Here is a 922746-nt window from a genome sequence, read left to right as displayed (position 1 = left end):
AGAGTATCACCTTTAATCCGCTGATCTATGTTAGAGATCGGCTCGGACATAGCAGTATTACGACAACCGAACGGTACTTGCACTTTCTTGATGAGATTGAAGATAACCTCCGTACGGCTTACCAGGAAGAGATCGAACTTATTGGCAGAGAGCTGGCCTACGCATGAAGAAAAAATTTGCAGTCAAGCTTGAATCACCCGAGCAAAAATCAAGCGATAACGTTACACGAATCTGCACCGAACCAAACGGAGCCTTGGTTCGCTTCCCCGAAAACGGATCGCGCCTACGATTTGCTGACTTCTCGCCATTTTATGGAAAAGGATTTGATGATATTACAAAGTCCTGTCAGAGGGCGTTACAAAATATCATCAATGAAAGCATCCGAACAAAAGGGCAAAGTCTGTCGATCATGACGATTGTTGTTTATTACAACTTGGGCTTTAGATCATTTGCAGCTTTTTTGGAATTGTTGAGTTCTGCCAGTGGCGGAGAACTGACGATGGCTGATCTTACTCCAGAACTCATTTCAAAGTATGTCCAATATTTAAAAGGTTTGCCCGTTAAGTATACCACCCAACAGAATTATTTTAAAAATACGAAAAGTCTTCTTGTTGCCTGCCATAAAGTTAGACTTTGGCCCGATGTGGAGATTAAGACTGTATTCCCCAGAAACCCTTTTCCGAACAGCAACCGAAGAAGCAAGGGCTATAAAGGCCTGAGTCAAAATGAAAAGCGTCAGGTAATTAGAGGGCTTCGGCTCGAAATGGAGCGTATTGTTAAAGGTACTGGACCGCTAAATTCCTACGATTTGTCCATCTGTGTCCTTTCAATCGCACTGTCTACCGGTATGAACTCCACACCAATAATAGAGTTGTTAACCGATTGCGTTCAGCTACATCCGATAAAATCGAACTTGCGGCTGCTAGTAAGCTTTAAACGTCGCGGAAAAAATACTCAAGCTGTCGCGTTACGCAAATCGCAAGAGATATCGGAGATAGCAAGCATTCATCTGTACGCTGCTGATGCTATTGATTTGGTCGTCGAACGGAACGAAGAGGTTCGAGCTGAGTTTTCCCATCCTCAACTTCTCTTTGTCCACCGAAATGGCAAGTATAACGGCAACATTGGCAAAGCAACACGATTGACAAGTGGTGTGATGCTCAATTACGTAGCCATATTTGCGTCAAGACACGAGATGGTGGACGACGACGGGAAGCCTCTGACCCTAAATGTATCACGTCTGCGTAAAACCATGTTGAATCGGGTTTGGGAGTTGTCAGGGCAAGACCCTCTGATGGCGGCCCGTACGGGAAGACATTCTATGGAAACTGGTAATGCTCACTACTGGGAGGCACCTCCAGAGGCCGAGGCCAATATGAGGTTCATTGGCGAGACTCGTGTTAAAAGCTTGCTAGAAAACACTAGCCTTATCTCAACCGACCGTACCCCAGTAGCGTCTTGCAAAGATAATAAACACGGACGCCGTGCGCCCAAAAACGGCACCGTTTGTCAGGATTATCTAGGGTGTTTCCGCTGCAAAAGCTTTGTGGTTACAGGTGATGACCTCCATCGACTGTTTAGTTTCTACTGGGCAGCGATCAGAGATCACAATAACTTTGGCGGTAAACGTTGGAGGAAATACTTTCGACAAGTTATTCGCCTTATTGACGAAGAAATCGCGCCACAGTTTGACTCTGCATTGGTTGAAATGCAAAGGAAGAACGCGAAGGAGAATCCACATCCGTTTTGGAGAGATCTGACGATGGCAAGGATGGCAATATGACACTTGTTAGCAGGGCTGAAGTACTGAGAGATCATCGACGTATATTGGAAACGAATGATTTTGATGAGGGACATTGCGGCATTGTAACCACGGATACTGCTGATGGACATTTGTATGTGCTATCACGGTACTCAGAGAATGTTTGGGTGCTGCCGCCGAGTGATTTTCCAAGTGCAACAAACCAAAACATCCGTAACATAGATTTTAAAAGAGTTAAGGGAAACCAATTGAGGGCTGAATTGAAGCGCATAATGGTGCGTCAGAGATTCAGTTCTGAAAGGAAGGCGGGCGCAACTCTCCAAATGTTTTTTACACGAAGCGTAATTTGGGTCAACTGGTTGCATGCAGAGGGTATAGAAAGCCATTCTGAAGTCACGCCGCTTATCGCTGCACGTTATATAAAACATCTAAATAGTTTGAAAAATGCCACAGGTCAGCCTATGAGTTCTAGATATATATTTTATAGACTTTCGACTGTGGAGACATGCTGGAGGCTGTTGCAAGACACTTCATGCCGTTTTCCCCATCCATGGCCCGAGAGCACATCCATGGCTCTGTCAAATCATAGAGGTACAGGTCAATATACTTATAAATCTACGACCCTACTCATTCCGGATGAGATATTGTCGCCGCTGTTTCAGTACGCCGAGTCTCAACTCGCTCAAGCCAATGAGTTACTGGATCACCGAGATGCAGCCGCTGGCCTAACGCTCAGATGCAACAACCTTAAAGCGCAACAAGCTGAAAAATCGCGTTTTCTCAAATCTCGTGGCTGGAAAGGTACTATTGGTCAACTCAATCAAAATCTTATGATGCTAAGAGATTGCTGCTTCCTAATTATCTTAACAACCACCGGTATTCGCGCTCACGAGCTTGGAAATATTCGACGTAATCAATGGTTTAGTGAGGTGAAAAAAGGGGAACGCTACTATTTTCTACGATCATGCTCTCAGAAGACACATGAGGGAGAAACGGACTGGCTCTGCCCTGAAATTGCGATCACAGCACTCAAAGCGTTAGAGCGATTATCGGAGCCTTTTCAGAGGGACCTCGAATGCGATTTAGAGGCTGCGAAAAAATCTGGCGACTTAGTGGAAGTTAGTCGTCTTGAACATATCTCTGGCAATGTTTGCCTAGCAAAGACTATGCTTCAATATAATAAGGTTGTGGTTCTTAGTTGCAAGGCGTTGAACCGTCGTTTGCAGAATATTTGTACTTATCTAAACATAAGCTGGAATATTACTTCTCATCAGTTCCGAAGAACATGTGCAAATCATGTCGTACACCACGCGCTTGGAGACCTGCGGTACCTCAGAGATCATTTTAAGCATTGGAGCCTGGATATGACGGCGCTTTATGCAATGAACGAAGCACAAGACATGGCTTTATTTGATGAGATCTATGCGGCATTTGGAGACAAGCGTAGAGAAATAATTGGACACTGGCTCGAACCAGACACGCCTCTATCAGGCGGTATGGCGGGATATATTCGAGAAATACGTGGTCGAAATGAAAAAATGAGAATTTATAAAGATCGGAAAGACATGGTGGAGTCTATTAGTAAGCTTGTTTTCTTGCGCTCCACTGGCATCGCTTGGTGTACCAACGATACGGGCGTAGATTGTGCTGGTGGTCAGTGCGAGGACTGTGAACATGGATGTATTGATGACAGCAACAAAGCCTTCTGGGAAGGACTATATTTCCAGCAAATCGAGCTTAAACAGATTGATGACTTGACTGAAGGCGGCTCAAAAACCGTCGAGAGAACTATAGAACGCTGTGAGAGGGTGTTGTCTGACTTGGGTGTAAATTTAATGGAATTGAAGGGACAAAGCGAGATTGGCTCAGTTGATTGAATCAGAAACCCACAAGCGTATTCGCCTTGCCATCGTAAGGATGGAGAGGGGGCAACCAAAGGTTGTTCAGCAAGGACGGAAAATCTCTGTTGCTGCCGTTGCAGAGGAAGCAGGGGTTAGTCGTGCCCTGATCCATAGAGATTGCCCGGATCTTTTAGAGCGCATTAGAGGCGGTGCAAACAAGGCGATCAAATCGCAGCGCGATGGGAAGCACGCGGCTCTAAAAAAGGAGCGCGAAAAGAACCGTCAGTTGAGACAGGTGATCATAAATCTTACGGAACAGCGTGATGTCTTAGCCTCAAAAAACGCCGCATTAGAACTCGAAAATCGTCGCCTCGCAGCTATACTGGAAAGCGAGAATATTGCCGTTTTTAAACGGTAAACAACACTCAAGTAATGGCACATTCAGCCTGTTCATGTTGTATTTTTGCTTATTAAAATCAGTAGTGTTGCGTTTGGAGCTTGAGACCGGCCCATAAAACAAAACGACACTAATGACTTATTTAGATGCAAAGATCATAGAAATTTGTCAAAAGGTACACTTTATAAATTTTGAAGATAAGTGTGGTAGTCATGGACAGGAAAAGCTACATTAGCGACAATAGATATTGTCGGTAGTATTGAGAAAAGCTCAGCGTCAGTAATGAAGCATCAGTAACTTGCAGCTCGCCCTTTCCATTCTGCTCTTTAATGGAAATGGGATTATCGGCACTTTCTTTCGCGCCTACGGTATTGCCATTGGCGTGCTCAGCGTGTGATTGGTTCAGACGGTCGTTAAGCTTTTTTTCCTGCAACGTGGATTGATCCTCGGGAAGATCATTCGCTATCCTTTGCGAGTATTTACGCAGAGTAGGCTCAGCGATCACATAGAGCCACGCCTCTCTATCTTCAGGGCCCATCTTTCTTAAGATGCGACCTAGAACCTGCCTGTAGTGAAGCTCGGTGCGGATGCGACTGAGGTAACAGCAAACTGAAAGACGCTGTATATCGGTGCCTTCAGATATCATGCTCACCGCGACAATCCAGCAGGTGTTGTCATGCCGAAACCGGTCGATTAGTTGCTGAGCCCGAGGTGTTTTACTGGTGACCACGACATAGCTTTGATGCTTAGCATTCAGTATTCCAGCAATTTGATGGGCATGCTCAATATCCGTTGCCACCACTAGCCCCCCAGCTTGAGGGGTCTTATGTCGGGTTTCACTCAGCTGCAGAATACCTATATCCAGTACAGCATTGAGGATGTCGTCATGGCGCAGCAGGTCTTCGTAGCTAACGGGTGACTCACTGAGTAGTTGAGAGAAGCATGAAAACCCTCGAACAGACTCAGTGTTTTCTTTTTCCTCGACGAGCCTGATTAAAGGGTTATCGATCAGCGTAATCCGTGGGGCTCTGCAAACGCCCTCGTTCACAGCACTTTGTAGGTCATAACGATAGTCACAGATCAGCTGCCCTTCTGGATCAGAGTACCGTGCCAACGCGATAGGAAGGTCATCAGAACGCCAAGGGGTTCCAGACAAGCCGAGGGTATAAGTAGCTTGATCCTGGATATTCCGAATAATCTGCTGCCCCCATGTGTTACTAAGGAGAGGATCATGACCTGCGCAGTGATGAATTTCGTCGAAGATAGCTAATACACGGAATTTTTTAAAAATATCCCAAAATTCTTCCTGTTGGTATTCCATGGACTGGTAAGTATAAGCGGCACCTGCGGATGCAATGACGTTTCCAAAACGCTGATCTAAAACAGCAGAAAATGTGCGCTGCATACCTGCAACCACTTCCCGTGTAGGGGCAAAGCAGATAACGAAGTCGATAAGCTGTTCTTCAAGCAACCACTTGGCCAATTCGGCAGCAAGACGCGTTTTCCCGCTACCCGGGGTTGCCTGAACGAAATAATCACGGTGGCTCTGATAGTGTGCTTTGGCCTTGTCTAAACAGTCCGCTTGCCACTTCCGCAATACAATCATGAGCCACTGAGGCGGCTTATGGCCTTTTCTAAAGCACTGACATGGCCTAAAAGACGTGAGCTGCGCTCGTGAGCACTGCGGTAGTCAATTGAAAGGCTATTATTAAGCTCCGGATGGTCCCTCATAAGCTGCTGGAAGGCCTCCACTTCCCCTAAAGATTCCAAAAACCGGCTTTGCGCCTCATTTAACTTTTTTTCCAATACCGTGTAGCTATCGGCAGGCGCCTTTACTGCTTGCCTGTTCTCTTCGCTATTTGACTGGCTCGCATCATTGGTGACTGGCTCATTCGGTGTTTGAGGATGAGTACGCTGTAGCCATGAGACAAAGTCATCTTCATCAGTATCAAGATCAGCTTCTATCAACATAGAGCTCACATGGTACTTCTGGCCGCGGCTCTTGATCTCACTGTCCTTCTCTACAAATTGGGCCTTAATTAACTTTCTGACGCGCTCATAAATAAAGCGACGCAGTGGCGCTTTATGCACTGGATTTACGTCGTATTGCTCAATGTACTGATCCCGAAGGCTTTGAACGCAGAATGTTACATTTTCTGGTTTCAGTAAGAGTTCAATGATTCGCCTATCTATGCTCGGGAGGTTACGGGACATGGGTATGGGCATCAGAAGAGTGAAAATACGGATTATAAGCCGTGGCTTGATAGGCCGCAACGCTCGATAGTCCTGCCTCATGACCAATGAGGCAGATATGGAAGAGCTGGCAGTCGCTATCGGAAAAAACATTAGGGAAAAGCGCCGAGCGAATGGCCTCTCTCAGGATCGATTTGCATTAGTAGCAGGCATTGATCGTAGCTATATGGGGAAAATAGAGCGTGGTGAGGTGAGCATCACCTTAGAGAAACTATACAGGATTGCAGATACGTTGAATTGCGAGCCGATATCCCTGCTGCCTAAGATGTCTTCCATCCGCCTACCAGCCTCTCGTAAGGCCAATAAAGGTGGACTTAACGAAGTACGATAGCCATTTTTACTATGAGAAAAGGTGACTCGATGGCTGTTTGGGGTGGCGCTTTTGCGATAGGTCTGCATCGTTCATAACGATACTCAAGCAGGCACACAACTACCTATTTCCGTTAAAACAGCGCAATTTTCGTGTTGTTTGTCGTTATTTAAGTGCTTATTCCAAATTAATCGTGTGATCAGCTCCATTGCTACCCAATAGCCGGTGTACCTCTTCACAGAGGTGATCAAACGAAAGGTAAGCACTCAACGGCAGCCAAGCGTACTTCATCTGACGCCACAGTATCTCAATCAGATTCAGCTCCGGCGAGTAGGTCGATAAGTAAACCAGATGCATATGGAGCGACATCCACTCGACTGTCTTCTGCCTGAATGCCTGCTAGCGATGCATGCTGGCGTTGTTGAGCACCACAACAGCGAAGGTGTCGTTTTTTTCTGTGCTACAAACTGTTCAAACGCGTCGATGACTGTTTCGGAAGTCACTGACCCAGTAGTGGTGAGTGGTGTGGTAGATCAGTTTCTCAGCACAGCTGAGGAACCCCAATACGTTCAGCCTTAGGCTGTGTGAGTAGGCGGTCACCTCGCAGGGTTCACCGATGGAACGCCACGCATAAAGTACAGGCGACGATTTTGAAAAACCTGATTCATTAAAGTAATAGAGCTCGTGCTCAGCTTGGTCCTCCTGCTGATGGAGTGCCTTTGGGAGGCCTTGGGTGTTTCGGACATCCGTCACGTCACGCAGCGCTTTGAGTGAGTGGCGGATACGTTTGAAGCTGAAGTCATTTTTTTCAACGCTCGGCGAAGGGTCACCGTGCTGACGGTTTTGCCTGTCTCTTCTTCAAAACGGGCCTGCAAGGATCGAATCTGGTGAGGCTGTTCGGCGACGAGCTCCTGCAGTCGCTGATGATCGCTCTCGTCCAAGACGGGTATGCAACCACTGCGGGGCTTGTCGATCAATCCATCGAGACCTGACGCTTCCCATTGTTTGAGCCATCATGATACGGCGTCGCGGCGGACCTCCAGTATCTGACTAACTTAGTGGATCGTATGGCCTTGATTGCTCAGTAGGATGGCATATGCACGGCGGCGTAGAGCACGCTTCTCACCATGGTGATAGGCGGAAGACAGCGTCTGCTGTTCAGAGTCAGTAAGGGGAGCAACGAAACGCATTAGCATGGTTGCATCCGTTAGAGATATCTGACTCCAACATTACACACAAAAAACGTAAGATCATGCACTTAGCGTTGAGAGCAAAGCCGACTCCCCGAAGTGCTTCTTTGTCATTATGTTCAGAATTCATCTTCATTAATTAATCGAAACACCATTCGCTTGGCATGGATAAGATCACTCTTAGCAAGCACGTGCCAATCGTACGCTTCGCTCCCCGGCACCATTTCCTGACCCACTGCACATCGATCTCGCACGTAGCGAAATCTTGTTCCAGCGGGTGATAGCCACTCGACAACATTTGTCACCACTAAAGACAGTTTTGAGATCACTTATTTTTCTTATACCCATCGCAGCTGGCCACTTGAAATAATTTAGGCTGTAATAACCTATTTTCTTTAGCAACGCCAATGTCATTCGTATGTAGGTTACAAAATTGCAGCTGTCGGCTAATTGGATTTGCCCTGGCAGCCGGATAAGCCGCCAACCAGGGAAATACATCGGCTATGGTTGTCAGAAACTAGCTGCCGATACGCTGGGGTGCTGCACTGAATGCGAAAGAAGCTCTATATCAAATTGATCAGCGACTTTTAGCTATTGACGAGATAGATCCACAATCGTTTGGCCTATCAAACGAAGAGCTACCATCGATATAACCGTATACAAGGCGACCTACTCTTTCTACAGTAGCTTTATTGGTAGAAATAAAACCTATTGGCATAGATACTGGCAACGTTTCGGGCTGTGAGAAGTGATACACAACAACTACAAACTCTCCTTCGAAATGGATTATTTCAACGCTGCTACCAAGCATGCCCTCAGATAGTCCATTGATAGACTTTTCAAAGCTTCTGAACTCATGACACCAACTTTTAGCGGCACGGGTGTCATCAGGCCCAAATACAGGTACATATAGAGTTGGTTTGTATAGTTGCTTATTCTTGGTGGACGCCCTGTTGATGAAATCGCTAATCGCTGCCCTTGCTCTGTCATTTTTGGCCCAAAAAGGATCGGACGGAGCAATCCATGTAAAGCGGTCATCGCTGTGACCTGATTTAGCCTTGATACGCTTCGTCAGTATCGGCGCAAGAATACTTTGGAACTGTTCCCAGTTTGATTGAGTATATATCTGACCTACGAACGTCTTTCGATCCGCCCCATTGTGTTCTTCCAGCTTTTGTAAATCATCTATGAAACTTGGATTGGCGGAGTTAGTTTTAGGATCAAAGACCTTCAATGTGTCCTCATCCCCGATCTCAATCATCGCCTGCATAAGAGCCATCGTATTTGAGGGTCGCACTAGCTTTGATAGACTTATCGCGATAAGCCCATGCACGATTTCAGAGTCATTTAGCTGCTCAAAATTGTCTCTTTCTACTGATTCTCCGTCTTTTCCAACTTTAAACTTTGTCGTAAGACGAAGAGGTAAATCTCGTAATTTGTTTACTGCATTTACCGTGTAGACGTATGGTCTCTCCTTGGAATCTTGGCTTACAGCCTTAGGCAAAAAATCTTTCTCAAGTATCTGGGAAAATTGATTTTGGAAGTGCTTCTCAACCAGCTTTTCACTTTGAGAGATATGGTTCCGATCCACCTCCAGTGAAATACCAGCTCTCCAGCCATCGTTCACATTTTGGTTGCTAAAACAGCTAAAGCTGGCCAAATCAAAGGAAAGTGTCGCACCGCTTTCCAAGACTGCCGAAAGTTGAGGAGTTTCCCCTAAGTCCGTGAAGTAACCTTGTGAGAGTCCTGTCAGCATGAGTCGCCCGGTATCTGAAAGTGTCAACTCTCCTCGCTGAACTAAATCTGATACAGCCTCTTCGGTCTCAAGCCGGCTAAGACCGAAGTAAGTGGCTATTTGGGATTTACTCATTGGAGCGATGTGAACCAGACGGAGAACGTACTCTCTAATAAATGGTAACCCTTTTTGAGTTATATAAGAAAACTGGATATTGAATCTTTGTGCCGGAAGAAGGAAATCGACTTCCTGATAAGTCATTTTGTTTTCTGAATCCATTAGTATTTACCACCCTGACGAGCAGACAAAAAGGTGTAACCAGCCGCGCTACCACGCTCGTTCATAAAGCGCAAAACCTTACCAAGAGGCATATCTTTATTACTGCCTTTCCACATGTCTGCGTTGCCAACAATTACTAATCGATCCATGGCGCGTGACATGGCCACGTTTATTCGATTCGGCGCTCTCAGAAAACCTGGAGTAAGTCGTTTGTCAGAACGAGTAAGGGATAAAATAATTATCCGATTCTCTTTACCTTGATAGCTGTCCACGGTGTCTATCTTCACTAGGTCTTTAAAACCTTCATTCCACGCTTCCTGGTTGAATTTCATGCGCAGGATGTGCTTTTGCTCAGCATACATACAAATAACTCCAATCCCGGCTTCATTTTCACCGATGACGCCGTCAAGCCCTTTCATAAACTCTACGTTTTCAGATAATTCTTTTAGAAGAGCTATGATTTCATCGGCTTCGCTTCTATTATAAATACTGGTGCCATTACCTTGGGAATGGTGGGCTTTTTGGCCTAAACTTGCTGTATCAATCCAAGTAACGACGTTGCGTAATACAGCGGGCGCACTATCGTAGATATCAGGAATACTTCTATCGCCATTCTGCAATGTTCCTTTGTAGAATGTCTCTGAAACAAGATTACCTATGGGCGCGGCCATCCTATATTGAGTCAATAGTGCAGCGCTGGTCTGTTTGCCATACTTAGAATTAAATGCCCTCGCAAAATCGCTGCGCAGAGCTTCATCGAACTCGGTGTGTTTGCTGCTTATCCCTAGCTTTCGTCCCAAGGCTTGCTTGTGAGCATCAGAGTAGAGCGGGGGTAGTTGTAGGTGATCACCAACCAACAGCACTCGCTTGGCGGATTGCATGGCGATAGCAAGTTCACTAGAGATCGAGCGCGCCGCTTCATCAATAATTACCCAATCGTAAATATTGTCATGAATGCCTATGTGCCCTTGACCGATACCAACACAGGTGCCTGCCACTAATTGGCGGGAACGAGCAAAAAACTCGTCATAATTGACTCGCTCAGCAGACAAGGCGTTGTGCATATCTCGCGACACCTTGGATAAGGCTCGTACGCGGCGAGCTTCGTCAGGCCTTACTCCGTAATCGAAGCATAACTTAGATAGTACTTTGTCTTTGACATCAGAAATTCGTGCACCTTGTTGCAACTCAATACCAAACTTAGTGTTTAGCTCTTCACGAATTGAACTATCTAGTTCGACGGCAATTTTCTTTAATTGTTTGATATCTTCATCATCAGTCACAACATCCACTCGATCTAAAAGCGTCTCCAGGTGGTCGACCTTACTGAACAGTTTCAGCTCCGCCATAACAACACTGGAAATGAATTCAGGCTGGAGCCCCAGAGCATCACTTAGTGCTTCAACCCTGTATTTCATCTCTGCATCAAATAGCTCTCTTTTTTCTGCAGTGATGGCGTGAGAATAGACATCTTTTAGACCTGTCGACACAGCGCCCTCGCGGTTACTAAATCGAACAACCTCTAAGTCCGTATTGAGTCGAGCGCAGTGTCGTCTGATTCGCTCCGCAGCAGTGTTCACCGCTTCATGTGATTGACTTACCAGCAAAATCCGTTTGGTTTTCTGTTTTTCGACTAAGTAGTGAACAAAGGCTGCAATGAACTCCGTTTTTCCTGTTCCGGGAGGGCCCTGTAGCAATGATAAAGGACCGTTGTTGACCAATTTCGCAAACGCTTCTCGTTGCTGAGGATTGAGGCTAATTCTATTCCCGTGTTGATCTTCTCTATCATAGTGAGAAAATTCTTCCTCTGTTGGCTCAACACCATACTGCGTAGCGGGCCTATCGCATGAAGGATCGAACAAATCCACCAGTTCCGGCATAGCGCCTTCTCGGTCTAGTAGACGTTCCAGCGCTGCTTTCCTCTTGCGGTAAGAAGCCCTGTCCTGCCTTGATCTGAAAAATACGATATCACTGTTCTTCAAGTGATACGCAGATCCCCGGGCTTTGAGGAGGCGCACTGAATTGAGCGTTGAGGATTTCAAGCAAACCTCTCCCAAGAACCTTTCACCGCCTTCTTCATCCACAAGTAACGCCTCTACTTCGTCAGAGGCAGTAAATGCACCCAAGGGATCAACTTCGGCAGAGTACGGAATGATGACCCCACCATCAGATTTCCCGATGGATGAAATTTCACCGTCGATTTCAACATTTGGAAGGGATTGTGTTTCTGTATCGAGAATCGCCTGCCAAAGCTTCGCAGTAGAAATGGCAATTTTAGGATTCTCAGGTTGCTCTCCAGCCTGCTCATGCAAGCGCTCGAAAGCTTCTTCCAGTTCAACCGTAAGCGCACCGCTCTCATTTTGCGGCTCGTCCTGTTCCTTATCTTCCAGTGCCGTGGCCAACTCAACGGCTCGATGAAAAGCTTCGTTCTCGACCAGTAGGGAGGACAGTGCCGATAAATTTTGTGGCTTGCCCGGTATAACCTTGATAGCACACGACAATTCGAATTGGCTTTCTTCAGCATCCCACTTGCTCACCGATGATCGATGTTTTGGTTTAAATCCAACTACAAGTGTTGTCTTGTCCTTGTTGTACATCGCAGAGAAAATCCCTCCAATTCCCGCGAAGGTGACTCTTACCTCGGATGAGTCTTTAGGATTTTTCTCAACTCGGCAGTAAAGATGACCATTGTCAGGAAGTAACGTTACAGCTTCGTCTGCATTACCTGCGATGATTTCAATAGGCTCCTGTTCAGCTTCAGCTTCTGGGGTACTTAAGGATTTGTTAAAGCGCCCAAGGTCTTTGAATCCAAATTGGGGGTCTTCCAACTCTGCTCGAACTGCGTCAGCGATCCCAGAGAACTGATCTGATTTTTCGCCCCAAGCTATTCCCAATAGCTCGCAGGACATTTTCATGACTGCGAAGTTATCGCGCTCAAATGACGTGCATCCATCGATATTGTCTGGACTGTATTGATGATTTTTAGGCTCATCATTAGAAGGCGTAAAATCAGGAATATCGATCAAGAAAAGCGACAAACTTTCCTTTTCAATAATAACGTTTTGAGGGTGTAGATCACCATGAGAAAGTCCGAGTCCATGCAGGTGTTCCAGTGCCGCGACTAACTTGGAGACCGTATCCAGGCGCAATTCCTCCTCAATTTGAGCTGCGCTCCATGTATCGCCATCAATCAGATCAGTTATTAAATACAGTGCCGAGGACTTAGAAGCGATGCCATAGTCTTGAATGGCAGGCAGATAAGTAGGTTTTACTGATTTGAGTTTATCCAATCGTTTCAGGAAGTTGAGCACCTGGAAATTAGAGATTGAGGAAGCACCTTGGCTACCGCAATCGAGCCATGCTTTAACCAATCGGCCATCAGATACGTAGACTTCCTTATCCGACGTTTCGACGATGAACTCACCATCTTCACGGTACTGCCGCAAATGATTAATAGCGTGTCGGTATGGTGCTAGTTCAGCATCATCAAACGTAGGTATCTCATCATCAATGGGCTCGGCTTTTATCAAAGCATTAAAGAATTCTGATGCGCTTGAAAAATTCGCCGCAGTGGCGTCTAAAAGAACCTCTGAATACCATTCGTCACATGCGAGCATCTCATCCTGTATTGTTTTCATACTTTCTGGAGACATTCGACGCCCATTGAGCAGATGCCAACACACCAAGCCCAAGGCATGCACATCCTGCTGATAAGGGGTTAAATTACTGTCATCCAGCATATCTTGTGCTTCAACTGCACCAACCGAAAGCGCCTTTCTATAGTCACCAACTGTCCCGGCGGGGCGATGATAGGCTGATATGAAATTAGATAGAGCAATCTCTTTTGATGGCGAGATCCAAAGGCTGTGATCCGCAATATCTCTGTGTGCGACTTTCGCATCATGCAGATCGGCAAATTTTGCAATTAAGAGCTTGGTGACGTTTAGCCTGTCTTGATTAGAGAAGGTTGCCCCATATTTCCCGACAAACTCGTTAAATCGCATATGCCCAGGTGGCAATTCATAGACTTCGCAGTACTCTGCTGTTATCTGGTCTTTTTGAAAGCTGGTTAACGAACGCAAGCAGTGATTGTACAAGTCACGGTTCTGATGATTGAGGTACTGAAGAATTGTACGTTCACGCGAAACAATATCGGCTCTTCCATCAGGCGTGTACGCTTTTCCACCCTCAACTTTATTGAAATTCCATACTCGAAGCAGCGCTTCGGAATTTGAAGAAATTTCAGACTTTGCTAGGTATTCTCGATAGATATTTTTGGGGTGCGTGAAAATCTCATCTTTAGCTTCGTAACCGTCTATTCTCAACGCTTTCGGGACTGTCTGTGGGCCTAGGAAAAGCTCGTCAAAAATGCCAAAGTCCTGATTAAGGACTTTGGCATTTGGGTGGGGCCTGAAGTGGTTGTTAAAGGTACCCTCATTAGCGAACTTCAAAAACTTTCGTAACGCTATCGTGTGATGAAGCTGCTCCTCTGGCAATTGACTAAAATCAGCATCCCCTGTCATAACGACAAAGAAATAAACGCGAGGGGGGTATCCTTTGTTTGAAAACTTGTGAGCCAGACGCTTTAGCTTATTTTCTAGCGTGAATTTTTTGGAGCGCGTCACGCTCACTGGAGAGCGCCCCATATTTTGATCGCCTTTGTACCAAATATCTCCTTTGGCTGTGACTGGATGGTGATTCCAGTCTTTGAGCTCGACTATGATAACGTTACAATGCGTAACTATTACTAGGTCAAACTCACCTTCCTTCTTTGACTCTACAAATCGAAACCCCGCATAACCTTTCCACGGGAACATTCCTTTTTTTCCCAAGCCAGCTCCCTGAAGTTGATCACGCAGAGAGCCTCCATTAGATTGATTTCTGGCCACTTGAGTCTTATCAGAAAAAGCAGCCTCTATTTTTTCAATAGCTGATACTTCTTGCTCTTGTAATCCGCCATCCCAAATTTCTACTTCCAATTTTTATACCCCACGATTCTTGGTAGGAAAATGTAACATGTACCTAATCTTCCATTTCATTCTGATCTAAGAAATGTCCATCAATGACCCTGTCCCGTTTTATATCTCAGAGGAACACCCGGCTTGGCTGAAAACTGCCAACATTTCGCGGTGCCCTTTGTGAAAAGAGGCAAAGTTCGTGCAGTGAGTTCCTGCTAAGCAAGTCATCAGTCATTAGCCTTCCCACACCCTACCCGCACAACAAGCTCATAAACCCGATTAGGATCTTCCTCAATACACAGGTTGGGGCTTTTACTGCCAAGCTGAGGGTGCGCTGTTTTCATCCAGCGCCTTGCCTGCACTTCACCCGTCGCTTGAACCGCTGCTTCCCAAATATCTTCTCTACACGGAGTGTCAATAGCTTCTCTCCCGACATCGCTCATGTGCTGCCATGCCTGAATATCGTCAGGTTCCGGTGCATTGGGATCGCATTCATCTAGCAGTATGTTGAGCCGAGCGGGTCTAACCGTTGAAGCATCTAGCGCGTCTTTCGAGTCTTGCAACAGTGCGTCTCGTAACCAGGCATTCACTGCTTCACAGACCTGATCATTTTCTTTCGGGGGAACTACAGCGGAGCTATTGCCACTTTGGCGGATGAAAAAATGCTTGGGGATGTGAAGCGCACGACCGCCACGGAGGTAAGCTACTATCTCACCACTCATATCCGGCAGGTAAGCGTCACCGCTTTGTAAGCACTCCAGTGCTTGCCGAAACGTTTCTAACGGTTGAGGGAAGCGATCACGTAAATCAAACACGCGATACGCAAATACACGCTCTATGAAATCATCTTTGAATGGCTGGGCTAATGGCATCCTGTTCTCCAAATACAGTACGCACTGCAGTTTTCTAAACTACCTTAGCACCTGGATACTTGGCTTGCTCATCATTCTGAGCTTTTTTCATTAGAAGCGCTCTCGCTTAAAGCTTAACGTTAACTAGCTCATCCCAGCGCGTTGTGTAGCGCGGCGTACGGTGCTCAGAGCGCAGCGACCAGGCATTATCTGCACGCGGTAGGCCAAGCTGTATCGTACCGCGGCCTAATTCACTATTGAGTCGATCCACGGTGGCCATCAGCTGTTCGCTACGTTTTGCCTGGGCTTCTGTTTGAGGTGTTTCCGTCAGTGTCAGTTGACGGTTAGCTTTTGGAGTGAGATCTAACAGCATCACTCCTACTTTGTGATAGGCGTAGCCCTTACGCCATAGTTGCCGTAGCCCTTGAACAGCTGCGTGAATCAAGTCGTGGCTATCGTCCGTAGGTCGTTCGAGGGATATCACCACGCGGTTGTTGTATTGAGGCAAGTCGTTACGAAAAGCATTCGTGCGCACGAATACCATTACCGCACTGGTGACGCTGTGCTGTTTACGTAGCTTTTCGCCTGCCCTGGCGGCGTGTTGGCGAATCGCTTCACGTAGGTCGTGGGGGGTTGTAGCGAGGCGTCCGAACGAGCGAGAGACCATTATTTGCTGTTTAGGCTTGCTCATATCGTCTAGTTGAATAGCGGGCTTTCCGCGCAACTCCCAGACGATGCGTTCCTGCACTACGCTGAAGTGTCTGCGAATTTGCTTTGGGTCTGTTTCACGAAGCTGCCAAGCCGTCTCGATCCCCATTAACCTTAATCGTTCGCCAGTGCGACGAGCAATGCCCCATAGCTCGGAGACCGGGATTTGCTTGAGAAGCGCCTGCGTCGATGGGCTATCCGCCGTTAGCTCACAAATACCTTGATCACGGTAGCCGGGGTGCTTCTTTGCTGCGTGGTTTGCCAGTTTGGCCAGCACACGGGTAGGCGCGAAGCCGACCGAAACAGGAATACCCGTCCATTTCCGTACCGTTTCGCGTAAGTTTTGTCCGTAGGCTTCTAGGGTCGTAGGATCAAAGCCCTGAAAACCCACAAAGCTTTCGTCGATAGAGTACACCTCTACATGTGGCGAAAACTCGCCTAGCACCTCGGTGACCCTCTGGGACATATCTCCGTAAAGCGCGTAATTACTCGATAGCAACGTCGCTTGGCGACGGATAAACGGAGGCAGTAGATGCTTAGCTGTGCCCATCTCGACACCCAGCGCTTTTAGCTCATTAGAACGGGCAACAATACAGCCATCGTTGTTTGAGAGTACGCCAACCGGGCGGCCCTCAAGTGCTGGGTTAAAGACACGCTCACAACTAACGTAGAAATTGTTGCAATCAACTAAGGCCATCATAGCGGCGTAGCACCCGGCAAGCTGTGCAGGACATGGGTCACGACACCCCAGACATGCGATTCGCAACCTTCCAGAGGAATAGGCTTGTAGGCGGGGTTACTGACCTTTAGGTAGGCGCGCTGCCCGACACGCTCTAACCGCTTCACGGTGAGCTCGCCGTCTACCGCGATCACAATTACGCGACCGGGCAACGGCTCCAGACTGCGATCCACAACGAGCAGGTCACCGTGATGGATACCATCGCCCAGCATGGAGTCACCTTCAGCGCGCACGAAAAATGTTGCCGCTGGGCGCTTTACCACATGGCGGTGAAGATCGATTTCCACATCTAAATGATCATCAGCAGGGCTTGGAAAACCGGCACGCACAGCACTGGCGAACATAGGCAGCGGCTGCGGCACTGGACATAGGGCGGCGTTGCCCATCAAAGAAGCAGTTGTCGTCATAAGGCAAATCTCCATAACTGTATGCATAGCCAGTATAGAGAAGCGCAAAAACGGCACAAGCCCTAGGTCGTTCTTTACTGCTCGCTGTCTGAGTCTTCTCCCAATTCCTTCAAGGTAGGCGTCGCGAGCTCATCTGCGTGGGCGGTGTCGGGCGTGAGGCCTTTCACTAGTAGGGCTTCCCAGTCATCCCCGCCAACTGGTTCAAACGGCTGAACATACTTGCCTATGGAGCCCTTGAGCTTATTAAGCGTTTCATCATTGCCAGTTCCATAAAAGCTATTTGTCTGCCGATCTTTTTTCGCCATAATTTGCTCCTAAGTGAATATAACAACTTCAAGCCCTCAACTGGCGCCAAGCCTGTCATAGGCAGTTAAAATCAGAGCATGAAACGCTTTAAAAACGAGAGTTACACGTTGATGGTGAGTGATCTCACTACCTCAAGCGTAATAACACGACAATCATGGCGGTGCTGTGGGACAGACCGCTGTGATAAGGTTTAGTGAATATTCTGATCTTATGCCATCTCCCACCATGAATGGCCATATACATCTGTAACTGCCCTTGATAGATGGAGTGAAGCACCTTGGCTGAACGTATTGAAAAGACCCTGTTTGCCGCTGCTGATAAGATGCGCGGCGCTATGGATGCAGGCGAATACAAGCATGTAGCTCTTGGCCTATTGTTTTTGCGTTACGTTTCGGCTGCCTTCGAAGCTAAGCGCTTAGAGTTCGCTAAGGACGAGTACATCGACCTTGAAGACCCTGAAGAATACGCTGCAGAGAATATCTTCTGGGTGCCGGAAAAAGCTCGCTGGGACATGCTCGCTGCTAACGCCAAGTCTATCGATATCGGCGTGCAAGTTGATGACGCCATGCGCGAGATCGAAAAAGCTAACTCTTCGTTACAAGATGCGCTGCCAAAGGTCTTTGGGCGCGCTAATTTAGACCGAGCGATTGTTACCGGTCTCATTGAGATGTTCACCAATCTGGAGCTGCATGGCACCAAGTCTGACTTCGACCTAATCGGGCGTATTTACGAATACTTCATCAGCGAATTTGCGAGCTCCGAGGGCAAGCGTGGCGGTGAGTTCTACACCCCTAAAACCATCGTTTCGATCATGGTCGAGATGATGGAGCCAACATCGGGCCGTGTCTATGACCCTTGTTGCGGCACTGGCGGTTTCTTTGTGCAATCCGAAAAATTCATTACTGCCCATCAAGGCGAAGTTGATGACATCGCCATTTATGGGCAGGAACGTAACCACACTACCTTTCGCCTAGCCCGTATGAACCTAGCCATACGTGGGATTTTCGGTGACCTTCGTTGGAACCAGGAAGGCACGCTTACCCGCGACGCGTTTGCCGATGAACGTTTTGACTTCATCCTGGCGAATCCTCCCTTCAACATTTCTGATTGGAACGGCGAGGCCCTACGTGAAGATTGCCGCTGGCGTTTTGGTACACCTCCGGCTGGCAACGCGAACTTTGCCTGGATGGCCCATATACATCACCACTTAAGTGCCAATGGTATTGGAGGCGTAGTGATGGCCAATGGCTCTATGTCGTCGATGCAGTCAGGTGAAGGCGATATCCGCAAAGCCATGGTTGAACAGGACGCGGTAGATTGCATGGTAGCTCTACCTGGGCAATTGTTCTTCGGTACGCAGATACCTGCCTGCTTGTGGTTTCTGGCTAAAGATAAATCTAACGGCAAAGCGGCTGGCGGGAAATTGCGCGACCGCCGGGGAGAAGTGCTATTCATCGACGCTCGCAAGATGGGTGCGCTGATCACAGGCAGCCGGAAGCAGAAAGAGCTTTCGGACGAAGAGATCGCTAAAATCGCCAACACTTACCACGCATGGCGGGGCGAAAAAGCCGCAGGCGAATATTCAGACGAAGCTGGGTTCTGCGCGTCCGTCAAGGTCGAGGAGATTGCTAAACATAATTATGTGTTGACGCCAGGTCGTTACGTGGGTGCGAGTGAAATCGAGGAAGACAATGAGCCCTTTGTGGAGAAATTCGCTCGCCTGAGCGTGGAGTTGCAAGATCATTTTGCAGAAGGAAGACGGCTGGAGTCCGTTATTGTAGCGCGGTTAGGAGCAATCGAAGATGCGCTTTGATGCTTTGGCCGATCTCAACCCAAAACTACAAATTCGGAAAGGCGAAAGAGCGCCTTTTGTTGAAATGGCCGCTTTACCTCAAAACGGAAGAGACATTGCAGATGTTTCAAGCCGTCTATTCAAGGGCTCAGGCTCGAAGTTCCAGAACGGCGATACGCTGATTGCTAAGATCACACCCTGCCTTGAAAACGGAAAAGGAGCTTTGGTCTCAGGGTTGCAAGAAGGTGTTACGGCTTTTGGCTCGACTGAGTTCATTGTGGCCAGGGCAAAACAACAGAGCGACCAAAGTTTTGTCTACTACCTAACTCGTTCAGAAAGCTTTCGTGAAGTTGCTGTATCACGGATGGAGGGAACCTCTGGTCGCCAACGCGTAGCTTGGCAGCAAATCGCAAGCATTGAAGTTCCCGAATTCAGCTTGCAAGAACGTAAACAGATTGGCGATATTCTTGGTGCGCTCGACGATAAAATCTTGTTGAACAGCAAGATGGTGGCGACGCTGGAAAATTTGGCGGAAGCAAAATTTAAGTCTTGGTTCTTAGACTTCGACCCTGTCCACGCCCGAAGCCAGGGTTTGAAACCCTCTCATATGGATGATGCCACTGCAGCTCTCTTTCCCGACCGTTTCGGCGATGATGGTCTGCCTGAGTCTTGGGGAATGCAACGCTTAGGTGAGTTACTTAAGTTGAACTACGGCAAGGCGCTTACAAAAGATCTTCGAGAACCAGGAAACTTTCCAGTCTATGGTTCGGGTGGCACAAGTAGCACGCATGTAAAAGCTCTTGTTGCACACCCAACTGTTGTTGTCGGTCGCAAGGGGACCGTAGGAACCGTTTTTTGGGCACCACACGGTTGCTGGCCAATTGACACGACGTACTACGTTACAACGGAATGGCCAATGGTTTACGCGTTTCGCGCTCTTCAGCATCTTCCGCTATCTGATATGAATACAGACGCAGCGGTACCAGGGCTAAATCGTGAAAATGCTTATCGGCTAGAAGTGCCGTTTCCCGGTGAAAAGATCATCGAAGCTTACGCAGAAATTGCCGGTGCTATTCAAAATAAGATCGATAGCAATGAAGCCGAAAACAAAACTTTAGCCACACTCCGAGACGCTTTGCTGCCCCGGCTGATGTCCGGTGAATTACGTGTGGGTGAGGCCCGCGAAATGGCAGAGGGTGTCGTGTAATGCCTTTAGGTCCTTACCAAGTATCAACCCCTTATCTTTTCACAGAGCCGTGTGAGAATGTCGATTACTTTGAACCAATAACGGCATTTGCAGAGAAGCGTTTGGAGGCTTTGGCTAAGCGAGTTATCTACGGCATGCAAAGAATACCTGCTACAGGCATATTTGATGACACCGCGAAACCTTTGAAATCGGTCTGGGATGAGTGGTGTTGGTATCAAGCGAAGTATGACAACGATGGTGGCAGCCTGACTTCAGCCTTTGAGTTAACCCTAGAAGGTATAATCAGCGGCACTGTAAGTGAGCTACCCAACGAAGAAGCTGTGCTCATCAGCTGCGCCGTGTGTGAAGATCAGCAAAATATGCCTGCACGAAGCGATGATGAAATCTGCAACGCAATTCGGGATGTTGTGATTGAAGCCGCAGGTAGACGTTCTCTTACACGCTTTGAGGTCTGGTAATGTTTCGTGTTGACCGCGCTCAAAATCGCCTGTCTCGTCTTACCAAGAAACGCTTTGCTGATTTGAATTTACGCGAGCGCGACCATCTGCAGGAGTGGCTGGCTAATCAACCAGATGCCCTAGGCGAAGAGCTACTTATCATCCAGAAGGAATTCGATGGCTTCGACGAAACTCGCGAGCGGCTCGATCTCCTGGCGCTTGATAAAGACGGTAACCTTGTTGTAATCGAGAACAAGCTCGATGACTCGGGTCGTGATGTCACTTGGCAAGCACTGAAATATACAGCCTACGTGTCAGGCCTGACCAATATGCAGATTGTCGATATCTACCAGCAATACCTTGATCGCTACTGCGGTGGCGGAAATGCTGCAGTACGCATCTGTGAGTTTATGGAGGTCGAAGAGCTGGAAGAGACCGTTCTCAACCCCGGCAATGACCAGCGAATGATTTTTATCGCTGCTAATTTTCGGCGAGAAGTCACCGCAACGGTGCTTTGGCTGCTTGGCCGAGGCATTCGTACGCAATGCTTCAAAGTGACACCTTTTACTTTCGGTGAAGAGCTGATGGTCGACATCCAGCAAATTATCCCGACGCCTGAAGCGGCGGATTTTATGATTGGCATGTCGAGTAAGGAAAACGAGGAAAAGGCGGTTCAGAACATCCAGAAAAAACGTCACGGGGTGCGGCTTGCATTCTGGGAGAAGGCTCTAGAAAAGCTTCGCGAAGATGGTGTCGACCTTTACCGCAACATCAGCCCGACCAAGGATCATTGGTTAAGCGCTGGATCAGGCATGCGTTCCTGTCCATATCAGATGATCTTCTCTCGTGATGAAGCTCGTGTTGAGCTCAGTCTCCAGCGTTCCGATGCAGATGAGAATAAATGGGTATTTGACCAACTTATTGCTCAAAAGGAGCAGATTGAGTCAGCCTTCGGAGCTGAACTTGATTGGCGGCGCATGGATGATAAAAAGGCCAGCCGCGTGGTTTTCGCCCAACCCTTTGATGGTTTCAATCGCGATGTCTGGCCCGACATGATCGCGTGGCTATCTACCCATATTCAACAATTGGAGGCGGCCTTCAGCGAACCACTCGCACGTTTTAACCGCCAGATCCGGACGCAGGATGAGGAGACACGCTGATGGCTTTTGCATCGGAAGATGACCTGGAACAGTGGACACTTGAAGCATTACAAACGTTAGGCTTTGCCTATATGCATGGCTCGGAACTATCACCTGAGGCAGACAACCCCGCACGTGAGAGTTTCCGCGAAGTGTTTCTACTGGATCGCATGCGTGCTGCAATTTCACGCTTGAACCCAGAGCTTTCGAGTGAGGCTATCGAGACGGTTATCAACCGCGTGCGTGACCGAGAATTTTCCGATGATTTGATACAGGAAAATCGACGGCTGCATGAGCTGTTAGTTTACGGTGTACCAGTTTCATGGATCGAAAACGGTGAAGAACGGGATGCAATAACGCGATTGATCGATTGGGAAAGCGGCGATAACGACTGGCTAGTAACTAACCAATTTGAGGTGGTGGGCCAGACGGCACGGCGACCTGATGTAATTATCTTCCTGAATGGAATGCCCCTAGTCGTGGTCGAGCTGAAGGGTACAGAAACAGGCACCCTTAAAGGGGCTTATAACCAAATCCAGACGTACAAAACACAGCTGCCAGAGTTATTTCGAACCAATGCTTTTAACGTGATCTCCGAAGGTGTCACCGCCCGTTATGGCACATTGAGTGCCAACCTTGATCGATTTATGCGGTGGCGAACAGTTGATGGCGAGACATTGGTACCTGATGGCAGCGACTTAGCATTGGAAACGATGATTCATGGATTACTAAACCCGCAAACCATTCTCGACCTGATGCGTTATTGCACCGTCTTTGAAGATGAGGGGGCAGGTCCAATCAAGAAAGCTGCCGGCTATCACCAGTTCCATGCAGTGCGTAAAGGTGTGGATGCAGTTCTATCGGCCCGTGGACGAGATGGGCGCGGCGGGGTGATGTGGCACACGCAAGGTTCAGGCAAGTCATTGCTGATGGCTTTTTTGGCTGGGCGCTTAATGCGGCATCCCGATATGCAAAACCCTACGCTTCTGGTTTTGACCGACCGTAATGATCTAGATAATCAGCTGTTCGCTACCTTCTCGCGCTGTGCGGCGCTATTCGGTGAAGCTCCTGAGCAAGCTGAGGATATTCCTGACCTGCGATCCAAGCTGAACGGTCGTAAGGTAGGCGGCGTTATCTTTGCCACCATTCAGAAATTTCGCCCCGGTAAAGGCGAAGTGGAACTGCCCCAGTTGACCGACCGCTCCAATGTTGTTGTCTTCGCCGATGAAGCCCACCGTTCGCAATATGGGCTAGAGGCCAAGCTGAATGCCGAAACCGGTGAAACAAAATATGGCCATGCACATCACTTACGAAGTGCTTTACCAAGTGCCGTACATGTGGGCTTTACTGGCACTCCTATCTCGCTAGTAGGCGCTGATACCCAAGGGGTCTTTGGTGAATATATCGATGTCTACGATATCGCCCAGGCGGTCGAAGACGGGGCTACCGTACCGATCTATTATGAGGGCCGCGTCGCCAAGATCGAGTTGGACGCTGACGCAGGTGAGCTACTAGACGCCGAATACGAGGAGATACTCGACGAGGCCGAAGATGCCGGAACTGAGATTGACGACGATGCACGTAATGCCATGTCGAAGAAGTGGAGCCGTGTAGAAGCACTAGTAGGAGCGGCCCCCAGGCTAGACAAGGTGGTTGAGGATATTCTTAATCATTTTGATGCTCGTCTGGAGGCCATGGACGGCGGAAAAGCGATGATTGTCTGTATGTCGCGCCGAATTTGTGTGGAGGTCTACAACCGCATCGTTGCCGCTCAACCTGCATGGCATGCCGATGAGGACGCCGAGGGCGCTGTCAAAGTGATTATGACCGGTGCGGCGCAAGATCCTGAAGAGTTTCAACCGCATGTTCGTTCCAAAGCTCGATTGGAGGCATTGCGTACCCGTTATCGTAATGCGGCCGACCCATTCAAGCTGGTGATAGTGCGCGATATGTGGCTAACAGGATTTGATGCTCCCTGTATGCACACCCTATACGTAGATAAACCCATGAAGGGGCATGGATTGATGCAGGCGATCACGCGTATCAACCGTGTTTTCGGTGCGAAGCCTTCGGGACTGGTCGTGGACTACATAGGTCTCGCGGCTGATTTGAAAGCTGCGTTGAACCACTACTCCAATGCTGACCGGCAACAAACAGGAGTGGATCAAAGCGAGGCTGTACATGCACTGATGACGCAGCTCGACATTATGCGTTCGATGTTCCATGACGTGGATTATATGTCGGCAGTGAATGGATCACCCAAAGATAGAATACGCTTGCTACCAGTGGCTATCGAACATGCACTGACCTTGCCAGTAGACGGAAAGCCACCTGCAGACCGGCAAGACTCGAAAAAACGATTTATGACAGCGGTTGCTGGCTTGGTGAAGGCGTTCCGCATTGCATCAGGCACACCAGAGGCTGCCGAGGTAAAAGACGAGGTAGGGTTCTTTACAGCGGTGCAATCAGCTATCCGTAAGATGGATGCCGGCTCCCGCTCAGCACGTAACTTAGATGAGGCAGAGTTGGCGATTTCGCAGCTCCTTAATCGTGCTGTTGCCTCGACTGAGGTCGTCGACATACTTGAAGCCGCAGGAATTGATCGTCCGGATATTGGTGTATTGAGCGAAGATTTCCTGCTGGGACTACAGAACAATAAGCACAAAAACCTAGCAGTTGAAGCACTGAAAAAACTTCTGAATGGCGAGATAAAGACTCGCACACGAACTAATACCACGCAAAAAGAGGCGTTTTCTAAGCGCCTTGAGCAGGCCATGACTCGCTACCATAACCGCAGTGTGGATGCGCTTCATGTAATCCAGGAGATGATCGACATGGCCCGAGAGCTGCAGCAGCAGCCCGAAGATGGCCTGTCAGGGGAAGAGATCGCCTTCTACGACGCTTTGGCGACCAACGAAAGCGCACGCGAACTCATGGGGAACGAAGAGCTACGCGTCATCGCTACCGAATTGGTAAACACCGTTCGTCGGAATGCCTCCGTAGATTGGTGGCGTAAGGAAAACGTGCGCAAGAAGATGCGAGTCAATATTCGCCGTATCCTGCGCAAATACGGCTTCCCACCTGATCTACAGGCAGATGCGATTAAAAAGGTGGTTCAGCAAGCTGAGGTGCTGGCACGTGAGGTTGGGTGATAGTAATTCACTCGAGACACCCGGTGTGAGTATCGCAATCATATGCCATGGAGGGTAGGCAGATCGCATTTGAACTGAGGATCAAAAAGTATTGTTTCGAATCCAACGGTTGATGCACATTGTTCAACCAAATGGGTTTCGGCTATCAACCTCCATTCTGAGCGGGACAAAAAGTCTACGCATGCAGAAATAGTTTTTTTCAAAAGTGTTCGCATTAGCACGTTAGGATTTGAGAGTACCTGTTGTATTTGTTGTATTCATGTGAAATGTATCCTTCAATTCAAAAAAAATTAAATTTTTAGGGATTGATTCCTGAATCCAGATAATGCTGAGTTCACGTTGATAATCACGTCAAAAAGATAAAAAAGTGCAACATGCAGAATATGTATTAAAAACAAAGGCTTACGATAATGTTGCATGAAACATGCGTACTAAACCGCTGGCATCAACAAGAGATTCACCTGCCGGAAATGCCCCGGGGCTTTCACCTGATCACCGACGAGATTGCCAAGGCGCTGCCCTGCTTGGCGGAGTGCCACCAGGGCCTGCTACACGTGCAGCTGATGCACACCTCCGCCTCGTTAACACTTAATGAGAACACCGACCCGGATGTTCGTCACGACTTGGACGCCTTCATACGCCGCCTAGTGCCGGACGGGTTGAGTTACTTTCGCCACACGCTGGAAGGCCCCGATGATATGCCCGCGCACGTGGTGGCTAGCCTGCTAGGTACGCAAATAACGTTAGCGATACGCGATGGGCGTTTAGCATTGGGTACTTGGCAAGGGCTGTGGTTAGGTGAGCACCGTGAGCAAAGTGGCTCGCGGCGTTTATTGGTAACATTGACTGGTTGCTAAGGTTAATAAGGCGGTTCTTGCTATTTTTAGATTATTTTCCCAATTTTCTTGCCATTTTTGTGCAGCCGTGAAGAATGTTGCGCCTAACTTTTAATACAAGGCATTTACAGTATGGATTTTACTCTTCCTCCCCTGTTGACTGCGATGGTGGATCGCGGCAATGGACTGCTGTGGGGCAGCGTGCTGATTTATCTTTTAATCGGTGCGGGTCTCTATTTCACTGTGATGACTCGTGGCATTCAGGTGCGCTATTTCGGTCATATGTTCAAACTGTTGCGCTCTTCTCGCCAATCTAATGGCGGCATTTCTTCATTCCAAGCACTCTCCACCAGCCTGGCGGCGCGGGTAGGCACCGGTAATTTGGCTGGGGTCGCGGTGGCGATCTACTTTGGTGGGCCCGGCGCGATTTTCTGGATGTGGATGACCGCCATGGTGGGCATGGCGACCAGCTTTGTGGAGTCAACTCTTGCCCAGGCGTATAAAACCGACCACGGCGATAACACGTTCCGTGGCGGCCCTGCCCGTTATATTGAGCGTGGCCTGGGTCTTCGCTGGCTGGCGGTACTGTTCTCGATCTGTCTAATTATCGCGTTTGGATTGGCCTTTAACAGCGTTCAGGCAAACTCCATTGCCCAGGCGATGGAGCAGGCGTTCGCGGTGCCCACCTGGGTCATGGGGCTGTTGCTGATGGTGGTAGTGGCGCCGATTATCTTTGGCGGCTTGAAGTCGATTGCCAAAGTTGCTGAGTTGGTCGTGCCGCTGATGGCGCTGTTGTACTTGGTGCTTGCGCTGATCGTTGTGGCGCTGAACATTAGCGATTTACCCGCTGCCTTTATGAGCATTATACGAAGCGCGTTTGGCCTGGAGCAGGCGGCCGGCGGCGCGATGGGTTACGCCATTTCCCAAGCGATTATGAACGGTATTCAGCGTGGGCTGTTCTCCAACGAGGCGGGTATGGGGTCTGCGCCCAACGCAGCGGCGACCGCTACCACCCGGCCAAACCACCCGGCCGCTCAAGGGTTTATTCAAATGCTGGGTGTCTTCTTGGATACGCTGGTGATTTGTACTGCAACGGCGGCCATTATCATTATGGCGGGCCCCGAACTGTTAACCAGCGAAGAGAGTAACGGCATTCAGTTAACCCAGATGGCGCTTTCCAGCCACGTGGGCGACTGGGGCGGAATGTTCATCGCTGTGGCTATTTTGCTGTTTGCGTTTACCTCCGTTATTGCGAATTACTCCTACGGCGAATCGAATATCGAGTACCTGGCCGGTCGCCGGGCACCGATTGCAGTGCTGATCTATCGCCTAGCCGTGCTGGGTATGATCATGGTGGGTTCTGTCGCGAGCCTTGGCGCTATCTGGAACTTTGCCGATCTCTCCATGGGCATGATGGCCATCATCAACCTGGTGGCCATCCTGCTGCTGTCGCCGATTGCGTTTGCGCTGTTTAAGGATTACGACACCCAGCTAAAAGCGGGCAAAGAGCCGGTCTTCGACCCCAGCCAGTTCCCAAAATTGGTTAATAAGGTAGACCCGAACGCCTGGCCTAAAAAGAAGTAAAAGGCGAACGCACTAAGCGTTAAAAGCCCCGCCCAGCGTTGCCTTAGTGCAGCGTGGGGCGGGGCTTTTTAGCTGGGTTAGATAATTCGATTTTGTCGAATGAAACTCGGAAAACGTTGCGCTTTTGCTTAATCAAAAGCGCCGTAGAATAGCGAGCAGCTTCTCCATTGAATGGTAAGGAATCTTTATGACCACCCGCACTCTGCTCGTAACCTCTTCTATCCTAGGTGAAAACGGCCAGTCCAATGCCTTGGCCGCACATTTTCAACAGCAAGCTGCTGCACGCGACGGCGTTGCCGTCACCCACCGTGATGTGGTTGCCAACGCGCTTCCGCATTTGGCGATTGAAGAGCTGGGGGCTTGGCAAACGCCTGCCGAGGAACGTACAGCTGAGCAGCAGGCGCTGGCTGCCCACTCAGATGAACTGCTGGCTGAACTGCGTGCGAACGATGTGCTGGTGCTGGCGGTGCCGATGTACAATCTGGGTATTCCGTCGCAACTAAAGGCGTGGTTCGATCGCGTGCTGCGCGCCGGTGAGACCTTCCGCTACACTGAAAATGGCCCGCAGGGGCTGATTGAAGGAAAACGGGCGATTATTCTTGCCGCCCGTGGTGGTCAATACGCGGGCACCGAATTGGATAGCCAAACGCCGCACTTAAAAACTATGCTGGGCCTGATGGGTATTAGCGATGTGGAGGTGGTGTTTGCCGAAGGCTTGAACATGGGGGACGCGCACCGCGATACCGCGCTGAAAGAAGCCTTCCAAGCCATTGATCAGCTTGTCGCTGCGCTCTAAATCAACGCTACCAACCCAACGAGGTCAACATGCCACGCCCGGAATTGCTTGAGCAGATTTACACTATTGTGGATCAGATTCCGGCAGGGCGGGTAACGACTTATGGGCGCGTTGCAGCAATGACAGAGGGCGCGACTCCGCGAATGGTGGGTACTGCCATGCGCCACTTACCTGATGGGCATCAGTTGCCCTGGCATCGGGTAATCGCCGCTTCGCGGAAGTTAGCTGACCATGGTGGCGCTGAGCGCCAGCATCAAAAGCTGCGCGATGAAGGCGTGGTATTTGATAGCAAAGGGCGGGTGCCCATGCATCTTGTCTGGCCTGATTGAACTATGTAACGTGCTTTACAAATAACGCCGCCCGAATGGGCGGCGTTATTGGTTTACTCTTCCAGATTAGCCCCAGACTTCCAGGACCAGTCGCGCCAGCGCAGATCAAACAGATCTTTGCGGCGGTCTTTTAGGTTGGTCACTGAGCCTTCAGCACGCACCACCGTCAGGCGCGTTAAATCAAGATCCGAGAAGAAGATCATTTCAGTATTAGGCGTGGTTTCTGCCAGCACCGCATCGTGGGGGAAGGCAAAGTCTGAGGGTGAGAATACCGCTGACTGTGCGTACTGGATATCCAGGTTTTCAATCGAGGGTAAGTTACCCACGCTACCGCATAGCACTACGTAGCATTCGTTTTCGATGGCGCGAGCTTGGGAGCAGTGGCGCACCCGCAGATAGCCGTTTTTCGTGTCCGTCCAGAAGGGCACAAACAGAATGTCCATGTCTTGGTCGGCTAACAGGCGCCCAAGTTCAGGGAACTCCACGTCGTAGCAGATTAAAATGCCCACGCGGCCTGCATCAGTGTCGAATACCTGTAAGTCGTCGCCACCTTCAATAACCCAGTCGCGGCGCTCTTGCGGGGTAATATGCAGTTTGGACTGTTTCTCAACGTCGCCATCTCGATGGAACAGGTAAGCGACATTGTAGAGCCGGTCATCCTCTCCCACCTCAATCATTGAGCCGCCTACAATATTAATGTTGTATGACACTGCCATCCGCGATAGCTCTGTTTTAAAGCGATCGGTAAAGCTTGCAAGAAAGCGAATTGCGCCCATTTGATCTTGCTGGGCGGCGCGGTCCTGTAAGCCCATTAGCGGGGCGTTGAACAGCTCCGGAAAGACAGCAAAATCACTTTGGTAATCGGAGAGCGCATCAACGAAATATTCAATTTGTTGCAGAGCGGCTTCGACGGAGGCGAATTCACGCATCTGCCACTGCACGGCACCTACGCGAACTTGCGTAGGCCGGGTGTCGAGCACGCTTTCGGCAGGCTCAAACAGGATGTTATTCCACTCAAGCAGCGTGGCGTAGCCACGGGACTGCTCATCTTCCGGCAAGTACTTGCGCAGCAGGCGTTTGACTTGAAAATCATTCGCTAGCTGAAAGGACAAAATAGGGTCGTAGATTTCTTTACGAGAGACTTTTTCGATGTACTGTGCGGGCGTAAGTTCTACCGCGTGTTGGTGATATTCAGGTATCCGCCCACCGGCTAAAATAGCGCGCAGGTTGAGTGACCGGCATAGCTCTTTGCGTGCTTCATATAAACGCCGCCCCAGACGGTAGCCGCGATAATCGGGGTGGATGAGCACATCCAACCCATACATGGCGTCGCCATCTTCATTGTTGAGGATGGTTTCACGATGGCCGATGAGGTCGTCATATTTATGCGGGTTGGAAAACTCGTCATAATCGACCTGTACGGTTAGCGCTACCCCCACCAACATTCCATCGTCCTCAATGGCAATTTGGCCATCGGGAAATTCCTGGACGAGCTTGTCAATGGTATGCTTGGGCCACGCGCCACCGATGTCGTGATACACCGCGTCCATCAGCGTTTTGAGCTGTTCGTAGTCATCGCTGTTGAGATTGCGAAGATTAAGATGCAGGTCTTCTAGGGACATGTATAAGGTTCCCGGCCGTCGAATGAAGTTAGCCTATTGTATCATTGCTGAGCGCTGCTCGTTTTATCTGCTGCCACCGAACGCACCAGCGGGCGCGTAAGTGTTTGCGCCATTATCACGCCAGCGAGAATGAGCAGCCCCCCTATAAAGTGGAAGCCAGCCACGCGTTCGCCTAAAAAAGCCATCGCAATCAGCGCACTAAAGAGCGGCATTAGGTTGATAAAAATGCTCGACTGGTTGGCGCCGATTTGCCGCACTGCGCGCATCCACAAAAAGGTGGTGATAATAGAGGCAGGAATACCCGCGTAGAGAATCAACCAAATATTGTGGCTATCGACCGGCGTCATTGGCCCCATTAAATAGGGGGGCAACAAGAACAGCACTGCAAAGCATACCTGGGCATAGAGCATCACCCAGGGGGGTAAGTTCATTGCCCAGCGTTTAAGCATTACGCCATACAGTGCGTAGCAGGTCGCTGCAACAACCATTAGCGCGTCACCGTAAGCGACCTGGAGCTGCAGCAGAGAAAGGGGGTTACCCCGGCCAAGCAGCACGGTTACCCCGATAAAGGCGAGCACACCGCCAGCAACACCCCCCAAGGTGGGCGGTTCGCGCAGAATGAGGGCGCTTAATAGGACGGTTAAGAGGGGCACCATGGCAGCAAGTATGCCCATGTTCGTTGCAGTGGTTGTTTCCGCCGCCACATAGGCAAGACCTTGCCATAACCCCATGCCTAATAGCCCTAACAGCGCGAGTTTGGGCCAGTTGCGATAGATCTCTTCGCGGTAGCGCAGCACTGCCGGTAATACAAACGGCGTCATGACCACCAGAGCCAGCAGCCAGCGTAAAAAAGCGATGCTGCTAGGCGCAATCGCACCGACGGTTAATTGGTTAATGGTCATGTTTCCTGACCAGATCAACACGGTGGCCAGCGGCGGCAAAAAATACATCAATGGCATAGCACGTTCCCTTATCGTTAGCCGGTTAATGTGACGTGCTTTGTTGTGAGGAGCAAGTGCTTTGCCATAATGGATGATGGTTACGCAAGCTGGCCAAAAGGGGGACAGATTAAGAGAGGTAAAGGGCTGTACCTCAGAGAGCGTATGTCATACGCTTGTTTGAATGTTCTTAACAATACAATGGAGTGCCGTGATGAACCAATCGCCCGCTTATCCTCATCTGTTTCGCCCGCTGACTCTCGGCCATTTAACGCTTCCCAATCGTGTGCTGATGGGGTCTATGCATACCAATTTGGAAGAAGCGCCCAATGGCTTTGAACGCTTGGCCGCGTTTTATGCAGAGCGTGCGCGTGCGGGCGTTAGCCTGATCGTTACCGGGGGGATTGCGCCTAATGCCGAAGGCGCGGTTTTCCAGGGCGCTAATGCGCTGACGGAAGAGTCTCAGGTACACGAGCATCGACGGGTGGTGGACGCGGTGCATGAGGCGGGCGGCCATCTCTGTATGCAGATACTTCACGCCGGCCGTTATGCCTACTCCCCGGAGCTAGTTGCGCCGTCAGCAATACAGGCGCCCATCAACCCGTTTACCCCGCGGGCGCTTTCAAGTGACGAAGTAGAGCAGCAAATCGCTGACTACGTGCGTTGCGCACAGCTTGCCCAGCAGGCGGGCTACGATGGCGTTGAGGTGATGGGTTCCGAAGGCTATCTGATCAATCAGTTTATTTGCCAGCGTACGAATCAGCGCGATGACGAATGGGGCGGGAGCTTCGAACAGCGTATCCGTTTTCCTGTAGAAATTGTTAAGCGTATTCGTGCCGCCGTGGGTGAGCGCTTTTTGCTGATTTTCCGCCTCTCGATGATTGACCTGGTGGAAGAGGGCAGCAAGTGGGAAGAGGTGGTGCAGCTAGGGCAAGCGATAGAAGCTGCTGGTGCTGACGTGATCAACACCGGCATTGGCTGGCATGAAGCGCGGGTCCCAACCATTGTTACCAGTGTTCCTCGCGCCGCTTTTACTGAAGTCACCAAGCGCATTAAAGCAGCGCTCTCGATTCCGCTGATTACTACCAACCGCATCAATATGCCAGAGGTTGCCGAGCGAGTGCTGGCGGAAGGCCACGCCGATATGGTTTCCATGGCACGTCCCTTCCTAGCGGACCCAGAGTGGGTACGCAAAGCCGAAGCCGGCTTGGCGGAAGAGATTAATACCTGCATCGCCTGTAATCAGGCATGTTTGGATCATACCTTTATGGGCAAGCTGACCTCTTGCCTGGTGAACCCCCGCGCCTGCCACGAAACGGAGTTGAGCCTTGACCCCGCGCAAACGCCTAAGCGGGTAGCGGTGGTAGGCGGTGGGCCGGCAGGCCTTGCGACCGCGGTCGCAGCGGCAAGTCGAGGGCATCACGTGGTGCTGTTTGAGCGTCGCAGCGAGCTAGGCGGGCAGTTTAACTATGCGCGTAAAATTCCCGGCAAAGAGGAATTCAACGAAACCCTACGTTACTTCCGCGTCATGTTGGAAAAGCATGCGGTAGAGGTGCGCTTAAACACAGCAGCCACCCCCGACAACCTGGCTGAGTTTGATGACGTGGTCATTGCCACCGGCGTGATGCCCAGAGAGCTGGCGCTTCCAGGGGCTGATCACCCCAGCGTGCTTAGCTACGCAGAAGCGATAGAGCAACCTGAACGGGTAGGCAAGCGTGTCGCGGTCATTGGCGCAGGTGGCATTGGGTTTGATGTATCGGAGTTATTAGCACATCAGGGGCACCCTTCACTGGATCTCGCTGACTGGTGCGATGAGTGGGGCGTCGACCTTGCCATGGGCGAGCGCGGCGGGTTGAAGGCGCCCATGCCGCCAGCCTCGCCGCGGGAAATCGTCATGCTGCAGCGCAAACGTTCGAAGCCGGGCAAAAATCTGGGTAAAACCACGGGCTGGGTGCACCGCGCATCATTAAAACAGCGAGGTGTTCAGACGCTGACCGGCTGCGAATATCTTAAAATTGATGATGCAGGCTTACATATCCGTCGCGAAGACGAGGAGCAGGTACTGGCGGTCGATACCATCGTCGTTTGTGCTGGCCAGGAGTCGGTGCGCGATTTAATTGCTCCCCTCACCCAGGCGGGTGGCCGCGTTCACGTGATTGGCGGCGCTGACGAAGCCGCCGAACTGGATGCTAAACGCGCCATTGACCAAGGCACGCGTCTTGCCGCTGCGCTTTAGCCAGGCACCGGCACGGATGACGTGACCGTTTAAATGGCGATAGACTGGTCAACTCATTTAGCTGTTAACCACGGTTAAATCTCAGGCGCGGGTGGCACCCAGCCCGCGCCGTACGACCGCGAGATAAAAAGGACTATCGCCATGCCCTCGGAGTGTACACCACGATTTTTGGCCAGTGATAATACGTCCGGAATTTGTCCGGAGGCCATGCAATATCTGCTAGAAGCTAATCAAGCCGATGACTTAGCCTACGGTAACGACCGCTGGACCGCTCGTGCTGCTGATCGTTTTCGTGAAATGTTCGACTATGATTGCGACGTGTTTTTTGTCTTCAATGGCACTGCCGCCAACTCATTGGCGCTCTCTGCGATGGGGCGTAGCTATCACAGCGTCATTTGCCATGAGCTGGCGCATATCGAAACTGACGAGTGCGGTGGGCCCGAGTTCTTTTCCAACGGAGCTAAGCTGCTAACCTCACCAGGGGCGAATGGCAAGTTAACGCCGCATGGTATCGAGGCGCTCGTCACCAAGCGTAGCGACATTCACTACCCCAAGCCCAAAGTGGTTTCGCTCACCCAGGCAACGGAAGTGGGCACGGTTTACTCCCGAGAAGAGCTGCTTGCCATTCGTGCCATGGCGGATAAACACGATCTGCGCCTACACATGGACGGCGCACGGTTCGCAAACGCTTGCGCCAGCCTCAATGCCAGCCCCGCTGAGTTAACCTGGCAGGTAGGTGTCGATGTGCTGTGCTTTTCAGGCACTAAAAATGGCCTCGCGTTTGGTGAGGCCATTCTATTCTTCAACCGTCATTTAGCGGAAGATTTTGCCTACCGCTGTAAGCAGGCAGGGCAGCTGGCGTCGAAAATGCGCTATGTTTCCGCGCCCTGGTTGGGGCTGTTGGAAAGCGGTGCCTGGTTAACCAATGCGCAACATGCAAATGCCATGGCACGCTATTTATCGGAAGGATTACAGGCGCTACCTGGGGTCTCACTGATGTTTCCGACCCAAGCGAACAGCGTCTTCGTTGAATTACCTCCCCATGCCATTGAAGCGTTGAAAGCCAAAGGGTGGACCTTCTACACCTTTATTGGCGCCGGTGGTGCGCGTTTTGTGTGTGCTTGGAACACCACTATCGAGCTGTTAGATCAGCTATTAGACGATGTGAAAGCGGTATTAGAGTAACGCCCACCGTGTTTTTTTGCCGTCGCGCCGCCTTATGGCGGCGTTTTTCTCCGTCTGGTGCCTGCTGTTTTTTTGAACAAATAAAGGTTGAGCGTCTTTCAACGCAACTAAACCTCTTTTGTCGTGCTCATAACGGTAACGCTGCTGCGTTGAAGGATTAGTAATTACTTTTTGCTAATGCTGACTACGCTGATAAAGCGACACCTCGTTTTGCACGCCGCGATAACGCTGTGTTTGCGCGGTAGATGCCTGGGGATGGGCTACAGGAGAGTTCAATGAGCATTTTTGATCACGTTCAAGACCGATTCGCCCGTGTGCAGCAGGAAGACATTAGCCTTGAGGAGTATTTGGCGCTTTGTCGCCGCGATCCTAAGGTGTATGCCAGTGCTTCTGAGCGCATGCTGGAAGCCATAGGCGAACCTGAAGTGATCGACACGGCGAAAGATCCGCGTCTGTCACGCATTTTTTCGAATAAGGTGATTCGCCGCTACCCTGCCTTTGCCGAATTTCACGGTATGGAAGAAGCGATTGAGCAAATTGTGGCCTACTTTCGCCATGCCGCCCAAGGGTTAGAAGAGCGCAAGCAAATTCTCTATCTGTTAGGGCCGGTCGGCGGCGGTAAATCGTCGTTGGCTGAGCGTTTGAAGCTACTAATGGAGCGCATTCCTTTTTATGCCATTAAAGGGTCGCCGGTGTATGAGTCGCCGCTAGGGCTTTTCTCTCCCGAGGAGGACGGCGAGCTACTGGAAAAAGAGTACGGTATCCCCCAGCGCTACCTGCGAAGCGTGATGTCGCCCTGGGCTGCTAAACGCCTCAAGGAAGCCGGCGGTGATATTTCCCAATTTAGGGTAGTGCGGCTTTACCCCTCGCGGCTGAACCAAATCGCAATTTCTAAAACGGAGCCAGGGGATGAAAACAATCAGGATATCTCCTCCTTGGTCGGTAAGGTGGATATCCGACAGCTAGAGCTGTACTCCCAAGATGACCCCGATGCCTACAGCTTCTCAGGTGGTTTATGCCGAGCCAACCAGGGGTTGATGGAGTTTGTGGAGATGTTTAAAGCACCGATTAAGGTGCTGCATCCGCTGTTAACCGCGACCCAAGAGGGGAACTACAATCCCACTGAAGGGATGGGAGCGATTCCCTTTGATGGGGTGATCTTAGCCCACTCGAATGAATCGGAGTGGCAGGCGTTTCGTAATAACCGCAACAACGAGGCATTCCTAGACCGGGTTTATATCGTCAAGGTGCCCTACTGCTTGCGGGTCTCCGAAGAAATCAAAATTTATCAAAAGCTGTTGGAGGACTCTTCCCTCAACGCAGCGCCCTGCGCGCCAGATACGCTACGTATGTTGGCGCAGTTCTCAGTGCTTTCACGGCTTAAGGTGCCAGAAAACTCCAGCATCTACTCAAAGATGCGCGTTTATGACGGCGAAAACCTGAAGGATACCGACCCCCGGGCTAAGTCAATCCAAGAGTATCGCGATGCGGCCGGTGTAGACGAGGGCATGCAGGGGCTATCGACCCGTTTTGCGTTCAAGATCCTCTCTAAGGTGTTTAACTTCGATAGTACCGAAGTCGCCGCTAACCCGGTGCATCTCCTCTATGTGCTGGAGCAGGCGCTGGAGCGTGAGCAGCTACCCTCCGAAGTGTTTGAGCGCTATATCGGTTTTATTAAGGAATTTTTGGCGCCCCGCTACGTTGATTTCATTGGCAAGGAGATCCAAACCGCCTACCTGGAGTCCTACAGCGAGTACGGCCAGAATATTTTCGACCGCTATGTCACCTACGCTGATTTTTGGATTCAGGATCAAGAGTACCGCGACCCCGAAACGGGCGAGCTGCTTAACCGCCAATCGCTGAACGAGGAGCTTGAGAAAATCGAGAAGCCGGCGGGGATTTCTAACCCGAAAGACTTCCGCCATGAGGTGGTTAACTTTGTGTTGCGTGCTAGGGCGCAAAATAACGGCATGAACCCCAGCTGGCAGTCTTATGAAAAACTAAAAGGTGTTATCGAGCATAAGATGTTTGCCAACACCGAAGAGCTGTTACCCGTTATTTCGTTTAATGCTAAAGCGTCGAAGTCGGATCAGAAGAAACACGAGGACTTTGTGGCACGCATGGTTGATCGTGGCTATACCGAGAAACAGGTTCGGCTGCTTTCCGAGTGGTACCTACGCGTGCGCAAGTCCCAGTAGCGGATAATCGGGAGGTCGTATGACCTACTTTATTGATCGCAGACCTAACGCGAAGCATAAAAGCGCGGTCAATCGACAGCGCTTCTTAGAACGTTACCGTAAGCACATTAAGCGTTCGGTGGAGGAGGCGGTGAACCGCCGTTCCATTACTGATATGGAGCGGGGAGAGAAAATATCTATACCCACTAAGGATATTTCTGAGCCGGTTTTTCAGCACGGCCCTGGCGGTGCGCGACATATCGTATCCCCGGGCAATAAGGAGTTCTTAGAAGGCGATAAAATCCGCCGCCCTAGTGGTCAGGGCGGTGGAGGTGGCGCAGGAGAGGGCGGTGCGTCTAATCAGGGTGAGGGCGATGATGAGTTCGCCTTTACGCTGAGCCGGGAGGAGTTTTTAGAGTTTGTCTTTGACGGTTTAGAGTTGCCGCATTTGCAACGTAAGCCGTTGAAGTCACTCGAAGAGATAAAAATGGTGCGTGCAGGGCTGGCGCGTGATGGCGTACCGTCGAGAATTAGTATTACGCGATCAATGCGCGAAGCGTACGCACGTCGTATTGCTATGCGCGCTCCCATCAAGCGTGCATTGAAAGAGGCGCAGGAGGCGCTTGCCGCAGAAGAGCGTAAAGATCCCGTGTTGCGCAATCCGGCGCGGATCACGGAACTCAAAGCAGAAATAGAGCGGTTGGAAAAACGTATTGAAGGGGTGCCGTTTATCGACACCTATGATTTGCGCTACCACCAGCTGGCCGCACAGCCCCAGCCTTCAAGTCAGGCGGTGATGTTCTGTGTCATGGATGTCTCGGGCTCTATGACCCAGAACCATAAGGACATTGCTAAACGGTTTTTTTTGTTACTCTATCTATTTTTAGAGAAACATTACGAAAAGGTCGAGCTGGTATTTGTGCGCCACCATACCGCAGCCAGGGAAGTAAGTGAGGAGGAGTTTTTCTACTCCCGGGAAACCGGTGGCACTATCGTCTCCAGCGCACTGAACCTGGTCAATAAAATCATCGAGCAGCGCTACCCCGTCGGGCAGTGGAACCTCTATGTCGCCCAGGCTTCGGATGGAGATAACTGGGATGATGACTCAAATATTTGCCGGGACTTACTGGTCAAACAGCTCATGCCACAGCTGCAGTACTTCGCCTATGTCGAAATCACCCCTCACGATCATCAGTCACTTTGGCACGAGTATGAAGCGGTGGCTGAGCAATTTTCTGAGCGGTTCGCCATGCGACAGATTGTCGATGCGGGGGACATCTACCCTGTCTTCCGTGAGCTGTTTAAGCGCCGCTTAAGCCAGGAGCGGTAACGCGAGTTAAGGAGTGCGCTATGAGTGTAACCCGCAAGCCAATAGCGACCGGTTCAGACTGGAATTTTAGCGTGTTAGAGCGCTTTGATGAGGAGCTTGCCAGGCTCGCTGATGAGTATCGTCTGGATACCTATCCCAATCAAATAGAGGTAATTACCACTGAGCAGATGATGGATGCCTACGCCAGCGTTGGTATGCCGGTGGGCTACCATCACTGGTCGTTTGGTAAGCAGTTTCTTGCCGTTGAGCAGGCCTACAAGCGTGGTCAGATGGGGCTTGCTTATGAGCTGGTAATTAATTCGAACCCCTGTATCGCGTATTTAATGGAAGAGAATACCTTGATGATGCAGGTGTTGGTTATCGCCCATGCCTGCTATGGGCATAACTCTTTCTTTAAAGGTAATTACCTGTTTCGTGCCTGGACCGATGCGGACTCCATCGTTGATTATCTGGTGTTTGCCCGTAAGTACATTGCGCAGTGCGAGGAGCGCCACGGGGTTCATGCGGTTGAGCAATTATTAGATGCCTGCCACGCGCTACAAAATTATGGCGTTGACCGTTACAAGCGACCCTCGCCTATTTCTGCGGAAGAAGAAGCCAAGCGGCAAGAAGAGCGCGAAACGTATCTGCAAACCCAGGTCAACATGCTGTGGCGCACTATCCCTGAACCGCCAAACGGTGTCGCTCCGCTGCCGGGTAGCCTACAAAGCGATGATGACCCGCTAGGGCTGCATGATGGGGGCTGCTATCCGCCCGAGCCGCAGGAGAATCTGCTCTATTTTATCGAGAAAAACGCGCCACTATTAGCGCCTTGGCAGCGTGAAATTGTGCGTATTGTGCGTAAATTAGCGCAATACTTCTATCCGCAGCGGCAAACCCAGGTGATGAACGAAGGCTGGGCTTGCTTCTGGCACTACACGTTAATGAATCGGCTCTATGACGAAGGTAAGGTAAACGAGGGGCTGATGCTGGAGTTTTTACAATCCCATGCAGCTGTGATCAATCAGCCAGGCTTTGATAGCCCTCATTACAGTGGCCTGAATCCCTATGCGCTGGGTTTTGCGATTTTTATGGATATCAAGCGTATCTGCGAGGCTCCCACCGAGGAAGATAAAGAGTGGTTTCCTGAGATCGCTGGCAGCCAATGGCGAGATACCCTTGAATTTGCAATGCGCAACTTTAAAGATGAATCGTTTATTCAGCAGTTTCTGTCGCCTAAGGTCATGCGGGATCTTAAGCTTTTTTTGATTGTGGACGATGACCAATCAGAAACGATGGAGGTCGCAGCGATTCATAATGACCGGGGATACAAGCGGGTGCGCAACGCACTTTCAAGCCAATACGCGCTTTCGCTACGCGAGCCGAATATTCAGGTCGTAGAAGCCGCGATTCGGGGCGACCGTTCGTTAACGTTGCATCACGTTCAGGATAGTCGACGTCCTTTAGGTCGCAGCGTTTATCCGGTGATACGCCATTTGCAGCAGCTATGGGGATTTCCAGTCCAGTTGGTTTCAATAGAGGAAGGGAGAGTTACCCATCGTTTCCGCTGGCCGGTAGAGGAGGAAAGTAAAAACGCGGGCTAGCATGTCCAATTTGTTTGCCTGTAAAAACATTACCCCGCGGCAAGCGCGGGGTAATGGTTAACGGCGTCAGCTAAGCAGCTAAGTGTTATGCTTTAGCAGTCCAAGACTGACACCAGCCTTTAGGCTCGACGCTGTTTTGTGGGAAAAGCTGGCAACCTTGGTTGTTCTCTGTGTAGAACATGCAGTTATCGCAAACTTCGCCATCCTCGTAAGCTGGGTGATCGCTTGCTTCGCTTGCGACTTCGACGTAGTTAAGTGCCTGCGCCGTTGGCGAAGAAGGGTCTAAGCGGGGCAGCTCCTGTGCAAAAGCAGTTTTCGACAGGATGCCGGCACCAAACGGCAGGGCAGCTAGGCCAAGCACGCTGTTACGCATGAACTTACGACGGCTTTGATTAGCCATGGTGTCTCCTTATCGTCACGGACTGACGTTTGATCATAGTTAGCGGGTGGTGGTTCCACCTCTTTAACGCTCCAACACATAATACGCATACGTAGTATATGGAGGCATCAAGAACATGCTAGCGCATGCTCGAAATTAGTGCGAATAACCTTATAAAAGCGCGACAATTAGTCACGTTGTTTGGTCATGCTTTGCCCTGACCGGTTGGCTGGTATACTCAACAGCCTGTTACTGTGCAATTTTTATACTCTTTGTGAGGGTGCTATGCAAAACGCCGTTATTTTAATTAATACCGAAAAAGGCCAAGTAAAAGCTGTTGCTGAACGGTTGGCCGATGTAGAAGGCATTAGCGAAGTGTACTCCACCTGTGGCCGCTACGACTTGGTGGCGATTGCTCGAACACGGGATTTTGAAAGCTTGGCAGAGCTGGTAACCGAGCGTCTTAACGCAGTCGAAGGTGTCAGTGATACAGAAACGCTCAATGCGATGCAGGTACATTCACGCCATGATTTAGAGACGATGTTTTCGCTGGGTTGGTAGCTTCATATAGGTTAAACACTCAAATAAGCGCTTGCAGGCACGCTAAAAGATAAATACGCAGGGGAGTGGGGCTGTTGGGGACATCATTTTTGCGCTGGCGCCGGCAGGGCCGCCGTCTGGGCATCGCCGTGCTGTTTGTAGTAGTGGGTACCGGCTTATGGGAGTACCAGGAACGCCAGCATAAAGATGCTTATACATGGATGGGCGTGCCTACTTGGGATGGTTTTCACCCCACAACGTTTCATCGTGTATTGCGCAATGAGGGGTTTTTGGTCGGATGGTCAGATGTGCGGGTAAACCCTTTGTGGGTAAGCTACCAGGTGGCTGCGGTGCCAGAGGATACGCGGATTGGTTCAAGGCCCAACTTTCAAGCCGATTGGAGAACGTTGTGGCCAGTTAATACCAACAGCTACGCAGGCAGCGGCTACGATAGAGGACACTTGGCGCCTAACTATGCCATTGCTGCTGTACATGGCCGTAACGCCCAGGTGGATACGTTCTTAATGAGCAATATGACTCCCCAGCAGCCTAATTTAAATCGTCAGCTTTGGCAGCGTCTTGAAGAGTCTGTGATGGATCACTTTGCTCCGCGTTTTGATCGCCTGCAGATTATCACGGGGCCGGTATTTCCCGAGCGCTTCATGGACAACGTATTTAATCGCGTTGGTTTCGTGGAAGTGCCTGAAGCCTTTTATAAAATTATTGTTGCACCCCATGATGAGGCGCCGCTTGCGCTGGCATTTATTATGCCCCAGGACGTAAGAGGCAATGAGCCGCTTGAGGATTATCTGGTCACCATAGATGATATTGAGGCGCGGACTGGGCTTAACTTTTTTCCAGATTTAACGGTAGAGCTAGAGTCCGTGCTAGAAGGAGAGTTACGTACTCAAGGGTGGGCCTTAGAGGAAGTCTCTCGCCGACCGGGGCGCTTTCAGTAGCTTGTAAATGGGCGGGCGCTTGTCGGGTAGGTAGTGGCGTAAGATGAATCACTTCGACAAGCCACGCCTGCCTTTGAAAAGCGATGTATCAAGCTATGCGGATGGCATGCAGGCGCCGCAAATATAGTGTGAAAATAAAAGCATGCGGGATTTAGGCGCCAGTTAGCGCAATAAGAAAACAAAAATATAACGCTTCTCAGTAGAGCGCTTTTGCAGTCTCAATAAATTTTGGAAGTAATACGGTAAGAGTTACTGATGTTAAGGGGAACTATTATGGGGAGAGTTGCTTAATATGGTGCCCAGGAGAGGACTTGAACCTCCACGTCCATACGGACACTAGCACCTGAAGCTAGCGCGTCTACCAATTCCGCCACCTGGGCACATCATTCACAGCATATATCAAGCACGGTTACTTATATTCGCATGGTGCCCAGGAGAGGACTTGAACCTCCACGTCCATACGGACACTAGCACCTGAAGCTAGCGCGTCTACCAATTCCGCCACCTGGGCGAATATAAGCTTCATACCTATGCTACTTGCGTTTGCACCTAACCATATTATGAAAAGGGGATAACATAATATGATGTGGTGCCCAGAAGAGGACTTGAACCTCCACGTCCATACGGACACTAGCACCTGAAGCTAGCGCGTCTACCAATTCCGCCATCTGGGCAAGTGGCGCGTATGATACCGGGGTCGCCGCTAAATGCAAGCCCCGCCGGACGTTTTTTGTGCCTCAAAACCCACATTTACGATGCTAGGTGGTTGGGTGATTGAACATGCAGCGCTATACTGCATGCATGACCAAACAAAACATGAATTTATTCAGCTTTCTGGACATTACACCAGCCGCTGAACCAGTTAGTAAAAAGCTAGCTAAATGTCCCCGCCCGCAGCACTGTTTCGCTGCGCCTATTATTCGCCTCCCGCTGCCGCCACTAAGGATGTTGATCGCATGAAGTATTGGACGTTGAGTGATGATCCGCACGCTGAGCGCGAGGCGCAAAAGTATGATAATCCTGCGCCTAGCCGCGAATACTTGTTAGCTGCTTTGGAAAGCTACGGCAAGCCGATCACCCATGAGAACATGAGTCGGATGCTCGGTATTGAAGACGAAGACCATTTGGAGGCTGTGCGTAGACGCATGGCGGCCATGGAGCGCGATGGTCAAGTATTGCGCGATCGTCGCGGTGCCTATGCGCTCATCGATAAGCTTGATTTAATTAAGGGTAAGGTGCTGGGTCATCGTGATGGCTTTGGCTTTATTCTTCGCGATGATGGTAAAAAGCCTGACCTTGTGCTGCCCCCACGGCAGATGCGTCGGGTATTCCACGGTGACCACGTGTTGGTTCGTGTGAGCGGACGTGATCGCCGCGGGAGGGATGAAGCAACGATTGCCGATGTCATTGCGCGCAATACTCAAACGATTGTAGGCGTATATCGCAGCAATTCGCCGGAATTTGGTGTGCTAATTCCTGAGAATCCGCGCATCACGCAAGAGGTGATTATTCCCCATACGGCCAGCGGGGGCGCTAAAGATGGCCAGGTAATATCTGCCAAAATTGTCAAGCAGCCAGAAACGCGCGTTCAGCCGGTCGGCGAAGTAATTGAGGTGTTGGGTGAGCGTATGGACCCCGGCATGGAAATTGATATTGCGATTCGCAGCTACGATATTCCGGCGGAGTTTCCGCCTGAAGTGTTAGACCAAACGAGCGGCATTTCCGCCGAAGTGCTAGAAGAGGATAAGCAGCATCGGGTAGACCTGCGCGATATACCGCTGGTCACCATTGACGATGAGTCTGCCAAAGATTTTGACGACGCAGTCTGCGCATGGAAAACCAAATCAGGCAGTTGGAAGCTCTTGGTCGCGATTGCGGATGTTTCTCACTATGTGCGCCCGGGGACTGCGCTTGATGACGAGGCCCGTACGCGAGGTAACTCAGTCTATTTCCCCGGCCAGGTAGTCCCGATGCTGCCTGAGTTGCTCTCTAACGGGCTGTGTTCGCTCAACCCTCATGTAGACCGCTTGGTGATGGTTTGTGAGATGAACATCTCCAAAACCGGCGCGATTAGTCGCTACTCCTTCTATGAAGCGGTAATGAAGTCTCACGCTCGCCTTACCTATAACAAGGTAGCGGCAATGCTTGATAATGAGAGCGAAGAGGGGGAGACGCTGCGCAATGAACACAAGGCGCTTGTGAAGCCCCTGCAGAATTTGCATGAGCTATACGGCCTGTTACGCGCCGCTCGGGAAGAGCGTGGAGCCATTGATTTCGATACCACTGAAACGGCGATTATCTTCAACGATGAGCGCAAGATCGAAAAAATCGTGCCGCGTACCCGTAACGATGCCCATAAGCTCATCGAAGAGTGCATGCTGGCCGCTAACGTGGCTACCGCTCGTTTCTTAGACAAGCACGACTTGCCCGCGCTTTATCGTATCCACGAGCGGCCTACGCCCGAGCGCCTTGATAAGCTGCGTCTTTTCTTAAGCGAGCTGGGGCTGTCCGTGGGTGGAGGCGATATGCCTACCCCTCAGGACTATCAGGCGCTGCGGGAAGTGATTATTGACCGCCCTGATGCTGACATCATCCAAACGGTGATGTTGCGCTCGATGAATCAAGCCGTTTATTCGCCCCAAAATGAAGGTCACTTTGGTTTGGCGTATCAGGCGTACGCCCACTTTACCTCGCCGATTCGCCGCTATCCGGACCTGTTGGTACACCGGGCTATTCGCTCAGTGATTCGTGGTCCTCGCCAGACCAACACTGTGGTGCGAGTAGAGGGCGCGCCGGTGGAGCCGCCGAGCAAGTGGTGCCCTTACACTTTCGAGCAAATGCTGGAGCTAGGTGAGCACTGCTCGATGACTGAGCGCCGGGCGGATGAAGCAACCCGCGATGTTGAGAGCTGGCTCAAGTGTGAGTTTATGTCCGATAAGCTGGGTGAAACGTTTGATGGCACTATTGCCTCGGTAACCCAGTTTGGCTTATTCGTTCGCCTGGATGATTTCTACGTGGAAGGGTTAATCCACGTGACGTCGCTGCCCTCTGACTACTACCACTACGAGGCCGAAAAGCATCGCCTCAAAGGCGAGCGCACGGGTACCACCTACCGTCTCGGTGACGGCTTGACCGTTCAGGTGGCTCGCGTCGATATGGACGACCGTAAAATTGACTTTGGTTTGGCTGACGAGAAGCCCCGCCCCCGCCGCCAGCCGCGTAAGCGTCGTGGTGAAAGCGGTGGCCCAAAAGCGGCAGCAGCGACGGATAAACAGCCCACCCGTCGCGGCCCTCGCCGCACACGCAATAATTCGCGTAAACCATCACAAAGTAAGGATTAAGCATGAAATCGGCGTCGTCTCGACGTAGTCCACGCACTGCCATTCGCACGCCGGATGGTTTAGATCACGTGTATGGCATCCATGCCTTGGAAAGTTTGCTGGAGCGGGGTGAGGCGCCGCGCGAATTATGGGTGCAGCAAGGGGCAGGCAGCCGTCTAAAAGAAGTGGTTGCGAGTGCCCAAGCCAGCGGTGCTCGCGTTAAAGAGCAGTCCCGTGATGTGCTTGATCAGCTCACCCAAGGCGCTGCCCACCAGGGCGTTGTGGCGTTTTGTCCTCCGCTGGTTCCCGAAGGGGAGGAGTCGCTGTGGCTAAAGCTGCGCGCATGGCAGGCAGCTTCACCGCCGCTGTTACTGGTGCTGGATGGCGTTACCGATGTGCATAACTTCGGTGCTTGTCTGCGTAGCGCGGATGCGGCAGGTGCGCATGGTGTCATTGTGGCCAAAGATAAGGCCGCGCCGCTCAACGCAACGGTAAGAAAAGTCGCCTGTGGGGCAGCAGAGGTTGTCCCAGTGTACCAAGTGACCAATCTGGCGCGCACGTTGGCAAAACTCAAAGATGCCGGCGTATGGATTACCGGGACCGCTGGAGAGGCTGATGCCAGTGTCTTTGAGATCGATATGACCGGGCCAACAGCACTTGTTATGGGGGCTGAAGGGAAGGGCATGCGCCGCCTAACGCGAGAAGCCTGCGATAATTTAGCCAAGCTGCCTATGGCAGGGCAAGTCTCCAGTCTGAACGTGTCAGTCGCCACGGGTATCTGTTTGTTTGAGGCTGTTCGGCAACGACAGCTTGCAAGTTAACTACCTGCCCACTAAAATGCTTGCGCCCGTTTATCTATAAGCGGGCGCAAGGTATTGGCTAATAACCAGTACAAAACACAGTTCTGCTTGATGTCCTGGCACCCATTGCTGTTTGCGGTAAGCCACGGGCATTTCAGTTAACTCCTTGCTTCCCTGTCGTCTGCGCGTTTGCGTGAGCACACCGGAAGCTGTCAAACCGCAAGGAGATTCCATGCGTCATTACGAAATCGTGTTTATGGTCCATCCGGATCAGAGCGAGCAAGTGCCGGCTATGGTCGAGCGCTACACCAGCATCGTTACCGAAAATGCGGGTACTGTGCATCGCTTAGAAGATTGGGGCCGTCGTCACTTGGCTTACCCAATCAACAAGATCCACAAAGCCCACTACGTGCTGATGAACGTTGAATGCACCGGTGAGACGCTCGACGAGATCGAGAATATTTTCCGTTTCAACGATGCCATCATCCGCAGCCTGGTTGTTCGCTGCAAAGAAGCCGTCACTGAAGCTTCCCCGATGATGAAACCGGCAGAAGAAAAGCGTCCGCGTCGCGAAGAAAAGCCGCGCGAAGAAGCTGAAGAAACTGCCTGATTCTATCCACTGCACGTTTTAAGGAGCTAGTCCATGGCACGTTTTTTCCGTCGCCGTAAGTTTTGCCGCTTCACTGCTGAAGGCGTCAAGCAGATCGACTACAAAGATCTCGACACGCTGAAGGCTTACATCACCGAAACCGGCAAGATCGTTCCGAGCCGTATTACCGGCACCAAAGCACGCTATCAGCGTCAGCTAGCGACTGCTATTAAGCGTTCGCGTTATCTGGCACTGCTGCCCTACTCCGATAGCCACCAGTAAGCGTTTAACGTGATGCTGGCACTAGCACGATGGCTGATGCGTGGCACCCCCTACGCAGCAGGCGGGGCAGCGCTAGCAACGCTAGTACCTTGGCTGTTCTGGTTAGGAGCAGCCATTGCAGCGTTAATGACGCTACGCAAAGGCTTCGCGCCTGCGCTACCCGTTATTATTGCAGCCGCTTTACCGGCAGGCTTTTGGTGGGCACAGGGTGATGTTATTCCGCTAGCTAGCCTATTACTGGTTACGCTAATGGCCGTTATCTTGCGTGAAAGGATGCGCTGGAGCGAAGCGTTAATCGTGGGGGCAATAGCCGCCGCGGTTATGGTTCAGCTTGGTATCTTTAGTCCACCAGGTGGCACCCAGCTGATGCTGGAGCAGTTACGAGAGGGTTCGGATGAAGTCGATCGTATGCTCACAGAATTTGCAAACCAAGGGTACGACACTCAAACGCTTGCCAGGATAGTGGTGGGTGGAGTGACTGGCTTGGTGGTGCTTCTAGCAGGTATTGCGTGTTTAGCGCTTGCGCGAAGTTGGCAAGCTGGGCTTTATAACCCAGGTGGCTTTCGCGAAGAGTTTCATGCGCTACGCCTAACCCCCAAAGAGCTATCTATTTTAGTCGTGCTTGGCGTAGTGGGATTGATGCTAGGTGCGCATGCGTTAGCAATGTTGGGCTGGATTCCGCTATTGGTTGCTGGTGTTGCGTTAGTGCACGGGTTTATTGGATTAAAGGGGATGAACGGGCTGTGGCTGGTAGCATTTTATGTGCTGCTGATCACGACCTGGCCCACGATTCTCATTGTGCTGCTGTTGGGGCTGATTGATACATTCGCGAACGTTCGCGCACGCCTTGCCCGCAGCAATTGACAAGAGGTTTACGAGATGGAAGTCATTCTGCTCGATAATATTGGTAAGTTGGGCGGCCTGGGTGACAAGGTCACTGTAAAGCCAGGCTATGGCCGTAACTATTTGGTTCCTTACGGCTTAGCCGTACCGGCAACCAAAGAGAACGTAGAAGCGTTCAACGCGCAGCGTGCTGAGCTTGAAGCCCAAGCCGCTGAGCGTAAAGCAGAAGCTGAAGCACGCGCTGAGCAGCTTAACGACATCGAACTGTCGTTGGTTTCTAAAGCTGGTGACGAAGGCAAGCTGTTCGGTTCTATTGGTCCTCGCGATCTGGCTGATGCTATTTCCTCTGCTGGTATTGATGTTGCCAAGAGCGAAGTGCGTATGCCGCAAGGCCCGATTCGTCAAACGGGCGAATACGACATCGCGCTGCACCTGCATGCAGATGTAGACGCTGTTGTGCGCGTGGTTGTTGTCGCAGAGTAAACACTCTTCGCAACGCTGACGCCTCAAAGGGCGCGGGAATTCCCGCGCCCTTTGTTTTTTATAGCTAATAGTTGTTTTGTATAGTCAATGGGTCTGCCTGCTTGTGTTTAGGCGCTGGTCAAAAGCGCGTGTACAGATTAAGTGCGCATTTTTGAACGTCGCTTAGCGTTAATATCTCGCTGATGATGTGGGCGGGGTTGCGTTAAAATAAGCATCGTTGTTGGCTACGTTTTTTGTCAAGGAGCTCGCTATGCAAGACCAGCCTTCTGCCGATCAGGAAACGGCAGCGCTTAAGCTGCCACCGCATTCGTTAGAGGCGGAGCAGTCGGTATTAGGCGGGCTAATGTTGGACAACCAAGCTTGGGATAACGTCTCAGAGCGTTTGGTAGCCGACGACTTTTATCGCTACGAGCACCGCCTTGTATTTAACGTTATGATTCATTTGGCGGAGTCGGGCCAGCCTTTAGATGTGATAACGCTTTCTGAAGCGCTGGAAGCCAGAGATCAGCTCGACACGGTGGGTGGGCTAGCGTTCCTGGCTGAGCTTGCTCGCAATACCCCCTCAGCCAGCAATATTCGTGCATATGCAGACATTGTTCGCGAGCGAGCAACGCTGCGTAAGCTTATCCGCGCGGCGAATCAAATAGCCGATGGGGCTTTCTCTCCCCAGGGGCGGCCAGCGGATGAGCTGCTAAACGAGGCGGAGCGGCTGGTATTCCAGATTGCTGAAGAGCGCCCGAAGACCGGCGGCCCTATCGGTATGAGCGAGCTGCTTACAAAAGCCGTCGACCGTATTGATGAGCTGTTTAATCTCAAAGGCGAAATGACCGGGCTGTCCAGCGGGTTTCGCGATCTCGATGAGATGACCTCTGGCTTGCAGCCCTCAGACCTGGTGATTATTGCTGGCCGGCCCTCCATGGGCAAAACGACGTTCGCCATGAATTTGGTAGAGCATGCGGTCATTTCCAGCGATAAGCCAGTCATGGTGTTCTCCATGGAGATGCCCGCTGAATCACTCATGCTGCGTATGCTGTCATCGCTGGGTCGGATCGACCAAACACGTGTTCGGTCAGGGCAGCTGGAAGACGAAGATTGGCCGCGCCTAACCTCCGCTGTGAATTTGCTGAAAGATAAGCAGCTGTTTATTGACGATACCGCCGCGCTCTCACCGAATGAGATGCGCTCGCGCCTGCGCCGCGTGGTGCGTGAACACGGCAATATGGCGCTGATCATGATTGACTATCTGCAGTTGATGCAGATCCCGGGCTTCTCTGAAAACCGCACCGGTGAGATCTCTGAAATTTCCCGCTCGCTTAAAGGGTTAGCAAAAGAGTTTCAGTGCCCGGTTGTGGCGCTTTCGCAGCTTAACCGCTCGCTAGAGCAGCGCCCCAATAAGCGGCCGGTGATGTCGGATTTAAGGGAATCAGGCGCGATAGAACAGGATGCAGACGTCATTGCGTTTGTTTACCGGGATGAGGTGTATAACCCGGATAATCCGGATAATCAGGGTATCGCGGAGTTGATTATTGGTAAGCAGCGTAACGGGCCGATTGGTACGGTGCATATGGCCTTTATTGGTAAATACACCCGGTTTGAAGATTTAGCGCCCGATAGTTATGGCGAAGCATTTGGGGATTAATGCGCGTTGTGTTCATGTACCTGGGTAATTAACTTGTTTGCAGCAGGGCAGATCGTATAATGCCCACCCCTTTCGAAGCAGATAGACAGGAGTAGAAAATGGCAGGTGGTTTTAGACGTGGTAACCGAAAGCGTCTTCCTAAGCTGGAAGGCCGAGGGGAGCTGCAGTCGCTAGAGCGCGAAGGGCCATTTAAGGAGTGGCTGGGGATGCCGGATCTTTACCGCTACTTCCTGGTGGTCGAAGGTGAGAAATACAGTTACCAGACAGAAGATAGCGAGTTGCCAGTGGCGGTAGGGGACAAGGTGGTTTTCCGGTATAAGGAAACCAAAGGCGGTAACTGGATTGACCGCAACTCGCTGGGTAAGGCGATCGACCCCTCTGAATATCAATAATTGAACGTATAAGTTGACGTTTTGGTCAGGAACTCTTTTGTGATGTTGTCGTCTTAGGCAGTTAGTGCCAAGGTAATATTACTGTCATGGGTTTGCGGGATGCTGTGCCCATGACAACGACTAATAACAGGAGGGAACCATGGAGCTGAAAGAACTTAAGCAGTTCGTCGCCAATCACGATAACTTTGAAATTCGTGTTATCACCCACTCTGGCAGCCGCTTCTATCAAGTGGAGCTAGAGGATGTTGAAGGCGAGCGTCATATGCTGACTCAGCGGGGGAAACCCATGCTGTTTCGTGCGCTAGACGATGTCTATTTGGAGTTAAAGCGAACCGGTATTCATCGTGCCTACCTGGTGCAGCATGTGCCGCAAGATGAGGTCATTGGGCGCGACGCCCATTACAGCGCGCCGCTAACCTCGCGTATGCCGCTAGTGTTCTGATTTTAAAAGCTTGTTTTTAAAAGCGTGATTTTAAACAGGAGATTTCAAAAACGTCATCACCATAGCTTAATCGCGAGAAGATAATTTCGCCTGACGTTTTTCCCACCACTGCCCTAGTCGGATACGGCGCCGGGCAAAAAAACGATAGCCTGCATTCATAACGCTGTGCAGGCCCGGTAAGCAAGAGAGCCTTACCAGCCGCCGGTAACCTAAAACAGCATAAAGGGCCCGGCTGGCATCCATACCGATAAACCATCGTCCCTGACTATCTTTTAAATGCAGTTGCCCCATCATGGCCTCAAAGCTGCGTCCCGCCTCTTCAGAATTAAACTCACTGCTTTGAATATCAACAAGCTTTACGCGCTCTTGATGGCGATGTTTAGCAAGCCAGGCGACTTCAACCCGACAAAAAGGACAGTGGCCATCATGATAGAGCGTAACTGGAGCGCGTGCCTCTAGTGTAGCGAAGCGGTTCATGAGCGATTCTCCTGTGTTGCGTACCCTTGGGTGTGGGCAGCTTGGCCATAGCCTGTTTGGGTGGGTAACTGAGTGAGAAACTGCTCCGCTTGCTGGCGAATTGCCGCTCGCTTTTCCTCTTTCATGCGTGAAAGCGACCCATAAATAAGCTTCATACGCGGATTGCGGTTCAGCTGCTCAGCATTGGTTTCCAGAAAGTGCCAGTACAAACTATTAAACGGGCATGCCTTCGGGCCGGTCATCGCTTTGGGGGAGTAGCGGCAGTGTTGGCAATGGTCGGACATTTTGTCGATATACTTACCAGAAGCGCAGTAGGGTTTGGACCCCATTAGTCCGCCGTCCGCGTGAAGCACCATGCCTAGCGTATTGGGTAGCTCTACCCACTCGCACGCATCGGCATAAACAGCCAAGTACCAGTCGCAGAGCGCTTCCGGCTTTACGCCGCACAGCAGCGCAAAATTGCCGGTTACCATTAAGCGCTGAATATGGTGGGCATAGCTGTTATCGATAGTCATTTGTATGGCGCGTTGAAGGCAGCGCATATCGGTATTGGCGTCCCAGTAAAAGGCAGGAAGATCACGTTTTGCGCCTAAACCGTTTTGCTGCTTGTAAGCGGGCATTTTTGTCCAGTAAAGACCACGAACATACTCTCGCCAACCCAGTATTTGGCGGATAAACCCTTCTACCGCATTAATGGGTGCTTTGCCTTGATAGTATTGCTGCTCGGCTGCTTCACATACTTCATGAGGTGTAAGTAACCCAATATTGAGCGCCGCTGATAGCCGCGAGTGATACAAGAATGGTTCGGCATCGCTAATGGCATCCTGGTAACGGCCAAAATCGGCTAGCCCATGGTCGATAAAGTGGTGTAAATCAACCAGCGCTTGGCGGCGGGTAACAGGTAAATTGAACGTTTCCAGCGTTCCTATATGGTCATTAAAATAGCGTTTGGCATCGTCGAGCGCTTGCCGGGTTATCTCATCCTGGCTGTGTTGAGGTAGCGCTGGAAAGCTAAGCGTTGCGCTCATCGGTTCACGATTATCGTGGTCAAAATTCCACTTGCCACCTGCTGGCGCATCACCTTCCATCAACAGGCCAGTGCGTTTGCGCTGCTCACGGTAAAAGTACTCCAAGCGCAGCTGCTTGCGGCCTTCTGCCCAGCGAGCAAACTCCTCCGGCGTAGTGAAGTAGCGATCATCTTCCAGCAGCTTCCACGGCAGGGCAGCGCTCTCTCGCTGCTGCATATTGTTCCAGAGTCGCCACTCGCCGGGGCGGGCGACCCTTATTTCATCGCAGCCATGATGCTTGGCAATTCGTTCGGCTTCGCTGACAAGCGACTGGGTATTGTCGGCATCATCAATTCGGCTGTAATGAACGTTAAAGCCTTTCTCGCTTAGGGTGTGGGCAAAGTGACGCATGGCGGCCATAAAGAGGCCAATTTTGTGTATATGATGGGGGACATAGCGCGCTTCATCGGTGACTTCGCACATGGCGATGATGGCGTTAGAAGGCGCATCTTTCAGCGTAGTGAGCGACAGCGAGAGCTGATCGCCCAGGACCAGGAGTAACGGCTTGGACATAGGTTTGCCTACAGTTATACAAATAATGTTAATAGTATAACTTTATGTCGCAGCTTTGCTGGAAAGTGTTACTATTTTAGCCATTAAAAGTAGTCTCTTAGGAGTAGATGTATGACCGACAGTGTTGTGAAGGATCAGCCAGGAGAGGGCCGCTTAGCCCATGCGCCAAGCGACCACCCTGCGGTTCCCCGAGCTAAGGTGGGCGTGGTGTTGGCAAATCTTGGTACGCCAGATGCCACCGACTACTGGTCAATGCGTCGCTACTTGAATGAGTTCTTGTCTGATAAGCGGGTAGTGGATTATGCCGGTTGGAAATGGCAGCCGCTGCTTCAGCTAATCATTTTGACGAAACGCCCCTTTTCTTCCGGCAATGCTTATAAAAGTATTTGGAACACGGATAAAAATGAAAGCCCACTGCTGACGACGACTCGTGCACAAACGGAAAAAATGACCGAGCGACTTAAGGCGCTTTACGGCGATGATGTGGAAGTCGATTTTTGCATGCGTTATGGCAATCCTTCCACAGAGAGTGTGCTCAATAAGATGAAGGAAAAAGGCTGTGAGCGTATCGTCTTTTTCCCGCTTTACCCCCAGTACGGTTCGCCCACCACGGCCACGGCGAATGACCAGGCCTTCCGTACCCTGATGAAAATGAAGTGGCAGCCGTATATTCGCACGGTGCCCGCTTATTTTGAGCATCCAGCTTACATTCAAGCGCTGGCAAACTCTGTACAAGAGGCTTATGACAGCCTCGAGAGCCGTCCCACCAAGCTGGTAGCAAGCTACCACGGGGTGCCTGAACGCTACCTGATGGAGGGAGATCCTTACCACTGCCAGTGTCAAAAAACGACGCGTCTAATGCGTGAAAAGCTTGGTTTTACGAAAGAGGAAGTGGATACCGCGTTTCAGTCACAGTTTGGCCCTGAAAAGTGGGTCGGGCCACAAACGGTCGACCACGTGGCTGAGCTAGCTAAGCAGGGGCACAAGCACATTGCGATTATGTCGCCCGCTTTTTCCTCTGACTGTGTAGAAACACTAGAAGAGATCAAAGAAGAGATTCATGATAGCTTCATGGAAGCTGGCGGTGAAACCTTCAGCTATATTCCCTGCTTAAACGACAGGGATGATCATATAGATGCGCTGCTAGCGGTGGTCAATAACGAGCTATCGGGCTGGCTATAACAAGTGGCTTATCGGCCTCGTGTTTTTAATAGCTGACGGCGGCGGTTGTTAATGCCACCAGGACGTTTGGGGCGAGCGGGTTTTGCCACTCGACTCTGCCCCACGTCTTCATCTAGCAGTTCAGGCAATGAGCCGCGTGTGCTGGTAATAAAGCGGAGATGCATGTGTAGTCCTGTTTTTGCCAGCATATGGCCCGTTACAGGCGCCGTTAAAAACAGAAACAGGGTGATAAGCAGTTCCTGCACATGGGGTTCATGTTGAGTCGTCGTAAAGTAAATCATTGATGCAATTAACACACAGCCAATACCTAGGGTGGTGCCTTTGGTGGGACTATGTAGGCGCATAAAGAAATCTTTAAATTGCAACATTCCTAGTGAGCCTGTAAAGGCAAATAGCCCGCCAAAAATAAGCAGCAGTGACACCAGTGCTTCCACTACCAATGCCATAGTAGCCTCCATTACTCGATAATATCGCCGCGCAGTAAATATCGACAGATTGCCATAGTGCTAATAAAGCCAAGTAAGGCGATTAGCATGGCGGCTTCAAAATATGTTTTTGTATTAAACCAGAGCCCGGCAATAACGATCAGGGCAATCGCATTAACGTACATGGTATCTAGCGCTAGCAATCGATCCGGTATATCTGGGCCGATGAGCAAGCGGTAAACATTCATGGCGAGCGCCAGCACAATGAGCGTCAAACTAATCCACAGGGCGATCGCTAGCATTCAAATATCTCCTTTATAGGGCGTTCGTAACGCTCCTTTATATCTTGAATGAGGGCCTGCTCATCCTGCATGTCGAGGACGTGAATCAGCAGAGAGGTATGATCTAGTCGTATATTGGTAGAAACGGTGCCGGGCGTCATGGTGATGGTATTGGCAAGTAGAGTGATGGCCAGACGATCCTGTACCTGTAAAGGGTATTCAATAAAGCCAGGGTGTGGTGTCCGTTTAGGACTCAATATCAATAAGCTCACCTGAAGGTTAGCGACAACGATATCGGCCAGCACACGTAAAATAAAACGTATCAGCTTGATAGGGTGCTTTACTCTAGGGAAGGGTAACCAAAAGGCGCGGGTTAGCAGCGGTATCCCAATGGCCAGTAACACCCCCAGCAATAGCTGGCCGAAGGATAAACTGCGCACCATGAGCAGCCAGGTAACAAAAAGAATGAGCGACAGTGCCGGTGCAGGAAAATAGCGGGCTAGCATTAGGGAATCCTCTCTGCGCGCAACGCCAGTTCTGAAACATTGGCCTCGGGGAGTACCGTCTGAATCGTCTGCTGGGGTGATGCAAGTTGTTCAGCAGTGGCTTGCATGTACTGGCTTACAGGCCCCGCCAGTAACACTAACAGCGGGGCACTAATCAATAACCACGTTACGCCAGATAGCTGCAAAGGAGTGATACGAGGCCCGCTGGGAGCACCTTTGTAGCTCGCCCAGAAAAATACCGAGCCAGCCCGAGAAAGGGCAATCATGGCCGCTAAGCCAGCCAAGAGTAATAGTGGCCACAGCAATAGCCGCTGTGCGCTATCCGCCGCCTGCATTAAGAGTAATTTGCCCAATGCGCCCGCTAAAGGGGGCAAACCCGCCATGGCGACGGCCCCAATCAAAAACATGCCGCCAAGTAGGGCGGGTTGATGGAGCTTCCGGGCACGAACCAAGCGGGTGCCCGCCTTGCCGCGCTGAAGGCCTATTAGCTCTGCCAATAGGAATAGCGCTCCCGCAATAAGCGTGGTGTGCACTAAATAGTAGAGTAAAGCGCCTGTGCCTGAAATATGCCCCATGCCCGCGCCGCTCATTAGCGTACCGACTGAAACAAGCACTAAATAAGCCACCAGGGTACGTAGATCGCGAGCGGCTAAAACGCCGATGCCCGCCAGCAAAAGGGTTGCCAAGCCGCCCCACCAAAGCCAATTATCGATATACACACTGGCTGGACTTTCCGAAAACACTAACGTTTGAACCCGGAGCAGAGCGTACACCCCAACCTTTGTCATAATCGCAAACAGTGCTGCTACCGGAGCGGGCGCAGAGGCATAGGTGCTCGGTAGCCAAAAATAGAGGGGTAAAATAGCCGCTTTCAAACTAAAGACAACGGTAAGCAGGAGCGCGCCTGCCGTGACAAGGGCTGCATTGGCCTCTTCCATCTGAGCAATGCGACGCCCCATATCTGCCATGTTAAGGGTGCCCGTTGCGCCATACAGCACTCCAAGCGCAATGAGAAACAGCGCCGAACCTACCAAGTTCAGCACCACATAGTGCAGCCCTGCACCAATGCGTGCCTTACCTCCACCGTGCATCAGCAGCGCATAGGAGGCCAGCAGTAGAATTTCAAAAAATACGAAGAGATTAAACAGGTCCCCAGTTAAAAAGGCGCCGTTTAAGCCCATTAGTTGAAGCTGAAAAATACCGTGAAAGTTACTGCCACGAGCATCGTCTCCCGCGCTGGCAAATAGGATGCATCCCAAGGCCAGTGCAGCCGTTAGTGCCACCATCAACGCCGAAAGGCGATCTAAAACCAGCACAATACCAAACGGCGCCTGCCAGTCTCCCAGGTTATAAACGCTGATGACGTCACTATTGGCAGTGACAAGAAGAACGACGGATAGCAAAACGAGCAGCGCGGTTGAGGAAATGCTAATGCGCCGCTGTAGCGCATTGGGAGATTGCCCCATGAGCACTAAGCCGAGCGCTGTCAGCATGGGTAAAAGGATAGGAAAGATTAATATGTGCTGGCCCATTAGCGAGTGCTTCCTTCTTCACCTTGCTGGCCATCAACATGGTCATTACCGAGTTCGGCGCGCGCTCGTATGGCCAGAATGACCATAAATGCGGTCATAGCAAAGCCAATCACGATCGCGGTTAAGACCAACGCTTGGGGAAGAGGGTCCGTGGGCGTTTCCGATGCACCAAGAACGGCGGCTGAGTGGGTTTGCAAGCCGCCGGTTGAAAACAAAAACAGGTTCACTGCATAGGAGAGTAACGTAAGCCCTACAATAATCGAGAAAGTGCGGCCCCTAAGTAGAAGGTAGAGACCGCTGGCGCTTAATACGCCGGTGACGAGCGAAAAAAGTAGCTCCATTATTTGTTGCCCTCTTTAGATGCCGTTTGCTGCGTTGTTTTGAGCGTGGGGCGATGGGCCGTGGTGACGCTGCCCAGATTGACCAAAATCATGAGTGCGGCACCGACGACGGCAAGGTAAACCCCCAAGTCAAATAGCATCGCTGTCGCCAGCTCGGTTTTGCCAATCAGCGGGATATCAAAGTAGCCAAATGAGGACGTGAGGAAGGGGTAGCCGAACAGCCAACTTCCTAAGCCAGTGAGCACCGCGACAACAAGGCCTAGCACTGAAATAACCGGGTACGAGAGCGGTAAGCGGCTGCTGGTCCATTCATAGCCACGTGCAATATATTGCAATAGCAGCGCGATAGCGGTGATTAGCCCGGCAATAAAGCCACCGCCGGGCTGGTTGTGCCCGCGTAAGAAAATATAGACTGAGACCAGCAGGGCCAGCGGTAAAATGATCTGAGCGACGACTTCAAGAATCATCGGATAGCGATGGCGTGACCAGCGAATCCCTTCCAGGTTGCCGGAGGGCTTAAAGAGTCTTAGTCGATTAAGCAGTTTATAGGTGGCCAACCCAGCCAAGGTCAGTACGGTAATTTCCCCTAGGGTATCGAACCCACGAAAATCTACCAAAATGACGTTAACAACGTTGGTACCCCCGCCGCCAGGCACGCTATTGGCAAGAAAGTAGTCTGAAATGCTCAACGCTTCTCGAGTTAAAAGAGCGTAGTTTAACCCCGCTACCACAAGTCCTAATGAACCCGCCAGTACGACATCTCGTACGATCCGTTGTGACGATACCCAGCGGGGAGGTCGTTGAGGAAGAAAAAACAGGGCGAGTATCAGCAGTATCATGGATACCACTTCAACTGAGAGCTGCGTCATTGCAAGATCGGGTGCGGAAAAGCGGATAAAGGTTAGCGAGACGGTAAGCCCGACCATAGAAAGCATTAACAACGATACCAGCCGCCAACGGTGGGAAAGCGCACTGCCGATGGCGCCTATCATAATCACACCGGCGCCGAGCAGTGTCAGCCCATCAACTGGCTGCATGTCAACGCCCCCGGCTAAAGACTCTAACTGGCTCAGGCCGAGCGCCGTCATGCCGAGTGCTGTTAGAAGAAGTAGCGCTTGATAGCGCTGTAGAGAGCCATTTTCTAAACGCAGCGTTAACCAAAGCGCAGCTTTAATAAGGCGTGTGACGGCTTTTTCAAAAAGAGCAGAGGCATCCGGCGCCGGTAGTAGGGAAGCTAAGGTACTGATGTTTTGATGCCGCCACAATAAAATGATGCCGCCAAGAATAGCGACCACGCTCATTAACAGCGGTAGGTTAATACCGTGCCACAGCGCGAAAACGAAAAGCGGCGCATTGTCCCCTTGCACGGCCATGCTCGCGGTGCGAACAAGGGGGGCTGCCAGCGTCATGGGGAATAAACCCACTAAAAGGCATAAGCAGGCCATGATTAAGCCAGGCAAATACATGCCTCTAGGTGGATCATGGGGGATGGTCACTTCTTCTGATGGATTAACGTTAGGGGCAAAAAATACGCAATATACCAAACGCAGTGAGTAGGCCACCGACAGGGTAGCGCCAACGAGTACCAGCAGGGGAATCACGCTGCCTAAACCACCAAAGAGTTCCGTGGCTAGGGCTTTAGTCAGCAGCATCTCTTTTGATAGAAAGCCATTAAACGGTGGAAACCCGGCCATCGCAGCGCCTGCCATAAGGGTTAATGTGCCGGTAATGGGCATAAGCGACCATAGCGCACCCAGGCGCCTGATATCGCGAGTGCCCGTTTCATGGTCGATAATACCAGCACTCATAAACAGCGTTGCTTTAAACAGCGCGTGGTTAAGGATATGGAACAAGGCCGCCACAATGGCCAGCGGCGTATCCAAACCCAGCAGCAGCACGATCAAACCCAGGTGGCTAACCGTTGAAAAGGCTAAAATACCTTTTAAATCACGCTCTAATAAGGCGAACCAAGCGCCATACACAAGCGTCGCTAAACCCGCTAGTGTTAGACTGACCGCCCAAAGTGATGTATCGCCTAGCGCTGGGTGTAGCCTTGCGAGCAGAAAAATTCCTGCTTTTACCATCGTAGAGGAGTGCAGGTAGGCAGAAACAGGCGTAGGCGCCGCCATGGCGTGCGGTAGCCAAAAATGAAAGGGAAACTGGGCTGATTTAGTAAAAGCGCCCAGTAGTACTAAGGCCATAATGATAGGGTAAGTAGATGCTTGTCGTAACTGATCGCCAGCAGCCAGTACGTCAGGTAATGCAAAGCTGCCCACCTCATGACCGATCAGTAAAATACCGGCCAGCAGCGCTAAGCCGCCAGCGGCAGTAACCGTGAGCGCCATCCGTGCGCCACGCCGCGCATCGCTACGGTGTCCCCAAAATCCTATCAACAGAAAGGAGGCAATGCTGGTGAGTTCCCAAAAAAGCCATAAGAGCAGTAGGTTATCGGCCATTACAATGCCGAGCATGGCTGTCATAAACAGCATCATGTAAGAGAAGAAGCGACCATCATTCTCGCTGCTGGCTAAGTAGTAGCCAGCGTAGATGATAATTAAACTGCCAATGCCTAAGATAAGCAGGCCAAATAGCAGGGTCAGACCATCTACCCTAAGGGCTAGATCAAGCCCCAGCAGGGGTATCCAGCTCAACTGCTGCGACACTATGCCGCCGTCTAGTAGTATCGGTAGGTGGCTGAGCATCAAAGCTAGGGCAGCCAGCGGGAGGATTGCGGTTGCGGTGGTACAGAGCAATCGCCCGCGAGAAGCAGTTAATAACGGCACTAATGTGCCAGCCAGTGTTAACAGTGGTATCCATAGCAGCTGCATTGCTAGCGTTCCACATTCTGGGCGGCAGCGGATGCTATCAATAAATAGGCTACGCTGCTGGTAAGGGCTTAGAGGGTCTTGCTAGCAACAAAAGCGCGTTTAGAAGCATGACTGGTAAGCGGCAGGTGCCTGATATAAGGTTTGCAGCTTAAAGTTTCCTGTTATCCAACACGGCTTTGACTGCTAACGTAAATCAGTTTATCGAAGCAGAGGTCTAGGCGATAGGCTACTTATGCCTATCGCACTTTAGTGTTACATCCTCAGCAAGGGTGATGCTGTCTTCGCTGGTAGCGCCGGGTAAAAGTGACAAGGCATTATGCCGAATGGGTTTTTCCATATGGGGAAAAATAGTTTGTTAATCAGGAGATTTTGCTAGATGCAACTCACCGTATTAATGGGATTTGTGCTGGCTGCCTCGTCGCCGCTGCTGAACCGCTGGTTTGGCCAGCGAGCAAGTATGGTGCTCGCGCTGTATCCAGCTTTGATGGCTGCTTGGCTCTTTAGCCAAGCCCCCTCAGTACTTAATGACGGTCCGTTGCTACTGGAATGGCAGTGGGTACCTTCGCTAGGCATTAGCCTAACGTTTATGCTCGATGGGCTGTCGCTGCTCTTTGGGCTGCTGATTACCGTGATTGGTACCTGCGTATTAATTTATGCAGGGGGCTATTTAAAAGGGCACGAGGACATTGCGCGCTTCCACTTGGCGCTGCTGGCTTTCATGGTGTCCATGCTGGGGTTGGTACTGGCTGATGGGTTGCTCACCCTGTTTGTTTTTTGGGAACTCACCAGCATCACTTCCTACTTGCTGATTGGCTTTAATCATACCGACATTGAAGCGCGGAAATCGGCCCGGCAGGGGCTATTTGTCACGGTTGCTGGCGGGCTTGCGCTGATGGCGGGGCTTGTGTTGTTAGGCGTGGCAAGCGGCAGCTGGTCACTTTCGGACATTGGCCAGATGGAAAGCGACTTGCGGGAACACGCTCTTTACACGCCTATGCTGATCTGCTTGCTGCTGGGTGCGTTTACAAAATCAGCGCAGTTTCCTTTCCATTTCTGGTTGCCTAATGCGATGGCAGCGCCCACTCCCGTATCGGCCTACCTCCATTCGGCTACCATGGTGAAAGCAGGTATTTATTTGCTGGCGCGGCTGCAGCCGGAGTTAGGCGGTACCGCGCTGTGGGTGGGTATCCTCTCGATAGTGGGTGCGACCACGATGCTCACCGGCGCATTCCTGGCGATCCAGCATACCAATATTAAGAAGTTGCTCGCTTACTCCACCATTATGGCACTGGGTACGTTGACCATGCTGTTGGGGATTGGCACCGACTACGCGATGACCGCCTTTGTGACGTTTTTACTGGGTCACTCGATGTACAAAGGCGCGCTGTTTATGGTGGCCGGGATTTTAGATCATGAGACCGGTACCAAAGACGTGACCGCCATGGGCGGTTTACGCAGGCAAATGCCAATCACCGCTGCGATAGCGCTAATAGCCGCACTTTCGCTGGCAGGCGTGCCGCCACTCTTTGGATTTATCGGCAAGGAGTTGATGCTGGAGTCAGTGTTTGGCGCTGAACGCTTCAGTATCTTACTGATACTTTTCGCATTTGTGTCTGCGGTGCTCACTATCGCCGTGGCGACTATTATTGCGCTAAGACCCTTTTATGGACGGCGCCATGAAACGCCTAAAACGCCTCATGAGGCCCCTTTTAGCATGTTGTTAGGCCCTGGGCTGCTGGCCGTCTTGTCACTTTTATTGGGCTTGCTCCCTGGCTTGCTGGGCGGCGATGCACTTTTAACCGCTGCGGCAACCGCAGTGGCCGGCGAACCCCTAGAAGTGTCTCTCGCGCTTTGGCATGGCATTAATGCCGCACTCATTATGTCGATTATTAGCCTTGGGCTAGGCTATCTGCTGTTTAAGCGCTGGGATAGCGTGCGTGCCAAACTCTCCGTTTTGGCGCCGGTGATGCGCCGCGGACCAGAAGCGGGCTACGAGGGCCTAATGAACGGCATTGTGCGCTTCTCTGAGTGGCAAACACACCTGCTGCAAAACGGTTATATGCGCAACTATATCCTTGTCATGCTGCTGGTGCTGATCGGCTTGATTGGAAACTCCATCTTACTGCGTCACTCCCCTCAGCTAGCGTTTACGCTGGACGTCCGCTTCCACGAGGTTATTGTGGTCGGCACGATGGTGATGGGGGCGCTGTTTGCAATCATTTCCCGCTCACGCTTAGGCGCTGTGGTGTCGGTGGGCATAATGGGCTTCTCCATTGCGCTGATCTTTATTCTTTTTAGCGCCCCTGACCTAGGGATTACCCAGCTGTTGGTCGAAACCCTCACCGTTATTCTGTTGGTATTGGTGCTGTTCCGCTTACCGCGTTTTTCTAACCTCTCGACCAGCCTTGAACGCGTGCGTGACGGTTTTGTCGCGGCCACGATGGGGGTATTGATTTTTCTACTGATCATGACCGCATGGAGTATCGATCAGTTTGAGACGATCTCAACCTACATGGTCGAGAACAGTGCGCCGCTTGCTCACGGCCGTAACATCGTCAACGTTATTCTGGTGGATTACCGAGCGCTCGATACCCTGGGTGAGATGTTCGTTCTCGCATTGGCTGCCATTGGCGTGATTGCCATGTTGAAGCTGCGCCATGATGCCAATGGCGATAAAGCCAATGAGGGCAACAAAAACAGCGCTAAGGAGCCGTACGATGGTTAAGTCAGGCACCATTATTCTGAACACGGCCGCGCGCTTTTTAATGCCGTTGCAGCTGATGTTCTCGGTCTTTCTACTGCTGCGTGGTCACGATGAACCCGGCGGTGGCTTTATTGCCGGGCTAGTGGCCGCTGGGGCGTTCACGCTCTACCTGTTTGCGTTTGGCGTTAGCGCTACGAAGGAAGTGCTGCGGATGGTAGATCCACGGGATTTGATTGGCGTGGGGCTGCTGCTGGGTATGATCTCTGTGGTGCCTGCGTGGTTTATGGGGCAGCCCTTCTTAACGGCCCAGTGGTGGACCATTCCGGTTATCGATTTTAAAGCCTCCACCCCGCTCATCTTTGATGTAGGAGTTTATCTTTCGGTGCTTGGCTCAGTAATGGGGATGGTGATGGCCTTGATGGAGGTAGATAAGGATGAACCTTAAGTTAACAGGGGGCCTTCAATGGAACCGATAATGGCATTGGCGATTGGGCTACTGTACGCCGCCGCCATTTTTATGATGCTTCGCCGCTCAATTGTTAAATTGGTTATTGGTCTATTGTTGCTCTCGAATGCGGCTAACCTGTTGATTTTTACAACAGCCGGGATGACACGCGGGGCGCCTCCTTTAATACCTGAAGGGATGTTGCAACCTTTGGGAGAGGTCGCTGATCCGCTACCCCAAGCAGTGGTGTTGACCGCTATCGTGATCGCGTTTGGCGTGTTGGCGTTTGCGGTGGTGTTGATTCGCCGAGCCTACGAAATTGTTAAGGCCGATGATTTGGACAAGATGAAGGATACCGACACGTGAGGCCTGAAGTTGCACTTCCCGTCCTGTTACCGCTACTTTCTGGCGCTGTCTCACTGCTTTTTTGGCGCTCACGTCCTATGCAGCGCTTTGTTGCTGTCGCGGGAAACGTAGCGCTTCTGCTGGTTAGCTTATGGCTATTTGTCGTGGTGCTGTCAGAGGGCTACGTCACTATGCAGATGGGTAGTTGGCCAGCGCCTTTTGGTATCACGTTGATTGCGGATATGCTCAGCGCAGTTATGATCCTGATGACCGGTATCATTGGGTTAGCGATGGGCATTTACTCGCTGGCCTCTACGGGTCGCGGACACGAAAAGTTTGGTTACTACCCTTTAATGCATCTCCTGCTGGCGGGCGTGGCCGGTGCTTTTCTCACCGGCGATATTTTTAACCTCTACGTATGGTTTGAGGTGATGTTGGTTGCCTCGTTTGCACTGCTGATTTTGGGGGGAGAGCGTGCTCAGATGGAAGGTGCCATCAAGTACGTGACGTTGAACCTACTAGCATCCGTTATCTTCCTAACTGCCGTTGGCCTGCTTTATGGCACGTTAGGTACGCTGAATATGGCCGATATAGCGCTGAGACTAGATGAAGCAGAGCACAGCGGTATGGTGGAAGTACTCGCCGTCATGTTCATGGTGGCTTTTGGTATCAAGGCGGCGGCATTCCCGCTGTTTTTTTGGCTGCCAGCGTCTTATCACACGCCTCCCGTCGCTGTTTCAGCGCTATTTGCAGGCTTGTTAACCAAAGTGGGCGTTTACTCGCTCTTCCGCGTTTTTACACTGATGTTCGATCAGACCATGGGCTACTTACAGGATATTATGCTGTGGGGAGCCGTATTGACCATGGTTACGGGGGTGCTAGGCGCCGCTGCTCAATACGAATTTAGGCGTATTCTCTCCTTTCACATCGTGAGTCAGATTGGCTATATGATACTGGGGCTAGCACTTTACACGCCGCTGGCAATTGCGGGTGGTGTTTTTGCCATCATGCATAACATTATTGTGAAGACGAATCTTTTCTTGATCAGTGGTATCACGCATCGTTTGCAAGGCACTTACCAGCTGAAAAAAATGGGCGGACTATATCGTGAGCGCCCCTGGTTAGCTGTGGCTTTCTTCATTTCCGCCTTTTCCTTAGCAGGTATTCCACCGCTTTCGGGATTCTTTGCCAAATTTGTGCTGGTGCGAGCGGGTTTAGAAGCGGAGGCCTATGTGGCGACAGGTATTGCGCTGGCGGTAGGGTTGATGACGCTCTATTCCATGGTGAAAATTTGGAATGAGGTGTTTTGGAAAGCGTTGCCGGAAGATAACCACATACCAGAACGACAAACGCCGGTGGGTGATGATGGTCGACTATTAAAACCCAACCTCTGGATTATGTACTTACCCGTGTTGGTGCTAGCCGCGATGTCATTGCTAATTGGTGTGTTTGCGGAACCCATTATTCAGGTAATGATGCTTGTGGGTGATCAGCTTATGTCCCCCGAGGGGTATATTGAAGCCGTGATGGGGCCTTCAGCCAGTGCCGAATCGGCACTGCTAACACCTATTGATATTCAGGCTGAACAGATAGGTGAGCGCATGGAGGAAACACCATGACCGGTGCAATTTGGAACCTGTTGTTAGGGTTGGCCTGGGTATTGTTGAGCGGGGATTTTTCCGGCCTTAATCTGCTGGTTGGGGTGATTTTTGGCTACATTGTGCTCTTAGTTATTGAGCCTCAGGTAGACTCTCTGAAAGGCTATCCAGCACGTATACCCAGAATTCTTGGCTTTATCTGCTTCTTTATTAAAGAGCTGGTTCAGGCTAACTTACGTGTCGCCTTTGACGTGCTAACCCCGCCTTGGCACATGCAACCAGGTGTGATTGCCTTGCCCCTCTCAGCTCGCACTGAAATGGAAATTACCATGGTGGCCAGTCTCATTTCGCTTACACCAGGCACCCTCAGCTTAGATGTGTCTGATGATAAGAAGGTGCTCTACATCCATGCCATGTTCTTAGACGATGAAGATGAGCTACGGCGCAGCCTTAAGCATATGGAGCATCGGGCCTTGGAGTTATTTCGTTAATGGATACTGTGATTGTAATTAGCCAGATCATTATGGGTATAACACTCATCTTGACCTTTGTGCGGGTTGTGCGTGGCCCCAGCCTGCCGGATCGCGTTGTGGCTTTGGAGCTTTTTTCTACCACCGTTGTAGGCTTGGTGGGGGTTTACGCCATTCAGTCTGGCGTGGCGAGTTTTCTCGATGCAGCCATTGTGATTGCGCTAATGGGCTTCTTGGCTGCCATCGGCTTTGCGCGCTTTTTGGAACGTGGAGGGCCACGAGATGATTGAATTTATCAAAGGTACGATGCTGATCGCAGGGTCGCTGCTTATGTTGCTGGCAGCCATCGGGTTACTGCGTTTACCTGATTTGTTAACCCGAATGCATGCGACCACTAAGGCCGCCGCGTTAGGGGTGATTCTAATTATGCTCGCGTCAGCCATGCACTTTGCTGAAGTGGGCGTAGTGGCTCGCTCGTTCGCCATTATTGTGTTTATTTTGATGACAGCCCCCGTTGCTGCCCACGTCATTGGCAGGGCGGCGTATTTTGTTGGCTCGCGGCTATGGAGTGGCACTGTCAAAGATGAGCTGCGCCCTAACTATGACCCGCTGACCCATGAGCTTAAAAGTGGACTTGAAACCCACGAAAATGCAAAACGGCATCCGCGAGATACAGATCCTAACTAAGCCAAGTGTCGTTGAGTAAAACGAGAGCAGCAAAATCTCAACGTATTCTTTGATGCTGCTCATCATTGCCACTCTCTATAAGCAGAAGCCATCCGCCAGGATGGCTTTTTTTATACCTGAAAATCATAAATAGAACCGTGTCGGTGTATTATCATGTACAATAATTGTACCTGTATGTGAGCGTGTCTATCTTTTAGGGCTGTTTTACAGCCGCCACGCTACTAGACATAGAGAAAAGCAAATGCACCAGAAGCAACATCTACCGCAAAAAGAGTGTGCCCATTGTCAACGCCCGTTTAGCTGGCGCAAGAAGTGGGCGCGCTGCTGGGATGAAGTGCGCTACTGCAGCGAACGCTGTCGTCGCGAATCCAAGCAGTAAAGGACGCCTAGGAGGCAAGCGCATGACTACTTCGATCGATATTGTCTGGCTGCAAGACAACTTGCGCGTAGCCGATAATTTATTATTACAGTTTGATTCCCCTCCTGATCAATTGCTTTGTCTTTATGTGCTGGATCAGCGCTGGTTACAGCCTAGTGTGGAGGGAGAGCCAACGCCGAGGTTAGGCCCTGCTCGTCTTCGGTTCCTTTGGCAGAGCCTGATGGAACTCCGCGGTGAGCTACTGCAGCGTGGTAGCGACCTCTTGGTGCGTATTGGCGAGCCAGCCGAGGTCGTTGTTCAATTAGCAACGTCGCTTAATGTGCGGGAAGTGCGCACTTCGGCCCACGCTGGCAGTGAAGAAGTAGCGCATACCGCCAAGGTCTCACAGCAGCTTCCAGCAGAGACTCAGTTAACATGTATTGATAATGGCTATTTGATTAGTGCCGATGAGCTGCCTTTTGCAGCTGATTCGCTACCTGCCAGTTTTTCGGCGTTTCGTAAAAGTGTTGAGAAGCAGTGCGTTATTCCGCCGCCCAAGCATGCGCCCATCACGTTGCCCCCTTGGCCAGAGGCGCCACGCGGCTTTCCACCACTTAAGTCAGTATGCCCAGACAGTGATGCATGGCAGCCAGACGATCGCCAAGGCTTCACATTTATGGGGGGAGAGGCGGCCGCTCTCGATAGGTTGAAAAGCTACTTATGGCAGCAAAATGGTGGTGAATCCTACAAAAAAACGCGTAACGGGTTGCTAGGTGCTAATTTCTCAACACGGCTTTCCCCCTGGCTAGCCCGCGGCTGCTTATCGGCGCGACAAGTTCATCAAGAAGTTAAAGCATGGGAGGAGGCAAACGGCGCGACAGAATCAAGCTACTGGATTATTTTTGAACTGTTGTGGCGAGACTACTTCCAGCGTGCGGCTCAGCTAGAGGGTCGTTTGTTGTTTGGGCGTGAGCAGTTACCCAAGCCAAACGAAGCATTTAATGCATGGCGTAATGCGACCACCGGTGTGCCCTTTATTGATGCTGCGATGTTAGAGCTGTACCGCACTGGGTGGATATCCAATCGCGCGCGCCAAAACGTGGCTAGTTTCCTGGTAAAAGACCTACAGGTAGATTGGCGGTTAGGCGCTTGGTGGTTCGAACACTGCTTGATCGATTATGACGTGGCCAGTAATTGGGGTAATTGGCGTTATATTGCAGGCGTCGGGCGTGATCCGCGCCAGGATCGCTACTTTAATGTACTTAAGCAGGCGGGGCACTATGACCCTAAAGGGTTGTATGTGGCCTATTGGTTGCCTGCATTAGCGTCGCTGCCGTGTGGTCTTGAGCGCCATCAACCTTGGCGGGTTGCGCCGACAGAGTTCCCAACGCCTCGGGTGATGCCTGATGAGTGGCAGCGTTGGTTGATTGACGAAGCCGAGCTTGAAGAGGCTGAGTATAAACAAGGAGGAAGTAATGAAGCTGCTGTGCAGTGATCGCCGTTTGGCTTGGGGATTAGGCATTGCAGGGTTAATTCCTTTTGCGGCTGCCCTGGGGCTTGCGTGGTGGGGTCCCATCGCGTGGCAAATCATGGCGATTTATAGCTTTGTATATTACAGCGCAGTGATTCTGTCCTTTTTGGGCGGCGTGCATTGGGGGGCGGCTATTCAAAATCCTCGTGAGGGCAACCGTCGCCGCTTAGTGCTTGCAATGGTGCCAAGCTTAATTGCTTGGCCGGCACTGATGATGAACACCGTGTCTGGCCTCTGGGTTTTATTAGCGGGCTTTGTGCTGATAGGTGGCTACGACGTGAGCCGAGAAGGGCGGGTAGGCTTTCCGCGCTGGTATCTCATATTGCGTCTACTGCTGACGCTATTCGTGCTGCTCTTCCATATACTTTTACTGTTTCGCCTGGGTAGCTAGTGCGAGGACTAGTAACGATCGGCTTTCTGCGTCATGATCAGGCTCACGCTAAGGATTGCTGAGAGATTATTGCTATGTTGTTGAAACATAAAAGGTTATTGAAAAATAAAGAGTTGTTGAGAAATAAAGAGTTGTTGAGAAATAAAAGACCGCTAGGTTCTGGTGCAGCGTTTTGTCTTTCACTCGTGCTGGCCGCAGGTGTCGTTTCCCCAATGAATGCCAACGCACAGGCGAGTCAACGGCTAATGACGGAAGTGGACGCCCAGGCCGCAGAAGAGTTGCGCTATGCCAGCTTTAACCAATGGCTGAGCGAGTTTCGTCGCTTCGCTGCTGAACAAGGTATTAGTGAAGCAACACTGGCATCTGCTTTTGATGGCGTGCGCTATCGTGACCGCGTGATTGAACTAGATCGCTACCAACCGGAGTTTGTTCGCCCGATATGGGATTATCTAGACACTGCCGTTTCCAGCACGCGGATTAATAACGGCCGTGAAAAATATGAGCAGCACCGCGATACCGCACGCCAGATGCAGCAGCGTTATGGCGTACCTGCCGAGGTTATTGTCTCAATCTGGGGGGTTGAAAGTAACTACGGCAGCAACTTCGGCGACTTCTCAACTCTTGAATCTCTAGCAACGCTTGCCTACGACGGCCGTCGGCGGGAGTTTGCCCGGGGAGAGCTGCTAGCCGCACTGCGGATTATCGACCAGGGCGATATTGCCGCGGATCAAATGCGCGGTTCGTGGGCTGGCGCGATGGGCCATACCCAATTTATACCCAGTAGTTTTGAAGCGTATGCGGTGGATGGCGATAACGACGGGCGCCGAGATATTTGGGGCAGTATCCCTGATGTGATGGCCTCAACAGCCAATTACTTGGCGCGAGCAGGCTGGCAGCCCGGACAGCCGTGGGGTGCCGAAGTAGTGCTACCACCGTCGTTTGATTACTCACAAACCGAGCGTCGCAGCAGCGCAGAGTGGGCGGCGCAAGGCGTGCGAGCGGTTAATGGCGAGCTGCCAGACATTGATAACGCGGCCATTATCGTTCCTGCGGGTGCAGAGGGGCCTGCCTTTATCGTCGGGGCCAATTTCCGCGCTATTTTGCGTTACAACAACGCTACCAGCTATGCATTAGCCGTCGCGACACTTGCCGACGCTATTGCGGGCCGTGAGGGAATCACCCAGTCCTGGCCTAGAGATCAGGCACCTTTGACCCGCGACGATGTCAGAAACCTCCAGCAGCGATTGAACAGTGCTGGTTATTCGGTAGGCGTTGCAGACGGCATTATGGGGCCTAATACACGAGAAGGAGTGCGAGCCTTCCAGCGCGATCAAGGGCTGACGCCGGACGGCTTCGCCACCCAAGCGCTGCTTGAAAAACTTCGTTAATCAATAACCTGCTCAACAGGGATGAGATGCAATGGGTAAAACGTTTTTAAGCCGGACGTGGGCGGCTACTTTAGCAAGTACATTCATGGTCGGTACGTTAATGGCAAGTGCCACTGCAACTGCTGAAGAGCCTGCCATCTTTGGGTGGGTTGAAAATGCCACCGTTGAGCCATGGGGCATTGCGGTGAAGGCAAAGCTAGACAGCGGCGCACTTACCTCATCCCTGGATGCACGGGATATCGAGATGTTTGAAAAAGCGGGCGAGGAGTGGGTGCGTTTTCGCTTAAAGCTTGAGGATCAATCAAGTGGCGAAACATTTAGCGACCAAATTGAGCGCCCGCTCTATCGCGAACTCGCAGTGCGTGGCGCTGGCGGTCGCGACGAACGTCCAGTGGTACTCATGGACGTGTGTATGGGCGATACGATTTACGAAGAGCAGTTTAGTCTGCGCGACCGTGAAGAGATGATTTATCCGCTGTTGTTGGGACGCCGCACCATCAGCCACCTGGGCTTGTTAGACGTGCGCAGCACGTTTTTACAAGACCCACAGTGTGGGGAGAATGCGAAGCGCGTCCCCCACGATCCAGACGATAACCAGTCCTAGAACAGCCTGGACAGCAGAGCTGTGACGGCGGTTTCTACCCGCAAAATGCGGGGGCCAAGATGAATGCCCTCGCATCCTGATGCTAGCAGTTGCTCTACTTCCCACTCAATAAACCCGCCTTCAGGGCCAACAAGTAATAGCGTTGCGTCACTAATGCCTCTGGGGCACGGTTTTGGCATGCCTGGATGCGCCACTAAACCGCGGCGCCCGTTCAGAAGTAAGGGCAATTGCGCTTCAATAAAGGGCCTAAAGCCTTTACTCAACGTGACCGTAGGCAAATGGGTATCTTTGGCTTGCTCAAGGCCGAGCATCAGGTGCTGGTGAATTTTGTCGGGGCGCAGTTCCGGCGACTGCCAGTAGCTCTTTTCCACCCGCTTGGTGTGTAGCAGCGTAATATCCTTTACCCCTAGCGCAGTGACGTGCTCCAACGTACGGGCCAGCATGCGTGGGCGGGGCAGAGCCAGCACCAAATGAACGGGGAGCGGCGGTGGCGGCAGTTCTTCTAGTGTGTCGAGTGAGAAAATAGCCTGTTCATGGCTTAGCTCAACCAGTTCGCCTTTACCAATGTGGCCGCCCAGAATGCCTACACTGAAGGCTTCACCTTGGGCGGCGCGATGCACCTCCCTTAAATGTGTGAGGCGGCGGTCATCGGTAATTCGGGCATGGCGGTCAGCGCCGATGTCATTGGGATCAAGCAAAATCAGGTTCATGGCGGTCGTCTATTGTCAAAAGAGAGGCTCGCTTAACGCGGCTAATCGGTTAAGCTGGCTTGCATGAGCGTGTGTTGCAGGCACAATACCAGCAACGGCGACAAAAGCCTCTATCACGTTTAAGGAGATGCGCAGTGCGCGTAATTCGCAAATATGCCAACCGTAGGTTGTACGATACTCAGCAGAGCCGTTACGTAACGCTCGAAGATTTGCGGCGTTTGATTATCGATGAAGAACCTTTTCGCGTCGAAGATGCAAAAAGCGGTGAAGACCTAACGCGCACGATTTTACTGTCGATTATTATCGAACAGGAACAAGCCGATAGTGAGGCCGAGGTGTTTTCGAATGACCTGCTGGCCCAGCTGATCCGTGTTTACGATATGTCCTCACCGCTCCCCCTGGCGCGCTACCTTGAGCAGGGGACGCAGCTGATGCTGGAACAACAAAAACGTATGCAAACCCAGTGGAAGCAGGCGATGCGCCACTCGCCCATTGAGTTTATGCGTGAACTGGCGGAAGAGAACATGCGTTTTTGGCAAAAAGCGATCAATCAGCCAACGCCACCGGAAGATGACGACGCGCAGGAGCCGAAAGAGGATAAAAACTCTTAATATCACGGTGAATGAAACCGCCTTTATCGAACTCGTTGTAGGCAACGCCGCTACGGACGCATAAGACCACTTGGGGGCGCGTTGTGGCATAATGCGCCCGATAAACGCTCTCTCGTGTAAGAAGGACGACCATGAAAGTTTTGATGATAGGTGGCGGTGGCCGTGAACATGCGTTGGCATGGAAATTGGCGCAATCCAGTGATGTTGAGCAAGTGTTTGTTGCACCTGGCAATGCGGGCACGGCAACAGAGTCTGGGTTGACCAACGTGGATATTGCTGCCACCGATTTGGTGGGATTAGTCGCATTTGCTCAGCGCGAGCAGATTGGGTTAACCGTCGTCGGGCCTGAAGCCCCTTTGGTGGACGGCGTTGTTAACCGTTTTCAGACGGCAGGATTAACGATTTTTGGCCCCACCCAACAGGCCGCCCAGTTGGAAGGCTCCAAATCGTTTACTAAAGACTTCTTGGCTCGCCATCACATCCCTACCGCTGACTATCAAACGTTTACCGCAGTAGAGCCTGCCCTTGCTTACTTAGCTGACGTAGGGGCGCCGATTGTGATTAAAGCGGATGGGTTAGCCGCAGGCAAAGGCGTTATTGTGGCAATGAGCGAAGCGGAAGCAGAAGCGGCGATTCGCGATATGCTCGACGCTAACGCCTTCGGTGACGCAGGGGCTCGCGTGGTCATCGAAGAGTTTCTTGACGGTGAAGAAGCCAGTTTTATCGTCATGGTGGATGGCGAAAACGTCGTGCCGATGGCCACCAGCCAAGATCACAAGCGTGCTTATGATGGCGACACCGGCCCGAATACGGGAGGTATGGGGGCCTACTCTCCGGCCCCGGTGGTTACTCCAGAAGTCGATAAGCGCATCATGGAGCAGGTCATTTTGCCCACCGTGCAAGGCATGGCAAAAGAGGGGAATGCGTATACCGGTTTCCTTTACGCTGGGCTTATGATTGACGCCGAAGGCAACCCTAAAGTTATCGAGTACAACTGTCGCTTTGGCGATCCCGAAACACAGCCGATCATGCTGCGTTTGAAGTCTGATCTTGCGGCCCTTTGTCTAGCGGGTGCAAAAGGCGAGCTTGCCGGAAAACAGTGCGAGTGGGATAGCCGTGCTGCGGTCGGGGTCGTGATGGCGGCAGGCGGCTATCCGGGTAGTTATCGCAAAGGCGATGTTATCCAGGGGTTGGAAGCAGCAGAGCAAATGCAGTGTAAAGTTTTCCATGCAGGCACCGCGCAAACTGAACAAGGCAGTATCACCACCGCTGGTGGGCGGGTACTGTGTGTGACGGCGCTTGGTGAGAGCGTATCTGCTGCACAGCAGCAGGCCTACCAAGGGGTCAGCGCGATTCATTGGGAAGGCGTAGAGTATCGTCAAGATATCGCCTTTCGTGCTATTGCGCGGGAAAAGTAAGCGCGGATTCAAAGAGAGCTTTCATTAAACGAGAGCGTTTTACTGGCTAGTTTCACCGATAAGGAGTCATGCATGGAGCGAGTTACGCTGGAATTTCCTGCGGAAGCGGTTATTCATCGCCATCCCTTAACGGTACGCGTCACCGATATGAACTACGGCCGACACTTGGGGCATGATGCCCTGGTGTCGCTGCTCCACGAGGCGAGGGTACATGCCTTCGCCGCTCTTGGCTTACCCGAGTGGGATATGCAGGGGTACCCCAGCGTGGTGGTAGATCTGGCGGTACAGTATCAACATGAAGCACGCTGGCCCGATGCACTGGTTATCGATACGGCGGTACCTGAACCAACGGGTAAAGCGCTGACGATTTATCAGCGTATTCGCAACGCCGAAAAGGATAACGTGGTAGCCACCGCCCGGGTGAACCAGCTGCTGCTAGACCTTTCAACAGGGCGGCCTGTGGCTGTGCCTGAAAAAGTGAAACAGTCCCTAGCCCAGGCGAGGGAAGCCTAATGTCCCGGGAGTACCCCATCATTGGGATAACGGGCTCATCGGGCGCGGGAACCACGACGGTGAGGCGCAGCTTCGAGCGCATGTTCCTGCGTGAAGATGTGCACGCTGCTATGGTGGATGGCGATGCATTTCATCGCTACACCCGTGATGATTTGCAGCGCATGTTCCGTGAAGAGCCAGAGCGTAAAGATGAACTCTCCCACTTTGCCGTGGAGGCGAATCTTCTGGATCGGCTCGAAGGGCTGTTTATTGAGTACGGCGAACATGGAACCGGCACTTTCCGCCACTATATCCATGCCGAGGATAAGCAGAAAATTGAAGCTGGATATCGAGTAGGCACCTTTACCGAATGGCAGTCGCTACCTTGTGGCACGGATCTGCTTTTTTACGAAGGTCTGCACGGCGGTTTGGTGACCCAAGAGTACGATATTGCGCGTCATGTTGATTTGTTAGTGGGTGTCGCGCCGACTATGAATCTGGAGTGGATTCAGAAAATTGACCGCGATACGAAGCTGCGCGGGTACTCTCAAGAGGCGGTGATCGACACGATTCTAGGCCGAATGGGTGATTATGTGCGTTATATTCAGCCGCAATTCTCTCGTACCCACATTAATTTTCAGCGAGTGCCTACGGTAGACACCTCAAACCCGTTTGAGGTACAGGATATACCCACAGATGCGGAATCGTTTGTCGTCATACGGTTTCGGGATCCGTCAACGGTGGATTTTCCGTGGTTATTAGCAATGATTAAAGACTCCTTTATGACCCGCCCGCACACCCTGGTAGTGCCGGGAGCGCGTATGTCGTTAGCCATGGAGTTAATCTTAGCGCCGTTGGTACGTCATCTGCTTTCTCAACGGCGTTTTCGCTAACCTTTTGTTTTTATTTTCACGTTTTTGTTATGTCTTTATTACAACAATGAAGGAGGCTGCTATGGAATGCCTGTTTTGCAAAATTATTAACCGTGAAATTCCTGCTGATATCGTATTTGAAGACGAGCACGTGCTCGCTTTCAATGATATAAGCCCTCAAGCGCCGACCCATCAGCTCATCATTCCTAAAAAGCATATTGCAACGTTAAACGATATTGCGCCTGACGATCTAGCCGTCGTTGGACGTTTGCAATACACCGCCGCTCAGCTAGCCAAGCAGCAAGGGTTTGCCGATGATGGTTATCGCGTGGTGATGAACTGTAATGAGATGGGGGGGCAAACGGTTTACCATATTCACATGCACTTGATGGGTGAGCGCCAATTTACGTGGCCTGCAGGCTAGTGAGCAGGTAGCCTCCCCCGCATATTCTGCTTAACGGAGTAAGCGTCATCATGGAGCGTCAGCTGAGCCGGTCAGATCGTCTAATTGCGCACATGGACAGTGCTCTTCACATGTTGGTGCCTGGCGCAGCGGTGGCGCGCCGAACCAATCCAGCGGCGGCTGTGGGCGAGGCAGCGCTAGATGCGTTCGAACGCCAGCATGTGGCTGGAATAGTGCGGGCCGCTCATAGTGCGACAGTAGGCGCGCAAGGGTTTTACCATGGGCAAATGGCGCTCATTAAGCAGCCGACCTCACGGCGGCAAATGGAGCCATTAGCAGCAGAAACGCAGGATCATGTTGCTTGGTGCCATCAGCGGCTTGCCCAGCTAGGCAGCCCACCAGCTACTTTACACCCGTTTGGTATGGCCTCTCCCTTGGCCTCGGGTTAACTGCGGGCGCGATTGGCGATCGTTTTGGATTGGGAATGACGGCTGTTACGAAAGAATTAATGAGCCAGCAGCTTAATAAGCAATTTACCCAGCTCCCCGTCGATGACCATAATTCCCGCCCCCTTTTTCGCCAAATGGCGGCCGATAACGGCCATCATGCTCGTCTTGCGATTGAGGCCAGCGGTTCCCGTTTTCCTGCGCCGATCAAGTGGGGCGTGGGCGTTCTGGCCAGCGGCGTTATGAAAGTCGCCTACCACGTTTAGGTGTAGCCAAGGAGAGAAGACGATGCCAGGCAATGCCGTGGTGCGGTTGAAATGATGTGACGTGTGAACAGCAAAAAGCCCCTCATTAGGGGCTTTTTGCTGCATGGGCACGTGCTTACGTTAACCACTGATAAGCAATGGTGCTTTAGGCATCAATGCGCTTATATTTCATTCGCTTAGGTGTGTCGTTGCCCACCCGCTTTCTATGATCAGCTTCATAGTCGGTGTAGTTGCCATCAAAGAACACCACTTCTGAATCGCCTTCAAACGCTAGAATATGCGTTGCGATCCGGTCTAAGAACCAGCGATCATGCGAGATCACCATAGCGCAGCCGGGGAATGCCAGTAGCGCTTCCTCAAGCGCCCGCAGCGTCTCGATATCCAGGTCGTTAGAGGGCTCATCCAGCAGCAGCACGTTAGCGCCTTGCTTAAGCGTTTGTGCCAGTTGAAGACGGCCACGCTCACCGCCGGAGAGTTCATCGAGGCGTTTCTGCTGGTCGTTACCCTTGAAGTTAAAGCGGCCAACGTAAGCGCGGGATGACACCTCATAACCATTGATATTGAGGATATCCTGACCGTCAGAAACGGCTTCCCAAACGGTCTGCTTGTCATCCAGCGCATCGCGCAGCTGCTCAACGTAAGCAATCTCGACCGTTTCGCCAAGGACAACGTCGCCTGCGTCCGGCTGCTCTTTGCCTGTAATCAGCTTAAACAGCGTTGACTTACCTGCACCGTTGCCGCCGACGATGCCCACGATAGCCCCTTGGGGAATGCTGAACGAGAGGTCTTGATAAAGCAGTTTATCGTCGAAGCGCTTGGCCACATTGTGAAACTCAATGACTTTATCACCCAGGCGAGGGCCGGGTGGGATATAGATTTCATTGGTTTCATTACGCTTTTGGAAATCGCCTGACTGCATTTCTTCAAAGCGGTTAAGGCGAGCCTTGCTTTTAGCTTGGCGACCTTTAGCGTTACTACGCACCCACTCAAGCTCTTGTTTAATAGCTTTTTGGCGGGTGGCCTCCTGTTTCGCTTCCTGGGAAAGACGCTGCTCTTTCTGTTCCAGCCATTGAGAGTAGTTACCCTCAAATGGAATGCCTTGCCCGCGATCAAGCTCTAAAATCCAGCCTGCGACATTGTCGAGGAAGTAGCGGTCGTGGGTAATCGCTACCACCGTGCCGTTATAGTCATGCAGGAAACGCTCTAGCCAGGCAACCGATTCTGCATCCAGGTGGTTGGTCGGTTCGTCAAGCAGCAGCATATCAGGGCTTGAGAGCAGCAGGCGGCACAGTGCCACGCGACGTCGCTCACCACCGGATAAGTTGCCGACTTTGGCATCCCAGGGCGGCAGGCGCAGCGCTTCAGCCGCAACTTCAAGCTTACGCTCAAGGTTGTGGGCATCAGCCGCTTCGATAATGTTCTCAAGGCGCGCCTGCTCGCTGGCTAATGCATCAAAGTCTGCATCCGGCTCAGCATAGGCGGCATATACCGCATCTAGTTTCTCTTGGGCTTGTTTAATTTCGCCCAGCGCTTCCTCGACGGTGTCACGGACATTTTTTTCGTCGTCGAGCTGCGGCTCCTGGGGGAGATAGCCCACATTGATGCCAGGCATCGGACGAGCTTCACCTTCAAACTCTTTATCGACACCGGCCATGATGCGCAGCAGTGTGGACTTACCCGCACCGTTCAAGCCAAGTACACCAATTTTGGCGCCAGGGAAGAACGATAGCGATATATCCTTGAGAATTTGCTTTTTGGGTGGCACAACTTTGCCAACCCGGTTCATGGTGAATACGTATTGCGCCATGGAGATCCGTTAGGTTGATGAAAAAAAGACGCCACTAAGGTGCTGGCGTAAAGCTTAGATGATAGTGCTCAGCGCGGACAAAGGCCAGAATAGCGATAGAGACATCGCTATTCTGGAGAAAACAGGGCATCACGAAAGGGATAGCCAGGCAAAAAATGCCGAGTGGGTGTTAAAACAGATGAGAAAACCGATGATGCCCGGGTGTAGTAAGACGATGACCTTAATCTGCGTTATAGATGCTTAACGACTTAAATGAACGTTACTCTTCTTCATCCCAGTCGTCTTCAATCGCGCGCTGCAGTCGCCGCTCTTCTAACCAAGCTTCTACCTGCCGACGGGCGCGTAAGGTATCTGCCTTGCTGGGTTTGCTTTTACCATAATGGTCATCGTTCACCGCATCTAAGTTATCAAACTCGTCAGCGTCGAGCGTTTCGGTGGTATACGTTTCACGATTTAAGGGGTCACGGCTCATGGTATGCCCTCCAACCCAAGCCGGCGCGCCGGCATCACAACGGCTTCTTATCTTACGCTGTTTAAACGTTAATGAGATAAGAAGCGCCTAGCACTGTGTATGCTGTCGATACATAAGTACTTAGCCGCTATATAACGCTGCTCGGGTTAAAGTTCAAGCGTAATTTTTGCATTCGCTAAAATAAAATTATTGGGCAGGCCCCTGCTGCTTTTGTAAGGCGGCAAGCGCTAGCTGCGCTTCAACACGCTCAGTAACATCTTTTTGTACGCCGATGTAGTACATCAAGTTATCGGCTTCATCATAAACGGGCGTAATCGACAGTTCATTCCAAAACATGGTGCCGTCTTTACGATAGTTGCGCAGCACTTCTCGCGAAGGGTGCCCATCTTTCAGAGCCTCTCTAATAGATGCCAAGGCGTCCTGATCGCGGTCTTCGTTTTGTAGAAAGCGGCAGTCGCGGTAAAGAATCTCATCAGCACTGTAGCCAGTTAAGCGTTCAAACCCCTTGTTTACATAGATGAGTATATTTTCGTCGCCTTCCTGCTCTGCAACGACAATACCATCTTCAGAAGCGTCGACAATGCGTTCGAGTAGCTCCGGGCTAATTAAAGGAGATCGTTTCATCAATGGGTTCCTGTTGCTGCTCTCATTCTTCCGTAGCCATGACGTTGTAGGTCAACGCGGGGCTCGCCTTATGGGAATCTCTTACTGCAGGACTATGCGGCATTTCATACCCGCAAACAAAACAAAAATAGCAAAAAAACAACTAGCCACCGCTATCACTCCCTCTATCATGGCGAGCGTTGGCATGCATTGCAAACCACTATTGCGTCTATTGGCTTTATCTATTTATCTGCGTTCATATTAGCAGCCAGCAGTCACCGAGGCGCCCGCTTAAAACGGAAGTGGTTTAAAGTGAAAGCAGGCAGGCTACTCGACTTCAGGTAATCGCTGGGCGCTAAGCATCGCGCAGAAAGCGGTGCCGGCCAGTATCACCAGTAGCATGGCGCTGCCTAGCCACTGTGCAATGACACCGATAATACCCCCGACGATAAGCATTAATACGCCCGTTAACGTATTAGAAAGCGCAACATAGAGCGCGCGGTTATCTTGGCTCGCCATATCCACTAAATAGGTTTTTCGCCCCAAGCGAACGCCGTGATGCACAATCACTAGCAGGCCATAAATAGTGGCATAAGGCCACACGCTCTGAGTCCATCCGCCCGGTAGCCAACTTAAACCCGCGCCTAGCAAGCAGCACAGTAAAGTGCCAATCGCCGCATCACGCATGACGCAGCGGCTCGATTGGTCGGCGCGCTTTCCCCATACAGGGCTTGCGACCATGGCAGCGATACCCGAGACCACCACCAGTAGCCCCAGGCCGCCTAATTCGGTGCCACTCTGCTGCTGGCCGAGGAGGGCCAAATAGGGGAGAGCCAGAGCGCTTGATAACAGAAGGGCGCGGGCAAGATTAAAGTGTAAAAAGGTGGGGTCTGACCTCATCAGTGATAGCCCTAGTTTAATGCTGTCCCAAGCATTTTCACCGCCTTCAACCGCTCCGGGGACCTCTTTTATTCTCGCCGCACAAAACGCGTTAAGTAGCCATCCTAATCCAGCCACGCTAAGCAAAATGGCTAGAGCTGTATTGCCGGGACGGTCGCCGAACCACATCAATACGCCACCCGCGACAAGCGTGGCGGCCCCTGCCACGCTGCCACTCCAGCCCATTAACGTGCCGCGCCGCCGCTTGGCAATGGTTTTGCCCAAGACATCCTTAGTTGCAATAGAGGATAGTCCTCGCGCCAAGGCGAGCATCACAAGTGCGCCCAGCACCAATATGCCGCCGATTGCGCCGTTGCCCATCAAGGCAAGTAGCGCCAGAGCAAAGGCGGCCAGGGCTTGAAGCATGGCACCGGCGACCCACACCCATTTACGCTGTGGCCGTAAGCGAATAAAACCCGCTACAAAAAGCTGCGGCAGCAGCGCGCCGGCCTCACGGATAGGCACTAACAGGCCGACCATCCAGATAGGAGCACCAATAATACCCATTAGCCAGGGGAGTACTAAGCGAGCGCTGGATAGCTCATCGGCCAGCTTATTACCCAGTGAGGCGAGAAGGTGTTTGAAAAAATTATGCGGCTGTTCGCTGCAGGCGTCCTCAGGAATGTCATCACACATGCGGCTGTCATCATCTCCTGTCAGCCATTCATATAACCGTGATTGAGATACGTTATGTTCAGCCATGCGGGGTCCTTGGCGGTTGCTAATATAAGGTAAGGTGACAAAATGCCTGGCTATGGCGCTGTATTAGGATGTTCTGTCTAATGCCATAAGCAATGTAACAGCCTATATGGCGCAATAGGCATTTCAAAAAACACGCATTTTTTCCAAACAGGAAGTGTTAGATGTCACGTATTCAAATTCGCTATTGTACCCAATGCCAGTGGTTGCTTCGCAGCGCTTGGTACGCGCAAGAACTACTTTCTACGTTTGGCGAGCGTTTAACAGAGGTAGCACTCTCTCCCTCTCATGGTGGCACATTTGAAATATGGTGCGATGACAAATTGCTGTGGGAGCGTCAACGTGACGGCGGTTTCCCCGATATTAAATCGCTGAAAAAGCAGGTGCGTGACCATATCGAGCCCGACCTTACGCTCGGGCATATCGACCGATGAGCCAGGATCGTTACGCCATTCTGTGTGGGTTAGGCGCTGTTGCTCTGTGGTCAACCGTTGCAACGGCATTCAAAGTAGCGCTTGCCTGGATGAGCCCGCTAGAGCTGATGTGGCTAGCTGCGCTGGTATCTTGGCTGTTAATGAGTGCCATCGTCATCATGCAAGGCAACGTGATCAATGCACTACGTAGTGGATGGAAGACAGCCGCCTGGGCAGGGTTGATGAACCCAGTCGCCTACTATTTGTTGCTGTTTGCTGCCTATGACCGCCTGCCAGGGCAAGAAGCAATGGCACTGAATTACACCTGGGCACTGGCCATGGCGCTTCTTGCCGTCCCTATTCTGGGGCAGCGGCTTACTCGAACCGATATCGTGGCAGGGTTAGTTGCCTACAGCGGTGTTTGGGTAATAGCAACCCGAGGTGCCGTGTTTAACGTTGCGTTTGAGGACCCGCTTGGCGTTGCATTTGCGCTTGGTTCCACTTTGGTATGGGCACTTTACTGGCTATTAAATGCAAAGGATCAACGTCAGCCTTTGATTGGCCAATGGCAGAATTTTAGCGTAGGGCTGCCTGTGCTGTCAGCGTTGCTGCTGCTAGGGCCTGGTATTGAGTGGCATGGATGGCCTGCTATTGGCGCTGGCGTTTACGTGGGCTTATTTGAAATGGGAGTGGCCTTTATTCTTTGGCAAGTCGCGGTTCAAAAAGTCTCTCGTACCGCAAAAGTGTCGAATCTTATTTTCCTTTCGCCGCCTATTTCCTTATTACTGCTTTATCTCGTTGTCGGAGAGCCATTACTGGCCTCAACGCTTGTGGGTCTAGTGTTGATTTTATTGGGATTGGCGCTTCAGCAGCTTTCTGGGTATGGGCAGCGTCATAAGACGCAGTAATGTTTTTTTAAGAGTTTGATTGTAATTTTTTGTGACTTTTGGTTTTATACTGCGGGAAGATGCTAATGCCATTAAATTAAGCTAACCTAAAAAAATAATGCGCGTATATCAGGCATTTTAATTAGCAATCTAATAACTATGGGCAGTCAGCGTTTAGTGCCAGCCAGTGGCAGTCGGGATAGTGGCAGGGATGCTGAAAGAGGGCTGCTTATTGATCAAGCAGCGCACAACGTTTTATTGGGGAACTAAGACGATGAAAGGCAATGCCACATTGAAACTGAAAAACTTATTTTCACAACACGCTTTTCGGCCCTTAACGGTCACCACCCTGGCGTTTATCCCTCTTACCGCGCTTGCGCAATCGCTTCCGGCGAGTTTATACGCACCCGGCGCCACAGACTTACCAAGCACCATTCAGCAAACTATTGTTACAAATCCTGAAGTAAATGCTGCCTGGGCAAACTTCAGCGCATCGGGAAGCGATGTAAGAGTCGCGCAGGGCAACTATCTGCCTTCTATTGATATATCGGCGGGGGTGGGGCGACAGGATCAGCAAAACGACGGGCGTGGCAGCTATAACTCTGACTTCGCAGAATTGACGCTGACCCAGATGGTATTTGATGGCTTTGCGACTCGCAGCGAAGTGGAGCGTTTAGACCGAGCTCGGTTAATCGCCTATTTTGAGCTGCTCGGTGCAAGTGAAGAGATCGCTCTGGAGTCTTTCCAGGCATATGTTGATGTGCTTCGCCATCGTGAGCTGGTTCGGTTAGCGCAAGAAAACTACCGGGAACACCAGCGTGTTTTTGGCCAAATTGAAGAGCGGGCACTCTCTGGCGCTGGGCGTGGGGTTGATTTAGAACAGATTAGTGGCCGATTAGCGCTGGCAGAATCGAATCTTATGACCGAAGCGTCCAATCTCCACGATGTAACGGCACGCTTTCAACGTATTGTCGGCACGCTGCCCGCACAAAACATGCTGCCTGCCCCGTCCCTTGCGGATGAATTGCCAAGGGACGTTAGCCAAGCGATCGAGATGGCATTCCAAGGCAATCCCGATTTTTATGCGGCCATTGAGAACATTGCCGTTCAAAGGGCTGAGCTAGAGGGCGCTCGGGCGGCCTATATGCCCCGTTTGGATATCCAAGGGCGCACGGGCACCAATAACGAGGACGATGCGATTGCCGGACGTAGAGACGAGCATAGCATTCAGCTCGTGGCCAGCATGAACCTCTATCGCGGTGGTTCCGACCAAGCAGCCTTCAATGCAGCAACCACTCGTATTGAGCAAGCTGAAAATCAGCGCGAAACAGCCTGCACCAATGTTAGGCAAACGACGCAAATTGCGTATAACGACACGCAGCGCTTGAGCGAGCAGCTGAGCTATTTAAATGAACACCGCCAGTCGATTGACCGTGTCCGCGGCGCCTATCAGCAGCAGTTTGATATTGGTCAGCGTACTCTGTTGGACGTGCTGGACAGTGAAAATGAGTTTTTCGAAGCAAGCCGTGCTTACTCCAATGCGCAGTTTGACCTGACATTAGCTCAGGCGCGTACGCTGGCTGCAATGGGGCAGCTAATGAGCACGCTGCAAGTGACGCGTGAGGATATTCCAAGCCTCAGCGAGCTTGGCTATGAGGACATGGCGGACAATATTCGCATGGCGTGTGGTGTCGAGGGGCCACGTGGTTTTACCTTAGACGACTTCACCCGTGGGATTACTGCGCAGCAAGGCAATGGTGCGCCTATCAGCGCCTACTCTGAAACTGAAGAAATGACGGTAGCGACCCCGGTTGAAGCCGCTGTTACAGAGGTGTCAGAACCCAGTCAAGCCCAAGGGCTGTATGTTCAGGTAGCGTCATTAAGCGCTATTGAGCGTGCTGAAGCGCTTAGCCAACAATTAAGTAACGAGTTATCCAGCAGCGCAAGAGTGATGGCTGCAGCAGGCAACTTCCGCGTGCAGGTGGGGCCGTTAGCGTCCTTGGAGGATGCGCGCTCCCTGCAGTCTGAGTTGCGAAGCGTTGGGTACGCGGATGCGTTTGTAACGCGTGGTTAAACAGTGGGCGATAAGCATCTGGGTATCCTAGATGCTTATACTTAGGATGGGAAATGAGGTTTCTGTGACGCAAAGTGAGCTGACAGTTTCTGAGGCTGCCCGTAGCGGCGATAAAGAACCAAGCGATGAGTTGCTGGAGTGTTTGAAAACTGTTGCTTCTTACCATCAACACGATGTGTCATCTGAGGCTCTGAAGGCTGGCTTGCCTTTAGAACAAGGTCGGCTTATTCCCTCGGTGTTTGGGCGAGCAGCTTCGCGGGCAGGGTTAACCGCTAAAATTGTAAAAAGTAAGTTATCAGCGCTTAACCCCGCCTTATTTCCCGCCATTCTCTTGCTGGAACCGGGCCGTGCGTGCGTACTGTTAGGGCTAGACCTTAAACAGCAAAAAGCACGAGTTATCTTCCCAGAGCTTTCTGAGGCCGATATAGACGTGCCCTTAGAAGAGCTATATTCAGGCTACAGTGGCGAGGCCATTTACGTACGCCCCAAGTTTCGTGCAGATAATGCCTCAGAACCGGGTGTTAAAAAACGCTGGGGTCAGCACTGGTTTTGGGGGGTTATTCGCGAGAACAGGCGGCTATATCGCGATATTGTGCTTGGCTCTATCGCCATCAATATGTTTGCACTGGCGATGCCGCTGTTCGTGTTGAATGTTTATGACCGTGTTGTCCCTAATCAGGCTACTGAAACGCTTTGGGTGCTGGCGATCGGCATTTTCATTGTGCTGTGCTTTGACCTAGCACTGCGTTTAATGCGTAGCAGCTTTGTTGATTTGGCCGCCAGCCGGGCTGATGTCAAACTCTCCTCTTCAATCATGGCGAAAGTGCTGGGGATGCGCTTGGAGGCGCGCCCGGCATCAACCGGTTCATTTACGGCCACGCTGCAATCGTTTGAATCCGTGCGAGCGTTTATCGGGTCTGCCACCATCATTGGCATCGTTGATCTGCCTTTCGTGCTGCTCTTTGCCGCTATTATTGCGCTCATCAACCCCTGGTTAGTGCTGCCCGTGCTGGCCGGTATTGTGTTTGTGTTGCTCTATGCCTTGGCGGCCCAAGGGAAGCTGCATGAACTTTCACAAACAACCTGGGAAGTGGGCGCCCAGCGTAACGCGCTGCTGGTTGAGTCGGTTTCTCAGCTGGAAAATGTGAAGGCGCTGCGAGCAGAAAGCCGTATTCAGCGGCACTGGGAAAAAGCGTCTGCTTTTCTTTCAAGAACGTCTGCTCAACTACGTTTGGTTAGCACCTCCGTCTCTAATGTTGCCCAGTGGGCTCAGCACAGCGTTGCGGTGTGCGTCATTATTGTGGGGGTTTACCAGATCATCGAAGGCAACCTGACCCAAGGCGGCCTGATTGCCGCCTATATGCTCTCATCCCGCGCTATGGCACCGATTAGCCAAGCCGCCGCTTTGTTAGCGCAGTACCACCAGTCTTCGACGGCATTAGAGTCGCTGAATAACGTGATGGATAAACAAGTCGAGCGGCACGAAGGCAAAGCGTATGTGGAAAAGCCGAGTGTTTCGGGCAATATTCGTTTAGAAAAAGTGACGCTACGTTACCCTAATGAAGAGCGCGAAGCGCTGCGTGATGTTTCTATTGCTATAAAAGCGGGTGAGAAAGTGGCACTGCTAGGCCGCATTGGTTGCGGTAAATCCTCCCTCAATAAGCTGTTATTAGGGTTTTATCAGCCGACGTCAGGCGCAGTGCTGGTTGATAATGTCGATATTCGCCAGTTAGACCCGCTGCAGCTGCGCCGACATATTGGTTATGTACCCCAAGATGTGAGTCTGTTTGCCGGCTCATTGCGTGAGAACATAGTGGCAGGGGGTGGAAGCGACCGTGTCGATGACGAAGCGCTACTCAGAGCTATCGAAATCGCTGGCCTTGAGTCGCTGGTAAATAGCCACCCGAATGGCGTCGATCTTCAGGTAGGCGAGCGGGGCCAAGCCCTTTCTGGTGGGCAAAAGCAGGCCGTGGCTATCGCGAGGGCGTTAGTGCAAGACCCGCCTATTCTGCTCTTGGATGAGCCTACAAGCTCGATGGACAACGCCAGCGAGGAAGCTTTCAAAGCCAATTTAACGAAAGTAGCCGCAGGCAAAACCATCTTAGTCGTTACCCACCGCACTTCGTTACTCTCTCTTGTGGATCGCATCATTGTGATGGACGCTGGCAAAGTCGTCGCGGATGGCCCCCGTGATACGGTGGTTGAAGCACTGCGCAAAGGACAGATTGGGAGGGCGTCGTAGTGGCTAAAAAGTCCTCTTCAACCTCCGAGCAAAAAGGTTTCGACGCCATAGGGCGCTTCTCGGAGAAAGGCCAAAAACCGTTTCGCCCCTTTATGGACCGCCTTTTTGCTCGGCGTGTTACATCGGCGCATCTCAATCGAGATTGGGCGAGCGACACTGACTGGGCGCGCATGCAGCAAGAGCCGATCCGCGCTCGGCTATTCCTCTATACCGTTCTGCTGACCATTATCGCGCTGGTGGTCTGGGCTTATTTCGCGCCCATAGATGAAGTGACCCGCGGGTCAGGACGAGTTATTCCTGCCAGCCAGCTACAGCGTATTCAGTCGTTTGACGGGGGAGTGATAGAGCAGATCATGGTGCGAGAAGGGCAGGTCGTCAGTGCAGGCGAAGTGCTTATGCAGATTGACCCCACCCGGTTTGTGTCTGACTTTCGTGAAAACCGTGCGCAGCGCTTTGCACTGGAAGCCCGAGCAGAGCGACTGCGCGCACTAGCGACCAATACAGCATTCGAACCATCCGATGAGCTACGCCAAGAAGTGCCCAGCATCGTGATGCAAGAGCGTGAGGTGTATGAAAGCAGGCGAGAGGAACTTAGAGAGCAAGAAAATGTGCTCGAGGATCGTATTCGCCAGCGTGTCGAAGAGCTGAGGGAAGCGCAGGCGCGGCGTGATACTGCCCAGCGTGAAGCTAGCATGGCTGGTCAAGAATTGAACTTAACCCGCCCCCTTTTGGCCTCGGGGGCTGTTTCAGAAGTCGAAGTGCTTCGCCTACAGCGTGAAGTATCGCGCGCCACCGGTGAGCGTAACCAAGCCGATGCTGCCGTATCTCGCTTGGAAGCGGCGGTAGAAGAAGCGCAAACCCAGCTGCGCGAGCTAGGCGCAGAGCGAAGGAGTGAGTGGCGCAACGATTTAGCCCAAGTGCTTGGCGATCTCAATGCGCTCCAACAGTCGGGCACGGGCTTGCAGGATCGCGTGCGGCTTACCGAAATTCGCTCGCCGGTTGATGGTGTGGTGCAACGGCTGCATATCAACACTATTGGGGGGGTCGCCCAGCCAGGCCAAGAGGTCGTCGAGATTGTTCCCAGCGATGAGCAGCTACTGGTAGAAGCGCGGATTGCACCCCAAGATATCGCATTTTTGCACCCTGGCCAGCCAGCGACGATCAAGCTAACAGCGTACGATTACGCCATTTATGGCGGGTTACAGGCAGAGCTTGATCATATTAGCGCAGACACCATTACCGATGACGACGGCAACACGTTCTATCTGGTGCGCGTACGCAGTTCAGAAGATGAAAACATCGCCGAGCGGCTTCAGGTCATCCCTGGGATGACGGCACAGATAGATATTGTGACAGGGAAACGAACGGTGATGCAGTTCCTGCTTAAACCCGTTTTAAGAGCATGGCGAGATTCCATGGGGGAGCGCTAATGACACATTGGTTTGTAACAACAGATGGCAGTCTAAAAGCCCGTTGGAAAACAGCGTTCCCCGAGGCATTAGCCTTAACCCCTAGCACGCTAAACGACCACCCTCAGCCCAGCGATGTGGTCTGGTTGCTAACGACAGTGGCCGAGTGGGATACCCTCATTGCCAAAGTGACCGCACAAAAAGCAACCGCCGTTGTGATGAGCTATGCCCCTGATGATCGAGAAGCGTTAAAAGCGCTCGATTTAGGGGCAAGAGGCTATGTGCATACGCTTGCCGCTCCCGAGGTGCTTAATCAAGTCGCGCTAGTCGTTAGCAATCAGGGCGTTTGGGTAGGGCAAGAGCTCCTGGCCAAAGTGCTAGGCGGCACTTTTAAAGCATTACAGCAACGTGGTGACGTGAGCGACTATCAATCCAGTGAGTGCTTGCAGCAGTTGACCGAGCGCGAGCGTGGTGTCGCGCTTGCGGTTGCCAAAGGTGCGACTAATAAAGAAGTAGCACGTCAGTTGGATATTACCGAGCGTACGGTGAAAGCTCACCTAAGTGCTATTTTCAAGAAACTAACAGTGCGAGATAGGTTACAGCTAATATTAAAGCTGGCGCCTGTTTCGGAACAAACCACCCATTAGTGGCCTTTAATACTAGCGAGTTGCGCTAGTGAGAGAGTCATACCGATGCCTGAAGCGCGCCTCCTAATAAGGCGCGCTTTTTTGTCCATCGGTACAATACTTTTCTGCTGTCCTAGCTCCTACTATCGACATATACGCCGCTACTCGGTTTAGTGCCTATGCACTAAAACAGCGGCCCTATATTGGTGATCGAGGAGTGACACATGGCAGCTGCAACCGTTATTGCAATTACTGGCCAGGCTTGGGCGCGTGATGAAGCGGGCAACCTACGCGAATTGCGTATTGGCGACGTGCTTCAAGAAGGCGAGGTATTAATTACTTCGGCAAGTGGCCAAGTGCAGTTAGATTTCGCTGACGGCAGCGGTGCCAGCGTTGTAGAGGGTGGTCAAGAAGTTGCCGTCACTCCTGAGTTAGACAGCGATTTGATCGTCGCAACCGAAGACGCCAGCGCGATGGACGACGACCTCGACACGCTGCTTGCGGCGCTTGATGAAGAAGGCGATCTTCTTGACTTGTTAGACGCCACCGCAGCCGGTGCAGGTGCTGGCGGCGGTGGTGGCGGTGGCAGCAGCTTCGTGCGTGTTGCCCGAGTTGCTGAAGAAACCGACCCGCTCGCGTTTAGTACTGAAGGTGGTTTAACAGGTGCAGAGTTTTTTGAGCTTGATGGTGGAGCCGTCGCTGCAGCAGCAGACGGTGATGCGGTTACTCCCGAGCCAGAGCCAACACTTGAGCCAGAGCCAACACCTGAGCCAGAGCCAACACCTGAGCCAGAGCCAACACCTGAGCCAGAGCCAACACCTGAGCCAGAGCCAACACCCGAGCCAGAGCCGACACCTGAGCCAGAGCCTATTCCCCTTCCCTCGATCACCTTGACCGCGGGCGACGACCTGCTGGAAGGATTGGCGGAGGCGGGCGACGAAGTGGCCACGGTCACCGACAGCAGCGATCCGCTGGGTAACGGGCTGACCTTTGGGTTCAGCACAGACGAGAATGGTCAAAGCACAAACAGCGCCGGCTACTATGCCATCGACGCGACCACGGGCACAGTCACCCTGACGGCAGACGGCGCCTCACACGTCAACAGCGGCGGCACGCTGCCCGAGATTGCCGTCACCGCCACTGACAGCGCAAGCCGTCCGGCCAGCGATACCGCAGATATCGGCGCGGTAGCCGGCCCCTCGATCACCTTGACCGCGGGCGACGACCTGCTGGAAGGATTGGCGGAGGCGGGCGACGAAGTGGCCACGGTCACCGACAGCAGCGATCCGCTGGGTAACGGGCTGACCTTTGGGTTCAGCACAGACGAGAATGGTCAAAGCACAAACAGCGCCGGCTACTATGCCATCGACGCGACCACGGGCACAGTCACCCTGACGGCAGACGGCGCCTCACACGTCAACAGCGGCGGCACGCTGCCCGAGATTGCCGTCACCGCCACTGACAGCGCAAGCCGTCCGGCCAGCGATACCGCAGATATCGGCGCGGTAGCCGGCCCCTCGATCACCTTGACCGCGGGCGACGACCTGCTGGAAGGATTGGCGGAGGCGGGCGACGAAGTGGCCACGGTCACCGACAGCAGCGATCCGCTGGGTAACGGGCTGACCTTTGGGTTCAGCACAGACGAGAATGGTCAAAGCACAAACAGCGCCGGCTACTATGCCATCGACGCGACCACGGGCACAGTCACCCTGACGGCAGACGGCGCCTCACACGTCAACAGCGGCGGCACGCTGCCCGAGATTGCCGTCACCGCCACTGACAGCGCAAGCCGTCCGGCCAGCGATACCGCAGATATCGGCGCGGTAGCCGGCCCCTCGATCACCTTGACCGCGGGCGACGACCTGCTGGAAGGATTGGCGGAGGCGGGCGACGAAGTGGCCACGGTCACCGACAGCAGCGATCCGCTGGGTAACGGGCTGACCTTTGGGTTCAGCACAGACGAGAATGGTCAAAGCACAAACAGCGCCGGCTACTATGCCATCGACGCGACCACGGGCACAGTCACCCTGACGGCAGACGGCGCCTCACACGTCAACAGCGGCGGCACGCTGCCCGAGATTGCCGTCACCGCCACTGACAGCGCAAGCCGTCCGGCCAGCGATACCGCAGATATCGGCGCGGTAGCCGGCCCCTCGATCACCTTGACCGCGGGCGACGACCTGCTGGAAGGATTGGCGGAGGCGGGCGACGAAGTGGCCACGGTCACCGACAGCAGCGATCCGCTGGGTAACGGGCTGACCTTTGGGTTCAGCACAGACGAGAATGGTCAAAGCACAAACAGCGCCGGCTACTATGCCATCGACGCGACCACGGGCACAGTCACCCTGACGGCAGACGGCGCCTCACACGTCAACAGCGGCGGCACGCTGCCCGAGATTGCCGTCACCGCCACTGACAGCGCAAGCCGTCCGGCCAGCGATACCGCAGATATCGGCGCGGTAGCCGGCCCCTCGATCACCTTGACCGCGGGCGACGACCTGCTGGAAGGATTGGCGGAGGCGGGCGACGAAGTGGCCACGGTCACCGACAGCAGCGATCCGCTGGGTAACGGGCTGACCTTTGGGTTCAGCACAGACGAGAATGGTCAAAGCACAAACAGCGCCGGCTACTATGCCATCGACGCGACCACGGGCACAGTCACCCTGACGGCAGACGGCGCCTCACACGTCAACAGCGGCGGCACGCTGCCCGAGATTGCCGTCACCGCCACTGACAGCGCAAGCCGTCCGGCCAGCGATACCGCAGATATCGGCGCGGTAGCCGGCCCCTCGATCACCTTGACCGCGGGCGACGACCTGCTGGAAGGATTGGCGGAGGCGGGCGACGAAGTGGCCACGGTCACCGACAGCAGCGATCCGCTGGGTAACGGGCTGACCTTTGGGTTCAGCACAGACGAGAATGGTCAAAGCACAAACAGCGCCGGCTACTATGCCATCGACGCGACCACGGGCACAGTCACCCTGACGGCAGACGGCGCCTCACACGTCAACAGCGGCGGCACGCTGCCCGAGATTGCCGTCACCGCCACTGACAGCGCAAGCCGTCCGGCCAGCGATACCGCAGATATCGGCGCGGTAGCCGGCCCCTCGATCACCTTGACCGCGGGCGACGACCTGCTGGAAGGATTGGCGGAGGCGGGCGACGAAGTGGCCACGGTCACCGACAGCAGCGATCCGCTGGGTAACGGGCTGACCTTTGGGTTCAGCACAGACGAGAATGGTCAAAGCACAAACAGCGCCGGCTACTATGCCATCGACGCGACCACGGGCACAGTCACCCTGACGGCAGACGGCGCCTCACACGTCAACAGCGGCGGCACGCTGCCCGAGATTGCCGTCACCGCCACTGACAGCGCAAGCCGTCCGGCCAGCGATACCGCAGATATCGGCGCGGTAGCCGGCCCCTCGATCACCTTGACCGCGGGCGACGACCTGCTGGAAGGATTGGCGGAGGCGGGCGACGAAGTGGCCACGGTCACCGACAGCAGCGATCCGCTGGGTAACGGGCTGACCTTTGGGTTCAGCACAGACGAGAATGGTCAAAGCACAAACAGCGCCGGCTACTATGCCATCGACGCGACCACGGGCACAGTCACCCTGACGGCAGACGGCGCCTCACACGTCAACAGCGGCGGCACGCTGCCCGAGATTGCCGTCACCGCCACTGACAGCGCAAGCCGTCCGGCCAGCGATACCGCAGATATCGGCGCGGTAGCCGGCCCCTCGATCACCTTGACCGCGGGCGACGACCTGCTGGAAGGATTGGCGGAGGCGGGCGACGAAGTGGCCACGGTCACCGACAGCAGCGATCCGCTGGGTAACGGGCTGACCTTTGGGTTCAGCACAGACGAGAATGGTCAAAGCACAAACAGCGCCGGCTACTATGCCATCGACGCGACCACGGGCACAGTCACCCTGACGGCAGACGGCGCCTCACACGTCAACAGCGGCGGCACGCTGCCCGAGATTGCCGTCACCGCCACTGACAGCGCAAGCCGTCCGGCCAGCGATACCGCAGATATCGGCGCGGTAGCCGGCCCCTCGATCACCTTGACCGCGGGCGACGACCTGCTGGAAGGATTGGCGGAGGCGGGCGACGAAGTGGCCACGGTCACCGACAGCAGCGATCCGCTGGGTAACGGGCTGACCTTTGGGTTCAGCACAGACGAGAATGGTCAAAGCACAAACAGCGCCGGCTACTATGCCATCGACGCGACCACGGGCACAGTCACCCTGACGGCAGACGGCGCCTCACACGTCAACAGCGGCGGCACGCTGCCCGAGATTGCCGTCACCGCCACTGACAGCGCAAGCCGTCCGGCCAGCGATACCGCAGATATCGGCGCGGTAGCCGGCCCCTCGATCACCTTGACCGCGGGCGACGACCTGCTGGAAGGATTGGCGGAGGCGGGCGACGAAGTGGCCACGGTCACCGACAGCAGCGATCCGCTGGGTAACGGGCTGACCTTTGGGTTCAGCACAGACGAGAATGGTCAAAGCACAAACAGCGCCGGCTACTATGCCATCGACGCGACCACGGGCACAGTCACCCTGACGGCAGACGGCGCCTCACACGTCAACAGCGGCGGCACGCTGCCCGAGATTGCCGTCACCGCCACTGACAGCGCAAGCCGTCCGGCCAGCGATACCGCAGATATCGGCGCGGTAGCCGGCCCCTCGATCACCTTGACCGCGGGCGACGACCTGCTGGAAGGATTGGCGGAGGCGGGCGACGAAGTGGCCACGGTCACCGACAGCAGCGATCCGCTGGGTAACGGGCTGACCTTTGGGTTCAGCACAGACGAGAATGGTCAAAGCACAAACAGCGCCGGCTACTATGCCATCGACGCGACCACGGGCACAGTCACCCTGACGGCAGACGGCGCCTCACACGTCAACAGCGGCGGCACGCTGCCCGAGATTGCCGTCACCGCCACTGACAGCGCAAGCCGTCCGGCCAGCGATACCGCAGATATCGGCGCGGTAGCCGGCCCCTCGATCACCTTGACCGCGGGCGACGACCTGCTGGAAGGATTGGCGGAGGCGGGCGACGAAGTGGCCACGGTCACCGACAGCAGCGATCCGCTGGGTAACGGGCTGACCTTTGGGTTCAGCACAGACGAGAATGGTCAAAGCACAAACAGCGCCGGCTACTATGCCATCGACGCGACCACGGGCACAGTCACCCTGACGGCAGACGGCGCCTCACACGTCAACAGCGGCGGCACGCTGCCCGAGATTGCCGTCACCGCCACTGACAGCGCAAGCCGTCCGGCCAGCGATACCGCAGATATCGGCGCGGTAGCCGGCCCCTCGATCACCTTGACCGCGGGCGACGACCTGCTGGAAGGATTGGCGGAGGCGGGCGACGAAGTGGCCACGGTCACCGACAGCAGCGATCCGCTGGGTAACGGGCTGACCTTTGGGTTCAGCACAGACGAGAATGGTCAAAGCACAAACAGCGCCGGCTACTATGCCATCGACGCGACCACGGGCACAGTCACCCTGACGGCAGACGGCGCCTCACACGTCAACAGCGGCGGCACGCTGCCCGAGATTGCCGTCACCGCCACTGACAGCGCAAGCCGTCCGGCCAGCGATACCGCAGATATCGGCGCGGTAGCCGGCCCCTCGATCACCTTGACCGCGGGCGACGACCTGCTGGAAGGATTGGCGGAGGCGGGCGACGAAGTGGCCACGGTCACCGACAGCAGCGATCCGCTGGGTAACGGGCTGACCTTTGGGTTCAGCACAGACGAGAATGGTCAAAGCACAAACAGTGCCGGCTACTATGCCATCGACGCGACCACGGGCACAGTCACCCTGACGGCAGACGGCGCCTCACACGTCAACAGCGGCGGCACGCTGCCCGAGATTGCCGTCACCGCCACTGACAGCGCAAGCCGTCCGGCCAGCGATACCGCAGATATCATCATCTTAGGTACACCGGATACTGAATCTCCAATTGCTGATCCTGTTTTAGCAAATGCTCAGTTCTTTACTGAAAATGATGAAATACCTAATGGTGTAGATGTCACACCGTTGATCTTCCGCAGCTTTACCGTCAGTGGCGGCGTTGATGAAGTTGAAAAAGGCAAAACCGAACCAACAGAGCTGGAGGAAAACCCATCTCTTGGAGGTAAGGATAACGAGACTGCCGAAAAAAACTTGACTTTCACTCTTAAGTTCTTGCCAGGGTATGGAGCCCTTTATATTGATATAGAGGGTAATGGCACCTTTGTAACTGCCAGCGAGAACCAGGAGTTCAATACTGTTTCCAAATTTTTCTGGGCGGTAGATAGCGCTAGTCTTGGTGGCCTTGAAACGAAAACTGTAGAGTTCACTTCGGCCTCTTATGACAGTAGCTCCGTGTCGCTTTATGCTTACGATTATGGCTTTGTGGCCGGTGAGTTGACCTTCCAGAATGCTGGAGCTGGTGTTAAGGCAGATTCGGCTGTCCAAAAAGAAGTGCCAAATCAGCTTGGCTATCGTGATGGGCAATCACAAACTATCGTCATGGATTTTGTAAACACGGCAACAGCTGCCAAAGTTTCCATTAACAATCTGGTTGCCAACGGTGAAAAAGAAATCGGTAATGTTGAAGCCTATCTGAATGGTAATGTGGTCGGTAGTTGGACGTTTAGCGGTGTCCCGGAGGAGGCTGACCGGTTATTGAGTAACGGCAGCTTCTCACTACCTGATGATGTAGTCTTCGATCAGCTTCGCTTTACGGCGACAGATCTTGCTGAGGGAGGAAGGGGAGCCTCAGATTCTGACGCAAGTGATTACTTCATTAAATCAATTGAGTTCAAAGAGCTACCGGCTGCTGAGTTCCAGTACTCGGTCACAGATGAAGCGGGCAATGAAAGTGATTATGTCATTGTCAGTGTGAAAACTGAAACTAATACATCGGTTCCAGCCGCCAGTGATCCAGAGCCAGAACCTCCAGTAATAGAAAATGGCGATTTTTTAGCATCTGCCTATGAAGGCAACGGGTTTAAATCATGGGTTAATAACGGTAACTTGCAATCCGCTAATGCAAAAGTTGAAGTTGAGGTTTTTGATGGGGAGTCTTGGCTAGGTGTTAGCAACGGCAGCAACGGCAACAACGGCAATCAGAATAGTTCCATCGACAATAATGAATCGCTCTTGCTGCAGCTGTCTAAGCCGACCAAAGCGTTGAGCTTTTCAGTAAAAAAAGCTGATGATGGGGAAAATATAAGTGGTGAGTGGTTTGCTTATAATAAAAAAGCTGACGGCAAAGGCTACGAAAAAGTGTCAGATGCCAGTGGTAGATTCACTGAAGAAGGCAACTTAGAAGTCGAATCGAGTGAAGAGTTTGAGTACATAGTATTTGATGGGGGTGATCGATCATCCAATGGTGGTTTTTATGTCAAAGTTGATGGAATTGGCGATGTCAGTGATCCTATAGGGAAAAAATTAGACGGCACCATCATCGACGGCGTTATAGAAGGCATCATGTACACCACTTCCTCCGGCCTCTCCGGCATCACCGATGAGAATGGAGCCTTTGAATACCGCGAAGGCGACTCTGTCACCTTTATGGTAGGCGATGTGGTCATCGGTACCGCCTCAGCTGAAGCGCTGTCCGATGGCAAGGTTTTCCTCCAAGAGCTGGCGAACGTGCCGCTTAACGATCTTAACGACGAATACGTTGAGAACATGGCGGTATTCCTGCAATCACTGGATGCGGATGGTGACGCCTACAATGGTATTACCATCACCGCTGCGACGCATGCCGCCTTTGAAGGTAGCTCACTTGACTTGCGCAGCGTGCCAGAAGCGGAGCTTAAAGCCATCCTGGAAGGTATGGGGGCTGCTTATGTGAACGAAGAAGAGGCGATGCAGCACGTCCGCGATATGCTCGAAAAACATGAGGGTATTACGGAGTTTGATGAGCACACAGATGACTCTATCAAAACGGCGGTGTTGGCCCATGAGACGATTGAAGGGCTTACGTACCAAACCAGCAGCGGCTTGATGGGTGAATTAAACCAAGGCGAGTTCACTTTTGATGAAGGTGATACCGTTGAGCTATTCGCTAACGGACAACTAGTGGCCTCATTTGCCGGAGCGGATGTGGGTAACGATGGCTTGATTACCTTTGCAGAGGCTGGGTTCACCGTTACACCCGAAGAGCTTGAGATGCTGATCAACGGCGAAGCTCCGCTGGCAGAGGAAGATGTAGCGGAACAGGCAGAAACACTGGACGAATCTGAAGCGCTGGCTGAAGAAGTGCCTGAAGACCAACTGATAGACGAAGCAGAAGAGGGAGCATCTGTTGAACTGTTAGAAGGTACTGTGGAGCAAGAGCCTACAGCTGAACCAGAGGTTGAAGAGCCTGATGCTGCTGTGTCTGAAACGTTGGAGGCTCAGAGTGATATCAGCGGCTACACTTTAGCTGATGAAGATGACTCACTTTTTGGCGATGTTGCTGAAAGCGATGCTGACATGGAAGAAGACGATGCATCTAGTGAAGCACAAACAGAAGAAACGGATGCAGAAGCTCAAGAGTCGCTGAGTGAAGCGGACGTGCTGGCAGGCGATGAAGATAGTAGTGTGGATAGCTGGCTACCGCCTTCTCAAAGCAGTGAGGATGAGAAGGCACCAGTGCCCGCTTCACAAAAGGATCAAACGGCAGAGTCCGATACTTCGGTAGGCCATACCGATTATGTGAAGCTGCATAATGATAACGCCAACAGCCACTCGGATATCTAACAGTACAGCAGCAGCATCTATTAGCAAGGCCGCCAACTAGGCGGCCTTGTTGTAATGTGGTCTAATTACTTTTAGGTAAGGATTAGGTGCATTAACTAACAAGGAAGCCGTTATGCTCTATATCAAACGTAATGCCCAAGGAGAGATTGTGATGCTCAGTAAGGAGCCATCACCTGAGTGTAACGAGACCGTTGCGGCCCACTCGTCGGAAGTGTACGACTTCTTAGCGCAGCGAACCGGTCAGTCTTCGCAAATGATCGCGTCAGACTTGGCGTTTGTGCGGGTGGTGGAGGACATGCTGGAAGTGCTGCTGGAGAAAGGCGTGCTTAGCTTTACGGACTTACCTCCCGCCGCCCAGCGCAAAGTGCTGGAGCGTAAATCACTGCGGGTGAAGAACGCTGTCAATTTGATTAGTGATGATGGTAGCGTAATTTGACGCGGCTGACGCCGCGTCGTTGCTTATCTACTACTATCCCACGATGCTCGGGCGTTAGGTTAAACGTACGCCTGGGCCCGTCGCGCCATCCACCCCTGCACGAAACAGGCTTTCTAACTCTGCTTGTTCTGTCACCCCTTCTGCGATGACCTGAATACCCAGCGAATGGCATAGAGTTGCCATGCCGCTCACAATCGTTTGCTGCTCGTTCGAGGTGTGAATCCCGCGAATTAAGCTGCTGTCCACTTTAAGGTAGGCAAGCCCGACGTCATGAAGGTCGGCAAGTTTAGTGAATTCCGCCCCTACGTGCTCAATACCAAACTGGCAGCCAAGCGGCCGCAGTGCGTTGCATAGTCCACGTAAGCTGCCAATGGCATGCGCATTTAATACTGCGGGCACTTCAAAGCAGAGCTGTTTGGCGAGCTGCGGCTGCTTCTCTAACAGCGCTCTTAGCTCAATAACAAACTGCCCGTTGGTAATGGAGGCAAGCGAAAGGTTGATTCCCATTTTTTGCGTAGGGTTGAGGGTTAGTTGCTCAAGGGCTTGCTTGACAACAGCAATATCGAGCGCTGGCTCTAGGTCAAAGCGAGACACCCAGGGAATAAATACACCGGCTGTTTGCCATGCATCTGCAAGCTCTAAGCGGGCAGGGCACTCGTAGTGAAGCACGTTATTTTCGGCATCCGTCACGGGGAAGTAGGCCAGTTGCGGCCCTTGGTGAATAGCGGTATTAAGAGCTGTTCGCCACTCAGCATGGGTATTAAACAGCGAGCCTTGCCTCGCTTCACGAATAACAATACGGCTATGTGCACTGCTGCTTTCCGCTTCGGCTAGGGCATCGTCTAAGGTTGCCATAAGGACGCCGCGCTCGTCGTGGGGTGTATAAGCAACCACGGCAGTTGGCAAGCGAATGCCCATAGCGGGTGCCTTGAGCGCGATGGTATCCAACGCTTGGTGAAGGCGAGGTAGAAGTGCCTTTGTGTCTTCTTCTAATGGCAGTAGCAGCATAAAGTCACTGCCGTTGAGGCGGCCTACGAAGGTCTCCCCTGCAGCATCGTCTAACGAGGCAAGTTGTGTCACCAGCTCGCGCAGTAAGCTATCAGTTGCCTGATGGCCCAACTGTTCATTCAGCTGTTCCAGGTCTTGAACCCTCACCATCACCATTGTGCCCGTTGCACGGGCATCGTCGCTCCCCAGTAGCGATGCTAGCCTGCCCATAAACACATCGCGGGTCAGCGCGTCGGTGACGCGGTCATGCTGCAGGTGGCGGCGCAGTTCGTCTAGCTTTTGGCTCTCTTGGCTGAGCATCTGGCGAACGTTGGCTGACAGCACATTCATTGCCTGGGCAACTTCTTTAAGTTCTAGCGTGCGGGGCTCTTTAATAGTGGTAAAGCGGCGGGCGCTGATGTCTTTGGCTTGGGCCACAACACGTATTAATGGATGCTTTATACCGCGCACCAGTACGGTAGCAATCGCTAAACTAATCGCCCCCGCCAGTAAGAACCAGCCTGCTAATTCCAACATGCTGCGCCATAAAGAGGCGTAGGCAAAGCTATGCTGGCTTTCAAGTTCTAAGGTGCCGAACTGCCGCCAGCCATCTTGCACCGTGGCAACGCCTGTGGGTACGTCAAACTGAACTAAGCTGCGGAACCATGCGGGAACGTCACCGCTATATTCACCGGCAGAACGCTCAGTGAGTATGTTGTCCTCGGTGTCTCGTAGGGTAATACGGCGGTAGTAGCCAGTATCAAACTGGGCTGAAATAAGCAGCTCTAATATAACCATATCTTTATCGAGCTGACTCATCGAGAGTGCTAGCGCAGTGGCGTTATCTTCATTTTTAATGCGCACTTCCTGCTCAATGTAGCTGCGGCTTGACGCAATGCTAATGGCAAGGCTGCCGACAAACGAAAGCAGAAGTAGCGCGATAATGGCCAGCCAAAGCTGTTTAATGAGCGACATAATGCTAATCCTTTTAAATGAAGCCTTGTAATTGCATGCGTTCAATCACGCTACGCCAACGAGACAGGCGTGCTAATGGGTCAGCGCGCGATTCTGATGAGCCGCCCGCCCACAGCCCTTCACTGTTAAAACTAAACACTGGGTCTAAATCGGTACGTTGGGAGGCTGGGCTAATCGACGGGGCGATGTTGTCTAACACCAACGGTTCCGCATTGGGGGTGGTGTAATAACCCAACACCATGTGGGCTTGGGTTATTTGGCTTCGGCCAATGCGCGCGCGCACGTAAATCATCCTCAGGCGCTCCCCAGGGACGCCAAGCTGCTTAAGGGTGATATATTTGGCAATCGAGTAATCTTCACAGTCGCCTCGCCCTTCGCCCATCGCCTCTAACGGAGTCGCCCAGAAGTCCTCTTGTCGCCAGACGTTGATATCGTCAACCCAGCGTATTTGGCGATTGAAGAAATCATTAACCTCACGAAGCTGTCGCTGCACATCTTGCCCACGCAGGCGATCCAAGAGGGAAAACCACGCTTCTAGTACGGTGAGGCCGGTTTGCCCATACTGCTGTTGCATACTTTGGCGTAACCGCTGGGGGTTAAAAGCAGAGGCGGGAGTAGGCAATAGCCCCATTCCTGCGCCCAGCACAAGCGCGCCGGCAGTGGCTAAAAACTGCCGCCGGGAGAGAGAGCCAAGCGAGGAGCGGGAAGAGTCAGGCATAAGTGCCATTAGCGTTCGTCAAATATTCATTAAGACTACAAGCTACGGCACCACAGCGCTATATCTTCCCACTAGAAAGTATAAATAAGAAAGTATGAACAAGAACGTGCTGCTACCCGTGCTTTTTCATTAGGGCTATTGAGCTAAGGCTTGTAGCTCCTGTTCGGACGCGTGCTCGGAAAGCAGCGGCTCAAGCGCGGGCCATACGTTCTCTAAAATAATCGGCTGTGCCTCGGCGGTGGGGTGAATGCCGTCGCTTTGCATTAGCTGGTTGTTGAGAGCGATGTCTTCCAGCAAAAAAGGCACCAGCGGAATGTCATACTCGTCGGCCAACGAGTCAAACACACCGGTGAAGGCATCCCGGTAGGCTTGACCGTAGTTAGGCGGGATATCAATGCCAAGCAGCAGAACATCCGCGTCGGCTTGCTGGCTTTGTTCAATCATGCGGGCGAGGTTGGCACGCATCTGATTAGGCGCTAGACCGCGCAGGCCATCGTTGCCTCCCAGTTCTAATAGAACGATATCAGGCTGTCGCTGTCCGATAATATCGGCAAAACGCTGTGCCCCTCCGGAGGTGGTTTCGCCGCTGATGCTGGCATTCACCACCGTTGCATGGCCTTCAAGACGCTTTTCCAGCAGCGCTACCCAGCCCTGTTCCTGCTCTATGCCATACGCGGCGCTAAGGCTGTCGCCCATTACGAGCAGAGTAGGGCTTTGATGAGCAGGGCTTTGATGAGCGGAGCCTTGATGGGCAGAGCCTTGATCTGCGTTGAGCGATGAGGTGCCGAAGGTGACTATCAGTGCCAGTACCCCACCGGTTACCATACGGTTCAGGTTTCGCCATGCCAGTTTCTGCCACGCTCGTTTTTGAAATGCTAGTTTCTGCCACGCTACAGGGATGCCACGCTTCATGCCTTACTCCTCTGACCCAATGTCTACGTTACCCGCCGATGACGCGACTGCGCACTCGCCTAAAACCTCGCCTTCCACCGACACCGCGTCTGCTTATAAGGTTCCTGGTGGCGGCGCGAGCGCGCCGGTGCTGCTGGCCGAAAAACTCTCTAAGCAAGTAACCAGCGGTGAGCGCGCATTAACTATCTTACACGACCTTTCTTTGAGCGTGGCGGCAGGTGAGAGCGTTGCCATTCTAGGTAAAAGCGGCGCCGGTAAATCAACGCTGTTAGGGCTTTTAGCGGGGCTAGATACCCCAAGCGATGGGGAGTTAACCCTTTTTGGGCAGCCTTTAAGCCGCTTGGATGAAGATGGTAGGGCGGCCCTGCGCGCTGGGCGTGTGGGGTTTGTGTTTCAAAACTTCCAACTGCTGCCTACGTTAAGCGCGCTTGAAAACGTGCTCTTGCCTCTAGAGCTCTCCCCGCGTGCAGGTGGCGATAGTACCGCTGCGCACTGGCTTGAGCGGGTAGGGCTAGGCGAGCGCACGGGGCATCTGCCTAAACAGCTTTCAGGAGGTGAGCAGCAGCGGGTGGCGATTGCCCGAGCGTTTGTAACCGACCCAGAGCTGGTATTTGCCGATGAGCCCACCGGCAACCTAGACCCGGATACCGGCGCACAAATTATTGACCTGCTGTTTACGCTTAACCGTGAGGCGGGCACCACGTTGATACTGGTGACGCACGATCACGCGCTTGCGAAGCGCTGTGACCGCTGCCTGCGGCTCGCCAATGGCAAATTGGAGCCTTTTGAGCCAACCCTCATCAATGGGGGTGGTGATGAGTGATCTTAACTGGCGTCTTGCCGCCCGCAGCCTAAAGCGTGACCTGCGAGCATCCGATGTGCGGGCGCTGTTTATTGCACTGATGCTGGCGGTAGCGGCGTCGACCATGATTGCTTTCTTTCTCGACCGGTTAGAGCGTGGCTTAGAGCGTCAGGCAGGCCAAATGCTGGGCGGTGATCTAGTGCTCGAACAGCGCGAGCCGTTCTCTGAAGAGCTGCGCGCAACGTTAGAGCAAGCTGGCTTTACGCTGAGTGATCAGGTAGATCTTGTATCGATGATTAGCCGGGGCGAGCGCTTCCAACCGGCTAGCTTGAAAGCGGTGGATGATGTGTACCCTCACTACGGCGTTTCCCATGTGGATCGCGGAAATGGGGTAGAGCAAATTGCCTCTGGGCCGCCGCCAGGAGAAGCCTGGGCCGACCCCCGGTTGGCTCAGCTCATTGAAATAGAGCTAGGCGACCGCGTCCAAGTCGGCCAAACCGAACTCACCATCAGCGGCATTATTGAGCGCGAAGCCGACCAGTCCGGCGGCTTTGGCAACTTCAACCCACGCTTGATGCTACATACCGCTGACCTGGAAGATACCGGTTTAGTGCAGCCGGGTTCGCGTATTGAGTTTGAGCTACTGGCGGCGGGGCCGCCCGCCGCATTGGCAGAAGTACAAACGCTACTGGCCGAGCTGAGAAGGGACGGTGTGGACGTGCGCGATGTCCGGGTAGACCGCCCCCAGCTAGGCAATGCCCTTCAGCGTGCCGAAAGCTACCTGGGGCTTGCCGGGTTAGCCGCCGTGCTGCTGGCCGGGGTGGCGGTGGCCATGTCGACCCGCCGTTACGTAGAACGCCACCTGGATACCGCCGCACTGCTGCGCTGCTTTGGGGCTAGTCAGTATCAACTCGTGACGATTTTTTCCCTACAGCTATTAGGATTAGCGCTGGCGGCATCGGCGGTGGGAGCACTATTGGGGTTGGCGGGGCAGGCAGTGCTGCTTTGGCTGCTCACCAGCTTTTTACCGATGACGCTCCCGCCCCCCGGCATTATGCCGCTTTGGTTAGGCATTTTTACGGCATTGGCGGTGTTGGTAGGTTTTGCTGGCCCAACGCTATTGCGTATTAAGCAGGTGAGTGCGCTTAAAGTGCTGCGCCGCGAGCTGGACCCGCTGCCGCCCTCAGCATGGTTGGTGGTGGGTGTCGCAAGCATCGTGTTTGGCGGCCTGCTGTGGCTCTACTCCGGCAGTTTGCCGCTGGCGGTTGCGCTGCTGATGGGCGGCGCTGCGCTGTTGGGCGTACTGTGGTTGCTGAGTTCCCTGTTACTCAATGGCTTGCTAAAAGCCGTGCAGCGGCTGTCTGGGGGAAGTGCGTGGTCGCAGGCGTTTCGTTTAGGGGGGCGACAGTTAGCAAGGCGCAAGCAGGCAGGCTTAGGGCAGCTGTTGGCCTTTTCGGTCACGTTCTTTGCCATGGCGATGATTGTGCTAGTGCGAGGCGATCTGCTGACGACCTGGCAAGACCAGCTACCCGATGACACCCCCAACTACTTTGCGATTAATATACAGCCCGGCGAACGTGACGCCTTTGAAGACGCCGTGGCACCCCGGGTAGACACCCAAAGCACGCTCTATCCTATGGTGCGCGGGCGCATTACCGGCATCAATGGGCAACCTCCGCGAGACGCCGTACCGCCAGATGCCAGGGGTGACAACTCACTACGCCGCGAGCTAAATCTCACGTGGCAAGCCGATGTTCCCCCAGGTAATCAAGTGGTGGCCGGGCAGTGGTTTGCAGCGCAAGACGAACCACAAGGCTTTATGAACGAAGTAGAAGCCACCCCCGCTGAAAGAGACGCGATGGTGCCGATCTCCATGGAAGACGGCCTCGCCCAACGGTTAGGGTTAACCATTGGCGACGAACTAACGTTCTCGATCGGTAGCGATACCATTACCACGCGTGTCGAAAGCTTGCGCAGCCTCAATTGGGATAGCTTTACCCCCAATTTTTTCGTTATTTTTCCACCGGGCGTCCTGGAATCCTATGGGCATAGCTATATTACCGCGTTCCACTTGCCCGACGCTGAGCAAGGGCTAATACGCCAGCTGGTGAGCGACTTCCCCGGCGTCTCGCTACTCAATGTGGATGCCATCTTAGGCCAGGTACGCGAAGTGCTAACGCAAGTGACCCGAGCAATAGAGCTGGTATTAGCCTTGGTGCTGCTAGCAGGTATCAGCGTGCTCTATGCTGCCCTGACGGCCAGTAGGCCGGTGCGCGCCCACGAAAGTGGCTTGCTGCGCGTGTTCGGCGCAGGCACAAAGATGATTTCCCGCGTGCAAGGGGCCGAGTACGCTCTGCTTGGGTTTGCCAGTGGGTTGATGGGAGCGGCACTTGCGGAGCTAGCGACCGCCGCCCTCTATCTCTACTGGCTGGATTTAACCCCACGCCTGCATGTTGGGCTTTGGTTCATACTGCCGCTAGCGGGCGCGCTGCTGATTGGCATGATCGGCCATGCGCTCTCCGCCAGCCTAAGGCGCCAAGCCCCCGCAGCCAGCTTAGGGCTATTGGGCGAGGCATAGCTGTTCAAATATACAGATTGAGACGCGATGCTGTCCATTTGGTCAGCCTGCGGGGCGCCAACAACATGAAACATACTCATGCAACACCTGACGCGTATGCGATGAAAGTCGCGTCAGGCTGCGTTATGATAGCGCCCTCGCTTCTCCCATGATGATCGTTTCGTTACGAGGTTCTCGCCGATGTTCAGCCGCGACATGACAATTGCCGGATTCGATGACGCGCTTTTTGATGCGATGCAGAAAGAAGTTGCACGCCAAGAAGCCCACATCGAACTCATTGCTTCTGAAAACTACGCCAGCCCCCGCGTACTGGAAGCCCAGGGCAGCCAGCTGACCAACAAATACGCCGAAGGCTACCCCGGCAAGCGCTACTATGGCGGCTGTGAATTCGTCGATATCGCCGAAAACCTCGCCATCGACTACGCCAAAGAGCTGTTTGGTGCCACCTACGTTAACGTCCAGCCCCATTCGGGTTCCCAGGCGAACAGCGCGGTATTCCAAGCGCTGGTGACGCCGGGTGACACCATCCTTGGCATGAGCCTGGACGCGGGCGGCCACCTAACCCACGGTGCCAAGCCTAACTTCTCTGGCAAGCACTACAACGCCATTCAGTACGGCCTGAACGAACAAGGCTTTATCGACTACGACCAAGTGGCGCAGCTTGCCCGTGAACATAAGCCGAAAATGATCATCGCCGGTTTCTCAGCCTATTCACAAATTGTTGATTGGGCCAAGTTCCGTGAAATCGCTGACGAAGTAGGCGCTTACTTACTGGTCGATATGGCCCACGTATCGGGTCTGGTAGCGGCGGGTGTTTACCCAAGCCCGCTGCCCCATGCGCATGTGGTCACGTCTACCACGCACAAAACCCTGCGCGGCCCGCGTAGCGGTGTGATTCTCTCTGCGGAAAATAACCCAGAGATCGAGAAAAAGCTCCAGTCAGCGGTCTTCCCCGGTGGCCAGGGTGGCCCCTTGATGCACGTGATTGCCGCGAAAGCGATCTGCTTCAAAGAAGCCATGGAGCCAGGTTTCAAAACCTACCAGCAGCAGGTAGTGAAGAATGCCCAGGCCATGGCTAAGGTATTCATGGATCGCGGTTACGACATCGTTTCCGGCGGCACCGAAGACCACCTGTTCCTACTCTCGCTAATTAAACAAGGCGTGACCGGTAAAGATGCGGACGCTGCCCTCGGCCGCGCGCACATCACTGTTAACAAAAACGCCGTGCCCAACGACCCGCAAAGCCCGTTCGTCACCTCTGGCCTGCGCATCGGCACGCCCGCCGTCACCACGCGTGGCTTTGGTGAAGAAGAGTGTACCCAGCTAGCCGGTTGGATCTGCGACATTCTCGATGTCCTCGCCAAAGGTGAAGACACCAGCAGCATAGAAGCCCAAGTGCTGGATAAAGTCGCCGCCGTATGTGGCCGCTATCCGGTTTATAAATAAACCAAAGCGTGTAGTCTAATTAGTTTCTCCTAGGCTAAGGAAAGCCCAAAAAACGGGTCCCCTGATAAGGGGATCCGTTTTTTGTTGGCTAATCTAAAGCGTTAGAGTGGCTAGCGCATTCATGCACTGCTGGACTAATGAAGAGGCTTTGCACTGCTCATCAGATTCGCAGTAGCAGCGTAGCTCAGGAGCGTTTCCGGACGGGCGTAAATGAACAATGTCGCCATTTTTAAGCGTGGCCCTGAGGCCATCCGTATTATCTATATGCACAATAGAGGCTTCTAACCCTAACGATTGCTGCAAAAGCTCAGGGGAAGCTTCCCATTTCGTTAGCAAAGCATGGCTTTCCTCAGTGGGAATGCTCTTCAGTCGGTCGCTGGCAGTGTAGCGGGAGGGGAGTTCGGCAAAAAGCCGTGAGAGCGGGATGCCGCGTTCGGCGGCCACTACCATCAGGGTTAACGCAGGTAGCAAGGCATCACGGGTGGGGAGGGCAGTTAGCCGACACCCCTCTTTTTCCAACGCGCTGGCCAGCAAGAATCCGCCATTCGCCTCAAATCCTGCCACCCGCTCAAAGCGTTTAGTTAAAGATGCCATACTGGCTAACACGTAAGGAGAACCAATGCGCGTGCGCTCTACTGCTTGAAAGGCGCCGCAAGCTTCAATCGCTGTATTACAGCTAACAGGAACCGCGAGTGCTTCAATGTTTAACGCACGGGCGCATAGCAACCCTACGATATCGCCACGCTGCCAAGTGCCTGTTTCATCGCCAAGTAAGGGGCGGTCACCATCTCCATCGGTAGAGAATAGCGCATGTAACGTATGCTGTTTTGCCCAAGCACGCCCTTGAGCCTGATCTTCTTCACTCACCGCTTCTGTATCAACTGGCACAAACGCCTCACTCCGGCCCAGTACCACGACATCAGCACCTAACTCAGCCAAAATATGTGTACTTAAATCTCGTCCAGAGGCTGAGTGTTGATACAGGCCTACCCGCCATCCTTTTAAAGGGTGGCCGGTAAACCACGAGGTAAAACGCGTTGAGTAAGCCTGATTCGCCGCCTCAGAAACAGCGCTGCGCTCTGGTGCAGGCAAGGTGGGCATTGGAGCTTGAGCTGTCAATATGGCTGTTTCGTCCGCTTTGGTAATTTCACCGTCTGGGCGGTAAAACTTAATGCCGTTGCGATCAAAGGGAATATGACTGCCGGTAATCATGATGCATGGGATGCCCTCGGACATTGCGTGTAGTGCCAAAGCAGGGGTTGGCAGTAAACCATAATCGTCTACCTTAATGCCCAGCGCACGTGCAGCACTGGTGCAGGCCGCCGCCATGACTGGACTACTTGGACGGCGATCCATGCCTAGCGCAATACGTTCAACTGTAAACGATGCCCGCATTGCCGTAATAAATGCCACGGTAAACGCCGCACATACGTCATCTGAAAATTGCTCGACCAAGCCACGCGCACCGCTGGTGCCAAAGGCAATGCCGCTGTCCTTGATAATGGCGGACGTAGAGCGTACTGAATTCAATATATTTCTCCTGATTAAAACGGTTGCGAGTTTAACCTTCTCGAAGGTAGGCGCTATGCAGTGCTTGTAGCGACGAACGCGGCGCTGTCTGGAAGCTATTTAATAAATAATTTACTAAGTAGCGCTCAATCGCTCCCAAATAGGTCTCTGGTATAAACCTTCTCTTCAATATCTCGCAGCTCTTCTGTCATGCGATTGGTGAGCACTACATCGCACAGCTGCTTAAAGGCGGCTAGATCGTTGATGACGGCAGAGCCGTAAAACTCGCTTTGTTCGAGTACCGGTTCATATACCACTACCTTAATACCTCTGGCCTTAATACGCTTCATCACGCCCTGCATAGCACTGGCGCGGAAGTTGTCTGAGCCGGTTTTCATAATGAGCCGATACACGCCGACAACCTGCGGATTACGCTTGATAATGCTCTTGGCAATAAAATCCTTCCGGGTGCGGTTAGCCTCTACAACGGCTTGGATCATGTTGTTAGGCACATCGTGATAGTTGGCCAGTAACTGCTTGGTGTCTTTAGGAAGGCAGTAGCCGCCGTAGCCGAAGCTTGGGTTGTTGTAGTGTTTGCCGATGCGCGGGTCTAGGCCCACGCCTTCAATAATTTGCCGTGTGTCCAGCCCATGCGTTTCGGCGTAGGTATCCAGCTCGTTAAAGTAAGCGACGCGCATGGCCAGGTAGGTATTGGCAAAGAGCTTAATAGCCTCTGCCTCAGTGCTATTAGTCAGCAGGACAGGAATATCCTGTTTGATAGCGCCCTGGGCCAATAGCTCAGCAAACTGCTGTGCACGGGTCGAATGTTCTCCCACCACAATTCGCGACGGGTGCAGGTTGTCATAAAGCGCTTTGCCTTCGCGTAAAAACTCTGGGGAAAAGATCAGGTTATCCGTGCCAAAGCGTTGGCTTGCCTCAACGGTATAGCCCACCGGCACGGTGGATTTAATCACCATCACTGCCTGGGGATTAATTGCCATGACCTGTTGAATGACCGTCTCAACGCTTGAGGTATCAAACGTGTTGGTTTCCGGGTCGTAATCCGTTGGGGTAGCGATAATCACAAAATCAGCGCCGGTGTAAGCTGCCTCAGGTGCGAGCGTGGCATGAAAATGTAGCCCGTCGCGCTGTAAAAAAGCTGAGATTTCTGCATCTTCAATGGGTGAAAAGCGCCTATTTAGCATCGCCACTTTCTCAGGCACTATATCAACCGCAACCACCTCATGGTGCTGAGCCAACAGCATGGCATTGGAAAGGCCAACGTAGCCGGTTCCAGCGACAGCAATTTTCATATATCAAGCCTAGAAGAGTGGGTTAATCTTTCAGTGAAAGGTGATCCATAGGGACGCTAATATGCTGTGTTCGGTTAAGCAACTCAATGAGCAGCATGGCGCGTTTTTCGCCACTTTTTTGATTGAAGAGCGCTTGGCTGAAAACAGCCTCTCTGCCAGAAAACGGCCCTTCTGTAATCGACACCGTCTCGCCAGGGTTGATGAGGGGAGTCTCAGCGGTTTGGGTGTCAGCAAAATTATCCTGGTTCTGAAGCGCAGAGATGAGCGCATCGGGTACCTGCGCGGGGACATGGCCAAAGCTCACCAGCTTCGCTACACCGCGTGTTGAACGAATAGGCCCCCAATTGCTTGTGGCTTGGTTAAGCCTGATAAACAAGTAAAAAGGAAAGAGTGGCTCAGTAACCCAGCACAGGCTGCCTTGGCGTTTTTTACGCAGCCGAATCGTTGGGTGGAATATGTCAAACCCCTGGTTCTCAAGGTTTTCAGCAGCACGGAAAGATTCACCGCCTTTGCACTGAATCGCGTACCAACACGCCCTTGTTTGCTTGTGCTCCATTGCGCTCAATCCATTGCTTTATATATGACTAGTTAGGTTAGCAGCATATAGCGTTCCAACAGAGGGGTATAGATTTACAAGGGGTAGGGCGCGAGGGTGGCAGTGCGACCTACCGCCTGTAGAGCACATCTGTTATGCTGCCGCGATTAATTTTTCTGCGCTTGACGTCTCTTCGATTCAACGGTGAACCCTTCATGGCAAAGCAACAGGAAGCAACGGATCTGCAGCGCGCGTTAAAAGCCTGCAAAGGTTCGTTTGTATCGGTCGGTTTTTTCAGCATGTTTGTGAACTTACTGATGCTGGTGCCGCCAATGTACATGCTCCAAGTGTACGACCGCGTCCTCACTACCCAAAGCTTCGACACTCTCGTAATGCTCACGCTGGTGGTTGTGTTCCTCTTTATGGTTATGGGGGGACTAGAGCTAGTGCGTTCGCGCATGTTGGTGCGCGTTGGCAATCGGCTTGATACTACGATTAACGAGCGCTTATACAGTGCGATGTTTCGTCGCAGCCTAGTGGCTCAAGGGGGGCAAAGTGCTCAGCCGCTGAGCGACCTTACGAATTTGCGCCAATTCCTCACAGGTAATGGGTTATTTGCATTTTTTGATGCGCCTTGGGTGCCTGTTTATTTAGGCGTACTGTTTCTGTTCCACCCGTGGTTGGGTGTGTTTGCCACTTGTGCTGGGGTAATTTTGCTGGCACTTGCCATTGCGAATGAAAAAGCGACAAAGAAGCTGCTAGCGGAAGCCAACAGCGAACATATTCAAGCCCAAAACTTAGCTAACTCGAACCTGCGCAACGCAGAAGTGCTGCATGCTATGGGGATGCTGCCAGGCATTATGGGCCGCTGGTCTAAGCGTCACCACGAATTTCTCTCAAAGCAGTCTCAAGCCAGTGACCGAGCCGGCGCTTTAACTAATACCTCGAAAACACTCCGGTTGCTCTTTCAGTCTTTAATCTTAGGTTTAGGTGCCATGTTAGTGCTAAGGGGTGAAATGACCCCCGGCATGATGATTGCTGGCTCAATACTCATGGGGCGGGCACTGGCCCCCATTGACCAAATGATTGGTGGTTGGAAAGGCTTTGTTGGCGCACGTGGTGCTTATGAGCGTCTCAATGAGCTGCTAACCCAAATACCTAGCGAACAGCGCAAAATGTCACTGCCCGCGCCGCAAGGGGAAGTAGCGCTAGAAGGCGTTGCTGCAGCTCCCCCTGGCTCTCGCATGGCAACTATTCGTGGGATCAACTTCTCAGTACCAAAAGGTGAGCATGTAGGTATTATCGGCCCCAGTGCTGCCGGTAAGTCGACGCTTGCCCGAGTATTACTAGGCATTTGGCCTTCACAGGTAGGAGATGTGCGCCTAGATGGTGGTGTGATTACCCATTATAACCGTGACGAAATTGGCCCCTATATTGGCTATTTACCCCAGGATATCGAGCTGTTCGACGGAACCATTAGTGAAAACATCGCACGCTTTGGCAATATAGATGCCGAAGAAGTGGTCAAAGCTGCCAAGAAAGCTGGCGTTCATGAAATGATTTTAGAACTGCCGAACGGTTACGACACCATCATTTCCTCCACTAGTGGCGCACTTTCAGGTGGTCAACGCCAGCGTGTGGGTCTTGCCCGCGCCTTATATGGTCAGCCTGTGCTGATTGTATTAGACGAGCCCAATGCCAATTTAGACGATGCTGGCGAGCGAGCGCTTGCCCAAACCATTGCACAGCTAAAGGCAGAAGGTACAACACTGTTTGTGATCAGCCACCGTACCAGCGTGCTCAAAAGTATGGATCAACTGCTGGTGATGAAAGAAGGGCAGGTTAGTATGTTTGGCCCACGTGACCAAGTGCTCGCCCAGTTTGCAAAAAAACCGCGCAACCAAGTAAGCCAGCAGAGCTCAGCACGGCTTTCGGCCATTAATGGCGGACGCGGTGGCGAGGAGAAGTAATATGAGCAACGACCAACGCAACGTACCTGCAAAACGCGAAATAGACGTTACTCCCAGTGGCCCTTCTACTATTGAGGGCGAAGCGACTGAGCAACTGCCCACCAGCGATAAAAGCTATCGCAGGCTTGGCTATGGCATTCTTCTGATTGCACTCGGAGGGTTCGTCTTATGGTCTGTTACAGCATCGCTTGCCATTGCTGTGGTCGCCCCGGGGAGCGTCTCCATTGAGTCGTTTAAACGCACGGTTCAACACCTTGAAGGCGGCATTGTAGAGGAACTGCTGGTAGAGGACGGCGATAAAGTCGATGCGGGCGAGCCGCTGATCATTTTAAGAGACACGCAAGTACGCTCACAGCTAGAAATTGCCCGTGCTCAGTACTTAATCAACCGTGCCATGGAAGCCCGCCTACTTGCTGAGCAAGAAGGGGCCGATATGATGGTAATTCCTGACGACATCAAAGACGCTGACAGCCCACGAGTGCAGCAGGTCATTGCCGTTCAGCAAAGCTTATTTACGGCGCGTCGCCAGTCTCTGATGAGCACGTTAGAGTCATTGGATGAGCAAATTATCCAGATGCAAGAGCAAATAGAAGGGCTGGAACAGCGCACCCGTGTTAATACTCAGCGTATCTCCTCGTTACGTGCTGAAGCCGAAGACTTCCGTTCGCTGTATCGCGAGGGGCTAGGGGACAACCAGCGTCTGCGTGAACTAGAGCGTCAAGTGCTCCAGTACGAAGGCGACAACGCTGAATTTCGTGCCAACATTGCGCAACTGCGCTCGCAGATCAGTGAAAACCGCATGCAGCGGGAAATCCAGCAGCAAGAGTTCCAGAAAGAAGTGGGCGAACAGCTGCGTGACGCACAAGCACAAATTGCCCAAGCGGAAGAGCAGATTGTATCGCTCTCTGATCAGGTGAACCGTATGGTGGTACTTGCCCCGGTGTCTGGCACCGTAGTGGGACGGCAGGTGCACACCGTAGGTGCAGTCATTCGCGGTGGAGATACCATTATGGATGTCGTGCCTTCCAACGACGGTTTTGTTGTTGAAGCGCGTATACCTACTCGTGACATCGACAATATCTACATGGGGCAATTTGCTGAGATACGCTTCAGTGCGTTTAATCAGCGCCTAACAGATATTATCGACGGTGAAGTTATCCACATTAGTGCCGATAGCTTTGAAGATGAAGCCACCGGCGAGCGCTACTACAAAGCGCGAGTGCGTGTTACTGAAGCTGGTTATGGGCAAATGACAGAGCAAATGCAGCTTCTTTCAGGTATGCCTGCTGAAGTCATGATCCGTACAGGCGAACGCACCTTTGCTAGCTACATCGCCAAACCCATCACCGATATGCTGGCACGCGCCCTGCGGGAGGACTAATGACTCGGATGTTGACACGCCTTACCCCGTTAGCGCTGGCCATGGGTATGCTAACTGTGACGTCAGCGCTCTACGCCCAAGAGCCACCCGCAGGTGATGAAGCAATGGCCGAGCTGGCCGCTTTGGAACAAGAGAGTGAGCTGCCTGCTGTACTGCCTTCGTTGCCAGGGTTGTTTGCCAGGGCGCTAGAAAACGATGCTGACCTTACGCGCCAGCGTTTTGAACTTGCTGCAACGCGTGAAGAAGTACCCATGGCGCGCTCGCAGCTGCTCCCGCAGGTGACCGCTTCGGGTTCATACTTGTGGCAAGACTCCACCAATATTCAAACGTCGCCAGACGATTTTGGCTTAGACCAACCTGCCCAGCGCCCCGGTGAAATAGACGAAACGGTATGGCAAGTCCAGCTACAACAGCCACTTTTTAGCTTGGAGCGTTGGCGTGGTGTGAATGTTGCTGACGAGCAGGTAAGTGCTGCTGAATTACAACTGGCATTAGTAGAGCGCGACCTAGCGCTGCAAGTGAGCGAAGCCTACATACAAGCCTATTTAGCCTCCCAGCGCCTGGGTCTGCTGGAATCACAGCAAGAAGCACTAGACCTGCAGGTGCGCCAAGCCCAGCGCGCGTTTGATCTTGGTGTTGGCGACCGCATCAACCTGCTAGAAGCTCAATCACGGTTAGATCAAGCGATCTCAGATGCTGTGCTCGCTGAAAACGAGCTGGATAACGCACTCAGTACGCTTGAGAGACTGACAGGTACACTTCCAGCGTTTCGTGGCCTAGCTGTTGGCGAGTTATCTAACGTGAGCCTACAAAGTGAATGGGGCAGCCAGGATGACTGGATCGCCCGCACCGGCCAAAATTTAGACGTGTTGATTGCCCGTCAAGATCAGCGGATTACCGAAGCCGATACCAGTACCCGTCGTGCAGGGTACTATCCCGAGCTAAATCTCAACCTTAGCTATTCAGACCGCAAAAGCGACGATCAACTGCGCGAAAGCAAAGACTACCGCGCTAGCGTAGAAATGAGCATGCCTATTTACCGAGGGGGTTACACTACCGCCAGTGTGCGCCAAGGTGAACGGCGCATTGATGCCAGCCAAGCAGCGTTTGATAACCAGCGCAATTTAGCGGTACAAGAAGTACGCCAGCGGCTACGTTCATTAAACGGACACGTACGCCGTATTGAAGCGCTGAAGCAAGCGATTGCTTCGAGCGAGCTGTTTCTGGAAGCTGCCGAACGTGGCGAACAGCTTGGCCTGCGCGATTTAGTCGACGTACTGGATGCCCGCGCAAGCCTGTTTGACCAACGCATACAGTACGTAGACACCATTGGCGAGTATGCCCTGGATAGCCTAGCGCTGCAGTCAGCGGTAGGTGAGCTAAGCAGCGATGACTTATCAGGTGTTATGAACCTGCTAGCATCATTAACAGTAGTTGATGGCGCAATCTAGGGACACAATGACGGCATGGCTGTAACAAAAGGTACCCAAAGTAACGATTGGCTCAGGCGTGCCATGCGCTGTTTTGATGCAGCTATCGCCATGCTCGTTTCGCTTTCCACGCTATGGTTAATGCCTCGTGTGACGGCGGTAAGCGATGATTATCTTTTTCTCATCGTAATTGGCAGCTTGTTGCTTCCCGCAGTAGGGGAGCTGATCGGCTTATATCAACCATGGCGCGGTCGCAGCCTCTACACCATGTTAGGCACTTATGGTTTAAGCTGGATTGCCGCGATAGGGCTGATTAGTCTTCTTTTGGTGGCTACCCAAACAACATCCAGTTTTTCTCGGGTGTGGATGGGCTTAACGGCGCTAATGGTGCTATTTATTGGAAGCGCGGTGCGCACCGCGTTATACGGCTATCTTCGTCACGTCCGCTCATCGGGTAGAAACCTTAAGCGGGTCTTGGTGGTTGGGGTTCCTGACAATATTGCACTGTTGGAAAAACGCGTCGTTGAGCAACCTCAGGCTGGGTATTTAATTGTCGGCCACCACATCGACACCGGCGATGAAGCGTTTATTTCAGAGATGGAAGCCTTTGCCACTCACAACATATTTCAGCGCTCTTTCGATGAAATATGGCTAGGCTACTCCCTGGTAGAAGGTGATCGTGTTCGCCAGCTCATGAGCCTGTTTGCGGGTATTCCTACTACTATCCGCTTCTTTCCAGACCTACCAGATGTTCGCTTACTGAATCATCGTATTGCTCAAGTAGCAGGGCTCTACTCCCTGGAGCTCAACCACACCCCCCTTAATGGGCCGATGAGGATGGTCAAAGCACTGGAAGATCGACTGTTAGGCTTAGTGCTTTTTATTATCTTTTCGCCTGTCATGGTAGCGGTTGCTATTGCCATAAAATGGCAAATGGGCGGCCCTGTGCTGTTTAAACAAGAACGACACGGCTTGGATGGTAAATGCTTCAAAATCTACAAATTCCGAACCATGAAGCCACATAACAGCACCACGACACAGCAAGCAACACGCGCTGATCAGCGTATCACGCGCCTGGGTAGCTTTCTGCGGCGCACCAGCTTAGATGAACTTCCACAGCTCTATAACGTCCTACAAGGCCGCATGTCGTTAGTTGGGCCAAGGCCACATGCCATGGACCACAACGACCACTACAAGGATCGTATTGATATCTATATGCAACGGCACCGAGTGAAACCCGGCATGACTGGGTGGGCACAGGTGAACGGCCTGCGCGGTATTACCGACGACGTAAAGCTGATGCAAAAGCGTGTCGAATACGACCTTTACTACATAGAGCGTTGGTCGTTGGGGTTTGATTTGAAAATTTTAGCGATGACGTTAACCCGCGGATTTATCAACACCCAGCCTTAAGTAGCTCGCTATACCAATGCCCGCGACGGCTTATCAAAAGATATACGTTTTCAAGGAGGATTTATGATTTTCCCCGTTATCCTATCTGGTGGTTCAGGTTCACGACTCTGGCCCGTGTCACGCGAGCACTACCCCAAGCAGTTTTTAAACCTGCACAAGGAAGATCGAAGCCTATTACAGGAAGCAGCGCAGCGCCTAAATAATGTCGAAGATACCGGCACACCGATCGTAGTGTGTAACGAAGAGCATCGCTTTTTGGTCGCAGAGCAGATGCACCAAATAGGCCAGCAAAATACACAGATTATTTTAGAGCCCTGTGGGCGGAACACTGCCCCCGCGCTTGCACTAACCGCATTGGCAGCGCGCAGCTTTAGTGCCGATGCTGAACTGCTAGTAATGCCCGCAGACCACGTCATAAAAAATGAAACGGCATTTGCACAAGCGGTCACAAAAGGGCGCGCACTATCTGCTGCCGGTAAGTTAGTCACGTTTGGCATTACCCCTAGCTCACCGCAAACAGGCTACGGTTATATACGCCGTGGTAACAGCCTAGATGAAGGCTACGCCGTGGAAGCCTTTGTCGAAAAGCCCGACCTAGCCCGCGCAAAGCAGTACTTAGAAAGCGGCGAATACCTATGGAATAGCGGCATCTTCCTGTTTAGAGCAACCGACTACCTTGCCGCTTTGAGTCAGTTCGCTCCCGATATTCTAGAAGTATGTGAGCGCGCCTTTGAAGCTCGCAGCGAAGACCTCGACTTTTTGCGGGTTGACCAAGAGATATTTACCCAATGCCGCAGTGAATCCATCGACTACGCGGTAATGGAGCAGACCAAAGACGCCGCGGTAGTACCTATGGACCCCGGCTGGAGCGACATTGGTGCCTGGGATGCCCTGTACGCGCTTAAAGCTGACGAAGACACAGAAAATGGCAACGCCGTTCATGGCGATGTCATGCTACATAATACGCACGACAGCTTAATCCACAGCGAATCACGCCTTGTGGCCGCCGTTGGCGTCAGCAACCTAGTGATTGTGGAAACCGACGACGCTGTGCTGGTAGCCGACCGACACCAAGCCCAAGACACCAAACTGATCGTCAATGCCCTAAAAGCTGCCGGACGCAAAGAGTCCCAATCGCACCAGCGTGTATACCGCCCCTGGGGTAACTACCGCACCATGGTGCTCACCGACAGCTTTCAGGTCAAAGAGATCGTTGTTAATCCCGGTGCCAAGCTCTCCCTACAAATGCACCATCACCGCGCAGAGCACTGGGTAGTGGTGCAGGGCACGGCGAAAGTAACCCAAGGAGAAGGGCACGGCGACCTCAGCAAGCTAAAAAGTTTTCTGCTCTCGGAAGACGAATCAACCTATATCCCCTTAGGTACAGTTCATCGCCTAGAGAACCCGGGTGTGATTCCCTTGCACCTTATCGAAGTACAAACCGGCTCCTATTTAGGGGAAGACGACATCATTCGCTATAACGACGAGTACGGTCGCGAATAACGCTTGCGCACACCTACCGCCGTCAATAGGAGCCAATAACGGTAATGAAAGTCGCCATTGTCCACGATTGGCTGACCACTTGGGCCGGGGCAGAAAAAGCCCTGGCCGAATTGCTAGCCTGCTATCCTCAAGCAGAGATTTTCACCACGGTGAACTTCCTGCCCAAGGGGGAAATACCCTGTTTGGTTGGGCGCACCATTCATACCAGCTTTATTCAGAAGCTGCCGGGTGCAAAAAAACACTACCGCCGCTATTTGCCCCTGATGCCGCTAGCCATAGAGCAATTTGACCTGAAAGGGTTCGATCTCATCTTATCCAGCAGCCACGCAGTGGCCAAAGGTGTTATCTCAGACCCCGGCGCCCTGCACATCTGTTACTGCTACAGCCCTATGCGCTACGCCTGGGATATGCAGCACCAATATTTGCGCCAGTCTGGAAATGCGCAGGGGCTTGTTAGTTGGCTGATGCGCTGGCAGCTGCACCGGCTGCGTCAATGGGATTACATTAGCGCGCAACGGGTTGACCACTTTATTGCGATTTCTCATTACATTGAGCGACGCATCGAAACCTTCTACCGCCGTGAAGCGGCGGTTATTTACCCACCAGTAGCGGTAGAAAAGTTTCGCCACGACCGGCCGCGAGAAGCGTTCTATCTCACTGCATCGCGAATGGTGCCTTACAAGCGAATAGATCTCATCGTTGAAGCCTTTACCCAGACTCCAGAACGACAGTTAGTCGTTATTGGCGACGGCCCTGACTTCAAGCAGTTGAAAGAGAAAGCAGGCCCCAATATCACCCTGCTAGGGTTTCAGCCCGACAGAGTATTGATTGATTACCTAGAGCGAGCGCAAGCCTTTATCTTCATGGCAGAAGAAGATTTCGGAATCCTACCGGTAGAAGCCCAAGCAGCAGGCGCGCCCGTGATAGGTTATGGCGTAGGTGGCCTCAAAGAAACCATCGTAAACGGTGTGACGGGCCTACACGTAGCCGAGCAAAGTACTAGCGCACTGCTAACAAGCCTGGCGCACTTTGAAACCCGCCGCCAAGAAGACCCCACAGCTTACGCCCCAGAGGCGTGTGCACAGCAAGCAAAACACTTTGATCGCAGCGTTTTCAGCAACGAAATCACCACTTTTATAGCGCAAAAACGCCAAGAGCAAATGGCAAAAATATAAATAAAAACGCGTGAATCAATAGCTAAAGCTTAACAAGTGCTTGGTAAAGCTGGTGAGCAGAATACTCCCACGTATACTGCTCACTAATTGCCAAGCCTTTCTTCCCAAACCCTTCGCGCATGGCAGTATTGCTCAATGCCTCCTCAAGCACAGTGCGCATGTGGTCAATATCATTAGGGTTCACCAAAAAGCCTGACTCACCCACAATGTCTTGCATAGAGGTATTAAGGCTGGTTAACACCGGCACACCGCACGCCATCGCCTCAATAACAGGCATGCCAAACCCCTCATAAAGCGAAGGGTAAGCAAGCAGCCCGGCGCTAGCCACCAGTGAGGGTAAATGGCATTGGGCCACATAACCCATCATGATAAGCTCACCCGCCTCCTCTAAACGTGCCACGGTAGAAGCAGCAGCACGCTGATCGCCCCATCCGTCGCCCCCTATGCACACAATGGGCCAACGCTGGCGTAAAGCAATAGGCAACTGGCTATAAGCAGTTAAAAGCGCCGCGAGGTTTTTGCGTGGTTCTCGTGTGCCAAGGATAAGAATAAAGTTTTCCGGTAAAGAAAACGACGCCTTTACCTGCGCTTGTTGTGCGTCACTTAACGGCCTAAAAGCCTGACCCGCCGCAGGCGGAATCACATCAATCTGCGCTTTATCCAGGCCCGCATAAGTTGCTATTTCTGCCTGCATGGCATTAGAGATGGTCAAGATTTTACAGCCGCTTTGCAGCGTATGATCAATTTGCGTTGTGAGATAACTCACCCGAGCAGGTGGGTGCGAACTCGGCATCACAATATGAGAAAGATCATAAATAGTAGCTGCCCGTTTTCCCTCAAAAGGTTGCAAGGCTAACCCGGGTTCCCAATACGTATAGCCCTGCAACGGCTGAGTCAGCTTAGAGAATTGAAACTGCTGCCAACGGCTACGTAATGAATACCCAAATGGAAGCCTACGGGCCGCTCGTTTCAGGCGTGAACCTTTTAACCAGTGGGATGTCTCGCTTTGACGGTGGTCACTTTCCAACCATGCCAACGTAGAGGCCGTATTGAGAAGCTCGCCACCATGAGACCCTGCAAATGCTTCCAGCGGGTGTTGCTGCATTAAGCAGCCCAGTAACTGTCGTGTATAATGCCCCACGCCGCTAAGCGGCGGGTTAGCGCAATTAAGATTGGTTAGTAGTTTCATGGATAGTGCTACCACTCGGAATAGTAGGTAAAATTTTTTTAAACAGGGTGTTAGGAGATGAGTGTGGTGGAAAACAGAGCAACGAAACCGTACTTGGTGGATAACAATCCCGCGCTTAACATATATCGTCTTGAGCAACGCATGGAGGCAATGCTAAGCGAGCAACTGGTGGTACCAACGTCGGTCACGCCCTTGCCCAGTGCGCAACAAGAGCAGCGGCCCTCCATTGCCCGTCGCCTGCTTATCAAAATTAAAACCAGCCGCTGGGTAGTCGAATGGCTTCCCAGGCACCCCAAGCTCTACCGCTATGCCAGAAAGAGCTACCACATGCTCAAGCGGGTGGCTCGAAAAATTTCATAATATCAGTTGCTTAAGTGCGTGCTAAGCACAAGTGCTAAGCCGCTGATGAAAATAGCCAAGGCGCGTTATGATACGATAACGCCCCTTTACTTACCAAACATATAGGAAAAGCTAAGCATGGGTCTTAACGTATCAAAAACTGCGCTCATTACCGGAATTACCGGCCAGGACGGAGCCTATCTAGCACAGTTACTGTTAGAAAAAGGCTACCGGGTATGCGGTCTAGCCCCACGTAGAAGTTCTTCAGATGTCAACCTGTCGCGCTTAGAGTGGCTAGGTATTGAAAAGCAAGTAGAACTTTTTGACGGCGACCTTGGCGACTTAGGCAGCCTAATCCGCATCATGGAAAACTGCCAGCCCGATGAAGTGTACAACTTAGCAGCGCAGTCGTTTGTTCAGACCTCTTGGAGCCAGCCAGTACTTACCGGGCAAGTGACCGGTATCGGCGCGGTTAACGTATTAGAAGCCGTGCGCATTGTTCGCCCCCAAGCGCGTTTCTATCAAGCCTCCACTTCAGAAATGTACGGCTTAATTCAAGAGCCGATGCAAAGTGAGACAACCCCATTTTACCCCCGTTCGCCCTACGCAGCGGCCAAGCTGTATGCACACTGGATGACCGTCAACTACCGCGAAAGCTTTGGCCTTCACGCCTCCAGCGGCATTTTATTCAATCACGAATCACCGCTACGCGGCCTTGAATTCGTCACACGTAAAGTGACCGACGCCGTTGCTCGCATCAAGCTAGGGCAGCAAAAAGAGCTACGCCTGGGCAACATTGACGCTAAGCGCGACTGGGGCCACGCCCGCGACTACGTGAACGCCATGTGGCTCATGCTACAGCAAGACACCCCTGATGATTACGTGATTGCGACCGGTATCACCACCACTGTCCGAGACATGTGTGAAATCGCGTTCAACTATGTTGGACTCAACATGGATGACTACGTCGTGATTGATCCGCAATTCTACCGCCCGGCGGAAGTAGAAGTCCTGCTCGGCAACCCCAAAAAGGCACAAGACAAGCTAGGCTGGAAAGCCGACACAACGCTTGAAGCCATGATTGAAGAAATGGTCGAGGCAGACCTAAAGCGGCGGAGCAACTAATGCAATGCATGCTGGTGACCGGTGCAAGCGGGTTTGTAGGGCAGCATTTGCTGTCAGCGCTACAGCAAACATGGCCAACTGCTCAGCTGCATGCCACGACTAGTCAAGCAGCGTCTGCACAAAGGAGAGGCCTTGCCTCTCCGTGTGGGGCGGTACAGTGGCACGCCTTAGACGTGCGAGATGCCGCGTCAGTAACCCGCCTGATAAAGAGCACCCAGCCCGACGCAGTGATCCATCTGGCAGCGCAATCTCATGTGCCTACCAGCTTTCAACGTGCGCGCTACACTTGGGATGTGAACCTGATCGGCACGCTTAATGTGATAGAGAGCATCAAGCAAGCCTGCCCAAAGGCGCTACTGCTGAACGTTGGCTCATCAGACATGTACGGCGCAGCCTTTCGGAGCGGACAAAAAGTCACAGAAGCAACGGCCTTTCAACCGCTCAACCCCTATGCCGCCAGTAAAGCGAGCGCCGATTTAGCCGTAGGCCAATGCGCCGCCAGTGATCAACTCCGCGCAATACGAGCACGGCCCTTTAACCACACCGGGCCAGGGCAAACAGATGCCTTCGTATTAGCCAGTTTTGCCACGCAAATAGCGCTGATAGAGAGCGGCCATCAGCCACCGGTATTGCAAACCGGCGACTTAACCGCAGAGCGGGATTTTTTAGACGTACACGATGTATGCCAAGCCTACATAGCACTGCTACAGCTACCAGCTAACCAACGGAACGGCCTAGCCTACAACATCGCCTCAGGGCGTGCTGTTGCCATTGGCGAGTTACTGAAACAATTGCTGTCAATGTCGAGTGTTGTCATAGAGCACCGCCTAGACCCATTGCGCCAACGCCCATCTGATATACCGACGGTTCAAGCCAGCACAGACGCCATTCAGGCAGCTACCTCATGGCAGCCAAGCATTGGGCAAGAAGCCATGCTGCACCGTTTGCTAGAAGAGTGCCGTCAACGGCAACGCCAAGCGCCTTAAGCGAGTTAACCCATGAATTTGGCATTACTGTATCACTTAACCCGACAAGACCTCGTCGACCGCTACGCCGGATCAATACTCGGCGCCGCATGGACCTTCATCATGCCGCTGGTCAATATTCTTATTTTCACCCTAGTGTTCTCCCGCATTATGGGAATGCGCTTAGGTGAAATGGGAGTAGAGCTAGGCGAATATAGTTACAGCGTATATCTCGTTATCGGGGTGTTGGCTTGGAACTTGTTTGCTAACACCTTAACCCGCGTTACTCACGTCTATCACGATAAAGCGGCGATTATCGGCAAGGTCAATATCTCGCTGTTTTTTCTACCTTTATACATCCTGCTATCCGAGTTGGTGATTTATGTCATAGCCAACGCGTTTTTCCTGATGTTTCTATTTTTAATAGGTTTTGAATTTAGCTGGCACTGGGTCTGGTGGCCGCTAATACTGCTGGTTCAACAAACCCTGGCTTACGCAATTGGCATTATTTTTGCCACGTTGAGCGTGTTTATACGCGATATCAAGCAGTTTGTAGGCGTACTGACCCAGCTCTGGTTCTGGCTGACGCCGATTGTGTATGTCATCACCATCCTGCCCGAAAACTGGAAGCCTCTATTTTTACTAAACCCCTTCTATCACGTTGTTAACGCACTGCGCGATGTGCTGATGCTCCAAAGCACGCCCAATTTCGTGCCCCTGGCCAGCATTATGGTCATCTCCTCCATCATGTTATGGGCGGGCATGAAACTAGGCCATCGGCTTGAGCGTGATATTCGCGATTTCATCTAAGAGGTGGGCATGATCCAGGTAGATAACATCACCAAGCATTTCCGATTCTATGCCCGTCCATCAGACCGGTTAAGAGAAATCATCACCCGCAAGCCGCGCCACCACTCCCACAAAGCGCTAGACGGCATTAGCTTCACAGTAGCCGATGGAGAAACGCTGGGCATCTTAGGGCGCAATGGCGCGGGCAAATCCACCCTGCTAAAACTGCTAACCGGCGTACTGCTGCCGGATTGCGGGCACTTCAGCGTAGAAGGGCGGATCACCGGGCTGCTAGAACTAGGCACCGGGTTTGACAGCAACCTAACCGGAGCACAAAACATCCTAGCCAATGGCCTGCTGCTAGGGATGACGGTAAAAGAGATAGAAGCGCGCCGCCAATCGATTATTGATTTCAGCGAGCTAGGCAGCTTTATTGATGAGCCGCTGCGCACCTACTCATCAGGCATGGTCATGCGTCTCGCCTTTGCGATAGGCATACACGCCGACCCCGCCTGTTTTGTCATCGACGAAGCGCTCTCGGTAGGGGATGCCCACTTCCAGCAAAAATGTATGCGTCGCATCCGCGAATTTAGAGCGGCGGGAGGCTCCATTATTTTTGTCTCTCACGACCTAAACGCGGTCAAAATGCTTTGCGACAGCGTCATCGTATTGGAAAAGGGCCACGTGGTTTTCCAAGGGGAAGCCGAGGCCGCCGCCAACCACTACAACCGCCTATTAGCAGAAGACACCGACCTGGACGGCCAAGCTGTCCGAACTGCCCACTACGGCACCAAAGAAGCCACCATTGAGCACTGCGAACTCATCGGAGCCGAGAGCCAAGGCATAACCCTCACCAGTGGCGAGCAAGCGCAAATACTGGTGGACATACACGCCCACCAAGACCTTCCCGACATCACCCTGGGGTTCATGATTCGCGACCGTTTTGGGCAAGATATTTACGGCACCAATACCTGGTACCTCAACCAGCCGCTGCAAATGAAAGCAGGCGAGCAGCGCCGCTGTCGCCTTAACCTGGATATGTGGCTCGCGCCCGGCAAATACACTGTCACGCTGGCGCTGCACGAAAGCAGCGACCACACTCGGCGCTGCTACCAATGGTGCGACAACATTCTGCGTTTTGATATTGCAGGCATAAGGGGCCACAGCTTTGGCGGTGTTTGTCGGCTACCGCTCGACTGCCAGTTTGAACCCCTAGGCCCCCAAGGCACGACAGCCCAGGAAGGCACTCATGTTACTGAATAACAACCCCCAGCTGGACACGGCAGAAATAAGTACAAAAATTCGTCAGCGCATGAAAGGGCTGCATGAAGCTCCTGCATTGGTAGGGGAGCAGCATTGGCAAGCAAGCCTAGAAGGCAAAGTAGTCGCCCTTGGCAGCACCCACGAGCGCCACCTTGGCCAAGCAGCCAATTACGTTGGCCTGCTAGCACTACCCACGCCGCTGTTCATCGAAGAGAGCTATTACTACTTAACCGGCCAGCTACCCGAATACTCACAATACCAGCGGCACCTAGCCATTCTGTTAGAGGGTGAAGAGCGGGAAAGATGGCTGCTCAATTTAGCCAAGCAGCACAAGCCAACCGCTAAAAGCCTAACGCCACCGCCGTTACCTGGGTTAGAAAAAGGGCTGGCGAAAGCACGGCTTAAATATATGCCAAAACTCGGGCGCGTAATACGCATCGCCTGGAGCCTAGTCACGCTTGATAAAATACGTAGCCGCCTGCAGCAAGTCATGCACCTGCAGAATGCCCGTTACGATGCCCTGCTAGACCTGCACCGCCAACAAGCCCAAGCCATTGCCGCACTGCAAGCAAACCAAGGCAAGCTAGAAGCAGAAAACGCCATCTTGGCCCGACAGCTTTCTCAAGGGCTTTCTCAAGAACGCTCGCAACAATCCTCCTCACTGCAGCAAAGCAGCGTTGCGAGCGGCGCGCTTTCTAGCCACCAGCAAAATGGCGTTTCGTCGCAGCAGTCGCTTATGATGGAAGACACTCAAGCGAACCCCGAGCGCGATTTCTACCTAGCCCTAGAAGCGCGCTTTAGAGGCTCGCTCTCGGCCATCAGCGAGCTAATGAAAGAGCACCTGCCCCATGTCGCCAATACCAAACCGCTACAACAGGGCAAAGCGCTGCTAGACCTGGGGTGCGGGCGAGGTGAGTGGTTAGCCCTGGTAAAAGCAGAAGGCTACCAGGCTTGGGGGGTTGATCTAAATGCCACCAATGTCACCATCACCCGCCAGCGCGGGCTAGATGTGCGCTACGAAGATGCGCTCACCACCCTGGAAAACTGCGAAGAAAACAGCATCGGGATGATTACTTCGTTCCACTTGGTCGAGCACCTCAGTAACGAGCAACTACGTACCCTGCTGCGCGAAGCCCTGCGGGTGTTAGCCCCTGAAGGCACACTGCTATTAGAAACCCCCAACCCGCAAAACCTGCTGGTAGGAAGCTGTAATTTTTACCTAGATCCCACTCACGTGCGCCCCATACCTCCCGACTTTATGCAGTTCCTCGCAGAGTACAGCGGGTTTGCGCGCGCCGAGATACTTCCCCTGCACCCCGTCGATGACTCGCTACACCTTCCCGACGAAGGTGAAACATCGCGTCGAGTGAACCACTACCTATATGGCCCCCAAGACTACGCCATGCTTGCCGTGAAGGCCGCCGAGTCGAACACAACGGATCCCCAGGAGACACACGGATGACCCACGTAACGGCAATTCATCAATTTCACCACGGTGTCGACATCGGCGATGGCGTCACCAACAGCATGCTCTTTATTCGCAAATTACTGCGCAGTATGGGCTTTAAATCAGAAATTTTTGCAGTCAATATCCCCAGCCGCCTGCAATCCGTGGTGAAACCCTACCACGGGCTAGAAGCCTACTCCGCCGACACCACCCGGCTACTACAGCACCACTCGATGGGCCACGAACTAGGCGAGTGGATCAACAAACTCGCGATACCCCGCGTGCTGGTGTACCACAACATCACCCCTAGCGAGTTTTTTAGCCCCGGCAGCGACTACCGCCGCTACGCCGAGCTAGGCCGCGAACAGCTACGCCAATGGCGCGAAAGCTTTGAAGGCATGATAGCCGTTTCCGAATACAACGCCGAAGACCTCGCCGAGTTAGGCTACGCGCGGGAACAGGTCAGCGTGATACCGCTGCTGGTGGATATGGACAACCTCGGCACCAGCGAACCGCCACGTCCAGCACTCTCGCAAACCCTACACCCTTCGCTACATGTGCGCCCGGCGCTACTGTTTGTTGGCCGCATTGTAGAGAATAAGCGCCAGCACCTGCTGCTAGAGATGCTCTGGTACCTACACCGCATGAGCGAACCCAACCAGCAACCCCTCCCCATGCTGATCTTAGCAGGGGGCGGCGACACCACCCCTTACGGCCACTTTATTCGCCAGCGCGCCCACCAACTGCACCTGGATGACAGCCTCATCATGCCCGGCAAAGTAGATGACCAGCTGCTCCAGGCGCTGTACCAGCACAGCGACGCCTTTGTATGCGCCAGTGCCCACGAAGGCTTCGGTATGCCCCTGCTGGAAGCCATGGTGGCCGGTTGCCCCGTGGTAGCCATGAACACCAGCAACATTCCCCACACCCTAGGCGAGGGCGGCTTAGTGCTGAATGAGCAAGACCCCGCCACCATGGCAGCCGCTGTTGGGCTAATGCTGGAAGACTCCGCACTGCGCCGCAGCGTGCTGGAAGGCCAGCACCGCTCGCTAGGCCGTTACCAGCCTAGCCTACTGGCTGAACAGCTCAAAAGCTGGCTGCACACCACGCTCAACATCACCCCACCGGGCAGCACCACCGACGTACAAGGAAGCTAACGCGGCATGCAAACACTCACCGCTATCCACCAGTTTGCCGTTACCTGCACCCCCGGTGATGGGATAACCAACGGAATGCTGTTTATACAGCGTCTTGCCAAAGCATGGGGGTTACCTTCCAACATCTACGTGATTGATGCCCCCGAAATGCAAGGCAAGGTTGCGGACTACCAAAGCTACAACGTCCAACCCAACGATTTACTGCTGATTCACCACGGCAGCGGCAACCCGCTAGAGCAGTGGCTGCAAGCGCTGCCGTGCCATAAAGTGTTGGTGTACCACAACATTACCCCCGAGCGCTTTTTCAGCCCAGGGCACCCCGCCATTCCCGTACTACGCCACGGCAGAGAACAGCTCACCCACTGGCACACCTGGCTAGATGGCGCCCTAGCGGACTCAGAACAGAATCGCCAAGAACTGCTAGCAGCAGGTTTCCCAGAAGCCACCACCACCACGCTACCGCTACTGGTCGACCTGAACCGGTTCAGCGCCATTGGCTCGCCCTACGAAAGCAGCCAAAGCCAAAAAGCCCCCGAAGAGATCGCTAACCAACCCTACCGCCTACTATTTGTAGGGCGCTTGGCGGGCAATAAAAACCAGGCTGGCCTGCTAACCACCCTAGCCGAAATGCAGCAGCGTAGCGCCTGGCCCGTACATTTAACCTTGGTAGGCGGGGGCGATGCAGATATCATCACTGAACTAAAACAGCAGGCCCAGCAGCTAGGCATTGCCGAACAGGTCCACTTCACCGGCAAAGTAGACGACCCCACGCTGCACCGCCTTTACCAGCAAGCCGACCTCTACCTAAGCCTAAGCGAACACGAAGGCTTTGGTATGCCGCTGATAGAAGCCATGGCCTACGAACTACCGGTAGTTGCCTACGCCGCCCCCGAGAGTAGCATAGCCGACACCGTTGGCCCCGCTGGCCTACTGCTACAGCACAACGACCCCAGCGCTGCCGCCGTGGCCGCGCTAATGGTATTGGAAAACGCCAACCTGCGCGCCCAGCTGATTACCGCCCAGCGCGAACGACTGTACCACTTCTCACCGCCGGTGCTTGTTGAACAGCTCAACCGCTTTTTAGCAGGTCTGGGGTGGCAGGCGCCCAACCCGCCGCCTACGCTATCCAGCGGTTTACCGCCGCAGCGGGCTCTGCGTATCGAAGGGCCCTTCGATACCAGCTACAGCCTCGCGCTGGTTAACCGAGAGCTCACCCAAGCGCTGCTGAACCAACAAGTAGATGCAACTCTACACAGCACCGAGGGCAGCGGCGACTTCACCCCGGACCCGGCTATTTTTCAGCGCGTTCCCGCCCTTGCCAGCGCGTACCAACACGCGGCGCAGCCCGCCTGGTACCAAGCCGGGCTGCGCCTATGCTACCCGCCGCGTACCACAGAGCTAACCGGCAAACACCGTTTAATTCACACCTACGGATGGGAAGAATCAGTGTTTCCCCACGAACACGCCCAAGCCTTTAATGCCCGGCTCTCGGCGGTGAGCACCATGTCGCGCTATGTATCGCGGGTGCTGGCCGACAGCGGCGTGAAACTACCGCTACCTGTGACAGGCGTAGGCACCGACCACCTCACCGATATCGAGCCAGACTCAAAAGCCATTGCCCAATGGCTACCCGCGCCAACGGCAGAAGCCACCAGCAGCAAACCGCTCACTTTCCTGCACGTTTCCTCCTGCTTTCCGCGCAAAGGGGTGGATGTACTGCTGGCAGCCTGGGGCCAAGCCTTCACACAAGCCGATAACGTTCAGCTGGTGATTAAAACCTTCCCTAACCCCCATCACGATATTGCCGGGGAACTGCAAGCATGGCGGCAGCAGCACCCCCAAGGGGCCAGCATCACGCTGATTAACCAAGACCTAACCCCCCAGGCCATACGCGCGCTTTACCACCACGCCGATGTATTAGTCGCCCCCAGCCGTGGGGAAGGCTACGGCCTACCTATGTCCGAAGCCATGTGGTGCCGCCTGCCGGTAATTACCACCGGGGCAGGGGGGCAGCGCGATTTCTGCACGCCGTACACCGCCTGGTTAATTGACTACCACTTTGCCCGTGCCAGCACCCACATGGCCCAGTTCAACTCCATATGGGTAGAGCCAGACACCGTCCACCTTACCCAACTGATGGGCGAGTTTTACCAACAGCACCAACAGCACACCCTAGCGCAGTGGGCCCAGCCCCGCTGTGAGGCCGCTTATCAACTCATCAGCCGCCAACACACCTGGGCCGCTGTGGCCAAGCGCCAACAGCAAGCGATTAACGCGTTAGAACACCAGCCCCTGCTAGCCCCGCGCCCCAACATTGGCTGGGTAAGCACCTGGAACAGTAAGTGCGGCATTGCCACCTATTCACGGCTGCTTGCAAGCCCCGCGCTTGCCGAGCAAGTTACCGTGCTGGCAGACCACACCCACGCCCGCATTGCAGAAGATGCCCCCAACGTGGTGCGCTGCTGGCAACAAATTGAAGGCGACGGCAGCGGCGGCTATATCGAAGACCCGCTCGACAACCTACTGGCTGAAATACGCCAGCGGCAGCTAGATACCCTCATTATTCAGTTCAACTTTAGCTTTTTTGGCACCGCCCCCCTAACGCAATTGCTACACACCCTGCAACAAGAGGGCGTGCGCGTACTGGTGTTCTTCCACTCCACCGCCGATGTGACCTGGGGCACGCTAGAAAAAAGTCTCACCCAAATGGCGCCCGCCCTGCGTCAGTGTGAACGCCTCATGGTGCACAGCGTGGCCGATTTAAACCGCCTAAAAGCGATGCAGCTGCATGATAATGCCACGCTCTTTCCCCACGGCGTGATGGCCAACCCCACATTAGAGCCACCGGAAGACCCCCAATACCACGCCCTGCAAAACCGCACCGTAATTGCCTGTTATGGCTTTTTACTGCCCCACAAAGGCGTGCATGAGCTAATCGAAGCCTTTGCGCTAATCGCCAAGCAGGGCACTGCAGAAGGGCAGCCAGAACGCCACCTGCTGCTATTAAATGCCCTATACCCCGCGCCGCCCTCTGAACAGGAAGCCCAGCGCTGCCGCGACACCATTGCCCGCTTGGGGCTGCAATCTCAAGTCACCATGATCAATGCCTTCCTGCCGGATGAACAAACCCTAGGCTGGCTGCAAGCGGCCGACTTACTGGTATTCCCTTACCAGCACACGCAAGAATCCTCCTCTGCGGCGGTGCGTTGGGGGCTAGCCAGCGGCAAACCCGTTGCCTGCACGCCGCTAAACATTTTTGATGACGTAGCCGAAGCCGTTAGCTGGCTGCCGGGCACCGACCCCCACAGCATGGCACAAGGCATCGAAGCGCTCCTCAGCGATCCCGCCGCCCGCCAAGCGCTGCAACAGCAAGCCAAAGAGTGGGTGCGTGCCCACGATTGGCCGCGCCTCTCTCTGCGCTTAAAAGGGCTCCTAACTTCACTAGCTTGGCCGAAAGATGTGACAAATTAAGTAGCCACAAAGGTTGATTATGAAGGCGCCGCAAGGCAGGGTTAGGGCCATGCCGCGCCGTGTATCAAGGGTTTGCGCGGCGTAGTACGCCTTTGTTAAGTAATCGAACACTGTTCTTGCAAGACTGAGGTTTTTCCTTTTTACTGTATGGAGATTGGCATCGGTTGTGCTAGTCTATTCACGGTAAAAGCATTTATGGTCTAATTAGACCCGCTTAATACCTTGGGATATTGCTTAAAGGTGTATTGCTTGACATCATCTACCAGCAGTCCTATAACGCTATTGCCTCATCGGGGTGTTCATACCCCAGTTAGGGGTATGACAATACAGGCCGAGGCCGACGGGTCTAGGTGTCAAGCTTGGCACCGGTGGTCTGAAAATGTCGATTCGACAAACTAACGGAGCTTTAAGTAATGGAAACAACTAACGCGATCCAACAGATTTACATCGGTCTTTTAGGCCGTGCTGCTGACCAAGAAGGCCTGCAGTACTGGACCGACGAAATCGAAGCTGGCACGCTGACGCTCGAGCAACTGCGCGCTAACATCGTTGAAGAGCAGCCGGAATACGAAGCAACTTTCGGCGGCCAAACCCGCGCACAAGTGGTTTCTCAGCTGTACGCTAACCTGTTCAACCGTGCTCCGGATTCCGAAGGCCTGCAGTACTGGGTAAACGGTGAAGGCGCAAGCGTTAACATCGACCAGCTGGTACTGGCTCTGGTTAACGGCGCAGCCGCTGCTGACAGCCTGGTACTGGACAACCGTACTGAAGTTGCCAACTACTACACCGAAGAGCAGGGTGCTGCAGGCTCCTTCGACGAAGAGCTGGCTGGCGCAGTTATTGCTGACGTTGACGGTACTCGTGCTTCTGTTGAACAAGCGAAAGCTTCTGTAGACAACGGTGACATTACTGCACCGACGCCGAACGAAGGCAATACTTTCACGCTCACTACAGCTACCGGCGAAAACATTGTTGGTACCGCTGACAACGACCAGTTCCGTGCAGTTCTAGATGCCGGTACACCTGCCAACGGCACGCTGAATACTGGTGACGTCATTAATGGTGCTGGTGGACAAGATACCCTGAACTTATTCGTTGTGGGTGCTGCTGGTTCTTCTACACTTGTTCCGGGTGGCGGCGAAATCAGCAACATCGAAACAGTCAACCTTGTCAAAGGTACTGGCGGCGATCTTTCAAACGGTGTTGATGCTAGCCAGTTTGCTGGTGCTACTCAGGTTTGGCAGAAGGGCTTTGCCGCTGCTGAGCTAGGCGACGTTACTAAAGTTGGCGCTGGCGTCACTGTTGGTATTGACGGTACTACCAATGCTGCGGCAACGACCGATATCGATTTGACAGCAGCCTTTACTAAGTCTACAGGCGCTTTCGCTCTGAGCGGTGTTGAAAACACTGGTGGTGCGGACTCTGATATTGTATTGACTGCCAACAGTGTTGGTACTGCAGCTGCAGACGCCACTAAGACTCTGACCGTTAACGGCGGCGTAACTGAAGATAACACTGGTGTGTTGGAGCTGATTGACGCTGTTGATGGCACTGTAGGTACTGACGTTGTTGAAACTCTGAACCTTGGCCTGACAGGCGAAGATATCACTGTTAATGCTGCTGAGATGACTAAACTGAAGTCTATCGACGCTTCAAGCTCTACTGCTGATATCACTACCACTGTTAACGCTGGTACTCTTAAGGATGTTACCTCCGTTAAGCTTGGTTCTGGTGCAGACGACCTGACCCTCAACGTTGACGCGAAAGACATGACCGTTGACTTGGGTGCTGGCAACGACGTCCTGACGACTGGCGCAACTGCTTCTGCTTCCAATGCTGCTGCCGAAATCACCTTGGGCGCTGGCAAAGACACAGTTGAAGTTGCATCCGCCCTGAACAACATTGTTGGTGCAGCATCTTTTGAAGATGGCAAAATTACTATTGCAGACTTCAAAATTGGCGAAGACACACTTGACTTTAAAGCCGCCGGAACCGCGACTCTGGTAACTCTGTCTTCTGCCCAGCTAGATACTGCAAATAGCGCTGCTTCTCTTCAAGATGCAATTGCCTCTGTAGACGCGCTACTTGGTTCTAATGGCGAAGCTGCCGTATTTAGCTACGACGGAAATGCTTACGTTTTCGTTGAGCAAAACACTGGAACCAACGGCCTGGCTGATGGCGATGGCCTAATTGAGTTGATGGGTGTCGACGCTGCTGCATTGAGCACAGATCAGAATGGCGGTCTGCTGGTTTAAGACACCAAGTCTTACGCTCCACTGAGCTTGCTCAGTGACCATGAACCCCCGGCCTCGGCTGGGGGTTTTTTATTCCATATTTTTCAAGGAGACCCCATGACCCAATGGATTGCACTCTCAAAAACTGACCACGCCGAATCGCTCTACTGGCCCCGTGACGGGTATCACTTTGCCAGCGACCAGCAAGTGGTGCCGATATTAGTAGCAGAACTCGGTAAGCTGTTACCGCATTACGCCCTGGGCTTTGTTAAAGAGAACGATGCCTATGCGCCGGTGGCTATCACCGGCTTGGGCAACGGAAGCCTTTACGTAGCGCCCAATGGCAAATGGCTGGGCAGCTATGTACCTGCGGCACTGCGGGGGTATCCCTTCCGTTTGGCCCAGCAAGACGATCAGACCATCCTCTGCGTAGATCAAGCGAACCTCACCGACGAACCCTCGGCCAAGCCGCTGTTTGACGATGAAGGTAATGTGGCAAAAACCGTGTCAGATACGCTGGAATTTCTAAAGCAGTGCGAACAAAGCCGCCAAGTGACGGCTGCCTGTGTGCAGAAGCTTGCAGACGCGGGGGTGATTGAAGAGTGGCCGTTGCAAATAGGTCGAGGCGAAGGGCAGGAGCCTTTGAAGGTCAACGGCCTACACCGTATTAGCGAACAAGCCCTGAACAGCCTGGATGCCGAGACCCTGCACGGTCTACGCGGTGGCCCGCTTTCATTGGCCTATGCTCAGATGCTCTCAACCCATCAGCTAGGCGAGCTGACCAAGCGTGCGGAAATGTTGGCGAAGGCGGGTGGCACAGAAGACGTGCCGGAGAACCTGGATAGCGTGTTTGATAGCGACGACGACGATTTGATGTTTGATTTTGATAGTTGAGGGCAGGTTGAGCGCGATAAAAGTCACGCTGATTGTGAGTAACGTTAATGCCGCTCCGTGCGGCGTTTTATGTTGTTAAAAACGGGATTGTAGTGCCAATGGCGTAACTGTCAGTCAACGCTTTACTGTGTTAGGTTGGCTTTGAAGTGGATTAATCATTGCGTCAATCAACAAAAAGGGAAGGCGTCATGGCAACGGCGGATATTCAGAAAGTTTACTTGGGCCTGCTCGGTCGTCCTGCGGACGCGGAAGGGCTGGCCTATTGGAATGAAGAAATCGAAAACGGCACCCTGACGCTGGAGCAACTGCGTGCCAACATCGTTAATGAGCAGCCCGAGTTTGCCGGCGGCCCAGGGCAACTGAGCCGTGCTGATTTCGTCACCCAGCTTTACGCCAATATGTTCGGCCGTGAGCCGGATGACGCCGCTGATTACTGGCTGACCGGGGACGGGGCGAGCGTCAATCTGGATCAGCTCGTCATGGCATTCACCGACGGTGCCTCTGAAGAAGACACCGTGGCATTGAACAACCGCGCCACGATTGCCCAGCAAATCACTGATGCGAACCTCGCATTGGAAGACGACGCAGCCACGTTGCTAGAAGGCGTTACCAACGATCCTGCTACTGTAACAGCTGCCAAGCAGGCGGTTGAAGAGCGGGCTAGCGGTGAAGAAGAATCCACCGGTGGTGGTGGTGGTGGTGGTGGTGGTGGCGGTTCTACCTCTAGTTACACGCTGGCTGACGCAGTAAAAGCCGATGATGGTAGTGGATTACCCACGACCTATAATGTTTCTGATATTGCTGATGCTGTGAAAACCTCTTTGTCGGTTCAAGAGGCGCGCATCATTACTAAGGCAAATAATTACGCAAACGAGTCTTTCAGCGTTGTTGATACGGTAACGAATCTGACCGGCGACCAAGGCGACCTGTCTGATGCAACGTCTGTCACCGTTCAACTGGCAACTGATGGCTCTGATGCTGACTTGTCTGGTGTTACTCTGGATGACGACGTTACTGCCATCGACCTGAACAGCCAGAATGCGACGCTCACTGTTGCTCAGGCTGGTCTGACGATCACGGCCAACGGTGGCACTTATGCAATCGAAGACAGCGTAACGAATCTGACCGGCGACCAAGGCGACCTGTCTGGTGCAACGTCTGTCACCGCTCAACTGGCAATTGATGGCTCTGATGCTGACTTGTCTGGCGTTACTCTGGATGATGACGTTGACACCATCGATCTGAATGGCCAGGCAGCGATGCTGAGCATTGAGCAGGCTGGTCTGACGCTGAGCGATAGTTCTGGTGACACTGCCTTGGCGGCTCGCGACATCACCATTGCTGATGCGTTTAACGCCACTGTCACTTACTCTGATCTGACAGCAGCTAACTTGGGTGTCAACTCTGTCACGCTAGACGATGTTGTAGACAGTGTAGCCACGATCGACTTTGCTGATGCTGGAGTTGTAAATGGTGCTGTAGGCACAGCCTTTGCGACTGACGATGCAATCACCGTCGAGGTTGATGTAACTAGTGGTAACGATATCACCACTTTGGATGCAAGCACGATTGGTGGCGCCTCGGTGACTATCGATGACACCACAGATAGCTACACGCTGTCTGCAGCGGACTACAACACTGCGTTTGTAACAAACGGACTGTCTACTTCAGCTGGCGACACCATCACCGTCAACGGCACGCCCTCAACTGATACCATCAACGCGTCTGATCAGGCGGCTAACTTTGTGCTGAATGGCCTTGATGGGGATAACGTCCTAACCGGCGGTAATGGCAATGATGTTCTTTCAGGTGGGCTTGGTAACGATACCTTGCGTGGTGGGCAAGGCAATGACAGTCTAACAGGGGGGGGGGGAGGCCAAAATATATTTGTCTTCGCCCAAGAAGATGTGTCAAGAGGGATAGACACTATTACCGATTTCACGACAGGTACTGACACTATTCTTGTTAATTTAAATGGTTCACATATCGACGGCTCGGTTTTCCAAACTTCCAATGGTCTTGGTTCAGGAAACCCTAATTTCAAAGCGGGCAATGTCGTGGTGGATACATGGACTGAAAACTCCACGGACTATTTATATGTCGCCGTAAAAGACTCTACTGGTGCCCAATTTACGAGTAGCGAGTCGTTTCGTATCGATATTGGTAACAACAGCAACTTCAAGCATTCTGATTTGTCTTTTGATCTCACCGGCACCGAAGGCAATGATGTGCTGATTGGTGGTGCTGGCGATGACATCATCAATGGCGGTGAGGGTGATGACATCATCACTGGTGGTGCGGGTGTCGATAAACTTACAGGTGGCTTAGGATTGGATACTTTCGTCAATGCAGATATTGCCAACGAAGGTAACGATCTAATCTACTCGTTCACAACGGACACTGATGGAGCTGGTGTTAATGAGGGTGCCGATACGCTTCAGTTCTCTGATGCTGATCTGACGAGTATCACAGGATTTGCAGATGCAGACCGTGCAACAGGTACCACCTTACTGCTTAACGACGGTTTTACCTCGGTTAAATTTATTACTGGGTCTGGTGCTGTTGCTGATGAGGCGTTTGCGACCTTTGCCTTCGATACCGATACTGGCGTTCTGACATTCGACGCTGACGGTACTGGTAGTGAAGAAGCAATCGAAATCGGTACCCTGTTTAGCGATGCAGGAACTACAGGAATTAGCGACCTAACAATAAATGATTTCAGCTTTGTTGCTTAATCCCACTCCCTGAGTGAAATGCCTATCACCGGATAGGTCAAAGGCCCCACAACCCGACTCCTTTGAGGCGGGTTTTTCGTTTATTTTCTAACCAAAATGCCACGAACTATTTAACTGTAGTTGTAGTGGCCAGAAATTAGATCAATCATTTTTTGATCAGTGTTAGGCCTTATGACCACTGATAGTTGGCCAGTATTTCTCTGTAACGGGTGTGCATAGCCCAATTAAGGTAGGCCTACCAGTAACTCACAGCGCACTTTGCCTGCTTTTTCTGAATGTCAGACACGGGGAAGCCTCGGCTACCAACGCCGATAGAAGGGATGTCTTCGCGCTATCTGTGGAGCGTTACGTGGCCCAACGGTAGCTGGAGTGCAAGCCGCCCAGCCACTTCTTGCGCACCAGTTTCCTTGGCATTTTGAAGAAGTCAGGATGGTTAGCCGCTGGGTGATGGCTCATGTCGGGCAAGATCGGTGGTTCCGCATAGTTGTCCTATGCTCAGATGCTCTCGACCCACCAACTGGGTGAATTGACCAAGCGTGCGGAAATGTTGGCGAAGGTTGGTAGTACCGATGAAGTGCCGGAGAACTTGGATAGCGTGTTTGATAGCGACGACGATGATTTGATGTTTGATTTTGATAGTTGAGAACCGCACCAAAAGCGTCAAAGTGAATCATTTTGGCGCTTTTGGTAGTAGGCTAGATTTTCTATCAAACGTTCGGCAGGTCGTTTTAAATTTTCTAAGTTATTCAAGTGGCTAGGCGATTAGCACATCAAACTTAGCAATAGTTACATTCTGTCACCGTTCGACTATTTAGTGACAGGATTTTTGGGTCGAAATAATGCAGATTGAATCATTTGGCAGCGTTTGCGAGACGTAGTCGATATAAGGCTGCTCACCGGGCGGTTCAATATGTTTATAAAGTGTTTTCTAAAGTAGGATATTTCGGATTTATTTGTAAGAGATCGCCTTTCCTTTGTAAGAAATAGCTTACATACAAAGGATAGTTTTTCCCGAAAAGTGACGATCGTCGTTAAAGATTTGACCAAAATACCTGAATATCTATTTTACCTTGTGCTACTCCCTAATAGGTCGGTTTGCTTAGCAGGCTTAGTCTTGCTAATTTTATTTTTTAGTACTTAAAGTAAAACTGAACTAAATAATTAAGGGAATGCTAATGGCAACTGCCGATATTCAAAAAATTTATCTGGGTCTTCTTGGTCGTCCTGCGGATGCAGAAGGGCTGGCGTATTGGAATGAACAGATTGAAAACGGCACGCTGACGCTGGAGCAGCTGCGCGCCAATATCGTCAATGAACAGCCCGAGTTTGCCGAAGGCCCAGGGCAAATGAGCCGCGCCGACTTTGTTGCTCAACTGTACGTTAAAATGTTTGGCCGCGAGCCGGATGAGCAGGCGGAATACTGGCTAACAGGCGACGGTGCCAACGTCAATCTAGACCAGCTAGTGTTTGCTTTCACCGATGGTGCTTCTGAGGAAGATACCGCAGCACTGAACAACCGCGCTGCTGTTGCTCAACGTATCACTGACGAAGGTTTAGCGCTGGAAGATGACGTAGAGACATTGCTGGAAGGCGTCACCAACGACCCTGATACCGTGACAGCTGCTGAGCAAGCGGTAGAAGATCGTGTTAACGGTGAAACAGAAGACGCGCCTAGCACTGGTGGCGGCGGTGGTGGGGGGACGCCCACCTACACTCTTGCTGAGGCACTCGCGCTCAGTTCATTGCCAGACGATTACAATATAAGAATACAAGACGACAAGGAAAAATTTCTATCCGTCGACTTTACTGGCGAAAGCGCTTTTGTGAATCTTTCTTCGGCGGTTACAGAGAGTGAGCGCGCTCTTGATATCTTAAAAGGTGCTCTTAATCTACCAAAAGACAACCCGCTGGAGTCTACCGGTGATGAGAAGTTTGACACTCTTCTTCAGGCACTTTTTGTATATGATGTTGCACTAAACAAAGAGACAGGCGCACTGGCAAATCCTCCAGCTAATGGAACTATCAGTGTTGCAGAGGGTTTGGCTGCATTCTACGCACAAAATATTGATCAAAGCATCGTAAAATCGGGCGGTGATGTGGTCAAAACTGACCTCGGTACAGCTTTGGGGTTATTTACGCTCAAGGATTCCACCGATGCAATTTTTGAAATTGCGTCAAACCGTGCGGCTCTTGAAAGCGACGTTGCTGCGATCATTCAGGCGGTTGATATTGTTGAGCCTAATGACCATTTGTCAGTTGCTCAAGTACAGACACTTCAATCAACAGTCAGTGGAACTCAAGTGACGCTGAACTATAAAATTCTCGATAGCTTGGGGAATGTATTTTGGTATGGCTCAGATGAAAATTATGACCATGCCGTAGTGCCTCAGGTAGTAGAAGCCCAGGATGCATCTTCCATTACACTAATCGAGAGTGAGTTGGATATTTCTAGCCTCAAGGTTGTGGAAGGTGAATGGGCCGCCCCTACCACGCTCGATTTATCCCAGGTCAGCACTATTGGTAACATTACTGTTAGGGTTGCCGACTTAGCGAATGATACTTGGGGTAATAAGACAGACCTGGGAGACGCTACCACTGCCATAACTCGTAAGTCAGACCAGACTATTAAGCTGCCTTCCTTAGATAAAATTGGGGGCAATATTGCTCTGGAGAACATGACGATTGCATCAACCGGCGGCTACTCCCATAGCCCTGTGCAGAACGATGTGGTTGATATCACGTCTTGGAATCTTCAAGGCGAGTCTGATTTGGTAGATCTAATCACCCAGATTAGTATTGAGGAGGGGGAGGGTCTCACGGCAGAGACAGGAGGCCTTAATTACGTCGACCTTGTGATCAGTTTCGACAAAGATGATGACGGGACGGCTGATTTTGACCTTGCTTTAGCGAACCTCGTTAGTAAGAACGTCTACAACAAAATGCTCGCGGCGCTGGACACAGTAGCCGATACAGAGAACACCTTGGGTGGAGAGCCTCTCGATTCCACTCTGGACTTAGTTGAGTGGCTAGAGGCGAGTACGGATAATATAATTGAGGCTGGTAGCTTTGCTACTACACATGGTTTTGCTGATATGACCAAACAAGTGGTTAGTACTGACGCAATCACAGCGATCGTGGGCTTGATGGTTGACGAAGGGAACGTCGTTATCCAAGCCCCAGAAGTAACATAATCCCTCTATCTCTACCCCCACAACCCGCCTCCTTTGAGGCGGGTTATTCGTTCACTTTTTAACCAAAATGCCACGAACTATTTGTCACTCTAGTAACAGTTCTTGAGCGTTAAAAAAGCAATTTGCGTCATTTGGTGAGGGTGCACCTCCTTGCACCAGAAAGTAGAGCTAGGTGATGCAGCCGGTGGTCGTAGGTATTGCAGCGAGTTTTCGGATGATGGCTTCTGTCGTGCAGGATCATTGGCTGCGCATCGTTGGCTATGCTCAGATGCTCTCGACCCACCAACTGGGTGAATTGACCAAGTGTGCGGAAATGTTGGCGAAGGTTAGTAGTACCGATGAAGTACCGGAGAACCTGGACGAGCTGTTTGGGGAAGGGGATGATGATTTGATGTTTGATTTTGATAGTTGAGTCATGATCTAGTATCTCTAATATAATGGATCATCACCGCTAAATAAGGAATTGACATCATGGATATACAAATCGATATCACTCAGGACTTCACCATCGATAAGCTGCGTCAGCTGATTGCATCTCGCAACGATGACCGAGATCGGCAGCTGAGAGTGTCGCATGATGGCATCATTTATATTGAAGATAATCCGCATCAACATGACCTTTCAGATACTTACTTCGCCTTCGGAGTTTGGAACGAAGGCGAGGGCTATGTGGGCGCTGCTGCCGCGCAAGATGATGATCATATTGGACGTGTTTTCAATGCTATCCAGGCTAATTGGCCGAAGCGGAAAGCACCGTACAAAGTGGTTGATACTGTTTGAAGGTATGGTACGTCAGCTTAGCCATCCCTCTATTGGATGGCTGAGTTTGAGGAGTAGTAGCGCAGCGGTAATCACCCCAAAGTCACCACTTAATTCCTCCTAATTCCTTCGGTAAAGACAAACCTTTCAGCTCGCGTTATCCCACTGTTATTTAGCCTACCGGCGTACGTTTTGCTGCGTTCCTATGTTCCGCAACAGAAACGTTGTGCGACAAAGCGGATAAATATGTAAGCCATGGCTGAAAATTTTGTCAGTAATATCTTACAAGACGACTCACATCCCTTTGCGCACGCTAATAGCAAGCCATTACCACTTTTATTAATGGAGAGGCTCGCTATCCCGATATATCTATTTTTGCTAACGTACAGAGTTGCTTAACTCAAAAAACTACACAAGAGAAAGCTTCATGCTGCAAAAATTAGAAAATATTTATCTGGGGATTCTTCGCGGTGTTGTCCTGATTATTTCAGGTGGGTTGTTGCTTGGTGCTATCTTCTTCGGCATCAACGCCCTGAAAATTGTGGGTGGACCACCCTCATTTTCTCCCTATGTCCCATCGATCGAACCGCAAACCTCTAATAAGCAATACCTGATTGCGCAATACCAGATTCCGGAAGACACCCATGATGAGCCGGTGGATAACAGCGCTACCTCATCAAACAAGGCTGCCTCATCAACTGAGCCGACATGGGAAGACCCGCTGCAATCGCAGTATGAGGAAGTTGCTAATATGATTGATAGATTCGTGACCGAGGTAACCGGTGAAACGAATGGGGTCAATATGGAGTTTGTGATCAACCATGTACGCAATCGTGCAGAGGCCTACGGTGCTTATCGTCACACCCAAGCGTATGCTAACGATATTGTGCCTTACGTGCGTAATATGCTGGAAGACGAACATGTGATCGAGGTGGCTAACAACCAAAATGTCTTTGATATTAGCCATGATGTTCTAGACGGTTTCGACCAACAGTTTGAACAAGCCCTGAGCGCCGAAGAGCGCCGTCGTAGTCAAGCTCAACGCCAGCATGCACAAGATACAGTCGAAGGGATGCAAAGTCTTTATGTGGCAGGCGGTACCTTTGGCGCGTTTTTATTAATCGTTTTCCTGTCCATCTTTATTAAGATAGAGCGTAATCTTCGCCACCTGGCCGATTTACCCACAGAGCGTAAAAAAGCGTCTTGAAGAAGCGTTATCTGATTTCTAATTAGTCGTGAGTAATGAGGTGATGAAAGCAGGCGGCGGAACAGCCTTGCCTGTTTTTATTTTGTGTTTATACACTGAATCGCCCAGGTTTCATAGACACCTCCAGGCCTTATACTAAAGGTATCTAGGAGGATCCATGAGCCGTCCCCGTTACACTGAAGAATTCAAAATCGAAGCCGTTAAGCAGGTGGTAGAGCGTGGCCATCGAGTTGCCGAGGTCGCTGAGCGTTTAGGCGTGTCAGGCCACAGCTTGTACCACTGGATCAAGCGCTACGATAAGCCGGTAGAACAACGGCAAGAAGATGATGATCTCCAAGCTGAAAATCGTCGTTTGAAGGCTGAACTAAAACGCGTGTCAGAAGAGCGAGATATATTAAAAAAGGCCACCGCGTACTTCGCCAGGGAGTCCGACTGAGGTACGCGTTTATTCAAAAGCATGCGGGGCAATATCCGGTACGTCGCTTGTGCCGCATGATGGCCGTGCACCCTAGCGGCTACTACGCATGGTGCAAAAAAGCACTGTCTAATCGAGACCGGGGTGATCAGCGTCTCTTGGGATTGATCAAGCATGCGTGGCTTGAAAGCGGCGGTGTATATGGCTATCGCAAGGTCTATCAGGATTTGCGTGAGGCTGGCGAAGCCTGCGGTAAGCACCGAGTGGCCCGCCTGATGCGGAGGGAAGGTTTACGCTCTCAGACCGGCTATCGACGACGCCCTGGCTGCTATGGCGGTGGAAAACCGGCCATCGTATCACCTAACCATTTAGACCGTCAGTTTGAAGTAACAGCGCCAAATATTGCTTGGGTGACGGATATTACGTACATCCGAACGTACGAAGGCTGGCTTTATTTAGCGGTGGTTATCGACCTGTTTTCTCGTCAAGTGGTTGGCTGGTCGATGAAGTCACGTATGACCACGGAGTTAGTGCTGGATGCTTTATTGTCGGCAGTTTGGCGACGCAAGCCGCAAGGAACTGTGATGGTACATTCGGATCAAGGAAGCCAGTTTAGCAGTGGAGACTGGCAAAGCTTTCTGAAAGCTAATCACCTGGTGGGCAGCATGAGCCGACGAGGTAACTGTCATGACAACGCCGTTGCTGAAAGCTTCTTTCAACTCCTCAAGCGAGAGCGAATCAAGCGACAAATTTATTCGACACGCGAAGCGGCTAGACGCGACGTGTTCAATTACATTGAAATGTTCTACAACCCAAAGCGCCGCCACGGCACAAGTGATAACTTGTCACCGGTTGAGTATGAAAGGCGTTACTTTAAGAGCCTAACGGGTGTCTAGAATATCCGGGGCGATTCAGAAGTCGTTGCCCTGCTGGATGAAGACGCTTATGTGTTCACAGACGAAGAGGGCATGACGCAGCTGCTAGAGCTGGATGCCAGCTTCAATACGACACTCGCCCCGTTACACGAAGACTACGAGGATCGTGTCGTTCGGCTGGTGACGCAAAGTAGTGCACCCAACGTGGAGGTTTATGTCGCCAGTGCGCTTGATGTGGCCATCTCCAAGCTCGGTCGTTTTGGCGACCGCGACCAGCACGATATTCAGGCGCTGCTTCAGCTTCCTCAAATTGATATTGGCGAATTCGAACGATTGGCTCGGGAAGCGATCAGCTACTATGTAGGCGACGAGACCCGTATATTGGGCAATCTGAATGTGGTACTAGACGAATATCACCACAGCGAGGGCTAGTTATGGCAGTTTCCTTCACACGTAAACGGTTGTACCGGGTCGGCTCGCGCCCACTTGAGTTCGCTGTAGATGACGCGAAGCAGCTTGCTGAAGCCGTCTGGTTTCGTGGCTATCGCCCTACACAGGCGGAACTGGAAAGTCTGTGTGGCGTGATGCCTCGCGAGGACTTCCAACGAACACTCTGCGTGCTTGAGCTGCTTAGCCAGTACCCGGTATGTCGCCGTGATACCGCACGACATCTGCAACAGCTCACCAGGTATTTCCACCAGCAACTGCTGGGAAGCGACGACACTCCCACCCAGGGGCGATATTCTCCCAGCAAGCGATGGGGACTGAGCGATGCCACCGCTCCACTGCGCAAAGCGTTGCTTCCTTTGCAGACTCGAACTTATGCGGATGCAACCGGGCATCGTCACGGGTTGAGTGCTTAATGAACCAAGTTCTGGATAATGCCCACCTGCTTTGATTCGGGGCTGAAATCAACCTGGATCAGCTCAACAGTGTGGTGGAGGATAAAGATATGTTGGCAGAGAATTTAGAGAATTGGGCGCAGCAAGAGCGGCAAGCAGAGCGGCAAAAGGTTTTGCAGGAAACTGAGCAGCGAGTAAAGGATGCTGAACAACGTGCCTTAGAAAGCAAGCGCAACGCGGCCCGCAAGCTGATCGCGCTTACTGAAATGAATGATCAATTAATAGCAGAGATTGAAGAACTGCCCGTCGAGGAAGTCGAAAAGCTGCGTGCTGAGACCCAGCACTGATCCTGCATTAATTCCAGTAACCCCCGCCACACGTACAAAAAAGGGCAGCCACCGAATGGGGCTGCCCTTGTCGTATCTGCTTGTTTTTTGCTGCCTAATACACTCCCTACGTAATAGCCGCTTTCATGCCAGCAGAAGCACGTTCGGGCGCTGTAGTGGGCGTTGGGTATCGCGTGTTGTGGTAAAATGAAAACATTGAAATAGGAGCGCGCATGGCCAGCAAAATTCATAACCGCCACGATCACAGCTATAAGCTGATGTTTTCGCATAAACAAATGGTGCGGGACTTGCTCACCGGTTTCGTCAATGAAGCCTGGGTGGAGCAGCTGGATTTTAATCAGATGGAACAGGTCAGCGGCACCTATATCACCGATGAGCTGCGGGACCGTGAAGATGACATGATTTGGCGGATATGGTGGCGAGACCGCTGGCTGTACGTTTATCTTCTCCTAGAGTTTCAGTCTTCGGAAGATAAGCACATGGCCGTGCGCATCATGAGCTACCTGGGGCTGCTGTATCAGGATCTGATTCGTCAGGACGCTTTTACGCCGAGCGGCAAGCTGCCACCTGTATTGCCCATCGTGCTCTATAATGGAGAAAAGCGCTGGACAGCGGCACAAAACATTGCAGATTTGGTCGAACCAGTACCGGGTGGTTTAGAGCGTTATCGTCCCAATCTGAGCTATTTGTTGCTGGATGAAGGAGCGATTGTTGATGCGCCGGGGTGGTCAGACGAAATGCACAATATCGTGGCAGCGATATTTCGTATTGAGAAGCACCGCAATGAAAGCGATGTATCGGAAGCGATGGGGCATCTGGCTGAGTGGTTAAATGGCCCAGAACAAGCGAGTTTGCGGCGGGCGATTATTATTTGGTTCTATCGCGTGTTCTTGCCAAACCGTGCCCCAGGGCTTGAGTTTCCCGAGGTTAGCGATTTCACCAATTTGCATGAGGTACACGACATGCTAGCAGAACGAATCAAAAAGTGGCCTGAGCAGTGGGAAGAAAGAGGTCGTCAGATAGGCGAGAAACTAGGTATCGAAAAGGGTGAGAAACTAGGTATTGAGAAAGGGCGTCAAGAAGCCGAGCAGCGTGCGTTGGAAAGCAAGCGCAATGCGGCCCGCAAGCTGATTGCACTGACCGAAATGAATGACCAGCTGATTGCAGAGATTGAAGAACTGCCCGTCGAGGAAGTCGAAAAGCTGCGTGCCGAGACCCAACACTGATCCCGCATTAATTCCTGACAATTCCCTGTAATGGCCAGAAATTGAATAGGTTGTTTGCAGGCATTCTTCGCCCCGTCCCCCCTGCAAGGAATTGACGGTTTGTATCACTGAGGTAAAAACTCGATGACTGATTTCACAATGGGGGAGAAAGACTGGATAGAGGGATGGTTAGAAGGACGGTTCATCTCTTCTGTCAGAATAGTGTTATCCAGTATCAATGTTCTATCCGTTGACGATGAACAACTTGCTCAGGCTCTTGGTCTACCTGAGGCGTTCGTTAGGGCAGTGAAAGACGTTTATTCCCTAGGCGTGACCGATCCTGAAAAGATTGTTGAGCAGATTGATATTGAGTCAGATGACTTTGTGAGTTGGCGAGAAGCGTCCGTGCGACGCGGTGTTGAGGTCTATATCCAGCGTGTTTGCGAGAAGCGATTTGGAGAACTGCCGGATTGGGTTTTTGATAAGCTAAGGAATGCTCGAAACGAGGAGCTACAAAAATGGCTTTATGGTTCACAAAAATATCGTTATTTAGAGGAGATATTTTTGGGATTTGAACTGGGGCAGCAAATCCTTCAGGTGCCCCCCGAGCATTGGGAAGAGCGCTCTTTTAACAAGGGGATGCGAAGTACGTTGCGTGTCCAGCTCCATGAAAAATTTGGTGATCTTCCCCTTTGGGTTGATGAGGCGGTGTGTAGGTTGAAATATGATCAGCTGCTTCGGCTGAGCCGCGATATTTTGAGCGCTGACAGCATCGAGTGTTTGTTATCCGAGAAGAGGTAAGGCATGGGCAATTATAATTATAGTGCTTCGCTTTCCGACCCTGATATTCCAGATACGCTTACAAAAGAGCAGGTAATGATGCTGTTGGACAGAGTCATCAAGGAAGCATTTTTTGAATTATACGAGCGAGCATTTGGCGCACCAGATGATGCTACTACGGCGAAAGTAGAGAAGGCCGACCTTCTTACAGGTTCCTCGCAATGGCACTTCTGCAGCGCATTCCCTAGCCCTAGGGTGTGCTATTATCCGCTGCTTTCATGCCCTGGTCAGGTTGTTCATTATGCTGAGTCATCTTGCTTCTCGTGAAGAGCGGGTGCGCTGTTTTATCAGCGGTGCTGTTTTCCTATTGGGTGCTCTTGCCCTGGCGGTTCCTTCAGGTTACTCCATTGGCGCTGCTTTGCTGGTGCTTGCCAGTGCGGTGTGGGTTCGTTCTGCTGTTCCGCTTTCTGCTCAAGATCGTTGGGTCATTGTCGCGCTGGTTACTTACGGCGTTGTCGTCGGCGGACTGTCGATGATTGACCATGGTGCTAAAGGGTTTGATCGCCCGGTGCGATTTTTGCTGGCGGTGCCGGTTTTGCTACTTGTGCTGCGTTTTCCACCGCGCCAGGCGTGGTTGTGGGCTGGGTTAGCCAGCGGGGCTATTAGCGCGGGCAGTTGGGGCATGTGGCAGAAACTGGTAGAAGGCGCAGAGCGTGCGACCGGTCATTTGCAGGTTATCCAGTTTGGTAACTTGAGCATGTTAATGGGCGTGCTGTGTTTTGCGGGGCTGGGCTGGGCGGTGGTTCAGCGTCAACGGTTTTGGTGGGTAGGGTTGCTGTTAATCGGTGGGCTGTTTGGCATGATTGGGTCGCTGATGTCGGGTAGTCGAGGGGGATGGATTGGGCTGCCGGTGATCGCTTTTGTCCTTTATCGCGGTTATGGCCGCCACTTGGCAACCTCCGTGAAATTGGCCGCCGTGGGTTTAATGCTGGCCATCGTGACGACGGTATATTTACTGCCGCAAACCGGTGTGCAGCACCGAGTTCAAGCGGCAGTTAGTGACATTAGCCTGTATGTGTCGGGCGGCGAGCGGAATACCTCACTGGGCTTGCGTTTTGAAATGTGGCGCGGCGCAGCGCAGCTGATTAGCGAACGGCCGCTGCTTGGCTGGGGGGAGACGGGCTACTACGATGGGCAGGTGGCGCTGGCCGAGAAGGGGGTTGTAACGCAGATGGTCACGTTGTTTGACCATGCGCATAACGAGTTTATTGATGTGTTAGCGAAACAGGGGCTGGTGGGGCTAGCCGCGCTGTTGCTGCTCTATATGGCGCCGCTAAAAGTCTTTGCCCCTGGATTGTTGCATCCAGATCTTAATGTTCGGGCATTGGCGGTGGCGGGTACGCTTCTGCCCGTGGCGTACATCGATTTTGGGTTATCGCAAACCTTTTTAGCCCACAATAGTGGGGCCATGTTTTACGCCTTTTGGCTGGCCGTGCTGTGGGGTAGTTACAGTGCTTCCTGCCGGAAGCACAGCGTTAAACCAAGCGCAGGCGTCTAAACGTCACCAGCCACCTTGGCCCTCTAACAAACTGCGGGTGTTGTTGTTCAGGGGCAGCCTAAAATCAGCGCTGCCTAGCACCATGGCATCTCCCGCTCTCACTACCCGGGCGCTAACATAGAGGTAATCCTGCCCTTGGGCATAGGTGCCCATCAGGATAGAGCGCGCATTGTGTTGGGCGCTTAAGCGCTGAACCTGGCGGGATAAAATCAGTTCGCCGACGCTCTCTTCAATAAACATGCTGTCGCGCATTTTGACTTCGCGCACCTGCATGCCTTCTCTCGCTAGGGCAGAGGCCATAAGCTCAGAGCTAATTCGTCCAAACGTTGAGGATTGGCTGAGATTGTCGATGCTGACAAACGTCGCCGCGATCATCGGGCTGTAACGGGTGATCTCTGGGTTGCTGGCCACCATTTGGCTAGCGGCGGTGTGGACTAGCTCGGCAAGGTCAGGCTCAGGCGGTGGTGCCTGGGTGTTAGTGTTGCCAAAGTTAGCGCACCCTGCCAGTAACAGCGTGGTCACTATCAGCATTAAAGGGCAGGTGCGGCGCGCTAAATCGCGCCCAAAAAAGGCTGTGGAAGTTAAAAACATAGCGTTACCAATTATCGGTGATGGAAACAGAGGGCGTAACAGGCGCTTGAGGAACGCGATGCGGGGCATAGTGGCGGCGATCTCCCGCATTGATGTAGTAGATATTGGAGGAGGAGTAGAGGATCTGATCTTCCTCAACAATTTGCGTGGTCACGATAATTTCTTCGTTGCCGGTATGGGTCCAGCTGCCGCTTGTGGTGTCTGCTAAAACGCCGGCAGGAATGAGTCCTAAGGCAGGTTCGCTCCACTGGTTAAACGGGATAGTGGCCACCGCGACCCCTGCCGTTAATGCAGTAAAGGCGCCAACGGGCGGGCGGATAAACCCGCGATCCCGGTGCTCGACGACTTCCACATCAATTTGGATGGTGGCGCCACCTGCGCGGGGCTGAGTGGTCACACTGCCCCCTCGGGAAACCAGCTCGCTGGTCAGCAGTGTGCGAAAGCCACGCTCGAATTCGCCGCCGCTGTAGGCGCTGAGATAGGCGTGCTCTTTAGCGGGAATGTGTAAATCTCTGAAACGCACACGCTCGCTACGCAAAATACCGTTGGCTTCATGCCGGGCAAGCACTTCCCAATGGTGAGCCGCCTGCATGCGCTGCTGCTCTGTGTAGGGGTAGGTGGTGGCGACCGGCGCCTGTGAGGTATTGGCATAAAAACAGCCGCTGAGCATTAGGCCGGCAAGCCCTACGCTAACAGGGCGTAAAAAACGAAGGTTAGAGGATGAAATAAAACGAATACGCACCTGATAGTTCCTTCTCGCTACAAAACGGCTTTTGGTAGACTAGTCTGCCACGCTTAGTCTATATCGGCCATGAGGTTAAAAACTTAATGAGTAATTGCCCGAATGCTTGAAGATCACCGCGCTGGGCCACGTCATGATTCGCTGCTTACTGCCTATTCAGATGATGATAGCAATAGCGGTTGGATGATTAGCTACATCGATATAATGACGTTACTAGTGGCGCTCTTCGTGATTATTATTGCTGGAGCAGGGGTCACTAGCCCAACGTGGAAGCCGCAAGAAGACGCGCTAGAGCCACGTTACGACGCCTTGCCCATGCTGGATATACCGTTGCCTACCGAGCTTGCCGGTGTGCGCCCGCCGCGCGAAGGCTTCTATATCGCTCCCACCCGCCCTGGCGAGCTGAATCAGATGGCTATCAGCGCTGCGTTAGGCGTGGCTGGATTACCGGAGCGCCGTTCAATCGCGGAGGTGCCCCCCTTACTGGCGCGTGTGGTGGCAGAGCCCGCACCCGCCCCGCCTGAAGCGCCCACGATTGAGACGCTACTTGGGACAGCATTGTCTGAGACAGTATCGCCTGAGACAGTATCGCCTGAAAGTGTGCTGAATAAGAGTGTATTGCCGCGCCCGCTGTTAGCGACGAGCGAGCAGGCGGTGTCGCCGTTTGCCGATTACATGGTGCTGTTGACCGATCGCCCGCCGGTGAATGTACAAGAGGTAGACGAGATTGTTAGCCATGCGCTGGCGCTGGATGAGTCGTTAGACGAGCGGGTAGAAACGTCCCCCTACTTGCCCAACTTAGAAGGCGTTGAAGTGTCGCGCGTTGCTGAAGGTATTAGCCTGCGTGTGCAAGATCGGCTGCTGTTTCCATCAGCGGCAGCGGAGCTTTCAGAAGGCGGCTCTTCACTTGTCGGCAGCCTGTTAGACACCATCCAGCGTTACGATGGCGAGGTGTGGGTGGAGGGACACTCAGATAGTCAGACGATTAATACCCCTGAGTTTTCATCCAACTGGGCGCTCTCCAGCGCACGCGCCATTGCCATCGTAGAAGCACTTGAAGCGGCAGGTGTAGATCCGCAGCGTTTGCGTGCGGTAGGGCTTGCGGCAACGCAGCCGCTGGAAGATAACAGCACCGCAGAAGGGCGTTCACGCAATCGCCGTGTCGAGGTGGTTATTCACGTCGAGTAGCGTTTACCTGAGTAATGCTTGCAAAAAAAAGCCCGCCGGGGGAGGCGGGCATTAAAGGGCTTGGCTCACTGCAGCTCACTGGCATCAGGTGAGGGGGTGTACAGAGGTGCCAGTGAGTACAATGTCAGTATAGCTATTTGGGGTGCTTTGCCAAGGGTTTGTGCAAATATTTTCGTCTTTTTTTAATTTTGGTAGCAGTCGCTTGACGCTTAACGGCAGCGTTTTCTGCACCTTGTTGGTGCGAACCGCCTGCCTTTTAGTGGTGCTTACGCATCTCTAGCTGTTTTTTTGTTCCTATCTATTTGTTTTCGAAAGCTTGTATTTGTTTGGCATATAACCTGCTTTGTTTGTTTATCGACGCATAGCCAAAGGTGATGTTATGTCTAAACAGGCCAGCGCTCCTTCAACACCGGGGGCATTGCCGCACCACGTATCCCCTGCGATGGACCCAGCACCGCAGCCACGCCTGGTAGTAACAGACCTTGATGGCTCGCTGCTGGATCATCATACCTACGACTTTTCCCCAGCGGCCCCTTGGCTAGCACGCCTTAAACAGCTGGGCGTGCCGGTGATACCGGTTTCCAGCAAAACCCGCGCTGAACTGATCCCCCTTCGTGAATTACTTGGCCTAACGGCAACCCCGTTTGTTGCTGAAAATGGCGCCGTTATTGGCTTGCCGCCTGGCTGGTGCCATGCCCGTTTAGACCGTCCAGGCAGCGCTCGGGATGGGGTAGTCGTTAAACACACGGGGGTGGATGTGGGATTTATTGGTGCTCGGCTCAAAATATGGCGAGAACGGTTGGGCCTTCGTTTCACCCGCATGAGTGAACTTAATACGCAGCAAATCATGCAGTTAACCGGGCTGGACGAGACGCGGGCCAGGGCGGCTCAGCAGCGGGAGGGAAGCGAGCCGCTGATTTGGCAGGATGATGAGAAAGCGCTTGAGGCGTTTCGTCGTGCGCTGGCGGGCGACGGCCTTGAGCTGACCCAAGGCGGGCGTTTTTGGCATGTGATGGGGCGCGCCTCTGATAAAGGCAGTGCCGTCGCGTGGTTGATTAAACGCTTCAGCGCGCTTAGGGGGAGTGCGCCGATTGCGCTGGGGCTTGGTGATGGCCCAAACGATATCAGCATGTTGGAGGCGGTGGATCAGGCCGTGGTGATCAGAGGGTGCCATGGCTTGGAGGTATCGCCGCAAAGTGGCGCGTTATACCGCACCGAGGCAACCGGACCATTAGGCTGGGCGGAAGGGGTAGCCCATTGGTGGGGGCGAGATAACCGCCGTGTAACGGCGGTGCCAGCCTGTGATGCTGTGCATGAGCAGCATGACGTCAACGCGTATGGCCAATAAGCCAAGGAGGCTTGCTACATGAGTGATTTTCATCAAAATGGCTTGATTACCGATTTCCACAACTTAACGCGCCGTTCAGTTGACGCGCTTGAGCAAGAGCTCTGCCAGTTTGCTAAGCGCCGCCCCATGGGGTTGATCTTGCCATCGCTGTTTTCAGAGTTAGAGGGGCCAGCGCTGTCTGCGATTGTCGATGAATTAGTTAAAGTGCCCTATCTCAACGAAGTGGTGATTGGCCTAGATCGCGCCGACCGCGACCAGTTTTTATATGCTCGGGAGTTTTTTTCGCGCCTTCCTCAACATACCCGCATTTTGTGGAACGATGGCCCGCGGTTACGGGCGCTAGATGCCGAGCTGGAGAGCCATGGGTTAGGCGCATTGGAGCCGGGCAAGGGGCGTAATGTCTGGTATTGCGCAGGCTATATCTTATCCTCAGGGCGCTCATCGGTGGTGGGGTTGCATGACTGCGATATTCTCACCTATGACCGCAGCCTGCTGGCACGCCTTATGTACCCCGTTGCTCATCCACGGTTCAACTATAGTTTTTGTAAAGGCTATTATCCGCGTATTGCTGAAGGGAAACTAAACGGGCGAGTCTCAAGGCTGATGGTGACGCCGCTTATACGTGCTCTTAAAACGGTGTGCGGGCCACTGCCTTATTTAGATTACTTAGATAGCTTCCGCTACCCGCTTTCTGGCGAGTTCGCTATGCGCAGTGAGGTACTGGAAGGCATACGCATACCGGCAGACTGGGGGTTGGAAATTGGCGTGCTTTCCGAGTTACAGCGCAACTACGCGCCACGGCAGCTGTGCCAGGTCGATATTGCCGATGCCTATGATCATAAACACCAGCCGGTGAGCGAAGACGACCCTAATGGTGGCCTTAACCGTATGAGTCTGGATATCGCCAAGGCGCTGTATCGCAAGCTCGCCACCCACGGAGTGAGCTTTAGTAGCGAGGATTTCCGCACGCTTAAAGCCACCTATTACCGCTATGCCTTAGACCTCATCGAAGCCTATGACCACGATGCCACCATGAACGGTTTGAGCCTGGACCGGCACTGTGAAGAGCAGGCCGTTGAACTGTTTGCCAGCAACCTGTTAGAAGCAGGTAACCTGTTTTTAGAAAACCCTCGGGAGCGCCCGTTTATACCCAGCTGGAACCGTGTTCAAGCCGCGGTCCCCGATTTGCTAACGCGCATGCACGAAGCAGTAGAGCTGGATAACCAAGGAAAGGTGTAGCGGCTTCGCTGTTTGGAACCCTGCTTATGGCAGGGTTTTTTTTGTATATGTCTCCAGTGTCTCACGTGCTGCCAATCACACGAGGGGTTAACAGTGGCGTTAATAAAGTGTTTTAAATGCCATAAAGGTATAAACATATAACCATATATGGTCTATAGTGGGTGTATAGCAGCATCAAAAACCACCGACGTGAGGCCCTGTATGCAACGCCCAATTGTCACCCCCTTTTTTGATGAGCCCACCAATACGTTTAGCTACGTGGTGCAAGACCCCGATAGCGCTGCCTGTGCGATTGTCGACTCTGTGCTGGATTTTGATTATGCCGCTGGGCAGACGGACGTGCGTTCAGCCAATGAGATTATGGGTTTTATCCGCGATCACGGCTTAACGGTTGCGTGGATTCTGGAAACCCATGTACATGCCGATCACCTCTCTGCAGCGCCCTATTTACACCAGCAGCTAGGCGGTAAAACCGGTATTGGCGCGCACATCGTTGAGGTTCAGGAGATCTTTGGCAAAGCGTTTAATGCAGGTACGGAATTTGCCCGCGATGGCAGCCAGTTCGATGCGCTGTTTAATGAAGGGGATACCTTTACGATCGGCGGCTTGCAAGGCCATGTACTTCACACACCAGGGCACACGCCCGCTTGCTTAACGTATGTCATAGGCGATGCGGCTTTTGTGGGCGATACGCTGTTTATGCCCGATTACGGCACCGCACGGTGTGATTTCCCGGGTGGCGATGCCCGCACCCTTTACCGTTCGATTCAAAAAGTGCTGGCCCTGCCGGAGCAGACACGGCTGTTTTTATGCCACGACTACAAAGCGCCAGGACGCGATACCTACCAACACGAAACCAGCGTGGCAGAACAGCGCGCCGCTAACGTGCATGTGCATGAAGGCATTAGCGAAGACGCATTTGTCAAAATGCGCTCTGAACGTGATGCCACGCTGGGCATGCCGAAGCTCATTATACCGTCGGTGCAGGTCAATATGCGGGCCGGTGAAATGCCGCCTGCAGAAGATAACGGGCAGGTGTATTTAAAAGTCCCCATTAATCGTTTTTAAGCGTTTTTATCTGAAGGAAAGGAGCTATTAATGAAAGCTAACGTAGGCGGTATCGATAAAGTGGCGCGCATTGTGTTGGGTGCCGTACTGATTGGGCTAGCGCTGACCGGTACAGTAGGCGCCTGGGGCTGGATTGGCGTTGTACCTCTGGCAACCGGGCTGTTTAATTTTTGCCCGCTTTATCCGCTGCTGGGCATCTCGACGTGTAAAACCAAGCGTTAACACGACTTTTAGCCTGTCGGCACGTTACATCAACAGCATTTTTGGGAGTACTCCGTGGACTGGACAGCGAGTCTGCAAGGGTTAGTGGGGGGCGTTTTAATTGGCCTCTCTGCCGTATGGCTGATGGGGTCGCTTGGGCGCATTGCGGGCATTAGCGGCATCATTGGCACGTTAATTACTCAGCCGCCGAAAGGCGACAGCGCCTGGCGGCTGGCATTTCTGGCGGGCTTGGTGAGTGGCCCGTTAGTGGTGATGGCCTTAGGTGGCGGGCTTGGCAATGTGGCGAGTGCCCCCGGCGCGGTGATTGGCGAGCCAGCCGGCGGTGTGCCGCTAATGCTGCTGGCCGGGCTGTTAGTCGGGTTAGGCACCGGCATTGGCAGCGGCTGCACAAGCGGGCACGGCGTTTGCGGCTTAGCGCGTTTGGCGCCGCGCTCCATCGCCGCGACGGGGCTGTTTCTTGTGACGGCTATTGTGACCGTTTATATCGTGCGCCACATTTTGGGAGGTGGCGTATGAGCGGGACTGTTAGCGCAAATGCGGTTAAAACGGCGGCAGGTTATCTGGCGGGGCTGCTGTTCGGGCTTGGTTTAGCCATATCGGGCATGACCGACCCTGCGCGGGTATTAGGGTTTCTGGATGTTGCAGGCGCCTGGGACCCCACGTTGATGTTTGTGCTAGGCGGCGCGGTGGTGACCACCTTTATCGGCTACCGGCTGGTGTATGCCCGTGGCACTCCGCTGTTCAGCAACGCCTTCCAGTTGCCTAGTAAGCAGGATTTAGATGCCAAGCTGCTGGGCGGTGCGGCGCTCTTTGGGATTGGTTGGGGGCTTTCTGGCTACTGCCCTGGCCCGGCGATTGCTTCGGTGGGTGGTTTGTCGTTACCACTGCTCGCTATGTTAGTCACCATGGTGGTGGGGTGGATGATAGCGAAGCGCATTTAGCCTGGCGTTTAACGCAGGTCACTTTGCTATTCGCTCTATTAGCCGATGGATGACGTTTTCACCCTTACTTTCACAGTAGGGGTGTTTTTATTGATACGGGTCATGCATGTGGCTCGGCGCTTAACGCTGGGTTAATGCGCGTTTGCCATGCTGGCCTGACTGTAGAAGGAAACCGCTATGCATGTCCTACTCATTGAAGATGACCCGTTGGTGGCCTCGGGTATTCGCTCGGGCTTGATGATGTACGATTTTGTCGTCGATCACGTCTCTTCGATGAAGGCCGCGCGCCAGGCTATGCAGTCTGTCGAGAGCGATGTGGTCATCCTGGATCGCGGGCTGCCCGATGGCGACGGGATGCAGCTCGTTCACGCGTGGCGAGAGCAAGGGGTTACCCTACCGATTCTTATTCTAACCGCTCGGGATGCCGTGCGTGACCGGGTGGATGGGCTTCAATGCGGCGCTGATGACTACCTGGTAAAGCCGTTTGATCTTGATGAATTAGTGGCGCGCTTGCACGCGTTGCTGCGCCGTGTGTCAGGGCGCAGCCAAGGATTGACCGTTCATGGGGCGTTAACCCTCGATCCGGCATCGCGCGAGGTGAGCGTTGCCGGGCAGAAAGTGGCGCTTTCCCGGCGTGAGCTGGTGCTGCTGGAAGCGTTTTTACACTCGCCACGCAGCGTGCTGTCGGCAGACCAGTTAAAAGATAGCCTGTACGGTTTAAACGATGACGTAGAGAGCAATGCGCTAAATGTGCATATCCATCACCTTCGCCGCAAGCTCGGCAGCGGTGTGATTGAAACGGTGCGTGGCCTGGGGTATCGGCTTGGCAAACCTGAGGCGGTGCATCTACCCGGCACTCCCCATAAGGGGCAGCAATGAGTTTACGTGCCCGCTTATTGCTGACCCTAGGCTTAACCCTGGTGGTGCTATGGGGCGTGGCGGCGGCTTGGTTACTGAATGACCTTGAAGAAAAGTTTGTAGAAACCCTTGATCAGCGTTTGGCCCAGTCGGCGCGTATGGTCGCGGGGTTAGTCCTCCAACTGCCGGAGGAGGTGTGGGCGCAGAGTGCAACAGCGGCACTTTCGATTCCGCCGATTGAAGGCTTGGCCTGTCAGGTGCACTCACCGCAAGGCAGTATCATTGCCCGCACTCATGCCGACCTTGAGGCGGTTCTCTCACCCGGCGCTAGGGGGCATACCTACCGCCAAGAGGGCGATACCACCTGGCGGGTGTTTACCTACGAGCGTGGTGATTTAGTCATCACCACCGCCGACCGTATGGATGAGCGCGATAAGCTGCTCAGTGATGTTATCCGCGTGGCGGTGGTGCCCTTTATTGTTGCTTCGATAGGCAGTTTTATTGCGCTCTGGGTGGGGGTGTGGCGCGGGCTGCTGCCATTAGCGCGCCTGCGAGCGGCGCTGGCTAGTCGTCATCCTGAGGCGCTGGCGCCAGTTTCCACTTATGGTGTACCCAAAGAGATCAAACCCCTCATTGATACGCTGAATGGGCTACTCACCCGTGTGCAGTACACCCTGGTGCGCGAGCAACGCTTCACCAATGACGCCGCCCATGAGCTGCGTACCCCGTTAACCGCCATTAAAACCCACCTGCAAGTTGCCCAGCGCGCCCAAGGGGAAGCGGCTGAAGCGTCGCTGCGTCACGCTGAAGCAGGGGTAGTGCGGCTGGCGCATACGCTGGACCAGCTGCTGACGTTGGCGCGCGTGGAAGGGCGAATGCGCTTTGACGATGGCGAGCCGAGCCAGGTGGCCGACATTGTTGAATATGCGATAGCCGACTGCGTAGCAGCACCAGGCCAGTGCCAGCCGCCGCAGACACTTCCCCCCGTATGCCTAGCGATGCCCCGAGAGCTTGCCATCACGGCGCTGCGTAACCTGTTGGATAACGCGCTGCATCACGGCCCGCGTGGTGCGCCGGTGGCGTTAGCCGTGAACAGCGGGGATGGCCAAGTGACGTTTAGCGTTTATGACCAGGGGCCGGGGGTGGATGAGGCAACACTAAAGCAGCTCACCCAGCGGTTTTGGCGAGCTAGCAAGCAGCAGGGCAGTGGCTTAGGGCTTGCCATTGTGGAGGCCATTGCTGAGCGCTTTGGCGGCAGTGTGGCCTTCGAAAATATTAAAGAAGGCGGTTTTAGCGCGCACTTAACGGTGCCAACGGTGACGTCAAACACCTAAAAACAGCGAAAAACGTCAGGCGAGCGCGTTAATGAAGGCGTGGTAATGAAAGAGCGTTAATGAAAAAGCAGTAACGACCAAGCAATCGGGGGAGTTATGAATAAAAAACAGTGGAGCAAGGCGAGTTTGCTGATCAGTGCTTGCCTAGCGGCCAGCGCAACGTTTGCCCAGGAGGGGAATGCAGAGCGTGGTCAAGCAGCCGCAGCAACCTGTACCGCGTGCCACCAGGCAAATGGTGCCGGTATGAATATTCCTGGTGGGGAGTCCTGGCCGCGTTTGGCGGGCTTAGACGCGGGCTATATCGCCAAGCAGCTGCATGATTTTAAAGCGGGACGCCGACAAAACGCCTCGATGATGCCGTTTGCCAATATGCTCAGCGATGAGCAGATCGCCGACGTGGCGGCGTACTACAGCCAAATGCCGGTAACCCCCGCCCAAGGGGGCCAAGATGCCAGCGAGGCTGAGCTAGCCCGCGGGCAGCAACTGGCTGAGCGTGGCGACTGGGATGAGTATATTGTGTCGTGCAAAAGCTGCCATGGCCCAGGTGGGCAAGGCGCGGGAAGCGATTTTCCAGGTATTGCCAGCCAGCATGCGGGGTACATCAGCGCTCAACTGCTGGCATGGAAAAACGACGAGCGTAGTAACGACCCGCAGAACTTAATGGGTGCGATTGCCAAGCGCATGAGTGATGACGACATTCAGGCAGTATCCGCATGGTACGCGACGCAAACGGTGAGTGAACAAGCGGTGAATTCAACCGGGGAGGCAGCGCAATGATGTTACATAAAAAGCGTCTCGTGTTAGCGCTCGTTGGCGGCTCATTAGCCACGGGGCTGGTGATCAACGCCTCTGCCGATAGCGATGCCGCCCAGGGAGAGGAAGCGCCTTACCAAGGGTTGGTTGAGCTAGGCTTTCCGGCTCCTCAAGAAGGCGAGCTTGTCCATGTTCCACCCACCATGGCTGACCTCGATGCGGCGGATATTCATCCTGAGCTAAAAAAAGTCATTCGCTATGGCTACGAGCTATTCACCGATACCCAGCAGCTACGCGGGGAGAATGTGTATAACGACATGAACTGCTCTAGCTGCCACTTGGGTGAAGGGCGTCAGCCGTTTAGCGCACCGGTTTGGCCGGCGGCGGTTACGTTGCCAGATTTCCGTGGAAAAAATCAGCACGTTAATAACTTGGAAGAGCGTATTGCCGGCTGCTTTGCGTACTCGATGAACGGCACGCCGCCGGAGTACGGTAGCGATGAGATGCTGGCGCTGAGCGCTTACCACCAGTGGCTGGCCACCGGGGCGCCGATGTATCCCAGCCAGCCTATTTATGGGCGCGGCTTTCCAGCGCCTGAGGAGCCTGCCCAAGCTCCCGACTACGCGCGAGGTGAGGCGGCTTATCAGGAGCAGTGTTCAATTTGCCACCAGGAAGATGGCTCGGGGCTCTATGAAAACGGTGAGTACGTCTTCCCCGCTCCTTGGGGGGATGGGTCGAACAACTGGGGGGCGGGGATCGTGCGAGTGGATACCGCCGCAGGCTTTATTTACAACAATATGCCGTTGGGTCAGCCCCGGTCACTCGACCCCCAAGAAGCATGGGACATTGCGTACTACATGAGCAGCCAAGAACGGCCCCAAGACCCGCGCTACACGGGCGATGTGGCCGACACGCTAGAACGCTTTGGGCCGACGTTCCACCGCCGTTCGCTGTACGGGCAGACGCGTGAGCACGACGGGCATGTGCTTGGCGATCATGCCAACACTGGCGAGAAAGGCGACGTTATTCCTTGGAACGTGGGCGTGCCGCGTTTTGAGCAGCTTGCCGACGAGTAAACTAATGCTATCCAGAGAAGATAAGCGACAAGAGAAGAGAGATAATCAAGCGAGGCGGCCCACGGGTCGCCTCGCTTTTTTTGCAGCGGCGTTTGGGCTAGTCCAGCTCCTGAACGCCGCCCCCGGAGACGGTCAGAATTTGGCCGCTAATCCAACTGGCGGCCGGCGAGCAGAGAAACAGTGCCGCGTTGGCCATATCCTCAGGTTCACCCAGCCGCTTTAGCGGGGTGTGGGCCAGCATGCGCTGCTCAATCTCGTCAGTTAGCACTGACTTCAGCGCCTCGGTGCGTGTGGCGCCCGGGGCGATGCCGTTTACTCGGATATTCTGCGGCCCAAGATCGAAGGCGATGTTACGCACCAGGTGGCTAGTGGCCGCCTTGGAGGAGCCATAGGCGGCCATGCGCTTGTTCTTGTTCTCCGCCGACATTGAGGTAATGGCGAGTATGGCGCCGCCGCCCGCTTTTTCCATTTCGGGAGCGGCCAGCTGCGCCAGACGGAAGAGGGAGAACACGTTAAGGTCATAGGCGCGGCGAAAGTCCTTCATGGGCATATCGAAGGGCTTGGGGCCGCCACCGCCCGCATTGCTGACCAGCAGCGTCAGTTTGCCGAAGGTGTCGACGGCTTTCGCGACCGCAGCGACCAGCGCCTCTTCGCGGGTGACATCGCACGCCATGCTCGTTGCCTTGCCGCCATCCGCCGCGATACCTTCCGCAACGTCGTTGGCCGATGCGGCATCCAGGTCGCTGACCACCACGGCCGCACCAGCCCGGGCAAACGTTTCAGCAATGGCACGGCCGATACCGGCGCCAGCACCCGTGACCAGGGCAACGTGGCCGGTTAGCGTAAACTGCTGGGGATCGTACATGTAACGCTCCTTATCCATGATGCTAGCGGTAAAACTGCGCGCGCGATGACAGGGTTGGTGCCACGTTAACGCCGTTAGAAATACAGAGGTGCTGGGTAGGCCGGGCTTAGTAAAGGTGCTAAGCGGGTCTTAGTACAGATGTACGGCCTCGAAACGCGCACGCGCCTCGTTCTCTGTGTCGATTAGTGTCAACGTTTTGCCCTCTATCTGCCAGCGGGCAGTCTCGTTGAGTGCATCGAGAACATGCTGCTCCTGGGTCATCGCTTCGCTGGAACAGGCCATTCTGGTGGTGGCGAGTTGACCGAAGCTTAGCCGGTCATCATCACGTTCGTACTGCCCCATCAGGCGGTTGCAGCCGGTAGAACCTGCCAGGCGAGACTCCTCAGTATGTAGCACCAGGTGGGCTTCGCGGGCTTGGTCGGTGGTCACCGCTGTGTGATCGCCCACTGCTATCAGCTTCCAGTAAGTATTCTCCAGCGGCTCATTGTTGACCGTCGCATCCTGCATCGCGCAGCCCGTCAGCGCCACGGTACCGAGCAGCAGGGCTGCAAGAGAACGCTTATGTTTCAGTTTCATTAAGAACACTCCATTGCTTACAAGAAGCTTAATAAGACCCCGCCGAGGCTAAAGGTTCCCCGAACCTCAAGGGGCTTCGCTGCCCATCATCTCAATCAGGCGTTCTTCGCTGGGTAGGCCTTGAACGCGATCAATGCGTATGCTGCCGCTCTCTGTTTCGCGCTGAAAAGCACTGGTTGGCGTGGCGTATAGGCCTAACGCTTCAAACAGCTGATTATTGGAATAGACCTGCTCTTCAATCTCCCGTGACTGGGCGCTGGCACTAACGCGCTCCCCTTCGCTATGGGCACTCAGCGCGGCGCTGGGGCTGTCTGCGCCGAGCATCGTGGCGGCGAGGGCTGGGCTGTCAGGGGCTAAAATGCCGACCATAATATGGCGCAGCTGCACCTTGCCGGCATCTATCCAGGGGCGGGATTGCTCCCACAGCTGGTGGCAGTAGGGGCAGTTGGCGTCAGTGAAGGTGTAAATAATGCGCGGTGCTGCGGTATCGCCATCCTGTATCCAGTGGCTCTCTTCCAGCAGCTGCCATGTTTCAGCTTCTAAAGGAACGCGAACGTGTTCGTCGAGCTGGGCTTCGGTAAGGTCGTTACCTTCGCTATCCATTAACGTCCCCACAATGGCGTGCTCGCCATCGGGGGTTAAGTAGATAGCCATATCTTGACCCTGCACGCTGGCACCATAGCCCCTTAAACCGCCGGGCGCCTCGAACTGGCCGTGGATGGATAGTCCTTGGTCGCGCAGCGCCTGAACCGGCGCGGGAAGCTCGTCTGCATAGCTTAGTGGGGCAGCGACAATACCCGCTAATATGGCCATGCGGCCCAGGGTGGGAAGCGCTAGGCTAGAAAGCGTAAAACGTTGCATAACCGTATCCTTAATAAATGTTTAGCATTAGCGGCATTGAAAACCGTTACCTTAAACGCTCTAACCCTTGCGTGAGGGTGGCGCGGGAAAGCTCACCAAAGTGAGTGTTCACTAGCTGGCCTTGGGCATTGTAATAAAGCGTGGTAGGCATGGCATGGGCACCGGTGGCTTGGCCCAGGGCATTGTTGGGGTCTTGCCAAACGTTTTCCAGCGTAAACGCGTGCTGGCTCATAAACGCTTCAATTTGCTGAGCGCTTTCCCCTTGATTGACGAAAACAAACGTAATGTCCTGCTCCGCCTGCTGGGCATCTTCAAACACCGGCATTTCACGAATACAGGGCGGGCACCAGCTGGCCCAAAGGTTAACCACCATAGGCTGCTGCTGTTGCTCGGCTAGTTGTGCCAGTGTAGTGGGCGTACCGTCCCGCGTGGTCAACGCCACATCGGGTAAGGGGCGGGACTGCTGCTCAATCAGGAGAGATCCTCCCACAATTAGGCCCCAGGTGAGGCCGCCCACCATTAACGCGCCGCCCAGCGGGATGCGCTGGCGAGGCGAGCGCCATAGCGCCCAGGCGGCATAGCCCAGCGCGGCCACTAAACCACCGACGATATCGAAGCCGCCGTCGCGAATGTCCAGGCGGTCAAGCACGCCTTCGTACTCGCCCCAGTAGCGCACCACAAATACGGCACGCGCGGCAATAAGCGCGACAAACAGCACGGTAAACAGGGTATCGCTCACACTTACCCGGTGGCGCTGGCCTATCAGCGCTCCTGCGAGCAGTGCGAGCAAAAACGCTAACCCGATGATGAGCTGGTGAAGGCTAAAACCCATCGGGCCGATCGCAATGCTTTGCTGCAGCATAATTAACTCATATTCTTGTTAATGAACCATGCCACAGTGTGTCACTGCTCGATTATTTGGCGATTATGTTTTTCTGCCCTGAGGCGAAATGCCGCAACGCTCGCGTTAACCCGTCGCCACCAGCCAATACACCGCATAAGGCGGTAGCGTAAGTTCATCTTGCCAGCCGCTTTGTGGCGTGAGCGGTTGCCAATCATGCTGGCGCAGCGCGTGATTGACGGCGTCTCCTGCGCTGTGCAGTACAAGCGGGGCGTCGGTCACGTTGAAGAGTGCCAGCAGGCGACGGCCATCGCTGAGCGGGCCGCGTTCCATCGCCAATACGTCAGGTGGGCTTGGCAGCACGCGCTGGGCAGCTTGGGGGTGGAAGCAGGGTTCGCTGCGGCGCAGCTCAAGCAAGTGGCTAAGCGCATTAAACACTTCATGAGTGGGAGTGGAGGGGGTGTCAAGCAGCAGCGCTAGCTCGTCACGTTTCCAGCGTCGCCGGTTAATCGAGCGAAGCCGTCCGCTGCGTTCAACCCCTTCTAGGTCATTGAGCGTGGCGGTCAGCGTATGCAGGTAGAGCGCGGGAATCCCCTGTAGGCTCAGCATAATCGCTTGGCTGCAGATAAAGCGGGCTATTTGCCAGGGGTCTGGCCCCCGCCGCGTGCCGCGCATGGCCTCAAACCAGGTAATATTAATTTCATAAGGGGTGTCGCTACCGTCGGGGTTGCTGCGCATGCTCACGAAGCCGCCGAAACGGTGCATCAACTCTAGCAGAGCGTCGCGTTCGTGGTCGGGCAGCAGGCCTTCCAGCGGGCGTACGCCAATACCATCGTGGCTAGCGGTAAAGTTTAAATACGTACACTGCTCAGGCAGCACTGGCAGGGTGGCAAGCCAGCGTTGCAGGGTGGAGGCTTCTCCCCGGGTTAGGGTATGTAGCAGCAGCGGCGGTAGGGCGAACTGATACACCATGTGCGCTTCATCGGGTTTGCCTGCGGGTAGGCGCTCCAGGCCAAAGTAACTGATGTTTTCCGCGTGGGGCACGTTGGTTTCGGTAATCAGCAGCGTACCCGGTGCCATCTCATCGACGATGGCCCGTAAAAGGCGCACCACCGTATGGGTTTCCGGTAAATGGATGCAGGAGGTGCCGAGGCGTTTCCATAAAAATGCGACGGCGTCTAAGCGAATGATGCGTATGCCTTGCTGGAGGTAAAACAGCAAAATGCCAACAAATTCGAGCAGCACATCAGGGTTTTCAAAGTTCAGGTCGATCTGGTCTTCGGAGAAGGTTGCCCATAGGTGACGGGTGCCTCGCCGCGTCGCTACTGGCACTAAGAGAGGGCTGCTGCGCGGGCGCGTGACTTGAGAAACGTCGGTCTCGGGAGCTACCTCAATAAAGTAGTCGCGCCCAGGCAAGCTGCCGGCGAGGTAGTCCACAAACCAGAGCGATTCTCGTGAGACATGGTTAAGCACCAAATCCGCCATCAGGTCATAGTGGCTGGCGAGTTCGCGGATATGTGCCCAATCTCCTAGTGTCGGCTCTACTTCCCGGTAGTGAATCACTGAGAAGCCGTCGTCGCTGCTCCAGGGGAAGAAGGGGAGAACATGCACGCCGCTGATACGCTCCCCCAGATAGCGTTGGAGAAACGCATCGAGGACGGCAAGGGGAGGCGCATCGTCTGCCACAATGGAGTCACCGTAACTGATCACCCACTGGTCTTGCTCGCTCCACATTGGTGCATTAGAAGCACCAGACGGAGCAGCGGCACCAGAAAACGACGCTGGAGCGGTAGGCAGCTGCAGCCGAAAATGTGCCAGGTGCTGGGCTAGGCGCCGCTGAACTTCATCGGCCCGGGGGCCGTAAAGGTGCGTTAAATAGGCGTGTACGGTTTGGTCAAAAGTGGGCATGCGGGCGTTCTCCTAAACAACTTACGACAAACGCTGCAGCTTGTGTGCCAAATCGTTACAATGCTAGGTTAATGCCGCGTTGAATAAAGAATCTGCTTTTTTGTGCTGTTAGCTGCACGGACTGACGCACGTAATAAATACGCCCGTAATAAATAATAGGTTGACTGCCATGCATTGCCCTTTTTGTGGTGCTAATGATACTCGAGTGTCTGATTCTCGGCTGGTAGCAGAGGGTGACCAGGTGCGTCGGCGTCGCCAGTGTGCCAGCTGCCATGAACGCTTTACGACGTATGAAACCGCCGAGCTGATTATGCCTCGGGTGGTGAAGTCTGACGGCTCCCGGGAGAGTTTTAACGAAGCCAAATTACGCGCAGGCATGCTGCGCGCGCTGGAGAAACGCCCGGTGAGTGCGGAAGCCATCGAAGCGGCGGTTGAGCGTATTCGTCAATCGCTGCGCGCGCGAGGAGATCGTGAAGTTAACGCTCGCGAGATTGGTGAGGCGGTGATGCAGGCGTTAAGCAACCTCGATCAAGTGGCCTATATTCGGTTTGCCTCGGTGTACCGTAAGTTTCAAGACCTGGACGAGTTTCGTGCTGAAATAGACCGGCTTTCACAAGAGCCTGACCAAGCGCGAGCGCTGGTGTCCCCTCCCAACGGCGGAAACCCGTAATGGCTATTGAGTCTCGTCACGGGAAGTTCTCCCTATCGGATCATACGTATATGGCGCGGGCGCTTCAGCTCGCCAAGCAAGGGCTTTATACCACCGACCCCAACCCCCGCGTGGGCTGCGTTATCGTTCGCTATGATGGCAGTGATGAAGGGCAAGTGGTCGGTGAAGGCTTCCATATCAGCGCAGGCGGCCCCCATGCGGAAATACACGCCCTCCAAGCAGCGGGCGAGTTAGCTCGTGGTGCAACCGCGTATGTCACCCTTGAGCCGTGTTCCCACACGGGGCGTACCGGGCCATGCGCGGTCGCCTTGGCAGCGGCCAAGGTTGCCCGCGTGGTGGTCGCGATGGTCGACCCCAATCCGCAGGTAAGTGGGCAAGGTATTCACCAGCTGGAAGAAGCAGGTGTCACGGTTGAGGTTGGCCTGCTAGAAGCGGATGCCCGCGCGCTAAACCCTGGTTTTATTTCACGTATGCAGCATAACCGCCCCTTTGTGCGGCTTAAAATGGCGATGAGCTTGGATGGGCGCACGGCGATGGGGTCAGGTGAATCCCAGTGGATTACCGGCCCCGAAGCGCGTAGCCAAGTGCAGCGGTTGCGGGCGCGCTCCAGCGCTATTTTAAGCGGCGTAGAGTCGTTAATTATGGACGACTCACGGTTAACCCTGCGGGCCGACCAGCTGGCGCTAGCCAATGCTGATGAGGTGGTTAAACGCCAGCCGCTGCGGGTTATTTTAGACTCCCGGCTACGTTTGCCGCTGGCGGCTGCCTGTTTACGCGAGCCGGGACGCACGCTGTTGATTACCACCGAACAGCACAGTGAAGAGAAACGCCACAAGTTAGAAGCGGCGGGCGCTGAGGTCGTTGTGTTCCCTGCCGATCAAACTGGGCGAATAGCGTTAGCTGACATGCTGGGCTGGCTGGCGGATAATGAGCAGGTCAATGAGCTGCTGGTGGAAACCGGCGCCACGCTGGCGGGCGCGCTGTTAGACGCTAACTTGGTTGATGAGCTGCAGCTGTTTGTCGCCCCTACGCTACTGGGGGGCGAAGCCAGACCGCTATTTGCTCTGCCGGGGCTAACGCGCATGGCAGACCAGAAACGGCTGACCATCAAAGATATGCGCGCGGTAGGGCGTGACTGGCACATTATTGCCGAACCCCTAGCGGCGCTGTCTGACGCAGCCAAACCCGAGGCTGACTAGCGCAAGAGGGGATACCAAGGTACCCTGACGCGCGAAATCGCATGCAATGCGACCACTTTATTTTGGAGATTCCATGGCGCACGTCTCTTCTGAGGGGCTATCCCCTATCGCTGAGCTGGTGGAAGACATTCGCCAGGGCAAAATGGTGATTCTCATGGATGATGAGGATCGCGAAAACGAAGGTGATATCATCATGGCGGCCGAAAAAGTCCAGGCCGAGCATATCAACTTCATGGCGCGTTATGCGTGTGGCCTTATCTGTATGCCCATGACCCGCGAGCGCTGTGAGCAGCTGAATTTGCCGCTGATGGTGCGTGACAACGGTTCCGGCTTTGGGACTAAGTTCACGCTCTCCATCGAGGCAACAGAGGGAGTGACCACCGGTATCTCAGCGGCCGACCGTGCCCGCACCGTACAAGCGGCGGTGGCACCCCACGCTAAGCCGACCGATATCGTTCAGCCAGGGCATATTTTCCCCCTCATGGCAGAGCCGGGTGGAGTGTTGCGCCGTGCAGGCCACACGGAAGCGGCGTGTGACCTGGCCGCGTTGGCCGGCTGTGACCCCAGTGGGGTGATCTGCGAGATCATGAATGATGATGGCAGCATGGCGCGTCGCCCGGAGTTAGAGGTGTTTGCCAAGCAGCACGGTATTAAAATTGGCACGATTGCTGATTTAATTCACTACCGTATCGTCAATGAGCAAACCATTGACCTGCTTGAAACCTCAACCGTTAATACGGCCCACGGCAAGCTAGCACTGCATGTATTCCGCGACCGTATTCAAGGCGCGCACCACCTGGCTCTGGTGAAAGGGCAGCCCACTCCCGAGCAGGCGACCACCGTGCGCGTGCATTTAGCCGATACGTTGCGGGATGTGCTTGGCTTAATGAAAGGCGAGCAGTGCCGTTGGGACGCTCAGCGCGCGATTAACGAAATTGCCCAGGCTCCCGCCGGGGTATTTGTGCTGATTGACGATGGTCGGCCGCATCAGGATCTGAAAGATCAGCTGGATATTTTCCTAGATCGCGTGCGCCAACCGCGCACCAGCGACTCGGATGGTGCTGGCAACTATTTAACGATTGGTACCGGCTCGCAAATTCTGCGCCATTTGGGCGTGGGTAAAATGCGGCTACTTAGCTCCCCGTGGAAGTTCTCGGCCCTCTCCGGGTTTGATCTCGAAGTTGTCGAGCGCCTGGGGCCTAATGACACGGCGTATGAGCCAACTTTTCAGCAGGAATAAATTGATGCAATCCCTTTCGCAAGTTGAAGGCACCTTTGTAGATGTTGATGGCCGTTATGTCATCGTTGTGGGGCGGTTTAACCACCACGTGGTGGACAGCCTGGTTGAGGGTGCCGTTGATAGCCTAACCCGCCACGGTGTTGATGCTGAGAATATCCATATCGTTCACGTGCCCGGCGCATGGGAACTGCCGCTGGCGGTAAAGCGTGTGCTTAAGGTCATGCAGCCTGATGCCGTCATTGCATTAGGCGCGGTCATTCGCGGTGGAACACCCCATTTTGAGTACGTTGCGGGTGGCTGTAACACGGCGATGAACCACCTCCAGCTTGAGTTTGATACGCCGGTAGCTAACGGTGTATTGACCGTTGAGTCTATTGAGCAGGCCATTGAGCGTGCAGGTACCAAAGCCGGTAATAAAGGTACTGAAGCGGCGATGGCAGCGATGGAAATGGTCTCACTGCTGCGCGCACTGCCCTTAGGAGAGAACCAATGAGCGAACGTCGTGAGCGTAAGCCCTCTGCTGCGCAGCAAGGGCGCCACGCTGCGCGTGAGCTGGCGGTGCAGGGGCTTTATCAGTGGCAGATGACCGGTAAATCCATCACCACGATTGAGGCTGAGTTTCGTAGCCAAGTGGCTGATGATGACCTGGAAGATCACGAAAACTGGGTCAAGGTGATGGAAATTGCTGATAAAGCGCTTTTCCATGAGCTGCTGCACAATACGGTGCGCTTTAAGGCGGAACTTGATCGTGAAATTTCTCCGCTGTTGGATCGCCGTTTAGAGGATCTGGATTCGGTGGAGTTGGCGATTCTGCGTTTAGGCGCTTACGAGCTTTCCCGCCGAATGGAAGTGCCGTACCGCGTCGTTATTAACGAAGGCGTTGAGTTGGCTAAATCATTTGGCGCTACCGATGGTCATAAGTACGTGAATGGCATTCTCGATAAGCTGGCGAATCGCTTACGTAGTGCCGAAGTCAGCGCCCGCCGTTTATAAGCGGGCGGCCTGATCAAGCGTTTAAGGGGCCTTTGTGCTTGCCGAATTTGAACTGATTCGACGCTATTTCATGTTGCCGCAGGAGGCGCAAGCGACAGATGGCGTTGCCTTAGGAAATGGCGACGATGCCACGCTACTGGTGCCCAAGGCCGGGCACCAGCTGGCGGTCAGCGTCGATACGTCCGTTATTGATGTCCACTTTCCCAGCGATGCTCCCGCGTATGCGGTAGGTCACCGCGCCCTCGCCGTCGCGTTAAGCGACTTGGCTGCCATGGGGGCGGCCTCGCGCTGGTGCTTAATGGCGTTAACGCTAGACCAACGGGCATTTGCAGAGCATGCCGCCGCCGAGCAGTGGCTGGCGGACTATGCAAAAGGGTTTCACAACCTCTGCCGCCAGCACGCTACAGCGCTGGTGGGGGGTGATGTTACCTCTGGAGCGCTGACCATCGGCGTTACCGTGATGGGCGAGGTGCCCGCTGGTGAAGCGCTGACCCGAGCCGGTGCCAAGCCTGGCGATGTGGTTGCGGTAACCGGCGCATTAGGCGGTGGTGCGGGCGGTTTGGCGTATTGGCAACAAGGGGGGCGTGACTTATCGCACCCTTTGCTGCAGCGCTATTTGTTGCCTGAACCCCGGCTTGCAGCGGGCGCTGTGTTACGGGGCATTGCCACGGCAGCCATGGATATCTCCGATGGGCTGCTGGCAGACCTTGCCCACCTGCGCACTGCGTCACAGGTGGGTGTGGTGCTGGATGTGGAGGCGATTCCGTTAGCAGAAGGGCTGGTAGAGCAGTGTGGGCGTGATGCGGCTCGCCAAGCGGCCCTCTCAGGTGGCGACGATTACGAGCTGCTGGTAACTCTCGCGCCTGGCGATGTAGCGCGTGCCCAGGCAAGTCTTGCCGGCCTTGGTCTGCCGCTTACCGTGATAGGGCAATGTTGTGAAACGCCGGGGGTGAGCGGTATCGCTGCGACCGACTACGCGGGCTGGCAGCACTTCAGCGGGGGTGAGCGATGAACCGCGCGCCCGCCAGTGTTTGGCGAAGGCCCACCCATTTTTTTGCTTTTGGCCTGGGTAGCGGCACCGTGCCTTGGGCGCCCGGTACCTTTGGTACGTTGGCGGCCATTCCTTTTTACTGGATGATGGCCGAGCTGCCGTTGCTATGGTATTCAAGCATAGTGCTGGTCGCTTTTATCGTAGGCGTTTGGCTCTGCGAGAAAACGTCGCAAGACCTAGGTGTTCATGACCACTCAGGCATTGTCTGGGATGAGTTTGTAGGCTACTGGATTACCATGGCGGCGGTGCCTTTTTCCTGGGAGGCCGCGCTGTGGGGCTTTATTGTGTTCCGCATTTTTGATGTCTTTAAGCCTTGGCCCATCCGCTGGGCAGACCGGCGGGTAGCCGGTGGTTTTGGCATTATGATCGATGACGTGATGGCAGGGATTTACGCTTGGAGTACTATGCATCTGTGGTTCTGGCTGCATTGAATCTGGTTATGTTTATTTAGGCTGCACGTGGTGGCTTTGTTTGCATAACCCGCTAGATGACGCTGGCTCCACTGGCCATTTTGGGCTGTCAAAGGAGAGGGCATGCGCAAGGAACGTCTGATTGCTCCGATTCTCGCCGTTATCGCCGTTGCCTGGATGGTGGCGCAACTGCTGTCAAGCGTACTGTTTGAGCGCAGCCTCCGCCAGGCGCTCGAAGATCTAGAGGCGCGGGGGGAGTGGCGGGTTAGCCGTACGGAAAGCCGCCAAGGCTGGCTGACCTCAAAAGGCAGTTTGCTGCTGTCGCCGCTGCTTGGCCGCCCCTGGCGCCTAGAGCTTAATTACCGAGCACGCCACGGTATTTTAAGTACGGATGTAGAAGGCACCCTGCTACCGCGTCTAGATAGCGTTCTACAGAAGGCCGTTGGGGAAGTGTCAGCCCCTTCAGTTCCGCGCTGGCAGGGGCGCTATCACACGCTAAGCGGTTATAGCGAACTGCGTTTAGCGCTGGCCCCGTTTGTTATTCAACAAAATGGCCGGGAGCTAGACGTTCGCGGTGCGCGCGTCCGCCTAGAGGGCGTATTTGGTGACTGGCGCACCCGCGTACTGCTGGATCAGTTAACCTTAACCGATGGGTTAGCGCAGCTCTCCTTAGGCCCTAGCGTGCTCGAAAGCCGCTACACCTATATTGACGATGCCTATCATTTTGCCCAGCGCGACCATCTGCATATTGAAAACCTAGCGCTCAACTATCCCGCCTATGATATCCAGGTGGCACCCCTGGATGTGCATAGCTACATGGTGCTTGACGAGAGTGAGCTGCGCCTTAAAGGTGAGCTTATTGTGGGTGACGTTCTGGTGCCCAGTGAAGCCCCCGAAACGCCCCTGTTTAGCGGCAGAGTAGAAGCAGAGCTGTCACGCCTTAACGCAGATGCCGTACGCGAGACGATCCGGCGGTTGCGGCAGGAGGCAGCCTGGGGAGATGCAAGCTTGCCCATGGCGGAGGGGCTGCTGGTCCGTTTAGAGCCGGACCTACTGCAAGTATTAAGCGATTCACCCCGCTTGGATGTGCCGACCATTGTGATAGACAGTCCGTTGCTGGGGCTGAGCGTTGAGGCAGACGGTGCGCTATTTTTCGATGGCCGCGATTTTGACGATTTAAGTATCGCTGCCCTGGAAAAACCTGAAGAGCGTGCCCGTTGGGTTGAGCGTATCGATGGCGATTTCATATGGCACGATGCACCTACCGTGGCGGCCCTGTGGCTCGGTTTGCCGCTGGGCACCCGTGAGCTACAGTTTGATGTGGTTCGCGGTGTATGGCGGGTTAATGGACGCCCCATGCCAGCGTTATGGCCATCACCCTAGTGGTCTTAGTGGTCTTAGTGGTCCGTAAACCGTCGTAAAGGGTTGAAGTTTTAGCTCTCTGCCCGCATCCCACAGAATATATCAAGCAGCGTCAGTGCGTAGTCACTGTTGCTGGTTACTGTGGATTGGAGGGCGCATGAGCGACCAAGATTACGACCGCGATCACGAACATCTAGATTGGCTCACCGATGAGGAGCCACAAGAGGCCCACGAATCCTCCTCTAACAGTGAAGACCTCTCTGCAAATGAAGAGCTCCGCTCCGATGGCGAGCGAATTAACTCGCTGGTGCCTGCGAGTGACATGCTGCCGGAGCGTATTTACCTGCTGCCGATTCACAATCGTCCCTTCTTTCCTGCCCAAGTTCAGCCGTTGGTGATCAATCGTGAGCGCTGGGAAGAGACCATGCGCCGGGTGGGTAACACGCCTCATCACACCATTGGTGTTGCATTTGTCGGCGAGCAGGGCGTGGACTCGCTGGACCATGACCGTTTTCCCGAGATTGGGACTGCCGTTAAGGTGCATAAGCTGAAGAGCGAGGATCAGCAGATCCAGTTTATCGCCCAGGGGCTGCAGCGCTTTAAAATTACCCGCTGGCTCTCCAAAGAGCCGCCCTATTTAGTCGAAGTGACTTACCCCAAAGAGCCGGTTGACGCGGAGAATGAAGAGACCCGCGCTTATGCCATGGCGATTATTAACGGCATCAAGGAGCTGCTGCCGATTAATCCGCTGTATGGCGAAGAGCTAAAACACTATCTCAACCGTTTTAGCCCCCATCAGCCGGGGCCGCTGACCGATTTTGCTGCGGCGATTACCTCCGCGAAAGGCCCCGAGCTTCAGGATGTGCTGGCCACCCTCTCGGTAGAAGAGCGGATGCAAAAAGTGCTGCCGCTGCTGCGTAAAGAAATCGACGTGGCGCTGCTGCAGGGCGAGATCAGCGAGCAGGTAAATGCCCAGATGCAGGAGCGTCAGCGTGAATTTTTCCTGCGCGAACAGTTGAAAGTTATTCAGCGTGAACTGGGTATCTCAAAAGACGATCGTGAAAACGATGTCGATACCTTTAGAAACCGTTTGGAATCGCTGGTGGTGCCTGAGCGGGTGCAGGTGCGCATTGATGATGAACTCAATAAGCTCAGCGTGTTGGAAACCGGCTCGCCAGAGTATGGCACGACGCGCAACTACCTGGATTGGCTAACTTCGCTGCCCTGGGGGGTAACCAGCCAGGATAAGCTAGACCTTGCTACCGCACGAGAGGTGCTAGACCGCGACCACGATGGCTTGAAAGATGTGAAAGAGCGAATCATCGAGTTTTTGGCTGAGGGCACGTTTAAAGGCGATGTGGGTGGATCTATCGTACTGCTGGTTGGCCCGCCTGGGGTGGGTAAAACCTCGATAGGACGCTCGATTGCCGAAGCGCTGGGCCGCGAGTTCTATCGCTTCTCCGTGGGGGGCATGCGCGATGAGGCTGAGATCAAGGGGCATCGACGCACCTATGTGGGTGCCATGCCGGGTAAGCTGGTGCAGGCCTTTAAAGAAGTGGAAGTTGAAAACCCGGTGATTATGCTGGATGAGATCGACAAACTTGGCCAATCCTTCCAGGGTGACCCAGCATCGGCACTGCTAGAGGTGTTGGACCCCGAGCAAAACGTTGATTTTCTTGATCACTACCTTGATGTACGGATGGATCTTTCTAAAGTTCTGTTCGTGTGTACGGCCAACACCCTGGATTCTATCCCAGCCCCGTTGTTAGACCGGATGGAGCAGATACGCCTGTCAGGCTATATCGCCGAAGAGAAGCTGCAAATTGCCAAACACCATCTTTGGCCTAAATTGCTTAAGCGCGATAATTTGCCTAAAAAGCGCATTAACTTAACGGATGCTGCGCTTAAACAGGTAATTGATGGCTACGCCCGCGAAGCAGGGGTACGTCAGTTGGAAAAGCAGCTACACCGTATTGTGCGTAAAGCGGCGGTTAAGTTGTTAGAAGAGCAGATTGAAACAGTTAAAATTTCGGTTAAAAACCTGGAAGAGTTTTTAGGTGCGCCCCTGTTCCGAAAAGAGAAAGTGCTTAAAGGTGAGGGGGTGGTCACCGGGCTTGCCTGGACGTCGATGGGGGGCGCTACGCTACCCATTGAAGCCGGTAAAGTGCATGCCCTAGACCGTGGGTTTAAGCTCACCGGTAAATTGGGCGATGTGATGAAAGAGTCCGCCAATATCGCCTATAGCTATACCCTGGGCCATTTGGCTGAGTACGGCGCTGATGCGGACTTTTTCGACTCCGCGTTTGTACACCTTCACGTACCCGAAGGTGCCACGCCGAAAGACGGCCCCTCTGCGGGGGTCACAATGACGACGGCGCTGCTGTCTCTGGCGAAACATCAGGCCATTACGCGGCCACTCGCCATGACCGGGGAGCTAACGCTAACGGGACAAGTGCTTCCCGTGGGAGGAATCCGTGAAAAAATTATCGCCGCAAGGCGTAGCGATATCTTCGAAGTCATCCTGCCTGAAGCCAATCGCCGGGATTACGAAGAGTTGCCTGACTATTTAAAAGAGGGGATGACGGTGCATTTTGCTAACCGATACCGCGATGTCGCCAATATAGTGTTTAGCTAGCTAACATTTGGTTGCAACTTAACCGTTTAAAGCAAGCGCCATTCTGTAAAGAATGGCGCTTTTTTACATGTATTTACTAGCTAAATTAAGAGAGTAGACAGGATAATATCCGCCAATATAAAAGGGCTTCTGATTCGCGTTAAAGCTTTCAGCAGTTTCTAAATTATAACTCTGGGGAACCTGAATGCGTAATAATCAACCCATCACGCAACGTGAATACGCGCTGGACGACGAAACGGTTTTAATTTCTCGTTCTGATCTAAAAGGCAATGTGACTTACGCAAATGCTGCGTTTGTGGAAGTTAGCGGCTATACGCGGGATGAGCTGATGGGGGCGCCTCACAATCTTATCCGCCATCCAGATATGCCAGAAGCAGCCTATGCCGATTTTTGGAAAACCATTGAGTCTGGCAAGACGTGGCAGGGGACGGTTAAAAATCGTCGACAAAACGGGGATCACTACTGGGTCCATGCGACGGTTGCACCGCTCAGGGATGGTGACCGGATTGTTGGTTATACCTCGTTACGGCGTAAAGCATCGCCTAAGCGTATTGCTCTGGCTGAAAGGGTGTACGCCGAGATTCGTGAGAAAGGTAAATCTCGCCGTTACGCACTGTCAGAAGGCCAGTTAAAGCGTCGAGGAATCGGCGGGGTTTTTGCCCGTTTTCAGCTCACCAGCTTAAAAGCCAAGCTTACCGGCATGGTCATCGCTGCGTTGGCTCTGCTCGCGTTGGCCGGTGGGTTGGGAATGTACGGGTTGATGCAGTCAGGCGAGCGCCTGGAAACGCTAAACCGTTCTGGCCTCGAAGCCGTGGCGAATTTGCAGCGTATTGAACGACATATTGGGCAGGCGGTTGAAGTCATTGAGCCTGCCGTACGTAATCCAAGGCGCGTAGATATAGAGGCCACTGCCAGCTCATTGAATGAGCATACTCAAGGTATCGACACCTTGTGGAGTGAGTACCGTGCCCAGGATGATTCGGGTGACGAAAGCGTGCAAGCGTTTGAGGCAGCGTTGACCACGTGGCGCAACGGTGTGGACAGTGCGCTCGCGGCCATCATGGATGCCAATGGATTTGCAGCATTTGAAGCGTTTAATGACAGCGTACAGCCCACCACCGATGCGCTTCGCGAAGCGAGTAGTCAGCTCGTTAGCCAAGAGCGTCAGCATGCCGCAACGCTCGTCGCTGAAGCGCAGCAAGGGCGCCAGAAAATGCTGATGGCGCAGGTAGTATTAATGGTGATAGGGCTGTTAGTGATGGTAGGGCTAAGCGTTGTCATTCTTAAATCCGTATTTCGCAGCTTGGCGGGCGCCCGCCATATGACGTTTCAAATTGCCGCTGGCAACCTAGCGGCGCGAGAGCGTCGCCAAACGAATGATGAGCTAGGCGAGCTGCTCTACTCTCTGGATACCATGCGCTTTAGCTTGGCGAGTATTGTCGGCGATGTTGAAAACCGCGTCTCAGTAGTAACGCCTGCGGTGCAGCAGATTGCCGCTGAAAACGAGGAGCTAGCGTCGCGTACCGAGCAGCAGGCATCTTCGCTTCAGCAAACGGCCTCCAGTATGGAAGAAATGACCTCGACGGTGCAGCAGAATACTGAAAATGCCCGGCAGGCCACCGACCTGGCTGCGCAAAATGCCGTGAGCACCCGGGATACCCGCGAACAAATGGTTCAACTGGTCGAGCGGATGCAGCGTATTGCCCAGCGTGCCGATAAAATGACCGAGATGATCGGCGTAATCGACGGTATTGCCTTTCAAACCAATATTTTAGCGCTGAACGCCTCTGTTGAGGCGGCCCGTGCGGGTGAGCATGGCCGTGGGTTTGCGGTAGTCGCCAGCGAAGTGCGTACGCTGGCTAGCCGCAGTGCGGACGCCTCTCAAGAAATTCGTAAAATGATTGATAGCACCACAGAGGAGGTCAGCGGCGGGCGTAGCGCCGTTAAGCAAGCGGAGCAAGCGATCGAGAACGTTATGCAGCAGGTGAGCCGTGTCAGTGAGTTGATGGAGTCGATTAGTACAGCTTCCAGCGAGCAGAGCAGCGGCATCGGCCAGATCAATTCAGCGATTGCCGAAATGGATAACGTTACCCAGCAGAATGCCACGAAGGTACAGAGCATCGCGGCCTCGGCGGATAACTTAGCCATAGAAGCGTTTGAGCTGGCTAACGTGGTTGACGCGTTCCGGTTAGAAGGCGCTCAGGATGAAAGCGTTCAAGCCGCCCGTGAAAAACTCAATCATGTTAACAACGCGCTGCGCAAAGCCTCGCTCAATATGCCGGCGGCCGCCTCTGCGTCATCGTCTTCACGCTCTCGAAGCACCCAGAGCTGGGAGGAGTTTTAATCCCTGGGTGAGTGCCCCAAGGGCGCTTGTGCTTAAGGCTAAGCACCTCCACTACGTTAATGCCACCTCCGGGTGGCATATTTTATGCATTGTGTTATGCCGACGGTATGTAAAGGTGGATGTGAGACGTTGAAAACAGCTGTTGATACAGGGCCATGAGGGCCGGTATGAGCGCACGTCACATCGATTTTCTACAGCCATTAGCGTGTTAACAGGGCTTATCGCTCAGCGGTATCTCAGTACCTGTCATAAAAAAAGCGTAGGGGATTTAAATGAGCATAATGGCCCAGGCAACGTTTGAGCTTGCCGACGAAGACGTATTGATTTCCCGTTCCGACCAACAAGGCAAGATCACCTATATTAACCAAGCGTTCGTCGATATTAGCGGCTATTCATCAAGTGAGGCCATAGGAGAGCCCCATAGCCTGTTTCGTGCCCCCGATATGCCCCGCCAGGTCTTTAGCGATATGTGGCAGACCATTCAGCGAGGTAAAACATGGCAGGGAATGCTTAAAAATCGTTGCAAAAATGGTGATACCTACTGGGTGCACACTACGGTGGCGCCCCTATTAGATGGCGAGCAGGTAGTGGGCTACACCGCTATTCGACGTCAAGCCTCTAAAAAAGCCGTGGCGCGAGCCGCCAATATTTATGCTGCCATGGAACAGGGCAAGACGCGTGGTTTTAAGCTCTATTATGGTGCATTGCGTCGAAAAGGTATGCTGGGCTGGCTGCAGCGGTTTAGTTTTCGCAGCATGCAGGCAAAACTCATCGGTATGGTGGTAGCGGCCATCGCGTTACTCGTCGTGGCGGGAGGGGCTGGGGTTTATGGACTAACCAGCTCGTCAGAAAGGTTGCGCACCTTAAACCAAACTGGGCTTGAGGGTGTCGCTGTTCTACAGCAGCTTGATCAGCGCACGGGGCAGCTTTTGCAAGCCATCGAGCCTGCCGTGCGTAACCCACGCCGTGCCGATTTAGCCTTGCTTGAAGAGCAAGTCGCCAGCCTAAGCGCAGATATGAACCAAACGTGGCAAGCGTTTTCCCAGCAGCGTAGCCAAGTTAGTAGTTTTCAGGAAGGGCTTGCCGCGCATCTTGTCACTTTCTTAGAAGGGGCTGATGCAGCTTATATCGCTATTCGCGATGGCAATGGTTTTGCCGCGTTTGAAGCCTTTAATAATATTGTTCAACCCACCTCTGAAAGTATTAGCGCCACGATTAACGTATTGGTTGATCAGGAGCGTCTGGCTGCCCAGCGCATGATGGAAGATGCTGAGCATCAGCAGCAGTTACTGCTCTGGGGGCAATTGGGCGTGCTCATTATGGGTATTTTATTAATGGTGGGGTTAAGCAGTGCCGTCTTGAAATCGCTGATTAACTCCCTTAATGAAGCCCGTCGCGTGACGTTTCAGATTGCTGCAGGCAATTTGGCTAATCGTGTAACGCTTAAAAGAGATGATGAGCTAGGTGAGCTGCTGTCGTCGCTGGAAACAATGCGCGCTAGTTTATCGGGGTTAATTACCGAAGTGGGCCACAAGGTAGACGTTGTGACGCCCGCTTCCGGGCATATCAAGCAGCAAAATGAAGACCTCGCCGCGCGAACTGAGCAACAAGCCTCTTCTCTTCAGCAGACGGCCTCTAGCATGGATCAAATGACTGCCACTGTTCAGCAAAACAGTGAAAATGCGCGCCAAGCTAACCAGCTCGCCATGCAAAATGCGACGACCAGCCGTGAAACCGGCGAGCGTATGCAGGCGCTGGTGGAGCGTATGGAGCGCATTGCCGCCAGCGCTGGCAAAATGAACGACATTATCACCGTGATTGATGGCATTGCTTTTCAAACAAATATTCTGGCGCTGAATGCCTCGGTTGAAGCCGCGAGGGCCGGAGAGCAAGGGCGTGGGTTTGCCGTGGTGGCCAATGAAGTGCGTAACTTGGCTGGCCGCAGTGCCGACGCCGCTGGTGAAATCCGTCGTCTGATCGATACCTCCTCCCAAGAGATAGCCGGTGGCGCCGACGCCGTTAAAGAAGCTGAGCAGGCCATTGATCAGGTCGTCAACCAAGTCATGCGGGTGAGCGATATCATGGAAGAGATCAGTACCGCCTCAGATGAGCAAAGTAGCGGCATTGCCCAGATCAATAAGGCGGTCTCTGAAATGGATCACGTTACTCAGCAAAATGCCAGTAAAGTGCAGTCGATTTCCAGCGCTGCCCAGCGCTTAACCGATGAGGCGCTATCGCTTGCAAACGTTATTGCTGCGTTTCGTCTTGAGGGAGCGAAAGAGGAGAGCATCGAGGCTGCCCGGGCGCGGTTGCAATCGCCGGTATCAAGCCAGCCGTTGCTCGCATCAACAGACCACGATGCCATACCGCCCGAGTTGTTAAAGCGCTCAGTGTCTTCATCAAAAGAGCAGGAGTGGGAAGCCTTTTAAAGACCATTAATGGGTGTTGGTTGTCCTCACCATCTAGTCTCTACGGTTCGCTCATGCCACAATTCAAAGCCGCTGGATTCACTTTCCTGCTGCCTAGAATGCGGCAAGCCACGATAAAGATGTAGAGGACACCATGCCTGAGTATCGCTCCCGTACTACCACTGCTGGCCGTAATATGGCCGGTGCCCGTGCCCTTTGGCGTGCTACGGGTATGAAAGATGACGACTTCCATAAGCCCATTATTGCAGTGGCTAACTCGTTTACTCAGTTTGTACCGGGTCACGTTCACTTAAAGGATATGGGGCAGCTCGTTGCCCGTGAAATCGAAAAAGCAGGCGGTGTTGCTAAAGAGTTCAATACGATTGCGGTAGATGACGGCATCGCGATGGGCCATGACGGCATGCTTTACTCGCTGCCCAGCCGCGACATCATTGCGGATAGCGTCGAGTATATGTGCAATGCTCACTGTGCCGATGCATTGGTGTGCATTTCTAACTGCGACAAAATTACTCCCGGAATGCTGATGGCGGCTATGCGGCTCAATATTCCGGTGATTTTTGTTTCCGGTGGCCCCATGGAAGCGGGTAAAACGAAGCTGCTCGATCATGGCCTCGATCTTGTCGATGCCATGGTGATGGCCGCCGACGATAGCGTCGATGACGAAACCCTGGCCGAAGTTGAGCGCAGTGCGTGCCCCACCTGCGGCAGCTGTTCGGGTATGTTTACCGCTAACTCCATGAACTGCTTGATGGAAGCGCTGGGACTGGCGCTGCCAGGCAACGGCACCGTGCTGGCTACTCACGCCGATCGACGCCGCTTGTTCGAAAACGCGGGCCACCGAATTGTCGAACTGGCCAAGCGGTTCTATGAGGGTGAAGAAGCCCACCTGCTGCCTCGTGCGATTGGCAATAAGGCGGCGTTTAAAAATGCCATGACGCTCGACATTGCTATGGGCGGCTCCACCAATACCATTCTTCACCTGCTGGCGGCGGCCCAAGAAGCAGAAGTCGACTTCACCATGGCAGATATTGATCGCCTTTCCCGTGAAGTGCCGCAGCTGTGCAAAGTGGCCCCCAATACCCAGAAGTATCATATTGAGGATGTCCACCGCGCGGGGGGCATTATGGCTATTTTAGGCGAGCTTGATCGCGCGGGTGTCTTGGATACGTCGGTTCCCACCGTGTATGGCGATAGCCTGAAAGCGGCGTTGGAAGAGTGGGATATCATGCGCTCGCCAAGCGCAGAGGTGGTGGAGTTCTTTAAAGCAGGCCCTGGCGGCGTGCCGACTCAAACGGCGTTTTCGCAAAGCGCCCGCTGGCCAAGCTTGGACGGTGATCGTGCCACGGGCTGTATCCGTGATCTTGAACATGCGTTCTCCCGCGAGGGCGGCTTAGCCGTGCTTTATGGCAATATCGCGCTCGATGGCTGCGTGGTGAAAACCGCCGGTGTTGACGACTCCATCCTGGTATTTGAAGGCAAAGCCCACGTGGTTGAGTCGCAAGACCAGGCAGTGGCCAACGTATTAGATGGCAAAGTGAAAGAGGGCGATGTGGTCGTCATCCGCTACGAAGGCCCCAAAGGTGGCCCCGGCATGCAGGAGATGCTCTATCCGACCTCTTACCTAAAATCGAAAGGCTTGGGCAAAGCCTGTGCGCTACTCACTGATGGCCGCTTCTCTGGTGGCACATCAGGCCTCTCAATTGGGCACGTATCACCAGAAGCGGCGGCAGGCGGTGCGATTGGTTTGGTCGAGCAGGGCGACACTATTTTGATTGATATCCCCAATCGCTCGATCAACGTACAGCTCAGCGATGCCGAGCTTGCCAAACGCCGTGACGCCATGGAGGCTAAAGGCAAAGATGCCTGGAAGCCCGTTGAGCAGCGCCCGCGTAAAGTGACCCCGGCGCTTAAAGCTTACGCGCTACTCGCCACCTCTGCCGATAAAGGCGCGGTACGCGATCTCTCCAAGCTGGATTAAGCGTTACACCACAGCCCGCTGATGCGGGCTGTTTTTTGCCAACCTGAACCGTCACATCGACTAAGGACTGTAATGAAGGCGCTTATCAACGTTGGCCTAGTGGGCTACGGTTTTGCGAGTAGAACGTTTCATGCACCGCTTATTCGAGCCACGGAGGGGCTGGATCTTGTCGCCGTGTGCACCAGCGATGCCGCTAAAGTGCCGACCGACTTAGACATTGACATCGAGAAAAAAGCACTTTCCCTATGTCAGCGTAAAGATATAGATCTTATCGTTATTTCTACCCCTAACGATACACACTTCCCGCTTGCCAAGGCCGCGCTTATGGCGGGTAAACATGTTGTGATTGATAAGCCGTTTACCGTGACGCTTTCTGAGGCAAAGCAGCTCAAAGCATTGGCACTGGATAAAGAGCGGCTAGTCTCGGTATTTCACAACCGCCGCTGGGATAGCGATTTTTTAACCGTGAAAGAGCTGCTGAAGGCAGGCACGCTTGGGCGTGTTACGGGGCTTGAGTCGCGCTTCGACCGTTTTCGGCCAGAGCTACGCGGTGGCTGGCGTGAAAAAGTCATGCCAGGGAGCGGTATTTGGTATGACATAGGGCCACATTTGCTTGATCAGGCCTGCGAACTGTTGGGTATGCCTAGTGCGATATTTCTCGATTTGGGTATGCACCGCAAAGGGGCAAGCACTGACGACGAGTTTTTAGCGCTTTTAGAGTACAGCGGCTGTCGTGTCAGTCTCAGTGCAAGCATGCTAATGGCCGAGCCAACCCCGCGTTTTCGCATCCAGGGATGCCAGGGGAGTTATCTAAAATACGGTTTTGATCCGCAAGAGACGCGCTTAAAAGCGGGCGAGACGCCTGCACCGCATTGGGGTGAGGATACGCCCGGTACGTTGACTCTTCGCGAAGGGGAGGGCAGCACCGCCACACTACAGCAGCGAGAACATCCAACATTGCCAGGTAATTACCTCGCTTACTACGACGGTATGGCGAAAGCTCTGCGTGATAGCGCCCCACTACCGGTCGATATTGATGACGCGTTACGTAGCATGATGCTGCTTGAAGCGGGCCTGGATAGTCACCGGCAGCGGCGTTGGATAGCGCTCAAAGCTCATTTGTAGTGCGAGAGGCGCTGTTTGCTGGCCTGAGTTCTGTGTAAGAAATGCTGTGTAGAAGTGCTGTGTTATGAGAGTGCGTGCGAACTGTCGTGCCCTGGGCTGGGCAAAAGAGAGCTAAAGCACTCTCAGCCACTATTAAGCAGCACTAATTGAGCTGCTTATCGTTAATTAATCGTTTATTAGGCTATTTAGATGCACCAGAATTGCGCAATTTTTTTTAGACTTTAGTCGGATTTTGTTGTGTTTTTTGCCTATACCGAACTGGCATAGGGTATGCAGGATTACGCTTGCGCAGTTAAATACGTGAAAGCTCTGGCCAGCCAATAACGTATTTTACAAACTGCAAATGGTGTCTTTTTATGCCCTATGTCCACGATACACTGACGCGTTTAGCAAAAAGTAGCCCTGCACAGTCAGAGTTTTACCAAGCCACAGAAGAAGTGCTGGAGTGCCTTCGTCCGCTGTTCGAGCGTGCGCCTCATTACCATCAGCACAGCATCATTGAGCGCATTGTTGAGCCTGAGCGGCAAATTATGTTCCGGGTAAGCTGGGTTGATGACGCCGGGCGTGTACAGGTCAATAAAGGTTACCGTGTTCAGTTTAATTCCGCGCTAGGGCCATACAAGGGCGGCCTGCGTTTCCATCCTAGCGTTACCTCAGGAACCATTAAGTTTTTAGGGTTTGAGCAGATTTTTAAAAATGCGCTAACCGGTTTGCCGATTGGCGGCGGTAAAGGCGGCTCGGATTTTGACCCCAAGGGTAAATCTGACAACGAGATTATGCGTTTTTGTCAGTCGTTTATGACGGAGCTTTATCGCCATATTGGCCCGCACTCCGATGTGCCGGCCGGCGACATTGGCGTCGGTGCACGGGAGATCGGTTATCTGTTTGGTCAGTATAAGCGTTTGACCGGCCGCTACGAGGGCGTGTTGACCGGCAAAGGGCTCAACTGGGGTGGCTCGCTGGGCCGCAAAGAGGCAACTGGCTATGGTGCGGTTTACTTTGCTCAGAACATGCTCACCGCCCGGGGTGAAGCGCTGCGCGGTAAAACCTGCTTGGTGTCAGGTGCAGGCAATGTGGCTATCTATACGATTGAGAAACTGTGTGAGCTGGGGGCGAAGCCCGTTACGTGCAGCGATTCCACCGGCACGATCCACGATCCTAACGGTATCGATTTGGGCTTACTAAAGCAGTTAAAAGAAGTGCAGCGTGTCTCGCTCGAAAACTATCTTCACGACCACCCGGAAGCACACTTCATTTCGGTACGGGATTATCCGCAGGATGGTCATGCGGTATGGCGCATTGAGGGCGATGCAGCCTTCCCCTGTGCTACCCAAAACGAGCTGACTGAAGCCGATGCCAATGCCTTGCTGGCTAATGGCGTAAACTGCGTTAGCGAAGGCGCGAATATGCCTTCCACCAAAGAAGCCGTTGACCGTTTCTTAGAAGCTAAGATTGCCTATGGCCCAGGGAAAGCCGCCAATGCGGGCGGTGTGGCGACCAGCCAGTTGGAGATGGCGCAAAACAGCAGTATGGAGCAGTGGCCGCTAGAGAAAGTTGACGAAAAGCTGAAGCAGATCATGGCGGATATTCATCGCCAATGTGCTGAAACAGCCGAAGAGTTTGGCGAGCCCAGCAACCTGGTATTAGGTGCTAATATTGCAGGTTTCCGTAAGGTGGCAGACGCCATGATTGAGCAAGGTGTGACCTGATCGCTTTTACCCACTAATCTGTATATAGTGGCTATACATAGTCCTTCCCTTCTAGGGGAGGGCTTTTTTTGTGGTTAATTTTTTACTGCTTTCCAAGGAGAGTGAGAATGGGGCAGCGTCCTCCAATTATCATAAACCGTATTGATGCCGAACGCCTTCAGCGTCTGATCGACAACGCCGCTGAAAAAGATTTAATGGTGGCGGAACTACTCGAAGAAGAATTGCTGCGCGGTGAAGTACTCGACCCCCAGGATATCCCTGAGGACGTAGTGAGTATGAATAGCCAGATACGCTTTACCGATTTGACCCGTGAGCGTCAGATGATTCGAACGCTGGTTTATCCGCATTCGCTGGAGAGCGTGCCTGACGGGATTTCGGTGATGGCGCCGATTGGTGCAGCGTTAATCGGCCTAAAGATAGGCGACGTGATTGAGTGGCCGCTGCCCAACAATACGGAAGTGCGTCTGCGTGTTGATGCGATTTTCTGGCAGCCAGAGAGAGAAAAGCAGTTTCATCGATAATAATCCGCTGATAGTCTCTTGGCATTTCTTTTTAAGATTGGCCATCTATAGGGCGTGGGTTACCTTTTTGTAGCAGTTAGCTCGCGCCTGTATTGCGCTAATATCATTTCCTGATAAACAAATTTAAGTTTATTCAACGCGCATTTTCTCACTATTTTTGATACGTTTTGCTGTCAAGTGGTGATGAGTGACCTCATACGCAACGTTATGTTGATCCGCTAAGCTAGGAAACATCGATAGGGAAAGGTAATGGTAAAAGGAATGCTTGGTGCGTTTAGCCCATTTAGTTAACAAATTTGCGGTATTGCGCTCATTAAAAGGTCGGCTACTGCTGGGACTTTCTTGCGCGCTGCTGTTGCTGGTGGCTTTGGTATTGGGCATGGCATGGCAGGTGGGTAAGACGATGCTACATGAAGCGAATATGGCGCATTTGCGCTATGAGACTCAGCTTCTCGCCGATGAAATTACCCAACAGATTGAACAGCGTTTCCAAGCACTTGAGCGTTTAAATCAATCGCTCGATACAAATGAAGACCCAGACGCCTTGAGGGCTACGCTCAGCCAAAATGATGCGTTACTCGCATGGTTTGAGGGCGTTGTCATTTCGGATAGCCAAGGACGTATTATTGCAGACTGGCCCCGCGTAGAGGGCAGGCAAGGGCTGGAAACGTCGGCACTTGAGTATTTTAAAATGCTGCAGGGGACGCGCCAGCCCTATGTGAGTGAACCCTTTGTTGGGCGAGCGAGCAAAATGCCCTTAGTGCTTGTCGGCGTGCCTCGAAAAACCGCCGATGGGGAGTTTGATGGCTTTATTGGTGGGGTGGTGAGTTTAGATGCCGGTGGGTTATTTGGCCGTTTGGCGAAGGTGCGACTAGGTGAGAAGGGATTTGCTAGCGTGGCAACTTCCTCGGGAATAATTCTGCATCACCCCAATCGAGCGTTGATTAATTCACCGATTCCGAACTTGTCTGGCAATCCTTTACTTGAGCTAGCGCTTGATGGCTGGCAAGGGTATGGGGTGGAAAATCTAATTGATGGGCGGCTTAGCCTGCAATCCTATGCCCAGATTTGGCCGGCTAGTTGGGTGGTGGGGTTCTTTTTGCCCATTGAGCAAGCACATCAACCCCTGGTCGATTTCATCAAAAAGCTATTATGGATATGGGTTGCCCTGGCATTAGTGATGATGCCGTTTTTGTGGTGGCTACTGGCGCGTATTCTCACCCCTTTGAAACAATTAGAACGACAGATTGGTGAAGTAGGGCGTGGGCGACGTGACCATGTGCGGCTGGCAACGACGATGCAAGAGCTCCAGCAGGTAGCGACCACCTTTAATCGTGTAGAGGATGAACGTCAGCAGCTTGTTGGTAATCTACAGGAGCGAGAGGCGTTTTTAGATTCAGTTCTGAGTGCCTCACCTCAAGGCATGTTCGTTGCTAACTTTGGCGGCAAGATTACCTATATGAATCCGGCGCTGCTGGAAATTTTGGGCATCTCTCCTAATACCCCAATGCAAGTATGGATGCAGCAAGTCCATCCTGATGACCTCGATGGTGCTGGAGATATGTGGCGCCATAGCCTGAAATCAGGCAGCGATTTTGTCCGACAACTGCGGTTTATTCGTAACGATAACGAAACGCTTTGGTTAGATATCCATGCCCGCGTGGTTATGCTGTCCCAAGGAGGCCATTCGCTGGGCTTAGTCGGCGTGGTTAAAGATATTACCGAGCGCCGTGAGCAAGAGGCGTTGCAGCGCTGGGAGGCAGAGCATGACCCGTTAACGGGCCTGCTCAATCGCCGCGGTTTCGACCGGCGCCTTGAAGAGGCCTTTGCGGATTTTCAGAAAACCAGCACGCCATCGGCACTGCTCATGTTTGATCTTGACCACTTCAAGCCCATCAATGATGAAGGAGGGCATGCGCTAGGTGATGAAATGCTGCGCCGGATTGCCCAGGTGGTGGCGTGGGAAGTACGCCGTAGCGACCATGTAGCACGGCAGGGGGGAGATGAGTTTGCTGTTTTACTGCCGAGTTGTACGATTGGGCAAGCAGAGCGGATCGCTGAAGCGCTGCGTCAATCCGTGAGTGAAATCACCGTGAATCAGGATGGACGAGAGTACACGGTAACCCTGAGTATTGGTGTCACGCGTTTTGATGAAAGCGACGAGAGCGTTGACGATGCGCTGGCTCGTGCAGATGCCGCGAGCTATGAGGCCAAAGGGCTTGGCCGCGATAGCGTGGTTTTGCGAGTGCCAACGGAGCAAGACTTAGGCGCGCTGTTTGACAAACATTAGAGTGTCGATAAGCCGTTGCTATCGATAGAATATAAGTGACTGCTTATTAGACTGAGAGTGCCCTTGTGGAGCTACTTGCGCTATTTTCCCACACGCTGGACGTCACGCTGCCGGTGTTTGCGATGGTCTTTGTGGGTATTGGTTTAAAGCGTTTGCGATGGATCGATAGTGCCTTTGTGTCGACCGCGTCGACGTTAGTCTTTAAAGCGACACTCCCTACCCTTATCTTCTTAAGCCTAGTTAAAGCCGATTTGAGCGTCGCGCTCGATATGTCGCTACTGCTCTTTTTTGCAGTTGCTACGCTGGCGCAGTTTGCATTTAGCTGGGGGTGGGCGCATTACCGAGTCCCTAGAGCGGAAAGGGGGATTTATGTGCAGGGCGCTTTTCGCGGCAACTGCGGTGTGGTGGGTTTAGCACTAGCGGCAGGCATGTACGGTAACTATGGGCTTTCAGCGGGCAGCTTACTGCTTGGTGTTGTCATAATTATGTACAACGCACTATCTGTGATCGCCTTGGCGGCGTACCAGCCCGGACAAGCAACCGATTGGCGCAGTATGCTCAAACATATGGTGACTAATCCACTCATTATTTCCGTATTTGCAGCGCTGCCATTTACGGCGTTCTCAATTCCATTACCCAGCTGGGTAATCACTTCTGGCGATTACTTTGCCTCATTAACGTTACCCCTTGCATTGATCTGTATTGGTGCAACGCTCTCTGTGGCCGGCATTCGTGTGGGAAGCCAAGTGGCGCTCAGTGCAAGCAGCATGAAGATGATCGTACTGCCTGTTGCCTCTACGTGGGCGGCATGGATGGCGGGGTTCTCTGGGGAGCAGTTAGGTTTGCTGTTCCTGTTTTTCGCCAGCCCCACGGCCGCTGCCAGCTTTGTGATGGTCAAGGCGATCAACGGCAATGTGGTGTTAGCAGCGAATATAATCGCCATCACCACACTGATGGCGAGCATGACGGTAACGTTAGGTATATTTGTGCTGCGCCTTTTAGGCTGGATTTAGCCGCTAAGGTTGGCCGAGGTAACGCAACACGCTATACTACGCGCGCCTTAAGTCCCTGTAGCTCAGTAGGATAGAGCAGCCGCCTCCTAAGCGGCAGGTCGCAGGTTCGACTCCTGCCAGGGACGCCATTATAATCAATGGTTTAGTGTCTTTAATTTTTCCGAGATGTAGCTGATTTTTCGTTTCGCCCCACAGGCGCCCCCACAAAAAATGTTCGCTAGGATCCTGCTAGCAATCTACGTTTGATTCTTTAGCTTCTACTTCTAGATGGTGAGATCTATGAAAGAAGGGGGCTTACGGCAGCGGCGTTATTTTTGCAATCACTAAGATGCTTAAAGCAGATAAAATATCTGTAAAATGGAAAATTTTCATTTGCGGTGCAATTTTGTGGGTCTTATTGCCCGCTTCCCGACTTGACTTTATGTAATCTGCTCATGAGTTCACAACCATGAGTGTTTTTCTAATGAGCATAGTTGAAAAAGAAGACCGATATCTTACTGACCTATGTATTTGTAAACGTTATAAAATTTCACGTTCAACTGTGTGGCGCTGGATCAAAGATGGGGTCATACCACCTCCGATCAGAATTGGACCTCGAGCTGTACGGTGGCGGTTATCTGTGCTTGTCGCGTGGGAGAGAACGCTACTAAGTGGTTCTCCTGCTTTTAATCTAGCCAAAAGAAAGCATTGAATAGCTTTTAAGGCTGTTTTTACATTGCCCCTTGCAGCTTCTGTAAGGGGCTTTTTTCCTCGAGCACTTTATCCTCTGGCTAAACCATCGGGTTTATGTAGTCTACCTTTCATCCTATTCACCAGAATTTAACCTGATTGAGATTCTCTGGCGCAAGGTAAGGCATCAGTGGTTGCCACTAACGGCTTATGAGAGCTTTCATTCTTTAAGGCATCATGTGCATGAGGTGCTGTTAGGCTATGGCAGCAAATATCGTATTTTTGTATAGGTGCCTAGCACAAATGCGTCGGGCAAAGTGGGATATCAAGGCAGTGAAGTTTGACGCTAGTGAGTTTGTTCTCAAGGGTGCATCAGTTAGCGTCATCTAGATGTGGAATAGGTGGCCAAATAATAGTGGTTTCTTGCGACATTAAATGTCGCAATTTGTGGTTAGGATGGTTATTGAAACGATTCTTGGCACTATTTGTAGATACAAGGATGTCGCATGAAACCTGCTATAAACCCAAACAAAATCGTTGTGTTTACCGGTGCCGGTATTAGTGTCAGTAGTGGGCTAGAGGCGTTTCGTAACAGTGGTTTAAAGACGGTTGGGCAGCATGAGCAGTTAGCTTCACCCCACGCCTGGAATAGGCGCCGGAAAGAAGTGATAGAGTATTATAACTGGCGCCGAGAGTGTGCTGGAAAGGCACAACCGACACCGGCTCATTTTGCTATTGCACGGCTTGAGCAAAAGTACGAAGTTGTCGTGATCACCCAAAACGTTGATGACTTACATGAGCGCGCCGGGTCTTGTGATGTCATTCATTTGCACGGAGAGCTCAGAAAAGTGAGATGTTGCGGTCAGCATGCGTTGGTATCGGATATCGGCATCAGCCCACAGCATTTAGGTGACACATGTCCTGATGGGCATGAATTACGGCCACATGTGGTCTGGTTTGGGGAGCAGGTTATGCAGTACTCAGAGGCTGGTCGACATTTTAAGACGGCAGCCAAGGTGCTGGTAATCGGAACTTCGCTGCAGGTTGACCCAGCAGCGAAGCTGCCCAAAAAGGGTAGGTATAGGGCGGAAAAGCTGATCGTAAACCCTCACTTCGATGTGGCGGATAGACCCTACAGCTATCGCATTATTCATAAAGAAGCGGATTGTATTGTGCCGGACATTGTAGCGGCCTGGCTTGAAGGGCAGCGCTGGTAATATGGGCTGTGTCGCGCCTGAGGGCGTGGTCATGTGATTGCCACAACAAGGATTATTGTGCAGCCGAAAGCCTGTTGCACTTGGTCATTGAGATCGCCCTGCTGATACTACAAAACGCATGACTCATGCACCGCGAACCCCGGTCGCTCTCCATGCTCTGGCAATAGAGCGCGTGAGAGTGATAATAATCCGCGATTCTATTCTTTGAATGAATCATCAGAGGGTTCTTGGCTCTCCATAGCGGGGCGATTTGGTACGTCTTGCAAGCACTACCGTCGCTGGCTCGACAAACATCATCCATCACAACCCACAGCATAAGCAGAGAGCACGTAATGGCAAAAGCGAGGAAGTGGTATGTCGTTTGGGTAGGGCGGACGCCGGGGATCTATACGACCTGGGCCGAGTGTGAGCGCGAGGTAAAAGGGTTTCCCTCGGCGCGTTATAAGTCCTTCCCAAGCCAGGAAATAGCCTTACAGGCGTTTGCCAAAACGGCCAAGGCGCCGGGCCCAAAGGCAAGCGCCAGCCTCCCTGCTAAAAAGCCTGCCGCGAAAAAGCTAAAGGCTCCCGCTCAGACGACCCAGAGCGCCGTCGATGTCGAAATTTTCTGCGATGGAGCGTGCGACCCTAACCCTGGTCCCTCCGGTTCCGGCGTGGTGGTTTACCGCCTGGGCATGCTGAGCGATCTGTACTACGGTCACTTTGCCCCGATGGGGACCAACAACACCGCCGAGCTGCTGGCGCTGCAGGAGTCGCTATCCCTTGCCAAAACGGCCCTTTCCGAAGGCCAGAGCGTGCGCATCCGCGCCGACTCGCAGTATGCGATCAAGTGCATCAGTCAGTGGGCGAGCGGGTGGAAAAAGCGTGGATGGCGGCGGCCAAACAATGAGCCGGTCAAGAACCAGGTCATTGTAGAACCCGCCTATAACCTCTACTGCGATATTGGTCACGCCATCGAATTGGTGCACGTCAAAGCGCATGCGGGGATCGAGGGTAACGAGTTGGCCGACCGCATGGCGATGAAAGCCTCTCTCGAACGGCAGGGCGCGTTTGTGAAATACCAAGGCACACTGAACGCTGAAGAGATCCTTCGCTTACAGCGGGGGTAAGAAGAGACAGATGGAAGTTTGCTCACGGTGTGACGGTGGGGCTATCCACGCGTCAAGCTGCCCGATGTGTTGAGCATCCGGTTGTGTCGATTTTCAGAATAGCCCCGTTAGGGGCTGATACAAAGAGAGTATACAAATGAATCATCTACAAGCTGATAACGCTGGCTTTGACGAAAGCGCCAGCGAAGAAACCCACACGGCTAGCGTATTGCACAAGGATAGTGTCGCTCCGCTTCAATCACCCGCTGATCAAGTCGAGTATCCCGCTGCTTCTTTGGAGGAAATCGCCCCGCGGGTAGACGATATCCTAGAGGCCGCGAAATTACTGGCTTCAGCCGCAAAGAAGCTGGAGAAAAACCGCCAAGAAGAAGCAGAGGCCGAACAGAGTGCAAGGGCGCTTCAAAAAGAAGCGAATGGTGCTTTTGAAGCTCGCCTCGCAAAGCGGGAAACACCGGATGCACGCTCTTTTGAAGACGTTCAGAAAGACTTACTGAAATCGCTCAAGAGACTCGATAAGGCCGTGGAGAGCGCCCGCGAGGAAACAGAAAAATCACAGGATGCTTACAAGGAACTACTCAGCATCATCACTCCTTCCAACTGAGTATCAAACGATATCGGAGTGAACTATGCAAAATAGCGTATCAAATAAGGGTGTTATCAGTTTACCCCAGGCATTGGCTAACTATAAAAAGATCTTGTCGGCGGCCCAAAGGTTGTCGTCGTCAGTCAACAAAGCTGAGAGCAAGCGCGCTGAGGAAGCGCGAGCCAGGGAGCGGGCGAGTCGCCTTCGCGATGAGTCGAAAGCAGCTTACAAGGCCTTAGCGGACGGTGATTTTTCGGGTCAATTGCGTATTGAAAAGACCATCCAGAGAGACCTTCATAAGGCAAACAATGATGTCGATCGTGCAATTGACGGTGCCAATAAAGAGGCAGAAAAATCTGAACAAGCCTACGCGGATTTATTGTCGGTTCTCAGGGGAGGGTGATTATTTAACCCGTTGGCATGCAACTGCTGCGCCAGGCGTGGCCGCGATAGTCGGAAGATAACGGCCTCACTAATCGTTTACCACACAGCGCGTAAAGCATCGCCCACATGTGGGCGGCGATATAAGCGCGCATCGCAACGCGGTGCTAAATTGTTGTCGCCGCAACCACTGATATTTTTCTAGTTTTAAAAACGTGCCTACACAGAACGGCTCTACCCCAACCCAACACCTGGATACGTTGGCTGACACCTTGCTTTAGGGAGACAATCTGCTTGCAGAGCATGACATTCGTCTGGCGTTTGATGAAGCGCTGATTCGTTTGCATGCGAAAATTTGTATAGAACTTAGGGAGACGGTCAGAGGGACCAGTGCTGAGCTGGGTCAGCAACTGGATAGTCAGCATTCAGCGCGTGGCAACGTTCAAGAGCAGTGCCGAGTATTTATGCGGCTTTATAAGCGTAGATCACCCAATCGTGAGCCCCTTGTGCTTGTAATAAGTATTTTTAAATCACACCAACAACAGATACCAACATAGCTAAGGGTTTACAGTATTTGATGGTCAAGGTAATCTAAAAACGTTAAAGCAAAATCTTTAACCAGGTTTGGCGACCTGAAATTATCCAAGGCGCACAAGCGCCACTGACCATAGTAGGCGTTTTTTTGTGTCTGCTATGACTATGGTGGTCGTGCGTGGGAGACCTTCGGGTCTGCCGGTTTTTCCTTGGATACCGGTTCGCCAACCTGCGTACGGCCGCCTCCCTCCTGTTTGGCGACAGTGGAGACGGCTCTGATAAATCCAAGGAGCTGTTTGATGCGTTTAAAAACCTTCCCTAATTTTAGCCTTGCTGGCCGCGCCGCTGCCCACCGTGCGATGGCACGTGCCGCTCTCTTTTCCGATAGCAGCCTTCGTACTCGCTATCAGCGTTATCAGCATCATATGCAAAAAGCCCGTGATTTGGATGCCAAGGCTGCTTTCTCAGTACAGCTTGTTGCTGTGCGGGAGGAGCGCTCATGAGTCGTCGTCAAATTCATCCTATAGCCGCTGAGCCGTTAAACACTTTGTTAGCGCAGAAAGCCATGGCAGATACGTCATTTACTATCTGTGAACTGCGTGATGAGCTGTTAGAGCAGCCCGATTTAGCGGGGTTTGACCAAAGAACGCTACGTATCTTCGTGCGCGATCAAATCAATAAGCGTGTAGAGCGAGGTGACGTTGAGCGGGTTGGCTTGCATCCGTGCTTTAAGCAACGGTATCTATTTCAGGTGGTAAAGGCATTTAATTCTGGAAATAACCACTCTGGCCTAGAAAGTGCCAAGGATTCCACCGACGTTGAGCCGTTAACGACTCAGCTTCGCCGTGATAGTGAACAGCTGCGTGCGCAGATGGAGGCCCGCCATCTTCAGCTTCAAGCGTTACAGGAAATCGCTGATAAATACCCTGATGCGCGGGATAAAATTTCATCAGTTTTCGAAGAGGAAAAGGCGCAGGCACGCGCGCTGGGCGAAAAGCTGAAGGCCTATGCCAAAGTGCAGCAAATGCTGGCCGAGGTGGGGGATGAGGCATGATCGCGCGCGACAAGCCGGCTCACTCAGCGCAACGTCCCCCCCTTCGTGATTGGCAGCAGCGCTGCCTTACCAAAGCGCTTGCTCAGCTATCTCCCAAACAACCACACTTTCTCTGCCAGGCGACACCTGGGGCGGGGAAGATGCTCATGGCGGCGGTGTTAGCGGATCAACTGCTGCAGCGTGATGAGATCGATTATGTACTGTACCTAGGCCCCAGTACGGAAGTGGTAAACCGAGCAGAAGAGACCCTGGCCGAGGTTACCGGATATGCTATGAGCGGTGGCTTGGGCGCGCGGGGAGGCTGTTATACGTATCAGTCGTTACGTCAGTGTTTGCGTATATTGCAGCAGCTGGGGGCACAGTTTCGTGTGTTGTTGATCTGGGATGAGAGTCATCATGCCGGGCGACTGCCCGCTACCCAGCAAGGGTCAAATGAGTGGGGGCGCGCGTTGCTACTGTTAGAGCGCTATATGCGGTACACGCTCGCATTATCGGGTACGCCATGGCGTACCGATGGCCACTGTCTACCGCTGCTGCATTATCTCGATGTACCTTGTGATGACGAAGAGATTGACGAAACATCACTCAAACAGCGCTTGGTACCGGATTTTGTCTACACGCTGCAAGAAGCTGTACAAGACGGTGTGTGCCGGCTGCCTTATATTCATCTGATTGATAACCGCCATATTCAGCTCACGCTGACGCACACAAAACATAAAAAACCGCCTCAGCAGAGGCGGTTTTCTAGCATTCCACGCCTGCTACGCCACCCTGGTGTGGGCTATGCAGATCTATTGCGTCACGACGCACCGATGAACTACGTGCTCACACAGGGCGTGGCTAAGTTGACAGCGCTACGGCGAGTTCAGCCCGGAACAGGGGGATTGGTGGTCGCCGCTGACATCGAGCACGCAGAAGAAATCACTGAATGGTTGATGGATCAAGGCGAAGACGTCTGCCTGGTGACCAGTAAAACGCCCAATGCGCACGCTAAGCTGCAAGCGTTTCGTGATTCGACGCAGGCATGGATTGTGTCCGTAGGAATGATCAGCGAAGGCGTCGATATCCCGCGTTTACGTGTGTGTTGTTACCTGAGTCGTATTCGTACCGAGCAACATTTTCGCCAAGTATTGGGGAGGGTCATACGTCGCCTTGGCCTGCATGACCCAGACTGTTTCCTGTTTGTGCTCAATGAGTCGCTCTTACGTCGCTATGCGCATCGTATTGCTAACGACCTTCCCGATGAAAAGGCGATTGTCACCTTGGTGTCACCTACTTCGGCGCCTGCTGCACCCGGGTATGGCAATACCACACCAGGAGCACCGCTGGATAACGTCACACGCTCTGATGGAGAGACGGCGGAAGTGGACAATGAGTCGGTATCGGTGGCGTTTGGGGCATCGACCACTGCGGCTGCAGCGAAGGCACAGTGGGAGCACGATATGGCGTTTTCACAGCGATTTATAGAGCACTTGGCGACATTAAAAATATGACGATGGCATCGCCACACCAACGTATTTGGTATGGTGATGCCATGTTGAAAATGTGATGTTTTACCAAAAGATAGCGATTTGCCTGCAATGCTAATCTTATGACACCCAATACATGCAGCACTGATTTATCAAATAGGGCGGAGTACTCTACCCAAGCGACTGCCTTGGGTGGAGATGGAAGGTGCGGCGTCCGTCAGGACGTCTTGTTTGCTTACAGGTAGATAGCTAATGTGTAAGGCATTACAGCCGGAGGTGCCTATAAATACTGTTTCTATCCGACATCTCAACATCCTGCGCTACATCGACACTGTCGAAGAAGAGTTCAACCTGAAGAGAGTGATGCGGAAATCGCGAAGCTGAATCAGTCAATGGACGACTATCTAAAGGAGCTAAGTTATGGTGCCTGATACCGGCAAGCCGCCACAGACTCGAGACCTCAGCCCCCAGCTGGTGGCGGATATCCGGGAGCTGATTACCGCCGCCAGGCGGCAAGTGGTGCGCGCGGTCAATAGCTCGATGGTGAAGACCTACTGGCAGATTGGCCGGCTGATTGTCGAAAACGAGCAACAGGGCAGCACTCGCGCGGCATATGGCAAGCAGCAACTACAACGCCTTTCGCGGGAGCTAACAGAGGAATTCGGAAAGGGTTTTGATGTCACTAATCTGCGAAATATGCGCCGGTTCTACGAAGCCTTTCCAAATCGAGAGACAGTGTCTCCCGAATTGAGCTGGTCGCATTACAACCATCTGGCGCGCATCGAGAACCCCAGTGCTCGAACATGGTACCAGCAGGAAGCCATTCAGCATGGGTGGAGCGTTCGCGTATTGGAACGCCAGATTGGAAACTTCTATTATGAGCGCCTGCTCAGCAGTCAGGATCGAACAGCGGTGCAGCAGGAGGCCGAGAACCAGACGCGCCCGTTGGCTGAACACAGCGCTCGGCATTACCTACGTGATCCCTATATTTTAGATTTTATCGGCCTACCTGCCGAGCGCTACCTGGAAGCTGACCTTGAACGCGGCCTGATCGACAATCTGCAGGCATTCCTGCTGGAATTGGGCAAGGGCTTTGCCTTTGTCGCTCGGCAACAGCGCATCAGCACTGACGATCAGGATTTCTATATCGACCTAGTGTTCTACAACTTCAAGCTTAAGTGTTTCCTGCTGGTGGACCTCAAGCTGGGCAAGCTCACTCATCAAGATGTCGGCCAGATGGACAGCTACATCCGCATCTACGACCAACATCGCAAGGGCGATGACGACAACCTCACTATTGGCCTAATCCTGTGCAGCCAGAAGAGCGAGGCTGTAGTGAAATACTCGGTGCTCACCGACAGCGAACAGATGTTTGCCGCCAAGTATCTCCCTTATCTGCCCTCCGAAGAAGAGTTGCGTCGAGAACTGAAACGCGAGCGTAGCTTGGTACAGCAGCAAATTGAGCAGGCCGAAATGCCGAGAGAGAATAATGACGGGCCGAGTTAGTAGATGACATGCGATTTACCTGCTCACACAGGGCGTGGCCAAGTTGACAGCGCTACGGCGAGTTCAGCCCGGGACAGAGGGATTGGTAGTCGCCGCTGACATCGAGCACGCTGAAGAAATCACTGAATGGTTGATGGATCAAGGCGAAGACGTCTGCCTGGTGACCAGTAAAACGCCCCATGCGCACGCTAAGCTGCAGGCGTTTCGTGATTCGACGCAGGCATGGATTATGTCCGTAGGAATGATCAGCGAAGGCGTCGATATCCCGCGTTTACGTGTGTGTTGTTACCTGAGTCGTATTCGTACCGGGCAACATTTTTGCCAAGTATTGGGGAGGGTCATTCGTCGCCTTGACCTGCATGACCCGGACTGTTTTCTGTTTGTGCTCAATGAGTCGCTATTACGCCGCTATGCGCATCGTATTGCTGACGACCTTCCCGATGAAAAGGCGATTGTCACCTTGGTGTCACCGACTTCAGCGCCTGCTGCAACCGGGTATGGCAATACCGCACTGGGAGCACCGCTGGATAACGTCACACGCTCTGATGGAGAGACGGCGGAAGTGGAAAATGAGGCGGTATCGGTGGCGTTTGGGGCATCGACCACTACAACGACCGCTGCGGCTGCAGCAAAGGCACAGTGGGAGCACAATATGGCGTTTTTACAGCGATCTATAGAGCATCTGGCCACGTTGAAGCTCTGAACATGGCATAGCCACACGGAAACATTGAGTGTGGTTATGCCATTAATTAGCTTTCAATGGGGTATGTATATCAGTATTCCCAATAGCTTCCGGCTGCACTGTCGACAATTAAGAAAAGACAACGGTGCCAGCAGCAAGCAAAATTTCAAATGTAATGCCCATTGCTAGGACACCTTATGCATTGCTGATCCGCAGGCTATAAGATTTTGTCGCTTAAAAATCCCCCGGTGCGCACTGTAGGCAGGTGAGGCCGAGTGCTCGCCACTGGGCGACGACGGCATCGCGGTCGTCCAGCACCAGCCAGGGGGCGAAGCCGTCGCTGTGCATTTGGTTCAGTAGCGCTGATTTCACCTCTTCGTCATCCACATGATCATCGCCTTCCGGGCGTAAGTACATAGCGTCGAAAGGAATGTCATGGCGGGTGAGCCATGCGTGGGTGTGCTCTCGGTGGCTGTCTGGACGGCCGCTGCAGATAACTATCTGCTGACCTTGGGCTTTGAGCAGTTTGACCAGTCGGGCGACGGGCTCAATCACCGGCGCGTTCGCCATGTGGGCAAAGAAAGGATCCCACTGTTTGGCGGGGCCAAGTACCCACTCGTGGACATCGGCAGGGTGAAACTCGGCCAGCGTGCCGTCGACATCAACAATGACTGCGTTCATAGACATGTTTCCTAATGCGTTAACAGAAGTGAAGAGAGCGGGCGCGCCGCTGACGGGGCGTTTAGCGAAGGCTTTGTGATGAATCGCTCGCCCAGCAGGTCACGCCAGGCGGCCTCAGCATCGGCATGGAGCGGCGTAAAAAGCGGTACCACTTGGGTTGCCTGGAGCTGGTTGGCCAGGGCCACCAAGTGCGAGGCGCGCAAATGAACGTTCCAGCGCTGCCAAAGCACCTCGCCAGCGGCGAGCTGTTGGCGACGCTGTGGCGTTAAGTAGCCGGTGTGGAGCAGGCGGTGATGCGGCCAATCGGCAGGGTTATCACCACGGTCGCTGACCAGCCAAAGCGCCGGATGGCGGGCATTGGGGCGTTTTAAAAGCGCCTGGATAGCCTCATCTAACCCTTCACGGCGAAGGTCATTGGGCAGCGAGAGTAGGGCGGCCAGGTTATCGCGAATGATCGGGTCAATCGCCAAGGGAAGGTGGCGTTGGTCCGCCTCTTCCGCTAGCCATAGCGCCATTTCCAGGGCGCGCCCTGTTTCCGGTACCGGCAGCACTAACGGGTGGTCTAACGCCTTGCCAATGGCGTGGATGCAATGCGCTTGGGGCTGGTCGTAGCTGCCGTAGGAGGCATCCAGCAGCGCCGTGTGTGCGGGTGGGGGCGCATCCAACGGAAACAGGCGCGACTCAAAACAGGCATCGCCGCTGTAGAAAATACCGCCTGCAACGTCGAGATGTAGCCAGACACCGCCTAGCGAATGGCCCGCTTGCCCGGTGGTCACCGTCATCCCTTCGACGTTAATACGGCCCCGATAGGGCAGTGGCTGCCACGCTCGTTGTGGGGGCAGCGCCTTGGCGACTAACGGCGTGCAGTAAAGCGGTATCTGCGCGGGCAGTTCCGCGACACCGCCAATGTGGTCCACGTGGTCATGGCTAATCAATACGGCGTCCACGTCCAGCCCGCGTGCCCAGGTAATCGGCTCGCCGGGGTGCAGTGCGCCTCCGGCATCTAGCAGCAGGCGTTTGCCCTGCGCTTCCACCACGATAGCTGCCGGCCCTTTGCCACCCAGCCCGCTGAGGATCTGAATCGTGGCGCTCATTGGTCAGGCTCCAGGCACCAGCCTTCCAACAAGCGCACCGCGACGTGCTGGCCCTCGTTGAGTGCGGTGTGATGATAGGCTAGCAGCGCTTCTCCCGTGGATAAGCGCAGGTGTAGCTCATAGCGTTCACCGCGAAAGGTGAGCCGCTCCACGCGTCCGGTTAAGTCGTGAGAGTTAGGCGATTGTGCGGACGACGGTGCAGGGGAGTGTGCCTCAATACGGATATGTTCAGGACGTACCAAAACGGGCTGAGTGCGCATCGTGAGCGGCGCGGCCAAGCCTTGCATCAGCGCTGATTCATTTAGCCGCTGGCCCGGTGCGCCGCCTGCGACCTTTAGCTGGCTACCTTGGCCGATAAACCGAGCCACCCATTCGCTACGCGGCTCTCGGTAGAGCGTTTCAGGCGTTGCCCACTGTACTAGCGTGCCGTCACGCATCACCGCAATGCGGTCCGCCATTGCCATGGCTTCGCTTTGATCATGGGTCACGTACACCATGGTGGCTTGGGTGCGGCGGTGGAAGTCGACAAAGCTGTGCTCCATGGACGCGCGCAGGTTGCGGTCCAGGTTGGCGAGCGGCTCATCGAGCAGCACTACATCTGGGTCGGTGACTAGGCAGCGCGCCAGCGCCACCCGCTGGCGCTGGCCACCGCTGAGCTCTTGTGGAGCGCGCTGGGCGTAGGGAGTAAGCGCAACCTGCTCTAGCGCGTGAGCAACCCGGCGCTGATACTCGCTGCCCTGAATGCGGCGCAGTTTCAGCGGGTAGCCCACGTTGTCGGCCACGCTCATGTGCGGCCAGAGGGCGTACGACTGAAACACCATGGCCATGTTGCGCTGTTCAGGGGGCACATGATGCTGGTCGCTGGCGAGTAGCGTGCCGTTGAGCGTGAGGGTGCCGCTGCTGATCTGCTCAAACCCCGCCAGCATCCGCAGCATGGTGGTTTTGCCGCAGCCGCTGGGACCGAGTAGGGCCACAAACTCACCGGGGGCAATCTCCAGCGACAGATCATCAACCGCCCGGTGATCGCCAAACTGCTTGGTAACACGATGAATAGCTAGCCCTGCCACGGCACGACTCCTTTAGGTAGACGCGGGGCCAGCAGGCTGAGCGATAGCATCAGCGAGGCGACCATGATCACCACCAGCACGGAGACGGCCGATGCCAGCACGCTCTCACCGCCCTCGTCTAAGTTAAAAATCAGTACGCCCAGGGTTTCATTGCCGGCGCTCCAGAGCAGCGCGGAGACGGTCAGCTCATTCACTGCCAGCAAAAACACCAGCAGCCCGCCGGCAAACAGCGAGGGCGCAATCAGCGGTAAAAGAATGGTAATGAGCCGACGCCAGGGGCCTGCGCCCGCCAGCTGAGCGGCTTCTTCCAGGGAGGGATCTAGCTGGGCCAAGCTGGCACTTACCGGTTTCAGGCAGACCACCAAAAAGCGCGCCAGATAGGCCACAAAGATCAATCCGAGCGTGCCGTAAAGCGCTAGGTTGATGAGCGGTAACGGGCGGACAAACAGTAAAATACAGGCAATTGCCAGTACCACGCCGGGCAGCGCGTACGGCAGCTCAATGGCGCTAAGGGTGAGCTGCTGCAGGCGCGGTGGAAGGCGCTGTAGGCGGTAAGCGAGTGGTAGGCTGCATAGCATCAGTACCAGCGCGGCACCGCCCGCCAGCCAAAGACTGTTACGCACCGCACGCCAGGTGGCTCCTTGACGGCCAATCACTTCGTGATAGGCATTGAGCGTAATGGACTCAACGCTCAGTGGCACGCCCATGGCAGGCACCAAGGAGCTCACCACCAGGGCGGCCAGCGGCGCGACCAGAATCACCAACAGGACGCCGACCAGCAAAGCCGTCACGAGGGGGCGATAGCGGCCTAGCGAAAAATCGTGGGCGCGGCCGCTATGGCCGCCTAACCCAAAGCGGCTGCGGTTCATCCAATACTGCTGCAAGGCCACGCCTGCCAGCGCGAGGACGCCGATCAACAAAGAAAGCGCCGCCATCTCTGCCAGTACGCCGGTGCCGAAGCTGGCCATGCGCTGATAAATCAGCGTGGGCAGCACGTAATAACCGGCGGGAATGCCCAGCATCGCGGGAATACCAAAGTTACCCAGGCTGGAGATAAACGCCATGGCGGCCCCGGCAATCAGGCCGTGGCGGGTGATGGGCAAGATAATATGGCCCCACACCTGGGTTTGGCGCGCGCCGCTGATGCGCGCGGCTTCAATCAATTCACGGGGTAGGGACAGCAGAGACGTGCGTAGCGCCAAAAACACCAGCGGCGCACTCTGGATGCCCAGCAGTAGCGCAATACCCTCGGCGGAGTAGAGCGGCTGCGGGCTGCCTAGTGGCGGGGCCATGCCGATGCTTTTTAACAAGGGGCTGGCGGGGCCAAACAGCTGTAGCCAGCTCAGGGCGGTGACCTGGGGCGGGATCATCATGGGCAGCATAAAGCAGAACACCAGCCACGCTTTGCCGCGCATGTCCGTCAATGTGATCACAAACGCGAATAGGCTACCCAGCACCAGCGCAATCAGCATACCGAGGCCCGAGGTATACACACTGTGCCACAGCGCACGCCACGTGCTGGCAGCGTTGAGCACCTTCCACAGCGGCGCTTGGCTGCCTTGGCCAAGGTCGCTCAGTGCCTCGATGAGTAGCCGCACACTGGGCGCGAGGCTGAGCAGTACGATGAGCAGGGTGATCAGGCTAAGCAGCCAGCGATGCTGGCTGCCAAGGTTGAGCGAAGGGGTCATGGTTAGCCGCCGAACAGATCGCTAAAGCGCTGCTTGAGCGTCTCTTCTTGCTCAAGCGCCTGCTCAATATCCACCGGCATGAGGTTGATCGTGCTGCGCTCAGGGAAGCCTTCTGGCGGCGTCACATCCGGGTGAGCAGGCAGGTAGCCCTGCTGGCTCACCAGTTCTTGCCCCTGCTGGGAGAGCACGAAGTCGACAAATTTCTGAGCAGCGTCTAGGTTCTCAGCCTCTTGCATAATGGCGACGGGCTCGGTGACGGCGCTCACGCCCTCTTCAGGGAACACAAACGCCACGGGCGAGCCTTTCGCGGCTTCGCGGATGGGTAGAAAATCCACCACGATGCCGTAGGGCTTGGTGCCTGCGGCCACCGCATTGAACACGCCGCCGTTACCGCCCTGTGCTTCCGTGCGGTTGGCCTGTAGTGCCTCGTAATACTCAAGCCCTAATGCCGGGTGTTCACCGATGGCTGCCATATGAATTAGCGCTGCGCCGGAGTAAAGCGGGCTAGGCATGGTGACGAGGCCTTCGTACTCAGGGCCGGCCAGGTCTTCCCAACGTTGGGGCTGCAGCTCGGCGCCGGTGTTGTAAACGATGCCGGTGGTGATGAGCTTGGTGCCGTAGAAGTAGCCTTCTGGGTCGTAAAGCGCTTCGTCGTAAGCATCGCGCTCAGGGCTGAGGTAGGGCTGCAGATGGCCCTCTTGTTTCAGCGAGGTCATGGTCATGCTGTCGGCAATCAGCAGCACGTCAGGGTTGCTGACACCGGCAGCCAGCTCTGAACGCAGGCGTGTCATCAGGCGGGTGGTGCCATCGCGTACCCACTCCACTTCAATCTCCGGGTAGGCGGCTTGGAACGCATCGACCGTTTGCTGGGCATCGCTATTGGGCTGGCTGGTGTAGAGCACCAGCTTGTCATCAGCGAGCAACGACGTGGAGAGGGCAATGCTTGCGAGAGTCACGGCGGAACACAACGAGCGCTTCAACATCGGGAAAACCTCCAGTGGGTGAACAGCCACCACACTACTGTCATCGGCTTACAACATCGTGACACTAAGCTTTCGTTTGATAGCGGTTAACTTTCGCTGGCAGGAAATTTTTTTTCGTTTTGCCAGCAAGCACGATAAAGAGAAAGGTAGGTGCAGCATGAACGTGACAGAAAGGCGGCGTGCCGTGTTGGCGCGCGTGCGGGGAGAGGGGCGGCAAACGCTGGCGGCGCTTGCCCATCACTTTGGTGTATCACTGCAAACCCTGCGGGGGGATATTCGCGTCTTGTCTGAGCAGGGAATGATTCTGCGCCGCCACGGCGAGGTGATGCCTTTTCCCGATCAAGAGAATGTGGGCTACGACCAGCGCCAAATCGTCAACCAAGCGGGTAAGCGGCATATTGCGCGGCAGGCGGCGTCGTTGATTTCCAATCACCAGTCGCTCTTTTTGGGGACGGGGACGACGGTAGAGCAGCTAGCCGACGCGCTGCGGGACAAGCAGGGGCTGCAGATTATGACCAATAACCTGCACGCCTTGATCAAGTTATGCGCGCTGGAGTGTGAGCTGGTGGTGGCCGGAGGCCGCGTACGCCGCCGTGATCAGGATGTGATCGGTGGCGACGCCTGGCGCTTTTTTCAGCGTTATCGAGTGGATGTCGGCATTGTCTCTGTGGGCGGTATGGATAGCCACGGCCAGCTCTACGACTATAACGACGACGAAGTCATGGCCCGCGAGGCGCTGTTGGCCCACGCGGCGTACCGAATTCTAGTGCTGGATAAAACCAAGTTCGACCTACCACTGCGCTGCGCCGCCGGTTCACTGGCGGATTATCACGCAGTGATTACCGATAGCCCCTTATCGGACAAACTGAGAAGCCCTCTAGCGGCTCAGGGGGTGCGTTTTTTAAGCTGACTAGGCATATTCTAAGATTAATCTGTAGCAAGCTCATTTGAATATCCGATGGAAATGGGTAAATAAGACGGTAGCGGTGGCGCTTGGGGCATCGACCACTACGACGACCGCTGCGGCTGCAGCGAAGGCACAGTGGGAGAACGATATGGCGTTTTCACCGCGATTTATAGAGCACCTTGCCACATTGAAACTCTAACCATGGCATCGTCACCTTTAAGATTTCTGTATGGCGGTGCTAACGAGAAGGGGCATCGGTAGGGTAGGAGATCAGAGCTCGTGTTGCCCCTGGTATGTCGATGTCTTCATGCGGTCTGCATAAGGGTGTTGTTACCGTACGTGAACCAACTCTTCCCACTGAGTAGTATATCTTGGCGTGCGGTGTTCAGAGCGTAATGCCCAGGCGTTGCCTGCCCGGGGTAACCCTAACTGTATGGTTCCTCGCCCTAACTCTTGATTGAGCTTGTCGATAGTGGCCATCAGCCGTTCGCTGCGCTTTGCTTCTTCCTCTGTTTGCGGTGTTTCCGTCAGTGTCAGTTGGCGGTTAGCTTTGGGGGAAAGATCAAGCAGCATCACGCCCGCTTTATGGTACGCATAACCTTTCCGCCAGAGCTGCCGTAGCCCTTGGATGGCGGCATGAATCAGCTCGCGGCTGTCATCCGTTGGGCGCTCAAACGTCACTACCACGCGATTACGGTATTGCGGTAAATCTTGTCGAAACGCATTGGTGCGCACAAATACCAACACGGCGCTGGTGACGCTGCTCTGCTTGCGTAGTTTTTCACCCGCGCGAGCAGCGTGTTGGCGAAGGGCTTCACGCAGATCGTGGGGGCTATGGGTAAGGCGACCAAAGGAGCGGGATACCATAACCTGCTGTTTCGGCTGGCTCATATCATCCAGTTGAATGGACGGCTGACCGCGTAGTTCCCACACAATGCGTTCTTGCACCACGCTAAACCGGTGCCGTATCTGCTTGGGATCGGCTTCGCGTAGCTGCCAGGCAGTCTCTATCCCCATCACGCGTAACCGTTCGCCGGTACGGCGGGCAATGCCCCAAATCTCGGTCACTGGTAGCTGTTTGAGGAGCACTTGCGTCGCAGGGCTATCAGCGGCTAACAAGCACACGCCTTGGTCTCGGTAGCCTGGGTGTTTCTTGGCAGCATGGTTAGCGACTTTGGCCAGTACCCGTGTCGGCGCAAAGCCCACAGAGACAGGAATCCCCGTCCATTGCTGCACGGTCTGACGTAGCCGTTGCCCGCGCGCTTCTAGCGTCGCCGAATCAAACCCATGAAACCCCACAAAAGACTCATCGATCGAGTACACCTCAACGTCCGGCGAAAACTCTGCCAGCACGTCGGTGACGCGGCGGCTCATATCGCCATACAGCGCGTAATTACTGGATAAAAGCGTCACTTGGCGGCGGATCGATGGAGGTAGTAGGTGCTTGGCGGTACCCATCTCAACCCCCAGTGCTTTGAGCTCGTTGGAGCGAGCCACGATGCAGCCATCGTTGTTTGAGAGTACGCCAACCGGGCGGCCTTCCAGGGCGGGGTTAAAGACCCTTTCGCAGCTAACGTAGAAGTTGTTGCAGTCAACGAGTGCGATCACGACGTAGCACCCGGCAGACTGTGCAGCACATGGGTGACGACGCCCCACACATGGGCTTCACGTCCTTCTAAAGGGATCGGTCGATAAGCAGGATTGCTCGCGGTCAGGTAGGTACGTTGCCCGACACGCTCTAGCCGCTTTACGGTGAGTTCGCCATCGAGCGCAACTACAATCACTCGCCCCGGTAACGGCTCCAGGCTGCGATCCACGACGAGCAGATCACCATGGTGGATACCATCACCGATCATAGAGTCGCCCTCTGAGCGCGCAAAGAACGTGGCGGCAGGCCGTTTAACGACATAGCCATGCAGATCCATCTCTGCATCGATATAGTCATCGGCGGGGCTAGGAAATCCTGCCCGAACGGCACTGGCAAACATAGGCAAGGGTTGCGGGGCAGGATTTAGGGCAGCACTGCCGACCCATGATGCGGTGGTGGTCATACGCGACGTCTCCTTTTTTACTATATTTATATACAGTATATAGGGAGGCGCCGGATCTACAAACCCCGAACGAGGATTTACCGCTGAGTGTTTGGCTCTTCTCCGAGCTCTCTTAAGGTCGGCGATGCCAACGCATCCGCATGGGCCGTGTCGGGCGTTAATCCGTCCAGCATCACCGCTTCCCAATCGCTAAGACCTACCGGCTCAAAAGGCTGGCTGTATTCGCTCACGGAGCCCTCCAGCGTCTTTAAAGACGGGTCTCGCCGGTCAGCGGCGTTATCGCTGACGCGATGGCGTTCCAATGGCTTATCCCCCTGATGCTTTTTCTTCGACATAATGAAGTCACTCGCTACGAACCCTGGTGTTCTTTACATCATGGCAGTACACGGTAGGCTGTCAACGCATGCTGTGTAGCCTGCCACCTATTACCCCAGTGGTAACGTTGTTAGGGAATGTCCATGAAAGGATCTGTAAGGCGATGGCTCGCTGCCATCGTATTCTGTGTACCGTCACTGGCTCAGGCTGACATCATCATTGGAAGTTGGAATATCCAGAATTTGGGCTGGAACAACGATAAACGGATCGACAAAGTGGCCCATGTCGCGGGGCACTTTGACATTGTGGCGATACAAGAGCTGATGAATGAAGCCGCGTTAGCGCAGCTTGAGGCTGAGGTCGAAGCCATCAGTGGCGAAGCGTGGTCGAGCATGGCAAGTCACGCGCTAGGCCGTAGCACTTACCGCGAGCATTACGGGTTTTTATGGCGAGACTCCGCGGTATCGTATGACAGTGGTGCGGTGGTCTATATCGACAGTCGAGACGTATTTGCCCGCGAGCCGTTTTCTGCCCAATTCCGCAGTGATAGAACAGGCCAGCCGTTTGCCCTGGCTAACGTTCACATTACCTACGGTAGTAGTATCGGTGACCGGCTGCCGGAAATCGAAGCCCTGGCCAGCTACTGGAAGTGGTTAGAAGAGGTGTACCCGGGCACGCCGCGTTTAATGGCAGGGGACTTCAATCTACGCCCCTCTCACGACGGCTGGACGTCGCTACGCGAGGTAGGTGCCATTCCCGCGATTACAGACGGTGCCACGACGTTAGGTCTATCTGACGGTGTGTGAAGCAATCTTTACGATAATTTCTGGAAAACGCCGGGGCAGCTGACGATTACAGATCGCGGTATCGTGAGGTTTCCAGCGCTTTTTGACGCCGATCATGTGACCGCTCGCGGCATCATCTCCGATCACGCCCCGGTATGGATTGCGCTGGGGAATGCAGAACTTAAACTCACGGCGTTTGATGGCCAGGCGTATGAAGCGGCGAATGACCCGGTGTATTGCATCGATTTGAACGACGCTACCGCTGATCAGCTAACCAAGCTGCCAAACGTGGGCCCAGCCCGTGCGGCGTAGATTATCGACATGCGACCGTGGGACAGGGTGCAGTCGCTAACGCGTGTGAGTGGCTTGGGCGCGGCCAGCGTGCAGGATATCGAAGAAAGTGGGCTTATTTGCCCGTAGTAACCAAGGCGTAAGGAATCGAAGTAGCGTTTTATTACCCAGAGACCTTTGAGACCCACCGGTTCGAATGACTCTCGATACCCCTGAATAGAGCCCTTGAGACGCTCCTGCGAGTTACCGGGGTCAGCTCCCTCGTCACCAGGCCTCGGCTCACTGTCTTCTTGTGTATTCGCGACACCTCGTAGAGAAAACCTTCGTTTTCTTAACATGATGGCCCAAACTGTGAGCCCTACCAAGCAGAAACAAGAAGATACGCCTAGCGACTTCGATCAGCTCCAGAAGCGTGAAGGGATGGCATCAAAAGATGCAGAACTTCAGAAGTTTGTCAGCCAGAGCACCGGATTGGCTTTTTTCTAGAATCCCAGGCTTGTCAAAACCCGGTTAATGAGTAAGCCTTATGCTGTGGGCATAAATCCCATGAGCGTTAAAAACTGTTAAAGGAGCTGGGTCAATGTCATTCCGTCCTGTGAATTTGCGTCTCACTTTTATTCCTAAAAAATTCCAGTCAGCCTGCGAATGGTGCGGCGGTGACTGCAGCATCTGTGATACTTGTGGCATGGGCAGCTGCCGCTGCATGTGTTAACGAAGGAAAATTTTTAATTGAAAAAGGGAAGTAATGGCTATAAGCCCGCTTCCCTTAATAACATAGGTGTCGTAATGAAATGTCCGAAATGTGAGTCTAGTAATATTGATAAGAAAAACTATGCTACACGTGTCGCTACCGCGGCAGGCGCAGGTGCAGGTGCAGCAGCAGGTTGGGGGGCAGCAGCAGCAGGCGCTAAAGCGGGAGCAGCCGCAGGTGCATTTGCTGGTCCCATAGGAGCTGCTGCTGGAGGTTTTTTTGGAGCAGTCACTGGGGCTCTTGTGGGAGGAGCTACGGGTGGAATGATAGGGGCAAAAACAGGGAAAGTACTAGATGATAATCTATTAGACAACTACCGCTGCCTTAAATGCGGCTTCGAGTTTAGTAAATAGTTTAAGCCTTAACATAAAAAGCCCCAAGACAAACCACCCTGAGGCTCAACATTGAGAAACTACTTACCTCACCTATTCCAAACTCTCCAGTTATCGCTTCCAAGATTCACTCTAGAGGTTATTTTCAACCCAGTTAAAGTACTATGGACTCGATCCACAAACCCAACAAAATCAGGGTCGCGAACATACCCCAAAAGGCATCCGGAAACAAATTGGTGGCAATTAAACTTGGTTATTCCGTAGCTATATTGCATTCCCACTAGAGACTCTGCCAGCTCAGCCGCCGAAGTACTACCAACAGAGTAAACACCTTCACAAGACACGTAAATGCTAGACCCGCATTTAAATCCTCCCCAGCCGGAAACAAACTCTTCGGGAGAAACTTTTTCAACGACCCCGCTGCTATTGAGCTGGATTATGTTTCCACCTCTAACATATATTCCAGAGTGCTGTATTATAGAAGCAGAAGCTATAAAGTCACAATAAACAACACTACCAATCATAGGAAGAACCTTGTCATAAACATAATTATCTATGACATGTTCTGCTATATTCAAAGGCAGCATCACACTTTTCAAAAAGCCCATCATACCCCATCCCTACTCAATCATTCTTCAAGAATTTGGATTTTTTTTCTAATGCCCAAAGCCTATTTTTAATTAATTTCCAAATTATAACAAGAAGAATATTATACGAATGTAAGCGACATTTGGTGTCGCTTTGTCACATCAGGCACTGAACCTGCCCGGACTTTACACGGGGGCCATAGCTGCTCATGAAAGCTTCCCTCATGAGCAGCCTAATTGAGCAGATATTCCAAGAAAAAATGGTCGGTACGCCCAGAGAGACCTGAACTGTTGTGTCCGAGCACACTCCGGAAGGCCTATGTAGGCGTTGGTGTAGCGAACATGCCCTTTGTCGATGTCCACAGCTTTGAACTCAACGAAGATGACAACATCATGGTGAAAGGTCAGCGGTAACTGGGACTTCATCAACAAAACTGCTGTTATCACCCCCCCCCCCCAGCGTGGATCTACGAGAGCGCCTTGTTCACTTCGACGGTGAGACCCACATCGACTCTGACGTAACTGATTATTAACAGCAGCCGAGTACGCGTCGCTCTCTCTGCGATTTGGTGTTTAACCTTGGCAGAACCTTCATTTTGGGCAGCTATGATAAGAAAACTTGTCTTTTTTACTGGTCGGTCTGCACCGGGAGTCCTGCCAAGGTCGAGCACACAGTCACCGAGAAAAGATCTGGCACTAGGCCTACAACATTTGTGTAGCCGACAAAGTACTGAAGCTCATTCGAGCGAGCCTTTTCCGATGAAACGCATCACCGGTGTGTGTTCTCGTCTAGATTAGGCGTTTTAAGGGCGCGTAAAAGAACGGCTGCAGGCGTTTTTTGGTGGAACGAGAAAATGACTCCGAGCGCTTGATGATAAGAAACGCCTCTAGCTGTTTTTTCAGAGATATCAATAGACGGCTGGAGACGTTTAAAAAGAGGGGGCGTCTGAAACAGTTTTTCTGAGGTGCGAAAAGATGCGTTTCACGTATACGCTAGTAATTAAAAAGACGTTTACAGACGTTTTTTCAAATGCCCTAAAAAACGTCTGTAGCTGTTCTACGTACAGCGTGAAAAAAGCGCCAAGATGGGCCTGGATGATTCAGACCTATTGAGCAATTAGCTGCACATTTAAATTACCTCCACAGCTAATGACTAAAACGCAATGATGTATGGCTTCAGCTATGAAGAGTATGAGCCCAAAAAAGTCGCGCTTGATTGGATACGCCATAATAACGAACGTGTCCAAACCTCTTCGACGGTATGCACACTCGCGATGGTGAATCAGGCTGTAGGGCCGACGCCGCGCAAACCTACTTTGCGAATAGCAATAGCTTTTAGATAGCGTGCGCGCGGGTGGTTAAGGAAAAGCAGACGCGGTATCTTACCTTACGGTTCTCATCTTCCTTAGACTATGTCGACATATGTTCTCTGCCAAGGACGGCTTTATGACTAGTTCTCATGAGACATCTCGCGCTGCCTATGAGCTCTCCCTACAGGGATATAGCCTTGAACATATTGCTGAGCGCTTGCATACAAGCGATGACCGTATCTCGCAGATGATCGCTAAGTACCAACGTCAGCTACCCGCAGGTAAATCCAAGCCCTGGTGGCATGGTCTATCGAGCAGTACCCGAATCCTGCTTGAAGAGGTAGGTCTGCATAGTCGTGATGAAGTGGAACAAGCCTATCAAGAAGGTGCTTTTACGCAAGGTCATCCGAACCTGCTACGTGGTCTTTCTGAGCGGACGTTGCGTCAGATAACAAGCTGGTTAGATCAGCCTAACGCTAACGCAGCAATGAAAATACTGCCGAGTATTCTTTAACGCTGACACTTAACGCTGAGTGTGCACACCACCTGAAACAGCTGAGCCGCGCAGCGCATATAACGCCGACGGCGCTTGTTGAAAAATTAATCAATGAAGAAGTCAGGCGTCTATAAGGATCCCAGGATGAATTATAAAAGGTAACGCTGCTTTGCTAGTCTATTTGGGTATGCCGATTTCGACGCTCGCTGTTAACTCGGTACTGGATACAGTGGGATTCCTGAGGTCAATCTGACAATGGAAATCATCCAGCAGGATATAGGGTTGGCATGCGCAGGGCCACTGACGGACATGTGGCTGAACGCAAGTTAAGCATCTCAATGGGAAGCGGCATTACATTATCTGGGAGCTTCGAAAGGGCAGTAAGTGCAAACAGATAACGCTAGCGAGCTGAATGGCAGATCAGATAAATGCGTGCATAGAGATGCGTTGTGAATCAACAATGAGTAACGAGTATCAATGAGAGCACCGTTATCATTACCCCAGCTATGGGAAAGCACTAAATACATATCGTGGCCAAAGAGTCACAGTAACCCCATGGTACGCGTGCCACGCCCATCAGGAAAACCTGAAACCAAGTCTATTCCGCGCTTAGCCAATGAATACGATACCTTTGAGCGATGCCTTGCGTATCGAGACCAGCGCGGCAGAGAAATTTGGGGCGAGCGTCGTTGGAAGGAGTTGTTGCGAGTAGAGGCACGCTCCGTCGCGCGTCATCGTGAACGGCCTGCTGGCCCGATAACGGGCGTTTACCATTACGAGCGTCCCACTGGGACAACACTCTGGGTAGCGGCTTGGTATGAGTTGATGCCCGGTGGTTCACGCAAAAAACGCAGCGCGCAGTTCAGTTACGGTACGTCACGCACCCGCTATGCGACCTCAGAAGAAGCCATGCAGGCGGCGATTAAGCGGCGGCAAGAGGAAGAGGCGCGCTGGTACTGTGTCGTGGGTAAGCGCGATCAACGGCGCGTGAACCAATGACGTAAGGTTCCCGCTTCAAGGAGTGTCGATGGCTTTTCGTTTTCAACGTCGTATTTCGCTTGCGCCCGGCGTGCGCCTGAATATCAGCAAGCGTGGTGTGGGCCTTTCTGTCGGCCCGCGAGGTGCCAGTGTCAGCATGGGGCCACGAGGTATCCATGCGCATGCCGGACTTCCTGGAACAGGACTGGCCTATCGCACCCAGCTGTCATCATCTCGTCGAGTTTCTTCAAAGGGGCAAGCAAGTGCTCACTCAACCCCGACAACGCTAGAAGCGCGCATTGGGCAAGGTGAGTCACTGGGGCTTCAGCTGTCGGTTAAGAAAGACGGCAACGTGCGCTACCTATTTGAAGACGGGACCCGGCTCAGCGACCACGACGTACGTTGGCTGCGCCGTCATGCACGAGACGCTATTCGTGCACAGCTCAAGACACTCTGCGATGAATTAAACGCGGACATCGTGCGCTTAGGTCAGCTGCACCACGATACCCCATCTCCTCACTGCCGTGGCTACACCCCACGCCATTTTGGTGAGCCGGCACCCACTCCGCCCACGCCGGTACCTCTTTCGTGGTGGAAAGCGCTTTGGCCACCGGCGCGCCGTCAACATGAGATCGATAGCGCACGCCAGCAGGCGCAATTTCATGACGACTACCGTCATTGGGAACACCACAAAGCCGATTTTGATGCCGCCGAGTTTGCCCGACAACAGCGCGAAGAGCAGGGCGTGCTAAGACAACGTGATGACATGACGCTCACGCTTCAAGAACGCCTGGAAGAGATCGACTGGCCCCGCGAGACCGTGATCGATTTTGATTTGGGAAGCGATGACACCACGATGGTGCTGGATATTGACCTGCCCTCTGACGATGACATGCCGGATCGAGAATGGACGATGCCCGCCAAAGCGCTCAAGCTCACCCCAAAATCCCTGAGTGCCACCCGACAGCGCAAACTGTACCGTGACCATGTCCACGGCATTGCTTTTCGTGTGCTTGGCGCCATGTTTGTGCGTTTGCCCTCTGTTCAAGAAGCGCGGGTATCCGGATATCGCCAAGTAGTTGATCCCACCACGGGCGGTACGCGCGATCAGTATCTTTACAGTATCAAAGTCACCCGGGCACAGTGGAACCGTATCCACTTTGATCAGCTTGAAAAGGTCGACCCGGTGGCGGCGGTAGAAGCGTTTACACTCCGCCGCGAGATGACCAAAACCGGCATCTTTCGCGACATTGAACCGTTTAAGCTGGTCTAAAAGGCCTCTCGCCAATACTGAACCGACGATTCAGGTACCACCCCTTGCTGGGTACCGATCGCGATGACGGCTTGCTGAAAGATGCGTGCGAGATCTGGCTGATGGCACAAGGCTAACGACCGAATGATACGCGTGACGCGTAAATGGTTATGGCCACCGGCTTTTAGCCAAATGTGCGTTGGTATGGCCAGGGTGGGTTGAGCGACGATGCTGTTCTTATCCCAAGTGAGGCCAAAAAAATCGAGCATCACCTCAAGCGAGCGCTGCTGATGCTGGCGCATAACGTCACTTTTCTCAAACGCAGCCTGTACCGTGGGCGTCAGCAAGGGAGCAAAGGCATTAAAACGGCCGGCCTCCGGGATAGGGAACAGCCACTGAATATAGTCGTGGGTGTGCTCTAGCCAAAAAGGCGATAGCGCCCAAATATCTTCAAGGCACCGGCCTTTATGATCGCGGCCTTCACCGCAGTAAAACTCAATCAAGCGCTGATCATTATCCATTAAGTAGCACTCATCAGGGGTTCTATAGGGGCATATAACGCCATCTCTCGGGCATGTCGTTCGGCATTGTCATCTTGATGCGCCTCAATGCCCTCCAGTGCACGAAGGTAATAGGCGGGCAGGCCATGCTCGCGTGCCCCGGTAAGCACATGGTGCTTGTACCAGGTATACGGGCGCAGACCGAGTGCGGTGAGGTTGCCGATATACGCCTGCACCTCAAACTGTCGGTCACTGGCAAGATCCGTAACGGTAAGCCACGTCTCGTTATATGCCGCGCCCAGTCCCTCAAAGCGATCGAGCGTCGGCTTGTGATGAGACGCCATTTCCCAAATGACCCCATAGACAGCGGATTGCGCTGAGGCAGGCACAATATCGCATTTGCCTGAGCCGTCACAGCCGCGCTGGTGAAACGCTAGGCGGTAAGCGGGCAGAAGGGCAGTGGTCACAAAGCGTGCTGGAACGCGAGCCGCTAAGCGCTGGGTCGCCATATTGGAACCGTAGGCAAAATAGAGCATGGGAACCCTCCTTGGTGTAGCAATGATAACGTCGTCGTATTTTTCCGCATGCGGAAAAAAGAGTGTGTCAGACCACGAGGCTAACGGGTGTTTATGAAGACGATGGGGGCTCTGTGGCGTAGTGCGCCAGCATCTGTTCTGCGTTCGTTTTGATCGTCTCTCGCCATGCGTGAGGCGCGGTGACCTTGATATTGGGTCCCATGCCCATCAACCACCACAGCGTCTGCTGATCATCCGGCACATGGGCGGTTAGCCGATACCAGCCGTCAGTGTCCGGCAACGCCTCTATGGACTGTGTGTCAGATAGCGGCGTTTCCTGTAGTAGCCACGCCACCGGCTTAGCAATCTCGGCTTCCAACACCACATCGCTAGGCCCTTGCCGATACCCAAACGCACCGCCTTTGATGTACTCATCAATGTCAAAATCGTGCTGTTCTTGCCAGGGCTGTTGACTGAGTGTTGCCTGCTTCACGCGGTGAAGGGCGAACTGGCGCAGATCCTTAAACCCATCCACATGAGCTAACAGATAGGTGGCACTGTGGCGGCTCACAATGCCTTGAGGGTGGAGGGTAAACGCCTTTTCAGAGTGACTCGTGCGTGATAGATAAATAACGTCAATGGCTTTTTGCTCAAGGAGTGCCTGCGAGATGGTCTGCCAGGTTGCCTCGTTAATCTCAGCGGGGATCAGCGCTTTGCCGTTAGGAATGGCGCGTACCTTACGTGCCCACTGGCTAAGCCCATTAGCGCTCATGTCGTCCAGCAGTTTCCGTGCGTCAGTAAAGTTGGGTGAGAGCTGGCCGACCACCACCGGAGGCAGCAACCCCTTCAAATACTCTTCCGCCAATACCAGCGTTAGCGCACTGGGTACATCAAGCGCGGGTAGCTGACACTGAAACTCGCGATCAAAATACCAGCGGTAAGGTTTTTGGCTATCGTCACAGCCAATCGGAAACTGCGTGGAGAGCTTTTGGCTTAAATCTCGTTGGAGTGAACGTGTGTCGATGTTAAACCCGCGCTCTGCAAGCTTCTCTTTCAATACGGGCGTCGCGATACGCCCTGGAAAGCGAGGAATCAGCTGTAGCATGGTCAAGTAACGGAAAAGCGTATCGCGGGGTTCGGACATAGTGACGCCAACCTTGGCTGAACTCATGAAAGCGTTTAGTTTAACGCGCCTCACAAAACTTAGCGACCCGCGCCGGTAAAGCGTCGGGCTCCTTAGCGACTAAGTGAGCACGCTGTCGCCACAGCGTCACGGTACTTGGGTCTATGTGAGTCGTGGGTAATGTATGCCAGAGGGCGGCGGGGTGGATATCCATAGAGGCTTCTACCGCAATATTGGGGTGCCCTTCCAGCCAGCGATAAACACTCATCGCGCTGCGCCCCACGCATACTGGGAAGAGCAGGGCATCAGCAGGGAAAGGAATCCAGAGTTCCAACAGCAGTGCATTCACCTCATGGTCACACGCCAGGTGCCAACGTTGATAGTTGGCCACCAGCGGTGCGGTCAGATGGCCTGCCACACAGTGCCAAATGAGGTGCGCTTGTAAGAATTGACGAGACGTATCAGATAGTGTGGCACTGTAATCTGGGCAGATATAAAGCTGTTTGCCATCCGTACTGGCACTATGAAAACGTGAGTCAGTGACAGGGGTAAGGGTAAGAAACTGGCTTAAAAAGCCCATGACGGGCATTTCATGTTTCCACTGCTCACGGTCAGCCAGCCACTTAGCTATTTCCTGTTGGGTAGTGTCTTGAGTTGTTACACATTCGTTCATGGTCATCGTAGCGTCCACCGTCCCTGATAAGAGAGGATGAGGCTATGACGTGGTTGCGACATTTGGTGTCGTATAGCTCAGATATACATTCTAGTGCTAGACCTACAACCTTTGACTTTTTTTGCTAGTTCGACATGCATGCGGCTCAGCGGGTGAACTTATGCCACGCTACGCCATAAGGACTAGCACGAAACTTTTGGTTCTAAGGGTTTGGATAGTGGGCCCAGCAGAAATTTAACCTACGACCAAGGGATTGTCAGACCGATGAAATAGAGAAATGTAATATGCACAGTGAATGAGGAAATACTTTTTTGCGACATATAATGTCGCAAGTGCGGCACATACTGGTTGGCAATCACAGCGCATTGGAGTGCCTTCTATGTATGCAACCCCCGCTCAAGCACAGCAACTGCTACGCCATCAGGTAGACCAACTCGCTAGCGACCCAACGTTGGCTGAGCAACTGCCACCGCTGATGCTTTGGGGGCCGCCAGGCGTAGGGAAAAGCTCGGTTGTGCGCCAAGTGGCTGAGCAGCAGAACATAGATTTTATTGATATTCGTCTCGCTCAGCGTGAACCGATCGACCTGCGTGGCCTGCCGGTGCCTGATCATGAGCGCGGTGTGGTGGACTGGCTGTTGGCCGGTGAGTGGCCACGAGACCCTAATAGCCGTGGCATTTTGATGTTCGATGAACTCACGGCCGCAGACCGCAGCCTGCAGGTCGCTGCGTACGAATTGATCTTAGATCGACGTTTAGGAAACCTTTACCGTCTGCCGCCGGGCTGGCTGGTGGTGGGAGCTGGAAATCGCAGCGAAGACCGCGCTGTCGCGCAAACATTCTCCAGTGCCCTAGCGAACCGCTTTTGTCATATCAGCCTAACACCTGACCTAGACACCTGGACGCGCTGGGCGGCCGGAGAGGGGCTGCATCCCGACGTGACCGCATTTTTACGCTTTCGGCCAGAATGCTTCTTCGACATGGAGGGCAATGTTGAGCAGGGCTGGCCAAGCCCACGTAGCTGGACGCGCGTGGCGCAGTCGCTTAACCACAGCACGAGTCTGCCTGCGGCTACCCAAGCGCTGATGGTTCATGGTCTCGTCGGGCAGGGCGCGGCAACCGAGTTTTTGGCATTCCGTGATTGGGCACTCAAGTTGCCAGATATCCCTGCCATGCTGAATGGAAAAGCGCCCATCGATGTTCCAACGCGCGCTGATCAGCGCTACGCTTTTTGCGCGGGGCTTGCCCACACGTTATGGCAACACGTTGCTGATGACTCACTTTATGATGCTAAAACACAGCAGCGTATCGCGCGCTTTTTTCAGATCAGCCAGGCGCTCAGTGCCGACTTTGCCACGCTAGCGCTGATGGATGCGATGCAAGGTGCCAATGACGTCCAACAGCAATCGCGTACTTTAGCGTTAATGAGCCACCCCGCCTTTGATGCGTGGAGCGAGCAGCATGGGAGTGTGTTTCAAACACACCTGGCCAATCATATGAATGCTGCGTGGGCGGCTGAGTCGGTGTCATGAGTTGCCAGCGCGGCCCTAGCGCTGCCGAACAAACGCTCAAGCGCCACATCCAACGCCAGTGCGAAGCAGACCGTGCGGTTTTAATGTCGGCACAACCTTTTACCGCTCGGTTACTGATGCAGCTGTCAGTTGTGAGCGTTGTCGATGACCGCCTGCCGACGGCAGGCACGGATGGCGAAACGATCTTCGTCAATGCCCAGTTTATGGCTCAGCGCAGTGATGCAGATCGCCGTTTTATTCTGGCGCATGAGGTGTGGCACTGCGCCTTGGGCCATCATGCTCGGCAGTTCGGACGTGACCCTAACGACTGGAACCGCGCCTGTGACTACGAAATCAACGGCATTTTGCGCGAAGAGCTACGCCACTGCCCAGACGATGCGCTCTATCACCGCCGCTATTTAGGCTGCTCGGCTGAGCAAATCTACGCTGACCTTCGCCAGCATCCCCACCGACGAGAGCGTGGGCGCGTACTGGATGAACATACGCTCCATGTTGCCGTGACGGCAGTGGGGGACGTGATCGATCCAGATTTCACACCCAAATCTGTCACGCCAGAAAGCGCCCGAGTCTGGCAGCAGCGTTTAGTCGCCACTGCTCAGCAGCATCAGCGTCAGCAAGGTCATTTGCCAGGGCATCTGAACACGCTCATCGAGCGCTTGCGGAAACCTCAAGTGCCGTGGCAGCAGGTGCTGGCGAGCCATATTCAACGGACGTTAACCGGCAACCGGCAGTGGCTACCGCCATCGCGTCGCCATCTGCATCGTGGCCTGTACCTACCCAGCCAGCGAAGCCAAACGCTCTCGCTTGCCGTCGCCATTGACACCAGCGGCAGTTGCCAACGGGTGTTACCACACTTTTTAAGCGAGCTTGCCGGTATTTTAGCGGCCTGCGATCGGGTGGCGGTGGACGTCATTGAGTTCGATAGCCAGGTTACACAGCGCAGCATGCTGCACGAAGGTCAGCTCCATGATCTCGCACACTGGCAGTGCCAAGGCGGTGGCGGAAGTGATATTCGCCCCGTGTTTGAATCGCTGTCGACCACACCACCTAACGTACTGGTGGCGTTAACGGATGGAATGATCAGTGCACCCCAGCGGTCCCCAGGCTACCCGGTGATATGGTGTCTCACTGCCAACCACAGGTCCCCAGTGCCCTGGGGTGAGGTGCTATCCATGGATGGGGGGCCGATCGCGGAGCGAGACACTACAGATAGACATGCCAGGTCTCAAAGCAACGGTCACACTGAGCTTGATGAGCTGGAGGCTGTCTTTGGAAGGGTAGTGAATCGCAGCCACTAGGAAGAGTATCGATCTACCCGTCACGTTTAAAGGGAGTGTTTGCTGGATAACGTTTTTATGAAAATTGAGCAACTAATCCACACTTTTATGCGCATATAAGTGTGTTTTATTTCATTTATATGCGCATAAAAGTGTGGTTTTTCATCTGGATTAGTATTGCGCGGCCGCTCCCCAGCGCAAGTACAAGACCCAGCTCTCTCATAATTGGAAGTAACATAAGGCTAGCATCGTCCGGCAGCTACCTATGTCCGCCGCGGCACCCTACACAAACTCTCTACATCGATCAGCCAAAAAAAAGCTATTACCGCTCTCAAGGGTGTGCGGGCAAGCAACATAATAGCCTCAGCTATTGCTACTCATTATTGATCAGTCGAGAACTTAAACGCCTTTGAAAGCAGACTTTGCTGGTTGATCATTCTCGGCGCTGTCGCATCCGAAAACATGCCTTTCGGGTCGATAGTTACAAATCCCCAAAACTGTAAAAAGCGACCTACAAAACGAGACTCGATCAACAAACGCAGCAAGCGCGTGGGCGAGTAGTGTGTATCGGTGGGCATCTCGTCAACAAAACGGGGGAAAGCCACGGCCACCTCGTTAGTCAATTGATCTACAGAACCGTGACGTTGTAACCGCCACAACATAAATAGCCAAAACGGCCGAAGGTCAGCCTCTTCTGGCCAGCTATCCAGGTAACCCCAGTTATATTTTGTGACCGCCGCTTCGAGCATCGGTAGAAAAAAACCGTGAAGGCCATGTGTTTGATACTGTTTTTGCGCGATTTTCTTTACATGAAACTTACCGCTACGGCGGTAAATGATGCCTGCCGCTTCCGCAAGAATGCGCGTGTAGTGCAAGGCATTAAACGCTTCTTCGTTATGGCCCGCAAACTCACTGATGCTGATATGAGTGTGGTGCTGAGACACTGCGAACGCTGGGAGTAGGGCACTAGCCTGTTTGACTAACGTGGTGGGCAGGTTGCCCTTCGGTGTTGCTTTAAAGGCGCCACCTTGCTGCATGGCAGCCTCTACAATGAGCGATAAGTAACGCATCACCGGGCTGGTGGATAAATCATCTGGTGGGTGGATTGTGACCCCTGAAAACTCACCAAAAGGTGCATATAGCCAGCTATACACTTGCTCGGGTGATAGGCCACAGAACGCTTCTACGGCGCTATGGTTTTGTTCATCCAGACGGTTTTGCATGATCAAACGTAAATCATCGGGGCTGAAATACGGTTTCATAGTATTGCTCCTGGCCGCTGCGAATGCCTTTGAGCTCGAGTAAACTCTAATCCATTTGATTTTCGGTGCTTTCTACAGATCGGCGCTGACTTTCTGGGTATGGGTAGTGCTCATTGTCAGTCGACGGGCCAATCTCAAGCTTGGCGCGTTCTAAGATATCAGCGGGTAGCTCTTTCTTCACTGAGACGCCAAGCTCTTTAAATTCATGCGCCTGCTTGATCAGATTGCCCCTGCCGTTGACCAGTTGTCCCAGCGCCTTGTCATAGCTACCCCGAGCACCGTCCAGTTTCTTACCAACGTCCTGCATGCTTTCAACGAAGCTGGAGAGCTTGTTATAAAAACGTTCGGCACGACTGGCCAATTCAGCGCTGTGCTTACTCTGGTTTTCAAATCGCCACAGTTGACTGACAATATTGAGGCTGGTTAGCAAGGTTATTGGGGTGGCGACCAGCACATTATTCTCAATGGCACGTTGATAGAGAGTGCTGTCATAGCGAACCGCCTCAACGTAGGCCGATTCAATCGGGATAAACATCACAACGACTTCAGGGGAGTTCAGGCCCGGCAGGTCGTAATAATGCTTGTCTGCCAGTTCGGTAATGCGAGAACTGACAGCCTTTGTGTGCTCCGCTAACGCATGTTGCCGTGAGAGGTCATCCTCTGCGTTCACATACTCCAGATAGGCGTTGAGCGAGGTTTTGGCATCAATGACCAGATGACGACCCTGTGGCAAATAGATCACAGCGTCTGGACGGCGCTTTCCTTCCTCAGTATCAAAGCTTCTTTCGCGCTGATAATCATCCCCAGGGCGCAGGCCCGCACTATCGAGGACGTTTTCTAACATCAGCTCACCCCAATTGCCTTGCACCTTCTTTTGACCTTGGAGTGCCTGGGTAAGCTGTGCGGCTTGGTCGGTAATGTCCTTATTCAAATCCTGTAGGTGCCTTAGCTCTGTCCGTAGGCTGGCACGCTGTTCAGTTTCTTGGGTGTGCAGGCTTTCCACTTTGTCGCGGAAGCCCTTTATTTCGGTTTGGAACGGCTTGAGTAGCTCGGTTAGGTTGCGCTCTGAGAGAGATGAAAATGCCTTGCCTTTCTGGTCGAGCAGTTCGTTGGCTAGGTTTTCGAACTCTATCTTGAGCTGCTTTTTGCTGTCTTCCATCCATTGCAACTGCCGGTTGAACTGCTGCTCTTTCTCTTCAGTGCGGGTTTGCAGCTCGCCATGCTCGTTTTTGAGTGCATGATAAGTGGTCTGAAGCTCTCTGAGGCTCTTCTGTGCAGTGTCTCGTTGCTCGCGTGATTCCTTGAGGTTAGCGGCGGTTGCCTGAAGGTCTGACTGGATGCTGCCGTGGGCTTCGCGCAGCTCGGCGATCTGCTGATGGGCATCATCAAGTTTCTTCTGATAATCCTGGCGCTGTTGGTTCAAGGTGCTTTCGGTGGTGGTGAGCTTATTTCGGGTCTCGTCGAGAGCCTGACTGCGGGATTTCAGGTCTGCCTGGGCGCTGCCTAATGCCTCGCGCACCTGAGCGAGGTCATTATTGACCGTGCTGAGCTTATCTTGGGAGGATTCCCTGAGCGTCTTAAGCTCATCACCCAGGGTATTTATTCGCTGTTGCGCCTCTTGAAGGCTTGCTTCTCGTGATTCGAGCCGAGATTCCCGATCACTCAGTTCCGATTTGAGTTCGGTAAACCGCGTGTTCAGCTCATCTTGATGGGTCTGACGCGCTTTAACGTCTCTACTCGCCTCATCAAGCTGGGCCTGAAGGCTGGCTAGCTGTTGCTGAGCAGCGTCACGGTGATCGGATAACTCTCTTCTGACGCCTGCCAATGCTTCCTTTTCGGTAGCTTGCTCTAACCGTAGGTTTTGTAACGAAGCACGTTCACTTTCTAGAGCACTTTCAAGTGTGGTCATTCGGCTTTTGGATGCTTGGAGGTCTTCGCTGATCGTTCTATGTGCCTGTTCAGACTGTTGTAAGTCAAATTCCTTGGACTGAAGAGCCGCTTGAGCAGCATCCTTCTGTTTTCGCATTCCAGAAATCCGCCGCTGCTGTAGGGCAAAGGCAAGTAATGCACCTAGTACAAAAAGGGCATTGCTGATCAGTACAAGATTGAATGACTGTTCCATAGAGAAGTCCCAAGCCAGGTATAGGAGCAAAAGGTTATTTTACTGGTGAGCTAAACGAACCGCGTGTCATGTACTTACGCTGGCATGCTTTAGCAGAATTTTTCTTAGCTTGATACTACTTCACTGGCCTTAGGCTGTATGTAAGCTTTCGCTTACAAAAATGTCAGCTAAAGAATTTCACTGCTCGGTAGAGTTTCGATTAAGCAGATTTCTTGTGCTCAGGCAGAGCCAGATTGACATCTTCCGACCACTAAATCAGAGATCGTAGTGGCGGATTCCCAGGTTGTTACCTTCCCTGTTTCTGCTTTGCTGTCCGTTGCTTGCAATGCCTTGGCATGGCCGGTCTTACACAAACTCCACAGGTGTATATTTCCGAGTACCCCTCGGTATTACCTCAACGCTCAGCAACGGCTAACAGCGCGGTGCTTGCTTGTAGGATGTTGCGGGCGGCATTGATATCACGGTCAATGCCTTGGATGCCGCAATCGGGGCAATCCCAGGTGCGAACAACCCGACAGGGAATCCTCGCTTTGCGTCACAATGGGCGGCACAGAGGCGTAAAGGCGCGAGACTGATTGGTCGTTAATGGCATACATTGGCTTTGCATCACCGCTGACGCTGCTCAAGCGCTACAACGTCTCTATTTCAAACGCTACGATTTGCCGCTGAGCACTTGAAAACTCTACACCAATCAAATGAATTGGTTTGCCGCTGGCGAGGTGTTTATCGGCATAGCCCTTGGCCTTGATTTGCTCTAGCGCTTTGCCTTCCGGCAGCTGTTCTACCACTTTAAATTCAAACAGATAGATATGGCCGTTAAAGTCGACGCTCATATCTACTTTACCGTGGTGGCTAGCGTCTTCGACCGTTACGTCCACGCCAAGCGCTGCAAAGTGGCTGTAAAACACGCTGGCATAATGACCTTCATATTGGGCTATTGGGTTGTTGCGGTACCAGTCGTGGGGTAAACCCGCATAAAGGGCCTTAAGGTGGGCTTCTAGGCTAGTAAGATCGTGCGCCTGCAGCAGGCGAAACAGCGTTAGGCGCTCTTTAGGAGGCGATGCTACGCCAAGGATTGGTAACAACGCCTGGTTAAGGCTGGTCTCTACTTCATGATTCGGGTAGCCCAATGTATAGAGCCAGTAGCCGGTCATGGGCTCTTCTACCGAGTGCACCGTCAGGTAGCCGGTTTGGAATAAAAGTGCTTCGGTTGCGATATGGTCGACATCAAAGCGGCCTAACAACTCGGCTTCGGTTTGCAACTGGCTTAACGCAGGCGTAAACACGCCCCGCTTTTTCAGCATATCCACCAAGAATGTGGGGGTAGCGCTCTCAAACCAGTAAGGGCTAAATTTACGCTCTTCGAGCAATAACAAAACGTCAAAAGGGTTATAGACGCTGGAGACTTCTCGCCCACCCCAGCGGTAACCGTTGTACCAGCGGCGAATATCGTCACGGTCCAGGCCGGGTAGCTCGGGGGCAAAGACCGTATCTACATCGTGGTCGGTGTAGCCGCAGATGGCGGCATAGTCTGATGAAAGGGTGATATCGCGCAGGTTATTTAACCCTGAAAAGAGACTTACTTTGCTGAACTTGGAAACGCCGGTGAGCAGCACAAAATGCAGATGGGGGTCGGCATCTTTAAGCACGCTGTAGAGGTTCTTTAGCCCTTCGCGCAGTTCACGGGCACGGTCGATATCCAAAATATTATCCAGTATGGGCTTGTCATACTCGTCGATGAGTACCACCACGCGCTGGCCATATTGCGTATGGGCTTGGCGGATGAGGTGCTCAAGCTCACCGGCAATATCGGTGTCATAGGTAAGTGTCAGGCCCAGGCGCTCGCGCTCGGTGCGCAACTGATCGCGGATACGTACGTCTAACGCTTGGCGGCTTTGCATCACGCCGCTCCCGAAGCTTAAGCGCACCACCGGATGGTGCTGTTGCCAGTCCCACTTGTCGTGAATATATAAACCTTCAAATAGTGCTTCGCGGCCTTCAAACAGGCAGCCTAGGGTATCCAGCAGCAGGCTTTTGCCAAATCGTCGTGGGCGGGAGAGAAAGTAGTATTTGTTCTGGTTCGCTAACTTCTCAATAAACGGTGTTTTATCGACGTAGTAATAACCGCCTTCGCGAATATCCGAAAAGGTTTGAATACCAATGGGCAGTTTACGACGATGGGCAGATGACATGCTGACCTCTTATGAACCATTTGCGTTTGGGATGAGTTTAGCACGGTGGTAGGAGGGTAAAGTGTTGTGCGTATGACGCTGCGTATTTCAGCTGAGGCACTATGTACGTTTAATAGGCACACTCTCGCCTAACCAACCCATGACTGCCTGCAGTGCTTGTTCCGAGGGCATGGCATTGCGCTTGCCTCGCGCCTGACTCAGCACCCATTTATCACCCAAGGGAGCAATGGCAACGGTTAAGTGCTCTGGATGGCTCATGTGGTAAATCGCTATAGACCCTTGTGCCACCAACGTGTGGTAACTTCCCACACAGTGCTGCATGCGTTTTCCTTCAAGCAAGAGTGAACTCCAAGAGGTTAAGGCGCAAATGCCTTCTTGGTTCGGTAGAGGGGCGTTGGGGAAAGGCCCATAACGCTTTTCCAGCATGTCAGCTTGAACCGCACTTTGCGCAGCATTTCGGGCATTAAATTGTGCGATACGACGATCATGCAGCGCTTGTAGCTCCGCTAACGATCTAATACGACGAAGCCTTGAGAGGTTGGCAGTATCTAGGCGGTGTGTGTCTTCTAGCATGGACGTTAGCCAAGTGCGATCATGAACACGGTTGGTCGAGTTCAACGCCTCATCAATGAGCGCGAGTAACCCTGGCCATCGCTCCCCTTGGTAATTCCCTAAGAAAATTAACTGTTGAGCATAGGGTGCCGGATGGTGCCGAAGTAGTGACGTTGTCCTAGCATCCATTAATGCGCGTTTAAGTGCGATGAACTCTCGCCCAATCACAGGGGTGAGCGCGCATCGGCGCAGCAGCTTGGCAGTTGCTTGCGTACTGGGTAAGCCAGCATAGCCGCACAACTCAGCTTGCTTTTTGCAAAGCAAGCTCAATAGATAGGGTTCTGACCACTGATGCTCGATGGCTTTCTCAGTGAGTAACACCAGCAGCAGGGGAGAGGAAACCGCCAGTTCCAAGGCCGCTGGATGGCGGCCTGTCAGCTGGGCAAGCTCCATGCCCAAAAAGGGTACGGCGTTAACCAGTGTTTTTACCTCAGCAGGCATGCCCCGCGTTAAGGCCTCGCCATGAGTGCTCATCAGGGCCTGCCAACCAATCCCCGCAGGGGCTAAGAACTCTCCCCACGCCAGCGGCTCATGATGGGTTTCGCTGACCCAGGCAAAAGGTGCGGGTGAGCACCATGGAGATACTTTCACGACCAGGGGGTAGCCAACGGCAGCGGATAAGTCGAAGACGATGCGTTGATCGTCACGAACCGCCATCTTCTGATGGGATGTCGGTGCCCATCTCTGTAAGGCACGATGCATCCATGCGCGCATAGGTATTGTAAGCCTCAGTCTTGATGATGGATTACATTCATACTCGTAAAACTGTTTAACGCTAGCGGCGTTCCCGGTGAATGGGTATAAGCCACTAGCGCACCTCCGTAAGCTGCTGCGTAATCAAGGCAAGCCACGTTACGGCCCAAGCGCAGCGGGGTGCCTGTCAGCGCATAATGACCAAAAAAAGTAGGGTGGGCGTTATGGGAATAGCCATGCTCACGCGCCTGGGTGGGTAAGAGCTCCCAAGGGTGAATCAGTGCCACGTCGTTGGGCCACCACCGAACGCGCTTTCTAATAGTACGAAACCCCGACGCTGAGACATAGGGACGAACCGTGTGTTCGCAGCCGGCAATCACTCGATCCATCGCAAAATAGGTGGTCGAGTAAGTGTCTTCATAAGCGGCCATGGCGGCATCATCCAAGCAGCGAATGCCCATCGCTTTTAAATGCTGAAGTGAGGCTTCGTGCCACCAAGCATGTACCACGCGACATTGCGCTAGCTCTAAAAAGAGAGGCTGTGTGCGTAGCCACTGAAAGTGATCAAGGAGTAGCGCTAGGCCATCTTCCTCGGTTGCAAATTCATCGACCAGCCGTTGGCGATCATTATGCTGGCGCGTGGCGTGAATAAAAGCGCTTAGATCGTCTTGATGGTGATACGCGTCTCGTACCCAGTTCAGTTCGTGGTTCCCCACGACCATAAGCGCGTGGCCCGCATCGACCATTTGGCGTACTAAGCGAAGTACCGCGCCTGGCCAAGGCCCTTTATCAATAATATCACCCACAAATACCGCCACATGCCCCGGTTGCTGCCAACCCTGCGGCCCCTTGCGATACCCCAAGCGGGTTAAGAGTGCCTCCAGCGTCGCTAACTGGCCATGCACATCACCGATGATATCGTAGTGGGGTGTATTGCTCATGCAGCCTCTCCTCCGTGTTGAGTGCTGCCAGCATCGCATTAGGGTGCGACGCTTGGTGTCGCATGCGAGCGATAAGTTATGAAAACTACCTTATGTAGAGGCGCTTATGACGAACGAGAATCGACCCCCGCAACAGCCACTGCCCACCGTCAATCCCAACATGGATGAGTTATATCGTTACCTTGGTGCGCTGTTAGGGTTGGCCGCTGGAGATGCGTTAGGTACCACGCTGGAGTTTTGTATCCGGGATCAACATCCTCTCCATACGGAGATGTGGGGAGGCGGTGTCTTTAATGTTGACCCTGGAGAGTGGACAGACGATACCGCCATGGCGCTATGTATGGCTGAAAGCCTAGTGAATCGTCAGGCGTTTGATCCGCACGATCAGTTAAGCCGCTACGTGCGCTGGTGGCGAGAAGGTTACATGGCCTGCCAAGGCCGCTGCATTGATATTGGTGGCACTACCTTGGATGCCTTGCAGCGTTTTGAGCGCACACAAGACGCCAATGCGGGCGGCACCCAAGCGTATCAAAGCGGTAATGGCGGCATTATGCGCCTCGCGCCAGCCGTTATGGTGGCGAATAGCGAGCAAGAGGCAGTGTCGTTAGCGGTGCGCAGCAGTGTCACCACGCATGCCAGCCCCGACTGCCTGGATGCGGCCGCATTAATGGGTGCGGTGCTTTGGCGGCTGTTGCAAGGCGAGCCTCTTCGAAAAGTGCTCGCACAGATGCCGACTACCCCTGCCCAAGGAGATCGTATCTTAGCGCTTCAAGCGGGGCTGTTTTGTGAGCTGTCGCGCGAGGAAGTGTCTTCCAGTGGCTATGTCATCGACACCCTAGAGGCTGCCCTATGGTGCTGTTGGCAGGCAAGTTCGTTGGAAGAAGCGCTAGTGCTGGCCGCCAACTTAGGCGATGACGCTGACACCGTTGCTGCAGTAACGGGGCAGCTGGCAGGTGCCGCCTGGGGGGTTAAGGCACTGCCAGAACGGTGGTTAACGACGTTAGCGTGGCGAGAAAAAATAGATCAGCTGGCCAGAGCGCTATACGCCCTCAAACAACGTGGAGAGTGAACTATGCCGCGCTTAGTTAAGACCACGATGGAGATTGGCCTCCAAGCACAGCGGGATATCCTATTTTTAACGTTTAAAAATGAGCGTCATGACGACGATATTTTGGGTACGCACTGGGAAGATCACCAGGGTCGCCAACACGTTGTTGAGTGGCTAGAGGTTAATGAGATTCCATGGGAGCCATGCGTGCATGCAGCGCCAGGCAAGGCTCCGTGCTGTTACCAAGGGTTTATTTACTTGGCAGTGGCGCCTGATGAAGAAAGCCCAACCTACCAAAAGGTGCTGTCATTTTTGGAGGATGAGACGGGGGAGTGCCGTTTCCCGAGCGTAGATTTTTGGCTATACCCATTTCACTTAATTGAGCAACATGCAGGCCAGTGCTGATCAGAGCGGTCTGTGCTAATTCGTTTTGTGAGTCTGCCCATTGTTGCAACATATATGCGCATTTAAGGCTGTTAAGTGAAGTCATTACCAATCAATAAATGCGGGGCGTGGCGGAGCACAAAGCGGCCCACCTCAGGCCCCGCAATCAAGTCAATGGTGCGTCCACACGCTTCGCTCTTTTCCGCTGCATAATTTTCAAGTGTTTCGGTTGCCTGCCCTGTGGTGATCAATAAGCCACCATCGGCGTTGTACTTCTCCATGCCTTCAACAATCTGATCAACAGCGTTAAGGTCGTGATGCGCACCTGAATAGGACTTTGCTTGCACTACCAAGCGCGTACTCAGTGTTACACCACCAATGGGGTTCTGAAAATCAACGAGTAAGTCTGCACCATGATCAGTACGCCAGCCAAAACCGTTTTTAACCGACACGGTGTGTGGCATCTGCATAAACACTTCATGCAGAAATATCTCGAAATCCTTGCCTTTGTTCATTTCCTGAATGGCCTGCGTAAGTCGAGGTAAAACGTCCTGATTCACGCGTTCTCTCAGGTGGATAATACTTCTTAGGCTAGGCGTCATATCGTTGTAGCGGCTTGTTTTCAGATTCTCGATGCTTGTCAAAAAATCCGCAACGTTCAAAACGCGTTGGCCGCGCCGCATCGGCCTCAAGTTTACCGAAGGAAGGACGTTGGTATCGTTGCGTGAAAACTCGATGAGGGTGCTAGGGTCAACGGTCAGATAGTTACAAAAGTCGCGTCCCCAGGCGCACTCTAAGCCCTGATCAAAGTCATACTCCCCACAGACCTGAACGGCAACACATTGCCCATAGGCTGGCAGGTTAACGTGCACAATCCAGTCGCCTGGCTTAATGTTCAGCAGGAAGCCGTTAGCCCCATGGTATTGCTCTCGTAGCGACACCTCTTGATCCCACATGCCAAAGCGTGACTTACCTTCTTTAATCGTATTGTAAATGATAGAGCGTGCGGTATCGGGCACTTTCGCAAAGGTAAAAACCTGGGGCAACATGGGGCGTTCTCAGTAGTATGAAATTTGGCAGAGCTTACCTTAATATAAGGCTTTATGAATATCGGCATTGTTGATACAGCTTGCATCGATCACACGCTAGCTGGCTTTGAAAACACCCATACAAATAAGTTGTCTGGCGCTTAGGATGGTTAAGCCCCAAAAAAAGAATTCAAAATTTGCCGCATAACTTGCCTCTGTCGGCTATTCGTGCCGCACAGCCCCAACCTGAAAGATATCGCTCACTGGGCTGTCCGCCAGCAGAGCAGCCGCAGCAGCAACATGGTTGGGCACATGCACTAGAAAGTTGACTAATAACCGGTGAACCTCTTGATCGCTGAATTGCTCTGGCGCTGAATAGAACTTTACTAAGCGATCTAGGTCGCCTAGCCAATCAGTCATATGGAAGGCGACATCCGCACTTTCAGAAGACGCAAGTTCCGACGTGTTTTGTACCGCTTCCTGTATACGCCGTCTGACTGTATTCCCAATGATTTCTTGCTTCATGTGAGTCTCCAAAGTCAATGCCAGTTGCTAACGCGTCAAATGGGCTGGCGATGTATATTCACACTATTTTAAGTAGAATGCCCAAATACATTTAGCCAAGGTAGACTACTGGCTTAACCATGCAGCGAACATAGATTAACTGGGGAGGTAACTTGGCTGAGATTTACCCACGCCTGAGCGAGACCGAGCTCAACGCGCTACCTTCCCGAGCGGAAGCCAACGTTTACCGGCAGCTGCGTGTATTAGATTTCCCCGGCCTTGAGGTGATGCACAGCCTGGCTACGCAAACCCGTAACGATAAGGGAACGTGGGTAGGTGAGATCGACTTCTTGCTATTTCATCCGCAATACGGCATTCAGCTTTGGGAAGTCAAAGGTGGTGGCGTGTGGCTGGATTGGAAAGGGCAGTGTTGGTCACAGGGCAACCATGGCACCCATAAGCTGACGACCACGCCGCTGGCCAGCGTAACTTTTAACTACCAAAGCCACGACACTAAACTCTCCCAGGTTGAAGCCCTGTTAGGGCAGTCCGGCTGGCTGACCCTGCAGCGCCTGACTTTTACCGCCTTTGAAATCACCGAGCAGCTGCTGTTTAACGGCATGACCGATACGGGCGTACCGTTGGATCAAGAGTTGTGCGAAAAGCTAATGACCGTGGAAGCCAAGGGCGCCCTCTATACCACGGACCAATCGCCCCCGGAAGCCCTGGCCGAAAACAGCCAGCGCCATTGTCAGTCCATCACCGCTGAATTATTGGATGCCAATCAGCGGTTGTTTAATGAAGAGCGCGACAAGCTGGAAAAATGGGCCGATGACAAACTGCTGGCCGCCGAAGAAGCGCTGAAAAACACCAAGGCATAGCTAAAACAGCACAAGCATTATGCCCGCAAGGCCACCATTCTGCAGGAGCAGAACGACATACAGGAAAAAATCGCCGCCCTGGAACGTCAGCAGCGCCGCGAAATTTTCAATGTCGAAGACGAGATTATCGACAAACGCGACGAACTGATTGATTCGCTGCAGGAAACTACCGATACCAAAACGCTATTCACCCTGCGCTGGCAGGTGGTGTAACAACCATCAAGCCGTAAAATGATTTAACACATAACCGAACTGCATCAGGAGAAATACCAAGATGACCCTCAGCCATGACGCCTCCGCTAGCAAGGACGATACTCAAGCCTTTGGCCACAGCCCTGATGCCAGCCAGCAGCGCCAACAGCAACTGCTGGATGTGCTGCGCCAAACCGCCCCATAAGTGCTTAGCGATAACCAGATTGATGTGGAGCGTTTAAAAGAGCTACTAGGGGAAGAGCGCTTGGCACCCGCCGAACATTACGAGCTAAGCTGGGCCGGCAAAAAAGACGCCCGGCGTGAAATTCAGAAGAAAACCAGCCATACCCTGCGGCCAGACGCCAACAACCCGGAAAGCGCCCAGCACATGCTGATCGAAGGGGAAAATCTGGAAGTGCTGCGTGTGCTGCAGAAAAGCTACTACGGCAAGGTCAAGATGATCTACATCGACCCGCCGTACAACACCGGCAATGACAGCTTTGTCTATCCGGATGACTACTCGGAAACCCTGGACGAGTACCAGAAGCGGACCGGAGAAAAGAACGAAGCGGGTTTTTTGAACAAGCAGAGCCTGTGGAAGAAAAACAGCAAGGAAAGCGGCCAGTATCACAGCGCCTGGCTCTCCATGATGTACCCACGCCTGTATCTAGCACGTAACTTATTGCGTGAAGATGGCATGATGTTTATTAGTATTGATGACCATGAAGTGGCTAATCTTAAGTTAATTTGTGACGAAGTTTTTGGTGGTGAAAATTTCATTGGTTCTGTTTCTTGGCTTAAGAAAAGAAAAGGTAGCTTTCTTTCTCGAAAACTTGTTTCGGTTAGTGAGTGGCTTTTGGTTTATGGAAAAACAAAAAACGTGAAAATATTTGGAGGGAAGGCTGATGAAGAAGAATCTCAGCCTCTAGTAAAAAGAACGAATTCTATTGGGGTTTTGAGCTTTCCAGCAGGGCAGGTGAGAACCAAGCTGTCAGGTGGTTTATATCCGAAAGGTGTTTACGGTGAAGGAACTAGCTCAATTGAACTGCTTCATAATTTCAGTGTTAATGAAGGTGTCATAGAAGATGCATTTGCGCTAAGAGGGCCGTTTGTCTGGGGGCAAAATTATTTAGATGAGCAATTAAAAAATGGGGCGCGCCTAATTATAAATACTGACAAGTTACAAGTGCGTGCTTTTAAAGCGCCAGATCCTGAGGCTCATAAAGGACTGAGTACCTTTGTTGACGGGGTTGAACTCGGCGCAACGAACGAAGATGGTTATGAAGAACTGCTCGATATTTTAGGTATCGAAGGTGCCATGAGTTATCCAAAACCGGTTAATTATATAAAGTACTTAATAGATGCAGTAACTCATTGGGATAAAAATTCAACTGTAATCGACTTCTTCGCCGGATCAGGCACCACCGCCCATGCTGTTATGGAACTCAACGCTGAAGACGGCGGCAATCGCCAATCCATTAGCGTCCAGTTACCCGAAAAACTTTAAGAAAACAGCGAAGCGTATCAAGTCGGTTACCACACCATTGCGGATATTACCCGTGCCCGTATCGAAAAAGTCATTGCCAAGCTAAAAGCCGAACACCCGGAAAAAACCGCAGAGCTGGCCTGTGCGAATTTCACCCTGGCCCCCAGCAACTTCAAGGTATGGAACAGCGAGCTGAACGACCCCGGCGCCATTCGCCAGCAGCTGGATGCCCTGCAGAACACCGAAAAACACGCGGATGAACAGACCGCCATGCTCACCGAGCTACTGCTGAAAAATGGCATGGGTGCCCTGGGCGTTCACGCCGTCAGCAAGCCGCGCACCTTGGCCTGCGGCGTTACCGTGCACCGCGTGTTACGCGAAGACGACCGCTACCTGTGGCTCTGCTTTGAGCCCTATGTTGATGCCGTGTGCGATGAGGTCGTCAGCGCCAGCCCTGCTCAGGTGATTATGCTCAACTCCTGCTTTGTCGGCACACAAGGCGATAAGCAGCTCAGCAACCTGCAGCGTGAACTGGCCGCGCAGGATATCAACCTGCTGGTCATTTAAGGAGTTCGCTATGCAACAGGCAATGACGCTGCAGTTTACCCATCAGGCTTATCAGGAACGCGCGGTGCAGTCGGTGGTGCAGGTGTTTGACGGCCAACCACTGGCCACCGGGGAGTTTGAACTGGTCAGCTCCGCTGCCAGCGTGAACTACGCCGGTGATGGCAGCATTGGCAACTCGCTGGTGCTGACCGAACAGCAAGTGCTGGAAAACGTGCACAAGGTGCAGGCCAGCAATCAGATTGACGCCACTGACGTTTTGCAGGCCGACCGCAAGACACACACCGCTGACAGTGGCGAAAAGATGGTTACCTTCTGCCCGCATTTTACCATCGAGATGGAAACCGGCACGGGCAAGACCTATACCTTTATTCGCACCATGTTCGAACTGAACAAGGTCTACGGTTTCAAGAAATTTGTCGTGGTAGTGCCCAGCGTAGCCATTCGTGAAGGCACCATGAAAAACCTGGAAGTCACCCGCAGCCACTTTGCCGCTGACTATGCCAATGTGCCCTGCCTGCCGATGCTCTACGACAGTAATCGGCCTAATGACTTACGCCATTTTGCTCAAAGCGATGCGTTGAGCGTGCTGGTGATCAATATCGACAGTTTTTCCAAAGATATTGATGACAGCAACGACACCAAGAAAAAAAGCATCAATAAAATCAACCAGAAAGGCGAAAGAGCCTTCGCGCCGATTGAGTACATCAAAGCGGTCAAACCGATTGTGATTGTCGATGAACCGCAGAACTTTGAAACGGATATTCGCCGTAAAGCCATACGCAACCTCAACCCGTTATGCACCCTGCGCTATTCGGCCACCCATAAAAACCCCTATAACCTGCTGTATAAACTCGACCCGGTGCAGGCCTACGACCTGGGGCTGGTCAAGCAGATTGAAGTGGATGGCGTTGAGTCGGATCAAAGCCAGAATCAGGCGTTTATAGAGCTGGTTGCCATTGAACAAAAGGCCAAATCATTAACCGCCAAGGTGGTGATAGACGTTAATGAAAAAACCGGCGTTAAGCGAAAAAGCGTGAGCCTCCAGGTAGGCGATGACCTCTATAAAAAATCCAAGTACCGTGAAATCTATGCTGATGGGTTTATTCTTAATGAATTTTTAAGCGACACCGAAATTGAGTTCAATAAAAACGGTGTCTTACGCCTGAACGAACAGCGGGGCGGCCTCAGCGATGATGTGATGCGTTTTCAGATTGAGCGCACCGTAGCCGCGCACTTTGCCAAGCTGAAAAAGGTCAAGGAAAGTGGCATTAAAGTGCTCAGCCTGTTCTTTATCGACAAGGTCGCCAATTACCGTGCTTATGATGATGAAGGCAACGCCGTGCCCGGCAAGTTTGCCCAGTGGTTTGAAGAGGCCTTCGAAAAGTACGCCGCCAAGGCGCACTACCAGGGCTTGATTCCGCATGCGGCTAATGAGGTGCATAACGGTTATTTCTCAGGTGATAAAAAAACAGTTCATACTCCGTTTGAGACACGTAAACTCAAGTCAAATGCAACAAAAACGGATATTGAAGGCAGCGCGTACAATCTCATAATGCAGGACAAAGAGCGGCTGCTGGGTATGGACGAGCCGCTGCAGTTTATCTTTAGCCATTCGGCCCTGCGCGAAGGTTGGGATAACCCCAATGTGTTCCAGATCTGCACCCTGAACGAAACCCAGAGCCAGACGAAAAAGCGCCAGGAAATTGGCCGTGGCTTGCGCTTGCCGGTGAACCAGCTGGGGGAGCGGATACATGACAAAAGCATCAATGTGCTTACGGTGATTCCCAACGAAAGCTACGAGGTATTTGCCCGCACCCTGCAACAGGAAATTGAAGACGAAACCGATGTCAGCTTTAAAGACCGGGTGAAAAACGCCCGCGCCAAAGCACGGGTGCAGCGCAAGGCGCTGAGCGATGCAGACGAAGCGCTGTTCAAGGCGATCTGGCAGCGCATCAATTACCAGACACGCTACAGCGTCACCCTGGACACGCCCGAATTGATTGAAAAATGCGTAGAAGCCTTAACGGACACTCACCAGTACCCCAGGGTGCAAGCCCCCAAGGTGCGTTCCCGTAAAGCCAAACTGCACATGAATGAAGAAGGCATTCAGGGGGTAGAAACTGGTATTGACGAGAGTAACGCCAGTTACCAGAACGTGCCGGTGCCGAATGTTTACGCCTACATACAGAATCATGTGCACCTGACACGCGCCACCCTGTTTGCGATTCTGGATCAGTCTAACCGCCTGGATGAACTGCTGATCAATCCCCAGGCGTTTCTGAATACCGCCATTGCCGCGATTAAAACCGTGCTGCAAGAACTACTGGTGCAGGGCATTGAGTACCATGAAATCAAAGGCCAACGCTACGAGATGACGCTGTTCGATGAACCGCTAGAAACCTACCTGAGCAGCATCTACCCGCAAACCAGCGACAACATGACAACCCCGGTAGACAAAACCCTGCTGGAAGCCCAGCCGCTGGATGGTGAGAAAGCCCCCGAGGGGGGGGCGTTCACCTGTGTGATGAGCGACAGCGAGCCAGAAAATAGATTTGCTCATGAATGCTCGCTCGACCCACGCGTCAGGTTCTTCTTCAAACTGCCGGGCAAGTTCAAAATTGCCACCCCGCTCGGCACCTATAACCCGGACTGGGCGGTGGTGTTTGAAAACGAAGAACGCGTTTACTTTGTTGCTGAAACCAAATCCAGCACGGTCAAAGCTGATCTACGCCGCAACGAACGCCTGAAAATTGAATGCGGCCACAGGCACTTTAAGCTAGCCGATGATGTTACTTTCAAGGAGGTCAGCAGTTTGAGCGGCTTGGTGGCTCAGTAGCAAAGAAGCTAGCGGCGGTTTTCCGCCTCAGTGGCGATAAAGTGGGCGCGGCTGGGGCGGAAGTTCTTTGATTTATGAGTTAAACGGTGGCGGTGGAATTGAGCCTAGCCGTCAAAATTTTCACTGTCGCTCAGCACTTGCCGCACACGATCAATGAAGACGCGCCGCTTTCGCCAGGCAAAAGGGCAGAGGCGTAGCCGCGGGGTCAGCTCCAGTTGAATGCCACGTTGATGGCCCCGGTTGCAGATATTATGGCTACCACGACCATGAAAAACAGGATGCGGCTGACTTTTTATACCGGCGCGATTCAATTCAGCTTCAAGCTGTTGCCGGAGTTCAACGTTGTCGCCTCCGTTGTAGGCAATGGCGCCACGGCCCATGCAACCGTGAATCGTGACCACTACAGCCGAGCGGCTTGCGAGCGCCAGGGCGGCGGGCTCGTCAAACGCCGTGCTGGTGATGTGTAAATCCCAGTTGTGGCGCCTCTTGTGTCCGCCAAAACTGTAATAGTTAAACGTATAGCCTGCTATTCGCTTAGCAAGTGACGATGTACCCGGCTCTATTTTGCCGCCATGAATAGCCATGATGGTGATTGGTGAGCCACGATCTGCAATCTCAATCGAAAATGCCCCGTGGGGTTGCTCGCTTTTTAACTCCGCAAAGCTGTTATAGCGGTCGCCACGCTGGCGAATCCAGCCCTTTCGGCGTAGCCAAACGGTCGCGCGTCCAAGCAGAGGTTGTAAACGCATTTTTACCACTCCCCGTTCTCGACACGTGCCTCGTGCTTAGTCTCGGCGTTGTAGAGGTAACACCACGCTTCGCCGTGTTGAGTGGGGAAAATAGCGCGGTTATAAAGCCCCTGACGTGGGGCATGCGGTAAGTAGCCTTCCAACTGATCCAGCAAGGCTAACTGTTCAGCGTTAATGGCATATATTTCGACCACGGTGCCCGCTGACGACTCCGCCTTGGCTCCGGGGTAGGGGCCAAGATCATAAAGTGTAATAGCTGTGAGGCGGTCTGTGCCAAGTAGGGGCGCACCATCGAGCCAGTAATGGTTGTGTTGGCCTTGCTTGAGCGTGCCGTATACGGCAACGCGTGGGCAGCGCTGTATGTCGCGTTGTAGGTGTTCCATTTCTTTACCCTTTTGTTGTTTTCAGTGCATAAGGCTGTCTACACAAAACCCATCGGCTGGCGCTCGCCGTGCTGTTCGCGCTCTTCCAGCGTCAGCGCATCCAGCAAGGTGTTCAGGCGAATAGGCAGCCCGCGTAAGTCCAGTTGATCTAACGCGGTACGCACGTTGCCGGGGGTTAGGCGGCGCTGGGCTAGATGGTTGGCGGGAATGCTGGCCAAACGCATGTGGTCGCGTTCAGGCAGCACCGCTTTCAACAGTTCGCGCAGTGGCTCCGGGGCTAGCGGCAAAAACTCGACCTTGAGATCAAAGCGGCGCATCACGGCGCGGTCTAGGCTGTCTACGCGGTTGGTGGTGGCCAGTAAGATGCCGCCAAAGTTCTCAATTTGTACCAACAGCTCGTTGGTGTGGGAAATCTCCCAGCTTTTCATGCTGTTATCGCGCTGCATCAGCAGGGTGTCTACTTCGTCCAACAGCAGCACGGCACCTGCTTGTCGCGCTTTGGCAAATAGCTCGGCGAGCTTTTCTTCCGTCCCGCCAACGTATTTATCCAATAAGCTGCTGGCGTGCGCGATAATCAGCTCGCGGCCCAGGTGTTTAGCTAAATGTTTTGCTAGGGCTGTTTTACCACTGCCCGGCAGGCCGTGCAGGCATAAACGACCACGCTGGCGGCGCGTTAGGCGGTTGACGATATTCTCAAGCCCCGGGCGAGTATTGAGCCACTCCATGCGGTATGCAGGCATGGCAGGGCCGGTGGAAGTGTTAGCACTGGTCGTTATGGGCGCGGCTGCTTTACCTAGCGCCTGCAGGCGTTGTGCCATGAGTGTCTCAATATGCTGTTCATTACGCTGTGGAGTGCGTGGGTTAAACAGCGTGCCTAGTCGGCACAGCTGTTTAGCCGCAGCCGGGGTCATCCACGGCTGTTCTGCCAAACGCTGCCGACCTATGGGAGTGACGGGCAGTTTTTTAATTAACTGCTGGTAATGAGCATTCATCTCTTCGTTGCGATTGGCCTTCACTTCGATAATTAGGTCGAAGCGGCGAAGGTAAGCGGGGTCGAGCCAATGCACGCTGTTACTCACCCACAGGCCAGGCGTAGGATTGTTCTCTAACAGCTGATTCATCCAGCCTTTGGGGAGTGCTTCTTCGTCGTTAATGACGTCCTCGATCTCATCGAACATCACAAGCCCCGGGCGCTTTCCAATCAGCGCTTGCACGACTTGGTAGCGGCCCAATCGTTTGCTGGGAGTAAGCACATCGTTATCTTTTTCTGCCACTGGCACGCCGTATAGCGATACCTTGAGCAGTGTGGCGAGCGATTTTACAAACTCCGTTTTACCCACGCCAGGTGCGCCGTAAATCAGTACGTTAGCACCGGTTTGTTGAGTGTCGATCGCGTTACGCAGGTAATCTAATGCCAGCTGGCGCAGGGGTACAGCACCAAAACTGGCGAATGAATACGCGCCAGCAGGCTGGATAGGGCAAAGGCTCATCAGGCGCTCAGTGATTAAGCTGCGTAACGTGCTGGAAGCCAGGGTTGTAACATCGTGGTTCACCAGTGGCGCTAAGCCACGCAGCATCGGGCCTGGCGATAAGGTGTCGTCTAAGTCTAGTAGGCGGTGATTGTGGGTCGTATTCAGCAGCCCGAACATTTTTAGGCGGCTTTGTTCTTGTAAGCACAGGTGCACGTCATCGCTGCCATGGCCGGTCAGCTGTGCTAATAGTTTCTTAGCATGGGTGTCTTCAATGCAGGTAAGCGTAGGGTTCATTTGTGGATAGCGCAGCCGTAGCCAGCTCAGAGTGAGCAAATGCGTTTCAAGCTCAGAGAGCTGTAGCAAGCTCGCGATCTGTTCACACAGGATCACTAGTGGGTTGTTCAGTTGAGTGGATGGATTGATGGTGCCGCTCGTACGTTTCCACCAGCGCTTTAGAGAGGCACTGTAATCTTGGTAGCGATGGCTACCCTTTGCAGCGGCCGGTACTTTGAGGCCGAGCCAGCCAAACAGGCTTTCCCAATCGTCATCGTCCAGCGAGCAGTTTTTGCCTTGAAACAGAACCACGCGCACAGCAATAAGCTGCGCCATAAGACGCTCTTCAGGGTCGTGTGTCTCATCATCACCCGAATTGGTATGAAGATTTAAGATAGTGTCCCACTGCATGGCCGTCTCCTTTGCTGCTTATGTCAGTAGCGTAACCCTTAGGTGCGACGTTAAATGTCGCAGGAGAAACGGATGCCCTTCGTTAGCGAACGCTCTTTGTTAGCCAGTGCCAATTCAAGCGTTGTGGGAATGATTCGTTGTGAGGACTATTAGTCTGGTCTGAAACGGCAAATAGGCGGCTGTAGCGCTCAATGCGGCGTTCAATCGAACTCACTGTGGGTGTCGAGGATAGTGAACGTTTTTTCCAACGGAAATAACTCGTGCAGGTTCGCCGGCACCATCTGTGGGCCAATCAATGTCCAATGGCGGTCGGTCCAGAAGACAGGTTCTTGCACTACCCAGTAATATCCAGCTGTGTGAATTGCCATAATGATCTCCGTACCAGTGCGTTGGATAATCGTGAGGTCTCGGCGGATGTCTAATTCGTTGATATGACGCAGAAAGTGCGGCGTATCAATTTTGTGCGCCACACATCAGCATCATCTGCGAGCCTTACTAAACCTTAACGAGCGATATCAAAATATTTCGTTAATAGCTTAAGGTGTTACTTTGGTTCGATGTTATATTTCGTGATTTTCAACACATTTCCACTTTTCTATACAATAGTATAAGTGCGACGCTTAGTGTCGCGTACTCTTGCTAGCCAGATTATTTTTATAAGCAAGACGAGATTCAATCATAGGTAAAATAAAAAGTTACAAGGATTTGAATTTTTTGTGTTTTAAGATTTAAGGGTGGGTAATATTGTGCTGCTTATACTTTAGTGTAAATTTTTATTTTATCTGTTGTTAAGTGGTTAGCTTTAATTTATTTTTAGTTTAATTTTATTATTTTATTTGTCAAAATTGTTAAGGAGGTGGTTATGAAGTAAGTGGAGAGATTTTAAAAAAGTAAGATTAAGATTTCGATTTAAATAACGATGTGCGAGATTTAATGTGAAATACATTCAAGAGCATAGTAAGAGAAATCGATCTATTTTGATTGGTTTTGTTGTTTTTGTGTTGATTATATCCTGGTCAGGAGTAATTGATGAGTGGGCGAAGAGGTATATTGACCTTTCTACTATTCAAGCTTTAGCTGCTTTTGCGACCGCTAGGCTATTTAATGCAGCAGTTTCACTAGCAGCATCAGTTAATATCGGTGTGTCATTAGGAGTTGGTTTTAATGTTAATCCTTTTCAGGCCTTAGATCCTATTAATGATTTGGTGGAGCAATACAGCTCTGTAATGAAAGTGGCGATATCGTCTTTAGTGATACAGAAAATAATAATTGAGTCTATATCAACTTTATTCTTTAAGCTAGGGTTGACTGTATTAGGTGTTTTTTTGATTATTTCAATCCATATCAAAGATGCTGCTTATTCATTTTTATTTTTTAGACTATTTTCATTTTTTGCGATGATTAGGTTCTTGGTCGTTATGGTGATTTTACTAAATGGGGCTGTTGATCAAGCCTTTGTTGATAAAAATATCTCCCCTAACATGGAGGCTCTAGAGACAGCAGCAGATCAGATAGAAAGCACTGGTAATAACAATGGTGGTTTGAGTGATGATGAACGGCAAGGTATATTGGCCATGATTATGGAGTTTGAGAATGAGGTCGAAGCCATAGAAGTTCAGCTAGATAGTTATCAAACAAGTTTAGACATTGCTTTGCAAGAATATAACGCTAAGAATTTAGAATTGGCTGACCTAGAAAGCGGAATGGGAACAGTGGAAAGACTAAATTTTATTTCTCGTAATGAGGCTCATTCTGAGCTGATTAATGAGGTGGAAAGTAAAGAAAAAGTCGTTGGAGAAGTGCAAGATAATATTGAAGCTTTAATAGCTCAAAAAGAAAAGCTGAGCGGTGATATAGAAAATGCTAATGAAATTTTGCAGGGAGGTAGTATAGATGGAAGCTGGGCGAATGGTGCCAGAGATAAAATTGCAGAGTTTCGGGATATGGCTAAGTGGGAACGTATTGTAGAAACAGTGCAAAATATTGTGCCTAATATGCTCAACCTGATGGCAGCCTTTACTTTCAAAACGCTAATACTACCACTTGTTTTTTTGGCAATTTTAATTAAAGGGTTTAAATATATTTGGGGTGCTGATCCAAGAGCTTGGGTTAGAGAAGAATATAAAAACATAAAAAAAATTGATGAGTAAACTGCTGTTGAATTTTTAATTTTCAGTATTTTTGATCGAAGCAAATTACATGCAGTGCCTATGCTTTATGCTAGGCACTGCCCTTACTATGCATCTGAAGTATTCCCACATATAAAGTTAGTGTGTGATGTTTAATTGATTAATGCTATAAAATAAATTTTTACTAAGTTCTGTATTAATTGCATGTAGCCTACGTTCATTTTGCCACGGGCAAACCTCCTTAGTCGTGCGTCTCGTCATCATCCGATTCGGGATGAAGATTTAAGATAGTGTCCCACTGCATGGCCGTCTCCTTTACTGCTTATGTCAGTAGCGTAACCCTTAGGTGCGACGTTCCATGTCGCAGGAGAAACGAATGCCTTTTGTTAGCCAGTGACAACTCAAGCGTTGTGGGAAGGGTTCGTTGTGAGAACTATTGGTCTGAAACGGCAAATAGGCGGCTGTAGCGCTCAATGCGGCGTTCAATCGCGCGTGTTAGTACCTCACGGTGGGTGTCGAGTAGCGTGAACGTATGCTTAGCCCGCGTCACGGCGGTATAAATCAATTCTCGGGTGAGTATCGGCGAGAGTGAATCCGGCATCACCAGCGCGGTATGGCTAAACTCCGAGCCCTGCGACTTGTGAACAGTCATGGCGTAAACCGTTTCAATGCGCTGCAAGCGGCTAGGCAGCACCCAGCGAATACCGCCTTGGCCATCGGGGAACGCCACACGCAGCGTTAACCCGTTCTCTTCTTTGGGTACAGTTTTGGTGCTGGTTTTAAAGTGACGCGGTGCGTTCAGGGTAATGCCGATATCCCCATTCATTAGCTTTAAGCCGTAGTCGTTACCGGTGACTAATACTGGGCGGCCTTCATACCAGTGGCTTTCAGCCGCTGAGGCATCAATCCATCCTCCACGTATCAGTGCCTGCTCAATACGCTCATTGAGCGTTTCCACACCCCACGGCCCTTGGCGCAGCGGTGTTAATAACTGAAACGTGCTGTGTGCTTTGAGAATAATGGCCGCCCAGTCGTCCCACGTGGCTTTGTCGTCGTCGAGGCCAGGGCGGGTGTCTGTTTGCTGAATACAGTGCAAGTAGTGGCTAAGACCACGTGCGTGAGGGTTATTTTTTCGTCCTGCGACCGCTGTTGTCGTTAGCTTGTGGTAGGGCGCGGTTGCTGAAAGCGATAGGTGGGCAAGGTCTTGATAGCGGGCGTCTGCCAGTACGGCGTTCGCCTGTTTGGCATTGCCTGCGTTGATGGCGTCGGCGAGGTGCCCGATGCCACTTTGGCTATCAAAGCGAAAGCTGTGGCGCAGCTTGGCGACCGCCTGATCCAGCGCTTGGCCAGAAGGGTTGGCCAGGGAAGTGTCGAGCGTGTAACCCGTGGTGGCGGTGATCCATTGAGCGGTAGGGTCGTTGTAATGCCCCTCATCAGCGCGTTGGCACAAACTGCCTAATACGGCTCCGGCTTCGACTGAAGCCAGCTGATCTTTATCGCCAATTAACACCAGTCGAGCGTGGGAGGGCAGCGCATCCAATAGCGCTGCCATCATTTCGATATCCACCATAGAAGCTTCGTCCACCACCACCATGTCATAAGGCAGCGGGCGGTGAGCATGATAGGCATAGTGGCGCGTATCTGGGCGGGCACCTAGTAAGCGGTGCAGTGTTTTGACCTCCGTGGGCACGGACTGCTGTGTGCCGTAAGGGAGCTCAATATCGTTCAGCGCAGCCACCTGTTGGGCAATCGATTCGTTGAGCCGAGCGGCTGCCTTACCCGTCGGTGCCGCCAGCGCAATTGTCAGCGCAGGCTGGTTAGCGAGACGCGTTAGCCCTTGCAGAAGCGCCAGCAGACGAATGACCGTGGTGGTTTTTCCTGTGCCAGGGCCTCCGGTAATCACCGCAAAGGGGGCGCGCGCGCCAATCGCACACGCCATTTTTTGCCACCGTACATCGTCCGCATGAGGTGCATCAGGCGGAAACAGACGGTTCAGCAGGTCGGCGGCTTGATCGCTGGGCCAGTCGGTCACGTGTTCAAGGCGCGCGTTCACTGCCGCGGTGATGCGCTGCTCGTGCTGCCAATAGCGGCGCAGATAGAGCGTGGAGCCGACTAGTACAAGAGGCTCATTGCCGTTAGTGCCGGTGCCCACCGCCGACCAAGCCCGTAATGCCTCTTCCCAGCCGGTATCTGCATAACGGGCAATGAGGGTGTCGGGTGTGGGCAGCTCGGGCATGGCCTCCTGAGCTTGTACAGCGATCAGCGAGCGGGGCTGTGTGGTCAATGTTGTCAGATCAAGTAAGAGATGCCCTTGCCCGGCTAAATGGCTGACCATCGCCGCCGCTAGCAAGCAGGGGCCATCGGCCTCTGGTGCAAGCCGTGCTAGCTGGTCAGCGAACGCTGCGTCCAGGTCACGAATCCACCCCGCGCGCGCCCATTCGAAAAGCGTGGTCAGTAAGGTCTCGTTATCCGATAAGTGCAGGGTATTCATACCGTCACCTCCTTGTGATTTTCTCCAGCCATCAGGTCATCCAAGCGCTCGATAAACGCAAGGGGTGGCTTAACACGCAGAACGCCCCGGCTATGAGCTTGTATGCCCCGCAGAAAGACCAGCATGGCACCGCCAATATGGTGGTCATAGTCGTAGTCGGGCAGGGTTTGGCGCAGATGGCGATGCAGTGCCAGCAAGTAAATACACAGCTGCATGTCGTAGCGCTTATCCAATGTTGCCCGAGTAAGTGCATCCTCGGTGTAAGCCGCATCAGAAGGCCCCAGCCAGTTCGACTTCCAATCAATCACGTAATACTGGCCGTTGTGTTCTGCGAGTAGGTCGATAAAACCTTTCATCAAACCGTTGAGCTGTTGAAAACCCAGTGCTGGACGTGACTCTCCGGGAAATAGCGTCTCCTTCACCAGCTTATCGAGTACCGGGGTCTTGGCATTTACTGTGGCAAACCAAAAATCAGGTTCAGCGCGGTGATGGGTGAGCGATGCCAACACCGGGCCTTCCTCGTCTTCTGCTGCTAGTGGGGTATGTAACCAAGCCGTGATACCGGCTTTTAGTGCAGGCACATGCGCTTCCCAGCCTCGTTGAGCGCAGCGCTGAAGCATACGCTGAGTAAGCTCTGGGTCACGACTAGCGTTATCAAAACCTTCGTTCGCCAGTGTTTCTAATACGCCATGCAAAAAGGTGCCGGGGTTGGGGCCTTTAGGAAACGCATGAAGCGAGCCCACTTCAGGCGTGCCTTGGATAAGGGCGGTGCGTATCGGCTGGTGCTCTTCGGTTTCAATTTCTGCCTGAGGCGTTTCAGGGGCATTCACACCTTTTTGCTGCAGAGCCGAGTAGCTGGCAATCCACCATGGGGTGAACGCTTGGTGGCTCGGTGTTCGTGCGGTCTTTAACTCAGGGTTGGTCGCCTGTACTTGGTAGCTAACCTCCTCGCTCGTGGCGGGATGGGAGGTAATATGAGCGCAGGCTTCTGAGTGTACCTGCCACGCGCTTTTAATCGACCCCAGGTCGGGTAATACCTTCCCACCACCTAACAGATAACCAATACCGGATTTATCGATTTGAGCTCTTTTGCTGCGACCATGCTTCAGGGCGGCTAACCCGATAAACGTCGCGTGGCGCGCGCGGGTAAGCGCGACATACAGCAGGCGCATATCTTCAGAAAGCCGCTCATCATTAGCCGCTTCAAAGCCCTCTTTCGCCTCATCTTTACTATTGGCTAACTCTAAAAACGCGTTGCCGCTTTCATCGTGGAAAAGAGGCGTGCCCCATTTCCCGCTAATTTCTTTAAACGTCGCGATAAAGGGCAGAGCGACAATCGGGTACTCCAGCCCTTTGGATTTGAAAATGGTCACCACCTGGATCAGGTCGGCATCGCTTTCTAGGCGCAGGATTTGCTCATCGCGTTTTGGGTCTTGGATATGTTCACCGAGAACGCGAATCAGCGCCTGGTCACCGTCTAAGGTGTCACTCGCCTGTTGGGCCCATTCGGCAAGGTGCAGCAAGTTAGTTAAGCAGCGCTCCCCTTGGGGTTTAGCGAGCAGCTGTTCCGGCACACGATAATCGTGCATCAGCTGACGTAAGGCAGGCAGTACGCCCTGGCGATGCCAGCGTGCGCGATACTCAGCAAAACGTTCTTGCGTTGCTTCCCAAGCGAGCTCGTTATGGTTCAGTTCATCCAGTTGAGCAAGGCTCATCCCCAGCGTGGGGGTGGCAAGTGCTGCACGTAGTGTCGAGACCGCTTCAGGATGAGCAATGGCCTTAAGCCAGCGCCAGCCATCTTTCGCTTCTGGGGTAGCAAATACGCTGTCGCGGTCAGATAGATACACGCTGGCTAACTGACGTTCGCTCAATGCCGAACGGATAGCGGCCGCCTCTGTGCGGTCGCGCACCAAAATAGCAATGTCGCTCGCCTGAAGTGGTCGAAACACTTGGCCGGTAGTGTTTTCAAAACCTGAGGCGTTTGAGGCAGCGTCGTTAAGCCAGCTGGCGATTTGATTGGCGCAGTGGCGAGCGGCCTGCGCAAGGTAGCGCTTCTTATTCACCGGTTCGTCATCTTCACCCACCCACCACGCTGTTAGCGCCGCTGCCGGCTTGCTATTCAGCACGAGCGCTTCTTTTCGGCCATTCGCGCCTGCCGGTGTAAACGGCATGGGGTTTTCTTGGGTTGTTTCGTTGGCAAACCTGAAGGCTTTTCGAGTAAACGCATTTTCGGCATGCCGAAAAAGTTGATTTACCGAGGCCACTACGTTCGCGCTTGAACGGAAGTTCGTTGCCAGGGTGTGATGACGTGGAGATGTGGCAGCACGCGCCTTTAAGTACGTATAGATATCGCCACCGCGAAAGCCGTAAATGGCTTGTTTGGGATCGCCAATCAGGATCAGTGCCGACGAAGGGTAGTTCTCTTGCACCTGATAGATTGCATCAAAAATACGGTATTGCGCAGGGTCGGTATCTTGGAACTCATCGATCATCGCCACGGGAAACTGCGTGCGTAGCCTGTGTGCGAGTGCATCGCCGCCTTTGCCGCTAAGAGCATCAGCAAGGCCCTGGATCATACCGTCAAACCCCATCTCAGCACGTTGTGAGAGCTGTTGGTTTACTCGGTTGGAGACCCACTCGCGTGCGTCGGCCAGTACCAGCGGCTTCAGTTCTTTGGCTTGAGTGTGAAGACTGGTAGATAGCTCATGCCATGCCTCTAACGCATCATGAACCTCAAAGGTGGGTAGCGTGGTGCCTTTATTCACTAACAGCTGGCTGGTGGCGAGTTTAGGGACAAACTTACACCCGGTTAGGCAACGCTTTTCCTGCCCCCAAGCGTCCAGCTCTTCTAACCAGTTAGCAAACGTTGCATCGTCATTCTTACCCGTAAACCTTTTACCATTGAGTTTGGGACGAAGGGGGTGCAGTGCTTGGTGTATCGCTTCTGCGTCCTGGCAATAGGCATGCCGTGCCTTATCTTCGGCCTCATTGAGCGCTTCACGAGCGGTAAGCAGCCCCCGTAGCTGTGCCTCCAGGTCTTTTTTGGGTAAGGGCGCGCCTGCAAAGCAGAGTTGAACATCATGACGCTGCAATAACGTGCGTAAGGCACCATGTAGCGCTATTGGCGATTCGAATAACTCCATCATCACTCCGGCCACAGGAGCATCCATGGGGTAAATGCGTGTCCGCCAATAATCAAATACAGCTTCCTGTGTTAAGGAGGTGAGGTCTTTCACTATCTCCTGGTGAAACAGTTTCCCGCTATCGAAAGCATGCTCCTTGAGCATCCGCTGTGCCCAGCTGTGGATGGTAGAAATAGCGGCGTCATCCATCCACTCGGCGGCCACTTCTAACCTGCGGGCGCAGAGCGGCCAATGATCGTGAGGATAATCGTCGCGCAGCTGCGCCAGCAGGGGATCGCTTTGATGCAAGCCATCGTCACCCTCTGTTGCTCTAAACGCCTCTGCGGCTTGCACCAAGCGAGCACGGATGCGGTCTTTCAGCTCTTGGCTAGCGGCCTCTGTAAAGGTGACGACCAAGATGTCCGGCGGCACCAGCGGCATCATAAAGCCATTAGTGGACGAATGGCTGTCATCCTCGGGCTGTCCGTGGCCGAGCACCAAGCGCACGTACAAGAGCGCAATCGTAAAGGTCTTGCCTGTTCCAGCACTAGCTTCAATAAGCTGGCTGCCGCGTAGGGGAAGACCCAGGGCTAATGGGGTAGAAGGCGACTCAGTGGAAGGTAGCGTGGTCATTAGCGTGCCTCCTGTTCAGTATCTGGCTGCTCAGCGGTTGGATGCTCAGTGGCTGTTAGCTCGGCTACCCAGTCGTAGAGGTCACGGTAAACATCCTGGCAAGTAGTCAAAAACTGCTCGTTTGATAAAAAATCTTCTAGGGTAGGTAACTCACGCACTGTCATAGGACTTCGCTGCAGCAGCTTGTCGAACGTCTTTTCCCATTCCTCCACTAGCTTTTCGTTTTGGCATAACGCCTCTATATCGAGTGGGTCAACGCCATCAGGTGCGTATTCAAATAGCGTAAAGGCCAGTGAAGAGTGCGTGGGAAATGGCGCCTGCATGGCGCTAAACCATTGACGAATTAGCCTATCCAACCACTCTGCTGCCTTGGTGTTGGGAAAGCCGGGTATGGCTAAGGTACCGCTGGGTGAGACCAGGTGCGTAGTTGATTCTGGGTGGGTGAGCTGTAGCGCTAGATGTGCTGGCCAGTGGCGCATGATCTGGCTCCAATGCCAGCTGTTACCTTGGTGCAGATGGCTGGAAAGTAATACGATCCGTGCTGTTTCCGTGTCGCTACAGAACACATTATCCAGCGTATCGTTCAGGGTGATATGCACTGGCTGAGTGTGGTTAAAAGGCGCTAGCGTGTCAGGTGTGATCTCTACAGCGTGAGACACCGAGACCACCGGGTGAGCAGCGTCAGGATAGCGACGCAGCAGTGTCTGGTAGGCGGAGAGGGTGTCAGGCAAATGCTCTAACAATGCGTGTTGCACAATGGGGCCTACCGGTGAAGGCGGGTAGTGGCCTGCGCGCTGGCGTGTGTCGACTGTTTCTTGAAAAAGAAGATCAATGTCGGCGTTTCGATCGCTGGTGAGGCGCTGGCCTAGATACTGCAATATGGCGTCGCGCTGTTGCCACTTTTCAAGAGAATCAAAGTCAAACGGTTCGTCGTCTTCACTCGTTGTGTGATCGTCACGCATGGACGTTGCTAGCCGCTGCTGAAACAGTGCGTTCACAGGGTCGCGCATGAAGCTGGCCAGGGCACTCAGCGGCAACGTGCTTTCTGGTTGCCATAGCGGTAGCGAGGCAGAGGCTTGCAACAATGTGCTCCCAGCAGTTGTTGAGCGGACGCCTTGCCACTCGCGGGCATACGTAAACAGTGGCGAGGTTTTATCAAAATACGCATGACCAAAGGGCTGAAGGGGATGCTCTACGGTTAAGGTGGCCAGCAGGCTACGCCGCTGTTTTTCGCGCTCATTGGCGGATAAACGCGCTGGCGTCTCCTGTGCTGCTAACCGCCAACCAGCGGCAATATGATCACGCAGTTGCCCCACTAGTACGCTAGGCGGCTGTTCTTGGTTGTCTTGTGCGCTAAAACCACACCAACTAATCACTAGACGCTCGCGTGCTGACAACAAAGCTTCGAGGAACAAATATCGATCGTCCTCACGTCGTGAGCGGTCACCCGGACGGTAGTGTCCGCGAATGGCCATTAGGTCAAAGTCGGGTGCTTGGCTTTTACGAGGGTAGGCGCCTTCCTGCATACCCAACATATACACGTGGCGGAAGGGGATCGCGCGCATTGGCATAAGTGTCGCAAAGGTGATGCGCCCCACGATAAAGTTCTGTGCCAGCTGAGGTTCATCGATACGCGACAGCCAGCTCTCGCGTACCACGGCCAAGTTAATAGGCAAGTCCATTTGAGCGTCGTGGATCTCTTGCTGCCACGCGTCTAACGTGGTTTGCACGTGCCCTAACAGCTGTTCTTCGCGTGGAGAAGTAGGCGCCAAGAAGGTAACGATCAGTTGGCTCAATACTGTTGACCAGTCGTCCGCTGACTGTGAGGTATCCAAGCGCTCTCGATAGTCCTCAAGGGCGGAAATGAGCCGGTAAAGCGAGCCGGCAATGCGTGCATCCAGGCCGGCCACTTCATCAAACGGCACAATGCCTTCCCAGTCATCGCCGGCCTCAGCAGGGGCACCAATGGCATACCCCATGAGCATGCGCTCAAGGCCAAAGCGCCACGTATGTAACTCATCGTGCTCGGGCAGATCGAGTGAAGCGCGTTGCTGAGCATTGAGTCCCCAGCGGATATTGGTGTCACGAACCCAGCGCTGAAGGATGGGTAGGTCGCTCTCTTCAAGCCCAAAGGCATGCCGTAATGGTGGGATATCAAGGAGCTCCAACACTTCGCTGGTGCGAAAGCGCCGCTGTGGTAGCGTTAATAACGTTTCGAGCGCGACTAAGAGAGGCTCGCGGTGGCGGCGCTGTTGGTCGGCAAGATGATAGGGCAGGTAGCGGCGTTCATGGGGCGAAAACTGGCCGAATACGGCTTCAATGTAAGGGGCATAGTCGTTGATGTTCGGCAACATGACGATAATATCGCGTGGCTGTAGCGTGGCATCCTCTCCAAAGGCCGCTAACAGCTGGTCGTGGAGAACTTCCAGCTCGCGCTGCGGCCCATGGCAGACCGTAAAGGTGATTGAGCGATCCGTGGCGCTCAACGCTGGCCAGCGGCTCTGGCTTTCAGCCACCGGCCGTAAATCTAAAAGGTCATCCTGTAACTGGCCCAATAAATAACGCGTATCCGGTGCGACAAAGCAGTCAACGGGCTGTTGGAGCGCCGTAAAGGCGTCTTGATACTGTTCCGTCGCGTCGTATTCGCTGAGCAGGTGTAGATAATCACGTCCCTGCTTTCCCCAGGCGGCCAGCAGCGGATGCGCATGTAGATGCAACGCTTCCGGTGTCGCATGTAAATCGGCAGGCATGCCTTGTTTACGACGTTGTCGATGATGGCGCCGCAGTGCATCTCGCGTCTCAATAATATCGCCCCAATAGTGCTGGCAAGGATTGAGCAAACATAAAATCACTTCTGATAGCGGCGAAAGCGCGGCAAGCACTTCTATCATCTGAAGGGGCAGGGATGAAATGCCAAACACCACGATTCTGGGGGAGAGGCCTTCTGGTCGTTGATAGAGTTCGTTAGCCGCCGTTTTAAAGCGCTGATGTATCGCGCCGCGGTGACTATGGCGAGCCTCTTCTCCCAAGCGCTCAGCAATCGTGTCACCCAGTAAGCGCCATAGCGTGGGTTGCCATAAGTGCTCATCGTCTAACGGCTGTTGGCGTGCTGCGCTATCTAAAAACCCCTGCGTGAGAATGTCATTGCCTCGCTCCCACGTCGTTAGCCAGTCTGCGCGATAGACCTGATACTGATCGAACAGATCGGCAATGCGTTCGGCTAACTGATACCGCTTGCGTGTATCCGGATCCTCCTCAAGATAGCGAGCCAGTGGCTCAAAGCGGGGATCCCTTAACACGTCGGGCAATAGAGTGAGGATCTGCCAACGTAGCTGACCCTTATCAAAGGGCGAGCTTTTGGGCACGCTGTTGTCACCCGCAACGGCGTCAATCACTTGGCGGTAAGCCTGCCACTGGAAGCGCGCTGGTAGCATGACATCTGCGCCAAGGCTGATGCCTCTGCCTGCTCCACCTTGCGTCTCGGCCATAGAAATCTTCAGCCATTGGGCAATGCCGTTGCTTTGTACTAGAAACGTGGTTTTCTCCAGCGGATGCAGCGGGCGGTGGGCTAGCCACGCCATCGTGACATCACGCAGGTCTTCCATGCGGTTGCCCTGCAGGACAATAAGGCCTTGGGTCCGTTTTTCATGGGCATTAGGGGCAGAGTAGGCAACCATAAGAACTTCCTTGTTAAGAAAGATTTAAACGCCAGTGTAGCGCCAAACTAAGTGTAATGAGAATATCAGTATGTCTGATTAATGCGACACGGAGCGTCGCACCTGTGCCGTATGCTGCTTCTTATGCAACGAGGAGGAGTGGGCATGGATACATTATTGCTGGACGATAATGGTGGCGGTGCTTTGGTAGGTGAATGTGGTAACGCGCATCAAGGTACTTGGCTAGTTGTTAAAGAGATGCATCTGCGTGCCTTGGATATCCACGATGATCCGGTGCTGGAAGTGTTGGACTTTCGCGACTGTGGCGCGCAAACACACCTGCACTTACAGCTAGACCGACTGCCTAACTTGCGCATGATCTATTTGCCTGAGCTCTCCCAGGGTGCCGTTATCCATCTGTTCTGTATGGATGTTCCACGCTCGTTATTAATTGACGGAAACGTCACTGAGTTAGATGCAGATTGGCAAGCCGGGACGCTACGTTTGGTGTCTCACAAGGCGGCCTACGAGAACGTGCGTCTTATGGGCCATGATGCTCAGAGTGACGATCTATACCCTTCGACAGGGAAGAAGGGTGGGGACGGTGAATTAACGGCTAATCCCAATCAGTTGTCTGTTGTGCTCAACCCAGGTCTTTTGCCTGCAAGCTTACGGCTCTCAGGCGAGGGCACATGGATGTTGCCCGATGCGTCTCATATCGAACAGTGCGTCATTGATGGCCCCGCTAAGGTGAGTATAGAGAAAGCATCCGTTCTTAAAACGCTGACTATTCAATCTAACGGTTCCTATGAGGTGGCAGGGATCAAAGCCTTAGCGACCGTAAAAGGAGCGCATAATCAATTACGTGAGACGCCGGACGCTCGGCCTCCCTCATCCTTACGCCATGCAGCCCGCAAACACCTCACGTTACGAGGGCCCGTAAAAGCACTAACCTTCGCCGACGCCTGGGATCATGTGCAACTGCATACGCCACACTTAACAACCCTCACGCTCAGCTGGGCTAAACATGTCGCGTTACATCATTGCCGCGCCTTAACCACCGTATCGCTGCCCGATAGCGTGCCCATAGACTGTTACGGCAGTGTTCCCCATTCACTGCTGAGCCAGGCACGCTTTTTTATCGATGAGTCGACGCTGGCGCAGTGCTTGACTCGAATAGAGGCGGGGGAGCATGGATTACTAGAAGGTGTATTAAACGTGCTTGCGCAGCGCCACACTCCTCATGGCGTGTTTTACACATTAAGTACGCTGTTACGTTTGTCCAAACAAGGCATAGCGCTCAACGCGCTCTGGCAGTGCCGACGCTCTTTAAGTGGCTGGCAGCGCTTGAGTGGACGCAAGCGCAAACGCCTATCGTTAACTCACCAAGACTACCAACGTGCTGATAAGCGTTGGGCCTGGCAGCTGCCTGTGGATCGTGTTGAAGAAGGCTTTAGTGCGGATTTACACCTTTGGGCGTTGTGTATGCCTCACAGTCCTGATGCTCGGGCGTATCGCAAAACCCTATTAAAAGAAGCACAAAAACGTGACTGTTTAGTTCACCTCTTGCGTGTGGCAACCGTGGAGCAAGGCTTACCTGCCTTAGGGGAGTTAGCGACGGACGTACTCGTCGCGCTGTATGGCCAGGGGGAGTGGCCACGATTGTCACTACCGAATGGCCAGGCAGGCGTTGCACGCTATTTGCCACGGTTGCTACGTGCGCGAGACGTAACGCCATTGCAAACGACGGCCCTATTAAATGCTATCGCTAATCTTGCTCCTTGGACATCACTACCGGCGCTGTTAGCCCATCAGCTCGCCTACAAATCAGGTCCTACTCGGGCGCTGCTGATGACGTTATCTCGTCAGCCCGATGAATGGTTTCGGTGGCGTATGCCGGGGTTTCCAAGCAGTCAGACCATTACGGCGGCTAAACAACAGCTGCTGCAGCTAGCGCTAGTGCCTGCCTCTGGCGCGCACACGTTAGTAAAGCAAATAGAGCAATCGGCTGTTATTCCTGAGCCTGCCTGGATGGTAGATGATGGGTTTTTGACTGACTGTTAAACCTTGATTGTATTCAGCTCAGCTTTCTCATTGCGTAGGTGTATCCCGCAATAGAAGTTAACCACGGTGGCCTGAACTCTACTTTTGAAACTCTCTAAAAATGGGGGGATTACCGCACCACCGGCGACTCCTACAACAATGCGCTGGCCGAGACCATAATCGGCTTATTCAAAACGGAGGTTATTCACCATCGTAGTTCATGTAAAGGGCTAGATGCCGTTGAGTATGCCACGCTGGGATGGGTTGACTGGTTTAACAATCGCTGTTTGCTTGAACCCACCGGAAATCTTCCACCAGCAGAACGAGAAAGAACGTATTGTCGTCAACTGGAGGAGTCGGGTGAAACTGCCTGACTCAAATAAACCGGTCTCCGGATTGACCGGGGCGGTTCAATCTGGTTAATCGTATGGCCTTTGTGGCTAAGCAAGATGGCGTGAGCCCTGCGATGTGGCTCTCTTTTTGCACCGTGCTGGTAGGTGTCATTTACGATAAGTTATTGGTCAGGTGTCAAAGAAATGAAGTGCAAGCGACAAGGCATGATGTATCTACCTTGTTATAATCTTCGCCTTTAGACTCTATAACGTATGCGGATTTACTTAGAAAGTTGCTTAACAGCTAAAGAGTAATTGTCGCTGTTTTCTATTTTAGAGAATCTATGTTTCTGTGCAAAGCTGTGGATTTCAGGTGTGGTAGCTTGCTCAATTCCTATCACTTCATATTGATTTTTTTGCGCAAAATCGATAATAAATTGAAGGAAGTTGCTTCCATTTCCTTTGCGTTTTTTAATAAATTCAATCCGACTGATGACTATTGCCTTGCCACCCCAATACACATTTCCCATCTCAAATACACGTATGTAAAGATCAAATTTATGGCGTCTTGCTGTAATGTTAACGCCTGAAGAAGGTGATGCGCATAATTTTTTATAGCCAAATCTCTCCATCAGATAGATGTTTAAAGAGTTGCAGAACTGATGTTTTTCGTTGGCTTCACTAACAAGCATGAGACTTCTCTCTCAGAAGATTTTATGAAATATTATTAATCTTTAGCTTACATCATATAATCTACCTTATATCCTTACTGTTAGAGGTTGCAATCCATGGTTTTTTTATCTGAACTTAATGAATAGGAGTTGTTTGTCCTGGATTCATAGAATAAACGCAACACTTTGGGCCACCCGGTAGAAGCAGGAGGGCCAGCGCCGGTACCCTCCCTGCTTTACTGATCAAAGTGAAACAGAGCATGGGATACCGACAGCTGACCCAGACCCAACGATACCAGGCCATGGCCTGGGCATGAGCCAGCAGCTGATCGCCAGAGAGCTTGGCATCCATAGCAGCACCGTCAGCCATGAGCTGCGCCGCAACGCCTACTCCAGCGGTTACGATCCCGAGCAGGCGCAGTCCCTCAGCAATCATCAGCGCCGCAGTGCCTGGAAGCGAACGAAGCGCTTGCCCAGCCTGATCACCACCGTCGCCGGCCGGCTGCGTGACGAGTGGAGCCCGGAGCAGATTAGCGGTTTCATGACGCCCTTGGCCGGCGTAGGCGTCAGTCACCAGTGGATCTACGCCTTGATCTGGGATGACAAGGCGCATGGTGGCGATCTCTGGCGGCATCTCCGTCAACCCAAACGGCGCAGCAAGCATCGCGCCCAGGCCAAGAGCGCAGGACTCGGCAAGATCCCCAATCGCGTGGGCATCGAGCACAGCCCATCGGAGATCGATGACCGCCTCACCATCGGACACTGGGAGGGCGACACTGTGATCCAGGGGCATAAGCAATCGGGACTGGTCACGTTGGTTGAGCGTCGGAGTGGCTACCTACTGGCGGCACGGGTGCCCAAGGCCTCAGCGGAGTTTACGCGGGCAGCTATGATCCGGTTGATGAAGCCGCGTCGCGGTGCCGTACAGACGATCACGCTGGACAATGGCTCGGAGTTCGCCAACCACACGGCCGTGATCAAGGCGGTGACCGCAGCGATCTACTTTTGCGATCCTTACTGCTCCGGCCAGCGTGGTAGCAACGAGAACACCAACGGCCTAATACGGCAGTATTTTCCCAAGGGAACCGACTTCCGACAGGTCACCGATACTGAGTTGCGCAAGGTGGTGAAAAAGCTGAATGACCGCCCTAGAAAGCGCCTTGGCTATCGAACACCGGCACAGGTGTTCCTGGGAGAATACTCAGGAACCCTGGGTTCCGCAGGTGCTGCGCTTATTGCTTGAATTCAGGACCTAAAGGCAGCGTGGTTGACTGATTGTGATAGATAAATGCGACATTAAGTGTCGCTTAGTTGGTTGAGGTTAGTACTAAGTGCTTAGTTAACTATTTGTTATGCTGCCTATCGCCTCATTCACCATAAGTGATAACCTCATTTTTATTAATACTCTTTTGCTAGTTGGCATGATGAGTACAGTGCGACACGGAATGTCGGAGCTATGACTTACTCTTCTTACAGCTTCTCCCGTTGTGACTGGCTATAGCAAAGAAGTAGGGGGAAAGCTCTCTTTCCCCAGAGCTCGTGGGGCGATCCTCGACTGTCGATGAATTGAACGCTGCGAAGCTGCCAGCCACTATTTATCCTAAATATACATAGATTGGAATCTTAATAATGAGTTTACGTCACGCAAGCCGAGCCATTCTGGTGCTTGAATCTCCCTGGGAAATGGATGACCGGGATGCCAATCGCAGCAGTGTGATTCCCTTTGTCGAGGGGGTAGCAAAACTGACCGGTGATACGGATGTTCACTATGCAAATTTTTATGATGAACACAGCTTTGATAAGGCACTGGAATGCCTATGCAAGGGTGAACTTGACAGTCGGATTGTATATATCGCAGCACATGGCCTTGGGAAAGACATTGCCGGCGTCCCGATGCACAAGTTGCTATATAGCGTGGCGCGTCAATCCAAACGCTACCGCATTGATGGTGTACTGATTGGAAGCTGCTTTGTGGGCAAAAACTCCATCACGATGAGGAGCTACATAGAGGAGTCTCGCTTGCGCTGGTGTGTGGGTTATACCGCAGCCACTAACTGGCTGGATAGCACTCTGGTGGACTGCAAGCTGCTGGCGGAGTTGTCTGAACTGGAGGACGATGATTTCTTCGAACGTGATGCGGCAGTTGACGCAATGGTGAATGCGTTAAGCCTGTTTGATACAGATGCAGTGATTGGCTGTGACAAGGACGACAATGCAGTAGTGCTGAGAGATGCCATGAGCTTCGTACTTCAGCTTCGTGGCCAGGGGCAGCGTGCCCACAACATTACCGATGCTGTGTGGGAACAGATAGATGAATGAAAGGTAAGTACCCATAACTGCAAATTAAGGCATGTGATGGGGGCAGTTGCCGAATTTAGAACACTCATCTGCGGTATCCATCTCAAAAGGTTAGGCGGCCTTGGCAACTGGTTAAGAAGCAAAGGAATTTGGTGTAACGCTGAATGCGTGGCCATGGTGGCCTCGATTTAGGATGGCATTAGAGAACCGTCTTTAAAAAACATAAGGGAACGGTAATGAATTTGATTAAGTCTATCGCAGCGCTCGCTCTTTTGACGATTATGACAGGCTGTGCATCAGTCAATATGCCAACTCAGCAAGAGTAAACCGAAGCAAAAGAGTTTAACCAACCGTCTAGTGGTAAAGCGGGTATCTTCGTATTCCGCAAGGACTGACCCTGAAAAAGGATATCTGGATCAATGGCGAGTGCATTGGCGAGAGTGCCCGTGGGGTGTTCTTATATCACCAAGTAGATGGTGGCCAGGAGCATGAGGTTGCAACCGAGTCCGAGGTTTCTCCCAACACCCTGAAGCTGTTCACAGAGGCAGGTAACAACTACTTCGTTGAGCAGTATATCCGTTTGGGAGCCTTCGTTGCTGGCGCGAACTTAAGGCACCATGACGAAGCCAGCGGCATGCGTGAAGTCAGCGAGCTGAGCATGGCAGCAAGTGGTAATTGTAGCAGCGAACTTTAAGGTTGGGGGGGGGGGGCACCACCTTAGTGCGGTGCCCCTGCCAGCGGAGCACTCCATGAAAGAAGACAAGCGATATCAGCACCTCCCAGGCCGCAAGGAGTTGTCAAGCAGGTCGAGTTTGGGCGAGTTGTGCTTTGTTCTGCTCCAGGACATGCCGGTTCTCGGTTCCGACCTGCTGTTCGCCTTGATTGTGTTTGCCTTTTTCTCATCATGCTTGAGAACGAAGCCAACACCTACCACGAGCAAACCGGCTGTATCGTCTAAACCCCCAGCAAGGGCCTCGTCGACATTGACCTGCCCAGGAGCCAAACCCGCTGAATTAAAATCAGGACCTCTTTCTAAGCAATACAAGTGGGTTGTTGTACGACATGGGCAGTTTTGGCAGAGCTCAACCTAGTGGGGGAGTGGTATTAATAGCCAAAAGGCTTGCAAAAGTAAAAAATTTAGAGCTCCACGACCTCGCTAAGTGTTGTAAAGCGGTTTGGCCATAAGTACCTAGGTTCGCTATTTGAGCGTGAATGAAAGTAACAATTACAGGAGTTGAAAATGTTTTTAAACCGACTGACTTTAACCGAAAAAGAAGCATTCCTTCAGATTGCACATCATGTCGCACATATCGATGATGATTTTAGTAAGGAGGAAAGGATTATCATCGATAAGTATTGCATGGAGATGCAGGTCGACGATGTAGTCTACGATCCAAAACAGTTTGATTTAGCGGCGGTACTTGAGGTATTTCAGGAAGATAGCCACAAAAAAATTGCATTGCTAGAGCTGATGGCACTTGTATTTTCAGACGGTCATATGCATCGGGCTGAAGAGGGTACGCTTGAAGAAATAGTGGAACGCTTTGGCCTGAACCCTAATCTAGCGGTTGTCTATAAGGAATGGGCCAAGAGTATTTTGTCTCTTTTCGTTCAGGGTGAGGCCCTGATACACCTATGAGCTTCCCCTGCACCCGGTGTGGCCTATGCTGTCAGAATATCCACAAAGTGGAGATGTTGCGTAGTTACAATCGCGGTGATGGGGTTTGCATTTATTATCGGTCAGATATCGGCTGCACTATTTATGATCAGAGGCCGCTGGCCTGTCGAATCGATGATGGATATCAGGTGTTTGCTAGTGATCTGATGTCTCTTGAAGAGTATTACCTTGGCAACGCACTAGTGTGTAATCAATTACAAGAGGCGGCAGGTTTGCCGTTGGATTGGAGAGTGGATCTATGACGTTAGACCAGAATGTGAGCTTAGATGAAAGGTTAAGTCAGTTGGAAGCACTACTCCCCAGCTCACGAGCCAATCTGCGTCGACTATCAGTATTACTTGGTAGTAGTGAGCAGCCGAAAGTTGCGGTATTTGGCAAATATAACCATGGCAAAAGTACCTTGCTGAACGCGTTGATTGGTCAGGAAATATTCAAGGTAGCGGATAAGCGAGAAACATTGTCGGTCAGCGAGTTTATTCATGATGATGTCACATGGATAGATACACCTGGACTGGATGCGGATGTGAGTGGTGAAGATGACCGGCGGGCAATGAAAGCCGCTTTAGAAAGTGCCGATATTTTGTGCCTAATACACAACGTTAAGGCCGGTGAACTGGACAGAAGCGAGATGCAGTTATACCAGCAGTTAATGCGCCAGGACAGCAACTATCGTAGCAAGCTGGTATTGGTACTGACACAGATCGACCAGGTAACTTCAGTAGAGCTGGAACAGGTAGTAAGTGAAATTCGATCTCAACTGCCAGATTTGCAGATATCCAAGGTATCTGCACTCCGTTATACCCGAGGTATTCACGAAGATAAAAATGGGTTCATTAAGGCCAGTGGCATACTTGAGTTCTTAGCTTATCTGAACACATTGAAAGTCGACGTGGTTAAACTACGCCATAAAGAGGCTCGGCGTCTGATACGAAAAGCCCGGGTTGAGCTGACAGAATTGATTAATGACCGTAAAAACTCACTCAGCAGTGCCACGAGCAACATGGAAAAATATAAAAAAGGGTTTTGGCTCGACGTGGAAAACGCTCGAAATAAAATAGTCGAGCGCGCTGTGAAGCTGGATTTGATGTAAAGGAGACAGAAGATGGCAATACCTTGGTTAATTGGTGGTGCAATCGTGGCAGCTGCCGCCGCGATAACCGCAGCGATGGCAGATGATAGCTCTTCAGTAAGTTCGGACGGCGCCATACGTGACGAAGAACGTAAATTAAAAAAAGAGCACAAGCGTAAGGAAACCTTGGCCAGAAAGGAGGAGTTGCAGTCTTATGCCGATCGCGTAACCAAAAACCTAGCCAAAAAATACGGGGTACCCGACGAGGAACCACTACGTAACGAGTTAGCGACACTACTCAGTGTTTCCTCCTTAGCTCAGGCAAATGCAGCAATGCGGGGTGACTCTACCTTACTGCAGTCAACGTTGAGGTTTAAGGAGCAGCAGCAGTCGGTTACTAGCCTGCAAAAGGAACTGCAAAATCTTGAGGGCGCTATGTCGCAACTGGAGACGCTGAATGACGAGTTCAAATAGCCGCCTGATCCAGGAGGTTGAAAATTTCGCCCAATCTTTTGAGCAGATTAATGCTGGCGAAGAAGCTTTAATGGAAATCCGAGACCATTTCATTCAAAAGGTTACAAGAATTTCTCCCGTGCGGAGTGAGCTGCAGAAAAGCAATCCGCTTATGGAAGCCGCCAAGGCAGTTGAGCGTCAGCTAGCTGGCGTTATTAGCAAGTGGGCGGAGGATTGGGATGCTGGCAAAACCACTCGTGAACTATCACAACATTTCTACGACAAGGTTATCTTGCTGGTATTTGGCAAGGTCAATGCCGGCAAGAGTTCTCTCTGCAATTATGTAGCGTCTTTGTTTACTGCAGACAAGGTAAAGTTCTTTTACCTGGAGGAGGGTGAACTCTGCTATACCCAGGAACCCTTCCTGGAAGGTATTACTGAGACCACAGCAAGAATTCAAGGCGTCGAGCTGGATGGCAAATTGGTATTGTTGGATTCGCCTGGGCTGCATTCTGTGACAGATGAAAATGGAGAACTCACTCGTCGTTTTACCGACAGCGCCGATGCAGTTCTTTGGCTAACTCCCTCTACATCACCAGGGCAGGTACAGGAACTGGATGACCTGAAAATTGAGATGGAAAGTGGCAAGCCACTTTTGCCGGTCATTACTCGGAGCGATGTCAGAGAAGAAGACTGTGATGATGAAGGTAACCTGTTCAGCATACTGATAAATAAGAGTCCCGAAAATCGCAAAGAGCAGGAAGAGGATGTTTATCGCCGATCCATGGAAAAGCTCGGTAGTCAAACTGAGGTTCGGCACCCCTTGTCGGTTTCTGTGCATGCCTACAAAGAGTCACAGGATTCCAAGCACGACTGGCAGGCTAGCGGCCTTGCTGAGCTGGATAGTCGAATGGCTGGCCTAGTCAACGTCGCAAGTGACTATAAACCGCGTAAAGCGCGTCAGCAGATCATCAATTATTTGGATCGATCCGTTCGTTCTTCTATCCAGATTGAACTGTTACCCAAGATTGACGAACTGGATAAATTGATCTCCAACGAGACTCTCTCCTTAACCCAACGCCGCCAGGAGACACTGACTAAGTTGCAGCAGGAGCTGGCTGAACGAGTGACGGACTGGGCTGAGGAGTTAAAGGCAAACAAAGACCGGTCCCAGTTAGCCAGTCGCATCAATACGTTGGTGACTGAGCGCTTGTTTGCGGTAATGCGTCATTCAGTAGAGAGCTTTGTCGGAAATGTGAATACGATCCTGGTGGAGATTGACGTGGAAGACATCGGTGACTTTACAGATGTAGAGATTCAATACTCCAAGGAGACCGGCCGAGCTATGCAAGCCGCAGCTTCTGCAGGAGGGGCGATAGCAGGGGCCGCCGCTGGAAGTTTTCTCGGTCCCGTTGGCACTATTGTAGGTGGCATTGTGGGCAGTCTTGCTGGCGGCGCGGGTGGGGAGTACTTGGTTGAAACAGAAATTGTGAAAGAGCAGGTAGGAGTCGACGCCACCAAAGCGGTTGAGGATACCTTGAAAAAGCTCGATCAGAAGTTGCCCAGTATCATTGATCGGGCATTTGAGCCTTGGACACAAACATTGATGGAGATGAAAACTAACTCGGGTCGAATAAGAAATGAAGTCAAAGCATTTGATAACAAGCTAAGTAAAGTCAAAGGTGAGATAGATAATGAACATAAGTGCCATTGATAAAATTGAGCAGAATATGAATGAGTTGTTCGAAACTGCAGAACGCTATTTAGGTGCCGAGCGGACGATGGCGCTTAAGGCGGAATACAAAGCCAAAAAAGAAGAATCACTATTGCAGGTGATGCTTTTTGGGAGCTATAACGCTGGTAAAAGCAGCCTGATTAATGCACTAGTGATGGAGGAAGTGGCGGCGATTGGCGATATTCCCAAAACGGCCACTGCGGATCGTTACCACTGGAATGGATGCTATCTGTTAGACACCCCTGGCGTTAACGCGCCTATTGAGCATGAAGCTTTGACTGATGCTCAGATTGATCGCTCAGAGCTGATTCTTTTCGTAATTCGCCAGGGTGATCAGGACGTAAAGGATGTATATGAACGAATGTACAGTATGTTGGCTCGCGACAAGCAAATATTCATTGTTTATAACCACGAGTTAGCCCCAGAAGCGTTGCCTGAAGCATTGGCTCGCTTGACAGATATCATGGCTCAATATGCAGCCTCTCGCCAAATAGATCTGCAGCGCGTGGGTGAAATCCCCGTCCTTCCGGTCAATATCAAAACTGCTATGAAGGCGCGCCTAAAAGGTTCGGAATTATTGGCTGAACATTCAGGCATTGTTCATTTTGAAACTGTTTTCTTGTCCTGGTTACGCCGTTTTGATAATGATTACCATTATTTGGATCGTTTACGTAAACATATCCATCAATGCCTTGTGACGCCTTCGCTCAAGGCTATTGCTGATGAAGCAAATGGTGATGAAACAGCCGAGTTAAAGAACCTACAATACCAACGAGACGAAGTCATTCGTCAATACGCGCTGCTCGATTCTCAGGTAGCCAATCATGTCCGTGCGGAAATTGTTCGGTCGAAACCAGAAATTGCCTCCATAATGAATCGCTCAACAACTCAAGTGGAGCTTGAGAGTGAGATCTTACAGCTGGCGGACAAAGTTGTTAGCTCCACTTCTGATTTCTTACAGCAACGCTGTGAAAGCGTTACCAATGAGTTGAACGCGACTGTAGATATTTCAGTTGAGACACCAAGTGATGAAGGTCGCTCACATATTAGAGAATCCATCGAACAGACCCTAGTTACTGGTGCTAAAAATATTGACAGCAATACCCTGAAAGAAGGCTTTTTGTTACTTCGTAAGCTGAAAATTCCTGGCATAAAGGGTCGCTGGGAAAAGACCCTTGGCCAGTGGGCTAATAAAGCTAATTGGGCAGTCACTGCACTTGTGTCTGCCTATGAGATCTATTCAGCCTCTGCTGAACAAGATAAAAAGAACCAAGAGCAGCAACGCCAAACCCTTACTCTACATCAATTAATCGAGGGCATCGCTAGCGACATCGGTTCCGCAATCTTGGATGAATCAAGAAAATTGATTTCTTCATCGAAAGAGCAATCTCTTACTGATCTTGATGCCAGAATCAAAAATATTACAGAAAGTAGTGAGCAGCATATTAGAGACAGGGAATATGTAAAAAGCTTGGCAAGCGGTTTGGATGCTGTACAAGTCTAGTAATTTGTCTAATTGTGGCTTCCGATCATGCTGAATTAGCTATATTTGTAAACTATATTATCCATAATTGGTCAACAACAATCGGGCTAAATATCGCACACGAGCGGCTACCGTGGAGGCTGAATTGAAGCGTATTGAGGCTGATGTTATCGACCAGTCAGAACGGTTGAAGCTAACATTCGTTAGATGTCCACCAGCATCTCTTTGTGTCAAGCGCTACCATGATAATGGGGGCCTGGGGGAGTGCGTCGTCGATAAGTGTGCGCCCCCATAATCGGCCAAAAAGATAAGGGGCCTGGCGTGAACTCAAGGTTGATGAGGCAAAAACTCGCTGTTGTCAGGGTTATTTAGCCCCCGTTTTAGCGCTAAGAGTTCGCGCCATATCATCGGTATCGGGCCAAGCTGGCAGCGACGCAGCAACTTGGCGCTTGATCGCGTTGCAGGCAGGCCATTGGTTCACACAGCATTGATTGCTTATGGTGAAGTAATGCTGCGAAGGTGTCCGCTGCCCCCTTTTCTACCAGTAGTATGAGCAGCAACTGCTATGACACTGCCATGTCGAGGGCCGTTACCGAGCAGCAGCGAATTGATATTCTGGTTACCAACACCAAGCGTCAAGCCATTCTGATTGAAAACAAGCTATTTGCCGCTGATCAGGAAAACCAATTGGTCACGTATTATCAATCACTGCGTACTCAAGGCTACCGAGAGGTGCGCGTGGTATTCCTTTCATTGGACGAGCGCCCTCCAGCATCACACAGCTTAGGGCACCTGGAGCAGCTTGGTACTTGAGTAAAAGAAATGCATACAGCAACCTGCATATCAGTAAATGCATGAGCTGCGACTATTATGAGTGACCTTTACTTTTATTCCCTATATTCGCCAATGATTTCTGGTCGCTTTACACGCTATGACTTTCGGGTTTGATATTATCAAAAGCTATCTTAAAGGTCTGTTGTTGATGTGGTGCTGCACTAAACACTACGTTTATCATAGGGCCTTGGTTTTTGAAAAGACACTTATGACATTCGAATTTTGTTCGCTTACCATCGTTTGAACTATGACTTCTCCCCAGCGCTGCCATATGTCTACTTGTGACCTCCATCGCGTAGCTCTGTTGTAGGTTCCGATTAGCTTGGGTGGGGCGTGAGCAAGCATCTTTTCTACGACAAGCGGGTCAGCCATCAATGTTTCAGTAGCCTGAGTGGCAAAAGAGCGTCTTAAGTCGTGGGTAGTGAAGTGCGCCAAGTGATATAGCGGAGCGTTTTCGTCGTGCTCTTTTCTAGAACGGCCTTGCAGGCGCGCTATGGTAGTGCTCAGGCTATCGGGGTGCAGTGGCTTGCCATTGCCTTGAGTAGAGGTGAACACGTATTCTCCGGCGGCTAGCTGGCGCTGTTCAGCGAGCAGTTCAAGTGCTAGTGGGCAAAGGTGAACTTTATGCTGGCGCCGTGACTTAGTGCGTTCAGCCGGTATTGTCCATTCTGTTTTATTGACTTCATTCCAACACATAAAAGCCACCTCACTGCGACGGCATCCGGTCAGAATCAGAAGTTTTAGCGCATTGGCTACCGGAATGCTTAGCACGGCGGTAGTGGCTTTGCCTACGTTATCTGCGCGGGCGTCGTCTATCGCCTGCCAAAGCTGGCGTAGCTCAGGCAGGGGAAGATGACGTTGACGCGGGGCAGACGCAGACGCAGCAATATCGGCGGGCGTTAAACCATCGGTTGGATTTACATCGATTTGTTCCCGTTTCTGGCAGTAGCGTAAAAGTTGGCGCAGTAAGTTGAGGCTATGTCGGGCTTCAACTTGGGCCTTTTGGGACGCCTTTTCTAGCACTTCGATAATCAAACGTCGGGTGACATCACGCACGTAAAAGTCAGCGAGCCGCGGGGCTAGATGACGCCGCCAACGGCCTCGCTGTTGGGACACCGTTTTAGTAGTAGGTGGCTGTTTATTCCGCCCAGGTGTTTGTTCGTAGGCTTCTATCCATCGCTCATAAGCATCTTGCATTGTCCATGCCGCCAGATTATTGGCTTTTTCGGACGCGCGCTGCTTTCTTGGATCTAAGCCTTTTTCCACGACCTGTACAGCGTCTCGATGCGCTTGGCGCGCCTCGGCTAATTTCATAGCCGGGTAAGTGCCTAGTTGCAGCTCAAATTGCTTCCCATTAATGCGGTAGCGGTAAATCCATGCCTTAGCTACTCGGTCATTACGTGCTTCTAACGCTAGCCCACCCACGCCACGATTAGTAACGCCTTCCCTTATTTTTTCCTTGCCATCAGCGGGCTTGAAGGCAATGACTTGTTTTTCAGTGCTAAGCATTGTGTCTCCTTAAATGAAGATTTTTCGCCCCCACAGGCGCCCCCACAGATTTGTCAGTATAGAGGTGGAATATATAAGACACAATAAGGCAGTATTCCTCATTAAGTTTATGATTTTATTTGAATTAATGAGAAATTATTGGAAGGCGTGATAATGTGTAAAACTAACTAAAATCCTGCTCCTAAGCGGCAGGTCGCAGGTTCGACTCCTGCCAGGGACGCCATATAGCATCAAGTCCTCACTAATATCTCGTTTATCTATCTCGTTTATCTTTCCGTTAATCCCCCCAATGTCTTCCTGCTGGATTCTTTAAACCGGTAAACGTTGAGCAGGGATTAACTAGCAATCCCTGCCGTTAACAAGAAGCCACGAAATATGGAACCCGAACGAGCCAATACTAAATAGTATTGAGTGGGCGCGAGGGGCCGAAGTGCTCAAAGTGTCGGCGGTCGGCCGTGACACCCAGTTCAGCTAGAGCGTCATTCATTGCCGTCATAAAGCCTTGAGGGCCGACAAAATAGCAGCGGGCTACCGGGCTAGGTAAGTAGTCGGCCACTAAAGAGCGGTCAATACGCCCAATGTGATCGGCGTGGTTACCCTGTTCATGAATGCTGACCGCGTGGAAACGCGTGGGATAGACTGCCTTTAATGTTTCAACCTCGTTATTAAACGCGTGATGATCGGCGTCTAAGGCGGCGTGTAAATAGACGACCTGACGCCCAAGCGACAAAGCATGCTGCGCTATGGGCAGAAGAGGCGTTTGGCCAACCCCGCCGCTGGCAAGCAGTAGAGGTTCGTCACCCTCTACCAGCGTCAAATCACCTGCTGGTGGAAGCAGCTCTATGCTATCGCCTGGCTGAAGAACATCGTGAAAATAACGGCTGGCTTGCCCCTCCGCCTCGCGTTTGATGGAGATACGATAGCTCCGGCCATTGGGAATATCCGATAGGCTGTAATGCCGGTAGAGCGGTTCGCCATTAATGGTTAGGCGTACGCCGATATATTGGCCTGGTTCATGGTCAGCTACCGCGCCGCCATCCTCGGGCTCCAGAATAAAAGAGCGAATTAAGACACTCTCCTGCTGCGTGTTGGCAATTTTGAAGCGGCGTGTTCCCCGCCAACCGCCTGGACGCTGCTCAAACTCACGGTAGCGCTTGTCTTCAAGGTCGATGAGGAGTGCGGCAAGTTCGTTATACAGCGCCTCCCATGCATCTGCGATCTGAGGCGTTACGGCATCGCCAAGGACATCACCAATGGCCGCTAACAAGCACTCGCCTACAATGGGGTACTGCTCCGGCAGTATCCCTAAAGAGACATGCTTGCTGACTACAACCGCCAGTGTGGCGCGTGCTTGGGCAGGATTGCTGCGCAGTTTTACATAGGCCAACACGGCGCTGGCCAGAGCGCGAGGCTGCCCGCCGCTTTGCTGGTGCGCTTCATTGAAGAGTGGTTTTACCTCGGGGTAGCGAGCAAACATCAACGGATAAAAATGCTGAGTAATGGCGTCTAGATGCTCAGCTACAACGGGCGCCGTAGCGTTGATCAGTGTTTCCTGTTCATGTGTTAGCACGAATAACTCCGTTGGACATTAAGATGTATTTGAAAAGCATCTTAATGCCAGAAGGGTGTAAATACCAACCTTCAAGCGCGTTTTATTCGTTACAGGGACATTGCCTTGACGACTGCCATTAGCGAGCGGCTTGCTTACTGCAAGCTATAAGATGTATTTTTGATACTTGTCATGGTTTTCGATGGTGGCGGGGCGCACAATGATATTTCCAAGTAAATCAGTCGGGATTATGCCATGCCCACGACCACCTCATCCCAGCCTGCCTCCACGCTTCAGCATTTGCCATTGATGCGCCTGGCTTTTCGGCCTTTCTTCCTGCTGGCGGCGCTGTTCAGCGTGGTATCTCTGCTGGTGTGGTTAGCGTTCTGGCACGGCAATATGCTGTTGCACCCTTATGGCGGCCTAATTTTTTGGCATCAGCATGAAATGTTGTTCGGCTTTGCCGCGGCGGTGGTCGCAGGCTTTTTGCTCACCGCTGTGCGCAACTGGACCGGACTTCCAAGCTTGAGCGGCGGGCCGCTGCTGGCGCTAGTGGCGTTGTGGCTGTTGGGCCGGCTGCTAATGGCCTTTCCCATGGCGTTACCGGGCTGGCTAGTACTGATGGTCGACCTTGTGTTTCTGCCGGTGGTTGCCATTGTTATGGTGAAACTGGTGATCACCGCGAAGCGCTGGCGTAATTTGATCTTCATCCCTGTGCTGGCGCTGTTTGCGATGGCAAATCTGGCGATGCACTTGGGGTTGATGAATGGCGATGCGGAGCTGATTCGCCAAGCTGCCTACTTAGCCGTGCTGCTGATTACGCTTTTGATGACCATTGTAGGCGGGCGGGTGATTGCCATGTTTACCGCCAATCGTTTGGGGCGGCCCAAGCCAGAGCCTATTCCCGTACTTGAAGGTGTTACCCTGGCGAGTACGGTGAGTGTCGTACTGTTGCAGTTGGCCATCACGCTGGGCGTTGCTGTACCTACGGTGTTAATAGGTGGGGCGATGGTCTTAGCAGCATTGGCCAACACGCTTCGCATGGCGCGCTGGGGTGGGCTGCAAAGCTGGCGCGAACCCTTGCTATGGGGGTTGCACGGCAGCTATGCCTTTATCCCGTTAGGGCTTGTCATGTGGGTGTTAGCGCTGATGGGGCTAATACGCACTGAGCTTGCGGTTCATGCCCTAAGCATTGGGGGAATGGGCGTGATGATGTTAGCGATGATGGCCAGAGTGTCGCTCGGTCATACCGGTCGGCCAATACGCACGTTGCCGGGCATTGGTATAGCGCTGGGATTCATCTTGGTGGCCGCGTTATTGCGCTCACCTGTGTTGGCGCTGTTGCCTCAGGTCACCCACTGGATTTACACGCTCAGCATCATCTTATGGTGTTTGGCCTATGGCATCTTTCTCGTGCACTACACGTTGCCGTTGATGCAGGCGCGCGTCGACGGCAAGGAGGGATAGTGAGTGCTAAGTGCTGACGGTAGGAATGCGCATGAGGCGCGCTAACTGAGGTTGTTCACTGCCCAGTAAATCAGCCAGTGTGTAGTGGTCGAGTACCTCTAGAAAAGCGGACAAAGCATCCCTAAGAATCGGTTGAAGTCGACAGGCTGGCGTAATGATGCAGGCGTTATCATTATGAAAGCACTCCACTAGCGCCATGTCATGCTCCATTTCTCGCACCAGCTCGCCTAACACAATGGTGGCGGGATCGCGGGTCAGGAGTAAGCCGCCGTTCTTGCCGCGAATCGCTGTTACATACTGTTTTTGGCTCAGTTCCTGAACGATTTTCATTAAATGATTGCGTGAAATATGAAACGTTTCGGCAATCTCATGAATCGTAGAGCGGTGCTCTCCCTTGGCAGCAAGAAAGATCAATATGCGTATCGAATAATCAGTGAATCGGGTGAGATGCATGGAGGTTACATTGCTCCGAAAGTAATCCCGCTATAAGTGGTGTAGCCATAAAAGGCATGTTGTATGAATGTTCAGTGGGTTGCAATGAGAGCATTCATTAAAGAGTAAATAGGCCCATGACAGGCGTATTTACATTTGCTTAGTCTACTTGGTTAAGTGAACGTTTTAAGAGTAGCGGGATAAAACGCTTAAGGGCACGTCTAAACTCACAGGGTTTGCATATAGCAGCCCGAGGCGTAGCAGGATTGAACGCACAGGGAGCATCCCTGACACTGATCTGTAGCCACGTTAGGCACTCCTGTGGAAGGCAGCGTAATGGCTTGGCTGGGACACGCCTCCTGACACGACGTGCAAGATTCGCCATAGCTCAAAACACAATTATCGTTGAACTCTGGTACGAGTCCAGTTGTGGCCGGTAGGTCAGGTGCGAGAGCGCGTGTCTCGCAGGCGGCTGTGCAAGTTAGGCATAGGTCGCAGTGGTTGTGCTCTAGGTTTAGGCGCGGCAGTCCATGTTCCATGCTAATGATCTGGTTGGAACAGTTCGAGACACAGTCACCGCAGCCGCTACATAGCTGGGCAAAGAGTGCCTCCTCTTGAGCTTGGGGAGGGCGGGGTATTTCACGATGCTGGCGTGGAGAGGATGTCACGGCGAAAGACGCAGTGACCGGGCGCAGCAATCCCCGTAGCAGTTCCCGGCGACTGAGATGAGTATGGTTCAGGTGGGCACGCAGGTAGCGTTCATCGATACGGCTCATCGGTAGAGCCTCATAGGGATGGGGGTGACACCCCGCTCCACCTGCCACTGGCTCAAGGTTGTTGCGCTCAGCTGTGCCAGGGATCGATAGAAGGGGTGGGGAGAATGTTTCTCCAGCTGTTCAAGGTAGTGCCAGCTCCAGGGGAGGAGAAACTCACCGAGCAGGCGGTTGACACCATCCTCGCGCTCTTCCAGCGCTAACTGTCCGAGAAGCAGCAGCAGAAGGCCGAAGTGATCGAGCGGCTCGCGCTGGGCGGTCGCGAGCGCCAGCCCCGTCTCTTGCTCTAGGAAATGCTTGAGTGCCTGATGCGAATCGCCGAATAACACTTGCTCGGGGTCGAGGTAGACCGACCCCCAGGGCGGTGCGGCGAGTGCCTCGGGGCCGATGAACAGCTGCTGGTAAGCGTCTTCGAGCAGTGGCTGCTGGCGTGCCTCGCTTAGTGTCGTGAGCAGCGGTGCTCCCGCCGCGTAGGGCCATGCCGCGGCCAAGCTGCCGTCATTAAGATGCTGATCCAGCTGTTCCAAGGCCGATGCGCCCGGCGGGTAGTAGAACCAGGCGCCAAGCAGACGAGCGGAGTGGGCGATTGATTGCATAGAATGTCTCACAGCCCGGCGGTCATGTGCAGGTTATAAAAGAGATTACGCCCCAGCATTTCTGCCGTCAGCAGCAGCACAAAGCTTGCGCCCAGCATCAGCGGCTGATGCTGGGCGCTACGCAGGGCGAACAGCCACAACGCCAGTACGGCGGCCAGCAGTGTCATGCGGATGAGCAGCAGGCTCTGAAAGTTAGGCACCAGATCGACCGCCGACTGAATAGAACTCTGAATGCCCGCCAGGCTCATGGCATGGGCCACGCTGGTGCCGAGCGCCACCACTATCGCCAGGGTGCCCAGCCACGGCAGTAGGCCTGCCAGCGGGCGGTGCCCCTGGCCGCTCAAGCTGAGCAGTGCCTGGGCGAGCAAAGCGCCGCCTATGACGCTGGTCAGGAAAAAGCTCAGCGGCGTGAAGGGGGTATTCCAGGTCGGCACGGTGGGTATCATGTAGACACGAATGGTCGCGTACATGAAAGCGACACCGAACAGCATGGCAATACCAAGGAGTATCTGGCGCAGTAGTGGCGCGCCCTTGTCGAGCAGCGTTAACAGCCAGAACAGCCCGCCGAGGGCAAAGAACAGGCTGCCGAAAAAGATTTCGTTGCTCAACCAAGAGCCACCCAGGCGCAGCAATGCATTGGGTGCTCGCAGCGGTGACCCCAGGTGCAGTGTTGAAGCGGCGAAGGCCAAGCCCATCATTACCCAAATGATCAGCATCGGGCGATTGAGACGGCGCAGCGACGCCTCTTCTAACCGCCCCGTGAGCATCAGCGCGCCGAGCATAATGAAAGCGCCTACGGCACATTGTGCCAGAACGGTGAATACCACCAGGGGAAGTTCGTGCCAGCCCATGTCACACCTCCTTGGGATTGGCGAGAGAACCGGTGGTATCACCCACCGGACGGGCATTGCTGTTCGGCTTAATCACGATGCTGGGGCCAGTCAAAGAAGCTGACGGAAGCGGCGCCACTTCGGCGAGAGTGCCGTAACGCTCGCGTAGCTCCTCCATGGGGGCGAAATCCAGCGCTCGCAGAGGGCAGGAGTCCACACAGACCGGCTTTAGCCCTTCAGCGACGCGTTCATAGCAGCCATCGCACTTGGTCATGTGGCCCTTGCGCGCGCTGTACTGGGGCGCGCCGTAAGGGCAGGCCATGGCACAGGATTTACAGCCGATGCAGATATCGGTATCCACTACAACCAAGCCATCTTCGTGGCGCTTGTGCATGGCGCCGCTGGGGCAGACAGGTACACAGGCCGGTGCGGCGCAGTGGTTGCAGGCCATCGACAGATAATAGGAGAAGATCGACGGCTGCCAGGTGTCGCCATCGGCCTGCCAGGAGCCACCGGCATATTCGTAAATGCGCCGGTAGTCCACCTCAACATCGAGATCCTTGTAATCCTTGCAGGCCAGCTGGCAAGTCTTGCAGCCGGTACACTTGCTGGAGTCTATATAGAAACCGTATTGCGTCATGACGCCCTCCTCAGGCCTTGTGCACTTCGACCAAGTTGGTATGTGAAGGATTGCCCTTGGCCAGCGGCGAGGGTCGCTGCGTTGTCAATACATTGATGCTGCCGGCCTGATCCGTGCCCTGGCGGTTGGGGGCGTACCAGGCGCCCTCGGCGAGGGCCACCACGCCGGGCAGAATGCGAGGCGTGACTTTGGCGGCGATGCGTACCCGGCCACGCTCGTTGTAGATCTCAACGTTGTCACCGTTGGCTATCCCGCGGGATTGGGCATCTATGGGGTTGATCCACATCTCCTGGCGGGCGGCGGCCTTGAGCAACGCCACGTTGCCGTAGGTGGAATGAGTACGAGACTTGTAGTGGAAGCCGATCAGCTGTAACGGGTATTGCGCCCGCTCCGGCGAATCCCATCCCTCGAAGGTGGAAGCGTGAATCGGTAGGGGGTCGATGACGTCACCCTCCTCAAGCTCCCACTCGGCGGCGATCTTGGCCAACGCCTCGGAGTAAATCTCGATCTTGCCGGAGGGTGTGGTAAGCGGGTTAGCCTCCGGGTCGGCCCGGAAATCGCGGTAGGCCACGACGTGTCCGTTGGGGTCCTGGCGCTTATAGATACCCATTTCGCGAAACGCCTCGAAATCGGGCAGATCGGGGTCGCGCTGCCGATTTATTGCCAGCAGGTGGCGCAGCCACTCCTCCTGAGTGCGTCCTTCGGTGAAGGCTTCGCTCACTCCCATGCGCGCGGCTATTTCACTGCACATCTCGTAGACCGACTTGCACTCGAACAGCGGTTGAATGACCTGATCAGCGAAGATCAGGTAGTTCATGTTGCCGGCGCTGCCATCCATCGCAAAGTCCATCTGCTCGGAAGTCGTTAGGTCGGGCAGAACGAGGTCGGCGTAGCGCGCCGAGGAGGTCATGTGATTGTCGATCACCACGATCATCTCGCACAGCGTGTCATCAGCGAGGATCTCGTGGGTGCGGTTGATCTCGGAGTGTTGGTTCACCAGACAGTTACCGGCATAGTTCCAGATGAACTTGATCGGTACATCGAGCTTGTCCTTGCCACGTACGCCGTCGCGGGTGGCGGTCATCTCCGGGCCACGGGCAATGGCATCGGTCCAGGTGAACATGGAGATGCTGGTTTCGATGGGGTTTTCCAGCGTGGGGAAGCGCTCGAAGGGAATGGCGTAGCTGCCTTCGCGGGCACCGCTGTTGCCGCCATTGATGCCGACGTTGCCGGTGAGAATCGCCAGCATGGCGATGGCGCGTGATATTAGCTCGCCGTTGGCGTGACGCTGCGGCCCCCAGCCCTGAACAATGTAGCAAGGTTTGGTTGAGCCGATCTCCCTAGCAAGTTGGACGATACGCCGGGCGGGGATGCCGGTGATGCGCGAGGCCCACTCGGGCGTTTTGGCAATACCGTCGGGGCCGTCACCGAGAATATAGGCCTTATAGTGGCCGTTGGCCGGGGCGCCTTCGGGCAGGGTTCGCTCGTCATAGCCGACGCAGTAGCGATCCAGGAACGGTTGATCGACCAGGTCTTCGCTGATCAGCACATGGGCTAGGCCTGCTGCTAAAGCGGCATCGGTACCAGGACGGATAGGAACCCATTCGTCCTCGCGGCCACCGGCGGTGTCGCTGTAGCGTGGGTCGATAACGATCATTCGAGCATTCGAGCGCTGCCGGGCTTCCTCTAGGTGGTACACCACGCCGCCGCCGCTCATGCGGGTCTCAGCGGGGTTGTTGCCGAACATCACCAGTAGGCGGGTGTTGGCGATATCGGAAACGCTGTTACCGGCGGCCCATCCGCCGTAGGTGTAATTGAGCCCCGAGGCGATCTGCGCGGTACTGTAGTCACCGTAGTGATTGAGGTAGCCGCCGCAAAGATTCATCAGGCGTGCCACGAGCGTCGAGGCGGGTGGCCAGGACTTGGTGACAGTGCCACCCAGGGTGCCGGTGCCGTAATTAAGATAGATGGCCTCGTTACCGTACTCGGCGATAATACGTTTGAGGTTGTCGGCAAGCAGTTGATAGGCCTCGTCCCAGCTGATGCGCTCGAACTTGCCCTCGCCACGGGCGCCGACACGCTTCATGGGGTATTTCAGTCGGTCGGGGTTATAAACGCGACGGCGCATCGAACGGCCACGCAGGCACGCGCGAACCTGGTGGTCACCATATTCGTCCAACCCGGTATTGTCGGTTTCTACCCAGGTGATTTCGCCGCCGCGCACATGCATGCGCAAGGGGCAGCGGCTGCCGCAGTTAACCGTGCAGGCGCTCCATACTACGCGCTCCTCGGCGGCAGTTGCCGGAGCCGCCTGAGCAGAAGCCCCAGACGATGCGAAGGGAAGCGGGATCGAGCCTGCTGCCAGCGCCAGGGTGCCGGCGGAGCCGGTCTTCAATACGTCCCTGCGGCTAATTTTCGGATTTAAAGCCTGGTGGAAAAGACTATTTGAAGACTCTTTTTCCATTGCCGATGCCCCTGTAGGAAAGTTGTGATTTCACTATAGAGCTGGAGCCGGAACTAGAGTTGTCCCGCGTCAAGCTTTACTCACTTACTCCTTGTTTATAAGTGATTTTCTCTGCTGTTTGGGTTGAAACTCTTTACGCCAAGACAAGCTGGCGGTAACCCATGGCCGAAAGTGCATTATGACCAGACCACCGGCAGGAGATGTCGGCAAGCGCGTTACAACGCTACGCTGGCAGCCTTCGGTTTAAACCGAAAGCCTAATCACCTTAGTTGCCTATTTATTGCCGCTCTTTGACATAGGTCATGGTGCTGTACCGGGCTGCCATCTGGGATGAGGCAGGGAGGCTTTAAAACGTATATCGTATGAATATTAACCAGCGCTTTGCTGCGTCCACTATCAGATAGCGACCTTTCTCAGGGACTTGCCCGATTATGTTCGATGAGCAGCTGTTCAACCGCCCCCTAGTAGAAAAGTACGACAGGCCGGGGCCCCGCTACACCTCTTATCCTACCGCTCCGCAGTTTCATGCTGCGTTTGCCGAGGATGACTACCGCAGTGCCGCTGAACGTAGTAATCAGGCTGAAGAACCAAAGCCGCTGTCGGTCTATGTGCATATCCCTTTCTGCAAAAGCCTCTGCTACTACTGCGCCTGCAACAAGATCATTACCCATAACACCGAGCGGGCGGCGGAGTATCTCCAGTGGCTAAAGCAGGAGATTCACGTACAGGGGGCGCTATTCGATAGCACTCGGCGAATGACTCAGCTACACCTGGGAGGCGGCACCCCGACCTACCTGAGTAACGCTCAGCTAGGCGAACTAATGGCAGCGCTGGACGAGGCCTTCCATTTTGCTGCGCCCGAAGAGCGGGAGTTCTCGTTAGAAGTGGACCCCCGCACGGTGACTCCCGAACAGGTGTATGAACTGTTCGCACTGGGGTTCAATCGCTTGAGCTTCGGGGTGCAGGACTTCGATCACGACGTGCAGCAAGCGGTCAATCGCGTCCAGAGCGAAGAACAGGTGGTCTCCCTGGTTAAAGCGGCGCGCGATGCCGGCTTTGAATCGGTCAGTGTAGATTTGATCTACGGACTGCCGCTGCAGAAGGTAGCGAGTTTCGATACCACGCTGGCCAAGATTATTGACCTGCAGCCGGACCGCATTGCCGCTTACAGCTACGCTCACCTCCCCAAACTGTTCAAGGCTCAGCGGTTAATTCGCCCTGAGGATATGCCGCCGCCAGAGCGTAAGCTGGAGCTGCTAGAGCTTACGATTAAGCGCCTGACCGCCGCGGGATACGTATACATCGGCATGGATCACTTCGCCTTGCCGGATGATGAGCTAAGCTTGGCCCGTGAAAACGGCACGTTGCAGCGTAATTTCCAGGGGTACTCCACCCACGCCGACTGCGACATGATTGGGCTGGGAATCACGTCTATCGGGAAGGTGGGAGATACTTACAGTCAAAACGTCAAAGAAACGGCCCAGTACCAGCACCGTTTGAATGAGGAGCGCTTGCCCGTTTTCCGAGGCTATCGGCTTAGCGACGATGATCGCTTGCGTCGTGATGTCATCAATACTCTGATGTGTCATGGACATATTGAATTTGCCGCTATTGAAGCGCGTCACAACATCGACTTTCGCACTTACTTTGCAAGTGCATTAACAAGTTTGGAAGAGATGGCGGAGGATGGGCTGATTGCCTTGCGTGACAGTGACATTGAAGTGTTACCTGCAGGGAGATTAATGATCCGCAATCTCGCCATGGCGTTTGATGCCTACCTAGCACCAACCGAGAGCCGTTACTCGCGAACTGTATGATGTTCAAAGCGGCGGCCAGCTTTTCTGAATAGATGATGCTGTGGCTGACGTGCTGTTCCACCGTCGCAAATGACACTCGCTACTCATAGCCCGTCATTTCAAGATAGCCAACGCCGATCTCTTCTTGGGTCTGGGTATTGTGTACTGTCACGTCGCCCTCCCAGTAGGGAACGCTAGTCGGCATCCAGCGGTTAGGGTGGCGCGCCTCAATGGTCACATCAATGTCCGCGGAGGGGAGTGTCAGTTGCCAGCGGGTGGGAATCTCTCGCTCAGCCACGCTTGCGGTGGACAGGGGCGTGAGGGAAAGAATATCTGTGCCTATTTGCTGAGTGGTTCCTTCGGCATCGAACAAGTGAGCGAACAGGTAGTCGCCACCGTTTTCACCCCCGCCTCGTAGCCGGTAAGCCATTAGCTTGCGGCCGTCGTTTAAATGCAGCGAAAACCAGTCCCAGCCGGTCTGCTCGGGGGTCAGCAATTGGCTGCTCCACTCGCGGTCTAGCCAGCCGCTGCCCTGCACCCCGTGGGTTTCTCCGTTTAGCGTCACGCTGCCTGTAACGGTTAAAAAGGGCTGGCTGTAGTAGTGAGAGCCTTGGCCTTCCACGGTTTTGGCGTTAAATCCGTTTTCGCCGTGCCATATCAGCGGTCCTTCTGCCTGCAGGGTAAGTTCATAGCCAAAACGATCGTCGCCTTCACCGCTGTAGGCGGTTAGGGAGAAGCGCTCAAAGTTTTCATCTGAGGGGCTTTGGAATGTCCAGTCGTCTATCCACGCTTGAAAAGGAGCGGCGACTACCCCAGCTTGCCCTTGGGGTTGGCCGCTATGACTGCGTGCGAAGCGTTCCGCAGCGAGGTGGGTAGCGTGTTGTGAAATGCCCATGTGCGCCATCCATACTTGGTCGCTGGCCCAGGGCGTTGGGGTGGGGCGTTCCTGGGGCGGCATGAGTGCTTGGCGAAAGAGCGTCCACTGCAGCCCCAGCGGTTCGCCCGTCTCATCTTCAAGGTTGGCGGTGAGGTACCACCACTCAATACGATAATCAGGGTGCGGGCTGTGATCGTCAGGAAACACCAGCGGCGTAGCAGCGTTGGCGTGGACAAACCCATCGGCCTGTGCGCCAAGTCCAGCAAAGCCCTCTTGGGCAGGTGGCGCGCTTTCAATGCCGCCTTCGCTGCAGCCGATAAGGCTTATAAGCGCTATAGCGCTGAATAACAGGATGCTTAAACGCGGTCTGTTCATGTATCGCCCTCATTGAGCAGGGCGCGAGGCGAAGTGCGCCAGAGTTGAAGACAGGGCAATACAGCCGCCAGCAGGGCAACGCCCAGGGCTGTTAACAGCATCGTGGCGATATCCAGCGGGAATAGCTGCAGTGGAAGCCGCCACCCGAAGGCGGCGACGTTGATTACCGCTACCAACAGCCAGGTAATGGCGATGCCCAGGGGTAGTGCAATCAGGCCCGTTAAAAGCGCAAGCCCGCCCAGCTGAATTAACGGCAGCGTTACCAGCGTGGCGCGAGGAACGCCGAGCGCCCAAAGGGCGGCTAGCTGGCGCTGGCGTTGATGCGCCTGGGCCAGCAGCGTTGCGAGTAGCGCCAGGGCGGCAACGCCAAGCGTTAGCCCATTAAGGGCGCGGGTAATACTAAAAGTACGCTCAAAAATCTGGGTAGCGACCTGCTTTACCTCGTGCTGGTTCACCAGCGCCTCAGAAGATAGGTTGAATTCATCCATCAGGGACTGGCGAAATTGGCGCTCATCGGTGCTCTCAGTGAGGGCAGCACCGATGGAGGCTAGCTCCCCATCAAAGTGCTGTGTTAGTGCCTCTACCGTGAGCAGTACCTGCTGTTGGGGGTTGCCGTAGTCAGGGTAAATCGCGGCTACCTTAAAACGGTCAGCGCCTTTTTGGGTATCGAGTGTCATGGTGTCGCCCGGTACCAGGGCGCGGGCTATTGCCATTTGCTCGTTGATAAAGACGCTGCCGTTGCTGAATGCTTGCCAAGCGGAGTCGGTATCGCCGTGGGTGTCCAGTAATGGCCAGTTAGCAGTTAACAGCGGCGAGGGGTTTACGCCAAACAGCGTCACCGTGCCTGGAATATTTTGCTTTTCTGCTGCGGAAGACGTGGCCAGCAGTTCCGTACTGCCTCTTGCGGTGGGTAGCGTTTCAAGCACGCTATCTTGCGTGAGCAGCCACTCGTTGAGCGGCGCTAACGTCGAGGGCACGGCATTGATATACAGCGGTGCACTTAGGCGCTGGTCTAGCCACTCTAAAAACGTCAGCCTAAAACCGCCGACCATGCTGCTCACCCCCAGGTTCGTGGCTAGTGCAATTAGCAGTGCCACCATGGCAAGTGATAAACGGGGTAGCTGGAGCTGCATATCGGCGATTGCCCACTGCACTAGGGCGAAGCGGCGAAAACTTTTTTGCAGGGTGTGAAGCACGCCGTACATCAGTGGGGGTAAACACAGGGCGCAGGTCAGCAGCAGCGCTGCCACGAGGCTAAAGCTCACCACCAGCCCACTGCCCGCGGGCAGTCTGCTTAGCCAGAATGCTAGCCCAAGGGTGAGCAGCGCCGCTAAACCACCTGCTTTTAGCATACGCATGAGCTGGCGCTGGTAGCCGCTGCGCCACGCGTAGGCGTGACCGAGTGCCAATACGTTTAATCGTGCTGCGCGCCACAGGGTTCCGCTGCCGGCAAGTAATAGGCCACCCAGGGTAATCGCGACGCTCCCGAGCCAATAGTGCCAGGGGAGCGATAACGACTGCTGAACATCCGCCCGGTAGAGCGAGGAAATAGTGCTCGCCACGTCTGGCAGCAGTTTCCCAGCAAGCCAGAGTCCGCTGATAAGGCCAAGACAGGCGCCGAGTACCCCAAAGACGAGCAGCTCCATAAGGATTGCGAGCGTTAATGTCGTTGCAGGGACGCCAAGGGCGCGTAGCGTACGCAGCGAGGCCAAGCGCTGCTCCATGGCTAATCCTAAGGCGGCTTGAACAATAAATAACCCGACTACCAGCGAGAGTAGCGCCAAAGCGATCAGATTTAGATGAAAGCTATCGGTAAGCTGTTCGGGTGACGCGAGATTGGCTGCACGGGTTATCTGGTAGCCGTCGGGCGGCTGATCAAGCGCTTCTGGGGCGGTAGCCAGGCTCAGTGCCGCTTGTTCTCCAAACAGACTAGACGCCGCAGCAATATCCATGATGAGCGTGTCAGGCGGTAGATCGTTACGCAGCGTCAGGGGCGGTAGCGTTTGTCCGGCAACCGAAGGCGTTGCGCCGGTGGCCTCCTCGCGGTTAAGCCCCAGTGACGGCAAGGTGTCTGGCGCTAGCTGTGTTTGCCAAGGAGGGGTGATGAAATCGTTTAAAGAGCCACCTTCTGCACCTGAAGAGGGCAGTGTTAAAGGGTCAATGCCCAGCACGGTAAAGCGGGTGCCATTATGTGTGAAGGAGGCCTCTAACAGCGGCGAAACGGGAAAGCCTGCGCGACGTAGCGTTAAATAGTCATCAACGGTTAGCGGGTTGCCATCGCGGCGGTCGAGCTGGTCAGTCTCAGCACTGAAGAGCGCATTGGCACGGGCATAGCTCTCTTTTGCTGTGGCGTTAATCGCTTGAACGCTGCTCCATAGGGCACTGGCCACCCAAAGCCCCACCAGCAGCATGACAAGTTGTGCAGGGTGGCGCTTGTAGTGGCTCAGCAGCGTCATCAGCACACGTCCTATCATGCGCACACTTCCTGCAGTTGGCCGAGGTGAAGCCGGTAGGTGCGACTGAGAGGCGCGGCGACGCGTGCGCTATGCGTCACCATGAGTAAGGCACACTGCGTCTCTTTAACGAGTGCTAACAGCAGGTTAAGCACTGTATCGGCCGTTTGCTCGTCCAAGTTGCCCGTAGGCTCGTCGGCTAAGAGCAGCGCCGGGCGAACAGCCAACGCACGGCCAATCGCAAGACGCTGCTGCTGGCCGCCGGAGAGTTGTTCTGGGTAGTTCGCTTCTCGCCCGGCAAGTCCTAAGCGTTCTAGCAGGTGCTGACTCCACTCGGGGTTTTCGCGCCCTGCAAGCCGTGCTTGAAGCCGCAGGTTATCGGCAACGTTTAAACTGGGTACCAGATGAAACTGTTGAAAGATAAGCCCCAGTTGCTGACGACGTAGCGCGGAACGTGCGGACTCCTTTAGGCCAGAAAGCGTTTGCCCGTTGATGATGACACTGCCTTGATCCGGCGTATCTAGCCCGGCGGCCAGATGGAGCAGCGTTGATTTACCGCTACCCGATTCGCCCATTAGCGCCACGCTACTTCCTGGCTGAAGCGTGAGATTAACTTGGTTGAGGACATGAATCTCGCCCTGCGGCGTGCTGAACGTTTTGCTGATGTGCTGCAGGGCTAGCATGGTGCCTCTCCTTGAGGGTCTTTAGCGGCTAATATAGCAAAGCCCGCAAGATATAGGGCTTTGTGTTTTACAAAAGTTTTATGTGTTTTTTTGTTTGTATCACTATTGGTGGTTCTCTGTGGCGTTATAGCATTGAATAAAGGTTTAGTTTAAGAAGGAGTTAGCCTCTTGCGTTTGCATTACCACGGTCTCATGCCTGAGCGCATCGGGTTTGTTTTACTGCCTCGCTTCTCGATGATGGCTTTTTTTTCCGCCGTCGAGCCTTTACGAATCGCGAACCGGATGAGCGGGCGCCCGCTGTTTGATTGGACGCTGTACAGCTTAGATGGGGAGCCGGTTAGTGCTAGTAACGGTATGACACTGATGGTGGATCAACCGATTGGTGAATGCTTTGATTTGCCATCGCTGGCGATATGCAGTGGCTTTGAGCCAGAGACTCACTTAACGCGCCCGTTAGTCAGTTGGCTGCACCGTTTAGACCAAGCAGGCTGTGTGCTTGGCGGCATTGATACAGGATGCTTTCTGCTGGCCGCTGCTGGGCTGCTAAAAGGTGAACGGGTAACGCTGCACTGGGAAAGCTTGCCTGCTTTTCGCGAGCGTTTTCCACGCGTCGACACATCCGATGAGCTGTTTGAGCTGGGTGAGCGTCGCTTCTCCTGTGCCGGTGGTGCGGCCGCTATGGATATGGCCTTGGAAGTTATCAAGCAGCGCCATGGCGCCAAGCTTGCCGTTGATGTCTCTGAGCAGCTTATTCATGAACGTCTCAGGAATCGGCATGACCAACAGCGTATGTCGCTGGCGCGTCGGTTAGGCACGCATAATCGGCGCTTGATTGAAGCCGTTGCTTTAATGGAACGCCATTTGGAGGAGCCTTTATCTCTGACCGAGGTTGCTGGTCGAATCGGTGTCTCTTCTCGTCACCTTCAGCGCTTATTTGAAGAGCATCTGCATCGCACGCCGCGCCAATGGTATTTATCACTTCGGCTAACGCGGGCAAAACGTCTGCTCACTGAAACCGATATGGATGTGTTGGAAGTGGGCGTCGCTTGCGGATTTTCGTCGAGTTCCAGCTTCGCACGCGCGTTTCGTGCCCAGTTTGGTGCGTCGCCGCTGGAGGCGCGCCGACACAATAGTGATTGAGGTAATGTTCAGCGTTTGTCGTTTTTTGAATATCTAAAGTCGCTTTGTGTCGTTTCAAATGTTTTCTAGTCGTCAAACTTGTCGAAGTATAACGCCAAATAGGAGACGACAATGAAGCGTATAGCCGGCAGGTTGAAAGGTATTGGCGCTTTAAGCGCTGTAGGGTTGGCGACTTTATCAATGACGGGACCCGCTGCGGCAGACCTGGATGAGGTGCGTTTTGGTGTGCCGCCCTGGCCTGGAGTGACGGTAAAGTCGGAAGTTGCTGCGCAGCTAATGGAGGCCATGGGCTATCAAACCCGCCAGCGTGATTTGGCCGTCAGTGTGATTCTGGAAGGCTTAACCCGAAACGATCTCGATGTGTATTTAGGTGGCTGGTATCCGGTGCAAACCGATATGGTAGAGCCGCTGGTAGCCGACAATAAAGTCGAAAAGCTGGTGTCCAATATTCAGGGAGCAAATTCTGGTTTAGTGGTCCCGCAGTACGTATACGACGCTGGTGTCACATCGGTGGCCGACCTGGACGCCTATCGTGACCGTTTCGACGGTGAGATTCAGGGCATCGAGGCGGGCACCGGGATTAACACAGCGATTCTCGCGGCCATTGATAACGATATTGTCGGGTTAGGCGACTGGTCGCTCAGAGAGAGTTCGACGGCCGCCATGCTGGCTCAGGCCGAGCAGAAAATGGCAAACGGCGAATGGGTCACCTTTGTGGGTTGGGAACCCCACTGGATGAACGTTAGCTTTGATATGGCCTATTTAGACGATGCCGATGACGCGGGGATTGCCCAGATCGAGAGCACGGTATGGAGCATTGTGCCCGCTAATATGGCGACAGAAGATCCTCAGCTGCACCGCTTTCTGTCACAGTACGTAGTGGATATTGAGGATCAAAACGCCTGGGTGCATAGCTATAGCTACGAAGATCGTTCCGCCGATGAAGTGGCCTCTGAGTGGATCAGTGCCAACTTAGGTACCGTAGCTACATGGCTGGAAGGAGTAACCGCAAAAGATGGTCAGCCGGCGATAGAGGCGGTGCGCGCTAGTTATCAGTAACAGAGCGTTAATGATCTAAGCGTTGGTTGAGCGCCTGGCAAAAATCTTGCCAGGCGCTTTGCATTTCTGGCAGCAGGGCATGGGCATGCAAGGCGGCGTGCACCATCGTTCTGGCGCTTCGATACCCTACCTGCACACCGTTACGGCGCCAGGCAGCAACGGCTTGTTCAAGTGGAGCGGTTAACGGGTCGTGCTCGACGCTAAGCACTTCCAGCTGCGCGTTGGGTGGGAGCGTATCGATCTGAGTGCTCAGCCCCGGGCAGAAAGGAAGCAGCGATAAGACATCGTTACGGCTAAGCAGCGGGGCATCAGGCCCCAGCGTTTGTGGGTTAAGCGGGCCAACCGGTGGATAAATAAGCCCTAGCGGGACGCTATGCGTTAGCCGCGTTAACACGTCCAGCGCCAAGCGCCCGCCTGCGCTATCACCAACGATGGCAGCAGGCGCTATCACGCGGGTGGCGCTTAAGCACTCTCCCAGCATGTCGCTGTAGTCCGCTTCAGGCGCTAAGCAATAGTCGAGACTGACAACGTGGCGCGAGAGTCGGTCGGCTAGGCTTGCCGCAATACCATGGTGGCTGTGGACGGACCCCAGCGTAAATCCTCCGCCGTGAAGATACATAACGCGACCCAGCTTGGCGGAGGGGGGAATAAAGTGCCGAAGCACTCGGCCTTCCCAAGGCTCGTCGGTAATGCGCATGCCGGCTGGGTTAGGCGGAGCAAATGTTTGGCACAGCTGGTCGTAGCGCTGGCGCGCCTCGACGGGCGTGCTCCGCGTGACGTTAGCTAAGCCTCGCTCAAAGCGGGTGATAAAGGTGTCGATATTCATAGCGATGCTCGTTATTTACGGCTGCTTTCGTTAACCTCCCAAGGCTTATTGAGTACTAGGCGTCAACCAGAGACGCCTAGTGTCATCGTGTGCCTTAGCTCAGTGTTTCTCACGGCCTGTATTAAGCGTCTCGCGGAACAGCGACAGTAGCACGCCCGCTGTCATCACCAGCACCACCACACTCAGCGGTAGGGCTGCCGCAATCAGCGCCGTTTGCAGCGCATTCAGACCACCGGCCACCAGCAGCACCGCCGCAACTAAGCCAATCACCACGCCCCAGAAAACGCGAAAGCGTATGGGCGGCTCGTTATCACCTAGCGATAAAATCGTGGTGAGCACCAGCGTACCGGAATCAGATGAGGTGACGAACCAGCTCATTAACAGAAAGACCATGAGGGCGGAGAGTATCCAGCCAAACGTACCGCTACCCACAATGCCATCCGCCGTAGCAAACAGTGCAGCCGGTAGGTTCCACGCATTTACCAGTTCGATAATGCCAGCGCTACCCGGGCCTCCCGCCGCATTTAGCTCCTGATGCATGGCGTTACCACCAAAGATAATCAGCCATACAAAGATGATGAGCGTGGGCACGAATAGAACGCCCAACACAAACTCGCGCAGCGTGCGCCCTTTGGAAATCCGGGCAATAAAGAGTCCTACAAAAGGCGCCCAGGCGAGCCACCAGCCCCAATAGAAGATCGTCCAGCCCTGTTGCCAGGCAGCTGTGCCTTCTTCCTCTGCATACCAAAGCCCCATGGGGATAAAGTTGACCGCGTAGTCGAGCAGGGTTTCGCCAAACACCGTGATTAGCCACAGCGTGGGGCCCGCTAGCAGAAAAATACCGATAACCACCAGGGATACCCAGATATTCATCTCGGAAATCAGCCGAATACCGCCACGCACTCCAGAGACAGCCGAAAGAATAGAGATCACTGAAATGCCTGCAATCAGCATCAGCTGAGTATTAAGGCCAGGGTCTACGCCCACCAGCCGCTCTAACCCAACGGCCATTTGGCTAACCCCCAGGCCTAGAGAGGTCGCCACCCCAAAGACGCAACCCAGCACCCCGAGGATATCGAACAGATGCCCGGCAGGACCGAAGATGCGCTCACCAATAAAGGGGTACAGCGCAGAGCGCAGTGCTAGAGGCAAGCCTTTGCGATAGGCAAAGTAGGCCAGTGACATACCCACAATCACATAAATAGCCCAGCCGTGAAGCCCCCAGTGAAATAGCGTCACGCGCAGCGCATCAATAGCGCGCTCGTGGCCAATCGCTGTGGCGTCTGCCATATCGGCATGAGGGTTGTTGGGGTAGCCAAAGGCGCCGGTATTATCGAGGTAGAACACCGGCTCTGCGACACCAAAAAATAGGATGCCAATGCCAATCCCGGCAGACAGCAACATCGCGAACCACGCAAAATTGCTGAACTCTGGGCGGCTATCGTCAGCACCAAGCCTTACGCTGCCGAAGCGACTGAAGATGATAAAGGCACAGACGGCGAGTAGCAGCATGACGGTAATGAGGTAATAACCGCTGAAGGTGCTCTCAATCCAGGCGCGTGTGGTACCAAAGACGCTGCTCGCGGTCTCTGAACCAAACCCAGTGAAAAGTACAAAGAGCAGCACAAGCGCGCTCGCGGTTAGCGTCATGCCTTTGTGCATGCCTTGGAAGAAGCCGCCCTGGGCAAGCTCAGTCACCATGTAGTCGGTACTAAGCTCAGCCTTGGGTGAGTGATTGGGTGAGGGCGGCGTGGGGCGATGGGGGGGAGTAGGCGTAGCGATATTCTTGTCCTCCTGGGCCGGGCGTCGGGCCGGCAGTCCCGGTAAATCGCCCGCCTTAGCGGGCGATTAGGGCGGTTTTATAAGGCGTTGCGGGTTTGTTGTTATCGCCGTATGGCTATCGTGCGGCCGGCGAGTTCTGGCCAATCCGAGGGTGAGGCGAGGGGTAACGCAGCAACAGCGGCCTCAACGGGCGTGGGAAAGGGGGCAGGGCGCCCGCTATCGCTATCCATGCCCATCAGCATCTGCTCGCTGGTGGCGAGCAGGTTACCTTCCGCGTCATGCAGCTTGAAGAAAACGTGCAGGCGTTTCGTGTCGCGATCCAGTAACGTCAGTTCTACGCTTAACGGCTGCCCTTCGTGGGCTTCACGGCGATAGCAGAGGTGCGTTTCAAGGGTATAAATAGTGTAGCAATGGCGTGTGCGGCCTGGTTCGTCTAGGCCGACGTGCTCCATTAACGCCTCGACCGCCAGCGAGAAGACCCGAGCGTACTCGGCATCGTTCATATGGCCGTTGTAGTCGACCCAGTTTGAAGCCACACGGCTCTCTAAAATGACCATTAGATACGTCCTTCCAAGCCCTCGGCTTCGGGCCAATATTTTTGTACCAAGCCCAGCAGTTCGACCAAAAAGTCATCGCGGCGGCGGTCAAGCTCAGCCACTGGACGCCCCGCAGCTTGGTGCTCACAGCCCTCCACCACACGGTCGATCAGCTCATCGGTGAGTTCTGGGGCTTCCAGTTTTGTCCAAGGTAGTTTTAGCGCCGGGCCAAACTGCTCCAGCATGTGGCGCATGCCCTGTTCGCCGCCTGCCAGATGGAAGGTGAGGAAGGTGCCCATCAACGACCAGCGCAAGCCGCAGCCGTAGACCACCGCGGCATCGATCTCTTCGGTCGTTGCCACTCCATCATTGACTAAGTGCAGCGCCTCGCGCCACAGGGCTTCCATTAGGCGATCCGCAATATGCCCCTCAATCTCTCGACGTACAACCAGAGGGCGCATAGCAAGCGCCTGGTAAAGCGTGCGGGCGCGCTCTAGTTGGTCAGATGCGGTGGCTTCACCGCCCACCAGTTCCACAAGCGGCAATAGATAAACCGGATTAAAGGGGTGCGCGACAATCACGCGGCCTGGTGCCCGCGTGCAGGCCTGCTGCAAGTCGCTGGGCTTGAAGCCGGATGTAGAGGAGCCGATCAGCACCTCTGGCGCGCTAGCCGCATCCAACTCAGCCAGAATCTTACGCTTGAGATCTAAACGCTCTGGCACGTTTTCTTGGATTAGGTCAGCACCTTTCACTGCCGCTTCTATGCTTTCCACAAAGCGCAGCCGCGTTGGGCTGGCGCCTTGGGCGAGACCATGCTTCTCCAGCGATGCCCAGGCATTGTCAACGAAGGCGCGGGTACGCTGCGGTGCATCAGGGTCTGGGTCGAAGGCTACAACATCCCAGCCGTTTGCGAGCGCCCGCGCGATCCAGCCATTACCGATAACGCCCGTGCCGATAACCGTGAGCTGTTGGCTCATGATTGACCTCCATTAGCTTGACCTTCAATACCACCGGTATGCGGGTTGCGTAGTTTGAGGTGTGCGCGCGTTTCGGCGGGTGTCATAACGCGGGCACCCAGGTTCTCAATAAGCGTCGAGGCGTGCTCTACCAGCTGGGCGTTCGTGGCCAGCGTGCCTTTCTTAAGGTAGAGGTTATCTTCTAATCCGACGCGGGCATGGCCCCCTAAAAGCACGGCTTGAGCTGCCATGGGCATTTGATGACGACCAATGCCGAAGGCTGCCCACTGGGCGTTTTCTGGCAGCTTATTGCGCATGGCTAACATAGTTTCAGGGTCAGCTTCAGCGCCCCAGGGAATGCCCAGGCAGAGCTGATAGAGAGGGTCGCCTTCAATCAATCCCTCTTTCTGCAGCTGACGCGCAAACCACACGTGGCCCAGGTCAAAACACTCAAGCTCCGGTTTAACGCCAGCCGCCTGCACCAAGCGTGCGTGCTCGCGCAGCCAGTCGGCGGGGTTGACGTAGACCATATCGCCAAAGTTGAGGCTGCCGCAGTCGAGCGTACACAGTTCGGGCAGTAGTTCACCTACCGGCTCATGGCGCTGAGCCGGTGTTTGAATGTCAGTGCCGGGGCCGCCACGGGTGGGGTCATTCGCGTCGGGAATCCAGTCGCCGCCACCGCCTGCGGTGATGTTCATGACGATATCCACGTCGGCTTCGCGCACACGCTCCATCACTTCGCGGAAGTGATCTAGGGAGTGGCTGATGCCACCCGTTTCGGGGTCGCGCACATGAATATGCGCTATGCTAGCCCCGGCTTTCGCGGCGGCAATGCAGTCATCGGCTATTTGCTTCGGGGTGATGGGCACGTGTTGGCTTTTTGCCGTCGTGTCGCCAGCGCCAGTGACTGCACAGGTTAAAATCACGTTTCTATTCACTTGCTGCTCCTTTTGAGGGCTAAGGGTTTGGCTCTATTGTGGCAACAAGCTCATTGTTTCAATTAGCATTAAGCGACATCAGATAAACACTAGGCGACAGGTGTGCTCCTTTGCAGGTGATGGGTGCGCCATGAATGTGTTTCCATCAGGTCTCTCTGGATCTGTTATTGCTCTGCTATAAGTGCTAAGGACATTGTTATGCGCTTTTTAAAACCGGTTGTTATGACGTCACTTGTTCTTTCTTCATTGCTATCCACCTCACTGGTAGCGCAGGACGCCCACATAGGCAGTGTGCGAACTGAGTTCAAGTTACTCGGCCCGAACAGTACGATTGAAGTTGAGCGCTTTGATGACCCAGAAGTGCAGGGTATCTCCTGCTATCTCTCGTACTCTCAAGTAGGCGGGATTTCAGGCGCGGTTGGCCTTGCGGAAGAAGCCAGTGAGGCGAGCGTGGCGTGTCGGCAAACAGGGGAGATTGCCTTTGACCCTGACGACGTAGAAGAGCAAGAAGTGGTGTTTAATCAGCGCCGTTCAGCGCTTTTCAAAAATATGCGCGTAGTCCGTATGCACGACGCTGAAACGCACACCTTTGTGTATCTAACTTACAGCACCAAGCTTGTGGATGGTTCACCCAAGAATGCGATTTCAGCCGTTCATTACGGCGAGTTTTAGGAAAGAGGTTGAGGGGAAGCAACCAACCATCAGTGCTATCAAACTGAAAAGCGCCCGATGAAAAGGGCGCTTTGGGGGGAGGTTAACCGCCGAATTTCTCATTTTCACCTAAATTTGGGGTTTCATCTTTTTTAATATTTGCTTTAGCGATCTCGTAAAGCTGGAATGCTTTGCTCTCTTTTGCCTTCCAGTGCTCGCCCATTTGCACTTTGATTTCCATCAGAGCGACATCGGGGTCATCTTTACCTTCAGGGAACCAGGCAGCGATGAAAGGGTTCCAGTATTTTTCAATCAGCTCGCGGTTATCGGTCAGGCTCGCTTTGCCTGAAAGCGAAACATACACACCCTCTTCTTGGTCGGAAAAGCTGAGGCATACATCGTGATCGCTCTTCGCTTCAAACACCTTTTCGGCACTACGGCGTGTGAAAAACCATAGGGTGCCGTCGTATTCATCCTGCACTAAGTGCATTGGGCGGGCACGGGGCACCTCGTTATCAAGGGTCACTAACATGCCTACTTTAATATCCTTGATCATCTTCCAGATCTTCTGCTTATGTTCCGGGCTGGACATAGCGCCACTCTCCTTATGTGTTGAGGACTGATCATCGCCACTTCGGATACTCGTGCATCGAAGTTGGCTGTAAGTTATACGAAAGCTGTTTAGCGAGGCTTTTCTGTAAAACTTACGTATCCAGCCTAGCGAGTATTACGCTAGTCAGCAAACATCTTCGGGCATCTTCTTACCATCCAAGCGGTGGGGGGTGGCGAGAAGCCCAGCGTCAGCGCTGCTAGGCTTAGAGGCTAGGTTCTCAATAACAACGAGCGAATACGATGCATGTTCATGAGTATCAACAGTACGATGCCACCGGCCTCGCTGAGCTAATTCGTGGTGGAGAGGTGAGTTCAAACGAGGTGTTCGATGCAGCGGTGCAGGCGATTGAAACGCTAAACCCTACGCTGCATGGGGTGGTGAGAACGCGCTTTGAGCGCGCCAGCCATGAGCGTTTGAACGTTAGCGAGCAAGCACTTTTTGCAGGCGTGCCCACGTTAAGTAAAGACCTATTGATGGCACTTGAAGGGGAGCCGCTCGCTTTTGGCAGCGCCGCCCTAGCCAACTGGCGCCCTAAGGAAGATTCGCTACTTATTAAGCGTGTGCGAGATGCAGGCTTAGTTGTGATGGGGCAAACCGCGACCCCTGAGCTGGGGCTGATGGGAATAACGGAACCGAAGGCCTTTCCGCATCCGCAAAACCCTTGGCGAGAAGGATATTCCCCCGGTGGTTCAAGCGGTGGTTCCGCCGCGGCGGTAGCCAGTGGCATGGTGCCCATTGCGCTAGCGGGGGATGGCGGTGGCTCTATCCGTATTCCCGCCAGTTACTGCGGCCTGTTTGGTTTTAAACCTTCTCGTGGCCGGGTGCCGCTTGCGCCTGCCCACGGTGAGGTGTGGCAAGGGGCGGTAGTCGAGCATGCGATCACGCGTAGCGTGCGGGATAGCGCGGCGCTGTTAGAGCAGGTTAATGGCATGGCACCTTCTGGCCCTTACCCCATCCCCCGGGAAACGGGCTATGTGGCGGCGCTATACTCTTCCAGCAAACCGCTGCGTATCGCTGTGTCACTCGGTGGTTTTTTAAGTCGTGGCTTAGGGACTCAGATAGGTGAGGAAGTAGTCACGGCCGTTGAGAAAGCGGCTAACGCGCTGGCCGCCATGGGGCACGAGGTAGAGTGGTGCGACCCGCCGGTTGATGGCAATGCCCTGGCGGATAGTTACCTTACGCTCTATTTAGGCCACCTAGCTGCAGACCTCCATTGGGTGAGCCAACAGACTGGGGTGCCGGTGCATCGGCTAGCCATCGAGCCTGCCACCCGCGCGGTCGGCAGGCTAGGTGCAAAGCTGTCGGCGCGTGATTATGAGCTTGCCAAGCGCTATTGGCATGAAGCCGCTGAGCAGATGAGCCACTTTCACCAGCGCTATGATGCGCTGGTGATGCCCGTAGCCGCAGATGTTGCCCCTAAAATTGGCGAGCTTTATCCGACGGCCACCCGTGAGCGATTCATGTCACTGCTAGCCATACCCGGTGTGCCGTCGCTGGCATTAAAAGCGGGGATGCTAAAGCGGCTGGCAGTGGATGCGCTTCGCCGCACCCCGTTTACCCAACTGGCCAACCTTACCGGTCAGCCGGCGATGTCTGTGCCTTTTCATGTGGCGGCGAACGGGTTGCCTGTTGGCGTGCAAGTGGTAGGGCGTTTGGGCGAGGACAAACAGCTGCTGCAGTTAGCGGCCGCCCTGGAGCAGCACGAAAATTGGCAGTGCCGCGTTTGCCCGCAAGCGTTTGGCGTTTAAGCAGGGTAAACTACGCCGCTTTGAAACAACGCTTGGCACCCTGCATGCAACCCATTGATATACCCACACGCTATGAGTTAACCCAGGCGGGGGATCGCTACTTCGACGGCTTAGTCGATAAGTTTTCGCGCTCGCTGTATCAAGCACCCCGGGGCGAGCTGCGCTTGGCCATGCTGGATTACTTGCTGCCTGACATGCTAACGCTAAAGGCGCAGCCTGTGCTCGATGTGGGGGGCGGTTTAGGGCAGCTTGCTGCATGGTTGGCAGAGCGTGGGCACGCGGTGACCATGGCAGAGCCTTCTCAGGATATGCTCGCCCATGCTAAAGCCTGGCATGCTGAGCGTATTGCTGCCGGTGCCATGCAGCCCGAACAGCTTGATTACTTGTCGGCGCCGCTTCAGGCATTAGCTAAGCAAGCGCCCGGGCCTTGGCCGCTGATTACCTGCCATGCGGTGCTTGAATGGTTAGGGGAACCGCGCCAGGCCATGCAAACCCTTGCTCGCTTATTAGCCCCTGGTGGGCAATTAAGCTTGATGGTGTTTAACCGCGATGCGCTGCGGTTTTCTAACGTGGTGAAGGGCAACCTGCAAAAAGCGTTCAGCGACCAGTTGGAAGGTAAGGGCATGCGGCAGCGCTTAACGCCGATTTCCCCGGTCACCCACGATGACGTATGCCAATGGGGAGCGGAGAACGGCTTAATCATGGAAGGCGTCGCGGGGGTGCGTGTGTTTCAGGACTATCTGCGCCAGCCTCCTGCTAACGAAAGCGAACAAGCAACGCTGCTGGCGCTGGAAAAGCAGTACTGCCGCCAAGACCCTCACTGGCGGCTGGGCCGCTATCTACTCTATACCTTTAATAAACCTGAGGCTGACCGATGAGTGCTCAACTTCCCGCTTGCCAACTTCTTGAACGCTATTACGGCAGCGCTGCTCAGCTATGGCCGATTGCCCCACCTTTTGACCCCTGGTTGATAGACCACTCCGCGGCGATGGTAAGCGGGGATGTAGCGCTGCGTGGGCAGTGGGAAGCCCGCGATAAAGTTGCCGCCAGTCCGTTTGATGCCCCTTTTACTCAGCAGGCAGGGCAGGTGGTGCTGTTCTGGCCGAAGGCTCACCAGCTGGGAATTTGGTGGCTTGAGTGGCTGTGTCGCGTGTTGCCTGAAAATACGCCGATGGATGTAGTGGGTGAGCACCAAGGAGGCATTAAGCGCGTGCCAAAGATTCTTAGTGAGCTGGGGATGCGCTGCGACAAGCTGGATAACGCTCGGCGCTGCTCGCTATTCGCTACTCGCACGGTAGCGATTGAAACGCCGACAAGCGCCTGGCAACCCTTTGAAGCACTGGGTATAACGCTGGTGAGCCACCCTGGTGTCTTTGGTCATGGCAAAGTGGATGAAGGTACCCTGCTGCTGTTGCAAGCCCTTGAAAAAGCCCTTGATGCGCTGCCCCGCAAAGCGTTGAAAGTGCTGGATATGGGGTGCGGCGACGGCATTATCAGTGCGTGGCTGGCAGCGCGTGGGCATCAGGTCACCGCCGTAGATGTCAGCGCTTTTGCGGTAGAAGCCTGTCGTCGCACGCTTGCGGCGAACCAGCTTAGCGGCCAAGTGCTGGAGAGCGATGTTTATACAGCGCTTGAAGGGCAGCGTTTCGACCTGATTGTAAGCAACCCGCCCTTTCACCAAGAGCGCGACGTTAGTTACGGCCCTAGCGCCCGATTAATGGAAGAGGCGCCGAGCTACTTAACCGTCCAAGGGCAGTTGATCGTAGTGGCCAATGCGTTTTTGCCTTATCCCGGCCTGCTGGAGCGCACCTTCGGTCGCTTCGAGACGCTGGCGGATAATCGGCGTTTTCGAGTTTACCGCGCCCAGTTAGAAGCTCAGCCGCAAGAGAGTCGTAAACACGGCCGTCAGGCATCGAATAAAAGACGTTAAACGGCTGCTACGCTTTTCCCGCGTAGCGAATGGCGGTGACGGTATAGAGCGTTTCGCCGTTGGGCGTTAGCACCGTGACGTCATCGTCGACTTCTTTGCCTAGCAGCGCTTTGGCCATGGGGGCGTCGATACTGATCCAGCGTTTTTGAGTATCGGTTTCATCGTGGCCAACAATCCGAATAGAGAGCGCCTCGCCTTTCTCATCTTCCAGATCGACAAAGGCACCGAAAAAGACTTTATCGGTGTTGGCCGGTAACCTATCGACGACTTGCAGTTCGTCCAAGCGAAGCGTCAGGTAGCGAATTCGCGCAATAACGCGGTTTAGCTCTTTCTTGTTGTAGGTGTAATCCGCGTTCTCGCTGCGATCGCCTTGGGCCGCCGCCTCACCTACTTTTGCCGAAATCTCAGGCCGCTTAACCCTAGTGAGATGGTCCAAAATACTGCGCAACCGAGCAGCGCCTTCGGCGGTAATCAGGTTGCTTTTGGGGGCTTGGCGCGGGTCTTTGGCGGGGTCACGCCAGCGCGTCATATTGCGGCCTTTCATCAGTTTTTTTCACCTTGAACAAAATGACAAGCTTACGCTAAGGGCGGCTACTATCACATAGCCGATGATTGACTGGCGAATCATTCAAACGTTCGTTACATTGTGAGAGGGCAATTCTAGTCAACCGCTGTATAAAAATAATCTAGGAGCTTTTGATGCATACACTCTCTTTTTCTCGCTTATTGTTAGCCGCTGCCCTGGGCAGTACCTTGGCGCTAGCACCGTTAACCGCGTCGGCTTATGAAGGTGACGTGTTTTCCCTAAAAAATCGTTGGGAAAACACCGTGACCGAGATGCCCCAAAATCAACGTGAAAACACCTTGAAAGCGCTGGCCAGTGAAGCCGAAGCGCTGGCTGAGCAGTATCCGAATGAAGCGGAGGTGCTTATTTGGCAAGGCATTGTGCTGGCCTCTTATGCCCGTGAGCGCGGTGGCCTTGGCGCATTAGGTATTGCGGGCGATGCCCGGGATGCGCTAGAGCGAGCAATCGAGATGGATCCACAAGGTGGTAATGGGTCGGCCTATGTAACGCTTGGCGCTCTTTACGATCGAGCGCCAGGGCGTCCGTTGGGATTCGGCAATAGTAATACGGCCGAGCAAATGTTTCAGCGAGCGTTGGCCATTCGCCCTGACGGTATTGATGTTAACTACTACTACGCAGCGTTCTTGAAAGAGGAGGGCAATGCCCAGGCCGCCCGCGAACACGCCGAGCGGGCCGTCAGCGGAACTGCCCGTGACAACCGCCAGGCGTCTGATGAGGCGCTACGTCAAGATGCCCAGGCACTGCTTCAAACGTTATAGTCGTCTTGATTCGGTCGCTTGAGACAGTTGGTGGCTGAATTGGCATTCCCGGTGCCGAGCATTGATAATAGATCGATTGCTATCATCGGGAGTGTTTCATGGCGTCTAGCCCCAACCCTGCAGCAGCACCCAAGCTTGGCCGCAATGATGTTGAGCTTTTTAAGCGCGACACCTTGTACCAAGGTTTCTTCCGCCTGGAAGCACTAGAGCTGCGCCATCGCCTGTTTGAAGGCGGCTGGAGCGGCACCATGCGCCGTGAAGTGCATAATCGCCATGATGCGGTGGGCGTTTTACTGTATGACCCCGCTAAAGATGCCTTGGTGCTGGTAGAGCAGTTCCGTGCAGGCGCCATCGATGACCCGTGCTCCCCCTGGAAATTAGAGCTGGTGGCTGGGCTTGCGGATAAAAATGAGCCGCTTGATGAGGTCGCCCGTCGAGAAGCGCTGGAAGAAGCGGGGTGCCACGTTGGCCCGCTCACTCAGCTGCACACGTATTACCCTAGCCCCGGCGCCTGTAATGAGCGGGTAACGCTCTTTTGCGGATTGGTGGATAGCCAAGGGTTGGGCGGTATTCACGGATTGGATGAAGAGCATGAAGATATTCGTGTTCATGTCGTTAATTATCCCGCTGTATGGGAACTCCTGGAGCAGGGAAGGCTCGACAACGCCATGTGTTTGATTGCGCTTTACTGGTTAGCGGGGCAGCGCGCGTCGCTGCGAGCAGCCTCTCATCGCGCCGTACAACCCAACACAGATGCCAAGCGAACCTGATGAGGAGTGAACATGGCCCGAACTGCCTATGTCACCGATTTAAAATCTCTGCAAGGCGAGTGTAGCGCTAACTACTTGCGCTTGATTCGTCTTGTGGGGGATATGGAGTGTGGCCAGCAGCGTGATATTGCGCTGCACGGCGACGACCAGCACTTTGGCGATTTACATCTGACTATTGTGCAGCAGGCCCCTTACACCACCATGGTTGAGGTGTCTCAAAGCGGCCCCCTGGATGCGGTGATTGAAGGGCCGCGAATGCGCGTTCACCTGTACCATGATGTGCGTATGGCCGAGGTGACGGACTTTCAGCGCGAGCGTCATTTTAGCGGCCGCTACCGTTACCCCAATGCCAGAATGCACCAACCGGATGAAAAGCTGCAGCTCAACCGCTTTTTGGGCGAGTGGTTAGCCCACGGTTTGGCCCATGGTCACGCCTATGATGTCCCGGAGACACCTTAATGCGGTTGGTTCAAATTACCGATGCTCACTTACATGCCGATAAAGAAGCGCGTTCTAGAGCTGGCGTGCCCTGGCGGCAATTTCAACAGGTGATAGAGCGCGTCATTGCCGAGCGCCCCGACATTGTGGTGTTCACCGGAGACGTTAGCCAGGACGAAACCTCCGCTTCCTATACGCTGGCCTGCCAGGCAATGGCGACGCTGCCTTGCCCATGGTTCTGGATTCCTGGCAATCACGATCAGCCAGAGCTGATGCTAGCGGAGCACCCCTTGCTTGAAGAAGTAGATTTAGAGCAGTGGCGTTTGCTGTTATTAAATACGCGGGTTGAGGGGCAGCCCTACGGTCGGCTAGGCAGCGCGCAGCTCTCCACCCTGGCAGCACAGCTTGAAGCCGACGACCGGCCGACGCTGATTGCCATGCACCACCCGCCGGTTGCGGTAGGGGCCGCGTGGATGGACGCCATTGGCTTGCAAGACCGAGATGCCTTTTGGCAGGTGCTGAGCGCCTATCCCCAGGTGAAGATTGTGCTGTTTGGCCATGCGCATCAGGCCTATGCCCAAAAGCACTGCGTAGCGGGCGCGGAAATCGGCGTGTATGGCTGCCCAGCCATGGCAGATCAGTTTATGCCCAACGCTGAAAGCTTCACGATTGATGAAGCCTCTCGGCCTGGTTATCGCGTTATTGACCTGCACGGCGCCGAGTGGCAGACCTGGATTGAACGCGTGGCGCTGTAGCGCTTTGCTGCATAATTTCCCCCTAAGCATCACCGTAAAACGGCAACCCGGCTGGTTGTTCTGCGTTGCGATGTCCAACAAGTAACGTCCCTATGGGCAACGACGGTCGTGGTAGAAATTGCTGGCCAAACGTTAATAGTCCATAAGAGTATAAAAAGATAGTTATTAATTCTTTTGGGTTATTATTGGGCCAGCGTTACCCTACTCATCATTCGCCATCTCTGGGTACTGCCCGGTGTGACGGCAAACAGCGTTTGCACATGCAAGCTTCGTTTTGTGAGGGAGTAGGTAATGAACCAGTTTTCTACGCCGTCGGCGGCGCAGCAAGAGGTGCCCGGCGCGCCTGACGCTGCAAGGTTGACCCATTTAAAGCAGCTAGAAGCTGAATCGATCCACATTATCCGGGAAGTTGCCGCCGAGTTTAGTAATCCGGTGATGATGTACTCCATTGGTAAAGACTCCTCGGTGATGCTCCACTTAGCTCGCAAAGCGTTCTACCCCGGCACACCGCCGTTTCCGTTGATGCATGTTGATACCACCTGGAAATTTCGGGAGATGATCGCGTTTCGTAACCGCATGGCAGAAGAAGCGGGCATGGAGCTGATTGTGCACACCAACGAAGAGGGGCGGGCGGCCAATATCAACCCCTTCGATCACGGTAGCGCTAAGTACACCGACATTATGAAGACCCAGGCGCTGAAACAGGCCCTGGACAAGTACGGCTTTGATGCCGCTTTTGGCGGCGCTCGTCGTGATGAAGAGGCATCTCGCGCTAAAGAGCGCGTTTACTCCTTCCGCGATAAGTACCACCGCTGGGACCCGAAAAATCAGCGCCCTGAGCTGTGGAATGTGTACAACGCCAAGGTCAATAAAGGCGAGTCTATCCGTGTCTTCCCGCTCTCAAACTGGACCGAGCTGGATATCTGGCAGTACATCTATTTAGAGTCGATTCCGATTGTGCCGCTCTACTACGCCGCCAAGCGCCCGGTGGTGGAGCGTGACGGTATGCAGGTGATGGTTGACGATGAGCGCTTGCCCTTAGCGCCCGGTGAAGTGCCGGAAGAGAAATTTGTTCGATTCAGGACATTGGGCTGCTACCCGCTGACCGGTGCGGTGGAGTCAGAAGCGGCTACGTTGCCGGAGATTATCCAAGAGATGCTGTTGACCAAGACCAGCGAGCGTAGCGGCCGCGCCATTGATCGCGACCAAGTCGGTTCGATGGAGAAGAAAAAACGTGAGGGGTACTTTTAATGGCTCACCAGTCCAATTTAATCGCGGATAACATCGAGCAGTATCTGCACGAGCATGAAAATAAAGACCTGCTGCGTTTTATCACCTGCGGCAGCGTTGATGATGGCAAGTCCACGTTGATTGGTCGATTGCTCCACGATTCGAAAATGATCTTTGAAGATCAATTGGCGGCGATCACTCAAGCGTCCAAAACCAGCGGCACCACCGGTGACACGGTTGATTTAGCGCTGTTGGTAGATGGCCTGCAGTCTGAGCGGGAGCAGGGCATCACCATTGATGTGGCCTACCGTTTTTTCTCGACCGATAAGCGTAAGTTCATTATTGCCGATACCCCAGGGCACGAGCAGTACACCCGTAACATGGCCACTGGGGCTTCTACCGCGAGCTTGGCGATCATTCTGATTGATGCCCGCTACGGCGTGCAGACCCAAACCCGCCGCCATAGCTTTATTGCGGACTTGCTGGGCATCCAGCACCTGGTGATTGCGGTCAATAAGATGGACTTGGTAGGTTTTTCTGAGGCGCGCTTCAATGAAATCGTTGCCGAGTACCGCCAGTTCGCGACGAACCTAAACGCACCGGACATCTGTTTTGTGCCGATGTCGGCACTCAACGGTGATAACGTCGTGAATCCAAGTGAGCAAACTCCTTGGTATTTCGACGCTGGCGCTGAGGAACACTACGAAGGCAAAACGCTGATTGAATTGCTGGAGAGCGTGGAAATCAGCCGTGACCAAAATCTCACCGACTTGCGCCTGCCGGTGCAGTACGTGAACCGCCCCAACCTGGATTTTCGCGGTTATTGCGGCACCCTGGCAGCAGGCGTGGTGCGCCCAGGGCAGGCGGTGAAAGTATTACCCTCGGGTAAAACATCGCGCGTTGCCCGCGTGGTGACCTTTGATGGCGACCTAGCGGCTGCTTATCCAGGGCAGGCGATCACCGTCACCCTCGAGGACGAAATCGATATTTCCCGTGGGGACTGGATCGTCAGCGCTGACGCCGAGCTGCCACTTTCCAACGCATTCAACGCTGATATTGTCTGGATGCATGAAGAGGCGCTCACCCCCGGCAAGCTGTATGACTTCAAGCTAGCCACCCGCGATCTTTCGGGACAGGTAAGCGCGATTGAGTACCAGATTGATGTCAATACGCTGGAAAAGCACACCACCGATGCGCTGGGCTTAAACGCCATTGCCCGCTGCGAGGTCGAGCTTACCGCTGCCATCCCGGTCGATAACTACCGCACTAGCCCTGGTACGGGTAGCTTCATAATCATTGATCGGCTAAGTAACGTGACCGTCGGTGCAGGCATGATTCGTAGTGCGGCCAATGCTCGTGAGCAAGCGACTGCCACCGATTGGGTTGCTTTCGAGCGTGATTTAAACGCGCTGGTGCGCAAGCACTTTCCCCATTGGGAAGCGAAGGATATTCGCGACTTACTGAGTCGTTAGCCCCACAGATTGCTGCGCTCCGCTCGCAATGACAGCCACGTCATTGTGAGGAGCCTGCGACGAAGCAATCTCATGCCGTCAGCAGCAAATCTGTAGATTGCCGCGCTTCGCTCGCAATGACAGCCACGTCATTGCGAGGAGCCTGCGACGAAGCAATCTCATATCGTCAGCAGCAAATCTGTAGATTGCTGCGCTCCGCTCGCAATGACAGCCATGTCATTGCGAGGAGCCTGCGACGAAGCAATCTCATACCGTCAGCAGCAAGTCTGTAGATTGCCAAGCTTTGCTCGTAATAACAGCACCGCTTGCCTGGACGACGGGAGGTAGGCGTTATTCCGCGTTCGGGAAGAACAGCTGCTGTCCGCCAACGGTAAAGTCTGCGATGGCCTGTTGCCCTTCGTCAGACACCAGCCATTCGTGCCACTGAGCGGCCAACTCGTGCTTGAGGTGCGGATGCAGCTCCTCGGATAGCATCAGGCTACCGTACTGATTGAATAGCGCCTCGTCGCCTTCGAACAGTAGCGTTAGGTCTTGCGGGTTTTCAAACGCGACCCAGGTGGCACGGTCAGTAAAACTATATGCATTCATGCCGGCTGCGGTGTTCAGCGTTGGCCCCATACCGCTGCCCAGCTCCCGGTACCACTCACCTTGGGGCGTCACGCCCGCCTCTTCCCACAGGCGTAGCTCGGCGCGGTTCGTGCCGCTGTCATCTCCACGAGAAGCAAACGGTGCTTTGCTGTCAGCAATCAATGTAAAAGCTTCTATAACGCTTTCGCTTTCAGCAATGCCCGCTGGGTCGTCGTTCGGCCCAACGATCACGAAGTCGTTGTACATTATATCCAAACGCTCGGTGGCGTACCTATCTGCCACAAACTGCTCCTCACCTGCCGTATCGTGTACCAGCAGGCTGTCGGCATCGCCCCGGCGGGCAATTTCAAACGCCTGGCCGGTGCCAACGGCTACGACCCGCACGTCGATGTCGGTGGCCTCGGTGAACGTGGGAATAATGGCGTCGAATAGTCCTGAATTCTCGGTAGAGGTAGTGGAGGCCAGGGTAATGTAGCCACCATTGGCAAGCGCCGATGAGCTGAAGGTGAGCGTCGTAGCGCATAAACCGGCAACGATGAGCGGAGTAATCTTATTCACGGTTCTGCTCCTTGGGCGGGTTTAATCCCTGTGGTAGGCCTTACCAAACCAGTTCGCCCCGGATAAATGCCTTAGCCTGAGAAGAGTCCGGGGTGTCAAAAAAGCGCTCGGCGGGGGTGTACTCTAGTACCTGTCCGCTGTACATAAACAGCACGTCATCCGCCAAGCGCTTGGCTTGATGCAGGTCGTGGGTCGTCATCACAATGCGCGTACCGTTTTGGTGGAACTCATTCACCGCGTCTTCCACGGCTTTGATAGCCGCTGGGTCGAGAGCCGAGGTGGGTTCATCCAAAAACAGCACGGCGGGTTTTAAAAGCCACGCTCGGGCCAGCGTTAGGCGCTGCTGCTCGCCGCCGGAAAGTACTCGCGCAGGGCGCTTGGCCAGGGCGGCTAAACCGAACTTCTCTAGCGCCTGCATAGCGAGTGGTTTGCGCTTTTGCCGGGGTACACCTTGCACCGCCAGGGCATAGGTGAGGTTGTCGATGGCCGAGCGGCGTAGTAATACCGGTCGCTGAAATACCATCGCCTGAACCGGGGCTGCGCCTCCCCAGCTTATTTGGCCGCCGCTGGGAGACAAAAGCCCGTGGGCCAAACGCATGAACAGGCTTTTGCCCGCCCCGTTAGGCCCCATAATAAGCGTGCGATGGCAGCCGGATAGCGTGAGCGTTGTGGGGGCTAACAAGCCGTGGCCACGATGCTCAAAATGTGCCCGCTCAAAGTGCAGGGCAGGCACTGCAGGCGAAGGCGTGCGACTGAATCGTGAGGGCGTTAACAGCGGTGCGTTCATCCTAGCCGCCTTTTTGCTGCTTCACTGACGGTGTGAGCTAACGCATTAATCAGCGTTACCAGGGTCAGCAGCACAATGCCTAATCCCAGCGCTAGGGGCAGGTTGCCCTTGCTGGTTTCCAGTACGATGCTAGTGGTCATCACACGGGTAACGCCATCAATATTGCCGCCGACAATCATTACTGCGCCCACTTCGGCGCTGGCACGCCCAAAACCCGCCAGTACCACCGTCAGCAGGCCAAAGCGGGCATCCCACAGCAGTGTGGGCATCATGCGCAGTTGGGTAAGCCCCAAGGAGCGTAATTGTTCGGCATACTCGTGATGTAGCGCTTCAACCTGCTGGCGGGTTAGCGCTGCGATAATGGGAAAGACCAAAATGACCTGCGCAATCACCATAGCGGTGGGGGTAAACAGCAGCCCGAACTGCCCTAGTGGCCCCGCGCGGGAGAGCAGCAGGTAAACACATAGCCCGGCTACCACTGGTGGTAATCCCATCAATGCATTGAGCAGCACGATGAGCGCGTTGCGGCCAGGGAAGCGCCATAACGCCAGCGCTGCGCCTACTGGTAGGGCTAAGGCGCTGGCGATAAGCACCGCAACAAGCGATACCTTGAGAGAGAGAAGCACAACCGCAAGCAAATGCTGATCCATTCCAAGAATCAGCATAAGCGCGGTATAAAAGGGATTATCACCGGCTGGCATGGCGTCCTGCATTATCGTATTTATTCATAAAGCGCATAGTGTACCGAAAATGGCGGCGATGCACGGTGGCATCATCGCGACGCCATCATAGGTGCTACGTTGTTGCTATGGCTAGGGTCGATTTTTTACCACTTGTACAACACGTTAACCGCGCAGTGGCTGGCTTGCTTCGGTCTCAGCGCTTGACGATTGTATAAGATGCGCCACACTGGAGAGGCGCTTTAGACGCAACCTCATCACGAAAAGGAGAGCATGATGAACCACTTAATACGCGTTAAACGTAGGGCTATGCTAGTCAGACGCGCTTATCCGCGACGTGGTAACGACTCATTGTGCAGCTATCTCGGTATGTCCGCTTAATGGCGTGGTACCACCAGTGGGCAAGCTTTGCGAAAAGACTTGCCCACGTTGTTGCCAAACCAATGAAGCGGGACAGTGGCCGCAGTGGGATGATGGTGCATCCTTATCGTGGTTACGGTTCTCAGCGGGAAATATTTGTTATGGGCCGAGTGTTCCGGCAGGCGGCACTCGGCCGCGCCATCCCAAGACGCGGCATACTGCGCGATACCGCTGATGTCGCGCGGCGGGTTTTTCGACGAGGCTTAGCCAATGCTAAGGTTGATATCCGGGTCGGGGAAAATGAACTCTGCCTGACCACCGACCGGGACGGCTACTTTGATGCCCATCTGCCGATCAGTACACCATTACCGGTTGATATTTCCTGGCACCGCGCCGATATATTGGTACATGCCGAAGGGCATCCGCCCATTCGTACCAGTGTTGAAGTGTATGTGCCGCCCTTAGAAGCAGACTTGCTGGTGATCAGCGATATTGACGATACGGTCATGTTTACCGGGGTAGCGGAAAAGCTCAAAATGCTTTACCGACTTTTTGTGCGCAAACCTCACCGCCGTACAGCGTTTCCAGGGGTCGCCTCGCTCTATCAAGCGCTTTATCGGGGGCAAACCGAAAAGGCTGAGCGGCCAATTCTTTATGTTTCCCGTGGCCCTTGGGCCATTTATGAAATGTTGGAAGCCTTCTTCCAAATAAACCGGATTCCAGTAGGCCCGATACTTTTTTTGCGAGAGTGGGGCATCTCCTGGCGCAAGCCTTGGCCGCGTCGAGCGGAAGCCCACAAGCGCGATCTAATTGATCGTATGCTAGCGCTGTATGACGACATGCCCTGCATTTTGATTGGTGACAGCGGCCAACATGATCCTGAGGTGTATACCGAAGTTGTCAAAGCCTATCCTGGCAGGATTAAAGCTATTTATATTCGGCGGGTCGATAAAGACCCAAAACGCGAAGCGGCCATACAGCGCCTGCGAGATGAATTGGCCCATGCGGAGTGTGAGTTGGTGCTGGCGGCGGATAGCATCTTGATTGCCGAGCACGCTCACGCCCAGGGTGATATTTCCGCCAGAGGGCTGCAGGCGGTCAAACGTGATGTTGAGGCGCACCAAAACGCCCCGGATTGAGCGATGAGTCCGTATCGGCGTATGCACTGCTGCAGCGAACGTGATAAAACTAAAAGCCTATAAACGGGTCATTTAGTTAGACCTTTCATCAGTGGTGCATATCATGTTCACGGCGTTTTTAGGCTCGGTGCTTTTATGTACATCGTATTAATTGTGCTGGCGCTGGCTATCTTTGTGCTGCCCAACCTGTGGGCGAAATGGGTGCTAAAGCGCCATACCCGTGGGCGTGACGATTACCCTGGCACCGGGGCGGAGCTAGCCGACCACCTATTACGCCGTTTAGGGGTAGAAGGCGTCAAAGTTGAGCGCACGGAGTATGGCGACCACTACGACCCCGAAACGCGGTGTGTGCGCCTTTCCCCCGACCACTACGATGGCCGCTCGCTGACTGCCGTCACCGTGGCTGCTCATGAAGTCGGGCATGCTATTCAGCATCATGAAGGTTACACGCCGTTGCTAGCGCGCAGCCGTTTAGTGCAAGTGGCGCAGAAAGCCGAAAAGTTAGGGGCTATTTTAATGATGGCGGCCCCTTTTCTGTTTGTGCTTACCCGGCTTCCAGGAGGGCTAGCGGTGGTGATCGCTATGGCGGTGATTAGCTTTGGCACCGCCGCACTCGTTCATCTCGTGACGCTACCCGTGGAGTTTGATGCCAGTTTTAACCGCGCACTGCCACTGCTCAAAGAGTACGTCCCACCTTACGACATGCCCGGCGCCCGCCACGTACTCACCGCTTGCGCGTTTACCTACGTGGCTGCATCGCTTGCCAGCGTGATGAACCTAGGCCGCTGGCTGGTGATTTTGAGGCGCTAGCTTATGTTTCAGCGGATAGCCCCGGCTTATTCGCTAAAATCACCGCTCTCCGTGGGGCGGGATAGCCTTCTATGGTGCGCGTACGGTCGTTAGGATCGAGAAAATCTGCCAGTGATTGATAGGTCATCCACTCGGTTGAGCGTTGCTCTTCAAGCGTTGTTACCGCTTCATCCACCACGCGCACGTTGGTAAATCCACACCGTTCTAGCCAGTGGCAAAGCGCTTTGGAGGAGGGCAGAAAATAAACGTTGGGCATTGCGGCGTAGCGCTCGCCGGGTACAAATACCGTTTGCTCATCGCCTTCCACCACCAACGTCTCTAATACCAGTTCGCCGCCGGGGGCTAGCGCATCTTTCAGCTGCTGCAAGTGCTCAAGGGGCGAGGGGCGGTGGTAGAGTACGCCCATGGAAAATACCGTATCGAAAAAGCCCAGTTTTTCCGGTACGTCTTCTATGCCCACCGGCAGAAACTGGGTGCGCCCGCCATCGGCATCGCCAATAAAATGGCGCACGGCCTGAAACTGCCAATAAAAACGCGGTGAAGGGTCAATAACTAGTACAAACGCGGCACCTTCACCGGCCATGCGCCAAGCGTGGTAGCCGCTGCCGCCGCCTACATCCAGTACCTTGCGGTACTTTAAGGGGGCGAGATGCGGGGCGACACGTTGCCACTTCCAGTCAGAGCGCCACTCGGTGTCGATATCAATACCACCAAGCCGAAAGGGGCCTTTACGCCAGGGGGCGAGCTTGCGCAACAGGTTAAAGCACTGGCGCTGCTGGCTATCCGTCAGGGCCACGTCGACCGTCAGCGTATCGCTGGTTAGGTCGACATGGCGCTCGTCTGGCAGAGCGGGCAGTTTAGCAACGGCTTTTTCCCAGGCCGAAAGGTCGCCGTGGCGCTGGCGGTCTAACCCATTGGCAAGCTGCTCGGGCAGCTTGGCTAGCCACGGGGTTAACGTGGCATCTTGCGCTGCTTGGTCTAAAAACGCTTGATAGAGCACGCGATGGTCGTCGGGCAGTAGCGGCACGTCACCCCTCCTTAAAGGCGATTAGTGAGGTGAAGTTCAGGTACTGAAACCACGTCATTGAGCGGGGAAAACCCGCCTGAGCCAAGCGGCCATGCAGGGCGTCTAAGGTATCAGGGATCAGTACGTTTTCCAGTGCGGTGCGTTTTTGGCTGATTTCCATATCGCTGTAGCCGTTGGCGCGTTTGAAGTCGTGGTAGCGCTCCACCCGCCAAGCGTTATCCCGCTCATCGGCATCGATGGTTTTTTCCGACAAAATCAGCACGCCGCCGGGTTCTAGTGCGTTGTAAAGCCGCTTCAGCAGCGCATCGCGGTCAGCAGGGGGCAGAAACTGCAGCGTAAAGTTGAGAATGATCATGCCGGAAGGCGCATACTCAAGGGTGCGTATGTCGGTCTCTTCCACCTGCATGGCGTGATCAGGGCACTCTTCTTGAAACGTTTGCTTGGCCCTAGCCGCCATGGCAGGTGAAAGGTCTACCCCGGTGTAGCGAAACGCATCGACAGGCAGCGCGCCAGCCAGCGCCAACCCCGATGCTCCCAGCGAGCAGCCCAGGTCATAGACATGGGCGCCATGGCGCAGATGGCGCTGAGCAATTAAGCTCAACATGCCAAGGATTTGCCCATAGCCGGGCACCGAACGGCGGATCATATCAGGGAAGCACGCGACTACCTGTTCGTCGAAGGAGAACCTTGCCACCTTATCAAGGGGTGTTGAAAAGATAGCGTCGCGGTAAGATGCATCACTCATGGGCTAGCCAGGTTTGTTAATGAGGCTGCGTAGTTTACGCGGCCTTGGTTAACCAGAACAGACCTGCCCATCATAGATTCCTGCCACATGGAATGACGCCACAGGAGAGGGCACATGGCATCAGCAACACGCGCAACCCCAGATACGCTACCGGCTTGGCAAACGCTGACGCAGCATGCTCAGTCGCTGCAACGCGTTCATTTGAAAAATCTATTTGGCGACGATGCCAGCCGCTGGACCAATTTTACGCGTCAAGTGGCGGGGCTTACCCTGGACCTTTCCAAACAGCGTTGGGACGACGATACCCTAGAGCACCTGTTAGCACTGGCCCATGAAGCAGGCGTGCCAGGTGCGATTGACGCCCTGTTGAGCGGTAAGCGGGTAAATGTCAGCGAAAATCGCCCAGCGCTGCACACCGCTCTTCGGCTACCTGCCGATGCCGTGCTCAATGTGGAAGGGCACAACGTGGTCAGCGATGTGCACGAGAGCCTGGCCCAGATGGAGCGCTTAGTGCAGCGGCTCCACGCGGGGCAGTGGCGCGGTGCTACCGGTAAGCCGATCCGGCATGTGGTGAACCTAGGGGTGGGCGGTTCGGATTTAGGGCCGCTGATGGTCACCCACGCCCTGGCGGATTATCGACCGAAGGATATTCACCCGGTAGAAGTGCATTTTGCGTCTACCATGGATGGCTCCCAACTGGCCGATTATTTAAGCCGCTTTAATCCAGAAACGACTATTTTTGTGCTCTCGTCGAAGTCGTTTACTACCATTGATACGCTTTCCAATGCCAACACAGCCCGAGACTGGCTGCTAGGGCGGCTTTCCAAGCATAGCGATGTGTTGGATGGCAGCCAGCAGACCCGCACCCATGCCAACCCCGTCAGCGCCGAGCTGGTCATTCGCCAGCACTTCATTGGGGTTTCCGCTAGCCCCGACAAAATGAGCGAGTGGGGGATTGCGCCAGATCACCAGCTGATGTTTTGGGAGTGGGTGGGAGGGCGCTACTCGCTATGGGGCACCATTGGCCTGCCCATTGCGCTGGTGGTTGGCATGGAAAACTTCCGCGAACTGCTGGCAGGTGCCCATGCGATGGATACCCATTTCCGCCATGCGCCGATGGAAGACAACCTGCCGGTGCTGTTGGGCTTGGCAGGTATTTGGAATGTCAATTTTCTGGATATTCGCGCTCATTCGATACTGCCTTACGATGGGCGGTTAGAGTATTTTGCGGCTTATCTTGAACAGCTGGAGATGGAATCTAACGGCAAGTCAGTCACCAGCCAGGGAAAGGCGGTGAATTACTCGACCTGCCCGGTACTGTGGGGGCAGCTTGGCCCCAACGCACAGCACGCTTTTTACCAGTTGCTTCACCAAGGCACTCAGCCGGTGGTGTGCGATTTTATTGCCCCGCTGAAACGCTACGATGAGGTGGAAGACCCGGACACACGCCGCCACTTGAAAGCTCAGCACCGGCTGGCCCTGGCGAATTGCTTTGCTCAGTCCCGGGTACTCATGCTGGGGGATGACGCCTTAGACGATGACGGCCCCCGCCCAGAGCATAAGCGCTATCGGGGCAATCAGCCCTCTTCTACGGTGCTGTTGGATAAGCTAACGCCATCTACCCTGGGAGCCTTAATCGCTCTATACGAGCACAAAGTCTTTGTGCAGGCGGTGATATGGGATATCAATCCGTTTGACCAGTGGGGGGTCGAGCTTGGCAAGCAAATTGCCACGGATACGCAAGCGATCATCGACGGCCAAAACGATATTTCCCGTATGGATGCCTCTAGCCGAGGGCTAATAGAGGCGTTTTGGGCTGCAGAGCAGGAGCACGGGAACCAGTAAGGGCGGTTTGCTGCCTCTGTCGCAGGGCATCGTTTACCCCGCGGCGTACAATAAGCATGGCTAGATATACAGCTTTTTGGTTTTCCGCTATCCTGTGCCCTTTTGTCAGCTGTCGCGGGCGGCGGCTGGCAGTGCTTTTTTTCAGGAACCGTTATTTTTCAGGAACCGACGCTACATGACCCAGTTTGATGCCTCCCAGTATGGCGCGAGCTCTATTGAAGTCCTGTCCGGTCTCGAGCCGGTGCGTAAGCGTCCCGGTATGTATACCGATACCTCGCGGCCCAACCATCTTGCTCAAGAAGTGATCGACAACAGTGTCGATGAGGCACTTGCCGGGCATGCAACGGCCATCAGCGTCATACTCCAGTCGGATGGCGCCATTGAAGTCCAAGACAACGGGCGTGGCATGCCCATCGACGTACACCCCGAGCACGGCGTGTCGGGCGTTGAGCTGATCTTTACCAAGCTGCACTCGGGGGGCAAGTTTTCCTCTTCTAGTTACCGCTTTTCTGGGGGGCTACACGGGGTGGGCGTGTCGGTAGTTAACGCCTTATCGCGCCGACTAGACGTTGAAGTTACCCGTAATGGCGCGCGTCACGCCATGGCATTTGAGTTTGGCGAAAAAGTCGAAGAGCTTCATGAAATTGGCAAGGCGGCAAAAAAAGCGACGGGCACGCTCGTTCGCTTCTGGCCTGATGAGAGCTACTTTGACAGCCCAAAACTTGCGCTCTCTAAGCTAAAGCATCTGCTGCGGGCAAAGGCAGTGTTATGCCCGGGGCTGGCTGTCACGTTAGTAGAACCTGACGGCACAAAAACCGAGTGGGCCTATGCTGATGGCCTGCGCGACTATCTTGCCGAAGCTACTGATGGTTACGACGTGCTGCCTAGAGCACCCTTTGTCGGCCATTTTATGGATGATGAGAACGGTGTGGATTGGGCAATTCAATGGCTACCCGAAGGCGGCGAAGCGCTGCTGGAGAGCTACGTTAACCTGATCCCAACGCCCCAAGGTGGCACCCACGTTAACGGCTTTCGCTCAGGCCTTTTAGATGCCCTGCGGGAGTTCTGTGAATACCGCAGCCTGTTGCCCCGAGGCATCAAGCTTACCGCCGATGATTTGTGGGACCGTGCGTCCTTTGTGCTCTCGGTGAAAATGCTCGACCCTCAGTTTGCAGGGCAGACCAAAGAGCGCCTCTCGTCGCGCACCATTGCAGGCTTTGTCTCTGGCGTAGTGAAAGACGCTTTTTCGCTGTGGCTAAACCACCATATCGAGCAGGCAGAGCAGTTAGCCGACATGGTGATTAGCGCTGCACAGCAGCGTCAGAAGAAATCCAAAAAAGTCGCCCGTAAAAAGGTCACGTCTGGCCCTGCGCTGCCTGGCAAACTCGCCGACTGCTCCGGCCAAGACCCCGCCCAAAGCGAGCTGTTTTTGGTTGAGGGTGACTCGGCGGGTGGCAGTGCCAAACAAGCGCGCAATCGTGAAACACAAGCCATTCTTCCGCTACGAGGGAAAATCCTGAATACCTGGGAAGTAGAGACCCACGATATTTACGGCTCCCAGGAAGTTCACGATATCGCCGTGGCGATTGGTGCTGACCCCGGCAGTGCGGATCTGGAGAAATTGCGTTACCACAAAGTATGCATTCTTGCGGATGCCGACTCTGACGGTTTGCACATTGCAACGCTGCTATGCGCGCTCTTTGTTCGCCACTTCCCGAGTCTGGTCGATGCAGGCCACGTTTATGTGGCGATGCCACCGCTTTACCGCATCGATTTAGGTAAAGAAGTGCACTACGCCCTGGATGAGAGTGAAAAAGCCGCCATTCTCAAGCAGCTGGCGAAAAAGCGAGGCACCCCCAATGTTCAGCGCTTTAAAGGCTTGGGTGAAATGAGCCCGCTACAGCTGCGCGAAACTACCATGGCCGTAGAAACCCGCCGTTTAGTTCAGCTCACCCTAGAAGAGGGCGACGGCACCATGGAAATGATGGATATGCTGCTGGCCAAAAAGCGCGCCGGTGACCGCAAAAAGTGGCTGGAAGATTACGGTAATCTCGCGGATGTCGAGGTGTAATTAGCAAGCAGACAAACGTTAACATTGCGTTGTTTGAGTCCTTTGCCGATCAGCCGATAGTTAAACAACAGGCCTTTATTAACAACGCGCAATGAGCGCTCGTCTAGGGGGAAACGCCTTTGTTTAACTCAATTTCTCGGCAGTTGACGTTGTCAGCCGTGGTACTCACGCTGCTGATGGGGGCAAGCATTTACGGGGTGATGGCATGGCGTGGGCAGCCTTTAGTCATGGAGGCCAGCCAATCCTTAATCGAGCGAACGGGTGACTCGATTGTGAATGCATTGAACGGCCAGCTTGCGCGAGTGGAGGGAAATACTTCAAGCCTTGCGGCGTTGGCGGAGTCGCTACCGCTGGATGAAGCGCTTTATCAACAAGCGCTGCCTAATGTGGTGGACGATAATAGCAATAGTACGATCGCCGGGGGCGGTATTTGGCCAGAACCTGGAGCCTTCGAACCTAGTGTCGATAAGTTTAGCTTTTTCTGGGCGCGCAATAGCCAGGGCGGGCTCGATTTTCTGGATGACTACAACGCGGCCAGCGCCGCGCCTTACCATGATGAAGCGTGGTACAGCAGCGCCCGCGATGCTGCGCCTGGGCAGTGTGTTTGGTCAGCTGCTTATCGTGACCCTGCCACTGGGGTCGCCATGGTGACCTGTAGTGTGCCGTACTATCGAGGTGACGCTTTTGCCGGGGTTGCCACGATTGATATGCAGTTAGACGGCGTGGCGGCGTTTCTATCAGCAAATGGCGATAGCACCGGTGGCTATGCGTTTGTACTAGATAGTGAACGCAATATTATTGATTTACCGGGTGTTGAGCCATCATCTGATGAGATGCAAAGCTTAGCCGGCGCCGCCGATAGCCAGCCTTGGCTCGATCCGGTGGTGGCGGCACTGGAAGAAGGTCATGCGCAAGCTAGCGTCGAGAGCGCCGGGGTATTGGCAAGCGCCGCTGAAGTGCGCTTGTTCGATATGCCCGCCACGGGCTGGACGTTAGGTCTAGTGACGCCAAGCGAGCGAGTGACCGCTTTGGCGCAAACGCTAACCCGAGATCTGCTGCTGTTTATTTTGCCGCTGCTGGCGCTGCTATTAGGTCTTGGCTGGTGGGGCGGTCGGGTTTTACTGGCACAAATTCGTAGTACAACATATCAGATTGACCAGCTTGGCCAAAACGATGGCGGGCGTGAACTCACCATTTATCGCGACGATGAGATTGGTGAACTGCGCCGCGCTGTTAATCGATACTCGGAGAAGCTGCAGCAGCTATTTGGTGACGTGCGCGGTGTCGCCGATGCTATTGCCAGCGAATCGTCTGAGATTGCAGCGGGTAATAATGAACTCTCTAGCCGAACAGAGCAGCAGGCTGCCTCGCTGCAAGAGACCTCCTCCACCATGGAGCAGATGGCCGCGACGGTGAAACGCAATGCGGATAACGCCCATGAGGCAGACCAGCGTGTGAAAGAGTCCGCTGCAAAAGTGAAGCGTGGTGGTGAGCAGGTGTCGCGGTTGGCGCAATCGATGGAGAGCATCAACGAGAGTTCGGTCGAAGTAGCTTCTATTGTTGAAGTGATCGAGAACATTGCGTTCCAAACCAATATTTTGGCACTCAATGCCTCCGTAGAGGCAGCGCGTGCTGGTGAGCATGGACGTGGCTTTGCCGTGGTGGCCAGCGAAGTGCGTGAGTTGGCATCCCGCAGTGCCGCTTCTGCGCGCAATATTAACGGCTTGATCAAGACCACGTCTGAACAAATTGCTACCGGCAGTGGCTATGCGGGAGAGGCTGAAGCGGCCATGAAAGAGATCGTCACAGCCATTGAGGAAGTCTCCGCGCGTATCAGTGAGATCAGTCAAGCTTCCAGCGAGCAAACCAATGGGATTGACGAAATTAACCGGGCGGTGACGCAGATGGATACGGTTACCCAGCAAAATGCCGGGCTGGTCAGTCAAGCCGCGGGGGCTGCGAATGAGCTTTCGTTGCAGGCGCAGCGCCTGAAAGGGTTGTTGGATGAGTTTCACGGCAGTGCACTGAGTGGTGCTAATACTCCAGCGTTACCGGTCAAAGAAAAGCCAAGCATGCATCTTACTTAGCGTGCCATGTTAAGTGGCCGCGAGTCCGCTTATTTAGCCGCCCCGCAAGGGGCGGTTTTGTTGTCAAGGTAGAGTATGATCGACATGGATATTCAGGTAGCGGAGGGCGACGTTGAGCGTCTTTCCCTGCGCGACTACACCGAAAAAGCGTACCTCGACTACTCGATGTACGTCATTCTAGACCGCGCGTTGCCCAATATTGGCGATGGCATGAAGCCTGTGCAGCGGCGGATTATTTACGCCATGCGCGAGCTGGCGCTGCATGCCAACGCCAAGTACAAAAAGTCGGCGCGTACCGTCGGTGATGTGCTGGGTAAGTTCCACCCCCACGGTGACAGCGCCTGTTACGAAGCCATGGTGCTGATGGCGCAGTCTTTTAGCTATCGTTACCCGCTGGTAGATGGTCAGGGGAACTGGGGTAGCCCAGATGATCCCAAGTCGTTCGCCGCCATGCGCTACACCGAGGCCAAACTTTCCAAGTTTGCTGAAGTACTCCTCAGCGAACTGGGCCAGGGCACCGTGGAGTGGGCGCCTAACTTCGACGGCACCATGCAGGAGCCGGTGGTGCTGCCAGCACGTCTACCCCATGTGCTGCTTAACGGTGGCACGGGGATTGCCGTGGGCATGGCAACGGATATACCGCCTCATAACGTGACGGAAGTCGTCGAAGCGACCTGCCATCTGCTGCGCAACCCCGAGGCCACGACTGCTGATTTAATGGCGTTCGTCCCTGCGCCGGATTTTCCGACAGATGCAGAAATTATCACGCCTCAAGCGGACCTGCGTAAGCTTTATGAGACTGGCCGAGGCTCAGTCAAATTACGCGCCCGCTATATTCGCGAAGAAGCCAATATTGTTATCACGTCGGTGCCGTATCAAGTGAGCGGTGCCAAAGTGCTGGAGCAAATTGCCGCGCAAATGCAGGCGAAGAAGCTGCCTATGGTGGCCGACCTGCGCGATGAATCGACCCACGAAGAGCCCACTCGCTTAGTCATTGAACCGCGTTCAAGCCGCGTTGATGTTGAATCGCTAATGGCGCACCTGTTTGCCACCACGGATCTGGAAAAGAACGTGCGGGTGAACATGAACGTGATTGGCCTGGATGGCCGGCCCCGCGTCATGCCGCTTCCCGATATGCTGGGCGAGTGGCTGCGCTTTCGCCGCGCAACGGTGCGCCGCCGCCTGGAGCACCGTTTGGGCAAGGTAGAAGACCGCCTGCATATTTTGGAGGGTCTGCTAACGGCCTACCTGAATATCGACGAAGTGATTCGTATCATTCGTGAAGAGGACGAGCCAAAGCCTGCTCTGATGAGCGCGTTTGGTCTCACTGAGCGTCAGGCCGAAGCCATCCTTGAACTGCGGTTGCGTCATCTTGCCAAGCTGGAAGAGATGAAGATTCGCGGCGAGCAGGGTGAGTTAGAGAAAGAGCGCAAAACCCTGCAAGGGCTGCTGGGCAGTGAAGCCAAGCTCACTACGCTGATCGAAAAAGAGATCCGCGCCGCCGGTAAAGAGCATGGCGATGAGCGCCGCTCGCCGCTGGTGGAGCGCAGCGAGGCGAAAGCGCTTTCTGAGGTCGAGCTTTTAGGCGCCGACCCAATAACCGTGGTGTTATCAGATAAAGGTTGGATTCGCGCCGCCAAAGGCCACGATATCGACCCTGAAGGGCTCTCCTATAAAGCAGGGGATAGTTTCCGTCTCGCGGCCCGGGGTAAAACTAACCAGCCGCTGGTGCTGCTGGACGAGACAGGGCGCGCTTATACGCTGGCGGCACATAATTTGCCCAGCGCCCGTGGGCAAGGTGAACCGGTGACTGGCCGCGTGAATGTGGCGGCGGGGGCGCAAATGGCGGGGTTAATGTTGGCACCGCCCACCCAGCGTTATCTTTTGGCCAGCGATGGTGGCTATGGCTTCGTGGCTCAGCTTGAGGCGCTCACCGGCAAAAACAAAGCAGGTAAGGCCGTACTGAGCGTGCCGAAAGGCTGCAGCGTGATGCCCCCGATTGAAGTCCCGGCAGGCGAAGCGCTTTGGGTCGCCTCGGTCTCTAATGAAGGCCGCCTGCTGCTGTTTCCGCTAGATCAACTGCCGGAGATGGCCAAAGGCAAAGGCAACAAGATGCTCGATATTCCTGGCCCCCGTGCTGCACGGCGCGAGGAGTTTGTACGCGATATTACCGTTGTGGCGGATAATAAAGAGCTGATTATCCATGCGGGCAAGCGCAAATTGACGCTGAAAGCAGACGATCTCGCGTATTATCGCGGTGAGCGCGGCAGGCGGGGCAGCAAGCTGCCGCGTGGTTTCCAAAAAGTTGATCGTTTAGAAGCTGGAGAGTAACGGATGGCACGCGGGAATATTCTGGTCACACTGTTAGCGCCGCGCCTAACGGCCGCGATAGAGTCAGCGGTGACGGCGTTTATAGCGCAGTTTGGCCTGCAGGAAGAGCGTCGCCAATCGTTGGCAGAGACGGCTCACGGCAGCGCTATGGATTGCTTAGCGCTTCATTTATGCGGTGCGCCCGAGACGCTAACGGCATTGCGCCAGGCGGCGCTGGCGCTGAGTGCCGCGCACGGAGTAGATCTTGTGGTGCAGCCCTCCCGAGACGCGGCCACGCCGCGTTTGGTCTGCTTCGATATGGACTCCACATTGATTAAAGCGGAAGTGATCGATGAGCTGGCACGCCGTCATGGAGTGGGCCAAGAAGTGGCGGAAGTCACTGAGCGTGCCATGCGCGGCGAACTGGATTTTAAAGCTAGCTTTCGCGAACGCATGAGCAAACTGGAAGGCTTGGAAGAGTCAGTGCTGGCCAGCATTGCCGCTGAGCTGCCGCTGATGGATGGCGTTGAGCGCTTAATGGCGAACTTGAAACGCTTGGGCTATCGAACGGTGATTCTATCGGGCGGCTTCACCTACTTTGCCCGCTACCTGCAGGAGCGGCTTGGATTTGACGAAATTCATGCCAATGAACTGGTTATTGAGGATGGTAAAGTCACCGGTGCGGTACAGGAGCCGATCGTCGATGCTGAGCGTAAAGCAGCACTGTTAACGCACATTGCTGAACGGGAAGGGGTGCCATTGGCGCAAACGGTCGCCGTCGGTGATGGTGCAAACGACTTAAAAATGCTGGCGACTGCGGGCCTTGGCGTAGCATTTCGCGCTAAACCATTGGTGCGTGCTGAAGCGCGTCAAGCAATCTCGGTGGCAGGGCTGGACGGTGTGCTTTACCTACTAGGCTATAGCGACGCGGATCTACTCTAAGACGACGCGATGTCAACCTAAAACGGCGGTGCTGATAAGCACCGCCGTTTAGCTAATGGGCTATTCGTCGGTTAGCTATCCGTTGTCTGGGTGCTCATGCCATACTCGGTGCGCAGCGACTCAAGCCGAGCGGACTCGCTATCGGTTAGCGGTGGTGCATTCCACAGCGGCTTGCCGTCAGCGTCGTTGACCCCACTTAGCGTCAGTGACAGCTCGACCCCGGTAGGAATTTGCTCGTTGCCCCAAGGGCCAAACCGATTGGGAGCGAGGCTCCACGTGTCGGTTTCTCCTGGCGCTAAGCCGCCGGAAATCACGTAGTAGAAGGTTTCATCTACCCAGGTGATGTCGCGCTCCGGGCTTTCCAATAAACCGTGCAGCATCAGTTCTGAAACAGCTTGCTCAGAGCGGTTAGTCACCGTTAGCTCGATTACCGGTTCCAGCGCGCCATAAGGGCTTGTGCTGAGATAGTAACGGGCGCTATCAATGCTGACTTGTGCTAGGTTTTCCTGCGCGCGCTGGGCGCTGGCCTGTTTGACTTCTAAGCGGTTAAGCGTTTGTAGCGCCTGCTCCCGCTCCCGGGCGCGACGTTGGCGCAGCATTTCATCGGCGCGCTCGATGATTTCGTCACCGGTGAGCCCATGCATATAGGCATTGGCTGATTCGGCAATTTCCGCTGCGTTCATGCGCTGGGGGTTAAAGAGGTCGATATCGCTAAACGAAGACATGGCAATAATTTTTAGTGCGGTATCAAACTCATCGCGCTTGTAAGTTGGCAGCGAATCGCGGACTTTTTCAACAGAGACAACCGCTGCGGGCATCGAGCTTGTGTCTATTTTGGGGTCTGAACAACCCGCGATCACTAGCAGTGTTAGCGATAGGGCAGGCAGCCTAAGCAGGCTCCACATATACTCACCTCAAACTAGGCCGTTAAACCGGGAGGAGCTTACCGTAAAGTCATATCGACCACTAGCCGATACGCTCAAATCAAAACGCATCAGCCCCTGTGGATCGGTAAATAGTTTGGTATAAAGTGTGCCGATTACACCCTTAGAGACGCCTTGTTCCATGAGTGAACCCTTCAATACCTGGCAAGCCCGCTTTGAAAAGTTGCGTTCTAACAAGCTTTTTGAAGGGCTGGTAATTTCCATTATCGTTATCTCCGCGCTAGTGATTGGCGCGAAAACTTACGAAGAAACCTCCCGTATAGAGCAGTGGTTGCTCTATCTTGATGTAGCGGTCACGGTATTCTTCCTGGTCGAAATTTTGATCAGAATGGCGGCGGAGCGCAACTTAGTCAGCTTCTTTAAGAAGGGCTGGAACGTTTTCGACTTCTTGATCGTCACCGCCAGCCTAATTCCTATGGATGATTCAGAGATGGTGCTGTTAGCGCGGCTGCTGCGGATTTTCCGCGTGCTGCGTCTGGTTTCGATGATTCCTGAACTACAGATGCTGCTTAGTGCCTTAGTGAAGTCGATTCCACGGATGGGCTACGTCGTATTATTGATGTTTATCATCTTCTACATCTATGGCGCCATCGGCAGTTTTCTGTTTCACAATGTGGACGAAGGCCTTTGGGGGAATATTTCCCTGGCCATGCTAACGCTGTTTCAAGTGGCGACGTTTGAGAGTTGGGCCACTGCCGTGCTGTATCCGACGATGGAGGTTTACCCCTACGCTTGGATCTATTTTTTAACCTTTATCTTTTTGAACGCGTTCATCTTTCTCAATATGATGATTGGTATTGTGCTGGACGTTATGCAGAAAGAGAGTGCGATACTCGATTTGGATAATGAAGAGGGCGATGTTGCCCAGATGCAAGGCCTACGCAACGACGTACGCGATTTACGCGCCCAGCTTGATCGCATGGAGTCGGCGCTAGCGGAGCGGAATACGCCTTCTTCCTATCGTCCTTCGGATTCCCCTACAACAGATTAACGACTGGAGCGCCGCTATGATGCTATCCGACCCTTCTAAAAAGTATCGCCCCTTCGTGGCCGTGGACCTGCCCGATCGTCAGTGGCCAAGCCAGCGTATTGAAACGCCGCCGATCTGGTGCAGTGTTGACTTGCGGGACGGCAACCAGTCGCTGATTGACCCCATGGACCATGAGCGCAAGCAGCGCCTGTTCGACATGCTGTTGAAGATCGGCTTTAAAGAGATCGAGGTGGGTTTTCCCTCCGCCTCGCAAACGGATTTTGACTTTGTCCGCACATTAATCGAGCAAGATAAAATCCCCGAGGACGTGACCATTCAAGTGCTGACCCAAGCGCGTCCGCACCTGATTGAGCGCACCTTTGAAGCATTGAAAGGCGCCAAAAACGCCATTGTTCACGTCTATAATGCCACCGATCCTATGTTTCGCCGGGTGGTGTTCAATGTGGATAAAACCGAGTGCATCCAAATCGCCGTGGATGCCACCGCGCAAATTCGTGATTTGATGGCGGCCAACCCGCAAACCCACTGGACCTTCCAGTACTCTCCCGAGCTATTTACCACCACCGAGATGGACTTCGCGGTCGAGATCGTCGAAGCGGTGATGGACACCTTTGGCCCCAGCGTCGACAACAGAATGATCGTCAACCTGCCGGCCACGGTGGAGGTGGCGACACCCAATAACTATGCCGATCAGATTGAGTGGTTCTGCCGCCATGTGAAAAAGCGCGATACCCTGATCGTTAGCGTCCACCCCCATAACGACCGGGGTACGGGTGTCGCGGCGGCCGAACTTACGCTGATGGCAGGTGCGGATCGCGTGGAAGGCACGCTGTTTGGCAACGGCGAACGAACCGGCAACGTGGATATCGTTACGCTGGCGATGAACATGTATACCCAGGGTGTTCACCCAGCGCTCGACTTCTCCAATATTACCCCGATCATGCGCGAGGCGGAGTACTGCAATCAGCTGCCCGTTCATCCGCGCCACCCCTATGTCGGCGATTTAGTCTTTACCGCGTTCTCAGGCTCCCACCAAGATGCTATTAAAAAGGGCATGGCCGACCGTCGCGCGCACCCAGAAGCGCCGTGGGATGTTCCCTATTTGCCCATTGACCCGCTGGACGTTGGCCGCAGCTACGAGGCGGTCATCCGTGTGAACAGCCAGTCAGGCAAGGGCGGCATCTCTTATCTGTTAGAGCAGGAGCACGGTATCGAGCTGCCGCGCAGGCTCTCCATCGAATTCAGCCAAGTGGTGCAGGAGGTGGCCGACCGCACGGGTAAAGAGATCACCTCCCAAATGATCTACCAAGCCTTTGCCGACGAATATCTTGAGCAGCGCTCACCGCTGGCGCTGGTGAACCACCGCCTCTCTTCTGAACCGGATAGCCCCAAGGTGGTGCTAGAGGCCATGGTGGAGAGCAGCGGTCAGCGGCAAACGCTGACCGGTGAAGGCAATGGCCCGCTGGCGGCCTTTATCAAAGCGCTCGCGGCGAGCGGTCAGGATGTCGAAATTATCGACTACCACGAGCACTCTCGCGGCCAAGGGGCGGATGCCGAGGCCATTGCTTACGTGGAAGTGCGCATTGATGGCAACGCCGTGTTTGGCGTAGGCACCGATGAAAGTATCACCAGCGCCTCCATGAAAGGCGTGCTGAGCGCCATCAACCGCCACCATTCGGCTCAGCCTGCGGCGGCGAATGTGACGGCAGAGTCGTTGGGGTAAAGCACGTTTTTAAGCTGATGTGCAGGAGGCGCTTTGGCCTCCTCGTGCGTGTTAAAGGGGCGTCTTACTGTTTTTACCGGGCACCTCTCTGACGAGCCGCGGCATTAAGAAGCCGGGTAGATGCGCTAGTAGCTCATTCACAAGTGTTTTTGCCTCTGCATCGGACACATCAAAGTGGGCAGCCCCTTTGACGGGGTCAAATACATGCAGGTAATAGGGCAGCACGCCTGCTTCAAATAACCGCTCAGAGAGAGCTGCAAGGGCGGGCACGCTGTCGTTAATGCCGCGCAGTAGAACGCTTTGGTTTAGCAGCGTGACGCCTGCCTGCTTTAAGCGCGTGCAGGCATCCACCACGGCCTGGTCAATTTCATTGGCGTGGTTGATGTGTAGGACAACGACTTTTTGTAAGCGGGTGCTGCTTAGCCAGTCAAGCAGGGCCTCATCCACACGATCAGGAATGACCACGGGCAAGCGGGTGTGAATGCGCAGCCGTTTTAGGTGAGGAATGCTCTCTAGCTGTTCGACTAGCCAAGCAAGCTGCCGATCGCTGGCAGCAAGTGGATCGCCACCGGAGAGGATCGCCTCGTGAATAGAGGTGTCGGCACGCAGATAGTCCAGCGCTTCTTGCCATTGGGTACGAGAAGGCGAGTTTTCGCTGTAGGGGAAGTGGCGGCGAAAGCAGTAGCGACAGTTGATCGCGCAGGCAGGGCTGGCGATCAGTAGCACGCGATTAGCGTACTTATGGATCAGCCCTTTAATAGGGCGGTGGTCGGCCTCTTCCAACGGGTCCGTCACGTACCCAGGCGTTACGTCTGTTTCATCTCCGGTAGGGAGAACTTGAAGCAGCAGAGGGTCGTTAGGATCATTAGGCACAATACGCGCCAAATACGCTTCAGGAACGCAGATCTCAAACAGCTGATGCCCGGCGTGTGCGCCCGAAAGCCACGCTTGGCCCAAGCCTAGGCGTTCACACAGGGCAGCGGGATCGCGAATAGCGTGTGAAAGCTGCCGCTGCCAGGCGCTGGGAGACTGGGCAGCGGCCTGATTAGCAGCGATAATGATGTTCTCCTGCAAAAAGCCCTCCTTCGGGTTATCATGCGCGCACTGATTAAGACCGATATAGCGAAGCATGTCTTCGCGCGTTACGCGACTGAAATAAATATTGAGAGGCATTATGGCGAACTATTCTACCAATGAATTCAAAGGCGGTTTGAAAGTAATGGTCGACGGCGACCCTTGCTCAATTGTTGAGAATGAGCTGGTAAAGCCGGGTAAGGGCCAGGCGTTTAACCGCGTTAAGCTGCGTAACCTGATGACCGGCCGTGTGGGTGAAAAGACGTTCAAATCAGGTGATTCGTTGGAAGGCGCTGACGTCATGGATTTGGAAATGGAGTACCTCTACACCGATGGTGATATGTGGCACTTCATGAAGACCGATGGCTCCTTTGAGCAGTACGCCGTAGAGAAGAAAGCGTTGGGCGATACGGTAAAGTGGCTTAAAGAGCAGGTGCCGTACACCATTACGCTGTGGAATGATAAAGCGATTTCCGTTACGCCGCCCAATTTTATCGAGTTGGAAGTGGTGGAAACGGATCCCGGCCTAAAAGGTGATACCGCGCAGGGCGGGTCTAAGCCGGCTACGCTCTCTTCCGGCGCAGTGGTTCGCGTGCCGCTGTTTATCAATCAGGGTGAAGTGCTGAAAGTCGACACCCGTTCCGGTGAGTACGTATCACGCGCTTAAGGGTGCGCTGAAAGCCGTAAGCTGTTCATAAAGCCACGCGCCACTCACGCGTGGCTTTATGCTGTAAGGGAGAAAAGAATGACGGCTAATTGGCAGCCGACCGCAACGATGGAAACGCTGCGCGCGCGTGCACGCTTGATGGCGACGGTGCGCAGTTTTTTTGCAGCACGGGATATATGGGAAGTAGAGACGCCAGTGCTTGGCCAGGGAGGCAGCACCGATGTGCATCTCGTATCGCTATCTACGCTTGCTCGCACCGATAAAGGCCAGCGCAAACTGTGGCTGCAAACATCGCCCGAGTTTCATATGAAGCGACTGCTGGCTGCTAATAGTGGACCGATTTTTCAGCTGGCAAAAAGCTTTCGTGATGGGGAAGTAGGGGCGCGGCACAACATTGAGTTCACCATGCTGGAGTGGTACCGCCCCGGTTTCACGCTGGCACAGCTGATCGAAGAAACGACGGCGCTGGTGACGCACGTGTTGCCTCAGTCACCAGGCCCTGTGGTGCATTACCGGTACCGTGAACTCTTTCATCGCCACTTGGCGGTGGACCCGTTCACCACATCGCTGGACACTCTGCGAACGCTAGCAGCACAGCGGGGTAATATGTCGGCTCATGCATTGGCCGATGAAGGCCGTGATACCTGCCTGGACTTGCTGATGGGGATAGTGATTGAGCCGACTCTAGGCCAGCAGGAACTTAGCGTGGTGATGGATTACCCGGCTAGCCAAGCGGCGTTAGCCCGGCGCCATCAGGATGCCGACGGCGAGTGGGTAGCCTCACGTTTCGAGCTATATCTCAACGGCGTTGAGCTGGCCAATGGCTACGATGAGCTGACCGATGCCGAGGAGCAGCGCCAGCGCTTTGACGCGGATAATGCCCAGCGCCGCCGCTTGGGGTTGCCGGAAGTAGAGGTGGATACGCAGTTATTGGCGGCCCTAGAACAGGGATTACCCGCCTCTTCTGGCGTAGCGCTGGGGTTAGACCGGCTTATCCAGCAGGCGCTGGGAAAGACGCGCCTGGAAGAGGTCTTGGCGTTTTCAACCGCCAACTGCTGACTAACGCCAACAGCTAGCGGCCTATCATCTCAGGGCGCTGGGGCACCGAGGGTCTGGCCCATTTGCACGTTTGCCCCCAGCGAGTGGTTGTCAAACGTCACGGGCCTGGCGAAGCACATCACCACGGTGGAGCCGAGCTTAAAACGGCCCATCTCCGCGCCTTTCTCCAGCACGATCGGCTGCCCGAAGCGCATGCGCTGAGGGTGGCCTGATAGTGGCGTGACCTGTCCCGACCAGACGGTTTCAATCGCTGCCACAATCATCGCGCCGACCAACACCATCGCCATGGGGCCGTGTTCCGTATCGAAGATACATACCAAACGTTCATTGCGAGCAAACAAGCCCGGCACGTAGTTGGCGGTGGCTTGGTTGACCGAAAAGAGCCGCCCCGGCACATAAATCATTTCCCGCAGCGTACCGGTCACCGGCATATGCACGCGGTGGTAGTCGCGAGGTGAGAGGTAGACCGTCGCAAAACTGCCGTCTAGAAACTCGTCGGCCAGGGTTTTATCACCCCCCAGCAAGGTTTCGGCAGAATAAGTGTGGCCTTTTGCCTGCACCAGTTTGCCTGCCGTGGTGAGGCGACCATACTGGGAGAGCGTACCATCGGCAGGGCTAAGTACTCCTTCACCCAGTGGGCGAGCATCCGCTTTCAGTGCGCGGGTAAAAAAGTCGTTGAATGTGGCGTAGGTGGTGAGGTCTGGCTCCAGCGCCTGGCTCATATCCACCTTGAATCGCTTGATAAACGCTTTAATCAGGGTGTCTTTTACCCAGGGGTTGTCGCACTGGGCAAATTTACCCGTCAGGCGCGACAGCGTGTGCTGAGGCAGCGGGTATTGAAGTAGTGAAAAAGCTTTTTGGGAAAGGGTCACAGTAATTTCTTCATTTCTCGATAGGTGTATCGTCGCGGTTGCCCCACTCGCCCCAGGAACCTGCATAGCCGCGCATGTTAAACCCTAGCGCTTTGCCGACTAACCAGGTAAAGCTGCTGCGGTGGTGGCTCTGGCAGTGGGTGGCAACTTCCATCTCTGGGGTTAGCCCCATGGCCTGCAGCTCGGTGATCAGCTCGGCATAATCGCGAATTCGCAGCGCGCGCTTGGGGTCCATGGCGTTGACCCAGTCCATGTTGACGGCGCCAGGTATATGGCCCAAATGCTTATTATTGCCACGCTCGCCGTCGTACTCTGCTTTTGAGCGAGCGTCCCAGATGGCAAACTGTTTATCGTCTAGCTTCTGTTTAATTTCATCGCAGGTGATCAGCGCGTGCGGATTAAGAATCTCGGCGTGGTAGTCGCTCGGCGTTGGTGCGGTCTGTTCGGTGCTCTCTTCCAGGCCAGCATCGCGCCAGGCGTGGATGCCGCCATTTAAGTAGGAGTAGCGGGTATGGCCGATCAGCTCTAGCGTCCAGAGCAAACGCGCTGCCCAGCCGCCCCCTTCATCATCGTAGGCCACCACGTGCGTATCGCGAGTTAATCCCAGGGCGCTGAATAGCTTGGAAAGAAACTCAACCGGCGGCACGTCGTTAGGCACTGGGCCTTCACCGCGCATGAGATAGCGAAAGTCGAGGAAAATTGCGCCAGGCACATGGCCCTGGCGATAGCTATCGCCGTTTGCCGGTACGTCGATAATCAACAGTTGATCGTCGCCCAGATGCGCTTGCAGCGCTTCCGGCTCCACGATGAGTGGCAGTATATTGTGTTCTGATGAGTGGCTGACGGTGCTCATGTGCGGCTCCCTGTCTTTCAACTGAAGGTATGAAAATCTTGGGCAATTGTTCTAAACATCAGAGTTACGCGTTTAAACTATCCAGAATACGGCGATAGCTGGCAAAGCGTTCGGGATGAATCTTGCCTGCCTCGACGGCGTCAAGTAAAGCGCAGCCCGGCTCATTTCGGTGACGACAGTCGCGAAAGCGGCAGTGGCCAAGGTAGGGGTGAAACTCGATGAAGCCATCGGTCACCTCCTGCTCATTTAAATGGATCAGGCCAAATTCACGAATACCTGGGGAGTCAATCAGCTCGCCGTTACTGACCTCGTCGCTTCGCATGGCATAAAGCCGTGCCGTGGTTGTGGTGTGAGTGCCTTTGCGTGAATCTTCTGACAGTGCGCCAATGCGCAGGGTTTCATCAGGCAGCAGTAGGTCGATCAGCGATGATTTGCCCACGCCGCTTTGTCCGACGAAGACGGAGGTACGCCCTTCTAGCTGTTGGCGCAGGGCGTCGAGCCCCTCGGGGTTGGCCGTAGTGGTGCGCACCACTGGATAGCCAAGCGCGCGATAGCGCTCAAGCAGTTGCCCTAGCTCGCCACCGTCGTCTGGCAATAAGTCGGTTTTGTTGAGCACCAGCACAGGCGCAATACCCGTGGCTTCAGCCGCCACTAAATAGCGGTCAATCAGATTGGGGTGAGGGGCTGGCTCTACGGCAAACACAATCAGTAACTGATCGATATTGGCCGCCACGGGCTTTAGCTGGCCGCGCGGGTCGGGGCGCTTCAGAATGCTATCCCGCTCTTCGCGGGCAACCACCACGCCAGAGCCGTCTTGACCTGCCCGCCAAATCACGCGGTCGCCGGTGACCAAGCCGTCAAGGTTAGCGCGCAGGTGGCAGCGCACGGGGGTGCCATCAGCGTCGCGAACTTCCAGCGTGCGGCCAAAGTGGGCCATTACCCGGCCCGGCTGTTCAGGGCCGTATTCACCCGCAGAGAGCTTTTCGGCATCCTGCACATCGCGTTTTTCTGCGCGCTGAGCACGTTCGGCTTGGATCTTTTCGACGCGCCACTGCTGCTGGCGACTTAATTTACGTTTGCTCATGACCACCCGATGCTCGGTACAATAGTGGCATTGTACCCACCTGGGCGGCTTACTGTCCTGTACGGGGTGCGGGTTAGGGCAATATAAGCGACACTTTTACTCAATTCGCCGTTTTGAAGGCGATACTGGCCAAGGAATAGATGTAATGAGCGAGCAAAGCGTTGCACCGCGTAGCGACCTGTTGGTCTGGATTGATTTAGAAATGACCGGTTTGGAGCCGGACAAAGAGCGCATTATTGAGGTGGCGACGCTCATCACCGATGCTCAGTTGAACGTGGTGGCAGAAGGTCCGGTTATCGCTGTCAAGCAGCCCGACAGCCTCCTGGCTGGCATGGATGAGTGGAATCAGAAGACGCACGGTGAGTCTGGGTTAGTGGCCCGGGTAAAAGCGAGTGTTATTGAGACTCAAGAGGCCGAGCGTCAAACGCTCGATTTTTTGCGTCAGTATGTGGTGGCGGGTTCATCGCCAATGTGTGGCAACAGTATTCATCAGGACCGACGCTTTTTAGAGCGTGAAATGCCCGAACTGTGGGCCTTCTTCCACTACCGCAATTTAGATGTGTCTACACTGAAGGAGCTGGCCAAGCGCTGGAATCCTGGCGCGCTGGTGGGTTTCAAAAAGCAGAATGCTCACTTGGCGATGGATGACATCAAAGAGTCGATCGCTGAGCTTGCTCACTACCGCAGCACGTTTTTGCGAGTAGAGGGGAGCTGCGACGAAGAGGAGTAGCCCTCAGGTTTGCGTTGCGATACGCGCATCCCGCTTGTGGCGCTGCTCGTCGAGCGCCCAGGCAACATGCTCGCGGACAAGTTCGCTTGGGTAGGCCCTACGCGCCCACAGCGCAGCTTCCACGGCTTCGCTCCAGGGCGCGTTGCCTAGTCCAATGGCGACATTACGCAGCCAGCGTTCATAGCCAATACGCCGTATGGGGCTGCCTGCGGTTTTGTTCAAAAACTCCTCTTCACCCCAGGCAAAAAGGCTGAGCAGCTCGGCACGATCCAGATCGTGGCGTGGCGCAAAGTCTGCCTCCTGGGTGATGCGGGTAAAGCGAGTGAAGGGACAGACCAGCTGGCAGTCATCGCAGCCATATATTCGGTTGCCCATGGCGCGGCGAAATTCAAGGGGGATCGCACCGTGCAGCTCAATGGTGAGGTAGGAAATACACTTGCGTGAGTCGACGACTTTATCATCAACGATGGCGCCTGTCGGGCAAGCCGTGCGGCAAGCACTACAGCTTCCGCAGTGTTCGTGTTCAAACGGTGCATCCACCGGCAGCGGTAGGTCGGTGTAGAGTTCACCTAAGAAAAATAGCGAACCCGCTTTGGGGTTCAGTAGCATGGCATTTTTGCCAAACCAGCCAAGCCCAGCCTTTTGTGCTAATGCGCGCTCCATCACCGGGGCTGAATCCACAAAAGCACGGTAGCCGAAGGTGCCTACCTCATGCTCGATTTTTTTTGCCAGTTGGGCTAAGCGTTTACGCATTAATTTGTGATAATCGCGACCCAAGGCGTAGCGGGAAACGTAGGCTCGCTGAGGTTGGCCGAGCACCTTGGCGCTTTCAACCTCGGCGGGTAGGTAGTCCATACGTACGCTGATAACGCGCTGCGTGCCAGGCTCTAGCTCTTCCGGGCGAGTGCGCTTAGTGCCATGCTTTTGCATAAAGCCCATCTCGCCATGATAGCCCTGCTCAAGCCAGCTATTAAGATGGGCTTCATGGTCGGCCAGCTGGGTATCGGTAATGCCGACCTGCTGAAAACCGAGCTCGCGGCCCCAGGTTTTGATGAGGTTGGCAAGACGAAGCAGCTCATCGCTAGATAATGCAAAAGTGGTGGTGCTTAGCATGGGGAAGGCAACGTTGGCGCGTTAAGCGCGCTATGCTACCGCATTAGACGTCATCGCAAAATGTCGATAGAACATCTACGCCATATCACTGCTAATTTGCCGTAAACCGGCTAGCGCCGTCATTAGATTAAGGAGAGATCGTGCCCACGTTAAGTACTTCTTCTCTACGCCCCCTCTATAAAGCGGCTCAAGTGCGTGAGCTCGATCGCCGGACGATTGCCGGGGGAATTGAAAGTTTTGCCCTAATGCAACGCGCGGCTTCAAGCGCGTGGCACAGCTTTCGCTCTCGCTGGCCCCAGGCGCGCAGCGTCACTGTGCTGTGCGGTGGTGGTAATAATGGAGGCGATGGCCACGTGCTGGCAGCCCTGGCCATGCAGGCGGGGTTAAAAGTACAGCGCATCACGCTTAAGCCGCTGAATGAATTAAAAAATGATGCTGCACGGGCGGCAGCGCTTGCGACTGCCGCAGGCGTAGGCTGCGAGGCGTGGCAGGCGGGTACCGCACTGGTTGGCGATGTGATTGTGGATGCGCTATTGGGAACGGGGCTGACGGGGGATGTAGAAGGTGAGACACGCCGAGCCATTGAGGCAATTAATGCTGCCCAACAGCCAGTGCTGGCGCTGGATATACCGTCAGGGATCGCGGCTGATAGCGGTGCCGTACTGGGCGTGGCGGTTGAAGCGTCCTGCACGGTGACATTTATTGGCGACAAAATTGGTTTGCATACCGGTGACGCGCCTGCCTATGCCGGCGAGATAGACTTTCGCCCGTTAGGGGTGAAGGCTCAGGTGTTTTTTGACATTCCGCCAACGGCTTGGCGGTTAGACGATACACTGCTGCAGTCAGCCTTTACGCCGCGCTCCCGAACCAGTCATAAAGGTAACCTGGGCCATGTGTTGGTAATGGGGGGCGCGCCGGGGTTTGGGGGAGCCGCGTTGCTTGCTTCCCAGGCGGCGGCACGGTTAGGCGCTGGTAAAGTCAGTTTAGCCACTTCGCCTGATCATATAACGGCGAGCTTAGTGCGTTGCCCGGAAGTAATGGCTCATGCGGTGCGTGGCGCGGCTGAGGCAAGTGAACTGCCCTGTCAGGCCGATGTCGTGGTAGTGGGCCCGGGATTGGGGCAGGGGGCGTGGGGGCAGGCGATGTTACAATGCGCTCTGCAGTCACAGGCACCGCTGGTGGTGGATGCCGACGGTCTTAATCTATTGGCCCGCCATTGGCCGGATCTGCGGCGCGACGACTGGGTGTTAACACCTCATCCCGGCGAAGCCGCGCGGCTCTTGGGATGTACAGTGGCTGATATTCAGTCAGACCGCCCCGCAGCGGCGCAGGCGCTGCAGCGCGCACGGGGTGGCGTTGTGTTATTGAAAGGCGCGGGCAGCTTAGTGGCTGGACCAACAGGCCTAGTGGTATGCCCTTATGGTAATCCCGGCATGGCCAGCGGTGGTATGGGGGATGTGCTGAGTGGCATGTTGGGCACCCTGATGGCCCAGTATCATAGTAGTGAGCAAGCTGCTTGGTTAGGCGTGATGATCCATGCCCTAGCCGGAGACGAAGCGGCAAAAGCAGAGGGCGAACGTGGTCTGCTGGCAAGTGATCTGGCATCCTATGCACGAGCATTAATTAACCCGTGAAGGCGTCCGACATGCAAGTGCAATTGAACGATGAAAGGGCTCATGTTGCCTTCGGAGAGGCATTAGGGCTGGCGCTAAAAGGCTCTGGGCGTGTTTATTTAGAGGGCGACTTAGGGGCTGGAAAAACAACGCTAACGCGCGGCGTGTTAAGGGCCTACGGCTACCAAGGGGCGGTGAAAAGCCCCACGTACACCCTGGTTGAGCCTTATGAGCTCGCCGAGCAGCGTATTTACCACTTAGATTTGTATCGACTCTCTGACCCTGAAGAGCTTGAGTTTATAGGGGGGCGAGACGTGCTGGCTGACGATGCGCTCTGTCTTATCGAGTGGCCAAGCCGTGGTGAAGGTTGGCTTCCTGCCCCAGACCTGCGCATTGCACTTAGCGTGGCTGATCAAGGGCGATTGGCGCTGTTGGTTGCAGGCAGTGCCATCGGTGAGCGCGTGCTTAACACCCTTGCCAAGCAAGCTGATGAGATGCAACAGGAGCACGGTGTGACTCAATGGACATGAACAGCACGCTCAAGCACCTAAGGCGTACGCTAGTGGCGGGGTGCTTGGCCCTTGTCGCGAATGTTTCAGCGTTGCAAGCGGCAACGGTTGAAAGTATGCGCTTATGGGCTGCTCCTGATCATGCGCGATTAGTGTTTGATCTTTCGGCAGCGGCGTCGGCCAATGTTTTCTCGCTGGATAATCCGGCACGTTTGGTCATTGATCTTGAAGAAAGCCGCCTGGATACCGATGTCTCCACGCTGCCCCTGGAGGGCAGCGCCATTGATGCTGTCCGTACCGGCAATCGAGACGGCGGTGGCCTGCGAGTTGTTTTAGAGCTGAACCGGACTATATCGCCGCGACATTTTACACTGCCTCCTAACGATCAATATGGCCATCGTTTAGTGGTTGATTTGGAGTATCCGGGCGAAAGCGCGGTAGAAAACCCGATTGATCCTATTGAGGCGATGATACGTGATCAAGAGATCATGGCGCAGCGGGCGGGTGTGCAGGCAACTGCGCAGCTGCCAGGCAGCCAAGCAGCGCCACCTGCTGAGCAGCGTCCGGCGGAAGTTCAGCCTGCACAACCACATCCGCGGCGCGATATCATTATTGCAGTTGATGCAGGTCACGGGGGAGAAGACCCCGGTGCGATTGGCCCTGCGGGGACCCGAGAAAAAGACGTTGTGCTGGAAATATCGCGGCGCCTGGCAGCTGAGATCAATAGAGCCCAAGGGTTTAAAGCGGTGTTAATCCGCGATGGTGATTACTACCTAGGCCTGCGTCAGCGCACGCAGCTTGCTAGAGAGCAGAAAGCCGACTTTTTTGTTTCTATTCATGCCGATGCCTTCACGAGTCCGAGGCCCCAAGGCAGTTCGGTGTATGCGCTCTCTCAGCGGGGGGCGTCGTCTGAAACGGCCCAGTGGCTTGCTGATAGTGAAAACCGTGCAGACTTGATTGGCGGGGTTGATGGCAGCCTTTCTCTGCGTGACAAGGATCAAGTCCTGCGCGGGGTGTTGTTGGATCTCACGATGACAGCCACGTTAAATGATTCGCTCTCCATCGGGGGGCAGGTGCTAGAGCAGTTAGGGCGGATCAATCGTTTGCACAAGTCCCGAGTGGAGCAAGCGGGCTTTATGGTGCTTAAGTCACCGGATATTCCCTCTTTGCTGGTTGAATTAGGGTTTATTTCCAACCCAGACGAAGAGCGGCGCCTACGCGATCCCGTTCATCAGCAGGGGTTATCCACGGCTATTTTCAGCGGGATGCGCGAACATTTCGAGCGTAATCCGCCACCCGCGAGCCTATTGGCTTGGCAGCGCGATAACCAGGGCCGACCAAGCGGTAACGAGTACCGCATCCAATCAGGTGATACGTTGTCAGCCATTGCCGTTCGTCATGGGGTGCCTGTCAATCAGCTAAAGCAGGCCAATGACCTGAATGGCGATGTGATCCGGGTTGGCCAAGTGTTACGTATTCCTAGTTCATGATAATGACTCTTTGAGGTGCCGGTTGACTGAACTGATCGCTACGCCAATGCGTATCCATGTGCTTGACCCCAGGCTGGCTAACCAAATAGCCGCTGGGGAGGTCGTCGAGCGACCGTCTTCAGTGACTAAAGAGCTTATTGAGAATGCTATAGATGCGGGTAGCCAGCGCATTGAGGTGGAGATCGAGCAGGGTGGAGCCCGGCTCATTAAGGTGCGCGACGATGGTATTGGTATTGGCGAGCAAGACCTGCCGCTGGCGCTTGCGCGACACGCCACGAGTAAGATCAGCAGTCTTGAAGACCTCGAAGGGGTGAGTTCGCTTGGCTTTCGTGGGGAGGCGCTTGCCTCTATCAGCTCCGTCTCGCGCTTAGAGTTAACCTCCAATGCGGACGAAGACCCACGCCAGGGCTGGCGGGTGGTGGCAGAAGGGCGGGGTATGGAGGCAAGGGTAACACCCGCGCCACACCCCCGTGGCACGAGCGTCGCCGTGCGCGATCTGTTTTTCAACACCCCGGCACGGCGTAAATTTTTGCGCACCGAAAAGACCGAGTTTGCCCATGTGGAAGAAGCCTTCCGTCGTCAGGCGCTATCTCGTTACGATATTGCATGGGTGTTGCGGCATAATCAAAAAGTGGTTCACCAGCTTCCACCTGGCAATACGCCTGCTGCTCGCGAACGCCGCATTGCCTCGCTGCTGGGCAAAAACTTTATCGAACATGCCCGCTATATTGAGCGCGAAGCGGGCGGCCTGCGGCTCAGCGGCTGGGTAGGCTTGCCAACCCACTCCCGCTCTCAAGCCGACCAGCAGTATTTCTTTGTCAATGGGCGCGTCGTGCGTGACCGCTTAGTGGCTCATGCGGTGCGCCAGGCTTACCGTGATGTGCTGTACAACGGGCGGCATCCCGTGTTTGTCCTCTATCTGGAGCTAGATCCTGATGTAGTGGACGTCAACGTTCATCCTACCAAGCATGAGGTGCGCTTCCGTGATGGGCGCATCGTGCACGATTTTCTTTACTCCAGTTTGCACCACTGCTTAGCGGCTTCCAAACCCTCCGAGGAGGAGTCGCCGTCAGACGCTCAGACGTTAGAAGTGCCTGAATCCGACCCGCCCAGCCAAGCAGAGCAGCCAACCCCACGCTGGCAGCAGCAGGGCATGGCGCTATCAGAAGGCCAGGGGCGACACCCTGGTGCTGAGCGTGTGCGCCGCTTTATGCAAGGGTATCAAGCGCTGCATCCGGATCACGAAGAGACGCTGCTTACCCCCCAGCCGAGTCCGCCCAGCCAGCACCCGACCGCCACGGCGGTGCGAGAAGTGCCGCAGGTGATGCCCGCCTATGATGCCACCGAGGCACCACCGCTGGGCTTTGCGTTAGGCCAGCTGCATGGGGTGTATATTTTGGCGCAAAACACTCAGGGATTAGTGCTGGTGGATATGCACGCGGCCCATGAGCGCATCGTTTATGAGCGTATGAAAAACCAGCTGGCAGCTGCCAAAGGCATTGATGCGCAACCACTTTTGGTGCCGGTTTCGCTGGCAGCGAGCCGTAGTGAAGTTGCTACCGCCGAGAGCGAGCGCGATGCCATTATCCAGCTAGGCGTGGAGCTGGACGTAGCAGGGCCAGAAACGCTACTGGTGCGGCAACTTCCCGCGCTACTGGCGCAGGCCGATCCAGAAGCGTTGGTGCGTGAAATGCTTGAGGAGCTTGCGCGCTTTGGCCGAACGCATCAAGTGGAAGCACGCATTCATGAGCTACTTTCCACCATGGCCTGTCATGGCAGCGTACGTGCTAACCGACGGTTAACGCTTGATGAAATGAATGCGCTATTGCGGGACATGGAGCGCACAGAACGTAGCGATCAGTGTAATCACGGCCGCCCGACCTGGACGCAAATGAGTATGAAGGCACTCGACCGGCTGTTTCTGCGCGGTCAATAAAAAGGCGATAGATATGGAGGGCTGCGAGCTAATGGCGGATAAACGCCCCTTGGCTATTTTTTTAATGGGGCCTACGGCAGCAGGCAAGACAGATACTGCTATCGCGTTACATGAGCGACTAGGGCATGAAATAATTAGCGTTGATTCTGCCATGGTCTATCGTGGAATGGATATCGGCAGCGCAAAACCTAGTTCAGAAGAGCTTTCGCGTGCTCCGCATCGGCTGATTGATATTCGTGACCCCGCTCAGCCCTATTCCGCAGCAGATTTTCGTGAAGATGCACTGCAAGAGATGCGGCAAATTAGCGCGGAAGGTGAGGTTCCCCTCCTAGTAGGCGGTACCATGCTTTACTACAAACGTTTGGTTGAAGGGGTGGCGAATTTACCAGCTGCCGATTACGCCATTCGTCAACGCCTGGAGGCCCAGCGCCAATCAGAGGGGCTTGAAGGCTTACATCGTTTGCTTATTGAGGTTGATCCTGTCTCCGCGGCGCGTATACATCCTAATGATCCGCAGCGTTTAATGCGTGCCTTAGAAGTGTATTACGCCAGCGGTCGGCCAATGAGCACCTTATGGGCAGAACAGAAGCCGGAAACCTTTCCGTGGCGAGTGCTGTCCATAGCGCTAGCGCCTAATGATCGTTCAGTGCTCCATAAGCGTATTGCTCAACGTTTCAAAACAATGTTGGATGAGGGCTTGATAGATGAGGTGGCTGCCCTCAAAAAGCGTACTGACCTTCATTTGGGGCTGCCTGCGATGAAGAGCGTAGGCTACCGGCAAGTGTGGGAGTATTTAAACGGTGAGTATGACAAGGCGGTTCTATTAGAGCGCGGCGTTATTGCGACACGCCAGCTTGCCAAACGGCAATTAACGTGGTTGAGAAGCTGGCCCTCGCTGACATGGATAGATTCGCAGCAGCCAGATGCTTTGGATAAGGTGCTGAAATTCGTGCGTGAAAGCGGTGCTTAGCGTAAGATAGTGAGTTCGTAAGTGAGTGTTTTCGAGCGGCCGGTTGGCTCCAGTGACAACACCCAGCCTTTCGGGCAATAAGATTGCGGCGTAGCACCAGTTTGGGCACGCCATTAATAACCAACCCCAACGACAGTTTAGGGAGAGCAACATGTCCAAAGGGCAGTCCCTTCAAGATCCGTACCTGAATATTTTGCGCAAGGAGCGCATTCCGGTCTCCATCTTCCTGGTAAACGGCATTAAGCTGCAAGGCCAGATTGAATCGTTTGACCAGTTTGTCATCTTGTTGCGTAACACCGTCAGTCAGATGGTTTATAAACACGCTATTTCCACGGTCGTGCCCTCGCGCAATGTGCGCCTGCCAGCACAAGATCCCGCCGCGCCTGACGCGGACATCTAATCCCGCTGGATAGCAAGAGAGCCGAATGAGGTATTGATTGTTTTTTGAACGCCCAGATGCCGGTGAAACGGCAGTTCTTGTTCACGTTGATTTTCATGATGAACAAGCACGTGAAGACCCGGGTGAGTTCTTGGAACTCGTGCGCTCTGCTGGTGCAGAGCCTGCGACATTGCTCACAGCTAGCCGCCAACGACCTGACTCCCGAACGTTTGTAGGGACAGGTAAGTTGGAAGAGCTGCGGGCAATGCTCGCAGCTCACGAGGCTGAACTGGTGATCTTCAACCACTCGTTAAAACCTTCCCAAGAGCGCAATCTTGAGCACGAGCTCAAGTGTCGTGTGCTTGACCGTACCGGCTTGATACTTGATATCTTTGCGCAACGGGCAAGAACACACGAAGGTAAGCTGCAAGTAGAGCTTGCCCAGCTTGAATATATGTCCACGCGCCTTATTCGTGGGTGGACTCACCTTGAGCGCCAGAAAGGCGGTATTGGCCTGCGTGGCCCGGGTGAAACCCAGCTGGAAACTGACCGCCGTCTTTTAAGAGTGCGCATCAAGTCTATTCATAAGCGACTTGATAAAGTGCGCAGTCAGCGTGAGCAGAATCGGCGAGCTCGTTCTCGGGCAGAGATTCACAGTGTATCGCTGGTAGGCTATACCAACGCGGGAAAGTCAACGCTGTTTAATGCATTGACGAACGCTGAGGTGTACGCTGCTGACCAGCTCTTCGCAACGCTGGACCCAACGCTTAGACGCCTTGAAATCGAGGATGTTGGTCCTGTTGTATTAGCGGATACAGTAGGTTTTATTCGTCATCTCCCTCACAAGTTGGTCGAGGCGTTTCGTGCCACTTTGCAAGAGGCTGCTGAAGCAACGCTGCTAGTGCACGTTATTGATGCGGCTGATCCTGATAGAGACTTGAACGTAGAGCAAGTGAATCGCGTTCTTGAAGAGATCGGCGCCGATAGTGTGCCGGTTCTTAAGGTCATGAATAAAATCGACAGATTGGACAGCGCGCCGCGTATTGAGCGCGACGGACAGGGCACGCCGGAAGTGGTTTGGCTATCTGCCCAGCAAGGGCAGGGGTTAGAGCTGCTACATGAAGCTCTCACTGAGCGCTTGGCAAACGATGTGATTGGCTTCTCGCTGACGCTCTCGCCTGAGCAGGGCAGATTAAGAGCGGGCCTTCACGAGTTAAACGCCGTGAGAGAAGAGACGTTTGACGAGCAAGGGCACTCCGTATTGGATGTGCGTCTGCCGCGGCGTGACTTTAACCAGTTAATGGCTCAATTGGGTGAGCGTGCTAACACCTATTTACCTGAAACGCTGCGCGAGACCGATGAGTGGTAGCGGCTGCCGCTGAACTGGCAGGCATTCACAATATTTCCGCTATCAGTTTTTGTCTACTTACTTGTAGAAAAATGGTACAAGATTGATACAGTAATAATATTAAAAAGCACGGCGACCCCAGCGGCAGCCGAGGTCGCGTGCAGGTGAACACCTTAGTGGAGACGAAGTATGGCCTGGAACGAGCCTGGTGGTGGTAACCAGCACGACCCCTGGAGCAGCGGTGGCCGACGCGGTAATAACGGCGGCGATCGTGGCGGTAATGGTGGCAATAATGGAGGTAATAACGGCGGCAATAACCAAGGCCCACCTGACCTTGACGAAGCCCTGAAGAAGTTCCAAGACAAGCTTAACGGTATGTTGGGCGGTAGCAAGAAAGGTGGCGGTGGTGGTAAAGGCACGGGTGGCGGTAAAGGTGATGGCGGCAAACCCCGCAATACCTTAGCTCTGCCTGGCCTGCTGGTAGTGGTTGCCCTGGCTATCTGGGCGGCATCTGGCTTCTATTTGGTTGACCAATCTGAGCGCGGTGTTGTGCTTCGTTTTGGTGAATACCAAGGTATCGTCGATCCTGGCTTGCAGTGGAACCCGCCGTTGATTGACGACGTGCGAATGGTCAACGTGACGCGAGTACGCTCTGTCTCACAAACCCAGTCTATGCTTACCCGCGATGAAAACATCGTAGAAGTCGAAATATCTGCGCAGTACCAGGTTGCCAACCCGCGTGACTTCGTGCTCAACGTTCGTGATCCGGGACTCTCCATTGAGAACGCACTGGATTCGGCGCTGCGTCACGTGGTGGGCGGTACGGATATGATTGAGATTTTAACCTCAGGTCGTGAAATTCTGGGTAGCTCGGTCGCAAGCCGCTTGCAAACCTACCTAGACGCCTATGGTGCAGGTATTCGTCTTCAAACCATTAACATTGAGTCGACCTCAGCGCCCGCGCCGGTGATTGATGCGTTCGACGATGTTATTCGTGCCCGCGAAGATCGTCAGCGTACCATCAATGAAGGCATGGCGTATGCCAATGCGATCATCCCGGCTGCCCAAGGTCAGGCGCAGCGCGTAGTTGAGCAAGGCCAAGGTTACCGCGAGTCAGTGGTCGCTGAAGCGCAGGGTCAGGCTAACCGCTTTAACGCACTGTTGACCGAGTACCGTAATTCGCCTGCCATTATGCGTGAGCGTATGTACCTGGATGCGATTGAAGAAGTATTCGGTAATACTCCGAAGGTGTTGTTGGATGTTGGCGAAAATGCGCCACTGATGTACCTGCCGTTAGATCAAATGAGAGGCGGCTCAGGTAGCAGTAGCGCTAGTAGCAATAACAGCGACAGTAATAACAGCGAGACGGTTGATCCGCGTGTCCTGGATTCCCTACGCACCGGTCAGGGCAGTTCGTCGTCGTCGAGTAATAGCTCCATTCGCAGGGAGGGCCGCTAAATGATTAATAATCGATCCCTGCTAATCGTAGGTGGCCTTGCTGCCGTGGCTTGGTTGGCCAGCAACAGCCTGTATGTGGTGGATGAAACCGAACGCGCTGTTAAGCTGCGTTTTGGTGAGGTAATTGAAGAAAACATCCAGCCAGGGCTGCATGTAAAAATCCCTATCGCGCAGACCATTCGTAAGTTTGATACCCGCTTACTGACTCTGGATACCGATACCAGCCGCTATCTGACCCTTGAGCAGAAAGCGGTAATTGTCGATTCTTACGTCAAGTGGCAGGTCATCAACCCAACGCGTTACTACGAGGCCACGGCCGGTGACGAGTTGATGGCGATTCGCTTGATTCAGCCGCGTGTTGACGAAAGCCTGCGTAACGAGTTTGGTCGTCTTAACTTGCAAGAGATTATTGCAGAGCGTCGCGATGATCTGATGACTGGGCCTACCTCTGAGCTTGATGCGCTGATGCGAGATGAGTTGGGTGTGGCGATTCGTGATATTCGAATCAAGCGCATCGACCTTCCGCAAGACGTTTCAGCCGCCGTCTTTGACCGGATGCGCTCTGAGCGTGAGCGTGAAGCCCGCGAGTGGCGTGCTCAGGGTCAGGAAGAGGCAGAGCGGATTCGCGCCAATGCGGATCGTCGTCGCCAAGTGCTACTCGCCCAAGCTAACGAGCGCTCTGAAACGCTGCGTGGTGAGGGTGATGCAGAAGCGGCCGCGATTTTCTCTCAGGCGTACAGTCAAGACGAAGAGTTTTTCGCCTTTTGGCGTAGTCTGAACGCTTACCGAGAAAGTTTCGCTGGCGATAACAACTTGCTGGTACTTGAGCCAGATAGTGATTTCTTCCGCTATCTGCGCAGTGCTGCTCCCAGCAACGGCGAGTAAGTTTGCACGCCTAAGCCCCGCCTCAATGTGCGGGGTTTATCTGGCCCGCAAACGTGATAGACTTAATTAACCGGGCGTCGCCCGGTTTTTTTGTGGCCCTCGTTTCGTGAACGTTTACCTGCAGTGCCCGGTGAGGCTGTTGGTGGCGTCGTTAGAAAGGGCCTTCATCGTCTCGCAGGATTGTTCACATGACCATCGCTGACCGCTGGCTACTGCCCGACGGCATGGATGAGGTGCTGCCGCCTCAGGCAAGCCGCATGGAAGAGCTGCGCCGTGCGCTGCTTGATCTTTACCATTGCTGGGGCTACGACCAAGTAATGCCGCCTCCGGTGGAGTTTTTGGACTCTTTGCTCACCGGTACCGGTACTGATTTAGATCTTCAAACGTTTAAGCTGACGGATCAACTAACGGGCCGCATGATGGGGGCATCTGCTGATGTTACCCCGCAGGTAGCGCGCATGGACGCTCATTCGCTAAAGCGCCAAGGGCCGGTTCGCCTGTGTTACTGCACCAACGTCTTGCGTGCCAAAGCGGATCAGCACCAGGGCGGGCGTAGCCCGGTTCAGGTAGGCGTTGAGCTGTTTGGCCATGCAGGACTAGAAGCTGACAGCGAAATCATTCATCTAGCGCTGTCTAGCTTGAAAGCCGCCGGCGCTGAAGAAGTGCATTTGGCGTTGGGCCATATTGGTATCTACCGAAGTTTGGTGGAAGCAGCCGCGTTGAATGATGAGCAGGAGCGTGGGCTGTTTGCAGCGCTAGCGTTAAAGTCACCTGGGCAGTTGGCTGAGCAGGTTAACGCCAGCGTGAGAGACCCAGCCTTAGCCGATATGTTAATAGCGCTGGGTGAGCTGCATGGTGATGCCGGTGTGCTAAGAGAAGCCCGCGAGCGTTTTGCCGGTGCGCCTGCGCCAGTGTCTGCAGCGCTTGACCAATTAGAGGCGCTCTACAAAGGGGTGCTGGCACGCTTTGACGTGTCGCTCTATTTTGACCTAGCAGAGCTGCGTGGCTATCAATACCATACCGGTATGATATTTGCGGCTTATGTGCCTGGCTACGGCCATGCGCTAGCCAAAGGCGGGCGCTATGATGATACTGGGCGTGCGTTTGGCCGTGCAAGGCCAGCTACGGGTTTTTCCATGGACTTGAAACAACTGGCATCGCTGGCGCTGGCATCGCCCAGCCAAGGTGCAATTTGGGCACCTGCCCAAGAAGAAGAGTCGCTTAACGCTGCCATTGCCGCGCTGCGTGAGCAGGGTGAACGCGTAATTCAAGCGCTGCCAGGGCAGCGTACAGGGCCGGCGGAGCACAACTGTGACCGCCGTCTTGAGTTTATTGATGGCCGTTGGCAGACAGCGGCCCTGACACAAGAGACGAGTGCATAATGGGTAAGAATGTCGTAGTCCTGGGTACCCAGTGGGGCGATGAAGGCAAAGGTAAAATTGTCGACCTACTGACTGAGTCAGCCTCTGCGGTTGTTCGCTTCCAAGGCGGGCATAATGCGGGTCATACGCTGGTGATCGATGGTGAGAAAACCGTTCTACACCTTATTCCTTCTGGCGTTCTGCGCCCGGGGAAAACGTGTGTGATTGGTAACGGTGTGGTGCTGTCACCGGAAGCATTGATCAAAGAGATCCGCGAGCTGGAAGCGAAGGGCGTACCCGTTCGCGAACGCCTGCGTCTCTCCCCTGCGTGCCCGCTTATCTTGCCTTACCACGTGCGTCTAGACCAAGCGCGTGAGAAAGCGCGTGGCGTTGCCAAAATTGGTACCACTGGTCGTGGTATTGGCCCCGCTTATGAAGACAAAGTAGCGCGTCGTGGTTTGCGCTTGGGCGATATGCTTCACCGCGAGCGTTTCGCGTCCAAGCTTGGCGAAGTGCTGGATTACCACAACTTCGTACTGGTGAATTACCACGGTGAACCAGCGGTAGATTTCCAGGAAGTGCTGGATAGCGCGATGCAGATGGCTGAAGAGCTGCGCCCAATGGTTAGCGATACGGTCAGCATGGTGCATGACCTGCGTAAAGCCGGTGAGAACATCCTGTTTGAAGGCGCGCAAGGCTCGCTACTGGATATTGATCACGGCACTTACCCCTACGTGACCAGCTCTAACACCACCGCTGGTGGTACGGCAACCGGTTCAGGCGTTGGGCCGCTATACCTGGATTACGTGCTGGGTATTACTAAGGCGTACACCACGCGCGTTGGCTCTGGCCCGTTCCCCACCGAGCTATTTGACGTTGACGGTCGCCACCTGGCCGAGCGTGGCCACGAATTTGGTGCCACCACTGGTCGCCCGCGTCGCTGTGGCTGGTTTGATGCCGTCGCGCTGCGCCATGCGGTGCAAATCAACTCGGTATCGGGTATTTGCTTAACCAAGCTTGATGTACTGGACGGCCTGGAAAATATCCGTGTGTGCGTTGGCTATCGTAGTAAAGATGGTGAAGTGCTGGATAATCCGGTTGATTCGGAAGGCTACGAGGCTATCGAGCCGCTGTACCAAGATTTACCGGGCTGGAAAGAGTCTACGCTGGGCGCTAAGCGAGTAGAGGATTTACCTGCTAACGCTCGCGCGTATATCAGCTTCTTAGAAGAGCAGGTAGGCACCAGTATTGATATTATTTCCACTGGGCCTGACCGTGTCGAAACGATTGTGCTGCGTAACCCGTTTCATGACTAAGCAAGTCTTCACATTGCCAGTATAAATAGGTAAGCGAAGTCACATAAATAGGGTCACTACAGAGAGGGGCGATGTAATCGCCCCTCTCTTGTTTTTTAACTGTTGTGTTCAGCTATTGCTTGTTAGCTACTGTGTCTCTGCGCCCCGGCATTCTAAAAATCGATACCACGTCGAGCCTGTAAGCCGTTATTGAACGCATGGCGTACTTCCTGCATTTCAGTCACTGTGTCTGCCATGTCGACGAGTTCACGGTGGGCGTTGCGGCCAGTAATGATCACGGTTTGTTCGTTAGGCCGATTGATAAGCGCCTGCTTAACCGTGGCAATATCTAAATATCCAAACTTCAGCATGTAGGTAATTTCATCCAGCACGACTAAGTAGGTGTCCGGATCGGCGAGCATTTTTTCCGCTTCTTGCCATACGGCTTGGCAAGCTCGGGTATCGGCCTCTCTATCCTGTGTGTCCCAGGTAAAGCCAGTCGCCATAATTTCAACGCTTAAATTGGGGTCTTCTGCCAAGCGGTCGCGCTCGCCGCACTCCCATTGGCCTTTAATGAACTGCACGACCGCCACCTTATAGCCGTACCCCAATGCCCGAGTAACGGTGCCCCAAGCTGCCGTTGTTTTACCTTTCCCATTGCCTGTATTTACAAGTAGCAGACCGCGCTGCTCAGTCGCATTAGCCACTTTTTCATCAACGCGAGCTTTCAGTTTTTCCATGGACGCCTTATGGCGTGTATCACGATCACTCATTGTGGCTCCCGGGTGTTTGATTAACTTAGCGATGGCTAGGTTAAGCGATTTTTAAGCAATTAACACTAATGTGCATAGGTTTTGTATAAAAATATGCGCTGCTTTGTCGAAGATTTCCAGCCTAAAATTTCTTTGTTCAGGAAGAGAATTGGCCGCGTGGGGGCTTGCTGCTCTAGAATAGTGGGTCATATCTTGTTAGGAATAATGCCATGCCATCATTTGATATTGTGTCTGAGTTTGACCAGCACGAAGCGTCCAATGCGGTCGATCAAGCAAATCGCGAAATTCAAACCCGGTTTGATTTCAAGGGAGTTGATGCCAGCTTTGCTCTTGAAGGCGAGAAAGTCCAGCTAGAGGCCGAAGTCGATTTTCAACTTAAACAAATGATCGAAGTGCTGCGTAACCGTTTGATCGCTCGTGGTATTGATGCTCGTTGCATGGATATTCAAGACGCTGTGCTCTCAGGTGTTAAAGCACGCCAGGAAGTGGTACTCAAGCAAGGGCTAGACCAAGCGGAAGCCAAAGATGTGGTGAAACGCATCAAAGGTAGCAAATTGAAAGTGCAGGCCCAAATCCAGGGGGAAAAAGTACGCGTTACGGGTAAAAAGCGCGATGATTTACAAAGCGTTATGGCGCTGCTGCGTGGCGAAGAAGGACCCGAGTTGCCGCTGCAGTTTGATAATTTTCGCGATTAATTCGTGCTTCACTCAATTGTTGCGATAGCGCCCGTAACGGCGCTATCCACCGACTCAAAACTCAAAGGAGTTTCGCACTATGTCTGATCCGCAGCCGGTTTATTTAAGCGACTATCAGCCGCCCGCCTACCACGTTACCCATACCGAGCTGACGTTTGATCTTGACCCCACTACGACTCGCGTTAAAGCAAGATTAATGATTGAGCGCCACGCTGAGGCCGACGCCGCAGCCCCGCTGGTGCTTAATGGCGAGCACCTGACGCTCGTTAAGCTCGCGATTGATGGTCGGCTGCTTACCGACACCGATTATCAGCGTGATAGCGAAACGCTGCGCATTGAAAATGTGCCTGCAGCGTTTTGCTTGGAAAGCGTTGTGGAAATTTCCCCTAGCACGAATACCGCTCTAGAGGGCCTGTACCAATCTAACGGTATGTACTGTACCCAGTGCGAAGCGGAGGGGTTTCGAAGGATAACGTTCTACCCTGACCGCCCGGATGTGATGGCAACGTTTAAGGTTACCGTGGTGGGTGATGCCACTAGCGAACCCGTGCTGCTGGCTAACGGCAACCCCGTGGATAAGGGCACCGTAGAAGGCGGTCGTCACTACGTGATATGGGAAGACCCGCACCCTAAGCCTTGTTATTTATTTGCGCTGGTAGCCGGTGATCTGCGCAAAGTAGAAGACCACTTTACCACCATGAGCGGGCGTGACGTTACGCTTCAACTTTGGGTGGAAGAAGAGAACCTGGATAAAACCGACCATGCCATGGCCTCACTCAAGCGTGCCATGACCTGGGATGAGCAGACGTATGGCCGTGAGTACGATTTGGATCTGTTCATGATCGTGGCGGTCAACGACTTCAATATGGGCGCGATGGAGAACAAGGGCTTAAACATCTTCAACTCCGCGGCGGTATTGACGCACCCCAATACTGCAACCGACGCGGCTTTTCAAAACGTCGAAGGTATCGTTGCCCATGAGTACTTTCATAACTGGTCAGGTAACCGCGTCACGTGCCGTGACTGGTTCCAGCTCTCGCTAAAAGAGGGGTTTACGGTGTTCCGCGACCAGTGCTTCTCAGCAGATACCAACTCAGCACCGGTAAAGCGTATTCAAGACGTGTCGTTTTTCCGCACTGCTCAATTTGCTGAAGATGCAGGCCCTACGGCGCACCCCATACGCCCCGATCATTTTATTGAGATCACCAACTTCTACACCCTGACCATTTATGAAAAGGGTGCAGAAGTGGTGCGCATGCTGCGTAACTTACTAGGTTGGGAAGATTTTCGTCGTGGCTCGGATCTCTATTTCGAGCGTTTTGATGGTCAGGCGGTCACCATTGAAGATTTTGTTGGCTGCATGGCAGAGGTCTCGGGCGCTGATTTAGGCCAGTTCATGCGTTGGTACTCCCAAGCAGGCACGCCGGAAATTGATGCCCGTGGTGAGTATGATTACGCCCATGGCGAATACCACCTCACGCTTCGCCAGCGCACGCCGGCTACTCCTGGTCAGCTTGATAAATTGCCGCTGCACATTCCCGTTCGAATGGGCTTGGTGGGCACGAAGTCAGGGCAAGATCTTACGCTTACTCTAGATGGTGAAAAGCTAGGCAAAGACGCGGTTATCCACCTTCGAGATGACGAGCAAACCTTCGTGTTTACCGATGTGGCCGAAGCGCCGGTACCATCACTGCTGCGCGATTTTTCGGCACCTGTAAAATTGCACTTCCCATACTCCCGTGAGGATTTAGCCTTCCTACTTACGCACGATAGTGATGGCTTTAACCGCTGGGATGCAGGTCAGCGTCTGGCCATGTTGGCACTGGATGATCTTATCGCTGCCCACCGTAACGGTGTCGAAAAGGTCATGGATAGCCGTGTAGTGGAAGCGTTTAGAACGCTGCTAACCGGTGAAGTGAGTGATAAAGCGGTGCTGGCGGAGATGCTCACATTACCCTCAGAAGCATACATCGCTGAACAGCAGCCCATCATTGATGTAGATGCGATTCATGCGGCCCGTGAATTTGTGCGCCAGTCGCTGGCCATCGCGCTGCGCGATGAGTTTCTAGCAACCTATAACGAAAACGTTAGTGATGAGCACTATGCACCCTCGCCAGAGCAAATCGCTCAGCGGAGCCTTAAAAACGTAGCGCTTACATATTTAATGTCGATTGAAGATGAGCAGGGGCTAGCATTGTGTGAGGCCCAGTTTGCTGCAGATCACAATATGACCGATGTTCGCCATGCGTTAACCCTGTTGGTGCATAGCGACCGGGACGACCTTGCCTCACCTGCGCTTAAAACGTTTGGGCAGAAGTGGGCGCACGACCCGTTAGTGATGGATCAGTGGTTTACTATTCAGGTATCTCGGCCGCAGCAAGATGTCCTTGAGCGAGTTGAGTACTTAATGCAGCACCCAGCCTTTTCCATCAAAAACCCTAACAAGGTGCGTGCTCTAATTGGGGCATTTGCTCAGAATAGGGTTAACTTCCACCGTTTAGATGGCAAAGGTTACGCGCTGCTGGCAGACGTGGTGATCGAACTTAACCGCTTAAACCCCGAGATAGCGGCACGCTTAATTACACCACTAACACGTTGGCAGCGTTTTGATGAAGAGCGTCAACAGCTAATGCGTGAGCAGCTCGAGCGCATTAAGCGCGAGCCGCTATCATCAAATGTGTTTGAGGTGGTTGAGAAGGCGCTGGCCTGATAGATAGCAGCGAATTAACCATGGAAAGGGAAAACCTAGGTGAACGATTCACAGCAGCGTTATCTACTCATCATTAATGGTAAGTCTGCCGGTAATCCGGCGCTTCGCGAAGCCGTTGAAGAGCAAAGGAAAGCAGGCACGCATATTACCGTTCGCTCTACCTGGGAGGGGGGCGACGCTGCTGCGTTTGCGGCCCAATCGGTTGAGCTGGGCGCAACGTGTGTGGTGGCTTGCGGCGGCGATGGCACGGTCAATGAGGTGGTGAATGGCTTAATGCAGCTAGCGCAGGATCAGCGTCCTGCTCTCGGTATTGTGCCGCTTGGCAGCGCCAATGATTTTGCGACGTCTTTGGGTCTGCCGCTGGAACCAGGGCCTGCCTTAGCCGCAGCGTTGACGCTTTCGCCGTCACCGATTGATGTGCTGCGCGTGTCTGCAGAAGCGGATGATGAGCGTTTTACCAGCTACTACATCAACATGATGACCGGTGGCTTTGGGGCTGAAATTACCTCAACCACACCCAAAACGCTAAAGCGCATGCTGGGTGGGGGAGCTTATTCGCTCATGGGTGCGTTTAAGGCGTGGAGACACCGAAGTTATCGTGGCACCTTGCACTGGGGGGAGGAGGAGCGTTGCGCTGAGCTATTGCTGTTAGCGTTGGGTAATGGTCGTCAGTCGGGCGGTGGTCAAGTTTTAGCGCCCAACGCTAAGTTGGACGACGGGCGTTTGGACGTGTTGATGGTTAAGGACTTTACCTCTGTTTTACAGCTGCCGAAGATAATCACTGAGTTGCAACAATTCCCGAAAGAGGGCCGGTATGTGAGTTATTTCACGGTCAGTCAGCTAACCGTCACGACTCAACAGGATGACCCTCCCTGGCCGTTAACACTGGACGGGGAGGCGCGGCATTACGACCGCTTCTCCGTTGAAATGGTGCCGCTGGCGCTGAAAGTTCTGCTGCCTGATAAGTGCCCGCTGTTGGTAGCAAATAACTAAGACTCAATGCGACCGCCTTTTATCGGCTGTTAGAATTATATTTAAAGCCACCTGAGGAGAATGGTTCGATGGTAAATCGTTTATGGATACCTGCGCTTGCTGCCCTGGCACTACTGCTAAGTGCCTGTGGTGACAGTCAGGAAGAGCCTGCTGTCGCCCCTGAAGAGAGTGCGTCATCCCTCTCGGATGATGAGGTGGTGCAAAATGAAGATGCGCCTGCAGCAGCAGAGAACGCTGCTGAAATGCCAGAGCCTGAAGAGATGGAGGATAGTGTTGAAGCGCGTCAAGCGGCAGAGGAGCTAGAGCAAGCCGAAACACTTCGCGCGGACGATAATGATACGTTGGCGGAACAGCCCCAAGAAGCAGAAGAGATACAGGCGGGTGAGGATACGTTAGCCACCGACCCTGAAGATGCGTTAGATGAAACAAGTGCCATGCCAGGGGAAACAACCCGCTCGGATGTGGACGACATTATCGCTGAAACCGAACGCCGTTTTGAAGAGGCTCAGCAGCAGTTAGAGCAGCAGTTTCAGGAAGTAGAGCAACAGTCCACAACGTTGGAGCCAATGGAGAGCGAAGATCTTCCTACCCGTTGGGAAACGGACAGCAGCTTGCCAGAGAGTTCGCGTTTGGAAGACGACCTAGAATCGACGGATGTCGATGCATTGATTGAAGATACCGAACGTCGTTTTGAAGAAGCACAGCAGCGCTTAAACGAGCAGTTTGAGGAAATAGAGCGAGATCGCGACGGCGGTGCTGAAATCATAGAGAGGAATAATTCAGAGGAGAGCGCACAAGATGCCGAAGCAGAGCTTGAAGGCCTAAACGCCACTCAATAACTGTTTTTGATGTGTTAACAGGTGCATTAAGGCCCGTTTTGCGGGCCTTAATGTATTTTAGGCAGTAGTATCCCCACTGTTTTAAGACGCTAAGGTGAGGTTAAGTCCGTTTTGATAGCCTGTCGTTACGACTAGACCACGCGGATATTTGACGCCTGCAAGCCTTTTTTACCCTGCGTCACGTCAAAGCTAACCTTGGCTCCCTCTGGAAGCGTTTTAAAGCCATCTGCCTGGATCTCAGAAAAGTGAGCGAATAGGTCATCACCACCGTCATCGGGAGAGATGAAACCATAACCTTTGGTGTCGTTGAACCACTTGACCGTGCCAGTTGCCATTGCTCATGTCCTTAATATGCTTAATGATGTGCAAGCACGATACGTGCTTGCGTCTCAAAATGACTCTAGACGCAGAGAAGTAGCGCGTCCAGCGACGAATAAGCAACGCCTCCTAACTTATTGGGCTTACATGATGCTGCAAACGACCTTGATTGACGGGCAGTTCGTACCTTTTTTGCTTGCGATTACGCTTCTTTCGATAAGCCCAGGGGTGGATACCCTGCTGGTAATACGTAACACCGCTCGCGGTGGCGTCCGCGATGGAGTAGTAACGAGCGTTGCGATTTGCTGCGGGCTGTTTGTGCATGCCACTATTTCGGCGCTGGGGATCTCTTTCATTCTGCTTCAGTCGGCGTGGGCTTTTCATCTGCTTAAGCTTGCCGGGGCGGCTTATTTGATTTGGTTAGGCGTGGCGAGCCTATTGGCAGCTCGCCGCGGTAGGGCGCTACCCGTTAAAAGCGTTCTACAGTCGGCATCGCCAGTGTCCATCTGGCAGCCGGTAAAAGAGGGGTTGCTCTCTAATGTACTGAACCCGAAAACGGTGGTGTTCTATATGGCGTTTTTGCCTCAGTTTATCGCGCCAACCGACCCCGCGTTGTTGAAGTCGTTATGGTTAGCCGGTGTTCACTTTGTGATTGCTAATATCTGGCAAATTAGCGTGGTTCTTATGGTCGGGGGGGCAAGCAAATGGCTGGCCAGCCCCCGGTTTGCGCAAACGCTTAATGCCGCCACAGGTGCTGTACTGATCATGTTTGGTGTGCGCTTAGCGTTAGAGCAGCGCCCGGTTTAACCGGGCGCTGGTAGCGGCCATTAAGATAGCTAAATGATTAACGATGAGTAAGTGATTAACGACGAACGAGTAGCGCCCGATCATAGCGCACGTCCTGCTCGTTCTCGCTGAGCAGCGATACACCTTCACTATTACCGCCATTGGCTAAGCTTTCGAAAATTACGCGATAAGTCAGGACGGCTTGCACATAGTTGCGAGTTTCCCGAAACGGGATGCTTTCGACGAATAAATCGAACGACTCAACACCGTTACCCAACCATTGATCTACCCGCCCAGGTCCAGCATTGTACGCGGCTGCAGCGGCTAGGCGGTTACCCTGGTAGCGTTCGATCTTGTCGCGCAGGTAAGTGCTGCCTAGGCGGATATTAAGCTCTGGCTCTAAGACACCGTAGGGGCCGGGGTCGTTAAGGCCCAGCTGACGACTAACCTGGCTGGCGGTACCGGGCATCAACTGCATGAGACCGCGCGCACCTGCGGGGGAAAGAGCGACTGGGTTATAGGCGCTTTCGCGGCGAGTAATAGCCATGAGTAAGTACGGATCGACACCGGTTAAGCGTCCCCAGTGTAAAAAATTATCTCGATAAGCGGGGGGGAAGCGCCAGTCGAGAGCATCCCACATCTCAGCGGCAATGGTGGTTTGCACGAGGCGAGCATGCCACCCCTGGTGTGCAGCATAATCAGCAAGCGCACGCGCCTGTTGAGACGGGGCATTGCGGACAGCGTGCAGCCACTCACTGTTGGCAAGCCCCTCTTCACCAATGCGCAGTAAAGCCTCCGTGCGCTGAACGGCGGGTAGCTGGGCTGTTAGCTCTCTGGAGGCCTCATCAAAGTGGTTACGCTCTAAGTTGAGCTGATAGGGTTGGTTCAGCCGTTCAGCAGCGGCAAAACCATAGAAACTGCGGTCGGTGGCTGCCTGACGATAGCGCGCATCGGCAGCGTCCTGGTTGCCAAGTGCTTGATTCGCCCTTGCCAGCCAATACTGCCAGCGGCTGCTCTCTTCCTGACTGGCGGGCATTTCTGCAATCCAGTGCATAACGTCTGCCCATTGGCGCTCGGCCAGGGCGCGGCGAACCCGAAGCTCCAGTACACGTTCACTTTCCAAGCTGGGTAATACACTGTCGACCCAATTTAGAGTGCCCGGCACATCGCGTACCAAGACATAAAAAGCGAGTTCTTCTTCAATTACCTGTTGATCGGCGGCTGCTAAGTTCAAGCGTGGCCGCATGTCCTGCCAAGCGGCAAAGGCGCCTGGAGTGTTTTCTCGCGTGAAGCGTTGCATGGCGGCTTTGTAAAAAGCAGCGGTGGCTGCACACTCTGGGCCAAGACATGCCGGCGCTGTGGTCAGCGCCTGACTATTGTTATCTACTGAGGCAACCGTGTTACGGGCCGTTTGCCACTGATCGCTTAGCAGCCCGCCTAAGTAACTGCTCAAGCGCTCCTCACCTGACTGCCACGCCAGCATCTTGCGTTCCCAAATGGCGGTAGCGTCAATGGTTCCATCAGCCCTCAGGCGGTTGAAAAGAGCATTACAGGCATCCGGCTGCGAGCTGCCTACCCGCCAAAGAGCAAGGCCTGCTTCTTTCGCTAGCTGAGGCTCTCTATCCAGCAGGGCCGTGTAGTAATAGCATTGGCGTGCGGTGCCTTCGGGTTCACCATCAGCCACGGCGAGTAAATCCCCAAAGCGGCCTGCGTAGCCATAATGAGCGATGGCTTGACCGCGCATCCACTCCGACAGGGGAGAGTCGGCGTGCTGGTCTATGAAGCGCTGTACCTCACTAGACGAAACATTCGGCAATTGACCGCGTAAGCGGTGATACTCAACGTAGCCCTCAAGAACATGCCCCTCAATCGCACGCTCATCCACCTGCTGCCACTGCTGCTGACGCGCGGCTTCTAGTGCATCGCGCATCGCGGCGTCAGAGGATGCCCAAGAAACAACAGGTAACCCTACCAATACAGCCGTACACAGGCTGCGAAGGGTGGAACGAAATGGCGAAGCCTGCATGGCACGTCCTCTTGCTGGCTAGCGGCTAAACGCCGCTATAGTGAACTTAAAGCGTGAACAACGTTCTGACAATCGTGACACTTGGAGGATTCAATTACGATGGCACGATTATCCACTTGGTGGCTGTTTCGTCGACTAAAAACGCGCGCTTGGGCGATAAAAAGGATTTTCCGTGCGCTAAAACTTTTTTTACCGATGACGCGCGATGTGCTCCGGGGAGACTTCAGGCCCGTTCCTTGGGCGGCGTTTGGCACTATAGTGCTGGCGCTTGCATATCTCGTGATGCCTTTCGATTTAATACCCGATTTCCTGATCCTGTTGGGTGTTGTCGATGATGTCTTAATTGTGGGCTGGCTGTTGAACCGTGTTGATACACAGCTTGCCGATTATCGCGCATGGAAATTTGCCGGCGAGGCGGCCACGGCTTCTTCGCACACACCTTCTTGAAATTGCGTTGCTTAACCCCATATTGAGTTCACATCTTTTTCGCTTCCACCTCCCACAGGTGGAAGCATTCAATAAAACGTGAACAATGAGGGCTAAGCGCATGACAACGGCGACCCACGAAGAAACTCTTGGCTTTCAAACGGAAGTTAAGCAGCTCCTAAACTTGATGATTCACTCCCTGTACTCTAACCGGGAGATTTTTCTACGCGAGTTGATTTCCAACGCCGCAGACGCTTGCGACAAGTTACGCTACGCCGCGCTGGACAATGACGCGCTGTACGAAGGCGATAGCGAGCTGCGCATCGAAATTGAGCACGACCGCGACGCCAACACAATTACCCTGCGCGATAACGGCATTGGCATGAACCGTGAAGACGTGATCGCCAACTTGGGTACTATCGCACGTTCGGGAACCGCAGAGTTTCTCAAGCAGCTCTCCGGCGAGCAGCAGAAGGATGCCAAGCTGATCGGTCAGTTTGGTGTCGGTTTCTACTCAGGCTTTATCGTTGCTGATGAAGTCTCAGTACGTACCCGTAAAGCAGGCACGGCAGCGTCTGAGGGGGTTGAGTGGCGCTCAAAAGGCGAGGGCGAGTTCACCGTTGCTGATATTGAGCGCGAGGTTCATGGCACCGAAATTACTCTGCACCTGAAAGAGGATGCTAAAGAGTTCGCCGACGACTACCGCCTGCAAAGCCTAGTGCGTAAGTACTCGGATCATATCGAAGTGCCAGTGCGCATGCCGAAAACTGAAACGGCAAAAGACGACGAAGGCAATGAGATCGAAGGTAGTGAAGTGACTACCTGGGAAACTGTCAACGAAGCCACTGCGCTGTGGGCACGCCCGAAGAGCGAGGTGTCCGACGACGAATATAAAGCGTTTTACAAGCACGTTGCTCATGACTTCAGCGACCCGCTCACCTGGAGCCACAACAAGGTCGAGGGCAAGCTAGAGTACACCAGCCTGCTGTATGTGCCGGGTCGTGCGCCGTTCGATATGTTTGACCGTGACGGTTCACGCGGTGTGAAGCTCTATGTTCAGCGCGTCTTTATCATGGATGACGCCGAGCAGTTCCTGCCGCTCTACCTGCGCTTTATCAAAGGCGTACTGGATACCCGTGACTTGTCGCTGAACGTCTCCCGTGAGCTGCTGCAGCAGGATCCCAAGGTCGACAAGATCAAAGGGGCGCTGACCAAGCGTGCGCTGGATATGCTCAAAAAGCTCTCCAAGGATAAAGAGCAGTATCAAACCTTCTGGAACACTTTCGGTAGCGTGTTGAAAGAGGGGCCGGGTGAAGACTTCGCTAACCGCGAGAAAGTCGCTGGACTTCTGCGGTTTGCTTCCACGCATACCGATACGGCTGCCCAAGAGCACTCCTTGGCGGATTACGTCGAGCGCATGAAAGAGGGCCAGAAGAAGATCTACTACGTGGTAGCGGACAGCTTTAACGCAGCGAAAAACAGCCCGCACCTGGAGATCTTCCGTAAGAAAGGCATTGAGGTATTGCTGCTCTCTGACCGCATTGACGAGTGGCTGATGAGCCACCTAACGGAGTTTGACGGCAAGTCGTTCGCGGATGTAGCCAAAGGCGAGCTGGATCTGGGCGATGTCGAGGACGAAGCCGAGAAAAAAGCCCAGGAAGAGACCGCCAAGGCAAAAGAAGACCTGGTTAAGCGTGTTAAGGAAGCGCTGAGCGACGGTGTTCAAGAGGTGAAAATCACGCACCGTTTGACCGACTCGCCTGCCTGTGTGGTGCTGCCGGAGCACGAGATGGGCTATCAGATGCGCCGGATTATGGAAGCCGCTGGTCAAAAGCTGCCCGACGTGAAGCCTATTCTTGAGCTAAATCCCAGCCACGCTCTGGTTGCGCGTTTGGAAAATGCCGAGGGTGACCTGTTTGGCCAGTTAGCCCATATCCTGCTGGACCAAGCGATTATCGCCGAAGGCGGGCAGCTGGATGATCCGGCCGCCTACGTCAAACGGCTTAACACTGTATTAACTGCGTGATGAACAGCTAATGCTGCCACGGCCCGCTTGAAACCCAAGCGGGCCGTTTAGTTTGCTAAGGTGTGCAACCTACGAGTGACCTACTAGGATATCGTTATGGCTGAACAGCGGATCAATGTGGCGGTACTGGGAGGCGGCAGTTTTGGGACTGCACTGGCCAGTATTGCCGCAGATAACGGCGCTAATGTGCGCCAGTGGATGCGTGATGAAGCGCTGGTCGCGCAGATTAATCAGGAACACCGCAACGGGCGCTACCTGCCGCACTATGCCATGAACCCCGTCGTGCAGGCATCCACCGATATGCAGACCGTGCTGGCAAATGCCGAGTTAGTATTGATTGCAATACCCTCTAAAGCATTTCGTAGCGTGGTACAGGCGGCTAAGCCTTGGCTGTCGCCAGAGCAGATCTTGGTCAGCACCACGAAAGGTATCGAACAAGATAGCTTTTTACTGATGAGCCAAGTGCTTGAGCAAGAAACCAGCTTTCCCCATATTGGCGTTATCGCTGGGCCTAACTTGGCATCTGAAATAGCCGACAAGCAGCTTACCGCCACGGTCATCGCCAGTGCGGACGCGCTAACACGCACGCGGGTACAACAGGCTTTAGGCTGCCGCTATTTTCGCGTATACGCCAGTAACGACCGTCATGGTGTTGAGCTAGGGGGCGCGCTAAAAAATATCTATGCCATTGCTGCGGGTATGGCGGCTGCGCTGGGGATGGGGGAAAACACGCGCAGCATGCTAATGACCCGTGCCTTGGCAGAGATGAGTCGCTTTGCGGTGGCTCAGGGCGCTAACCCCATGACCTTTTTAGGCTTAGCGGGGGTGGGGGATTTAATCGTTACCTGCTCATCCAACTTATCCCGTAACTACCGGGTGGGGTTTGCCATGGGTGAAGGACGCAGCCTAGAGGACGCTGTCTCGGCGCTTGGGCAAGTTGCCGAGGGAGTGAATACGGTGAAGTTGGTTTGTGAAAAGGCGCGTGAAATGGGCGTCTACATGCCGCTTGCAGAGGGATTAAATCGCGTGCTTTTCGAGGGGGTGCCTGCACAGGAGATGGCTGGCACGCTAATGATGGGCGAGCAAAGCAGTGACGTTGAGTTTATTCTGCCCCGTGAGGCCGTTCAGCAGGCGCATCGCAACAGTGGAGGCTGGCATGAATAGTGGTGCCAACAGGCTGCTGATCATGCGCCATGGCGAAGCTGGGCCTGGCGTTCCTGATCACGCGCGGCGGCTCACGCTTAAGGGCGAGCAAGAAGCCAGCGCGATGGCGCGTTGGTTGGCAGCGCGAAAAGAGCAGGGCGAGCTGCCGCAGCTTACGCTGTATGCAAGCCCTTATGCGCGCGCCCAGCAAACCGCTCAGCAGCTTGGCGACGCGCTGGGTGTATCACTTAATACGCTGGATTTCATAACGCCGGATGATTCGCTCGCTGCGGTGAGCGATTGGCTGCTGAGCCAGCCTGAAGACCAAACGATCATTTTGGTAAGCCATATGCCTTTTGTCGGTGACTTGGTGGGCCTGTTGGTTGAGGGAACGTCCAGCCAGGGAGTCGGCTTTCCCACGGCCGCTGTTGCCGAACTTGAAGCAGACGTCTGGGCCGCTGGCTGTGCACAGCTCAGGCGCTTTACCCAGCCCAGCCAGCTGCCATAGCTGCATAAAAAAAGCGGCTGTCGAAACAGCCGCTTTTCATACTAATGCGAACAATCGTGCAGCTTATAAGAGCGCATCTAGCTTCGCTTTTAACACACCGTTTACCTGCTGCGGGTTGGCTGTGCCGCGCGATGCTTTCATCACTTGGCCAACAAAGTACCCAATCATCTTGCCGCGTTTTTCAGGCTCTGCATCGCGGTACTGCGCTACTTGTGCCGGGCTTTCTGCAATGACTTGATCGATCATCGCTTCAATAGCGCCGGTATCGGTGACTTGCTTCAAGCCTTTGGCTTCAATGATAGCGTCTGCGCTTTCGCCCTGGCCGTTCCACAGCGCCTGGAACACCTGCTTAGCAGCTTTGCCGTTAATGGTGTCATCGAGAACGCGGCTGATAAGCTCGCCGAGCTGCTGCGCCGAGACAGGGCTGTTCTGAATGCTCAGGTTTTCACGGTTAAGCGCGCCGGATAGCTCGCCTTGTACCCAGTTAGCCGCCTGTTTGGCATCGCCGCATACCCGGTGGACTTGCTCGAAGTACTCTGCCATTTCGCGGCTCGCGGACAGCACATTGGCATCGTAAGCAGACAGACTCAGCTCGGTTTGGAAGCGGGCGCGCTTGTCAGCAGGTAGTTCCGGAAGCTGGCTGCGTAAATGATCTAAATACGCCTGATCCAGCACCACGGGAAGAAGGTCTGGGCAGGGGAAGTAGCGGTAGTCGTTAGCTTCTTCCTTGGTGCGCATGCTACGTGTTTCATCGCGCTCAGGGTCAAACAGGCGAGTTTCCTGAACCACCTTGCCGCCATCTTCAATCAGCTCTATTTGGCGCTCAACTTCAAACGCAATGGCGCGCTCCACAAAGCGGAACGAGTTCACGTTTTTAACCTCTGCCCGGGTGCCAAACGCTTCTTGCCCTTTGGGGCGCACCGAAACGTTGACGTCGCAGCGCATGGAGCCTTCGGCCATGTTGCCATCGGAAATGCCCAGATAGGTCACGATGGAATGAATCGCTTTCAAATAGGCGGCAGCCTCTTTGGCGCTGCGCATATCCGGCTCAGAAACGATTTCCAGTAGCGGCGTGCCCGCGCGGTTTAAGTCGATACCGGTCATGCCGTGGAAATCTTCGTGCAGTGACTTACCCGCATCTTCTTCTAAGTGGGCGTGATGGATGCGAATCCGTTTAGTGGTGTCGTCATCCAAAGTGATTTCCACTTCCCCAGCGCCCACGATGGGATGGTACATCTGGCTGGTTTGGTAGCCTTTAGGCAAGTCGGGGTAGAAGTAGTTTTTACGGTCAAATACTGAGACTTCCGGGATCTCAGCATGCACCGCTAAACCAAACTGCACCGCCATGGCCACGGCCTGTTCGTTGAGCACCGGCAGTACGCCCGGCAGGCCTAAGTCAACGGCACAGGCTTGAGTGTTGGGCTCGGCGCCAAACGCGGTGGAGGCACCGGAGAAAATCTTAGAGCGCGTTGCGAGCTGAACGTGGACTTCCAGCCCGATCACTGTTTCCCATTGCATTAGGCGTTCTCCTCGGCAAAGGCAGGCAGCTGAAGATGCCAGTCGGTGGCTTGCTGGAACTGGTGCGCAACGTTGAGCAGCTGCGCTTCGGCAAAGTGAGTGCCCAGAATCTGTAACCCGACGGGGCGACCACTGGCAAAGCCTGCGGGCACGCTAATGCCGGGAATTCCCGCGAGATTGACGGCAATGGTGTAGATATCTTGCAGGTACATGGATACCGGGTCTTTCTTCGCGCCAAGATCAAACGCAGGCGTGGGTGAGGCTGGGCCCATCAGCACATCCACATCTTCAAAGGCATCGAGAAAATCCTGACGGATCAAGCGACGCACTTTCTGCGCTTTGGTGTAGTAAGCGTCAAAAAAGCCTTCGGACAGCGTGTGCGTGCCGATCAAAATGCGGCGCTTCACTTCCTCACCAAACCCTTCTGCCCGCGAGCGGGTGTAGAGGTCAATGAGATCTGCAGGCGCATCGCAGCGGTGGCCAAAACGTACACCGTCGTAGCGTGACAGGTTAGAGGAGGCCTCCGCGGGGGCGATGACGTAGTAAGCCGGAATCGCGTAATGTGTATGCGGCAGGCTGACTTCACGCACGGTGGCGCCCAGGGATTCGTACTCTTTCACCGCCGCGCGAATAGCTTTCTCTACCTCGGGATCCAGGCCGTCACCGAAATACTCTTTAGGAAGGCCAATTTTGAGGCCAGAGAGCGGGGCATTCAGGGTTTCGGTGTAATCGGGCACGCCGCGGGCGACACTGGTGGAGTCGCGCACATCGTGACCGGCAATGACGTTCATCAGGTGGGCGCAATCTTCAGCGGTGCGCGCCATGGGGCCTGCTTGGTCGAGACTGGAAGCGTAGGCAATCATGCCGTAACGAGATACGCGGCCGTAGGTTGGCTTCAAACCTGTAATACCGCAGAACGCGGCGGGCTGGCGAATAGAGCCACCGGTATCGGTGCCCATAGCGGCAGGCACTAACCCTGCTGCCACGGCGGCCGCGCTGCCACCGGAGCTTCCGCCAGGAACGGCAGATAGGTCCCAGGGGTTTTTTACTGCGCCGAAATGGCTGTTTTCGTTGGAAGAGCCCATAGCGAACTCGTCCATATTGGTTTTACCCAGGCTGATGGTGCCTGCCGTCCTGAGTTTTTCTACCACGGTGGCATCGTAGGGCGCGATAAAGTTATCGAGCATTTTGGAGCCACAGCTGGTTTTGACGCCTTTGGTACAAAAAATATCTTTCAGCGCTAATGGAATGCCTGTCAACGTTCCGGCACTACCTGCTTTGCGAGACTGGTCGGCAACTTCAGCCTGGTCGAGCGCCTGCTCAGCGGTCACCGTGATAAAGCTGTTGAGCGTGCCATCGGCTTGCTCAATGCGCTGTAAAAAGTGCGAGGTAAGCTCGCGGCTGGAAAACTCACCGCTTTTAAGCGCGGCGGCCAGTTGGGTAACGGTTTTATCATGCATGACCCGGAAGCTCCGTTCGGGGCGAAAAGGAGAGGTGGAAAATAGTGGCGCTGGCAGCGCAGTCTATCTCTGCTTAATTCGCTATTTATTCCACGACACGCGGTACAAGGTAGAGGCCTTCTTCTACAGCAGGTGCGCAGCGCTGGAAGCTGTCGCGCTGATTGGTTTCCGTTACCTCGTCGGCACGTAGTCGCTGGGTGGCATCCAGTGGGTGTGCAAGTGGCATAACACCTTCGGTATCAACGCTTTGTAGTTGATCGACCATATCCAGTATGCGGCTTAGGTCGTCCACAAAGCCACTGGCTTGGTCATCGCTAACGGCGAGCCGGGCTAAGTGAGCGGCCCGGCGTACATGAGACTCTTCAAGCGCCATGATCGAGATTTCCTCGCAAATGTGATGGAACATATCCCGCGTTAAGCGGTATACATACGGTCATCTTAAATTCGTCTTGTATGGCAGACGTAGAAAATAGCCGCAAAAGGTACCACATATTGACTCTTTCGGGCAGTGTTGGGCGTGACTCGCGCTTGCTGCCAAGGGGTTGCAGTGATACCGTTTGCATCCGCACAGGGTTCCCGGTCTGCACTAGGTAACAACATCCATGTTCAAACGTCTGAGGGGGCTGTTTTCCAGCGATCTATCGATCGACTTGGGTACGGCCAACACACTGATTTACGTACGCGGTCGTGGCATCGTTCTTGATGAACCGTCCGTGGTCGCCATTCGCCAGTCTGGCAATATGCGCACTGTGGCGTCGGTAGGCACCGATGCAAAACGGATGCTTGGCCGCACGCCTGGCAACATCACGGCTATTCGCCCGATGAAAGACGGTGTTATCGCCGACTTTACCGTTACCGAGCAGATGCTTCAGCACTTTATTCGTAAAGTTCATCAGAGCACTTTTCTCACACCAAGCCCTCGGGTTTTGGTTTGCGTGCCGTGCATGTCTACTCAGGTTGAGCGGCGTGCTATTCGCGAATCAGCCGAAGGTGCTGGCGCCCGTGAAGTTTTTCTAATTGAAGAGCCTATGGCGGCAGCTATTGGCGCGGGTCTTCCAGTAGAAGAAGCGCAAGGTTCAATGGTAGTGGATATCGGTGGCGGTACCACCGAAATCGCGATTATCTCGCTTAATGGCGTGGTCTATTCAGAATCTATTCGTGTCGGCGGTGACCGCTTTGATGAGGCCATCACTGCGTATGTACGTCGTCATTACGGTAGCCTGATTGGTGAAGCCACCGCAGAGCGCATTAAAGAAGAGATTGGCTGCGCTTATCCAGGCGGTGAATTGCGCGAAATCGACGTGCGCGGACGCAATTTGGCTGAAGGTATTCCGCGCAGCTTTACGCTGAATTCTCACGAGATTTTAGAGGCACTGCAGGAAACGCTTGCGTCTATTGTGGCGGCAGTAAAGAGCGCGCTGGAACAGTCTCCGCCAGAGCTTGCCTCTGATATCGCCGAGCGTGGTTTGGTACTAACTGGCGGTGGGGCTTTGTTACGCGATCTTGATAAGCTGATTGCCGAAGAAACAGGCTTACCAGTGATTGTGGCAGAAGACCCGCTTACCTGCGTCGCCCGTGGCGGCGGTAAGGCGCTTGAAATGATTGATCAGCATACCTTTGAGTTGCTGTCTAGCGACTGAGTAAAGCGGTTTATCGCGGGGGATTGCCTATTAAACCGCTGTTTTCGCACGGTCCGTTGCCGGGTTATCGTCTCTTTTTCTGCGTGTTGGCAGCAAGCGCCCTAATGTTTGCGGACCATCGCTTTACACGCATGGAAGGCGTTCGTGCCCAAATGACCATGATTGTAGCCCCCATTCAGTGGGTAGTGAGCGTACCTAGCGATCTACTGAACTGGGGGGCGTTAGCGCTCTCCGATCAGCAAGCGTTGGTGGATGAAAATCGCCGCTTACGTGAGCAGATTTTAACGCTCTCTCACCGTGGACAGCGTTTAGCCAGTTTAACCGCTGAAAATGCTGAGCTTCGCAATCTACTTCAGGCTGCCGAGCGCCACGATATCCCCTATATGGCTGCCGAGCTGCTATCCCTGGATAATGACCCTTTTAGCCATCAAATGGTGGTTAACCGTGGTCATCGAAACGGCGCATATGTCGGTCAGCCAGTCATTGATGCATTTGGCTTGGTAGGACAGGTAACGGCAGTGTCAGCGTACTCTAGTCGTGTCCTGCTGCTTGCAGATGCTAGCCATGCGCTTCCAGTACAAGTGAATCGCAATGGGTTGCGCTTTATTGTGCAGGGTTCCGGACGCTATGGCAGTGTTGGCGTGCTGCATGTGCCTGATACAGCGGATATTCGTCAGGGTGATTTGCTCACGACCTCAGGGTTGGCCGGGCGCTTTCCCCCTGGTTATCCCGTCGCAAGAGTCACGGAGGTCTATCATGACCCTGGCCAGCCGTTTGCCCAAGTAACCGCTGAACCCACTGCCCAGTTGCAGCGTTCGCGGCATTTCTTGCTGCTCTTTCCGCCTCCTCCTGAGAAGATCGATGAGACGGTTTGGGATGAAGATATGGCTATTTCTGCGAGCGCACTACACGCCGCACAGCGTCTGAGCCTTCCTAGTCAGCCCATCACGCCGGAGGTGCCCTAATGGCAAGAGCACCTGTAGTGCCATTGATAGTGGTATGGCTGAGTTTTTTATTGGCGTTGTGTTTACAAGTCATGCCGTTGGCCGACGGGTGGCAGGTCTATCGCCCTGAATGGATTGGCCTCATTTTAGTTTATTGGTGTATGCGTGCGCCGAGCCGTGTCGGGGTCTTTCATGGGTTTGTCATTGGTATTTTGATGGATTTGATGGAGGGATCGTTGCTTGGTCAGCATGCGGTTATCCTTTCGCTATTGGCTTTTTTGTGCGCGTTGGTTTATCCCCGTTTTCGTACCTACTCCCTTGTACAACAGTCGGTACTGGTGCTTGTCTTGCTAGGGATTGTGCAGTTGATGGAGCAGTGGCTGCGCACACTAACCGGCGACTTTTCGATCCACCTGTCTTTCTTAATACCTTCTATGATGAGTGCGCTGCTTTGGCCATGGCTTGCAACCATGCTTCTCGCCCTGGAGCGCCGCTTAGCAGGCATTTGACCAGTGGGCCGATGCGTAAATGAGCACCTGCGTGGTGATGGGGTTACACGTCTATGTGCCGGTAAGAACTAATTGCGTAGGGAGAGGCTATGATGAGTAAACCGAACTCCAGCACGTCCTCAGGGACGCATAAAGAGCCGACGCCGGTGCTATGTCTTGCTTCTGCGTCTCCTAGGCGCAAAGCGCTGTTAGCCTCCATTGGCGTTCCCGTCATCGTGCTGCCAAGTGATGTAGATGAAACGCCGTTCGCGGGCGAGTTACCAGGTGATTATGTTGAGCGGTTAGCGGTTGCCAAAGCAGAAGCGGCCGTGCCGCAAACCCGGCTGCCGGTGTTAGGATCGGATACGGCAGTTGTGATTGACGGTACAATTATGGGGAAGCCCCGCGACGAACAGGAAGCCGCAGAGATGCTCTTGAAGCTTTCTGGCCGTAGCCATCAAGTTGTTACGTCGGTCGCGGTGGTAGGGCCTCAGGGTGTACTCTCTTGCTGTGTTACCACACAGGTGAAAATGCGTGTCATCCATCCGGATGAAATAGCCTGCTACTGGGAAACCGGTGAGCCAGTTGATAAGGCCGGTGGCTATGCCATTCAAGGTCTAGCAGCGGTGTTTGTTGAGCAAATTCACGGTAGTCACTCCGCCGTTGTGGGTCTGCCGCTATTCGAAACAACGCGCTTGTTGTGCCAGCAAGGGGTGCCAATATGGGCGGGACGTTATCGACGTACCTGATTGCTGTTTCACCGCCTGCTGTGCTGGCAAGGATTATGACTCAATAAGGAATTTTGCATGAGCGGTGAAGTCCTCATCAATTTAACGCCAATGGAGACCCGCGTTGCGCTGGTAGAAAATGGCGTGCTTCAAGAGGCGCTCATTGAGCGCTCCCGCAGGCGGGGTATTGTAGGTAATATCTACAAAGGTAAAGTTGTGCGTGTACTGCCTGGTATGCAGGCTGCCTTTGTTGATATTGGCTTAGAGCGTGCAGCATTTATCCATGCCCACGAGGTTATGCCATCAGGAACGCCCAGTGACGAGCAGCAAACAATAGGTCAGTTACTGCATGAAGGGCAAGCACTGGTGGTGCAGGTCACTAAAGACCCGATAGGTACCAAAGGTGCGCGGCTGACCACCCATCTTTCAATCCCCTCCCGCTATCTTGTTTACATGCCAGACTCGCCACACCATGGTGTCTCCCAGCGTATTGAGGATGAGCGTGAACGTGAGCGGCTTAAAGCATTGCTGGATAAAAGCATAGAAGAGCAAACGCTTGACGTAACGGGGGGGTTCATCGTTCGCACGGCGGCCGAAGGCGTAGGCGACGAGGAACTGGCTGGCGATATGTACTTTCTGCTGCGTATCTGGCGCAAGGTCAGTGAGCGTAAAATCACCGCTGCGCCACCCAGCGTCATCTATGATGACCTGCCGCTTTTTATGCGCACATTGCGTGATGTGATGCGCGATGATATTGAAAAAGTGCGTATTGACTCCCGAGAAAATTTTGTCAAGCTTGTTGAGTTCGCCGAAGAGTTTATGCCTGAAGCGGTGGATCGTATTGAGTACTATCCCGGCGAGCGTCCCATCTTTGACCTCTATAGTGTCGAAGATGAGATTCAAAAAGCGTTAGGGCGCAAAGTGCAGTTAAAGTCGGGGGGCTATTTGGTGATTGACCCCACCGAGGCCATGACGACGATTGATGTGAATACCGGAGGCTATGTTGGCCATCGGAACCTCGAAGAAACTATTTTTAAAACCAATCTTGAAGCGGCCACGGCGATAGCGCGCCAGCTGCGGCTACGCAACTTGGGCGGTATTATCATTATCGATTTTATCGATATGGTAGATGTCGAGCATCAGCGCCAGGTACTGCGTGTGCTGGAAAAAGCGCTGGAACGGGATCATGCTAAGACCAAGTGCACAGGGGTAACCGAGCTGGGCTTGGTTCAGTTAACCCGTAAGCGGACGCGCGAAAGTTTAGAGCAGACACTGTGTGAAGCGTGCCCCACCTGTAGTGGGCGCGGTACGTTGAAAACGCCTGAAACCGTCTGTTATGAAATTTTTCGCGAGATACTGCGTGAAGAGCGGGCTTATAGTGCAGAAACCTATATGGTACTTGCTTCTCAGCCAGTGGTGGATCGTTTGTTAGATGAAGAGTCCGCAGCGGTAGCTGACCTTGAAAGCTTTATCAATAAAACGATTCGTTTTCAGGTTGAACAGCACTACTCCCAAGAACAGTACGATATTGTGCTGATGTAATGATAGCGCTACGTTCATGGATACGCTGGCTTCTTATCGCGCTTGCATGGTTGCTTGGTGGGCTGGCTATCTTTCTTTTGGTAGTAAGGTTGCTGATTAGCCAAGCAGGAGGGCTAACACCAAAAATAGAAGCGCTGTTTGAGGCGCGAATTGGTGTGCCGGTGACGATTGATCACCTCTCACTAACCCTTGAGCGCAACGATTTATTTTTGCGCCTGGAAGGCATGGAAGCCGCGACGCCGCAAGGGCAAAAACTATTCTCTCTTGGCGAGGCTCACCTGCGTCTTAACAGCTGGGCCTCACTGCTGAGTGCCGCGCCGATTTTTAACGATGCCCGTATTACTGGGGCTGAGTTCCATCTTTACCAGCAGCAAGATGCTGCTTGGGGCTGGCCAAACCCTGCCGAGCTACCCGATCTGATAGCCTCAGAGCCTACGCTGGATTTAGCAAAAATAGACAAGTGGGCCGGTATTATTCTACGTCAACGCTTATGGGTGGATAATACGCGGGTGGTGCTGCACGGTGAGCAAGACGAAGTCACGATGCATGCGCCCACGCTGCTGCTCAACGGCGACGAACGGCGCACTCAGCTTGAGGGCGCCATCAATATTCTTGAAACCCCCGATCTACGCGATGACGAGGCCCTTCCCGCACTGAATATGCAGGTGGAAATGCAGCCAGGCCAACGAGGGTTTAGCGACTTCTCCGCGGCGCTTCAGCTAGATATGCAGCTTGATCACCTGCTGGCATTAGCGGCTGTGTTCCGGCCAGACTATATGCCCCATCTTGAGCAGGCGGGGGGCGAAGTTCAGCTGTGGGGGCGGTGGCATCGTGGGCGGCTCGATGAAGCGCGCCTTGCGGTGGATATCCCCGAACTTACATTACGTCATCAAATTCAGTATGTAGTACTCCAAGATATTCAGGCAAGTGGCCTTTGGCAGCGTGATGGTGATGGCGGTGAAGCGTGGTTAAGTGGCGACGCGGAAAGCGTTGAGTGGGCGCGGCCTGACGGTATTAGTGATGGCCCGGCGCTACCGATGCACTGGTATCTGTCTCATCAGTCTGATGCCTGGGAGCTTCGCACAAGTGCTTTTGAACTCTCATCGCTCACCGCTTGGCGTGACTATGTATTACTGCCTGAGTCCGTCACCCGAGTTCTGCAAACGCTCTCTCCCAGTGGTCAGGTTCAAGGGTTACGGGTAGGCCAGCGTGAAGGACATTGGGGCATTGATGCTGCGCTAACGAATGTTGCTGTTTTACCGTGGCAGCAGGCGCCCGGTGGTGGACCTTTGGATGCCTGGGTGCAGGCTAGGGATTTTCGTGGGCGGGTGACCTTCAATAGTGCCGGCGACAGCACGCTGCATTTCCCCGGGTTATTTGTTGCGCCTATGCAGCTGAGCCATGCCCAGGGCGTGGTGGAGTGGGTCTATGATGGCCCCAGCACGATGATTAGTGGCCGAGATTTAACCGTCGAGTGGGATGGTGCAGAAATCAGCGGTGGCTTTGGATTAATTAGGGATAAACAGAAGGGGCAGTTTGGTTTAGATATCGATTTTGCAAACGTCGATGCATTGGAATACCCCCTGTCTCACTGGCTACCTGTCTATGCATTTGAACCTGGGTTTCGTGAATGGCTGCTTAACGATATCGGCGGCTACGTGCCCAAAGGATCTCTTCAGCTTAGCCTGCCGCTTACTGCGAACCAAACAGCGGATGAACTCTCAGCAACCCTCGCGCTGTCGGTGACGCAAGGCCATATGCCGATAGCGCCAGATTGGCCACGTTTAGAGCAAGTGGAGGGGCGTTTAACCTGGAAAGAGCAGGTGCTGGAAGCCCACATTGAGCATGCTGAGAGCCATGGTGTTGAGGCATCTGAAGGTGCCTTGAGAATGGCGGATGAGCAGCTAGCGCTCTCTGGGCAATTAAAGAGTACCGGGCAATCGCTGGTTGAATTTATCCAAGCGATGCCTCGTGTAGATAGGCCGCTGCTCGATAGCCTGCGTGCTGAGGGCTATGTAGAGGGAGATATTGCACTGTCGCTTCCGTTAAATGCGCCTGACCACTTACAAATGGAAATCAATGCGCGACCGCAACTTTCAAGTATTACCTACAAACCGCTGGAATTACCCCTTACGAATGTTGAGGGCGCGCTCACCTGGCAGCAGTACGGCGACAATTATGCCCTGCTCGGCAATGCCAGCGGTAGACTGTTAGGTGGCCGTATCGCAGCGGATGTTAATAGCCAGCAAGACAGGATTGATTTACGTGGCGATGTTAATACCGCCGCGCTGTTTCGTTTGATTGATATCCCGGCAGAACCAGCGCGACAGGTAATTGAAGGTAGTGCTGAGTGGCGTGGGCAAATTCAGCTTGAGCCAACGCCCAAGGTATCGCTAGAAAGTCGCTGGCTGGGCGTGATAAGCCACTTACCGGAACCCTTTGCTAAAACCGCCGAGCAGGCCTGGCCGTGGCAGTTGACTGTTGATCTAGAGAGCGGGCGACTGGAAACACGCCTGTCTGAACTCATTCATGCGCGGGTGCAGCGGTTGGCAAATAATGAATTCGCTGGCGAGTTGGCGTTGGGTGGGGTGACTCTGCCGCAAGCCTGGCCACATCAGCCGGGTTTTGATGTGGTCGCTGAGCTGCCCGAAATAGACCCCGTCGCATGGTACGCAGCGCTTACACCGTTAATGCAAAATCAGTCTGCTGGTATTAACCATCAGGAAAGTGCGGCACCTATCTCGCTAAGGGTCAATACCCCTTGCTTACGTTACCGCAGTGAATGCTTTGGAGCGCTAAGTGCATTGGGCGATCTTCATGGTCAGCAAGTAGGGCTTCTGCTCAGCGGTGACTTGATGTCGGGTCGGGTTGAGTATTCGCCTGGTGCCGAGCGACCCCTGGATATCATCATTAGCTCGTTAGAAGCAGAGCGCCTGCTTGATATGCCTTCCAAGGAGCATAGCCGCAGCGCGCCGTCCCCAGATTCATGGGTTGAAGCAGTGGAAACCCAGTACGCCACATCGCATCCCATACCTTCATGGCTGTCCGATCTGCCCAATGGACGGTTAAGGTTGGCAGAGATTAGTTTGGGTGGGGGACGCTTTGGCCCGCTAACGGCCTACTGGCAAAGCGATGCTCGGCGCTTTTCTCTTTCACCCGTTGGATTGACCTTGGGTCAGCTTTCGGCTCGGGGCGAATTGTTCTGGGAAGGCAGTGCCATTAACAGCCAAACCAGGGCCGATATTTCAATCCTGGGGGGCGATGTAGGCAGTGCCCTGGAGCGACTTGGTCAACCGGTGGCGATGCGGAGTCGCGCCACGGATATTAACGCTGAGTTAGCTTGGCCAGGCGCACCTTGGCAGTTTGACCTAAATCGGGCGGGCGGAGAGATGGCGATCGATATCCGCGATGGACGTTTTCTGACGCTAGACTCGGCACCCGCCAGGCTGGTCGGTTTACTTAACTTTGACAATATCTTGCGTCGATTACGCTTGGATTTTTCGGATGTCACCGGTCAAGGTACCGCCTTTGATCGAGTGCACGGCACAGCCGATGTGGCCGGTGGGCAATTAATGCTGCGCGGGCCACTACGTATCGAAGCACCAGCAGCATCCATTACCCTTACTGGCAATATCAACTTGGCGCAGCGTGAACTCGATCAACGTTTAGGCGTCACACTGCCAGTTAGCCAAAGTTTGCCCATCGCGGCCATTGCGGTTGGCGCCCCCATAGTGGGGGGAGCCTTATTTCTTGCAGACCAACTGTTTGGTGACGCGCTGGATCGAGCAACCACTATTCACTATCGCGTGCGAGGTCCCTGGACATCGCCGCAGGTTACCTTAGAAGGCCCTCAATGACCGCATTAAAAAGCGATTTAGACACCGCTGTTTCCATTCTGCTAACGCCGAGTGGGCTTGACTTGGAGGCGTTAGACACAGGGCTTGGCTATGCCATGGGAGCTGGCATTGACTATGCCGATCTTTACTTTCAGCGCACCTGGCAAGAAGGCTGGGTACTGGAAGATGGCGAAGTGAAAGAAGCCAGTTACAACATTGATGGCGGGGTGGGGGTTCGCTCGCTAGCCGGTGAGAAAACCGGCTTTGCCTACTCAAACCAGATCACCGCTGATGCACTGGTGGATACTGGCCGCACGGCGGCAGGTATTGTGCGCAGTGGTAAACAGCTGTCTGGGCAGGCGGTCAAAGCGGTGTCTGTCGCGCCTTTTTACGCCGGGCTTGATCCGTTGGCTGGTCTCACGGCAGAAGATAAAGTCGCGCTGCTGAAGGAAGCAGACCGCGTGGCGCGTGCGGCTGACCCCTGTATCAGCCAAGTGAGTGCTTCACTTTCCGGTACCTACGAGGTCGTGCTGGTGCGCGCCAGCGACGGCACTTTAGCGGCAGATATCCGCCCGCTGGTGCGCTTTAATGTCAGCGTTATTGCGTTTAAAAATGGCCGCCGTGAACGTGGCAGTGCGGGGGGCGGAGGACGTTACTCCATGTCACGGCTGCGCGATGAAGGCGTTGCTGAGCGCTATGCTAAAGAGGCAGTACGCCAAGCGCTGGTCAACTTAGAGGCAGTCGATGCGCCGGCAGGACATATGCCCGTCGTGCTGGGCGCAGGTTGGCCGGGTATTTTACTGCATGAGGCAGTTGGCCACGGTTTAGAAGGTGACTTTAACCGCAAAGGTAGCTCTGCATTCGCTGGGCGCATGGGCCAGCGAGTAGCCGCCAAGGGCGTGACGATTGTGGATGACGCTACGCTATCAGATGGCCGCGGGTCGCTCAGCGTTGATGATGAAGGCACGCCAGGACAAAATACGCCGCTCATCGAAGATGGGATTCTAACCGGCTATATGCAAGATAAGCTCAACGCCCGTTTAATGAAGATGGCGCCCACGGGTAACGCACGCCGCGAGTCGTTTGCACATCTGCCGATGCCACGGATGACCAATACCGTGATGTTAGCGGGGCAGGATGAGCCCGATGACATTATCAAAAGCGTTAAGCGTGGCATCTACGCGGTAAGCTTTGGTGGCGGGCAGGTCGATATTACGTCGGGTAAATTTGTGTTCTCCGCGAGTGAAGCCTATCTCATCGAAGACGGTAAGATTACCGCACCGGTTAAAGGAGCGACGCTCATCGGTAATGGGCCTGAGGCCATGGGACGGGTTTCCATGATTGGTCACGATGCGGCAATGGACCCCGGTATTGGGGTGTGCGGCAAAGAGGGCCAAGGTGTGCCGGTTGGCGTAGGTCAGCCCACCTTGAAATTAGATGAGCTGACCGTTGGGGGCACACAGTCGTCTTAAGCCGAGCTTAGAGAGCCAAGGTCTCGCGCAGGTGCTTGAATAGCTTGCGCGAGCTGGTTGGCGGCTTGCCTTGCTCGCGCTCTTTTCGTGCATTACGCACTAGCTGGCGCAACGTCTGGCGGTCGCCATTAGGGTGCTCGGCAAGAAACAGGTCAACGCCGTCATCGCCTTCGTCGATTAAGCGGTCGCGCCATTTCTCAAGACGATGAAACGCATGGTCGCGCTGCTCTTTCTCTTGTTCAATGCCGTCAAATACCCCTTGAATAGCGACGAGGTCCTCTTTGCGAATAAGTTTGCCCACGTACTGCATGTGGCGTCGGCGCCCTTCATGGGAGCGAATGCGCGAGGTTTCCTCGATGGCCCGCAGCATGTCATCCGAGAGCGGAAAGCGCGCCAATTCTGCGGGCTTCATGGCAATGAGTGTTTCACCAAGTGCCTGAAGTGCATGCATTTCTCGCTTTAGCTGAGATTTACTTGGGCGCTCTTCCTGTTCATCACTATCGAAGGGTTCGGGGCGTTGCTTCGGCATACTAGAACTCACTGATCAGATTCGTTTGCAGCATTATATCAGCTGCGACAACAACATTGATTCGCCAATGCGATTCTGGCGAAAAGGAGGCCACAATATGGCACAGGCATTTGATGCAACCTCACAGCAGGCGCTGTTAACCACGCGCGCGGAAGAAGCGCTGGCGTTGGCCAAGCAACTCGGTGCCGATGCAGCCGAAGTTGGCGCCAGTGTCGATCAAGGCGTGGGCATCAGCGTGCGCCTAGGTGAAGTGGAAACCGTTGAGCTTTCACGGGATCAGGGAATTGCCGTTACCCTGTATGTTGGTCAGCGCAAAGGCAGCGCCTCTTCGTCTGATGCAAGCAGCGCCTCTATCAAAGCGACTGTGGAAAAGGCCCTGGCGATTGCCCGCTATACGGGAGAAGACTCCGCTGCTGGCTTGGCAGATACTGGCCTGATGGCAACCCATCTGCCCGATTTAAAAGTGCATTATCCCTGGGCGCTAACCACCGATGAGGCAATTGAAATAGCCCTGGCTTGCGAACACGCCGGTCGGAACGTGGCGGGTATTCATCAGTCTGAAGGGGCGTCGCTCTCTAGCGGTGAAGGCGTGCGCGTCTATGCCAATAGCCATGGCTTTTTGGGAACCCAAAAAGGCAGCAGCCATTCGCTCTCCTGCATGTTAATCGCTCAAGATGAAAATGGCATGCAGCGAGACTATGACTATACATCGGCACGCAACCCAGGTGAGCTGCGCGACCCTGAGAGTGTAGGCCGCGAAGCAGCTGCTCGCACGCTCCGCCGTTTAGGGGCGAAACGTCCGCCAACAGGCACCTTCCCTGTGCTATTTGATCCAACGCTGGCTAGTGGGTTGATCGGTCACTTGATGGGCGCATTAGCGGGTGGGGCGCTCTATCGTCAGGCGTCATTTCTGTGCGATAGGTTAGGGACGCCGCTATTCCCAAGCTGGTTTAATTTAGAAGAGAAGCCGATGGAGGTGGGCGCTACCGCAAGCTCACCCTTTGACGGAGAGGGCGTGCAGACTCGAGATAACCGCTTTATTGACCAGGGCAATATCGCAAGCTATATGCTCTCGTCTTACAGTGCCCGCCGTTTAGGCATGCAAACCACCGCTAATGCTGGCGGTGCACGTAATATTCGGCTGGTGACCCCGGCCACTAGCCGGGAGGCGCTGTTAAAGGAGATGGGGCGTGGGATTTGGGTGACCGAGTTAATGGGGCAGGGCGTTAATGGCGTTACCGGTGACTATTCAAGAGGGGCCGCAGGTTTTTGGGTTGAAAATGGGGAAGTGCAGTACCCCATTGAAGAGTTCACCATTGCTGGAAATCTTAACAGCATGTTTGCGGGCTTGGTGGGCGTGGCTGATGATACGGATACCCGAGGCAGCATTCACACCGGCAGCTGGTTAATTGATGCCATGACCATCGCTGGCAGCTAGTTTCAGCGGATAGCTGCTAGAGACTGCCGTTACTGATCCTCATCAAAGCGCGCATCGAACAGGCGTTGGATAGCTTCCAACGCCTGTTCAGCGTCCTCGCCCTCGGCAATGATTTTTAACTCGGTACCGCAAGGGGCTGCTAGCATTAGCAGCGACATGATATTGGCCGCATCTGCCATCTGTTGCTGCTTGTAAACGTAGATGCTGGCGGAATACTGTTGCCCACACTGGACTAGTTTAGTCGCCGCTCGCGCGTGTAGGCCGCGCTGATTGGTAAGGGTTAACGTTCGTTCTGGCACCCTGGATCCTTTTTGCCGAGTGGTGTCGTCTTTGTTGGTGAAGTACGTTTTAGACGTTATGGTTGGTCAGGTTTGATCAATTCTGAAGAAGATTGCTTCGCCGGCTGTTCGCTAAGGGTGTATTGAAGTCCCAGCTCTCTGTGCCTTAGCTGTACTTCCCCTATAGTTTTTACGAGCCTTTGGGCAAGCTCCTCCACCATATAAACAGAGCGGTGTTGACCGCCTGTGCAGCCAATGGCGACGGTCATATAGCTTCTCTGACTATTTTGGTAGGCCGGTAGCCACTTCTCTAGCCAGCTATAAATATCGTTACTCATGGCATCGACAATAGGGTAGCTGTTGAGAAATGCCACAATATTTGCGTCTCGGCCGGTATATTGTCGTAATGTCGGATCCCAATAAGGGTTAGGTAAACAGCGAACATCAAACACGATATCGGCATCTAGGGGGACGCCACGCTTATAGCCAAAGGACTCAAACGTCAGGGTGAGGCTATCACTATGCTGATGGGCAACTTGGTCAGTAATACGGCGACGTAAATCGTGTACTGACAGGCGAGAAGTGTCGATCATCAGGTCAGCAAGGTCACGGATCTCTAACAGCGTTTCTTCTTCTTTATTGATTGCTTCCTCTAGCGTCATATCGCTATCACGAGTTAGCGGATGACGACGCCGAGTGGCGGAGTAGCGTTCCAATAAAATTCTGGCATCGGTCGTCAGGTAAATGACCTGGAAGCGTATATGCCGTTGTTTGAGTTCTTCAAGTAGTGATGGCAGCTGCTCAAGGGCAGTGGGCAAGTTACGGGCATCGATACTCACCGCTAAATGCGTACGCCCACCCTGAACACGCAGCTCGTCTACAAGAGAGCCAAGCAGCATCGCGGGTAAGTTATCGATGGCGTAATAGCCAAGATCTTCTAAGGCTTGTAAGGCAATAGATTTACCGGATCCGGAACGGCCGCTAATGATCACCAGTTGCATAGGTTTTCTCTTGGGCTGCCAAAAATAAGTGGAGACTCAACAAAGAGTCAGCAGCTAGCGTGAAGTAGATGCTTAATGCGCGGATTTCTCACGAATTTTAGAGGTGATAAGTTCAAGAAGCTCACGCTGGCTTTCGCTTTTGCGCAATTGCTGGCGCGTATCGGCCTCATTCATGATGGTGGCAACTTGCCCAAGCAGCGCTAGGTGAGTGTCGTCAGCCTCTTCTGGTACCAATAAAACGAAGACCAAATCGACCGGGTCTCCGTCAATGGCATCAAAATCGACCGGTTCAGCAAGTTTTAGAAAGCCAGCAATAGGTGCACTGCAATGCGGGCTGCGTGCATGGGGGATGGCAACACCGTTGCCTATCCCCGTGCTTCCCAGGCGTTCGCGACCGATTAAGCGGCTAAAGACTTCCTGGCTATCAAGGCTAGGGGTGTTTTGGGCAATAAAGGTGCTGAAAAATTCCAGCACCCTTTTTTTGCTGCCCCCGGGCACGTCGTAAAGAACGCGCTCCGGGGGAAGTATGGTTTCCAACGACATTGAATTAACGCACGCCAGCGCCTTGGGCGCGAGCTTGTGCTTTTTCCTTGTGTTTAACGAGTTGACGATCGATTTTATCTGCTAAGGCGTCAATAGCAGCATACATATCATTGTCTAACGCCTCGGCATGTAGGTCAGCCCCGGCAGCGTGCAGCGTGCAGGCAGCTTGCTGGCGCTCTTTTTCAACAGATAAGGTCACTTGTACTGTCGTAATGTTGTCGTAATGCCGCTCAACGCGCGCTAGTTTTTCATTGACGTAGTCACGCAAGGCGTCAGTCAGTTCTACATGATGACCAGTGATGTTTACTTGCATTGACGTGCTCCTTATCCATGGGACTGTACTTCGATTGTAACCCTTTTTGCGCTATTGCAAAGCCCTATAGCGGTGTTTCCTTGTTTGCTAACGTAAACGGCGCCGTTCGCTGGAGGAGGGAATGCCCATTGACTCTCGATATTTAGCGACTGTGCGCCGAGCAACGCTAATCCCGCCTGATTCTAAAAGTGCTACCAAACGGCTGTCAGAGAGCGGTTTGCCGGGTGGCTCCTCTTGAACCAATTTCTTAATCCGTGCGCGGATGGCGGTGCTGGAGTGGCTATCGCCACCCTCCTGGCCGCTTACCTGGCTGGAGAAAAAATATTTAAGTTCAAATACGCCGCGAGGCGTATGAATATACTTTTGGGTGGTCACCCTGGAAATCGTGGATTCATGCATTTCTACGGCTTCGGCGATATCCGCTAGGATTAACGGTTTCATTGCTTCTTCGCCATGCTCTAAAAAGCCAATTTGGCGCGTGATAATTTCACGGCCCACCCGCAACAGCGTGTCATTACGGCTAGAAAGGCTTTTAATCAGCCAGCGGGCTTCCTGCAAGTGCTCTTTAAGAAACTGGTTGTCTTGGCTTTTATCTGCACGCTTGATGAGGCTGACGTAGTCTGGCTGAATGCGCAGCCGTGGCAACGCTTCCGGATTAAGCTCCAGGTGCCAGCCTTCGTTATCATGCCGTACGACTAAGTCTGGGGTTATGTAGCTGTCGTCGCTATCGCCATAGGCACTGCCGGGGCGCGGGTCGAGGCTGCGAATGAGGCGAATAACGTCATCAAGCTGTTCATTGTCTAGACTTAGCCGCCGCTTAAGCAGTCGTAAATCGTCTTTGCCTAGCGCCTCAAGGAACTGGCGCACCAACCGTTTAGCGGGTACTAGAAACGGGGTTTCCTCTGGTAGTGTGGCGAGCTGAAGCATGAGGCATTCGCGTAAATCCCGCGCAAAAACCCCCGTGGGTTCGAATTGCTGCAAGCGCAATAGAGTATTTTCGACTTCACGCTGGCTTAGGCTATCGAGGCCCTGGGCTTTTAAGCCCTCACGGATATCGTTAAGCGGCTGTGTAAGGTAGCCGTTGGCATCTAAAGCGTCGATTAAGCTTTCGGCAATAGCGTGCTCTCGAGGCGAGAAGTCGGTCATCGCCAGCTGCCAAAGGAGGTGACCATGAAGGCTTTGGCCCGCTGCTTGGCGCTCAAAGTCAGGCCCTTCGCTGGCACCGCCTACGCTGCCCATGTCTTGATAAGTATCTGACCAGTCACTATCAACGGACAGTTCGTTGGGGATACTTTCGGCCCATTCTGCCTCTGGCGTTTCGGTGACTGCCTGCTCGCCAAATTCATCCTCTTGTTCCAGCATGGGATTAGCATCGAGCGCTTGCTGAATTTCTTGACGCAGGTCGAGTGTAGAGAGCTGAAGCAGCGCAATTGCCTGCTGCAACTGGGGTGTCATGGTGAGCTGTGTGCCGATACGCAGTTGAAGAGAAGCTTTCATGACCATCTGAGAACCACTCGTTAATCAGAAAGCTCCACCCTAGTGCGAGTTATCCTCTGGCGCAAGAGCAATAAGCATGCCATGAAAAGTTATTAGTCGGTAGGCGCTTGTTTATAGGCGGAAATCAGCCCCAAGGTAAACATCGCGCACCTTCTGATTGTCGAGAATGGATTGCGGGTCACCGCTGGCAATGATTTGGCCATCGCCGACGATGTAGGCAATATCGCAGATATCAAGCGTATCCCGTACGTTATGGTCGGTGATGAGTACACCGATATGCCGCTGCTTGAGCGCGCGTATAATCGTTTTGATATCACCAACGGAAATAGGGTCTACCCCTGCGAACGGTTCATCTAGCAGAATAAATGCAGGCTCTGTTGCCAGGGAACGGGCAATTTCAACGCGTCGGCGTTCGCCGCCGGATAGGCTCATGCCTAGGTTGTCGCGGATATGGGTAATATGAAAATCTTCAAGTAACGACTCTAGACGCTGTTCTCGGGCATCGCGGTCAAGCTCCTTTCGCGTTTCAAGTATTGCCATGATGTTATCGGCAACGGAAAGCTTACGAAAAATAGAGGCTTCCTGGGGCAAGTAGCCAATGCCTGCGATGGCCCGTTCATGCATGGGTGCGCGGGTGAGGTCTAAATCATCAATACCTACCTTGCCAGCGTCAGACTTCACCAGGCCGACAATCATGTAAAACGAGGTGGTTTTACCCGCACCGTTCGGGCCGAGTAGCCCCACAACGCTGCCTTGAGTAATCTCTAGGTTAATATCTTTCACCACCCGGCGACGCTTATAGCTTTTCGCCAGGTGATGAGCATAGAGCGTTTTTACCGGAGCAGTGTCGTTAGTTGCCATGGAGCTGGTGGTTGTCACAAATGAACTCCCTATTGCGAGGGCTGTAGTGTCATGCGTATGCGCTGAGACTCGCTTCCATCAATATCAGAGCGTGCCTGAACCACTTCTCGGTCGATGAAGTACTCTAAGCGTCCCCCTTGGAAGCGGTCGCCTCGCTGGGTGAGTTCTGCTTGATCAATGAGTTCAACCCGGCGTTCAGCGACATGATAGATAATGCGGCGTGCCCAGCCTTCCATGGGTGTCTCTTCATCTTCGAGCTGATTACGCAGGTAAGCACGCTCGCCTGTTGCGGTTGCTCGAGCCAGTTCGCCAGCATCATTACGCTGAATCTCGACGCGTTCTCCGCGTAGCTGCATTTCGCCCTGGCGGATGTTTACATTGCCGCTATAGATTGCCGTGCCTGCTCGCTGATCAAGATCTAAGCGGTCCGCTTCAACTTCAACAGGGGCTTGTGTTGTTTGGGCAGCCGCCGAGAGCGGCACCGCCAAGGCTAAAAGCGCGATGCGGATTAAGACGTTCATAGCGACTCCTAAGGCGTTTGATTGGCGGGCGGATGGGTGCCGCGCACATTATCAGTTAAGCGAACCTGGCTTGTGTCAAGCCACATATCCATACGTAAGGCACTGATTTGCTGAGGTGGCTGCTGAAGCAGTGCCGGTGCCTCGCTCCATGCGTGGCGAGTCATGCCGTTATAGTGTAATGACTCTGTATCCAGCTGCCAGCCTTCATCAGGTGCCAGCAGCCTTGCCGAGCCTGTTAACGTGAGCACGTGTGTATCCGTATTGAGCGTGCCAGCGTTAGCGGTGGCTCGCCACTCCCTCTGTTCACTATCAAAAATTGTCGCTCGGGGCGAGGTGGCTTGCGTTATGGCTTGCTGGGGCGTGTGAACTAAATAGGGCGTTATCAACGATTGTTGAATCGCCCCGGTTTCGCCAAATAAAGTGATTTCAGCGTTTTCTAGAACATGCCCCGGTTCTTCGGCTTGAGCCTCAGGGTCTGGGGGAATGTCTTGTGGACCACGGGGGTCTATCCACACCAGCAGCGTACCCAGAGCGACCACCATCCCGGTCAGCCAGACGCGCTTTTTAACCCGCCGGGCCATTACGAATGCCTGTGCAAATAGGTGTCCATCACGGCATCCCAGTGGCCTTGTGACATCAGCAGCGTATCGCAGATTTCACGCACCGCGCCGTGTCCACCCAGGCGGTCGGTGATCCAATCCGCGTGAGTGTGCATGTAGTCAGGAGCATTGGGCACGGTAATGCCTACCCCAGAGCGCTTAATAGGCGCCAAATCTGGCAGATCGTCGCCACAGTAGGCAACCTGTTCTAACGTGATATCCAGGCGTTGGCAGAGCGCCTTCAACGTGCCGAGTTTATCTTCACAGCCTTGATGGACATGGGTAATGCCGAGTGACGCCGCGCGCTGGCTGACCATAGAAGAGTCTCGGCCGGTAATCAGCGCCACATGAATGCCTACGCGTTTTAATAGCTTTAGGCCGTGGCCGTCCTGGGTGTGAAACGCCTTAATCTCAATGCCGTCCGCTTGGAAGTAGAGGCGGCCATCGGTCAATATGCCATCAACATCAAGGGCTAGTAGACGAACACGACGAATGCGGTCAAGTAGAGCATCAGGTAGGGCCATAGAGCCTCCTATAAGTGTTTAATGGCGATTAAATTACGCCGCTGGATAAAAGGTCATGCATATGTAGGGCGCCAATCGGCCGCTGCTGGTCATCGACCACGGCGAGTGCGGTGATACGGCTTTCCTCCATAATTCGGACGGCTTCTGCCGCCAGTATGTCTGGGCCAATGCGCTTGCCTGGACGTGTCATGACCTCATCTACACAGATTTTTCGCAGGTCATGAAATTGATCGAGCGTGCGGCGTAGGTCGCCATCTGTAAATACGCCTACTAAACGTCCTTCGTTATCGACGACGCAGGTGAAGCCTAAGCCTTGCCGGGTGATTTCCAGCAGGGCATCGCGTAACGGGCTACCTAGCGTCACTTGGGGCAGGCGAGCGCCATCATGCATAACGTCTCTTACGCGCAGTAGCAAGCGTTTGCCTAAGCTGCCGCCCGGATGAGAGAGCGCGAAGTCTTCAGCGGTGAAGCCGCGAGCTTCTAAAAGCGCGACGGCCAGCGCATCCCCGAGGGCAAGCGCTGCGGTAGTTGAACTGGTAGGCGCCAGATCGAGCGGGCAGGCTTCTCGTTCAACGCCGCTGTCGAGGTGAGCATCGGCATGTTTAGCCAGCGTCGAACCGGGGCGGCCGGTCATGCTGACCAGGGGGATGCCGAGCCTTTTAAGCAGTGGAAGCAGCGCGGTGACTTCAGCTGTTTCGCCAGAGTTGGAGAGTGCCAATACCACATCGGCACGTGTGATCATGCCAAGGTCGCCGTGGCTAGCTTCTCCGGGATGAACAAAAAAAGCAGGCGTGCCAGTGCTGGCAAGAGTGGCAGCTAGCTTGCCAGCAATATGACCAGATTTTCCCATGCCGGTGACCACAACTCGGCCTTGGCAAGCCAGTATTAGCTGGCAGGCATGGTCGAAGCCTTCGTCAAGCTTTGCCTGTAGGCCCCCAATGGCGGCTTGCTCAATTTGCAGGGTGCGCAGCGCACTTTCACGCAGCTGGCTGGGTGTCGAGGGGGGCTTGCGCATGGTGCTGATCGTCTCTTTAACGTTTAGACATGAATAGGCAAGAATAACATCTCGTTGCACTTTAGAGGTAAAGCGCTGCATCGCTAAGTTGCTTAAATAGTGGGATAGCCTGGTGCAATTCACTGGGGTGGCGGCAGCCAGTGCGGCGGTTACTGCACGCTGTCACTCAAGATAGTGTTAGGATACGATGTTCGATAACATTTAGAAAACACTGTTTCTTTAACATTAAGTTTTCACTATGCAGTGCGCAGTGCTCTTATACTAACCCGCTATAATGCGGCGGCTTTGAAGGTTAATCAGCCTATGACAGATGTTCCCTTCATAGAAATTGAAGATTTGTACTTCTCTCGAGGAGAGCACGATATTTTCCGAGGGGTCAATATGACGATCCTGCGGGGAAAGGTGACGGCCATCATGGGCCCCAGCGGTACGGGTAAAACGACGCTGCTTAAGCTGATTGGCGGCCAGCTGACCCCCGACCGTGGGAGAGTCTTGATTGACGGACAAGACGTTCATCGCCTGTCGCGGAAGGCGCTGTTTGCGCTGCGCAAGCGAATGGGCATGCTGTTTCAGAGCGGCGCGCTCTTTTCTGACCTTGATGTGTTTGAGAATGTAGCGTTTCCCCTGCGGGTTCATACTGACTTACCTGATGCGATGATTCGTGACCTGGTGCTGCTCAAGCTTCAGGCCGTGGGGCTTCGTGGGGCGCGCCAGCTTTCGCCTGCCGAGCTTTCGGGGGGGATGGCGCGGCGTGTGGCGCTGGCCCGGGCCGTAGCGCTAGATCCTGAGTTGATCCTCTATGATGAACCATTTGTAGGGCAAGACCCGATTTCAATGGGCGTGTTGGTGCAGCTGATCAAGCGGCTGAATCAGGCGTTATCACTGACATCGGTGGTGGTTTCTCACGATATAAAAGAGACGCTAAGTATTGCCGATTATCTCTATTTGATCGCTGATGGGCAGGTGGTTGCCCATGGTACGCCACAGACGCTGGATGCCAATCAGGATCCGCGCGTTAGCCAGTTTATTCATGGCGAGCCAGATGGGCCTGTGCCATTCCATTATCCCGCTGAGAGTTTCTATCGCGATATTCTCGGGCAGGCTTCGGTCACAAGGGCAGGGTAAATGCAGTCAAAACTCAAGCAAGGCACCGCTTATATTATCCGTTTAGGTCGCAAAGGGTGCGATGCAATGGAGGCGCTAGGTCGTGCGGGCGTTTTTCTAGCGCAGTCTGCAGTGGGCATTCCGTCCCGGGAGGGGTGGAGCCTTTGGTTAAAGCAAGTGCACTTTGTCGGTGTTCTATCGCTTGCCATTGTGCTGGTGTCGGGCCTTTTTATCGGTATGGTGCTGGCGCTGCAGGGCTATACCATTTTGGTCGATTTTGGTGCTGAGCAGGCGCTGGGTCAGATGGTTGCGCTCTCGTTACTGCGAGAGTTGGCACCTGTGGTGGCGGCTCTGCTGTTTGCCGGGCGGGCAGGGTCGGCATTAACCGCTGAAATAGGCCTTATGAAGGCAACCGAGCAGCTGACCAGTATGGAAATGATCGGCGTCGACCCGCTGCGCCGGGTTGTGGCACCACGCCTGTGGGCTGGCTTTGTGGCGCTGCCTATTCTCACCGTGGGTTTCAGCGTAGTGGGGATATGGGGAGGCTATTTAGTCGGGGTTGAATGGCTGGGCGTTTTTGAGGGCTCCTACTGGGGCAACATGCAGGCCAGCGTGTCATTTATCAATGACATTGGGAACGGCATGATCAAAAGTGTCGTATTTGCGGTGGTGGTGACCTGGATTGCAATTTTTCAGGGTTACGATCTCATACCGACCTCTGAAGGAATTTCCCGTGCCACCACGCGCACCGTTGTGTATTCATCGCTAGCCGTCTTGGGGCTTGATTTTGTACTAACCGCCGTCATGTTCGGCGGCCTTTAAATGGGTGGAGCAGTGTCATGAAGCGCACTAAAACCATGGAATTTGGCGTTGGCCTCTTTATGCTAGCGGGTATTTTGGGGCTTGTGTTTCTGGGCTTGCGAGTCAGCGGCCTTACGCTGTCAGCTCCTTCCGAGACGTTTCAGCTTGATGCCAATTTTTCCAACATCGGTGGCTTGAGGCCGCGTGCCCGCGTCACCATGGCGGGCGTAACCGTTGGTCGAGTTGAAGCCATCGAGCTGGATACCGAGTGGTACGACGCTCGCGTTGTAATGAGTTTGAATAGCGAGCTGGAGGGGCAGCTTTCTCAGGATACGACAGCCGCGATTCTAACGGCGGGCCTGTTGGGAGAGCAGTATATTGGACTCAGTGTTGGGGGTGACCCTGATGTGTTGCAAGACGGCGACACCATCCGCGATACCCAGTCCGCACTGGTCCTGGAAGAACTAATCCAGCAATTTGTATCCAATATGGTCAGTAATTAACGGTTCAAGACGTTCCGTTACACCGTCTGCACATGCGACGCTTAGAATGAAGAGGTGTATATAATGCAGCACATCAATAGAGTACCTGCTCGCTGGCTATTTGTTTTGGTGATAACCGCGATGATGTGGTTACCCATGAGCGCCCAGGCTCAGTCCCAAACCCCTGAGGCCCTTGTACGTGAAAATGTAAGCGCTTTCATGGCTGAGCTGGACGGTAATGAGGCGTACTTCGCTGATAATCTTGATGAGCTGAAAGCCTTGGTTAACGACAGCCTTGATGAAGTGGCAGACTTTCGTTACATCGGTGCCAGCGTAATGGGGAGCTACTTCCGCAATGCAACGCCAGAGCAGCGCAGCCGCTTCGCCAACGTCTTTCGTCAAACGCTGATCGATACCTACACTCGCGGGCTAGTAACCTTTGATTATGATGAGCTTCGCGTGATGGACAATCAGCGTGGACAGCGTTACGAAGACCAAGCCAGCGTCGATATGGAAATCATAGCGAATAATGGTCAGGTTTACCCAGTGAGCTATAGTCTTCGGCTTTCGGATGGTGAGTGGCGCGTGGTAAACGTGATTGTGAATGGGATTAATTTAGGTTTAACGTTTCGCAACCAATTTGACCAAGCCATGCGTGAAAACAATCGCGACTATGATGCGGTGATTCGTGGCTGGTCGCCCGAGATTGGGGTTGACGAGCTAGAGCAGGGGGGCGATGCGTGACGCTGCTACTGTCACAGTCGAGCGTTTCCCTTGAAGCACACGGGCACACGCTTAAGGTACGTGGAGATGTGGATGTAAACGCAGCGGCCGAATTGGCCGCTGCAGGCGTTAAGTGGCTAAAAGCCAGTGCTATAGACGAAACAGCCTTTGATTTTACTGATGTTTCTGTGGCCAGCAGTGTGGCGATCAGCGTTCTTTTTGAGTGGATGCGAACTTGTCATCGCCAGCAAATTGCTATCGCCTCCATTTTGCTCTCGGCACCCCTCATGCGGCTAGCGTCTCTCGCAGAGCTTGATGAGTTGATTGCTCACCCGGATACCGCGCTGAGTACATAGACCAACATCGCCAAGCGTGCTGCTTTTCTTTATCATGTTTGCCAGTCTTCATTATTTAAATGACCCCAAGGAGTTTCCAGTCCCATGCATCCCAATGAAGTAAAAGCACTGCTCGAATCCCGCATCGAAGGATGTGATTTTCATATCCAGGGTGAAGGCTGTAATTTTCAGGTGATTGCGGTTGGTGAAGCCTTTGATGGTCTCTCTCCTGTTAAACGTCAACAGCTGGTTTACGCAGCATTAAGCGACGAAATCGCCTCCGGCGCGCTTCACGCCATCAGCATCAAAACGTTTACTCCGGCGCAGTGGCAAACTGCTCCGGAGAACGCCCAATAACGGGCGCGCTTATGGATAAATTAATTATTACCGGAAACGGTTCAGTTGATGGTGAAGTGTGGGCAAGTGGTGCCAAAAACGCGGCATTACCAATCCTATGCGCTAGCTTACTGGCTGATGGCCCTGTCATTATTGGCAACTTACCCCACCTTCAAGATATTACCACCACCCTCGAGCTGCTCGGGCGAATGGGGGTTGAGCCGGTGATGGGCGAGAAGCTCAGTATCCAGCTAGATGGCTCCCAGGTCACTCAATGCCATGCCCCTTATGAGCTGGTTAAGAAAATGCGGGCGTCTATTTTAGTGTTGGGGCCACTGCTCGCGCACTTCGGAAAGGCCGATGTGTCTCTGCCTGGCGGTTGCGCTATCGGTTCTCGCCCAGTTGACTTGCATATTCGTGGCTTAGAGGCGATGGGTGCGGAGATCCACGTCGAAAGCGGCTACATCCGTGCCAGCGTCGATGGCCGTCTAAAAGGTGCCACCATCTATTTCGATACCGTGACCGTAACCGGTACTGAAAATCTGCTGATGGCGGCGACCCTTGCCGAGGGTAAGACCGTTCTTGAAAACGCAGCGCGAGAACCTGAAGTGGTTGATCTTGCGGAATGCTTGATCAAGATGGGCGCCAATATTCGTGGTCACGGTACCGACACGATCGTTATTGAGGGTGTTGAGTCGTTGAATGGCTGCGAGCATGACGTGATGCCTGACCGCATTGAGACGGGCACCTTTTTAGTCGCCGCAGCCATGACAGGTGGCCGGGTTAAAGTGAAGCGTACCCGTGCGGATATCCTCGAAGCGGTGCTCGCCAAGCTCGAAGAGGCGGGTGCTGAGATAACCACAGGCGACGATTGGATTGCCTTGGACATGCACGGCAAGCGCCCTAAGCCGGTTAATATTCGAACCGCGCCTTACCCAGCCTTCCCTACCGATATGCAGGCACAGTTTGTGGCCATGAATGCAGTGGCTGACGGGGACTCGCGGGTAGTCGAGACTATTTTCGAAAACCGCTTTATGCATGTCCAAGAGCTGAATCGTATGGGGGCCAATATTGTGCTTGAAGGTAATGCGGCCCTCATTAAAGGTGTCGATAAGCTTTCAGGCGCCCCGGTAATGGCGACGGATCTTCGCGCCTCGGCATCGCTAGTGATTGCGGCGATGATGGCGGAAGGCGAAACCCTCGTTGATCGTATTTATCATATCGACCGGGGCTACGAGTGTATTGAAGAAAAATTGCAGCTGCTGGGTGCGAAAATTCGCCGTATTCCCGGCTAAGCCATGCTATTAACCATTGGCCTATACAATGAGCAAGCAACTAATTTTAGCCCTTTCTAAAGGGCGTATCCTGGACGAAACGCTGCCGCTTTTAGCAGATGCGGGTATTACCCCCGCAGAAGATTTAGGTAAAAGTCGCAAGCTGCTATTCGATACCAACTTGCCTGATGTAAAGCTTGTCGTTATTCGCGCAACCGATGTACCTACCTACGTTCAACTCGGTGCGGCTGACTTAGGAATTGCAGGCAAGGACGTGCTGTTAGAGCACGGCGCGGAAGGGCTTTATGAGCCGCTAGATCTTGATATTGCGCGATGTAAGTTAATGACGGCGGGCGTAACGGGAGAGTTCCCCGCCCGAGCCCGTCGCCGAGTAGCCACTAAATTTGTCAACGTGGCGCGCCGCTATTACGCGGAGCAGGGTATACAGGCAGAAGTCATCAAGCTGTATGGCGCGATGGAGTTGGCCCCGCTGATGAACTTAGCGGATGAAATCGTTGATATTGTCGATACGGGAAATACGCTGCGTGCTAACGGTATGGAGCCTCGTGAATTGATTGCCCATATCAGCACGCGGCTAGTGGTTAACAAAGCGTCCATGACCATGAAGCATGATCGAATTAAGCCCTTGCTGGCTCGTTTGGACAGTGCGGTTAAACAACGCCAGACCCAGTTGATTGAATGACGCGAGGTTCTTCATGAGCGATAAGTCCAAAGCCACTATAGCCCGCCTCTCAACGGTCGATCCGGCGTTTCACCAACGCCTTGACGCCCTGTTGGACTGGGAGGGCGTGTCTGATAAAGCAGTGCAAACGCGGGTTGAAGAGATATTAGCCGATGTGAAGCAACGCGGTGACGCGGCAGTTATTGAGACCACGAATCGTTTTGATCGGATGGATGTTCAGCATATCGATCAGCTTCGTGTCTCTGCCAAGCAGCTAAAGGCGGCGTTTGATGGGCTGCCTGACCAGCAGCGAGACGCACTGGCCGTCGCTGCTGAACGAATCAAGCGTTATCACGAGCGCCAGAAGCCTAGCTCTTGGCAATATGAAGAAGCCGATGGCACGGTGCTAGGTCAAAAAGTAACGCCCCTAGATCGTGCGGGTATTTACGTGCCTGGCGGTAAAGCGGCTTACCCTTCCTCGGTCTTGATGAATGCAATTCCTGCCCATGTGGCGGGGGTTCGCGAGATTGTCATGGTCGTGCCAACGCCAGATGGCGTATTAAATAATCTGGTATTGGCAGCCGCCCACCTGGCAGGAGTTGATTACGTCTTCACCATTGGTGGCGCTCAGGCGGTGGCTGCGCTTGCTTACGGCACGCAAAGCGTTCCACGCGTAGATAAAATTGTCGGTCCTGGCAATATTTACGTCGCAACGGCTAAGCGCGCGGTCTTTGGGCAAGTCGGTATTGATATGATTGCTGGGCCTTCGGAAATTATGGTGGTTTCTGATGGGCAGACGGATCCAGATTGGTTGGCGATGGACTTGTTTTCCCAGGCGGAGCACGACGAAGATGCCCAGTCCATATTGGTAAGCTGGGAAGCTGAGCACTTGGATGCAGTGGAAGCCGCTATTGAACGTTTGCTGCCTACGCTTGAGAGAGCAGATATCGTTCGCGCGTCTCTCAGCCGTCGTGGAGCATTGGTGCTTTGTCAAGATCAAGCCGAAGCCGTCGAGATGATTAACCGTATCGCGCCAGAGCACCTTGAGTTATCGGTAGCATCGCCGGAAGCTTGGCTGGATGAGATTCGCCATGCAGGCGCGATTTTCATGGGTCGCTATACCGCAGAGGCGTTGGGTGACTATTGTGCGGGTCCTAATCACGTACTGCCTACGTCGGGCACTGCGCGCTTTTCATCGCCATTGGGTGTGTACGATTTCCAGAAGCGCTCTTCAATTATCCACTGTTCTGCCCAGGGAGCATCGGAGTTAGGTAAGGTAGCGTCGGTGTTGGCACGGGGAGAGTCCCTGACCGCTCATGCGCGGTCAGCGGAGTATCGCATTCTAGACTAAGCGCGCAACGCATGTAGCGCCAGGGTTGGCTCAAGAGCCGCTCTGGCGCTCGCTTAACGTGGCATTATCAGGTACCGGCCGCTCACCTACTTCCAGCGTCATTTCCATGACTTCCCCGCTACGGACGATGGTCAGTGGTAGTGAGGTGCCAGGCGGAATTGAGGCAATATCGCTCATTGTGGTGCGCGCATCCAAGATTGCTTGGCCATCAATTGAGAGTAGTACGTCGCCAGGTTGTAAGCCTGCTTTGGCTGCGGGCCCCCTGTTGACAACCCCGGCGACGATGACTCCTTGAGGCGTCCGTAGACCAAACGATGCAGCAAGCTCACGGGAAAGTGCCTGAGCTTCAATCCCTAGCCAGCCGCGAATAACGCGCCCTTGTGTTACTAGCTCGTTAAGAATGCTATGCGCTAAATTGGCGGGAATCGCAAAGCCTATCCCCTGAGACCCTCCCGAGCGAGAGAAGATTGCCGTATTAATGCCGACTAGCGCGCCATCGGGATTCACTAGAGCGCCGCCAGAGTTGCCGGGGTTAATGGCGGCATCGGTTTGAATAAAGTCTTCGTAGGCATTCAATCCGAGATGGCTTCGCCCCGTGGCGCTAATAATGCCCATGGTGACGGTTTGTCCGACACCAAACGGGTTGCCGATGGCTAGCGCCACATCGCCGACGGCAACATTCTCGGAGTTGGTCAGCTCAATAACGGGCAGATTGTCGAGGTTAATGCGCAGAACCGCCAGGTCGCTTTCTGGGTCGGTGCCGACAACCTCAGCCAGAGTTTCACGACCATCACGCAGGGCCACTTGAATTTGGTCGGCACCATTAATGACGTGATGGTTCGTCAATACGTAGCCATCCTGGCTGACGATGACGCCAGACCCCAGGCTGGAAAGCATGCGTTGATGAGTCGTTGCGTCATCTCCACTGAAAAATTGTTGAAAAAAGGGGTCCGACATGAGCGGATGTTGGTCGCGCTCAACAATGCGAGATGAATAGATGTTAACGACCGCAGGGGCTGCTTGATTAACGGCGTTTGAGTAACTCGCCGGACCCTGGTTGCGAGCCAGCGGCTCGGCCTGACGTATTTCTGGTGGCGGTCGATTGGTAGGTTGCTCGCTACTGGTTGAGACCAGTGAAGGCGGCGTCTCAACAGGGGTGGTCGATGCCTGCTGAAAGGGGTTGGGAATTTTTTCAGGAAAAGCTAATAGTGCCAGAGCGGCCACTAGTAATCCGGTTATGATTGGCCATAAATAGGGCAGCACAAAACGGTGCATGCGTAAATTCCTCAGCGGGTGGCAGTCTTAATTGTCGCGAGGTTCGCGTAAGCGCGATGCGAGTTTTACAATGGGTACATGGTAACACTTAATTGCTTAGTTCCTTAGGGCGGCTAATAAATCAGTCAAGGAGTCAGTGTGATTCATCGTGACCAGTTAGTGGCGGCATGTGACCATCAATTACAGTCTTTGCAGTTTAAGGATTATACCGTTAACGGACTTCAGGTGCAGGGTCGAGCAACCATTAAGCGTATTATGTCTGGAGTCACTGCTTGCCAATCGCTTTTAGATGAAGCAGTGGCTTGGCAGGCTGATCTAGTGCTGGTGCACCACGGGTACTTCTGGAAAAACGAGCCAGTGGCGATTACGGGAATGAAGCAAAAACGCATAAAAACGCTGTTAGATAACGATATTAACTTACTGGCTTATCACTTGCCGCTGGATGCGCATGCGGAGCTGGGGAATAACGCAGAGTTGGCCAGGCGATTGGGTTGGAGAGTAGAGGGGTGCTTGGATGGTAAGCTCGGTGAAGGTTTGCTATGGACCGGGCGTGTAGCAGAGTCTCAATCGCTTCAGCGGTTGGCGCAGCAAATAGCAGGTGTGCTAGATCGCGCCCCGTTAGTCATCGAAGCGCCTGGAGTGGGCGATGTGGATAAGATTGCGTGGTGTACAGGCGGTGCCCAGGATATGATTTCCGCGGCCTTTGAGGGAGGGGCGCAAGCTTTTGTATCAGGCGAGATATCCGAGCGTACCACTCACATCGCTCGGGAGATGGGCATTCACTATATTGCGGCGGGTCATCATGCTACTGAGCGTTACGGTGTGCAGGCGCTGGGCGAATGGCTGGCCAGTGAGTATGGAGTGGAGCACTGCTTTATGGATATCGATAACCCAGCGTAGTCCGCAGCGTGATCCGTTGGGTTTTCAATGGGACATCTATTAAAACGGCAGTAACAATACGCTGTTACTGCCGTCAAACATTAAAAGCACTTGTTTATAGAGGGGGCTAATAGCGGGGAGGCTGTGGTGCTGAGGTCTCTTGTTCGCTAGCGCTCTCTTTTAAGCCAAAGTCTTCAGACAGGGTGCCACTCTTGCCGTCCGCGTAGTCTCTGGGCATAGCCAGTGTTTCATCAGCATCCGCAGTATTGGGTGTTGGTGTGCCTGTTGCCAGCACGTCGTTGGATGCTTTATCTAGCTTCCAGCGGGTTGCGTCTTCTTCAAGCTGTTGCTCCAGTAAGTCGGTTTCGGCACGAATATTTGCCAGGCGCTGACGAACATCTAAACTCAGTCCGCCCATGGCTTTCTTAAGTTCGGCGATGTGGTGTTCACGCTCCAGCAGCGTTTGCCGGAGTTCAGCACGTTGGCGTTCGCCTTTGCTGAACAAGCGATAACCAACCATGCCGATCAGAAAACCAACGATGATACCAATGATTGCGAAGGTAAATGGCGAGCTTGCTTCCACGATGTTCTCCCTGAAAGTTGAGTTGCACCACCTTAGTGTGCGGCGGGTGCACCAACGAAACAAAGCCCATTATAGGCGTCTGCGTGGCGGTTAGGTCAATCTGCTCATGCGCTTAGCAGGCGAGCAGCGTATAATTAGCCCTTTTTTGTATTAAAGCATGCCCGAACGAGGGTGTATGAGTTAACGCTAACGCTGAAGGAGGCGAAACGGATGCCATCATCATCTGGACAGCAGGTATCGGGTCAAACCCGGCGACAAACGCCGATGGAGCGTTATCGCGCTGACTTAACCCGCGATGACTTCCAGTACGATCCGGCACAGGAGATAGCTGTTAAGCACCTTCAGCGGCTTTACGATGAGTTGGTGGCAGCGCCTGCGAAAGCGCCTAAAACGATGGTGGTAAATAGAGGCCTCAAAGCTAAAGTGGCTGGATTAATGGGCAAGAAAAAGTCGCCTAGTGAACCGTTATTACCGACGGTGCGTGGCCTCTATTTCTGGGGGGGGGTAGGGCGTGGGAAAACTTATTTAGTCGATACGTTTTACGAAGCGCTGCCGTTCCCCGAAAAAATGCGCACACACTTTCATCGTTTCATGCAGCGTGTACATAATGAGCTGACGCACTATCGGGGGGAGAAAAACCCGCTAACGCTGATTGCCGGTAAGTTTGCAGCTGAAGCGCGCGTAATCTGTTTTGACGAGTTCTTTGTCAAAGACATCACCGACGCCATGATTCTAGCTAATTTATTGGAAGCGCTCTTCGAGCGTGGCGTGGTCCTAGTAGCAACCTCGAATATTGTCCCGGATGACCTTTATAAAGATGGTTTGCAGCGAGCGCGGTTCGTGCCGGCTATTGATCTGGTAAATCGTCATTGTGAAGTGGTCAACGTGGATTCGGGCATTGACTATCGCTTGCGTGCCCTTGAGCGGGCTGAAATTTTTCATGCGCCTTTGGATGACGCTGCAGAGAAAGAGCTGGCGCGCAGCTTTAGAGAGATTGCCGGTCAGCCTGGGGAAGAGGAAGCGCCGCTTGAGGTGAATCATCGGGTGCTTAAAACGCGTCGACTGCACGAAGATGTCGTGTGGTTTGAGTTTACGGAGCTGTGTGATGGACCACGCAGTCAAAACGACTACATCGAACTTGCGCGTGAGTTTCATACGGTTCTTGTCGCTAATGTGCCCCGTATGGATGGCAAGTCAGACGATCAAGCACGTCGCTTTATCAATATGGTGGATGAGTTTTACGATCGTGGTGTGAAGCTATTGATGTCCGCAGAAGTGCCGGTGGAGTCGCTTTATAGCAACGGAAAGCTGACGTTTGAATTTCAGCGTACCTTATCTCGGTTGCAGGAAATGCAGTCCCACGAGTATTTGGCGCTAGCCCATAAGCCATAGGGCGGAAGCGTGCGCTAAAAAAAGCAGCAGAGCACTTAACTTGAGCGCATGCTTAATGTAGAATGCCGCCTCGCTACATGTTGTCAGCATTAGTTGGCAACCAAAAAAAATAGGGATGGTGCTTCACCGCTTAGCGGTGTTTGTCGCCCCACACACTTAATCTGGTGATTTCATCCATGAAGACGTTCAGTGCTAAGCCGCAGTCCGTCCAGCGCGACTGGTATGTTGTCGACGCTACGGACAAAACGCTCGGTCGTCTGGCAACCGAGATTGCTCGCCGCCTGCGTGGCAAGCATAAGCCCGAATTTACCCCTCACGTTGATACTGGCGACTACATCGTTGTTATCAATGCCGAGAAAGTCCAAGTGACCGGCAACAAGGCGAAGGCTAAGACCTATTACCGCCATACTGGTTATCCGGGCGGTCTGCGTTCCATGACGTTTGACAAAATGCTTGATCATGCGCCTGAGCGTATCATTGAGTTTGCTGTTAAAGGCATGTTGCCGAAAGGCCCGTTAGGTCGCGCCATGTACTCCAAGTTAAAAGTGTACGCCGGTGCCGAGCATCCGCATGCTGCCCAACAGCCGCTTGAACTGAACATCTGAGGAAATCTTCGCCATGACACAGCAGTATTACGGTACCGGGCGCCGCAAGACTTCCACCGCTCGCGTGTTTATGAAGCCGGGCTCTGGCAAAATTACTGTCAACAGCCAGGATCTCGATTTATATTTCGGTCGCGTTACAGGTCGCATGGTTGTCCGCCAGCCGCTTGAGTTGACTGAGACACTTAACCAATTTGACATCGTTGTTACGGTGGCCGGTGGTGGTAACTCCTCGCAAGCAGGTGCTATCCGTCACGGTATCACTCGTGCATTGATGAATTACAACGAAGACCTGCGTCCCACGTTGCGTGCTGCTGGCTACGTAACCCGTGATGCGCGTCAAGTTGAGCGTAAGAAAGTCGGCCTGCGTAAAGCGCGTCGTCGTCCGCAGTTCTCTAAGCGTTAATTTTTACGCTATGCGGCAAAAACGCCCAGGTCAACGACCTGGGCGTTTTTTATTGAAAAAACATAATATTATAAGGCTCCTACCACCATGGTCACGGGTGGTTGTTCTTGTGTCGAGCGCTTTGTTTTTTTAACATAGAGCGTATTTGATATTCGTCGTCGCAAGACGCCTTTGCGACGGAACGGGTAAGCTGATGGGAGAAACCAGAAATGGCAGATAACGGCGTAAACAAAGGTCGGCGCCGTTTCCTCGTGGGCGCCACCTCCGTTGTTGGGGCGGTGGGTGCTGTCGGGGTTGCGGTCCCCTTTGTGGCTTCTTGGCAGCCTAGTGCCAAGGCAAGAGCGGCAGGCGCGCCAGTCCAAGCGGATATATCGAAGCTTGAGCCTGGCCAGCGCATGACCGTCGAGTGGCGCGGTCGTCCGGTATGGATTATCAATCGTACGCCCGAAATGATTGAGCGGACTGAAGCGCTAGACGCAAGCACGCTTGCCGATCCTGAGTCTGAAGTGCCACAGCAGCCTGCTTATATTCAAGGCGGTCTGCGTTCTATTAGGCCAGAGATAGGGGTGTTGGTCGGCATTTGTACGCATTTGGGCTGTTCGCCACTGTATCGGCCCGAGCCAAATGCTGAAGGGGTGGGCGTGAGCAACTGGCCGGGCGGTTTCTTCTGTCCATGCCACGGTTCCCGCTTTGATTTAGCTGGCCGCGTGTACACTAACGTCCCTGCGCCGACTAACCTTGAAGTGCCGCCCTACCGTTTCGAAAGCGATGACATCATCGTGGTCGGCGAAGACGAGGAGGCTGCATAATGGCTAATCCAAATAAGGCGAAGGCCGAAAGCGGCATCATGCGCTGGGTGGATGATCGTTTCCCTGCGACACAAATGATGCAAGACCACTTAACCAAGTATTACGCACCGAAGAACTTCAACTTCTTCTATATTTTTGGTGTGCTGGCGTTGCTAGTGCTGGTAAACCAAATATTGACCGGTGTGTGGTTGACCATGAGCTTTAACCCATCAGCCGAAGGCGCGTTTGCGTCGGTTGAGTACATCATGCGTGATGTGGAGTGGGGTTGGCTGATTCGCTACATGCATACCACGGGGGCGTCAGCCTTTTTCGTGGTGATTTATATGCATATGTTCCGCGGCTTGATGTACGGTTCTTACAAAGCTCCCCGTGAGCTGGTGTGGATCTTTGGTATGACCATATATCTGCTGCTGATGGCAGAAGCCTTTATGGGTTATCTGCTGCCTTGGGGGCAGATGTCTTATTGGGGCGCGCAGGTTATCATTTCGCTGTTCTCAGCCATTCCTGGCATTGGCCCAGATCTCGCTCAGTGGGTGCGCGGTGACTTCCTGATTTCAGGTATTACGCTCAACCGTTTCTTTGCGCTTCATGTGGTAGCGCTGCCCATCGTCATTTTGGCACTGGTCGTACTGCACATTATCGCGCTGCACGAAGTAGGGTCTAACAACCCTGACGGTATCGACATTAAGCAGAAAAAAGACGAGACCGGGAAGCCTCTTGATGGCATTCCGTTCCATCCTTACTACACCGTTAAAGACTTGGTGGGTATTGCGATCTTCTTGTTTGTTTTCTGTGTGGTGGTGTTCTACTTCCCTGAAGGGGGTGGTTATTTCATCGAGAAGCCGAACTTTGAACCGGCTAACCCGCTGAAAACACCTGACCATATTGCGCCTGTTTGGTACTTTACGCCGTTCTACGCCATTCTGCGTGCGATCACCTTCTCTCTGTTCGGACTTGACGCTAAGTTCCTGGGTGTTGTTTGCATGGGTGCGGCCATTGCTGTGCTGTTCGTGTTGCCGTGGCTTGATCGCAGCCCCGTGCGTTCCATGCGCTACAAAGGCTGGATGTCTAAAGTCATGTTGCTACTGTTCTGCATTAGCTTTGTGATTCTGGGCGTTCTAGGTGTGTTGCCGTCAACCACTGGCCGCACGATTCTAGCGCAGGTGTGTACAGCCATTTACTTCGCCTTCTTCTTGCTCATGCCGTTCTACACCAAGCTGGAGAAGACTAAACCCGTTCCGGAAAGGGTGACTGGCTAATGAAAAAGCAACTATTTGCACTGCTCTTTGCGTTGATACCAGTAACGGCAATGGCTGCTGGTGGCGCAAGTGTGCCTCACAGTATGGAGCCAGATCTTCAGGATCAAGCATCTCTGCAGAATGGCATGAAGCTCTATGTCAATTACTGCATGGGCTGTCATTCTCTGGAGCATCAGCGTTTTGCGCGTGCCGCTGACGATTTGGGGATTCCGCAGGAGTTGGTAGAGGAAAATCTGATTTTTGCCTCTGACCTAGCCTTCAACGATCAGATGCATAATGCGATGGATAGCGGGGATGCTGAATCTTGGTTTGGTGTTGCACCGCCAGATCTTACTCTGTTTAACCGTCTCCGGGGTTCAGACTATATTTACTCCTACTTGCTGACGTTCTACCGGGATCCTGATCAGCCGCTGGGTGTAAACAATATGGTGCTTGAAGCGTCAGCGATGCCCAACGTGCTGGAGCCGCTGCAAGGCGTTCAAGAGATGGTGTGCTCTGAAACGGATCAGCCTGTCGCGGGTCAATCCCCGGATCCTTTGTCAGGCAAGTACCAGTCTTGTGACGTACTTCAGGTGACTCAGCCCGGTTCTATGGAGCCTGATGAGTTCGAGGAAGCGGTATATGATTTGACCAACTTCCTTGCCTATGTAGGTGAGCCGTCTAAGCTGCAGGCTCAGGCGCTAGCGCCTAAAGTACTCATCTTTATCTTCATTTTTGGTGTGATTGCTTACTTGCTCAAGCGTGAGTACTGGCGAGATGTCCACTGATTAGTAAGGTTGAGATAGGCAGGCAGGGCGCACGGCGAGAGCCGTGCGCCTTTTGTTTGTCTGTTCCGTTGTTATGCGCAGCAGGCTATCTTCCCCTAAGGTAGGGCTAGCGTGTTATTATTCCAGATTGTTTTGATGTGAGGATGCTTTCATGGGTGTTGTGGCCAAGCGGTCGTCAATGATCTTTTACTCAGGTAGTGATGATCATTTCAGTCATCGTGTACGCATTGTGCTGGCTGAAAAGGGTGTAGCTGTCGATATCGTTGAAGTTGTTGATGGGCAGCCACCTGAAGAGTTGGCAGACCTCAATCCTTATAACAGTGTGCCCACGCTGCTCGATCGTGACTTAGTGCTTTATGAGTCTAAGGTTATGATGGAGTACCTGGATGAGCGTTTCCCTCATCCTCCTCTGTTGCCTGTCTATCCGGTGGCGCGAGCGCAAAGCCGCCTTTGGATGCATCGTATTGAGCGCGAGTGGTGCCCGATGCTTGAGCAGATTCGGAGTGGCGGTAAGAAAGAGGCCGACAAAGCACGTAAAGAGCTGCGTGAAAGCTTGATTGGTATATCCCCCATTTTTGAAGATATGCCCTTCTTCATGAGTGAGGAGTTTACCTTGGTAGACTGCTGTCTCGCGCCCATTCTATGGCGCTTGCCAGAGCTGAATATTGAGCTACCAGAAAAGCAAGTGAAGCCGCTCTTGAGCTATATGTCGCGTGTGTTTGAGCGTGAAGCGTTTAAGGCCTCTTTAAATGAGCGTGAAAAAGAGATGCGCGCTTGAATTCATATTGCCCCTTAGCTTAAGCCAGTAGCGGGGGTGTTTGCTGGAGGAGGGAGTCTTATGAAATCGAGCCGTCCCTATCTCGCCCGAGCCCTTTATGAGTGGCTGCTAGATAATGAATTGACGCCTTACTTTGTTGTGGATGCAACACAGCCAGGCGTCGAGGTGCCCCGACAGTTCGTGCAAAATGGGCAAATAGTGCTCAATGCAGCGCCTACGGCGGTGCGTGACCTGTTTATGGAAAATCAGGCCATTGGCTTTAGTGCGCGCTTTGGCGGACAGCCGATGCAAGTGATGATTCCTACGCCTGCGTTAATTGCGATTTATGCCCGAGAAAATGGGGCAGGCATGGTGTTTGGCCACGAGCCGGAGCTGGGTTCAGCCGAGTTCGATGATATCGATCTTGATGACGCAGAGCGTGGTGATGAAGACAGGGATGAGTCTGCTAAAGCCTCTAAGCCCGAACTCACCGTAACTGAAACGTCTTCTGAGAAACTGGGGGGGAAGTCCGCCTCAAAGAAAGATGACGCGAAGAAAAAGCCTACGCTGCGCGTGGTGAAATAATACCTTCTCTTAGGTAACGTCTTGCTTGGTACGGTGATGGCCAACTAAAAGCCCCACGTGAACTTCTTCATGTGGGGCTTTTTTAGCGCTATGGCTGGCTTGAACTATTCAATATAGTCGAACACTTTGACGATCCGCTGAATGCCGGCTACCGAAGAGGCGGCATTCACAATGCGATCCGCTTCTTCACGTGTCACCGTGCCCATTAAGTAAACGCTGGCGTTCTCAGTGGTCACTTTTAATTTAGAAGAGTCGATGCGGTCGTTAGTGGCTAAATGGCTAATGACATTGGTTGTCAGCCATGTGTCACTCAGGCGTTGGCTGGCGGGTAAGTTTGCCGCAATGCTGAGTTCGTTATGCACCTTGTTAACACCTCTCAGCGAGCTAACAACGTCGCCTGCCTTAGAGCGAAGTTCTTCGCTTGGTACTTGGCCGACGAGCAACAAGGTACCATCATAACTGTGCGCGCGAATCCGTGCGTCCCCAAGTCGAGCGTCGGCGCGGGTAAGTGCGCGTTCAGCTTCACGCTCAATGGTTGCGTCGACCGCTTGGACATCATTGCTGCGCTGGCCGTAATTGGCAGGATTTGCTGCCGTGTTGTTGGCGCAACCGCTGAGTAGAACGGCGCTGCATAGAGCAGCCAAAATAAGTTTTCGAGAGGAGAAACTTAGGGCCATGGTGGTGGTTCCTATAAGAGGGATAAGTAGGCGTATGGCTATTTAGGCAGCGCCACCAAATAGCTGTTCATCAATTAAATCACATAAACAGTGGATGACGAGTAGGTGTACTTCTTGAATGCGGGCCGTGGAGGTGGCGGGAACGCGGATTTCACAATCATCCTGTCCTAAAAGCGATGCCATATTACCGCCATCACGCCCAGTGAGTGCTACAACGGTCATTTCTCGGTCGTGAGCAGCCTGGATGGCTTGAACGATATTGGCTGAGTTGCCGCTGGTCGAGATAGCCAGTAAGACATCGCCAGGTTGACCAAGTGCTCTAATTTGTTTTGAAAAAACCTCGTTGTAACTGTAATCGTTTGCAATAGATGTCAGCGTAGACGTGTCTGTTGTTAAGGCTAAAGCCGGTAGGCTAGGGCGCTCTCGCTCGAAGCGGTTAAGTAATTCAGAGGAGAAGTGCTGGCTATCGCCTGCGCTTCCACCATTGCCACATGCCAGGATTTTTCCTTCGTTGACCAAGCACTGCACCATCATTTGGCTGGCGACCTCAATGAACGGTGGTAGTACTTCGCTGGCGTAAGTCTTGGTATCAATGCTGGCATTGAAGTGGTCAAGTATGCGTGATTGAAAGTCCATTAGGGCTTCCTTGTTAAAAGGGTCAATAAGCGTCAAAGGCTGCTTTTTCCCAGTGAAACTCAAGAGAGGGTGGTGTGCCAGTAATGGCTAGAATATCAAAGCGGCAAGGGCTGGAAACAGTGTATCGCGCTATATATAAACTGGCGGCACGGATTAAGCGCCGTCGCTTTTGGGCGTTAACGGTTTCTAAAGGGTGTCCGAAGCGAGTTGTGGTGCGGTGTTTGACCTCGATAAAGACCAAAATGTCTTGATCCATCATTACCAGATCCAGCTCGCCACCTTTAACATGATGATTGCTAGTGACCAAGCTTAACCCTTGCTGCTGCAGCCATTGAGCAGCAAGTTGCTCAATGGCTGCGCCGCGGAACCGAGCTGTGCGGGCGTTATTCGTCATTTCCCAACAGGCCGGGGATTAAGATCGGTGAAGGTGTGCCGTTCTGGAATTTTGCCCAAGGGAGTTCGCGGTAAATACGGCCGTCATCGGTGAGGCGCAGTGTGCCGGTACTCCCGCTCAGCCCTTCAAGTGTTGAAAGGTCCGACAGGCGCGTGGCAAGTTCTAGGGCATCGACCCCCATCGCCATTAGACGAAATGAAGAGGCGTCTGTTTCATCGCGAAGGCGTTGATACGTACTGTAGAAAGGTAAAACTTCTTCGCCGCCGACGGCTGCGTCAGGAATTTGCCAAGGAATATCCATAAACATGACGTCGTTTAGATCTTGATCCAGGCGCGTTTGCTGGCGGCCTTCATGCAGATGTGAGGTCGCATAAATAGGCAGATCTGGCGCGTAGTAGTAATCCAGGGTGGGCGGTACTTGTCGTGCGTAATCAGGTAGTGCTAACAAAAACAGTGCATCAATGTTGCCAAGACGTGCGCGCTCGCCGCTTACATTAAGCGCGGTTTGTACGGCATTAGAAACCGAGCTGCCAGGGTTGTAGCGCACGGCGTTGGTAACTTCGCCACCTTGGCGATGATACTCATTCCAAAAGGCTTCTCCGACACGTCGACCCCAGTCATTGTCAGGTACCATTACGGACATTTGGCGGTGACCATCCATATAGGCGCGGCGAGCTGCCTGGCGAGCTTCATCTTCAGCAGATAAGCCGTACTGGAGTAGGCGGTTGGCACGGTTACGATCGCTGTTGCCATAGTTAAGCGCTAGCGTAGGCATCGGCACGCTGTCGCGCTGCTCCAGTTGGGTGACTTGGTCTTTATCGAGCGGGCCAATCACCAGCTGTGCATTCATCTGCGCGGCACGGTTATAAATCTCATCCAGCGAGAATTGGGAGGAATCTAAAAAGTTCAGCTGCACATTGTTACCACGAATTTCATTATGGTGACGCATGGCCGTGGCAATAGTGGAGGCGACACTGCTTAAAGGGCCGGATTCCGGCAGCGCCACAAGGATGCGCTGAATGTTGGCGCCTTCAAGTTCGGGAAGCGCGACAGCTGAAACGCCTGGCTGGTCGAGTGCTTCCCTGGCCCATTGCTGACGCTCAGCAAGCGTTTCCTGCTGATTGGCTTGCATGGGCAGCTCGTCATCAAGCACCTGGGTGGCGCGTAGTACTGCGCGAGGGTTGTTTAAACCACGGGCAAGTTCAGAATATAGCAGTGCCCAGCGAACGCGATCGGTATCAGAAAGCAGGCTTTCATCAAGCGAATCCGCCGCTTCAAATGCGTTTTCTCGTTGTCCCTGCTGGACAAGAATATTTGCCGCTTCTAGGCGTGTTTGTGCCGCTTGTTCAGGGGCTTGCTGTTCAGCTTGGCTAAGTAAGCGGTTAGCATCCTGGGCAGGTACTCGATCGACCACGCTGGGCGGCTGCATGGCACACCCTGTGATGAAAAGTGCCATGAAGGCAGTGGCGAGTAAGCCACGTAATGACTGTTTCATGTATCCTTCCTTAGTTTCCATTTGCGCTGTCGCCGCTCAGCGAGCAGGGGGTAAGCTTTTGCATTAGCATAGCGCACCGTCAGGGCAAGCCATTAACAAATCGGGAGTCATGATGACACACCAAGATCCGGGTACATTGTACGTGGTTGCTACCCCAATTGGGAATTTGGAAGACCTAACGCCACGAGCTGCCCGGGTATTAGCGCAGGTATCGCGGATTGCTGCTGAAGACACCCGGCATAGCGGGCGTTTGTTAGCCCATCTTGGAATTAATAAGCCCATGCTGTCACTGCATGACCATAATGAAGCGCGCCGTGTAGAGACGCTCGATGCCTACCTTGAGGCAGGCGAGGATATTGCGCTAATCAGTGATGCAGGTACGCCGTTAATTAGCGATCCGGGGTTTGTGCTGGTTAGAGAACTACGCGCGCGCGGGCGCAAAATCGTGCCGTTGCCGGGTGCTTGCGCGCTGGTGACTGCGCTATCGGGAGCGGGCTTGCCCACGGATCGATTCACGTTTGGCGGTTTTTTACCCGCAAAGCCCGGAGCGCGCCGTCAGGTATTAGCGCAGTGGGAATCACGGGAAGAGACACTGGTGTTTTACGAGTCGCCTCATCGCATTCTGCATACCTTGGAAGCGTTGCGAGAACAAATGCCCTCGCGCAACGTCGTATTGGCTAGAGAGCTAACCAAAACCTTTGAAACGTTTCTGCATGGCTCCCCCGAGGAGTTGATTGGCTGTTTGACAGACGACCCCAATCAGGCTAGAGGGGAGTTTGTGGTGATCATTTCGGGGGCACCGGCGGTCGCGGCGGGCGATCATCAAGCGATTCATGCCGATGAACTGCTGAAATCACTGCTGGCCGAGGGTATAGGCGTTAAGCAAGGGGCGGCGGTGGCAGCCAAAATGTTAGGGGGGCGTAAGCAGGAGTGGTATGCCAGATTGCAAGCAATGAAAGGTGAGCATTGAGGCAAACGCAGGGCGCTGGTATGCTTGCCGCCGGAGTTGGCCAGACAGTCGCCGCTAATATTCCCGTAAGGGTTATTGGGGGAGGAAAGTCCGGGCTCCACAGGGCAGAGTGCCAGGTAACGCCTGGGCGGTGTAAGCCGACGGAAAGTGCAGCAGAGAGTAGACCGCCTAAGCCCCTGAAATAAACCTCAGGGGCCGGTAAGGGTGAAAGGGTGCGGTAAGAGCGCACCGCGCGCCTGGTAACAGTGCGTGGCATGGTAAACCCCACTCGGAGCAAGACCAAATAGGAACCCAATGGCGTGGCCCGCGCTGGGTTCGGGTAGGTTGCTTGAGCGCTACGGTGACGTAGTGCCTAGAGGAATGACTGTCCACGACAGAACCCGGCTTATCGGCCGACTCCCCATTTCCATTATAAGGGTGTGCTCAGCACGCCCTCCCAATTTTTGTGTGAGAGTAACATGCCTTCTCCTGACGCTGACCAGGTCGCTCCTAGCTTTCGCCATACCAGCGTGTTGTTAGAAGGCGCGGTTGATGCATTAGTCCACGACCCCGACGGAATCTACATAGACGGCACGTTTGGCCGAGGCGGGCATTCTCGCGTTATCCTTTCACGTTTAAGCGGGCAGGGACGCTTATTGGCGATGGATCGTGACCCCCAGGCCATTGCCGCCGCCGCGGATATTGATGATTCCCGCTTTCAAATTACTCAGCGTGAGTTCGCGCGTTTGGCTGAGTACGCCCAAGAGCAAGAGCTGCACGGCAAGCTGTCGGGCGTGTTGCTTGATGTGGGTGTCTCTTCTCCGCAGTTGGACGATCCAGAGCGTGGTTTCAGCTTTATGCGCAACGGGCCGCTGGATATGCGTATGGATCCAACCCAGGGAGAGAGTGCCGCAGAGTTTTTAGCCCGTGCCAGCGAAGCGGATATTGCCCACGTCTTCAAAACATTTGGTGAAGAGCGCTATGCCAAGCGTCTCGCGCGAGCGGTCGTCACGCGCCGCCGTGAAACGCCGTTTACCCACACGGTAGATTTAGCCGAGGTGCTTAAAACCGCCCATCCCGCTTGGGAAAAGGGCCGGCACCCGGCAACGAAGGCGTTCCAAGGCCTGCGTATTTATCTAAACGGCGAGTTAGAGCAGCTTGACGCCGCGCTCGAAGCGGCGCTTGACGCCCTAGCTCCAGGCGGGCACTTAGTGGTGATTAGCTTTCACTCGTTAGAGGATCGTCGGGTTAAGCGGTTTATTCGCCATCATGTGCGCGGAGATACCCATTTGCCTCGGGGTGTTCCAATCCGTGATGACCAGTTAAATCGTCGCCTTGAGGCACTAGGCAAAGGCGTAAGGCCAAGTGATGCTGAAGTGGATGCTAACCCGCGGGCACGAAGCGCTGTGATGCGAGCCGCCCGCAAACGAATGTGATCACGGATGATGCCATGAACATGGATCGGATTCAGTATTGGGTCTCTACGTTGCGCACTGAGTGGCCGTTCACGTGGCGCATGCGCTTCTGGCCGCTGGTGATCAGCGTTCTGTTTTTATGCTGTCTGGCGACAGGCTTGGCTATTGTCACTACCACGCACATGACCAGAGTACAGTTTGCCCAGCTTCAGCAGCTGGAGCAGGAAAAAAATCAGCTGCAAACCGAGTGGGGGCAGCTGCTGCTTGAGGAGGGGGCTTGGTCAACCCCTGCAAGGATTGAACAAATTGCCACGGAACGGCTCGATATGCGTATTCCCGATGTAAATGATGTCGAGGTTATTCGGCCATGAACCGGCAGCGGCGGGGTGGAATGTCCCGGCAATTGCCGGTCGCGCCTCCTCTAGCGGGCGGGCGCTTTTTATTTATCCTCATTATTGTGATGTTAGCGTCGAGCATTTTGATTGGGCGGATTACTCTGCTGCAAGTGATCGACCGGCCTTTTCTGCAAAGCCAGGGGGATGCAAGAACCCTGCGCCATGAGGCGATTCCTGCCCACCGAGGGATGATTACCGACCGAAACGGTGAACCCCTGGCTATCTCCACGCCGGTGGTAACGCTCTGGGCAAACCCCCAAGAACTTCCCAGTGACGGCATTCAGCGTTTTATGCTGGCTCAAGCCCTAGGGTGGACGCTAGATGATTTTGAGTCCCGAGTTGAACGTTTTAGTGGCCGAGAGTTTATGTATCTGCGCCGTCAAATGACGCCAGAAGCGGCACAGCGTATTCTTGATCTGCGAACGCCAGGGGTTTATCCCCAGCGTGAATATAAGCGTTACTACCCGGCAGGAGAAGTGGCCGCTCAAGTACTCGGTGTTACCAATGTCGATGACGTTGGACAAGAGGGTTTAGAGCTTGCTTATCAGCCCTATTTAGCCGGGCACCCTGGTCAGCGCCGAGTCATTAAAGACCGCCGGGGTCGGCTCGTACGAGAGCTGGGAGTTATTCGTGATGCTCAGCCGGGGGGCGAGCTAACTCTCGCGATTGACCAGCGCATCCAGTATATGGCGTATCGAGAGCTACGTGCCGCTGTCGCCGAGCATGAGGCGGACGGCGGCGTACTGGTGATGTTGGATGCCCGTACAGGCGAAGTGCTGGCGATGGCTAATTTGCCTTCTTATAACCCCAATAATCGTGCAGGCCTAGACCCGCGAGGATTGCGTAATCAAGCGCTAGTCGACGTGTTTGAACCCGGCTCGGTTATGAAACCGCTCGCGATGGCCGCCATCTTGGAAAGCGGGCTTGTTGATCGCGATGTAGTCGTGGATACCTCGCCTGGATGGATGCGCATTGATCAGTTTACTATCCGCGATTTCCGTAACTACGGTGAGTTAGATCTGGCGGGGATTTTAGAGAAATCGTCCAATATTGGTATGTCTCGTTTGGCGTTGCAGATGAGTGAAACGGCCATCTGGGAGAAATATAACCAGCTAGGCTTGGGGCAAAGCCCTGGAACGGGCTTTCCTGGTGAATCGACGGGAAGTCTGCCTGCACCGGTTCGCTGGTCACGCAGCGAGCGCGCTGCACTCTCTTATGGGTACGGTCTTTCGACGTCAGCGCTTCAGCTCGCCAGTGCATATACGGCTTTGGCAAATGGGGGGGAGCGTCTACCCCCTTCATTGTTAAGACTGTCAGCGCCTCCCCAGGGGATTCCTGCTATCTCCCCTAGCGTCGCCGATGACCTGTTAGACGTTTTAGAAACCTCGGTAGGCGCCTATTCGGGCGGGCGTCGTGCGCGAGTGGAAGGGTATCGAGTAGGCGGAAAAACCGGAACGGTGCGCAAAACGGGACAGCAGGGCTACGTTGCTGATGCTTACCGCAGCGTGTTTGCAGGCATTGCGCCTATTTCAGACCCGCGTATTGTCACCGTTGTGATGATCGATCACCCAAAAGCGGGTGAGTTTTACGGTGGAGCGGTGGCCGCACCGGTTTTTTCAAGTGTAACGGGCAATGCGTTACGGTTACTGGACGTGCCGCCTGATCATGAGGTCGAATAGTGTTGAAGGAGATTGCATGACGTTGCACCCAGATAATTTATGGCGCGCACTAAAGCAAGTGTGGCCCAATGCCGTGCTGCCTAACCTGGCAGCAAGTTTGCCTGAAACGTTTCGTTTAATAACCGATTCCCGCAAGCTGGAAGCGGGTGATGTGTTTGTAGCAGTGCCGGGAAGCCAGCAGGATGGGCGAACGTTTATTGAGCATGCGCTTGAAGGTGGCGCCTCATTAGTACTGGCGCACACCAAGCAGAGTAGTGTCACCTTGGATGGGCGGGTACTCTTCTTGCCGCACCTCTCTCTGCGTCTGGGAGAGCTAGGTAGGGCGCTGTTTGAGGTGCCTAATGATTTACAGGTCATTGCAGTAACCGGCACTAACGGCAAAAGCTCGGTTACGCACTATATTGCGGCCTTAAGTGAATTGCTTGACACGCCCGCAGGCGTTATTGGCACGTTAGGCGTTGGGCGCCCTGGCCAATTGGTAGAAAGCGGCCTAACGACACCTGGACCTCTAGCGCTTCAGCATATTTTGGGCGATTTGGCGCGGCAGGGCGTAAAGCGTGTTGCTCTTGAGGCTTCCTCGCATGCCTTAGATCAGCATCGACTGGAGTCTGTGGAGGTTGATGTTGGCGTTTTTACCAACCTAACCCGAGACCATCTGGATTATCACGGCAGTATGGCAGCGTACGCGGCTGCCAAAGCCAAGCTGTTTCGTCGCACTGAGCTCACGCTTGCTGTGGTGAATGCAGATGACCCGTTAGCGCGCCTGATGTTAGCGGGATGTGAAAGCAACGTGCGTGTGCTGGCAACAGGTAGTGATGAGGCGGTAACGCTCCGCGTGATTGACTGGCACCCCCATGGTCAGGGGCAGCAAGCGCTTATTGCTACGCCTGAGGGTGAAAAAACCATCGATCTTAGCTTGATGGGGCGATTTAACTTAGACAATGTATTGCTGGCGATGGCAGTGCTCTATGGTCTAGGAGAGCCGCTTGATCGCCTCTTTGAGGCGGCGTCAAGGCTTGCGCCAGTGCCTGGGCGGATGGAGCTTTACCGCGCAGATAGCGGGCCAAGTGTGGTGATTGACTACGCTCATTCGCCTGATGCGCTCCAAAACGCGCTTGAGGCGCTTAAAGCTCACCTGGGCGAAAATAAGGGCGCGTTGTGGTGCCTGTTTGGGTGCGGTGGAGATCGCGATACGGGTAAACGCGCTGAGATGGCCGCGTTTGCAGAGCGCCATGCCGACCATGTCGTGGTGACTGATGACAATCCCCGCTTTGAGTCTGCTGAACAGATACGCCAGCAGATTATTACAGGCTTCTCTGCCAACGCCTCCTTTACCGAGATTGGCGACCGTCGTAAAGCAATTGCTTATGTGGTTGAGCAAGCCGGGCCGCAGGATGTGGTGCTCGTGGCAGGTAAAGGGCACGAAGCTTATCAAGACATAGCCGGTGTTCGTCACGATTACCAAGATGAGCAGCAAGTGCACAAGGCGCTAGGGTTGAGTGGCCGAGGGATAAAAGGTAAGCAATCGTGAACTGGTCGCTGAAGAGCGTGGCAGCGGCGCTTAATATACCGCTACCCGTTAACGATATAGCTTTGACAGGTATCGTGACGGATACGCGTAAAGTCGTGCCAGGCTCACTGTTTGTAGCGCTAAAAGGGCCTCGTTTTGATGGCCACGATTTTCTGGAGCAGGCGCGAGAGCAAGGGGCAGTGGCTGCCCTGGTTGAGCAAGCAGTCGATAGTGCTTTGCCCCAGCTACAGTGTGCGGATACCCGCCTAGGGCTAGGGTTGATAGCGCAGGCGTGGCGCCATCGCTATCAGTTGCCTATCGTTGCGGTGACGGGCAACAGTGGTAAAACGACCGTCAAAGAGATGACCGCTGCGCTCTTAGCGCCGCTGGGCGATGTGCTGGCAACCGAGGGCAACTTAAATAACGATTTTGGTGTGCCACTAACGTTATTGCGGCTCACGCCTGATCATCAAGCGGCGGTTGTGGAGCTGGGAGCGAATCATTTAGGTGAGATTGCCTGGACCAGTCAGCTTACGCTGCCTGAAGTTGCCATCATTACCAATGTGACTGGGGCGCATGTGGGAGAGTTTGGTGGCATGGGGCAAATCGCCCAGGCAAAAAGCGAAATCCTATTGGGTTTAAGCGCCAACGGTGTAGCAGTGATCAATAGAGAAGACCGCTATTTCGCCTTTTGGTCAGCCTGTGCTGCACCGCGCCGTGTAATTAGCTATGGCTGGGACAGCCAAGCAGATGTGTATGCTGCGGCTCTTTCCTGTAACTCCCAGGGACGGTATGCTTTCACGCTTGTCTACCATGGGCAGCCGCTGGGCGAGGTATGCTTGCCATTAATGGGTAAGCACAATGTTAGCAATGCCCTAGCTGCCGCCGCAGCTGCACTGGCCGTTGGAATAGCGCCGGCACGCGTAGTGGCTGGCTTGTCACGCTTGCCCTGCCTGCCAGGGCGCTTAAGCTGTGTGCCGGGTTTGCGTAATGCCACGCTGCTAGATGACACCTATAACGCCAATCCAGGCGCAGTGAAAGCTGCCCTGGAGGTACTGGCCAGTTTCCCAGCGCCGCGCTGGTGTGCGCTGGGGGCGATGGGGGAGCTTGGTCAGGCATCTGAAGCACTGCATGCTGAGGTGGGCCGCTTCGCTGCTTCACTTGGTATCGACACGCTGCTGACGTACGGGGATGCCGCACGTCCAGCCAGTGAAGCCTTTGGTCGCGGGCAGCATTTTGACGACCACGAGACGCTTGTGCGTCATATTATCAATACGTTGCCGCCTGACACCACGCTGCTGGTGAAAGGGTCGCGGAGCGCGGGCATGGAAAATGTCATCGCCGCGCTGCGTTCGGATAAATAAGGTAAGCGCCGTTCATGTTACTTCATCTGGCGAATTTCTTAGCCCAATATCAAACTGCTTTTCAGGTTTTTAACTACCTTACGTTACGCGTTATTTTGGCCGCATTAACGTCCTTGATGCTTTGCCTATGGCTAGGCCCATGGGTGATTCGACGGTTAGTAGAAGGTCAGATCGGTCAGGCAGTTCGTGATGATGGGCCGCAATCACATCTTTCGAAAGCCGGTACGCCTACTATGGGCGGCGCTATGATTTTGCTGGCTATTGCGATCAGCACGTTGTTGTGGGGGGATTTAACCAACCATTATGTTTGGGTGGTGTTGGCAGTAACCCTGGGCTTTGGTGCGATTGGTTGGGTAGACGACTACCGCAAAGTGGTTGAGAAAAATCCCCGAGGCCTGCCTGCACGTTGGAAATACTTTTGGCAGTCGGTCGTTGGGCTTGGGGCCGCCATTGTGCTTTACGTGACGGCGTCAACACCGGTGGAAACCAGCCTGCTGGTGCCTCTGTTTAAAGATGTTGCTCTCCCGCTAGGTGTCTTCTACATCGTGCTGACCTACTTTGTGATCGTGGGCAGCTCCAATGCGGTTAACCTAACAGACGGCTTAGACGGTTTGGCCATAATGCCGACCGTGTTGGTAGCTATGGGCCTATCCGTATTTGCCTACGCCAGCGGTAACGCAGTTTTTGCCAACTATCTGCACATACCCTTTATCAATGGCACCGGTGAGCTAGCAATATTTTGTGCCACGATTGCAGGCGCAGGGCTAGGTTTCTTATGGTTTAACACCTATCCCGCCCAGGTGTTCATGGGCGATGTGGGTGCGCTAGCACTTGGCGCGGCGCTAGGCGTGGTTGCTGTGATTGTTCGCCAAGAGATTGTCCTGTTCATTATGGGTGGGATTTTTGTGTTGGAAACGGTGTCGGTCATTCTTCAGGTTGCTTCTTATAAGATGACGGGACGGCGTATTTTTCGCATGGCACCGCTCCACCATCACTATGAGCTGAAAGGCTGGCCAGAGCCTAGGGTCATTGTGCGCTTCTGGATTATCACTGTTGTGCTGGTGCTGCTCGGTTTAGCCACGCTGAAAGTACGTTGATGAGTCGCGTTATAGCGGAGCGCTACTGGCGTGTCATGTAAAGGAGCCAGCTCAATGGTGCAAGTAGCACATGGAATGACGGTTGTGGTGGGGCTAGGGGTGTCAGGGCGAGCGATCTGCCGCCATCTGGCGCGTCATAATGTGCCGTTTATGGTGGCTGATACCCGTCAAGCGCCTCCAGGCTTAGATGATTTTTACGCGGCCCACCCAGGAACCACTTTGCACTGTGGCCCTTTAACGGCGCTTGATTTTACTCATGCCCATGAAGTCGTGGTCAGCCCTGGGGTTGACCCTAATACTCCTGGGCTTGAGGGCCTGCTGGCGCGTCATAATCCAGCTACCGGCGAGCCCATGTTGGTGGGTGAGATAGCCCTTTTTAAGCGCGCTGTTAAGGCTCCTATCGCTGCTATAACGGGTTCTAATGCTAAATCCACGGTGACGACCCTGCTGGGGGAAATGGCCGCGGCTGCGGGTGTTAATGCGGCGGTAGGGGGGAATTTAGGAACGCCTGCACTGGATTTACTGGCACAGCATCCACATGCCGATCTCTATATTCTGGAGCTGTCTAGTTTTCAATTGGAAACAACGCCTTACTTAGGCGCTGCTTCCGTCGCATTTTTAAATATTTGTGAAGATCATTTGGATCGTCACGGGGATATGGCAGGTTACCGCGCCGCTAAACAGCGCATCTTTCTGGGGGCGCAACACGCGATTGTTAATGCGGATGACCCGCTTACCTGGCCACCCAATGATTTGGCAGTCGTTGAGCACTTTACTTCTGGCACGCCGGTAGGAGAGGCGTGGGGGCTAGCACGTGTCGATGGCAGCCTCATGCTTGTCCAGGGAGATGATTCCTGGATCAGCGCCCGCGAACTCACCGTTGCAGGCCAGCATAACTACCTGAATGCCCTGGCGGCATTGGCGATGGGCAGAGCACTGGGTTTTAGCAAGTCATCGATGTGTGAAGCGCTACGTGCATTTAGAGGGTTGCCGCATCGCAGTGAGGTCATCGCCCATATTAACGGGGTAACATGGGTAAACGATTCAAAAGGCACCAACGTCGGCGCAACCCTTGCGGCGATTAATGGCATTAGCGCGACGCTGACAGGGAAATTGATTTTATTGGCCGGCGGTGTGGGCAAAGGCGCTGATTTTACACCGCTTGCGGCACCGCTAGCAGCGTGTGCCAGAACGGTACTCCTGTTTGGTGAAGATGCCCCGCGCTTATCCGCTGCGCTGATGCCCTCTAATAACGTTCACCACGTTGATCATTTGCATCAGGCTATGGCGGCTGCTTGGCAAATAGCACAACCGGGTGATTGCGTGCTGCTTTCACCCGCCTGTGCAAGTCTCGATCAATTTGCTAACTATCAGGAGCGCGGTGAAGCGTTTCGTCGTTGGGTAATGGATAAAAAGGCCGAGGTGAACCCATGAGTCGCCTTGAGCGTCTGCGTGAGGCGCTGAGCACGCGCCATTTGCCTTGTGATATTTGGCTAATCATTTCGGTCGTTGGGCTGGCAGGACTCGGATGGGTCATGGTCAGCTCTGCGTCGATAGGGTTGCTGGAAAATAGTTACTACTACTCTCGCCAGCATGGGATTTTCTTAGTGATCTCCATACTGGCGTGCCTTTTCATGATTAGCGTACCGCTTGAGATGTGGCGCCAGAATGCGGCGCTGCTCCTGCTGGCCAGCATTTTTATGCTGGTGTTGGTACTGATCATCGGACAAGAAGTTAATGGTAGTAAGCGCTGGATTTCGTTGCCTGGGCCACTACCAAGCTTGCAGGTGTCAGAGTTTGCCAAGTTGGGGCTGATTTTCTATATGGCGGCGTTTATGTCGCGCTTTACTTATGAACTTCGTCAGCGCGCTTTTAGTATGTGGCGCCCATTGGCCGTATTGGCAGTGCCTGCAGGGCTGTTGTTTTTGGCGCCAGACTTTGGTGGCATGGTGGTTTACACCGTCTGTGTTATCGGCATGTTAATGATGAGTGGCGCATCGCTGACGCTGCTGTTAGGCAGTGGCGGGTTATTGGCCTCAGGTGCTGTCATGATGGTAGCAATGGAACCTTATCGATTAGCGCGGTGGACCAGCTTTTTAGACCCCTGGGCGGACCAGTTTGCGACGGGGTATCAATTAACCCAAGCGCTCATCGCGTTTGGGCGCGGACATGTCACGGGCACCGGATTGGGTAATAGCGTCCAAAAGCTTCATTATTTGCCAGAAGCGCATACCGACTTTATTTTTGCCGTGGTCGCAGAAGAGCTGGGTATGATTGGCGCTATCGCAGTCGTGCTTTTGTTTACAGTCTTCATCGCGCGGGCAATGTGGATTGCCCGCAGGGCAGAGCTGGCAGGTCATATGTTTGGTGCCTACGTTAGCTATGGCATTGGTTTTGTGATCGCGGCGCAGGCTTTTATTAACATGGCAGTGAGTTCAGGGTTACTGCCTACCAAAGGTTTAACGCTCCCGCTGATTAGCTATGGCGGCTCAAGTCTTTTGGTTACTGGATTAATGGTGGGACTGTTGCTTCGTACGGATGCGGAAACACGTCATCGCCCACGCCGTACGCCTACGCCTTACAGGTCTCGTCACGAACCACGATTGTCGTAATTATTTAAGGAGTGGTGTGTGGCAACGAATGCACGTCGGCGCGTTTTGATTATGGCTGGGGGAACCGGCGGCCACGTTATCCCGGCGCTTTCACTGGCTCGCGCATTGCAAGCGCATCATGTTGACGTTGAGTGGCTGGGGAGTCCGCGTGGTATCGAAAACCGCTTGGTTCCCGAGGCAGGTATTCGACTGCACGCGATTGCGATTAGTGGGCTGCGGGGTAACGGCGTAAGCGGCTGGCTTAAGGCGCCTATAAATCTCACCCGGGCTGTGTTGCAGGCCAGGCAGGTGATCCAAGCATTTAAACCCCATGTTGTGGTTGGGCTAGGCGGCTTTGCAAGCGGCCCGGGCGGCCTTGCCTCTTGGTTATCGCGTATTCCGCTGGTGATTCATGAGCAAAATGCCGTCGCAGGTTTGACCAATCGGGTGCTTTCTCGCTTGGCAACGCGCACTTATGCTGCTTTCCCTGAGGCGTTTGGGCCCCGTGCTGAGGTGATTGGCAACCCAGTTCGTGATGATATCGCTGCCCTAGGAGAGCAAACCCGCGAAGCGGCAACAATGAGTGCACGTTCGCTGCGGTTATTGGTCGTGGGGGGGTCGCTAGGTGCGCTGGCGCTTAATGAACGACTGCCGCCTGCCTTAGCTGCGTTAGCCCCGCAAAAGCGTCCAGACGTTCGCCATCAGGCGGGTAAAGACCGTGATAAAGAGACAGCGCAAGCCTATGCAGAGCACGGCGTTGCGGCAGAAGTAAGCCCGTTTATTGATGATATGGCCGCAGCGTATGAGTGGGCAGACCTAGTAGTCTGTCGCGCTGGCGCATTGACAGTGGCTGAGCTTGCAGCGGCCGCAAAGCCTGCGCTGTTAGTACCCTTTCCTTTTGCTGTCGACGATCATCAGCGTATCAATGCAGACGTTTTGGTAAAGGCGGGAGCTGCCCTGTGTGTCGTACAGCAAGAGCTTACGCCAGAGCGCTTAACTGACTATTTAAATGAATTATTAACGCCAGCCAAATTAGCCCAGATGGCATCGAACGCTCGTCAAGCGGCTTATTTAGATGCCACCCAGCGCTTAACAGATGGCTGCCTAGCGTTAATAAATCGAGGAGAAACGGCGTGACCGATATAGTGAATAGTACGTCTTTACAAGATGTTCGCCCTAGCGGTCCTGGTATGCGCCGCATTAAGCGGCTGCATTTTGTGGGTATCGGTGGCGCAGGCATGTGTGGTATTGCAGAAGTCCTGGCAAATCAGGGGTATAGCGTCAGCGGTAGTGATATGAAAGCGTCTGCCGTTGTTGAACGGTTGCGTGGCTGCGGCGTGAGTGTCGCGATCGGGCATGCTGAAGAAAACGTACAAGGCGCCGATGTTGTTGTGGTTTCAAGTGCCATAGACGAAGCTAACCCTGAAATCCGCTGGGCTCATGAGCACCGGGTGCCGGTAGTTCGTCGCGCGGAAATGCTGGCTGAACTCATGCGCTTTCGTCACGGCATCGCGGTGGCGGGTACTCATGGGAAAACCACCACCACAAGCCTTACCGCCACGCTGCTCGCGGAGGGTGGCTTAGACCCCACCTTTGTTATAGGAGGCAAACTGACCAGTGCCGGCGCTAATGCGCGCCTGGGCGAGGGCGATTATTTGGTCGCTGAGGCCGATGAGTCCGACGCGTCGTTTTTGCACTTGCAGCCCATGGTATCGATTGTTACCAATATTGATGCAGATCACATGGCGACCTATGGCGGTGACTTTGAGCGGTTGAAAAACACCTTTATCGAGTTTTTGCATAATCTGCCCTTCTACGGGTTAGCCGTTTTGTGCATAGATGACCCGCACGTGCGCGGCCTGTGTGAGCGGGTAAAGCGCCAATTTGTAACTTACGGGTTTGATAGCGATGCCGATTATCGTATTGCTGATTTCAAACAGCAGGCCGGAGAGGTGACGTTCACCGCCCTACGCCCAGGCGACGCAACGCCGCTTGCCATTCGGCTAGCGATGCCTGGGCGGCATAATGCCCTTAATGCCATGGCGGCCATTGTGGTAGCTACCGATGCAGGCGTTAGTGATGAGGCTATCTTGCGTGGACTCGCCGGTTTTGCGGGTGTGGGTAGGCGCTTTCAGGTTCATGGGCATTTTCCGACACCTAAACATTCCGGCGAGGTGATGCTGGTAGATGATTACGGCCACCATCCTCGCGAAGTCGACATGGTCATTCAGGCGGTACGCGCTGGCTGGCCAAATCGTCGGTTGGTTATGCTGTATCAGCCGCACCGCTATAGTCGCACCCGCGATCTTTACGAAGATTTTGTCCGGGTACTCTCTCAAGTGGACACGCTCATTTTGTTAGATGTGTATAGCGCTGGCGAAGCGGTGATCCCGGGTGCAGAAGGGCGAACGTTAGCAGGCTCTATCCGTCAGCGTGGCGATGTTGACCCACTTTTTGTAGAGCATAAGGAGGAGCTTCCTTCGCTGCTGGGCAACGTTTTGCGGCCTGACGATATTTTAATTACCCAAGGGGCTGGTGACGTAGGGGGCATATCGCTGCGTTTAGCGCAGTCAAAACTGGTGTTGGACGGGGTTGAGCTATGAGTGCCCAAGTATCTCAAGTAGATCGCTTAGCGCGAGTGGTGGTGGTTTATGGCGGAATGTCCGCCGAGCGAGACGTGTCGCTTAAAAGTGGCACCGCTGTGTTAGACGCTTTGAAACGAGAAGGCATTCAAGCGGTAGGCTACGACCTCAAAGATAACGGTTTAGTGGGGCTTGAGCGGTTGGCGCCCACGGCGGTGTTTGTTGCTCTACACGGTCGCGGTGGCGAGGATGGAACGCTTCAGGGAGCGTTAGAGCTGTTAAAAATACCTTACACCGGCAGCGGCGTTTTAGCCTCAGCGCTTGGAATGGACAAACAGCGTACCAAGCAAGTATGGCACGCGGTGGGGCTACCAACGCCTGAGAGCATAATGTTGAGCGCTGAATCAAACTGGGCAGCCGTTGTCGCTCAACTAGGGTTGCCGATGATGGTTAAACCCGTTCACGAAGGCTCCACGCTGGGGATTAGTATCGTCAAAAGCCAGGAGGCTTTAGAAGCCGCGTACCATGCGGCTGCTCAGTACGATGCTCGCGTGATGGCGGAGCGATTTGTTGTCGGTGAAGAGTACACTGTTGCTCTGCTAGGCAGCAAAGTGTTACCCGCGATACGGGTTGAGGTGCCGGGGGGCTTTTACGATTACGAAGCTAAGTATGTATCCAATACCACCCAGTACCATCTTCCCTGTGGTTTAGAAGCCCCGGATGAACAAGCGTTAGCATCGCTGTGCCAGCAGGCATTTGCAGCCATTGGTGGCGAGGGCTGGGGCCGCGTCGACGTTATGCGCGATGCTGACGGTAAATTCTGGTTGATCGAAGTCAATACCGTACCGGGGATGACCGACCACAGCTTGGTGCCTCAGGCGGCTGCCCATGCCGGAATCAGTTTTGATCAGTTGGTCGTGCAGATACTGCAGACCGCTGGCCAGCAGAGCGCATCATGAAGAGTGCCTTATGAAAAGGCGTAATGCCTGGTTAGGTATTCTTCTGCTGGCACTGGTATTAGGTGCTGGCAGTCGTGCACTTTGGCTGTGGCTAGACCGACCTATTGAACGGGTTTCCATTCGTGGGGAGTGGGACTATGTCAGCGCCGACTACCTGCGTACTCAGTTGGCGCCGCTTGTCCAACATGCCACTTGGTTGTCCGCAGATTTGGGAGATCTGCGTAGCCGAGCACTCGCTATTGGCTGGTTAAAAGAGGTGCGCATTTCCCGAGAGTGGCCCAACGCGTTGGTTTTTGAATTGGTTGAGCAGCAGCCGGTTGCTCGCTGGAACGACACTTTTTTACTCAACCCGCAGGGGGAACCCTTCGCGTTTGCCCCGCTTTCTGCGCCGTCGGGATTGCCAGACATGGCTGGCCCTGCAGGCAGTAGTGAAGAAGTGCTTACTTTTTACCACCGGCTGACGCCGCATTTCGCCAATTTGTCGCTGTCGTTGGCGCAGCTGCGCTTGGAGCCACGCGGTGCATGGCGGTTGCAGCTAAATAATGGTGCTTGGATAATGTTAGGCAGACGTCAGCATGATGTCCGCTTAGCGCGTTTGTCTGCTTCCTGGCAGCGCGAACTAGCGCAGCTAAGTGACCATATTCGGTATATTGACCTGCGCTACCCAAATGGCGTAGCGGTTGCTTGGCATGGCGAGAGCGATTTTGAAGTTACCAAGAGTGAATAGCCTTTTGTAATGTGCAAAAAGCAGGTAAATGTGAGTGGTCACCAACGCTGAGAGCCATTAATAGGGTTTTAATTGACGGTTATGCCCATTATCGTGGGTATGGACTAGTCGTATTGCGACTATTGTTTCTATACTATGTCCCTATCAGCGTTTTTGCGGATTTTATTTATTCCTTTTGAGTTTTGGCTGCGTTTTTCTCAATAGGCCATAACAATTTTTTTGGTTGGCGCCGATTGGGATGTTTTACCGAGAAAGCGTTATCCATCACTACGATAACGTTTAATATTACGATAAGGAGATTTACCGACTCATGGCAGGCTCACCCAACGCATCCAATATGGTTGTCGGGCTGGACATTGGAACGTCCAAGGTCGTCGCGATAGTCGGTCAGCCCACCGATGATGGTGGGATTGAGATAGCCGGTATCGGTTCCCACCCCTCACGTGGCATGAAGCGTGGCGTAGTCATCAATATTGAATCAACGGTTCAGTCAATTCAACGCGCGGTTGAAGAAGCGGAGCTAATGGCGGGCTGCGATATTCACTCGGTGTACGTGGGCGTGGCGGGTAGCCATATTAGCTCGATGAACTCAGATGGCGTCGTAGCGATTAAAGAGCGTGAAGTAACGCCTTCTGACATTGATCGGGTAATCGACTCCGCACGTGCTCGGGCCATTTCTGAAGGACAGCGCGTATTGCATGTACTGCCGCAAGAGTTCTCGATTGATGCCCAGGGCGGCATCCGCGAGCCGCTAGGCATGTCGGGTGTGCGCCTTGAGGCGCAGGTACATCTGGTCACGGCGGCGCTAAACGCCGTACAGAATATCGAAAAGTGTGTGCGCCGATGCGGACTAGACGTTGATGCCATCATCCTTGAGCAGTTAGCCTCTAGCATGGCGGTGCTAACTGAAGACGAGCGTGAGCTGGGCGTTTGTATGGTCGATATTGGCGGCGGCACGACGGATATGGCTATATTTACCGAAGGGGCGATTCGCCACACTGCGGTGATACCCATTGCCGGTGACCAAGTCACTAATGATATTGCCATGGCGCTGCGTACGCCTACTCAGCATGCTGAAGAGATTAAAGTAAAGTACGCCTGTGCGCTAACGCACCTCGCCGCAAGTGATGAAATGATTAAAGTGCCCAGTGTAGGGGATCGTCCATCGCGGGATCTATCACGCCAAGCATTAGCCGAAGTGGTTGAGCCGCGCTACGAAGAACTTTTTACGCTGGTAAGAGACGAATTACGCCGCAGTGGCTATGAAGACATGGTAGCAGCCGGTGTGGTACTGACCGGCGGCACCTCGCGCATGGAAGGTGTTAGCGAACTAGCAGAAGAGATTTTCCATATGCCGGTTCGTATTGCCTGCCCGCAAAATGTTAGAGGGTTGGCGGACGTGGTGCGTAATCCTATTTATGCAACGGGCGTTGGCTTGCTGCATTATGCCTTGCAGGAAATGCGCCATGGGCAGGGCCTAGAAAGCCATGGGGGAGTCGTTACCGCGCACAAAGGGCGTAACGAGCTTGCCCGGCGTGATAGCAAGGAAGGCAATCCAGCGCTGGCGAAAATTAAAGGCTGGTTCAAAGGAAATTTCTGACAGGGCCGCAAGCGCGGTTCAGGAGACGGGGCTTATGTTCGAATTGGTAGATAACGCACCCTCGAGCAGTGCGGTCATCAAAGTGGTCGGTGTTGGCGGCGGCGGTGGTAATGCTGTCAACCACATGGTCGAGAGCAACATCGAAGGCGTAGAATTCATTTGCGCTAATACCGATGCCCAGGCGCTTAAACGCGTATCCGCAAAAACGGTTTTGCAGCTTGGTAGTGAAATAACCAAAGGGCTGGGCGCTGGCGCCAACCCCGAGGTTGGACGTCAAGCTGCCATGGAAGACAGAGATCGAATTGCCGAGCTGCTAAATGGCGCCGATATGGTGTTCATTACTGCCGGTATGGGCGGTGGTACCGGAACTGGCGGTGCACCGGTCGTAGCTCAGGTGGCTAAAGAGCTGGGCATTTTAACGGTGGCCGTGGTGACCCGACCCTTCCCGTTTGAAGGGCCAAAACGGATGCGCGCGGCAGAAGAGGGCATGAAAGAGCTCTCAGAGCACGTTGACTCGCTGATCACTATTCCCAACGAAAAGCTACTGTCAGTGCTGGGCAAAAATGCCACGCTGCTCACTGCATTCAGTGCCGCTAACGATGTGTTGCTAGGCGCCGTTCAGGGTATCGCTGAACTGATCACTAGCCCGGGCATCATCAACGTCGACTTTGCTGACGTGCGCACCGTTATGTCAGAAATGGGCATGGCCATGATGGGTACTGGTGGCGCGACCGGTGAGAACCGCGCGCGTGAAGCAGCTGAAAAAGCGATCCGTAGCCCGTTGCTGGAAGATATCGATCTGCACGGCGCACGTGGCATCCTGGTCAATATTACTGCTGGGCCTGACTTATCGATCGGTGAGTTCAACGATGTGGGCGCGACGGTTCAAGAGTTTGCCTCACAGGAAGCAACTATTGTCGTCGGTACCTCCATCGATATGGAAATGTCTGATGAACTGCGGGTAACGGTTGTGGCGGCTGGGCTGGATGGTAGTAAAGCAAAGGCTGCCACACGTGAGCCTGCGCGTCGTTCAGCAGCGGAGTCATCGGATTACCGAAAGCTTCAGCAACCAACTGTGATGCGCCAGCAAGCAACAGCTCGCGCCGAGGCCTCGCCTTCTCCAGCAGCTAAATCCCGCCCAGAAAAGCGTCGCGCTTCAGAAGCTGACGACTATCTGGATATTCCTGCTTTTTTACGCCGTCAGGCGGATTAAGCTGCGCTGCGTCTCTCACTGACACGGCAAACGAGAGTTTTGTTGGTTAAAACGCTCGTTTGCTGTTAAAGTGAACACTGTTTGATAACTTTTCTCCCCGCGGTATTTGCCAGTTTTAGGCCAATCGCCGCCGACACTAGAGCTAGACCACTGCCCATGATCAGACAACGCACACTACAAAACGTTATCCGCGCCACCGGAGTGGGTCTGCACTCTGGAAAAAAAGTCCACTTGGCTTTGCGTCCGGCGCCGGCAAATACGGGCATTGTGTTCGTTAGAACCGATTTAGATCCTGTTGTGCATGTGCCTGCTCGTGCGGAATTGGTTGAAGACACCACGCTGTGCACTGCGCTCTCTCACGAGGGGGTCAAAGTGGCAACGGTTGAGCACCTAATGTCAGCGTTTGCAGGGTTGGGTATCGACAATGCCTACGTCGATGTTAGCGCACCTGAAGTGCCGATCATGGATGGCAGTGCCAGTCCGTTTGTTTTTTTGATCCAATCGGCGGGTATTCTTGAGCAAGAAGCGCCTAAGAAATTTATCCGCATTAAGCGCCGTGTAGCGGTCAGTGATGGCGATAAAGAGGCGGTATTCCTGCCGCATCAGGGCTTTAAAGTGTCGTTTGCAATTGATTTTGATCACCCTGTCTTTGAACAGCAGAAGCAAACTGCGCTGATAGATTTTTCAACGACTTCGTTTGTTAAAGAAGTTTCGCGTGCGCGCACGTTTGGGTTTATGCGCGATTTGGAGTTTTTGCGCTCTAATAATCTGGCACTGGGTGGCAGCCTGGATAACGCCATCGTGGTCGACGACTACCGCATCGTTAATGAAGGCGGTTTGCGCTATGAAGACGAGTTCGTCAAGCATAAGGTGCTTGACGCGATTGGCGACCTTTATCAGTTAGGGCATAGCCTAATTGGTGAATTTCGTGGCATCAAATCGGGCCATGCACTCAATAATCAGCTTTGCCGTGAGCTGATGGAGCAGCCAGATGCTTACGAGATCGTGACGTTTGAAGAAGAGAAGGCGGTTGCACCTATCTCCTACGCGGCCCCTGCCATGGCATAGCAAGTCCTGCGAACGACTTAGCTGGTTGAAATATTGGTTTCTAGTCCCATCATATAAAGCACCGCTTAGACGGTGCTTTATGCATGTTGAGTAAGCACTTTAGTCTTCACTTTCCGAGGGGTGTGGCGCATGGGAGGCCAGGCGCTCTAACGCTTTTTTGAGTGATGGATTGTCGGTATCTTTTGCGCACTCAGCTAAGGTTTTTCCGGCGTTGCTAGAGAGTGAACGCGTATAGCGTTTTGGACTCTCTACTGGCCGCACTGGGCGGACTTTTAAGGTAAAGCCGTTAACGCTTTCAAACCCTGGTAGCTGGTGGAGAAGGGTAAGCAGGCGTTGTTGTTCGTAGCGTAACCACGTTAGCCAGCTCGCTTGGCCGCTAATCAGCATTAATCGTCCGTCACGAAACCCGCCCACAAAAATGTGCTCACGCATTTCTTCAGGCAAGTGAGCGCGGAGATGCCGCTGTGCTTGGTCAATTAAGCGAGACTGGCGCATTAATTGCCCAATGTCGCCAGACTTAGACAGCAGTTGGGTGATGGGCTGTGCGTGAGATCGCTTAACCTTTATACTCATACGCCTAATTTCCGAGATGGCTTGATATAAACTTTTGGCAGTCCGAAGCGGGCGATTATCAATCGTTTACTTGATCGAACGCCAATCAGAAGAGCCTAACACGCCCAGGAGCTAGCCCACAGCATGTCGTTAACACCAGATGTCTTACTCGCTTCGCCACGGCGCCAGCGCCGTCATGGCCTAGCGCGCTGGTGGCTGGCTGGGCTTCTGGTAAGTTGTTTATTGCCTGCAAGTTTACACCCATCAGATGCGTTTCGCGGCAGTGAGCGTAGTGTCAGTATCTGTTTTTGGGTACCTGCCATTTTGCGTGTGCAGTCTCAGTGGATTGCTAAAAAACGTCGTGCGCTTCGTTTCTGGGGTAGTTGCCTGGCGCGTCAGCTTACCCTTCGACCTGCTCGTGCGCAGTTATTGCCGTTAATTAAACGGCGCCTAGTCGCGGCTAAAGACGTGCTGACTCAGCGCGGCCCTCCTTGCTTGTCCCTTCCGCATTAGAACTCCTTTATTTGCCTTATATATAAAGGGCGCCTTCATAAAGGTTGCCCAAGATGATTTGGAATTTTCATGATTAATAATTTGTTACGCAAAGTTGTTGGCTCTAAAAATGATCGCGAAGTGAAGCGGATGCATAAAAATGTGCATGAGGTCAATAAGTTAGAGTCAGAGCTGGAAGGGCTGAGCGACGCTGATTTGCAGGGTAAAACGACGTTTCTTCGTCAGCGGTTAAACGAGGGTGAAGCGCTTGACAGCCTACTGCCCGAGGCTTTTGCCGTCGTGCGCGAGGCAAGCAAGCGGGTCATGGGCATGCGCCATTTTGATGTGCAGATGATCGGCGGTTTGACGCTACACCGTGGGCGCATTGCTGAAATGAAAACGGGCGAGGGTAAAACGCTGGTAGCGACCCTGGCAGTTTACTTAAATGCACTGCCTGCAAAAGGGGTGCATGTCGTTACTGTAAATGACTATCTGGCGCGCCGTGATGCCGAGTGGATGCGTCCGTTGTATGAATTTTTAGGCCTTTCCATTGGCGTGATTTTTTCGGGTCAGAGCGGTGAAGAGAAGCGCCACGCCTACCAGTGCGATATTACCTACGGTACCAACAACGAGTTCGGCTTTGACTACCTGCGCGACAATATGGCGTTCTCGCTTGAAGATAAAGTTCAGCGTGGCCTGCACTACGCTATCGTCGACGAGGTAGACTCTATTCTCATTGATGAAGCGCGCACACCGCTGATTATTTCTGGCGCTGTCGATGAAAATACCGACCTTTATGGCGTGGTCAATCGTCTTGCCCAGCAGCTGGAAAAAGGCGAGGTGTTAGAAGATGAAGAGGCTACCGTAACAGGGGACTTCCTGCTTGATGAGAAGCAGAAGCAGGTAGAACTCACCGAGCAGGGCCATAATAAGGTAGAAGCCTTGATGCGCGCTGAGGGGCTACTGGGTGAAGAGGACTCACTTTACGCTGCGCAAAATCTTAATCTTTTGCAGCACATGCACTCTGCGCTGCGAGCCCGCCATCTTTATCACCCTGACGTTGATTATATTGTCGCTGAAGACCAGGTCGTCATCGTTGATGAACATACCGGCCGCACAATGCCGGGCCGCCGCTGGTCCGAGGGGCTTCATCAAGCCGTTGAAGCCAAAGAGGGCGTTACCGTTCAGCGTGAAAGTCAAACGCTAGCATCCACGACCTTCCAGAACTATTTCCGCCTGTACGAGAAGTTGGCGGGTATGACGGGCACGGCTGACACAGAAGCTTTTGAGTTCCGTCAGATCTATGGCCTAGACGTGATAGTGATTCCGACTAATCGTGTGCTGGCGCGGAAAGATCTGAATGATCTGGTTTTCCTGAGTGCGGAAGAGAAGTACGAAGCCATCATTAAAGATGTTAAGGCTGAAACAGAAGCGGGTCGGCCAGTACTGGTAGGTACTGCGTCGATTGAAACCTCTGAGTACCTTGCCCGTTTAATGCGCGAGGCGGGGCTGAAATTTAACGTCTTGAACGCTAAGCAGCACCAAAGCGAAGCGGAAATTATTGCTCAGGCAGGTCGCCCCGGAGCGATTACCATTGCCACCAACATGGCAGGCCGCGGTACCGATATTATGCTGGGGGGTAATTGGGAAGCAGAAGCAGCAAAACTGCAAAATCCTACCCAGGCACAGCTCGACGCGCTTAAAGCAGAATGGCAAAAGCGTCACGATGCCGTGCTGGAAGCCGGTGGTCTACACGTTGTGGGCTCTGAGCGCCATGAATCCCGCCGTATTGATAACCAGCTGCGTGGCCGTGCAGGGCGTCAGGGTGATCCGGGTTCTACGCGCTTTTTCCTCTCCTTGGAAGATAGCCTGATGCGGCTATTTGGCTCTGATCGCGTTAAGCGTTTGATGCAGGCGCTGGGCTTAGAGCGTGGGGAAGCCATTGAACACAAGATGGTGTCTAACGCCGTTGAGCGTGCACAGAAAAAGGTCGAAGGGCGTAACTTCGATATTCGTAAGCAGCTCCTTGAATATGATGATGTGGCCAACGACCAGCGCCGTGTTATTTATAACCAGCGCAATGAAGTGCTGGCGTCTGACGATATCTCCGATGCAGTGCTGGGCATTCGTGAAGAGGTCATGGAAGAGGCGATCAGCGATTTTGTGCCCCCGCAGAGTTTGGTAGAGCAGTGGGATCTGCCGGGCTTGGAAGCGCACCTAAAGACCGAGTTTAATCTTGATGCACCGGTGGTGCAGTGGTCAGCAGAAGATGAGCGGTTCAGTGAAGAGAAACTCCGTGAACGCCTTCAGACCATGCATCGCGAAGCCTACGAAGCCAAAGTGGAGGCGGCTGGCGCTGCGCTAATTCGCCGCTTTGAGAAACAGGTGATGCTGCAGGTCTTGGATACTCGCTGGAAAGAGCATCTTCAGTCGATGGATCATCTGCGCCGTGGTATCCACCTGCGTGGCTACGCTCAGAAGAATCCCAAGCAGGAGTACAAGCGTGAATCGTTTGAGCTATTCCAAAACCTGCTAACCAATATAAAAGCAGACGTCACACGCATTCTAAGCCATGTTCAGGTGCGTCAGCCTGAAGAGGTGGATGCTCTAGAGCAGAAGCGCCGTGAAGAGCTGGCCCGTGAAAAAGCGACTGCGGACAGCCGCCACGACGAAGCTGCTGCGCAAAATAGCAGCGGGCGTTCTCCGGAGTCTCAAGGTGCTGACGGGCGCCCGCTTCGCCGGGAAGGGCCTAAAGTAGGTCGCAACGACCCCTGTAGCTGTGGTTCCGGTAAAAAATATAAGCAGTGCTGCGGTAAGTTAAGCTAATCGCTCAGCTCTCTTGAGCTAATGTGAAGGAGAAAAATATGGCGGTGGGAAACGTTCCCTTTCCTGAGCTACCCCCTATAAAGGGAGTACGCCTAGGCACTGCAATGGCGGGTATTAAGAAACCGGATCGCCGTGACATAGTGGTGATTGAGCTACCTGAGTCCGCCACGGTTGCTGGCGTGTTTACGCAAAATGCCTTCTGTGCGGCGCCGGTGGCCGTGGCTAAAGCACATATGGCGCGCTGTTTAAGTGAAGGCGTAGCGCCACGCTGCTGGCTAATCAATACTGGCAATGCCAATGCGGGCACAGGTGAAGCGGGCATGCGCGATGCTTATGCCAGCTGCGCCGCCTTGGCATCGCAGCTGGGTGTAGCAGAAAGCCAGGTGCTACCTTTCTCAACAGGCGTGATAGGTGAGCCGCTGCCCATGGAGCGTTTAGTGGCCGGCCTGCCAAGCGCTGTCGGTTCACTCGCTGATACCAGTCACGCGTGGCAGCATGCGGGTGAGGGGATTCTTACGACGGATACTCGTCCTAAAGGCGCGACGGTGACCGTGAACATTGGTGACCAGCAGGTCACGATTAACGGCATCACGAAAGGCTCCGGCATGATTAAGCCCAATATGGCGACCATGCTGGGGTTTGTGGTCACCGATGCCGCTATAGAGCAAACGCTTCTTGAAACACTGCTGCGCGAAACGGTTGACCGTTCGTTCAACTGCATTACCGTCGATAGCGATACGTCGACCAATGATGCCTGCATGTTGGCAGCAACAGGCAGCGGTGCACGTATCGAAAGCGATGAGCAAATTGCCGTGTTTCGTAACGCGCTGCAGCGGGTGATGACGGAACTTGCTCAATCGATTATTCGCGACGGGGAAGGGGCGACGAAGTTTGTAACGCTTCAGGTAAATGATGCTTCAACCCGCCAGGAAGCACTGGATGTGGCGTTTACTGTTGCGCACTCACCGCTGGTTAAAACCGCATTATATGCATCCGATGCTAACTGGGGGCGTATTTTGGCCGCGGTAGGCCGAGCGCCCGTTAACGCATTTGATGTTAGTCGCATCATAATTGACCTTGGTGATGTGCGTTTGGTTGAGAACGGAGGGCGTGCTGCCAGCTATACAGAAGCAGCAGGTAGCGCGGTGATGGCGCAGGAAGAGATTACAATCCGGATCAACTTAGGGCGAGGCGAAGAGAGTGCCACGGTGTGGACCTCAGACCTCTCCCATGAGTATGTGTCTATCAATGCAGATTACCGCAGCTAGCCTTAGCAGTAGGGGTTAGTGCAGCGATACAGCGCCGCTTGGGTTTAGGGCGGCGCGCACAAAGTGGATAAAGGCGTAATGAGTGTAATGGTAAAACGACGGGTTCATGTCGCGGCGGCTGCAATGATCAGCGCCGATCAAAAGCAAGTGCTAATTGCGCGTCGACCTTCTAATGTCGACCATGGAGGCCTATGGGAGTTTCCCGGTGGCAAATTAGCTCCCTACGAAACGGGGTTGGAAGGGCTTAAACGTGAGTTACATGAAGAGCTCGGCGTTGAAATTGTACGTGCCCGTCCACTGATTCGTATTCACCATGAGTATCCTGATAAGCACATCCTGTTGGACGTTTGGCAGGTGCAGGAGTTCGCAGGCGAACCCTTTGGGCGCGAAGGTCAAGCGGTACGCTGGGTGCCTATGGAAGAGCTGGCGAACTACCCCTTCCCTGCGGCTAACCTACCGATTTTGCGCGCGGTGATGCTGCCCACCGACTATTTAATTACCGGTGAAGAGGCCGATGAAGAGCGCTTTGAGGCGCTTTTAGAGCGGGCGCTACGAGAAGATGGCATTCGTCTTGTTCAGCTGCGTGCCAAGGGTCTGGATAAAGCCGCGTACCTCGCGCGGGCAGAACGCGCCTTAGCGCTTTGTCGTCAGCACGATGCCCGTCTGGTGCTTAATGCGGATCCTGCGCTGCTTGATGACATTGATGCTGACGGCATTCACTTGACCAGCGAACGCTTGATGAACCTTGATCGTCGCCCGATTGCCGAGAATAAATGGCTTTCTGCGTCTACCCATGATCAGACTCAGCTCTCTAAAGCGGCAGTGCTTGGCTGCGATTTCGTAACCTTGTCCCCACTGCGCACCACGCCCTCGCATCCTGAAGTGGCGCCGCTGGGCTGGCACGATTTTCAGCAGTTGGTAGAGCGTGCCGGTATGCCGGTGTTCGCACTAGGCGGCATGACTCGCTTTGATGCCAACCACGCCCGCGCTGTGGGCGCGCAGGGTATCGCGTCGATTCGTGATTTTTGGAAATAAGTCTGCCACTCGTTATGCTTAACTAAAAAAGCGCCTGCTCCTTTTTTGGAGCAGGCGCTTTTTATCGTATGGATGACGACCGGTTGGTTAATCGCGGTAGCGGCGGGTTAAATCGCCGTAGGCATCGACTCTGCGGTCGCGGAGGTATGGCCAAATACGGCGGGTGTTTTCGCTGCGTGCCATGTCGATGTTGACCACCAGCTGTTGCGTTTGCTCACCCGCGTGAGCCAGTAGTTCCCCTTGAGGGCCGCATACAAAGCTTCCCCCCCAAAAAGTAATACCGTCACCAACGCCGGATTGGTCGGCTTCAAAGCCTACCCGGTTAGCGACCAGTACCGGCAAGCCGTTAGCAACCCCATGGGCACGCTGGATAATGGTCCAGGCGTCTTTCTGGCGGGTTTTTTCTGCGTCGTTATCGTTAGGATCCCAGCCAATAGCCGTGGGGTAGAGCAGCAGGTCCGCACCTGCCAGCGCCATTAAGCGAGCAGCTTCCGGGTACCATTGGTCCCAGCACACCAGAACGCCCAACCGGCCAACCGAGGTGTCAATGGGCGTGAAGCCCTCTCCCCGGGCATCGTCAGCATCCCCCGGGGTGAAGTAAAACTTTTCATAAAACGCCGGGTCATCGGGTATATGCATCTTTCGATACTGGCCAACGCGACCCAGGGCGCGGTCGTAGACCACGGCTGTATTGTGATATAGCCCCGCTGCACGGCGCTCAAATAGCGAGCCCACCAGTACGATATCCAGCTCTTTCGCCAGTGCGGCTAAATGCTGGCCGGTAGGCCCATCCAGCGGCTCGGCCAAGTCAAATAGCGCGGGGTCTTCGTATTGGCAAAAATAGTGCGTGGCGTGAAGCTCCTGCAGCAGCACTAACTGAGCACCTTGCGCAACAGCGTCGCGAATACCGGCTTCGCTTGCGGCTAGGCTGCGCGCTTTATCAGGCCATGCGGGCTGCTGGACGACACCCACGGTAAGCGTATGCGTCATGATGGCTCCTTACGATTCAAGGTTAGCAGGGGCAAGGGTGCCTTTCGGCAGCTGCATCGTTAAGCAGTGTAGGCTGCCATGCTGTCGGATTACGCTTGCGCACTCTATGGGTATCAGCGTGTGCTCAGGGAACGCCTGGGTTAGCGCCCGCAGAGCGATTGTGTCCGCAGGGTCGCCGTAAGTGGGCACCAGCACCGCTTGATTGATGATTAAAAAGTTAGCGTAGGTCGCCGGCAAGCGGTGCCCGTCATCCGGATCAAAGCATGCTTGCGGCCAGGGCAGAGGAATCAGCGTATAGGGCTCGCCGCTGCGCTGTCGAAATGCCTTTAGCTCCTGCTCCATTGCTTTGAGTGCCGCATAGTGTGGGTCGTGTGGATCATCACAGGTCACGTAGGCAATGGTTGAGGGTGAACAAAAGCGCGCTAGGGTATCAATATGGCTATCAGTGTCGTCGCCTTCTAGATGCCCATTGGCCAGCCATAGCACGCGGTCAACGCCAAAGTCTTCGGCCAACATTTCCTCTATATCGCTGCGGGAGTGCGTCGGGTTGCGATTGGGGTTAAGCAGGCAGGCCTCGGTGGTAAGGAGCGTGCCCTCGCCGTCCGTTTCAATACCGCCACCTTCAAGAACCAGCCCTCGCGAGGCGACTGGGCATGCCCAAACCCCTGCATCCGCTAGCCATTGGGTCAACTGGTTGTCGCGCTCAGCGGGAAATTTTCCGCCCCAACCGGTAAATGTGTAGTCCAGTAGCAGCGGCTGATGATCTTCATCTAAGACGGTAATCGGCCCGTGATCCCTCGCCCAGGTATCGTCGGTGGGGGCGACAACCAGCAGCAGTTGCTGTGCGTTTATGCCATAAGCAGCAAACGTCGCGCTTAGGCGCGCGCGTGTTGCCTCATTGGGGACGCTAATCAGCACGCGCTGATAGCGTGCGGTGGCGATAACAATACGCTCAAGCGTCGCTTCGATACGCGACAGTAAAGGCGCCCAATCGCCGTCTGAGCGGGGCCAGGTAAGCTGAAGGCCGTCTTGGGGGTGCCATTCTGGTAGCAGGCGATGCGTCTTGGTAGCCAACGTCACAAATGCTCTCAATAGAAGTATAAAGACTTACCCTAGGGGGCAAGAGGAACCGGCGCAATGTAGGGGCTTGCCCAGAAACATGCAAGCCTTACCTTCGCTAAGGGAACGGCTTTGCATGATGCTGCTCTAAGGCTGCGTTTGCACATGCAGCCCTGCTAAAAAAACCGTACCATGGGCGCTTATTATTAAGGAAGACTGCCATGCTTGATCGTTTGCCTTTTCTGGTGGGGCTGCGCTACGTGCGCGCTAAACGCCGGAACCACTTTATTTCATTTATCTCCTTAACTTCCATGCTGGGTCTTATGCTCGGTGTGGCGGTACTGATCCTAGTGCTGTCAGTCATGAATGGCTTCGATCATGAGCTGCGTACCCGCATTTTGGGTATGGTTCCCCACGCCAAAATTGAGTCACAGGAGGGACTCGTTGAGTGGGAAGCGCTTGCCGAGAGGTTAATCGAGCGCGAGCGAGTCATTGGCGCTGCTCCCTTTGTTGAGCAGCAGGGTATGTTCTCTGCGGGAGGGCGCAACCAAGGCGCCATGGTGAACGGGATCCACCCTGACTGGGAGGGGCAGGTGTCGATCATTGGCGAACACATGCGTCAGGGCGAGTTAGCAGACTTAGTGCCCGGAGAGTGGAACGTCGTACTAGGATCAATGCTGGCGCGTCGTCTGGGTGTTGGTGTGGGTGACCGAGTCACACTGCTGGTGCCCGAGGCCTCCATTACGCCGGCAGGCGTCTTTCCACGCTTAAAGCGTTTTACGGTTAGCGGGATTTTTAGCGTGGGTGCTGATTTAGATGCCAATCTTGCCTATGCCAATATTTATGATATGCAAACGTTGGCGCGATTGGGGGATGCCATTGGAGGGCTGCGCCTTGAGCTGGATGACCTGTTCCTAGCCGGTAGCGAAACACAGGCCATTGTGAACGAGCTAGGGTCTGGGTATCGCGGTAGTGACTGGACATTCTCCCACGGCAGCCTCTTCCAGGCGATCCAAATGGAGAAGCGCATGATTGCGCTGCTGCTCACGGTGATCATTGCCGTTGCTGCATTTAACATTGTTTCAACACTGGTTATGGTGGTGACCGATAAACGCGCTGACATTGCTATTTTGCGTACCATCGGAGCAACGCCACGTTCGATTATGGGTATCTTTATCGTCCAAGGCTTAGCCATCGGCTTGATTGGGATTGCCCTGGGCGTTGCGGTGGGCGTTCTGCTAGCTCTCACCATCTCAGACGTCATTAGCTGGTTTGAAACGGCGTTTGGTATTCAGTTCTTAGATGCCGGGGTTTATTTTATTAGCAACCTGCCTTCTCAGCTCCGGTGGGGCGATGTGCGCGATATTGTCATCGCTGCCTTTGGTCTGACGTTCCTCTCGACGCTCTATCCCGCATGGCGGGCGGCTCGGGTTCAGCCGGCTGATGTATTGCGCTATGAATAAGGATGATTTAATGACCTCATCGACACCACAGCCAGGGACAATTATGTTGCAGTGCCAGGGCTTAACCCGGATTTATAGTGAAGGCCCTCAAGATCTTACCGTGCTAGACCAGCTGGAATTACAGGTACACGCGGGTGAGCGAGTCGCCATTGTGGGGAGTTCGGGATCAGGTAAGACGACGCTACTTAATTTGCTTGGCGGCCTTGACCGTCCAAGTGACGGTAGCGTGGTGATTGCCGGTGAGCCGCTTTCTGGCCTTAACGAGGCAGCATTGGGCAAGTTTCGTAACCGCTACATTGGTTTTGTTTACCAGTTTCACCACCTGTTGGCTGAATTCACCGCGGTGGAGAATGCGGCGCTGCCGCTGATTATTCGTGGCCAGTCGAAAAAAGTGGCGGAGCAGCGGGCCATGCAGCTGCTAGAGCGTGTGGGGATGCAGGCAAGGGCTGATCATAAACCTGGCGAGCTTTCTGGCGGTGAGCGCCAGCGGGTCGCAATTGCTCGGGCGCTGGTGACCGACCCAAGCCTTGTATTGATGGATGAACCCACCGGCAACTTGGATCAAACGACCGCAAGCACGATCTTAGCGCTGATGGACCAACTGGCTAAAGAGAGCGCCTGCGCCTTTGTGATTGTGACCCACGATGTAGCGCTGGCCGCGCATCAGGACCGTGTTATGAAACTTGATGGGGGACGGTTGGTAGAGCAAAAAAGTAAAGCTACTTAAACTTGCTTAGTGGCTTTAACGCTAATCATCAAACTCTGATTCAATGCGCGCTCGACGCCGCCGCCTATTTAAGCGGCGGCGTTTCCAGTTATGGGAAACGTGCCAACGCCAAATCAAACGAATACCAACGTTAGCGACAATTGCCAGAAAAATAGCCGTGATTAATGAACCCAGCAGCAAAGGTGGCATGATGTCGTGCATTTGCTCAGCAACCCAGCGGGTGGAGATGCGTGACGGCGCATCGCGTACCGGAGCGGCTAACAGAAAGGTGCCCACGCGGTAGTTAAAATAGAATATCAACGGCATGGTAAGCGGGTTGGTGATCCATACCAAGCCAACAGAGAGCGCTACGTTGCAGCGGCTAAGGCGTGCACCTAAAGCAGCTACGACCATTTGAAAGGGAATGGGCAACATGGCGCAAAATAGCCCTACGCTGAAGGCGTTAGCAACGCTTCTTCGCGTTAAAAGCCATAACCCAGGGTCAGCAATGAGCGGCGCCATAAAGCGTAGCGAACGCTGGCGTCTGAGCGTGTCGGGTTTAGGCATGTAGCGCTGCAGAAAACGCCGCGGCATGTCATATACTCTTGCGATTGATGCGGCCCATTATCCATATAGGGCAGTGCTTCGGCTATGCCACGGGCGTTAATGATCTAACACCAAGGAGAGGTGATGCGTTTCGGTGTAGCGGTACCTGCTGCCTTAGCAGCACTAAGCGGTGTGTTGCTGGCAGCTTGGAGTGGTGCTGAAGGGCGCTATTTGCCGTGGCTAAGCATTATCCTCGTTGGCCTTTTTTGGCTCATGTCAGCGCGCCCTAAGTTACTGATATGGCTTTTAATGGGTGGCTTTGCATTTGTCAGCGTTCAGCAGGAGTGGGGACGACGTTTGCCGGCAGGATTAAACGGTGAAGACGTTACCCTGCAGGCGCGTATCCTGAGCGTTCAGCGTGAAGAAGGTGCTTCGCGTTTACAGCTAGCGGTAGAGACATGTCAGGCGCCCCGCCACCTTCCCAGCTGTGATGCACTGCGTCGGGTGCGGGTGAGCGCATACGGCGAACATGCCTATAAGAAGGGGGAGCGTTGGCAAATGACGCTGCGGCTTCGCCCACCCAGCGGCTTTGCCAATCCTAATGCGTTTAATTTTGAGCGTTGGCTGTGGCGTGAAGGTATTCATGCCACAGGATATGTGCGCCAGGATCCCGCACCAGAACGTTTAACTGAGGCGACCCCCGGGCTGCGCCAAAAAGCCCTGGAGTTGCTTGCCCGTCAGCCCCTTGAATCACGAACTCAGCGCTGGCTGGCCGCACTCACGCTGGGAGATAGCGACCAGCTGACCCAAGAGGACTGGGCGCTTCTAAACGCGACGGGCACCACGCATTTAGTGGTTATTTCTGGACTTCACGTGGGCTTAGTTGCCTCGTTTACACTGTTATTAGCCCGTTGGGGGGCGCGGTTGCTCTCACCGAATAATTGGCGGTTGCGTGCGTGGCCATGGTGGCTGGCGGGGGCCGCAGCAGTCGCGTATGCCACGTTAGCAGGGCTGGCGCCGCCAGCCCTGCGCGCGATGGTGATGACGTTGTTAGGGCTTTGGGTGCTTAGTGGTCGCCACTCTCCCGGTGCTTGGCAGGCGTGGTGGCTAGCGCTGGCGCTGATTTTATTAGTGAATCCGCTCTCTTTTTGGCGGCCTGGTCTCTGGCTTTCATTTATTGCGGTGGGCTGGTTAATCGTTATCTGGCAGGGGAGGCCGCGCCCGATTGGGGTGAAAGGGTGGTGCTGGGCCTTAGCGCGCTCACAGTTATTGCTCGCGCCGTTGATGGCCGCTGCGGTACTACTGGCATTTGGGCGCGTTGCGCCCGCAGCTCCGCTCATTAATCTACTGGCCGTGCCGTGGGTTGGCTCGGTGATGGTGCCCAGCGCACTGCTTGGGTGGCTGCTTTCCCCGCTGCCGGGCGTAGGGATATTGGTGTGGTGGGGATTTGAGCAGGCGCTCGCCAGTTTTCACATAGTGTTAGACGTCGCTGTTCGGTATGCCCCGCTGTGGGAGCCTGCGCCGTCACGAATTTATCCGTTGGCAGCGGTGTTGAGCATTCTCGCCTTATGCTGGGGGCTGCCGGGCATACCTAAATGGCTGCGTATCAGTGCGGTGTTGTTAACCGGTGGGTTACTTTTGAGTCCGTCAGAACAAAAGCTGCCTGCCGGAGAGCTTCGTGTGACGGTACATGATGTGGGCCAAGGGCAGCTGCTTGAGTTGCGTAGCGCTACTTATCGGATGCTTTACGATACAGGGACACGCTTTCGCAGTGGCTTCATGCCGTTGCAAACGCTCTGGCCGCCAGGGCAGCAGTTTGATCACGTCATCGTTAGCCATGCCGATACGGATCATGCGGGTGGGCTAAACAGTTTGCTAAATGATCATGAGGTTAACCAATGGCGTGCACCGCTAGGGGAGGCGTTGCCGATAGAAGCGACAGCCTGCGAGCGGGGGCAGCAGTGGCAGCGGGATGGCATCGACTACCGCGTGCTTTGGCCGCCTGAAGGTGATAACACGCTATCGGCTAATGATCGCTCCTGCGTGCTGGAAGTAAGCGTGGGTAATCAGCGTTTGCTGATTACCGGTGACGTAGGGCGTGATATTGAACGACGCATTGTTGCTGACCTCACCCCACCCATCAGTGTATTGATTGCAGGGCACCATGGCAGTAACACAAGCTCAGGCGTTCAGTTTGTGCGCCTGAGCCGCCCACTTCATGTGATTTTTAGTGCTGGACGCGATAATGCATTTAATCACCCTTCCGATGAGGTGGTGCGCCGGTTTCGTCACCAGGAGAGCTGTTTATGGAATACCGCCCAGGATGGAGCGCTTAGCTTTACGCTAAAAGCAGGGCAGTCTGTGAAGATTATTCCGTGGCGAAAGCTGCTCGGAGGCCGTAAGCGGTGTTGAAGCGCCGCGCCATCAGGTAGAATTCTGCGCACTGCACACTATTGCCGGGAGCGCGTGTGACTGATTCAGGTTGGGTTCTTTACAGACGGTTATTAGGCTACGTTAAACCACATTGGCGCGCGTTTGCGCTAGCGATTTTAGGCTTCGTGATTTATGCCGCTTCAAGTACAGCGCTAGCCGAGATGATGAAGCGATTAATTGACGGTATTCAGCATCCTGATGCTGCTTTCAGGCTATTTTTACCGTTGTTTGTCATTCTGATGTTTGCTTCCCGTGGACTGGGTACGTTTTTAAGTACCTATTTCATGGCGTATGTCGGCAGGTATGTGATCCATACGCTGCGCTGCAACGTTTTTAGCCATCTGTTGCACTTGCCAGGTAGCTTTTTTGATCACCACTCAAGCGGCCATTTGGTTTCGCGTGTAACTTATCATGTAGAGCAAGTGGCGGGAGCGGCGACCAAGGCAGTCACGATTATTTTACGAGAAGGCCTGTTTGTTATAGGTCTCATTGGTTACTTGCTTTGGACAAACTGGATGCTGACGCTGCTATTTTTAGCAGTAACGCCTATTATTGCAGCGGTCGTCAGCTATGTAAGCAAGCGGTTTAGGCGTATTTCCAAGCGTATTCAAAACTCCATGGGTGATGTCACTCATATTGCCTCTGAGGCGCTCTCAGGCTATCGCGTGGTGCGCACCCACGGTGCCGAGCCTTATGAAAAACAGCGTTTTGAACGGGTGAGTGAAGAGAACCGTCGCCAGAGTATGAAAGAGGCGATGACCCGCGCTGTAAGTTCCCCCGTTATCTTGATGCTGGTCGCTATCTCTATGGCGCTGTTGGTGTGGATGGCGATGGCGCCAGCACTAATGGCTGACATGACGCCCGGCGAGTTTGTGGCGTTTATTACCGCTGCGGCGCTGATGATTAAGCCAGTGCGTCAGCTTACTGAGGTTAATGGTGAGATCCAAAAGGGTCTTGCCGCAGCCTCTGAGCTATTTGGTTTGCTGGATTTACCCCCTGAGCAAGATGAGGGTAAAACAGTACCCCAACACGTCACTGGAGAGCTGGTGATTGATAACGTCAGCTTTCGTTATGCGGATGATCAGCCCAATGTGCTCCATAGTATTAATCTCAAAGTAGCGCCGGGTGAGCTAGTCGCGATAGTAGGGCGCTCAGGCAGCGGCAAGACAACGCTCGTTAGTCTGTTGCCACGGTTTTATCGTCCAACCGAAGGGCGGATTTTAATTGATGGTCTGGATGTTAATGAGTATGCACTCGGGCCGCTACGGCAGCGTATCGCTCTGGTGTCTCAACAGGTGACTCTGTTTAACGCCAGTATTGCCGATAATATTGCGTACGGCGTTGCTAATCCTGACCCAGCAGCTGTGGAAGCGGCGGCACAAGCGGCTTACGCCAGCGAATTTATTGAAAAGCTGCCTCAAGGCTACGCCACCGTCGTGGGGGAGAACGGCGTTATGCTCTCAGGGGGGCAGCGCCAGCGCTTAGCAATCGCCCGAGCGATTTTCAAAGATGCGCCAATCCTAATTTTGGATGAGGCCACGTCTGCTCTGGATACCGAATCCGAGCGGTATATTCAAAAAGCCCTTGAGCGGGTCTGCGAAGGTCGCACTACGCTGGTCATTGCCCATCGCCTTTCTACTATCGAGAGGGCTGATCGCATCCTGGTCATGGATCAAGGCCGCATTATCGAGCAGGGCACCCACCAAGCGCTGCTGGAAGCTGGTGGTGCTTACTCAGCGCTGCATCAACTGCAGTTTCAGGAGAGTGAATGAGCCTGGAGCAACGCTGGCTAAAGGCTGCTTATGGGGCTAGCCCATGGCTTATGCCGCTCTATCCGCTGGGTGCTTTATACCGTTATCTTATGCGGAGCCGAGAAGCACGCTATCGCTGTGGAAAAAAGTTCGTTTGGCACGCGCCGGTACCGGTCATTGTCGTAGGTAACATCACGCTAGGCGGTACAGGTAAGTCCCCGTTGGTGGCATGGCTTGCGCGCTGGCTGGTTAACCAGGGCTGGTCACCGGGTATAGTTACCCGAGGGTACGGGGGCAAGGCGGATGCTTATCCGCTATTCGTAACCCCTGAGACGGCGCCATCTCAAAGTGGCGATGAGCCACTCATGCTTGCTCAGCAAACGGGCTTACCCGTGGTGGCTGACCCTCAGCGCGCCCGGGGTGGCCAAGCGTTAGTGGAGATGGGGTGCGATATTTTATTGAGTGATGATGGTCTTCAGCATTTGGCGCTTGGGAGGGATATTGAACTTGTCGTTGTCGACGGTGCTCGGGGATTAGGGAATGGCCGATGTCTGCCTGCAGGCCCATTGCGGGAAGCTCCCTGCCGCTTAGACCGTGTCGATGCTGTGATTGTCAACGGTGAGTTATCTAAGCCGCTATCGGTCGCCTATACCGCTATGCAATTAATGCCGCAGCGCTGGCGACGCTTGCGCGATGGTCAGCACCATGAGCTGACGCCGCTCCCTTTTCATTTGCCAGTGCATGCCGTCGCTGGCATCGGGCATCCAGAACGATTTTTCAACACCCTACAGAGCTTGGGGGTTGAGGGGGAAATGCATCCGTTAGCGGATCATCAGCAATTTCATTCAGCGGCGCTAGCGTTTGGCGACCAGCGTCCCGTTGTAATGACTGCAAAAGATGCGGTGAAATGCAAAGATATAGCGCCACCCGATAGCTGGGTGTTGGAGGTGGAGGCGGTGCTTCCACCATCGTTTGAACATTGGCTGGCAGCCAAGCTGTCAGCGCTTATTGAAAGAGGAAGCACCCATGGATAAGGAACTACTGGCGATGCTGGTTTGCCCACTCTGCAACGGCAAGCTGAAGTATAATCGTGAAGCCCAAGAGTTACTATGCTATTACGATGGCCTCGCCTATCCCATTAATGAAGGGATTCCGGTCATGCTGCCCGAAGAGGCGCGAGTAATGGATGCTGATGAAAAACTGCACACCTCGCCAGGCCGAACAGGGGAGGCATAATGGCAGCTGCTGAGCCAGGTTTCATTGCTGTTGTACCCGCTCGATATGGCTCTACTCGCCTGCCTGGCAAGCCGCTACTCGATATTGCCGGTGAGCCGATGGTTGCGCATGTATGGCGGCGCGCCTGTCAAAGCCAAGCTAGCCGGGTGGTCGTCGCGACAGATGATGCACGTATTCGCGATGCTATGCTGCCGTACGGCGCAGAGGTAGTGATGACCCGGGCTGACCACCCATCAGGCACGGATCGTCTGGCAGAAGTGGCTGAGCATTTATCCTTGAGTGAAGAAGCCCTGCTGGTGAATGTTCAGGGAGATGAGCCACTTATTCCTCCTGTGCTGATCAACCAGGTGGCGCAACGTTTAGCCGATGACCCTGAGGCAGCTATTGCAACCCTCGCTGAGTCGATCAGCGATGTAGAGACGCTTTTTAACCCCAATGTGGTGAAAGTGGTGCGCTCTTTAGCGGGTCGGGCACTTTATTTCTCACGCGCTCCCATCCCCTGGGATCGTGAGCACTTTAAAGCCCAGCCTGCGCTGCTGGCTACCGATGCCTGGCTTCGCCATATTGGTATTTATGCCTACCGCGCAGGGTTTTTATACGCTTACCGTGAGCTTTCGCCTTCCAGCTTAGAGCAACTTGAACAGCTAGAGCAGTTGCGAGCGTTACAGCATGGTTATGCCATCCAAGTCGCTTTGGCCTGTACGATTAACCCGCCGGGCGTAGACACCGCTGAAGATCTCCATAGGGTAAGAGAATTGTTGACGCAGTTAAACGAGGTTCACTAATGAAGCGCGTACTGTTTGTTTGCCTGGGTAATATATGCCGCTCTCCAACAGCAGAAGGAGTCTTTCAGCACGCTGTTGATGAAGCGGGACTGAGAGGGCATATACACGTTGACTCCTGTGGGGTCGGTGATTGGCATGTTGGTAAAGCACCGGACGAGCGTGCCCAGTTAGCGGCCAAGCGGCGGGGCGTAGATATCAGTCACCTGCGTGGGCGCCAGCTGAGTGCCAACGATTTTCTTGAGTTCGACTATGTGTTGGCGATGGATCATGCCAACTTGCAGGCAATGAGAGCGCTTAAGCCTGCGGAGAGTCGCGCTCACGTGGGGCTCTTTTTAGCCTTTGCGGGCACTCCCGATGCGGAAGTGCCAGACCCGTACTATGGCGGGGATGAGGGCTTCGAAAGCGTACTGGATATGATCGAAACTGCTTCGGCGGGGCTTATTGCTGAGTTAACGGGTAAACGATAGGGCATGCTAACTATTCAACCGCATGTTGATTTGAGCGCGATGAATACGCTGCGCCTGCCATGTTATGCCGAGCGGTTTGTGGCGCCTCAAACGCTATGCAGTTTACAGGCCGTACTGCGCCAAGCCGCTGCATGCCAGTGGCCTGTCACCCTGTTGGGCGGCGGCAGTAACGTACTCCTGCCGCCTCAATTAAGTGGAATTGTGATCCGCCCCTCGCTCCGCCAATGGTGGCTTGAGTCTCAGGGTGATGATGTCGTGGCCTATGTAGGCGCAGGCGTTAACTGGCATTCGCTGGTGATGGTGTTAGCGGACCGTGGCGTGTGGGGGGCTGAAAACCTTGCGCTTATTCCCGGACATTGTGGCGCGGCGCCGGTACAAAATATTGGTGCGTATGGCGTTGAGCTAAGAGATGTGCTGTTGGGTGTGCAGGTGGTCGAGATCGCTTCGGGTAATGTGCGCTGGATGAGTGCCGCAGAGTGCCAGTTTGGTTACCGCGATAGCCTTTTTAAACACGCGTTGGCGAATCGCGTCGTCATTACACAGCTGGTGCTGCGTCTTTCAAGGCAGCCTAATCCAAAACTGCACTACGGAGACTTGGCATCACGCGTGCCCGCGCAGCCAACCCCACTCGCCATTGCCGAAGCTGTGTGTGCCGTTCGCCGTGCAAAACTACCCGATCCCGAGGTATTGGCAAATGCGGGAAGCTTTTTTAAAAACCCCCTTGTCAGCCAGGCTCATGCCGAGCAGTTGCTTCAACAGAACCCGGCTATGCCTCATTTTCCCCAGCCCGATGGGCAAATCAAACTGGCTGCAGGGTGGTTGATCGATCAGTGCGGTTTAAAGGGGCTGCGAGACGGCAGTTTTGGGGTGCATGCTCAACAGGCGTTGGTGTTAGTGCACTTTGGTGGAGGTGATCGTGCTGGCTTATTGCAGTTTGCCGAGCGGGTTGCTGACGCGGTGAACACACGTTTTGGCGTGGAGCTTGAACCTGAGCCGAGACTCTTATAGTTAAAACGCCAGCCACAAAAAAACCCCGCCGAAGCGGGGTTTTTTTAGGCGCTACGCTTACTCTTGATTAGCGTTTTGCGCTTGCTGCTTTCGCAGTTCACGCGGGTCGTTATGCGCACGGCTGCGACGGCGACGACGGCTTGGCTTGGGCGTTTCTTCTTGAGTGGCTGCTGGCTCATTCTCAGCGTCTTTCGACGTTGATGAGCTGTCTGCGCCTGTTTCAGGCGCTGCCACGGGCGCTTCTTCAGGCTGCGGGGTATCGCTGCGTGAAGCCGTAGGCGCTGATTTTTCAGACGCTGGCACTTCAGGCACTGACGTTTCAGTGGCTGCAGCATCTTCTAACGGCGTTGAAGCGTTGGCTTGAGTAGCTGCCACTTCATCAGCATTCGCTTCGTTAACTGTCGCTTCATCAGGCTGTGCGTTGCCGGACGGAGCTTTGCTGGGCTTGGCTTCGTCGGTTACCGGCTCTGCGTCTGTGGCCGTTTCTGTCGCATGCGCTTCTGGTTCTGCTTCAGGCGCTTTAACGTCCGGCTCCGCCGTTTGGTTCTGCGGGGCGGCGTTAGGCTCAGGCCGCTCTGTTACTTCGGCGGGTTGTGGTTCGCTATTGGCCACGGGCGCAGCTTCAGGCTGCACAGGCGCCTCGGCGGGCTGAGGCGCGTCTGCTTCTTGAGGCGTCGCAGCCTGGGGTGTTGCCTCAGTCTCAGCTTTTTCCGTATCGCTAGCAGACTCGTTAGCGATAGCTTGGCCTTCATCACCTGCTGACGCCTCTTGTGCGGGCTGAGGCTTACGGCGCTGATGCGTAGCTTTGCGCGCCTTTTCGGCGGGCTTGGCAGGCTGCTCTGCGGTTGTCTCATCGACGTTTGTTTCATCAGCCGCTTTATCAACATCAGGCGCTTGCGCGCTTGCTGAGTCAACGGGCGCTGCTGTAGGTGCCTCTTGTGCCGTAGAGTCCGCTGGCTGGCTCTCAGTGCTTGGCGCGGCTTCGGCTGTGTCCTCTACTGTGGCCACTGCCGTAAGCGCAGCCTCCGCCTGAAGCTTTTGCTGCTCGGCTTCAGACTGAGGGTTAATGGCCTGTTTGCGTGAGCGGTTACGCGGATTATTGCGCGTACGCTTTGGCTTGCCATCATGTTGTGAAGCAGGCTGATGACTGTCTTGACTTGCCTCGCCTTCGTTAGCGCTGCGCGACTCATCGCTCTTGGCTTTCTCATCGCGCGGCTTATTGTCCCGTGGTTTATTCTCACGGGGTTTTTGCTCTTTTGCTTGGTCGCGCGTGGTATTGCGTCGATTTTCAGGCTGCGCGGGCGCCGTGGCGTCATCATTGCGAGCCTCAGAGCTGCTGCTCTGTTCCTTCGGAGTTTGCCGATTGCTCTTGTTGGCGCTTTCCTGTTGCTTAGCCTCATCCTGCTGCGATGGACGGCGGCGGTTGCGCGTACGGTTAGGGCCGCTGCGCTTATCGCTGGCCTCATCCCCAGAGGTGGCGCTACGAGCGTTGCTGCGCTGTTCGCTCTTCCCGGTGCTCTCGCTGCTTTCGCGCGGCTGCTTGGGTTTGTTGCTATCGGCGCTGCGGGTGTTTTTGGATGCGCTGCGCTCAGCGGGCTTGCGTGCAGTTTGGGTCTTCGCAACCGGTTGTTGAGAGCCGCTGTCTTCGCCGCCAAGTAGTTTGGCGAAACCGCGGATAAAGCGACCTATCACACTTGGTTGCTCATCGGCGGCGGGGACTGCAGCAGAGGGCGATGGTTTAGCAGGTGCTTCTTCTGTCTGTAGCGAAACCGGCGCAGGAGCGTTATGTGTGACGCTCTTAACGGCCGCTTCAGCACGCTGTGCCGGAGGGGTAAAGCTTGGATCAGGCTCTTTCCCTACTTCAGTATCCGTCGATATCTCAAAGCTAGAAAGCGCTTGGCTATCATCTTCATCAAGATGATCATCGCGAAACCGCTGAACGTCGTAGTGGGGGGTGTCCATGTCAGGGCTAGGCAATAGGACGACGCGCACCCCTTGACGAGATTCGATGTCAGCCAGCACGCTGCGTTTTTCGTTCAGCAGATAAGTGGCCACCGGCACCGGTAAGATGGCGCGGATCTGTGCACTGCGCTCTTTCATGGCTTCTTCTTCGATCAAGCGCATGATAGAGAGTGACAAAGAGCGAACATCGCGTATCGTGCCCTGGCCGTTACAGCGCGGGCAAACCACGCCGCTGGTTTCACCCAAAGAGGGGCGCAGCCGCTGGCGCGACATCTCCATTAAGCCAAAGCGTGAAATGCGACCAATTTGCACACGTGCACGGTCAAGTTTCAGCGCATCCCGCATGCGGTTTTCCACTTCCCGCTGATTGCGAGCCGGACCCATGTCGATAAAGTCGATCACGACCAGGCCACCAATATCCCGCAAACGCAGCTGGCGAGCGATCTCGTCAGCGGCTTCCGAGTTGGTTTGTAGGGCGGTCTCTTCAATGTCGCTGCCGCGTGTGGCGCGTGCGGAGTTGATATCGATAGAGACCAGTGCTTCCGTGTGATCGATAACGATAGAACCACCGGAAGGCAGCTTCACTTCGCGCTGGTAGGCGGTTTCAATTTGCGACTCAATTTGGAAGCGCGAAAACAGCGGCACTTCATCAACGTAGAGTTTGATTTTCTGCTGGTAGGAGGGCATTACTTGGCGAATAAAGCCCAGGGCTTCCGCGTGAATCTCCGGGCTGTCGATCAATACTTCGCCGATATCCTGGCGGAGATAGTCGCGCATGGCGCGAATGATGACATTGGATTCACGGTAAATCAGGAAAGGCGCTGAGCGTTTGCCCGCTTCAGTGGTGATGGACTCCCAAACCTGCACCAGGTAGTCGAGATCCCACTGCAGCTCTTCGGAGCTGCGGCCAATGCCTGCGGTGCGCACAATCAGGCCCATCTTGTCGGGCACAGTTAGCTGGCCCATGGCGTCTTTTAGCTGGCTGCGGTCATCACCTTCAATGCGGCGGGAAATGCCCCCCGCACGTGGGTTGTTCGGCATCAGGACTAAAAACCGGCCCGCCAGGCTAATGAACGTTGTAAGAGCCGCACCTTTATTGCCGCGCTCCTCCTTGTCCACCTGAACGATGACTTCCTGGCCCTCTTTAAGCACTTCTTTAATGCTGGGGCGGCCAGAAACATCCTTAATAAAGTACTCGCGGGAGATCTCTTTTAAGGGCAAAAAGCCGTGGCGTTCAGCGCCAAAATCGACAAACGCGGCTTCAAGAGAGGGTTCAACGCGGGTGATTTTGCCTCGATAAATATTGGCTTTTTTCTGTTCCCGTGCGCCTGATTCGATATCTAAATCGTAGAGGCGTTGTCCATCTACCAGTGCAACCCGAAGCTCTTCTGGCTGGGTTGCATTAATCAGCATCCGTTTCATAGCATCTCGCATAGCATTGCGTGCCGACGAACCGTCTAGGCGTGGCGTAGACGAATCGCTGGGTGCTGCGTGCTTGTGCTCGGCGCATAGCTATGCTGACGCATTAAACCGGGAAGGCATCATTGCCGACCCGGCTGAAAGGGCGTTGAGTACGTGGCGGAGGCAAGACATGTTTCGGTGGCTGTCACATCCATCCGGCCTTGCTGACACCGCCAACACCTGGCATTCATCGATTCGCCAACGCCGGCCATCGGCACAGCGTTGATCATTGCGCTCCGAATAGCATCCTTTTATGACATGCAGGGCAGCAATTCAGAGCGTGACGTTTGTTTAAACAAGCCCGCCATTGCGGGCGAGGCTTACGCGTATCTGGCGCAGAAATTACGAGCACCAGAGTGACTGTTTTTTTCAGTACGTTATTTCAGTGCGTGCTTTCTATACATTGGGGGTGCGGGCAATGCGTACACTAACCTATCACCCCATGCTCTGACCTGCGTGTTAGTCGGGCAGGTGCTTAGCTTAACCGTGGAAGGCGACGTGTAATAATACGGTTATCTACACGTTATCCACGCTAAACCGACGAGCATTTTGGAATATAACAGTAAAGACAACTACCAGCAATTGACGCAATGCCCATTGGTCTACGTTAGAATGCCGTTTTTAGCCTGATGTTAGAACATCATACCAGGAGTACGCGGCAATGGCCGAAGGGCGCGAAGTGCAGTGGGTGGATATCGCCCCGGAGCAGGCGGGTCAGCGAATTGATAATTTCTTGATGACGCGATTGAAAGGAGCGCCGCGTGCGTTGATCTATCGCATCGTACGCAAAGGCGAGGTAAGGGTTAACAAAAAGCGTGTCAAAGTCGATTATCGGCTACAAGCGGGTGATCTGGTGCGTGTCCCGCCGCTGCGCTTAGCGCCGCGAGAGGCGGTGAAAGAGGTGAGTGATAATTTGCGCGACCTGCTGATTGGTAGCGTGATTATGGAAGGCCCGGACTGGCTGGTGCTCAACAAACCTTCTGGCTTGGCGGTGCATGGCGGTAGCGGTGTGAAAATAGGTTTGATCGAAGCGCTAAGACAGGTGCGTGATGATCTAACCTTTTTAGAGTTGGTGCACCGATTAGATCGTGATACGTCCGGTTGTTTGCTGCTGGCTAAATCCCGCGATGCGCTGGTTACCCTTAATGAATCGCTGAAAAAGCACGCCATGGATAAGCGCTACCTGGCGCTGGTGAACGGACGCTGGCCGGCACGAAAAACCTATGTAGGCGCTCGATTAGATCGTTTTGATGCGGGTAACGGTGAGCGTCGCGTGCGTGTTGACCCGAATGGCAAGGTGTCGCGCACGCTGTTTTCCGTTGTTGAAACCTTTGAAAAAGCCACCCTGGTTGAAGCGGAGCCCGTGACGGGTCGCACGCATCAGATTCGCGTGCATGCTGCCCACGCGGGGCATGCGCTACTGGGCGACGATAAATATTCAACCCGTGAAAGTGCGCATATGACACAGCAGCTAAAGGTGGATCGACTATTTTTGCACGCACGTGCCTTAACATTCCCCGAGCCGGGTAATGGTCGGCCTGTAACGGTGAAAGCACCGCTGCCAGACGCGCTGGAAGCCGTGCTGAAGCGGGCTCGACAGTAAGGAATCCGTATGCGCTACGAGCTGATTATTTTTGATTGGGATGGCACCCTGATGAACTCGGTGCCTAAAATTGTCGCCTGCATGCAGGCAGCTGCTTTAGACGCAGAGTGGGGCTCGCTCAGCGTCAATGCCGTCGAGGACATCATTGGCTTGGGATTGCCGGAGGCAATCGCTAAGCTCTGCCCAGGCATCAAGCCCGTGCAAGCCGAGCGATTGCGCGAGCGCTATGCCCATCATTTCGTGCATTCTGACACTACTCCCATGCCATTTTTTGAAGGCGTTGATACACAGATAGCACGCTTACGCCAGCGTGATGGGCAACGGCTAGCGGTAGCCACGGGAAAAAGTCGCCGCGGTCTTGACCGCGTGTTTGCCGAAACAGGCAGTGGTGGATGGTTTGACGCTAGCCGTACGGCGGATGAAACGCGCTCAAAACCGCACCCGCAAATGCTTAGCGAGCTGCTGGAGGAGCTAGCCATTCCCGTAGAGCGTGCGGTGATGGTGGGAGATACCGAGTATGACATGGAGATGGCGAGAGCTATTGGTATGGACCGTGTGGCGGTCACTTACGGTGTCCACACGCCAACCCGCTTAGCGGCCAGTCAACCTCGTTGGGTAGCGCATAATATTAATGAGCTGTTTGATTGGCTATATGGCTAACCACACCCCGGCACAGTTAAGGGCAGTTTATGAGCGATGATCAAAAGCGCGGCAGCGATTATGAGCGGCCGCAAGCGGTAGACGAGCAGGCTAATGAGGCTGTGCAGGATCGTTGGACGCAGGGGCCGGAGGTCTCAAGGTCTGCCAAGGAAGAGGCTGTGTCAGTTGGCGATGCCAGCGACGATGCCGAAACCCTGCGTGAACGTCAGCGGCTGGCGCAGTTAGAAATGATGGATCGGTGGATTGGTGGCGTATTAACCGAGCAGCGCCGAACGCGGCGCTGGAAGCTTTTTTTCCGTTTAATGCTGCTGACAATTGTGCTTGTCTCGTTAACGACCACGGTTTATAGCGTGTGGTGGGGGGAGCCCACTGCCTCGACGCCAGCGCAATCGCATTTGGCGCTGGTGGAGGTGCGTGGAGTCATTGCTAGTGATGCGCCAGCTAACGCAGAGCGTATTATTCGTGGGCTAAACCGTGCCTGGTCGGCTGATAGTGCCGCTGCGGTGGTGCTGCATATTGATAGCCCTGGCGGCAGTCCTGTCCAGTCGCAGCGTATTTTTGCTGAAATTATGCGGTTACGTGAGCAAGGCGATAAGCCTATCTATGCGCTGATTGAAGACGTGGGGGCCAGCGGCGCCTACTACATTGCTTCTGCAGCTGATGAAATCATGGCGTCACCTGCCAGCTTGGTGGGTTCAATTGGCGTTATTTACGCGGGCTTTGGTTTTCAAGAGGCGATAGATAGGCTGGGTGTCGAGCGACGGGTAGTCACTGCCGGTGAGAATAAGGCGTTTCTTGACCCCTTTCAGCCGTTAGATGAGGACGTAGAGGCGTTTTGGCAGGACGTGCTCAATCAGACCCATGCACAGTTTATTAATGACGTACGCGCTGGGCGCGGTGATCGGTTAACCGATAATCCAGAAGTGTTTTCAGGGCTGGTTTGGAGCGGCGAGCAGGCGCTTTCGCTAGGTTTAGTGGATGAGTTGGCGAGTCTTGAGCAGTTGGCGCGTGACAAAGTGGGCGGTGCACACTGGGAGGACTACACGCCGAGCCTGGACCCCTTCGAGCGATTAACACGCCGCTTCACCCAGGCGGCGGCTGAGGTGCTGGGCGTGTCATCGGTGAGTTCTCCGCTTCGCTTCGAGTCTCCCTAGCGTAGCGTTGAACTCCGTCTTAATCTGGCTAAGCATCGCCAAGTGGGTTCATGCCTGCTTGGCGAAGCATATCGCATAGCGCTATAAGCGGTAGGCCAATAAGCGCGTTTGGGTCACGGCCCTCAAGTCTTTCAAAAAGCGCAATGCCTAGCCCCTCCATGCGAAAGCTGCCGGCGCTATCTAGCGGTTGCTCAAGCGCTACGTAGCGTTCGATTTCTCGCTGGCTAAGTGAGCGGAAGACAACGTCAAAGTGCTCAATGTGAACCTGGTGTCGCTGGTTGCGGGTGTCCAGCAGCGCCAAGCCGGTTAAAAATGTGACTCGCTGACCCGAAAAGCGCGCCAGGTTGGCGCAAGCGCGCTCAGCGGTATGCGGCTTGCCGAGAATGTCTCCCTCAAACAGAGCGATTTGGTCAGAGCCAATAATGCAGTGGTGTGCGAAGCGTTCAGCCACAGCGTTGGCTTTGCTTAGGGCAAGGCGATGTACGAGGGCCTGCGGTGATTCGTTGGGGTAGGGGGTTTCATCGATCTCTGGCGAATAGCACTGGTAGGGCAGCTGTAGCCTATCTAGCAGCGCTTGGCGGAAGCGTGAGCTAGAGGCCAGGACCAAAGGGGCGTCATCCATTAGTGGCACTGAAGTCTCCTTATTTGACCGCGTATTGGTTTGTCGGGTGTGACCATGCGAGTGTAACCAAACCCATTGAGTCTGCCTATTTACCCTACTGCGGAAGAGAAACTATCAAGAAATACGCTGACAGCTTTGACACCAGCGGGGGGAGTGCCTATCATTGCGCGCCTATGTTGACCTCACAACTCCCCAGTCGGGTTGAGCCTTATAAGCTCGCAGCCCGCCGCGAACGACTTGAAGGCTTAGTGGCGCTTGATAAGCTGCCGCGTCTTGCTGAAGAAGCAGGAAACCAAACCGGCGACTGTCATGTCGTCCTTGAGTTTGGAGTAGATGCCCAAGGCCGTCGCGAAATTCGTGGCCAATTGCACGCAACGCTGGCACTGCCCTGTCGTCGCTGCCTGGAGCCGCTCAGTCAAGACGTGTCTAGTGACTTCCTGTTAGGGATGGTGACAGATGAAGTCTTGGCTGCCGAGCTGCCTGCCAGTCATGAGCCTGTGCTGGTGGAAAATGAACAGCTGGACTTGCTGACGGTAGTAGAGGATGAGCTTATCCTTAGCTTGCCGCAGGTGGTCTATCACGATGAGGCTGAATGCCATGTCTCGGCGGATCAGCTGGTCAGCAAGACCGAAGGCGCAGCGGATGAATCCGCTTCCGCCAAGAACCCTTTCGCAGTGCTCAACGCTTTGAAAAGCAGCGGCGCTTTGAAAGGCAAAAAGTAAGCACTACTTACCCTACATACCTTGGAGTAAACACCCATGGCAGTTCAACAGAACCGTAAAACTCGTTCCAAGCGCGGCATGCGTCGTAGCCACGATGCGCTGAGCGCACCGACTCTTTCTCAAGATAAAGAGACCGGCACTACTCACCTGCGTCACCACGTGTCTCCAGACGGTTTCTACCGTGGTCGTAAGGTCGTTGAGGTTTAAGCCTTAACGCATTATGTACGGCAAAACAGGGTGGGTGCTGTGTGCGCCTAGCGATTGATGTAATGGGGGGTGACCAAGGCCCCCGTGCCATTATCGAAGGCTCAGCCAGGGCAGCTGTTGAACGCCCTGATTTAGAGCTAACCCTGTTTGGGCCGTATCAGCAGATTGTTGCTGAGCTTTCGCGCTTGCCGCAGCCCTTGGCTGCGGCAACGTCACGTTTAGTGGCAGCGGATGCGCCTGACTGCGTGTCTCCAGCAGCTACTGCGTCATGGGCGCTTCGTCGTGGTCATTCAACCAGTATGGCGCGAATGTTGAATAGTCTTTCGCAGAATGACGCCTTAGCGGGTGTTAGTGCTGGGAATACGGGTGCATTGGTGGCGCTTGCCAGGCGAGAGCTGGGTATGCTGCCCGGCATATCTAGGCCTGCGATAAGTACGGCTATTCCTGCGCGCAAAGGACGCCGCTGTTATTTGCTAGATTTGGGCGCGAACGTAGATTCGCCTGCCCATCGGCTGTTCGATTTTGCCATGATGGGGGCTGCGATGGCCCACTGTATTGATGGTATTGAGCGCCCAAAAGTAGCCTTGCTTAACGTTGGCGCAGAGGCAACCAAGGGCAGCGCAGCTGTGCGTGAAGCTGACCGCTTGTTGCGTGAATGTGGTAGCGAACTGGCGTTTGACTACCAAGGTTATGCCGAAGGTGGTGATATATTCCAGGGCGAGCTCGATGTGGTGGTGTGCGATGGTTTCGTGGGTAATGTAGCTCTTAAAGCGAGTGAAGGTTTGACCCGTATGTTGGTGGAACGCGTGCAGATGGCGTTTGAATCACGCCTAAGTGGACGTTTAGCAAGCATACTGGCCAAGCCTGTACTTAAGCGTCTGAAGCAAGAACTGGATCCTGTGCGCTATAATGGAGCCAGTTTGCTGGGTCTGCAGAAAATCGTCGTAAAAAGTCATGGAAGTGCCGGTGCCGATGGCTTCTATTATGCTATCCAGCGTGCGCTTCAAGAAGTCGAGCATAAACTGCCAGCGCGGGTGGCGGGGCGCTGGTCGCGCCACGTACCTCCGCAGGCATGAGATAACAAAACGTTGGTTAATTATTTTTGCGCGTTATCGGCGGCAGCAGGATGTGCCACAACCGCTTAAAGCGGCGCCAATAACTGCGCCTATCGCTCGAATGAGCAAACGCCTACAAGAGCAAAGGTGAACGACATGTCTCAACCCCTTGCCCTCATTTTTCCCGGGCAAGGCTCTCAGCAGCTAGGAATGCTGCGAGAGCTGGCCGAGCGCTATAGTGTAGTGGGAACAACATTTGAGGAAGCGTCGGATGCTTTGGACTACGACTTGTGGAAAGTCGTCCAGGAAGGCCCAGAGGAAGCCCTTAACGCTACAGCCTGCACCCAGCCTGCACTGCTTTCGTCAAGTATCGCTATTTGGCGTGTCTGGCAAGAGTTGGAGGGGCCTCGCCCCAGCGTGATGGCAGGCCATAGCCTAGGTGAGTACAGCGCTATGGTATGTGCAGGTGTCATGAGCTTTGCCGAAGGCGTAAAGCTTGTACGCTTACGCGGTGAGGCGATGCAGCAAGCCGTGCCTGCTGGTGAAGGTGGTATGGCAGCCATACTGGGACTTGAAGATAGTGCAGTAGAGGCCGCTTGCGCTAGCGCAGCCCAGGGCGAAGTGGTTTCTGCCGTTAACTTCAACTCTCCCGGGCAGGTGGTAATTGCGGGCGGCAAAAGTGCCGTTGAGCGTGCAATTCTAGCCTGTCAGGAGGCGGGTGCTAAGCGTGCTATGGCACTGCCGGTGTCGGTGCCTTCCCACTGTGCTTTAATGCGACCAGCAGCCGAGCGCCTCTCTCAAGCGATGCAGGAGATTGAGCTGCGCGCACCGCGCTATACGGTCATCCAAAATGTGGATGCACAGGCGCATGCCGATATTGACACCTTGCGTACCCGCCTTATTGAGCAGCTGTATCAACCGGTACGCTGGTCCTCTTGTGTTGAAGCCATGGTGGAGCAAGGGGCGAATGTATTTATTGAGTGTGGCCCTGGTAAAGTGCTCACTGGGCTAAATAAGCGTATTGTGCGGGGAGCGAAGGGCTTAGCCGTCAATGATCCTGATAGCTTGGATGCTGCGCTGGAGCTTGCGCGTGAAGCGTTGGCTGACGACGCGTGATACGCAGTGATTTTCCGCTATCCTTGCTTATTCATATGGTTAAAGGCAGAACGTTATGACGCAAGAACGTAGAGTTGCGCTGGTCACTGGCGCCAGCAGAGGCATTGGTCGCGCCATTGCGCATGAGCTTGGGCGTCAAGGCCGCATCGTGGTGGGAACCGCGACCAGTGAGTCGGGTGCTGAGAAAATCGACGCTGATCTTAAAGAGCACGGCATTGATGGCGCGGGTATGTGCCTTAATGTTACGGATCAAGCAAGCATCGATCATGTGTTGAAAGCGATTAATGATCAGTTTGGCGCACCTACCATCTTGGTAAATAATGCGGGCATTACACGCGATAATTTGCTTATGCGCATGAAAGAGGACGAGTGGGATTCGGTAATGGATACCAACCTCAAGTCTGTTTATCGCGTTACCAAAGCCTGCTTGCGCGGTATGACAAAGGCGCGCTTTGGGCGTATCGTGTCGATTAGCTCGGTTGTGGCAACGATGGGTAACTTAGGCCAAGCTAACTATGCGGCTGCTAAGGCAGGCATGGAAGGGTTTAGCCGAGCGTTAGCTAGAGAAGTGGCTTCGCGGGCGATTACCGTTAACGCCGTGGCCCCTGGCTTTATTGCCACCGATATGACAGAGGCGCTGCCCGAAGCGCAGCACGAAATGCTGTTGAAGCAGATTCCTCTCGCGCGCCTTGGCGAGCCTGAGGAAATCGCCGCTGCCGTCGGCTTTTTAACAAGCGATGCGGCGGGTTACATTACTGGCGAAACGCTGCACGTTAACGGCGGCATGAATATGCGTTGATGGCCTCGGGCTTGGCGGTTGCGTCGGCCCAAGGGCGTCTATAAACTACCCCGCAGCTTTTGGCTTGCGGTTTCCAAATGGCTAGTTATCTATAACGGCTAATGTGAACGACTGGAGTACGTTGATGAGTACTATTGAAGAGCGCGTGAAGAAAGTTGTGGCAGAGCGCCTAAACGTTAAAGAAGAAGACATTCAGAATAGCTCTTCTTTCACGGAAGACTTAGGTGCTGACTCCCTCGACACCGTTGAACTGGTGATGGCGTTGGAAGAGGAATTTGATACTGAAATTCCTGATGAAGAAGCCGAAAAAATCACTACGGTTCAAGAAGCTATCGACTACGTAAACGCCCACCAGTAAGGGCTAAGTCGACGCATTGAACCAGGGTGGTATATGTTAACCACCCGCACCAAAAAAAGCCGTCCTGACATAGGGCGGCTTTTTTGCTTTGCGGTCACACTGAATATAACGTTCAATCTCCGTTATACTAGCACCAAATTTCTGCAGCAAATGACCCAGATGGGTCGTGTCACCATGGATGCCTGGAGGAAAGCTGATGGCGCGTAGAAGGGTAGTGGTAACTGGGTTAGGCCTGGTGACCCCAGTGGGTAATAGCGTAAATGAGTCGTGGGCGAATATTCTCGCAGGCAAAAGCGGCATAGCGCCGATAGAGCACTTTGATACCAGTGGCTTCAACACGCGCTTTGGTGGTTCGGTAAAGAATTTTGATATTAGCCCTTACTTGAACCCCAAAGACGCGCGCAAGATGGATCTGTTCATTCAATACGGCATGGCCGCCGGTGCTCAGGCCATTCAAGACTCAGGGCTTGTATGCACCGAAGAGAATGCAGAGCGCATTGGGGTGGCGATTGGCTCGGGTATTGGTGGGCTTCCAATGATTGAGCATAACCACAACGCGCTCAATAAAGGCGGCGCACGTCGCGTTTCACCGTTTTTTGTGCCGGGTTCTATCATTAATATGATCTCGGGCAATATGGCGATTCAGCACGGTTTTAAAGGCCCCAATATTGCTATCACAACGGCCTGTACCACCGGTACCCACAATATTGGTTATAGTGCACGCACCATCGCCTATGGCGATGCGGACGTGATGATTTGTGGCGGTGCAGAAATGGCCACCACGCCGCTGGGCTTAGGGGGGTTCTCGGCCGCACGAGCTCTCTCAACGCGAAACGATAATCCCGAAGCGGCTAGCCGCCCCTGGGATGCCGACCGTGACGGATTTGTGCTATCGGACGGTGCCGGCGTGATGGTGCTTGAAGAGTATGAGCAGGCTAAGGCGCGTGGTGCGACGATTTATGCGGAGCTTTCCGGATTCGGCATGAGTGACGACGCCTTCCACATGACGGCGCCGCCTGAGGACGGCCGTGGTGCCGCGCTCTCAATGAGTAACGCCATCAAAGATGCCAATATAGCGCCTTCCGAAGTGCACTATATCAATGCTCATGGGACATCAACCGCTGCGGGTGACTTAGCAGAAAGCCGTGCTATCGAGCGCGTGTTGGGTAGCGCTGCTCAGCAGGTAGCCGTTAGCTCTACCAAGTCTATGATTGGCCATCTCTTGGGCGCTGCCGGTGCAGTTGAAGCCATCTTCAGCGTTTTAGCGATACGTGACCAAGTGGCTCCCCCCACCATTAATCTGGATAACCCTCAAGAGGGTTGCAATCTCGACTACGTGCCGCATACCGCCCGTGAAATGCGTATTGATGTAGCGCTTTCTAACTCGTTTGGGTTTGGTGGCACTAATGGTTCGCTGCTGTTTACAAAGGTGTAATGCGCTATGCCTATGCCCCAGGTGCCGTTTGATGACCGTGGGCTAGCGTATGGTGACGGGATATTTGAGACAGTGCTCATGCGTGCTGGTCAGCCAGTGCTTTGGCCTTACCACTACGCGCGCTTGGCGAAAGGATGTGCGCGATTAAATATCCCGTTACCCCCCCTCGAACAGCTTCAGGCTACCTGGCAAGCGGCTCCAACTGCTGAGCTGGAAGTGCTTAAGCTGATTCTCACCAGGGGGAGCGGTGGACGTGGTTATGCGTCGCCTGATCGAGTATCGCCAAGGTTGCTCAGCCAGCGAACGCCTTTCGCGGCCAATGTTGAGCGTTGGCAGCAAGGGGTCAGTGTCCGCATCTGCCAGCTACGTCTTGGCTTTCAGCCACTGCTGGCGGGTATTAAGCACTTAAACCGTCTGGAAAATGTACTGGCGCGCCAGGAGTGGCACGACGGTGCAATTGCGGAAGGGCTACTGGCCGATGCTGACGAGAACGTAGTAGAAGCTACCAGCATGAATGTTTTTTGGCAGCAGTCAGGGGCGCTATTTACCCCGTCGCTTGAACGCTGCGGTGTGGCGGGAACGCTGCGGGACGCGCTATTAGGCGAAGGCGTGGTGAGCGAAGCGTCTCTGCCGTTACGTGCACTGCCCAATGTAGAGCGCCTGTGGGTGGCCAACTCAGTGCAAGGGGTATGGCCAGTTCGCGTGCTGCTCAATGAATCCGGTAGCGTGCTGCACGCCTGGGAGCTGGCTAAGCATGACCGATTACAAGTGATAGGGCACCGTTTACTTGGCTATTTGCCCTTACCTCGCTAAGTAGGATCTTTAAAAAAGTCGTTGAGGTGTCATGGTGAAACGGTTATTTGCCGTAGTGGGAACATTGTTAGTGCTTGGCGCAGCAGCCACAGCAGGTGGCTATGTCTATTGGCAAAGCCGCTTAGAGGCGCCATTAAGTCTTGATGAGCCTACTCTTTACCAAGTGCCAGCAGGCGCCGGTTTTAATCAGGTGGTGGGGGAGTTAGAGGCACAAGGCGTTATCAGTGACGCATGGGCCTTTCAATTAATGGCGCGTTTGGAGCCAGCCCGGGTGCCGCAGCTTCGCGTAGGTGAGTATCAGCTGATGCCTGGCATGAGCGGAGTAGAGATGGTCGCGTTACTGGGTAGCAATAACGTGGTGACTTATCCGCTGACCATTCCTGAGGGGTGGACATTTCGTCAGATGCGCGAACTCCTTGGTGCCGCGCCCAAGTTAGAGCAGCGCACCGCTGATTTAAGCGATGACGAAGTAATGGCGTTACTCGGTCGAGAAGATACTTTTCCTGAAGGGTGGTTCTTTCCCGACACTTATCGCTATCACTTAGGAATGAGTGATGTGGATATTTTACGTCAGTCGCTAACGCGTATGGAGCGTGTCCTAGAAGAGGTGTGGGAGGGACGCGATGATGATCTGACGATTGATACACCCTATGAGGCGCTTATAATGGCCTCCCTAATCGAGCGTGAAACCGGTGCGCCCGAAGAGCGCCCTGAAATTGCCGGGGTATTTAAACGGCGAATGGAGCAAGGGATGCGTCTGCAAACAGATCCCACCATTATTTATGGTATGGGGGAGCGTTATGAGGGGCGTATCACTCGCGCGGATATACGCGAAGCCACAGCGTATAACACTTATGTGATCGATGGTTTGCCCCCTACACCCATCGCGATGCCTGGACGTGCTGCGCTGGAAGCCGCCGTTAATCCGCTGCCTGGTGAGACGCTCTATTTTGTATCGCGGGGTGACGGCACGCACCATTTCTCGCGCACGCTGCGCGAGCACAATAACGCTGTTAATCGCTATATTCGTAACCGTTAATTTTGAATACGATTTTATAAGCAGACTCTTTCATGGTGTATCTGGCGAGTAAGGGGCTTCAATGACCAAGCGTGGACGCTTCATCACGCTAGAGGGTGGAGAGGGAGTAGGCAAATCGACCAACGTGGCGTTTGTAGAGGCCTGGTTAAAAGCGCGCGGGGTAGAGGTGGTGCTAACCCGGGAGCCGGGAGGCACGCCACGAGCCGAAGCGATTCGTGAACTGCTACTAGACCCTACTCAAGCAGAGCCTCTTGATAGTGACGCTGAGCTATTGTTGATGTTTGCAGCCCGCGCACAGCATCTGTCACAAAAAATTGTGCCCGCGCTCGAGCGCGGCGCTTGGGTTGTTTGTGATCGATTCACGGATGCCACCTTTGCCTACCAAGGTGGAGGGCGGGGCATTGCGTCTTCTCGTATTGCTCAATTAGAGCAGTTTGTGCAAAAGGGGCTCACGCCGGATCTCACGCTTTTGCTGGATATGTCCCCTGCAGCAGCAAAAACGCGTTTAGAAGGGCGATTTCGTGCCCAAAAAACTCAGCGTGACCGCTTTGAGCAAGAGCATGAAAGCTTTTTCAATGCCGTAAGGCAAGCCTACTTAAGCCGCGCTGTAGCATCGCCGGAAAGGTTTACCATCATTAATGCCGAACAGCCCCTCGACGGTGTACAGGCGGCACTGGCAAGTGCACTGGAAGAGCGGCTAATACAATGGCGTTAACGGGTGTGCTGCCCTGGCACCACGCCACTTGGCAGCAGTTCGTTCGCTTAGCGAATGATGATCGTATGCCCCACGCGTTAATGATTAGCGGTGCGCATGGCGTTGGTAAGCAGCAGCTGGCGGATGCCTTAGTGGCGAAAACACTGTGCGCGAAGCCTACCGACCAAGCCTGCGGGCAGTGTCACAGCTGTACCATGCTCGCCTCGGGGTATCATCCTGATTTGCTGCGTATCTCTCCTGAAGAGGGGAAGCGACAGATACGTATTGATCCGATACGCGATGTTAACCGCTTTGTATCGCAAACCGCTCAGCAGAGCGGATACCGGGTCATAGTGATAACCCCCGCTGAAGCGATGAATACCGCAGCGGCCAACGCGCTGCTGAAAAGCTTAGAAGAGCCGGGTGAAAAAACGCTGTTTATTCTGCTCTCGGACGTACCCTCACGAACGCTGCCCACGATTCGTTCGCGTTGCCAGCAATGGCCGCTGGCAAACGTGCCTTTTGAGGCGTGCCAAGCGTGGCTAACCGAAAAGCTGGGGGCTGACGAGGCCTATTTTTGGTGGCGAGTCGCCGGTGGACTCCCCTTGTTGGCTGTCGAGCTGGCGACGCCCGATGAGCGTGCCCTGCGCCACCAAATCCACGACTGCTTTGAGCAACTGGTGCGCGGCGCCGAGCCCGTTTCTGAAGCCGCAAGACTGGATCGCCAAGCGATAGATGCCATCTTATGGTACGGTATCGCGTGGTTGGAAGATCTTATCCGCTTAGGCCTATCAGGCGAAACCACAGCGCTGCATAATCCTGATTTGGAGCCACTTTATCGCCAAGCGGTTAAAAATGCCCGGGTACAAGACTGGTTTCGGCTACTGGATTATGCCCGCGAGCAGCGACGCCTGTTGGCCGTCGGCGCTAACCCAAACCCGCAGCTCGTTCTTGAGGCATGGCTGGTACGCTGGTCGGCGCTGTTGCGCTCATAACTCCATTAGCTGCCAAGCGAGGTTATGATGGCTGCTCAAAAAGCTCTCTCTTTGACATTACCCGATGTGCCGACGCTGCTATCCGCGTATATGCCCTTTCTTGATCGGGGGGGCATTTTTGTGCCTACTAAAACGCCTTATGCCCTTGGCCAAGAAGTGTTTTTGTTACTAACGCTGCCCGGGGAGAGCGAGCGGCTTTCGGTTACTGGAAAAGTTATTTGGGTTTCACCGGAAGGTGTTAGCGGGCGCCGAATACCTGGTATTGGGGTGCACTTCAGCCAGCAGGACTATTCGGTGCGTGACCGCATTGAAACACTGCTGGCAGGTCAGTTAGATAAAGCGCCCCCGTCGTTTACGCTGTAAATGGACGCAAGCGTTACTTAATTACCGAAAAGCGAGACGTTATGTTTATTGACTCACACTGTCACCTGGACCGCTTATCTGAGCATACCCATGGGGGAGATGTGGCGGCTACCCTAGCGGCTGCCCGTGCTGCCAATGTCAGCCAGTTTCTCGCTATATCGGTGACCTTAGAAGAGTTGCCGGGCTTAGCCGCGATTGCCAGAGAGCACCAGGATGTGGCGATTTCTGCAGGCTTACACCCTCTGCATACAACGCCTAACGAACCAAGCGTTGACGATATTGTAGAGGCCGCTGAGCAGTATGGTGCAGTGGCGATTGGTGAAACGGGGCTTGACTATCACTACCAGGACAGCGTGCCCATTGCTATCCAGCATGAGCGCTTTAAGCGCCATTTGTTGGCGGCACGCGAATTAGAGCTGCCGGTGATTGTCCACACGCGTGAGGCCAAGCAAGAAACACTCGCATTGCTACGCGAATACAGTAATCCCAAGGTGGGCGGAGTATTACACTGCTTCACAGAGGATATCGAGATGGCGCGGGAGGCGGTGCGCTTAGGCTTCTATATTTCGTTATCGGGCATTATTACTTTCCGCAACGCTGCTGTGCTTCGCGAGTTGGCACGGCAACTGCCTCTGGACCGCCTCTTAATTGAAACCGATAGCCCCTATTTGGCGCCCGTACCTTATCGCGGTAAGCCCAATGAACCGGCTTGGGTGGTTGAAGTGGCTGCGTGTATCGCACAGGCACGAGGAATTAGTGTGGATGAGGTGGCAATGCAAACCACGGCCAATTTTTATCACTTATTCCGTGCTGCTGCGCCCGATGCGCCAGAAAATGTTAAGCAGGCACTAGCGCAATCCGGGCTATTGGTAGACTAATCAATCGTTATCGGGAGGTGTGGACGGATGAATATTGATCGACTGTTACAGCATCAGCAAGGTTCGCCGACCATACCACCCGTGACCGAGTGGCAGCCGGACCTTTCCGGTGACATCGATATTTTAATCAAGGCCGATGGCGCCTGGCAGCACGAAGGGAAACCCTTTGCCCGAGCGTCTATACCACGGCTACTGGCAAGCCTATTGCGCCGCGATAGCGACGGCTACTGTTTGGTAACCCCCGTAGAGCGGTGGCGGGTAAACGTCGAAGACCTCCCGCTCGTCGCCGTAGAAGCCGATTTCTATGATGATGCTTGGTGGTTTACGACACAGTTTGATGACGTTGTGCGCCTAGATGAACAGCATCCCATGACGTTGAGTACAACCCCTGACGGCGATGTTGTGCCTGAGATTGCTGTACGCTTTGGACTAGCTGCCCGCCTGCACCGTAACGTTTATTACCGGCTGGTTGAGCAGGCCACCCCTCATGTTTGTACAAGCGGCGAGCTGCAGCTACGCCTTTACAGCGCGGGTAATGAGTATCTGTTAGGAGAGCTGGACAAAGACGTGGATGCCGATGATGTACCCAGCGAGGCGCCGTGAAGTTAACAGCTGAACAGCAGGCGGTCGTCTCTCACAGCAAAGGGCACGCAAGGGTTGCCGCTGTAGCCGGAGCAGGTAAAACCACCACCATGGCAGCGCGCGTGCTGCATCTGTTGGCGCATGACGTGTCGCCAAAACGTATGTTGGTGCTGATGTTTAACCGCTCTGCCCGAGATGACTTTCAGCGTCGCTTACACAGTATGGCGCCGAAAGGACAGCCGCTGCCAGATGTACGCACCTTTCATTCATTGGGACATCGGTTAACACAAAGTCTGTGCCGATGGGGAGCCTTGGCGCCCCGGCGCTTACTGTCTGCCGAATGGCAGCTAGAGCGGCTGTTGCGTCAGGCCAGCTTGAACGTGCTGAGTGATGCGGTAGAACGGCGTGATGCGGCCCTTGAAGGCGATCGCTTGGAAGCGTTAGCTCATTTTTGTGGTTTGGTAAAAGCGGAAATGTTGCCCGCTGACACACTGTACGAACGCCTTAATTACGAACCCGATACTGACTATTTTCCCGCAGCGTTTAATGAAGCTGAGCGTCTATTGCAAGCAGAAGGGGTGATGACGTATGCCGACCTGCTTTATCGGCCACTTCAAGCGCTTGAAGCGGATGAAGCTTTACGCCGCCGCGTGGAAGGCTTTCTAGACCACGTGATTATTGACGAGTATCAAGATATTAATACTGCCCAGCAGCGTCTGTTGGCGGTACTAGCCGGGCAGAGCGCGGATGTTATGGCCGTGGGTGATGCTAACCAGTGTATTTATGAGTGGCGAGGTGCGCGTCCTGACACCATGCTGGAAAACTTTACCGCCACGTTTGGTAAAGCGACGGACTATCCACTCTCGACAACTTTTCGACACGGCCATGCGCTGGCTCTAGCGGCTAATCACGCCATTATGGCCAACCAGCGCCGCCCCGACCAGCTCTGCCTAGCGGACGTGAATAACCCTGAAACGCGACTATCGGTAGGTCAAGGCAGCCGGCTGCTGCTGGATGCGCTGATGGACTGGCAGGCCCAAGGCCGCGCGTTGAACGAAGCGAGCCTGCTGGTACGTAGCTGGGCGCTGTCGGTGCCTTTTCAATTAGCTTTACTGCAGGCAGGCATTCCTTTTCGTTTGCTGCGAGAAGACCGCTTTGTGTTTCGACTACCGTTGGTGCAAGCGCTAGCGGGCTATTTAAAACTCTCTCGACGCCCCGAGCTGTTGCAGGATCCTGCGCATTTACTGCTATTGCTTTCGCAGCCAACGCCGTTTGTGGCCCGTGAGCGGCTGCATCAGTTAGCCTATCAGTTGGCCAGTACCCAGCGCTGGCCCGAGCGTCACGAGCCAGTGCTTGCGGCGCTCAAGCCGCTGCAGCGCAGGACATTAAAAAAGCGCTGGGCGCTGCTATGCGAACTCCCCAAGCTCAGCGCTTGGCCGCCCGCAAAACTGCTTAGCCATGTGGTAGAAACCATCGATGCGGAAAAAACCCTGAAGCGCGCTGCCGCAAGGCGAGACAAAGGCGAAGAGGATGTGCGCCTGCTGGATGTGTTAATTGAGCAGGCTGAGAGCGTGCAAGATCCCGATGCGTTTATTGAGCTGCTGGAGCGGCCGGTAGAAAACCAAGCGAATGGAGTGCTGATCAGCACGGTGCATGGCGCCAAGGGGCTTGAGTGGCCGCTGGTCGCGGTGGCAGCGGTCAATGAAGAGGATTTTCCCCATTACAGCCGAGATAACCCATTAAACGATGAGCGATTGGAGGAGGAGCGGCGGCTTTTTTATGTCGCTATTACTCGCGCTCAAGAGCAGCTGCTAATGCTTCATGACGGCGGCGCCCATCGTCCAAGTCGCTTTATCGCTGAAAGTGCCTGGCAAGACAGTATGCGTGTGGCGGGCTGTTTGGCAACGTCGCGTTCGCCAGAGTCGGCTGTTCAGGTGACATCGCCTAGCTTGGTAAAGCGCTATCTGGAGCGGCTAGGTAGGCAAGATATCGAGTTAACCCCCCCGCAAGTTCAAGAGGTGAGTGCGGCGTACCACGTAGCAACGCATTACTATCCAGGTCAGCGCCTGCTGCATGCTGTGTTCGGAGAAGGGGAAGTGGCGGCTGTGGAAGGCAATCCATCAGACCCGGTGATTGATGTTCGATTTGCGCAGGCGGGAAGACGCCGCCTGATTGCCCGACGTGCGCCAATTGAGTGTTTGGATTCCCCTGCCCAGTCGGCATGCTAGCCCCGCTAGCATGCCGACCTTGGCGGTTAAAGATGCCTACATATTAGGGTAGTTGGGGCCGCCGCCGCCTTCAGGCGCCACCCAGGTAATGTTCTGGGCAGGGTCTTTAATATCGCAGGTTTTGCAGTGTACGCAGTTCTGGAAATTGATTTGGAAGCGTGGATTGCCTTGGTCATCCTCCAGCACTTCATAAACCCCGGCAGGGCAGTAGCGCTGTGCGGGTTCGGCGTATGTAGGCAAATTGTCGCGTATGGGTAGCTCAGGGTCTGCTAAACGCAGGTGGCAGGGCTGATCCTCTTCGTGGTTGGTATTGGATAAGAAGACGGAGGTCGACTTATCAAACGACAGCTTGCCATCGGGTTTCGGGTAGTTGATTTTTTCAAACTCAGCAGCAGGCTTAAGCGCTCCGTGGTCCGTCGTGGTGTCGTGAACGTTAGGGAGTTTATTGCCCAGCAGCTGGTTAACAAAGTTATACGCGCCGCCGCCCACCGTGCCGTATTTGTGAATCGCAGGGCCGAAGCTCGCGCTCTCTTTCAGCTCTGCAAAGGCCCAGCTGGCTTCCCACTTAGCGGTGAAGCTGGTTAGCTCTTGGGCGCCTTCATCGCCACCTTTAATGGCTTCAAAAACGCTCTCCGCAGCGACCAAGCCAGACTTCATCGCCGTGTGTAAGCCTTTAATCTTGGAGAAGTTGAGGGTGCCCGCATCGCAGCCGATCAGCAGACCGCCAGGAAAGGTCATTTTGGGCAGGCAGTTTAGACCGCCTTTGGTAATCGCCCGTGCGCCGTAAGCCACCCGCTTGCCGCCTGATAAATATTGGCTGATTGTGGGATGGTGCTTCATCCGCTGGAACTCATCGAACGGTGAGAGCCACGGGTTTTGATAGCTAAGGTCCATGATCAACCCCACCACCACTTGCTGGTTCTCTGCATGGTAGAGGAACCAGCCGCCGTGCGTGTTTTTATCCAGCGGCCAACCCGAGCCATGCGCCACCAGCCCAGGCTCATGCTGTTCGGCGGGCACGTCCCACAGCTCTTTAAGCCCAATGCCGTAGTGCTGCGGGTCGCGGCCAGCGTCAAGGGAGTACTCTTTGATTAACTGCTTACCGAGGTGGCCGCGGGCGCCTTCAGCAAATAGCGTATATTTAGCGCGTAGCTCCATGCCCGGCATGTGGCCATCTTTAGGGGTTCCATCGGCGCTAACGCCCATATCCCCGATCAAAATGCCGCGAACAGCCCCCTCTTCAATAAGCACTTCTTGGGCAGCAAAACCGGGAAAAATTTCAACCCCAAGCGCTTCAGCCTGTTCACCCAGCCAGCGTGTTAAGTTACCTGCGCTGATGACATAACGGGTCAGATCGCCCCCTGTGTTATGCATGCTTTTAGGTACGAGGGCATTGGGGATTTTTTGTGCTTTCTCAGCATCTTTGAGTAAATAAACATCGTCCCGGGTGGCCGGCGTGTTGAGAGGTGCGCCGCGCTCCTCCCAGTCGGGGAACAGCTCGGCTAATGCACGAGGCTCAAACACAGCTCCCGATAAAATATGCGCGCCGACCTCTGATCCTTTCTCTACCACACAGACCGTCAGTTCTTGCTCCGCCTCGTTAGCTTGTTGCATTAAGCGACACGCAGCAGACAGACCCGCAGGGCCTGCCCCTACAATCACTACATCAAAGTCCATGACATCGCGTTCAATGTTTTCCACCCGGTTGCTCCTTATTCTCTTAAAGGCCACCTTGACGATAAGTTAGCTTTGAGAACTAGCTTATGAAAAGAGGGTCTTAATTTAAAACGGTCGTTTGCTTCTGGTTATGTCCCATGATAGGCATAATACCCCTGTCAGGTCACCCCTACGATGGCTAAAGCAGCATTTCTCGACGGAACCAGGCCCAGCGCCATGCTCTGCCTACAAGAAAGGCGCGTGCGGATAGCAGCTACGACCAAGGCCGTAGTCGATGAGTGTTGTTGCCCATAGGCAGGTTGTGGCAAATTGATGGGGTTTTTCATTTACAGACCTATCAAACGCTTGCATGAATTTTTTAAGCGGCGCTAATTGTCCTGTGCTGCTCTTTTTTTCATCGGTATCTATTTTCGGTGCCGGGTCAGGTTAACGGCTTCTACGACAAGCCAAGCGAGGAACCTATGAAAGTACTCGTCGCGGTTAAACGCGTCATCGACTATAACGTCAAAATCCGCGTTAAAGCGGACAACTCTGACGTTGATCTTACCAACGTCAAAATGGCCATGAACCCCTTCTGCGAGATTGCCGTAGAAGAAGCGGTGCGTCTGAAAGAAAAGGGCGTAGCCACCGAAGTTGTGGCTGTGACAGTAGGCCCCAAAGCCGCCCAAGAGCAGCTGCGTACGGCATTGGCACTGGGCGCAGACCGTGCTATTCACATCGAAACCGACGAGCGGGCTGAGTCGCTGGCCGTAGCTAAGCTGTTGGCCAAGGTTGTTGAAGAAGAGCAGCCGGGCCTAGTGGTGCTGGGTAAGCAAGCTATCGATACCGACAACAACCAGACCGGCCAAATGCTTGCCGCGCTGACCAACCTGCCGCAAGGCACGTTCGCTTCGGAAGTAGCGGTAGACGGTGACAAGGTCAACGTTACCCGTGAAATCGACGGTGGTCTGCAAACTGTGGCGCTCACGCTGCCCGCGATTGTAACCACCGACCTGCGTTTGAACGAACCGCGCTACGCCAAGTTGCCGGACATCATGAAGGCCAAGAAAAAGCCCTTGGATGTTAAAACTCCCGCTGATTACGGCGTTGAAGTGGCCTCCAAGGTTAGCCTGCTCAAAGTGGAGTCCCCGGCTGAGCGTAAAGGCGGTGTCAAAGTCGCCTCGGTAGATGAATTGATCGACAAACTGAAAAACGAAGCCAAAGTGCTTTAATAGGAGCTGATCTCATGAGCATTCTGGTACTTGCCGACCTTCATGAAGGTCAGTTGGCGGGCGCAACCGCCCATGTGGTTGCCGCGGCTAAAGCGATAGGTGGGGACATTGACGTGCTGGTCGCCGGTGAAGGCGTTCAGGCGGCTGCTGAAGCCGCTGCCAAACTTGACGGCGTTAGTAAAGTGCGTGTCGCCGACAATGCTGTTTACGCCCACCAGCTGGCTGAGCCCATGGGCGCGCTGTTGGTGGAACTTGCTGGTGACTACACGCATGTGCTGGCTAGCGCCTCGACTACCGGTAAAAACGTACTACCACGCCTAGCGGCATTGAAAGATGTCAGCCAGCTTTCCGACGTCATTGGCGTTGAGAGCGCAGATACTTTCCTGCGTCCTATTTATGCAGGCAACGCTATTGCAACCGTCAAAAGCGACGACGCGCTGAAAGTGATGACCGTGCGTCCTACCGCATTTGATGCGGTCGAAAGCACGGGCAGCGCCTCTGTGGAAGCGCTAGAGGTCGTGGTCGAAAACACCCAGTCGAGCTTTGTTAAGCAAGAGCTGGCGCAATCTGATCGTCCGGAGCTTGGCGGCGCCAAAGTGGTGGTGTCTGGTGGCCGTGGTATGGGTAACGGCGAGAACTTCAAACTGCTGGACGGCATTGCCGACAAGCTGGGCGCTGCCATTGGCGCTTCTCGCGCCGCAGTGGATGCAGGCTTTGTGCCCAACGATATGCAGGTCGGCCAAACCGGTAAGATCGTCGCGCCTGAGCTGTATATTGCCGTGGGGATTTCTGGCGCGATCCAGCACTTGGCGGGTATGAAAGACTCCAAGGTGATCGTGGCGATCAATAAAGACGAAGAAGCACCTATCTTCCAAGTCGCCGATTACGGCTTGGTAGGCGATCTCTTCGAGATTCTGCCAGAGCTTGAAAGTAAGCTATAAGCCACTGAATCTTAACTGGCCAAAAAGCCGACTTCACCAGAAGTCGGCTTTTTTATTGGTGATGAATTCGATAAACTGCCAATAGTTGACTAAGGTACTGGGGTATAAAACGTATCGGTTATCAATAATTGCTATTCACAGCAATAAATATAGCTGTGATGGTTGAAAAAGGTGGAGTAAGACCACACCTAGTTAAGTGAACGTAACAAAAGCCACTTAAGGAGAAGTTAGCATGGCACATACACTTCCAGAGTTACCGTACGCCTACGACGCGCTTGAGCCGCATATCGATGCAATGACGATGGAAATTCACCACTCTCGTCACCATAACACCTACGTCACTAATCTTAATGCTGCGCTAGAGGGCACGGGTCTTGAAGACGTGCCGGTCGAAGAGCTGGTTGCAAATCTTGATCGCGTACCCGAAGAGAAGCGCCAAGCCGTTATTAACAACGGTGGCGGCCATGCCAACCACTCTATGTTCTGGCAGATGATGTCACCCAATGGCGGCGGCCAGCCCCAAGGTGATGTGGCAAAAGCCATTGATGCCGAGCTGGGTGGCCTTGATGCGTTTAAAGAAGCGTTCAAAAAGGCGGCGCTAGGCCGTTTTGGTAGCGGCTGGGCATGGCTCTCCGTTACTCCTGAGAAAAAACTGGTTGTTGAAAATACCCTGAACCAAGACAGCCCGCTGATGCATGGCAACACGCCGGTACTGGGTTTGGATGTTTGGGAGCACGCTTACTACCTGAAATTCCAAAACAAGCGTCCTGACTACGTAGAAGCCTTCTTCAACGTCGTCAACTGGGAAGACGTTGAGCGTCGTTATCAGGCAGCCAAAGCCTAAGCGCATGTTCAGTAAGATCTAAAAAAAGAGAAGGCGCTTATGTGACGGCGTCTTATCGGAAAGCCGCTCCCTCGTGGGGCGGCTTTTTTGGTTTTTGGCTGACATCCTGGGCATGGCCTGTCAATAACCTGTGGATGAAAAATACCATATATGCTTGAATTGATTTTCTCATGGTCTATATATAGTATGCGTTGTGTCTTCCAGAGAGGGCGAGCACAAGATATGCTCTACCCGAAAAACACCGCTATGAAAAGGAAAAATAGCCATGGATATCCAAATTTATAGCAAGCCGGCTTGTGTTCAATGCACCGCTACTTACCGCGCGTTGGATAAGCAGGGTTTAGAATATACCGTTATTGATATTACTGCTGAAAGCGGTGCCCAAGAGGAAGTGGAAGCGCTGGGCTATCGCCAGTTACCGGTTGTCGTTGCAGGTGAGGACCACTGGTCTGGTTTCCGTCCAGACCGCATTCAAGCGCTAGCGTAAACCGTTGCTATGCAAAACGCTGATGTGGACGCGGAGCGTGCTGGTTCGCTAGTTTATTTTTCCACTAAGTCAGGCAATACCCACCGTTTTATACAAAAGCTTGGCTTGAGCGCCCAGCGGCTGCCGCTAAACCGTGATGAACCAACGCCACGTGTGACGCAGCCCTACATATTAGTGACACCTACCTATGGTGGCGGCTATGCCGAAGGGGCAGTGCCGAGGCAGGTAATCCGATTTTTAAACGATGAGCACAATCGACACCTCCTTCGAGGTGTCATTGCTGCTGGTAATACGAATTTTGGTGAGGCATACGGGTTGGCAGGGCGAATCATTGCCCAAAAGTGCCAAGTGCCGTTGCTCTATCGATTTGAACTGTTTGGCACTGACGACGATGTCGCCAAGGTCCGCAAAGGAGTAGAAGAGTTTTGGAAACGTCAAGCTCAGTCTCTAAGAACGTAGCCTCTCGCCATGAAGCCTCTGAAAACGATGCTTCTACACAGGTTGCTACAAAAAACTTGGCAGAAACAAAGCGGCCTGCGGCGGCATCCGAGGCGCGTACCCTGGATTACCATGCGCTGAACGCGATGCTGAATCTATACGGAGCCAACGGTGAATTGCAGCTCGATAAAGACCGTGAAGCGGCGCGTCAGTATTTCTTGCAGCACGTTAACCAAAATACCGTGTTTTTCCACTCGTTGGAGGAAAAGCTCGATTACTTGGTAGAGGAGCAGTACTACGAGCCAGAAATGCTTGCTCAGTACAGCTTTGCTTTTATTAAGGCGCTGTTTGAACAGGCGTACGCCTATAAATTCCGGTTCCCCAGCTTCCTCGGAGCATTCAAGTATTACACCAGCTACACGCTGAAAACGTTCGATGGCAAGCGTTATCTTGAGCGCTATGAAGATCGGGTTTGCATGGTTGCGTTGACGCTGGCGCGTGGTGATGAAGTGCTCGCCAAGTCGCTGGTCGATGAAATTATTAGTGGGCGGTTCCAGCCTGCTACACCGACGTTTTTGAACTGCGGCAAACGTCAGCGGGGCGAATTGGTCTCCTGCTTCCTGCTGCGGATCGAAGACAACATGGAGTCCATCGGTCGCTCCATCAACTCTGCGCTGCAGCTCTCCAAGCGCGGCGGCGGTGTGGCCTTCTTGCTGACGAATATTCGTGAGTCAGGCGCACCGATTAAGCGTATCGAGAATCAGTCGTCGGGTATTATCCCGATTATGAAGCTGCTGGAAGACGCCTTCTCCTATGCCAACCAGCTAGGCGCGCGCCAGGGCGCTGGTGCGGTTTATCTGAACGCTCACCACCCGGATATTCTGCGTTTTCTGGATACTAAACGTGAAAACGCCGATGAGAAAATCCGCATCAAAACGCTGTCGTTGGGCGTGACAATTCCGGACATCACGTTTGAACTGGCCAAGCGCAACGACGACATGTACCTGTTCTCTCCTTACGATGTTGAGCGGGTGTATGGCGTGCCGTTTGGTGATATAAGCGTCACCGAGAAGTACCATGAGATGGTCGCCGACGCGCGCATTCGCAAGCATAAAATTAATGCCCGTGCCTTCTTCCAGACCCTGGCCGAACTGCAGTTTGAATCGGGCTATCCGTACATTATGTTTGAAGATACGGTCAATCGCGCGAACCCGATTGCCGGTCGTATCAATATGAGCAACCTGTGCTCGGAAATCCTCCAGGTCAATACGCCGACCGAATACGATGACGATCTGGGTTATCGCCAGGTAGGCCAGGATATCTCCTGTAACCTGGGTTCGATGAACATCGCGAAAGTCATGGATTCCGGCGATATCGGCACCAGCGTCGAGATCGCCATTCGTGGCCTCACGGCGGTTTCTGAGATGAGCAACTTACGCAGTGTGCCGTCCATCGCTGAGGGCAACGCTAAGTCACGCGCCATTGGCCTGGGGCAAATGAACTTGCATGGGTTCCTGGCGCGCGAGCATATCTACTACGGCTCAGAAGAGGGGTTAGATTTTACTAACCTGTACTTCTACTGCGTCGCGTTCCATGCCATTCGTGCGTCGAACCAGCTGGCGATTGAGCACGGTGAGACATTTGCCGGGTTTGAAGACTCCACCTACGCCTCGGGTGCGTTTTTTGACAAGTACACCGATCAAGCATGGGTGCCGCGTACGGAGAAAGTGCGTTCGCTATTTGAGCGCAGCGGTATTGCACTGCCCACCCAAGACGAGTGGCAGGCGCTAAAGGCATCAGTGATAGCGCATGGGCTGTACAATCGTAATCTGCAGGCGGTGCCGCCAACGGGCTCTATTTCTTACATTAATCACTCCACCTCCAGTATCCACCCGGTGGCAGCGAAAATTGAGATCCGCAAAGAGGGCAAGCTGGGCCGCGTTTACTATCCGGCGCCATTCTTGAATGAGGCAAACTTCGATTATTTCCAGGATGCCTATGAAATTGGTCCTGAGAAAATTATCGATACCTATGCAGAGGCGTCTAAGCACGTCGATCAGGGGCTGTCGTTGACACTGTTCTTCCCCGATACGGCCACTACGCGGGATATTAACAAGGCGCAAATCTACGCATGGCGCAAGGGTATCAAGACGCTTTACTACATCCGTTTGCGCCAGAGCGCGCTTGAAGGTACGGAAGTTGAAGGCTGCGTCTCCTGCACGCTGTAATCGCGTATTGCTTTTATAAGATTATGTTTGTGAGAGAACTCTGATGACCATTATGCAACGCTTATCGCGGGTCGATGCGATCAACTGGAACCGCCTTCAGGACGATAAAGACCTAGAAGTGTGGAACCGCCTGACCAGCAACTTCTGGTTGCCTGAAAAAGTGCCGCTCTCCAACGATATTCAATCGTGGAACACGCTGACCCAGCAGGAAAAACAGCTGACGATTCGTGTGTTCACTGGCTTGACGCTGCTCGATACCATCCAGAGCAGCGTGGGCGCGCCGGTATTAATGGATGACGCGCGTACACCCCATGAAGAGGCGGTTTATACCAATATCGCCTTTATGGAATCCGTGCATGCGCGCTCTTATAGCTCGATTTTCTCAACGCTGTGTGCCACCCGTGACGTAGATGATGCGTTTCGCTGGAGTGAGGAAAATCCGACGCTGCAGATGAAGTCTGAGCTGATCCTCAAGCGTTATCGTGCTGATGACCCCTTGATGCACAAGGTGGCCAGCGTGTTCCTTGAGTCGTTTTTGTTCTACTCAGGCTTCTATCTGCCTATGTACTGGTCAAGCCACGCTAAGCTGACCAACACGGCAGACCTGATTCGTTTGATCATCCGCGACGAAGCCGTGCATGGCTACTACGTAGGCTACAAATTCCAGCAGGCGCTGGCGGAAGCCACGCCCGAGCGTCAGCAGGAAGTGAAAGATTACGCCTACGAACTGTTGCTAGAGCTTTACGACAACGAAGTGCGCTACACGGAGTCGCTCTATGATGAAGTGGGGTTGACGGAAGACGTGAAGAAATTCCTTCACTACAACGCTAACAAAGCGCTGATGAACCTCGGGTTTGAGCCGCTATTCCCGAGCAGCGTCACCGACGTAGACCCCACCATTATGGCGGCGCTTTCCCCGAGTGCGGACGAAAACCACGACTTCTTTTCCGGTTCTGGTTCCTCCTACGTGATCGGCAAAGCGGTGGCTACTGAAGACGACGACTGGGCGTTTTAATCTCTGCTGAAGTTAATCTGAAGAAAGTGGCGAGCAGCGCGCTCGCCACTTTGCATTTTTGCCTCGCCATTTCCCCTGCCAAGCTACTACTCCCGCCATTGACCACCTGTCGCAAGCAATACCCGCGAGATTAAAGAAGCGTGAAGCCAGTAACGCTATTGAATGCTAATGATAAATATTGTCATTTGTTCCATTAGTGTTAGGCTATGCACTGCTTAAACGAAACGCAAATCGTTCTTATACATAATGAGTTTTAGCGCACGGTTAATGGCAGTGTGCTAATCAGTAACGGAGACGTAACGTGCTGAAAAGGCCTTTTTTTGCCTTGCGTGGTGGTTGGCTTGCCGGGGTGCTGGTTAGCGGTACGCTCATGGCAAGTGATGAGACAGTCGAACAAGCGGCTCAGAGTGTCGAGGCCCAGCAAGCGCAGTCCGCACTTCAACAGCAAATTGATGAGGCTGATGATACCACCCGCTCAGCGATTGAAGAGCTGCGCCGCCTAGAGCGGGAAACCCGCCAAATGGAAGCATCCAACGCTGCTGAAAGCGGGCTTTTGGCCAGTGAAGCCGAACGCCTGCAGCGCCTGGGCCAGGCGCTTGATACGTTAAATGACACGCGTGCCATGCTGCCTTCGGTGGAGCAGGATATGACGGAACAGCTGATCAACTGGATTGGATCTGACCTGCCGTTTCTGAAGCACGAGCGTTTGGCGCGTGTGCAGCAGCCTACCGAGCAGCAGTCAGCAGAGAGCGCGACGCGAATTGCTAATTTGTTGGAAGCGTGGCGTGCCGAGTTAGCGTATGGCCGTGAAGTCGACAGCTGGCGTGGTCGCTTGGAATTGGTAGAAGGTAATCCGCGCGAGGTGGAGTATCTGCGTATTGGCCGAATCGGCTTTTATTATCTAACCCCTGACGGGCGAGAAGGAGGGGTGTGGGATAAAGCTAGCGGTGAGTGGCAGGCGCTTGATGAAAGTGCTCGTCGTCAGGTGCGTAATGGTCTGCGTATTGCCGATGATCAGCGCACGCCAGAACTGCTGAGGTTACCGCTCTCCATTATTGCTACTGACAATATTGCTAACGACTATGCAGGGGGCCAGCAATGAGTCTGTTGATACGGCAAAGGGGCGCGCGCAGAGCCTTCATTTGTTTAGTAGTGCTGGCAAGCCTGTTGGGTAGCAGTGCCGCGATGGCGCAAGCCGACAATGTTGGTTCATTACGTGAGGCACGCGAAGCCGCTGAGGCACGCGATCAAGCGCGTTTACAGTCGTTTCTTGATGATCAAGAGGCGCTAGAGGCCGCGTTAGAAGAAGCACGAGCGGAACACCAAGCAGCAGAAGAGCAGCAGACAGCGTTGGCTGAGCAGCAGCAGGCGCAAGAGCAGCAGGCCGAAGCGCTGGCCGCGCGTCAGGCAGAGCAGGGCGAAGCGCTCACCTCACTGCTGGCAGACCTATCACGGCATAGCGAAGAGATACGCAATGAGCTGGGGAGTGACAGTTGGTTAACGCTCAATGCGGAGGCGCTACCCCCGCGCCTTAATGACGTCGAGGTGCTGGAACGTCAGCACATCGAAACTGTTGTGGACAGCTTAGTGGCGCTCACGCAGAACACCGGGCGTGCCGAACGCCTTGAATTACCGGTGGCCAACGCTCGCGGGGAGATTGAGCCGCGCAGTGTGGTACGCCTGGGGGATTTTGCAGCATTCACCGACACTGCGCTGCTTAGGAAAGGGCAAGATGACGGTAGCGTGGCCGAAGTGCCGCGTACTCCGGCAGGCATCAGCGATGTGCTGGCGGCCTATCACCAGGGCGAAAGCCGTGTGTTTGTCATTGACCCTACTCAGGGGAGCGTGCTGCAAGCCCTTGCTCAACAGCCAAGCCTTTGGGAGCGCTTCCAGCAGGGTGGCTATGTTGGGTATATAGTAGTGGTGCTGGGGGGCTTTGGTTTGTTAGTGGCCTTGGCGCAGTACCTCTACTTAGTGGTCATCAGTGTTCGTGTGCGTCGTCAGCGTAAGGCACTGGATCAGCCGAACGCTAATAACCCGCTGGGTCGTGTGCTCCAGCGCTTTCAGGAGTTGGATAAGCACCAAACACCGGAAGCCCTGGAAGCGCGGCTGGATGAGGCAGTGTTGGCTGAGCTGCCGCGTATTGAGCGTGGCCAGCCTATTGTTAAGCTTTTAGCGGCTATTGCCCCGCTGCTGGGGCTGTTAGGTACCGTGACCGGTATGATTGTCACCTTCCAGGCGATTACCGTATTTGGCACCGGCGACCCACAGCTAATGGCGGGTGGAATAAGTCAGGCGCTGGTCACAACCGTGTTGGGGCTTGTGACCGCGGTGCCGCTGCTCTTTGCGCAGACCGCCTTAGCGAGCCGCAGCCGTTTGATTACCCAAGTGATTGAAGGCGAAGCAAGTGCCACTTTGGCTGACCATCTCGAAGCTCAGTCGACCGCCAATGCGCAAGCGGTGACCTAATATGCCCACGTTACCTCTTTGGCTGGAGCCCGTTGAGCGGCTGCTTGATGCCGGTGGTGCCGTTTTAGTGGTGCTGGCATGCGTGGCTGTGCTGGTATTTGGGATGGCTATCGAGCGCTGGTGGTATTACCGCTTTAGCTGGCGGCATGCCCGTCGTCAACTGATTCGGCGCTGGGCGGCACGTAGTGATCACCGTAGCTGGAGCGCACGCACGTTGCGTAATGTCTGGACAGAAGCGCTGGTTGCTAAACTTCGCCGCCCACTGCCCTGGATCAAACTGCTTGTGGCGTTATGCCCACTGCTGGGTTTGCTGGGGACGGTCACGGGTATGATTGCCGTGTTCGATAGCCTCTCGCTTAGCGATACCCATCAGGCACGGGCAATGGCCGATGGTGTTGCCCGTGCCACGCTGCCCACGCTCACCGGTATGGCGATTGCAGTGGTGGGCTTGATGTTTATTAGTCGTTTAGAGCACGTGATTCGTCGCGAAGATCAGCGGTTACACGACCGCCTAGCCCGTGCCTTGGAGGAGAGTGATGCGTAGACGCCGTTCCATAGACACCACGGCTGATAGCAATGAAGTTAATTTGACGCCGATGCTCGACGTTGTGTTTATCATGCTGATCTTCTTTATTGTGACCACCAGCTTTATTAAAGAGAGTGGTGTTGAGATTGATCGCCCTGAAGCAGCAGCGGCAAGCCCGCGGCCAGACGCCCAGGTGCTGATTGCCGTGACCCCAGAAGGGGCTGTTTGGGTCGATGGTAAGCCCGTTGATGTCCACCGGATTGGCCAGCAGGTGGCCGGTATGTTGAGCGATGATGGCTCTGTGGTTATCCAGGCTGACCGAGAGTCCACGACAGGGTTGTTGATTGAAGTGATGGATCGTCTCAAGCAGGCGGGCGTTGATCAGATTGCCGTGGCAGCGAGCCGGAGTGCACCATGATTCGCCATGCTCTCTCGCTATTAGGTGGCATTGGCTTAGCCGTTGGTTTGTTTTGGATGTTAGCGCTACTGGTCACGCCCCCAGAGCGCTCACCTGAAATGCCGGTTATGGCCATGTCGATGACCATGATAGACGCACCAGAGGTGGCGCCAGAACAAGAGGCGCCACCACCGGAGCCTTCTGAGGCGGCGCCTGCACCGCCCCCAATGCCTCTCCCTGCACCGGCCCCAGTGGCTGAGAGTGCGATTGCGCTGCCAGAGGTAGAGCTGCCTGACGAGCCGGTAGAGCCGGTTGAACTAGAGAGTGAATTACCCGAACTGACTGAGTTGACGCCCGAGCCGACTCCACAGCCCGCGCCGACGCCATCTCCAAGTCCTAAGCCGGCGCCACGGCCTGCGGAGACGGCGGCGCCTTCCTCTACGCCTTCAACCTCGCAGGGTGAGGCGGCACCAGAAGCGGCGCCCGCACCATCCAATGAGCCCGTTAGTGTCGGGCAAGTCGCTCCTACTAGTCGCGTGAATCCTTCTTATCCACCGCGTGCCCAGCGGCGAGGCATGGAGGGCTTTGTAGAAGTGGAATTTGTTATTCGCCGAGATGGCAGTGTCGATAACAGCACCATTCAGGTGACCCGAGCCCAACCCCGGCGCGTGTTTGAAGATGCTGCGCGCGAAGCGATTGCGCGCTGGCAGTTTGAACCCGGCCAACAGCTTCGTCGCGCTTCGCAGCGCATAGAGTTTCAGCTGAGATAGCCAGTTAAGATAACCAATTCATATAACCAGCAGAGTCGGCCAGTCGAGGAAAACGTATGCAGCGTTGGGTGGTAGTCGCCGTATTAAGTGCGCTAAGCGTCGTAGCGCACGCGAACGAACCGCTGCCGGGTGATATTGTTCGCGATCTTAACGGGCTACAAAGTCAGCTAGCTGAGCAGCCCAGTAGCGATGCGCTGAATCGTATTATCAGTCATGCGCGCTCTCAATCGTCACGTCTTGCGGGTGGCAATCGTGTTGATCAGTGGGCGAGTGCGCTCTATCATCAGCTTGCCGCCAGTGCGTTGGCGCGACAGGGGAACCATATTGCAGCAGCTGATGAGCTAGCCAGCGCACGGCAGCGCCCTAGTGTGCCTAGCAGTCAAATTCTGCGCTGGCTGCATGATGAAGCGTCGCTTCGTCGTGCCGGCAACCAGCGCACTGAGGCCATCGCGCTGTATGAGCAGTGGCTCACGCAATCCCAGGGTAACCCCCGCTATGAGGAGTCAGTATGGCGACTGATTCGCTTATTAGCAGAAGAAGAGCGCTGGGATAAGGCAGTTGAATGGCTCTCGCCGCTGCTGAAAAAAGGCGGATTGACGGATGCCCAGCAAGCACTAACCACTGTTGTACTGCGCAACACGGAGCAAAACGAGCAAACGCTCGGTTGGCTAGTGGATGGCTTAACGGCGCAGAGTGAGCCTGATGCCTGGCGTCAGGCAGCAGGAATTGCCCAGCGGATGGGGCAGGCTGGAGTGGCGGCTGGCGTGTGGGAGATGGCCTGGCAGTTGGGTAAGTTCTCCACGACCGAGGAGCTTTTAACGTTAATTCGGCTGCACCTGGCGGGTGGCACGCCGGCAAGGGCTGGCGAACACGTAGAAGCGGCTATTCAAGAGGGCGTGTTGGCACGTGATGAGGAAACATTACGGCTGTTAGCGGAAGCGTGGCAGCAGGCGAGGCATGTTGAAAAGGCCTTAGATGCTTGGAGAGCGCTTGCTGAAAGCACGCAAAAGCCTGAAGACTGGCGTCAATACGGCCAGCTTGCTTACCGCTGGGGGCAAGATGGACAAGCGGAAGAGGCCTTTATTAACGCGGTGAACCTTGGTGATGATCAGTCAAGTGAATGGCTAACTTATTTTAAGTGACGCCTGCGTGGCTGAAAAGCGTTGTGTTATAAGGGGGTAGGCGAATGTCACGATCGCCACGGCGCCTGCTTAGGGACAGGCTTATACTCTCACCAACGTAAAGAAGTGCTATGAATAACACTATTAGCAAGGGCCATTTCCGCGCATTTGTATTTATGTCAGCGGGCATCTCTGCTGGGTTGCTCGCCTCAGGGTATGCGACCGCCCAAGAGCGCAATCTCACGCTTTCTCCCGGTTTCATGCCGGATCCTATGCAGCGCACGTTTGTATCTGGCGGTGGTCAGGAGGCTAGCCAGATGTTCGGTCTCGATATGCAAGGAACCGCATGCTCTGGCAGTATTTCGCAGACACCTGATCATGTCATGACGCTCACGGATGGTTTTGATTTTTTAAGAGTGTGGAATCAGTCAGATGCGGACACCACGCTCATTATAGATGGCCCAGGTCGTTTCTTGCTGTGTGATGATGACGGTGGCAGCGGCTTAAACGAGTTGATAGAGCACAATAACTGGAGTGCAGGGGAGTACCGTATCTACGTTGGCAGTTATAGCGGCGGTGTACACAGCTACGATCTGTTTGTCAGCGAGCTTTCGGGCGGAACCGCAGGCAGCTCCGACACCACTGAAAGTCGCCATCTGTCCATTACCCCTGGCTTTACGCCGGACCCATGGCGAGTAAGCTTTGTATCAGGGGGCGCGCAAAATGCAGCGTCTATGTTTGAAACCGACATGCGTGGTAACCAGTGCCGAGGCAATATTGCCAGTACGCCTGATCATGAAATGCGGCTAGATGCGCCGTTCTCCTATTTACAGCTTTGGACGCAAGCTGATGGGGACACCACATTAATTGTTGATGGCCCTGGAAAGTTCCTGCTGTGCGACGATGATGGCGGTAATGGGCTTAATGAGCATATCGAGCATGCGAACTGGCCTGCCGGTGATTATCGCATTTACGTAGGAAGTTACAGTGATAGTTATTTGAACTATCAGCTGAGCATTTCAGAACTACGCTCTAATGGTCCTAGCCGTTAGTGCTAACTTTAGCGCTAACCTTTCCGCCGGGTTGACGAACACCCGGCGGAGCCTCTCGGTCGTTTATTGTTCACTAAGGTGAAGTGAAAATTCGCTCCAGACGGGCGCGTGATCGGAAGGCCGCTCCATGCCGCGCAGTGCATAATCAATGCCCGCACCGGTGATGCATTCGGCAAGCGGTTTAGAGACCAGAATGTAGTCAATGCGCAGGCCGCGCTTGGGCTCGCGATCAAACCCCTTGGAGCGATAGTCAAACCAGCTGAACCACTCACTGTTATCCGGGTGACACAGACGATAGCTGTCGCTAAGGCCCCACGCTTTAATGCCCTCCAGCCATTCGCGTTCGACAGGCTGAAAGCTGGTTTTACCTTCGCGCAACCAGCGTTTGCGGTTCGGCTCACCAATCCCGATATCCTGATCTTCTGGTGATATGTTGAAATCACCCATTACCACCAGTTGCTCGTCTGGGCGGTGCTGCTGGTGAAGCAAGCGAGCCAGCTGTTGATAGAAGCGCGCCTTGTGGGGAAACTTAGTCGGGTGTTCAACGTTTTCACCCTGGGGAAAGTAACCGTTCCAAATGGTAACAGCTTCGCCATTATCAGCGACTAATTGCACGCCAATCATTCGGCGTTGGGCGTCTTCCTCATCATCAGGAAAGCCATAAAACACCGCTTTGGGCTTCTGTCGGCACAGTAAGGCAACCCCATAATGCCCCTTCTGACCGTAATAAAAAACGTGATAGCCCATGGCTTCCACGTCAGCTAGAGGAAACTCGCTATCTTGTACTTTGGTTTCTTGCAGGCCAATGACGTCAGGCTGCTGCGTATCAATCAGCGCTTGAAGTTGATGCAGTCGTGCCCGGATGCCATTGATGTTGAACGAGACCAAACGCATTAAGAACGCTCTCCAGACGGATTGTCTCCTTCCTTTTCAGGATGAATAGCGATATTTTGGCCCTCCTGCTGACGGGCTAGTTTACGCACCGCTTGAAGCTTACGCTGCTGCTGTTTTTTGGCCACAAAACGGCGCGATGAGGTCACTTGATCTGGGTTGTCGTGGCGCCATTTCTTATAATCTTTACGACGCCCTGTGCGGATAGTGACTTTATCCGCGAGTGAACGAGTCTTTTTCTTACGCGTCATGTCGCGCTCCTTGGGTTAATTTATGCGCCATTCTAACAGGCTAGCGCACTCCTTCGACAGCAGAGCGCGCTCTTATCGCCAACCCCTGGTACAATGCGCACGTCAAGATGCCTAACCTCCACAGCAATGGACAGATACATAGCCTATGAGCGAGACGGAACAGACCACAGCATCGGCCCAGAACCGCAAGCCTAAACGTCGCCGTCGGAAACCGCGTCGCCGTCAGTCGAACTGGGATCTTCGTCAGTTTCAGGTGCCTGCCGTGGCCGGCAAATGGCGCTTTCATGACTTTGATCTGCCGCTGCCATTAATGCGCGCTATACATGCCCAAGGGTTTGAATACTGCACGCCGATCCAAGCGGAAGCCCTTCGTCAAACGCTGCTAGGCGGCGATATTGTCGGTAAGGCGCAAACCGGGACGGGTAAAACGGCAGCGTTCTTAATTTCGGTACTGGCCTATTTCTTGGAAGAGCCAACCCCGGATGGTCAGAAATCGGGCGCTCCCCGCGCGTTGATTATTGCGCCTACCCGCGAGCTGGCGCTGCAAATTGAAAAAGATGCCAAAGCCCTCGCACGGTTCACCCAGCTCAATGTCGCAAGCGTTGTGGGTGGGATGGACTATCAAAAGCAGCGCGAAAGCCTGGGCAAGAAAATCGATATCTTGGTAGCAACACCAGGGCGTTTACTGGATTTTCATCAGAAACGTGACATCGACCTCTCAGAGGTGGAAGTGCTGGTGCTGGATGAAGCGGATCGCATGCTATCCATGGGATTTATTCCCGATGTGAAGCGGATTATTCGCTATACGCCTAAGAAAGAGGAGCGCCAAACCTTCCTTTTCTCGGCGACATTCACCGATGATATTTTGAGTTTGGCGAGTCAGTGGACGCTGAATCCTGCCCATGTAGAGATAGAAGCAACTGTTGAAAATCAGGCGGATATCGATCAGCGCGTCTATTTAGTCTCTGACGATGACAAAGAGCGCCTGCTGGTAAATTTGCTTGAGCAGGAGAGCTTCGAGCGTGTGATGGTGTTTGGTAACCGCCGCGATCTCGTGCGTAAGTTAGATAGCCTTCTCAAGAAAGCGGGTGTCAGCGTTGCCATGCTGTCGGGCGATGTGCCGCAAAATCAGCGTATTAAAACCCTTGAAAGCTTCCGAGAGGGAGAGATTCAAGTGCTGGTGGCCACTGATGTTGCCGGGCGCGGCATTCATATTGAAGATGTCAGCCACGTGATTAACTACACCTTGCCTGAAGATCCGGAAGACTATGTTCATCGCATTGGCCGTACCGGCCGTGCTGGGGCGAAAGGCGTATCGATTAGCTTTGTAGGTGAAGAGGATGCGTTCTCGCTACCAGAAATCGAGCGCTACATTAACGGTAAGCTGCCCTGCGAACATCCGCCGGAAGGCATGCTGTAGCGCGCATGCTCGATAATGCGCTGAAAAGCGATATTCAAGATGCCTATCGTAGCGTGGTGGAAAAGCTTGGCCTGACACCACGCTACGGCCAGCGTCTGATGATTGCTGAAATCGCCCGTACTTTAGGTGGCATTGAGCAGGATAGTGAAGGCAAGCGCACAAACGATCATCATGTCTGCGTACTGGAAGCGGGCACGGGAACCGGTAAAACACTGGCCTACCTGATTGCCGCGTTGCCGATTGCCAAGGCGCAGGGCAAACGCTTGATCGTTTCTACGGCCACGGTTGCGCTTCAAGAGCAGGTGCTGAATCACGATTTGCCCTCTTTGGCCAACCACAGTGGCATAGCGTTTCGTTACGCCTTGGCGAAAGGGCGCGGCCGCTATGTCTGTGTGGCGCGCCTGGACCAAGCCCTGGAAGGAACGGAACCCAATCCCACGCTTTCGTTGTTTGAGCAGTCGCTGCAGGTAGAAAGCAGCGACTTCACGGTGATAGCGAGCGATATGGCGGAAGCCTATGGAAAAGGCGAATGGGAGGGGGATCGCGACAACTGGCCCGTGTCGATCGAGGACAGCCACTGGCGGCAACTCACGGTCGACCATCGTCAATGCACCGGCAGGCGCTGCGGCCATTTTGGCGCTTGCGCGTTTTTTCGCTCCCGACGTGAGCTAGAGGATGCTGACGTCATTGTGGCGAATCACGACCTTGTGTTGGCCGATTTAGCGCTTGGCGGTGGCGCGATTTTGCCTGACCCAGGGAACTGCATTTTCGTGTTTGACGAAGGCCACCATCTGCCCGATAAAGCACTTTCTCACTTTGCCCATCGCTTTGCAGTGCATGGGTGTTTACGCTGGCTGAAGACCCTAAAAAGCAGTTTGACGGATCTGCACCAAGGCTTGTCAGTACAGCCAACCATTGCTCGCTTGCTGGCAGGGTTGCCGGAACTGCTGCATAGTTTGGAGCCTGCGCTGGGAGACGTGTTTAGTATGGGCTACCAGCTTGCAGGTCGAGAAAATGGCCTTGCCGACGAAGAGGTAAGCCATCAGCAGCGTTTTGAAAATGGGCAGGTGCCGGAGGCGCTGCGTGAACAAGCGCAGCAGCTACTGGTCATGTTTGCCACGCTGTCGCGCAACCTGGAAAGCATTAGCGATATTTTGCGCGAAAGCCTCGACCCCGATAAACAAACCGGGTTGGATAGAGATCAAGCTGAGGCATGGCTGCCGCTAATAGCGCTACTTCACGGACGTTCGCTGGATGCCCACGCATTATGGCAAGCGTTTAGCGAGCAGGATGCGGCCAATGTGCCGCCCAGTGCCCGTTGGATCACGCTGAGTCGCGTTGCGGGCGAGCCGGAAATTGAGTTTTCGGCCAGCCCTGTGTCAGCGGCACATACCCTTGCAAAACATCTGTGGGGACGCTGCCATGGTGCGGTAGTAACCTCAGCAACACTGACTGCGCTAGGGCGCTTTGAGCGAATCCAAGAGCGCGCAGGGTTAGCAAACCGATACCGCTATCAGGCCTTGCCAAGTCCCTTTGATTACGCCAATGCCATTCTACGCGTTCCCAAAGAGGCAACGGATCCCAGTGATCGTGATGCCCATGAAAATGCCATTATTGCCTTTGTAACTCAATTGGAAGATAGCGAAGCTGCACTGGTGCTGTTTTCTTCTCGTGCCCAGCTGCGCGCGGTGGAAAAAGCGTTGCCTGCGGCGACGAAAGGGCGGGTGTTAGCGCAGGATGCTCTGCCCAAGCGCGAATTGCTTGAGCGCCACCGTGCGGCGGTTGATGAGGGCAATGGCAGCATCATTTTTGGCTTGGCCAGTTTTGCAGAAGGTATCGACCTGCCCGGTGACTATCTCACCCATGTGGTGATCACCCGGCTGCCGTTTGCAGTGCCCGATGACCCCGTTGGAGCCACGCTGGCTGAATGGATTGAAAGCCAAGGCGGTAATCCGTTTATGCGGATTAGTGTGCCAGACGCGTCCATTAAACTTGTGCAGGCCTGTGGGCGCTTAATTCGCAAAGAGAGTGATCGTGGTGTGATTACACTGCTGGATCGACGAGTGATTACGCGGCGTTACGGCCAAGCACTGCTGGATGCGCTACCGCCTTTCAAACGCGATATCCAAGCTTAGTCGTGAGGGCTCGGCATTGGTCATAAAAAACGTCCCGCCAAGCTTCCGCTCGGCGGGACGTTTTAAGGGCAACGGCGTGTTAGTGAGCGATGCGCTTTGCCAATACCGGAGCCAGTTTCTCGTTCATGCGAGTGAACGTTTCGACCGTTGTCTCCCAGTCGATGCATGCATCGGTGATGGAAACACCGTACTTAAGATCGCTTAAGTTTGCAGGTACTTTTTGATTGCCCCAACCAATATTGGATTCAACCATGAGGCCAACAATCGAGGTGTTGCCCTCTAAAATCTGGTTAGTCACATTTTCCAGTACCAACGGCTGCAGGGCTGCGTCTTTGTTAGAGTTCGCGTGAGAGCAGTCGATCATGATGTTGGCAGAAAGGTTAGCTTTCTTCAGTTCTTTCTCGGCCAGGGCAACGCTGACACTGTCGTAGTTGGGTTTGCCATTGCCGCCGCGAAGTACTACATGACCGTAAGCGTTGCCGCGGGTGCGAATAATAGCGACTTGGCCTGACTGGTTAATACCCAGAAAGTTATGCGGGTGGGCAACGGATTCAAGCGCATTAATTGCTACATCCAGGCTGCCGTCGGTGCCGTTTTTGAAACCGACGGGGCAGGAGAGGCCCGACGCCATTTCGCGGTGGGTCTGAGACTCTGTGGTACGCGCGCCAACAGCTGACCAGCTAATACAGTCTTGTAGGTACTGGGGTGAAATGGGGTCGAGTGCTTCGGTTGCCAGTGGTAAGCCCATTTCGGCCAGATCCACCAGTAGCTTGCGGGCAATGTGGAGCCCTTCGTCAATCTCAAACGAGTCATTGAGGTGCGGGTCGTTGATCAAGCCTTTCCAGCCAACAGTGGTGCGAGGCTTTTCAAAATAGACGCGCATCACTATGTACAGGCTATCGCTTACTTGGTCGGCCAGCTCGCGTAAACGGCGGGCGTAGTCCAGCGCGGCGTCAACATCGTGAATAGAGCATGGCCCTACGACGACAAGTAGACGGGGGTCTTTACCATCTAAAATATTCTGAATAGTAGTTCGCCCTTCAATCACCGAACGCTCGGCGGTTTCGGTCAGAGGGATGGCGTCTTTTAGTGCTTCGGGGGTGGTAAGAACGTCCTGGGCAAGAACGTTAAGGTTACTAACCTGCTGATCAGACATCGTGCTACCTGTATGCGCGGTGGTCAAAAGTGGTCTCTACTATGGCGCGTGAGGGGAGTAAAAATCAATTGTTGCGGAACTTGATTAGCTAAGAAAGTGTCAGCCTCAACGTTTAGTAAGCCGGTGCCGGTCGTTGCGGCCCTGTTTTCATTACAAGGGCTTCGTCAATAAGGCTAAGCGCTTGATGCGCTGAACAGAACGCGTAACACTAAGCACTATTGAAAATTAATCGCATAAAGCGCAGAGGGCACAACGCTGCCATCTGATATCATCATTATTATTAATTAATGCCCAAGGGACGCTATGCTGCTTGCTGTGAATGCCCGCGTAAAAGGGCAAAAAATATCCCAGGTTCGATGTCTGTCGTACAAGCAGGAGGAGCGTGTGAATGGGCACTCGTGAAACAGACCAACAGCTTGTTGAACGTGCCCAGAAAGGCGATACCCGTGCGTTTGATCTACTGGTCAAAAAATACCAGCATAAGATTATTGGTTTGATTGGTCGTTATGTGCACGATCACTCAGAGGTGCAGGACGTTGCCCAAGAGGCATTTATTAAAGCGTACCGGGCGCTTGGCAAGTTTCGCGCCGAAAGTGCGTTTTACACCTGGATGTATCGGATTGCGATAAACACCGCCAAAAACCACTTGGTTTCCAGAGGGCGGCGACCGCCGGGTAGTGACCTGGACATTGTTGACGCTGAAATTGTCGATCAAAGCGGTCGCTTGGCAGATGCTGAGTCTCCTGAAGCGGCTATTGCGCGCGACCAGCTTGAAGCGGCGGTGTATGAAGCTATTGAGCAGCTGCCAGAAGATTTGCGCACCGCCATCACGCTGCGAGAGCTAGATGGACTTGCTTATGAAGATATTGCCCAGGTCATGCAGTGCCCGGTAGGCACGGTGCGCTCGCGTATTTTTCGCGCCCGTGAGGCGGTTGATGAGCATATTCGTCCGCTGGTTACCACCGCGCGTAATAGTCGTGATGAGTAGTCGTGATGAGTAGCAGTAGGGCGTGACGATCTTGGTGGCGCGTCGAGCTTTTTGATGACGGAAACAGGCTTTGCCGACACATTATTTTACGTTTTTTCTTTTTTTATGAACTGTCAGCCAAGAGAAGCGTCATAGCCCTGGACGGTAGATTTGAAATGGGGTCTTTGAACTAGGATTTTTGCAAACATTTTTTGCAATAGGGTATTGGCCTGTGGAGCGGCCGCGGTGTTCTGTATTTTTTACAGTCTTGCCTTGGTGCTCCTTCTAACACAGTGTGAGGGTGTGAAGTATGAGTCAAAACACACGGGAATCGCTTTCGGCGTTAATGGATAGTGAAAGCGATGAGCTTGAACTGCGCCGAGTGTTAAAGTCGTTGCCTGATGACAGTGATGCGGCTGAGACGTGGCGACGTTATCACCTAGCGCGCAGCATGATGCATCGTGAACGCGAAGTGGACGTGAGTGTTGACCTCTCCGCAGGTATTATGGAACGGCTTCGTGACGAGCCAGCACCATCGCTGGGCGATGAGCAGCAAGCCATGCCCGCCAAATCGAATGGCATATCATTTGCGCGAGGTGCGGGTGTTGCTGCGGCGGTATCGTTAATGGTGATTACAGGTGTTCAATTCCTGGGCAGCAATAACAGCTCTAATGGTCAGGAATCGGGTGATTTTGCTGCGACACCTTCAACGGGAGCACAAGTACAGCCAGTAAGCTTAGCGTCGTCTCAGCCCGCTACAGTGCCTTCCTCTAATATGCCAATGTTCGAACCTACGCCGTTTCGTATCAATGGTCAGGGTGGTAACAGCGGGCTTATGAATGTTAGTGAGGCTGGCTTTTCTGGGCCTACCGCATCGCAGAGCGTGATGTCTCAGCAGAGTGCTTCTATCGATATCGATCAAATTCGTTTGCTTCAAAATTATTTAGAACAGCATGCCCAAGGCGCAGCGAGCGGCAATGCCGATAGCTGGATGCCTTTGATGCGTTCTTCTTCTGTAACAGAGCCGTTGGGCCAGCGTTAATCACTGTCTAAAGAGTCTCCACGGCCTTCACAGGTAAGCGTAATGTTGATAAAGGGATAATGGATAGAGGTATGACGAACGTTGCTACTGCCTTTTTAGGTATCCCTTTTAAAAAAGTATTCGCACTTAGCTTAATCACGTTAAGTGCTCACTTTTTTTTAACACCGGTTGAAGCAAACAGTCATGCAGAGTCAATTGATGCAAATGCGTGTGCATCGATAGAGTCTCAAAACTCACCCAGTAGTGTTGAACAGTGGCTTGTGTATAGCAGATACGCAAACCACTGTTACTTATTTCAAGCAAGAGCCGTTTCAATTGACCCGCTGGGAGTGCGTACCCTGGCGCTATCGCATCGCATTCATGATGGGGTGCGTCAGCAGGTGGTTCAACACCTTGATGGCCCGTCAATCAGCGTTGAGCGCCGCTCCCATGCAGGGCGGCAGGCATGGTTTGGCGACAGTGGAAATACATCCCCGTCTACTCCAGAGGCGTGGGCTGCCCATATTGCTGATCATTACGCTATTACGCTCGAGGACAATAGCCGTGTGGCTGGACGCTCCGCCGTACAGCTGACTTTTGTACCCCATGATGGTAATCGCTATCATCATGAATGGTGGGTCGATAAAGAGACAGGGCTGTTACTAAAGTCCGTATTAAGCGATTCACAAGATAGAGTGCTGGAAACCTTCCAAGTGACTCAGCTTCAATCCCCTGAACCTTATCGCGGTTCTATCAGTGCCGACGATACACCTACCGTCCCTGATAGAGCTTGGCAAGTTACGTGGCTGCCCGATGGCTTTTTGGCCCAACCTGTTGAGGGTGGTGTTAGCGAAGCGGAACAGCAATTTTTTAGCGACGGCTTAGCTTCTTTAAGCGTATTTGCTACTCCTGTGATGCAAACAGCCCTTGAGCCGGGTATTCACACTCTTGGTGTGTCTACTGTGGCAGTGTCGTTCGTAAATGAAGATGAGCAGCGCTGGCAATTAATAGGAGTAGGGGAGCTGCCGCCGCCTCTCCTGCTTAGAATTGTGCAGTCCATTGAACTTGAATGAGTGTTTTCTAGTAATTGCTTATGAGTGATCTCTCTTGCACTGGGCTGCTGCGCACCGGCACTGTAGTGGGCTACATGCCGCCGCAAGACATTAAAGTCGATGTATCAGTCGTAGAGAGCTGCGAGGAGTGCGCAAAAGGGCGTGGGTGTGGCATGGGGCTGATAGCCCGGCGTCAACAGCAGCAGATCATATTGAAAACTGATTGCCCCCCCGAACACTATCAACAGCGTTACCCCATTGGCGCTTCTGTTACGTTCAGCGTTTTCAAAGCCGACCTTACCGCCGTCGCGTTACTGGTTTATACCTTGCCGCTAGTGGTTGCTTTGTTACTTTCAGGTGTAGCCGTTTGGGTGGAAGCCTCAGAGTGGCAAACGGCCGCTGTTTTTTTCGGGACATTGATGTGTGGTGCTGCTGCCCTTAAATATAGCCTACACGGACGTATGGAACGCTTTCGGCCACGATTGGTCAGTTAATTGTCCTGTGACTCACTGCGAGTTGCTTCCCCTTCGTATCGTATCTGCTTGACTAGGAGCTGTTGCATGAAGCGCTTGGTTCTCCCCTCTACCCTGTGGCTATGCGTAGTTGCGCTATTGATGATGGGCCAAACTGCCCATGCGCAAAATCTTCCAGACTTTACTGAGCTGGTTGAAGATGCAGCCCCTGGTGTCGTTAATATTTCAACTAGCCGAACTATCCAGCGAGGTGGGCCTGCTGGCCACGGGTTTGGCGGACAAGAACTCCCCGAAATATTCAGACACTTCTTTGGTGATAGTTTCCCTGTGCCGCCTGGAGGTAGTCAGGGCAGAAGCCAAGAGCGTCAATCGCTAGGTTCGGGCTTTGTGATTAGTGCAGATGGTTACGTGCTGACTAACGCCCATGTAGTACAGGATGCCGATGAGATACTGGTACGCTTGAACGATCGCCGTGAGCTGACAGCCGAACTTATTGGTAGCGACAGCCAGACGGATGTCGCGTTGCTTAAAATCGATGCGAATAACTTGCCCGTGCTGGACTTAGGGGATTCTGACGAGCTAAGAGTCGGCGAGTGGGTTGCGGCAATTGGTTCACCATTTGGCTTCGACTATTCGGTAACCGCTGGTATTGTCAGTGCTATTAATCGCACGCTGCCGCGTGATGTTTACGTTCCCTTTATTCAAACGGACGTGGCGATTAATCCCGGTAACTCAGGCGGTCCACTGTTCAACCTTCAGGGGGAAGTGGTTGGGATTAACTCACAGATCTTTACCCGCAGCGGTGGCTTCATGGGGCTATCATTTGCTATCCCGATCAACGTTGCCATGGATGTGGCCGATCAACTGCGCGAAGATGGTCAAGTCAACCGTGGCTGGCTGGGGGTGATGATTCAGCCGGTTTCGCGGGATTTGGCCGAATCCTTTGGTATGGATGAGGCAGTGGGTGCGCTGATTGCGGATCTTGATCCTGAAGGCCCCGCAGCCCAGGGTGGTCTCCAGGCCGGTGATGTGGTGGTTGAGGTCAACGGTGAAGAAGTTGACCGCTCAAGCACGTTGCCGCGCTTGATTGGCCGGGTAGCGCCAGGACGTGAAGTAGAGCTTACGCTAATGCGCGATGGTGAACAGGTGACTGAAACAGTTGAGCTAGGCAGCTGGCCGAATGCAGAATCGCCTCGGTCATCGTCTAGTAGTAACGACCAGGTGCGTTTAGGTGTCGCGGTCGCCGAGGTAGATGAGGCCACCCGCGAACGTTTGAATATTAGTGGCGGTGTCGAGGTTCGCCAAGTAGAAGCTGATAGCGTGGCGGCTCAGGCCGGCCTACGCCCAGGCGATATACTGGTGAGTATTGATCATCGCACCGTATCTACTGCAGATGAGTTACTAAGCATCGTTGAGGAGCTGCCCAGCGATCGTGCTATTCCACTGCGTTTATACCGCGATGGCCGCTCGCTATTTGTGGCTTTACGCTTAGAGTAACTTCTTTAATACCCTTCCGGTCCGGCGGTTCTCGCCGGACTGCTGTTCCTATCCCGCGCATATCGCTACAATGGCGCTTATCTTTTTGACGAACATTGGCATTTGGGTGGTGTGGGCAAATATTATGACCTGCGCTCGGTGGCCAAATCGAGCCCACCACCCCTTGCGCACCCATAAGGTAGAGCACACTCGATGTCTCAAGACGTTTCCAGCGAAAAACTCAAACACATACGTAATTTCTCCATCATCGCGCATATCGATCATGGTAAGTCGACGCTATCAGATCGTTTGATTCAAACCTGTGAGGGGTTAACCGAGCGTGAGCTTAAAGAGCAAGTGCTCGACTCCATGGACATTGAGCGCGAACGTGGGATTACCATTAAAGCGCAGTCGGTTACACTGGATTATACGGCTGCCGATGGGCAGGTGTATCAGCTTAACTTTATCGATACGCCTGGCCACGTTGATTTTTCTTACGAGGTTTCTCGCTCGCTCTACGCTTGTGAAGGCGCATTGCTGGTGGTGGATGCTGCGCAAGGTGTAGAGGCTCAATCGGTCGCCAACTGCTATACCGCTATCGAGCAAGGACTTGAAGTCCTACCTGTACTAAACAAAATCGATTTACCCCAAGCGGACTGCGACAAGGTTGCCCAAGAGATCGAAGAGATTATCGGTCTTGATGCGACGGATGCCTGCCAAGTATCAGCTAAAAGCGGAATTGGTATCGATGCCCTGCTTGAACGGTTAGTTCGTGATATTCCGCCGCCCAAGGGTGACCCCAGTGCGCCACTGCAAGCGCTGATTATCGACTCCTGGTTTGATAACTATTTGGGGGTTGTTTCGCTGGTTAGGCTATTCGACGGCACGCTGCGTAAAGGCGATAAAATCCGCATTAAATCGACAGGCCGCGACTGGGGCGCTACCGAAGTCGGTATCTTCACCCCGCAGCGCAAGCAGACCGATATCCTTCGTGCGGGTGAAGTAGGTTTTATTGTCGCCGGTATTAAAGAGATTCACGGGGCGCCGGTGGGTGACACTATTACCCATACCAAAACTCCCGACGTTCCACGCCTGCCAGGTTTCCAAAAAGTTAAGCCCCAGGTTTATGCAGGTATGTTCCCGGTCAGTGCGGATGATTACGAAGACTTTCGTGATGCACTTGAAAAACTCGCGCTTAACGATGCTTCGTTAGAGTATGAGCCGGAAAACTCCGATGCTCTTGGCTTTGGCTTTCGCGTGGGCTTTCTTGGCACGCTGCACATGGAGATCATCCAAGAGCGCCTTGAACGTGAATATGATATTGACCTGCTGACTACCGCGCCCACGGTGGTTTATGAATTAGCCATGAAAAACGGCGATGTGAGCTACATCTCCAACCCGTCTAAATTGCCTGATATGGCCGACGTGGACGAGATGCGTGAACCCATTGTCCGTGCCAGCATCCTGGTGCCTCAAGAGTATGTGGGTAACGTAATTGCTGAGTGCGAACAGCGTCGTGGTACGCAGCGGGATATGCAGTTTTTGGGTAATCAAATTCAGTTGGCTTACGAGCTGCCGATGTCTGAAGTGGTTATGGATTTCTTTGACCGCTTGAAGTCGATTTCCCGTGGCTATGCATCGCTTGAATATAACTTTGAACGTTTTGAAGCAGCTAAGTTGGTTCGTCTGGACGTGTTGATTAACGGCGATAAAGTTGACGCGCTGGCCGTTATTATCCACCGCGACCATGCGCATAGCCGCGGTCGGCTGCTAGTGGAAAAAATGAAAGAGCTGATTCCACGCCAAATGTTTGATGTGGCTATTCAGGCGGCCATTGGTGGCCAGGTTGTCGCGCGTTCAACGGTGAAAGCGCTGCGTAAAAACGTGACGGCCAAATGTTACGGCGGTGATGTCAGCCGTAAGAAAAAGCTCTTGGAAAAACAGAAGGCCGGTAAGAAACGGATGAAACAGGTGGGGCGTGTTGAAATTCCCCAGGATGCCTTCCTTGCTGTGCTCAAGGTAAACGACTAGGGATACTTACCCCCCATGGATTTTTCATTACTACTGGTGTTGGCGGTCGCAATCTCCGGCGTTATTTATCTACTGGATGTGCTGCTACTCAAACCCAAGCGTCGCCAGCGCTTTGAAGCAGCCGAAGCCAATGCGGGAGAGGGCTTAGATGCCGTTACCAGTGAAAAGCTGCTTAAAGAACCTTGGCCGGTCGATTATGCGCGGTCATTTTTCCCCGTGCTTTTGGTAGTGCTGGTGGTGCGCAGCTTCGTTGTTGAGCCATTTCAGATTCCTTCTGGCTCAATGAAGCCTACGCTGGAAGTGGGTGATTTTATTCTCGTGAATAAATTCGCCTATGGTCTGCGCCTCCCCGTTGTGCATAACCGCTTTTTAGAGGTGGATGACCCCGAACGGGGCGATGTGATGGTGTTTCGTTTCCCCGACGAACCCTCCGTCAATTTTATTAAGCGCGTTGTCGGGTTGCCTGGCGACACTATTCGTTATGAGGGCAAGCAGCTATATATTAATGGTGAGCGGGTCAACAAAGCGCTGATTGAAGAGGGGCCTGAGGACTCTCCCCAGCAGCTCCTGTTAGAAGAGCGGCTGGGTGGCGTTAGCCACTATATTTATAACAACCCCCGTGATCCTGGCCCGCAAATGCGGGAGATAAGGGTGCCCGAGGGGCACTATTTTACTATGGGTGATAACCGCGATCACTCCAATGACAGCCGCTATTGGGGCTTTGTGCCGGAAGAGAACATCGTAGGGCGCGCCTTTGCGGTATGGATGCATTGGGATGGTGGCCTGCCCAGTTTTACGAGCGTGCGTCGTATTGAGTGACGCTGTATGTGTTGCAAACCCGTTATGTTGCAAATCGATTATGTTGCAAGTTGATAGTGTGGTTATCTTAGTTAACGTCAATGACGTAGGAGCACTGTGAGTAATTCCTTAACCGCTTTTTGCCGACGAATCGGCCATACCTTTGGCGATCACTCGCTGTTGGAGCTGGCCATGACGCACCGCAGTTACGGTGGTCGTAACAATGAGCGCCTGGAATTTTTGGGTGACTCTATCGTCAACTTCGTAATTGCTGAGGCGCTGTTTCAACGCTTTCCACAAGCTAGAGAGGGGCAGTTATCGCGCCTGCGAGCCCGCCTTGTGAAAGGTCAAACCCTGGCAGAGCTGGCCCGAGAAATGGCCTTTGGCGAGTGTTTGCGGCTTGGTTCCGGTGAAATGAAAAGCGGCGGCCACCGCCGTGAATCTATCTTAGCCGATGCCGTTGAGGCTGTTATCGGCGCGATCTATCTTGATGCGGGTATGGATGCAGTGCGCGAGCGTGTCATGGCCTGGTACGCCGAACGGCTAGAGAATATTTCGTTGCAAGATACCCAAAAAGATCCGAAAACACGCTTGCAAGAGTTTTTGCAGTCGCGCCAAGCGGCGCTACCGCGCTATGAAGTGGTCTCTGTAAAGGGAGAGGCGCATGCCCAGACCTTTACCGTGGAGTGCTACATTGATTTGTTGAGCGAGCATACCACCGGTAAAGGCCCCAGCCGCCGTCATGCTGAACAGCAAGCAGCTGAAGAAGCCCTTTCCTACCTTGAAAAACATCCTGGAGATAAATCATGAGCCAAACCTGCGGATTCGTGGCCATCGTTGGTCGGCCCAACGTAGGCAAATCAACCCTCATGAATCGCATTCTAGGGCAAAAGATCTCCATCACCTCGCGGCGGCCGCAAACCACGCGCCACCAGGTCATGGGGATTAAAACGGTTGATGAGACCCAGTTTATTTACGTTGATACGCCGGGCATGCACATCATGTCCAAAGACCGCAATAAGGCTATCAACCGCTTTATGAACCAGGCGGCCACCCAGGCGCTGCGTGATGTCGACTGCGTTGTGTTTATTATCGACCGCACCCGCTGGACCGAAGAGGATCAGGCGGTATTAAAGCGTTTAGAGCACGTGAAGGCGCCGGTTATTCTAGCGGTCAATAAAGTGGATCGCCTCACGGATAAGAGCGATCTACTCCCGTGGCTGGCTGAAGTAGGCGCCCGCCGTGAGTTTGCGGCAGTGGTACCCATTTCTGCCAAGCACGGTACCCAAGTTGATACGCTGGAAGAAGAAGTAGCTAAACATCTGCCAGAAAGTATTCACTTTTTCCCTGAAGACCAAATCACCGACAAAAGCCTGCGCTTTATGGCCGCTGAGCTGGTGCGTGAAAAAGTGATGCGTCAGTTGGGAGATGAGCTGCCGTATCAAATGACGGTGGAAATTGAAGAGTTTCGTGAGACCGAGCGCGTTACCCACATTAGCGCGCTGATTCTCGTTGAGCGCCAGGGGCAGAAGGTCATCCTGATCGGCGAAAACGGCGATCGGATAAAGAGCATTGGCCGCGAAGCACGTCTAGATATGGAGCGAGCGCTTGGCACCAAGGTAATGCTGAACCTGTGGGTGAAAGTGAAACGCGGCTGGTCAGATGATGAACGCGCATTGAAAAGTCTGGGTTACGACCTCGATTGAGGGCTGTAATGTCGGCAGAACCCGCGTTTTTACTGCATCGCAGGGCGTACCGTGAAACCAGTGCGCTGGTCGATCTGCTAACGCTCAACCATGGGCGTATTCGAGCTGTTGCCCACGGGGGGCAGCGGCCCGGCTCCAAGTCTCGACAGCGTCTACAGCCGTTTACACCGCTATTTGTGGCTTGGCGGGGCGAACAGGAACTCAAACGGTTAACCCTGATGGAGTCCCGTGGTCATACTGCGCTGCTAGCAGGCGAGGGGCTACTTTGCGGCCTTTATGCCAATGAAATTGCGACGCGACTACTCCCTCTGGAACTCAGCGCTCAGGAAGTGTTTGCTTACTACAGCGCCTTGCTAGAAGCCCTGCCGATGCCCGCTGATCGTGCCCTCGGCTTGCGCAGATTTGAGTGGGCGTTATTGGAAGTGTTAGAGGCAACCCCACGCTTCTGTTGCCCAGATGGTAGCCCGCTTGACCCACAAACCTGCTACCGGTTTGACGCATTAAGCCGCGCTTTTTTACCTGCTGAACCGGGGATTGAAGGCCGCACCCTGCGTTACATTGAACAGGGCGATTGGCAGTCCACGGGATTAGCCAGTGCTTTAAAAGCGGTCATGCGGGCAGCGCTTGCGCCTCATTTGGGCGCAACCGCATTACGCTCCCGTGAGCTGATGCTCGATTTAGCCCGTCGTCGACAGCGTTAAGCCCTGGTTTCAGGCAGTACTCAGTGACGAAATACTCTGCTGTTCATTATTGGAGACACGTTATGCACCCCCCGCGTATTTTATTGGGCGTAAATATTGATCACATTGCGACGCTGCGCCAAGCGCGAGGTACTCGCTACCCAGATCCGGTTCAGGCAGCGCTGCTCGCCGAAGAGGCCGGGGCAGACGGTATTACCGTCCATTTACGTGAAGATCGGCGGCATATCCAACCTAGGGATGTTCGTATATTGGCCGAAGTGCTTAATACACGAATGAATTTAGAGATGGCCGTCACCGAAGAGATGCTGGCGCTAGCTGAAGAGATACGCCCTAGGCACGTCTGTTTAGTGCCCGAAAAGCGTGAAGAACTCACCACCGAGGGTGGCCTAGACGTGGTAGGTGGGTTTGATCAAATTGCCGCAGCCTGCCAGCGTCTTAAGGCAGTAGGCTGTGATGTCTCTCTCTTTATTGATCCTGATGAGGCGCAGATCGACGCTGCCGTTCGTGCGGGTGCGCCGACGATTGAGTTACACACCGGTGCCTATGCAGAGGCAACGCCAGGCAGTGTTGAAGCAAACGTTGAGTATGACCGCCTTAGCGCAGCGGCAGTCCACGCCGTTTCGTTAGGATTGGTCGTCAATGCCGGGCATGGCCTGCACTACCATAATGTTGAAGCCATTGCGGCGCTTCCCGGTGTTAACGAGTTGAACATTGGGCATGCGATTATTGCTAGAGCGCTGTTTGTGGGGCTAAAAGAGGCCGTACAAGAGATGAAGCGCTTAATCATCGCAGGTCAAGAAGCAGGCTTAATGGCGGCGTTAGATGCCCATGACCACGACCACGACCACGACCATCAACACAGCGGCTGTTGTGGGCATTGAGCGATGAGCATGGGTGTTAATCAGTGATTGTGGGTATTGGCTCTGATATCGCGCGGGTAGAACGCTTTACTCGCGCTATTCAGCGGCATGGGCCGCGCTTTGCCGCGCGTATTCTAGGGCCTCAAGAGCAAGCCGTATGGCGTCAAAAAGGCGAACCGGAAGCCTATTTAGCAAAGCGGTTTGCTGCCAAAGAAGCCTTTGTTAAAGCGCTTGGTCTAGGTCTGCGAAGCGGAATGCGATGGAGCGATATCCAAGTCGTCAATGATGCCTTGGGTAAGCCAAGCTTCATGCTCAGCGGAGAAGCGCAGCGCCTCTTTCAAGCTACCGGCGCATCGTCTGCCCATGTAACGCTTAGCGATGAGGCAGACTACGCGGTGGCGTTTGTGATCCTTGAGGACTAGGGGGTGAGGCCTTAAGGATTCACCAGCGAAACGCGCTGGGCCTGTAGCCGCGCCATGGCGTCATAGAGCTCATTAAGCAGGCTTTCAGCGTTATGTAAACCGCTGGTGCGAAGACGTGTCTCTAAACTTTCCACTAAAAGTGCTAGCTCCGGGGCGCCGCAGTAACGACTAGCGCCGTTTAAACTATGCACCCAGTCCAGCAGCGTCGTTAAATCTTGTGCGTCGTAGGCGCTGCGCATCTGCCGTTGACTTTCCGATAAGCTATCAATTAAGCGCTTGAGTTGCTCGCGCGCGAGATGCGCTTTACCCCCGGCTAGGCGTGTGCCTAACACTAAATCAATAACGGGTAGCTTGTCTGGAGCAGAGGGCAGCGTTTGTGAGGCTCCCGCGTCAATAAACGTTTTCTGTGCGGGGGGCGCAACGCCTAAAAAGCGCTGTAAGAGTTGCTGAAGCTGCGCTTCGTCCACTGGCTTGATCAGTACATCGTCTAGCCCCTCTGTTAGCCATTGCTGTCGCTCGCTGCCAAGGGCATGAGCCGTGACCGCAACAATCGGGCAGCGGGCCCAGCTATTGCTCATACGACGCAGCGCCTGGGTCGTTTGCACGCCATCCATTCCAGGCATGCGAATATCCATCAATACTAAATCAGCCGTTGTCTGCTGGGCGTATTCCAGCGCCTCCTGGCCGCTTGCGGCCAGCGCAATCGTCATATGCTCGTTCTCAAGCATAGCTTTTAAAAGCTCACGGTTGGGTGCGTTGTCATCCACGATAAGAATGTTGAGCGACGATGAAAGCAGCGTACGAGCCAGTGCTGGAGAGGTAGTTTGCAGTGGTTGGCTGGGTTGTAAAAGCTGTTTAACGGTGGTGACGAGCTGGGCGCGGGTAAAGGGTTTACACAGCATTTCACCGCCGTTTGGCAACACCCATTGCGGTAAATCTAGGCTGGTCGTGTTGGCCAGTATTAGCGTTGGGCACGGCGTTTCGGCAATAACGGATTGCCAATATGTTTTGCGATCACCGGTAAAGTCTTCAGCTTCCAGCCCTAAAATGATCAGCTCTTCGTTTCCGGCTTCGATAAACGTCACTGGGCTGGCTCCCCACCGTTCCAGTAGGTGCTCAAGCACGTGGCGAGTAGCGAGATGGGGCTCGTGGATACGTATGGTGGGGTTCGCCAAGGCTATTTCGGGCTGCCGCTCATCGGCTAAATGTGCCAACAAAGGAAGCGTAAACGAGAAAGTAGCGCCGTGGCCCAGCTCGCTATTGACGCTAATAGTCCCTCCCATGCGCTCAATCAGCTGCCGACAGATCGTTAGCCCAAGTCCGCTGCCGCCAAATTGGCGCGAATGGCTAGGTTCCGCCTGTGAAAACGCACTAAATAACTGTTTTTGCTGCTCTTCACTTAAGCCCATGCCGGTATCGCTGACGCTAATATTCAGCACCACATGCTGGCCTTCCTGGGTATCCAGCATCACCCGAACAATCACTTCGCCTTTCGTGGTGAATTTTAAAGCATTGCTAATCAGGTTGCTGAGCACTTGATGGATACGGAGTGGATCACCGCAGAGCGGCGTCGGCACGTCATCGTAAACCATCGCGACCAGATGAAGCCGCTTGCGCTGAGCCTCTGGGGCGTATAACCCAACGACTTCATCAACCAGCGCAACTACGTCAACCTCCACCTCTTCTAGAGTCAGTCGGTCAGCCTCTAGCTTTGAGAAATCGAGCACATCATTAACCAGCATGAGCAGGTTGTCGCATGCTCGGTGAACGTGCTCTAGCCACTCCTGTTGGCGGGCATCCAGCGTTGAACGGCCCAGCAAACGGCAAAAACCGATGATGCCATTGAGCGGCGTGCGAATTTCATGGCTCATATTGGCTAAAAACTCTGATTTCACCGCGTTGGCGCGTAGGGCGCTGCGATGGGCAAGGTCCAGCTTAATATTTTGCTCCTCGATGGTCTCCATCGACTCTTGAAGCTCACTGGTGGCTTGCTCGATCTGCTCTTGCATATCCTGCTGGGCCTGTTGAAAGTGCTCAGCCAGGCTATTGATATGGCGGGTCAGCTGTTTAAGTTCGTTGGGTTTTGCCTCGCTTAAATACAGCCGATAATCTCCGCGCGATAAACGGTAAAGCGCTTGGTTGGCTTCTTCGATGGGACGGGTGGTATAACGGCTAATGGCATAGGCGATCAAAAAAAGCAGTAAGCCCAGCAGCATGCCGCCTAAACTTAAACTGGCTATGTTCTTGTAGCGCTCTAAGGTGAGCGCCCGTGTTTCCATCTCGGCTTCCAGCCAGCCGGTGCTTGAGCGGTTTGTGACACTGCTTGAAAGTGCAACGAGAGGCACCTGCAGCCGTAAAACATCGTCTTCCTGAGTGACGGAGGTAGCCTCCGGCGCATGTAGTCGCGGAGGGAGAGGCATCGTGCGGCCGAGCACTAAAAGACGATTGCCTTGTTCATCAAATAGCGTCACGGCGCGCAAACCGCGGTGTTCTAGCAGCTGCCTGGCAATAGCTTCAAGGCGCTGGAGATCGCCATCAATCATTGCATTGCCCAGGCTTGGGGCTGTCAGTTCGCCAGCGCTCACCAAGCGCTCTTTGAGTACCTCACGGCCTGTTAGCTCACTCTGAACCACAAGCAAAATGGCCATAGACGCATAGACCAATAGAGGAAGGCCCAGTAAGGCAAACAGTAAGCGCGTGTTCAAAGACATGTAAGAAGCTCGTTGATTCAATGAGGTTACCTGTCCAGTCACAGACAGCACCGATATAATGCAGCATAACGGTTACGATAAGGAACGTATGATGAATTATCCCACGTTAGAAGATGTGGTTGGCAACACGCCACTTGTGCGCCTAAAGCGCATTACCGCTGGCCGCAACAATACGCTGCTCGCGAAGCTGGAAGGTAATAACCCTGCAGGCTCGGTTAAAGACCGCCCAGCGCTTTCGATGCTAAGTGAAGCCGAAGCACGTGGGGAAATTACACCGGGCGATACGTTAATTGAGGCAACCTCGGGTAATACAGGCATAGCGCTGGCCATGGCCGCCGCCATCAAGGGGTATAACATGACCCTCATCATGCCTGAAAATGCCTCAGCCGAGCGTAAGCAGGCCATGGCGGCTTATGGGGCTAAGCTGATCTCCGCCAGTAGAGAAGGCGGAATGGAAGAGGCGCGTGATATCGCCGATGCAATGATCGCCAGAGGCGAAGGCAAGCCGCTTAATCAGTTTGCCAACCCGGATAACCCGCTCGCTCACTATCGGACGACGGGGCCTGAAGTGTGGCGCCAAACCGGCGGTGAGGTGACGCACTTTGTCAGCTCCATGGGCACCACTGGAACGATTATGGGAGTGTCGCGCTACCTTAAAGAGCAGAACAACGCGATTCAGATCGTAGGCCTGCAGCCCGCTGACGGTGCCAGCATCCCCGGTATTCGCCGCTGGCCACAGGAGTATTTGCCCGCGATTTTTGAAGCGCCCCGCGTCGACGTCACGCTAGACATCGGCCAGCAAGAAGCCGAAGCGCACATGCGCCGTTTAGCCCGTGAAGAGGGGATTCTGGCCGGTGTTTCATCTGGCGGTTGCTTGGCGGGTGCGCTGCGCATTGCGGAACAAACGGAAAATGCCGTTATTGTGTTTATTGTTTGCGACCGTGGCGACCGTTATCTCTCAACAGGCCTGTTTGCCCCGGAGGTATAGATGGCAATGTTGGGAAAACGGCGGCCACCGCGTCCCGCCTCAGGGCACTCAGGCCTAGCGCGAAGCCCTGGCGCTAAAGCGCCGCCTTCAGAGAGTGCGGCGAAAAGTGATGGTGCTGCGCCGCTGGTCATTGAACGCTTAGCTCATGACGGGCGGGGTGTTGCCCATAACGCTGCGGGCAAAACCGTGTTTGTCAGCCAAGCGCTGCCCGGCGAACAGGTCGTGGTAGGAGTGCACGTAACGCGCAAGCGCTTCGATGAAGCGCATATCAAAATGCAGCTCACCACATCCTCACAACGAGTGACTCCGCCATGCCCCCATTTTGGACAGTGCGGGGGCTGCGATTTACAGCACCTTGATATCACTGCGCAGCGCGCCCACAAGCGTGAAGTATTAACAGAGCTAATGGCTCGGCAGGGTATTACGCTCGACGCTGTCGCTGCGATTAACGGTAGCCGTGAAGGCTATCGGCGGCGAGCGCGATTAGGGGTTAAGGTCGACGGTAGTGGCAACGTGCTGCTTGGTTTTCGTGCGCCACACAGCCATCGACTGGTAGATATCCAGCAGTGCCATGTATTGGTGCCGCAGTTGCAGTCGTTAATCGCCCCTTTACGGCAACTGCTCGCTACGTTGGAAGCGCCACGTCTGGTGGGGCATATTGAACTTGTCGCCACCGAGAATGAAACGCTGATCTTGGTTCGACAATTAAAGGAGCACACCCAAGATAACAGCCGTTGGCGGCGCTTTGCAGACCAGCAGCGGGTGCGTTTGGGTGCATGGGTAGGGCGTGACGCCCCAACCCTGCACTGGGTCGGTGCAGCGCCGCAATTGGTGGATTCGCTAACCCTCGCAGGGTGGGGTAATGACCGAGGCGTGACGCAGTCAGAAGCGGTTCTAAATTTACACTTTTCGCCCGGTGATTTTCTGCAGGTAAACGCGGAGGTCAACCAAAAGATGGTTGCCCAGGTGGTGGCATGGCTAGCGCCTAAAAAGGGTCAGCCAGTGGTTGATCTGTTTGCCGGGATAGGCAACTTTAGCCTTCCCTTGGCAGCGGCAGGTGCCAGGGTTTATGCCGTCGAGGGCAATCCAGCGATGGTCGAGCGTATTATGGCCAATGCTGACTATAATCAGCTGACCGTCGGTGCGCAGCGGGCAGATTTAAACGATGCTGCAACCGTAAACGTCTTGTTAAGCGAGCAGCCGATAGAAGCACTGGTGCTTGACCCGCCCCGAAACGGGGCAGAGGTTATTTGCCAAGCCGTGGGCCGCCACAAGATTCCCAAGATCGCCTATATTTCTTGTGATCCGGCAACGCTTGCCCGAGATGCGGCACATCTTGTGCATGCAGGTTACCGTATCAAGCAAGTAGCAGTAGCCGATATGTTCCTGCACACTGCACATATGGAAACGCTGATGCTGTTTGAATACGAGGGCTAGGTTGCCCATTGCATCAAGCCTCGGTGGCTGCTCGGCGAAGGCCGTCACCCAGAAAGGATGATATTGCCATGGTGAAAGTGCGTGAAGACCAACCGCTCACTCGAAGTGGAAAAGTGGACATACAACAATGGTTATCGCGCCTGCAAGAGGATGTGCGTCTACGTGAACCTGAGCGGCTACTGCAGGCCTGTGAACTGGCCGAGCAGCTAGAGCAAGAGGCCCCCAACACACACCGTGTGTGGCTTTCGCCAGGTTCCAGTTTTCGTATGGGTCTTGAGATGGCCGACATACTGGCCGAGCTTAAGCTTGATCAGTCGACCCTTGAAGCGGCTGTGCTGTATCGCGCGGTACGCGAAGGGCTGCTTAGCCTAGAGGCGGTGACCAAGCGGTTTGGCGATGAAGTCGCTAATCTTATTGATGGCGTGTTGCAAATGGCTGCCATCAGCTATCCACTAGCGCCGAACCACGGCATGAGCCAGCATAATCAGCAGGAAAACCTGCGCAAGATGCTGGTGAATATGGTGGGCGACGTACGCGTTGCGCTGATCAAAATTGCCGAACGCACCTGCGCACTGCGCCAAGTTAAAGACGCCCCCCGCGAGAAATGCCTGCAAGTCGCCCGTGAAGTGGCCGATATCTACGCACCGCTTGCCCACCGTCTCGGGATAGGCCAGATCAAATGGGAGCTGGAAGACCTCTCATTTCGCTACCTCCATGAAGATGACTACAAAGCGATTGCCAAGCTTCTGGCCGAAAAGCGCCTCGATCGCGACCGCTATATTCATGATGTGGTGGAAACCCTTAAAAGCTTGATGGAAGCGCAAAATATCCTGCGTTACGACGTGAGCGGCCGGGCCAAGCACATCTACTCCATCTGGCGCAAAATGAAGCGCAAACGGATCGACTTTTCCCAGGTTCACGACGTACGTGCGGTACGCATTCTGGTACCAGAAGTCACCGACTGCTACACCGTGCTGGGGATTGTCCACTCGTGCTGGCACCACGTGCCCAATGAGTTTGATGACTATATTGCCAACCCGAAAAAAAATGGCTATCAGTCACTGCATACCGCCGTCATGGGGCCAGATAATAAAGTTATCGAGATTCAGATTCGCACCTTTGCGATGCACGATGAAGCAGAGCTGGGCGTGTGCGCCCACTGGCGATATAAAGGCCACGACACTAACGCGAAAAGCCGCAGCTACGAAGAGAAAATCGCCTGGCTGCGACAAGTGCTGGAGTGGCAGGACGAAGTCGGCGGTTTTGGCGATCTGCGCGAGGGACTTTCCAGCGATGTCGCACCGGACCGCATTTATGTATTTACCCCCGATGGCCACGTCATTGACCTGCCACGCATTGCGACACCGATCGATTTTGCCTACCGGGTGCACACGGAAATTGGCCACCGCTGCCGGGGCGCAAAGGTTAACGGGCGTATCGTACCGCTGACCTACAAACTTAAAACCGGCCAGCAAATCGAAATTTTGACGGCGACGAAGGGTGGCCCAAGCCGTGACTGGCTGAACCCCAGTTTAGGCTATGTGCGCACGTCCCGAGCGCGGGCTAAAATTCAAGCATGGTTTAAATACCAAGCTCGCGATCAGAACCTTGAGGAAGGGCGCGCCCTTTTCGAGCGCGAAATGCGCCGTCTGGATGTCGAGGGGTTAGACCTTGTACAGCTAGCCAAAGCGGTAAACTACCAAACGGCTGATGACATGTATGCAGCGCTTGGAGCCGGTGACCTGCGCATTGGGCAAGTACTTCATCAGGCGCAGCAGCTGTTTGGCGAAACTGACGACCAAGAGCAGCTTGACCGTTTACTGGCTAAGCCGCGCCGACAGCCCAGCAAAGCCACCCAAAGCGATATCACCGTACTAGGCGTCGGCAATTTAAAAACCAGCATGGCGAACTGCTGTCGCCCCGTGCCCGGCGAGCCAATTGTTGGCTTTATTACCCAAGGCCGTGGTGTCACCGTGCATCGCCAGGATTGTGCCAATATTCTTCAATTGCGCATGGATGAGCCCCAGCGCATTATCGAAGTAGAGTGGGGGGAGCGCGCCCACACCCGCTATCCGGTAACGATTGAAATTCAGGCCTGGGACCGTTCAGGGCTGCTTCGCGATGTAACCGGGCTGCTTGGCAATGAAAAGGTGAATGTACTGGCGGTGAATACCCTCACGGATACGGATGAGGGCATTGCCAGGCTGCGTATCACCTTGGAAGTGGACGGTCTTGAGTCGCTAGGCCGGCTTTTCTCGCGGCTTCAGCAGCTACCCAACGTGACAGAAGTCCGCCGATTGCGTAACGCCGACCCTGAAAAAAGTGCCCGTAAAGGAGGGGCCTAATGCGCCACAATCTGGACGATTTGCTCACCTTGATGGCCGTTCTACGCGACGGCGATCAGGGCTGCCCGTGGGATATTAAGCAGGATTGGGACAGTATTGTCCCCCATACCTTGGAAGAGGCCTACGAAGTAGCCGATGCCATTGAGCGCCGCGCCTTTGATGAACTCCCCGGCGAGCTAGGAGATCTATTGTTCCAGGTCGTTTACTACGCCCAGTTTGGCGCCGAGGAGCAGCGTTTCGACTTCCACGATATCGTTGATACGCTGACTGCCAAAATGCTGCGCCGTCATCCGCATGTGTTCCCAGACGGCACGCTGGCGTCCCGCCGCCCGCCGGGTGTTAGTGCCGATGATGTCAAAACCCAGCAGGTGAATAGCCGCTGGGAGGCGCTAAAGGCTGGCGAGCGCGCTGAGCGAGCCACCGAAGCGCCCTCTGTGCTAGATGATGTGCCCCGCACGCTGCCTGCGCTGAGCCGCGCGGCCAAGCTGTCTAAACGCGCTGCCCGCGTTGGTTTCGACTGGCCTGATGCTAGCGGCGTGCTGGCCAAAATTCGCGAAGAATTAGAGGAAGTTGAAGACGCGCTCGCAGCAGGCGATAAACAGCATGCCCAACAAGAGGTCGGCGACTTGTTGTTCGCGGTCACCAACCTAGCGCGCACGCTGGGCGCCGATCCAGAGCAGTGTCTGCGCAGTACCAACAGTAAGTTTGAGCGCCGCTTTCGCTACGTAGAAAGCGCGCTTGCCAAGGCTGAGCACTCGCTAAATGCAGCCTCGTTAGATGAGATGGAACATCACTGGCAAGCCGCCAAAGCCCAAGAACAGCGCTAACGTCACCACCTATCAACGCGACCCCGCAAGGAGGCCACGCCAATGAGTCATGATCTACACGAATCGCTACGCGATAACGTGCGTATTCTGGGCGACAGCTTAGGACGCACGATTGCCGATGATTTAGGCCAATCGTTTGTCGATAAGATTGAAACCATTCGTGCCCATGCCAAGCGGGGGCGCCAAAGCGACTCGCTCCAGCAGCGGCAGTTGATTGAGTACTTACGCCAGCTGCCAGAGCGGGACCTGCTGCCGGTCACCCGCGCGTTCAACCAGTTTTTGAATTTGGCGAATATTGCCGAGCAGCACTATCGGGCGCGATTTCGGCGTGTAGAGGATTATAAGCCCGGAACGCAGCCGGTATTAGGCGAGCTGTTAAACCGCGCTCAGCAGGCGGGTAATTCGCCCCGCAAGCTGGTCGAAACCCTCGCTAACATGCGCGTAGAGCTGGTGCTAACAGCACACCCAACGGAAGTTATTCGCCGCACGTTAATTCAAAAATACGATGCCATTGATGAGTGCTTAACCGCCATTGAAAGCTCGGAGGATTATCCCGAGCGCGGTGCCCGCGCCCAAGGGCGTTTGGAAGAGCTGATCAGCCAGGCCTGGCACACGGATGAGATTCGCCACGAACGGCCAACGCCGGTAGACGAAGCCAAATGGGGCTTTGCGGTGATTGAAAACTCCTTGTGGCAAGCGGTGCCGGACTTCCACCGTGATCTGGATAATCTCCTGCTGGATACCGCAGGGGAGCGTTTGCCGTTGGATGCCGCACCCATTCGCTACGCCTCCTGGATGGGCGGTGACCGCGACGGCAATCCAAATGTGACCGCGAAGGTCACTCGCGAAGTATTGCTGCTAGGTCGCTGGATGGCGGCTGACCTCTACCTACGCGACTTGGAGCAGTTGAAAACCGAACTCTCTATGTGGAAGGCCAATAGCGCGTTGAAGGCGGAGGCAGGCGACGTAGCAGAACCCTATCGCGAGGTGCTAAAACGCCTGCTGGCGCGAATGGAGGCAACGCGTGACTGGGCCAAAGCAGAGCTGGATGGGCGCAACTATGAAGGTGGACCGATTATCGAAACCCGCGACCAGCTCTACTCCCCCCTATTAGCCTGCTACCGCTCGCTGTGCGATGTTGGCCTGGATACCATTGCTAACGGCGCGCTGCTGGATACCCTGCGCCGCGTCGCAGTGTTTGGTGTCACACTGACCAAACTTGACCTGCGCCAAGAGGCAAGCCGCCATGCTCAGGTCATCGAAGAGCTGACCAGTGCGCTGGGCCTTGGCCACTACCGTGAATGGGATGAAGCTAAACGCCAAGCCTTTCTACTTGATGAACTCGCCTCTCGGCGGCCGCTCATTCCACGCCGCTGGGAGTGCTCTGCAGAGTCCCGTGAGGTGCTCGATACCTTTAAGGTCATTGCGCAAGAGCAGTCAGAGGCGCTGGGTACGTACATTATCTCCATGGCGGCAGAGCCTTCTGACGTGCTCACCGTTGCGCTGCTGATGAAAGAGGTCGGGGGGCAAGTAACACTTCCCATTGCGCCGCTGTTTGAAACGCTTAACGATTTGAATCATGCGGGTGATGTAATTGACCAGCTGCTGGCGATACCGGGCTACCGCGCGCTGATTGATGATCGCCAGGAAGTCATGATCGGGTACTCCGACTCAGCCAAGGATGCCGGACAGCTTGCCGCTGCCTGGGCACAGTACCGCGCCCAGGAAGCGTTGGTGAATGTGTGTGAGAAGCATGGCGTTGATCTGACGCTGTTCCATGGCCGTGGCGGCACCGTTGGTCGTGGTGGTGGTCCTGCTCATGCGGCGATTCTCTCCCAACCCCCAGGCTCGGTAAACGGTAGTCTGCGGGTGACTGAACAGGGCGAGATGATTCGCTTTAAGTTCGGCCAGCCCGATATTGCCCTGCGCTCCATGGAAATCTATGCCTGTGCGGTGCTAGAAGCCACGCTACTTCCGCCCCGCACGCCAGAACCGCATTGGCGAGAAGAGATGGATCAGTTGGCGAACGTTGCCCATGCCGCTTATGTGGGCGTGGTGCGTGAAGATCCAGATTTTGTGCCTTACTTCCGTGCCGTTACCCCGGAAGGCGCGCTAGGCAGGCTGCCGCTAGGCTCACGGCCCACCAAGCGCCGTCAGGATGGCGGTGTGGAAACCCTGCGAGCGATACCGTGGATTTTTGCTTGGACACAGATTCGCTTAATGCTGCCCGCATGGCTGGGCAGCGGAGAAGCGTTTTCGCGGCGGCTAGAGCAGCCGGGTGGGCGCGAGGTGCTACAAGAAATGCGCAATGAGTGGCCCTTCTTTGGCACCTACCTGGACATGCTTGAGATGCTATTGGCCAAGGCTGATGTAGCGATTGCCGCTTACTACGAGCACCGGCTTGTCGATGAGCCGTCGCTAAAAGCCCTGGGTAAAAAGCTGCGTGATCGCTTTGAGAAGCTTGAAGAGGCTGTGCTCGATATTCTGCAGCAGGAGAAGCTGCTGGAAAATACGCCGCTTATCCGTCAAGCGATTGATGTGCGCAACCCCTACATCGATCCGCTGCACGGCCTACAGGCCGAGCTTTTGCAGCGTAATCGCGATGCCGATGGGGCCATCAGCGCTGACCTTTCCCGTGCATTGATGGTTACCATGGCAGGCATTGCGGCCGGCTTGCGCAACACAGGCTAAGTTGACGTTTGACTATCAGCGCCGTCACCGCTGGGTGGCGGCGCTTTTCTATATGTCTGTTGCGGAGGGTCGGAGCATGAATGCGCAAGCCCAAGACGTGTTGGCATTTTGGTTTCAGGAGTTGACGCCAGCCCAATGGTTCAAGAAAGACCCCAAGATGGATCAACAAATTGTTGAGCGCTTTAGCAAGGTGGTGAGCAAAGCCGCCGCCTGTGAGTGCTTTGAGTGGCGGCGCTCAGCGCGTGGACGGCTGGCGGAAGTGATCGTACTGGATCAATTCTCGCGCAATATCTACCGCGATGATGCTCGCTCGTTTGCCTGCGACACGCTTGCATTGGCGCTGGCTCAGGAGGCGGTTGCCAGCGGGGCAGATCAGGCGCTCTCGGCGGTGGAGCGCAGTTTTCTCTATATGCCCTATATGCATAGCGAATCACCGGTCATTCATAGCATTGCTCTGCAGCTTTTCGACCAGCCGGGTCTGGAGAGTAATCTAGAGTTCGAGAAACGCCACAAAGCCATTATCGATCGCTTTGGGCGCTATCCGCATCGCAATGCGGTCTTGGGCCGAACCTCGACTCCGGAAGAGGTCGAATTCCTCAAGCAGCCCGGCTCCTCTTTTTAACGTTTATTTAGGCTACATGGCGTTTTATGTCGTTACGAAAATCTACTCGAATTAATAAATACATCAGCGAAAGCGGCCTTTGCTCCCGCCGGGAAGCAGACCGCTATGTTGAGCAGGGCAATGTGTGGATTAACGGCCGTCGGGCCACTACCGGAGATCAGGTCGTGACAGGTGACCGGGTGAAGGTTAACGGTCAGGAGATTGAGCCACAGGAAGAGGAAGATTTAGTACTGATCGCGCTGAACAAGCCGGTGGGGATTGTCAGCACCACGGAGTCTGCAGAAAAAGACAATATCGTCGAGTTTGTGAAGCACGGCACGCGTATTTTTCCCATTGGGCGCCTGGATAAAGATTCTCAAGGGCTGATCTTTTTGACCAACAACGGTGACTTAGTTAATAAGATCCTGCGCGCCAACAATAACCATGAAAAAGAGTACGTGGTCACGGTCAATAAACCGATTACCGATGAGTTTATTGCCGGTATGCAGGGCGGCGTTCCGATTCTGGGGCAGATGACGAAAAAGTGTCATGTCGCCAAAGAGTCGACGTTTGTGTTCACTATTACCCTGGTACAAGGGCTGAATCGGCAAATTCGCCGTATGTGCGAGTACTTTGGTTATGAGGTAACGCAGCTGGTACGCACGCGCATTATGAACGTTTCGCTGAAAGGCTTGGCGCTAGGCGATTGGCGGGATTTAACGCCGAAAGAGATTGATACCATCATTCGCCTGACGGAAGCATCTGACCCCGTACCCGAGAAAAAAAGGCCAGCCAGGCCCAACTATAGCGGTGGCGCTGGCTCAGGGGCTGGGAAAGCCAGAAAGCCTGCTGCTAAACGCGCTGCGGGGGGTACGCCGCCAGGGGCAAAAGCGGCAGGCAAGGCGCGGAAAAACCCCAAGGCAAAAGCGGCTGCACCGGGTAAACCTGCGGGCAGGGCAAAGCCAGCGATTAAAGCCAAGCCCGGTGGTAAACCCAGTGGTAAACCAAGTGGCAAGCCGGCTAAAGTCGCCCGTTCGGGTGGTAAGCCAGGCGCAGGCAAGCCCTCAACACGTCGCAAATAGTGCCCCTAGAAGGATAGAAGCGCATGAGCCAAACGGTGCTACTCATCGTGGCTATTTATGGGATAGCGAGCCTTACGACGTATGCCGTTTATGCCATTGATAAGCGGGCAGCGATTAAAAGACGCCGCCGTGTGAGTGAAAAAACGCTGCACTGGCTGGCGCTGATAGGGGGGTGGCCGGGGGCGTGGTGCGCACAGCAATGGCTGCGGCATAAGACCCAAAAAACGACCTTTCGGTGTATTTTTTGGGTCACGGTCACTCTTAATGTGGTGGCACTGTTCGCATTAGCCGCGTTTACGCCGCTGCGTTAGGGGCAAACAGGAAGTTGGCAATCAGCTCTTTGCCGCCCTCGGTGGCAAACGACTCCGGGTGAAACTGAATGCCGTGAATCGGGTAGTCGCGGTGTTTCACGCCCATCAGCTCAAACTCACCCGCCGCCTGCCAACGGCTGCGTTCAGCAAAGCGGTCGGCGGTGAGTGCACCTACCGTGGCGGTCACCTCCAGGCACTCCGGCAGGGTCGCTGCATCGGCAATCAGTGAGTGGTAGCGCATCACCTCAAGCTGGTCGGGCACGCCGTGAAACACCGAGCGGTTGTCGTGGTGGATGGGGCTGATTTTGCCATGCATTGGCAGCGGCGCTTTGACTACCTTGCCACCAAACACATGCACGATCCCCTGCATCCCTAAGCAAACCCCCAGTAGCGGCGTGGTTTTTCCCAGCTTCTCAATCACCTCGGCACAGACGCCAAAGTAACGCGGGTCATCCGGCGAGCCGGGGCCAGGCGAAATAATAATGCGATCCGGCGCCATGGCTTCAATCGCTTTAAAATCGATCTGGTTATTGCGCTTCACTATGATCTCAAAATGAGGCAGCTCGCCGCGATTCTTCTCCGTGGTCAGAATCTCACCAATAAACTGGTACAGGTTGTAGGTGAAGGAGTCGTAGTTATCGATGATCAGCACCTTCATGCGGGGCTCTCCGTTTCCGTATCCATAAAGGGGGCCAAGGCCTTGCGGGTGCCGGCAAATTTGCGGCGAATTTCCTCGTACTCATCCTCGGCGTTGCTGTCGTACACGTTGCCGCCGCAGGTTTGCACGTAGGCGCGCTCGCCGTTCACAAATACCGTACGAATGGGAATCGCAAAGGTGCAGTCGCCGTTAAACGAGAACTGGCCCACCGCGCCGCCGTAGGGGCCGCGCCCATCGGTTTCTAGGTCGTCGATAATCTTCATCGCTTCGATTTTAGGTGCGCCTGTCAGCGTACCCGCCGGGAAGTTGCTGGCCAGTGCGGTGAACATATCCTCACCTTCATCAATAATCCCAACAATTTCGCTAGAGATATGCTGAACGTGACTGAAGCGCTTGATATCCATCAGGCTGCGTACTTTGACCGTGCCGAACTGAGCCACCCGGCCGATGTCGTTGCGGTGCAGGTCCACAATCATATTGTGCTCGGCGATCTCTTTCGGGTCGTTGAGCAGCGCCCGGGCAAGCTGGGTATCTTCCTGGGGTGTTTGGCCGCGCAGGGTAGTGCCTGCTAACGGGAACGTCTCCATCTCCCCTTGGCGAAGACGGAACAGCAGCTCAGGGCTTGCGCCAATCAGCTTCTGCTCGCCAAATTTGACGTAGTACATCTGCGGCGAGGGGTTGATGGTGCGCAGCTGGTCGTAAAGCGCCAGGGTGTCGCCCTGAATGCGAAAGCGCTTTTTAAAGCCCACTTCGCACTGGAATACTTTGCCGTCGATGATGTCCTGCTTCACCTTGGCGACCGCTTCGGCGTGCTCGGTTTTGCTCATCGTGTCGCCCAGCGCAGTAATGTGCAGTGGGCCTGCGGGTTTGTCCTCGGCGTCGATCAGCGTTTGCAGGAACTCGTAGCGGCTGTTGTCGTAGTAGAAGTAGGTGACTTCGCCGGTCATCTTGTCGAGGATCAGGCCGTCTTTATAGAGCCCAAAACGGAACGTATCGAAGTCGTCACTGGCTTTCAGCGTCAGCGACGGCTCGAAGTACTGCATGGCGTCGTAACCTAAATAGCCGCTTAACCCACCCGCGTACTTGCGCGAGATAATGTTTTGAGGGATCAGGCTGCGCAGCAGCTCGTAGGGGTTGTCGCTGGGGTAGTGGTTGGTATCGCCGTCACGGCTTTCAATGGTCAGCGTGGTGCCATTGGCGTAAAGCGTGTACTCAGGGTCAAAGCCGATGATCGAGTGGCGCGCCATGTGGCTATCTTCGCCCAGCGACTCCAGCATGTAGCAGGTATCAAACCGCCGCTCGATTTTTTGAAACAGGGCAAAGAAGTCGCAGTCCGCCGCCAGGGTAACGTAGTGGGGCTTGCGGGGCAGGGTGAACGGCTGGGGGCCTGCCGCAGCGGCCTTATCAGTGGTGCTCATAAGTGATCATTCCGTGAAGAGGCTAACATCGTCAGCGCGCGTGAACCGCGTGACACGGTCGCAATACCCACGCCGAGGGTTTCGGCAATTTTGCGGTGGGGCACGCCTTCGCGCAGCAGCTTAAAAATCTGTAGGCGTTTGCTGATTTCTTGGTATTCGGCGGGCGTTAACAGGCTAGCAAGCGCCTCGTGCATGGCCTCAGGCGAGTCAATGTTGAGCAAGTGACGCGCCAGTTCGGCTTGAAAATGATCATTTGAGGAAACGTTTGTAAACACTGTTAATCACCAAGCCGTTATTAATGTACTAGCGTACTAGTACATTAACAGCATGGGATAAAAGGTCAATGCCAAAACGATGGCAGCGCTATGTTTTTTTAATGCACGGGAGATTCGGCAAGCGGTTATTAAAAGGGCAGGTGTAGCGATGCGCTCAGCATATTGAGGTGGCTTAGGGTGGGGGCGTCGATACGTTCGTACTCAAGTCGGCTAACTAGCCGGTTAATGGTCATCGTTGCGCCGAAGCCTTGCAGTAAGGCAGTGCCACCGCTGTCGGCCAGGGGTTGGTCGGTTTCTCCACGCCACTCGGTAAAGCCGGATTTCGCGTAGATGCTAAACGCGCCCATTCTAACCCCTGCCACAAGGGCGCCACCTAAGCTGAGGGTATCCATAATGAGGGGGGAAACGCCGTTGGAAATGGGCACTTCTTCACTTTCGCGGTACGCAATTTCAGCACCAATATCCAAACGCGGCAGCCGCTCTGGGCTAAAACCGGCGGTCAGACGAAAACCCGTGGTATAGGTATCTAAACTGTTTAAATCGCTACCTTCCAAAACCAAGCCATTGGCCAGAGTGATGAGTTCGCTTTCGGTGGCGGTATAGGCCATCACGGGGGTGCTGTCGTTAGCAAGGCAGCTCATAAAGGGGAGCGTCGAGCCAAAAGCACTATAGAGAAGGGTGCTTGCCAAGCGGTTCATTGGCGTTCCTCTGTCCTTTGACATAGAAGGTATCTTTACCAGCCTAGCAACGGGCGCTGATTTCTACCACGTTAATTGCGTTATTGGCCAAATTTTCTAGCAGGTTTTTCCCCATCTTCAAAAAGCGCTCGCCAAATACCCACTGAGGAGAGAGCACGGCAGCGTGCGACGTTTGCTCTTTTTGTCGCTGTCGCTGACGCCACTCAAGGGCGGTGCTGCTCCAGTCTTCGCAATGTGAAAGCGTAAATCCCTCTGTCTGAAGTAGCCGGGTTAGCTCAGCGATGGTGAGCAGGTGCGAATGTTGCTGTGTTTCTGCCCAAGGCACCGGTAAGCGGAGGTTGGCAATGTTTTCGCCACTGACCACCTCGTGCATTACGAGCGTTCCGCCCGGGCGAAGTACGTGGCGGCACTGCGCCAGAACGCGGGCAGGGTCAGGCATGTTCATTAAGCTGTGTTGAAACAGGACGGCATCGAATGTGTGTTTTGGAAAGGGCAATGCGCAGGCATCTCCGGTAACACAGCGAAGGGGCGGGTTGGCCGAATGAAGTGATAATTCAGTAAGCGCTTGGTTAAGTACGTTAAAACGGTGGGTAATATCCAACCCGGTAATATGAAACCCCAGCGCTGCCCCTTGGCGCATTAGCCCGCCTAAGCCTGAGCCGATATCCAGCACGTGGGTATGGATGTGCGCATCAAGCAGATTAAGCAGCTTTTTTGACGCGGCAATACCGCCGATATGCAGTTGGTCTAACGGGGCGAGCTGGTGCAGGGTCGCACCGTCAGGGTAGTAAGTACGAATCTGGGTAATAATATCGCCATCCCGCAGACCTTGTTGATAGTGCTCAGCGAGCGGCTGGTGATTGGCCATGTCAGTGTCTCGTGATGTAGATAACGTAAAACGCCGACCGCTGGCCGGCGTTGATTAACAGAGCGCTGGGTAGTGATTATGTTTGATCTTCAAGCCCAAGCTCTTGGATAGAGATTTCGCGCATTTTGAATTTCTGGATTTTTCCCGTCACCGTCATGGGGAATTCATCGACGAATTTGAAGTAGCGCGGGATTTTAAAGTGGGTGATTTTGCCTTTGCAGTATTCACGCAGTTCTTCACCGGTGACGTCGCTTGCGCTGCTGTTGAGCTTCACCCAGGCAATTAACTCTTCGCCATATTTCTTATCCGGCACGCCGGTAACCTGTACTTCGGAGATTGCCGGGTGGGCGTATAGAAACTCCTCAATTTCTTTGGGGTAAACGTTCTCGCCACCGCGAATCACCATATCTTTAATGCGGCCAACAATTTGGATATAGCCCTCTTCGTCCATGGTGGCTAAGTCGCCGGTATGCATCCAGCCCGCCTCATCAATGGCTTCGGCAGTGGCTTTTTCGTTTTTCCAGTACTTGAGCATGACGCTGTAGCCACGGGTACACAGCTCGCCGATTTCGCCGCGGGGCAAAATACCGCCGTTGCCGGGATCGACAATTTTGCTTTCCAGATGGGGCTGGGTGCGGCCGACGGTAGAAACGCGTTTGTCGATGCTGTCGTTAGCGCCGGTTTGGGTAGATACAGGGCTCGTTTCGGTCATGCCGTAGGCGATCTGCACACCTTTCATGTTCATCTTGTCGATGACCTGCTTCATGATTTCAGCAGGGCAGATGGAACCCGCCATGATGCCGGTGCGTAGCGATGAGAAATCGGTGCTGGCAAAGTCCGGATGCTCCAGCTCGGCGATAAACATGGTCGGTACGCCGTACAGCGCGGTAGCTTTTTGCTCGTGTACCGCTTTTAGCACCTTGCCAGGGTCGAAACCCTCATCCGGGTAAATCATCGCCGCGCCGTGGGTCATACAGCCCAGGTTACCCATCACCATGCCGAAGCAGTGGTAGAGGGGTACCGGGATGACCAAACGGTCTTCGCTGGTAAAGCCCATGCTTTCCGCCACAAAAAAGCCATTGTTCAGGATGTTGTGGTGGGAAAGTGTGGCGCCTTTCGGGAAGCCGGTAGTGCCCGAGGTGTACTGGATATTGATCGGGTCATCAAATTGCAGCGTGGCTTGTAAATCGTCGACGTCTGTTTGGCTGACCTTGCTGGCTTCATTAATGAAGTCGGCCCAGCGCCACATGCCGCTATGTTTTTCGCTGCTTAAGTTAATCACGCACTCAAGCTCTGGCAGCGTTTTTGACTGAAGCTGGCCTTCCGCGCTGCTGTTGAGCTCAGGAGCTAGCTCGTAAAGCATGGCGGTGTAGTCGGAAGACTTGAAGCTATGGGCAGTGACTAGAAAACGAGCGCCCGACTGGTTCAGCGCGTACTCCAGCTCATGTGTGCGGTAGGAAGGATTGATGTTGACCAGAATGGCGCCAATTTTAGCGGTGGCAAACTGGGTCAGCGTCCACTCGCTGCAGTTGGGTGCCCAAATGCCCACGCGGTCGCCTTTTTTAACGCCAATCGCCAGGAGGGCGCGGGCGCAACGGTTTACCTCTTCCTGAAGCTGGCGATAGCTCCAGTGGATGCTCTGATGCAGCGCAATCAGCGCGTCGTTATCCGGGTACTGTTCAGCAATTTGGTCAAATTTATCGCCAATGGTCATGCCCAGCAGCGGTTTATCGGCGGTGCTGCTGGTGTAACTGGGTAGGGTAAGAGCAGGTGATGCCATAATGTGTCTCTCCGATGTCTTTTTTTTATCTAAACGGGACGTCAGGCGGTACTTATTTATTATTGGACGGTTATTGGCGGCTAATGCCTTTTGCGAGAGCGACCTTTGCGCTTGGCTTGCGGCCTAACTCGTTGGTAATCCAGTAGCCGGTGTCGATCACCGCCTGAAGGTTGATGCCGGTGTTAATCCCCAGGCCTTCAAGTAAATAGAGTACGTCTTCGGTGGCCACATTGCCGGATGCGCCTTTAGCGTAAGGGCAGCCGCCAAGGCCTGCGGTGGCGGCGTCAATTACGCTGACTCCTTCCTCCAGCACGGCATATAAGTTAGCCAGGGCCATGCCATAGGTGTCGTGGAAGTGGGCGGCCAAGTGCTCAATAGGCACTTGCTGGCGGGTGGCTTCGATCATTCGCTTAGCCGCAAGCGGCGTGCCCACGCCGATGGTATCGCCCAAGGAGATTTCATAGCAGCCCATCTCATAAAGCGCCTTGGCCACCTCGGCCACTTTTTGGGGCGAGATATCGCCTTCATAGGGGCAGCCCAGCACGCAGGAGACATAGCCGCGTACTCGAACGCCTGCCTCATTGGCCCGTGCGAGCACGGGTTCAAAGCGCTCAAGGGATTCAGCAATCGAGCAGTTGATGTTCTTTTGCGAGAACGCTTCGGAGGCGGCGCCAAACACCGCCACTTCTTCAACGCCCGCTGCCAGTGCGCCTTCCAAGCCTTTTAGGTTAGGCGTGAGTGCTGAGTAAACCACGCCGGGTTGGCGAGCAATGCCGTTCATAACGTCGGTGGCATCGCCCATTTGCGGCACCCACTTAGGCGAGACAAAGCTAGCGGCCTCAATATGGGTGAGGCCAGCGTTGGCTAGCCGTTCGATCAGCTCGATCTTGGTAGCGGTGGGCACCAGAGTGCCCGGTTCATTTTGCAGGCCGTCGCGAGGGGCCATTTCAAACAGCTTAATTGACGTTGGCAGTGCCATGGTTCTGTTCCTATTCGCTGGGGGCGAAGTCGAGCAATACATCGCCCTGGCTTACGGTATCGCCGGCCTGGAAATGGAATGACTCGACGCTGCCATCGGCCGGTGCGGTCATGGTGTGTTCCATCTTCATGGCTTCCATCACCATCAGCGGCATGCCTTTCTCAACCGCTGCGCCGGGTTCAACCAGTAGTGCTACCACGGTGCCGTTCATCGGGGCGGTCAGGGTTGATTCCGCCTCATGGTGGCCGTGGTCGATGGCGTCAATGCGGCGCCAGAACAGGCGCGTTTCGCCGCTTGGTTCTGCCATCACCACAACATGCCCATCGCGGCGCGCTTGAAGGCGGCGACGGTGGCCGTTTAGCGTGACGGCAACGGCATCGCCCGTCAGCGATTGGAGGCTAGCGGTGAGCGTTTCATCACCAATGGTGAGGTTCCAAAGCGATTCGCCGCTCTCGCGCTTACCTTCCACAATCACCACCGCTTCGTCGCTGTCCGCCGCCTGAGCACTTGCCGGGTCACACAGCGCAATGCGGATGGTATGCGGGGCATTCAGACGGAAGCCGTCATGACGATCCCAGGGGGAATCACTTTCACACTCTTGCGCCAGCTGGTTTAAACCGATCAACGCAGCGCTGGCGTAGGCTTCAGTAGAGTAGCTGCGCGGGGCAAATAGCGTGGCTTCGTTGCGCTCGATAAAGCGCGTGTCCAGCTCGACATTTTTAAAGCCAGGGTGATTGGCAAGGCGCTGCAGGAACGCGCGATTCGTCACCACACCCTGGACATCCAGCGCGGCTAAAGCGCGGTTCAAGGTGGCAAGCGCAGCGTCACGGTCAGGGCCGTGAACAATCAGCTTGGCCAGCATGGGGTCGTAGTGCATGGAAACGTTGTCGCCACTCTCTACGCCGCTGTCTAAACGCACCTGGTCGCGGTCTAGCCCTGCGCCCTCTAAATCCAGTGCAAAGCGAGTGAGCAGGCCGGTGGCCGGCAGGAAGTCCTGCTCTGGGTCTTCGGCGTAAATCCGCGCTTCAAAGCTGTGGCCCGTGATGGTTAGCTCGTCTTGGGTGCAGGGGAGTGGCTCGCCCATTGCCACGCGCAGCTGCCATTCAACCATGTCCTGGCCGGTGATCATTTCAGTAACGGGGTGCTCAACCTGCAGGCGGGTGTTCATCTCCATGAAGTAGAACGAGCCGTCAATGTCTAACAGAAACTCGACGGTTCCCGCGCCCACGTAACCAATCTCTTTGGCGGCGCGAACGGCGGCATCGCCCATGGCTTGGCGCAGCTCCAACGTCATGCCGGGGGCCGGAGCTTCCTCAATGACTTTTTGATGGCGGCGCTGAACGCTGCAGTCACGCTCGAAGAGGTAAACGCCGTTACCATGGCGATCGCAGAACACCTGGACTTCCACATGGCGGGGCTGCACTAGATACTTCTCAATGAGCATGCGGTCGTCGCCAAAGGCAGCCTTGGACTCCCGGCGGCAGCCGTCGAGTGCTGCTTTGAACCCTTCGCCGCTCTCTACAACGCGCATGCCTTTACCACCGCCACCGGCGCTGGCTTTGAGCATCACGGGGTAGCCGATTTTGTCAGCCTCTAAACGCAGCAGGTCGTCGTCCTGATCATCGCCATGATAGCCCGGTACCAGCGGCACCCCCGCATTCGCCATGCGTGCTTTGGCGGCAGATTTGTCGCCCATGGCGGCAATTGCGGAGGCCGGCGGGCCAACAAAGGTAATGCCTGCCTCTTCAAGGGCTTTTACGAAGCCACCGTTTTCCGATAGAAAGCCGTAGCCGGGGTGAATAGCGCCCGTGCCGGTACGCTTGGCGGCTTCAATAACCGCATCGACATTCAAGTAGCTTTCGCGGGCGGCGGCGGGGCCTAAGCGTACGGCTTCATCAGCTTCGCGCACGTGGCGGGCAGAGGCGTCGGCATCTGAATAGACCGCGACGGTTTTAAGCCCCATGCGGCGGGCGGTGCGCATTACCCGGCAGGCAATTTCGCCGCGGTTGGCCACCAGCAGGGTATCGAATTTATGTGTTTCAGCGTTGTTTTCAAGCGTCATGAGCGTGGCTCCGCAGCGTTGTTCTGTTCTTGAAGGCTGGACGGTTGCGTCCAGGCGGGGCGGCGCTTTTCAAAAAAGCTGGATAAGCCCTCTTGGCCCTCGTGGCTCACCCGTAATTTAGCAATCACCTGGCAGGTGTGCTCCCGGGTGGTATCGCTGTCGGGCGCTTGTGCAACGCTTGCCAGCAGTGCTTTGGTGGCGCGTTGTGCTTGAGGCGAGCCGGCGAGAAGCGTATCCAGCATGGCGTCTACCTCGCCGTCCAACGCTTCGTGCTCTACAACCTTATGGGCTAAGCCGAGTGCCAGCGCCGTTGGCGCATCCATGACTTCTGCCGTTAAGGCGTAGCGGCGCATTTGGCGCTCGCCCAGCGCACGCTGAACGTAAGGGCTGATGACCGCAGGAGAGAGGCCAATTTTGACTTCTGAAAGGCAGAATTTAGCCTTGTCAGAGGCGATCAACACATCGCAGCAGGCCGCTAACCCTACCGCACCGCCAAACGCCGCGCCTTGAACCCGGCAAAGCGTGGGGCAGGGCAGGGTATCCAAGCCGTGCATTAACGCTGACAGCTTGCGGGAGTCAGCGAGATTATCTTCCAGGTCGTAATCGACCATGCGCTTCATCCAGTTCAGGTCAGCGCCTGCGGAGAAGCTTTTTCCCTCAGAGCCAAGTACCACTGCCCGAACATCGCCCGCATTGGCCAGTTGATGCAGTTCTTCAAGGTGCGCGTTTAGCTCGGCGATTAGGCTGTCGTCGAAGGCGTTATGCACCTCTGGGCGGTTTAGTGTCAGGCGCGCGATGCCGTTTTCAATCAGTAGCGTTGAGTAAGCCATAGTGTTCGCCCCTTACATCCGGAACACGCCGAAGCGTGTCTCTTCGACTTCGGCATTCATCGCGGCGGCTAAAGAAAGCCCCAGCACATCGCGGGTTTGCAGCGGGTCGATGACGCCGTCATCCCACAAGCGGGCGCTGGCGTAGTAGGGGTGGCCCTGGTGCTCGTACTGATCGCGGGTGGGCTGTTTGAACGCATCTTCTTCTTCTTTCGTCCACTCGCGCCCTTCGCGCTCGTGCTGTTCGCGCTTCACCTGGGAAAGCACGCCTGCCGCCTGCTCGCCACCCATTACGGAGATACGCGCATTGGGCCACATAAACAGCAGGTTGGGATCATAAGCCCGGCCGCACATGCCGTAGTTGCCCGCGCCGAAGCTGCCGCCAATCAGCACTGTGAACTTAGGTACTTTTGCGCAGGCGACCGCCGTTACCAGCTTGGCGCCGTGCTTGGCGATGCCTTCGTGCTCGTATTTAGAGCCGACCATAAAGCCGGTAATGTTCTGCAGGAACACCAGCGGAATTTTGCGCTGAGCGCATAGCTCAATAAAGTGTGCGCCTTTTACAGCGCTCTCGGAGAACAGCACGCCGTTGTTGGCCACAATGCCCACCGGATAGCCGTGGATATGCGCAAAGCCGGTAACTAAGGTATCGCCGTAGTAGCGTTTGAACTCGTCAAAGTCAGAGTCATCGACAATACGGCCAATCACTTCGCGCACGTCGTACGGCTTTTTAAGGTCGGTACCGACGATGCCGTAAAGCTCAGCGGGGTCGAGCTTCGGGGGCTTAGGCGCTTGCATGGCCAGCTTGCCGCGTTTTTGCCAGTTAAGGCGCGAGACACAGGCGCGGGCTAGCTGCAGCGCGTGGGCGTCGTTTTCGGCATAGTGGTCGGCAACTCCACTGACTTTGGCGTGCACATCGGCACCGCCAAGGTCTTCAGCGCTGATGCTTTCACCGGTGGCAGCTTTTACCAGCGGCGGGCCGCCTAGGAAAATCGTGCCCTGCTCTTTAACGATGATGGATTCATCCGCCATGGCGGGTACGTAAGCGCCCCCGGCGGTACAGGAACCCATTACCACGGCAATTTGTGGAATGCCTTCTGCCGACATGGTGGCCTGGTTATAGAAGATGCGCCCGAAGTGGTCGCGGTCGGGGAACACCTCGTCCTGGCGGGGCAGGAAAGCACCGCCAGAATCGACTAAGTAGATGCACGGAAGGCGGTGCTTGCGGGCAATCTCCTGGGCGCGCAGGTGTTTTTTCACCGTCAGCGGAAAATACGTGCCGCCTTTTACCGTGGCATCGTTAGCCACAATCACGCACTCAACGCCAGATACCCGGCCAATGCCCGTCACTACGCCTGCTGCGGGTACGTCGCTATCGTAAACGTGATGGGCTGCCAGTGCGGAAAACTCCAAAAAGGGCGAGCCTTCGTCAATTAAGTGGTCGATACGATCACGCACGAATAGCTTGCCACGGCTTTCGTGGCGCTCACGAGCTTTAGGGCCGCCGCCTTGGGCGACGGCGGCGGTTAACTCGCGTAGCTTGGAAACTTCCGCCAGCATGGATGCCGCGTTGGTTTGAAAGACATCGCTGCGGGGATTGATCTGTGTAGAGAGTGTGCTCATGGCGCGGCCCTTACTTTGTTTCGGTGAAGAGTTCGCGGCCAATCAGCATCCGGCGAATTTCGCTGGTGCCCGCGCCAATTTCATACAGCTTCGCGTCGCGCAGCAGGCGTCCGGTGGGGTACTCATTGATGTAGCCATTACCGCCCAGTAACTGAATGGAATCCAGGGCTACTTGGGTGGCTTTTTCGGCACAGTAAAGAATCACGCCAGCGGCATCTTTGCGCGACGTTTGGCCGCGATCGCAGGCGCCAGCAACGGCGTACAGGTAGGCGCGGCAGGCGTTCATCGTGGTGTACATATCGGCCACTTTGCCTTGCACTAGTTGGAATTCACCGATGGCTTGGTTGAACTGTTTGCGCTCATGGATATAGGGCATCACCACGTCCATGGCGGCTTGCATAATACCGATGGGGCCTGCGGCCAGAACGGCGCGCTCATAGTCCAAACCGCTCATCAAGACGCGCACGCCTTTACCTACTTCGCCCAGCACGTTTTCGGCCGGTACTTTGCAGTCTTGGAAGACTAGCTCGCAGGTGTTAGAGCCGCGCATGCCCAGCTTGTCGAGTTTCTGCGCAGTCGAGAAGCCTTCCATGCCTTTTTCGATAATAAACGCGGTAATGCCTTTCGAGCCTGCGTCGGGATCGGTTTTGGCGTACACCACCAGCACATCAGCGTCAGGACCGTTGGTGATCCACATTTTGTTGCCGTTGAGGATGTAGTGATCGCCCTCTTGTTTTGCGCGCAGCTGCATGGAGACCACATCGGAACCTGCACCCGGCTCGGACATTGCCAGCGCGCCCACGTGGTCGCCGCTGATCAGCTTGGGTAGGTATTTCTCTTTTTGTGCAGCGGTGGCGTTGATCTTCAGCTGGTTAACACAAAGGTTAGAGTGCGCGCCGTAGGAGAGCGCGACCGAAGCGCTCGCCCGGGAGATTTCTTCCATGGCGATGCAGTGAGCTAGGTAGCCCATGCCGCTACCGCCATCCTCTTCGGATACGGTGATGCCTAATAGGCCCATATCGCCGAACTTCTTCCAGAGATCGTTAGGGAATTCGTTGGTGCGATCAATTTCGGCAGCGCGGGGAGCAATTTCACTCGCGGCAAAGGCGTTGACCTGCTCGCGCAGCATGTTCAGTTCGTCGTCCAGGCCAAAATTAAGTTCTGAATAGTGTGAAAACATGGTCAATTACCTTGTGGTTGTTAATGGATGCTTTTCGTTCAGTTCTTCAAGTGCTTGTCGGCAGCGAATTTCGGCACTTTCAAGCTCAAGCTGCACCATGGTGATGTCTTTCATTTGTTGTTCGAGGGCGGCGCGGCGCTCTCCAATCTTGCTTAACATCAGGTGCAGCTGCTTTTCGCTGCCGCTACGGGTTTCATCCCACAGCTCGAAAAGTTCCCGAATTTCAGCGAGGGAAAACCCCAGGCGTTTGCCGCGTAGCGTTAGTTTCAGCCGGACACGATCTTTACTGCTGTATATGCGTGTTTGCCCCCGGCGGGCGGGGTGTAAAAGCTCTTGGTCTTCATAAAAGCGAATACTGCGCGTAGTGACATCGAACTCGCTGGCCAGCTCACTGATCGAGTAGGTTTTGCTCATTATCATGGTTCTCGTCAATAGGGGGATGTCCCTATGGAACACTGACCATGAGGCTAAAACAAGTTTACGTTAACGTAAAGCTGATATTGCTTAGCGTCGATAACCGTTGAATTTAATTAACTGCATGAAAAATATGAATTTAAAGAGTTGAAAGTAGAGGCAGCTTAGCCTGCGTAGACCAAAGTTGTAATTGTAATACCCTGCAAGTGATTGCTAGTTTGCACCTACACCTTACGTTCAGGTAAGGGTGCGTCGCCGGCTAACGATTTTTCGCTCCAGAGTAAACTGGCTGGTGCAAAGTCAGCACAAGAACAACAAGAGGCTTACCACTTCATGCGTGCAGACGATGTAAACAAGGGGCCAGTGCTCGAAACGCGAGGGCTGACCAAAGAGTTCCGCGGCTTTACCGCCGTTGATGACGTGAACCTTCAAGTCCAAGAAGGGCATATTCACGCCCTTATCGGGCCTAACGGTGCGGGTAAAACAACCGTTTTTAACCTGTTAACCAAGTTTTTACCGCCTACTCGCGGTGAGATCCTCTATCGCGGCAAACCTATCACCAGTAAAAAGTCCAACGAGATAGCACAGCTTGGTTTGGTGCGTTCGTTTCAAATTTCGGCCGTGTTTGCCCACATGACCGCACTAGAAAACGTGCGCGTTGCGCTACAGCGCCAGCTGGGTACCTCCTTCCATTTTTGGAAGTCGGAGACATCGCTTAATCACCTTAACGACCGCGCCATGGAGCTGCTCGAGGAAGTGGGTCTTAAAGAGTATGCCGACACCTTAACAGTAGAAATGCCTTACGGCCGTAAGCGGGCCTTGGAAGTTGCCACGACGCTGGCGCTTGACCCCACGATGATGCTGCTGGATGAACCGACCCAGGGCATGGGCGCTGAAGATGTTGACCGCATCGTGGCGCTGATTAAACGCGTCTCACAAGGACGCACGGTACTGATGGTTGAGCACAACTTAAGCGTGGTAAGCCGGTTATGCGACCGCATTACCGTGTTGGCGCGTGGCGCGGTGCTCGCAGAAGGCGACTATGAAGAGGTTTCCCGCAACCCGCTGGTGCGTGAGGCCTATATGGGTAGCGAAGCCGCTGAAGAGGAGGCTGCCGTATGAACACCGCTGAAGCGTATGAGACCAACGCGGCTACCGATTCGCAAACCCTAGAAATGTTGCGGGTGAATGATCTGCACGCCTTTTACGGCGAGTCGCACATTCTGCACGGCGTTAACTTTGATGTTAAGCGCGGTGAGCTGGTGACCCTGTTAGGGCGAAATGGCGCGGGGCGCAGCACTACCCTTAAAGCCATTATGAATATGGTGGGTCGGCGTACTGGCTCTATCGTCATTAACGGTAACGAAACGCTGCGCATGAAGCCGCACCATATTCCTCGGCTGGGTATTGGTTACTGCCCGGAAGAGCGGGGGATTTTTGCGAGTTTGGATGTGCATGAAAATTTACTGCTGCCACCCACCGTGCGCTCAGGCGGCATGAGCCTAGATGAAATCTACGGCATGTTTCCTAATCTTTATGAGCGGCGCAGAAGCCAGGGGACACGCCTTTCCGGTGGTGAGCAGCAGATGTTAGCCATGGCGCGTATTTTGCGCACTGGGGCTAGGTTATTGCTGCTTGATGAGATCACCGAGGGGTTGGCACCGGTTATCGTGCAGAAATTAGCCGAGGTGTTAATCCAGTTGAAAGAGCGCGGTATGACCATTGTGCTGGTGGAGCAGAACTTCCGCTTTGCGGCCCCCTTAGCAGATCGTCATTTCGTAATGGATCATGGCCAGATTGTGGAGGAGATCACCGCCGCACAGCTGCCTTCCCGCCGTGACCACCTCAACACGATGTTGGGGGTGTAGCAAAGACCAGGACGAATGGAGCAACACTCGCCAGAATTAACAATGCAGTATCCATAACGCTGAACGCTCTACAAAACGCTTAATAACGTCGTAACACAAAAACAAAGGCCTTAAGGGCCAGGAGACGAACATGACCTTCATGAAAAAAACGCTGACCGCCAGCATCGCTGTTGCCGCTGCTTCCACCATGGCTATTTCAACCGCCCAGGCTGACATGAGCGATGGCGAGGTTCGTATTGGTTACTTGGCCGATATGTCAGGCACTTACCGCGACCTCGCCGGGCCAGGTGGGCAAACGGCTATGGAAATGGCCGTTGCGGATTTTGGTGGCAGCGTGAATGGTGCGCCCATCGTTGTATTTAGTGCCGATGACCGTAATAGCGCCGACGTAGGGGCTAATACCGTACGCGAATGGATAGATCAGCGTAACGTGGATATGGTGGGCGGCCTTGTGGCGTCTTCGGTCACTATCGCGGTTACCCGCGTGCTTGAAGAGAACAACGGCCTGGGCATTGTCTCCGGCTCTGCGGCGTCCAGTATCACCAACGAGCACTGCACGCCAAACCACATTCACTGGGTGTATGACACTTATCCGCTGGCCAACGGTACCGCACAGGCCGTTGTAGAGCAGGGCGGCGACACGTGGTTCATGCTGACTGCGGACTACGCCTTTGGCCACGCGCTGGAAGGTGACGTAACGCGCGTCGTAGAAGAGAGTGGTGGTGAAGTAGTGGGCGGCGTTCGCCATCCATTCCCCACTAGCGATTTCTCCTCCTACATTCTCCAGGCCCAAGGCTCTGGTGCCAAAATTGTGGGCCTGGCTAACGCGGGTGCGGATACCGTCAACGCCATCACCACCGCCAGTCAGTTTGGCCTTGTTCAAAGCGGTCAGCAGTTAGCGGGTCTGCTTATCTTCCTGAACGACGTTCACGCCCTAGGCTTGGAAGCTACCCAAGGCCTGTTGCTGACCACTGGTTGGTACTGGGACATGGATGAAGAGGCCCGCGCGTGGTCTGAGCGTTACTACGAAGAGATGGGCCGTATGCCAACGATGGTGCAAGCGGGTATCTACTCCAGCACCATGCACTACCTAAAAGCGGTAGAAGCGGCAGGCACTGATGATCCTGAAACCGTACGTGCTCAAATGGCTGAGATGCCCGTTGATGACTTCTTTGCCCGCAACGGCACCATTCGTGAAGATGGCCGCATGATTCACGATATGTACCTAGCCCAGGTGAAAACACCGGAAGAGTCCACTGGTGAGTGGGACCTTTACGAAATCCTTAGCACTATTCCCGCCGAAGAAGCCTACCGTCCGCTTTCTGAGAGTCAGTGCAATCTGGTTCAAAACTAAAACGGGTCTAGAAACGTTTGAAAGCATAGGGCCTATGGCAGCGATTCAGGCTTAGCCATTCATAGCCTTGAAGCGTTATTACATAAGCAATACCCACGGGTGGCAGCAGGTGCTGCTACCCGCTTGGCGGCGAGGAGAGTCATACCATGACGATGATATTCGGCGTGCCACTGGCCGTGTTCATGGGCCAGCTAACGCTTGGGCTTGTGAACGGTGCCTTTTACGCACTGCTTAGTTTGGGCCTGGCGGTCATCTTCGGCCTACTGAAGATCGTCAACTTTGCCCATGGGGCACAATACATGCTGGGGGCCTTCGCCGCGCTGTTAGGCTTTCGCTACTTAGGCATTAACTACTGGCTAGCACTGTTCTTGGTGCCGCTGGTGGTCGGTGGTTTTGGCATGCTGATGGAGCGCTTCTTGCTGCGTCGTATTGCCCATCTGGATCACCTGTACGGGCTGTTGCTAACGTTCGGGTTAGCGCTGATTTTTGAAGGCACGCTGGTCAACTTCTTCGGGGTTTCCGGTGCGCGTTATGCCACTCCAGAGTCACTTCAAGGGGGGCTTAACTTTGGCTTTATGTTCCTGCCTACTTACCGCGCCTGGGTGCTGGTGGCGGCATTGGCAATGTGTCTATTCACCTGGTTTATGATTGAGCGCACTCGCTTGGGCGCCTACCTGAGGGCGGGTACAGAAAACTCCCAGTTGATGCAGGCGTTTGGGGTCAACGTACCGCTGTTAATTACCCTTACCTATGGTTTTGGGGTTGCACTGGCTGCGTTTGCTGGCGTTCTGGCAGCGCCGCTATATCCGGTTTCACCCACCATGGGCTCAAGCCTATTGATTGTGGTGTTTGCCGTGGTGGTTATCGGGGGAATGGGCTCCATTCTGGGGGCGATCCTTACCGGTCTAGGCATGGGAGTTATCGAAGGCTTAACCAAAGTGTATTACCCGGAAGCCTCCAATACCGTGATCTTCCTGGTGATGATATTAGTGCTCATGTTACGCCCCGCTGGGCTGTTCGGTAAGGAGGCTTAACCATGGCAGATTCTCAAGCATTCAAAGCACCCTCTGCGGTGTTGGAGCGCCAAAAACGTGCCAATATGCGCCGCAATCTCTTCTACATAGCGCTTGTTGCCGTGGGTTTAGTGGCGCCTTTCTTAGCGTACCCAGTGTTCCTCATGAAGGTTCTCTGCTTTGCGCTATTTGCCAGCGCCTTCAACCTGCTGCTGGGCTATGCTGGACTGCTCTCGTTTGGGCACGCTGCGTTTCTCGCGACAGGTGGCTATATTACCGGCTACTTGCTGGCAAGTTACCCAGGCTTAACGCCCGAGCTGGGCATTATCGGCGGTACCCTGACGGCTACGGTGTTAGGGCTGTTATTTGGCCTGCTGGCTATCCGGCGCCAGGGTATCTACTTTGCCATGGTGACGCTGGCGCTAGCGCAGCTTGTTTACTTCATGTTTGTACAGGCGCCCTTTACCGGTGGTGAAGACGGCTTACACGGCGTGCCACGGGGTGAGCTGTTCGGCTTCATCAGCCTGAGTAGCAACTTGGCGATGTACTACTTCGTGTTTGCGATCTTCTTATTCGGCTTTGCGCTTATCCAGCGCACCGTACATTCACCCTTTGGGCAGGTGCTGAAGGCAATTCGTGAAAACGAACCCCGTGCGGTCTCGTTAGGCTACAACGTTGATGCCTACAAACTGTTGGCCTTTGTACTCTCTGCTGCCGTCGCTGGGTTGGCGGGCTCCACCAAAACCGTGGTGTTCCAGCTGGCTTCGTTAACCGATGCCCACTGGCACATGTCGGGTGAAGTGATCCTTATGACGCTGCTAGGTGGCGTGGGAACGTTGCTTGGGCCTCTTATGGGCGCAGGGATTGTGGTTAGCCTACAGCACATTTTGGCGCAGTCGCCGTTGGGTAACTGGGTAAGCGTTATTCTTGGCATTATCTTTGTGATCTGTGTGCTTAGTTTCCGCAGCGGCATTGTGGGCGAGCTAGATAAAATGTATCGCAAAAACTTTAAGTGATGAGTTGAACCGAGTCTGTCCGTTGGGTGCCAAATGGCACCCTTTTTTTGTCCTCAACACACGTCTAGTCCAAAGGTAGTGGGGCTAAGCGGTTGCGTAGGTTAAGGTAAAAATATAAGTTAACGTAAACGTCAACATTGCTAATTGTGATAACCGTCAACTACGACATTCGCTAACAACGACAAATAGCAGAGCCTGCGCCGCCTAACGCTGAACAGTGCGTTTTGTAGCCACGCTTATGCGGAGGAACGTCATGAATTTTGAGCTAAGCGAAGACCAAATTGCCTTTTCTGATATGGCACGGGCGTTTGCCCAAAACGAGTTAGAACCCCATGCGGCAGAGTGGGATGCAGAGTCCTTTTTCCCCGTGGACGTTATTCGTAAAGCAGGCGAGTTAGGTTTTTGTTCGCTCTACGCGCCGGAAAGCGTAGGCGGGCTGGGTCTTTCGCGTCTGGACGCGAGCATTATTTTCGAACAGCTCTCTATGGGCTGCACTTCAACCACTGCTTATCTCACCATTCATAACATGGTGACGTGGATGCTGGCCGATTTCGGCACGCCGGAAGCGGTAGAAGCGTGGGGCGAAAAACTGGCCACCGGCGAGCTGCTAGGCTCTTACTGCTTAACCGAACCCAACTCAGGCTCGGATGCGGCTTCGCTTAAAACCACGGCCAAGCGCGACGGCGACGACTACGTCCTCAATGGCAGCAAAATGTTTATTTCCGGCGCGGGCAGCACCGACTTTTTAGTGGTGATGGCGCGTACCGGGGGGGAAGGCCCCAGCGGCGTTTCCGCCTTTGCGGTTGATGCGAAAACAAGCGGCATTAGCTACGGACGCAAAGAGGACAAAATGGGTTGGAACAGCCAGCCAACCCGCATGATTACCTTTGAAGATGTGCGCGTGCCTGCTAACCACCTGCTGGGTAACGAAGGCGACGGCTTCAAAATTGCCATGAAGGGGCTAGATGGTGGGCGTATCAATATCGCCACCTGCTCAATCGGTACCGCTCAGCAGGCGATCAACAAAGCCCGTGACTATATGCTGGAGCGTAAGCAGTTTGGTAAACGCTTAGCAGACTTCCAAGCGCTTCAGTTCCGTATGGCGGATATGGTGACGGAGCTTGTCGCTGCTCGCCAGTTAGTGCGCATGGCCGCCACCAAGTTGGATGCAGGCCACCCGGATGCCACCACCTACTGCGCCATGGCCAAACGGTTTGCGACAGATGTGGGCTTCAGGGTGTGCGACGAGGCGCTGCAGATGTATGGCGGTAACGGTTACATTAAGGAGTACCCGATGGAGCGCTATGTGCGTGACACCCGTGTACACCGCATTCTGGAAGGAACCAATGAAATCATGCGGCTGATTATTTCCCGCCGCGTGCTCTCTGATGGTGCTTCAGAGCTATAGTTAGCCACAAGCTCAGCCAACCACAAGGACAATGGAATGAGTAGCGTACTGTTTGCTGAACACGCCACCCAAGATGGTCATGTTATTGGCGAGATCACGCTTAACGCCGAGCGTTCGCTGAATGCCCTGACGTTAGAGATGATTGAAGAGATGCTGCCACGCTTGAAAGCGTGGCAAGCCGATAAGCGCATTGTTGCGGTGCTGCTGGATAGCGCGGGTGAAAAATCATTTTGCGCCGGTGGCGATGTTGTCAATCTTTACAAAGCGATTAAAGGGGATGGCGAGGCGGATTTCCCCGAACGTTTCTTTGAGAACGAGTACCGCCTTGACTACCTGTTACATACCTATCCCAAGCCCGTTATTTGCTGGGGCAGCGGAATTGTAATGGGCGGAGGAATGGGACTGCTAAGCGGCAGCAGCCACCGAATCGTGACGGAAACCTCTCGGCTTGCGATGCCAGAAGTGACTATCGGCCTTTATCCCGACGTAGGCGCAAGTTGGTTTCTCAACCGCCTGCCCAATGGCACCGGCCGGTTTTTAGCGATGACCGGCAGCCAAATTAACGCACCGGATGCGGTTCATCTTGGCCTTGCGGACCGCGCCATTGCTAGCCATTACCGCACAGACCTGGCTCAAAAACTGGTAGACGCCACCTGGGGAGAAGGCGAGCAAACCGACGCCCACGGTGTGGTCAACCGCATACTGCGCGAATTTGAGCAGGCGTCTCAAGACGTATTTGCCGAACTAGAGACGCCTGTTCACCAATCTGCCGCACTGATTCGTGAGCTTATGGATCACGACACCGTTGAACAAGCGGTCGAGGCGGTGCTGGCAGTCAACAGCGATGATAAATGGTTCAGCAAAGCGCAGAAAACGCTTTCCCACGGCAGCCCCGTGTCGGTGAAGTTAATTGATGAGCAGCTTAAACGCGCCAAGCATATGTCTCTGGCGGAGGTGTTTCAGTTTGAGCTAGCGCTTTCCGTGCAGTGCTGCCGTCATCAAGAGTTTCCTGAAGGCGTACGCGCCCTGTTAGTCGATAAAGACGGCCAGCCCGCGTGGAAATACCCAGACGTTTCGTCAGTTGAGCAAAGCTTTATTGATGCGCTGCTGGCTTCGCCGTGGGAAAAAAGCCCACTTGCGGATCTTCGTTAATCCGTTTCTCAGCCAATTTTCTAATAAGGACAACAAAGATGAGCACTGTCGCGTTTATCGGTTTAGGCAATATGGGTGGCCCCATGGCGGCCAACTTAGCGAAAGCAGGCTTCAGCGTTCGCGCGTTTGACCTTTCTGACCAAGCCTTGGAAACCGCAAAATCGCAAGGGTGTGAAATTGCGGCCTCTGCCCAGGCTGCGGCCACCGATGCCGATTTCATTATTTCCATGCTACCCGCAGGCAAGCACGTGCAAGGCCTGTATGTAGACGGTGACCAGCCGCTGTTTGATGTGATCAAAAAAAGCGCTTTGGTCATCGACTGCTCGACCATTGATGCGGATACCGCCCGTAGCGTTGCTGCCGCTGGCGCAGAAAAAGGCGTGGGTTTTGTTGATGCGCCTGTATCTGGCGGGGTAGGTGGCGCCCAGGCGGGCACCTTAACCTTTATTGTGGGCGGCTCTGATGCCCAATTCGAACAAGCCAAGCCCGTTCTGGATGTAATGGGTAAGAACATTTTCCACGCGGGCGACCACGGCGCAGGCCAGATTGCCAAAGTCTGCAATAACATGCTGCTTTCCATCCTGATGGCGGGCACCTGCGAAGCGATCAACATGGGCGTCAAAAACGGCCTGGACCCCGCCGTACTTTCCGAGATCATGAAGCAAAGCTCCGGCGGGAACTGGGCACTTAATGTTTATAACCCTTACCCCGGCGTGATGGAAAATGCCCCCGCCTCGAAAGGCTACCAAGGTGGTTTCCAGGTCGACCTGATGATTAAAGACCTGGGGCTTGCCATGGATGTGAGCCAGCAAAGCGCCTCACCGGTGCCGATGGGGTCGGCAGCCCGCTCGTTATTTACGCTGCACAAAGCAGGCGGTAACGGTAAGCTCGACTTCTCCAGCTTGTTAACGTTTTATCAGGATAAAGACGGCGCATAAAATGCGGTAAGACGGGGCCGCGCCTCGTCTTACCACTTCGTGCCTAAATCCGTGCCTAGAAGAGCAAACGTGGGCGCTCTGGGTTAATCCATAAATAAGGGGCGTTCATGATTACGCTTTGGGGCCGCAATAACTCTACCAATGTAAAAAAAGTCCTTTGGGTACTGGAAATGCTGGAGCTGCCTTACCAGCAAATCCCAGCAGGGCGGGAGCACGGGGTTAACACGACGCCTGAATATTTGGCCATGAACCCCAACGGGCTGGTGCCACTGTTAAAAGACGATGCCACCCAAAGCGTGTTCTGGGAGTCCAACGCGATTATTCGCTATCTAGCGGCCCAGTATGGCCAGCACGCGCTGTGGATTGACAACCCCGCCCAGCGCGCCCAAATGGAAAAGTGGATGGACTGGTCGACAAGCGCACTAACGCCGCCACACCGCAAGTTCTTATTGGGTTATATCAGAACGCCCTCGGAACAGCGCGATATGGCGCGCTTAGCACCGGTGATTACCACCTGTGAAACCTTGTTTGAGCAGATGGATGACGCGCTTGCCGAGCAGCGCTGGTTCTCCGGTGATGCGTTTGGCCTGGGGGATATTGCGCTTGCCCCGTTCGTTTATAACCTGCGTAACAGTGGCCTAACCTGGCAACCTCGCCCGCACCTTGAGCGCTGGGCCGAACAGCTTGCCGAGCTGCCCGCCTACCGCAAGGTGGTCATGATTCCCGTCTCTTAACCCAACACAGCCCAGCGGCGGGTGTTGAGTTAAAAGCGCGCTTCCAGTGCCGCAAGCGCGCTATCCAGTGCTGTGAGCGCTTCACACGTCAACCCATGCCACTCGGCGCTTGCAATCAGCGGCCCCAAAATAGCCCCGCGCTCGGTGGGGCGTTTGGCTTCAACATCCTGCAGCATCGACGCCTTATTATGGGCGGTGTTGGCGATTACCTGTCGTACCAGCGCTAACCAGGCATCGTCTCCTTGCTCGCCTGACGGTGGCGCAATGCCTTCAGCCTGTAAAATCGCCGCTACTTCCGTGACCACAGACTCCACATGGCCCGCATAAGCGGCTTCTTGCAGCGCGCCGTTCCGCACGCCGTTTAGAGCGACCAGCGGGTTAATTGCCGCGTTCACCGCCAGTTTCTGCCACAGGCGTTGACGAATATCGCTGACAGCGGTGGCGCTAAAGCCTGCTTCATTCAACTGCGCCGTTAAGGTTTCTGCTAGCGCTGCGTGCTGATTATCCAAATCCCCGAGAAACGTCGGCCCACGGCCTGCGTGTACCACGCCATCATCCCCGGTTAGGTAAGCACCTTGGGTAGTGGTAGCGCACAGCACCGGCCCAGGCCACGTTTGGTTAATACGCGGCTGGGCGTAAAAACCGTTTTGCCACAGCACCAGCGGGGTGGAAGAGGGCAGCTGACTAGCCACACTGGCCAGCGCCGCCTCTGCGGCCATCGCTTTGGTGGTGATATGCACAAAAGCGGGCGGTTCAGGCGCATCTGCCGCCGCCAACTGCGCAGCCGTTAGCAAGGTTAAATGCTGGGTACGTGCTTCGCCTTCCGGTGTAGTGAGCATCTGCCGTGAAGGCAGTTCACGGCGGCCAATCACCACCACCTCAACCAACGGTGCCAACGAATGCGCCAGCAGGCGGCCAATGGCCCCAGGGCCAAGAATCCAATGGGTTGTCATGGGGAACACTTCATCATAAACGGGAATAGCGCCAAGCTTACCGCGTTCGGAGTGGGGTGGCGAAGGAGAGCAATAGGGCTATCGATAGAGCTTTTGCTAGTTGCCTTGCCCTGGCCGCAAGTTCAATTACAGGCGTCATGCGTCACAGTCGTCTGCTGGGTGGCCACCGTTAGCTTCACTTGGCTTCTTTTCCTAACGTATGCAGCTTGCGAAACCATTCGTTGCGTTTTTGCTCGCTCATTGTCTCTACGCCTCCGATCAGTGTTTCACGCACGGGAGAGAAGCCGACAAAGCCGAGGACATTGCGCTCCAATGATTTGATGCTGTGCGCCCGATAAATATGTCGATAGATTATCGCGGGCATGCCCATGGTCACTACGATCCGCGCCGTGCGTTCGGTTAGTCCCTTTTTTCCTAGCGGGTTGCCTTCCACGTACGCGAAGGCGAAGCCCGGTCGCAGCACTTGTTCCAAAAACGCTTTGACGAGAGCCGGCATGTCGCCAAGCCACAGCGGAAAGATCAGTACCAAGTGCTGGCACCAACCAATGGATTCCTGCGCCGCTTTCAGTGAGGCTGGCAGAGAAGCTGTTTGCCACTCCTGCTGGCTGCGCAGCAGCGGAAATTCCAGAGAGGCGATGTTAATCAGGCGAACCTCATGGCCGTTGGCCTGGGCGCCTTCGCAATAGTGATCCGCGAAAGAGTGGCACAGGTGCGCCTTACTGGCATCAGGATGGCCCTGCAGGATCAGAATTCGCTGGCTCATTTGGCGGGTTCTCGCTGCAAACAGAGGAGTAGGTGCGCGGCGGTCATTAATCACGCTTTGTGCCTACTATTACCCAATAGCAACGCTGATTGTGCGTCGCAATAGGGTTTTTATCATGCATCGGTAGCAATGCGCCAATAAGCGGCCAATGGCTCCAGGGCCGATAATCCATTGGGGCGTCATAATCAAAACATCACCACCAGCGGCAGTGCCACCAAGCTTTCGGCGCTCAACGTAAGGAGCCGAAACTAAGAAAAAGCGTTAGGTACATGACTATTTTCTAATGACACGGGTAAGCAGAGTTTGGTAGGTTGGAAGCTAAGCAGATTTTGTTGGCTTTGAAGTGGTTGGGCAAGAGGGTGCAAAGCAGGCTTTGAGCTGTATGTGGCCGCTTTCGACCCTGAGCGGACGTTAGAGTCAGAGAAATACCTTAACAAGAATACTCGTGCCCCAGCGTGACGCTTGAATGCAACCTCAATACAACCGAAGGCATTACTACCAATGGCACGCTGAGGCGCTAGATTAGAATGAGGTGATATTTAGCCTCTCGCGGGCTTTAGTTCTACTTGGCTTGCAGTTGGATTTTGTTACTGGGCAGGCTACATTAAATACAGTCAAGCAGGGGGGCGTTGAAATGACACGATCTATTACCGCCCAGTAGCCTCAGAATTGCTCCCAAAATAGGCAGCTAAGCACCTTGGAAGGCTCAGCGTTAAATACATTCCCTATTAAACAGACGCTTGCCTGCTGGACGCGCATTAGTCCAACAGGCATTTGTGCGCCATGCTACGCACGGTGAAGAAACGCTATACAGTTAGGTTCCAAGGAGATCGAAGCTTGTCAGCTAGAGTGCTTTATATAATTGGTAATGGGTTTGACTTGCACCATGGCCTCGCGACCAGCTTCTCAGATTTCAAGGAATTTGTAGCTCGTCGTAATCCGGAGCTTCAATCTACAGTTGAAGAGTACCTATGTGCTCTTAGTGGGAACTGGGAAAACCTGGAAGAAGCCTTGGCTTACTTCGACATCGCTCAAGTCATAGATAATGCGTCGAACTTCCTAGTATCTTATGGCGCGGATGATTGGAGCGATTCATGTCATCATGATTATCAGTATGAAATAAATGAGATCGTGCGAGCTGTATCAAGCCGACTAAAAGAAGAATTTGTTTCTTGGGTGCAGACAATCCAGATCCCGGCTGACGCGGATAAAAGGAATCTAAAGCTGGAGCCGAATGCATTGTTCCTCAATTTTAACTACACGATCACTGTTCAAGAACTTTATTCGGCGTATCAACCACAAGTCCTCCATATTCATGGTTCAGCCGAAGATGGCGAGGAAGAAATTATCCTAGGTCATGGCTGGAGCGCGACTGAGAGGCCGAAATTAAACGAGTCGAATGAGTTCGAAGATATCGACACGCGAGTCATGGAAGGGTACAAGCTTATAGAGGACTATTTTGAGGATACTTTTAAGCCAACCAATGAAATTATAAAGAGAAATCAGAGTTTCTTCGACGGTTTACAGGATGTGACTGACGTTTATGTTTGGGGACACTCTTTGTCAAATATTGATCTTCCATATCTTGCTGAAGTTGCGCATATCACAAAAGCAAACCATCCAACTTGGCACGTTAGTCACTATAGCTCCTCCAGCATAGAAGGCAACGCTGCTGCTATGTCAACAATTGGCATAGAAAGCTCTAGGGTACGCCACCACCAGCTCGCAGAGTATGCCGTTAATAAAAAACCTAACAAGTAGTTGCAGTTCGTTCCGGCCCTTATGGGCCTCCACCGGATCGGTTTTTCGGCGCGGTAGCGCTTCTAAATCAGCCGCTTAACATTGATGTAAGGCTATTAATCAGGAATCGTCATGGACGAGATAACCGTAAAAAATTTAGATATAAAAAGATTCAATGCTCTAGCCGCTCAGTCTAGAAGCCCTGCAGCAGCATATATGAGTGAAGAACTAGAATGGTATGCTGATGATTCCGAAGCTGTCTTGGGTATTGTTCTTCGAGATACAGTTGATGATGACTTTGTTGGCATTATCTTGGGGCGAGATGAAGGCGGTCGCTTTAGAGCATTTGATGTAAAAGCCTCAATTGAAACGATTGAAGAAGCGAGAACCTGGGTGCAAGGAGGTATTAAATGGCATGCTGGCACAGGGAATGCCGTATTTCCTCAAGGTGATGAAACGAAGGGCTTGGATCTATTTACTCCAGTAGTCTCAATTGCAAAGCAACACCCATTCTTTACAAAGTTATCCCAAGAAGAATCATTCGTTCCTGCCAAATCAATTATCAATGAACTTATGCCTCATTTTGTTGATATTGATGGGAATTTTATTGAGCAGTTTCAAAGTTCTGGATTTGACGCCAGATTATGGGAGCTTTATTTGAATACGTATTTCAATGAAGAACAGCTGTTTTTTGACCGAGAGCATCATGCACCAGATTTTTTGGTTAAAAAATATGGAAAAAAAGTTGCAATTGAAGCAGTGATAGTAGGCAGGAAAAAGAATAATCCTGTCTCACTCTTCCAGGAAGGGCCAAAATTATTACACCCGCATGAGATAGCAGAAAAACACAAAAATGAAATGCCAATAAAATTTGGAAGCCCACTTTTTAGCAAGTTAAAAAAAGAATATTGGAAACTTGATCATGTAAAAGACAATCCTCTCGTCTTCGCTATAGCTGACTTCCATGATGATCAGTCGATGCAATGGAGTTCAAATGCGCTAATAAACTACCTCTATGGGGTTCAGCACGAATTTAGCCATGATAAAGATGGCAAGCTTATCATTTCCGCTTTAAAAATTGAAAAGCATAAAGTGGGTGATAAGGTGATTCCATCAGGCTACTTCTTTCAGCCTGATGCTGAAAATATTAGCGCGGTATTGTTCTCTGCAAGCGGTACAATATCAAAATTTAATCGCATAGGCCGCCAAGCAGGCTTCGGTCCTGATAACATCATTATGCACCGATTTGGTACGCATCATGATCATGACCCGAATGCGTCTCTGCCTAAGCAGTTTGCTTATCAAGTAACGACAGAATCAAATGAAACGTGGGGTGAAGGTTTATCAATGTTCCACAATCCAAATGCAAAGCATCCAGTACCTGAAGAATTATTTCCATCAATTGCACATCACTATTTTGATGACGGTCAAATAATTAGTCATCTTCCAGAATTTCACCCATATTCGTCGATGACCATCAATATGAAGATCGTACCGTGATAAGTTTAACAATCAGCTGCTGTTGGGCTGGAAATAGCTCTGGCGTTGCCTCCGCTTATTCCAGCCGCAGAGCTGGGCGTTAAAGCACTATATCAGTGACATCTAAAAGACCGCTTCTGGCCGATAGCATAAGTTGCGCGAGATGCGAGGTGTTTGCTGAAACGAAAAGAGCCGTGAATATGGTCGTGCTCCGCTCCGCTGATCACTGTATTTCTTCAAAGCAGTTAGTAAGGGTGTGCTGGAACCAGCTACCATGTTTGCTCCTCGTTGCTTGAGTCTTTGCTATGCCATACGACCTCCCATCTGCCGAAAAATCCGCGCCGCGCTCTGGCTTAGCGTGGGTGGCTTGTGGTGGCTCACTGCTGGCTGGAACAGCCGGCTATGTAAACGTCGTTATGCTCGGCTTCTTCGCGGTGCCGGTCAGTCACATGACAGGCGCAGTATCGCGGCTGAGTATCGACACGGGTACCGCCGAGGGGCTGGATTTCCTGCTGATTAGCTCGATCTTGGCGGGGTTTGTAATCGGTGCTATTGCCTCCGGGGTTATCATCGGTCATGCGACGTTAAAGCCAGGTCGACGTTATGGTGTTGCCCTATTACTTGAGGGGATGCTGCTTGCGCCCGCAACGGTGTTCGCGATCCAAGAGATGATAGTGGCTATACCGCTTGCTGCTACTGCGCTAGGTTTGCAAAATGCAATGGCAAGCAGCTACCGGGGCCTTGTTCTACGAACCACGCATGTTACCGGCATTGTGACAGACATCGGTGTTCTGATCGGCCATCGGTTGCGTGGGCGCTACGTCAAGACCTGGAAAGTGAGCCTTCTCATAGCAATTCTTATAGCGTTCTTTGTTGGTGGAGTGCTCGGCATGCTCGCCTTAACGTGGCTAGGGTTGGCAGCGCTAGGTATTGCTTCTGCCGGTTGCTTGGTGGCGGGGTCATTCTATTTGCTCGCGCAGAGATTCAAAGGGCAACAGGCCAGATAAGGTTATTTCTCAATGAGGACATAAATATTATAAAAAGCTTAATGCCCGCTTTTGGCTGATAACGGCAGTCCAGCCAAGGCCACAGGTTTAGTCATAGCGATCAACGAGTATTGGGGCGTTTATAAGGTTAGGGTATGGCAACCCCGCTGGATTGCACGCCAAATCACAACAAGCCTCAGCTCGACAGCCCTTTGTGACTGGGCACAAAACCGCTCAGCAAGCGGTCGATTTCCTTGGCAGGCATCGGGCGGAAGAAGAAGAACCCTTGGATGAGATCGCAATGCATGTCACGCAGCAGTGACAACTGTTCGGCGTTCTCGACGCCCTCGGCCACGACCTCTAATCCCAACCGATGACCGATGAGGATGGCGCCCTCCATGATGGCCCGATCCTTTGGCTGTGTGGGAGCATCTTGGATGAAGGAGCGGTCGATCTTCAGGGCGGTGACGGGAAAGTGCTTGAGGTAGCTTAGGGAGGAGTAGCCGGTCCCGAAGTCATCAAGAGCAATGTGAAAACCGCGATGATAGAGGCGCCGAAGGTCCTCAATGACGGTCTCGTCTGCTTCAATCAGGACATTCTCGGTCAATTCGATGCCGATATCTCGCGCTGCTAAGCCGTGACGCTGTAACGCGTCCTCGAAGCGCTTGAGGGCATCAGGACGCACCAGTTGGCGCCCCGAGACATTGATGTCGATGCGGTGCTCATGAAATCCCTTGGCACGCCATTCCACCTGCTGGCGGCAAGCCTCTTCGATGACCCAGTCGCCCAGACGATGAATCAAACCGGAACGCTCGGCCAGCGGGATAAACTCGCCAGGCGAGATCGTCGGGCCATCGGCAGGCTCCCAGCGTATTAAGGCCTCGAGATTCTCTATTCGTCCACTGGCCGCCGAAACCTGGGGCTGGTAGTGGAGGGAAAATTCACCGTTATCCAGAGCTTCCTCAAGTCGCGCCAAGAGATAGTGCTGGCGAACCAGCTCATCATGGAGCTTCTGTTGGAAGAAACGTACCGCACCCCGTCCCTCCAGTTTGGCACGATTCTTGGCAACATCGGCATTACGGATCAATTCGCGTGACGATTCACCGTTCTCGGGAAATAGCGCTACACCCAGGCAGGCCGTGACCTGACGCTCCCGCTCATCCAAGACGAAAGGTTCGCGAAAGACATTTTGGACATGACGAACGACCCGTCTGACATCGGGGGCCAAGTGGACGCCGGGAAAGGCCAGCACGAATTCATCGCTAGAGACACGGGACACTAGGTCAGTGGTGCGCTGGCACTCTTTCAGTCGCCGCGTCAGCTCAATGAGCAGGCGATCGCCCTGGTCATAGCCCAGAGCATCATTAATTTCGACGAAGTGATCGATGTCTAGGTAGAGGGTGACAAGACCATGGCCCTGGCGTCGACAGGCGTCCAATAGGCTGTCCAGGTCGACCTCAAAGGACTGGCGGTTCGGAAGATGAGTGAGCCTGTCGAAATGGGTGGCGAATTCTAGATCGCGGTGGGCGCGCTTTTGGCCAGAAAGATCGACATCAACGCAGAATAATAAGGGTGAATCGGTGTGCTCATTGAGCATCAGATGCTGTGAAAAAACCGATACCAGTTCACCGGTTTTGTGTTTGAGCTCGAGTTCACTGGCGGGTATGGCGACGCCTTCTTCGATCCAGGCGCTATGTGCCTGGATCACTCCGTCACGCATGAAGGCGGGTATGATCAGGTCTTCCAATAACTGACCCTGTGCTTCCTCAGCGGTATAGCCGTACAGACGAGTGCTACCCTCATTCCAGTAAATCACTCGCCGATCGCGGTCATACCCCTGAACGGCTACCTTTGGCAGGCTCTCCAGCAGGGCGCGGAATCGTTGCTCACTTTCCAAATACTGACGGCGTACTATCTCGGCTTCTTGTTTGTCGGCGTCGTGCGCATCAATGCCAGCCGTTGAGGATGTGTTAGGTCCATTTGTCACGAGCGTATCGGAAAACTTCCTGCGGTTCCTCTTCAGGCGTTCCGAATCTTTGTGATGTCGGGAGTCGCGGATATTCATAGAAACCACCTAAAGAAAAACGCTAATAAAACACTAGCAAGAATCCTCACCATGCCAGCATTAGGCACTTTGTAATGATTACCCTACACCTATTGGTAGGAGATATTCTACCTATATACGTTCTCAACGGTTTGATTCTTGTTTCAACAAAATCATTCTTTTTTAATACATTTTTTTGACATATCCCAACAAATCTTCTCATTTTCTTCCTGTTGGTCGTGGTGTTGACCACAGCCACACCGGGCAATTCCGCCCAGTCAACAGGAGAATACCCCCATGAAACTCGATACTTTCAAACACGGTTTTGGCCTGCCCTCTATGCCTGCCGATTCCCTTGCCGAGTATTGGCATCCGGGAGTGAGCGAGGCGTTGCGGCATCAGGATTGGGCGAAAACCGATATTCGGGAGCGAATCGATCTGGCCGCTTGGCAGGGGTTTGTCGCTGACCTGTCGCGCGACCCTTATGTCAACCTTCGCTGGAAGCGGATGTCATGGCTCGCTTTGAATGATCAGGGAGACGTAGAAGAGATGGGCCAGTGCCCCATGGCCCAGGGAGGTGCCTTTAACGATGCTGAAAGCATGGCGGATCGCCTGCGGTACTATGATCCGCTGACGGAGGAGTTCTTAGCACGCCCCGATGTAAAGGCTTTCGTCCGCGCGTGGGCAAAGCTTTGGAGTATCGGTGCGCACGAACCCATTCTCATGCAGATCACTGGGGTTCGCGGGGAAGGCAGCGTCGACCCCCTTCAGGGGCAGGGAATTCATGCTGATGGCTGCAAGGCACTCAGCATTTTGGTCCTCAATCGGGAAAACGTGGCGGGTGCCGAAAACCATCTCTACGCAGACAAGGCTGGCATGCAACCGTTGGTCGATATCACCCTGAATCCGGGGGATATCCTTCATCTGCGCGATGACCGGTTATTCCACAGCGTCGACGGGATCGAACAGCTCGACAGCGAGGCACCCTTCGAGCGGTTTATCATCATCATTAACAGCCGTTTCGTGGACGACTTCCAGAACCGAATGTTGCGTCGCCACTTCCCGGAAGCGGTTCTTAATAAAAGCTAAGGACACGCTCGTTAAATTGAGAACCTAGCAACATCAACGCCCTCGGAACTCCGGGGGCGTCTTGATTGTGCGCCTACTAGCGTTTTTGCCAAGCTTGGTGCAAAGGAAAGTGCTAGCCGACGGTATAACGGTGCAGCGGTTAGCGAATCACTCGAAACAGCGCTGGCCACGGCAGCGCTCCCATAACCTCTGCCTACACGCGGGAGCCGAGTTTGAAAGTAGTTATTCGCCTTCCTCCATTACTTCATCGATCCACTCCACCCATGTTTCCGTAAGTCGCCGGCCTAGCCGCAGCGTATGCCAAGGCGCGCGCTGGGCGGGCGTTAGTGCCTGTGGGTCGCTGAACCACTCCCGTTCGATGGCGGCGTAGGTCTTCAGGCGCTGGCTGAGCTGGTTGCGCAGGGTAGCGAGTTCTTCGTGTTTTGCGTCGGCGGGCCAATGCTCCCAGGCGAAGAACTTGGCGAACAACGGCTGGCGAACGGGGTTGGCGGCCAAGGGTTCGGCGAGCCAGATGTCCAGAGCCTGCTGACCCTCATCAGTGAGCTGGTAGACCTTGCGGTCGGGGCGTTCGTCCTGGGGCACCGTCTCACAGATTAGCAGGCCATCCCTGCGCATTCGGTCGAGTTCGCGGTAGAGCTGCTGGTGGCTGGCTTGCCATACATGGGCCAGGCCAGCCTTGAAGCGCTGCAGGATGTCGTAGCCGGTGCCGGGCTCACGCTGCAGGGTGATCAATATAACGGCGCGCAGGGACATGGGGGACCATTGCTTTTGGAAAGTGATATGCACATGGTTGCATATCAAGCAGGGCGGAGCTAGCCTTATGCAACAAGTTGCATTTCAATATCGATCAGGCAACGTGATCTTCGGAGGTCTCCATGGCGTTCACTCTGCATCTCTATACGTCTTTCTTTGCCTTGGGGCTTGGGGCTATCCTGCTGCTCGCGCCTAAGGGTAATGGCCCACACCGGTTGATGGGCGTTGTCTGGGTGCTGGCCATGGCGCTTTCGGCACTCAGTTCCTTCTGGTTGGGCGGCGGTGTGCTAACGCTGGTCGGGCATCTGGGCCCCATTCACCTGCTGTCGCTATGGATGCTGGTGGCCCTTGCCGTCGCCATGAAAGCCATCTTCAAGGGTAGGGTGTCGCAGCATCGCGATTGGATGCGAGGAGCGTATCTTGGGTTGGTCGGTGCCTTTATTGGCACGTTGGCTCCGGGGCGTTGGGTCGCGGCTCAGCTGGGCTTATGGTAAACGCTTCACTTGGCTGGGTAGCGATGGCAAGACATAAGCTGTTGTTTCTCCATCAAGTGGAAGTCAAAGAGTGGCTCACTTCACACCTGCTGTTGGCTAATTTCATTAATTTCTTCGGCCCTGATCACTTTTTAAGCGTGTCAAAGGGGAGCTAACGCAAGTTCAGTATGCGCATCCAGCGCGATGTTTATGGTGATGGTGCAGTCGGCACAGGCGACTGTAAATAGCGAAACATAAACTTTAAGGCGGGGGCGAGACTCGCCCGCCAAACACGCCAAGTATGCCCGCCTGAAAACACTTCCAAAGGGGCTTGGCCAGGTTGGTGCGGCATGAGAGCGGCCTGCAAACGGCGTGCATGGCTTAGCGCATCATAAACATCGCGGTTGCCTGCGCTTAAGTAAAGCGGCACCACCTGCTCCTGATTCAAATAGCTGTCCAAATGATGGGTGTAGTTAAGACTTTGCCAGAGGTCTTCATCAAATTGATCGTTTTTGTCTAAAAAAGCCGGATGCTCACGCGCCGTTGAATTAAGTGGAGGCAAGGGGTGATAGCTGGCGGGACTTAACGCCGCTGCCGCTGCGAAGAGAGCCGGGTTCTCAAGCGCAAGATTGACACTGCCATACCCCCCAGCAGAGAACCCGCCAATGCCGCGCCATTCCCGCTCAGGGACAACCCGCCAGAGTGCTTCGATATGGGGCATCAAATCATTCAAAAATGCCGTGCGTGCTGCTTCGTTATGTCCATCGACCCACCAACTTTGGCTGCCAGGCATGACAAACACGGCGGGGGGGATATCCCCACGGCGGATGAGCCGGTCGGCTATCTGTTTGAGTGCTCCATGGCTAACCCAGTCACGATGGTTACCAAAAGAGCCGTGAAGTAGATAGACCACCGGATAGTCGAGCCCTGAATCGTAATAGCCATCAGGCAGATAGAGCGTGTAGTGGTAGTAACGTCCCAGCGTTTCAGCCTGGAAGCGGTGGTGGGTTACCTGGCTAGCCAGTACTGTAGGCGGCAATAACAGCGTAAAAATGAGAAGTAAGAGAAGGAAGAGGGAAGAAATAGCGTGCGGTCGTAGGTACCATAGTGTGGTCTTCATACCTGATCCTCATCGTTATCCAATGCAGCACCTTGCCAGCCTTAAAGGAATTTGTGCGGCGACGACGTGTCCGACAGCGCGTTAGAACGTGATGTTCCCCTTAGATCAGCACAAGAGGAAACCCGGCCATGCAACGCATTGAGGAAATTTACTGGCTACGTGCTTACGGTTGTTTGGCCGTCTTCTTTTTTCATCTTCTAGATCATCTGGAACAGCACGCTGATTCCTTGATACTGAATTTGGCACGTATTCCCACCGTACTCGGTACGCCAATTTTTATCTTCATCTCGATATTTTTGTTCTCTGCTCGCTATGGGGGCAACATCCCTGATGGCTTTGTAGGTAATCGAGTGAAATACGTAATGCTGCCCTATCTCGTTTATGGGCTGGCTTACTCTGTGGCGGAGTTTATCCGTTTGCGAACCCACGGTATCGATGAAGGCATTTGGGCGATCCTGCAAGACTACCTTTTGTTTGCTGGTTGGCACGGTTACTTTTTAATCATTGCCGCGCAATTCTATGTCTACTACTGGCTGTACGGGCGTTTCAATCTGGCCCGCTGGTTGCCGGCTACACCGTGGCTGTTGATCGGGAGTCTGATCAGCATGGGTTGGTGGGGGTACTGGCAGTGGAAAAGCACGTTGCCGCCCGGCTACCTGCACTGGATTGCGCCGTTGGGCTGGCTTTATCTGTTTTTTCTCGCGCTTGTATTGGCGCGGTACTACGGTGCCACATTCAACAAGCGACCACGCTGGATGGTAGAACTTGCGCGGCCGTATGGGTTAATTGCCATGGTAAGTTTGGTCGTGCTGCTCTCGCAGCCTGGCTGGTTGCACTACTCCTCCAAAGAAGTCTGGGTAGTGCCGCTGTTTTTGCTGTTTATACTATGGATAATGAAATACCTAAAAGGGCGCCGTGCACCACCGCTGGTTAGGCGTCTTAACGAGTTTTCTTTTGGTATTTATCTCGCCCATCCGATGTTCTTTAACCTCGTAGACTCACTAGGCATTGGTGAACGCCTATCCCCAGTGTTGTATGCCCTCGTACTGGCAGTGGTCGGTATGGTGGGGTCTATAGGATGGAACCTGATAGTTAATCGCTGGCAGTGGGGTGGGCTGCTGTTCGGTAAGCGAATGCAGCTTGCTAGATGACATGCAGCAGCATTTTGTGTCGCTTTGATACTTTTGCTAACAAAAACGGCGGAACTCATATTTCCATGCTGCATCATATGCTTGTCCGTAATCGGGCATGCATCCATATATTTAGATTACGACACACGTACGGTTACAAAAAATTAAGGAAAACGGGGTATCTATGAAACAGCAAAAAATGTATGCGCTTTTAGCCGCCGCACTGCTGAGTATTGGTGTGACGACCTCTGTTGCCCAGGCCCAACAAGATGCAGGGGCTCCCGAGGCCGCACAGATGAATAGCGCAGATGTTTCTGATGCTCACCTTGAGCAGTTCATCGAGGCATCTGAAGAGGTTGCGACGATTTCTCAGGAGTATACCGAACGCCTAAGCACGGCTGGAGACGAAGCAGATCAGCAAGCATTGCGTGTAGAAGCTAATGAGAAAATGATTGAAGCTATCGAGGATAGTGGCTTGGATGTCGATACCTTTAACAACATCGGTCAAACAATTCAGCAAGACCCTGAGCTAATGTCGCGTGTACAGGAAATGGCTGAGTCATAAGGGTAGATATTTGAATATGGATGTTAGGGATAACGTCTAATTTTTACGCTCTTCCTTGAGTTTCTTCAGAGTCAGCAGTAAAACATTCTCGCCCAAACATATGGGCGAGAATGTCTATGAAAGTAACTTTCTCACTTTGCCTTATCTAATAAAAAATGCGTTATTTTTATAACAGTGTTACCGCCTCATTAGGCAATCCTCTCGCCGCACACGCAGTTAAATGTCCAAAAGCCCTGATAGTTTTTGTTTATTGTGATAACGGCGCAAACACAATGCGGTTCTTTCCGTTTTCCTTTGCCTCGTACATGGCGCTATCGGCTACATGTAACCACTCATCTGGACTTTGACCTTTTTGCTTCAATGCAACGCCAATACTGGCTCCGATGATGATGGTCGGTGTGTCTTTAACATGGATAGGGGCGGAAAGAAGTTCCAGCAGTTGCTGAGCGCGACGCTTAATCGTTTCTTCGTCAGGCAAGCAAGCCATTAAGACGACAAATTCGTCGCCTCCTTGGCGTACGACGAGATCCTCTTGACGTGATTGCTTGCACAACCGCTCAGCTACTTCCACCAGCAGCATATCGCCAACGTCATGACCATATGTATCGTTAATAGGCTTGAAGCCATCCAGATCTATGAAAAATAGGGCATCAAGCGTTGCAGCATTATCCTGTTCACGCCTAGCTGGCGTAAGCTTCTCCTGCATGAATTCTTCAAGCCTGCGTCGATTAGCCAATCCTGTAAGGTTGTCGTGAAACGCTTCGTACCGCAGACGTGCTTCGCGCTGACGTGATTTTGTGACATTGTCGATGGATATAACGGCACCCAAACTCTTGTTTAAAAGTTCAATGGGTTTGACGCGTAACACCACTGAGATCAATGTGCCGTTGCGATGGTAGAGGTTTGTTTCGCGAAACTCTGCTAACTCACCTGCATGAATAGCGGCGAGGACAGGACATTCTTGAGCATTGTGTGCGTCACTGGCTGCTATGCCTGATGCTTGCGGCACGGTCGGCACGTGCAAAGCCATATGAAGGTTTTTGCCTTGTAGCGACAACGCATCCCAGCCGGTGATTTCTAGCAGATGTGAGTTTGCATAAAGCACGGTGCCATGTTTATCCACTATGCAGACGCCATGTTCGACGAGCTGAAGTACCGTTTGCACTTCTTCAAGTAAGGCTTTGCGACGATCAGTTTCTTGATGGTATTTGCGAACCACCCAGATAATCCCAACACTAATAACCAGTAGTATGGAAAAGCTTAACACCAGATTTAACAACATAGATGGGAGCACGCTCCTCCAAGGGAGAGTGGCTTCAATTGTTAGACGGTAGTCTGGCTCTATTTGTTGGGCGTTAACAAACGCACTGGATAGAGGATGATGCGTCTGTTCCAAAGGGTGCTGGCTGATTACTGAGTCGTTGGCACCTGTTAATCTTAGGAAAATCCCTGTTGACTGGCTAAATTGTTCGAGCCAACGGGAGATCTCTCCCATTTCTAACATAGCAATCAAAATTTTGGAGTTTGACGTATCGTCGATGCCGTAGCTAACGAGAGAATATGTCGGTGTACTCTCTGCGCCGGGTTCTGGAGCATAAAAACGTGCCTGCGCAAGACCATTTGCATGTTCTTGAATAAAATCACGATTAGCGATGGCCAGCATTTTTTCACGCTCATGGGTCAGCCCCGCTGAGGAAATGCGACGCCCTTCAGCATCAATAATGGCGAGCATTACAACATTTGGTAGTGCATCGCGGGCAGTTGAAAGCGCAGAATAAATATCAACCGGTCTTGCCCTAATGGGCGTGTCTAGAGGTGCAGATAAACCTGCTTCAGTATCCTCATCTGCATAGGCAAAATTATCTGCAAGCTCACTTAAGCTGGCATCTACCTGGCGAAAAAAAAGCTGGGAACTTGTCAGAATAGATGACAAATGATTATCAATATATGCCTGGTGCTGCCGTTTTGTTTCAAAGAAACCAAGGGTGATGGAGATGCTATATAACAGCCATATAAAGACCAGAAGACCTATCAAACGATGAGACGAAGTTGCGTGAGAGAACATTAATGGCTCACCCATATTGTTGGCAAAGATAGCCGAATTTTTACACAAAGCATGGGTGTTGATGTGATTTGGCTTTGGAACGGCGCAGCGTATAAAGCATAACAGTAGTTATACAGAAAATTCAAAAAACTTGGACAAAAAGTCTGACCTATTATATTGGCATCAACATATCTTCAATTTTAGAGGCTGAAATCAAAGCCCTTTCCATTGTGAGCAAATATAAACACCTTTTTAAAAAATTGCCCCTGGCTGATATCTGGCCCTTGGCCGCAGCGCAAGCGGCTCTGGTTGGGTGGGTGACCAGCCGCATAAAAATCTAAATTAATAGTGTGATGGTATGCGCTTTCTTTAAGAGTGCCTCTGATAGCGCATACCATCGTTTGCTAACCGCGCTCTTCTTATTCGCGCATTAGCGTTTGCTCGACAGCTTCCCAGCCGGGTTCACCATGGCGTGTGGTCACGCCGTCAAGAAAGGCCTGAACACGCTCGCTGTTGTTACGTATCCATTCAAGCGCGACCTGTTCTGGCTCATTCTCTTCATAGCTGAAGCCGTAAATCATTGCGCTTTGATCATCGGCAGTGAAGGTGATTTGATCCAATAGGCGCGTGGCGTTGGGGTTTCCCTCCGAAAACGCAGTGGTGACCAAGGTTTTGACATCGCTTCTGCCACCTCCGTCGCCCCAGATATTCTCGGGATCGTCGAGATACTCAATGTCGTATTCGATGTTCATCCAGTGCGGGGTCCAACCGGCAAACACCACCCACTCATCACGGCTCATGGCATCCGCAGCGGCACTTAACATGCCAGGTGTTGAGGTTTCAGAAAGCCTCCATTCCTCCAAGCCATACACATTGTCGTCCACGGCGGCGTTGAGCAAATCACTCATGCCGGAGCCAACTTCAATAGAGTAGATGGTGCGGTTAACGCGCTCGGCGAATTCCTCATCGGCAAACTGTTCAGCGGAGGTGAAGCCCGCCTCGTAAGCATAGGTCGGAACGGCAAAACCTAACCGCGCTCCATCGACATTATTGCCCAAATCTACGATTGTTCCGCGCTCCAGGGCGGTTTCGTACATGCCGTTTTGCGCAGGCAGCCAAGCTGCCATGAAGGCATCAATTTCACCCTGGTTCATGGCTTCATAGGTAATGGTGGAACCAAGCTCCTGCTGGCGAACGTTGTAACCCAAGGTTTCTAGGAGTTGCGCAGTCAACGCGGTTTTGACCGTTACGCCGGGCCAGGCGGGCACGGCGAAGCGAACGGTGTCGGCGTCATCTTGAGCGAAGGTGGGTGCACTCAACAGTACAGATGAGAGCAGTACGCCACTGATCGGGATAGCGCTAAACCAACGCGAGCAAGTCATAGGAAGTTCCTTTGTTGTAAAGACCCTATGAGACTACCGTGCCTTGGGCAGAGTGGCTAGTTGGCACTTGCTTAGACCATGGCCGAGCTGGCCTGGGTGGGGCTGACACTAGCAAGGCGTTGCTGAGAGGCGCGCCTCACCATCCGGTAACGCGAGCGAATTTCATCGCGTTCCATGTAGCAACCTTGCAGCCAGCGATGACCGCTCGTGCCTTCGAACGCATCGCGGGCGTGGAGAAGTCGGCGGTTATCGAAGATCACCAAATCGCCTGGCTGATACGTGAAGCGAATGGCGAATGCAGGGTCGTGCAGCATTTTCTGAAGAACCATTAGCGCTTCATAAGCGGGCTCTACGTCCTCAAAACGCGTTTGCAGCGGCCCACGTAGGAAGTCGGCGATGCGAACTTCTAACAGCTCGCCGCGCTCATCAAGACGAATCATCGGCGAGTACCAGACGTAATCAGTGGTCTTGGCGGTATTCGCAAAGCACCAACGTACCTGGGTAAGCGTGGTAAAGGTGTCCGGGTGGCGCTCGCGCAGTGCCTCGGCCACCGCAAACCCATCTAGCATTACTGCCTCGCCGCCTTTCACGCTGTTTTCCAGGCAGTGGAGCATTTGCATACCCGGCTGATACTCCCGAGTGGGTAGGTCGACATGTGGGGGCAGGGCGATGGACGTGTAAGCGTTGGAATCCGGGTTCGGTTTGGCTTTCACGTTGAACAGCAGGCCGAAGTTGGTGGGCCTTACGGGGCCGATGCGCTGCGCAATCGCTTCGAGTGAGCCGGGTTCAATAGGCAGGTTGCGCAGGCGCACCAACCCCTTGCCCAATATGCTGGTAAGCGCAGGGGCGAGAATCGCCTCTTCCTCCTTACTGCCCGCTTCGGTGTCCAGCAGGCCGGTGGCGTCCAAGATGTCTGGGCCATCTTCTGAGTCTCGCTGCCACGTCGTGACCGGTACAAGCGGAGCTTCTGGATCGTCAGCGTTGTCGTAGTCGTGCGCTCGCAGCCAGCCAGGGTGGAAGCGCAAGTGCCGTCCTTCGGGCGCGAAATCAACGCACAGCGCGCCGGCTTCATCAATCTCGGCGCCGGTAATCTCAGGCCAGCTAGTCAAGGTGGAGAGATCAAGAATACGTTCGCGCGTGGCCGGGTTGACGGTTGTTTCGTCGGCCGCGTTTTCGCGTAGCCAGATACTGTGGTAGCGGCTCTCACGGCCGTCGCTCCAGGAAACCGTTAGCAGGCGTGGCTTGAAAGACACTTCGTGCAGCTGAGCTTCAACAGGCCACACATCGTAATCAGGGGTGAGGGGAAGGGATTGAGTCATGTGGCGCTCCTAAGCGATAAGTGATGACGCTTAGGATGCCGGTTAGGTGGTTAGGCTGCGCAGCAGGATTCGACAGAAACTATGCATAATTCGACACTGCCTGCTGGCGTAACTGGCGAGGCGTGGCGCCGTAGCGGTGGCGAAAGGCGCGGCTGAAGCTCGAAGGAGAGGCAAAGCCACAGGCCAGGCTGATATCCATAATGCTATGCGGCGTTTCACACAGCAGCCGATAAGCGTGATCTAAGCGCCGAGCTAGGTAGGTTTGTTGGGGGGACATCGCTAAATGTCGGGCGAAAAGGCGGTCGAGACGCCGCCAGGTAATGCCAAGTTCGTGCGCCAGCGTGCGGATACTAAGCGGCGACGCCAGATTCGCCTCCATCAAGGCAATAGCCTGTTGAAGCATCGGCTCGTGCAGCATCGCGGGGTCGCGCTGACGGCTGGCCGGACGACGCCCCTGCACATGAATGAGCTGGGCGCGCACCTGTTTGGCGAGCGCGTCACCGTGCCGTCGCCGGATGAGGTCGAGGCTCATGTCGATAGCGGCACTGCCGCCAGCGCAGGAGAAACCCTCCTCGGTAATCTCATAAATCGACTCCACAGCGTCCACTCGCGGAAAGCGGGTGCGGAAGTCTGTCAGGCATTCCCAGTGCAGGGTCACCGTTTGATCATCAAGCAGGCCAGCGGCAGCAAGCGCGTAGCAGCCGGTATCGATACCGCCAAGCACGCATCCGTCGCGGGCGCGCTCCCGCAGCCAGCTAATGAGTTCGTCATCAAGGCCATTCTCAGGCTCAAAGCTTGCGCAGACTGCCAAGCTAGGCACCTCAAGGGCAGCGCGAAGCGAGCTATTCACGGCGAGTGTCATGCCGTTAGAGGCCGTGACGGGTTCGCCATCGCGGCTGATCAAATGCCACTCAAACAGCGGGCGTCCGTTGATGCGATTGGCAATGCGTAGTGGCTCAATCGCAGAGAAGAACGCCACCATGGCGAAGCGCGGCAGAAGCAAAAAACCAATGTGCTCGGGTATCGTATCGGGAGGCTTAAGTCTCATCGTTGTCAAGAAGGCATAGGAAAGCGGCGCTCTTGGAAGCGTTAAATCGTTTAGTCCAAAGACGTAAATCGCTGAGTGTGCCACACAATGGTGAGCGCAGTCGTGCCTTGGTGTCCATCAGATACTCAAGGGGCGTGTGATGCGCTTGAGTTCTAGGTAGGCATTCAGGCCGGCATTGGCGGGCTTCAAGTGAGCTAGGCGCTGGAACGTTGGCTACGCTGCGTGCACAAACAACCTTTCTCGTATAAAAATACGACTTCCTTAACAAAAGTGGCTTTTAATACCCGTCTAAACTATAAGAATACATAGCGTTGACCGATTGGTAAGTGTGACAACTTAAGAACAAGTGCGGTGTTACTTCACGGGGAGAGTAGGACGTTGGCGTTACAAAAACAGCAGAACCAAGTGCACTGGTTGACTGGCCAATTTTGCGACGCTTACCAGGAGTTGGGGTATCGCCAATCCATACACCAAAGCGTAAGAGCCGAGTTCAGCCTTGCGGTGAACGTGGCGGCCTTTGTGTTTGGGATGTTCACAATTGCCGATTACTACCTGCTGGGCCTGAGCAGAGAGTTCTATCTGCTGCTAGCGATGCGCATGGTGGTGGTAAGTACCTGTTTAATCGTTGCCTTTGCGGTAAAGCGCTGGGGTGGCACCGACTACCGCCCGTGGCTTCACGCCCTGCCGCTCTGGGTAATCGCCACAGGCATTATTTTGATAGTACCGCTGCGCCCTGAAAGCATCTCTACGCAAATTACCGCTGTCGTGGTTGCGACCATGGCGTTTTACCTTCTGATCCCTAATTTGTTAACCGTCGTGACGGCGGCCAGCCTTTATCTAAATATCGGCTTTTTAACGGCGGCGGTGCTGTTTGCCGGGCTGGCTCCTATTCCTACGCTGCTGGTCTCACTGCTGCTAATTATGGGGGTGGTGGTAGGCTTCGGCGCTTTACTACGTTTGGAAAGCCTGCAGCGTAAGCAGTATGCGTTGTTGCATGAAGAGCGAGATCAAAACCGTCAGCTCCATCAAGAGATTGCGCACCGGAAATCGCTGGAGGAGCAGCTAAGAGTGCTCGCAGAGCGAGATGCACTCACCAGTCTCAACAACCGTGGTCACTTTATACACCTGGCAACAAAGTTACTGCAGCGCTCCCAATCTGAAAACGCACCCTTTAGCTTGCTGATGATCGATATCGATCACTTTAAGCACATCAAAGACACCTGGGGGCATAGTTATGGGGATTGGGTGCTGACCACGATAGCCAAGACCTGCGAGCAGTCGCTGCGCCCGGGAGATGTCATCGGGCGGTTTGGAGGGGAGGAGTTTGTGGTCGCTTTGCCCAACACTACAATCAGCGATGCGCAGCTAATCGCCGAGAGATTAAAACAGCGGGTTGCCGAGCTTTCACGGGCAGAAGGTATGCGCCCACTACTATGCCCAAGCGTGACGATAGGTGTGGCAACAACGCAGGCTGAAGATACCGATCTTGATGCCTTGATTAAGAGTGCTGATGAGAGGCTTTATGTGGGTAAGCGCAGCGGCAGAGACCAAGTGGTGGTATGCGACGCGGGTGTAAGAAACGACAATTAAGCCTTGAGCAAGACACCTTGCAGTTGCTCGTCATGGCCCCGTGCATGTTTGGCTAGCGCCGCACGTGTTTGGTCATGCAGTAAGCTCATCGCGTAGCTCACTGGCTAAGCGACCTACCAAGGCGTAGATCGAGAGCTGGGGGTTGGCGCCAATGCTGGTGGGAAATAAGGAGCCGTCCAGAATAGACAGGTTGCTGATGTGGTGATGGCGGCCTTGGCTATTGGTGACTGCCCGCTGCGGATCTTCTCCCATGGCGCAACCGCCCATTACATGGGCACTGGCAAGGCGCACATCGTGAAGACGGTAGCTAAGCTGTTCAATTTGAGCTTGGTACTCAGCTAAGTTGCGGCTTAAGCGACCATGGGCGTGTACCGGCGCAACAGCGATGGCACCTGCGGCAAACTGAATTTCTCCCATCGCCAACCAGGCCCGGCGCACGGCTTGCCAAAGGAAGTCGTTGAGCGGGTAATCCAGCGTTGGGCTACCGTCCTTACGCAGGATAACGGTGCCCCCGGTGCTCTGCTCATGAAACCCATCGCGCATTAGCGCAATCATCAGGTTGCTATAAGCCAGTTGCTCCATGCGTGCCAGGCTTTGCGAACCATGCCCGCCCAGCAGCGCTGCAGTGATACTAGGCTGCATAGGCGGCACTTCTAGCTTAAACCCCATGGGCCCGGTCGTGCCCTGCGCCCACTGAAACTGGTCGGAGTAGATCGATTGTGGCGCGCCATAAAAGCCATCAATACGGTGATCAAACTGGGCAAAAGAAAAATTGACCGGGTGTAGAAACGTGCGTTTGCCCAGCCGGTTGTAAGGGTCGGGTGCCTGCGATCGCAGCAGTAGGGCGGGGCTATTTATACCGCCGCCTGCCAAAATCACATGGCCCGCACGTAGGGTAATAGAAGCGCCGTCTGCTTGGTTTAGCGTGGCGTTCATGGCGCGTGCCTGCACGCCGCTCACTCGGTTGCCGTCAAATATCAACCGTTCGGCGCGTAGCCGGTGTATGAGCCGAGCGCCCGCGTTCAGCGCCGCCGGGAGGCTGGTTACCAGCATAGACTGCTTGGCATTTAGCGGGCAGCCCGTGCCGCAATAACCCAGGTTGGCGCAGCCACGCACATTGCGCGGTATCGTTGCCCAGTGCCATTCCAGTTGTTCGCAGCCTGATTTGATGACGTCGTTATTGGCATTGGGCGGCACTTGCCAGGGGCTAATGCCAAGCTGCTGTTCGGCCTGTTCAAACCAAGGCGCTAAACTCGCGCTATCAATCCCCTTGACCTGATGAACGTCTGCCCAGTGCTGCAGCGTAGCATCTGGGGTGCGAAAACTGCTGGTCCAGTTCACCGTGGTAGAGCCGCCCACGCTGCGGCCTTGCAGTATACCAATGCCTCCATCTTGTGTGGTCCGCGCTGCTCCCTCTTGGTAAAGCTCGGCATAGGCGTTGGCTTCGTCGCCTTTGAAGCTGGTAGAGGTAAACAGGCCGCCTTCCTCAATGATGAGTACGCGTAGACCCGCTTCTGAGAGAGTGCGCGCGCTGGTCGCGCCGCCGGCGCCGCTCCCTATAATCAGGACATCCGCGCTGAACTCGGCGCCACTGGTGAGCGTGGTGGCATCGGTGACCTGCCAGCCTTGGGCGATGCCTTGGGTATATAGGTCGGGAATCGGCATGGTGGTGTCCCCATCAGAAAACGGGCGGGCCGGGATAGCCAGTGTGTTCCCAGGAGGCCGGTAACGCATACCACGCCATTAATAGCAGCTGGCTTAAGGCAGCATGGCCCTGGCGTAATAGGTCGAAGCGGCTATCGCGCCAGCGTTCGAGAAAATGCACGACCTGGGCCGGCTCGGCGTTTTCCCAGTGGCCCCAAATGCCCGTCAACGGGCCGCGGGTTAACCGCATGCTCAGTAGGTCAAGCAGCTCATACACATCCTGGTGCACGTGGGTCGACATATAAGCCAAGCTTTCATCTAGCCGCTTTAGGGCGGCCGGTAGATGGGCGGGCATAGCGGGGTGTGCGCCAACAAGTGCAGGCAAAATAGCGCCTAAGATGGGTAGGTCGCTGCTACGCAGTATGCGGTAGTCAGTTGCTGGCTCGCTGCTGCTACAGCCTGTCAGCGTGGCCGTTACACCCACGGTGGTTAGCGCTACGCTTGTGACAGCGCCCAGCTTGAGCAGCTCGCGACGGCTTAACCTAACCTGGGTGGTCGAGGGCATGGTTTATCTCATCTATGCGGCTTAGCCACTGTTGTTGTTATATCAGCCAATAACCTAGAGTAACCGTGTTAGCCCGTCAATTGGATGAAGGTTGCCAACGCCGGAGGCAGCGCTAAAGCGTAAACAAGCTATCTCGGCTATTTAAGAGGTTAAGCATACGTTCTATGCCATCCTGGTTATTACTGCAGCTTGCTGACGCCATCCTCATTATCCACGTGCTGTTTGTGGCCTTTGTGGTGTTAGGTTTGGTGGCGATCTATGTCGGTTATTTTCTTAACTGGCGCTGGGTGCGTCGCCGTATTTTTCGGGTCACCCACCTTTGCGCCATCGGTTATGTCGTAGTGCAGTCCTGGTTAGGCATGGTGTGCCCATTAACCACGTGGGAAATAGCGCTTCGCGCTGAAGCGGGGGCAGGCACCTATTCAGGCTCCTTTATTCAGCACTGGCTGCATCGTTTTTTGTATTTCACTGCGCCAGAGTGGGTATTTGTGCTGATATATAGCCTATTTGGTAGCTTGGTGGTGGCAAGCTGGTTCGTGGTGCGGCCACGCTCACGCCGTCGCTAGTACGTTTAAAGCGCTTAAGTGCTACTATTTTTGCTAATGGAATAGCCACCCCGTTGCACTCTCGTGCTCTCGCTCAACGAAGGAAGAATTATGTCGATTACGCTCATTGTTGTCTTGGCGATTCTCGCCGCTCTTGTGTTCTATGTGGTTGCCATCTACAACCGCCTTGTGGCATTGCGAAACCGGTTCCAGAATGCCTTTGCTCAGATTGAAGTGCAGCTGAAGCGCCGCCACGACTTGATTCCTAATCTGGTGGAGACGGCAAAGGGCTACCTCAGCCATGAGCGGGAAACGCTGCAGGCGGTGATTGAGGCGCGTAATACGGCGTCGGCGGGCTTGAAAGCGGCTGCTGAAAACCCAGGTAGCGCCAAGGCGATGGCTGATTTAGGCGGGGCTGAAGGCGCGCTGACACAAGCCATGGGGCGGCTTAATGTGGTGATGGAAGCCTATCCAGACTTGAAAGCCTCGCAGAACATGCAGCAGCTCTCCGAAGAGCTCACCAGTACTGAAAACAAAGTGGCGTTTGCGCGCCAGGCATTTAATGACTCCGTGATGCACTACAACACCTACAGGCAGAGTTTTCCCCAGGTGGCGGTGGCCGGCATGTTCGGCCATGGCGAAGATGCTGCGTTGCTAGAGTTTGAAGACAGCGCCCAAATTCAGGTGGCGCTTAAGGTGTCGTTCTAAGTAACCGCGGAGTGGACAGGGCTAATGGATTTTTTTACTGCACAGGATCACGCTCGCCGCAAAACCGGTCACTTGGTTGTTTTACTCGTACTGGCCGTGCTCGCCCTAATTATTGTCACCACGCTGGTCGTTGTCCTTACGCTGCATTTTATGGGGGGAGAGCAATCCGCTGCCCAAACGGATCTTTCGGTTGACGGGGTAATGTCCGCTTTATCCCTCGAGCTGGTGGCGGGTGTGGCAGCGGCGGTGATTGTTGTTGTGGTGCTAGGTGGGTTGTTCAAGCAGCACCAGTTAAGCCGTGGCGGCCGGGCAGTGGCGGAAGCGCTGGGTGGGCGCGAGATCAATCTAAATACTCGCGATGCTGACGAGCGCCGAATCCTCAATGTGGTGGAAGAGATGGCCATTGCCTCAGGCACGCCGGTGCCCTTGGTTTATGTGTTAGAGGAGGAGGGCATTAATGCCTTTGCGGCAGGCTATCGGCCCAGCAGTGCGGTCATCGGCATTACCCGTGGGGCGATTCGCCACTTAAACCGCGACGAGCTGCAAGGCGTGGTCGCCCACGAGTTCAGCCATATTCTGCACGGTGACATGCGGCTGAATATTCGCCTGGTGAGCATATTGCACGGCATCCTGTTAATTGGCCTGCTGGGCGGAACACTGCTGCGCAGCATGCGTTTTCGTCGAGTGGGCGGCAACAAGCGTGATAACTCAGCCATTGTAGTGCTAGCGCTCGGGGCCTCGTTAATGCTGATCGGCTACGCGGGCACCTTTTTTGGTAATTTGATTAAATCAGCAGTCAGTCGGCAGCGGGAATATTTGGCTGATGCCTCTGCCGTGCAATTTACCCGTAATCCCAAAGGTATCGGTAATGCACTGGTGAAGATTGGCGCACATGCGCAAGGATCTAACCTGCAAGCGTCCCATACGGCAGAGTTCAGCCATCTGCTCTTCGGCCAGGGGTTGCGGTCAGGGTTTACGCAACTGATGGCGACCCACCCGCCACTTAACGAGCGTGTCCAGCGGGTAATGCCTGACTGGAATGGCCGCTTCGAAGTCGAAACGCCCCCGCAACAGGCCGAAAGCGACACCTCAAGCGCAGAAAGTCAAGCACGGCCGGGAGCCGGGTTTAGAGCGGGTATTCGAACAGGCACGCAAGATGCTGATATGGCCGGTGCGGGCGTCATCTCGGCTATATTAACCGGCGATTCTGCGCAAACCGCCATTGGCGCCATGGGAAAGCCCGATCAACGCCACCTAGCGCATGCGCAGTCAGTACTCAACGCCTTGCCAGCACCGATAAAGGAAGCTGCCCATGAGCCTTATACCGCCCGTGCGCTGATCTACGCGCTGCTGTTAAGCGATGAGCAGGCGGTGCGAGAGCATCAGCTAAAGGCGTTAGAGCAAGCGGCCCTGCCTGATGTGTACCAAGCATTACTGGCGTGTGGGCCCGAGGTCTCAAGGCTGGATGTACACCTGCGGTTGCCGCTGATCGAGCTGACGCTACCCGCGTTACAGGCACTTTCCAACGAGCAGGGCCAGCACTTTCGCCTCTGTATGGAGCGGCTGATTGATGCGGATGGCAAAGTCAGCCTGTTTGAATGGACGCTCTACCAGCTGGTGTTAAACAACTTGGGTGAACAGCATGGCGGGCCTTCTAATCTGAAGTTAAGCGACCTTAAAGTGGAGTGCCAGCAGCTCCTCGCGGTGCTGGCCGCCGCCGGGCAGGATGACCCCGCTGAAATTAGCGCCGCGCTGACAGCGGCTGGGAATGAGCTGCCTTTTGACTTGGCGGAGGTGGAGGATGTCAGCGACATGCAGGCACTTAGCCTCGCCGTTGAGCGCTTGCGGCGCCTGAAGCCGTTGCACAAGCCAGCCTTACTGCAGGCCATGGCGCGCTGTATTGAGCACAGCGGACGCATTCTGCCTGCCGAGGCGGAGCTGTTCCGGGCAATGGCCGATATCCTCGATTGCCCCATGCCGCCGCTGCTTTCAGACGAGGCTTAGGCGTCCATCGCGTTTAAACGCTTTTTGGCTTTCTTGCGGTGCGCTTTCTGGTCGTTGTGGTTTTTCTTTTGGTATAGCTTTTCTTGGTTGCCGCACCGCGCTTTGCGGGCGCGGCGGCTTCGCCTTGGGCGGTTTGCAGGCTGTGGCGCAGTTTGGCCGCGTCGCTTTGGCTTAGTAGGACGCGTAAGTCTTCCAGCAGCGCGTGCTGAAATGCGCCGGGGTCGTCTTGCTGTTCGGCAATCGCCCGCAGGCGCTGCTCCCAGAGGGCGGTGCGTTCCGGCGTGCTTACCGCGCTGGGCAGGGCGGCGATCAGCGCGCAGCCGAGTTTGGTGGCGCGTAGAGCTTTTTGCTGGCGCATCAGGTAGCCGCGCTGCACCAGGGTTTCAATAATGCCTGCGCGGGTGGCTTCGGTGCCCAGGCCATCGGTGTCGCGCAGGGTGCGGCGCACCTCCGGGTCGTCCACATAGCGGCCAATGTTCATCATGGCTTTGATTAGGCTGGCATCGGTGAACGGTTCTGGCGGTCGGGTCTCTTTTTCCTCCACACCTGCGCCGAGTGCTTGGCAGGCTTCGCCTTGGGTGAGCGGCGGTAGCGGCGGGGTGTCTTCGCGGGTGGTAAACAGCGGCTTCCAGCCGGGATCGAGAATGCTTTGGCCGCGAGCACGGAAAGCTTCATCCAGCAGGGTGAACTCGGCTTTCACTTCAAAGGTGCGCAGCGGGCGGTAGAACTGCGCCATGACGTTGCGCACAATCAGCCGAAACACATGGCCTTCGGTGGCGGAAAGCTGGCTGAAATCGGCGGGCTTGCCGGTCGGTGCCAAGGCGTGGTGCGCGCCGACCTGTTTATCGTTCCAGGCTTTCGAGCGCAGAGTAAAGTCGGCTCCGTTGAGCCACCCGCGTAGGGTGTCGTCGTTCTGGCAAGCACCTGTGAGGCTGCGTTGGGCAAGTGCTAGGTGCTCTTCCGGCAGGTAGCGGCAGTCTGAGCGGGGGTAGGTGATCAGCTTGTGCTGTTCGTATAGCCGCTGGCAAATATCCAGCACCATCTGCGCGGAAAGCCCAAAGCGGCGGGCGGCATCCACCTGCAGGGCAGAGAGCGAGTAGGGTAGCGGCGGCGCTTGGCGCTTCTCTTGCTGGTCTAATGTGGTGAGCGTGCCGCGTGCGCCGGGTAGTTGAGCGGCTAGGGCGTCCGCAGGCGTGCGGTCAATCAGTCGTCCTTGTTCATCCAGGGGTTGATGCGCCTTAGGTGCCCACCAGGCACGCAGCTGGCCTTGCGCCACCTGTAAATCTACCCAAAGCGGGTAAAAAGGGTGGGGTTTAAAATCGCGAATGGTGTTGTCCCGCCGCACAATCAGCCCCAATACCGGGGTTTGTACGCGGCCTACCGAGAGCACGCCATCGTGCCCGGCTTGGCGGCCGGTGAGCGTCCAGGCGCGGGTTAAGTTAATCCCGTAAAGCCAGTCGGCCCGAGAGCGCGCTTGGGCCGCCTGAAACAGCGGCTGAAACTCGGCATTCGGCCGCAGGCTGGCCAGCGCACGACTTACTGCCGGGCGGTTAAGGTCACTGATCAATAGTCGCTGTACCGGGCCACGGTATTTCAAGTGCTCGATGACTTCTTGCACCAGCAGCTGGCCTTCGCGGTCTGGGTCGCCTGCGTGGATCACGCTGGTAGCCTGCTTCATTAGCTTACGAATTACTGCGAGCTGGCCGCGGGCTTTAGAGCGCGGGGCCAGTTGCCACGTGCCGGGCACAATGGGCAGGCGGTCCAGCCGCCACTGTTTATCAGCGGGGTCGTAGGCTTCCGGTGGGGCTTGTTCCAGCAGGTGGCCCAGGCACCAGGTCACGGTGGTATCGCCGCAGATGATAGCCCCTTCCTGACGTTTGCCGGCGCCAGGCAGAGCCTCGGCGATGGCGCGGGCGAGGCTGGGTTTTTCGGCGATAATCAAGCGCATACGGTGTGGCCCTGGCAGCAGTCAAGAAACAGTTGTCATGGTAGCAGAAGCCATCCTGTGGTTTGAGCGCTCAGGCGTGAAAATGTATACAGCTGATTGAAAGGTGTCGCGCTAATTTTGTGCGTATAGTTTTTGTATAAAATTGCTGGATTGAGTAAGCTGACACAAACCATTGGGAGGCAGTTTCCATGCGCGAGCGCGGTAGAACACGACGTTTACTGGGCCTGGGTGCCCGCACAGGGGGTGCCCTGTTAAAAACGCGCCTGGGCGGCCAAGCGGATTGGCGGGCCTTGGGTGAGGCGCTGTTTGAGGGGCTTTCAGAGCTGAAAGGCCCGGCGATGAAGCTGGCGCAGATTATGTCTCAGTGGGATGACCTGCTGCCTCCCGATCTCGCCAACGAACTTGCCCGCCTGCAGCGCCAAGCCGAGCCAATGCCTTGGCCGAAAATTCGCGAAGCGCTGGTGCTACAGTACGGCGATATTGACCAGCACTTTCGCAACATAGAAGAGCGCCCCTTTGCCAGCGCGTCCATGGGGCAGGTGCACAAAGCGGTGACCCACGAAGGTGAAACCGTGGTGCTTAAAGTGCAGTACCCCGGGCTTGCCGAAGTGTTAGAAAGTGATCTCAAGCAAGTGAGGCGAATAATGGGCCTGGGGCGCTGGTTTAAAGTCCCACAAGCGCGGCTGGATGCGCTCTTTGAGGAGTTAGCCGCCGGGCTACGGGATGAGTTGGATTATCATGCCGAGGCCGAGGCGCTGGCGCGTTACCGGGAGCGCTACCAGGACAATCCCGCCCTGGTGATCCCTGAACCCCTGTTTGAGCTGTCTGGACAGCACGTATTGGCGATGCGTTTTGTAGACGGCACCCCGCTGCGCGATCTAGAGAGTACTGATGATGCCACCCGTCAAAAAGTAGCCGTAGCGCTGGCGGATTGGATTACAGAAGAACTCTTTACCTACCGCGAACTGCATGCCGATCCCCATGCGGGGAACTTTGCCTGCGACGACCAGGGTCGCTTAGTGATTTACGACTTTGGCGCCGTGATTCCCGTCCCTGAAGCGCGGCTCAAAGCCATGATGCAGCTTCTGGATGCCACACTGGCGCAAGACCCGATGGCCATGGATGACGCCTTGATGAAGATGGGGGGCCGCCAAGGGCAGGGCGCGCCACTTTCGCTGTATAAAGAGTCCGCCGATTGCGTATCGCCGCTATTCGCTCCCGGCGAGCAGGACTTCAGTGATGTACGGGTGCATCGTCGTTTGCGGGAGCTGACACCGAAGGTGTGGGCCGCCATGGATCGCCTCCAACCCCCAGCGGATACGCTGCTACTCTCCCGGGCGTTGAACGGCCACTACTGGAACTTGGTGCGTCTTAAAGCGCGTTTAGATATGCACACCCGCACTGAACCGTTGCTAAAGTGGGCCCGCTCGGCCTAACGATTGCCGCTGCGATCACATTGCCACCCATGTTAGACTATTGCGCTTTTCAATTGGGTTCTGAAGATCCATTGGGCTTTTAAGGGCGCCCATTGGATGTTCAAAATCACTAGTCTTACAACAGTGGAGGCGGCAATGCTGGCGGTATGGGTCGATCAACTGCTGGGATTTGCCTCTGGGGCACTCTCGGCCATCAGGCAGCAGGAACACTACCCCGATTTTATGACATGGGTGCGTGGTAAGGGCGCAGAATCGTTTAATGGCAATGTCGCAACGGCTCAGGCGCTCGCGCCCATTTTATGGTCACAAGCGCCGTTAGAGCGGCTCAACTTTGGCTGTGAGCCGCTGGCGACTCCGGGCCGTAACGAGCCCTGCTGGTGCGATTCTGGGCGCAAATATAAACAGTGTTGCTACCGCGTTGAATTCCCAACGGAAATTCCCGAGCAGATGATGTGGATGCTGTCGCTTCGGGAGTGGAAGGGCGCCACGCTGAAAGCAGCGCTTGAGAGCCAGCAGGCCCCTGCCCAAGCGCTATTGGAAGCGGGTTTGATCGCTGCGGAGGGCGGCCAAACAGGGCGCTCCATGCAGATTCTTGAGTCGCTGTTTGATGGCAGTGACTGGTCGCGCCTACCCGAACAGGCGGAGCCTGCCTTTGAAATCCTCTTGGATATTTATCAAGAACGTGGTTTTACCCGCAAGCGCGCCGACCTTTTAGATGACGTGATGGAGCGTGGCCCGCTGTTTTTGCGCGGCGTGGCGCTTGAGCGTTTGTGCTTAATGCACCTGGATAACGACGACTTAGACAGCGCCCGCGCTGCGTTTGTGAAAGCGCAACAAGCGCTGCCTGACTCCCCGACGCTGGCTTACATTGAAGCGATGCTGCTGCTGCATGAAGGGCATGAGAGTGAGGCCAAAGAGCGCGCTGATTTTTGGTACCGCCGTTTGGTGCGTCAGGGCGATTTGGATGAAGAGCAGCTCGATTTTCTTGCCGCGCTGGCTGAAAACCCCGGTGCAACCCTTGCCGACCAGCTGCTAAGCGCTGAAGAGGACATGGCCACGCCCCTGGTGTCACTGCAGGCGTTGTTAGCTGCCTTGCCTATCGCTCCTAAGCTGAATATTAACCACGATCCAGAAACAGGGAAGCTGCTTTACACCACCACCGCTCGCGAAGAGACCCTATTTGCGACTTGGCACGAGCAGTTTCAAGTGATGGTGGATGAAGAGGTGGCGCTTGGCTTCCGTGACGACCCCTGGGGCAACGCGGTGGAGTGGATGTCGGCGCTGTGCGCGCACCCCGAGTGGCTAGATGCACCCCAAGTAGTGCAAGACGTAGCGCTTGCCCTCACCAGCCGGTTTGGTAGCTTACCGTGGATGGCGCCAAGCCTGCTGGAGCCGCTGGCACAGCGTCTCTCCCGCTGGTTAGAGCAAGCACGCGCTGCCGGTGACGGCAGTTTGTGCTGGGACGATGCGGATAATGCCATGCTGTTACGTACCGGCTTGGCGCTGGTGGTAGGTATGGAGCGTGGTGCCCGGCAACACTCCCGCGAGCTGGCCGAAGAGTTACTGGCGATAGACCAAGAAGATAGCCTGGGTCTAAAAGAGCTAGTGCTAGACCAGCTTTTAAGAGATGACCGCAACGAAGAAGCGCTAGCGCTGACTGATGAGCCGCATAAAGACGATGGCTCGCTGGTATTAGGGCTATTGATGGGCCGCACGTTGGCGCTTTATCGCCTAGCGAATCGCGATGCCGCTGAAACGGCTTTGGCAGAGGCTGTTGCCCATAACCGCTATGCGCTTGAGCTGCTGTGTGCTGAAAGCCCAAGGCCCTCCATGCCCTATGCCGATGGCCAGGTTGACCCTGGCTCCCGGGCAGAGGCATGGCAGTACCGCACGCTAATGCGTGACCAGTGGCGCACCACCCCAGGCGCTCTGGAGTGGCTTAATCATCACCGCTAACAGGCGGCTAGCTAGCCTGAGCGAGCGGGGTAGGGACTAGCTGCTTATCTCGGCTTATCCAGATCGCTAACGCAATCGCGGGTAAGCCGAGCAGTGTGGCTACCACAAAGAAAGTGGCATAGCCCTGGTCGCCCACCACAATGCCGCCAAATCCGCTCAAGAATTTGCCCGGCAGCGTCATCAGTGACGAAAATAGCGCGTACTGTGTGGCCGTGTAGGCCCGCGAGGTTAAGCTAGAGAGGAACGCAATAAACACCGCGCTGGCAAGCCCATTGGCGAGGTTATCGCCTATAATCGTTACCACCAGCATAGGCACTTGATTGCCAATCACAGCAAGAGCTGCAAACAGCAGGTTGGTTACCATTACCAAACCCGCACCAAACACGAGCAGCGGGCCAATGCCGTAACGGGCTACTAGCAGCCCGCCCAGTATGCCCCCTGCAATGCTCATGGCAATTCCAAAAATATTGGTAACATTGGCGATCGTTGCCAGCGAAAAGCCAAGGTCGATATAGAGCGGGTTCGCCATGGAGGCCATGGCAAGGTCGCTAATGCGAAACACCGCAATAAAGACCAAAATGCCCATCGCCTTCACACCATAGCGGCGGAAGAAGTCGGTAAAAGGGCAGACAATCGCTCCAATCCCCCAAGCACCTAAACGACGCAGCGTTTTGGGCTTGCCTCGGCTGGCACGAATAAACGCTCGCACTTTGGGTTCATGAATTAATTGCACGCTTAACGAGGCGCGTTTGGGCTCCGGGCGAATTAGCACGGTGAGCACGCCAATGCCTACCAGCGCAGCCATAGTGAGGTAGGCTGCGTTCCATGATACTGCCGAGGCCACGTAGAGCGCACCGGCCCCGGCCGCCAGCAGCCCGCCTCGATAGCCAATGATGTAGGTAGAGGCCATCGCCGCTTGAACATCGTCATCAGCGGACTCAATTCGGTAGGCATCGATGGCGATATCTTGCGTTGCGGAGCCAAACGCCACCAAAAGGGCAAAGGCTGCTACCCAGCCTAAGTTACCTACGGGGTCTACACCTGCCAAACCGACTAACCCAGCGGCAATCATGCCCTGGGCCAGCAGCATCCAGCCCCTGCGTTGGCCAAATGCGCGGGTTAGTAGCGGAAGCGCTAAACGATCTACAATCGGTGCCCAAAAAAACTTGATCGAGTAGAGCATACCAATCCAGGCAAAAAAGCCGATGGCGGCCACTTCTACACCGTCACTGCGTAGCCAGGCTGATAGCGTGGAAAATACCAGAAGAAACGGCAGGCCAGCGGAAAAGCCTAAAAACAGCATGGTGATCACAGGTGCTCGGCAGTAAATACCAAGCGCCGCCAACCAACTGCGCTGGGGCGTCGGGGTGGGCATGTAGTCATACACTCCAAAAAAGAAAACGTCAGTGTCGAGGCCCGCTCAAAAACCGGTCGGTGTTAGACTAGGCTCAGGGTTCATGGTTAGCACTCCATGACAACGCCCACAGCTTACCGGAGAGGAGTTTTCCATGTCGATTACGGCACATCAGGTAGTGACCTTACACTATGTACTCAGCGACGTACTTCACGATGGTAGTACCCACGTGTTGGATGACTCCCAGGCGCGTAGTACGCCGTTGGAGTACCTACACGGCCACAATAATATCCTACCTGGCCTGGAGCGTGCGCTAGAGGGAAAAGAGGCAGGAGCAGAGCTTCGTGTCACGTTAGCCCCCGCCGAAGCGTACGGAGTGCGCAATGATGACTTGGTGCAAGAGGTAAGCCGAGCGTCGTTTGGAAGCGCTGAGATTGAACCCGGTAGCCGATTTCAAACCGAAGGAGAAGCCGGGCCGCAAATTGTCACGGTGCTGAGTATTGACGGTGAGCAGGTCACGGTGGATACCAACCATCCCCTGGCAGGACATACCCTTCGCTACCAAGTAACCGTGTTAGACGTAAGAGAGGCTACCCGGGCAGAATTAGCCAAGGGTCACCCGTTACCACCGGGTACCGAGCACAGCAAAGTGGAAGACCGCAAAGTTTTGTGACAAAACGCTGAGACAACGTGCTGAGACAAAGTACTGAGACAAAGTGCTGTGACGTTATAGGTAAGCCACCTCCCTAAGTGCGGCTACCGAGCTAACCAAGTGCTTAGCATCCTTAGAAATGATGTGTGTCAAGTTCTTTACCGGTCCTAGTTGAGCCATCTTAAAAGCTTGACCCAGGTCAGTTTCCCCCTCCGTTAACCCCGTAGGATGAATGCATATATCACGGCGGGAGGGGAAGCCATGTACTGGGATGATACTGTCGTTTTTAGCTTAGTCACTATCGCGTTAGTGATTGCATTTATGATCGGTTGGGCTGGCTTTGTTATCCGCGACCATCTTCGTAAGGATGAGCGTAAAAAGCCTTAGTCTTATCGGTTGTTACCGTCGTCAGGGGAGGGGGCTTGCTTTTACGAGTAAGCTTCCTGTTGCCGGCCCACTTGGGCCGGCTTTTTTGTTTGTCCGTCTTTTCGTCTTAAGTTAATAGGCGTTGAAAACGATAGTCGTCATGCTCTGGTATAGTACTTTTACTGTAGACAATACTTGCCATTAGGGAACTCCTTTCCATGACCGCTGCTCGTTTATGCGTTGTATTTACTCAACGTTTTAGAAAGCAGGTAAAAGCGGGCTTTGCCTCTTTGTTACCACTGCTGATCGTTTTTCCATTAGCAAGTGTTCATGCGCAAGCGTTAACGCTCATCAACGGCGGTGATACCCGTCAACTCCCGGTCGCAACGCTACTCCAGCAGGCACAAACCACCTTTACGCTTTTTGATCCTTACCAGGGACGAGACGTGGAAATGCGTGGCTTTGAGTTCCGCGATTTCCTGATTGAGCAGTTTGGCGATATCCCTCCTGAGCTATATTTCACAGCCTGGGATGACTATAGCGTCACGCTCGGCGGGTGGGATGACCCCAATTGGTTCATGATTGTTGAAGAGGATGGCGAACCACTGTCACTTCGCTCTCGCGGGCCGTTTCGCTTGGTCGAGCGAGATTACGGAACGCGCGATGTCAACTCACTTCGTGAATTTAATGACTGGGTTTGGATGATTCGTAGCATAGAGGCCAGATGGTGAGTGCGAATCAGCCTGTAAAATCGCCTGAATCCGCTGAAAAACCAGGCTGGGTAAGACGCCGTTACGTCACGTGGCTTTCGCTAAGCCTGATGAGCTTTATGGCGCTGATGATGCTGATTGTTTATGAATCGCGCTGGGTGTATCCAGAAATCCAGGCCTACTTTAGCCAAACAGGCAGCTTAACAGGCCAGCAATTGGCTACTCGCTCTCGCGCTTACCTACAAAATGCCCAGCAAACGCTGCTCAACGACCAGCCAATGAGTGGGGAGAACATTGAGGCGATTTCATTGAATCTGGATCTCGCCTATGGGTTGATGGACGTGAGCGTTTATCATCAAGAGTATGCTTGCACGGGGCCGAGTGTCACGACGGTGGGTTCGCTTACCTCGCGTCTCACGCAAGATGCGCTTTCACCATTAGCTGCCTCGCGTGAGCTGTTAGAGCCTATTAACTGCCTAACGCACATTGAAATGGATCAGTTAGATCGCCGGGGTATGGTGATTAATAACTTCTCGGAAAGTACCCGACGCCATAGCCAAATGCTTATCTACTCCAGTATGACCATTTTCATCATGGGGTTACTTTTTTGGGTGATGCATGAGCGCCAACTGCGCCGGACGCAGCGTGCTACCGAGCAAAAAATTGCCTGGATGAAGCGAGCTATGCGTGACCCGCTCACCGGGATTGGCAACCGCAGCGCGCTACATCAAGAGGTTATGGCAAGAGCCAACCAGCCCCTTGGGTTGATTTTGGTAGATATCGACTTCTTCAAACAGTACAACGATGAACTGGGCCACCCTGCGGGCGATCAGCTATTGCGTCGTTTGGCCAGCCTGCTGAAAAAGCAGTTAGGCACGGAGGCTAAGCTGTATCGGCTAGGCGGTGATGAGTTTGCTGCCGTGTTACCGTGTGCTGATGACACCGAGCTAGCGCAGTACTGTGAATCGTTAATAACGGGGCTGACGGCTGAACAGTTTAACCACCCCGCCCATCCAGAAAACAAACAGGTAACGCTCAGCATAGGCGCTGTGCGCTTTATAGCGGTTGAAACAACCTTCGCGTACGCTTATGAAACGGCTGATAAAGCGCTGTATAGCGTGAAAGCGGCAGGTCGTGATGGCTGGCAGATCAGCGCAGGCGCATAATGTCATCGTAGAGAGGCGCTAAGCGGCCTAGCATGTCATTGCGGGCGGCGAGGTTGACGCCTTCTTCCTGCATTGCGGCATCAAGATATTCAACCACCCGGTTAAAGTGCGCGTTTGTAATCCCCATCGTTTGGTGGGCGCGGTCCATGGGCGGGCCGTCGTAAGTGCAGGGGCCATCGCTGATATCGCACAGCTGAGTCGCCAGCGATTCGGCAAATAGGTCAATATTGCTATTCACAAAGTAGCCCACGATGTCGTTGTCATCGGCAATGCGGTAAAGCAGGTTTTCCACCACCGCATCAATTGTGGTTTGTCCACCCATACGGTCGTAGAGCGTGGCTTGCGGGTGGGGTTGCGCGCAGCCAGTGAGCAGCAGGCTGGTAAGTGCCATGATGGTGAAGAGATGGCGTGCAGTAGAGGCTTGATACTTCATGGCAGCTCCTTGCTGTTTGCGCATAAGGGGGAGGTGTAAAGCGCTTTAAAACGCCGCCTGTAATGAGAAATAGCCACCGCGTTGGGAAGGCAGCCCCGCAATGTCGCCCAGGTCAAGCCATGCGCCCGTCACGGATAGGTGTTTGTTAAAAAAGTAAGCGCTGTAAACACTTTGCCAGTCGTCTTCTTTCGCCACGCCGAGGTTATTGGGTTTTTGGCGATACTCAGTGCCAACTATCCAGTTAGGGGTAATAAACACGCCTAAGCTACCCTCTGCCATCCATGAGCGACCGCCCTGGTCGCCACCAAACCCAAGCAATCCGCCTTGATTTGCCGCCGTATTACGCAGCGTGCCGTTGAGTAGAACGTTGCGACCTAAAAAAGCTTTAAACAGCAGTTTGCTGGCGCTTAGGTAAGCATCCGTGCCGCTCACATCATCAGCCCCCAATGCGGTGGGTACACTGCCATCTACCAATCGCTTGTGCATCACGCCGACACTCCAGATGCCCAGAGGGTGGTAGAGTACATCGCCAAATAGCCGGGCCTTAGCTCCATAAATATCCTGCTCAAGCTCTCCACCCAAAGTAGAGAGTTCGAGGGATTGGCGGGCAATGGATAGCTCCAGTCGATCGTATAGGTTGACGCTGGCCCCTGTGACGGTGAGCTGGTAATCATCAACCCAAGCCCGCGTGGCAGCCGCTGTAACGCCTATTTCGGTATCGCTAGCGGTGCTGGTCAGGACGGCCCAGGGCGATAATCCACCGCCGGCTGCGCCCTCAATGGCACTGACTGCACCGGTGCCTAAAATACGGCTACCCGCCACACTGGGCGCTGCCAGCCACAAAGTGCTAAGCGCGGCAAACGCCAGCAAGAAGCGCTGCATCAATAGGCCGGTATTGCGCATGTTGTCCCCTTGTTTATTAGTAAGTGGCCGTTGAGGCGAGTTGCAGCGGCTTGAACGCGCCCAGCCAGCGAGTAATATCTTCGGCGGGCATCGGTTTAGCAATCCAATAACCCTGAAGATAGTCGCAGCGCAGTTGATTCAAGATCAAAGCGCTAGCGCTGTTTTCCACCCCCTCCGCGACGATTTTAAGGCCTAGATTGTGGCCCATTTCAATAGTCGAGCGGACAATCGTGAGGTCCTCTTGCTGGGCATCGAGTTTTAGGACAAACGATTTATCGATTTTCAGCTCATCAACCGGCAGACGTTTGATCTGAGCAAGCGATGAATAGCCGGTGCCATAGTCATCAACAGCAATTTTCAGCCCTAACTGGCTTAACGCCATCAGCGTTTTCGTCGCGGCTTCAACATCCTGCATTACGGCGCTTTCGGTCACTTCAAGGGCTAATTGGTCGGTTGTTAAACCGTAGTGCTCTAACAGTTCGTGAATATGCTGTGGAAGGCTTGGGTCAGCGACGTCACTGGCCGACAAGTTGATTGCCACAGAGAGATGGAAGTTGTCGTTTTTCCAGGCGTGCAACTGCTGGCAGACGTCCGTTAGCATCCATTTAGTTAGCAACCCAATATCACCCGAGCGCTCGGCCAAGCCGATAAACTCATCAGGAGGCACAAACCCAAGGGTCGGGTGCCGCCAGCGCATGAGCGCTTCAAATTGGCAAACATGCCCAGTAGCGGTGTCCACTTTGGGTTGGTACGCCATCCATAGCTCGCTGTTATCCACCGCATTTTGCAGGTCTCGGATAAGCATCAATTGGCGAAGGTGCTGTTCGTCTTGGCCTTCAATATAGCGTTTGTGGTGGTGACCCAGGCGCCGTGCTTGATCAAGCGCGATGTCGGATCGACGAAGCAGTAGATGGGCACTATCACCATGGGTGGGGTGGCTGACTTCTCCTGTGGTTAGCGAAGGCGTTATAAAAGAATTATCGAGCCTGATGGGCCCGCTGATAAGCGCCATGATCTCTTCTCGCTGGTGTTTCTCAAGCGCGTTTTGGCGAATCATGAGCATTAACTCGTCGCCGTCCAAGCGGTATGCCTTCATAGTGGGTGAGGGCAGGTTGTGCATGCGCTGAGCGAGGCTAACCAAGAAATGATCGCCTAGCTCGTAGCCAAATGTATCGTTGATGCTGCGGAAATCTTTAATCCAGAGGCGTAAAAGGGTGAACGCTTGGCCCTGCTTGATACGCTGCTCGATATCCTCAAACGCGCTCGTTCGATTGGGTAAGTTAGTCAAACGGTCATGGCGTGATTGATGCAAAAGTGTCGCTTCGCGCTTGGCGATATCTTCCTGCATGGACAGCAGTGTGGTCGCTAGCTGGTGGGTTTCAGCGACAGTAGCGCCTGCTGGAATACGTTCGACACGCTCTCCCTGGCCAATGCGTTTGGCTGCCTGCGCCAGGGCCATCAGCGGCCTACTAATGCTGCGGGCACTCCACGCTGCCACCGCTAAGGTTAAGACTAATATGAGAGCCACAATGCCCAGTAGTTGCCATTGAAGTCGGCTATAGGCGCTTAGCAGCTCATCGCGGGAAAGCTGAATGACGACAAATGATTGGTAATATTCGTCGGTAAGTAGAGGCGATGAGTAGGACAGATAGCGCTTGTCGTTGCTCGTCTGGCCACGAGTCAAGTTGCCGCTTCTCTGTTGTTCCCCATTGATATTCACCTGTGGCATGGCGAGCTGCTGATGGTTAGAACTCGCCAAATAGCGCACGTCGCCAGCGGAATCGTAGGTGATGATGCCCGCTTCTAGTCCGGTAAGGGCATTGATTTCTTGGGTCACCTCTTCATCGATTAAAAACCCCATACCTACCCAGCCAATCAAGTTAGGAGCGCGAATCGGTAACAGCACAAACTCATAGGGCTGGCCGTCGTCAATGACTACGCCAACGCCGCTCCCTGTTTGCCGAGCACGCTGAAATAGCTCAGGAAATGGCATCTCACTTTGTTGCTCATGGTGACTGCTAGCCAGCATATTGCCGCTCAAATCGCTGAGCATCACCATATCGGCTTGGGCACGGTCGCCGTGGTTGGCGAGTACGGAGTAGAGCGTTGCGGTATCTTGAGTGGCCACCGCGCTTTTAAACCCGAAATCATCCGCTAAAATCGCGACATTATCCCGGAGTTGCTCACCACGAATGTCGAGCAACTGTTGAAAAACGCGGGCGCCAACCTCTAAACGCTGCTGGCCTTTCGCAAGCGCATCATTTTGGGTAGCGCGTAAAAAGGCAGCGCCAGTGGCAAGTTGCGAAATGATAACAACCGTCAACAGTACGAGTGTTAAACGAGTGCGAAAGCGCATGGTCACCTCAGTTAGTGACTGTGCGTAGCATTTTGAAAACGCTGCTGCAGAGGCGACAGCGTGGGCGGCTGTCGCGGCACCGCATTGAGTTCTAGTTCAACGGTGATATTGTCTTCATGACGGATCTCACCTTCCCACCAAACGTTTTGGCTATCATCCATACGACTATGCCATACCCGCATACGATGTGAGCCTTCCGGTAGCATAGGCAGGTTGAGCGTGCCGTCACCCTGGGTGAGCGCAGCATAGGGAGCATCGCTCACCACGATAAATGCCTGCATTTGATCATGAATATTGCACCCCAACACCACTACACCCGGTTGATCAAAGTGAATAGGCGGCGGCGTTTCATTGAGAAAGAGTTCCAGATCAAAGGGTTTAGCCTCAGAAAACGAAAATACATGATGTCGCGTGGTGTCTTCATTTGGAAATGCGACATAGCTGCCAGTAGGGACCGTAGTGACAGTAGGGTGGAAAGCGGCATCCCGTTGAATGATGTTTTTCTCAGCGGGTGCTGGTGAGGCTGCACGCTCAATGTAGACTTCGATCACTGCATGCTCTAACGGGAAGCCGTCAGTATCGATAACGTTCACCGTAGCCGCGTTAGTGTGAACGCTGAATAATGCGGCAAGAGTAATGAGCGGCCATGCAACATGGCGTAGACCCATCGTTTTACGCGTTAGGGGCATGGCGATAGACCTAATTAACGTCAACTGTAGTGTCTTATCATGTCGTTATTGCACTGAAAAGTCATGTTATCGCATTAACGATGTACTCACAGAGTGTTAAAAAAGAGTAAATAATAGGGAAGTCGTCCCAACCGTATGGTGTCTTCTGCAGGACAGGGCTTAAAGTTGTTTCAGAAACAGTGTTCGATAATCTGTTGTCTAGCCGAGACTGGAGAAACATCATGAGTAACGAGACGGATGATCTACTCACAAAGCGTCGTTCGCGCCGCCAAGTACTAGCACGTTTAGGGCTAGGCGCTGCTGCGCTTTACGTTGCCCCTACGCTACTTTCCTTGAATCAAGCAGAGGCCCGCTACTCACGTACTAGCTACTCGCGGCCTAGCTATTCCCGTCCTAGCTATTCCCGTCCTAGCTATTCTCGGCCACGGCATAAACGTCCGCACTACTCCCGCTACGATCGTCCCCGGCCCTCGCGCTTCGACAGTGGTGGGGTAATCGAAATTCGCCTTAGCCGCTTATTGCCACGCTGGTAGGAGGATGCCGTGCTTACATCAGCCGCTTTCAACGATTATGCCTTGGAAGGTCTCGGCCCCTGTTTACGCTTAGTGGAGGCAGAGCCATTACTGCCTACGCTTCGTCAAGCAATGCTGGGCTGGCCCCTCTCGTCTTGTGTGGCGCAGAAAGCGACGCCTGATATTTGCGTTTGGCGCCATCCGGAAGGGTATTGGCAGGAAGCGCCAGCGCTACCCAAAGGCATGCTGCTGGATACGCCGGTAGGGACTGCGTGTAGTGTCATTGCCGATGTCGCTGGCGCATTTTTACGTAAGCATCCAGAACTCGTTGGCCTGCACTGCGGGTCTGTGGAAATTAACGGCCAGCTGGTGATTTTTCCAGATGCTCATCGGGCGGGTAAGAGCACGTTAACATCCGCGTTTGCAGCCGCTGGCTACCGCGTGTTCGGCGACGATGTGCTGGCGCTCAATCAGCAGGGTGAGGGCATTGCTTTGGGGGTTGCGCCCCGGCTTCGGCTGCCACTGCCTGAAACGCTGGCCACCGACTTTCAGCACTTTGTGGCCTGCCATCTTGGCCCCTTTGATGAGCGCTATGGCTATTTGCGGCTGCCCGCTTCTCGTTTAGCTGCGCATGGTGATAAGCGTCCGCTGGGTGCTATTTTGTTGATTGATCGTGACCACTCACTATCAAGCCCTCAGTTAACGCGCTTGCAGCCGGGGGATGGTCTTTGGCAGCTGTTGCAGCAGAATTTTGCGGAACACGAGCCAGACCAAGCGTTGATTGAACGCTTTCTTCCCATTCTGCAGAAGCTGCCCTGTTTTTTACTGCGCTATCCCGATGCTTATGAGGCAGCCGTTTGGCTAACTCAGCGGTGGCAGGGGCAGCCCTTTCAAGCTGACACGCCTGCAACGCAGCCCATGGGCGCCGAGTGTCGTCATCCTACATGCGCTGCGCTCTCACTTGATGACGCGCGTTGTTGGCAAACGAGCGCGGGGGCATGCGAGTGGCTAGTTGGCGACGAGCTATTTGTCATTGGGCAATCGGGAGGGGATGTTCATCGTATGAACGCGACCAGCCGTGCCGTTTGGGAACTGCTTAAAAACGAGCCGCTGACGTTGGAAGATGTGAGTGAAACGCTAGACGAATTCTTTGGCGGGGTGGGATTGATGCAGATAAAGCGTGATATGGCGCAGCTGCTGGCTAATCTGGATCACGTCGGTTTAATTCATGAGGCGTGCGAGCCGTTATCTACTGCTTAGCGCCAATAGTCACGCCATGTTTTCAGCACCCGCTCAGGATACCAGGTCTGCCCCAGGCTACCGTTGTAGCGCGCCAGTGCACGGGTGAAATCGCCCCGTTCAACGGCCAGGTAGTGGGCCAAAATAGTGCAGCCGTAGCGCAGGTTGCGGTTCGGTTCGGTAAGGTCATCCATGGGTAGGCCAAGCTCCTCTACCCAAAAAGGCATGATCTGCATTAAGCCGACGGCACCGGCAGATGAAACGGCATCGGCGTTAAAGGCGCTTTCTACCTGAATTAACGCCAGCACCAGTTCGGGGGGTAGCCCAGCTAACCGCGCCTCACGGTAAAGGCGAGTCAGCAGCGTGTGGCGCCGTTCAGGCGATGCGATAAAGCGGGCAAGCGGCGCATCCATTCGGCTGCGCCACTGCTGCAGCTGCCACTGAGCGTGGGGCGTTTGTTGATCAGCGGTTTCAAACGTTAGGCGCAGCGGTTCTTCGGCGGCGCTTTGTATAGGGTGGGCAGCCGTTGCAAGGCTGCCCACTAGTATCCACTGACTTACGCTTTTCACATGTAGCCGCTTGCGCTGTAAACGCTGCCACGGCAATCTCAGTGACATGGTCCCGCTTACTCTGCGTTGATAAGGCCCGCCTGCTCACGCAGGAAATCGACAATTTTCTCAGCAGGGATCATCGTCGCTTCGCTATCGCGACGGCCTTTGTACTCCAGTTCGCCGTTGTCCAAGCCACGGTCGCCAATGACCAAGCGGTGAGGTACGCCCATTAGTTCCAGGTCGGCAAACTTCACGCCGGGGCGGGTGTCGCGGTCATCCAGCAGTACATCTAAACCAGCGGCGGTCAGCGTTTGGTAGAGGCGCTCAGACTCTTCACGCACGCGCTGAGATTTATGCGCGTTCATGGGGACAAGTGCGACCTGGAACGGTGCGATGGCGTTGGGCCAGATGATCCCGGATTCATCGTGATTCTGCTCAATAGCAGCGGCTACCACGCGGGTGACGCCAATGCCATAGCAGCCCATCCACGGGTGGCTGGTTTTGCCGTTGTCGCCTAGCACGCTGGCATTCATCGCTTCGGAGTACTTCTGGCCAAGCTGGAATACGTGGCCGACTTCGATGCCGCGCTTGATCGAGAGCGTGCCTTGGCCATCGGGTGACGGGTCGCCTTCTACGACGTTACGCAGGTCAGCGACCTGGGGCAGGGCAGCATCACGCTCCCAGTTGATGCCGAAGTAGTGCTTGCCATCGACGTTGGCACCCGCGCCGAAGTCGCTCATTAAGGCAACGCTGCGGTCGATGATGATCGGCATTTCTAAACCGACTGGGCCTAAAGAACCCGGGCCTGCACCCACAGCGGCACGAATTTCCTCTTCGCTGGCCATGGTTAGCGGGGCTTTTACCTGAGGCAGGTTTTCCGCTTTGACTTCGTTGAGTTCGTGGTCGCCGCGTACCAGCAGCGCAATGAGGCCGCCTTCCGCCGCGTGAACCATCAGCGTTTTGACGGTTTTCTCAATGGGCAGCTTGAACTGCTCTACCAGCGTGGCGATGGTTTTGGCATCCGGTGTATCAACCAAACGCAGCTCTTCGCTGGGGGCCGCACGTTCAACGTTGCTGCCTAAGGGTGCGGGCAGCGCTTCAGCTTTTTCGATGTTGGCAGCGTAATCAGATGCGTTGGAGAAGACGATATCGTCTTCGCCGGAGTCGGCCAGCACGTGGAATTCATGAGAGCCTGTGCCGCCAATCGAGCCGTTATCGGCAATCACCGGGCGGAAGTCGAGGCCCAGGCGGGTGAAAATACGTGAATAGGCGTCGTACATGCCTTGGTAGGTCTCTTTGAGCGAGGCTTCGTCCAGGTGGAAGGAGTAGGCATCTTTCATGATGAATTCACGCGAGCGCATCACGCCAAAGCGTGGGCGGATCTCGTCGCGGAATTTGGTTTGAATCTGATAGAAGTTCACCGGTAGCTGCTTGTAGCTGGCGATCTCTTTACGCACCAGGTCAGTGATAACTTCTTCATGGGTAGGCCCCACGCAGTAGTCGCGGTCATGGCGATCTTTTAAACGCAGCAGCTCAGGGCCGTACTGCTCCCAGCGGCCCGACTCCTGCCATAGGTCGGCAGGCTGAACGGCGGGCATTAATACTTCTTGGGCGCCGGCGCGGTTCATCTCTTCGCGAACAATGGCTTCCACCTTGCGCAGGGTGCGTAGCCCCAGGGGCAGCCAGGTATACAGGCCCGAGGTGAGACGGCGGATCATCCCGGCGCGCAGCATTAACTGGTGGCTGATGACTTCAGCGTCGGCCGGGGTTTCTTTTAATGTCGCAATCAATAATTGGCTGGCGCGCATGGGCGTGAGCATTCCTTGGTTAGTAGCGGTGATGCTGAATCGTTGTGTCGAACGTAGCGCTTAATCGAGCGTTGAATCCGGCATTGTACGGCTAAGCGGGTAAGGCGGCAAAATCCTAACTCTTTCGCTTAGCAACGCTTAGGTTAAATTGTGCTAAGCTTGATCAGATTTTTGGCTCGATAGCGATCGTCAATTGGTGTCTCATGTGGCATTGCCACCAGCTATCGGTAGGTTAGAACAGTGAGGAAATTTTCATGCAGCAAGCATTGCGCCGTTGGCTAGCGGGGGCGATGGTAGGTGTCTCCATCGTAGCACTCAGTGGGTGTGGAACACTTTTTCATCCTGAACGAAAAGGGCAGTTAAGTGGCGATGTAGACCCGGTAGTTGCCATCGCGAACGGCGTTGGTTTGCTGTTCTTTATTGTGCCGGGTGTTATTGCGTATGCAGTTGATTTCTCAAATGGCACTATCTATCTGCCCAGCCATAGTAGCGCATCGGTAGATGTGCATCATTTGAATGATGCGATGGATGTAGCGTCACTTGAGAAGCTCCTGTCGGATAAAGCGGGTCAGCCCGTTAGTTTGGAAAGTGAGCTGGTCATGATTGAAGAAGTGGATAGCTTAGATGAAGCGCTTGCGATGATTAGGATGTCAGGCGTGCTGGATGAGGAGCGTTTAGCCACCATGTAAGCGCTTCAATGAACGCCCCTAGCCGTAGCTAACGGCTAGGGGCGTTTTCGTTCAAAGCGTCTTAACAGCGCTAGCTTTTCTGATCGTGGTAAATTTCAGCACGATTAATCCTGCCACCAGTCCCCAAAAGGCGCCCCCAATTCCCAGCAGTGAAATGCCTGACCCGGTAAGCAGAAACGTGACAATAGCAGCATCACGCTGTTCGCTACTCTCAAAGGCGCCGGCGAGGCCGCTACTTAGTGTGCTCAGTAGCGCAATACCTGCTAGCGACATCACTAATACGCTAGGTAAGGCATTAAAAATGCCGGTGACCGTGGCGCCAAAAATGCCCATGAGGATATACAGTACGCCCGCTGCGACCCCAGCTGTGTAGCGACGCTGCGGATCTGCGTGCGCATCTGGCCCCATGCATACCGCCGCGCTGATAGCCGCCATATTAAGCGCATAGCCGCCAAAGGGCGCGAGAAGCAGGGTGGCAACGCCCGTGAAACCAATTAATGGCGAGCTGTTAGGCCGATAACCTGCTGCTCTTAGCACTGCCATCGCGGGTAGGTTTTGAGTCGCCATGGTGATCACAAACAGGGGTATGCCAATGCCAATCAGCGTTGAGGGGTTGAAAATAGGGGCCGTGAATACCGGTGTTGCAGGGGTGAGTGGCAGTCCCTGCAAATTTATTTGCCCAAGAAACACGGCAACTAGTATGCCGGTGAGCAGCACGCAAGGTACCGCAAGCGTTGGGCACAAACGGCGACCCGCCACCCAGGCAGCTAACATGGACAGGGGCAGCAGCCACTGACGTTCCATCACGTTAAAAAGCTCTAGCCCAAAACGCAGCAGAATCCCGGCTAGCATCGCGGAAGCAATAGCGCTGGGGATGTGACGCATTAAGCGTTCAAACAGTCCCGTTACCCCGCACAGGGTGATGAGTAGCGCTGAGAATAAAAATGCCCCGATTGCCTCTTCGATAGGAATGCCGGGAAGACTAGTGGCCAGAAACGCCGCCCCTGGAGTAGACCACGCGGTTAAAAGCGGCATGCGGTAGCGCAGAGAAAGCCCTAATGACGTAAGCCCCATGCCTACTCCCAGCGCCCACAGCCACGAGCTGATTTGCGCCGCGCTCGCACCCGCAGCGGCAGCTGCCTGAAAGATAATGGCTGCGGAGCTGGTGTAGCCAATGATGACCGCAACGCAACCTGCGGTAACGGTCGAAAGGCTCATGTCGCGCCAAAAGGCGCTTTTTAAGGAGGGGACGGTCTTAGAGGCCGTAGAGTTTGGCGCTTCCATGGGGCAACCTCACTTGCGTATAAGATTGTGCGTTATAGCGCACAAAGCGCAAGGTTATCACTGTGCGTCATAACGCACAATAGAGGCCTGAAGGGTTTTGTAGCGCCCTGTTGCTTGACGCCGCTCACTCCTTTCAGTTGTGCATGTTACTGCCTGGGGGAACTTCATGGTTGATACCAAACGCAGGCAGAGTAACAGCGGTGGCAGTAAAGGTGCGAACGCCCCGTGCCGCAGGTGCGAGTAGCCGGTAAACTAGCCATATTCCATCAAAGGAGAGCCATATGGCACACGTACTCCCGACTATTGCAGAACATATCGCGGGAACCGTTAAACAACTGCGTAAAGAGCGCGGCTGGAGCCTAGACCGTGCTGCTGGGGCTACCGGGGTAAGCAAAGCCATGTTAGGTCAGATTGAGCGGGGGGAATCCAGCCCGACGGTGTCTACCCTTTGGAAGATCGCCAGTGGTTTTAAAGTCTCGTTCTCTCGGCTATTTGACGGGGATAAGCCTGCGCTGGGCGAGCTGCACCGGGACGGCTGGGAGTCGGTATGGGGCGAGGATAGCGTGGGAATGCAGGCGAGGTTGCTGTTCCCTTACGACCCGCTGCTGGGCTTTGAAATGTTTATGATTGAGCTAGCACCCGGTGCGATGAGTGAATCATCAGCCCACGCAAGCGGGGTCGTGGAGCATATCGTCGTGGTGGAAGGAGAAATGGAGCTGCGCATTGATGAGCGTTGGCAAACTCTTCGCGTAGGCGAGGGGCTGCGCTTTTTTGCCGACAGACCCCACGCCATGCGTAATAACAGCGATACGCGGCTACGCTTTCACGATGTGATTCACTACCTACCGGGTGCGGCTTCCGGCGCCTGAGCGCGCAGCCAGTTAAGCTCTTCTGCCCAGATCTCGGGTTCAACGGTTTCTAAAATCATGGGAATACCGCTAATGCGCGCATCCTGCATGATAGTGGTAAACGCCGCGAGCCCAATGTTGCCTTTACCCAAGCTATGGTGGCGGTCAACGCGGCTGGCAAAAGCGCTTTTGGCATCGTTTAAGTGCATGCCCCGCAAAAACTCAAAGCCCACCACGTTGCCAAGCTCATTCAGCGTGTTTTGGGCAGCCTCGGCGGTGCGTAAGTCATAGCCTGCCGCGAAGGCGTGGCAGGTATCAATACAGACACCAACGCGGGCTTTATCGTCGACGTGTTCGATGATTTCCGCAAGATGCTCAAAGCGCCAGCCAAGATTAGTGCCTTGGCCTGCGGTGTTTTCAATAACCGCTGTTACGCCTTGGGTGTGGGCGAGCGCTTCGTTGAGCGATTCGGCAATCCGCTTAAGGCAATCGGATTCGCTGATTTTATTTAAATGGCTGCCGGGGTGAAAATTAAGTAGCGTAAGGCCCAGTTGCTCGCAGCGTTGCATTTCGTCTAAAAACGCTGCGCGGGATTTTGCGAGCCCTTCCGCTTCAGGGTGGCCCAAGTTAATCAGGTAGCTGTCGTGGGGTAAAATCTGCTCAGGGCCAAAGCCGTGCCTTTTACAGGCCTGTTTAAACGCCAAAATGGCCTCGTCGGTAAGCGGTTTGCCTTTCCACTGACGCTGATTTTTGGTGAACAGGGCAAACGCCGTTGCTCCGATTTCCACGGCGCGGGTAACGGCTTGGTCTGCACCGCCCGCTGCGCTTACGTGGGCGCCTAGGTATTTCATCGTTTTCCTTAGCCGTGCTGGCGTCGGTTATCAAGGTAGCGTTGGAAGGCGGCGGGTTCATCGGTAATGGCGCTGGCAATTCCCCACTCCCAGCGGCTCTCGAAGGCACTGGGGTCGTTGGGGGTATAACACAAAATCTGGAAGCCAGCGTCTCGCATTGCCACCGCCTGCGAGCGCTTTAAGCGCGGCCAGTGGGGATGAATACTAAAGGCTTCTACCGCGTCGCATGCGGCTCGCCACTCTTTAGGTGGGCTACCAAACAGCACGCCGAGTGCCAAGGCTTCTTTAGGTGCAAAGCGGCGGCAGTGGGCCAGGGCTGCGGCATCAAATGATGAGACGATTAATCGCTCGGCGGGGAGAGCTGCCAATACGATTGGCATGACGGTATCGACAAGAGCAATGGGGTCGCGGCCTTTATTGACCTTAATCTCTAAATTCACACCCATTTTTAGCTCATTTAGCAGCGCTAGCATCGCCTCTAAACTGGCTATTTTTTCATCGACAAAGCCATCGCCAAACCAGCTGCCAACGTCTAAGCGCTGAGCTTGTTGCCAGGTCATCGAGGCAAGCTCGCCACGGCCGTCGGAGCAGCGGCTAACATCGCTATCGTGCCAAATGACTGGCGCACCATCGCCAAGCAGTTGAACATCTAACTCTACCCAGGTGGCGCCCGCATCATGGGCGGCACGAACCGCCGTTAAGGTGTTTTCTGGCGCGGCGGCAGAATAGCCACGGTGGGCAATAAGGGTGGGCAAGTTGATTGCTGGATGCGTCATACCACAGCCTTCTTAATGTGACCAATTAAACGGGGAAGTCTAGCATGGCTGCATGACATGGGTGTGTCGCCGTACATGGGCTATTGCTTGATTTATGGGTGGCGACGCGTTTGGATAGCGGTACAAGGTACGGCCAATGAATAATAAGGAGTTTGAAGTATGGCTAAACGCATAGAGTTTTCCAAAACCGGTGGTTCAGAGGTGTTGGAGTGGGTAGATGTTGAGCCCGCAGCGCCTGCTGCTGGTGAAGTACGTATTGTTAATAAGGCGGTAGGGCTTAATTTTATTGATATCTATTTTCGCACCGGGCTGTATCCCGCGCCGTCTATGCCCTCAGGCTTGGGTACTGAAGGCGCTGGCGTGGTCGATGCGGTCGGTGAGGGCGTAACGCACCTAAAAGCGGGCGACCGTGTGGCTTATGCCCAAGGCCCGCTGGGCGCCTACGCTGAAGTGCATTCACTGCCTGCTGCAAAAGTCGTCAAGCTGCCTGATTTTATTGATTTTGAGACGGCCGCTGCGAGTATGCTGAAAGGCTTAACCGTGCAGTATTTGCTACGCCAAACCTACGAGTTAAAAGGCGGTGAAACTATTCTGTTCCACGCGGCGGCTGGTGGAGTGGGCTCGATTGCCTGCCAGTGGGCTAAAGCGTTGGGGGTTAAGCTGATTGGCACCGTTAGCTCCCAAGAAAAGGCCGATCTTGCCGTGGCAAACGGCGCTTGGGCGACGATCAATTATACCGAAGAGAACGTCGTGGAGCGGGTACGCGAGCTGACTAACGGCGAAATGTGCGATGTGGTCTATGATTCGGTGGGTAAAGATACCTGGGAAATGTCGCTTGACTGCTTGAAGCCCCGAGCCTTAATGGTGAGCTTTGGCAACGCCTCTGGCCCGGTTGACGGGGTGAACATCGGTATTCTTAACCAGAAAGGTGCGCTGTTTGTTACCCGTCCAAGCCTGAATGGCTACGCAGATACTCGCGAACGCTTGGAAATGATGTGTGAAGACTTCTTTGCCATGATCGAGAGCGGCAAACTGAAGATTGATGTTGCCAACCGCTACCCACTGCAGGAGGCGGGCAAAGCGCAGGATGCCCTGCAGAGCCGCAAAACCACAGGTTCAACCGTTCTTTTACCCTAGTGGGTAACCCAGGGAGTAATAAGAGACGCTCTTTTGCTCCCTGGCTGGCTACCCGCTTCCTCGCCGAGCGGGTGCCACGTGTTCTATCAAAAGGCTACTCCACGTCTACATAAGCCCCCATTCTGCGCATCCGGTTTTCAAAGCTGGCGACGTTATCCACCAGTTGGTCAGGGCCAAAGGCTACGCATTCTGCCAATATCGCCTCGCTTAAGGTAATCGCCGACAAAATGGAAGGAAAAAAGTGCGGTGTTGCGTTAGCAACGGTAAACGTTAAACCGGCGCCGGGCACCAGCGGGGAGCGTAGCGTGTCGGTAATTACAATGGCCTGCACGCCGTTGGTGCGTGTCACTTCAAGTGCCTTTACCGTTTCCGCGCAGTAGGGTTCAAAGCCAAACGCTACCACGATGTCTTGTTCATTGAAGTGGTCCAGTTCAGTCAGCAAGCCGCCCTCCAGTCCACGAATTAGCGTCACGTCAGGCATCGCAATCCGCCCTACATAGGCGAAGTGATAGGCGCAGGCAAAGGTATCTCGAAATCCAACAACGGCGACTTTGCGCGCTGCCAAAATTCGCCGGGCGGCGTCCTTTACGCGGGTTTGGTTGTCAGCTGTAAAGAGACGACCAATGTTATCAAACGCGGCATCACCCACCTCAACAAACAGCGTATCTTCAGGCTGACCAGCCTGATGCTTGAGCTTATTGGCTCGTCCGCTTAGCTCAACCGGAGCGGCTTGAACAGCCGACTGAAATACCTCCCTAAACTGCTCGTAACTTTCAAAGTTGAGCCGCTTGGCCAAGCGGACCAGCGTTGACGGCGTAACGGCGGCGGCGGCGGCGGTTTTACGAATGGATTGAAAGGCGATGTCTATGGGGTGTTCCAGCACGTGGCTAGCGGCACGTTTTAGCTGAGGGCTTAGTGCCGGGTAGCTCTCAGCAAGCTGCTGATGAATCTCGTCCAGGCCCGTTGGGTAGGGGGGGGTAGCGTCAGGCATGGCGTGCTCCCAAAAGTAATATAAAACGTTTGTGCCAATAATAAATGTTTTTGATACGCATGTATTGACTGATTTGTGTTGGATACCCTATTGTTGGCAAAACATATGTTTCTCTTTTTAAAATAAATAGAACGTATGTTTCTCTTTTGATGCTCAGTTCTCAGAGGTTTTAAAAATACGATGTCCTCCGCTGACCGTACATTGCCCTGCTATGAAACGCTGCTGGTCTCTCAGCATAACCACGTCTTGGAAGTACGCTTTAACCGACCAGAGCGGCTGAACGCAGTCATCGAAGCACTCTACCGTGAGCTGTTAGACGTGCTGCAGTACGCTGCCCAAACACCCGACGTAAGGGCGGTGGTGCTAACCGGTGAGGGGCGGGCATTCTGCGTGGGGGCGGATATGAAAGCCCATGGCGGCGCGGCGCGCACGCTTTTCCAGCGCCGAGCGTATTTACAGCTAGGTAACGACGTATGCGAAGCGATTATTAAGCTCAACAAGCCCGTGGTTGCTGCAGTGAACGGTTATGCCCTTGGGGCGGGCGCGGAAATGGCAGTATCTTGCGACTTTATTGTGATGGCGGATGAGGCACAGATTGGCTTCCCTGAAACCAGTATCGGTACCTGCGTTGGGGGTGGGGTTTCCAAGCTGTTGCCCCAGCTGGTGGGGCTCGCTCAGGCGCGTCGGCTGCTCTATCTTGGCGATAAAATTTCCGGGACTGAGGCGGCAACGATTGGATTAGCGCTGGCCAGCCATCCCCAAACCGATTTGCTATCAGAAGCGTTGGCGTTAGCAGAAAAGCTCGCCCGCCAGGCGCCTGTTTCTATGGCGATGTTAAAGCCTTTAGTGAACCGGGGTGGCCACACCAGTTTAGAGAGCCAGCTGCAGCAGGAGCTAGATGCGGTGTTTACCTGTTCTACCACGGATGATTGGCAAGAGGGCGTCGATGCGTTTGCCGAGCGCCGCAAGCCCGATTTTCAAGGCAAGTAGTCACTATTTTTCCGTATTTTCAGACAGGTAGCATCATGAACACGATTGAAGGCCATCTCCCGTTGCGCAGCCCGTTACACGCTATTTTGGCACCTACTGGCATTGCCGTTGTTGGCGCCTCTGCAGACCCTACCAAGCGCGGCTATAAAGCCATGGTTGGGCTGGTGAAAGGCGGCTATCAAGGCGCTATTTATCCGGTCAATCCGAAAGCCGACACTATTTTGGGCGTGAAGGCTTGGCCTTCCATCAGTGATGTGCCGGGTAATCCTGAGCTGGCGCTGCTGTGTACCCCTGCCGCGACGGTGCCTGCGCTCATCGCCGAGTGTGGTCGCCGAGGCGTTAAAGGGGCCGTCATTTTAGCCAGTGGCTTTGGTGAAACCGGCGAGGCAGGCGCGGCGCTGGAAGCAACGATGATGGAAGCAGCGCGCGCCCACGGCGTGCGTATTATCGGCCCCAACACCTCGGGCATGTTTAACCTCCATCACAAGATTAATTTGCTGGCGCTGGATAACGTCACCCCTGGCGATATCGGGATTGTTTCCCAGTCGGGCAATATGCTGCTGTCACTGGCCCTTGAGGCGCAGCACAACGGGCAAGTGGGGTTCAGCACTTATATCGGCCCAGGAAACCAAAGTGATATTGGCTTTAATGATTACCTACGCTACCTGGGAGAAGACGAGCACACCCGAGTAGCGACGCTGTATGTGGAAGGCTTTCGTGATGGACGCAAGTTTTTAGACGTTGCGCGGGAGGTAACGGCGATGAAGCCGGTGGTGGTGTATAAGTCTGGCGCCACCGAGCAGGGTCAAAAAGCGGCTAGTTCCCATACCGGTGCGCTCGCGGGAAGCTATCAAATGACCGTTGATCTGCTGCGCCAAGCTGGGGTCAGCGTGGTGCAATATTCAGATGAAATTCTGCCCGTAGCAGAAGGCTTAGGGCGGCTGCAGAAAGCCTCTGGTAAGCGCGTGGCGGTAATCTCGGACGGTGGTGGTCAAGCGACGATTGCAGCCGACCGCCTAGCAGAGGCCGGTTTAGCGCTGGCAGATCTTTCTGACGATACCCGTGCGGCGCTACGCAGTGTGCTACTGCCCCAAGCGTCTACGCTAAATCCGGTGGATGTAGCTGGCTCATCAGATGCGAATCCTTCGCTGTTGGCGCGCTGTGTTGATATCGTCATGGCGGACGAGGGCGTGGATAGCGTGTTCTTGGTCGGTATGTTTGGTGGCTACAGCATGCGCTTTGCTGAGTCGTTACTGGGCGATGAGATGCGCGGCGCTGAAGCGATGATTGAACGTGCCAAGGCCAACGAAAAACCGCTGGTTATTTACAGCCTGTATGCACCCATTAAGCCACCCGCACTCAGGCGCTTGCATGAGGCGGGCCTGCCGGTATACGCCTCTATTGAGCACGCGGTTAGGGTTCTGGCAGCGCTGGGTGAGCGAGGCGAGTATCTTGCTGGCCAAGCGGTGCCTGTTGCTGCCGACCCGGTTCAGCCTTTGGCGGCGGGTCAGGCTATGTTGAACAAAGCCCGTGCTGAAGGGCGTGATCTGCTGGAGTTTGAAGCGAAAGCGCTGCTAGCAGAGCATGGTATCGCAGTGCCTGATGAGCAGCTTGTCACCCGCATGGATGCGCTGGGGGATACCGCACGTCACTTTGGTGACCAGCCGCTGGCCATGAAGGTTGTTTCGAAGGATATTCTGCATAAATCTGACGCAGGCGGGGTAAAGCTAAACCTGGTGGGCGAAGCTGCGCTGTGCGAGTCTTATCAGGCAATCATCAACAGCGCCCATGCCTATGACCCTAAGGCGCAGATTGAAGGGGTGCTGGTGACGCCGATGGCCGATAAAGGCGTGGAGGTGATCATTGGCATGTTGCGGGACCCGATTTTTGGCCCTGTTATGATGTTTGGGCTAGGCGGCGTCTTCGTTGAAGTGTTAGAAGATGTGGCGTTCCGTGCGCTTCCGCTCAGCCAAGCTGATGCAGAGTCAATGATTAACCAGATTAAAGCGCAAAAAGTGCTTGCTGGGGTGCGCGGTGCCGCAGGTGTTGACAAAAAAGCGCTAGCGTCGCTGTTGGTGCAGGTGTCTCGTTTAGTTGAAGCGTATCCTAGTATCCATGAGCTAGATTTAAATCCCGTCATTGCCTATCCCGAGAGCCATGCAAAAGGCTACGCCGTGGTAGATGCCCGAATTATTGTGGAGCGTGATCAATGAGCCAAGCGTTACCCGAGCTAGCCGATGCAACCATCACCCTTGAGAACCGCGTTGCAACGCTCACCTTAAATCGTCATGACGTGCGTAATGCGCTAACGGGCACTCAGCTTGTCGATGACATTGTGGCGACCGCTGAGTGGGTAAACCGTTGCCAAGAGGTTTCCGTGTTGGTGATAACCGGCGCGGGGTCGGCCTTTTGCGCCGGAGGCAACGTGAAAGACATGGCCGAGCGCGGCGGTGACTTTGCCGGTGATGTGGCCGAGGTGGCCGAGCGTTATCGCAACGGTATTCAGCGAATGCCGCTGGCGCTGGACCGAGTGGAGGTGCCGATTATTGCTGCGGTGAACGGGGCTGCCATTGGCGCTGGGTTTGATTTAGCTAACATGGCGGATATACGTATTGCCTCAAGCCGCGCTAAATTTGGCGAAACCTTCCTGAATCTAGGGATCATTCCAGGCGATGGTGGCGCATGGTTTATGCAGCGCCAAATAGGCTATCAGCGCGCCTTTGAGCTGACGCTTTCTGGACGAATCATCACCGCTGAGGAGGCGCTTTCGTATGGCGTTGTGCTGGAGGTCGTGGAGCCTGAGGCGTTAATGACCGCTGCCATGGCGCATGCCAGCAGAATAGCCGCTCAGCCCCCCAAAGCGACGCGCCTGACAAAGCGGCTAATGAAAATGGCGCCGACTATGGAGCTAAAAGGCTTTTTAGATGTGTGTGCCGTGTTCCAGGGCATGTGCCACAACGAGCCTGAACATCTTGAGGCGGTTGAACGGCTGCTGGCCAGTATGAAAAAGTAAATTAAGACCTCAACGATGTTTAATAACGCCTGGCTACGCCAGGCGTTATTATTTGTTTAGCGGATGTTGCTGTTTTTAGAAGCTTTACGGTCGTATAGTCATTGCTGCTGATTGCAAGGCTGCAGCGTCGCTGACTATGTGGCGTGCTCAATGGATGTTCGTAGCAGATGTTCGCAACATAGGGAGGTGGCAAAGTATGACATGGGATAGTTTAAGGCTAGCGCCTAGCACGTTGGTATTTATAGTATTGGGCGTTACCTTGGTCGCTTTTATGTGGGGGCGCTTTCGCTATGATTTAGTAGCGCTTGCCGCTTTGCTTGGCTCTGTCATGCTCGGCTTAGTACCCGCCGACGATGCGTTTAAGGGGTTTGGTCATCCCGCCGTGATCACGGTAGCGGCTGTACTGGTACTTAGCCGTGGCTTTGAGCGCTCTGGCGTCGTGGATATTATTGCCAATCAAGTGCTGAAGGTTGGCGAGCGGTTACTGCTTCAACTCCTTGCGCTGGTAGGTACCGTTGTCGTACTTTCCGGCATGATGAATAACGTAGGCGCATTAGCGTTACTGCTGCCTGTGGCGATGCGCCTGGCCCGTGAACATAACACGTCACCTTCACTGCTATTAATGCCTCTGGCGTTTGGCTCGCTACTGGGTGGGCTAACCACGCTGATTGGCACGCCGCCCAATATTATCATTGCCACCTATCGCGGCAGCGTGACCGGCGAAAGTTTCGGCATGTTTAGCTTTTCACCGGTGGGGATTGTGGTCGCGTTAATCGGTCTGGCCTTTATCGTTTTAGTGGGGTGGCGCTTCACTCCAAAACGTAGTGGCCAAGCATCGACGGAAGAAATGTTTGATACCGCTAATTATTTAGTGGAATTAAACGTCACGGAAGCTTCCAAAGCGAACGGGCTTACGCTGCAACAGTTGCATGACGAGTTGGAAGAGACGATTCCTGTGCTGGCGGTGGTTCGCGACGATGACCGGCGGGCTGGCTATAACTTTCATGGGGTGCTTAAAGAGGGAGATATCCTACTCCTTGAGGCGGGCCCTGATGAGCTCAAACTGCTTGAAGACAAGGTCGGTTTAAGCGCTATCGCGGAACCTGAAGACGCCGACGACCGTCGCGATGAAAGTGATAGTGTTGATGATAGGATTAATGATAGCGCTCATGATGAGGACTCAAAAAAAGAGGCCGATCAACGTCAGCCAGTGAATACGGAAGGTTTGCAACTGATTGAAGCGGTGGTGCGTAACGACTCAATAATGGTGAATCGCAGTGTGCGTCAGCTGCGCTTAAATCAACAGTTTGGCCTGCATTTAGTCGCTGTAGCGCGAGATGGCGGGCGCTTGAAGCAGCGCTTGAGGGATATTCGCTTCCAAACCGGCGATGTGCTGCTGCTTCAAGGCAGCGAGAATGAAATTTCCGAAAGCTTATCTACCTTAGGGTGTCTCCCCTTGGCTAACCGGGAGCTGCATTTGGGCCAGCCGCGCAAATTGGCGATGTCGATAGGTATCTTTGCCTTAGCCATTATGGCCATGCTGTTTGATGTGTTGCCGGCAGCGGTTGCCATGAGTACAGCGGCATTAATCTCGCTACTCATCGGCGTGCTGCCGTTGCGGGAGGGCTATCAAGCCATTGATGGTCCGGTTATTGTACTGCTGGCCGCCATGCTGCCCGTGGGGGAGGCGCTGGAGACGAGCGGTGGCGCTGAAATTATCGCCGATGCACTGCTGAGGTTTGGCGTCGAATGGCCCGTCATTGTCTCATTGGTTGGTCTGTTTATTATCTCTATGCTGCTTTCCAATGTGGTCAACAATGCGGCGGCTGCCCTATTGATGGCACCTATTGCGGCTAGTTTGGCCAGCGGTTTTGATGTGTCGATGGAACCCTTCTTGATGGTGGTGGCCGTGAGTGCTTCCTGCGCTTTTTTAACGCCTATTGGGCATCAGTCGAATACCCTTGTGCTTGGCCCGGGCGGGTATCGATTTGGTGACTATTGGAAACTGGGGCTGCCGCTATCCCTCGTAGTGCTTGCGGTTGCCATACCCATGATCCTTTGGGTGTGGCCGCTTTGATCAAGCTTCGAAACGGTCAGTTATAAGTTTCGAAAATTTTGCTAATCTAATAGGTTAAAGATAAACAAATAACGAACAGGCCGGGCTTATGAACCAACAGTTTCGCCAGGACGCCATTGTCGAGCTCGTTCGACAGCACGGCTATATGAGTATTGAGCAGCTCACTGATCACTTTTCAGTTACCCCACAAACCATCCGGCGTGATTTGAATACCCTGGCCGATGACGGCCGGGTGCGGCGGGTGCATGGCGGGGTGGGGATTGAGTCAAGCACTGTCAATACGGCCTATAGCACGCGTAAAACGCTGCATTTGGAAGAGAAAGAGCGCATTGCCCACTGTTTGGCAGAGCATATTCCTAATCACGCCTCGCTGTTTATCAATATCGGTACTAGTAATGAAGTGATTGCACAGGCGCTGTTAGAGCATCAGGGGTTAGAAATTATTACCAACAACCTCAACGTGGCGGCGATTCTCCAGCATAAAGAAGATTTCACGGTGATTATTGCGGGGGGGCAGGTACGCTCGCGGGATGGTGGGATTATCGGTGAGGCAACGATCGACTTCATTAATCAGTTTAAGGTGGATTACGGCATTATCGGGATCAGTGGTATTGATGAAGATGGCTCGTTGCTGGAGTTTGACTACCAAGAGGTGCGTGTTGCCCAAGCTATTATCGCGAATTCAAGGCGCGTTTATTTAGCGGCCGACTACTCCAAGTTCCACCGCAACCCTGTGGTTCGCCAGGGGAAAATTTCCCAGTTAGATGCGCTGTTTACCGACCGCTCACCCCCCGAGACAATTTTGCAGCTGCTTAAGCAGCACGACGTAGCGCTCCATATTGCATAGGGCTATGCCAACATTCTGGTTGTATGAAAAGTTCACACTTGACCTTTTAGGAGGCTAGGGTAGCCTTGAATGATAATAAAGCGAAAGTAAAAACATAAATTCGAAAGAAACCTACAACAAAGCGAATGTTATATGACCTCTTTTATTCTCGCCATCGACCAAGGTACTACCAGCTCCCGCGCTATTCTGTTTGATCGGCAGGGGCAAATTGCCGCTGTCGCCCAGCAGGAGTTTCCTCAACATTTTCCTGAAGATGGCTGGATCGAACATAATCCAGAAGACATCTGGGAAACCGTCCTCGCCACCTGTAAAGAGGTGCTGGTTAAGGCAAATATTAGCGCTTCGCAAGTTGACGGCGTTGGTATTACCAACCAACGTGAAACGACGATTGTTTGGGATCGTAAAACAGGAAAACCCCTCTACAACGCTATTGTATGGCAAGACCGGCGTACTTCTGAGCTGTGTCAGGCGCTTCGCGACCAAGGCCACACTGAGGAAGTACAGGCTAAGACTGGCCTGTTAATTGACCCCTATTTCTCAGCCACTAAGCTTGCTTGGATTCTGGATAATGTAGAGGGCGCACGCGAGCGGGCTGAGCGTGGTGAATTGGCGTTTGGTACGGTAGACAGCTTTCTTATATGGCGGTTAACCGGTGGTAATCACGTGACCGATGCGACTAACGCTTCGCGGACAGCGCTGTTTAACATTCATACCCAGCAGTGGGATGAGTCGCTTTTAAAGCTGTATAACGTTCCCGCCAATATGCTGCCGGAAGTGAAAGATTCAAGCGACGATTTTGGCAACCTGGAAGCCTCTTGGTTAGGCGAAGCGCTGCCTATTGCTGGCGTTGCCGGTGATCAGCAAGCCGCCTTGGTTGGCCAGGCGTGTTTTCAACCGGGGATGGGGAAGAGCACCTACGGTACCGGCTGTTTCATGATTGTTAATACGGGGGCTACTGCCTCGTTATCGCAGAATAGACTGCTGACAACCATAGGGTATCGAATAAATGGCAAGCCGACTTACGCTATGGAAGGCAGCATTTTTGTCGCAGGCGCTACGGTACAGTGGCTGCGTGACGGCTTAAATCTTTTTGCAGACGCCTCGGAAACAGAAGCGCTGGCGCGGGAAACCCGAAGTGGGCACAGCGTCTACCTAGTGCCTGCGTTTACGGGGCTAGGCGCTCCCCACTGGGACCCAAAAGCCCGAGGGGCAATATTTGGACTTACCCGAGACACCGGCATCGCTGAGATTGTTGCCGCCGGTCTTCAGGCTGTCTGCTATCAAACCCGCGACCTACAGCACTGCATGAATGACGATATGGAAGCGGCACCGAAAAACCTTCGTGTCGACGGTGGCATGGTCAAAAATAGCTGGGTGATGCAGTTTTTAGCTGACATGCTCAATGTCCAAGTGGACAGGCCCACTATCCTTGAAACCACTGCGCTAGGCGCTGCTTATTTGGCTGGACTGCGCTTAGGGTGGTATGACTCTTTAGAAGAGATAGAGCAGCTGTGGCGTTGCGAAAAAAGTTTTACACCTATGATGGATGAGACGACGCGTGAGCACCTTTATCAAGGGTGGCAGGATGCGGTATCGCGAGTGCGATCATTCTAGGGCGCACATTACCAGTGCTTTGATTACGCCGCTTTTACAATAGCGGCGTTTTTATTGTCACTGTTTTGCGCGTTATCACCCTTGGTCGTATGGTGAAATTAGCTGCTCGGTGTAAAATGCAATCGTTTTTAAATTGTCGACAAACATTGTTTTAAGCAATTAATATTTTAATAGGTAATTAAAGGCGAATTTCTCCGCTTATTAAAATAGCCTGTTTGTTTTAAAACAGTCGTTTAGCAACGTTCTTGAAAGTATCAATCAACAATCCTCCTTTCATCGCCATGATGTAGTCAAGCTACAACCTCTCCTGCTGCCAATGACGCATTGTGAGCATCGCTTGCGTGAACCATAGTGAAGTCATGGATCAGGGAGGGGTATCGTTATCCCGGTATGACTCAACTGATCCCTTGCTACAACCGAGGCACTACGTTGTACCCAGGTGCCAAAGGCGAAGGTCTTGCAAAGCTTGTGACCGTATCGCAGTTACCGAACTGAGCACTTATCCGGCTCAGCATGCGTAGCAACGTCACCAATCGTCGTTAATTAAGATGGCTGCTTTGTTCTTTCAGTAAACGAGTTTTACGACCTACAAGCAGCGGCTGACCATACCATGAGGGATTGACCATGAACTGCACCGAATTGAGCCAACAAGCCGACCGTATCGCTAGTACATTCAGCAAGCAGGACTTAGCTAAGCTAGTTCTCGCGCTGAAGGGCAATCGCGAGTCGCTCCAACACGCTGTTGAAGTTATCGATACCATTGATAGCCGTTTAGGTTACACCTTGGAAGAGGCGTGGGATGAAGTATTAGCGGGCGACTCTCAACTGCTAGTAGAAAACGAAGAGTAGTGCTGCCATTAGCTTGCACCACTATGATCTCGAAATGATTATTGCCCCCTCACACGTGAGGGGGCATTTTTTAGGAAGCCAAGCAAAGCCAAGAGAAACAAGCGAGCGCTCATTGTTTAACCACTTGTTTTAATAAACAAAAGCGCCGATTAGTGATAACGATTGCCCATTGAGCATTAACAATCATTTCGCGCCTGGAGTTTTCAATAACTTTTTTTCTGTTCTTTATTTATTGCCTTCAGCCTTGTTTTGAACCGTTTTCACTCAAAGTTAATGATCCTCGATAGCTGACTGAGGCGGTCGAGATGTATCTCTATTCTGTTCAAAATACGTGTTAAAACGCTCCTCTGCCTCTTCGCCAAACAGTACTTTGCAAGCTTCTTTCAGCCCTTTTGATTGGCGTAGCTGTTCGTGTTGAACGACCAAAGAGACTTTTGCTCTCCGACGTAAGAAGTCCTCTAGCTGGGTAATCATTTCGTGATCCCTCGCATGTGCCAGCTCACAGCGTATGTACTCCGTACCTTCGATAAGAATATCGGCTTCAGAGGGGTCTTGACGGATTTCCTCCAGCATTCCCATTGCCTTTTCAGCATAGCGCCGCCACAAACGAGAAGAGAGTGGCTCGGAGGAGCTGTCAGCGGTCATGGCGTCAAGGTTCATACGCGCCGCTTGATCCATAAACTGTTGCTTGACGGGGAGGGGTGGCTCGCCGTACCACTGGAAATTCGGGTCGCTGAGCGTAACGCCTAGCCGTGCTACGTCGTCGGCAATCTCATCGCCTACGTTGAGGCAGTCGGTAAGCTTACCGCCAAAAATACTGATATGCGCGCTCTCTATGTTGGTGTCGATAACATGTTTACGAGAGAGCTGTAAAAAATCACGATCACTACCCTGGTCAGCTTTAATGGCCAGCGGACGCACTCCGCACCGGGTAGAAATAATATCATCGGGCGTAAGAGGGTCTTTGAGGGTCAAACGCGTATTGATGTTTTCAAGCACAAAGGCAATGTCGTCTGCGGTTACATCGACTTCTGGATGCTCCATATGAGTGTCCGTGGTGCCGATACAGGTTCGGTTACCCATGGGGATGACAAAAAACAGTCGCCCATCATTGGCGAAAAATGCTAAAACGCGCTTGGTACGTGTTAATTGCGGAACAATTAAGTGGATGCCTTTGGAATACAGGTGCTGGTGGGTCGTTTTTTGGCCGGTCAGTGCATTGTGCTGATCCACCCACGGACCAGCAGCGTTAATCAGCACTTTGGCGCGGATGGTAAAAGTGCTGCCATCCATCACATTACGCGCTTTAGTCAGCCACCAATCGCCTTCGCGTTCGGCACCCAGTGACTCCACATAGTTCGCGGCTGCAGCGCCATAATCCAGAGCATGACGAACAAAATTAAACACAAAGCGGGCATCATTGTCGTGGAGGTAAGCGTCTGAGTACTCGAACCCTCCCACTGAACCTTCGACATTAATGATGGGCTCTTCCTGTTTGATTTTATTCGGCGACAGTAAGCGTGGTAATTTTGTAAACCCATTGCCCATTAGCCAGTAAAGCCACGTTCCCGCCCACAAGTAGCGTGGAGAGTGACGAAAACCTTTAGTAATGGTGGTAAGAAAACGTATCTCCTGCACGGTTGAAGGGTAGCTTTTAATCAGATGGTTTCTGCTCTTGCATAGCTTGCGCACCAGTGCAAAATCTTTGCTTTCCATGTACTTGATTCCTCCCCAAACTAAGTTGGAGGAGTGCATGCTGGTACTGCCTGCAAAATCACCACGATCAATAAGGGCAACTTTAGCGCCTTTGCCTGCTAGGGCAGCAGCAGTGGCAGCACCATTGATGCCACCGCCGATAATTAGCGCGTCGAATTCTTCAGTGTGCAATTTCTCAATATTGCGATTACGCAGTTTCATAGCGGTTCCAGTTAACAAAGAAAAAGCCCTGGGTTTACGGTCTCAATATGTGAGTAGGCAAAACGCCTGCTTGCCACTGATGAAACGCTGGAAGAGGCGGGCCGTAGCCCGCCTGGTAAGGATTAACGTGTACCTGCTTCCATCCACGCTTCCATCATTTCATCATAAGGAACGGTGGTGCCCTGAGGCATCTCATTGTCGAGCTTAGCTTTCGGAGAACCCTCCTGGTCAAGCCAGTATTGAGGATCGCGTTCTTCATTTAGCACTGGCGCGTAGCTGTCGAAGACGTTGGCGCGGGCAAGACGGTGCATGGTGTTATCCATATCAGCCGCGAGCTTATCCAAGCCTTCTTGGGGCGTAACCTCGCCACTCATGACCGGTGCCAGATTTTGCCACCATAGCGGCGCCATGCGCGGGTAGTCCGGTACGTTGGTACCAGTAGGCGTCCAGTTGGATTCGTTCGGGCTGCGGTAGAATTCCACCAAACCGCCCAGCTTGGGTGCCATTTCGGTCATCTGCTCGGAGAAGATGTCAGACTCACGAATCGGCGTTAGGCCAGCCATCAGTTTTTCCAGCGAGGTGGTTTTCGCTACGGTGAACTGGGCAAACAGCCATGCCGCGCTGCGGCGGTCTTCGGGGGTTGAGTCAAAGAAGGTCCAAGACCCTACGTCCTGGTAGCCCACTTTCATACCTTCTTCCCAGTAGGGGCCGGTGGGGGAAGGGGCCATACGCCATAGTGGGTTGCCTTCATCATCGGTTACCGCCACCGATGGGTCGGTCATATCCGCAGTGAAGGCTGTGTACCAAAAGATCTGCTGAGCGATATGACCCTGTGCCGGTACCGGGCCTGCTTCACCAAAGGTCATGCCTTGTGCTTCTGGTGGCGCAAAATCACGTAGCCAATCCACGGCTTTCTGCATTGCGAAAACCGACGCTGGAGAGTTCGTGGCACCGCCACGGCTAACGCTGGCGCCTACGGGCTGGCTCTCTTCGTTAACTCGGATGCCCCAATCATCGACGGGGTTACCGAAAGGCACGCCGGGACTTCCCATACCCGCCATGGAGAGCCAGGAGTCATGGAAGCGCCAGCCCAGCGACGGGTCGCGTCGACCGTAATCCATATGGCCGTAAACGCGGGTACCATCGATCTCGCCGACATGTTCCGTAAAGAATTCAGCAATATCTTCGTAGGCGGTCCAGTTGGTGGGTACGCCTAGGTCATAGCCGTAAATCTCCCGAAACTGCTCTTGCAGGTCTTCACGCTGGAACCAGTCATAGCGGAACCAGTAGAGGTTGGCGAACTGCTGAGCAGGTAGCTGATAGATGCTTCCATCGGGGCCTGTGGTGTATTGCAGGCCGATGAAATCATCCAAATCTAGCGTGGGAAGCGTAAGGTCGGCCCACTCATTCTGCATTGCTTCAGAGAGGTTGATGGTGGTGCCATAGCGAATATGGGTGCCGATAGAATCAGAGTCGTTGATATAGCCATCGTAGATACTATTACCGGACTGCATCTGGTTCTGCATCGTATCGACTAAGTCACCCTCGCCGATGATGTTATGCGTGAGGTTAATGCCGGTCAGCTCGCTAAAAGCTTCCGCCAAAACTTCACTTTCATAGACGTGGGTGGTTAAGCCTTCGGCAACCGTTTGAATGTCCATACCCCGGAAGGGTTCGGCCGCTTGAGCAAACCAGAGAAGCTCTTCAATTTGCTCTTCACGACTTAGCGTGGAGTTTTGAAAATGCTCGTCTACAAGACGCTCAGCAATTGCCCGTGCGTCATGGTCGTCGGCTAACAGCGTCCCCGATGCGAGCATAAAGCTAGCGGCGAGGGTGGTGAGTTGGAAAGGTATGTTACGCATGTGGACCTCGTTTTGTTGTGTTCTTCCTTGGTGTTGAGACCATCCTTGATACTTCCGTAACGCTGGAGGCGCTTTGTTGCATTAACCCCAGCGCATTAACACCAGCAGCCATACCGCTGATAGTGCTAGTGCAATCCAGATAGAGAGCGTTGTAAAACCGATAACGCCTAGGTGAATAAAAGCAGCCGATAGCAAGCCAATAAATAGCCGGTCACCACGGGTAGTGCTAATGGGTAAAAAACCTTTTCGCTCAATCGTGGGCGATAAAATTTCCCATAGCGTCATGCCAGCTAGCATGGCGGCAATTGATGAAAAGAACAGAGCTGTTGGAGTTGTCCATACCATCCACGTCATAGCAACGTCTCCCTAGGTACGGCCGAGGGCAAAGCCCTTAGCAATATGGTTACGAACGAAATAGACCACCAAAATACCCGGCACAATGGTGAGCACCCCAGCGGCTGCCAGCGTTCCCCAATCAATGCCTGATGCGGTTGAGGTGCGGGTCATAATCATGCCAATTGGCTGAGCGCTAGTGGCGGTCAGTGTTCTTGCCAGCAGTAGCTCTACCCAGGAGAACATAAACAGGAAGAACAGTGTGACGCCGATGCCAGAGCGGATCATGGGTATAAAAATTTTGATAAAGAAGCGCGGAAAGCTGTAACCGTCTATGTAGGCCGTTTCGTCGATCTCTTTCGGCACGCTGCTCATAAAGCCCTCTAAAATCCAAATAGCCAGTGGGATATTAAACAGGCAGTGGGCCAGCGCTACGGCAATGTGGGTATCAAACAGGCCCACCGAATAGTAGAGCTGGAAGTAGGGCAGCAGGAACACCGCTGGTGGCGCCATCAGGTTAGTGAGTAGCCAGAAAAATAGATGCTTGTCGCCGATAAAACGGTAACGACTAAACGCATAAGCCGCTGGGAGTGCGACACAAATAGTGATCAGCATGTTCATGGCAACGTAAAGCATCGAATTGACGTAGCCCATGTACCAGCTTGAGTTAGTGAAAATGCCAATATAGTTATCAAACGTCAGGTTTTGGGGCCACAGCGTCATGGAACCCAAAATTTCGCTATTAGTCTGGAGCGACATATTGATTAGCCAATAAATTGGCAGAATCATCAGGAAAAGATACAGGCCTAACAGCACCCGCGAACGCCACCGGCTGCGCGCATTCCGACGACGGCGCTGAGCGGGGGTCGTCTTGCTGAAAATGGTGTTGTACTTTTCACCTTGCTGAGAATTTTCGAGATGGTACATATCATGCTCCCCCGTGCGGGTTCTTATCTTTTTGCATGTGCATGATGGTGGTGTAGAACACCCAGCTCACCAGCAAAATGACCAAGAAATAGATAATGGAGAATGCCGCAGAAGGGCCTAAGTCTTGTTGGCCGATGGCCATTGTGGCCAGCGATTGGCTCAAGAAAGTGGTTGAACTACCCGGGCCACCGCCGGTGAGCACGAAGGGCTCGGCGTAAATCATGAACGAGTGCATAAAACGTAACAGCACCGCAATGACCAGCACGTTGGTAAGCTTGGGAAGCTGGATATAACGGAATACTGCCCATTTTGACGCGCGATCGATGCGCGCGGCCTGGTAGTAAGCTTCAGGGATTGAGCGCAGGCCGCTATAGCAAAGCATGGCGACGAGCGGCGTCCAGTGCCAAACATCCATCAAGATAATCGTGGCCCAGGCATCGCCCGCATTACGGGTGATGTTGTAGTTGATCCCTAGCTCGCGAAGTCCGTAGCCCATGAGGCCGATATCGCCACGGGTGAAGATTTGCCAAATACTGCCCACCACGTTCCATGGGATTAGCAGCGGCAGGGTGATTAAGATCAGTACTGCTGATGCCTGCCAGCCGCGCTTGGGCATAATGAGGGCAATGCCGATACCCAAGGGCACCTGAATGGCCAAGATAGTCAGCGAAAAAAGGATTTGACGAAGAAAGGCCGCACGAAGCGCTGAGTCGTTTAAGATGCTTTCAAACCACTCCGTGCCGGTAAAGAAGCGCGCATTGGGGCCTAGTACGTCTTGCACCGAGTAATTAACGACCGTCATTAGCGGAATAAGGGCGGAGAATGCTACGAGAACCAGCATGGGAAGAACTAAAAGCCATGCACGGTTATTTTGCACTTTGTTATTCATGGCCGATCTCCACTAGATATTCGTCGATATAGAGAGCGATGTGTTGATCAGAAAACACGGCATAGGCAGCATCACCTATTATTGGGGCGTGCCCTTCAGGTAGACGTGCCTTGAAGAGTTGATCGTTCAGGGTGAAGCTCAACAGTGAATAGGTGCCCAAATCCTGTAGGTTGACGACCTCGATAGGTACGCTGCCAGCCTCTGGGGAGTTGCTGACCGTAATAAACTCCGGGCGAATACCGAGCTTGATATTGCTGGAGCTAGCAGTCGCGACGATACGGCGTATGGCCTCGCTCACAGGTAACGCCCGCTCGCCAAACATCACTTTGCCCTCTTGGTGGGCGACGCTCATGAAATTCATGCCCGGGCTACCAATAAAGTAGCCTACAAAGGTATGTGCCGGTTTTTCAAAGAGTTCCCGGGGCGTCCCGAACTGCACCACCTGACCGTCGTACATGACCGCGATTTTGTCGGCGAAGGTGGACGCCTCCAGCTGGTCGTGGGTGACATAGATCATGGTGATATTGAAGCGCTCGTGAATCTCTTTGAGCTTGCGGCGTAGCTTCCATTTGAGCTGCGGGTCGATCACCGTCAGCGGTTCGTCAAACAGGATGGCCGAGACGTCGTCGCGCACCAGCCCGCGGCCCATGGAGACTTTTTGCTTCTCATCGGCAGTGAGGTTTTTGGCTTTCCGCGAGAGCAGTGGCGTGAGATCTAGGATATCGGCCACTTCACGCACTTTGGGATCCAGCCGATACTCAGGGATGTTCATGTTGCGAAGCGGGAAAGCCAGGTTGTCATACACCGTCATGGTGTCGTAGATGACAGGGAACTGAAATACCTGAGCAATATTGCGCTCTTCGGGAGGAAGTTCGTTAACCCGCTGCCCATCGAATAGCACATCACCTTCTGATGGCTCTAACAGCCCAGAGATAATGTTTAGTAGCGTTGACTTGCCGCAGCCAGAGGGGCCAAGCAATGCATAAGCACCGCCTTGATGCCAGACGTGATCCATTTGGCGGATCGCATAATCGTCACTTCCCGTCGGGGTTTTACTGTAACTATGGGCAAGTCCCTTAAGCGTAATTTCAGCCATTGACGATGCCTCCTTGGCCTGCGGGCACGTGCACTGTGCTGCCCTGTTTATCGAAGGCGTAAAGCTGACGACTGGAGAAGTAAACCTTGATAGGTGTGTTGACGTGAAATTCGTGAATGCCAGCTAAATGAAGCACGAGCGGAAACCGCTTATGGCTGACATGTAAAAAGGTTTCAGATCCGCTTATTTCGGCGACGTCAACACTCACCGGCAGCTCTATATCGCTAGGTGATGTGGGAGAAAGAGTGATATGCGAGGCGCGTATCCCAAAATCATAGGTGCCCTTCGATAGGCTTTGTAAGCCATCGTCACAGGGAAAGCTTAAAGAGGGGTCAAAGGAGATAGCCGCAGTGCTTAGGGTTCCCGGTACAATATTGATAGGCGGTTCTGAGAACATTTCGGCGCTATAACGGCTGTTGGGTTGGCGGTAGACCTGGTCGGTAGGGCCGTACTGGAGAAGCTTACCTTCATGAAGCACTGCAGTATTGCCCCCCAATGCTAGCGCTTCGTTAGGCTCTGTGGTGGCATAAACCGCAATACAGTTGCGCTCTTTAAACAGGTCACGCAGCTCGTCACGGAGTTCCTCTCTAAGCTTGTAGTCAAGGTTAACAAGCGGTTCATCGAATAAGATGAGGTCAGCTTCTTTTACCAGGGCGCGGCCCATCGCAGTGCGCTGCTGCTGCCCGCCGGATAGCTCCTGTGGGTACCTATCCAGCAGGTGCTCTATGCGAAGCATTTCGGCAATCTTGCCGACGCGATGCTCAATCTCTTTTTTAGGGGTGTTGGCAAGCTTCAAGGGAGAGGCAATATTGTCGCGCACGGTTAGGCTGGGATAGTTGATGAACTGCTGGTAAACCATGGAGACGTTGCGCTTTCGAACGGAAACGCCGGTCACGTCTTTACCGTCCATGAAGATTTTGCCCTTGGAAGGTTGCTCCAAACCTGCCATCAAGCGCATTAGCGTGGTTTTGCCTGCTAATGTTCGCCCGAGTAGCACGTTAAACGAACCTGGCTCTAGCTCAAGTTCTACACTACTAATATGAGGAACCCCGCCAACGACGTGGTCAATATGCTGTAGATATAAGGACATGCCGATCTCGCTAGCGTCATTGTTATTGGAAAATTGCTACTGAAAATCGTTATTGCTTGATGAGCGTGATGGTGGCTGTGGTGGTGGAATCTGCGCTGAGTTGCTCAGTTTCCGCACAGGAATTTTCAATAACGAAAGGCTAGTTGATCATTTTCGAACTTGCAACGCATTTTATGTGCTTATTTGGGCTTTTTAACTTATGTCTAATGCCATGCCAGTGGCAGAAAAGAAGAGGGAGCGTTTGCTGCGAGCGTTGGGCGAAGGAGATAGGCGGGAAGTTTTCGCTTTAGAAAGCGTCGAGAAAAGCAGGGCACAAAAAAACCGGCCCCAAATGAGGGCCGGTTAGAGGGCAGGCGAACGAATTATTTAACGCTCATTTCCTCGCTTGCCGGTTTGGTAACCGGTGCTGCGTTATGGTTAATGAGAGTTGATTTGTCCGTTGCAAATGCATCGTAAGCGAAGTCGTCTACGGTCAGCATTTCAAGCACTTCAGCTTCAAAGGTGCGCATGAACTGGGCATCTTCTTCGCTGATTAGCCCTTTCTCTAGAGCCGCTTCCACACGTGCTTCTGGGTGAAGGGCTGTCTGAGGCAGCTCGCCTTTAGCGTAAGCCTTGTTCACCGTGCGGTAGATTTTCTCTGCGCGCTCGTACTCAGCCAGCAGGGCATTATAACGGGCTAGCGGATTGCGCTCTTGACCATCATCTTGATCCCACGTATTGACAAGCAGCTTGGTGCGCAGGGCGCTATGGCTAGAGACGCGCTGGGCAATATCCCGTGCTAGGTCGTCACTGGGCTTATCCCAACGGCGGCCAGTGGGCATTGTCACCGCGTTAAGCACTTTACCAAGCGCGCGATTTGGCAGGTTGTCGAAAATTTCGACAAAGGCCTGCTCAGCACGGTGTAGCAAGAAGCGGCAGCTGTAATGCAGAAGCGCTTCTTCACCTTCGACCTTATCGCCTGCTTGCCACTGCTTGAGCACCATAGAGGCCAGATAAAGGTTAGAGAGCACGTCACCCAGGCGGGCAGAGAGCATTTCGCGCTTTTTAAGCTCAGAGCCGAGGCTTGCCATAGCCGCGTCGGCACATAGGCCAAAACTAGCAGACAGACGTGCAATGTCCTGGGCATAAATAGCCGCCGGGCCGTCGAATGGCACGCTGGCTTTGCCGAGACCAAGCCCCAAGGTAAAGGCGCGTGCCGCATTACCGAAAATCAGGCCTGCATGGCCAAAGAAGGCTTTATCAAACGCTTTGATATCGTTGGCATCTTTCGCCGCTAGCTCGTCAAGGACGTAAGGGTGACAGCGAATAGCGCCCTGACCGAAGATCATCAGGTTGCGGGTCATGATGTTCGCGCCTTCCACGGTGATCGCCACCGGGTTCGCGCTATAGCCAATGCCTAGATAGTTGCGCGGGCCAAGGGTAACCGCTTTACCACCGTGAACGTCCATCGCATCACTTAGCAGTACGCGCTGGAATTCAGTGAGCTGACTTTTCAGAATGGCAGAGGGTACCGCCGGCTTCTCGCCATGGTCGATCAGGTTGGCGGTTTGGTACACCGTGGCCGCAGAAATGTAGGCCAACGACGCCATACGTGCTAATGGTTCCTGAACACCTTCCATCTCGGCTACCGGCACGTTGAACTGACGACGAACGCGGGTGAAACCACCGCTCCAGCCCAGTGCGTAGCGCGCGGTGCCAGTTGCGCCGGAAGGTAGCGTGATACAACGGCCAATAGAGAGGCACTCCACCAGCATCCGCCAGCCTTGGCCAATCATATCCGGGCCGCCGATAATGGTATCTAGCGGTACGAAGACGTCGTTACCTTTGATCGGGCCGTTCATAAACGGGCTGCCGATGGGGTGATGACGACGACCAATGTCCATGCCATCGGTATCACGGGGAATCAGCGCTAAGGTAATGCCACGATCTTCTTCTTCACCCAGCAAGTTTTCGGGGTCAAAAAGACGGAACGCTAAGCCCACTACGGTAGCGATAGGCGCCAGGGTGATCCAGCGCTTCTCAAAGTTGAGGCGAACGCCGACAACTTCTTCGCCGTTGATGACCTGTTTACACACCACACCGGTATCCGGTAGCGAGGTAGCATCAGAACCAGCACGGGGGCCTGTTAAGCCAAAGCAGGGGATTTCACGGCCATCGGCCAGGCGGGGCAGGTAGTGATCTTTCTGCTCTTGAGTGCCGTACTTCAGCAGCAATTCACCTGGGCCGAGCGAGTTGGGTACGCCCACGGTCACCATCAGGGTTTCATTGGCGGAAAGCTTCTGCAGCACTGTGGACTGGGCTTTAGCAGAAAAGCCTAAGCCGCCGTACTCCTTCGGGATAATCATACCGAAGAAGCCTTCTTTCTTCAGAAAGTCCCAAAGTTCTTGGGGAAGGTCGGCACGCTCTTTAGCGATATCCCAGGCGTTACACATGCCTGCGGCTTTTGCACACTGATTGTCGATAAACGCCTGCTCGTCTTCGCGCAGACCCTCATCTTTAAAGTCGAGCAGCTTGTTCCACTGCGGCTTACCTGAAAAGAGCTCACCGTCCCAGGAGACGCTTCCCGCTTCCAGTGCGGTGCGTTCTGTGGCAGATACTTTGGGTGCGACTTTTTTGAAGATAGCGAAGAGGCGCGGTGTCAGCCACTTGCTACGCAGCGCAGGCAGGCCCGCAGCCGCCACCACGGCTGCGCCAATCAGCAGTATGGTACCCGTAATCGGCGCGTCGAATAACACGCCGATAAGGCCGAGAACGCCAAGGACAGCGAGCGCTGGCGTTGCGCCCGCTTCCCGACGCATCACGATGAGCAAGCCGACAACGGCAAGCACAATAAGTAGTAGGGTTAGCATATAACCTCTCCGTGGGTTGTTAATTCGCGTTTTGTTAATTGATAGTGCATTTAAACAGATGTTTGAATTCTGGCAGATTCTCGCTGTTCAGTGCAAGCCTTTCGCGTGTTTGCCGCAGCCATAAGCCCATCGCTTTGATAGTGCTGCTACAACTTCCTGGGCTACTGCAACGGCTGTTCTCAGCCGCTCGTTTTAACGCTGCGTTTAATCACTACTGTAGCGTATGGGTGACGGGGTTGTTCTCTGTGCGATGTGCTACGTAGATGTACTGTGCATAAAAAAACGCCATAGCGGTATGCTATGGCGTTTTGAGTTATTCTTTCAAAGTAAAGTTCAGTGCTGTTTTGCGGGTGCTCCGTTCGCGACGTAGTATGCAACGTCGGTGCGTGGCAGCGGCTCGCGGCCACGAATGCGGTCGGCAATTTTTTCCGCCAGCATGATGGTGGGTGCGTTTAGGTTGCCAGTAGGAATCACCGGGAACAGCGATGCATCCACCACGCGAAGCCCTTCGAGACCATGCACGCGGCCTTGGGCATCGGTGACGGCCATTTCACCTTCACCCATGCGGCAGCTGCCACAAGGGTGGTAAGCGGTTTCGGCGTGCTGTTTCACGAAGCTGTCTAGCTCTTCGTCGCTTTGCACGTCAGGGCCCGGCGCAATCTCACGACCTCGGTATTGATCGAAAGCCGGTTGAGCGATGATCTCGCGGGTCAAACGAATCGCGTCGCGGAACTCTTCCCAGTCCTTCTCTTTGGCCATGTAGTTGAACAGAATGCTTGGCGCAGCGTGGGGGTCTTTGGACGTCAGACGGATACGGCCACGGCTTTCTGAACGCATGGAGCCGACGTGCGCCTGGAAACCGTGCGCCTGAACCGCACTCTTACCGTTGTAACTAATGGCAATGGGCAAGAAGTGGTACTGCAGGTTGGGCCACTCCTCCTCGTCACGGCTGCGGATAAAGCCGCAGGACTCAAACTGGTTGCTGGCGCCCACGCCGGTGCCCTTAAATAACCATTCAGCACCGATTTTCGGCTGGTTGTACCACTTCAGCGCCGGATAGAGCGAAATGGGCTCTTTGCACTCGTACTGAATGTACATTTCCAAGTGGTCTTGCAGGTTTTCACCCACACCGGGTAGTTCGTGTACCACGGGAATACCCAGCTCTTTCAGCCACTCTGGGTTACCGACGCCAGAGCGTTGAAGAATTTGCGGTGAGGCAATCGCACCACCGCACAGCAGCACTTCGCGCCGTGCGCGGGCCTGCTGGGGCTGGCCTTTTTGCTCGTAGCGTACGCCAACAGCGCGTTTACCATCGAACTCAATGACATCGGTGACGGCGTGGGTTTCGATAGTGAGATTGCTGCGCTGTTTGGCGGTATCCAGATAACCCCGAGCGGTAGAAGCGCGGCGCCCGTTGGGCGTTACGAAACGGTCCATGGGGCCGAAACCTTCTTGCTGGTAGCCGTTAACATCGTCGGTTTCTGGATAGCCTGCTTGCTTGCCCGCTTCAATAAAGGTGCGGTAAAGCGGGTTATTGCCCGCTTTGGGCGTCGTGACGCTTACTGGGCCATCACCACCGTGGTAATCGTTCGGGCCGATATCGCGGGTTTCACACTTTTTGAAGTAGGGCAGGCAGCTTAAGTAGTCCCACTCCTCCAACCCGGGCTGTTTGGCCCAGTTGTCGTAATCCAACGCGTTGCCGCGTATATAGCACATGCCGTTAATCAGCGAGGAGCCGCCAAGGCCTTTGCCTCGGCCACACTCCATGCGGCGGTTGTCCATGTGCGGCTCGGGGTCGGTTTCGAACGCCCAGTTGTAGCGCTTACCCTGCAGCGGGTAGGCCAGGGCCGCGGGCATCTGGGTGCGGAAGTCAAAGCGGTAATCTGGGCCGCCGGCTTCTAGCAGCAGCACGCTGACGTTGCTGTCTTCGGTCAGGCGCGTAGCCAGCACGTTACCTGCTGATCCAGCGCCAATAATAATGTAGTCGAATTCGCGTGATTGAGACATGGGGGCTCCTTTAAAACACCGACTCAAACGGGCCCATCTCGATCTGTACGGACTTGGTCTGAGTGTAGTGATTTAGCGTTTCAACACCGTTTTCACGGCCAATCCCCGACTCTTTGTAGCCGCCTACCGGCATTTCAGAAGGCGACTCGCCCCAGGTGTTGACCCAGCAGATTCCCGCTTCCAGCTGGTGAATCACGCGGTGAGCGCGGTTCAGGCTCTCGCTGAAGACGCCGGCAGCCAAGCCATACTTGGTGTCGTTGGCGCGGCGGATCACTTCGTCTTCGTCATCAAACGTAAGCACGGACATCACTGGGCCAAAGATCTCTTCTTTGACGACGCGCATCTCATCGGTGCAGTCAGTGAAGATGGTGGGGGCTGCCCAAGCGCCTTTCGCCCATTCGCCGCTGTTCCATGTTTCGCCACCGGCCAGCACTCGCGCGCCTTGCTCTTTGCCAAGCGCGATGTAAGAGAGCACTTTTTCCTGGTGTTCAAAGCTGACCAACGGCCCGAAGTTGATGCTGGGATCCATCGGGTCGCCCGCTTTGATGCGCGCCACGCGCTCTACCAGCTTGGCCTCAAACGCCTGTTGAACACTGCGCTCAACAAACACGCGGGTGCCGTTAGTGCAGATTTGGCCGCTGGAGTAGAAGTTCGCCATCATAGCGGCATCCGCAGCGCGGTCGAGATCGGCATCGGCAAAGACGATCAGCGGAGACTTGCCGCCTAGCTCCATGGTGACATCTTTCAGCGTGGAGCCACCGGCCGCTGCCATAACCTTCTTGCCTGTGCCCACTTCACCGGTGAACGAGACTTTGGCAATGCCTTCGTGTTCGGTCAGCATGGCGCCCACGTGGCCATCCCCCTGTACCACGTTGAATACGCCGTTGGGTAGGCCTGCTTCGGTGAAAATCTCGGCCAGTTTGATCGCTGTCAGTGGAGTGACTTCACTGGGTTTGAACACAATGGCGTTACCCGCTGCCAGCGCCGGTGCGGCTTTCCAGCAGGCAATTTGAATCGGGTAGTTCCATGCGCCAATTGCGCCAATCACGCCCAGCGGCTCACGGCGGGTGTAGACGAATGAGCTATCGCGCAATGGAATCTGGCTACCCTCAATAGCGGGTGCAAGACCTGCGTAGTACTCCAGTGCATCGGCACCGGTGACGATATCGACGCTGGCGGTTTCGCTAATCGGCTTGCCGGTATTGCGCGTTTCCAGTTCGGCAAGTTCATCGTTGCGTTCACGCAGCAGCGCCACGGCGCGCAGCAGAATGCGCGAACGCTCCATGCCGGTCATGGCGGCCCACTCGCGCTGGCCACGCTGTGCGGCTTCAACGGCGCTGTCGACATCGGCTTGGCTTGCCTGGCCAATGGTGGCCAGCAGGCTGCCATCATACGGATTGGTTACGGTAAATGTTTCGCCGGAGGTGGCATCAACCGGGCGACCATCGATGTAGAGGGGCTGTACGTCTTGAGCGGCCATGCTGATCTCCTTAATAAAGTTCGGCAGCGGATGCATCTTTTAGGCATCCGTAATGGGTCAGTAGCTGGTCGAGATAGGTGTGCGCAAGATGACGTGCTTCTTCGGCATCCAACCCTTCGGGCGTTAACGCACCGCGTAGCCAGAGGCCGTCGATCATCGCGGCTAACCCGCGGGCAGCGTTGCGGGCGTCGCGCCGAGTCATGACTTTGCGGAACTGGTAGCAGAGGTTGGCGTAGAGGCGCCGGTCATTCACATACTGCAAACGTTGGAGCACGGGCTTATGCATGCTGCTCGCCCAAAAAGCGAGCCAGGTTTTAGCGGCTGGCCCGGTGACCTGGGTGCGGTCGAAGTTACCCTCGATGATGGCGCCAATATGGGCGCGAGGGGAGTCATCTTCCAACGCGTGACGGCGTGCTGCGACAGCATCGCTGAGATCCGTCAAAATTTGCCGCATGGTGGCTTCGAGTAAGCCATCCTTGCCGCCAAAATAGTGGCTAATAATACCTGCAGAGACCCCCGCGTGGCGGGCGATACGCATCACCGTTGCCTCAGCAAGGCCAACCTCATCAATAGCCGCCATGGTGGCCTTAATTAACTGCTGGCGGCGTATTGGTTCCATTCCCACCTTAGGCACAGCTATCTCCTAATGACGTTGAATGCCCATTACCCCTGAGCCTTGAAAAGCAGGGGTAGGCATGGTTACCTAGTCATGATGACATTTTTTTATTGAACGTTCAATCAATAAAAATGGATGCTGCTTAGTTGCTGGGTTTTAAAGCTAAGTGACTGAAGCAAAACCTTTAATGTGCCTATTCGAAACAGTTTGATGGTCAACGAGAAAGGGGATTGATAATGACAAAACCACACTACTCACGAGGATTTGCCGCTCTTCTAATCGCCGCCGGGTTGCCGGCAGTCGCTTCTGCGAACGAGTGCAGCAGCGTTCGTTTTGCAGAAGTGGGTTGGACCGACATAACCGCGACCACCGCGATGGCAAGTGAAGTGTTAGAAGCGCTGGGGTACGAGCCACGCGTAGATACGGTGTCAGTACCGATTGCCTATGCCGGTATGCGTAATAATGATTTTGACGTCTTTCTAGGTAACTGGATGCCCTCAATGGCCTCCATTAGCGATCCGTATATTGAAAGCGGAGAAGTGGAGCGCTTAGTAGCCAACCTTGAGGGGGCTAAATACACGCTGGCGGTACCTCAGTATGTGTATGATGCCGGCGTTACCTCAGTAAACGATTTAGCCGAACACGCTGAGCAGTTCGAGCAGCGTATTCACGGCATTGAGGCGGGTAACGACGGTAACGAACTTATCGAGCAAATGATCGATGACGATGCTTATGGGCTAGGGGATTGGCAGGTGGTCGATTCCAGCGAGGCGGGGATGCTGGCCGAGCTTCGCGCACGAGTGCCTAACGAAAAGTGGATGGTGTTCCTGGGTTGGGAGCCGCATCCCATGAACACTAATTTCGATATGGCCTACCTTTCGGATGCAGACGACTACTTTGGCCCGAATCTAGGCGGCGCGACAGTATATACCAATACCCGCGCAGGATTTGTTGAGTCTTGCCCCAACGTGGGCGAGCTGCTGAGCAACATGACGTTCACGCTGGAGATGGAAAACCAGCTAATGAGCGCCATCATGGATGAGGGGATTGATCCGCGTGAGGCAGCGCGAACGTATCTCAACCAAAAACCAGAGGTGCTAGCGGTGTGGCTGGAGGGCGTCACGACCCGTGACGGTGGCGAAGCACTACCCGCTGTGCAGGCCGCGCTGTAAGCCAGTACGCTAAACGCCAATAAAAGGCAGGCCGTTTCGGCTTGCCTTTTGGCGCTGATATAGGCATACTCTGCACCCGCTGGTGTCGGAAAGGCTACGTAGCTCAGCTGGTTAGAGCACATCACTCATAATGATGGGGTCCCCTGTTCAAATCAGGGCGTAGCCACCAACCAGCGTAAGTATGCTGTATTAAGGCATACAACTATGGTGGCCCCTTAGGTCCTCCCGCAACGCTAAACTGCGAACCCCGCCAGGCCCGGAAGGGAGCAACGGTAGTGGTGGCTGCGTGTGCCGGGATGTGGCTTTTGGGGCCGCCTCCATTTCTGTCGTTTCCGGCCTTTTTTGACATAAGTTCTGGTTTCTCGTGATATAACCCATCTTTGTAGTAATTCTGCGAAATGGGATGTTGTCATGTGAAGACATAAGCTCCGCCATTCCCGTGTCAAGAACCTCTACAAATTTGCTATCTTCAAAACTGCCTCAGCTCATACTGTAGAGTCCTCTCTAGAATTTGATGTTTGCTATCATTTTGAATATTCCCCTCAAGTTAAGTTCTGCTTTTCAAAGTCATTGTGAGTTTTATAATAGTAATTATGGCACTGTTGTATAAAAATCGAGGACTTCGTCACCTCGGAGAACTTCATCACCTCAAAGAGACTCGACTTGCAGCCAATATTTTTTACGTATGAGTGGCCATTCAAGTTTGAACCACGGAGTGAAGCATTCAGCGTTTTGACGCAATTCTTCATCTAATGCTTCAGGTGCAATATAACGGCAATCCGCTACTTCGTTTTCATTAAGGATAATTTTTTTATCCGAGCGCGCTACATAAACTGAGCATAGCTCATTCTCGGCTCCAGCATCGCCAAACACGGCTTTATAACGAAAACGATAGAGAAACTTGGGGTGAGGTGAGATGGAGAGTTCCTCTTTCAGTCGTCGTTTCACAGAGGCCATGTCATCCTCCCCCCTGCGCGGGTGGCTACAACAACTATTTGACCAGTAGAGTGGCCAAAGTGGTTTCATCGCACTGCGTTGTTGCAATAAAAGGTCATTATCACTATTGAACACAAACACGGAGAAGGCCCTGTGCAACTGCCCCTGACCTTGATGGCATGCTAATTTAGAGTCGTATCCCAATATTTGATTTTGTTCATCAACGAGGATTAAGGGTTCGTTATCAAAGGATACAACGGTATTTCGAGTATGCGCCATGCAGTTGGCCCTATGCTGATGAACCATGCGTGTGAAAATGGTTCTGTATTAATGTTGAGCATCATGTTTGGTCGCTATCCATAACGCCACCAACAATGCATGCGGCACTGTCAAAACAGCCAAACCCCAGAAAATCACCCTGACGGCGTTTTCGAGCCAAGCGCTTTCAAGATTGGCACTCGCGCCACTCATGGCCCACCAGGCAATCCCCCCTAGCGCAATAGCGATAACGGTGGCGGGAGCTGCGCGTCGTGCAAGTATTTTGACGTCAATCGCCTTGAACACCCGATGTTCTGCGCCCAGCAGAAGCAAAAAATGACGCAGGCTATGCACAATACAAAAGTAAAAAGCGAAGGCAAGCAATGGAGGTAAAAGAAGCATTGGCGCAGCCAAGGTACAAAGTTCAAGGAGTAACTTAGTACGGCTTCTGCTTTGCGTCAGAGACATAGCAATAACGAGCAACAATACCCAGCCCAGTATTAGCAGGCGTCCTGTCGGTATCACGATAGTCGAAACCACTTCTTGATCCTGTTGCAATAGCCAAGCAAACAGTATCGCTACTTGTTCCGGGTTTCCTGCCATCGGGCCAATGATAGGCAAGCTGCCGCTTAACCATCCCAACCCGGTATGCCCGCCTTTGGGTAAGAAAATGCAATCTGTTATCGCAAAGTGCCATATTGAAAGTCCCAAAAAGCCCACCAGTGCAAGCGTCGGTTGCCAAACAATAAACGCTATGGTGAAGGCCATTAGCGCCACATAACCTGCCAGCCACTGAAGGTTACTACGCCCGCGAAACTCCTTGAGAGCGTTAATGATCACCGGATCGGCGCCGCCGTGAGACAAGCCAAACAGCGCAATAGGAATTAAAATCATCCAGAACTGCAGATCTAGCTCGAGCTTGGGTAGCCAAGCGGCTATCACACCAAGAAAGAGCGCAGCCATCATCACCCAAACGCGGTGGGACTCTGCCGTGGCAGAATTGATTTCGGGCATGGTGCCTCTCCCATGTATGAAAACTGCCTGACAATTCGATGCTATGTCTGTCAGAAAGTATACGTCTACGAGTTTCGCGCTAGCCTAATGGCCGCCCTCAAAAATGGTCCAGAGGGTAATCCACGCATAATGGCCAGCAAATCACCTAGATGCGGCTCATCGCCTAAAAAACGACGCTGTTCAACCGCACTAGTACGTTTGAACAATTGCATAAACCAACCGGGAGCCTGCTCAGGGGATTGACGCAACGCCTGTAAAAAAACCTTATCCATCCACTCAAGTGTTGAGGAACGCAGCTTCGGCGGCGTTAGCTTCCAGCAACCGGTTTCGCTAGCTTTATAAACTTGCCTAGCCACGTCTGCCGACCCTCGTTGGCAGCTGGCAAACATGTATCCTGTAGCAGGACGCATCCACCCGCCGCGTATGCCAGCAGCCAAGTAACGTGAGTTAAGTGACGGCGGCACCACAGGCATCATAGGTAGGCAGCCCGTTTCCTGCCGCAATAGCGTCCACTGGTTTCCCAGCTGTTTATTCAACCATTCAGTGAGTTGATAAGGGATTTGCTGCGATAACAATCGCTGGCAGAAGGGGTGCGTATTATCAACGTGGAAACAGGTCCATTCAGCTAACAGCCGATGATCATCCAGAGGTAACAGATAAACGAAATTGACCCCACTCAAGCCGCTTTGAAAATCCATTAAACAAGCGGTTGAGGGTGAAACCCCATGGTTGGTGCGATGCACTTCAACGCCATGAAAAACCTGCCAGACGCCCTTATGGGAAGACAGCATAGCGGGTTCCGGCGGGCGAGTATCGATGACTAGATTTGATGTCAACTCACCCTTGGAAGTGGTAATTTGCAGGCCATCGTCCAGAGGTGAAATCGTGCCGACGTCAATACCGTACGTCACATGAAACTCTGGGCGCGTCGCCATCGCCGTATAGGCAGAACGCCGCATGGCATCAGCAGATAACAGAGAGTAGCAGTGGTCTTGATCTTCGCGTTCGACGCACTGGTTTTCAAATTTGACCTGCCAACGCGGCCAACGATGACTGATCGCCTCGCGAAAAGGGTGCGGTTGCTGATCCCAGAAGCACCAAGTCCGGTCATTGGTGTCTTCATGGCGGGCCTCAAGCAGATGAACGCGGGGCGCCGACTTGTGTGGTGGAATAGTGTCTACCAGCCAACTCGCGATGCTGAGGCCTGCGAGACCAGCTCCTAGAATGGCGACATCGGTATCGGCTGGCATACTTAAATGGCTCCATGACTACTAGCGCCATCGTAAAATGCCAGGGTACGGCCCAGAGAATGATGAAGTGTCTCGTCATGAACGGGGGACTTAGCAGGCACTAGGGCTGGCAATGCCAATATGCTCTGGTAAGCCTTCGCCAAGCTTGGCACAACCACACGATGGCCCCAATACTGCGTAGCATTGAGGCGATGAATACGCCGACCGATATCACGGTAGATACGTAACGCAACGCCTATTGCTAGTCGCGCCCTAGCCGGCAGATAAGCGAGGCCTTGCCACCCGCTGACATAATAATGTTCAGCCAGTGCCAACAATTGTTGAATCGCCTGCCAAGCCTGCTGGCGTGCCTGGTCATCGCCTGCGGCAATCTGGTCTGCCGTGACATCACCAGACATCCAGGCAGCAGGCAGATACAGCCGACCGTCATGAGCGTCTTCAAGAACGTCGCGCGCGATGTTGGTCATTTGCATGGCAATACCTAGGTCAATAGCAAAAGCCAACGCACGATCCGGCTGTTTGGCGTCGAGCAAATTACACATCATCACGCCAACCGTTCCCGCTGCCCCATAAGCATAATGCAACAGCGCCGACTCGCTGGTTAGATGCAGACGGGACAGGTCAACGGTCATAGTCGTAATTAGGTCTTGCATAGCGTGATAAGCCCTGGAACCGGGACTAAACAATGAGCAGATATCAGTTTCAAGCGTTGCCACAAAATCTCGATCAATTGGCGATAGCGGCAACGCTTGCGTGTATTCAATGGGGGTATCAGTTGATTGGTCCTCTAAAACCATGAGCAAGTACGGCTCACCAGGGGAGCGCGAAGCAAGCCTCTGCTGCAAAAGGCAAAGCATCTGTCTGGCGCGAAGCCGCTCTGCGATGGTGGTCGCATTATCGGCAATATCGTCCACTTGTCGGCATACATGATAAAGCTGCGCTCCAGACTGCAACTGATAAGCAGGCAAAAAACGTCCCGCCCAATGAAAGCTTCGGCCGTGCAGGCGCAGAGTTGCTTGAGACGTTGTGCTTGGAGTAGTCATAGGACGTTTTTACCTTGCATGGTCATCAGCCGCTTTTGACGTTTGTGGCTGTCTTCCTGTACCAACCGTGCGACAACGCCAGCAGAAGAAACTACACCTGGCACACCGGCGCCGGGGTGTGTGCCTGCACCTACAAAATACAGGTTGTCAAAGTGCGGAGAACGGTTATGGAATCGTAGCCCTGCCGATTGTGTCAACGTGGGCGCAATCGAAAAACCGCTCCCAAAAGGGCTCGAAAGTGCATCCTGGAAATAGCGCGGCGTTATTGAATGGGTGGCACCCAACTGTTCAAACAGATCAGGCATTAAGCGCTGCTGTAAGGTCAGCAAAATGTGTTGTGTGAGAATTGGCTCAAGTTTGTCCCAATCTTGCTTTCCGTTGAGGTTTGGCACCGGCGCTAATACATAGAACGCATCACCGTTGGCAGGCGCCATCTCTGGGTCAGTGGCGCTCGGACGGTGAAGATAAAGGCTGAGATCATCAAGCAGCTCATGCTTATCGAAAATGGCGTCAAGGATCTCTTTGAACGTATCACCGAAGACAATCGTGTGATGTTCAAGCTCTGGATAACGCCGTTGCGTGGTGAAGTAGACCACTACCAGTCCCATCGACTGTTTCATACGGCGTCGCCATCTATTCAATAAGCGACCCCAGCCCCTCATCGGCAACCAGTGCTCATAGACATGCAGCGGGTCGACATTGCTGACCACAATATCAGCCTCGTAGTGCTCGCCCGTCACCACCTCCACGCCGGTAACATAGTGACGCTCCGCACTGATTGCACTAACCTGCTGACAGGTCCTGATGAGTCCGCCGTGTCGTTGAAATAAGGCGGCAAGCGCCGCAATCAGTGCACCCGTGCCTCCTTTTGGGTACCAGACGCCGCCACGGCGCTCAAGAGCATGAATCAATCCGTAAAGTGACGATGTGCGGTACGGGTGTCCGCCCACCAACAATGAAGGCACGGAAAACGCTTTACGCAATCGCTCGTCGTTGAAAAAACGCGACACAAAACCGTACAGGCTGACATCGGCCCGCAGTCGGACCAAGTCGGGTAATACTTTGAGCATGTCCGTCACTTTAGTGAAGGGCTGCTCCGCCAGATCGACAAAACCGCGCTGATACATTACCTCTGTCGCTTTCAGAAAATCTGCATAAGCAGCGCCTTCTCCTGGCGATAATCGCTCGATTTCTGCGACGGTGTCATCGATACCGCTTTTGTAGTCAAAATAGCTACCATCGGCAAAATCCATCCGGTAGAAAGGTTCAACGGGCATAAGAGTGACATGCTCTTCCAAACGTTCGCCAAAGCGCTCAAACAGTGCCTCAAAAATGAAAGGCGCGGTAATCACTGTCGGCCCAGCATCAAAAGCAACCCCGTCTAAATGGAAAACGCGGGCACGTCCACCGATATCCGCATGGCGTTCAAGCAACTCGACGTTCCAGCCTTCGGACAACAGGCGCAGAGCAACGGCAATTCCGCCAAATCCCGATCCAATGACAACGGCCTTGCCATGCACGGATGCTGGGTTAAGTGTCAAAGCGCTCATAAAGACAACTCTTGCATAGCATTGATATCCTGGTCTGACCCAGACAGTTGCTCAAAATAGGTCGTTATTATCAGTTGATGTTTCTCAAGACGATGGCGCAGCTTTGCCAAAACATCTTGTAATGCCATGCCAAGTGAGTTGGGAAAGAGCTGAATAAGAGCATTTGCACGGGTTAACGCCGCTGAGGCATGCCGGGTGGCGCGGCACATGGCTTGAGAAGCTGGGTTCGACAGCCGCTGTGACCGAACCGGCCAATGACGCGGCCAAGCGTGATAACAATGGTAGTGTTCTGGCTGCAGGCGTTGTGCGCAACCAACATCTAGATCATCTAAATCATCAATAATTTGATAAGCCAGCCCCACGGCTTTTGCAAACCGGTGAAGCTGTACGCATTGCTGCTCATTAATATTCCCGCCTATTGCCGCGGCTTCCAGAGGCAGTGCAATCAAGGGAGCCGTCTTGGCCATTGTTGCTTGCAGGTACTCGGTAACAGTGGGAACAAGTCGTTGATGATGGATAGCATCTTGGCAGTCAGCATTGCAGGAGCCGCGCGAGGCTAATTCGATGCTCTGACCGGCAATCACCTGGCCTGATCGCTCGGTCAGGAGCTGAATCAGCGATAAGCTGTGCGCGGGTTGGTCACTATTCAGGGCAGCACGGAAGGCCGCGGTGAGTAAAAGATCGCCTGTGCAGAGCGCAACTCCAGGGTTGTCACGTTTCCAGACAGTCGGCTGCCCACGGCGTTCACTGTCGCCGTCGCACAGATCATCGTGCACAAGCGATGCATTATGCATAAGCTCAGATGCGGCAGCAGCGGCAATTCGATGGGCACTTGATGACTTGAACGCCATCCCACTGAGCAATGCTAAACGAGCGCGCAATTGACTTCCGCCCGTCTCAAGATGATAAAGGCTAGCGGCTTGCGCTGGCCAATTATCCGCCGCATTAAGGCTTTCACGCATTAATGCATTTACTTGTTCGAGTTCGCGTTCAACGTCACTCACATCGGATGGTGCTTTCATTGTCTCGATGCCACCATCAGCTTTGAAATTGGCGGTTTGATTGAGGGTTGCAGTGGCCATGCCAGCGTCCTTTTGCACGGGGCCATCCTTGGCCGAAAGCAACTCCTTCTATGAAAGTCGGCGCTTAAGAGAGCGTTGACGTTTCTTTTTCGTCGTCTGCTTCAACATTAGCTGCATGGTGAGTGGCTGGCGCACCCTGCGTCTCTACCTCTGATTTACGCATGGCAATCACGAAGATGAAGACACCAAAGACAGCCTTAGCAACGATATCCGCTACTGTGTAGCCGATTTCAACGGCTGTAATGGCAGCTCCGCCTTCCAAACCGACCAACGGAAAGAGGTAGACGATGGGGTAGAACAACCAAGAACCAATGACCAAGTAGACTGAGATGTTGATCAAGTTCTTCACGTTTTCCGGTTGCTGTGAAATGGACTCTTTAAGACCCACCACAAGCTGGTAAACGATGTAAACGAACGGAATCATTGAGAGCACCCAGAATACGAAGCGCAAGCCGCCTACACTGGATACTTCACCTGGATAACCAAGCACGATCATCAAAGCAGCAGCACCACCCAGAATCGTCGATTTCTTAATGGTTTCTTTTCTAGACAAGCGCATGACTAGTATTAGCTCTATTAACAACAGCGGCACCGTCAGCAACCAGTCGACATAACGATAGGCTTGGTTGAAAGGCTTGCCAGTTGAGACGACTTCACCAGACGTGACGTCAACGGCGGCTCCCCAAGACAGCATGATTTGAAGATAGTGGTAAGCAGCCACGGCCGTAACCAACCCGGTAATGGTGATGGCTAGGCGGTAGGCCGGGGCAATCTCAGACTTCATTAACCAGAAAAATAGCGTTGCGGCGGCCATTACGGCAAAGCCGAATGAGTAGCCATTCTGGACAAAGTAGTATTGCCCTACGGATAAAGCTTCAAGTTCCATGAGAATCTCCGGTTTTTTTTGTGAGTAGACGTTACTCAAGAGAAAGGCATTGATGCATAGTCTGGTGAGCAATGACCTACCAAAGGATTCCATACAAGAGTTATCCGTAGATCCTATCTTGGATAACTATTGTACAGACTAGTAAGGCCGCTCAAAAATAACCAATAATTTTTCACAAATTTTTTGCAGTTTTTGACCTCAGGTAATTTCGTGTACACCTTCAAAGCCATTTGCAAACATTGGTCCTGTATCGCCATGGGCTGAGTCGGTCGCAGCGATACTGGCATACCAAGATATTGTTCGCTCTGGTCACTTCAAGAACTGCGCGCAGTTATTTCGGAGCAGCAGGAGTTGCTCCGCTTGGTGCTTTACGTCTTATCTGAAGGACTAATTTTCTTCTCCTTCTCAGTCATAAATTATTCATAAATTCTTCTTAAATTTTTAATCTTTACCCTGTCAGAAGGTGGCGTGGCGTTGAGTGGATGCCATACTCCCAAGTAACACGGGGTGACAAACCATGAATATGACGATCACTGAGGCTGCAAAACTGTACGGAAAGCAGCGTAAGACGCTGTTCCGCCATATCGATGAAGGCCGCCTTTCATGCAGGGGGCGCGGCGATGGACATTGTATTATGAGCCTGCCCGAACTCATTCGTTGCTATGGCGAGCCACCCAGTTCTCCCGAGGACGGTGACACGCTGACACGAGCAATGCCCGAAGAACTTCAAGCTCGTAGGAAAGAAGCGGAACAGCTGCGTGCTGATTTTCGTCGTCTTCCTCCCCCGCCCCCAGAATCAACCCTTTCAGCACAGTCCACAGAAACGCGAAAATTGGATGACCCCCATTTTTTTCCCTGCCGTCAGGAGAGCGAATCAACACTCTAGAGAGTCGTTGCCAAAGTGAACAATGGTGGTGGGATCGGACATCGGCACAAGTGTTTCTGGGAGAGTACACAGAGCGCTGAAAACCGCAGGTGTTGCGCTTAATGTTTGAAATAAAGTTCAATTAATGGGGTGTATGATGGCTAAAGAGATGACAGTTAATAGTACAGAGAATCAGATCAAGGCAGGCCTGAAGTCTCTCTATAAGACAATTGAGAGAGTGTTTTACCTCTCTTTAAAGAAAAAAATCCACCACACGCGGTTTCATAAGGCAAATGGTATGAATGCGCCATGTGAGGGAGAAGTAATCTGGGTCGACCCCATTGCCATTACTGGGCATATACAGGTTGCGGATTGGCGGGCTATGAAACGTAGAACGGGGTTTGATGGAGGCGCCTTGCTTGATGGTGAATGGGATATTGCACGGGTAGAGAAGGTGAAATTTACCGAGATGGATCCATTTATTAGTTGCTCTGCTCATTGGCTCGAAGGAAGACCCTGGCACGAAACATCTCTCTTCAATTTTTATCAAACTAAATTGGAAAAAGGTGAGCACTGTCGCTTTCCTTCAATCGTGGCATTGAAGGAAAGGTATGCACGACTTGATGAAATATTCAATACGGTTGTCACCCAAGGGAAGATGAGCACCAAACTGGAAGATCTGGTTAAAATTAGCTTAACGCGTGATGGCAGTCTCGTTTGGGGCCCCGACGGACGGCATCGAGTCTGTATCGCCATTTGCGCCGGCATCGAGAGAATGCCAGCGATGACAGGATTCGTGCACACTGATGCAGTGGACGTATTTCAGTCATTTCGTGTTTAAAGCAACGAAGAAATATGCTGAATAGTTAAGCACCTCTGGTCTCTTGGCGTGCTTGTTGGACGGCACAGCCCATCATCAGCGATTACTCTTAAGACGGCGGTGAAGGCCAGAGAAGGTTCTCAACTTCAATTTCATGGTGCGAAGAAGCCTTTTGGCATAGCCGCGCAGACTCTTTCCGTTAGTTGCTGTATAGACTTGGTTGTCTTGACAGCAATAAACAACTTTCCCTGAGATTCTTGCAATATCCGCAGCCTGCATGGCGCTACTCTCAATGAAGAAGGTGTAATCGGAGTTTTTGTATAACAGGCCCTTATGCGTAAAACTGGCACCCAGACGCTGCCGTTCTTCTCTCGAAGGTAGATCCAGCATAACCAGGCGCTCATAATCAATGCCCTGCTGCTTAAGCCACTCCTCTGTCTGGCTACGGTATTTCTCGAGACGGTTGGTTACTAGGCAGCCGATGCGGCCGGAAGGCAGGAAAAGAGGCTCAGCATTATTCAAAAACGCAATGTATTTCTCTCCATCATCGTTCTGATGGGCAGTTGGGTCGACGCACAGCACCCCATCAATGTCGACGCAGGCTTGGGAAAGCGTATCGGGTGAGAAGATGTTCCACTGGAAAGCGCGGGGTGACTCTAGAGTGCAAAAGGAAATATCGACGTGCTGCTTACCATTGGGATCTGCGTAGATCGCCAAGGTATCGATCGTACAAAGGCAGTCGTTGGGAATGGAATCCCGTGCTTCCTGCATGGTCCGCCCGGTTACAACGCTGTCGTCGACGAGAAGAATCTTTTTTGCATCCCAAGCAGCATTCGGCAGCCCTTGAGTCTTGCGACTCAAACGAGTTTTCAGCTGTTGGTTAGCAATGAAGTCCGGAAGTCCCACCACATCGATATGCAAGCCTAAAGCAACCATGCTGGCCGGGATCATGCCACTACGTGGAATACCAACGACGAGGTCGTAGCCTTTCCCCTGAACAAGAAACAAGGATGCAGCGATGTCCTCGCTCAGGTCACCATAGGATTTGTAATTCATGGTTATTACTTCTCTTTGCCAGAAACGATAATGTAGTTTAAGCGTAGCGGAATTTAATGATGTCGAAGGGTTCCCGTGGTTCTCAGTGCAAGCCCTGCGCTGTGTTTTTCCCTCCTGGTGGTGTCGTTACCAACCTAATAGCCGTCGAGGACAAGAGACGGCGGCGCTCTGTAAAAATTAATTAAACCTAAACATAAGACATTCATTTTAGTTAAATGTTCAGGGTCTTCACTCATATGCTGCGTTAAAGGGCTGATAATCTTAATGTTTTTTATGACGTTCAGCGGCAAAATGATGCTTATTTAGGTAAAAGGTTGTCTCGCTTGGCTTTACGATTTTCACAATTAACTGTCAGAACAGTATTCAACATTGGCGAACTTCATTTTTATTCTTTTATAAGTATGCAAACGCACAGACAGCTGATTCGCCGGTTAGCGAGTATGGATCTTGTAAATCGAACTTTAATTGTACCGCTAGACATTAAGCGCGTACAAAAGCTCAGGAGATCCTCATGATTAAAGTCACAACCATTGCTCTTACGCTCGGCGTTCTCAGTGCATTGCCCATGGCAGCATCGGCACAATCTTTGAATTATGGTCCGGAGCAGGGCGAACGCGAATTTTCCATTTCCGGCACCGGCAGCACTGATCGAAACTTTAACAGTGGAACCTTCGGCGTGACGGGCGACTTGGGCTGGTATGTTCAAGATAATTTGGTGGCAGGCGTTCGTCAAAGCATCAACTATACCAATATTGAAGACGAGAACATCCTCAATGATTTCTGGAACGGCTCGACCCGGGGTTACGTTAACTATCAATTTCTAGATGATCGCGCACGACCATTTATAGGTGCCAGCCTTGGGGCACTTTACGGAGATGGTGTCCAAGACAGCGCCTTCGCGGGTTTGGAAACGGGCATGAAATACTACGTGTTGGCTAAAACCTATTTCCTTGCACGTGCCGAGTATCAGTTCCTTTTCAGTAGCACGAGTGATGCATCAGATGCATTTCAAGACGATGGTGCTTGGGCTTATACGGTAGGTCTTGGTTATAATTTTTAACCTCACAGTGGAGCCTTCACAGTGGCCGACCAGAACAGCGTGATCGCCTTCTATGACGAAAGGATGCTGACTCATGAACCGGATATTGAGGTGCCCTTTCTACCAGGGCGAATGGATAAGCGAATCCGCTCACTTCTGTCTGGGTTAGGAGTGCCTTGGGAGTACCCCGAACACTCCGCTCGGCTCACTGCCATCAGACACTTGCTGGAACTTGAGCCGGTTCCCGGGGTGACCTTCGAGACTGGCAGGTCAGCCACGCGCGAGCAGCTAGGGCGCGTCCACACCAGCTCTTATCTGGACAGCATCTACCAGCTTCGCGGTGAAAGTGCATGGCTTGATGAGGATACCACCGCCGTATCACCCGGCAGCGTCGATGCCGCTGAAGTGGCCGCCGGTACGGCGATCGCTGCCGTCGAGGCGGTGGTAGAGGGGAGGGCTGAGAGTAGTTTCGCGCTAGTAAGGCCCCCTGGGCACCACGCTGAACCGGTGCGCGCCCGAGGCTTCTGCTTGTTCAACAACGTGGCGGTGGCAGCAGCCCATGCTCAGGCGGCGCTTGGCTGCCAGCGGGTCATGATCGTCGATTGGGATGCTCATCACGGGAACGGTACCCAAGACATCTTCTTGGCCGACCCAAATGTTCTGTTCTTCGATATCCACCGTGCCGCCCCTTTCTATCCCGGTACAGGCAGTCTCGAGGAGGTTGGCGTGGGGCTTGGGGATGGCACCATCGTCAATGTTCCTCTGCCTGCCGATGCCGGCGATGCTGCCTATCTCAAGGCGTTCCGCGAGATCCTTGTGCCGGCAGCCCAATGGTTCCGCCCCGACCTGATCCTGGTCTCAGCAGGCTTCGATCCTCACACTCATGACCTAGCGTTGAATGTCTCCTATGACGGCTTTGCCGCTATGACGCGCATCCTACAGAACCTAGCACGCCAGCAGTGCAGAGGAAGGTTGGTCTTTGTGTTGGAAGGCGGCTACAACCTGATATCGCTGTCGCACGGAGTCAAGTCAGTGCTTGAGGTGCTGGCCGGTGAAGAACCGCCGGAACCGGGCCTGCGCGGCCTGGCTGAGGTGGAGGCTGCAAAGGTCTTTCATCGAGGCGCCTTCGTCAACGAAGCGGACGCTTCGTTGACGTTCTCTGGCGCCGGGCATGACGGGCAAAATAGCACGGCATGAGCTAAACGGTAGCCCGTGACTAGGCGAAATCCCCCAATGGAGGCGCATGCGATGGGTGTAACACTGAAGAGCATCACCCGAGAGAACTTCGAGGCCGTCATTGCGCTGGAGTTAGCAACGTCACAACGTGACTATGTCGCTTGCAACCTTTACTCCATTGCCGAATCGAGCTTCCATCCGACCTATCAGCCTCGCGCTATTTATTGCAACGGGGAAACGGTCGGTTTTCTCATGTATGAATTCTTCCATCACGACGGCCGACCACCTGCTTACAACATCTTCCGTCTCATGGTTGACCGACGCCATCAGGGAAAAGGCATTGGGCACAGGGCCATGCAGTGCGTGCTGGATGAGATCAGGGCACAGGGTTCCTTCGAAAGGGTAGCGATCTGTTATGTGTCCACTAACCAGGTAGCCCGGGACTTCTACGCCAGTCTAGGCTTCCAGGAGGTGGGTCTGAGCGAGGAGACCGGCGAGGTCGTTGCCGAAATACGTGGGTAACGTGAGCGATAATTATCGGGCCGCTAACCGCTGGCTGATTCCTAACGCGCCTAGGGCGATGCCGATGATCACCATGACGGCAATGACCCAAAGCGGGCTGTAGAAGGTGGTGTAAACCTCCCACCCCATCAGGCCGAGCACCTTGGAAAAGGCAGTAGTAGAGCCCGCCAAGTGCCCGCCTAGTGTGCCAGCACTGGCAAAAAATAGTCCGCCGATCAGTGCCAAGATCACCAGTACCCAGCGGCGAGCGCCGTCGAAGGCCGAGGCCCCAGCTTGCCATACCAGAAAGGTGATTGCTGAGTAGATGCCTAGCGACCAAAAGGACATCAACATATGGTTACGTGTTAGCGGGCTCGCTAAATTGGCCGCCATTGGCCAGACGATGAGCCCAATAGCGATAGCGGCAACCGCACCCAGCAGGCTGAGTACCAGCACCGGCAGCAGGGCGATGCGGCTAAGCTCCGCCATCCGGCCGGGCAGGAAAGCACCGACCAGAATCATAAGCGTGGCTAGCGCCCAGAAGCCTAGGGGGAAATGGACGAGCATGGCATGGGTGCCGTTCATGAGCGGTCTCCTTGGCGAATTGGGCGGAAAGCAGGCAGCAGGGCGAGGGTTGCGCCAAGCATGGCAATCAGACCTGCGATCAGAGTCATTAACCAGCGCAAGGTAATAGTGTCATTGAACTCCATCTCCACACCGTAGAGGGCAAGCTGCTTCTCGCTGTGGCGCGCCCGTACCGGAGTGCCCACGGCGATGTCCTCGGCGCCAGCGTGGGCGCTACTGATCAGCAGTGGCCAGTTGACTTGACCGGGGTAGAAGAGGGTCATGTCGAACCAGTCAGTCGACCAGGTCGGTGAGTCTCCCTCGAAGGCCATCGCCTGAAAGTCCGCTTCGCGTCCGAGCCCTAACGTGTAGGGGTGCGATACATAGTGCCAGCGACTGCCGGTAGCGTTGCGATAGACGGCGATGCCGATGTCGTAAACACCCTGCTCGCGGAAGGCCTTGTCGTCCAGTGGGCTGCGGGTGTCCATATCTCGGACGAGGGTCACATCCCAGTAACCGTCGGCCCAGCGGGCTGGGCCTTCGTGCACCATGATATCGCCGCGGGAGCCAATAGGCTCGCGAAGTAGACGCCGAGGGATGACATCGCCGTTTTGCCAGTCGTGGTTGGGGTCGAAATCGGTTCGGTTGTTATCCGAGAGAAAATAGACGCCGTCAAAGTCGACCTCTCCCGATGTCACGTCCTCCCAGCGCAGCGCACGCTGGCCAGTCTGCTCAGGGTCGAGCATCCAGCGTGGCTGGCTGTTGTCGCTGTCCCAGTTGGTGGTGAAAGGACTAGAGCCAGCATCGCCGTGGCGATATTCACCGATCCACTGGTCATCGGAGGCGCTGATGGCATTGGAGCGCCCCGCACGCCAATGCCAGAGGTCGAGAAAATAGCCGGCCTCACGCTGTATCGCCAATATGTCGGCGTCAACGACGCTGCGCCAGTCATTCTGGTCGGATCGCGAGGCTGGCAGGTACTTGCGCACATCGCTTTCGCCGAGCGCCTCCCCCAGGTGCGGGTGCGCCTGCACCTCAGCCGGTGAAGCAGAGTTAGTGAAGAAGCGCATCTGATTGCCGACGGTGATGTAGCCACCGTAGCGGCCGAACTGAGGAACGCCACCGTCATCCACCAACATTGAGACTCGGTCCTCATAGGTGCCGTCCAGATCAGGCCCTGGCACCGAGCGGCCGTGGCGAACCCACTCGCCGTCCTCGTAGCGAAGCATGTCGTGATAGACATGGGGCTGCGAAGCTGGCCAGCGATAGCGGAAGAAGATCTGCTCTCCATTGTAGGCGGCCTGCACCTGTAGGGGCATGGTTAGCTCGTCGGGGATGAAGATGTTGCGCTCAGGGTCGTTTTCGATGATCCCAGTGCCCTGGGTGATCCAGGCCAGCCCGAGAGCAATCGGTAGCCCCAAGACTAGCCAGGGGGTAGTGCCTTTATTGTGACTTGTCATGTGATCTCCCCCTGACCAGGAAAGTGGATCATATTATCGACCATCGAATAGATGACTTCTTTAGAAGGCGTTCAGAAAGATTGTCCGTGCTTAGTACAGTTAGTTTATTCACGACGCAGATTATGGTCTGTGCGGTGCCAAACAGATGCTTGTCCATTTAGGGGCCGCCGCGTTAGCCAAACGCGCTCTATGACTGGGCTGAATAAAGAGACATTGTGTTTAGGCTTTGATTATTACTAAGCTAAGCATATATGCCATTACATCCATGATTATTATTTTACTTTGAAGGTTTAGTTGCGGTGTGTGATTGATAACTGGTTTTTCCATCAATAATATTATTTTTCTCAACATTTTTTAAAAAAAGTGCTTGCAGTTAATTTAGATTAGTGTTGGTTTTTTGAACGTAATGTTGGGTAAAGGCGGTTATGGCCCGCCTTATGGTTAGCAACAGGCTGGTAGAGACTTAGTCTGGATAGCCCAAAATTATGTTATGTGCGATCTTACCTTCCTGAATCACACATCTGGGTATGCTTTTGAGAGTGTGACGCTAGTGGCCCCCTTATCTGTGATATTTACAAGGCAAACGATGTATGCAGGCAATAGCACTCACCACATTACCGCTGCTGGTACCTATGGGTTATTGGCTGGGGCTGGTGATCTCCATTGTATGGGGGGGCCTTGTGTGGAATAAGCGACGAAAGCCAGGCTCCATCAACATTAAGCATGTTGCTGGGCGTGGTGATGGCCTTTTGTTGGGCTTGTTAGTCGGGGTAGGTGTCGTGGAAGTCATCGTCGGCCTATGGCACGACAGCTTAAGGCAAGCGGTGCCCTTGGCCGGTGCTGCTTGGCTTGCGGCATTGGCGTTAGTCGCGGTGCGTGCTGTTGCGCCTAAACCACAGGCGTGGTGGGTCGGTTTAGCAGTGTGCGGCCTCGGGGCAGGGGGCTGGGCTGCGTGGCAAAAACTTGGCATAGGGTTGACCCGAGCGACAGGGCATCCGCCACTGCACTCTATTTTTTTTGGTAATTTTGCGTTGCTAAGCGGCCTGCTTTGCTTGGCAGGGCTTGGGTGGGCCTGGCAACAGCATGCATCACGCTTTTATTGGATTATGCTGTTAACGGGCGGTGCTGCGGGAGGTTTACTAGCGTCGATATTTTCAGGTACGCGAGGTGGCTGGTTGGTAGTACCGCTGATGCTCGGTATATTTTACGTTGGTTATACTCATCGCTGGCGAGCGAGATGGCGCTGGTTAGGAGTGTGCTCTGTACTTGCGTTGATTTTTGCGGCGTATGCCATTCCGCAAAGCGGTGTGGCAAAACGCACAGATAAGGCGGTGAATGAAGTGCATCGCTATATTGAGGGAACTGGATTTGGTTCTGTGGGGGCGCGCTTGGAAATGTATCGTGGTGCGCTCTGGTTGATGCGTGAGCAACCCGTTATGGGGTATGGGCACCAGGGCTATGAGCCCGCGATGCAAACGTTAAAGGTAACGGGTGTGTTAAGCCCGGGGCTTGGTAATTACTGGCATGCTCACAATGACCTTTTAGACGCTTGGGTTCGGCGAGGTGTGCCGGGGTTTTTAATGGTGTTAGGGCTTTATCTTGTCCCCTTATGGCGCTTTCTCCCCGGTTTGCGCAGCGAAAACGCTAACGAAAGGTCTTTTTCCATGGCAGGTGTGTTACTGGTAATAAGTTTTATAAGTTTTGGCTTGAGCTATTCGTTTTTTGCATACCCGGCAGGAATAGCAGCTTATGCTAGCTGGCTGGTGTTTCTTTGGGTTCAGGTGCCGGCAGCGTGCTCTCAGGATACATCACCGTGTATGGCTTAGTTAAAACGCTGACGGCGATATTATTAATGCCGATCCCGTTATTGGGGATTACCTTCGGCGTTGGCTTATTACTCCGTCGATGGAGCCGCTACCGTTTAGGCGATAACCTGATGATCGTGGCGGTGATATTGCTTCTGCTAACTGCATGGGCGCCAGTCGCCGATAGCCTCCTTAGGCCGTTAGAGTCAAAGTATGCAGCATTAATAGAATGGCCGGAAAATAGAGAAATTGACGCTGTGGTCGTGTTAGGTGGCGGCTGGCAGCCAGAGCAACCGTGGTCAATCACCGGGCGTCTTAGTGATAGTTCGGTATCTCGTTTGATGGAAGGACTAAGGTTATGGAACCAGCGCCCAGACTTGCCATTATTCGTTTCAGGGGGTGGATCGGATCCTGAAATGACCATGGCCCATGGTTATGCTGAGGCCGCCGAGTCATTGGGCGTTCCCGGAGGGCAGATCATAAAACTGGTCTCTCCCAACGACACCGCACAAGAAGCCAGCGAAGTGGAGGCGATACTTGGTGAAGGCGCCCATGTGTTACTGGTGACATCAGCATCGCACATGCCACGTGCCATGCAGCACTTCGAACGGGTAGGCTTAAAGCCAGTGGCAGCACCTACGCACTATCTGGTTAAACAGACGAAAGGATTCGCTTATTGGGTGCCTTCTGCTCGTGAACTGCGTAAAACGGAGCGAGCGATTTATGAGGCGTTTGGGCTTCTGGCGATTCGTTGGGAGCATTAAGTACGCAACTAAGACACCTCTTCTCACTTGCCTAGGAATCAGTCAGCCATGTTCGAACGAATTCTAGTGGTTTGCACCGGAAATATTTGCCGCAGTCCTGTTGCAGAGGCCTTTCTGAGACAGCAGTTACCCAAGTGCCAGCTCAGCTCAGCAGGCCTGGGCGCTTTGGAGGGTGAACCCGTCTCATCGCTAGCGCGGCAACTGGCTGAAGCGGATGGCTTGGATGTTACTCACCATCAAGCACGGCAACTTTCAGGGATAATGATTCAAAAAGCTGATCTTATTCTTGTGATGACCGAAGGGCAGCGCCGCGCTGTAGGAAAGCAAGCGCCACAAGCGTTGGGTAAAACGCTGCTGCTTGGCCGTTGGCTGGATGGGGGTAAAGGGCGCGATATACCTGATCCTTATAGAAAAACGAAGGAGGTGTTTGCACATGTTCATACACTGCTTCGGGACGCTACTCACTTATGGGCCGAAAAGCTCTAGGGTTATGCGAAAACTAACGTCACTGATCACAAGGCGTTAAACATTCCGTTGCGCGCCAACCTAAGTAAAATGCTCCTCCATTGTGTTCTAAAGGCTTGACTGCTAGGCAGTTTTTCTCCTTTAGTTGTTGTCTATTAAGCGTTTCATGCATGAATTTACTGCCTGGAACGGTTCCTCAGGCATTAACCACTGATTTTTACACTTCTCCGGCTAATTGCCTTGCTCTTCCGCTTAACGCCCGCCATTTTTTCCATTTCCGTTGTTTATTCACCTTCTGAAATTTCTGTCTTGTTGATAAGGCGAATAAGCATGCCGCTTTTTAGATAAATTTTATTCGGGTCTTTCTGTAGCATTTTTTAGCACAGTAAATTGGTTGATTTTGATTAGCTTTCAGATTTTAAAACGTTAAAAATCAATAACAATAGTCGTCACTTTTTATGTGATTTAATTGTTTTATTTTATTTGAAAATGAATTTTAGAGCGTGATTAAAACTGTATCAGTTTTCCTGAAAATAGGGCGGTTTACTTTTGACGCGTTTATTCATACTGACCGGTCTTGGAAAGCACTAAAAATCTCACCCTGCCATAACGATGTAAATGGAAGTAATTATTTTGTATTTTTATGTAACCTTATTATTGTTTATCGAATCAGTACGGGTGTCATACGGCGCGGCATGGATTCGTAGCTTGACGACAGTTTTCATAAGGCTCTGGGAAATGCCCTTATCAAAATCCCTGGGCGGTAGCGTGGCAAGACGAAAAGCAAAGGGAGCATATAATGAATAAATTCAATACTATAAAAGAGTCTGAGTCTAGCCGGCATACTGGGCGTGTGGTTCGCTATCTGATGCTAGTCGTGCTTCTAGGCGTCCTCAGTGGATGTGCCATGGCGCCTGGTGGCCATATAGACAAGAATAATCTTGAGCAGTCACTGGATGGGCGTGTGAACGTACAGCCCATTACGCCTGACTTGGTGAATGCGATGGTTGAAATGGAGGCGCCTACCCGGGCAACGCTTGTAACACTAGACCAAGAAGTTCAAGGGTATGAATACCGTGTAGGCCCTGGCGATATCCTGAGCGTGATTGTCTACGATCATCCTGAATTGACGATTCCTGCGGGTACCGAGCGCTCCGCCGCGGAAACCGGTAACCGTATTCGTCCTAATGGCACCATGTTTTACCCCTACGTTGGGCGCGTTAAGGTCGACGGTATGACGCTTGACCAAGTCCGGGACCTGATCGCACAGCGGCTTTCCAGCGTCATTACTGACCCCCAAGTAGAAGTGGGCATTGCGGCGTTTCATTCTCAAAAGGTGTATATCAGTGGTGCGGTAGAGAACCCGGGTACGCTGCCATTAACCATTGTGCCTATGACTGTCCTGGATGCTATCAGTGAAGTGGGTGGGGCGCGTGATAACGCTGATTGGCACAACGTCACGCTTAGTCGTAATGGCAGAGAAGATAAAATCTCGCTATACGCCATGATGCGCCAAGGGGACATGACTCAGAATCGCCTGCTACGCAATGGCGACTTGCTTCACGTGCCCACTATGGAAAATCAGAACGTTATCGTGATGGGTCAGGTGATACGCCCTGGCGCGATTGCCTTGGGTAATGAGCGCATCACCCTCACCGATGCCCTTGGAAGAGCTGGGGGTGTCAATGAAAGTCGTGCCGAGCCTTCAGGCATCTTCGTTGTGCGTGGGAACCCGCCAGGCAGTGAGAAAATTGCCACGATTTACCAGCTAGATATTCGAGATGCCACGCGCTTGTTACTAGGAACACGTTTTCCTCTAGAGCCTCAGGATGTGGTGTACGTCACTTCCGCGCCGCTGGCTCGTTGGAACAATGTGATCTCGTTACTACTGCCTTCCGTAAGTTTGCCGGGTGACGTTGCGACCGTTGCAACGGATGTCGGTGAGCTTTAAGCACCGCACAAACTATTATTCTACGAGTAATGAGGCATGGCTATGACTCACTTTCCCCCGGCACCCTCGTCGCCTGGCCCCCAGGAGGGCGACGATCTCAATCTACGTAAGCTAGTCGATACGCTCTACGACCACCGCTGGCTTATTATTTCGTTAACAGGCATTTTTCTTCTCGGCGGCTATTTTTACGCCAGTTCACAGCCGCGAATCTACCAAGCGGATGCGTTAGTGCAAATTGAGGCGAGAGGCTCGAACTTAGCGTTTATGGACCCATTAGGTGAAAGTCAGCCTGATAACCCCACTGCCGCTGAGCTTGAAATCCTCCAGTCGCGAATGGTGCTGGGCGAAACGGCTGAACGGCAAGATTTAGCTATTCAGGTCGAACCGCGCCGGTTACCGATCGTAGGTCGATTCCTTGTGAGTCATGGTGTTACTCAAGCCTCGATTGAAAGCATCACGCCTGCATTTATACGTGAGTGGTTAGGAAACGGTGCGAATAGTGACTGGCAAAGCCCTTATGTGTGGGCAGATGAGTCGCTACGCGTAGCACGTTTTGAAGTTCCCGATGAACATATCGGACAGGATCACACTCTTCGTATCAAAGAAAACGACAGTTTCGACCTGCTACTGGAAGGCACTGTCATGCTGGCTGGCAATATTGGTGAAACCGTTCAAGACGATGCGCTGGGCTATCGCTTGTTTATTAGTCAGGCAGTCGCGCAGCCGGGGTCTGAATTTATCTTAAAGCGAACCTCGTCGCTTGATGCAATAAAGAGCTTGAAGAGCCGTTTCGAAATTTTACCGCGAGGCATTGAGTCAGGGGTTTATGAACTTAAGCTAAGTGGGGCAGATCGCAGAGAAATTCAGCCTACGCTAGATACCTTAACGGGCGTTTTTCTTACCCAGAACGTACAGCGTCATTCCGAAGAAGCAGAGAAGCAAATCGCTTTTCTTAACGAGCAAATTCCTCAAGTGAGTGATCAGTTATCCAATGCTGAGGGAATGCTTAATGATTATCGGGCGCAGCGCGACTCCGTAGACTTAACATTTGAGACCCAAAACCTTCTTACTCGCGTCGTAGAAGTAGAAAACCAGCTGAGTGAACTTGCCATGAGAGAGGCAGACTTAGCTGAGCGGTACCGTCCTTCCCACCCCAACTATCAGACACTTTTACGGCAGCGTTCCCAGCTGACAGCAGAGCGCGACAGCCTGAATGCTGAGGTTAATGAGCTACCAGAAACGCAACAGGAAGTGCTTCGCCTGACGCGTGATAGCCAGGTCAATCAGCAGGTGTACGTTCAATTACTTAATCAGCTGCAAGAGATGCGACTAGTGAAAGCGGGTACCGTGGGTAACGTACGCATTCTGGATGCCGCTATGCTAAGTCCCGGCACGATTGCACCGCGCATTTCCCTGATTACGGCCGTCAGTGGCCTGCTTGGGGCGTTGCTTGCGACGATGTTAGTGGTGGTGCGTTTATTACTGAGTCGAGCGATCAAAACTCCTGAACAGCTTGAAGAGTTAGGTCTTCCGGTTTACGCAACGCTGCCGGACTCTGGAGAGCAGGCAGGGCTTACTGAGCGAATCCGCCCGCGCCGTTCGAAAAAGGCACAGGAAGTGTTTAGAGGTTTGCTAGCCGTTAAAAAACCCGCCGAAATTGCTGTGGAAGCCTTGCGTGGCCTGCGTACTAGTCTCTATTTCGCGATGCTTGAATCTGACAATAACCGCCTGATGATAACCGGTGCGAGTCCCGGGGTTGGTAAGAGTTTTGTGGCGGCTAACTTGGCAGCGGTATGTGCTCAAGCGGGTCAAAGAGTCTTGTTGATCGATGCGGATATGCGTCGCGGTCACTTGCATCATGCGTTTAACGGTAAAGGCGTAAAGGGCCTGTCGGAGCTTCTGGCACGGCGTATTGATATAGATGAAGCCGTTCGCCATAGCGATTTAGAAGGGCTTGATTATGTGGCGCGCGGCAGTGTGCCGCCAAATCCATCAGAGCTTTTGATGCAGCAAAGTTTCCACGATTTTCTTGAAGCAATGAGCCAAAACTACGACTTAGTCATCGTGGATACGCCGCCCATACTCGCGGTCACGGATGCCTCGGTCGTAGGCAAACTGGCCGGCACTAGTCTAATGGTTGTGCGTTTTGATGCTAACGCCCCCGGCGAAATCAAAGCCGCTAAGCGCCGCCTGGAGAATGCAGGTGTGAAACTCAAAGGTGGAATCCTAAATGGCGTGAAGAAATCCACCAATAGCCGCCATGGATATTACGGCAGCTACCTCTATGCCTACCGGTGATTCACTATGCTAAAGCAATTGCGCGAATTCTACTCTTTACTGACCCAGCAACAACGTCGGCAATTGTTGAGGCTCCAGGTATTGATCATTGGCATGGCGTTGGCTCAGATTGCAAGCGTGGTCGCCATTGGGCCTTTTATGGCGGTAGTGGGTGATATGAGTAAGCTCCAAGGCGATGGATGGCTCGCCTGGGCTTACGATATTAGCGGTATGCAAAGCCCTAAAACGTTTTTGAGTTTATTGGGGGGGATGGTACTTGGGGTATTGCTACTAGCTGCTTTGGTATCTATTTATACCACTTGGCGGCTGGCGCTCTATAGCGCTCAGGTAGGGGCGGAACTATCAAGCCGCCTCTACCGTTATTATCTTCACCAGCCATGGCTGTTTCACTCTGTCCAGAATACCAGTGGCTTAACCACGAAAGTCTCTGCAGAAGTCCAACGAGTGACCATTAAGATCATTAATCCCGCCATGGAACTCAACGCGAAGTTGATCATGGTGTCATTGATGACGCTGGCCATTTTTCTTTATAACCCATTGGTCGCAATATCCGGCATGGTGATCTTTGTAAGCACTTACCTATTGTTGTACCAGACGGTTAGACGTTATCTCACCATTAACGGAAAGCGCGTTTCTGAAGCTCAGGCCAAACGTTTCAAGTTGATGAACGAAGGGTTCGGGGGCATCAAAGATCTTTTGTTACTTCATCGGCAGGCGGGGTTTACCTCGCGGTTTGATAAGGCAAGCCAACGTATTGCGCGGGGGGAAGGTGTTACGCAGGGCTTGAGTGAAGCGCCGCGCTTTGCGATTGAGCTGGTGGCATTTGGCTCGGTCATTGTACTGGTACTTTATCTGCTTAATCTTTATGAAGGGAATTTGGGCGCTATTCTGCCAGCCCTTTCAATTTATGCGCTGGCAGGTTTTAAAATGCTGCCTGGCTTTCAAAAGATTTACACCTCCATCACAAAGATACGCGGCAACCTAGCTGCCTATGACGCTATTCGTGACGATCTAATAGCCAGTCGTGATGAATTGAAAAACACTCACATAGCCAGCGTAACGCATGAGAATACGCAGATAACACCTTGGGTGCCTCAACGCGAAATCAAACTGCAGGATGTGGCCTTTGACTACCCAGGGTCTCGAGGTTTCGCACTGGATGGACTTAACTTAACGATTCCCGCTAATAAGATGGTGGGGTTAGTGGGGTCCTCTGGCAGTGGTAAAAGCACGGCGATTGATTTATTGCTGGGTCTTATTGAGCCTCAAAAAGGCGGGGTATTGATTGATGGTGTTCCCCTCACACCGGAAAACCTGCGCCATTGGCAGGCAGGCGTGGGTTTTGTCCCTCAGCAGATATTTCTTTCTGACGCCAGCATTCTCGAAAACGTTGCTTTTGCGATTGAACGCGATGATATCGATGTCGAGAGAGCTAAAGAAGCGCTCCACATGGCACAACTTGATGACCTGCTTGAACGATTACCCGAGGGCCTTGAAACACGGATTGGAGAACGAGGCGTTCAGATATCAGGAGGACAGCGCCAACGTTTGGGTATTGCCCGTGCCCTTTATCAGCAGGCCCGTGTTTTGGTGTTTGATGAGGCGACCAGCGCCCTGGATGGCATAACCGAACGTCGGGTGATGGATGATATTCAGCGGTTCTCCGGCCAAATGACCGTCATTATGATTGCCCATCGCCTAGCAACCGTTAAAGGGTGCGACATTATCTATATGCTTGAGAATGGGCGCGTGAGCGACGCTGGCACCTACGATGACCTTGTCAGCCGAAATCATACTTTCCAGATGATGGCCAATCTTTAGCCCTGAAAAAAGGATATCGTCATGAATCTGATGGGTGCGCTACTGCTCTTCTTGGGCCTCTCGCTAAGCAGTCTTTATCTGTTTCCCAGTGGTGCGCCCCAGATAGCTGATTTCGTATTGATGGGCTTTGCTGGCGTAATGCTGGTGATGTCGTTAGGTGACAAACAGCTAAAGGTTTCTCCCTTCGCAATATGCTGGGGAATGATGGTGCTCTGGGTGTTGTTAGTGTGCCTTACCTGGACACTGATCATGCAAACCACCACCTTCTTTAGACCTGCTCAGTTCTTCCTATTTAACTTCTTAATCGGAATGTCGTTATTGCGTTTTCTTAATGTTTACGGCGACCGTGCGTTAGGCATCATCCGCAGTGGCGTATCAATTGCCCTATTAATAGCGGCTGGCTATGCGGTAATGCAGTTAGCCATGGGCATTAGCCGTACTACAGGTAGTTTCAATAACCCCAACCAGCTCGCCTATTTTTCGCTATGCGGTGTGGTGTTGCTGCTCATGCTCGATGATTTTCATATACAGATGAGACCCTTAGCGCTGGCGGGACTCGCTGCTGGTGTACTGGGAATTCTAGCGGCTTCATCGCTAGCGGCCATGGGGGGAGGCGTCATGGTGCTGGCCGGTTGGGCAGTGGCTAACGCCCGCACAGTCAAGCACTTCGCTCGCTTACTTTTACTACTTCCGTTGCTGTTACTGGGTGTCTTGGTGGCCAACGTCAGTTCAGACGGACAAGTGCTGCGCAACCTGGAAGCGCGCATGGACAGGGCGCCTAGCAAGGTGGATAGCATCTATGAAGAGCGCAAGTTTGACCGGCTGATGAACTTTCCTGAGTACGCCATTCTTGGGGCAGGCGAGGCTGAGCGCGAGCGGTTTGCGCCCTACGACGGACATGAAATTCATTCATCCTTTGTCAATATGTTGTTTGCCTATGGTTTACCCGGGTTAGGGCTGTTCCTTTTAACCATTGCGGCCGTGTTACGTCGAGCACCGTTATATGTTTGGGCAGCGGTAGCCGGGCCATTGATTTATTCCACCACCCATAATGGCCTGCGTTCAACTCTCTTCTGGATTGTGCTGGTGGTCGGTTGGCATCTTTACCGGGAAGGCTCTCTGGCTGTAACGCGCCGAGGTTTTGTTGCTGAACTTTCCTAACGTTGCTTCTCCAAGAGAGTCTCGCCGTATAGCTCGTCCGTCATGCCTGCAAGGAATTATAAAGGGGAAAGTATGGCCAACGTGATGAAGTCGTTATTAATGACGCCTCGCTGGATAAAGCGCAGAGTCCTGGTAGGTCTGGATGGAGTGATTGTGGTTTGCAGTTTGCAACTGGCCGCTATGATCCATTTGGAAAGCCTGCAACCACTAAGCGACGGTTCACTTTGGATGGCGATCAGTTTGTTGGTGCCCATGAGCCTCTTACTTTTCCATTGGCTCGGGCTGTATCGCATGGTCATTCGCTACATGAGCCATGTCACTGTTCCAACCGTTGTCATGGTAGTGCTGTCATCAGCTTTGCTTGTGATACCCGCGAGCTACGTTGTGGAACACGCCATTGGCCCTTCTATTGTTGTCACTTACGCACTTCTCTTACTGTTAGGTATCGGTAGCTTACGATTTGTATTACGAGAGTTGTATCGCCGTAGCCAGCGCCGCCAGCGCAAACCCGTCGTCATCTATGGAGCAGGTGCCGCAGGATGTGAACTGGTCGCAGCATTGCGCCATGGCGGTGAGTATGAGCCAGTCGCCTTCGTCGACGACTGGCGCGGCCTTGAGGGAGCGATGGTAGAAGGCTTGCGGGTCCATCAACCGGTAGCGTTGGCTGCTTTAGTGCAGGAGTATCGCGCCGCGATGGTATTACTAGCAATCCCTAGTGCGCCCAGATGCCGCCGTCGCGAAATACTGCATTGGCTATCAGGACTCTCTGTGCCGCTTAAAACGATTCCTGGCAGTGCCGATGTGATCGCTGGACGGGCGAAAATCAGCGAACTTCATGATGTGGCGCTTGAGGATTTATTGGGAAGAGAGGCGGTGCCGGCTTTCCCAGAATTAATGCAGTCCAATATTTACGATAAGACAGTGATGGTAACCGGTGCGGGAGGCTCAATCGGCAGTGAACTATGTCGCCAGATACTTGCGCAGAACCCCCTCAGGCTATTACTAGTCGACAACTGTGAATATGCGCTTTATGCCATCGAGCAAGAGTTGAAGCAGCATATTGAAACGAGCCGTTCACGCTGCGAGCTGAAGCCGCTGCTTCTTTCAGTGCAGCATGCGGGGAGTCTAAAAGCGGTGTTTGAGAGCTTTGAAGTACATACCGTCTACCATGCTGCCGCCTACAAACATGTACCAATGGTAGAGTTTAATCTTGTACAAGGGGTAAGCAATAATGTTTTAGGCACCTTACACCTTGCACAAGCGGCCATGGCAGCGGGGGTGCAAACCTTTGTGGTCATCTCTACCGATAAAGCGGTGCGGCCGACAAATGCGATGGGGGCTTCTAAACGATTAACCGAACTCATCTGCCAAGCGTTTGCGCATGCCCAAACTAAAACGCGTTTCTGCATGGTGCGTTTTGGCAATGTTTTAGGTTCAAGCGGCTCTGTCGTTCCAGTGTTTCGCCAGCAGATCGAGCAAGGTGGCCCTATCAAAGTAACGCACCCGGATATCACCCGCTATTTTATGACCATTCCAGAAGCCGCTCAGCTGGTTATTCAAGCAGGCGCCATGGGCGAGGGGGGTGAGGTATTTGTGCTTGATATGGGTAAGCCGGTACGCATCTATGATTTGGCGATCAACATGGTTCGGCTCTCTGGGCTTGAAGTCAAAGATGCCCAGCACCCTGAAGGCGATATTGAAATCATCTTCTCTGGCCTACGTCCGGGGGAGAAGCTTTATGAAGAGTTACTGATTGGTGATGATGTGCGTAGGACGCGTCACGATCGCATCATGACATCAAAGGAGCGGTTCTGGGAGTGGCCAAGGCTCGAAGCCTTTCTAAAAGAACTAGAGCAGGCCTTTATAGAAACGGATCATTTACGTATCCGGCAACTTTTGCAGTCGGCGCCTTTGGATTACCACCCTCTGGATGAAATAGTGGATGTGGTATGGGAAGCCCGTCAAGCGGTACTTCCTCACCCTCAAGACCTACATCAAAATTCGCCTCACTTGTTATCTTCAACGCAGCGCACTGAACGCACGCTAAGCTCCGTTTCTAAAGAAAGCTGATACGCCTATCTAAAACGCAGTAGTACGCGGAGTCATTACCATGTTGATGGTAAGTGACGACATAGCTGTTGCTGTAAATCTTTACTTATTGTTTTAAATGTAAGCACTCTCTTTAGCTTAAGGGGAAAAGCTATGACTAATAAACACGACGATGCAGAGCAAAAGGAGTGGCTTTCAGGAGTTGCTGTTTTATTAATTGAAGAGCGTGGCGTGGAGTATCTGGATATTCTGCGAAGTTTGTTAGATCGCTATGGTTTTAATAGTTTGTGTGACTTGACTCTTCAAGAAAGCCAGAAGCAGGTGCTTTACCAACACACGGAAGACCCCAAACAGAAGCAAATAAATGATAAACCAGATAATAGCGGCGTACCGGTACACTTTTTAGTTGTACACGATGTTCACCCTGTACCTGAGCTAGCACCGTTGCCAGCGACGCTCGAGCCAATTGATAACGCTCGATTGCTGACGGTTAAGCAAAAATTCACCCATAAGGTTAATTATGGGGTCAGTAAACAAGAGCAGTGCAACCCGATACACGTGACGTGTAATGCAATAGAGATACTTCATTATCTTAATAAAGTGGTGCCTCAGCAGGTGGATAGCATACGCCAAGAAGCTCGGGATTATAACGCGGCGTTCCGAACGCCTTATCCGGTTTTGGCCGACCTGAGTAAGCAAGTGTGCAGAGCTAAGGTCGAGCTAGTCGATTTTCACGGTAGGGAAGCCATTTGCAAAACCTTTCGCCCAGGACGTGAGCGCTATCTAGAGCGTGAAGTAAGGGCACGTGAGTTAGGTGCATCGCTGCCTGAAGTGTCACGGTTACTAGAAATAGGCCCTCATTACCTTGTGTTTGAGCGTTACGCTAATCGTATGGAGCGCATTCTCGCACCGCGTGCACCTTTTGCACCCCATGGGTTGCTGCCAATTTGGACGATTGAACGCGTAAGGGCCGTCATCCTGCATTACAGGCGTCTCGGCTATGAGTGTATCGATCTCAATCCGCAAGATCTTATTTATGATCCTTGCCAGGGACTCAAAATTATCGATTTCGAATTTTTACAGCCTGGCTCTGACGATATAGAAACGTTGAAAGGCAACTATGTTTGGTACGACGTGCCTACTCGCTTTAAAGGCGACTTACCTCTTGCCACTCAAAAAAGCTCTTATAGTAAACGTTGGTTTCCATATACTGGCCTGCCTCGATACTTATGCTTAAACGAACTTCCAAGACCCGTACTGGCGATGGTGCGATCAATGTCGCTGGTGCCGTTAACATTGGTTGGTTTAAGACGTGTAAGTTGGCATCACATCCAGCGTCTTGTTCGCCACTAAATACTTTCATTTCCAATGGCCTTAGTTGTATCGGCATGGAGTCACTGTATGAAGATCTTAGTTACCGGTCATGCTGGTTTTATTGGCTTTCACACGGCGAAGCGGCTTTTAGAGCGTGGGGATAGTGTAGTAGGTATTGATAGCGTCAATAGTTATTACGACCCCATTCTTAAAGAAGAGCGCCTAAAGATACTTGCACAGACCGCTGCAGGGACAAGTGGTCAATACATGTCTATTCGCGCTAATTTGGCGGATCAAGCATCTGTAGCACAATGTTTTGATGGGCACTGTTTTGACAGAGTTATACATTTAGCTGCTCAAGCAGGTGTACGTTATTCGCTGGAGAACCCACTTAGTTACGTAGAAAGCAACCTAATAGGCTTTACAAATATATTGGAAGCTTGCCGTTACGCCGCAGTCGCACACCTAACGTATGCTAGTACCAGCAGTGTATATGGAGCTAACACGCGAATGCCATTCTCTGAACATGAAGGGGCTAATCATCCATTGCAATTTTATGCAGCTACCAAGAAAGCCAACGAGATGATGGCTCATAGCTATAGTCACCTATTCGGGCTACCTACCACTGGGCTGCGGTTTTTTACCGTGTATGGGCCCTGGGGACGTCCAGACATGGCACTGTTCAAGTTTACAAAGAAAATTTTAGCCGATGAACCCATTCAAATATTTAACTACGGACGGCATACGCGCGATTTTACGTACGTAGACGATATCGTAGAAGGGATTATTCGTGCGAGTGATGATATTGCAGTCTCCGAACGTAACTGGAATAGCGATTCTCCAGATCCCGCTACCAGTAATGCCCCGTATCGAATTTTTAACATTGGCAATAACGACCCCGTCAGCATTGGCGCTTATATCGATGCGATTGAAAAAGCGTTAGGTAAAAAAGCCATTAAAGAACTTATGCCCCTGCAGCCAGGGGATGCCCTTGATACTTATGCAGACTCAGAAGAGCTAGAAAAAAAAGTTGGCTACAAGCCATCAACACCGTTTTCGAAAGGTGTTGAGAATTTCGTTAATTGGTATCGGGATTATTACGAACTAAATAAAATACCATCAAATGACTCCACTGTTGTCGAAAATAAAACGCCCAGCCCCGCCAAGTAAATAACCTTATTTCTCTTCTTTTAATACAACATACTTAGCAGGAAGACTCCATGAACGTAACAGTTTTCGGAACGGGCTATGTCGGCCTAGTACAAGGCGCCATTTTAGCTGAAGTTGGCCATCATGTCGTTTGTGTTGATGTAGATACCGATAAAATTGAGCGGCTTAAATTGGGGATTATACCAATTTTCGAGCCAGGCTTAGAGGCTTTAGTAAAAGAAAACTACGCTGCCGCGAGGCTAGAATTTACCACTGATGCGATTGCTGCAATCCATCACGCGCAGGTCCAGTTTATTGCTGTGGGAACTCCCCCAGATGAGGATGGTAGCGCTGATCTTAGGTATGTACTCGCCGTTGCGGCTACTATCGGCGAACACATGGAACGTGATCAGATTATTATCAATAAATCGACCGTGCCGGTTGGCAGCGCCGATAACGTGCGTGCTGAAGTGGAGAAAGTATTAGCAAAGCGTGGCCGAAGCGATATTCACTTTGATGTTGTTTCAAACCCAGAGTTTCTAAAGGAAGGCAGCGCAGTCTCAGATTGCCAGAAGCCAGATCGAATTATCATCGGTACCGATAGTGACACTACCGTAGAGGTGATGCGCGAGCTTTATGCACCCTTCAATCGCAATCGTGACAAAATCATTGTAATGGATGTAAAAAGTGCCGAGCTGACTAAATATGCCGCTAACTGCATGCTAGCTACCAAAATTAGCTTTATGAATGAGATGGCTAATCTAGCTGAGCGTCTGGGTGCTGATATTGAAGCTGTACGACAAGGAATTGGATCAGACCCCCGTATTGGCTATCACTTTATTTATCCTGGAGTAGGTTACGGAGGCTCTTGTTTTCCTAAAGATTTACAGGCGCTGATTCGCGCCTCAGACGCTATTAATTTCGATGCCAAGGTGCTTAAAGCGGTTGAATTGCGCAATAAGGAGCAAAAAGCAACGCTGTTTGAGAAAATAAATGAACATTTCAACGGAAACTTGCAAGGTAAAGTATTCGCCATTTGGGGACTTTCGTTTAAACCGAATACTGACGATATGCGTGATGCTCCGAGTCGTGTGCTCATGGAAGCACTTTGGGAAGCAGGCGCGAATGTTCAAGCGTATGATCCAGAAGCCATGGAAGAGGCACAACGACTTTACGGTACACATGAACAATTAATTCTTTGTGGAACTAAAGAAGCAGCGCTTAAAAATACACATGCACTAATTATTGTTACGGAATGGCAGAATTTTCGAGCACCTGATTTTGAACTCATCAAAAGTCAGCTTTACGAACCAACGATCTTTGATGGACGTAATCTTTATGATCCTCAACGAATGTTGTCAAAAGGCTTCACCTATTACTCAGTAGGAAGAGCAAAACCGCTATTGCTGGCCAGTGGTTCAGTAGCGAAACACCACGAGTTAATGCATGGGTAGCTTAAGCTAAATAATTTTTGAGAATGAATTGTTAATAATAAAGTTATAAGCCGATGGCTAGTCAATTTGAATATCAGTTTTTAAAGGGGCGATCTATGCTTAAACGACAAATTGACATAGTAGTATCGATGCTCGGATTGATACTGCTTTCACCTATTATGATTATAATAGCAATCATGGTTCGATATAAACTGGGATCTCCTGTGCTGTTTCGTCAATACCGACCTGGATTAAATGGCCAACCATTTGAGATTTTTAAGTTTCGTTCCATGCTAGATACTCATAATGAGAACGGAGAAGAACTATCTGAAAAAGATCGTCTAACACCCTTTGGGAGACGCTTGCGTAGTACTAGCCTTGATGAGCTACCTGAATTATGGAACGTATTAAAAGGTGAAATGAGTTTAGTAGGCCCAAGGCCCCTGCTAATGGAGTATTTGCCTCACTATAATGCCTACGAAGCAAGACGACATGAGATGCGACCAGGGATAACAGGCTGGGCTCAGGTGAATGGCCGTAATGCAATATCTTGGGAAAAAAAGTTCGATTACGATATTTGGTACGTAGATAGCCAAACGTTTTTATTGGATATGAAGATACTTTTTTTAACGATTAAGAAAGTATTGGTGAGAGAGGGCGTTAGCTATTCTAGTGAAGTGGCTATGCCTAATTTTAAAGTATCAAAACTGCATAAAGATAAAGGTGGGAAAAATGGTTAATAAAAAAAATATCCTGGTCACTGGAGTCGGTGGGCCAACACCTCGCAGTTTTGTCAGGTCAGTGATTGACTCAGGAAATAATGACTATAATTTTATTGGCGTAGACGCTAACCCATTGGCAATAGGGCTTTATGATAGTGCATCCTATAGCAACACGTATTTGGTTCCTAAAGCAGATGATGAACGATATTGGGCTGAAGTTGCTAAAATAATCGATAATCATCAAATTGAATTTGCCGTTGTATTGCCAGAAGTTGAGGTTGTGGCTTGGGCCAAGCGCAACGAACAGGAAGGTCTTCCCTGTAAAGCATTCATTTCTGACTTGCTTGCCACTGAAGCTCTGGTCGATAAGAAAAAAATTCATGAACTACTGGAGAATAAGTCCTATATACCCCGTTATTGTACCTTCTTAAATGATAAAAAACCGAAAGAGCTTCCATTAGATTATCCGTTTTGGGTGCGTGGTACCGTTGGTTCAAGTGGTTTGGGTTCACTGAAGATTAACAGTGATAAAGAGTTGGAAGAGTGGATGCGTATCAATCCTCGCATTAAAGAGTTTATTGCTTCTGAGTTTCTGCCCGGTAGAAACCTAGCCTGTAAGGTTATCTATAAGGATGGGAAGATACTTCGCTCTGCATGTGCTGAGAGAGTTACATACATTATGTCAAAAGTAGCACCGTCTGGAATAACGGGGAATACGTCCTTTGGTAGAATGATTAATGATAAAAAGCTTGTAGAAATTGCTGATAACGCCATTGGCTCAATTTTTAATTTATTTAAAACAATGGCTAACGGTGTTTTTACAGTAGACTTTAAAGAAAATTCTCAAGGTCAACCTATGATCACAGAGATAAACGTTCGCTTTGTTGCGTTTATTTCTTCGATGGCTAAGGCGGGTGCTAATTTACCATTAGACTACCTGGAAGCAAACCTTAAACCTAAAAGCTTCTCTTATACTTACCAGCATTATGAGTTTTTGGAAGGCACGATATTTCTCAGAGACGTTGATGAGAAACCCGTGGTTATGAATGAGAAAGACTTATTGGCTATGGGGTCTTAATATGCTTAATGGACCATTTTCCCCTTGGCCTTCTTTTACCCAGGAAGAAGCTCAAGCGGTGCAGAATGTATTGCTTTCCAATAAGGTTAACTACTGGACCGGTACTGAATGCGTTGAGTTTGAAAAAGAGTTTGCTCAGTTTGCTGGGACTGAGCATGCCATTGCCTTAGCTAACGGAACAAACGCACTAGACTTAGCATTAAAGGGCCTAGGGATTGGTGAAAAAGATAACGAAGAAGTGATTGTTACTTCTCGAACCTTTGTCGCATCAGCGTCGTGCATTGCCAATGCCGGTGCCGTCGCCGTTTTCGCAGACGTTGATCGTGATTCACAAAATATTACCGCGGCCACAGTAGCTGAAAAGATTACACCACGCACTCGTGCCATTATCGCCGTTCATTTAGCGGGTTGGCCGTGTGAAATGGAAGCGCTAATGGCATTGGCAGAGCAGCACGGGCTTTATGTGATAGAAGATTGTGCCCAGGCACATGGTGCTCGTTACCAGGGCAAAAGCGTGGGGAGCATTGGCCACGTGGGATGTTGGTCGTTTTGCCAGGATAAGATTATGACGACCGGTGGTGAAGGGGGCATGGTTACCACTAATGATCCTACACTTTGGAAAAAAATGTGGGCTTATAAAGATCACGGCAAGAGCTGGGACGCTGTCCATGTGCATGAGCATCCGCCGGGCTTTCGTTGGTTACACGATACCTTTGGTACCAACTGGCGCATGACCGAAATGCAGGCCGCTATCGGTCGTATACAGCTTAAACGTATGCCCGAATGGCGCGCGATTCGTCAGGCGAATGCCCAACGTATTTGGCAAGCCGCGATTGATTGTCCAGGATTGCGGGTTCCATCGTTATCGCCAGAGGCATCTATCAATAACGCAAATGGCGATTCTCAACATGGCGCTTATAAATGCTACGTGTTTATTGAGCCGCAACAGCTAGCCGCTGGCTGGGACCGAGATCGAATTTTGAATGAAATTAATAAGCGTGGTGTACCTTGTTTCCCAGGTAGTTGCTCTGAAGTATATCGCGAAAAAGCCTTTGTGAGTGCCGGCTGGCAGCCCCCAATCAGTCTGCCTGTTGCCAGAGAGCTTGGCCAAACCAGTCTGATGTTTTTATGCCATCCGACACTGACTAACTACGAAATTGATAAAACCTGCCAAGTGCTCCAAGAAGTGATGAAGGAAAGCACTTAAGACAAGCACTTAAGAAAATTACTTAAGAAAAGTACTTAAGAAAAGTACTTAAGAAAAGTACTTAAGAAAAGTACTAACACCGCTTTCTAGCACAGTGGCTACTTAGAGCTATCCCTTCCCATTAAGACTCATTTTAATAGTGAACGCCAAGTGTGAAGCACACCGCTGTAGTGTGGCTTGGTGGTTTGTTGAGGAGTACTCATGAATTCTAAGGATTCAACACCGAAACGCCGATTTTTGTTGATATCGGGTACAAGCTACTCGTTAGTGAACTTTCGAGGACCGTTGGTGCAGGCGCTGATTAATACAGGATTAGAAGTGCATACAGCTGCCCCCGGGCTTTTTGAGGATACAAAGACTCGACAGCAGCTTGAAGCTTGGGGCGCTATTACCCACGATTACCCAATACAGAGAACGGGGATAAATCCGGTAAAAGATATTTGGACAATGTGGGCACTCTATCGGCTGATGCGTAACGTTCGCCCTGATATAGTCCTTGGATACACCATAAAACCAGTTGTTTACGGCCTTTTAGCCGCTTGGCTAGCTAGTGTTCCCCAGCGTTATGCGCTCATTACAGGTCTTGGTTATGCCTTTGCAAGCCAGGCTAGCGGTAAGCGAGCCTTTATATTTCAATTAGTGCGTCGGCTTTATTCCGTTGCGCTCGGCAAAGCAGATAACGTTTTTTTTCAGAACCCTGACGATGAAGCTCTTTTCCGTGAACTTGGCATACTGCGCCAGGAAGTGCCGTCGCAAGTGCTTAACGGCTCTGGGGTAGATATGGCGCATTTCACAGTAGCCTCCTTACCTCCAGGTCCACCACGCTTTTTGTTGATTGCACGTCTATTAGGCGACAAAGGAGTGCGTCAATATGCGGATGCTGCACGCCGTATTAAGCAGCGTCATCCCGGCGTAGTATTTCAATTGGCTGGTAACATCGATAGTAATCCTGATTCAATTACTCAAAAAGAACTGGATATCTGGGTAGCAGAAGGATTTATTCAGTACCTAGGTTGGCTCGATGATGTGAGGTCAGCAATTGCTAATTGCAGCGTTTACGTGCTTCCCAGCTATTATCGAGAAGGTACCCCGCGTTCAGTATTAGAAGCAATGGCAATGGGCCGCGCAGTGATCACAACTGATGCGCCAGGCTGTAGAGAAACAGTGATTGATGGAGATAATGGCTATTTAATACCAATACGAAACGTCGAAGCGCTTGTTGAGGCCATGCAGAAATTTATTGATAGCCCTGCGCAACTGCAAGAAATGGGGCAGCGTTCTTATGAAATAGCCAAAAATAGATACGATGTTCACAAGGTAAATATGGTCATGCTTAAAGTAATGGGAGTAGTTAACTCAAAGGATAGTGAGTTTTTAAAAAATAGGGCTGAAAAAGTTGCTGTAAACTAAACAATAATAATTAATAAAATATTTTTAATATTAAACTTAAGGTCGGTATCAATAAGCCTGCGATATTTTTTTGTAATTATAAGTCATGTGCTTTAAAGATATTAATTAATCATCAAGCTCAAGTTAAAACCATCAAAATAAAAATATATTTTTTGCTGATTGCGTTTAATAAGTATTTGTCAAGAATATGAATTGCACTCATGGGGGTTGTAAATGAAAATAACATTTAAGTCATATGGCGATCTAGGAAGGGACATCACGAAAAATTTTATAAAGTTTTCAGGCGACTGGGACTTGGTTGTTGGTATACCTAGAAGTGGAATGGTACCCGCGTATATGATTGCGCTCGCACTGAATGTCGATTGTACAGATATTTCATCTTGGTTGAAAAATTATCCGCTTAAAAGAGGAATCACTCGTAGTACAAGAAAAAAATTAAAATTTCCTTGGGAAGCAAAAAAGGTTTTAATTGTTGACGATAGTATAATGTCTGGTAACTCTTTAAAAAGTGAAATAGAGGCGCTTCCTACCTGGCTTTCATCTCGGGCATCAACACTGGCTGTGTACTCTAGCAAACCATTTAGAAAAGATGTAGATATTTTTCTAGAGTTTGTTCCCCACCCACGAGCGTTTGAATGGAATATTTTCCACCATAAGGTTATAAGTAGATCTTGTATCAGTTTAGAGGGAATGTTAAAGAAAGGAGTAGCGGATAAAAATATGACCGCTGAATTTCGGTTTATACCTTCCGGTATAATTAATACAATTGTTGCTTTTCAAAATAAAGAAAAACGAAAAGAAGTTGAATCAATTTTGGAAGAAAGTGGTATCAAATATCGTGATCTTGTTATGCCTAATAATGAAGTTAATGGTGCAAGCTTAGATGATATTATTAAGTTTAAAGTAGAGTCTTTTACAGCCTCAGATGCAGAAATGTTCATCGAAAATGACTCTTATCAAGCCAAGGTGTTATGTCGAGAAGTTAAAAAACCTGTTTTTTGTTTAAGTGATAGCTATATGTATAATCCCGATGATGAGTTCACTGCTCGCTTTTTTAAAAATAAAATGAAATTTATTATATGGAAGTTGATCAACAGCAAAGATCGAAAGCAGGGGTTTTTCTTTTAGTGACTATTTTTGAGCTTTCTGGAGGTGTCTGATGGATCAGTTTGAAATTTCTGTCATTATGACCGTTAAAAATGGCGGAAAATTTTTGGAAGCCAGCCTAAATTCAGTTTTCTCACAGACATATCTGCCCAAGGAGGTTGTCGTAGTCAACGATGGGTCTGAAGATAATACATGGGATGAACTCATCAGGCTGCGTAATATAGCTCCCATACCAGTTCATTTAGTAGATACGCAGGGAATCGGCCGTTCGAAGGCGCTGAATCTTGCTGTATGCCATGCTAATCATCATTGGATAGCTAATATTGATGCAGATGACATGTGGCTGCCTGAAAAGTTACAAAAACAAGCTAAGGCAATTGATTTATATCAAGATGCAGAGCTGGTTGTCACTGCTAGTCAGGCTGTTTATGGATGTGGAGAGGGTAGCTTTAAGGCGAAGGGAGCTTTTACCGTTACTCCGATGCCGCGTGAATTTTTTTATATGCGCAACCCAATTAATCACAGCTCTATTGTTTTTTCTCGACGACTCTTTGATAACCTGGGCGGATACGATGAAACATTGACCAGGCAGGTAGATATTGATTTATGGATACGAGCCCTTAAAAACGGCAATATATTTTACCGGGTAGATTTGCCACTGACTGTCAAGCGACTTCACGATGGCCAGAGCTTTGAAGTAGGTAATCGGTTGGGGTATACGTTTAACTCCTTTAAGATAAGTTTGAAAAAATTGTGGCAGCTTAATGCCCCTTTCTATTATTTCCCTATTCCTTTCTTAAGATTTTTCTACAATAATTTACCAAGAGGTGTTAGGCGTTATTTGATAAAATAGGAAATATAAAATCCTGCTAGTATCCTAAGAGTTTCTCACCCATTAATATTTATATATGAATTAATGACGGGGAATGAAGATGCACTATAAATCTTATGGTGATTTAAGTAAGGGTATCAATGCGTATTTGTTTTAAAAAAAGGTGCTTGATGAGAAAGTGGATTGTTATTTTTATTCTAAAATAAGTTAAAGTTGATTTTAAAGTTAAATTAATTTTTGTTAATTTTTAAAATATAATCAATACAATATTCTATGAGTATTTATAATATAATTATTTTTGAAGCATGTAAGGATTATGTTTCTTTGGTGCATTATAAAAAACAGGGGTATTTATATATGCTTTTTTCAGTGATAGTGCCAGTACACAACAAAGCGTCGACCCTGCTAGACTCGCTCTCATGTCTATATGAACAAACGTTTACTAATTTTGAAATTATAGTCGTTGATGATGCTTCAACGGATGGGTCGCTTGATATTTTACTGGATGAAGAGCGCAAGGGTAAAATACGATTGTATCAACGAGATAAACCAGGGCCAGGTGGATACGCAGCTAGAAATTATGGCGCCCAAAATGCAACTTCTAACTGGTTGGTTTTTTTTGATGCAGATGATCTTCTTGTTAAAGATCATCTTTCGAAATTTGAGGCTGCCATAGCTAAAAACTCTACCATTGAACTGTTTGTTAATGCCTTTCAAAAAATGAAAGGGGATCGACTTATCCCACAAAGCGATACTTTAAAAAGTGGGGTTTTTAGTCGTAAAGACGCGTTAGCTGCTTTTGCACGATCTGATTTCATCCATATGAATGGCGCCTGTATACAGCGTGATCGATTCTTCGCATTGGGTGGTTTTCCTGCGGGTCAATACCAGCGTGCAGGGGATGTTTATTTTTGGTTAAAAGCGCTTTGTTGTCTCAAAATGATTCATTACGACTCTACCGTTACAAGTTTGTGGCTATTAGATAATAGTGGTGTTGTGAGTAATAAAAATAATATCACTCACATACATCCCTGTTTTGACTTAAAAAAAGAGTATGAGATTGAGCTGTCTTGGTATGAAAAACGTTATTTCAGAGCTTCAATAAATCGTAAGATACTTGCGTGGGCTGTCGAGAAAAAGAAAGTCGGAAGGTCGATTACAAAGGACGTTAATGCATTAATGTTATCTAGTATGCAACCTCGTCAATGGCTCACCTTAGCCTCGCTATCTATACCCCAGCCATATTATGAGCAATTACGGGAAAAGTTTTTATAAGTTTGTAGTGATTATTTATAGCTTGTATGAAAAGAATTTATTTTCTGCATTATGTGTGCCTGAAAAGTATAGTCTTTTGTCTGATTTAAAGATTTTTTATTTTAAGTAGTGCGGCTCCCTAAAAATGGATTTTATAATGATCAAGGAGGATGCTATGAATAATATCTTTGATGTTTATGCTGCCAATAATAAATATCGCTACGATATTCAAGGGATTCGTGCTGTTGGGGCAATGCTCGTACTGATTTTTCATATCTGGTTTCAGAAAGTATCGGGTGGTGTCGATGTGTTTTTTGTTGTATCCGGTTACTTGATGACGGGCATATTGCTTCGTCAATATGCCAAAGATAATAAATTAAAAGTTCTACAGTTTTGGGCGAGCATTGTCAAAAGAGTAACGCCTTCTGCCTACGTGGTATTGATATCAACACTAATTCTCAGCTATTTTTTTATTTCTCCGGTTTATTGGATTGCCACGATTCATGAGTTTATTTTTAGTGCAGGGCATTTAGAAAACATATTGTTGATGAGGAGAGAAGTTGACTACTTACAAAGTGGAGATCCTGTAAGTCCCTTTCAACAGTATTGGGCGTTATCAATTCAGGTTCAGTTCTATGCTTTTTTGCCTTTCTTGATGGCGCCCTTGCTATACATATCAAGTAAAATGAGGTCGCTGTCGCCTCTAGTTTTTGGCGTTTTTGTAGTCATATCTGCTTCTTTTATTTATTCAATTATCTCTACAATAATGACGCCTAGTACGGCCTATTTTAATCCTTTAGGTAGGGTTTGGGAGTTTTTGTCTGGTTCTATGGTTGCTATAATGTTGCCGCATTTAAAGTTACGAAAAGGTCTTTCTGTTATTTTTTCTTTAGTAGGCTTTGTGTTGCTTATAAGTGTTGGTGTTGTAATTCCTAGGGATTGGAATTTTCCAGGCTATATTGCACTACTACCAGTTTTTGCTGCTATTTTTTTGATTGTTTCAGGTAACGTGATTGAACATAAATCGATAGTCAATGTACTGCTAACTAATAAGTATCTTGTTATGCTCGGTGCTATGTCTTTCACTATCTACCTTTGGCATTGGCCAATATTAGTATTTTTTCAAAATTATTATGAGACTGTAGATTTAGGGTTTTTAAAAGGAGCCATTGTTGTTTTTTTAGGAATAATACTTGCTATTATAACTACGACATTAGTTGAGCGCCCGTTTAGAAAAATACCTAAGAATAAAACCTGGCTCGCCTTTGCCACTGGTTTTATTTTTTTTATTCCTTCCGTGACACTTGGGCTAAGCGTAAAGTATTATTTTGAAAATCTTCACGATGTAGATCCAGCGTTTAGTGATAGTTTTTTTTATGGTTCAAGTGTTTACATGCAAGATGATGCGACTGAACTTGATTATCGCTATGTTACCGCTGTTTCAAAAGATTTAAGCGAGGCTATGGAGAAAGAAAATAAATGTGCTACAGAAAGTACCGACTCCGATATTATACTCTGTGAATTTGGAGATACTTCTGCGGAAAATATTATTGCTTTAGTAGGGGGTTCGCATGTTGGCCAATGGGAGCCTTTTTTTACAAGCTTAGCTGATGAGCATGGTTTTAAAGTGATAACTATATTAAAGCACTCTTGCTCGTTAGGTTATAGAATTGTAGAGGATAATCATACCTGTGATGATTGGAATGAAAATATAGTGGAATATTTAAGTGAGCTAAGCCCCGACGTTGTTGTAACAAACTCAACCAGGTCTAACCGATTACGTAAGAACAGATTGGTTCGTAACGACCCGATTGAGTATGTGCCTGCTGGATATGTTGAAAAATGGCAGGAAATAACTGCTCTAGGTATTCCCGTCATTGGTATTAGGGACAATCCTTGGTTCGAAAGTGATCCCAGCTATTGCGTATGGAAAAATCGTGAGGAAGCGAGTCATTGTGCCCGACCCGTTGGCGAGGTTTTGCTGTCTCAAAATCCTGCTGATGAGTATGTAGGCGATATTGCCTTATTCATATCTGTAGATTTTACTGAAATGATGTGTGATGAGGGCTTGTGCCCAGCATACTTTGATGGAAGATTGATGTGGTCAGACACTCATCACCTGACGCGTACTTATTTAGAGTATATTATCCCTAGTTTAAAAGAATCGCTTGAGCAACAAACTCTGTTTTTTCATAACTTTGAGGAATAAAGAGGTTGTTACTTAGTTTGCCTGATTTCACCTGCTTCAGCAGTGCTAAAAGTAAGTGTTAGGATCACTAGTAATAAAGATTTACTTCAGAATTAGTTTATGATGGTGGAGAGTGTTATTGTTTAGAAATTATAAGTATATATTCCTTTATTAAGGAACTATATGTTTGGCGAAGTCTCTTAGAGGCTGATAACTGAATTAAGTAACAGCAGATATTTTAGTTTTGTTAAGATTCTAATGTTGAAATTAGTCTTTCGCTCTAGGTTTTACAGCCGCAGCAGATTGTTAACATTGAGATGTTTGGTGATCAAAAATGTCATTTTTAGAAAAAAATATGGAGTGTAGTAATTTAATTGTAGATGATAGGCTGATAAAGCGTATCAGCTACCCGAGGGTGTCAGTAATTGTGCCTACCTATTACGATTGGGAGCGGTTGCAAAATTGTGTTGAAGCGTTAAAAAATCAGTCATTTTCTCAAGATGAATTTGAAGTAATTATTGTAAATAATGCCTTAGGTGATACAACGCCTCAAGGTTTTACCTTGCCTGAAAACTTTCACATGATATCCGAGCACAAACCAGGCTCTTATGCAGCTAGAAATGCTGCTTTGAAAATTGCACAAGGTGAAATATTCGCTTTTACTGATTCCGACTGCATTCCTGATCCTTTTTGGCTTGAGTCAGCGGTTGCACGACTTGATCAAGGGGCAGAACTTGTGGCTGGAAAGATAGAGCTATTTTTTAAAACGGAGAAGCTGACTATTGTTGAAATCTATGAAAAAGCGTTTGCTTTTGATCAGGAAAAATACGCTAAAGAGGGTGGTTCAGCAACAGCAAATATGGTTACTTGGTCCAGGCATTTTGAAACCGTTGGACATTTTAATGATGCCCTTATGTCTGGTGGTGATGTCGAATGGGGAAGGCGAGCTAACGATAAAGGAATAGCTGTGGAGTATGCATCTGATGTAATAGTAAATCACCCAGCCCGTTATGATATAAAAGCTATGCTGAAGAAAAAAAGACGTGTTCTTGGTGGTCAAGTGAATAAAGAAAATAATTTGTTTTTAATACTGATTAAAGGATGTCTACCTCCACGTGCGGCTCTAAAGCTATTTCTTCAAAAAGAAATAACTTTTAAAGAAAAGTGCCTGGCCTATCTGCTTTGTTATTATTTTAAGTTGTATTCCACGGTTTACAGATTAGCTTTGGTATTAGGGTTGAAGAAGCCAGAAAGATCGTAGCTAAAGGAGAGATTGTTATTCTGTTCTAATCTTTATTTATACCAATATCTATAAGATATGATGCCTAGGACAAAATTTTTTAAAGTTTTGTCCTAGGCATTTTTTTTAAAATTGAAGTGTTCTCTTACTACGTTTTATTGATAATGCTAACGATTAATTTTTTATGAATGTTAGGAAGTAAAAAACAGCACCTGCTGGGCCATTACAGAGAACTATGTGTTCTGTTGTTTAGTGAAGCGCTTCATAATAGTGAGGGTTTCATCGCTCACATGGTGTTCCATGCCTTCTGCGTCAATACGGGCTGTGCCGTCATTAACGCCTAGTGCACGTAGGAAGTTGAGCACTACATCGTGTCTCGCCCGAGAGGTTTTCGCCATTTTCTCACCTTCCTCTGTTAAGAAAAGAGAACGGTAGGGTTTATTGGTGACCAAGCCTTGGTCATTTAAGCGACGAATCATTTTGGAGACCGTCGCTTGGCTTACAGCCATACGAGCGGCAATGTCAGCTGCTCTTGCTTCTCCGCGATGCCTGATAAGGTCGCCAATCAGCTCAACATAGTCTTCAATCAGCTCGGTTTCATGCGCATTGCGCACAGTCTCATATTGCTGCGCGTGCTGCTCCACGGGTGGGAGAGCATCATTGCTGAGACTGTTTGTAGACGATCGCCGCTGTTGGGAGTCACTCATTGGCAAATATTATCAAGGTTAGTGGAAACGTTAATTGGTGATGGTAGCGTATTTTTGTGGATAATTGTTAGCCAAGGCTAAACTATTTGCACAAAGCTTTTTCGGTGCGCTACAGTGGTTAGCAACCAGATATTAGCATAGTGGAGATCGATGATGAGCAAGCTACACATGGGAATCTTGCTGGGCGTGTCGCTGGCCTGGGGTAGTGCTAATGCTGAGGTCAATGAGCTACATGAGCCACCCATCAATGTTGCTGTCACATTTTCTGTACTAGGCGATTTAGTGAAAAAAGTGGCGGGTGATGATGCGCGTGTATCTGTATTAACACCTGTAAACGCTGAAGTGCATGAATGGGAACTTTCCCCCGATAATTTTGCTGCGCTTGAAGATGCCGATTTAGTTTTTTACAACGGCTACCAATTGGAGCAGTGGATGCGCCAAGTAGAGGCGACCGTTGAAGAAAATGTACCTATGATTGCCGTAGCGGAAGCATCCGGTTTTCCAACGCAGTCTATTGTCACAGGTGAAATGGAAGGGGATATAGATCCTCATTTATGGATGGACCCCCGCGCTGCTGCTGCTTATGTACACGTAATCGCCAGTGCTATTGAGGAACTTTTGCCGCAGCAGGCGGAACAGATTCAGCAGCGAGCGTTATCCCTAGAAGAACAGCTGCACGATTTGCATGTGGAGTTGCAAGCGGCGTTAGAGGGCATTCCTGAAGAGCGCAGAGTCCTGCTTTCCAGTGAAGCGGCGTTTCTTTATTTTGCCGACGCTTATCAGTTTGAGCATGATGGTATCTGGGGAACAAACGCAGAAACCGAAGGATCGCCAAGGCAGCTTATGCGCGTGATCGATATGATTAACGAGCGTCAGCCGTCAGCGTTATTTTGGGAAAGCACTATTTCTGATCGTCATGTAACCAGCATTGCGCGAGACACAGGCTTGCAAGTGGCAGGACCGCTCTACGTTGACTCACTGAGTGAGCCGACGGGTGAGGCCGCTGACTATTTTGCAATGCAACGCCATAACGTAGCGCTGTTGCGTCACTATCTAGCGGCTGAGTAAATGACTATGACGCCCCGGTCTGACAGCGCTGTAACGGCGATTGGTATTAGAGGGCTGTATGCTGCCTATCATCGCCAGCCCGTGCTGGAAAATATTAACCTTTCGCTCCCTACTGGAAAGTGGACGGCGATCGTTGGCCCCAATGGTGCTGGTAAGTCGACACTTTTCCATGTGTTGACCGGCAGCATGAAGCCGCTACGAGGTCGAGTAGATGCGTTTGGTGAGCCGATTGCCTTTCATCGAAAAGCGGGCAATATCGCCTACATGGCTCAGCGAGAAGCGATTGAGTGGGATTTTCCCATTTCAGTATGGGAAACCGTGATGGGCGGTCGTTACGGGCACATGCGCAACGACGCTCTTTGGCGACGTCTGCTCCCGGCACGCTGGTATGCGCCTGTGCATCGTGAGGTCGTTCATAACGCGCTAGAGGATGTGAATATGCTAGCGCTGGCCGATCGGCCTATCGGAGCGCTTTCAGGTGGTCAAAAAAAGCGCGTGCTTCTCGCTCGTACTCTGGCCCAGCAGGCCAAAATTCTGTTGTTAGATGAGCCGTTAGCAGGCGTGGATCCCCCTAGTGAACAGCTCATCCTAGATGTCCTAAAACGCGAGCGCGAGGCAGGACGTACGGTCATTATGGTGACGCATGACATGCCCGGTGCGCGCCGCAATGTTGACCATGTGGTGTTAATCAACCGTGTTGTACGCGGTTCGGGTAAACCCGAAGATATGCTTAGCGACGCTAGATTAGCTGAACTTGCAGTCAGCTCCGGCGAGCTACTGAGTGACGATCAAGCGCTGCGCTCGAGAGCTATTTCAGCCACGCAAGGATAAGGCATGACCGAGCTATTATTAATTCTATACGCCTTTAGCGATACGTTAGTGAATGGCCTAATTGCTGCTTTGATGCTGTTGGTCAACTTACTGCCTGACAGTATATCGGGCGCGTTTCAATATGCCTTTATGCAGCGGGCGCTGCTGACCTCTATTATGGTAGGGGCTATTTGCGGGATGCTTTCTTGCTATGTGGTCCTCAAGCGCTGGTCACTATTAGGCGATGCAATTTCCCATGCCGTGTTGCCCGGTGTTGCTATCGCGTACCTTTTGGGACTGCCTTTCTTCATTGGGGCCTTTATAACAGGAGCGCTAACATCGCTAGGTATTGGCGCCATTGAGCGTCATACGCGCATCAAATCTGATGCGGCGATGGGCATTATGTTTACCGGTGCTTTTGCGCTCGGGATTGTGCTTATCAGCAAGATTGCCTCAAGCACTCACTTAATGCATATCCTATTTGGGAATGTGCTCGGCGTGCAGCAGTCTGCACTGTTGCTTACGCTAGCCGCTAGCGTCGTGGCGTTACTGGTGGTTTGGCTCGCCTTTAGGCCGTTAATGCTTTATGCATTTGATCCTACTCAGGCCCAGGCCCTTGGTTTTAATACCGGCATTATTCATTATGGTTTGATTCTTTTGCTTACATTAACCATTGTGGCGAGCCTGGAAACTGTTGGCATTATTTTAGTCGTAGCGATGCTGATTACGCCGGGAGCTACTGCCCATCTTTTAACCGATCGTTTTAAAACCATGCTGCTCTTATCAGTGGGCGTTGGGGTCGGGTCAGCCGTGTTGGGTTTGTACCTTTCGTTCGCGTTTGATGTTGCCTCTGGCGGCACCATTGTACTGGTAGCAACAAGCTGTTTCTTCATGGCGCTGCTTTTCTCACCTAAGCACGGTGTACTTATGCGTAAGTGGCGCCATGGTAAAGTTGGTTCTGGTAATAGTGTTTAATTCTATGGTTGAAGGCTTTCCCATGTTTTTTCAGCAATACCAATACCAGCGCCTGCCATTAATAGATACGTTTCATCGACACCTGCCTCTTGCAATGGGTGAGCTTCATCTTGAAAGTGAATTCCTGCAAAAATTTTTCCATTGAAACCAGCTTTGCGTAGCTCACGGGTAGCCATCAATTTACTCTCAATGTTTGGAGTCGCTAACGTTACCGCTTGAAGTTTAGATATATCGAGTTGATGCCAGAAGCTCACATCTTCTATGTCACCGTAGGAGACATATTGATTGTTCTCCACCCTGTTAGGATCAGAGTCAAACCCTGCAACCGATAAGCCTTTATCCTTAAAAAAAGAATAGGCAGCGCTCCCAGTGCGCCCCATGCCGAGTACCAATATGGTTGCATCGCCCAAGTTGATTGGTTGTTCATCAGGGTGGCGAGTATCGCGCTCAAAGCGTGCCAGCGTTTTTTCCCAGCGATCAAAAAGTTCATGGGCAAGGCGGTTCAATGGTGCTGCAATAACAAAAGAGAAGGCAACAGCAATAGCGAGAGGCACCAGCCACTCCTCAAGAATGCTAGCAGCTACGATAAGACCAAATTCACTGTAAGCAGTAAGACTTAGCCCCCCTAAAAAAGCGTTCCGTGCGCGAATCCGGAATGCGATTAAAAGTGCAAAAAATAATAGTCCTTTCAATGGAAGGATAATGGCTAGAACACCTGCAAAAATTAATGCATTGGTGTCAGGAAGCCCAGCCATTCCTATTTGTAGGAAAAAACTGATTAATAACACCTCTTTCACTCCCCAGAGCGCTTTGGAGAGCTCTTGGGCGCGAGGGTGCTTCGCAAGTAGCAACCCCATGACCAAGGCACCTACTTCTGAGCTTAATCCTACTGCTTCAAAGCCCATTCCTCCAACAGCAATAGCTAATACAGCGCCAAATAATATTAGCAACTCATCATGCTGAGCAACACTCATCAACCAATATAGAAGTGGTCTAAACAGTGGCAGTAAAAAAACAAGCAGTGCCCATGGGCTAGGTGATTGTCCGCTGTAGATGCTTAGAACCGCGATGGCGACTAAATCTTGAATAATTAAAATGCCAATCGCGATTCGACCATGAAGCGCTCGTAATTCCCGTTTAGCTTCAAGCACCTTTGCGGCAAGAACGGTACTGGAGAACGAGAGGGCTATAGCTAGCAGAATGGCTTTGTCCAAAGGTAGCGTTAAAAAGACAACAAAACCAATCGTAAAAATTAAGCAGGTGATGCTTAGATGTATGATTGCACTACCAAGGACAACGGGTTCTGCAAGGCTTCTGACATTCAGTTTTAAGCCAATAGTAAAAAGTAACAACAAAACGCCTAAGTGCGCTAGGTGTTCAAGTAATGGGCCTGCTTCGCTGGATAAGCCAATGCTGGGGCCAAAAGCATTGAGTGCAAATCCTGCAGCCAAAAAACCCACTAATGGGGGTAAGCTAAACTGTCGAGCAATAATTCCAAAGACAAAAGCAAACGATAATACGATAACTTCAAACATGCTGTATCCTTTGCAGACGGGCGTTTGGCTATTTACCTACTCGCCAGTGTTTTTGCATTTCAACAAACGTAAACGATGCCGACCAAGTAATCAGTACAAAACCTGTCAATGCCAGGGTGCCATATAAAAAGCGTACAGGACCTGTTGCATAGATATCACCGTAGCCGACCGTTGTATAGGTAACAGCAGAGAAAAATATATAATCTAAGAGGTTAAAGCTTTGATAACCTTCTAGAGCGCCAATGCCATTAAGTTCGGTCAGCCACCATCCTGTCATACCAAAGAGCCAAATCTCGGTGACATGTATCAATAAAACACCAAATGCCATACCAAGAATTCGTTGGCGATGAGGTCTACGTGATCTCTCAATTTGCCGTGATATAAGCCACAGTGATTCGTAATGAAGCAGCACTGCCAGTACAACGGCAATAAAAGTTGTTACGACAACGGTGACATAGTCTGGGTAGGGAATAGTCAAGTAGGGCATCCCAAAGTTGCTATGAGTTAGTGTTCCGCAAAGCTTGCTGCCAAACAACTTCGCGAGCTCTTCAGTGAGTGATAGCCCTAAAGGCTAGCGTCGCACTGCTCAGTAATAGGGTAATTGGCATAATATCAAGTGCCAACAATGATAAGGGTTTCGGTATGGTGCTATCTAGGGGGAGGCTTCTTAAAAAAAGCTTTTCCTCTGTTAAACGAGTACAGTCCGATGGATACCTGCGAGAGCACTGCAGCAATTTTCCTCACCATTATCGAAATGTCTAGTAAGATGCAAGGATATGGCAGCTTAGCTTGGGCCGCAAGATGTTGATTTTCATGCTGTGTCGCATGGTGCTATTTGCACTCTCATTGTTCATAGGTTACTCAAAGTTGATTAACTAGCTAATGAATATGAGGCGCGCTTGCAGCTGCTGTCACTAGCCGGCGTTCAAGTTGTTGATAATGCTTTGGTTTAACTTACTTCGATCGCCAGAATTTCGCTGGTAATTTTAGCGCATTGCCTAGATGTAGGCTGTCACCTGCACTATGAGTTTGTTGGATACGATATTTCTAGCTTAAGTCTTAAGTACGCATGCTAAAGGAGTAACTGGATGTCAGACAATTACACGAATGATCTGATTGAAAATCGTACGTTTGACGAAATAAAAGTGGGCGACAGGGCGTTCTTGGAAAAACGCTTAACCATGGATGATATCAAACTGTTTGCCATTATGTCGGGAGATATCAACCCGTCTCATGTGGACGATGACTACGCGAAAAGAAGTCGTTTTCAAGAAGTTGTCGCCCACGGAATGTGGGGCGGAGCGCTTATCTCTACGGTGCTGGGGACGGAACTGCCTGGGCCTGGCACTATTTACTTAGGCCAAACGCTGCGTTTCAGGGCGCCAGTACGCTTGGGTGATGTGCTTCATGTGGCGGTTAAGGTAACGGACAAGCAGTCACGTAACCACCACGTGATATTCGCCTGCGAATGCCGCAATCAGCATGGCGACATAGTGATTGAAGGTGAGGCTGAGGTACTTGCGCCTACTGAAAAAATCCGCCGTCCCCGTGCAGAACTTCCTGCTATTCGGCTCTCTGAACGGGGGCGGCTCCATGAGATTCTCACCGCCGCTGACCATCCTGCGCCATTACGTATGGCCGTCGTTCATCCCGTGGATGAGAGCTCTATAAGAGGCGCGGTCGAGGCTGCTGTGCAGCGGTTAATTGTGCCTGTGCTTGTTGGGCCTAAGGCTAAGATTGAGGCAGCTGCGAACGCGGCCGATGTTGATATAAGTGAGTTCGAGCTGATCGATACGCCACATAGCCATGCCGCTGCGGCCAAAGCGGTGGCGCTGGCTCGGGATGGCAAAGTAGATGCACTAATGAAAGGCTCGCTGCCTACAAGCGAGCTACTGCACGAGGTGGTTAAACGGGAAGGGGGGCTGCGCACCGAGCGCTGCCTGAGCCATGTGATGGCGTTTGATGTGCCTACTTACCCGCGTCCGCTATTCATTACCGATGCTGCTATTACTATTTATCCTACGTTGGAGCAAAAACGCGACATTATCCAAAATGCAGTGGAACTCGCCCATGCGCTGGGTAATGACAATCCCAAGGTGGCTATTCTCTCGGCGGTAGAAACGATTAATCCAAAGATTATTTCTACGCTTGATGCAGCAGCACTGTGCAAAATGGCGGATAGGGGCCAGATCACCGGCGCAACGCTGGATGGCCCTCTGGCGTTCGATAATGCCGTATCGGAAGCGGCAGCCAAAACCAAGGGCATTCGTTCTTTAGTGGCAGGGCAGGCCGATATCTTATTAGCGCCTGACTTGGAAGCCGCCAACATGCTCATGAAACAATTAAGCCACTTGGCTGATGCAACGGGGGCTGGCCTTGTGGTTGGTGCCAGGGTGCCGATTGTGTTGACGAGCCGTGCTGATGACGCGTTAACGCGCATGGCTTCCTGCGCACTAGCGCTGCTGCTGGCCGACTATCAGCAACAGCAGGGCAACGCATCAAAGGGCGAGTAAGTGGTTATGCAAATAATGGTGATCAACAGTGGTTCATCGAGCATCAAGTTTGGGCTTTATAAGACGCCGATTGAAGCGCCACTGAGTCTTGAGGGTATCCATTTATCGACGGAGGGGCACTTCTCCGGTATCGGTAGTCGCGGCCATGAAGCCGTTCATTTAAACGATGCCCAGGGTAATGCTCTCTCGCTAGATGGTTTAGCGCCATCCGCCACACATGACGAGGCATTGTCATCGTTAATGGCGTGGCTAGAGGCCGATGAGAGCGGTTCAATAGCGGTCATCGGTCACCGAGTCGTGCACGGGGGACGAGACTACCAGGCGCCTGTTGAAGTCACAGCTGAGCACCTAGATGCATTAAGTGAGCTAAACAGTTTGGCTCCGCTACATCAACCTCATGGGCTAGCGCCTATTAAACATTTAATGCAGCGTTATCCAGACGTCGCCCAAATTGCCTGCTTTGATACGGCATTTCACGCTGAGCAGCCCAGCGTGGCGCGCCATTTTGCTTTGCCGCGTGAGCTTACTCAGAAAGGTTTGATCCGCTATGGTTTTCATGGCCTCTCTTATGACTATATCAGCCGTGTACTGGATAGCTACCTCCCTGAGGAGGCGAGTAAACAGCGCATTATTGTGGCGCACCTAGGCAATGGGGCTAGCCTATGCGCGATGCATAATAAGCGCAGCGTGGCATCGACAATGGGTTTTACGGCGTTAGAAGGGCTGCCCATGGGCACGCGTTCAGGCAGCGTTGATCCTGGCTTAGTGTTGCACCTTATTCAACAAGAAGGCATGTCGCCTGAAGCAGTGGAAACGATGCTCTATAAGCGCTCCGGGCTATTAGGCGTTTCAGGTATCAGCGGCGATGTGCGGGAGTTGCTGGAAAGCGATGCGCCAGAGGCTGAAGAGGCGCTATCGCTTTATGCTTACCGAATTGCCCGTGAGATAGGTAGTTTAGCCGCTGCTTTGGGTGGGTTGGACCAGCTTGTTTTTACCGCGGGGGTAGGTGAAAACGCCGCGTATGTTCGCGAGCAGGTAGTGAGGCAGTGTGCTTGGCTGGGCATAGCATTAGATAGTGATGCAAATGCCCGCAATGCACATTGCATTTCGCCAGCAGACAGCCCGGTGAGTGCGTGGGTAATTCCCACCGATGAAGCGCGAATGATGGCTTGGTACTGCGCGCAGTTTATGCACCAACGCTCAGCATAAGCGACTCCCTAAGAGAAGTAGCGAGCCATCCAGCGTTTGCCAGCCCCACCAGGCAAGTGCAATCCCGCCTGCTGCTAACGCGACCGCTAAAAGCATGGCGGCTACTGTCATGGTGCTTTTCATAACGTCACCTGTGAATGTGCTGGGCGAGCAAGCGGCTTTTCGCTAATAAACCAATGCAACGCTGCGGCGGCTAGAGAAAGTATGATCGAAATTTGCCAAACGGTATCGTAGTGCCCCGTCAGGTCGTACATATAGCCGCCCAGCCAAACGCCCATAAACGAACCGAGTTGATGAAACAAGAAGACAATACCGCCCAGCATGGATAAATGGCGGACACCAAACACCGAAGCGACTATTCCATTGGTGAGAGGCACGGTTGAAAGCCAAAGCAGCCCCATCACGATACCAAACACATAGGCGCTAGTCGCCGTTAGCGGAAGGACAATAAACGCTGCAATAACCGCGCCGCGAATTAGATAAAGCCAGCTCAGCAGGCGCGGTTTAGACAATATGCCGCCTAGCCAGCCTGCCGTGTAGGTGCCCACTATGTTAAACAGCCCCACCAGTGCCAATACCGTGGTGCCAACTTGTACTGAAAGACCGTTATCAAAAAGATAACCAGGCAAGTGAACCGCAATAAACACAACTTGAAAGCCGCACACGAAGAATCCCAGGCAGAGTAGCCAAAAGCCTTTCTGGCTTGCCGCTTCATTGAGGGCGTCGCGTAGACTTAAGTCGCCGAGTGCTTTAGGAGATGGGCGATCCTTAAGCATTGCGCCAAGTGGAATCATAAACGCCGCAATGGCGCCCATGGCCAGTAGCGCTGCCGACCAGCCTAGCCACTCAATCAGTCCTAGCGTTCCGGGCAGCATGGCAAACTGACCAAACGACCCTGCCGCACTGACAATCCCCATCGCCATACTGCGCTTCTCTGGAGCGACTGCGCGCCCCACGGCGCCTAAAATGACCGAGAACGTAGTTCCAGAAAGCCCGAGACCGATCAGTAACCCCGCGCTCAGCGTCATCCCTAGTGCGCTGGTCGAAAGGCTCATAAAACAGAGCCCAAGGACGTAGAGTATGCCGCTTATAGCGATAATTCTGGCGGCGCCAAAACGATCTGCCAGTGCGCCGGTAAAAGGCTGAGAAAGCCCCCAGATAAGATTTTGCACGGCTAGCGCAAAGGCAAATACCCCACGTCCCCAACCAAAATCACTGCTCATGGGTTCAATAAAGAGCCCAAATCCATGGCGAAGCCCCATGGCGGTAGATATGACGAGGCTCGCCAGTAAAATGAAAAGTAGCGTTTTTTGCCTTGAGGTAGCCATGTTAAGTCTCGTTATTTTGGGCTGAGGATTAGAGGTTTATAGGCACACGAATACGAATGCCGTTAGCCTACTTACTATCGCATGGCTTGACTGGATTTAGAAACTACCAAATAGCGTGCCGAGGGTAATAACGCTCACCAGTGCCGCGATAGGTAACGCAATGGTAACCATCGCTAAGTGACCATAAGACTGCCGGTGCGTTAAGCCACAGATCGCCAGCAGGGTAATGACCGCGCCGGAGTGGGGCAGAGTATCCATACCGCCTGCTGCAAGTGTTGCTACCCGATGCATCAGCTCTGGGTTAATCCCTGCTTGTGCCGCCATTAGTAAGTATTCGCTGCCTAGGGTTTCAAGGGCGATGGAGAGACCACCTGAAGAGGAGCCGGTAATGCCCGCTAACACGCTCATCGCCAACGCTTCGGAAACCAGTGGGTTACCTGGAGAGATATTCAGTACGGCATCGCGAATAATTGCAAACCCGGCGAGACTAGCGATCACCGCTCCATAGCCTACTTCTGATGCGGTATTGAAGATGGGTAATAAAGAGCCAAAACAGCCTTTGTTAATAGTCTCCTTAAGGTTTTCCCAGTGTCGCCAATGGCTGATGATCAACCAGCTGGAAGCGCTCAATAGCGCAATTAAAATAGCCCAAAGCCCGGTTTGCCGGCTAGGCGTTACATTTTCAAAGGCGTCGCTCATAAAGCTAAGATCAATGGCGGGAAAAACGCCGTAAGTAAAGAGCGCGTTTAAGCCAATCACCATGACCAGCGGAATTAACGCCGCCACCAGCGGCATAGAGGGTGTTTCGACGGTGTTATCGGTAGATTCGGCCTCACGCTCGGTATGCTGGCCATAGCCTTCGTTGTTCGCCGCTGCTTTTTTAACGCGAGATTGCAGGTAGGAAATGCCAAGCCCTAACATAATGAGTCCAGCAATGATGCCCAATCCGGGAGCTGCAAAGCTATTCGTACCAAAATAGGGAATAGGAATGGCGTTTTGGATGGCTGGCGTACCTGGCAGTGCTGTCATGGTGAACGTAAAAGAACCAAGGGCGATAGACGCAGGAATTAAACGCTTAGGCACGTTGGCCTGGCGAAACAGCTCACGGCTAATCGGATATATGGCGAAAGCCACGACAAAGAGTGAGACGCCGCCATAGGTCAATACAGCGCATGCAATCACCACAGTGAGTACCACGTGATGAGTGCCTAAGCGCTTAACAATACCATTCGAAATGGATTGGGCGGCCCCTGAGTCTGCCATTAGCTGGCCAAAGAGTGCGCCCAGCAAGAACAGGGGAAAAAACTGAATAACATAGTTCCCCAGAGCCTTCATAAAGGTGTCGGTGTAAATAGGGAGTAAGAAGGCTGCATCCCCTGAAAGGAGCACGGCCAGAGAGGCCATTAGCGGTGCCAGCAGCAGGACTGAGATGCCCCGATAGGCGAGAAACATCAGTAAGATGAGTGAAATGATAATCGCAAGCATGCCCATGCTGGCTCCTGATAAGTTTGTAAAAACTAAATTAGTGGTTATTGCGCGTGCAGAGAGGCGGGAATACTAAGGGGCGTGTTGCAAAGCAGCAATGACTGTTAGACCAAAGTCGATGCCTGGTGGCGGGGTTTAACAGCGCTAGTTAGACCAGTAAAGGCGCAAGGTTGCTCCACTGTGGTTAGTTAGTGCCTGCTTAAGTGGCTTTCATCTGGTAATATTTGCCACCTTCAGCGGTAACGACCTTACAATTGCTCTGGGTATTTCCATGAATGCAGTCATTATTGCAGTGCTAGTGATGGTGGCACTGTCGCTTCTACGTGTGTCTGTTGTATTTGCGCTGGTAGTCGGTGCGTTAGTTGGCGGGCTGATAGGGGGATTGTCGCTTGACGAAACCCTTAGTGCCTTCAACGATGGCGTCGGTGGCGGTGCCCAGGTGGCGCTAGCCTATGCAACGCTAGGTGCGTTTGCAGTAGCGATTTCTCGCTCGGGCTTACCCGACATGCTGGCTAACCGGCTCATAACAATGCTGGGTAAAGAAGCGTCGGTGGTTCACCAAGCGCGAGTGAAAACATTGCTGCTAGTGGCCGTGCTGTTGGTGGCTATTTCATCGCAGAACGCCATTCCCGTGCACATCGCGTTTATTCCGGTGCTCATTCCTCCACTGCTTACCGTGATGAACCGGCTTCAGCTGGACCGCCGTGCGGTTGCCTGCGCGCTTACCTTTGGTTTAACAGCGCCCTATATGCTTTTGCCCGTTGGCTTTGGCGCTATTTTTTTGAACGACATTTTGCTGGCCAACTTAAACAGTGCTGGGGAACCGCTGGGGTTAGAAATCACCAGAAGTATGGTACCGATGGCAATGGCGATACCCGTAGGCGGCATGGCCATTGGCTTGGTGGTTGCGCTGTTGTTCAGCTACCGCGGCTCGCGCCACTATGCGAGCAAAGCGTTAGTCGCCAGTGCCCATCAGCAGGCGCCAACGCCTGCTGAACCCCATGCGTTGGGGTTGATTATGTCGGGTATCGCTATCGTGGCAGCACTTGGTTTACAGCTTTTCACCGGTTCAATGATCGTGGGAGGGTTAGTGGGTATTGGCTTACTGTCGTTAGGTGGTATTTTTAAGTGGCGCGAGGCGGATGACCTGTTTACCAGTGGGATGCGTATGATGGCGCTGATTGGGTTTATCATGATTTCAGCGGCGGGCTTTGCCGAAGTAATGAAAACCACCGGCGATATCGAGTCTCTGGTAGAAGGTGCTTTCGAGCTGTTTGGCGACAACCGTGGGCTAGCTGCCTTGGTGATGCTGCTGGTAGGTCTATTTATCACGCTGGGTATTGGTTCTTCGTTCTCTACTATCCCGATTATTGCTGCTATTTTCGTGCCGCTGGCTGTCCAGTTTGGTTTCTCGCCCATGGCGACCGTAGTGCTGGTAGGTACCGCTGCAGCATTGGGGGATGCCGGCTCGCCAGCATCGGATTCCACCTTAGGGCCAACGTCAGGCTTGAACGTCGATGGTCAGCACGATCACATGTGGGACAGCGTGGTGCCGACTTTCTTGCACTATAATATTCCGCTTATCGCGTTTGGCTGGCTGGCTGCCATGTCGTTATAAATGAGAGTGATATGTACCGCGTTAACTCCGACTAGTCGTGAAATACGTAGTGGAAAAGAGTGAAAAATAGTGGAAAGGGCAGCGATGAGCTGCCCTTTCTTGTTGTATGCCAGAAACTGTCGTCGCTACTGTTTGGGTAAGTGTGTTTCAAAAGCACTTAGCAGACCGCGTAACAGAGAAAGCTCTTTCCGGCTCGGCTGCGCGCGGGCAAAGAGGGTTTGAAGCTGCTCTTCAGTGCGGGCGTGGGGTTGGGTCAAAAAGCCACTTTGTTGCATCAGGCGGCCAAGATGCTCTTGAAAGTAACCAAATTGTTCACGACTGGGCGGCGTTGCTTCTAGCGGACGCTGATACTCAAAGCCGTTCATATCACGCTTGCGCCAGGCTCGATGCACTTCGTAGGCTAGGATTTGTACCGCTTGAGAAAGGTTTAGGATGCCATACTCTGGGTTGGCAGGAATGCTGGCTTGGTGTGTGCAACAGCGAATTTCGTCGTTTGTCAGGCCCGAGCGTTCCCGCCCAAACACCAAGGCTACCGGAGCTGTTTGTGCATTTTGAATAACGTCAAACGACATGTCATCGGGTTCGTCGTAGTGTGGCAAGGGCAAGCTGCGCAAGCGGGCACTGGCACCGACGACCTGAATGCAGTCCATTACCGCCGCATCCAATGAGCTAACCACGCGCGCATTGTCCAGCACATCCTGAGCGCCAGCCGCTAAGCGCGTTGCTTCCTCATCAGGAAAAGCCCGTGGATTAACCAGTACAAGCTCTGATAAGCCCATGGTTTTCATTGCGCGAGCAGCAGCGCCAATGTTGCCAGGGTGGAAGGTTTGAACGAGTACGATGCGAATATTGGAGAGCACGGTGATGAAGACCTACAGCAGCCGGATAAAGGCGCTGATAGTATCATGATTTTGACGACCGTTAGAGGTGGGGCGGGGAGTGTCAAATAAAAGAACCCCGCCGTGGCGGGGTTCTTAGCGACGTTAAACGTCAGAGCGATAGGCTCAGGGGGCCTTACATCATGCCACCCATGCCACCCATTCCGCCCATGCCACCCATATCAGGAGCGGCTTCTTTCTCTTCTGGGTCGTCAGCGATCATGCACTCAGTGGTGATCATGAGGCCAGCAACTGAACCGGCAGACTGCAGAGCAGTACGGGTAACTTTTGCCGGGTCTAGTACGCCCATTTCGAACAGGTCGCCGTACTCACCTGTTTGTGCGTTGTAGCCGAAGTTTCCTTCGCCATCTTTCACGCGGTTGATAACAACAGCGGCTTCTTCACCCGCGTTGGTCACAATCTGACGCAGCGGAGACTGCATAGCGCGCAGGGCCATGTTGATGCCGTGGTTCTGGTCTTCGTTGTCGCCAGTTAGGCCTTGTACGGTTGCCATAACGCGAACCAGGGCGGTACCGCCGCCAGGTACAACGCCTTCTTCGACGGCAGCGCGGGTTGAGTGCAGAGCATCTTCAACGCGAGCTTTCTTCTCTTTCATTTCTACTTCGGTAGCCGCACCGACGCGGATAACCGCAACACCGCCTGCCAGTTTGGCAACGCGCTCCTGCAGCTTCTCTTTGTCGTAATCAGAAGAGGTGTCTTCGATTTGCGCGCGGATTTGGTTAACGCGTGCTTCGATATCGCCCTCTGCACCCGAACCATCAATGATGGTGGTGTTCTCTTTCGACATGGTCATACGCTTAGCGGTACCCAGGTGATCCAGGTTCGCTTGCTCAAGCGTTAGGCCAACTTCTTCAGAGATAACCGTGCCGTTAGTCAGGATAGCGATATCCTGCAGCATGGACTTACGACGGTCACCAAAACCAGGCGCTTTCGCAGCGGCTACTTTAACGATACCGCGCATGTTGTTAACCACCAACGTTGCCAGGGCTTCGCCTTCGATATCTTCCGCGATGATAGCCAGCGGCTTGCCTTGCTTAGCAACGGCTTCGAGAACCGGCAGCAGCTCACGAATGTTGGAGATCTTTTTATCCACTAACAGGATGTAAGGATCTTCCAGCTCAACGGTCATGGTGTCTTGGTTGGTGACGAAGTAGGGCGAGAGGTAGCCGCGGTCAAACTGCATACCTTCAACCACTTCCAGCTCGTCTTCAAAACCGCGACCTTCATCAACGGTGATGACGCCTTCTTTACCCACTTTTTCCATCGCTTCAGCGATGATCTCACCAATACGCTTGTCACCGTTGGCAGAAATAGTACCTACCTGCGCAATTGACTTGGTGTCGGTGCAGGGAACAGACATCGCTTGGATCTCTTTAACTGCAGCGGCGACGGCTTGGTCGATACCGCGCTTGAGATCCATCGGGTTCATGCCGGCGGTTACGCCTTTCAGGCCTTCCGCGACAATTGCTTGGGCCAGAACGGTGGCTGTAGTGGTACCGTCACCCGCGGCGTCAGACGTCTTAGAAGCAACTTCTTTAACCATCTGTGCGCCCATGTTTTCGAACTTATCTTTCAGTTCGATCTCTTTAGCGACAGATACGCCGTCTTTAGTAACGGTGGGCGCGCCAAACGATTTGTCTAGCACCACGTTGCGGCCTTTCGGGCCCAAAGTGACTTTTACGGCATTGGCGAGTACGTCAACGCCACGCGCCATGCGTTTACGGGCATCATCAGAGAACTTAACTTGTTTAGCTGACATGTTTGTTACTTCCTAAATTGAATATAAAAATGTGAAAGTAAATAATTGAAAGACGTAGCTGCCGTAACAGTTAGCCTTCAACGACTGCCAAAATATCGGCTTCGCTCATGATCAACACTTCTTCACCATCAATCTTCTGCTTTTCTACGCCGTAACCGTCTTTAAAAATAACGGTGTCACCGACTTTGACGTCTAATGGGCGTACGTCACCACTTTCAAGAATACGGCCGTTTCCTACTGCCAGGATTTCGCCACGCGTAGGTTTTTCCTGCGCGTTACCCGGTAGCACGATGCCGCCAGCGGTTTTCTGCTCTTCTTCCTTGCGGCGAATTACGACGCGATCGTGCAAAGGACGGATATTCATGCTCACGTTCTCCTGAGTATCGTCAAGCCTATGAAGGCTATTAGCTTAAAATGAAATTTCGAGGCCAAATTGGCCGCGAAAAGTGAAGGCACATGCCTTCATGTTAATGGCGAGAGCATCTGCTTTCGCCGAATTTGTCTCTGCCTCAAAAGTGGGGGCTGCTCAGAGCCTTTCAAGGGGTCGGCAAGAAAAAAATTGCGTATTCGCAATTTTCTTGCCTAATAAGCACTTAGTGCCGCCTAGAAGCGTCGTCACGGCTAATAAAATCGCCTTCAAGGGGAGTATCCGCGTGCTCTGGCTCGTGATCATGGCGCTGGCTTTGCCGCTGGTAAGAAGCGTTCGCTTGATACTGCTGTTTATGAGCTGTTTTAAGCCCCAGCCAAGTAAGGGCTTTCAGCATAAGTTGGCGTGCTGTAGGCATTAGGCAGGCGAGGCCTAAGACGTCTGAAAGAAACCCTGGGGCCATGAGTAGGGCACCACCAAAAATAAGCGCTGCACCGGTGAGTAGTTCATTTGATGGAATTTCACCGGCTTGCATGCGCTGCTTGGCTCGGGCAAATGTGGATACGCCCTCTTTACGAATTAAGTGCAGACCCACAAAGCCGGTGCCAACCACTAAAAGTAACGTCGTCAGTAAGCCTATTTGACTACCAACGGAAAAAAGCAGCACAAAGTCGAGTAAAGTGAAAAGCGATATAAAAAGGAGGATGGGCATAATGCGCTCCAGAGCAGACGTAATCGCACAATATGGTGGCAGAAAATTAGAAAACAAGCAGCTTTCAGCGGCTTTTCGGTGGTGCCAAGACGTTTGATTGCTCGATTTTTAGCGCAGCCTATTCTATGCTGCAGTGCACAATATGGTTTTTATAGCTCAATGTTTTTCCACCCAGCCCCAGCAGTTGGCACAGCTTTAATGAGGCGCCAGGCTAGGCGGTGTTAGCAGCAGCTAGCGTTCGTTTTGTAACTGAGTTGTTGCAAGTACTCAAAAATATCTTGTGTAAGGAGAGTGACATGCAGTTGACCAATAACACTATTGCGATTACGGGCGGTGCGCGTGGGTTGGGTTTTGCCACAGCGCAGCGATTAGGCGCCCAAGGCGCACGTCTAGCGCTTTTAGATAGGAGTGCTGAAGCGCTTGATGAGGCTGTTTCACTACTGTCTGCTCAGCGTATTGATGCCCAGGCCTTCGTGGTTGATGTTGCTAATGAAGAGTCTGTTCAGGCAGCCTTTGCTGATATCGCAACTCGCATGGGGCCGGTGAGCGGCTGTGTCAATAACGCAGGTGTGACTGACGATGCGCTGCTCATTAAAGCGAAAGATGGCAAGGTTGAAAAACGCATGTCCCTATCATCGTGGCAAAAAGTGCTGGATGTTAATTTAACCGGCGTGTTCCTTTGTGGGCGTGAGGCGGCTACCCAGATGGTAGAAGCCGGCCATCAAGGCGTTATCGTTAATATCTCCAGTATTTCCCGTGCTGGCAACATGGGGCAGAGTAACTATGCCGCTGCTAAAGCGGGGATTCATGCGCTGACCGTCACCTGGGGTAAGGAGCTTGCACGTTATGGCATTCGCACGGGGACGGTGGCGCCAGGTTTTATCGCGACCGACATGACGGCTTCCATGCGCCCTGATATGTTGGAAAAAATTGCCGCTAGCGTGCCGCTGAAGCAGTTAGGGGAGCCAGATAATATTGCCCAAAGCGTTGCCTTTATTTTCGAGAACGACTATTTCACAGCACGTATTATCGAGTGTGATGGCGGTTTGCGGCTTTGATTGAATGGCCGCGACATACAGCAGGCTGAGGACGCATTGGCAGTCACTGCCAATGCGTTCTGTAGAGGATAATTGGCCAGTAAAAAACCAGTGTTAGAAGTTGAAATAGTCGCGATTAATCTCTCGCTGGAAATACATTTCCAGACGCAGCGTCATCGCCCACCGCGGGTCGTAGCTTACATCGCGTTGAAAGTGTAGTTCAGGAATAATATCGGCAAAGAGAATGCCTTTGTGCACATCTCGACGATAGCGGGTTTGAAGGTAGTAGTTGGTCATGCGTGGGTTTGACGCGCTTTCTCCAATAGCGATAGCAGAATAGCGCAAGGCGCTGCGCCTGTTTAAGCGCTGGTTCAGTTCAGCAATTTCGCTGTACTCGAGAGTATCCTCCTCCTCGCGCCACTGTACGGTCGTGATAAAGCGTAGATGACGGTTGTCGGACAGAGGGCGGCCTATATCCCACTGGGTGCGCGCTGAATAGCCTTCATTGTTAAACCACGAAACGCGGTTAGAAGATTCGAGTTGCCAGGGGCCTTCGCCAATATCCCACAATCGTTCACTGGTAAAGCGCACATAGGGGTCAAGCGGCAATCTTAAGCGTATACCTGCACCAATTCGATTGCTCCAGTTCTCTCGTTTATCGCGACTCTCTAGCCAGTCAAGGCCTAGCGTTGAAGAGCGTCGGTCTCGCTGGTCGTTATATAGACGTCCTGAACCTTGTTCGGCTAAGGTGCCTTGTGACTCTTCAGGATCGCTCTCGATGATTAAGCGCAAACGTTCTTCCGTCGTGGGTAAATCGATTCGATAACGTATGCTGATATCACCATCAGTACCTTCCCCCTCCATCCAATCAATTTCCTGGCCAAGGCGAAGATAGGATTCGTTATTAACAGCGCTTGATTGATCGCCGCCAAAAAAAGAGTCAATGTTGCGTGAGGTATTATCTACCCAGTTACCCACGCTGGCACGAAATGGCTCTACCCGTTCTTCCGCCCAGGTGGGAAGATCGCTGTCCTCTTCTTCACCATAGGCACTGGTTGCCAATGCGGTAAACAAGCCAAGCCAGCCAAACATTATCATTTTATGCATCGAGTCATCTCAGCTGTAGCGTGTATCGGTGCCTTAACGTAAAAGGAAAGACTATTGTGCTTTGTGGGTTTCAATCTCTTTGGCCCACTTAAGAACGTGCTTCCTTTGTCTGCGACCATTGAGCCGGCTTGTGTCTACGCTGGCGGGAATAAGCTGGTAGTTCGGCGCTGCGTCTATATCGAGGTTAAACCTACGTGAAGCACCCACCGGCATGTCTTCAGAACCGTAAATAGCGATTACGCGAATTTCGAGTTGGATATTGCGATTATGCAGTATGTCATCATCTATTTCCCAGTGCCGTTTGACTTGGTTCACTATGTTTCCGAACGATTGAATATGTAGGTAGTCTCCAGAAGCAAGAGGGCCTTGATGGGTGCGGTAGCCGGGGTCTTTATCTTCGTCACTTTCCTGTTGATATTCCACAACGTCGAGTGCATGCCGCCCCTGTTGAGTGTGAAGGACAGCCACCAGGTGCTGGATATAAATAGCTTCATTGCTCATATTGCTGATGAGGCAAAGGGCTTCCATACCGTTACCTTTGCCGCGGTTAATAATAATGCGCGGTCGCCGCTGGCGAACATAACCGTTATAGAGTAGTTGGGCATAAAATATCCACACTAAGAGTGTGCATACACTGGTAACGGCGGAAATTGCCTGGGCGTTATCGCTAAGCCATTCCATTGGGCGCGATTCCTCTCGTGTAAGTACGTACGGACAATAACTTAGCCTAAAAGCAAGTATTCGTCAGCAGCTTAGAAATGCTGGAGAGGTATATAGAAAGCAAAAAAAACGGCTAGCCGATGGCTAACCGTTTTTTTAAAATTGGTGCGGATGGGGAGACTCGAACTCCCACACCTTACGGCACTAGAACCTAAATCTAGCGTGTCTACCAATTCCACCACATCCGCTTGAAGACGAGGCATATACTAACAGCTTCTTTGTTAATGTCAATACTTTGAGTATTGTAGTAACGCACTAATCGGCGGGGCAGAGTATGCATCTGACGCAGTGGGTAATGAGTCGGTTTAATAGGGCAATGCTCAAGTCAACTGACTGGCTTCGTGCCGGATTGCCAGGCTATTGCGCGTTTTGCTTAGCCCCGGGGGTGTGCAGCAGTGGCTGGTGCAATGAATGTTTCTATGGCTTGCCTTGGAACAACGATGGTTGCCTGCGCTGTAAAGACCCGTTAACAAGTGCGTCGTTTCCACACCGTCACTCCCTATGCGGACATTGTATGGCAAGCCCTCCTGCGTATACAGTGACTGTAGCTGAGCTTTTATATCAGGGGCCGGTTATAGAGTTGCTCCATGACTTTAAGTTTAATGCATCTTCCCGTGCAGGCACCCTTATAGCGGAGCTGATGCTGACGCGTACCCCACCTGCGTTGGGTGACGCACTGCTGCCTGTGCCTATGTACCCCTCCCGTGCCCGGGAGCGGGGATTTAACCAGGCGCATTGGCTCGCTAGCCAGCTGGGGCGTCGATTAGAGCTGCCCGTTGTTAAAGCCGCCAGTACTCAGCATCTGCCTTCACAGCGCTCATTAAATCGCCGCCAGCGAATGGCCAACATGGTGGGCGCTTTTCGAGTGAGTTCAGCACTACCGGCACACGTTACGATTATTGACGATGTGGTCACAACAGGGGCGACTGGACACGCATTAGCCATTGCCGCGCTTGAGGCGGGTGCTGAACGGGTTGATATATGGGCGGCTGCCCGTACACCGCTAGATAAGAGTTGATAGAATGAGGCTCCCATTCCAAGGAGCGGCTTATGTCACATCCATTTAACGCACTATCGCCCGACACCGTTATGTCTGCCGCTGAGTCGATCGGTGTTTGGCCTGCTGGCGAGCCGTTTGCGCTTAACAGCTACGAAAACCGTGTGCTGATGTTTCGTGATGATGAAGGTGGCCGCTGGATAGTTAAGTTCTATCGCCCTGGACGTTGGAGTAATGAGGCAATCCAAGAAGAGCACGACTTTCTGCAAGAGCTGCACCAAGCAGATGTGCCGGTAATTGCACCATGGCGGGACAGCCAAGGCCGCTCGTTGCATGAATTTCAGCAGTTTCGGTTTGCTTTGTTTCCCCAGTGCGCAGGACAAGCACCTGAATTAGATAATCCCGCCCACCTTTTTGCTCTAGGAGAAGCGCTAGGTAGCCTGCATAACGTAGCGCGTAGAAAAGCCTTTCAATACCGGCGCCAGCTGCAGTTTGAGCGTGATATCAGTGAAGCAGAAACGTGTGTATTGGCGAGCCAGTGGCTCGATAAGCACCAGCGGCGCGCCTACCAGCAGGTAATTCAAAAAATACTTCGCCAGCCTGGGGGGAAGGCTATTGATGCCGCACCGATGATGCGGACTCATGGCGATTGCCATTTAGGGAATGTGCTGGGTAGAGATGAGGCATTCACGTTAGTTGATTTTGACGACTGTATTACAGCGCCTGCTATCCAAGACGTGTGGATGCTGCTTCCAGTAAACGACCCTAATAGCTGGCGCACACAACTAAGCGAATTTGTTGAGGGTTACGAGGAGACGCTGACCTTTCCACATCAGCAAATGGCTTTGATTGAGCCATTAAGGGCTTACCGTTTAATTCGCCATACTGCGTGGTTAGTCTCCCGATGGGATGACCCCGCTTTTCCCCGTGCATTTCCCTGGTTAGCAGAAAGCGGGTATTGGGATCAGCATATTCGCCAGCTAGAGCAGCAGTGTTTGCAGCTAGAAAAGCCGATTTGGCTGGCCTAACGAGCACATTTAGCGCGCACTAGGCCAGGCCGCTATTACTCTGCGGGAGCTGAAGGCGCGTTACTAGCCTCACTGGGAGAAGGACGGTCGCCGGGTGTCGGATTGGCGACGCCTTCACCATTTGTCTCACGGCGAGCAGCATTAATTTCTGCGGAGGGATTGTCTTGCGCAGAAATATCAACGCTTTCATCAAGCGTCAAGACAAACGAGTCACCAGGGCTAAGCGTGCATGCACCACTGTCACACGCTAAACCGTATTGACCGTCATCTGAATAAGCGCTGGCTTTGAACGCGCCAGAGTAAATAGCGCTCTCTGCTTCATCGGTTTCGATGCACGTTGCGTCTTGAGTTGTCATCCGGATACGGTTGCCGCTTAATTGAGCATTTGCGACGAGAACGCAGTATTCCGGCAGCTCATGAGTTGTACTGTCAGCGGGCGCGGGGTGCAGTAAAATATCCGCAATACGCGATTGCTCTTCGCTTAGGTGCAAGCTTTCGACCACCTCAACGCCAATGCTAGCGCCACCGGGCAAAGTCAGAGAGTTATCCGCTGCTTGAAGGGGGGCGGCCAACGCTGAACCGATGAGAGTGGTTAACCAAAAAGATGTTGATTTAAGTGACATGTAGAGTGCTCTCGAAATTTGACGCTGCGGTTAAAGCAAAATAGGGATTTATCATAGCACAGCTCAAATAGACACGAACGGGGGAGCGCGGCACTCTGCCACAGTGAGGCTAGGTACGGTAAAATAACGGGACTTGCAGCTTTTAGTTGTACAAATGTTTTTCAGGGTATATTTTCTGTATAGATTGGCGCAACGGCGAATTGCGCAGTTTGTTACTGTTTGTTTGATGAAGTTGTTTACGAGCATTAGGTTGCAGCTAATAAATAGTGCGCATTAAGAAAAGCGGACGCTGTTCTAGCGTTTTAAAGTGCGCATACACAGTTTAGAAGAGGTTTAACATGACTGATGATATCGCCCAGTATTACCGAGAAATCATTACTGCTTTAGGGGAAAACCCAGAGCGTGAAGGGCTGCGTGATACGCCTAAGCGAGCAGCTAAGGCCATGCAGTTTTTAACGGCAGGATACCGTCAGTCGCTAGACGAAATTGTCAATGGCGCGGTGTTTGAATCTCAAACCGATGAGATGGTGCTCATCAAAGATATCGAACTCTACTCAATGTGTGAGCACCATTTGTTGCCCTTCATTGGTAAGTGCCATATTGCTTACCTCCCTGACGGCAAGGTGCTTGGGCTTTCTAAATTTGCTCGAATCGTGGATATGTTTGCAAGGCGTATGCAAATTCAAGAAAACCTTACCCGTGAAATCGCAGAAACCGTGCAGCAAGTGACTCAGGCAAGAGGGGTTGCTGTGGTTATCGAGGCACGCCACTTGTGCATGATGATGCGAGGTGTTGAGAAACAGAATTCGAGCATGACATCTTCTGTAATGCTGGGCGGTTTTCGCGCTAATCAGGCCACTCGCCAAGAGTTTCTAACCTTGATTAACTAAAGACGCTGCTGCTGCGCTCTAAGCAGGCTTTTTTGAATATTTTTTGCCACGCGCCTCTGCATTGTTGCCAAACACTTGGTCAAATGCTGTTTTTCGTCTTAGCATGAAGGGGTTTATGTGCCTGCGAGGCCATCATCTGGTCAGGAGTCTGTCATGGAAGCGCTGAAAGAGACAAAGCTGTATTGCCCGTTTGCCTATATCGACGGCAGCTGGGTAGCCGCAGATAGTGGTGAACAGATCAATGTTATCAATCCAGCAACCGGCGAGCCGGTTGGCGATATTCCGCGATTAGGCAGGGCCGAAACAGAGCGTGCCATTGATGCAGCAGATGCAGCATTGCCTGCCTGGCGGTCATTAACTGCTCAAGAGCGTGCTGATTTATTACTCAAGTGGCACGATTTAATGCTCGAGCACCAGCATGATTTAGCACTGCTGATGACGTATGAGCAGGGTAAGCCAGTCAAAGAAGCTGAGGGTGAGATTGCTTACGCCGCTAGTTTTCTGCGCTGGTTCGCTGAAGAAGCAAGACGTGTCTATGGTGAAACCATCCCGGCTGCAAAGGCCAGCCAACGGATTGTGGTCACCAAGCAGCCGGTAGGTGTCGTGGGTGCTATTACGCCTTGGAATTTTCCGGCGGCGATGATTACCCGTAAAGCAGGGGCTGCTTTGGCTGCTGGCTGCACCATCGTAGTGAAACCGGCCAGTCAGACCCCGTTTTCGGCGACTGCGCTAGCGCTTCTCGCTGAGCGAGCGGGTATTCCTCGTGGGGTTTTCAACGTAGTGCCGGGTAATGCGTCTGAAATAGCTAAAGCGCTGACGCAGTCGCCTAAAGTGCGCAAAATAACCTTCACGGGATCGACTGAGGTTGGGCGTAAGTTGATGGCCCAGGCGGCCGAGCATGTGCAAAAAATATCGCTAGAACTGGGTGGTAACGCGCCATTTATTGTTTTTGAAGATGCTGACCTTGACGCTGCAGTTGAGGGGGCGATGGCCGCTAAGTTTCGCAATGCTGGTCAAACGTGTGTGTGTACCAACCGCTTTCTGGTGCAGTCCAGCGTGATTAATGCCTTTTGCGAAAAGCTTGCGGTGGCAATGAACAGCGAGCTGCACGTAGGTGATGGCACTAAGTCTGGCGTGAATATTGGTCCATTGATTGACGAAAATGCCGTCAAAAAAGTCAGTGAGCACGTGCAAGATGCGGTTGATAATGGCGCGGAACTGCTGCTGGGCGGTCACCCCCACCCGTTGGGTGGCAACTTCTTCACGCCCACACTGATCAGCTTTGCGACCGATAAAATGAAAGTGGCCCATGAAGAGACATTTGGCCCACTAGCGGCCGTCTTCCCTTTCGATGATGAAGAAACAGCCATCGAGATGGCAAATGATACGCAATATGGCTTGGCATCCTACTTCTACTCTCGCGACCTAGCGCGCGTATGGCGGGTTTCAGAAGCGCTTGAGTATGGCATGGTAGGTGTTAATACGGGGCTGATTTCCAATGCCGCCGCCCCCTTCGGGGGGGTAAAAGCCTCTGGCCTTGGCCGCGAGGGTGGACACCAAGGCTTGGAAGAGTATTTGGAAACCAAATATCTTTGTATTGATATTGGTTAGGTGAACGAGCGTGTTCACCTGTTTATGATGTAAATAAAAACCCTCATTGGTTCATTCCAATGAGGGTTTTTTTCGGGTTAATAATGCGATTGGCGCTTAGCCGCAGGCTAGCATGTTGGATAGTGCTAAATGCTAGCCTGCAATCTGCGGGTATTTAGTGGCGGAAGTGGCGCATTCCTGTAAATACCATCGCAATACCAGCCTCATTCGCTGCGTCGATCACTTCCTGGTCGCGCATTGACCCCCCCGGCTGAATGACAGCGGTAATGCCTGCTTCAGCGGCGGCGTCAATGCCATCGCGGAAGGGGAAGAAAGCGTCAGACGCCATGACCGAGCCAGGAACCGAAAGCCCTTCATCGGCGGCTTTGATGCCCGCAATTTTAGCTGAGTAAACGCGGCTCATCTGACCTGCGCCCACGCCAATGGTCTGCTCGGCTTTGGCGTAGACGATGGCATTAGATTTGACGAATTTAGCCACCCGCCATGCAAAGGCGAGGTCTCGCAGTTCTTCCTCAGAAGGAGCGCGCTTGCTCACCACGGTAAGCTCATCTTCAGTGACCATACCCTGGTCGCGATCTTGTACCAGAAGGCCACCATTGACACGTTTGAAATCAAGCCCAGCCTGTGCGGTGCCCGGCCAATGAGCGCTTACATCCAGAAGGCGAACGTTCTGCTTCTCCGCTACGATGGTGGCCGCCTCATCGCTGACACCAGGAGCGATAATGACTTCAACAAACTGGCGGTCGATGATGGCGCGTGCGGTCTCGGCATCTAGCGGTACATTGAAGGCAATAATACCGCCAAAGGCACTGGTCGGGTCGGTAGTAAATGCTTTGTCGTAGGCTTCCAGGGCCGATGTGCCGACGGCCACGCCGCAAGGGTTGGCGTGTTTGACGATAACGCAGGCAGTGTTGTTGAACGCCTTTACGCACTCAAAGGCAGCATCGGTATCGGCCACGTTATTGAAAGAGAGCGGCTTGCCTTGCAGCGTCTTGGCTGTGGCAACGCTGGGTTCGCTTGCGGTTGGGTCAACGTAAAATGCCGCTTGCTGGTGGGGGTTTTCTCCATAGCGCATATCCTGCTTTTTATGTAACTGCAGGTTGAAGGTGCGGGCGAAGGAAGCGTCTTCACTGCGGACTTTGCGGCCCAGGTAGTCGGCGATTGCTCCATCATAGCCTGCTGTGTGCTCAAACGCTTTTACGGCAAGGTCAAAGCGGGTTTCAGCGCTTACCTGGCCATTGTGGCGCGTGAGTTCACCTAGAACGCGCGCATAATCATCTGCATTTACCACAATAGTGGTAAATGCATGATTTTTGGCACAGGCGCGCACCATGGTGGGGCCACCGATATCAATATTTTCGATAGCGTCTTCAAGCGTGCAGTCAGGGTTGGCTACGGTGGCGGCAAAGGGGTATAGGTTAACTACGACCATGTCGATCGGCGTAATATCGTTCTCAGCCATCACCGCATCGTCTTGCCCGCGACGGGCAAGAATGCCGCCGTGAATCTTGGGATGTAGCGTCTTAACCCGGCCATCCATAATTTCAGGAAAGCCAGTATGTTCAGAAACTTCTATAACCGGGATGTTGTTGTCTTGTAGTAGACGAAACGTACCGCCTGTAGAAAGTAGCTCCACGCCGTGTTGGTTCAAGCCGCGCGCAAATTCAACAATACCGGTTTTATCAGAGACGCTTAGTAGGGCGCGGCGAACGGGAGTTACGTTGTTATCAGCTTTAAGAGTGCTATCAGCCATGAGAATGCTCGTGTTCAGGGTCGTGAGTTAAAAACTAATAACGCCCCGGGTTAGGGGGCGTCACCTTCAATGAGTCCGTACTGTTTTAGCTTCTTGCGGAGCGTGCCGCGATTTAAACCCAGTACATCGGCGGCGCGGGTTTGGTTGCCGTCCGTATGCTCCATGACACAGGCAAGAAGCGGCGCCTCCACTTCGGCCATCACCATGGCATAGAGGTCAGTTGCCTGGCTGCCATCGAGATGCTCGAAGTAACGACGCATAGCCGTTTCGACAGCCTCTCTTAAGGGTTGAGGTGGCGTCGTGGTAGCAGGGTCTGCCAGCGTACCGGAAAGGTGAGTAGAAAATTCGCTGGAGAGCAGGTCGCGTTCGGTCATGCAGCATGGCTTCCTTTGGCTAGCAGACGCTCTACAGCGTCATGCGTCATGGCATTATTAATCCACTCAAACTGCGAATCAGGCGAGCTAAGCGCATTAAACTGTTGTTTTAGCGTGCGGCGTTGATGGTCCGAAAAACGCTGATCATCGTTGATGTACCAGCCGACATGCTTACGTGCGATGCGAACGCCCATGGTTGTGCCATAAAACGAGTGCAGTTCGCCCACGTGTTCGGTAAGTACGTGACGACGTTCGCTCAGGCTCGGGGAGGCGAGCCTCTCCCCGTGGGCTAAGTAATGGCTAATTTCTTGAAATATCCACGGATTGCCCTGAGCGCCGCGGCCTATCATGACGGCATCTGCGCCGGTGTAACGGAGTACGTCATGGGCCTTTTCCGGGCTGTCGATATCGCCATTGGCGAATACGGGTATCGAGAGGTGCGATTTAATGTCCGCAATCGTGTCGTACTCCGCCCAACCAGTATAGCGCTGCTCTCGGTGGCGTCCATGTACCGCTAGCGCCTGTATGCCAGCCGACTCGGCCAGTTGAGCGATGCGCAGCCCATTGTTTGATTCAGCGCACCAGCCCGTACGAATTTTAAGCGTGACCGGAATATCTACCGCAGCCACCACGGTTTCTAATATCTCGGCCACTAGCCCTTCATCACGCATGAGCGCAGAGCCCGCCGCTTTGTTGCAGACTTTTTTCGCTGGACAGCCCATGTTGATATCAATCACCTGCGCGCCCAATTCAGCGTTTAGCCGCGCCGCATTGGCAAGCATCTCAGCATCGCCACCGGCAATCTGCACCACACGCGGGGAGGGTTCACCTTGGTGGTCCATTCGCAGCTGAGATTTACGGGTATGCCACAGTGATGGGTCAGAGGTGACCATCTCACCCACTACCCAGCCAGCACCAAGCCGTCGGCAAAGCTGCCGAAAAGGGCGGTCGGTGACGCCAGCCATGGGCGCCAGTATTACCTGATTAGGCAACTGATAAGGCCCAATCTTAGGGGGTTGAGTCGTCAGTAGAGTCATAGTGCTGCGCTGTGGGTCTGCATGAAATCGACGGGTAGGCGTTTCAAGGGGGCGTATGATACGCCTACTCGGCGATGGGGTGAAGGCCGTAAACGTGATTAAGCCGGTCGCCTTCCGGATAAACGTACCCAACCTTCACGAAGTGTCGGCTCTTCCATGATGAGTCCTTGAGCTTGGTAGGCTTCTAGCACGTCGTTGGCTTGGTTAGCTAAAATGCCGGATAAGGCAAGCTGCCCGCCTGGGGCGACGTGGCCAGCAATCATGGGAGATAGCTCAACCAGGGGGCCCGCCAGAATATTAGCGGTCACCACGGGGTAGGGGCCGCTTGTCAGCTGTTCGGGGTAGTAAAGTGCCAGTTGCTCGTCATTAATGTGGTTGCGTTCGGCGTTATCTCGGCTCGCTTGCAGGGCTTGGGGGTCGATATCTGTACCATCAGCATGCAAGGCGCCTAACTTTAGCGCTGCAATGGCAAGTATTCCTGAGCCACAGCCGACATCCAGCACTTCTTTTCCTTGCAACTGCCCGGCAACGGCTAGGCTGTCCAGCCACTCCAGGCAAAGGGCTGTTGTGGGGTGAGTGCCGGTGCCAAACGCGAGGCCGGGGTCGAGAATGAGGTTAACGGCGTCGGCTTCCGGTGGTTCATGCCAGCTAGGCACAATCCAGAGTCGCTCGCCCATGCGTAGGGGAGTGAAGTCGTCCATCCACTCTCTTTCCCAGTCTCGGTCAGCGAGCAGCTCATATTCGATAGTAGGGCAAGGTTCGCTGGGCAATTGCTCAGCCCAGGCGGCTTCAATCCGTCCTAGCATTTCATGAATGCCTTCAAGGTCGTCGTATAAGCCGGTGAGTATCGTATCTTGCCATAGCGGCGTCGTGCCTCGCTCTGGCTCGAAGACAGGATCGTCGTGGGCATCTTGTAGACCGATGGCGGTGGCACCTTCGGCGAGCAGCAGCTCTTCGAGCAGATCCGCTTGCTCGGGGGCAACGTGAGCTTTGAGTTGAAGCCAGGGCATGGGGATCTCCGCTTTTTTAATTACATAGCAGTACATTGGGAACGCTAGGATTGCTAAAGACAGCAACGGGGTGGCTGTCGCCACCCCGTTTAGCCATACCTACCTAGTGTGACTGGTTCAGAGCGTCACGATGACTGGGCTCTGTTAGCTGCTGAGCTTCTTCTCAAGGTAGTGGATATTGACGCCGCCTTGACGGAAGTAGCTGTCACGGACGAGGTCTTTTTGCAGGTCGATATTGGTTTTAATACCTTCTACCAATAGTTCGTCGAGTGCATTACGCATCCGCGTCAAGGCGATTTCGCGATCCTCTCCCCACGTAATCAGTTTACCGATAAGTGAATCGTAGTGGGGGGGCACGGTGTAGCCGGTGTAGAGATGCGAGTCCATACGTACGCCGAGACCGCCGGGCGAGTGAAACAGCGTTACCTTACCCGGTGAGGGCATAAACGTGCGTGAATCTTCAGCGTTAATCCGGCACTCAAAGGAGTGGCCATTAAGTTTTACATCTTCCTGACGAATCGAGAGAGGCAGGCCAGAGGCGATGCGCAGCTGCTCTTTAACGATGTCTACGCCAGTCACCATCTCGGTCACAGGGTGCTCTACCTGAACACGGGTGTTCATTTCGATAAAGAAGTACTCGCCATTCTCATACAAGAATTCGAAGGTGCCTGCGCCACGATAATTAATCTTGATGCACGCTTGGCGACACGCTTCCAACACTTGAGCACGGGCCTCAGGGTCAAGGCCAGGTGCGGGGGCTTCTTCCAGTACTTTTTGGTGACGGCGCTGTAGCGAGCAGTCGCGGTCATACAAATGAATGGCATTGCCCTGGCCATCAGCAAGCACTTGGACTTCGACGTGGCGCGGTTTTTCAAGGAATTTTTCCATGTAAACCGTGCCATCACCAAAAGCGGCGTGTGCTTCTGTGCGGGTTACCGTAATGGCTGATAGCAAGTGGCCTTCAGTATGCACTACGCGCATGCCACGACCGCCACCACCGGAAGCCGCTTTAATGATCACCGGATAGCCGATTCGGCGTGCCGTGGCTAAATTGGTAGCGTCATCATCACCTAAGGGGCCGTCTGAGCCGGGTACGGTAGGAACGCCTGCTTCCTTCATCGACTGAATAGCGCTGACCTTGTCACCCATTAGTCGAATCGTTTCAGCACGGGGGCCAATAAAGGTAAAGCCGGAGCGTTCTACCTGTTCAGCAAAGTTGGCGTTTTCTGACAGAAAACCATAACCAGGATGAATGGCCGTGGAGTCAGTCACCTCGGCGGCGCTGATCAACGCCGGAATGTTTAAGTAAGATTGCGCTGACGATGCCGGCCCGATACATACGGCTTCATCTGCTAAGCGAACGTGCATTAGTTCACGGTCAGCTTTGGAGTGTACCGCTACGGTTTTAATGCCCAGTTCTTTACAGGCCCGTAGGATACGGAGGGCAATCTCGCCGCGGTTCGCGATAAGTACCTTGTCCAGCATGGGAGAATCCACCCGTGTTGATATGAAAGATTAAGCGATGACGATCATAGGCTGATCGAATTCCACCGGCTCGCCATCTTCCACTAGGATGGCTTCAACCACGCCGTCGCGGTCGGCTTCGATTTGGTTCATCATTTTCATCGCTTCAATGATGCATACCGTATCGCCTTGCTTCACAGTGTCGCCCACTTCAACGAAGGCTTTCGCGCCCGGTGCCGGGCTACGGTAAAACGTACCCACCATGGGGGAGTGAACGGCTTCACCGCGATAGCTGGATTCTTGGGGCTCAGCCGTAGCAGGAGCAGGATTTGCAGCAGGCGCTTGCTGATAGGGGGCTTGCGGGGCGTATTGAGGCATTGGCTGGGGCTGCCAGGTTGCCCCATTCGGATGGCGGCTAATACGGACGGACTCTTCGCCTTCTTGAATTTCAATTTCGCTGATGTTGGACTCTTCGAGTAACTCAATCAACTTCTTAACTTTACGAATATCCATATAGTGGCCCCAGTCGGAGTTAAAGGTTTCTACAGGGTAGGCAAGCAAAAACGAGTTGCCTATGCCATGACGCTTAAAAGAGCGCAGTAAACCAGAGTTAAAAATGAAAAGAACGCTGCACGATGGCGAACGTTACCCTTTGCTCAGCCGTAAAAAATGCATTTTTAGCTAATATGGGTGCGGAGTGTGCCGAAAAAGTGTGAGCATGTCCAGCAGTGGGCGAGACATGCTCGTTATTAAGAAATTAAACAACTGTTTGACGACGATCGCGACACAACCACCTAAAAGGCGCGCTTAAAGGACTGCTTTCGTGCCTAGCCTTGCTGCCAACGCTTAAACGACGACAGGTGTTGTGCAAGCTGCTCAGCGGTAACTTCGCCCTGGATGCGCGCATCACGAATTTCTTCACCCTCGGAAAAAAACAGCAGGCTAGGTGGGCCAAATAGATTGAAGTTATTTAGCAGCTCTCGGCTTTGCGTGTCGGTGCTGGTCACATCGACCGCTATCAGCTGAAAATCGTTCAATGCGGCGCTGACATCGGGGTGGGGATACACTTCACGCTCCATTAGCTTGCAGGATATACACCATTCAGCAGTAAAGTGAACGAAGGCAGGGCGCTGATTGCGCGCAGCTTGCGCTAAGGCCATTTCCAGGTCGCTAAGCGAGTCTACTTCTTGAAAAGAGAGGGCTTGGGTCATGGCCTCGGTTTGTCCACCTGAAACCGTCAGCGGACGCAGCGGGTTACTGCCACCCTGTGCTGCACCAAATACCAAAGCAATGCCCCAGGCAAGCAGTAAAAGACCTAATGTTTGGCGCGCCCGAGGCCAGCCGAGGGGTTGGTTAGTATTTAACGCGCCCAGCACGAGTGCGCTGCCAATGGCCAGCGCAGCCCAGAGTAAAAGGGCTACTGATGGCGCCACTAAGCGCTCAACCATCCAGATGGCGACACCTAGCATCAACAAACCAAAGGCAATTTTAATACCGTTCATCCATGCGCCGGTACGGGGAAGTAACGTTGTTCCAAACGTGCCGACTAGTAGTAATGGCACGCCCATACCTAGTCCCAGCGCGAATAAAACGGCGCCTCCCATCATGGCGTCGCCGGTGGAGGAGATAAATACCAGGGCGCCGGCTAGCGGTGCGGTCACGCAAGGAGAGACGACCAGCACCGAGAGCGCGCCTGCCAGCGCTAACCCGGCAGGGCCGCTCTGCTGCGCGCGGGCTTGCCAAGCATCTACCCGGCTAGCTATGCGTGGGGAAACGTTCAAATTAAACGCGCCAAACATGGCAAGTGCGAATAGCGTAAACAGCAGGGCGAACGTGATAAGTACCGGCGCAGACTGCAAATGGGCTTGCAGATTCAGCCCAGCGCCAAACAAGCCCATCAAGATGCCGACGACGGCGTAGGTGGAGGCCATGCCCAGCACATAGCTGGCCGATAGGGCGAACGCACGGGGCTTGGTGGGATTTTGTCCAACGACAATGGAGGACAAAATAGGGATCATTGGCAGTACGCAAGGCGTAAAAGTAAGCCCAATACCGGCGAGGAAAAAGAGGCCAAGCGCCAGTGGTAGGCTAGCCTCGCTGATGAGTGCGCTAAAACGGCTGTCCTGACTCTGTGGAGCGCTAACGCTTGAACCACCGACGCTGCTCTGTTCTGCCGGTGCACTTGATTGTGCAGGAGAGTCTGCCTCCCAGTTAACAAATCTGGCGGGTGGTGATGTTTCGCTGGCTTCCAGGGTAATACGTTCAGGCGGGTAGCACAGGCCGGCGTCCGCACAGCCTTGAAAGGTTAGCTCAATATCGAGAGGGCCGCTGTGGGCCTCAGAAAAGGGCGCTTCAAACACCATGCTGTCGCGAAAAATGTAAACATCGCCCATAAACTCATCGTTGGTAAAGGTGCCTTGGGGGATGATGGGTTGTTCTAAAGTAACGCGATCGTGCTCACTAATGACCGCAAGTTGATGGCGATAAAGATAGTACTCATCAGCAATATCGATACCGATGAAAAGCGTCTCGCCGTTATGCCAAGCTGTTGGCTGAAACGCCTCTAAAACAGGTAAAAAATCGCTTTGATTGTTAGAGGCGGAAAACCACTGAGCCTGCGCCAGAACTGGGAGCCAGCAAAGCAATAAAAGCAGGCTGAAACGTTTGATGGGTAACACGATGTATCCTTGTGCAGGTTAACGGGTGCATGAACTGAGCAGAAGCATATCGCACCTCTCAGTGCTAGCGTAGCTGCTGCGGTGTCGTGACGCGGTGCTTCATGCTGCGTTAATCATCAAGCGTGTTGTCCTAAACAAAATCGGCTATCAACGTAAAAAGGCTGCCCGTAGGGGCAGCCTTTTCAGACTCATTAACCCAGCCTTTAGGCTTTTTGGTAGGCCGCTGCAGATTTTTCAATTGCTTTGCGAGCAGCTTCAACGCCTTCCCAAGACTCTACTTTGACCCATTTGCCTTTTTCGAGGTCTTTGTAGTTCTCGAAAAAGTGTGCGATCTGCTGGCGCAGCAGTTCAGGAAGGTCGGTGACTTCGTGAACATCATCATATAGCGTGCTTAGTTTAGGGTGCGGCACACAGACAAGTTTGGCGTCTTCACCGGCTTCATCCGTCATGTTCAAAATGCCTACCGGACGCGCGCGGATAATACTACCTGGCGCTACCGGGTGCGGTGTTACAACCAGCGCGTCTAACGGATCACCGTCATCAGCTAAGGTGTGAGGAATAAAACCGTAGTTGGCCGGATAAAACATGGGGGTAGCCATGAAACGGTCAACGAGAAGGGCGCCCATGTCTTTATCGATTTCATATTTAATCGGCGCATGGTTGGCAGGAATTTCAATGGCCACGTAAAGGTCGTTGGGCAGATCTTTTCCAGCGGGGATATTATCGAAGTTCATCGTTGGTTCCTTGGCTTATGTAGTGCAGTGACTAAGCAGTAGGTGCATTGATGCATTGCATTAATGGCGAAGAATTATACGAAGATGGCTGCTGGATTACCAATGCGACATAGGTGTGTGCAATCGATACATCTCACTGGTGGCCTAAAGGTGGCTGTTTTTATGGGGGTAGCGACGTTTGGCGGGCATCGTTTCGTACCGCCAGCGTGTATCATAAGCGCTAGCTGTGGGGATTCCCATTAAGAGGTAAGCCTAGGAGGATGAGTTGGCGCACGCCCAGTTGCTAATCAGTTACGGACAAGCCTTTGTTGCCCCGGATAGGCGCCAACACCGTAGTTCTATGTCGGTGCGGCTGCCCGAAAAACCTCTTTTGAATGTGAAAGGTGTCTGCGCGGTGATCAGTGACTCTATCTCACGAAACACCATGGCGAAGCAGGCTGGCGATTTAAGCGTGCGTGGCTTTTTAGCCGACTACTACTCGACCCCGGATCACTGGGATACTAAAACGTCGGCAACACGCGTGCTTCGGGCCTTAAATGGCTGGTGTTACAGTCAAAGCCAGCATGTAAAAGAGGGCAGTTTTGTCTCTTCACTATCTGCGATCGTGTTTCGAGGGCGGGAAGCAGAACTGTTCCATATGGGCGATACGCTAGTGTTTCGATTGCGTGGTGCTGAGTTTGAACAGCTGACACGTGACCACGTAACCGATATAGGCGGCTATCGCTACCCATCGCGAGCGCTGGGAATGGATGGAAGCGTGGATATCGACTATACCCAGCTGGCATTGAAGCAGGGCGATCTTTTTGTATTCACTACCCAGGGCGTTAGGGGAACGCTACTGCCTTCTGACTACGTACGTTTAATTCGTCAGGATGCCAGTGATTTAGATGCTGCCTGTGAGCGTCTCGCTAATGAAGCAAAACAGCGTGCCCAGGAGAGAGGCTACGGAGGCGACCAGTTCTGTTTTCAGCTGGTGCGCATTGATGAGTTGCCGGAAGAGGCGAATGATCACCCTGGGCAAATGTATGGAGATTTGCCCATACCGCCTGAGTTGTCGGTAGGCGAGCGTCTCGATGGTTTTGAAGTCCAGGAAGTGCTCTCGCGTAATGCACAATCCCGTGTCTACCGCGTGCGTGACCTTCATTCAGAACGTGACATGGTAATGAAAGCGCCAAGTCCAGAGCTGTCTCTACGTAACGCCTACTTGGAGCACTTTTTACTCCAGCAGTGGGTGGTGGAGCGGGTGAAGTCGCCCTTCGTGGTGAAGGTGGTTGAATCCTCCCGCCCGCGCCGCTATCTGTACTATCTTATGCAGTATATCGAAAGTGAAACGCTACGAGAGTGGGCGGAACGGCATCCTCAGGCGAGCTTAGTGCAGCGTTTAGATATTGCTAACCAGTTGGGTAAAGCGGTGCAAGCGTTGCACCACCGTGACATTATCCATCAGCAAATCACCCCGGATAATATTTTGATCGACACCCACGGCAAGCTGATTTTGGCTGATTTTAGCGCTTGCCACATGCGTGATGTCGACGGGCATCGCCACTCGGGGGAGCTGCTGCGCCAAATTGGTTTTAATGAACATACGGCCCCAGAGTATGCCCTGGGGGATAGTATTGGGCGCCGCAGCGACCAATACTCGTTGGCTTCAACGGTGTACTGGCTGTTGACCGGTGCACTTCCCTATGTGCTAACGCCTAACCGCCTGCGCAGCCATACCGATCTGGAAGAACTGAGCTACCGCAGTGCGCGCACCACAAATCCTGAAATCACCTCTGACCTTGACGAGGCGCTACGTAGAGCATTGGACCCACAGCGTGCGCTGCGTTTTAGACGAATGTCAGAGTTTCTGCATGCATTACGAGTCCCCCTGGGGCGTCAGCCAGTTAAACAGGAAGTTCGCCAAGAGCCCCGACGCTTTTGGCAAGGCGTCGCAGGCATCCTGCTGCTGTTGCTCGTGCTGTCGTGGTTGCTAAGGTAAGTTGCTTTTAAAAAGCGCTAAGCATGCAAAAGGGGCGATGCTTTTACGGCATCGCCCCTTTTTACATGCTCGTCACAAACCGAAAGTGCTTACAGTGTGAAAGCAGGCAATTTTTGTTCCACTTTCGCCAGCTTTAATTTAGCTACCTTGGGCAGACCATTTTCAAAGGGAGGAAAGTCTTCCCCTTGAATCAGTGGTGATAAGTAATCGCGGCAAGCTTGGGTAATCGCAAAGCCATTTTCACTGATGTAGTCCCGCGGCATAAATTTCTCCTGGTTGGCGATTTGGGCCAAGGGAGCAGAAATAACATCCCACTGGTAGGGCTCCTGAGAGATGCGGCGAATAGCCGGCATCATGGAGTTTTTGCCCGCCAGCGCCAAGGTAACGGCCTCACGACCCACTGCATACGCCTGATCGACGTCCGTTTTAGAAGCAAGGTGGCGTGCCGCGCGTTGCAGGTAGTCTGCCACTGCCCAGTGATACTTATAGCCCAAATCTTGCTTAATCATTCCAGCCAGCGTAGGGGCAACGCCGCCCAGTTGGCGGTGGCCAAACGCATCGGTGTTGCCCGCATCGGCCAGGAAAGTACCGTCGGCATAGCGAGCGCCTTCCGAGACCACAATGACGCAATAACCATACTTGGTGACGCTCTCTTCTACCCGCTTCATGACGGCGCTGCGGTCAAACGCAATTTCGGGGAAGATAATCAGGTGGGGTGGCTCGCCTTCACCCGCGCCTGCCAAGCCGCCTGCAGCGGCGATCCAACCTGCGTGACGCCCCATGACCTCAAGTACAAACACTTTTGTAGACGTTGCGCACATGGACGCGACGTCCAGCGAAGCTTCCTGAGTAGAAGTGGCGATATATTTAGCGACGCTGCCAAAGCCGGGGCTGTTATCAGTAATCGGCAGATCGTTATCCACTGTTTTAGGAACGTGGATCGCTGTTAGCGGGTAACCTAGCTTTTCAGATAGCTGCGAGACTTTTAAGCAGGTATCAGCGCTATCGCCACCGCCGTTATAGAAAAAATAACGAATATCATGCGCTTTAAAAACTTCAATCAAGCGCTCGTACTGCGTGCGATGGGTGTCGATATCCTTCAGTTTGTAGCGGCATGAGCCAAACGCGCCGCCAGGCGTGTGGCGTAGGGCGGCAATGGCTTCATCGCTTTCTTGCGACACATCGATGAGGTCTTCCGTTAGGGCGCCGATAATGCCGTTATGACCGGCGTACACCTTACCAATCTGCTCCGGGGCCTGCCGGCATGCTTCGATAACGCCGCAGGCGCTGGCATTGATGACGGCGGTAACGCCACCAGATTGGGCGTAAAAGGCATTATGCTGAGCCATGGAAACGTCTCATCTCCTAAAAACAGATAATTTAAGCGCGCTTAAGGCGTGCTTGATGACTAACAACTAAAAGCAGGTGGGCTTTGCAAAAAAAAGCATTTTGGCTTTTCTTGGCTAGCCCATCGCAAACAGTGCAAAGTTTAGCGTAAAGCGGCAGCGGCTGCATTAGGCGGACTAGTCGCCTATATCCAACTCTTGCTCTTGCTGAGCTAGCCGCCAGCCGCCTAAATCTTTGTAGCGGTTCACCATGGCGCAGAAAAGCTCAGCGGTGCGTTCGGTGTCATAGCGAGCAGAGTGGGCGGCTTTGTTATCAAAATCGATACCTGCTGCACGACACGCGCGGGCAAGTACGGTTTGTCCATATACAAAGCCCGCCAGTGTTGCCGTGTCAAAACTTGAGAACGGATGAAACGGGTTTCGCTTTACATCACAGCGATTAGCCGCCGCATTTAAAAAGCTGTGATCAAAAGCCGCGTTGTGGCCCACCAAAATGGCACGTGAGCAGCCGTGGGCTTTAATGGATTTTCGAATGGGGCGAAAAAGCTCCCCCAATGCTTCTGACTCCGTAAGCGCCACTTGACGGCGCAGCGGGTCGTCCAGATTAATGCCGGTAAAGTCCAACGCAGACTGTTCAACGTTCGCCCCTTCAAAGGGGTGGATATGATAGGCATACGTGGCATCGGGCAATAAATTACCCTCTGAGTCCATGGTGAGCGTAACGGCTGCAATCTCAAGTACGGCGTCGTTTTGGGCATTGAACCCACCCGTTTCTAAATCAATGACAACCGGCAGGTAACTGCGAAAACGTTGGGCCATTAATTCGCGGGCAATTGCCTCGCTCATGCAGCTCTCCTTAGTAAAGCGAGTAATCGGATAGGGTGTGCAGCAAGCCACCGCAATGAATGGTGTGATTCTAGCAGCTTTACCCCCAAGGCGTCGTTGACGGTATTCGCTGAGCATTGAGAGCGCTATACTAATAGATTGTGGTAACTGGTTTGTGTTAGCACATAGCGTGCCGCGCTATATTTTTTGGTGAACTGCTTTCCCTACACAAGGAGTCAAGAATGTCCGATGTCAAAAAGGTTGTGCTGGCGTATTCAGGCGGCCTGGACACATCCGTAATCGTTAAGTGGTTGCAAGAGACCTACAACTGCGAGGTAGTGACCTTTACAGCCGACATCGGTCAGGGGGAGGAAGTTGAACCCGCCCGTGCTAAAGCGCAAGCGCTGGGTGTGAAAGAGATCTACATCGAAGACCTCCGTGAAGAATTCGTGCGGGACTATGTTTTCCCAATGTTCCGCGCCAATACCATCTATGAAGGCGAGTACCTGCTGGGTACCTCCATTGCTCGCCCGCTGATTGCCAAGCGCCTGATCGAAATTGCCAATGAAACCGGTGCCGATGCTATTTCACACGGCGCTACGGGCAAAGGTAACGACCAAGTCCGTTTTGAGCTGGGCGGTTACGCGCTAAAACCGGGTGTTAAAGTCATTGCGCCTTGGCGCGAGTGGGATCTCACTTCTCGCGAGAAGCTGATGGCCTACTGCGAAGAGCACAACATTCCGGTCGATTTTTCTAATAAGAAGAAAAAATCGCCATACTCTATGGATGCCAACCTGCTGCATATCTCTTACGAGGGCGGCATTTTGGAAGACCCCTGGGCCGAAGCAGAAGAAGATATGTGGCGCTGGAGCGTTTCCCCTGAAGCCGCCCCGGAACAGCCCACCTACGTGGAGCTTACCTTTGAGAAAGGTGACATCGTTGCCATCGATGGTGAAGCGCATAAGCCCCACGAAGTACTGGAAAAACTTAACAAGCTTGGTGGTGACAACGGTATCGGTCGTTTAGATATCGTCGAAAACCGCTATGTAGGCATGAAGTCTCGCGGCTGCTACGAAACGCCAGGGGGCACGATTATGCTGCGCGCCCACCGTGCCATTGAGTCGCTGACCCTTGACCGTGAAGAAGCACATCTGAAAGATCAGCTGATGCCGAAATATGCAGAAGTCATTTACAACGGCTACTGGTGGAGCCCAGAGCGCCGCATGCTACAAGCTGCCATTGACGAAACGCAGAAAAACGTTTGTGGTGTCGTACGCATGAAGCTTTACAAAGGCAACGCCATTGTGGTTGGCCGTAAGTCGGAGCAGTCGCTGTTTGATGAGTCCATCGCCACGTTTGAAGACGATGCGGGTGCTTATAATCAGAAAGATGCAGAAGGCTTTATCAAGCTAAATGCGCTGCGCTTGCGTATTGCCGCGGGTAAAGGGCGTCAGCAGAGTTAATTAGGCGTTAAGCGGCCAGCGCGCAGCTGGCCGTTTTTATTGCAGGGGAACCACTTATGCTAAAAAAACTACTTTCAGGTCTTTTTGGAAGCGGTAGTCAGGGGGTTGCAGAGAGCGCTACCAAAGCGGCCGACCCGGTCGAGTACAAAGAGTATTTAATCGTTTCACAGCCCGATAACCAAAGCGGCCAATATCGAGTAAGCGGTTGGATTCGTAAGCTAGATAGCGAGGGTGTTACCCAAGAACATCGGTTTGAACGATCTGATATGCTGCCTGGGCGAGAAGCCTGCGATGCGATGATGGTCACTAAAGCGCAGCGCTATATTGATGAAGTAGGCGATGCCATGTTTGCTCCCGACCCTCGGCGTGAAGGGCAAGTTTGAGAACCCGAAAACATCGCTATTAAAAACAACGCTACTATGTGTTGCAATGACAACAGCCACTCATTAAGCCAAGGAGAGGCGAATGCGTTTTGTGTATCAGGCCTCACCATGGCGCTCCATAATAAACAAAAGTGGCCAGTTTGATCCTCTCGCTTTCACCACGCCGTTAGAAAGCATTGTTTCCCGACTTTTTGTTCCACATCTAACACTGGCGGATTCCTACGCTAGCCAACTTCGACTAGTGGAAGCCTTGGCGCGCTATGACATACCCGCATGGCGTATCAGTCAAGTGCTCAGCGACCACAATGCGTGGCTCTACCAACAAGCGATAGCGCTCTCACTAAACGAAATGCGTGCCCAGGGCTGGGGTGCCCCCCCCGTGGATTATTGTGTAGTGATGCTCGGCTCGGCGGCGCGGTATGAAAGCCTGCTCGGCCCGGATCAAGATAATGCGCTAATCATTGATGATTACCCTGATGAACGTCACGTTGAAATTGACGGCTACTTTCAAGCCCTTGGCGAGCGGTTTACCCAGCGCTTGGATGAGGCGGGAATACCGCTGTGTCGTGGGCACGTTATGGCCCGCTGGCCGATGTGGCGGAAACGGCTAAGCGAGTGGCGCTTGCAACTGGAAATATGGAGTGCGGATCGGCGCGTTAAGCGGGTGCAGCAAACCAATATTTTGCTTGATTTTACGCCTGTGGCAGGCAATTCGGCGCTTGCTGGACAATTGGCGGATATTGTCTCAACAACGTTGCCTCAAGCCTCGCTATTTATGGATGAAATGGCATTGCTGCTTGATGAGTTGCCGGTTGCTTTAGACCGGCTTGGCCGCATTGCATCTAGCCCACGCTTAGAGGCGCCTCATCGTTACGCGATTAACCTGAAACATCAGGGGTTACTGCCACTCATTAGTGCTCTGCGTTTATTATGCTTGCGGCATAAGCGGCATGAAATAGGTACCCGAGAGCGCTTGATGGCGCTGAGTCATGAGGCGGATGGAGTGAGTTTAGACCAAGCGGATCTGCTGATCGCTGCGTTTGAGCGTTTTCAGCAGTGCCTGCTGGAGCAACAGCGTTACAACAAATCACGTGGTCAGGCGGCAGATGGCTGGGTTGATCTTCGCCGCCTGCGTGAAGATGAAGCGTTGCTGTTGAAGTTTGATCTACAGCAGGTTAAAGCCTTTGTGCAGAGTGTCAGAGGCCAGCGTTGAGCCGCGTGCAAATCATCTATTCGCTGCGATGAGGCTGAGACGCTGCGTTATCAGCATTGCTTCATGGACGCTATTTGCCATCGTCCTCATCCGGGGCCGCGGGCAATTCTAATGTTAAACAGGCGCCGCCTAGCTGTTTAGCATCTTCTACCCATAGCCGACCACCGAGATGAGCAATGATGCCTCGGCTAATAGGTAAGCCTAAGCCGCTGCCTTTGGGTCTACCTTTAGGAAGTTCGTCATCTTGTTGTATTTGGTGGAATTTCTCAAATACTCGTTCTCGCTCTTCGATGCCAATACCCGGCCCGTTATCCTCAACACTTAAGCGGAAATGTCGGCGGTGGTGGTAGAGTGCCAAGCGTACCTTGGGTTGCTGACGGTCGGCGAATTTACCCGCATTATCTAACAGGTTAATAATCACCTGCTCTAAACGGTCGTGGTCGCCAATCACCATGGCGGGGTCTGCCTCAATCGCAACGTCTAACGCGATGCCGTGCTCTTCATGCAGATGAGCAATCGCGCTGATGCTGTGTCGTGCAAGTGCAGCCAGATCAAGAGGCTCTGGATTGAGCGTTAAGCGGCCACTTTCCAAGCGGGCTAAGTCTAATATCTCCTCAATCAAACGGGATAACCGCTGGCTCTCATGCACGATGACACCCAAGAAGTGCTTGCGTTTCTCATCAGGTAGCTGGCCGCTATCCCGCAGAATTTCAGCAAAAGCGCGAATAGACGTTAACGGTGTACGCAGCTCGTGGCTGACCATGGCGACGAACTCATCTTTAAGGCGATCCAGTTCGCGTAGCCGCTCGTTCGCATTACGAAGCTCTTCGCCAATTTGCGCTAACTCTTGGGACTTTTGCTCAAGCCGGCGGTTGTACTCGATGGTTTGAGAGGTGGTATCTAAGATGCTCAAAATGGCTTCGATATCCAGCGCTTCACCGCGTACTACCGAGTTAATCAAAACTCGTGCTGATGCGCTGCCCAGCGCACCCGCCAGCGCCTGCTCTGCGCGGGTAATTAACTCAGGCGGGGCAGTGTCATCAGGCACGAAGGGGTGGGGGCTGCCACTGCGTCGGAATACTCGCTGCGTGGTTTGCTCGCCTAAATAGCGCACCAACAACTCTTTCAAAGCACCTTGCGTCGTTTTCCCATGCCATAGTGAGGTGGTTTGTAAATTAGGATGCATGGCCTCGGTAAACAGCGCAGCCTGGGTTTGTTCTAGAGGAGAGGGGCGGGTAAATAGCGAAACGCCGACCAGAAGCCCTACGTTGGCGAGCATGCTCCACAGCAAGGAGTGGCTATAAATATCCCAGTTTTCTAACCCAAACAGTTCATAGGGAATCAGCCAGGCAATACCCCAGGGCCCCTCGGTGATTAACGTAGCGCTTAGCCAGCCAGACTGGGCAAAGCCGGGCAGTAAAAGGGTGTAGCACCAGACGAGAAAGCCTGCAATTAAGCCAAGGGTAGCCCCTTGGCGAGTGGCACCCCGCCAGTAAAGACCAATAAGCAAGGCGGGAGCAAACTGAGCGGCGCCTGCAAAAGAGACCAGACCAATGGTCACTAAGCTGTAGGAGTCGCCAATCAGCGCATGGTAGAGGTACCCCAGTAGTAGGATAAGCACAATGGCGATACGTCGTATGCCTAATAGCCAGCCGGCCAGCTCGCCTTTTGTACTTAGATGCAGCCGCTTAGAGCGGAGCAGTAGCGGCATCACTAGCTGGTTGCTCACCATGGTGGAGAGCGCAATAGTTTCCACGATGACCATGCCTGTAGCGGCAGAAAGCCCACCAATGAATACCAGCAGCGGCAAGCCCTCTAGCCCGGCGGAAAGCGGAAGGGTCAGTACAAAACTGTCTGGATCACCCGCGCTGACGCCCAAGAGTAAACCTGCCAGGGCAATGGGAATAACAAATAGGTTAATCAACAGCATATAAAGGGGGAATAGCCAGCTGGCTCGCGTTAGGTGCTGCTCATCGACATTTTCTACGACCAAGACCTGGAACTGTCGCGGCAGGGTTAAGAACGCTAGGAAGGCGAGGGCTAGCATACCGACCCAGCCAGTAGCACCTCCTGGGACGCTCTCTAAGCTCATGCTGTCAATCAGGGCGGGGGTGGCGGCCACTTCGGCAAAGAGCGCTGCGGGTCCTTCAAACATAACGAATACGACAAAGATGCCAACAGCCATAAACGCCACCAGCTTCACCAGTGACTCTAACGCAATAGCAGCCACCATGCCCTCGTGTCGCTCGCTGGCATCTAAGTGGCGGGTGCCAAATAGAATAATAAAAACAGCTAATACCAACGCGACCCAAAGCGACTTGTCCATCCAAAACCGCTCATCCACCAGGGTGGTATCGGCGGTGTGAGGGTAGTTGATCAAAACTGCATGGCTAACGGTGATGGCTTTTAACTGCAAGGCTATGTAAGGCGTGATACTGATCAGCGCCATAAGGGCTACAAGTGCGCCAAGAGTAGAGTTTTTTCCGTAGCGTGCGCTGATAAAGTCCGCAATGGAGGTGATTCGCTGCCGTGCCGCAATGCGCACCATTTTGCGAATGACCGAGGGGGCCAACAGCATGGCCAGGGTAGGGCCAAGGTAGATCAATAAGAAGCTGGGGCCGTGCTCTGCTGCACGCCCCACGCTGCCGTAAAAAGTCCAGGCCGTGCAGTATACCGCGATAGAGAGCGCATAAACGGTTGGCGAGCCAATCAGTGAGCGCCCCTGTTCGGCTCGCCGATCGCCCCAGGCGGCTACCACAAAGAGTAGCGCTAAGTAGCCAAAGGCGGTGCCGAGAATAATAGGGTCTGTACGCATGGTTAGCGTCTCGCGCGATGTTCCATCAGCCAAGCGGCTAGCCCAATGACGACTGTCCAGGCAAGAAACAGATAGAGCGGTAGCCAACCCACATTAGAGGAGGGCAAGCGATCTACCACAATAATCAGCGGTGGACAGAACAGCAGCAGGGTAAGGGCTACTAGCGCCGTTAAGCGCTCTGTTTTACGCGATTGTCCGCCGGTAGGTTTCATGAGGCGCTGGCATCCTGTCGGTCAAATGCATTGGCTTGCAGCGTTAGCAGCTGCTCCAGCGTGTCAATGCCGCGAGCTTCTAAGCGGGGTAGCAGCGCAAGCCATAGCTCGGCGGTTACCCTGGCATCGCCTAATGCCGTATGGCGGGTGCCGGGCGGAAACGCCAAATCGTAACGCTTGGCAAGGCTATCCAGGTCATGCCCGTCCAGCGCTTCGTCAAGCGCCCTTGAGATAAGCAGAGTGTCGATCACCGGGTTATCAAACGCGACTCCTTTATTGCTAATAGCAAGAAGGTCAAAGGCGGCGTTGTGGGCTAGCAAAACGGCCTCGCCTATGTAGCTGCGAAAGTGAGTCAGCACAATATCCAGTGGTGGGGCGCCAGCGACATCGGCATCGATAATGCCGTGAATAGCGGTGCTTGCCGGTGGGATAGGCCGGTTGGGGTCAACCTTTTGGTCAAACACGTCGCTAGCCAGCAGGCGCGCATTCACGACTCGGCAAGCTCCTAAGCTGATCACCGTATCGCCACGGCGTAATTCAAGCCCGGTGGTTTCGGTATCAAAGGCCACTACATCCAAGCTGCGCAGCGAGCGGTTGGCTAATGCCTCATCGGGGGGCGGCAAATCAGCGATACCAAAGTCATGAAACTCTGGCCGCGGTGGCGCTTGCTCTCGAGGCGCGCCGACCCGCTCTATGGCAGGCAGTGGCATTCTCAGTCGCGCATGTATGCCATCATCATCCGCCAGGCTCCAAATGTCGCTTGCATGCTGGCGCAGTACATCGGCCACTTTGGGTGTTAGCGGTAGGCTGGCAATAGGCTGATGCTGCCATGCGGCAAGCTCATGTTCGGGTAACGCTTTGCCTTGCCAAATAAGGTCTAAATAGACGCGCTTGTTACCCAGGCATATTTCACCTTCAAAGCCGCTGTCGGGGAGGTGGGCGCTTAGCTGCTTTACCAATGAATCAAAAAGGGCGATGAGTGCCGGGGCATCGCCCTTAAACCAGGCAGGCATACCCACCGGGGTGATCAAACGGTGCTCAGGATCTAAGCGTTCATCCAGCGCCTGCCAGAAATCGTTTGACCACATCGGCGTTAACCGTTCGCCCTGGTGCTGTAAATCGTCCAGCAGCTGGCCAATTTTGGCGACGTTTTCGCCGAGCGTAGTGCCCTCTTCGTGAATGACCCTTTCAAAGCGTTGGCGCAGCCGCGACGTGTCAGCATCGTGCTGATGGCGTAGTTGAATCAGAGCATCAGCGGCACTGGTAAGGCTAGCGGTATGTTGGCGAAGCGGCGTAAGCATATTTGCCAACTCGGCGCGTACGCCCATTTCATTAGACCAGGAGGCCGTGGCATCGCTAAAGGTGAGTAAAGTTTCACCGTCGCTGCCCGGCACGCGGCGAAGCATCACTTTCAACCAGCGGTTATCGCAGGGGGTTAGCAGCTCCCTGGGCGAGCCGTCGCTGGGCAGCTGGCTAAGAGCATTCTGTAAGCTGCCGACTGGCAGCAGGGCTTCCAGCCGTTTACCTAAACCGAGTCCGGTATTACCGACAAAAAAGTCTTCTGCCGCTTGGTTAAAAAGCATCAGTCGACGGTGGTGGTCGCACAGTAGTAGCGGTGTTTCAAGCACTTGTAAAAGCGTTTCCAGCTCCTGGCGAATCCGCGCCGCGCTGCGGGCGCCCTCGGTATGGGCAGTGGCAAGGCGGCTGCGGTCAACGCGCCAGCTTTCGCGCACTCGGCGCAAATCGGGGGCGAGCGCTTTTAGCCAGCCCTCTGGGGGGTGTTCATCCCGAGCATCGGGGTTGGCGACTAGACGGGCCAACTGTACTTGAAGGTGGCGAAGCGGGGTAAACAGCATGCGCTCGAGCAGTAACCCCACCAGAAAAATTGTGGCGCCGCCGGAAAAGCTGCCCAGCCATAACGCCAGCCGTGTTAAACCCGTTGGTGCCAGCTGAGCATCTAGCCACGCCGCAAAAATTGCGCCGCCTAGTAGACTAATGCCGCTGAGAAGAAGCCATAAGCCAATTAAACGTTGACGCTTGGGCAGCCCGCCTTTGGTCATGGCTGCTCCTCAGTTAATAGGGCTTTAACTTTTTCAACCAACGATTGAGTTGAAAACGGTTTGGTGATGTAGTCGTCAGCGCCCAGGGCCATGCCCTTTTCGCGTTCAACATCGCGCCCATGGGCGGTAAGCATAATAATCGGCAGTTGGGCAGTAGCTTCTTGACCACGCAGACGCTCAAGCACATCAAAGCCGCTCATGCCGGGTAGGCTAATATCCAGCAGCAAAAGGTCGGGAGAGGTGTTATTGACTTGTTCTAGTGCCTGCTCTCCGTCTTCTGCGGTGATAACTTCAAAGCCTGCTTGCTCCATTAGAAACTCTAACGACAGCACAATGTTGGGTTCGTCATCGACCACCAGCACTTTGGCCATGCCTCTCTCCCTGTTCATATTGTAGTGGGTTATCCAAGGAGTTTAGGTAGGCTCGGCGGTGGGGCCAAGACGACCTTCGACGTGTGCACCTGAAAAGGGGGCCAAACAAGTACTAACTTGCATGATGCTTAGGGCCGAATGGCCCCAGCCATAGCCACACTTGGGAAACAATCAGTAGTGGTAGCAACCATAGAGGTGCCCCTGTGGTGTTTACAAGTAATTGAAAAACAATGGTGCCGACAACACCTCCTAACATACCAATAGTCATCAGTCTTGATGGGCGCAATGTGGCGCCGCGCTTAGTAAAGCGAAATAGGTAGCCTGTCGCTGCGCCAAGCAGCAATGCGCACAAAAACAGCAATAGTAGGGTAGGCATGTGTTTCTCACGTGCTGATTATTTTATGGCTCAGCCTAGCCTTTATTCGCGGATAGCGGCACTACAACTTTATATTTATACAACTTTGGGCTTAATTCAAAAGAAGTCTTACGCTGCAACATAGACGTAAGCGCTTTAGGACATCACTATGGTTAAGTGGCAATAAGCTAATGAATATTGTCAACAATAAAGAGAAATTACCAAAGGAGCTGCGTCCATGAGTGCTATTGTCCTACTGGTAGTAGGTCTTGGTGCAATGGCCTTAGGGTACTTTGTGTATTCTAAGTTTATTGCCGACAAGATCTACCAGTTAGATCCTGATTTTAAAACCCCTGCCCATGAGTTTGAGGATGGTGTGGATTACGTACCCACCAACCGCTTTGTATTATGGGGCCACCATTTTACGTCGGTCGCCGGTGCTGCGCCCATTGTCGGGCCTGCTATTGCCGTCATCTGGGGGTGGGCACCCGCTTTTTTATGGGTTGTATTCGGTACGATTTTTTTTGCGGGGATACACGACTTTGGCGCTATTTGGGCCAGTGTGCGCAATAAGGCGAAGTCAGTCGGTGCCCTAACCGGCGATGTTGTTGGCAAACGGGCGCGCAGTATCTTCATGATTGTCATATTTTTAGTGTTGCTGATGGTTAACGCCGTTTTTGCCGTTGTCATCGCTGGACTAATGATGAATTTCTCAAGCGCTGTCGTGCCGGTTTGGGGGGCGATCCTTGTAGCGCTTATCATAGGGCAGTTAATCTATCGCCGTATTCTTAGCCTGCCGATGGTTTCTATTATCGGTGTGGCAGCACTTTATCTTTTGATTGGCATTGGACCCTCGGTTCCTATCCAAATGCCCGCTGAAGTAGGTGGAATGTCGGGCAATGCCGTCTGGATTTTAATCCTGTTTGGCTACGCAGCGATTGCGTCGTTACTGCCTGTGTGGATGCTTTTGCAGCCGCGTGATTACATTAATGGCTTACAGCTGTTTATCGGTCTGATTATTTTGTACGGTGCCTTGGTGCTGTTAAATCCAACGCTGGTTGCGCCTGCTTTTAACAGCGATGTTCCGGCAGGTACGCCGTCGTTAATCCCCTTACTGTTTGTGACAATCGCCTGTGGTGCTATCTCGGGCTTTCATGGGTTGGTCTCCTCGGGAACAACATCCAAGCAGCTCAACAAAGAAACCGACGCGCGATTTGTGGGTTACTTCGGCGCAGTGGGCGAGGGTATGCTGGCGCTGGCCGCGATTTTGGCAGCTACCGCCGGCTTTGCCACTCTGGGTGATTGGCAAGCGATGTACAGTGCCTTCGGCCAGGGCGGTGTAAATGCCTTTGTTGAAGGGGGTGCCTTTATCATTCATAACGGTATTGGCCTGCCTGAAGCAACGGCGGCTACGCTGTTAACCGTTATGGCTGCGCTGTTCGCAGGTACTACCATGGACACTGGGCTGCGCCTGCAGCGCTATATCTTCCAAGAGTGGGGAGATATTTATAACCAGCAGTGGATGAAAAAGCCTGCTATTGCCACCGGGTTAGCGGTAGGTAGCTGTTTGCTGCTCGCCTTTGGTGCCGGTGGTGCAGACGGCTCGGGCGGTTTAATTATCTGGCCGCTTTTTGGTACTACCAACCAGCTCCTGGCTGGTCTAACGCTACTGGTGATTACGGTAATGCTGGTGCGTATGAAGCGCCCCATGTGGTTCACCTTGGCGCCACTCTGCTTCCTCCTGGTGATGACCATCCTTGCGCTGCTAATCCAGCTGCGTACGTTCTGGAATCAGGGCAATATGTTCCTTTTGGTGCTGGATGTTGTGGTGTTGATTGCCGCTATTATGGTCGCGATGGAGTGTGCGGCTGCGCTGAAGCGCTCCCGTGCTGAGATGGCCGCGCAAAGTGATTAACCGCGTCGTAAACGACGCTATTCAGCGAAAAGAGAGGTAACGTTATGCACGATGACCCAACCAACGGGTCGTCGTCGCGTCGCGATAAATTACGGGCTTGGTTAGACCAAGCCCGTTTTTTTACCGAAGAGGTTTATAGCGCTCGCTATCGGGGTGCTATTGCTCGGGCACGGCGTGACGAAGATGACCTATTCATGCTGCTGGTGTTCTCTGAAATGATGGGCCTTGAAAACCCTGCAGGCTACTACACGCTGGAGCTACAGCCGCTGTTATTAGAGCGTTTCCATGACTGGCATCAGCGGATGGGAATGGAGCACTCACCGTTAGACCATTTCCGCTGCTGTTAATAGCGGCTAGCTAGGCGCAGCGCGTTAAGCCATCTCACTGGGGGAGTTACCATGCAAGCAGTTCTTAACCGTCGCCTGCTCTGGGTAGGCGGCAAGGGAGGCGTGGGTAAAACCACCGTCGCGGCCTCATTAGCGGTGCTGGCCGCTAGCCGCGGAAGGCGCGTTTTAGTGGTTTCCACCGACCCGGCGCACAGTCTGGGTGATGTGTTTGATCGCAGCTTATCGGATATCCCAAGGCGTTTACTACCCAACTTGGATGCCATGGAGATTGATCCCGATATCGAGGTAGAGGCGCATCTGGCTCGGGTGGTGAAGCAGATGCGCCGCTATGCTGCGCCTGAAATGATGCAAGAGCTTGAGCGTCAGATGCGTCTAACCCGGCAGTCACCGGGCACCCAGGAGGCTGCGTTGCTGGAGCGTTTAGCGCGGCTGATGGTGGATGATAGCGCGCCCTATGACCTGATCATTTTTGATACGGCGCCTACCGGACACACGCTGCGACTTTTAACGCTGCCAGAAGCGATGGCAGCTTGGACAGACGGGCTGTTGGCTCATAACCGCAAATCGGCGGAGCTAGGCAAGGTGCTGGAGCATTTAACGCCCAAGCGTGGGCGCGATGTCGCAACCCCTTTCGACGACCCAACGACCGATCCGTTGGATGATTTAGATGAACGCACTCGGGATGTGGCGAAAACACTTATTGATCGCCGACGGCTCTTCCATCAAGCCAGAAGACGTATCGAAGATGCCAAAGCGTGTAGCTTTTTATTTGTGATGACGCCTGAGCGACTGCCGATTTTAGAAACTGATCGTGCCGTGAAAGCCCTTGAAGATGTGCATATTCCGGTTGCAGGCGTGTTGATCAATCGCCTGATACCTGTAGAAGCAGACGGTGACTTCCTTCAGGCACGCCGGGAGCAGGAGGCCACCTATCTAACGCGTATTGATGAACTGTTCGAACGTTTGCCGCGGCCGACGCTGCCCTGGTTACCAACCGACGTGCAAGGCATTGAAGTGTTAGAGATGCTGGCGGAAAAACTCGAGCAACAGGGCTTTTAATGCGGGTACTTTTATTATCCGCCTACGAGGCGGTGAGTCACCGTTATTGGGCACAAAGCTTAATGACAGCGCTTGATGAGTTTTCTTGGACGGTACTCACGCTACCACCCCGCCATTTTTCGTGGCGAATTCGCGGCAATCCGCTGAGCTGGTGGCTCAAGGAGCATGACACCCTAAGCCAGCCCTATGATGTGGTGCTGGCAACCTCGATGGTCGATATCGCAACGCTCGTGGGGCTGTTTCCTCAGCTAGGGCAGGCTAGAAAAATTGTTTACTTTCACGAGAATCAATTTGCCTACCCCGAATCTAGCGAGCAGATGCCCCAGGTAGAGGCCAAGATGGTTAACCTCTATGCAGCGCTGGCGGCGGACACGGTGGTCTTCAACACAGCCTATAATCGGGACTCATTTTTTGACGGTGCACGCCGCTTCCTAAAGAAAATGCCAGAAAATCTACCTGCCGCGAAGCCTTTGGAGCAGCTGCGTCAGCGGTCAAAGGTGCTGCCGGTTCCTATCGTGCCGGTAGATAATGCCCCACGGGCGAATGCCAACCCACGGCGTATCATTTGGAATCATCGCTGGGAGTACGATAAAAACCCAGAGGATTTTTTCGCGGTTCTGTTCACGCTAAGCGAGCAACGGGTGCCGTTTGAGTTGGCAGTGCTAGGGCAACGCTTCCGTGATGTGCCGCCCATTTTTGCCGAGGCAGAGCAGCGCCTAGCTAAGCAAACGGTTAGTTGGGGGCCGCAGCCAGAACCAGCGTACCGCGCACTGCTTAACAGCGGTGGCATTGTGGTCTCAACCACGTGGCATGAGTTCCAAGGGTTGGCGATTATGGAAGCCGCCCAGCGTGGGGCACTGCCGCTTGTGCCAGATAGACTCTGCTTTCCCGCGCTTTACCCCGATGAGTACCGCTATGACGGAACGCGTAATGGGCTGTATGAACGTCTATATACATGGTTGACGAAGCCCGATCACCAGCCCCCATCGCTGGACACAACCCCATGGCAGTGGCCGCAGTGGCGGGGTGCTTATCGCAATCTTGTAGTAGGCGAAGTGAATAGCTGAAAGCGTGTAAGCGATTAATCAAGGGAATCTAATCGACGGGTTGGCCAGTGCACCACCGCCGTATGGCGGCGCATTTTTTGGGCAAGTATTGGGTGTTCCCGCTGTATCACCCGTTCGGCGAAATCTGACAGAAAGCGGGACTTCATTTCCGCCCGCGCGCGATCTACCCCGCTATGCTGGTAAGGGGTTGAAGCGAGCAGCATAAAACCGTCGTCGGGAATGCGTCCGGCGCGCATGTTAGCGTCAATGATCGCGGCGGCGGTGCCTATGGGTTCGGCTAAATCAGGCCCGTAAGGGCCGATAATTAGCGCGGTATTCGGCAGGTGAAGGAAGTCAAAGCCGCGGCCTACACAAATCACCCATTCGCGGTGTTCAATATCTAAATTCCGCTCTATGTTCTGTAGCTCGCTAACGTGGGCCACGTTGCCTTCCAACAAGGGAAGCAGGTCGCGTTGAATCTCTTCCGGCATATCGGGGCAGAGGCTCACCAGCCGAGTGCTTAAGGCCTCTGGCGGCAGACCGACAAGTTCACGACTGTCCAATACCTCGCCCTGAGGGCCGTGGAGTATCAGCGCGTCGCTGTCGGTTTCAAACCCGCATACCAGCGGGTAAACCTGCTGGTGATCAGTACCAAACAGCTGGCCGGCCTGCTTGGCTACGGCGTAGGCATGCGCTTTGGCGGCCTCCGTATCACAGTTAAATCCTGCGCAGCCACGCTCTTGATGCCCGCTGGAAAAGTGATATGTGATGAGTATCAGCGTGGGGTTGCCCGCTTTCGCGGCATCCAGTACTGCGTCGGTTAATAGCTCCCCTAAGTAAGGCCAGCCTAAATCAAAAATACCGCCTAAATTCCTAAACGGGGTGATAATGCCGAGCGGCGTGCGGGTTGCGTGGGGAATATGAATGCGCCCATCCATACACTTCATTACGATGATTGACGTGGGATGCTGTGCCACATAGCGCTGGCGTGCCAGCCAGGCACTGGGGCTGCAATAGTGCTTGGCGTGCTGTTTGGAAAGGTTTAACAGCGCATCAATACGCTGAGTAATAGGTTGGTTGTAAAGCGGTTTGGTAGGCGAGGGCATCAGCATACTCTTATTGTTAGTCTGGGCGTTTAACCAAGCTCGGTTTTCTCTTTATAGTCGCACAGATCTTCAATAATGCAGCTACCGCAGCGGGGTTTGCGGGCAATACAGGTATAGCGTCCGTGGAGGATTAGCCAGTGGTGAGCGTCCTGCAAAAACGCTTTAGGCACATGGCGCAGCAGTTTTTGCTCAACTTCCACCACGTCTTTGCCTTTGGCAAGTCCCGTACGATTGGAAACGCGAAAAATGTGCGTATCCACCGCCATGGTGGGCTGGCCAAAGGCCGTGTTAAGAATTACGTTAGCCGTTTTTCGTCCAACACCGGGCAGCGCTTCCAGTTCTTTGCGGGTTTGCGGCACCTCACCGCCGTGCTGATTAACCAGCAGGTGGCACGTCTTCATCAAGTTTTCAGCTTTGGTGTTAAATAGACCTATGGTTTTAATATGCTGTTTTAGCCCATCAATGCCCAGGTCAATAATGGCTTGGGGGGTATTAGCCACCGGATAAAGTTTAGCGGTTGCCTTATTAACCCCAACGTCCGTGGCCTGTGCGGAAAGCAGCACGGCGGCCAGTAGTTCAAAGGGCGTACTCCAGTTTAGCTCGGTCGTGGGGTGTGGGTTTTCCGCCTGTAGGCGTGCAAAAATTTCATGACGCTTTTGGGCATTCATTGAATCTTCTCTTGGTGATTAAAGGCTACTTTATTTGATCGTGCCGGTCACCCTGACCCGACGATCACTCCGCGGCGTTACGCTGGCGGGATGCGCGCGGGTGGCACGACGCTGATCAAGCACATTTTTTAACGCGATTAACAGACCGGCAACAAAAAAAGCCCCTGGCGGCAGAATGAAAAACAGAAACTGATAATTCTCTACAATCGTTACCTGCCAGCTAGCAGCAGTGGGGCCAAAAAGCAGCGCCATGCCGCTAAATAGCGTCCCCTGACCCAGCAGTTCACGTATCGCGCCCATGACGATCAATACCGCGCCAAACCCTAGCCCCATCATTAAGCCATCAACCGCGGCAGGCAGCACCGGCTGGCGCGAGGCGAAGGCGTCTGCGCGGCCTAAAATGGCGCAATTGGTCACAATCAGCGGAATAAAAATTCCCAGCACTTGGTAGAGCGGGTACGCATAGGCAGCCATCAATAGCTCGGCACAGGTAACAAAGGCGGCAATAATCATAACAAACGCCGGTAGCCGCACCGCACTGGGGACTTGATGGCGGAGCAGTGAGACTGTTGTGCTGGCGCCCACCAGCACCAGAAGCGTCGCAATGGCTAACCCGAGGGCATTGACCACGCTGCCGCTCACGGCCAGCAACGGGCAAAGCCCTAACAATTGAACCAGCGCAGGGTTATTGGACCATAGCCCTTCGCGGGTGAGTTGGCGCCATTGGCTCATGGAGTTGGCTCCTCAAAGGTAATGGGGAGATCGGTTTCTGCCGCATATATCAGCGTTTGATGCACCGCATTAATGACGGCGCGCGGGGTAATGGTCGCGCCGGTAAAGGCATCAAACTCGCCCCCTTCTTTATGTACCGCCCACTCTTCAGAAGGCAAGCTGGCCAAGCTTAACCCATTAAAGTGGGTAATCCAGTCGCTGCGCTGGCGCTCAATGTCATCGCCAAGGCCCGGCGTTTCTTGGTGATAAGTCACCCGTACACCGGTGATGCGTTGATGCTGATCAATGCCTACCAGCAGTCTTATTTCACCGTTGTAGCCCTGGCGTGTTACCACCGGCAGAATAAGCGCGCTTTCCTCATCGCGATGAAGTTGCCAGCCTTGCGTGTCGTCACGATGACCAAGCTGTGACGGGTTTGGCAACTCAAATACGCCTTCTAACACATCGTGAACCGGTGTATCAGCCAGCGCAGAGGGCAGCACTTCCTGTAGCTGTCGGTGCTGATAGGCGAGTTGGTGGGTAGCAATGCGCTCGGCAGTCAGTGCCCGGGTAAGTGCGACGCTGCCGGCAGTGACCAGTGCAAACATCCCTAAGGCAAAGGCGCCGCGAAACATGGCTTGACGGGGCGTCATAACGGTTTACTCGGTTTTGATTGCGCTGCCGCGTTGTAATGACTACTTGGTCGCGGCACGGTGTAAAGATCCAGAAGCGGGACACATACGTTCATCAGTAATACCGCAAACGCCACCGCGTCTGGGTAGCCACCTAGCGTACGGATGATGATCACTAATACGCCAATACCGGCCCCATAAATGAGTTTTCCACGCTGGCTAGTCGCGGCGGAAACGGGGTCAGTGGCGATAAAAAATGCGCCGAATAGGGTGGCACCTGTCAGCAAGTGAAACAGCGGCGAGGCAAAGTGACTGGGGTCGCTGGCATAAAATAGTGCCGCCAGCAGCGTCATGCTGCTTAGCATGGCGACGGGGATATGCCAGCTGATAATGCGCTTGGCGATTAGCACTAGCCCGCCTGCCAGCCAAGCAAGTGCCACGTTGCGCCAAGCACTGAGCGTGCCTTCGGGAAGCGGCTGGCTAGCCCAGAATTCGCTGGCCAACACCGCCTCTCCTTTATGCTTGAAGGCATCGAGCGGCGTGGCGCCGCTTAGGGCATCCAGTGCTGTGGGAGGCAGCGTGCCGATAATCTGCGCCCAGAGCGTCGGGCTGAATAGCGTTTCGATCGAAAGGGGCTGGGGGGGCGCCCAAAGCGTCATATACGTTGGAAATGACACTAACAGTAGTGCGTAGCCCACCATAGCAGGGTTGAACGGGTTGTGGCCTAAGCCGCCATAAAGCTGCTTAGCGACCACTACCGCCGCTAACACGCCTACTGCGATGAGCCACCATGGGCTGGCGGGCGGCAGAGAGACGCCCAACAGTACGCCGGTAAGCAGCGCACTGGAATCCTGCAGTGCTGGCCTAACCGGGCGCTGACGTAGCGTCACTATCAGCGCTTCAGCGCCAACAGCCAATAACCCGGCCAGCAGCACGTTACTGATCACACCCAGCCCGAAATAGTACGTCACGGCCGCTATGCCCGGCAGGGTCGCTACAATAACCCAGCGCATGAGATGGGCAGTGGATGGGGCAGCGCCTACCTGAGCGGCGTGCATCATACTCATGTGGTGCTGTCCTTTTGCGTTGCGTTGGCGCGTGCTTCTGCAAGACGTGCTTCTGCTGCTTTGAGGTTCTCTTGGGCAGTGGCAAGCTGGGTTTCTAAATCTTCAAAGCGCTGCTTGGGCGCCTGTTCGGCGGCCCTGGCCAAGACTTTTTCGGCTTTTTTAACGGCCGCCTTTGCGGCTGTTTGGGCAATACGCAGGCTGCGTAGGTCGACTTCCGGAGCGGCGTTATCGCCAGCGCTACTCGGCGCCGATTTTTGAGTGTGGGCAAGGCGTGCCTGGCGGCGGGCCTTTTTTTCTGCATCTTCCCGCGCTATGCGCGCCTGGCGGAACTCAAAGCGGTGCTTGGCGTGCTCGGCTTTTGCGCTTTCAATCTGCTTCAAGCGGATGCGCTGTTTTGCTGAGCGATAATCCTCCACCAGTGGAATAAAGCTTGGGCACACAAAGCTGCAGGCACCGCACTCAATACAGTCGAACAGATTTAATGTTTCAAGCGTATTATCGCTCTCGGCCCGTGCATACCAGTGCAGCTGCTGAGGGAGCAGCTGAGCGGGACACACGCGTTCGCAGGCGCCGCAGCGAATGCAGGGCGATTCAACGGGCGCTGGCGGCAGCTCGGCAAGCGTGGCGGCGATCAAACAGTTCGTGGTTTTTGTCACCGGTGTATCTAACGTCGTCAGCGGTGTACCCATCATAGGGCCGCCTACAATGACTTGCTGAAGCTGGCGAGGGTTTAAACCAGCACCCTTTAACAGGCTGGCAACCGGCGTTCCCAGGCGCACCCAGACGTTTCCTGGACGGCTGATGGCATCGCCGGTTAGCGTCACAATCCGCTCAACCAGCGGCTTGCCATCGCGCACGGCGTGAAGCGCCGCTAAGAGCGTGCCAGGGTTATGGCACAGCGTGCCTACATCGGCAGGCAACCCACCGCTGGGCACGTCACGGTTAAGCACCTTTTTGATGAGCTGGCGCTCGCCACCGCTGGGGTAGCGGGTCTCTATGATCTTGAGCGCGATGGTCGCCGGGTGCTGTACCTGGGAAAGCGCGTGCGTTAAGGCGCTAATGGCTTCAGGCTTGTTGTCTTCAATCCCAATGACGATGGTTTGCGCACCGCAGAGCCTGGCGATGAGCTGGGCACCTTCCAATACATCGGCAGCGTAGTGGCGCAGGGTAAGGTCGTCGGCCGTGATATAGGGCTCGCACTCGGCGGCGTTAATCACTAGCGTGTCTATGACATGATGCTCAGCGACCTTGGCTTTAATATGAGTGGGAAACCCCGCTCCTCCTAAGCCGGCGAGCCCGCTGCTTTCTAGCCTTTCGAGCAGCGCGGCAGGGGCCGCGGTTCGCCAGTCCAGCGGTGGGCGCGTTTCCCAGCGGTCCAGCCCGTCGGCTTCAATGGTAATCGCTGTATCGTCAACGTGGGTAACGGTACCGCTTATACTTGCGTGTAGGTGGGCAGAAATCATGCCGTTGCGCTGGGCAATTAAGCTGCCTACGTTGACGTTGTCGCCGACGACAACGCAGGGTGTTGCGGGGTTGCCAGCATGCTGCTTTAAAGGAAGCGTTACCTGTGATGGCAGTGGTGCGGCCTGTAAGGGAGACTGATTGGAGCGAGCTTTGCGCTCGGGCGGGTAAATGCCGCCTGGAAACTCATAGGCGGGCATGTTCACTCCTGTCTTGGGGGCGGTCGCTTGCAATTATCGCAGAGGCGCCGATTAACGGCTGCCACTGGCTAAGCGGCTTGCTTCTCGGCAGCATATCAATGCAATCCACCGGGCAAGGGGCAACGCATAAGTCGCAGCCGGTGCACTCATCTTCAATGACGGTATGCATCTGTTTAGCGGCTCCAATGATGGCATCGACGGGGCACGCCTGAATGCACTTGGTGCATCCAATACACTCTGCTTCGCGAATAAAAGCGACGGTATCTTCCGTCGCTGCTTCACCATCTAACGGTTCTGGTTCCCGACCCAACAGGTCGGCTAATGCATGAATGGTCGCGTCGCCGCCAGGCGGGCATTTGTTGATGGCATCGCCTTGGTTAATGGCTTCAGCATAAGGTCGACAGCCGGGGTAGCCGCATTGGCCGCATTGGGTTTGCGGGAGCAGCGTATTAATTTGCTCTACCAGCGGGTTCTCTTCACTTTTGAAACGCTCGCTGGCCATGCCTAACAGTGCTCCAAACAGAATCCCTAAGCCCGTAAGCACGCCAATGGCGCTAATAATGCCCCACCAGGAAAAAGTTTCGCCCATGGGTTACCCCTGTACCAAGCCAGAAAAACCAAGAAATGCCAGCGACATAAGGCTTGCGGTAATCATTGCGATGGCTGCTCCCTTAAACGGCATGGGAATATCAGCACTGGCGAGACGCTCGCGCATAGCGGCGAACAGTACCAAAACCAACGAGAAGCCTAGTGCGGCGCCTAGGCCATAAAGCGTCGTGTGGAAAAAGCTCAGCTCACGGTTTAGGGACAGCAGCGCTACCCCAAGAACGGCACAGTTAGTGGTGATCAGCGGCAAAAAAATACCCAGCACCTGATGCAGCAGCGGACTGAGCTGGCGCACCATGATTTCAGTGAACTGTACGACGGCAGCAATCACCACAATAAAGCTAATGGTACGCAGGTAGGTAATATCAAACGGCACCAATAGGCCGTGATACACCACGTAGCTTGCAGCGGAGGCCAGCGTTAACACAAAGGTGGTGGCCAACGACATGCCCATCGCTGATTCCAGCTTGTTGGAAACGCCCATAAAGGGGCATAGCCCTAAAAACTGTACCAGGACGAAGTTATTAACCAGTGCAGTGCTGATCAAAATGATAAAGAGTTCACTCATGGCGGGGTATTGTGCGTAGAAATAGTTTCTTTGGCTAGCGGTGGTGCAAAGCGTAGAGAGGTGGTACAACGATTAGCCATGGAGCATCTCGGGTGATCATCAGGTTAGGGTTGTTATTTTTATCTTGAATAAGAAAAGGACAGAAGCGTAAAACCTCTGCCCTTTGCGTTTAACATAGTGAAGTTACGTGACGCGCTGACCTGGCTCTGCGCCGGAGTCGGGGGAGAGCAGGTAAATGCCCTCGTTATCAGCGGACGCCAGCACCATGCCTTCTGAAACACCAAAGCGCATTTTACGCGGCGCCAAGTTAGCCACCATCACCGTTAAGCGGCCCTCTAGCGCTTCTGGCGAGTAAGCTGACCGAATGCCTGAAAAAACGTTGCGGGTTTCGCCGCCCAAATCCAACGTTAGCTGCAGAAGTTTATCAGCGCCTTCAACGTATTGTGCTTTTGCGATGCGCACAATGCGCAGGTCGACCTTGGCGAAATCATCAAAGCTGATTTCTGCGGCAACTGGGTCATCTGCCAAGGGGCCTTTAGGCGTGTTTTTCAGCTTTTGCTCTTCCACTAAATCTTCCTTGGAGGCTTCAATCATAGCGTCGATTTTTTCACGCTCAACCCGCGTCATGAGCGGTTTAAACTTATCGATAGGGTGATTAACCAGTACATCTCCGCGGCTTTCCCAGTCTAACGAGTCAAGCTTTAGGAACTCCCTGGCGTGCTCGGCCATGACAGGAACCACGGGGGCAAGGTAGACCATTAATTGACGAAATAGGTTAATACCTACCGAACAAATCTCTAACACCTCGTTATCACGGCCATCCTGTTTAGCCAGTGCCCAGGGCTCTTTTTCCGCAATATAGGTATTCGCTTCATCCGCCAGCTCCATGATTTTGCGCATGGCACGGCTGAATTCACGTGCTTCAAAATCAGCGGCTATGTCATCCCCTGCGCTTATAAAGCGCGCGACCATCTGGGGTTCAGCGCAATGCTCGGAAAGCGTGCCGTTGCCGAGCTTTTTGACGAAGCCCGCACAGCGGCTGGCGATGTTCACGACCTTGCCAACGAGGTCAGAATTCACCCGAGCGGAGAAGTCATCGAGATTGAGGTCAAGATCGTCCACTTTTGAGGTGAGTTTAGCGGCAAAATAGTAGCGCAAGTATTCCGGGTTAAGATGTTCGGCATAGGTGGCGGCCTTTATGAACGTGCCGCGGGACTTGGACATCTTAGCGCCATCGACGGTTAAGAAGCCGTGGCAATTAACCGCTGTGGGGGTACGAAGGTCGGCGCCGTGGAGCATGGCAGGCCAAAACAGCGCATGGAAGTAAACAATATCTTTGCCGATAAAGTGGTAGATCTCGGCGTCTGAGTCCTTTTTCCAGAAGCTATCGAAATCAATACCGTCACGCTCGCATAGGTTTTTAAAGCTCGCCAAATAACCAATGGGAGCGTCTAGCCATACATAGAAGTACTTACCCGGCGCGTCGGGAATTTCAAAGCCAAAGTATGGCGCGTCACGGGAGATATCCCACTCGTTAAACCCGGATTCAAACCACTCCATCAGCTTGTTGCGAATTTGCGGCTGAACGTGACCGTCGTTAATCCACTGCTGAAGAAACTCAGCAAAGTCGGGCAGCTTAAAGAAGTAGTGCGTAGAGCTGCGTACCTCGGGGGTTGCGCCGGAAATAGCAGAGACCGGATTGATCAGGTCGGCAGGTGTATAGGTTGCGCCGCATTTTTCGCAGTTGTCGCCGTACTGGTCGTCCGCGTGGCATTTTGGGCAGGTGCCTTTGATAAAGCGATCCGCTAGGAAAAGCCCTTTCTGCGGGTCGAACATCTGCTCGATATCGCGAGTGGCAATATGGCCTTTATCGCGCAAGCGTGTATAAATCAGCTCGCTAAAGTAGCGGTTCTCATCGGAGTGGGTGGAGTGGTAGTTATCAAACCCAACCCCAAAACGTGCAAAGTCTTCCTGGTGGTCTTGTGAGACCCGCGCGATTAACGCTTCTGGCGTAATGCCTTCCTGCTCAGCGCGCAGCATAATGGCCGTGCCATGGGCATCGTCGGCGCAAACGTAGTAGCACTGCTGACCACGGCTCTTTTGAAAACGTACCCAAATATCCGTTTGAATGTACTCAAGTAAGTGACCGAGGTGAATCGCTCCGTTAGCGTAAGGGAGCGCGCTGGTCACCAGAATGTTGCGCGGGGCAGTGTTAGACATGGTGAAGGATACTTCCGGTTAGGCCATAACAAATAAAGACGGCGAAGGGTAAGTACGCTTCGCCGGTAACGTAAGGAACCTCGGATTAACTATTGCGTTCGTAACGTTAATCAGAGGCTCCGTGAACTCGCACAATAAAGCGGTCAATGGACAACGCTTTATTGCCACACGCTGCCGTTTTGATGCTGGCAACATTGTTTAACACTAGTAGAGCGCTTGCTCTTCTTGTACCACTTCACGCAGTACGTTTAAAAATAGCTTGTCAGCGTCCGAGTGCTCAGCCGGGTCTTCAGGGATATGCACGCTGGTGGTATCTGATATTTCGTTGGCAATGCGAGCCATCGCCGACGCGCTATTGCCCTCAGAAAGATGCTGACGAGCAATGGCAAGCGATTGCTCAAGAATTTTTGGATCTTGCAGCAATTTACGGATAAAGCCATGAAGCTCATTGATGATACGCGTTTTTTGAATTTCTGATGCGGACATTAGGACTCTCCTTAAGGCCGCGCTTGGCGGCACCAAGCGGAATAATTATTGCTTTGACCATAGCACTTTTTCAACGGCCAAGCATGCCTTGCTCGGCCGTATACGGTGGATATATTGAACAGTAATTTACAGGGTTAGGCGCCCTGCTTTGTGTTTGACGGGGTTCGCATACTGTTCAAGCCAGTAGGGGCGCAGGGCTTCGGGTACACTGGCTAAGCGAGCTTTGAACCGCTCTCTGTCTTGTCGGGTGATTGCCTTGCGGGCCACCAGCTCTGGCGCGTCACCCAGGGCTTCCAACGCAAGATAATGGCTCGGGAATAGGCGGTAGCCGCCAATAACTTGCCGATCAATTTCTGCTGCTACTTCGCCGGGTGTGGCTACATCGGCACTGACTGGCGTGCCGAACTTAAGCTGTACGCGCCCCTTGGAGCCTGTAATGCCCGCCACGATTGAGCGAATATCTTCAAATTCGCTCTTAGCGTAACTGCCTTGAGTGGCTACATCGTGAAGCTCTTGGGCTTTTTGCAGGTCGCAGGGGTCGTACTCGTAGCTAATGGAAACCGGTACTAGCTTCAATTCGGCAATGGCGTCGCCAAACTCCATATCACGCTCTGCATTGCGCCGGGCCATGATGAGCATTTTAATGATGGCGGAGTCGGTGTGGTCAATGCCATTTTTGGCACGCCCTTCGCGCTGGGCCATCCAGATAGAGTGCTGGTCGACGGTAATAGAGTGGCGTATGTAGGCGGAGAGCTGTTGATAGGCCGCCAGCATAGCCCGCTTACCCCGGGCGCTGCGCGGCACAATAAAGCTCTTATTGAGGCGCATAAGGTCGGTAACGTATGGCTTTTTCAGCAAATTGTCACCAATTGCGATACGCACAGTATCGCGATTGGCCTGGTACAGCGCGTAATTAACAAACGCTGGATCCAACGAAATATCACGATGGTTGCCAATAAATAAATAGGCGCTGTGGGGATCGAGTTTATCCAGCCCGGCCACGTCAAATGCATCCGTGGTCGTGCGAATCATACGCTCCATATAATGGGCAATACGCATTTGAAAATCACGTACGGTGGTGACACCTTTTACTTCTCGGCGCACGGCGTAGCTTGCCAAGCTGCGCGCGAGAGGAGGTGCCCATTTGGCTAGGCGCGGGAGACGGAACTGCGTCAGCGCATCCAGGAGCTCGCTGTCATGGGTAAGGCGCGCAAGAACGTCTTTGACCTCATGATCCATGTAGGGACGAATGTCGGCCCAGGGGTCATTGGCGGGGTCAGCATTGGGTGCGTTGTTGTGTTGAGTCATGCGATCCGTTGGGTGTTATGCAAAAGTAGGTCGAAGTTCAGTGCTAGCCAAAAGTAGCCATTAGGCTTCTTGATGCGCGACAGGTTCCCGCTGTGTTTCACCGCCAAGCCACTCTAACAAGCGGATGACATCGTCGGAGAGTGCCTGTGCCATCAAAATAAAGTCGGTTTCTAGCCGTGCCAAGGCGTCGTCGCCATCATCGGCGTGGTCTGCCTCTTCAATCAGTGCGTCGCCAAAACGCAGCGATTTCAGCGCTAAGTCATCGTGGAGCACAAAGCTTAAGCGGCCTTCCAGGCTGATGGCGAGTTTACTTGCTTGGCGACCACTTTCGAGTAGTTGCTGTATTTCATCACTATCTAAATCGACTTGGCGCGCACGTAAAACGCCGTCGTCGCCCTTGGCTTTTAGCTCTACCTGATCGCCCAGTTGCAGGTCGGAAGGGCGGCTGGCAGGGTCGCCAAGCCATGTGGTCATGGCGCGAATAGGCAGCGTTTGGGATGAAATGGGTGTGGCCTTTAAGCTGCCAAGGGTTTCACGCAGCAGGTCAAGAATATCTTCGGCACGGGTACGTGAGCTGGCATTGATGCCAATTAAGTGGCGGCGTGTATCCCACCACAGGTCAATTTTCTGGCTACGCACAAACGCACGGGGCAATAGCTCTTCCGTGACCTGCTCTTTTAAAGCAGTTTTTTCTTTGCGGGTAACTTTGCGGCCTTCGCTGGTTTCAATATCCGCTACTTTTTCGTCGACCTCTTCTTTTACGACGGAGGCGGGTAGCAAGCGCTCCTGGCGCAGCGCTGAAATCAGCCGATGCCCCTGAATTTCGTGCAGCAATTGTCCTCCGCCTAGGCGGCCAGCGGGGGCTGTCCAGCCAAGCCGCCTCGCATCGGCATTACCCAGAGGCTTGGCTGCATGGGTATCGAGTGCGCTTGCTAACGCTGAACTGTCTAGTTCAGGGGCGCCATGCAGGCGATATAAATGCAGGTGCTTAAACCACATGTCACCAATCCTATTTAAAAGGTGGCACATTATGTCGAAAGCAGGCCTTTCCTGCTAGCACCTCAGGAAATGTCGTGTTGTTGCGTACGTTTTAAACTTGTGTTTGATTGGGGCTGTTTTACCAACTCACACAACCACACACAGTGATTGAAAAGGAGGCACGATGTCTGGGGCAATTACACAGGTAAGTATGCGGGTTCGCGGCTATCACTTGGATGGCTATGGCCACGTGAATAACGCGCGCTATCTTGAATTCATGGAGGAGGGGCGTTGGGCTTTTTTCGATGAGCATCCGAGCTTAATCAAGCAACTGCACCAGGCAGGCTACGCGTTTGTAGTGGTTAATTTGAATATTGATTATCGCGCAGCGGCGGTACAAAACGATGATCTTCGTGTGTTGACGGGGATTGTTGACGTAGGTGAGCGCAGCGCACTTTGCCATCACCGCATCCTGCGTACAGACGGCACCTTGGTTGCCCAGGCTGACCTTACGTTTGTGCTGTTGGATATGAAAGCCAACAAAGCAGCGGCGATCGAGGGTGACGTGCGTAACGTGCTTGAAAGTCTTGTTGTCACAAAAGAAGCGTTTGCCGTGCAATAAGCGAAGGCGACCCCCTGACTGCCCTTGGTGCTTATGCAGTGGTATGATGGCAGAGTATCTGCGCGCCGTCCTATTGTGCTGTTTTCGTTTGTACAATTAGGGGCGGCATTTTTAAGCGCTTTCAACTCTCGCAGTGCCAATGCAGTGCAAAGGATCTGACTTTCATGGGTGACATCGCCAGAGAAATCTTGCCCGTCAATATTGAAGACGAGCTCAAGCAGTCGTACCTCGACTATGCGATGAGTGTCATTATCGGTCGCGCGCTCCCTGATGTGCGCGATGGCCTCAAGCCTGTTCATCGGCGTGTGCTGTTTGCCATGCATGAACTGGGTAATGACTGGAATAAACCGTACAAGAAATCGGCGCGTGTTGTCGGCGATGTTATCGGTAAATACCACCCGCACGGTGACAGTGCGGTTTATGACACCATCGTACGTATGGCTCAGCACTTTTCCATGCGCCACGTACTGGTCGATGGCCAAGGTAACTTTGGTTCCATCGACGGGGACAGCGCCGCCGCGATGCGTTACACCGAGGTACGCATGGCGCGCCTCGCCCACGAGCTTTTGGCCGATCTTGAAAAAGATACGGTTGATTGGGTAGATAACTACGACGGCACGGAACGCATTCCTGAAGTAATGCCGACGAAAGTCCCCAATCTGCTGATTAACGGGTCATCGGGCATTGCGGTGGGTATGGCCACCAATATTCCGCCGCATAATATGCGGGAAGTGATCGACGGGTGCCTGGCGTTAATCGACGACTATACGCTCACCGTTGATGACCTCATGCAGTACATCCCCGGCCCGGATTTCCCTACTGGCGGCATTATTAACGGTCGTGCGGGCATCTTAGATGCTTACCGTACGGGGCGTGGGCGCATTTACGTGCGTGCCTGCCACACCATTGAGCATCACGATAAGAGTGGTCGTGACCACATCATTATCTCTGAGCTGCCCTATCAGGTGAACAAAGCGCGGCTGATTGAAAAAATCGCCGAGCTGGTGAAAGAGAAAAAGATTGAGGGCATTGCCGAGCTGCGCGATGAGTCTGATAAGGACGGCTTGCGCGTGGTGATTGAAGTGAAGCGCGGCGAGTCAGGCGAAGTCGTGGTGAATAACCTGTTTGCTCAAACACAGCTGCAAAACGTGTTTGGTATCAACATGGTGGCGCTTGAAAATGGCCAGCCGCGTACGCTCAACCTTAAAGAGATGCTTGAAGCGTTTATTCGCCATCGCCGTGAGGTCGTCACTCGCCGCACGCTGTATGAGCTGAAGAAAGCCCGTGAGCGTGGTCATTTGTTGGAAGGTTTGGCCGTCGCCATCTCTAACATCGACGAAGTCATCGAGTTGATTAAAGCGTCGCCCAACGCCGCTGAAGCGCGCGAAAAGCTGTTAGCTAAAATTTGGCAGCCGGGCCAGGTTACCGCCATGTTGGAGCGCGCTGGCGCCACTTCGTGTAAGCCTGAAGACCTTGATGAGGCGTTTGGTCTTAACCCATCCGCAACCGAATACCGCCTATCCCCCGCGCAGGCGCAGGCTATTCTTGAGCTTCGCTTACACCGCTTAACCGGTCTTGAAACTGAAAAGCTGCTCAGCGAATACCTGACGATTCTAGAGAAGATTGCTGAGTTCACGGCAATTTTGGCGTCACCTGATCGGCTAATGGAAGTGATCCGTGAAGAGCTGCACGCAGTGCGTGATCAGTTTGGTGATGACCGTCGCACGGAAATTCAGGCGAGCCATTTAGATCTTTCAATAGAAGATCTGATCGCCGAAGAGGATATGGTAGTCACTGTGTCCCGCTCGGGCTACGCCAAAACCCAGCCGTTGTCAGACTATCAAGCGCAACGTCGGGGTGGTCGCGGTAAGTCAGCCACCTCCATGAAAGACGAAGATGTCATTGAGCATCTGCTGGTGGCGTCTACCCACGATACCGTGCTGCTATTCTCAAATCGCGGCAAAGTGTACTGGCTGAAAGTGTACGAAATGCCTAACGCTAGCCGCGGCTCGCGGGGTAAGCCGCTGGTTAACATGCTGCCGCTGGAAGAGGGTGAGGCGGTTAACGCGATTCTGCCGGTGCGTGATTACGACCCCGAGCACTACATCTTCTTTGCCACGGCCAACGGCACCGTTAAACGTACCAGCCTTGAGCAATTCTCCCGCCCGCGTAGCGTCGGCTTAATTGCCATCGACTTAGAAGAGAGCGACCGCTTGGTGGGGGCTGCCATCACTTCTGGCAGTGATCACGCCATGCTGCTCTCCTCGAATGGAAAAGCCATTCGCTTTGAAGAGGGTAATGTGCGTGCGATGGGCCGCACCGCGCGCGGTGTGCGTGGCATGCGTTTGGCCAAAAATGCCGAAGTGATTAGCCTGATTATTCCTAAGAGTCAGCAGATTGACGCTGAGGCGGATGTAGAGGGTGACGCAGAGTTGCAAGCCGCGCCCCAAGAGCAGGTTCAGTCGGAAGGTCAGATCTATATTATGACCGCCAGTGAGAACGGCTATGGCAAGCGCACTCGCCTTGAGGAGTTCCCGCTGCGTGGCCGCGGGGGGCAGGGCGTTATCGCTATGCAAACCAGCGAGCGCAATGGTTCGCTAGTGGCGGCGATGCAGGTATACGACAGCGATGAAATGATGCTGATTACCGATCGTGGCACCTTAGTGCGTACCCGCGTCGAAGAAGTCTCTACTACTTCGCGCAACACCCAGGGCGTGATGCTGATTCGTCTAGGTAAAGAAGAGAAGCTGGTGAAAACCGTCCGGGTTGATGAGCCAACGGAAAGCGACTTTGAGGCGCTTGAAGAGGGCGAGTCAAACATAGTTGAAGGTGGCGCACAGGAACCGGGAACCGATGATACGTCATTATAACTTTTGTGCAGGGCCTGCGGCCCTGCCTGCTGCTGTACTTGAGCGCGCGCGTAGCGAACTGCTGGATTATCAAGGGCGTGGCCTGTCGGTAATGGAAATGAGCCATCGTAGCGATGAGTTCGTGGCCATTGCCGAGCGTGCAGAGGCTGACCTGCGCAAATTGCTGGATATTCCCAGTAATTACAAAGTGCTGTTTCTGCAAGGCGGCGCCAGCATGCAGTTTGCGATGCTACCCATGAATTTGTTGGGTGGAGGCGGTAGCGCCAACTTTATCCAAACGGGTATTTGGGGTAAGAAAGCCGTAAGCGAAGCCAAGCATTTAGGTTACCGTTGCCATTTAGCGGGGAGCAGTGAAGCGAGTGGCAACACGGCAGTACCTGCACTGGATGCGCTGGCAGTAAGCAGCGATGCCGCCTATCTGCACTACACCTCTAACGAAACCATTGGTGGGTTAGAGTTTGACTATACGCCGGTTGTAAAACGTGCCGATGGTTCTGATGTGCCGCTTGCCTGCGATATGTCGTCCAATATTCTTTCTGGCCCGATTAACGTATCTGATTTCGGCGTTATTTATGCGGGCGCCCAAAAGAATATAGGCCCTGCTGGTTTAACGCTGGTCATCGTACGTGATGACTTGCTTGGCAAGGCCGTGCCGGGTGCACCTTCGTTATTTGATTATCAGCTGCTCGCAGAGGCAGGCTCGATGGTCAATACGCCACCGACCTATGCGTGGTACTTGGCAGGGCTTGTTTTCCAATGGCTTCAAGGCGATATGGGCGGCCTTAATGCCATGGACGCCCTTAATCAGCGTAAAGCCGACAAGCTTTATGCCGCGATTGATGCCAGCGCGTTTTATAGCAACCCCATTGCCCGTGCTAATCGGTCGCGTATGAACGTACCGTTTGTATTAGCAGATGCCGCGTTAGATAACGTGTTTTTACAAGAGGCGGACGAAGCGGGGCTGCTTAATCTGAAGGGGCACCGTAGCGTAGGGGGTATGCGTGCCAGTTTGTATAACGCGGTGCCTGAAGAGGCTGTGGATGCGTTAATCGCCTTTATGGCGGACTTTGAACAACGAAGGGGCTAACCATCATGTCCGATACGCCGATTGTTTTGGACGAATTACGTCAACGTATCGACCAGTTAGATGGCGATATATTGCGCTTGATAAGTGAAAGGGCAAGCTGTGCGCAGCAGGTCGCCCACGTTAAGCTAGCTGAAGATAAAGATGCCGTATTTTATCGCCCTGAGCGCGAAGCGCAGGTATTGCGCCGGATTATGGCACTTAACTCAGGCCCGCTGGACGCTGAGGAGATGGCGCGGCTATTTCGTGAAATCATGTCGGCGTGTCTGGCGCTTGAACAGCCTGTCAAAGTCGCCTACCTCGGCCCAGAGGGAACGTTTACCCAGCAGGCAGCGCTCAAGCACTTTGGTGAGAGTGCGGTTAGCCTGCCCATGGCGGCGATCGATGAAGTGTTCCGTGAAGTAGAAGCGGGCGCGGTTAACTACGGCGTGGTACCGGTTGAGAACTCAACCGAGGGCGTGGTTAACCATACCCTCGATACATTTATGGACTCTTCCATCAAAATTTGCGGTGAAGTGGTGCTGCGTATTCATCACCATCTGCTGATTAGTGAGACGACCCGTAAAGATAAGGTCTCAAGAATTTACTCTCACCCCCAGTCATTTGGCCAATGCCGCAAATGGCTGGATGCACACTATCCTCATGCTGAACGAGTGCCGGTGTCCTCCAACGCGGAAGCCGCTAAGCTGGTGAAAACCGAATGGCATAGCGCCGCGATTGCCGGTGATATGGCTGCTAAGCTCTACGGACTTGAGCGTATTGCCGACAAGATTGAAGACCGCCCTGATAACTCAACGCGCTTCTTGATTATCGGCAACCAAGATGTACCGCTGTCGGGTGAAGATAAAACATCCATTGTCGTGGCCATGCGCAACCAGCCCGGCGCGCTGCATGACCTATTAGAACCCTTTCATCGTCACAAAATTGATTTGACGCGTATTGAAACGCGCCCTTCGCGGACAGGGGCATGGAACTACGTGTTCTTTATTGACTTTAAAGGCCACCGTGATGAGCCCCAAGTGGCGGCCGTGCTTGAAGAAGTTAAACTGCGCGCCTCAGAGTTACGTGTATTAGGCTCTTACCCCCAGGGCGTTCTGTGACAGCGCGGCTGCCCAATATGAGTACACAGGCAGTATGCCGGGAGCCACGATTACTGATCGTTGGGCTGGGTCTTATCGGGGGGTCATTGGCGGCGGGGCTTCGAGCTTCAGGCTTCAAGGGAGAAATCATCGCTTGCGATCCTAATGCGAGCGAAGTGGCCCTTGGCATAGAGATGGGGCTGATTGACGCGGGAGACACCCAGCTTTCTGGGCTGTTGTCGGATGTTTCCATGGTGGTGCTTGCCGTTCCAGTGCTTGCCATGGAGAGCGTGATGCAAACGCTTGCAGCAGAGCTTTCCACTGCGGCAAGTAATGTAGCAATAACCGATGTCGGCAGCACTAAAGCCACCATTCGTGAATGTGCGGAACGCGTGTTTGGCTGTGTGCCGTCCAATATGGTGCTGGGGCACCCTATCGCGGGTTCTGAGAAGAGCGGTGTGGCAGCAGCGAATCCAGCGCTTTATGCCAACCATAAGGTGATTCTTACCCCAGAGCCAAACGTCAATGCAGACGCGCTGGCCCGGGTAGAGGCGCTATGGCAGGCCTGCGGCGCGCAAGTGCTGCAGATGAGCGTAGAGCGTCATGATCAAGTGCTGGCGCGTACCAGCCATCTGCCGCATTTGCTGGCATTCTCGTTAGTCGACACGCTGGCGCGTCAAGATGAACGGCTGGATATTTTTCGTTATGCCGCTGGCGGGTTTCGTGACTTTACCCGCATTGCGGGTAGTGATCCGGTTATGTGGCGGGATATCTTTATTGCCAATCGTGATGCCGTTTTATCGTCATTAGATGATTTTGAAGCGGGACTTGCGCGTTTAAGGGATGCCGTTGAGCGTGGCGACAGCGATGCGTTGATTGCCACCTTTGACCGTGCCAGCCATGCACGCCACTATTTTGACACCTTGCTAAATAAAACTAGTTATCAGGCGGAATATCACATGCAACCAGAGGGTAAGATCACCTACCGGGTGAGTCCCGGTGGTCAGGCGCAAGGCCAATTACGCGTGCCGGGCGACAAGTCCATATCGCACCGCTCTATCATGCTGGGCGCTCTTGCCGAAGGCGTGACAGAGGTTAAGGGCTTTTTAGAGGGCGAGGATAGCTTGGCAACGCTACAGGCGTTTCGTGAGATGGGGGTGGCGATCGAGGGGCCGCACCAAGGTCGCGTCACTATTCACGGAGTAGGCATGCACGGGCTTAAAGCCCCCTCTGGCCCTATTTATGTAGGAAACTCCGGCACCGCTATGCGTTTATTTGCAGGCTTGCTGGCTGGTCAGGCATTTGATAGCGAACTAACAGGCGACGAGTCTCTCACCAAGCGCCCCATGGGGCGTGTAGCAGATCCGCTGCGTCTGATGGGCGCCACTATTGATACGGCAGAGGGCGGGCGCCCGCCGCTCAACATCAAAGGTGGTGCGCCACTTAAAGGCATTGATTACGATATGCCCATGGCGAGCGCGCAGGTGAAATCTTGCCTGCTGTTGGCAGGTTTATACGCTGAGGGGGAGACCAAAGTACGTGAGCCGGCCCCAACGCGCGATCATACCGAGCGTATGTTAAACGGCTTTGGCTACGAAGTGAGTAGGGAAGGCGATACTTGCTGGTTGAAAGGCGGTGGCAAACTTACCGCTGGTCCTATCGACGTGCCTTCTGATGTATCGTCAGCGACCTTCTTCCTCGTCGCGGCCGCAATTACGCCGGGTTCTGATATTACGCTAGCGCATGTGGGTATCAATCCAACGCGCATAGGCGTGATTAATATCCTCACCTTGATGGGGGCCGATTTAACGCTTGAAAACGAGCGTGAAGTGGGCGGCGAGCCAGTGGCCGATATTCGGATTCGCTACCGCCCTCTAACGGGGATTGATATCCCAGTAGATCAAGTGCCCCTGGCGATTGATGAGTTTCCTGCGCTATTCGTCGCAGCTGCCAACGCCCAGGGCACGACGCGCCTGCGCGGAGCCGAAGAGCTGCGGGTGAAAGAGTCCGACCGCATTCAGGCGATGGCCGATGGTCTGGCTGTTCTGGGTGTTGAGCACCGCGTTGTAGAGGATGGAATCGATATCGTCGGTAATGGTAATGATCAGGTGCCCAGCTACGGCGGCGGGCGGATTGATAGCTTGGGTGATCACCGTATTGCGATGTCGTTTGCGATGGCATCGCTTCGGGCAAGCAGTGAGATCATTATTGATGACTGCGCCAATGTAGCGACTTCGTTTCCTGATTTTGTCGAGCTCGCCCAGCGAATCGGTGTCAACATTAGCGTGGAGGGCTGTAATGACGCGTAATGTGCCCGTGCTGACCATTGATGGCCCCGGTGGGGCAGGCAAAGGCACGATTAGTAGCCTGATGGCTGAGCGCTTGGGGTGGCACCTGTTAGACAGTGGCGCGCTTTATCGATTGACAGCGCAGGCGGCCGTTAAGCATCACGTCGCCTTGGATGATGAAGCCGCGCTTTCAAGCATCGCAGCGACGCTTGATGTTGCTTTCCCGGTAGAGTCTGGCCAACCGCGCACGCTACTGGAGGGTGAAGAGGTTGGGCAAGTCATCCGCACCGAGCAGGCGGGGGAGCGCGCCTCACAAGTAGCGGCATTGCCACAGGTGCGGGCTGCGCTACTTCAGCGTCAGCGGGATTTTTGCCAAGCGCCGGGCCTTGTGGCAGACGGACGTGATATGGGAACCGTGGTGTTTCCAGACGCCACGCTGAAGATTTTTTTAACCGCTAGTGCGGAAGAGAGGGCTCATCGGCGGCATCAACAGTTGCAGGAAGCTGGGGTGGATGCTAGTCTTTCGAGTCTTTTGAAGGAGATTCAGGCACGCGATGCACGCGATATGCAGCGCAGTGTGGCCCCTCTCAAGCCGGCAGATGATGCCATTACGCTTGATACCACACGCCTGAGCATACCGGAAGTGGTTGAACGGCTGACCGATCTGCTGGCCCAGCGTGGCATGGCAAGCGGCATTTGATTCTCCCTTGCGGCGTTTTTGGAAAGGTGTCACGACGTGGCAGGGCGATATTACATATCAGTGAGCCCGGTCAGGTCTAACCAGCGCTAACACCTCCAGAAGCTGAATGACATTAGGCCCGTACTCGCTGGTGGTGCGGAGAAGGCATTTATGCCTCAACAACGTTGATCACGTAGGAAAACCATGAGCGAAAGCTTTGCTGAACTGTTTGAACAGTCTCTTAACGACATTAACATGGAGCCAGGCGCCATCGTCGCGGCTCAAGTTGTCGACATTGATGGTGACTGGGTTACCGTCAACGCTGGTCTGAAATCTGAAGGTCAGATTCCGGCGTCACAATTCCGCGATGAAAACGGTGAGCTAAACATCGCTATCGGTGACGACGTTCACGTTGCACTAGAAGCCGTTGAAGATGGCTTCGGTGAAACGCGTCTGTCCCGTGAGAAAGCCAAGCGCGCAGAAGCTTGGAAGGTTCTGGAAGCAGCCTTCGAGAAAGACGAAGTCATCAAAGGCGTGATCAACGGTAAAGTCAAAGGCGGCTTCACCGTCGAAGTTGATTCTATTCGTGCCTTCTTACCAGGTTCTCTGGTTGATGTTCGCCCGGTTCGCGACACTGCGCACCTGGAAAACAAAGAGCTCGACTTTAAAGTCATCAAGCTTGATCCGAAGCGTAACAACGTTGTTGTATCGCGTCGTGCCGTGCTTGAGGCTGAGAACAGTGCCGAGCGCGAAGCGCTGCTGGCAACGCTGCAGGAAGGTCAGCAGATTAAAGGTATCGTTAAGAACCTGACTGACTACGGTGCCTTCGTTGATCTAGGCGGTGTTGATGGCCTGTTGCACATCACCGACATGGCCTGGAAGCGTATCAAGCATCCGTCTGAAATCGTTGCTGTTGGCGACGAGATCAACGTTAAAGTGCTGAAATTTGACCGTGAGCGTAACCGCGTTTCACTAGGTCTGAAGCAGCTTGGCGAAGATCCGTGGGTCAACATCAAAGAGCGTTATCCGGAAAACACCAAAGTTCACGCTGTGGTCACTAATCTGACCGATTACGGCTGCTTTGCGGAGCTGGAAGAAGGCGTTGAAGGCCTGGTTCACGTTTCTGAAATGGACTGGACCAACAAAAACATCCATCCGTCTAAAGTTGTCCAAGTGGGCGACGATGTTGACGTCATGGTTCTGGATATCGATGAAGAGCGTCGTCGTATTTCTCTGGGTATCAAGCAGTGCACTGCTAACCCATGGGAAACCTTCAACGCTGAATACAACAAGGGCGACCGCGTTTCAGGTACCATCAAGTCAATCACTGACTTCGGCATCTTTATCGGCCTTGAAGGCGGCATCGATGGTCTGGTTCATCTGTCTGATATCTCTTGGACAGAAACGGGCGAAGAAGCGGTACGTAACTTCAAGAAAGGCGACGAAGCTGAAGCCGTCATCCTTTCTATCGACCCAGAGCGCGAGCGCATCTCTTTAGGTATCAAGCAAATGGATTCTGATCCGGTTGCTGAATATCTGTCTGTTAACGATAAAGGCAGCATCGTAACTGGCCGTATCGTTGAAGTTGATGCTAAAGAAGCTCACGTTGAACTGGCGACAGATGTTATCGCTATCTTGAAAGCCTCTGAAATCAGTGCGGATCGCGTAGAAGACGCGCGTAACGTTCTGAACGAAGGCGATAGCGTTGAAGCGCGTATTGTTAGCGTCGATCGTAAGAGCCGTCAGATCAACCTGTCGGTTAAGGCGAAAGAGCAAGACGATACTCGTCAGAACCTGAAGAAATTGCGTGATCAAGAGCCCGAGTCCGCAGGTGGCCCGACCACTATCGGCGATCTTATCAAGCAGCAGATGGGTCAAGACTAATTTATTAGCTCTTACCTATAAAAGCGCCGCCCGACAGGGCGGCGTTTTTTTTGGCTTGTGCTAGGTTCAGTAGCGGTAATTCATCATGCTTTCAGTAACTGTTTGTTGCTTGTTAATTTTAAAACACTGAACTTTTAAGTTTTACGCAAGTCTGTAAAATTGATTAGTAAATACCACAAAATCATCTAGACTAGTTGTCAATTAACACTTTTACGGCAATAATGTGTCCGCATCCTGAATTAACGGGTATTGAGCTTGCCCACTCTATGCCTTATGCGGTTAAAATTACGCTACGTTAAACCCTGGCAAAAAAGGAACTCCTATGTCACTTTTAAATGAATATATCCAGAAAGAGCAGCAGCTGAAACAACTGCAGGAAGATCTTCAACGCCTGGAAGGTGACCAGCGGTTAAAAAGCGAGCTGGAGTTTAAGGCGAAGCTAGAAGCATTGATGAATGAGTTTGGAAAGCGCCCGGCGGATGTAATTGCTCTGTTAGACCCTGCTTCAGATCAGCGTAGTGCTAAAGCGCCTGCAGCGTCTTCACGCCGTAAGCGTCGTTTGAAAATTTATAAGAACCCACACAACGGCGAAGTGATTGAAACCCGTGGTGGTAACCATAAAGGTCTGCGTAATTGGAAAGATGAGTATGGCGATGAGGCCGTCGAGTCTTGGTTGGTGCGCATGGAAGATTAAGTAGTTTAAACCGGCATTTCTTAACAGAAGTGCCGGTTTTGTTTTCGACGATGGTTAATTCTCGCGTTGTTTTTTTATGAGCTAGACGATCGCTGGTTAGGATAATAGCGGTGTTTGCAGCTCTAAATGATCTGGGTGCCAAAGCACCCTGGGTGCTTCCCCACTGATATGAAAGTGCTTCTGATCCCTCAGTAGCTGTATCAACGTTGCTGTCATTGCTTGCGATAACTCTGCAAAGTCCTTAAAGCATGTTTTGGCATAGTAGTGAGATGGGATGGCTACGCGACGATAAGCGGCGGGTAAGGCCAGATGATTGGTTTGCGCATTACTTTCCAGGTAAAGCCCTACATCGGTTCGTATCTGGTGAGTGGAAGGCTCTTCAAGTGCTTCTACTTTCTCGGGTAATAAGTCTGGTAGCGAAATAGCGGGGGTAACGTGCTCCAAGTGGGCTTGAAAGCACTCCAGCTGGCTCGTGTGGTACTTGGTTAGCCCTAAGCCATCAATGCGCTCTGGCGCATTGTACCGGCGCATGAGAACAATTTGTCTGGGTTGGCTTCTCGCTATAGTGGTCTTAAACTGTTGCTTAGGAAGTGGCAGAGCGTGAATGCCGCTGAGCGCATAACGATAGCTACGCGGCGTAAGCTCGTAGCGCCGCTGAAAGGCGCGTGAAAAAGACGAGTGGTTAAGATAACCGCAGCGTAGTGCAATATGCGCTATATTTTGAGAAGTGAGCGAAAGCAAAACAGCCGCGTGCTCAAGACGTCTTTTTTCCCTATAGGCGTTAGGCGATATATTAAAGCATTGACGGAATTGGCGCCGTATTTGAGATGACGAGTAACCCAGGTGGTTGGCTAGGTCTTCGATGCCCAGCGTTTTATCGAGTGTATCCTGCAGCCAGATCTCAGCTCGTGTCATTGCGTTGAACATTATCTGGCCTCCTTTGCGTGTAATTTACAGGTGGGGTTTTGTTCACCTGTAACGCACCTTCTCGGTGCTACGTGACAGTGACAAGTAGACAAGCAATCAATAGAGCAACCTTTCCTGCGTAATAGAATTGCGAGTCTATGGGGAACCTTAAGGTAATGCTAATGCGGTAACCCTCTCTTTATGCGGCTAAGGAGTGGCAAAGGCAAGTTTGCTCTGTTGATTTACGCGTTTGTGCACAGTTTTTGGCAAAAGAGCTGTTGAGCAGGCGTATCGACCCTTTTATATAAGGTGTAAATGACATACCAATGAAATATCAAAAGGTTGAAAAACAGCTGGACGAGCGTGAAAAGCTGCGTAAATTCCGCGAGCTAGATGACGCCTTTGCGCAAGCACTGCGTCAGCTGGATGACCCTAATAACAGTATGAATATCCCTACCGGGCCACCTGTCAGATCGCTGGCGGATCTAGAGGCTGACGATCAAGCAGCGCTTACTGAAAAGCGCGACCAAGTGTTCAACGAACGCGTTAAGGCGTTGATCAGCGAATATGATCTATCGGAAAGTGAGTTAAGCGAACTGATTCAAACGCTACTCACCTATGAGCGGTGGGAGTTGCAAACAGTACCGCCGTTGTCAGGCTAGCGGTATCGGTAAATACGCAAGCTGGGTAGAAAGGCTTCATGCTCTAATTTTTCATCGCGTCGCTTAGCCCTGGTTCGTTGGGCAGGCGGTTCAAGCGGCGGCATTTTAATATGAGGAAGCTGCTGACCTTGGCTAGGCACAATAAGCGGTAGGGCAACATTCATCGCGCGTCGGGTGTGGCCATCTTCTAAAGGCTCAGTGAAAAATAAGTTGGCTCGCATCAAAGGCGCCTGCGATTGCACCTGGGCGAGAGGCTCGCTGCTTGGAATGCCCGCTAACTTGTTTAGCTGAATGCGGACATGAGCGGCGTCGGTATCTAACTGCAAGAGTTTTTGCTCTGCTTCTTGTACGGTAATTTTTTTTATTGAGCGGCCACTGCTATACCAAGCAAAGCGAACGCGCGATACCGGTGCCGGGGCAATAGGAAGGTGCCGCCAACACTGCTTAAGGTGCAAGCGCGCCAAGCCACCCTGACGCAGCACGTTATCCACGTCTGGGTGGCGTTGAGGCAAGCGGTGTTTGGCTTGGCTGAGTGTATTTGGCTGTGCCTGTTTAATATGCTGAAGCAGGTCGCTAATGTGTGCTTTAGCGCGGTTAACCGCCGTAAACTTTTCAAGTAATTCATCATCTGCTGCGATAAGCGCAATGTAGTTACGCGTCTCGCGCCCATCTTGGCCCTGCTGATGCCACATATCGAGCAGGGCTTGTCGTAGCCAAGACCTACCCCCAGGGTAGGGCTGAAAGTGCCATGTGGCTGATTGCTGCTGCTCATAATAAGTGGCTGCATGATCTATAGCTGCCATCAAGTCATCGAAACGGGCATCCAGCTCATGCAGCAAGTGGTAAACGGGCAGGGCATTATCGTTCATGGCAGAACACTCATGGGCTAAGAGAGCGGGGCGTCTCTATCCGCTTGGGCAAGCAGCGTTTCCAAATCGGCTTCATCCATCGCGGATTCGCCCGAAATACGGTGAGACTCTTCCGCCCAAGCGCCTAGATCAAGCAGCTGGCATCGTTTGCTGCAAAAAGGGCGATAGGCGCTCTCTGTGCTCCAGACGACTGGCTTGCTGCATTGAGGGCAAGCGACCTCTAGCGGTGCATCGTTAGCGGGCGTTGGCATAAAACTCTCCTTTAGCTAGAAGTGTTTACTTCGGTAGTGCTGATCAAGCTGCGTTACCTGTTGCATCATCGAAGCATGGTCCCCGCTGTTATCAATAACATCATTGGCCTTAGTAAGGCGCTCTTTACGGGGAAGCTGGGCGGCGAGAATAGCATGCACTTGAGCCTCACTCACGTCGTCTCGCGCACGTGTACGTGAAAGCTGCAGCTCAACGGGCACATCGACCACAACGGTGCGGTCCACCAACTTGTCTTGGCCTGACTCAAATAACAACGGCGATACCAGCAGCACATACGGTGATTGGCGCTGCAAGCGCTCTAGATGTACGAGAATGCGTTCGCGCACGCGAGGATGGGTCACCGACTCCAGCCATTGGCGCTCGGCAGGGTTATCAAACACTATGCTGCGCAGAGCTGACCGGTTTAGCGTGCCGTCAGCGTGTAGTACATCGTCTCCGAAGTGTTCGCTGATAGCCGCTAGCGCTGGTTCGCCAGGCATGACGACTTCCCTAGCCACATCGTCGGCGTCTACCCAGCCGATTCCCAGCGAACCAAACGCCCGAGCAACGGTAGACTTACCGGAACCGATACCGCCTGTTAACCCAACAATCATGGCTGCTCCCTAAGTAGTGCCTCTGCTCATCGTCATGAGCATAGATAATAGCTGGCCACAGTAAGGTGGACGAAATAACCAACGCTAATATAGCAGTGATGTATAGAGCGCCATCAGCTCATCGCCCGCTAGTAAGCAAACCCACCCTGCCAGTGCTAGGAAAGGGCCAAAAGGCAGCGGCTGGCCGCGCAAATGAGGAGAGCGGGCTTGCATCGCCAAGCCAACAAGAGCGCCAATACCTGCCGATACGATCAACAGTAATGGCAGCATGGGCCAACCGACCCAGGCGCCTAACGCCGCTAGCAGCTTAAAGTCGCCAAACCCCATGCCCTCTTTGCCCGTTAATAGCTTAAATAGCCAGTAAAAGCTCCAGAGGATTAAGTAGCCGGCCATGGCGCCAATCACCGCGCTGGGCAACATAATAGGCTGAAAGAGCAGCTGATAGAGCAAGCCCGCCCAGAGCAAGGGCAGGGTTAACATATCCGGCAGCAAATACGTACGAAAATCGATAACCGCCAGCGCCAAAAGTGTTAAGCAGGCCGCATAAATAAACAGGGCGCTTGCCGTTGTGCCATAAAGCGCCACAACGGCCACCGCTAATAGACCGCCCATTAGTTCAACCAGTGGGTACTGTGCACTAATGGGAGATTGGCAGTTTGCGCACTTGCCGCGCCGTTTTAACCAGCCAAGCAGCGGTAAGTTGTCATGCCACGCAATCGGATGCTCGCAGCGCGGGCACATCGAACCAGGCGTTGCGAGATTAAAGCGAGGTGCCGTTTCTGCAGGAAACTCCAGCGAAGCTAGGGCTTCATTGCGCCATTGCCTCATCAGCATGACCGGTAGACGAGTAATCACCACATTTAAAAAGCTGCCAAAACAAAGCCCGATCAGTAGCGCAAAAAGATATAAAAAAGTTGGCGTAAAGCCCATAAATCCCCTAATCATTTAACAGGTGAATAGCTGGTAAAAGAGAGCTGCAACACTTAAAGAGCAGTGCCGATCTCAAAAATTGGCAGGTACATCGATACGACAACACCACCGACTAATATGCCCAGCACAACAATAATCACTGGTTCCATTAGAGACGTTAGCGCATCCACTTTATTTTCGACTTCTTCTTCGTAGTAGTCAGCAACACGGTTAAGCATGGCGTCTAAAGAGCCAGCTTCCTCCCCGATGCTTACCATCTGAACCGCTAAGGCAGGAAATCTATTGGTCATACGCATGGCAAAGTGAAGCTGCTGACCGGTAGTAACATCTTGGCGCACTTCGTTAATTGCTTTGCTGTATACGCGGTTGTCGGCGGCGCCTGCGGCGGTTTCAAGCCCCTCCACCAGGGGCACGCCTGATGCAAAGGTGGTGGCTAAGGTACGGGTAAACCTTGATACGGCAGACTTGTTCATAATATCGCCTATCACAGGTAGTCGCAGCATTAAGCCGTCTAGCCGATAGGCTAAGGCGTAAGAGCGCCTTGCAGCGGCTTTTAAGAGCATAACGCTGCCTACTAATGAAACTAATGCATAGAGCCAGTACTGCTGCGCTAATTCAGATAGATTCACCGTAAACTGGGTAAGTGCGGGTAACTCTGCACCAAAACCTTGAAACATGCTTTCAAATTCAGGCACCACTTTGACCAGCAGTAGCATAGTAACGGCGACACCAATCGCCATGACTGCGGTGGGATACCAGAGGGCTTTTTTAACCCGATTTTTCAGCGACTCTACTTTCTCTTTGTAGCTGGCGATGCGTTCCAGCATTTGGTCTAAAGCGCCTGCCTGCTCGCCAGCATCCACTAGGTTTACAAACAGTTGGTCGAACTGTTTGGGGTGCTTGGCCATGGCATTTGAAAGGCTATCGCCTGAGGAAACGTCCTCCATAATCTGCTGGGTCAGCGCCACCATAGCGGGTTTTTTAAGACTCTCAGAGACGGCCTGTAGCGCTTGTAGAATAGGAATGCCTGCACGCACCATGGTGGCCATTTGCCGGGCAAAGACCATAATATCGACATTATTGATTTTGCCGCGGCCGCTAAAACTGCTGCGTTTTTGAATTTTGGTAGCGGTAATCCGCTGTTTTGACAGCTGCTCAACAATATCAATTTTTGTACGGCCAATAAGTTCCCCGTGCATTGGCCTATCCTGCGGGCCGGTGCCTGCCCATTTCCAGCGATACAATGGCGCTCGCTTCGTTTGGCGTGCTCGTGCTTTAGCCATATAGCCACTTACTCCTTACTAACCCGGTTAACTTCTTCTAGGCTGGTGCTGCCATCCAAAACTCGGCTTAAGCAATTTTGATGGAGGCTAGTATGGCCCTCTTTACGCGCTAGTTGGTCAATTTCGATTGAATTACCATCGCGCATAATTAGTTGGCGCATGTCATCAGAAATCGGTAGCACCTCATAAACGCCGACCCGGCCTTTATAGCCTTGAGTGCACTGTTTACAGCCCTTGGCTTGATAAATCGTAGCGTTGCGGATATCAACCTGACTAAAACCTGCCTTACGCAGCGCCTCAGCAGGAATCTCCGCTGGGGTTTTACACAAATTGCAAAGCCTGCGCGCTAAGCGCTGAGCAATAATCAAACTTACCGAACTGGCTATGTTGTACGAGGCAACGCCCATATTAGCCAAGCGTGTAAGGGTCTCTGCAGCCGAGTTAGTGTGCACGGTTGAGAGCACCAAGTGGCCGGTTTGCGCGGCCTTTACGGCTATTTCAGCGGTTTCGAGATCGCGGATTTCCCCGACCATGACCACATCCGGGTCTTGGCGTAAAAATGCCCGCAGGGCGCTGGCAAAGTTTAAGCCAATTTTGGGCAGCACGTTGACCTGGTTAATCCCCGATACTTTGATTTCTACCGGGTCTTCAGCGGTACAAATGTTGCGCTCAATTTGGTTAAGAATATTAATGCCGGTGTATAGCGTTACGGTTTTACCGCTACCGGTAGGGCCGGTCACCAATATCATGCCTTGGGGCTTTGTAAGCGCACTTTCATACGCTGTCTGTTGTGCAGGAGTAAAGCCGAGCTGTTCAATGCCAAGCTGAGCCGACGCTGGGTCTAGAATACGCAACACCACCTTTTCGCCATAAACAGTGGGTAGCGAGTTGACACGAAAATCAATTGAACGGGTGCGCGAAAGCTGCAGTTTTATCGCCCCATCTTGAGGGAGACGACGCTCAGAAATATCTAGCCGCGACATGATTTTGAGCCGCGCAGCAATGCGGTGCCGCAGCGCGAAGGGCGGGCGGGCGATCTCAATGAGCATGCCGTCAACACGAAAACGCACCCGATAAAGGGTTTCATAGGGTTCGAAGTGAATATCTGAAGCGCCGCGGCTAATCGCATCCAGCAATATTTTGTTAACGAACTTTACGACCGGTGCGTCTTCGCTATCTTGAGCGGGCGCATCGAGAGTAACCTCTTCACCATCTGCGTTGTGAACCACGTTAAGTGCGTTAATGGCGTCGTCAACGTTTTCCAGTTCATCGAGCATACTGCGCTCATTCTGAGCTAGGTATTGAACGAGCGTAGTTTTTAACTGATCCGCTGGGGCTAGCACGCCATCTACACTCAAGCCGGTGGCGAACTGTAGCTCGTCAAGCTGGGTTAAGGTCGCCGGATAAGGAACCGCAACGGTTAAGCGGTGGCCGTGGCGTGCCAGGGGAAGAATATCCAGCTTTTCAAGAATTTTAACCGGGTAGTCATTCGCTGGGGGTAATGCATTAATCCTGAGAGAATCAAGATCAATGACCGGTAGGCCGTACTCCCAGGCTGCTGCAAGCGCCGCGGCATCGGCATCCACCAGCCCGCTTTCGACCACATGCTGGAGTAGTGAAATATCCAGTTCGGCAGCAGTAGATTCAGCAACCGCCGCCTGGGCATCGGTTAATAGGCCGTGTTTCACCAGCCGTTCAGCAATGCCGCGCAAGCCGCCATTCAAGGCCGCGTGGCTAAGGGTGGATTCATAGGCAGGTTGACGCATGGGCATCTCGGCGGCATTGTAAATGTAACGCTCTTTTTACCATAGATGCTTATTTCTAGGTACTCGGCAGCCTATACGCATAAGCCTTGACGGCCATCAAAAAGGGTGGAAAAACATGCAAAACGTATGATGCCTTTAGTTGCCAATGCAAGTACGGTAAGCTAATGTAACGATATTCTTGGCTAAGCAACGTTTGTCGTATTGCGATTAACAATTAGCCCCACATGAAACGATGAATCACAACGCAAGGGATTCAGACCATGCAAAAAGACTTACGTAACCAACCTCGCCGCTTGAAGCAACAGGGCTTTACTTTGATCGAATTACTGATCGTGGTAGCGATTATCGGCGTGCTCGCGGCTGTGGGTGTGCCGCAGTATGGTAATTATTTAGATCGTTCCTCATTAAACGCATGTCAGGGAGAGCTTTCAGCTTTTCGAAGTGCAGTTGTCGCTGAATCCTCATTTCAACCAGAATCTGACGTAGCAACTGTAGTAGACAATGTTGATTTTAATTTCCAAGCTTGCAATGTTGGTGATGGCGCTGAAGCGGGCCAAGATGAAGATATTGCAGAAGCTTTTATCACGGGTGATGCAGAAGACAACGTAACAGGTATTCTTTCACAGCGTGGTAATAGCGCTGGCGAAATTAATATTGAGAATGGCGCAATTGTAGTCCCAGATTCTGATGCAGGTGAACCTGAATCTGATTAAACTTCACTTTAGAGCCTAACTTCTCAAACTTATTCAACTAAAAGTCGCCCACTGAGCGGCTTTTAGTTTAGGGACAGACATGCAAAACCGCCAACATGTTTCCCCTTATGGCTTTACTCTAATCGAACTCCTTGTTGTTATGGCTATTGTTGCTCTATTGGCAGCTGTTAGCCTTCCAGCCTTATTATCCTACCTCGACCGCTCAGCCTTTGGCGCCTGCCAACAGGAGCTGAGCACCTTTAAAACGCAGGTGCTGGCAACCGACAATCTTGATGATGCCCTTGAGCCTTTTGACTTTATGGCGTGTGGCGTGGGTGGTGACGGACAGCCCACTCAATCAGCAGTGGTCGATGCTTTTCGAGGTGAGTTTGAAGAGGGCAGTCCTGCGCTGGTGTTAGATACCCAGCGTCAGGGCGTTCAGGCGCAGATTACTGCCCAGGGCACTATTGAGCGTGTCGTGGCGCCGTAAGATGCTGGTTGTGTTTCGTGCGCACCTTCCTCACTGCCTGCTTATTTGTTACCTACACTAAAGCTCCCTGATCACAGTGGAGCTTTTTTTATGAGCCGTTTACTACATCAACTCTTGATCGGCGCTAGCGCGCTTATGCTAAGCAGTACCGCCTTGGCCCAACCCGCCCATGCGCCAGCCCACGGCGCCCGGGATAACGCTTCCCAGGCAGAGCGCCACCGAGGCGGTGACAGCGGCCATCGTGAAAGTGGCGCCCGTCGCTCTCATAGCGATGGCTATGTGGATTTACCGCGTATTAACGAGCGCGAGCTGTTGCGACTGCTGCGCCGCCACGATGCCCCCCGTGCGGAACCGTTACCCCCTGGTATTCAGCGCAATTTAGAGCGGGGCAAGCCCTTGCCGCCCGGCATTGCTAAGCGCTTTGACGGCCCCATTGCCCGTGAGCTGCCCCGTTACCCGGGATACGAATGGGAGCGTGTTGGCGCTGATGTGGTGTTAATTGAAGCCGCGACTCGGGTGGTGGTCGATGTGTTGGTGGATGCTTTGCGCTAAGCCGTTCCCATGTGTTGGGGCGTTATGGTAATGCCATGGATCAACGCTTATGCTGAGAAACAACAAACACCCCACTGAGGAGCGAACATGGCGGTTTATACCCTGGAAGCGCGGCTGGCACTGGCCATAGAGATAGCCGAAGAGGCTGGGCAGATGATTCGTAATGCCCGAGAACAGCAAGGGTTTAGCCAGCGGCTGAAAGGAGGGATCGAGCTAGTTACTGATGTAGACGTTGCCGTAGATACGCTCATTAGCCAGCGCCTGGAGGAGCACTTCCCAGGGGAGGCCCGGCTGAGCGAGGAGCTAAGCCCGGAGCGTGCGCTGCATACCCCTGCCGAGCAGCTCTGGGTTGTGGACCCGATTGATGGCACGGTTAATTTTGCCCAGGGCCTGCGCCATGTGGCGGTGTCAATCGGCTGGATGGAGCAGGGGGTGGGTAAAGTAGGCGTGATACATGCGCCGTTTCTAGGTGAAACCTTTAGCGCGGCAGAGGGGCTAGGCGCATTCTGCAACCAGCAGCCGATTCAGCCTAGCGGCGCTGAGACGCTTGAAAGCACGCTGGTAGGTACCGGCTTTCCCTATCAAAAAGAGCAGCGTAAAAAACTTCTGCCACGCTTAGAAGCGGTACTCACCGGCTGTCAGGATGTTCGCCGTAATGGTTCAGCGGCACTGGATTTGTGTGATGTGGCCTGCGGTCGTTTAGATGCCTACTACGAAAGCGTATCGCCCTGGGATTTTGTGGCGGGTTGGGTCATTGCTCGCGAAGCAGGCGCGCGGGTGGGGCATTTAAGCGAGGTGCCTGACGGTGTGCCGGCAGACCTCTACCCGGAGCAGTTGCTAGTAACTACCCCCAAGGTTTTCGACGCCATGGCGTCCTTGTTAAAAGCAGCCGACCACGCGTAGCGGCAAGCGATTGAAAAGAAAGCGCAAAAAGTGCTTTTCATTTGGCGTATAAAACGCTAGTATACGCACCGTCTTGAGGCAAACGTTAGCTACACCAGCACTGCCTATTAAGACATCGGAGTGTGGCGCAGCTTGGTAGCGCGTTGCAATGGGGTTGCAAAGGTCGCAGGTTCGAATCCTGTCACTCCGACCAAAAGTTTCTAACGAAAACCGCCGCTATGGATTATTCCAAGCGGCGGTTTTTGTTTGTCTAATGAAAGCAGTGGAATACTTTAGTGAAGTGCTTAGCTGCTGGCAGCGCATACACTTTACCCTGTTGGATGAGGTGTATGCGCTGACGGGTGCTTTAGCGCGTTTCCACTTGAAGTGAGAGCTGGGAGGGTAGCCCTAGGGGGTCTTGGGCGTAGGTGTTTAAGTTACTCTCGGCAGGGAGGGTGATGTTTAGCACCAGTTGGCTGGCGTTGCCTTCCAGTAGCTCGACCATTCCCAGCAGAACAGACTGAACCTCAGGGCCGAACATCATGCCAAAGCCTTTTGCTTGAGTTCGTGCTTGTTCAATAATCTGTGCCTCTGAGACGCCCTCCATCGTCGCGCCTAATGTAACAAGCCTTGCGAGAAGACCTTCATCATCCAGTGTTAATGTCACATCGCCACCCAGCAGTGTTGCAGCATCCAGCAGGCGGGTATCGCGCAAAGCCTCTACGGGAGTGGTGTTTTTAGGCAGCACGACGGGGATGTCGTAATTAACGTTCAAGCCTATTGCATCGTGGAGCATGATGCGGCTGTCCCCACCCAATACGCTTTGGCTCTCTTGCTCTTTCCAGCGGCCTTCAAAGTGGGCATCCACTGCAAGCGTGCCACTGCCATCGGTAAGCACATTGCTGACCATGCGCATGTTGGTGCGTTCAGAGGGAGGGGCAAGCGCAATCATACGATTAAGATCAAGCTCCAGTGTTTCGATCCAGGCACCACCTTCACCATCATTGAAATCGCCATCAAATTTTAGACGGTCTAGGGAGGCAACTAGCGTATCGCTCTCGATTGCCATGTTTTCCACGATCATAGCGCCGAGGTACTCGTCCTGTTCACCTTGCATGCCATGAAGCGCTTCAATACGTAACCGATCTAGTAGTAGAGAGCCGCTTCCTAAGTCACCTAAATCTTCTCCCTGCATCGCTACGCCGCTAAACTCCAGCATACCGATGGCATCTGCGGAGAGTTGTTCTCCGCGCACTTCGGCAATTTCCAGGCGTCCGGGCGCTGGGTCTATGCCTAGTTCATACAGAAAGTCGCCTGCTAACTCAGAGTTAAGATCCAAGGCAATATTATCAATGCTCAAATTTGCCAGGTTCAAAGGTGTTTGTTGCATCGACTCATCATTGAAAACCGCCATGCCTGGCTCGCCAAATACCGCGCTGTCGATGCTCATCAGCAGCTCTGTCAGGCTGTCTTCGACCCTGATGCCTTCCACGCGCACTTCGTCAGGGCTGTCGTAGTTGCCGCTAACAATATAACGCTCAATTTTAAGACGTTCCCCCTCTGGTGATTCATAAACAATGTCTTCGGCGGTGAAGCGGTCTCGAAGCACTGCTTTGGAGACATCGCCAATATGCAGTTCGCCATCGGCAAATAGCGCGGTGAGCTCCGCCTCAAGACGCTCGGGAGTAGCAAAGCTTGGGCCAGCGACCAGAAGACTTAACGTGGCGATACCAACACACGTAGGTTTGATAAAAAATGACATTGGGCAGCCTTTCAATGAGTAGAGCCATAGACCAAGTGTAGGCTTATAGCGCGCTTAGAGTATTGGGTAGATTAACCGATAATAGCTGATTAAGAGGATAGGATGTAAATTTAAATTAGTTTTCTGGGTCGAGGAATGCGTATTCACTCCACAGCACGGAGCCGTCAACTAGTTGGGACGTGCGTTATTAAGCGGGTCAGAGATAAAGCTTGAGAAACTTCGTTTTGCAGGTGATGGCAGCAAGGTAGGCAGGGATGATAGCGCTTGGATCATAAAAAAAGCCTGCTACTAACTAAATAGCAGGGCTTTGGGGGCGCTTTATCCAGTACTTTTGGCTTTATGGTCTGCTAGTGCAGTGCTCACGGCTTCTTCCCACTGGCCTTCGGTAATGCCCCAGTGTTCCATTTGCGCTTGATCGGGGGAGCCTTCGGCGGCGGCATCAAGCTCTTCTGGGGTGCTGCTCTCAAAGCAGTGCTTGGCAAATGCTTTGGTCTTGCCGTCCCTTAATTGGTCAATCATTTGCATGCTGGTTCTCCTTTTCCATAGTGAAGCATACGGTGCTATTAATCACCTGAACCAGTGTAGCGGGTTAACGGTGACTCTGCTCAGCGATGACGCTTATACCTGCAGGCTGCGGTATCTTACAGCATGGCGTCAATGATGATTTTTAGCGCAATGCCTGCCAATAACAGCATAATTAAATTATCGAACCATTGATGAGGCAGGCGTTTACCCAGCTGAGCACCTAAGGGCATTGCCGCTAATATTACTAGCAGTGCGGCCACGCTGTATGCGCTGCGCTCTAGGGTTAAAATACCGGTACTCAAGAGCGCTGGAATTTGCACGCAAGTGATTGTCACAAAAAACACCGAGATAGAGCCGATAAACACCGGACGCTCTAGCCGCATAGCGTTGAGAAAGGTAACCGAGGCGGGTGCCGACATGCCTGCCGCACCTTGTAGCACCCCCGCCAGTAGCCCGACAGGCAAAACGATGCGCTTCGCGAGAGCAAAGGGCAGCACCATGGTGCGTTTAGCAAGTTTGATGACTAGATACATCACTATGGCGCCTGCGACCCCCAGCGAGAGCAGGGTCGGCGAGAGCACAACCAAGCCCCAGGTGCCCAGCATAATGCCCAACCCACCGGCGATTGAAAAAGCGGCTAAAAATTGCATCGGCAAGAGGTGACGGCGGTATTGCCAAACTTGTAGCGCATTGCTTAACAAGTTGGGTGCCACAAGTACCGCAATGGCAAGCTTTACATCATAGAGCATTGTTAGCACGGGGATCACAATCACAGGTACCCCAGAGCCAATGGCCCCCTTAATAACCCCTGCGGCAAGCAGCGTTAGCAGAGCAATAATCACATGCGTGTTCCTAAAAAAGGCAGGTAAAGCGTTAGCGCTAAACCTGCCGTTACGTTGTGCTGTATCTGTATGCGATTACTTAAGCACGTAGCAGGGCGTGTAGGGCTGGCCATCCAGTTTCATGCGGCCTTGAGCCACAAAGGAGGTGAGCAGCTCATCTAAGCGCTGCATGAGTTCCGGTTCAGCGGTTAGCTCAAAGGGGCCGTGTGCTTCAATCGCACGAATGCCATCCTCTTTTACGTTGCCTGCCACAATACCTGAAAACGCCCGACGTAAATGGGCGGCCAGCTCATGAGTGGGCTGTTGGCGGTGTAGGGCCAGCCCGCGCATGGCGTCGTGGGTGGGCATAAACGGTGCCTGAAACTCCCTGGCGATGGTTAAGCGCCAGTTATAGTAAAAGGCATCCTGATGTTTGCGGCGGAAGTCAGTAATTTTATCGATGCCATCGCGCATTCTACGGGCCACTTCCGTGGGGTCGCCGGTAATGATGGTGTAATAGCGGCGGATCTCTTCACCCAGGGTATAAACCAAGAATTCGTCAATTTTTTGGAAGTAGGCTGCTGAATTCGCAGGGCCGGTGAAGATAAGCGGAAAGGGGGTATCGCTGTTGCTGGGATGCAGCAAAATGCCGAGCAAATAGAGAATTTCCTCGGCGGTACCGACACCGCCAGGAAAAACAATAATGCCATGGCCAAGACGCACAAACGCTTCAAGGCGCTTCTCGATATCCGGCATGACAACGAGTTCATTAACGATAGGGTTAGGGGCTTCGGCGGCGATGATGCCTGGCTCTGAAATGCCCAGATAGCGGCCATCTTTACGACGCTGTTTGGCGTGGGCAACGTTGGCGCCCTTCATCGGGCCTTTCATGGCGCCAGGGCCACAGCCAGTACAAATATCTAAGTCGCGAAGGCCCAGATGGTAGCCAACATCTTTCGAATATTCGTACTCTTCCCGGGAGATAGAGTGCCCGCCCCAACACACCACAAGGCTTGGGTCGCGGCCAGGCTTTAAGGTGCCCGCCTTGCGTAAAATGTGAAACACCGCGTTGGTCGTGCCTTCACCGGTATTGAGGTCAAAGCGGTTGTGGTGCTGAATTTCATTGTAAACGTAGACAATGTCGCGAATGACCGCAGAGAGGTGTTCGCGAATACCGCGAATCATACGGCCATCCACAAACGCTTCAGCGGGCGCGTTGGTTAATTTCAGGCGAATGCCACGGTCTTGCTGTAATACCTCGATATCGAAGTCTTTGTAGGCTTCTAAAATAGCTAAGCTATCATCGGTGGGGCTGCCGCAATTCAGCACCGCTAGCGCGCAACGGCGGAGTAAATCGTGTAAGCCACTTTTAGACGTGCTTTTAAGACGATTGACTTCATGTTGCGAAAGGACTTCTAAGCTTCCTTCGGGGGAGATAATACTGGAGATTGTTGCGCGTGGCTCAGGCAGTTGCGTCATTAGAATGGCTTTCCCTAGGGGTAAAAAAATCACAATCTGCATACTATCACGCTGTTACGGCTGATTCAGTAGCGCTGACGGTGCACCCAGCGGGTAGCTGAGTTGTGCTACTCTATGCGGACGTTAAAAGCAGATGATGACTCATAAGATGGCGCTTTATTATGTTTAATGCCGTGTATTTTCGGACATTTATTACGTTAGTGGAAACCGGAAGTTTCACACGAACGGCGCGCCGTTTGGAAATGACTCAGCCAGGGGTTAGCCAGCATATTCGCAAGCTGGAAAACTACTTAAACAAAACGCTGCTGGAGCGTAAGGGGAGGAGCTTCACGCTTACCGAATCGGGTCGACGCGCTTATGATTACGCGCTAAAGCTGTTTGCTGACCACGAGCAGTTTCGCCATGGCCTGGACGACGACTCCTTAGATAGCGGCGAATGCCGAATTGCATCTCCGGGCAGTGTAGGTTTGATGTTTTACCCTTACATTTTGGGTCAGCAGCAGATGCACCCGAACCTGACCGTTAACTATAGTTTTGCGTTTAATCACGAAATTGTTAACGATTTGCTAGAAGGGCGTTATGACATCGGCATTGTAACCGAGCAGGTCAAGCATCCTGAACTTACCTGCACTCTTTGGCATAAAGAGCCGCTTTGCTTAGTAGTCCCTGCTGACTTTGCGGGCAGTACGCTCTCTGACCTGATGGGGATTGGCTTTCTCAACTACTACGATGGCATTAATCACGCCAATGCGTTGCTGAAGGCGAATTACCCCGATGAGTTCCGCTCGATGACACACTTTCGCCACCAGGGGTTTACCAACGAAGTGAGCATGGTGCTGGATGCTGTGGCCCGAGGGTTGGGGTTTACCGTAGTTTCCCGTTTGGTGCTGGAGACCTCTCCCTGGCAGCGCCAGGTGAAGGCGTTAGCGCTACCTCACGCCATTAGTGAAGTGCTTTACCTATTGCGTCGTCAAGATTCAGTGTTACCCAAGCGCTATGAAAAACTGCTTAGTGGCTTTCATGAACAGCGCATGCATGAAATTACGCCCCTAGCGCCCGAATAACGGGGCTAGGGGCGTGGGCTTAGATTTTACTCGCTAGCATATTTATGAGCGGTACTCGTCAATGCTGGGGCATGAGCAAATAAGCTGTCGATCACCAAACACGTTGTCTACACGGTTAACTGAAGGCCAGTATTTAGACGCGGCGACGGCTGGTGAAGGGAAGGCACCTAGCTGACGGTCATAGGGCCGCTGCCAGTCGCTATCCATCACATCTGCTTGCGTGTGAGGGGCGTTGACGAGGGGGTTGTTATCCAGCGGCCACTCGCCACGCTCGACAGCGTCAATCTCTTCACGAATCGCTATCATGGCATCGCAGAAGCGGTCGATTTCATACAGCGACTCCGACTCGGTCGGCTCAATCATCAGCGTGCCGGGTACCGGGAATGACATGGTGGGCGCGTGGAAGCCGTAATCCATCAAGCGTTTAGCAATATCTTCTTCACTAATGCCCGAGGCGCTTTTGAGGGGGCGAATGTCGATAATACATTCGTGCGCGACGGTGCCATTCTGCCCACGATAGAGAATCGGATACGCATCTTCTAACCGCTTGGCAATATAGTTAGCGTTGAGAATAGCAAGCTCCGTGGCTTCTCGTAGGCCTCGGGCGCCCATCATCTTAATGTAGGCCCAAGAGATCGGCAGAATCGAGGCGCTGCCAAATGCCGCCGCTGCGACGGCACCGCTTTCCGGGTTAACCCCATTAATAGGTGTCACCACATGGTTAGACACATAAGGCGCTAAGTGCGCTTTTACGCCAATGGGGCCCATGCCGGGGCCACCGCCGCCGTGGGGAATACAGAACGTTTTGTGCAGGTTGAGGTGGGAAACATCGCCACCAAAATCGCCGGGGCGCGTAAGACCAACCTGTGCGTTCATATTGGCGCCATCGACATAAACTTGGCCGCCGTGCTGGTGAACGACCTCGCATACTTTGCGTACGTGAGATTCAAACACCCCGTGGGTAGACGGGTAGGTGATCATCACCGCAGAGAGGCGCTCGCTGTACTGTTCGGCCTTGTGGGTTAAGTCAGCCAGGTCGATGTTGCCATTTTGGTCACACTCGACCACCACGACTTCCATGCTGAGCATAGCGGCAGAAGCAGGGTTGGTGCCGTGGGCAGAGCTTGGGATCAAACACACGTCACGGTGGGCTTCACCTTGCGCAGCCTGGTAGCGGCGAATCGCGAGCAGGCCTGCGTACTCGCCTTGTGCGCCTGAGTTAGGCTGCATAGAGATGTGGTCGTAACCCGTGACTTCGACTAGGAAGGCGGCGAGTTCATCAATCATTTGATGATAGCCCGCAACCTGGTCGCGCGGGGCAAACGGGTGTAAGTGTGCAAATGCAGGCCAGGAGACAGGAATCATCTCGCTGGTGGCATTGAGCTTCATGGTGCACGAGCCCAGCGGAATCATTGCATGCGCGAGCGAAAGGTCTTTATTCTCAAGACGCTTTAGATAGCGCAGCATTTCCGTTTCACTGCGATAACGCTTGAACGTTGGGTGCTCAAGGAAAGTGCTTTCACGCTGGTACGCTGAGGGGATGCCGCTGATGCCCTCGCTGACTACCTTTTCATCCAGCGCTGCCACGGAAAGGCCGTGTTCATCACCGAGCAACACGTCAAACAGGGCTGCCACGTCGTGGGCAGTGGTGGTTTCATCCAGGCTAATGCCAACATCGCCGTTAGCGAAGTAGTGCAGGTTGATGTCGTGGGTCATCGCGCGCCCATGGATTTTACCTGCATCTACTTGGGTTAAGCGCAGCGTATCGAACCAGCTGTCGTGAGCAAGCGTAATGCCTGCTTGCTTGAGGCCGACGGCCAGTAGAGTGGTCAAGCGATGTACGCGGCCAGCAATTTTACGAAGCCCTTCAGCGCCGTGATACGTCGCGTAAAAGCCGGCAATATTGGCTAGCAGCGCCTGGGCGGTACAGATATTGGACGTCGCTTTTTCACGACGAATATGCTGTTCGCGGGTTTGCATAGCCATGCGCAGCGCCGTGTTGCCTCGGCTATCTTTTGATACGCCGATAATCCGTCCAGGAATCGAGCGCTTCAGCTTGTCGGACGTGGCAAAAAACGCAGCATGTGGGCCGCCAAAGCCCATGGGAACGCCAAAGCGCTGGGAGCTACCCACCACAATATCTGCGCCCATTGCGCCCGGCTCTTTCAGTAGCACCAAGCTTAAAAGGTCGGTGGCCACGCACGTCATAATGCCACGTGCTCGGGCTTCTTCTAGCATGGGGCCAAGGTCGCTAATTTCACCACTCGCAGAGGGGTACTGCACTAACGCACCGAAAACATCGTGTTGTGCGAGCGTGGCGGCGGGGCCGCTAATTAACTCAAAGCCAAAAAATTCGGCGCGGGTTTTCACCACATCTAGTGTTTGCGGAAAGAGGTCGTCGGCGACAAAAAAGGCATTGGACTTGCTTTTTTTGTTGCTACGCTTGCAAAGCGCCATGGCCTCAGCCGCAGCGGTTGCTTCATCCAGCAATGAGGCGTTCGCCAGCTCCATGCCGGTTAGATCCATGATGACTTGCTGGAAATTAAGCAGACCTTCTAAGCGGCCTTGAGAAATTTCTGGTTGGTAAGGGGTATAAGCGGTATACCAGCCTGGATTTTCCAGCACATTACGCTGAATGACGGCGGGCATGTGTGTGCCGTAATACCCTTGACCGATATAGCTTTTTGCAACTCGGTTTTGGCGTGCGAGCTGGCCTAGGTAGTCAAGCGCTTCTGCTTCGCTGCGCGGGTCATCGAGCGCGAGTTCACGGCCAAGACGAATATCGCTGGGCACAGTTTGCTCAATCAGGTCTTCCATGCGTTGCATATTGAGCGCTTTTAACATGGTCGCGACATCGTCGGGGCTCGGCCCGTTATGACGTTTGATAAAAGCATCGTGGTCAGCCAGTTCGGCCAAGCGGCGTGTTTCAATAGGCATGGGTAAGTTCCGGACGTTATGAGAAAACCGTGCAGGGGTATTCGACAAGGGCAATAACAGGCCTACCTTGAGAGGGCAGGCCTACGATGCATTAACTCTCTGCGTTGATCGTTGCTTGGTAGGCATCGGCGTCTAGCAAGTCATCAAGCGCTTGTTCGCTCAGGCGGACTTTCATTATCCAACCACCTTCATAAGGCGCGTCGTTAACAGTTTCCGGCGCATCCTCTAGAGCGTCATTGACTTCAATCACTTCACCGTCGACCGGTGAGTAAAGATCGGAAGCCGCTTTAACGGACTCAATTACACCAAACTCTTTGCCTTTGCTGAGCGCTTGGCCGACTTCGGGTAGCTCAACAAATACTACGTCACCCAACGCTTCTTGCGCGTGGTCGGTGATGCCAACTGTTACGGTGCCGTCTTGATGATCAAGTACCCATTCATGGCTTTTCGCGTAACGAAGATTAGTAGGAAGATTGCTCATAGTGATTCCCTATACGAAACGGTTGTCTGGACGAGAGCATACTAGCGTTTGTAGTTCGTCTTGGCGACAGCAGCCCTAGCCAGCAGAAGACAGTTTTTCCTATGGTACCGTGTTTCTTATCGGAAACAAATTTCTTCAACGGGGCAGGAAGACAAAATCCGGCACACCGTTTTACACCTTTCAAGCGCTGGTTATAATTTCTAAATGTAGTGACTTTCTCTATCCAATAACGACATCACCATAGATGTTGACTAGGGAAATGGTGTAAAACATGCAAATCTTGCGTTTTGCGGAGTTAACATGCGCTTTTGCAAGACGCTTGAGTATGGCAACCAACCAACAACGAAGGCAGAACACTGCCTAACACCCATAATAAGTGAGCTAACGAAAAGGGTAAGGAGATACGCGTGGAAACATTAACTAGCCTCCTGGGGGCAATTAACGGCGTAGTTTGGGGCCCGTTAATGCTGATTTTGCTGTTAGGTGTGGGGATCTACCTACAAATTGGCTTAAAACTCATGCCTATTCGCAAGCTGGGTATGGGGTTCAAGCTAATGTGGCAAGGGCGCGATGCCAAGCCTAAAGCAGCGCCTGGTGAAAAAGCCCCTGAAAAAGATAGCGACAGCGGCGAAATCTCCCCCTTTAACGCACTGATGACGGCCCTATCGGCCACTATCGGAACGGGTAACATTGCCGGTGTTGCTACCGCTATTGCCCTTGGTGGTCCAGGTGCGGTTTTTTGGATGTGGATTACCGCGCTGGTAGGTATGGCAACAAAGTTTTCCGAGGCGGTGTTGGCGGTTCGTTATCGTGAGACCGATAGCACCGGCTACCACGTTGGTGGGCCGATGTTTTATATCAAAAATGGCCTAGGTAAAAAGTGGCTATGGCTTGGCGGATTGTTCTCATTTTTTGGTGCTATCGCGGCATTTGGTATTGGTAACACGGTGCAGTCAAACTCAGTGGCCGATGCCATGGATGCAACGTTCGGTGTGCCTCACTGGCTGACAGGCATCATCATCATGGTGCTTGCGGGTGCGGTGATTCTGGGCGGCATTAAGCGAATTGCTAAAGTAGCCGGTAAGCTTGTACCGATTATGGGTATTGCTTACGTGATCGCTGGTTTGCTGGTGTTGGTTGTGAATGCTAGCCAAATTGGTGACGCGTTTGGGCTGATTTTCTATTACGCCTTCAACCCCATCGCGGCGGCAGGTGGTTTTGCAGGGGCTGCGGTTATGGCCGCGATTCGTTTTGGTGTGGCGCGGGGTATTTTCTCCAACGAAGCGGGTCTGGGGAGCGCACCTATTGCCCACGCAGCTGCAAAAACCAAGAACCCGGTACGCCAAGGGCTGATTGCCATGCTGGGTACGTTTATCGATACCATTATGGTATGTACGATTACGGCCCTGGTCATTTTGACGTCGACCGTATGGACTGAAGGTGAAGCCGGTGCATCACTGACTGCGCTTTCATTTGATGCGGCGCTGCCTGGATTTGGTAACCAAATCGTTGCCGTGGCGCTGGCCGTATTTGCGTTTACCACCATTTTGGGCTGGTCGTTTTATGGAGAAAAATGCTGCCAGTTCCTGTTCGGTACGCGCTCAATTATGCTATATCGTGTGCTCTTTGTGCTGGCCATTCCGCTGGGCGCTATTGCGCAGTTGGGCTTTATCTGGCTGATGGCCGATACGTTTAATGCGTTAATGGCTATTCCGAACTTGATTGCTTTGGCCCTGCTATCGCCAGTGGTATTCAAATTAACCAAGGATTACTTTGCCGGTAAAGACGTACTGCCTGGTGAAGCGCTGGATCATGATAAATAGCGTTTAGCACATCATTAAGATGCAATGACGCGCTATTCTGTTATCACTATCTGTAGAGTCGGGAAGCCAGCGATTGGCTTCCCGTTTCTTTTTAAGACCGAGGAAATCCCATGACAGACCTTAAACATACGCCGCTTCATACGTTACACACCAAGTTGGGTGCCAAAATGGTGCCCTTTGCTGGCTACGATATGCCGGTACAGTATCCGTTAGGCGTAAAAAAAGAGCATGAGCATACTCGCCAGCGGTGCGGTTTGTTTGATGTGTCTCACATGGGGCAAATTTTGGTCTCTGGTCAGGACGTGGCAAGCGCATTAGAGACCCTGATACCGGCTGATTTAGTAGCATTAAAGCAAGGTGAGCAGCGCTACGGGCTTTTCACCAGTACCAACGGCGGCATTATCGATGATCTGATGGTGGTCAATGCAGGCGATCATTTTTATCTCGTGGTTAATGCCGCTTGCAAAGACCAGGATATCGCTCACCTGCGCACCAACCTAGGCGCGACCCATAAAATTGAGGTGGTTGATCGGGGGCTGTTGGCGTTACAAGGGCCAGAAGCTCGCGATGTCATGGCGCGCCTCTGCCCGAAAGCCTGCGAACTGATATTTATGCAGCATGGCCGGTTCACGTTAGCAGGCCAGGAAGTCTGGATCAGCCGTAGTGGCTATACGGGTGAAGATGGTTTTGAAATTTCCGTGGCCCGTGAAGGCTGTGAAGCCCTTGCTGAGCAGCTGTTAGCTGAGCCAGAGGTGGAAGCAATTGGCCTTGGCGCGCGCGATTCACTGCGCTTAGAAGCGGGCCTATGCCTTTATGGCCACGATATGGATCTTGAGACGACCCCGGTCGAAGCAGGTCTGATTTGGGCTATCGCAAAACCACGTCGTCACGGTGGCGAACGTCCTGCAGGCTTTCCAGGCGCTGACGTTATTCTGCATCAGGTAGATGCTAAAGATCATCAGCGCAAGCGAGTTGGCTTAGTGGCAGAGGGACGCGCGCCTGTGCGAGAAGGCAGTGTGTTAGTTGATGAGGCGGGCAACGAAATAGGTGTTGTGACATCGGGTGGTTTCGGGCCTAGCGTAGGCAAACCGGTAGCACTTGGCTATGTGAAACGGGAATGGGAGGCGCCAGAGAGCGTTGTGTATGCGCTGGTGCGCGGTAAGCAGTTGCCCATGACCGTCGCCAAAACGCCTTTTGTGAAGCCCGGGTACTATCGCGGCTAAAAGGCCATGACTGCTTATAAGTTCTTATAAAAAGTTAACGGTAAAAAGCCCCTGACCATTCAGGGGCTTTTGCGTGGCATCTACGAATATACTGGTTATCGTAAGACCTGACGCGGGTCGATAGGTTTGCCTCCCTGGCGCAGATCAAATAGCAGGTCATAACGTTGAGTTGAGCTGCTTTGTCCAACCTCGCATAGAGGGTCTCCCGTGCTTACCTGCTGACCTACTTGAACGATAATACGCTCGCAGAGTGCATAAACCGTTTGCAGATTACCGGCGTGGTGGACAATCACCACGTCGCCGAGCTGGCGCATACTATCAGCAAAGCGGACTTCTCCTGGGGCGACGGCTTTCGCCGTTGCGCCTTCTTGTGTCGCTAGCAGCATGGGTTGAAGCGTGCCGCGGCTATCCGCACCGAAGCGCCGTACAATACGGTAGTCCTCTAACGGCCACGGCCAGCGCCTTGCCGAGGCGGGCAAGCTGGCGCTTGGTGTGGGTGAGGATGGAGCGGCGGCCGGTGTGCTGCTGCTACTGGCGCGGCTGCTTCTACCAACGCTACTTCCACTGCTACTGGTGAGTGGCACACTGATGATTTGACCAATGCGCAACCCCGTTGCAGGGGTGCTCGAGTTCGCGCTTTGTAGGCGACCAGAAGTAGTGCCAAAATGACGAGCAATGCTGGAGTAGGTATCGCCTGCTCGGATTTGGTAGCGGTAGGGGCCGCCGGAAGGAGCACGTTCTTGTTGCGTCGGTATCAGCAGACGGTGGCCAACGTTTAATCGTGGTGCTGATACGCCTGGATTAAAGCGTTCAAGACGCTCCAGGGGAACATTCGCCCGCGCGGCCAGCCCTGCTAACGTGTCACCACGCTGTACCTCAAGCCATCGTCCATTGATGTGACTTGCACTGCTTGCTGCAGGAACGCGCTCTGTTGATGTGCTAGGGCTGGCGCAACCTGCCAGCCAACTCACTATCAAGCAGACCCCTAACGTGAGGGTTAGTCGTGATCGGTTTGGGTGCCAAGCAAGGTATCTTTTTCCTGCCAGAGTGAGTTGATCCATGCGTGGAAGCGTTCCTTGTGCTGCGGTTCTTGGTGATAGTTGGCATTAAGCATCCATTCGGGAACAGCCAGCTGCCTTGCTTCAAGGGTAATGGGAGCCTCTTTACCACATAGAAATCCCCAAAACGTGGGTGACGGGTTCTGATAGCTGATGGTTACGTCAAGAATACCATCCAATTGGTCGCCTAGCAGGCTAATTACCTGGGCAATGCCACCGGCCTTCGGCCTTAATAAATGCTGGAAAGGACTTTGTTGCGCTTCCCTTTTCGCCACGGTGAAACGCGTCCCTTCGACAAAATTCAAAATTGTAATAGGTGCGTTACGCGCCTGCCGGCAAATGCGCTCGGTTGATTCACGGTCAATGGTGGCAAGCTTAGGGTTTTTGGCAATCTGTTCACGGCTAAAGCGACGCATAAATGGAAATTCCAGTGCCCAAAATGCGAGCCCTACAATTGGAATCCATATAAGTTGATGTTTTAAGAAAAAGCGTGGCAGCGGAATCCGTCGGTGCAGCGCCATGAACAGAATGAAAATATCGGTCCAGCTTCGGTGATTTGAAACGACTAGCCACCACTGTTCTGTGCTTAGGGTGTTCGGTATATTTAGGGTTAGGTTGGGCTTTAACCAACGCCGCATCCACCAAAGATTAAGGCCTATCCAATTTTGCGCTACAGCGCAAAGGTGGTTCAGCAGCCACTCTTTGCGGTGACGACCAGGTGCTATGACTTTAGCAAGTGTGAGTAGAATGAGGGGAACCCCCCAAAAAAGCGTGCTGATGACCAGCAATAAAACGCTGACTACTCCTTTCAAAATAGGCATACCGCATATCCTCGATACAAATTCTTGTTCAGCGTTCTGTCTGTGAGTACGCCTTTAGCCTGAATGCTAAAGGATCAAAGCCATACTGCCCAGCTTAGCTGCTTACTATTGTGCGGGTAAGGTGTTTTATGGGGTTTACTCATACCATGCGTGTTCATAGCGCTGCAGCCAGGGAGGGGGCTTTAACGCTCTCAAGTAGTACTTTGCGTAAGGCGTAAGCGGCGGCGGATAGTTCCTGTTGAGTAAGTATCCCTACGTGGCAGGCAATGCTTGGGCTATTGAGGGGAACGCAGCAAGCACCTAACGCCTGCATTTGCTCAATGCACATAGAGGGTACGGCGCTCACGCCTAATCCTTCAGCGACCATTTTACCCACGGTGGAGAGCTGATGACTTTCAAAGGCGACAGGCAAATCAATGTGGCGCTTTCCCAGTTCTTGCTCTAGCAGGCGGCGTACCATCGACGGGCGCTGAAGCGTGATGAAGTCGTCCTGCAACAGCGTATCCCATGAAAGGCTGCTAGCCTGTAAAGGGGAGTGCGGCGGCACGACTGCGACAAACTCATCCTCAAATAGCGGCGTAAATGTCAGGCTATTGGCACCCTCTGGTGAGAACGCGATACCTATTTCGACTTGGCGGGAGCGCACCATGTCGATAACTTCTTCGTTGATGACATCGTGAACGGTAACGTTGATTTTTGGGTATTGCTGGCGAAACTTGACCAGAGCGCCGGGCAGCAGGTTGCAGGCAAACGATGGCATGGCGGCGACACTCAAACGCCCTAGCTGAAGTGTGAAGCGCTGGCGCAAGCGCTCTTCGGTATTGTCCCATTGCGCGAGCAGGTGCTTTGCAAGGGGAAGCAAAGTCTCTCCTTCGGGGGTCAGTCTTACGCTTCGGGTGCTGCGGATCAACAGCTTACCGCCAAGTGAATCTTCTAAGCCTTTGATAGCAAGGCTTAACGCGGGCTGGGAAAGGTGTAGGTGCTCGCAGGCATGAGTAAAGCTTAAGGTTTGGGCGACAGTAAGAAACGCGCGCAGCTGTTTGACGGTCATAAGGGCTCTTTTATAAATTATTCAAATAAATTGATAAGAAAAACAAACTTAACAAATATATCATCTAGTACAACACTGGCACTATCGCGTAAGCAGCATCCATAGAGTCTGCTTGATGTACCACCGACAATAATGAGAGGCATAACCATGGCAGGATTCGATAAGCGCGTGGCTTCCTACGAGGAGGCAATGGAAGGCATTCAGGATGGAATGACCGTAATTGCAGGCGGTTTTGGCCTGTGCGGTATTCCTGAGAACCTGATTGCTGAAATTAAACGCCGAGGTGTCAAAGACCTCTCCGTTGTGTCCAATAACTGTGGAGTGGATGGCTTTGGATTGGGGCTGCTGCTTGAGGATCGCCAGATAAGTAAGATTTTTGCCTCTTATGTTGGCGAAAACGCGATGTTTGAACAGCAGATGCTCAACGATGAAATTGACGTAGTGCTAACACCTCAAGGCACTCTGGCAGAAAAAATGCGCGCAGGCGGCGCGGGAATCCCCGCTTTTTACACCGCAACGGGCTACGGCACGCCGATTGGTGAAGGCAAAGAGGTGCGCGAGTTTAATGGTCGTCACTACATTTTAGAAGAAGCTATCGTTGGGGATTTCGCTATTGTAAAAGGTTGGAAAGCGGATCGTTATGGCAATGTCATGTATCGCCATACGGCGCAAAACTTTAATCCAATGGCAGCCACCGCAGGAAAAATCACCGTAGTGGAAGTTGAGGAAATTGTTGAGCCAGGCGAGTTGGAGCCAAGCCAAATTCACACACCCGGTATTTATGTGGATCGCATCATTCAAGGTTCTTTCGAGAAGCGTATTGAGAAGCGAACGGTGCGCAGTTAATTGCGTGCGATCCCGGTTAAGGGGCATGCAATGTTTACGCAATGACTCAATTCGATGATTCTCACATTATTCACTACGAGGTAAGCACCATGGCTTTAACACGTGAACAGATGGCTCAGCGCGTTGCTCGCGAACTTGAAGATGGTTTCTACGTCAACCTAGGTATCGGTATCCCTACGCTAGTTGCCAACTATGTACCTGACGGTATTGATGTCATGCTGCAGTCAGAGAATGGCTTGCTCGGCATGGGGCGCTTTCCGACGGAGGAAGAGGTCGACCCGGATATGATTAATGCCGGTAAGCAAACGGTTACTGCAAGACCCGGCGCAGCGATTTTTTCGTCGGCAGAATCGTTTGCCATGATTCGCGGTGGTCATGTGGATCTAACCGTACTAGGGGCTTTTGAGGTCGATCAGGAAGGCAATATTGCCTCGTGGATGGTGCCTGGCAAATTGATAAAAGGTATGGGAGGCGCCATGGACTTGGTGGCAGGCGCTGAAAATATAATCTGTACCATGACGCATGCGTCCAAACACGGTGAATCAAAACTCCTTGAGAAGTGCACACTGCCGTTAACCGGCGCGGGTTGTATTAATCGCGTTCTTACCGATCTCGCTTATCTTGAGATTAAAGATGGTGCCTTTATCTTGAAAGAGCGTGCACCGGGTGTGAGCGTTGAAGAGATCATAGAGAAAACCGCCGGAAAGCTAATTGTTCCCGATAACGTACCAGAAATGACCTTTGACGAGTAACGTTGCGTTTGTTGGCTGATGAGAAGGCGTGGGCTATGTTGCGTGCTCACGCCATTTCGCAGCGAGTATGGAAAGGCAGTAATATCTCCGCCACTCGCTCATGGTCATCATCCAGATGCTTTTGTATTAAGGCGAGGCCGCCAAGGCAAAGCCTATGCTCATCACCGTCTCCAAAGGCTATTTTCTGAGGCATCGCGGGATAAAAGCGGTGGAGCAACATCGAAGAGACAGGAAATACGCCATTTTGCTGACTGTCGATACTGGGCATACCCGCCGTGGCTAGCTGTGCATCAAGTATTTCAAGCGGATTGCCGAGGGTAGTGCAATCATAACCTGCATGATGCAGGCGCGGACCCATGACAGCTAGCCATGCCGCAAGTGGATGAGCAGCTTGAAGTTGCTGGTACAGTGCCCATGAGGGCATTGGCCAGGGGCGGCCGCGACAAAGCAAATTATGGCCTTTGCAATCTTCAGGATGGCTTTGAGCTACAAGAAGCGTGAGTGCCTCTCTCGGCGCTTTAGCAAGGGTGCCCAACTGTAGCTCTGCCAATATTAGCCAGCTACCGCTGTCGTTAGGAGCGAGCAGGTGGATGAGCATCCCTTTATCTGCCATGGCGTAATGCCCAACAGAGCGGTAACCCATATGTGCCAGCTTCGCTCCCAGTGCATTAGCGGAAAAAGGGCCGTGATTGAGGGTAACTAGGGTTAAGTATTCCGCTGGAACCGTTAATGGCCACAGCCGCAGAGCTCCTAAGTCGGGGTGGGTGTGGATATAGTCAAGCCACAGCTGCTGAACAAACTCCTCTCGCTGCATGGGGTAACCTCGCCGCCTATCGTTGGCCCGTGTGGGGTGAGCTTTTTCAAGCGTTCAGTATAGGCAAGCAAGGATAGAGAGCGTTCAACGGCTGTTAACGGCATTTTTAACGCCGGAACTGAGAAGCCAAAAGCTAAGAATTCAAAAGCTAGGAATTCAAGAACTAAGAATTCAACAATTAAGAAGCCAAAAGCTGTTTATTACGCACGAAGTGATCAAATTCGGTGAAGCCACCAATGTGCTGCTGGTCGACAAATATTTGCGGAACAGTATGGATAGGCTTACCTGCTGTTTTTGCAATATCTTCTTTAGTGACGCCCTCTGAAGGCATGTCTACATAGCGATAGCCTTGTATCTTACCTGTGTTTTCCAGGTGATCCGCCAATTGCTTGGCGCGTACGCAAAAAGGGCAAGACATACGACCAAAAATAACCACAAACATGAGCATCACTCCTCTAAACTGCGGGGTTTCGTTAATAAATTACCGCCATTGTGGCGTAGCTCAGAGGTTTTCGCCAATAGCGCCACACTACGTTGACCATTGAGGTGCGTTATCGGTGTCGTTTGCTCTAGGAGAGAGGATGCAAAGTTTGACTCCCCAGCAGTATCAGTACTTAGCGGCATTGGCGCAGGCGTATCGAGATGTTCACTTACGTCTCATCAAAGGCACTAGCCACTATAACCCCCGTTTAGGCGTCGATGCGTTGTGTTTTGAACCGCTTAACGCGACGGTGAATGGTGCTTCGCTGCTAGTAGGGGCACTGTTTACCCCCTGTGAGCTTTGGCTAGTGGTAGTTCCTGAGCAGGCTATGCTTACGGCTCCTTTGGATGAAACGCTGTCGCTTGAACTGCCCTCAGGGCACTATCGTCTAGACCTCGAACGGCTGCCTGGCGGCTATGACATCTATAAGCGACGCATTTTAGACAACTTGAGCGATCTTGAAAGCATGCAAGATGCCGCTCGACTAGCGCAGCAGATGATGTCACGTTTGATGGCGCGTACATAAAAACGGCAGGTGGCGCAGTCGATGTAACAGGCGCTAGTAGCCGTCATTGTTACGTTAAGGGTGAGCAGGCATGACACGGTTGTAGGGTGTCAGATGTTAGATTCGCTATGTTTAGATGGCTTGTGCAAAAAACCGTTTTAAGCTCTACGTTTTCAACATCGAATTATTCACAAAAGGAAATGCTAATGAGTTCTCAAACAGCCGCAACCCCTCGTGTTGCCGTGGTGACCGGTACTACTACAGGTATTGGCGCAGCCGTCGTGAAGCACTTTTGCGAGTTGGGTCACCAAGTGTTGGCGGTAGATTTTAACCCTAAAGGTCAGGAGGTGGCGGATGCGGCTGGCGCGGCGTTTTATCAGGCTGACCTGACCGACCCCGAAGCATGTCGGGGTGCCGTTGCAGAAGCAGTGAAGCGCTTTGGTGGTGTCGATATTTTGGTGAATAACGCGGGCATTCAGCACGTTGCGTCTATTGAAACGTTTCCTGAAGAGAAATGGCGTCAAATCATCGATCTAATGCTCACGGCGCCTTTTATTCTCACTCAAGCAGCCTGGCCCTCTATGCGTGAAAAAGGCTGGGGGCGGATTATCAATATTGCTTCCATCCATGCCCACGTGGCATCACCGGGCAAGTCTGCGTACGTAAGTGCTAAGCATGGCATGATGGGGCTAACCAAAACGGCTGCACTGGAAGGCGGGGAGCAGGGGATTACCGCTAACGCGATTTGCCCTGCCTATGTGAGAACGCCGTTGGTCGATAATCAAATCGCCGATCAAGCCAAGCTGCACAATATGGATGAGCAAGAGGTGATTGAAAACATCATGCTTAAGAATGCTGCGGTCAAGCGTTTAATCGAACCGGCTGAAGTGGCACAGATGGTGGCGTATCTGGCTTCGGATGCTGCCGGAGCGGTCACCGGGTCAAGCTGGAATATTGATTTGGGTTGGACAGCCCACTAACGCTGTTTTCCCCTGTTACTGCTGATGGTTCTCGTCTTGAAACGTTGCGTGAAGGGCGTAGGTAGCAGGGGAAGGTTTTCTACGCCACACAATTTTCATCAACCCATTGTTAATTTTATTTTGTACTAGCGTTAGCGGCGAACCGGGCGCTTTTGTAATTTGCGCTGTAGAGTGCGCCGGTGCATGCCCAGTGCGCGGGCCGTAGCTGAAATGTTGCCATCATGCTCTTGGAGTACTTTTTGGATGTGCTCCCAGGTAATACGGTTAATCGAAGGTGGGTTGTCTGCCAGCTCGATATTGGGGTCGCCTTCTTGCTGTTCAAACGCATGGATCACGTCATCGGCGTCAGCAGGTTTACAGAGGTAGTTGACGGCTCCCAGTTTTATCGCTTCGACAGCGGTAGCAATACTGGAGTACCCGGTAAGCACTACAACACGGCAGTGGGGAACGGTAGTAAGCAGGTCAGGGAGCAGTTTGAGTCCTGAACTGTGTTCAAGTTTTAGATCCAACGTTGCCATCGTTGGTAAAAATTGTGCGGCTATTGTGAGTGCCTGATCGGCATCGTGAGCCACCATTACTTCAAAGCCACGGCGGGTAAGTGCTCGGTTTAATACATGGCAAAACATTTCATCGTCATCAACGATTAGAAGGCGTTGCTCGTGGGTCTGCATGATATCCTCGATGTTGCTGCGGCTGCCATGCCGCTGTTACCTATCTGGGCCGGAGCAGCGCGGAAGTGTTACTTCCGTTAATGTGCCACCTTCAGGGTGATTGTACAGTCTAACGCCTCCACCCAGGCGGTTAATCGTGGCATGGGTTAAAAACAATCCAATGCCCATACCCTTGCTCTTTGTCGAGATGAAGGTATCCCCCAGTTGATCAGCAATAGACATGGCAATGCCGGGGCCATGATCGCGTATATCGATAATAACGCTCTCTTCCTGCCAGTCTAGACGGATGGCAATCTGCTCTGGATTGGCATCAGCGGCGTTGTTTAATAAATTGGTGAGGGCTTGGTCAAGGGTTGCATCCACGGCAAGCCAGGGGCGTCCACGTCGCTCGGTAACATCAAAGTGATGGCTAACATCGGGTCTGATGACCAGCCAGCGCTGAACGACGCCTGCTAGCCACACTTCCGCATCGAGCACTTCAGGTTCTGCCATACGCCGACGGTCCGCATTGGTCACCAGGTGTTGTAAGCGTGATTTGCATACATCCACTTGCTGGCGCAGTAACGAAATATCTTGCTGAAGCACGCTTCCCGAAGGCGCTTCATCTTGCATCTCTTTAAGTAATACCGCCATGGTGGAGAGGGGAGTGCCTAGTTCGTGGGCTGTGCCTGCCGCTTGGGTCGCCACCGCTAAAACCTGTTCGTTGCGCAGGGCCGATTCTCGGGTAAGCGATAAGGCTTTGTCCCGATTACGCAGCGCGTGCGCCATTTTATAAATAAAAAAAGTCACCAGGCCTGCGGAAAGGCCAAAGTTGAGCCACATACCCAGCACATGAAGGCTGAGGGGGCCATCGCTGTTGATATGGCCTAATTGTGGAATGGGGTAATAGTAAAACATTAAGAAGGTGTAGCCCGCCATGGAGCAGGCGGCCACTGCCCAGGCGTGGCGCCAAGGCAGCGTAGCGGCGGCAATGGTGACCGGTACGAGATAGTACGTAATAAACGGGTTGGTGGAGCCGCCAGAAAAATAAAATAGCAACGTTAAACCGGCCACGTCCGCCAGTAGGTGGGAAAGGTACTCAATATGCTTGACCGCCCGGGGCCTGCCAAGGCGCCACCAAGTGGCAATATTAAGCACGCCCATTGCAATAACGACACCAACGACCGCTGTTACCGGCAGATCAAAGGCTAAGAATTCGATGCCGACAATAATCGCTAGTAAAAAGCCGGTCCATGTAATACCGCGAACAATGGTTAATCGAACAAGATTGCGGTTGGGCGTTGATAGAGGCAGAGGGAGTGCGGTCGGCATGGCGGTTTTATTTACCTGATGATTTAACACTATGAATCACAAACTTGATAAAGAGAGTCATGACAAAGGTTAACCACCCCGCTGAGGCTAAAAAGTTGAACAACAGCATTTTGGGAGGCAGCCAGGCGCTCCCCACCAGGGCTTCAAGCATAATGTGGAAAAACATTGCCAAAAGGAGCGGTAAGGCAAGCGTATGAATCCACATGTCTGTTCGCCGCTTGCGGATATGGTAGCGCCGCAATAAATAGCGCAGAGGGCGGTGTGCCCAGCAAATGAGCACTAAGGCACCAACTACAAATAGCATTGCAACGGTAGGCTCTGTGCTGCCTTTGTACATTGAAATGGAAATAGACCAGGCAAGCCCAAGCCACATTAAGCCTTCAATGCTGGCGATAATGTCCGCATAGCGTCGCACGTTCTGCATAAACAACGAGATCCTTGATCCTACAAAGTGCCGCCATGATACGACACTTGATAAGGGCTGTGGGGCACATCGGTAGATTTATACCCCGCTGTATTGGGTATACTGTGCGCTCTCGATTTCTCTGCCCGTTTACTCTACAACCAGATAAGCACAGGACTAGCCGTGGACGCTATTACGTTAACCCGCCCCGATGATTGGCACCTCCATTTACGCGATGACGAGGCGCTAAAAGCGGTGGTAGGCCACACCGCCGCCCAAATGGGCCGTGCTATTATTATGCCAAATCTCAAGCCTCCCGTGACCACCACCGAGCAGGCCATTGCTTACCGCGAACGCATCTTGGCAGCACTTCCCAGCGGTAGCCAGTTTGAGCCGCTCATGACGCTCTACTTGACTGATACAACCCCTGCCAGTGAAATTGAAAAAGCGGTTGAGAGCGGCGTGGTTAAAGCCGTTAAGCTTTATCCAGCGGGGGCGACAACTAATTCAGCCTCTGGCGTTACGGATATTGCCCACTGTGATGAAGCCATTACGATGATGGCCAAGCTGGGAATGCCACTGCTGGTACACGGTGAAGTCACCGATAGTGATATCGATATTTTCGACCGCGAAGCAGCGTTCATAGAGCGAGTAATGAAGCCACTGCTGGCGAGACACCCTAATCTCAAGGTGGTGTTTGAACACATCACCACCCAGCAGGCGGCTGAATTTGTTGCGGCCGCGTCTGATAACATTGCAGCGACCATTACGGCTCACCATTTGCTGTTTAACCGTAATAAAATGCTGGCGGGCGGCATTCGTCCCCATTATTACTGTTTGCCAATTTTAAAACGCGAACAGCACCGCCAGGCATTACTCAAAGCAGCGACCAGTGGAAGCCCTAAATTTTTCCTGGGTACCGATAGTGCGCCGCATGCTCAAGGTGATAAAGAGTCGAGCTGTGGCTGCGCTGGTGCCTATACCGCACCTGCGGCAATTGAACTCTATGCAGTTGCCTTTGAAGAGATGCAGGCGCTAGATAAGCTCGAAGCTTTTGCGAGCTTAAATGGGCCGCGTTTTTACGGGCTTTCCCCCAATGCAGAAACCGTGACGCTTGAGCGCCGCGAATGGCGTCTGCCGGAACGCTTCCCCTACGCTGATGGGCAGGACATTATTCCGCTCATGGCGGGTGAAACCCTGCCGTGGGCGCTTAAAGGTGCCTAAACAGCTTGCATAGGATAACCTCAAGCGTTTTACGCAAAACGGAGCCGCATGGCTCCGTTTTGCGTCACGATAAAGTGAACTTAAGCATTGCCGAGCGCGATTAGCATTTGATCAACCATACGGGCGGAGTGATCTGCGGCGATATCGAGAAACTGTTCAAAAGAGAGGTGGTTGTCGCCGCTGCCGGGGATATCCGAAAGCGCGCGGATAACCACAAATGGGCACCCGTAGAGGTGGCAGGTTTGTGCAATTGCGGCGCCTTCCATTTCAACTGCCAGCATCGTAGGGAACTGTGCGCGGGTAGTGGCCACGCGTTCCGGATCGGCCATGAAGGCGTCTCCTGTGGCGATTAATCCTTCACGAACGTTCACTTCCCCCAGCGCTGTAATGGCGCCGCGCGCTACGTCGCGTAGCTGCTTATCAGCCTGATAAGCGGCGGGCATGCCGGGCACTTGACCTAACTCGTAGCCGAACACGACGGCGTCCACATCATGGTGACGAACTTCATCAGAAATGATGACATCGCCGATGCTCAGATCGGTAGCGAAGCCGCCTGCTGAGCCGGTGTTAATGATAGCGTCAGGTTGATGGCGCTCAAGCAGTATCGCAGTGCCCACCGCGGCGTTGACTTTGCCAATGCCTGACTGCAAAACCACAATTTCGAGGCCATGACGCGTGCCGGTATAAAAGACAAAGCCAGCGTGTTCATAACGCTCAGCATTTTCAAGCTGGCTTGCTAGTAGGCTAACTTCTTGCGCCATCGCGCCAATAATTCCAATCCGTCGCACGTTAGGGTGCTCCTTGGTTATTTAGTGCCATCGGTAAGTGGCGTTAATAATTAGCCTTATTACGGCGTTTGGTCGTGGCGTTCAGCGGCTTCTAGGGTGTTCTCAAGCAGAGTGGCAACGGTCATCGGTCCTACGCCGCCGGGTACCGGCGTGATAAAACTGGCGCGTTCAGCGGCGATGGCAAAGTCGACATCTCCCGCCAGTGAACCATCTTCTTGTCGGTTAATACCTACATCGATAACAATCGCGCCAGGCTTGATCCATTCGCTATTGACGATACCCGGTTTTCCGACAGCAACCACCAGCAGATCAGCACGGCTAACATGCGCCTGAAGGTTTTGGGTAAAACGATGACAAACCGTTGTGGTGCAGCCTGCGAGCATCAGCTCCAGTGCCATAGGGCGACCCACGATGTTAGAGGCGCCGACAACGGTGGCATCTAACCCACGCACTGCAATGCCGGTTTGTGCCAGCATCGTCATAATGCCTTTGGGTGTACAAGGGCGGAGTGACGGTATGCGCTGTGCCAAGCGGCCAATGTTATAGGGGTGAAAGCCGTCAACGTCCTTGTCAGGGCGAATGCGTTCTAAAATTGGTCTGGCATCCATATGCTCTGGCAACGGTAGCTGAACCAGAATACCGTCTACCGCTGGGTCATCGTTTAAACTATCGACTAAAGCCTCTAGTGTTGCCTGCGTGGTATTGGCGGGCAGGGCGTGTTGGAAAGAGAGAATGCCCGCCTGCTCGCAGGCGCGATGCTTATTACTGACATAAACGTGAGACGCTGGGTCTTCTCCGACCACGACAACGGCTAGTCCGGGTGCTCGAATGCCGGCTCGTTGGCGTGCGCTGACTTTTTCGGCAACGGCGTGACGGACATTAGCGGCAATGGCTTTGCCATCGATGAGTTGGGCGGCCATGTAGAGATCCCTATACGAAGTGGAAGAGCGAAGCAGGCTGCTAAATGCGAGCAGCAAGGTGCTTTCTATAAAGGGCAATTTTCGCATGCTAGGGCGGGAAGGCAAAGCGTCTATCGAATCAATCACTTTAAGTGTTGACTTTAAAATTAAAAGTAGTAATATATGCCTCGCTTGAGACGGGATATGCAGCAGCGTCTAAGGTAAGAAATCGGGATGTAGCGCAGTCTGGTAGCGCGCCTGCTTTGGGAGCAGGATGTCGGGGGTTCGAATCCCTCCATCCCGACCACATACCTAGCGCGGAAGGTATTAGCTTGCTTTTCCAGACTTTGGTTGTGGTCAAGTGCTCATCAGTATTCTGAACGTTGGAATGCCTCATGTGCGCCTATAGCTCAACCGGATAGAGCAACGGCCTTCTAAGCCGTAGGTTGCGGGTTCAAGTCCTGCTGGGCGCGCCATCAATTTAATCACTTATCCTTCAAGTGGCTAAACTGTGAATGGCGTTTACAAGCAGCGATCAAAAAGTTGTTCTTGAAGTACTTCATCTATGGTGGATGTAGCTCAGTGGTAGAGCCCCGGATTGTGGCTCCGGTGGTCGTGGGTTCGATCCCCATCATCCACCCCATTGATGATACGTACTTTTCAGTTTTAGGTTGTGGTGGATGTAGCTCAGTGGTAGAGCCCCGGATTGTGGCTCCGGTGGTCGTGGGTTCGATCCCCATCATCCACCCCATTAACCTTTCCCTTCTTTGTAATTTCTTTGCTATCAATTCCAATAAGTAGTTTTTGCTTATCAGCGCTTATCAACTATTATCTGCGTTGGTACAACTTAGCTTTAAAATCACATAGATTTAAAACTATATACTTTTAAGACGACAGTTTTTCTCTCCACGATGTACCCCTCAGCGTTTTCACCTCGGCATTAATTTGATGTTGGTATCGACGGTGTCAGTAATCGGTTCAGGCTTCCCCAGTAAGTACCCTTGTGCAAAATCAATTCCCAATGACTGCAGTTTAGCTAGCGTTTCTTTTGTTTCGACATGCTCTGCGATGGTGTCCAAGGCCAGCGCTTTGCTAACAGAGTGAATAGCTTCCACCATTGCGCTATCGATGGGATCTTGGTGGATGTTGCGAATAAAACTGCCATCTATTTTTAAGAAATCCACTGGCAGATGTTTTAGGTAGCTAAACGATGACAGCCCGGTGCCAAAATCATCTAAGGCGAACCGGCAACCACACTTTTTTAATGCGTGAATCAGCTCGCTGACTTTTGAGAGCTGAGCAATGGCCGCACTTTCTGTTATTTCAAAACACAAACTTCCTGCGGGTAAATCTGCGCGTTGCACCTGATGAATGAGGTCGCGGCAAAAATCGCTGTCTGAAAGAGAATCGCCCGATAAATTGATTCCCCAATAACCAACCTTACTCGTCTCACTATCAGGTGTCGCATCCTGGCTGACTAAGCAGCGATAGCGATCGGTGAGCCATGCAAGCGTATTGCGAACCACCCAGCGGTCGATGCGGACCATAAAGTGATAACGCTCAGCCGCTGGCATAAAGCTGCCTGGGGAGATAAGCGTGCCGTTCTCTTCAAGGCGCAGCAGAATTTCTCGATAGCCAGGGCCTGTGCCGCATACCGTTTGAACGGGCTGTGAGAAAAGTCTGAAGCTATCATTGTCTAGCGCGTTTTGAAGCCGCTGAAACCACGCTAATTGCCCATGGCGCTCTAACAAAAAGTGGTCGTCTGGTTGATGGCAGTGAATACGGTTACGTCCCGCTTCTTTGGCACTATAGCAGGCGGCATCGGCGGCATGCAGCGTGTCGGATAGGCGCATCGGTTGTTCTGATGCGATAGGGACGATGCCAATGCTGACCCCTATGCCGAACGTGTGGTCCTTCCAGGCAAAGCGAAAACATTCGATGTCGCATCGCACTGCTTCGCAAATCAGCTTGGCTTTATCTAGCGGGCAATCTGGCAGGATAAGAGCAAACTCATCACCGCCAAGTCGGGCAACGGTATCGCTGTTGCGCACGTGGGATTTGAGTTTCACTGCGACCTGTCTTAACAGCTCATCGCCCGCCAAGTGGCCGCAGGTGTCGTTCACTATTTTAAATTGATCAAGGTCCAAGTAGCAGAGCACATGGGAGCTTTTGGTTTGCTCAAGCAGCTCGGTTAGCAGTGTTTCAAACGCCCGACGATTAATTAAGCCGGTCAAGTTATCGTGAGTGGCTTGGTAATTGAGTTGTGCAGATAGTTTGTGGGTCAAGCTTACATCTTGGAAAACAACCACCGCTCCTAGCGTTAAGCCATTGCGTGAGCGAATGGGGGCTGCACTGTGCTGGATTGGGTGGCGTTTTTTGTTTTGATCGACTAATTGGCAGTGTTCTCTAAAGTGAACGGCCTTGTGTTGGGTGAGTACCTGACGGGCAGGGTTGTTGAGAGGCTGGTCGTGGAGTTCGTCACGCAATTGATAAATCATTTGAATCGGTTTGTTGAGAGCTTCTTTAAAACCCCATCCAGTGAGCCGCTGGGCCTCTGTATTCAGAAAGGTGACGTTGCCACTGGCGTCACAGGTAATGACACCATCGCCGATGGAGGCTAGCGTTGTGCGAGCAAGGTCTCGTTCGCGATTGAGTTGCTCTTGGAGCTGTTTGCGCTCGGTAATATCGCGCACCATGCCAGAACACTCCGAGGCAGAGCCAAGCGCACCCTCACTGACCTGCACCTCCAGATAGCGTATTTGCTGCTCATCGGTGCGCCTTTTGACTTCATGGCGCGCTCCCGGGGTGAGTGTTTGGTCGGGCAATAGTTCACTGACGTGTTTGCCAATCAGTTGGTCAGCAGTGACACCAAAGAGTGCCTCAGCCCCTGGGTTGAGATTGGTCAAGATGCCGTCTGCCTGCCAGGTAATGACGCCGTCACGTAAATTGCGCAGCATCACCTGGGTGTGGCCTACCGCTCGTTCTAGTGCCGCTGACACGCGGTTGTAACCGGCGGCGATTTCGCCTACCTCAGTAAACGGGTCTGCATCTATGCGTTGTCGCATATCGCCTTGTTGCTCATGCTGACGCATATGTTCCAACAGCTGGTTGAGTTCGTTTTTCGCACCGTGCTCGGCGAGGTTCAGGCCCATTTTTTCAGCGTCAGCAGAGACGCGTAGCGGTAAAACGTTGGGTAATAAACGCTGCGTGGTTTTAAATAGCAGCCACGCCATGCCAAAGCTCCAAGCACCGCATACAAGGACACCTATCAGCTGAACGCCAAATTGATCTGCTCTGCTCAGCGATAATCCTAATGTGTTTGGGTCGGCAAACCAGGGAAGGGCGAGGGTTCCCCATATGCCCGCCACTAAGTGCGCGGGTATTGCCCCTACGGCATCATCAATATGCCGTTTTAATAACCACTCGCTCGATAACACCATTAATATGCCGCTAATACTGCCCATTAAAAATGCCGCTGACAGTGAAATAACGTTGGCGCCGGCGGTAACCGCCACAAGCCCAGCGATAGCACCGTTAATGGCATACATGACATCGGCATAGCGGCGTACCCGCCAGCCCATCAGCATGGCTGATAAAATACCGCCTACTGCGCCGAGTATGGTGTTGGCGATAATCCCAGGAACTTCACTGCTGAGCGCGAGAGTGCTTCCCCCATTAAACCCAATCCAGCCTAAAATCATGAAGAGCGCGCCAAGCATGGCGAATGGTAGGTTGCCAGCAGGAAACATGGCGGGTGGTTGGTTTGGTTGGAACCTGCCACGGCGAGGGCCGATAATCAATACAGCGGCTAATGCCACCCAGCCGCCTACGCTGTGAACGACGGTTGCACCGGCAAAGTCCATAAAGCCAAGTGCTTCAAGCCATCCGGGCGTGCCTCCCAATAAACCACCCCAAGCCCAGTGACCGAAGAGAGGATAGATAAGTAGCGCTATCCAAAACGACGCCCAAAGGTAGCCAAGAAACGCCATCCGCTCAGCGACGGCACCGGCAACAATAGTGGCGGCGGTGGCGCAAAACATGGCTTGGAAAATAAACACGGTTACCGTCCAGCTACCGGCTGACTCAAGTTCCCAGCCAAATAAAGAGGTGCCAACCCAGCCTGAATGAGACGAGCCAAACATAACGCCAAAACCCACAAACCAGAAAACGCTGACAGCAATGGCAAAGTCAGCCAAGTTTTTCATGGCCACGTTGATCGTGTTTTTGGTTCTAGTGGTACCCGCTTCAAGGCAGAGAAAACCGGCCTGCATAGAGAAAACTAACGCTGCGGCCCATAATATCCAAAGCGTATCGATTAATGTGGTGTCAAAAGCGTGAGGCATGGGGCAATCCTTGTGCAATATTGGTGCGCATGGAGCACTGCTCTGGTGCTGCTCACTGACAGCCGCGCCACAGAGCGGTTGGGTTTGCCTCTTTATGGACGCGTTAGCGGGTGCTTATAAGCAAGTGCTCATAATGATTAAGCAATTGCCGTGCCGTATTTAGTTAACTCATCTTTATTTGTGTTTTTTACGGTATTAATAACTAAAAAAATCAGTAAAAACAGTTTTTAAAACTGTATAAAAGCCAGATAAATGGTGATATTTTTCAATCAGTTGGGTTTTGTGACATTCACTGGCAAAAGCTATTTAATAACGTTCGCAGGAGTGCATCAGAATGGCGCGTCAAACGGTGGTTTTAGGGGCAGGCATGGTAGGTGTCAGCATTGCGTGGCATTTACAGCAACGTGGTCATCAGGTGACATTAGTTGATCGCTGCCAGCCTGGCCGCGAAACCTCCTTTGGTAACGCGGGTATTATCCAGCGGGAAGCCGTTAGACCTTATCCTTTTCCAAGGGATATGAAGACCATTCTCAGCGTATTGCCCAATAACCGTGTGGATATTCGCTATCGCCCGGCAGGTATGATTAATGCGGCATCGCCTCTGCTGAGTTATTGGCACCACTCTTCCTCGCGTCTGTATAAAAAGATTATTCCTGAGTGGGCCTCACTGATTCAGCTTTGCCTAGAGACGCATGGGCCGATGATTGAAGCCGCAGGTGCAGAGCATTTAGTGCGCCGTGAAGGCTGGCTGGAAATTTATCGCACGCCAGCAAAGCTTGCGCAGCGAGTAAAAGAGGCTGAAGAAGCACGCTCTCTATACGGTGTGCAGTTTGCGGTGCTGGATCGAGCGGCCCTCACGGAAAAAGAGCCGGATTTAAGCAGTGATATTATCGGAGCGATTCACTGGCTCGACCCATGGACAGTGGCTGATCCAGGCGGTTTGGTAGCTGCATACGCTGCTTCGTTTGTTGAGCAAGGCGGACGAGTGCTTCAAACCGATATTAATAGCTTCCAGCAACAGGGAGATGGTTGGACAATCGATACCGCTGCTGAGCAATTAGAAGCAGATGAGGTAGTAGTAGCGCTCGGGCCTTGGGCAGGAGAGTGGCTGAAGAAATTGGGCTATCACTTCCCGACGTTTGTTAAGCGTGGTTACCATATGCACTATGCAACCCAGCCGGATGCTAAGTTGCACTACTGGTTGATGGACGCTGAGGTGGGTTATTTGCTGGCGCCAATGAATGCTGGCATCAGGCTTACAACAGGCGCCGAGCTGGATCGCCTTGAGTCACCGGCCCATGAACAACAGCTGGGTGCTGCCGAAAAAGTGGCACGCACTGTTTTCCCTCTTGGCGAGCGTCGTGATGCTGCAGCGTGGAAGGGAGCACGACCATGCTTACCGGACATGAAGCCCGTCATTGGCCCAGCGCCACGCCACCCTGGATTATGGTTAGCATTTGGTCACGGCCACCAAGGGTTTACCCTAGGGCCAGCGACGGGGCAGTTGCTGGCCGATATGATGGAAGGCAAATCAACCGCTATCGATATGGCCCCATTTAGAGCAGAGCGTTTTTAATTCGATCTGCTTGATGCTGTCTGCATACCAAAATAGCTGAATCTAGATAATGAGAAAGTTGGTGTGGGGAGTGTGGTTTTGCTACGCTGGTTGTATGCATTTTTGAAATGTGAGGTGAAGTATGGACGTATCAGCAAGTAGTGCAGTCAGCACCGCGCTTTATATGAACCAGGCGCAGACCGCTGAGCAAGCCCAAATGCAGGTTTTTAGACAAGCGCTTGAAGATCAGTCTGATCAAGTGACTGAAGTCTTAGCATCGGCCGACACCAGTGCTCAGCCAGATCTAGCAAAAGAAGGAAGCTTGGGCACTAACGTCAACACCTTCGCGTAAGCCCCTGCCGCTTGAAGTTCAGTCTGACAAGTATACAAACGCCGGTTATCCGGCGTTTTTTTTGCTTTATTTTTACCTGAGCATTGCGATGGAGATGTCTCCTGGTATGCCGATATCGCCTAGTTGCGTTACCATATGCACACTTAAGCGCCGCTGCTGCGCGCGCTCCCTAGGATTGAATTGCATCATCTTTCAGAGAGTCTAATGTCTGACGCTAACATAGCGCGCGAAGCTGAACTGCGCCGTACCTTTGCTATCATTTCACACCCTGACGCGGGTAAAACAACTATCACCGAAAAGCTGCTGCTGTTTGGGAACGCTATCCAGATGGCTGGTTCGGTAAAAAGCAAGCGCAATGATCGCCATGCCACTTCCGACTGGATGAAAATGGAGCAGGAGCGGGGCATTTCGGTGACGACCTCTGTAATGCAGTTCCCTTATGGTGGGCGGATTGTCAACTTACTGGATACGCCAGGGCACGAAGACTTCTCCGAAGATACTTACCGTACGCTGACAGCCGTTGATTCAGCACTCATGGTGATTGATGGGGCGAAAGGGGTTGAGGATCGCACCATTAAACTTATGGAAGTATGTCGCCTGCGTACCACGCCTATTCTGACCTTTATTAACAAAATGGATCGCGATATCCGCGACCCAATCGAAGTCATGGATGAAGTGGAGACGGTGTTGAACATCCAGTGTGCGCCCATGACGTGGCCGATCGGCATGGGGCGGCATTTCAAAGGGGTATATCACCTTTATAACGATGTTATCCATCTCTATACCCAGGGGCAGGGGAGCCGTATTCCTGATGATAAGCGCATTGAGGGATTAGATAATCCAGAAGTAGACGCCGTGTTGGGTGAGGAGCAGGCAGAAGAGCTTCGTATGGAGGTTGAGCTGGTGCGCGGGGCGTCGCATGAGTTTGATCTTGATGCCTATCGCCGCGGCGAGCTATCGCCGGTCTATTTCGGTACCGCGATGGGGAACTTTGGTGTGCGTGAAATGCTAGACGGCTTTGTAGAACATGCGCCGGCTCCGCAGCCTCGTGAAACCAATACCCGTGAAGTGACCGCCCATGATGATCGTTTCACCGGGTTCGTATTTAAAATTCAAGCCAATATGGACCCGAACCACCGGGATCGGATTGCCTTTTTGCGTGTCTGTTCCGGCAAGTACGAAAAGAACATGAAGATGCGCCACGTGCGTATCGGTAAAGATGTAAAAATCGCTGATGCACTGACGTTTATGGCCTCTGACCGTTCCCAAGTGGAAGAGGCGTGGCCAGGCGATATTATCGGCCTGCATAATCACGGCACTATCCAGATTGGCGATACGTTCACCGTAGGCGAAGATATGCGCTTTACCGGCATTCCACACTTTGCCCCTGAGCTGTTTAAGCGTGTACGTTTGAAAGATCCTCTCAAAATGAAAGCACTCCAGAAAGGCCTTCAGCAGCTTTCTGAAGAGGGGGCGACCCAGGTCTTTATGCCGATAGATAATAATGACCTAATCCTTGGTGCGGTAGGTACGCTGCAGTTTGATGTGGTCGCCCACCGCCTTAAAGAGGAGTACAAGGTCGACTGTCTGTATGAGGGCGTTAACGTGCAAACCGCTCGCTGGATATATTGTGAAGATGCCAAGATGCTTGAAGAGTTTAAGCGTAAAGCTAGCAGCAACCTTGCCATTGATGGCGGCGGCTACCTGACCTACATTGCACCCACGCGGGTGAACCTACAGATGACTCAGGAGCGCTGGCCAGATATTCGTTTCCAGCCCACTCGCGAGCATTAATACGTGTAGGAGTTAGCGTGCTGATAGACGCCCACTGCCACTTGGATGCTGTAGAGTTTGATACGGATCGTGATAGCGTGTTTTCCGCAGCTCAAGCAGTGGGCGTTGGCCATTTTATAGTGCCTGGAACGCGTCGCGCGCGTTGGCACAATGTGCTCGCCCTGGCTGAGCGTGATGAAGTCAGTATCTGCTTAGGACTTCACCCCTACTTTGTTGCGCAGCATCAATTAAGTGATCTCGGTGCGCTAGAAACGTTAGTGAACCAGCAGCTTTCAGGTGCCAGCTCTGCTCGCCCCATGGCTATTGGTGAATGCGGTATTGATGGGCGTTTTCCGGAGAGCCTGAGTGAGCAGTGGCGCTACTTCGATGAGCAGCTACGCATTGCTAAACGCTGCAAGTTGCCTGTTGTCGTGCATTGTGTGAAAGCCAACGATACGGTGAGTAAGCGGCTTCGCCAGCTCTGCTTGCCTGAAGCTGGGCTTATCCATGCGTTTGCCGGTTCCTATGAGCAGGCGGTTAGGCTTTTAGATCTTGGCTATGTATTAGGAGTAGGCGGCGCTGTTACTTACGAGCGTGCTCAGCGTTTACGTCGCGTGGTAGCGAAGCTGCCTGATGATGGCTTTGTACTGGAAACAGATAGCCCTGATATGCCGTTAAACGGTTATCAAGGCCAGCGAAACGAGCCTGCGCGGTTAGCTCAGGTGGCACAAGAGGTAGCCAAGCTGCGTGGCCAGCGCTTAAGTACCGTTGCGTCACTCAGTAGTGCCAATGCCGCGCGGGTATTTAAGCTACCCCACGTTGACAGTAGGCGTTGACGTTCAGGCAAGCTGCGCCGCCACTTGTTCAGGGTCTAGGCGCTCTATAGGGTAGGGCAATGTATGCAATGTAATAGGCAGTTGATGCCAATAGACCGCTAGCATCTCATCCATCACTTTCGTATTCATCACGGCCAAAAACTCAACCTGTTGGTCGTTATTAAACGCGCTACTGACCACTTCGCCCAGCGACTTTCCGCTCTCGTCAACGATGGACTCCCCAATGTCAGGTAACGTACTGGCATCAACACTGGCGTGAACCAAGCGCTTTTTGACTTGACCGCGAAAGTGCGCACGAGCGACAACCTCTTGGCCTGTATAGCACCCCTTTTTAAAGCTAATACCAGCCAATGCTTCCCAGTTCAGCATTTGGGGTAGAAAGTGATCCTGCTGTGCATCGGTAAGCCATGCAAGTCCGCTACGAATATCGGCCAGCAGCCATTCGTTGCGCAAGGTCTCATCGTTGCTAACTAGGCTAGTTGCAGGGTCTTCCTCCAACATGAACAACCAGCGAGGGCTGCCGGGCATCTTCAGAGCCGTTCCTTTGTCGCTGGTAGCATGCGTATAAGGTTGCTCAGGTAGGGTGAGGTTAAGTTGTTCCGCCAACGCGTCTGCGCACTGGCTGGCGCCTACAAAGGTGAGTGTCGGCACCCGTGTCAGCTCGGCTTTGTAAAAGGCGGCGAACTTTTTCAGGTGGTTGGCGAGTGTTTCCGCCAGCGAGGCATTGAGCACTAATCGGAAATGATCGCTGCCAAGCCGCAATAACTGGCCGTTAGCCAGCATTCGTCCTTTAGGAGTGCAGAAGCAGGTGAGCGGTGCAAATATGCCGTTCGCCAGACTCACCTGCGCGCTCGTTTGGCCTTGTAAAAATGTCTCCGCATCGGCCCCTTTGATATCAAGCGCGGCATACTGGGTTAAGTGTACGGCGCTAGAGAGCTGCGTGTTGGCGATGGCCATAGTCACTCCTGGGCGTGTCAGTGAGATGTGTTTGTAAATAGCTGTATGGGTCAAAGTGTGGGCATGATAGGCAGATTGCAAGGCCATGGGAGCATGCTAGACTCTTTAACCTGTATCAGGTTTGCATAGATAATCGTCTGTATACTGTAGCGTTAACAACACTGGCAATCGTTGAGCAAAGGATGCGGCATGGCATTTCAATCATTAAGTTTTCAGGGTGTCACGACTACTGAACAGGTTAATAAAATTACCACAGCGCTAATGATGCTCGATAGCGTGGAGAGCGTTGAGGTAGGCCGCCATGGAGCAGAAGTGGAGGGACGCGCTAAACGTGAAGCTCTCATCAACGCTATCGAAAAACTTAACCTAGGGGTCAAGGTATCGTAATGCATAAGCCCATCACTATTATTAGCGAGCGCAATCACGTTTTTCGTCAACGGGTTGAGGTTGATGGGCTTGAGGCGTTGTATGCGGATGTGCCCCCGGTTGTTGGGGGGGATGGTAGCGCCCCCGACCCGCATGATTACTTCGATATTGCGCTAGGGACGTGTAAAGCCATTACCGTACAAATGTACGCCAAACGGAAAGAGTGGCCGTTAGAAGGGATTACCGTGAAGGTTCAGCGCGACGATAGCCAAGAAAGGAAAGGCGTCTATAAGCTTGCTGTCACACTAACACTTCATGGAATTGAAGACCCCGAGCAGCGCGCTAAGCTTGAGGAGATCAGTCATCGTTGCCCTATTCAGCGGTTGATGACCCAGTCAACAGTAGAAATTGCAACGCATACTGAATAGCGCGGCCTATTCGGCGATCCACCTCATAAGGAGTGACGATGAGCAAGGCGTTTAGGCTTCAGTCAAAGTTTAAGCCTGCCGGTGACCAGCCAACGGCAATTAGGAGTTTAATCAGTGGCCTGGAGTCGGGGCTTGCTCATCAAACCTTGCTGGGGGTAACCGGTTCAGGTAAGACATTTACCATGGCGAATATTGTGCAGCAGCTGCAGCGGCCCACCATTGTTATGGCGCCAAATAAAACGCTTGCTGCCCAGCTTTATGGTGAGTTCAAATCATTTTTTCCAGACAATGCGGTTGAGTATTTTGTCTCTTACTACGACTACTACCAACCTGAAGCATACGTTCCCTCTTCAGACACATTTATCGAGAAAGATGCGTCTATTAATGACCACATTGAGCAGATGCGCCTTTCAGCGACAAAAGCACTCCTTGAGCGCCGAGATGCGCTAATCGTCGTGTCGGTTTCAGCTATCTATGGGTTAGGTGATCCTGACCAGTACCTGAAGATGCGCCTGCATTTCACCCGTGGTGAATTAATTGATCAGCGGGCCTTTCTACGTCGTTTAGCCGAATTGCAATACACCCGTAACGATATGGATTTTCGTCGGGGAACTTACCGGGTGCGCGGTGATGTCATTGATATATTTCCCGCAGACTCCGATGAAGAGGCGGTGCGCGTCGAGTTATTCGACAGCGAAATTGATACCATCCGCCTCTTTGATCCGTTGACAGGCGCTGTCCGTGGCGAGGTGCCACGTATGACTATTTACCCCAAATCGCACTACGTCACACCTCGGGAAACTATTTTGGGTGCTATTGATGCGATTAAGGGGGAGTTGAAAGAGCGACTGGAGTGGCTGCGTAAGCACGAGCGGCTAGTGGAAGCACAACGTCTTGAGCAGCGCACGTTGTACGATATTGAGATGATGCTCGAATTGGGGTACTGCAACGGTATTGAGAACTACTCGCGCTACCTTTCTGGACGTGCACCAGGCGACCCGCCACCGACCTTTTTTGATTATCTGCCTGATGACGCACTACTGTTCATTGATGAGTCCCACGTTAGCGTGCCCCAAGTGGGGGGGATGTATAAGGGCGACCGCTCTCGTAAAGAGACGTTAGTGGAGTATGGTTTCCGGCTGCCCTCCGCGTTGGATAACCGGCCAATGAAGTTTGAGGAGTGGGAGGCGATCAGCCCACAGACAATTTTTGTTTCCGCTACGCCGGGGAAGTATGAAGCAGAGCACGCCAGCCAAATCGTTGAGCAGGTGGTACGGCCAACCGGGCTGTTAGACCCTGAAATAGAAGTTCGCCCCGCTAGCACGCAAGTTGATGACCTGCTTTCTGAAATAGGCTTGCGCACCGCCGTTGGCGAGCGCGTACTGGTAACGACCTTAACGAAGCGGATGTCTGAAGACCTCACCGAATACCTGGATGAACACGGTATTCGAGTGCGCTATCTGCACTCCGATATTGACACGGTTGAGCGGGTCGAGATTATCCGTGATCTACGACTGGGTAAGTTTGATGTGTTAGTGGGGATTAACCTGCTTCGCGAAGGGCTAGATATCCCTGAAGTGTCGCTGGTCGCTATTCTCGATGCGGATAAAGAGGGCTTTTTACGCGCCGAACGTTCGCTCATTCAAACCATTGGCCGTGCAGCGCGTAACGCCAACGGTAAGGCGATACTCTATGGCGATAGAATCACCGACTCGATGCGCAAAGCGATGGATGAAACCGATCGCCGCCGCGCTAAGCAGGTTGAACACAATCAAAAACATGGCATTACGCCTACGACGGTCACACGTTCAGTCGCTGATATTCTTGAGGCTGCCCAAGCGCCGGGCAAGAAAAACAGCCGTCGCCGTGGATCAGAACGCAAAGTGGCGGAAAGTGCTGCTGAGTACGATGTTGCCACGATGAGCAAACAAGACTTGCTGGGCGCTATTAGTAAGCTTGAGGATGCCATGTTTGAAGCAGCGCAAAACCTTGAGTTCGAAGAAGCGGCGCGGCTTCGCGATCAACTACATCAAATGAAAGAAAAGCAGCTGGCGCTAGGATAACCCATGCCTGAAGGTCCAGAGATTCGCCGCGCAGCGGACCGTATCGAAAAGCAAATCGGCGGTAAGGTGCTAGACGACGCGTGGTTTGCATTTCCCGAACTGTCCAGTCAAGCAAGCACGTTTATCGGCGTTAAAGTCTCGTCAGTCGACACCTGGGGTAAAGCCATGCTGATTCGGTTTGCCGATCAGCGGGTGCTTTACTCGCACAATCAGCTGTATGGCGTATGGAAGCTGCATGCCGAAGATAAACCGCCAAACACGTCACGTTCATTACGTGTTCGGCTGGTGGCAGAAGGGCGTGCCGCCAGTTTATACAGCGCTTCTGATGTATCGCTCTGGGATGAGTCAACGCTGGCGCGTCACCCTTTTTTAGCTCGCCTAGGCCCTGATTTGCTCAGTCAACATGTAAATGCTGATGATGTGAAGCAGCGACTGTTAATGCCTGCCTTTATACGTAGAAGTCTTGGAGCACTGCTTTTAGATCAGGGCCTTGTCGCGGGGCTAGGCAATTACTTGCGCTCAGAGATTCTGTTTTTCTCCCAGCTACACCCTAAGCAGCGCCCCTGTGATCTTACGGACGAGCAGTTACGCGTGCTTTCATCGCATATTGTTGAGATAACGCGTACCGCATACCGAATGGCCGGGGTCACCAATCAAGCCGCTTGGATTGAGCAAGCCATTGCAGCGGGTGAGCCGCGCCGCCAATGGCGATTCAGCGTGTTTGAGCGTGCCGGACTCTCCTGTCATCGCTGCGGCAATGTAATCGAGCGCATGATGGTGGGATCTCGGCGTCTGTACTGGTGTCGGCAGTGTCAACCTGCTCTTTAATGTACTTTATACCGTTATCTTCTATTATTTAACTGCAGTTCTCCGACCAAAGCGCTAAAGGTTGAGCCAGACTTACAAGATGCACTGGCTACCGCGTAGGTCTCAATACGGTATACTTGTTACACACTAGACGGCCGCAAAGGCTGCAGCCAAGACGATAACCGAGGAGCTGTTAATCCATGACCGTGATTCGCCAGGATGACGTGATTCAAAGCGTTGCCGATGCTCTGCAGTACATCTCTTATTACCACCCGAAAGACTTCATCGACGCGATGGCCGACGCCTACGAGCGTGAAGATAACCCCGCGGCAAAAGACGCGATTGCACAGATTCTGATCAACTCACGCATGTGCGCCACCGGTCACCGTCCAATTTGCCAGGATACCGGCATCGTGACCGTGTTCGTCCATGTGGGCATGAACGTTACGTGGGACGCTGAGCTGAGCCTCGATGATATGATCAATGAAGGTGTGCGCCGCGCTTACCAGCTGCCAGATAATGTACTGCGTGCCTCGGTCCTGGCCGACCCTGACGGCAAGCGCCAAAACACCAAGGACAACACGCCTGCCATTATTCACCACAAAATTGTGCCGGGTGACAAAGTAGACATCCATGTGGCGGCGAAGGGCGGTGGTAGCGAGGCGAAATCGAAGTTCGCCATGCTTAATCCCTCCGATAGCGTAGTAGATTGGGTGATGGAGCAGCTTCCCAAAATGGGCGCAGGCTGGTGCCCGCCAGGGATGCTGGGCATTGGCATTGGCGGTACCGCTGAAAAAGCGATGGAAATTGCTAAAGAAGCACTGCTGGACCCCATCGACATCCAAGAACTGCAGGCCCGCGGTGCTAGCAACCGTGCTGAAGAGCTGCGCCTTGAACTGTTTGATAAGGTTAATAAAAGCGGTATTGGTGCCCAAGGTTTGGGTGGCCTAACCACCGTATTGGATATTAAAGTCAAAGATTACCCGACCCATGCTGCCAATAAGCCGGTGGCGATCATTCCTAACTGCGCGGCCACCCGCCATGCACATTTCACGCTGGATGGTTCTGGTCCGGTAGCGCTGCCCGCGCCGAAGCTGGAAGACTGGCCAGAGATTACTCGTGAAGCAGGAGATAACGTCAAGCGTGTCAATCTAGATACCGTCACCCCTGAAGAAGTAAAAACCTGGCAGCCCGGCGATACCCTGTTGCTAAACGGTAAACTGTTGACAGGCCGTGACGCGGCCCACAAGCGCATGGTGGATATGATCGCCAAGGGTGAGCCGCTGCCGGTGGATATGAAAGGGCGATTTATTTACTACGTTGGCCCAGTTGACCCGGTTGGTGATGAAGTAGTGGGTCCAGCAGGCCCCACAACGGCCACGCGGATGGATAAATTCACCCGCACGATGCTGGAAGAGACAGGTCTATTAGGGATGGTAGGCAAGGCGGAGCGAGGCCAAGCCGCTGTTGATGCGATTCGCGATAACCAAGCAGTGTATCTCATGGCGGTGGGCGGCTCTGCGTATTTGGTCGCTCAGGCGATCAAAAAGTCACGCGTGGTTGGCTTTGAAGACCTGGGAATGGAAGCCATCTACGAATTTGAAGTGGAGGATATGCCGGTTACCGTTGCAGTAGACAGCCTAGGAACCTCCGTTCATCAAACTGGGCCGGCCAAGTGGAAGGAAATTATTGCTCAGTCAGCCTAATCTTTTGGTAGCCTAGTCAGAAGTACGCGAGATGAAGAAGCCCCGTCATGCACGGGGCTTTTGTGCATTGGAAGTGAACGGACAAGTAAGGAATCCCTACCGGATGACGAGGAACAGTCAATGACCTCATGGTTATTAGGGGCAGGTATTATGCTGATACACCTCTTAGGAATTGTATCAGCCATCATGGCTTTGATGTCGAGCCGTACATCACAAGGCGCGGTGGCGTGGATTATTTCGCTGCTCACCTTTCCTTACGTTGCATTACCTGCGTACTGGTTTTTCGGACGCCCGCGATTTTACGGCTATGTTTCGGCAAGAGGCGCTCGTGACAACGTCTTAAGGCGAGTTCTAGCGCGTTATCGCAACAACGTGAAACCACACGTTGCATTGCCCAAAAATGCTGATATTCAAGCAGTGGAGCAACTCGCAATGATGCCCTTAACCAAGGGTAATAGTGCAGAGCTGCTGATTGATGGAGAAGCGACCTTCGACAGCCTTTTCGCAGGTATCGACCAAGCGAAAGACTACTTACTGCTTCAGTTTTTTATTGTTCGAGATGATGCGTTAGGGCGTCGCTTACAGCACCATTTAATTCAAGCTGCTCAGCGTGGCGTTCGGGTTTATTTTCTCTATGACGAAGTTGGCAGCCGAAAACTGAATCAAGGCTACTTTAGAGATCTCAGCAAAGAAGGAATTGCCGTAAAAGCTTTCCGATCTTCACGCGGTTTCAAACACCGTTTTCAGCTCAATTTTCGTAATCACCGCAAAATCATGGTGACCGATGGCAAGAAGGGCTGGGTCGGTGGTTTTAACGTTGGTGTTGAGTATTTGGGGCAGGATTCTCGTCATGGGCCATGGCGTGATACCCATTTAGCATTGCAAGGGCCCAGCGTATTAGGTTTACAAGAAGCTTTTTGGGAAGATTGGCATTGGGCAACCAATGAAGTCATCACGCTTAACTGGCATGCTGAAACACATCCGCAAGAAGATCACCAAGTCGTTATTGTCCCATCAGGGCCTGCGGACAAACAGGACACAGCCAGCCTGTTAATTCAGCAGTTGATTCACAGTGCTAATGAACGGTTGTGGGTTACGAGCCCGTATTTTGTGCCGGACCAAGGGGTGCAAGACGCACTTCGTTTAGCAGCCATGCGGGGGCTTGATGTTCGGGTAATGATCCCCGAACGTCCGGATCATTTGCTGGTATTTTTATCCGCCTTCTCATTTCTACCTGACATGTTAAGAGCGGGCGTAAAAATATACCGTTATCTTCCTGGGTTTTTACACCAAAAAGTAATGCTGATAGATGGAGAAGCCGCGTCTATTGGCACAGTAAATTTAGACAACCGGTCGTTTAGGCTCAATTTTGAAATTACCGCTTTTATCCCAAGCGCCGTGTTCGCTAACAAAGTAAGTAAAATGCTGGAAGAAGATTTTACGAATTGCCGACGTGTGACAATGGATGAAATAAACCAACGCCCGATGTGGAAAAAAGTCATATCGCGGGCTGCTTATTTGACTGCGCCAATTCAGTGATCAACTGAGCACTACCAACAGCTGCGAACAGTTGGGTACAAGGAGTTTTGGGTGAATTTAGAGACAAAATGGCTAGAAGACTTCGTCGCTTTGGCGAATACGCGCAGCTTTTCTGCATCTGCAAAACAGCGTCATGTAACGCAACCTGCTTTTAGCCGTCGTATTCGGGCGCTGGAGCAAGCAATCGGCGTCACGTTGGTTGATCGTACCACTACGCCGATAGGTTTAACGTCGGAAGGGCAGCTTTTCTTAATTACTGCCCGAAACTTAGTCGAACAATTAAATGAGTCACTGGGGCATCTGCGTGGTTTATCTATTGCAAACGAGGCGCTGGATATCGTCGCTGCGCACTCGTTAGCGCTGAGTTTTTACCCTCCCTGGATATCACGGTTACAAAAAGGCTTGGGAGAGCTACCTACTCGTCTTGTAGCGATGAATGTAGGAGAGGCTATTCATGTGCTACGTGAAGGCAACTGTGATTTGATGCTGGCCTACTATGATCCATTTGCCACCATGCAGCTCGACGCAGAAGTTTTTCCCTCGTTTTCGATTGGCAAAGTGAAAATGTTGCCTGTCACTCTGCCCGACGAGAAGGGAGAACCGCTTTTTTCGCTACAGCGTGATAGTTCTATTCCTTACTTAGCTTATACGCAAGGCGCGTTTCTAGGCCGTAGCGTGCGCATGCTGCTAAAAAATGACCCGTTGCGTATGAAGCTGCGCACAGTTTATGAAACGGCAATGGCCGAAGGCTTAAAAGGCATGGTGTTGCAGGGCGTAGGTACTGCCTGGATTCCAGATTTTTGTATTCGTGAAGAATTAAAAAGTGGGCGCCTGGTAAGGGCGGGAGACGAAAGCTGGGATATTCCCCTCGAAATTCGTCTCTACCGCTGTTCATTAGTCCATAAGCCTGGTGTTGAGCGGTTATGGCGGCAAATGATGAAACTACCTCGGGATTTTCTACAGGCTTAGCTCAGCGGAATGGATACTTTACGTCACTTGATTTAAAAGCTACCAAAGTCAGCAGGCAGTCCAAGAAAGTTTTGGATAATGAAAAAGTGGTCTTCAAACAGGCTTTCAGGCTTTAAATCGGCTAACGCCACCCAGCGCGCATGGTCGCCGCCGCGCACGGGTTTAAGGCGAGGCAACTGCTGGTCAGGGCGCAGAGCAAAGTAAAACGCTTCAGCCAGTGTGCGTCCCCGCCAACTACGATGCGGCTCATCAAATAAACGCTGGCCACGCAGAGAGCCTTTTAAAACCGGCTCCGGCACTTTGAGGCGTAGCCGCTCGCGCAGCTCTCTCAAACAAGCATCTAGCAGCCGCTCATGGGGGTTGATAAACCCTCCCGGTAAAGCTAGCAAGCCTTTGCCGGGAGCCGCTGTCCGCCTGACCAATAAAACGTGGCCTGATTGCACAACCACTGCGTTGACAGTGACAAAAATAGGCGGGTAGGGCGCTTGTGCCCATGCTTGGCGATACTGATCCAATAATTGCTGTTCTTCTAACAGCTGGTGGTAGGCGTCGCCTTTGCAAAAGCTGCCCACACGCTTCACTACCCCAGGCGGCAAATCATGGTAAGCACCGGTGCTTAGATAATCATCGGTAGAACCTAGCGATCGAAAAAGGCGCTCGCGTATTTGACTCGCCGAAATACCTTCGACCAGCGGAACACTCACAGACTCCCACTGGGGGAAAAGCGATAAATAATAACTAGACTGCCCGCGACTCGCGCCGATTAATCCAATGCGGGGCAAGCGGGCATTAGCGGGCGCTGCCAAGTCACGAACTTTACGCTGCACATCTCTTACCCACACATCGTCATTATACAGCGCATCCAGCAGCGGCGTAATTTCCAGACGTTGGTTGTCGCTGTCATCAAACCCGGAGCGAATCATCGCCTGGCGTTCATCAAAGTGCCAAGGGTTGCGTAACGAGCGGGCCTGCCAAGCGGAGCCAACCAGCACAATCACTTGCCGAGCCTGCTTCAGCGCTTCACGAATAATCGCTAAATGCCCTAAATGGGGTGGCTGAAAACGCCCAATAAACACCAAACAATCAAAGTCGTAAGCCGAAGCAGGTTCAACAGCGTCCGAGTTCATAGCGCTCCCTTGATCGTTGGCAAATGTGGGCCATTATGGAGTGGGCTGGTAACCGGCGCAATGCGATCAGCCCTGCGTCTAACGCTAAGGTTAGGTATGCTGACTCTCTGGAAGAGGCGTTAGTGGTTGAAGAGACGCCCCATAAAGACATTTAAGGGAATGAATATGTTCAAACGCACGCTGATTTTTTGGTGGAATGTGGTGCAAGATGCGATCTCCTTATGGTTGGAGCGCAACGCCTTTAGTTACGCAGGATCGTTGGCGTTTTATACGCTATTTTCATTGGCGCCCACCGTTATTATCGCCGTTACCGTCATTGGGGTAGTACTAGGTGAAGACGCGGCGCAAGGGCAAATTGTGGCTCAATTACAGGGTGCATTAGGAACGGAAGCCGCCTTGGCGATTGAACAAGCCGTGGCGCAGTCGCGCATTGAAGAGTCTGGATTGCTACCCACATTGCTTGGGTTTGCCGCGCTACTGGTCGGGGCGACAACAGTCTTTGCCCAAATGCAGTTTTCGCTCAATACCATTTGGGGGGTAACGGCTAAACCCACCTCAAACAGCATGTTTATATTTATTAAAAACCGCCTGCTATCATTGACGGTGGTTCTCTCAATAGGCTTTATCCTGCTTGTTTCTCTGGTGCTAGGGGTCGTGGTTAGGGGGACGCTGCAAGCCACCGATCACCTCCTGCCTTATGCCAGCTTGTTCACTACCTCGTTAGAGTCATTAATCTCACTGGCGGTTGTAACACTCCTTTTTGCGACGATTTTTAAAGTGCTACCGGATGTGGTTTTACGTTGGCAAGACGTATTTATTGGGGCGGTCGTCACTGCTGTGCTATTTACAATAGGACGAAGCATTATCGCCGTGTATTTAGCCTACACAGCTACCGCATCAACCTATGGTGCCGCAGGTTCAGTGGTAATGATTTTGCTATGGGTCTATTACAGCTCATTAATACTGCTATTTGGCGCTGCGTTTACCCGTTCGCTATTATTGCGTCGTGGGCGTTCATTAATTCCGCGTAATAGCGCTGTACTGGTTAAACGTGAATTAGTGTAAAAAGGGGCGAATGATGACAGAACGATGTGTACGGGCGTATGTAACCGGAAAAGTGCAGGGCGTGTGGTATCGCAATAGTACCCAAGCTCAAGCACTAAAGCTGGGCATCACTGGCTATGCGAAGAACCTGCCAGATGGCCGTGTTGAAGTAGTCATGTGCGGGTCGGCCGATGCGGTGACCGCCCTTGGTGAATGGCTGTGGCAAGGCCCTGACGGAGCGCGGGTCACCCATGTAATGTTTGAGGTGTTGGATGACATCCACGCTCCCGATCATTTTTCGACGTATTAATGCGCTGCTTAATTAACGCCTTTTTGCCATGTTTTAATATTATCGGCTGTTAGGGCCACGATATTCTGACGGGCTTCAGGCGTTATCCATGCGTTGTGGGGCGTAACGATCAAATTTAGCGGCTCTGCGTTCGCTAACGCTTCTAAAAGCGCATGGCCGTCACGTGGAGGCTCTTCAGGCAACACGTCAACGGCCAAACCGCCAATGCGACCATTGCGAAGCGCTTCCAGAGCGACTTCTTCATCAATAATGCCGCCACGGGCACAATTAACGATTAAGAGAGAGGGCTTCGCAGCCGCTAAGCGGTCTTTATTGAGAAGGTGTTTGGTGGCCTCACTGAGCGGACAGTGCAAGCTGATTATATCCGCGCTAGGCAATAGGTCATCTAATGATGGCCGCTTATCATTAGCTTCGTTACCTGGCCGTGCAGCAAACGTCACTTGCATACCAAATGCTTCCGCTAAGCGGGCGACTTCTGAGCCAAGCTCACCTTGGCCGACCATAACGAGCTGCTTGCCCGCTAGCTGTAGCGTGGGGTGTTCCTGTAAACAAAAAAAGTCACTCTGCTGCCACTTGCCGTTTGCAATATCTGCTTGGTAGCGTGGTAGGCGATTCGCTAGGGTTAGCATAAGCATCAACGTATGCTGGGAAACACTGGCGGTTCCATAAGCAGTGACATTTTTAACCACTATGTTCTGCGCTTTAGCTGCCTCTAAGTCAATGTTGTTAAGTCCTGTAGCAAGAACACAGATAAGCCGTAATTTTGGCAGTTTTGCCAACGTATCTGCGTCCAATTTCACCTTATTTAGAATAGCAATTTCTGCTTCTGCAAGTCGGTTGAGTGCTTGCTCTGAAGTACTCTGTTCGTATACGTCAAGATGGCGAACAATGGAACGGATGGCGGTTAAATCAATATCAGGGCCTAGACTTTGGGCATCCAGCATGACCGCATGGGGCATTTTATTTTCTCCATTAACTGCCGATAGGCGCTGGGCCTTGCTCGGCAGGGGGCACAAAAGGGTATAATGTGTCGCTCTATCAACCGCAGTCTTGGAATTTATCCCGACAGGCCACATATTTACAGCCTGTTAACGTCATGTTTGCCAAAACGTTAGCCTGTGAAAACCTAGTCTATCGGAGTTGAGCTTTTCAGGAGTTATCAACATGCCCATCTATGAGTACGAGTGCAAGGCCTGCGGCCATCGCATGGAAAAATTACAGAAAATCAGTGCAGACCCGCTTAAAGAGTGTCCTGCCTGCCAACGCGACGGACTTGAACGCTTAGTGTCAGCGGCGGGTTTTCGCCTCGCAGGCGGCGGTTGGTACGAAACTGATTTTAAAACGGGTAGTAAGAAGAACCTGGCCGCTGATGGCCAAACGGCTTCTAGCGCAACGGGTTCTAAAAACGAACCTAGCAGCACACCCACGAAAAAAGGCGCCGCGGCTTAGCCGCGGCTGTCAAAGGCGTAACGCCCCGCGACAACCTCATTGCCACGAAACAGAACAGGATTAGACATGCGCAGCCATTATTGCGGCCAGCTTAACGAAACTTTGGTGGATCAAACGGTCACCGTATGTGGTTGGGTGCACCGTCGCCGTGATCACGGTGGGGTCATTTTTCTCGATATGCGCGATCGCGATGGCATCGCCCAGTTCGTTGTAGACCCTGATACTGCCGAGGCGTTTGCCCATGCCGACCGCGTTCGCAGCGAATACGTCCTGCGTATTACCGGGCGTGTACGGCTGCGCCCAGAAGGTACCCAAAACCCCAACATGCCCACGGGGATGATTGAGGTGCTGGCAAAAGAAGTTGAAGTGCTCAATACCGCTGCGACACCGCCTTTCCAGCTCGATGAACATGGCAAGGTAGGTGAAGAAGTGCGTCTTAAGCATCGCTATATTGACCTTCGCCGCCCAGACATGATCGAGAAACTGCGTCTGCGTTCGCGTATTTCGCATACCGTCCGCGCGTATCTTGAAAACCAAGGTTTCCTTGATATTGAAACCCCGGTGTTAACGCGTGCGACGCCAGAGGGCGCTCGCGATTACCTGGTTCCAAGCCGCACCCACGCGGGCAGCTTCTTTGCATTACCGCAGTCGCCGCAGCTGTTTAAGCAGCTGTTAATGGTGGCTGGGTTTGATCGCTATTATCAAATCGCTAAATGTTTCCGCGACGAAGACCTGCGTGCTGACCGTCAGCCTGAGTTTACTCAGATTGATATCGAGGCGTCTTTCGTCGAAGAAAACGACATCATGAACATCACAGAAGTCATGATTCGTCAGCTGTTCCAAGAAGTGCTAAGCGTGGAGTTGCCTGAGTTCCCACGTATGACATGGCAAGAAGCCATGGATCGCTTTGGTTCTGATAAGCCCGATCTGCGTATTCCCCTTGAATTAACCGATGTTGATGATCTTATGCAACAGGTTGACTTTAAGGTGTTCTCAGGCCCGGCCAGTGCTGAAGATGGTCGCGTAGCAGCACTTAAAGTACCTGGCGGCGCCAAGCTCTCCCGTAAAGAGATCGATGAGTACACGAAATTTGTCGGCATCTACGGTGCAAAAGGCCTTGCCTGGATTAAGGTCAACGAACGTGCCAAAGGCCTTGAAGGTCTGCAGTCGCCTATCGTTAAGTTTATGGAAAACGTGGTCGAAGAATTATTAGATCGCGTGGGCGCAGAGGATGGCGATATCATCTTCTTCGGTGCGGATAAGGCGCGCATCGTCAATGAAGCGATTGGTGCATTACGCGTCAAGCTGGGCGCTGATCTTGAGCTTTACACCCAGGCTTGGGCACCTCTATGGGTCGTTGACTTCCCGATGTTTGAAGCCGACGATAACGGTCGATTAAGCCCGCTTCACCACCCCTTCACAGCACCTTCCTGCACGCCGGAAGCGCTGAAAGCAGACCCTGCAAAAGCGCTGTCTCGTGCTTACGATATGGTGCTCAATGGCACTGAATTGGGTGGTGGTTCGATCCGTATCCACGACCAGGCCATGCAGAGCACTGTGTTTGAAATCCTAGGCATTGGCAAAGAAGAAGCGCAGGAGAAGTTTGGCTTCTTGCTGGATGCGCTTCAGTATGGCGCTCCGCCCCATGGTGGCTTAGCCTTTGGCTTGGATCGTCTAGTGATGCTGATGGCCGGTGCTAAGACGATTCGTGAAGTCATTGCCTTCCCGAAAACGCAAAGCGCGGGTTGCTTAATGACCGATGCGCCGGGCGAAGTTAGCCTCGACCAGTTAAAAGAGCTGAACATTCGGCTACGCCAAAAGGCCAAAGCGGACGCTGCTGAATAGTAGTCCGTTACGTTAAGCGTTATCTAACACCGACGTCCTGCGTCGGTGTTTTTGTTCGCACCGCTTTTATAAGTGATTTTTTATTGCCAGCATCGTTGAGCACGTAAAATGAAGGGAATCGAGCCAGCCACCATTATTAGGATTTTAGGTATTGATCCTGGTTCACGCATTACCGGCTATGGGGTAATAGACCTAGTGGGCGTTACGCCGCATTACGTCGCGAGCGGTTGTATTCGCACCGCAGAAGGAGCCTTAGAACAGCGTTTGGCGCAGATCTATGCAGGCATTGCTGAGGTTATCGGAGTGCATCGACCTAATGAAGTGGCCGTTGAGCGTGTTTTTATGGCTAAAAATGCCGATTCAGCGCTTAAGTTAGGGCAGGCCCGAGGCGCTGCGTTGGTGTGTATCGCCAACCACGGTTTGTGTATCGGCGAGTACGCTGCACGACAAATTAAACAGGCGGTTACCGGACAAGGTGGGGCAGATAAAAGCCAAGTTCAGCACATGGTAACTGCCATACTCAAACTTTCCGCCACGCCGCAAGCCGACGCAGCGGATGCGTTAGCCATTGCGCTCACCCATGCCTATGCAGGGAGTGGGCTGAGTACGACCAGCTCGCCACGAGGGCGCAGTCGCCGTTCCTCAGGGCGCTGGCGACTCTAACCACTACTGGTCATCTGTACAGAGTGGCTTTATAGTGATCATCTGTTTTTGAATGTTGCGAGTAACCTTATGATTGGTCGTTTGAGCGGTTCTCTGCTGGACAAACATCCCCCGTGGATTGTGATTGACGTTCACGGTGTGGGCTATGAGCTAGAGACCTCAATGAATACCCTAGTAGCGCTGCCCGCTCTTGGGGAGAGCGTTTCACTTTATACCCATCTCACTATCCGAGATGATGCCCATCTCCTTTACGGGTTTGCCCGAGAACATGAGCGCGCGCTGTTTCGTGCCCTGATCAAAGTTAATGGCGTTGGCCCTAAACTAGCGTTAGCTATCCTTTCCGGGATGGACGAAGATGCCTTCATGCAGTGCATTAGAGACGACGATAGCAAAGCGCTTACCAAGCTACCTGGGGTGGGCAAAAAAACCGCCGAGCGCTTGATTATCGAGATGCGTGACCGCTTCCCCGAATGGGAAAACGGCCGTCATGCACCTCTAGCGTTAGAGGCGACAAGCGGGCGTCCTGCCCCTCGTGATAGCTTTGCAGACGCAGAAGCGGCGTTGGTGAGCCTTGGCTATAAGCTGACCGAAGCGACTAAAATGTTGGCGGACATTAATCCTAACCAATCGACGGAAGCGCTGATCAAAGCGGCGCTAACGAACCGTATGAACGGATAACACTCCTTGCTCATTACCGGTAATACCACTGCGTGCAGTTAAGTATGCCATTAGAAAAAGAGCCTCTATGTTAGAACACGACCGGTTAATCGCTGCTGAGCCTGAACAAGGAGAAGTGCGAATTGACCACGCGATTCGCCCCAAGCGGCTTAAAGAGTACATCGGCCAGCCTCGAGTGCGAGAGCAGTTAGAGATATTTATTGGTGCCGCTAGGCTTCGCGAAGAAAGCCTGGATCACACGCTGGTCTTTGGTCCGCCAGGCTTAGGTAAAACAACGCTTGCAAATATCATTGCGACAGAAATGGGGGTAGGGCTTAAATCGACCTCTGGGCCGGTGCTGGAAAGGGCAGGTGACTTAGCCGCGATGCTAACCAACCTTGAGCCAGGCGATGTTCTATTCATCGATGAGATTCATCGCTTATCGCCGGTTGTTGAGGAAGTGCTTTATCCGGCCATGGAAGATTTTCAGCTCGATATCATGATTGGTGAAGGACCCGCTGCTCGATCAATCAAGCTCGACTTACCCCCTTTTACGCTGGTGGGTGCAACAACACGCGCGGGCCTGTTAACGTCACCGCTGCGTGACCGCTTTGGTATTGTGCAGCGCCTTGAGTTTTATAACTTAGAAGAACTCACGGAGATTGTCTCGCGCTCGGCACGGCTTCTTCGCGTCGAAACCAGTAAAGAGGGCGCTGTGGAGATTGCCCACCGGTCTCGGGGCACGCCGCGTATCGCCAATCGACTGCTTCGGCGTGTACGTGATTACGCCGACATTAAAGGTAATGGCGTCGTGGATGCTCGCTTAGCGGATGCTGCGCTGAACATGCTTAATGTTGACCACCACGGGCTTGATCACATGGACAGGCGCTTGTTGCTGGCCATGATTGATAAATTTGATGGTGGTCCAGTGGGGGTTGATTCACTATCCGCAGCAATAGGCGAAGAGCGCGATACCATTGAAGACGTTATTGAGCCTTATCTTATTCAGCAAGGCTTGATGATGCGAACGCCAAGAGGGCGCATGGTAACCCGCCAAGCGTGGCTGCATTTTGATAGGGTTCCCCATGAGCAGTCGGTAAACGTAGAAGGAGAGCGGCGGCCATGAGTCCTGGTTTCACCATGCCAGTACGCGTTTACATGGAAGATACTGACGCTGGCGGGATTGTCTACTACGTTAACTACCTCAAGTTTATGGAACGTGCGCGCAGTGACTGGCTGAGAGAATTAGGAATAAATCAGCAAATGCTGCTAGACGAAGGAACACAGCTAGTGGTATACCGCTTGGCCTGTCAATATGCCAAGCCTGCCCGCTTAGATGACCCACTGATGGTAAGCGCCTCAGTTGTCAGCATTGGGCGGTGTCGCATGACGTTTGAACAGCAGGTTAGGCGCAATGAGGAACTCTTATGCGCTGCCACAGTCGAGATAGCCTGCTTGAGTGCTAAGACGTTGAAGCCTAAGAAATGGCCAACCACGCTTAGCATGATAAATGAGGCCTGACGTCCTAATTTATTGTGTGGCTCATGAGCGCCGAGTCTTATAACGCCTGGTGGATATCACCACGAATATCACCGCAGTCGGAAATGCCGACGCAAATTGATTGATGAGGGCAACTGTGAACGATAACACCATGTCCATTCCCCACTTAATAATGAGTGCCAGCACGGTTGTTCAGCTGGTGATGCTACTACTTGTAGTGGGCTCGATTCTCTCGTGGGTGGTGATTTTCCAGCGGAGCATTGCACTGCGTAAAGCAAGGCAGGAGTACAACCAGTTCGAAGAAGCTTTTTGGTCGGGCGTCGACCTGAACGAGCTGTACCGAGAAATCCCAGCCGACGACCCCCGCCATGGAGCGGAGCACGTCTTTCAAGCAGGGTTTCGCGAGTTCAACCGGCTCATGCCTAAAACACGCAATGCCGACTCCGTATTAGAAGGGGTTCAGCGCAGCATGCGCGTTGCATGGTCTCGCGAAGAAGACCGCTTAACACAGCACTTGGTTTTCTTGGCCACCGTCGCTTCAGCTAGCCCCTATATTGGTCTATTTGGCACCGTGTGGGGCATCATGGGCTCTTTCCAGGCGCTTTCTATGACGCAGCAAGCCACATTGGCAACGGTGGCACCTTGGATTGCAGAGGCGTTAATTGCTACAGCCATGGGGCTTTTTGCTGCCATTCCAGCGGTGATTTTCTACAATCGCCTATCCAATGATGCGGCTCGCTTACTGGGTAAATATGAAGACTTTGCCGAAGAGTTTCACGCTATCTTGCACCGTAATCTGCAAGGCCGTGACGGCAAGCCTAACGCCAGTTAAGGGAGTCTGCCATGCAAGGTCCATTCAACCGTAGCGGCAAAAGCAAGCCGATGGGGGAGATTAACGTCGTCCCCTTTATCGACGTAATGTTGGTATTGCTGGTGATCTTTATGATCACAACCCCATTGCTGACACAGGGGGTAGACGTCGATTTACCGCAAGTCACTTCAGAACCCATCGAAACCCAAGAGGATAACGACCCCATCATCATCTCCGTCGATCGCGAGGGTAACTATTTTATTACTCTTGGCGAAGACACCTCGGTCGTCTCTCTGGATCAAATGTCCGAACGTATTATGGCGATTCTACAGCGCAGCCCAGATACACCGGTTATGGTACGTGGTGACCGTGACGTGCCTTATGGCCAGATCGTTCTACTTATGAGTACGCTGCAGCGCTCAGGTGTCGCTAATGTGGGGCTGCTTTCCGAGCCGCCGCAAGATGGGTAAAGGTAACGCACCGATGGCTACCGATACTCATCGAGACCCTCAGGATGTTGGCTACACGCTACCAGCCATTTTGGCCGTTGCTTTGCATTTGATGGTGGTCGTGTTTAGCTTAATCAGTTTGCCAACATCGACGTCAGAGCCTGACTCTTCTTCGATTGTGCAGGCGACGTTTGTCAGTACAGAAACATTTACAGATCAGGCGCAGCAGATTACTGAGCAGCAAGCAGCCCTGAGCAGGGCTGCAGAGGCTGATGAAACTGAGCCAACGCCAGAGCCGCAGCCGGAACCTTCGACTGAGCCCTCCCAAGAAGCTGCTCAACAGCAAGCAGCTGAAGAAGCAGCTCAGCGTGAGGCCCGGCAAGCCGAACAGCAGCGTGCTCTAGAAGAAGCTCAAGCCCAAGCTGAAGAAGCGGCGCAAAGACGTGCCGAAGAAGCACAGCGCTTAGCAGAAGAGCAGGCCATTGAAGCAGAAGCACGTGAAAAAGCGCAGCGTCAGCGTGAGGCAGAAGAGCAGCGTGTCCGTGAAGAAGCGGAAGCACAGCGCCAGCGCGAAGCGGAAGAGCAGCGTGCCCGTGAAGAAGCAGAGGCCCAGCGTCAGCGTGAGGCAGAGGAGCAGCGTGTCCGTGAAGAAGCGGAAGCACAGCGCCAGCGCGAAGCGGAAGAGCAGCGTGCCCGTGAAGAAGCAGAGGCCCAGCGTCAGCGTGAGGCAGAGGAGCAGCGTGCCCGTGAAGAAGCAGAGGCTCAGCGCCAGCGCGAAGCCGAAGCTCAGCGTGAACGTGAAGAGGCAGAAGCCCAGCGCCAACGGGAAGCCGAAGCCCAACGTGCCAGAGAAGAAGAGGCGCGGCGTGAGCGTGAAGCCGAAGAGCGCCGTGCTGCGGAAGCCGCTGAAGCTGCAATGCAGCGTCAGCTAGCGGGTGAAGCGGAAGCTGCAGCCAACGCGCAGCAGGCCCAGCAGGCAGCAAACAGCTTCATTAATATTGTTCGCCGTGCGGTGGAACAGGCTTGGATTATTCCGCCAGGTGCAAGTAATGCGATGAGTGCTACGATTCAAGTAAGGCTAGGGCCATCAGGTGAACTGTTGGCAACCTCTATTGTTACGACAAGTGGCGATAGTACGTTTGACCGGTCTGCGATGCAGGCCGTTGAACAAGCTGCACCTTTCGGCGAGTTACGAGAATTACCCGCCGATCAGCAGCGTAATTTACGCCAATTTAATCTGCGATTTACCCCGGGGGATGTTCGCTGATGCAAACCTTTAGCAAAGTGTGGCTGTTTTGCGTATTGCTGTTTGTTAGCAGTGCAGTACATGCAAATCTTACGATTGAAATAACGCGTGGGAGTGATCAAGCGCTACCCATTGGGGTCGTGCCTTTTGCTGGCGGCGACAATATGCCAGAAGACATCGCGCAAATTATTCATGACAACTTAGAAAGAAGTGGCTATTTCTCGCCACTTGAGCGTGATGCTATGTTTGACCGCCCAAGCCAGGCAGGCGAGGTAGAGTTCGGCACATGGCGTTCACTGGATGTGCGTTACTTGGTAGTAGGGCGCGCACAGCAAACGGACAGCGGCTATCAACTGCAGTTTGATTTAATGGATATCAGTGGTCAGCGGCGCATAATGGGAGAGACGGTCACTGCCGATGCCAATGACCTACGTGGCGCAGCGCACTACATTAGCGACCAGATTTTCGAGGCCATTACCGATATCCGAGGCGCTTTCTCAACGCGCATCGCTTATGTAACGGCCCAGGGGCTGGGCGACAATATGCAGTTCGGTCTTTATGTAGCGGATGCGGATGGTCGCAATAGCCAGCAAGTGCTCACCTCAGATCAGCCGATCATGTCACCTTCATGGTCACCAGATGGCAGGAAGCTGGCCTATGTCTCTTTTGAGACCGAGCGTCCTGCTATTTATATTCAAGATGTAGCGACCGGACAACGGGTGCAGGCCACCTCGTTTGAAGGCATTAACGGTGCGCCGACCTGGTCGCCGGATGGTCGACGTATCGCCATGTCGCTTTCTAAAGATGGCCAACCGGAAATTTATATCTTAGATGTGGCTAATCGCTCTATTGAACGCATCACGCAAAGCAACAGTATTGATACCGAGCCTGCTTGGTCGCCTGATGGCCGCAGCCTTATTTTCACGTCTGATCGCAGCGGCGGGCCGCAAATTTATCGCCACGTATTAGGTAGCGGTGAAACAAACCGCGTGACGTTTACGGGCAATTACAATGCCCGTGCACGTTATGCGCCAGACGGTGAACAGATATTTTTAATTCACCGCTCAAGCCGTGGTTACCAAGTAGCACGCCAGGAACTCGATGGGGGTCGCTTAGTTGTGCTGAGTGAATCAACAAGGGATGAATCTCCTAGTGTTGCTCCGAACGGGACCATGGTAATCTTCGCTACCCAACAGGGTAACAATGGGGTGCTGAGTGCTGTATCGGCCGATGGTCGTTCGTCATTTAGATTGCCCGCAGCACAGGGTGATGTCCGCGATCCCGCGTGGTCACCTTTCTTAAATTAAAATTGAACTGCATTTGTTTTCTGTTTTCAGGCAAGGAGTCTGATTATGCAACTTAAACCGTTGGCTCGCTCATTGGCAGTAGCGTTATCTATCGTAGTTATCGCTGGCTGTTCCAGCACCGGCGGAACCCAAGATGGTGACTCCTACGGTAGCCAAGATGGCAGCAGCATGGGATCCACCTCGGGTGTTGGCACGGGTGGCCAATACGGCTCCACATCAGGCGCTGGTGCAGGCGCTGGTCAGCAAGCCGACTCACGTATTCCTGAAGTACGCACCATTTACTTCGATTTTGACCGCGATACTATCAAGGGCGAATACGAATCAGTGGTGATGGCGCATGCTCGCTATCTGCGCGCTAATCCCAACGCGCAAGTTGTACTTCATGGCCATACTGATGAGCGCGGCACGCGTGAATACAACATGGCACTGGGTGAGCGTCGCGCAGGGGCCGTACAGCGTTTCCTAAACATCCAAGGGGTATCCTCTTCACAAATGAGCGTGGTTAGCTACGGTGAAGAGCGCCCAGCTGCAAGCGGACAGACTGAGAGCGCGTACTCACAAAATCGCCGCGTTGTCTTTAATTATTGATGGCATTGGCGTGCTAATGACACGCCAATAGCGCAATGGAGTCATCATGAATCACAGTCTCAAACGCTATTTTGAGAGGCTGTGCGGTGCGGGAGCCATAGTGCTCCCGCTGTCCGTATTGCCCCTGGCTGCTGTGGCTCAGCAGCCGCTTGTTCAAGACCTTTCATCGGGCTCTTCCAGTAGTTTTTATCAGCAAACCCAACGACAAGAAGCCTCGGCTGGAAACCTGGTACTTTTTAATCAGGTGCAAGAACACCAGCAGGAAATTCAGCAGTTGCGCGGGCAGATTGAAGAGCTTCGCCACCAGCTGGAGCAGCTGCGTCGCCAGTCGCAGCAACAGTACCTCGACATTGAAGACCGCTTAATGAGCAGTGGCCCTAGTCAAATCGAGCAATCCACTCCACAGGTCGAACCCGAAGCAGCAGAGCAGGTAGTAAACGCCCCATCTGTACGCAACGTTAGTGAAGAAGCTCAGGCGGATTACCAAGCGGCATTTGCTCATGTTCAAGCAAGACGCTTTAGCGACGCTATCGCTGCTTTTGAAGCATTTGTGGCTGACCATCCCGACAGTAGCTTGACCGCCAATGGCCACTATTGGCTGGGTGAACTTTATGCTGCGGAAGGCGAACTAAGTTCAGCAGATGAAGCTTTTAGCCGTGTAATAGAGCAGTACAGCAGTAGCAGCAAAGTGCCCGATGCACTTTACAAACTGGGGCTTGTAAAAGCACGCCAGGGTGAGGCTGAACGCAGCAGAGAACTGCTTGAGCAAGTGCGCGATGACTATCCGCAAAGTAGTGCTGCCGGTCTCGCGAATGATTTTCTCCGTCAGTCTGCAGGATAGGCCTGAACTATTTTTTTCGCTTCAAGGAAACCTCATGAGCTGCAAAATCGACTATCAACCAACGGCCAACCTGTTAGAAAACCGCGTCGTGTTGGTAACCGGTGCGGGTGACGGTATTGGCCGCGCTGCGGCGCTAAGCTATGCCCGCCATGGGGCAACGGTTGTTCTATTAGGGCGTACCATCGCAAAACTCGAAAGCGTTTATGATGAAATTGAAGCGGCAGGTGGCCCGCAGCCGGCCATTTTCCCGCTGAATTTTGAGGGCGCGTCTCTCAAAGACTTTCATGATATGGCTGAGACGCTGGATAAAGAGTTTGGGCGCTTAGATGGGTTACTTCATAACGCCGGGTTGCTAGGACGCATTACGCCCTTTGAGCAGTATAATCCCGAGCTTTGGGAACAGGTAATGCAGGTAAACATAAACGGGCCTATTTGGATGACACAGGCATTATTGCCTCTGCTTCAGCAATCCAAAGATGCATCGGTTATTTTTACGTCGTCAAGCGTTGGCCGTAAAGGAAGGGCCTACTGGGGAGCCTACTCAGTTTCCAAGTTTGCCACTGAAGGCTTTGCAGAAGTACTGGCGGATGAGTTGGAAAACCAGGCTAATATTCGTGTTAATACGCTCAATCCTGGTGCAACACGAACACAGATGCGACGCACCGCCTTTCCAGGAGAGGATCCTGCGACGCTGCGTACGCCTGAAGAGATCATGCCGACGTACCTCTGGTTAATGGGGCCAGACAGTACGGGCGTTAGTGGCCAAAAACTTGATGCCCAGCCACCCCGCGTTTAAAAGCTCAGTCAAACAGGCGGGGCTTGCAAGGTGCTCTAAACGTTTATTGCTAATTTATTGTTTAGCCGTATGATGAAATGCGTTTAGAGCATCAACTAAATCTTCACAGGTTTCAAACCAGATATCGGCGGGCCACTGCTGGTAATTATCTTCTTCACTAATATAACCATAGCCAACGGCGACGGCCGTCATCCCTGCTGCTTTCGCTGCGTCCATATCACGTACGTGATCACCAACATACCAACACGCCTGCGGAGCAACGCCAAGGCGGTGTGCTGCTTCCCACAGCGGCTCAGGCGAGGGCTTCTTAACACTCAGGTCATCGGCACAAAGCAGTGCACCTGGCTTTAAGGCTAAGGCTTCAAGCAGAGGCAGGGTATAGCGTCGCGGTTTATTGGTGACAATACCCCATAAGCGCGATTCTGAATGCCACCGAGTGAGCCACTCATCTAACGGTTTAAATACCTGGCTATGTACCGCCACTGCTTGTTCATAGGCATCTAATAAATATTGCCTGGCGGCATCATGTGCCTGAGTCCCACTTTCAAGGCCAATCGCCAAGGTGACCAGGGCACTTCCTCCATTAGACACTTGCCCCCGAATTTTCTCGAAAGCCAGTGGCGCCAAGCCGTGATGCTGTCTTAAGGCATTAGTTGCTTGGGCTAAATCTGGTGCGGTATCCACTAACGTGCCATCTAAGTCAAAAAGTACTGCCTCTGGCACTGTTTTTGAAACTGCTTTTGAAAATGTCGTTGGCATTTATGAGTTCACCTTGCGGCAATACATCATATAGTTGACCGATACGTCATGGGCGACCAAGCGATAACGCCGTGTTAAGGGATTATAGGTAAGCCCCGTTTGCTCCCGTATTTCCAGCCCGGATGCCCGTGACCAAGCAGCCATTTCAGAAGGGCGGATAAATTTAGCGTAGTCATGGGTGCCCCGGGGTAATAGCCTCAACACGTACTCAGCGCCCAATATGGCAAACGCATAAGATTTGGGGGTTCGGTTTAAGGTCGAGAAAAATACATAGCCGCCTGGACGTACTAGTCGGCTGCACGCTTGAATGACAGAGGCCGGGTCAGGCACGTGCTCTAGCATCTCCATGCAGGTAACAATGTCGAAGCTGCCTGCCTGTTGATCTGCCAAGGCTTCAACACTGATGTTACGGTAGTCAATCTCAACGCCGCTCTCTTCTGCGTGCAAGCGGGCAACCCCCAAGGGCGCTTCACCTAGATCGATACCAGTCACCTTGGCTCCCCGATGCGCCATAGACTCACTTAATATGCCGCCGCCACAGCCCACATCCAGCACCCGTTTGCCAGCCAGTCCTGCACGGGCGTCAATAAAGTCAAGTCGTAACGGGTTAATCTCGTGCAGTGGTTTGAATTCACTTTGAGGGTCCCACCAGCGACTGGCGAGCGCTTCAAATTTAGCCACTTCCGCTGCATCGACGTTGCCTTGATAGCGATCAGCAGTGCTATCCTGAGGTGACGCTTGCATATTTTGCACTCCTTAACCTAAAGAGGGTTTGTCTATCTAATTATGCTGGATGTTATTGCCTTCGCCTGCTGGGGGATTACGTGCAAGGTGGCATCCGGCTCATCGTTCAGTATTATGTCATTCTAAACACTCCTTGGGTGGAACGCATGAAAAGGAACTTTGCATAATGTATAACGGCCTATTTTTCCGAACATTATCTTGTCATGGAGTGTAAGTGATGCGCGTATTACTCCACGGTAGTGAATTAAGTGCCGCGACGGCTGCTGCTGCGCTAGCCTGGGTGGGTCATCACGTGGACTGGCTGCTGCATGAAGATGCCCAGTGGTCTGACCTCTCTGATGAAGATTGGTTACGTCGTGAACCAGAGCTAATGACACATATTGCTCAAGCTTTCTCCAGCGGTACGCTGCGAATTATCGAATCGCTTGAGCAAGCCGGCACACCTGATGTGGTATGGCTAGCGTTATCTCCCGGACAGCGTCAGTCAGCCAATATGCTACTTCAACACTCTATTTTTAAATCGCACAGCGGTGCAGTGCTGATTAATAACTCGACGTTCCCCGTAGGTGAAACTGAGCGGCTTCATGCGGTCATGGGCGCTCAGCATAGTAGTGTTGCGCTGCCAGATACGCTTGAAGAGGGCCGGGCTTGGACATCGTTTACCCGCCCTTTGCGGTGGTTGTTAGGCTGCGATGACGCAAGGGGCGAACAGATAACCCGAGAACTCTTACGTGCCTTCAATCGACGCAGCGAGGTGTTCCAACGCATGCCCTGCCGAGCAGCTGAGCTGACCAAGCTTGCCATCAACGGCATGTTGGCAACACGCATAAGCTACATGAATGAAATTGCAGGCCTTGCCGATACGCTCGGTGTTGATGTAGAGCATGTTCGTCAAGGGATGGGGGCAGATACCCGCATCGGGTTTGAGTATTTGTACCCAGGCTGTGGTTTCGGTGGGCCTAATTTCTCCCGTGATTTAATGCGTCTAGCCGATGTCCAATCAGCCAGCGGCAGATATTCGGCGCTGCTTGAGCAAGTCATGGATATCAACGAGCAGAAAAAAGAGACCTTGTTTAGAAAGCTATGGACTGTCTTTGAAGGTGACTTAGCGGGAAGAACCATCGCCATTTGGGGGGCTGCTTTTAAGCCTGGCACCGCACGTATTGATCATGCACCGGTATTAACGCTACTGGAGGCACTATGGGCGCAGGGTGTTAAGGTGAGGCTGCATGATCCAGCGGCGATTCCAGCCTTACACACCGCTGTCGGTAAGCGCGACGATTTAATCACGTTTGAGGAGGATCCCTACGAAGCGTGTGAAGGCGCCGATGCACTGATGCTGGTAACAGAGTGGAAATCCTATTGGAACCCTGACTGGCATCGCTTAGCCTCGTTACTAAGCGCTAAGTTAGTGCTCGATGGGCGCAACATCTACGACCCAGCCTTTGTAGCAAGCTGCGGCTTACGCTACAGAGGAATCGGGCGCCGTGCCGACCCGACGACTTTCGAGGAATAATCATGCCCAATAGCACTTCGTCCCAGCGCATTGTTCCCGATGTGGATCAAAGTCTGACCGCGCAACATTTGCGTTACCGCAAGGGGCCAAGGCTATGGCCTTTGTGGTTAGTGATGACAGTCATCGTTATCGCACTGGGTGCTGCGGCAGTGGGTCTCTGGTACGAGCGTGAGCGTTTATTAAACGACCTTCACCGCGTTAGCGGGGAAGTGTCAAACCTACACGCCAGGCTAGACTCAGATGACACAGATACCCAAGATACGATAACCTTTGTACAGGCTCAGATGGCAACACTCTTTCAAGAGCAGGAACAGCTGGCCATGGTCGTCACCAATACCCGCCAAGAGCTTTATGGCTTGTTAACGGCCAATGAGGAGCTTGTTTCGGATGATGCGGTCAGCTCGCTCTCGCAGTCCCTTGAACAGCTTCGCGAACAGGCCAGCCTTCGTGACGGGCAGCTGGCGGCTATTCGCAGCTCCCTAAATGCACTGGAGCAGTCGGGTACATCTGGGCGGCAGAATCTCCTTGAGGAGGTTTCTCATCTTGAACAGGATACCGTCCAGCGCTTTGCAGTGCTTGAACGCCAGCTAGCAGCCGAAAGTGATGAATTAGAGGCGGAATTTACCCGCTGGCGTGAAGCAGTAGATCAGCGATTAAGCACGCTTTCTTCAACTGTCGAAACACTCAGTACGACTGAGTCATCGGCAGCGAGTCAAGCTTCACTGGATGCGTTAGAACAGCAGTGGGCACAACAAATCAATACGTTAGAAAGCGATATTCGGCAGGTACGCCAAGCACAGTTAGCCTTCAGTGCGCAGATGGAAATGCTCCGGTAGAAAGTATCTATCGAATTGCTGATCTAGTTAGGGATAAACCGTATGGGAAAACAACGGCGATGGCCGGTAGCCAAAAAGTCAGCTTGCTTAATGGCACTGCCTTTCTTCACGTTGAGTCCCACCTCATGGGCACTAAACGCTGCAATCAGTGGGGTGAGTAGCCCAGTTGAGAGCAATATCGATGCTTATCTACAAAGCATTGATGAAGAACTCTACACCGAAGTTCGCCTTGAAGGAGAGATTAGGCAACGGGCGCGTGAAGCCATGCGTGTTTTTGGTTATTACGAACCTGAAATTACGGTGGAACTGAATCAAACGCCGGTTTCAGTTCAAATAGAGCCTGGGCCTCAGGTTAGAATTGAGGTGTTATCGATCAATATTACCGGCGACGCCCAGAGTGATCCCCCTTTTCAAAACGCTCTCGACAGCTTTCCTTTACGTGAGGGCGATGCTTTACAGCATGCACCCTGGGATCGACTGCGTAACCAACTGTCGGGCCTCGCCATTGAGCGAGGTTACTTTGACTGGGCGTTTGCTGATCGCAAGATGGAAGTCAGGCCTTACCTTGAAAGCGCTCGTCTCTACATGGATTTTAATAGCGGGCCTCGTTACCAATTTGGTGAGACGTCTATTGTCGGTAGTCACATCGAGCCTGAGCGTCTGCGTCAAATGCAGACATTTGAAACCGGCGCCCCTTACTTGGCGGAATCTCTAGCCCGCTATAACCAGCGTCTAGCAGAGACAGGGTGGTTTAGTTCCGTCAGCGTCCGTCCTCGTTTAGAAACCGCTCAAGAACTCACTATCGCGCCTTTTTCTGGCGGTGCTCCTTGGTGGAACGAAGCGACCGCTTCTCAGCCCCAGCGGCCTCGCCTCTCCAGTGCGGCACTGGCCAGCGCCTTGAGCCTTAATCGTCGCGATGAAGACGATACGCGCCTACCCATTGATGTGAGCGTTGAACCCGCTGATCGCCACCAGTTTGAGGTGGGTATTGGCTTTGCGACCGATGTTGGGCCTCGGTTACGCTTTGGCTGGCAACAGCCTTGGATCAATCGCTTTGGGCATAGTCTCAATCATGACGTGTATATTTCCGCACCAGAACAGCGTTTTACCGGTGTCTATAACATTCCGTTGGAAGACCCTCTCCGCGATAACTACCGCCTTCAATATGGCGTGCGCAACCTAGACGATGGCGACACACAGTCGCTGGAAGGTACGGTGGAGATCGCCCGCCGCTGGGAGTTTGAGAATCGCTGGGTGCAAACGCTTTATTTTAGAACCACGTTTGAAGATTTTACCCAAGGCGGGATGTCAGATGACGCGTGGTTATTTTATCCGGGTATTCAGTGGTCTCGAACGCGAACACGGCCACAACGCTTTCCTCTATGGGGTGACCGTCAGCAGCTTTCCATCGAGTACTCTGATCCGGTTTGGGGGTCTGACGCCCAATTTGCTCGCGTAACAGGGGACACAGAGTGGATCCGCACCATTGGCAATGATAACCGGTTCTCTGCAAGGGTTAGCATTGGCGCCATAGAAACCGATGACTTTGATAAGTTACCCCCCTCTTTGCGTTTCTTTGCTGGGGGTGACCGAAGCGTTCGGGGTTACTCTTTTGAAAGTTTATCGCCCACAAACGAAGAGGGCCGATTGCGTGGCGGGCAGCAGCTGCTCACCTCAACGCTTGAGTACCAGCGACGCGTAACGGGAGATTGGTGGGGCGCCACGTTTGTAGATAGTGGTGATGCCTTCGATAACTGGGGACCAGAAGATCTCAAAACCGGTGCAGGGGTGGGAGTACGCTGGATCTCTCCCGTAGGTCCTATTCGTTTTGATGTCGCGCACCCTTTCGATAGTGAAGATGACTGGCGTGTGCATTTTTCCATTGGTCCTGAATTCTAGGAGAGCAGTTTGGCTAGGGATGAAACAGCAGCTTCTGTAAGTCGCCAGATGCTCTCACCTAAGAGACGCCTGTGGTTAACGGTGTGGAGTTTTATACGCTTATTAATCGTTTTACCTCTTTGGTTGATGGGCCTCGTAGCGCTGCTACTGGGCGTGGCGCTATCACCTTGGGGTACCGAGCAGCTATTTTCACAAGGTGAGCAGCGCGGTTATTTTACTTTTGAGCAGCAGGATGGCGCGCTTCTGGACCGCTTTACGCTGCAGGGGTTCCAGCTTGCTATCGGCGATACACGTGTCCAAATTGATAACTTCGAACTTGCCTGGGCGGATGACTGTGTTCTTTCTGGACGCCTTTGCCTGGATCTGTTGCGCCTTGAAGGTGCCGATCTTCGCCTGGGGAGTGGGGCAGGCGCCTCAGAAGAAGAGGCGCAAGATTCTAGCGAGCAATCCCGCATACAGCTGCCATTCCCTATTGAATTACGTGCTATTGAAATAGCTGATGTTCAAATCCAGTTAGCCGACGGGACTCGCGTTACCTGGGATGCGTTTACGACCTCGGTTATCGCAGAACAGAGTGACGTACGCGTTGCAGCCACCGAGCTTGTGGGGCCAACCCTGTATCTCCCCCCATCGCCTGGCGTTCAGCTGACTCAGGGCATCGAAACGCCGCTGATGGCCGAAGGTATTGATGGAGCTGTCGCTGCTGCGCTTCCAACAGCTGGTGGCATTGCTGCTGCTCAACTGAGCACAGCGCCATCTGGTGAACGGTTAGCACTGCCTGAAATTACCCTCCCCATAGACCTTCACCTTGAAGCCTTAACGGTGACTGACTTTCATCTGGAAGGTGCGTTTGACTACCGTGTTGAACGCCTAACGCTGGAAGCTGAAACCCAAGGTAATCAGATAACGATTAATCAACTAGACGTATTAACTCCCGATGCCTATGCATCGCTGGCTGCCCAGTCTTCATTAGAAGGGGACTATCCGCTAGAAGCACGGTTAACCGCAGAGCTTTTCCTACCCGAACTCTTCCCAGCGCTTGAGGGAGAAGAACTGGTGCTTGAGCTATCGGGTAACCTTGCCGAGCTTTACGTTGATTTAGCAGCAAGCGGGCAGGTAAATGCAAACCTAACGGCCCACGTTGACGCTTTGTCGCCAACGATCCCCTTTGAAGCACGCCTGCAAAGTGAGCGCTTGCAGTGGCCGCTCACTGAAGCCAGTGATAGCGAGCAAGAGGTCTATTCAGTCGACGCACTCGACCTTGCTGTCACGGGTAGCTTAGAGGCGTATCAACTTTCACTGGCGTTTAACGCTGAAGGGCCACAAGTACCCTCTACCCAGGTAAATATTACTGGGGATGGTAACCTTACGTCGTTCCGTTGGGAGCCACTCACGCTGCGCATTGATGAGAGCCTGCTCCATAGCGAAGGGCAAGTTAGCTGGGAAGCACCGCTGCAGGTTGATTCACGCATCCGCTTAGAGCAGTTTGATCCTTCGCATTTTGTGGATCAGCTTAATGGCAGTTTGACGGGTGACATTGCTCTAAACGTGCGCCAAGTCGACGACTTATGGGAAGTAAATATTCCTGAGCTGGCTATTGAAGGGGAGCTGCAAGAGTACCCACTCACGTTACAGGCAGCCTTGGAGGCGAATAGTAACCTTGAGGTTAATGTTCAAGAGCTACTGTTTACCCAAGGAGACAACCAATTGACCGCCCAAGGTCAAGTCAGCCAAGAAGCAATGTCATTAGACGCTAACATCGCTCTGCGTCAGCTACAAACCCTGCACCCTGACTTGGCCGGCACACTAACCGGCAACGTCCAGGCGAGCGGCAGCTTTTCTCAGCCATCTCTGGTCGCTCAGCTTTCTGGACAACGTTTGCGCTTTGCCGAGAACCGGATAGAGCAGCTGTCGCTTGCCGCGGATGTCACAGGCATCGATGATCCAAGCCTTGATATTGAGCTGGATTTACAGCAGATCAATGCGGGAGGGCAGTCGCTCACTAGCGCGGCGTTAGCGTTAAGTGGCCGCTTATCCCAGCATGCGCTGACGATGAACGTTCAAGGCGAACCCAGCAGTGCGCTTAGCCGCGCGCAGCTTGCTATTAACGGTCGATTTGACCAACAAGCTCAGCAGTATCAGGGGCAGTTGACTCCATTGGAAATCGACTCCGATGGAGGAGACATTCGCCTGGAAGCGCCGCTAGACCTAGGTTACAACCTTGCTAGCGGGCAGCTGCGGGTCTCGCCATTCTGCCTGCGTAGAGAGCAGGGCGGGCTCGTATGTTCAGAAGAGGCGATTGATGGATCTGCTGAGCAGGGGCGTGCTGTTCTCACCGTGCGCGAAGTCCCCATGGAAATGCTGGAGCCCTTCTTACCTGAAGAGTGGCGTTTTGAGGGCGATACCACCGCCAATGTGACGGCCTCTTGGCGTCAAGGGGGAACCCAGTGGCAAGCTGATGTGCAACTTCTTAGTGAGTTAGCCATTACGGCTGTTAATGATTACGGCCAGCCTGTCCAACTGCCTGACATTAGCGTCAATGCGCAGATTGACGCTAACCAGGCAAGAGCAGATGCCGACATAACGCTATCACTCTCAGAAGCGGGTGAGCTTTCACTCAACCTTTCCGTTAATGATCCAGTGGGCGAGGGAGCACTTGCAGGTGAGCTCCGTGCGGACAGTATCTCGCTCGAACCCTATCGCCCTCTGTTAGTGGGCATGGATCGCCTAGAGGGCAACTTAAACGGCAGTGTGCAAATTAGCGGCACTACCCAGCAGCCAGACTTACAGGGAGAGCTAGCCTTACGCCGTATTCGTGTCCACGGGCCTGAAATACCCGTTGATATTCAAGACGGTGCATTGGTCGTTGCCTTTGACGGCGAGCAGGGGGATATCGATGGTTTCTTAGCCGCCGAGCGTGGCCGTCTCAATATTACAGGTGACGCTTACTGGCCCACCGGCGACAACTGGCGAATTGGGGTCGATTTAAGCGCCACCCAAGAGCCCTTGCTCGTCGCGCTACCGCAATTCGGGCGTCTTGAGGCGGCACCTGATATCCGCATCAGAGTAACACCTGAGTTGCTGCAAGTTCGCGGCAATGTAGATATCCCCTGGGCACGCTTGGAGATCGGCGAGAGGTCTCCTTCAGCGATTGCACCCAGCGCTGATGAAATTATCATCACCGAACGCGATGACCGTGAAGCCGAGCGCTTAGCCCAGCAGCGCGCCGATAATGGAGAGCCGAGCGCCGCTGCAGAGCTAGCCCAAACCGGTATGGCCCTAGACGTCCTTATTACGCTGACGCTGGGCCGCGACATGCTGTTCTCAGCCTATGGGCTTGAGTCGGGATTAGGCGGTACATTAGAGATCCGTCAGGATAGCGGCGCGTTGCAGCTGTTCGGGGATGTGAATTTAGTCGATGGGCGTTTTCAGGCTTTCGGCCAAGATCTGCTGATACGCCGTGGGCAGCTGCTCTTTAGTGGCCCTCCCGGCTTACCAGTGTTGGATTTTGAAGCTGTTCGTAATCCTGAGGTGACAGAAGATGACGTTATTGCCGGCCTGCGGGTGTCGGGCAATGCCGAAGAACCTAACGTATCGATCTTCTCAGAGCCGGCCATGGATGAAACGCGCGCACTCTCTTATCTCTTACGTGGACGTGCCCCTGATGCCTCTGGCGGAGGCATAGATAGCGCTTTAACCACGGCACTTATTGGCATGTCCTTGGGTCGTACAGGTGGCGCCGTTGGCTCTATTGGTCAAGCGTTTGGTATCGATGACTTAACGCTAGACACCACCGGCGCTGGTGACGAAAGCCAGGTGGCTGTCAGCGGGCAGCTAACCGATGATATTCGTATTAGCTATGGCGTGGGTATTTTCTCACCCATTGCCGAATTAACGCTTCGCTATACGCTCTGGCGTAATTTATATGTGCAAGCGGTTTCCGGCGCTAACCAAGCGGTGGACTTAATTTATACGTTTACCCGATCCGGCGACCCCCACATTTACCCACGGGATTGAGAAAAGACACTATGGCACTATTTTCTGATACAACAACGGCACTGCCTGGTCGCGATACAGCCATCGAAACCAGTCAAACACATACCATTAACGACCACTCCCTACATCCCCCTTTTCCGGAAGGGCATGAAGAAATCGTCTTCGGCATGGGGTGCTTTTGGGGAGTCGAGCGTTTGTTTTGGCAGCAGCCAGGGGTTTATGTAACAGCGGCGGGGTACGCGGGAGGCTCAACGCCTAACCCAACGTACCAAGAAACCTGCACCGGTCGCACAGGGCATACTGAAGTTGTCCGAGTCATCTATAACCCAAACCAGGTCACGCTTGAAACCTTGCTGCAAATCTTTTGGGAACAGCATGACCCCACCCAAGGTAACCGCCAGGGTAATGATATTGGCAGCCAGTACCGTTCAGCTATTTTTACCACCACTGCTGAACAAGTCGACGCTGCTAAACACAGCGCTGCCGTTTATCAGCAAGCACTTAATCGCTCCGGTAAAGGGGTCATTACCACTGAAATCAAACCACTGGATACTTTTTATTACGCCGAATCGTATCATCAGCAGTATTTGGACAAGAACCCAGGCGGCTACTGCGGCTTGAAAGGTACGGGTGTTACTTGCCCCATCGGATGAGTAGGAGTCAATCCATAATGTCATGTTTAGCCCGTTACACTCGACTAAGCGGCTTGATCGCGGCGATGTCCATGTCTTCTGCTTTCGCTTATGCAGCTGAAGAAGAGGCCGCTTCCCACGTTCCGCCAACGCTAGAGAACTCCCCCTTTGCTAGCGAACGGGAAGCCGTCTCGTGGCGTCAGGATGAGCTAAAAGATTTGGAACGCTTACTGCGACAGCTCCGGTTTGATTTGGTCAATAATCGCGATGCACGCGGTGCAGCGCCACGCCTAGTTGAATTACAGCAGCTTGCAACTTCGGAATATTTTCTGCCTGCGTTTATAGAAGGAACCGATGGGCGTGGCTCTGACGCGCGCCCAGAAATATGGGAGGAGTGGGGCGATTTTGCTGCGGGCTTTCAGGACCTAGAGCAGAAGGTGTCGGTTTTGGTCGAGGCCGCTGAGCAGGAAGACTACCGTGCCGCTACACGAGCTTTTTCAGACGTAAGCCTAAGCTGTCGTAGCTGCCACCGTGCCTACCGGTATAAATAACGTTTGAGCGTATTGATGGGTTTACGCATTAATACGAACAAAAGCTGGGTAAACACGGGGTGGTGGGTGTTAGCTCTCAGTCCTCAGATTGAAGACGATCAATGCGATAGAGTGTTTCTACTTGGCTAAGGCCATTGATCGTGCATTTTAAATCTTTAACCCGACCATCGCTCAATCCATAGACCCAGCCATGCACTGAGATACTTTGACCGCGCTGCCATGCTCGCTGAAGTATCTTAGTGCGGCAAAGGCTATTCACCTGGGCTTTAACGTTCAGCTCACACATGCGGTCGATTTGCTCTTCCAGAGGCAGATGCTCAAGCGCATCACGGTGACGATTGTACTGCTCTCTAACAGAGTGAAGCCAGTAATCCACCACACCGCACTCACCGCCTGTGACTGCTGCCTTAATACCCCCACAACCGTAATGGCCCACAATCATCACATGGCTGACTTTTAGTACATCAACGGCATACTGCACCACAGAAAGCGCGTTCATATCGGTATGGTGGAGTAGGTTAGCTACATTGCGGTGGACGAATACCTCACCCGGCGGTAGCGAAATAATCTGGTTGGCAGGAACCCGACTATCAGAACACCCAATCCATAAATAATCAGGGTTCTGTTGATTGGAGAGGCGCTTGAAATACTCGGGATCCTCTTTGCACATGCGCTCCGCCCAGGCACGATTGTTTTCCAGAAGCGTCGCAATAGGGTCAGACATTGAATCTCCATAGGATGGCATCATCAGGTTGTAGGGTGCTGGACGCGTAATGACAGCGTTGTTTAGAGCAGGAGGTTTTAACCTTCTGAGAATATAAGGTCAATCGCCAGTTTAGCGCTAGCATGATCGCTAAGCGCTGTAAATAGGAGTCCACTATGTCAGCTGATGCTGAGTTTGAATATGATTTATTCGTTATTGGCGCGGGGTCTGGCGGTGTACGCGCTGCCCGTATGGCGGCTGCCGCGGGCGCACGCGTTGGCATAGCAGAAGACCGCTATTTAGGCGGCACCTGCGTCAATGTGGGATGTGTGCCCAAAAAGCTTTACGCTTACGCATCCCATTTTCACGATAGTTTTAGTGATGCTGAAGGGTTTGGGTGGCAAATGGCGGGGCCAGCCACGTTTAACTGGGCTACCCTGCGTGACAATAAAACGAGTGAAATCAAACGGCTGAACGGTATATACCAGCGGATGCTTGAAGGTGCGGGTGTCACTCTTATCAACGCAAGGGCAACGTTAACGGGAGCGCATACCGTCTCATTGCTTAGTTCAGACGGTGAGCAGCTACAGGTTACGGCCAAAAAGATTTTATTAGCGACGGGGGGATGGCCTTGGGTGCCCAATTTCCCAGGAAGCGAACTCGCGATAAATTCCAACCAAGTGTTTGACCTGAAAAACTTTCCAGACCGCTTTTTAGTATTAGGCGGCGGCTATATCGCCGTTGAATTTGCGAGTATTTTTAATGGTTTAGGCAGTGAAACGCACCTAATTTACCGTGGCGACCTCTTTTTGAAAGGTTTCGATCAGGAGGTGCGTGAATTTACGCGTGAAGAAATGGCTAAGAAGGGCGTTAATCTCCATTTTAATACCAATATCGAACGCATCGAGCCCAGCGGCACCGCGTTGAATGTGCATCTCACTACAGGCGAAGTAGTGGAGGTAGATGCTGTTCTTACAGCGACGGGGCGCAATGCCAATACCGAGGGACTAGGGCTTGAAACCTTGGGAGTTGCCCTAGACGCTAGTGGAAAAATAGCGGTTAACGAACGTTATGAAACCTCGGTACCCTCTGTCTTGGCATTAGGTGACTTAACCCAGGGGCCTGAATTAACTCCCGTCGCCCTGGCAGAAGCGATGCAATTGGTTGACATGCATTTTAATAAAGCCGAACCCAAGCCACTGGATTACGCCACCATTCCAACGGCCGTTTTTTGCCATCCTAATATCGGAACAGTAGGACTTTCAGAAGAAGCGGCAAGGGAAAAATATGCCAAAATCCGCGTGTACCGCACGGACTTCAGGTCAATGAAACATACGCTCTCTGGTAATACTGAACGCGTATTAATGAAACTTATTGTCGATGATGCATCAGACATGGTGGTCGGCGCGCACATGGTGGGCGAAGACGCCGGAGAGCTCATTCAGGGCATAGCAATCGCCGTAAGAGCGCAGCTGACCAAGCATGATTTTGATACTACCGTGGGGATTCACCCTACGGGAGCTGAAGAGTTCGTCACGATGAGGACACTGACACGCTACTAAAATGGTGTGACGTCTATTTGGCGAGCGAAAGCTCGCCTTTTTTTATCTCGCGCTGTTTGAACGTTGCTCTAAACTCTTAAAACAAACCGTGCGCAAAAAGCGCCATCCAGGGCGGTTTCAACGCCTATCATAACCAAAAATTATGGAAAACATGCCTGAGGATAATATGATTTTTGAATTGCTCATAATCAGCTGTTATAATAAAAATCAAATTCGCTACAGCGAAGCATAACCATGAGTACGCCTATAACGCCTTTTACACCTTCTGCCGATCTAGCGCGGCCTACCGTTGCTGATGCGGTGGTGGGGCACGCAGAAACACCCCTGTTCATTCGCAAACCTAATGCGGATGACGGCTGGGGCATTTTCGAGCTAATAAAAGCTTGTCCGCCTCTCGATGTGAATTCAGCTTACGCCTATTTATTACTCGCAACGCAATTTCGTGATACTTGCGCTGTCGCCACGAATGAAGAGGGCGAGATTGTTGGCTTTGTCTCAGGTTATGTAAAAGACAATGCGCCTGACACGTATTTCTTATGGCAAGTTGCCGTTGGGGAGAAGGCGCGCGGTACGGGGCTAGCACGCCGTTTGGTGGAAGCAATTATGTCCCGCCCTGAATTAGCCAACGTCCATCATCTGGAAACAACCATTACCCCGGACAACCAAGCCTCTTGGGGGTTGTTCCGTCGCCTTGCCGCCCGCTGGCAAGCGCCTCTTAACAGTCGCGAATATTTCTCTACTGAACAGCTCGGTGGAGAGCACGATCCGGAAAACCTAGTGCGTATAGGGCCGTTTCAAACCGAAGCGCTTTGACGTCCCGTTTTTCCGCTTGTGTGATCCCAGCTTGTTGTCAATCTGCTTGGCTCAACTATCTAAAAAAGGAGGTCGCTTAATGCAGACCCAAACGCTTGAACGCTTAGAATCTAATGTACGTACTTATTCGCGCTCGTTTCCGGTGGTCTTTACCAAAGCACAAAATGCGCGATTAACCGACGAGAACGGCCGTGAGTACATCGATTTCTTAGCAGGTGCTGGCACGCTCAACTATGGCCACAACAACCCCCACTTGAAGCAAGCAATGATTGATTACCTTGCAACGGATGGGGTAGTGCACGGCCTGGATATGTGGACAGCCGCAAAGCGTGACTATCTTGAGACCCTTGAGGAAGTTATCTTAAAGCCGCGTGGACTTGACTATAAAGTTCATTTGCCGGGCCCCACAGGTACTAACGCAGTCGAAGCGGCCATCCGTCTGGCCCGTGTTGCTAAAGGTCGCCATAATATTGTGACTTTTACCAACGGCTTCCACGGCGTCACCATGGGCGCATTGGCCACCACCGGAAATCGCAAATTTCGTGAAGCGACGGGTGGCATTCCTACCCAGGGCGCAAGCTTTTTGCCGTTCGATGGGTACATGGGAGAGCATGCGGATACTCTTGATTACTTTGAAAAACTGCTTCACGACAAGTCAGGCGGGCTGGATATTCCAGCAGGCGTTATCGTGGAAACCGTGCAAGGCGAGGGCGGTATTAACGTGGCAGGCCTTGAGTGGCTTAAGCGCTTAGAGGGTATCTGTCACGCCCACGACATTCTCTTGATCGTGGATGATATTCAAGCAGGGTGTGGCCGCACGGGCAAATTCTTCAGCTTTGAGCATGCAGGCATTACACCCGACATTGTGACCAACTCTAAGTCTCTCTCTGGCTTTGGGCTGCCTTTTGCTCATGTCCTGATGCGCCCAGAACTAGATAAGTGGAAGCCCGGCCAGTATAACGGCACCTTCCGCGGTTTTAATCTTGCCATGGTAACCGCCACGGCGGCGATGAAAAAATATTGGTCTAATGATACGTTTGAGCGTGACGTTCAGCGTAAAGCGCGTATTGTTGAAGAGCGTTTTCAAAAATTAGCAGCGCTACTCAGTGAAAACGGCATGCCTGCTACCGAGCGTGGCCGTGGTCTTATGCGCGGTATCGACGTTGTATCCGGCGACATTGCCGATAAGATTACCAGCAAGGCATTTGAGCATGGCCTGATTATTGAAACGAGCGGCCAAGATGGCGAAGTCGTAAAATGCCTCTGCCCGCTGACGATTACCGATAACGACCTGCTTGAAGCGCTGGATATCTTAGACGCATCGGTGAAGGCTGTTATCAGCCAGTGAGTTAGCGTTTTGTGATCATGCTACGCACCAGTGATTGGCGTATGTACCGATTCAATAGTAGGCCCTAGTTTAGAGCTAAGCGCCTAGTAAAGGAGTATACCTATGATCGTTCGCAACATTGAAGAAGCACGCAAAACTGACCGCTTAGTCACCGCTGAAAACGGCAACTGGGATAGTACGCGCCTGGTACTCGCCAATGACGGTGGTAACTTTTCATTTCACATTACCCGAATCTTTGAAGGCACTGAGACACATATTCATTACAAACATCACTATGAATCTGTGTACTGCATTGAAGGAGAGGGTGAAGTAGAAACACTGGCAGATGGCAAAATCTGGCCTATCAAGCCAGGCGACATCTATATTTTGGATCAGCACGACGAGCACTTGCTCCGCGCTCACAAAACCATGCATTTAGCCTGCGTATTCACGCCGCCTATTACAGGTACTGAAGTACACCGAGACGACGGCTCATACGCGCCTGCTGATGAGTAAGTAACCAGCATCAGGCGGTACGTTAAGCAGAAAAGCAGCCTCGCTATTTAGCAGGCTGCTTTTTGCTACGAGATAAGAAATCTAACGCTAGTCGTTCGTTTCTACTTTTTCAAAAACTAAAGTAATTTCGCCTAACGTAAGGCCAAATTTACGCATTGCAGTACGGTTAATGACTCGGCCATCTGGCTGCAGATACATCCAGTCGTCCATGGCAAAGCGTATATTTCGTCCGCCAACGTCGATTACCAGCGGGTAACGCATATGGAAAGCATGTCCGGATTGGCGAGCCTCAACATCGCCATCAACGTCGTTAGCCGTTCCTAGCCACTCGTCGGGCCCAGTGCGTTCAAATACCCAAACGCGCCGGTCAGTTTCACCATCATCAAACAAAAACGACTCATCCAGCGTCAAAGTGCCATCTTCATAGGTGCCGACAATATCAACAGTAAAACGTCTCTGAACCTCACCTGAGTAGTCCTGTACCATCCCCCAAGCACGTGTGGTTCCGGAGAAGTACTCGGCAATGTCAAAATGGGGTGTAGTATCAGCGTAATCCTCAACATCTACGCTTGCGCATCCGGCAAGTAGGAAGAGAGAGGCCAAGAGAGGCAGCCATATTCTACGTTTCATACAGGATTCCTATATATGGTAGGCAGCATGTATAGTCATTGTAAGAGAAAAGGCGCTTTAAAAGTAGCGATCCGGCATTATTAAGATACTGCCATTAGTTCGCATAATGTATATTATGTTAAATCAAATAAATGTTCGTAGTGAAAACCACGACTACGTTGGACAACCGGTCTCCCTTCTCCTTATCATTCGTGCTCTTATTATCCAAGGATACTACTCGTTATGCGCCCAGGTGTTTTGTGGCTGTTGGCTAGTTTGTCGCTTACGTTTGCAGGCTGTGCCACTATCCAGCCTGATCCTAATGAACCATTACCGCTGAGCGAAGCCTCATTCAATAGCCGCATCATTGAGCTAGAAAACGCCTTGGCACAGCAGTGTGGCGCCACGTCTACGCTGCAAGAGCGTCAGCTCAATCAGCAGCAAGTGCTCATCGCTGACGTCCGAGAAGTAGGCAGCCTGCTGCGTTTTTTACGCGGTGATATCGCTAGCCTAGAGGCTCGTGGCTCAGAGCCAGTTATCATCCGTGAAGAGTGTGAAGCCGTAAGCATTGAAGATACCAAAACCATGTTGGGCCGCAATGAGTGGGTCGGATTACCCAGCATTGGCACCTATTTGAAAGCGCGGGTTGATTCCGGCGCTCATACGTCTTCGCTTTCTGCTTCCAATATCACGCGCTTTGAGCGAGACGGTGAGAACTGGGTGCGCTTTAAGCTTGCCCTCAACGAAGAGGATATTGTTGTAGAGCGTGTCCGCGACGAGTGGATTGAAGCGCCTATCCTGCGCAGAGTGCGTATTGTTCAGGCTTCTGGTGAAGAGTCACGCCCAGTTATCTCGCTGCTAATGACCCTTGGCCCTATTCGCGAAAACGTTGAATTCACCCTCAATGACCGCACGCATTTAGACTACCCCGTGCTATTAGGGCGTCGTTTTATGATGGACATCGCCACGATTGATGTTGCTCAAACTTATATTCACGAGCGTCCTGAGTTCCCTGGTGGTGAGCCAGCCGAGCAAGCCGCTGATGATGAACTGGCTGATCAAGACGATACCGAAGAATAACCGCTCTCCTCTGCCGCTTTTCGTTGAAAGGAATCTTCATGTCACGGCTGCCGTTTTATTTAATTGTAGGGTTTTTGCTAGTTGCGGGTATTGCTACCAGCATCCACAGGCATATTCAGTTTGAGATCCCCTGGTTTCCCGGCGAACAGCGCCAAGTGTGGGAAATTGAGGCCGTCATTAATTTCAATGCGCAAAACGGGCCTGTTCAGGTCGATTTGGCGCTGCCCAGCCATCAGGCCGGTTTCCGTGTGCTCACAGAAAACACGGCGTCCTCCGGCTATGGGTTAGCGTATCAGGCCGATGAGCTTGGTCGTCAGGCGCAATGGACTATCCGTGAAGCTGCAGGCAGCCAACAGCTTTACTACTCCGTACAAATGCTGGTTTCTCCTGACGCCCGCTCACCGATACAAACGCCGCCCGAGCTCTCTCCTCCACCTCCCTGGGAGAGCCCCTATGACACAGCGGCTAACCAGCTCATCGAGCGTGCTTGGGGGCGTAGTGCGAATAACGCGACCTTTGCCCGTGAGCTGATACTGGATATCAATGGCGATCGACAAGGCGAAAACGCTCGCTTGCTGCTCACTCAAGAGCAGCCTTCTACCCTGGTGGTACGCTTACTCAATCAAGCGGGCGTTCAAGCGCGCGAAGTCAGCGGCCTGCTGCTTGAAGATGGGCGCAGACGCCAGCTATTAAGTAGCTGGATACAGGTATTTGATGCATCTGCCGAGCGCTGGGCGATATTCAACCCCACCACCGGCGAACAGGGCAAACCGGATAATTTAGTGCTGTGGGAAACAGGCGGCCGTGCCGTGCTTGAGGTTCAGGGCGGCACCAACTCGCGTGTTAGCTTTTCTATGTTGACGCATTATCAACCGGCGTCGGCTGCGGTGCGCAATCATTATTCAGACGATACCCTTCTGAACTTCTCCATTCACAGCTTGCCGCTTGAAGAGCAAGCGCTATTTCAAACGATTCTTCTCATACCGATAGGCGCGCTGGTCGTGGTCTTTCTGCGTGTATTGGTAGGAGTCAAAACGTCGGGCACCTTTATGCCGGTACTGATTGCGCTGGCCTTTATTCAAACCACTCTACTGACCGGTTTGATCGGCTTTCTGTTAATCGTAGCCGTTGGCTTAATTATTCGTAACTATCTCTCTTACCTCAACTTATTGCTTGTCGCGAGGGTGTCTGCGGTGATCATAACGGTCATTGCGATCATCTCTATTTTTACCGTGCTGGCGTACCGCATGGGATTAAGCGCTGGGTTAACGGTGACCTTCTTCCCAATGATTATCTTAGCGTGGACCATAGAGCGTATGTCCATTTTGTGGGAAGAAGAAGGCCCTAAGCAGGTGCTTATACAAGGCGGGGGTAGTCTACTCACGGCAGTGCTGGCTTACCTTGCCATGAATAACCCATGGGTGCGTCATATCACGTTCAATTTTCTTGGTGTCCAGCTAATCCTGATGGCCTTGATTCTGCTGCTGGGTAATTACACTGGATATCGGTTACTTGAGTTGCGCCGATTCAAGCCCATCACAGATGATGAGAAACCCTCATGAGCTGGCTAAAAAACTGGACCTGGCCAACCCGGTTGCGCGATAAGGGGATTATCGGCATGAACCGGCGTAATATCCGTTACATCGGTCGCTACAACTCCCGCCGTTTATACCCATTGGTAGACGATAAGCTCAAAACCAAACTATTGGCTCAACAGTACGGTATTACAACGCCAGAGCTCATTGGCACCGTAACCACCCAGTTCGGTGTCAAGCACATTGGCGAGATGCTCGTCGGCCATAGCGGCTTTGTGATTAAACCCGCCAAAGGCAGCGGCGGAAAAGGCATTTTGGTGATAGAGAAAGTCGAAAACGACGCCTTTATTAAACCCAGCGGGATGCACCAGTCGATTGAGGATATTGAGCGTCACGTTTCTAATATTCTTTCTGGGCTTTACTCTTTGGGTGGATCACCTGATGTGGCGGTCATCGAAACGCTGATTAACTTTGATGAGAGCCTATTAGCCTATACCTATGAGGGCGTGCCAGATATTCGGGTTATTGTGTTTAAAGGTTACCCGGTGATGGCGATGATGCGCCTCTCGACCGCCGCATCCGACGGCAAAGCCAATCTCCATCAAGGAGCAGTAGGCGTTGGTCTAAACATCGCTACCGGGGCTGCAATTCGTGGCGTTCAATTTGACCGTCCTTGCTATAGCCATCCCGATACAGGCCATGACTTGGCGAGCCTGGTGGTGCCAGAGTGGAACACCCTGCTTCATCTGGCAGCCGGCTGCTATGAAATGACCGGGCTAGGTTATTTGGGAACCGACATGGTGCTTGACCGTCAGCACGGCCCAATGCTCCTAGAGCTAAATGCTCGCCCAGGATTAGCCATTCAAATGACCAACGGCGAAGGGTTACGCAGGCGTCTTGACTTGATTGAGCGTCAACCGGATGGGGTCTCTGTTGAAAAGCGCGTGGCATTTGCCCAGCACCACTTTGCACGACAGAGCGAGCTGGTCGAAGGCCCTGACAGCACTACAGCGAGCGCGTAGACTTACGCTAACGATGTTCAATGAGTTCCCTATGACTGAAGCTAATGCGCTACTGCTCCAAGCAGAAACTCAGTGCCACACCCGAGGTGTCCGGTTCACCCCCATCCGCCGCCGTGTGCTTGAGCTAATTGCCGAAAATGGCGGCGGCTTAAAAGCCTATGACCTGCTGGACAAACTCTCCACTGAGCATGCTGCCGCGCGGCCGCCTACGGTTTATCGCGCGCTGGAGTTTTTAATCGACCAAGGGTTAGTGCATCGCATCGAATCGCAAAATGCCTACGTCGCCTGCGCATGCCCTGAGCATGCCCACGGTTTTCAACTGTTGATTTGCCGGCAGTGTGGCTATGTAGAAGAGCTTCATTTAGATGCTATTAGCGATGAACTCGCCACCTTGGCAAAACGCCAAGGCTTCAACGTTGAACGCCAAACCATTGAACTTCAGGGCCTTTGCCAACACTGCCGACAAGCGAGTGATTAACTATGTCCCGTTTTGATGACGCAGACCTTACGGATCTGTTTAAGGCGCTGGAAGACGCCACTCCCAACGATGCGCTCCCCGCTACGCCTACGCTGTTAGACGCTGTGCGGTTCAATAAAGAGGGACTTTTGCCCGCTATTGCCCAGCAGCATGATACCGGCGAAGTGCTGATGATGGCCTGGATGAACCGCGACGCCTTGGAAGAGACGCTGTCGACGCACCGAGTCTGTTACTACTCACGCTCACGTCAAACGCTGTGGCGTAAAGGTGAATCTTCTGGGCAGCAGCAACACTTGAAAAGTGCGGCGCTGGACTGCGATGGGGATACGCTTCTACTGCAAGTTGAACAGACCGGTCCAGCCTGCCACACCGGTCGACGCAGCTGTTTTTACGTCAATGTAAACCACGAACAGGCGAGCATTAACAGCGAACCATTGATTGATCCGGTCACCCTTTACGGCAAAAAGTAATGCGTCGATTCGTGGGGATGCTAAGCCGTCGCGTGCTTAAGTTTGTGGGGGGTGCCATGGTGGTGTTAGTAAAAATCTACCAATACACCCTTAGCCCTCTGCTTGGCCCTCGCTGCCGCTTTTGGCCAAGCTGCTCTTCTTACACCATTGAAGCCATTCAGGTGCATGGCCCCTTTAAAGGGGGCTGGATGGCGGCTAAACGTATCGTTAAGTGCCACCCAGGTAACCCTGGCGGCATGGACCCGGTGCCTGGTGGCAGAAGCGAGCGCCTTTGCCAAGAAGATGAAGACTCACTCCCGCCCCAAGCAAAATGCCATCACCGGCATTAACCATGACCATGGGCGACTAGCCCTGCTGCGCTACCTGGTAAATACGCTCTAGCATGGCGTGCAGGCCGTTACTGCGTGTCGGCGATAAGTGCTTATCCAATCCAAGATCTTTCATAAAGTGCGGTTCGGTACGATTAATTTCATCAGCGCTTCGCTCGCTGTAAATCCTCAGCAGAACCGCAATTAAGCCGGATACGATGGCTGCATCAGACGTGGCTTTAAAAATTAACTTACCGCCCTGCTCCTCATGCTGCATCCAGACATTAGATTGGCATCCCTGAATTTTAAACTCGTCTGTTTTACACGTCTCTGGAAAATCAGGCAGCTGCTTTCCCATATCAATAATGTATTGATAGCGATCCATCCAGTTATCAAACATTTCAAACTCTTCGATTAGCTCTTGCTGGGCTAGCTCGGCGCCGGAGGTGCTCATGGCATTTCCCTTTGGTTGAATGTCGCTGAATGCGCCCTATTATAACGGTTCACTGTGCTCTTTTGGGGCCGTTTCGCCTATACGATGCTGCTGCTGCTCTTGATGCCACTCTGCTTCTTCACTGTGCAGATAACGCGCTGTGGTTTCTATGCGCGCGTGGCGCGCACTTTCAGCCAAATAGCGCAGGCTGATGCCAGATTGTGCCTGGTGAGTGATTGATGTGTGGCGCAGCCAGTGAGGAGTAGCCTGTCGCAGAGTGTTGATATAGCTGGGCTTGCCGCCCTGCTCTTCTAGCGCCTCAGCGGCGTCGGCAAAGGTTTTGCGTATTAGCCGATAGAGCTGGTTATCACTAATCCCACGCTGTTTGTCTAAGGCGCGAATCACTGGCGTTGCGTCGTTCGGCTCGGGTAGCCCTCGCAGGCTCAGCGTGTCTCGCCATTCGGATAGGCAGTCCAGCATGTCATTAGGCAGCGGTATACGCGCCAACTTATTGCCCTTGCCAACGACCACCCACCACCAGCGCCCTTCGCTTTGCCGAAAATCCCCCATTTTTGCGTTCGACATTTCGCTAATGCGCGGCGCGAGCAAATAAGCAAAGCCAAATATAAACCGCCGACGGGCATGCTCATAACGTGTGCGCTCGCTGGGCTGTGCCACTGGCGTATTGATCCACCCCCATAACCACTCCCATAACTCGCGCTCTAAGTAGCGCTCAATTCGCTGGGTCTGGTTGTTAAGGCGTCTCGATTTATCGCGCATTAGTATGAAGGGGTTGTGCGACACCCACCCCGCTTCAACTAGCCAGCTAAACATCCCCTGCAAAATAATCAGGCTTTGGCGTCGGCTAGCGGGTGAAAGACCGCCACGAAAAGGCCGCCACTGAGGATGATGACGCGGCCTTGTTGGCCCTACCCACTGCGTTGCAGGCTGCGGATTTTCTAAAAAAGCCTCAAATTGGCGCAGCATATCGCGGTTCATATCTTTCAGCGGATAGCGCTGGTTGGCTAACCAGAGCAGCAATCGTTCTGCCTCCCGCCGGTAGCATTGCCACGTTTGCGGGCTGTCCTGGTACTCCGCAAGCCAAGCAGCCACCGCTTCTGCGTCGTTTTGTGCCTCTATTCGCTCCAGCGAACTGTGTAGCGGTAAGCGCTCTATCTCCACGCCCTTTTCTTTGGGCGGCGGTGAGGTAGCCACAGAGTTGGGCATATTTACGTCCTTATCGGCCTTCACCGTTATAAGTTAGATATTCAACAGGTTAAGTGTGGGCTTACATGGCTATAAATTCAAGATAAGAAGGGTAATCTTGAATTTATATAGCGACAAATAAGTAATATTACATAATACGTATTACGTAATATTTGAAATATATATCCATTACAACGACAATGCTGATTTACTTTTAACCGAGATAAATACGATGGCGCGCAGTGGCATTCAGTACAGTGACGTTCAACAAGCGATTGATACCCTGCTTGAACGGGGCGATTCGCCTAGCGTTCAGCGCATTCGTGAAGTACTGGGCACTGGCAGCTTCACCACCATCAGCGAGCACTTCCGTTTGTGGCGCACTGAGCGCGCACAGAATCGTGATGTACCGCCCCCAAAAGGGGTACCTGAAGTGGTGGTGAATGTTGCCAGCGAGCTATGGCGGGAAGCTCAGGAAGTAGCTAACCAAGCCCTAGCTCACTACAGAGAAGATGCTAACCAGAAGATAGAGGAGGCTCAGAAAGAAGCAGCTGACGCCGCACAGCACGCAGCCAACGCTGAACAGCGTGAAAGTGCGTTAGCAGAGCATCTTCGCCACACCGAGCAGCGCTTAGAAGCCGTCAATAGAGAACTAGCCGCCAGTCAGGCCAAAGAGAGTCAATGGCAGCAGCGCGCTGAAAAAGCAGATCAATTGGCTGAGGAGTATCGCCAGCAACACACCCAGGCGGAGCAGCGCATTACTGAGCTAAAAACACATTTTGCCGAAGAGCAGCAGCAGCAACAGACTGCGTGGCAAGAACGGCTAGCGCAGGAAGAGCAGCGCAACGAGGCTGCAGAGGGAAAGCTAATGGCACTGCTAGATACGTTGCGACAGGAGCGCGCCCAGGAAGAAAAAGCGCTTCAAAAGCGCCTACAGCACTGGGAGCAGCGGGCAACCGTATTGGATAGGGAACTTCAGCTTAAAAAAGAGGCCTTGCAGCAGTACCAGTTAGATAACAGCAGCCTGCAACAGCACACAGAGGAACTTGAGCGTAACAACCAATTAAAACAGGAACAGTTGTCTAGCCTGCAGCGCGAGCTTGATAAGGCTAATCAAGCGTTAGAGAAGCAGCAGCTAGCGGCTCAAAAAGATGAAGCGTGGCAGCAACAGCTTGGGCAACAGATGAAAGCACTTCAAGCACAGCTATCTGCTCTGCCAGAAGCGCTATCAACGACTGAAAAAGAAAATAGCCCAACTGACGAGTAGCCTGCCACGCAAAAGCCCAGCCGTAGTGGCTGGGCTTTTGATACGCCGACTAGTACAGCGATGTACTCATGTCACGGCTAAAATTAACGATAATAGGCGTTGGTTGTATCCGTATGATCGGTCACATCACGAATACCCGCAAGCTCGGGAATTCGCTCCATCAAGGTTTTTTCAACGCCGTCTTTAAGCGTTAAATCTACCGCTGCGCAACCCTGGCAACCGCCGCCAAACGCAAGCACAGCCACCCGGTCTTCGGTTAACTCAACCAGCTTAATCTCGCCGCCGTGGGCTGCAAGCCCAGGATTAATTTCACTGTAAAGCGTATAGTTAATGCGATCTTCCAGAGGGCTATCAGCATTCACTTTAGGCATTTTTGCGTTGGGCGCTTTAATCGTTAACTGACCGCCCATACGATCCGCATTGAAATCAACCACCGCTTCTTCTAAGAAGACCAAGCTGTTTTTGTCGAGAAATACGTTAATTTTCTCCAGCTCAAGCTTCATGTCGGTGGGCTCTTCTTCACCAGGACGACAATACGCCAGGCAAGTCTCAGCGTAGGGCGTGCCGGGCTGAGTAATAAAGATGCGTACCGCAATGCCCTCAACGTTCTGCTTTTCAAGCAGTTCTGCGAGGTAATCTTGTGCGCTATCGGTAATATCAATACCGGGAGCTTCGATAGTCGTGGTCATGAGGGGTGTTGTCCTCCCGTGGTAGTGGCGCGGCCACTTCACATGTCATTTGTACCTATGGTAAGCAAAACTGGCCTCTGACACAATCTTGAGTGTTTTAGTCGGCTATTACCACGTCTATGTGCCACGTCTATGAACGCGCCTAATAAAGATGCTGCAATAACTTCACGCCCGCACTTGCTGCCCTATGGTGTGCCCTTTGCTATGATAGGCGCCGCTCACATTATGACGACGACTATAAAAATATCCTTTTCGACTGAGACGCTGGAGATTCCCCCCTGCCATGGCTGCTAGTGATTTGACTGCCTCCCTCACCCAACGCCTTACCCAACGCATCCTGATTCTGGATGGCGGCATGGGCACCATGCTGCAGAATGCTGAACTCAGCGAGGAGGATTTTCGCGGTGACCGGTTCAGTGACTGGCCGTCTGATCTAAAAGGTAACAATGATTTATTAGCGCTTACCTGCCCCGATGTCGTTGCGCGTATTCATCGCGACTATCTGGAAGCCGGCGCTGATATTCTTGAAACCAATACGTTTAACAGCACGCGGCTGTCCCAAGCCGATTATGGCATGGAAGATCTGGTGCCAGAACTCAACCGTGAATCAGCACGACTGGCTCGGGAAGTATGCGATGCGGTAGCCGCGGAAACCGACACTCCGCGCTACGTTGCAGGCGTACTTGGCCCAACATCGCGCACTGCCTCACTCTCACCGGATGTTAACGATCCCGCTAAACGTAATGTCACTTTCGATGAGCTGCGTGAAAATTACTATGAAGCGGCCAGCTGTTTAATCGAAGGTGGCGCCGATCTCATCATGATCGAAACCATCTTTGATACGCTCAACGCCAAAGCGGCCATCTATGCCCTTGAAGAGCTCTTCGATGATTTAGGCCGTCGCCTGCCGGTGATGATTTCTGGCACGATCACCGACGCTTCCGGCCGCACGCTTTCTGGCCAAACGACCGAAGCGTTCTGGAACTCCGTTCGTCATGCCCAGCCGCTTTCCGTGGGGCTTAACTGTGCGTTGGGCGCCGAAGAGCTGCGCCCTTACATCGAAGAGCTTTCTACCAAAGCCAATACCTTTGTTTCTGCCCACCCCAACGCCGGCTTACCTAATGAATTTGGTGAGTATGACCAAACGCCCGAGGAGATGGCCGCGATAGTCAGCGAGTTCGCTGCGAGCGGGCTGGTTAACATCATCGGTGGTTGCTGTGGGTCAACGCCTGAACATATCCGTGCTATTGCAGACGCCGTGCGCCCCATGGCGCCCCGCCAAGTGCCCAAGCGTGACCACGCTTGCCGCCTATCTGGGCTAGAACCCTTTAACATTCAGGCTGATTCGCTGTTTGTAAACGTAGGCGAGCGCACCAACGTTACGGGCTCCGCGCGCTTTAAGCGCTTGATCGTCGAGGAAGATTTCACCACCGCGCTGGAAGTTGCGCTAGAGCAGGTGGAGAACGGTGCACAGGTCATCGACATCAACATGGATGAAGGCATGTTGGAGTCCCAGGAAGCGATGGTGCGCTTTCTGAACTTAATCGCCGGTGAGCCTGATATTGCCCGCGTGCCGATCATGATTGACTCCTCCAAGTGGGACATCATCGAAGCGGGTCTAAAGTGCGTTCAAGGTAAGGCGGTGGTGAACTCGATATCGCTTAAAGAAGGTGAATCGGCGTTCCGCGAACAAGCTACCAAATGCCGTCGCTTTGGTGCCGCCATTGTGGTCATGGCATTCGATGAAGAGGGGCAGGCGGACACCTTCGCCCGCAAAACCGAAATTTGTGAGCGCGCTTACCGCCTGCTGGTTGATGAAATCGGCTTCCCTGCTGAAGATATTATCTTCGATCCGAATATCTTCGCCATCGCCACCGGTATTGATGAGCATAACAATTACGCGGTCGATTTCATTGAGGCGACGCAGTGGATACGCGACAACCTGCCCCATGCAATGGTTTCAGGTGGTGTGTCTAACGTTTCGTTCTCGTTTAGGGGTAACAACCCGGTACGCGAGGCGATCCACTCTGTGTTTCTGTACCACGCTATTCGCGCGGGCCTTAGCATGGGGATTGTCAACGCAGGGCAGCTTGCGGTCTACGATGACTTGCCCGCCGAGCTTCGCGATGCGGTAGAAGATGTAGTGCTTAACCGCCGCAACGACGGCACCGAACGGCTGCTAGAACTTGCAGACAAGTATAAGGGCGACGGCAGCGGTGCGGCTAAAAAAGAGGATCTAGAGTGGCGCAGCTGGGCGGTTAACAAGCGCATTGAACACGCGCTGGTGAAAGGTGTTACCGCGTTTATTGAAGAAGATACGGAGCAAGCCCGAGCCGAAGCCGCCCGCCCCATCGAGGTCATCGAAGGCCCGTTAATGGACGGTATGAACGTGGTGGGCGACCTGTTTGGCGCAGGTAAAATGTTTCTGCCCCAGGTGGTTAAGTCAGCGCGGGTCATGAAGCAAGCCGTTGCCTACTTGATTCCTTATATCGAAGCCGAGAAAAGCGAAGAGACTCAGGCCAAAGGCAAAATTGTCATGGCAACGGTCAAAGGCGATGTTCATGACATCGGTAAAAACATTGTCGGCGTTGTGCTGCAGTGTAATAACTATGAAGTCATCGACCTCGGCGTAATGGTGCCCACTGAAAAAATTCTGCAGGCCGCCATTGACCACAATGCCGATATCATCGGGCTGTCTGGCTTAATCACTCCCTCCCTTGATGAAATGGTGCATGTAGCCAAAGAGATGCAGCGCCGCGGGATGAACTTGCCGCTGCTCATCGGAGGTGCCACGACGTCGAAAGCGCATACCGCTGTAAAGATTGAGCCACAGTACGAGCACCCGGTGATCTACGTTACCGATGCGTCCCGCGCGGTGGGCGTGGCGGGCAAGCTGCTGGCACCTAATTTAAAGCCCGCTTACACGGCTGAAATTCGCGAAGAGTACGAAAAAGTGCGTGAGCGTAACGCCAAGCGTCGCCCCAAAGCGGCTGACCTGGATTATACCCAGGCGCGCAAGCGGCGTTTTCGCACCGACTGGGCAAATCATACCCCCGTCAAGCCAAGCACCTTAGGCTTGATGACCTTTGATGACTACGACCTCGAAGAGCTTGTGGAGCGTATTGATTGGACGCCCTTCTTTATGAGTTGGCAGCTCGCCGGAAAGTATCCCAAAATTCTTACCGATGACGTGGTAGGTGAAGCCGCTCAGAGCCTGTTTGCTGATGCCAAGGTAATGCTGCGCAAGCTGATTGACGAAAAACGCGTTCAGGCGCGTGGGGTTATCGGTTTATGGCCCGCTAACAGCGTCGATGATGATGTAATTGAAGTGTATGCGGATGAAAGCCGTACGGAAGTGGTGGAGCGCTTACACCATATTCGCCAACAAACCACTAAAGGCAGGGACGGCATTTGCTACAGCCTGGCAGACTTTATTGCTCCCAAGGAGAGTGGCAAGCCCGACTGGATTGGCGGCTTTGCAGTGACTACCGGTCACGGCGTTGACGAGCTTTCCAAAGCGTATGAAGCGGCCGGTGATGACTACAATGCCATCATGGTGCAAGCGCTAACCGACCGTTTGGCAGAAGCGTTCGCTGAACGTATGCATGAGCGCGTTCGCAAAGAGTTCTGGGGCTATGTGCCCGAGGAAACGCTGGATAATGAGGCGTTAATTGCCGAGAAATATCAGGGTATACGCCCTGCTCCCGGCTACCCTGCCTGCCCTGATCATACGGAAAAAGCAACGCTGTTCCGTTTGCTTAACGCTCCGCAAAATACCGGCCTTACGCTCACGGAAAACTTTGCCATGTGGCCTGCTGCGGCAGTGTCTGGCTGGTATTTCGCCCACCCCCAATCTAAGTACTTCTCTACGGGAAAAATCACCCGAGACCAAGTAGAAGCGATTGCTGATCGTAAACAGATGCCGCTGGCTGAAATGGAACGCTGGCTATCACCGGTACTCTCTTACGATCCTAGCTGATGCCACCTGCCGTTCGCCGCCATGGTAGGGTCATGCGCCTGGCCTTACCTATTATGCTGGGCATGCTTTCCCAAAGCATGCTCAACCTAATCGACGCTGCACTAGTGGGCCACTTAGGCCAAGAGGCATTAGCGGGTGTGGGGTTGGGTGGCTATGCCATGTTTATGGTAACGGCAGTGGTCTTCGGCCTCTCCTCCAGCGTACAGTCACAAACCGCATATGATATGGGCGCTGGTCGCTGTAATGCCTCACGCCCACTCAGTGCTGGTCTAGCTATTGGCGTCTTAGTCGCTATACCGCTGTCTTGTGTCGCCTGGTGGCAAGCCCCAGCGCTGCTCCAGTTACTGGCACCTTCAGAAGAGGTCACGCACATCGCCGTGGAGTACTTTCGCTGGCGCGTGATCTCTTTAACAGCCATTGCCTTAACGCTGTGCTTTCGTGGTTATTGGAATGGCTTGCAGCATACCCACCTATATTTACGCATTATCGTGATTGTGCATGTCGTGAATGTATTCGCCAGCGCAAGCCTTATTTATGGCCTTGCTGGTTTGCCAGCGCTAGGAGCCAACGGCGCTGGTATTGGCACCACACTCTCTTTGCTACTCGGATTAATACTGTGGACTAGCATTACGCTCAAACATACCCGCGTTTTCAGCTTTACACTGCCTCGGTTAAGTGCAGTCCGATCAACGCTTTCACTCGCTATTCCTCACTCTATGCAGCAGCTGTGGTTTTCGGCAGGCTACGTTGTCCTCTTTTGGCTACTCGGTAGAATGGGAACTGAGAGCGTTGCAGTGGGCCATGTGTTGGTTAATTTATCGCTGCTGCTGATTTTGCCAGGCGTGGGGGTCGGCATGGCGGCTATGAGCTTGGTCGGAGAAGCACTCGGGCGCGAAGATCAGCAGGCCGCACACCGCTGGGGTATCGATGCGCTTAGGGTTGCCGGTACGCTGCTGGCCGTTTTGGCGCTCCCCATGCTGCTATTCCCGGACACTGTGTTGGCCATTTTCTTTACGGATCCTGAATTAGTACAGCTCGGCACCCTACCGCTGCAAATTACCGGCTTTATGATTGTACTAGACGCTGCTGCACTCGTTCTGGCCCAGGCATTAATGGGGGCTGGCGCTCAGCGTACGGTGATGCTGCTGACCTTGACCATGCAGTGGCTAGTTTTTTTGCCGCTGGCTTGGTGGGTGGGCATCGGGATGGGTTATGGATTGCTAGGGGTATGGCTGGTCCAGCTATTTTATCGCCTCTTAAACTCAGGCAGCTTCTTATGGATATGGCAGCGTCGACGCTGGTTATCCCAAACGCTTTGACGCTACTTTTAAATACCATTTAGCGATAAAAAGATAATTATATATTCTTTTGTAGAATATGACGCCCGCGTTAAGGTGACGGCACAATGCCGTCCGTTTCGACGTGACCACTTCGCTTTTAGCAGGATCGTGCCACATGTACCGTTATGATATTCACGACCAAACCTTGGTTGACGAACGCGTTGCCCAGTTTCGTGACCAAATGGAACGCTACCAGGCTGGACGTTTAGGAGAAGAAGAGTTTCGCCCATTGCGGCTGCAAAACGGCCTGTATATTCAAAAGCATGCCCCTATGCTCCGTATTGCGATTCCTTACGGCATGCTGGCGGGCGAACAGCTCCGCGCGTTAGCGGATATTACCCGCCGCTATGACCGTGGCTACGGCCACTTCACAACACGGCAAAACCTGCAGCTGAACTGGCCCGCGCTGGAAGACGTACCCGATATTTTGGGTGAACTAGCCAAGGTACAGATGCATGCGATTCAGACCAGCGGTAATTGTATCCGCAATACAACAAGCGATCAGTTTGCCGGGATCGCGGGCGACGAAGTTGAAGACCCGCGCCCCTGGTGTGAATTAATTCGCCAGTGGTCGACGTTGCATCCCGAATTCGCCTATCTGCCGCGTAAATTTAAAATTGCCGTTAGCGGTGCTGCCCAGGATCGTGCCGCGATTCAAGTGCATGATATCGGCTTGCGCTTTTGGCATAACGCAGAGGGCGAACTGCGCGTTAAAGTACTCGCTGGCGGTGGCCTTGGCCGCACGCCCATGATTGCCGACGTGGTGCGCGAGGATCTACCCTGGCAGCACCTGTTAACGTATTTAGAAGCGTGCGTTCGCGTTTACAACCAGTTCGGCCGCCGGGACAACAAGTTCAAGGCGCGTATAAAGATCTTGGTAAAAGCGCTGGGTATTGAGGAGTTCCGCCGTCGCGTTGATGAAGAGTGGGCGCATCTTAAAAATGGCCCACAAACACTCAACCAAGCAGCGGTTGATGCCGCCAAGCGCCACTTCCCTGAACCAGAGCGCCGCCCGGTCACGGATGCCGCTATTGCTCACTTTGAACAGCTGCGTAGCGAAAACCGAAGCCTGGCGCGCTTTGTTACCAACAATGTGACCGACCACAAAGTACCGGGCTATAAAGCGGTGACGCTATCGCTTAAGCGTCGCGAGCATGCTCCCGGTGATGTAACTGCGGATCAAATGGAAGCCGTCGCCGATTTGGCCGACCGTTACAGCTTTGGTGAAGTACGCGTTACTCACGAGCAGAACCTCGTACTGTCTGATGTGCCCGTGGACGAGCTCGAAGCGCTGTGGAAAGAGCTTGATGCACTAGGCATGGCCAACCCCACAGTGGGCACGTTGAACGATATTATCTGCTGCCCTGGCGGCGACTACTGTGGCCTGGCGAACGCGGTCTCCATCCCCATTGCTCAAGCACTGCAGGAGCGCTTTGAAGACCTGGATTTCCTTTACGACCTAGGCCCATTAGATCTCAACATCTCAGGCTGCATGAACGCCTGCGGGCATCACCACGTGGGTCATATCGGCATCCTGGGCGTCGACAAAAAGGGCGAAGAGTATTACCAAATCTCGATTGGTGGTAACTCAACGGACGATGCGTCGTTAGGTAAAATTCTTGGCCCCTCTTTCTTCCGCGAGGACGTGCCGGACGTTGTCGATAAAGTCCTTCAGGTCTATGTAGCTGAACGTCATGAAGACGAGCGATTCCTCGACACCTATCGCCGTATTGGCTTAAAACCCTTTAAGGAGCGTGTTTATGCCCAGCAATGACACTCAGACTGATACGGTTGAGCTAGCGCCGGTTCATGTCGACCATCTGATTGCTGATGGGGAACTGGCAGCAGAGAATGCGTGGTGTGTGTCCTATGACACAGAGACGCTCCCTGAGCAGCGCCCCGCCTTTGTGCCGTTAGCACTCTGGCAGGCGAATCAGGACGATGCCGAGTTAGCGCCGCTGCTCTCTAGCGATACCGAGTTAACCACGGCACTTGGCCAGCAGTTAAACAGCACTCGTGCCATCGCCATCGATTTTCCGGCGTTTACAGATGGGCGTGGCTACACACTGGCTCGTTTGCTTCGCGAGCGTTACGGCTATAACGGCGAAGTACGAGCGGTAGGCGATGTATTGGTCGACCAGTTGGATTATATGCGCCGCTGTGGTTTTACCGCCATGGCCCTGCGCGATGATCAACACCCCGACGATGCTATTCGTGCGTTAAACATGTTTAGCGTTCGCTATCAAACCGATGTAGAAGAGCGCCAGGCTTTGTTCGAACGCCGTCTAGCTAATAGTGAACAGTAACGATCCCCCTTAGACCTCGAAAAACAACAAGGGCAGCCTCTCCGGCTGCCCTTTTGCTAAGTCACCCATAGCGAACGTTAGCCGCGTCGTTTTTGCTGACGCTCACGGTTGTTAGCCTTCGCACGGTCACTTTTACGAAGCATGACCCAAGTGGCTCCAAGGCCGCCCTCCGAAGGCTGCGCGGAAACATACGCCTGCACCTCGTCAAACTGAGTCAGCCATTTGGCCAGATAGGAACGCAAAACATTCGCCGGGCTGTCGATGTCTCGACCTCTGCCATGCACAATCAGCACAGAACGGAGGTCGTGAGCGTAAGCTTCTTGAATAAACGGAAATAGCATTCTGCGGCACTCGGCCAAGGGCCGGCGTAACAGATGCAGCTGCGCCTGTACGCTATAGCCACCGTCCTTCAGTTTATCGACCACGCCCTGCTGAATGCCCTCGCGGCGGTACTCAATGGGATCAAAAGGGGGCAGAAGATCGACAAAATCATCGGATAAAAAATTACGTTCATCCAATTGCTCTTCAGCGCTTTCGCGACGCGCTAACTGGGCTTCTGTTGGTCGCTGACGCTGAGTGCCTGTATCCGCGCGGTTGTGCTTGGCCAGCGGCTTTACATCGCCGACCAAGGCACTGAAATCCATCTCATCACGAAGTGATTGATTCATAACAGGCTCCTCCGGTAGGGTCGAATGCTTAAAAGCATTTCAGGCGTATCCTAGCAAAACCGTGAGAATTGCTTAAGACGTGAGTTCATTAAGTAGACACGCAAGGCTTAATATAGGGTATGACAAAGAGGTAAGCGCATGGTTTGGTTGAAACGGTGCCTGCTAGGCAGCGCATTAGTAATGCTAGGTATTGCCACATGGCTATGGCTGACTATGCTAAGCCCATGGTTCTATGAACGACCTGCTCACCTGCCTGATATTGAACAGCGCACCCATCAGGTATTTGTTTACGGGACGCTACGCTATGCCCCCGTCCGCTGGGTGGTGATGTATGCATCAGGCAACCCGACGCAGGCTACTTTAGAGGGGTATGAGCGCAATAGTTTGGATTTGACGCAAAATCAAGAAGCGCATGTGGACGGCTTATTACTTGAGGTTACACCGAATCAGCTGGCGCGTTTAGACCGCTACGAACGCCTGGGCATTCGCTATGAGCGCGTAAAGCAGACGCTGACCGATGGAACAACGGCCTGGGTCTATGTACGCTTACCCTCTCCTGACTATCAAGCCGCTCTGGTACCATAGGTGAATAACGCAGCGCCTTCGATTGCTGGCTTCTCTTTCACCCTTAGGACATATTATGAGTGATTCCACACCGTTCGTTCTAATTCTTTACTATTCACGCTCTGGCGCAACAGCCGCTATGGCGCACCAGATAGCTGCAGGTGTCGAGAGCATTCCAGGCATTGAAGCAAAGTTACGCACGGTGCCGCCGGTCTCGCCTACATGTGACGCCGTTGACCCAGAGATCCCAGAGGAAGGTGCTATATACGCGGACCTAGAAGATCTGCGCCAATGCAGTGGGTTAGTGTTAGGTAGCCCAACGCGGTTTGGCAATATGGCTGCGCCACTGAAATACTTTTTAGATACGACGAGCAGCCTCTGGATGAACGGTGCATTAATTGACAAACCTGCCAGCGCCTTTACATCAACCTCTAGTTTGCATGGGGGCCAAGAGAGTACGTTACTAACCATGCTAGTGCCCTTATTACACCATGGCATGGTATATGCGGGTGTTCCTTACAGTGAAACCACGCTTATCAACACCCAAACGGGTGGTACACCCTACGGCACTAGCCACGTAGCCGGTGTCCGCAGTGACCGGCCAGTGGATGAGGACGAGCGTTTATTATGCGTTGCTCAAGGTAAGCGTCTGGCACGATTAGCTTTAGCGCTCCACCACATGCGCGGGGAGAAAACATCATGAGGCAGTGGTTAGAATCGCTTGAAAGCCGCCATGGAATCGATAACTTAACCCGTCAATCGCGGCAGCTGGTGCTTATCAGTTTTGTGATTCTCTTCATACTGGTGGTTTATCGTGGCTTTTTCATTCAAGAAGACACGTTTAATTGGCGCCCCGTGGTGGCGTTTGTATTGCCACTGGTACTATTTCTGCCGTCCATTATAGGTCAGCGCGCCCGAGGTCATGCATGGCTTGCGTTTGTCAGCCTACTCTATTTTACTCAGGGAGTAATGCTCGCGACCCTGCCGGGGCAAGGGCTTCGGGGCGTGTTAGAAGCGCTCGTATCACTTGCTCTATTTACCGGCTGCATGGCGTATGCACGCTTTCGCAGTCGACAGCTGCGTGAAGCTTAGAGGCTTGATGGCCTTGATATCGGTTATCAAGGCCATCGCTCGTTACCAATACATATCGCTAGTAAAACATATCGCTAATAAAACCAGAGCCAGCCAGCGACACTTACAGCAAAGAGCAATGCAATGACTGCTCGAAACCGCCGTTTGGGAAAGTTTGACGATGCTATGTCGTGAGGGGGATGATTAAAGCGCTTGATGCCGGTCACCATAGCAGCCACTAAGTGTTCTCCTTGCAGTTGATGGGCCACAATGGCCAACACATGCACACTTATCAATACTAGAAGCAGGTCACTGTTGAAGGCATGCAAGGTAGCAAGTTCGCCGCTGATATCGCGGCCTACTAAGCCATATAACGGCCCCTGAAAAAAAATATCATCACTAAGAAATAAACCGCTAAGCGATTGAAAAGCTAATGAAACAAGCATGAGAACCACCATCCAACCACCCAAAGGATTATGACTAGCATAGCGGGGTGCGCGGCGAGCCAGCAGCGATCTAGTATAGGCAGCTGTTGCGACGGGAGTGTATAAAAAATGACTGAAACGAGCGTAAACAGTACCGACACCCCCCCAAATAACACGAAACACCAGCAGGCCTATAATGATATAGCCTGCTTGAGCATGAACTTCGATGGGAAATAGAAATGGAGCTCCATCGGTTTTAGTGGTGTAGTAAGAAAAAGCGACAGCCGCTAGCAGCCCCCAATGAAATAACCGTATTAGCCCGTCCCATACCAACACACGCTGTGTATTATTAACCATTTACAGTCCTCTATCGTTATGCTGAGCGAGTTTCTCATTAATCCTGAGCGACGCCTAGGACAAAACATCTGATGCACCGCTATCTGATCAATACTTGAGCTTTATTAGCAGACCAGCGAACATGAAAAGCAAGGTTCAACTTTACCGCAAGGGAGCACCATTCAATGACGCGTAACATAGCTGATATTAGGCGTGATTATGAAGGCGGACGCTTAGATGAGGCGCAAACCCCCTACAACCCATTCGAGCTCTTTGACGAATGGTTCACGCTCGCGCTTGAAAACGAGGGGAAAGACGGCAACGCCATGACTCTGGCAACGGTGGATAGTCAGGGACGCCCTCATGCACGGGTTGTGCTACTCAAAGGGTTTGACGAGCGCGGCATGGTTTTCTTTACCAACTACCACAGCCATAAAGGCAGCGAATTAAGCAATGTGCCTTATGCTGCTATGACGTTTTGGTGGCCATCGCTATCGCGTCAAGTCCGAATTGAAGGGCCAGTAGAGCAGGTAACGGCCGACGAATCCGATGAGTACTTCTCAAGCCGGCCGCGGGGCAGCCAGTTAGGCGCTTGGATTGCTACCCAAAGTGTTGTAATCCCTGACCGTAACTGGATTGTAGAGCGCCAAAAGCGCTTTGAACAAGCTTACGATGGGCAAGATATTCCTCGGCCCATTCATTGGGGTGGGTATCGGGTTGCACCTGAAATGATCGAATTTTGGCAGGGACAGCCCAGCCGCTTGCATGATCGCCTAAGATTTGAACGGCGTGACGGTGGTGCGTGGAGCCGCTTCCGCTTGGCTCCCTAGCACCGTTTTAGGGGCCTGCACACCGTCAGGCCCCTCTATCAGCACTGTGTCGAGACGGGCGACGTCTACTGAAATAGAGCTGCGGTTAATCGGGCTGACTCTCTAAGCGATGCCGCTGCCACTCGCTCTCTGGTTCATTGAGACGCAACACCGCATCAACGACCTGCTCCTCCATGTTATAGCGGCACTTAAAGCCCAAATGCTTCATTAATGCCCGCATTGGGTGGTTATCGACCATGATTTTGCCAATCATTTCAAGGGTGCCAATGCTGGTGCAGTAATCGATCATTTTTTTCATTAAAAGACTACCTATACCCAGCCCCTGCAGATCATCACGAATAATCACTGAAAACTCGGTGCGAATATTATCCGGATCATTCCACACCCGAACGACACCCAGCATTTCCTTGCTTCCATCATCATGCTGATGCTCAGCAATAAAGGCCATTTGGCGATCGTAGTTGATATGCGAAAGTATCGATAAGTCGCGCTGCGTCAGGTTGGATTTATGATGAAAATAGCGAAAGCGAATACTCTCTTCCGACAGTTGACGATGGAACGTGGTAATCAGTGGCGCATCTTCCGCTCGAATAGGCCGAACCTCTACCTTCCAGCCATTTTTCAGGGTCACCCATTCGCGCAGCTCTTCTGGGTAAGGCATGATAGCAAAGCGCGCGGGGGGGCCTAAGTCCATTGCGAAATCGACCGCCAGCATTCCATCACGATTTAACAGTAGCGGGTTCAATTCCAAACCGCGCAAATCCCCCAGATCGGATGCCATCTGCGATAACTTCACCAGCAGCTGGCACAAATGTTGAATATCTCGCTCTGGGTCTGCTGAGTGCTCACGAATCAACGAAGCCGCATGGGTTCGCCCCACCATATCGGCGGCCAAGCTCATATTAAGGGGAGGTAAAGCAATTTGGCGATCGGCTAAAACATTTACCTTATAACCCCCAATACCAAACACAATCAGGGGGCCAAAAACCGGATCTCGCGTAATGCCAGCGCATATCTGCATCGAATGCTTACCGCGCTGCATTGGCTGTAAACAGTATTCACGAATGGTGTATTCGGGAAACTTTTCACGCACCTTATCGCCTAACTGCCGCACACCCTCCGCTACTTGCTCAGGTGTTGTTAAATCCTGCATTAAGCCTGCGGATATTTTATGAGGATGCTTTCGATAACGATAAGGCCGGCAGTTTCCCTCATGTATGACTTTGAGTGCTTTGGGCCCTGGGATATTGTCGGCTAATGCCAACGCCTCTTCGGGGCTTGATAAATAAACACTCGGAGCGGCGGGAATACCATAGGCTTCCAGCACCTGTGCTGTCTCAGAATGGGTAAGCGTCTGCCTTCCCTGCTCTTTCGCTTGAGTAATCAGGGCGCGGCATTCAGCGCGTATAGCGGGGCTGGTAGAAAAAGGCAGGCTGGGCGGTATTTCTTGAAGAAGCGCCTGCACTCGCTGGTAATCCACCATATGCATAAATGCTTTGACTGCTTTTTCGGGCGATGTATAAGTAGGAATACCCGCTACGTTGCACTCATGCCGAGCGTTTAAGGCTTCTTTTAAGCCCATCCAGCTCGTCAATAAATTACGTTTAAACAACTTACGGTTATCAATCAGGGCTTTTGCCGTCGCTACCGACGGGGCTAAACGCGTTGGCGCATGCACCACTAGCACGGCATCGACGTTGGCATCGTTAGCCACAATTGTTAACGCCTCAACAAAACGCGCTGGCGTCGCATTCCCGCCCAGATCCACAGGGTTTTCACCAGGCTTACTCATATCGACGTGGCTTTTATGCAGTGCAGTCTGCGTTTCTGCGGTGAACTCAGCCAGCTTTCCTCCCGCGCTAATTAGCTTATCGATCGCTAACATGGCGGGGCCTAGGCCATTGGATACCACTGCTAAACGATCGCCACGCAGTGGCTTCATGCGTGATAGCGTCTCCAAAGCATCAAGCAGCTCATCTGAGTCATCTACCCTGACCACACCCGCGCGGGCAAATGCAGCGTCGAAGACCACGTCGCGGTTGGCAATGCCTGGGGTCGGCGCCATGCCTGAGATATCCGACTGCGCCGTACGACCGCTTTTGATGGCTAGCACAAGGCGATTACGGGATGCGTCGCGCACCGAGGTCATAAAATGCTGGGCATCTGTGACGCGTTCAAGGTGGAGCAGAATTGCTTGGGCGGGTGAAAACTGATTCACGTAATCAATTAAGTCTGGCAGCAACACATCAACACTGTCGCCCACCGTGATTAAATGAGAAAAGCCCACATCACGCCCTGCTGCCCAGTCGATCATAGCGTTAGCAAGCATGCCGGACTGGCCTAAATAAGCGACTCTGCCCGCTTTTACCGGCTGGCTAGCATAAGAAGCATTAAGTTTTTTGCCAGGCACAATCAGCCCCATGCACTCAGGACCCAGGACGCGTATTCCTGACTCCCTTGCCGCTTGCAGCATTTGCTGGCGAATAGACCCCTTATTGCCTTTCTCGCGATCTAAATAAGCTCCCCCCGAAAGCACAAGCGCCGCTTTTACTCCGAACTGGCCAAGCTTTTTGATGAGGCTTGCCACCCCCTCAATGGGCGAGCAAATAACCGCCAAATCAGGCACTTCCGGCAACTCGCTTACATTTCGCACACAATCGGCGCCGAATACCTTGTGATAGCCTTTGAGGTTAACTGCCCAAATTTTGCCCTTGAAGTCAGCTTCTTGAAGGTTTCGAAGCACTAAACCGCCAAGTGACGCAGGTTTCTCAGAGGCGCCAAACACCGCTACCGTACGAGGCTCAAAAAAATGATGTAAAAAGCGTGTGCTCACGGACATGCCTCCCTGGGATGATTAACCACTGTGTACGACTTATTGTGACTGTCGCGCAAGCCCCCCTGGCGATTATGGTAACGACAATATGACTGGAGCGCTTGCATGATTACTGCCTACCTTACCCATCCTGACTGTTCATTGCACCATATGGGCCCTGAGCACCCTGAAAGCCCTTTGCGGCTGGAAGCTATCCAGGCACGTTTATCGCTTGCTGGCCTCCTTCAGCAAACTATGCAGGCCGATGCCCTGGAAGTTAGCGAAGAAGCGCTCGCCAGAGTGCATCCAGTCAGGCATTTAAAAGCGCTTGAAAAGTGTGTACCAACACAAGGCATTGTGACGCTAGATAGCGACACTATGATGAACCCTGACAGCTTAAATGCCGCCCGAGTGGCTGCCGGCGCCGTGGTTCGCGGCGTGGATCAGGTATTCAAACGCCAGGCGGATAATGTTTTTTGCGCTGTCCGCCCACCGGGTCATCACGCAGAAGCCGCCGACGCGATGGGCTTCTGTTTTTATAACAATATCGCCGTAGGCGCTGCTCATGCCAAAGCCAAATACGGCGCTAAACGCGTTGCTATCCTAGACTTTGATGTGCACCAGTGTAACGGCACGATTGATATTTTTAAGAACGACCCGAACGTACTTATTTGCACAAGCTTTCAGTACCCTTTCTACCCTTGGCGTTACTTGCGCAGCGAATGGCAAAATGTGGTTAACACCCCTTTGGAGGTAGGCACTGATAGCGTTGAATTCAGGCGTGTTATTGAGCGGCGCTGGCTACCCGCGCTGCACGCGTTTAAACCTGACCTAGTGATGCTTTCAGCAGGATTTGATGCGCATCGAGACGACCCTATGGGCGATGTTTGTCTTGGTGACGAGGATTTTTACTGGATTACCCACTTAGCCATGGAAATTGCCGCCCTCTACGCAGAGAACCGCGTGGTGTCCGTACTTGAAGGGGGCTATAACCTTAAAACGTTGGCAAGCGGCGTAGAAGCCCACATGAAAGCATTATTAGGCTTACCTTTTACGAACACCCCCTAGTGTGCCCCCTACGGCATGAACGGCTGTGCTAGTATGCGGTTTTATTGACGCTTTACTACGTGGCTTTTATGACCGCAACTTCTGAAGAGCACGCTGCCCTGCGCATCGCGTCAGGGCGAAAACCTTTTGTTGAGCCGCTCCGTTTAGGTGAGCGGTTAAAACAAATACGTCTGGCAAATCAATGGACACTGGAAGACGTGAGCCAACGCACTGGCATTGCCCGCTCCACGCTCTCCAAAATTGAAAACGATCAAATCTCACCAACGTTCAGCGTCGTCCAGAAACTCATTAACGGCCTTGGTATTGATTTACCCCAGCTTTTAACCCCTCCCAAGCGCGAACGCTATACGATGGGGCGCCGTGACCTGACTCGCAAAGGTAAAGGGCAGCTGCACCCCACCCCCACCTATGAGCATGAGCTGCTAGGCCATCAGCTTGCGCAAAAGCGCATGATTCCGTTTAAAACCATCGTTCGAGCGCGCAGTTTTGAGGAGTATCAGCAGTGGGTGCGGCACGATGGCGAAGAGTTCTTGATGGTGCTATTCGGTGACATCCTGCTTTACACAGAGTTTTATGCGCCTGTAGTACTAGCAGAAGGTGACAGCATCTATTTTGATAGCGATATGGGCCATGCCCTGGTCTCTACCAGCGAAGACGATGCTATCGTGCTTTCTGTGTGTACCCGAGGAGATTTGACGTAACGCCTTCAACGCTTAATTACAAACAGTTCGTCGGTTTGGGCAAACCCGCAATGCGGGCCAGTCGCTTGGGTGGGCTGCCAGGAAAAAGCGTCATCAGGTAGACCGAACGCCCTTTTTCATCACCTAAAGCCTGCTTCGTAGCTTTAACTAACGGGCGCATCGCGGGCGCCATTTCATAGCGAGCGTAGAAATCACGTACCAAATGAATCAGCTCCCAGTGTTCATCAGTGAGTGTGACACCCTCATCTTCTGCAAGCAGTTCAGCGATTTCGGCGTTCCATACCCCCCGTTCTACTAAATAACCCTCGGGATCAAGCTCTACTTTTTTATCTGAACAAAGATAACGGTATAAATTTTCATTACTCATTCGTCAGTACCAGGATATGATGTTTGTATTATGTTCAGTCAGCGCTACAAAGCCATCCATATCAACCACTTTGGCGCCTATTGTGGCCGCTAGAAAAAGCAATCCGCGAGACGCCGCATCCTCTTTCAATAGAAATATTTGCTCGCCAACGGCACGCCAGCCTTGCCAGTCAGAATGCAGTACTGCTTGTACGGCATCCTCGATTAACAAAACACTATCGCCTGCTGACGCGGTAGAGAGCATTTGCTGGGCTGCCTCGCTATACGGGGGCTTATTCAAAATATGTAGCATGTCACCCTGCCCGATTTAAAAGTTCAGTACATTAGAGTGGCGGTTGAGCAGCTCAGGAAGCTCATTATCAGTAATGATCGTTACCCCATCCACTAGCTTATCGGCGTTCAAATTCAGTGCCTCTAGGTCCCGTGCTGTCACCAGCAACTCATCAATATCGTACATTTCAAGCATATCGATGGTAGGTAATGTCGCTTTTTGTCCTGGTGCGCCTGTTGCCTGCTCCTTCACCAGAGCCAGCACGCCCTGTCCCATAAACAGCAAGTTGACCACTTGGCCAAAGGCCGCTGCCACTAAGGCGACATCTAGCCCTTCTCTCAGGGCATTGGAGCTAAACGGTGCATGTCGAATAATTACGAGTCGCTCGTTTTCATTACTCACTGGCATCCGCTCCTATGCAAAGGTGACTAAACGATCACAGCGCTGCTGCAACGATAACAGCTGGCCTAACCCTGTTAATTCAAAAGGCGCCGCCAAGCTGAAATGTGCTTTGCCATGCCGTTTTGCCTCAGCTTCACTCATCACGCCACGACGCAACGCTGCAGCAATGCAAACATCTAATGCAACACCGTGTTCGTGATGTAGTGCTGCCCATGCGTCATGCATGTTGAGCTCATCCTGAGGGGGCGCCATCAGCATAGAAGCGTTATGTATACCCTCTTGATAGAAAAATACCCCCGCCACTTGGTGGCCTCTGCTAATCACCGCTTTAGCAAAGCGCAGAGCGGAGTGAGGCGCTGCACTCGTGTAAGGCGCGCCCATTACTAATAAGCCGTACTCCATAACGTCATCTCGTGCCGACTCAACGAAAAAAAACAGACCCTACTGAGTAGGGTCTGCCGTTAGTGCCACTTCAGTAAGCGACTGCCTTCTTGCCACTAATCAGTCGTTGCTCATGATGCCCAAGATAGACAGCAGGCTGACGAACAGATTGTAGATGGAAACGTACAGCGTCACAGTCGCGAGGATGTAGTTGGTCTCGCCAGCACGGTGCACAATTTCGCTGGTTTGGTAAAGAATCGCTGCTGAAGCAAACAGCACGAAACCAGCGGAAACCATTAGCGAAAGCGCCGGTATATTGAAGATCAATCCAGCTACCATCGCCAAGATAAGAACAATAGCGCCCGCCATCAAGAAGTTACCCAGGAAGCTAAAGTCTTTCTTAGTGGTGAGCGCTACTGCGGAAAGACCAATGAACGTCAGGCCCGTCATGGCTAGCGCGTTCATGATGAGCGCACCACCGTTAGGTAGCGTTAGGTAGGCAGAAATGATGGGGCCAAGGGTGAACCCCATAAAGCCCGTAAACGCGAAAGTTGATAACAGACCAACTGCAGAGTTAGCGGTTTTGTGAACCAAGAACATCAGACCATAGGCGCCGATGAAGAACACAAAGATGTTCATCTGCTGGATACCCATTGCAACAGAGGCACCCGCCATGACAGCAGAAAACAGCAGCGTCATTGCCAGTAGTGCGTAGGTGTTACGCAGCACCTTGTTGGCACTGACGCTACTTACCGCACTGTGGGTTTGCGTTCTTGCCATGTTTGAATCGTTAAAGGCCATGTATCTATGCTCCCTAGTAGTCGTACTATCAACGGACAAGAATGCCGTCACCAAGTTCCAGACGCAAGTCTTTGTCTAAACGTTAAGTGGATGCTTTTATCGCACTCCTTTGGAGAAGGTTGGCTATGCTTTGATCTCTACCTTGAATTGGACAAAAAAATGCATCATAAAATCCCTGCCTCACTCCCACGCCTGGGCTTTGTTGCACTTTCTATTTCTATCCTATCCAGCTCGCTATTTTCTGTAGCTGCTTACGGCTTTACCCCCAGCGGCGAAGACGTTAGCTATGATGTAAATGGCGAAAGCTTTGAAGGTTATTTCGTCTCTGCCGGTGAGCATGCCAAAGGCAGCGTCGTCATTGTGCATGATTGGGACGGGCTGGATGACTACGAGCGCCAGCGTGCCGATATGTTCGCAGAGAAGGGTTACGATGCGTTTGCCGTCGATCTTTTTGGTGCAGGCAACCGTCCACAAGCCACTGAAGACAAACAGGCCGCCACCCGTGCGCTTTATGAAGATCGGGAGCGGATGCGAACTCTCACCCTTGCTGGTTTGGCTCAAGCTAGAACCGAAGGGGCTGATACCCGCACCATCATCATGGGCTACTGCTTTGGCGGGGCGGTCGCCTTGGAAATTGCACGCTCTGGCGAGGCAGATAACATCGCAGCATACGCTACCTTCCATGGAGGCCTAGACACACCCGAAGGCCAATCGTACGCCAGTGACACGCCACCCATTTATATTGCTCATGGCGGTGCAGACACCTCTATAAGCCTCGACGACGTAGCCGCCCTAGCCAGCACACTTGAAAAGGCAGGCGTAACTTACGAAGTAGGGATTTATTCAGGCGCACCCCATGCCTTTAGCGTGTTTGGCAGTGACCGTTACGACCAACGAGCCGACGAACGTTCATGGAAAACATTTATACGGTGGCTTGATGACACGCAGACTGAGTCATGATTTCGATGTAGCAGTGGCCTAAGTACGACCTTCAGCCACTGCCAATTATAGAAGCTAAACAACATTAGCAGCAGTTCTTTTCAGGACTGCTCGCTCTTTCCCTTAACTTCCTCATCTTTCTGCGGTGTAAGAGCTGCTGTATTCGCTTGCCGAACGTCTTGTGCGTTGTATAACCGTGCATCAAGAATATTCAGAACCGCCAATTGCGCAAATAATACTGCAAAGCACAGCACAAGCCCCTTCAACATGGCGACTTTTCCTTAGTAGGCTAATAAAAACTACGCACAGATGGATAATAGCCCAACACTTACAAAAATCAACGAACAAATGCAAAAAGCATTGTAGTGAATTTCCAGCACCTCACTGGGCATGGCAGCCCTTTTCTTCAGTGAATTTCCAGCACCTCACTGGGCATGGCAGCCCTTTTCTTCATTCCCGGAACGCCTATATCGAGCAACAGAATGGCGCTTACTTGGAAGCCATTTATCGCATCGCACCACGCGGGGAAATAGCCTCACGCCATCTGCAGCCCCAGTATGTCGCGGGCCTGCTGCCAGGTGGCGACCGGGCGCTGATATTTTTCACACAGCGCGACGGTTCTCTCGACAAGGGCGGCGTTGGAAGCGGCTAGGGTATCGCGATCTATCCGCACGTTGTCTTCAAGCCCGGTACGGGTATGGCCGCCTGCGGCAATTGACCATTCGTTAAGCCGGTATTGGTTGGCTCCTATGCCTGCGCCGCACCACTGGGCGTCGGGAGCTAGTCGCTTGAGCGTCTCAATAAAGAAGTCAAAGCTGTGTTTGTCGGCGGGCATTGAGTTTTTAACCCCCATGACGAACTGGACGTAAAGCGGCGCTTTTAACTTGCCCTGCTTTGAGAGCGCAACCGCCTGATGGATGTGCGAGAGATCAAACGCCTCAATTTCAGGCTTCACGTTGTACTTGAGCATTTCGCCCGCCAGCCACTCCACCAAATGGGGAGGGTTCTCGTAAACACGGCTGGGAAAGTTATTCGAACCCACCGATAGGCTAGCCATATCCGGTTTCAGCGGCAGCATGCCGCCGCGAGCTTCACCGGCACCGGATCGGCCACCGGTGGAAAGCTGGATAATCATGCCTGGGCAGTGTTTCTTAAGCCCTTCCATCAGGCGGCCAAACTTCTCTGGGTCGGATGACGGCGTTTGGTCGTCGTTACGCACATGGCAATGCGCAATACTGGCACCCGCTTCAAAGGCCGCCTGGGTACTTTCGATTTGTTCATTGACCGTAATGGGCACCGCAGGATTATTCTCTTTACGTGGCAGGCTTCCCGTAATGGCAACACAGATAATGCATGGCTGAGACATAAGCACCTCGATTTATTTTTATAAGAAGAAATCAAGATAGGAATAAACGTTAGATGTAATAGGGCTAACACCTAGCGTTAAGAGAGTGCGCCAGTAATTGATAAAACGTTTTTATTAGATATGCACGGCGCTATTCATTGATACTAAGAGGATTAAAACACCGCCCCTTTTGCTTTTCACAATGCAAGAGATGGAAAAAAGTCCAATCTGGTCATATTAACAACGAAGCGCTCTGTCTTTAGAGTCAAGACGGCCTGAGAATGCCTATCACAAGGTTGCACTTCTGTTATTCGCAACGCCGATTTAACAACGCACGTCCTTGTTAGCGCCGCCTACCGGCAGACTACCAGCACGTTCTGGTGTAGGTAGCAGCGCATACTGACCCACAACAAAACTTACAAGGTGACCTCATGGATAACACTCGACTCAAAGGTAAACACTGTCTCATTACTGGTGCTGCGCGTGGCATGGGGGCGGCTGTCGCTGAGCATTATGCCGCGCAAGGGGCAAAGGTCTGCGTGGCGGATCTCAATATTGAGGGGTGCGAAGAGGTCGCTCAGCGCATCAAATCAAAAGGTGGCGATGCTATTGCCATTAAGTTGAATGTGACTAACCGGGCAGAAGTGCAGGCAGCCGTTAAAGCCACAGTAGAAGCGTTTGGTAGTTTAAACGTGATGGTGAACAATGCCGGTATCAATAAGCCGTTAATGTTTCTGGATATCACTGAAGAAAATTGGCATCAAATTATGGATGTTAATGCGCTGGGTTGCTTACTCGGTATGCAGGAAGCCGCTAAACAAATGATTAGCCAGGGCAAAGAAAGCGGGCCTTATAAAATTATTAACGTGGGCTCGATTCTTTCCCGTCAGGCATTTGACGATGTGGTGCCCTACTCTTGCAGCAAGCATGCCGTGCTGGCGATGATTAACGGCGGTGCAAAAGCACTGGTTGATCATAACATTACCGTTAACGGCTATGCCCCAGGCGTAGTGCGCACCGAGCTTTGGGAACAGCTGGATAAAGACTTAGTCAGCATCGGCAAATTCGAGAAGCAGGGCCAGTCGATGGACGAGCTGGCTGAAAAAATGATTCTGATGAAGCGTTACTCTTACCCCGAAGATGTGGTCGGCACCGCGTCGTTCCTCGCCAGCCAAGAGTCTGATTACATGACTGGGCAGCTGCTGATGATCGATGGCGGCATGATCATGCAGTAAGCCTCCAGCAAAGAAGCCACCGCCCCCATACCTGCCTTTCAGGTATGGGGGTTACTCCTTTTTTACCTGCTCAATAATGGCCCTTTTCCCGCATAACGTTATCAGCGCGCTCTTGGGCGATAGAAAGGGCTTTTTTTATCGAGCGCCGCCCGTCTAGCACCTCGAAAATTTCATTACCTGCGATGCTGATTAGCTCGGTAATGCCAGGAACCGGCGGACGTGGCCACGCCTGCAAAACATCCTGCTTCGCCATATCATCGACAATCGTAATCAACGGCGACAGCGCGGACACTTCCGGGTCTTGGCTAACGCTAAAACGCGGCGTGACCAAGCTACCGTTCATGATGTAGAGCTTAGACATATTGGGCGACGTGAGGTGTTTTAACGCCGTCCATACGGCCTCCACCCGCTCTTCTGATAAGTTGGCAGGTATCGCCAACGCATACCCACCAATGGGGGTAATCGCCCTGCCGTGATTGCCCACCGGATGTGATAAATAGCCCGTATTGCCGTATGCCGGTGATCGCTTATCGAACTCAATCAAGGGGGCTAGCAGCGTGTAGCAGTAAGCCATGCACGACTCCCCCGAAGCATAGGACTGCGCCCGTTCGTACCAGGACATATTGAGAATATTCGGCGGGGAGTATTTGAGAATATCCAGCATATACTCGCAGGCTCTGTAAGCGGCATCTGATTGAAACATGGGGCGCAGCTGCTCACCGCTGGCGTTTTGAAAATCAAAGCCGCCTGCATGTAGCGGTAGATCGACAATAGGCTGCCCAAATTTAGCCATCAGAAAGCTAAACGTATGCCCCAGCGGCGTGCCACGGGCGGCGTTCCAAGCGATGCCGTATCGCCCCTTGGCAGGGTCGTGCAACTGCCGTGCAACTTTTACCAAAGCCTCGGTGGTGCTGGGGGGCGTTAACTGCGCTGCGGCCAAAATATCCTTGCGATAACAGAGCAGTTCAGGGGTGGTTTGCACCGGTATGCCGTACTGGCAGCCCGCATAACCAGCGCTTTGGATCGCCATGGGATGGAAGTCAGAAAGATCGTAGCCATCGCGCTGGATGAGCGCATCTAACGGCATCAAAACACCCTGCGCGACCAAGTCGCCAAACCAGGGCAAGTCGCAGGCGACAATGTCGTAGCGGGATTTCGCTAAACGGGCATTGTCGAGAATATCATCCAGCAAGTTATCAATGGAGCGCGCTTTATTGCGAATTTCCAGGCCGAAAATGGACTCTAGCTGCCGCTTTAAATTATGCATGGCCATAAAGGTAGGGTCCGCATGCGCCAGCACACGTAAGCCCCCTTTCAGCTCCAGCCGCGCGGAGAGCACAGCGGGTGTCGAGATCACCTGCTGAGACGCTGACGTACCTAAAAATATCTTGCTGCCAGATTCTGAGGCGGGGTCGATCCCAAACAGCGGGCCGAGTAAGCCCTTAATGCGATCTGCGTAGCTTTCCCACTCTTCTATCATCTGTGGGGAAGGATGCAGCGAGACGGTTTTTCCAGTCTTTGTGCGTGGGCGCGAAATGAGAAGGCCGCGCTGCATAATGCTTTCAATACCGCGCTTGGCGGTGCCGTAGGTTAGCCCTGAGGCATCCGCCAGCGAGGTAGGCGTGGTTAATCGGCCCGCCAGATGGTTGCGCATCACGTGCAGCAACATGCGCATCTCACGATATCCCAGCGACATCGAGAGCGTGGATTCGGTCTCGTTTTCAAACTTCTCAATGAACTCAATGAAACGCGCTAACTCGGTGTTCGATATTTTGGAAACGGGCGTTTGCGATAGCTTGTCGTAAGGCCCTTCAGGATGCGTATCGTCAAACATAGTCAGCCCACTCGCCTCTTTTTCATGGTGGCTTTAACTTACTCCATCGATGATCAAGCGGATACCTAACAAAATGAGTAAGCAAAGAATCACCCGGAAAAACAGCTCCCCATCCATCCGTCGCTGAATGATTAACCCTAACTGGATGCCCAGCCATGCCACCGGTATCAGCAGCAGGGCGATGGTGAGATTATCGAACGTTACCAGGCCAAGCATCGTATAGGGCACCAGCTTTACCAAGTTGGTGATCGCCAGAAACACCACCGCCGTGCCTAAAAACTGCTGCTTGGTGAGTTGGCACTGCAGCAAGTAAAAATTCAGCGGTGGGCCGCCCGCATGGGCAATAAAGCTGGTAAACCCGGCGATTCCTCCACACAGACGCCCCACCCAAGTGGGCATCAGTCGGCCGCGTAGCGGTTTAAGCAGCCCCCACAGGCCAAAAAGCACGGAAAAAATACCCAGCAGCAGTGTCAGCAGCGCCTCATCAAACCAGCCATAGGTGAAGTAGCCCACCGCAACGCCCAATATCGCAGGCGGAAACATCAGCCATAACAGACGATCTACCCGCTGTCGCCACCACGCTTTTAGGCTAAACACGTCCATCACAATCAGCAGCGGTAGCATCACCGCCACCGCAAAGGTGGGGCTTGCCTTTAGCGAGATCAGCGGTACAGCAACCACCCCCACCCCACCCGCAAACCCTGATTTGGAAATCCCTGTCAGTAACACGGCCATTATCATCAGTGCCACAAATACCCAATCAAATGCCATACGAACACCCCTCTTAGATTGCGCCTTAACGCCGGGCCACCCACGCAGAAAAAAGGGCCATGACAGGCACGGCCCTTTTTCGGTAGGTCAACCAATATGCGTACGTAAGGCGTGCTTACAGTACGGTGCACACTTCATCGAAGGAGAAGCGGTCGCCACGTGGGAACAGGGCGCTGGCATCGCCATAGCCTAAGTTGCACAGGAAGTTGCTCTTCACTTTACCGTCTGGGAAGAACTCTTCATCCACCGCTGCGTTATTGAAGCCCGACATAGGGCCTGCATCCAAACCAAGCGCACGGGCCGCTAAAATCAAATAGCCGCCTTGAATAGAGCTATTGCGGAACGCCGTAGAGTGAATGAAGTCCGGTTTGCCTTCAAACAGCGATTTGGCGTCTTTGTTATGGGCAAACATACGCGGCAGGTGCTCGTAAAACTCGGTATCAAAACCAATCACTGCCACCACCGGGGCTTTCATGGTTTTTTCCTGATTACCTGGCAAAAGCGCTGGCTTCAGGCGTTCCTTGGCTTCGTCAGTGGTCAGGAAAATAATCCGCGATGGTTGGCAGTTCATTGAGGTGGGACCGAAATGCATCAGGTTATACAGTTCGCGCAGCGTTTCCTCGCTCACCTCACGGTCCTGCCAAACGTTATGAGTGCGCGCTTCTGTGAATAGGGTGGCCATCGCTGCTTGATTAATCGTTGTCATGGTGTTGCCTCTTTCGGTTTAACCCGCTCATTAGGAGCCAGGCGTTCAGGGTGAGTCGTTCAGGCCGTCTTTAAGCCGAAATCGTATTGAAAATAGCGGTATGAGGTGTCCATCTGCCGGCCATCGGGCGCCTGCCCCGCTGGCTTTTGCACGAACTCCTTCACCAAGGAGTCCTTCACGCCAAATACCGCGTCAGAGTCGAGGTAGGGGTCGTCTTCCGCGAAGATTTGGGTCACCAGGGTTTCGTAGCCCGGTGCCATCAGCATGAAGTGCACATGGGCGGGGCGATAAGGGTGCCGTCCGGTGATTTCGAGCATTTTGCCAACTGGCCCATCGGTCGGGATGGGATAAGGAGACGGCGTCACCGTCCAGAAGGCGTAGCGGCCCTGGTTGTCAGTGTGGAAACGGGCGCGCAATGAGGCGCTTTCAAGCTCTGGCTTTTGAACGTCATAAAAGCCTTCGCTGTCCGATTGCCAAACGTCGATGGCAACATTCGCCAATGGTTTGCCATGCGCGTCGTGCACGTAACCTTCGATGAACAGTGGCTCCCCTTCAACGCCCCAGTTAATGGCATCGCCCTGGTTGGCTTGAGGAGGATCAGCGACGTAAAACGGCCCTAACACGGTGCTTTCGGTAATTTTAGGGTCGCTGCTGGCGTGATTAATCGCATCCACCAGCATGGTGACGCCCAGGGTGTCAGACAGCAGGATAAACTCCTGGCGTTCGTCGTCGCACATTTGCCCGGCTCGGGTGAGAAACTCAATTGCCTGAGTCCACTCTTTCTCGGTGGGCTTCACCTCGCGCAGATAGGCATGCAGGTGTTTGACCAAGCCATTGAGCAGCGTTTTCAGCCGTTCATCTTCACAGCGTGAAAACTCATCCATTACGGCGGCGGTAATATTGTCGGTGGTGAGATTACGCATGTGTGTGCCCTCCCTGCGTGACGGGCGAAGGTTCACCCAACCCTGACAGGCGCTCGGTATGATGCACGGTGGCGATATAGTCATCGTTACCATGCCCGGTGGCGATCAGGGCAGTGTAGGCTTCGCGCATTTGCGCTGCTAACGGGGTCGAGACTCCAGTGCCGTGGGCGCAGTCAAGGATCAGATCAAGATCTTTGGCCATCTGCGCGGCGGAAAACGTCGAAGTAAAATCCCGCGCTAACAGGGGCGGCACCTTGTACTTCACCATGGGTGAGCCCACCGCGCTGTCAGAGATCAGCTCCAGCATAGCGTCCCACTCAATATTGCCTTTACGCGCCAGCGTCAGCGCTTCACTCATCATCCCGGCACTGACGGCAATCATCAGGTTGATGGCCAGTTTGGCCACCCGGGCCTGCTCTTCGTCGCCCAGCCAATACTGCGCTTTGGTAAACGCTGCAAACACGGGTTTGGCCGCTTCCAGCGCTTCCCGTGGGCCGGAAACCATCGCGGAAAGCGTGCCCGCCTCTGCCGCAACGGGGTTACCGGATACCGGGCTGCGCAGATAGACCACACCGTGAGCCGTTGCCGCCTCGGCCACTCGTGCAGAGGCTTCCACACTCACTGTACTTGTCTCAATCAAGGTGCTGCCGGGCAACATGTGACGAATCAGCTCGCCAGACTCAAGGCACAGACTGATCAACGCGCGGTCATCGGGGATGGAGACAAACACCAAGTCGCAACCGGCCACGGCCTCTGCCAGCGTTGGATGGGGCGTCACCCCGATCTCTGCAGCAAGAGCAAGGCGCTGCGCCGATAGATCAAAGCCTTGAACAGGAGTGCCGGATTGAATAATACGAGCAGCCATCGGCAAACCCAGTTTACCCAAGCCTACCCACGCCACTTTTGGGGTCGTTGAAGGCGTTGCAGAAGCGGTTGTCATGGGGTGACCTCCTGTGTTGATTGCGCTTCACGCGCCAGCAGTTCGGCGTGAATGCGGTGGCCAGACGTGGCCAGCTCAGCGATGCCCTGCTGAGTTTCCATGAGCAGACGGCCGCCACGTTTTTTGAACTGTCCGGCCACCATCACGCTGTCGACGTTGGCAAGGCTGGTTTGCATGACCACTGTGGAAACTGGGTCGTTCACCGGCTGCATGTTGAGCTGGTTGCTATCCAGCAGCACTATGTCGGCCTGCTTACCCGGCGTGAGGCTGCCAATACGGTCATCAAGACCCAATGCTTTTGCCCCATCGAGGGTGATCCAACCCAGCGCTTCTCTGGTGGTAATGGTGGAAGTATCGGGGATCTTGCCCTGCTCACGGCGTGAGGAATCGTTATCAAGAGCGCGCTGCATCCCCAACGCTGCCCGGGCAACGCTGAACATGTCTCCAGAGAGAACCGATTCGAGATCCACACCCAAAGACACCACGCCGCCATTCTTACGAACAACCCCGGTCACCGGAAAACCGTGGCCCTGGGTCATCTCGTTTTCAGGGGCAATGGAGAACGTCACGCCGCTGGCGCAGAACCGGGACATTTGGCCTTCGTCCAAACTTTGGCCATGCACAATGTTGATATCAGGGCCTAGCAGGCCACGCGCTTCCACTTCGTCCCAGGCACCGGGGGCCACGGCCTCACCGCCGCCCTGGTGCATCGAGGCGACCAGGCCAAACTCTTTGGCCAAAGCAAAGTCCTGCAGGGTCACCTCTAGGGTTGAGTAGTGAGGGCCGAGAATAGCCATTCCCAAGGTGACGAGCCCTTCTGGGTTTGCCAGCTCGCCGTTTAATAAGCGCTCTATCTCATGACGAGGATGAGGAATTTCACTAAAATGCGGCTGACCAGGTTTAGGGTCAGGTTTTGGGGAGCCATGCAGAAACAGCGCGCGAATGCCCGATTCCTTTAGCCCTTTCACAGCGGCGTCGGTGTGCTTCGGGGTCGGGTTGTTATGGCACCAATCACCCAGCGTGGTGGTACCGCAATTCAGCTGGTTAATCGCGCCCATCCGGGTGGCAATTTGGATATCCTCGGGCGTAAACAGCGCCGCAAGGCCACGGTGAACATGGCGAAAATACTCCAGCAGCGTCCAGTTGGCGGCAACGCCGCGCAGGCCGGTCTGCCAAGTATGCATATGGGCGTTCACCAACCCAGGAATCAGGATACCGCCGCCACAGTCGATCACCTCGGCTGCGTGTGCCTTGGGGTGATCGGTGAGGTCATGCCCCACGGCGACGATACGATCACCCTCAATCAGTACCTGGCCATCGCTCAGTTCGCCCAACTGCGGGTCCATGGTGACAATCGTGGCGTTAACAAACAGCGTGTTCATTGGCCACCTCCACTCTCCGCCTGGGGCCGTTTCCCCGACTGAGCATCGCTGAGCAAACGGTGGATACCTTTGGCCTCCACATCGCGTGGATTCCAGTAAGGGTTGCGGGTCGCAATCTCCGTTGCACGTGCCACATCGTCTACGCTAAAGCCTAGTTCGGAGAGTGCGCTTGGGGCACCCACGGCACGCCCTAAGTCGTAAAGGCCAGCCGCCGCGTCGTCACAGCCCAGCGCACGCCCAATACGCGCCATCGCTTCCGGCACCGCAGGCGCGTTATAAGCCAGCGCATAAGGCAGCACAATGGTGTGCGTCTCCGCATGGGGTAAATTGAAAGAGCCGCCGAGGGTATGGCAAAGCTTGTGATGCAGCGACATGCCCACTGAACCTAGGCACGTGCCGCATAGCCAAGCGCCGTAGAGCGCATCAGAGCGCGCTTCAACGTTGGCAGGGTCGTTGGCAATCACCGGCAGGCTTCGTGCTAGCGCCGCAATTCCCTCTTCAGCCATGAGCGCAATCACCGGGTTGCAGTCTCGGGCATAAAGCGCCTCAACGGCATGGGCAATTGCGTTAATGCCGCTGGTGCCGGACATCACCGTAGGCAGCGTTAAGGTGAGGTCAACGTCGTAAATGACCGTTTCCGGTAGTACATCCAGGGTGCGCTGGGTGGTTTTGATGCCGTCGCTTGTTTCACCCAGGATCGGCGTCATTTCTGAGCCAGCATAAGTGGTGGGTATCGCAATCTGAGGCAAGCCAGTACGTAAGGCAATCGCTTTACCCAAGCCAATCGTTGAACCGCCACCGATGGCCACCGTGCAGTCTACGTTTAGCTCTTGGACCACTTGTAGAGCATGTTCGGTCACCTCGATCGGCGTATGCATGACGGCGTCCGCGTAAACGCCGACGCCCTTATCGCCCAGCAGTTCTAGTACGCGGCTTGCCTGCTCGTGCTGCTGAGGCGTGGCTAACACCAGGGCGCGTGAGCAGCCGAGATGTTCAAGCTCTTGCCTTAGTTGAGCCAGGGTACCTTGGCCAAATACCACCCGGGATGGCAGGCCATCGTAAACAAAAGGTTGCATAAAACATTCCTTAGTCGTTTGAAATCGGCTGTGTGCTCGCTACTCTCTTCTCTCTAGCGAGCACATCCGTCGCAGCAGGTGAGCTAGCTCGCCTGCGCCTGCTTTCCCATACCGGTAATGGCTTGCACTAACTCGTCCTCGCTGACGTTGTCACCATCGAACTCAGCGGTGACGCGGCCGTCATACATCGCGATAATGCGGTTACTCAGGCCCAGCACTTCGGGCATTTCTGAGGAGATCACCAGCACGGCGTAGCCGGATTTAGCCAAGTCTTTGACGAGCGTGTGGATTTCGGACTTGGAGCCGACGTCAATACCCCGCGTTGGCTCATCGAGTATGAGCAGCTTAGGGTGTGTATGCAGCCACTTGCCGATGACGATCTTCTGCTGATTCCCGCCGCTTAAATTGCCGACCTTTTGGCGCCAGCTGGGGGTTTTGATTTTCATGGCTTGGTGATACTTGTCGTAGACTTCGCGCTCTTTTGCACTGGTCATAAAGCCTAATGACGACACGCTGGAAAGGCTGGCCAATGTCATGTTGTCACGACAGTTCATGCCCAGAATGAGTCCCTGATCCTTGCGATCTTCAGGGACTAACGCAACGCCGCTTACCACCGCATCGTGGGAATTACGAAAATTCACTACCTCACCATCAAGCACGACGTCACCAGCCGACGGTTTACGCAGGCCAAAGATGGTTTCTGCCACCTCTGAGCGGCCCGCGCCTACCAGCCCGTACATACCAACGATCTCGCCCTTGCGAACGTTAAAGCTTACATCTTCAAAAACACGCTTAACTGACAGGTTACGCACTTCCAGCATGTTGTCGCCGAAATCAGTGGGTTTGCTTGCATGATCAAGCTCTAAACTGCGGCCAATCATCATCCGCGTGATTTCGTCTTCGTTGGTATCGGCGGTGTTGACCGTGCCGGTGTACTCGCCGTCTCGCAGCACTGAAATGCGGTGCGACAGATGGAAAATCTCATCCATGCGGTGGGAGATGTACACAATGCCCACACCCTGCTCACACAGCGAGTTAATTACGTCGTAGAGCACCGGCTTTTCGTGGTCGGTGAGCGATGCCGTCGGCTCGTCAAATACGACGACCTGCGGCGTAAAGGCGAGCGCCCTGCCAATTTCCACCATCTGTTTTTTGGCAATCGACAGCGAGCCCACGACATCGTCATGCTGAAAACCGCACTTGAGCCGCTCAAGAATCTTATTGGTATCTTCGCGCAGCTTTCGCCAGTCAACGCGGTTGAACGGCTTTCTTGGCAAACTGCCGAGAAAGATGTTTTCGGCAACCGTCATTTCAGACACCAGCGACTGCTCTTGATGAATCAGTACAACCCCAGCGCGTTTGGCGTGCTTGGGATTTTCAAACGCCATCTCCTGGCCGCCTAGAATAATTTTGCCGTCATTGGCCTGGTGTTTACCGGCTAGCACTTTCATCAGGGTAGATTTGCCAGCCCCGTTCTCACCCAGCAAGGCGTGCACCTCGCCGGGGCGAACGTCAAAATCGACGTTGTTGAGCGCGACCACACCGGGGAATCGCTTAGTGATGCCTTTAAGTTCCAAGATGGGTGCTGCGTCGATTGGCTGACGTGATTGCGTTGAAGAGGCGTTCATATCCGCACCTCCTTGGCCGAGGGTGCATTAAGCTTCTTATCAATAATCAGAACAGAGATGAGAATCGCGCCGAGAATGACGAGTACGTAAAAAGCGGGCACCTGCATCAAGTTCATGCCGTTACGCAGAATGCCGATGGCCAGTACGCCGCCTAAGGTGCCAACAATACTGCCGTAGCCACCGGTCAACTTCGTGCCCCCTAAGACCACCGCGGTAATCACCCAAAGCTCGTAGTCACGACCCAGGTTGGGCGTTGCGGCCCCCATTTGGCTGGCAAGCAGCACGCCTGCTAACGCAGAGAAGAAACCCACGATAATAAAGTTAATCATCATGTGGCGGCCTAGGCGGATGCCGGCATCAATTGATGCTTCAGGGTTGCCACCTACGGCAAAGGTATTGCGGCCATGGCTGGTTCGCGTCAGCACCAGATGCATGATCAACGCGCACACCAGAAAAATGATGGCTAAGACGGGAACCGGCCCGATAGTGCTCGTGCCGAAGTCGGCGAACGCAAAGTTCATGGCGAAGAAGGACTGCTCACCGGTGTATAGAAAGATCAGGCCACGCACACCCAGCATGGCCCCTAGCGTTACGATGAACGCGTTAACACCGGTTTTCCAAACCACAAAGCCATTGAGGGCGCCCAGCAAAATACCTGAGACTAACGCGGCGAGAATCGCCAGCGTCATACTAATTTCCTGCAAGCCCACTGCCAAAGAAGCGGAAAGCCCCAGTATCGCGCCCACCGACAAATCGATGTTGCCGTTAATCATCACGAAGGTCATGCCCAGGGCAATCAGGCCTATCGTTGAGGTCTGTACCAAAATGTTGCTGATATTCCCAAATGAAAGGAAGTACTCCGACATAGCACTGAAGAAAATAAAAAGAGCAATCACAAATACCCAGATTGGCTGTATTTTCGCTCTACCACGGAAGAACCCTTTAATCGATGTCATTTTGCATCCCTCCGCGTTATGAGTGGGTCGTAAACAAGCGCTTGCGCTTGTTGGCGAGATCCAGCCATACGGCCAGAATGATAATTACCCAAGTCACGATCCACTGGATGTAGTAGGGGTAGCCCATCAACAGCAGGCCATTTTGGATAAAGCCCAGAATCAGCACGCCAATCACCGTTTTCCAGATACTGCCTGCACCGCCCAGCAAGCTTGTGCCGCCAAGGATGATGCCGGCCAACACCAGTAGCTCGTACCCCTGCCCTACATTGTTTTGCGAGCCCATAACCCGCGAGCCAAGCACTAGGGCGGCACACGCCACGCAGAAAGCAGAGATCAAATACGTGCTGAAGACACACCAGTTTTTACGAATACCCGAATAGACGGCTGCCATTGGATTACCGCCGACAGCAAAGATACGTCGCCCATATCCGGTGTAAGACATGACTACTTGAATCAAGATAGCGAGCAGACCAAACATCAGAACCGGGACCGCAATACCCCCCACAAACCCACGGCCGAAGAAGGCGAACCAAGTATTCTCTTGATTGGCAATATCGACGTTCTGGCCGCCGCTATAAATCAGCACAAACCCTTGTATGGCTGACAGCATGGCCAGCGTCACAATCAACGAGTTGAGCCTAAGAAAACCAATCAAAAACCCGTTGACGGCACCGATCATCAAGGTCAGCGCGAACATCAACAGAATGGCGTTCGTCGGGCCAATTTTGTCATGTAGATCAACCACCAGGACGGTGGAGAACGACAGCATCGAGCCGACGGAAAGGTCTAAGTTGCCGCCAATAATGACCACGGTGACCCCCACCGCGATAATGCCAATAATGGATGCTTGGCGGACAACGGTCATAATGTTTGACTGAGAGAGGAACTGCTCAGAAAAAAACGAAAAAACGAACATCCCGATTAGGAAAAAAATGAGAATGCCCTGAGCCGATAAAAAACTCAGCACACCTGCTTTGCTCAGCTTTCCTAACGGCACTCCAACTTTTGTTTGTTCTGTGGAAGCCATGCTATTCACCTGTAAAAATCACCTAGGGAGGCAGCCATAAGTGTGACGATGCACGATGTTTGTCGTCACACCAGCGGCACCTCCCAGCGCAGGAAGCCTGCATTCAGGTTCGCACCCCTTCTGTATTGAGTTGTCTTCACACCATCAATACTGGGTAATACGCCCTATATTCAGAAAACCGGACGATCAAACTCTTCAAGGTTCTCTGCGGTGATTTTCGGTGTTTCAAAGAAGTTCATTTTCGGAAGCTCTTCGCCAGCTAACACATCCAGTGCGGTTTGCAGGGCGGCTTCTGCATCATCCACCGGGGATTGGTAGATAGAGCCGTAATATTCACCGCGCTCAATAGCATCGTAGCCAACGGCGAAGTTCGTGGCTCCAATAAAGATGATTCCGTCTGCGCGTCCAGCGCCTTTAGCGGCATTTAAAGCGCCTACGCCCATGTTGTCGTCGCCCGAATACACACCGTCGATATGGTCATATTTCGTCAGGAAATCTTCCATTACCCGCTGGGCGCGCTCACGGTTCCAGTTACCTGGCTGGGTTTCCAACAGTTCGACACCCGGGCAAGCTTCAGCCAGGCGATCCTCAAACCCACCTGCGCGCTCCATTGCCGTGGTGTAGCCAGGTTGGCCGGAAATCTGCACAATCTGACCCTCACCCCCCAGGGCATCGCACATCATTTCAGCCGACGAAATACCTTGTTGAACGTTGTCCGGCCCTGAGAAAGCAGCGATAAAATCCAGACCCGCATCGGCAATTTTAGAGTTGGTCACGATGACAGGAATACCGGCACTGTGAGCTTGGCGGATGGCAGGAATAACGGCTTGGCCGTTGGTTGGCCAAATGATGATGGCATCGACACGTTGCTGAATAAGATCCTGCATTTGGCCGATTTGGCGGGCTACATCGCCACCCGCGTCCAACACCACGACATCGACATTACCTTCACGCGCTGCCGCCGCTTCAAACGCACTCTCATACGTCGTCTGATAGCTATCGACACCGACATTGTTTTGCGTAATACCTATACGATAAGGGCCTTCGGCGTGCGCTGTTGCAATTGACATCAACATCACTGATGCAGCAATGGCGGTTTTATTGAACATTGTGTTTCTCCTAGCGTTTTTATTAATTGTTTTTTGGCTTACAGACTCGTAAGCCTGTGGTTGGAGCTTACTGCCCGGCTTTGTTGAGGCACAACGTAACCGCACCATAGAAATGACCAATTTGGTTTTTTTAATACACTTCGCTCTGCAACACGCCAACAATGGCGACCACCCGCTACGCAGCAGGCTTAAAGCCTCCGGAATTAAAACGAACTCTCTATAGACAGCTCTTGTACACACGGCCTGCTTTGGGTTGCACCGCTGCCCGAAAGCCGTTTGTTGTAAAACAGTGGTGCATACGTAGTAGTCGCTTAACGCTTAGCATGATAGTTTTAATAAAAACTCATATAAAAAGAAGAAGGAAAACAGCATGTCACGAGTCACCTTAGGTGTAGCAACCGCCTTAACATCATTGATGTTCGCTTTGCCTGCCTATTCCGATTCCCCATTACGGCTAGCCGTTGACGTTCCCTTTGAGCCCTTTCAATACCGCCTACCCGACGGCACGTTAACAGGCTTCGAGGTCGAACTTGGCGAAGAGGTATGTCGACGCATTGAGCGTGAGTGTGAATGGGTCGAGCAAGGTTGGGATGGCATCATTCCTGGCCTACTGGCACGCAAATACGACGCGATTGTCTCATCCATGGCGATTACCGATGCACGCCGTGAACAGGTGCTCTTCTCGGAGCCTTACTACAGCAATCCAAGTGTTTGGGTAACCCAAGCAGGCAAAGAGATTGACATTGAAGACCAGGATGCACTTGAAGTCTTATCGGTAGGTGTACAGCGCGGCACCATCCGTGATGCTTACATTACTGACACCTACGGCGACCTAGTGGATGTGCGACGCTATGCGACAGGTGAAGATCTCGCAGTCGATGTTCACTCAGGCCGCCTCGATGCAGCCTTTATGTATTACCCGCTTGCACTGTCATCACTTCAGGTGAACCAGGACGGCAGCAACGTAGTCACCAGCTCACCCTTGATTCGTGAACCTAAAAGCTATTTCGGCCACGGCGTCGCTGCTGCTTTCCACCCACGAAATGAAGCATTAGCCGAGCAGTTCAACGAGGCGCTACGTGGGATTAAAGAAGACGGCACCTACGACGAGCTAATGAATAAGTACGTGGATTACGATATTAAGATTTAAGGGATAAGTGATAATCCAGCTAGTGATGAGGGCAGCACGCCAGTGCTGCCCTTTGATTTACTAGCAATTAAACGTATTTTGTGGTGCTAGCCTGCGGGCGCTTGATGAGTAAGGTCATGGAAATTGATGCCTGTGGCTCTAATCACCGCCGTCATGGTGCGAAGTGTTGGGTTACCTTTAGGTGATAAAGCGCGATATAGACTTTCACGTGACACTTTGGCACGTTCTGCTACCAGCGCCATGCCACCCTGCGCCTCAACGACATGACGGAGCGCCATCAGGAATGCTGATTCCCCCCCGTCCTCATCAAGCTCGTCAAAGGCTGTGCGCAAGTAGTCCAACGCCATACCAGGGTCATTACGAAGCATTTCAATGACTGCTTCATCATGGCTTCTCATGGCGTGCCCTCCTCTTGTGGTCGGCCAAAAACGCTTTAGCCTGCTCAATATCAGCTTGCTGGCGTTGTTTAGCTCCGCCTACTAACAGCATTACCCGCTGCCAGCCTATTAAGGCGAGTCAAAACTCGCATAGCGGCTTGACGATCTTTTGCTTTGGTAGCATCTAACCAAGCTTGAAACGGGTCATGACCATCAGTGGTAAAGTAATGAGTAAGTTCAGTCATAGCACTAGCGTAGCTTAAAAGCTACAGACTAAACATATAGTGGATATATCTCAACGAAAAAAGCCCCTGACGAATCAGGGGCTTTTCGAGATAAGTGGCGGAGGGACAGGGATTCGAACCCTGGATAGGCTATTAACCTATGCCGGTTTTCAAGACCGGTGCATTCAACCGCTCTGCCATCCCTCCGGCTTATGGGTGCGTATAATAACAGCATTTCCTTGTAAGTCAATGCCTTTAGAGTGAATTAGTACAGCCTTAAGCCCACTCGAGTAATACTCCCGCCTTCCATATCGCTAACGACCCAGTGAATGCCGTGCCAATCAACATCATCGCCGACAACGGGGTGACCACCCACTCGCAGAGAAACAAATTCAGCCAGTGTCATATCCTGCTCCCCTGGGCTTAACGTTAAGCCGTAAGCCTGAGCAACATCCTGCATCTGGGCACTGCCATCCAGAGTAAAGGTACCGAAGAAAGCACGCTCTTGCTTAAGCTTCGCATCGCCATTAAACAGCCGATTCAAAGCTACTAGGTCTTCTGAACGTCCGATGACACAAATCACATCATTGAGCTTCAGTCGCGTGCTACCTTTTGGGTGAAGCATTGCATGATCGCGGAACAGGGCAGAAATCAGCGCGCCGGACGGAAACCGCAAAAGTCTGATAGGGACATCTTCTAAGTCTTGGTTTTCGACAACGTAAACAAACATCTCGAAGTCATTTTCAGGCAGTATGCCAAGCGGCCCGCGTCGGTTAGGGGTAGCACCTACGGGCACTTCCACTTTCAACCAGCGCGCCATGAGGGTGAGTGAGCCCCCTTGAATAAGCAGCGACATTAAGACTACTGCAAATGCCACATTGAAATAGAGCGAAGCGTTTTCAACGCCACCAATCAGCGGGAAGATAGCTAGCACGATAGGCACCGCCCCTCTCAGCCCTACCCACGCAATAAACCAGGTTTCTCGCCAACGAAACTTAAAAAAAGGCTTGATCGTAATGAGAACAGCCAAAGGGCGAGCAATAAAAATTAACGCCAGGGCCACTAAGCCTGCGGGCAAGGCCACTTCCCACAACTCGCTTGGTGTGACCAACAGCCCCAGCACCAAGAACAAACCAATTTGACTTAACCATGCCAAGCCATCGTGGACAGGCAAAATAAAGTTCAGGTGACGGCCTGGCTGATTACCAATCATCAACCCGGCTAAATAGATAGCAAGAAAGCCACTCCCCCCCAGCACACTGGTTAAACCAAAGACGCTGAACCCAAGCGCCAGCGCCAGCATGGCGTAAAGCCCAGGCGCAAGGTCAAGCCAACGCAACAGCTTCGCGCTTAACCACCCCCCTCCTAAACCAATTAGTAGGCCAATACCAAACTGGGAAATAAAGAAAAGCAGGGTCTCTAAGGGGCCGCCAATATCTCCCACCAACAGTTCAACCAACATCAGCGTTAAAAAAATCGCCATCGGGTCGTTGGTACCCGACTCAATTTCAAGAGTCGCCCCTACCCGCTCGTTTAAGTTGACACCACGGCCGCTGAGCATTGAGAAAACGGCGGCCGCATCGGTAGAGCCAACAATCGCCCCCACCAAAAGCCCTTGAATGAGCGTTAGATCAAACACCCACATGGCAATCAAACCAACAATGGTGCTGGTAATAAACACGCCAAAGGTCGCTAGAGAGAGCGCAGGCCTGAAGCCCACACGGAACGTTTTCAAGCGAGTGCGTAAGCCGCCGTCTAACAAAATCATGGCCAGGGCCAAATGCCCAATTGTAAAGGCCATTGAATAATCGTCGAATTCGACGCCCAGCACGCCCTCCTCACCGGCCAGCATGCCAAGCCCAAGGAAGATAAGCAGTAACGGAACGCCAAACATTGATGAAAGGCGGCTTGCTAAAATGCTAAGCGCCATGAGCGAACCACCCACTAAGAAGAACGTATAAATTGCGTCCATGTGTCTCCGTCTCTACATCAATGCTGCTTTATTATTGCACGCTACCGTTGAATTTACTGTGACATATTACGGAGTGGATGCGTGATGGGGGTGGTCAGATGCTTAACCTCGCGGCTACACTCCGCCCTTACAATGCCTGGAGTTATTGTCTATGTTGCAACCTTTTCTTCGCCGATGGTTAGTCGCGCTTTTATTCGCATCACTGACATCAATAGTATTTTCATTGTTCTCAAACGACGTTGCTTACGCCAATGAAGAAAGCATTGATAACACCGAGGTACTGCACCTTGAAAGTGAGGTAACAGTTCCTGACGCCTTGTGGCAATCTTCCTCCGAGGATAATGCTGAAGAAAGTACTGAAGAAAGTATTGAAGAAAGCCCCGAAGAAGAAGCCCCCACCATGGCGCTGATCCCGCCTCCACCGTTAGACCCTCCCCCTCTGAAACAGCTAACAATAATGCTGGACTGGTATTTAAGCCCTCAACATGCCGCTCTCGTTATTGCCAAAGAACGCGGCCTGTTTGCTGCTCAGGGGCTTGCGGTTGAACTGCAAACCCCCGCTGACCCAACGATTGCGATTAAACTGCTCGCCGCTGGTGATGTGGATCTTGCACTAACGCGACAGCCTCTGCTGCATTTGCATGCCCACGACGGCGCACCGATTGCCCGCATTGGCACGCTATTTGAAACACCTCTTACTGCGGTTATTGTGTCCGGCGAACAGCACCAGGGCGAGGACCCGCTCATGCATCTCGAAGGATTACACTACGGTTTTTCGACCCGCGAAGGGCGCGATACTGTGTTGCAACAAGTACGACCCCATTCCGTCCAGCAGATTGATACGGTTATGCCGCCTGAAAATGTACGCTTCACGGCCACGACCGCCCTACGAGAAGGAAGAGTAGAAGCCATTGCAGATGGTTTCTTCCACTACTTACCCCCGCAGCTTGCCACAGAGGGCATTGCCACCCATGTGGTTCAGTACCACGAGTTAGAAATACCCCGACATGACGGGCTCATCATAGTGGCCAATAGCGATACGGCCACTCGCCGCGCTCCAACATGGTCGCGCTTTTTAATCGCGCTTGAAGAAGCCAGCTATTGGATAATCGACAACCCAGAAGCTGCTTGGTCACTTTTAACCGCTACCCACCCGGTGCTTGATAATGCCATTAATGCACAAGCCTGGGAGGATTTGCTTAGACGGATGACACTGAGCCCGGCGGCTCTCGATACTCGCCGCTATAAGGCGTTTGAAAACTTTTTACTGCAAGCAGAACTTATCAATGCCGTGCTGCCCGTATCACGCTTGGCGATCGACCCGCATTCGATATAACTTGGCAAACTTAATCACTTTGCGCTGGAGCGCCATGAGCGAAGCACCGTTAATCTTTATTGATGTTGAAACCACCGGCACCCGAGCCACTCGGGATCATATCACTGAAGTTGCTGCGTTGAAGGTTGTAAATGGCACCATCACGGAGCGCTGGTGCAGCTTAATTAATCCTGGATGTAAAATTCCTGCGCACATCAGCCAACTGACAGGAATTACGGATGACATGCTCACCCACGCCCCCGCGTTTCAGCAGGTAGCAGCAGAGTTTCGCCAGTGGCTTGGGGATGGACGTTTAGTCGCCCACAACGCACGCTTTGATTACAGCTTTCTGCGCAATGAGTTTAAGCGCGCAGGCTTCGATTTTCGCGCCGAATTAATCTGTACATTACGCCTTTCAAGACGCCTTGCCCCCCAAGCCGCTCAGCACAATCTCGCAGCACTTCTGCAGCGCTATGAAATAGCGGTAGAACGCCACCACCGAGCAGAAGACGACGCGTTAGCGCTATGGAAGCTGTGGCAAACGTGGCAGCGCCATCACGATCACGAAAGATGGCAGGCTGCCCTAGGTGATGAACAGCGCCACCGAAGCTTACCCGCTCATCTAGATAGCGCACAGCTTGACGGGCTACCCTCAACGCCCGGCGTCTACCTCTTTTATGGTCATAGCCGACTTCCCCTTTATGTGGGTAAAAGCATTAATTTACGCAGCCGCGTCCTAGGCCACTTTCAGCGCGATTATCAAGATGACAAAGAGATGCGCCTAGCCCAGCAAATACAGCATATTGAGTGGGAAGAGACAGCAGGCGACATGGGCGCCCAACTGCGAGAGGCTCAGCTGGTTAAGCAACTAATGCCCATCATGAACCGACAACTGAGGCGGCAAGGAAAATTACACACCTGGCACTGGCCAACCGAACAAACCGCTCCCACCTTGATGAATGGCAGCGCGCTAGGCCAACCCCAAACGGGACGCTTCTTCGGGCTTTTTCGCAGCGCTAAAGAGGCGAAAGACACACTTCGCTCCCTGAGTGAAACACACCAACTGTGCCCCCAGGTGCTTGGCCTGGAAAAAGGGAAAGGCCGCTGTTTTGCCCACCAATTAGGCAAATGCAAAGGGGCTTGCTGCGGCAAAGAGGAACTGAAAGAGCACACTCAACGTGCACAGGAAGCAATGGAAAAACTCCAAGTTGGCACGTGGCCATGGCCCGACCGAATTGTGATTCGTGAAAAAGGCCAAAACACACGGAAGACTGCCTATCATGTAGTAGACCACTGGTGCTACCTGGGTAGCAGAAGTACGTTAAGCGCGGCTAGAAAGCTTGTCGGCTCATGCCCACAATTTGATGTTGACACCTATCGTATTCTAAACCGATTTCTACGTAACCCAGAGCAGCACCGTTTAACCATCACCCCGCTTGGGGAATAATTTGGCCTTAACCACCTAAGACTGCGCGGCGATAAAGGCCTCAACGGCTTGTTGAAACGCTTCTGGCTGGTCAGCATGTAGCCAGTGGCCGGCTTGTTTAAGGGTAACAAGGCGTGCCTTGGGCAGTATGTCCCGCAGCGCTGGCAGCATATCATCGCTTACATAGTGAGAGTCGCCGCCACGCAGCACCAGCGCCGGGCCATCAAAAGCATTCTCGCCGTCTGGCACGCCGATAATAGCCTCATAACCCCGTTGAATCTCATCTAAACCGACACGCAAACTCATACTTCCTTCCTCGTTGCGCACTAGGTTAGTGGCAAGGAACAGCCGCGTGGGGCGTGAGTCAACGTGTTCGGCAAGCAATGCGTCCGCTTCACGCCGGTTAGTCGGCTTACCCGCCTTTACCCGCTCCAACGCAGCAAACACATCATCATGGCCATGCTGATAAGCCACCGGTGCGATATCTGCCACCACCAACGACGCGCAACGTTCTGGGGCAACACGGGCTAGCGTAATAGCGACTTTGCCCCCCATGGAGTGCCCAAGAATATGGGCACGTTTGATCGAAAGCTTGTCCAATACCGCTAGCACATCCTGGCTCATGGCGGTATAACTCATTCCCTCTACATGGGGTGAGCGGCCATGGTTACGCAGATCAACTGCAATGACACGGCGAGACTGCTGCCACACTTTAAGGTGCGAGCGCCAGTTATCAGCACTGCCCAACAGGCCATGGATGACCACTAACGGAAGCGAGTCATGGCTACCTGGCTCGGCAGGCAAGTCGATGGCATGAAGTTCAACGGTGGCAAGTTCGGTCATGCAGGCTCCTTAGCTATTATGCAGTTCGAGGGGACGCATCGGATTGGCCTGTCCACACCACCAAACGGCGGGTAAGCCAAGCTAACAATAGGCCATACAAGGGTAAGAAAAAGAGCAAGCTAATGCCCAATTTGATCACGTAATCAACTACCGCGATCTCAACCCAATGGTTAGCCATAAAAGGGTCCGGACTGTTATGAAAGGCAGCAAAGAAAAACGCAAAGGTATCCGCTAAATTACCTAATACGGTCGAACACACCGGAGCTACCCACCACGCCCACCGGCGTAAACGATCAAACACCTGTACGTCTAATAACTGCCCTAGCACATAGGCAAGGAAGCTCGCCAGCGCGATGCGCGCTACAAACACGTTCCACTCCCCCAAGGCATCTATGCCGGCAAAGCTGCCCCGTGGAAAAACAACGGACACGACATAAGAAACAACTAGTGCAGGAAACATCACGCGCAGAATAATGGAGCGCGCTGGCTTTTTACCAAATAACCGCACGGTTAAATCAGTCGCCAAAAAGATGAATGGGAAGCTGAAAGCGCCCCAGGTGGTATGAAAACCAAATAGCGTAAACGGCAGTTGAACCAAGTAGTTACTTGCCGCAATAATACCAATGTGAAAAGCGATCATTATCACAAGGCAACGCCGGTATTGCGAATCGGTTAATGCAAACATAGAGAATGGCCTTTTTTCAGTTACATGAGGGGTTAGGGAACCCTCAAAAAAGCGCGTTAACGCAGCGGTCGCGCATTATACGCTTTCTGCTAGATAATAAAAAAGCCGCCCAATAAATTGAGCGGCTGGGCTAGCAATAGCGGTACTATAGGGGCATTAGGCGTCCTGCGGTTTAGCCTGATCCGCGGCACCAACGGAGCGCTCGCGCATGGCAGCATGCACGTCCTCTAAGCTGGTAGGATCATCAATCGTTGACGGTATGCCGAATGACTTACCATCGGCAATGTTGCGCAACAACTTACGCAAAATTTTACCAGAGCGCGTTTTTGGCAGCCGATTGACAACCAATACTTGCTTGAAGCACGCAATTGGCCCGATACGCTCACGAACCAGGTTAATTAGTTCGGCTTCAAGCTGAGTCTCGTCACCCTCAAAGCCATCTTTTGTAATCACCAAGCCGATAGGGAGCTGCCCTTTCAAGTCATCATGAATACCAATCACCGCGCACTCTGCAACGGCCGGATGCCCGCCAACGACCTCTTCCATTTCACCTGTCGAGAGCCGGTGCCCCGCCACGTTAATAACATCGTCGGTTCTACCCATGATGAACAAATAGCCCTCTTCATCAAAATAGCCGCCATCACCGGTTAAGTAGTAACCAGGGAACGCTGCCATGTAGGCACTATGGAACCGCTGCGGGTCGCGCCAAATACCGGTTAAGCAGCCCGGCGGGAGCGGTTGTTGAATCACGACACTTCCCTGCTGCATGGGCGCAGCGGCCTCACCGTCTCGATCGAGGATTTGTACATTAAACCCTGGCACCGGGTACGTTGCAGAACCTGCTTTGGTAGGCGCAGCCTCTATTCCAGGTAAATTAGCGGCAATCGGCCAACCGGTTTCGGTTTGCCACCAGTGGTCTATCACCGGCACGTCTAACAAGTCGTCTAGCCAATGGAAGGTAGGGGGATCTAGCCGCTCACCAGCAACATAAAGGTGCTCAAGGCTACTAATATCGTAATTTTCCAATAGCTTTGCGTCAGGGTCCTCTTTTTTAATCGCTCGGAAGGCCGTTGGCGCCGTGAAAAAGCTTTTAACTTTGTACTCTTCAATGATGCGCCAGAAGCTTCCGGCATCGGGCGTTTTTACCGGCTTCCCTTCATAAATAACCGTTGTACAGCCTCTCAACAGCGGCGCATACACAATATAAGAGTGCCCGACTACCCACCCGACATCCGAAGCGGTAAACATGACATCCCCCGGCTCCAGCGCATAAATCGCTTCCATGGAGTAAGCCAGCGCTACTGCATAACCGCCAGTATCACGCACCACCCCTTTAGGCTTACCCGTGGTACCGGAGGTGTAGAGCACATAAAGGGGGTCGGTTGCTTTAACAGGCACGCACGCTGCCAAGGGAGCATCGGCGACTAGCGTCTGCCAATCATGGTCGCCCTCTGCTAGCTCCGCCTTTAGCGCCTCACGCTGGAAAACAACGCATGCGTCAGGCTTAAAGCTACTTTGCGCAATCGCCTGGTCGATGATGGGTTTGTAAGGCAACACTTTATCAATTTCGATTCCGCAGGAAGCCGCAATAACCACCTTTGGCTCTGCATCTTCAATCCGAACAGCCAGCTCATGGGGCGCAAAACCACCAAACACTACCGAGTGCACAGCACCTAACCGAGCGCAGGCATACATGGCGATCAATGCTTCGGGAACCATGGGCATGTAAATAACGACCCGGTCACCTTTCGCGACGCCGAGCGATTCAAGGCCACCTGCGAATTGGGCTACGCGGTCACGTAGCTCCTGGTAGGTAATCGTTTGCTTTGACTGGGTGACAGGTGAATCCCAATAAATAGCCGGCTGGCCGCCTCGCCCCTGCTCCACATGATAATCGATAGCGGCATAGCAAATATTTAGCTCGCCATCGCCAAACCAACGGGCATGCTGCTGCTCATCATAGGAAAGAATAGTGGAAGGAGAGGTATACCATGGAAGCCGTTTGGCTTGTTCAGCCCAAAAGGTTGCGGGGTGCTCCACCGATTGTTGAAAGGTGTTCTGATAGAGAGTCATCGTCGATTAACCTGGATGTTGTCAAAGAAACGAACCTGATTGTTGACACTCTATAAAGTTAATCGCGTAATCACCCTCATACTATGGGATAAAACGCGACCAAAGCCGTATAAGCTTGCACAAATTGTCGACAAAAACGAGAAGCACTACCATTGATAAATCGTTAAACCGCTTTTTGGACAAAACACGCTAAATTATTGATCATTGATTAAACAGATTCTCGCGATGCGCCCCCGACGCGATAATGCCTATAAAACCATTACAACGCTGTGTCATCAGTGTAGGCAAGGAGATACTCATGTCTGGTTCCCCAAGCGCCGCCTCACGCCTCCTAGAGCATAACGGCCATGCCATTGAGGCAGGCACTAATTTATTAAAAGCCCTTGCTAACGAGAAGCGTTTACAAATCCTTTGCTTGCTAGCAGAAACAGAACTCTCGGTTACCCAAATTAACCAGCAGCTTTCTCTCAGCCAATCAGCACTCTCACAACACCTGGCCATTTTGCGACGAGACCATCTGGTTAACACGCGCAGGGAGTCTCAAACCATTTATTATTCACTGAAAAGTGAGAGCGCCAAAGCGATTATTGACACTTTGGCGCACCATTACGCAGCCTAATTCACTGCGATTTAAACCGTATTAAAGCAGTCTTAGGTATACATGCGTTTAGCGGCGCTGCCATCCGGCCGCATCGATGAGTCCTAACGCCTTGAGGGCTGCTTGCTCTATCCCGGCAGACACTGCCAAGCCGATTTTACGACTAATGGTTTTGGGCGGCTCAAGCCTAACCTGATAAACATCGGCTTCTGCCATCCGTTCAACCAAATAAGCCTCGCTAGTCCCCACGCTATCAACTAACTGCTGCTCTAGAGCCTCGCTGCCGTACCAGATTTCGCCAGTGGCAAGTTTATCAATATCCATTGCGGGACGATGCTGAGAAACATAGTCTTTAAACAGCTGGTGGGTATTCTCCAGATCATCGATAAATTTCTCGCGGCCCTCTTGAGTATTTTCTCCCAACACGGTTAACGTGCGCTTATATTTGCCTGCAGTCAGTAACTCTACGTCAATATCGTGACGCTTAAGCAAGCGATGGATATTCGGCACCTGTGCGACAACGCCAATGGAGCCAATCACTGCAAAAGGTGCAGCCATAATATGGTGAGCGGTACAAGCCATCATATAGCCGCCACTCGCAGCGACTTTATCAATACAAACGGTAGTGGTGAGGCCCGCATCACGCAAACGGTCCAACTGAGACGCCGCTAATCCGTAGCCGTGAACCACGCCTCCTGCAGACTCAAGGCGCACAATCACCTCATCCTCAGCCGACGCAACCTTGATCACTGCCGAAATCTCTTGAGCAAAATGTTCAGTTTGCGAGGCCTTCAAGTCACCATGAAAATCCAGAACCCATGCTCTAGATGAGGGCTGTTGTGCGGGCTTAACGCCTTTGACTGCTTTATGCCGTGCTTTATCTTCCTGACGAAAGGCTTTGATGAGCTTCTTACGCGCCCCATGAGGCGTGGTATGAACACGCAAGCGGCGCTCCCGTGAACGGCGCTGATCATTTAGCGACTCAACATGCAACTTAAGAGCGCTATTGTCGGATTCTTTACTGCGCATAATCAGCAATAAGATAAACCCTACCAAGGCCATCACAATAATAGCCTGCACTAGGAAGGTTCCTATCTCTACCACCCATTCGCTCATATACTGCTCCCCATACTGTATTTAAAGGCTGAAAAGACTTACTTTGACCACGCTCAGGCCCAAGACCTCGTTGCCGTGTACCCAGGGCTCTTGATTAAAACAATTGTTTGAAATAATCTCGTGTCAGCGCGTTGATTCACCAGCCATCTTGAGCGGCAACCCGTAATACACCCATAAACCATTAGGAATATTATTATGTCATCAAATACGCTTGAAAAGTTGCAAGCCCGCTTTAACCCTGAAGCCGCCAAGGGAATGGAAGAAGTATTTCAATTCCATTTCACGGATGCGGGAAGCTATTATCTCAATATCCAAGACGGCACGTTGGATATCCAAGAAGGTGAGCATGATGACCCTTCTGTCAGCCTGAACATGAGCACCGATACTCTCAAAGGCATCATGAGCGGCGATGTTAACGGCATGACAGCGTTTATGACGGGCAAGCTAAAAGCGACGGGTAACGTTATGCTTGCCACTAAACTTACGTCGCTATTTCCTAGCGAGTAAGGATTACTGTCGGCGTTAATCGGGTTGAGCGATTAACGCCAACGCGCCAGATGCGTTTCAACAAGCTCACGAGAAATAGAGTAAGGCGGCGGCAGCGAAGGCAATTGACGGGGCGAAAACCAGGCAGCATCGCTAATTTCTACGCCATCAATACGTATTCGCCGCGTGGTTGCCTCTGCGAAAAAACCAAACATCAGCGAATGAGGAAATGGCCACGCTTGACTCTGGTGGTAGCGCAGCTGATCCACATGCACCCCCACCTCTTCAAAGACCTCCCGATGGACAGCCTCTTCAGCAGATTCGCCAGGCTCAATAAACCCCGCTAGCGTGGAGTAGCGCCCAGGAGGAAAGCGCGGGCTACGCGCTAGCAGCATCGCTTCACCGCTAGTCACCAGCGTGATAATACACGGCGAAATGCGCGGGTAGTTACGGTGCCCACAGGCGTGGCAATGCATAGCGAACTCTGCCTCAAGCTTGGTAGCTTTTTCACCACAACGCCCACAAAACCGGTGATTTTCAAGCCAAGCCCCCACTTGCAAAGCAGTCGACAGTAAGCTGAACCATGACGCGGCCAGCTGCCCAAGCCACTGCCGACCATCTATCCAGTCCTCTCCCGGCACGCTTTCAACCAGCAGCGCAACGGGTTCGTCCTGCCAGTAGCATAGCGGCTGCATCTGCTCGTTCCAGGGCTGCAGAGGTTGAAGTGGGGTTAATTCACCAGCAAGTGGCGCAGGCGCAATACGGCTGCGAGATACACGGATCACGCGGCCTTCACGGGCATGGTGGGGTATTTCACGCTTAAGCATCGACTTGGGGTTCCTCAAACCAGCGCAACTGATGCGCGTCGCATTTAGCTTTATGTGCCGCCTGTTCATCAGCATTAGGGCGAATCACGCGCAACTGCCCAGGGGTCAGTGCAAGGCGTTTAACCGCTAAACCTTCATTTGCCTGGTGCTGTTGCTGCTTATTTGACGAGGTGTCAGCGTCTAGAACAAGCGCTGTTTGGCCGCCGGTCATAGCCAAATACACTTCGGCTAAAATTTCAGCATCTAATAAAGCGCCGTGGAGCACACGATGCCCGTTATCGATGTCGTATCGTTTGCACAGGGCATCTAGATTATTGCGCTGGCCTGGATGCTTCTCACGGGCCATCACCAGCGTATCTAGAATACGACAGTGGTCGCGCACCGGGCCAATAGGGGATGTCTGGCGATGCTTATTGAGCATGCCTAGCTCATGATCGATAAACCCAACATCGAAGGGCGCGTTGTGAATGACCAGCTCGGCCCCTTCAATGAACGCCCAAAACGCATCGGCAATCTCCGCAAACACGGGTTCGTTAGCCACTTTAGCGTCGTCAATGCCGTGTACCGCGACCACTTCTGCGTCGATGTGGCGCTCAGGATTGATGTACTGATGGTAGGTACGCCCAGTGAACCGACGATTGATCATCTCGACGGCACCAATCTCCACCAACCGATGACCCTCTTTGGGATCTATACCGGTGGTTTCCGTATCTAAGATGACTTGGCGCATGCCACGCTCCTCTGATGTTCATCGATGGCTTCATTGGCTAGCTCATCGGCACGCTCGTTACCAGGGTGCCCGCTATGCCCTTTTACCCAGTGCCACGCCACCTGGTGCCGCTGAGTTTCTTCGTGCAGGGTCTTCCACAGCTCAGCATTTTTGACAGGCTGCTTAGCCGCTGTTTTCCAGCCTCGCTTGATCCAGTTATGGATCCACTGGGTAATCCCCTGGCGTACATATTGCGAATCGGTCCATAGCGCGACACAGCATGGCTTGTTCAAGGTGCGCAGCGCCATGATCGCCGCCATTAACTCCATGCGATTGTTGGTTGTCTCGGCTTCATAGCCTTTCAACGTTTTTTGATGGGGGCCGCTTTCTAACACTACCCCCCAGCCACCTGGACCAGGATTGCCTCGACACGCCCCGTCGGTATATACCGTAACCTGAGGCAGCCCCTCGGCTTCTTGCTTACTCACGCTCGCTGTCCTTTTTTTGACGACATTGCTCTGATAACTGGTAGCGCGCCGAAGCGCCGGTTCGAGTCGCACCTAGCGTTGATGATGAGACAGGCGCACGTAGGCCAAATTTAACGCGTTGAATGGGGGCGTGACGTTGACGCCGCTGCGCCTGGATCATGTAGCCTTCACCAAGAGGGAGGTTGTGCCTTCTCCCCCAAGCTTCCCAAGGTTCGCCACACTTAGCGTTCACTAGGCCACGAAAACAGCAATAGTCTACGCGCTCCACCTCAAAGTCGACAAACGCCAGCCAGTCGCGCAGCCGGTTAGCGCTTCGCCATTGCCCGTTCCATGGAAACTGAGCCTGTTTCTTACGCCAGCGCTGTGTAATCCCACTAACGCTCATAGGATTAAAGCCAAACAGCACCAAAACGCCGTTATCTGCCGTCACCCGCGCGGCCTCTTGAAGGGTATAGTGAGCATCAGGGACATGCTCTAGCCAGTGGTGTAACACCATGGTGTCGATGCAGCGGTCTGGCAGTGCCAGCTGGCCTGGCGGGCACACTAGGCTTGATGAAGATACAGCAAGGGCGCGAGTGGGTGCCCAGCGAATCATGTGAGGAATGGCTGACATCGTCATTAACGCAGGTCCCATGCTCATCTCTAAGCTATGCCCGCCTTTGCGCCCCTCTACCACCGGCCCTAAACAAGCTCGTTGAGTTTCCCACAAAGCTCGGCCCGCCTCTGTTTGCCAGTACGCCTGGCTCTGAGCCATCCGCTGAGCGAGCATCGGTGCCATCGACGAATTTGACATGAACAGCGCTTCCCTCCAAAGTAACTGACTTTTAGCGACGTTGGCGCCAGTACACTCGCGCCCAGTTAAATATTGAATTTTAGTGTCCACTTATCCAGTTACGGTCACTACTACCACTTTATTTCACCGATTACTTATTTCGAATTTCAAAGGATCTCGCCCATGATGAGCGTGACACCGATTCCCGCCCTTAGCGATAACTATATTTGGCTATTAAGACAAGATACCAGCCAAAGCGTTTGCGTCGTGGATCCCGGTGAAGCCGCGCCGGTCATTGAGATTCTTGAAAGTGATGCGCTACAACTAGACACCATCTTAATCACCCACCACCATCATGATCATACCGGTGGGTTAAGTGAATTGATTAAACGCTACTCCCCCCGTGTTATCGGCCCCGCAAACCCCTCCATCGAAGGCATTGATGTGACGGTAGGCGACGGTGATGAAGTAAGAGTTATGGGCCGTCTGTTTGAAGTCATGGCCACGCCAGGCCATACCCTAGACCATATTAGTTACTTTACGCCGGGTATACCTGCCCTGCTGTTTTGCGGTGACACCCTGTTTTGCGCAGGTTGCGGGCGCCTTTTTGAGGGTACGCCGGAGCAAATGCTCACATCACTAACAAAGTTCAGGGAACTCCCTGAGGATACCCTGGTCTTTGCAGCCCATGAGTATACGCAAGCAAACCTTCAATTTGCGCGTGCTGCAGACCCCAATAATGAAGACGTTACCTACGCTTTACAGGAGTGTGAAAAAGCACGGTCTCTCGATCGCCCCACATTACCCAGCACGATAGGACGCGAGCTGAAAATCAATCCCTACCTACGCGTGGGCACCGATAGCGTGCGCCAAGCGGCAGGCACTCAGGGAGCAAATGATGACGACCTCGCCACGTTCACCACTCTAAGAGAGTGGAAGAACCGTTTTTAAGAACGCTATCGAATAGAAACGAACCTACTATGACTTATCGAACGATTCGCCAGCGCTTATTACTAAGCGCTGGAAGCACATTAATGATGGGCCTTTTTTTGGCCGCGGCGGCAAGCTCACAAGCTTCTCCCACTGACCCAAACTATACGTATACCCCTGTTAATGGTGCGGCTGTCGAGGGTGATCATTCGAGCAGCAACACGCATTTTCAACCGACGGCTCTCCAACACCACTTCTGGGACGCCCTCGCGCTTGAGCCTCAGGATGCCTGGAGCTCGCTACGATCCAGCTTTCAATGGCAGGAAAAAAACCTGTCCGCCGATGCTCAGGCAAGAGTCGATGAGTGGATTGAATACTATCGCTCCAGCCCGCAGAACATCGCAGCCATCACCGAACGCGCCACACCATGGTTGGCTTGGATTGCCCAGCAGGTGAGTGATCGCGGGCTACCTGGCGAACTTGCCCTCATCCCCTTTGTGGAAAGCTCGTTTGACCCGCATGCTCGGAGTCATTTGGGCGCTGCAGGCCTTTGGCAGTTTATGCCGCGAACCGGTGATGCACTGGGGCTAGTTCGTAACGGGAATTATGATGGTCGCCTGGATGTAATTACTTCCACCAACGCTGCGCTGGACTATCTAGAGATGCAGGCAGACGAGTGGTATGAGGGTGATTTGATGCTCTCGTTAGCCGCCTACAATGCGGGTGCTGGCACGGTAAATCGCGCTCAGCGTCAAGCGCAGAATCAAGGCCTGGAAGGCCAGTATTGGGATCTTTCGTTGCCCCAAGAAACCATGCAGTACGTGCCGAAGCTCAAGGCTATTGCGACGATTATTAACGACCCCGATCAATATGGTGTTAGCCTACCGGATATCCATCCAGACCCTGCGTTTGCCAAAGTGCAGTTGGAGCAGCCAGTCAGCTTAGCTCAGGCGTCTCAACTGTTGGATGTGAGCCAGTCCGCGCTGGCCGAGCTAAACCCTGGCCTGCTAAACGGCAGCCTCGACCCACGCAGCGCACAAACGCTTTTAGTGCCTGAAGAGGTGGATACGCAGGTATTAGCTCAGCTTTCGCAGTCAGGCAACACTGCGCTCGCCTCAACTAGCACACCTTCCGTACATCGTGTAGAAAGTGGCGATAACCTTTCCACCATTGCCGCACAGTATAATATTGATCAACGAGACTTAATCCGATGGAATGCCATCGAACGCCCTGAGGCACTGCAGCCCGGGCAACGCCTGTTACTGTCGGCTCAGTAGCAGGAGTGAAGCTTGGCAGAATGATATACGGGCGGCATAACGGCTAAGCAGAGTTACTACAGGAAGTTAACTGATGGCACGCAGCGTAATGCTCAAGAAACTCGTGTTACTGATCAGCGCTCTGCTGCTGAGCTGTTCGCTAATGGCTTCAGAAGAAGTCACAGACAGCGTCAACACCGACCTCGTTGAAACGGTGCATGGGCTATCGCTTTACGATAGCCCAGAACTGCCGGAAGACTTTGCCTACTTTCCCCACGTGAACCCCCAAGCGCCTAAAGGCGGCTCTATTACCCATACCGCCGTGGGCGGTAGCTTTGACTCAACTAATCCCTTTATCATTCGCGGCACCCCCGCCACCGGCATTTCGCAAATCTACGACACCCTCATGGCCAGCAACCCAGGCGAGCCCTTTAGTCTCTATGGGTTATTAGCTCAAGGCGTACGTTTGGACCCGGAGCGCCAATGGATTGAGTTTGATCTACGCGAAGAAGCTCGCTTTCAAGATGGCGAACCGCTGACGGCCTATGACGTGGTGTTCTCGTTTGATTTACTCCGCGAAAAGGGCAATCCCTTCTATGCCAGCTACTACGCGGACGTCGAGCGGGTCATCGCGCTAAACGATCATCAGGTACGTTTCGAATTTAACGATACCGAGTCCCGGGAGTTACCGCTGATTGTCGCTCAGCTGCCGATCCTTCCCCGCCATTACTGGGAGCCCCGCGACTTTACCGCGCCGACCCTAGCGGCCCACCCTGGCTCTGGCCCCTATCGAATTAGCGAAGTCGACCCGGGTCGGCGCATCGTATACCAGCGCGATGAGAATTACTGGGGGAAAGACCTCCCGGTCAACGTAGGGCGCTACAACATTGACCGCGTGGTATACGAGTACTACCGAGATCGTGATATCGCCTGGGAAGCGTTTAAAGCAGGCCTGACTGACTTTCGTACTGATGCCCGTGCAGCCACTTGGGCCATCGGCTACGATTTCCCCGCTTATCGAGACGGCTTCATTAAACGTCTCACCGTACCTGATGTGAATCCCTCCATGATGCAGGCGTTTGTATTCAACCTGCGCCAAGAGAAGTTCCAAGACCCACGGGTGCGCGAAGCTTTGAGCCTAACTTTCGACTTTCCCTGGTTAAACACCAATATTTTCTACAATACCTATGCCCGCACGGAAAGCTTCTTTCAAAACTCGGAGATGGAAGCAGTGGGCACACCCTCGGCAGAGGAACTGGCACTATTAGAACCTTACCGTGAAGAGCTGCTGGCGTCGCATCAATCAGACCGACTGTTCACCGCACCGCTGCCGATTGATCACCCTAACGCGCTTCGTGAACGGCTAAGGTTAGCGTTAGATCTTCTCCGCGAAGCGGACTATCGGGTTGAGGATGGCGTGCTCGTGAATGCCGAAGGCCGCCCGCTGACGCTGGAGGTGCTACTTTACGACTCTGGATTGGAGCGCGTCGTACAGCCTATGCTGCGTAATATGGCGCGTTTGGGTGTTCAAACATCGCTGCGTATTGTGGATATTAACCAGTACCTTAACCGGGTGCGGGGCTATGACTATGACATGGTGATCAGCCATTTCCCGCAATCTAACAATCCAGGGAATGAACAGCGTGATTATTGGACCAGCGCCGCTGCAGAAGCGCCCCAGAGCCGTAATCGTATGGCACTGGCCCACCCTGCCGTTGATGCCCTGGTAGAACAGATTATTCGGGCTGATGACCGCGAATCACTGGATCATGCTACCCGCGCCCTTGACCGCGTGCTGCGCTGGGGCTTTTATGTCATTCCCCACTATCATTCAGGCGAATCACGCATCGCTGTGTGGGATAAGTTCGGCTATCCCGAGCCTTTCCCTGCTTATGCCATGGATTTAGATGCTTGGTGGGTCGATACCGAACGTGAAGCAGCGTTACAGCGACGCAATCGTCGCCGCTAGCGTTTCTGCCACTCAGTATCGCGCTTGACAATCGCTCACAAAAACAGCTTGTTTACCTAATTTTCGTGGAGTGCGCTGTGGCACGTTATACCCTACGCCGACTGCTACTGATGATTCCGACGCTGTTCGGCATCATGCTGCTTAACTTCATGATTGTGCAAGCCGCGCCCGGCGGGCCGATTGATCAGATGCTGGCGCGCTTTGAGGGCGCCAACGCCATGGCCAGCACACGGCTTGATATGGGCGGTGCGGACGTACAGGTCAGTGACGATTCCCGAGGGGCGCGAGGCATCGACCCACGTTTTATCGAGCAGCTAGAGCAGCAATTCGGCTTTGACAAGCCTGCCCACGAGCGCTTTCTTGGCATGATGGCGGATTACCTGAGCTTTGATTTCGGCACCAGTTTTTTTCGCGACCGCCCAGTGATCGATCTAATGATTGAACGTCTACCGGTATCGATTTCCCTTGGTTTATGGACCACGCTGCTGGTTTACATCATTTCCATCCCTTTAGGGATTCGCAAGGCATTGCGCCACGGCTCTCGCTTCGATGTTTGGACCTCAGGGCTGGTGATTGTCGGCTATGCAATCCCTGGCTTTTTGTTCGCCATCCTGCTGATCGTGCTATTTGCAGGCGGCACCTACCTAGATTGGTTCCCGCTGCGCGGGCTGACCTCGCCGGATTTTGCGGAGCTATCCGCCTGGGGCAAGGTAAAGGACTACTTCTGGCATATCACCCTACCGGTGATTGCCGCGGCTATTGGAAGCTTCGCCACATTGACTATGCTGACCAAAAACAGCTTTCTAGATGAAATCCATAAGCAGTACGTACTTACCGCCCGGGCCAAAGGGGCAGATGAGCAGCGCATTTTATACGGACATGTTTTTCGCAATGCGATGTTGATCATTATTGCAGGGCTTCCCTCTGCGATGATCGGTATTTTCTTTACCGGTGCGCTGTTAATTGAGGTGATTTTTTCATTGGATGGCTTGGGTCTGCTCGGCTTTGAAGCGGTGATGCAGCGCGACTACCCGGTAATTTTCGGGACGCTGTTTCTTTACACCGTGATTGGCCTGTTACTTAAGCTGATCTCGGATTTGACCTACGTGTGGGTTGACCCACGTATTGATTTTGCGTCGAGGGAGTCTTGATATGCGCGCAATCTCCTCACGCCTTTCACCGATTACCCTACGCCGGCTGGCGGCTTTTAAAGCTAATCGCCGTGCACATATTTCGCTATGGCTATTTAGCGTCCTCTTTATTATCAGCCTGTTTGCTGAGCTAATCGCCAACGACAAGCCCATCTTAATGCAGTACGACGGCCAGTGGTACGTACCGTTATTGGTCGATTATCCTGAAACCGAGTTTGGCGGTTTTTTACCCACCCGCACCGATTACCTGGACCCATTCGTTCAACAACAGATTAGCGATCACGGCTGGGCCATCTGGCCGATCATCCCGTTCTCTTACCAAACCTTAGATATGCAGATGACGCAGCCCTCACCAGCCCCGCCAGACAGCCGTCACTGGCTCGGTACCGATGACCAAGGTCGCGATGTACTGGCGCGCGTTATCTACGGTTTTAGGCTTTCCGTGGCGTTTGCTTTAGTGTTAACGGCGGGGTCGTTGGTGATCGGCGTTTTTGCCGGCGGTATACAGGGCTACTTTGGCGGCAAGGTAGACCTGATAGGCCAGCGTGTAACTGAGATTTGGTCAGGCTTGCCGGTGCTGTTCCTGTTGATCATTTTGGCTAGCTTCGTGCAGCCAGGCTTTTGGTGGCTGCTGGGCATTATGCTGCTTTTTTCCTGGCTGGGACTGGTCGATATTGTCCGTGCCGAGTTTTTACGTGCCCGCAACCTGGAGTATGTACGCGCCGCCAAAGCCATGGGCCTGCCGTCACGGCTCATCATGTGGCGCCACGTACTGCCCAATGCCATGGTCGCCACGCTAACCTTTATTCCGTTTATTTTTACCGGCGCCATTGGCACGTTAACCGCACTAGACTTCCTGGGTTTTGGCCTCCCGCCAGGGGCACCCTCCTTAGGAGAGCTCGCCGCTCAAGGAAAAAACAATCTGCATGCGCCGTGGCTTGGCATTACGGCCTTTATGACACTCGCCATCATGCTTTCCCTGTTGGTCTTTATCGGTGAAGGCCTACGTGACGCCTTCGATCCACGCCACGTTAAGCAACGCCCTACCACTGCCCAGGAAACGACCCATGTCTGAGCCAACAGCCAAACCGCTACTGCGTCTCGATGGGCTAACGGTAGCCTTCGACGGCAAGGTCGTCGTAGACGCACTATCGCTCACTGTGAACGCCGGCGAAACGCTGGCCATAGTGGGCGAGTCGGGTTCGGGGAAGTCGGTTTCCGCGCTAGGGGCTATCGACCTATTACCAAGCAATGCGGAAGTACGCGGCCAGCGCTGGCTAGAGGAGAGCGACCTTACACGGTTAAGCAAGCGCGACTGGGACGGCATCCGGGGCAATCGCGTAGGGTTTATTTTTCAAGAGCCGATGACCTCGCTCAACCCGCTGCATCGTATTGGCAAGCAGATTGGCGAAACCCTGCGACTTCACCAAGGCCTTAGCGGCCAGGCCGCTCGCAGCAAAGCAAAGACGCTGTTGGAGCAAGTCAAGCTGCCCCGTGCCGAAGAGCTATTGGACGCATGGCCCCATCAGCTCTCTGGCGGGCAGCGCCAGCGGGTAATGATCGCCATGGCGATTGCCAATAACCCCGCGCTACTGATTGCCGACGAGCCTACGACCGCCCTTGATGTGACGGTACAGCAAGACATTCTGGCGCTTCTGAAAGAGCTGCGCGACCACCATGGCATGGGTGTGCTGCTGATCAGCCACGACTTAAATCTCGTCCGTCGCCATGCCGACCGTGTCTGCGTGATGTACCAAGGCAAAGTGCAGGAAACCGGCAGCGTTGCTCAGGTGTTTAGCCATCCACAAAGCGAATATACCAAAGCGCTGATCGCCGCTGAGCCCGAAGGCCGCCCCGCTGAGCCAGTGAATACCACACCGTTACTGACGGCTCAGCAGCTGCGGGTCAGTTTTAAACGCCCTAAAACAGGTCTGTTTCAACGTCAGCCACCGGCATTTGAGGCGTTAAAAGCTACCAGCTTGACCATCGCCCCAGGGGAAACGCTGGGCATTGTCGGGGAGTCAGGTTCCGGTAAAACAACGTTAGCATCGGCGATTATGCGTTTGGTGGCTAGCCAAGGAGAGGTACAGCTAGGCGATGCAACGCTCAGCCAGCTCTCGGGAGATGCACTGCGCCGCCAACGCCATCGCCTACAAATGGTGTTTCAGGACCCTTACGGCGCCCTTTCACCCCGCATGCCGGTGTTTGATATTGTCAGTGAAGGGCTGCGCTTTCACTTCCCGACGCTGAGTGAGGCAGAAGTCACCGAGCGGGTGCACCGCACCCTGCGTGAAGTAGGCTTACCGGAGAGCTGCGCGGCTCGCTACCCCCACGAGTTTTCTGGCGGGCAGCGCCAGCGCATTGCCGTGGCGCGGGCGATTATTTTAGAGCCAGAACTGCTGGTGCTTGATGAACCCACGTCCGCCCTTGACCGCACCGTGCAAAAGCAGCTGGTGCTGCTGCTGCGAGAGCTGCAGGCACGCCGCCAGCTCAGCTACCTGTTTATCAGCCACGACCTTGCCGTTGTGCGCGCCATGGCACACCGCATCATGGTGCTAAAAGAGGGTGAAGTGGTAGAACAAGGCGACTGTTTAGAGGTGCTTGCCGCTCCTCAACACGCCTATACCAAGGCCCTTATCGAAGCTGCACACCTTCACTGAGAGCTTTGTATGTTTTGGCACTGATTCCGATATTTCCACTAGCTTGGCAAGGAAGCCAGATAACGGTATAAAATATCGTTCAATAAAACGCCGCCATCGGCAGGGAGCCCAAGGCGGCGCGCAGCAGGAGTCTTATCGCTTAAAAACTGGCGACCTCTTCTGCGGTAAGCTCACGCCATTCGCCGGGAGCTAGATCATCGGGCAGCATGACATCGCCAATCGAGCGGCGATGCAGGGCATTCACATGGTTCCCCAGGGCAACAAACATACGCTTTACCTGATGATAACGCCCTTCAGTAATGGTGAGTTCCGCCTGCTGCGGGGAAATAAACCGTAGCGTGGCAGGTTGCGTCGGCGTTTCTTCACCATCCAATAGAATGCCTTGTGCGACTTGCTCCACTGCCCACTGGGCAGCCTCGCCTTCCATCGGCTCGGCTAACTCTGCGACATACACTTTGGCGCAGCGGTGGCGTGGTGAGGTAACTCGATGAGACCACTGCCCGTCATCCGTCAGTAGTAACAAGCCAGTGGTATCGACATCGAGCCGCCCCACAGGCTGCAAACGCTCTACTTTGGGCAAATCGATAATATCGATCACTCGCGGGTAAAGCCCTCGTCGTGCGGTACACTCTACATCCAAGGGCTTATGCAGCATCACGTAGCGAAGGCCTACCAGGGCAAGTCTCTCGCCGTTAAGCCTTACATCGTCGTGTTCGGTATCTATGTGGGTAGCCGCTTTTTTAATGGGCTCACCGTTGAGCGTCACTTCACCGTTTTTTAGCGCGCGTTTGGCCAAACTGCGAGTAAGCGGCGTGGTTTCACTTAAAAAACGATCAAGGCGCATTATTGCCCCACTCCTGGCAGTAACGAAAAGTGGTCGGCATCTTGCCAGGCAGGAAATTTTTCACGAAAGGCATCGAGTTCCGTTTTATCTAGCGTCCCCGTTTCAATAAACGGAGTATGGGCGGGGTGGTCAATGAGCGGTTCGCCCTTAAAATCGACCAGCATGGAGTCGCCGCTATAAGCAAGCCCCTTGGCGTCTTCACCTACGCGGTTAACGCCTACTACATAGGCGAGGTTTTCTACCGCGCGCGCTTGCAGCAACGTCCGCCACGGGTGGCGCCGAGGAGCGGGCCAATTAGCCACGCACAGGATGGCATCATACTCGAAATGCTCGTCCTCTGCAGGCTGCTGGCGCATCCAGACGGGGAAGCGCAGGTCATAGCACACGCTGAGCTGTAGCTTAAAGCCCTTCAGCTCGACTATGTGACGCGCTTTGCCCATCCCGTAGCGCTCATGCTCGCCCGCCATGCGAAACAGGTGGCGCTTGTCGTAGTAGCTCAGCTCCCCGGAAGGCGTTGCCCACACCATACGGTTGTAGTACTGGCCATCGTCTAAAATCGCCACGCTTCCGGTCATTACGCAGCCCCTCGCCTTCGCCTGGGCATGTAGCCAGGCAACGCTCTGGCTCTCCTCCATAGGCTGGGCCATTTCTCGGGAGTTCATGGTAAAGCCCGTGGCAAACATCTCGGGCAGCACAATTAAATCGGTGTCGCGACTATCCAAATCACCGAGCAATGCCTCTAAATGCGTATGGTTGGCTTGGGGGTCTTCCCAGCGTAAGTCGCACTGCACCAGGCTGGTTTTTAATTGACTCATGCCGCGTCTCCTTTGCATCGGTGTCTTTATCAATTGTGTGCTAGATTAGCATTTTTATTTAATGAGGCTGCTATGCTTCCATCCGCTCCAAGGGACCCTGAAGCGGTCAAAGGCGTTATGTTTGGTTTGACCGCCTACACCATGTGGGGTTGCTTTCCGCTGTTTTTTGCCCTGTTTGACGGCATTCCGGCCTTTGAGATTTTAATCCACCGCATTTTGTGGTCGTGCCTGTTTTTAGTCGGGCTTATCAGCGTGCTGCGCCGGTGGCCACCGGTGGTGGCAGCGTTAGTCGAACCCAAACGCTTGGGCCGGGTGCTGGCCTGCGCGCTGCTGATCGCCTTTAACTGGGGTATCTACATCTACGCGGTAGAGAGCAAGCAGGTACTTCAAGCCAGCTTAGGCTACTTTCTCACTCCGTTGGTGAACGTGGCGCTTGGTATGCTGGTGCTGCGTGAAGTCATGGCAAAGCTTCAACTTGTGGCGCTAGGCCTCGCCAGCCTGGCGATTGCGATTCAATTTATCATGCTGGGAGAATTGCCGTGGATTAGCCTATTGCTTGCGCTGAGCTTTGGCAGCTACGGCCTTTTTCGCAAGCAGGTACCGCTGGATGGGCTATCAGGCCTCTTCGTAGAAACGCTGTTGCTGTTCCCGCTGGCGCTGATAGCCCTAACGTGGATGAGCTGGCAGGGCGAATCGCACTTTCTACACGATACCCCTATGTCTGCACTGCTTGTCGTCAGCGGGGTGTTAACCGCCCTACCGCTGATGGCGTTTGCCGGCGCGGCCCGCCGATTACGCTTAGCGACGCTGGGGTTCTTGATGTATATCAACCCCAGCATTCAGTTTTTAATCGCGCTGACCCTCTTCGGTGAGCCGCTTGGCCTTATTCAACTCGCCACCTTTTTGATGATTTGGACGGGGCTGGCGCTCTACTCTTGGTCGTCCTGGCAGTCACGCCCGCGCCAAGCTGTGGCTTGAACTCGGCAACGCTGCTTGCTCTGCAGCTAGGTTGTCGGTGTGCGGCGCCTTTTCAGGCTGGTAGCCCACGCGGAAGCCCCCCCAGTGCTTGCCGTTAATAAAAATCGGTACGGAAAGATCGTGCATGATCTCTCCCGTATCCCGCTTGTAGGTTTGCAGTAACAGAGGCTGCTGATGGGCACCGCAGCGACTGCCGGTGGGATCGTCGAATATCCGCTTGCTGCGGCAGTATTTAAGATCGTGCTCGTAATCGCCAGTGGGCTCCTGGCTAACCGCTGCATTGTGAGTAGGCACATAGCCATTCCGATCACAGGCTATGGCGTAGCTAAGGCCATATTCGCTGAGCAGCGGCTCTTGAAGTGTGGGTAGCTGCTGGTCAGTGAAACCATCAAAACCGGTATGGTAAAGCGGCGGCCGAGTATCGCTAATGGTCGCGTAATTCGGTTGGAACAGCGCAGCCTCTGCAAGCTCTCCCCGGGCGATAGCTTTTTCAAACAGTTTGCCGATACGATCGGCTGTTTGACGGGCCGCCAAGAATACTGTTTGATGCCGTCCCAACAGGCGCTGCTGGGCAAGCTCACCGTCAACACCTTCCGCCGCCTCCATCAGCGCCCGGGCCTGATGCGCCAACTCGTGCATGTTACGGTTGCCTTCATCCACATCGTCTTCCAATTGACGAAGGCTGTCAGCAACGGTTTGGCTGTGCTCTTTAGTACTGTTCATGGCGTCAGCTACGCTGGTGATTTCTTGCTGCACTTGATCAAACTCTTCAGTCATCGTTGCCAAACTGCTGCCTACCCGCTGCATACCTTGAGAACGCTCGCGCACGCGGGTCATCAAGTCCCCCATGGTCACTACTACGCTCTGCCCGCTTTGGTGCATATCCTTAACCAGTTCATCTACGCTTTGCGTGGCGGTGGAGGTTTTCATCGCCAAGTTGCGCACTTCACCCGCAACCACCGCAAAGCCCCGCCCATGCTCCCCAGCACGGGCTGCCTCAATAGAAGCATTCAATGAGAGAAGGTGCGTCTGTTCGGCAATGTCTTCGATCATCGAAGTCACACTGCGCACGCGTTCGATTTTATCATTGAGAGCGGTAAGCATCTCCAATGCTTGGCTGGAGCGTTCGGCCACTTCAGTCATGTCATGAATGATATCCGTCAATTCATCATGATTATGGTGGCTCGCTTGCCGTGCGCTCTCTGCAAGTGCGGCCACCTGAGTGGCACTGGCGCTGACCTGAACAATGGCAGCGTTGATCGCGCTCATGCTAGAGGAAGCCTCGCTCGCCATGCTCTCCTGTTTACCCAACCGCTGGGCCATCAAATCGGCGTAGTGGGAAACCTCGGTAGAAGCAATGGCCGTGCTGCTGGCACGGTTCATCAACCGATACGCCATAGCACGCAGTGAGCCATAATCACGCAGTGGTTTTAGCGGTGCAGGCTGCGCCAAGCGCTCTTCTCCTGCGTTGTAAATAGCGTAGAGCGCACTGGCAACCGCCGCTATACCTGCAAACACGGCGCACACAATCGCCGCGTAAGACCATGGCTCAGGCAGCGATACAAGCCAGGTAGCCGCAATAATGAGAAACAGTGGCACCAGCCAACGAAGTAGTCGCATGTGAGGCACTCTTTTTTAGTTGACGTTGTTGAGTCATAAACGATGCGATAGAGAAGATCGCTCTTCCTCAGTCAGCTTAACGGGTTATGCTAATGAAAGAAGTAGCACTTTGGGGGAAGAGCGCGATGTGTGGCTCACAATCAACGAGCCAAATGCCGTAATTCAGGGCGTAACGCGCTAAACTATCAGCCTTATTTTTAACGCTGCTCTTTTTCACACACGGCCCACGCCCAGGAGCTTATGTTCAAGCGCTACTTGCCCATCTTTAACTGGTTACCTCATTACCATAAGCGTTTGCTGGGTGCCGACCTTTTGGCAGGATTAATTGTGACCGTGATGGTCATTCCGCAATCGCTGGCGTATGCCCTGTTGGCGGGCCTGCCTGCGGTGGTGGGGCTGTATGCCAGTATTCTGCCGCAGCTGCTTTATACCTTTCTAGGTACGAGCCGCACCCTGGCGGTGGGGCCAGTGGCTATTATTGCGCTAATGACTGGGGCCGCCCTCTCGTCGGTGGCTGCTCCAGGCTCTCCCGAGTACCTGGAGGCTGCGCTGGTACTTTCACTGCTTTCTGGCGCCATTTTGGTGGCTATGGGGGCGCTGAAAATGGGCTTTTTTAGCAATTTTTTAAGTCACCCGGTGATTTCTGGCTTCCTGACTGCCTCAGGCATTTTGATTGCCGTTAGCCAGCTGGGTAGCTTACTGGGGGTTTCCAGCAGCGGCTTTACGTTAGTTGAGCGCTTAGTGACGCTGCTACCAAACCTATCTACGTTTAACCCTTACACCTTGGCGATTGGCGGTGGAACGCTGTTGTTCCTGGTGCTGATGCGCCGCTACGGCAAACAGAGCCTGAGAAAGCTTGGGCTATCAGCTTCCCTCGCCGATTTAATCACCAAATCAGGGCCAGTGTTGGCCGTGGTCATCACCACACTGGCTACTTGGCACTGGCAACTGGCTTATCATCAAGGCATCGCCATTGTGGGTACCATTCCCAGCGGTCTCCCGGCGCTCAGCTTTCCCTGGGGAGATACCTCGCTGTGGCGGGCGCTATTGATACCCGCCATGCTAATTAGCCTCGTAGGGTTTGTGGAGTCGGTCTCTATGGGCCAGATGCTGGCCGCCAAACGACGCCAGCGCATTTCTCCCAATCAGGAGCTAATTGGCTTAGGTGCCGCCAACCTCGCGGCGGGATTTACCAGCGGCATGCCGGTGACCGGCGGGCTTTCGCGCACCGTCATCAACTACGATGCCGGTGCACAAACCCCAGCTGCGGGGGCATTTGCCGCACTCGGCATTGCCTTGGTCACGATGGCCTTTACCGGCTGGCTTTACTATCTGCCCATTGCCACTCTGGCGGCCACCATCACGGTTTCCATTTTGACCCTGGTGGATATACCCATGCTGCGCCAAACCTGGCGCTATTCGCGCAGCGACTTTGCCGCCATGGCGGTCACCATTCTATTGACGCTGGTGGAAGGGATCGAAGCAGGCATTATCGGCGGGGTGACGCTCTCTATTGCGCTCTTTTTATACCGCACCAGCCGCCCTCACAGCGCTTTAGTGGGCCGAGTGCCCGATACCGAGCATTTTCGCAACATAGAGCGGCACGACGTGGAAACAGTGAGTAACGCGGCCCTGTTACGCATCGATGAAAGCCTCTATTTTGCCAATGCCCGCTATTTAGAAGACACCGTCTATAACCTTGTCGCCAGCCGCCCTGAGCTGGAACATGTCGTGCTGATTTGCTCTGCGGTCAACCTCATTGATGCTTCTGCCCTAGAGAGCCTGGATGCCATTAATGCTCGCTTAAAAGACTCCGACGTCAAACTGCATCTCTCGGAAGTGAAAGGGCCGGTGATGGATCAGCTAAAGAAAAGCGACTTTTTGGATGCCCTGACCGGGCGAGTATTTCTCAGCACTTACGCTGCATGGCGGGAATTCTCTTAACTTATTCAACGCATAACTTACTGAAAAGCCAGGCACTTGCCTGGCTTTTTTTGTATAGCGAAGAACACTTTGCGGCTGCCCCATAGAACAGCGTTGACAGCTCCTCTGGCCTTACCTACTATCACTCGACCACTAAGCAAAACCAAATACCGCATAGCAAAACATAAAGTAACTGAACGTAACCAATCCAAAAGCAACAACCACAATAAAGGAGCATTTCAATGCATCCGTTCGCTCACCGCCTACTCGTCGCTGCTCTTCCCCTCTCTCTATTAGGCGCAGCGGTCAGCCATGCCAGTGAGGTAGAACTCCCAGGCACTATGGCTTGGACCGCCTACGGCACTAACTCCAGCGGCTACGCCCAAGCCGTTGCCATTGGCAACATGCTGCAGAATAAGTACGACTCTTCTGTGCGCATTCTGCCTGGCGATAACGATGTCTCCCGTATGACGCCCCTGAAGCAGGGTCGTGTTGACCTGTGCGCCTGCGGTATTGCCAGCTACTACGGCGTCGAAGGGGTCATGATGTTTGCTGACCGCGACTGGGGCCCGCAGCCGCTGCGCGTAATTACTACCTCTACCGCGTCGTTTGGTCTGTCACTGGCCGTGGCGGGTGATTTGGATGTTGAAACCCCCGCCGATTTAGCAGGCAAACGCATTGCTTATATCCGTGGTGATGATGCTCTAAACAAAGGCACCGAGGCGTACCTTGCCTTCGGCGGCCTAACCTGGGATGACGTTGAGCGCGTTGACTACCCCGGCTATGCCCGCTCTTTCGACGGCATTATTGCTGGCGATGTGGACGCCTCTTTTACTACCACCGTTACACCGCCCGCTCAGCAGCTCGCGAGCAGCCCACGGGGGGTTAGCTGGCCGGTACTTGACCCTAACGATGAAGCTGGCTGGGAACGCATGGCGGCGGTAGCACCCTATTTCCGCCCCCATGAAGTCACCGCCGGTGCAGGCGGTATTAGCGCCGACGACCCGGTACCCAGCGCCAGCTACCCGTACCCGATCATCGTCGCCAACCAAGATCTTGATGACAGTGTCGCTTACGGTTTAATCAAAGCGATGCAGGAAAACTACGACGACTACAAAGATAACGCACCAGGTGCAGTGGGCTACGCGCTGGAGTACCAGGATCTGCAGTGGGTAATCCCTTTCCACGACGCAGTGGTGGAGTACTACAAAGAGATCGACGTGTGGACCGATGAGATGCAGGCACACCAAGACCAACTCGTTGAGCGTCAAGATGTGTTGATACAAGCCTGGGAGCAATTTATGCAAGACGCCCCCAGCGATGCCGAGACGTTTACCACCGATTGGATGGCTGTCCGCGCCACAGCGCTTAGCAATGCTGGATTCGAGCCGATCTTCGAGTAACTCGCCATGGGGCGGTGTCCGCCGCCCCTGCTGATTGATGGAACGCCCTATGACCACTGAAACGCCCACTGCCAGCACACCGCAGGTTAAAGAAAAAATCAGCCAAATACGCGAGCTGCCCTCGGCCCTTCGCTGGGTACCTGCCACCGTCACCGTGCTATTAATGATGATGACGCTGGACTACTTGTTTAACGTGGGCTGGCTCACGTTTGTGACCGGGCTAGAAACCCAATTTTACTACGCAGTGGTGGCGCTTCTGCTGCCGCTCGTGTTTCTGCTGTGGCCGATGCGTAGCAGCCTGCAGGAGCAATCGATTCCCTGGTATGACTACCTGTTGAGCGCCGCGACGCTCATCATAGGCGGCTACTTTGTTTACAACGCAGTGCCTATCCTTGAGCGCGGCTGGGCATTTGCAGCACCGGATACCGCGATCTATGCCAGCTACGCTTATTGGGTACTGATTATTGAAGCCGCCCGCCGAGCGGGTGGTTTACCCATTGCCATCATTGCGGGCGTGTTCTCCCTTTATCCCTTAGTGGCCGATATTGTGCCCGGCCCTATTCAAGCGTTTCCGTCTAGCCTCTCTGAAACAGCCATGTACCACACCATGAGCACTGAGAGCATCATGGGTGTTCCGCTACAAGCCTTTGCGGGCTTGGTGATTGGCTTTCTGGTGTTTGGCGTGGTGCTGCAAAAAAGCGGCGGCGGCAAATTCTTCATTAATTTGGCCTTTGCGCTGCTAGGGCATGTGCGCGGCGGCCCCGCAAAAGTATCGATTTTCTCAAGCGGCTTAATGGGCTCCATGAGCGGCAGCGTGATTAGCAACGTGCTGACTACCGGAGTGCTCTCAATTCCCGCAATGCGCCGCATTGGCATGAGCCGTTCGTTCGCAGGGGGTGTTGAAGCCTGTGCATCCACGGGCGGTGTACTCATGCCACCGGTTATGGGGGCAACAGCCTTTGTGATGGCGATGTTCTTAGACATCCCCTACTCAGCGGTTGCCTTAGCAGCGGTTATACCCTCGATACTCTATTTTCTGGGACTGTTTATCCAAATTGATGCCTATGCTGCCCGCAATGATATTAAGGGGCTGCCTGCTGTCGAGCTGCCATCAGTTTGGCAAACGCTGAAAGAAGGCTGGTATTTCATTTTTGTCTTCGGCCTTCTAGTTTGGATGCTGCTGGTTATGCAACGTGAAGCCGTTGCGCCTTTTTACGCAACCGCCCTGCTGTTAGTACTTAACCAGCTCTCCAAGCAGAACCGCTGGGGCTGGAAAGATGTCTCCGACACATTGTCGTCTGCGGCCAAGCTGTTTGCCGAACTCATCGCCATTCTCGCAGGCGTTGGCATGTTGGTCGGCGCGCTCTCGATGACCGGCCTGTCGGGTACCATTGCCAACGACTTTATCAACATCGCCGGTGGCAGCGTGCCGCTGCTGCTGATTATGGGTGCGGTCACCAGTTTTGTATTGGGCATTGGTATGACCGTCACCGCGGCCTATATCTTCCTGGCGGTGGCGCTCGCCCCTGCGCTGATTCAAGGCGGCGGTCTGGACCCCATGGCGGTGCACATGTTCATCCTCTACTGGGGCATGCTCAGCTTTATCACGCCGCCCGTGGCACTGGGTGCCTTTGCCGCCGCCACCGTGGCCGGTGCCCGCCCGATGGAAACCGGCCTTCAGGCCATGCGCCTAGGCAGCGTGATTTACTTTATCCCCTTCCTGTTCGTGCTGAACCCCGCGCTGATCATGCAGGGCGAACCATTGATGATCATTGCCGTGTTTATCCAGGCAGTCATCGGCATCATTCTGTTTGCCTCTGCCATGCAAGGGTATCTGATGGGTGTTGGGCGATTGGGCTACGGCGCGCTGCAGGAAATCGTCATTCGCGCGCTAGTGCTCATCGCGGGCCTGCTGTTGGCGCTACCCGGTGGCGGCATGGTGCCTTTCAGCCAGTGGGAATTAATCGGCTTAGCCACAGCGGCGCTGCTACCGGGCGTGGTGTTAGCCCGGCTTAGCCAACGCCATCACCAGCGTTCGCTCACTGCAAACGCTTAATGCCACCTTCGAGGATATTTATGAGCACAAAAACAACCCTCACCCTCGTACTCAGTAGTTTAACGGCAGGCCTTCTGGCGGCTGGAAGCGCCAGCGCGATGCCTAACACGCTGAACTGGACAGCTTATGGCACCGGCACCAGTGGCCATGCGCAGATTATGGCCATCAGCCAGCTGCTGCAGGAGGAGCACGGCACTCAGTCCCGCGTCATTCCGGGTGAAAACGACACCATGCGCATGACGCCGCTGAAAACGGGACGCGTGGATCTCTGCGCCTGCGGCATTGCCAGCTACTACGGCTCTGAAGGCGTGATGATGTTCGCCGGGCCGGACTGGGGCCCACAGCCTATTCGCGTGATTTCCACCTCCATGGCGAGTTTTGGCATAGGCATGGCGGTGGCAGGCGACGTAGAGATGGGTTCCATCGCTGATCTGGAAGGTAAACGGCTAGCCTACCTGCGCGGCGACGACGCGCTGAACAAAGCTGCTGAAGCCTACCTAGCATTCGCAGGTTTGACCTGGGATGACGTTGAACGCGTCGACTTCCCCGGCTACAACGCCGCCTTCGACGGCATTATCAGCGGCCGTGCCGATGCCGCTATTACCACCACCGTGACACCGGCGGCGCAGCGGTTAGCGGCGAGCCCCCGTGGCTTGCAGTGGCCGGAACTGCCAACTGACGATGAAGTAAGCTGGGAACAGATGCTGGAAGTGGCGCCCTACTTCCAGCCCCACGATGTAACGTCAGGCGCGGGTATTAACGCTGAACAGCCGCTGGCCAGCGCCAGCTATCCTTACCCCATTCTAGTGAGCAACGCAGATTTAGCCCCTGAAACGGTCACCGGCTTGATCATCACGCTGGTGGAGTCGTTTGACGACTATAAAGATAACGCCCCAGGGGCTAGCGGCTATGCCCTTGAGAATCAAAACATGACCTGGGTAGTGCCGTTCCACGATGCCGTGGTGGCGTACTACCAAGAAAGCGGTGTATGGACCGATGAAATGGACGCCCACCAAAACGCCCTGGTGGAGCGGCAACAGCTGCTAATGGACACCTGGGAAGCCTATCAAGCCGATGCCCCCGAAGACGAAGCGGCATTTATCGACGGCTGGATGGAAACTCGGCGCGTCGCCTTACAAGAAGCTGGGTTAAACCCCGTTTTCTGATGTTGCTTCAATCACGACGGAAGTCATTACCTAAGGCCGCCTCTGTGCGGCCTTTTGTTTAGCCATTCATATTCCGCAATGCAAAACGTTGTTTTGCATTATTGACTCCAACGGCGTCTTTCGCCATGATCACTTCATTCCGAATAACAACTTTAAATTTCATATAGCGAAATACGGGAGCCACTATGAGTGTTCACTACCAGCGACATGGCGAGGTCGGCGTCATCAGTATCGCTAACCCGCCCGTCAACGCATTGAGCCAAGCGGTGCGTAGCGGCTTGCTCAGCGCCCTGGAAGAGGGGTTGGCCGACCAGCAGGCCCAAGCACTGGTGGTGATGGCAGAGGGGCGCACCTTTATTGCGGGTGCCGATATACGTGAATTTGGCAAGCCACCTCAAGCGCCACTGCTACCGGATGTCATTACACAGCTAGAAGCCTGCCCTAAACCGCTCATCGCATCGCTACACGGCACCGCGCTGGGCGGCGGCTTGGAAGTTGCGTTGGGTTGCCACTATCGTGTTGCGCTGGCAGGCACACGCGTTGGTTTACCGGAAGTGAAGCTTGGCTTACTGCCCGGCGCAGGCGGTACTCAGCGGCTGCCCCGTTTGGTAGGTGTGGAAAGATCCCTAGAAATCATCACCAGCGGGCGCTTTGTAGACGCCGCTGAAACGCAGGATATCGGCATTATCGATGCCATCAGCGATGCCCAAACACCGCTGGAAGCGGGTTTGGCAGCGGCAAAAGAGGTATTAGCGGGACAACAGCAGGCGCGCATCACCGGTCAGCTACCCGCTCCAGAGGCCAACCCCAAGGCCATTGCTGCCATGCGAGAACAGCTTGAAACCAGCGTACCGGCACTGTTTTCACCGTTTCGCATTGTGGACGCCATTGACGCCTGCACCAAAGCGGCGTCGCTGGAAGAGGGTTTGCGTCGCGAGCGTGAGCTGTTTCTTGCCTGTATGGATTCCCCGCAGCGCGCAGGGCTGATTCACCTGTTTTTTGCCGCTAGAAATCCCCATGTCGTCCCTGGCGTAGACAATGCTGAGCCCTTTGCGCAGATCGCCCTTATCGGTGAGCACCCGCTGTTTGAGACGCTTCACACCGCCGCCCAGCGTGCCAACATAACGCTTACCGATACCCCAAACGATAGTACTGAGCTGTGCCTGCTCGCCCCTGGCGCAGACGCAAGCGCCTGCCCTTCTCAAGCGGTCACCGTAGCGCTGCAGCTACTTACCGCAAATGCCTCAACATCGCCTCTCAGCCTAGTGTTTGCCGAGCGCGGCCCGTTCCATGAGTTAGTGAATCATCACGCCAGCGCGACCGACCAGCAGCGGGTGGCTTTAACACTCAAAGCGCTGCGGGCCAACGTGGTGGTGAGCAAGTCGCCTAGCGTACTGAGCACGCTTTATAACGCCACAAAGCAAGCGCCCGACCACGACGCTCAGTCAGCCATGGAGCAAGCGAGCCTGACGCTAGCGCAGCAAGGTGCCTTCTACCGCGAGAGCGATATTGACCTGCTAGCGGTGGAAGCGTTGGGCTACCCACGCCATTTGGGCGGGCCGCACCGCCAAGCCACCCTGAAATTCACTTTATCGACGCCTTCCGAGGATGCACACTCATGAACCTGACGTTTAGCCCCGAAGAGCAGGCATTCCGCGAGGAAGTCCGCCGATTTTTAGCCGATGCACTGCCGAGCGACATCCGTGAGCGCGTGCGCCTTGGGCTGCATCTGCGCGCCGATGACCACATTCGCTGGCAGAATATTCTTAGCGATCAAGGGTGGCTTGCCGCCAACTGGCCCGTTGAGCACGGCGGTCCAGGCTGGGGTCCGGTGCAGCGGCATATCTTCGATGAAGAGTGTGCCGCCGCCCATGCCCCTACGGTGGTGCCCTTTGGCGTCAACATGGTCGCGCCAGTGATTATGAAATTCGGCAGCGAGGAACAGCAACAGCACTACCTGCCGCGGATTCTTAATAACCAGGACTGGTGGTGCCAGGGCTATTCTGAGCCGGGTGCTGGTTCGGATTTGGCGGGTTTATCCACCCGCGCCGTGCTCGATGGCGACCACTACATCGTCAATGGCCAGAAAACCTGGACGACCCTAGGCCAGCACGCCAACATGATGTTCTGCTTGGTGCGCACCGACCCCCACGCAAAAAAGCAGGCGGGTATCAGCTTCTTACTGATCGATATGCAGACCCCTGGCATTACCGTACGGCCGATTATCACCCTCGACGGCGCTCATGAAGTCAACGAAGTGTTTCTCGATAATGTGCGCGTGCCGGTAGAAAACCGCGTGGGTGAAGAGGGCCAAGGCTGGACCTGCGCCAAATTCTTGCTTACCCACGAGCGTACCGGCATTGCCGGGCTTGGCCACGCCAAACAGGCGCTGCGCCATTTGAAATCCCTCGCCTCTCGTATGCAGCATCGCGGCAAACCACTTTTATCGCTACCCAGCTTTCGTCAGCGGGTGGTCAAAGCCGAGCTTGAGCTGATGGCGCTGGAAGTGACCAACCTGCGCGTGATTGCCGCAGCGCGAGATGGCGGAGTGCCGGGGGCAGAGAGCTCGCTGCTAAAAGTACGCGGCTCGGAACTGCGCCAAGAGATTAGCGAGCTTACCCGCCGTGCGCTTGGCCCTGCTGCCCTGCCGTTTTTCCCCGAATTTCTCCATGGTGATGAATCGCTGGCTGATGAATACGCCCAAGGCGCTGCCGCCAGCGCCCAGTATTTTAATCGTCGCAAGCTGTCGATTTATGGCGGTGCCAACGAGATTCAAAAAAGCATCGTCGCTAAAACCATTTTAGGAATGTAAGGGGGTCACCATGAATTTTGCACTCACCGACGAGCAGCGCATGCTCGAAGAGACACTGACACGCTTAGTGGCCGACCAGGTAACGCCCGAGCAGCGCCGCGCTATGCTGGATGCGCATGCCCAAGGGGCCAGCCCACTCTGGAGAACGTTCGCAGAATTAGGCCTGCTGCATATGCCGTTTAGCGAAGACGTCGGCGGGCTAGGCGGCGACGGCACCGATGTAATGATTATTATGCAAGCGTTGGGGCGCGGCTTAGTGCCAGAAGCGTACCTGTTTGGGTTAGTCATGCCCGGGCAGCTGCTTGCGCTATGCGCCAACCCCGCACAGCAGGAGCGCTGGCTGGCCCCGCTGTTGGAAGGTGAACACCAGCTCGCCTTGGCTTGGCATGAACACACCGCCCGCTATGACGCTTTCGATATTTCGACCCAAGCGAGCCAACAAGATGGCCAGTGGAAGCTTAACGGCCGCAAAGATGTCGTAATGAACCTCGGCAATGCCGCCGCCACGCTGGTGACCGCCCAACTGCCTACCGGCAAGATAGGCGTGTTTATCGTCCCTGCCAATACTCAAAGCGTCACCTTGCAGACCTACCGCACGATGGATGACCAGCCCGCCGGTGACCTAACGTTGAACAGCGTGACTCTGCCGCTAGAGAACTGCCTAAGCGAAGACGCAGGTGACGCACTGGCAGAGGTGCTGGCCCTGGGCCGCGCCGCGCTGTGTGCCGAGGCCATCGGCGCGATGGAAATTGCCTGCGACCAAACCCTCGCCTATTTAAAAGAGCGCAAGCAGTTTGGCCTGCCGCTGGCCACGTTCCAGTCACTGCAGCACCGCATGGTGGACATGCACCTTCACCTAGAACAGTCGCGCTCCATGGCGATTCTCGCCACCACCAGCCTCTCGCTGCCTGCTGACGAGCGGGACTATAAAATCGCCGCGGCCAAGGCCTACTGCGGCGAGTCTGCGCGCTTTATTGCGGAACAAGCCATTCAGCTTCATGGCGGCATGGGTATGACCGAAGAGTGCTACGTGGCCCACTACGCCAAACATTTGGTGATGTTTGACCACTACCTGGGCGACAGCGACTATCACCTTGAGACGGTGAGCGAACAGCTCGACGCCGCCTAAGGAGAAGCTCATGCACAGTGAAGAAACGTCACTTGTACGCCTTGAGACTACCGAGGGCGGTATCGCCGAAGTGACCATTGCGCGCCCTGCGGTGCGCAATGCCCTCAACGAGCCTACGGCCTTGGCGCTCAATAACGCATTAGCCACCGTGGCGGCTGACCCGCAGGTGCACTGCGTGATCCTCAGCGGTGAAGGTAGCGCCTTTTGTGCCGGTGCTGATTTAGCGGAATTCGAAAAAGCCTCTACCCAACCTGCCAGCGAGCGGCTTGCAACGCTTTTTCTGCCTGCGCTGCGCAGTATGATGACGATGGAAAAGCCCGTAATCGCCGCGGTGAGCGGCGCTGCCGCGGGGATTGGTGTGTCCTACGTGCTGGCCAGCGATATGGTGGTGATGGGCCGCTCGGCTTACCTAAAACTGGCCTTTATCAATATTGGCTTGATTCCCGACGGCGGCGCTTGCTGGCATTTGGTACGCAAGCTTGGCCACGCCCAGGCCTTTGAGATGGCGGCACTGGCTACCCCAATGGATGCCGAGCGCTGTGTGGCGCTGGGCTTGGCCAACCGGGCAGTGGAAGATGATCAGGTGTTAGCGGAAGCACGAGCGCTGGCACAGGCCCTGGTGGCTCAGTCACCCCAAGCGCTGGGAGCAACAAAACGAGCCATGCGACAGGCGGCGAACCTGCCGTTAGACGACACGCTAACGCTTGAAGGCGTACTGCAGGATGAGTGTAAGGCCACCGAGGATTTTCACGCTCGCGTGGCTGCTTTTCGTCAGCGCCGCCGCAATTGATCCAGCGCTTGTTGGTAATCCGCACGCAGCGTGGCTACTTCATCGGCCACGCTGTTCAGTGTGGTAATGCCCCCCACCCCTTGCCCGGCACCCCAAATATCCCGCCACGCTTTTGCCTTGCTGCTGCCGCCTGATCCATAGCGCATGGCGCTTTTGTCGCCCTCTGGCAGTGCCTCTGGGTCAAGTCCGGCCAGCTCGATGCTTTGGCGCAGGTAGTTTCCGTGCACGCCGGTAAACAGGTTGGTATAGACGATATCCCCCGCAGCAGCTTCCAGTACCATCTGCTTGTATGCGGGCTGAGCATTGGCTTCCTGGGTGGCAATAAAGCGCGTGCCCATATACACCATGTCCACGCCCAGCGCCTGAGCGGCAGCGATCTGCTCACCTTTGGTAATCGCCCCAGCCAGCACCAGCGGGCCATCGTAAAACTGCCTGACCTCCGCCACAAAGGCGAAGGGGTTAAGCCGCCCCGCATGGCCGCCTGCCCCATGGCAGACCAAAATTAGCCCATCCACCCCGGCATCGATGGCTTTTTTAGCGTGCCTGAGAGTGGTCACGTCGTGAAATACCATGCCGCCATAAGCGTGCACTTGCTCGACCACCCGATTGGGCGCATGCAGGCTGGTAATGATCAGCGGCACCTTGAACTCAGCGCATAGCGCCACATCGTGATCCAGACGGTCATTGGTGGGGTGCACGATCTGATTCACCGCAAACGGCGCGGCGGGCTGCTGCGGATTCTGAGCGTTATAGTCGTCTAAGGTATCGGTAATCTGCTGCAGCCACTCCCGAAGCAGTTCCGCAGGCCTGGCGTTCAGCGCCGGAAACGCGCCAATAATCCCCGCCTTACACTGGGCAATCACCAGCTCAGGGCCAGAAACGATAAACATGGGAGAGCCGATAACCGGCAGCGTCATGGAGGCAGTCAGTTGGGTTAGCATACGTGGCTCATTATCATTGTTTGTAAGCCCATCAGCGTAAAAGCCCCAAAAAAGGGGTTTTAAAGCATGGCCAAAATAGCTGGCATGGCCGGAAAAGCCCGTAGCGGGGGTCTTTCGCCATGGCAGGTAACACGTTTCTGACGTTACCAGCATTCCCGCCATCCATGGCGGTCAGAAGCGAAAGTAGCGCCCATGGACGGGTTTACAGCGCCCCCGCCTAGGGCTATTCCGGACAGCCTCCTAAACTTACAGCTTGTTTTCCAGCTCAGGAAGAATCTCAAACAGATCCCCTACCAGGCCGTAGTCGGCGACCTGGAAGATCGGTGCTTCGACGTCTTTGTTGATGGCGACGATCACCTTGGAGTCTTTCATGCCCGCCAAGTGCTGGATCGCACCTGAAATACCCACCGCAATGTACAGCTCAGGCGCGACGATCTTACCAGTCTGGCCCACCTGCATGTCGTTGGGCACGAAGCCCGCATCGACCGCCGCGCGAGAAGCGCCAATGGCCGCGCCCAGCTTGTCGGCAATGCCGTCCAGCAGTTTGAAGTTCTCGCCGTTGCCCATGCCACGGCCACCGGAGATGACGACCTTGGCGCCACCGAGTTCCGGGCGGTCGCTTTGCGCCAGCTCTTGTTTGACGAAGCTGGACTGGGCGTTGTCGGCGACGAAATCCACCGCTTCCGTTGTGGCGCTACCGCCGGTACCGACCGCATCGAAACCTGTACTGCGGATGGTGATGACTTTTAGCGTATCGTCGCTTTTGACCGTGGCGATGGCGTTACCGGCATAGATCGGGCGCAGGAAGGTATCGGCGCTTTCAACGCCAATCACATCCGACAGCTGGCTGACATCTTTCAGGGCCGCCAGGCGCGGCAGCACGGTTTTGCCGGTGGTGGAGGCGCTGGCCAGCACGTGGGTGTAATCGCCAGCAAGTTCGACCAGCAGCGCGCCCATGGGCTCGGCCAGCTGATGGGCGTAGGCGGCGTTATCTGCTACGCGCACTTTGCTCACGCCGTCGAGTTTTGCAGCGGCGTCTGCTGCCGCCTGGACGCCTTCACCGGCGACCAGCACATCAATATCGCCACCGATGGCTTGGGCCGCCGCCACGACGTGAGCGGTCGCGCCCGCTAACTGACCTTCATGAAGGTCGGCAAGTACCAGAATGCTCATGAGATCAGCTCCTTTTAAAGCACTTTGGCTTCGTTTTTCAGTTTGTCGATCAGCTCGTCCACCGAGGCGACTTTGATACCGCCTTTGCGCTCGGCAGGAGATTCCACTTTGAGCAGCGTGACCTTGGAGGCCACTTCCACGCCGTAGTCAGCGGGGGTTTTGACATCCAGCGGCTTTTTCTTGGCCTTCATGATGTCCGGCAGCTTAGCGTAGCGCGGTTCATTCAGGCGCAGGTCGGTGGTGACGATCGCCGGGAGTGTCAGCGCGACAGTTTGCAGGCCGCCGTCGATTTCACGGGTGACGTTGACCTTGTCGCCATCTACCGCAACTTCTGAGGCGAAGGTGCCTTGCGGCAGATTGGTCAGCGCGGCGAGCATCTGTCCGGTCTGATTGTTGTCGGTGTCGATGGCCTGCTTGCCGAGGATGACGAGGCCGGGCTGCTCTTCATCCACCACTTTGGCCAGCAGTTTGGCCACCGCCAGCGATTCGGCGCGCTCGTCGGTTTCAATGTGGATAGCGCGGTCAGCCCCCAGCGCCAGCGCGGTGCGCAGCTGCTCTTGGGCGGCCTTAGGGCCCATGGTCACGGCCACGACTTCGGTGGCTACGCCCTTCTCTTTCAGGCGCACCGCTTCTTCCACGGCGATTTCGCAGAAGGGGTTCATGGCCATTTTGACGTTGGTAAGGTCCACATCAGAGTGGTCCGCTTTGACGCGGATTTTGACGTTGTAGTCGATGACGCGTTTCACCGCGACGAGGATTTTCATAAGGCATGCTCCAGCGATTGAACCATCGGTTTTTATTCCGCATAGCAAAATAACATTTCACTTTATAAAAATAACAATAAAAAAACGCCTGCCAAAGGTCAAGCGTTTCCTTGCACAGCCCCACCTCAGAAAGGCGACCAACCAAACCATAACGCCAGCAGCGGTATCGCCGCGATCAGAAAGCGTCCGTTCCAGCGGTAACCGATGCGGGTGGCGGGTACGCCAGTAAAGCGCGAGAGAATCAGCATGGAAGCGGTCATTGGTGATGACATCAGCGCCAGCGCCCAGCCTACCATTAACGATGCCCCAATCAGCTCAGGCGTTAACCCCTCAATGCCCAGCGTGGGGAGCAAGCCCACCAACAGCGTCACCGTAACAATCGGGTTGACGCCTATTTGCGCTAGCCCCACCACCATCAGCATGGCCAACACCGCATTCAAAGTGCCCAGCGGGTCTAGCACCGCCAATAGCGGTGCAAGCTGCTGGGTGTCCACTAAGCCCACGCATACATGCCCCAAATAGCCTGCCGCCCCCAGCACCACGATTTCATTAGCGCTGGGAGACAGCAACCAAGGTAGCTGACGATGCACCGCCGTTATGGCGGCAGGCAGCCCGCCAAAGCCCAGCCTGCGACGCTGCCAAGCCAGCCATAAAAGCGCCCCGGTAGGCGCGCCCAGCAGCGCGGCAATGGGCAGTCGTAACTCCAGCAGCCACGCAATGGAAAACACCAGCGCCACAATGCCGATTAGCAGAACGCTAAACTGAGCCAACGGGCGCAGTGAAGGGGTGACATAGGTTTTATTGGCGGGTGGGTGCGGGCCGGTGAAGTAGTCCACCGCCCAGCCCGCCATAAAAATCAGCGCGGCGGCCCCCAGAATATAGGGTGCCAGCTGTGGCCAGGTGACCTGGGGAAGGCTTGAGAGCACCACGGCCACCCCAATACCCATGGGCGAAATCAGCGGGGCCAGCGAAAATCCGCGCAGCAGCGCCAGCATCATGCGCCGCTGGCGGGCCTCACGCACCCAGGCGCGCCCTTGGGCGGCACTCAGGGTATTACTCTTCTCGATCATCGCGGCGAACAGATTCAGCACGCCAATGTTAAGAATGATGCCAAACAGCGCCGAGCCCAGCGATAAAATTGGGTAGCGGCGGCTGGGGGGTTGAAGCAGCATGCTTTGCCCGCAGCGGCGCACTAAACGGGAGCGATAGGCAGGTAAGCGCAGCATACTCAGCGCCACTATAAAGGTGGCAAAAAACGCAAAACGCCCGCTCGCTTCAAACAGCAGCTGCCCAGGCGTGGACGAGTGCCACAGTGCGAGCAGCGTGAGTACGCCAGCGGCACACAGCAGCCCCTTGGCCATGCGGGTGAGTTGACCTTTCAGGGTCATCAAATAGAGCAGCAGCGCAATAATGCCTGCGGCTTGCCACGCCACGCTGCCACCGACCAAATGAATCAGCGTGGCAAGCGTCACCAGTAACAAACAGGAAACCCGCAGACGGGCTGGGCTCACTCGCTAGGCTCCCTCAACTGCGGGTCGGGAACGCCTTGTGACGATTCGCTGCCGCTGCGGCGGCGAAAAGAGCCTTCGCCCATAGCGACAAGGTTGCCCCGCTCATCCACGATTTCACCGCTGGTCATGAAGGTTTTTTGCCCGCCGCCACGCAGCGTGCCCGTGGCCCTTAACACGCCTTGCCGAGCAGGCCCCACAAAGGTGGTAGTGAGTGACAGCGTCATCCCACGACGAATATTCCCCGGCACATCGCAGTGCAGGCCCGCTAGGCTTAAGGCACTGTCCAGCATGGAAGCCAGTACGCCGCCATGCACATTGCCGCTGCGGTTAAGGTGCTTGGGTTCAATGGTGAGTTCCACCACCGCGCGCACCTCTTCCCACTCCACCACGTGCATGCCCAGCAATTCGTGATAGCCCATCAGCGCCTGGGGCGTGGTGGAAGCGATCGCGTTGTCTGTGTCGCTCATAAAGCGCTCTCCTGCTGGGCCAAGTCGCGTAGCCGCCCTTTTAAAATCTTACCGCTGGCGGTAGAAGGCAGCGCATCCATCAGCACGATTTGGGTCGGCCGCTTATAGGGCGCAAGCCGCTTGGCAATAAAGGCTTTGAGTTCTGCCATATCAACCTCAATACCCGGCTCGCACTGCACAAACGCCACGACCTCTTCATTGCCTGCTACCTGCCGCCCGACCACTGCGGTTAACGTCACCGCTGGATGCTCGTTGATGACCGCTTCCACATCCGGCGGGTAAATATTGAAGCCCGAGCGAATAATCAGCTCTTTACTGCGGCCCACGATATAGAGCTGATCGTCGTGATCCAGCTTGGCGATATCACCGGTATTGAGCCAGCCATCTTCCGTTAAGGTGGCGCGGGTGGCGTCCGGCTGGCGGAAGTAGCCCTTCATGATATTAGGGCCACGCACCCACAGCTCGCCGATCTCATCGCCTGCCTTTTCTGACGTGCCGCTGCTGCCTAAGGGCTCTAACCGATACTCCAACAGCGGCAGCACGCGGCCCACGGTGCTGCTCTGGTGGCGGTCTTCAATGCGGGTTTGACTAATCGTTGGGCTGGCTTCGGTGAGGCCGTAGCCATTGTGCAGCGTTAGGCCAAACGCAGCTTCAACACGGGTTTTGGTATCGCTATCCAGCGGCGAGCCGCCTGCAGACATATAGATAAGCGCAGGCGCTTCTAACGCGCGCTGCTCACGCTTCAAGTACTCCAGGGCGCGGGCATACATGGCGGGCACGCCCTGAAGCACGGTAATGCGCTCCTCTTTGAGCGTTGCCAGCAGCTGTACCGCGTCAAAGCGGGGCACGGTGTACAGGCACGCGCCGTTATACAGCGAGCCCATACACACCGATGAGAGACCAAACACATGAGACATGGGCAGCACGCCATACACCCGCTGCCCTTCACTCAGATGGCGCATGCCGCCGGAAATAGAAGCGATATACAGAATACCGCGATGGGTCAGCATGACGCCTTTCGGCGTACCGGTGGTGCCTGAGGTGTAGATCATCGCCGCCACCTGCTTAGCACCGCTGGCGTGAACAGGCTCTGGCTCGCTCTCAAATAGCGGTGAAATCGCCAGGCTGCCGAGCTGCGGATGTTGGTAGCGGTCAGCCGCATGGCGCTCGGCGTGCTGGCTCGCCTCTGGGGAGGCTTCGCAGGTGTAAAACACTCGGCGCGGCAGGCAGTTGCCCTGAATTAAATCCACTTCCTGAGCGGAGAGGCGCGAATTGACAATCGCGACCCAAACATCCATCTCACTGGCGGCCAACAGCAGTACCACCAGGGCACGGCAGTTTTCACTGACCGTCATAATACGGTCGCCGGGACGTATGCCTAAATTAGCTAACCACTCGCAGGCGGCATGAATCTCTTGCCCAAGCTCGGCGTAGCTCCAGCGAACGCTGCCATCCACAAGCGCGGGGTGATCGGCTAGGCGTTTCGCGTTTTCCAGCACGCGGGTGCTCAAGCGCTCGGGAAGTTCTGCTAACAGCTCGCTTGCCAGACGTCCAAAGATCTTCTCATCTGGCGCTTGGTAAGGGACCGACAGAGCCATTAGGACGCCTCCCGCACCATGTTCCGGGCAATCACCAACTGCTGAATTTGCGTCGTCCCTTCGTAAATGCGGAACAAACGCACATCGCGGTAGAAGCGCTCAACGGCGTATTCAGACATATAGCCCGCACCGCCGTGCACCTGCACGGCGCGATCCGCGACGCGCCCCACCATCTCGGCACAGAACAGCTTGCAGCAGGAGGCTAGGGTTGAGACGTTTTCGCCATCATCTTTACGGCGTGCGGCGTCCATTACCATGGTTTTGCCTGCGTAGGCCTCGGTTTTGCTATCTGCCAGCATAGCCTGCACCAGCTGATGCTCCGCCAGCGGCGCACCAAACTGCTTACGCTCCATGGTGTAGCGCAGCGACTCTTCTACTAAGCGCTCGGCCACGCCCACACACACGGCGGAAATATGCAGCCGCCCACGGTCGAGCACTTTCATGGCGGTTTTAAAACCTTGCCCCTCTTTACCGCCAATGATGTTTTCAGCCGGTACACGGCAGTTATCAAAAATGATATCGCAGGTATGCGCGCCCTTCTGGCCCATCTTGTTATCCGCCGGGCCGCGAATCAGACCAGGCGTATTGCCTTCAACAATAAAGGCAGAGATACCGCCAGCGCCTTTGTTGTCTGGGTCGGTACGCGCCATCACGGTGAACAGATCCGCTTCCGGGCCGTTGGTGATATAGCGCTTGGTGCCGTTTAACACGTAGTGGTCGCCATCGCGCACGGCGGTGGTGCGCAGGCTGGCGGCATCGGAGCCAGAGTCCGGTTCGGTTAAGCAGAACGAACTAAGAATTTCCCCGGTGGCCAAGCGCGGCACGTATTTGGCTTTCTGCTCTTCAGTGCCGTCAATCAGAATGCCTTGGGCACCGATACCATTATTCGTACCAAATACCGAGCGGAACGCGGGAGACGTTTTGCCGATTTCCATGGCTACCAGAGCTTCTTCTTCCATCGTGAGCCCTAAGCCGCCGTACTCTTCAGGAATGGATAGCCCGAACAGCCCCATCTCCTTCATTTCCGCCAGGATCTCGGCGGGCACTGCATCCTCTTCGGCAAGCCGTGCCTCATTGGGAATCAAACGCTCCCGGACAAAGCGGGCAATGGTATCAACCAACTGATTCAGCAGTTCGGGATCACGGATCATAACGGCTCCTGGTGGCAACGATATTTTTATGGTTGGCGTTCGCGCGGGCAGTGAGGCCTGCAACAATTCTGCATGGCGAAACTAGCGTTCACTCTCTTGTCAGGCACTTTTGCATAGCCTAGGATGGCAGTCAATAAACGAAATGCTATTTTGCAATGCAAAACAACAAACACTTGCAGCGAGGATTTTGACCTATGTCCAACGACGCAGTCGCCCATTCGTTCAACACTCTTGGCATTGTCGGCACCGGGGCCATGGGTAGAGGGATTGCTCAGCTCGCCGCGCAGGCAGGCCTGAACGTCATGCTATTTGATGTTAAAGAAGGCGCAGTGGCGGAAGCGACTGCCTTTATTAATGGATTATGGCAGCGCAGCGCCGACAAGCAGCGGATTACCCAAGTCCAAGCCGAGCAGTACGGCGAACGATTGATTGAGGCCCGCGACCTCGCCGCCCTCGCCCCCTGCGATATCGTCGTTGAAGCGATTATCGAGAAGCTGGAAGCCAAGCAGGGGCTGTTTAGCGATTTAGAAGGCATTGTTCGCCAGGATGCCGTTCTTGCCACCAACACCTCTTCGCTGTCTGTTACCGCAATTGCTGCCGCCTGCCAGCACCCAGAGCGCGTGATTGGCTTTCACTTTTTCAATCCCGTCCCACTGATGAAAATTGTGGAAGTGATTCCGGGGTTACGTACCGCTAACGACGTCACCCAGCGGGTCAATGCCCTGGGCACCGCCATGGGCCACTTTACCGCCCAGGCCACCGATACCCCTGGCTTTCTGGTCAATCACGCCGGGCGCGCCTTTGGTACCGAAGCGCTGCGCGTTCTGAGTGAGAGCGTGACCGACCCTGCCACCATTGACCGGATCATGGTGGATCAAGGTGGTTTTCGGATGGGGCCGTTTACCCTGCTGGACCTGACCGGCCTGGATGTTTCCCATGCGGTGATGGAGTCGGTGTACCACCAGTATTATGAAGAGCCGCGCTTTCGCCCTTCACCAATCACCCGCCAGCGGCTCTCAGCAGGCTTGCTGGGGCGCAAAACCGGTGAGGGCTTTTATCGCTACGTGGATGGCCAGCAGCAGATGCCGGAAGAGCCCGCCATTGCGTCAGCCTCGCCTTGCCCCGTGTGGATCAGCCAAGACGACCCTTATAGCGCCGCTAAGCTTGCCGAACTGGTCGCCACGGCTGGCTGGCCACTAGAAAGTGCGGATCAGCCCTCCTCAGAGGCGCTGTGCCTGCTGACACCGCTGGGCGAAGACACCACGCAGTGCGCCTTGCGCCAAAGCTTGAATGCCGAGCAGTGCGTCGCGGTGGATATGCTGGCGGGGCTGGATAAGCGCCGCAGCCTGATGGCCTCCCCCATTACCCGACCCGAACTAGTCAATGCTGCCGCAAGCCTGTTAAATGCTGACGGCACGCCGGTCAGCACTCTACAAGACAGCACCGGCTTTGTGCTGCAGCGCGTGGTGGCCTGCATCGTCAACGTTGGGGCGGATATCGCACAGCAAGGCGTCGCTGCACCCGCCACTATTGATCGTGCGGTGGAACTTGGCCTGGGCTACCCATTTGGCCCACTGCGCATGGGCGACCACTACGGCGCTTCGCGCATCCTGACCATTTTGAACAACCTATTAGACGCCACCGGTGACCCCCGCTATCGCCCTAGCCCGTGGCTGCGCCGTCGCGCTGCGCTGGGTATGCCCCTCACTGACGGACCAACGGGCTGACACACCTCAGTTTCAACTACGGCTCAAATACGGCTTACACAAACAAGGAAAATAACCATGCAAGACGCCTATATCTACGACGGTTTACGTACCCCTTTTGGTCGCCACGGCGGCAGCTTAGCGGCTATTCGCCCAGATGAGCTGTTGGGGCTGACGCTTAAAGCACTGGTAGCCCGCAACCCGTTCGCACTCGAAAGCTATGAAGAGGTGCTGGCAGGTTGCACCAACCAAGCGGGGGAAGATTCTCGCAACGTGGCCCGTCACGGTGCGCTGCTGGCGGGCCTGCCGATTGAGGTGGCAGGCCAAACCGTCAATCGCCTGTGCGGCAGTGGCTTAGCCGCCATGATGGATGCCGCCCGTGCCGCTCGCTTAGGCGAAGGTGAGCTATTTTTAGCTGGCGGCGTGGAGTCAATGTCCCGCGCGCCTTACGTGCTGGGCAAGGCCGACTCCCCCTACGCTCGCAATCAGCCGATGTTTGATACCGTGATTGGCTCACGCTTCCCCAACCCGTGGATTGCCAAAGAGTACGGCAGCCACAGCATGCCGGAAACTGCCGATAACATTGCCCACGACCTGAACATTGGCCGCGAGGCCAGCGACGCCTTTGCCGCCCGCTCCCAAGCGCGCTATGCCAAGGCGCTGGCAAACGGCTTTTATGAAGGCGAAATGTTTGGGGTAGAAGTGCCTCAAGGGCGCAAACAGCCGCCGCTGTTGGTAGATAAAGATGAGCATCCCCGCGCTGAAAGCACCGAGGAGAAACTGGCCAAACTCGGCGCGCTGTTTGAAGGCGGTGTCGTGACCGCAGGCAACGCTTCTGGATTAAACGACGGGGCTGCCGCGCTGATTGTCGGCACGCGTGCAGCAGGCGAGCGGGCTGGGCTTGCTCCGCGAGCGCGTATCGTTGCAAGCGCCGTGGCGGGCGTTGCTCCCCGCGTCATGGGCTTGGGGCCGGTACCCGCCTCGCAAAAAGCGCTGGCCCGGGCTGGCCTCTCGCTTGAGCAGATGGACGTGATTGAAATCAACGAAGCTTTTGCGGTGCAGGTGTTGGGCTGCGTTCAGCAGTTGGGGCTTTCTGCCGACGACCCGCGCCTTAACGCCAACGGTGGCGCCATTGCCATTGGCCACCCGCTGGGTGCCTCGGGCGCACGTTTGGCACTCACTGCGCTGCGCCAGCTAGAAGCCACCGGCGGGCGCTATGCGCTGGTCACCATGTGTATTGGCGTTGGCCAGGGCATTGCGACCATCATTGAACGCCTAGACAGCTAACCGCCCTCCTGCGGCGCTAGCACAGTATCTAAGGCAGGCGCCGCAGGCCAAGCGTTGACTAAGCTCTCTTATCGCGCTTTGCAACGCCCCAGCGCAGGTATGCGATACTTGCCACTCAATGATTGATTAGCCGAGACGCTTGATGGAACCAACCGACGCCGCTGCTGATGAGCCGCAATCACCCGAAAAAGATCGCAACTTTGTCACCGCGCTTGCGCGGGGGTTAGAACTGCTCCGCGCTTTTGGAACAGGGGAAGAGTACCTGGGCAATGCAGAGCTCTCTAATCGCACCCACATCCCACGCCCCACGGTGTCCCGGTTAACCTATACGCTGACCCAGTTAGGCTACCTGCAACACAACCGCCACTTGGAGAAGTACCGCCTCGGGCCGGGGGTGCTGGCGTTGGGCTATCGGTTTCTAGCCAATATGGGCATTCGCGAAATTGCCCGCCCCCATTTGCAAGACTTTGCCGACGCCACCGACTGTAACGTGAGCCTAGGCGGTGCCGACCGTAGCGACATGGTGTACTTGGAAACCTGCCACGGCCATGGCCCGCTGATTATTCGCTTGGATGTTGGCTCGCGGCTACCCATCGCCACCTCAGCGATTGGCCGGGCATGGCTATGCGGCTTATCTGGCGAGCGACGCCATCAGGTGATGCAAGAACTTGCTGCCTTTCATGGCGACGATTGGCCGCGCCTTCATGCCGGTATTGAACAGAGCCTGCAAGACTACGCCGAGTACGGATTTTGCCTCTCCGAGCAGGATTGGCAGCGGGATATCAGCGCGGTAGCGATGCCGCTTATTTTAGAAGACGGTGCCGAAGTCATGGCCATCAACTGCGGGGGTTCCAGCCTGCGCTTGGATCACGACCGCCTGGTCAATAACTTGGGGCCTCGCCTGAAAGAAGTCGCGGCGAAAATTAGGCAGGAATTAGCGCCTAAATACCGCGCATCGCGGTAAGTTGCTGCGAGGGCGCTTTCACTAACACTCGTTTGACTGCATCATAGACCTTCAGTGTCATTTGAAGGCAATGAGGAGCAGGGATGCCAAACGAGTGGATCACTCAACAGGGCGAGCATGTCTCGCTACATGGCGAATGGACGTTGCGCCATTATGTAGCGCTCAAGCGTGAAGTAAGGCAGCACGGGGAACTTAGCGCAGCCTCGGTAACCCTTCCAGGGTTTGAAGCGTTAGATACCGCAGGAGCCTCGCTCATTGTTGAGTTGCTAGGGACTGACAACAGCAAGCTCGTAAACCATTGGGCCAGCGACCTACCCCGTGCCCAACAACAGTTACTGATGCGCATCGCCGAGGCCATGGAAGCGCCTTTGGATGTTCAGTCTCAGCCGAAAAAACGCATTACCGAAGCGCTTGCCACCACCGGCCAGCAGGTGCTTGGGCTATGGTCTCAGCAACGCCAATTGCTAGCGTTTATTGGTTTAGTGCTGGCCACGTTTTTTTCGTTACTGCTACGCCCTCACCGCTGGCGCTTCACTGCCATGGTGGCCCATATTCAACAAAGCGGCCTAAACGCGGTGCCTATCGTTGCGCTACTCACCTTTATGGTGGGCGCCGTCGTCGCTTTTCTGGGTGCCACAGTGCTCGCGGACTTTGGCGCCACCGTCTATACCATCGATTTAGTCGCGTTCTCGTTTCTGCGTGAGTTTGGTGTTCTGCTGGCCGCTATTTTGCTTGCTGGCCGCACCGCAAGTGCATTCACGGCCCAGCTGGGTGCCATGAAGTCCAACGAAGAAATCGATGCCCTTCAAGCTCAGGGCCTAGACCCCATTGAGCTGCTCGTGCTTCCCCGCGTTATGGCAATGCTTATCAGCCTGCCGCTCTTAGCTTTTGTGGGTATGCTAAGCGGCTTAGTGGGCGGCGCTGTCGTGGCAGCACTCTCGCTGGATATTTCGGTCAGCCAATTTATTACCACGTTGCAAAAAGATGTCTCCGTCACGCATTTCCTCGTTGGTTTGAGCAAAGCACCGGTGTTTGCTTTTGTTATTGCAGTCATTGGCTGCCTGGAAGGCTTTAAAGTCAGCGGCAGCGCTCAGTCTGTGGGCGCTCACACCACCTCAAGCGTTGTTCAATCGATTTTTATGGTGATATTGCTTGATGCCATGGCGGCACTGTTCTTTATGGAGATGGGCTGGTGACACTTTCTGAGACGTCTTTGCAGCCAAAAAACAGTCACCCGGTCATTCAGGTATGTGGATTAGTCAACCGCTTTGGCGACCACACTGTCCATGAAGACCTCGACTTTACACTTGAACGTGGGGAAATTCTGGGGGTCGTGGGCGGGTCAGGAACGGGGAAATCGGTGCTGCTACGCAGCATTGTAGGTCTCAAGCGGCCCAATGGCGGCACTATTGAAGTGCTAGGAACACGCTTGAATGACCTAAACGAAGAGCAACGCAGCCAAGTAGAACGTCGATTTGGCGTACTGTTCCAACGCGGTGCGCTGTTTAGCTCGTTAAACTTGCAGGAAAACATTGCCTTACCACTGATTGAACACGCCAAACTTCCCCGTGAAGACGCCGAGTATTTAGCACGGCTAAAACTTTCACTAGTGGGGCTTTCACCTAAAACGGCGCTGCAATTTCCTGAGTCGCTTTCTGGTGGGATGATAAAGCGTGCTGCCTTGGCCCGCGCCCTCGCGCTAGACCCTGACATTCTCTTTCTCGATGAGCCAACCGCTGGTCTTGACCCTATTGGTGCAGCCGCCTTCGATGAGCTGTTAGTTACTCTGCGCGATGCGCTGGGCTTTAGCGTTTTTCTAGTCACCCATGACTTGGATACGCTCTACGCGGCCTGCGACCGTGTCGCGGTTCTGTCGCAAAAAAAGGTGCTTGTCGCTGACACGCTCGAACGCGTCGCTACCTATGACGATGAGTGGATACAAGACTATTTCCAAGGCCCAAGAGGCAGAGCGGCACAAAGCGCTCATCAACAATAGCTCATTAACAAAAGCCCCTTAACTACAGGAGTAACGCAGATGGAAACGCGTGCCCATCATATTTTGATAGGACTTTTCACTCTCCTTACGGGTGCGGGTGCCCTGCTATTTGCGCTATGGATGAGCTATGCAGCGGGTGAACGGGATTATCAACCCTACAGCATTCTATTTGAGCGCAGTGTTAGCGGCCTCTCTGTGGGGAGCAGAGTCCAATATAACGGTATCGAAGTTGGCGATGTCACCGGGTTACAACTAAACCCTAACGATCCTCGTCAGGTCATTGCAGCGATACGTGTCTATGAAGATACCCCTGTTAAAATGGATACACGGGCCAAACTCGCTTTTGCCAACATTACTGGCAGTATGTCGGTTCAACTCTATGGCGGCACTCCCGAAAGCCCCCGCTTAGCGGACCAGATGAATGAGGAGGCCCCGTTTATTCGAGCCGACCCTTCGCCCATCGCCACGCTATTTGACGAGGGCGAAGAGATGATTGAGAACATCAATTTGATTCTGCAAAACGTCAACGCACTTTTCGATGATGGCAATCGCGAACAGGCCGGCAATATCCTCGCGAACATTGCGCAGATCACCGACATGATCGCTTCACAGCAGGCGGTACTTGACGAAAATATGGCGCTGTTTGGCGATGTATCCCGCCAAGCCACCTCCACTCTGGCCAGCATTGACGCGCTTAGCCAGGAAGCGGCACAGCTACTGGGCAACGATGGCAAAATGGTCATGGTGAGCGCTGCTAGCGCCAGTAACGATGTCGCCAGTGCCGCACAGCGCATTGAGCAGCTGGTCAATGACAATGCTGGAGCCGTAGAGCGTACATTGCAAGGGACACGGGATATCGCCCCCGCCCTGTCAGCACTGCGCTCTGCGCTGAATTCACTGGATCGTATTACCCGTCAACTGGAAGAGAGCCCCCGAGACTTTCTCCTAGGTCGTGATCAGGTAGAGGAGTTCCGCCCATGAGCTTTCCCCATCCCCTTAACGTTGCCGCACTAACAGCTATTTTGCTATCGCTTGGCGGCTGCTCAATACTGCCTGAAAGCGAGCCTTCCACACTCTACCGACTGCCTGCTTCAGCGCCCGCTACAACGCCAGCAACAGCGTCGCCAGCACTGCCTATACGGCTTGGGGTAGCCACGCCTGAAGCGGGTCATTTGCTAAGCAGCAATCGCATTGTGGTATACCCGGAACGCAACGTGGTCAATGTTTACGAAGGTTCCCGCTGGCACGAAGATGCGCCCGATATGCTGCAAGCACGGCTGATCGCTGGCTTACAACAACGCCAGCTATTTACGAGTGTCGGCAGCGACCGTCTTCCTAATGACCTACTGCTACTGAGTGAACTGCGCCATTTTCAGAGTGAGTACGACACCACCCCGCCCACTGTAAAACTGCAGCTAGATGTTCAACTTGTTGACGATCAAGACCCTCGTCGTATCAAAGCCACCAGTTTTTCAACCCGCGCCCAGGCCAGCAGCGTTGAAATAGTGGATGTCGTGGATGCATTTGGCGAGGCAAGTGATGCACTCACCGAACAGTTGGCCACATGGCTTGTTGAGCAAGCGCCTGATTTGTGAAGCATTTTATCAGCACTGTTCACGGGTGCTTTTTTAGAAATGCACGGGGGTTCTTGGGGTAATAATGCTCTGGCTGGCGCTCAAGGTGGGTAAAAAAGCGGGTATCTTTATAGGGCATTTTCATAAATCCAGACACACCAAGCCCCTCGATCTGACTGACTGACTCCAGCATCTTCGCCAGCAAGCTGCAAAACTCTTGCTCGCGGCTGGGGTCAAGCAGCCGGTAATAGCTATGGATTTTGAGGTGCTGAGGCAGCGCTTCAAAAATAATCATTCCGGTATGATGAATCTCGTTGAGCTGCTCAAGTATTTGAATAATGCGGTTAGGCAGCACCAGTAGCTCTTCCGGGTCGGGACCATCTTCAAAGTAGCTATGCTGACGCGTACGGTCTTCCATTTCTGGAACCGCACTTAGCTCATAATGGATCTGCATATCCGGCTTGCAATGAAATGCCTCATGGGCACTGGCGCGCTCTAGATGCAGCGTTTGGCGCGCATTAAATAAGCAGCTTTTAAAAATTCCCTGCCGATGAATAGCACGTGCCAAGTGCACCATGTTATTGACTGCTTCAATAAAAGCAGGCTTTAACGCTGGGTCATGCAGATTAAGAGAGGAGTCAATATAAACGCCTTCTCGCTCCCAGCGCACTGCTAAGCCGCCCACGACGGGGTACCGTCCCAAGCGGCTCACCGAGGCCAAAAACGCCTTTTCGGTCTCTCCCATCCCCTGCATAAACTGTTTGTAGTAGCGATCCAGCTGTACATCATTGACGTCGTTAAGCGTTTCCTGCGCATCGGCCTCACGGAGAAAGGCTTTGCGAGAGCTGTATACGACCGTATCTATCTCTTGATACGCAGGGCGCGCCCAGACTGGCACCAGCGGCGATTGAGGAGCTATAGGCAGGTCAATCATGACCGCCTTATCGAGGCGAGGCATCGCGCTTAAAAAATAGTCCCCCGCGCGGCGACGCACCTGAGGATCCGGATCCAGCATGCCATCCAAGATGCGGGCGAACTCCATCGGCAATCCCAGAGCGCTTGCCGGGATGGCACGATGGCCAAAGCGGCATGATTGGGCTGAAGCCAGTGCGTAAAGCGTGCCCGCAACACCTTGCTCGTCAAAGCGTGGCGATGAGAGAGCCCCATTAAGCTGCTCCTCACCAATAAAGTAGACATCACCTAAACGCGCATTGGTTTGCTGTAAGTTATCCGACATCAGCTCCATGACATTAGCGCCTACAAACTGGAGCTTTTCATCCAACTGCGCAAACACCGAGGAGCCCCAGTCAATCAGTGCAATCTTCTCAGTTGAGGGATCAAATACTAAGTTGGAAGGTTTTATATCACCGTGCACGACGGGGCGGGCATTAGGCCCCGCTTCACGACGAAGCGATTTCAGGATATCCGCTAATTGAACGGCAATTCGAATAATTAGCCGCGGGGGTAGTCTGCCCTCTTTTAACGACACCTGCTCTAGGTTCCAGCCGGGGGCGCGCTCCATCACCAGAATCGATTGGCCGCGAGTACGCTGATAGGCCACTAATTTAGGGATAAGAGGATGGGCGACTTGGTCAAGCATGAACGCCTCTTCTTCAAGGCGCTCTTGCAGGTGTATAGGTAAGGTAATACGCGAAAACTTGAAGACGTAGTGGTTAATGACATGCTGGCTAAAGGCATGAGGGATAGAGGAACCATGGGCAGCTGCGCCTTGTTCAGGCGCACTGCCCGCAAACACAAACCCATAGGCCCCTTTGCCAACAAGCTCGATTCCCGTATAGCCCAGTTGGGTGAGCTGTGTCTTGCACAGCGCCACCCAATCTTTAAGCTTACGAGCATCATGGTGGCTTAGCAGATATACCGACTGCTCTTCGGGTATATAAAACTGCTGAAGCGGTGCCTGAGACATTGGCTAGCGCTAGCCCAAATGCAGCAGCATGGTTTCCGGTGCTTCTAAAAAGCCTTTCCAGGCATTGCAGAAGCGCGCGATGGTACCACCATCAATAAAGCGATGATCCCCCGCCCAGGTAATGGTCATAATCGCTCGGCGCTGTACAGCCCCCTGCTCATCAAAGCGCGGCAGCCATTGGGTTTTACCAATCGCTACAATCGCTGCTTCAGGCGCATTAATAATCGGCGCTGCATACGTGCCGCCCAGTGCGCCGATATTAGAAATACTGATGGTGCCGCCTTTTAGATCAGCTTGGTCCACACGGCCTTCTCTCGCCGAGGTCGTTAGCCGCCCTACTTCACGGGCAATATCCAGCAGTGTTAGCGTTTCAACGCCCTTGACGTTAGGTACCAGCAGGCCCGCCTTACTATCTACCGCCATGCCAATGTTGCACTGGGCAAAGTAGTGTAATTCATCGCCTGCGGCATTAAGCTGGGCATTAACGATCGGCGCTTGGGCAACAGCCAGCGCCATCGCTTTCATAAAGAAAGGCATCAACGTCAGACGTTCACCCAATGCTTCTACCTGAGGCTTTAAGCGCTCACGTAGCGCTAGAAGCTCGGTGACATCGATTTCTTCACCGTAATGGAAGTGAGGAATAGTCGTGGCAGACTCAACCATGCGTTTGGCCATCACCGCTCGGACGCCGCGCAGCGGTTCAACTCTCGGTGCCTGTGGTTCGCTTCGCGCCGCCGTCTGGCCAGTGACAGGGCTTGCAGGTGCTGGCACGGGCGCCGCTTGATCAAGATGCGCCAGTACATCTTCTTTTAGCACCCGACCGTCTTTACCGCTGCCCGCAATATCGGTTAACTGCAGTTCGTGTTCGCGCACGAGACGGCGTACTGCTGGGCTAGCAGGCACTTTACCCAAGAGGCCTTTCTCTGTAGTAGCGCCCTTGTCAGCCTGCGAAGACGTTGCTATGGAAGGCTGCGTCGAGGGCTGGGCATGCTGACTAGCCTTGGGCGTTTCAACTGTATCAGCATCGCTCTCTTTCTCTTGCGCGCCCGCTGCCTCACTGTTTGCTTCATAGGCATAAAGCGGTGCATGTACTTTGGCAACTTGGCCTTGAGGTACATAGAGCTTGGTCACTACACCCGGTTCTGGTGCGGTAATCTCTACCAGCGCTTTGTCGGTCATCACTTCAACAATGGGCTGGTCTTCTTCAATAAGATCGCCTTCTGCAACGCGCCACTCAACGACTTCGCACTCAACGATGCCTTCGCCGATATCCGGCAACATAAAATCGCTCATAATTTTTCTCCCTGGCGCTAGAAATTAACGCTTTCGCGAATCGCTTCAAAAATTTTCAAGTGATCGGGCAAATACTCTTTTTCCAGCACTAGCGGGAATGGCGTATCCAAACCGGTCACCCGTGCAATGGGCGATTCCAGATAGAGAAAACAGCGCTCTTGTAGGGTTGCAGCGATCTCTCCAGCAAAGCCACCAGTGAGAGGCGCTTCATGGCTCACAATCAGGCGGCCGGTTTTAAACACAGATTCTGCTACCGTGTCTTCATCCCAGGGGAGCAGAGATCTCAGATCAATCACTTCGCAGGAGATGCCTTGCTCTTCAGCAAGTTCAGCGGCTTTACCAATCACTTCCATCTGGGCGCCCCAGCCCACTAAGGTGATATCACTGCCCTCTTTTACAATCTCCGCTTCGCCAATGGGCAGCTGGTAATCCTCTTCCGGCACATCGCCCACTGCGGCGCGGTAAAGTCGCTTAGGCTCAAGAAAAAGCACCGGATCAGGATCGCGTATAGCGGCCAGTAGCAGCCCTTTCGCTTGATAGGGGTTGCGGGGTACCACTACTTTTAGGCCCGGCGTATGGGTGAAGTAGGCTTCAGGTGACTGCGAATGGTATAGCCCGCCTGAAATCCCACCGCCATAGGGGGTACGGATGGTTAAACCGCCGACGTTAAACAGATCCCCAGAGCGATAGCGGAATTTGGCCGTTTCATTAACAATTTGGTCAAAGGCGGGAAAAATGTAGTCGGCAAACTGGATCTCTGCCACCGGCACAGAGCCTTGAGCAGCTAATCCGTTGGCAAACCCAATAATGCCCTGCTCTACCAGCGGCGTGTTGAAACAGCGTGCTTTGCCGTACTTGTCCTGTAGATGACTGGTGGCACGGAAAACGCCGCCAAACACACCTACGTCTTCACCGAAGCAAATCACTTTTTCATCTTCGGCCATGGCGATATCTAGGGCGTTATTAATCGCCTGTAACATATTCATAGTAGGCATCTTACGCATCCCCCTGGGTATCAGTGGCCGTATCAACGTCGAGATCAAGAGACTTGGCACCTTTTGGGTACGCGTCTGGATAGCGGCGGATATGGCGCTTGAGCTGGTCTAGCTGGCGCTGTAAGGCGGGGGTGACGTCGGCGTAGACATCGCTAATCAATGAATCCAGCGGCGGCGGCGGGCGTTTTTCTGCACGTTTTAGGGTGTCGAGCACCTCTTTGCGCAGGCTCTCCTGCTGAGCGGCTTCCTCTTCCTCGCTCCACCAGCCTTTCTTTACAAGCCACTTCTTTAGGCGCAACAGCGGGTCTTTTGCGCGCCAGATCTCTTCTTCGTCCTTTGAACGATAGCCAGAAGGATCATCGGAAGAAGAGTGTGCAGCCAGACGGTAAGACATTGCTTCAATCAACACCGGCTGGTTTTTCTCTACGGCAATTTTGCGAGCTTGGGTGGTCGCTTCAAAAACCGCGAGCGCATCATTACCGTCTACGCGAATGACATGCATATGATAGCCGAACGCCCTAGGCGCGATACCGTCGGCCGCAAACTGTTCTGTTGCAGGCGTTGAAATGGCATAGCCATTGTTGCGGCAGAAGAAAATAACCGGTACTTGGTGGACCGAAGCCATATTAAGCGCGGCGTGAAAATCACCTTCCGAGGCAGCGCCTTCACCAAAAAAGGTCAGCGTGCAGTGGCCCTCACCCGCTAATTTTTGACCATATGCATAGCCTGTCGCCTGTGGAATTTGCGTGGCCAGGGGGGAAGAAATGGTCATGTAATGCAGCTTGCGCGAGCCGTAGTGGATTGGCATTTGCCGACCCTTGCCATAATCCAGCTCGTTGCCGAAAAGCTGGTTCATGAACTCGTCGATAGAGAAGCCGCGATACATCAGAGCGCCCTGCTCGCGGTATTGCGCCATAATCATATCAGCGTCATTAAGTGCGGCGGTTGCTCCAACAACAGCAGCCTCCTCACCGGTGCACTGCATGTAGAAACTTAATCGCCCCTGACGCTGCGCAGCTAGCATACGCTCATCTAGAATGCGGGTTGCCAGCATCGCTTGATAGAGCCGTCTTGCATGGTCTCGTTCAAGAGCTGGCTCGCTGGCACCTTCGTAAAGCTCGCCCTCTGGGTCGAGCAAACTAAAGGTATCGATGGAGAACTCGTCACCGGTCAAGAAGGCCGGCTGATGTACATACTGTGTCATCATTATTATCCTTGTTTTGCCCCTTTTGAGGGCAGTGTTGTCGGTGCTGACCTTTTATGCCAGTGGATTTATCTGACAATGGTCAACGCAACACAAGGACATTAACTCAGTAGGCTACTTTAGGGGATACAACTTAAGACGCAGAAAGGCGGGAACGCAGCTTTTTTTGGTAAGCATCGAAGACGCTATCGACCGCCAGCGCAAGAAGTGCAATCAGAAAAGCTCCCTGCACAACATACGCCATGTTGTTATTCACAATACCGGCAATGATAGGGTCGCCCAAGTTACTGGCACCTACCGTCGCACCTAGCGCGGCAGTGGCAATATTAATGGTTACCGAGGTTCGGATACCCGCTAAGATCACCGGTGCGGCTAATGGCAGCTCAACACGGCGCAGCACCTGCCAGGGTGTCATGCCCATGGCCAATGCAGCTTGTTTGACATCAGCGTCCACCCCTTTAAAGCCAGCTAAGGTATTGCGTACGATCGGCAGCAGCCCGTAAAGCATAAGCGCTACTATAATCGGCAGCGTACCGAATCCAAGCGTAGGAACCGCGAGTGCGAGCACGGCAACGGGTGGAAACGTCTGCCCAAGGGATGCTAACTGCCCTACTAACGGCAAAAAGTCCTGCCCTCGCTGCCGGGTGACAGCAATGCCTGCGAACACGCCCACCAAAATCGTGAACACCGCTGCAACACCCACCACCAGTAAGTGGCGCCCCAGGAGGGTATAGAACTCCGCACGCCGATAGATTACTTGCCGCGCATCAGGCTCTAGCCAGCGGAATATGCCCTCAAGGTAGGGCATGCTCAGCACAGCGACTGCCAACAGCCCCCCCCATATCAGCGGTAGTGCCCAACGGTGGCTAGCGCTTGGCGAGGATGGCGTGCGACGACTAATAAGCATCGCGTACGCTCACCTTATCGATCTGGGCCTCTTTGACAATTTTTCGCAACGATAGCTCACCAATCGGCATATCCTGTTGATCAACAACGGTTAACCGATCACTATGGTCACGCAGCATTATGGACAGTGCTTGACGCAGTGAGTACTCTCCAGGCACCCGCGACTGTGCTGGCAAGCTTTGTCCTAGGGAGGTCATATGATCTTTCACACGGGTTAGCGCTGCCTGCTTAAGGCCTCGCTCAAGGCCTCCGAGCAATGAATCGACAAAGGGGTCTTCCGGATGCTGCAATAACGCCAGCGGCGTTCCCTGTTGAACAATGCGGCCGTTGCGCATGACGACTAAGTGGTCAGCAAGTTTTAGCGCTTCATCCATATCGTGAGTGACGAACACCACCGTTTTATGGAGCCGAGCCTGAAGCTTGGCCATCTCATCTTGGAGCTTTTCCCGAGTGATAGGATCCAAAGCACCAAACGGCTCGTCCATTAATAAAATATCAGGGTTAGCAGCGAGCGCTCGTGCAACGCCAACCCGCTGAGCCTGCCCCCCCGACAGCTGGTGAGGATATTTGTGAGAAAACTCCTCTATCGGCAAGCCCAGAACACCCATTAACTCTTCTACCCGTGCAGCCACTTTATCGCGCGGCCACTTTAACAGCCTGGGAACCAGGCCAATGTTGCGCGCTACCGTCCAGTGAGGAAAGAGCCCTGTGCTTTGAATCACATAGCCAATGCGGCGACGAAGCTTGACGGGGTCATAACTCTGAATGGCCTGACCGTCCAGCAAGATATCGCCTTCACTGTGTTCGATAAGGCGATTAATCATCCGTAAGGTGGTGGATTTACCACAGCCAGACGTGCCGACCAGCGCACAGAACTTTCCCTTGGCAACGTGCAGCGATATGTCATCAACGGCAGTCTCTTCGCCAAAGTGCTTTGATACGTGGGATAGTTCTATCATTCATGACCTCCGGGGCGAAGCGCTTCTGCCAACGCCCCTATGCCTGCATCAACGATCAACGCCAACAGTAGAATAGGCAGTGCACCGAGTAGCACCATGTCCATTGCGGCCTGGCCTAAGCCCTGAAAAATAAAGGTGCCCAGCCCTCCTGCTCCAATCAAAGCAGCCACTGCGGTCAAGCCGACTGCTTGGACCGTCGTAATACGTAAACCCTCTAACACTACCGGCAAGGCTAGAGGAAGGCGAACCTGCCAAAAACGCTGGCTGCTGCGCATCCCCATCGCTTTGGCAGCTTCCAAGGTGTCGCTACTAACCTCCTCTAACGCGGTATACGTATTGCGCACCATCGGCAGCAAACTGTAAGCAATGAGTGCAATTAACGCAGGTGCCGTACCAATTCCACTAACACCTAGCTTTGCCAAAAAAGGGATATTTGCCGACGCCCAGGCCAACGGCGCTAGCAGCAATCCAAACAGCGCAATACTAGGAATGGTTTGTAGAAAATTGAGCAGTGAGAAAGTGATTTTCTGCAGCTTTATATAGCGCCGCATGAGCATGGCCAGCAGTACACCTGCCACTACACTAACTCCGACGGCCGTAATGACTAATTGAAGATGCTGACGTATGGCGCGCCAAAACTGCTGATCGCGGGCCTGAAACTCCTTCACCAAAGCCAAATCCTGCAGCCATGATGATGTACATAACCACCATATAACGCCGACAAAACTTAATAGTAGCGTCGTACTCAAGCGAGACAATCCCAGCCGAAGGCGCAGCTCCACCAAGCAGAGCAGCAGAATAAATAGCAGGGACCAGGATGCAGCACCAACGCTGACGCGTGCTTGTGGTAGCTCAGGATTCACTAGCCAATGACTGGCAACGATAAAGCCGAATGGCATGAGCAACAGCATCACTATGACCAGCGCCAGCATTGCCCAATAATGAGCCTGCGTTGTTCGTAGCGCTAAAACGCATAGTGCACTGATTAGTAGTGAGATCAGCAGTGCGCCAAACCACCCAATGGCATCTAGCAGATGATACGAAGTGCCGGGCACAATTCGGTTAGGCGCTACGCTTACGGGACTTAACAGCCATATAACGGCCAACATCGCTGCGCCTAAGCTCAACAACACCGTATTAGGCGGCGCTATACGCCGGTGCAGCTTGGTCGGGATGGGCAATGCATTGTTTAACGACATTCATTAGTCATCCAGGCTATCAAGATAGTCACTGGCTACCTTATCTGGCGAGAGGCCGTTCACAGCCACATCGGCGTTAAGTTTTTGTAAGGTAACAAGATCCAGCGTGGCAAAAATATCGTTTAGCAGTGCCTCCATCTGTGGGTAGGCCTCCAAAACTTCTTCACGCACCACAGGCGCTGGTTGATACACGGGCTGGACACCTTTGGCATCCTCTAGCACCACGAGGCCTAATGCACTGAGACCACCATCAGTGCCGTACGTCATGGCACCATTAACGCCGCTGGTTTGCTGCGCCGCTGCGCGCATTGTCGCGGCAGTATTGCCGCCAGATAGCACCAGCAATTGGTCACCGCTTAGTTCAAAACCGTAAGCTTCTTGAAAAGCGGGTAGTGCCTGGGGCGATTCAACAAACTCGGCACTGGCTGCGAATTTAAATTCACCACCCTCTGCAAGATAGGCAGCTAAATCATCCAGAGTAACTAAGCGATTAGCTTCAGCGACATCTTGTCGAATGCTCATCGCCCAGGTGTTGTTAGCACTCGCGGGCTGCAGCCACACAAGTCCTTGCTCTGCATCCCGCTCTTTTACCGTTTGGTAAGCATCAGCGGCATCATTCCACACCGGGCTATCGGTCATATCGAAGAAAAATGCACCGTTACCGGTATATTCTGGGTAAAGATCAACCTCCCCCGCTTGAAGGGCGCTACGCACTACACTGGTGCCCCCTAGCTGCAAACGGTCTTGGGTATCAATATTGTTGCGTTCTAATGTTTGGATGATCAACTCACCCAGTACCGCGCCCTCGGTATCAATCTTTGAAGAGACAACCACGGGGTTATTGGCATTAGCCGCTGAAAAAACCAGAGCTGACAAACAGGCGGCAAGGGCAGGTTTCATGACAGAGCGCATCTTAGTTATCCTTTTCATAAGCGTCTTGTAGGGTCGCTTCAGTATAAGAGCTAACGGCGTTGAAGTCAGACGCCGCTTTCGCGGCGTCTGACGTGGTAGCGTTACTGAGGCGTTTCAATCACCCAGGTAGTTCCTTCCCGGGAGTCTTTTAGAATAATCCCTAAAGCGGCCAGCTCGTCACGAATCGCATCCGCCTTGGCAAAATCCTTATTGGCTTTTGAAGCCTGACGCTCAGCAATTTTGCTTTCAATTTCAGCTTCGCTAAGTGCTACCTGCTGCTGAGCACCTTTAAGAAAGGTCTGCGGCTTTTGCTGTAAGAGCCCTAACACACCGGCTAAACGCTTCAACTCGTCTGCCAGGCGCGGTGCTTCTGCCGGCTGGTCGCTTTTTGCACGGTTGAGGTCACGGGCTAGATCAAACAGTACCGCTAATGCTTCAGGCGTATTGAAGTCATCATCCATCGCCGTTTCGAAGCGTTCGCTATATGAAGCAAACGCTGCTTGGCCGACAGTTGAGGCGTCTTGACTCTCTTTCCCCTGCCCCTCGACACCGTCCAGCGCGGTGTAAAAACGAGTGAGCGATTTGCGTGCTTCAACGAGTGAATCAGCCGAATAGTTAATGGCGCTACGGTAGTGGCTAGCCACTAACAGATAGCGTACAACCTCTGGATCATGCTCAGCCAGCACATCACGGATAGTGAAAAAGTTGCCCAACGATTTTGACATCTTTTCCTGATTCACCCGAACGGCACCTGCGTGCATCCACGTATTTACGTAGGTTTTGCCAGTCGCCGCTTCAGATTGAGCGATCTCATTTTCATGATGGGGAAAAGTAAGATCAGGTCCACCACCGTGAATATCGAACGTATCGCCCAAGCAGCACGTTGACATTGCCGAGCACTCAATATGCCAACCAGGCCGACCATTGCCCCAAGGAGAAGGCCAGTGAACCTCGCTAGGCTTAGCGGCCTTCCACAGCACGAAGTCGAGTGGATCTTCTTTATGAACATCCACCTCTACCCGAGCACCTGAGCGCATATCATCAAGCTGTCGGTTATTAAGCTTGCCGTAGTTGGTGAATTTACGTACCCGGTAATAGACATCACCATTCGCAGCGGGATAAGCAAAGCCCTTTTCAATCAGCGTTGCAATCATGGCAATGATCTCGCCTATATGCCCGGTAGCGCGCGGCTCGTGGCTGGGCGGCAATACGTTCAGACGCACTTCGTCATCATGCATTGCATCGATCATACGCTCTGTTAGTGCACTGATGGTCTCGCTATTTTCATCAGCGCGCTTGAGAATCTTGTCGTCGATATCAGTGATATTGCGTACGTAGTTTACTTCGTAACCACGGTGGCGCAGATAGCGGGTAATCACATCAAAGGCCACCATGACCCGTGCGTGGCCAAGGTGGCAATAGTCATACACCGTCATGCCACAGACATACATGCTTACTTTACCCTCGACGAGCGGGGTAAACGGTTCTTTGCGGCGTGTCAGCGTATTGTAAATCTGCATATGACGTTTCCTTAGCCCTTCTGTTTGATTTTCGCCCAGCTATCTTTTAATCCTACGGTGCGGTTAAACACCGGCTGCCCTGGTTTAGAAGCATGACGGTCGGCACAGAAGTACCCTGTCCGCTCAAACTGGAAGCGATCTTCCGGAGCTGCATCCGCCAAGCTAGGCTCGCCAATCGCCTGACAAACTGTCAGAGACTCTGGATTGAGGTGGTCTAGGAAATCGACATCTTTGTCACGATCAGGCTGCTCAACCAAGAAGAGGTTATCGTAAAGGCGTACTTCCATGGGCACACCGTAAGCCGCGCTTACCCAATGAATCACGCCTTTCACCTTGCGGCCTTCTGGGTTTTTACCCAAGGTATCGAAATCCACCGAGCAATGCAGCTCTATGATTTCACCCGCGTCGTCCTTAATAACATTATCGCAGCGTATAACGTAGCTGTTGCGCAGACGCACTTCCTTACCGGGCGCTAAGCGGAAGAACTTCTTGGGCGCATCTTCCATAAAGTCGTCTTGGTCGATGTAAAGCTCGCGACCAAACGGCACCTTACGCATGGCCATATCGTCACGTGCGGGGTGGCCGGGCACTTCGTAAATCTCTTCATGGTCTTCGGGGACATTCGTCAGCACTACTTTAAGAGGTTTCAATACGCACATTGCTCGCGGCGCGTTGTCCTCAAGGTCTGAACGAATCGCATGCGTTAGCATGGCAATATCCACTAAGCCACCGTCAGCGCGCGTCACACCGATCATCTCACAAAACTTGCGGATAGACGCCGGCGTATAGCCACGACGACGCATACCAGAGATGGTTGGCATGCGCGGGTCGTCCCACCCATCGACAATTTGCTCGTCAACCAACAGTTTCAGCTTGCGCTTAGACGTTAGCGTATAGTCGAGGTTCAGACGAGCGAACTCAATCTGGCGGGGTTTCGCTGGCACGGGAAGATTGTTTAAAAACCACTCGTAAAGCGGACGGTGGTCCTCAAATTCCAAGGTACAGATCGAGTGTGTAATACCTTCGATGGCATCTGACTGACCGTGAGTGAAGTCATACGAAGGATAGATTTTCCACTTATCGCCGGTCTGATGATGGTGAGCATGCCGAACACGGTAGAGAATCGGGTCTCGCATATTAATATTAGGAGACGCCATATCAATTTTAGCGCGCAGCACTTTGCCACCTTCAGCGAACTCTCCATTACGCATGCGTTCCAGCAAGTCCAAGTTTTCGTCGACGCTACGCTCACGGAAGGGGCTCGGCTTGCCGGGTTCGGTCAATGTGCCGCGATATTCGCGGATTTCGTCCGGGGATAAATCATCAACGTACGCCTTGCCCTCACGTATTAAGTATTGCGCCCAGGCGTATAACTGATCGAAGTAATCCGATGCAAAGCGCACCGGGCCAGCCCATTTAAAACCCAACCAACTGACATCTTCTTTGATGGCGTCAATATACGCCTGCTCTTCTTTCGCTGGGTTGGTGTCGTCAAAACGCAGATGACACTCACCACCCAACTGCTCCGCCAACCCAAAATTTAAACAAATCGACTTAGCATGGCCGATATGCAGAAAGCCATTGGGCTCAGGGGGAAAGCGTGTGACAATTTTGCTGACCTGGCCGCCCTCAATTTCGTCGCGTACTTGGTTGCGAATGAAGTTCGGCGCTGGGGTGGTCTCGTTGGTCATGGTGGTGTTAATAACCTCATGGTGGATGGTGCGCTAGGCAACCGATGCCTACGCTAATAGGGTTAGCGCTTCGCGGCGCTGGACAAAACCGCTATTATAACGTGACGCCGATGCACAGCGCCAAGGCGAACGCCTTTATTGAACAGGAATTTATCTATGATCGTATTACAGACCAACCACGGTGACATTACTATTGCGCTTAATCATGAAAAAGCGCCGGTTAGCGCGGCTAACTTTGAACAGTATGTGCGTGAAGGATTTTACGACGGCACGCTCTTTCACCGTGTGATTGATGGCTTTATGGTCCAGGGCGGCGGGTTTGATCAAGACTTTAACCAAAAGCCGACCCGCGACCCTATTGAAAACGAAGCTGACAACGGCCTGCAAAATACCGTTGGCACGCTGGCAATGGCTCGCACCCAAGACCCTCACTCTGCCACAGCACAGTTTTTTATTAACGTAGGTGACAATAGCTTCCTCAACCATAGCGGTAAAAGCCTACAAGGTTGGGGCTACGCTGTCTTTGGCGAAGTGGTTGAAGGTATGGAGGTAGTCAACAAAATTAAGGGCGTTAGCACTACGCGCCGCGGTATGCACGCTGACGTCCCGTCTGAAGATGTCATTATCGAGCGTGCATTCGTTAAAGAAGCAGAATAAACGCCTGGGAGACTTATGCGCACTTTGTTGGTAGCCGACATGCACCTAAGCAGCGATACACCTGAGATTAACCAAGGTTTTTTTCGCTATTTAGAGCAAACTGCACAGGGGGCAGACGCCTTATATATTTTAGGTGACCTCTTCGATGCCTGGATCGGTGATGACCTTCTTGATACACCTCACCCACTGAGCGCAGTTGCCCATGATGTCATCAAGCGGTTACGCAAACTTAGCAGCAACGGAACAGCCGTTCACTTCCTACATGGTAATCGTGATTTTCTAATCGGTGAGCGTTTCATTAATGCCTGCCAGGGCAATCTGCTACCCGAAGCCCAAGCAGTTGAGCTTCAGGGCGTTCCGGTGGTGATCCTCCATGGCGATAGTTTATGCACCAGGGACGAAGCCTATATGGCGTTTCGCCAACAATCACGGGATCCGCAGTGGCAGGCACAAATATTGGCGCTTCCTATGGAGCAGCGTATAGAACTCGCTAAAAGCTTACGCATGCAGTCCGGTGATGCCAACGCCAATAAAGCGGACGAAATTATGGATGTCACTCATGAGGAAGTGGTGAAATTAATGGCGCGCTTTGGCGTGTCCACCATGATTCATGGCCACACCCACCGCCCGAAGGTGCATGATTTAACCGTGGAGGACGTTCCCGCCAAACGTTTTGTACTAGGTGATTGGGACAACCAGCACGGCTGGGATGTATTGATTGAGCAAACACCGGAGCACCATGCTGTTCCTGTGCTGCGTCAGTTCGCACTCAACGCTCCGCCGTAGCCGTAGCGAATAGAGCGAACACAATGCCATTGAAAAAGCCGATCATATAGATCGGCTTTTCAATTTAAGGGCTATCGAATCCCTAACCACTAAATGTACGCTGAGGGTTTAGCGCTCAATCTCAGCGTCACGATGCAGGTCGTCGATCAGCGCCTGGATGACCGATTGCGCCCGAAGCTGTTCAGCCATTTGTGCAACAAACGTGGTTATTTGCTCATTCACATCACCCGTCGACACGTCGTCTAATGCGACCACCGCGACACTTTGTGGAAGCGTTACAGCGCGATAAACACTCTGCCCTTCTTGAGGGCGTGGCATGCGAAACACTTGCTGCACAAGTGTTTGGGGCAGTGTACTGTCCGACTGCCGCGACACATTGTTTGCCTCAAGCCATGCAATATCTTCAGCGCTTCCTGCTTCTAAAGCTTCAATGATGCGCGCCGCTTCATCCTGCAATGCTTGTTGGCGCTGCTGTGCAGCGACGGCCGATTCAACGTCACCACGCACATCATCCAACGCTAACAGGGTAGGCTCTCGATGCTCGGCAACCCGTAAAACCAAACGACGGTCATCGTCAAGCTCGATCACTTCGCTGTTGTAGCCCTCTTCAAGCACATCAGCACTGAATGCTTCGTCCAACACGCCCGGCTCAGATAGCACACCCTCGCCTTCACCACGTGCTAGCCAATCTGTTTGGCTGAGCGTCAAGCCAAGATCATTCGCGACAGTTTCCAGATCATCAGCGGCAAAGCTCTCATCGATTAAGCGTTGAACTTGGCGGTTAAAGTCATCGTTGACTTCACGCAGCGCTACTTCTTGCTGCAGCGTCTCCCGCTGCTCCTCAAACGCCGGTGCCTCAATCTGAGTCACTTGCAAAATATGGAAAGCACCGTCCATCTCTACTAGCTGAGACGTTTCGCCTTCATCCAACGCAAATGCCGCCTCGTCAAACGCATCACCGAAGAAACCACGGCTAATAACCCCGAGGTCACCGCCCTCTTCTGCACTCGCAGTATCATCCGAGTAGCGTAAAGCGGTTTCGGCAAAGGGTTCGCCCTCTTGTAATGCCTGAAGCGCTACCTCAGCACGCTCTTGAGCCTCTTCACGGCTACGCTCTCCACCAAACGTCACCATAATATGAGACACTTGGCGATCGGCATTGCGATTTTGCTCACGCCAAGCTGCACGCAAGGCATCTTCATCAACCTCGCGCCCAGAGGCCATTTCCTGGCGATCAATCAAGACATACTCAACGCGCACTTGTTCTGGGCGCTCAAAACGTGCCTGATTGGCGTCGTAATACTCCTGTATCTGCTCTTCAGTCACGTCGATATCCAGCTGAACATCGTCGGCACTTAACATTGCGTACCGGAAGCTGCGCTGCTGACGCTGCAACTCTGCCAACCGCTCTTGTTCACTGGCCAAACTAAAATCGCTGAATGCCAGTCCTTGCTGAAGGTGCTGACGGTTAATGTCGACACGTAACTCTTCTCTGAATGAGACCGGCGTATAGCCCGCACCGGCTAAGCGGTTACGAAACACCTCGGATGAGAAGCGACCCTCTGGGTCGTGGAATTCAGGAAGGCCCACAATGATTTGATCTAATTGGGCCTCAGATACATAAAAGCCGCCATCATTAGCATACTGGGTCAACAGCTTTTGGGTAATAAGCTGGTCAAGCATGTCGTTACGCAAAGCACGCTCTTGTTCTGGCGGCACTTGCCCGGAACGTAGTGCACGCTGAACCTCAAGCTCTACCTGCTGCCGCATAATCGGCTCGCCATTGACGCTTGCCACTTCATTGGGATCACTACCGAATACGCTAAACAGCGATTCAATGCCGAACAGTGCCATGGCAGCCACCATAACACCGATGATGATTTTGGCACCCCAGCTTCTGGAGCCGTCTCGAATACTTTGCAGCATGCTAGCCTCAGATTATTACAGCAAAACTCATCGCCCAAAATAACGGGCCAGAAAAGAATATGGGCGCATCGCGGATGCGATGCGCCCATTAGATCACAGAAGACTCGCCAATTAGTTGACGGCGTCTTTCAGCGCTTTACCTGCTTTAAAGCTGGGAACTTTTGCAGCGCTGATTTGAATTGGCTGACCCGTTTGCGGGTTGCGACCTGTACGTGCAGCACGCTCTTTAATAGCGAAAGTGCCAAAGCCTACCAGTGAAACACTCTCGCCTTTTTTGAGGCTATCGGTGACAGACTCCACCATGGCATCCAATGCGCGGGTTGCCGCTGCTTTTGGAATATCAGCAGACGCGGCAATAGCTTCAATCAGCTCGGACTTATTCACACTTCACCCCTTAACTGTTTCAAAAAATGGCTCTGAACGGCGCAATCACCGGGTGCTACAACCTCAAAGCATAGCTGCGTTTTATAGCAATGCCTTGAAACACCTGTCAAGCGACCGGACCGTGGGATGCCGTTTGCACAAGGCAATCGGCAAACTTATTACGTAATATTAAAGCTCCAAAGAGCCCTAATGCTTAATGCGTGCTGACTACGGCATTCGAACTAAAAGACGTATCAGTACCTTTTAACGAGGTGCTGTCGTCGACTTGATCGTTCGTTAGCGCTATCGCTAACACCTCATCTATCCACTGTACTGGACGAATATCAAGTGCACCTTTGATATTTTCCGGTACTTCCTTGAGATCTCGGCGATTTTCCTCAGGAATCAGGACGGTCTTTATACCACCGCGGCGCGCTGCCAGCAATTTCTCCTTTAAACCTCCGATGGGTAGGACCTCTCCGCGCAAGTTAACTTCACCTGTCATTGCAACATCACAGCGCACGGCGCGCTGCGTATAGGCCGAGACAATTGCGGTCACCATCGCTATACCCGCGCTGGGGCCATCCTTGGGAGTAGCACCTTCAGGGACGTGTATATGAAGGTCTTCGTTCTCAAACCGCTGGGGGTCAATCCCATACTCATGAGCACGCGCCTTAACCACCGTTTGCGCAGCGCTTACTGACTCTTTCATCACGTCGCCGAGCGAACCCGTTTTATTAATACGTCCTTTACCCGGGGTAACGACAGATTCAATATTGAGCAGTTCACCACCGACAGATGTCCAAGCAAGTCCGGTCACTCGACCTACCTGGTTCTCTTTTTCAGCCAGCCCATAGCTGTAGCGACGAACACCTGCATAGGTTTCGATCTCTTCAGCCGTTAATACTTGGCCAGCTTGTAATTTACTACCTTTCTTCTCATTAGAAACGCGCTCCGCCTCAAGGCGTTCACGCAGCACCTTCCTACATACTTTCGCGATCTGGCGTTCTAACTCGCGCACGCCCGCTTCACGCGTGTAGTAGCGCACCAGTTCTAATAGCGCATCATCCTGCAAAGCAAGCTCATCAACCTTAAGACCGTTAGCTTCCAGCTGTTTGGGCAGCAGGTAGCGCTTGGCGATGGCCAGCTTCTCGTCTTCGGTGTAACCCGGCAGCCGAATAATTTCCATCCGATCAAGCAGCGGCCCCGGAATATTCATCGAGTTCGCCGTGCAAATAAACAGCGTCTCGGATAAATCATAATCCAGCTCAAGGTAATGATCGCTAAAGCTATTATTCTGCTCAGGATCAAGGACTTCTAACAGCGCCGAGGCGGGATCACCACGATGATCCATACCCAACTTATCAACTTCATCCAGTAAGAAGAGCGGGTTTTTCACGCCAGCACGGCTCATCCGCTGCATCAATTTACCCGGAAGCGAACCGATATACGTACGCCTGTGACCACGAATTTCCGACTCATCGCGCACACCGCCTAACGCCAAACGTACATATTTACGGTTGGTTGCACGCGCAATAGACTGCCCTAACGAGGTCTTACCCACACCTGGCGGCCCCACTAGGCATAGCACCGGGCCTTTCATCTTGCGCACGCGTTTCTGTACCGCTAAGTACTCCAGTATGCGCGCCTTAACCTCCTCCAGGCCGTAGTGATCCTCATCAAGCACCTGCTGAGCTTTTACCAAGTCGTGCTTAACGCGCGTACGTTTCTTCCAAGGAACGGCAACCAACCAGTCCAGATAAGAGCGAACGACAGTAGCTTCGGCCGAATTAGTCGCCATCATTTTCAGCTTATTTAGCTCTTGCGTCGCTTTTTCAGCCGCCTCTTTAGGCATACCTGACGCTTCGATGGCCTGCTCATACTTTTCTGCCTCATTGGGAACATTATCCAGCTCACCCATCTCTTTTTGGATGGCTTTCATCTGTTCATTGAGGTAATACTCGCGCTGCGTCTTTTCCATCTGCTCTTTGACGCGAGAGCGGATGCGCTTCTCAACCTGAAGAAGATCAATTTCAGACTCAATGAGTGCCATCAGGTGCTCGATACGGTCGCGTACACGATCCATTTCAAGCAGCTCTTGCTTGTCACCAATTTTCAGCGACAAATGAGCGCAGATGGTATCCACTAGACGGCTTGGGTCTTCAATTCCAGTAAGAGAATTGAGTACCTCGTTAGGGACTTTCTTGGATAATTTTACGTACTGCTCAAATTGATTTAACAGTACGCGTACCAGCGCTTCTTGTTCACGGTGGGTAAGCGGCTCACTCTCCCGCGCCATTAAGTAGGCTTGTGTATAGCCTGCTTCATTCTCTTCTATCTCGACTACATCAGCGCGAAAGCTGCCCTCAATAAGCACTTTGACAGTGCCATCTGGCAACTTCAGCAATTGCATTATATCTGCCACGGTTCCCATGGCATATAAGTCTGCATTGTCCGGATCATCCTGAGAAGCCTCGCGCTGAGCCACCAGCAGTACACGCTTATCGGCCTCCATCGCCGCTTCCAGGGCTTGGATAGATTTTTCACGGCCAACAAAAAGAGGTATAACCATTTGCGGGTAAACAACCACATCCCGCAACGGCAACAAAGGTAGACACTGTGTCTGTTCGGCGTTCTGCTGCATCGCAGACGTTCCTCAAATTCGGATGTGTACTTGAAGGGTACTTAGACAAGCACCTCACAGTATAAAAAGTAACTTTCGCAACAATTGCATAAAAAAAATCATGCAAAAGCACCGTGCGGAAAGCATACGACCAAATGGATTATGCCTAATAGCAGGGGGCCGCCTAGGCGACCCCCTGGTTCAACACAAGCGGCCTACGCTAAGCCGCAGCGTACGCCAATTGGCTAGCCGTCAGTGCCATCAACACGAGCTTCCTCTTGCTGAGAATAAAGCAATAGTGGTTCGCTTTCTCCAGCAATCACGGATTCATCAATAACCACCTTGCTGACGCCTTCAAGCGAAGGAATCTCATACATCGTGTCGAGCAATACTGATTCAAGGATAGAACGCAGGCCACGAGCACCGGTTTTACGCTCCATTGCCTTAGTCGCTACCGCACGAAGTGCATCGTCTCTAAACTCAAGCGACACATCTTCCATTTCAAAGAGCTTGGCGTATTGCTTAACGAGCGAGTTCTTAGGCTCAGTTAAAATTTGCACCAATGCATCTTCGGTCAACTCGGTGAGCGTAGCGATCACCGGCAGACGTCCGACAAACTCAGGTATCAAACCAAATTTGACTAAGTCTTCTGGCTCAACATCTGCCAGTAGCTCGCCCACTCCGCGCGAAGACTCTTTACTCTTCACGCTGGCATTAAAGCCAATGCCGCCTTTTTCAGCACGGTCTCGGATAACCTTGTCTAGGCCAGCGAAAGCGCCACCCACAATAAACAAGATATTGGCGGTGTTCACCTGAACAAATTCTTGCTGTGGGTGCTTACGACCACCTTGCGGTGGCACTGAGGCAGTTGTGCCTTCAATTAGCTTCAGCAACGCTTGCTGAACGCCCTCGCCTGAGACGTCCCGAGTAATCGATGGGTTGTCAGATTTGCGCGAAATTTTATCAATTTCGTCGATATAGACGATTCCGCGCTCAGCTTTTTCGACGTCGTAGTCACACTTCTGAAGCAGCTTTTGGATGATGTTTTCAACATCTTCACCTACATAGCCGGCTTCTGTCAGCGTTGTTGCATCAGCAATAGTAAAGGGCACATTTAATAGCCGCGCCATGGTTTCTGCCAGTAGTGTTTTACCACTACCGGTTGGACCAATGAGCAGAATATTAGATTTACCTAGCTCCACATCACCGTCACGCACGTCTGTTTTCAGGCGTTTATAGTGGTTATAAACCGCTACAGATAGCACCATTTTGGCGCGATCCTGCCCAATGACATAGTCGTCTAATGTATGACGTATTTCGCGGGGCGTAGGTAAACGCTCCTCATCGCTCTCGGCATCGGCTTCGAGAACTTCCTCGCGAATGATGTCATTACATAAGTCGACACACTCATCGCAGATATACACGGACGGGCCTGCAATTAGCTTACGTACTTCGTTTTGATTTTTACCGCAAAACGAGCAGTAAAGCAGCTTGCCACCTTCGTCCTTGCCTTTGCCGTCGGCCATTCGCGTACCTCTATCACTGCGGCGGCTCACGCCGCCGGAAAAGCTCGTTAGAAAAGCACAATCCTATTACGCTATCAGGATGTTGGGCGCTTATCCAGCACTGCATCAATCAAGCCATACTCTTTGGCTTTATGAGCACTCATAAAGTTGTCCCGATCGGTATCGCGGGCAACTGCTTCAAGCTCCTGACCTGTGTGATGCGCCAGAATCTGATTGAGTTTTTCGCGGATACCCAGTATTTCACGGGTGTGAATTTCAATATCTGACGCTTGACCCTGATAACCGCCCAACGGCTGATGAATCATTACCCGAGAGTTGGGCAAGCAATAACGCTTACCGGCCGCACCCGCTGTTAGCAGCAGCGCACCCATACTGGCGGCTTGGCCAATACATACGGTAGAAACATCAGGCTTTATAAACTGCATGGTATCGTAAATCGACATACCCGCGGTTACTGAGCCGCCTGGCGAGTTGATATAGAGATGAATATCTTTATCAGGGTTCTCCGACTCAAGAAATAGCAGCTGAGCCACAACTAAATTCGCCATGTAGTCTTCTACTGGGCCTACCAGGAAGATGACACGCTCTTTTAGCAGACGTGAATAAATATCGTAGGCCCTTTCCCCTTTGGCGCTCTGCTCAACCACCATGGGCACTAAACCGCCGGCGTTTTGAATATCAAACTCACTCATTCGGGTGATTCCTTGCGTCCGGTAAGGGAAAGGCGCATCGCAAAGGGATGCGCCACGCGACGACGTTAGGCGTTAGCCTGTTCGCCCTCTTCGACATTTTCATCCTGCTCAGCCTGCTGCTGAGCGGCCGCCAATGCTTGCTGATAAGACATTTCAACGTCTTTTACGTTTGCCTGCTCTAGCAGCTTCTCTACCGCTTTCTCTTCTAGAATGGCAGATTTAACCTGGGTTTTTAGCTGCTCATTACCCATGTAGTAGCTAACCACTTCTGATGGGTCCTGATACTGTTCTGCCAGCTCTTCAACCTTAGCCTTGATGGCGTCGTCATCAGCATCCAGCTCGTTGGCCTTGATAACTTCAGCCAACAGCAGGCCTACTTGAACACGACCTTTAGCTTGCTCTTCAAACAGCTCGTTAGGCAACTGGCTAACGTCAAAATCTTCACCTAACCCAAACTGCTGAGCAGCCTGACGCTTCATGCCGTCTGTTTCTTGCTGAACCAGTGCACTAGGTACCGGGATTTCATTGGCGTTTTTCAACGCATCCAGAACCTGCTGCTTAACACGATTATCAATCGCCTGAGCCGCTTCGCGGGTCATGTTTTTCTTAATTTCTGCACGGAACTGGGCTTCATCACCGCCTTCCACACCGAAACGCTCGATAAAGGCAGCGTCAACCTCAGGCAGCTTCTGGGTGCTAACCTTGTGGACGGTGACTTTGAACGTCGCTTCTTTACCGGCAAGGTGCTCGGCTTGGTAGTCATCGGGGAAGGTAACGCTAATGGTTTTTTCTTCACCGGCTTTAGCGCCGATCAACTGCTCTTCAAAGCCGGGGATAAAGCTGTTAGAGCCAATAACGAGTGCATGACCTTCAGCGCTTCCACCTTCAAACGGCTCATCGCCCAGGAAGCCCTGGAAGTCGATAGTTACTTGATCGCCATCAGCAGCGGCAGCATCTACTTCTTCCCATTCAGCGTTTTGCTTACGCAGGGTATCGATCATTTCGTCGACATCTGCATCGCTGACAGTTACCACTGGGCGCTCAACGTCTGTGCCTTCAATTGAGGCCAGCTCAATCTGCGGATAAACCTCCATCAGAGCAACAAACTCGAGGTCTTTACCTGCTTGATTAACTTTAGGCTCAATTTGCGGGAAGCCTGCAGGGTTAAGACCCTCTTCAGTAATGGCGCGGACATAGCGCTCACGCATTACTTCGCCAACCACTTCATTACGTACACTATCACCATAGCGCTGACGAACTACTGCCATCGGCACCCGGCCTTGGCGAAAACCATTCAAGCGAACGTTTTTCGCAGTGTCTATCAAGCGAGCGCTGACGGCCTCATCGATTTCTGAAGCCGGCACTTGGATTGTGATACGGCGTTCGATCTGGGAGGTCGTCTCGACGGAAACTTGCATGAATTGTCCTCTAGCGGCTGGGCGTTGTGTTGATTACGTATAATAAGTTCAAGGGGCGATTTTAAGAACCCTAGCGCATGGTGGCAAGCGCCATGCTCGCAAGATGGGGGTCAGAAGCATCAAATACAAGGGAATAGCCATTAATTACCGCGTTCAAAACGCTATTTTGCGCAAAAACACTGCGCCACTGGTTAAAAAGCGGGCTACTACTGACCCACTACACCCTTCTACCGTTTCACTCTTCACGTCTCGTCCACCATAAACTGACGGCGTGTAGTAACAGCCCGGCGGTGGCAGCATGTGAAATAAATACCTGCCAACTGATCCAATCAGTGAAGAGCAAATGCCACCCCCCCATCACAACGAGTCCGGCAACCATCATCGCGGCAAGCCGCTTTAAAAATGATGGTAACGCTTGTCGCGCAGTAGCAGAAAGCATCCTCCACTGTAACACGGCAGCGCTCGCAACAAAGGCCAAGGCAATTAGAAGCAGTGTTTGACGCGTCTCATGCCCCCCTGCCATATATCGTGGTAATGCCGACAACATAACCACACACAGGCCTACTGCAACGCTAACGCGCTCAGGAGAATAAGGTATTCGCTGCATGCTTAGGCAACCTTTAGCTGCTGGGATTCAATCCACTCTTCTACCCAGGGTAGTGCCGCATCATCTGCCATGAACGTTTCCATTGCATCCACCTCCAGCCGTTCACCTAAGCGAGTCGCTCCATGATCGCCTAACAAAGCATCAAGCGCCCTGCCGGCACCGCAAAAAGTGTCGCCGTAAGAGCTATCTCCTAACGCAATAAGGCCGTAGCGCAAGGTTGTTAAAGAGGGGCTCTGGTCACGCAATGAACGAACAAACGGCACAAAGCTGCCTGGGAAATCACCACTGCCTGTTGTAGAGACACAAAATAACGTAATCCCATCATGGCTAGTCACATCAGTTAAATTGGGCTGCTCTACAATATCGACGCTGTAGCCCGCCTGTTCGAACAGTGGCTTTACCTGCTCGGCGACATCCAACGCGCCACCGTACATAGTCCCCACTAAGATATTTAGCTTAGGCATCATCGCACTCCCCTGTAAAAGTGTCGCACTGCGCTTTGTTCAGTCGACAAATACCTGATGGATTTGCTCAAATATTAACACGTTTGGCAAAAACGACGCACGTCTCTACTTTTCGTCCCCATCCCTCCCCGACTAGGAGCTCTCATGCAGCAAACCTTTGAGTCTTGGATAACGCCAATCATGGTTGGCGGTTTAATTATCTTTATGTGTTTTATCATTTGGGATCTTGCCAAAAAATCGAACGCCGGCAAATTTGGCACCATCATGCTCTTTGTAGTGCTGGGTGCTGGCATGCTGGGCTACATCCTCAAGGTCATCATCACTTGGCTAATAGAAGGACGGGGGATCTGACGTCTGCACACGACGGCATCCCCACTGACTGCCCTGAGACGGGCAGCTATCCATCAGATATAAAAAAGGAGCGCCCTAAGGCACTCCTTTTCACATCTCTTATATTGATGCTTTCGCCACGAATACGCATAGCGTATTGGTAGAAAAACTGCTCAGAGACTATGACGTACTGGTGTGATGCTCGACTTGCTGCTTCAGCTTTTGCCCAGGGCGAAATGTCACAACACGACGCGCAGAGATCGGTATTTCTTCGCCCGTCTTAGGATTGCGCCCAGGGCGCTCACGCTTATCACGCAAGTCAAAATTACCAAATCCTGATAGCTTAACCTGCTCGTTTTCTCGCAAACAGGCACGGATCTCTTCAAAAAAAGCTTCCACCATCGCTTTTGCTTCTCGCTTAGACAGCGCCAGCTCCGTGTGTAAATGCTCCGCTAGCTCTGCTTTGGTCAACGCACCCATAAGGCTCCTCCTTGTAGCAAACTCATTGCCAAGAACGTGATACGCGCCGCGTCATGGCATGCACTGGTTAGCCGCGCAGTTCAGCATCCAATTTGACACGCACTTGTGTCACGATGGAATCGACCAACTGATTGATTTCTTCATCGTTTAGCGTGCGCGATGGATGCTGCCAGGTCAAGCCTAGGGCAATACTCTTAAACCCATTATCGACTCCCTTACCAGCATAGACATCAAATAGCTTAATGTCTTTTAAGTAATCACCTGCTTCAGCTTGAGCACAGTCAAGCAATGCTTGAACAGGCACTTCCTGACGGAGGATAAAGGCCAAATCGCGCCGCACCTCTGGGAAACGTGACAGTGGTTGGAAAGCAGGGATACGCCCCTGACTCAACGCATCGAGACGCACTTCAAAGAGTACTGCATCAACTTTTAACCCAAGTTTTGCTCGCACCTGCGGGTGTAGCGTACCAATCCAACCGGCGGGTTCACCATTGTGCAGCAGTTGAGCACTTTGCCCCGGATGAAGCGCAGGGTGCGCTGCTGGCTCAAAACGCCAAGCGTCCGGATGACCGCCCAGCGCTAGCAAACTTTCCAGATCGCCTTTTAAATCGTAAAAATCTACCGCTGACTTAGCGCAACTCCAACCTTCAGCCTCACGAGAACCACACACTAACGCCCCCATCATGGGCACTTGTGAGAGATTATCCAGCTGACCATTGAACACTAAGCCAGTTTCAAACAAACGCACACGCGTCTGTTGGCGGTTAAGATTATGCTCCAACGCACGTACCAGCCCAGGAAAGAGGCTGGCGCGCATCACCGACAAGTCCGATGAAATTGGATTGGCTAACACTGGAGAAACCGCATCAGGCAGGATTGCCGCCTGCAGTTCAGGCGCGACAAAGCTATAAGTCACCGCTTCCTGAAAACCGCGCGCCACCATCTGATTACGAAGCTGCCGTTGCGTCAGTATAGATTCGTTAGCTGGCCGCAGAGCTAATCGCGCTGCAGGCCGACGCACAGGCAAGTTATTGTAGCCATGAATACGTGCAATCTCCTCAATGAGATCCTCTTCAATAGCTAAATCAAACCGCCAACTGGGAGCCGTCACCGACCAGCCTTCCGCCTGCTTTTCGACCGCCAATCCTAGACGCTGAAGAATGTCGGTCACATCTTCAGCAGCCAGTCGTTTTGACAGCGCGCCTTCCAGCCGGCTTTCACGCAGAAAAATAGTGCGGGATGCCGGCATATGGGCGCTGCTAACCGCCTGCGTAATCGGGCCTGCCTGCCCACCGCAAATGTCGATTAACAGCTGCGTTGCACGCTCAATGGCAACGCCAGCAAGCTCAGGGTCTACACCACGCTCAAAACGGTGCGATGCATCGGTATGCATGCCATAAGAGCGCGCTTTGCCTGCAATCGCCAACGGCGTGAAATACGCCGACTCCAGGAAGATGGTCTGAGTGGATTCGCTGACACCAGAATTCTCCCCACCCATAATACCGGCCATCGCCAAGGGACCACGATCGTCCGCAATCACCAGCGTTTCAGGCCTCAATGCGATGTCCTGACCATCTAACAACGTCAGCCGCTCACCCTCATGAGCTAGGCGCACTGTAATGCCACCTTGCAAATTATCGCGATCAAACGCATGCAACGGCTGGCCAAGCTCCAACATAACGTAATTAGTGACATCAACGATGGGATCAATCGAACGAACGCCACTGCGTCGCAAGCGCTCAACCATCCAAAGCGGTGTCTCAACGGTAACGTCTATCCCTTTAATGATCCGCCCTGCATAGCGCGGGCACTGCTCTGGAGCGTCAATATTAATAGGGAAAGTATCATCAACACTGGCTGGTAACGGCTGAATGACAGGCCCGCTCACCGGCAGCCGATTTAATACGCCAACTTCCCTGGAGAGTCCCTTGATGCTCAGACAGTCGCCACGGTTAGGTGTCAGGTCAACCTCAATGGTCATATCATCGAGCTGCATGTACTCGCGAAAACTGACCCCCACTGGCGCCGAGGCTGGCAAGACCAGGATACCGGGCGATACTTCTTCCTCTAACCCTAACTCAGACGCCGAACAGATCATGCCTCGCGACTCAACGCCACGCAGCTTGGCTTTCTTAATCTTAAAGTCTCCGGGCAGCACACCCCCTACTTGAGCAAAGGGAATTTTCTGCCCTACATCAACATTGGGTGCCCCACATACCACCTGAACCGGCTCGCCTGTTCCATCATTAACTGTGCAGACGTTCAACTTATCAGCATCAGGATGCTTCTCTTTCGTGAGCACTTCCGCCACAACAACGCCGCTGAAAGCTGACGCGACTGGCGCAACAGCATCCACTTCCAAGCCCGCCATGGTGATTTGGTCAGCAATCGCTTGTGCATTGAGCTGCGGAGATACCCATTCACGCAGCCACTTTTCTGAAAATTTCATGTTCGCTCCTGTCTTTGGCGGCGGCGTTAGGAGAATTGACGCAAAAAGCGTAAGTCGTTTTCAAAAAACAGGCGCAGATCATTCACACCATAGCGCAGCATTGCCAGGCGCTCTGCCCCCATGCCGAAAGCAAAGCCGGTATAGCGCTCGGTATCAATTCCAGAGTGACGGAATACTTCTGGGTGCACCATTCCACACCCCATGACCTCTAACCACCCGCTATGGGAGCAGACTCGGCAGCCATTACCACTGCACATGACGCACTGAATATCGACTTCCGCCGAGGGTTCGGTGAACGGGAAGTAAGAAGGCCGAAAACGAACGGAGAGATCGTCTCGCTCAAAGAACGCCTGGAGGAAATCTTCAATAGTTCCCTTCAAGTCTGCGAAGCTAATGCCCTCATCAACCAGCAACCCCTCTACCTGGTGAAACATGGGGGTATGCGTTAAGTCAGAGTCGCTGCGATAGACACGCCCAGGACAAACAATTCTAATCGGCGGCTCGCTGCTTTTCATCGTACGAACTTGCACCGGCGAGGTATGGGTGCGCAGTAACCGCGTGGCATCAAAATAAAAGGTATCCGCCATCCCCCGGGCGGGGTGGTGAGCAGGAATATTAAGCGCTTCAAAATTGTGGTAGTCGTCCTCAATTTCAGGCCCTACCGCCACGTCGTACCCAATACGAGTAAATAAGCTTTCGATACGCTCAAGCGTACGGGTAACAGGGTGTAACCCACCGCTCGCTTGCCCGCGACCCGGCAAGGTTACATCAATGCGCTCTGCCGCCAAACGCGCGTTCAATGCCTCGGCTTCAAGCGCGTTTCGTTTTTTATCAATTTCGTCGGAAAGCGTCTGCTTCGCTTGGTTAATACGCTCACCCGCGGCAGGACGCTCTTCAGCGGATAGCTTACCTAAGCCTTTTAACAAGGCAGTGACATCGCCTTTTTTACCTAAATAACGTACCCGTAACTCATCTAATGCAGAGACGCTCTGCGCTGCCTGGATGGCTTCGCGAGCTTCTGATACCAGAGTAGGAAGGTGATCCATCCGTTTCACTCCGAATTAAGCGATTTCCATCTAACGATGGTGTGGCATAGAGAAGTGACAAAAAAACAGGGGAAGAGCGGCTGCTCTTCCCCTGTTCGGGTCACACTGAAATGACCTCAGGCATTTCACACTGATCTACATCAGTGTGAAAAGGCCTTATTGGGCAGCCTTGGCTTTTTCCACGATAGCAGCAAACGCTGCTTTTTCGTGTACCGCCAAATCGGCCAATACTTTACGGTCGATTTCAATACCGGCTTTCTTGAGACCACCAACAAAACGGCTGTAAGACATACCGTTAATGCGCGCACCAGCGTTAATACGCTGAATCCACAGCGCACGGAACTGGCGCTTGCGGTTACGGCGGTCACGGTAAGCATACTGACCAGCTTTGATAACAGCTTGCTTGGCTACGCGGAAAACACGCGAACGGGCACCGTAGTAACCTTTGGCCTGTTTCAATACTTTTTTATGGCGACGACGGGCAACTACGCCACGCTTAACACGGGTCATAACACACTCCTGACATTAGGTCTGAGGCAATATGCGCTCAGATAAGATAATTCGACCTTACAGATTCGGCAGCATGCGCTGGATCAGCGCTTTATCAGCAGCATGAATCTGCTTCATTCCACGCAGCTGACGCTTACGCTTGGTCGATTTCTTGGTCAAGATGTGGCTACGGAAAGACTGCTTGTGCTTGAAGCCGTTAGCGGTCTTTTTAAAGCGCTTAGCAGCGCCGCTGTTGCTTTTGATTTTCGGCATGAGAGAACTCCGCTCGATATTTTTTAGAAAACCCAGGGCCGACCAGCGCATAGACGCTGGCCCGTTAACTTCGCCGTTGGATCACTTCTTTTTCGGGGCAATAATCATGATCATCTGGCGGCCTTCCATTTTAGGGAAAGCCTCAACCGCTCCGATCTCTTCCAGGTCTGCCGCGATCCGTTCCATTAGCTTGCGGCCAATGTCCTGGTGCGCCATTTCACGACCACGGAAGCGCAATGTGACTTTGCCCTTGTCACCACCTTCTAAAAAGCGGGTCAGGTTTTTAAGCTTAACCTGGTAATCGCCTTCGTCGGTGCCAGGCCGGAATTTAACTTCCTTCACCTGGATTTGCTTCTGCTTTTTCTTTTGAGCCGCTTTTTGCTTCTTCGTCTCAAAAACAAATTTGCCATAATCCATAATCTTACAAACGATAGGATCGGCATTCGAAATTTGCACGAGATCTAAACCGGCAGCTTCTGCACGCTCAAGAGCTTCGGTGGTGGGCACAACACCCAACTGCTCACCTTCAGCATCAATTAGACGTACTTCTTCTTCGGTAATTCGCTCGTTCATTGGTGGGCGCTTGTCTTGTGGACGCCCGCGCTGATTGCTTCGCTTGATCGCTCCGTCTCCTTAGGCAATTGACGATGTCGCCAGGGCTGCTCGCTCCTCACTAAAACGCTCGATGAACTCATCAATTGTCATAGTGCCGAGATTTTCGCCGCTGCGAGTACGCACGGCCACTGAGTCAGCTTCGACTTCCTTATCTCCCACCACAAGGAGATAGGGAACTTTCTGTAACGTATGCTCACGGATTTTAAAGCCGATCTTCTCGTTCCTCAAGTCCGCCTTGACCCGTAAGCCATGTTTTTGCAGTCGATGCTCTAATTTAAGCGCATAATCGCGTTGCGCATCCGTAATTGTCATCAAAACTGCTTGTTGAGGCGCCAGCCAAAGTGGCATCGCACCCGCATAGTGCTCTATTAGGATACCTAAGAAACGCTCAAAGGAACCTAAAATTGCGCGGTGAAGCATTACAGGAGTTTTTCGCGTGCCGTCTTCATCGACGTATTGCGCTCCTAAACGCCCTGGCAAATTAAAATCTAGCTGAAGAGTACCACATTGCCAAACACGATTCAGGCAATCACGTAAGGCAAATTCAATTTTAGGCCCATAAAAAGCGCCTTCGCCGGGCTGCAGCTCCCATTTGAGGCCTGTTGCATTGAGGGCAGCCTCAAGCCCTTGCTCTGCTCGATCCCACATTTCGGCTTCGCCCAGGAAATCTTCCGGGCGCGTTGACAGTTTAAGCTCAACTTCGTCAAAACCGAGTGTTTTATACACCTGCAGGGTCAAGGCGATAAATGCTTCTGCTTCTGCTTGGATTTGCGCTTCTGTGCAGAAAATGTGGGCATCATCTTGGGTAAAGCCACGCACGCGCATCAGACCATGTAGGGAACCAGAAGGTTCATTGCGATGGCAGCTACCAAACTCTGCTAAGCGCAGCGGTAAATCACGGTAGCTTTTTAGACCCTGATTAAATACTTGAACATGGCAGGGGCAGTTCATCGGCTTAACCGCGTATTCGCGCTTTTCCGATTCCGTCGTGAACATCAGCTCACTGTAATGCCCCCAGTGACCAGACTTTTTCCATAGAGATAAATCAACAACCTGCGGTGTCTTGATCTCTTGATAACCGTGCTCACGCTGAATCTTGCGCATGTAGTCTTCTAACGCCTGGTACATTGTCCAGCCATTAGGATGCCAAAACACCATACCCGGTGCTTCTTCTTGCAGATGAAACAAGTCCATTTTGCGCGCAAGCTTGCGATGATCGCGCTTTTCAGCCTCTTCAAGGCGCTGCAAATAGGCTTTGAGCTGCTTTTTATCGCCCCATGCAGTGCCATAAATACGGGTTAGCATGGTGTTATTAGCATCACCACGCCAATACGCCCCCGCCAACTTAGTGAGCTTGAAAGCTTTTAAATGGCGGGTATTTGGCACGTGCGGGCCGCGGCACATGTCGACATACTCTTCGTGATGATAAAGCCGGATAGTCGCGCCTTCGGGAATATCACGCACAATTTCCTGCTTATAGGGTTCATCACGATGCAAAAATGCGAGCATTGCCTGGTCGCGGTCAACATATTCACGCACTACATCGTACTCATGCTCAATCAATGAGCGCATGCGTGCTTCAATGGCTTCAAGATCATCTGGGGTAACAGGTTGACCGAATTCAATATCGTAGTAGAAACCATCTTCAATCACTGGCCCTATTGCCATTTTGGCTTTAGGGTACATCTGCTTAACCGCATGCCCAATTAGGTGCGCGCATGAGTGGCGAATGATTTCAAGCCCCTCAGGATCGCGGGCAGTAATAATTGCCACCTCAGCGTCTTGCTCAATTAAATCAGCGGCATCGACTAATACACCGTCAATCTTTCCAGCCACACAGGCCTTGGCCAAACCAGGGCCAATGGATTCTGCAAGCTGCATAATAGAAAGCGATGCGTCGAACGTTCTTTGGCTGCCATCAGGCAGTGTCACAATGGGCATTCAAATATTCCTTGAGCGCAGTGGTGATCCATACCAAGGATCACATTTCGCTATCAATGGGCGAGAGTTACAAACCTATGTTTAACGGGCCGCTAGCCTATCAGAATTTAGTGGGCCGTAAAATAAAACGGGAGACCCTTAGGCCTCCCGTTTATTTATCTAATTAAGCAAATGATCGCTATTAGCGATGGTCGCTCAATCAAATCAGCTTAGTTCCACTCGTCTAACTCTACACGACGGTTTTGTGCACGGCCGTCATCGGTGTCGTTAGATGCCACCGGACGCTCTTCACCGTAGCCTACTGCACGCATACGGTTAGTCTCTACGCCACGCTGTGACAGGTAAGC

At 53.3% G+C, this 922746-nt stretch carries 821 protein-coding genes, 12 tRNA genes, 2 other RNA genes and 4 pseudogenes (2 of these 839 running past the window's edge); 508 read left to right on the top strand and 331 right to left on the bottom strand.

Translation table 11 applies throughout. The annotated features are described in order from the left end of the window. The 4 genes in view from LG301_RS11305 to LG301_RS11290 are tightly spaced (each overlapping or abutting the next) and all read left to right on the top strand, a layout consistent with a single transcriptional unit that may run on beyond the window. Positions 1-167, top strand: partial view of a tyrosine-type recombinase/integrase gene (locus tag LG301_RS11305; RefSeq protein WP_404471257.1) — the 3' portion only. Its footprint begins 976 nt before the window's first position; the window shows 167 of its 1143 coding nt (coding positions 977-1143); the start codon falls outside the window, past its left edge; the stop codon is at positions 165-167. After that, on the top strand, positions 164-1783 hold the full coding sequence (locus LG301_RS11300; RefSeq protein WP_404471256.1) for a phage integrase SAM-like domain-containing protein: 1620 nt from the start codon (positions 164-166) through the stop codon (positions 1781-1783). The genes LG301_RS11305 and LG301_RS11300 overlap by 4 nt, the downstream gene beginning before the upstream one ends. Next, positions 1780-3639: a tyrosine-type recombinase/integrase gene (locus tag LG301_RS11295; RefSeq protein WP_404471255.1), complete on the top strand. Its 1860-nt coding sequence runs from the start codon at positions 1780-1782 to the stop codon at positions 3637-3639. The genes LG301_RS11300 and LG301_RS11295 overlap by 4 nt, the downstream gene beginning before the upstream one ends. Next, positions 3623-4021 carry a hypothetical protein gene (locus LG301_RS11290; RefSeq protein WP_404471254.1) on the top strand — a complete coding sequence of 133 codons (399 nt, stop codon included), beginning with the start codon at positions 3623-3625 and terminating at the stop codon, positions 4019-4021. Before LG301_RS11295 ends, LG301_RS11290 begins: the two co-directional genes overlap by 17 nt. 205 nt (positions 4022-4226) lie before the next feature. Here the strand turns inward: LG301_RS11290 and LG301_RS11285 are convergent, their stop codons facing one another. Together LG301_RS11285 and LG301_RS11280 are read right to left on the bottom strand one after the other, a co-directional pair. Next, positions 4227-5606 (bottom strand): DEAD/DEAH box helicase, encoded by a 1380-nt coding sequence (locus LG301_RS11285; RefSeq protein WP_404471253.1) that lies wholly within the window; start codon positions 5604-5606, stop codon positions 4227-4229. Then, positions 5603-6214 (bottom strand): hypothetical protein, encoded by a 612-nt coding sequence (locus LG301_RS11280; protein WP_404471252.1) that lies wholly within the window; start codon positions 6212-6214, stop codon positions 5603-5605. The genes LG301_RS11285 and LG301_RS11280 overlap by 4 nt, the downstream gene beginning before the upstream one ends. 97 nt (positions 6215-6311) lie before the next feature. On the opposite strand from LG301_RS11280, the gene LG301_RS11275 reads away from it, so the two are divergent. Further along, positions 6312-6584 (top strand): helix-turn-helix domain-containing protein, encoded by a 273-nt coding sequence (locus tag LG301_RS11275; RefSeq protein WP_404471251.1) that lies wholly within the window; start codon positions 6312-6314, stop codon positions 6582-6584. 156 nt (positions 6585-6740) lie between these two features. Here LG301_RS11275 and LG301_RS11270 read toward each other — a convergent pair. The 7 genes and pseudogenes from LG301_RS11270 to LG301_RS11240 all read right to left on the bottom strand — a co-directional run bounded on the left by LG301_RS11270 (position 6741) and on the right by LG301_RS11240 (position 17735). After that, positions 6741-7759: pseudogene (locus LG301_RS11270) on the bottom strand (IS630 family transposase). Between the two features lie 571 nt (positions 7760-8330). After that, on the bottom strand, positions 8331-9767 hold the full coding sequence (locus LG301_RS11265) for a hypothetical protein (RefSeq protein ID WP_404471250.1): 1437 nt from the start codon (positions 9765-9767) through the stop codon (positions 8331-8333). Then, a complete protein-coding gene (locus LG301_RS11260) occupies positions 9767-14746 on the bottom strand; it encodes an AAA domain-containing protein (protein WP_404471249.1) in 4980 nt (1659 codons plus the stop codon). The genes LG301_RS11265 and LG301_RS11260 overlap by 1 nt, the downstream gene beginning before the upstream one ends. Positions 14747-14952: 206 nt before the next feature. After that, positions 14953-15597, bottom strand: a complete 645-nt coding sequence (locus LG301_RS11255) for a hypothetical protein (protein WP_404471248.1) — start codon at positions 15595-15597, stop codon at positions 14953-14955. A gap of 106 nt (positions 15598-15703) precedes the next feature. Further along, positions 15704-16984, bottom strand: coding sequence for a Y-family DNA polymerase (locus LG301_RS11250; RefSeq protein WP_404471247.1), 1281 nt, complete (start codon positions 16982-16984; stop codon positions 15704-15706). Then, positions 16981-17430, bottom strand: coding sequence for a LexA family protein (locus tag LG301_RS11245; RefSeq protein WP_404471246.1), 450 nt, complete (start codon positions 17428-17430; stop codon positions 16981-16983). Before LG301_RS11245 ends, LG301_RS11250 begins: the two co-directional genes overlap by 4 nt. A gap of 74 nt (positions 17431-17504) precedes the next feature. Beyond that, positions 17505-17735 carry a hypothetical protein gene (locus LG301_RS11240; RefSeq protein ID WP_404471245.1) on the bottom strand — a complete coding sequence of 77 codons (231 nt, stop codon included), beginning with the start codon at positions 17733-17735 and terminating at the stop codon, positions 17505-17507. Between the two features lie 278 nt (positions 17736-18013). Between LG301_RS11240 and LG301_RS11235 the strand changes: the two genes are divergently transcribed. From LG301_RS11235 to LG301_RS11195, 9 genes are all read left to right on the top strand, one after another. Continuing rightward, positions 18014-19549: an N-6 DNA methylase gene (locus tag LG301_RS11235; RefSeq protein WP_404471244.1), complete on the top strand. Its 1536-nt coding sequence runs from the start codon at positions 18014-18016 to the stop codon at positions 19547-19549. Then, positions 19539-20735 (top strand): restriction endonuclease subunit S, encoded by a 1197-nt coding sequence (locus tag LG301_RS11230; protein WP_404471242.1) that lies wholly within the window; start codon positions 19539-19541, stop codon positions 20733-20735. Before LG301_RS11235 ends, LG301_RS11230 begins: the two co-directional genes overlap by 11 nt. After that, positions 20735-21193 (top strand): hypothetical protein, encoded by a 459-nt coding sequence (locus LG301_RS11225; protein ID WP_404471241.1) that lies wholly within the window; start codon positions 20735-20737, stop codon positions 21191-21193. The genes LG301_RS11230 and LG301_RS11225 overlap by 1 nt, the downstream gene beginning before the upstream one ends. Then, positions 21193-22332 (top strand): DUF4268 domain-containing protein, encoded by a 1140-nt coding sequence (locus LG301_RS11220; protein WP_404471240.1) that lies wholly within the window; start codon positions 21193-21195, stop codon positions 22330-22332. Before LG301_RS11225 ends, LG301_RS11220 begins: the two co-directional genes overlap by 1 nt. Continuing rightward, positions 22332-25463 (top strand): type I restriction endonuclease subunit R, encoded by a 3132-nt coding sequence (locus tag LG301_RS11215; protein WP_404471239.1) that lies wholly within the window; start codon positions 22332-22334, stop codon positions 25461-25463. The genes LG301_RS11220 and LG301_RS11215 overlap by 1 nt, the downstream gene beginning before the upstream one ends. A 410-nt stretch (positions 25464-25873) precedes the next feature. Beyond that, on the top strand, positions 25874-26320 hold the full coding sequence (locus LG301_RS11210) for a secondary thiamine-phosphate synthase enzyme YjbQ (protein WP_404471238.1): 447 nt from the start codon (positions 25874-25876) through the stop codon (positions 26318-26320). 111 nt (positions 26321-26431) lie between these two features. Beyond that, positions 26432-27883 carry an alanine/glycine:cation symporter family protein gene (locus LG301_RS11205; RefSeq protein ID WP_404471237.1) on the top strand — a complete coding sequence of 484 codons (1452 nt, stop codon included), beginning with the start codon at positions 26432-26434 and terminating at the stop codon, positions 27881-27883. Between the two features lie 187 nt (positions 27884-28070). Continuing rightward, entirely contained in the window at positions 28071-28679 is a 609-nt protein-coding gene (locus LG301_RS11200) for an FMN-dependent NADH-azoreductase (protein ID WP_404471236.1), read from the top strand. A gap of 29 nt (positions 28680-28708) precedes the next feature. Continuing rightward, positions 28709-29008 (top strand): MGMT family protein, encoded by a 300-nt coding sequence (locus LG301_RS11195; RefSeq protein ID WP_404471235.1) that lies wholly within the window; start codon positions 28709-28711, stop codon positions 29006-29008. A 53-nt stretch (positions 29009-29061) separates the two neighbouring features. Here LG301_RS11195 and LG301_RS11190 read toward each other — a convergent pair whose 3' ends face one another. Together LG301_RS11190 and LG301_RS11185 are read right to left on the bottom strand one after the other, a co-directional pair. Then, the gene (locus LG301_RS11190; protein ID WP_404471234.1) at positions 29062-30630 is read right to left on the bottom strand and encodes a GNAT family N-acetyltransferase; all 1569 of its coding nucleotides are present in this window, start codon (positions 30628-30630) and stop codon (positions 29062-29064) included. A gap of 41 nt (positions 30631-30671) precedes the next feature. Next, positions 30672-31589 carry a DMT family transporter gene (locus LG301_RS11185; protein ID WP_404471233.1) on the bottom strand — a complete coding sequence of 306 codons (918 nt, stop codon included), beginning with the start codon at positions 31587-31589 and terminating at the stop codon, positions 30672-30674. Between the two features lie 193 nt (positions 31590-31782). Between LG301_RS11185 and LG301_RS11180 the strand changes: the two genes are divergently transcribed. From LG301_RS11180 to LG301_RS11160, 5 genes are all read left to right on the top strand, one after another. Next, positions 31783-33804, top strand: a complete 2022-nt coding sequence (locus LG301_RS11180; RefSeq protein ID WP_404471232.1) for an FAD-dependent oxidoreductase — start codon at positions 31783-31785, stop codon at positions 33802-33804. Positions 33805-33945: 141 nt separating this feature from the next. After that, positions 33946-34989: a threonine aldolase family protein gene (locus LG301_RS11175; protein ID WP_404471231.1), complete on the top strand. Its 1044-nt coding sequence runs from the start codon at positions 33946-33948 to the stop codon at positions 34987-34989. A 275-nt stretch (positions 34990-35264) separates the two neighbouring features. After that, positions 35265-37187 (top strand): PrkA family serine protein kinase, encoded by a 1923-nt coding sequence (locus LG301_RS11170; RefSeq protein WP_263067977.1) that lies wholly within the window; start codon positions 35265-35267, stop codon positions 37185-37187. Positions 37188-37206: 19 nt separating this feature from the next. After that, positions 37207-38496, top strand: a complete 1290-nt coding sequence (locus LG301_RS11165; protein ID WP_404471229.1) for a YeaH/YhbH family protein — start codon at positions 37207-37209, stop codon at positions 38494-38496. Between the two features lie 20 nt (positions 38497-38516). Continuing rightward, on the top strand, positions 38517-40079 hold the full coding sequence (locus LG301_RS11160; protein WP_404471228.1) for a SpoVR family protein: 1563 nt from the start codon (positions 38517-38519) through the stop codon (positions 40077-40079). Between the two features lie 85 nt (positions 40080-40164). On the opposite strand, the gene LG301_RS11155 is transcribed toward LG301_RS11160, so the two are convergent. Further along, positions 40165-40479: a high-potential iron-sulfur protein gene (locus LG301_RS11155; protein WP_404471226.1), complete on the bottom strand. Its 315-nt coding sequence runs from the start codon at positions 40477-40479 to the stop codon at positions 40165-40167. Positions 40480-40743: 264 nt separating this feature from the next. Here LG301_RS11155 and LG301_RS11150 point away from each other — a divergent pair, with 264 nt between their 5' ends. Beyond that, positions 40744-41019 carry an Lrp/AsnC family transcriptional regulator gene (locus tag LG301_RS11150; RefSeq protein WP_114486176.1) on the top strand — a complete coding sequence of 92 codons (276 nt, stop codon included), beginning with the start codon at positions 40744-40746 and terminating at the stop codon, positions 41017-41019. An 89-nt stretch (positions 41020-41108) separates the two neighbouring features. Beyond that, positions 41109-41957 (top strand): DNA/RNA non-specific endonuclease, encoded by an 849-nt coding sequence (locus tag LG301_RS11145; protein WP_404471225.1) that lies wholly within the window; start codon positions 41109-41111, stop codon positions 41955-41957. Positions 41958-42250: 293 nt separating this feature from the next. On the opposite strand, the gene LG301_RS11140 is transcribed toward LG301_RS11145, so the two are convergent. From LG301_RS11140 to LG301_RS11130, 3 genes are all read right to left on the bottom strand, one after another. After that, positions 42251-42337, bottom strand: a tRNA-Leu gene (locus LG301_RS11140). A gap of 44 nt (positions 42338-42381) precedes the next feature. Next, positions 42382-42468, bottom strand: a tRNA-Leu gene (locus LG301_RS11135). A gap of 76 nt (positions 42469-42544) precedes the next feature. Beyond that, positions 42545-42631: transfer RNA gene (locus LG301_RS11130), tRNA-Leu, on the bottom strand. A 282-nt stretch (positions 42632-42913) separates the two neighbouring features. Here LG301_RS11130 and rnr point away from each other — a divergent pair. The 9 genes from rnr to LG301_RS11085 all read left to right on the top strand — a co-directional run bounded on the left by rnr (position 42914) and on the right by LG301_RS11085 (position 50747). Then, positions 42914-45298, top strand: coding sequence for a ribonuclease R (gene rnr / locus LG301_RS11125; protein WP_404475239.1), 2385 nt, complete (start codon positions 42914-42916; stop codon positions 45296-45298). A gap of 2 nt (positions 45299-45300) precedes the next feature. Then, on the top strand, positions 45301-46098 hold the full coding sequence (rlmB, locus tag LG301_RS11120) for a 23S rRNA (guanosine(2251)-2'-O)-methyltransferase RlmB (RefSeq protein ID WP_404471224.1): 798 nt from the start codon (positions 45301-45303) through the stop codon (positions 46096-46098). 211 nt (positions 46099-46309) lie between these two features. After that, a complete protein-coding gene (rpsF, locus tag LG301_RS11115) occupies positions 46310-46687 on the top strand; it encodes a 30S ribosomal protein S6 (protein ID WP_263067987.1) in 378 nt (125 codons plus the stop codon). Between the two features lie 33 nt (positions 46688-46720). After that, positions 46721-46948 carry a 30S ribosomal protein S18 gene (gene rpsR, locus LG301_RS11110; RefSeq protein WP_009097135.1) on the top strand — a complete coding sequence of 76 codons (228 nt, stop codon included), beginning with the start codon at positions 46721-46723 and terminating at the stop codon, positions 46946-46948. A gap of 12 nt (positions 46949-46960) precedes the next feature. Beyond that, positions 46961-47812 carry a hypothetical protein gene (locus LG301_RS11105; RefSeq protein ID WP_404475237.1) on the top strand — a complete coding sequence of 284 codons (852 nt, stop codon included), beginning with the start codon at positions 46961-46963 and terminating at the stop codon, positions 47810-47812. Between the two features lie 15 nt (positions 47813-47827). Next, the gene (gene rplI, locus LG301_RS11100) at positions 47828-48274 is read left to right on the top strand and encodes a 50S ribosomal protein L9 (RefSeq protein ID WP_263067991.1); all 447 of its coding nucleotides are present in this window, start codon (positions 47828-47830) and stop codon (positions 48272-48274) included. Positions 48275-48524: 250 nt separating this feature from the next. Beyond that, positions 48525-49913 carry a replicative DNA helicase gene (dnaB, locus tag LG301_RS11095; protein ID WP_179928343.1) on the top strand — a complete coding sequence of 463 codons (1389 nt, stop codon included), beginning with the start codon at positions 48525-48527 and terminating at the stop codon, positions 49911-49913. A 98-nt stretch (positions 49914-50011) separates the two neighbouring features. Then, the gene (locus tag LG301_RS11090) at positions 50012-50305 is read left to right on the top strand and encodes a hypothetical protein (protein ID WP_263067993.1); all 294 of its coding nucleotides are present in this window, start codon (positions 50012-50014) and stop codon (positions 50303-50305) included. Between the two features lie 139 nt (positions 50306-50444). Beyond that, positions 50445-50747 carry a DUF6482 family protein gene (locus tag LG301_RS11085; protein WP_263067995.1) on the top strand — a complete coding sequence of 101 codons (303 nt, stop codon included), beginning with the start codon at positions 50445-50447 and terminating at the stop codon, positions 50745-50747. Between the two features lie 66 nt (positions 50748-50813). Here LG301_RS11085 and LG301_RS11080 read toward each other — a convergent pair whose 3' ends face one another. After that, positions 50814-51224 carry a thiol-disulfide oxidoreductase DCC family protein gene (locus LG301_RS11080; protein WP_404471223.1) on the bottom strand — a complete coding sequence of 137 codons (411 nt, stop codon included), beginning with the start codon at positions 51222-51224 and terminating at the stop codon, positions 50814-50816. Beyond that, complete coding sequence (locus LG301_RS11075; protein WP_404471222.1) at positions 51221-52804, bottom strand: cryptochrome/photolyase family protein; 1584 nt, start codon at positions 52802-52804, stop codon at positions 51221-51223. Before LG301_RS11075 ends, LG301_RS11080 begins: the two co-directional genes overlap by 4 nt. A gap of 111 nt (positions 52805-52915) precedes the next feature. Between LG301_RS11075 and hemH the strand changes: the two genes are divergently transcribed. After that, positions 52916-53986 carry a ferrochelatase gene (hemH, locus tag LG301_RS11070; RefSeq protein ID WP_404471221.1) on the top strand — a complete coding sequence of 357 codons (1071 nt, stop codon included), beginning with the start codon at positions 52916-52918 and terminating at the stop codon, positions 53984-53986. Between the two features lie 8 nt (positions 53987-53994). Here the strand turns inward: hemH and LG301_RS11065 are convergent, their stop codons facing one another. Genes LG301_RS11065 through LG301_RS11040 form a run of 6 tightly spaced genes read right to left on the bottom strand, consistent with a single transcriptional unit; the run spans position 53995 to position 59899 of the window. Continuing rightward, a complete protein-coding gene (locus LG301_RS11065) occupies positions 53995-54432 on the bottom strand; it encodes a Na+/H+ antiporter subunit G (RefSeq protein WP_404471220.1) in 438 nt (145 codons plus the stop codon). 11 nt (positions 54433-54443) lie between these two features. Then, on the bottom strand, positions 54444-54713 hold the full coding sequence (locus LG301_RS11060; RefSeq protein WP_009097114.1) for a K+/H+ antiporter subunit F: 270 nt from the start codon (positions 54711-54713) through the stop codon (positions 54444-54446). Continuing rightward, positions 54707-55198, bottom strand: coding sequence for a Na+/H+ antiporter subunit E (locus LG301_RS11055; protein WP_404471219.1), 492 nt, complete (start codon positions 55196-55198; stop codon positions 54707-54709). The genes LG301_RS11060 and LG301_RS11055 overlap by 7 nt, the downstream gene beginning before the upstream one ends. Continuing rightward, complete coding sequence (locus LG301_RS11050; protein ID WP_404471218.1) at positions 55198-56730, bottom strand: monovalent cation/H+ antiporter subunit D; 1533 nt, start codon at positions 56728-56730, stop codon at positions 55198-55200. The genes LG301_RS11055 and LG301_RS11050 overlap by 1 nt, the downstream gene beginning before the upstream one ends. After that, positions 56730-57071 carry a Na+/H+ antiporter subunit C gene (locus LG301_RS11045; protein ID WP_404471217.1) on the bottom strand — a complete coding sequence of 114 codons (342 nt, stop codon included), beginning with the start codon at positions 57069-57071 and terminating at the stop codon, positions 56730-56732. The genes LG301_RS11050 and LG301_RS11045 overlap by 1 nt, the downstream gene beginning before the upstream one ends. Continuing rightward, on the bottom strand, positions 57071-59899 hold the full coding sequence (locus LG301_RS11040) for a monovalent cation/H+ antiporter subunit A (protein ID WP_404471216.1): 2829 nt from the start codon (positions 59897-59899) through the stop codon (positions 57071-57073). The genes LG301_RS11045 and LG301_RS11040 overlap by 1 nt, the downstream gene beginning before the upstream one ends. Before the next feature lie 376 nt (positions 59900-60275). Between LG301_RS11040 and LG301_RS11035 the strand changes: the two genes are divergently transcribed. The 12 genes from LG301_RS11035 to LG301_RS10980 all read left to right on the top strand — a co-directional run bounded on the left by LG301_RS11035 (position 60276) and on the right by LG301_RS10980 (position 70420). Then, on the top strand, positions 60276-62624 hold the full coding sequence (locus LG301_RS11035; RefSeq protein WP_404471215.1) for a putative monovalent cation/H+ antiporter subunit A: 2349 nt from the start codon (positions 60276-60278) through the stop codon (positions 62622-62624). Further along, a complete protein-coding gene (locus LG301_RS11030; protein ID WP_404471214.1) occupies positions 62617-63048 on the top strand; it encodes a Na+/H+ antiporter subunit B in 432 nt (143 codons plus the stop codon). The genes LG301_RS11035 and LG301_RS11030 overlap by 8 nt, the downstream gene beginning before the upstream one ends. Positions 63049-63066: 18 nt before the next feature. Beyond that, complete coding sequence (locus LG301_RS11025; protein ID WP_263068008.1) at positions 63067-63414, top strand: Na+/H+ antiporter subunit C; 348 nt, start codon at positions 63067-63069, stop codon at positions 63412-63414. Next, entirely contained in the window at positions 63411-65012 is a 1602-nt protein-coding gene (locus tag LG301_RS11020) for a Na+/H+ antiporter subunit D (protein WP_404471213.1), read from the top strand. Before LG301_RS11025 ends, LG301_RS11020 begins: the two co-directional genes overlap by 4 nt. Beyond that, positions 65009-65482 carry a Na+/H+ antiporter subunit E gene (locus LG301_RS11015; RefSeq protein WP_404471212.1) on the top strand — a complete coding sequence of 158 codons (474 nt, stop codon included), beginning with the start codon at positions 65009-65011 and terminating at the stop codon, positions 65480-65482. The genes LG301_RS11020 and LG301_RS11015 overlap by 4 nt, the downstream gene beginning before the upstream one ends. Beyond that, on the top strand, positions 65482-65751 hold the full coding sequence (locus LG301_RS11010; protein WP_404471211.1) for a monovalent cation/H+ antiporter complex subunit F: 270 nt from the start codon (positions 65482-65484) through the stop codon (positions 65749-65751). Before LG301_RS11015 ends, LG301_RS11010 begins: the two co-directional genes overlap by 1 nt. Beyond that, a complete protein-coding gene (gene mnhG, locus LG301_RS11005) occupies positions 65744-66148 on the top strand; it encodes a monovalent cation/H(+) antiporter subunit G (RefSeq protein WP_263068013.1) in 405 nt (134 codons plus the stop codon). The genes LG301_RS11010 and mnhG overlap by 8 nt, the downstream gene beginning before the upstream one ends. Before the next feature lie 241 nt (positions 66149-66389). Further along, complete coding sequence (locus tag LG301_RS11000) at positions 66390-66527, top strand: DUF2256 domain-containing protein (protein ID WP_404471210.1); 138 nt, start codon at positions 66390-66392, stop codon at positions 66525-66527. Positions 66528-66549: 22 nt separating this feature from the next. Further along, positions 66550-68001 (top strand): DASH family cryptochrome, encoded by a 1452-nt coding sequence (locus tag LG301_RS10995; RefSeq protein WP_404471209.1) that lies wholly within the window; start codon positions 66550-66552, stop codon positions 67999-68001. Further along, positions 67982-68428 (top strand): DUF3429 domain-containing protein, encoded by a 447-nt coding sequence (locus LG301_RS10990; protein WP_404471208.1) that lies wholly within the window; start codon positions 67982-67984, stop codon positions 68426-68428. The genes LG301_RS10995 and LG301_RS10990 overlap by 20 nt, the downstream gene beginning before the upstream one ends. A gap of 212 nt (positions 68429-68640) precedes the next feature. Next, positions 68641-69816, top strand: coding sequence for a lytic murein transglycosylase (locus tag LG301_RS10985; RefSeq protein ID WP_404471207.1), 1176 nt, complete (start codon positions 68641-68643; stop codon positions 69814-69816). 85 nt (positions 69817-69901) lie between these two features. Continuing rightward, positions 69902-70420 carry an ATP-dependent zinc protease gene (locus LG301_RS10980; RefSeq protein WP_404471206.1) on the top strand — a complete coding sequence of 173 codons (519 nt, stop codon included), beginning with the start codon at positions 69902-69904 and terminating at the stop codon, positions 70418-70420. On the opposite strand, the gene LG301_RS10975 is transcribed toward LG301_RS10980, so the two are convergent. Beyond that, a complete protein-coding gene (locus tag LG301_RS10975) occupies positions 70417-71130 on the bottom strand; it encodes a 16S rRNA (uracil(1498)-N(3))-methyltransferase (RefSeq protein WP_404471205.1) in 714 nt (237 codons plus the stop codon). The two genes, LG301_RS10980 and LG301_RS10975, sit on opposite strands and share 4 nt — an antisense overlap. Before the next feature lie 134 nt (positions 71131-71264). Here LG301_RS10975 and phaR point away from each other — a divergent pair, with 134 nt between their 5' ends. The 6 genes and pseudogenes from phaR to LG301_RS10945 all read left to right on the top strand — a co-directional run bounded on the left by phaR (position 71265) and on the right by LG301_RS10945 (position 75638). Beyond that, entirely contained in the window at positions 71265-71741 is a 477-nt protein-coding gene (gene phaR, locus LG301_RS10970; protein ID WP_404471204.1) for a polyhydroxyalkanoate synthesis repressor PhaR, read from the top strand. 131 nt (positions 71742-71872) lie between these two features. Then, a complete protein-coding gene (gene purD / locus LG301_RS10965; protein ID WP_404471203.1) occupies positions 71873-73159 on the top strand; it encodes a phosphoribosylamine--glycine ligase in 1287 nt (428 codons plus the stop codon). A 72-nt stretch (positions 73160-73231) separates the two neighbouring features. Continuing rightward, positions 73232-73672, top strand: a complete 441-nt coding sequence (locus LG301_RS10960; RefSeq protein WP_404471202.1) for an acyl-CoA thioesterase — start codon at positions 73232-73234, stop codon at positions 73670-73672. Continuing rightward, the gene (locus LG301_RS10955; protein WP_404471201.1) at positions 73672-74544 is read left to right on the top strand and encodes a phosphoribulokinase; all 873 of its coding nucleotides are present in this window, start codon (positions 73672-73674) and stop codon (positions 74542-74544) included. The genes LG301_RS10960 and LG301_RS10955 overlap by 1 nt, the downstream gene beginning before the upstream one ends. Before the next feature lie 61 nt (positions 74545-74605). Beyond that, positions 74606-74947, top strand: a complete 342-nt coding sequence (locus tag LG301_RS10950) for a histidine triad nucleotide-binding protein (protein ID WP_404471200.1) — start codon at positions 74606-74608, stop codon at positions 74945-74947. Positions 74948-74997: 50 nt separating this feature from the next. After that, positions 74998-75638 (top strand): annotated as a pseudogene (locus tag LG301_RS10945) (demethoxyubiquinone hydroxylase family protein). A 145-nt stretch (positions 75639-75783) separates the two neighbouring features. On the opposite strand, the gene ettA reads toward LG301_RS10945, so the two are convergent. The 4 genes from ettA to LG301_RS10925 all read right to left on the bottom strand — a co-directional run bounded on the left by ettA (position 75784) and on the right by LG301_RS10925 (position 80161). Further along, a complete protein-coding gene (gene ettA / locus LG301_RS10940) occupies positions 75784-77445 on the bottom strand; it encodes an energy-dependent translational throttle protein EttA (RefSeq protein WP_404471199.1) in 1662 nt (553 codons plus the stop codon). A gap of 259 nt (positions 77446-77704) precedes the next feature. After that, entirely contained in the window at positions 77705-77917 is a 213-nt protein-coding gene (locus LG301_RS10935; RefSeq protein WP_404471198.1) for a PA3496 family putative envelope integrity protein, read from the bottom strand. Positions 77918-78103: 186 nt separating this feature from the next. Next, positions 78104-78541, bottom strand: coding sequence for a PAS domain S-box protein (locus LG301_RS10930; RefSeq protein WP_404471197.1), 438 nt, complete (start codon positions 78539-78541; stop codon positions 78104-78106). A 306-nt stretch (positions 78542-78847) separates the two neighbouring features. Then, a complete protein-coding gene (locus LG301_RS10925) occupies positions 78848-80161 on the bottom strand; it encodes an MFS transporter (protein WP_404471196.1) in 1314 nt (437 codons plus the stop codon). Positions 80162-80322: 161 nt separating this feature from the next. Between LG301_RS10925 and LG301_RS10920 the strand changes: the two genes are divergently transcribed. The 8 genes from LG301_RS10920 (at position 80323) to LG301_RS10885 (ending at position 97004) form a co-directional block, all read left to right on the top strand. Continuing rightward, positions 80323-80592: a SelT/SelW/SelH family protein gene (locus LG301_RS10920; RefSeq protein WP_263068037.1), complete on the top strand. Its 270-nt coding sequence runs from the start codon at positions 80323-80325 to the stop codon at positions 80590-80592. Further along, complete coding sequence (locus LG301_RS10915) at positions 80589-81479, top strand: DMT family transporter (RefSeq protein WP_404471195.1); 891 nt, start codon at positions 80589-80591, stop codon at positions 81477-81479. Before LG301_RS10920 ends, LG301_RS10915 begins: the two co-directional genes overlap by 4 nt. A gap of 253 nt (positions 81480-81732) precedes the next feature. Continuing rightward, positions 81733-83532, top strand: coding sequence for a TolC family outer membrane protein (locus LG301_RS10910; RefSeq protein ID WP_404471194.1), 1800 nt, complete (start codon positions 81733-81735; stop codon positions 83530-83532). A 64-nt stretch (positions 83533-83596) separates the two neighbouring features. Further along, complete coding sequence (locus LG301_RS10905) at positions 83597-85774, top strand: type I secretion system permease/ATPase (protein ID WP_404471193.1); 2178 nt, start codon at positions 83597-83599, stop codon at positions 85772-85774. Further along, on the top strand, positions 85774-87204 hold the full coding sequence (locus LG301_RS10900; protein ID WP_404471192.1) for an HlyD family type I secretion periplasmic adaptor subunit: 1431 nt from the start codon (positions 85774-85776) through the stop codon (positions 87202-87204). Before LG301_RS10905 ends, LG301_RS10900 begins: the two co-directional genes overlap by 1 nt. After that, complete coding sequence (locus tag LG301_RS10895; protein ID WP_404471191.1) at positions 87204-87830, top strand: LuxR C-terminal-related transcriptional regulator; 627 nt, start codon at positions 87204-87206, stop codon at positions 87828-87830. The genes LG301_RS10900 and LG301_RS10895 overlap by 1 nt, the downstream gene beginning before the upstream one ends. A gap of 203 nt (positions 87831-88033) precedes the next feature. Then, the gene (locus tag LG301_RS10890; RefSeq protein ID WP_404471190.1) at positions 88034-96568 is read left to right on the top strand and encodes a retention module-containing protein; all 8535 of its coding nucleotides are present in this window, start codon (positions 88034-88036) and stop codon (positions 96566-96568) included. A gap of 112 nt (positions 96569-96680) precedes the next feature. Beyond that, entirely contained in the window at positions 96681-97004 is a 324-nt protein-coding gene (locus tag LG301_RS10885; RefSeq protein WP_404471189.1) for a tryptophan synthase subunit beta like protein, read from the top strand. A gap of 54 nt (positions 97005-97058) precedes the next feature. Here LG301_RS10885 and LG301_RS10880 read toward each other — a convergent pair whose 3' ends face one another. The 3 genes from LG301_RS10880 to LG301_RS10870 all read right to left on the bottom strand — a co-directional run bounded on the left by LG301_RS10880 (position 97059) and on the right by LG301_RS10870 (position 100596). Beyond that, positions 97059-98966 carry an EAL domain-containing protein gene (locus tag LG301_RS10880; protein WP_404471188.1) on the bottom strand — a complete coding sequence of 636 codons (1908 nt, stop codon included), beginning with the start codon at positions 98964-98966 and terminating at the stop codon, positions 97059-97061. 13 nt (positions 98967-98979) lie between these two features. Continuing rightward, complete coding sequence (locus tag LG301_RS10875; RefSeq protein ID WP_404471187.1) at positions 98980-99693, bottom strand: transglutaminase-like cysteine peptidase; 714 nt, start codon at positions 99691-99693, stop codon at positions 98980-98982. 126 nt (positions 99694-99819) lie between these two features. After that, positions 99820-100596: an arylesterase gene (locus LG301_RS10870; protein WP_404471186.1), complete on the bottom strand. Its 777-nt coding sequence runs from the start codon at positions 100594-100596 to the stop codon at positions 99820-99822. On the opposite strand from LG301_RS10870, the gene LG301_RS10865 reads away from it, so the two are divergent. From LG301_RS10865 to glyA, 3 genes are all read left to right on the top strand, one after another. Beyond that, positions 100595-101419, top strand: coding sequence for an ABC transporter ATP-binding protein (locus LG301_RS10865; protein WP_404471185.1), 825 nt, complete (start codon positions 100595-100597; stop codon positions 101417-101419). The genes LG301_RS10870 and LG301_RS10865 overlap by 2 nt on opposite strands. Next, positions 101412-103976 (top strand): ABC transporter permease, encoded by a 2565-nt coding sequence (locus tag LG301_RS10860; RefSeq protein ID WP_404475235.1) that lies wholly within the window; start codon positions 101412-101414, stop codon positions 103974-103976. Before LG301_RS10865 ends, LG301_RS10860 begins: the two co-directional genes overlap by 8 nt. A 180-nt stretch (positions 103977-104156) precedes the next feature. After that, positions 104157-105422, top strand: coding sequence for a serine hydroxymethyltransferase (gene glyA, locus LG301_RS10855; protein ID WP_404471184.1), 1266 nt, complete (start codon positions 104157-104159; stop codon positions 105420-105422). Positions 105423-105515: 93 nt separating this feature from the next. On the opposite strand, the gene LG301_RS10850 is transcribed toward glyA, so the two are convergent. The 3 genes from LG301_RS10850 to rfaH form a co-directional block, all read right to left on the bottom strand. Next, complete coding sequence (locus LG301_RS10850) at positions 105516-106952, bottom strand: phosphomannomutase (RefSeq protein ID WP_404471182.1); 1437 nt, start codon at positions 106950-106952, stop codon at positions 105516-105518. 125 nt (positions 106953-107077) lie between these two features. Continuing rightward, the gene (locus LG301_RS10845) at positions 107078-108244 is read right to left on the bottom strand and encodes a nucleotide sugar dehydrogenase (RefSeq protein WP_404471181.1); all 1167 of its coding nucleotides are present in this window, start codon (positions 108242-108244) and stop codon (positions 107078-107080) included. 22 nt (positions 108245-108266) lie between these two features. Further along, positions 108267-108800: a transcription/translation regulatory transformer protein RfaH gene (gene rfaH / locus LG301_RS10840; RefSeq protein WP_404471180.1), complete on the bottom strand. Its 534-nt coding sequence runs from the start codon at positions 108798-108800 to the stop codon at positions 108267-108269. Positions 108801-108994: 194 nt separating this feature from the next. Between rfaH and LG301_RS10835 the strand changes: the two genes are divergently transcribed. From LG301_RS10835 to LG301_RS10810, 6 genes are all read left to right on the top strand, one after another. Continuing rightward, the gene (locus tag LG301_RS10835) at positions 108995-110749 is read left to right on the top strand and encodes a type I secretion system permease/ATPase (RefSeq protein ID WP_404471179.1); all 1755 of its coding nucleotides are present in this window, start codon (positions 108995-108997) and stop codon (positions 110747-110749) included. A 1-nt stretch (position 110750) separates the two neighbouring features. Next, positions 110751-112130, top strand: coding sequence for an HlyD family type I secretion periplasmic adaptor subunit (locus tag LG301_RS10830; protein WP_404471178.1), 1380 nt, complete (start codon positions 110751-110753; stop codon positions 112128-112130). After that, complete coding sequence (locus tag LG301_RS10825; RefSeq protein ID WP_404471177.1) at positions 112130-113581, top strand: TolC family outer membrane protein; 1452 nt, start codon at positions 112130-112132, stop codon at positions 113579-113581. Before LG301_RS10830 ends, LG301_RS10825 begins: the two co-directional genes overlap by 1 nt. 15 nt (positions 113582-113596) lie before the next feature. Then, positions 113597-114973 carry an undecaprenyl-phosphate glucose phosphotransferase gene (locus tag LG301_RS10820; RefSeq protein ID WP_404471176.1) on the top strand — a complete coding sequence of 459 codons (1377 nt, stop codon included), beginning with the start codon at positions 113597-113599 and terminating at the stop codon, positions 114971-114973. A 63-nt stretch (positions 114974-115036) separates the two neighbouring features. After that, a complete protein-coding gene (locus LG301_RS10815) occupies positions 115037-116476 on the top strand; it encodes a mannose-1-phosphate guanylyltransferase/mannose-6-phosphate isomerase (RefSeq protein ID WP_404471175.1) in 1440 nt (479 codons plus the stop codon). A 44-nt stretch (positions 116477-116520) separates the two neighbouring features. Next, a complete protein-coding gene (locus LG301_RS10810; RefSeq protein WP_404471174.1) occupies positions 116521-117651 on the top strand; it encodes a glycosyltransferase in 1131 nt (376 codons plus the stop codon). A gap of 22 nt (positions 117652-117673) precedes the next feature. On the opposite strand, the gene LG301_RS10805 is transcribed toward LG301_RS10810, so the two are convergent. Continuing rightward, a complete protein-coding gene (locus LG301_RS10805; RefSeq protein ID WP_404471173.1) occupies positions 117674-118840 on the bottom strand; it encodes a glycosyltransferase family 4 protein in 1167 nt (388 codons plus the stop codon). Positions 118841-118897: 57 nt separating this feature from the next. Between LG301_RS10805 and LG301_RS10800 the strand changes: the two genes are divergently transcribed. The 24 genes from LG301_RS10800 (at position 118898) to LG301_RS10685 (ending at position 146438) form a co-directional block, all read left to right on the top strand. Then, complete coding sequence (locus tag LG301_RS10800; protein WP_404471172.1) at positions 118898-119200, top strand: hypothetical protein; 303 nt, start codon at positions 118898-118900, stop codon at positions 119198-119200. Between the two features lie 117 nt (positions 119201-119317). Continuing rightward, positions 119318-120304, top strand: coding sequence for a GDP-mannose 4,6-dehydratase (gene gmd, locus LG301_RS10795; RefSeq protein ID WP_404471171.1), 987 nt, complete (start codon positions 119318-119320; stop codon positions 120302-120304). Continuing rightward, the gene (locus LG301_RS10790) at positions 120304-121290 is read left to right on the top strand and encodes a GDP-mannose 4,6-dehydratase (RefSeq protein ID WP_404471170.1); all 987 of its coding nucleotides are present in this window, start codon (positions 120304-120306) and stop codon (positions 121288-121290) included. Before gmd ends, LG301_RS10790 begins: the two co-directional genes overlap by 1 nt. 12 nt (positions 121291-121302) lie before the next feature. Next, positions 121303-122079, top strand: coding sequence for an ABC transporter permease (locus LG301_RS10785; RefSeq protein WP_404471169.1), 777 nt, complete (start codon positions 121303-121305; stop codon positions 122077-122079). Between the two features lie 9 nt (positions 122080-122088). Next, complete coding sequence (locus LG301_RS10780; RefSeq protein WP_404471168.1) at positions 122089-123321, top strand: ABC transporter ATP-binding protein; 1233 nt, start codon at positions 122089-122091, stop codon at positions 123319-123321. Beyond that, positions 123308-124783 (top strand): class I SAM-dependent methyltransferase, encoded by a 1476-nt coding sequence (locus tag LG301_RS10775; protein ID WP_404471167.1) that lies wholly within the window; start codon positions 123308-123310, stop codon positions 124781-124783. The genes LG301_RS10780 and LG301_RS10775 overlap by 14 nt, the downstream gene beginning before the upstream one ends. Beyond that, entirely contained in the window at positions 124780-125925 is a 1146-nt protein-coding gene (locus tag LG301_RS10770; protein ID WP_404471165.1) for a glycosyltransferase, read from the top strand. Before LG301_RS10775 ends, LG301_RS10770 begins: the two co-directional genes overlap by 4 nt. Positions 125926-125931: 6 nt before the next feature. After that, positions 125932-129396 carry a glycosyltransferase family 4 protein gene (locus tag LG301_RS10765; RefSeq protein ID WP_404471164.1) on the top strand — a complete coding sequence of 1155 codons (3465 nt, stop codon included), beginning with the start codon at positions 125932-125934 and terminating at the stop codon, positions 129394-129396. 413 nt (positions 129397-129809) lie between these two features. Beyond that, a complete protein-coding gene (locus LG301_RS10760) occupies positions 129810-131651 on the top strand; it encodes a DUF4214 domain-containing protein (RefSeq protein ID WP_404471163.1) in 1842 nt (613 codons plus the stop codon). A gap of 96 nt (positions 131652-131747) precedes the next feature. Beyond that, positions 131748-132524 (top strand): SapC family protein, encoded by a 777-nt coding sequence (locus LG301_RS10755; RefSeq protein ID WP_404471162.1) that lies wholly within the window; start codon positions 131748-131750, stop codon positions 132522-132524. Positions 132525-132712: 188 nt separating this feature from the next. Continuing rightward, entirely contained in the window at positions 132713-135259 is a 2547-nt protein-coding gene (locus tag LG301_RS10750; protein WP_404471161.1) for a beta strand repeat-containing protein, read from the top strand. Positions 135260-135743: 484 nt separating this feature from the next. Beyond that, positions 135744-135902 carry a hypothetical protein gene (locus LG301_RS10745; protein ID WP_404471160.1) on the top strand — a complete coding sequence of 53 codons (159 nt, stop codon included), beginning with the start codon at positions 135744-135746 and terminating at the stop codon, positions 135900-135902. Positions 135903-136434: 532 nt separating this feature from the next. Continuing rightward, positions 136435-138450 (top strand): hypothetical protein, encoded by a 2016-nt coding sequence (locus tag LG301_RS10740; RefSeq protein ID WP_404471158.1) that lies wholly within the window; start codon positions 136435-136437, stop codon positions 138448-138450. Positions 138451-138664: 214 nt separating this feature from the next. Next, positions 138665-138862 (top strand): hypothetical protein, encoded by a 198-nt coding sequence (locus tag LG301_RS10735; RefSeq protein WP_404471157.1) that lies wholly within the window; start codon positions 138665-138667, stop codon positions 138860-138862. A gap of 59 nt (positions 138863-138921) precedes the next feature. Then, positions 138922-139230: a hypothetical protein gene (locus LG301_RS10730; protein WP_404471156.1), complete on the top strand. Its 309-nt coding sequence runs from the start codon at positions 138922-138924 to the stop codon at positions 139228-139230. A gap of 406 nt (positions 139231-139636) precedes the next feature. Then, positions 139637-140416: a hypothetical protein gene (locus LG301_RS10725; RefSeq protein ID WP_404471154.1), complete on the top strand. Its 780-nt coding sequence runs from the start codon at positions 139637-139639 to the stop codon at positions 140414-140416. Between the two features lie 157 nt (positions 140417-140573). Further along, positions 140574-141727 (top strand): IS3 family transposase gene (locus LG301_RS10720; protein WP_404471153.1). Its coding sequence is split into 2 segments (ribosomal slippage): positions 140574-140817 and positions 140817-141727, totalling 1155 coding nucleotides; the frame shifts between segments, so codons are not numbered across the junction. A 72-nt stretch (positions 141728-141799) separates the two neighbouring features. Continuing rightward, positions 141800-142138, top strand: coding sequence for a DUF6036 family nucleotidyltransferase (locus LG301_RS10715; protein WP_404471152.1), 339 nt, complete (start codon positions 141800-141802; stop codon positions 142136-142138). 2 nt (positions 142139-142140) lie between these two features. After that, positions 142141-142569 (top strand): hypothetical protein, encoded by a 429-nt coding sequence (locus LG301_RS10710; protein ID WP_404471151.1) that lies wholly within the window; start codon positions 142141-142143, stop codon positions 142567-142569. A gap of 89 nt (positions 142570-142658) precedes the next feature. Beyond that, positions 142659-142895, top strand: coding sequence for a hypothetical protein (locus LG301_RS10705; protein ID WP_404471150.1), 237 nt, complete (start codon positions 142659-142661; stop codon positions 142893-142895). 212 nt (positions 142896-143107) lie between these two features. Beyond that, on the top strand, positions 143108-144121 hold the full coding sequence (locus LG301_RS10700) for an Rpn family recombination-promoting nuclease/putative transposase (protein WP_404471149.1): 1014 nt from the start codon (positions 143108-143110) through the stop codon (positions 144119-144121). Positions 144122-144244: 123 nt separating this feature from the next. Further along, the gene (locus tag LG301_RS10695; protein WP_404471148.1) at positions 144245-144901 is read left to right on the top strand and encodes a hypothetical protein; all 657 of its coding nucleotides are present in this window, start codon (positions 144245-144247) and stop codon (positions 144899-144901) included. Positions 144902-144904: 3 nt separating this feature from the next. Beyond that, on the top strand, positions 144905-145207 hold the full coding sequence (locus LG301_RS10690) for a hypothetical protein (protein WP_404471147.1): 303 nt from the start codon (positions 144905-144907) through the stop codon (positions 145205-145207). Continuing rightward, a complete protein-coding gene (locus tag LG301_RS10685) occupies positions 145182-146438 on the top strand; it encodes an O-antigen ligase family protein (protein WP_404471146.1) in 1257 nt (418 codons plus the stop codon). The genes LG301_RS10690 and LG301_RS10685 overlap by 26 nt, the downstream gene beginning before the upstream one ends. Positions 146439-146441: 3 nt before the next feature. Here the strand turns inward: LG301_RS10685 and LG301_RS10680 are convergent, their stop codons facing one another. Both LG301_RS10680 and LG301_RS10675 read right to left on the bottom strand, forming a co-directional pair. After that, positions 146442-147029 carry a FlgO family outer membrane protein gene (locus LG301_RS10680; protein WP_404471145.1) on the bottom strand — a complete coding sequence of 196 codons (588 nt, stop codon included), beginning with the start codon at positions 147027-147029 and terminating at the stop codon, positions 146442-146444. 4 nt (positions 147030-147033) lie between these two features. After that, entirely contained in the window at positions 147034-147771 is a 738-nt protein-coding gene (locus LG301_RS10675; protein ID WP_404471144.1) for a hypothetical protein, read from the bottom strand. 102 nt (positions 147772-147873) lie between these two features. Here LG301_RS10675 and LG301_RS10670 point away from each other — a divergent pair, with 102 nt between their 5' ends. From LG301_RS10670 to LG301_RS10620, 11 genes are all read left to right on the top strand, one after another. Further along, entirely contained in the window at positions 147874-148959 is a 1086-nt protein-coding gene (locus LG301_RS10670) for an OmpA family protein (protein ID WP_404471143.1), read from the top strand. Positions 148960-149338: 379 nt separating this feature from the next. Further along, on the top strand, positions 149339-150307 hold the full coding sequence (locus tag LG301_RS10665; RefSeq protein WP_404471142.1) for an HAD-IIB family hydrolase: 969 nt from the start codon (positions 149339-149341) through the stop codon (positions 150305-150307). A gap of 18 nt (positions 150308-150325) precedes the next feature. Continuing rightward, entirely contained in the window at positions 150326-151546 is a 1221-nt protein-coding gene (locus LG301_RS10660) for a glycosyl transferase (protein ID WP_404471141.1), read from the top strand. A 201-nt stretch (positions 151547-151747) separates the two neighbouring features. Next, entirely contained in the window at positions 151748-152614 is an 867-nt protein-coding gene (locus tag LG301_RS10655; protein WP_404471140.1) for an MBL fold metallo-hydrolase, read from the top strand. Between the two features lie 30 nt (positions 152615-152644). After that, positions 152645-152836 (top strand): DUF2892 domain-containing protein, encoded by a 192-nt coding sequence (locus tag LG301_RS10650; RefSeq protein WP_404471139.1) that lies wholly within the window; start codon positions 152645-152647, stop codon positions 152834-152836. Between the two features lie 54 nt (positions 152837-152890). After that, positions 152891-153352 carry a YeeE/YedE family protein gene (locus LG301_RS10645; RefSeq protein ID WP_404471138.1) on the top strand — a complete coding sequence of 154 codons (462 nt, stop codon included), beginning with the start codon at positions 152891-152893 and terminating at the stop codon, positions 153350-153352. Beyond that, entirely contained in the window at positions 153349-153777 is a 429-nt protein-coding gene (locus LG301_RS10640) for a DUF6691 family protein (protein ID WP_404471137.1), read from the top strand. The genes LG301_RS10645 and LG301_RS10640 overlap by 4 nt, the downstream gene beginning before the upstream one ends. A 177-nt stretch (positions 153778-153954) precedes the next feature. Further along, positions 153955-154656 (top strand): response regulator, encoded by a 702-nt coding sequence (locus LG301_RS10635; RefSeq protein WP_404471136.1) that lies wholly within the window; start codon positions 153955-153957, stop codon positions 154654-154656. Then, positions 154653-155969, top strand: coding sequence for an ATP-binding protein (locus LG301_RS10630; RefSeq protein WP_404471135.1), 1317 nt, complete (start codon positions 154653-154655; stop codon positions 155967-155969). The genes LG301_RS10635 and LG301_RS10630 overlap by 4 nt, the downstream gene beginning before the upstream one ends. 96 nt (positions 155970-156065) lie before the next feature. Then, the gene (locus LG301_RS10625) at positions 156066-156746 is read left to right on the top strand and encodes a c-type cytochrome (RefSeq protein ID WP_404471134.1); all 681 of its coding nucleotides are present in this window, start codon (positions 156066-156068) and stop codon (positions 156744-156746) included. Beyond that, positions 156743-157798, top strand: a complete 1056-nt coding sequence (locus LG301_RS10620; protein WP_404471133.1) for a c-type cytochrome — start codon at positions 156743-156745, stop codon at positions 157796-157798. Before LG301_RS10625 ends, LG301_RS10620 begins: the two co-directional genes overlap by 4 nt. A 97-nt stretch (positions 157799-157895) precedes the next feature. On the opposite strand, the gene hdhA is transcribed toward LG301_RS10620, so the two are convergent. The 5 genes from hdhA to LG301_RS10595 form a co-directional block, all read right to left on the bottom strand. Then, complete coding sequence (hdhA, locus tag LG301_RS10615; RefSeq protein WP_404471132.1) at positions 157896-158663, bottom strand: 7-alpha-hydroxysteroid dehydrogenase; 768 nt, start codon at positions 158661-158663, stop codon at positions 157896-157898. Positions 158664-158792: 129 nt separating this feature from the next. Beyond that, positions 158793-159239 carry an META domain-containing protein gene (locus LG301_RS10610; protein WP_404471131.1) on the bottom strand — a complete coding sequence of 149 codons (447 nt, stop codon included), beginning with the start codon at positions 159237-159239 and terminating at the stop codon, positions 158793-158795. Between the two features lie 66 nt (positions 159240-159305). Beyond that, positions 159306-160100 carry a thiol:disulfide interchange protein DsbG gene (gene dsbG, locus LG301_RS10605; RefSeq protein ID WP_404471130.1) on the bottom strand — a complete coding sequence of 265 codons (795 nt, stop codon included), beginning with the start codon at positions 160098-160100 and terminating at the stop codon, positions 159306-159308. Positions 160101-160146: 46 nt separating this feature from the next. Beyond that, positions 160147-160962 (bottom strand): prolipoprotein diacylglyceryl transferase family protein, encoded by an 816-nt coding sequence (locus LG301_RS10600; RefSeq protein WP_404471129.1) that lies wholly within the window; start codon positions 160960-160962, stop codon positions 160147-160149. A 105-nt stretch (positions 160963-161067) separates the two neighbouring features. Continuing rightward, positions 161068-162849 carry a sugar phosphorylase gene (locus LG301_RS10595; RefSeq protein WP_404471128.1) on the bottom strand — a complete coding sequence of 594 codons (1782 nt, stop codon included), beginning with the start codon at positions 162847-162849 and terminating at the stop codon, positions 161068-161070. A 169-nt stretch (positions 162850-163018) separates the two neighbouring features. Here LG301_RS10595 and nrdR point away from each other — a divergent pair, with 169 nt between their 5' ends. From nrdR to LG301_RS10450, 29 genes are all read left to right on the top strand, one after another. Further along, entirely contained in the window at positions 163019-163519 is a 501-nt protein-coding gene (gene nrdR, locus LG301_RS10590) for a transcriptional regulator NrdR (protein WP_404471127.1), read from the top strand. Further along, entirely contained in the window at positions 163519-164718 is a 1200-nt protein-coding gene (ribD, locus tag LG301_RS10585) for a bifunctional diaminohydroxyphosphoribosylaminopyrimidine deaminase/5-amino-6-(5-phosphoribosylamino)uracil reductase RibD (RefSeq protein ID WP_404471126.1), read from the top strand. Before nrdR ends, ribD begins: the two co-directional genes overlap by 1 nt. 73 nt (positions 164719-164791) lie before the next feature. Beyond that, the gene (gene ribBA, locus LG301_RS10580; protein ID WP_404471125.1) at positions 164792-165958 is read left to right on the top strand and encodes a bifunctional 3,4-dihydroxy-2-butanone-4-phosphate synthase/GTP cyclohydrolase II; all 1167 of its coding nucleotides are present in this window, start codon (positions 164792-164794) and stop codon (positions 165956-165958) included. A 4-nt stretch (positions 165959-165962) separates the two neighbouring features. Continuing rightward, positions 165963-166451: a 6,7-dimethyl-8-ribityllumazine synthase gene (gene ribE / locus LG301_RS10575; protein WP_404471124.1), complete on the top strand. Its 489-nt coding sequence runs from the start codon at positions 165963-165965 to the stop codon at positions 166449-166451. Then, positions 166448-166951, top strand: a complete 504-nt coding sequence (gene nusB / locus LG301_RS10570; protein ID WP_263068120.1) for a transcription antitermination factor NusB — start codon at positions 166448-166450, stop codon at positions 166949-166951. The genes ribE and nusB overlap by 4 nt, the downstream gene beginning before the upstream one ends. A 34-nt stretch (positions 166952-166985) precedes the next feature. Then, positions 166986-167963, top strand: coding sequence for a thiamine-phosphate kinase (thiL, locus tag LG301_RS10565; protein ID WP_404471123.1), 978 nt, complete (start codon positions 166986-166988; stop codon positions 167961-167963). Then, entirely contained in the window at positions 167960-168433 is a 474-nt protein-coding gene (locus LG301_RS10560) for a phosphatidylglycerophosphatase A (protein ID WP_404471122.1), read from the top strand. The genes thiL and LG301_RS10560 overlap by 4 nt, the downstream gene beginning before the upstream one ends. 102 nt (positions 168434-168535) lie before the next feature. Then, complete coding sequence (locus LG301_RS10555) at positions 168536-169795, top strand: DUF945 family protein (RefSeq protein WP_404471121.1); 1260 nt, start codon at positions 168536-168538, stop codon at positions 169793-169795. A gap of 136 nt (positions 169796-169931) precedes the next feature. Next, positions 169932-172409: an endopeptidase La gene (gene lon, locus LG301_RS10550; protein ID WP_404471120.1), complete on the top strand. Its 2478-nt coding sequence runs from the start codon at positions 169932-169934 to the stop codon at positions 172407-172409. 184 nt (positions 172410-172593) lie between these two features. Then, positions 172594-174753, top strand: coding sequence for a methyl-accepting chemotaxis protein (locus LG301_RS10545; protein ID WP_404471119.1), 2160 nt, complete (start codon positions 172594-172596; stop codon positions 174751-174753). Between the two features lie 272 nt (positions 174754-175025). After that, the gene (locus tag LG301_RS10540) at positions 175026-177182 is read left to right on the top strand and encodes a methyl-accepting chemotaxis protein (protein WP_404471118.1); all 2157 of its coding nucleotides are present in this window, start codon (positions 175026-175028) and stop codon (positions 177180-177182) included. Positions 177183-177315: 133 nt separating this feature from the next. After that, a complete protein-coding gene (gene ilvD, locus LG301_RS10535; protein ID WP_404471117.1) occupies positions 177316-179160 on the top strand; it encodes a dihydroxy-acid dehydratase in 1845 nt (614 codons plus the stop codon). Between the two features lie 72 nt (positions 179161-179232). After that, positions 179233-180285 (top strand): oxidoreductase, encoded by a 1053-nt coding sequence (locus LG301_RS10530; protein WP_404471116.1) that lies wholly within the window; start codon positions 179233-179235, stop codon positions 180283-180285. A gap of 356 nt (positions 180286-180641) precedes the next feature. Beyond that, a complete protein-coding gene (gene gdhA, locus LG301_RS10525) occupies positions 180642-181994 on the top strand; it encodes an NADP-specific glutamate dehydrogenase (RefSeq protein WP_404471115.1) in 1353 nt (450 codons plus the stop codon). A 107-nt stretch (positions 181995-182101) separates the two neighbouring features. Further along, positions 182102-182515, top strand: coding sequence for a nucleoside diphosphate kinase regulator (gene rnk, locus LG301_RS10520; protein WP_263068132.1), 414 nt, complete (start codon positions 182102-182104; stop codon positions 182513-182515). A 268-nt stretch (positions 182516-182783) separates the two neighbouring features. After that, entirely contained in the window at positions 182784-184805 is a 2022-nt protein-coding gene (locus LG301_RS10515; protein WP_404471114.1) for a diguanylate cyclase domain-containing protein, read from the top strand. Between the two features lie 65 nt (positions 184806-184870). Next, the gene (locus LG301_RS10510) at positions 184871-185818 is read left to right on the top strand and encodes an AEC family transporter (RefSeq protein WP_404471113.1); all 948 of its coding nucleotides are present in this window, start codon (positions 184871-184873) and stop codon (positions 185816-185818) included. Between the two features lie 51 nt (positions 185819-185869). Beyond that, positions 185870-185946: transfer RNA gene (locus tag LG301_RS10505), tRNA-Arg, on the top strand. A 320-nt stretch (positions 185947-186266) separates the two neighbouring features. After that, positions 186267-186509, top strand: coding sequence for a helix-turn-helix transcriptional regulator (locus LG301_RS10500; RefSeq protein WP_404471112.1), 243 nt, complete (start codon positions 186267-186269; stop codon positions 186507-186509). A gap of 70 nt (positions 186510-186579) precedes the next feature. Beyond that, positions 186580-186777, top strand: coding sequence for a transposase (locus tag LG301_RS10495; protein WP_193085268.1), 198 nt, complete (start codon positions 186580-186582; stop codon positions 186775-186777). Between the two features lie 216 nt (positions 186778-186993). Continuing rightward, the gene (locus LG301_RS10490) at positions 186994-187704 is read left to right on the top strand and encodes an SIR2 family NAD-dependent protein deacylase (RefSeq protein ID WP_404471111.1); all 711 of its coding nucleotides are present in this window, start codon (positions 186994-186996) and stop codon (positions 187702-187704) included. A gap of 332 nt (positions 187705-188036) precedes the next feature. Continuing rightward, the gene (locus tag LG301_RS10485; RefSeq protein ID WP_404471109.1) at positions 188037-188810 is read left to right on the top strand and encodes a ribonuclease H family protein; all 774 of its coding nucleotides are present in this window, start codon (positions 188037-188039) and stop codon (positions 188808-188810) included. A 136-nt stretch (positions 188811-188946) separates the two neighbouring features. Continuing rightward, positions 188947-189411 (top strand): hypothetical protein, encoded by a 465-nt coding sequence (locus tag LG301_RS10480; protein ID WP_404471108.1) that lies wholly within the window; start codon positions 188947-188949, stop codon positions 189409-189411. Positions 189412-189436: 25 nt separating this feature from the next. After that, entirely contained in the window at positions 189437-189796 is a 360-nt protein-coding gene (locus LG301_RS10475) for a hypothetical protein (RefSeq protein WP_404471107.1), read from the top strand. 811 nt (positions 189797-190607) lie between these two features. Continuing rightward, complete coding sequence (locus tag LG301_RS10470; RefSeq protein WP_404471105.1) at positions 190608-190811, top strand: hypothetical protein; 204 nt, start codon at positions 190608-190610, stop codon at positions 190809-190811. Further along, entirely contained in the window at positions 190808-191362 is a 555-nt protein-coding gene (locus LG301_RS10465; protein WP_404471103.1) for a hypothetical protein, read from the top strand. The genes LG301_RS10470 and LG301_RS10465 overlap by 4 nt, the downstream gene beginning before the upstream one ends. Next, on the top strand, positions 191359-192855 hold the full coding sequence (locus LG301_RS10460) for a DEAD/DEAH box helicase (protein WP_404471101.1): 1497 nt from the start codon (positions 191359-191361) through the stop codon (positions 192853-192855). Before LG301_RS10465 ends, LG301_RS10460 begins: the two co-directional genes overlap by 4 nt. Before the next feature lie 396 nt (positions 192856-193251). Continuing rightward, entirely contained in the window at positions 193252-194337 is a 1086-nt protein-coding gene (locus tag LG301_RS10455) for a YhcG family protein (RefSeq protein ID WP_404471100.1), read from the top strand. A 43-nt stretch (positions 194338-194380) separates the two neighbouring features. Then, positions 194381-195040: a DEAD/DEAH box helicase gene (locus LG301_RS10450; RefSeq protein WP_404471099.1), complete on the top strand. Its 660-nt coding sequence runs from the start codon at positions 194381-194383 to the stop codon at positions 195038-195040. 213 nt (positions 195041-195253) lie between these two features. On the opposite strand, the gene LG301_RS10445 is transcribed toward LG301_RS10450, so the two are convergent. From LG301_RS10445 to LG301_RS10425, 5 genes are read right to left on the bottom strand one after another with little or no spacing between them, the layout of a single operon-like run. Beyond that, a complete protein-coding gene (locus tag LG301_RS10445) occupies positions 195254-195700 on the bottom strand; it encodes an HAD family acid phosphatase (RefSeq protein ID WP_404471098.1) in 447 nt (148 codons plus the stop codon). 11 nt (positions 195701-195711) lie between these two features. Further along, complete coding sequence (locus LG301_RS10440; RefSeq protein WP_404471097.1) at positions 195712-196794, bottom strand: MBL fold metallo-hydrolase; 1083 nt, start codon at positions 196792-196794, stop codon at positions 195712-195714. Then, the gene (locus tag LG301_RS10435) at positions 196791-197861 is read right to left on the bottom strand and encodes an ABC transporter ATP-binding protein (protein ID WP_404471096.1); all 1071 of its coding nucleotides are present in this window, start codon (positions 197859-197861) and stop codon (positions 196791-196793) included. Before LG301_RS10435 ends, LG301_RS10440 begins: the two co-directional genes overlap by 4 nt. Next, the gene (locus tag LG301_RS10430; protein ID WP_404464208.1) at positions 197849-199549 is read right to left on the bottom strand and encodes an ABC transporter permease; all 1701 of its coding nucleotides are present in this window, start codon (positions 199547-199549) and stop codon (positions 197849-197851) included. Before LG301_RS10430 ends, LG301_RS10435 begins: the two co-directional genes overlap by 13 nt. Before the next feature lie 2 nt (positions 199550-199551). After that, positions 199552-200532, bottom strand: coding sequence for an ABC transporter substrate-binding protein (locus tag LG301_RS10425; RefSeq protein WP_404471095.1), 981 nt, complete (start codon positions 200530-200532; stop codon positions 199552-199554). A 157-nt stretch (positions 200533-200689) separates the two neighbouring features. Between LG301_RS10425 and LG301_RS10420 the strand changes: the two genes are divergently transcribed. After that, positions 200690-201442 carry a DeoR/GlpR family DNA-binding transcription regulator gene (locus tag LG301_RS10420; protein WP_404471094.1) on the top strand — a complete coding sequence of 251 codons (753 nt, stop codon included), beginning with the start codon at positions 200690-200692 and terminating at the stop codon, positions 201440-201442. Positions 201443-201769: 327 nt separating this feature from the next. Here the strand turns inward: LG301_RS10420 and LG301_RS10415 are convergent, their stop codons facing one another. The 3 genes from LG301_RS10415 to LG301_RS10405 all read right to left on the bottom strand — a co-directional run bounded on the left by LG301_RS10415 (position 201770) and on the right by LG301_RS10405 (position 203825). Further along, complete coding sequence (locus LG301_RS10415; protein ID WP_404471093.1) at positions 201770-203047, bottom strand: Y-family DNA polymerase; 1278 nt, start codon at positions 203045-203047, stop codon at positions 201770-201772. Beyond that, positions 203044-203490: a LexA family protein gene (locus LG301_RS10410; protein WP_404471092.1), complete on the bottom strand. Its 447-nt coding sequence runs from the start codon at positions 203488-203490 to the stop codon at positions 203044-203046. The genes LG301_RS10415 and LG301_RS10410 overlap by 4 nt, the downstream gene beginning before the upstream one ends. A gap of 77 nt (positions 203491-203567) precedes the next feature. After that, positions 203568-203825: a hypothetical protein gene (locus tag LG301_RS10405; protein WP_404471091.1), complete on the bottom strand. Its 258-nt coding sequence runs from the start codon at positions 203823-203825 to the stop codon at positions 203568-203570. Between the two features lie 123 nt (positions 203826-203948). On the opposite strand from LG301_RS10405, the gene LG301_RS10400 reads away from it, so the two are divergent. Beyond that, complete coding sequence (locus LG301_RS10400; RefSeq protein WP_404471090.1) at positions 203949-204611, top strand: endonuclease/exonuclease/phosphatase family protein; 663 nt, start codon at positions 203949-203951, stop codon at positions 204609-204611. Between the two features lie 63 nt (positions 204612-204674). Further along, positions 204675-204902 carry a hypothetical protein gene (locus LG301_RS10395; protein WP_404471089.1) on the top strand — a complete coding sequence of 76 codons (228 nt, stop codon included), beginning with the start codon at positions 204675-204677 and terminating at the stop codon, positions 204900-204902. 1151 nt (positions 204903-206053) lie between these two features. Here the strand turns inward: LG301_RS10395 and LG301_RS10390 are convergent. Next, on the bottom strand, positions 206054-206575 hold the full coding sequence (locus LG301_RS10390; protein ID WP_404471088.1) for a hypothetical protein: 522 nt from the start codon (positions 206573-206575) through the stop codon (positions 206054-206056). A gap of 1422 nt (positions 206576-207997) precedes the next feature. On the opposite strand from LG301_RS10390, the gene LG301_RS10385 reads away from it, so the two are divergent. From LG301_RS10385 to LG301_RS10375, 3 genes are all read left to right on the top strand, one after another. Continuing rightward, entirely contained in the window at positions 207998-208375 is a 378-nt protein-coding gene (locus LG301_RS10385; protein WP_404471086.1) for a hypothetical protein, read from the top strand. 537 nt (positions 208376-208912) lie between these two features. Further along, complete coding sequence (locus LG301_RS10380) at positions 208913-209356, top strand: hypothetical protein (RefSeq protein WP_404471085.1); 444 nt, start codon at positions 208913-208915, stop codon at positions 209354-209356. 28 nt (positions 209357-209384) lie between these two features. After that, positions 209385-210608 (top strand): DUF4236 domain-containing protein, encoded by a 1224-nt coding sequence (locus LG301_RS10375; RefSeq protein ID WP_404471084.1) that lies wholly within the window; start codon positions 209385-209387, stop codon positions 210606-210608. Here the strand turns inward: LG301_RS10375 and LG301_RS10370 are convergent. The 4 genes from LG301_RS10370 to LG301_RS10355 form a co-directional block, all read right to left on the bottom strand. Next, positions 210605-211108, bottom strand: a complete 504-nt coding sequence (locus tag LG301_RS10370; RefSeq protein WP_404471083.1) for an opioid growth factor receptor-related protein — start codon at positions 211106-211108, stop codon at positions 210605-210607. The genes LG301_RS10375 and LG301_RS10370 overlap by 4 nt on opposite strands. Beyond that, complete coding sequence (locus tag LG301_RS10365) at positions 211108-211623, bottom strand: gamma-glutamylcyclotransferase family protein (RefSeq protein ID WP_404471082.1); 516 nt, start codon at positions 211621-211623, stop codon at positions 211108-211110. Before LG301_RS10365 ends, LG301_RS10370 begins: the two co-directional genes overlap by 1 nt. 91 nt (positions 211624-211714) lie before the next feature. Then, a complete protein-coding gene (locus LG301_RS10360) occupies positions 211715-212746 on the bottom strand; it encodes a helix-turn-helix transcriptional regulator (RefSeq protein ID WP_404471081.1) in 1032 nt (343 codons plus the stop codon). A gap of 40 nt (positions 212747-212786) precedes the next feature. Further along, entirely contained in the window at positions 212787-213404 is a 618-nt protein-coding gene (locus tag LG301_RS10355) for a hypothetical protein (RefSeq protein WP_404471080.1), read from the bottom strand. Positions 213405-213777: 373 nt separating this feature from the next. Here LG301_RS10355 and LG301_RS10350 point away from each other — a divergent pair, with 373 nt between their 5' ends. Next, positions 213778-214929 (top strand): ATP-binding protein, encoded by a 1152-nt coding sequence (locus LG301_RS10350; protein WP_404471079.1) that lies wholly within the window; start codon positions 213778-213780, stop codon positions 214927-214929. Then, a complete protein-coding gene (locus LG301_RS10345) occupies positions 214926-216227 on the top strand; it encodes a VWA-like domain-containing protein (protein ID WP_404471078.1) in 1302 nt (433 codons plus the stop codon). Before LG301_RS10350 ends, LG301_RS10345 begins: the two co-directional genes overlap by 4 nt. A gap of 359 nt (positions 216228-216586) precedes the next feature. Here the strand turns inward: LG301_RS10345 and LG301_RS10340 are convergent, their stop codons facing one another. From LG301_RS10340 to LG301_RS10315, 6 genes and pseudogenes are all read right to left on the bottom strand, one after another. After that, positions 216587-217468: a hypothetical protein gene (locus LG301_RS10340; protein WP_404471077.1), complete on the bottom strand. Its 882-nt coding sequence runs from the start codon at positions 217466-217468 to the stop codon at positions 216587-216589. 46 nt (positions 217469-217514) lie between these two features. Beyond that, complete coding sequence (rmuC, locus tag LG301_RS10335; RefSeq protein WP_226940257.1) at positions 217515-219590, bottom strand: DNA recombination protein RmuC; 2076 nt, start codon at positions 219588-219590, stop codon at positions 217515-217517. Between the two features lie 394 nt (positions 219591-219984). After that, positions 219985-220098, bottom strand: a pseudogene (locus LG301_RS10330) (zinc ribbon domain-containing protein); the annotation flags it as partial. 121 nt (positions 220099-220219) lie between these two features. Further along, the gene (locus LG301_RS10325) at positions 220220-221782 is read right to left on the bottom strand and encodes an ATP-binding protein (RefSeq protein WP_404471076.1); all 1563 of its coding nucleotides are present in this window, start codon (positions 221780-221782) and stop codon (positions 220220-220222) included. A gap of 99 nt (positions 221783-221881) precedes the next feature. Further along, entirely contained in the window at positions 221882-223096 is a 1215-nt protein-coding gene (locus tag LG301_RS10320; protein ID WP_404471075.1) for a PcfJ domain-containing protein, read from the bottom strand. A gap of 26 nt (positions 223097-223122) precedes the next feature. Next, positions 223123-224028, bottom strand: a complete 906-nt coding sequence (locus LG301_RS10315; RefSeq protein ID WP_404471073.1) for a metallophosphoesterase — start codon at positions 224026-224028, stop codon at positions 223123-223125. Between the two features lie 106 nt (positions 224029-224134). Here LG301_RS10315 and LG301_RS10310 point away from each other — a divergent pair, with 106 nt between their 5' ends. Both LG301_RS10310 and LG301_RS10305 read left to right on the top strand, forming a co-directional pair. Then, entirely contained in the window at positions 224135-225097 is a 963-nt protein-coding gene (locus LG301_RS10310; RefSeq protein WP_404471072.1) for an ADP-ribosylglycohydrolase family protein, read from the top strand. A 3-nt stretch (positions 225098-225100) separates the two neighbouring features. Next, positions 225101-225481: a hypothetical protein gene (locus LG301_RS10305; RefSeq protein ID WP_404471071.1), complete on the top strand. Its 381-nt coding sequence runs from the start codon at positions 225101-225103 to the stop codon at positions 225479-225481. Between the two features lie 71 nt (positions 225482-225552). Here the strand turns inward: LG301_RS10305 and LG301_RS10300 are convergent, their stop codons facing one another. Together LG301_RS10300 and LG301_RS10295 are read right to left on the bottom strand one after the other, a co-directional pair. Further along, entirely contained in the window at positions 225553-226416 is an 864-nt protein-coding gene (locus tag LG301_RS10300) for a restriction endonuclease (protein WP_404471070.1), read from the bottom strand. A gap of 294 nt (positions 226417-226710) precedes the next feature. Further along, complete coding sequence (locus tag LG301_RS10295; RefSeq protein WP_404471069.1) at positions 226711-227013, bottom strand: hypothetical protein; 303 nt, start codon at positions 227011-227013, stop codon at positions 226711-226713. A gap of 152 nt (positions 227014-227165) precedes the next feature. On the opposite strand from LG301_RS10295, the gene LG301_RS10290 reads away from it, so the two are divergent. The 5 genes from LG301_RS10290 to LG301_RS10270 all read left to right on the top strand — a co-directional run bounded on the left by LG301_RS10290 (position 227166) and on the right by LG301_RS10270 (position 232954). Further along, positions 227166-227873, top strand: a complete 708-nt coding sequence (locus LG301_RS10290) for a hypothetical protein (RefSeq protein ID WP_404471068.1) — start codon at positions 227166-227168, stop codon at positions 227871-227873. Positions 227874-228147: 274 nt separating this feature from the next. After that, positions 228148-228270, top strand: a complete 123-nt coding sequence (locus tag LG301_RS10285; protein ID WP_404471067.1) for a hypothetical protein — start codon at positions 228148-228150, stop codon at positions 228268-228270. Between the two features lie 60 nt (positions 228271-228330). Beyond that, a complete protein-coding gene (locus tag LG301_RS10280; RefSeq protein WP_404471066.1) occupies positions 228331-229572 on the top strand; it encodes a site-specific DNA-methyltransferase in 1242 nt (413 codons plus the stop codon). Positions 229573-229821: 249 nt separating this feature from the next. Next, positions 229822-230118: a hypothetical protein gene (locus tag LG301_RS10275; RefSeq protein ID WP_404471065.1), complete on the top strand. Its 297-nt coding sequence runs from the start codon at positions 229822-229824 to the stop codon at positions 230116-230118. Positions 230119-230128: 10 nt separating this feature from the next. Next, positions 230129-232954: a DEAD/DEAH box helicase family protein gene (locus LG301_RS10270; RefSeq protein WP_404471064.1), complete on the top strand. Its 2826-nt coding sequence runs from the start codon at positions 230129-230131 to the stop codon at positions 232952-232954. A gap of 104 nt (positions 232955-233058) precedes the next feature. Here LG301_RS10270 and LG301_RS10265 read toward each other — a convergent pair whose 3' ends face one another. The 4 genes from LG301_RS10265 to LG301_RS10250 form a co-directional block, all read right to left on the bottom strand. Further along, positions 233059-233703 carry a poly-gamma-glutamate hydrolase family protein gene (locus LG301_RS10265; protein WP_404471063.1) on the bottom strand — a complete coding sequence of 215 codons (645 nt, stop codon included), beginning with the start codon at positions 233701-233703 and terminating at the stop codon, positions 233059-233061. A gap of 2 nt (positions 233704-233705) precedes the next feature. After that, complete coding sequence (locus LG301_RS10260; RefSeq protein ID WP_404471062.1) at positions 233706-234086, bottom strand: gamma-glutamylcyclotransferase; 381 nt, start codon at positions 234084-234086, stop codon at positions 233706-233708. Positions 234087-234124: 38 nt separating this feature from the next. After that, on the bottom strand, positions 234125-236242 hold the full coding sequence (locus LG301_RS10255) for an AAA family ATPase (RefSeq protein ID WP_404471061.1): 2118 nt from the start codon (positions 236240-236242) through the stop codon (positions 234125-234127). A 200-nt stretch (positions 236243-236442) separates the two neighbouring features. After that, on the bottom strand, positions 236443-236610 hold the full coding sequence (locus tag LG301_RS10250) for a hypothetical protein (RefSeq protein ID WP_404471060.1): 168 nt from the start codon (positions 236608-236610) through the stop codon (positions 236443-236445). Between the two features lie 567 nt (positions 236611-237177). On the opposite strand from LG301_RS10250, the gene LG301_RS10245 reads away from it, so the two are divergent. After that, positions 237178-238392 (top strand): hypothetical protein, encoded by a 1215-nt coding sequence (locus LG301_RS10245; RefSeq protein ID WP_404471059.1) that lies wholly within the window; start codon positions 237178-237180, stop codon positions 238390-238392. A 412-nt stretch (positions 238393-238804) separates the two neighbouring features. Here the strand turns inward: LG301_RS10245 and recD are convergent, their stop codons facing one another. From recD to recC, 3 genes are read right to left on the bottom strand one after another with little or no spacing between them, the layout of a single operon-like run. Beyond that, positions 238805-240862 carry an exodeoxyribonuclease V subunit alpha gene (gene recD, locus LG301_RS10240; protein WP_404471058.1) on the bottom strand — a complete coding sequence of 686 codons (2058 nt, stop codon included), beginning with the start codon at positions 240860-240862 and terminating at the stop codon, positions 238805-238807. Next, the gene (gene recB, locus LG301_RS10235) at positions 240859-244617 is read right to left on the bottom strand and encodes an exodeoxyribonuclease V subunit beta (RefSeq protein WP_404471056.1); all 3759 of its coding nucleotides are present in this window, start codon (positions 244615-244617) and stop codon (positions 240859-240861) included. The genes recD and recB overlap by 4 nt, the downstream gene beginning before the upstream one ends. Continuing rightward, positions 244617-248294, bottom strand: coding sequence for an exodeoxyribonuclease V subunit gamma (recC, locus tag LG301_RS10230; protein ID WP_404471055.1), 3678 nt, complete (start codon positions 248292-248294; stop codon positions 244617-244619). Before recC ends, recB begins: the two co-directional genes overlap by 1 nt. Before the next feature lie 144 nt (positions 248295-248438). Between recC and LG301_RS10225 the strand changes: the two genes are divergently transcribed. Both LG301_RS10225 and LG301_RS10220 read left to right on the top strand, forming a co-directional pair. Then, positions 248439-250337, top strand: a complete 1899-nt coding sequence (locus LG301_RS10225; RefSeq protein ID WP_404471054.1) for a hypothetical protein — start codon at positions 248439-248441, stop codon at positions 250335-250337. A 116-nt stretch (positions 250338-250453) separates the two neighbouring features. After that, positions 250454-250690: pseudogene (locus LG301_RS10220) on the top strand (IS3 family transposase); the annotation flags it as partial. Between the two features lie 239 nt (positions 250691-250929). Here LG301_RS10220 and LG301_RS10215 read toward each other — a convergent pair. Beyond that, a complete protein-coding gene (locus LG301_RS10215) occupies positions 250930-251340 on the bottom strand; it encodes a hypothetical protein (protein ID WP_404471053.1) in 411 nt (136 codons plus the stop codon). A 292-nt stretch (positions 251341-251632) separates the two neighbouring features. On the opposite strand from LG301_RS10215, the gene LG301_RS10210 reads away from it, so the two are divergent. The 9 genes from LG301_RS10210 (at position 251633) to LG301_RS10170 (ending at position 260848) form a co-directional block, all read left to right on the top strand. Continuing rightward, on the top strand, positions 251633-252562 hold the full coding sequence (locus tag LG301_RS10210) for an IS30 family transposase (RefSeq protein ID WP_404471052.1): 930 nt from the start codon (positions 251633-251635) through the stop codon (positions 252560-252562). A gap of 386 nt (positions 252563-252948) precedes the next feature. Further along, positions 252949-253638: a hypothetical protein gene (locus tag LG301_RS10205; protein WP_404471051.1), complete on the top strand. Its 690-nt coding sequence runs from the start codon at positions 252949-252951 to the stop codon at positions 253636-253638. A 358-nt stretch (positions 253639-253996) separates the two neighbouring features. Beyond that, positions 253997-254311 carry a DUF2846 domain-containing protein gene (locus LG301_RS10200; protein WP_404475233.1) on the top strand — a complete coding sequence of 105 codons (315 nt, stop codon included), beginning with the start codon at positions 253997-253999 and terminating at the stop codon, positions 254309-254311. 546 nt (positions 254312-254857) lie between these two features. Then, the gene (locus tag LG301_RS10195; RefSeq protein ID WP_404471050.1) at positions 254858-255256 is read left to right on the top strand and encodes a hypothetical protein; all 399 of its coding nucleotides are present in this window, start codon (positions 254858-254860) and stop codon (positions 255254-255256) included. 277 nt (positions 255257-255533) lie between these two features. Further along, a complete protein-coding gene (locus LG301_RS10190; protein WP_404471049.1) occupies positions 255534-256385 on the top strand; it encodes a GTPase in 852 nt (283 codons plus the stop codon). A 12-nt stretch (positions 256386-256397) separates the two neighbouring features. Beyond that, a complete protein-coding gene (locus LG301_RS10185; RefSeq protein WP_404471048.1) occupies positions 256398-256838 on the top strand; it encodes a hypothetical protein in 441 nt (146 codons plus the stop codon). Further along, positions 256822-258531, top strand: a complete 1710-nt coding sequence (locus LG301_RS10180) for a GTPase (RefSeq protein ID WP_404471047.1) — start codon at positions 256822-256824, stop codon at positions 258529-258531. Before LG301_RS10185 ends, LG301_RS10180 begins: the two co-directional genes overlap by 17 nt. Further along, positions 258512-260056 (top strand): GTPase, encoded by a 1545-nt coding sequence (locus LG301_RS10175; protein ID WP_404471046.1) that lies wholly within the window; start codon positions 258512-258514, stop codon positions 260054-260056. The genes LG301_RS10180 and LG301_RS10175 overlap by 20 nt, the downstream gene beginning before the upstream one ends. A gap of 555 nt (positions 260057-260611) precedes the next feature. After that, complete coding sequence (locus LG301_RS10170) at positions 260612-260848, top strand: PD-(D/E)XK nuclease family protein (protein ID WP_404471045.1); 237 nt, start codon at positions 260612-260614, stop codon at positions 260846-260848. A gap of 198 nt (positions 260849-261046) precedes the next feature. On the opposite strand, the gene LG301_RS10165 is transcribed toward LG301_RS10170, so the two are convergent. Next, positions 261047-262378 carry a tyrosine-type recombinase/integrase gene (locus tag LG301_RS10165; RefSeq protein ID WP_404471044.1) on the bottom strand — a complete coding sequence of 444 codons (1332 nt, stop codon included), beginning with the start codon at positions 262376-262378 and terminating at the stop codon, positions 261047-261049. Between the two features lie 397 nt (positions 262379-262775). Further along, positions 262776-263948 carry an NO-inducible flavohemoprotein gene (gene hmpA, locus LG301_RS10160; RefSeq protein ID WP_404471042.1) on the bottom strand — a complete coding sequence of 391 codons (1173 nt, stop codon included), beginning with the start codon at positions 263946-263948 and terminating at the stop codon, positions 262776-262778. A 234-nt stretch (positions 263949-264182) separates the two neighbouring features. Here hmpA and LG301_RS10155 point away from each other — a divergent pair, with 234 nt between their 5' ends. Further along, positions 264183-265394, top strand: coding sequence for an NnrS family protein (locus LG301_RS10155; protein WP_404471041.1), 1212 nt, complete (start codon positions 264183-264185; stop codon positions 265392-265394). Between the two features lie 6 nt (positions 265395-265400). Here LG301_RS10155 and LG301_RS10150 read toward each other — a convergent pair whose 3' ends face one another. From LG301_RS10150 to LG301_RS10125, 6 genes are all read right to left on the bottom strand, one after another. Further along, a complete protein-coding gene (locus tag LG301_RS10150; protein WP_404471040.1) occupies positions 265401-265847 on the bottom strand; it encodes an Rrf2 family transcriptional regulator in 447 nt (148 codons plus the stop codon). Positions 265848-266053: 206 nt separating this feature from the next. Beyond that, entirely contained in the window at positions 266054-266602 is a 549-nt protein-coding gene (locus LG301_RS10145) for a 4Fe-4S dicluster domain-containing protein (protein WP_404471039.1), read from the bottom strand. Further along, the gene (gene dmsD / locus LG301_RS10140; RefSeq protein ID WP_404471038.1) at positions 266599-267195 is read right to left on the bottom strand and encodes a Tat proofreading chaperone DmsD; all 597 of its coding nucleotides are present in this window, start codon (positions 267193-267195) and stop codon (positions 266599-266601) included. Before dmsD ends, LG301_RS10145 begins: the two co-directional genes overlap by 4 nt. Positions 267196-267203: 8 nt before the next feature. Beyond that, the gene (locus LG301_RS10135; RefSeq protein WP_404471037.1) at positions 267204-268046 is read right to left on the bottom strand and encodes a DmsC/YnfH family molybdoenzyme membrane anchor subunit; all 843 of its coding nucleotides are present in this window, start codon (positions 268044-268046) and stop codon (positions 267204-267206) included. 1 nt (position 268047) lies between these two features. Further along, the gene (locus tag LG301_RS10130) at positions 268048-268665 is read right to left on the bottom strand and encodes a DMSO/selenate family reductase complex B subunit (protein ID WP_404471036.1); all 618 of its coding nucleotides are present in this window, start codon (positions 268663-268665) and stop codon (positions 268048-268050) included. Between the two features lie 10 nt (positions 268666-268675). Next, positions 268676-271129 (bottom strand): DmsA/YnfE/YnfF family dimethyl sulfoxide reductase, encoded by a 2454-nt coding sequence (locus tag LG301_RS10125; RefSeq protein ID WP_404471035.1) that lies wholly within the window; start codon positions 271127-271129, stop codon positions 268676-268678. 431 nt (positions 271130-271560) lie between these two features. Between LG301_RS10125 and hemN the strand changes: the two genes are divergently transcribed. Further along, positions 271561-272946, top strand: coding sequence for an oxygen-independent coproporphyrinogen III oxidase (gene hemN, locus LG301_RS10120; RefSeq protein WP_404471034.1), 1386 nt, complete (start codon positions 271561-271563; stop codon positions 272944-272946). Between the two features lie 79 nt (positions 272947-273025). On the opposite strand, the gene LG301_RS10115 is transcribed toward hemN, so the two are convergent. The 3 genes from LG301_RS10115 to LG301_RS10105 are packed head-to-tail and all read right to left on the bottom strand — an operon-like array spanning position 273026 to position 277313. Next, positions 273026-274177, bottom strand: a complete 1152-nt coding sequence (locus tag LG301_RS10115) for a lipocalin-like domain-containing protein (RefSeq protein ID WP_404471033.1) — start codon at positions 274175-274177, stop codon at positions 273026-273028. Continuing rightward, positions 274174-276651: an FtsX-like permease family protein gene (locus LG301_RS10110; protein ID WP_404471032.1), complete on the bottom strand. Its 2478-nt coding sequence runs from the start codon at positions 276649-276651 to the stop codon at positions 274174-274176. The genes LG301_RS10115 and LG301_RS10110 overlap by 4 nt, the downstream gene beginning before the upstream one ends. Next, entirely contained in the window at positions 276648-277313 is a 666-nt protein-coding gene (locus LG301_RS10105) for an ABC transporter ATP-binding protein (RefSeq protein WP_404471031.1), read from the bottom strand. Before LG301_RS10105 ends, LG301_RS10110 begins: the two co-directional genes overlap by 4 nt. A gap of 168 nt (positions 277314-277481) precedes the next feature. Here LG301_RS10105 and LG301_RS10100 point away from each other — a divergent pair, with 168 nt between their 5' ends. Further along, on the top strand, positions 277482-278453 hold the full coding sequence (locus LG301_RS10100; protein WP_404471030.1) for a GlxA family transcriptional regulator: 972 nt from the start codon (positions 277482-277484) through the stop codon (positions 278451-278453). A gap of 111 nt (positions 278454-278564) precedes the next feature. Further along, positions 278565-279512 (top strand): ABC transporter substrate-binding protein, encoded by a 948-nt coding sequence (locus LG301_RS10095; protein ID WP_404471029.1) that lies wholly within the window; start codon positions 278565-278567, stop codon positions 279510-279512. Between the two features lie 7 nt (positions 279513-279519). Here the strand turns inward: LG301_RS10095 and LG301_RS10090 are convergent, their stop codons facing one another. From LG301_RS10090 to LG301_RS10070, 5 genes are all read right to left on the bottom strand, one after another. Further along, positions 279520-280338, bottom strand: coding sequence for an alpha/beta hydrolase fold domain-containing protein (locus LG301_RS10090; protein WP_404471028.1), 819 nt, complete (start codon positions 280336-280338; stop codon positions 279520-279522). A 99-nt stretch (positions 280339-280437) separates the two neighbouring features. Further along, entirely contained in the window at positions 280438-282039 is a 1602-nt protein-coding gene (locus tag LG301_RS10085) for a BCCT family transporter (RefSeq protein WP_404471027.1), read from the bottom strand. Positions 282040-282221: 182 nt separating this feature from the next. Then, positions 282222-282677, bottom strand: a complete 456-nt coding sequence (locus tag LG301_RS10080; RefSeq protein WP_172515048.1) for a thioesterase family protein — start codon at positions 282675-282677, stop codon at positions 282222-282224. Further along, on the bottom strand, positions 282677-283633 hold the full coding sequence (locus LG301_RS10075; protein ID WP_404471026.1) for an L-carnitine dehydrogenase: 957 nt from the start codon (positions 283631-283633) through the stop codon (positions 282677-282679). The genes LG301_RS10080 and LG301_RS10075 overlap by 1 nt, the downstream gene beginning before the upstream one ends. Then, the gene (locus LG301_RS10070; protein WP_404471025.1) at positions 283630-284550 is read right to left on the bottom strand and encodes a 3-keto-5-aminohexanoate cleavage protein; all 921 of its coding nucleotides are present in this window, start codon (positions 284548-284550) and stop codon (positions 283630-283632) included. Before LG301_RS10070 ends, LG301_RS10075 begins: the two co-directional genes overlap by 4 nt. A gap of 198 nt (positions 284551-284748) precedes the next feature. Between LG301_RS10070 and LG301_RS10065 the strand changes: the two genes are divergently transcribed. Further along, on the top strand, positions 284749-285222 hold the full coding sequence (locus LG301_RS10065; protein WP_404471024.1) for a CreA family protein: 474 nt from the start codon (positions 284749-284751) through the stop codon (positions 285220-285222). Between the two features lie 82 nt (positions 285223-285304). On the opposite strand, the gene LG301_RS10060 is transcribed toward LG301_RS10065, so the two are convergent. Next, a complete protein-coding gene (locus LG301_RS10060; RefSeq protein ID WP_009099863.1) occupies positions 285305-285793 on the bottom strand; it encodes a pyridoxamine 5'-phosphate oxidase family protein in 489 nt (162 codons plus the stop codon). A 260-nt stretch (positions 285794-286053) separates the two neighbouring features. On the opposite strand from LG301_RS10060, the gene LG301_RS10055 reads away from it, so the two are divergent. Genes LG301_RS10055 through LG301_RS10045 form a run of 3 tightly spaced genes read left to right on the top strand, consistent with a single transcriptional unit; the run spans position 286054 to position 289492 of the window. Next, positions 286054-287562 (top strand): amidase, encoded by a 1509-nt coding sequence (locus LG301_RS10055; protein ID WP_404471023.1) that lies wholly within the window; start codon positions 286054-286056, stop codon positions 287560-287562. Between the two features lie 44 nt (positions 287563-287606). Continuing rightward, on the top strand, positions 287607-288440 hold the full coding sequence (locus LG301_RS10050) for a methyltransferase domain-containing protein (protein WP_404471021.1): 834 nt from the start codon (positions 287607-287609) through the stop codon (positions 288438-288440). Then, on the top strand, positions 288437-289492 hold the full coding sequence (locus LG301_RS10045) for a methyltransferase (RefSeq protein WP_404471020.1): 1056 nt from the start codon (positions 288437-288439) through the stop codon (positions 289490-289492). The genes LG301_RS10050 and LG301_RS10045 overlap by 4 nt, the downstream gene beginning before the upstream one ends. A 7-nt stretch (positions 289493-289499) precedes the next feature. Here LG301_RS10045 and greB read toward each other — a convergent pair whose 3' ends face one another. Then, positions 289500-290036 (bottom strand): transcription elongation factor GreB, encoded by a 537-nt coding sequence (greB, locus tag LG301_RS10040; RefSeq protein ID WP_404471019.1) that lies wholly within the window; start codon positions 290034-290036, stop codon positions 289500-289502. A 155-nt stretch (positions 290037-290191) separates the two neighbouring features. On the opposite strand from greB, the gene LG301_RS10035 reads away from it, so the two are divergent. The 6 genes from LG301_RS10035 to cysN all read left to right on the top strand — a co-directional run bounded on the left by LG301_RS10035 (position 290192) and on the right by cysN (position 295501). Further along, positions 290192-290836 carry a hypothetical protein gene (locus LG301_RS10035; protein ID WP_404471018.1) on the top strand — a complete coding sequence of 215 codons (645 nt, stop codon included), beginning with the start codon at positions 290192-290194 and terminating at the stop codon, positions 290834-290836. Positions 290837-290934: 98 nt separating this feature from the next. Continuing rightward, complete coding sequence (locus LG301_RS10030; RefSeq protein WP_404471017.1) at positions 290935-291606, top strand: NUDIX domain-containing protein; 672 nt, start codon at positions 290935-290937, stop codon at positions 291604-291606. Positions 291607-291618: 12 nt separating this feature from the next. Then, complete coding sequence (locus LG301_RS10025) at positions 291619-292065, top strand: DUF1249 domain-containing protein (RefSeq protein WP_404471016.1); 447 nt, start codon at positions 291619-291621, stop codon at positions 292063-292065. After that, a complete protein-coding gene (locus LG301_RS10020; RefSeq protein WP_404471015.1) occupies positions 292065-292799 on the top strand; it encodes a phosphodiesterase in 735 nt (244 codons plus the stop codon). The genes LG301_RS10025 and LG301_RS10020 overlap by 1 nt, the downstream gene beginning before the upstream one ends. A 291-nt stretch (positions 292800-293090) precedes the next feature. Beyond that, entirely contained in the window at positions 293091-294050 is a 960-nt protein-coding gene (gene cysD, locus LG301_RS10015) for a sulfate adenylyltransferase subunit CysD (RefSeq protein WP_404471013.1), read from the top strand. Next, the gene (gene cysN / locus LG301_RS10010; protein WP_404471012.1) at positions 294050-295501 is read left to right on the top strand and encodes a sulfate adenylyltransferase subunit CysN; all 1452 of its coding nucleotides are present in this window, start codon (positions 294050-294052) and stop codon (positions 295499-295501) included. The genes cysD and cysN overlap by 1 nt, the downstream gene beginning before the upstream one ends. Positions 295502-295831: 330 nt before the next feature. Here the strand turns inward: cysN and LG301_RS10005 are convergent, their stop codons facing one another. Genes LG301_RS10005 through LG301_RS09995 form a run of 3 tightly spaced genes read right to left on the bottom strand, consistent with a single transcriptional unit; the run spans position 295832 to position 298135 of the window. Continuing rightward, a complete protein-coding gene (locus LG301_RS10005) occupies positions 295832-296647 on the bottom strand; it encodes a substrate-binding domain-containing protein (protein ID WP_404471011.1) in 816 nt (271 codons plus the stop codon). A 40-nt stretch (positions 296648-296687) separates the two neighbouring features. Beyond that, positions 296688-297434: an ATP-binding cassette domain-containing protein gene (locus LG301_RS10000; protein ID WP_404471010.1), complete on the bottom strand. Its 747-nt coding sequence runs from the start codon at positions 297432-297434 to the stop codon at positions 296688-296690. Beyond that, a complete protein-coding gene (locus LG301_RS09995; protein WP_404471009.1) occupies positions 297431-298135 on the bottom strand; it encodes an ABC transporter permease in 705 nt (234 codons plus the stop codon). The genes LG301_RS10000 and LG301_RS09995 overlap by 4 nt, the downstream gene beginning before the upstream one ends. Before the next feature lie 359 nt (positions 298136-298494). On the opposite strand from LG301_RS09995, the gene LG301_RS09990 reads away from it, so the two are divergent. Continuing rightward, on the top strand, positions 298495-299613 hold the full coding sequence (locus LG301_RS09990) for an App1 family protein (protein WP_404475231.1): 1119 nt from the start codon (positions 298495-298497) through the stop codon (positions 299611-299613). A 135-nt stretch (positions 299614-299748) separates the two neighbouring features. After that, positions 299749-300423, top strand: a complete 675-nt coding sequence (locus LG301_RS09985) for a zinc metallopeptidase (protein ID WP_404471008.1) — start codon at positions 299749-299751, stop codon at positions 300421-300423. Position 300424: 1 nt separating this feature from the next. On the opposite strand, the gene cmoB is transcribed toward LG301_RS09985, so the two are convergent. Beyond that, positions 300425-301450 carry a tRNA 5-methoxyuridine(34)/uridine 5-oxyacetic acid(34) synthase CmoB gene (gene cmoB, locus LG301_RS09980; protein ID WP_404471007.1) on the bottom strand — a complete coding sequence of 342 codons (1026 nt, stop codon included), beginning with the start codon at positions 301448-301450 and terminating at the stop codon, positions 300425-300427. A 1-nt stretch (position 301451) separates the two neighbouring features. Further along, positions 301452-302195 (bottom strand): carboxy-S-adenosyl-L-methionine synthase CmoA, encoded by a 744-nt coding sequence (cmoA, locus tag LG301_RS09975; RefSeq protein WP_404471006.1) that lies wholly within the window; start codon positions 302193-302195, stop codon positions 301452-301454. 114 nt (positions 302196-302309) lie between these two features. Between cmoA and pgi the strand changes: the two genes are divergently transcribed. From pgi to serB, 5 genes are all read left to right on the top strand, one after another. Beyond that, on the top strand, positions 302310-304040 hold the full coding sequence (pgi, locus tag LG301_RS09970) for a glucose-6-phosphate isomerase (RefSeq protein WP_404471005.1): 1731 nt from the start codon (positions 302310-302312) through the stop codon (positions 304038-304040). A gap of 175 nt (positions 304041-304215) precedes the next feature. After that, complete coding sequence (gene parE / locus LG301_RS09965; RefSeq protein WP_404471004.1) at positions 304216-306111, top strand: DNA topoisomerase IV subunit B; 1896 nt, start codon at positions 304216-304218, stop codon at positions 306109-306111. A 119-nt stretch (positions 306112-306230) separates the two neighbouring features. Continuing rightward, a complete protein-coding gene (locus LG301_RS09960; RefSeq protein WP_404471003.1) occupies positions 306231-308198 on the top strand; it encodes a methyl-accepting chemotaxis protein in 1968 nt (655 codons plus the stop codon). Positions 308199-308273: 75 nt separating this feature from the next. Beyond that, positions 308274-310529 (top strand): DNA topoisomerase IV subunit A, encoded by a 2256-nt coding sequence (gene parC, locus LG301_RS09955; RefSeq protein ID WP_404471002.1) that lies wholly within the window; start codon positions 308274-308276, stop codon positions 310527-310529. A 3-nt stretch (positions 310530-310532) separates the two neighbouring features. Continuing rightward, positions 310533-311450 carry a phosphoserine phosphatase SerB gene (gene serB, locus LG301_RS09950; protein WP_404471001.1) on the top strand — a complete coding sequence of 306 codons (918 nt, stop codon included), beginning with the start codon at positions 310533-310535 and terminating at the stop codon, positions 311448-311450. 71 nt (positions 311451-311521) lie between these two features. Here the strand turns inward: serB and LG301_RS09945 are convergent, their stop codons facing one another. Then, on the bottom strand, positions 311522-312355 hold the full coding sequence (locus tag LG301_RS09945) for a DUF6694 family lipoprotein (RefSeq protein ID WP_404471000.1): 834 nt from the start codon (positions 312353-312355) through the stop codon (positions 311522-311524). 160 nt (positions 312356-312515) lie between these two features. Here LG301_RS09945 and LG301_RS09940 point away from each other — a divergent pair, with 160 nt between their 5' ends. Then, a complete protein-coding gene (locus tag LG301_RS09940) occupies positions 312516-313385 on the top strand; it encodes an ion transporter (protein WP_404470999.1) in 870 nt (289 codons plus the stop codon). A gap of 16 nt (positions 313386-313401) precedes the next feature. Further along, positions 313402-315108: a 2-isopropylmalate synthase gene (gene leuA / locus LG301_RS09935; RefSeq protein WP_404470998.1), complete on the top strand. Its 1707-nt coding sequence runs from the start codon at positions 313402-313404 to the stop codon at positions 315106-315108. A 51-nt stretch (positions 315109-315159) separates the two neighbouring features. On the opposite strand, the gene epmB is transcribed toward leuA, so the two are convergent. Beyond that, positions 315160-316182, bottom strand: coding sequence for an EF-P beta-lysylation protein EpmB (epmB, locus tag LG301_RS09930; protein ID WP_404475229.1), 1023 nt, complete (start codon positions 316180-316182; stop codon positions 315160-315162). 100 nt (positions 316183-316282) lie between these two features. Between epmB and efp the strand changes: the two genes are divergently transcribed. Together efp and epmA are read left to right on the top strand one after the other, a co-directional pair. Then, the gene (gene efp, locus LG301_RS09925; protein WP_404470997.1) at positions 316283-316849 is read left to right on the top strand and encodes an elongation factor P; all 567 of its coding nucleotides are present in this window, start codon (positions 316283-316285) and stop codon (positions 316847-316849) included. A 78-nt stretch (positions 316850-316927) separates the two neighbouring features. After that, positions 316928-317908, top strand: coding sequence for an EF-P lysine aminoacylase EpmA (epmA, locus tag LG301_RS09920; protein ID WP_404470996.1), 981 nt, complete (start codon positions 316928-316930; stop codon positions 317906-317908). A gap of 29 nt (positions 317909-317937) precedes the next feature. On the opposite strand, the gene asd is transcribed toward epmA, so the two are convergent. From asd to rsgA, 3 genes are all read right to left on the bottom strand, one after another. Then, the gene (asd, locus tag LG301_RS09915; protein ID WP_404470995.1) at positions 317938-318780 is read right to left on the bottom strand and encodes an archaetidylserine decarboxylase; all 843 of its coding nucleotides are present in this window, start codon (positions 318778-318780) and stop codon (positions 317938-317940) included. A 10-nt stretch (positions 318781-318790) separates the two neighbouring features. After that, complete coding sequence (locus LG301_RS09910; protein WP_404470994.1) at positions 318791-319633, bottom strand: sulfurtransferase; 843 nt, start codon at positions 319631-319633, stop codon at positions 318791-318793. A 64-nt stretch (positions 319634-319697) separates the two neighbouring features. Continuing rightward, entirely contained in the window at positions 319698-320717 is a 1020-nt protein-coding gene (gene rsgA / locus LG301_RS09905) for a small ribosomal subunit biogenesis GTPase RsgA (RefSeq protein ID WP_404470993.1), read from the bottom strand. A gap of 145 nt (positions 320718-320862) precedes the next feature. Here rsgA and orn point away from each other — a divergent pair, with 145 nt between their 5' ends. After that, positions 320863-321447, top strand: coding sequence for an oligoribonuclease (orn, locus tag LG301_RS09900; RefSeq protein ID WP_404470992.1), 585 nt, complete (start codon positions 320863-320865; stop codon positions 321445-321447). 3 nt (positions 321448-321450) lie between these two features. Here orn and queG read toward each other — a convergent pair whose 3' ends face one another. After that, positions 321451-322560, bottom strand: a complete 1110-nt coding sequence (gene queG, locus LG301_RS09895) for a tRNA epoxyqueuosine(34) reductase QueG (protein WP_404470991.1) — start codon at positions 322558-322560, stop codon at positions 321451-321453. Positions 322561-322700: 140 nt separating this feature from the next. On the opposite strand from queG, the gene LG301_RS09890 reads away from it, so the two are divergent. The 11 genes from LG301_RS09890 (at position 322701) to LG301_RS09840 (ending at position 335825) form a co-directional block, all read left to right on the top strand. After that, on the top strand, positions 322701-324194 hold the full coding sequence (locus LG301_RS09890) for an NAD(P)H-hydrate dehydratase (RefSeq protein WP_404470990.1): 1494 nt from the start codon (positions 322701-322703) through the stop codon (positions 324192-324194). Between the two features lie 11 nt (positions 324195-324205). Next, positions 324206-324703 carry a tRNA (adenosine(37)-N6)-threonylcarbamoyltransferase complex ATPase subunit type 1 TsaE gene (gene tsaE, locus LG301_RS09885; protein WP_404470988.1) on the top strand — a complete coding sequence of 166 codons (498 nt, stop codon included), beginning with the start codon at positions 324206-324208 and terminating at the stop codon, positions 324701-324703. Then, positions 324694-326172, top strand: coding sequence for an N-acetylmuramoyl-L-alanine amidase (locus LG301_RS09880; RefSeq protein WP_404470986.1), 1479 nt, complete (start codon positions 324694-324696; stop codon positions 326170-326172). The genes tsaE and LG301_RS09880 overlap by 10 nt, the downstream gene beginning before the upstream one ends. A 46-nt stretch (positions 326173-326218) precedes the next feature. After that, complete coding sequence (gene mutL, locus LG301_RS09875) at positions 326219-328108, top strand: DNA mismatch repair endonuclease MutL (RefSeq protein WP_404475227.1); 1890 nt, start codon at positions 326219-326221, stop codon at positions 328106-328108. A gap of 31 nt (positions 328109-328139) precedes the next feature. Continuing rightward, positions 328140-329078: a tRNA (adenosine(37)-N6)-dimethylallyltransferase MiaA gene (gene miaA, locus LG301_RS09870; protein ID WP_404470984.1), complete on the top strand. Its 939-nt coding sequence runs from the start codon at positions 328140-328142 to the stop codon at positions 329076-329078. A 151-nt stretch (positions 329079-329229) separates the two neighbouring features. After that, positions 329230-329478, top strand: a complete 249-nt coding sequence (hfq, locus tag LG301_RS09865) for an RNA chaperone Hfq (RefSeq protein ID WP_009099947.1) — start codon at positions 329230-329232, stop codon at positions 329476-329478. Between the two features lie 37 nt (positions 329479-329515). Continuing rightward, positions 329516-330826 carry a ribosome rescue GTPase HflX gene (gene hflX / locus LG301_RS09860; RefSeq protein ID WP_404470982.1) on the top strand — a complete coding sequence of 437 codons (1311 nt, stop codon included), beginning with the start codon at positions 329516-329518 and terminating at the stop codon, positions 330824-330826. A 168-nt stretch (positions 330827-330994) separates the two neighbouring features. Then, entirely contained in the window at positions 330995-332263 is a 1269-nt protein-coding gene (gene hflK, locus LG301_RS09855; protein ID WP_404470980.1) for an FtsH protease activity modulator HflK, read from the top strand. Next, positions 332264-333148, top strand: coding sequence for a protease modulator HflC (hflC, locus tag LG301_RS09850; protein ID WP_404470978.1), 885 nt, complete (start codon positions 332264-332266; stop codon positions 333146-333148). Positions 333149-333336: 188 nt separating this feature from the next. Continuing rightward, a complete protein-coding gene (locus LG301_RS09845; RefSeq protein WP_404470976.1) occupies positions 333337-334530 on the top strand; it encodes an ATP phosphoribosyltransferase regulatory subunit in 1194 nt (397 codons plus the stop codon). After that, positions 334530-335825, top strand: a complete 1296-nt coding sequence (locus LG301_RS09840; RefSeq protein ID WP_404470974.1) for an adenylosuccinate synthase — start codon at positions 334530-334532, stop codon at positions 335823-335825. The genes LG301_RS09845 and LG301_RS09840 overlap by 1 nt, the downstream gene beginning before the upstream one ends. Positions 335826-335977: 152 nt before the next feature. Here LG301_RS09840 and cobO read toward each other — a convergent pair whose 3' ends face one another. Next, positions 335978-336577, bottom strand: coding sequence for a cob(I)yrinic acid a,c-diamide adenosyltransferase (gene cobO / locus LG301_RS09835; protein ID WP_404470972.1), 600 nt, complete (start codon positions 336575-336577; stop codon positions 335978-335980). Positions 336578-336786: 209 nt separating this feature from the next. Here cobO and LG301_RS09830 point away from each other — a divergent pair, with 209 nt between their 5' ends. The 4 genes from LG301_RS09830 (at position 336787) to LG301_RS09815 (ending at position 341814) form a co-directional block, all read left to right on the top strand. After that, positions 336787-337272, top strand: coding sequence for a YajQ family cyclic di-GMP-binding protein (locus LG301_RS09830; protein ID WP_404470970.1), 486 nt, complete (start codon positions 336787-336789; stop codon positions 337270-337272). A 79-nt stretch (positions 337273-337351) separates the two neighbouring features. After that, positions 337352-339982 carry an aminopeptidase N gene (pepN, locus tag LG301_RS09825; RefSeq protein ID WP_404470968.1) on the top strand — a complete coding sequence of 877 codons (2631 nt, stop codon included), beginning with the start codon at positions 337352-337354 and terminating at the stop codon, positions 339980-339982. Positions 339983-340021: 39 nt separating this feature from the next. After that, a complete protein-coding gene (gene yegS / locus LG301_RS09820; protein ID WP_404470966.1) occupies positions 340022-340975 on the top strand; it encodes a lipid kinase YegS in 954 nt (317 codons plus the stop codon). A gap of 68 nt (positions 340976-341043) precedes the next feature. Further along, on the top strand, positions 341044-341814 hold the full coding sequence (locus LG301_RS09815) for a hypothetical protein (RefSeq protein ID WP_404470964.1): 771 nt from the start codon (positions 341044-341046) through the stop codon (positions 341812-341814). A gap of 131 nt (positions 341815-341945) precedes the next feature. Here LG301_RS09815 and LG301_RS09810 read toward each other — a convergent pair whose 3' ends face one another. Further along, positions 341946-342149, bottom strand: coding sequence for a cold-shock protein (locus LG301_RS09810; RefSeq protein ID WP_404470962.1), 204 nt, complete (start codon positions 342147-342149; stop codon positions 341946-341948). 133 nt (positions 342150-342282) lie between these two features. Here LG301_RS09810 and LG301_RS09805 point away from each other — a divergent pair, with 133 nt between their 5' ends. Continuing rightward, the gene (locus LG301_RS09805) at positions 342283-342939 is read left to right on the top strand and encodes a LysE family translocator (protein WP_404475225.1); all 657 of its coding nucleotides are present in this window, start codon (positions 342283-342285) and stop codon (positions 342937-342939) included. A gap of 55 nt (positions 342940-342994) precedes the next feature. On the opposite strand, the gene LG301_RS09800 is transcribed toward LG301_RS09805, so the two are convergent. Further along, on the bottom strand, positions 342995-344944 hold the full coding sequence (locus LG301_RS09800; RefSeq protein ID WP_404470960.1) for a transglycosylase SLT domain-containing protein: 1950 nt from the start codon (positions 344942-344944) through the stop codon (positions 342995-342997). A gap of 99 nt (positions 344945-345043) precedes the next feature. Here LG301_RS09800 and LG301_RS09795 point away from each other — a divergent pair, with 99 nt between their 5' ends. From LG301_RS09795 to sixA, 4 genes are all read left to right on the top strand, one after another. After that, positions 345044-345391 carry a YkvA family protein gene (locus LG301_RS09795; protein WP_404470958.1) on the top strand — a complete coding sequence of 116 codons (348 nt, stop codon included), beginning with the start codon at positions 345044-345046 and terminating at the stop codon, positions 345389-345391. A 100-nt stretch (positions 345392-345491) separates the two neighbouring features. Continuing rightward, positions 345492-347396, top strand: coding sequence for a molecular chaperone HtpG (gene htpG, locus LG301_RS09790; RefSeq protein ID WP_404470956.1), 1905 nt, complete (start codon positions 345492-345494; stop codon positions 347394-347396). 96 nt (positions 347397-347492) lie between these two features. Next, positions 347493-348560 carry an NAD(P)H-dependent glycerol-3-phosphate dehydrogenase gene (locus LG301_RS09785; protein WP_404470954.1) on the top strand — a complete coding sequence of 356 codons (1068 nt, stop codon included), beginning with the start codon at positions 347493-347495 and terminating at the stop codon, positions 348558-348560. Then, entirely contained in the window at positions 348553-349047 is a 495-nt protein-coding gene (gene sixA, locus LG301_RS09780; RefSeq protein WP_404470952.1) for a phosphohistidine phosphatase SixA, read from the top strand. The genes LG301_RS09785 and sixA overlap by 8 nt, the downstream gene beginning before the upstream one ends. A gap of 63 nt (positions 349048-349110) precedes the next feature. Here sixA and gatB read toward each other — a convergent pair whose 3' ends face one another. The 3 genes from gatB to gatC all read right to left on the bottom strand — a co-directional run bounded on the left by gatB (position 349111) and on the right by gatC (position 352398). Further along, complete coding sequence (gene gatB / locus LG301_RS09775; RefSeq protein ID WP_404470950.1) at positions 349111-350565, bottom strand: Asp-tRNA(Asn)/Glu-tRNA(Gln) amidotransferase subunit GatB; 1455 nt, start codon at positions 350563-350565, stop codon at positions 349111-349113. Beyond that, a complete protein-coding gene (gatA, locus tag LG301_RS09770; RefSeq protein ID WP_404470948.1) occupies positions 350565-352025 on the bottom strand; it encodes an Asp-tRNA(Asn)/Glu-tRNA(Gln) amidotransferase subunit GatA in 1461 nt (486 codons plus the stop codon). Before gatA ends, gatB begins: the two co-directional genes overlap by 1 nt. Before the next feature lie 85 nt (positions 352026-352110). Then, positions 352111-352398, bottom strand: coding sequence for an Asp-tRNA(Asn)/Glu-tRNA(Gln) amidotransferase subunit GatC (gatC, locus tag LG301_RS09765; RefSeq protein ID WP_404470946.1), 288 nt, complete (start codon positions 352396-352398; stop codon positions 352111-352113). 229 nt (positions 352399-352627) lie between these two features. Between gatC and LG301_RS09760 the strand changes: the two genes are divergently transcribed. From LG301_RS09760 to tldD, 7 genes are all read left to right on the top strand, one after another. After that, positions 352628-353665, top strand: a complete 1038-nt coding sequence (locus LG301_RS09760) for a rod shape-determining protein (RefSeq protein WP_263068258.1) — start codon at positions 352628-352630, stop codon at positions 353663-353665. Positions 353666-353688: 23 nt separating this feature from the next. Then, positions 353689-354630, top strand: coding sequence for a rod shape-determining protein MreC (gene mreC, locus LG301_RS09755; protein WP_404470945.1), 942 nt, complete (start codon positions 353689-353691; stop codon positions 354628-354630). Then, a complete protein-coding gene (gene mreD / locus LG301_RS09750; RefSeq protein ID WP_404470943.1) occupies positions 354630-355118 on the top strand; it encodes a rod shape-determining protein MreD in 489 nt (162 codons plus the stop codon). The genes mreC and mreD overlap by 1 nt, the downstream gene beginning before the upstream one ends. Before the next feature lie 92 nt (positions 355119-355210). Then, positions 355211-355846, top strand: a complete 636-nt coding sequence (locus LG301_RS09745) for a Maf family protein (RefSeq protein ID WP_404475224.1) — start codon at positions 355211-355213, stop codon at positions 355844-355846. A 57-nt stretch (positions 355847-355903) separates the two neighbouring features. Continuing rightward, a complete protein-coding gene (gene rng, locus LG301_RS09740) occupies positions 355904-357367 on the top strand; it encodes a ribonuclease G (protein WP_404470942.1) in 1464 nt (487 codons plus the stop codon). Beyond that, complete coding sequence (locus tag LG301_RS09735) at positions 357367-361224, top strand: YhdP family protein (RefSeq protein WP_404470941.1); 3858 nt, start codon at positions 357367-357369, stop codon at positions 361222-361224. The genes rng and LG301_RS09735 overlap by 1 nt, the downstream gene beginning before the upstream one ends. Then, complete coding sequence (tldD, locus tag LG301_RS09730; RefSeq protein WP_404470940.1) at positions 361221-362675, top strand: metalloprotease TldD; 1455 nt, start codon at positions 361221-361223, stop codon at positions 362673-362675. The genes LG301_RS09735 and tldD overlap by 4 nt, the downstream gene beginning before the upstream one ends. A 7-nt stretch (positions 362676-362682) precedes the next feature. On the opposite strand, the gene yjgA is transcribed toward tldD, so the two are convergent. Continuing rightward, positions 362683-363204: a ribosome biogenesis factor YjgA gene (gene yjgA, locus LG301_RS09725; protein ID WP_404470939.1), complete on the bottom strand. Its 522-nt coding sequence runs from the start codon at positions 363202-363204 to the stop codon at positions 362683-362685. 97 nt (positions 363205-363301) lie between these two features. On the opposite strand from yjgA, the gene pmbA reads away from it, so the two are divergent. Beyond that, a complete protein-coding gene (gene pmbA, locus LG301_RS09720) occupies positions 363302-364642 on the top strand; it encodes a metalloprotease PmbA (RefSeq protein ID WP_404470938.1) in 1341 nt (446 codons plus the stop codon). A gap of 29 nt (positions 364643-364671) precedes the next feature. On the opposite strand, the gene LG301_RS09715 is transcribed toward pmbA, so the two are convergent. The 10 genes from LG301_RS09715 to LG301_RS09670 all read right to left on the bottom strand — a co-directional run bounded on the left by LG301_RS09715 (position 364672) and on the right by LG301_RS09670 (position 371794). Next, positions 364672-364941 carry an HPr family phosphocarrier protein gene (locus LG301_RS09715; protein WP_263068270.1) on the bottom strand — a complete coding sequence of 90 codons (270 nt, stop codon included), beginning with the start codon at positions 364939-364941 and terminating at the stop codon, positions 364672-364674. Positions 364942-364997: 56 nt separating this feature from the next. Beyond that, on the bottom strand, positions 364998-365921 hold the full coding sequence (rapZ, locus tag LG301_RS09710; RefSeq protein WP_404470937.1) for an RNase adapter RapZ: 924 nt from the start codon (positions 365919-365921) through the stop codon (positions 364998-365000). 72 nt (positions 365922-365993) lie between these two features. Continuing rightward, on the bottom strand, positions 365994-366464 hold the full coding sequence (gene ptsN, locus LG301_RS09705; RefSeq protein ID WP_404470935.1) for a PTS IIA-like nitrogen regulatory protein PtsN: 471 nt from the start codon (positions 366462-366464) through the stop codon (positions 365994-365996). A 4-nt stretch (positions 366465-366468) separates the two neighbouring features. Then, positions 366469-366777 carry a ribosome hibernation-promoting factor, HPF/YfiA family gene (gene hpf / locus LG301_RS09700; protein WP_263068273.1) on the bottom strand — a complete coding sequence of 103 codons (309 nt, stop codon included), beginning with the start codon at positions 366775-366777 and terminating at the stop codon, positions 366469-366471. A gap of 87 nt (positions 366778-366864) precedes the next feature. Further along, the gene (locus tag LG301_RS09695; protein ID WP_404470934.1) at positions 366865-368280 is read right to left on the bottom strand and encodes an RNA polymerase factor sigma-54; all 1416 of its coding nucleotides are present in this window, start codon (positions 368278-368280) and stop codon (positions 366865-366867) included. Between the two features lie 105 nt (positions 368281-368385). Beyond that, positions 368386-369135, bottom strand: a complete 750-nt coding sequence (gene lptB, locus LG301_RS09690; RefSeq protein ID WP_404475222.1) for an LPS export ABC transporter ATP-binding protein — start codon at positions 369133-369135, stop codon at positions 368386-368388. A 29-nt stretch (positions 369136-369164) separates the two neighbouring features. Next, positions 369165-369656 carry a lipopolysaccharide transport periplasmic protein LptA gene (gene lptA, locus LG301_RS09685; RefSeq protein ID WP_404470933.1) on the bottom strand — a complete coding sequence of 164 codons (492 nt, stop codon included), beginning with the start codon at positions 369654-369656 and terminating at the stop codon, positions 369165-369167. Between the two features lie 8 nt (positions 369657-369664). Then, positions 369665-370237, bottom strand: coding sequence for an LPS export ABC transporter periplasmic protein LptC (lptC, locus tag LG301_RS09680; protein WP_404470932.1), 573 nt, complete (start codon positions 370235-370237; stop codon positions 369665-369667). Next, positions 370237-370779 carry a KdsC family phosphatase gene (locus tag LG301_RS09675; protein WP_404470931.1) on the bottom strand — a complete coding sequence of 181 codons (543 nt, stop codon included), beginning with the start codon at positions 370777-370779 and terminating at the stop codon, positions 370237-370239. Before LG301_RS09675 ends, lptC begins: the two co-directional genes overlap by 1 nt. 28 nt (positions 370780-370807) lie before the next feature. Continuing rightward, positions 370808-371794 (bottom strand): KpsF/GutQ family sugar-phosphate isomerase, encoded by a 987-nt coding sequence (locus tag LG301_RS09670; RefSeq protein ID WP_404470930.1) that lies wholly within the window; start codon positions 371792-371794, stop codon positions 370808-370810. A gap of 303 nt (positions 371795-372097) precedes the next feature. Here LG301_RS09670 and LG301_RS09665 point away from each other — a divergent pair, with 303 nt between their 5' ends. From LG301_RS09665 to hisD, 9 genes are all read left to right on the top strand, one after another. After that, entirely contained in the window at positions 372098-372919 is an 822-nt protein-coding gene (locus tag LG301_RS09665; RefSeq protein WP_404470929.1) for an ATP-binding cassette domain-containing protein, read from the top strand. Further along, positions 372920-373720: a lipid asymmetry maintenance ABC transporter permease subunit MlaE gene (gene mlaE / locus LG301_RS09660; RefSeq protein WP_404470928.1), complete on the top strand. Its 801-nt coding sequence runs from the start codon at positions 372920-372922 to the stop codon at positions 373718-373720. A 17-nt stretch (positions 373721-373737) separates the two neighbouring features. Then, positions 373738-374202: an outer membrane lipid asymmetry maintenance protein MlaD gene (gene mlaD, locus LG301_RS09655; protein WP_404470927.1), complete on the top strand. Its 465-nt coding sequence runs from the start codon at positions 373738-373740 to the stop codon at positions 374200-374202. A gap of 63 nt (positions 374203-374265) precedes the next feature. Next, complete coding sequence (locus LG301_RS09650) at positions 374266-374925, top strand: phospholipid-binding protein MlaC (protein WP_404470926.1); 660 nt, start codon at positions 374266-374268, stop codon at positions 374923-374925. Next, positions 374922-375260: an STAS domain-containing protein gene (locus LG301_RS09645; RefSeq protein ID WP_404470925.1), complete on the top strand. Its 339-nt coding sequence runs from the start codon at positions 374922-374924 to the stop codon at positions 375258-375260. Before LG301_RS09650 ends, LG301_RS09645 begins: the two co-directional genes overlap by 4 nt. 84 nt (positions 375261-375344) lie before the next feature. After that, entirely contained in the window at positions 375345-375596 is a 252-nt protein-coding gene (locus tag LG301_RS09640) for a BolA family protein (protein ID WP_263068288.1), read from the top strand. Between the two features lie 11 nt (positions 375597-375607). After that, on the top strand, positions 375608-376870 hold the full coding sequence (gene murA, locus LG301_RS09635) for a UDP-N-acetylglucosamine 1-carboxyvinyltransferase (protein ID WP_404470924.1): 1263 nt from the start codon (positions 375608-375610) through the stop codon (positions 376868-376870). Positions 376871-376898: 28 nt separating this feature from the next. Beyond that, entirely contained in the window at positions 376899-377552 is a 654-nt protein-coding gene (gene hisG, locus LG301_RS09630) for an ATP phosphoribosyltransferase (protein ID WP_404470923.1), read from the top strand. A gap of 13 nt (positions 377553-377565) precedes the next feature. Continuing rightward, positions 377566-378882, top strand: a complete 1317-nt coding sequence (hisD, locus tag LG301_RS09625; RefSeq protein WP_404470922.1) for a histidinol dehydrogenase — start codon at positions 377566-377568, stop codon at positions 378880-378882. 30 nt (positions 378883-378912) lie between these two features. Here hisD and LG301_RS09620 read toward each other — a convergent pair whose 3' ends face one another. After that, positions 378913-380157: a Do family serine endopeptidase gene (locus LG301_RS09620; RefSeq protein WP_404470921.1), complete on the bottom strand. Its 1245-nt coding sequence runs from the start codon at positions 380155-380157 to the stop codon at positions 378913-378915. Positions 380158-380295: 138 nt separating this feature from the next. Between LG301_RS09620 and LG301_RS09615 the strand changes: the two genes are divergently transcribed. Further along, positions 380296-381057, top strand: coding sequence for a Nif3-like dinuclear metal center hexameric protein (locus LG301_RS09615; RefSeq protein ID WP_404470920.1), 762 nt, complete (start codon positions 380296-380298; stop codon positions 381055-381057). A gap of 106 nt (positions 381058-381163) precedes the next feature. Here the strand turns inward: LG301_RS09615 and LG301_RS09610 are convergent, their stop codons facing one another. Continuing rightward, positions 381164-381619 (bottom strand): ZapG family protein, encoded by a 456-nt coding sequence (locus LG301_RS09610; protein WP_404470919.1) that lies wholly within the window; start codon positions 381617-381619, stop codon positions 381164-381166. A gap of 210 nt (positions 381620-381829) precedes the next feature. On the opposite strand from LG301_RS09610, the gene zapE reads away from it, so the two are divergent. The 8 genes from zapE to LG301_RS09570 all read left to right on the top strand — a co-directional run bounded on the left by zapE (position 381830) and on the right by LG301_RS09570 (position 388196). Then, on the top strand, positions 381830-383011 hold the full coding sequence (zapE, locus tag LG301_RS09605) for a cell division protein ZapE (RefSeq protein ID WP_404470917.1): 1182 nt from the start codon (positions 381830-381832) through the stop codon (positions 383009-383011). A 176-nt stretch (positions 383012-383187) separates the two neighbouring features. Beyond that, positions 383188-383616, top strand: coding sequence for a 50S ribosomal protein L13 (rplM, locus tag LG301_RS09600; protein ID WP_106373125.1), 429 nt, complete (start codon positions 383188-383190; stop codon positions 383614-383616). A 13-nt stretch (positions 383617-383629) separates the two neighbouring features. Beyond that, positions 383630-384019: a 30S ribosomal protein S9 gene (rpsI, locus tag LG301_RS09595; RefSeq protein WP_263068301.1), complete on the top strand. Its 390-nt coding sequence runs from the start codon at positions 383630-383632 to the stop codon at positions 384017-384019. 209 nt (positions 384020-384228) lie between these two features. Further along, entirely contained in the window at positions 384229-384828 is a 600-nt protein-coding gene (gene petA / locus LG301_RS09590; RefSeq protein ID WP_404470914.1) for a ubiquinol-cytochrome c reductase iron-sulfur subunit, read from the top strand. Beyond that, positions 384828-386087 (top strand): cytochrome bc complex cytochrome b subunit, encoded by a 1260-nt coding sequence (locus LG301_RS09585; protein WP_404342129.1) that lies wholly within the window; start codon positions 384828-384830, stop codon positions 386085-386087. The genes petA and LG301_RS09585 overlap by 1 nt, the downstream gene beginning before the upstream one ends. Continuing rightward, the gene (locus LG301_RS09580) at positions 386087-386854 is read left to right on the top strand and encodes a cytochrome c1 (protein WP_404470913.1); all 768 of its coding nucleotides are present in this window, start codon (positions 386087-386089) and stop codon (positions 386852-386854) included. The genes LG301_RS09585 and LG301_RS09580 overlap by 1 nt, the downstream gene beginning before the upstream one ends. 151 nt (positions 386855-387005) lie before the next feature. Beyond that, the gene (sspA, locus tag LG301_RS09575; RefSeq protein ID WP_263068307.1) at positions 387006-387632 is read left to right on the top strand and encodes a stringent starvation protein SspA; all 627 of its coding nucleotides are present in this window, start codon (positions 387006-387008) and stop codon (positions 387630-387632) included. A gap of 60 nt (positions 387633-387692) precedes the next feature. Then, positions 387693-388196, top strand: a complete 504-nt coding sequence (locus LG301_RS09570) for a ClpXP protease specificity-enhancing factor (RefSeq protein ID WP_404470910.1) — start codon at positions 387693-387695, stop codon at positions 388194-388196. A 104-nt stretch (positions 388197-388300) separates the two neighbouring features. Here LG301_RS09570 and LG301_RS09565 read toward each other — a convergent pair whose 3' ends face one another. Genes LG301_RS09565 through LG301_RS09550 form a run of 4 tightly spaced genes read right to left on the bottom strand, consistent with a single transcriptional unit; the run spans position 388301 to position 391398 of the window. Then, the gene (locus LG301_RS09565; protein ID WP_404470908.1) at positions 388301-388873 is read right to left on the bottom strand and encodes a BON domain-containing protein; all 573 of its coding nucleotides are present in this window, start codon (positions 388871-388873) and stop codon (positions 388301-388303) included. A 42-nt stretch (positions 388874-388915) separates the two neighbouring features. Beyond that, entirely contained in the window at positions 388916-389509 is a 594-nt protein-coding gene (locus LG301_RS09560; protein WP_404470906.1) for a phosphoheptose isomerase, read from the bottom strand. Positions 389510-389531: 22 nt separating this feature from the next. Next, complete coding sequence (locus LG301_RS09555) at positions 389532-389903, bottom strand: YraN family protein (protein ID WP_404470904.1); 372 nt, start codon at positions 389901-389903, stop codon at positions 389532-389534. Then, a complete protein-coding gene (locus LG301_RS09550; protein ID WP_404470902.1) occupies positions 389893-391398 on the bottom strand; it encodes a penicillin-binding protein activator in 1506 nt (501 codons plus the stop codon). The genes LG301_RS09555 and LG301_RS09550 overlap by 11 nt, the downstream gene beginning before the upstream one ends. A gap of 112 nt (positions 391399-391510) precedes the next feature. Here LG301_RS09550 and rsmI point away from each other — a divergent pair, with 112 nt between their 5' ends. From rsmI to lpxC, 17 genes are all read left to right on the top strand, one after another. After that, entirely contained in the window at positions 391511-392368 is an 858-nt protein-coding gene (gene rsmI, locus LG301_RS09545) for a 16S rRNA (cytidine(1402)-2'-O)-methyltransferase (RefSeq protein ID WP_404470899.1), read from the top strand. A gap of 32 nt (positions 392369-392400) precedes the next feature. After that, an RNA gene (gene rnpB / locus LG301_RS09540) (RNase P RNA component class A) lies at positions 392401-392772 on the top strand. 54 nt (positions 392773-392826) lie between these two features. Next, complete coding sequence (rsmH, locus tag LG301_RS09535) at positions 392827-393783, top strand: 16S rRNA (cytosine(1402)-N(4))-methyltransferase RsmH (RefSeq protein WP_404470897.1); 957 nt, start codon at positions 392827-392829, stop codon at positions 393781-393783. Between the two features lie 14 nt (positions 393784-393797). Continuing rightward, positions 393798-394133, top strand: a complete 336-nt coding sequence (ftsL, locus tag LG301_RS09530) for a cell division protein FtsL (RefSeq protein WP_404470895.1) — start codon at positions 393798-393800, stop codon at positions 394131-394133. Continuing rightward, complete coding sequence (locus LG301_RS09525; protein ID WP_404470893.1) at positions 394130-395836, top strand: peptidoglycan D,D-transpeptidase FtsI family protein; 1707 nt, start codon at positions 394130-394132, stop codon at positions 395834-395836. The genes ftsL and LG301_RS09525 overlap by 4 nt, the downstream gene beginning before the upstream one ends. 16 nt (positions 395837-395852) lie before the next feature. Further along, the gene (locus LG301_RS09520) at positions 395853-397367 is read left to right on the top strand and encodes a UDP-N-acetylmuramoyl-L-alanyl-D-glutamate--2,6-diaminopimelate ligase (RefSeq protein ID WP_404470891.1); all 1515 of its coding nucleotides are present in this window, start codon (positions 395853-395855) and stop codon (positions 397365-397367) included. Beyond that, complete coding sequence (gene murF / locus LG301_RS09515) at positions 397364-398710, top strand: UDP-N-acetylmuramoyl-tripeptide--D-alanyl-D-alanine ligase (protein ID WP_404470889.1); 1347 nt, start codon at positions 397364-397366, stop codon at positions 398708-398710. The genes LG301_RS09520 and murF overlap by 4 nt, the downstream gene beginning before the upstream one ends. A gap of 14 nt (positions 398711-398724) precedes the next feature. After that, complete coding sequence (mraY, locus tag LG301_RS09510) at positions 398725-399807, top strand: phospho-N-acetylmuramoyl-pentapeptide-transferase (RefSeq protein ID WP_404470887.1); 1083 nt, start codon at positions 398725-398727, stop codon at positions 399805-399807. Positions 399808-399861: 54 nt separating this feature from the next. Then, complete coding sequence (murD, locus tag LG301_RS09505) at positions 399862-401241, top strand: UDP-N-acetylmuramoyl-L-alanine--D-glutamate ligase (RefSeq protein WP_404470885.1); 1380 nt, start codon at positions 399862-399864, stop codon at positions 401239-401241. Continuing rightward, positions 401238-402419, top strand: a complete 1182-nt coding sequence (ftsW, locus tag LG301_RS09500; protein WP_404470883.1) for a putative lipid II flippase FtsW — start codon at positions 401238-401240, stop codon at positions 402417-402419. The genes murD and ftsW overlap by 4 nt, the downstream gene beginning before the upstream one ends. Before the next feature lie 18 nt (positions 402420-402437). Next, positions 402438-403535 (top strand): undecaprenyldiphospho-muramoylpentapeptide beta-N-acetylglucosaminyltransferase, encoded by a 1098-nt coding sequence (gene murG / locus LG301_RS09495; RefSeq protein ID WP_404470881.1) that lies wholly within the window; start codon positions 402438-402440, stop codon positions 403533-403535. A 53-nt stretch (positions 403536-403588) separates the two neighbouring features. After that, a complete protein-coding gene (gene murC / locus LG301_RS09490; protein WP_404475220.1) occupies positions 403589-405001 on the top strand; it encodes a UDP-N-acetylmuramate--L-alanine ligase in 1413 nt (470 codons plus the stop codon). Further along, positions 404998-405939, top strand: coding sequence for a D-alanine--D-alanine ligase (locus tag LG301_RS09485; RefSeq protein ID WP_404470879.1), 942 nt, complete (start codon positions 404998-405000; stop codon positions 405937-405939). Before murC ends, LG301_RS09485 begins: the two co-directional genes overlap by 4 nt. A gap of 10 nt (positions 405940-405949) precedes the next feature. After that, on the top strand, positions 405950-406666 hold the full coding sequence (locus LG301_RS09480) for a cell division protein FtsQ/DivIB (RefSeq protein ID WP_404470877.1): 717 nt from the start codon (positions 405950-405952) through the stop codon (positions 406664-406666). A 310-nt stretch (positions 406667-406976) separates the two neighbouring features. Beyond that, positions 406977-408266 carry a cell division protein FtsA gene (gene ftsA / locus LG301_RS09475; RefSeq protein WP_404470875.1) on the top strand — a complete coding sequence of 430 codons (1290 nt, stop codon included), beginning with the start codon at positions 406977-406979 and terminating at the stop codon, positions 408264-408266. 34 nt (positions 408267-408300) lie between these two features. Next, positions 408301-409479 (top strand): cell division protein FtsZ, encoded by a 1179-nt coding sequence (gene ftsZ / locus LG301_RS09470; protein ID WP_404470873.1) that lies wholly within the window; start codon positions 408301-408303, stop codon positions 409477-409479. A 156-nt stretch (positions 409480-409635) separates the two neighbouring features. After that, positions 409636-410547 (top strand): UDP-3-O-acyl-N-acetylglucosamine deacetylase, encoded by a 912-nt coding sequence (gene lpxC / locus LG301_RS09465; protein ID WP_404470871.1) that lies wholly within the window; start codon positions 409636-409638, stop codon positions 410545-410547. A gap of 99 nt (positions 410548-410646) precedes the next feature. On the opposite strand, the gene LG301_RS09460 is transcribed toward lpxC, so the two are convergent. After that, positions 410647-411120: a DUF721 domain-containing protein gene (locus LG301_RS09460; RefSeq protein WP_404470869.1), complete on the bottom strand. Its 474-nt coding sequence runs from the start codon at positions 411118-411120 to the stop codon at positions 410647-410649. Positions 411121-411681: 561 nt separating this feature from the next. Here LG301_RS09460 and secA point away from each other — a divergent pair. The 3 genes from secA to LG301_RS09445 all read left to right on the top strand — a co-directional run bounded on the left by secA (position 411682) and on the right by LG301_RS09445 (position 416720). Continuing rightward, positions 411682-414417, top strand: a complete 2736-nt coding sequence (gene secA, locus LG301_RS09455) for a preprotein translocase subunit SecA (RefSeq protein ID WP_404470867.1) — start codon at positions 411682-411684, stop codon at positions 414415-414417. A gap of 38 nt (positions 414418-414455) precedes the next feature. Further along, entirely contained in the window at positions 414456-415685 is a 1230-nt protein-coding gene (gene argJ, locus LG301_RS09450) for a bifunctional glutamate N-acetyltransferase/amino-acid acetyltransferase ArgJ (protein WP_404470865.1), read from the top strand. A 78-nt stretch (positions 415686-415763) separates the two neighbouring features. After that, entirely contained in the window at positions 415764-416720 is a 957-nt protein-coding gene (locus LG301_RS09445; RefSeq protein ID WP_404470863.1) for a Nudix family hydrolase, read from the top strand. 87 nt (positions 416721-416807) lie between these two features. On the opposite strand, the gene LG301_RS09440 is transcribed toward LG301_RS09445, so the two are convergent. Beyond that, the gene (locus LG301_RS09440) at positions 416808-417710 is read right to left on the bottom strand and encodes a carbon-nitrogen hydrolase (RefSeq protein WP_404470861.1); all 903 of its coding nucleotides are present in this window, start codon (positions 417708-417710) and stop codon (positions 416808-416810) included. A 9-nt stretch (positions 417711-417719) separates the two neighbouring features. Next, positions 417720-418790 carry an agmatine/peptidylarginine deiminase gene (locus LG301_RS09435; protein WP_404470859.1) on the bottom strand — a complete coding sequence of 357 codons (1071 nt, stop codon included), beginning with the start codon at positions 418788-418790 and terminating at the stop codon, positions 417720-417722. Between the two features lie 200 nt (positions 418791-418990). Between LG301_RS09435 and LG301_RS09430 the strand changes: the two genes are divergently transcribed. Both LG301_RS09430 and LG301_RS09425 read left to right on the top strand, forming a co-directional pair. Continuing rightward, complete coding sequence (locus LG301_RS09430; RefSeq protein WP_404470857.1) at positions 418991-420232, top strand: lipoprotein-releasing ABC transporter permease subunit; 1242 nt, start codon at positions 418991-418993, stop codon at positions 420230-420232. Positions 420233-420242: 10 nt separating this feature from the next. Beyond that, positions 420243-420959, top strand: a complete 717-nt coding sequence (locus LG301_RS09425; protein WP_404470855.1) for an ABC transporter ATP-binding protein — start codon at positions 420243-420245, stop codon at positions 420957-420959. A 21-nt stretch (positions 420960-420980) separates the two neighbouring features. Here the strand turns inward: LG301_RS09425 and LG301_RS09420 are convergent, their stop codons facing one another. Continuing rightward, on the bottom strand, positions 420981-421532 hold the full coding sequence (locus tag LG301_RS09420) for a DUF2062 domain-containing protein (protein WP_404470853.1): 552 nt from the start codon (positions 421530-421532) through the stop codon (positions 420981-420983). A 96-nt stretch (positions 421533-421628) separates the two neighbouring features. Here LG301_RS09420 and LG301_RS09415 point away from each other — a divergent pair, with 96 nt between their 5' ends. From LG301_RS09415 to murB, 7 genes are read left to right on the top strand one after another with little or no spacing between them, the layout of a single operon-like run. Next, entirely contained in the window at positions 421629-423896 is a 2268-nt protein-coding gene (locus LG301_RS09415) for a DNA internalization-related competence protein ComEC/Rec2 (RefSeq protein ID WP_404470851.1), read from the top strand. A 56-nt stretch (positions 423897-423952) separates the two neighbouring features. Continuing rightward, positions 423953-425689, top strand: coding sequence for a lipid A export permease/ATP-binding protein MsbA (msbA, locus tag LG301_RS09410; protein ID WP_404470849.1), 1737 nt, complete (start codon positions 423953-423955; stop codon positions 425687-425689). Further along, a complete protein-coding gene (lpxK, locus tag LG301_RS09405) occupies positions 425686-426702 on the top strand; it encodes a tetraacyldisaccharide 4'-kinase (protein ID WP_404470847.1) in 1017 nt (338 codons plus the stop codon). Before msbA ends, lpxK begins: the two co-directional genes overlap by 4 nt. Continuing rightward, positions 426695-426904 (top strand): Trm112 family protein, encoded by a 210-nt coding sequence (locus LG301_RS09400; RefSeq protein WP_404470845.1) that lies wholly within the window; start codon positions 426695-426697, stop codon positions 426902-426904. The genes lpxK and LG301_RS09400 overlap by 8 nt, the downstream gene beginning before the upstream one ends. Then, on the top strand, positions 426904-427689 hold the full coding sequence (gene kdsB / locus LG301_RS09395; RefSeq protein ID WP_404470843.1) for a 3-deoxy-manno-octulosonate cytidylyltransferase: 786 nt from the start codon (positions 426904-426906) through the stop codon (positions 427687-427689). Before LG301_RS09400 ends, kdsB begins: the two co-directional genes overlap by 1 nt. Beyond that, positions 427689-428156 carry a low molecular weight protein-tyrosine-phosphatase gene (locus tag LG301_RS09390; protein WP_404470841.1) on the top strand — a complete coding sequence of 156 codons (468 nt, stop codon included), beginning with the start codon at positions 427689-427691 and terminating at the stop codon, positions 428154-428156. Before kdsB ends, LG301_RS09390 begins: the two co-directional genes overlap by 1 nt. A gap of 3 nt (positions 428157-428159) precedes the next feature. Continuing rightward, entirely contained in the window at positions 428160-429164 is a 1005-nt protein-coding gene (gene murB / locus LG301_RS09385; RefSeq protein ID WP_404470839.1) for a UDP-N-acetylmuramate dehydrogenase, read from the top strand. Between the two features lie 57 nt (positions 429165-429221). Here murB and rne read toward each other — a convergent pair whose 3' ends face one another. Further along, entirely contained in the window at positions 429222-432548 is a 3327-nt protein-coding gene (gene rne / locus LG301_RS09380) for a ribonuclease E (protein WP_404470837.1), read from the bottom strand. A 700-nt stretch (positions 432549-433248) separates the two neighbouring features. Between rne and LG301_RS09375 the strand changes: the two genes are divergently transcribed. From LG301_RS09375 to sppA, 3 genes are read left to right on the top strand one after another with little or no spacing between them, the layout of a single operon-like run. Further along, positions 433249-434190, top strand: a complete 942-nt coding sequence (locus LG301_RS09375; protein ID WP_404470835.1) for an RluA family pseudouridine synthase — start codon at positions 433249-433251, stop codon at positions 434188-434190. Positions 434191-434199: 9 nt separating this feature from the next. Further along, positions 434200-434850 (top strand): HAD family hydrolase, encoded by a 651-nt coding sequence (locus LG301_RS09370; protein WP_404470833.1) that lies wholly within the window; start codon positions 434200-434202, stop codon positions 434848-434850. A gap of 29 nt (positions 434851-434879) precedes the next feature. After that, a complete protein-coding gene (sppA, locus tag LG301_RS09365; RefSeq protein ID WP_404470831.1) occupies positions 434880-436004 on the top strand; it encodes a signal peptide peptidase SppA in 1125 nt (374 codons plus the stop codon). A 28-nt stretch (positions 436005-436032) separates the two neighbouring features. Here the strand turns inward: sppA and LG301_RS09360 are convergent, their stop codons facing one another. Next, positions 436033-436626: a Maf family protein gene (locus tag LG301_RS09360; protein ID WP_404475218.1), complete on the bottom strand. Its 594-nt coding sequence runs from the start codon at positions 436624-436626 to the stop codon at positions 436033-436035. 173 nt (positions 436627-436799) lie between these two features. Here LG301_RS09360 and LG301_RS09355 point away from each other — a divergent pair, with 173 nt between their 5' ends. The 15 genes from LG301_RS09355 (at position 436800) to LG301_RS09285 (ending at position 449910) form a co-directional block, all read left to right on the top strand. Next, positions 436800-437348 carry a YceD family protein gene (locus LG301_RS09355; protein ID WP_404470829.1) on the top strand — a complete coding sequence of 183 codons (549 nt, stop codon included), beginning with the start codon at positions 436800-436802 and terminating at the stop codon, positions 437346-437348. Positions 437349-437384: 36 nt separating this feature from the next. After that, a complete protein-coding gene (rpmF, locus tag LG301_RS09350) occupies positions 437385-437555 on the top strand; it encodes a 50S ribosomal protein L32 (RefSeq protein ID WP_009099300.1) in 171 nt (56 codons plus the stop codon). Between the two features lie 41 nt (positions 437556-437596). After that, positions 437597-438631, top strand: a complete 1035-nt coding sequence (gene plsX, locus LG301_RS09345) for a phosphate acyltransferase PlsX (RefSeq protein ID WP_404470827.1) — start codon at positions 437597-437599, stop codon at positions 438629-438631. 135 nt (positions 438632-438766) lie between these two features. After that, positions 438767-439726, top strand: coding sequence for an ACP S-malonyltransferase (gene fabD, locus LG301_RS09340; protein ID WP_404470825.1), 960 nt, complete (start codon positions 438767-438769; stop codon positions 439724-439726). Positions 439727-439781: 55 nt separating this feature from the next. Next, positions 439782-440525, top strand: coding sequence for a 3-oxoacyl-ACP reductase FabG (gene fabG, locus LG301_RS09335; protein WP_404470823.1), 744 nt, complete (start codon positions 439782-439784; stop codon positions 440523-440525). A gap of 124 nt (positions 440526-440649) precedes the next feature. Continuing rightward, on the top strand, positions 440650-440883 hold the full coding sequence (acpP, locus tag LG301_RS09330) for an acyl carrier protein (RefSeq protein ID WP_008956801.1): 234 nt from the start codon (positions 440650-440652) through the stop codon (positions 440881-440883). Between the two features lie 196 nt (positions 440884-441079). Continuing rightward, a complete protein-coding gene (gene fabF, locus LG301_RS09325) occupies positions 441080-442318 on the top strand; it encodes a beta-ketoacyl-ACP synthase II (RefSeq protein WP_404470821.1) in 1239 nt (412 codons plus the stop codon). Between the two features lie 6 nt (positions 442319-442324). Next, positions 442325-443131, top strand: a complete 807-nt coding sequence (pabC, locus tag LG301_RS09320) for an aminodeoxychorismate lyase (RefSeq protein ID WP_404470819.1) — start codon at positions 442325-442327, stop codon at positions 443129-443131. Between the two features lie 31 nt (positions 443132-443162). Beyond that, a complete protein-coding gene (gene mltG, locus LG301_RS09315) occupies positions 443163-444170 on the top strand; it encodes an endolytic transglycosylase MltG (RefSeq protein WP_404470817.1) in 1008 nt (335 codons plus the stop codon). A 61-nt stretch (positions 444171-444231) separates the two neighbouring features. Beyond that, positions 444232-444885, top strand: coding sequence for a dTMP kinase (gene tmk, locus LG301_RS09310; protein WP_404470815.1), 654 nt, complete (start codon positions 444232-444234; stop codon positions 444883-444885). Then, positions 444876-445859 (top strand): DNA polymerase III subunit delta', encoded by a 984-nt coding sequence (locus tag LG301_RS09305; protein WP_404470813.1) that lies wholly within the window; start codon positions 444876-444878, stop codon positions 445857-445859. Before tmk ends, LG301_RS09305 begins: the two co-directional genes overlap by 10 nt. A gap of 27 nt (positions 445860-445886) precedes the next feature. Beyond that, positions 445887-446222, top strand: a complete 336-nt coding sequence (locus tag LG301_RS09300; RefSeq protein WP_009099319.1) for a PilZ domain-containing protein — start codon at positions 445887-445889, stop codon at positions 446220-446222. Between the two features lie 41 nt (positions 446223-446263). Further along, positions 446264-447100 carry a TatD family hydrolase gene (locus tag LG301_RS09295; RefSeq protein WP_404470811.1) on the top strand — a complete coding sequence of 279 codons (837 nt, stop codon included), beginning with the start codon at positions 446264-446266 and terminating at the stop codon, positions 447098-447100. Positions 447101-447127: 27 nt separating this feature from the next. Continuing rightward, positions 447128-447703, top strand: a complete 576-nt coding sequence (locus tag LG301_RS09290) for a DUF1285 domain-containing protein (RefSeq protein ID WP_404470809.1) — start codon at positions 447128-447130, stop codon at positions 447701-447703. After that, positions 447700-449910 (top strand): ATP-dependent helicase, encoded by a 2211-nt coding sequence (locus LG301_RS09285; protein WP_404470807.1) that lies wholly within the window; start codon positions 447700-447702, stop codon positions 449908-449910. Before LG301_RS09290 ends, LG301_RS09285 begins: the two co-directional genes overlap by 4 nt. A gap of 36 nt (positions 449911-449946) precedes the next feature. Here the strand turns inward: LG301_RS09285 and LG301_RS09280 are convergent, their stop codons facing one another. Further along, a complete protein-coding gene (locus LG301_RS09280) occupies positions 449947-451611 on the bottom strand; it encodes an electron transfer flavoprotein-ubiquinone oxidoreductase (protein ID WP_404470805.1) in 1665 nt (554 codons plus the stop codon). A gap of 437 nt (positions 451612-452048) precedes the next feature. Here LG301_RS09280 and LG301_RS09275 point away from each other — a divergent pair, with 437 nt between their 5' ends. From LG301_RS09275 to LG301_RS09210, 14 genes are all read left to right on the top strand, one after another. Next, positions 452049-452798 (top strand): electron transfer flavoprotein subunit beta/FixA family protein, encoded by a 750-nt coding sequence (locus tag LG301_RS09275; RefSeq protein WP_404470803.1) that lies wholly within the window; start codon positions 452049-452051, stop codon positions 452796-452798. A 14-nt stretch (positions 452799-452812) separates the two neighbouring features. Then, on the top strand, positions 452813-453739 hold the full coding sequence (locus tag LG301_RS09270) for an electron transfer flavoprotein subunit alpha/FixB family protein (RefSeq protein ID WP_404470801.1): 927 nt from the start codon (positions 452813-452815) through the stop codon (positions 453737-453739). A gap of 232 nt (positions 453740-453971) precedes the next feature. Beyond that, positions 453972-454583 carry a superoxide dismutase gene (locus LG301_RS09265; protein ID WP_404470799.1) on the top strand — a complete coding sequence of 204 codons (612 nt, stop codon included), beginning with the start codon at positions 453972-453974 and terminating at the stop codon, positions 454581-454583. A gap of 265 nt (positions 454584-454848) precedes the next feature. Next, positions 454849-455070: a glutaredoxin-like protein NrdH gene (gene nrdH, locus LG301_RS09260; RefSeq protein ID WP_009722061.1), complete on the top strand. Its 222-nt coding sequence runs from the start codon at positions 454849-454851 to the stop codon at positions 455068-455070. Positions 455071-455079: 9 nt separating this feature from the next. Further along, positions 455080-455529, top strand: coding sequence for a class Ib ribonucleoside-diphosphate reductase assembly flavoprotein NrdI (gene nrdI / locus LG301_RS09255; RefSeq protein ID WP_404470797.1), 450 nt, complete (start codon positions 455080-455082; stop codon positions 455527-455529). Between the two features lie 56 nt (positions 455530-455585). After that, positions 455586-457736: a class 1b ribonucleoside-diphosphate reductase subunit alpha gene (gene nrdE, locus LG301_RS09250; protein ID WP_404475216.1), complete on the top strand. Its 2151-nt coding sequence runs from the start codon at positions 455586-455588 to the stop codon at positions 457734-457736. A gap of 43 nt (positions 457737-457779) precedes the next feature. Further along, positions 457780-458751, top strand: a complete 972-nt coding sequence (gene nrdF, locus LG301_RS09245) for a class 1b ribonucleoside-diphosphate reductase subunit beta (protein WP_404470795.1) — start codon at positions 457780-457782, stop codon at positions 458749-458751. A gap of 301 nt (positions 458752-459052) precedes the next feature. After that, on the top strand, positions 459053-459853 hold the full coding sequence (locus tag LG301_RS09240) for a DUF3450 domain-containing protein (RefSeq protein ID WP_404470793.1): 801 nt from the start codon (positions 459053-459055) through the stop codon (positions 459851-459853). Further along, entirely contained in the window at positions 459850-461220 is a 1371-nt protein-coding gene (locus tag LG301_RS09235) for a MotA/TolQ/ExbB proton channel family protein (RefSeq protein WP_404470791.1), read from the top strand. Before LG301_RS09240 ends, LG301_RS09235 begins: the two co-directional genes overlap by 4 nt. Before the next feature lies 1 nt (position 461221). Then, positions 461222-461764: a MotA/TolQ/ExbB proton channel family protein gene (locus LG301_RS09230; protein ID WP_404470789.1), complete on the top strand. Its 543-nt coding sequence runs from the start codon at positions 461222-461224 to the stop codon at positions 461762-461764. Next, positions 461757-462164, top strand: a complete 408-nt coding sequence (locus LG301_RS09225) for a biopolymer transporter ExbD (protein WP_009722070.1) — start codon at positions 461757-461759, stop codon at positions 462162-462164. Before LG301_RS09230 ends, LG301_RS09225 begins: the two co-directional genes overlap by 8 nt. Next, positions 462161-462913 (top strand): TonB family protein, encoded by a 753-nt coding sequence (locus LG301_RS09220; protein WP_404470787.1) that lies wholly within the window; start codon positions 462161-462163, stop codon positions 462911-462913. The genes LG301_RS09225 and LG301_RS09220 overlap by 4 nt, the downstream gene beginning before the upstream one ends. Positions 462914-462969: 56 nt before the next feature. Then, positions 462970-464055: a hypothetical protein gene (locus tag LG301_RS09215; RefSeq protein ID WP_404470785.1), complete on the top strand. Its 1086-nt coding sequence runs from the start codon at positions 462970-462972 to the stop codon at positions 464053-464055. 110 nt (positions 464056-464165) lie between these two features. Next, complete coding sequence (locus tag LG301_RS09210) at positions 464166-465086, top strand: hypothetical protein (RefSeq protein WP_404470783.1); 921 nt, start codon at positions 464166-464168, stop codon at positions 465084-465086. Between the two features lie 63 nt (positions 465087-465149). Here the strand turns inward: LG301_RS09210 and xthA are convergent, their stop codons facing one another. Both xthA and LG301_RS09200 read right to left on the bottom strand, forming a co-directional pair. Continuing rightward, positions 465150-465980, bottom strand: coding sequence for an exodeoxyribonuclease III (gene xthA / locus LG301_RS09205; RefSeq protein WP_404470781.1), 831 nt, complete (start codon positions 465978-465980; stop codon positions 465150-465152). Further along, positions 465980-466228 carry a hypothetical protein gene (locus LG301_RS09200; protein WP_263068415.1) on the bottom strand — a complete coding sequence of 83 codons (249 nt, stop codon included), beginning with the start codon at positions 466226-466228 and terminating at the stop codon, positions 465980-465982. Before LG301_RS09200 ends, xthA begins: the two co-directional genes overlap by 1 nt. Before the next feature lie 145 nt (positions 466229-466373). Between LG301_RS09200 and rhlB the strand changes: the two genes are divergently transcribed. Next, the gene (rhlB, locus tag LG301_RS09195; RefSeq protein WP_404470779.1) at positions 466374-467648 is read left to right on the top strand and encodes an ATP-dependent RNA helicase RhlB; all 1275 of its coding nucleotides are present in this window, start codon (positions 466374-466376) and stop codon (positions 467646-467648) included. Positions 467649-467653: 5 nt separating this feature from the next. Then, positions 467654-469783, top strand: a complete 2130-nt coding sequence (gene dinG / locus LG301_RS09190) for an ATP-dependent DNA helicase DinG (RefSeq protein WP_404470778.1) — start codon at positions 467654-467656, stop codon at positions 469781-469783. Between the two features lie 79 nt (positions 469784-469862). On the opposite strand, the gene LG301_RS09185 is transcribed toward dinG, so the two are convergent. Then, complete coding sequence (locus tag LG301_RS09185) at positions 469863-470939, bottom strand: 3-deoxy-7-phosphoheptulonate synthase (RefSeq protein ID WP_404470777.1); 1077 nt, start codon at positions 470937-470939, stop codon at positions 469863-469865. A 388-nt stretch (positions 470940-471327) separates the two neighbouring features. Here LG301_RS09185 and rpoE point away from each other — a divergent pair, with 388 nt between their 5' ends. The 12 genes from rpoE (at position 471328) to acpS (ending at position 482446) form a co-directional block, all read left to right on the top strand. Beyond that, positions 471328-471927 carry an RNA polymerase sigma factor RpoE gene (gene rpoE, locus LG301_RS09180; protein ID WP_404470776.1) on the top strand — a complete coding sequence of 200 codons (600 nt, stop codon included), beginning with the start codon at positions 471328-471330 and terminating at the stop codon, positions 471925-471927. Positions 471928-472216: 289 nt separating this feature from the next. Continuing rightward, the gene (locus LG301_RS09175) at positions 472217-472948 is read left to right on the top strand and encodes a sigma-E factor negative regulatory protein (protein ID WP_404470775.1); all 732 of its coding nucleotides are present in this window, start codon (positions 472217-472219) and stop codon (positions 472946-472948) included. Positions 472949-473019: 71 nt separating this feature from the next. Further along, on the top strand, positions 473020-474000 hold the full coding sequence (locus LG301_RS09170) for a MucB/RseB C-terminal domain-containing protein (protein ID WP_404470774.1): 981 nt from the start codon (positions 473020-473022) through the stop codon (positions 473998-474000). 20 nt (positions 474001-474020) lie between these two features. Then, a complete protein-coding gene (locus LG301_RS09165) occupies positions 474021-474473 on the top strand; it encodes a SoxR reducing system RseC family protein (protein ID WP_404470773.1) in 453 nt (150 codons plus the stop codon). A 66-nt stretch (positions 474474-474539) separates the two neighbouring features. Next, entirely contained in the window at positions 474540-475949 is a 1410-nt protein-coding gene (locus tag LG301_RS09160) for a DegQ family serine endoprotease (protein WP_404470772.1), read from the top strand. A gap of 192 nt (positions 475950-476141) precedes the next feature. Next, positions 476142-477959 carry a translation elongation factor 4 gene (gene lepA / locus LG301_RS09155; protein ID WP_263068428.1) on the top strand — a complete coding sequence of 606 codons (1818 nt, stop codon included), beginning with the start codon at positions 476142-476144 and terminating at the stop codon, positions 477957-477959. A 15-nt stretch (positions 477960-477974) separates the two neighbouring features. Next, positions 477975-478778, top strand: coding sequence for a signal peptidase I (lepB, locus tag LG301_RS09150; RefSeq protein WP_404470771.1), 804 nt, complete (start codon positions 477975-477977; stop codon positions 478776-478778). A gap of 96 nt (positions 478779-478874) precedes the next feature. After that, positions 478875-479567 carry a ribonuclease III gene (gene rnc / locus LG301_RS09145; RefSeq protein ID WP_263068431.1) on the top strand — a complete coding sequence of 231 codons (693 nt, stop codon included), beginning with the start codon at positions 478875-478877 and terminating at the stop codon, positions 479565-479567. Then, positions 479564-480463: a GTPase Era gene (gene era, locus LG301_RS09140; protein ID WP_009099393.1), complete on the top strand. Its 900-nt coding sequence runs from the start codon at positions 479564-479566 to the stop codon at positions 480461-480463. The genes rnc and era overlap by 4 nt, the downstream gene beginning before the upstream one ends. An 8-nt stretch (positions 480464-480471) precedes the next feature. Continuing rightward, entirely contained in the window at positions 480472-481164 is a 693-nt protein-coding gene (gene recO / locus LG301_RS09135; RefSeq protein WP_263068432.1) for a DNA repair protein RecO, read from the top strand. Positions 481165-481226: 62 nt separating this feature from the next. Further along, a complete protein-coding gene (gene pdxJ, locus LG301_RS09130; RefSeq protein ID WP_404470770.1) occupies positions 481227-482045 on the top strand; it encodes a pyridoxine 5'-phosphate synthase in 819 nt (272 codons plus the stop codon). A 23-nt stretch (positions 482046-482068) separates the two neighbouring features. Continuing rightward, positions 482069-482446 (top strand): holo-ACP synthase, encoded by a 378-nt coding sequence (acpS, locus tag LG301_RS09125; protein WP_404470769.1) that lies wholly within the window; start codon positions 482069-482071, stop codon positions 482444-482446. Between the two features lie 11 nt (positions 482447-482457). Here the strand turns inward: acpS and LG301_RS09120 are convergent, their stop codons facing one another. Continuing rightward, positions 482458-485157, bottom strand: coding sequence for an ATP-binding protein (locus LG301_RS09120; RefSeq protein WP_404470768.1), 2700 nt, complete (start codon positions 485155-485157; stop codon positions 482458-482460). A gap of 91 nt (positions 485158-485248) precedes the next feature. Between LG301_RS09120 and cysM the strand changes: the two genes are divergently transcribed. From cysM to LG301_RS09080, 8 genes are all read left to right on the top strand, one after another. After that, positions 485249-486145, top strand: coding sequence for a cysteine synthase CysM (cysM, locus tag LG301_RS09115; RefSeq protein ID WP_263069622.1), 897 nt, complete (start codon positions 485249-485251; stop codon positions 486143-486145). Next, the gene (gene rlmD / locus LG301_RS09110) at positions 486146-487582 is read left to right on the top strand and encodes a 23S rRNA (uracil(1939)-C(5))-methyltransferase RlmD (protein ID WP_404470767.1); all 1437 of its coding nucleotides are present in this window, start codon (positions 486146-486148) and stop codon (positions 487580-487582) included. A gap of 68 nt (positions 487583-487650) precedes the next feature. Further along, positions 487651-489927 carry a GTP diphosphokinase gene (gene relA, locus LG301_RS09105; protein ID WP_404470766.1) on the top strand — a complete coding sequence of 759 codons (2277 nt, stop codon included), beginning with the start codon at positions 487651-487653 and terminating at the stop codon, positions 489925-489927. Continuing rightward, positions 489927-490754 carry a nucleoside triphosphate pyrophosphohydrolase gene (gene mazG / locus LG301_RS09100; RefSeq protein WP_404470765.1) on the top strand — a complete coding sequence of 276 codons (828 nt, stop codon included), beginning with the start codon at positions 489927-489929 and terminating at the stop codon, positions 490752-490754. Before relA ends, mazG begins: the two co-directional genes overlap by 1 nt. A 42-nt stretch (positions 490755-490796) precedes the next feature. After that, the gene (gene ppc / locus LG301_RS09095; RefSeq protein WP_404470764.1) at positions 490797-493445 is read left to right on the top strand and encodes a phosphoenolpyruvate carboxylase; all 2649 of its coding nucleotides are present in this window, start codon (positions 490797-490799) and stop codon (positions 493443-493445) included. A gap of 76 nt (positions 493446-493521) precedes the next feature. Beyond that, positions 493522-494067 carry a DUF924 family protein gene (locus tag LG301_RS09090; RefSeq protein WP_404470763.1) on the top strand — a complete coding sequence of 182 codons (546 nt, stop codon included), beginning with the start codon at positions 493522-493524 and terminating at the stop codon, positions 494065-494067. Between the two features lie 26 nt (positions 494068-494093). Continuing rightward, positions 494094-495128 carry a 23S rRNA pseudouridine(2604) synthase RluF gene (rluF, locus tag LG301_RS09085; protein ID WP_404470762.1) on the top strand — a complete coding sequence of 345 codons (1035 nt, stop codon included), beginning with the start codon at positions 494094-494096 and terminating at the stop codon, positions 495126-495128. Positions 495129-495151: 23 nt separating this feature from the next. Beyond that, positions 495152-495439, top strand: coding sequence for a DUF1294 domain-containing protein (locus tag LG301_RS09080; protein WP_404470761.1), 288 nt, complete (start codon positions 495152-495154; stop codon positions 495437-495439). On the opposite strand, the gene LG301_RS09075 is transcribed toward LG301_RS09080, so the two are convergent. The 12 genes from LG301_RS09075 to LG301_RS09020 form a co-directional block, all read right to left on the bottom strand. Continuing rightward, positions 495423-496097, bottom strand: a complete 675-nt coding sequence (locus LG301_RS09075; protein WP_404470759.1) for an anthranilate synthase component II — start codon at positions 496095-496097, stop codon at positions 495423-495425. The two genes, LG301_RS09080 and LG301_RS09075, sit on opposite strands and share 17 nt — an antisense overlap. Beyond that, positions 496094-497515, bottom strand: coding sequence for an anthranilate synthase component I family protein (locus LG301_RS09070; RefSeq protein WP_404470758.1), 1422 nt, complete (start codon positions 497513-497515; stop codon positions 496094-496096). Before LG301_RS09070 ends, LG301_RS09075 begins: the two co-directional genes overlap by 4 nt. Beyond that, the gene (locus tag LG301_RS09065) at positions 497512-497790 is read right to left on the bottom strand and encodes a trp operon repressor (RefSeq protein ID WP_263068451.1); all 279 of its coding nucleotides are present in this window, start codon (positions 497788-497790) and stop codon (positions 497512-497514) included. The genes LG301_RS09070 and LG301_RS09065 overlap by 4 nt, the downstream gene beginning before the upstream one ends. Before the next feature lie 128 nt (positions 497791-497918). After that, positions 497919-498488: a hypothetical protein gene (locus LG301_RS09060; RefSeq protein WP_404470757.1), complete on the bottom strand. Its 570-nt coding sequence runs from the start codon at positions 498486-498488 to the stop codon at positions 497919-497921. 43 nt (positions 498489-498531) lie between these two features. Continuing rightward, positions 498532-499356, bottom strand: a complete 825-nt coding sequence (locus LG301_RS09055) for a methyltransferase domain-containing protein (RefSeq protein WP_404470756.1) — start codon at positions 499354-499356, stop codon at positions 498532-498534. Between the two features lie 76 nt (positions 499357-499432). Beyond that, positions 499433-501136, bottom strand: a complete 1704-nt coding sequence (locus LG301_RS09050) for an AMP-binding protein (RefSeq protein WP_404470755.1) — start codon at positions 501134-501136, stop codon at positions 499433-499435. 70 nt (positions 501137-501206) lie between these two features. After that, positions 501207-502115 (bottom strand): hydroxymethylglutaryl-CoA lyase, encoded by a 909-nt coding sequence (locus LG301_RS09045; protein WP_404470754.1) that lies wholly within the window; start codon positions 502113-502115, stop codon positions 501207-501209. A gap of 10 nt (positions 502116-502125) precedes the next feature. Beyond that, complete coding sequence (locus tag LG301_RS09040) at positions 502126-504177, bottom strand: acetyl/propionyl/methylcrotonyl-CoA carboxylase subunit alpha (RefSeq protein WP_404470753.1); 2052 nt, start codon at positions 504175-504177, stop codon at positions 502126-502128. Beyond that, positions 504174-505007 (bottom strand): enoyl-CoA hydratase/isomerase family protein, encoded by an 834-nt coding sequence (locus LG301_RS09035; RefSeq protein ID WP_404470752.1) that lies wholly within the window; start codon positions 505005-505007, stop codon positions 504174-504176. The genes LG301_RS09040 and LG301_RS09035 overlap by 4 nt, the downstream gene beginning before the upstream one ends. Positions 505008-505019: 12 nt before the next feature. Then, a complete protein-coding gene (locus tag LG301_RS09030) occupies positions 505020-506627 on the bottom strand; it encodes a carboxyl transferase domain-containing protein (protein ID WP_404470750.1) in 1608 nt (535 codons plus the stop codon). Between the two features lie 10 nt (positions 506628-506637). Beyond that, positions 506638-507807, bottom strand: a complete 1170-nt coding sequence (locus tag LG301_RS09025) for an isovaleryl-CoA dehydrogenase (RefSeq protein ID WP_404470749.1) — start codon at positions 507805-507807, stop codon at positions 506638-506640. 6 nt (positions 507808-507813) lie between these two features. Then, positions 507814-508221 carry a MerR family DNA-binding transcriptional regulator gene (locus LG301_RS09020; RefSeq protein WP_009099444.1) on the bottom strand — a complete coding sequence of 136 codons (408 nt, stop codon included), beginning with the start codon at positions 508219-508221 and terminating at the stop codon, positions 507814-507816. A 333-nt stretch (positions 508222-508554) separates the two neighbouring features. Here LG301_RS09020 and LG301_RS09015 point away from each other — a divergent pair, with 333 nt between their 5' ends. From LG301_RS09015 to LG301_RS08975, 9 genes are all read left to right on the top strand, one after another. After that, the gene (locus LG301_RS09015; protein WP_404470747.1) at positions 508555-509343 is read left to right on the top strand and encodes an ABC transporter ATP-binding protein; all 789 of its coding nucleotides are present in this window, start codon (positions 508555-508557) and stop codon (positions 509341-509343) included. Further along, positions 509340-510089 carry an ABC transporter ATP-binding protein gene (locus LG301_RS09010; protein WP_404470745.1) on the top strand — a complete coding sequence of 250 codons (750 nt, stop codon included), beginning with the start codon at positions 509340-509342 and terminating at the stop codon, positions 510087-510089. The genes LG301_RS09015 and LG301_RS09010 overlap by 4 nt, the downstream gene beginning before the upstream one ends. Before the next feature lie 130 nt (positions 510090-510219). After that, positions 510220-511443 (top strand): ABC transporter substrate-binding protein, encoded by a 1224-nt coding sequence (locus LG301_RS09005; protein WP_404470744.1) that lies wholly within the window; start codon positions 510220-510222, stop codon positions 511441-511443. A gap of 146 nt (positions 511444-511589) precedes the next feature. Beyond that, positions 511590-512477, top strand: coding sequence for a branched-chain amino acid ABC transporter permease (locus tag LG301_RS09000; RefSeq protein WP_404470743.1), 888 nt, complete (start codon positions 511590-511592; stop codon positions 512475-512477). 2 nt (positions 512478-512479) lie between these two features. Further along, positions 512480-513472, top strand: a complete 993-nt coding sequence (locus LG301_RS08995; RefSeq protein ID WP_404470742.1) for a branched-chain amino acid ABC transporter permease — start codon at positions 512480-512482, stop codon at positions 513470-513472. A 253-nt stretch (positions 513473-513725) separates the two neighbouring features. Further along, positions 513726-514880: an acyl-CoA dehydrogenase family protein gene (locus LG301_RS08990; protein WP_404470741.1), complete on the top strand. Its 1155-nt coding sequence runs from the start codon at positions 513726-513728 to the stop codon at positions 514878-514880. A 36-nt stretch (positions 514881-514916) separates the two neighbouring features. Beyond that, positions 514917-516032: an enoyl-CoA hydratase/isomerase family protein gene (locus LG301_RS08985; protein WP_404470740.1), complete on the top strand. Its 1116-nt coding sequence runs from the start codon at positions 514917-514919 to the stop codon at positions 516030-516032. Between the two features lie 23 nt (positions 516033-516055). After that, the gene (gene mmsB / locus LG301_RS08980; RefSeq protein WP_404475214.1) at positions 516056-516970 is read left to right on the top strand and encodes a 3-hydroxyisobutyrate dehydrogenase; all 915 of its coding nucleotides are present in this window, start codon (positions 516056-516058) and stop codon (positions 516968-516970) included. 107 nt (positions 516971-517077) lie between these two features. Beyond that, a complete protein-coding gene (locus LG301_RS08975) occupies positions 517078-517704 on the top strand; it encodes a glutathione S-transferase family protein (RefSeq protein ID WP_404470739.1) in 627 nt (208 codons plus the stop codon). A gap of 29 nt (positions 517705-517733) precedes the next feature. Here the strand turns inward: LG301_RS08975 and LG301_RS08970 are convergent, their stop codons facing one another. Both LG301_RS08970 and LG301_RS08965 read right to left on the bottom strand, forming a co-directional pair. Next, positions 517734-518657 carry a ketopantoate reductase family protein gene (locus tag LG301_RS08970; protein ID WP_404470737.1) on the bottom strand — a complete coding sequence of 308 codons (924 nt, stop codon included), beginning with the start codon at positions 518655-518657 and terminating at the stop codon, positions 517734-517736. 175 nt (positions 518658-518832) lie between these two features. Then, the gene (locus LG301_RS08965; protein ID WP_404470736.1) at positions 518833-519420 is read right to left on the bottom strand and encodes an NAD(P)H-dependent oxidoreductase; all 588 of its coding nucleotides are present in this window, start codon (positions 519418-519420) and stop codon (positions 518833-518835) included. An 837-nt stretch (positions 519421-520257) separates the two neighbouring features. On the opposite strand from LG301_RS08965, the gene LG301_RS08960 reads away from it, so the two are divergent. From LG301_RS08960 to LG301_RS08950, 3 genes are all read left to right on the top strand, one after another. Then, positions 520258-521181, top strand: coding sequence for a bacteriophage abortive infection AbiH family protein (locus tag LG301_RS08960; protein ID WP_404470735.1), 924 nt, complete (start codon positions 520258-520260; stop codon positions 521179-521181). A gap of 111 nt (positions 521182-521292) precedes the next feature. Further along, positions 521293-522660 (top strand): hypothetical protein, encoded by a 1368-nt coding sequence (locus tag LG301_RS08955; protein ID WP_404470734.1) that lies wholly within the window; start codon positions 521293-521295, stop codon positions 522658-522660. A gap of 284 nt (positions 522661-522944) precedes the next feature. Then, positions 522945-523646: a YoaK family protein gene (locus tag LG301_RS08950; RefSeq protein WP_404470733.1), complete on the top strand. Its 702-nt coding sequence runs from the start codon at positions 522945-522947 to the stop codon at positions 523644-523646. Positions 523647-523821: 175 nt separating this feature from the next. Here LG301_RS08950 and LG301_RS08945 read toward each other — a convergent pair whose 3' ends face one another. Next, on the bottom strand, positions 523822-525690 hold the full coding sequence (locus LG301_RS08945; RefSeq protein ID WP_404470732.1) for a putative bifunctional diguanylate cyclase/phosphodiesterase: 1869 nt from the start codon (positions 525688-525690) through the stop codon (positions 523822-523824). A 276-nt stretch (positions 525691-525966) separates the two neighbouring features. On the opposite strand from LG301_RS08945, the gene LG301_RS08940 reads away from it, so the two are divergent. Further along, positions 525967-526758 (top strand): 2OG-Fe dioxygenase family protein, encoded by a 792-nt coding sequence (locus LG301_RS08940; protein WP_404470731.1) that lies wholly within the window; start codon positions 525967-525969, stop codon positions 526756-526758. A 222-nt stretch (positions 526759-526980) separates the two neighbouring features. Here the strand turns inward: LG301_RS08940 and LG301_RS08935 are convergent, their stop codons facing one another. After that, positions 526981-527511 (bottom strand): PadR family transcriptional regulator, encoded by a 531-nt coding sequence (locus LG301_RS08935; RefSeq protein WP_404470730.1) that lies wholly within the window; start codon positions 527509-527511, stop codon positions 526981-526983. A 122-nt stretch (positions 527512-527633) separates the two neighbouring features. Here LG301_RS08935 and LG301_RS08930 point away from each other — a divergent pair, with 122 nt between their 5' ends. After that, positions 527634-528005, top strand: a complete 372-nt coding sequence (locus LG301_RS08930; protein WP_404470729.1) for a DUF2306 domain-containing protein — start codon at positions 527634-527636, stop codon at positions 528003-528005. A 187-nt stretch (positions 528006-528192) separates the two neighbouring features. On the opposite strand, the gene LG301_RS08925 is transcribed toward LG301_RS08930, so the two are convergent. Further along, on the bottom strand, positions 528193-529104 hold the full coding sequence (locus LG301_RS08925; protein ID WP_404470728.1) for an alpha/beta hydrolase: 912 nt from the start codon (positions 529102-529104) through the stop codon (positions 528193-528195). A gap of 128 nt (positions 529105-529232) precedes the next feature. Between LG301_RS08925 and LG301_RS08920 the strand changes: the two genes are divergently transcribed. Together LG301_RS08920 and LG301_RS08915 are read left to right on the top strand one after the other, a co-directional pair. Next, the gene (locus LG301_RS08920; RefSeq protein WP_404470727.1) at positions 529233-530255 is read left to right on the top strand and encodes an acyltransferase family protein; all 1023 of its coding nucleotides are present in this window, start codon (positions 529233-529235) and stop codon (positions 530253-530255) included. A 163-nt stretch (positions 530256-530418) separates the two neighbouring features. Next, positions 530419-530799, top strand: coding sequence for a DUF4168 domain-containing protein (locus LG301_RS08915; RefSeq protein WP_404470726.1), 381 nt, complete (start codon positions 530419-530421; stop codon positions 530797-530799). Positions 530800-531046: 247 nt separating this feature from the next. Here the strand turns inward: LG301_RS08915 and LG301_RS08910 are convergent, their stop codons facing one another. From LG301_RS08910 to LG301_RS08895, 4 genes are all read right to left on the bottom strand, one after another. Then, on the bottom strand, positions 531047-532864 hold the full coding sequence (locus LG301_RS08910) for a diguanylate cyclase (RefSeq protein WP_404470725.1): 1818 nt from the start codon (positions 532862-532864) through the stop codon (positions 531047-531049). A gap of 398 nt (positions 532865-533262) precedes the next feature. Next, positions 533263-534225: an ABC transporter substrate-binding protein gene (locus LG301_RS08905; protein ID WP_404470724.1), complete on the bottom strand. Its 963-nt coding sequence runs from the start codon at positions 534223-534225 to the stop codon at positions 533263-533265. A gap of 71 nt (positions 534226-534296) precedes the next feature. After that, positions 534297-535544 (bottom strand): TauD/TfdA family dioxygenase, encoded by a 1248-nt coding sequence (locus tag LG301_RS08900; RefSeq protein WP_404470723.1) that lies wholly within the window; start codon positions 535542-535544, stop codon positions 534297-534299. Between the two features lie 79 nt (positions 535545-535623). Next, on the bottom strand, positions 535624-536592 hold the full coding sequence (locus LG301_RS08895) for a GlxA family transcriptional regulator (protein ID WP_404470722.1): 969 nt from the start codon (positions 536590-536592) through the stop codon (positions 535624-535626). Positions 536593-536970: 378 nt separating this feature from the next. On the opposite strand from LG301_RS08895, the gene LG301_RS08890 reads away from it, so the two are divergent. After that, on the top strand, positions 536971-538182 hold the full coding sequence (locus LG301_RS08890) for a GGDEF domain-containing protein (RefSeq protein ID WP_404470721.1): 1212 nt from the start codon (positions 536971-536973) through the stop codon (positions 538180-538182). Positions 538183-538254: 72 nt separating this feature from the next. Here the strand turns inward: LG301_RS08890 and LG301_RS08885 are convergent, their stop codons facing one another. After that, positions 538255-539847 carry a GMC family oxidoreductase N-terminal domain-containing protein gene (locus LG301_RS08885; RefSeq protein WP_404470720.1) on the bottom strand — a complete coding sequence of 531 codons (1593 nt, stop codon included), beginning with the start codon at positions 539845-539847 and terminating at the stop codon, positions 538255-538257. A gap of 13 nt (positions 539848-539860) precedes the next feature. Then, positions 539861-540391, bottom strand: coding sequence for a hypothetical protein (locus LG301_RS08880; RefSeq protein ID WP_404470719.1), 531 nt, complete (start codon positions 540389-540391; stop codon positions 539861-539863). A 164-nt stretch (positions 540392-540555) separates the two neighbouring features. On the opposite strand from LG301_RS08880, the gene LG301_RS08875 reads away from it, so the two are divergent. The 3 genes from LG301_RS08875 (at position 540556) to LG301_RS08865 (ending at position 543648) form a co-directional block, all read left to right on the top strand. After that, entirely contained in the window at positions 540556-540957 is a 402-nt protein-coding gene (locus tag LG301_RS08875; protein ID WP_404470718.1) for a DUF2784 domain-containing protein, read from the top strand. A gap of 90 nt (positions 540958-541047) precedes the next feature. Further along, on the top strand, positions 541048-541644 hold the full coding sequence (locus LG301_RS08870; protein WP_404470717.1) for a LemA family protein: 597 nt from the start codon (positions 541048-541050) through the stop codon (positions 541642-541644). Between the two features lie 24 nt (positions 541645-541668). Further along, positions 541669-543648 (top strand): M48 family metallopeptidase, encoded by a 1980-nt coding sequence (locus LG301_RS08865; protein WP_404470716.1) that lies wholly within the window; start codon positions 541669-541671, stop codon positions 543646-543648. Between the two features lie 13 nt (positions 543649-543661). Here LG301_RS08865 and LG301_RS08860 read toward each other — a convergent pair whose 3' ends face one another. Continuing rightward, entirely contained in the window at positions 543662-545596 is a 1935-nt protein-coding gene (locus LG301_RS08860) for a DNA topoisomerase III (protein WP_404470715.1), read from the bottom strand. A gap of 188 nt (positions 545597-545784) precedes the next feature. Between LG301_RS08860 and LG301_RS08855 the strand changes: the two genes are divergently transcribed. Both LG301_RS08855 and LG301_RS08850 read left to right on the top strand, forming a co-directional pair. Then, a complete protein-coding gene (locus LG301_RS08855) occupies positions 545785-547032 on the top strand; it encodes an ABC1 kinase family protein (RefSeq protein WP_404470714.1) in 1248 nt (415 codons plus the stop codon). Positions 547033-547167: 135 nt separating this feature from the next. Next, on the top strand, positions 547168-548988 hold the full coding sequence (locus LG301_RS08850) for an SEC-C metal-binding domain-containing protein (protein ID WP_404475212.1): 1821 nt from the start codon (positions 547168-547170) through the stop codon (positions 548986-548988). A 7-nt stretch (positions 548989-548995) separates the two neighbouring features. Here the strand turns inward: LG301_RS08850 and LG301_RS08845 are convergent, their stop codons facing one another. Next, positions 548996-550363 (bottom strand): AmpG family muropeptide MFS transporter, encoded by a 1368-nt coding sequence (locus tag LG301_RS08845; RefSeq protein ID WP_404470713.1) that lies wholly within the window; start codon positions 550361-550363, stop codon positions 548996-548998. Between the two features lie 133 nt (positions 550364-550496). On the opposite strand from LG301_RS08845, the gene LG301_RS08840 reads away from it, so the two are divergent. The 4 genes from LG301_RS08840 (at position 550497) to LG301_RS08825 (ending at position 553236) form a co-directional block, all read left to right on the top strand. Further along, positions 550497-551015, top strand: a complete 519-nt coding sequence (locus LG301_RS08840; protein ID WP_404470712.1) for a peptidylprolyl isomerase — start codon at positions 550497-550499, stop codon at positions 551013-551015. A gap of 240 nt (positions 551016-551255) precedes the next feature. Beyond that, entirely contained in the window at positions 551256-551381 is a 126-nt protein-coding gene (gene ccoM, locus LG301_RS08835; protein WP_263068528.1) for a cytochrome c oxidase subunit CcoM, read from the top strand. 197 nt (positions 551382-551578) lie between these two features. Further along, positions 551579-552091 (top strand): hypothetical protein, encoded by a 513-nt coding sequence (locus LG301_RS08830; protein WP_404470711.1) that lies wholly within the window; start codon positions 551579-551581, stop codon positions 552089-552091. Further along, entirely contained in the window at positions 552085-553236 is a 1152-nt protein-coding gene (locus LG301_RS08825; RefSeq protein WP_404470710.1) for a diguanylate cyclase domain-containing protein, read from the top strand. Before LG301_RS08830 ends, LG301_RS08825 begins: the two co-directional genes overlap by 7 nt. On the opposite strand, the gene LG301_RS08820 is transcribed toward LG301_RS08825, so the two are convergent. The 4 genes from LG301_RS08820 to LG301_RS08805 are packed head-to-tail and all read right to left on the bottom strand — an operon-like array spanning position 553220 to position 557617. Beyond that, positions 553220-553669, bottom strand: coding sequence for a group 1 truncated hemoglobin (locus LG301_RS08820; RefSeq protein WP_404470709.1), 450 nt, complete (start codon positions 553667-553669; stop codon positions 553220-553222). The two genes, LG301_RS08825 and LG301_RS08820, sit on opposite strands and share 17 nt — an antisense overlap. Positions 553670-553714: 45 nt before the next feature. Beyond that, positions 553715-554572: a DUF3034 family protein gene (locus LG301_RS08815; protein WP_404470708.1), complete on the bottom strand. Its 858-nt coding sequence runs from the start codon at positions 554570-554572 to the stop codon at positions 553715-553717. A 16-nt stretch (positions 554573-554588) separates the two neighbouring features. After that, positions 554589-556928, bottom strand: coding sequence for a putative bifunctional diguanylate cyclase/phosphodiesterase (locus tag LG301_RS08810; protein WP_404470706.1), 2340 nt, complete (start codon positions 556926-556928; stop codon positions 554589-554591). 11 nt (positions 556929-556939) lie between these two features. After that, on the bottom strand, positions 556940-557617 hold the full coding sequence (locus LG301_RS08805) for a Cupredoxin (protein ID WP_404470705.1): 678 nt from the start codon (positions 557615-557617) through the stop codon (positions 556940-556942). A gap of 221 nt (positions 557618-557838) precedes the next feature. Here LG301_RS08805 and LG301_RS08800 point away from each other — a divergent pair, with 221 nt between their 5' ends. Both LG301_RS08800 and LG301_RS08795 read left to right on the top strand, forming a co-directional pair. Continuing rightward, complete coding sequence (locus tag LG301_RS08800) at positions 557839-558150, top strand: hypothetical protein (protein WP_263068538.1); 312 nt, start codon at positions 557839-557841, stop codon at positions 558148-558150. Between the two features lie 9 nt (positions 558151-558159). After that, on the top strand, positions 558160-559389 hold the full coding sequence (locus LG301_RS08795; protein WP_404470704.1) for a PqqD family protein: 1230 nt from the start codon (positions 558160-558162) through the stop codon (positions 559387-559389). Here LG301_RS08795 and LG301_RS08790 read toward each other — a convergent pair. Then, entirely contained in the window at positions 559386-559985 is a 600-nt protein-coding gene (locus LG301_RS08790) for a lytic transglycosylase domain-containing protein (protein WP_404470703.1), read from the bottom strand. The two genes, LG301_RS08795 and LG301_RS08790, sit on opposite strands and share 4 nt — an antisense overlap. A gap of 8 nt (positions 559986-559993) precedes the next feature. Then, on the bottom strand, positions 559994-561727 hold the full coding sequence (locus LG301_RS08785) for a proline--tRNA ligase (protein WP_263068540.1): 1734 nt from the start codon (positions 561725-561727) through the stop codon (positions 559994-559996). 254 nt (positions 561728-561981) lie between these two features. Between LG301_RS08785 and LG301_RS08780 the strand changes: the two genes are divergently transcribed. Beyond that, complete coding sequence (locus tag LG301_RS08780; protein ID WP_404470702.1) at positions 561982-562416, top strand: hypothetical protein; 435 nt, start codon at positions 561982-561984, stop codon at positions 562414-562416. A gap of 51 nt (positions 562417-562467) precedes the next feature. On the opposite strand, the gene LG301_RS08775 is transcribed toward LG301_RS08780, so the two are convergent. Further along, positions 562468-563634 (bottom strand): benzoate/H(+) symporter BenE family transporter, encoded by a 1167-nt coding sequence (locus LG301_RS08775; RefSeq protein WP_404470701.1) that lies wholly within the window; start codon positions 563632-563634, stop codon positions 562468-562470. A 347-nt stretch (positions 563635-563981) separates the two neighbouring features. On the opposite strand from LG301_RS08775, the gene LG301_RS08770 reads away from it, so the two are divergent. Continuing rightward, positions 563982-564569 carry a helix-turn-helix domain-containing protein gene (locus LG301_RS08770; RefSeq protein ID WP_404470700.1) on the top strand — a complete coding sequence of 196 codons (588 nt, stop codon included), beginning with the start codon at positions 563982-563984 and terminating at the stop codon, positions 564567-564569. Here the strand turns inward: LG301_RS08770 and nfo are convergent. Both nfo and LG301_RS08760 read right to left on the bottom strand, forming a co-directional pair. Beyond that, positions 564539-565399, bottom strand: a complete 861-nt coding sequence (gene nfo / locus LG301_RS08765; RefSeq protein WP_404470699.1) for a deoxyribonuclease IV — start codon at positions 565397-565399, stop codon at positions 564539-564541. The two genes, LG301_RS08770 and nfo, sit on opposite strands and share 31 nt — an antisense overlap. A gap of 8 nt (positions 565400-565407) precedes the next feature. After that, a complete protein-coding gene (locus LG301_RS08760; protein WP_404470697.1) occupies positions 565408-566175 on the bottom strand; it encodes a glycerophosphodiester phosphodiesterase family protein in 768 nt (255 codons plus the stop codon). A gap of 159 nt (positions 566176-566334) precedes the next feature. Here LG301_RS08760 and LG301_RS08755 point away from each other — a divergent pair, with 159 nt between their 5' ends. Next, positions 566335-567312, top strand: a complete 978-nt coding sequence (locus tag LG301_RS08755; RefSeq protein ID WP_404470696.1) for an NADPH:quinone reductase — start codon at positions 566335-566337, stop codon at positions 567310-567312. 94 nt (positions 567313-567406) lie between these two features. On the opposite strand, the gene LG301_RS08750 is transcribed toward LG301_RS08755, so the two are convergent. Continuing rightward, a complete protein-coding gene (locus LG301_RS08750) occupies positions 567407-568303 on the bottom strand; it encodes a MurR/RpiR family transcriptional regulator (protein ID WP_404470695.1) in 897 nt (298 codons plus the stop codon). A gap of 180 nt (positions 568304-568483) precedes the next feature. On the opposite strand from LG301_RS08750, the gene LG301_RS08745 reads away from it, so the two are divergent. The 7 genes from LG301_RS08745 (at position 568484) to LG301_RS08715 (ending at position 577693) form a co-directional block, all read left to right on the top strand. Next, positions 568484-569293: an enoyl-CoA hydratase/isomerase family protein gene (locus LG301_RS08745; RefSeq protein ID WP_404470694.1), complete on the top strand. Its 810-nt coding sequence runs from the start codon at positions 568484-568486 to the stop codon at positions 569291-569293. Positions 569294-569328: 35 nt separating this feature from the next. After that, positions 569329-571506, top strand: coding sequence for an acetate--CoA ligase family protein (locus LG301_RS08740; protein ID WP_404470693.1), 2178 nt, complete (start codon positions 569329-569331; stop codon positions 571504-571506). Further along, positions 571503-572306, top strand: coding sequence for an enoyl-CoA hydratase-related protein (locus LG301_RS08735; RefSeq protein WP_404470692.1), 804 nt, complete (start codon positions 571503-571505; stop codon positions 572304-572306). Before LG301_RS08740 ends, LG301_RS08735 begins: the two co-directional genes overlap by 4 nt. Before the next feature lie 196 nt (positions 572307-572502). After that, a complete protein-coding gene (locus LG301_RS08730) occupies positions 572503-574383 on the top strand; it encodes an SLC13 family permease (RefSeq protein ID WP_404470691.1) in 1881 nt (626 codons plus the stop codon). An 88-nt stretch (positions 574384-574471) separates the two neighbouring features. Then, positions 574472-575230 (top strand): DeoR/GlpR family transcriptional regulator, encoded by a 759-nt coding sequence (locus tag LG301_RS08725; RefSeq protein ID WP_404470690.1) that lies wholly within the window; start codon positions 574472-574474, stop codon positions 575228-575230. Positions 575231-575362: 132 nt separating this feature from the next. Further along, positions 575363-576844 (top strand): glycerol kinase GlpK, encoded by a 1482-nt coding sequence (gene glpK, locus LG301_RS08720; protein WP_404470689.1) that lies wholly within the window; start codon positions 575363-575365, stop codon positions 576842-576844. A 624-nt stretch (positions 576845-577468) separates the two neighbouring features. Next, the gene (locus LG301_RS08715; protein WP_009095610.1) at positions 577469-577693 is read left to right on the top strand and encodes a hypothetical protein; all 225 of its coding nucleotides are present in this window, start codon (positions 577469-577471) and stop codon (positions 577691-577693) included. A gap of 270 nt (positions 577694-577963) precedes the next feature. Here the strand turns inward: LG301_RS08715 and LG301_RS08710 are convergent, their stop codons facing one another. The 11 genes from LG301_RS08710 to betI form a co-directional block, all read right to left on the bottom strand. Continuing rightward, positions 577964-579610, bottom strand: a complete 1647-nt coding sequence (locus LG301_RS08710) for a glycerol-3-phosphate dehydrogenase/oxidase (RefSeq protein ID WP_404470688.1) — start codon at positions 579608-579610, stop codon at positions 577964-577966. 122 nt (positions 579611-579732) lie between these two features. Further along, positions 579733-581472: an ABC transporter substrate-binding protein gene (locus tag LG301_RS08705; RefSeq protein ID WP_404470687.1), complete on the bottom strand. Its 1740-nt coding sequence runs from the start codon at positions 581470-581472 to the stop codon at positions 579733-579735. Between the two features lie 81 nt (positions 581473-581553). Further along, positions 581554-581826 carry a DUF2160 domain-containing protein gene (locus LG301_RS08700; RefSeq protein WP_009095618.1) on the bottom strand — a complete coding sequence of 91 codons (273 nt, stop codon included), beginning with the start codon at positions 581824-581826 and terminating at the stop codon, positions 581554-581556. A gap of 12 nt (positions 581827-581838) precedes the next feature. Beyond that, a complete protein-coding gene (locus tag LG301_RS08695; RefSeq protein WP_009095620.1) occupies positions 581839-582732 on the bottom strand; it encodes a carbohydrate ABC transporter permease in 894 nt (297 codons plus the stop codon). A 1-nt stretch (position 582733) separates the two neighbouring features. Next, positions 582734-583621 (bottom strand): carbohydrate ABC transporter permease, encoded by an 888-nt coding sequence (locus LG301_RS08690; protein WP_404470686.1) that lies wholly within the window; start codon positions 583619-583621, stop codon positions 582734-582736. Further along, on the bottom strand, positions 583614-584717 hold the full coding sequence (locus LG301_RS08685) for an ABC transporter ATP-binding protein (protein ID WP_404470685.1): 1104 nt from the start codon (positions 584715-584717) through the stop codon (positions 583614-583616). The genes LG301_RS08690 and LG301_RS08685 overlap by 8 nt, the downstream gene beginning before the upstream one ends. Next, complete coding sequence (locus tag LG301_RS08680; RefSeq protein ID WP_404470684.1) at positions 584710-585807, bottom strand: ABC transporter ATP-binding protein; 1098 nt, start codon at positions 585805-585807, stop codon at positions 584710-584712. The genes LG301_RS08685 and LG301_RS08680 overlap by 8 nt, the downstream gene beginning before the upstream one ends. 362 nt (positions 585808-586169) lie before the next feature. Beyond that, the gene (locus LG301_RS08675; protein ID WP_404470682.1) at positions 586170-588656 is read right to left on the bottom strand and encodes an acyl-CoA dehydrogenase; all 2487 of its coding nucleotides are present in this window, start codon (positions 588654-588656) and stop codon (positions 586170-586172) included. Between the two features lie 333 nt (positions 588657-588989). Continuing rightward, positions 588990-590663, bottom strand: coding sequence for a choline dehydrogenase (gene betA / locus LG301_RS08670; RefSeq protein ID WP_404470680.1), 1674 nt, complete (start codon positions 590661-590663; stop codon positions 588990-588992). A gap of 10 nt (positions 590664-590673) precedes the next feature. Next, entirely contained in the window at positions 590674-592143 is a 1470-nt protein-coding gene (gene betB, locus LG301_RS08665; RefSeq protein WP_404470679.1) for a betaine-aldehyde dehydrogenase, read from the bottom strand. 10 nt (positions 592144-592153) lie between these two features. After that, on the bottom strand, positions 592154-592762 hold the full coding sequence (gene betI / locus LG301_RS08660) for a transcriptional regulator BetI (protein WP_404470677.1): 609 nt from the start codon (positions 592760-592762) through the stop codon (positions 592154-592156). A gap of 233 nt (positions 592763-592995) precedes the next feature. Between betI and LG301_RS08655 the strand changes: the two genes are divergently transcribed. From LG301_RS08655 to ffs, 3 genes are all read left to right on the top strand, one after another. Beyond that, positions 592996-593931: a choline ABC transporter substrate-binding protein gene (locus LG301_RS08655; RefSeq protein WP_404470676.1), complete on the top strand. Its 936-nt coding sequence runs from the start codon at positions 592996-592998 to the stop codon at positions 593929-593931. Between the two features lie 92 nt (positions 593932-594023). After that, positions 594024-594100: transfer RNA gene (locus tag LG301_RS08650), tRNA-Met, on the top strand. A 45-nt stretch (positions 594101-594145) separates the two neighbouring features. Further along, positions 594146-594242, top strand: an RNA gene (gene ffs / locus LG301_RS08645) — signal recognition particle sRNA small type. Positions 594243-594579: 337 nt separating this feature from the next. On the opposite strand, the gene idi is transcribed toward ffs, so the two are convergent. From idi to LG301_RS08610, 7 genes are all read right to left on the bottom strand, one after another. Continuing rightward, a complete protein-coding gene (gene idi / locus LG301_RS08640) occupies positions 594580-595146 on the bottom strand; it encodes an isopentenyl-diphosphate Delta-isomerase (RefSeq protein WP_404470675.1) in 567 nt (188 codons plus the stop codon). Positions 595147-595194: 48 nt separating this feature from the next. Then, positions 595195-596139, bottom strand: coding sequence for a Brp/Blh family beta-carotene 15,15'-dioxygenase (locus tag LG301_RS08635; RefSeq protein WP_404470674.1), 945 nt, complete (start codon positions 596137-596139; stop codon positions 595195-595197). Between the two features lie 65 nt (positions 596140-596204). Then, positions 596205-597389 (bottom strand): lycopene cyclase family protein, encoded by a 1185-nt coding sequence (locus LG301_RS08630; RefSeq protein WP_404470673.1) that lies wholly within the window; start codon positions 597387-597389, stop codon positions 596205-596207. 2 nt (positions 597390-597391) lie between these two features. Beyond that, complete coding sequence (locus LG301_RS08625) at positions 597392-598432, bottom strand: phytoene/squalene synthase family protein (RefSeq protein ID WP_404470672.1); 1041 nt, start codon at positions 598430-598432, stop codon at positions 597392-597394. Next, positions 598429-599982: a phytoene desaturase family protein gene (gene crtI / locus LG301_RS08620; RefSeq protein ID WP_404470671.1), complete on the bottom strand. Its 1554-nt coding sequence runs from the start codon at positions 599980-599982 to the stop codon at positions 598429-598431. The genes LG301_RS08625 and crtI overlap by 4 nt, the downstream gene beginning before the upstream one ends. Then, on the bottom strand, positions 599979-601064 hold the full coding sequence (locus LG301_RS08615; RefSeq protein WP_404470670.1) for a polyprenyl synthetase family protein: 1086 nt from the start codon (positions 601062-601064) through the stop codon (positions 599979-599981). The genes crtI and LG301_RS08615 overlap by 4 nt, the downstream gene beginning before the upstream one ends. Before the next feature lie 64 nt (positions 601065-601128). Further along, positions 601129-601950, bottom strand: a complete 822-nt coding sequence (locus LG301_RS08610) for a bacteriorhodopsin-like (protein WP_404470669.1) — start codon at positions 601948-601950, stop codon at positions 601129-601131. Between the two features lie 517 nt (positions 601951-602467). Here LG301_RS08610 and LG301_RS08605 point away from each other — a divergent pair. Together LG301_RS08605 and LG301_RS08600 are read left to right on the top strand one after the other, a co-directional pair. Next, on the top strand, positions 602468-602836 hold the full coding sequence (locus LG301_RS08605; protein WP_404470668.1) for a hypothetical protein: 369 nt from the start codon (positions 602468-602470) through the stop codon (positions 602834-602836). Positions 602837-602969: 133 nt separating this feature from the next. Then, complete coding sequence (locus tag LG301_RS08600; protein WP_404470667.1) at positions 602970-603656, top strand: hypothetical protein; 687 nt, start codon at positions 602970-602972, stop codon at positions 603654-603656. Positions 603657-603731: 75 nt separating this feature from the next. Here the strand turns inward: LG301_RS08600 and LG301_RS08595 are convergent, their stop codons facing one another. After that, complete coding sequence (locus tag LG301_RS08595) at positions 603732-604691, bottom strand: phosphoribosyltransferase (RefSeq protein ID WP_404470666.1); 960 nt, start codon at positions 604689-604691, stop codon at positions 603732-603734. A 511-nt stretch (positions 604692-605202) separates the two neighbouring features. On the opposite strand from LG301_RS08595, the gene LG301_RS08590 reads away from it, so the two are divergent. The 3 genes from LG301_RS08590 to LG301_RS08580 are packed head-to-tail and all read left to right on the top strand — an operon-like array spanning position 605203 to position 607428. Next, entirely contained in the window at positions 605203-605751 is a 549-nt protein-coding gene (locus LG301_RS08590; protein WP_404470665.1) for a hypothetical protein, read from the top strand. A 21-nt stretch (positions 605752-605772) separates the two neighbouring features. Beyond that, positions 605773-606927, top strand: a complete 1155-nt coding sequence (locus LG301_RS08585) for a histone deacetylase (RefSeq protein WP_404470664.1) — start codon at positions 605773-605775, stop codon at positions 606925-606927. Positions 606928-606978: 51 nt separating this feature from the next. Beyond that, positions 606979-607428, top strand: coding sequence for a GNAT family N-acetyltransferase (locus tag LG301_RS08580; protein WP_404470663.1), 450 nt, complete (start codon positions 606979-606981; stop codon positions 607426-607428). Between the two features lie 12 nt (positions 607429-607440). On the opposite strand, the gene LG301_RS08575 is transcribed toward LG301_RS08580, so the two are convergent. Together LG301_RS08575 and LG301_RS08570 are read right to left on the bottom strand one after the other, a co-directional pair. Beyond that, the gene (locus LG301_RS08575; protein WP_404470661.1) at positions 607441-607992 is read right to left on the bottom strand and encodes a hypothetical protein; all 552 of its coding nucleotides are present in this window, start codon (positions 607990-607992) and stop codon (positions 607441-607443) included. Continuing rightward, positions 607989-609431 (bottom strand): ethylbenzene dehydrogenase-related protein, encoded by a 1443-nt coding sequence (locus tag LG301_RS08570; protein WP_404475121.1) that lies wholly within the window; start codon positions 609429-609431, stop codon positions 607989-607991. The genes LG301_RS08575 and LG301_RS08570 overlap by 4 nt, the downstream gene beginning before the upstream one ends. A 590-nt stretch (positions 609432-610021) precedes the next feature. Between LG301_RS08570 and LG301_RS08565 the strand changes: the two genes are divergently transcribed. The 20 genes from LG301_RS08565 (at position 610022) to LG301_RS08470 (ending at position 636700) form a co-directional block, all read left to right on the top strand. Beyond that, complete coding sequence (locus LG301_RS08565; RefSeq protein ID WP_404475119.1) at positions 610022-611257, top strand: O-antigen ligase family protein; 1236 nt, start codon at positions 610022-610024, stop codon at positions 611255-611257. Continuing rightward, a complete protein-coding gene (locus LG301_RS08560) occupies positions 611245-612000 on the top strand; it encodes an ElyC/SanA/YdcF family protein (RefSeq protein WP_404475117.1) in 756 nt (251 codons plus the stop codon). Before LG301_RS08565 ends, LG301_RS08560 begins: the two co-directional genes overlap by 13 nt. Before the next feature lie 48 nt (positions 612001-612048). Next, the gene (locus tag LG301_RS08555; RefSeq protein ID WP_404475115.1) at positions 612049-612486 is read left to right on the top strand and encodes a low molecular weight protein-tyrosine-phosphatase; all 438 of its coding nucleotides are present in this window, start codon (positions 612049-612051) and stop codon (positions 612484-612486) included. A gap of 778 nt (positions 612487-613264) precedes the next feature. Further along, positions 613265-614416, top strand: coding sequence for a polysaccharide export protein (locus LG301_RS08550; RefSeq protein ID WP_404475113.1), 1152 nt, complete (start codon positions 613265-613267; stop codon positions 614414-614416). Positions 614417-614458: 42 nt separating this feature from the next. Next, a complete protein-coding gene (locus tag LG301_RS08545; RefSeq protein ID WP_404475111.1) occupies positions 614459-616714 on the top strand; it encodes a polysaccharide biosynthesis tyrosine autokinase in 2256 nt (751 codons plus the stop codon). Positions 616715-616720: 6 nt separating this feature from the next. Continuing rightward, entirely contained in the window at positions 616721-618535 is a 1815-nt protein-coding gene (locus LG301_RS08540; RefSeq protein ID WP_404475109.1) for an ABC transporter ATP-binding protein, read from the top strand. Positions 618536-618556: 21 nt separating this feature from the next. Further along, positions 618557-619696 (top strand): hypothetical protein, encoded by a 1140-nt coding sequence (locus tag LG301_RS08535; protein ID WP_404475107.1) that lies wholly within the window; start codon positions 618557-618559, stop codon positions 619694-619696. 72 nt (positions 619697-619768) lie between these two features. After that, on the top strand, positions 619769-621766 hold the full coding sequence (locus LG301_RS08530) for a polysaccharide biosynthesis protein (RefSeq protein ID WP_404475105.1): 1998 nt from the start codon (positions 619769-619771) through the stop codon (positions 621764-621766). A 132-nt stretch (positions 621767-621898) separates the two neighbouring features. Then, on the top strand, positions 621899-623098 hold the full coding sequence (locus LG301_RS08525; protein WP_404475103.1) for a hypothetical protein: 1200 nt from the start codon (positions 621899-621901) through the stop codon (positions 623096-623098). A 48-nt stretch (positions 623099-623146) separates the two neighbouring features. Beyond that, on the top strand, positions 623147-624229 hold the full coding sequence (locus LG301_RS08520) for an NAD-dependent epimerase (protein ID WP_404475101.1): 1083 nt from the start codon (positions 623147-623149) through the stop codon (positions 624227-624229). A 50-nt stretch (positions 624230-624279) separates the two neighbouring features. After that, entirely contained in the window at positions 624280-625662 is a 1383-nt protein-coding gene (locus LG301_RS08515; protein WP_404475099.1) for a UDP-glucose dehydrogenase family protein, read from the top strand. Between the two features lie 95 nt (positions 625663-625757). Then, positions 625758-626381, top strand: coding sequence for a sugar transferase (locus LG301_RS08510; protein WP_404475097.1), 624 nt, complete (start codon positions 625758-625760; stop codon positions 626379-626381). After that, the gene (locus LG301_RS08505; protein WP_404475096.1) at positions 626374-627441 is read left to right on the top strand and encodes an ATP-grasp domain-containing protein; all 1068 of its coding nucleotides are present in this window, start codon (positions 626374-626376) and stop codon (positions 627439-627441) included. Before LG301_RS08510 ends, LG301_RS08505 begins: the two co-directional genes overlap by 8 nt. Position 627442: 1 nt before the next feature. After that, positions 627443-628648 (top strand): DegT/DnrJ/EryC1/StrS family aminotransferase, encoded by a 1206-nt coding sequence (locus LG301_RS08500; RefSeq protein ID WP_404475094.1) that lies wholly within the window; start codon positions 627443-627445, stop codon positions 628646-628648. Between the two features lie 201 nt (positions 628649-628849). Then, positions 628850-630058: a glycosyltransferase family 4 protein gene (locus LG301_RS08495; protein WP_404475093.1), complete on the top strand. Its 1209-nt coding sequence runs from the start codon at positions 628850-628852 to the stop codon at positions 630056-630058. A 213-nt stretch (positions 630059-630271) separates the two neighbouring features. Next, a complete protein-coding gene (locus tag LG301_RS08490; RefSeq protein ID WP_404475091.1) occupies positions 630272-631186 on the top strand; it encodes a phosphoribosyltransferase family protein in 915 nt (304 codons plus the stop codon). Between the two features lie 31 nt (positions 631187-631217). Further along, complete coding sequence (locus LG301_RS08485; protein ID WP_404475089.1) at positions 631218-632018, top strand: glycosyltransferase; 801 nt, start codon at positions 631218-631220, stop codon at positions 632016-632018. Between the two features lie 252 nt (positions 632019-632270). Beyond that, positions 632271-633272 carry a glycosyltransferase family A protein gene (locus LG301_RS08480; protein WP_404475087.1) on the top strand — a complete coding sequence of 334 codons (1002 nt, stop codon included), beginning with the start codon at positions 632271-632273 and terminating at the stop codon, positions 633270-633272. A gap of 154 nt (positions 633273-633426) precedes the next feature. Next, on the top strand, positions 633427-635460 hold the full coding sequence (locus LG301_RS08475) for an acyltransferase family protein (protein WP_404475086.1): 2034 nt from the start codon (positions 633427-633429) through the stop codon (positions 635458-635460). A 313-nt stretch (positions 635461-635773) separates the two neighbouring features. Then, the gene (locus tag LG301_RS08470) at positions 635774-636700 is read left to right on the top strand and encodes a glycosyltransferase (protein WP_404475083.1); all 927 of its coding nucleotides are present in this window, start codon (positions 635774-635776) and stop codon (positions 636698-636700) included. Positions 636701-636912: 212 nt separating this feature from the next. On the opposite strand, the gene mntR is transcribed toward LG301_RS08470, so the two are convergent. Further along, positions 636913-637386 carry a manganese-binding transcriptional regulator MntR gene (gene mntR / locus LG301_RS08465; protein WP_404475081.1) on the bottom strand — a complete coding sequence of 158 codons (474 nt, stop codon included), beginning with the start codon at positions 637384-637386 and terminating at the stop codon, positions 636913-636915. 153 nt (positions 637387-637539) lie between these two features. Between mntR and LG301_RS08460 the strand changes: the two genes are divergently transcribed. From LG301_RS08460 to LG301_RS08450, 3 genes are read left to right on the top strand one after another with little or no spacing between them, the layout of a single operon-like run. Beyond that, positions 637540-638454 (top strand): metal ABC transporter substrate-binding protein, encoded by a 915-nt coding sequence (locus LG301_RS08460; protein ID WP_404475079.1) that lies wholly within the window; start codon positions 637540-637542, stop codon positions 638452-638454. Further along, positions 638455-639285 carry a metal ABC transporter ATP-binding protein gene (locus LG301_RS08455; protein ID WP_404475077.1) on the top strand — a complete coding sequence of 277 codons (831 nt, stop codon included), beginning with the start codon at positions 638455-638457 and terminating at the stop codon, positions 639283-639285. Positions 639286-639288: 3 nt separating this feature from the next. Continuing rightward, the gene (locus LG301_RS08450) at positions 639289-640239 is read left to right on the top strand and encodes a metal ABC transporter permease (protein ID WP_404475075.1); all 951 of its coding nucleotides are present in this window, start codon (positions 639289-639291) and stop codon (positions 640237-640239) included. 2 nt (positions 640240-640241) lie between these two features. Here LG301_RS08450 and LG301_RS08445 read toward each other — a convergent pair whose 3' ends face one another. Further along, positions 640242-641774, bottom strand: a complete 1533-nt coding sequence (locus LG301_RS08445; RefSeq protein WP_404475073.1) for a cation:proton antiporter — start codon at positions 641772-641774, stop codon at positions 640242-640244. A gap of 28 nt (positions 641775-641802) precedes the next feature. Beyond that, positions 641803-642261, bottom strand: coding sequence for an ion channel (locus LG301_RS08440; RefSeq protein ID WP_404475071.1), 459 nt, complete (start codon positions 642259-642261; stop codon positions 641803-641805). A 601-nt stretch (positions 642262-642862) separates the two neighbouring features. On the opposite strand from LG301_RS08440, the gene LG301_RS08435 reads away from it, so the two are divergent. Together LG301_RS08435 and LG301_RS08430 are read left to right on the top strand one after the other, a co-directional pair. Further along, positions 642863-644287: a bifunctional enoyl-CoA hydratase/phosphate acetyltransferase gene (locus tag LG301_RS08435; RefSeq protein WP_404475069.1), complete on the top strand. Its 1425-nt coding sequence runs from the start codon at positions 642863-642865 to the stop codon at positions 644285-644287. 6 nt (positions 644288-644293) lie between these two features. Beyond that, positions 644294-645496 carry an acetate/propionate family kinase gene (locus LG301_RS08430; protein WP_404475067.1) on the top strand — a complete coding sequence of 401 codons (1203 nt, stop codon included), beginning with the start codon at positions 644294-644296 and terminating at the stop codon, positions 645494-645496. On the opposite strand, the gene LG301_RS08425 is transcribed toward LG301_RS08430, so the two are convergent. The 3 genes from LG301_RS08425 to LG301_RS08415 all read right to left on the bottom strand — a co-directional run bounded on the left by LG301_RS08425 (position 645488) and on the right by LG301_RS08415 (position 648315). Next, positions 645488-645619 carry a hypothetical protein gene (locus tag LG301_RS08425; protein ID WP_404475065.1) on the bottom strand — a complete coding sequence of 44 codons (132 nt, stop codon included), beginning with the start codon at positions 645617-645619 and terminating at the stop codon, positions 645488-645490. The genes LG301_RS08430 and LG301_RS08425 overlap by 9 nt on opposite strands. After that, a complete protein-coding gene (locus LG301_RS08420; RefSeq protein ID WP_404475063.1) occupies positions 645616-646824 on the bottom strand; it encodes an MFS transporter in 1209 nt (402 codons plus the stop codon). Before LG301_RS08420 ends, LG301_RS08425 begins: the two co-directional genes overlap by 4 nt. A gap of 96 nt (positions 646825-646920) precedes the next feature. Further along, positions 646921-648315 carry a GntP family permease gene (locus LG301_RS08415; RefSeq protein ID WP_404475061.1) on the bottom strand — a complete coding sequence of 465 codons (1395 nt, stop codon included), beginning with the start codon at positions 648313-648315 and terminating at the stop codon, positions 646921-646923. A 265-nt stretch (positions 648316-648580) separates the two neighbouring features. Between LG301_RS08415 and LG301_RS08410 the strand changes: the two genes are divergently transcribed. Continuing rightward, positions 648581-649927 carry a Na+/H+ antiporter family protein gene (locus LG301_RS08410; RefSeq protein ID WP_404475060.1) on the top strand — a complete coding sequence of 449 codons (1347 nt, stop codon included), beginning with the start codon at positions 648581-648583 and terminating at the stop codon, positions 649925-649927. A 125-nt stretch (positions 649928-650052) separates the two neighbouring features. Here the strand turns inward: LG301_RS08410 and LG301_RS08405 are convergent, their stop codons facing one another. The 4 genes from LG301_RS08405 to LG301_RS08390 form a co-directional block, all read right to left on the bottom strand. After that, entirely contained in the window at positions 650053-650787 is a 735-nt protein-coding gene (locus tag LG301_RS08405; RefSeq protein ID WP_404475057.1) for an RNA methyltransferase, read from the bottom strand. 154 nt (positions 650788-650941) lie between these two features. Continuing rightward, positions 650942-652585: a chaperonin GroEL gene (gene groL / locus LG301_RS08400; protein WP_263068620.1), complete on the bottom strand. Its 1644-nt coding sequence runs from the start codon at positions 652583-652585 to the stop codon at positions 650942-650944. A gap of 70 nt (positions 652586-652655) precedes the next feature. Further along, a complete protein-coding gene (locus tag LG301_RS08395) occupies positions 652656-652949 on the bottom strand; it encodes a co-chaperone GroES (RefSeq protein ID WP_009095313.1) in 294 nt (97 codons plus the stop codon). 229 nt (positions 652950-653178) lie between these two features. After that, positions 653179-653664 (bottom strand): FxsA family protein, encoded by a 486-nt coding sequence (locus tag LG301_RS08390; protein ID WP_404475054.1) that lies wholly within the window; start codon positions 653662-653664, stop codon positions 653179-653181. Between the two features lie 296 nt (positions 653665-653960). Here LG301_RS08390 and LG301_RS08385 point away from each other — a divergent pair, with 296 nt between their 5' ends. Further along, positions 653961-654722, top strand: coding sequence for an SDR family oxidoreductase (locus LG301_RS08385; RefSeq protein WP_404475052.1), 762 nt, complete (start codon positions 653961-653963; stop codon positions 654720-654722). Between the two features lie 93 nt (positions 654723-654815). Here LG301_RS08385 and LG301_RS08380 read toward each other — a convergent pair whose 3' ends face one another. The 3 genes from LG301_RS08380 to LG301_RS08370 all read right to left on the bottom strand — a co-directional run bounded on the left by LG301_RS08380 (position 654816) and on the right by LG301_RS08370 (position 656716). After that, positions 654816-655799: a hypothetical protein gene (locus LG301_RS08380; protein ID WP_404475211.1), complete on the bottom strand. Its 984-nt coding sequence runs from the start codon at positions 655797-655799 to the stop codon at positions 654816-654818. A 60-nt stretch (positions 655800-655859) separates the two neighbouring features. Continuing rightward, a complete protein-coding gene (locus LG301_RS08375; protein ID WP_404475050.1) occupies positions 655860-656489 on the bottom strand; it encodes a hypothetical protein in 630 nt (209 codons plus the stop codon). A 142-nt stretch (positions 656490-656631) separates the two neighbouring features. Next, positions 656632-656716, bottom strand: a tRNA-Leu gene (locus LG301_RS08370). 452 nt (positions 656717-657168) lie between these two features. On the opposite strand from LG301_RS08370, the gene LG301_RS08365 reads away from it, so the two are divergent. Both LG301_RS08365 and LG301_RS08360 read left to right on the top strand, forming a co-directional pair. Continuing rightward, a complete protein-coding gene (locus LG301_RS08365; protein ID WP_404475047.1) occupies positions 657169-657546 on the top strand; it encodes a ComF family protein in 378 nt (125 codons plus the stop codon). Positions 657547-657578: 32 nt separating this feature from the next. Then, the gene (locus LG301_RS08360; RefSeq protein WP_404475045.1) at positions 657579-658553 is read left to right on the top strand and encodes a serine/threonine protein kinase; all 975 of its coding nucleotides are present in this window, start codon (positions 657579-657581) and stop codon (positions 658551-658553) included. Positions 658554-658588: 35 nt separating this feature from the next. Here LG301_RS08360 and LG301_RS08355 read toward each other — a convergent pair whose 3' ends face one another. Continuing rightward, positions 658589-659176, bottom strand: a complete 588-nt coding sequence (locus LG301_RS08355; RefSeq protein WP_404475043.1) for a hypothetical protein — start codon at positions 659174-659176, stop codon at positions 658589-658591. 338 nt (positions 659177-659514) lie between these two features. On the opposite strand from LG301_RS08355, the gene folE reads away from it, so the two are divergent. Next, complete coding sequence (folE, locus tag LG301_RS08350) at positions 659515-660066, top strand: GTP cyclohydrolase I FolE (protein ID WP_404475041.1); 552 nt, start codon at positions 659515-659517, stop codon at positions 660064-660066. Between the two features lie 153 nt (positions 660067-660219). Then, positions 660220-661677, top strand: coding sequence for an NAD-dependent succinate-semialdehyde dehydrogenase (locus tag LG301_RS08345; RefSeq protein ID WP_263068632.1), 1458 nt, complete (start codon positions 660220-660222; stop codon positions 661675-661677). Positions 661678-661831: 154 nt separating this feature from the next. On the opposite strand, the gene purH is transcribed toward LG301_RS08345, so the two are convergent. The 8 genes from purH to ppa form a co-directional block, all read right to left on the bottom strand. Beyond that, positions 661832-663430 (bottom strand): bifunctional phosphoribosylaminoimidazolecarboxamide formyltransferase/IMP cyclohydrolase, encoded by a 1599-nt coding sequence (purH, locus tag LG301_RS08340; RefSeq protein WP_404475039.1) that lies wholly within the window; start codon positions 663428-663430, stop codon positions 661832-661834. 50 nt (positions 663431-663480) lie between these two features. Then, a complete protein-coding gene (fis, locus tag LG301_RS08335) occupies positions 663481-663804 on the bottom strand; it encodes a DNA-binding transcriptional regulator Fis (RefSeq protein WP_404475037.1) in 324 nt (107 codons plus the stop codon). Beyond that, on the bottom strand, positions 663801-664841 hold the full coding sequence (dusB, locus tag LG301_RS08330; protein ID WP_404475035.1) for a tRNA dihydrouridine synthase DusB: 1041 nt from the start codon (positions 664839-664841) through the stop codon (positions 663801-663803). The genes fis and dusB overlap by 4 nt, the downstream gene beginning before the upstream one ends. Before the next feature lie 98 nt (positions 664842-664939). After that, positions 664940-665851, bottom strand: a complete 912-nt coding sequence (gene prmA, locus LG301_RS08325) for a 50S ribosomal protein L11 methyltransferase (RefSeq protein WP_404475033.1) — start codon at positions 665849-665851, stop codon at positions 664940-664942. A 144-nt stretch (positions 665852-665995) separates the two neighbouring features. After that, entirely contained in the window at positions 665996-667336 is a 1341-nt protein-coding gene (gene accC / locus LG301_RS08320; protein ID WP_404475031.1) for an acetyl-CoA carboxylase biotin carboxylase subunit, read from the bottom strand. 30 nt (positions 667337-667366) lie between these two features. Beyond that, positions 667367-667828 carry an acetyl-CoA carboxylase biotin carboxyl carrier protein gene (gene accB, locus LG301_RS08315; RefSeq protein WP_404475209.1) on the bottom strand — a complete coding sequence of 154 codons (462 nt, stop codon included), beginning with the start codon at positions 667826-667828 and terminating at the stop codon, positions 667367-667369. Between the two features lie 314 nt (positions 667829-668142). Continuing rightward, the gene (gene dsbD / locus LG301_RS08310) at positions 668143-669993 is read right to left on the bottom strand and encodes a protein-disulfide reductase DsbD (RefSeq protein ID WP_404475030.1); all 1851 of its coding nucleotides are present in this window, start codon (positions 669991-669993) and stop codon (positions 668143-668145) included. A gap of 203 nt (positions 669994-670196) precedes the next feature. Next, positions 670197-670727 carry an inorganic diphosphatase gene (ppa, locus tag LG301_RS08305; RefSeq protein ID WP_404475028.1) on the bottom strand — a complete coding sequence of 177 codons (531 nt, stop codon included), beginning with the start codon at positions 670725-670727 and terminating at the stop codon, positions 670197-670199. Between the two features lie 265 nt (positions 670728-670992). On the opposite strand from ppa, the gene LG301_RS08300 reads away from it, so the two are divergent. Further along, positions 670993-672708: a protein kinase gene (locus LG301_RS08300; RefSeq protein WP_404475026.1), complete on the top strand. Its 1716-nt coding sequence runs from the start codon at positions 670993-670995 to the stop codon at positions 672706-672708. An 89-nt stretch (positions 672709-672797) separates the two neighbouring features. Here LG301_RS08300 and LG301_RS08295 read toward each other — a convergent pair whose 3' ends face one another. After that, positions 672798-674057 carry a 6-phosphofructokinase gene (locus LG301_RS08295; protein WP_404475024.1) on the bottom strand — a complete coding sequence of 420 codons (1260 nt, stop codon included), beginning with the start codon at positions 674055-674057 and terminating at the stop codon, positions 672798-672800. 174 nt (positions 674058-674231) lie between these two features. Next, positions 674232-674900 (bottom strand): ribonuclease T, encoded by a 669-nt coding sequence (rnt, locus tag LG301_RS08290; protein WP_404475022.1) that lies wholly within the window; start codon positions 674898-674900, stop codon positions 674232-674234. 221 nt (positions 674901-675121) lie between these two features. On the opposite strand from rnt, the gene LG301_RS08285 reads away from it, so the two are divergent. From LG301_RS08285 to LG301_RS08275, 3 genes are all read left to right on the top strand, one after another. Continuing rightward, positions 675122-676342, top strand: a complete 1221-nt coding sequence (locus LG301_RS08285) for an argininosuccinate synthase (protein ID WP_404475020.1) — start codon at positions 675122-675124, stop codon at positions 676340-676342. Between the two features lie 56 nt (positions 676343-676398). Beyond that, complete coding sequence (locus LG301_RS08280) at positions 676399-676725, top strand: HlyU family transcriptional regulator (RefSeq protein WP_404475019.1); 327 nt, start codon at positions 676399-676401, stop codon at positions 676723-676725. 82 nt (positions 676726-676807) lie between these two features. Then, positions 676808-677938, top strand: a complete 1131-nt coding sequence (locus tag LG301_RS08275; protein ID WP_404475017.1) for a DUF294 nucleotidyltransferase-like domain-containing protein — start codon at positions 676808-676810, stop codon at positions 677936-677938. Between the two features lie 70 nt (positions 677939-678008). Here the strand turns inward: LG301_RS08275 and LG301_RS08270 are convergent, their stop codons facing one another. The 4 genes from LG301_RS08270 to LG301_RS08255 are packed head-to-tail and all read right to left on the bottom strand — an operon-like array spanning position 678009 to position 683396. Then, on the bottom strand, positions 678009-680753 hold the full coding sequence (locus LG301_RS08270) for an ATP-binding protein (protein WP_404475015.1): 2745 nt from the start codon (positions 680751-680753) through the stop codon (positions 678009-678011). A gap of 2 nt (positions 680754-680755) precedes the next feature. After that, positions 680756-680965 carry a hypothetical protein gene (locus LG301_RS08265; protein WP_404475013.1) on the bottom strand — a complete coding sequence of 70 codons (210 nt, stop codon included), beginning with the start codon at positions 680963-680965 and terminating at the stop codon, positions 680756-680758. Continuing rightward, the gene (locus LG301_RS08260; protein ID WP_404475011.1) at positions 680962-683025 is read right to left on the bottom strand and encodes an exonuclease domain-containing protein; all 2064 of its coding nucleotides are present in this window, start codon (positions 683023-683025) and stop codon (positions 680962-680964) included. Before LG301_RS08260 ends, LG301_RS08265 begins: the two co-directional genes overlap by 4 nt. Continuing rightward, positions 683022-683396, bottom strand: coding sequence for a response regulator transcription factor (locus LG301_RS08255; protein WP_404475009.1), 375 nt, complete (start codon positions 683394-683396; stop codon positions 683022-683024). Before LG301_RS08255 ends, LG301_RS08260 begins: the two co-directional genes overlap by 4 nt. Before the next feature lie 593 nt (positions 683397-683989). On the opposite strand from LG301_RS08255, the gene LG301_RS08250 reads away from it, so the two are divergent. From LG301_RS08250 to LG301_RS08235, 4 genes are read left to right on the top strand one after another with little or no spacing between them, the layout of a single operon-like run. Then, positions 683990-685666, top strand: coding sequence for a carbon starvation protein A (locus LG301_RS08250; RefSeq protein ID WP_404475007.1), 1677 nt, complete (start codon positions 683990-683992; stop codon positions 685664-685666). Between the two features lie 44 nt (positions 685667-685710). Then, positions 685711-686013: a cory-CC-star protein gene (locus LG301_RS08245; RefSeq protein WP_263068665.1), complete on the top strand. Its 303-nt coding sequence runs from the start codon at positions 685711-685713 to the stop codon at positions 686011-686013. 51 nt (positions 686014-686064) lie between these two features. Next, the gene (locus tag LG301_RS08240) at positions 686065-687072 is read left to right on the top strand and encodes an ArsA family ATPase (RefSeq protein ID WP_404475005.1); all 1008 of its coding nucleotides are present in this window, start codon (positions 686065-686067) and stop codon (positions 687070-687072) included. Further along, a complete protein-coding gene (locus LG301_RS08235) occupies positions 687072-688139 on the top strand; it encodes a DUF3524 domain-containing protein (protein ID WP_404475003.1) in 1068 nt (355 codons plus the stop codon). Before LG301_RS08240 ends, LG301_RS08235 begins: the two co-directional genes overlap by 1 nt. A 14-nt stretch (positions 688140-688153) precedes the next feature. Here the strand turns inward: LG301_RS08235 and LG301_RS08230 are convergent, their stop codons facing one another. From LG301_RS08230 to LG301_RS08175, 12 genes are all read right to left on the bottom strand, one after another. After that, positions 688154-689224: a hypothetical protein gene (locus LG301_RS08230; RefSeq protein WP_404475001.1), complete on the bottom strand. Its 1071-nt coding sequence runs from the start codon at positions 689222-689224 to the stop codon at positions 688154-688156. 29 nt (positions 689225-689253) lie between these two features. Continuing rightward, positions 689254-689892, bottom strand: coding sequence for an endonuclease III (gene nth, locus LG301_RS08225; protein WP_263068668.1), 639 nt, complete (start codon positions 689890-689892; stop codon positions 689254-689256). A 30-nt stretch (positions 689893-689922) separates the two neighbouring features. Then, positions 689923-690624, bottom strand: a complete 702-nt coding sequence (locus LG301_RS08220) for an electron transport complex subunit E (protein WP_404474999.1) — start codon at positions 690622-690624, stop codon at positions 689923-689925. Continuing rightward, positions 690621-691256: an electron transport complex subunit RsxG gene (gene rsxG, locus LG301_RS08215; protein ID WP_404474997.1), complete on the bottom strand. Its 636-nt coding sequence runs from the start codon at positions 691254-691256 to the stop codon at positions 690621-690623. The genes LG301_RS08220 and rsxG overlap by 4 nt, the downstream gene beginning before the upstream one ends. Continuing rightward, entirely contained in the window at positions 691253-692302 is a 1050-nt protein-coding gene (locus tag LG301_RS08210) for an RnfABCDGE type electron transport complex subunit D (RefSeq protein WP_404474995.1), read from the bottom strand. Before LG301_RS08210 ends, rsxG begins: the two co-directional genes overlap by 4 nt. Further along, on the bottom strand, positions 692299-693963 hold the full coding sequence (gene rsxC, locus LG301_RS08205) for an electron transport complex subunit RsxC (protein WP_404474993.1): 1665 nt from the start codon (positions 693961-693963) through the stop codon (positions 692299-692301). The genes LG301_RS08210 and rsxC overlap by 4 nt, the downstream gene beginning before the upstream one ends. Beyond that, on the bottom strand, positions 693950-694552 hold the full coding sequence (gene rsxB, locus LG301_RS08200) for an electron transport complex subunit RsxB (RefSeq protein ID WP_263068675.1): 603 nt from the start codon (positions 694550-694552) through the stop codon (positions 693950-693952). Before rsxB ends, rsxC begins: the two co-directional genes overlap by 14 nt. A 3-nt stretch (positions 694553-694555) precedes the next feature. Continuing rightward, the gene (gene rsxA, locus LG301_RS08195; RefSeq protein ID WP_404474991.1) at positions 694556-695137 is read right to left on the bottom strand and encodes an electron transport complex subunit RsxA; all 582 of its coding nucleotides are present in this window, start codon (positions 695135-695137) and stop codon (positions 694556-694558) included. Between the two features lie 183 nt (positions 695138-695320). Further along, entirely contained in the window at positions 695321-697357 is a 2037-nt protein-coding gene (gene metG / locus LG301_RS08190) for a methionine--tRNA ligase (RefSeq protein WP_404474989.1), read from the bottom strand. A 204-nt stretch (positions 697358-697561) separates the two neighbouring features. Further along, the gene (locus tag LG301_RS08185; protein ID WP_263068681.1) at positions 697562-697843 is read right to left on the bottom strand and encodes a hypothetical protein; all 282 of its coding nucleotides are present in this window, start codon (positions 697841-697843) and stop codon (positions 697562-697564) included. A gap of 126 nt (positions 697844-697969) precedes the next feature. Beyond that, entirely contained in the window at positions 697970-699151 is a 1182-nt protein-coding gene (locus LG301_RS08180) for a 1-acyl-sn-glycerol-3-phosphate acyltransferase (RefSeq protein ID WP_404474987.1), read from the bottom strand. A 60-nt stretch (positions 699152-699211) separates the two neighbouring features. After that, positions 699212-700150: a recombination-associated protein RdgC gene (locus LG301_RS08175; RefSeq protein ID WP_404474985.1), complete on the bottom strand. Its 939-nt coding sequence runs from the start codon at positions 700148-700150 to the stop codon at positions 699212-699214. 163 nt (positions 700151-700313) lie between these two features. Between LG301_RS08175 and LG301_RS08170 the strand changes: the two genes are divergently transcribed. From LG301_RS08170 to LG301_RS08135, 8 genes are all read left to right on the top strand, one after another. Next, complete coding sequence (locus tag LG301_RS08170; protein ID WP_404474982.1) at positions 700314-700751, top strand: acyl-CoA thioesterase; 438 nt, start codon at positions 700314-700316, stop codon at positions 700749-700751. 164 nt (positions 700752-700915) lie between these two features. Next, entirely contained in the window at positions 700916-703621 is a 2706-nt protein-coding gene (gene gyrA, locus LG301_RS08165; protein WP_404474979.1) for a DNA gyrase subunit A, read from the top strand. Next, positions 703605-704708, top strand: a complete 1104-nt coding sequence (gene serC, locus LG301_RS08160; protein WP_404474976.1) for a 3-phosphoserine/phosphohydroxythreonine transaminase — start codon at positions 703605-703607, stop codon at positions 704706-704708. Before gyrA ends, serC begins: the two co-directional genes overlap by 17 nt. A gap of 5 nt (positions 704709-704713) precedes the next feature. Further along, complete coding sequence (pheA, locus tag LG301_RS08155) at positions 704714-705805, top strand: prephenate dehydratase (protein ID WP_263068687.1); 1092 nt, start codon at positions 704714-704716, stop codon at positions 705803-705805. 17 nt (positions 705806-705822) lie between these two features. Beyond that, entirely contained in the window at positions 705823-708093 is a 2271-nt protein-coding gene (locus LG301_RS08150; protein WP_404474974.1) for a bifunctional prephenate dehydrogenase/3-phosphoshikimate 1-carboxyvinyltransferase, read from the top strand. Then, positions 708083-708772, top strand: a complete 690-nt coding sequence (cmk, locus tag LG301_RS08145) for a (d)CMP kinase (RefSeq protein WP_404474972.1) — start codon at positions 708083-708085, stop codon at positions 708770-708772. The genes LG301_RS08150 and cmk overlap by 11 nt, the downstream gene beginning before the upstream one ends. 183 nt (positions 708773-708955) lie before the next feature. Then, complete coding sequence (gene rpsA, locus LG301_RS08140; RefSeq protein WP_263068691.1) at positions 708956-710635, top strand: 30S ribosomal protein S1; 1680 nt, start codon at positions 708956-708958, stop codon at positions 710633-710635. A gap of 322 nt (positions 710636-710957) precedes the next feature. Continuing rightward, positions 710958-711329 carry a histone-like nucleoid-structuring protein, MvaT/MvaU family gene (locus tag LG301_RS08135; protein ID WP_263068692.1) on the top strand — a complete coding sequence of 124 codons (372 nt, stop codon included), beginning with the start codon at positions 710958-710960 and terminating at the stop codon, positions 711327-711329. Positions 711330-711425: 96 nt separating this feature from the next. On the opposite strand, the gene LG301_RS08130 is transcribed toward LG301_RS08135, so the two are convergent. Next, positions 711426-712256, bottom strand: a complete 831-nt coding sequence (locus LG301_RS08130) for a helix-turn-helix transcriptional regulator (RefSeq protein ID WP_404474970.1) — start codon at positions 712254-712256, stop codon at positions 711426-711428. Between the two features lie 305 nt (positions 712257-712561). Between LG301_RS08130 and LG301_RS08125 the strand changes: the two genes are divergently transcribed. Further along, positions 712562-712897: a hypothetical protein gene (locus LG301_RS08125; RefSeq protein ID WP_404474967.1), complete on the top strand. Its 336-nt coding sequence runs from the start codon at positions 712562-712564 to the stop codon at positions 712895-712897. Here the strand turns inward: LG301_RS08125 and LG301_RS08120 are convergent. The 6 genes from LG301_RS08120 to pilB form a co-directional block, all read right to left on the bottom strand. After that, a complete protein-coding gene (locus tag LG301_RS08120; protein ID WP_404474965.1) occupies positions 712894-713766 on the bottom strand; it encodes a DNA replication terminus site-binding protein in 873 nt (290 codons plus the stop codon). The genes LG301_RS08125 and LG301_RS08120 overlap by 4 nt on opposite strands. A 17-nt stretch (positions 713767-713783) precedes the next feature. Further along, positions 713784-714017 (bottom strand): DNA gyrase inhibitor YacG, encoded by a 234-nt coding sequence (gene yacG / locus LG301_RS08115; protein ID WP_263068699.1) that lies wholly within the window; start codon positions 714015-714017, stop codon positions 713784-713786. Positions 714018-714032: 15 nt separating this feature from the next. Beyond that, positions 714033-714629 carry a dephospho-CoA kinase gene (coaE, locus tag LG301_RS08110; protein ID WP_404474963.1) on the bottom strand — a complete coding sequence of 199 codons (597 nt, stop codon included), beginning with the start codon at positions 714627-714629 and terminating at the stop codon, positions 714033-714035. Between the two features lie 84 nt (positions 714630-714713). Further along, complete coding sequence (locus tag LG301_RS08105; protein ID WP_404474961.1) at positions 714714-715559, bottom strand: prepilin peptidase; 846 nt, start codon at positions 715557-715559, stop codon at positions 714714-714716. 53 nt (positions 715560-715612) lie between these two features. Beyond that, the gene (locus tag LG301_RS08100; protein ID WP_404474959.1) at positions 715613-716842 is read right to left on the bottom strand and encodes a type II secretion system F family protein; all 1230 of its coding nucleotides are present in this window, start codon (positions 716840-716842) and stop codon (positions 715613-715615) included. 8 nt (positions 716843-716850) lie between these two features. Further along, the gene (pilB, locus tag LG301_RS08095; RefSeq protein ID WP_404474957.1) at positions 716851-718608 is read right to left on the bottom strand and encodes a type IV-A pilus assembly ATPase PilB; all 1758 of its coding nucleotides are present in this window, start codon (positions 718606-718608) and stop codon (positions 716851-716853) included. A gap of 260 nt (positions 718609-718868) precedes the next feature. On the opposite strand from pilB, the gene LG301_RS08090 reads away from it, so the two are divergent. The 5 genes from LG301_RS08090 (at position 718869) to LG301_RS08070 (ending at position 721438) form a co-directional block, all read left to right on the top strand. Continuing rightward, positions 718869-719321: a prepilin-type N-terminal cleavage/methylation domain-containing protein gene (locus tag LG301_RS08090; RefSeq protein ID WP_404474955.1), complete on the top strand. Its 453-nt coding sequence runs from the start codon at positions 718869-718871 to the stop codon at positions 719319-719321. 79 nt (positions 719322-719400) lie between these two features. Next, positions 719401-719790: a prepilin-type N-terminal cleavage/methylation domain-containing protein gene (locus LG301_RS08085; protein ID WP_404474953.1), complete on the top strand. Its 390-nt coding sequence runs from the start codon at positions 719401-719403 to the stop codon at positions 719788-719790. A gap of 90 nt (positions 719791-719880) precedes the next feature. Then, positions 719881-720342, top strand: a complete 462-nt coding sequence (locus LG301_RS08080; RefSeq protein WP_404474951.1) for an anti-virulence regulator CigR family protein — start codon at positions 719881-719883, stop codon at positions 720340-720342. Between the two features lie 87 nt (positions 720343-720429). After that, entirely contained in the window at positions 720430-721245 is an 816-nt protein-coding gene (locus LG301_RS08075; RefSeq protein ID WP_404474950.1) for an inositol monophosphatase family protein, read from the top strand. Positions 721246-721361: 116 nt separating this feature from the next. Further along, positions 721362-721438: transfer RNA gene (locus LG301_RS08070), tRNA-Pro, on the top strand. Positions 721439-721591: 153 nt separating this feature from the next. Here LG301_RS08070 and LG301_RS08065 read toward each other — a convergent pair. From LG301_RS08065 to ppnN, 4 genes are all read right to left on the bottom strand, one after another. Beyond that, a complete protein-coding gene (locus LG301_RS08065) occupies positions 721592-722986 on the bottom strand; it encodes a hypothetical protein (RefSeq protein WP_404474948.1) in 1395 nt (464 codons plus the stop codon). 318 nt (positions 722987-723304) lie between these two features. Continuing rightward, entirely contained in the window at positions 723305-723511 is a 207-nt protein-coding gene (locus LG301_RS08060) for a hypothetical protein (protein ID WP_404474947.1), read from the bottom strand. Between the two features lie 116 nt (positions 723512-723627). Further along, positions 723628-724353: a TSUP family transporter gene (locus LG301_RS08055; RefSeq protein ID WP_404474945.1), complete on the bottom strand. Its 726-nt coding sequence runs from the start codon at positions 724351-724353 to the stop codon at positions 723628-723630. 75 nt (positions 724354-724428) lie between these two features. After that, on the bottom strand, positions 724429-725811 hold the full coding sequence (gene ppnN, locus LG301_RS08050; RefSeq protein ID WP_404474943.1) for a nucleotide 5'-monophosphate nucleosidase PpnN: 1383 nt from the start codon (positions 725809-725811) through the stop codon (positions 724429-724431). A gap of 161 nt (positions 725812-725972) precedes the next feature. On the opposite strand from ppnN, the gene LG301_RS08045 reads away from it, so the two are divergent. After that, entirely contained in the window at positions 725973-726875 is a 903-nt protein-coding gene (locus tag LG301_RS08045) for a LysR family transcriptional regulator (protein WP_404474941.1), read from the top strand. 42 nt (positions 726876-726917) lie between these two features. On the opposite strand, the gene gcvP is transcribed toward LG301_RS08045, so the two are convergent. Next, on the bottom strand, positions 726918-729812 hold the full coding sequence (gene gcvP / locus LG301_RS08040; protein ID WP_404474939.1) for an aminomethyl-transferring glycine dehydrogenase: 2895 nt from the start codon (positions 729810-729812) through the stop codon (positions 726918-726920). Positions 729813-729903: 91 nt separating this feature from the next. Beyond that, the gene (gene gcvH, locus LG301_RS08035) at positions 729904-730293 is read right to left on the bottom strand and encodes a glycine cleavage system protein GcvH (RefSeq protein ID WP_263068715.1); all 390 of its coding nucleotides are present in this window, start codon (positions 730291-730293) and stop codon (positions 729904-729906) included. 407 nt (positions 730294-730700) lie between these two features. Here gcvH and LG301_RS08030 point away from each other — a divergent pair, with 407 nt between their 5' ends. Next, positions 730701-732116 (top strand): alanine/glycine:cation symporter family protein, encoded by a 1416-nt coding sequence (locus tag LG301_RS08030; RefSeq protein ID WP_404474936.1) that lies wholly within the window; start codon positions 730701-730703, stop codon positions 732114-732116. A gap of 110 nt (positions 732117-732226) precedes the next feature. Further along, on the top strand, positions 732227-733339 hold the full coding sequence (gcvT, locus tag LG301_RS08025) for a glycine cleavage system aminomethyltransferase GcvT (protein ID WP_404474934.1): 1113 nt from the start codon (positions 732227-732229) through the stop codon (positions 733337-733339). A gap of 95 nt (positions 733340-733434) precedes the next feature. Here the strand turns inward: gcvT and LG301_RS08020 are convergent, their stop codons facing one another. The 3 genes from LG301_RS08020 to LG301_RS08010 all read right to left on the bottom strand — a co-directional run bounded on the left by LG301_RS08020 (position 733435) and on the right by LG301_RS08010 (position 736269). Then, positions 733435-734310 (bottom strand): LysM peptidoglycan-binding domain-containing protein, encoded by an 876-nt coding sequence (locus LG301_RS08020; protein ID WP_404474932.1) that lies wholly within the window; start codon positions 734308-734310, stop codon positions 733435-733437. A gap of 26 nt (positions 734311-734336) precedes the next feature. Further along, positions 734337-735218: an acyltransferase gene (locus tag LG301_RS08015; protein ID WP_404474930.1), complete on the bottom strand. Its 882-nt coding sequence runs from the start codon at positions 735216-735218 to the stop codon at positions 734337-734339. A 154-nt stretch (positions 735219-735372) separates the two neighbouring features. Continuing rightward, positions 735373-736269: a LysR family transcriptional regulator gene (locus tag LG301_RS08010; RefSeq protein ID WP_404474928.1), complete on the bottom strand. Its 897-nt coding sequence runs from the start codon at positions 736267-736269 to the stop codon at positions 735373-735375. Between the two features lie 147 nt (positions 736270-736416). On the opposite strand from LG301_RS08010, the gene LG301_RS08005 reads away from it, so the two are divergent. Both LG301_RS08005 and LG301_RS08000 read left to right on the top strand, forming a co-directional pair. Continuing rightward, positions 736417-737115 (top strand): CoA transferase subunit A, encoded by a 699-nt coding sequence (locus LG301_RS08005; RefSeq protein WP_263068726.1) that lies wholly within the window; start codon positions 736417-736419, stop codon positions 737113-737115. Between the two features lie 89 nt (positions 737116-737204). Beyond that, positions 737205-737867 carry a CoA transferase subunit B gene (locus LG301_RS08000; RefSeq protein ID WP_263068728.1) on the top strand — a complete coding sequence of 221 codons (663 nt, stop codon included), beginning with the start codon at positions 737205-737207 and terminating at the stop codon, positions 737865-737867. A gap of 46 nt (positions 737868-737913) precedes the next feature. On the opposite strand, the gene LG301_RS07995 is transcribed toward LG301_RS08000, so the two are convergent. Together LG301_RS07995 and LG301_RS07990 are read right to left on the bottom strand one after the other, a co-directional pair. Next, positions 737914-738681 carry a DUF1338 domain-containing protein gene (locus LG301_RS07995; protein ID WP_263068729.1) on the bottom strand — a complete coding sequence of 256 codons (768 nt, stop codon included), beginning with the start codon at positions 738679-738681 and terminating at the stop codon, positions 737914-737916. Positions 738682-738859: 178 nt separating this feature from the next. Beyond that, on the bottom strand, positions 738860-739123 hold the full coding sequence (locus LG301_RS07990) for a GrxA family glutaredoxin (RefSeq protein WP_404474926.1): 264 nt from the start codon (positions 739121-739123) through the stop codon (positions 738860-738862). A 139-nt stretch (positions 739124-739262) separates the two neighbouring features. On the opposite strand from LG301_RS07990, the gene hybE reads away from it, so the two are divergent. Together hybE and LG301_RS07980 are read left to right on the top strand one after the other, a co-directional pair. Beyond that, on the top strand, positions 739263-739688 hold the full coding sequence (gene hybE / locus LG301_RS07985) for a [NiFe]-hydrogenase assembly chaperone HybE (protein WP_404474924.1): 426 nt from the start codon (positions 739263-739265) through the stop codon (positions 739686-739688). Between the two features lie 185 nt (positions 739689-739873). Then, positions 739874-740647: a 3-hydroxybutyrate dehydrogenase gene (locus tag LG301_RS07980; protein ID WP_404474922.1), complete on the top strand. Its 774-nt coding sequence runs from the start codon at positions 739874-739876 to the stop codon at positions 740645-740647. Positions 740648-740778: 131 nt separating this feature from the next. Here the strand turns inward: LG301_RS07980 and LG301_RS07975 are convergent, their stop codons facing one another. The 3 genes from LG301_RS07975 to LG301_RS07965 are packed head-to-tail and all read right to left on the bottom strand — an operon-like array spanning position 740779 to position 743053. Further along, a complete protein-coding gene (locus tag LG301_RS07975; RefSeq protein ID WP_404474920.1) occupies positions 740779-741318 on the bottom strand; it encodes a response regulator transcription factor in 540 nt (179 codons plus the stop codon). Positions 741319-741354: 36 nt separating this feature from the next. After that, complete coding sequence (locus tag LG301_RS07970) at positions 741355-742629, bottom strand: ATP-binding protein (RefSeq protein ID WP_404474918.1); 1275 nt, start codon at positions 742627-742629, stop codon at positions 741355-741357. Between the two features lie 7 nt (positions 742630-742636). After that, the gene (locus LG301_RS07965) at positions 742637-743053 is read right to left on the bottom strand and encodes a hypothetical protein (protein ID WP_263068737.1); all 417 of its coding nucleotides are present in this window, start codon (positions 743051-743053) and stop codon (positions 742637-742639) included. A 162-nt stretch (positions 743054-743215) separates the two neighbouring features. Here LG301_RS07965 and pyrC point away from each other — a divergent pair, with 162 nt between their 5' ends. After that, positions 743216-744256, top strand: coding sequence for a dihydroorotase (gene pyrC, locus LG301_RS07960; RefSeq protein WP_263068739.1), 1041 nt, complete (start codon positions 743216-743218; stop codon positions 744254-744256). An 80-nt stretch (positions 744257-744336) separates the two neighbouring features. Here the strand turns inward: pyrC and mtnN are convergent, their stop codons facing one another. Both mtnN and folD read right to left on the bottom strand, forming a co-directional pair. Then, positions 744337-745044, bottom strand: coding sequence for a 5'-methylthioadenosine/S-adenosylhomocysteine nucleosidase (mtnN, locus tag LG301_RS07955; RefSeq protein WP_404474916.1), 708 nt, complete (start codon positions 745042-745044; stop codon positions 744337-744339). 59 nt (positions 745045-745103) lie between these two features. Then, positions 745104-745964 carry a bifunctional methylenetetrahydrofolate dehydrogenase/methenyltetrahydrofolate cyclohydrolase FolD gene (folD, locus tag LG301_RS07950; RefSeq protein WP_404474914.1) on the bottom strand — a complete coding sequence of 287 codons (861 nt, stop codon included), beginning with the start codon at positions 745962-745964 and terminating at the stop codon, positions 745104-745106. 209 nt (positions 745965-746173) lie between these two features. Here folD and LG301_RS07945 point away from each other — a divergent pair. The 4 genes from LG301_RS07945 to LG301_RS07930 all read left to right on the top strand — a co-directional run bounded on the left by LG301_RS07945 (position 746174) and on the right by LG301_RS07930 (position 746694). Beyond that, a tRNA-Pro gene (locus tag LG301_RS07945) sits at positions 746174-746250 on the top strand. A 92-nt stretch (positions 746251-746342) separates the two neighbouring features. Then, positions 746343-746419, top strand: a tRNA-Arg gene (locus LG301_RS07940). Between the two features lie 92 nt (positions 746420-746511). After that, a tRNA-His gene (locus LG301_RS07935) sits at positions 746512-746586 on the top strand. Between the two features lie 33 nt (positions 746587-746619). Beyond that, positions 746620-746694, top strand: a tRNA-His gene (locus LG301_RS07930). Positions 746695-746872: 178 nt separating this feature from the next. Here LG301_RS07930 and amt read toward each other — a convergent pair. Then, positions 746873-750286, bottom strand: a complete 3414-nt coding sequence (gene amt / locus LG301_RS07925) for an ammonium transporter (RefSeq protein ID WP_404474912.1) — start codon at positions 750284-750286, stop codon at positions 746873-746875. 334 nt (positions 750287-750620) lie between these two features. Between amt and LG301_RS07920 the strand changes: the two genes are divergently transcribed. The 4 genes from LG301_RS07920 (at position 750621) to LG301_RS07905 (ending at position 754802) form a co-directional block, all read left to right on the top strand. After that, positions 750621-751862, top strand: a complete 1242-nt coding sequence (locus LG301_RS07920) for an FAD-binding oxidoreductase (protein ID WP_263068749.1) — start codon at positions 750621-750623, stop codon at positions 751860-751862. Positions 751863-751983: 121 nt separating this feature from the next. Beyond that, positions 751984-752193, top strand: coding sequence for a hypothetical protein (locus tag LG301_RS07915; RefSeq protein ID WP_404474910.1), 210 nt, complete (start codon positions 751984-751986; stop codon positions 752191-752193). Between the two features lie 204 nt (positions 752194-752397). Next, positions 752398-753987 (top strand): peptide chain release factor 3, encoded by a 1590-nt coding sequence (locus LG301_RS07910; RefSeq protein WP_404474908.1) that lies wholly within the window; start codon positions 752398-752400, stop codon positions 753985-753987. A gap of 17 nt (positions 753988-754004) precedes the next feature. Continuing rightward, positions 754005-754802, top strand: coding sequence for a TatD family hydrolase (locus LG301_RS07905; protein ID WP_404474906.1), 798 nt, complete (start codon positions 754005-754007; stop codon positions 754800-754802). A 3-nt stretch (positions 754803-754805) separates the two neighbouring features. Here LG301_RS07905 and LG301_RS07900 read toward each other — a convergent pair whose 3' ends face one another. Next, positions 754806-755759, bottom strand: coding sequence for a YgfZ/GcvT domain-containing protein (locus tag LG301_RS07900; RefSeq protein ID WP_404474904.1), 954 nt, complete (start codon positions 755757-755759; stop codon positions 754806-754808). Between the two features lie 189 nt (positions 755760-755948). Here LG301_RS07900 and LG301_RS07895 point away from each other — a divergent pair, with 189 nt between their 5' ends. The 7 genes from LG301_RS07895 (at position 755949) to LG301_RS07865 (ending at position 763637) form a co-directional block, all read left to right on the top strand. Next, positions 755949-756146: a hypothetical protein gene (locus LG301_RS07895; protein WP_404474902.1), complete on the top strand. Its 198-nt coding sequence runs from the start codon at positions 755949-755951 to the stop codon at positions 756144-756146. After that, positions 756146-756553 (top strand): OsmC family protein, encoded by a 408-nt coding sequence (locus LG301_RS07890; protein ID WP_404474900.1) that lies wholly within the window; start codon positions 756146-756148, stop codon positions 756551-756553. The genes LG301_RS07895 and LG301_RS07890 overlap by 1 nt, the downstream gene beginning before the upstream one ends. A gap of 38 nt (positions 756554-756591) precedes the next feature. Continuing rightward, positions 756592-758616 (top strand): excinuclease ABC subunit UvrB, encoded by a 2025-nt coding sequence (gene uvrB / locus LG301_RS07885; protein ID WP_404474898.1) that lies wholly within the window; start codon positions 756592-756594, stop codon positions 758614-758616. Positions 758617-758619: 3 nt separating this feature from the next. After that, positions 758620-759444 (top strand): endonuclease VIII, encoded by an 825-nt coding sequence (gene nei / locus LG301_RS07880; protein WP_404474896.1) that lies wholly within the window; start codon positions 758620-758622, stop codon positions 759442-759444. A gap of 179 nt (positions 759445-759623) precedes the next feature. Continuing rightward, positions 759624-761129, top strand: coding sequence for a fumarate hydratase (locus tag LG301_RS07875; protein WP_404474894.1), 1506 nt, complete (start codon positions 759624-759626; stop codon positions 761127-761129). A 120-nt stretch (positions 761130-761249) separates the two neighbouring features. Then, positions 761250-762668, top strand: coding sequence for a cardiolipin synthase (cls, locus tag LG301_RS07870; RefSeq protein WP_404474892.1), 1419 nt, complete (start codon positions 761250-761252; stop codon positions 762666-762668). 51 nt (positions 762669-762719) lie between these two features. Next, positions 762720-763637 carry a LysR substrate-binding domain-containing protein gene (locus tag LG301_RS07865; RefSeq protein ID WP_404474890.1) on the top strand — a complete coding sequence of 306 codons (918 nt, stop codon included), beginning with the start codon at positions 762720-762722 and terminating at the stop codon, positions 763635-763637. Between the two features lie 32 nt (positions 763638-763669). Here LG301_RS07865 and LG301_RS07860 read toward each other — a convergent pair whose 3' ends face one another. Next, positions 763670-764764 carry a bifunctional nicotinamide-nucleotide adenylyltransferase/Nudix hydroxylase gene (locus LG301_RS07860; protein WP_404474888.1) on the bottom strand — a complete coding sequence of 365 codons (1095 nt, stop codon included), beginning with the start codon at positions 764762-764764 and terminating at the stop codon, positions 763670-763672. A 165-nt stretch (positions 764765-764929) separates the two neighbouring features. Between LG301_RS07860 and LG301_RS07855 the strand changes: the two genes are divergently transcribed. Then, positions 764930-765829, top strand: a complete 900-nt coding sequence (locus tag LG301_RS07855; protein ID WP_404474886.1) for a YihY/virulence factor BrkB family protein — start codon at positions 764930-764932, stop codon at positions 765827-765829. A 13-nt stretch (positions 765830-765842) separates the two neighbouring features. Then, positions 765843-766118: an acylphosphatase gene (locus LG301_RS07850; protein WP_404475207.1), complete on the top strand. Its 276-nt coding sequence runs from the start codon at positions 765843-765845 to the stop codon at positions 766116-766118. A gap of 8 nt (positions 766119-766126) precedes the next feature. On the opposite strand, the gene LG301_RS07845 is transcribed toward LG301_RS07850, so the two are convergent. Then, on the bottom strand, positions 766127-767077 hold the full coding sequence (locus LG301_RS07845; protein WP_404474885.1) for a D-2-hydroxyacid dehydrogenase: 951 nt from the start codon (positions 767075-767077) through the stop codon (positions 766127-766129). Positions 767078-767282: 205 nt separating this feature from the next. Here LG301_RS07845 and LG301_RS07840 point away from each other — a divergent pair, with 205 nt between their 5' ends. The 13 genes from LG301_RS07840 to LG301_RS07780 all read left to right on the top strand — a co-directional run bounded on the left by LG301_RS07840 (position 767283) and on the right by LG301_RS07780 (position 778270). Then, positions 767283-767567 carry an FmdB family zinc ribbon protein gene (locus LG301_RS07840; protein ID WP_404474883.1) on the top strand — a complete coding sequence of 95 codons (285 nt, stop codon included), beginning with the start codon at positions 767283-767285 and terminating at the stop codon, positions 767565-767567. A gap of 66 nt (positions 767568-767633) precedes the next feature. Further along, a complete protein-coding gene (gene aspS, locus LG301_RS07835) occupies positions 767634-769412 on the top strand; it encodes an aspartate--tRNA ligase (protein WP_404474881.1) in 1779 nt (592 codons plus the stop codon). 108 nt (positions 769413-769520) lie between these two features. Further along, complete coding sequence (gene ruvC, locus LG301_RS07830) at positions 769521-770075, top strand: crossover junction endodeoxyribonuclease RuvC (protein WP_404474879.1); 555 nt, start codon at positions 769521-769523, stop codon at positions 770073-770075. A 69-nt stretch (positions 770076-770144) separates the two neighbouring features. Beyond that, the gene (gene ruvA, locus LG301_RS07825) at positions 770145-770753 is read left to right on the top strand and encodes a Holliday junction branch migration protein RuvA (RefSeq protein WP_404474877.1); all 609 of its coding nucleotides are present in this window, start codon (positions 770145-770147) and stop codon (positions 770751-770753) included. A gap of 67 nt (positions 770754-770820) precedes the next feature. After that, a complete protein-coding gene (gene ruvB, locus LG301_RS07820) occupies positions 770821-771858 on the top strand; it encodes a Holliday junction branch migration DNA helicase RuvB (protein WP_404474875.1) in 1038 nt (345 codons plus the stop codon). Next, positions 771855-772253, top strand: a complete 399-nt coding sequence (ybgC, locus tag LG301_RS07815; protein ID WP_404474873.1) for a tol-pal system-associated acyl-CoA thioesterase — start codon at positions 771855-771857, stop codon at positions 772251-772253. The genes ruvB and ybgC overlap by 4 nt, the downstream gene beginning before the upstream one ends. 115 nt (positions 772254-772368) lie before the next feature. Continuing rightward, on the top strand, positions 772369-773064 hold the full coding sequence (gene tolQ, locus LG301_RS07810) for a protein TolQ (RefSeq protein ID WP_404474871.1): 696 nt from the start codon (positions 772369-772371) through the stop codon (positions 773062-773064). Between the two features lie 11 nt (positions 773065-773075). Beyond that, entirely contained in the window at positions 773076-773513 is a 438-nt protein-coding gene (tolR, locus tag LG301_RS07805; RefSeq protein WP_404474869.1) for a protein TolR, read from the top strand. Positions 773514-773526: 13 nt separating this feature from the next. After that, the gene (gene tolA / locus LG301_RS07800; protein WP_404474867.1) at positions 773527-774759 is read left to right on the top strand and encodes a cell envelope integrity protein TolA; all 1233 of its coding nucleotides are present in this window, start codon (positions 773527-773529) and stop codon (positions 774757-774759) included. Further along, positions 774759-776045 carry a Tol-Pal system beta propeller repeat protein TolB gene (gene tolB, locus LG301_RS07795; RefSeq protein ID WP_404474865.1) on the top strand — a complete coding sequence of 429 codons (1287 nt, stop codon included), beginning with the start codon at positions 774759-774761 and terminating at the stop codon, positions 776043-776045. Before tolA ends, tolB begins: the two co-directional genes overlap by 1 nt. Positions 776046-776090: 45 nt before the next feature. Then, positions 776091-776633, top strand: coding sequence for a peptidoglycan-associated lipoprotein Pal (pal, locus tag LG301_RS07790; RefSeq protein WP_263068798.1), 543 nt, complete (start codon positions 776091-776093; stop codon positions 776631-776633). Between the two features lie 46 nt (positions 776634-776679). Then, positions 776680-777474, top strand: a complete 795-nt coding sequence (gene ybgF, locus LG301_RS07785; RefSeq protein WP_263068799.1) for a tol-pal system protein YbgF — start codon at positions 776680-776682, stop codon at positions 777472-777474. A 34-nt stretch (positions 777475-777508) separates the two neighbouring features. After that, complete coding sequence (locus tag LG301_RS07780; protein WP_404474862.1) at positions 777509-778270, top strand: YciK family oxidoreductase; 762 nt, start codon at positions 777509-777511, stop codon at positions 778268-778270. Positions 778271-778324: 54 nt separating this feature from the next. Here LG301_RS07780 and LG301_RS07775 read toward each other — a convergent pair whose 3' ends face one another. Next, the gene (locus LG301_RS07775) at positions 778325-779029 is read right to left on the bottom strand and encodes an HAD family hydrolase (protein WP_404474860.1); all 705 of its coding nucleotides are present in this window, start codon (positions 779027-779029) and stop codon (positions 778325-778327) included. After that, complete coding sequence (gene ubiG / locus LG301_RS07770; protein ID WP_404474858.1) at positions 779030-779773, bottom strand: bifunctional 2-polyprenyl-6-hydroxyphenol methylase/3-demethylubiquinol 3-O-methyltransferase UbiG; 744 nt, start codon at positions 779771-779773, stop codon at positions 779030-779032. 217 nt (positions 779774-779990) lie between these two features. Here ubiG and LG301_RS07765 point away from each other — a divergent pair, with 217 nt between their 5' ends. From LG301_RS07765 to LG301_RS07740, 6 genes are read left to right on the top strand one after another with little or no spacing between them, the layout of a single operon-like run. Further along, entirely contained in the window at positions 779991-781289 is a 1299-nt protein-coding gene (locus LG301_RS07765; protein WP_404474856.1) for a nucleotide sugar dehydrogenase, read from the top strand. 2 nt (positions 781290-781291) lie between these two features. After that, the gene (locus LG301_RS07760; RefSeq protein WP_404474854.1) at positions 781292-782125 is read left to right on the top strand and encodes a hypothetical protein; all 834 of its coding nucleotides are present in this window, start codon (positions 781292-781294) and stop codon (positions 782123-782125) included. A gap of 42 nt (positions 782126-782167) precedes the next feature. After that, on the top strand, positions 782168-784024 hold the full coding sequence (locus LG301_RS07755; protein WP_404474852.1) for an autotransporter assembly complex family protein: 1857 nt from the start codon (positions 782168-782170) through the stop codon (positions 784022-784024). Positions 784025-784072: 48 nt separating this feature from the next. Beyond that, positions 784073-788041: a translocation/assembly module TamB domain-containing protein gene (locus LG301_RS07750; protein ID WP_404475205.1), complete on the top strand. Its 3969-nt coding sequence runs from the start codon at positions 784073-784075 to the stop codon at positions 788039-788041. 11 nt (positions 788042-788052) lie between these two features. Beyond that, positions 788053-788673, top strand: a complete 621-nt coding sequence (gene msrA / locus LG301_RS07745; RefSeq protein ID WP_404474850.1) for a peptide-methionine (S)-S-oxide reductase MsrA — start codon at positions 788053-788055, stop codon at positions 788671-788673. Positions 788674-788690: 17 nt separating this feature from the next. Further along, positions 788691-789203, top strand: a complete 513-nt coding sequence (locus LG301_RS07740; protein ID WP_404474848.1) for a c-type cytochrome — start codon at positions 788691-788693, stop codon at positions 789201-789203. Positions 789204-789279: 76 nt separating this feature from the next. On the opposite strand, the gene can is transcribed toward LG301_RS07740, so the two are convergent. Continuing rightward, positions 789280-789927 (bottom strand): carbonate dehydratase, encoded by a 648-nt coding sequence (can, locus tag LG301_RS07735; protein ID WP_404474846.1) that lies wholly within the window; start codon positions 789925-789927, stop codon positions 789280-789282. Between the two features lie 155 nt (positions 789928-790082). Between can and gorA the strand changes: the two genes are divergently transcribed. The 4 genes from gorA (at position 790083) to LG301_RS07715 (ending at position 794124) form a co-directional block, all read left to right on the top strand. After that, positions 790083-791468 (top strand): glutathione-disulfide reductase, encoded by a 1386-nt coding sequence (gene gorA / locus LG301_RS07730; RefSeq protein ID WP_404474845.1) that lies wholly within the window; start codon positions 790083-790085, stop codon positions 791466-791468. Between the two features lie 234 nt (positions 791469-791702). After that, a complete protein-coding gene (ectA, locus tag LG301_RS07725; RefSeq protein WP_263068811.1) occupies positions 791703-792281 on the top strand; it encodes a diaminobutyrate acetyltransferase in 579 nt (192 codons plus the stop codon). A gap of 79 nt (positions 792282-792360) precedes the next feature. Continuing rightward, positions 792361-793629 (top strand): diaminobutyrate--2-oxoglutarate transaminase, encoded by a 1269-nt coding sequence (ectB, locus tag LG301_RS07720; RefSeq protein WP_404474842.1) that lies wholly within the window; start codon positions 792361-792363, stop codon positions 793627-793629. 102 nt (positions 793630-793731) lie between these two features. Continuing rightward, positions 793732-794124, top strand: coding sequence for an ectoine synthase (locus LG301_RS07715; protein WP_263068813.1), 393 nt, complete (start codon positions 793732-793734; stop codon positions 794122-794124). Between the two features lie 87 nt (positions 794125-794211). Here LG301_RS07715 and LG301_RS07710 read toward each other — a convergent pair whose 3' ends face one another. Then, positions 794212-794754, bottom strand: a complete 543-nt coding sequence (locus LG301_RS07710; RefSeq protein ID WP_404474840.1) for a DUF3833 domain-containing protein — start codon at positions 794752-794754, stop codon at positions 794212-794214. Positions 794755-794976: 222 nt separating this feature from the next. On the opposite strand from LG301_RS07710, the gene LG301_RS07705 reads away from it, so the two are divergent. From LG301_RS07705 to yidD, 6 genes are read left to right on the top strand one after another with little or no spacing between them, the layout of a single operon-like run. Beyond that, complete coding sequence (locus LG301_RS07705; protein ID WP_404474838.1) at positions 794977-795813, top strand: ATP-dependent zinc protease; 837 nt, start codon at positions 794977-794979, stop codon at positions 795811-795813. A gap of 38 nt (positions 795814-795851) precedes the next feature. After that, entirely contained in the window at positions 795852-797375 is a 1524-nt protein-coding gene (locus LG301_RS07700; protein WP_404474836.1) for an inactive transglutaminase family protein, read from the top strand. After that, on the top strand, positions 797372-798370 hold the full coding sequence (locus LG301_RS07695; RefSeq protein ID WP_404474834.1) for an alpha-L-glutamate ligase-like protein: 999 nt from the start codon (positions 797372-797374) through the stop codon (positions 798368-798370). Before LG301_RS07700 ends, LG301_RS07695 begins: the two co-directional genes overlap by 4 nt. A gap of 31 nt (positions 798371-798401) precedes the next feature. Further along, positions 798402-798848, top strand: a complete 447-nt coding sequence (locus LG301_RS07690) for a transcriptional repressor (RefSeq protein WP_263068820.1) — start codon at positions 798402-798404, stop codon at positions 798846-798848. A gap of 2 nt (positions 798849-798850) precedes the next feature. Beyond that, positions 798851-799318 (top strand): phosphoribosyl-AMP cyclohydrolase, encoded by a 468-nt coding sequence (gene hisI / locus LG301_RS07685; protein WP_404474832.1) that lies wholly within the window; start codon positions 798851-798853, stop codon positions 799316-799318. Then, on the top strand, positions 799318-799647 hold the full coding sequence (gene yidD, locus LG301_RS07680) for a membrane protein insertion efficiency factor YidD (RefSeq protein ID WP_404474830.1): 330 nt from the start codon (positions 799318-799320) through the stop codon (positions 799645-799647). The genes hisI and yidD overlap by 1 nt, the downstream gene beginning before the upstream one ends. 16 nt (positions 799648-799663) lie before the next feature. On the opposite strand, the gene LG301_RS07675 is transcribed toward yidD, so the two are convergent. After that, entirely contained in the window at positions 799664-800080 is a 417-nt protein-coding gene (locus LG301_RS07675) for a SufE family protein (protein ID WP_404474828.1), read from the bottom strand. Between the two features lie 39 nt (positions 800081-800119). After that, a complete protein-coding gene (locus LG301_RS07670; RefSeq protein ID WP_404474826.1) occupies positions 800120-801286 on the bottom strand; it encodes a tyrosine-type recombinase/integrase in 1167 nt (388 codons plus the stop codon). 211 nt (positions 801287-801497) lie between these two features. Between LG301_RS07670 and LG301_RS07665 the strand changes: the two genes are divergently transcribed. Next, complete coding sequence (locus tag LG301_RS07665; RefSeq protein ID WP_404474824.1) at positions 801498-802532, top strand: DNA-binding protein; 1035 nt, start codon at positions 801498-801500, stop codon at positions 802530-802532. An 83-nt stretch (positions 802533-802615) separates the two neighbouring features. Here the strand turns inward: LG301_RS07665 and nfuA are convergent, their stop codons facing one another. Next, entirely contained in the window at positions 802616-803221 is a 606-nt protein-coding gene (gene nfuA, locus LG301_RS07660; protein ID WP_404474822.1) for a Fe-S biogenesis protein NfuA, read from the bottom strand. 283 nt (positions 803222-803504) lie between these two features. Here nfuA and metH point away from each other — a divergent pair, with 283 nt between their 5' ends. The 4 genes from metH (at position 803505) to LG301_RS07640 (ending at position 810846) form a co-directional block, all read left to right on the top strand. Next, positions 803505-807200, top strand: a complete 3696-nt coding sequence (gene metH, locus LG301_RS07655) for a methionine synthase (protein ID WP_404474820.1) — start codon at positions 803505-803507, stop codon at positions 807198-807200. Continuing rightward, positions 807200-808519, top strand: coding sequence for an MATE family efflux transporter (locus tag LG301_RS07650; RefSeq protein ID WP_404474818.1), 1320 nt, complete (start codon positions 807200-807202; stop codon positions 808517-808519). Before metH ends, LG301_RS07650 begins: the two co-directional genes overlap by 1 nt. Before the next feature lie 136 nt (positions 808520-808655). Continuing rightward, on the top strand, positions 808656-810314 hold the full coding sequence (locus LG301_RS07645; RefSeq protein WP_404474816.1) for a nitrite/sulfite reductase: 1659 nt from the start codon (positions 808656-808658) through the stop codon (positions 810312-810314). After that, positions 810301-810846 (top strand): DUF934 domain-containing protein, encoded by a 546-nt coding sequence (locus LG301_RS07640; protein ID WP_404474814.1) that lies wholly within the window; start codon positions 810301-810303, stop codon positions 810844-810846. Before LG301_RS07645 ends, LG301_RS07640 begins: the two co-directional genes overlap by 14 nt. 77 nt (positions 810847-810923) lie before the next feature. On the opposite strand, the gene smrA is transcribed toward LG301_RS07640, so the two are convergent. Further along, positions 810924-811514, bottom strand: coding sequence for a DNA endonuclease SmrA (smrA, locus tag LG301_RS07635; RefSeq protein WP_404474812.1), 591 nt, complete (start codon positions 811512-811514; stop codon positions 810924-810926). Between the two features lie 138 nt (positions 811515-811652). Between smrA and LG301_RS07630 the strand changes: the two genes are divergently transcribed. Genes LG301_RS07630 through LG301_RS07620 form a run of 3 tightly spaced genes read left to right on the top strand, consistent with a single transcriptional unit; the run spans position 811653 to position 813170 of the window. Beyond that, on the top strand, positions 811653-812099 hold the full coding sequence (locus tag LG301_RS07630) for a gamma-glutamylcyclotransferase family protein (RefSeq protein WP_404474810.1): 447 nt from the start codon (positions 811653-811655) through the stop codon (positions 812097-812099). 55 nt (positions 812100-812154) lie between these two features. Further along, on the top strand, positions 812155-812781 hold the full coding sequence (wrbA, locus tag LG301_RS07625) for an NAD(P)H:quinone oxidoreductase (RefSeq protein WP_404474808.1): 627 nt from the start codon (positions 812155-812157) through the stop codon (positions 812779-812781). Then, positions 812778-813170 (top strand): DUF2069 domain-containing protein, encoded by a 393-nt coding sequence (locus tag LG301_RS07620; RefSeq protein WP_404474806.1) that lies wholly within the window; start codon positions 812778-812780, stop codon positions 813168-813170. The genes wrbA and LG301_RS07620 overlap by 4 nt, the downstream gene beginning before the upstream one ends. A gap of 74 nt (positions 813171-813244) precedes the next feature. Here LG301_RS07620 and LG301_RS07615 read toward each other — a convergent pair whose 3' ends face one another. Beyond that, a complete protein-coding gene (locus tag LG301_RS07615) occupies positions 813245-813931 on the bottom strand; it encodes a cytochrome b/b6 domain-containing protein (protein ID WP_404474804.1) in 687 nt (228 codons plus the stop codon). Positions 813932-814095: 164 nt separating this feature from the next. Between LG301_RS07615 and pdxH the strand changes: the two genes are divergently transcribed. Beyond that, a complete protein-coding gene (pdxH, locus tag LG301_RS07610; RefSeq protein ID WP_404474802.1) occupies positions 814096-814740 on the top strand; it encodes a pyridoxamine 5'-phosphate oxidase in 645 nt (214 codons plus the stop codon). 85 nt (positions 814741-814825) lie between these two features. Here pdxH and LG301_RS07605 read toward each other — a convergent pair whose 3' ends face one another. Beyond that, positions 814826-817573 (bottom strand): GNAT family N-acetyltransferase, encoded by a 2748-nt coding sequence (locus LG301_RS07605; protein WP_404474800.1) that lies wholly within the window; start codon positions 817571-817573, stop codon positions 814826-814828. A 105-nt stretch (positions 817574-817678) separates the two neighbouring features. On the opposite strand from LG301_RS07605, the gene LG301_RS07600 reads away from it, so the two are divergent. Both LG301_RS07600 and LG301_RS07595 read left to right on the top strand, forming a co-directional pair. Beyond that, the gene (locus LG301_RS07600; RefSeq protein ID WP_404474798.1) at positions 817679-818620 is read left to right on the top strand and encodes a histone deacetylase family protein; all 942 of its coding nucleotides are present in this window, start codon (positions 817679-817681) and stop codon (positions 818618-818620) included. A 68-nt stretch (positions 818621-818688) separates the two neighbouring features. Beyond that, positions 818689-819321, top strand: a complete 633-nt coding sequence (locus LG301_RS07595) for a helix-turn-helix domain-containing protein (RefSeq protein WP_404474796.1) — start codon at positions 818689-818691, stop codon at positions 819319-819321. A gap of 16 nt (positions 819322-819337) precedes the next feature. Here the strand turns inward: LG301_RS07595 and LG301_RS07590 are convergent, their stop codons facing one another. The 5 genes from LG301_RS07590 to LG301_RS07570 form a co-directional block, all read right to left on the bottom strand. Beyond that, on the bottom strand, positions 819338-819688 hold the full coding sequence (locus LG301_RS07590) for a TusE/DsrC/DsvC family sulfur relay protein (protein ID WP_404474794.1): 351 nt from the start codon (positions 819686-819688) through the stop codon (positions 819338-819340). 3 nt (positions 819689-819691) lie between these two features. Continuing rightward, positions 819692-819979 (bottom strand): sulfurtransferase complex subunit TusB, encoded by a 288-nt coding sequence (gene tusB, locus LG301_RS07585; RefSeq protein ID WP_404474792.1) that lies wholly within the window; start codon positions 819977-819979, stop codon positions 819692-819694. 15 nt (positions 819980-819994) lie between these two features. After that, a complete protein-coding gene (tusC, locus tag LG301_RS07580; protein ID WP_404474790.1) occupies positions 819995-820366 on the bottom strand; it encodes a sulfurtransferase complex subunit TusC in 372 nt (123 codons plus the stop codon). A gap of 6 nt (positions 820367-820372) precedes the next feature. After that, a complete protein-coding gene (gene tusD / locus LG301_RS07575) occupies positions 820373-820762 on the bottom strand; it encodes a sulfurtransferase complex subunit TusD (protein WP_404474788.1) in 390 nt (129 codons plus the stop codon). A 99-nt stretch (positions 820763-820861) separates the two neighbouring features. After that, on the bottom strand, positions 820862-821542 hold the full coding sequence (locus tag LG301_RS07570; protein WP_404474786.1) for a Bax inhibitor-1/YccA family protein: 681 nt from the start codon (positions 821540-821542) through the stop codon (positions 820862-820864). Between the two features lie 159 nt (positions 821543-821701). On the opposite strand from LG301_RS07570, the gene LG301_RS07565 reads away from it, so the two are divergent. Further along, a complete protein-coding gene (locus LG301_RS07565; RefSeq protein WP_404474784.1) occupies positions 821702-822502 on the top strand; it encodes a dienelactone hydrolase family protein in 801 nt (266 codons plus the stop codon). A gap of 80 nt (positions 822503-822582) precedes the next feature. On the opposite strand, the gene LG301_RS07560 is transcribed toward LG301_RS07565, so the two are convergent. Further along, positions 822583-822750: a hypothetical protein gene (locus LG301_RS07560; RefSeq protein WP_404474782.1), complete on the bottom strand. Its 168-nt coding sequence runs from the start codon at positions 822748-822750 to the stop codon at positions 822583-822585. 266 nt (positions 822751-823016) lie between these two features. Further along, the gene (locus LG301_RS07555) at positions 823017-823847 is read right to left on the bottom strand and encodes a 3-keto-5-aminohexanoate cleavage protein (protein ID WP_404474780.1); all 831 of its coding nucleotides are present in this window, start codon (positions 823845-823847) and stop codon (positions 823017-823019) included. 410 nt (positions 823848-824257) lie between these two features. Between LG301_RS07555 and LG301_RS07550 the strand changes: the two genes are divergently transcribed. Then, positions 824258-825061, top strand: coding sequence for an SDR family NAD(P)-dependent oxidoreductase (locus LG301_RS07550; RefSeq protein ID WP_188638763.1), 804 nt, complete (start codon positions 824258-824260; stop codon positions 825059-825061). 70 nt (positions 825062-825131) lie between these two features. Here LG301_RS07550 and LG301_RS07545 read toward each other — a convergent pair whose 3' ends face one another. From LG301_RS07545 to LG301_RS07495, 11 genes are all read right to left on the bottom strand, one after another. After that, positions 825132-826895, bottom strand: a complete 1764-nt coding sequence (locus LG301_RS07545) for an ABC transporter substrate-binding protein (RefSeq protein ID WP_404474778.1) — start codon at positions 826893-826895, stop codon at positions 825132-825134. Positions 826896-826928: 33 nt separating this feature from the next. Continuing rightward, a complete protein-coding gene (locus tag LG301_RS07540; protein WP_404474776.1) occupies positions 826929-827666 on the bottom strand; it encodes a sulfite exporter TauE/SafE family protein in 738 nt (245 codons plus the stop codon). Between the two features lie 115 nt (positions 827667-827781). After that, positions 827782-828372: a malonic semialdehyde reductase gene (locus tag LG301_RS07535; RefSeq protein WP_404376741.1), complete on the bottom strand. Its 591-nt coding sequence runs from the start codon at positions 828370-828372 to the stop codon at positions 827782-827784. 59 nt (positions 828373-828431) lie between these two features. Beyond that, the gene (locus LG301_RS07530; protein ID WP_404474774.1) at positions 828432-829295 is read right to left on the bottom strand and encodes an intradiol ring-cleavage dioxygenase; all 864 of its coding nucleotides are present in this window, start codon (positions 829293-829295) and stop codon (positions 828432-828434) included. Beyond that, positions 829288-830235, bottom strand: a complete 948-nt coding sequence (locus LG301_RS07525; protein ID WP_404474772.1) for an NAD(P)-dependent oxidoreductase — start codon at positions 830233-830235, stop codon at positions 829288-829290. Before LG301_RS07525 ends, LG301_RS07530 begins: the two co-directional genes overlap by 8 nt. Continuing rightward, positions 830232-831617 (bottom strand): amidohydrolase family protein, encoded by a 1386-nt coding sequence (locus LG301_RS07520; RefSeq protein ID WP_404474770.1) that lies wholly within the window; start codon positions 831615-831617, stop codon positions 830232-830234. The genes LG301_RS07525 and LG301_RS07520 overlap by 4 nt, the downstream gene beginning before the upstream one ends. Beyond that, positions 831614-832693, bottom strand: a complete 1080-nt coding sequence (locus LG301_RS07515; protein WP_404474768.1) for a maleylacetate reductase — start codon at positions 832691-832693, stop codon at positions 831614-831616. The genes LG301_RS07520 and LG301_RS07515 overlap by 4 nt, the downstream gene beginning before the upstream one ends. A gap of 83 nt (positions 832694-832776) precedes the next feature. Further along, positions 832777-834321, bottom strand: a complete 1545-nt coding sequence (locus LG301_RS07510) for a sugar ABC transporter ATP-binding protein (RefSeq protein ID WP_404474766.1) — start codon at positions 834319-834321, stop codon at positions 832777-832779. Next, positions 834318-835277, bottom strand: a complete 960-nt coding sequence (locus LG301_RS07505) for an ABC transporter permease (RefSeq protein ID WP_404474764.1) — start codon at positions 835275-835277, stop codon at positions 834318-834320. Before LG301_RS07505 ends, LG301_RS07510 begins: the two co-directional genes overlap by 4 nt. 16 nt (positions 835278-835293) lie before the next feature. Next, complete coding sequence (locus tag LG301_RS07500) at positions 835294-836304, bottom strand: ABC transporter permease (RefSeq protein ID WP_404474762.1); 1011 nt, start codon at positions 836302-836304, stop codon at positions 835294-835296. Between the two features lie 170 nt (positions 836305-836474). Then, the gene (locus LG301_RS07495; RefSeq protein WP_404474760.1) at positions 836475-837413 is read right to left on the bottom strand and encodes a sugar ABC transporter substrate-binding protein; all 939 of its coding nucleotides are present in this window, start codon (positions 837411-837413) and stop codon (positions 836475-836477) included. Between the two features lie 370 nt (positions 837414-837783). Between LG301_RS07495 and LG301_RS07490 the strand changes: the two genes are divergently transcribed. Then, positions 837784-838563, top strand: coding sequence for a transporter substrate-binding domain-containing protein (locus LG301_RS07490; RefSeq protein WP_404474758.1), 780 nt, complete (start codon positions 837784-837786; stop codon positions 838561-838563). A gap of 86 nt (positions 838564-838649) precedes the next feature. On the opposite strand, the gene LG301_RS07485 is transcribed toward LG301_RS07490, so the two are convergent. The 3 genes from LG301_RS07485 to LG301_RS07475 form a co-directional block, all read right to left on the bottom strand. Further along, positions 838650-838961, bottom strand: coding sequence for an addiction module antidote protein (locus LG301_RS07485; RefSeq protein ID WP_404474757.1), 312 nt, complete (start codon positions 838959-838961; stop codon positions 838650-838652). Between the two features lie 319 nt (positions 838962-839280). Then, positions 839281-839371: transfer RNA gene (locus LG301_RS07480), tRNA-Ser, on the bottom strand. A 58-nt stretch (positions 839372-839429) separates the two neighbouring features. Next, positions 839430-841136: a potassium/proton antiporter gene (locus LG301_RS07475; protein ID WP_404474755.1), complete on the bottom strand. Its 1707-nt coding sequence runs from the start codon at positions 841134-841136 to the stop codon at positions 839430-839432. A 151-nt stretch (positions 841137-841287) separates the two neighbouring features. Between LG301_RS07475 and LG301_RS07470 the strand changes: the two genes are divergently transcribed. Together LG301_RS07470 and LG301_RS07465 are read left to right on the top strand one after the other, a co-directional pair. Further along, positions 841288-842472 carry an ABC transporter substrate-binding protein gene (locus LG301_RS07470; protein ID WP_404474753.1) on the top strand — a complete coding sequence of 395 codons (1185 nt, stop codon included), beginning with the start codon at positions 841288-841290 and terminating at the stop codon, positions 842470-842472. A 34-nt stretch (positions 842473-842506) separates the two neighbouring features. Next, positions 842507-843898 carry an exonuclease domain-containing protein gene (locus LG301_RS07465; protein ID WP_404474751.1) on the top strand — a complete coding sequence of 464 codons (1392 nt, stop codon included), beginning with the start codon at positions 842507-842509 and terminating at the stop codon, positions 843896-843898. Positions 843899-843913: 15 nt separating this feature from the next. Here the strand turns inward: LG301_RS07465 and LG301_RS07460 are convergent, their stop codons facing one another. From LG301_RS07460 to LG301_RS07450, 3 genes are all read right to left on the bottom strand, one after another. After that, positions 843914-844720 carry an alpha/beta fold hydrolase gene (locus LG301_RS07460; RefSeq protein ID WP_404474749.1) on the bottom strand — a complete coding sequence of 269 codons (807 nt, stop codon included), beginning with the start codon at positions 844718-844720 and terminating at the stop codon, positions 843914-843916. Between the two features lie 16 nt (positions 844721-844736). Then, positions 844737-845405 carry a 7-cyano-7-deazaguanine/7-aminomethyl-7-deazaguanine transporter gene (locus LG301_RS07455; protein WP_404474747.1) on the bottom strand — a complete coding sequence of 223 codons (669 nt, stop codon included), beginning with the start codon at positions 845403-845405 and terminating at the stop codon, positions 844737-844739. A gap of 156 nt (positions 845406-845561) precedes the next feature. After that, entirely contained in the window at positions 845562-847478 is a 1917-nt protein-coding gene (locus tag LG301_RS07450; RefSeq protein WP_404474746.1) for a propionyl-CoA synthetase, read from the bottom strand. A 298-nt stretch (positions 847479-847776) separates the two neighbouring features. On the opposite strand from LG301_RS07450, the gene LG301_RS07445 reads away from it, so the two are divergent. Then, complete coding sequence (locus LG301_RS07445) at positions 847777-848097, top strand: ArsR/SmtB family transcription factor (RefSeq protein WP_404474744.1); 321 nt, start codon at positions 847777-847779, stop codon at positions 848095-848097. A 48-nt stretch (positions 848098-848145) separates the two neighbouring features. Here the strand turns inward: LG301_RS07445 and sohB are convergent, their stop codons facing one another. Next, positions 848146-849192, bottom strand: a complete 1047-nt coding sequence (gene sohB, locus LG301_RS07440; RefSeq protein WP_404474742.1) for a protease SohB — start codon at positions 849190-849192, stop codon at positions 848146-848148. 195 nt (positions 849193-849387) lie between these two features. Between sohB and LG301_RS07435 the strand changes: the two genes are divergently transcribed. Next, positions 849388-849699, top strand: coding sequence for an SCP2 sterol-binding domain-containing protein (locus LG301_RS07435; protein WP_263068957.1), 312 nt, complete (start codon positions 849388-849390; stop codon positions 849697-849699). A gap of 32 nt (positions 849700-849731) precedes the next feature. On the opposite strand, the gene nudC is transcribed toward LG301_RS07435, so the two are convergent. Genes nudC through LG301_RS07415 form a run of 4 tightly spaced genes read right to left on the bottom strand, consistent with a single transcriptional unit; the run spans position 849732 to position 852495 of the window. Further along, entirely contained in the window at positions 849732-850505 is a 774-nt protein-coding gene (gene nudC / locus LG301_RS07430; protein WP_404474740.1) for an NAD(+) diphosphatase, read from the bottom strand. Further along, positions 850498-851235, bottom strand: a complete 738-nt coding sequence (gene dnaQ, locus LG301_RS07425) for a DNA polymerase III subunit epsilon (RefSeq protein ID WP_404474738.1) — start codon at positions 851233-851235, stop codon at positions 850498-850500. The genes nudC and dnaQ overlap by 8 nt, the downstream gene beginning before the upstream one ends. Further along, a complete protein-coding gene (gene rnhA, locus LG301_RS07420) occupies positions 851217-851702 on the bottom strand; it encodes a ribonuclease HI (RefSeq protein WP_404474736.1) in 486 nt (161 codons plus the stop codon). The genes dnaQ and rnhA overlap by 19 nt, the downstream gene beginning before the upstream one ends. After that, on the bottom strand, positions 851695-852495 hold the full coding sequence (locus LG301_RS07415) for a class I SAM-dependent methyltransferase (RefSeq protein WP_404474734.1): 801 nt from the start codon (positions 852493-852495) through the stop codon (positions 851695-851697). The genes rnhA and LG301_RS07415 overlap by 8 nt, the downstream gene beginning before the upstream one ends. Positions 852496-852657: 162 nt before the next feature. Between LG301_RS07415 and gloB the strand changes: the two genes are divergently transcribed. The 6 genes from gloB to LG301_RS07385 all read left to right on the top strand — a co-directional run bounded on the left by gloB (position 852658) and on the right by LG301_RS07385 (position 860440). After that, the gene (gene gloB, locus LG301_RS07410) at positions 852658-853425 is read left to right on the top strand and encodes a hydroxyacylglutathione hydrolase (RefSeq protein WP_404474732.1); all 768 of its coding nucleotides are present in this window, start codon (positions 852658-852660) and stop codon (positions 853423-853425) included. Between the two features lie 29 nt (positions 853426-853454). Continuing rightward, positions 853455-854681: a transglycosylase SLT domain-containing protein gene (locus tag LG301_RS07405; protein ID WP_404474730.1), complete on the top strand. Its 1227-nt coding sequence runs from the start codon at positions 853455-853457 to the stop codon at positions 854679-854681. Between the two features lie 73 nt (positions 854682-854754). Next, on the top strand, positions 854755-856629 hold the full coding sequence (locus LG301_RS07400; RefSeq protein ID WP_404474729.1) for an extracellular solute-binding protein: 1875 nt from the start codon (positions 854755-854757) through the stop codon (positions 856627-856629). Positions 856630-856706: 77 nt separating this feature from the next. Beyond that, positions 856707-857780, top strand: a complete 1074-nt coding sequence (locus LG301_RS07395; RefSeq protein ID WP_404474727.1) for a microcin C ABC transporter permease YejB — start codon at positions 856707-856709, stop codon at positions 857778-857780. A 1-nt stretch (position 857781) separates the two neighbouring features. Beyond that, entirely contained in the window at positions 857782-858855 is a 1074-nt protein-coding gene (locus LG301_RS07390; RefSeq protein ID WP_404474725.1) for an ABC transporter permease, read from the top strand. Next, positions 858848-860440 (top strand): ABC transporter ATP-binding protein, encoded by a 1593-nt coding sequence (locus LG301_RS07385; RefSeq protein ID WP_404474723.1) that lies wholly within the window; start codon positions 858848-858850, stop codon positions 860438-860440. The genes LG301_RS07390 and LG301_RS07385 overlap by 8 nt, the downstream gene beginning before the upstream one ends. Before the next feature lie 139 nt (positions 860441-860579). Here the strand turns inward: LG301_RS07385 and LG301_RS07380 are convergent, their stop codons facing one another. Both LG301_RS07380 and LG301_RS07375 read right to left on the bottom strand, forming a co-directional pair. Next, entirely contained in the window at positions 860580-861284 is a 705-nt protein-coding gene (locus LG301_RS07380; RefSeq protein WP_263068972.1) for a pseudouridine synthase, read from the bottom strand. Further along, positions 861284-862099 (bottom strand): amidohydrolase, encoded by an 816-nt coding sequence (locus LG301_RS07375; protein WP_404474721.1) that lies wholly within the window; start codon positions 862097-862099, stop codon positions 861284-861286. Before LG301_RS07375 ends, LG301_RS07380 begins: the two co-directional genes overlap by 1 nt. A 72-nt stretch (positions 862100-862171) precedes the next feature. Here LG301_RS07375 and rarD point away from each other — a divergent pair, with 72 nt between their 5' ends. After that, entirely contained in the window at positions 862172-863077 is a 906-nt protein-coding gene (gene rarD / locus LG301_RS07370; RefSeq protein ID WP_404474719.1) for an EamA family transporter RarD, read from the top strand. On the opposite strand, the gene LG301_RS07365 is transcribed toward rarD, so the two are convergent. Continuing rightward, complete coding sequence (locus LG301_RS07365; protein WP_404474716.1) at positions 863051-864697, bottom strand: methyl-accepting chemotaxis protein; 1647 nt, start codon at positions 864695-864697, stop codon at positions 863051-863053. The genes rarD and LG301_RS07365 overlap by 27 nt on opposite strands. A 240-nt stretch (positions 864698-864937) precedes the next feature. Between LG301_RS07365 and LG301_RS07360 the strand changes: the two genes are divergently transcribed. From LG301_RS07360 to LG301_RS07325, 8 genes are all read left to right on the top strand, one after another. Continuing rightward, positions 864938-866641 carry a SulP family inorganic anion transporter gene (locus LG301_RS07360; RefSeq protein WP_404474714.1) on the top strand — a complete coding sequence of 568 codons (1704 nt, stop codon included), beginning with the start codon at positions 864938-864940 and terminating at the stop codon, positions 866639-866641. 221 nt (positions 866642-866862) lie between these two features. Further along, a complete protein-coding gene (locus LG301_RS07355) occupies positions 866863-868023 on the top strand; it encodes a TAXI family TRAP transporter solute-binding subunit (RefSeq protein ID WP_404474713.1) in 1161 nt (386 codons plus the stop codon). Between the two features lie 49 nt (positions 868024-868072). Then, positions 868073-870079, top strand: coding sequence for a TRAP transporter permease (locus LG301_RS07350; RefSeq protein ID WP_404474711.1), 2007 nt, complete (start codon positions 868073-868075; stop codon positions 870077-870079). Positions 870080-870099: 20 nt separating this feature from the next. Further along, positions 870100-871245, top strand: coding sequence for a TAXI family TRAP transporter solute-binding subunit (locus LG301_RS07345; protein WP_404474709.1), 1146 nt, complete (start codon positions 870100-870102; stop codon positions 871243-871245). A 185-nt stretch (positions 871246-871430) separates the two neighbouring features. Beyond that, positions 871431-872867 (top strand): enoyl-CoA hydratase/isomerase family protein, encoded by a 1437-nt coding sequence (locus LG301_RS07340; protein WP_404474708.1) that lies wholly within the window; start codon positions 871431-871433, stop codon positions 872865-872867. After that, positions 872864-874057 (top strand): acyl-CoA dehydrogenase family protein, encoded by a 1194-nt coding sequence (locus LG301_RS07335; protein ID WP_404474706.1) that lies wholly within the window; start codon positions 872864-872866, stop codon positions 874055-874057. Before LG301_RS07340 ends, LG301_RS07335 begins: the two co-directional genes overlap by 4 nt. 10 nt (positions 874058-874067) lie before the next feature. Beyond that, positions 874068-875186, top strand: a complete 1119-nt coding sequence (locus LG301_RS07330) for an acyl-CoA dehydrogenase family protein (RefSeq protein ID WP_404474704.1) — start codon at positions 874068-874070, stop codon at positions 875184-875186. Positions 875187-875196: 10 nt separating this feature from the next. Then, complete coding sequence (locus tag LG301_RS07325; RefSeq protein ID WP_404474702.1) at positions 875197-875976, top strand: enoyl-CoA hydratase/isomerase family protein; 780 nt, start codon at positions 875197-875199, stop codon at positions 875974-875976. On the opposite strand, the gene LG301_RS07320 is transcribed toward LG301_RS07325, so the two are convergent. The 7 genes from LG301_RS07320 to LG301_RS07290 all read right to left on the bottom strand — a co-directional run bounded on the left by LG301_RS07320 (position 875958) and on the right by LG301_RS07290 (position 883581). Next, positions 875958-876917 carry an NAD(P)H-dependent flavin oxidoreductase gene (locus LG301_RS07320; RefSeq protein WP_404474700.1) on the bottom strand — a complete coding sequence of 320 codons (960 nt, stop codon included), beginning with the start codon at positions 876915-876917 and terminating at the stop codon, positions 875958-875960. The genes LG301_RS07325 and LG301_RS07320 overlap by 19 nt on opposite strands. 246 nt (positions 876918-877163) lie before the next feature. Beyond that, complete coding sequence (locus LG301_RS07315) at positions 877164-878090, bottom strand: electron transfer flavoprotein subunit alpha/FixB family protein (protein ID WP_404474698.1); 927 nt, start codon at positions 878088-878090, stop codon at positions 877164-877166. A gap of 14 nt (positions 878091-878104) precedes the next feature. Then, the gene (locus LG301_RS07310) at positions 878105-878854 is read right to left on the bottom strand and encodes an electron transfer flavoprotein subunit beta/FixA family protein (RefSeq protein ID WP_404474696.1); all 750 of its coding nucleotides are present in this window, start codon (positions 878852-878854) and stop codon (positions 878105-878107) included. A gap of 125 nt (positions 878855-878979) precedes the next feature. Next, entirely contained in the window at positions 878980-880365 is a 1386-nt protein-coding gene (locus LG301_RS07305) for a hypothetical protein (protein ID WP_404474694.1), read from the bottom strand. Continuing rightward, the gene (locus LG301_RS07300; protein ID WP_404474692.1) at positions 880362-880832 is read right to left on the bottom strand and encodes a PaaI family thioesterase; all 471 of its coding nucleotides are present in this window, start codon (positions 880830-880832) and stop codon (positions 880362-880364) included. The genes LG301_RS07305 and LG301_RS07300 overlap by 4 nt, the downstream gene beginning before the upstream one ends. Beyond that, positions 880829-882430 (bottom strand): class I adenylate-forming enzyme family protein, encoded by a 1602-nt coding sequence (locus LG301_RS07295; protein WP_404474690.1) that lies wholly within the window; start codon positions 882428-882430, stop codon positions 880829-880831. The genes LG301_RS07300 and LG301_RS07295 overlap by 4 nt, the downstream gene beginning before the upstream one ends. Then, the gene (locus LG301_RS07290; RefSeq protein ID WP_083023559.1) at positions 882430-883581 is read right to left on the bottom strand and encodes an acyl-CoA dehydrogenase family protein; all 1152 of its coding nucleotides are present in this window, start codon (positions 883579-883581) and stop codon (positions 882430-882432) included. The genes LG301_RS07295 and LG301_RS07290 overlap by 1 nt, the downstream gene beginning before the upstream one ends. A gap of 194 nt (positions 883582-883775) precedes the next feature. Here LG301_RS07290 and LG301_RS07285 point away from each other — a divergent pair, with 194 nt between their 5' ends. From LG301_RS07285 to LG301_RS07255, 7 genes are all read left to right on the top strand, one after another. Continuing rightward, positions 883776-885308: a 3-hydroxyacyl-CoA dehydrogenase gene (locus tag LG301_RS07285; protein WP_404474689.1), complete on the top strand. Its 1533-nt coding sequence runs from the start codon at positions 883776-883778 to the stop codon at positions 885306-885308. Between the two features lie 57 nt (positions 885309-885365). Beyond that, the gene (locus tag LG301_RS07280) at positions 885366-886574 is read left to right on the top strand and encodes a 3-oxoadipyl-CoA thiolase (RefSeq protein WP_404474687.1); all 1209 of its coding nucleotides are present in this window, start codon (positions 885366-885368) and stop codon (positions 886572-886574) included. A gap of 142 nt (positions 886575-886716) precedes the next feature. Next, a complete protein-coding gene (locus tag LG301_RS07275) occupies positions 886717-887538 on the top strand; it encodes an IclR family transcriptional regulator (RefSeq protein WP_404474685.1) in 822 nt (273 codons plus the stop codon). A gap of 83 nt (positions 887539-887621) precedes the next feature. Continuing rightward, the gene (locus LG301_RS07270) at positions 887622-888734 is read left to right on the top strand and encodes an MlaE family ABC transporter permease (protein ID WP_404474683.1); all 1113 of its coding nucleotides are present in this window, start codon (positions 887622-887624) and stop codon (positions 888732-888734) included. After that, positions 888731-889534, top strand: a complete 804-nt coding sequence (locus LG301_RS07265; RefSeq protein WP_404474681.1) for an ABC transporter ATP-binding protein — start codon at positions 888731-888733, stop codon at positions 889532-889534. Before LG301_RS07270 ends, LG301_RS07265 begins: the two co-directional genes overlap by 4 nt. Positions 889535-889573: 39 nt before the next feature. Next, positions 889574-890515 (top strand): MlaD family protein, encoded by a 942-nt coding sequence (locus LG301_RS07260; protein WP_404474679.1) that lies wholly within the window; start codon positions 889574-889576, stop codon positions 890513-890515. After that, a complete protein-coding gene (locus LG301_RS07255; protein WP_404474677.1) occupies positions 890512-891129 on the top strand; it encodes an ABC-type transport auxiliary lipoprotein family protein in 618 nt (205 codons plus the stop codon). Before LG301_RS07260 ends, LG301_RS07255 begins: the two co-directional genes overlap by 4 nt. A 19-nt stretch (positions 891130-891148) precedes the next feature. Here LG301_RS07255 and LG301_RS07250 read toward each other — a convergent pair whose 3' ends face one another. The 10 genes from LG301_RS07250 to LG301_RS07205 all read right to left on the bottom strand — a co-directional run bounded on the left by LG301_RS07250 (position 891149) and on the right by LG301_RS07205 (position 903714). Beyond that, positions 891149-893035 carry a serine/threonine protein kinase gene (locus LG301_RS07250; protein ID WP_404474676.1) on the bottom strand — a complete coding sequence of 629 codons (1887 nt, stop codon included), beginning with the start codon at positions 893033-893035 and terminating at the stop codon, positions 891149-891151. A 9-nt stretch (positions 893036-893044) separates the two neighbouring features. Further along, entirely contained in the window at positions 893045-894328 is a 1284-nt protein-coding gene (locus LG301_RS07245; protein WP_404474674.1) for a 2-oxo acid dehydrogenase subunit E2, read from the bottom strand. A gap of 17 nt (positions 894329-894345) precedes the next feature. After that, positions 894346-895323 (bottom strand): alpha-ketoacid dehydrogenase subunit beta, encoded by a 978-nt coding sequence (locus tag LG301_RS07240; RefSeq protein ID WP_404474673.1) that lies wholly within the window; start codon positions 895321-895323, stop codon positions 894346-894348. Between the two features lies 1 nt (position 895324). Continuing rightward, positions 895325-896527: a thiamine pyrophosphate-dependent dehydrogenase E1 component subunit alpha gene (locus tag LG301_RS07235; protein ID WP_404475203.1), complete on the bottom strand. Its 1203-nt coding sequence runs from the start codon at positions 896525-896527 to the stop codon at positions 895325-895327. A 133-nt stretch (positions 896528-896660) separates the two neighbouring features. Then, a complete protein-coding gene (locus LG301_RS07230) occupies positions 896661-897434 on the bottom strand; it encodes an ABC transporter permease (RefSeq protein ID WP_404474671.1) in 774 nt (257 codons plus the stop codon). Next, a complete protein-coding gene (locus LG301_RS07225; protein WP_404474669.1) occupies positions 897424-898392 on the bottom strand; it encodes an ABC transporter ATP-binding protein in 969 nt (322 codons plus the stop codon). The genes LG301_RS07230 and LG301_RS07225 overlap by 11 nt, the downstream gene beginning before the upstream one ends. After that, entirely contained in the window at positions 898389-899591 is a 1203-nt protein-coding gene (locus LG301_RS07220) for an ABC transporter permease (protein ID WP_404474667.1), read from the bottom strand. Before LG301_RS07220 ends, LG301_RS07225 begins: the two co-directional genes overlap by 4 nt. 3 nt (positions 899592-899594) lie before the next feature. Beyond that, positions 899595-900503 (bottom strand): ABC transporter substrate-binding protein, encoded by a 909-nt coding sequence (locus LG301_RS07215; protein ID WP_404474665.1) that lies wholly within the window; start codon positions 900501-900503, stop codon positions 899595-899597. A gap of 101 nt (positions 900504-900604) precedes the next feature. Further along, positions 900605-902023: a cysteine--tRNA ligase gene (gene cysS / locus LG301_RS07210; RefSeq protein WP_404474663.1), complete on the bottom strand. Its 1419-nt coding sequence runs from the start codon at positions 902021-902023 to the stop codon at positions 900605-900607. Positions 902024-902034: 11 nt separating this feature from the next. Next, complete coding sequence (locus tag LG301_RS07205) at positions 902035-903714, bottom strand: glutamine--tRNA ligase/YqeY domain fusion protein (protein ID WP_404474661.1); 1680 nt, start codon at positions 903712-903714, stop codon at positions 902035-902037. Positions 903715-903870: 156 nt separating this feature from the next. Between LG301_RS07205 and LG301_RS07200 the strand changes: the two genes are divergently transcribed. After that, the gene (locus LG301_RS07200) at positions 903871-904371 is read left to right on the top strand and encodes a peptidylprolyl isomerase (RefSeq protein ID WP_404474659.1); all 501 of its coding nucleotides are present in this window, start codon (positions 903871-903873) and stop codon (positions 904369-904371) included. Between the two features lie 15 nt (positions 904372-904386). Continuing rightward, positions 904387-905157: a UDP-2,3-diacylglucosamine diphosphatase gene (locus LG301_RS07195; protein ID WP_404474657.1), complete on the top strand. Its 771-nt coding sequence runs from the start codon at positions 904387-904389 to the stop codon at positions 905155-905157. A 108-nt stretch (positions 905158-905265) separates the two neighbouring features. Here the strand turns inward: LG301_RS07195 and LG301_RS07190 are convergent, their stop codons facing one another. The 7 genes from LG301_RS07190 to LG301_RS07160 form a co-directional block, all read right to left on the bottom strand. Continuing rightward, positions 905266-907083, bottom strand: coding sequence for a SurA N-terminal domain-containing protein (locus LG301_RS07190; RefSeq protein WP_404474655.1), 1818 nt, complete (start codon positions 907081-907083; stop codon positions 905266-905268). A gap of 111 nt (positions 907084-907194) precedes the next feature. Continuing rightward, positions 907195-907467 (bottom strand): HU family DNA-binding protein, encoded by a 273-nt coding sequence (locus tag LG301_RS07185; protein WP_007114333.1) that lies wholly within the window; start codon positions 907465-907467, stop codon positions 907195-907197. Positions 907468-907660: 193 nt separating this feature from the next. Beyond that, complete coding sequence (lon, locus tag LG301_RS07180) at positions 907661-910090, bottom strand: endopeptidase La (RefSeq protein WP_404474653.1); 2430 nt, start codon at positions 910088-910090, stop codon at positions 907661-907663. A 224-nt stretch (positions 910091-910314) separates the two neighbouring features. Beyond that, positions 910315-911595, bottom strand: a complete 1281-nt coding sequence (gene clpX, locus LG301_RS07175) for an ATP-dependent Clp protease ATP-binding subunit ClpX (RefSeq protein WP_263069038.1) — start codon at positions 911593-911595, stop codon at positions 910315-910317. Between the two features lie 74 nt (positions 911596-911669). Continuing rightward, a complete protein-coding gene (clpP, locus tag LG301_RS07170; RefSeq protein ID WP_263069039.1) occupies positions 911670-912287 on the bottom strand; it encodes an ATP-dependent Clp endopeptidase proteolytic subunit ClpP in 618 nt (205 codons plus the stop codon). 65 nt (positions 912288-912352) lie between these two features. Next, entirely contained in the window at positions 912353-913705 is a 1353-nt protein-coding gene (tig, locus tag LG301_RS07165; protein ID WP_404474651.1) for a trigger factor, read from the bottom strand. A 609-nt stretch (positions 913706-914314) separates the two neighbouring features. Continuing rightward, entirely contained in the window at positions 914315-914776 is a 462-nt protein-coding gene (locus LG301_RS07160) for a flavodoxin (RefSeq protein ID WP_404475201.1), read from the bottom strand. 144 nt (positions 914777-914920) lie between these two features. Here LG301_RS07160 and LG301_RS07155 point away from each other — a divergent pair, with 144 nt between their 5' ends. Then, positions 914921-915127 (top strand): DUF2788 domain-containing protein, encoded by a 207-nt coding sequence (locus tag LG301_RS07155; protein ID WP_404474649.1) that lies wholly within the window; start codon positions 914921-914923, stop codon positions 915125-915127. A gap of 159 nt (positions 915128-915286) precedes the next feature. On the opposite strand, the gene LG301_RS07150 is transcribed toward LG301_RS07155, so the two are convergent. The 8 genes from LG301_RS07150 to LG301_RS07115 form a co-directional block, all read right to left on the bottom strand. Further along, positions 915287-915586 (bottom strand): integration host factor subunit alpha, encoded by a 300-nt coding sequence (locus LG301_RS07150; protein WP_404474647.1) that lies wholly within the window; start codon positions 915584-915586, stop codon positions 915287-915289. Positions 915587-915653: 67 nt separating this feature from the next. After that, positions 915654-918035 carry a phenylalanine--tRNA ligase subunit beta gene (gene pheT, locus LG301_RS07145; RefSeq protein WP_404474645.1) on the bottom strand — a complete coding sequence of 794 codons (2382 nt, stop codon included), beginning with the start codon at positions 918033-918035 and terminating at the stop codon, positions 915654-915656. A 26-nt stretch (positions 918036-918061) separates the two neighbouring features. Continuing rightward, positions 918062-919081, bottom strand: a complete 1020-nt coding sequence (gene pheS / locus LG301_RS07140; RefSeq protein ID WP_404474643.1) for a phenylalanine--tRNA ligase subunit alpha — start codon at positions 919079-919081, stop codon at positions 918062-918064. Positions 919082-919237: 156 nt separating this feature from the next. Then, positions 919238-919591, bottom strand: a complete 354-nt coding sequence (gene rplT / locus LG301_RS07135; protein WP_009097607.1) for a 50S ribosomal protein L20 — start codon at positions 919589-919591, stop codon at positions 919238-919240. A gap of 57 nt (positions 919592-919648) precedes the next feature. Next, positions 919649-919843, bottom strand: coding sequence for a 50S ribosomal protein L35 (gene rpmI, locus LG301_RS07130; RefSeq protein WP_009097609.1), 195 nt, complete (start codon positions 919841-919843; stop codon positions 919649-919651). Between the two features lie 81 nt (positions 919844-919924). Further along, positions 919925-920464: a translation initiation factor IF-3 gene (gene infC / locus LG301_RS07125; protein WP_082429671.1), complete on the bottom strand. Its 540-nt coding sequence runs from the start codon at positions 920462-920464 to the stop codon at positions 919925-919927. Positions 920465-920476: 12 nt separating this feature from the next. Next, positions 920477-922399, bottom strand: coding sequence for a threonine--tRNA ligase (thrS, locus tag LG301_RS07120; protein ID WP_404474641.1), 1923 nt, complete (start codon positions 922397-922399; stop codon positions 920477-920479). 209 nt (positions 922400-922608) lie between these two features. Further along, on the bottom strand, positions 922609-922746 hold the end of the coding sequence (locus tag LG301_RS07115; RefSeq protein ID WP_404474640.1) for an OmpA family protein. 732 nt of this gene lie beyond the right edge of the window; the window shows 138 of its 870 coding nt (coding positions 733-870); the start codon falls outside the window, past its right edge; its stop codon occupies positions 922609-922611.

Source organism: Vreelandella venusta, from assembly GCF_044809155.1.
Taxonomy (GTDB): Bacteria; Pseudomonadota; Gammaproteobacteria; order Pseudomonadales; family Halomonadaceae; genus Vreelandella; species Vreelandella venusta_B.
The sequence above is the reverse complement of the archived record's forward strand: the minus strand, read 5'-3'. Positions and strand labels throughout refer to the sequence as shown.

Coding starts and splice junctions, on each gene's coding strand:
- LG301_RS10170 (WP_404471045.1), top strand. CDS start 260,612: ATGTCGAGGGCCGTTACCGAGCAGCAGCGAATTGATATTCTGGTTACC.
- pdxH (WP_404474802.1), top strand. CDS start 814,096: ATGACGCGTAACATAGCTGATATTAGGCGTGATTATGAAGGCGGACGC.
- LG301_RS09295 (WP_404470811.1), top strand. CDS start 446,264: ATGTTTATTGACTCACACTGTCACCTGGACCGCTTATCTGAGCATACC.
- LG301_RS08820 (WP_404470709.1), bottom strand. CDS start 553,669: ATGAAGTATCAAGCCTCTACTGCACGCCATCTCTTCACCATCATGGCA.
- LG301_RS10810 (WP_404471174.1), top strand. CDS start 116,521: ATGAAAGTCGCCATTGTCCACGATTGGCTGACCACTTGGGCCGGGGCA.
- LG301_RS09070 (WP_404470758.1), bottom strand. CDS start 497,515: ATGAGCACCACTGATAAGGCCGCTGCGGCAGGCCCCCAGCCGTTCACC.
- lepB (WP_404470771.1), top strand. CDS start 477,975: ATGGATTTTTCATTACTACTGGTGTTGGCGGTCGCAATCTCCGGCGTT.
- LG301_RS08240 (WP_404475005.1), top strand. CDS start 686,065: ATGCAAGCAGTTCTTAACCGTCGCCTGCTCTGGGTAGGCGGCAAGGGA.
- groL (WP_263068620.1), bottom strand. CDS start 652,585: ATGTCAGCTAAACAAGTTAAGTTCTCTGATGATGCCCGTAAACGCATG.
- rnr (WP_404475239.1), top strand. CDS start 42,914: ATGAAGTATTGGACGTTGAGTGATGATCCGCACGCTGAGCGCGAGGCG.
- LG301_RS10700 (WP_404471149.1), top strand. CDS start 143,108: ATGGCCAGCAAAATTCATAACCGCCACGATCACAGCTATAAGCTGATG.
- LG301_RS10180 (WP_404471047.1), top strand. CDS start 256,822: ATGACGAGTTCAAATAGCCGCCTGATCCAGGAGGTTGAAAATTTCGCC.
- LG301_RS07360 (WP_404474714.1), top strand. CDS start 864,938: ATGTTCAAGCGCTACTTGCCCATCTTTAACTGGTTACCTCATTACCAT.
- LG301_RS07965 (WP_263068737.1), bottom strand. CDS start 743,053: ATGCAGAACGTGCGACGCTATGCGGACATTATCGCCAGCATTGAAGGC.
- LG301_RS11025 (WP_263068008.1), top strand. CDS start 63,067: ATGGAACCGATAATGGCATTGGCGATTGGGCTACTGTACGCCGCCGCC.
- LG301_RS10050 (WP_404471021.1), top strand. CDS start 287,607: ATGCAACCCATTGATATACCCACACGCTATGAGTTAACCCAGGCGGGG.
- LG301_RS08365 (WP_404475047.1), top strand. CDS start 657,169: ATGCTGACGCGTACCCCACCTGCGTTGGGTGACGCACTGCTGCCTGTG.
- LG301_RS08780 (WP_404470702.1), top strand. CDS start 561,982: ATGCAGCAAGCATTGCGCCGTTGGCTAGCGGGGGCGATGGTAGGTGTC.
- LG301_RS10425 (WP_404471095.1), bottom strand. CDS start 200,532: ATGTTGAAGCGCTCGTTGTGTTCCGCCGTGACTCTCGCAAGCATTGCC.
- LG301_RS10175 (WP_404471046.1), top strand. CDS start 258,512: ATGAACATAAGTGCCATTGATAAAATTGAGCAGAATATGAATGAGTTG.
- rsxC (WP_404474993.1), bottom strand. CDS start 693,963: ATGCCCGCCTATGAGTTTCCAGGCGGCATTTACCCGCCCGAGCGCAAA.
- LG301_RS07705 (WP_404474838.1), top strand. CDS start 794,977: ATGCGCCCAGGTGTTTTGTGGCTGTTGGCTAGTTTGTCGCTTACGTTT.
- LG301_RS10920 (WP_263068037.1), top strand. CDS start 80,323: ATGTCACGTATTCAAATTCGCTATTGTACCCAATGCCAGTGGTTGCTT.
- LG301_RS10080 (WP_172515048.1), bottom strand. CDS start 282,677: ATGGTCATTTTAGAGAGCCGTGTGGCTTCAAACTGGGTCGACTACAAC.
- dmsD (WP_404471038.1), bottom strand. CDS start 267,195: ATGCAATCAATCGCCCACTCCGCTCGTCTGCTTGGCGCCTGGTTCTAC.
- hflK (WP_404470980.1), top strand. CDS start 330,995: ATGGCCTGGAACGAGCCTGGTGGTGGTAACCAGCACGACCCCTGGAGC.
- LG301_RS09265 (WP_404470799.1), top strand. CDS start 453,972: ATGGCACATACACTTCCAGAGTTACCGTACGCCTACGACGCGCTTGAG.
- LG301_RS09795 (WP_404470958.1), top strand. CDS start 345,044: ATGGCACGATTATCCACTTGGTGGCTGTTTCGTCGACTAAAAACGCGC.
- LG301_RS09090 (WP_404470763.1), top strand. CDS start 493,522: ATGAATGCGCAAGCCCAAGACGTGTTGGCATTTTGGTTTCAGGAGTTG.
- LG301_RS10420 (WP_404471094.1), top strand. CDS start 200,690: ATGAACGTGACAGAAAGGCGGCGTGCCGTGTTGGCGCGCGTGCGGGGA.
- coaE (WP_404474963.1), bottom strand. CDS start 714,629: ATGATTGTTGGGTTAACAGGCGGTATCGGTTCCGGTAAGTCTACCGTT.
- petA (WP_404470914.1), top strand. CDS start 384,229: ATGGCAGATAACGGCGTAAACAAAGGTCGGCGCCGTTTCCTCGTGGGC.
- gyrA (WP_404474979.1), top strand. CDS start 700,916: ATGGGTGACATCGCCAGAGAAATCTTGCCCGTCAATATTGAAGACGAG.
- LG301_RS08810 (WP_404470706.1), bottom strand. CDS start 556,928: ATGCGCTTTCGCACTCGTTTAACACTCGTACTGTTGACGGTTGTTATC.
- LG301_RS10320 (WP_404471075.1), bottom strand. CDS start 223,096: ATGCATCGTGCCTTACAGAGATGGGCACCGACATCCCATCAGAAGATG.
- LG301_RS08940 (WP_404470731.1), top strand. CDS start 525,967: ATGAAACTCGATACTTTCAAACACGGTTTTGGCCTGCCCTCTATGCCT.
- LG301_RS10540 (WP_404471118.1), top strand. CDS start 175,026: ATGAGCATAATGGCCCAGGCAACGTTTGAGCTTGCCGACGAAGACGTA.
- LG301_RS10560 (WP_404471122.1), top strand. CDS start 167,960: ATGAACCGCGCGCCCGCCAGTGTTTGGCGAAGGCCCACCCATTTTTTT.
- LG301_RS08345 (WP_263068632.1), top strand. CDS start 660,220: ATGGAAGCGCTGAAAGAGACAAAGCTGTATTGCCCGTTTGCCTATATC.
- hfq (WP_009099947.1), top strand. CDS start 329,230: ATGTCCAAAGGGCAGTCCCTTCAAGATCCGTACCTGAATATTTTGCGC.
- cysD (WP_404471013.1), top strand. CDS start 293,091: ATGAACCAGTTTTCTACGCCGTCGGCGGCGCAGCAAGAGGTGCCCGGC.
- LG301_RS10260 (WP_404471062.1), bottom strand. CDS start 234,086: ATGGAACACCTACAACGCGACATACAGCGCTGCCCACGCGTTGCCGTA.
- LG301_RS07620 (WP_404474806.1), top strand. CDS start 812,778: ATGAGGCAGTGGTTAGAATCGCTTGAAAGCCGCCATGGAATCGATAAC.
- LG301_RS09305 (WP_404470813.1), top strand. CDS start 444,876: ATGGCGTTAACGGGTGTGCTGCCCTGGCACCACGCCACTTGGCAGCAG.
- LG301_RS10345 (WP_404471078.1), top strand. CDS start 214,926: ATGAGTTGCCAGCGCGGCCCTAGCGCTGCCGAACAAACGCTCAAGCGC.
- idi (WP_404470675.1), bottom strand. CDS start 595,146: ATGGCGCATACTCGAAATACCGTTGTATCCTTTGATAACGAACCCTTA.
- LG301_RS08880 (WP_404470719.1), bottom strand. CDS start 540,391: ATGCCCTCGACCACCCAGGTTAGGTTAAGCCGTCGCGAGCTGCTCAAG.
- rplM (WP_106373125.1), top strand. CDS start 383,188: ATGAAGACGTTCAGTGCTAAGCCGCAGTCCGTCCAGCGCGACTGGTAT.
- LG301_RS09550 (WP_404470902.1), bottom strand. CDS start 391,398: ATGAAACAGTCATTACGTGGCTTACTCGCCACTGCCTTCATGGCACTT.
- LG301_RS09815 (WP_404470964.1), top strand. CDS start 341,044: ATGGTAAATCGTTTATGGATACCTGCGCTTGCTGCCCTGGCACTACTG.
- LG301_RS10890 (WP_404471190.1), top strand. CDS start 88,034: ATGGCAGCTGCAACCGTTATTGCAATTACTGGCCAGGCTTGGGCGCGT.
- rmuC (WP_226940257.1), bottom strand. CDS start 219,590: ATGGAACAGTCATTCAATCTTGTACTGATCAGCAATGCCCTTTTTGTA.
- LG301_RS10705 (WP_404471150.1), top strand. CDS start 142,659: ATGTTGGCAGAGAATTTAGAGAATTGGGCGCAGCAAGAGCGGCAAGCA.
- murA (WP_404470924.1), top strand. CDS start 375,608: ATGGATAAATTAATTATTACCGGAAACGGTTCAGTTGATGGTGAAGTG.
- LG301_RS10315 (WP_404471073.1), bottom strand. CDS start 224,028: ATGAGCAATACACCCCACTACGATATCATCGGTGATGTGCATGGCCAG.
- LG301_RS09880 (WP_404470986.1), top strand. CDS start 324,694: ATGGACATGAACAGCACGCTCAAGCACCTAAGGCGTACGCTAGTGGCG.
- purD (WP_404471203.1), top strand. CDS start 71,873: ATGAAAGTTTTGATGATAGGTGGCGGTGGCCGTGAACATGCGTTGGCA.
- LG301_RS07390 (WP_404474725.1), top strand. CDS start 857,782: ATGCGCGCAATCTCCTCACGCCTTTCACCGATTACCCTACGCCGGCTG.
- glyA (WP_404471184.1), top strand. CDS start 104,157: ATGTTCAGCCGCGACATGACAATTGCCGGATTCGATGACGCGCTTTTT.
- betB (WP_404470679.1), bottom strand. CDS start 592,143: ATGGCCGCTCAAGACGTACAGCCCCTCTACATCGATGGTCGCCCGGTT.
- LG301_RS08175 (WP_404474985.1), bottom strand. CDS start 700,150: ATGTGGTTTAAGCACCTGCATTTATATCGCCTGCATGGCGCCCCTGAA.
- rpsA (WP_263068691.1), top strand. CDS start 708,956: ATGAGCGAAAGCTTTGCTGAACTGTTTGAACAGTCTCTTAACGACATT.
- LG301_RS10595 (WP_404471128.1), bottom strand. CDS start 162,849: ATGCCCACTTTTGACCAAACCGTACACGCCTATTTAACGCACCTTTAC.
- LG301_RS10950 (WP_404471200.1), top strand. CDS start 74,606: ATGGAATGCCTGTTTTGCAAAATTATTAACCGTGAAATTCCTGCTGAT.
- LG301_RS10690 (WP_404471147.1), top strand. CDS start 144,905: ATGGGCAATTATAATTATAGTGCTTCGCTTTCCGACCCTGATATTCCA.
- LG301_RS08505 (WP_404475096.1), top strand. CDS start 626,374: ATGGTTAATAAAAAAAATATCCTGGTCACTGGAGTCGGTGGGCCAACA.
- LG301_RS11300 (WP_404471256.1), top strand. CDS start 164: ATGAAGAAAAAATTTGCAGTCAAGCTTGAATCACCCGAGCAAAAATCA.
- LG301_RS09165 (WP_404470773.1), top strand. CDS start 474,021: ATGAGTGATCTCTCTTGCACTGGGCTGCTGCGCACCGGCACTGTAGTG.
- ubiG (WP_404474858.1), bottom strand. CDS start 779,773: ATGCAAGCGTCACCTCAGGATAGCACTGCTGATCGCTATCAAGGCAAC.
- LG301_RS08490 (WP_404475091.1), top strand. CDS start 630,272: ATGAAAATAACATTTAAGTCATATGGCGATCTAGGAAGGGACATCACG.
- gorA (WP_404474845.1), top strand. CDS start 790,083: ATGTCAGCTGATGCTGAGTTTGAATATGATTTATTCGTTATTGGCGCG.
- LG301_RS10845 (WP_404471181.1), bottom strand. CDS start 108,244: ATGAAAATTGCTGTCGCTGGAACCGGCTACGTTGGCCTTTCCAATGCC.
- LG301_RS08075 (WP_404474950.1), top strand. CDS start 720,430: ATGGCGGTTTATACCCTGGAAGCGCGGCTGGCACTGGCCATAGAGATA.
- LG301_RS09525 (WP_404470893.1), top strand. CDS start 394,130: ATGAACCGGCAGCGGCGGGGTGGAATGTCCCGGCAATTGCCGGTCGCG.
- ybgF (WP_263068799.1), top strand. CDS start 776,680: ATGAATCACAGTCTCAAACGCTATTTTGAGAGGCTGTGCGGTGCGGGA.
- cysN (WP_404471012.1), top strand. CDS start 294,050: ATGGCTCACCAGTCCAATTTAATCGCGGATAACATCGAGCAGTATCTG.
- LG301_RS08395 (WP_009095313.1), bottom strand. CDS start 652,949: ATGAATATCCGTCCTTTGCACGATCGCGTCGTAATTCGCCGCAAGGAA.
- LG301_RS07530 (WP_404474774.1), bottom strand. CDS start 829,295: ATGCGTAATCTCACCACCGACAATATTACCGCCGCCGTAATGGATGAG.
- LG301_RS07920 (WP_263068749.1), top strand. CDS start 750,621: ATGGCGCGTCAAACGGTGGTTTTAGGGGCAGGCATGGTAGGTGTCAGC.
- LG301_RS10975 (WP_404471205.1), bottom strand. CDS start 71,130: ATGAACCTGATTTTGCTTGATCCCAATGACATCGGCGCTGACCGCCAT.
- LG301_RS11010 (WP_404471211.1), top strand. CDS start 65,482: ATGGATACTGTGATTGTAATTAGCCAGATCATTATGGGTATAACACTC.
- LG301_RS11150 (WP_114486176.1), top strand. CDS start 40,744: ATGCAAAACGCCGTTATTTTAATTAATACCGAAAAAGGCCAAGTAAAA.
- LG301_RS08555 (WP_404475115.1), top strand. CDS start 612,049: ATGTTCGAACGAATTCTAGTGGTTTGCACCGGAAATATTTGCCGCAGT.
- LG301_RS07160 (WP_404475201.1), bottom strand. CDS start 914,776: ATGCCTAAGCTAAATATCTTAGTGGGGACTATGTACGGTGGCGCGTTG.
- LG301_RS09215 (WP_404470785.1), top strand. CDS start 462,970: ATGCAGCGTTGGGTGGTAGTCGCCGTATTAAGTGCGCTAAGCGTCGTA.
- LG301_RS08500 (WP_404475094.1), top strand. CDS start 627,443: ATGCTTAATGGACCATTTTCCCCTTGGCCTTCTTTTACCCAGGAAGAA.
- LG301_RS09640 (WP_263068288.1), top strand. CDS start 375,345: ATGCATCCCAATGAAGTAAAAGCACTGCTCGAATCCCGCATCGAAGGA.
- LG301_RS10265 (WP_404471063.1), bottom strand. CDS start 233,703: ATGCGTTTACAACCTCTGCTTGGACGCGCGACCGTTTGGCTACGCCGA.
- LG301_RS07350 (WP_404474711.1), top strand. CDS start 868,073: ATGACCACTGAAACGCCCACTGCCAGCACACCGCAGGTTAAAGAAAAA.
- LG301_RS07470 (WP_404474753.1), top strand. CDS start 841,288: ATGTTGCAACCTTTTCTTCGCCGATGGTTAGTCGCGCTTTTATTCGCA.
- LG301_RS09390 (WP_404470841.1), top strand. CDS start 427,689: ATGAAGCGCGTACTGTTTGTTTGCCTGGGTAATATATGCCGCTCTCCA.
- nusB (WP_263068120.1), top strand. CDS start 166,448: ATGAGCGAACGTCGTGAGCGTAAGCCCTCTGCTGCGCAGCAAGGGCGC.
- LG301_RS10350 (WP_404471079.1), top strand. CDS start 213,778: ATGTATGCAACCCCCGCTCAAGCACAGCAACTGCTACGCCATCAGGTA.
- LG301_RS10095 (WP_404471029.1), top strand. CDS start 278,565: ATGAAGCGTATAGCCGGCAGGTTGAAAGGTATTGGCGCTTTAAGCGCT.
- LG301_RS10610 (WP_404471131.1), bottom strand. CDS start 159,239: ATGAAACTGAAACATAAGCGTTCTCTTGCAGCCCTGCTGCTCGGTACC.
- LG301_RS08275 (WP_404475017.1), top strand. CDS start 676,808: ATGCGTTTTGTGTATCAGGCCTCACCATGGCGCTCCATAATAAACAAA.
- LG301_RS10655 (WP_404471140.1), top strand. CDS start 151,748: ATGCAACGCCCAATTGTCACCCCCTTTTTTGATGAGCCCACCAATACG.
- LG301_RS08515 (WP_404475099.1), top strand. CDS start 624,280: ATGAACGTAACAGTTTTCGGAACGGGCTATGTCGGCCTAGTACAAGGC.
- LG301_RS10445 (WP_404471098.1), bottom strand. CDS start 195,700: ATGAACGCAGTCATTGTTGATGTCGACGGCACGCTGGCCGAGTTTCAC.
- LG301_RS07315 (WP_404474698.1), bottom strand. CDS start 878,090: ATGAGCATTCTGGTACTTGCCGACCTTCATGAAGGTCAGTTAGCGGGC.
- LG301_RS10025 (WP_404471016.1), top strand. CDS start 291,619: ATGGCCCGAACTGCCTATGTCACCGATTTAAAATCTCTGCAAGGCGAG.
- LG301_RS10090 (WP_404471028.1), bottom strand. CDS start 280,338: ATGAATATCGACACCTTTATCACCCGCTTTGAGCGAGGCTTAGCTAAC.
- LG301_RS07710 (WP_404474840.1), bottom strand. CDS start 794,754: ATGAAACGTAGAATATGGCTGCCTCTCTTGGCCTCTCTCTTCCTACTT.
- LG301_RS09160 (WP_404470772.1), top strand. CDS start 474,540: ATGAAGCGCTTGGTTCTCCCCTCTACCCTGTGGCTATGCGTAGTTGCG.
- LG301_RS08955 (WP_404470734.1), top strand. CDS start 521,293: ATGGACGAGATAACCGTAAAAAATTTAGATATAAAAAGATTCAATGCT.
- LG301_RS10490 (WP_404471111.1), top strand. CDS start 186,994: ATGAAACCTGCTATAAACCCAAACAAAATCGTTGTGTTTACCGGTGCC.
- LG301_RS10805 (WP_404471173.1), bottom strand. CDS start 118,840: ATGAAACTACTAACCAATCTTAATTGCGCTAACCCGCCGCTTAGCGGC.
- LG301_RS08825 (WP_404470710.1), top strand. CDS start 552,085: ATGGTGAGTGCGAATCAGCCTGTAAAATCGCCTGAATCCGCTGAAAAA.
- pheA (WP_263068687.1), top strand. CDS start 704,714: ATGTCCGATACGCCGATTGTTTTGGACGAATTACGTCAACGTATCGAC.
- LG301_RS10835 (WP_404471179.1), top strand. CDS start 108,995: ATGGCAAAGCAACAGGAAGCAACGGATCTGCAGCGCGCGTTAAAAGCC.
- sspA (WP_263068307.1), top strand. CDS start 387,006: ATGGGTGTTGTGGCCAAGCGGTCGTCAATGATCTTTTACTCAGGTAGT.
- LG301_RS09175 (WP_404470775.1), top strand. CDS start 472,217: ATGAGTCAAAACACACGGGAATCGCTTTCGGCGTTAATGGATAGTGAA.
- LG301_RS11200 (WP_404471236.1), top strand. CDS start 28,071: ATGACCACCCGCACTCTGCTCGTAACCTCTTCTATCCTAGGTGAAAAC.
- LG301_RS09000 (WP_404470743.1), top strand. CDS start 511,590: ATGACGATGATATTCGGCGTGCCACTGGCCGTGTTCATGGGCCAGCTA.
- thrS (WP_404474641.1), bottom strand. CDS start 922,399: ATGCCCATTGTGACACTGCCTGATGGCAGCCAAAGAACGTTCGACGCA.
- LG301_RS08690 (WP_404470686.1), bottom strand. CDS start 583,621: ATGAATAACAAAGTGCAAAATAACCGTGCATGGCTTTTAGTTCTTCCC.
- LG301_RS10925 (WP_404471196.1), bottom strand. CDS start 80,161: ATGGCTGAACATAACGTATCTCAATCACGGTTATATGAATGGCTGACA.
- LG301_RS10980 (WP_404471206.1), top strand. CDS start 69,902: ATGGTCGGTACGTTAATGGCAAGTGCCACTGCAACTGCTGAAGAGCCT.
- relA (WP_404470766.1), top strand. CDS start 487,651: ATGGTGAAAGTGCGTGAAGACCAACCGCTCACTCGAAGTGGAAAAGTG.
- tolR (WP_404474869.1), top strand. CDS start 773,076: ATGCAAGGTCCATTCAACCGTAGCGGCAAAAGCAAGCCGATGGGGGAG.
- accC (WP_404475031.1), bottom strand. CDS start 667,336: ATGCTGGACAAGGTACTTATCGCGAACCGCGGCGAGATTGCCCTCCGT.
- LG301_RS10030 (WP_404471017.1), top strand. CDS start 290,935: ATGGCGTCTAGCCCCAACCCTGCAGCAGCACCCAAGCTTGGCCGCAAT.
- LG301_RS07450 (WP_404474746.1), bottom strand. CDS start 847,478: ATGACTCTCTATCAGAACACCTTTCAACAATCGGTGGAGCACCCCGCA.
- queG (WP_404470991.1), bottom strand. CDS start 322,560: ATGCTAAGCACCACCACTTTTGCATTATCTAGCGATGAGCTGCTTCGT.
- rsmI (WP_404470899.1), top strand. CDS start 391,511: ATGACACACCAAGATCCGGGTACATTGTACGTGGTTGCTACCCCAATT.
- LG301_RS07740 (WP_404474848.1), top strand. CDS start 788,691: ATGTCATGTTTAGCCCGTTACACTCGACTAAGCGGCTTGATCGCGGCG.
- nrdH (WP_009722061.1), top strand. CDS start 454,849: ATGGATATCCAAATTTATAGCAAGCCGGCTTGTGTTCAATGCACCGCT.
- clpP (WP_263069039.1), bottom strand. CDS start 912,287: ATGAGTGAGTTTGATATTCAAAACGCCGGCGGTTTAGTGCCCATGGTG.
- LG301_RS07325 (WP_404474702.1), top strand. CDS start 875,197: ATGCACAGTGAAGAAACGTCACTTGTACGCCTTGAGACTACCGAGGGC.
- LG301_RS10325 (WP_404471076.1), bottom strand. CDS start 221,782: ATGTCATCTGCCCATCGTCGTAAACTGCCCATTGGTATTCAAACCTTT.
- LG301_RS08935 (WP_404470730.1), bottom strand. CDS start 527,511: ATGTCCCTGCGCGCCGTTATATTGATCACCCTGCAGCGTGAGCCCGGC.
- lptC (WP_404470932.1), bottom strand. CDS start 370,237: ATGGCCCGGCGGGTTAAAAAGCGCGTCTGGCTGACCGGGATGGTGGTC.
- cls (WP_404474892.1), top strand. CDS start 761,250: ATGACCTCATGGTTATTAGGGGCAGGTATTATGCTGATACACCTCTTA.
- gdhA (WP_404471115.1), top strand. CDS start 180,642: ATGCCCTATGTCCACGATACACTGACGCGTTTAGCAAAAAGTAGCCCT.
- LG301_RS07665 (WP_404474824.1), top strand. CDS start 801,498: ATGGCGCGCAGTGGCATTCAGTACAGTGACGTTCAACAAGCGATTGAT.
- LG301_RS07995 (WP_263068729.1), bottom strand. CDS start 738,681: ATGCAGCGAGAGGAGTTTGTTCAGCAGCTGTGGCTTGACTATATCCAC.
- LG301_RS08135 (WP_263068692.1), top strand. CDS start 710,958: ATGTCACTTTTAAATGAATATATCCAGAAAGAGCAGCAGCTGAAACAA.
- LG301_RS08860 (WP_404470715.1), bottom strand. CDS start 545,596: ATGCGCTTGATTATCGCCGAAAAACCCAGCCTCGCCCGCGCCATCGCC.
- LG301_RS07845 (WP_404474885.1), bottom strand. CDS start 767,077: ATGCCCCATGCGGTCATGCTGGATGCCCAAAGTCTAGGCCCTGATATT.
- LG301_RS09235 (WP_404470791.1), top strand. CDS start 459,850: ATGAGTCTGTTGATACGGCAAAGGGGCGCGCGCAGAGCCTTCATTTGT.
- mlaD (WP_404470927.1), top strand. CDS start 373,738: ATGAAGCGCACTAAAACCATGGAATTTGGCGTTGGCCTCTTTATGCTA.
- LG301_RS09670 (WP_404470930.1), bottom strand. CDS start 371,794: ATGCGCAAGCCCCCCTCGACACCCAGCCAGCTGCGTGAAAGTGCGCTG.
- LG301_RS08655 (WP_404470676.1), top strand. CDS start 592,996: ATGACAAAACCACACTACTCACGAGGATTTGCCGCTCTTCTAATCGCC.
- rarD (WP_404474719.1), top strand. CDS start 862,172: ATGCTTCCATCCGCTCCAAGGGACCCTGAAGCGGTCAAAGGCGTTATG.
- LG301_RS10115 (WP_404471033.1), bottom strand. CDS start 274,177: ATGAACAGACCGCGTTTAAGCATCCTGTTATTCAGCGCTATAGCGCTT.
- LG301_RS07285 (WP_404474689.1), top strand. CDS start 883,776: ATGTCCAACGACGCAGTCGCCCATTCGTTCAACACTCTTGGCATTGTC.
- pilB (WP_404474957.1), bottom strand. CDS start 718,608: ATGCGTCAACCTGCCTATGAATCCACCCTTAGCCACGCGGCCTTGAAT.
- LG301_RS09995 (WP_404471009.1), bottom strand. CDS start 298,135: ATGCCAGCCGGTGATAATCCCTTTTATACCGCGCTTATGCTGATTCTT.
- LG301_RS10370 (WP_404471083.1), bottom strand. CDS start 211,108: ATGGATAATGATCAGCGCTTGATTGAGTTTTACTGCGGTGAAGGCCGC.
- LG301_RS08520 (WP_404475101.1), top strand. CDS start 623,147: ATGAAGATCTTAGTTACCGGTCATGCTGGTTTTATTGGCTTTCACACG.
- LG301_RS10910 (WP_404471194.1), top strand. CDS start 81,733: ATGAAAGGCAATGCCACATTGAAACTGAAAAACTTATTTTCACAACAC.
- LG301_RS07615 (WP_404474804.1), bottom strand. CDS start 813,931: ATGGTTAATAATACACAGCGTGTGTTGGTATGGGACGGGCTAATACGG.
- crtI (WP_404470671.1), bottom strand. CDS start 599,982: ATGAGCGCTTTGACACTTAACCCAGCATCCGTGCATGGCAAGGCCGTT.
- LG301_RS08755 (WP_404470696.1), top strand. CDS start 566,335: ATGGCTAAACGCATAGAGTTTTCCAAAACCGGTGGTTCAGAGGTGTTG.
- LG301_RS08000 (WP_263068728.1), top strand. CDS start 737,205: ATGGCTTTAACACGTGAACAGATGGCTCAGCGCGTTGCTCGCGAACTT.
- LG301_RS09290 (WP_404470809.1), top strand. CDS start 447,128: ATGAATATTGATCGACTGTTACAGCATCAGCAAGGTTCGCCGACCATA.
- miaA (WP_404470984.1), top strand. CDS start 328,140: ATGGCGGATAAACGCCCCTTGGCTATTTTTTTAATGGGGCCTACGGCA.
- LG301_RS08550 (WP_404475113.1), top strand. CDS start 613,265: ATGAATAAATTCAATACTATAAAAGAGTCTGAGTCTAGCCGGCATACT.
- LG301_RS10555 (WP_404471121.1), top strand. CDS start 168,536: ATGCGCAAGGAACGTCTGATTGCTCCGATTCTCGCCGTTATCGCCGTT.
- rsgA (WP_404470993.1), bottom strand. CDS start 320,717: ATGAGCAAACGTAAATTAAGTCGCCAGCAGCAGTGGCGCGTCGAAAAG.
- ectB (WP_404474842.1), top strand. CDS start 792,361: ATGCAGACCCAAACGCTTGAACGCTTAGAATCTAATGTACGTACTTAT.
- LG301_RS09440 (WP_404470861.1), bottom strand. CDS start 417,710: ATGACGCATACGCTTACCGTGGGTGTCGTCCAGCAGCCCGCATGGCCT.
- parE (WP_404471004.1), top strand. CDS start 304,216: ATGACCCAGTTTGATGCCTCCCAGTATGGCGCGAGCTCTATTGAAGTC.
- LG301_RS08245 (WP_263068665.1), top strand. CDS start 685,711: ATGCACGATGACCCAACCAACGGGTCGTCGTCGCGTCGCGATAAATTA.
- ruvC (WP_404474879.1), top strand. CDS start 769,521: ATGAAGGGAATCGAGCCAGCCACCATTATTAGGATTTTAGGTATTGAT.
- LG301_RS08965 (WP_404470736.1), bottom strand. CDS start 519,420: ATGAGCCAGCGAATTCTGATCCTGCAGGGCCATCCTGATGCCAGTAAG.
- LG301_RS07890 (WP_404474900.1), top strand. CDS start 756,146: ATGCATAAGCCCATCACTATTATTAGCGAGCGCAATCACGTTTTTCGT.
- gcvT (WP_404474934.1), top strand. CDS start 732,227: ATGACAGACCTTAAACATACGCCGCTTCATACGTTACACACCAAGTTG.
- LG301_RS07765 (WP_404474856.1), top strand. CDS start 779,991: ATGCGCGTATTACTCCACGGTAGTGAATTAAGTGCCGCGACGGCTGCT.
- rpmI (WP_009097609.1), bottom strand. CDS start 919,843: ATGCCGAAAATCAAAAGCAACAGCGGCGCTGCTAAGCGCTTTAAAAAG.
- LG301_RS10870 (WP_404471186.1), bottom strand. CDS start 100,596: ATGAAGCGTGGCATCCCTGTAGCGTGGCAGAAACTAGCATTTCAAAAA.
- LG301_RS09460 (WP_404470869.1), bottom strand. CDS start 411,120: ATGAGTATAAAGGTTAAGCGATCTCACGCACAGCCCATCACCCAACTG.
- rsxA (WP_404474991.1), bottom strand. CDS start 695,137: ATGAGTGAACTCTTTATCATTTTGATCAGCACTGCACTGGTTAATAAC.
- LG301_RS07670 (WP_404474826.1), bottom strand. CDS start 801,286: ATGCCCAACTCTGTGGCTACCTCACCGCCGCCCAAAGAAAAGGGCGTG.
- ribD (WP_404471126.1), top strand. CDS start 163,519: ATGGCTATTGAGTCTCGTCACGGGAAGTTCTCCCTATCGGATCATACG.
- LG301_RS08630 (WP_404470673.1), bottom strand. CDS start 597,389: ATGCCAGCCGATACCGATGTCGCCATTCTAGGAGCTGGTCTCGCAGGC.
- LG301_RS08790 (WP_404470703.1), bottom strand. CDS start 559,985: ATGTCACTGAGATTGCCGTGGCAGCGTTTACAGCGCAAGCGGCTACAT.
- LG301_RS10665 (WP_404471142.1), top strand. CDS start 149,339: ATGTCTAAACAGGCCAGCGCTCCTTCAACACCGGGGGCATTGCCGCAC.
- tldD (WP_404470940.1), top strand. CDS start 361,221: ATGACCGCATTAAAAAGCGATTTAGACACCGCTGTTTCCATTCTGCTA.
- LG301_RS10185 (WP_404471048.1), top strand. CDS start 256,398: ATGGCAATACCTTGGTTAATTGGTGGTGCAATCGTGGCAGCTGCCGCC.
- LG301_RS08255 (WP_404475009.1), bottom strand. CDS start 683,396: ATGGCCAAAGTGCTGGTGGTCGATGACGAACCCAACATTGTGCTGTCG.
- LG301_RS09620 (WP_404470921.1), bottom strand. CDS start 380,157: ATGCACCGTTTTGTGCTGCCCTATTTATGGCCAATCATAACCGGATTA.
- LG301_RS08265 (WP_404475013.1), bottom strand. CDS start 680,965: ATGAAACCTACCGGCGGACAATCGCGTAAAACAGAGCGCTTAACGGCG.
- LG301_RS10360 (WP_404471081.1), bottom strand. CDS start 212,746: ATGTCCGAACCCCGCGATACGCTTTTCCGTTACTTGACCATGCTACAG.
- LG301_RS07225 (WP_404474669.1), bottom strand. CDS start 898,392: ATGATAGAACTATCCCACGTATCAAAGCACTTTGGCGAAGAGACTGCC.
- LG301_RS11240 (WP_404471245.1), bottom strand. CDS start 17,735: ATGGCGAAAAAAGATCGGCAGACAAATAGCTTTTATGGAACTGGCAAT.
- zapE (WP_404470917.1), top strand. CDS start 381,830: ATGCCATCATCATCTGGACAGCAGGTATCGGGTCAAACCCGGCGACAA.
- LG301_RS09415 (WP_404470851.1), top strand. CDS start 421,629: ATGCGTTTCGGTGTAGCGGTACCTGCTGCCTTAGCAGCACTAAGCGGT.
- LG301_RS10740 (WP_404471158.1), top strand. CDS start 136,435: ATGGCAACTGCCGATATTCAAAAAATTTATCTGGGTCTTCTTGGTCGT.
- LG301_RS09760 (WP_263068258.1), top strand. CDS start 352,628: ATGTTCAAACGTCTGAGGGGGCTGTTTTCCAGCGATCTATCGATCGAC.
- ribBA (WP_404471125.1), top strand. CDS start 164,792: ATGGCGCACGTCTCTTCTGAGGGGCTATCCCCTATCGCTGAGCTGGTG.
- LG301_RS10365 (WP_404471082.1), bottom strand. CDS start 211,623: ATGCTCTATTTTGCCTACGGTTCCAATATGGCGACCCAGCGCTTAGCG.
- LG301_RS08910 (WP_404470725.1), bottom strand. CDS start 532,864: ATGTTCTCTCACGCAACTTCGTCTCATCGTTTGATAGGTCTTCTGGTC.
- LG301_RS10295 (WP_404471069.1), bottom strand. CDS start 227,013: ATGAAGCAAGAAATCATTGGGAATACAGTCAGACGGCGTATACAGGAA.
- lon (WP_404474653.1), bottom strand. CDS start 910,090: ATGCAGCAGAACGCCGAACAGACACAGTGTCTACCTTTGTTGCCGTTG.
- LG301_RS08895 (WP_404470722.1), bottom strand. CDS start 536,592: ATGAGACTTAAGCCTCCCGATACGATACCCGAGCACATTGGTTTTTTG.
- recO (WP_263068432.1), top strand. CDS start 480,472: ATGTCGGCAGAACCCGCGTTTTTACTGCATCGCAGGGCGTACCGTGAA.
- recB (WP_404471056.1), bottom strand. CDS start 244,617: ATGACCACGCTACCTTCCACTGAGTCGCCTTCTACCCCATTAGCCCTG.
- LG301_RS08770 (WP_404470700.1), top strand. CDS start 563,982: ATGGCACACGTACTCCCGACTATTGCAGAACATATCGCGGGAACCGTT.
- LG301_RS10150 (WP_404471040.1), bottom strand. CDS start 265,847: ATGCATCTCACCCGATTCACTGATTATTCGATACGCATATTGATCTTT.
- LG301_RS11220 (WP_404471240.1), top strand. CDS start 21,193: ATGTTTCGTGTTGACCGCGCTCAAAATCGCCTGTCTCGTCTTACCAAG.
- LG301_RS11050 (WP_404471218.1), bottom strand. CDS start 56,730: ATGGGCCAGCACATATTAATCTTTCCTATCCTTTTACCCATGCTGACA.
- serC (WP_404474976.1), top strand. CDS start 703,605: ATGATACGTCATTATAACTTTTGTGCAGGGCCTGCGGCCCTGCCTGCT.
- hisG (WP_404470923.1), top strand. CDS start 376,899: ATGAGCAAGCAACTAATTTTAGCCCTTTCTAAAGGGCGTATCCTGGAC.
- LG301_RS09230 (WP_404470789.1), top strand. CDS start 461,222: ATGCCCACGTTACCTCTTTGGCTGGAGCCCGTTGAGCGGCTGCTTGAT.
- LG301_RS07750 (WP_404475205.1), top strand. CDS start 784,073: ATGCTCTCACCTAAGAGACGCCTGTGGTTAACGGTGTGGAGTTTTATA.
- LG301_RS08595 (WP_404470666.1), bottom strand. CDS start 604,691: ATGAATTACAAATCCTATGGTGACCTGAGCGAGGACATCGCTGCATCC.
- LG301_RS09570 (WP_404470910.1), top strand. CDS start 387,693: ATGAAATCGAGCCGTCCCTATCTCGCCCGAGCCCTTTATGAGTGGCTG.
- LG301_RS11155 (WP_404471226.1), bottom strand. CDS start 40,479: ATGGCTAATCAAAGCCGTCGTAAGTTCATGCGTAACAGCGTGCTTGGC.
- LG301_RS08705 (WP_404470687.1), bottom strand. CDS start 581,472: ATGCGTAACATACCTTTCCAACTCACCACCCTCGCCGCTAGCTTTATG.
- LG301_RS09225 (WP_009722070.1), top strand. CDS start 461,757: ATGCGTAGACGCCGTTCCATAGACACCACGGCTGATAGCAATGAAGTT.
- LG301_RS10635 (WP_404471136.1), top strand. CDS start 153,955: ATGCATGTCCTACTCATTGAAGATGACCCGTTGGTGGCCTCGGGTATT.
- LG301_RS08680 (WP_404470684.1), bottom strand. CDS start 585,807: ATGTCCTTATATCTACAGCATATTGACCACGTCGTTGGCGGGGTTCCT.
- ppa (WP_404475028.1), bottom strand. CDS start 670,727: ATGAACTTCGATAATATCCCCGCTGGAAAAGATCTGCCCAACGACCTT.
- gmd (WP_404471171.1), top strand. CDS start 119,318: ATGGGTCTTAACGTATCAAAAACTGCGCTCATTACCGGAATTACCGGC.
- LG301_RS07290 (WP_083023559.1), bottom strand. CDS start 883,581: ATGATCCGTGATCCCGAACTGCTGAATCAGTTGGTTGATACCATTGCC.
- greB (WP_404471019.1), bottom strand. CDS start 290,036: ATGAAAGGCCGCAATATGACGCGCTGGCGTGACCCCGCCAAAGACCCG.
- LG301_RS11265 (WP_404471250.1), bottom strand. CDS start 9,767: ATGGATTCAGAAAACAAAATGACTTATCAGGAAGTCGATTTCCTTCTT.
- LG301_RS09355 (WP_404470829.1), top strand. CDS start 436,800: ATGTTGACCTCACAACTCCCCAGTCGGGTTGAGCCTTATAAGCTCGCA.
- LG301_RS07340 (WP_404474708.1), top strand. CDS start 871,431: ATGAGTGTTCACTACCAGCGACATGGCGAGGTCGGCGTCATCAGTATC.
- LG301_RS07675 (WP_404474828.1), bottom strand. CDS start 800,080: ATGAGCACCTCCGGCGCCGAGCTAGCCCAGCAAGAGCTAATCGAAGAG.
- LG301_RS09940 (WP_404470999.1), top strand. CDS start 312,516: ATGAGTGAACCCTTCAATACCTGGCAAGCCCGCTTTGAAAAGTTGCGT.
- LG301_RS10875 (WP_404471187.1), bottom strand. CDS start 99,693: ATGGCACTTATGCCTGACTCTTCCCGCTCCTCGCTTGGCTCTCTCTCC.
- LG301_RS10110 (WP_404471032.1), bottom strand. CDS start 276,651: ATGATAGGACGTGTGCTGATGACGCTGCTGAGCCACTACAAGCGCCAC.
- pgi (WP_404471005.1), top strand. CDS start 302,310: ATGGCATCAGCAACACGCGCAACCCCAGATACGCTACCGGCTTGGCAA.
- LG301_RS10065 (WP_404471024.1), top strand. CDS start 284,749: ATGCGCTTTTTAAAACCGGTTGTTATGACGTCACTTGTTCTTTCTTCA.
- orn (WP_404470992.1), top strand. CDS start 320,863: ATGAGCGAGCAAAGCGTTGCACCGCGTAGCGACCTGTTGGTCTGGATT.
- LG301_RS10440 (WP_404471097.1), bottom strand. CDS start 196,794: ATGAGCGCCACGATTCAGATCCTCAGCGGGCTGGGTGGCAAAGGGCCG.
- LG301_RS08085 (WP_404474953.1), top strand. CDS start 719,401: ATGCAAAACCGCCAACATGTTTCCCCTTATGGCTTTACTCTAATCGAA.
- nfuA (WP_404474822.1), bottom strand. CDS start 803,221: ATGACCACGACTATCGAAGCTCCCGGTATTGATATTACCGATAGCGCA.
- LG301_RS07275 (WP_404474685.1), top strand. CDS start 886,717: ATGGAACCAACCGACGCCGCTGCTGATGAGCCGCAATCACCCGAAAAA.
- LG301_RS07375 (WP_404474721.1), bottom strand. CDS start 862,099: ATGAGTCAATTAAAAACCAGCCTGGTGCAGTGCGACTTACGCTGGGAA.
- LG301_RS07700 (WP_404474836.1), top strand. CDS start 795,852: ATGTCACGGCTGCCGTTTTATTTAATTGTAGGGTTTTTGCTAGTTGCG.
- LG301_RS08805 (WP_404470705.1), bottom strand. CDS start 557,617: ATGCCCCTAACGCGTAAAACGATGGGTCTACGCCATGTTGCATGGCCG.
- LG301_RS10340 (WP_404471077.1), bottom strand. CDS start 217,468: ATGAAACCGTATTTCAGCCCCGATGATTTACGTTTGATCATGCAAAAC.
- LG301_RS08220 (WP_404474999.1), bottom strand. CDS start 690,624: ATGAGCCAATGGCGCCAACTCACCCGCGAAGGGCTATGGTCCAATAAC.
- LG301_RS11105 (WP_404475237.1), top strand. CDS start 46,961: ATGCTGGCACTAGCACGATGGCTGATGCGTGGCACCCCCTACGCAGCA.
- LG301_RS11230 (WP_404471242.1), top strand. CDS start 19,539: ATGCGCTTTGATGCTTTGGCCGATCTCAACCCAAAACTACAAATTCGG.
- pheS (WP_404474643.1), bottom strand. CDS start 919,081: ATGGATCACCTTCCTACTCTGGTATCAGAAGCTCGCGAAGCCATCCAG.
- LG301_RS10985 (WP_404471207.1), top strand. CDS start 68,641: ATGAATGCCAACGCACAGGCGAGTCAACGGCTAATGACGGAAGTGGAC.
- mreD (WP_404470943.1), top strand. CDS start 354,630: ATGGCAAGAGCACCTGTAGTGCCATTGATAGTGGTATGGCTGAGTTTT.
- LG301_RS10355 (WP_404471080.1), bottom strand. CDS start 213,404: ATGACCATGAACGAATGTGTAACAACTCAAGACACTACCCAACAGGAA.
- LG301_RS10865 (WP_404471185.1), top strand. CDS start 100,595: ATGCCTTACTCCTCTGACCCAATGTCTACGTTACCCGCCGATGACGCG.
- rpsF (WP_263067987.1), top strand. CDS start 46,310: ATGCGTCATTACGAAATCGTGTTTATGGTCCATCCGGATCAGAGCGAG.
- LG301_RS08920 (WP_404470727.1), top strand. CDS start 529,233: ATGCAACGCATTGAGGAAATTTACTGGCTACGTGCTTACGGTTGTTTG.
- LG301_RS07980 (WP_404474922.1), top strand. CDS start 739,874: ATGAGTTCTCAAACAGCCGCAACCCCTCGTGTTGCCGTGGTGACCGGT.
- LG301_RS08065 (WP_404474948.1), bottom strand. CDS start 722,986: ATGTCATTTTTTATCAAACCTACGTGTGTTGGTATCGCCACGTTAAGT.
- LG301_RS10465 (WP_404471103.1), top strand. CDS start 190,808: ATGAGTCGTCGTCAAATTCATCCTATAGCCGCTGAGCCGTTAAACACT.
- nrdR (WP_404471127.1), top strand. CDS start 163,019: ATGCATTGCCCTTTTTGTGGTGCTAATGATACTCGAGTGTCTGATTCT.
- LG301_RS09185 (WP_404470777.1), bottom strand. CDS start 470,939: ATGTCTGATCAGCAGGTTAGTAACCTTAACGTTCTTGCCCAGGACGTT.
- LG301_RS11030 (WP_404471214.1), top strand. CDS start 62,617: ATGGTTAAGTCAGGCACCATTATTCTGAACACGGCCGCGCGCTTTTTA.
- rsxG (WP_404474997.1), bottom strand. CDS start 691,256: ATGACGCCCCGTCAAGCCATGTTTCGCGGCGCCTTTGCCTTAGGGATG.
- ftsZ (WP_404470873.1), top strand. CDS start 408,301: ATGTTCGAATTGGTAGATAACGCACCCTCGAGCAGTGCGGTCATCAAA.
- LG301_RS11045 (WP_404471217.1), bottom strand. CDS start 57,071: ATGGAGCTACTTTTTTCGCTCGTCACCGGCGTATTAAGCGCCAGCGGT.
- ruvB (WP_404474875.1), top strand. CDS start 770,821: ATGTTAGAACACGACCGGTTAATCGCTGCTGAGCCTGAACAAGGAGAA.
- LG301_RS10935 (WP_404471198.1), bottom strand. CDS start 77,917: ATGAGCCGTGACCCCTTAAATCGTGAAACGTATACCACCGAAACGCTC.
- LG301_RS08545 (WP_404475111.1), top strand. CDS start 614,459: ATGACTCACTTTCCCCCGGCACCCTCGTCGCCTGGCCCCCAGGAGGGC.
- rpsI (WP_263068301.1), top strand. CDS start 383,630: ATGACACAGCAGTATTACGGTACCGGGCGCCGCAAGACTTCCACCGCT.
- LG301_RS10770 (WP_404471165.1), top strand. CDS start 124,780: ATGACCCACGTAACGGCAATTCATCAATTTCACCACGGTGTCGACATC.
- LG301_RS08210 (WP_404474995.1), bottom strand. CDS start 692,302: ATGAGTATGATGCACGCCGCTCAGGTAGGCGCTGCCCCATCCACTGCC.
- LG301_RS10125 (WP_404471035.1), bottom strand. CDS start 271,129: ATGGAAAAAGAGTCTTCAAATAGTCTTTTCCACCAGGCTTTAAATCCG.
- LG301_RS07525 (WP_404474772.1), bottom strand. CDS start 830,235: ATGACAACCGCTTCTGCAACGCCTTCAACGACCCCAAAAGTGGCGTGG.
- LG301_RS11205 (WP_404471237.1), top strand. CDS start 26,432: ATGGATTTTACTCTTCCTCCCCTGTTGACTGCGATGGTGGATCGCGGC.
- LG301_RS10300 (WP_404471070.1), bottom strand. CDS start 226,416: ATGTGGGATCAAGAGGTGTCGCTACGAGAGCAATACCATGGGGCTAAC.
- LG301_RS10380 (WP_404471085.1), top strand. CDS start 208,913: ATGGTACGCGTGCCACGCCCATCAGGAAAACCTGAAACCAAGTCTATT.
- LG301_RS09075 (WP_404470759.1), bottom strand. CDS start 496,097: ATGAAGGTGCTGATCATCGATAACTACGACTCCTTCACCTACAACCTG.
- purH (WP_404475039.1), bottom strand. CDS start 663,430: ATGGCTGATAGCACTCTTAAAGCTGATAACAACGTAACTCCCGTTCGC.
- LG301_RS07205 (WP_404474661.1), bottom strand. CDS start 903,714: ATGACCAACGAGACCACCCCAGCGCCGAACTTCATTCGCAACCAAGTA.
- LG301_RS08900 (WP_404470723.1), bottom strand. CDS start 535,544: ATGACTCAATCCCTTCCCCTCACCCCTGATTACGATGTGTGGCCTGTT.
- nudC (WP_404474740.1), bottom strand. CDS start 850,505: ATGCTTAAGCGTGAAATACCCCACCATGCCCGTGAAGGCCGCGTGATC.
- LG301_RS08445 (WP_404475073.1), bottom strand. CDS start 641,774: ATGTTTGAAGTTATCGTATTATCGTTTGCTTTTGTCTTTGGAATTATT.
- LG301_RS07475 (WP_404474755.1), bottom strand. CDS start 841,136: ATGGACGCAATTTATACGTTCTTCTTAGTGGGTGGTTCGCTCATGGCG.
- LG301_RS10650 (WP_404471139.1), top strand. CDS start 152,645: ATGAAAGCTAACGTAGGCGGTATCGATAAAGTGGCGCGCATTGTGTTG.
- wrbA (WP_404474808.1), top strand. CDS start 812,155: ATGAGTGATTCCACACCGTTCGTTCTAATTCTTTACTATTCACGCTCT.
- glpK (WP_404470689.1), top strand. CDS start 575,363: ATGACCTCTTTTATTCTCGCCATCGACCAAGGTACTACCAGCTCCCGC.
- yacG (WP_263068699.1), bottom strand. CDS start 714,017: ATGCCAACGCCCGCTAACGATGCACCGCTAGAGGTCGCTTGCCCTCAA.
- rsxB (WP_263068675.1), bottom strand. CDS start 694,552: ATGGGCGAAACTTTTTCCTGGTGGGGCATTATTAGCGCCATTGGCGTG.
- LG301_RS09370 (WP_404470833.1), top strand. CDS start 434,200: ATGCGCTACGAGCTGATTATTTTTGATTGGGATGGCACCCTGATGAAC.
- LG301_RS07400 (WP_404474729.1), top strand. CDS start 854,755: ATGGCACGCAGCGTAATGCTCAAGAAACTCGTGTTACTGATCAGCGCT.
- hybE (WP_404474924.1), top strand. CDS start 739,263: ATGCAAAGTTTGACTCCCCAGCAGTATCAGTACTTAGCGGCATTGGCG.
- LG301_RS10215 (WP_404471053.1), bottom strand. CDS start 251,340: ATGCTTGTTAGTGAAGCCAACGAAAAACATCAGTTCTGCAACTCTTTA.
- LG301_RS07550 (WP_188638763.1), top strand. CDS start 824,258: ATGGATAACACTCGACTCAAAGGTAAACACTGTCTCATTACTGGTGCT.
- cmk (WP_404474972.1), top strand. CDS start 708,083: ATGACGCGTAATGTGCCCGTGCTGACCATTGATGGCCCCGGTGGGGCA.
- LG301_RS09840 (WP_404470974.1), top strand. CDS start 334,530: ATGGGTAAGAATGTCGTAGTCCTGGGTACCCAGTGGGGCGATGAAGGC.
- LG301_RS08235 (WP_404475003.1), top strand. CDS start 687,072: ATGCGGGTACTTTTATTATCCGCCTACGAGGCGGTGAGTCACCGTTAT.
- LG301_RS09015 (WP_404470747.1), top strand. CDS start 508,555: ATGCGTGCAGACGATGTAAACAAGGGGCCAGTGCTCGAAACGCGAGGG.
- LG301_RS11285 (WP_404471253.1), bottom strand. CDS start 5,606: ATGATTGTATTGCGGAAGTGGCAAGCGGACTGTTTAGACAAGGCCAAA.
- murC (WP_404475220.1), top strand. CDS start 403,589: ATGCGCCGCATTAAGCGGCTGCATTTTGTGGGTATCGGTGGCGCAGGC.
- LG301_RS09120 (WP_404470768.1), bottom strand. CDS start 485,157: ATGTCTTTGAACACGCGCTTACTGTTTGCCTTACTGGGCCTTCCTCTA.
- LG301_RS08410 (WP_404475060.1), top strand. CDS start 648,581: ATGAATGCAGTCATTATTGCAGTGCTAGTGATGGTGGCACTGTCGCTT.
- LG301_RS07220 (WP_404474667.1), bottom strand. CDS start 899,591: ATGTCGTTAAACAATGCATTGCCCATCCCGACCAAGCTGCACCGGCGT.
- LG301_RS09200 (WP_263068415.1), bottom strand. CDS start 466,228: ATGACGCGTAAGAAAAAGACTCGTTCACTCGCGGATAAAGTCACTATC.
- LG301_RS07260 (WP_404474679.1), top strand. CDS start 889,574: ATGGAAACGCGTGCCCATCATATTTTGATAGGACTTTTCACTCTCCTT.
- LG301_RS09845 (WP_404470976.1), top strand. CDS start 333,337: ATGACCATCGCTGACCGCTGGCTACTGCCCGACGGCATGGATGAGGTG.
- LG301_RS10825 (WP_404471177.1), top strand. CDS start 112,130: ATGACTCGGATGTTGACACGCCTTACCCCGTTAGCGCTGGCCATGGGT.
- LG301_RS08945 (WP_404470732.1), bottom strand. CDS start 525,690: ATGAATATCCGCGACTCCCGACATCACAAAGATTCGGAACGCCTGAAG.
- LG301_RS09040 (WP_404470753.1), bottom strand. CDS start 504,177: ATGACGCTTGAAAACAACGCTGAAACACATAAATTCGATACCCTGCTG.
- tolB (WP_404474865.1), top strand. CDS start 774,759: ATGCAAACCTTTAGCAAAGTGTGGCTGTTTTGCGTATTGCTGTTTGTT.
- LG301_RS08475 (WP_404475086.1), top strand. CDS start 633,427: ATGAATAATATCTTTGATGTTTATGCTGCCAATAATAAATATCGCTAC.
- tolA (WP_404474867.1), top strand. CDS start 773,527: ATGGCTACCGATACTCATCGAGACCCTCAGGATGTTGGCTACACGCTA.
- LG301_RS07975 (WP_404474920.1), bottom strand. CDS start 741,318: ATGCAGACCCACGAGCAACGCCTTCTAATCGTTGATGACGATGAAATG.
- LG301_RS10155 (WP_404471041.1), top strand. CDS start 264,183: ATGCCCACGACCACCTCATCCCAGCCTGCCTCCACGCTTCAGCATTTG.
- LG301_RS10205 (WP_404471051.1), top strand. CDS start 252,949: ATGAGTTTACGTCACGCAAGCCGAGCCATTCTGGTGCTTGAATCTCCC.
- LG301_RS08260 (WP_404475011.1), bottom strand. CDS start 683,025: ATGACCAAAGGCGGGCTGCCCAAGCGTCAACGTTTAATTGGCTTATGG.
- LG301_RS11275 (WP_404471251.1), top strand. CDS start 6,312: ATGGAAGAGCTGGCAGTCGCTATCGGAAAAAACATTAGGGAAAAGCGC.
- LG301_RS09520 (WP_404470891.1), top strand. CDS start 395,853: ATGACGTTGCACCCAGATAATTTATGGCGCGCACTAAAGCAAGTGTGG.
- LG301_RS07345 (WP_404474709.1), top strand. CDS start 870,100: ATGAGCACAAAAACAACCCTCACCCTCGTACTCAGTAGTTTAACGGCA.
- LG301_RS11210 (WP_404471238.1), top strand. CDS start 25,874: ATGTTGCATGAAACATGCGTACTAAACCGCTGGCATCAACAAGAGATT.
- LG301_RS08735 (WP_404470692.1), top strand. CDS start 571,503: ATGAGCCAAGCGTTACCCGAGCTAGCCGATGCAACCATCACCCTTGAG.
- LG301_RS09830 (WP_404470970.1), top strand. CDS start 336,787: ATGCCATCATTTGATATTGTGTCTGAGTTTGACCAGCACGAAGCGTCC.
- LG301_RS10990 (WP_404471208.1), top strand. CDS start 67,982: ATGAAGCTGCTGTGCAGTGATCGCCGTTTGGCTTGGGGATTAGGCATT.
- LG301_RS10500 (WP_404471112.1), top strand. CDS start 186,267: ATGAGTGTTTTTCTAATGAGCATAGTTGAAAAAGAAGACCGATATCTT.
- murD (WP_404470885.1), top strand. CDS start 399,862: ATGGTGCAAGTAGCACATGGAATGACGGTTGTGGTGGGGCTAGGGGTG.
- LG301_RS08295 (WP_404475024.1), bottom strand. CDS start 674,057: ATGGCTCAGCATAATGCCTTTTACGCCCAATCTGGTGGCGTTACCGCC.
- LG301_RS07355 (WP_404474713.1), top strand. CDS start 866,863: ATGCATCCGTTCGCTCACCGCCTACTCGTCGCTGCTCTTCCCCTCTCT.
- LG301_RS08800 (WP_263068538.1), top strand. CDS start 557,839: ATGAGTAACGAGACGGATGATCTACTCACAAAGCGTCGTTCGCGCCGC.
- cmoA (WP_404471006.1), bottom strand. CDS start 302,195: ATGAGTGATGCATCTTACCGCGACGCTATCTTTTCAACACCCCTTGAT.
- LG301_RS10895 (WP_404471191.1), top strand. CDS start 87,204: ATGACACATTGGTTTGTAACAACAGATGGCAGTCTAAAAGCCCGTTGG.
- LG301_RS09745 (WP_404475224.1), top strand. CDS start 355,211: ATGAGTAAACCGAACTCCAGCACGTCCTCAGGGACGCATAAAGAGCCG.
- LG301_RS08615 (WP_404470670.1), bottom strand. CDS start 601,064: ATGGCCACTGCAACCCTCAATCAAACCGCCAATTTCAAAGCTGATGGT.
- LG301_RS09210 (WP_404470783.1), top strand. CDS start 464,166: ATGAATAACACTATTAGCAAGGGCCATTTCCGCGCATTTGTATTTATG.
- LG301_RS07415 (WP_404474734.1), bottom strand. CDS start 852,495: ATGTCAAATTCGTCGATGGCACCGATGCTCGCTCAGCGGATGGCTCAG.
- ptsN (WP_404470935.1), bottom strand. CDS start 366,464: ATGTCGTTGGAAACCATACTTCCCCCGGAGCGCGTTCTTTACGACGTG.
- LG301_RS09480 (WP_404470877.1), top strand. CDS start 405,950: ATGAAAAGGCGTAATGCCTGGTTAGGTATTCTTCTGCTGGCACTGGTA.
- rnk (WP_263068132.1), top strand. CDS start 182,102: ATGGGGCAGCGTCCTCCAATTATCATAAACCGTATTGATGCCGAACGC.
- can (WP_404474846.1), bottom strand. CDS start 789,927: ATGTCTGACCCTATTGCGACGCTTCTGGAAAACAATCGTGCCTGGGCG.
- LG301_RS09485 (WP_404470879.1), top strand. CDS start 404,998: ATGAGTGCCCAAGTATCTCAAGTAGATCGCTTAGCGCGAGTGGTGGTG.
- LG301_RS08815 (WP_404470708.1), bottom strand. CDS start 554,572: ATGCGCAATACCGGCCTATTGATGCAGCGCTTCTTGCTGGCGTTTGCC.
- LG301_RS07915 (WP_404474910.1), top strand. CDS start 751,984: ATGGACGTATCAGCAAGTAGTGCAGTCAGCACCGCGCTTTATATGAAC.
- LG301_RS08750 (WP_404470695.1), bottom strand. CDS start 568,303: ATGCCTGACGCTACCCCCCCCTACCCAACGGGCCTGGACGAGATTCAT.
- LG301_RS08170 (WP_404474982.1), top strand. CDS start 700,314: ATGTCTGGGGCAATTACACAGGTAAGTATGCGGGTTCGCGGCTATCAC.
- LG301_RS07240 (WP_404474673.1), bottom strand. CDS start 895,323: ATGCCTACTATGAATATGTTACAGGCGATTAATAACGCCCTAGATATC.
- rsmH (WP_404470897.1), top strand. CDS start 392,827: ATGCCTTCTCCTGACGCTGACCAGGTCGCTCCTAGCTTTCGCCATACC.
- LG301_RS07460 (WP_404474749.1), bottom strand. CDS start 844,720: ATGACCGAACTTGCCACCGTTGAACTTCATGCCATCGACTTGCCTGCC.
- LG301_RS08455 (WP_404475077.1), top strand. CDS start 638,455: ATGACTATGACGCCCCGGTCTGACAGCGCTGTAACGGCGATTGGTATT.
- LG301_RS08460 (WP_404475079.1), top strand. CDS start 637,540: ATGAGCAAGCTACACATGGGAATCTTGCTGGGCGTGTCGCTGGCCTGG.
- mraY (WP_404470887.1), top strand. CDS start 398,725: ATGTTACTTCATCTGGCGAATTTCTTAGCCCAATATCAAACTGCTTTT.
- rplI (WP_263067991.1), top strand. CDS start 47,828: ATGGAAGTCATTCTGCTCGATAATATTGGTAAGTTGGGCGGCCTGGGT.
- rfaH (WP_404471180.1), bottom strand. CDS start 108,800: ATGGAGCACAAGCAAACAAGGGCGTGTTGGTACGCGATTCAGTGCAAA.
- dusB (WP_404475035.1), bottom strand. CDS start 664,841: ATGACTCTACTGACGACTCAACCCCCTAAGATTGGGCCTTATCAGTTG.
- LG301_RS09560 (WP_404470906.1), bottom strand. CDS start 389,509: ATGGACTTTCAATCACGCATACTTGACCACTTCAATGCCAGCATTGAT.
- LG301_RS07155 (WP_404474649.1), top strand. CDS start 914,921: ATGCAGCAAACCTTTGAGTCTTGGATAACGCCAATCATGGTTGGCGGT.
- LG301_RS08180 (WP_404474987.1), bottom strand. CDS start 699,151: ATGACTCAACACAACAACGCACCCAATGCTGACCCCGCCAATGACCCC.
- LG301_RS08010 (WP_404474928.1), bottom strand. CDS start 736,269: ATGACCGTCAAACAGCTGCGCGCGTTTCTTACTGTCGCCCAAACCTTA.
- LG301_RS08970 (WP_404470737.1), bottom strand. CDS start 518,657: ATGACAACCCATTGGATTCTTGGCCCTGGGGCCATTGGCCGCCTGCTG.
- folD (WP_404474914.1), bottom strand. CDS start 745,964: ATGGCCGCCCAACTCATCGATGGCAAAGCCATTGCCGCTAATGTCCGT.
- LG301_RS09055 (WP_404470756.1), bottom strand. CDS start 499,356: ATGGCCAATCACCAGCCGCTCGCTGAGCACTATCAACAAGGTCTGCGG.
- LG301_RS08845 (WP_404470713.1), bottom strand. CDS start 550,363: ATGCCCACCCCGACGCCCCAGCGCAGTTGGTTGGCGGCGCTTGGTATT.
- LG301_RS08360 (WP_404475045.1), top strand. CDS start 657,579: ATGTCACATCCATTTAACGCACTATCGCCCGACACCGTTATGTCTGCC.
- uvrB (WP_404474898.1), top strand. CDS start 756,592: ATGAGCAAGGCGTTTAGGCTTCAGTCAAAGTTTAAGCCTGCCGGTGAC.
- LG301_RS10165 (WP_404471044.1), bottom strand. CDS start 262,378: ATGCTTAGCACTGAAAAACAAGTCATTGCCTTCAAGCCCGCTGATGGC.
- LG301_RS07435 (WP_263068957.1), top strand. CDS start 849,388: ATGTCATCAAATACGCTTGAAAAGTTGCAAGCCCGCTTTAACCCTGAA.
- LG301_RS07545 (WP_404474778.1), bottom strand. CDS start 826,895: ATGTTTGACGATACGCATCCTGAAGGGCCTTACGACAAGCTATCGCAA.
- recC (WP_404471055.1), bottom strand. CDS start 248,294: ATGGTTGCCTACTCTGCCCCTAATGCCCATGAAAAACGGACCCAAGGC.
- LG301_RS07250 (WP_404474676.1), bottom strand. CDS start 893,035: ATGTCTCAGGCACCGCTTCAGCAGTTTTATATACCCGAAGAGCAGTCG.
- LG301_RS07520 (WP_404474770.1), bottom strand. CDS start 831,617: ATGAACACGCTGTTTGTTAACGCCACGATTGTCACCATGGACCCGCAG.
- LG301_RS08855 (WP_404470714.1), top strand. CDS start 545,785: ATGCGCGAGCGCGGTAGAACACGACGTTTACTGGGCCTGGGTGCCCGC.
- LG301_RS10625 (WP_404471134.1), top strand. CDS start 156,066: ATGAATAAAAAACAGTGGAGCAAGGCGAGTTTGCTGATCAGTGCTTGC.
- gloB (WP_404474732.1), top strand. CDS start 852,658: ATGATGAGCGTGACACCGATTCCCGCCCTTAGCGATAACTATATTTGG.
- lpxK (WP_404470847.1), top strand. CDS start 425,686: ATGAGCCTGGAGCAACGCTGGCTAAAGGCTGCTTATGGGGCTAGCCCA.
- LG301_RS08575 (WP_404470661.1), bottom strand. CDS start 607,992: ATGAACGGCACCCATGCCATGCTCGTCCATTTCCCCCTAGGCTTCTGG.
- LG301_RS08150 (WP_404474974.1), top strand. CDS start 705,823: ATGAGTACACAGGCAGTATGCCGGGAGCCACGATTACTGATCGTTGGG.
- LG301_RS07695 (WP_404474834.1), top strand. CDS start 797,372: ATGAGCTGGCTAAAAAACTGGACCTGGCCAACCCGGTTGCGCGATAAG.
- LG301_RS07755 (WP_404474852.1), top strand. CDS start 782,168: ATGGGAAAACAACGGCGATGGCCGGTAGCCAAAAAGTCAGCTTGCTTA.
- LG301_RS10400 (WP_404471090.1), top strand. CDS start 203,949: ATGAAAGGATCTGTAAGGCGATGGCTCGCTGCCATCGTATTCTGTGTA.
- LG301_RS10000 (WP_404471010.1), bottom strand. CDS start 297,434: ATGAACGCACCGCTGTTAACGCCCTCACGATTCAGTCGCACGCCTTCG.
- LG301_RS11175 (WP_404471231.1), top strand. CDS start 33,946: ATGCCCTCGGAGTGTACACCACGATTTTTGGCCAGTGATAATACGTCC.
- nrdI (WP_404470797.1), top strand. CDS start 455,080: ATGCAAAACGCTGATGTGGACGCGGAGCGTGCTGGTTCGCTAGTTTAT.
- LG301_RS10785 (WP_404471169.1), top strand. CDS start 121,303: ATGAATTTGGCATTACTGTATCACTTAACCCGACAAGACCTCGTCGAC.
- gcvP (WP_404474939.1), bottom strand. CDS start 729,812: ATGCCTATTGAAACACGCCGCTTGGCCGAACTGGCTGACCACGATGCT.
- LG301_RS09170 (WP_404470774.1), top strand. CDS start 473,020: ATGACGAACGTTGCTACTGCCTTTTTAGGTATCCCTTTTAAAAAAGTA.
- LG301_RS08485 (WP_404475089.1), top strand. CDS start 631,218: ATGGATCAGTTTGAAATTTCTGTCATTATGACCGTTAAAAATGGCGGA.
- hisD (WP_404470922.1), top strand. CDS start 377,566: ATGAGCGATAAGTCCAAAGCCACTATAGCCCGCCTCTCAACGGTCGAT.
- hemH (WP_404471221.1), top strand. CDS start 52,916: ATGACCGACAGTGTTGTGAAGGATCAGCCAGGAGAGGGCCGCTTAGCC.
- leuA (WP_404470998.1), top strand. CDS start 313,402: ATGATGCTATCCGACCCTTCTAAAAAGTATCGCCCCTTCGTGGCCGTG.
- LG301_RS08355 (WP_404475043.1), bottom strand. CDS start 659,176: ATGTCACTTAAATCAACATCTTTTTGGTTAACCACTCTCATCGGTTCA.
- LG301_RS07465 (WP_404474751.1), top strand. CDS start 842,507: ATGAGCGAAGCACCGTTAATCTTTATTGATGTTGAAACCACCGGCACC.
- LG301_RS09430 (WP_404470857.1), top strand. CDS start 418,991: ATGCTTGATCGTTTGCCTTTTCTGGTGGGGCTGCGCTACGTGCGCGCT.
- LG301_RS11075 (WP_404471222.1), bottom strand. CDS start 52,804: ATGTCCAAGCCGTTACTCCTGGTCCTGGGCGATCAGCTCTCGCTGTCG.
- ftsL (WP_404470895.1), top strand. CDS start 393,798: ATGAACATGGATCGGATTCAGTATTGGGTCTCTACGTTGCGCACTGAG.
- dnaB (WP_179928343.1), top strand. CDS start 48,525: ATGCAAGACCAGCCTTCTGCCGATCAGGAAACGGCAGCGCTTAAGCTG.
- betA (WP_404470680.1), bottom strand. CDS start 590,663: ATGTCTCAATCACGCGAATTCGACTACATTATTATTGGCGCTGGATCA.
- nfo (WP_404470699.1), bottom strand. CDS start 565,399: ATGAAATACCTAGGCGCCCACGTAAGCGCAGCGGGCGGTGCAGACCAA.
- LG301_RS10660 (WP_404471141.1), top strand. CDS start 150,326: ATGAGTGATTTTCATCAAAATGGCTTGATTACCGATTTCCACAACTTA.
- LG301_RS10710 (WP_404471151.1), top strand. CDS start 142,141: ATGGCAGTTTCCTTCACACGTAAACGGTTGTACCGGGTCGGCTCGCGC.
- sixA (WP_404470952.1), top strand. CDS start 348,553: ATGAATAGTGGTGCCAACAGGCTGCTGATCATGCGCCATGGCGAAGCT.
- LG301_RS07380 (WP_263068972.1), bottom strand. CDS start 861,284: ATGCGCCTTGATCGTTTTTTAAGTGAAACCACGCCGCTTACTCGCAGT.
- LG301_RS07600 (WP_404474798.1), top strand. CDS start 817,679: ATGATTACTGCCTACCTTACCCATCCTGACTGTTCATTGCACCATATG.
- parC (WP_404471002.1), top strand. CDS start 308,274: ATGATCGACATGGATATTCAGGTAGCGGAGGGCGACGTTGAGCGTCTT.
- gatC (WP_404470946.1), bottom strand. CDS start 352,398: ATGGCGCTTGAAGAGTCTCATGTACGCCGGGCCGCTCACTTAGCCCGG.
- LG301_RS08130 (WP_404474970.1), bottom strand. CDS start 712,256: ATGTTCAACGCAATGACACGAGCTGAGATCTGGCTGCAGGATACACTC.
- LG301_RS09785 (WP_404470954.1), top strand. CDS start 347,493: ATGGCTGAACAGCGGATCAATGTGGCGGTACTGGGAGGCGGCAGTTTT.
- tmk (WP_404470815.1), top strand. CDS start 444,232: ATGACCAAGCGTGGACGCTTCATCACGCTAGAGGGTGGAGAGGGAGTA.
- LG301_RS10480 (WP_404471108.1), top strand. CDS start 188,947: ATGAATCATCTACAAGCTGATAACGCTGGCTTTGACGAAAGCGCCAGC.
- LG301_RS07855 (WP_404474886.1), top strand. CDS start 764,930: ATGTTCAAACGCACGCTGATTTTTTGGTGGAATGTGGTGCAAGATGCG.
- LG301_RS08635 (WP_404470674.1), bottom strand. CDS start 596,139: ATGCCCGAAATCAATTCTGCCACGGCAGAGTCCCACCGCGTTTGGGTG.
- LG301_RS10830 (WP_404471178.1), top strand. CDS start 110,751: ATGAGCAACGACCAACGCAACGTACCTGCAAAACGCGAAATAGACGTT.
- LG301_RS09425 (WP_404470855.1), top strand. CDS start 420,243: ATGACCTCATCGACACCACAGCCAGGGACAATTATGTTGCAGTGCCAG.
- LG301_RS08470 (WP_404475083.1), top strand. CDS start 635,774: ATGTCATTTTTAGAAAAAAATATGGAGTGTAGTAATTTAATTGTAGAT.
- epmA (WP_404470996.1), top strand. CDS start 316,928: ATGACGGCTAATTGGCAGCCGACCGCAACGATGGAAACGCTGCGCGCG.
- LG301_RS07365 (WP_404474716.1), bottom strand. CDS start 864,697: ATGCGACTACTTCGTTGGCTGGTGCCACTGTTTCTCATTATTGCGGCT.
- pheT (WP_404474645.1), bottom strand. CDS start 918,035: ATGAAATTTTCAGAAAAGTGGCTGCGTGAATGGGTATCTCCGCAGCTC.
- LG301_RS08775 (WP_404470701.1), bottom strand. CDS start 563,634: ATGAGCCTTTCGACCGTTACCGCAGGTTGCGTTGCGGTCATCATTGGC.
- pal (WP_263068798.1), top strand. CDS start 776,091: ATGCAACTTAAACCGTTGGCTCGCTCATTGGCAGTAGCGTTATCTATC.
- sppA (WP_404470831.1), top strand. CDS start 434,880: ATGAGCGATGATCAAAAGCGCGGCAGCGATTATGAGCGGCCGCAAGCG.
- lptA (WP_404470933.1), bottom strand. CDS start 369,656: ATGAACGTCTTAATCCGCATCGCGCTTTTAGCCTTGGCGGTGCCGCTC.
- LG301_RS10725 (WP_404471154.1), top strand. CDS start 139,637: ATGCTGCAAAAATTAGAAAATATTTATCTGGGGATTCTTCGCGGTGTT.
- LG301_RS07535 (WP_404376741.1), bottom strand. CDS start 828,372: ATGACAACGATTAATCAAGCAGCGATGGCCACCCTATTCACAGAAGCG.
- metG (WP_404474989.1), bottom strand. CDS start 697,357: ATGTCTAACACTGCCCCGCGCAACATTCTGGTGACCAGCGCGCTCCCT.
- LG301_RS09945 (WP_404471000.1), bottom strand. CDS start 312,355: ATGTGGAGCCTGCTTAGGCTGCCTGCCCTATCGCTAACACTGCTAGTG.
- LG301_RS07875 (WP_404474894.1), top strand. CDS start 759,624: ATGACCGTGATTCGCCAGGATGACGTGATTCAAAGCGTTGCCGATGCT.
- acpP (WP_008956801.1), top strand. CDS start 440,650: ATGAGTACTATTGAAGAGCGCGTGAAGAAAGTTGTGGCAGAGCGCCTA.
- LG301_RS08600 (WP_404470667.1), top strand. CDS start 602,970: ATGATGGCTAAAGAGATGACAGTTAATAGTACAGAGAATCAGATCAAG.
- mutL (WP_404475227.1), top strand. CDS start 326,219: ATGCGTATCCATGTGCTTGACCCCAGGCTGGCTAACCAAATAGCCGCT.
- LG301_RS10390 (WP_404471088.1), bottom strand. CDS start 206,575: ATGATGGGCTTTTTGAAAAGTGTGATGCTGCCTTTGAATATAGCAGAA.
- LG301_RS07760 (WP_404474854.1), top strand. CDS start 781,292: ATGCCCAATAGCACTTCGTCCCAGCGCATTGTTCCCGATGTGGATCAA.
- cysS (WP_404474663.1), bottom strand. CDS start 902,023: ATGCAGATTTACAATACGCTGACACGCCGCAAAGAACCGTTTACCCCG.
- LG301_RS08280 (WP_404475019.1), top strand. CDS start 676,399: ATGCTAAAAAAACTACTTTCAGGTCTTTTTGGAAGCGGTAGTCAGGGG.
- LG301_RS08685 (WP_404470685.1), bottom strand. CDS start 584,717: ATGGCTGAAATTACGCTTAAGGGACTTGCCCATAGTTACAGTAAAACC.
- LG301_RS07990 (WP_404474926.1), bottom strand. CDS start 739,123: ATGTTTGTGGTTATTTTTGGTCGTATGTCTTGCCCTTTTTGCGTACGC.
- LG301_RS09360 (WP_404475218.1), bottom strand. CDS start 436,626: ATGGATGACGCCCCTTTGGTCCTGGCCTCTAGCTCACGCTTCCGCCAA.
- ppnN (WP_404474943.1), bottom strand. CDS start 725,811: ATGACGCAACTGCCTGAGCCACGCGCAACAATCTCCAGTATTATCTCC.
- gatA (WP_404470948.1), bottom strand. CDS start 352,025: ATGCATGATAAAACCGTTACCCAACTGGCCGCCGCGCTTAAAAGCGGT.
- LG301_RS10310 (WP_404471072.1), top strand. CDS start 224,135: ATGACGAACGAGAATCGACCCCCGCAACAGCCACTGCCCACCGTCAAT.
- LG301_RS08830 (WP_404470711.1), top strand. CDS start 551,579: ATGACCGCTGCTCGTTTATGCGTTGTATTTACTCAACGTTTTAGAAAG.
- pabC (WP_404470819.1), top strand. CDS start 442,325: ATGCCTATGCCCCAGGTGCCGTTTGATGACCGTGGGCTAGCGTATGGT.
- LG301_RS08725 (WP_404470690.1), top strand. CDS start 574,472: ATGAACCAACAGTTTCGCCAGGACGCCATTGTCGAGCTCGTTCGACAG.
- LG301_RS11090 (WP_263067993.1), top strand. CDS start 50,012: ATGGCAGGTGGTTTTAGACGTGGTAACCGAAAGCGTCTTCCTAAGCTG.
- pmbA (WP_404470938.1), top strand. CDS start 363,302: ATGGCACAGGCATTTGATGCAACCTCACAGCAGGCGCTGTTAACCACG.
- LG301_RS08250 (WP_404475007.1), top strand. CDS start 683,990: ATGAGTGCTATTGTCCTACTGGTAGTAGGTCTTGGTGCAATGGCCTTA.
- LG301_RS08435 (WP_404475069.1), top strand. CDS start 642,863: ATGTCAGACAATTACACGAATGATCTGATTGAAAATCGTACGTTTGAC.
- LG301_RS10060 (WP_009099863.1), bottom strand. CDS start 285,793: ATGTCCAGCCCGGAACATAAGCAGAAGATCTGGAAGATGATCAAGGAT.
- LG301_RS08675 (WP_404470682.1), bottom strand. CDS start 588,656: ATGCTAACCCTACTACTTATTGTGCTTGCCGTTGTCGGCTTGCTCATC.
- LG301_RS08125 (WP_404474967.1), top strand. CDS start 712,562: ATGAAATATCAAAAGGTTGAAAAACAGCTGGACGAGCGTGAAAAGCTG.
- LG301_RS10670 (WP_404471143.1), top strand. CDS start 147,874: ATGCTTGAAGATCACCGCGCTGGGCCACGTCATGATTCGCTGCTTACT.
- LG301_RS07640 (WP_404474814.1), top strand. CDS start 810,301: ATGCCCAGCAATGACACTCAGACTGATACGGTTGAGCTAGCGCCGGTT.
- LG301_RS08610 (WP_404470669.1), bottom strand. CDS start 601,950: ATGGAACTTGAAGCTTTATCCGTAGGGCAATACTACTTTGTCCAGAAT.
- LG301_RS10695 (WP_404471148.1), top strand. CDS start 144,245: ATGACTGATTTCACAATGGGGGAGAAAGACTGGATAGAGGGATGGTTA.
- LG301_RS07495 (WP_404474760.1), bottom strand. CDS start 837,413: ATGTTCAATAAAACCGCCATTGCTGCATCAGTGATGTTGATGTCAATT.
- LG301_RS09555 (WP_404470904.1), bottom strand. CDS start 389,903: ATGACGAATAACGCCCGCACAGCTCGGTTCCGCGGCGCAGCCATTGAG.
- LG301_RS09805 (WP_404475225.1), top strand. CDS start 342,283: ATGCTGCAAACGACCTTGATTGACGGGCAGTTCGTACCTTTTTTGCTT.
- LG301_RS10860 (WP_404475235.1), top strand. CDS start 101,412: ATGAGTGATCTTAACTGGCGTCTTGCCGCCCGCAGCCTAAAGCGTGAC.
- LG301_RS11170 (WP_263067977.1), top strand. CDS start 35,265: ATGAGCATTTTTGATCACGTTCAAGACCGATTCGCCCGTGTGCAGCAG.
- ribE (WP_404471124.1), top strand. CDS start 165,963: ATGCAATCCCTTTCGCAAGTTGAAGGCACCTTTGTAGATGTTGATGGC.
- LG301_RS10630 (WP_404471135.1), top strand. CDS start 154,653: ATGAGTTTACGTGCCCGCTTATTGCTGACCCTAGGCTTAACCCTGGTG.
- LG301_RS10410 (WP_404471092.1), bottom strand. CDS start 203,490: ATGACCACCACCGCATCATGGGTCGGCAGTGCTGCCCTAAATCCTGCC.
- lpxC (WP_404470871.1), top strand. CDS start 409,636: ATGATCAGACAACGCACACTACAAAACGTTATCCGCGCCACCGGAGTG.
- LG301_RS08925 (WP_404470728.1), bottom strand. CDS start 529,104: ATGAAGACCACACTATGGTACCTACGACCGCACGCTATTTCTTCCCTC.
- LG301_RS08450 (WP_404475075.1), top strand. CDS start 639,289: ATGACCGAGCTATTATTAATTCTATACGCCTTTAGCGATACGTTAGTG.
- rluF (WP_404470762.1), top strand. CDS start 494,094: ATGTCGTTACGAAAATCTACTCGAATTAATAAATACATCAGCGAAAGC.
- LG301_RS09675 (WP_404470931.1), bottom strand. CDS start 370,779: ATGGCCCTACCTGATGCTCTACTTGACCGCATTCGTCGTGTTCGTCTA.
- yidD (WP_404474830.1), top strand. CDS start 799,318: ATGCGTCGATTCGTGGGGATGCTAAGCCGTCGCGTGCTTAAGTTTGTG.
- tusB (WP_404474792.1), bottom strand. CDS start 819,979: ATGCTACATATTTTGAATAAGCCCCCGTATAGCGAGGCAGCCCAGCAA.
- LG301_RS08580 (WP_404470663.1), top strand. CDS start 606,979: ATGGGTGTAACACTGAAGAGCATCACCCGAGAGAACTTCGAGGCCGTC.
- LG301_RS11245 (WP_404471246.1), bottom strand. CDS start 17,430: ATGACGACAACTGCTTCTTTGATGGGCAACGCCGCCCTATGTCCAGTG.
- LG301_RS10225 (WP_404471054.1), top strand. CDS start 248,439: ATGGATACATTATTGCTGGACGATAATGGTGGCGGTGCTTTGGTAGGT.
- LG301_RS09025 (WP_404470749.1), bottom strand. CDS start 507,807: ATGTTTTCACACTATTCAGAACTTAATTTTGGCCTGGACGACGAACTG.
- LG301_RS08625 (WP_404470672.1), bottom strand. CDS start 598,432: ATGACTACTCCAAGCACAACGTCTCAAGCAACTCTGCGCCTGCACGGC.
- mazG (WP_404470765.1), top strand. CDS start 489,927: ATGCGCCACAATCTGGACGATTTGCTCACCTTGATGGCCGTTCTACGC.
- LG301_RS07385 (WP_404474723.1), top strand. CDS start 858,848: ATGTCTGAGCCAACAGCCAAACCGCTACTGCGTCTCGATGGGCTAACG.
- LG301_RS08080 (WP_404474951.1), top strand. CDS start 719,881: ATGAGCCGTTTACTACATCAACTCTTGATCGGCGCTAGCGCGCTTATG.
- nth (WP_263068668.1), bottom strand. CDS start 689,892: ATGAATGCCCAAAAGCGTCATGAAATTTTTGCACGCCTACAGGCGGAA.
- LG301_RS09735 (WP_404470941.1), top strand. CDS start 357,367: ATGATAGCGCTACGTTCATGGATACGCTGGCTTCTTATCGCGCTTGCA.
- LG301_RS07150 (WP_404474647.1), bottom strand. CDS start 915,586: ATGGGTGCGTTGACCAAAGCAGAGCTAGCGGAGCATTTACACACGGAG.
- LG301_RS07970 (WP_404474918.1), bottom strand. CDS start 742,629: ATGCCGACCGCACTCCCTCTGCCTCTATCAACGCCCAACCGCAATCTT.
- LG301_RS08950 (WP_404470733.1), top strand. CDS start 522,945: ATGCCATACGACCTCCCATCTGCCGAAAAATCCGCGCCGCGCTCTGGC.
- LG301_RS11015 (WP_404471212.1), top strand. CDS start 65,009: ATGACCGGTGCAATTTGGAACCTGTTGTTAGGGTTGGCCTGGGTATTG.
- aspS (WP_404474881.1), top strand. CDS start 767,634: ATGCGCAGCCATTATTGCGGCCAGCTTAACGAAACTTTGGTGGATCAA.
- LG301_RS08440 (WP_404475071.1), bottom strand. CDS start 642,261: ATGCCCTACTTGACTATTCCCTACCCAGACTATGTCACCGTTGTCGTA.
- LG301_RS08875 (WP_404470718.1), top strand. CDS start 540,556: ATGCCATCCTGGTTATTACTGCAGCTTGCTGACGCCATCCTCATTATC.
- nrdF (WP_404470795.1), top strand. CDS start 457,780: ATGACCATTATGCAACGCTTATCGCGGGTCGATGCGATCAACTGGAAC.
- LG301_RS08745 (WP_404470694.1), top strand. CDS start 568,484: ATGTCCTCCGCTGACCGTACATTGCCCTGCTATGAAACGCTGCTGGTC.
- LG301_RS09080 (WP_404470761.1), top strand. CDS start 495,152: ATGAGCCAAACGGTGCTACTCATCGTGGCTATTTATGGGATAGCGAGC.
- LG301_RS10105 (WP_404471031.1), bottom strand. CDS start 277,313: ATGCTAGCCCTGCAGCACATCAGCAAAACGTTCAGCACGCCGCAGGGC.
- LG301_RS08415 (WP_404475061.1), bottom strand. CDS start 648,315: ATGGGCATGCTTGCGATTATCATTTCACTCATCTTACTGATGTTTCTC.
- htpG (WP_404470956.1), top strand. CDS start 345,492: ATGACAACGGCGACCCACGAAGAAACTCTTGGCTTTCAAACGGAAGTT.
- LG301_RS08700 (WP_009095618.1), bottom strand. CDS start 581,826: ATGACGTGGATGGTATGGACAACTCCAACAGCTCTGTTCTTTTCATCA.
- lepA (WP_263068428.1), top strand. CDS start 476,142: ATGTCTCAAGACGTTTCCAGCGAAAAACTCAAACACATACGTAATTTC.
- mlaE (WP_404470928.1), top strand. CDS start 372,920: ATGCAGTCAAAACTCAAGCAAGGCACCGCTTATATTATCCGTTTAGGT.
- rhlB (WP_404470779.1), top strand. CDS start 466,374: ATGAGCGAGACGGAACAGACCACAGCATCGGCCCAGAACCGCAAGCCT.
- LG301_RS08785 (WP_263068540.1), bottom strand. CDS start 561,727: ATGCGCGCCAGCCAATTATTGATTGCGACATTAAAAGAAACCCCGGCC.
- LG301_RS07200 (WP_404474659.1), top strand. CDS start 903,871: ATGATCGTATTACAGACCAACCACGGTGACATTACTATTGCGCTTAAT.
- LG301_RS07590 (WP_404474794.1), bottom strand. CDS start 819,688: ATGAGTAATGAAAATTTATACCGTTATCTTTGTTCAGATAAAAAAGTA.
- nei (WP_404474896.1), top strand. CDS start 758,620: ATGCCTGAAGGTCCAGAGATTCGCCGCGCAGCGGACCGTATCGAAAAG.
- LG301_RS09375 (WP_404470835.1), top strand. CDS start 433,249: ATGGCCGAAGGGCGCGAAGTGCAGTGGGTGGATATCGCCCCGGAGCAG.
- LG301_RS07235 (WP_404475203.1), bottom strand. CDS start 896,527: ATGACACAGTATGTACATCAGCCGGCCTTCTTGACCGGTGACGAGTTC.
- LG301_RS07900 (WP_404474904.1), bottom strand. CDS start 755,759: ATGGCCATCGCCAACACGCAGCTCTCTAGCGCCGTACACTTAACCCAG.
- LG301_RS07405 (WP_404474730.1), top strand. CDS start 853,455: ATGACTTATCGAACGATTCGCCAGCGCTTATTACTAAGCGCTGGAAGC.
- LG301_RS10760 (WP_404471163.1), top strand. CDS start 129,810: ATGGAAACAACTAACGCGATCCAACAGATTTACATCGGTCTTTTAGGC.
- LG301_RS07335 (WP_404474706.1), top strand. CDS start 872,864: ATGAACCTGACGTTTAGCCCCGAAGAGCAGGCATTCCGCGAGGAAGTC.
- LG301_RS08995 (WP_404470742.1), top strand. CDS start 512,480: ATGGCAGATTCTCAAGCATTCAAAGCACCCTCTGCGGTGTTGGAGCGC.
- LG301_RS08390 (WP_404475054.1), bottom strand. CDS start 653,664: ATGCCCATCCTCCTTTTTATATCGCTTTTCACTTTACTCGACTTTGTG.
- LG301_RS10135 (WP_404471037.1), bottom strand. CDS start 268,046: ATGGGCTGGCACGAACTTCCCCTGGTGGTATTCACCGTTCTGGCACAA.
- LG301_RS08710 (WP_404470688.1), bottom strand. CDS start 579,610: ATGAAACTGCGTAATCGCAATATTGAGAAATTGCACACTGAAGAATTC.
- dsbG (WP_404471130.1), bottom strand. CDS start 160,100: ATGCAACGTTTTACGCTTTCTAGCCTAGCGCTTCCCACCCTGGGCCGC.
- LG301_RS08285 (WP_404475020.1), top strand. CDS start 675,122: ATGTCCGATGTCAAAAAGGTTGTGCTGGCGTATTCAGGCGGCCTGGAC.
- LG301_RS10815 (WP_404471175.1), top strand. CDS start 115,037: ATGATTTTCCCCGTTATCCTATCTGGTGGTTCAGGTTCACGACTCTGG.
- fabD (WP_404470825.1), top strand. CDS start 438,767: ATGTCTCAACCCCTTGCCCTCATTTTTCCCGGGCAAGGCTCTCAGCAG.
- LG301_RS10375 (WP_404471084.1), top strand. CDS start 209,385: ATGGCTTTTCGTTTTCAACGTCGTATTTCGCTTGCGCCCGGCGTGCGC.
- LG301_RS10195 (WP_404471050.1), top strand. CDS start 254,858: ATGTTTTTAAACCGACTGACTTTAACCGAAAAAGAAGCATTCCTTCAG.
- LG301_RS08760 (WP_404470697.1), bottom strand. CDS start 566,175: ATGACGCATCCAGCAATCAACTTGCCCACCCTTATTGCCCACCGTGGC.
- fabF (WP_404470821.1), top strand. CDS start 441,080: ATGGCGCGTAGAAGGGTAGTGGTAACTGGGTTAGGCCTGGTGACCCCA.
- LG301_RS09565 (WP_404470908.1), bottom strand. CDS start 388,873: ATGGCCCTAAGTTTCTCCTCTCGAAAACTTATTTTGGCTGCTCTATGC.
- LG301_RS08005 (WP_263068726.1), top strand. CDS start 736,417: ATGGCAGGATTCGATAAGCGCGTGGCTTCCTACGAGGAGGCAATGGAA.
- fabG (WP_404470823.1), top strand. CDS start 439,782: ATGACGCAAGAACGTAGAGTTGCGCTGGTCACTGGCGCCAGCAGAGGC.
- LG301_RS10130 (WP_404471036.1), bottom strand. CDS start 268,665: ATGACGCAATACGGTTTCTATATAGACTCCAGCAAGTGTACCGGCTGC.
- LG301_RS09220 (WP_404470787.1), top strand. CDS start 462,161: ATGATTCGCCATGCTCTCTCGCTATTAGGTGGCATTGGCTTAGCCGTT.
- LG301_RS08975 (WP_404470739.1), top strand. CDS start 517,078: ATGATTACGCTTTGGGGCCGCAATAACTCTACCAATGTAAAAAAAGTC.
- rnt (WP_404475022.1), bottom strand. CDS start 674,900: ATGAGCGAGGCAATTGCCCGCGAATTAATGGCCCAACGTTTTCGCAGT.
- LG301_RS08495 (WP_404475093.1), top strand. CDS start 628,850: ATGAATTCTAAGGATTCAACACCGAAACGCCGATTTTTGTTGATATCG.
- mntR (WP_404475081.1), bottom strand. CDS start 637,386: ATGAGTGACTCCCAACAGCGGCGATCGTCTACAAACAGTCTCAGCAAT.
- LG301_RS09800 (WP_404470960.1), bottom strand. CDS start 344,944: ATGCAGGCTTCGCCATTTCGTTCCACCCTTCGCAGCCTGTGTACGGCT.
- argJ (WP_404470865.1), top strand. CDS start 414,456: ATGGCGGTGGGAAACGTTCCCTTTCCTGAGCTACCCCCTATAAAGGGA.
- LG301_RS07840 (WP_404474883.1), top strand. CDS start 767,283: ATGCCCATCTATGAGTACGAGTGCAAGGCCTGCGGCCATCGCATGGAA.
- LG301_RS09445 (WP_404470863.1), top strand. CDS start 415,764: ATGAGTGTAATGGTAAAACGACGGGTTCATGTCGCGGCGGCTGCAATG.
- LG301_RS10960 (WP_404471202.1), top strand. CDS start 73,232: ATGGAGCGAGTTACGCTGGAATTTCCTGCGGAAGCGGTTATTCATCGC.
- LG301_RS08730 (WP_404470691.1), top strand. CDS start 572,503: ATGACATGGGATAGTTTAAGGCTAGCGCCTAGCACGTTGGTATTTATA.
- LG301_RS08375 (WP_404475050.1), bottom strand. CDS start 656,489: ATGGAATGGCTTAGCGATAACGCCCAGGCAATTTCCGCCGTTACCAGT.
- accB (WP_404475209.1), bottom strand. CDS start 667,828: ATGGATATTCGTAAAGTTAAGAAGTTGATTGAGTTACTCGAAGAGTCC.
- LG301_RS08695 (WP_009095620.1), bottom strand. CDS start 582,732: ATGTACCATCTCGAAAATTCTCAGCAAGGTGAAAAGTACAACACCATT.
- LG301_RS11250 (WP_404471247.1), bottom strand. CDS start 16,984: ATGATGGCCTTAGTTGATTGCAACAATTTCTACGTTAGTTGTGAGCGT.
- LG301_RS09695 (WP_404470934.1), bottom strand. CDS start 368,280: ATGGTCATGAAAGCTTCTCTTCAACTGCGTATCGGCACACAGCTCACC.
- LG301_RS10385 (WP_404471086.1), top strand. CDS start 207,998: ATGACTAGTTCTCATGAGACATCTCGCGCTGCCTATGAGCTCTCCCTA.
- LG301_RS10055 (WP_404471023.1), top strand. CDS start 286,054: ATGCATGTTCATGAGTATCAACAGTACGATGCCACCGGCCTCGCTGAG.
- cysM (WP_263069622.1), top strand. CDS start 485,249: ATGAATTATCCCACGTTAGAAGATGTGGTTGGCAACACGCCACTTGTG.
- LG301_RS07565 (WP_404474784.1), top strand. CDS start 821,702: ATGCATCATAAAATCCCTGCCTCACTCCCACGCCTGGGCTTTGTTGCA.
- tusD (WP_404474788.1), bottom strand. CDS start 820,762: ATGGAGTACGGCTTATTAGTAATGGGCGCGCCTTACACGAGTGCAGCG.
- LG301_RS07630 (WP_404474810.1), top strand. CDS start 811,653: ATGGTTTGGTTGAAACGGTGCCTGCTAGGCAGCGCATTAGTAATGCTA.
- LG301_RS10020 (WP_404471015.1), top strand. CDS start 292,065: ATGCGGTTGGTTCAAATTACCGATGCTCACTTACATGCCGATAAAGAA.
- LG301_RS09650 (WP_404470926.1), top strand. CDS start 374,266: ATGCAGCACATCAATAGAGTACCTGCTCGCTGGCTATTTGTTTTGGTG.
- LG301_RS08930 (WP_404470729.1), top strand. CDS start 527,634: ATGGCGTTCACTCTGCATCTCTATACGTCTTTCTTTGCCTTGGGGCTT.
- LG301_RS08100 (WP_404474959.1), bottom strand. CDS start 716,842: ATGGCTAAAGCACGAGCACGCCAAACGAAGCGAGCGCCATTGTATCGC.
- LG301_RS08120 (WP_404474965.1), bottom strand. CDS start 713,766: ATGAACGATAATGCCCTGCCCGTTTACCACTTGCTGCATGAGCTGGAT.
- LG301_RS10640 (WP_404471137.1), top strand. CDS start 153,349: ATGAGCGGGACTGTTAGCGCAAATGCGGTTAAAACGGCGGCAGGTTAT.
- LG301_RS07895 (WP_404474902.1), top strand. CDS start 755,949: ATGGCATTTCAATCATTAAGTTTTCAGGGTGTCACGACTACTGAACAG.
- LG301_RS10430 (WP_404464208.1), bottom strand. CDS start 199,549: ATGACCCCTTCGCTCAACCTTGGCAGCCAGCATCGCTGGCTGCTTAGC.
- LG301_RS07505 (WP_404474764.1), bottom strand. CDS start 835,277: ATGACATCGATTAAAGGGTTCTTCCGTGGTAGAGCGAAAATACAGCCA.
- LG301_RS07555 (WP_404474780.1), bottom strand. CDS start 823,847: ATGTCTCAGCCATGCATTATCTGTGTTGCCATTACGGGAAGCCTGCCA.
- LG301_RS09580 (WP_404470913.1), top strand. CDS start 386,087: ATGAAAAAGCAACTATTTGCACTGCTCTTTGCGTTGATACCAGTAACG.
- LG301_RS10190 (WP_404471049.1), top strand. CDS start 255,534: ATGACGTTAGACCAGAATGTGAGCTTAGATGAAAGGTTAAGTCAGTTG.
- LG301_RS08230 (WP_404475001.1), bottom strand. CDS start 689,224: ATGCCCTCGCCTACCAAACCGCTTTACAACCAACCTATTACTCAGCGT.
- LG301_RS10765 (WP_404471164.1), top strand. CDS start 125,932: ATGCAAACACTCACCGCTATCCACCAGTTTGCCGTTACCTGCACCCCC.
- LG301_RS07690 (WP_263068820.1), top strand. CDS start 798,402: ATGACTGAAGCTAATGCGCTACTGCTCCAAGCAGAAACTCAGTGCCAC.
- LG301_RS07485 (WP_404474757.1), bottom strand. CDS start 838,961: ATGAGAAGCCATGATGAAGCAGTCATTGAAATGCTTCGTAATGACCCT.
- clpX (WP_263069038.1), bottom strand. CDS start 911,595: ATGGCCGACGGCAAAGGCAAGGACGAAGGTGGCAAGCTGCTTTACTGC.
- era (WP_009099393.1), top strand. CDS start 479,564: ATGAGCCAAACCTGCGGATTCGTGGCCATCGTTGGTCGGCCCAACGTA.
- LG301_RS07320 (WP_404474700.1), bottom strand. CDS start 876,917: ATGCTAACCCAACTGACTGCCTCCATGACGCTGCCGGTTATCGGCTCT.
- LG301_RS08535 (WP_404475107.1), top strand. CDS start 618,557: ATGAATCTGATGGGTGCGCTACTGCTCTTCTTGGGCCTCTCGCTAAGC.
- LG301_RS10210 (WP_404471052.1), top strand. CDS start 251,633: ATGAGCCAGCAGCTGATCGCCAGAGAGCTTGGCATCCATAGCAGCACC.
- hpf (WP_263068273.1), bottom strand. CDS start 366,777: ATGCAAGTAAACATCACTGGTCATCATGTAGAACTGACTGACGCCTTG.
- mnhG (WP_263068013.1), top strand. CDS start 65,744: ATGATTGAATTTATCAAAGGTACGATGCTGATCGCAGGGTCGCTGCTT.
- LG301_RS07515 (WP_404474768.1), bottom strand. CDS start 832,693: ATGCAACCTTTTGTTTACGATGGCCTGCCATCCCGGGTGGTATTTGGC.
- LG301_RS09400 (WP_404470845.1), top strand. CDS start 426,695: ATGGATAAGGAACTACTGGCGATGCTGGTTTGCCCACTCTGCAACGGC.
- LG301_RS09585 (WP_404342129.1), top strand. CDS start 384,828: ATGGCTAATCCAAATAAGGCGAAGGCCGAAAGCGGCATCATGCGCTGG.
- LG301_RS08380 (WP_404475211.1), bottom strand. CDS start 655,799: ATGATAATGTTTGGCTGGCTTGGCTTGTTTACCGCATTGGCAACCAGT.
- lptB (WP_404475222.1), bottom strand. CDS start 369,135: ATGGCAACTAACGACACTGCTCCGGTAAAAACGCTCTATGCTCATCAC.
- yjgA (WP_404470939.1), bottom strand. CDS start 363,204: ATGCCGAAGCAACGCCCCGAACCCTTCGATAGTGATGAACAGGAAGAG.
- rng (WP_404470942.1), top strand. CDS start 355,904: ATGAGCGGTGAAGTCCTCATCAATTTAACGCCAATGGAGACCCGCGTT.
- LG301_RS10955 (WP_404471201.1), top strand. CDS start 73,672: ATGTCCCGGGAGTACCCCATCATTGGGATAACGGGCTCATCGGGCGCG.
- LG301_RS08045 (WP_404474941.1), top strand. CDS start 725,973: ATGTTTAATGCCGTGTATTTTCGGACATTTATTACGTTAGTGGAAACC.
- LG301_RS07245 (WP_404474674.1), bottom strand. CDS start 894,328: ATGAGCGATTTTATGTTGCCGGATATCGGCGAAGGCATCGTTGAGTGC.
- LG301_RS10045 (WP_404471020.1), top strand. CDS start 288,437: ATGAGTGCTCAACTTCCCGCTTGCCAACTTCTTGAACGCTATTACGGC.
- LG301_RS11195 (WP_404471235.1), top strand. CDS start 28,709: ATGCCACGCCCGGAATTGCTTGAGCAGATTTACACTATTGTGGATCAG.
- metH (WP_404474820.1), top strand. CDS start 803,505: ATGGCTGCTAGTGATTTGACTGCCTCCCTCACCCAACGCCTTACCCAA.
- gatB (WP_404470950.1), bottom strand. CDS start 350,565: ATGCAATGGGAAACAGTGATCGGGCTGGAAGTCCACGTTCAGCTCGCA.
- pdxJ (WP_404470770.1), top strand. CDS start 481,227: ATGCACCCCCCGCGTATTTTATTGGGCGTAAATATTGATCACATTGCG.
- LG301_RS08570 (WP_404475121.1), bottom strand. CDS start 609,431: ATGACAAGTCACAATAAAGGCACTACCCCCTGGCTAGTCTTGGGGCTA.
- LG301_RS10880 (WP_404471188.1), bottom strand. CDS start 98,966: ATGTCGCTCATTAAACAGCTTTGGCTGGCCATTATCGCGCTACTTCTG.
- LG301_RS08090 (WP_404474955.1), top strand. CDS start 718,869: ATGCAAAAAGACTTACGTAACCAACCTCGCCGCTTGAAGCAACAGGGC.
- LG301_RS07295 (WP_404474690.1), bottom strand. CDS start 882,430: ATGGCTCTGTCGGTCCCTTACCAAGCGCCAGATGAGAAGATCTTTGGA.
- LG301_RS08840 (WP_404470712.1), top strand. CDS start 550,497: ATGTCGATTACGGCACATCAGGTAGTGACCTTACACTATGTACTCAGC.
- LG301_RS11060 (WP_009097114.1), bottom strand. CDS start 54,713: ATGCTAGCGATCGCCCTGTGGATTAGTTTGACGCTCATTGTGCTGGCG.
- LG301_RS07715 (WP_263068813.1), top strand. CDS start 793,732: ATGATCGTTCGCAACATTGAAGAAGCACGCAAAACTGACCGCTTAGTC.
- LG301_RS09300 (WP_009099319.1), top strand. CDS start 445,887: ATGGCTGCTCAAAAAGCTCTCTCTTTGACATTACCCGATGTGCCGACG.
- amt (WP_404474912.1), bottom strand. CDS start 750,286: ATGCCTCACGCTTTTGACACCACATTAATCGATACGCTTTGGATATTA.
- msrA (WP_404474850.1), top strand. CDS start 788,053: ATGGCACTATTTTCTGATACAACAACGGCACTGCCTGGTCGCGATACA.
- LG301_RS07595 (WP_404474796.1), top strand. CDS start 818,689: ATGACCGCAACTTCTGAAGAGCACGCTGCCCTGCGCATCGCGTCAGGG.
- LG301_RS09060 (WP_404470757.1), bottom strand. CDS start 498,488: ATGAACCGCTTGGCAAGCACCCTTCTCTATAGTGCTTTTGGCTCGACG.
- ectA (WP_263068811.1), top strand. CDS start 791,703: ATGAGTACGCCTATAACGCCTTTTACACCTTCTGCCGATCTAGCGCGG.
- ccoM (WP_263068528.1), top strand. CDS start 551,256: ATGTACTGGGATGATACTGTCGTTTTTAGCTTAGTCACTATCGCGTTA.
- LG301_RS07310 (WP_404474696.1), bottom strand. CDS start 878,854: ATGAAAATCCTCGTCGCGGTGAAACGCGTCATCGACTACAACGTCAAA.
- LG301_RS11180 (WP_404471232.1), top strand. CDS start 31,783: ATGAACCAATCGCCCGCTTATCCTCATCTGTTTCGCCCGCTGACTCTC.
- LG301_RS11040 (WP_404471216.1), bottom strand. CDS start 59,899: ATGCAGCTGCTATGGATACCACTGTTAACACTGGCTGGCACATTAGTG.
- LG301_RS10075 (WP_404471026.1), bottom strand. CDS start 283,633: ATGAGCCAACAGCTCACGGTTATCGGCACGGGCGTTATCGGTAATGGC.
- ilvD (WP_404471117.1), top strand. CDS start 177,316: ATGCCTGAGTATCGCTCCCGTACTACCACTGCTGGCCGTAATATGGCC.
- LG301_RS11185 (WP_404471233.1), bottom strand. CDS start 31,589: ATGCCATTGATGTATTTTTTGCCGCCGCTGGCCACCGTGTTGATCTGG.
- LG301_RS10715 (WP_404471152.1), top strand. CDS start 141,800: ATGACGCAGCTGCTAGAGCTGGATGCCAGCTTCAATACGACACTCGCC.
- LG301_RS09020 (WP_009099444.1), bottom strand. CDS start 508,221: ATGAGCAAAACCTACTCGATCAGTGAGCTGGCCAGCGAGTTCGATGTC.
- LG301_RS08060 (WP_404474947.1), bottom strand. CDS start 723,511: ATGCAAATGATTGACCAATTAAGGGACGGCAAGACCAAAGCATTTGCC.
- LG301_RS11160 (WP_404471228.1), top strand. CDS start 38,517: ATGAGTGTAACCCGCAAGCCAATAGCGACCGGTTCAGACTGGAATTTT.
- LG301_RS11085 (WP_263067995.1), top strand. CDS start 50,445: ATGGAGCTGAAAGAACTTAAGCAGTTCGTCGCCAATCACGATAACTTT.
- rpsR (WP_009097135.1), top strand. CDS start 46,721: ATGGCACGTTTTTTCCGTCGCCGTAAGTTTTGCCGCTTCACTGCTGAA.
- fis (WP_404475037.1), bottom strand. CDS start 663,804: ATGACCGAACGCGACCTGCTCTCCAGCGAATTTTCTACTCACCTTTCC.
- LG301_RS11225 (WP_404471241.1), top strand. CDS start 20,735: ATGCCTTTAGGTCCTTACCAAGTATCAACCCCTTATCTTTTCACAGAG.
- LG301_RS08530 (WP_404475105.1), top strand. CDS start 619,769: ATGGCCAACGTGATGAAGTCGTTATTAATGACGCCTCGCTGGATAAAG.
- LG301_RS07500 (WP_404474762.1), bottom strand. CDS start 836,304: ATGGCTTCCACAGAACAAACAAAAGTTGGAGTGCCGTTAGGAAAGCTG.
- LG301_RS10680 (WP_404471145.1), bottom strand. CDS start 147,029: ATGTTTTTAACTTCCACAGCCTTTTTTGGGCGCGATTTAGCGCGCCGC.
- ftsA (WP_404470875.1), top strand. CDS start 406,977: ATGGCAGGCTCACCCAACGCATCCAATATGGTTGTCGGGCTGGACATT.
- LG301_RS07850 (WP_404475207.1), top strand. CDS start 765,843: ATGACAGAACGATGTGTACGGGCGTATGTAACCGGAAAAGTGCAGGGC.
- LG301_RS08850 (WP_404475212.1), top strand. CDS start 547,168: ATGCTGGCGGTATGGGTCGATCAACTGCTGGGATTTGCCTCTGGGGCA.
- LG301_RS09035 (WP_404470752.1), bottom strand. CDS start 505,007: ATGGCTTACTCAACGCTACTGATTGAAAACGGCATCGCGCGCCTGACA.
- rpoE (WP_404470776.1), top strand. CDS start 471,328: ATGGGCACTCGTGAAACAGACCAACAGCTTGTTGAACGTGCCCAGAAA.
- xthA (WP_404470781.1), bottom strand. CDS start 465,980: ATGCGTTTGGTCTCGTTCAACATCAATGGCATCCGGGCACGACTGCAT.
- dinG (WP_404470778.1), top strand. CDS start 467,654: ATGCTCGATAATGCGCTGAAAAGCGATATTCAAGATGCCTATCGTAGC.
- LG301_RS08870 (WP_404470717.1), top strand. CDS start 541,048: ATGTCGATTACGCTCATTGTTGTCTTGGCGATTCTCGCCGCTCTTGTG.
- LG301_RS09030 (WP_404470750.1), bottom strand. CDS start 506,627: ATGAGCACACTCTCTACACAGATCAATCCCCGCAGCGATGTCTTTCAA.
- LG301_RS11215 (WP_404471239.1), top strand. CDS start 22,332: ATGGCTTTTGCATCGGAAGATGACCTGGAACAGTGGACACTTGAAGCA.
- LG301_RS11055 (WP_404471219.1), bottom strand. CDS start 55,198: ATGCTAGCCCGCTATTTTCCTGCACCGGCACTGTCGCTCATTCTTTTT.
- LG301_RS10460 (WP_404471101.1), top strand. CDS start 191,359: ATGATCGCGCGCGACAAGCCGGCTCACTCAGCGCAACGTCCCCCCCTT.
- LG301_RS08740 (WP_404470693.1), top strand. CDS start 569,329: ATGAACACGATTGAAGGCCATCTCCCGTTGCGCAGCCCGTTACACGCT.
- LG301_RS10600 (WP_404471129.1), bottom strand. CDS start 160,962: ATGCTGCAGCAAAGCATTGCGATCGGCCCGATGGGTTTTAGCCTTCAC.
- LG301_RS09050 (WP_404470755.1), bottom strand. CDS start 501,136: ATGGCATCACCTGCTCTTACCCTACCCAGTTACACCAGCAGCACCGCC.
- LG301_RS08990 (WP_404470741.1), top strand. CDS start 513,726: ATGAATTTTGAGCTAAGCGAAGACCAAATTGCCTTTTCTGATATGGCA.
- LG301_RS07510 (WP_404474766.1), bottom strand. CDS start 834,321: ATGAACGCCTCTTCAACGCAATCACGTCAGCCAATCGACGCAGCACCC.
- LG301_RS08525 (WP_404475103.1), top strand. CDS start 621,899: ATGACTAATAAACACGACGATGCAGAGCAAAAGGAGTGGCTTTCAGGA.
- LG301_RS08185 (WP_263068681.1), bottom strand. CDS start 697,843: ATGTCCGCATCAGAAATTCAAAAAACGCGTATCATCAATGAGCTTCAT.
- LG301_RS09810 (WP_404470962.1), bottom strand. CDS start 342,149: ATGGCAACTGGCACGGTCAAGTGGTTCAACGACACCAAAGGTTATGGT.
- secA (WP_404470867.1), top strand. CDS start 411,682: ATGATTAATAATTTGTTACGCAAAGTTGTTGGCTCTAAAAATGATCGC.
- LG301_RS08430 (WP_404475067.1), top strand. CDS start 644,294: ATGCAAATAATGGTGATCAACAGTGGTTCATCGAGCATCAAGTTTGGG.
- LG301_RS10035 (WP_404471018.1), top strand. CDS start 290,192: ATGCATACACTCTCTTTTTCTCGCTTATTGTTAGCCGCTGCCCTGGGC.
- kdsB (WP_404470843.1), top strand. CDS start 426,904: ATGGCAGCTGCTGAGCCAGGTTTCATTGCTGTTGTACCCGCTCGATAT.
- LG301_RS10685 (WP_404471146.1), top strand. CDS start 145,182: ATGCTGAGTCATCTTGCTTCTCGTGAAGAGCGGGTGCGCTGTTTTATC.
- serB (WP_404471001.1), top strand. CDS start 310,533: ATGGCACGCGGGAATATTCTGGTCACACTGTTAGCGCCGCGCCTAACG.
- LG301_RS08480 (WP_404475087.1), top strand. CDS start 632,271: ATGAGTATTTATAATATAATTATTTTTGAAGCATGTAAGGATTATGTT.
- LG301_RS07860 (WP_404474888.1), bottom strand. CDS start 764,764: ATGAACTCGGACGCTGTTGAACCTGCTTCGGCTTACGACTTTGATTGT.
- LG301_RS07570 (WP_404474786.1), bottom strand. CDS start 821,542: ATGGCCTTTAACGATTCAAACATGGCAAGAACGCAAACCCACAGTGCG.
- LG301_RS10275 (WP_404471065.1), top strand. CDS start 229,822: ATGCTCACCGAGCTACTGCTGAAAAATGGCATGGGTGCCCTGGGCGTT.
- LG301_RS08865 (WP_404470716.1), top strand. CDS start 541,669: ATGGATTTTTTTACTGCACAGGATCACGCTCGCCGCAAAACCGGTCAC.
- LG301_RS11000 (WP_404471210.1), top strand. CDS start 66,390: ATGCACCAGAAGCAACATCTACCGCAAAAAGAGTGTGCCCATTGTCAA.
- LG301_RS10285 (WP_404471067.1), top strand. CDS start 228,148: ATGACCCTCAGCCATGACGCCTCCGCTAGCAAGGACGATACTCAAGCC.
- pepN (WP_404470968.1), top strand. CDS start 337,352: ATGTCTGATCCGCAGCCGGTTTATTTAAGCGACTATCAGCCGCCCGCC.
- prmA (WP_404475033.1), bottom strand. CDS start 665,851: ATGCCCTGGCTTCAACTCAAAGCTCACGTTGCCCCCGAGCAAGCGGAT.
- smrA (WP_404474812.1), bottom strand. CDS start 811,514: ATGAATCAATCACTTCGTGATGAGATGGATTTCAGTGCCTTGGTCGGC.
- LG301_RS10775 (WP_404471167.1), top strand. CDS start 123,308: ATGTTACTGAATAACAACCCCCAGCTGGACACGGCAGAAATAAGTACA.
- LG301_RS10800 (WP_404471172.1), top strand. CDS start 118,898: ATGAGTGTGGTGGAAAACAGAGCAACGAAACCGTACTTGGTGGATAAC.
- LG301_RS09990 (WP_404475231.1), top strand. CDS start 298,495: ATGGCGTGGTACCACCAGTGGGCAAGCTTTGCGAAAAGACTTGCCCAC.
- LG301_RS07230 (WP_404474671.1), bottom strand. CDS start 897,434: ATGCTTATTAGTCGTCGCACGCCATCCTCGCCAAGCGCTAGCCACCGT.
- LG301_RS08015 (WP_404474930.1), bottom strand. CDS start 735,218: ATGCCTATTTTGAAAGGAGTAGTCAGCGTTTTATTGCTGGTCATCAGC.
- hemN (WP_404471034.1), top strand. CDS start 271,561: ATGTTCGATGAGCAGCTGTTCAACCGCCCCCTAGTAGAAAAGTACGAC.
- LG301_RS08590 (WP_404470665.1), top strand. CDS start 605,203: ATGATTAAAGTCACAACCATTGCTCTTACGCTCGGCGTTCTCAGTGCA.
- LG301_RS10255 (WP_404471061.1), bottom strand. CDS start 236,242: ATGCAGTGGGACACTATCTTAAATCTTCATACCAATTCGGGTGATGAT.
- LG301_RS07910 (WP_404474908.1), top strand. CDS start 752,398: ATGTCTGACGCTAACATAGCGCGCGAAGCTGAACTGCGCCGTACCTTT.
- LG301_RS09985 (WP_404471008.1), top strand. CDS start 299,749: ATGTACATCGTATTAATTGTGCTGGCGCTGGCTATCTTTGTGCTGCCC.
- LG301_RS07455 (WP_404474747.1), bottom strand. CDS start 845,405: ATGTTTGCATTAACCGATTCGCAATACCGGCGTTGCCTTGTGATAATG.
- LG301_RS08915 (WP_404470726.1), top strand. CDS start 530,419: ATGAAACAGCAAAAAATGTATGCGCTTTTAGCCGCCGCACTGCTGAGT.
- rplT (WP_009097607.1), bottom strand. CDS start 919,591: ATGACCCGTGTTAAGCGTGGCGTAGTTGCCCGTCGTCGCCATAAAAAA.
- rpmF (WP_009099300.1), top strand. CDS start 437,385: ATGGCAGTTCAACAGAACCGTAAAACTCGTTCCAAGCGCGGCATGCGT.
- LG301_RS07645 (WP_404474816.1), top strand. CDS start 808,656: ATGTACCGTTATGATATTCACGACCAAACCTTGGTTGACGAACGCGTT.
- tusC (WP_404474790.1), bottom strand. CDS start 820,366: ATGCCAGTGAGTAATGAAAACGAGCGACTCGTAATTATTCGACATGCA.
- LG301_RS07330 (WP_404474704.1), top strand. CDS start 874,068: ATGAATTTTGCACTCACCGACGAGCAGCGCATGCTCGAAGAGACACTG.
- rlmB (WP_404471224.1), top strand. CDS start 45,301: ATGAAATCGGCGTCGTCTCGACGTAGTCCACGCACTGCCATTCGCACG.
- mltG (WP_404470817.1), top strand. CDS start 443,163: ATGGTGAAACGGTTATTTGCCGTAGTGGGAACATTGTTAGTGCTTGGC.
- LG301_RS08885 (WP_404470720.1), bottom strand. CDS start 539,847: ATGCCGATTCCCGACCTATATACCCAAGGCATCGCCCAAGGCTGGCAG.
- LG301_RS10790 (WP_404471170.1), top strand. CDS start 120,304: ATGCAATGCATGCTGGTGACCGGTGCAAGCGGGTTTGTAGGGCAGCAT.
- LG301_RS07270 (WP_404474683.1), top strand. CDS start 887,622: ATGCCAAACGAGTGGATCACTCAACAGGGCGAGCATGTCTCGCTACAT.
- tsaE (WP_404470988.1), top strand. CDS start 324,206: ATGCAAGTGCAATTGAACGATGAAAGGGCTCATGTTGCCTTCGGAGAG.
- LG301_RS09420 (WP_404470853.1), bottom strand. CDS start 421,532: ATGCCGCGGCGTTTTCTGCAGCGCTACATGCCTAAACCCGACACGCTC.
- cobO (WP_404470972.1), bottom strand. CDS start 336,577: ATGAGTGATCGTGATACACGCCATAAGGCGTCCATGGAAAAACTGAAA.
- LG301_RS08985 (WP_404470740.1), top strand. CDS start 514,917: ATGAGTAGCGTACTGTTTGCTGAACACGCCACCCAAGATGGTCATGTT.
- hdhA (WP_404471132.1), bottom strand. CDS start 158,663: ATGTACGATCCCCAGCAGTTTACGCTAACCGGCCACGTTGCCCTGGTC.
- LG301_RS11190 (WP_404471234.1), bottom strand. CDS start 30,630: ATGTCCCTAGAAGACCTGCATCTTAATCTTCGCAATCTCAACAGCGAT.
- LG301_RS10250 (WP_404471060.1), bottom strand. CDS start 236,610: ATGGCAATTCACACAGCTGGATATTACTGGGTAGTGCAAGAACCTGTC.
- LG301_RS10470 (WP_404471105.1), top strand. CDS start 190,608: ATGCGTTTAAAAACCTTCCCTAATTTTAGCCTTGCTGGCCGCGCCGCT.
- murB (WP_404470839.1), top strand. CDS start 428,160: ATGCTAACTATTCAACCGCATGTTGATTTGAGCGCGATGAATACGCTG.
- LG301_RS10780 (WP_404471168.1), top strand. CDS start 122,089: ATGATCCAGGTAGATAACATCACCAAGCATTTCCGATTCTATGCCCGT.
- ybgC (WP_404474873.1), top strand. CDS start 771,855: ATGAGTCCTGGTTTCACCATGCCAGTACGCGTTTACATGGAAGATACT.
- LG301_RS10405 (WP_404471091.1), bottom strand. CDS start 203,825: ATGTCGAAGAAAAAGCATCAGGGGGATAAGCCATTGGAACGCCATCGC.
- LG301_RS08605 (WP_404470668.1), top strand. CDS start 602,468: ATGAATATGACGATCACTGAGGCTGCAAAACTGTACGGAAAGCAGCGT.
- LG301_RS11295 (WP_404471255.1), top strand. CDS start 1,780: ATGACACTTGTTAGCAGGGCTGAAGTACTGAGAGATCATCGACGTATA.
- LG301_RS11035 (WP_404471215.1), top strand. CDS start 60,276: ATGCAACTCACCGTATTAATGGGATTTGTGCTGGCTGCCTCGTCGCCG.
- LG301_RS09275 (WP_404470803.1), top strand. CDS start 452,049: ATGAAAGTACTCGTCGCGGTTAAACGCGTCATCGACTATAACGTCAAA.
- LG301_RS10995 (WP_404471209.1), top strand. CDS start 66,550: ATGACTACTTCGATCGATATTGTCTGGCTGCAAGACAACTTGCGCGTA.
- ettA (WP_404471199.1), bottom strand. CDS start 77,445: ATGGCGCAATACGTATTCACCATGAACCGGGTTGGCAAAGTTGTGCCA.
- LG301_RS07490 (WP_404474758.1), top strand. CDS start 837,784: ATGTCACGAGTCACCTTAGGTGTAGCAACCGCCTTAACATCATTGATG.
- LG301_RS10915 (WP_404471195.1), top strand. CDS start 80,589: ATGAGCCAGGATCGTTACGCCATTCTGTGTGGGTTAGGCGCTGTTGCT.
- LG301_RS11255 (WP_404471248.1), bottom strand. CDS start 15,597: ATGCCATTAGCCCAGCCATTCAAAGATGATTTCATAGAGCGTGTATTT.
- LG301_RS07650 (WP_404474818.1), top strand. CDS start 807,200: ATGCCACCTGCCGTTCGCCGCCATGGTAGGGTCATGCGCCTGGCCTTA.
- LG301_RS10545 (WP_404471119.1), top strand. CDS start 172,594: ATGCGTAATAATCAACCCATCACGCAACGTGAATACGCGCTGGACGAC.
- LG301_RS10735 (WP_404471157.1), top strand. CDS start 138,665: ATGATGGCTTCTGTCGTGCAGGATCATTGGCTGCGCATCGTTGGCTAT.
- LG301_RS10145 (WP_404471039.1), bottom strand. CDS start 266,602: ATGAGCCGTATCGATGAACGCTACCTGCGTGCCCACCTGAACCATACT.
- rapZ (WP_404470937.1), bottom strand. CDS start 365,921: ATGCAACTGGTGATCATTAGCGGCCGTTCCGGATCCGGTAAATCTATT.
- dnaQ (WP_404474738.1), bottom strand. CDS start 851,235: ATGCGCCAAGTCATCTTAGATACGGAAACCACCGGTATAGATCCCAAA.
- LG301_RS10620 (WP_404471133.1), top strand. CDS start 156,743: ATGATGTTACATAAAAAGCGTCTCGTGTTAGCGCTCGTTGGCGGCTCA.
- LG301_RS10455 (WP_404471100.1), top strand. CDS start 193,252: ATGGTGCCTGATACCGGCAAGCCGCCACAGACTCGAGACCTCAGCCCC.
- LG301_RS07775 (WP_404474860.1), bottom strand. CDS start 779,029: ATGCCAACGACATTTTCAAAAGCAGTTTCAAAAACAGTGCCAGAGGCA.
- LG301_RS07190 (WP_404474655.1), bottom strand. CDS start 907,083: ATGCTGCAAAGTATTCGAGACGGCTCCAGAAGCTGGGGTGCCAAAATC.
- LG301_RS09910 (WP_404470994.1), bottom strand. CDS start 319,633: ATGAGCACCGTCAGCCACTCATCAGAACACAATATACTGCCACTCATC.
- LG301_RS07300 (WP_404474692.1), bottom strand. CDS start 880,832: ATGAGCGACACAGACAACGCGATCGCTTCCACCACGCCCCAGGCGCTG.
- LG301_RS07215 (WP_404474665.1), bottom strand. CDS start 900,503: ATGCGCTCTGTCATGAAACCTGCCCTTGCCGCCTGTTTGTCAGCTCTG.
- LG301_RS07255 (WP_404474677.1), top strand. CDS start 890,512: ATGAGCTTTCCCCATCCCCTTAACGTTGCCGCACTAACAGCTATTTTG.
- LG301_RS10885 (WP_404471189.1), top strand. CDS start 96,681: ATGCTCTATATCAAACGTAATGCCCAAGGAGAGATTGTGATGCTCAGT.
- LG301_RS08510 (WP_404475097.1), top strand. CDS start 625,758: ATGCTTAAACGACAAATTGACATAGTAGTATCGATGCTCGGATTGATA.
- LG301_RS11065 (WP_404471220.1), bottom strand. CDS start 54,432: ATGGCATTGGTAGTGGAAGCACTGGTGTCACTGCTGCTTATTTTTGGC.
- LG301_RS10930 (WP_404471197.1), bottom strand. CDS start 78,541: ATGAAACGATCTCCTTTAATTAGCCCGGAGCTACTCGAACGCATTGTC.
- betI (WP_404470677.1), bottom strand. CDS start 592,762: ATGGAACCAATACGCCGCCAGCAGTTAATTAAGGCCACCATGGCGGCT.
- rlmD (WP_404470767.1), top strand. CDS start 486,146: ATGGCAATGTTGGGAAAACGGCGGCCACCGCGTCCCGCCTCAGGGCAC.
- LG301_RS11165 (WP_404471229.1), top strand. CDS start 37,207: ATGACCTACTTTATTGATCGCAGACCTAACGCGAAGCATAAAAGCGCG.
- LG301_RS10755 (WP_404471162.1), top strand. CDS start 131,748: ATGACCCAATGGATTGCACTCTCAAAAACTGACCACGCCGAATCGCTC.
- LG301_RS08385 (WP_404475052.1), top strand. CDS start 653,961: ATGCAGTTGACCAATAACACTATTGCGATTACGGGCGGTGCGCGTGGG.
- LG301_RS08425 (WP_404475065.1), bottom strand. CDS start 645,619: ATGAAAAGCACCATGACAGTAGCCGCCATGCTTTTAGCGGTCGCGTTA.
- LG301_RS08565 (WP_404475119.1), top strand. CDS start 610,022: ATGCAGGCAATAGCACTCACCACATTACCGCTGCTGGTACCTATGGGT.
- LG301_RS09005 (WP_404470744.1), top strand. CDS start 510,220: ATGACCTTCATGAAAAAAACGCTGACCGCCAGCATCGCTGTTGCCGCT.
- LG301_RS07540 (WP_404474776.1), bottom strand. CDS start 827,666: ATGGCATTTGATTGGGTATTTGTGGCACTGATGATAATGGCCGTGTTA.
- LG301_RS09010 (WP_404470745.1), top strand. CDS start 509,340: ATGAACACCGCTGAAGCGTATGAGACCAACGCGGCTACCGATTCGCAA.
- LG301_RS07280 (WP_404474687.1), top strand. CDS start 885,366: ATGCAAGACGCCTATATCTACGACGGTTTACGTACCCCTTTTGGTCGC.
- LG301_RS10475 (WP_404471107.1), top strand. CDS start 189,437: ATGCAAAATAGCGTATCAAATAAGGGTGTTATCAGTTTACCCCAGGCA.
- LG301_RS08105 (WP_404474961.1), bottom strand. CDS start 715,559: ATGGGCTTTACGCCAACTTTTTTATATCTTTTTGCGCTACTGATCGGG.
- LG301_RS07780 (WP_404474862.1), top strand. CDS start 777,509: ATGAGCTGCAAAATCGACTATCAACCAACGGCCAACCTGTTAGAAAAC.
- hisI (WP_404474832.1), top strand. CDS start 798,851: ATGTCCCGTTTTGATGACGCAGACCTTACGGATCTGTTTAAGGCGCTG.
- LG301_RS08905 (WP_404470724.1), bottom strand. CDS start 534,225: ATGACTTGCTCGCGTTGGTTTAGCGCTATCCCGATCAGTGGCGTACTG.
- gcvH (WP_263068715.1), bottom strand. CDS start 730,293: ATGAGCAATCTTCCTACTAATCTTCGTTACGCGAAAAGCCATGAATGG.
- lon (WP_404471120.1), top strand. CDS start 169,932: ATGAGCGACCAAGATTACGACCGCGATCACGAACATCTAGATTGGCTC.
- hflC (WP_404470978.1), top strand. CDS start 332,264: ATGATTAATAATCGATCCCTGCTAATCGTAGGTGGCCTTGCTGCCGTG.
- folE (WP_404475041.1), top strand. CDS start 659,515: ATGACTGATGATATCGCCCAGTATTACCGAGAAATCATTACTGCTTTA.
- LG301_RS10530 (WP_404471116.1), top strand. CDS start 179,233: ATGAAGGCGCTTATCAACGTTGGCCTAGTGGGCTACGGTTTTGCGAGT.
- LG301_RS10730 (WP_404471156.1), top strand. CDS start 138,922: ATGGATATACAAATCGATATCACTCAGGACTTCACCATCGATAAGCTG.
- ruvA (WP_404474877.1), top strand. CDS start 770,145: ATGATTGGTCGTTTGAGCGGTTCTCTGCTGGACAAACATCCCCCGTGG.
- LG301_RS08270 (WP_404475015.1), bottom strand. CDS start 680,753: ATGCGTACAGACCCTATTATTCTCGGCACCGCCTTTGGCTACTTAGCG.
- LG301_RS10085 (WP_404471027.1), bottom strand. CDS start 282,039: ATGGTGACTGAGCTTGCCCAGGGCGGCTTCTTCCAAGGCATGCACAAA.
- sohB (WP_404474742.1), bottom strand. CDS start 849,192: ATGAGCGAATGGGTGGTAGAGATAGGAACCTTCCTAGTGCAGGCTATT.
- LG301_RS09045 (WP_404470754.1), bottom strand. CDS start 502,115: ATGGCACTGCCAACGTCAATTAAGCTGTTTGAAATGGCCCCTCGCGAC.
- LG301_RS09270 (WP_404470801.1), top strand. CDS start 452,813: ATGAGCATTCTGGTACTTGCCGACCTTCATGAAGGTCAGTTGGCGGGC.
- LG301_RS08420 (WP_404475063.1), bottom strand. CDS start 646,824: ATGGCTACCTCAAGGCAAAAAACGCTACTTTTCATTTTACTGGCGAGC.
- rne (WP_404470837.1), bottom strand. CDS start 432,548: ATGAAACGGATGCTGATTAATGCAACCCAGCCAGAAGAGCTTCGGGTT.
- LG301_RS08715 (WP_009095610.1), top strand. CDS start 577,469: ATGAACTGCACCGAATTGAGCCAACAAGCCGACCGTATCGCTAGTACA.
- LG301_RS10305 (WP_404471071.1), top strand. CDS start 225,101: ATGCCGCGCTTAGTTAAGACCACGATGGAGATTGGCCTCCAAGCACAG.
- LG301_RS11080 (WP_404471223.1), bottom strand. CDS start 51,224: ATGAACCGCTTCGCTACACTAGAGGCACGCGCTCCAGTTACGCTCTAT.
- ftsW (WP_404470883.1), top strand. CDS start 401,238: ATGAGTCGCCTTGAGCGTCTGCGTGAGGCGCTGAGCACGCGCCATTTG.
- recD (WP_404471058.1), bottom strand. CDS start 240,862: ATGAATACCCTGCACTTATCGGATAACGAGACCTTACTGACCACGCTT.
- LG301_RS07195 (WP_404474657.1), top strand. CDS start 904,387: ATGCGCACTTTGTTGGTAGCCGACATGCACCTAAGCAGCGATACACCT.
- tig (WP_404474651.1), bottom strand. CDS start 913,705: ATGCAAGTTTCCGTCGAGACGACCTCCCAGATCGAACGCCGTATCACA.
- LG301_RS11280 (WP_404471252.1), bottom strand. CDS start 6,214: ATGTCCCGTAACCTCCCGAGCATAGATAGGCGAATCATTGAACTCTTA.
- LG301_RS07560 (WP_404474782.1), bottom strand. CDS start 822,750: ATGTTGAAGGGGCTTGTGCTGTGCTTTGCAGTATTATTTGCGCAATTG.
- LG301_RS10820 (WP_404471176.1), top strand. CDS start 113,597: ATGGCTGTAACAAAAGGTACCCAAAGTAACGATTGGCTCAGGCGTGCC.
- LG301_RS07445 (WP_404474744.1), top strand. CDS start 847,777: ATGTCTGGTTCCCCAAGCGCCGCCTCACGCCTCCTAGAGCATAACGGC.
- LG301_RS10750 (WP_404471161.1), top strand. CDS start 132,713: ATGGCAACGGCGGATATTCAGAAAGTTTACTTGGGCCTGCTCGGTCGT.
- LG301_RS08540 (WP_404475109.1), top strand. CDS start 616,721: ATGCTAAAGCAATTGCGCGAATTCTACTCTTTACTGACCCAGCAACAA.
- LG301_RS10270 (WP_404471064.1), top strand. CDS start 230,129: ATGCAACAGGCAATGACGCTGCAGTTTACCCATCAGGCTTATCAGGAA.
- efp (WP_404470997.1), top strand. CDS start 316,283: ATGGCGAACTATTCTACCAATGAATTCAAAGGCGGTTTGAAAGTAATG.
- LG301_RS10485 (WP_404471109.1), top strand. CDS start 188,037: ATGGCAAAAGCGAGGAAGTGGTATGTCGTTTGGGTAGGGCGGACGCCG.
- ppc (WP_404470764.1), top strand. CDS start 490,797: ATGAGTCATGATCTACACGAATCGCTACGCGATAACGTGCGTATTCTG.
- LG301_RS09665 (WP_404470929.1), top strand. CDS start 372,098: ATGACAGATGTTCCCTTCATAGAAATTGAAGATTTGTACTTCTCTCGA.